This is a genomic window from Cryobacterium arcticum (genome assembly GCF_001679725.1).
GTDB classification, from domain to species: domain Bacteria; phylum Actinomycetota; class Actinomycetes; order Actinomycetales; family Microbacteriaceae; genus Cryobacterium; species Cryobacterium arcticum_A.
The window spans coordinates 56,546-979,291 of record NZ_CP016282.1 but is presented as its reverse complement, the minus strand read 5'-3'; the positions used below and the strand labels follow the sequence as shown (position 1 = coordinate 979,291).

At 68.7% G+C, this 922,746-nt stretch carries 809 protein-coding genes, 11 tRNA genes, 6 rRNA genes, 1 other RNA gene, 1 pseudogene and 2 riboswitches (2 of these 830 only partly in view); of the genes and pseudogenes, 328 read left to right on the top strand and 500 right to left on the bottom strand.

Annotation, left to right across the window (positions count from 1 at the left end; translation table 11 throughout):
* The 3 genes in view from PA27867_RS04330 to PA27867_RS04320 are tightly spaced (at most 3 nt apart) and all read right to left on the bottom strand, a layout consistent with a single transcriptional unit that may run on beyond the window.
* Positions 1–882, bottom strand: partial view of an ABC transporter permease gene (locus PA27867_RS04330; protein WP_066593794.1) — the 5' portion only. The gene continues 36 nt to the left of window position 1, outside the view; only the first 882 of its 918 coding nucleotides appear in the window; the start codon lies at positions 880–882; the stop codon falls past the left edge of the window.
* 2 nt (positions 883–884) lie between these two features.
* Positions 885–2,087 (bottom strand): ABC transporter ATP-binding protein, encoded by a 1,203-nt coding sequence (locus PA27867_RS04325; RefSeq protein ID WP_066593790.1) that lies wholly within the window; start codon positions 2,085–2,087, stop codon positions 885–887.
* A gap of 3 nt (positions 2,088–2,090) precedes the next feature.
* The gene (locus tag PA27867_RS04320; protein WP_236900835.1) at positions 2,091–3,296 is read right to left on the bottom strand and encodes an ABC transporter substrate-binding protein; all 1,206 of its coding nucleotides are present in this window, start codon (positions 3,294–3,296) and stop codon (positions 2,091–2,093) included.
* A 265-nt stretch (positions 3,297–3,561) separates the two neighbouring features.
* Here PA27867_RS04320 and ald point away from each other — a divergent pair, with 265 nt between their 5' ends.
* Positions 3,562–4,689, top strand: a complete 1,128-nt coding sequence (gene ald / locus PA27867_RS04315; RefSeq protein WP_066593784.1) for an alanine dehydrogenase — start codon at positions 3,562–3,564, stop codon at positions 4,687–4,689.
* On the opposite strand, the gene PA27867_RS04310 is transcribed toward ald, so the two are convergent.
* The 9 genes from PA27867_RS04310 to PA27867_RS04270 form a co-directional block, all read right to left on the bottom strand.
* Positions 4,686–7,637 carry an ATP-binding protein gene (locus PA27867_RS04310; RefSeq protein ID WP_066593774.1) on the bottom strand — a complete coding sequence of 984 codons (2,952 nt, stop codon included), beginning with the start codon at positions 7,635–7,637 and terminating at the stop codon, positions 4,686–4,688. The two genes, ald and PA27867_RS04310, sit on opposite strands and share 4 nt — an antisense overlap.
* Before the next feature lie 97 nt (positions 7,638–7,734).
* Positions 7,735–8,334, bottom strand: coding sequence for an FHA domain-containing protein (locus PA27867_RS20160; RefSeq protein WP_084020680.1), 600 nt, complete (start codon positions 8,332–8,334; stop codon positions 7,735–7,737).
* Positions 8,331–10,679 (bottom strand): transglutaminase domain-containing protein, encoded by a 2,349-nt coding sequence (locus PA27867_RS04300; RefSeq protein ID WP_066593755.1) that lies wholly within the window; start codon positions 10,677–10,679, stop codon positions 8,331–8,333. Before PA27867_RS04300 ends, PA27867_RS20160 begins: the two co-directional genes overlap by 4 nt.
* On the bottom strand, positions 10,676–11,848 hold the full coding sequence (locus PA27867_RS04295) for a DUF58 domain-containing protein (protein WP_066593752.1): 1,173 nt from the start codon (positions 11,846–11,848) through the stop codon (positions 10,676–10,678). The genes PA27867_RS04300 and PA27867_RS04295 overlap by 4 nt, the downstream gene beginning before the upstream one ends.
* Positions 11,838–12,818 (bottom strand): AAA family ATPase, encoded by a 981-nt coding sequence (locus PA27867_RS04290; RefSeq protein WP_066599035.1) that lies wholly within the window; start codon positions 12,816–12,818, stop codon positions 11,838–11,840. The genes PA27867_RS04295 and PA27867_RS04290 overlap by 11 nt, the downstream gene beginning before the upstream one ends.
* Before the next feature lie 59 nt (positions 12,819–12,877).
* A complete protein-coding gene (locus PA27867_RS04285; RefSeq protein WP_066593749.1) occupies positions 12,878–18,811 on the bottom strand; it encodes a fibronectin type III domain-containing protein in 5,934 nt (1,977 codons plus the stop codon).
* Positions 18,808–20,229, bottom strand: coding sequence for a serine/threonine-protein kinase (locus tag PA27867_RS04280; RefSeq protein ID WP_066593735.1), 1,422 nt, complete (start codon positions 20,227–20,229; stop codon positions 18,808–18,810). The genes PA27867_RS04285 and PA27867_RS04280 overlap by 4 nt, the downstream gene beginning before the upstream one ends.
* Before the next feature lie 120 nt (positions 20,230–20,349).
* Positions 20,350–21,204, bottom strand: a complete 855-nt coding sequence (locus PA27867_RS04275; RefSeq protein WP_084020679.1) for a PP2C family protein-serine/threonine phosphatase — start codon at positions 21,202–21,204, stop codon at positions 20,350–20,352.
* 48 nt (positions 21,205–21,252) lie between these two features.
* Positions 21,253–22,317, bottom strand: coding sequence for an FHA domain-containing protein (locus PA27867_RS04270; protein ID WP_084020678.1), 1,065 nt, complete (start codon positions 22,315–22,317; stop codon positions 21,253–21,255).
* A gap of 141 nt (positions 22,318–22,458) precedes the next feature.
* Between PA27867_RS04270 and PA27867_RS04265 the strand changes: the two genes are divergently transcribed.
* A complete protein-coding gene (locus PA27867_RS04265; protein WP_066593718.1) occupies positions 22,459–22,941 on the top strand; it encodes an Lrp/AsnC family transcriptional regulator in 483 nt (160 codons plus the stop codon).
* A 5-nt stretch (positions 22,942–22,946) separates the two neighbouring features.
* Positions 22,947–24,398 (top strand): aspartate aminotransferase family protein, encoded by a 1,452-nt coding sequence (locus tag PA27867_RS04260; protein WP_066599034.1) that lies wholly within the window; start codon positions 22,947–22,949, stop codon positions 24,396–24,398.
* Positions 24,399–24,428: 30 nt separating this feature from the next.
* Here the strand turns inward: PA27867_RS04260 and PA27867_RS04255 are convergent, their stop codons facing one another.
* A complete protein-coding gene (locus PA27867_RS04255; RefSeq protein ID WP_167550820.1) occupies positions 24,429–25,679 on the bottom strand; it encodes a DUF4192 domain-containing protein in 1,251 nt (416 codons plus the stop codon).
* Positions 25,680–25,897: 218 nt separating this feature from the next.
* On the opposite strand from PA27867_RS04255, the gene PA27867_RS04250 reads away from it, so the two are divergent.
* Positions 25,898–26,533 (top strand): acetate uptake transporter, encoded by a 636-nt coding sequence (locus PA27867_RS04250; RefSeq protein ID WP_236900834.1) that lies wholly within the window; start codon positions 25,898–25,900, stop codon positions 26,531–26,533.
* Between the two features lie 88 nt (positions 26,534–26,621).
* Here PA27867_RS04250 and PA27867_RS04245 read toward each other — a convergent pair whose 3' ends face one another.
* From PA27867_RS04245 to PA27867_RS04235, 3 genes are all read right to left on the bottom strand, one after another.
* On the bottom strand, positions 26,622–28,580 hold the full coding sequence (locus PA27867_RS04245; RefSeq protein ID WP_066593704.1) for an ABC transporter ATP-binding protein: 1,959 nt from the start codon (positions 28,578–28,580) through the stop codon (positions 26,622–26,624).
* Entirely contained in the window at positions 28,577–30,310 is a 1,734-nt protein-coding gene (locus tag PA27867_RS04240; protein ID WP_066593702.1) for an ABC transporter ATP-binding protein, read from the bottom strand. Before PA27867_RS04240 ends, PA27867_RS04245 begins: the two co-directional genes overlap by 4 nt.
* Positions 30,311–30,410: 100 nt before the next feature.
* Complete coding sequence (locus PA27867_RS04235; protein ID WP_066593700.1) at positions 30,411–31,373, bottom strand: aldo/keto reductase; 963 nt, start codon at positions 31,371–31,373, stop codon at positions 30,411–30,413.
* Between the two features lie 133 nt (positions 31,374–31,506).
* Here PA27867_RS04235 and PA27867_RS04230 point away from each other — a divergent pair, with 133 nt between their 5' ends.
* Positions 31,507–32,016, top strand: coding sequence for a methylated-DNA--[protein]-cysteine S-methyltransferase (locus PA27867_RS04230; protein ID WP_066593697.1), 510 nt, complete (start codon positions 31,507–31,509; stop codon positions 32,014–32,016).
* Positions 32,013–32,615: a DNA-3-methyladenine glycosylase I gene (locus tag PA27867_RS04225; protein WP_066593695.1), complete on the top strand. Its 603-nt coding sequence runs from the start codon at positions 32,013–32,015 to the stop codon at positions 32,613–32,615. The genes PA27867_RS04230 and PA27867_RS04225 overlap by 4 nt, the downstream gene beginning before the upstream one ends.
* Here the strand turns inward: PA27867_RS04225 and PA27867_RS04220 are convergent.
* From PA27867_RS04220 to prmC, 15 genes are all read right to left on the bottom strand, one after another.
* Positions 32,612–33,610, bottom strand: a complete 999-nt coding sequence (locus PA27867_RS04220; RefSeq protein WP_066593693.1) for a malate dehydrogenase — start codon at positions 33,608–33,610, stop codon at positions 32,612–32,614. The two genes, PA27867_RS04225 and PA27867_RS04220, sit on opposite strands and share 4 nt — an antisense overlap.
* 9 nt (positions 33,611–33,619) lie before the next feature.
* A complete protein-coding gene (locus PA27867_RS04215; protein ID WP_066593691.1) occupies positions 33,620–34,375 on the bottom strand; it encodes a YaaA family protein in 756 nt (251 codons plus the stop codon).
* 20 nt (positions 34,376–34,395) lie between these two features.
* Positions 34,396–34,662: a F0F1 ATP synthase subunit epsilon gene (locus PA27867_RS04210; RefSeq protein WP_066593688.1), complete on the bottom strand. Its 267-nt coding sequence runs from the start codon at positions 34,660–34,662 to the stop codon at positions 34,396–34,398.
* A gap of 2 nt (positions 34,663–34,664) precedes the next feature.
* Complete coding sequence (atpD, locus tag PA27867_RS04205) at positions 34,665–36,128, bottom strand: F0F1 ATP synthase subunit beta (protein ID WP_066593686.1); 1,464 nt, start codon at positions 36,126–36,128, stop codon at positions 34,665–34,667.
* Positions 36,129–36,146: 18 nt separating this feature from the next.
* A complete protein-coding gene (locus PA27867_RS04200) occupies positions 36,147–37,049 on the bottom strand; it encodes a F0F1 ATP synthase subunit gamma (RefSeq protein ID WP_066593684.1) in 903 nt (300 codons plus the stop codon).
* Between the two features lie 86 nt (positions 37,050–37,135).
* Complete coding sequence (gene atpA / locus PA27867_RS04195) at positions 37,136–38,773, bottom strand: F0F1 ATP synthase subunit alpha (protein ID WP_066599031.1); 1,638 nt, start codon at positions 38,771–38,773, stop codon at positions 37,136–37,138.
* Between the two features lie 87 nt (positions 38,774–38,860).
* Positions 38,861–39,658, bottom strand: coding sequence for a F0F1 ATP synthase subunit delta (locus PA27867_RS04190; RefSeq protein ID WP_066593682.1), 798 nt, complete (start codon positions 39,656–39,658; stop codon positions 38,861–38,863).
* A 4-nt stretch (positions 39,659–39,662) separates the two neighbouring features.
* Positions 39,663–40,232, bottom strand: a complete 570-nt coding sequence (locus PA27867_RS04185) for a F0F1 ATP synthase subunit B (RefSeq protein WP_066593676.1) — start codon at positions 40,230–40,232, stop codon at positions 39,663–39,665.
* A 31-nt stretch (positions 40,233–40,263) separates the two neighbouring features.
* A complete protein-coding gene (atpE, locus tag PA27867_RS04180; protein ID WP_066593671.1) occupies positions 40,264–40,497 on the bottom strand; it encodes an ATP synthase F0 subunit C in 234 nt (77 codons plus the stop codon).
* 48 nt (positions 40,498–40,545) lie between these two features.
* Positions 40,546–41,433 (bottom strand): F0F1 ATP synthase subunit A, encoded by an 888-nt coding sequence (gene atpB / locus PA27867_RS04175; protein WP_084020674.1) that lies wholly within the window; start codon positions 41,431–41,433, stop codon positions 40,546–40,548.
* 124 nt (positions 41,434–41,557) lie between these two features.
* Complete coding sequence (locus PA27867_RS04170) at positions 41,558–42,025, bottom strand: hypothetical protein (protein WP_066593666.1); 468 nt, start codon at positions 42,023–42,025, stop codon at positions 41,558–41,560.
* Positions 42,022–43,251, bottom strand: a complete 1,230-nt coding sequence (locus tag PA27867_RS04165; protein WP_066593663.1) for an MraY family glycosyltransferase — start codon at positions 43,249–43,251, stop codon at positions 42,022–42,024. The genes PA27867_RS04170 and PA27867_RS04165 overlap by 4 nt, the downstream gene beginning before the upstream one ends.
* Entirely contained in the window at positions 43,248–43,949 is a 702-nt protein-coding gene (locus PA27867_RS04160; RefSeq protein ID WP_066593659.1) for an L-threonylcarbamoyladenylate synthase, read from the bottom strand. The genes PA27867_RS04165 and PA27867_RS04160 overlap by 4 nt, the downstream gene beginning before the upstream one ends.
* Before the next feature lie 157 nt (positions 43,950–44,106).
* Complete coding sequence (locus tag PA27867_RS04155) at positions 44,107–44,622, bottom strand: GNAT family N-acetyltransferase (RefSeq protein WP_208857298.1); 516 nt, start codon at positions 44,620–44,622, stop codon at positions 44,107–44,109.
* Complete coding sequence (prmC, locus tag PA27867_RS04150) at positions 44,619–45,521, bottom strand: peptide chain release factor N(5)-glutamine methyltransferase (protein ID WP_066593654.1); 903 nt, start codon at positions 45,519–45,521, stop codon at positions 44,619–44,621. Before prmC ends, PA27867_RS04155 begins: the two co-directional genes overlap by 4 nt.
* 140 nt (positions 45,522–45,661) lie before the next feature.
* Between prmC and cysK the strand changes: the two genes are divergently transcribed.
* From cysK to PA27867_RS04135, 3 genes are all read left to right on the top strand, one after another.
* Positions 45,662–46,600, top strand: a complete 939-nt coding sequence (gene cysK, locus PA27867_RS04145; RefSeq protein WP_066593652.1) for a cysteine synthase A — start codon at positions 45,662–45,664, stop codon at positions 46,598–46,600.
* A 41-nt stretch (positions 46,601–46,641) separates the two neighbouring features.
* The gene (gene epsC, locus PA27867_RS04140; RefSeq protein ID WP_066593649.1) at positions 46,642–47,220 is read left to right on the top strand and encodes a serine O-acetyltransferase EpsC; all 579 of its coding nucleotides are present in this window, start codon (positions 46,642–46,644) and stop codon (positions 47,218–47,220) included.
* 127 nt (positions 47,221–47,347) lie between these two features.
* Positions 47,348–48,373 (top strand): isopenicillin N synthase family dioxygenase, encoded by a 1,026-nt coding sequence (locus PA27867_RS04135; protein WP_066593641.1) that lies wholly within the window; start codon positions 47,348–47,350, stop codon positions 48,371–48,373.
* A 4-nt stretch (positions 48,374–48,377) separates the two neighbouring features.
* On the opposite strand, the gene PA27867_RS04130 is transcribed toward PA27867_RS04135, so the two are convergent.
* From PA27867_RS04130 to argS, 10 genes are all read right to left on the bottom strand, one after another.
* Entirely contained in the window at positions 48,378–49,019 is a 642-nt protein-coding gene (locus PA27867_RS04130; RefSeq protein ID WP_066593639.1) for a LysE family translocator, read from the bottom strand.
* Entirely contained in the window at positions 49,020–49,502 is a 483-nt protein-coding gene (locus PA27867_RS04125; protein ID WP_066593637.1) for a GNAT family N-acetyltransferase, read from the bottom strand.
* A gap of 1,258 nt (positions 49,503–50,760) precedes the next feature.
* The gene (gene prfA / locus PA27867_RS04120) at positions 50,761–51,840 is read right to left on the bottom strand and encodes a peptide chain release factor 1 (RefSeq protein WP_066593635.1); all 1,080 of its coding nucleotides are present in this window, start codon (positions 51,838–51,840) and stop codon (positions 50,761–50,763) included.
* Positions 51,840–54,449: a transcription termination factor Rho gene (rho, locus tag PA27867_RS04115; RefSeq protein WP_066593633.1), complete on the bottom strand. Its 2,610-nt coding sequence runs from the start codon at positions 54,447–54,449 to the stop codon at positions 51,840–51,842. The genes prfA and rho overlap by 1 nt, the downstream gene beginning before the upstream one ends.
* A gap of 303 nt (positions 54,450–54,752) precedes the next feature.
* A complete protein-coding gene (thrB, locus tag PA27867_RS04110) occupies positions 54,753–55,706 on the bottom strand; it encodes a homoserine kinase (protein ID WP_066593630.1) in 954 nt (317 codons plus the stop codon).
* Positions 55,703–56,824: a threonine synthase gene (gene thrC / locus PA27867_RS04105; RefSeq protein ID WP_236900833.1), complete on the bottom strand. Its 1,122-nt coding sequence runs from the start codon at positions 56,822–56,824 to the stop codon at positions 55,703–55,705. The genes thrB and thrC overlap by 4 nt, the downstream gene beginning before the upstream one ends.
* Positions 56,824–58,161, bottom strand: a complete 1,338-nt coding sequence (locus tag PA27867_RS04100) for a homoserine dehydrogenase (RefSeq protein ID WP_066593627.1) — start codon at positions 58,159–58,161, stop codon at positions 56,824–56,826. The genes thrC and PA27867_RS04100 overlap by 1 nt, the downstream gene beginning before the upstream one ends.
* On the bottom strand, positions 58,158–59,699 hold the full coding sequence (lysA, locus tag PA27867_RS04095) for a diaminopimelate decarboxylase (RefSeq protein ID WP_084020670.1): 1,542 nt from the start codon (positions 59,697–59,699) through the stop codon (positions 58,158–58,160). The genes PA27867_RS04100 and lysA overlap by 4 nt, the downstream gene beginning before the upstream one ends.
* A gap of 145 nt (positions 59,700–59,844) precedes the next feature.
* Entirely contained in the window at positions 59,845–60,636 is a 792-nt protein-coding gene (locus PA27867_RS04090) for a DUF2993 domain-containing protein (protein WP_084020668.1), read from the bottom strand.
* Between the two features lie 12 nt (positions 60,637–60,648).
* Complete coding sequence (gene argS / locus PA27867_RS04085; RefSeq protein WP_066599021.1) at positions 60,649–62,325, bottom strand: arginine--tRNA ligase; 1,677 nt, start codon at positions 62,323–62,325, stop codon at positions 60,649–60,651.
* 43 nt (positions 62,326–62,368) lie between these two features.
* On the opposite strand from argS, the gene PA27867_RS04080 reads away from it, so the two are divergent.
* The 3 genes from PA27867_RS04080 to PA27867_RS04070 all read left to right on the top strand — a co-directional run bounded on the left by PA27867_RS04080 (position 62,369) and on the right by PA27867_RS04070 (position 64,995).
* Positions 62,369–63,016: a hypothetical protein gene (locus PA27867_RS04080; protein WP_084020666.1), complete on the top strand. Its 648-nt coding sequence runs from the start codon at positions 62,369–62,371 to the stop codon at positions 63,014–63,016.
* A 109-nt stretch (positions 63,017–63,125) separates the two neighbouring features.
* The gene (locus PA27867_RS04075; RefSeq protein ID WP_066593623.1) at positions 63,126–64,832 is read left to right on the top strand and encodes an HNH endonuclease signature motif containing protein; all 1,707 of its coding nucleotides are present in this window, start codon (positions 63,126–63,128) and stop codon (positions 64,830–64,832) included.
* 91 nt (positions 64,833–64,923) lie between these two features.
* Positions 64,924–64,995, top strand: a tRNA-Arg gene (locus tag PA27867_RS04070).
* 32 nt (positions 64,996–65,027) lie between these two features.
* Here PA27867_RS04070 and PA27867_RS04065 read toward each other — a convergent pair.
* Positions 65,028–65,657: a recombinase family protein gene (locus PA27867_RS04065; protein ID WP_066593612.1), complete on the bottom strand. Its 630-nt coding sequence runs from the start codon at positions 65,655–65,657 to the stop codon at positions 65,028–65,030.
* A 185-nt stretch (positions 65,658–65,842) separates the two neighbouring features.
* Entirely contained in the window at positions 65,843–66,583 is a 741-nt protein-coding gene (locus PA27867_RS04060) for an SDR family oxidoreductase (RefSeq protein WP_066593609.1), read from the bottom strand.
* Between the two features lie 114 nt (positions 66,584–66,697).
* On the opposite strand from PA27867_RS04060, the gene PA27867_RS04055 reads away from it, so the two are divergent.
* The gene (locus PA27867_RS04055) at positions 66,698–67,255 is read left to right on the top strand and encodes a TetR/AcrR family transcriptional regulator (protein ID WP_208857297.1); all 558 of its coding nucleotides are present in this window, start codon (positions 66,698–66,700) and stop codon (positions 67,253–67,255) included.
* Positions 67,256–67,553: 298 nt separating this feature from the next.
* Here PA27867_RS04055 and PA27867_RS04050 read toward each other — a convergent pair whose 3' ends face one another.
* Positions 67,554–68,381, bottom strand: coding sequence for a hypothetical protein (locus PA27867_RS04050; protein WP_157109113.1), 828 nt, complete (start codon positions 68,379–68,381; stop codon positions 67,554–67,556).
* A 2,373-nt stretch (positions 68,382–70,754) separates the two neighbouring features.
* Between PA27867_RS04050 and PA27867_RS04040 the strand changes: the two genes are divergently transcribed.
* Positions 70,755–71,771 carry a hypothetical protein gene (locus PA27867_RS04040; protein WP_066593599.1) on the top strand — a complete coding sequence of 339 codons (1,017 nt, stop codon included), beginning with the start codon at positions 70,755–70,757 and terminating at the stop codon, positions 71,769–71,771.
* Positions 71,772–72,081: 310 nt separating this feature from the next.
* On the opposite strand, the gene PA27867_RS04035 is transcribed toward PA27867_RS04040, so the two are convergent.
* Positions 72,082–72,393 (bottom strand): SecDF P1 head subdomain-containing protein, encoded by a 312-nt coding sequence (locus tag PA27867_RS04035; protein ID WP_157109112.1) that lies wholly within the window; start codon positions 72,391–72,393, stop codon positions 72,082–72,084.
* 580 nt (positions 72,394–72,973) lie between these two features.
* Between PA27867_RS04035 and PA27867_RS20535 the strand changes: the two genes are divergently transcribed.
* Both PA27867_RS20535 and PA27867_RS04030 read left to right on the top strand, forming a co-directional pair.
* Complete coding sequence (locus tag PA27867_RS20535) at positions 72,974–73,240, top strand: hypothetical protein (RefSeq protein WP_157109111.1); 267 nt, start codon at positions 72,974–72,976, stop codon at positions 73,238–73,240.
* Between the two features lie 400 nt (positions 73,241–73,640).
* A complete protein-coding gene (locus PA27867_RS04030; protein ID WP_066593589.1) occupies positions 73,641–74,165 on the top strand; it encodes a GNAT family N-acetyltransferase in 525 nt (174 codons plus the stop codon).
* A 309-nt stretch (positions 74,166–74,474) separates the two neighbouring features.
* On the opposite strand, the gene PA27867_RS20530 is transcribed toward PA27867_RS04030, so the two are convergent.
* The gene (locus PA27867_RS20530; RefSeq protein ID WP_066593586.1) at positions 74,475–75,074 is read right to left on the bottom strand and encodes a hypothetical protein; all 600 of its coding nucleotides are present in this window, start codon (positions 75,072–75,074) and stop codon (positions 74,475–74,477) included.
* Between the two features lie 274 nt (positions 75,075–75,348).
* Positions 75,349–75,750 (bottom strand): hypothetical protein, encoded by a 402-nt coding sequence (locus PA27867_RS04020; RefSeq protein WP_066593583.1) that lies wholly within the window; start codon positions 75,748–75,750, stop codon positions 75,349–75,351.
* A gap of 236 nt (positions 75,751–75,986) precedes the next feature.
* On the opposite strand from PA27867_RS04020, the gene PA27867_RS20525 reads away from it, so the two are divergent.
* The gene (locus PA27867_RS20525) at positions 75,987–76,436 is read left to right on the top strand and encodes a hypothetical protein (RefSeq protein WP_157109110.1); all 450 of its coding nucleotides are present in this window, start codon (positions 75,987–75,989) and stop codon (positions 76,434–76,436) included.
* Between the two features lie 357 nt (positions 76,437–76,793).
* Here PA27867_RS20525 and PA27867_RS04010 read toward each other — a convergent pair whose 3' ends face one another.
* Positions 76,794–77,690: a MerR family transcriptional regulator gene (locus PA27867_RS04010; protein ID WP_066593576.1), complete on the bottom strand. Its 897-nt coding sequence runs from the start codon at positions 77,688–77,690 to the stop codon at positions 76,794–76,796.
* A 492-nt stretch (positions 77,691–78,182) separates the two neighbouring features.
* Positions 78,183–78,572 (bottom strand): cupin domain-containing protein, encoded by a 390-nt coding sequence (locus tag PA27867_RS04000; RefSeq protein ID WP_066593563.1) that lies wholly within the window; start codon positions 78,570–78,572, stop codon positions 78,183–78,185.
* Positions 78,573–78,642: 70 nt separating this feature from the next.
* On the opposite strand from PA27867_RS04000, the gene PA27867_RS03995 reads away from it, so the two are divergent.
* Positions 78,643–79,089, top strand: coding sequence for a VOC family protein (locus PA27867_RS03995; protein WP_066599015.1), 447 nt, complete (start codon positions 78,643–78,645; stop codon positions 79,087–79,089).
* 220 nt (positions 79,090–79,309) lie between these two features.
* On the opposite strand, the gene PA27867_RS03990 is transcribed toward PA27867_RS03995, so the two are convergent.
* On the bottom strand, positions 79,310–79,837 hold the full coding sequence (locus PA27867_RS03990; RefSeq protein ID WP_066593561.1) for a GNAT family N-acetyltransferase: 528 nt from the start codon (positions 79,835–79,837) through the stop codon (positions 79,310–79,312).
* Positions 79,838–79,854: 17 nt separating this feature from the next.
* Between PA27867_RS03990 and PA27867_RS03985 the strand changes: the two genes are divergently transcribed.
* From PA27867_RS03985 to PA27867_RS03965, 5 genes are all read left to right on the top strand, one after another.
* Positions 79,855–80,778, top strand: a complete 924-nt coding sequence (locus PA27867_RS03985) for an MBL fold metallo-hydrolase (protein ID WP_236900832.1) — start codon at positions 79,855–79,857, stop codon at positions 80,776–80,778.
* A gap of 23 nt (positions 80,779–80,801) precedes the next feature.
* The gene (locus tag PA27867_RS03980; RefSeq protein ID WP_066593554.1) at positions 80,802–81,518 is read left to right on the top strand and encodes a GAF and ANTAR domain-containing protein; all 717 of its coding nucleotides are present in this window, start codon (positions 80,802–80,804) and stop codon (positions 81,516–81,518) included.
* Positions 81,515–82,264 (top strand): ANTAR domain-containing protein, encoded by a 750-nt coding sequence (locus tag PA27867_RS03975; protein WP_066593551.1) that lies wholly within the window; start codon positions 81,515–81,517, stop codon positions 82,262–82,264. Before PA27867_RS03980 ends, PA27867_RS03975 begins: the two co-directional genes overlap by 4 nt.
* Positions 82,261–82,884, top strand: a complete 624-nt coding sequence (locus PA27867_RS03970) for a dihydrofolate reductase family protein (RefSeq protein WP_066593538.1) — start codon at positions 82,261–82,263, stop codon at positions 82,882–82,884. The genes PA27867_RS03975 and PA27867_RS03970 overlap by 4 nt, the downstream gene beginning before the upstream one ends.
* Positions 82,885–82,993: 109 nt before the next feature.
* Positions 82,994–84,013, top strand: coding sequence for an NYN domain-containing protein (locus tag PA27867_RS03965; protein WP_066593535.1), 1,020 nt, complete (start codon positions 82,994–82,996; stop codon positions 84,011–84,013).
* Positions 84,014–84,038: 25 nt separating this feature from the next.
* On the opposite strand, the gene PA27867_RS03960 is transcribed toward PA27867_RS03965, so the two are convergent.
* Positions 84,039–84,989 (bottom strand): SDR family NAD(P)-dependent oxidoreductase, encoded by a 951-nt coding sequence (locus tag PA27867_RS03960; RefSeq protein ID WP_066593532.1) that lies wholly within the window; start codon positions 84,987–84,989, stop codon positions 84,039–84,041.
* 86 nt (positions 84,990–85,075) lie between these two features.
* On the opposite strand from PA27867_RS03960, the gene PA27867_RS03955 reads away from it, so the two are divergent.
* The 3 genes from PA27867_RS03955 to PA27867_RS03945 all read left to right on the top strand — a co-directional run bounded on the left by PA27867_RS03955 (position 85,076) and on the right by PA27867_RS03945 (position 88,559).
* On the top strand, positions 85,076–85,618 hold the full coding sequence (locus PA27867_RS03955; protein ID WP_066593529.1) for a TetR/AcrR family transcriptional regulator: 543 nt from the start codon (positions 85,076–85,078) through the stop codon (positions 85,616–85,618).
* Positions 85,619–85,684: 66 nt separating this feature from the next.
* Positions 85,685–86,341, top strand: a complete 657-nt coding sequence (locus tag PA27867_RS03950) for a class I SAM-dependent methyltransferase (protein ID WP_084020658.1) — start codon at positions 85,685–85,687, stop codon at positions 86,339–86,341.
* Positions 86,342–86,507: 166 nt separating this feature from the next.
* Positions 86,508–88,559: a glucose PTS transporter subunit IIA gene (locus PA27867_RS03945; RefSeq protein ID WP_066593523.1), complete on the top strand. Its 2,052-nt coding sequence runs from the start codon at positions 86,508–86,510 to the stop codon at positions 88,557–88,559.
* Positions 88,560–88,632: 73 nt separating this feature from the next.
* Here the strand turns inward: PA27867_RS03945 and trxA are convergent, their stop codons facing one another.
* Positions 88,633–89,028: a thioredoxin gene (gene trxA, locus PA27867_RS03940; RefSeq protein ID WP_066593520.1), complete on the bottom strand. Its 396-nt coding sequence runs from the start codon at positions 89,026–89,028 to the stop codon at positions 88,633–88,635.
* 206 nt (positions 89,029–89,234) lie between these two features.
* Between trxA and PA27867_RS03935 the strand changes: the two genes are divergently transcribed.
* Positions 89,235–90,068 carry a class I SAM-dependent methyltransferase gene (locus PA27867_RS03935; RefSeq protein ID WP_066593517.1) on the top strand — a complete coding sequence of 278 codons (834 nt, stop codon included), beginning with the start codon at positions 89,235–89,237 and terminating at the stop codon, positions 90,066–90,068.
* Positions 90,069–90,105: 37 nt separating this feature from the next.
* Here the strand turns inward: PA27867_RS03935 and PA27867_RS03930 are convergent, their stop codons facing one another.
* Complete coding sequence (locus tag PA27867_RS03930; protein ID WP_066593514.1) at positions 90,106–90,294, bottom strand: hypothetical protein; 189 nt, start codon at positions 90,292–90,294, stop codon at positions 90,106–90,108.
* A 96-nt stretch (positions 90,295–90,390) separates the two neighbouring features.
* On the opposite strand from PA27867_RS03930, the gene PA27867_RS03925 reads away from it, so the two are divergent.
* Together PA27867_RS03925 and PA27867_RS03920 are read left to right on the top strand one after the other, a co-directional pair.
* On the top strand, positions 90,391–91,308 hold the full coding sequence (locus PA27867_RS03925; protein WP_066593511.1) for an alpha/beta hydrolase fold domain-containing protein: 918 nt from the start codon (positions 90,391–90,393) through the stop codon (positions 91,306–91,308).
* Positions 91,309–91,364: 56 nt separating this feature from the next.
* Positions 91,365–91,592 carry a hypothetical protein gene (locus tag PA27867_RS03920; RefSeq protein ID WP_157109109.1) on the top strand — a complete coding sequence of 76 codons (228 nt, stop codon included), beginning with the start codon at positions 91,365–91,367 and terminating at the stop codon, positions 91,590–91,592.
* Positions 91,593–91,628: 36 nt separating this feature from the next.
* Here PA27867_RS03920 and PA27867_RS03915 read toward each other — a convergent pair whose 3' ends face one another.
* From PA27867_RS03915 to PA27867_RS03905, 3 genes are read right to left on the bottom strand one after another with little or no spacing between them, the layout of a single operon-like run.
* Positions 91,629–91,817, bottom strand: a complete 189-nt coding sequence (locus PA27867_RS03915) for a hypothetical protein (protein WP_066593508.1) — start codon at positions 91,815–91,817, stop codon at positions 91,629–91,631.
* Between the two features lie 22 nt (positions 91,818–91,839).
* Positions 91,840–92,511, bottom strand: coding sequence for a CG0192-related protein (locus PA27867_RS03910; RefSeq protein ID WP_066593505.1), 672 nt, complete (start codon positions 92,509–92,511; stop codon positions 91,840–91,842).
* A 27-nt stretch (positions 92,512–92,538) separates the two neighbouring features.
* Complete coding sequence (locus tag PA27867_RS03905) at positions 92,539–93,192, bottom strand: hypothetical protein (RefSeq protein WP_066593496.1); 654 nt, start codon at positions 93,190–93,192, stop codon at positions 92,539–92,541.
* Positions 93,193–93,293: 101 nt separating this feature from the next.
* On the opposite strand from PA27867_RS03905, the gene PA27867_RS03900 reads away from it, so the two are divergent.
* Positions 93,294–94,178, top strand: a complete 885-nt coding sequence (locus PA27867_RS03900; protein WP_066593494.1) for a neutral zinc metallopeptidase — start codon at positions 93,294–93,296, stop codon at positions 94,176–94,178.
* Between the two features lie 24 nt (positions 94,179–94,202).
* Here the strand turns inward: PA27867_RS03900 and PA27867_RS03895 are convergent, their stop codons facing one another.
* On the bottom strand, positions 94,203–94,388 hold the full coding sequence (locus PA27867_RS03895; protein ID WP_066593492.1) for a YegP family protein: 186 nt from the start codon (positions 94,386–94,388) through the stop codon (positions 94,203–94,205).
* Positions 94,389–94,423: 35 nt separating this feature from the next.
* Positions 94,424–95,074 carry a TetR/AcrR family transcriptional regulator gene (locus tag PA27867_RS03890; protein ID WP_236900831.1) on the bottom strand — a complete coding sequence of 217 codons (651 nt, stop codon included), beginning with the start codon at positions 95,072–95,074 and terminating at the stop codon, positions 94,424–94,426.
* 221 nt (positions 95,075–95,295) lie between these two features.
* Between PA27867_RS03890 and PA27867_RS03885 the strand changes: the two genes are divergently transcribed.
* Complete coding sequence (locus PA27867_RS03885) at positions 95,296–96,810, top strand: MFS transporter (RefSeq protein WP_066593490.1); 1,515 nt, start codon at positions 95,296–95,298, stop codon at positions 96,808–96,810.
* On the opposite strand, the gene PA27867_RS03880 is transcribed toward PA27867_RS03885, so the two are convergent.
* Positions 96,807–97,787, bottom strand: coding sequence for an EamA family transporter (locus tag PA27867_RS03880; RefSeq protein ID WP_066593487.1), 981 nt, complete (start codon positions 97,785–97,787; stop codon positions 96,807–96,809). The two genes, PA27867_RS03885 and PA27867_RS03880, sit on opposite strands and share 4 nt — an antisense overlap.
* 82 nt (positions 97,788–97,869) lie before the next feature.
* Here PA27867_RS03880 and PA27867_RS03875 point away from each other — a divergent pair, with 82 nt between their 5' ends.
* Positions 97,870–98,463, top strand: a complete 594-nt coding sequence (locus PA27867_RS03875) for a CGNR zinc finger domain-containing protein (protein WP_084020654.1) — start codon at positions 97,870–97,872, stop codon at positions 98,461–98,463.
* Here PA27867_RS03875 and PA27867_RS03870 read toward each other — a convergent pair.
* Positions 98,420–100,402: an ABC1 kinase family protein gene (locus tag PA27867_RS03870; protein ID WP_084020652.1), complete on the bottom strand. Its 1,983-nt coding sequence runs from the start codon at positions 100,400–100,402 to the stop codon at positions 98,420–98,422. The genes PA27867_RS03875 and PA27867_RS03870 overlap by 44 nt on opposite strands.
* 319 nt (positions 100,403–100,721) lie before the next feature.
* Here PA27867_RS03870 and PA27867_RS03865 point away from each other — a divergent pair, with 319 nt between their 5' ends.
* Complete coding sequence (locus PA27867_RS03865; protein ID WP_066593472.1) at positions 100,722–102,371, top strand: ABC-F family ATP-binding cassette domain-containing protein; 1,650 nt, start codon at positions 100,722–100,724, stop codon at positions 102,369–102,371.
* Positions 102,372–102,404: 33 nt separating this feature from the next.
* Here PA27867_RS03865 and PA27867_RS03860 read toward each other — a convergent pair whose 3' ends face one another.
* Complete coding sequence (locus PA27867_RS03860; RefSeq protein ID WP_157109108.1) at positions 102,405–102,854, bottom strand: hypothetical protein; 450 nt, start codon at positions 102,852–102,854, stop codon at positions 102,405–102,407.
* Positions 102,855–103,053: 199 nt separating this feature from the next.
* On the opposite strand from PA27867_RS03860, the gene PA27867_RS03855 reads away from it, so the two are divergent.
* Entirely contained in the window at positions 103,054–103,791 is a 738-nt protein-coding gene (locus PA27867_RS03855; protein WP_157109107.1) for a LysM peptidoglycan-binding domain-containing protein, read from the top strand.
* Positions 103,792–103,831: 40 nt separating this feature from the next.
* Here PA27867_RS03855 and PA27867_RS03850 read toward each other — a convergent pair whose 3' ends face one another.
* Positions 103,832–104,626, bottom strand: a complete 795-nt coding sequence (locus PA27867_RS03850; RefSeq protein ID WP_157109106.1) for a hypothetical protein — start codon at positions 104,624–104,626, stop codon at positions 103,832–103,834.
* Positions 104,627–104,737: 111 nt separating this feature from the next.
* The gene (locus PA27867_RS03845; RefSeq protein ID WP_236900830.1) at positions 104,738–105,703 is read right to left on the bottom strand and encodes a DMT family transporter; all 966 of its coding nucleotides are present in this window, start codon (positions 105,701–105,703) and stop codon (positions 104,738–104,740) included.
* A gap of 52 nt (positions 105,704–105,755) precedes the next feature.
* Between PA27867_RS03845 and PA27867_RS03840 the strand changes: the two genes are divergently transcribed.
* Complete coding sequence (locus PA27867_RS03840) at positions 105,756–106,343, top strand: hypothetical protein (protein WP_066593454.1); 588 nt, start codon at positions 105,756–105,758, stop codon at positions 106,341–106,343.
* Here the strand turns inward: PA27867_RS03840 and PA27867_RS03835 are convergent.
* Both PA27867_RS03835 and PA27867_RS03830 read right to left on the bottom strand, forming a co-directional pair.
* Positions 106,340–107,527 (bottom strand): low temperature requirement protein A, encoded by a 1,188-nt coding sequence (locus tag PA27867_RS03835; protein WP_066593445.1) that lies wholly within the window; start codon positions 107,525–107,527, stop codon positions 106,340–106,342. The genes PA27867_RS03840 and PA27867_RS03835 overlap by 4 nt on opposite strands.
* Positions 107,528–107,590: 63 nt before the next feature.
* A complete protein-coding gene (locus PA27867_RS03830) occupies positions 107,591–107,935 on the bottom strand; it encodes a metal-sensitive transcriptional regulator (RefSeq protein ID WP_066593443.1) in 345 nt (114 codons plus the stop codon).
* 133 nt (positions 107,936–108,068) lie between these two features.
* On the opposite strand from PA27867_RS03830, the gene PA27867_RS03825 reads away from it, so the two are divergent.
* Together PA27867_RS03825 and PA27867_RS03820 are read left to right on the top strand one after the other, a co-directional pair.
* Complete coding sequence (locus tag PA27867_RS03825; RefSeq protein WP_066593441.1) at positions 108,069–108,332, top strand: heavy-metal-associated domain-containing protein; 264 nt, start codon at positions 108,069–108,071, stop codon at positions 108,330–108,332.
* 29 nt (positions 108,333–108,361) lie between these two features.
* Entirely contained in the window at positions 108,362–110,575 is a 2,214-nt protein-coding gene (locus PA27867_RS03820; protein WP_066598992.1) for a heavy metal translocating P-type ATPase, read from the top strand.
* On the opposite strand, the gene PA27867_RS03815 is transcribed toward PA27867_RS03820, so the two are convergent.
* Together PA27867_RS03815 and PA27867_RS03810 are read right to left on the bottom strand one after the other, a co-directional pair.
* The gene (locus PA27867_RS03815) at positions 110,572–111,033 is read right to left on the bottom strand and encodes a hypothetical protein (protein WP_157109105.1); all 462 of its coding nucleotides are present in this window, start codon (positions 111,031–111,033) and stop codon (positions 110,572–110,574) included. The genes PA27867_RS03820 and PA27867_RS03815 overlap by 4 nt on opposite strands.
* A gap of 26 nt (positions 111,034–111,059) precedes the next feature.
* Positions 111,060–112,598: an MFS transporter gene (locus PA27867_RS03810; protein WP_066593436.1), complete on the bottom strand. Its 1,539-nt coding sequence runs from the start codon at positions 112,596–112,598 to the stop codon at positions 111,060–111,062.
* Between the two features lie 105 nt (positions 112,599–112,703).
* Here PA27867_RS03810 and PA27867_RS03805 point away from each other — a divergent pair, with 105 nt between their 5' ends.
* Complete coding sequence (locus tag PA27867_RS03805) at positions 112,704–113,234, top strand: TetR/AcrR family transcriptional regulator (RefSeq protein WP_066598987.1); 531 nt, start codon at positions 112,704–112,706, stop codon at positions 113,232–113,234.
* Here PA27867_RS03805 and PA27867_RS03800 read toward each other — a convergent pair.
* Complete coding sequence (locus PA27867_RS03800; protein WP_236900829.1) at positions 113,231–114,025, bottom strand: gamma-glutamyl-gamma-aminobutyrate hydrolase family protein; 795 nt, start codon at positions 114,023–114,025, stop codon at positions 113,231–113,233. The genes PA27867_RS03805 and PA27867_RS03800 overlap by 4 nt on opposite strands.
* Positions 114,026–114,165: 140 nt before the next feature.
* Here PA27867_RS03800 and PA27867_RS03795 point away from each other — a divergent pair, with 140 nt between their 5' ends.
* Both PA27867_RS03795 and PA27867_RS03790 read left to right on the top strand, forming a co-directional pair.
* Positions 114,166–116,334 carry a TPM domain-containing protein gene (locus PA27867_RS03795; RefSeq protein ID WP_236900828.1) on the top strand — a complete coding sequence of 723 codons (2,169 nt, stop codon included), beginning with the start codon at positions 114,166–114,168 and terminating at the stop codon, positions 116,332–116,334.
* 436 nt (positions 116,335–116,770) lie between these two features.
* The gene (locus PA27867_RS03790) at positions 116,771–117,868 is read left to right on the top strand and encodes a type I restriction endonuclease (protein WP_066593431.1); all 1,098 of its coding nucleotides are present in this window, start codon (positions 116,771–116,773) and stop codon (positions 117,866–117,868) included.
* A gap of 4 nt (positions 117,869–117,872) precedes the next feature.
* On the opposite strand, the gene PA27867_RS03785 is transcribed toward PA27867_RS03790, so the two are convergent.
* Genes PA27867_RS03785 through PA27867_RS03770 form a run of 4 tightly spaced genes read right to left on the bottom strand, consistent with a single transcriptional unit; the run spans position 117,873 to position 121,358 of the window.
* Positions 117,873–118,982 (bottom strand): FAD-dependent oxidoreductase, encoded by a 1,110-nt coding sequence (locus PA27867_RS03785; protein WP_066593425.1) that lies wholly within the window; start codon positions 118,980–118,982, stop codon positions 117,873–117,875.
* Positions 118,979–119,479, bottom strand: coding sequence for a GNAT family N-acetyltransferase (locus tag PA27867_RS03780; RefSeq protein ID WP_066593411.1), 501 nt, complete (start codon positions 119,477–119,479; stop codon positions 118,979–118,981). Before PA27867_RS03780 ends, PA27867_RS03785 begins: the two co-directional genes overlap by 4 nt.
* Complete coding sequence (locus PA27867_RS03775) at positions 119,476–120,807, bottom strand: M20/M25/M40 family metallo-hydrolase (protein WP_066593408.1); 1,332 nt, start codon at positions 120,805–120,807, stop codon at positions 119,476–119,478. Before PA27867_RS03775 ends, PA27867_RS03780 begins: the two co-directional genes overlap by 4 nt.
* The gene (locus tag PA27867_RS03770) at positions 120,807–121,358 is read right to left on the bottom strand and encodes an RBBP9/YdeN family alpha/beta hydrolase (RefSeq protein WP_066593405.1); all 552 of its coding nucleotides are present in this window, start codon (positions 121,356–121,358) and stop codon (positions 120,807–120,809) included. Before PA27867_RS03770 ends, PA27867_RS03775 begins: the two co-directional genes overlap by 1 nt.
* Positions 121,359–121,516: 158 nt before the next feature.
* On the opposite strand from PA27867_RS03770, the gene PA27867_RS03765 reads away from it, so the two are divergent.
* The 6 genes from PA27867_RS03765 to PA27867_RS03740 all read left to right on the top strand — a co-directional run bounded on the left by PA27867_RS03765 (position 121,517) and on the right by PA27867_RS03740 (position 126,722).
* The gene (locus PA27867_RS03765; RefSeq protein WP_066593402.1) at positions 121,517–122,248 is read left to right on the top strand and encodes a PspA/IM30 family protein; all 732 of its coding nucleotides are present in this window, start codon (positions 121,517–121,519) and stop codon (positions 122,246–122,248) included.
* 70 nt (positions 122,249–122,318) lie between these two features.
* Positions 122,319–122,978, top strand: coding sequence for an NADPH-dependent F420 reductase (locus PA27867_RS03760; protein WP_066593398.1), 660 nt, complete (start codon positions 122,319–122,321; stop codon positions 122,976–122,978).
* Positions 122,979–123,060: 82 nt separating this feature from the next.
* Positions 123,061–123,894 (top strand): arginase family protein, encoded by an 834-nt coding sequence (locus PA27867_RS03755; RefSeq protein ID WP_157109104.1) that lies wholly within the window; start codon positions 123,061–123,063, stop codon positions 123,892–123,894.
* 35 nt (positions 123,895–123,929) lie between these two features.
* On the top strand, positions 123,930–124,721 hold the full coding sequence (locus PA27867_RS03750; protein WP_066593389.1) for a crotonase/enoyl-CoA hydratase family protein: 792 nt from the start codon (positions 123,930–123,932) through the stop codon (positions 124,719–124,721).
* A gap of 85 nt (positions 124,722–124,806) precedes the next feature.
* Complete coding sequence (locus tag PA27867_RS03745) at positions 124,807–126,312, top strand: dihydrolipoyl dehydrogenase family protein (RefSeq protein WP_066593388.1); 1,506 nt, start codon at positions 124,807–124,809, stop codon at positions 126,310–126,312.
* Positions 126,312–126,722 (top strand): Fe-S oxidoreductase, encoded by a 411-nt coding sequence (locus PA27867_RS03740; protein ID WP_066593387.1) that lies wholly within the window; start codon positions 126,312–126,314, stop codon positions 126,720–126,722. Before PA27867_RS03745 ends, PA27867_RS03740 begins: the two co-directional genes overlap by 1 nt.
* Here PA27867_RS03740 and PA27867_RS03735 read toward each other — a convergent pair.
* The 5 genes from PA27867_RS03735 to PA27867_RS03720 form a co-directional block, all read right to left on the bottom strand.
* Positions 126,682–127,620, bottom strand: coding sequence for a siderophore-interacting protein (locus PA27867_RS03735; RefSeq protein WP_066593386.1), 939 nt, complete (start codon positions 127,618–127,620; stop codon positions 126,682–126,684). The genes PA27867_RS03740 and PA27867_RS03735 overlap by 41 nt on opposite strands.
* A gap of 47 nt (positions 127,621–127,667) precedes the next feature.
* Entirely contained in the window at positions 127,668–127,832 is a 165-nt protein-coding gene (locus PA27867_RS20520) for a hypothetical protein (RefSeq protein ID WP_157109103.1), read from the bottom strand.
* A gap of 127 nt (positions 127,833–127,959) precedes the next feature.
* Complete coding sequence (locus tag PA27867_RS03730) at positions 127,960–129,465, bottom strand: catalase (RefSeq protein WP_066593384.1); 1,506 nt, start codon at positions 129,463–129,465, stop codon at positions 127,960–127,962.
* A complete protein-coding gene (locus PA27867_RS03725) occupies positions 129,462–129,962 on the bottom strand; it encodes a Fur family transcriptional regulator (RefSeq protein ID WP_066593383.1) in 501 nt (166 codons plus the stop codon). The genes PA27867_RS03730 and PA27867_RS03725 overlap by 4 nt, the downstream gene beginning before the upstream one ends.
* Positions 129,963–130,014: 52 nt before the next feature.
* A complete protein-coding gene (locus PA27867_RS03720) occupies positions 130,015–130,545 on the bottom strand; it encodes a MarR family winged helix-turn-helix transcriptional regulator (RefSeq protein WP_236900827.1) in 531 nt (176 codons plus the stop codon).
* A gap of 61 nt (positions 130,546–130,606) precedes the next feature.
* Here PA27867_RS03720 and PA27867_RS03715 point away from each other — a divergent pair, with 61 nt between their 5' ends.
* Complete coding sequence (locus PA27867_RS03715; RefSeq protein ID WP_066593382.1) at positions 130,607–132,673, top strand: MMPL family transporter; 2,067 nt, start codon at positions 130,607–130,609, stop codon at positions 132,671–132,673.
* Here PA27867_RS03715 and PA27867_RS03710 read toward each other — a convergent pair.
* On the bottom strand, positions 132,670–134,100 hold the full coding sequence (locus tag PA27867_RS03710; RefSeq protein WP_066593381.1) for an amidase: 1,431 nt from the start codon (positions 134,098–134,100) through the stop codon (positions 132,670–132,672). The genes PA27867_RS03715 and PA27867_RS03710 overlap by 4 nt on opposite strands.
* A 102-nt stretch (positions 134,101–134,202) precedes the next feature.
* Here PA27867_RS03710 and PA27867_RS03705 point away from each other — a divergent pair, with 102 nt between their 5' ends.
* On the top strand, positions 134,203–135,027 hold the full coding sequence (locus tag PA27867_RS03705) for an SDR family NAD(P)-dependent oxidoreductase (RefSeq protein WP_236900826.1): 825 nt from the start codon (positions 134,203–134,205) through the stop codon (positions 135,025–135,027).
* Positions 135,028–135,042: 15 nt separating this feature from the next.
* Here the strand turns inward: PA27867_RS03705 and PA27867_RS03700 are convergent, their stop codons facing one another.
* Genes PA27867_RS03700 through PA27867_RS03685 form a run of 4 tightly spaced genes read right to left on the bottom strand, consistent with a single transcriptional unit; the run spans position 135,043 to position 137,629 of the window.
* Positions 135,043–135,621, bottom strand: a complete 579-nt coding sequence (locus PA27867_RS03700) for a GNAT family N-acetyltransferase (RefSeq protein WP_066593380.1) — start codon at positions 135,619–135,621, stop codon at positions 135,043–135,045.
* Between the two features lie 30 nt (positions 135,622–135,651).
* Positions 135,652–136,359: a uracil-DNA glycosylase gene (locus PA27867_RS03695; protein ID WP_084020648.1), complete on the bottom strand. Its 708-nt coding sequence runs from the start codon at positions 136,357–136,359 to the stop codon at positions 135,652–135,654.
* A 5-nt stretch (positions 136,360–136,364) separates the two neighbouring features.
* Positions 136,365–137,096 carry a Type 1 glutamine amidotransferase-like domain-containing protein gene (locus PA27867_RS03690; RefSeq protein ID WP_066593377.1) on the bottom strand — a complete coding sequence of 244 codons (732 nt, stop codon included), beginning with the start codon at positions 137,094–137,096 and terminating at the stop codon, positions 136,365–136,367.
* Positions 137,093–137,629 carry a phosphoribosyltransferase gene (locus PA27867_RS03685; RefSeq protein WP_066593375.1) on the bottom strand — a complete coding sequence of 179 codons (537 nt, stop codon included), beginning with the start codon at positions 137,627–137,629 and terminating at the stop codon, positions 137,093–137,095. The genes PA27867_RS03690 and PA27867_RS03685 overlap by 4 nt, the downstream gene beginning before the upstream one ends.
* Before the next feature lie 119 nt (positions 137,630–137,748).
* Between PA27867_RS03685 and PA27867_RS03680 the strand changes: the two genes are divergently transcribed.
* A complete protein-coding gene (locus PA27867_RS03680; RefSeq protein ID WP_066593374.1) occupies positions 137,749–138,015 on the top strand; it encodes a hypothetical protein in 267 nt (88 codons plus the stop codon).
* A 15-nt stretch (positions 138,016–138,030) separates the two neighbouring features.
* Positions 138,031–138,642, top strand: coding sequence for an MOSC domain-containing protein (locus PA27867_RS03675; protein WP_066593373.1), 612 nt, complete (start codon positions 138,031–138,033; stop codon positions 138,640–138,642).
* Here PA27867_RS03675 and PA27867_RS03670 read toward each other — a convergent pair.
* The 5 genes from PA27867_RS03670 to PA27867_RS03650 form a co-directional block, all read right to left on the bottom strand.
* A complete protein-coding gene (locus PA27867_RS03670; RefSeq protein WP_066593372.1) occupies positions 138,575–139,420 on the bottom strand; it encodes an NAD-dependent epimerase/dehydratase family protein in 846 nt (281 codons plus the stop codon). The genes PA27867_RS03675 and PA27867_RS03670 overlap by 68 nt on opposite strands.
* A 43-nt stretch (positions 139,421–139,463) precedes the next feature.
* A complete protein-coding gene (locus PA27867_RS03665) occupies positions 139,464–140,654 on the bottom strand; it encodes a bifunctional 2-methylcitrate synthase/citrate synthase (protein ID WP_066593370.1) in 1,191 nt (396 codons plus the stop codon).
* 67 nt (positions 140,655–140,721) lie between these two features.
* Entirely contained in the window at positions 140,722–141,630 is a 909-nt protein-coding gene (gene prpB / locus PA27867_RS03660; RefSeq protein WP_066593367.1) for a methylisocitrate lyase, read from the bottom strand.
* Complete coding sequence (locus tag PA27867_RS03655; RefSeq protein ID WP_066593364.1) at positions 141,630–143,165, bottom strand: MmgE/PrpD family protein; 1,536 nt, start codon at positions 143,163–143,165, stop codon at positions 141,630–141,632. The genes prpB and PA27867_RS03655 overlap by 1 nt, the downstream gene beginning before the upstream one ends.
* A 23-nt stretch (positions 143,166–143,188) precedes the next feature.
* Positions 143,189–143,872 (bottom strand): GntR family transcriptional regulator, encoded by a 684-nt coding sequence (locus PA27867_RS03650; protein ID WP_236900825.1) that lies wholly within the window; start codon positions 143,870–143,872, stop codon positions 143,189–143,191.
* Between the two features lie 89 nt (positions 143,873–143,961).
* Here PA27867_RS03650 and PA27867_RS03645 point away from each other — a divergent pair, with 89 nt between their 5' ends.
* The 3 genes from PA27867_RS03645 to PA27867_RS03635 are packed head-to-tail and all read left to right on the top strand — an operon-like array spanning position 143,962 to position 148,003.
* Complete coding sequence (locus PA27867_RS03645) at positions 143,962–145,977, top strand: AMP-binding protein (protein ID WP_084020646.1); 2,016 nt, start codon at positions 143,962–143,964, stop codon at positions 145,975–145,977.
* A gap of 47 nt (positions 145,978–146,024) precedes the next feature.
* Positions 146,025–146,372, top strand: coding sequence for a DUF485 domain-containing protein (locus tag PA27867_RS03640; RefSeq protein WP_066593360.1), 348 nt, complete (start codon positions 146,025–146,027; stop codon positions 146,370–146,372).
* Entirely contained in the window at positions 146,369–148,003 is a 1,635-nt protein-coding gene (locus tag PA27867_RS03635) for a cation acetate symporter (RefSeq protein ID WP_066593340.1), read from the top strand. Before PA27867_RS03640 ends, PA27867_RS03635 begins: the two co-directional genes overlap by 4 nt.
* 126 nt (positions 148,004–148,129) lie before the next feature.
* Here PA27867_RS03635 and PA27867_RS03630 read toward each other — a convergent pair whose 3' ends face one another.
* Entirely contained in the window at positions 148,130–148,927 is a 798-nt protein-coding gene (locus tag PA27867_RS03630; RefSeq protein WP_066593338.1) for an SDR family NAD(P)-dependent oxidoreductase, read from the bottom strand.
* Between the two features lie 29 nt (positions 148,928–148,956).
* On the opposite strand from PA27867_RS03630, the gene PA27867_RS03625 reads away from it, so the two are divergent.
* The 8 genes from PA27867_RS03625 to PA27867_RS03590 all read left to right on the top strand — a co-directional run bounded on the left by PA27867_RS03625 (position 148,957) and on the right by PA27867_RS03590 (position 158,450).
* Positions 148,957–150,069, top strand: coding sequence for an acyltransferase family protein (locus tag PA27867_RS03625; RefSeq protein ID WP_066593329.1), 1,113 nt, complete (start codon positions 148,957–148,959; stop codon positions 150,067–150,069).
* Between the two features lie 140 nt (positions 150,070–150,209).
* Entirely contained in the window at positions 150,210–151,538 is a 1,329-nt protein-coding gene (locus PA27867_RS03620) for a bifunctional o-acetylhomoserine/o-acetylserine sulfhydrylase (RefSeq protein WP_066593328.1), read from the top strand.
* 138 nt (positions 151,539–151,676) lie between these two features.
* Positions 151,677–152,921 (top strand): homoserine O-acetyltransferase MetX, encoded by a 1,245-nt coding sequence (gene metX / locus PA27867_RS03615; protein WP_066593327.1) that lies wholly within the window; start codon positions 151,677–151,679, stop codon positions 152,919–152,921.
* A gap of 67 nt (positions 152,922–152,988) precedes the next feature.
* Positions 152,989–154,509 carry a DUF4389 domain-containing protein gene (locus PA27867_RS03610; protein WP_066593307.1) on the top strand — a complete coding sequence of 507 codons (1,521 nt, stop codon included), beginning with the start codon at positions 152,989–152,991 and terminating at the stop codon, positions 154,507–154,509.
* The gene (locus PA27867_RS03605) at positions 154,496–155,212 is read left to right on the top strand and encodes a hypothetical protein (RefSeq protein WP_208857296.1); all 717 of its coding nucleotides are present in this window, start codon (positions 154,496–154,498) and stop codon (positions 155,210–155,212) included. The genes PA27867_RS03610 and PA27867_RS03605 overlap by 14 nt, the downstream gene beginning before the upstream one ends.
* Positions 155,213–155,321: 109 nt before the next feature.
* On the top strand, positions 155,322–156,440 hold the full coding sequence (locus PA27867_RS03600; protein WP_236900824.1) for a sensor histidine kinase: 1,119 nt from the start codon (positions 155,322–155,324) through the stop codon (positions 156,438–156,440).
* A complete protein-coding gene (locus tag PA27867_RS03595; RefSeq protein ID WP_084020644.1) occupies positions 156,437–157,723 on the top strand; it encodes a hypothetical protein in 1,287 nt (428 codons plus the stop codon). The genes PA27867_RS03600 and PA27867_RS03595 overlap by 4 nt, the downstream gene beginning before the upstream one ends.
* 55 nt (positions 157,724–157,778) lie before the next feature.
* Positions 157,779–158,450 (top strand): response regulator transcription factor, encoded by a 672-nt coding sequence (locus tag PA27867_RS03590; RefSeq protein ID WP_370626857.1) that lies wholly within the window; start codon positions 157,779–157,781, stop codon positions 158,448–158,450.
* 28 nt (positions 158,451–158,478) lie between these two features.
* Here the strand turns inward: PA27867_RS03590 and PA27867_RS03585 are convergent, their stop codons facing one another.
* From PA27867_RS03585 to PA27867_RS03570, 4 genes are read right to left on the bottom strand one after another with little or no spacing between them, the layout of a single operon-like run.
* Positions 158,479–159,756: an MFS transporter gene (locus tag PA27867_RS03585; RefSeq protein WP_066593300.1), complete on the bottom strand. Its 1,278-nt coding sequence runs from the start codon at positions 159,754–159,756 to the stop codon at positions 158,479–158,481.
* A 34-nt stretch (positions 159,757–159,790) separates the two neighbouring features.
* Positions 159,791–160,102 carry a YkoF family thiamine/hydroxymethylpyrimidine-binding protein gene (locus PA27867_RS03580; RefSeq protein ID WP_066593295.1) on the bottom strand — a complete coding sequence of 104 codons (312 nt, stop codon included), beginning with the start codon at positions 160,100–160,102 and terminating at the stop codon, positions 159,791–159,793.
* A 2-nt stretch (positions 160,103–160,104) separates the two neighbouring features.
* Entirely contained in the window at positions 160,105–161,418 is a 1,314-nt protein-coding gene (locus PA27867_RS03575) for a glycosyltransferase 87 family protein (protein ID WP_167550819.1), read from the bottom strand.
* A gap of 50 nt (positions 161,419–161,468) precedes the next feature.
* Positions 161,469–162,311 carry an ADP-dependent NAD(P)H-hydrate dehydratase gene (locus PA27867_RS03570; protein WP_066593291.1) on the bottom strand — a complete coding sequence of 281 codons (843 nt, stop codon included), beginning with the start codon at positions 162,309–162,311 and terminating at the stop codon, positions 161,469–161,471.
* A 22-nt stretch (positions 162,312–162,333) separates the two neighbouring features.
* Between PA27867_RS03570 and PA27867_RS03565 the strand changes: the two genes are divergently transcribed.
* Positions 162,334–163,440 carry an NADH:flavin oxidoreductase/NADH oxidase gene (locus PA27867_RS03565; RefSeq protein ID WP_066593288.1) on the top strand — a complete coding sequence of 369 codons (1,107 nt, stop codon included), beginning with the start codon at positions 162,334–162,336 and terminating at the stop codon, positions 163,438–163,440.
* Positions 163,441–163,444: 4 nt separating this feature from the next.
* Here the strand turns inward: PA27867_RS03565 and PA27867_RS03560 are convergent, their stop codons facing one another.
* Positions 163,445–163,837, bottom strand: a complete 393-nt coding sequence (locus tag PA27867_RS03560; RefSeq protein WP_066593274.1) for a VOC family protein — start codon at positions 163,835–163,837, stop codon at positions 163,445–163,447.
* Between the two features lie 122 nt (positions 163,838–163,959).
* On the opposite strand from PA27867_RS03560, the gene PA27867_RS03555 reads away from it, so the two are divergent.
* On the top strand, positions 163,960–164,808 hold the full coding sequence (locus tag PA27867_RS03555) for a Cof-type HAD-IIB family hydrolase (RefSeq protein WP_066593270.1): 849 nt from the start codon (positions 163,960–163,962) through the stop codon (positions 164,806–164,808).
* Here the strand turns inward: PA27867_RS03555 and PA27867_RS03550 are convergent.
* From PA27867_RS03550 to PA27867_RS03540, 3 genes are all read right to left on the bottom strand, one after another.
* A complete protein-coding gene (locus tag PA27867_RS03550) occupies positions 164,805–165,863 on the bottom strand; it encodes a hemolysin family protein (RefSeq protein ID WP_066593266.1) in 1,059 nt (352 codons plus the stop codon). The two genes, PA27867_RS03555 and PA27867_RS03550, sit on opposite strands and share 4 nt — an antisense overlap.
* Positions 165,860–167,257 (bottom strand): hemolysin family protein, encoded by a 1,398-nt coding sequence (locus tag PA27867_RS03545; RefSeq protein WP_084020640.1) that lies wholly within the window; start codon positions 167,255–167,257, stop codon positions 165,860–165,862. The genes PA27867_RS03550 and PA27867_RS03545 overlap by 4 nt, the downstream gene beginning before the upstream one ends.
* A 104-nt stretch (positions 167,258–167,361) precedes the next feature.
* Positions 167,362–168,801, bottom strand: coding sequence for a GuaB1 family IMP dehydrogenase-related protein (locus PA27867_RS03540; RefSeq protein ID WP_066593262.1), 1,440 nt, complete (start codon positions 168,799–168,801; stop codon positions 167,362–167,364).
* Positions 168,802–168,935: 134 nt separating this feature from the next.
* Between PA27867_RS03540 and PA27867_RS03535 the strand changes: the two genes are divergently transcribed.
* Positions 168,936–172,745 carry a multifunctional oxoglutarate decarboxylase/oxoglutarate dehydrogenase thiamine pyrophosphate-binding subunit/dihydrolipoyllysine-residue succinyltransferase subunit gene (locus PA27867_RS03535; protein WP_084020638.1) on the top strand — a complete coding sequence of 1,270 codons (3,810 nt, stop codon included), beginning with the start codon at positions 168,936–168,938 and terminating at the stop codon, positions 172,743–172,745.
* Positions 172,746–172,818: 73 nt separating this feature from the next.
* Here the strand turns inward: PA27867_RS03535 and PA27867_RS03530 are convergent, their stop codons facing one another.
* The 3 genes from PA27867_RS03530 to PA27867_RS03520 form a co-directional block, all read right to left on the bottom strand.
* Complete coding sequence (locus PA27867_RS03530) at positions 172,819–175,041, bottom strand: MMPL family transporter (protein ID WP_084020636.1); 2,223 nt, start codon at positions 175,039–175,041, stop codon at positions 172,819–172,821.
* A gap of 141 nt (positions 175,042–175,182) precedes the next feature.
* Positions 175,183–175,446, bottom strand: a complete 264-nt coding sequence (locus tag PA27867_RS03525; protein WP_066593261.1) for a GlsB/YeaQ/YmgE family stress response membrane protein — start codon at positions 175,444–175,446, stop codon at positions 175,183–175,185.
* 103 nt (positions 175,447–175,549) lie between these two features.
* On the bottom strand, positions 175,550–176,005 hold the full coding sequence (locus tag PA27867_RS03520) for an Asp23/Gls24 family envelope stress response protein (RefSeq protein WP_066593257.1): 456 nt from the start codon (positions 176,003–176,005) through the stop codon (positions 175,550–175,552).
* Positions 176,006–176,322: 317 nt separating this feature from the next.
* Between PA27867_RS03520 and PA27867_RS03515 the strand changes: the two genes are divergently transcribed.
* Positions 176,323–176,652, top strand: a complete 330-nt coding sequence (locus tag PA27867_RS03515; RefSeq protein ID WP_066593256.1) for a hypothetical protein — start codon at positions 176,323–176,325, stop codon at positions 176,650–176,652.
* Positions 176,653–176,679: 27 nt separating this feature from the next.
* Here the strand turns inward: PA27867_RS03515 and PA27867_RS03510 are convergent, their stop codons facing one another.
* Both PA27867_RS03510 and PA27867_RS03505 read right to left on the bottom strand, forming a co-directional pair.
* Positions 176,680–176,922 carry a zf-HC2 domain-containing protein gene (locus tag PA27867_RS03510; protein ID WP_066593250.1) on the bottom strand — a complete coding sequence of 81 codons (243 nt, stop codon included), beginning with the start codon at positions 176,920–176,922 and terminating at the stop codon, positions 176,680–176,682.
* Positions 176,919–177,536, bottom strand: coding sequence for a sigma-70 family RNA polymerase sigma factor (locus tag PA27867_RS03505; protein WP_066593248.1), 618 nt, complete (start codon positions 177,534–177,536; stop codon positions 176,919–176,921). The genes PA27867_RS03510 and PA27867_RS03505 overlap by 4 nt, the downstream gene beginning before the upstream one ends.
* A gap of 173 nt (positions 177,537–177,709) precedes the next feature.
* Here PA27867_RS03505 and aroA point away from each other — a divergent pair, with 173 nt between their 5' ends.
* From aroA to bcp, 3 genes are read left to right on the top strand one after another with little or no spacing between them, the layout of a single operon-like run.
* Positions 177,710–179,071: a 3-phosphoshikimate 1-carboxyvinyltransferase gene (aroA, locus tag PA27867_RS03500; protein WP_066593242.1), complete on the top strand. Its 1,362-nt coding sequence runs from the start codon at positions 177,710–177,712 to the stop codon at positions 179,069–179,071.
* Positions 179,068–180,132, top strand: a complete 1,065-nt coding sequence (rsgA, locus tag PA27867_RS03495; RefSeq protein ID WP_066593240.1) for a ribosome small subunit-dependent GTPase A — start codon at positions 179,068–179,070, stop codon at positions 180,130–180,132. The genes aroA and rsgA overlap by 4 nt, the downstream gene beginning before the upstream one ends.
* Before the next feature lie 18 nt (positions 180,133–180,150).
* Positions 180,151–180,624, top strand: coding sequence for a thioredoxin-dependent thiol peroxidase (gene bcp / locus PA27867_RS03490; protein ID WP_066593236.1), 474 nt, complete (start codon positions 180,151–180,153; stop codon positions 180,622–180,624).
* On the opposite strand, the gene PA27867_RS03485 is transcribed toward bcp, so the two are convergent.
* Positions 180,625–181,062 (bottom strand): hypothetical protein, encoded by a 438-nt coding sequence (locus tag PA27867_RS03485; RefSeq protein WP_066593235.1) that lies wholly within the window; start codon positions 181,060–181,062, stop codon positions 180,625–180,627.
* A gap of 184 nt (positions 181,063–181,246) precedes the next feature.
* Here PA27867_RS03485 and PA27867_RS03480 point away from each other — a divergent pair, with 184 nt between their 5' ends.
* Positions 181,247–181,495: a WhiB family transcriptional regulator gene (locus tag PA27867_RS03480; protein ID WP_035837005.1), complete on the top strand. Its 249-nt coding sequence runs from the start codon at positions 181,247–181,249 to the stop codon at positions 181,493–181,495.
* A 98-nt stretch (positions 181,496–181,593) separates the two neighbouring features.
* Here the strand turns inward: PA27867_RS03480 and PA27867_RS03475 are convergent, their stop codons facing one another.
* Positions 181,594–183,087 (bottom strand): sensor histidine kinase, encoded by a 1,494-nt coding sequence (locus tag PA27867_RS03475; protein WP_066593230.1) that lies wholly within the window; start codon positions 183,085–183,087, stop codon positions 181,594–181,596.
* Positions 183,088–183,166: 79 nt separating this feature from the next.
* On the opposite strand from PA27867_RS03475, the gene PA27867_RS03470 reads away from it, so the two are divergent.
* Together PA27867_RS03470 and PA27867_RS03465 are read left to right on the top strand one after the other, a co-directional pair.
* Positions 183,167–183,673, top strand: coding sequence for a hypothetical protein (locus PA27867_RS03470; protein ID WP_066593229.1), 507 nt, complete (start codon positions 183,167–183,169; stop codon positions 183,671–183,673).
* Positions 183,670–185,370 (top strand): DUF5671 domain-containing protein, encoded by a 1,701-nt coding sequence (locus tag PA27867_RS03465; protein ID WP_236900823.1) that lies wholly within the window; start codon positions 183,670–183,672, stop codon positions 185,368–185,370. Before PA27867_RS03470 ends, PA27867_RS03465 begins: the two co-directional genes overlap by 4 nt.
* A 61-nt stretch (positions 185,371–185,431) precedes the next feature.
* Here PA27867_RS03465 and PA27867_RS03460 read toward each other — a convergent pair whose 3' ends face one another.
* On the bottom strand, positions 185,432–186,859 hold the full coding sequence (locus tag PA27867_RS03460) for an AAA family ATPase (protein WP_066593218.1): 1,428 nt from the start codon (positions 186,857–186,859) through the stop codon (positions 185,432–185,434).
* A gap of 2 nt (positions 186,860–186,861) precedes the next feature.
* Positions 186,862–187,518: a hypothetical protein gene (locus tag PA27867_RS03455; RefSeq protein WP_066593205.1), complete on the bottom strand. Its 657-nt coding sequence runs from the start codon at positions 187,516–187,518 to the stop codon at positions 186,862–186,864.
* 205 nt (positions 187,519–187,723) lie between these two features.
* Here PA27867_RS03455 and PA27867_RS21380 point away from each other — a divergent pair, with 205 nt between their 5' ends.
* Positions 187,724–188,095, top strand: a complete 372-nt coding sequence (locus PA27867_RS21380) for a helix-turn-helix domain-containing protein (protein WP_066593202.1) — start codon at positions 187,724–187,726, stop codon at positions 188,093–188,095.
* Here PA27867_RS21380 and PA27867_RS03445 read toward each other — a convergent pair.
* Positions 188,074–188,694 carry a hypothetical protein gene (locus PA27867_RS03445; RefSeq protein ID WP_236900822.1) on the bottom strand — a complete coding sequence of 207 codons (621 nt, stop codon included), beginning with the start codon at positions 188,692–188,694 and terminating at the stop codon, positions 188,074–188,076. The two genes, PA27867_RS21380 and PA27867_RS03445, sit on opposite strands and share 22 nt — an antisense overlap.
* A gap of 179 nt (positions 188,695–188,873) precedes the next feature.
* Between PA27867_RS03445 and PA27867_RS03440 the strand changes: the two genes are divergently transcribed.
* Positions 188,874–189,425 carry an Rv3235 family protein gene (locus PA27867_RS03440; protein ID WP_236900821.1) on the top strand — a complete coding sequence of 184 codons (552 nt, stop codon included), beginning with the start codon at positions 188,874–188,876 and terminating at the stop codon, positions 189,423–189,425.
* Between the two features lie 129 nt (positions 189,426–189,554).
* On the opposite strand, the gene secA is transcribed toward PA27867_RS03440, so the two are convergent.
* The 6 genes from secA to mtrA all read right to left on the bottom strand — a co-directional run bounded on the left by secA (position 189,555) and on the right by mtrA (position 198,167).
* On the bottom strand, positions 189,555–192,371 hold the full coding sequence (gene secA / locus PA27867_RS03435) for a preprotein translocase subunit SecA (protein ID WP_066593200.1): 2,817 nt from the start codon (positions 192,369–192,371) through the stop codon (positions 189,555–189,557).
* Between the two features lie 100 nt (positions 192,372–192,471).
* Positions 192,472–193,176: a ribosome hibernation-promoting factor, HPF/YfiA family gene (gene hpf, locus PA27867_RS03430; protein ID WP_066593194.1), complete on the bottom strand. Its 705-nt coding sequence runs from the start codon at positions 193,174–193,176 to the stop codon at positions 192,472–192,474.
* A gap of 99 nt (positions 193,177–193,275) precedes the next feature.
* The gene (locus tag PA27867_RS03425; protein WP_167550818.1) at positions 193,276–194,016 is read right to left on the bottom strand and encodes a ComF family protein; all 741 of its coding nucleotides are present in this window, start codon (positions 194,014–194,016) and stop codon (positions 193,276–193,278) included.
* 125 nt (positions 194,017–194,141) lie between these two features.
* Positions 194,142–195,824, bottom strand: coding sequence for an LpqB family beta-propeller domain-containing protein (locus PA27867_RS03420; RefSeq protein WP_066593192.1), 1,683 nt, complete (start codon positions 195,822–195,824; stop codon positions 194,142–194,144).
* On the bottom strand, positions 195,817–197,415 hold the full coding sequence (gene mtrB, locus PA27867_RS03415) for an MtrAB system histidine kinase MtrB (RefSeq protein ID WP_066593189.1): 1,599 nt from the start codon (positions 197,413–197,415) through the stop codon (positions 195,817–195,819). The genes PA27867_RS03420 and mtrB overlap by 8 nt, the downstream gene beginning before the upstream one ends.
* Positions 197,416–197,486: 71 nt before the next feature.
* Positions 197,487–198,167 (bottom strand): MtrAB system response regulator MtrA, encoded by a 681-nt coding sequence (mtrA, locus tag PA27867_RS03410; RefSeq protein WP_066593182.1) that lies wholly within the window; start codon positions 198,165–198,167, stop codon positions 197,487–197,489.
* A 133-nt stretch (positions 198,168–198,300) separates the two neighbouring features.
* Here mtrA and PA27867_RS03405 point away from each other — a divergent pair, with 133 nt between their 5' ends.
* Genes PA27867_RS03405 through PA27867_RS03385 form a run of 5 tightly spaced genes read left to right on the top strand, consistent with a single transcriptional unit; the run spans position 198,301 to position 203,736 of the window.
* Positions 198,301–199,488 (top strand): hypothetical protein, encoded by a 1,188-nt coding sequence (locus PA27867_RS03405; protein ID WP_066593179.1) that lies wholly within the window; start codon positions 198,301–198,303, stop codon positions 199,486–199,488.
* A 41-nt stretch (positions 199,489–199,529) separates the two neighbouring features.
* A complete protein-coding gene (locus tag PA27867_RS03400) occupies positions 199,530–200,153 on the top strand; it encodes a DUF4129 domain-containing protein (protein ID WP_236900820.1) in 624 nt (207 codons plus the stop codon).
* The gene (locus PA27867_RS03395) at positions 200,150–201,403 is read left to right on the top strand and encodes a DUF4350 domain-containing protein (protein ID WP_066593174.1); all 1,254 of its coding nucleotides are present in this window, start codon (positions 200,150–200,152) and stop codon (positions 201,401–201,403) included. Before PA27867_RS03400 ends, PA27867_RS03395 begins: the two co-directional genes overlap by 4 nt.
* A complete protein-coding gene (locus PA27867_RS03390; RefSeq protein ID WP_084020630.1) occupies positions 201,400–202,425 on the top strand; it encodes an AAA family ATPase in 1,026 nt (341 codons plus the stop codon). Before PA27867_RS03395 ends, PA27867_RS03390 begins: the two co-directional genes overlap by 4 nt.
* Before the next feature lie 3 nt (positions 202,426–202,428).
* Positions 202,429–203,736: a DUF58 domain-containing protein gene (locus PA27867_RS03385; protein WP_066593171.1), complete on the top strand. Its 1,308-nt coding sequence runs from the start codon at positions 202,429–202,431 to the stop codon at positions 203,734–203,736.
* Positions 203,737–203,758: 22 nt separating this feature from the next.
* On the opposite strand, the gene PA27867_RS03380 is transcribed toward PA27867_RS03385, so the two are convergent.
* Positions 203,759–204,754, bottom strand: a complete 996-nt coding sequence (locus PA27867_RS03380) for a stage II sporulation protein M (protein WP_066593170.1) — start codon at positions 204,752–204,754, stop codon at positions 203,759–203,761.
* Positions 204,755–204,771: 17 nt separating this feature from the next.
* On the opposite strand from PA27867_RS03380, the gene PA27867_RS03375 reads away from it, so the two are divergent.
* Positions 204,772–205,626, top strand: coding sequence for an RDD family protein (locus tag PA27867_RS03375; RefSeq protein ID WP_066593163.1), 855 nt, complete (start codon positions 204,772–204,774; stop codon positions 205,624–205,626).
* A 701-nt stretch (positions 205,627–206,327) separates the two neighbouring features.
* Here the strand turns inward: PA27867_RS03375 and rrf (PA27867_RS03370) are convergent.
* The 4 genes from rrf (PA27867_RS03370) to PA27867_RS03355 form a co-directional block, all read right to left on the bottom strand.
* Positions 206,328–206,444: ribosomal RNA gene (rrf, locus tag PA27867_RS03370) — 5S ribosomal RNA — on the bottom strand.
* A 125-nt stretch (positions 206,445–206,569) separates the two neighbouring features.
* Positions 206,570–209,698, bottom strand: a 23S ribosomal RNA gene (locus tag PA27867_RS03365).
* A gap of 467 nt (positions 209,699–210,165) precedes the next feature.
* Positions 210,166–211,686, bottom strand: a 16S ribosomal RNA gene (locus PA27867_RS03360).
* The 16S, 23S and 5S rRNA genes sit together here, the layout of an rRNA operon.
* Before the next feature lie 620 nt (positions 211,687–212,306).
* Positions 212,307–212,549 carry a DUF3499 family protein gene (locus tag PA27867_RS03355; protein ID WP_066593161.1) on the bottom strand — a complete coding sequence of 81 codons (243 nt, stop codon included), beginning with the start codon at positions 212,547–212,549 and terminating at the stop codon, positions 212,307–212,309.
* Positions 212,550–212,594: 45 nt separating this feature from the next.
* On the opposite strand from PA27867_RS03355, the gene PA27867_RS03350 reads away from it, so the two are divergent.
* The 3 genes from PA27867_RS03350 (at position 212,595) to PA27867_RS03340 (ending at position 215,894) form a co-directional block, all read left to right on the top strand.
* Complete coding sequence (locus PA27867_RS03350; protein ID WP_066593159.1) at positions 212,595–213,041, top strand: metallopeptidase family protein; 447 nt, start codon at positions 212,595–212,597, stop codon at positions 213,039–213,041.
* A gap of 217 nt (positions 213,042–213,258) precedes the next feature.
* Positions 213,259–213,945: a hypothetical protein gene (locus PA27867_RS03345; RefSeq protein ID WP_066593157.1), complete on the top strand. Its 687-nt coding sequence runs from the start codon at positions 213,259–213,261 to the stop codon at positions 213,943–213,945.
* 365 nt (positions 213,946–214,310) lie between these two features.
* On the top strand, positions 214,311–215,894 hold the full coding sequence (locus tag PA27867_RS03340) for a glycosyltransferase family 39 protein (RefSeq protein WP_066593154.1): 1,584 nt from the start codon (positions 214,311–214,313) through the stop codon (positions 215,892–215,894).
* A gap of 16 nt (positions 215,895–215,910) precedes the next feature.
* Here the strand turns inward: PA27867_RS03340 and PA27867_RS03335 are convergent, their stop codons facing one another.
* A complete protein-coding gene (locus PA27867_RS03335) occupies positions 215,911–217,323 on the bottom strand; it encodes a glycosyltransferase family 87 protein (protein ID WP_066593152.1) in 1,413 nt (470 codons plus the stop codon).
* A gap of 109 nt (positions 217,324–217,432) precedes the next feature.
* Between PA27867_RS03335 and PA27867_RS03330 the strand changes: the two genes are divergently transcribed.
* Positions 217,433–218,698, top strand: coding sequence for a molybdopterin-dependent oxidoreductase (locus PA27867_RS03330; RefSeq protein WP_066593150.1), 1,266 nt, complete (start codon positions 217,433–217,435; stop codon positions 218,696–218,698).
* Complete coding sequence (locus PA27867_RS03325; protein WP_066593148.1) at positions 218,695–219,177, top strand: hypothetical protein; 483 nt, start codon at positions 218,695–218,697, stop codon at positions 219,175–219,177. The genes PA27867_RS03330 and PA27867_RS03325 overlap by 4 nt, the downstream gene beginning before the upstream one ends.
* Here the strand turns inward: PA27867_RS03325 and PA27867_RS03320 are convergent.
* The 3 genes from PA27867_RS03320 to PA27867_RS03310 are packed head-to-tail and all read right to left on the bottom strand — an operon-like array spanning position 219,126 to position 221,115.
* Positions 219,126–219,812, bottom strand: coding sequence for a class I SAM-dependent methyltransferase (locus tag PA27867_RS03320; protein ID WP_066593144.1), 687 nt, complete (start codon positions 219,810–219,812; stop codon positions 219,126–219,128). The two genes, PA27867_RS03325 and PA27867_RS03320, sit on opposite strands and share 52 nt — an antisense overlap.
* Positions 219,809–220,450, bottom strand: coding sequence for a TIGR04282 family arsenosugar biosynthesis glycosyltransferase (locus tag PA27867_RS03315; RefSeq protein WP_066593142.1), 642 nt, complete (start codon positions 220,448–220,450; stop codon positions 219,809–219,811). Before PA27867_RS03315 ends, PA27867_RS03320 begins: the two co-directional genes overlap by 4 nt.
* The gene (locus PA27867_RS03310) at positions 220,447–221,115 is read right to left on the bottom strand and encodes a glycosyltransferase family 2 protein (protein WP_066593140.1); all 669 of its coding nucleotides are present in this window, start codon (positions 221,113–221,115) and stop codon (positions 220,447–220,449) included. The genes PA27867_RS03315 and PA27867_RS03310 overlap by 4 nt, the downstream gene beginning before the upstream one ends.
* Positions 221,116–221,233: 118 nt before the next feature.
* Between PA27867_RS03310 and PA27867_RS03305 the strand changes: the two genes are divergently transcribed.
* Both PA27867_RS03305 and PA27867_RS03300 read left to right on the top strand, forming a co-directional pair.
* The gene (locus PA27867_RS03305) at positions 221,234–222,001 is read left to right on the top strand and encodes a response regulator transcription factor (RefSeq protein ID WP_066593138.1); all 768 of its coding nucleotides are present in this window, start codon (positions 221,234–221,236) and stop codon (positions 221,999–222,001) included.
* Entirely contained in the window at positions 221,998–223,146 is a 1,149-nt protein-coding gene (locus PA27867_RS03300; protein ID WP_208857295.1) for a sensor histidine kinase, read from the top strand. Before PA27867_RS03305 ends, PA27867_RS03300 begins: the two co-directional genes overlap by 4 nt.
* A 22-nt stretch (positions 223,147–223,168) precedes the next feature.
* On the opposite strand, the gene PA27867_RS03295 is transcribed toward PA27867_RS03300, so the two are convergent.
* The 6 genes from PA27867_RS03295 to PA27867_RS20515 form a co-directional block, all read right to left on the bottom strand.
* A complete protein-coding gene (locus PA27867_RS03295) occupies positions 223,169–224,263 on the bottom strand; it encodes an NAD-dependent epimerase/dehydratase family protein (RefSeq protein WP_236900818.1) in 1,095 nt (364 codons plus the stop codon).
* Positions 224,264–224,306: 43 nt separating this feature from the next.
* Positions 224,307–225,764, bottom strand: coding sequence for a DUF5719 family protein (locus PA27867_RS03290; protein WP_066593136.1), 1,458 nt, complete (start codon positions 225,762–225,764; stop codon positions 224,307–224,309).
* On the bottom strand, positions 225,754–228,873 hold the full coding sequence (locus PA27867_RS03285) for a glycosyltransferase (RefSeq protein WP_066593134.1): 3,120 nt from the start codon (positions 228,871–228,873) through the stop codon (positions 225,754–225,756). The genes PA27867_RS03290 and PA27867_RS03285 overlap by 11 nt, the downstream gene beginning before the upstream one ends.
* 85 nt (positions 228,874–228,958) lie before the next feature.
* Positions 228,959–229,294, bottom strand: a complete 336-nt coding sequence (locus tag PA27867_RS03280) for a WhiB family transcriptional regulator (RefSeq protein WP_084020622.1) — start codon at positions 229,292–229,294, stop codon at positions 228,959–228,961.
* Positions 229,295–229,440: 146 nt separating this feature from the next.
* Positions 229,441–230,406 (bottom strand): UDP-glucose 4-epimerase GalE, encoded by a 966-nt coding sequence (gene galE, locus PA27867_RS03275; protein ID WP_066593124.1) that lies wholly within the window; start codon positions 230,404–230,406, stop codon positions 229,441–229,443.
* 52 nt (positions 230,407–230,458) lie between these two features.
* Positions 230,459–230,602, bottom strand: a complete 144-nt coding sequence (locus PA27867_RS20515; RefSeq protein WP_157109102.1) for a hypothetical protein — start codon at positions 230,600–230,602, stop codon at positions 230,459–230,461.
* 88 nt (positions 230,603–230,690) lie between these two features.
* Here PA27867_RS20515 and PA27867_RS03270 point away from each other — a divergent pair, with 88 nt between their 5' ends.
* Positions 230,691–231,722 (top strand): GlxA family transcriptional regulator, encoded by a 1,032-nt coding sequence (locus PA27867_RS03270; RefSeq protein ID WP_066593122.1) that lies wholly within the window; start codon positions 230,691–230,693, stop codon positions 231,720–231,722.
* Here PA27867_RS03270 and manA read toward each other — a convergent pair.
* Positions 231,650–232,933 (bottom strand): mannose-6-phosphate isomerase, class I, encoded by a 1,284-nt coding sequence (gene manA, locus PA27867_RS03265; protein WP_066593120.1) that lies wholly within the window; start codon positions 232,931–232,933, stop codon positions 231,650–231,652. The genes PA27867_RS03270 and manA overlap by 73 nt on opposite strands.
* Positions 232,934–233,067: 134 nt before the next feature.
* Here manA and PA27867_RS03260 point away from each other — a divergent pair, with 134 nt between their 5' ends.
* From PA27867_RS03260 to PA27867_RS03250, 3 genes are all read left to right on the top strand, one after another.
* A complete protein-coding gene (locus PA27867_RS03260; protein ID WP_066593117.1) occupies positions 233,068–234,246 on the top strand; it encodes an acyl-CoA dehydrogenase family protein in 1,179 nt (392 codons plus the stop codon).
* A 142-nt stretch (positions 234,247–234,388) separates the two neighbouring features.
* Positions 234,389–235,864 (top strand): phytoene desaturase family protein, encoded by a 1,476-nt coding sequence (locus PA27867_RS03255; RefSeq protein WP_236900817.1) that lies wholly within the window; start codon positions 234,389–234,391, stop codon positions 235,862–235,864.
* A 14-nt stretch (positions 235,865–235,878) separates the two neighbouring features.
* Entirely contained in the window at positions 235,879–236,325 is a 447-nt protein-coding gene (locus PA27867_RS03250) for an SRPBCC family protein (RefSeq protein WP_066593116.1), read from the top strand.
* Positions 236,326–236,339: 14 nt separating this feature from the next.
* Here PA27867_RS03250 and PA27867_RS03245 read toward each other — a convergent pair whose 3' ends face one another.
* Together PA27867_RS03245 and PA27867_RS03240 are read right to left on the bottom strand one after the other, a co-directional pair.
* Complete coding sequence (locus PA27867_RS03245; protein ID WP_066593115.1) at positions 236,340–236,624, bottom strand: metal-sensitive transcriptional regulator; 285 nt, start codon at positions 236,622–236,624, stop codon at positions 236,340–236,342.
* Positions 236,621–236,932, bottom strand: a complete 312-nt coding sequence (locus PA27867_RS03240) for a rhodanese-like domain-containing protein (protein WP_066593112.1) — start codon at positions 236,930–236,932, stop codon at positions 236,621–236,623. The genes PA27867_RS03245 and PA27867_RS03240 overlap by 4 nt, the downstream gene beginning before the upstream one ends.
* 129 nt (positions 236,933–237,061) lie before the next feature.
* On the opposite strand from PA27867_RS03240, the gene PA27867_RS03235 reads away from it, so the two are divergent.
* The 3 genes from PA27867_RS03235 to PA27867_RS03225 all read left to right on the top strand — a co-directional run bounded on the left by PA27867_RS03235 (position 237,062) and on the right by PA27867_RS03225 (position 241,043).
* Positions 237,062–238,375, top strand: coding sequence for an O-antigen ligase family protein (locus tag PA27867_RS03235; protein ID WP_066593109.1), 1,314 nt, complete (start codon positions 237,062–237,064; stop codon positions 238,373–238,375).
* Entirely contained in the window at positions 238,372–239,676 is a 1,305-nt protein-coding gene (locus PA27867_RS03230; protein ID WP_066593106.1) for an O-antigen ligase family protein, read from the top strand. The genes PA27867_RS03235 and PA27867_RS03230 overlap by 4 nt, the downstream gene beginning before the upstream one ends.
* Positions 239,677–239,759: 83 nt before the next feature.
* Entirely contained in the window at positions 239,760–241,043 is a 1,284-nt protein-coding gene (locus PA27867_RS03225; RefSeq protein ID WP_157109101.1) for a hypothetical protein, read from the top strand.
* An 18-nt stretch (positions 241,044–241,061) separates the two neighbouring features.
* Here PA27867_RS03225 and PA27867_RS03220 read toward each other — a convergent pair whose 3' ends face one another.
* Entirely contained in the window at positions 241,062–242,927 is a 1,866-nt protein-coding gene (locus tag PA27867_RS03220; RefSeq protein ID WP_157109100.1) for a hypothetical protein, read from the bottom strand.
* 181 nt (positions 242,928–243,108) lie between these two features.
* On the opposite strand from PA27867_RS03220, the gene glf reads away from it, so the two are divergent.
* The 4 genes from glf to PA27867_RS03200 all read left to right on the top strand — a co-directional run bounded on the left by glf (position 243,109) and on the right by PA27867_RS03200 (position 248,024).
* On the top strand, positions 243,109–244,275 hold the full coding sequence (gene glf / locus PA27867_RS03215) for a UDP-galactopyranose mutase (RefSeq protein WP_066593098.1): 1,167 nt from the start codon (positions 243,109–243,111) through the stop codon (positions 244,273–244,275).
* Positions 244,276–244,292: 17 nt separating this feature from the next.
* Entirely contained in the window at positions 244,293–246,311 is a 2,019-nt protein-coding gene (locus PA27867_RS03210; protein ID WP_066593096.1) for a glycosyltransferase, read from the top strand.
* Between the two features lie 98 nt (positions 246,312–246,409).
* On the top strand, positions 246,410–247,282 hold the full coding sequence (locus PA27867_RS03205) for an ABC transporter permease (protein WP_066593093.1): 873 nt from the start codon (positions 246,410–246,412) through the stop codon (positions 247,280–247,282).
* Entirely contained in the window at positions 247,266–248,024 is a 759-nt protein-coding gene (locus PA27867_RS03200) for an ABC transporter ATP-binding protein (protein WP_066593090.1), read from the top strand. Before PA27867_RS03205 ends, PA27867_RS03200 begins: the two co-directional genes overlap by 17 nt.
* A 320-nt stretch (positions 248,025–248,344) precedes the next feature.
* On the opposite strand, the gene PA27867_RS03195 is transcribed toward PA27867_RS03200, so the two are convergent.
* From PA27867_RS03195 to PA27867_RS03180, 4 genes are all read right to left on the bottom strand, one after another.
* Positions 248,345–250,693, bottom strand: coding sequence for a hypothetical protein (locus PA27867_RS03195; protein WP_066593088.1), 2,349 nt, complete (start codon positions 250,691–250,693; stop codon positions 248,345–248,347).
* Positions 250,694–250,861: 168 nt separating this feature from the next.
* Entirely contained in the window at positions 250,862–251,701 is an 840-nt protein-coding gene (locus tag PA27867_RS03190) for a glycosyltransferase (protein WP_066593084.1), read from the bottom strand.
* Positions 251,698–252,660 (bottom strand): glycosyltransferase, encoded by a 963-nt coding sequence (locus PA27867_RS03185; protein WP_066593077.1) that lies wholly within the window; start codon positions 252,658–252,660, stop codon positions 251,698–251,700. The genes PA27867_RS03190 and PA27867_RS03185 overlap by 4 nt, the downstream gene beginning before the upstream one ends.
* Entirely contained in the window at positions 252,657–254,885 is a 2,229-nt protein-coding gene (locus PA27867_RS03180; protein ID WP_208857294.1) for a hypothetical protein, read from the bottom strand. The genes PA27867_RS03185 and PA27867_RS03180 overlap by 4 nt, the downstream gene beginning before the upstream one ends.
* 101 nt (positions 254,886–254,986) lie before the next feature.
* Here PA27867_RS03180 and PA27867_RS03175 point away from each other — a divergent pair, with 101 nt between their 5' ends.
* Genes PA27867_RS03175 through PA27867_RS03165 form a run of 3 tightly spaced genes read left to right on the top strand, consistent with a single transcriptional unit; the run spans position 254,987 to position 257,914 of the window.
* Positions 254,987–255,889: a glycosyltransferase family 2 protein gene (locus PA27867_RS03175; protein WP_066593072.1), complete on the top strand. Its 903-nt coding sequence runs from the start codon at positions 254,987–254,989 to the stop codon at positions 255,887–255,889.
* A gap of 43 nt (positions 255,890–255,932) precedes the next feature.
* A complete protein-coding gene (locus PA27867_RS03170) occupies positions 255,933–256,949 on the top strand; it encodes a glycosyltransferase (protein WP_236900816.1) in 1,017 nt (338 codons plus the stop codon).
* Entirely contained in the window at positions 256,946–257,914 is a 969-nt protein-coding gene (locus PA27867_RS03165; RefSeq protein WP_066593069.1) for an NAD-dependent epimerase/dehydratase family protein, read from the top strand. The genes PA27867_RS03170 and PA27867_RS03165 overlap by 4 nt, the downstream gene beginning before the upstream one ends.
* Positions 257,915–258,100: 186 nt before the next feature.
* Here PA27867_RS03165 and rfbA read toward each other — a convergent pair whose 3' ends face one another.
* Positions 258,101–258,967, bottom strand: a complete 867-nt coding sequence (rfbA, locus tag PA27867_RS03160; RefSeq protein WP_066593067.1) for a glucose-1-phosphate thymidylyltransferase RfbA — start codon at positions 258,965–258,967, stop codon at positions 258,101–258,103.
* Positions 258,968–258,969: 2 nt separating this feature from the next.
* Entirely contained in the window at positions 258,970–259,578 is a 609-nt protein-coding gene (locus PA27867_RS03155; protein WP_066593064.1) for a dTDP-4-dehydrorhamnose 3,5-epimerase family protein, read from the bottom strand.
* 73 nt (positions 259,579–259,651) lie between these two features.
* Here PA27867_RS03155 and rfbB point away from each other — a divergent pair, with 73 nt between their 5' ends.
* The 3 genes from rfbB to PA27867_RS03140 are packed head-to-tail and all read left to right on the top strand — an operon-like array spanning position 259,652 to position 262,636.
* A complete protein-coding gene (gene rfbB / locus PA27867_RS03150) occupies positions 259,652–260,638 on the top strand; it encodes a dTDP-glucose 4,6-dehydratase (protein WP_066593061.1) in 987 nt (328 codons plus the stop codon).
* Position 260,639: 1 nt separating this feature from the next.
* On the top strand, positions 260,640–261,494 hold the full coding sequence (gene rfbD, locus PA27867_RS03145; RefSeq protein WP_066593059.1) for a dTDP-4-dehydrorhamnose reductase: 855 nt from the start codon (positions 260,640–260,642) through the stop codon (positions 261,492–261,494).
* A complete protein-coding gene (locus PA27867_RS03140) occupies positions 261,491–262,636 on the top strand; it encodes a glycosyltransferase family 4 protein (RefSeq protein WP_066593055.1) in 1,146 nt (381 codons plus the stop codon). Before rfbD ends, PA27867_RS03140 begins: the two co-directional genes overlap by 4 nt.
* 78 nt (positions 262,637–262,714) lie before the next feature.
* Here PA27867_RS03140 and PA27867_RS03135 read toward each other — a convergent pair whose 3' ends face one another.
* The 3 genes from PA27867_RS03135 to PA27867_RS03125 form a co-directional block, all read right to left on the bottom strand.
* Entirely contained in the window at positions 262,715–264,079 is a 1,365-nt protein-coding gene (locus PA27867_RS03135) for an LCP family protein (RefSeq protein ID WP_066593052.1), read from the bottom strand.
* Positions 264,076–264,543 carry a 5-(carboxyamino)imidazole ribonucleotide mutase gene (purE, locus tag PA27867_RS03130; RefSeq protein ID WP_066598925.1) on the bottom strand — a complete coding sequence of 156 codons (468 nt, stop codon included), beginning with the start codon at positions 264,541–264,543 and terminating at the stop codon, positions 264,076–264,078. Before purE ends, PA27867_RS03135 begins: the two co-directional genes overlap by 4 nt.
* Before the next feature lie 86 nt (positions 264,544–264,629).
* On the bottom strand, positions 264,630–265,796 hold the full coding sequence (locus tag PA27867_RS03125) for a 5-(carboxyamino)imidazole ribonucleotide synthase (RefSeq protein ID WP_084020618.1): 1,167 nt from the start codon (positions 265,794–265,796) through the stop codon (positions 264,630–264,632).
* Positions 265,797–265,914: 118 nt separating this feature from the next.
* On the opposite strand from PA27867_RS03125, the gene PA27867_RS03120 reads away from it, so the two are divergent.
* Positions 265,915–266,454: a GtrA family protein gene (locus PA27867_RS03120; protein WP_066593041.1), complete on the top strand. Its 540-nt coding sequence runs from the start codon at positions 265,915–265,917 to the stop codon at positions 266,452–266,454.
* Here PA27867_RS03120 and PA27867_RS03115 read toward each other — a convergent pair.
* Positions 266,425–266,994, bottom strand: coding sequence for a PH domain-containing protein (locus PA27867_RS03115; RefSeq protein WP_236900815.1), 570 nt, complete (start codon positions 266,992–266,994; stop codon positions 266,425–266,427). The two genes, PA27867_RS03120 and PA27867_RS03115, sit on opposite strands and share 30 nt — an antisense overlap.
* A 6-nt stretch (positions 266,995–267,000) precedes the next feature.
* Positions 267,001–267,837 (bottom strand): biotin--[acetyl-CoA-carboxylase] ligase, encoded by an 837-nt coding sequence (locus tag PA27867_RS03110; protein WP_066593038.1) that lies wholly within the window; start codon positions 267,835–267,837, stop codon positions 267,001–267,003.
* Between the two features lie 166 nt (positions 267,838–268,003).
* Here PA27867_RS03110 and PA27867_RS03105 point away from each other — a divergent pair, with 166 nt between their 5' ends.
* On the top strand, positions 268,004–269,602 hold the full coding sequence (locus PA27867_RS03105) for an acyl-CoA carboxylase subunit beta (RefSeq protein WP_066598922.1): 1,599 nt from the start codon (positions 268,004–268,006) through the stop codon (positions 269,600–269,602).
* Positions 269,603–269,612: 10 nt separating this feature from the next.
* Entirely contained in the window at positions 269,613–269,852 is a 240-nt protein-coding gene (locus PA27867_RS03100; RefSeq protein WP_066593035.1) for an acyl-CoA carboxylase subunit epsilon, read from the top strand.
* A gap of 298 nt (positions 269,853–270,150) precedes the next feature.
* Here the strand turns inward: PA27867_RS03100 and PA27867_RS03095 are convergent, their stop codons facing one another.
* From PA27867_RS03095 to PA27867_RS03080, 4 genes are read right to left on the bottom strand one after another with little or no spacing between them, the layout of a single operon-like run.
* Positions 270,151–271,206: a hypothetical protein gene (locus tag PA27867_RS03095; RefSeq protein ID WP_066593032.1), complete on the bottom strand. Its 1,056-nt coding sequence runs from the start codon at positions 271,204–271,206 to the stop codon at positions 270,151–270,153.
* On the bottom strand, positions 271,203–272,510 hold the full coding sequence (locus tag PA27867_RS03090; RefSeq protein WP_157109099.1) for a sensor histidine kinase: 1,308 nt from the start codon (positions 272,508–272,510) through the stop codon (positions 271,203–271,205). The genes PA27867_RS03095 and PA27867_RS03090 overlap by 4 nt, the downstream gene beginning before the upstream one ends.
* Entirely contained in the window at positions 272,497–273,195 is a 699-nt protein-coding gene (locus PA27867_RS03085) for a response regulator transcription factor (protein ID WP_236900814.1), read from the bottom strand. Before PA27867_RS03085 ends, PA27867_RS03090 begins: the two co-directional genes overlap by 14 nt.
* A 42-nt stretch (positions 273,196–273,237) precedes the next feature.
* Positions 273,238–274,551: a class I SAM-dependent RNA methyltransferase gene (locus tag PA27867_RS03080; protein WP_066593021.1), complete on the bottom strand. Its 1,314-nt coding sequence runs from the start codon at positions 274,549–274,551 to the stop codon at positions 273,238–273,240.
* Between the two features lie 41 nt (positions 274,552–274,592).
* Here PA27867_RS03080 and PA27867_RS03075 point away from each other — a divergent pair, with 41 nt between their 5' ends.
* Together PA27867_RS03075 and PA27867_RS03070 are read left to right on the top strand one after the other, a co-directional pair.
* Positions 274,593–275,252, top strand: a complete 660-nt coding sequence (locus PA27867_RS03075) for a Maf family protein (protein ID WP_066593019.1) — start codon at positions 274,593–274,595, stop codon at positions 275,250–275,252.
* Between the two features lie 102 nt (positions 275,253–275,354).
* On the top strand, positions 275,355–277,118 hold the full coding sequence (locus PA27867_RS03070; protein ID WP_066593016.1) for an acetyl/propionyl/methylcrotonyl-CoA carboxylase subunit alpha: 1,764 nt from the start codon (positions 275,355–275,357) through the stop codon (positions 277,116–277,118).
* A gap of 56 nt (positions 277,119–277,174) precedes the next feature.
* Here PA27867_RS03070 and PA27867_RS03065 read toward each other — a convergent pair whose 3' ends face one another.
* Positions 277,175–278,614: an NAD(P)H-quinone dehydrogenase gene (locus PA27867_RS03065; RefSeq protein ID WP_066593014.1), complete on the bottom strand. Its 1,440-nt coding sequence runs from the start codon at positions 278,612–278,614 to the stop codon at positions 277,175–277,177.
* A 63-nt stretch (positions 278,615–278,677) separates the two neighbouring features.
* Between PA27867_RS03065 and PA27867_RS03060 the strand changes: the two genes are divergently transcribed.
* Positions 278,678–279,511, top strand: a complete 834-nt coding sequence (locus PA27867_RS03060) for a purine-nucleoside phosphorylase (protein ID WP_066593011.1) — start codon at positions 278,678–278,680, stop codon at positions 279,509–279,511.
* Positions 279,512–279,735: 224 nt separating this feature from the next.
* On the top strand, positions 279,736–281,430 hold the full coding sequence (locus PA27867_RS03055; protein WP_066598919.1) for a phospho-sugar mutase: 1,695 nt from the start codon (positions 279,736–279,738) through the stop codon (positions 281,428–281,430).
* A 41-nt stretch (positions 281,431–281,471) separates the two neighbouring features.
* On the opposite strand, the gene PA27867_RS03050 is transcribed toward PA27867_RS03055, so the two are convergent.
* The 3 genes from PA27867_RS03050 to PA27867_RS03040 are packed head-to-tail and all read right to left on the bottom strand — an operon-like array spanning position 281,472 to position 283,374.
* The gene (locus tag PA27867_RS03050; RefSeq protein ID WP_066593010.1) at positions 281,472–281,744 is read right to left on the bottom strand and encodes a PTS sugar transporter subunit IIB; all 273 of its coding nucleotides are present in this window, start codon (positions 281,742–281,744) and stop codon (positions 281,472–281,474) included.
* Positions 281,741–282,223, bottom strand: a complete 483-nt coding sequence (locus PA27867_RS03045) for a PTS sugar transporter subunit IIA (RefSeq protein ID WP_066593007.1) — start codon at positions 282,221–282,223, stop codon at positions 281,741–281,743. The genes PA27867_RS03050 and PA27867_RS03045 overlap by 4 nt, the downstream gene beginning before the upstream one ends.
* Before the next feature lie 29 nt (positions 282,224–282,252).
* A complete protein-coding gene (locus PA27867_RS03040) occupies positions 282,253–283,374 on the bottom strand; it encodes an adenosine deaminase (RefSeq protein ID WP_420480686.1) in 1,122 nt (373 codons plus the stop codon).
* Positions 283,375–283,657: 283 nt separating this feature from the next.
* Here PA27867_RS03040 and PA27867_RS03035 point away from each other — a divergent pair, with 283 nt between their 5' ends.
* Complete coding sequence (locus PA27867_RS03035) at positions 283,658–284,575, top strand: hypothetical protein (protein WP_066593003.1); 918 nt, start codon at positions 283,658–283,660, stop codon at positions 284,573–284,575.
* A 172-nt stretch (positions 284,576–284,747) separates the two neighbouring features.
* On the opposite strand, the gene PA27867_RS03030 is transcribed toward PA27867_RS03035, so the two are convergent.
* The 7 genes from PA27867_RS03030 to PA27867_RS03000 all read right to left on the bottom strand — a co-directional run bounded on the left by PA27867_RS03030 (position 284,748) and on the right by PA27867_RS03000 (position 293,162).
* Positions 284,748–286,061 carry a thymidine phosphorylase gene (locus tag PA27867_RS03030; RefSeq protein WP_066593002.1) on the bottom strand — a complete coding sequence of 438 codons (1,314 nt, stop codon included), beginning with the start codon at positions 286,059–286,061 and terminating at the stop codon, positions 284,748–284,750.
* Entirely contained in the window at positions 286,062–286,496 is a 435-nt protein-coding gene (locus PA27867_RS03025) for a cytidine deaminase (RefSeq protein ID WP_257784142.1), read from the bottom strand.
* 11 nt (positions 286,497–286,507) lie between these two features.
* Positions 286,508–287,806 carry an ABC transporter permease gene (locus PA27867_RS03020; protein ID WP_066593000.1) on the bottom strand — a complete coding sequence of 433 codons (1,299 nt, stop codon included), beginning with the start codon at positions 287,804–287,806 and terminating at the stop codon, positions 286,508–286,510.
* On the bottom strand, positions 287,803–289,062 hold the full coding sequence (locus PA27867_RS03015; protein WP_084020614.1) for an ABC transporter permease: 1,260 nt from the start codon (positions 289,060–289,062) through the stop codon (positions 287,803–287,805). The genes PA27867_RS03020 and PA27867_RS03015 overlap by 4 nt, the downstream gene beginning before the upstream one ends.
* Complete coding sequence (locus PA27867_RS03010) at positions 289,059–290,576, bottom strand: ABC transporter ATP-binding protein (RefSeq protein ID WP_066592998.1); 1,518 nt, start codon at positions 290,574–290,576, stop codon at positions 289,059–289,061. The genes PA27867_RS03015 and PA27867_RS03010 overlap by 4 nt, the downstream gene beginning before the upstream one ends.
* A gap of 157 nt (positions 290,577–290,733) precedes the next feature.
* Positions 290,734–291,834, bottom strand: a complete 1,101-nt coding sequence (locus PA27867_RS03005) for a BMP family lipoprotein (protein WP_066592997.1) — start codon at positions 291,832–291,834, stop codon at positions 290,734–290,736.
* Between the two features lie 206 nt (positions 291,835–292,040).
* Positions 292,041–293,162: a mannose-1-phosphate guanylyltransferase gene (locus PA27867_RS03000; protein ID WP_066592995.1), complete on the bottom strand. Its 1,122-nt coding sequence runs from the start codon at positions 293,160–293,162 to the stop codon at positions 292,041–292,043.
* A gap of 78 nt (positions 293,163–293,240) precedes the next feature.
* Between PA27867_RS03000 and PA27867_RS02995 the strand changes: the two genes are divergently transcribed.
* The 5 genes from PA27867_RS02995 to PA27867_RS02975 all read left to right on the top strand — a co-directional run bounded on the left by PA27867_RS02995 (position 293,241) and on the right by PA27867_RS02975 (position 298,063).
* Positions 293,241–294,395 (top strand): glycosyltransferase family 4 protein, encoded by a 1,155-nt coding sequence (locus PA27867_RS02995; RefSeq protein ID WP_066592993.1) that lies wholly within the window; start codon positions 293,241–293,243, stop codon positions 294,393–294,395.
* A gap of 187 nt (positions 294,396–294,582) precedes the next feature.
* Positions 294,583–294,999: a succinate dehydrogenase, cytochrome b556 subunit gene (gene sdhC, locus PA27867_RS02990; protein WP_084020612.1), complete on the top strand. Its 417-nt coding sequence runs from the start codon at positions 294,583–294,585 to the stop codon at positions 294,997–294,999.
* Positions 295,000–295,011: 12 nt separating this feature from the next.
* Positions 295,012–295,464: a succinate dehydrogenase hydrophobic membrane anchor subunit gene (locus tag PA27867_RS02985; protein WP_066592988.1), complete on the top strand. Its 453-nt coding sequence runs from the start codon at positions 295,012–295,014 to the stop codon at positions 295,462–295,464.
* A gap of 26 nt (positions 295,465–295,490) precedes the next feature.
* On the top strand, positions 295,491–297,302 hold the full coding sequence (gene sdhA / locus PA27867_RS02980; protein WP_066592985.1) for a succinate dehydrogenase flavoprotein subunit: 1,812 nt from the start codon (positions 295,491–295,493) through the stop codon (positions 297,300–297,302).
* Positions 297,302–298,063: a succinate dehydrogenase iron-sulfur subunit gene (locus tag PA27867_RS02975; RefSeq protein ID WP_066592982.1), complete on the top strand. Its 762-nt coding sequence runs from the start codon at positions 297,302–297,304 to the stop codon at positions 298,061–298,063. The genes sdhA and PA27867_RS02975 overlap by 1 nt, the downstream gene beginning before the upstream one ends.
* Before the next feature lie 42 nt (positions 298,064–298,105).
* Here PA27867_RS02975 and PA27867_RS02970 read toward each other — a convergent pair whose 3' ends face one another.
* On the bottom strand, positions 298,106–298,399 hold the full coding sequence (locus tag PA27867_RS02970) for a hypothetical protein (protein WP_066592980.1): 294 nt from the start codon (positions 298,397–298,399) through the stop codon (positions 298,106–298,108).
* A 181-nt stretch (positions 298,400–298,580) separates the two neighbouring features.
* On the opposite strand from PA27867_RS02970, the gene PA27867_RS02965 reads away from it, so the two are divergent.
* From PA27867_RS02965 to PA27867_RS02945, 5 genes are all read left to right on the top strand, one after another.
* The gene (locus PA27867_RS02965) at positions 298,581–299,654 is read left to right on the top strand and encodes a YihY/virulence factor BrkB family protein (protein WP_066592976.1); all 1,074 of its coding nucleotides are present in this window, start codon (positions 298,581–298,583) and stop codon (positions 299,652–299,654) included.
* Positions 299,655–299,753: 99 nt separating this feature from the next.
* Positions 299,754–300,611, top strand: coding sequence for an exodeoxyribonuclease III (locus PA27867_RS02960; RefSeq protein ID WP_066592973.1), 858 nt, complete (start codon positions 299,754–299,756; stop codon positions 300,609–300,611).
* A gap of 50 nt (positions 300,612–300,661) precedes the next feature.
* Positions 300,662–301,666 carry a tryptophan--tRNA ligase gene (gene trpS / locus PA27867_RS02955; protein WP_084020610.1) on the top strand — a complete coding sequence of 335 codons (1,005 nt, stop codon included), beginning with the start codon at positions 300,662–300,664 and terminating at the stop codon, positions 301,664–301,666.
* Between the two features lie 16 nt (positions 301,667–301,682).
* On the top strand, positions 301,683–302,342 hold the full coding sequence (locus PA27867_RS02950) for a GNAT family N-acetyltransferase (protein WP_066592971.1): 660 nt from the start codon (positions 301,683–301,685) through the stop codon (positions 302,340–302,342).
* Positions 302,343–302,406: 64 nt separating this feature from the next.
* Positions 302,407–303,153, top strand: a complete 747-nt coding sequence (locus tag PA27867_RS02945) for an HAD family hydrolase (RefSeq protein ID WP_066598908.1) — start codon at positions 302,407–302,409, stop codon at positions 303,151–303,153.
* A 346-nt stretch (positions 303,154–303,499) separates the two neighbouring features.
* Here PA27867_RS02945 and glpK read toward each other — a convergent pair whose 3' ends face one another.
* From glpK to PA27867_RS02930, 3 genes are all read right to left on the bottom strand, one after another.
* Positions 303,500–305,017: a glycerol kinase GlpK gene (gene glpK, locus PA27867_RS02940; protein ID WP_066592969.1), complete on the bottom strand. Its 1,518-nt coding sequence runs from the start codon at positions 305,015–305,017 to the stop codon at positions 303,500–303,502.
* A 58-nt stretch (positions 305,018–305,075) separates the two neighbouring features.
* Complete coding sequence (locus PA27867_RS02935; protein ID WP_066592967.1) at positions 305,076–305,840, bottom strand: MIP/aquaporin family protein; 765 nt, start codon at positions 305,838–305,840, stop codon at positions 305,076–305,078.
* 97 nt (positions 305,841–305,937) lie between these two features.
* Positions 305,938–307,668 (bottom strand): glycerol-3-phosphate dehydrogenase/oxidase, encoded by a 1,731-nt coding sequence (locus PA27867_RS02930; RefSeq protein WP_066592964.1) that lies wholly within the window; start codon positions 307,666–307,668, stop codon positions 305,938–305,940.
* 174 nt (positions 307,669–307,842) lie between these two features.
* On the opposite strand from PA27867_RS02930, the gene PA27867_RS02925 reads away from it, so the two are divergent.
* From PA27867_RS02925 to PA27867_RS02900, 6 genes are all read left to right on the top strand, one after another.
* The gene (locus PA27867_RS02925) at positions 307,843–308,817 is read left to right on the top strand and encodes a sugar-binding transcriptional regulator (protein ID WP_066592959.1); all 975 of its coding nucleotides are present in this window, start codon (positions 307,843–307,845) and stop codon (positions 308,815–308,817) included.
* A gap of 75 nt (positions 308,818–308,892) precedes the next feature.
* Positions 308,893–309,024, top strand: a riboswitch (FMN riboswitch).
* 79 nt (positions 309,025–309,103) lie between these two features.
* On the top strand, positions 309,104–310,174 hold the full coding sequence (ribD, locus tag PA27867_RS02920; protein ID WP_066592956.1) for a bifunctional diaminohydroxyphosphoribosylaminopyrimidine deaminase/5-amino-6-(5-phosphoribosylamino)uracil reductase RibD: 1,071 nt from the start codon (positions 309,104–309,106) through the stop codon (positions 310,172–310,174).
* Between the two features lie 10 nt (positions 310,175–310,184).
* Entirely contained in the window at positions 310,185–310,883 is a 699-nt protein-coding gene (locus PA27867_RS02915; RefSeq protein ID WP_066592954.1) for a riboflavin synthase, read from the top strand.
* The gene (ribA, locus tag PA27867_RS02910; RefSeq protein ID WP_066592949.1) at positions 310,880–312,142 is read left to right on the top strand and encodes a GTP cyclohydrolase II; all 1,263 of its coding nucleotides are present in this window, start codon (positions 310,880–310,882) and stop codon (positions 312,140–312,142) included. Before PA27867_RS02915 ends, ribA begins: the two co-directional genes overlap by 4 nt.
* Positions 312,139–312,612 (top strand): 6,7-dimethyl-8-ribityllumazine synthase, encoded by a 474-nt coding sequence (gene ribH / locus PA27867_RS02905; protein WP_066592947.1) that lies wholly within the window; start codon positions 312,139–312,141, stop codon positions 312,610–312,612. Before ribA ends, ribH begins: the two co-directional genes overlap by 4 nt.
* 50 nt (positions 312,613–312,662) lie before the next feature.
* On the top strand, positions 312,663–312,854 hold the full coding sequence (locus tag PA27867_RS02900; RefSeq protein WP_066592945.1) for a hypothetical protein: 192 nt from the start codon (positions 312,663–312,665) through the stop codon (positions 312,852–312,854).
* Here PA27867_RS02900 and PA27867_RS02895 read toward each other — a convergent pair whose 3' ends face one another.
* On the bottom strand, positions 312,855–313,223 hold the full coding sequence (locus tag PA27867_RS02895) for a response regulator transcription factor (protein ID WP_066592942.1): 369 nt from the start codon (positions 313,221–313,223) through the stop codon (positions 312,855–312,857). It abuts the gene before it with no gap.
* 123 nt (positions 313,224–313,346) lie between these two features.
* Between PA27867_RS02895 and PA27867_RS02890 the strand changes: the two genes are divergently transcribed.
* From PA27867_RS02890 to PA27867_RS02880, 3 genes are all read left to right on the top strand, one after another.
* A complete protein-coding gene (locus PA27867_RS02890; RefSeq protein ID WP_084020608.1) occupies positions 313,347–314,993 on the top strand; it encodes a sensor histidine kinase in 1,647 nt (548 codons plus the stop codon).
* 128 nt (positions 314,994–315,121) lie between these two features.
* Positions 315,122–316,477 (top strand): MFS transporter, encoded by a 1,356-nt coding sequence (locus tag PA27867_RS02885; protein WP_066592938.1) that lies wholly within the window; start codon positions 315,122–315,124, stop codon positions 316,475–316,477.
* 169 nt (positions 316,478–316,646) lie between these two features.
* On the top strand, positions 316,647–318,593 hold the full coding sequence (locus PA27867_RS02880) for an ABC transporter ATP-binding protein (RefSeq protein WP_066592935.1): 1,947 nt from the start codon (positions 316,647–316,649) through the stop codon (positions 318,591–318,593).
* Positions 318,594–318,701: 108 nt separating this feature from the next.
* On the opposite strand, the gene PA27867_RS02875 is transcribed toward PA27867_RS02880, so the two are convergent.
* The 3 genes from PA27867_RS02875 to PA27867_RS02870 form a co-directional block, all read right to left on the bottom strand.
* The gene (locus PA27867_RS02875; RefSeq protein WP_066592933.1) at positions 318,702–321,938 is read right to left on the bottom strand and encodes an alpha-mannosidase; all 3,237 of its coding nucleotides are present in this window, start codon (positions 321,936–321,938) and stop codon (positions 318,702–318,704) included.
* Positions 321,845–322,957 carry a hypothetical protein gene (locus PA27867_RS20510; protein WP_157109098.1) on the bottom strand — a complete coding sequence of 371 codons (1,113 nt, stop codon included), beginning with the start codon at positions 322,955–322,957 and terminating at the stop codon, positions 321,845–321,847. Before PA27867_RS20510 ends, PA27867_RS02875 begins: the two co-directional genes overlap by 94 nt.
* A gap of 165 nt (positions 322,958–323,122) precedes the next feature.
* Positions 323,123–325,009, bottom strand: a complete 1,887-nt coding sequence (locus tag PA27867_RS02870) for a phosphoenolpyruvate carboxykinase (GTP) (RefSeq protein ID WP_084020606.1) — start codon at positions 325,007–325,009, stop codon at positions 323,123–323,125.
* A 179-nt stretch (positions 325,010–325,188) separates the two neighbouring features.
* Between PA27867_RS02870 and PA27867_RS02865 the strand changes: the two genes are divergently transcribed.
* Positions 325,189–326,631, top strand: a complete 1,443-nt coding sequence (locus PA27867_RS02865; protein ID WP_066592931.1) for a helix-turn-helix domain-containing protein — start codon at positions 325,189–325,191, stop codon at positions 326,629–326,631.
* Between the two features lie 149 nt (positions 326,632–326,780).
* Here PA27867_RS02865 and PA27867_RS02860 read toward each other — a convergent pair whose 3' ends face one another.
* On the bottom strand, positions 326,781–328,148 hold the full coding sequence (locus PA27867_RS02860; protein ID WP_066592929.1) for a glucose-6-phosphate dehydrogenase: 1,368 nt from the start codon (positions 328,146–328,148) through the stop codon (positions 326,781–326,783).
* Between the two features lie 287 nt (positions 328,149–328,435).
* Between PA27867_RS02860 and PA27867_RS02855 the strand changes: the two genes are divergently transcribed.
* From PA27867_RS02855 to PA27867_RS02845, 3 genes are all read left to right on the top strand, one after another.
* Positions 328,436–329,335, top strand: a complete 900-nt coding sequence (locus PA27867_RS02855; RefSeq protein ID WP_157109097.1) for a hypothetical protein — start codon at positions 328,436–328,438, stop codon at positions 329,333–329,335.
* Positions 329,335–329,646, top strand: a complete 312-nt coding sequence (locus tag PA27867_RS02850; protein ID WP_066592926.1) for a transcriptional regulator — start codon at positions 329,335–329,337, stop codon at positions 329,644–329,646. Before PA27867_RS02855 ends, PA27867_RS02850 begins: the two co-directional genes overlap by 1 nt.
* An 83-nt stretch (positions 329,647–329,729) precedes the next feature.
* The gene (locus tag PA27867_RS02845) at positions 329,730–330,233 is read left to right on the top strand and encodes a GNAT family N-acetyltransferase (protein ID WP_066592923.1); all 504 of its coding nucleotides are present in this window, start codon (positions 329,730–329,732) and stop codon (positions 330,231–330,233) included.
* Here the strand turns inward: PA27867_RS02845 and PA27867_RS02840 are convergent.
* From PA27867_RS02840 to PA27867_RS02820, 5 genes are all read right to left on the bottom strand, one after another.
* On the bottom strand, positions 330,224–331,264 hold the full coding sequence (locus PA27867_RS02840; RefSeq protein ID WP_066592921.1) for a family 43 glycosylhydrolase: 1,041 nt from the start codon (positions 331,262–331,264) through the stop codon (positions 330,224–330,226). The genes PA27867_RS02845 and PA27867_RS02840 overlap by 10 nt on opposite strands.
* Positions 331,265–331,372: 108 nt before the next feature.
* Positions 331,373–334,033: an alpha-L-rhamnosidase gene (locus tag PA27867_RS02835; RefSeq protein WP_084020604.1), complete on the bottom strand. Its 2,661-nt coding sequence runs from the start codon at positions 334,031–334,033 to the stop codon at positions 331,373–331,375.
* A 6-nt stretch (positions 334,034–334,039) separates the two neighbouring features.
* The gene (locus PA27867_RS02830) at positions 334,040–334,954 is read right to left on the bottom strand and encodes a carbohydrate ABC transporter permease (RefSeq protein ID WP_066592919.1); all 915 of its coding nucleotides are present in this window, start codon (positions 334,952–334,954) and stop codon (positions 334,040–334,042) included.
* A 3-nt stretch (positions 334,955–334,957) separates the two neighbouring features.
* Positions 334,958–335,842: a carbohydrate ABC transporter permease gene (locus tag PA27867_RS02825; protein WP_066592918.1), complete on the bottom strand. Its 885-nt coding sequence runs from the start codon at positions 335,840–335,842 to the stop codon at positions 334,958–334,960.
* A gap of 90 nt (positions 335,843–335,932) precedes the next feature.
* Positions 335,933–337,249 carry an ABC transporter substrate-binding protein gene (locus PA27867_RS02820; RefSeq protein WP_084020602.1) on the bottom strand — a complete coding sequence of 439 codons (1,317 nt, stop codon included), beginning with the start codon at positions 337,247–337,249 and terminating at the stop codon, positions 335,933–335,935.
* Between the two features lie 55 nt (positions 337,250–337,304).
* On the opposite strand from PA27867_RS02820, the gene PA27867_RS21040 reads away from it, so the two are divergent.
* The 4 genes from PA27867_RS21040 to PA27867_RS02805 all read left to right on the top strand — a co-directional run bounded on the left by PA27867_RS21040 (position 337,305) and on the right by PA27867_RS02805 (position 341,548).
* The gene (locus tag PA27867_RS21040; RefSeq protein WP_208857368.1) at positions 337,305–337,484 is read left to right on the top strand and encodes a hypothetical protein; all 180 of its coding nucleotides are present in this window, start codon (positions 337,305–337,307) and stop codon (positions 337,482–337,484) included.
* Entirely contained in the window at positions 337,481–338,488 is a 1,008-nt protein-coding gene (locus PA27867_RS02815; protein WP_236900813.1) for a LacI family DNA-binding transcriptional regulator, read from the top strand. The genes PA27867_RS21040 and PA27867_RS02815 overlap by 4 nt, the downstream gene beginning before the upstream one ends.
* Before the next feature lie 176 nt (positions 338,489–338,664).
* Positions 338,665–339,312: a LuxR C-terminal-related transcriptional regulator gene (locus PA27867_RS02810; protein ID WP_066592915.1), complete on the top strand. Its 648-nt coding sequence runs from the start codon at positions 338,665–338,667 to the stop codon at positions 339,310–339,312.
* Positions 339,305–341,548, top strand: a complete 2,244-nt coding sequence (locus PA27867_RS02805; protein WP_066592912.1) for a sensor histidine kinase — start codon at positions 339,305–339,307, stop codon at positions 341,546–341,548. Before PA27867_RS02810 ends, PA27867_RS02805 begins: the two co-directional genes overlap by 8 nt.
* Here PA27867_RS02805 and PA27867_RS02800 read toward each other — a convergent pair.
* The 11 genes from PA27867_RS02800 to PA27867_RS02750 all read right to left on the bottom strand — a co-directional run bounded on the left by PA27867_RS02800 (position 341,532) and on the right by PA27867_RS02750 (position 358,481).
* Entirely contained in the window at positions 341,532–343,079 is a 1,548-nt protein-coding gene (locus PA27867_RS02800) for a chitinase (RefSeq protein WP_066592910.1), read from the bottom strand. The genes PA27867_RS02805 and PA27867_RS02800 overlap by 17 nt on opposite strands.
* Positions 343,076–345,334, bottom strand: coding sequence for a glycosyltransferase family 2 protein (locus tag PA27867_RS02795; protein WP_066592908.1), 2,259 nt, complete (start codon positions 345,332–345,334; stop codon positions 343,076–343,078). The genes PA27867_RS02800 and PA27867_RS02795 overlap by 4 nt, the downstream gene beginning before the upstream one ends.
* Positions 345,335–345,587: 253 nt before the next feature.
* Positions 345,588–345,878: a hypothetical protein gene (locus tag PA27867_RS02790; RefSeq protein WP_157109096.1), complete on the bottom strand. Its 291-nt coding sequence runs from the start codon at positions 345,876–345,878 to the stop codon at positions 345,588–345,590.
* A 136-nt stretch (positions 345,879–346,014) separates the two neighbouring features.
* Positions 346,015–346,851, bottom strand: a complete 837-nt coding sequence (locus PA27867_RS02785; RefSeq protein ID WP_066592904.1) for an alpha/beta hydrolase — start codon at positions 346,849–346,851, stop codon at positions 346,015–346,017.
* Between the two features lie 125 nt (positions 346,852–346,976).
* Positions 346,977–348,548 (bottom strand): glycoside hydrolase family 43 protein, encoded by a 1,572-nt coding sequence (locus PA27867_RS02780; protein ID WP_066592901.1) that lies wholly within the window; start codon positions 348,546–348,548, stop codon positions 346,977–346,979.
* An 8-nt stretch (positions 348,549–348,556) separates the two neighbouring features.
* Complete coding sequence (locus PA27867_RS02775; protein WP_066592899.1) at positions 348,557–351,031, bottom strand: glycoside hydrolase family 3 protein; 2,475 nt, start codon at positions 351,029–351,031, stop codon at positions 348,557–348,559.
* 65 nt (positions 351,032–351,096) lie between these two features.
* Complete coding sequence (locus PA27867_RS02770) at positions 351,097–353,247, bottom strand: beta-galactosidase (protein WP_236900812.1); 2,151 nt, start codon at positions 353,245–353,247, stop codon at positions 351,097–351,099.
* A gap of 1 nt (position 353,248) precedes the next feature.
* On the bottom strand, positions 353,249–354,106 hold the full coding sequence (locus PA27867_RS02765; RefSeq protein ID WP_066592890.1) for an ATP-binding cassette domain-containing protein: 858 nt from the start codon (positions 354,104–354,106) through the stop codon (positions 353,249–353,251).
* On the bottom strand, positions 354,103–355,917 hold the full coding sequence (locus tag PA27867_RS02760; RefSeq protein WP_084020600.1) for a dipeptide/oligopeptide/nickel ABC transporter permease/ATP-binding protein: 1,815 nt from the start codon (positions 355,915–355,917) through the stop codon (positions 354,103–354,105). Before PA27867_RS02760 ends, PA27867_RS02765 begins: the two co-directional genes overlap by 4 nt.
* Positions 355,914–356,855 carry an ABC transporter permease gene (locus PA27867_RS02755; RefSeq protein WP_066592888.1) on the bottom strand — a complete coding sequence of 314 codons (942 nt, stop codon included), beginning with the start codon at positions 356,853–356,855 and terminating at the stop codon, positions 355,914–355,916. The genes PA27867_RS02760 and PA27867_RS02755 overlap by 4 nt, the downstream gene beginning before the upstream one ends.
* A 105-nt stretch (positions 356,856–356,960) precedes the next feature.
* Positions 356,961–358,481, bottom strand: coding sequence for an ABC transporter substrate-binding protein (locus PA27867_RS02750; RefSeq protein WP_066592886.1), 1,521 nt, complete (start codon positions 358,479–358,481; stop codon positions 356,961–356,963).
* A gap of 122 nt (positions 358,482–358,603) precedes the next feature.
* Here PA27867_RS02750 and PA27867_RS02745 point away from each other — a divergent pair, with 122 nt between their 5' ends.
* Positions 358,604–359,221, top strand: a complete 618-nt coding sequence (locus PA27867_RS02745; protein WP_066592880.1) for a TetR/AcrR family transcriptional regulator — start codon at positions 358,604–358,606, stop codon at positions 359,219–359,221.
* A 130-nt stretch (positions 359,222–359,351) separates the two neighbouring features.
* Here the strand turns inward: PA27867_RS02745 and PA27867_RS02740 are convergent, their stop codons facing one another.
* The 13 genes from PA27867_RS02740 to PA27867_RS02680 form a co-directional block, all read right to left on the bottom strand.
* Entirely contained in the window at positions 359,352–360,323 is a 972-nt protein-coding gene (locus tag PA27867_RS02740) for a nucleoside hydrolase (protein ID WP_208857292.1), read from the bottom strand.
* A 251-nt stretch (positions 360,324–360,574) separates the two neighbouring features.
* Positions 360,575–361,468, bottom strand: a complete 894-nt coding sequence (locus tag PA27867_RS02735) for an SDR family NAD(P)-dependent oxidoreductase (RefSeq protein ID WP_066592875.1) — start codon at positions 361,466–361,468, stop codon at positions 360,575–360,577.
* A gap of 2 nt (positions 361,469–361,470) precedes the next feature.
* A complete protein-coding gene (locus tag PA27867_RS02730; RefSeq protein WP_066592870.1) occupies positions 361,471–362,733 on the bottom strand; it encodes a thiolase family protein in 1,263 nt (420 codons plus the stop codon).
* A 144-nt stretch (positions 362,734–362,877) separates the two neighbouring features.
* On the bottom strand, positions 362,878–363,675 hold the full coding sequence (locus tag PA27867_RS02725) for a TrmH family RNA methyltransferase (RefSeq protein WP_066592865.1): 798 nt from the start codon (positions 363,673–363,675) through the stop codon (positions 362,878–362,880).
* Between the two features lie 40 nt (positions 363,676–363,715).
* On the bottom strand, positions 363,716–365,197 hold the full coding sequence (locus tag PA27867_RS02720) for an NAD-dependent succinate-semialdehyde dehydrogenase (protein WP_066592853.1): 1,482 nt from the start codon (positions 365,195–365,197) through the stop codon (positions 363,716–363,718).
* 128 nt (positions 365,198–365,325) lie between these two features.
* Positions 365,326–365,790, bottom strand: a complete 465-nt coding sequence (locus PA27867_RS02715; protein WP_236900811.1) for a hypothetical protein — start codon at positions 365,788–365,790, stop codon at positions 365,326–365,328.
* A 73-nt stretch (positions 365,791–365,863) separates the two neighbouring features.
* Positions 365,864–366,799: an anti-sigma factor domain-containing protein gene (locus PA27867_RS02710; protein WP_066592852.1), complete on the bottom strand. Its 936-nt coding sequence runs from the start codon at positions 366,797–366,799 to the stop codon at positions 365,864–365,866.
* On the bottom strand, positions 366,786–367,361 hold the full coding sequence (locus PA27867_RS02705) for an RNA polymerase sigma factor (protein ID WP_236900810.1): 576 nt from the start codon (positions 367,359–367,361) through the stop codon (positions 366,786–366,788). The genes PA27867_RS02710 and PA27867_RS02705 overlap by 14 nt, the downstream gene beginning before the upstream one ends.
* Before the next feature lie 162 nt (positions 367,362–367,523).
* Positions 367,524–368,345, bottom strand: a complete 822-nt coding sequence (locus PA27867_RS02700) for a class F sortase (RefSeq protein ID WP_157109095.1) — start codon at positions 368,343–368,345, stop codon at positions 367,524–367,526.
* 30 nt (positions 368,346–368,375) lie between these two features.
* Positions 368,376–369,206, bottom strand: coding sequence for a DUF4397 domain-containing protein (locus tag PA27867_RS02695; RefSeq protein ID WP_066592844.1), 831 nt, complete (start codon positions 369,204–369,206; stop codon positions 368,376–368,378).
* A 211-nt stretch (positions 369,207–369,417) separates the two neighbouring features.
* On the bottom strand, positions 369,418–370,014 hold the full coding sequence (locus PA27867_RS02690) for an isochorismatase family protein (protein WP_066592842.1): 597 nt from the start codon (positions 370,012–370,014) through the stop codon (positions 369,418–369,420).
* Between the two features lie 23 nt (positions 370,015–370,037).
* The gene (locus tag PA27867_RS02685) at positions 370,038–371,666 is read right to left on the bottom strand and encodes a D-alanyl-D-alanine carboxypeptidase/D-alanyl-D-alanine-endopeptidase (protein WP_236900809.1); all 1,629 of its coding nucleotides are present in this window, start codon (positions 371,664–371,666) and stop codon (positions 370,038–370,040) included.
* A 161-nt stretch (positions 371,667–371,827) separates the two neighbouring features.
* On the bottom strand, positions 371,828–372,814 hold the full coding sequence (locus PA27867_RS02680) for a Gfo/Idh/MocA family protein (protein ID WP_066592839.1): 987 nt from the start codon (positions 372,812–372,814) through the stop codon (positions 371,828–371,830).
* A gap of 60 nt (positions 372,815–372,874) precedes the next feature.
* On the opposite strand from PA27867_RS02680, the gene PA27867_RS02675 reads away from it, so the two are divergent.
* Together PA27867_RS02675 and PA27867_RS02670 are read left to right on the top strand one after the other, a co-directional pair.
* Positions 372,875–373,042, top strand: a complete 168-nt coding sequence (locus PA27867_RS02675) for a multidrug transporter (protein WP_066598886.1) — start codon at positions 372,875–372,877, stop codon at positions 373,040–373,042.
* A gap of 378 nt (positions 373,043–373,420) precedes the next feature.
* On the top strand, positions 373,421–373,633 hold the full coding sequence (locus tag PA27867_RS02670; RefSeq protein ID WP_157109094.1) for a hypothetical protein: 213 nt from the start codon (positions 373,421–373,423) through the stop codon (positions 373,631–373,633).
* A 10-nt stretch (positions 373,634–373,643) separates the two neighbouring features.
* Here the strand turns inward: PA27867_RS02670 and PA27867_RS02665 are convergent, their stop codons facing one another.
* From PA27867_RS02665 to topA, 9 genes are all read right to left on the bottom strand, one after another.
* Positions 373,644–374,537, bottom strand: a complete 894-nt coding sequence (locus PA27867_RS02665) for an SGNH/GDSL hydrolase family protein (protein ID WP_066592833.1) — start codon at positions 374,535–374,537, stop codon at positions 373,644–373,646.
* A 116-nt stretch (positions 374,538–374,653) separates the two neighbouring features.
* Complete coding sequence (locus PA27867_RS02660; protein WP_236900808.1) at positions 374,654–375,139, bottom strand: aminoacyl-tRNA deacylase; 486 nt, start codon at positions 375,137–375,139, stop codon at positions 374,654–374,656.
* A gap of 193 nt (positions 375,140–375,332) precedes the next feature.
* Positions 375,333–376,610, bottom strand: coding sequence for an alpha-amylase family glycosyl hydrolase (locus tag PA27867_RS02655; RefSeq protein ID WP_066592829.1), 1,278 nt, complete (start codon positions 376,608–376,610; stop codon positions 375,333–375,335).
* Positions 376,611–376,823: 213 nt separating this feature from the next.
* Positions 376,824–376,899: transfer RNA gene (locus PA27867_RS02650), tRNA-Thr, on the bottom strand.
* Between the two features lie 53 nt (positions 376,900–376,952).
* A complete protein-coding gene (locus PA27867_RS02645) occupies positions 376,953–377,588 on the bottom strand; it encodes a TetR/AcrR family transcriptional regulator (RefSeq protein WP_157109093.1) in 636 nt (211 codons plus the stop codon).
* 60 nt (positions 377,589–377,648) lie between these two features.
* The gene (locus tag PA27867_RS02640; RefSeq protein WP_420480685.1) at positions 377,649–379,181 is read right to left on the bottom strand and encodes an alpha/beta hydrolase; all 1,533 of its coding nucleotides are present in this window, start codon (positions 379,179–379,181) and stop codon (positions 377,649–377,651) included.
* 56 nt (positions 379,182–379,237) lie between these two features.
* Entirely contained in the window at positions 379,238–380,482 is a 1,245-nt protein-coding gene (locus PA27867_RS02635) for a DNA polymerase III subunit delta' (protein ID WP_066592815.1), read from the bottom strand.
* 173 nt (positions 380,483–380,655) lie between these two features.
* Positions 380,656–381,276 (bottom strand): dTMP kinase, encoded by a 621-nt coding sequence (tmk, locus tag PA27867_RS02630; RefSeq protein ID WP_066592813.1) that lies wholly within the window; start codon positions 381,274–381,276, stop codon positions 380,656–380,658.
* A gap of 8 nt (positions 381,277–381,284) precedes the next feature.
* Positions 381,285–384,311 (bottom strand): type I DNA topoisomerase, encoded by a 3,027-nt coding sequence (gene topA, locus PA27867_RS02625; RefSeq protein ID WP_066592809.1) that lies wholly within the window; start codon positions 384,309–384,311, stop codon positions 381,285–381,287.
* 261 nt (positions 384,312–384,572) lie between these two features.
* Here topA and PA27867_RS02620 point away from each other — a divergent pair, with 261 nt between their 5' ends.
* Positions 384,573–384,833 carry a hypothetical protein gene (locus PA27867_RS02620; RefSeq protein WP_066592806.1) on the top strand — a complete coding sequence of 87 codons (261 nt, stop codon included), beginning with the start codon at positions 384,573–384,575 and terminating at the stop codon, positions 384,831–384,833.
* Between the two features lie 21 nt (positions 384,834–384,854).
* Here the strand turns inward: PA27867_RS02620 and PA27867_RS02615 are convergent, their stop codons facing one another.
* Genes PA27867_RS02615 through PA27867_RS02605 form a run of 3 tightly spaced genes read right to left on the bottom strand, consistent with a single transcriptional unit; the run spans position 384,855 to position 385,739 of the window.
* Complete coding sequence (locus PA27867_RS02615; protein WP_236900807.1) at positions 384,855–385,214, bottom strand: Rv3654c family TadE-like protein; 360 nt, start codon at positions 385,212–385,214, stop codon at positions 384,855–384,857.
* On the bottom strand, positions 385,211–385,564 hold the full coding sequence (locus PA27867_RS02610) for a TadE family type IV pilus minor pilin (RefSeq protein WP_066592803.1): 354 nt from the start codon (positions 385,562–385,564) through the stop codon (positions 385,211–385,213). The genes PA27867_RS02615 and PA27867_RS02610 overlap by 4 nt, the downstream gene beginning before the upstream one ends.
* Positions 385,545–385,739, bottom strand: a complete 195-nt coding sequence (locus PA27867_RS02605) for a DUF4244 domain-containing protein (RefSeq protein ID WP_066598881.1) — start codon at positions 385,737–385,739, stop codon at positions 385,545–385,547. The genes PA27867_RS02610 and PA27867_RS02605 overlap by 20 nt, the downstream gene beginning before the upstream one ends.
* A gap of 306 nt (positions 385,740–386,045) precedes the next feature.
* On the opposite strand from PA27867_RS02605, the gene PA27867_RS02600 reads away from it, so the two are divergent.
* Positions 386,046–386,459 (top strand): DUF2255 family protein, encoded by a 414-nt coding sequence (locus PA27867_RS02600; RefSeq protein ID WP_066592801.1) that lies wholly within the window; start codon positions 386,046–386,048, stop codon positions 386,457–386,459.
* A 20-nt stretch (positions 386,460–386,479) separates the two neighbouring features.
* Here PA27867_RS02600 and PA27867_RS02595 read toward each other — a convergent pair whose 3' ends face one another.
* Both PA27867_RS02595 and PA27867_RS02590 read right to left on the bottom strand, forming a co-directional pair.
* Positions 386,480–387,568 carry a type II secretion system F family protein gene (locus PA27867_RS02595; protein ID WP_084020596.1) on the bottom strand — a complete coding sequence of 363 codons (1,089 nt, stop codon included), beginning with the start codon at positions 387,566–387,568 and terminating at the stop codon, positions 386,480–386,482.
* Positions 387,565–388,701: a TadA family conjugal transfer-associated ATPase gene (locus PA27867_RS02590; RefSeq protein WP_084020594.1), complete on the bottom strand. Its 1,137-nt coding sequence runs from the start codon at positions 388,699–388,701 to the stop codon at positions 387,565–387,567. The genes PA27867_RS02595 and PA27867_RS02590 overlap by 4 nt, the downstream gene beginning before the upstream one ends.
* Positions 388,702–389,342: 641 nt before the next feature.
* Between PA27867_RS02590 and acs the strand changes: the two genes are divergently transcribed.
* Both acs and PA27867_RS02580 read left to right on the top strand, forming a co-directional pair.
* Positions 389,343–391,304 (top strand): acetate--CoA ligase, encoded by a 1,962-nt coding sequence (gene acs / locus PA27867_RS02585; protein WP_066592798.1) that lies wholly within the window; start codon positions 389,343–389,345, stop codon positions 391,302–391,304.
* A gap of 112 nt (positions 391,305–391,416) precedes the next feature.
* Complete coding sequence (locus tag PA27867_RS02580) at positions 391,417–392,826, top strand: acyltransferase family protein (protein WP_066592796.1); 1,410 nt, start codon at positions 391,417–391,419, stop codon at positions 392,824–392,826.
* A gap of 122 nt (positions 392,827–392,948) precedes the next feature.
* Here PA27867_RS02580 and PA27867_RS02575 read toward each other — a convergent pair whose 3' ends face one another.
* Together PA27867_RS02575 and PA27867_RS20930 are read right to left on the bottom strand one after the other, a co-directional pair.
* Positions 392,949–393,419 (bottom strand): RidA family protein, encoded by a 471-nt coding sequence (locus tag PA27867_RS02575; RefSeq protein ID WP_066592794.1) that lies wholly within the window; start codon positions 393,417–393,419, stop codon positions 392,949–392,951.
* 2 nt (positions 393,420–393,421) lie between these two features.
* Positions 393,422–393,589, bottom strand: a complete 168-nt coding sequence (locus PA27867_RS20930) for a hypothetical protein (protein WP_166793334.1) — start codon at positions 393,587–393,589, stop codon at positions 393,422–393,424.
* A 50-nt stretch (positions 393,590–393,639) separates the two neighbouring features.
* Here PA27867_RS20930 and PA27867_RS02570 point away from each other — a divergent pair, with 50 nt between their 5' ends.
* The 6 genes from PA27867_RS02570 to PA27867_RS02545 all read left to right on the top strand — a co-directional run bounded on the left by PA27867_RS02570 (position 393,640) and on the right by PA27867_RS02545 (position 402,254).
* Positions 393,640–396,186 (top strand): transglycosylase domain-containing protein, encoded by a 2,547-nt coding sequence (locus tag PA27867_RS02570; RefSeq protein WP_066592791.1) that lies wholly within the window; start codon positions 393,640–393,642, stop codon positions 396,184–396,186.
* A complete protein-coding gene (locus tag PA27867_RS02565) occupies positions 396,183–397,151 on the top strand; it encodes a metallophosphoesterase (RefSeq protein WP_066592789.1) in 969 nt (322 codons plus the stop codon). Before PA27867_RS02570 ends, PA27867_RS02565 begins: the two co-directional genes overlap by 4 nt.
* A gap of 75 nt (positions 397,152–397,226) precedes the next feature.
* Entirely contained in the window at positions 397,227–399,755 is a 2,529-nt protein-coding gene (locus PA27867_RS02560; RefSeq protein ID WP_066592787.1) for a transglycosylase domain-containing protein, read from the top strand.
* 295 nt (positions 399,756–400,050) lie between these two features.
* Positions 400,051–400,124, top strand: a tRNA-Pro gene (locus tag PA27867_RS02555).
* Between the two features lie 64 nt (positions 400,125–400,188).
* On the top strand, positions 400,189–401,673 hold the full coding sequence (locus tag PA27867_RS02550; protein WP_066592785.1) for a DHA2 family efflux MFS transporter permease subunit: 1,485 nt from the start codon (positions 400,189–400,191) through the stop codon (positions 401,671–401,673).
* Positions 401,674–401,789: 116 nt separating this feature from the next.
* Positions 401,790–402,254: a VanZ family protein gene (locus tag PA27867_RS02545; protein ID WP_066592782.1), complete on the top strand. Its 465-nt coding sequence runs from the start codon at positions 401,790–401,792 to the stop codon at positions 402,252–402,254.
* Positions 402,255–402,274: 20 nt separating this feature from the next.
* Here the strand turns inward: PA27867_RS02545 and PA27867_RS02540 are convergent, their stop codons facing one another.
* The gene (locus PA27867_RS02540; RefSeq protein ID WP_157109092.1) at positions 402,275–402,553 is read right to left on the bottom strand and encodes a hypothetical protein; all 279 of its coding nucleotides are present in this window, start codon (positions 402,551–402,553) and stop codon (positions 402,275–402,277) included.
* 307 nt (positions 402,554–402,860) lie between these two features.
* Here PA27867_RS02540 and PA27867_RS02535 point away from each other — a divergent pair, with 307 nt between their 5' ends.
* From PA27867_RS02535 to PA27867_RS02525, 3 genes are read left to right on the top strand one after another with little or no spacing between them, the layout of a single operon-like run.
* Positions 402,861–404,057, top strand: a complete 1,197-nt coding sequence (locus tag PA27867_RS02535) for a sensor histidine kinase (RefSeq protein WP_157109091.1) — start codon at positions 402,861–402,863, stop codon at positions 404,055–404,057.
* A gap of 26 nt (positions 404,058–404,083) precedes the next feature.
* Positions 404,084–405,199: a hypothetical protein gene (locus PA27867_RS02530; protein ID WP_066592773.1), complete on the top strand. Its 1,116-nt coding sequence runs from the start codon at positions 404,084–404,086 to the stop codon at positions 405,197–405,199.
* Complete coding sequence (locus PA27867_RS02525; RefSeq protein WP_066592770.1) at positions 405,186–405,845, top strand: DNA-binding response regulator; 660 nt, start codon at positions 405,186–405,188, stop codon at positions 405,843–405,845. The genes PA27867_RS02530 and PA27867_RS02525 overlap by 14 nt, the downstream gene beginning before the upstream one ends.
* Here PA27867_RS02525 and PA27867_RS02520 read toward each other — a convergent pair whose 3' ends face one another.
* Positions 405,846–406,898: an LCP family protein gene (locus PA27867_RS02520; protein WP_084020590.1), complete on the bottom strand. Its 1,053-nt coding sequence runs from the start codon at positions 406,896–406,898 to the stop codon at positions 405,846–405,848.
* A 353-nt stretch (positions 406,899–407,251) separates the two neighbouring features.
* Here PA27867_RS02520 and PA27867_RS02515 point away from each other — a divergent pair, with 353 nt between their 5' ends.
* Together PA27867_RS02515 and PA27867_RS02510 are read left to right on the top strand one after the other, a co-directional pair.
* Positions 407,252–407,626 (top strand): hypothetical protein, encoded by a 375-nt coding sequence (locus PA27867_RS02515; RefSeq protein WP_066592767.1) that lies wholly within the window; start codon positions 407,252–407,254, stop codon positions 407,624–407,626.
* Between the two features lie 75 nt (positions 407,627–407,701).
* Positions 407,702–408,598 (top strand): annotated as a pseudogene (locus PA27867_RS02510) (UTP--glucose-1-phosphate uridylyltransferase).
* 276 nt (positions 408,599–408,874) lie between these two features.
* Here PA27867_RS02510 and PA27867_RS02505 read toward each other — a convergent pair.
* From PA27867_RS02505 to PA27867_RS21165, 8 genes are all read right to left on the bottom strand, one after another.
* Positions 408,875–409,651: an HAD-IIB family hydrolase gene (locus tag PA27867_RS02505; RefSeq protein ID WP_066592763.1), complete on the bottom strand. Its 777-nt coding sequence runs from the start codon at positions 409,649–409,651 to the stop codon at positions 408,875–408,877.
* Positions 409,652–410,965 carry a UDP-glucose dehydrogenase family protein gene (locus PA27867_RS02500; RefSeq protein ID WP_066592761.1) on the bottom strand — a complete coding sequence of 438 codons (1,314 nt, stop codon included), beginning with the start codon at positions 410,963–410,965 and terminating at the stop codon, positions 409,652–409,654.
* Positions 410,966–411,187: 222 nt separating this feature from the next.
* On the bottom strand, positions 411,188–411,754 hold the full coding sequence (locus tag PA27867_RS02495; protein WP_066592758.1) for a hypothetical protein: 567 nt from the start codon (positions 411,752–411,754) through the stop codon (positions 411,188–411,190).
* Positions 411,755–411,853: 99 nt separating this feature from the next.
* On the bottom strand, positions 411,854–413,575 hold the full coding sequence (locus PA27867_RS02490) for a DUF4012 domain-containing protein (RefSeq protein WP_167550817.1): 1,722 nt from the start codon (positions 413,573–413,575) through the stop codon (positions 411,854–411,856).
* A gap of 84 nt (positions 413,576–413,659) precedes the next feature.
* Positions 413,660–414,649: a GDP-L-fucose synthase family protein gene (locus tag PA27867_RS02485; RefSeq protein ID WP_066592749.1), complete on the bottom strand. Its 990-nt coding sequence runs from the start codon at positions 414,647–414,649 to the stop codon at positions 413,660–413,662.
* A 2-nt stretch (positions 414,650–414,651) separates the two neighbouring features.
* On the bottom strand, positions 414,652–415,683 hold the full coding sequence (gene gmd / locus PA27867_RS02480; protein WP_066592744.1) for a GDP-mannose 4,6-dehydratase: 1,032 nt from the start codon (positions 415,681–415,683) through the stop codon (positions 414,652–414,654).
* Between the two features lie 132 nt (positions 415,684–415,815).
* Positions 415,816–417,102 carry a glycosyltransferase family 4 protein gene (locus PA27867_RS02475; protein ID WP_236900806.1) on the bottom strand — a complete coding sequence of 429 codons (1,287 nt, stop codon included), beginning with the start codon at positions 417,100–417,102 and terminating at the stop codon, positions 415,816–415,818.
* Positions 417,103–417,495: 393 nt separating this feature from the next.
* On the bottom strand, positions 417,496–417,834 hold the full coding sequence (locus tag PA27867_RS21165) for a hypothetical protein (protein ID WP_236900805.1): 339 nt from the start codon (positions 417,832–417,834) through the stop codon (positions 417,496–417,498).
* 390 nt (positions 417,835–418,224) lie between these two features.
* Here PA27867_RS21165 and PA27867_RS20145 point away from each other — a divergent pair, with 390 nt between their 5' ends.
* The 7 genes from PA27867_RS20145 (at position 418,225) to PA27867_RS20120 (ending at position 424,952) form a co-directional block, all read left to right on the top strand.
* Complete coding sequence (locus tag PA27867_RS20145; protein ID WP_084020584.1) at positions 418,225–419,364, top strand: glycosyltransferase; 1,140 nt, start codon at positions 418,225–418,227, stop codon at positions 419,362–419,364.
* Between the two features lie 84 nt (positions 419,365–419,448).
* Positions 419,449–420,339: a glycosyltransferase family 2 protein gene (locus tag PA27867_RS21375; RefSeq protein ID WP_167550816.1), complete on the top strand. Its 891-nt coding sequence runs from the start codon at positions 419,449–419,451 to the stop codon at positions 420,337–420,339.
* Positions 420,336–421,532, top strand: a complete 1,197-nt coding sequence (locus PA27867_RS21345; protein ID WP_084020580.1) for a glycosyltransferase — start codon at positions 420,336–420,338, stop codon at positions 421,530–421,532. Before PA27867_RS21375 ends, PA27867_RS21345 begins: the two co-directional genes overlap by 4 nt.
* 119 nt (positions 421,533–421,651) lie before the next feature.
* Positions 421,652–423,013: a hypothetical protein gene (locus PA27867_RS02465; protein ID WP_157109089.1), complete on the top strand. Its 1,362-nt coding sequence runs from the start codon at positions 421,652–421,654 to the stop codon at positions 423,011–423,013.
* Positions 423,014–423,063: 50 nt separating this feature from the next.
* The gene (locus tag PA27867_RS21370) at positions 423,064–423,564 is read left to right on the top strand and encodes a serine acetyltransferase (protein ID WP_157109088.1); all 501 of its coding nucleotides are present in this window, start codon (positions 423,064–423,066) and stop codon (positions 423,562–423,564) included.
* The gene (locus tag PA27867_RS20125) at positions 423,561–424,328 is read left to right on the top strand and encodes a glycosyltransferase (RefSeq protein ID WP_084020577.1); all 768 of its coding nucleotides are present in this window, start codon (positions 423,561–423,563) and stop codon (positions 424,326–424,328) included. Before PA27867_RS21370 ends, PA27867_RS20125 begins: the two co-directional genes overlap by 4 nt.
* A gap of 45 nt (positions 424,329–424,373) precedes the next feature.
* Entirely contained in the window at positions 424,374–424,952 is a 579-nt protein-coding gene (locus PA27867_RS20120) for a serine O-acetyltransferase (protein ID WP_084020576.1), read from the top strand.
* Positions 424,953–425,214: 262 nt separating this feature from the next.
* On the opposite strand, the gene PA27867_RS02455 is transcribed toward PA27867_RS20120, so the two are convergent.
* From PA27867_RS02455 to PA27867_RS02440, 5 genes are all read right to left on the bottom strand, one after another.
* Positions 425,215–425,976, bottom strand: coding sequence for an IS3 family transposase (locus PA27867_RS02455; RefSeq protein WP_066598860.1), 762 nt, complete (start codon positions 425,974–425,976; stop codon positions 425,215–425,217).
* A 197-nt stretch (positions 425,977–426,173) separates the two neighbouring features.
* A complete protein-coding gene (locus PA27867_RS02450) occupies positions 426,174–428,273 on the bottom strand; it encodes an acyltransferase family protein (RefSeq protein ID WP_167550814.1) in 2,100 nt (699 codons plus the stop codon).
* A gap of 11 nt (positions 428,274–428,284) precedes the next feature.
* Positions 428,285–429,769, bottom strand: a complete 1,485-nt coding sequence (locus PA27867_RS02445) for a sugar transferase (RefSeq protein ID WP_084021349.1) — start codon at positions 429,767–429,769, stop codon at positions 428,285–428,287.
* Between the two features lie 327 nt (positions 429,770–430,096).
* The gene (locus PA27867_RS21365) at positions 430,097–430,720 is read right to left on the bottom strand and encodes a hypothetical protein (protein WP_084020574.1); all 624 of its coding nucleotides are present in this window, start codon (positions 430,718–430,720) and stop codon (positions 430,097–430,099) included.
* 2 nt (positions 430,721–430,722) lie between these two features.
* The gene (locus PA27867_RS02440) at positions 430,723–432,162 is read right to left on the bottom strand and encodes a polysaccharide biosynthesis tyrosine autokinase (RefSeq protein ID WP_066592723.1); all 1,440 of its coding nucleotides are present in this window, start codon (positions 432,160–432,162) and stop codon (positions 430,723–430,725) included.
* Between the two features lie 173 nt (positions 432,163–432,335).
* On the opposite strand from PA27867_RS02440, the gene PA27867_RS02435 reads away from it, so the two are divergent.
* Entirely contained in the window at positions 432,336–433,022 is a 687-nt protein-coding gene (locus PA27867_RS02435) for a type II CAAX prenyl endopeptidase Rce1 family protein (RefSeq protein WP_066592721.1), read from the top strand.
* A gap of 12 nt (positions 433,023–433,034) precedes the next feature.
* Here PA27867_RS02435 and PA27867_RS02430 read toward each other — a convergent pair whose 3' ends face one another.
* The 5 genes from PA27867_RS02430 to PA27867_RS02410 all read right to left on the bottom strand — a co-directional run bounded on the left by PA27867_RS02430 (position 433,035) and on the right by PA27867_RS02410 (position 439,609).
* Positions 433,035–435,548: a hypothetical protein gene (locus PA27867_RS02430; RefSeq protein ID WP_066592718.1), complete on the bottom strand. Its 2,514-nt coding sequence runs from the start codon at positions 435,546–435,548 to the stop codon at positions 433,035–433,037.
* Entirely contained in the window at positions 435,545–436,195 is a 651-nt protein-coding gene (locus PA27867_RS02425) for a response regulator transcription factor (RefSeq protein ID WP_066592713.1), read from the bottom strand. Before PA27867_RS02425 ends, PA27867_RS02430 begins: the two co-directional genes overlap by 4 nt.
* A 70-nt stretch (positions 436,196–436,265) precedes the next feature.
* Positions 436,266–437,015 carry a thymidine kinase gene (locus tag PA27867_RS02420; protein WP_084020572.1) on the bottom strand — a complete coding sequence of 250 codons (750 nt, stop codon included), beginning with the start codon at positions 437,013–437,015 and terminating at the stop codon, positions 436,266–436,268.
* A 69-nt stretch (positions 437,016–437,084) separates the two neighbouring features.
* On the bottom strand, positions 437,085–438,368 hold the full coding sequence (locus PA27867_RS02415; RefSeq protein ID WP_066592710.1) for a hypothetical protein: 1,284 nt from the start codon (positions 438,366–438,368) through the stop codon (positions 437,085–437,087).
* Positions 438,365–439,609 (bottom strand): sensor histidine kinase, encoded by a 1,245-nt coding sequence (locus PA27867_RS02410; RefSeq protein WP_066592706.1) that lies wholly within the window; start codon positions 439,607–439,609, stop codon positions 438,365–438,367. Before PA27867_RS02410 ends, PA27867_RS02415 begins: the two co-directional genes overlap by 4 nt.
* A gap of 342 nt (positions 439,610–439,951) precedes the next feature.
* Here PA27867_RS02410 and PA27867_RS02405 point away from each other — a divergent pair, with 342 nt between their 5' ends.
* Positions 439,952–440,221 carry a hypothetical protein gene (locus PA27867_RS02405; RefSeq protein WP_157109086.1) on the top strand — a complete coding sequence of 90 codons (270 nt, stop codon included), beginning with the start codon at positions 439,952–439,954 and terminating at the stop codon, positions 440,219–440,221.
* Positions 440,221–441,570, top strand: a complete 1,350-nt coding sequence (locus tag PA27867_RS02400) for a hypothetical protein (RefSeq protein WP_066592700.1) — start codon at positions 440,221–440,223, stop codon at positions 441,568–441,570. The genes PA27867_RS02405 and PA27867_RS02400 overlap by 1 nt, the downstream gene beginning before the upstream one ends.
* Here the strand turns inward: PA27867_RS02400 and PA27867_RS02395 are convergent.
* A complete protein-coding gene (locus tag PA27867_RS02395) occupies positions 441,567–443,015 on the bottom strand; it encodes an SGNH/GDSL hydrolase family protein (protein ID WP_066592698.1) in 1,449 nt (482 codons plus the stop codon). The genes PA27867_RS02400 and PA27867_RS02395 overlap by 4 nt on opposite strands.
* Before the next feature lie 426 nt (positions 443,016–443,441).
* Entirely contained in the window at positions 443,442–444,092 is a 651-nt protein-coding gene (gene aztA, locus PA27867_RS02390; protein WP_066592696.1) for a zinc ABC transporter ATP-binding protein AztA, read from the bottom strand.
* Between the two features lie 54 nt (positions 444,093–444,146).
* Here aztA and aztB point away from each other — a divergent pair, with 54 nt between their 5' ends.
* From aztB to aztD, 4 genes are all read left to right on the top strand, one after another.
* Positions 444,147–445,037 carry a zinc ABC transporter permease AztB gene (gene aztB, locus PA27867_RS02385; RefSeq protein ID WP_066592692.1) on the top strand — a complete coding sequence of 297 codons (891 nt, stop codon included), beginning with the start codon at positions 444,147–444,149 and terminating at the stop codon, positions 445,035–445,037.
* 80 nt (positions 445,038–445,117) lie between these two features.
* Entirely contained in the window at positions 445,118–446,344 is a 1,227-nt protein-coding gene (locus tag PA27867_RS02380) for an ABC transporter (RefSeq protein ID WP_084020570.1), read from the top strand.
* A gap of 2 nt (positions 446,345–446,346) precedes the next feature.
* Positions 446,347–447,261, top strand: a complete 915-nt coding sequence (aztC, locus tag PA27867_RS02375) for a zinc ABC transporter substrate-binding protein AztC (RefSeq protein ID WP_066592686.1) — start codon at positions 446,347–446,349, stop codon at positions 447,259–447,261.
* A 58-nt stretch (positions 447,262–447,319) separates the two neighbouring features.
* The gene (gene aztD / locus PA27867_RS02370; protein ID WP_066592684.1) at positions 447,320–448,519 is read left to right on the top strand and encodes a zinc metallochaperone AztD; all 1,200 of its coding nucleotides are present in this window, start codon (positions 447,320–447,322) and stop codon (positions 448,517–448,519) included.
* A gap of 148 nt (positions 448,520–448,667) precedes the next feature.
* On the opposite strand, the gene PA27867_RS21035 is transcribed toward aztD, so the two are convergent.
* The 4 genes from PA27867_RS21035 to PA27867_RS02350 all read right to left on the bottom strand — a co-directional run bounded on the left by PA27867_RS21035 (position 448,668) and on the right by PA27867_RS02350 (position 456,551).
* A complete protein-coding gene (locus PA27867_RS21035) occupies positions 448,668–450,725 on the bottom strand; it encodes a hypothetical protein (RefSeq protein WP_208857290.1) in 2,058 nt (685 codons plus the stop codon).
* Positions 450,726–450,821: 96 nt separating this feature from the next.
* Positions 450,822–452,984 (bottom strand): intein-containing Rv2578c family radical SAM protein, encoded by a 2,163-nt coding sequence (locus PA27867_RS21030; protein WP_066592681.1) that lies wholly within the window; start codon positions 452,982–452,984, stop codon positions 450,822–450,824.
* A 206-nt stretch (positions 452,985–453,190) separates the two neighbouring features.
* Positions 453,191–454,624: an MDR family MFS transporter gene (locus PA27867_RS02355; RefSeq protein WP_066592679.1), complete on the bottom strand. Its 1,434-nt coding sequence runs from the start codon at positions 454,622–454,624 to the stop codon at positions 453,191–453,193.
* A gap of 451 nt (positions 454,625–455,075) precedes the next feature.
* A complete protein-coding gene (locus tag PA27867_RS02350) occupies positions 455,076–456,551 on the bottom strand; it encodes a malate:quinone oxidoreductase (RefSeq protein ID WP_084020569.1) in 1,476 nt (491 codons plus the stop codon).
* A 114-nt stretch (positions 456,552–456,665) separates the two neighbouring features.
* On the opposite strand from PA27867_RS02350, the gene PA27867_RS02345 reads away from it, so the two are divergent.
* Positions 456,666–457,661 (top strand): glycoside hydrolase family 6 protein, encoded by a 996-nt coding sequence (locus tag PA27867_RS02345; RefSeq protein ID WP_066592674.1) that lies wholly within the window; start codon positions 456,666–456,668, stop codon positions 457,659–457,661.
* 82 nt (positions 457,662–457,743) lie between these two features.
* A complete protein-coding gene (locus tag PA27867_RS02340; RefSeq protein ID WP_335582778.1) occupies positions 457,744–458,697 on the top strand; it encodes a response regulator transcription factor in 954 nt (317 codons plus the stop codon).
* Positions 458,698–459,337: 640 nt separating this feature from the next.
* Here the strand turns inward: PA27867_RS02340 and PA27867_RS02330 are convergent.
* Complete coding sequence (locus PA27867_RS02330; RefSeq protein WP_066592664.1) at positions 459,338–459,694, bottom strand: hypothetical protein; 357 nt, start codon at positions 459,692–459,694, stop codon at positions 459,338–459,340.
* Positions 459,691–461,133 (bottom strand): glycosyltransferase family 2 protein, encoded by a 1,443-nt coding sequence (locus tag PA27867_RS02325; protein ID WP_066592660.1) that lies wholly within the window; start codon positions 461,131–461,133, stop codon positions 459,691–459,693. The genes PA27867_RS02330 and PA27867_RS02325 overlap by 4 nt, the downstream gene beginning before the upstream one ends.
* A 117-nt stretch (positions 461,134–461,250) precedes the next feature.
* Between PA27867_RS02325 and PA27867_RS02320 the strand changes: the two genes are divergently transcribed.
* Positions 461,251–461,853, top strand: a complete 603-nt coding sequence (locus PA27867_RS02320) for a hypothetical protein (RefSeq protein WP_066592656.1) — start codon at positions 461,251–461,253, stop codon at positions 461,851–461,853.
* 101 nt (positions 461,854–461,954) lie between these two features.
* Here the strand turns inward: PA27867_RS02320 and PA27867_RS02315 are convergent, their stop codons facing one another.
* From PA27867_RS02315 to PA27867_RS02270, 10 genes are all read right to left on the bottom strand, one after another.
* Entirely contained in the window at positions 461,955–463,130 is a 1,176-nt protein-coding gene (locus PA27867_RS02315) for a GGDEF domain-containing protein (RefSeq protein WP_084020568.1), read from the bottom strand.
* A 31-nt stretch (positions 463,131–463,161) separates the two neighbouring features.
* Positions 463,162–464,823: a sensor histidine kinase gene (locus tag PA27867_RS02310; RefSeq protein ID WP_066592650.1), complete on the bottom strand. Its 1,662-nt coding sequence runs from the start codon at positions 464,821–464,823 to the stop codon at positions 463,162–463,164.
* 16 nt (positions 464,824–464,839) lie between these two features.
* Complete coding sequence (locus PA27867_RS02305) at positions 464,840–467,248, bottom strand: putative bifunctional diguanylate cyclase/phosphodiesterase (protein WP_066592648.1); 2,409 nt, start codon at positions 467,246–467,248, stop codon at positions 464,840–464,842.
* A gap of 48 nt (positions 467,249–467,296) precedes the next feature.
* Positions 467,297–468,391: an aspartate-semialdehyde dehydrogenase gene (locus PA27867_RS02300; protein ID WP_066592646.1), complete on the bottom strand. Its 1,095-nt coding sequence runs from the start codon at positions 468,389–468,391 to the stop codon at positions 467,297–467,299.
* A 162-nt stretch (positions 468,392–468,553) separates the two neighbouring features.
* Positions 468,554–469,849, bottom strand: a complete 1,296-nt coding sequence (locus PA27867_RS02295) for an aspartate kinase (protein WP_066592643.1) — start codon at positions 469,847–469,849, stop codon at positions 468,554–468,556.
* 219 nt (positions 469,850–470,068) lie between these two features.
* Entirely contained in the window at positions 470,069–470,419 is a 351-nt protein-coding gene (locus PA27867_RS02290; protein ID WP_066592641.1) for a hypothetical protein, read from the bottom strand.
* On the bottom strand, positions 470,416–471,504 hold the full coding sequence (locus tag PA27867_RS02285; protein WP_066592638.1) for a serine hydrolase domain-containing protein: 1,089 nt from the start codon (positions 471,502–471,504) through the stop codon (positions 470,416–470,418). The genes PA27867_RS02290 and PA27867_RS02285 overlap by 4 nt, the downstream gene beginning before the upstream one ends.
* Positions 471,505–471,703: 199 nt before the next feature.
* Positions 471,704–472,297, bottom strand: a complete 594-nt coding sequence (locus PA27867_RS02280) for an ArsR/SmtB family transcription factor (protein ID WP_066592635.1) — start codon at positions 472,295–472,297, stop codon at positions 471,704–471,706.
* 156 nt (positions 472,298–472,453) lie between these two features.
* Entirely contained in the window at positions 472,454–473,053 is a 600-nt protein-coding gene (recR, locus tag PA27867_RS02275; protein ID WP_066592631.1) for a recombination mediator RecR, read from the bottom strand.
* Complete coding sequence (locus tag PA27867_RS02270) at positions 473,054–475,894, bottom strand: DNA polymerase III subunit gamma and tau (RefSeq protein ID WP_236900802.1); 2,841 nt, start codon at positions 475,892–475,894, stop codon at positions 473,054–473,056.
* 333 nt (positions 475,895–476,227) lie between these two features.
* Here PA27867_RS02270 and PA27867_RS02265 point away from each other — a divergent pair, with 333 nt between their 5' ends.
* On the top strand, positions 476,228–480,523 hold the full coding sequence (locus PA27867_RS02265; RefSeq protein ID WP_084020567.1) for an RICIN domain-containing protein: 4,296 nt from the start codon (positions 476,228–476,230) through the stop codon (positions 480,521–480,523).
* Between the two features lie 287 nt (positions 480,524–480,810).
* Here the strand turns inward: PA27867_RS02265 and PA27867_RS02260 are convergent, their stop codons facing one another.
* The 6 genes from PA27867_RS02260 to PA27867_RS02235 form a co-directional block, all read right to left on the bottom strand.
* The gene (locus PA27867_RS02260; RefSeq protein WP_066592611.1) at positions 480,811–482,898 is read right to left on the bottom strand and encodes a glycoside hydrolase family 35 protein; all 2,088 of its coding nucleotides are present in this window, start codon (positions 482,896–482,898) and stop codon (positions 480,811–480,813) included.
* Positions 482,899–482,900: 2 nt separating this feature from the next.
* On the bottom strand, positions 482,901–485,048 hold the full coding sequence (locus PA27867_RS02255; protein ID WP_084020566.1) for a beta-galactosidase: 2,148 nt from the start codon (positions 485,046–485,048) through the stop codon (positions 482,901–482,903).
* Positions 485,045–486,583 carry an alpha-N-arabinofuranosidase gene (locus PA27867_RS02250; RefSeq protein ID WP_208857289.1) on the bottom strand — a complete coding sequence of 513 codons (1,539 nt, stop codon included), beginning with the start codon at positions 486,581–486,583 and terminating at the stop codon, positions 485,045–485,047. The genes PA27867_RS02255 and PA27867_RS02250 overlap by 4 nt, the downstream gene beginning before the upstream one ends.
* 84 nt (positions 486,584–486,667) lie before the next feature.
* A complete protein-coding gene (locus PA27867_RS02245) occupies positions 486,668–488,017 on the bottom strand; it encodes an ABC transporter substrate-binding protein (RefSeq protein ID WP_066592608.1) in 1,350 nt (449 codons plus the stop codon).
* 156 nt (positions 488,018–488,173) lie between these two features.
* Positions 488,174–489,067 carry a carbohydrate ABC transporter permease gene (locus PA27867_RS02240; protein WP_066598844.1) on the bottom strand — a complete coding sequence of 298 codons (894 nt, stop codon included), beginning with the start codon at positions 489,065–489,067 and terminating at the stop codon, positions 488,174–488,176.
* A gap of 55 nt (positions 489,068–489,122) precedes the next feature.
* Entirely contained in the window at positions 489,123–490,049 is a 927-nt protein-coding gene (locus PA27867_RS02235; protein ID WP_066592606.1) for a carbohydrate ABC transporter permease, read from the bottom strand.
* A gap of 219 nt (positions 490,050–490,268) precedes the next feature.
* On the opposite strand from PA27867_RS02235, the gene PA27867_RS02230 reads away from it, so the two are divergent.
* Entirely contained in the window at positions 490,269–491,261 is a 993-nt protein-coding gene (locus tag PA27867_RS02230) for a LacI family DNA-binding transcriptional regulator (RefSeq protein WP_066598843.1), read from the top strand.
* A gap of 108 nt (positions 491,262–491,369) precedes the next feature.
* Here PA27867_RS02230 and PA27867_RS02225 read toward each other — a convergent pair whose 3' ends face one another.
* The 7 genes from PA27867_RS02225 to ffs form a co-directional block, all read right to left on the bottom strand.
* Positions 491,370–491,882, bottom strand: a complete 513-nt coding sequence (locus tag PA27867_RS02225; protein ID WP_084020564.1) for a CinA family protein — start codon at positions 491,880–491,882, stop codon at positions 491,370–491,372.
* Between the two features lie 217 nt (positions 491,883–492,099).
* Complete coding sequence (locus PA27867_RS21290; protein ID WP_257784141.1) at positions 492,100–492,225, bottom strand: hypothetical protein; 126 nt, start codon at positions 492,223–492,225, stop codon at positions 492,100–492,102.
* Between the two features lie 149 nt (positions 492,226–492,374).
* Positions 492,375–492,785 carry a YccF domain-containing protein gene (locus PA27867_RS02220; RefSeq protein WP_066592602.1) on the bottom strand — a complete coding sequence of 137 codons (411 nt, stop codon included), beginning with the start codon at positions 492,783–492,785 and terminating at the stop codon, positions 492,375–492,377.
* A 1,146-nt stretch (positions 492,786–493,931) separates the two neighbouring features.
* On the bottom strand, positions 493,932–495,125 hold the full coding sequence (locus PA27867_RS02215; RefSeq protein WP_066592599.1) for an acetate/propionate family kinase: 1,194 nt from the start codon (positions 495,123–495,125) through the stop codon (positions 493,932–493,934).
* Positions 495,122–497,338 (bottom strand): phosphate acetyltransferase, encoded by a 2,217-nt coding sequence (gene pta / locus PA27867_RS02210; protein WP_066592595.1) that lies wholly within the window; start codon positions 497,336–497,338, stop codon positions 495,122–495,124. Before pta ends, PA27867_RS02215 begins: the two co-directional genes overlap by 4 nt.
* Positions 497,339–497,340: 2 nt before the next feature.
* Complete coding sequence (locus tag PA27867_RS02205; protein WP_066592591.1) at positions 497,341–499,815, bottom strand: phosphoketolase; 2,475 nt, start codon at positions 499,813–499,815, stop codon at positions 497,341–497,343.
* 168 nt (positions 499,816–499,983) lie between these two features.
* An RNA gene (gene ffs, locus PA27867_RS02200) (signal recognition particle sRNA small type) lies at positions 499,984–500,080 on the bottom strand.
* A 120-nt stretch (positions 500,081–500,200) separates the two neighbouring features.
* Here ffs and PA27867_RS02195 point away from each other — a divergent pair.
* Positions 500,201–500,288 (top strand) — tRNA-Ser (locus PA27867_RS02195).
* 255 nt (positions 500,289–500,543) lie between these two features.
* On the opposite strand, the gene PA27867_RS02190 is transcribed toward PA27867_RS02195, so the two are convergent.
* Positions 500,544–501,692 (bottom strand): hypothetical protein, encoded by a 1,149-nt coding sequence (locus tag PA27867_RS02190; protein WP_157109085.1) that lies wholly within the window; start codon positions 501,690–501,692, stop codon positions 500,544–500,546.
* 83 nt (positions 501,693–501,775) lie between these two features.
* Here PA27867_RS02190 and PA27867_RS02185 point away from each other — a divergent pair, with 83 nt between their 5' ends.
* The 3 genes from PA27867_RS02185 (at position 501,776) to PA27867_RS02175 (ending at position 504,997) form a co-directional block, all read left to right on the top strand.
* Positions 501,776–503,206 carry an MFS transporter gene (locus PA27867_RS02185; RefSeq protein ID WP_157109084.1) on the top strand — a complete coding sequence of 477 codons (1,431 nt, stop codon included), beginning with the start codon at positions 501,776–501,778 and terminating at the stop codon, positions 503,204–503,206.
* A gap of 112 nt (positions 503,207–503,318) precedes the next feature.
* Complete coding sequence (locus PA27867_RS02180) at positions 503,319–503,696, top strand: YciI family protein (protein ID WP_066592586.1); 378 nt, start codon at positions 503,319–503,321, stop codon at positions 503,694–503,696.
* The gene (locus PA27867_RS02175) at positions 503,678–504,997 is read left to right on the top strand and encodes an RNA polymerase sigma factor (protein WP_066592583.1); all 1,320 of its coding nucleotides are present in this window, start codon (positions 503,678–503,680) and stop codon (positions 504,995–504,997) included. The genes PA27867_RS02180 and PA27867_RS02175 overlap by 19 nt, the downstream gene beginning before the upstream one ends.
* 282 nt (positions 504,998–505,279) lie before the next feature.
* Here the strand turns inward: PA27867_RS02175 and PA27867_RS02170 are convergent, their stop codons facing one another.
* The 3 genes from PA27867_RS02170 to PA27867_RS02160 are packed head-to-tail and all read right to left on the bottom strand — an operon-like array spanning position 505,280 to position 507,577.
* Positions 505,280–505,519, bottom strand: coding sequence for a hypothetical protein (locus PA27867_RS02170; protein ID WP_066592573.1), 240 nt, complete (start codon positions 505,517–505,519; stop codon positions 505,280–505,282).
* The gene (locus tag PA27867_RS02165) at positions 505,516–506,172 is read right to left on the bottom strand and encodes a potassium channel family protein (protein ID WP_066592567.1); all 657 of its coding nucleotides are present in this window, start codon (positions 506,170–506,172) and stop codon (positions 505,516–505,518) included. The genes PA27867_RS02170 and PA27867_RS02165 overlap by 4 nt, the downstream gene beginning before the upstream one ends.
* Before the next feature lie 49 nt (positions 506,173–506,221).
* Entirely contained in the window at positions 506,222–507,577 is a 1,356-nt protein-coding gene (locus PA27867_RS02160; RefSeq protein WP_066592565.1) for a TrkH family potassium uptake protein, read from the bottom strand.
* A gap of 156 nt (positions 507,578–507,733) precedes the next feature.
* On the opposite strand from PA27867_RS02160, the gene PA27867_RS02155 reads away from it, so the two are divergent.
* On the top strand, positions 507,734–508,324 hold the full coding sequence (locus PA27867_RS02155) for a hypothetical protein (protein WP_157109083.1): 591 nt from the start codon (positions 507,734–507,736) through the stop codon (positions 508,322–508,324).
* Between the two features lie 9 nt (positions 508,325–508,333).
* Here the strand turns inward: PA27867_RS02155 and PA27867_RS02150 are convergent, their stop codons facing one another.
* The 12 genes from PA27867_RS02150 to PA27867_RS02100 all read right to left on the bottom strand — a co-directional run bounded on the left by PA27867_RS02150 (position 508,334) and on the right by PA27867_RS02100 (position 520,812).
* Complete coding sequence (locus PA27867_RS02150) at positions 508,334–509,173, bottom strand: hypothetical protein (RefSeq protein ID WP_066592560.1); 840 nt, start codon at positions 509,171–509,173, stop codon at positions 508,334–508,336.
* Positions 509,174–509,388: 215 nt separating this feature from the next.
* Entirely contained in the window at positions 509,389–510,762 is a 1,374-nt protein-coding gene (locus PA27867_RS02145; protein ID WP_066598839.1) for an NAD(P)/FAD-dependent oxidoreductase, read from the bottom strand.
* Between the two features lie 70 nt (positions 510,763–510,832).
* Positions 510,833–511,270 (bottom strand): DUF805 domain-containing protein, encoded by a 438-nt coding sequence (locus PA27867_RS02140; protein ID WP_066592554.1) that lies wholly within the window; start codon positions 511,268–511,270, stop codon positions 510,833–510,835.
* 146 nt (positions 511,271–511,416) lie between these two features.
* On the bottom strand, positions 511,417–511,563 hold the full coding sequence (locus tag PA27867_RS20495; RefSeq protein ID WP_157109082.1) for a hypothetical protein: 147 nt from the start codon (positions 511,561–511,563) through the stop codon (positions 511,417–511,419).
* A gap of 347 nt (positions 511,564–511,910) precedes the next feature.
* Positions 511,911–513,188 carry a saccharopine dehydrogenase family protein gene (locus PA27867_RS02135; protein ID WP_066592552.1) on the bottom strand — a complete coding sequence of 426 codons (1,278 nt, stop codon included), beginning with the start codon at positions 513,186–513,188 and terminating at the stop codon, positions 511,911–511,913.
* Between the two features lie 33 nt (positions 513,189–513,221).
* On the bottom strand, positions 513,222–514,454 hold the full coding sequence (locus tag PA27867_RS02130; RefSeq protein WP_066592549.1) for a hypothetical protein: 1,233 nt from the start codon (positions 514,452–514,454) through the stop codon (positions 513,222–513,224).
* Between the two features lie 37 nt (positions 514,455–514,491).
* Positions 514,492–515,661, bottom strand: a complete 1,170-nt coding sequence (locus PA27867_RS02125; RefSeq protein WP_157109081.1) for a hypothetical protein — start codon at positions 515,659–515,661, stop codon at positions 514,492–514,494.
* A gap of 37 nt (positions 515,662–515,698) precedes the next feature.
* Positions 515,699–516,460: a phosphatase PAP2 family protein gene (locus tag PA27867_RS02120; RefSeq protein ID WP_084020562.1), complete on the bottom strand. Its 762-nt coding sequence runs from the start codon at positions 516,458–516,460 to the stop codon at positions 515,699–515,701.
* A gap of 74 nt (positions 516,461–516,534) precedes the next feature.
* Positions 516,535–517,950, bottom strand: a complete 1,416-nt coding sequence (locus tag PA27867_RS02115; protein ID WP_066592544.1) for a diguanylate cyclase — start codon at positions 517,948–517,950, stop codon at positions 516,535–516,537.
* Positions 517,947–518,786 (bottom strand): alpha/beta fold hydrolase, encoded by an 840-nt coding sequence (locus tag PA27867_RS02110; protein WP_066592540.1) that lies wholly within the window; start codon positions 518,784–518,786, stop codon positions 517,947–517,949. The genes PA27867_RS02115 and PA27867_RS02110 overlap by 4 nt, the downstream gene beginning before the upstream one ends.
* Positions 518,787–518,862: 76 nt before the next feature.
* Positions 518,863–520,140, bottom strand: coding sequence for a multidrug effflux MFS transporter (locus tag PA27867_RS02105; RefSeq protein WP_236900801.1), 1,278 nt, complete (start codon positions 520,138–520,140; stop codon positions 518,863–518,865).
* A 183-nt stretch (positions 520,141–520,323) separates the two neighbouring features.
* Positions 520,324–520,812 carry a GNAT family N-acetyltransferase gene (locus tag PA27867_RS02100; RefSeq protein ID WP_066598834.1) on the bottom strand — a complete coding sequence of 163 codons (489 nt, stop codon included), beginning with the start codon at positions 520,810–520,812 and terminating at the stop codon, positions 520,324–520,326.
* 102 nt (positions 520,813–520,914) lie between these two features.
* On the opposite strand from PA27867_RS02100, the gene PA27867_RS02095 reads away from it, so the two are divergent.
* Complete coding sequence (locus PA27867_RS02095; protein WP_084020560.1) at positions 520,915–521,841, top strand: LysR substrate-binding domain-containing protein; 927 nt, start codon at positions 520,915–520,917, stop codon at positions 521,839–521,841.
* On the opposite strand, the gene PA27867_RS02090 is transcribed toward PA27867_RS02095, so the two are convergent.
* Positions 521,833–523,020, bottom strand: coding sequence for an ROK family transcriptional regulator (locus tag PA27867_RS02090; protein ID WP_066592538.1), 1,188 nt, complete (start codon positions 523,018–523,020; stop codon positions 521,833–521,835). The genes PA27867_RS02095 and PA27867_RS02090 overlap by 9 nt on opposite strands.
* A gap of 280 nt (positions 523,021–523,300) precedes the next feature.
* Here PA27867_RS02090 and PA27867_RS02085 point away from each other — a divergent pair, with 280 nt between their 5' ends.
* On the top strand, positions 523,301–524,146 hold the full coding sequence (locus tag PA27867_RS02085; RefSeq protein WP_066598829.1) for an NAD-dependent epimerase/dehydratase family protein: 846 nt from the start codon (positions 523,301–523,303) through the stop codon (positions 524,144–524,146).
* A gap of 71 nt (positions 524,147–524,217) precedes the next feature.
* On the opposite strand, the gene PA27867_RS02080 is transcribed toward PA27867_RS02085, so the two are convergent.
* From PA27867_RS02080 to chvE (PA27867_RS02035), 10 genes are all read right to left on the bottom strand, one after another.
* Entirely contained in the window at positions 524,218–525,675 is a 1,458-nt protein-coding gene (locus PA27867_RS02080) for a GH1 family beta-glucosidase (protein WP_066592535.1), read from the bottom strand.
* The gene (yicI, locus tag PA27867_RS02075; protein ID WP_066592533.1) at positions 525,672–528,011 is read right to left on the bottom strand and encodes an alpha-xylosidase; all 2,340 of its coding nucleotides are present in this window, start codon (positions 528,009–528,011) and stop codon (positions 525,672–525,674) included. The genes PA27867_RS02080 and yicI (PA27867_RS02075) overlap by 4 nt, the downstream gene beginning before the upstream one ends.
* A gap of 2 nt (positions 528,012–528,013) precedes the next feature.
* Positions 528,014–528,940 carry a carbohydrate ABC transporter permease gene (locus PA27867_RS02070; protein WP_084020559.1) on the bottom strand — a complete coding sequence of 309 codons (927 nt, stop codon included), beginning with the start codon at positions 528,938–528,940 and terminating at the stop codon, positions 528,014–528,016.
* Entirely contained in the window at positions 528,940–529,929 is a 990-nt protein-coding gene (locus tag PA27867_RS02065; RefSeq protein ID WP_084020558.1) for a carbohydrate ABC transporter permease, read from the bottom strand. Before PA27867_RS02065 ends, PA27867_RS02070 begins: the two co-directional genes overlap by 1 nt.
* Positions 529,930–530,052: 123 nt before the next feature.
* Positions 530,053–531,351 carry an ABC transporter substrate-binding protein gene (locus PA27867_RS02060; RefSeq protein ID WP_066592530.1) on the bottom strand — a complete coding sequence of 433 codons (1,299 nt, stop codon included), beginning with the start codon at positions 531,349–531,351 and terminating at the stop codon, positions 530,053–530,055.
* A gap of 133 nt (positions 531,352–531,484) precedes the next feature.
* Positions 531,485–532,498 (bottom strand): LacI family DNA-binding transcriptional regulator, encoded by a 1,014-nt coding sequence (locus PA27867_RS02055; protein WP_066592524.1) that lies wholly within the window; start codon positions 532,496–532,498, stop codon positions 531,485–531,487.
* A gap of 936 nt (positions 532,499–533,434) precedes the next feature.
* The gene (locus tag PA27867_RS02050; RefSeq protein WP_236900800.1) at positions 533,435–534,652 is read right to left on the bottom strand and encodes an ROK family protein; all 1,218 of its coding nucleotides are present in this window, start codon (positions 534,650–534,652) and stop codon (positions 533,435–533,437) included.
* A 74-nt stretch (positions 534,653–534,726) separates the two neighbouring features.
* Complete coding sequence (gene mmsB / locus PA27867_RS02045) at positions 534,727–535,947, bottom strand: multiple monosaccharide ABC transporter permease (RefSeq protein ID WP_066592521.1); 1,221 nt, start codon at positions 535,945–535,947, stop codon at positions 534,727–534,729.
* 5 nt (positions 535,948–535,952) lie between these two features.
* Positions 535,953–537,461, bottom strand: coding sequence for a multiple monosaccharide ABC transporter ATP-binding protein (mmsA, locus tag PA27867_RS02040; protein WP_066598822.1), 1,509 nt, complete (start codon positions 537,459–537,461; stop codon positions 535,953–535,955).
* 124 nt (positions 537,462–537,585) lie between these two features.
* Positions 537,586–538,713, bottom strand: a complete 1,128-nt coding sequence (chvE, locus tag PA27867_RS02035; RefSeq protein WP_066592517.1) for a multiple monosaccharide ABC transporter substrate-binding protein — start codon at positions 538,711–538,713, stop codon at positions 537,586–537,588.
* Positions 538,714–539,188: 475 nt separating this feature from the next.
* On the opposite strand from chvE (PA27867_RS02035), the gene xylA reads away from it, so the two are divergent.
* Positions 539,189–540,379 carry a xylose isomerase gene (xylA, locus tag PA27867_RS02030; protein WP_066592498.1) on the top strand — a complete coding sequence of 397 codons (1,191 nt, stop codon included), beginning with the start codon at positions 539,189–539,191 and terminating at the stop codon, positions 540,377–540,379.
* 470 nt (positions 540,380–540,849) lie between these two features.
* Here xylA and PA27867_RS02025 read toward each other — a convergent pair whose 3' ends face one another.
* Together PA27867_RS02025 and PA27867_RS02020 are read right to left on the bottom strand one after the other, a co-directional pair.
* On the bottom strand, positions 540,850–541,347 hold the full coding sequence (locus PA27867_RS02025) for a MarR family winged helix-turn-helix transcriptional regulator (RefSeq protein ID WP_066592496.1): 498 nt from the start codon (positions 541,345–541,347) through the stop codon (positions 540,850–540,852).
* 173 nt (positions 541,348–541,520) lie between these two features.
* Positions 541,521–542,849, bottom strand: a complete 1,329-nt coding sequence (locus tag PA27867_RS02020; protein ID WP_066592494.1) for an ice-binding family protein — start codon at positions 542,847–542,849, stop codon at positions 541,521–541,523.
* Between the two features lie 504 nt (positions 542,850–543,353).
* Between PA27867_RS02020 and xylB the strand changes: the two genes are divergently transcribed.
* Positions 543,354–544,766 (top strand): xylulokinase, encoded by a 1,413-nt coding sequence (xylB, locus tag PA27867_RS02015; protein ID WP_066598821.1) that lies wholly within the window; start codon positions 543,354–543,356, stop codon positions 544,764–544,766.
* 272 nt (positions 544,767–545,038) lie between these two features.
* Here xylB and PA27867_RS02010 read toward each other — a convergent pair whose 3' ends face one another.
* Complete coding sequence (locus tag PA27867_RS02010; protein ID WP_066592492.1) at positions 545,039–546,142, bottom strand: glycerate kinase; 1,104 nt, start codon at positions 546,140–546,142, stop codon at positions 545,039–545,041.
* Positions 546,143–546,259: 117 nt separating this feature from the next.
* On the opposite strand from PA27867_RS02010, the gene PA27867_RS02005 reads away from it, so the two are divergent.
* The 3 genes from PA27867_RS02005 (at position 546,260) to PA27867_RS01995 (ending at position 549,179) form a co-directional block, all read left to right on the top strand.
* Complete coding sequence (locus tag PA27867_RS02005) at positions 546,260–547,585, top strand: GNAT family N-acetyltransferase (protein ID WP_066592490.1); 1,326 nt, start codon at positions 546,260–546,262, stop codon at positions 547,583–547,585.
* 254 nt (positions 547,586–547,839) lie between these two features.
* Positions 547,840–548,688: a DsbA family protein gene (locus PA27867_RS02000; RefSeq protein WP_167550813.1), complete on the top strand. Its 849-nt coding sequence runs from the start codon at positions 547,840–547,842 to the stop codon at positions 548,686–548,688.
* 122 nt (positions 548,689–548,810) lie between these two features.
* Positions 548,811–549,179, top strand: coding sequence for a CHY zinc finger protein (locus PA27867_RS01995; RefSeq protein ID WP_236900799.1), 369 nt, complete (start codon positions 548,811–548,813; stop codon positions 549,177–549,179).
* Between the two features lie 26 nt (positions 549,180–549,205).
* On the opposite strand, the gene PA27867_RS01990 is transcribed toward PA27867_RS01995, so the two are convergent.
* The 3 genes from PA27867_RS01990 to PA27867_RS01980 form a co-directional block, all read right to left on the bottom strand.
* Positions 549,206–549,985, bottom strand: coding sequence for a M23 family metallopeptidase (locus PA27867_RS01990; RefSeq protein WP_084020555.1), 780 nt, complete (start codon positions 549,983–549,985; stop codon positions 549,206–549,208).
* A gap of 393 nt (positions 549,986–550,378) precedes the next feature.
* Positions 550,379–550,567: a hypothetical protein gene (locus PA27867_RS01985; RefSeq protein WP_066592484.1), complete on the bottom strand. Its 189-nt coding sequence runs from the start codon at positions 550,565–550,567 to the stop codon at positions 550,379–550,381.
* 44 nt (positions 550,568–550,611) lie between these two features.
* Entirely contained in the window at positions 550,612–550,980 is a 369-nt protein-coding gene (locus PA27867_RS01980; RefSeq protein WP_066592482.1) for an ArsR/SmtB family transcription factor, read from the bottom strand.
* A 96-nt stretch (positions 550,981–551,076) separates the two neighbouring features.
* On the opposite strand from PA27867_RS01980, the gene arsB reads away from it, so the two are divergent.
* Positions 551,077–552,225 (top strand): ACR3 family arsenite efflux transporter, encoded by a 1,149-nt coding sequence (gene arsB, locus PA27867_RS01975; protein WP_084020554.1) that lies wholly within the window; start codon positions 551,077–551,079, stop codon positions 552,223–552,225.
* A 154-nt stretch (positions 552,226–552,379) separates the two neighbouring features.
* A complete protein-coding gene (locus PA27867_RS01970; protein WP_066592481.1) occupies positions 552,380–552,811 on the top strand; it encodes an arsenate reductase ArsC in 432 nt (143 codons plus the stop codon).
* Positions 552,812–552,836: 25 nt separating this feature from the next.
* Here the strand turns inward: PA27867_RS01970 and PA27867_RS01965 are convergent, their stop codons facing one another.
* The 3 genes from PA27867_RS01965 to PA27867_RS01955 all read right to left on the bottom strand — a co-directional run bounded on the left by PA27867_RS01965 (position 552,837) and on the right by PA27867_RS01955 (position 554,305).
* The gene (locus PA27867_RS01965) at positions 552,837–553,250 is read right to left on the bottom strand and encodes an Hsp20/alpha crystallin family protein (RefSeq protein ID WP_066592479.1); all 414 of its coding nucleotides are present in this window, start codon (positions 553,248–553,250) and stop codon (positions 552,837–552,839) included.
* A 75-nt stretch (positions 553,251–553,325) separates the two neighbouring features.
* Complete coding sequence (locus PA27867_RS01960; RefSeq protein WP_084020553.1) at positions 553,326–553,694, bottom strand: GNAT family N-acetyltransferase; 369 nt, start codon at positions 553,692–553,694, stop codon at positions 553,326–553,328.
* A gap of 68 nt (positions 553,695–553,762) precedes the next feature.
* On the bottom strand, positions 553,763–554,305 hold the full coding sequence (locus tag PA27867_RS01955) for a MarR family winged helix-turn-helix transcriptional regulator (RefSeq protein ID WP_066592477.1): 543 nt from the start codon (positions 554,303–554,305) through the stop codon (positions 553,763–553,765).
* Between the two features lie 115 nt (positions 554,306–554,420).
* On the opposite strand from PA27867_RS01955, the gene PA27867_RS01950 reads away from it, so the two are divergent.
* From PA27867_RS01950 to PA27867_RS01935, 4 genes are all read left to right on the top strand, one after another.
* Positions 554,421–554,852 carry an organic hydroperoxide resistance protein gene (locus PA27867_RS01950; protein ID WP_066592473.1) on the top strand — a complete coding sequence of 144 codons (432 nt, stop codon included), beginning with the start codon at positions 554,421–554,423 and terminating at the stop codon, positions 554,850–554,852.
* A 151-nt stretch (positions 554,853–555,003) separates the two neighbouring features.
* A complete protein-coding gene (locus PA27867_RS01945; protein ID WP_066592469.1) occupies positions 555,004–555,672 on the top strand; it encodes a TetR/AcrR family transcriptional regulator in 669 nt (222 codons plus the stop codon).
* Positions 555,673–555,844: 172 nt separating this feature from the next.
* Positions 555,845–557,257, top strand: a complete 1,413-nt coding sequence (locus PA27867_RS01940) for an NtaA/DmoA family FMN-dependent monooxygenase (protein ID WP_066592466.1) — start codon at positions 555,845–555,847, stop codon at positions 557,255–557,257.
* A gap of 89 nt (positions 557,258–557,346) precedes the next feature.
* On the top strand, positions 557,347–558,561 hold the full coding sequence (locus PA27867_RS01935) for an LCP family protein (RefSeq protein ID WP_066592463.1): 1,215 nt from the start codon (positions 557,347–557,349) through the stop codon (positions 558,559–558,561).
* Positions 558,562–558,573: 12 nt separating this feature from the next.
* Here PA27867_RS01935 and PA27867_RS01930 read toward each other — a convergent pair whose 3' ends face one another.
* The gene (locus PA27867_RS01930; RefSeq protein WP_066592461.1) at positions 558,574–559,218 is read right to left on the bottom strand and encodes a ScbR family autoregulator-binding transcription factor; all 645 of its coding nucleotides are present in this window, start codon (positions 559,216–559,218) and stop codon (positions 558,574–558,576) included.
* A 236-nt stretch (positions 559,219–559,454) separates the two neighbouring features.
* On the opposite strand from PA27867_RS01930, the gene PA27867_RS01925 reads away from it, so the two are divergent.
* Positions 559,455–559,742 carry a PLDc N-terminal domain-containing protein gene (locus PA27867_RS01925; RefSeq protein WP_066592460.1) on the top strand — a complete coding sequence of 96 codons (288 nt, stop codon included), beginning with the start codon at positions 559,455–559,457 and terminating at the stop codon, positions 559,740–559,742.
* Positions 559,743–559,756: 14 nt separating this feature from the next.
* On the opposite strand, the gene PA27867_RS01920 is transcribed toward PA27867_RS01925, so the two are convergent.
* Positions 559,757–560,317: a universal stress protein gene (locus PA27867_RS01920; protein WP_208857287.1), complete on the bottom strand. Its 561-nt coding sequence runs from the start codon at positions 560,315–560,317 to the stop codon at positions 559,757–559,759.
* Between the two features lie 178 nt (positions 560,318–560,495).
* Positions 560,496–561,923 carry a protein kinase domain-containing protein gene (locus tag PA27867_RS01915; protein ID WP_066592459.1) on the bottom strand — a complete coding sequence of 476 codons (1,428 nt, stop codon included), beginning with the start codon at positions 561,921–561,923 and terminating at the stop codon, positions 560,496–560,498.
* A 176-nt stretch (positions 561,924–562,099) separates the two neighbouring features.
* On the opposite strand from PA27867_RS01915, the gene PA27867_RS01910 reads away from it, so the two are divergent.
* Positions 562,100–563,029 carry a hypothetical protein gene (locus PA27867_RS01910; protein ID WP_066592457.1) on the top strand — a complete coding sequence of 310 codons (930 nt, stop codon included), beginning with the start codon at positions 562,100–562,102 and terminating at the stop codon, positions 563,027–563,029.
* 28 nt (positions 563,030–563,057) lie between these two features.
* Positions 563,058–563,786 carry an acetolactate decarboxylase gene (gene budA / locus PA27867_RS01905; RefSeq protein ID WP_236900798.1) on the top strand — a complete coding sequence of 243 codons (729 nt, stop codon included), beginning with the start codon at positions 563,058–563,060 and terminating at the stop codon, positions 563,784–563,786.
* A 254-nt stretch (positions 563,787–564,040) separates the two neighbouring features.
* On the opposite strand, the gene PA27867_RS20095 is transcribed toward budA, so the two are convergent.
* The 4 genes from PA27867_RS20095 to ykgO form a co-directional block, all read right to left on the bottom strand.
* Complete coding sequence (locus PA27867_RS20095) at positions 564,041–564,322, bottom strand: helix-turn-helix domain-containing protein (RefSeq protein ID WP_167550812.1); 282 nt, start codon at positions 564,320–564,322, stop codon at positions 564,041–564,043.
* Positions 564,323–564,397: 75 nt separating this feature from the next.
* A complete protein-coding gene (locus PA27867_RS01895) occupies positions 564,398–565,744 on the bottom strand; it encodes a class I SAM-dependent methyltransferase (protein ID WP_066592455.1) in 1,347 nt (448 codons plus the stop codon).
* The gene (locus PA27867_RS01890; protein ID WP_236900797.1) at positions 565,741–567,117 is read right to left on the bottom strand and encodes an FAD-binding oxidoreductase; all 1,377 of its coding nucleotides are present in this window, start codon (positions 567,115–567,117) and stop codon (positions 565,741–565,743) included. The genes PA27867_RS01895 and PA27867_RS01890 overlap by 4 nt, the downstream gene beginning before the upstream one ends.
* A 164-nt stretch (positions 567,118–567,281) precedes the next feature.
* Positions 567,282–567,404: a type B 50S ribosomal protein L36 gene (gene ykgO, locus PA27867_RS01885; RefSeq protein WP_066592451.1), complete on the bottom strand. Its 123-nt coding sequence runs from the start codon at positions 567,402–567,404 to the stop codon at positions 567,282–567,284.
* 47 nt (positions 567,405–567,451) lie between these two features.
* Here ykgO and PA27867_RS01880 point away from each other — a divergent pair, with 47 nt between their 5' ends.
* Both PA27867_RS01880 and PA27867_RS01875 read left to right on the top strand, forming a co-directional pair.
* Positions 567,452–568,489 (top strand): GTP-binding protein, encoded by a 1,038-nt coding sequence (locus tag PA27867_RS01880; protein ID WP_066592445.1) that lies wholly within the window; start codon positions 567,452–567,454, stop codon positions 568,487–568,489.
* Positions 568,490–568,528: 39 nt separating this feature from the next.
* Entirely contained in the window at positions 568,529–568,954 is a 426-nt protein-coding gene (locus tag PA27867_RS01875) for a hypothetical protein (protein ID WP_066592436.1), read from the top strand.
* Positions 568,955–569,051: 97 nt separating this feature from the next.
* On the opposite strand, the gene nrdF is transcribed toward PA27867_RS01875, so the two are convergent.
* The 9 genes from nrdF to PA27867_RS01830 all read right to left on the bottom strand — a co-directional run bounded on the left by nrdF (position 569,052) and on the right by PA27867_RS01830 (position 583,951).
* Positions 569,052–570,026 (bottom strand): class 1b ribonucleoside-diphosphate reductase subunit beta, encoded by a 975-nt coding sequence (gene nrdF, locus PA27867_RS01870; RefSeq protein WP_066592434.1) that lies wholly within the window; start codon positions 570,024–570,026, stop codon positions 569,052–569,054.
* Positions 570,027–570,123: 97 nt separating this feature from the next.
* Positions 570,124–572,229: a class 1b ribonucleoside-diphosphate reductase subunit alpha gene (gene nrdE / locus PA27867_RS01865; protein WP_066598809.1), complete on the bottom strand. Its 2,106-nt coding sequence runs from the start codon at positions 572,227–572,229 to the stop codon at positions 570,124–570,126.
* 35 nt (positions 572,230–572,264) lie between these two features.
* Positions 572,265–572,726: a class Ib ribonucleoside-diphosphate reductase assembly flavoprotein NrdI gene (nrdI, locus tag PA27867_RS01860; protein WP_066592432.1), complete on the bottom strand. Its 462-nt coding sequence runs from the start codon at positions 572,724–572,726 to the stop codon at positions 572,265–572,267.
* Positions 572,727–572,804: 78 nt separating this feature from the next.
* Positions 572,805–573,038, bottom strand: a complete 234-nt coding sequence (gene nrdH, locus PA27867_RS01855) for a glutaredoxin-like protein NrdH (protein WP_066592430.1) — start codon at positions 573,036–573,038, stop codon at positions 572,805–572,807.
* Between the two features lie 486 nt (positions 573,039–573,524).
* Positions 573,525–578,972, bottom strand: coding sequence for a family 43 glycosylhydrolase (locus tag PA27867_RS21025; protein WP_066592429.1), 5,448 nt, complete (start codon positions 578,970–578,972; stop codon positions 573,525–573,527).
* A 240-nt stretch (positions 578,973–579,212) separates the two neighbouring features.
* Complete coding sequence (locus tag PA27867_RS01845; protein WP_066592426.1) at positions 579,213–580,238, bottom strand: ABC transporter permease; 1,026 nt, start codon at positions 580,236–580,238, stop codon at positions 579,213–579,215.
* Positions 580,235–581,317, bottom strand: coding sequence for an ABC transporter permease (locus PA27867_RS01840; RefSeq protein ID WP_066592423.1), 1,083 nt, complete (start codon positions 581,315–581,317; stop codon positions 580,235–580,237). Before PA27867_RS01840 ends, PA27867_RS01845 begins: the two co-directional genes overlap by 4 nt.
* On the bottom strand, positions 581,314–582,840 hold the full coding sequence (locus PA27867_RS01835; protein WP_066592421.1) for a sugar ABC transporter ATP-binding protein: 1,527 nt from the start codon (positions 582,838–582,840) through the stop codon (positions 581,314–581,316). Before PA27867_RS01835 ends, PA27867_RS01840 begins: the two co-directional genes overlap by 4 nt.
* A gap of 115 nt (positions 582,841–582,955) precedes the next feature.
* The gene (locus PA27867_RS01830; RefSeq protein WP_066592419.1) at positions 582,956–583,951 is read right to left on the bottom strand and encodes an ABC transporter substrate-binding protein; all 996 of its coding nucleotides are present in this window, start codon (positions 583,949–583,951) and stop codon (positions 582,956–582,958) included.
* Positions 583,952–584,315: 364 nt separating this feature from the next.
* Here PA27867_RS01830 and PA27867_RS01820 point away from each other — a divergent pair, with 364 nt between their 5' ends.
* Both PA27867_RS01820 and PA27867_RS01815 read left to right on the top strand, forming a co-directional pair.
* Positions 584,316–585,899: a sugar ABC transporter ATP-binding protein gene (locus PA27867_RS01820; protein WP_420480684.1), complete on the top strand. Its 1,584-nt coding sequence runs from the start codon at positions 584,316–584,318 to the stop codon at positions 585,897–585,899.
* Positions 585,900–586,044: 145 nt separating this feature from the next.
* Positions 586,045–587,106, top strand: a complete 1,062-nt coding sequence (locus PA27867_RS01815; RefSeq protein ID WP_066592407.1) for a LacI family DNA-binding transcriptional regulator — start codon at positions 586,045–586,047, stop codon at positions 587,104–587,106.
* 194 nt (positions 587,107–587,300) lie between these two features.
* Here PA27867_RS01815 and PA27867_RS01810 read toward each other — a convergent pair whose 3' ends face one another.
* The 12 genes from PA27867_RS01810 to PA27867_RS01760 form a co-directional block, all read right to left on the bottom strand.
* Complete coding sequence (locus PA27867_RS01810; protein WP_157109079.1) at positions 587,301–588,347, bottom strand: type IV toxin-antitoxin system AbiEi family antitoxin domain-containing protein; 1,047 nt, start codon at positions 588,345–588,347, stop codon at positions 587,301–587,303.
* A gap of 352 nt (positions 588,348–588,699) precedes the next feature.
* Positions 588,700–589,941 carry a multiple monosaccharide ABC transporter permease gene (mmsB, locus tag PA27867_RS01805; RefSeq protein WP_066592399.1) on the bottom strand — a complete coding sequence of 414 codons (1,242 nt, stop codon included), beginning with the start codon at positions 589,939–589,941 and terminating at the stop codon, positions 588,700–588,702.
* Between the two features lie 33 nt (positions 589,942–589,974).
* Positions 589,975–591,504, bottom strand: coding sequence for a multiple monosaccharide ABC transporter ATP-binding protein (mmsA, locus tag PA27867_RS01800; RefSeq protein WP_066592395.1), 1,530 nt, complete (start codon positions 591,502–591,504; stop codon positions 589,975–589,977).
* A gap of 84 nt (positions 591,505–591,588) precedes the next feature.
* Positions 591,589–592,668 carry a multiple monosaccharide ABC transporter substrate-binding protein gene (chvE, locus tag PA27867_RS01795; RefSeq protein WP_181445888.1) on the bottom strand — a complete coding sequence of 360 codons (1,080 nt, stop codon included), beginning with the start codon at positions 592,666–592,668 and terminating at the stop codon, positions 591,589–591,591.
* Between the two features lie 126 nt (positions 592,669–592,794).
* Positions 592,795–594,327: an L-arabinose isomerase gene (araA, locus tag PA27867_RS01790; protein ID WP_066592392.1), complete on the bottom strand. Its 1,533-nt coding sequence runs from the start codon at positions 594,325–594,327 to the stop codon at positions 592,795–592,797.
* Positions 594,327–595,037, bottom strand: coding sequence for an L-ribulose-5-phosphate 4-epimerase (locus tag PA27867_RS01785; protein ID WP_066592387.1), 711 nt, complete (start codon positions 595,035–595,037; stop codon positions 594,327–594,329). Before PA27867_RS01785 ends, araA begins: the two co-directional genes overlap by 1 nt.
* Positions 595,034–595,162: a hypothetical protein gene (locus PA27867_RS21285; RefSeq protein WP_257784140.1), complete on the bottom strand. Its 129-nt coding sequence runs from the start codon at positions 595,160–595,162 to the stop codon at positions 595,034–595,036. Before PA27867_RS21285 ends, PA27867_RS01785 begins: the two co-directional genes overlap by 4 nt.
* A 186-nt stretch (positions 595,163–595,348) precedes the next feature.
* Entirely contained in the window at positions 595,349–596,368 is a 1,020-nt protein-coding gene (locus PA27867_RS01780; protein WP_066592381.1) for a LacI family DNA-binding transcriptional regulator, read from the bottom strand.
* 157 nt (positions 596,369–596,525) lie between these two features.
* The gene (locus tag PA27867_RS01775) at positions 596,526–597,542 is read right to left on the bottom strand and encodes a LacI family DNA-binding transcriptional regulator (protein WP_066592379.1); all 1,017 of its coding nucleotides are present in this window, start codon (positions 597,540–597,542) and stop codon (positions 596,526–596,528) included.
* A gap of 19 nt (positions 597,543–597,561) precedes the next feature.
* The gene (locus PA27867_RS01770) at positions 597,562–598,467 is read right to left on the bottom strand and encodes a carbohydrate ABC transporter permease (RefSeq protein WP_066592377.1); all 906 of its coding nucleotides are present in this window, start codon (positions 598,465–598,467) and stop codon (positions 597,562–597,564) included.
* Positions 598,468–598,469: 2 nt separating this feature from the next.
* Positions 598,470–599,438: a carbohydrate ABC transporter permease gene (locus PA27867_RS01765; protein WP_066592375.1), complete on the bottom strand. Its 969-nt coding sequence runs from the start codon at positions 599,436–599,438 to the stop codon at positions 598,470–598,472.
* Positions 599,439–599,521: 83 nt separating this feature from the next.
* Positions 599,522–600,823, bottom strand: coding sequence for an ABC transporter substrate-binding protein (locus PA27867_RS01760; protein ID WP_066592371.1), 1,302 nt, complete (start codon positions 600,821–600,823; stop codon positions 599,522–599,524).
* A gap of 190 nt (positions 600,824–601,013) precedes the next feature.
* On the opposite strand from PA27867_RS01760, the gene PA27867_RS01755 reads away from it, so the two are divergent.
* Positions 601,014–603,044: a beta-galactosidase gene (locus tag PA27867_RS01755; protein ID WP_084020545.1), complete on the top strand. Its 2,031-nt coding sequence runs from the start codon at positions 601,014–601,016 to the stop codon at positions 603,042–603,044.
* Between the two features lie 109 nt (positions 603,045–603,153).
* On the opposite strand, the gene PA27867_RS01750 is transcribed toward PA27867_RS01755, so the two are convergent.
* Positions 603,154–604,314: a cystathionine gamma-synthase gene (locus PA27867_RS01750; protein ID WP_066592368.1), complete on the bottom strand. Its 1,161-nt coding sequence runs from the start codon at positions 604,312–604,314 to the stop codon at positions 603,154–603,156.
* A gap of 64 nt (positions 604,315–604,378) precedes the next feature.
* A complete protein-coding gene (locus PA27867_RS01745) occupies positions 604,379–605,743 on the bottom strand; it encodes a cystathionine beta-synthase (protein ID WP_066592359.1) in 1,365 nt (454 codons plus the stop codon).
* Between the two features lie 272 nt (positions 605,744–606,015).
* Between PA27867_RS01745 and PA27867_RS01740 the strand changes: the two genes are divergently transcribed.
* Both PA27867_RS01740 and PA27867_RS01735 read left to right on the top strand, forming a co-directional pair.
* A complete protein-coding gene (locus PA27867_RS01740) occupies positions 606,016–606,708 on the top strand; it encodes a DUF3105 domain-containing protein (RefSeq protein WP_066592358.1) in 693 nt (230 codons plus the stop codon).
* Complete coding sequence (locus tag PA27867_RS01735; RefSeq protein ID WP_066592356.1) at positions 606,689–607,351, top strand: DUF305 domain-containing protein; 663 nt, start codon at positions 606,689–606,691, stop codon at positions 607,349–607,351. Before PA27867_RS01740 ends, PA27867_RS01735 begins: the two co-directional genes overlap by 20 nt.
* Before the next feature lie 36 nt (positions 607,352–607,387).
* Here the strand turns inward: PA27867_RS01735 and PA27867_RS01730 are convergent, their stop codons facing one another.
* From PA27867_RS01730 to PA27867_RS01715, 4 genes are all read right to left on the bottom strand, one after another.
* Positions 607,388–609,280, bottom strand: a complete 1,893-nt coding sequence (locus PA27867_RS01730) for an ABC transporter ATP-binding protein (RefSeq protein WP_066592353.1) — start codon at positions 609,278–609,280, stop codon at positions 607,388–607,390.
* A gap of 126 nt (positions 609,281–609,406) precedes the next feature.
* Positions 609,407–610,390 carry a carbohydrate ABC transporter permease gene (locus PA27867_RS01725; protein WP_066592350.1) on the bottom strand — a complete coding sequence of 328 codons (984 nt, stop codon included), beginning with the start codon at positions 610,388–610,390 and terminating at the stop codon, positions 609,407–609,409.
* The gene (locus PA27867_RS01720) at positions 610,387–611,358 is read right to left on the bottom strand and encodes a carbohydrate ABC transporter permease (protein ID WP_066592343.1); all 972 of its coding nucleotides are present in this window, start codon (positions 611,356–611,358) and stop codon (positions 610,387–610,389) included. Before PA27867_RS01720 ends, PA27867_RS01725 begins: the two co-directional genes overlap by 4 nt.
* 98 nt (positions 611,359–611,456) lie before the next feature.
* Positions 611,457–612,818: an ABC transporter substrate-binding protein gene (locus PA27867_RS01715; protein ID WP_066592338.1), complete on the bottom strand. Its 1,362-nt coding sequence runs from the start codon at positions 612,816–612,818 to the stop codon at positions 611,457–611,459.
* A gap of 309 nt (positions 612,819–613,127) precedes the next feature.
* Between PA27867_RS01715 and PA27867_RS01710 the strand changes: the two genes are divergently transcribed.
* Together PA27867_RS01710 and PA27867_RS01705 are read left to right on the top strand one after the other, a co-directional pair.
* Positions 613,128–614,138, top strand: coding sequence for a LacI family DNA-binding transcriptional regulator (locus PA27867_RS01710; RefSeq protein WP_066592335.1), 1,011 nt, complete (start codon positions 613,128–613,130; stop codon positions 614,136–614,138).
* Between the two features lie 63 nt (positions 614,139–614,201).
* The gene (locus tag PA27867_RS01705; protein ID WP_236900796.1) at positions 614,202–615,293 is read left to right on the top strand and encodes a DNA-3-methyladenine glycosylase family protein; all 1,092 of its coding nucleotides are present in this window, start codon (positions 614,202–614,204) and stop codon (positions 615,291–615,293) included.
* A gap of 289 nt (positions 615,294–615,582) precedes the next feature.
* On the opposite strand, the gene PA27867_RS01700 is transcribed toward PA27867_RS01705, so the two are convergent.
* The 4 genes from PA27867_RS01700 to rplJ form a co-directional block, all read right to left on the bottom strand.
* Entirely contained in the window at positions 615,583–616,914 is a 1,332-nt protein-coding gene (locus PA27867_RS01700; RefSeq protein WP_084020543.1) for an MFS transporter, read from the bottom strand.
* The gene (locus PA27867_RS01695) at positions 616,911–617,390 is read right to left on the bottom strand and encodes a MarR family winged helix-turn-helix transcriptional regulator (protein ID WP_066592332.1); all 480 of its coding nucleotides are present in this window, start codon (positions 617,388–617,390) and stop codon (positions 616,911–616,913) included. Before PA27867_RS01695 ends, PA27867_RS01700 begins: the two co-directional genes overlap by 4 nt.
* 220 nt (positions 617,391–617,610) lie before the next feature.
* Positions 617,611–617,994, bottom strand: a complete 384-nt coding sequence (gene rplL, locus PA27867_RS01690) for a 50S ribosomal protein L7/L12 (protein ID WP_066592329.1) — start codon at positions 617,992–617,994, stop codon at positions 617,611–617,613.
* Positions 617,995–618,046: 52 nt separating this feature from the next.
* Positions 618,047–618,562: a 50S ribosomal protein L10 gene (gene rplJ / locus PA27867_RS01685; RefSeq protein WP_066592326.1), complete on the bottom strand. Its 516-nt coding sequence runs from the start codon at positions 618,560–618,562 to the stop codon at positions 618,047–618,049.
* Between the two features lie 376 nt (positions 618,563–618,938).
* On the opposite strand from rplJ, the gene PA27867_RS01680 reads away from it, so the two are divergent.
* From PA27867_RS01680 to PA27867_RS01670, 3 genes are read left to right on the top strand one after another with little or no spacing between them, the layout of a single operon-like run.
* A complete protein-coding gene (locus PA27867_RS01680; RefSeq protein WP_084020542.1) occupies positions 618,939–620,687 on the top strand; it encodes an MFS transporter in 1,749 nt (582 codons plus the stop codon).
* Between the two features lie 10 nt (positions 620,688–620,697).
* Entirely contained in the window at positions 620,698–621,210 is a 513-nt protein-coding gene (locus PA27867_RS01675) for a MarR family winged helix-turn-helix transcriptional regulator (RefSeq protein ID WP_236900795.1), read from the top strand.
* 34 nt (positions 621,211–621,244) lie between these two features.
* Positions 621,245–623,194, top strand: a complete 1,950-nt coding sequence (locus PA27867_RS01670) for a glycoside hydrolase family 2 protein (RefSeq protein WP_157109078.1) — start codon at positions 621,245–621,247, stop codon at positions 623,192–623,194.
* An 84-nt stretch (positions 623,195–623,278) separates the two neighbouring features.
* Here the strand turns inward: PA27867_RS01670 and PA27867_RS01665 are convergent, their stop codons facing one another.
* Together PA27867_RS01665 and PA27867_RS01660 are read right to left on the bottom strand one after the other, a co-directional pair.
* Positions 623,279–624,787, bottom strand: coding sequence for a sensor histidine kinase (locus PA27867_RS01665; protein ID WP_066592319.1), 1,509 nt, complete (start codon positions 624,785–624,787; stop codon positions 623,279–623,281).
* Positions 624,787–625,533: a response regulator transcription factor gene (locus PA27867_RS01660; RefSeq protein WP_066592315.1), complete on the bottom strand. Its 747-nt coding sequence runs from the start codon at positions 625,531–625,533 to the stop codon at positions 624,787–624,789. Before PA27867_RS01660 ends, PA27867_RS01665 begins: the two co-directional genes overlap by 1 nt.
* Positions 625,534–625,726: 193 nt before the next feature.
* On the opposite strand from PA27867_RS01660, the gene PA27867_RS01655 reads away from it, so the two are divergent.
* From PA27867_RS01655 to PA27867_RS01645, 3 genes are all read left to right on the top strand, one after another.
* A complete protein-coding gene (locus tag PA27867_RS01655; RefSeq protein ID WP_066592311.1) occupies positions 625,727–627,202 on the top strand; it encodes an ABC transporter permease in 1,476 nt (491 codons plus the stop codon).
* A gap of 47 nt (positions 627,203–627,249) precedes the next feature.
* Complete coding sequence (locus PA27867_RS01650; protein WP_066592308.1) at positions 627,250–627,921, top strand: ABC transporter ATP-binding protein; 672 nt, start codon at positions 627,250–627,252, stop codon at positions 627,919–627,921.
* 136 nt (positions 627,922–628,057) lie between these two features.
* A complete protein-coding gene (locus tag PA27867_RS01645) occupies positions 628,058–628,798 on the top strand; it encodes a YqaJ viral recombinase family protein (protein ID WP_420480683.1) in 741 nt (246 codons plus the stop codon).
* Here the strand turns inward: PA27867_RS01645 and PA27867_RS01640 are convergent.
* The 4 genes from PA27867_RS01640 to PA27867_RS01625 are packed head-to-tail and all read right to left on the bottom strand — an operon-like array spanning position 628,786 to position 632,028.
* Complete coding sequence (locus PA27867_RS01640; RefSeq protein ID WP_157109077.1) at positions 628,786–629,421, bottom strand: signal peptidase I; 636 nt, start codon at positions 629,419–629,421, stop codon at positions 628,786–628,788. The genes PA27867_RS01645 and PA27867_RS01640 overlap by 13 nt on opposite strands.
* Position 629,422: 1 nt before the next feature.
* Positions 629,423–630,745 carry an RICIN domain-containing protein gene (locus PA27867_RS01635; protein WP_066592303.1) on the bottom strand — a complete coding sequence of 441 codons (1,323 nt, stop codon included), beginning with the start codon at positions 630,743–630,745 and terminating at the stop codon, positions 629,423–629,425.
* Positions 630,746–630,750: 5 nt separating this feature from the next.
* Complete coding sequence (locus tag PA27867_RS01630) at positions 630,751–631,404, bottom strand: hypothetical protein (RefSeq protein WP_157109076.1); 654 nt, start codon at positions 631,402–631,404, stop codon at positions 630,751–630,753.
* A 54-nt stretch (positions 631,405–631,458) separates the two neighbouring features.
* Positions 631,459–632,028 carry an alternate-type signal peptide domain-containing protein gene (locus PA27867_RS01625; protein WP_066592299.1) on the bottom strand — a complete coding sequence of 190 codons (570 nt, stop codon included), beginning with the start codon at positions 632,026–632,028 and terminating at the stop codon, positions 631,459–631,461.
* Between the two features lie 435 nt (positions 632,029–632,463).
* Here PA27867_RS01625 and PA27867_RS01620 point away from each other — a divergent pair, with 435 nt between their 5' ends.
* Positions 632,464–633,462: an NADP-dependent oxidoreductase gene (locus tag PA27867_RS01620; protein ID WP_236900794.1), complete on the top strand. Its 999-nt coding sequence runs from the start codon at positions 632,464–632,466 to the stop codon at positions 633,460–633,462.
* A complete protein-coding gene (locus PA27867_RS01615) occupies positions 633,459–634,889 on the top strand; it encodes a cryptochrome/photolyase family protein (RefSeq protein WP_066592294.1) in 1,431 nt (476 codons plus the stop codon). The genes PA27867_RS01620 and PA27867_RS01615 overlap by 4 nt, the downstream gene beginning before the upstream one ends.
* Before the next feature lie 55 nt (positions 634,890–634,944).
* Here the strand turns inward: PA27867_RS01615 and PA27867_RS01610 are convergent, their stop codons facing one another.
* The 3 genes from PA27867_RS01610 to aceA form a co-directional block, all read right to left on the bottom strand.
* Positions 634,945–635,544: a GNAT family N-acetyltransferase gene (locus PA27867_RS01610; protein ID WP_335582776.1), complete on the bottom strand. Its 600-nt coding sequence runs from the start codon at positions 635,542–635,544 to the stop codon at positions 634,945–634,947.
* An 83-nt stretch (positions 635,545–635,627) separates the two neighbouring features.
* The gene (aceB, locus tag PA27867_RS01605) at positions 635,628–637,511 is read right to left on the bottom strand and encodes a malate synthase A (protein ID WP_084020538.1); all 1,884 of its coding nucleotides are present in this window, start codon (positions 637,509–637,511) and stop codon (positions 635,628–635,630) included.
* Positions 637,512–637,557: 46 nt separating this feature from the next.
* On the bottom strand, positions 637,558–638,931 hold the full coding sequence (aceA, locus tag PA27867_RS01600) for an isocitrate lyase (protein ID WP_066598782.1): 1,374 nt from the start codon (positions 638,929–638,931) through the stop codon (positions 637,558–637,560).
* A 204-nt stretch (positions 638,932–639,135) separates the two neighbouring features.
* Between aceA and PA27867_RS01595 the strand changes: the two genes are divergently transcribed.
* Positions 639,136–640,650 carry a helix-turn-helix transcriptional regulator gene (locus PA27867_RS01595; protein ID WP_066592291.1) on the top strand — a complete coding sequence of 505 codons (1,515 nt, stop codon included), beginning with the start codon at positions 639,136–639,138 and terminating at the stop codon, positions 640,648–640,650.
* A 327-nt stretch (positions 640,651–640,977) separates the two neighbouring features.
* Here the strand turns inward: PA27867_RS01595 and PA27867_RS01590 are convergent, their stop codons facing one another.
* From PA27867_RS01590 to PA27867_RS01575, 4 genes are all read right to left on the bottom strand, one after another.
* The gene (locus tag PA27867_RS01590) at positions 640,978–641,439 is read right to left on the bottom strand and encodes a MarR family winged helix-turn-helix transcriptional regulator (RefSeq protein ID WP_066592288.1); all 462 of its coding nucleotides are present in this window, start codon (positions 641,437–641,439) and stop codon (positions 640,978–640,980) included.
* Positions 641,440–641,538: 99 nt separating this feature from the next.
* Entirely contained in the window at positions 641,539–642,381 is an 843-nt protein-coding gene (locus PA27867_RS01585) for a transglutaminase family protein (RefSeq protein ID WP_066592283.1), read from the bottom strand.
* Entirely contained in the window at positions 642,378–643,307 is a 930-nt protein-coding gene (locus PA27867_RS01580) for an alpha-E domain-containing protein (protein WP_066592278.1), read from the bottom strand. Before PA27867_RS01580 ends, PA27867_RS01585 begins: the two co-directional genes overlap by 4 nt.
* Positions 643,301–644,995 carry a circularly permuted type 2 ATP-grasp protein gene (locus PA27867_RS01575; RefSeq protein WP_066592275.1) on the bottom strand — a complete coding sequence of 565 codons (1,695 nt, stop codon included), beginning with the start codon at positions 644,993–644,995 and terminating at the stop codon, positions 643,301–643,303. Before PA27867_RS01575 ends, PA27867_RS01580 begins: the two co-directional genes overlap by 7 nt.
* A 273-nt stretch (positions 644,996–645,268) precedes the next feature.
* Here PA27867_RS01575 and PA27867_RS01570 point away from each other — a divergent pair, with 273 nt between their 5' ends.
* Positions 645,269–646,951, top strand: a complete 1,683-nt coding sequence (locus PA27867_RS01570) for an ABC transporter permease subunit (RefSeq protein ID WP_066592273.1) — start codon at positions 645,269–645,271, stop codon at positions 646,949–646,951.
* A gap of 48 nt (positions 646,952–646,999) precedes the next feature.
* On the opposite strand, the gene PA27867_RS01565 is transcribed toward PA27867_RS01570, so the two are convergent.
* The 6 genes from PA27867_RS01565 to PA27867_RS01540 all read right to left on the bottom strand — a co-directional run bounded on the left by PA27867_RS01565 (position 647,000) and on the right by PA27867_RS01540 (position 650,648).
* Positions 647,000–647,638 carry a GntR family transcriptional regulator gene (locus PA27867_RS01565; protein WP_066592271.1) on the bottom strand — a complete coding sequence of 213 codons (639 nt, stop codon included), beginning with the start codon at positions 647,636–647,638 and terminating at the stop codon, positions 647,000–647,002.
* Between the two features lie 189 nt (positions 647,639–647,827).
* Positions 647,828–648,517 carry a 50S ribosomal protein L1 gene (gene rplA, locus PA27867_RS01560; protein WP_066592268.1) on the bottom strand — a complete coding sequence of 230 codons (690 nt, stop codon included), beginning with the start codon at positions 648,515–648,517 and terminating at the stop codon, positions 647,828–647,830.
* Positions 648,518–648,652: 135 nt separating this feature from the next.
* A complete protein-coding gene (gene rplK / locus PA27867_RS01555) occupies positions 648,653–649,084 on the bottom strand; it encodes a 50S ribosomal protein L11 (RefSeq protein ID WP_066592266.1) in 432 nt (143 codons plus the stop codon).
* A gap of 125 nt (positions 649,085–649,209) precedes the next feature.
* Entirely contained in the window at positions 649,210–650,154 is a 945-nt protein-coding gene (nusG, locus tag PA27867_RS01550; RefSeq protein ID WP_066592264.1) for a transcription termination/antitermination protein NusG, read from the bottom strand.
* 106 nt (positions 650,155–650,260) lie between these two features.
* Positions 650,261–650,533 (bottom strand): preprotein translocase subunit SecE, encoded by a 273-nt coding sequence (gene secE, locus PA27867_RS01545; RefSeq protein WP_066592261.1) that lies wholly within the window; start codon positions 650,531–650,533, stop codon positions 650,261–650,263.
* Positions 650,534–650,575: 42 nt separating this feature from the next.
* Positions 650,576–650,648, bottom strand: a tRNA-Trp gene (locus tag PA27867_RS01540).
* Between the two features lie 169 nt (positions 650,649–650,817).
* Here PA27867_RS01540 and PA27867_RS01535 point away from each other — a divergent pair.
* The 5 genes from PA27867_RS01535 to PA27867_RS01515 all read left to right on the top strand — a co-directional run bounded on the left by PA27867_RS01535 (position 650,818) and on the right by PA27867_RS01515 (position 655,928).
* Positions 650,818–652,020, top strand: coding sequence for a pyridoxal phosphate-dependent aminotransferase (locus tag PA27867_RS01535; protein ID WP_084020536.1), 1,203 nt, complete (start codon positions 650,818–650,820; stop codon positions 652,018–652,020).
* A 144-nt stretch (positions 652,021–652,164) separates the two neighbouring features.
* Positions 652,165–653,091, top strand: coding sequence for an ABC transporter ATP-binding protein (locus PA27867_RS01530; RefSeq protein ID WP_066592257.1), 927 nt, complete (start codon positions 652,165–652,167; stop codon positions 653,089–653,091).
* On the top strand, positions 653,088–653,948 hold the full coding sequence (locus PA27867_RS01525) for an ABC transporter permease (RefSeq protein ID WP_157109075.1): 861 nt from the start codon (positions 653,088–653,090) through the stop codon (positions 653,946–653,948). The genes PA27867_RS01530 and PA27867_RS01525 overlap by 4 nt, the downstream gene beginning before the upstream one ends.
* A 52-nt stretch (positions 653,949–654,000) precedes the next feature.
* Complete coding sequence (locus PA27867_RS01520; protein ID WP_066592245.1) at positions 654,001–655,308, top strand: sensor histidine kinase; 1,308 nt, start codon at positions 654,001–654,003, stop codon at positions 655,306–655,308.
* Positions 655,305–655,928: a response regulator gene (locus tag PA27867_RS01515; RefSeq protein WP_066592243.1), complete on the top strand. Its 624-nt coding sequence runs from the start codon at positions 655,305–655,307 to the stop codon at positions 655,926–655,928. Before PA27867_RS01520 ends, PA27867_RS01515 begins: the two co-directional genes overlap by 4 nt.
* A 208-nt stretch (positions 655,929–656,136) precedes the next feature.
* Here PA27867_RS01515 and PA27867_RS01510 read toward each other — a convergent pair whose 3' ends face one another.
* Genes PA27867_RS01510 through PA27867_RS01500 form a run of 3 tightly spaced genes read right to left on the bottom strand, consistent with a single transcriptional unit; the run spans position 656,137 to position 658,204 of the window.
* On the bottom strand, positions 656,137–657,312 hold the full coding sequence (locus PA27867_RS01510; protein ID WP_066592241.1) for a UDP-N-acetylmuramate dehydrogenase: 1,176 nt from the start codon (positions 657,310–657,312) through the stop codon (positions 656,137–656,139).
* Positions 657,313–657,317: 5 nt separating this feature from the next.
* On the bottom strand, positions 657,318–657,761 hold the full coding sequence (locus tag PA27867_RS01505; protein WP_066592238.1) for a MaoC family dehydratase: 444 nt from the start codon (positions 657,759–657,761) through the stop codon (positions 657,318–657,320).
* A complete protein-coding gene (locus PA27867_RS01500) occupies positions 657,758–658,204 on the bottom strand; it encodes an FAS1-like dehydratase domain-containing protein (protein WP_084020535.1) in 447 nt (148 codons plus the stop codon). Before PA27867_RS01500 ends, PA27867_RS01505 begins: the two co-directional genes overlap by 4 nt.
* A gap of 95 nt (positions 658,205–658,299) precedes the next feature.
* Between PA27867_RS01500 and PA27867_RS01495 the strand changes: the two genes are divergently transcribed.
* Complete coding sequence (locus PA27867_RS01495) at positions 658,300–658,785, top strand: GNAT family N-acetyltransferase (protein WP_167550811.1); 486 nt, start codon at positions 658,300–658,302, stop codon at positions 658,783–658,785.
* A 56-nt stretch (positions 658,786–658,841) separates the two neighbouring features.
* Here the strand turns inward: PA27867_RS01495 and PA27867_RS01490 are convergent, their stop codons facing one another.
* The 3 genes from PA27867_RS01490 to PA27867_RS01480 all read right to left on the bottom strand — a co-directional run bounded on the left by PA27867_RS01490 (position 658,842) and on the right by PA27867_RS01480 (position 661,544).
* On the bottom strand, positions 658,842–659,675 hold the full coding sequence (locus PA27867_RS01490; RefSeq protein WP_066592234.1) for a MetQ/NlpA family ABC transporter substrate-binding protein: 834 nt from the start codon (positions 659,673–659,675) through the stop codon (positions 658,842–658,844).
* 112 nt (positions 659,676–659,787) lie between these two features.
* Positions 659,788–660,555, bottom strand: a complete 768-nt coding sequence (locus PA27867_RS01485; RefSeq protein ID WP_248851864.1) for a methionine ABC transporter permease — start codon at positions 660,553–660,555, stop codon at positions 659,788–659,790.
* Between the two features lie 2 nt (positions 660,556–660,557).
* Positions 660,558–661,544: a methionine ABC transporter ATP-binding protein gene (locus PA27867_RS01480; RefSeq protein ID WP_066592231.1), complete on the bottom strand. Its 987-nt coding sequence runs from the start codon at positions 661,542–661,544 to the stop codon at positions 660,558–660,560.
* 172 nt (positions 661,545–661,716) lie between these two features.
* Here PA27867_RS01480 and PA27867_RS01475 point away from each other — a divergent pair, with 172 nt between their 5' ends.
* Together PA27867_RS01475 and PA27867_RS01470 are read left to right on the top strand one after the other, a co-directional pair.
* Positions 661,717–662,271, top strand: a complete 555-nt coding sequence (locus PA27867_RS01475; protein WP_066592227.1) for a HEAT repeat domain-containing protein — start codon at positions 661,717–661,719, stop codon at positions 662,269–662,271.
* A gap of 56 nt (positions 662,272–662,327) precedes the next feature.
* Positions 662,328–663,080 carry an SGNH/GDSL hydrolase family protein gene (locus PA27867_RS01470; RefSeq protein ID WP_236900793.1) on the top strand — a complete coding sequence of 251 codons (753 nt, stop codon included), beginning with the start codon at positions 662,328–662,330 and terminating at the stop codon, positions 663,078–663,080.
* Between the two features lie 3 nt (positions 663,081–663,083).
* On the opposite strand, the gene PA27867_RS01465 is transcribed toward PA27867_RS01470, so the two are convergent.
* The 8 genes from PA27867_RS01465 to PA27867_RS01430 form a co-directional block, all read right to left on the bottom strand.
* Complete coding sequence (locus PA27867_RS01465) at positions 663,084–663,818, bottom strand: glycosyltransferase (RefSeq protein WP_066592224.1); 735 nt, start codon at positions 663,816–663,818, stop codon at positions 663,084–663,086.
* On the bottom strand, positions 663,815–665,320 hold the full coding sequence (locus tag PA27867_RS01460) for a bifunctional PIG-L family deacetylase/class I SAM-dependent methyltransferase (RefSeq protein ID WP_066592222.1): 1,506 nt from the start codon (positions 665,318–665,320) through the stop codon (positions 663,815–663,817). The genes PA27867_RS01465 and PA27867_RS01460 overlap by 4 nt, the downstream gene beginning before the upstream one ends.
* A complete protein-coding gene (locus tag PA27867_RS01455; RefSeq protein ID WP_157109074.1) occupies positions 665,314–666,525 on the bottom strand; it encodes an acyl-CoA dehydrogenase in 1,212 nt (403 codons plus the stop codon). The genes PA27867_RS01460 and PA27867_RS01455 overlap by 7 nt, the downstream gene beginning before the upstream one ends.
* Positions 666,526–666,850: 325 nt before the next feature.
* A complete protein-coding gene (locus tag PA27867_RS01450; protein WP_208857285.1) occupies positions 666,851–667,318 on the bottom strand; it encodes a nitroreductase/quinone reductase family protein in 468 nt (155 codons plus the stop codon).
* 49 nt (positions 667,319–667,367) lie between these two features.
* Complete coding sequence (locus PA27867_RS01445) at positions 667,368–669,689, bottom strand: beta-glucosidase (RefSeq protein WP_066598768.1); 2,322 nt, start codon at positions 669,687–669,689, stop codon at positions 667,368–667,370.
* A gap of 68 nt (positions 669,690–669,757) precedes the next feature.
* Positions 669,758–670,642: a carbohydrate ABC transporter permease gene (locus PA27867_RS01440; RefSeq protein ID WP_084020533.1), complete on the bottom strand. Its 885-nt coding sequence runs from the start codon at positions 670,640–670,642 to the stop codon at positions 669,758–669,760.
* Complete coding sequence (locus PA27867_RS01435; protein ID WP_084020532.1) at positions 670,639–671,652, bottom strand: carbohydrate ABC transporter permease; 1,014 nt, start codon at positions 671,650–671,652, stop codon at positions 670,639–670,641. Before PA27867_RS01435 ends, PA27867_RS01440 begins: the two co-directional genes overlap by 4 nt.
* 7 nt (positions 671,653–671,659) lie before the next feature.
* Positions 671,660–672,970 carry an ABC transporter substrate-binding protein gene (locus PA27867_RS01430; protein WP_084020531.1) on the bottom strand — a complete coding sequence of 437 codons (1,311 nt, stop codon included), beginning with the start codon at positions 672,968–672,970 and terminating at the stop codon, positions 671,660–671,662.
* A gap of 211 nt (positions 672,971–673,181) precedes the next feature.
* Between PA27867_RS01430 and PA27867_RS01425 the strand changes: the two genes are divergently transcribed.
* The gene (locus tag PA27867_RS01425) at positions 673,182–674,183 is read left to right on the top strand and encodes a LacI family DNA-binding transcriptional regulator (protein WP_066592214.1); all 1,002 of its coding nucleotides are present in this window, start codon (positions 673,182–673,184) and stop codon (positions 674,181–674,183) included.
* Positions 674,184–674,241: 58 nt separating this feature from the next.
* Here PA27867_RS01425 and PA27867_RS01420 read toward each other — a convergent pair whose 3' ends face one another.
* From PA27867_RS01420 to PA27867_RS01380, 9 genes are all read right to left on the bottom strand, one after another.
* On the bottom strand, positions 674,242–675,000 hold the full coding sequence (locus PA27867_RS01420; protein ID WP_066592211.1) for a hypothetical protein: 759 nt from the start codon (positions 674,998–675,000) through the stop codon (positions 674,242–674,244).
* Entirely contained in the window at positions 674,997–675,440 is a 444-nt protein-coding gene (locus tag PA27867_RS01415) for a hypothetical protein (protein WP_066592208.1), read from the bottom strand. The genes PA27867_RS01420 and PA27867_RS01415 overlap by 4 nt, the downstream gene beginning before the upstream one ends.
* Positions 675,441–675,682: 242 nt before the next feature.
* Positions 675,683–676,006: a hypothetical protein gene (locus PA27867_RS01410; RefSeq protein ID WP_157109073.1), complete on the bottom strand. Its 324-nt coding sequence runs from the start codon at positions 676,004–676,006 to the stop codon at positions 675,683–675,685.
* Between the two features lie 357 nt (positions 676,007–676,363).
* Positions 676,364–676,437 (bottom strand) — tRNA-Met (locus PA27867_RS01405).
* Between the two features lie 31 nt (positions 676,438–676,468).
* Positions 676,469–676,540 (bottom strand) — tRNA-Thr (locus PA27867_RS01400).
* Between the two features lie 53 nt (positions 676,541–676,593).
* Complete coding sequence (locus PA27867_RS01395; RefSeq protein WP_084020530.1) at positions 676,594–678,546, bottom strand: glycoside hydrolase family 13 protein; 1,953 nt, start codon at positions 678,544–678,546, stop codon at positions 676,594–676,596.
* Positions 678,547–678,553: 7 nt separating this feature from the next.
* The gene (locus tag PA27867_RS01390; RefSeq protein WP_066592201.1) at positions 678,554–679,471 is read right to left on the bottom strand and encodes a sugar ABC transporter permease; all 918 of its coding nucleotides are present in this window, start codon (positions 679,469–679,471) and stop codon (positions 678,554–678,556) included.
* Position 679,472: 1 nt separating this feature from the next.
* Positions 679,473–681,098, bottom strand: coding sequence for an ABC transporter permease subunit (locus PA27867_RS01385; RefSeq protein ID WP_066592199.1), 1,626 nt, complete (start codon positions 681,096–681,098; stop codon positions 679,473–679,475).
* Positions 681,099–681,229: 131 nt separating this feature from the next.
* Complete coding sequence (locus tag PA27867_RS01380; protein WP_066592187.1) at positions 681,230–682,462, bottom strand: sugar ABC transporter substrate-binding protein; 1,233 nt, start codon at positions 682,460–682,462, stop codon at positions 681,230–681,232.
* Between the two features lie 172 nt (positions 682,463–682,634).
* On the opposite strand from PA27867_RS01380, the gene PA27867_RS01375 reads away from it, so the two are divergent.
* Both PA27867_RS01375 and PA27867_RS01370 read left to right on the top strand, forming a co-directional pair.
* The gene (locus PA27867_RS01375; protein WP_066592183.1) at positions 682,635–684,302 is read left to right on the top strand and encodes an alpha-amylase family glycosyl hydrolase; all 1,668 of its coding nucleotides are present in this window, start codon (positions 682,635–682,637) and stop codon (positions 684,300–684,302) included.
* Between the two features lie 200 nt (positions 684,303–684,502).
* Entirely contained in the window at positions 684,503–685,261 is a 759-nt protein-coding gene (locus PA27867_RS01370) for a GTP pyrophosphokinase (RefSeq protein ID WP_236900792.1), read from the top strand.
* Positions 685,262–686,156: 895 nt separating this feature from the next.
* Here the strand turns inward: PA27867_RS01370 and PA27867_RS21330 are convergent.
* From PA27867_RS21330 to PA27867_RS01355, 3 genes are all read right to left on the bottom strand, one after another.
* On the bottom strand, positions 686,157–687,470 hold the full coding sequence (locus tag PA27867_RS21330; protein ID WP_157109072.1) for a M23 family metallopeptidase: 1,314 nt from the start codon (positions 687,468–687,470) through the stop codon (positions 686,157–686,159).
* 243 nt (positions 687,471–687,713) lie between these two features.
* Positions 687,714–688,547, bottom strand: a complete 834-nt coding sequence (locus tag PA27867_RS01360) for an inositol monophosphatase family protein (protein ID WP_066592180.1) — start codon at positions 688,545–688,547, stop codon at positions 687,714–687,716.
* 121 nt (positions 688,548–688,668) lie between these two features.
* Positions 688,669–688,750, bottom strand: a tRNA-Tyr gene (locus tag PA27867_RS01355).
* A gap of 156 nt (positions 688,751–688,906) precedes the next feature.
* On the opposite strand from PA27867_RS01355, the gene PA27867_RS01350 reads away from it, so the two are divergent.
* On the top strand, positions 688,907–689,923 hold the full coding sequence (locus tag PA27867_RS01350) for a LacI family DNA-binding transcriptional regulator (RefSeq protein WP_066592178.1): 1,017 nt from the start codon (positions 688,907–688,909) through the stop codon (positions 689,921–689,923).
* A 55-nt stretch (positions 689,924–689,978) separates the two neighbouring features.
* A complete protein-coding gene (locus PA27867_RS01345; protein ID WP_066598753.1) occupies positions 689,979–690,467 on the top strand; it encodes a YajQ family cyclic di-GMP-binding protein in 489 nt (162 codons plus the stop codon).
* Between the two features lie 86 nt (positions 690,468–690,553).
* Here the strand turns inward: PA27867_RS01345 and PA27867_RS01340 are convergent, their stop codons facing one another.
* The 4 genes from PA27867_RS01340 to PA27867_RS01325 all read right to left on the bottom strand — a co-directional run bounded on the left by PA27867_RS01340 (position 690,554) and on the right by PA27867_RS01325 (position 694,885).
* Complete coding sequence (locus tag PA27867_RS01340; protein ID WP_066592176.1) at positions 690,554–691,549, bottom strand: alpha/beta hydrolase; 996 nt, start codon at positions 691,547–691,549, stop codon at positions 690,554–690,556.
* Between the two features lie 100 nt (positions 691,550–691,649).
* Entirely contained in the window at positions 691,650–693,047 is a 1,398-nt protein-coding gene (locus PA27867_RS01335; RefSeq protein ID WP_066592172.1) for an FAD-dependent oxidoreductase, read from the bottom strand.
* Between the two features lie 10 nt (positions 693,048–693,057).
* Positions 693,058–694,128, bottom strand: a complete 1,071-nt coding sequence (locus PA27867_RS01330) for a polyprenyl synthetase family protein (protein ID WP_157109071.1) — start codon at positions 694,126–694,128, stop codon at positions 693,058–693,060.
* Positions 694,129–694,159: 31 nt separating this feature from the next.
* Complete coding sequence (locus PA27867_RS01325; RefSeq protein WP_236900791.1) at positions 694,160–694,885, bottom strand: class I SAM-dependent methyltransferase; 726 nt, start codon at positions 694,883–694,885, stop codon at positions 694,160–694,162.
* Between the two features lie 128 nt (positions 694,886–695,013).
* Between PA27867_RS01325 and PA27867_RS01320 the strand changes: the two genes are divergently transcribed.
* A complete protein-coding gene (locus tag PA27867_RS01320) occupies positions 695,014–696,192 on the top strand; it encodes an isochorismate synthase (protein ID WP_236900790.1) in 1,179 nt (392 codons plus the stop codon).
* A gap of 24 nt (positions 696,193–696,216) precedes the next feature.
* Here PA27867_RS01320 and PA27867_RS01315 read toward each other — a convergent pair whose 3' ends face one another.
* From PA27867_RS01315 to PA27867_RS01295, 5 genes are all read right to left on the bottom strand, one after another.
* Positions 696,217–696,531, bottom strand: coding sequence for a hypothetical protein (locus PA27867_RS01315; protein WP_066592164.1), 315 nt, complete (start codon positions 696,529–696,531; stop codon positions 696,217–696,219).
* Positions 696,532–696,670: 139 nt separating this feature from the next.
* Positions 696,671–698,425 carry an allophanate hydrolase gene (atzF, locus tag PA27867_RS01310; protein ID WP_066592152.1) on the bottom strand — a complete coding sequence of 585 codons (1,755 nt, stop codon included), beginning with the start codon at positions 698,423–698,425 and terminating at the stop codon, positions 696,671–696,673.
* Complete coding sequence (uca, locus tag PA27867_RS01305; RefSeq protein WP_066592144.1) at positions 698,422–702,033, bottom strand: urea carboxylase; 3,612 nt, start codon at positions 702,031–702,033, stop codon at positions 698,422–698,424. Before uca ends, atzF begins: the two co-directional genes overlap by 4 nt.
* Positions 702,030–702,698, bottom strand: coding sequence for an urea amidolyase associated protein UAAP2 (locus PA27867_RS01300; RefSeq protein ID WP_066592140.1), 669 nt, complete (start codon positions 702,696–702,698; stop codon positions 702,030–702,032). Before PA27867_RS01300 ends, uca begins: the two co-directional genes overlap by 4 nt.
* Positions 702,695–703,609, bottom strand: coding sequence for an urea amidolyase associated protein UAAP1 (locus PA27867_RS01295; RefSeq protein WP_236900789.1), 915 nt, complete (start codon positions 703,607–703,609; stop codon positions 702,695–702,697). Before PA27867_RS01295 ends, PA27867_RS01300 begins: the two co-directional genes overlap by 4 nt.
* Before the next feature lie 345 nt (positions 703,610–703,954).
* On the opposite strand from PA27867_RS01295, the gene PA27867_RS01290 reads away from it, so the two are divergent.
* Positions 703,955–705,457, top strand: a complete 1,503-nt coding sequence (locus PA27867_RS01290; RefSeq protein WP_066592128.1) for a sodium:solute symporter family protein — start codon at positions 703,955–703,957, stop codon at positions 705,455–705,457.
* An 87-nt stretch (positions 705,458–705,544) separates the two neighbouring features.
* On the opposite strand, the gene menD is transcribed toward PA27867_RS01290, so the two are convergent.
* Positions 705,545–707,422, bottom strand: coding sequence for a 2-succinyl-5-enolpyruvyl-6-hydroxy-3-cyclohexene-1-carboxylic-acid synthase (gene menD, locus PA27867_RS01285; RefSeq protein ID WP_066598750.1), 1,878 nt, complete (start codon positions 707,420–707,422; stop codon positions 705,545–705,547).
* A complete protein-coding gene (locus PA27867_RS01280; protein WP_066592120.1) occupies positions 707,415–707,852 on the bottom strand; it encodes a PLD nuclease N-terminal domain-containing protein in 438 nt (145 codons plus the stop codon). The genes menD and PA27867_RS01280 overlap by 8 nt, the downstream gene beginning before the upstream one ends.
* A 70-nt stretch (positions 707,853–707,922) precedes the next feature.
* Here PA27867_RS01280 and PA27867_RS01275 point away from each other — a divergent pair, with 70 nt between their 5' ends.
* Entirely contained in the window at positions 707,923–708,273 is a 351-nt protein-coding gene (locus PA27867_RS01275; protein ID WP_066592117.1) for a DUF4229 domain-containing protein, read from the top strand.
* On the opposite strand, the gene PA27867_RS01270 is transcribed toward PA27867_RS01275, so the two are convergent.
* On the bottom strand, positions 708,270–709,199 hold the full coding sequence (locus PA27867_RS01270; protein WP_066592115.1) for a LysR substrate-binding domain-containing protein: 930 nt from the start codon (positions 709,197–709,199) through the stop codon (positions 708,270–708,272). The two genes, PA27867_RS01275 and PA27867_RS01270, sit on opposite strands and share 4 nt — an antisense overlap.
* A gap of 89 nt (positions 709,200–709,288) precedes the next feature.
* Between PA27867_RS01270 and PA27867_RS01265 the strand changes: the two genes are divergently transcribed.
* Positions 709,289–712,807 carry a proline dehydrogenase family protein gene (locus PA27867_RS01265; protein ID WP_157109070.1) on the top strand — a complete coding sequence of 1,173 codons (3,519 nt, stop codon included), beginning with the start codon at positions 709,289–709,291 and terminating at the stop codon, positions 712,805–712,807.
* A gap of 57 nt (positions 712,808–712,864) precedes the next feature.
* On the opposite strand, the gene PA27867_RS01260 is transcribed toward PA27867_RS01265, so the two are convergent.
* The 3 genes from PA27867_RS01260 to PA27867_RS01250 all read right to left on the bottom strand — a co-directional run bounded on the left by PA27867_RS01260 (position 712,865) and on the right by PA27867_RS01250 (position 716,062).
* Entirely contained in the window at positions 712,865–713,767 is a 903-nt protein-coding gene (locus PA27867_RS01260) for a 1,4-dihydroxy-2-naphthoate polyprenyltransferase (RefSeq protein ID WP_420480696.1), read from the bottom strand.
* Positions 713,768–713,923: 156 nt separating this feature from the next.
* Positions 713,924–715,132, bottom strand: a complete 1,209-nt coding sequence (locus PA27867_RS01255; protein WP_066592113.1) for an AMP-binding protein — start codon at positions 715,130–715,132, stop codon at positions 713,924–713,926.
* A gap of 18 nt (positions 715,133–715,150) precedes the next feature.
* Positions 715,151–716,062: a 1,4-dihydroxy-2-naphthoyl-CoA synthase gene (locus tag PA27867_RS01250; RefSeq protein ID WP_066592102.1), complete on the bottom strand. Its 912-nt coding sequence runs from the start codon at positions 716,060–716,062 to the stop codon at positions 715,151–715,153.
* 153 nt (positions 716,063–716,215) lie between these two features.
* Between PA27867_RS01250 and PA27867_RS01245 the strand changes: the two genes are divergently transcribed.
* Genes PA27867_RS01245 through PA27867_RS01225 form a run of 5 tightly spaced genes read left to right on the top strand, consistent with a single transcriptional unit; the run spans position 716,216 to position 719,351 of the window.
* Positions 716,216–716,584: a hypothetical protein gene (locus PA27867_RS01245; RefSeq protein WP_066592099.1), complete on the top strand. Its 369-nt coding sequence runs from the start codon at positions 716,216–716,218 to the stop codon at positions 716,582–716,584.
* Positions 716,581–717,684: a sigma-70 family RNA polymerase sigma factor gene (locus PA27867_RS01240; protein WP_066592097.1), complete on the top strand. Its 1,104-nt coding sequence runs from the start codon at positions 716,581–716,583 to the stop codon at positions 717,682–717,684. The genes PA27867_RS01245 and PA27867_RS01240 overlap by 4 nt, the downstream gene beginning before the upstream one ends.
* Positions 717,685–717,735: 51 nt before the next feature.
* Positions 717,736–718,068: an ATP-dependent DNA ligase gene (locus PA27867_RS01235; RefSeq protein ID WP_066592088.1), complete on the top strand. Its 333-nt coding sequence runs from the start codon at positions 717,736–717,738 to the stop codon at positions 718,066–718,068.
* The gene (locus tag PA27867_RS01230; RefSeq protein WP_066592085.1) at positions 718,065–718,328 is read left to right on the top strand and encodes a hypothetical protein; all 264 of its coding nucleotides are present in this window, start codon (positions 718,065–718,067) and stop codon (positions 718,326–718,328) included. Before PA27867_RS01235 ends, PA27867_RS01230 begins: the two co-directional genes overlap by 4 nt.
* A gap of 42 nt (positions 718,329–718,370) precedes the next feature.
* Positions 718,371–719,351 carry an o-succinylbenzoate synthase gene (locus PA27867_RS01225; RefSeq protein WP_066592083.1) on the top strand — a complete coding sequence of 327 codons (981 nt, stop codon included), beginning with the start codon at positions 718,371–718,373 and terminating at the stop codon, positions 719,349–719,351.
* A gap of 583 nt (positions 719,352–719,934) precedes the next feature.
* Here the strand turns inward: PA27867_RS01225 and ccsB are convergent.
* From ccsB to PA27867_RS01200, 5 genes are read right to left on the bottom strand one after another with little or no spacing between them, the layout of a single operon-like run.
* Positions 719,935–720,891, bottom strand: a complete 957-nt coding sequence (gene ccsB / locus PA27867_RS01220) for a c-type cytochrome biogenesis protein CcsB (RefSeq protein WP_157109313.1) — start codon at positions 720,889–720,891, stop codon at positions 719,935–719,937.
* Between the two features lie 51 nt (positions 720,892–720,942).
* Positions 720,943–722,616, bottom strand: coding sequence for a cytochrome c biogenesis protein ResB (gene resB, locus PA27867_RS01215; RefSeq protein ID WP_066592069.1), 1,674 nt, complete (start codon positions 722,614–722,616; stop codon positions 720,943–720,945).
* A complete protein-coding gene (locus PA27867_RS01210) occupies positions 722,600–723,361 on the bottom strand; it encodes a cytochrome c biogenesis CcdA family protein (RefSeq protein ID WP_066592067.1) in 762 nt (253 codons plus the stop codon). Before PA27867_RS01210 ends, resB begins: the two co-directional genes overlap by 17 nt.
* A gap of 2 nt (positions 723,362–723,363) precedes the next feature.
* Complete coding sequence (locus PA27867_RS01205) at positions 723,364–723,972, bottom strand: TlpA family protein disulfide reductase (RefSeq protein ID WP_066592065.1); 609 nt, start codon at positions 723,970–723,972, stop codon at positions 723,364–723,366.
* Positions 723,969–724,613 (bottom strand): histidine phosphatase family protein, encoded by a 645-nt coding sequence (locus PA27867_RS01200; RefSeq protein ID WP_066592062.1) that lies wholly within the window; start codon positions 724,611–724,613, stop codon positions 723,969–723,971. Before PA27867_RS01200 ends, PA27867_RS01205 begins: the two co-directional genes overlap by 4 nt.
* A gap of 79 nt (positions 724,614–724,692) precedes the next feature.
* On the opposite strand from PA27867_RS01200, the gene aspS reads away from it, so the two are divergent.
* Entirely contained in the window at positions 724,693–726,006 is a 1,314-nt protein-coding gene (gene aspS / locus PA27867_RS01195; protein ID WP_084021336.1) for an aspartate--tRNA(Asn) ligase, read from the top strand.
* Positions 726,007–726,304: 298 nt separating this feature from the next.
* The gene (locus tag PA27867_RS01190; protein WP_066592057.1) at positions 726,305–726,991 is read left to right on the top strand and encodes a hypothetical protein; all 687 of its coding nucleotides are present in this window, start codon (positions 726,305–726,307) and stop codon (positions 726,989–726,991) included.
* A 286-nt stretch (positions 726,992–727,277) separates the two neighbouring features.
* Here PA27867_RS01190 and PA27867_RS01185 read toward each other — a convergent pair whose 3' ends face one another.
* Together PA27867_RS01185 and PA27867_RS01180 are read right to left on the bottom strand one after the other, a co-directional pair.
* Positions 727,278–727,577, bottom strand: a complete 300-nt coding sequence (locus tag PA27867_RS01185; RefSeq protein ID WP_066592055.1) for a Dabb family protein — start codon at positions 727,575–727,577, stop codon at positions 727,278–727,280.
* Positions 727,574–727,843, bottom strand: a complete 270-nt coding sequence (locus tag PA27867_RS01180; RefSeq protein ID WP_066592054.1) for a glutaredoxin family protein — start codon at positions 727,841–727,843, stop codon at positions 727,574–727,576. The genes PA27867_RS01185 and PA27867_RS01180 overlap by 4 nt, the downstream gene beginning before the upstream one ends.
* Before the next feature lie 52 nt (positions 727,844–727,895).
* Between PA27867_RS01180 and PA27867_RS01175 the strand changes: the two genes are divergently transcribed.
* A complete protein-coding gene (locus PA27867_RS01175) occupies positions 727,896–728,615 on the top strand; it encodes an HAD family hydrolase (RefSeq protein ID WP_066592044.1) in 720 nt (239 codons plus the stop codon).
* A gap of 43 nt (positions 728,616–728,658) precedes the next feature.
* Here the strand turns inward: PA27867_RS01175 and PA27867_RS20085 are convergent, their stop codons facing one another.
* The 3 genes from PA27867_RS20085 to PA27867_RS01165 form a co-directional block, all read right to left on the bottom strand.
* Positions 728,659–728,757, bottom strand: coding sequence for a 30S ribosomal protein bS22 (locus tag PA27867_RS20085; protein ID WP_003792170.1), 99 nt, complete (start codon positions 728,755–728,757; stop codon positions 728,659–728,661).
* A 60-nt stretch (positions 728,758–728,817) separates the two neighbouring features.
* Positions 728,818–729,051 carry a helix-turn-helix domain-containing protein gene (locus tag PA27867_RS01170; protein WP_066592041.1) on the bottom strand — a complete coding sequence of 78 codons (234 nt, stop codon included), beginning with the start codon at positions 729,049–729,051 and terminating at the stop codon, positions 728,818–728,820.
* 64 nt (positions 729,052–729,115) lie between these two features.
* Positions 729,116–729,565: an ArsR/SmtB family transcription factor gene (locus PA27867_RS01165; RefSeq protein WP_066592039.1), complete on the bottom strand. Its 450-nt coding sequence runs from the start codon at positions 729,563–729,565 to the stop codon at positions 729,116–729,118.
* A gap of 75 nt (positions 729,566–729,640) precedes the next feature.
* Here PA27867_RS01165 and PA27867_RS01160 point away from each other — a divergent pair, with 75 nt between their 5' ends.
* Both PA27867_RS01160 and PA27867_RS01155 read left to right on the top strand, forming a co-directional pair.
* On the top strand, positions 729,641–731,083 hold the full coding sequence (locus PA27867_RS01160) for a TrkH family potassium uptake protein (protein ID WP_066592037.1): 1,443 nt from the start codon (positions 729,641–729,643) through the stop codon (positions 731,081–731,083).
* Entirely contained in the window at positions 731,076–731,747 is a 672-nt protein-coding gene (locus tag PA27867_RS01155) for a potassium channel family protein (protein WP_066592031.1), read from the top strand. Before PA27867_RS01160 ends, PA27867_RS01155 begins: the two co-directional genes overlap by 8 nt.
* A 1,014-nt stretch (positions 731,748–732,761) precedes the next feature.
* Here the strand turns inward: PA27867_RS01155 and proC are convergent.
* Complete coding sequence (proC, locus tag PA27867_RS01150; RefSeq protein WP_066592026.1) at positions 732,762–733,610, bottom strand: pyrroline-5-carboxylate reductase; 849 nt, start codon at positions 733,608–733,610, stop codon at positions 732,762–732,764.
* Positions 733,611–733,680: 70 nt separating this feature from the next.
* On the opposite strand from proC, the gene PA27867_RS01145 reads away from it, so the two are divergent.
* Together PA27867_RS01145 and PA27867_RS01140 are read left to right on the top strand one after the other, a co-directional pair.
* Positions 733,681–734,643 (top strand): cation diffusion facilitator family transporter, encoded by a 963-nt coding sequence (locus PA27867_RS01145; RefSeq protein WP_066592024.1) that lies wholly within the window; start codon positions 733,681–733,683, stop codon positions 734,641–734,643.
* Positions 734,640–735,389 (top strand): glutamine amidotransferase-related protein, encoded by a 750-nt coding sequence (locus PA27867_RS01140; protein WP_066592022.1) that lies wholly within the window; start codon positions 734,640–734,642, stop codon positions 735,387–735,389. The genes PA27867_RS01145 and PA27867_RS01140 overlap by 4 nt, the downstream gene beginning before the upstream one ends.
* Here the strand turns inward: PA27867_RS01140 and tadA are convergent.
* Positions 735,316–735,825, bottom strand: coding sequence for a tRNA adenosine(34) deaminase TadA (tadA, locus tag PA27867_RS01135; RefSeq protein ID WP_257784139.1), 510 nt, complete (start codon positions 735,823–735,825; stop codon positions 735,316–735,318). The genes PA27867_RS01140 and tadA overlap by 74 nt on opposite strands.
* Before the next feature lie 62 nt (positions 735,826–735,887).
* Here tadA and upp point away from each other — a divergent pair, with 62 nt between their 5' ends.
* The 6 genes from upp to PA27867_RS01105 all read left to right on the top strand — a co-directional run bounded on the left by upp (position 735,888) and on the right by PA27867_RS01105 (position 740,522).
* Positions 735,888–736,520, top strand: a complete 633-nt coding sequence (gene upp, locus PA27867_RS01130; protein WP_066592016.1) for a uracil phosphoribosyltransferase — start codon at positions 735,888–735,890, stop codon at positions 736,518–736,520.
* 522 nt (positions 736,521–737,042) lie between these two features.
* Positions 737,043–737,753 carry a winged helix-turn-helix domain-containing protein gene (locus tag PA27867_RS01125; RefSeq protein WP_066592013.1) on the top strand — a complete coding sequence of 237 codons (711 nt, stop codon included), beginning with the start codon at positions 737,043–737,045 and terminating at the stop codon, positions 737,751–737,753.
* 690 nt (positions 737,754–738,443) lie between these two features.
* A complete protein-coding gene (locus PA27867_RS01120) occupies positions 738,444–739,025 on the top strand; it encodes a putative glycolipid-binding domain-containing protein (RefSeq protein WP_066592010.1) in 582 nt (193 codons plus the stop codon).
* 112 nt (positions 739,026–739,137) lie between these two features.
* Positions 739,138–739,584: a MarR family winged helix-turn-helix transcriptional regulator gene (locus PA27867_RS01115; RefSeq protein ID WP_066592006.1), complete on the top strand. Its 447-nt coding sequence runs from the start codon at positions 739,138–739,140 to the stop codon at positions 739,582–739,584.
* An 85-nt stretch (positions 739,585–739,669) separates the two neighbouring features.
* Complete coding sequence (locus PA27867_RS01110) at positions 739,670–739,855, top strand: DUF1918 domain-containing protein (protein WP_066592004.1); 186 nt, start codon at positions 739,670–739,672, stop codon at positions 739,853–739,855.
* A gap of 91 nt (positions 739,856–739,946) precedes the next feature.
* Complete coding sequence (locus PA27867_RS01105) at positions 739,947–740,522, top strand: NUDIX domain-containing protein (RefSeq protein ID WP_236900786.1); 576 nt, start codon at positions 739,947–739,949, stop codon at positions 740,520–740,522.
* A 13-nt stretch (positions 740,523–740,535) separates the two neighbouring features.
* Here the strand turns inward: PA27867_RS01105 and glsA are convergent, their stop codons facing one another.
* From glsA to PA27867_RS01090, 3 genes are all read right to left on the bottom strand, one after another.
* Positions 740,536–741,474, bottom strand: a complete 939-nt coding sequence (gene glsA / locus PA27867_RS01100; protein ID WP_066592002.1) for a glutaminase A — start codon at positions 741,472–741,474, stop codon at positions 740,536–740,538.
* A gap of 80 nt (positions 741,475–741,554) precedes the next feature.
* Positions 741,555–741,627 (bottom strand) — tRNA-Arg (locus PA27867_RS01095).
* Positions 741,628–741,711: 84 nt separating this feature from the next.
* Complete coding sequence (locus tag PA27867_RS01090) at positions 741,712–743,097, bottom strand: MFS transporter (RefSeq protein ID WP_066592000.1); 1,386 nt, start codon at positions 743,095–743,097, stop codon at positions 741,712–741,714.
* 185 nt (positions 743,098–743,282) lie between these two features.
* On the opposite strand from PA27867_RS01090, the gene PA27867_RS01085 reads away from it, so the two are divergent.
* A complete protein-coding gene (locus tag PA27867_RS01085; RefSeq protein ID WP_066591998.1) occupies positions 743,283–744,332 on the top strand; it encodes a hypothetical protein in 1,050 nt (349 codons plus the stop codon).
* Positions 744,333–744,415: 83 nt separating this feature from the next.
* Positions 744,416–745,870, top strand: a complete 1,455-nt coding sequence (locus tag PA27867_RS21155) for a hypothetical protein (RefSeq protein ID WP_066591996.1) — start codon at positions 744,416–744,418, stop codon at positions 745,868–745,870.
* Positions 745,871–745,962: 92 nt separating this feature from the next.
* Here the strand turns inward: PA27867_RS21155 and PA27867_RS01075 are convergent, their stop codons facing one another.
* Entirely contained in the window at positions 745,963–746,547 is a 585-nt protein-coding gene (locus PA27867_RS01075; protein ID WP_066591993.1) for a nucleoside deaminase, read from the bottom strand.
* Positions 746,548–746,837: 290 nt separating this feature from the next.
* Here PA27867_RS01075 and PA27867_RS01070 point away from each other — a divergent pair, with 290 nt between their 5' ends.
* From PA27867_RS01070 to PA27867_RS01040, 7 genes are all read left to right on the top strand, one after another.
* Positions 746,838–747,554, top strand: a complete 717-nt coding sequence (locus tag PA27867_RS01070; RefSeq protein ID WP_066598740.1) for a TetR/AcrR family transcriptional regulator — start codon at positions 746,838–746,840, stop codon at positions 747,552–747,554.
* Positions 747,544–748,323, top strand: a complete 780-nt coding sequence (locus PA27867_RS01065; protein ID WP_066591990.1) for a hypothetical protein — start codon at positions 747,544–747,546, stop codon at positions 748,321–748,323. Before PA27867_RS01070 ends, PA27867_RS01065 begins: the two co-directional genes overlap by 11 nt.
* Positions 748,323–749,618 carry an aminotransferase class III-fold pyridoxal phosphate-dependent enzyme gene (locus PA27867_RS01060; RefSeq protein ID WP_066591988.1) on the top strand — a complete coding sequence of 432 codons (1,296 nt, stop codon included), beginning with the start codon at positions 748,323–748,325 and terminating at the stop codon, positions 749,616–749,618. Before PA27867_RS01065 ends, PA27867_RS01060 begins: the two co-directional genes overlap by 1 nt.
* On the top strand, positions 749,615–750,817 hold the full coding sequence (locus PA27867_RS01055) for an MFS transporter (RefSeq protein ID WP_066591986.1): 1,203 nt from the start codon (positions 749,615–749,617) through the stop codon (positions 750,815–750,817). Before PA27867_RS01060 ends, PA27867_RS01055 begins: the two co-directional genes overlap by 4 nt.
* A gap of 52 nt (positions 750,818–750,869) precedes the next feature.
* Complete coding sequence (locus PA27867_RS01050) at positions 750,870–751,409, top strand: hypothetical protein (protein WP_208857282.1); 540 nt, start codon at positions 750,870–750,872, stop codon at positions 751,407–751,409.
* 67 nt (positions 751,410–751,476) lie between these two features.
* Positions 751,477–752,214 carry a flavodoxin family protein gene (locus tag PA27867_RS01045; protein ID WP_066591982.1) on the top strand — a complete coding sequence of 246 codons (738 nt, stop codon included), beginning with the start codon at positions 751,477–751,479 and terminating at the stop codon, positions 752,212–752,214.
* 47 nt (positions 752,215–752,261) lie between these two features.
* Entirely contained in the window at positions 752,262–753,848 is a 1,587-nt protein-coding gene (locus tag PA27867_RS01040; RefSeq protein ID WP_084020525.1) for a carboxylesterase/lipase family protein, read from the top strand.
* 35 nt (positions 753,849–753,883) lie between these two features.
* Here the strand turns inward: PA27867_RS01040 and PA27867_RS01035 are convergent, their stop codons facing one another.
* Positions 753,884–754,357 carry a winged helix-turn-helix transcriptional regulator gene (locus PA27867_RS01035; protein ID WP_236900785.1) on the bottom strand — a complete coding sequence of 158 codons (474 nt, stop codon included), beginning with the start codon at positions 754,355–754,357 and terminating at the stop codon, positions 753,884–753,886.
* Between the two features lie 109 nt (positions 754,358–754,466).
* Here PA27867_RS01035 and PA27867_RS01030 point away from each other — a divergent pair, with 109 nt between their 5' ends.
* The 3 genes from PA27867_RS01030 (at position 754,467) to PA27867_RS01020 (ending at position 757,805) form a co-directional block, all read left to right on the top strand.
* On the top strand, positions 754,467–755,321 hold the full coding sequence (locus tag PA27867_RS01030) for an SDR family oxidoreductase (RefSeq protein ID WP_066591979.1): 855 nt from the start codon (positions 754,467–754,469) through the stop codon (positions 755,319–755,321).
* 118 nt (positions 755,322–755,439) lie between these two features.
* Positions 755,440–755,940 carry an FBP domain-containing protein gene (locus PA27867_RS01025; RefSeq protein ID WP_066591974.1) on the top strand — a complete coding sequence of 167 codons (501 nt, stop codon included), beginning with the start codon at positions 755,440–755,442 and terminating at the stop codon, positions 755,938–755,940.
* 101 nt (positions 755,941–756,041) lie between these two features.
* Entirely contained in the window at positions 756,042–757,805 is a 1,764-nt protein-coding gene (locus tag PA27867_RS01020) for a putative bifunctional diguanylate cyclase/phosphodiesterase (RefSeq protein ID WP_084020523.1), read from the top strand.
* Positions 757,806–757,811: 6 nt separating this feature from the next.
* Here the strand turns inward: PA27867_RS01020 and PA27867_RS01015 are convergent, their stop codons facing one another.
* On the bottom strand, positions 757,812–758,318 hold the full coding sequence (locus PA27867_RS01015; protein WP_066591963.1) for a metallophosphoesterase family protein: 507 nt from the start codon (positions 758,316–758,318) through the stop codon (positions 757,812–757,814).
* A 53-nt stretch (positions 758,319–758,371) separates the two neighbouring features.
* Here PA27867_RS01015 and PA27867_RS01010 point away from each other — a divergent pair, with 53 nt between their 5' ends.
* On the top strand, positions 758,372–759,361 hold the full coding sequence (locus tag PA27867_RS01010) for a DUF389 domain-containing protein (RefSeq protein WP_084020522.1): 990 nt from the start codon (positions 758,372–758,374) through the stop codon (positions 759,359–759,361).
* An 18-nt stretch (positions 759,362–759,379) separates the two neighbouring features.
* Here the strand turns inward: PA27867_RS01010 and PA27867_RS01005 are convergent, their stop codons facing one another.
* The 7 genes from PA27867_RS01005 to serS form a co-directional block, all read right to left on the bottom strand.
* Positions 759,380–759,703, bottom strand: a complete 324-nt coding sequence (locus tag PA27867_RS01005; protein ID WP_066591960.1) for a hypothetical protein — start codon at positions 759,701–759,703, stop codon at positions 759,380–759,382.
* Complete coding sequence (locus PA27867_RS01000) at positions 759,700–761,226, bottom strand: class I SAM-dependent methyltransferase (protein WP_066591957.1); 1,527 nt, start codon at positions 761,224–761,226, stop codon at positions 759,700–759,702. The genes PA27867_RS01005 and PA27867_RS01000 overlap by 4 nt, the downstream gene beginning before the upstream one ends.
* A 193-nt stretch (positions 761,227–761,419) precedes the next feature.
* Positions 761,420–761,510 (bottom strand) — tRNA-Ser (locus PA27867_RS00995).
* A gap of 90 nt (positions 761,511–761,600) precedes the next feature.
* Positions 761,601–762,872 (bottom strand): LCP family protein, encoded by a 1,272-nt coding sequence (locus tag PA27867_RS00990; protein ID WP_066591954.1) that lies wholly within the window; start codon positions 762,870–762,872, stop codon positions 761,601–761,603.
* Positions 762,873–762,910: 38 nt separating this feature from the next.
* A tRNA-Ser gene (locus PA27867_RS00985) sits at positions 762,911–762,998 on the bottom strand.
* Positions 762,999–763,128: 130 nt separating this feature from the next.
* Entirely contained in the window at positions 763,129–763,941 is an 813-nt protein-coding gene (locus PA27867_RS00980; RefSeq protein WP_066591951.1) for an HAD family hydrolase, read from the bottom strand.
* Positions 763,938–765,203: a serine--tRNA ligase gene (serS, locus tag PA27867_RS00975; RefSeq protein WP_066591948.1), complete on the bottom strand. Its 1,266-nt coding sequence runs from the start codon at positions 765,201–765,203 to the stop codon at positions 763,938–763,940. The genes PA27867_RS00980 and serS overlap by 4 nt, the downstream gene beginning before the upstream one ends.
* A gap of 58 nt (positions 765,204–765,261) precedes the next feature.
* On the opposite strand from serS, the gene PA27867_RS00970 reads away from it, so the two are divergent.
* Positions 765,262–766,278, top strand: a complete 1,017-nt coding sequence (locus PA27867_RS00970) for a diacylglycerol/lipid kinase family protein (protein WP_066591945.1) — start codon at positions 765,262–765,264, stop codon at positions 766,276–766,278.
* Here PA27867_RS00970 and PA27867_RS00965 read toward each other — a convergent pair.
* Complete coding sequence (locus PA27867_RS00965) at positions 766,268–766,810, bottom strand: hypothetical protein (RefSeq protein ID WP_066591941.1); 543 nt, start codon at positions 766,808–766,810, stop codon at positions 766,268–766,270. The two genes, PA27867_RS00970 and PA27867_RS00965, sit on opposite strands and share 11 nt — an antisense overlap.
* A complete protein-coding gene (gene pheA, locus PA27867_RS00960) occupies positions 766,807–767,751 on the bottom strand; it encodes a prephenate dehydratase (RefSeq protein WP_066591938.1) in 945 nt (314 codons plus the stop codon). Before pheA ends, PA27867_RS00965 begins: the two co-directional genes overlap by 4 nt.
* 36 nt (positions 767,752–767,787) lie before the next feature.
* On the opposite strand from pheA, the gene pgm reads away from it, so the two are divergent.
* Entirely contained in the window at positions 767,788–769,404 is a 1,617-nt protein-coding gene (pgm, locus tag PA27867_RS00955) for a phosphoglucomutase (alpha-D-glucose-1,6-bisphosphate-dependent) (protein WP_066591936.1), read from the top strand.
* A 90-nt stretch (positions 769,405–769,494) separates the two neighbouring features.
* On the opposite strand, the gene PA27867_RS00950 is transcribed toward pgm, so the two are convergent.
* The 3 genes from PA27867_RS00950 to PA27867_RS00940 form a co-directional block, all read right to left on the bottom strand.
* Positions 769,495–770,175, bottom strand: a complete 681-nt coding sequence (locus PA27867_RS00950; protein ID WP_167550809.1) for an amidase domain-containing protein — start codon at positions 770,173–770,175, stop codon at positions 769,495–769,497.
* 111 nt (positions 770,176–770,286) lie between these two features.
* A complete protein-coding gene (locus PA27867_RS00945; protein ID WP_066591931.1) occupies positions 770,287–771,483 on the bottom strand; it encodes an amidase domain-containing protein in 1,197 nt (398 codons plus the stop codon).
* A gap of 101 nt (positions 771,484–771,584) precedes the next feature.
* Positions 771,585–772,394, bottom strand: a complete 810-nt coding sequence (locus PA27867_RS00940; RefSeq protein ID WP_236900784.1) for a M15 family metallopeptidase — start codon at positions 772,392–772,394, stop codon at positions 771,585–771,587.
* Between the two features lie 149 nt (positions 772,395–772,543).
* Between PA27867_RS00940 and PA27867_RS00935 the strand changes: the two genes are divergently transcribed.
* The 3 genes from PA27867_RS00935 to PA27867_RS00925 all read left to right on the top strand — a co-directional run bounded on the left by PA27867_RS00935 (position 772,544) and on the right by PA27867_RS00925 (position 774,916).
* Entirely contained in the window at positions 772,544–773,239 is a 696-nt protein-coding gene (locus PA27867_RS00935) for an NAD(P)-binding oxidoreductase (RefSeq protein ID WP_066591925.1), read from the top strand.
* A 100-nt stretch (positions 773,240–773,339) separates the two neighbouring features.
* Positions 773,340–774,581, top strand: coding sequence for a DUF222 domain-containing protein (locus tag PA27867_RS00930; protein WP_066591923.1), 1,242 nt, complete (start codon positions 773,340–773,342; stop codon positions 774,579–774,581).
* Positions 774,578–774,916 (top strand): HNH endonuclease signature motif containing protein, encoded by a 339-nt coding sequence (locus tag PA27867_RS00925; RefSeq protein ID WP_066591915.1) that lies wholly within the window; start codon positions 774,578–774,580, stop codon positions 774,914–774,916. Before PA27867_RS00930 ends, PA27867_RS00925 begins: the two co-directional genes overlap by 4 nt.
* A 159-nt stretch (positions 774,917–775,075) precedes the next feature.
* Here the strand turns inward: PA27867_RS00925 and PA27867_RS00920 are convergent, their stop codons facing one another.
* The 3 genes from PA27867_RS00920 to PA27867_RS00910 form a co-directional block, all read right to left on the bottom strand.
* Positions 775,076–775,981, bottom strand: coding sequence for a carbohydrate ABC transporter permease (locus PA27867_RS00920; protein ID WP_066591907.1), 906 nt, complete (start codon positions 775,979–775,981; stop codon positions 775,076–775,078).
* Positions 775,978–777,030, bottom strand: a complete 1,053-nt coding sequence (locus tag PA27867_RS00915) for a carbohydrate ABC transporter permease (protein ID WP_066591905.1) — start codon at positions 777,028–777,030, stop codon at positions 775,978–775,980. Before PA27867_RS00915 ends, PA27867_RS00920 begins: the two co-directional genes overlap by 4 nt.
* A gap of 78 nt (positions 777,031–777,108) precedes the next feature.
* Positions 777,109–778,440, bottom strand: a complete 1,332-nt coding sequence (locus PA27867_RS00910) for an ABC transporter substrate-binding protein (protein ID WP_066591902.1) — start codon at positions 778,438–778,440, stop codon at positions 777,109–777,111.
* A 274-nt stretch (positions 778,441–778,714) separates the two neighbouring features.
* Between PA27867_RS00910 and PA27867_RS00905 the strand changes: the two genes are divergently transcribed.
* Positions 778,715–779,743, top strand: a complete 1,029-nt coding sequence (locus PA27867_RS00905; protein ID WP_066591899.1) for a LacI family DNA-binding transcriptional regulator — start codon at positions 778,715–778,717, stop codon at positions 779,741–779,743.
* Positions 779,744–779,824: 81 nt separating this feature from the next.
* Here PA27867_RS00905 and PA27867_RS00900 read toward each other — a convergent pair whose 3' ends face one another.
* On the bottom strand, positions 779,825–780,751 hold the full coding sequence (locus PA27867_RS00900) for an LLM class F420-dependent oxidoreductase (protein WP_066591892.1): 927 nt from the start codon (positions 780,749–780,751) through the stop codon (positions 779,825–779,827).
* Positions 780,748–781,653 carry a DNA-methyltransferase gene (locus PA27867_RS00895; protein ID WP_066591889.1) on the bottom strand — a complete coding sequence of 302 codons (906 nt, stop codon included), beginning with the start codon at positions 781,651–781,653 and terminating at the stop codon, positions 780,748–780,750. The genes PA27867_RS00900 and PA27867_RS00895 overlap by 4 nt, the downstream gene beginning before the upstream one ends.
* 34 nt (positions 781,654–781,687) lie before the next feature.
* On the opposite strand from PA27867_RS00895, the gene PA27867_RS00890 reads away from it, so the two are divergent.
* The gene (locus PA27867_RS00890) at positions 781,688–782,008 is read left to right on the top strand and encodes a GNAT family N-acetyltransferase (protein WP_066591887.1); all 321 of its coding nucleotides are present in this window, start codon (positions 781,688–781,690) and stop codon (positions 782,006–782,008) included.
* 24 nt (positions 782,009–782,032) lie between these two features.
* Here the strand turns inward: PA27867_RS00890 and PA27867_RS00885 are convergent, their stop codons facing one another.
* Complete coding sequence (locus PA27867_RS00885; protein ID WP_066591885.1) at positions 782,033–783,082, bottom strand: lipoate--protein ligase family protein; 1,050 nt, start codon at positions 783,080–783,082, stop codon at positions 782,033–782,035.
* Positions 783,083–783,091: 9 nt separating this feature from the next.
* Positions 783,092–783,985 carry an alpha/beta fold hydrolase gene (locus PA27867_RS00880; RefSeq protein WP_066591879.1) on the bottom strand — a complete coding sequence of 298 codons (894 nt, stop codon included), beginning with the start codon at positions 783,983–783,985 and terminating at the stop codon, positions 783,092–783,094.
* A gap of 164 nt (positions 783,986–784,149) precedes the next feature.
* Here PA27867_RS00880 and PA27867_RS00875 point away from each other — a divergent pair, with 164 nt between their 5' ends.
* Positions 784,150–784,620, top strand: coding sequence for a MarR family winged helix-turn-helix transcriptional regulator (locus PA27867_RS00875; RefSeq protein WP_066591877.1), 471 nt, complete (start codon positions 784,150–784,152; stop codon positions 784,618–784,620).
* A gap of 5 nt (positions 784,621–784,625) precedes the next feature.
* Positions 784,626–786,008: an MFS transporter gene (locus PA27867_RS00870; protein ID WP_066591874.1), complete on the top strand. Its 1,383-nt coding sequence runs from the start codon at positions 784,626–784,628 to the stop codon at positions 786,006–786,008.
* Positions 786,009–786,027: 19 nt separating this feature from the next.
* On the opposite strand, the gene PA27867_RS00865 is transcribed toward PA27867_RS00870, so the two are convergent.
* Positions 786,028–787,035: a LacI family DNA-binding transcriptional regulator gene (locus PA27867_RS00865; protein ID WP_066591866.1), complete on the bottom strand. Its 1,008-nt coding sequence runs from the start codon at positions 787,033–787,035 to the stop codon at positions 786,028–786,030.
* Between the two features lie 176 nt (positions 787,036–787,211).
* Between PA27867_RS00865 and PA27867_RS00860 the strand changes: the two genes are divergently transcribed.
* From PA27867_RS00860 to PA27867_RS00820, 9 genes are all read left to right on the top strand, one after another.
* Positions 787,212–787,373, top strand: a complete 162-nt coding sequence (locus tag PA27867_RS00860; RefSeq protein WP_420480682.1) for a hypothetical protein — start codon at positions 787,212–787,214, stop codon at positions 787,371–787,373.
* A gap of 66 nt (positions 787,374–787,439) precedes the next feature.
* Positions 787,440–788,606, top strand: a complete 1,167-nt coding sequence (gene rhaI / locus PA27867_RS00855) for an L-rhamnose isomerase (protein WP_066591860.1) — start codon at positions 787,440–787,442, stop codon at positions 788,604–788,606.
* 134 nt (positions 788,607–788,740) lie between these two features.
* Positions 788,741–790,777: a bifunctional rhamnulose-1-phosphate aldolase/short-chain dehydrogenase gene (locus PA27867_RS00850; protein WP_066591858.1), complete on the top strand. Its 2,037-nt coding sequence runs from the start codon at positions 788,741–788,743 to the stop codon at positions 790,775–790,777.
* A complete protein-coding gene (locus PA27867_RS00845; RefSeq protein WP_257784138.1) occupies positions 790,774–792,249 on the top strand; it encodes a rhamnulokinase in 1,476 nt (491 codons plus the stop codon). The genes PA27867_RS00850 and PA27867_RS00845 overlap by 4 nt, the downstream gene beginning before the upstream one ends.
* A gap of 29 nt (positions 792,250–792,278) precedes the next feature.
* On the top strand, positions 792,279–792,674 hold the full coding sequence (locus PA27867_RS00840; RefSeq protein WP_066591856.1) for a DUF3592 domain-containing protein: 396 nt from the start codon (positions 792,279–792,281) through the stop codon (positions 792,672–792,674).
* 126 nt (positions 792,675–792,800) lie between these two features.
* Complete coding sequence (locus PA27867_RS00835) at positions 792,801–793,391, top strand: DJ-1/PfpI family protein (protein WP_066591854.1); 591 nt, start codon at positions 792,801–792,803, stop codon at positions 793,389–793,391.
* A 46-nt stretch (positions 793,392–793,437) separates the two neighbouring features.
* Positions 793,438–793,803, top strand: a complete 366-nt coding sequence (locus PA27867_RS00830) for a LysR family transcriptional regulator (RefSeq protein ID WP_066591852.1) — start codon at positions 793,438–793,440, stop codon at positions 793,801–793,803.
* Between the two features lie 319 nt (positions 793,804–794,122).
* On the top strand, positions 794,123–794,971 hold the full coding sequence (locus tag PA27867_RS00825) for a FadR/GntR family transcriptional regulator (protein WP_236900783.1): 849 nt from the start codon (positions 794,123–794,125) through the stop codon (positions 794,969–794,971).
* On the top strand, positions 794,964–796,238 hold the full coding sequence (locus PA27867_RS00820) for an alpha-hydroxy acid oxidase (RefSeq protein ID WP_066591841.1): 1,275 nt from the start codon (positions 794,964–794,966) through the stop codon (positions 796,236–796,238). The genes PA27867_RS00825 and PA27867_RS00820 overlap by 8 nt, the downstream gene beginning before the upstream one ends.
* Positions 796,239–796,245: 7 nt before the next feature.
* On the opposite strand, the gene rocD is transcribed toward PA27867_RS00820, so the two are convergent.
* Positions 796,246–797,520, bottom strand: coding sequence for an ornithine--oxo-acid transaminase (gene rocD / locus PA27867_RS00815; RefSeq protein WP_084020516.1), 1,275 nt, complete (start codon positions 797,518–797,520; stop codon positions 796,246–796,248).
* Positions 797,517–798,377, bottom strand: a complete 861-nt coding sequence (ddaH, locus tag PA27867_RS00810) for a dimethylargininase (protein WP_420480681.1) — start codon at positions 798,375–798,377, stop codon at positions 797,517–797,519. Before ddaH ends, rocD begins: the two co-directional genes overlap by 4 nt.
* Positions 798,378–798,597: 220 nt before the next feature.
* Between ddaH and PA27867_RS00805 the strand changes: the two genes are divergently transcribed.
* From PA27867_RS00805 to PA27867_RS00795, 3 genes are all read left to right on the top strand, one after another.
* Positions 798,598–799,035 carry an Lrp/AsnC family transcriptional regulator gene (locus PA27867_RS00805; RefSeq protein ID WP_066591834.1) on the top strand — a complete coding sequence of 146 codons (438 nt, stop codon included), beginning with the start codon at positions 798,598–798,600 and terminating at the stop codon, positions 799,033–799,035.
* Positions 799,036–799,099: 64 nt separating this feature from the next.
* Positions 799,100–800,083: a hypothetical protein gene (locus PA27867_RS00800; RefSeq protein ID WP_066591831.1), complete on the top strand. Its 984-nt coding sequence runs from the start codon at positions 799,100–799,102 to the stop codon at positions 800,081–800,083.
* Positions 800,080–800,442, top strand: coding sequence for a GntR family transcriptional regulator (locus PA27867_RS00795; protein ID WP_066591828.1), 363 nt, complete (start codon positions 800,080–800,082; stop codon positions 800,440–800,442). Before PA27867_RS00800 ends, PA27867_RS00795 begins: the two co-directional genes overlap by 4 nt.
* Before the next feature lie 79 nt (positions 800,443–800,521).
* On the opposite strand, the gene PA27867_RS00790 is transcribed toward PA27867_RS00795, so the two are convergent.
* The 10 genes from PA27867_RS00790 to PA27867_RS00745 all read right to left on the bottom strand — a co-directional run bounded on the left by PA27867_RS00790 (position 800,522) and on the right by PA27867_RS00745 (position 817,664).
* Positions 800,522–800,962, bottom strand: coding sequence for a YdeI/OmpD-associated family protein (locus PA27867_RS00790; RefSeq protein WP_066591826.1), 441 nt, complete (start codon positions 800,960–800,962; stop codon positions 800,522–800,524).
* A gap of 375 nt (positions 800,963–801,337) precedes the next feature.
* A complete protein-coding gene (locus PA27867_RS00785; protein WP_066591823.1) occupies positions 801,338–802,309 on the bottom strand; it encodes an NAD-dependent epimerase/dehydratase family protein in 972 nt (323 codons plus the stop codon).
* On the bottom strand, positions 802,306–805,146 hold the full coding sequence (locus tag PA27867_RS00780; protein WP_157109311.1) for an alpha/beta fold hydrolase: 2,841 nt from the start codon (positions 805,144–805,146) through the stop codon (positions 802,306–802,308). Before PA27867_RS00780 ends, PA27867_RS00785 begins: the two co-directional genes overlap by 4 nt.
* Complete coding sequence (locus PA27867_RS00775; RefSeq protein ID WP_066591820.1) at positions 805,143–806,144, bottom strand: 3-oxoacyl-ACP synthase III; 1,002 nt, start codon at positions 806,142–806,144, stop codon at positions 805,143–805,145. Before PA27867_RS00775 ends, PA27867_RS00780 begins: the two co-directional genes overlap by 4 nt.
* A 217-nt stretch (positions 806,145–806,361) precedes the next feature.
* Complete coding sequence (locus PA27867_RS00770; RefSeq protein ID WP_066591817.1) at positions 806,362–806,985, bottom strand: hypothetical protein; 624 nt, start codon at positions 806,983–806,985, stop codon at positions 806,362–806,364.
* Between the two features lie 36 nt (positions 806,986–807,021).
* Positions 807,022–810,648, bottom strand: a complete 3,627-nt coding sequence (locus PA27867_RS00765; RefSeq protein WP_066591815.1) for a proline dehydrogenase family protein — start codon at positions 810,646–810,648, stop codon at positions 807,022–807,024.
* Positions 810,645–811,667, bottom strand: coding sequence for an adenosine deaminase (locus tag PA27867_RS00760; RefSeq protein ID WP_066591814.1), 1,023 nt, complete (start codon positions 811,665–811,667; stop codon positions 810,645–810,647). Before PA27867_RS00760 ends, PA27867_RS00765 begins: the two co-directional genes overlap by 4 nt.
* 638 nt (positions 811,668–812,305) lie before the next feature.
* Positions 812,306–812,422, bottom strand: a 5S ribosomal RNA gene (rrf, locus tag PA27867_RS00755).
* Positions 812,423–812,547: 125 nt separating this feature from the next.
* Positions 812,548–815,676, bottom strand: a 23S ribosomal RNA gene (locus PA27867_RS00750).
* 467 nt (positions 815,677–816,143) lie between these two features.
* Positions 816,144–817,664 (bottom strand): 16S ribosomal RNA (locus PA27867_RS00745).
* 547 nt (positions 817,665–818,211) lie between these two features.
* On the opposite strand from PA27867_RS00745, the gene PA27867_RS00740 reads away from it, so the two are divergent.
* Positions 818,212–819,792, top strand: a complete 1,581-nt coding sequence (locus PA27867_RS00740; protein WP_066591813.1) for a phytoene desaturase family protein — start codon at positions 818,212–818,214, stop codon at positions 819,790–819,792.
* 78 nt (positions 819,793–819,870) lie between these two features.
* Positions 819,871–820,458 carry an SRPBCC domain-containing protein gene (locus PA27867_RS00735; protein ID WP_066591811.1) on the top strand — a complete coding sequence of 196 codons (588 nt, stop codon included), beginning with the start codon at positions 819,871–819,873 and terminating at the stop codon, positions 820,456–820,458.
* 4 nt (positions 820,459–820,462) lie between these two features.
* Here PA27867_RS00735 and PA27867_RS00730 read toward each other — a convergent pair whose 3' ends face one another.
* The 4 genes from PA27867_RS00730 to PA27867_RS00715 form a co-directional block, all read right to left on the bottom strand.
* Positions 820,463–821,038, bottom strand: a complete 576-nt coding sequence (locus PA27867_RS00730; protein ID WP_066591808.1) for an acyl-CoA thioesterase — start codon at positions 821,036–821,038, stop codon at positions 820,463–820,465.
* Between the two features lie 65 nt (positions 821,039–821,103).
* Positions 821,104–821,823, bottom strand: a complete 720-nt coding sequence (locus PA27867_RS00725) for a hypothetical protein (RefSeq protein ID WP_066591806.1) — start codon at positions 821,821–821,823, stop codon at positions 821,104–821,106.
* Between the two features lie 88 nt (positions 821,824–821,911).
* On the bottom strand, positions 821,912–822,994 hold the full coding sequence (locus PA27867_RS00720; protein WP_066591801.1) for an alpha/beta hydrolase: 1,083 nt from the start codon (positions 822,992–822,994) through the stop codon (positions 821,912–821,914).
* A 161-nt stretch (positions 822,995–823,155) separates the two neighbouring features.
* Entirely contained in the window at positions 823,156–823,695 is a 540-nt protein-coding gene (locus PA27867_RS00715) for a YbhB/YbcL family Raf kinase inhibitor-like protein (protein ID WP_066591799.1), read from the bottom strand.
* An 85-nt stretch (positions 823,696–823,780) separates the two neighbouring features.
* Between PA27867_RS00715 and PA27867_RS00710 the strand changes: the two genes are divergently transcribed.
* The 3 genes from PA27867_RS00710 to PA27867_RS00695 all read left to right on the top strand — a co-directional run bounded on the left by PA27867_RS00710 (position 823,781) and on the right by PA27867_RS00695 (position 827,056).
* The gene (locus tag PA27867_RS00710) at positions 823,781–824,680 is read left to right on the top strand and encodes a rhodanese-related sulfurtransferase (protein WP_066598722.1); all 900 of its coding nucleotides are present in this window, start codon (positions 823,781–823,783) and stop codon (positions 824,678–824,680) included.
* 289 nt (positions 824,681–824,969) lie between these two features.
* Positions 824,970–826,184: an MFS transporter gene (locus tag PA27867_RS00700; protein WP_066591794.1), complete on the top strand. Its 1,215-nt coding sequence runs from the start codon at positions 824,970–824,972 to the stop codon at positions 826,182–826,184.
* Positions 826,185–826,231: 47 nt separating this feature from the next.
* Positions 826,232–827,056, top strand: coding sequence for an aldo/keto reductase (locus PA27867_RS00695; protein ID WP_066591792.1), 825 nt, complete (start codon positions 826,232–826,234; stop codon positions 827,054–827,056).
* Positions 827,057–827,061: 5 nt separating this feature from the next.
* On the opposite strand, the gene PA27867_RS20075 is transcribed toward PA27867_RS00695, so the two are convergent.
* Together PA27867_RS20075 and PA27867_RS00690 are read right to left on the bottom strand one after the other, a co-directional pair.
* Positions 827,062–827,538: a hypothetical protein gene (locus PA27867_RS20075; protein WP_084020514.1), complete on the bottom strand. Its 477-nt coding sequence runs from the start codon at positions 827,536–827,538 to the stop codon at positions 827,062–827,064.
* Positions 827,535–828,431: an LssY C-terminal domain-containing protein gene (locus PA27867_RS00690; protein WP_084020513.1), complete on the bottom strand. Its 897-nt coding sequence runs from the start codon at positions 828,429–828,431 to the stop codon at positions 827,535–827,537. Before PA27867_RS00690 ends, PA27867_RS20075 begins: the two co-directional genes overlap by 4 nt.
* Before the next feature lie 67 nt (positions 828,432–828,498).
* Between PA27867_RS00690 and PA27867_RS00685 the strand changes: the two genes are divergently transcribed.
* The 7 genes from PA27867_RS00685 to PA27867_RS00655 all read left to right on the top strand — a co-directional run bounded on the left by PA27867_RS00685 (position 828,499) and on the right by PA27867_RS00655 (position 835,109).
* A complete protein-coding gene (locus PA27867_RS00685; RefSeq protein ID WP_066591788.1) occupies positions 828,499–829,725 on the top strand; it encodes a cysteine desulfurase-like protein in 1,227 nt (408 codons plus the stop codon).
* A gap of 97 nt (positions 829,726–829,822) precedes the next feature.
* A complete protein-coding gene (locus tag PA27867_RS00680; RefSeq protein WP_066591786.1) occupies positions 829,823–830,725 on the top strand; it encodes an ATP-binding cassette domain-containing protein in 903 nt (300 codons plus the stop codon).
* Positions 830,722–831,558 carry an ABC transporter permease gene (locus PA27867_RS00675; protein ID WP_236900779.1) on the top strand — a complete coding sequence of 279 codons (837 nt, stop codon included), beginning with the start codon at positions 830,722–830,724 and terminating at the stop codon, positions 831,556–831,558. The genes PA27867_RS00680 and PA27867_RS00675 overlap by 4 nt, the downstream gene beginning before the upstream one ends.
* Positions 831,559–831,596: 38 nt before the next feature.
* The gene (locus PA27867_RS00670; RefSeq protein ID WP_066591784.1) at positions 831,597–832,610 is read left to right on the top strand and encodes an MDR family oxidoreductase; all 1,014 of its coding nucleotides are present in this window, start codon (positions 831,597–831,599) and stop codon (positions 832,608–832,610) included.
* Between the two features lie 29 nt (positions 832,611–832,639).
* Positions 832,640–833,020: a DUF1304 domain-containing protein gene (locus tag PA27867_RS00665; protein ID WP_066591781.1), complete on the top strand. Its 381-nt coding sequence runs from the start codon at positions 832,640–832,642 to the stop codon at positions 833,018–833,020.
* A 48-nt stretch (positions 833,021–833,068) separates the two neighbouring features.
* Positions 833,069–833,635, top strand: coding sequence for a dienelactone hydrolase family protein (locus tag PA27867_RS00660; RefSeq protein ID WP_066591778.1), 567 nt, complete (start codon positions 833,069–833,071; stop codon positions 833,633–833,635).
* Positions 833,636–834,527: 892 nt separating this feature from the next.
* Positions 834,528–835,109 carry a helix-turn-helix domain-containing protein gene (locus tag PA27867_RS00655; RefSeq protein ID WP_066591775.1) on the top strand — a complete coding sequence of 194 codons (582 nt, stop codon included), beginning with the start codon at positions 834,528–834,530 and terminating at the stop codon, positions 835,107–835,109.
* 45 nt (positions 835,110–835,154) lie between these two features.
* Here PA27867_RS00655 and PA27867_RS21015 read toward each other — a convergent pair whose 3' ends face one another.
* The 12 genes from PA27867_RS21015 to hemE form a co-directional block, all read right to left on the bottom strand.
* Positions 835,155–835,952 carry a hypothetical protein gene (locus PA27867_RS21015; RefSeq protein WP_208857281.1) on the bottom strand — a complete coding sequence of 266 codons (798 nt, stop codon included), beginning with the start codon at positions 835,950–835,952 and terminating at the stop codon, positions 835,155–835,157.
* A 197-nt stretch (positions 835,953–836,149) separates the two neighbouring features.
* Positions 836,150–837,481: a glutamate-1-semialdehyde 2,1-aminomutase gene (gene hemL / locus PA27867_RS00645; protein ID WP_066591769.1), complete on the bottom strand. Its 1,332-nt coding sequence runs from the start codon at positions 837,479–837,481 to the stop codon at positions 836,150–836,152.
* Positions 837,478–838,461: a porphobilinogen synthase gene (gene hemB, locus PA27867_RS00640; RefSeq protein ID WP_420480702.1), complete on the bottom strand. Its 984-nt coding sequence runs from the start codon at positions 838,459–838,461 to the stop codon at positions 837,478–837,480. The genes hemL and hemB overlap by 4 nt, the downstream gene beginning before the upstream one ends.
* Before the next feature lie 70 nt (positions 838,462–838,531).
* A complete protein-coding gene (locus tag PA27867_RS00635; RefSeq protein WP_066591763.1) occupies positions 838,532–839,317 on the bottom strand; it encodes a uroporphyrinogen-III synthase in 786 nt (261 codons plus the stop codon).
* Entirely contained in the window at positions 839,314–840,267 is a 954-nt protein-coding gene (gene hemC / locus PA27867_RS20485; protein WP_066591760.1) for a hydroxymethylbilane synthase, read from the bottom strand. The genes PA27867_RS00635 and hemC overlap by 4 nt, the downstream gene beginning before the upstream one ends.
* Positions 840,264–841,358: a ferrochelatase gene (locus PA27867_RS20480; protein ID WP_066591758.1), complete on the bottom strand. Its 1,095-nt coding sequence runs from the start codon at positions 841,356–841,358 to the stop codon at positions 840,264–840,266. Before PA27867_RS20480 ends, hemC begins: the two co-directional genes overlap by 4 nt.
* Positions 841,358–842,089 (bottom strand): hydrogen peroxide-dependent heme synthase, encoded by a 732-nt coding sequence (gene hemQ, locus PA27867_RS00620; protein ID WP_066591755.1) that lies wholly within the window; start codon positions 842,087–842,089, stop codon positions 841,358–841,360. The genes PA27867_RS20480 and hemQ overlap by 1 nt, the downstream gene beginning before the upstream one ends.
* A gap of 197 nt (positions 842,090–842,286) precedes the next feature.
* Positions 842,287–842,601 carry a DUF3618 domain-containing protein gene (locus tag PA27867_RS00615; protein WP_084020510.1) on the bottom strand — a complete coding sequence of 105 codons (315 nt, stop codon included), beginning with the start codon at positions 842,599–842,601 and terminating at the stop codon, positions 842,287–842,289.
* On the bottom strand, positions 842,588–843,007 hold the full coding sequence (locus PA27867_RS00610; protein WP_167550808.1) for a phage holin family protein: 420 nt from the start codon (positions 843,005–843,007) through the stop codon (positions 842,588–842,590). The genes PA27867_RS00615 and PA27867_RS00610 overlap by 14 nt, the downstream gene beginning before the upstream one ends.
* A 30-nt stretch (positions 843,008–843,037) precedes the next feature.
* Positions 843,038–843,433, bottom strand: a complete 396-nt coding sequence (locus PA27867_RS00605; protein WP_066591751.1) for a hypothetical protein — start codon at positions 843,431–843,433, stop codon at positions 843,038–843,040.
* 89 nt (positions 843,434–843,522) lie between these two features.
* Positions 843,523–845,094, bottom strand: a complete 1,572-nt coding sequence (locus tag PA27867_RS00600) for a protoporphyrinogen/coproporphyrinogen oxidase (RefSeq protein WP_066591750.1) — start codon at positions 845,092–845,094, stop codon at positions 843,523–843,525.
* A gap of 60 nt (positions 845,095–845,154) precedes the next feature.
* Entirely contained in the window at positions 845,155–846,300 is a 1,146-nt protein-coding gene (hemE, locus tag PA27867_RS00595; RefSeq protein ID WP_066591747.1) for a uroporphyrinogen decarboxylase, read from the bottom strand.
* A 73-nt stretch (positions 846,301–846,373) separates the two neighbouring features.
* On the opposite strand from hemE, the gene PA27867_RS00590 reads away from it, so the two are divergent.
* Positions 846,374–847,774 (top strand): glutamyl-tRNA reductase, encoded by a 1,401-nt coding sequence (locus PA27867_RS00590; protein ID WP_066591744.1) that lies wholly within the window; start codon positions 846,374–846,376, stop codon positions 847,772–847,774.
* Position 847,775: 1 nt separating this feature from the next.
* Positions 847,776–848,822 carry an alcohol dehydrogenase catalytic domain-containing protein gene (locus tag PA27867_RS00585; RefSeq protein ID WP_066591741.1) on the top strand — a complete coding sequence of 349 codons (1,047 nt, stop codon included), beginning with the start codon at positions 847,776–847,778 and terminating at the stop codon, positions 848,820–848,822.
* Between the two features lie 181 nt (positions 848,823–849,003).
* Here the strand turns inward: PA27867_RS00585 and PA27867_RS00580 are convergent, their stop codons facing one another.
* On the bottom strand, positions 849,004–850,389 hold the full coding sequence (locus PA27867_RS00580) for a glycine--tRNA ligase (protein ID WP_066591739.1): 1,386 nt from the start codon (positions 850,387–850,389) through the stop codon (positions 849,004–849,006).
* Between the two features lie 261 nt (positions 850,390–850,650).
* Here PA27867_RS00580 and PA27867_RS00575 point away from each other — a divergent pair, with 261 nt between their 5' ends.
* The 6 genes from PA27867_RS00575 to PA27867_RS00550 all read left to right on the top strand — a co-directional run bounded on the left by PA27867_RS00575 (position 850,651) and on the right by PA27867_RS00550 (position 856,189).
* Positions 850,651–851,478 carry a polysaccharide deacetylase family protein gene (locus tag PA27867_RS00575; protein ID WP_066591734.1) on the top strand — a complete coding sequence of 276 codons (828 nt, stop codon included), beginning with the start codon at positions 850,651–850,653 and terminating at the stop codon, positions 851,476–851,478.
* 137 nt (positions 851,479–851,615) lie between these two features.
* Entirely contained in the window at positions 851,616–853,895 is a 2,280-nt protein-coding gene (locus PA27867_RS00570) for a carbon starvation CstA family protein (protein ID WP_066591731.1), read from the top strand.
* Complete coding sequence (locus PA27867_RS00565) at positions 853,895–854,131, top strand: YbdD/YjiX family protein (RefSeq protein WP_084020509.1); 237 nt, start codon at positions 853,895–853,897, stop codon at positions 854,129–854,131. The genes PA27867_RS00570 and PA27867_RS00565 overlap by 1 nt, the downstream gene beginning before the upstream one ends.
* A gap of 68 nt (positions 854,132–854,199) precedes the next feature.
* Entirely contained in the window at positions 854,200–855,042 is an 843-nt protein-coding gene (locus tag PA27867_RS00560; protein WP_066591728.1) for a shikimate 5-dehydrogenase, read from the top strand.
* A complete protein-coding gene (locus PA27867_RS00555) occupies positions 855,039–855,494 on the top strand; it encodes an NUDIX hydrolase (RefSeq protein WP_084020508.1) in 456 nt (151 codons plus the stop codon). The genes PA27867_RS00560 and PA27867_RS00555 overlap by 4 nt, the downstream gene beginning before the upstream one ends.
* Positions 855,495–855,607: 113 nt before the next feature.
* A complete protein-coding gene (locus tag PA27867_RS00550; RefSeq protein WP_066591726.1) occupies positions 855,608–856,189 on the top strand; it encodes a hypothetical protein in 582 nt (193 codons plus the stop codon).
* A gap of 38 nt (positions 856,190–856,227) precedes the next feature.
* Here PA27867_RS00550 and PA27867_RS00545 read toward each other — a convergent pair whose 3' ends face one another.
* The 3 genes from PA27867_RS00545 to PA27867_RS00535 all read right to left on the bottom strand — a co-directional run bounded on the left by PA27867_RS00545 (position 856,228) and on the right by PA27867_RS00535 (position 859,157).
* Positions 856,228–856,473, bottom strand: coding sequence for an ATP-dependent DNA ligase (locus PA27867_RS00545; RefSeq protein WP_335582775.1), 246 nt, complete (start codon positions 856,471–856,473; stop codon positions 856,228–856,230).
* Between the two features lie 89 nt (positions 856,474–856,562).
* Positions 856,563–857,441, bottom strand: coding sequence for an SDR family oxidoreductase (locus PA27867_RS00540; RefSeq protein WP_084020507.1), 879 nt, complete (start codon positions 857,439–857,441; stop codon positions 856,563–856,565).
* 216 nt (positions 857,442–857,657) lie between these two features.
* Positions 857,658–859,157 carry a purine-cytosine permease family protein gene (locus tag PA27867_RS00535; protein WP_084020506.1) on the bottom strand — a complete coding sequence of 500 codons (1,500 nt, stop codon included), beginning with the start codon at positions 859,155–859,157 and terminating at the stop codon, positions 857,658–857,660.
* A 55-nt stretch (positions 859,158–859,212) separates the two neighbouring features.
* Here PA27867_RS00535 and PA27867_RS00530 point away from each other — a divergent pair, with 55 nt between their 5' ends.
* Together PA27867_RS00530 and PA27867_RS00525 are read left to right on the top strand one after the other, a co-directional pair.
* Complete coding sequence (locus PA27867_RS00530; RefSeq protein ID WP_066591721.1) at positions 859,213–859,605, top strand: VOC family protein; 393 nt, start codon at positions 859,213–859,215, stop codon at positions 859,603–859,605.
* Between the two features lie 18 nt (positions 859,606–859,623).
* Complete coding sequence (locus PA27867_RS00525; protein ID WP_236900778.1) at positions 859,624–860,193, top strand: YdeI/OmpD-associated family protein; 570 nt, start codon at positions 859,624–859,626, stop codon at positions 860,191–860,193.
* Positions 860,194–860,338: 145 nt separating this feature from the next.
* Here PA27867_RS00525 and PA27867_RS00520 read toward each other — a convergent pair whose 3' ends face one another.
* Complete coding sequence (locus PA27867_RS00520; protein WP_236900777.1) at positions 860,339–861,241, bottom strand: serine hydrolase; 903 nt, start codon at positions 861,239–861,241, stop codon at positions 860,339–860,341.
* Positions 861,242–861,328: 87 nt separating this feature from the next.
* Positions 861,329–863,293 (bottom strand): M13 family metallopeptidase, encoded by a 1,965-nt coding sequence (locus PA27867_RS00515; RefSeq protein ID WP_066591714.1) that lies wholly within the window; start codon positions 863,291–863,293, stop codon positions 861,329–861,331.
* A gap of 139 nt (positions 863,294–863,432) precedes the next feature.
* On the opposite strand from PA27867_RS00515, the gene PA27867_RS00510 reads away from it, so the two are divergent.
* On the top strand, positions 863,433–864,362 hold the full coding sequence (locus PA27867_RS00510; protein WP_066591704.1) for an NADP-dependent oxidoreductase: 930 nt from the start codon (positions 863,433–863,435) through the stop codon (positions 864,360–864,362).
* Between the two features lie 64 nt (positions 864,363–864,426).
* Here PA27867_RS00510 and PA27867_RS00505 read toward each other — a convergent pair whose 3' ends face one another.
* Both PA27867_RS00505 and PA27867_RS00500 read right to left on the bottom strand, forming a co-directional pair.
* Positions 864,427–866,100 carry an ABC transporter permease gene (locus PA27867_RS00505; protein ID WP_066591701.1) on the bottom strand — a complete coding sequence of 558 codons (1,674 nt, stop codon included), beginning with the start codon at positions 866,098–866,100 and terminating at the stop codon, positions 864,427–864,429.
* Positions 866,097–867,110 (bottom strand): ABC transporter ATP-binding protein, encoded by a 1,014-nt coding sequence (locus tag PA27867_RS00500; RefSeq protein WP_084020505.1) that lies wholly within the window; start codon positions 867,108–867,110, stop codon positions 866,097–866,099. Before PA27867_RS00500 ends, PA27867_RS00505 begins: the two co-directional genes overlap by 4 nt.
* A 120-nt stretch (positions 867,111–867,230) precedes the next feature.
* Here PA27867_RS00500 and PA27867_RS00495 point away from each other — a divergent pair, with 120 nt between their 5' ends.
* The 4 genes from PA27867_RS00495 to PA27867_RS00480 all read left to right on the top strand — a co-directional run bounded on the left by PA27867_RS00495 (position 867,231) and on the right by PA27867_RS00480 (position 871,314).
* Complete coding sequence (locus PA27867_RS00495) at positions 867,231–868,511, top strand: MATE family efflux transporter (protein WP_257784137.1); 1,281 nt, start codon at positions 867,231–867,233, stop codon at positions 868,509–868,511.
* A 22-nt stretch (positions 868,512–868,533) separates the two neighbouring features.
* Positions 868,534–869,766 carry an MFS transporter gene (locus tag PA27867_RS00490; protein ID WP_066591696.1) on the top strand — a complete coding sequence of 411 codons (1,233 nt, stop codon included), beginning with the start codon at positions 868,534–868,536 and terminating at the stop codon, positions 869,764–869,766.
* 9 nt (positions 869,767–869,775) lie between these two features.
* Positions 869,776–870,471 carry an endonuclease NucS gene (gene nucS / locus PA27867_RS00485; RefSeq protein ID WP_066591693.1) on the top strand — a complete coding sequence of 232 codons (696 nt, stop codon included), beginning with the start codon at positions 869,776–869,778 and terminating at the stop codon, positions 870,469–870,471.
* A 165-nt stretch (positions 870,472–870,636) separates the two neighbouring features.
* Entirely contained in the window at positions 870,637–871,314 is a 678-nt protein-coding gene (locus PA27867_RS00480; protein ID WP_066591690.1) for an HAD hydrolase-like protein, read from the top strand.
* A 145-nt stretch (positions 871,315–871,459) separates the two neighbouring features.
* Here the strand turns inward: PA27867_RS00480 and hxlA are convergent, their stop codons facing one another.
* Both hxlA and hxlB read right to left on the bottom strand, forming a co-directional pair.
* Positions 871,460–872,083: a 3-hexulose-6-phosphate synthase gene (gene hxlA / locus PA27867_RS00475; RefSeq protein WP_066591688.1), complete on the bottom strand. Its 624-nt coding sequence runs from the start codon at positions 872,081–872,083 to the stop codon at positions 871,460–871,462.
* 57 nt (positions 872,084–872,140) lie between these two features.
* Positions 872,141–872,788, bottom strand: a complete 648-nt coding sequence (gene hxlB, locus PA27867_RS00470) for a 6-phospho-3-hexuloisomerase (protein ID WP_084020504.1) — start codon at positions 872,786–872,788, stop codon at positions 872,141–872,143.
* Between the two features lie 114 nt (positions 872,789–872,902).
* On the opposite strand from hxlB, the gene PA27867_RS00465 reads away from it, so the two are divergent.
* Positions 872,903–874,174 carry a LuxR C-terminal-related transcriptional regulator gene (locus PA27867_RS00465; protein ID WP_066591684.1) on the top strand — a complete coding sequence of 424 codons (1,272 nt, stop codon included), beginning with the start codon at positions 872,903–872,905 and terminating at the stop codon, positions 874,172–874,174.
* 167 nt (positions 874,175–874,341) lie between these two features.
* On the opposite strand, the gene PA27867_RS00460 is transcribed toward PA27867_RS00465, so the two are convergent.
* On the bottom strand, positions 874,342–876,063 hold the full coding sequence (locus tag PA27867_RS00460; RefSeq protein WP_066591680.1) for a SulP family inorganic anion transporter: 1,722 nt from the start codon (positions 876,061–876,063) through the stop codon (positions 874,342–874,344).
* Positions 876,060–876,482, bottom strand: a complete 423-nt coding sequence (locus PA27867_RS00455) for an ArsR/SmtB family transcription factor (protein ID WP_066591676.1) — start codon at positions 876,480–876,482, stop codon at positions 876,060–876,062. The genes PA27867_RS00460 and PA27867_RS00455 overlap by 4 nt, the downstream gene beginning before the upstream one ends.
* A 165-nt stretch (positions 876,483–876,647) precedes the next feature.
* Here PA27867_RS00455 and PA27867_RS00450 point away from each other — a divergent pair, with 165 nt between their 5' ends.
* Both PA27867_RS00450 and PA27867_RS00445 read left to right on the top strand, forming a co-directional pair.
* On the top strand, positions 876,648–878,111 hold the full coding sequence (locus PA27867_RS00450; RefSeq protein WP_167550807.1) for an MFS transporter: 1,464 nt from the start codon (positions 876,648–876,650) through the stop codon (positions 878,109–878,111).
* 96 nt (positions 878,112–878,207) lie between these two features.
* Positions 878,208–879,008 carry a GntR family transcriptional regulator gene (locus PA27867_RS00445; protein WP_066591672.1) on the top strand — a complete coding sequence of 267 codons (801 nt, stop codon included), beginning with the start codon at positions 878,208–878,210 and terminating at the stop codon, positions 879,006–879,008.
* 8 nt (positions 879,009–879,016) lie between these two features.
* Here the strand turns inward: PA27867_RS00445 and PA27867_RS20475 are convergent, their stop codons facing one another.
* Positions 879,017–879,175 (bottom strand): hypothetical protein, encoded by a 159-nt coding sequence (locus tag PA27867_RS20475; RefSeq protein ID WP_157109068.1) that lies wholly within the window; start codon positions 879,173–879,175, stop codon positions 879,017–879,019.
* A gap of 340 nt (positions 879,176–879,515) precedes the next feature.
* Here PA27867_RS20475 and PA27867_RS00440 point away from each other — a divergent pair, with 340 nt between their 5' ends.
* Both PA27867_RS00440 and PA27867_RS00435 read left to right on the top strand, forming a co-directional pair.
* Positions 879,516–880,466 carry an FKBP-type peptidyl-prolyl cis-trans isomerase gene (locus PA27867_RS00440; RefSeq protein WP_066591668.1) on the top strand — a complete coding sequence of 317 codons (951 nt, stop codon included), beginning with the start codon at positions 879,516–879,518 and terminating at the stop codon, positions 880,464–880,466.
* Between the two features lie 65 nt (positions 880,467–880,531).
* Positions 880,532–880,595: riboswitch (guanidine-III (ykkC-III) riboswitch) on the top strand.
* Between the two features lie 13 nt (positions 880,596–880,608).
* Entirely contained in the window at positions 880,609–880,932 is a 324-nt protein-coding gene (locus PA27867_RS00435; protein WP_066591664.1) for a DMT family transporter, read from the top strand.
* A 24-nt stretch (positions 880,933–880,956) separates the two neighbouring features.
* Here the strand turns inward: PA27867_RS00435 and PA27867_RS00430 are convergent, their stop codons facing one another.
* Together PA27867_RS00430 and panD are read right to left on the bottom strand one after the other, a co-directional pair.
* Entirely contained in the window at positions 880,957–882,702 is a 1,746-nt protein-coding gene (locus PA27867_RS00430; protein WP_066591661.1) for an HNH endonuclease signature motif containing protein, read from the bottom strand.
* A 142-nt stretch (positions 882,703–882,844) separates the two neighbouring features.
* The gene (gene panD, locus PA27867_RS00425; protein WP_066591657.1) at positions 882,845–883,255 is read right to left on the bottom strand and encodes an aspartate 1-decarboxylase; all 411 of its coding nucleotides are present in this window, start codon (positions 883,253–883,255) and stop codon (positions 882,845–882,847) included.
* A gap of 133 nt (positions 883,256–883,388) precedes the next feature.
* Here panD and PA27867_RS00420 point away from each other — a divergent pair, with 133 nt between their 5' ends.
* The 3 genes from PA27867_RS00420 to PA27867_RS00410 all read left to right on the top strand — a co-directional run bounded on the left by PA27867_RS00420 (position 883,389) and on the right by PA27867_RS00410 (position 888,343).
* Positions 883,389–885,974, top strand: coding sequence for an excinuclease ABC subunit UvrA (locus PA27867_RS00420; RefSeq protein WP_066591654.1), 2,586 nt, complete (start codon positions 883,389–883,391; stop codon positions 885,972–885,974).
* A gap of 83 nt (positions 885,975–886,057) precedes the next feature.
* Positions 886,058–887,284 (top strand): aminotransferase class V-fold PLP-dependent enzyme, encoded by a 1,227-nt coding sequence (locus tag PA27867_RS00415; protein WP_066591651.1) that lies wholly within the window; start codon positions 886,058–886,060, stop codon positions 887,282–887,284.
* Positions 887,285–888,343 carry a DsbA family protein gene (locus tag PA27867_RS00410; RefSeq protein WP_066591648.1) on the top strand — a complete coding sequence of 353 codons (1,059 nt, stop codon included), beginning with the start codon at positions 887,285–887,287 and terminating at the stop codon, positions 888,341–888,343. It abuts the gene before it with no gap.
* A gap of 197 nt (positions 888,344–888,540) precedes the next feature.
* Here PA27867_RS00410 and PA27867_RS00405 read toward each other — a convergent pair whose 3' ends face one another.
* The 13 genes from PA27867_RS00405 to PA27867_RS00345 all read right to left on the bottom strand — a co-directional run bounded on the left by PA27867_RS00405 (position 888,541) and on the right by PA27867_RS00345 (position 904,463).
* The gene (locus PA27867_RS00405; protein WP_066591647.1) at positions 888,541–889,290 is read right to left on the bottom strand and encodes an ABC transporter ATP-binding protein; all 750 of its coding nucleotides are present in this window, start codon (positions 889,288–889,290) and stop codon (positions 888,541–888,543) included.
* The gene (locus tag PA27867_RS00400) at positions 889,287–890,078 is read right to left on the bottom strand and encodes an ABC transporter ATP-binding protein (RefSeq protein WP_066591645.1); all 792 of its coding nucleotides are present in this window, start codon (positions 890,076–890,078) and stop codon (positions 889,287–889,289) included. The genes PA27867_RS00405 and PA27867_RS00400 overlap by 4 nt, the downstream gene beginning before the upstream one ends.
* Positions 890,075–890,932: an ABC transporter permease gene (locus tag PA27867_RS00395; protein ID WP_066591643.1), complete on the bottom strand. Its 858-nt coding sequence runs from the start codon at positions 890,930–890,932 to the stop codon at positions 890,075–890,077. Before PA27867_RS00395 ends, PA27867_RS00400 begins: the two co-directional genes overlap by 4 nt.
* The gene (locus PA27867_RS00390; protein WP_066591640.1) at positions 890,929–891,891 is read right to left on the bottom strand and encodes an ABC transporter permease; all 963 of its coding nucleotides are present in this window, start codon (positions 891,889–891,891) and stop codon (positions 890,929–890,931) included. Before PA27867_RS00390 ends, PA27867_RS00395 begins: the two co-directional genes overlap by 4 nt.
* A 77-nt stretch (positions 891,892–891,968) precedes the next feature.
* Positions 891,969–893,465, bottom strand: coding sequence for an ABC transporter substrate-binding protein (locus PA27867_RS00385; protein ID WP_066591637.1), 1,497 nt, complete (start codon positions 893,463–893,465; stop codon positions 891,969–891,971).
* Between the two features lie 82 nt (positions 893,466–893,547).
* On the bottom strand, positions 893,548–894,321 hold the full coding sequence (locus PA27867_RS00380) for a DUF1684 domain-containing protein (RefSeq protein ID WP_066591634.1): 774 nt from the start codon (positions 894,319–894,321) through the stop codon (positions 893,548–893,550).
* 144 nt (positions 894,322–894,465) lie between these two features.
* A complete protein-coding gene (gene yicI, locus PA27867_RS00375) occupies positions 894,466–896,802 on the bottom strand; it encodes an alpha-xylosidase (RefSeq protein ID WP_066591631.1) in 2,337 nt (778 codons plus the stop codon).
* On the bottom strand, positions 896,799–898,898 hold the full coding sequence (locus tag PA27867_RS00370; protein ID WP_084020502.1) for a beta-galactosidase: 2,100 nt from the start codon (positions 898,896–898,898) through the stop codon (positions 896,799–896,801). Before PA27867_RS00370 ends, yicI (PA27867_RS00375) begins: the two co-directional genes overlap by 4 nt.
* Before the next feature lie 100 nt (positions 898,899–898,998).
* Complete coding sequence (locus PA27867_RS00365) at positions 898,999–900,000, bottom strand: aldo/keto reductase (protein WP_066591628.1); 1,002 nt, start codon at positions 899,998–900,000, stop codon at positions 898,999–899,001.
* An 11-nt stretch (positions 900,001–900,011) separates the two neighbouring features.
* The gene (locus PA27867_RS00360; protein ID WP_066591625.1) at positions 900,012–900,881 is read right to left on the bottom strand and encodes a carbohydrate ABC transporter permease; all 870 of its coding nucleotides are present in this window, start codon (positions 900,879–900,881) and stop codon (positions 900,012–900,014) included.
* Entirely contained in the window at positions 900,878–901,846 is a 969-nt protein-coding gene (locus PA27867_RS00355) for a carbohydrate ABC transporter permease (protein ID WP_066591622.1), read from the bottom strand. The genes PA27867_RS00360 and PA27867_RS00355 overlap by 4 nt, the downstream gene beginning before the upstream one ends.
* A 131-nt stretch (positions 901,847–901,977) precedes the next feature.
* Entirely contained in the window at positions 901,978–903,282 is a 1,305-nt protein-coding gene (locus PA27867_RS00350; RefSeq protein ID WP_066591618.1) for an ABC transporter substrate-binding protein, read from the bottom strand.
* 158 nt (positions 903,283–903,440) lie between these two features.
* On the bottom strand, positions 903,441–904,463 hold the full coding sequence (locus PA27867_RS00345) for a LacI family DNA-binding transcriptional regulator (protein WP_066591615.1): 1,023 nt from the start codon (positions 904,461–904,463) through the stop codon (positions 903,441–903,443).
* A 178-nt stretch (positions 904,464–904,641) separates the two neighbouring features.
* On the opposite strand from PA27867_RS00345, the gene PA27867_RS00340 reads away from it, so the two are divergent.
* Complete coding sequence (locus PA27867_RS00340; protein WP_084020501.1) at positions 904,642–905,463, top strand: alpha/beta hydrolase; 822 nt, start codon at positions 904,642–904,644, stop codon at positions 905,461–905,463.
* 24 nt (positions 905,464–905,487) lie between these two features.
* On the opposite strand, the gene PA27867_RS00335 is transcribed toward PA27867_RS00340, so the two are convergent.
* Positions 905,488–906,420: an NADPH-dependent oxidoreductase gene (locus tag PA27867_RS00335; RefSeq protein WP_208857280.1), complete on the bottom strand. Its 933-nt coding sequence runs from the start codon at positions 906,418–906,420 to the stop codon at positions 905,488–905,490.
* A gap of 47 nt (positions 906,421–906,467) precedes the next feature.
* Between PA27867_RS00335 and PA27867_RS00330 the strand changes: the two genes are divergently transcribed.
* Positions 906,468–907,754 carry an ATP-binding protein gene (locus PA27867_RS00330; protein ID WP_066591612.1) on the top strand — a complete coding sequence of 429 codons (1,287 nt, stop codon included), beginning with the start codon at positions 906,468–906,470 and terminating at the stop codon, positions 907,752–907,754.
* A 68-nt stretch (positions 907,755–907,822) separates the two neighbouring features.
* Here PA27867_RS00330 and PA27867_RS00325 read toward each other — a convergent pair whose 3' ends face one another.
* Complete coding sequence (locus tag PA27867_RS00325; protein WP_167550806.1) at positions 907,823–908,554, bottom strand: FadR/GntR family transcriptional regulator; 732 nt, start codon at positions 908,552–908,554, stop codon at positions 907,823–907,825.
* A 24-nt stretch (positions 908,555–908,578) separates the two neighbouring features.
* Positions 908,579–908,728: a hypothetical protein gene (locus tag PA27867_RS20470; RefSeq protein WP_157109067.1), complete on the bottom strand. Its 150-nt coding sequence runs from the start codon at positions 908,726–908,728 to the stop codon at positions 908,579–908,581.
* An 88-nt stretch (positions 908,729–908,816) separates the two neighbouring features.
* On the opposite strand from PA27867_RS20470, the gene PA27867_RS00320 reads away from it, so the two are divergent.
* Both PA27867_RS00320 and PA27867_RS00315 read left to right on the top strand, forming a co-directional pair.
* Positions 908,817–910,211, top strand: coding sequence for a GntP family permease (locus PA27867_RS00320; RefSeq protein WP_066591604.1), 1,395 nt, complete (start codon positions 908,817–908,819; stop codon positions 910,209–910,211).
* A 2-nt stretch (positions 910,212–910,213) separates the two neighbouring features.
* Positions 910,214–910,792, top strand: coding sequence for a gluconokinase (locus PA27867_RS00315; protein ID WP_066591599.1), 579 nt, complete (start codon positions 910,214–910,216; stop codon positions 910,790–910,792).
* Between the two features lie 86 nt (positions 910,793–910,878).
* Here PA27867_RS00315 and PA27867_RS00310 read toward each other — a convergent pair whose 3' ends face one another.
* On the bottom strand, positions 910,879–911,508 hold the full coding sequence (locus tag PA27867_RS00310; RefSeq protein WP_066591596.1) for a hypothetical protein: 630 nt from the start codon (positions 911,506–911,508) through the stop codon (positions 910,879–910,881).
* A gap of 55 nt (positions 911,509–911,563) precedes the next feature.
* Entirely contained in the window at positions 911,564–912,079 is a 516-nt protein-coding gene (locus tag PA27867_RS00305) for a mycothiol transferase (RefSeq protein WP_066591594.1), read from the bottom strand.
* Positions 912,080–912,310: 231 nt separating this feature from the next.
* Between PA27867_RS00305 and hutH the strand changes: the two genes are divergently transcribed.
* Genes hutH through hutI form a run of 5 tightly spaced genes read left to right on the top strand, consistent with a single transcriptional unit; the run spans position 912,311 to position 919,619 of the window.
* The gene (gene hutH / locus PA27867_RS00300; RefSeq protein ID WP_066591591.1) at positions 912,311–913,891 is read left to right on the top strand and encodes a histidine ammonia-lyase; all 1,581 of its coding nucleotides are present in this window, start codon (positions 912,311–912,313) and stop codon (positions 913,889–913,891) included.
* 38 nt (positions 913,892–913,929) lie between these two features.
* Positions 913,930–915,747: a urocanate hydratase gene (gene hutU / locus PA27867_RS00295; protein ID WP_084020499.1), complete on the top strand. Its 1,818-nt coding sequence runs from the start codon at positions 913,930–913,932 to the stop codon at positions 915,745–915,747.
* Complete coding sequence (locus PA27867_RS00290) at positions 915,740–916,948, top strand: allantoate amidohydrolase (RefSeq protein WP_084020498.1); 1,209 nt, start codon at positions 915,740–915,742, stop codon at positions 916,946–916,948. The genes hutU and PA27867_RS00290 overlap by 8 nt, the downstream gene beginning before the upstream one ends.
* Complete coding sequence (locus tag PA27867_RS00285; RefSeq protein ID WP_236900775.1) at positions 916,945–918,426, top strand: formimidoylglutamate deiminase; 1,482 nt, start codon at positions 916,945–916,947, stop codon at positions 918,424–918,426. The genes PA27867_RS00290 and PA27867_RS00285 overlap by 4 nt, the downstream gene beginning before the upstream one ends.
* The gene (gene hutI / locus PA27867_RS00280) at positions 918,423–919,619 is read left to right on the top strand and encodes an imidazolonepropionase (RefSeq protein WP_066591587.1); all 1,197 of its coding nucleotides are present in this window, start codon (positions 918,423–918,425) and stop codon (positions 919,617–919,619) included. Before PA27867_RS00285 ends, hutI begins: the two co-directional genes overlap by 4 nt.
* Here the strand turns inward: hutI and PA27867_RS00275 are convergent.
* The 3 genes from PA27867_RS00275 to PA27867_RS00265 form a co-directional block, all read right to left on the bottom strand.
* Entirely contained in the window at positions 919,616–921,172 is a 1,557-nt protein-coding gene (locus PA27867_RS00275; RefSeq protein ID WP_236900774.1) for a Mur ligase family protein, read from the bottom strand. The two genes, hutI and PA27867_RS00275, sit on opposite strands and share 4 nt — an antisense overlap.
* Positions 921,173–921,314: 142 nt before the next feature.
* Complete coding sequence (locus tag PA27867_RS00270; RefSeq protein WP_084020497.1) at positions 921,315–922,223, bottom strand: ABC transporter permease; 909 nt, start codon at positions 922,221–922,223, stop codon at positions 921,315–921,317.
* Positions 922,210–922,746, bottom strand: partial view of an ABC transporter ATP-binding protein gene (locus PA27867_RS00265; protein WP_066591584.1) — the 3' portion only. 447 nt of this gene lie beyond the right edge of the window; only the last 537 of its 984 coding nucleotides appear in the window; the start codon falls outside the window, past its right edge; its stop codon occupies positions 922,210–922,212. The genes PA27867_RS00270 and PA27867_RS00265 overlap by 14 nt, the downstream gene beginning before the upstream one ends.

The window sequence follows — 922,746 nt, the reverse complement described above, 5'->3', positions numbered from 1 at the left end:
GACGCCCACGATCACGAGGATCACGGTCATCAGGATGATCGACAGGGCCGCTGCCGCCGGGTAGTTCAACAGCACGAGGAAGTTCGCCTCGATCACATTGCCGATCATCTGGGTATCCGCCCCGCCGAGGAAGTCGCGGCTGGCGTTGATGTAGTCGCCGGCAGCGGGGATGAAGGTGAGCAGCGTGCCGGCCACGATGCCGGGCATCGACAGTGGGATGGTGACGGTGCGGAAGGTGTGGAACCCGCTGGCGTACAGGTCGTTGCCGGCCTCCAGGTAGCGCAGGTCCAGTCGCTCCAGGGTGGTGTAGAGCGGCAGCGTCATGAACGGGATGAAGTTGTAGGTCAGCCCGAAGATCACCGAGAACGCCGTGCCGGTGAGGTGCGCATCCGGCGCCAGCAGCGACACCGCCTTGAGCGATGTCACGAGGAACGACTCGTCGGAGAGGATCTGCTTCCAGGCCAGGGTGCGCAGCAGGAAGCTGATGAAGAACGGTGCGATCACGAGCACCAGCATCAGGCTCTGCAGCAGAGGCCATTTGCGGGCCGTGACCCCGATGAAGTACGCCAGCGGGTAGCTGAACGCCAGCGCCAGCACCGTGGCGACGATGGCGTAGCCGAACGAGCGCAGGATGTGCGGCCAGTACTGCTCGATCACCGCCACGTAGTTCTCCCACCGGAACGCGTAGCTGTACATGCCGATGTCGCCGAACTCGGTCGGCGCCTGCAGGGACGTGAGGATCAGTGACACCAGCGGGGCCAGGAAGAACAGCACCAGGTAGAGGATTCCGGGCAGCAGCAGGAGCAGCGCCACGTTGCTGCGGCGGCGCGGCGGCGCATCGGCGGGCGGTGCTGCCGTGCTGGAGAACGCGGCGAAGGCCATTCCTAGGCCTCCTCGAGCTCCGTGACGAGGGCGGCCCGGCGCTGCGCCGCGATGCTCTTGGTGGTGGTGTCGGCGACGAACTTGGGGTCCGGCCCTGCCGGGTCGTCGTCCAGGCCGAAGCCGTGTTCCACGTTCCAGGTCATCCAGACCTCGTCGCCCTCGCCCTCGACGGGGCCGAAGGAGCGGTTCTGTTCGAACACGATGATGGTGCCCACCCCGGGCACCGTGACGAGGTACTGGGTGCTCACTCCGGTGAACGACACATCCGTCACCCGGCCGGGGCCGATCACGTTGTGGGCGGGGTCCGGCTCCGGCTTCTGCCGATGCAGGGTGATCTTCTCGGGCCGGACCCCCACGGTGACATCACCGGCGTGCCGGTGCGAGCGGGCCTTGGGCACCACGATGCTGCGCCCGGCAACGTCGACGGCTATCGAGGTGCTGGTCTCCCCCACCACGGCCCCGGTGAAGAGGTTGGACTGGCCGAGGAAGTTGGCCACGAAGGCCGTGCGCGGCAGCTCGTAGAGCAGTTCGGGGGTGCCCATCTGCTCGATGCGGCCCTTGTTCATCACCGCGATGGTATCGGCCATGGTCATGGCCTCCTCCTGGTCGTGGGTGACGTGCAGGAACGTGAGGCCGACCTCCTCCTGGATGGTCTTGAGCTCGAGTTGCATCTGGCGGCGGAGCTTGAGGTCGAGCGCGCCGAGCGGTTCGTCGAGCAGCAAGAGCGCCGGCCGGTTCACGATGGCACGGGCCAGCGCCACCCGCTGCTGCTGCCCGCCGGAGAGCTGCACGGGTTTGCGGGCGGCCAGGTGGTCGAGTTCCACCAGTCGCAGCGCCTCGTGGGCTTTGGCCACGGCATCCGCGATCTTGCGCCGGCGCAGGCCGAACGCCACGTTCTCGAGCACGGTCATGTGCGGGAACAGTGCGTAGCTCTGGAACACCGTGTTCACCGGGCGTTGGTAGGCCTTCTGCCCGGTGACGTCCTGGCCGCCGATCAGGATGCGCCCGCCGGTGGGGTCTTCCAGCCCCGCCACGAGCCGCAGGGTGGTGGTCTTGCCGCAGCCGGAGGGGCCGAGCAGGGCGAAGAACGAACCGGCCGGGATGACCAGGTTGAGGTGTTCGATGGCGGTGAAGCCGGGGAACCGTTTCTGGATGCCGACGAGTTCGAGGTCGGCGCCGCGGTCGGCGAACGCTCCGGTGGCCACGCGTCAGGCTCCCAGCAGGATGCTCTGGAACTCTGCCCCGTAGGTCTGTTCTTCGGCGCCGGTGAGGGTGCGGAACACCTTGGCCTTGGCGAGGGTGGCGTCGTCGGGGAAGATCAACGGGTTGTCGGCCAGTTCGGGGTCGATCTCCATGGCCGCCTCCTTGGCCCCGGCCACCGGGGTGATGAAGTTGACGTACGCGGCGACCTCGGCGGCCACGGCGGGGTCGTAGTAGTAGTTGATGAGCGCTTCGGCGTTGGCCTTGTGCGCGGAGCCGATCGGCACGACGAAGTTGTCGTTCCAGATGGTGCCGCCCTTGTCGGGCACCACGAACCCCCACTTGTCGCCGTTCTCGGCGTTCAGCTGCACGATGTCGCCCGACCACACGATGGCGGCGAGGCTGTCGCCGTTGACGAGGTCTTCCTTGTAGGAGTTGCCCTTGATGTTGCGCACCTGGCCGTCGCTGACCTGCTTCTTGAGCACCTCGATCGCGGCGGTGAAGTCGTCGTCACCCCAGTCGCCGGAGATGTCGACGCCCGCGTCGAGCATGATCAGGCCCATGGTGTCGCGCATCTCGGAGAGCACGCCGACGCGGCCCTTGAGTTCGGGTGTGCTCCACAGCTGTTCGACAGACGTGATGCCGTCGGGGAACTTCTCCTTGTTCCAGCAGATACCGGCGAAGCCGCCCTGCCACGGCACCGACAGCTCCCGGCCCGGGTCGAAGTCGACATCCTTCAGGTTGGGCAGCAGATTGGCAAGGTTGGGGATGTTGGCGTGGTCGAGTTCCTGCAGGTAACCGAACCGGGCGAGCCGGCCGACCATCCAGTCGGTGAGGCATACCGTGTCGGCGCCGATGTCCTTGCCCAGGGCCAGCTGGTCCTTCACCTTGCCGTAGTACGTGTTGTTGTCATCGACGGCCTCGGTGTAATTCACCTTGATGCCGGTCTCCGCCGTGAACGCCTCGAGGGTGGGGTAGTTGCCGGCGTCGTCCACGTCGATGTAGAGCGCCCAGTTGTCCCAGCGCAGGGTCTTCTCGCTCGCCGACTTGTCGGTGGCCGCGGTGGGCCTGGCCGCACTGCCTGTGGAACAGGCGGCGAGCGCCAGGGCTGCCGCACCGGCACCCGCGCCGGCCAGGAGAGCGCGGCGCCCCATCTGGGCGCGCTGGGCCTGCTGTACGAGTTGACGGATCATCGGGTCTGCGGGCAGGGCCATGGGGCGGTCTCCTTGCATTCTTCAGCGGCCGCTCCATCGAGGGGTGGTCCGCTGGGTGACGAGTGGACCGATACTGGCACAGTCGGAACGAGACGCGCCATAAAATGTCTAAAACGTTAACATTCGACGCGATTTCAGCGGATACCGTCGGTCAGGTGCCCTGAACACGTTCGAAAACGCACACGGGCTTCGACGGGGCGCACCAGTATGCTGTGGCCACGGGCGTGCGCCTCTCCCGGGTCGCCCGCGCCGGCAAAGGAGCCCCATGCGGATTTGTGTACCGAAAGAGATCAAGGACAACGAGTTCCGGGTGGCGATCACGCCCGCCGGGGTGCACGACCTGGTGCTGCACGGCCATGAGGTGCTGATCGAAACCGGCGCAGGGCTGGGGTCGTCGATCACCGACGACCAGTTCTCAGCGGCCGGCGCCGCGATCCTGCCCGATGCCGTCTCCACCTGGTCGGCGGCCGAGCTGCTGCTCAAGGTGAAGGAGCCGGTGCCGAGCGAATACGGGTACTTCCGGGCCGACCTGGTGCTCTTCACCTATCTCCATCTGGCCGCCGAGGCGGGCCTCACCCGGGCGCTGCTCGACGCTGGAGTCACCGCCATCGCGTACGAGACCGTGCAGCTGCCGACCCGGGCGCTGCCCCTGCTGGCGCCCATGAGCGAGGTCGCCGGACGTCTGGCGCCCATCGTCGGGGCCAACGCCATGCTCAAGCCCAACGGTGGCCCCGGTCTGCTGGTGCCCGGCGTGCCCGGCACGCATCCGGCCCGGGTCACCGTCCTGGGTGGCGGTGTCGCCGGAACCGCCGCGATGCAGGTGGCGATCGGGCTGGGCGCGGAGGTCACTGTCCTCGACACCAATCTCTTCAGGTTGCGCGAGTTGGACACCCTGCATTACGGCCGGGTGAAGACCATCGCGTCGAATGCCTTCGAGATCGAGACCGCGCTGCTGCAATCCGATCTGGTGATCGGGTCGGTCCTCATTCCCGGCGCCCGGGCGCCCAAACTCGTCAGCAACGAGCTGGTGTCGCGCATGAAGGCCGGAAGCGTGCTCGTGGACATCGCGGTGGACCAGGGCGGCTGCTTCGCTGACACCCACCCCACCACGCACACCGAGCCCACCTTCACGGTGCACGGTTCGCTGTTCTACTGCGTGGCCAACATGCCGGGCGCCGTGCCGAGCACGTCGACGTATGCGCTCACCAACGCGACGCTGCCCTATGTGCGTGCCATCGCGAACCGGGGGTGGGTGGATGCGTTGCGCGCCGACGCGTCCCTGGCGCTGGGGCTGAACACATTCGGCGGGGTGCTCACCAGTGCCCCGGTCGCCACGGCACACGCCCTGCCGCTCACGCCCCTGGCCGAGGTGCTCGCCGCACCGGCCGGTTAGGGCAGCGTCACCCGCCGGACGGTGCCGTCCGGCTCGACGAGCCAGCCCCGCGAGCGGCCCGGCGCCAACGGTGGCGGCAGCTCTCGCCGACGTGTCAGCAGGCGGTAATCGCCGAGGGAGGCGCCGTCGAAGACCAGCGGTGCTGTTCGGCGCAGCCCGGCCAGCAGGGACCAGTTCCCCTGCCAGGCATCGGCGTCGCCCACCAGCACGGTGCCTGCGGCCACCGTGGACACTTCTATCCGGCCACCCGCCCCGGCGACGGGACCGGCCGCCAGCTCGACCACGCGGCGGGAGCCGGCCGGCCCATCCACCTGGAACGCCGCGGCCGACCGGGCGACCGAACCGGCGACCACGAGCAGCACCGCCCGTACCCCCTCCGGACCCGCCGTATCCGAGGCCGAGGGCACATCGACGTGTCGTCGCACCGGCTGCGCCGAGCCGCCGCCGACCGGCTCCGGCTGCAGCAGCTGGATGCGCCCGCCCCGCCAACGGCCGCCGCCGGTAGGCAGGGTTGCGTCGTAGCTGGCCGCCGGCTCCCCCGCGGCCTGGTGCTCGTGCACGCCCGGCAGCCGCAGCACCACCCGGCTCTGGCACAGGGCGGGCAGCATCTGCAAGGCGCCGGTGAGCCGTTGAACGGTGATGACCAGCCGCAGCCCGCTCGGCCCGCCGTCTCGGAGAAGACCGGTCACGAGGTCCACAGCGGCGGCCCGGTGTTCGTCGCCCCAGCGCGCCAGCACGGCGTCCAGGTCGTCGATCAGCAGCAGCCGGCTCTCCCGGGCGCCCTCCTGCCGGTGAGCGCCGGTCGCCCGGTCCGTGTGGACGAGGCCGTCCAGTTCGGCGTGGGCCCGCACCAGCGCATCCCAGGTGCCCTCGACGTCGGCGGGCACCAGCCGCACCCTGGACGGCGCCTGCTCGGCGAGCGCGGCCAGCAGAGTGGACTTGCCGGTGCGCGCACCGCCGATCACCAGCAGGTTGCCGTCGACGCCGGGGTCGTAGCCGGCCACCCGGTAACGCTGGTGCTCCGGCTCGTCGAGCAGGCCGAGCAGCAGTCCTGGCGGGGCGGCGCCCGTTGCGGCCAGCTGCGCCCGGGTCACCCGGTGCGGGAGCGGGTCCAGCCAGGGGCGCCGCGGCAGGTTCGGCCCGGCCGGCCGATCATTCGCGATCTGCCGGATGTCGGCGTCACCCGTTGCGGCCACCTGTGCGGTCTCGACCGGCGTGGACCCCCGCACGAGCGCGCACCGGCCGGGGCGGGCGGCGTCGATCAGGGCGGCGGCATCCGAACCGAGCACGGCCTGGCTGTCGGCCCGGTTGTTCACTCGCAGCGAGATCCGCAGGCTGCAATTGGCCAGGAGCGCGTCCCTCAGCACGCCGGCCGGCCGCTGCGTGCAGAGCACCAGGTGCACCCCGAGGGAGCGCCCGCGGGCGGCGATATCGACGAACACGGCGTGCAGGGCCGGGAACGCGGCCACCATGGTCGCGAACTCGTCCACGACGATCACGAGCCGCGCGAGGGCGGCGCTGGGCAAGTCGGTTATGTCGCGGGCGCCGGCGTCCCGCAGCACGCGCTCCCGGTGCCGCAGTTCGGCCGCGAGGCTCGCCAGGGCGCGGTGCGCCTCCCGCTCGTCGAGGTCGGTGATCAGCCCCACACAGTGCGGCAGGGCGCGGAGCAGGTCGAAGGCCGCGCCGCCCTTGAAGTCGACGAGCAGGAAGGTGACCTGGCCGGGGTCGTACCGGGAGGCCAGCGCCGCCACCCATGTCACCAGCAGTTCGCTCTTGCCGCTGCCCGTCGTGCCGCCCACGAGGGCGTGCGGGCCGTCGCGCACTAGGTCGACGACGAGGGGCCCGTGCTCGCCCAGGCCCACCGCGCAGCTCAGCTCCGTCACGGGCCCGGCCACGCGGGTGCTGGCCGCACCTGCGCCCGTCGCAGCACCGAGCGCGGCGAAGGAGACCGTGTCGGGCAGGGTGCCGGTGGGTCCCCCGAGGCCGGCCGCGTCTGCCGCACGGCCGAGCGCCTCCCCCAGCCCGGCCACCTGGCTCTCGGCCACCAGAACGGGAGCCACGGGCACGGCAGCCGGGCGGCCCGCCAAGCGCACGATCTCCGCGCCGACGGGCCCGTGCACCCGCACGACGGTGGCGCACCCCGGCGGCAGGCCCGCTCCGGTGCCGGCCAACGCGATCCAGGGTCCGTCCCCTGGCCGGTGCGGCGGCGGGGATGTCTGATCGGCGTCGAGCACCGTGAGCCACTGCGCCGGGGACTCGGCACGGTGGTGCGGGAGTCGGGCCGCCCACGCCCAGTCCGGTCCGTCCGGCAGCCGCAGGCCCAGACTGCGAGGGCTGAGCTGCCCGGTCAACTGCACCACCAGGCTCCGCGCGAGCGCCCGCAGCAGCAGCCCAGGCCCGATCAGCCCGATGCCGCCGGCCGGGTCGACGACGATCGGTGCCCCCGCGAGCCCGGCGGCGCGCGCCCGCAGCTCCCGGTGCTCGGCGGCGTCACCGGCCCCCTCCAGGCGCAGGCCGCTGGGCACCGTGCCGGCGCCGAGAACGACGGGTGCTTCGGCCGGGTCCGCCCAGCGGCCCGGCTCGTCCGGTCGCTCGAGCATGGTCTGCACGGAGGGCGCCTGGTGCCAGGCGGCGTCGCGCAGCCTCTCGAGGGCCCGGTCCACGGCATCCGCGGCCTCGGTCATCGCGGCCGCGTAGTCCGCGGCATCCCGGCGTCGTCGCCGGGCGGTGGACCATCGCCCGTCGAGCAGCCCGGCCACGGCGATCACCGGGCTGAGCACGGCGAAGACCAGGACCAGCGCCGACCCGGTGATCCACCAGATCAGGCCCGCGGCGATCAGCGGCGCCACGCAGGCGATGAGGGGGAACGCGGCCCGGTCGGGCGCCGTCGGCCGGGTCGGCAACCGGATCGGGTCGGCCGGCGGGAGCTGCGGTGAGTCGGTGGCCATGGCTCCAGCGAAGCCGGACGGCGCTCCCGTGCCCGGCCGGGCCGGAGACCGGTGAAGAACTTCCGTCGTCAGCAGGCTGTGGAGGACCTGTCGTCGGTCAGAGCACCATGAAGAACTGGTCGCCGATCTCCACCCGGGACCCACGCCCGACAAGGTACCGGCGCCCGGGTTCGCAGCGCAGCGCGGGGGCCGGCGCCCGGCGCACGACGGTGCCGTTGCCGGAGAACCTGTCGTTGACCCAGAACTCGCCGTCGTGCTGGCCGAATTCCAGGTGGCTCTTGGACACCGACATGCCGAGGTCGGTGATCTGGATGAGGTGATCGAATCGTTCGGTCGGCTGCGGCAGCGGCCGGCGGCCGATCAGGCCCGTGCCGCGCACCGAGACGGTCTCGCCCGTGCTGAACTGCAGGGTGTACCGCTCAGCGACGACGGGCGCCGGCGTGCCGGCACCCTCCGGAGCGGCATCCGCGGAGGCCGGGGCGGGGGCTGGAGCCGTGCCGGCCTGCAGGCTGCCGGCCGGCCAGAGCGGAACCGAGATCACCGTGGACCGCGGCGCCACCGGTTGGATGATGGTGGTGTCGTTGGGCCGGGGATCGGCGCGCTTGCGGGTCAACGGGGTGGCCGTGGTCGAACTCCCACAGCCGCCGCAGAACATGGCGCCCTCCGGCAGGTGCGCACTGCAAATCTGGCAGTTCACGTGCCCGTTCCCTTCGTGCTCGCGCCGGTTCCCCCCGGCCGGCGCCTGCGTCGACCCTCCCGCCCGGTCGTCTTCTTAGCGTAGCGACCGAAAGAGCGCACCGAGACAGCCGCCCGCATCCGCTCGCGGCGGGTGCGCCCAGCGCCCAGGCTGGTGCGCAGCTCCCGCACCGATACCCAGACCGCGTCGCCGTCGGCCTGCGCGGCCCCGTCGGGCGCGAAGACCGCCCGGTCCACCTCCGCCGCCAGCCACGCGGCGCGCACACCGCCCACGGACCGTGCCAGTTCGGCGCGTGTCGCCTGTCCGGGCACGTCGATGCGGTAGTCGGTGGCGGTGTCGGCGAATTCCCGCCAACCGCCCACGACCCGGTCGACGGCCCCTGGGGCCCGCCGCCGGCGTCGGCGCCGACGCCACTTGGCCAGGATCACGGCCAGGAACGGTGCGGCGAGCACGAGCAGGCCGAGCGCCGACCATCCGACGACGGCGACCACCAGGCGCACGACACCCCAGAACGGATCAGCGGTGGGCGGGTCGTCCGCCGTGCTGCTCTCCGGCGGGGCCGGGTCGATCTGGTCGGCCGTGTCCGGTACCGCAGGCGGCAGCACGGTCTGCGGGCGGGCCACCTGGGTGGGGTCCTCCGGCTGGCTCTCCGGGATGTCCCGCACGGGCGGGGTGGGGTCCAGGCTCACCCAGCCGTCGGCGAGCGTCTGCACCTCGATCCAGGCCGACACGTCGGCCCCGGTCACGGCCGTGGGGCCGCCGTCGCCGTCGCCGTCGGGGGCGAAGCCCAGCACGACCCGGGCGGGAAAGCCGATCTGCCTGGCCATCAGCGCGGCCGTCACCGCGTACTGCTCGGCGTCGCCGAGCATCGGCTGGTCGTCGAGGAGCTCGCTGATCCGGTCGGCGCCGTGGCCGGAGCGGCTGGCCGGTTCCCCGGCGGCCCCGCTGCTGACGTACCCGTCCGCAGCCAGACCGTCGAGCATGGCCTGCAGCCGCTCGCCCGTACTGTCTCCGGGACGCAGGTACCCGGCGAGGGTCTCGTCGAGCCCGTCGGGCAGCACCCCGATGGGCGGCAGCACCGCAGTGCCGGGCAGGGCGTCGGCGAGGTCGCCGGTAGTAGACGGCACGACCGACGTGCTGGTGTAGCCATCGCCGCGTCCGAGGCCTGCGATCACGGCGGCGGTGCCGCCGAGGTTGTTGTAGACGAACGAGTCCTGCAGTTCAGACGCCGCCGGGCCGGTGAACCGGATGCGCTCCAGCGCGCCGGCTCCTGGGACCCACACTCCCGAGTAGTCCTGGACCGTCACCGTGAGGGTGACCTCGTCACCGGCGACGGCGCTCTGGTCGAGGCGGTACGGCAGCCGGGTGAAGGTGCCCGAATCGGCGGTACCGGACGCCGCATCCGCGCTGCCGACGGCGTAGACCACCCCGTCGTAGTCGTCGAGGGTGGCCAGCCGGATGCGTCCGCCCGCGGGCAGACCGGACACCTCGAACAACACGGCGTCGGCCCGGTCGGCCGCCAGGTAGCCGCGGAAACCGGTGAGCGGGCTCGGGTAGGCGCGCACGTCGAACGGGGCCTGCACCCGGGTGCGCAGCACGTCCCTGGTCGCCGTCGGCGGCAGTGCGGAGGAGGCGAGCGAACCGGCGCCGACGGCCACCAGAAGCGACAGCGCGGTGAGCGCGGCCACCCTGAGGGCGGCCGGGCGACGGGCACCGACCGGCCTGGCGCGGCCGCCGCTGACCGTCAGCCGGTGCCGCCGTCGTTCGTGGCCCAGCCAGAGCAACCAAAGCACCAGCACCGTGAACAGGGCCAGCCCGCGGAGTCCCGGTGACTCGGCGGTGCCAGGGCCCAGGATGATGCCGGCCACGAAGAGCAGTGCGGGCGCCAGCAGCGCGGTCTCGGCGGCCCGGCTGCGCAGCGCCACGGTGAGCCCGATGACGGTACTGCCCAGCACCAGGATCAGGGCGGGCACCAACAGGGCCTGATAGGAGCCGACCGGCAGCACGATGGTGACCAGCTGTTTCCAGCTGAGCGCGGTCGCCGGCACCAGCTCGGCGAGGCCGGCGGGGGTCGGCAGCACGCCGAACAGCGCGCGGCCGGGAATGGCCAGGGGCACCCCGACGAGGAGGTAGCCGGCCAGGGTCGCCGCGGCGACGAGCCAGGCCGGCCAGCGCCACACCCTGCCGGCGACGGCGATGCCGCAGCCGAGCACGGCGGTCACGGCGACCAGCTGCACGAACGCCGTGCTCTGGTACACCGGCCACAGGGCGGTGGCCGCCACGGCGGTGGCGGCGAGCATGGCCGCGGTGTTGCCCAGGATCCAGCGGGTGCCGTGCGCGGTCATGCCGCGGCTCCCCTGGCCAGGCTCTGTTTGAGGTCGTCGAGGAAGCCGATGGTGACCAGGCTCAGGTTGCCGGAGTGGACGAGCCCCGGCCGGGCTCCCGGGTCGCAGACCACGGCGACGACCTCGACGCCCAGCGGGAAGCCGGCGGCCGCGGCCCGCAGCACGGCCAGCGGGGTCGACGAGCCGCAGACGAGGAAGACCACGGACAGCCCGGCCACCGACCGGGCGGCCTGACGGGCCAGGGTGCGGAGGCCTGCGGCCGAGGGGGTCAGGTCCACGCCGCTCAGGCCGTCGAGCAGCCGGGCGGGCGTCACCGTGGCCAACGGTCCGCTGCTCACCAGAACCGACACGGTGCGCGCGTCGCGGATCGCCCGCACGCCCAACGACCCGGCCACGCTCACGGCCAGTTCGAACTCCTCGTCGCCGGCGTAGTCGGCCGGCGCCAGGCTGAAGACCACGAGCAGATGGCTGCGCCGGGTCTGTTCGTACTGGCGCACCATGAACCGCCCGGTCCGTGCGGTGCTCTTCCAGTGGATGCTGCGCCTGTCGTCGCCGGGCTGGTATTCGCGCAGCGCGTGGAACGCGATGTCGCTCGAGGTGAGGTCGCGGGTCGGGGTGCCCTCCAGGTCGCGTACGAAGCCCTGGCTCATGCTGGGGATGGCGATGGTGCGCGGGTGCACGTACAGGTCGATGCGTTGGGCGAGCACGGTCTCGCGCCGCACCAGGCCCACAGGGTCGCCGCGTACGGTGTGCACGGGGCCGATCGGGACGATGCCGCGGTGTTCGGCCGGCACGACGAAGACCTCGTCGAGGACGGCGTGCGCCGCCAGCGACGGCACCGGGAACTCGGCCACTCCCCCGGCGCCAACGGGCACCTGCACGGTCACGGCGCCCAGCCGTCGGCCGGTCGGGTTCTGCACGTCCACCTGGCCGGGCACCCGTTCCCCGGCGACGACCCTGTCGACGGGCAAGCTCAGCGAGATGCGGTGGCTCGTGCCGCCGAACAGGTACGCCACGGCGACGGCCACCAGAACGGCGGCCGCCCAGCCGATCGTCACGAGCTCGGCCCAGCCCAGGGTGTATCCGGCCGCGAGCGCCGCGAGCGCGCAGCAGGAGACGGCCCAGCCGAGCGGCGTGACCGCGCGGAGCATCCGGAGGTTAGAGCGCATCCGCCCGCCGCTCCTCGGCGCTGCGCGGCGGAGGGGTCTCCACCAGGATCCGGCCGATCACGCTCGAGGCGGTGACCCCGTCGAATTCGGCCTCGGCGTCCAGCAGCATCCGGTGCGCCAGCACGGGTTCGGCGAGCGCCTTCACGTCGTCGGGCACCACGTAGTGCCTGCCCTGTGAGGCGGCATAGGTCTTGGCCGTGCGCACCAGGGCGAGGGCGCCGCGCACGCTGGCGCCCAGGCGCACCTCCGGGCTGGAGCGGGTGGCGTCGACGAGCCGGGAGACGTAGTCGTTGATGGTCGCGTCGACGAACACGGTGCGGGCCAGGGCGGCGACCTCCACGACTGACTCGGCCGAGAGCACCGGCGCCACCTGGGCGTCGCCGGCGGCCCGGCTGGCACCCTCGAGGATCCGCACGGTGGCGGCGTGGTCGGGGTAGCCGATCGAGGTCTTCATCAGGAACCGGTCCAGCTGGGCCTCGGGCAGCCGGTAGGTGCCGGCCTGCTCGATCGGGTTCTGGGTGGCGATGACCATGAATGGGCCGCTCAGCCGATGGGTGATCCCGTCTGCCGTGACCTGGCCCTCCTCCATCACCTCGAGCAGCGCGGACTGCGTCTTCGGGCTCGCCCGGTTGATCTCGTCGGCGAGCACGATGTTGGCGAACACCGGCCCGCGGTGGAATTCGAAGGTGGCCGTGCGCTGGTCGAAGATGCTCACCCCGGTGATGTCACCGGGCAGCAGGTCGGGGGTGAACTGCACCCGGCTGCTGGTGCCGCGCACGCTCTGCGCCACGGCGCGGGCCAGCGAGGTCTTCCCGGTGCCCGGCACGTCCTCCAGCAGCAGGTGCCCGCCGCTGAACAACGTGGTGAACGCGAGCCGGATCACGTGCTGCTTGCCCAGCACGACCTCCTCGACGCCGCGCACCAGCCGGTCGAAGAGGGTGGCGAACTGGCTGGCTTCCTCGCTGGTCATCAGGTCGGCGCCGGGCTGCGCACGCGGCTGTCCCTGGTTCACACGATCGGGGGTGAGGGTCATGGTGTGATCGCTTTCGTCGGGATCGGGCGGGTGTAGTCGAAGGAGTGGCCGTTCACCGTCACGGTGAGCACCACGGTTCCGCTGGCGGGCAGCGGGGCGGGCAGTGTGCAGGTCGTGCTGCTGTCGGCTGGCGTCCTCGGCGCCGGCGAACCGGCCACGGCGCAGTCGAATCCGGCCGGCAGTCCGCCGTTGGCGGGCGCTCCGGTCCAGGAGAACCGGCCGGCGGTGCCGTCGTATTCCAGTCCGGTGACGGTGAAGCTCACGGATGCCTCCGGCGCGGTCGTCGCGGCGGACCACGGCCCGCAGCTGCCCCAGACCGTGCATGCGCGCAACTGGAACGACACCGTGGAGCCGAACGGGAGCCCGAGCAGTTCCCGGGGCCAGGCGTTCGCCGTCGGGATGCTCTGCACCGCGCCGCTGCCGTCGCCGGCGCGGATGTCGTAGTGGTCGACCCCGGCCGACGGGCTCGCCGAGGTGAGGTGGTAGTCCCAGGCGTCACCCTTCTTCTCCATGCCGCCGCGCACGTCGCCGATCGCGGTGGGCGCCGGCCGCACGAGCACTGTGGCGACCGTCGTCGCGGCGCAGCCGGCCCGGTTGTAGCCCCACACGACGAACGAATAGTTGCCGTTGTCGGCCAGCAGACCGTCGAACACGGCGCTGCGCCCCCCGGCCGGCACGCTCTTCTGCTCGAGCACTGGGCCGCCGGCGCGCGGTGCGGTCACGGTGCCGGGCGCCGGGGTGCTGACCGTGCAGGCCTGCGCGCCGGTGGGCACGGTGTCCCCGCTGATGCGTTGCACGTAGTACCCGGCGATGGCGTCGCCGCGGTCGGCGAAGCCGTCCCAGCCCACGGTCACGGCGCCGGTGCTGTCGGCGGCGGTCGCGGTGATGCCGCCGGCCTGCGCTGGGCCGTAGGGCTGCCCGGTGGCGGCCGTGCTGTTCCAGCTGGACAGCGCCGGGTAGGCGTCGTTCCGGGCGCTGACGGTGTACTCGACGCTGGTTCCGTTCTGCAGGCCGCTCACCGTGAGGGTGCACCGGGTGCCGTCGCAGTGCGCGCCGGTGGCGCTCACCTCGGGCTGAATCGTGCCGGCAACGCTCACCTGGTAGCCGCGGATGCCGGTGCCCCCGCCGGTCGGCGCGACGACGTTCCAGGAGAGCAGCAGCCCGGCATCCAGGGGCGCCGCGGTGAGCCCGGTCGGCGCCGCCGGGATCACGTCGGACCACACAGTCTGGGCGAGGGTCGTGTCGGAGGAGTCGCCGATGCTGTTGCGGGCGGTGACGCCGACCCGCACGGCGTTGGCCTGGCCGTTGCCCGGGGTGCTCAGCGTGCAGGAGGTGGAGGCGCAGGAGGTGCTGCCGAGGGCACGGCCGGTGGCGGCGTCGACGGTGCTCAGCTGGTAGCCGGTGATGGGCGCGTTGTTCGCCGGGCCGGGGTTGAAGGCCACGGTGATCCTGCCGTCGCCGAAGCCCGTGGCGCGGAGCCCCGTGACGGGCTCGGGCACGTCCTGCACCGAGATCCGCACCAGGCCCCAGGTGTAGCGGTCGGGGTCGCCCGTGGCATCGGCCACCTGGTACTGCAGGGTGGTGTCGGTGGGCAGGGCGTCACCGGACACCCGCACGGTGAGCCGGTTGTTGTCGGCGCTCGGACTGATCGATACCCCGGCCGGTAGCGCGGCGGAGTCCAGGCCCTGCACCGCGACGACCCGCAGCGGCACGGCGGGGAACGGGTTCGCGGCGCCGTCGTTGGCGAGCACGTCGATGACGGTGCTGCGCCCGCGCGGCGCGATCGCCGCATCCGTCACGGGCACGGCCAGGGGCCGGGTCGACGCCACGACGCCGAGCACGATCCGGCCGGCTTTGCCCGCCGAGAGGGCATCGCGCACCCCGATGGTCACCGAGCTGCTGCTGCCCTTGATCGTGCCCTCGAGGGCGCGCACCGTGAGCAGGCTGCCGGCCAGCGAGTAGTCGAATCCGGTGGGCTGCGGGTCGAGCACGGTGAAGGCGAGCTCGTCCCGGTCGTCCGGGTAGGGGTAGGAGGTGAGCCGGGCCAGGTCGATGACCTTCTCCTGGCCGGGTTCGAAGTCGATCAGGGCGCCGTCGAATGCGGGCGGTTGGTTCTCCCGGGGCGTCACCGTGATGGGCAGCACAATCGTGGCGGTGCGGCCGGCCGGGTCGGTGGGGCTGGCGCCGTCGGTGACCTCGAAGGAGATCGAGGCCGGGCCGAAGTACTGGTCGGCGCTGGTGAAGCTGAGGGTGCGGGGGCCCGTGCTGAGCTCGGCGCCGTTCGCGTGGGTGGCGCGCACGGTGTTGCGGTCGGTGAGCTGCACGGGCGCATCCCCCACCGCCACGACGTAGTCGTTGATGTCGATGGTCAGGGTCGCCTCGCTGGCCACGACGAGCTTGGCCGCGCCGGCCCGCAGCTGCGGGAGGGCGTCGTCGGTGCCCGGCACCCACACGAACGCGTAGGACACGATCCCCGGGTCCTGCGGGTGGGTGACGCTGAACGGGATGATCTGGCTGGTCTTGCCCACGGTGACCCGGATGCGCTGGGCGTCGGTGACGCTCGCGGCTCCGGCCGCAGCGTTGCCGGGCAGCACCGCCAGGGTCAACGAGCGCGCCGGACCCTCGGCGAAGAACACCCGGGCCAGCACGTCGACGTCCACGGTGGCACGGCCGAGCACATCCGACAGGGTGAGCCGGGTGTCGGCGGCCTCGGGGTGGGCGCGCGGGGCGTTCGCGGCCACGACGACGGTGAGGAACGCCGAGCCCGAACCGCCGCGGTCGTTCTGGATCTCGTAGACGAAGCCGAACCGGCCCTCGACCGTCGGCGCCTTCACCACGATGAGGTCGCCGTCCACGGTCGCGGTGCCGGCTTGGGCGTCTCCGCTGCCGGTCGCGTCGACGCCCGTGATGGTCAGCGCGCCGCCGTCGGGGTCGGAGTCGTTGCCGAGCACCCGCACGGAGACCCGGGAGCCGGGCCGCACCGTCACCTCGTCGGGCACGGCGACGGGGTTGCGGGCGCCGTCCGGGCGCGGGCTGATGCCCACCCGCACGGTGCCGACGGCACGGGCGCCGAGGGCGTCGATGACGGCGTAGGTGAAGGTGTCGGTTCCGGCCGAGTAGTCCCCGGCGCGGTAGCTGAGCGAGTCGGCGTCCGACGAGATGACGGCGCCCTTCTCCGGGTTGGTCTCCTGGCCGAGCAGCTGCACGGAGTCGCCGTCGGGGTCGATACCCGTGCGCGGGATGGGGATGCGCACGGTGTCGCCGGCGAGCACCCGCGCGGTCACCGTGGTGGGCCGGGGCGGGTTGTTGGTGGCGAGGTCTGCCTCCCGCACGGAGATGCGCACCTCCGCGTCGGCGAATTGGCCGTCCGGCGCGTTCACCCGGTAGACGGCGGTGAAGTTGCCCGCGGTCAGCGGTGCCAGGTAGCGCAGCACCCGGCCGGATGCGAAGAGCAGCCCGGCGCCGGCCGGCAGCGGGGTGGTCAGGGCGGGGTCGAGGGTGAGCTCGTCACCATCCGGATGCTCGTCGTTGGCGAGCACGGGGATGTCGACGGTGTCGCCCACCCGTACCGAGACGGTGTCCGGGGTCGCTACGGGCGGCTGCCGGGTGCTCGCCGCCGGGATCTCGATCACGGTGACGGTGCCGGTGGCCTCGGCCAGTCCGTTGCTCACCGTGTAGTCGAAGCCGGTCGTACCGGCGGGCAGCGGCCGGGTCAGCGTGACCCGCAGCAGGTGCTGGTCGAGGATCTCGACGGTCAGGCCGCTGACGGCGGGCTGGTTGCTGCTTCCGGTGACCAAGAGCACTCCCCCGGCCGGGTCGATGTCGGTCGCCAGCACATCGATCACGGTGGGCTGCTGGGCGCGGAGGAAGGCGGTGTGCGGCACCGTGATGGGCCGGCCGGGGCCGTCCGGCGCAGGGGCGACATCCACCCGGATGATGCCGGTGACCGTGGCCACCCCGTCGGTCACGGCGTAGTCGAGGTAGTGCACCCCCACCGCGTCGCTGGCGAAGCGGAAGGTGCCGCCGGCGAAGTCGGCGGTGATGGTGACGTCGGGCCGGGCCGGCACGGCGCCGAGCCGCAGCGGGCCGGCCCCGCCGCGGGCGTGCTCGAGCGGGGACACCGTCACCTCGGTGCCCGCGGTGACGCGCACGGCGAAGCCGTCGGCGACGAGCGGAACCGTGCCGGCGGGGCGCACGGTCACGTCGAGGGTGCCCGTGCCGGTGAGGCTGCCGTCGGAGACGACGAGGCCGACCTGCGCCTCGGTGCCGCCACCGCCCGCGTCAGTGAACACCACCAGGCCCTGCGGGGTGGCGGTGGCGATGTCCGGGGCGATCGCGGTGGCGGCGGTGAGGTAGAAGGGGTCGCCGTCCGGGTCGACCCAGTCGCCGAGGACCTGGCTTCCGACCCGGCCGCCGGCCTCGACCGTCGCGCGAGTCTGCCGCACCTGCTGCGGCGGCGAGTTCTCGTCGGGGCCGCGTACGGTCACGGTCACGCGGGCCGAGTCGCTGCCGCCGCGCCCGTCGCTGATCGTGTAGTCGAAGGTGAGGATGCCCGTGGCGTCGGCGGTGAGGGTGAGCTGGAGTTGCTGGTTGGCGGCGACGAGCTCCACCCGGCCCTGGCTCGCCGGTGGTTGGCTGACGGTGTCGATCACGAGCACGTCGTTGTTGGGGTCGTAGTCGTTCAGCAGCACGGGAAGCGTGACGGTGCGGCCCGGGCGGGCGCCGAAGTCGTCGTCGACGGCCACGGGCGGCGCCTGGGTGTCCTCGTACTCCGGCGGGCTGTCGTCGGTGGCCTCGGTGACCACCTGCCGGTCGGAGACCGGGTCGATGAGGTCGTCCCAGTTGTCGATGACGGTGTTGCCGTCCTGGACGTTCCAGGTGGTGCCGCTGCGGGAGTCGTTGAGCAGCAGCCGGCTGCCGTTCTGCCGGTAGTCCAGGCGGGCGTCGCCGTTGAGTCCGACGAGGGTGGCGGTGTTCCCGGCCGGGGAGCCGATGCCGCAGGCCTGCCAGGCGGTGCCGTCGGCCCAGGACGCATACGCGCACAGCCCCGAGATCGCGGGCCGGGCCGGGGCGCCCGCCGCGGCGCCGTCGGGGAGGAGTTCCGTGGCCGCCCCGCCGCCCACCGGCACGGCGATCAGGCCCGCACTGTGGGCGATGAGGACCCGGTCGCCGCCGGTGGCCGCATCCTGCAGCCGGGGCTCGGCATCCGTGCCCAGGGATTCGGCAAGGTCGACGGCGCCGCTGGCCAGCAGCAGGATGCCCGTCGTCGCGTTGAGCAGGGCCCAGCTGCCGTTCACCTGGCTGAGCTGGTAGGCGTCGTCGGGTTCGCCGGCGGCGAGCGTGGTCGTCTCGGTCACGGCGTCGGCGCGGTCGGGGTCGATGCGCACCAGGGCCTGCGTGGCCGGGGTGAACGCGAACAGCTCACCGGAGGGGGCGAGGCTGAACAGCGTGCCGTCGCCGAGCGTGAGAGCGGGTTCCATCGTGCTGTCGAAATCGGCCAGCGCGCCGGCTGTGGTGGTCCACAGGTCACCGTCGGACCAGATCGCGGCGAGGTCGCCGGCCAGCTGCACCTCGGGGGCGCCCGGCGGCAGGGCCACACTGTCGGCCAGGGTCGCCGTGGCAGGGTCGAGGATGCCGACGGTGCCGGTGTTGCTGTCCACGACGAGGACGGTGCCGCCGCTCTGCACCACGGTGCTGGAGTCGGACTCGACCGGCACCACGGTGTTCAGCTCGGCGATCTCCGTGTTGACCCGGCCCACGAGCTGCCTGGTCTCGCTGGACACCCAGACCGCTGCATCGCCGAGGTCGACCTTCTGGGCGGAGTACCCGCCGGAGACGACGGCGAGGGTCACGACGAGGGCCGTCACGACGGTGCCGCCTGTGATGGTCGCAGCGAGCGAGCGGTGGCCGGCGAGCCAGGCGCGCATCATCGATCGAACTCGCCGGGGTCGACGCATTTCTCGGTGCTGGCAGCGCCGGTGCGGCCGTCGCGGTTGACGCTCACGGTGACGCACACCGGTTCGGCCTGGCCTGCACCGGGCTGGGCGCTGTCGGTCTGCACGGTGAACTCGGTACCGCGCTGCAGGCTGGTCTCGCCGGTGCCGAGGCGCACCAGGTAGCTGTCACCCGGCACGGTGCCAGGGTCGGCCCAGCTGAACACCACGGTGCCGTCCGAGCCGCTGCCGGCCACGTCGCTCACCCGGGGAATCCCGGTCGTGCCGGTGCTCACAGCCGGCGGGGCGAGCAACGGGCCGATGAGCAGGGCCCCGGCCATCACGCCGGTGACGAGCACACCGCCCACGACGGCCGCGACGATCAGGCGCCGTGGCCGCCGGGTCACGGCCGTCGCGGCCACCACCGGGGCCGGGCGGGTGCCGGGCTCGCGGCGCCGGCGCCGCTCGGGCCGGGCGGCCACGCTCACCAGGGCGGTGATGCGGGTCTGATCGGCCGAATCACCGGCCGCCTGCGCCTCCCACTCGGCGCTGGCCAGCTCGAGCGGCGTCTGCGGAAGTCCGAGTTCGGCCTCGACGGCCTGCAGCTCCCGGGCGAATTCGAGAGCGCTCGCCGGCCGGCGCTCGCTCCGCTTGGACAGCGCCCTGGCCAGCAGTAGCTCGAGGCGCGGGGGCACATCGGCCCGTCCGATGGCCGGCAACGCCGCCTTGCCGATGCGGGAGATGAGCTGGGCAGGGCTGTTCTGGTCGCCGGGCACCTCGAACGGTGACCGGCCGGACAGCAACGTGTACAGGGTCGCGCCCAGCGACCAGACCTCGGCGGCGACCGACCCGGCGCAGTCCTCGAGCAGTACCTCGGGCGCCGACCAGGGGATCGACAGGCCGACCTGGTCGGCCGCCTCCACCTCGCCCAGTGTCGCCGCGATGCCGAAGTCGGCCAGCACCGGATGCCCGTACGCGGTGATCAGGATGTTCGACGGCTTGATGTCGCGGTGCAGCACGCCGGCCCGGTGGGCGGTCTCCACGGCGCTGGATATCGTCACGCCGATGCGGAGCAGCTCGGAGATGGGCAATCGGCCGGAGCGGTACCGCTCCTCGAGGGCGCTGGAGCAGTACTCCATCACCAGGTAGGGCCGGCCGTCGGCCGACACGCCGGCCTGGAAGACCGTGAGCACGGACGGGTGCGCGGACAGCTGCGCCATCAGGTTGGCCTCGGCCTGGAACAGTCGCTGCACGGGGTCGCTGACGACCTCGGCGAGGAGGACCTTCACGGCCACCTGGCGGCGTGGCAGGTTCTGTTCGTACAGGAACACATCCGCGAATCCGCCGGAGCCCAGCAGACGCAGGTAGGAGAACCCCGGCAGCGCCGGGGGCGTCGACGGCAGTCGTCCTGCCATGGCGCCTCCCGTGGTTCGTGTCGGCCGGTCGCTCTCGCGCCGGATTGCTTGCCGGTTACGGTGTGTCGGGCGTCGTCACGGGTAAACGACCACCCGGCTCAATTCTATGGCCGTGGGCATTCAGGTCCGGGAGGCGTCGTCGGCCGCGTCGCCGCCCTCGCGCTCGTCGGCCGGGTCGGGCTCGCCCTCGAGATCGTCCACGGCCAGCACGTCGAGCACGATCGCGGTCACGTTGTCGCGGCCGCCGTTCTCGAGCGCGGCGGTCACGAGGGCGGACACGGCGTCGTCCGCGTTCGGGTTCGACATCAGGAAGTGCCGGATGCCGTACGCCGTGAGTTCCTTGGTGAGGCCGTCGGAGCAGACCAGGATGCGCAGGCCCTCGTGCAGCGGGAGGATCCGGTAGTCCGGCACCGGCGGTTCGTGGAAACCGACGGCGCGGGTGATCACGTTGCCGTGCGGGTGCACATCCGCTTCTTCGCGGGTGATCCGGCCGGCGTCCACGAGTTCCTGCACCACGGAGTGGTCGATGGTCACCTGCTCCAGCACCCCGGAGGTGAGCTGGTAGACCCGGGAGTCGCCGATGTTGAAGGCGATGAGTTGCGCGGCATCCGAGACGATGGCCAGGGCCACGCCGGTGACGGTGGTTCCGGTGCCGAGGTCGGTGACACCCTCACCGGCCTTCATGTCGTCCACGGCCAGGGCGAGTGCCTGGTTGAGCGACTCCGCCGTGGTGGTCGGGGTGCCGCCGAGTTCGGCTAGCCGTGTGACCACGGCCTTGCTGGCGACATCGCCGGCCGAGTGGCCGCCCATGCCGTCGGCGACCGCGAACACGGGCCACGCCGTCACCAGGCTGTCTTCATTGACCTCGCGGCGGTGACCGACGTCGGTGAGCGCGGACCACGCCAGGGTGACTGATTTCTTCACCGCGGGGAGCGCGATCGTGTGGCTGGGAGAGCCTTGACCTATCTGGGTCACGGGTGGTGCCTTCCGAATGCGAACGTGCGGCTAGTCAACGAGCGACGCTCAGCCCGCTGGCAGTATCTCGATCAGGTTACCGTCCCCGATGTCCACCGTCGTACCGGGCAGCACTGTGAGGGAGGCTCCGGAGCGCAGTCTCTGGGTGCGGCCGAGGGCGAATCGCACGAGTGTGCCGTTGGTGGAGCCGAGATCGGTGAGCACCACAGCGGTGCCGGTCTGCCGGATTTCGAGGTGGTTGCCCGACACGAGAGCGTTGGGCGAGTCCACCGTCACCAACTCCAGAATCTCTCCGGCTGGGATGCGGCGGGTGCGGGGGTTCCGCCCGATCCGGTACACCCGGTCGAGCCTGGCCTCCCGGCCGGTGGCCAACCGGAAGCCGCATGGCCCGGGCGGTGCGGCATCCGGATCGGCACTGCTATCGACGGTTCGACTGTCGGCGGTTCGGTCGTGGATCACCGCCGCGTCGTTGGCGCTGCCGCCGAGCGGGGCCGCGGCCCGTCGTTCGTCGGGGTCCCCGGTGCGGGTGAGGAGCACGGTGTCATCCACGATCCTTCGGGGGCGGAGGACCGTGTCGGCCGCCCCGGCGCCGCGGCCGGCGACCGACCAGAACAGGGTGTCACCGGCGTCGATTCCCTCGCCGAGCACCCGGCCGGCGCCGAGCTGGTGCGTCCGGGCGACGGCGGCCAGCGGTGATCCGATCACAAGACCGGTCACGGCCTGGAACTCCGCCAGCAGCCACGGCCTGATATTGCGGTCGGTGAACCGGCGCGACCCGCCGATGGAGAAGACATCCACGGCGAGGGCGCCTCGCACCAGGGCGTGCACCGGGATCCCGTCGTGCGGCGGCCCGTCGGTTGCCCGCGCGGTCTCGGGCGGCAGACCGGGCACGATCACCGCGAACGAGTCCACGTCGTCCAGGCCACCGAGCGGGATCAGGGCCACCAGATCCTCGATCGGCACGACGGACTCCGCGGCCAGACCGTGCAGGGCAGCGACGACAGGGGTGGGCGTGCTGACGGGCACCACCACCAGGAAACCGCGGCCGACCACGAAGGTCCACTCGGGGCTCTCCCCCGGCGCCGTCTGTCCCCCGACTCGTCCCAGTTGCATGATGCTCCCTCTGCCTTCGATGCTAGACCTGCCGGCACCGGCCTCGCACACCCGCGAGCTGGGCGTGGTAATCAGTTGAGAAGCAGACCTAAAACAACTGATTCGCTTGCCGTGGGGCACTTCGGCTGTCAGAATCGGACGATGAGCAGCAATACACGCGGAAGTGCCGGCAAACCGGCGCAGCTGGACGATGTGTCCAAGAAGATCATCGAACAGCTGCAGGTCGACGGCCGTCGCTCCTACGCGGAGATCGGCAAGGCCGTGGGGCTCAGCGAGGCCGCCGTGCGCCAGCGGGTGCAGAAGCTCACCGAGTCCGGCGTCATGCAGGTGGTCGCGGTGACCGACCCCATGCAATTGGGCTTCTACCGGCAGGCGATGATCGGCATCTGCGCCACCGGCGACACCCGGGTGCTCGCCGACCAACTCGCGGCGATACCCGCGGTGGACTACGTCGTGCTCACAGCGGGCTCCTTCGACATCCTCGCCGAGGTCGTCTGCGAGAACGACGACGAGCTCATCGCTTTGCTCAACTCGCAGATTCGCGCCCTCGAGGGGGTCTCCTCCACCGAGACCTTCGTCTATCTGAAGCTTCACAAGCAGCTGTACAACTGGGGAACACGGTGACCGATATGACCACGACAGAACAGACCACGACCGACCAGCCGACCGCGCCGGCCGCCGCACCGCGCGTCTACTCCGACGCCGAGAACGCCGACCTGCAGCAGAAGGCCAAGGACCATCTCTGGATGCACTTCGCCCGGCAATCGGTGATGGAATCCGGCGCCGGCGTGCCCATCATCACCAAGGGGCAGGGCCACCACATCTGGGACTCCCACGGCAAGCGCTACATCGACGGCTTGAGCGGGTTGTTCGTGGTCAACGCCGGGCACGGCCGCACCCGCCTCGCCCAGGCCGCCGCCGCGCAGGCCGAGGAGCTCGCATTCTTCCCGCTCTGGTCGTACGCGCACCCCAGCGCGATCGAGCTCGCCGACCGTCTCGCCGACCAGGCGCCGGGCGACCTCAACCGGGTGTTCTTCTCCACCGGAGGCGGTGAAGCCGTCGAGACGGCGTTCAAGCTCGCCAAGTACTACTGGAAGCTGCAGGGCCGGCCCACCAAGCACAAGGTGATCTCCCGTTCCGTCGCCTACCACGGCACGACGCAGGGCGCCCTGGCGATCACGGGCATCCCCGCCCTCAAGGAGATGTTCGAACCGGTCACCCCGGGCGGTTTCCGGGTGCCGAACACCAACTTCTACCGCGCCGATGAGATGGGCTCCGGGCACGGCGACGACGTCGAGGCGTTCGGCCTGTGGGCCGCGAACCGCATCGAGGAGATGATCCAGTTCGAGGGTCCGGAGACCGTCGCCGCGGTGTTCCTCGAACCGGTGCAGAACTCCGGCGGCTGCTTCCCGCCGCCGCCGGGCTACTTCAAGCGGGTGCGGGAGATCTGCGACCAGTACGACGTGCTCCTGGTGGCCGACGAGGTCATCACGGCGTTCGGCCGGATCGGCAACATGTTCGCCTCCACGACCTTCGGTATCGAACCCGACATGATCACCTGCGCCAAGGGCATGACGAGCGGGTACTCCCCGATCGGCGCCACCATCGTGAGCGACCGCATCTACGAGCCGTTCAAGTACGGTGACACGGCGTTCTATCACGGCTATACCTTCGGCGGGCACCCGGTTTCGGCCGCGGTGGCGCTGGCCAACTTGGACATCTTCGACGAGGAGAAGCTCAACGAGAACGTGCGGGAGAATTCCCCGGTGTTCCGCGCCGAGCTGGAGAAACTGCTCGAGCTGCCGATCGTGGGTGATGTGCGCGGCGAGGGCTACTTCTTCGGCATCGAACTGGTCAAGGACAAGGCCACCAAGGAGACGTTTTCCGATGACGAGTCCGAACGCCTCCTCCGCGGTTACCTGTCCGGGGCGCTGTTCGAGGCCGGCCTGTACTGCCGGGCCGACGACCGGGGCGACCCCGTGGTGCAGCTCGCCCCGCCGTTGACCATCGGTCCCGCCGAGATCCGGGAGATCGGCGACATCCTGCACGGTGTGCTGTCGGAGGCGCCGAAACACCTCTGACCCCATCGGGCCCGACCCGGCCCGGCCGCATCAGGCGTCCTCCTCCCTGGGCACCTCGAAGGCCCACTCCGGCAGGTGCCCGCTGCCGAGCACCTGCCGGAGCAGCAGCGCCATGCCGTAGTCGTCGTCGATGTCGAGGGCCGTGTCGATGTAGATCCCCGCGACCGAACCCTGGCCGAGCGCCCAACAGAGCCACGCCAGCATGCACAGCGGAGCCGGCCGGGCCGGCCGGGGGGCCATCGCCACGAGGAGTTTGAGCAGCTGGATCCCCCGGGCCACCCGCTCCGGATCCGGCCGCTGCCGGCTCAGCCCGAGCATCAGGTCGCCCGTGGTCGGCGATGTCTCGTGGAAGGATCGCCCAGCGGCCATGTCCGCCGCGACCAGGTCGTCCATGCTCAGACCGGTTTCGCGTTGCCGCTGGGCGTAGTGCCGGTTGAGGGCGTGGCTGCGGCGCCCCTCCTCCTCGCCGAAGGCGAACTGCAGCATCATCTGGTCGCGGGTGGCCGGGCTCTGCACGAGGAAGAGCAGCACGGCGGCCTCGTCGATGCTGAGCTCGGCGGGGGTGAGCCCGAGCACGGTCTCGGCGGTGCCCACCGGGTCGAGCATGTCGCCCACCATCTCGACGAGTTCGGGGATGGGCCCCATGTCCGGGCCGAGCCGTTGGTAGCGGGCCAGCCTGCGGGCGCACCGTTCCCGTGTGGCCAGGTCCACCTTGGGCAGTTCGGCGCCGGTCTGCAGCCGGGCGAGTTCCCGGCGGTCACCCGGCGGAACGACCTCGGTCACGCTCGACTCCGCGATGTCGCTGAGCGGATGCCGCAGCCTACGGCCGACTCGATCCCCGAGCACCGGGGCCGTCTGACCCGGAACCTGTTCGAGGTCCAGATAGGAGGCCCACCCATCCGCTGCCACGCAGAGGGCGTCCCGCACCAGGAAGCCGGACTGCACGGCCCGGGCCAGGATGGCGCGGAGGAACGCGCCCTGCGGCAAGCCGGCCGAGGTCTCGGCCGGCGCGTCACCGATCTCCTCGTCCGTGTAGAGCACCGGCACCAGGGCGTCCACACCGGGGATCTTGCACAGGGTGCCCAGCAGCGTGCCGGCGATGCGGCGCAGCTCGGTCACGCCGGCTTGGTCCTGGGGCAGGTTGAACCGCAGCGCGCCGCAGGTGCGGTTGCCGCGGAAGGCGACCAGAACGAGACTGCGTTCCGGAAGGAACCCCACGAGCTGGGGCACGAGGGCGAGAAAGTCCTGGGGAGTCGGGGTCTTCACGATTGTCTTCTGCATGCGCACCACGGTGCGCCCGCACGGGCCGCGCCCACCGGGCGCCGCCGAAGCTGTGCAGAATTCCGCCGAGTGGCCCCGCCTGTGGATAACGGCTGTGCATCGGCCGCGCACACGACCGTGCATCGGCCGCCACAGCGGCGTGCACGACTGTGCAGGCCTGTGCACGACAGGGCCAACGGCCCGGGCACCTGGCCCAGCGGCTGATAATCTCAGAACAAATGACTCAGAATAATATGACTATTCCGGATGCCTCCCCGGCGTCCGCGACAGCACCCTCCGCACCCGCACTCGCAGCACCGTCCCACTCAGCCCTTGCCGACCCCGGCGCGCTGGGCCTGGCCGCATTCGCGCTCACCACCTTCGTGCTCAGCATGTCCAACACCGGCATCGTCCCCTCGAGCGCCGCGGTGCTCGGCCTCGCCCTGTTCTACGGCGGAATCGCCCAGGTCATCGCGGGCATCTGGGAGTTCCGCAACCACAACACGTTCGGCGCCACGGCGTTCACCTCGTTCGGCGCGTTCTGGCTGGCGTTCTGGTACCTCGAGAGCACCGGGGGCAACATCGCCGCCGGAGCGTCCGGCATGGGCACCTTCCTGCTCGCCTGGGCCATCTTCACGGTGTACATGACCGTGGCGGCCAAGAAGACCAACGGCTCGATCTTCGCGGTCTTCGTGGCCCTGTCCATCACGTTCCTGCTGCTGGCGATCGGCGCCTTCACCGGTATCACCGCCATCCACCAGCTCGGCGGCTGGTTCGGCATCCTCACCGCGCTGCTGGCCTGGTACGGCTCCTTCGCCGTGGTCTACAACTCCACCGCCGGCCGCGCCGTCCTCCCCGTCTGGCCCGCCAAGTAACTCGCGAACTGTGAGGAACAGCCCCAAAAACTTGACGTTTTTGGGGCTTTTTTCACAGTTCGCGGAGGAGGTTCTCCCGGGAGGGGGGCTACTCGATCGCGGCCGCGAATTGGGAGTCGTAGAGGGCCCGGTAGGCGCCGTCGGCCAGGAGCAGCTGCTCGTGGTTGCCTTGCTCCACGATGCGGCCGGCCTCCATCACCAGGATCAGGTCGGCGTCCCGGATGGTGGACAGGCGGTGCGCGATCACGAAGCTCGTGCGGTCGGCCCGCAGCGCGCTCATGGCGTGCTGCACGAGCACCTCGGTGCGGGTGTCGACCGAGCTGGTGGCCTCGTCGAGGATCAACACGCTCGGCCGGGCCAGGAACGCCCGGGCGATGGTGAGCAGCTGCTTCTCCCCCGCGCTGACGTTGCCGCCCTCGTCGTCGAGCACGGTGTCGTAGCCCTCGGGCAACGAGTGCACGAACCGGTCCACGTAGGTGGCCTTCGCCGCCTCGAGGATCTGCTCCTCGGTGGCGTCCGGCCGACCGTAGGCGATGTTGTCGCGGATGCTGCCGCCGAACAGCCAGGTGTCCTGCAGCACCATGCCCATCCGGCTACGCAGGTCGTTGCGGGTCATCTTCGAGATGTCCACGCCGTCCAGTGTGATCCGGCCGCCGCCGATCTCGTAGAAGCGCATCATCAGGTTCACCAGGGTGGTCTTGCCGGCCCCCGTTGGGCCCACGATCGCCACGGTCTGACCGGGTTCGGCCACCAGGTTGAGATTCTCGATGAGCGGCTTGTCCGGGCTGTAGCTGAACGACACGTTCTCGAACACCAGGCGCCCGTGAGTCTGAACCGGGGTCTCTGCGGGCTCTTCATCGGGTGTCTGCTCGTCGGCATCCAACAGCTCGAACACGCGCTCGGCGCTGGCCACACCGGACTGCAGCAGGTTGGCCATGGAGCCCAGCTGCGCGAGCGGCTGGGTGAACTGCCGGGAGTACTGGATGAACGCCTGCACGTCACCGAGCTGCATGGCACCGGAGGCCACCTGCAGACCGCCGACGACAGCGATGCCGACGTAGACCAGGTTGCCTATGAAGGTCATCGCGGGCATGATCATGCCGCTGACGAACTGGGCACCGAAGCTGGCCTCGTAGAGTTCGGCGTTCTTGGCGGTGAAGCGCTGCTCCACCTCCTTCTGCCGGCCGAAGACCTTCACCAGGGCGTGACCGGAGAAGGTCTCCTCGATCTGGCCGTTCAGCTCCCCGGTGTGGGTCCACTGCGCCACGAAGAGCTTCTGCGAGCGCTTGGCGATGAGCACGGTGGTCACCAGGGTGAGCGGCACCGTCACGAGCGCGATGACCGCGAGCAGCGGCGAGAGCAGCAGCATCATCACGATCACGCCCACCACCGTGAGCAGCGACGTGACGACCTGGCTGAGCGACTGCTGCAGGCTCTGCGAGATGTTGTCGACGTCATTGGTCACCCGGCTGAGCAGCTCGCCGCGCTTGACGGTGTCGAAGTAGCCCAGCGGCAGGCGGTTGATCTTCGCCTCGATCTCCTCGCGCAGCCGGTAGACGGTGCGCTGCACGACGGCGTTGAGTACCAGGGCCTGCAGCCAGCTGAACACGGAGGCGAGGATGTACAGCGCCAGCACCCAGAACAGCACGCTGGACAGCGCCGCGAAGTCGATACCGAGGCCCGGCGTGAGCGTCATGGCGCTGAGCATGTCGGCCTTGGCCGTGTCACCGGATGCGTTCAGCCCGGCGATGATCTCGGCCTGCGTCATGCCGGCCGGGAGCGTCTTGGACACGATGCCGGAGAAGATCAGGTTGGTGCCCTCGCCGAGCAGGCGCGGACCGATCACCGAGAAGGTGACGCTGACCACGGCGAGCACCAGGACGAGAACCAGCCAGAGCCGTTCGGGGTGGAGCTTGCCGATCAGACGTTTGGCGCTTGGACCGAAGTTCATGGCCTTCTCGGCGGGCATGTTCATACCGCCGAAGGGCCCGCCGCCGCGTGGCGGCCTGGCGGGAACCTTCACGTCGTCGTCGGTGCTGTCGCTCATTTGGTGGCCTCCGCTGCCAGCTGGGATGCCGCAATTTCCTGATAGGTGGTCGAGGTCTCCAGGAGCTCCTCGTGGGTGCCGCTGGCGACGATCCGGCCGTCTTCGACGACGAGGATCTGGTCGGCGTCGAGGATCGTGGACACCCGCTGGGCGACGATGATCATGGTGGCGTCGGAGACGTCCTCGGCCAGCGCCGCACGCAGCCGGGAGTCGGTGGCGAGGTCGAGGGCCGAGAAGGAGTCGTCGAAGATGTACAGCTCCGGCCGTTTCACGAGCGCCCGGGCGATGGCGAGTCGTTGCCGCTGCCCGCCGGAGACGTTGGTGCCGCCCTGGGAGATCGGGGCGTCGAGGCCGCCCTCCAGCTTCTCGACGAAGTCCCGCGCCTGCGCGGTCTCCAGCGCCTGCCAGATCTCCGCCTCGGACGCATCCGGCTTGCCGTAGAGCAGGTTGCTGCGCACGGTGCCGGAGAACAGGTACGGCTTCTGCGGCACCAGGCCGATGTGCCCCCAGAGCAGGTCGGGGTTGAGCTCGCGCACGTCGACGCCGTCGAAGAGCACGGTGCCGCTGGTGGCGTCGAACAGGCGCGGCATCAGGTTCACCAGGGTGGTCTTGCCCGAGCCGGTGCTGCCGATGATCGCCGTTGTGTAGCCGGGCCGGGCCACGAAACTGATGTCGCTGAGCACGGGCTGCTCGGCGCCAGGGTAGGCGAAACCGACCCCGCGCAGCTCGAGTTCGCCGCGCCCGATCGTCTCGTTCACCGGGCTCACCGGCGGGCGCACGCTGGACGGGGTCTCGAGGACCTCGCCGATGCGGTCGGCCGAGACCGTGGCGCGCGGGATCATCACGGCCATGAAGGTGGCCATCATCACGGCCATCAGGATCTGCATGAGGTAGCTGAGGAACGCGATCAGGGTGCCCACCTGCATCGAACCGTCCTCGATGCGGAACGCGCCGAACCAGATCACGGCCACGCTGGAGACGTTGAGCACCAGCATCACGACCGGGAACATCAGAGCCATCAGCCGGCCGGCCTGCAGGGCCGTGGTGGTGACATCAGTGTTGGCCTGGCCGAACCGGCGGGTCTCCACGTCTTCGCGCACGAACGCGCGCACCACGCGGATGCCGGTGAGCTGTTCGCGCAGCACCCGGTTGACGGTGTCGATGCGCACCTGCATCACCCGGAACAACGGCACCATGCGCACGATGATGAGGCCGACGGCCACGAGCAGCACCGGCACACTGACGGCGATCAGCCAGGACAGCTCGAGGTCCTGGCGCATGGCCATGATGATGCCGCCGACGCAAAGGATGGGCGCCGAGACCAGCAGGGTGCAGGTGGTGAGCACCAGCATCTGCACCTGCTGCACGTCGTTGGTGGAGCGGGTGATCAGCGACGGGGCGCCGAACCGGCTGACCTCCTGCTCGGAGAACTCCCCGACCCGGGTGAACACCGCGCCGCGCAGGTCTCGGCCGAGGGCCATGGCCGCCTTCGCGCCGAAGTACACCGCGATGATGGCGCAGATGATCTGCCCGAGGGTGATCAGCAGCATCACCCCGCCGACGCGCATGATGTACCCGGTGTCGCCCGTCGCGACGCCCTCATCGATGATGTCGGCGTTCAGCGAGGGCAGGTACAGCGACGCTATCGACTGGGCGAGTTGGAACACGACGACCGCAACCAGCAGCCGCCAATGCGGCCGCAGGTAGCGTACGAGCAATTTCCAGAGCATCCGGTGTCCTTGGTGTGGGTGGAGCGCAGTGTGGGTGGAGCGCAGTGTGGGTGGAGCGAGATGTGGGTGGAGCGTCGGGGTGAAGCGGGGTGGGGACAGGTCAGGCGAAGAGGGCCGAGATGTAGGCGACGTCCTCGGCGGTGGGCCGCCAGCTGGTGGCGGCCTCGGCGTTCTGCACGATCTGGTCGGGTTTGGTGGCCCCGGCGATCACGCTCGTGAGGCCGGGCTGCGCCAGCAACCAGGCCAGCGTCGCGCCGAGCATGGTGACGCCGCGGTCGTCGCAGAACTGCTGGTAGCGCTCGATGGTGTCCCAGGGGGCGTCGTCGAGCAGGTGCCGGCGCACCATCATAATCCTGCTGTCGGCCGGTCCGCCGTCGCGGTTGAACTTGCCGGTGAACAGCCCGTTGTAGAGCGGGAAGAACGGCAGGAAGCCCAGGCCGTAGGCGTTCACGGCGGGCAGCACTTCCTCCTCGGCTTCGCGCACGAGCAGGCTGTACTCGTTCTGCGCCGAGATGAACGCCGGATGCCCACCGATCCTGGCGGTGAACTCGGCCTCGGCGATCTGCCAGCCGGCCAGGTTGGAGTGGCCGATGTAGCGGATCTTGCCCTCGCGAATGAGGTCGTCGAGCACCGACAGGGTCTCCTCGATGGGCGTGTTGGGGTCGGGCCGGTGCAGCTGGTACAGGTCGATCCAGTCGGTCTGCAGCCGGGTCAGCGACGCCTCGACGGCCAGGCGGATGTAGCGGCGGGAGCCGCGGGCGTCCCAGTCCGGCCCGTTCGCACCGCTCATGTCCATGCCGAACTTGGTGGCCAGCACGATCTGATCGCGTTTGCCGCGCAGCGCGTGCCCCATCAGGGTCTCGCTGAGGCCCCGCTCGGCGCCGTAGATGTCCGCGGTGTCGAAGAGGGTGACCCCGGTGTCGATGGCAGCGTCGATGACCAGGGATGTGCCCGCCTGGGTCTCGGTGGTGGTGCCGGTCCGCCCGAAGTTGTTGCAGCCGAGTCCGATCGTCGAAACGACGAGTCCGGAGTTGCCGAGGGTGCGATAGTCGATCTGAGCCATTGCTCCAGACTATTCCTCTCCAGCGCCAGAATGACGGGCCTTCCGCCCCTCCTCCACAGGCCGCGGTGCGGCCGGATATTCCAGTGTCCGAAATCCGCCGGTTCCGCCCGGGCCCGCCGACTACAGTCGCAGTATGAGCAGCCCAAGCCCCCTTCCCCCGAACCTGATTCGCCTCTCGAGTCCGCTCGGCGACCTCGAGCTCACCGGCGACGACCGCGAGGTCTGGTCGTTGGCCATCATCCGGAACGGCCACCTGCCCTTCGAGGGCCTCCCCGAGTCCCCCAACCCATTGCTGCGCCAGGCGGCCGCACAGCTCACCGAGTACTTCGCGGGCGAGCGGACCGACTTCGACGTGCCCGTGCGGCTGTCCCGCGGCACCGAGTTCCAGCGGAGCGTCTGGGCCGGGTTGGCCGCGATCCCGTTCGGCGCGCACCTCTCCTATGGCGAGCTGGGCCGGTCGATCGGCAAGTGCGGAGCCGGCCGCGCCATCGGTGGCGCCGTCGGTGCCAATCCGGCGCCGATCCTGGTCGGCTGCCACCGCGTGCTCGCCTCCAACGGACGCATCACCGGCTTCAGCGCCGGCGAGGGCATCCCCACCAAGCAGTGGCTGCTGCGGCACGAGAGCATCGAGTACGTCGGATGACCGAACGCCCCTCCGTCCTGATCGGCGATGACGGCGTGGGCCGGTGCGGATGGGTCGGGAACGATGCCGAATACCGGCGCTATCACGACCAGGAATGGGGACGCCCGCTGCGGGACGACCGAGCCCTGTTCGAGAAGCTCTGCCTGGAGGGATTCCAGGCGGGTCTGTCCTGGATCACCATCCTCAGGAGGCGGCCGGCCTTCCGTGCGGCGTTCGCCGGCTTCGACGCCCCGACCGTGGCCGCCTTCACCGACGACGACGTGGAGCGTCTGCTGGCCGACGCGGCGATCATCCGGCACCGGGGCAAGATCACAGCCACCATCGGCAACGCCAGGGCCACACTAGCCCTCGACGGCAGCCTCACGGATCTGATCTGGGGTTTCGCCCCCGCTGCCCGCCCGGAGCCGCTCGCCGGCCTGGCCGACGTCCCGGCGATCACCCCGGAGTCCGAGGCGCTCAGCAAAGAACTGCGCTCCCGCGGCTACCGGTTCGTCGGGCCCACCACCATGTATGCCCTTATGCAGTCCAGCGGGCTGGTGAACGACCATGTCGTCGGCTGCCACCTCGCACCGTCGCGGGGCGAGGCGCCTGGCGCCTAGGCTCGCCCCGGTCCTAGCAGCCCCAGCGCGCTGACGGCGTCGCGCTCGGCCACCAGGTCGGCGACGGACGCGTCGATCCGGGCGCGGGAGAACGCGTCGATCGACAGCCCAGGCTCGATGGCCCAGCGGCCGCCGAGGGAGCGCACCGGGTACGACGACACCAGCCCCGTGGGGACCCCGTACGAGCCGTCCGAGAACACCCCAGCGCTGGTCCAGTCGCCGCCCGTGCCGTTCACCCAGTCGTGCACGTGGTCGACGGTTGCGCTGGCGGCGGATCCCATCGAGGACGCTCCGCGCACGGCGATGATCTCGGCGCCGCGGTTGGCCACCCTCGGGATGAACTCGTTCGCGAGCCAGTCCTCGTCGACGAGGTCCCGCACGGGCCGGCCCTTGACGGTGGCGTGGGAGACGTCGGGGTATTGCAGGGCCGAGTGGTTGCCCCAGACGATCACGCCGTGCACATCGGTCACCTGCACCGACAGCTTGGCGGCGAGTTGGGCCACGGCCCGGTTGTGGTCCAGCCGGGTGAGGGCGGTGAAGCGGTCGGCGGGCACGTCGGGCGCGTGGCTCGACGCGACGAGGGCGTTGGTGTTGGCCGGGTTGCCGACCACGACCACGCGGATGTCGTCGGCGGCGCCGGCGTTGATGGCGGCGCCTTGGGGGCCGAAGATGCGGGCGTTGCCCTCGAGCAGGTCCGCGCGCTGCTGGCCGGGGCCGCGGGGCCGGGAACCGACGAGAATCGCGACGTTGGTTCCGTCGAACGCCTGCACCGGGTCATCCGTCACGAGCACATCGCGGAGCAGCGGGAACGCGCTGTCCTGGAGTTCGAAGGCGCTGCCCTCGGCGGCGCGGATGCCCGTGGGTATTTCCAGCAGCCGCAGGGCCACGGGAACATCGGGCCCGAGCAGCTGACCGGAGGCGATGCGGAACATCAAGGCGTAGCCGATGTTGCCTCCGGCGCCGGTGACGGTGACGTTTACTCGTTGTCTCTGCACGCCTTCATCCTAGGCGTGCGAGTTCACGACCAGTTCGAGTTCTCCGGCGGCGCCGTGCCGGAGGGTGAGGCCGGCGGTCGGGGCCCAGCCGAGGAGCTCGTCGACAGTCTGGAAGTCCCGGCCGTTCTCGAGCAGGGCTCGGGTGAATTCGCCCTTCGCCTTCTTGTTGAAGTGATTGAGCGCCCGGGTCCGCCCGTCGGCGCCCGCGGTGACCACGCGCAGGAAGTGCCGCTGCGGATGGGCCGCCGCGGAGCCCAGCCCGACGTAGCCCTCTGAGCGCAGGTCGAGCAGCAGCCCCTCCGTCACCTCGAGCACGGCGGACACGTCGACGGCCCAGTGCTTCTTCAGCGGCAGCGCGGGCAGCCTGGAATCGTGCGAGAGGCGGTACGCGGGCACCAGGTCGAGGCCGGCAACGGGCCCGAGCAGCGCGGAGTGCACGAGCAGGTGCCGCCCGGCGAAGGCGCGAGCCTCGGCCGACAGGGTGTCGGCGGCGAGGGCGTCGTAGAGCACTCCGGTGTACCGGTCGATCACCGGGGTCGTCGGGGAGGAGACGACGGTGGCATTGCGCTCCACCTCAGCCAGTTGGGTGCGGCCGAGCTTGAGTGCCCGGACCGTCGCATCCGGGTCAGCGGCCAGCTTCGTCACCGCGGTGACCAGCGTGCGCCGGCGCCCGGTCAGTTCCGGGAAGGCCAGGGATTCGATGTCCAGGGACGCAAAACCGCCGCCGGAGCGTTTCGTCTCCGACGGCGGTAGCAATACAAACACAGTGTCCTAGCGGGCAGTTCCTAAACGAGTGCGGCCTTGCGGGCCACGATGGTGATGGTGTCGTTCTCGACCGAGAGGAACCCGTCGGCCGCCTCGGCGACGACCTTGGTGCCGTCCAGCAGGGTCAGGCGCACCTCACCGCTGGACAGGATGGCCAGCAACGGCTCGTGGCCGGCGAGAATACCGATCTCGCCTTCCACGGTGCGCGCCACGACCATGGTGGCCTCGCCGGACCAGACCTGCTGGTCCGCCGAGACGACACTCACGGAAAGCGGAGCCGAAGCCATGCTTAGCCGTTCTCCTTCTGGATCTGAGCCCACTTCTCTTCGACGTCGCCGATGCCACCGACGTTGAAGAAGGCCTGCTCCGACACGTGGTCGAAGTCACCGTTGGCGATGGCCGTGAACGACTCGATGGTGTCCTTGAGCGACACCGTCGAACCCTCGACGCCCGTGAACTTCTTCGCCATGTAGGTGTTCTGCGACAGGAACTGCTGGATGCGCCGGGCGCGGGCCACGGTCACCTTGTCTTCTTCAGAGAGCTCGTCGACACCGAGGATCGCGATGATCTCCTGGAGTTCCTTGTTCTTCTGCAGGATCGCCTTGACACGAACGGCCGTGTTGTAGTGGTCGGCGCCCAAGTAGCGGGGGTCGAGGATACGGCTGGACGAGGTCAGCGGGTCGACGGCCGGGTAGAGGCCCTTCGATGCGATCTCACGGGAGAGCTCGGTGGTGGCGTCGAGGTGCGCGAACGTGGTCGCCGGAGCCGGGTCGGTGTAGTCGTCAGCAGGCACGTAGATGGCCTGCAGCGAGGTGATCGAGTGGCCACGGGTCGAGGTGATGCGCTCCTGCAGGATGCCCATCTCGTCGGCCAGGTTCGGCTGGTAACCCACGGCGGACGGCATGCGGCCCAGCAGGGTCGACACCTCGGAACCGGCCTGGGTGAAGCGGAAGATGTTGTCGATGAAGAGCAACACGTCCTGCTTGGCAACGTCACGGAAGTACTCCGCCATGGTCAGCGCGGAGAGCGCGACACGCAGTCGCGTTCCCGGCGGCTCGTCCATCTGGCCGAATACGAGGGCGGTCTTGTCGAAGACGCCTGCTTCTTCCATCTCGCCGATGAGGTCGTTGCCCTCACGGGTACGCTCGCCGACACCGGCGAACACAGACACACCACCGTGGTCCTGCGCAACGCGCTGGATCATTTCCTGGATCAGGACGGTCTTACCGACACCGGCACCACCGAAGAGGCCGATCTTTCCACCGAGGACGTACGGCGTGAGAAGGTCGATGACCTTGATGCCGGTCTCGAACAGCTGGGTCTTGGACTCCAGCTGGTCGAAGGGCGGCGGCTTGCGGTGGATGGGCCAGCGCTCGGTGATCTCGATCTTCTCGCCCGGCTTGGCGTTGAGCACCTCGCCGATGACGTTGAAGACGCGACCCTTGGTGACGTTTCCGACCGGAACCATGATGGGCGAGCCGGTGTCCCGGACCTCCTGGCCGCGGACGAGTCCGTCGGTCGGGTTCAGGGCGATGGCGCGTACCAGGTCGTCGCCGAGGTGCAGTGCGACCTCGAGGGTGATCTCGGTCGACTCGTCGCCGATGACGATGGTCGTCTTGAGCGCGTTGTACATACCAGGGATCGAGTCGTGCGGGAACTCGATGTCCACGACGGGTCCCGTAACGCGTGCGATCCGGCCCACAGCGCCGGCTGTGTCCTCCGCGAGGACTGGCGCGATTGCGGTGTCAGTCATTGCTCTCTCTTCTCTGGGTTAGTTCTTGGCGGATGAGAGCGCGTCGGCTCCACCCACGATCTCGGAAATCTGCTGCGTGATCTCGGTCTGACGCGCGTTGTTCGACAGCCGCGTAAAGTCCTTGATGAGCTTGTCGGCGTTGTCACTGGCCGACTTCATCGCCTTCTGGCGGCTGGCGTGCTCGGAAGCGGCGGACTGCAACATGGCGTTGAAGATGCGGCTTTCGATGTACACCGGCAGCAGGGCGTCGAGAACGGTCTCGGCCTCAGGCTCGAATTCGTAGAGCGGCAGCACGTTGGCGGCCTCGGGGGCTTCTTCGCCTTCGACGACCTCGAGCGGCAGCAGACGAACAACCTCGGGCACCTGGGTGACCATGCTGACGAAGCGGTTGTAGACGATGTGGATCTCGTCCACGCCACCGTCGTCGGCTCCGCGGAGGAACGCCTCGAGAAGGGCCTCGCCGATCTCCTGCGCCGTGTCGAACACGGGCTGGTCGGTGGCGCCGGTCCAGGATCGCTCCGAGACACGACGGCGGAAGCTGAAGTACGCGAGCGCCTTGCGGCCGACGAGGTAGTAGACGACGTCCTTGCCCTGACTGCGCAGCAGCTCGGTGAGCTGCTCGGCCTCACGGAGGACCTGGGAGCTGAATGCTCCGGCCAGACCGCGGTCCGAGGCGAAGATGACGACCGCGGCGCGGTTGATGGTCTCCGGCTCGGTCGTCAGCACGTGCTCGATGTTCGAGTAGGTGGCGACGGCTGAAACGGCGCGCGTGATCGCGCGCGAATACGGGGTGGACGCAGCAACCCTCGCCTGCGCCTTCTGGATGCGCGAGGCGGAGATCAGCTCCATGGCCCGAGTGATCTTCTTGGTCGTCTGGGCAGATTTGATCTTCTGCCGGTAGACCCGAAGTTGCGCTCCCATGTGTCTCCTGTGCTTACTTGTCTGTCGTGTCGGTGGGTGTCGAGCATCGGTCCGCGCCTCCTGGGGAGGCGCGGACCGTACAGCGGCTAGCGCTTGTGCTTGACGATCTTTTCCTGGTTGACGTCTTCCGCCTTGGTGGCGACGAACTCTTCGCGGCCGACGGAGGCGAGTGCCTTGCCCTCACCGGTCTGGAATTCGCGCTTGAAGGTGTCGACGGCCGCGGTGAGCTCGGTGACGGTGTCGTCCGAGAGCACGTTGGTCTCGCGCAGGGTGGTGAGGATGCCCGTGTTGCGGCCCAGGTAGTCGAGCAGTTCGCGCTCGAAACGCAGGATGTCTTCGAGGGGAACCTCGTCGAGCTTGCCGTTGGTGCCGGCCCAGATCGAGACGACCTGGTCTTCGACGGGGTACGGCGAGTACTGCGGCTGCTTGAGCAGCTCGGTCAGGCGGGCGCCGCGAGCAAGCTGGCGACGGCTGGCCGGGTCGAGGTCGGAGGCGAACATGGAGAACGCCTCGAGCGAGCGGTACTGGGCCAGTTCGAGCTTGAGGGTACCGGAGACCTTCTTGATCGACTTGACCTGCGCGTCACCACCGACTCGGGAGACCGAGATTCCCACGTCGACAGCGGGGCGCTGGTTGGCGTTGAAGAGGTCGGACTGCAGGAAGATCTGGCCGTCGGTGATCGAGATCACGTTGGTCGGGATGTACGCTGCGACGTCGTTGGCCTTGGTCTCGATGATCGGCAGGCCGGTCATCGATCCGGCACCGAGCTCGTCGGAGAGCTTGGCGCAACGCTCCAGCAGGCGGGAGTGTAGGTAGAACACGTCGCCGGGGTACGCTTCGCGTCCCGGCGGGCGACGCAGCAGCAGCGACACGGCACGGTAGGCCTCGGCCTGCTTGGACAGGTCGTCGAAGATGATGAGGACGTGCTTGCCGGCGTACATCCAGTGCTGGCCGATGGCCGAACCGGTGTACGGGGCGAGGTACTTGAAGCCGGCCGGGTCGGACGCGGGAGCGGCGACGATGGTCGTGTACTCCATCGCTCCGGCGTCCTCGAGCGCACCCTTCACCGAAGCGATGGTGGAGCCCTTCTGGCCGATGGCGACGTAGATGCAGCGAACCTGCTTGTTGGTGTCGCCGGACTCCCAGTTGGCCTTCTGGTTGATGATGGTGTCCACCGCGATGGCGGTCTTGCCGGTCTGGCGGTCACCGATGATCAGCTGGCGCTGGCCGCGGCCGATCGGGATCATGGCGTCGATGGCCTTGATGCCGGTCTGCATCGGCTCGTGCACGCTCTTGCGGTGCATGACGCCGGGCGCCTGCAGCTCGAGAGCGCGGCGGCCTTCGGTCTTGATCTCGCCGAGACCGTCGATCGGGGCGCCGAGCGGGTCGACGACGCGGCCGAGGTAGCCATCGCCGACGGGTACGGAGAGGACCTCGCCGGTGCGGTACACCTCCATGCCTTCGACGATGCCGGCGAACTCGCCGAGGACGACAACACCGATCTCGTCTTCGTCGAGGTTCAGCGCGAGGCCCAGGGTGCCGTCGGCGAACTTGATGAGTTCGTTGGCCATGACGCCGGGGAGACCCTCAACGTGGGCGATGCCATCGCCCGCGGTGGTGACGTAGCCGACCTCGGTCGTTGCGGTCTTGTTCGGCTCGTAGGACTTGACGAAGTCCTGGAGAGCGTCACGGATCTCATCGGGGCTGATCGTTAGTTCTGCCATCATCTTCCCTTTTCTGTACAGCAGTACAGGCTTTGTCTTTTCGACACGTTACCGTCTCGAGGTTTGTGTGTTCTGGGAACCCGAAGGTTACCCAGCAAGCTGCAGTCTCAAGTCCTTGAGACGGGTGGCGATGCTGCCGTCGATGACGTCATCGCCGATCTGTACTTTCAGGCCGCCGACGACGGATGCGTCGATGACCTGATTGATGGTGAGGTTGCGGCCGTATCGAACCGAGAGGGTCTTCGCGAGCCGGTCCAGCTGAGTGCTGTGCAACGGCGTCGCGGAGATGACGGTGGCGATGATGGTGTCGGCCTGGTCGGCCACGATCGCGGCGGCGTCGCCGAGCAGTTCACCGATGCGGCGGCCGCGGGGCTGCTGCACGAGGTGACGCACGATGACGAGGGTCTGCGCGCTCGCCTTGCCGGAGAGCAGCGCGTCGACGAGGCTCAGCTTGGCCGCAGCCGGCGTGAGCTTGCTGGTCAGCGCCAGTTCGAGTTCGGCGTCGGAGGAGACCGCCGCGCCGAAGGTGAACAGCTCGGAATCGATCGACACGTCCGCCGGAGCGGACGCGGCGGTCACGCGCAGGCCGAGCTCTTCGATCCCTGCGAGCAGGTCCTGGTGGCTCGACCAGCGGGCTGCCGCTGCCGACTGCAGCAGCTCGAGGGCTGCCGGCGTCAGCGTCGGAGCGAAGACCGCCTTGACCAGTGCGGTCTTGGCGGTCGCATCGGCTGAGGCGTCGCCGATGGCGGCCAGCAGCTGAGAGGAGTCGCCGATGACCCGGCCGGCGTCGAACAGGCTTTCGCCCGTCGCCAGATCGGCCGAGTCGGCGTGGGCGGCCAGGGCCGTCCGCGACGAGGCCAAGGCTTCTCTGGTGGCGCTTCCCATGTGTCTAGTGCTTTCCGGCCGACGGGGCCGTGTTCTCGGAGGACTCGATGTCGGCGAGGAACCTGTCGACGATGGCGCTGGCGCGCGCGTCGTCGGCCAGGCTTTCACCGATGACACCGGAGGCCAGGTCGAGAGCCAGGGTGCCGACCTCGCTGCGAAGCGAGGTGATGGCGGCCTGGTGCTCTGCTTCGATCTGCGTCTTGGCGGTGGCCATGATCCGGGCGGCGTCGTTGGACGCCTGCTCACGAAGCTCGGCGACGATCTGCTGACCGTCGGCGCGAGCCTGCTCACGGATCTGGCCGGCTTCGACGCGCGCCGCAGCGAGCTGGGCGGTGTACTGCTCGAGGGCAGCCTCCGCCTTGCGCTGGGCTTCGTCGGCCTTCGCGATGTTTCCTTCAATGGCCTCTGCGCGGTCGTCGAGGAGCTTCTGCATCCGCGGAAGAACGAGCTTCCAGAAGAAGAAGAGAATGACGACGAAGACGAAGGACGACCAAATGATGTCGTAGATCGCGGGAATGAGCGGGTTGACCGCCTCTTCCGCTTCTGCGGCGGCTGCAATCACTGAGTGAAGCATCGTGCCTCCTAACTATTTGTAGAAAAGAGGACTAAACGAAGATGAAGTACGTGGCGATACCGATGAACGCGAGCGCCTCGGTGAATGCGATACCGATGTACATCAGTACCTGGAGACGGCCGGCCAGCTCAGGCTGACGTGCGACACCCTCAATGGTCTTGCCAACGACGATACCAACGCCGATTGCCGGGCCGATAGCCGCGAGGCCGTAGCCGACGGTGGCAATGTTGCCGTTGATTTCCGCGAGAACGGTAACTGCGTCCACGTGTGTTTCCTTCCGTAGTGACGTATCCGGCGAGCGCCGAATGCGAGGTTAGTGCTCGTCAGCCAGCGCGAGCTGGATGTAGACAGCGGTGAGCAATGCGAAGACGTACGCCTGGAGCGTCGCCACCAAGAGTTCGAACAGCGTGAACACGAATCCGAACGCGAGGGTACCGACACCGAACAGCTTGAAGCCGCCGTCAGCGGTGAAGAAGAAGAACTGGGTCGCCGCGAAGAACAGCACCAGCAGGAGGTGGCCGACGACCATGTTCATCAGGAGCCGCAGGGTCAGCGTGACGGGGCGGATCAGGAACGTGGACACGAACTCGATCGGCGTGACGATGATGTACAGCACCGGGGGAACGCCGGGCGGGAAGAGCGAGTTGCGGAAGAACTTGCCGGGGTGCTTCTTGATGCCGGCGTAGAGGAACGCGGCGTAGGCGACCAGGGCGAGCACCAGCGGGACACCGATGACGGAGGTTCCCGCGATGTTCAGGAACGGGATCACACCGGTGAGGTTCATGAACAGAACCATGAAGAAGATGGTGGTGATCAGCGGAAGGAAGCGCTTGCCGTCCTTCTTGCCGAGCAGGTCCTCCGCGATGTTGACGCGCACGAGGTCCAGGCCCATTTCGACCAGGCTCTGAAGGCGGGTCGGGACGATCTTCATACGACGGGTGCCGGCCCAGAAGAGCAGCATCATCACGGCAACCGCGATGAAGCGGATGAGGATGATGCGGTTCATCTCGAACGGAGTGTCCGGGAAGAAGATCGCGGGCGGGAAGAACTCGTTGATCGTCGGACCGTGGAATTCACCGTCGTCGGACGCGAACGGAACGAGCAGGTTTACGGCGGTTTCTAGCAGCGCTTTCTCCTGGTTCGGGGCGTGGAGCTCTGCTCTCGCAACGACGAATATAGATGCCGGCCCTCGCGCCAGCATGGGCAACGTCGGACCGGGGTGAATCGCTCATAACCCTAGCAATAAACGAGCCCAGCTTACGAATCGAGTGAGCCCCGCTCAGTGCCTGATTGGGCCGTGCGGCGAGTCGCGAGTTAGGTCAGCCTCAGTCATCGTGCGGCGCGGGCGGCAGCACGACGTCGCTGGCGTAGGGCATCCGGCTCTTGAAGAGCACGATCGCATCGACCACGAGGGAACCGAGGACACCGGCGATGATGCTCAGGAACAGCACCAGCGGGTTGATCCACGGCTGGTCCTTGAGCAGGATCAGCAGCACCAGGAAGACCACGAACTTGAGCAGCCAGCCGCCCATCACGATGCCGAAGAAGGCGCCGATGGCGGACTCCCGGCCCGCGTAACGATTCGCCAACAGAATGCTGGCCGCGGTGATCCCCATGAACACGACGGCCATCAGGGTGCCGATCAGGGCGCTCAGCACGCCCACACCGCCCACGGTGAGCCCGCCGACGACCATGCCGATCACGGCGATCGCGAGGGCCAGCACACCGCCGTAGACGAGCACCTGGCGGAAGACCGGGATCGAGGTGGGCTGGGTGCTGGGTGTGGTGCTCATACGTGCTCCTTGGCGTTGTCAGACGCCTCGTCGAGGGGATCAAGCCGGGCAATGGTCGGGATGCCGATGGCGTCGGTCACCGGCGCGAGCTGGCTGGCCGCTTCGATGGCCTTGCGGCGGCTCAGCGGCGCGAGGGTCACCACGGTGCAGATCACCAGAGCGCTCACCAGGAAGACGGTGGCCCACCAGGTGGGCAGGCCGAAGAACACCGGCAGGACGTAGTAGAGCAGGCACCCCACGGATGCCGCGGCGGTCCAGCCGTAGAAGATCAGCACGGCGTGCAGGTGTGAGTGGCCCATGTCGAGCAGCCGGTGGTGCAGGTGTTTGCGGTCGGCGCTGAACGGGGATTTACCGGCCCGCACCCGCCGGAACACGGCCAGGCCGAAGTCGAGCAGCGGGATGATGAGGATGGCCACCGGCAGGATCAGCGGGATGAAGGCCGGGAACAGCTGCGCGCGGTTCATCGACGTGGGGTCGACCTGGCCGGTGATCGCGACGGCCGAGGTGGCCATCAGCAGGCCTACCAGCAGGGCTCCGGCGTCGCCCATGAACATCTTGGCGGGGTGCCAGTTCAGGGGCAGGAACCCCACGCAGGCGCCGATCAGGAGGGCCGCGATGAGGGAGGCGAGGTTGAAGTAGTTGGTGGGAGAGGTGTCGCGCACCAACAGATAGCTGTAGATGAAGAAGACACCGTTGGCGATGAGCGCCACGCCCGCCACCAGGCCGTCGAGCCCGTCGATGAAGTTGATCATGTTCATCACGATCACGATCGCCATCACGGTGATCACGATCGACATCCAGGACGAGCCGACGGTGAGGCCGCCGATGGGCAACGAGAACACCTGCACGCCCTGCCAGGCCACCAGGCCGGCGGCGATGAACTGGCCGAGCAGCTTGGTCATCCAGTCGAGGTCCCAGATGTCGTCGGCCACGCCGAGCAGCACGATCAGCAGTGCGGCGCCGAGGATGGCCATGATCTGGTGCGGGTCGGCGAAGATCAGCCGCAACGGCGCGAACTGCGACGCCACCAGGTAGGACACGCCGAAGGCCACCAGGATGCCCAGGAACATCGCGATGCCGCCGAGCCGGGGTGTGGGCCGGGTGTGCACATCGCGTTCGCGGATCTTGGGGTACAGCCGGTACTTGTGGGTGAGCTTGAGCACCACGATCGACATGAGGAAGGTGACGACGGCCGAGACCAGCGCCAGGAGGATGAAGAGAGTCATTTCTCGGCCACCGGGGCGAGCGCGTCGCCGATCACGGCTTCGATGGCGGCTCGGGAGATCACGCCGTTCCGCACGATCGCGAGCTTGCCGCCGTTGTCGGCGAAGCCGGTGGCGTCGATGATGGTGGACGAGGTGTCGCCGGGCCGGTCGCCGATGGCGTCGTAGTCGAGGCCGGCCACTCCCCCGTCGAGGTAGACGGCGACGCTCTCGCCGAGCATGTCTTCGGCGCCGATCACGTCGATGGCCGACGGCAGGCCGCTGGTGTTGGCGCTCGAGACGGCGAGCGGGCCGGTCTCGGCCAGGAGGTCGAGGGCCACCTGGTTGCGGGGCATCCGCAGCGCCACGGTGCCCTGGGTCTCGCCGAGGTCCCAGACCAGCGAGGGCTGGGCGTTGAGAACCACGGTGAGACCACCGGGCCAGAACTCCGCCACGAGCGCGCGCACGGGCTCGGGCACATCCGTGGCGAGGGCGTCGAGGGTGGGGATGCCCGGGATGAGCACCGGCGGCGGCGACTGGCGGTCGCGGCCTTTGGCATCCAGCAGCCGTTGCACGGCCTCGGGGTTGAAGGCGTCCGCGGCGATGCCGTAGACGGTGTCGGTGGGGATGACAACGAGCGCGCCGCGGCCGATCGCCGAGCGTGCCAGTCGCATGCCGGTCGCGAGTTCTGCGTCGACCGAGCAATCATAGATACGTGTCATCGGGCACGATTCTAGTGCAGCCTGCCTGGGAGGGCCCGGCGGCTGGCGGTGCGGCCCGTTTCACCGGCCTCACCCCGCGCGCCGCTCTCCCCTCTTTCGCCGCCCATCGGCGAACCGTGAGCAAAAGCCCCGCAAATCCCGGAATTCCGGGCGTGACTTACGGTTCGCGAGGGGTAAGCGTCTTCTCCAGGTAGATCTTGGTGGGCTCGTAGGCCAGGGACGCGTAGAGGGCCCGGGCCGCCGTGTTGCGGGCGAACACGTTGAGGGTGAGTTTGGCGGCGCCCAGCCGGGCGGCTTCGGTCTCGGCGAGCAGCATCGCCAGGCGGCCGTGGCCGCGACCTCTGAACGCTTCGAAGATCAGGATGTCGAGGATCCACCAGTTGTCGGGGTCGTCGACCGGTCCGGCGGCCAGCCAGAGCACGCCGACGTGCTCATCGGAAACCGTGACCGCGTAGACGTGCTGGCCCGGTGCGGGGATGCCGTGCGGGAATTCGCGCGCGGTCGACTCGCTCGCTTTTCTCTCGGCCGCGGCCCGGCTCAGTCCCGCCGCTTCGAGGTCGTCGGCGTAGTCGGCCGTGCTGGTGACGAGCCAGGCCGCCAGTTCTTTCGACGTCAGCGGGCGCAGGTCCGCGGCGGCGGCAGCTCCGACGCCAGGCTGACCGGATGCGGTCACGGCCGCAGCGCCGTCGTCGTGCGGTCGCGGGTGGTGAGGTCGCGGTGGGTGGCGGTGGCCCGCCAACCGTCGGCGTCCAGCAGCGCCCGGATCTCGGCGCCCTGCAGCTCGCCGTGCTCGATGATGAGCACGCCGCCGGTGCGCAGCAGCCGCAGGCCGGTCTGCGAGACCAGCCGCACCACATCCAGCCCGTCCGGTCCGCCGTAGAGCGCGTGGGCCGGGTCGAACAGGCGCACCTCGGGGTCCCGCGGAATCGCGTCGGCGGGGATGTACGGCGGGTTCGACACGACGACCGACACCGTGCCGTCGAGCTCGGGAAACGCCTCGGCGAGGTCAGCGAACACCAACCGGGCGTTGGGGGCGGCGACCTCGGCGAAGTTGCGGCTGGTCCACGGGAACGCGTCGGTGGAGTTCTCGCAGGCGAACACTCGGGCGTGCGGCACCTCGGTGGCCAGGGCCAGGGCGATGGCGCCGCTGCCGGTGCCCAGGTCTACGCCGATCGGCTCAGGGTCGGCCATCGAGCGCAGGGCATCGATGGCGAGTTGGGCGACCCCCTCGGTCTCGGGGCGGGGAACGAAGACGCCAGGGCCCACGTTGAGTTCGAGCGCCCGGAACGGTGCCCGTCCGGTGATGTGTTGCAGGGGTTCGCGGCGGGCGCGGCGCTCGACGAGGGCCAGGACGCTCGTCGCATCCGCGTCACCGAGGGCAGTGCCCATGATGGCGGCGGCCTGCACCTGGCCCCGGCTCTGGCCGAGCACGAAGCCGATCAGCAGGTCGGCGTCGACCTCCGGGTCAGCGATTCCGGACTGGCCGAGCGTGGCGGTCGCCAGCTCGCGCAGACGGGTGACCGTCGTGGGATTCGGGGAGGGCTGGGCTGGCGCGTTGCTGGGAGCTGTCACAAAGTGGAATCTTACGCAACTCTGTGGGTATCGTCGGGCTCTAGGCTGAACGAGGGATATTCCCCCGGTGGCGGCGTTAACTCCCCGCGGCAGGTCCGCACAACTCGGGCTCCAGGTGAGCCCCCAGGAAAGGTCTATCGATGTCCGCACGGATCTACTCAGACATTACCAAGACGGTGGGCGGGACCCCGCTGGTCAAGCTCAACCGGCTGACCGGTGACTCCACCGCCACGGTATTGGCCAAGCTCGAGTTCTACAACCCGTCCAGCAGCGTCAAGGACCGTATCGGCATCGCCATCGTCGACGCCGCAGAGGCCTCGGGAGAGCTCCTGCCCGGCGGAACCATCGTCGAGGGCACCAGCGGCAACACCGGCATCGCGCTGGCCCTCGTGGGCGCGGCCCGCGGCTACAAGGTGATCCTGGCCATGCCGGAGACCATGAGCAAGGAGCGCAAGATCCTGCTGCGCGCGTACGGCGCAGAACTCGTGCTCACCCCGGGGGCCGCCGGCATGCGCGGCGCGGTCGAGAAGGCCCAGGAGATCGTGGCCGAGACGCCCGGTGCGATCTGGGCGCGTCAGTTCGACAACCCGGCCAACCCGGCCATCCACAAGGCCACCACGGGCGTGGAGATCTGGGACGACACCGACGGAGCCGTCGACCTGCTCGTCGCCGGCATCGGAACCGGTGGCACCATCACCGGAGCCGGCCAGCTGCTCAAGGAGCGCAAGCCCTCGGTGCGCGTCATCGGCGTCGAACCCAAGGACTCCCCCATCCTCAACGGCGGCGCACCCGGCCCGCACAAGATCCAGGGCATCGGCGCCAACTTCGTGCCGAGCGTGCTGGACACCCACGTGTACGACGAGGTCACCGATGTGACCCTCGCCGACTCGGTGGCCACCGCGCGCGCCCTCGGCACCCAGGAGGGCATCCTCGCCGGCATCTCCGGCGGCGCCGCCGTCTGGGCCGCCCTCGAGCAGGCCAAGCTGCCCGAGAACGCCGGCAAGACCATCGTCGTCATCGTCCCCGGATTCGGGGAACGATACATCAGTACTGTCCTTTACGAAGATTTGGTCGACTAGGCCTGCGTTCCATCCGACCGACGAGAAGACTGGTGCCCGGCATGGGAGTGTTCGCCCGCGTTCGCGAAGACATTGCGATGGCTCAGCGACACGACCCCGCCGCGCACAGTAAGACCGAGGTCGTCCTGGGCTACAGCGGTGTGCACGCCGTCTGGGCCTACCGGATCACCCACCGGCTGTGGCTCGGCGGCTACCGGCTTCCCGCCCGGCTGCTCTCGCAGTTCGCCCGCTTCCTCACCGGGGTGGAGATCCACCCCGGTGCGAGCATCGGCCGTCGCCTGTTCATCGACCACGGCATGGGTGTGGTGATCGGCGAGACCGCCGTGGTCGGTGACGACGTGATGCTCTACCACGGGGTCACCCTGGGCGGGAAGAGCCGGCACGGGGTCGTGGCCGGGGCCCGGCGCCATCCGCTGTTGCACGATGGCGTGACCGTGGGAGCCGGCGCCAAGATTCTGGGCCCCATCACCCTGGGCGAATGGTGCACCGTGGGGGCCAATGCCGTGGTCACCAAGGACGCTCCGGCGCGTTCGATCCTGCTGGGTATCCCCGCGCGCGTGCAGCCGGGCACGGCCGAAGAGATCAAGGCCGCGCGCTGCTTGCTCAAATCCGACGCCTGAACCCGCCTCATCCGCGTTTTCTGCGATACGGCGGCGTTCGACGGATGCCGACGCGCAGGATCTTCGAGCCCGGCAATCCGCTGTAACACCCGGCCCGTTTGTGTCGGTTGTTGGCAGAATAGTTGTCATGACAACTTCAGCCGACGCCCCCACCGCCGCCCTCTCCCTGCCGATCCTGGACCTCTCCAGGCTCGACGCAGGCCCCGAGGAAGCCGCGGCGTTCCGTGCCGAGCTGCGCGAAGTGACCCACGAGTACGGATTCTTCTACCTCACCGGCCACGGCGTCCCCGCAGAGCTGATCGAACGTGTCATGACCACCTCCCGGGCGTTCTTCAACCTGCCCGAAGACGACAAGATGGCCATCGAGAACCTCAAGAGCCCGCACTTCCGCGGCTACACCCGGGTAGGTGGCGAACTCACCCAGGGCAAGGTGGACTGGCGCGAGCAGATCGACATCGGCGCGGAGCGCCCGGCGCTCGACCTCACGGCGGATGACGCCGACTACCTGCGCCTCGAGGGCCCCAACCAGTGGCCGGAGAACCTGCCCGCCCTCGAAGAGGTCATGACCAAGTGGCGCGACGAGCTCAATGACGTCGCCCTCCGGCTGATGCAGGCGTGGGCACTCTCCCTCGGCGCCCCACAGGATGTCTTCGACGCGGCCTTCGCCGAGAAGCCCTCGACCCTGATCAAGATCGTGCGCTACCCCGGCAAGTCCGACCCCACTCCCAAGCAGGGCGTCGGCGCGCACAAGGACTCCGGCGTGCTCACTCTGCTCTTCGTGGAGCCCGGCAAGGGCGGCCTGCAGGTGGAGAAGGACGGCGAGTGGATCGACGCTCCCCCGCTCGACGGCGCGTTCGTGGTGAACATCGGCGAGCTGCTCGAGGTGGCCACGGATGGTTACCTCAAGGCAACCGTGCACCGGGTGATCTCCCCGCTGATCGGCACCGACCGCATCTCGATCCCGTTCTTCTACAGTCCCGCGCTGGACGCCACCATCCCGGTGCTCACCCTGCCAGAGGAGCTGCACGCCCCGGGCATCACGGTGGACCCGGAGAACCCGATCTTCACCACCTACGGCGAGAACGTGCTCAAGAGCCGCCTGCGCGCGCACCCCGACGTCGCGGCGATCCACCACCCCGACCTGGTCAAGTAAAGGGTCAGGCCGCGGGGGCGGGGGCGTCGATCGCGAGTTTGACGCCCACCGCGCCCAGCAGGGTGCCGGTGATCCAGCGCTGCACGACCAGCCAGGTGGGCCGGCTGCGCAGGAACACCGCGATGGCACCGGCAGCCAGCACGATCAGGGTGTTCACCAGCATGCTCACGGTGATCTGCACCCCGCCGAGGATGAAGCCCTGCAGCATCACGTTTCCGGCGGACGGCGTCACGAACTGAGGGATCAGGGCCAGGTACATGATGGCCGCCTTGGGGTTGAGCAGGTTGGTGACCAGGCCCATCCGGAACAGCTTCGAGCGGGAATCGGCCGGCAGGTCCCTGGCTTCGAACAGCGACAGCCCGCCGGGCTTGAGGGTCTTCCAGGCCAGGTAGAGCAGGTACGCCGCACCGGCGATCTTCACTGCCGTGTAGAGCCACGGCACTAGCAGGAATACCGCGGCGAGGCCCACGTTGGCCATAGTCATGTAGACGAGGAACCCGACCAGGGTGCCTCCCAGCGAGACCATTCCCGCGCGCCAGCCCTGCCCGATGCTGCGGGAGACCAGGTAGATCATGTTGGGGCCCGGGGTGAGGACCATACCGAGGGCGACGAGGGCCATGCCGAGGACGGCGGGCAAGGTGACCATTTAGTGCAGCTCCTTCGCGAGCCAGTGCTCCGCATAGGGTTCGGTGTTGAACGGGTCGACCTCGGCGTAGCCGGATCGGGCGTAGAGGCGGCGGGCCTCGATGAGATCGCTGCGCACCGTCAGGCGGAGTGTGCTGAGCCCGGCCACCACGGCGAGGCCGTCGAGGTGGGCGAGCAGCCGGGAGCCGGTGCCGGTCCCCCGGGCCGCGGCCGCCACGTAGACGCGGGTCAGCTCGCCGATTCCGTGGCCGACGAAGCGCACCCCGCCGCAGGCCACGGGTTCGCCGTTCAGTATCCCGACCACGAGCACGCCGGTGTCGTCCTGCAGGTCGTCGCTCGGCTCGTCCGCCATCGCGGTGTCGACCTCGGCAGGCAGTGCGGCCCGACCCCAGTACCGGCCGACGATGTCGACGTAGTATTCCCGCAGCAGGGCGGCGGCAGCGGGCGAGCCCGGGGCGGTGGTGACAAAGGTGAGCCCGGGCATACCCAAAATCCTAGTTGGGCCGCCGCCCCTCGCCGGTCGCTCGTCGCCCCGGAGCCGCACCACACGCTGGTCGAGCCTGTCGAGACCCCGCGAGCCGTTCCCGGGAAGTCTGCCGCGGCATCCGCAGGACGGGTCACCAGGTTTCGACAAGCTCAACCACCGTACGGGCGCGCCCCACAGAGATGTAGCGAGCCAGTCTCGGGAACGCCACCCCACGCTGGTCGAGCCCGTCGAGACCCCGCGAGACGAACTCGGGAACGCAACCACACGCTGGTCGAGCCTGTCGAGACCCCGCGAGCCGGTCTCGGGGACTCTGCCGCGGCACCCGCAGGACGGGTCACCAGGTTTCGACAAGCTCAACCACCGTACGGGCGCGCCCCACAGGCACGTCGCAAGCCGGTCTCGGGAACACAACCACACGCTGGTCGAGCCTGTCGAGGCCCCGCGAGCCGGTCCCGGGAACTCTGCCGCGGCACCCGAACGACGGGTCACCAGGTTTCGACAAGCTCAACCACCGTGTGGGCGCGTCCCGCAGAGATGTCGCGAGCCGGTGTCGGGAACCCAGCCACACGCTGGTCGAGCCCGTCGAGACCCCGCGAGACGGACTCGGGGACTCTGCCGCGGCACCCGAACGACGGGTCACCGGGTTTCGACAAGCTCAACCACCGTGTGGGCGCGTCACGCAGAGCTGTCGCGAGCCGGTCTCGGGAACCCAGCCACACGCTGGTCGAGCCTGTCGAGACCCCGCGAGCCGGTCTCGGGAACTCTGCCGCGGCATCCGCAGGACGGGTCACCGGGTTTCGACAAGCTCAACCACCGTGTGGGCGCGCCCCACAGGCACGTCGCGAGCCGGTCTCGGGAACACAACCACACGCTGGTCGAGCCTGTCGAGACCCCGCGAGCCGGTCTCGGGGACTCTGCCGCGGCACCCGAACGACAGGTCACCAGGTTTCGACAAGCTCAACCACCGTGTGGGCGCGCCCCACAGGCACGTCGCGAGCCGCCCTCGGGAACGCAACCACACGCTGGTCGAGCCTGTCGAGACCCCGCAAGCCGATCCCGGGCACTCTGCCGCGGCACCCGAACGACAGGTCACCAGGTTTCGACAAGCTCAACCACCGTGTGGGCGCATCACGCAGAGACGGCGCCGGCCAGTCTCGGGAACGCAACCACACGCTGGTCGAGCCTGTCGAGACCCCGCGGAATGAGAAAGGGCGCCCCGGCCGAAGCCGGGACGCCCTTTCAGAACCAGGAGCTGTTAGTCGTGGTCGCCGATCTCGGCGAGGCGGGTGGCCTCGTCCGCGGTGATGCACGAGTCGATGACGGCATCCAGGGCACCGTTCATCACGGTGTCCAGGTTGTACGCCTTGTAACCGGTGCGGTGGTCCGCGATCCGGTTCTCCGGGAAGTTGTACGTGCGGATGCGCTCTGACCGGTCCATGGTGCGGATCTGGCCCTTGCGCACCAGCGAGGCGGCCTCGTCGATCTCTTCCTGCTGCCGGGCGAGGACGCGGGCGCGGAGCACCCGCATACCCGCTTCCTTGTTCTGCAGCTGGCTCTTCTCGTTCTGCATCGCCACCACGATCCCGGTGGGAAGGTGGGTGATGCGCACGGCGGAGTCGGTGGTGTTGACCGACTGGCCGCCGGGGCCGCTGGAGCGGTACACGTCGATCTTGAGGTCGTTCGGGTGCAGCTCGACCTCTTCGGGCTCATCCACTTCGGGGAAGACGAGAACGCCCGCCGCCGAGGTGTGGATGCGTCCCTGCGACTCGGTGGCCGGCACCCGCTGAACGCGGTGCACACCACCCTCGTACTTGAGGTGCGCCCAAACGCCCTCTGCGGGGTCTGCCGAGTTGCCCTTGATGGCCAACTGGATGTCCTTGATACCGCCGAGGTCGCTCGTGGTCTGCTCGATGATCTCGGTTTTCCAGCGCTTGGACTCCGCATAGTGCAGGTACATGCGCAGGAGGTCTGCGGCGAACAGTGCGGACTCCGCACCGCCCTCCCCCATCTTGATCTCCATGATCACGTCGCGGGCATCCAGCGGGTCACGCGGGATCAGCAGACGGCGCAGCTTTTCGGCTGCGTCCTCCAGCTGGTCCACGAGCCCGGGGATCTCGTCGGCGAAGGACTCATCCTCGTCGGCGAGTTCACGAGCGGCTTCGAGATTGTCGCCAATCTCTTTCCACTCGTTCCACGCGGCGATGATGCGGCTGAGCTCAGCGTAACGACGGTTGACCTTCTTGGAACGGGCGGGGTTCGCGTGCAACTCCGGGTCCGCCAACTGGGACTGCAGCTCGTCGTGCTCAGCCTGCAGAGTCAGGACAGACTCGAACATCAGTGATCCTTGTCTGACCCGTTCGGGGTCGGCATCGACTTCTGAACCTGCATCAGGAACTCGACGTTGGACGAGGTCTCCTTCAGCCGGCCCAGGATGACCTCGAGCGCCTGCTGCTGCTCGAGTCCGGCCAGCGCGCGGCGCAGCTTCCAGGTGATCTTGACCTCATCGGCGCTCATCAGCATTTCTTCGCGGCGGGTGCCGGATGCGTTGACGTCGACGGCCGGGAAGATGCGCTTGTCGGCCAGGTGGCGCGACAGGCGGAGCTCCATGTTGCCGGTGCCCTTGAACTCTTCGAAGATGACCTCGTCCATCTTGGACCCGGTCTCCACCAGAGCGGAGGCGAGGATGGTGAGCGAGCCACCGTTCTCGATGTTGCGGGCAGCGCCGAAGAACCGCTTGGGCGGGTACAGCGCGGATGCGTCGACGCCACCGGAGAGGATACGACCCGACGGCGGGGCCGTCAGGTTGTAGGCGCGGCCGAGGCGGGTGATCGAGTCGAGCAGCACGACGACGTCGTGGCCCAGCTCGACGAGGCGCTTGGCGCGCTCGATGGCGAGCTCGGCGACCGTGGTGTGGTCCTCGGCGGGACGGTCGAAGGTGGAGGCGATGACCTCACCCTTCACCGTGCGCTGCATGTCGGTGACCTCTTCGGGACGCTCGTCGACCAGGACGACCATGAGGTGGACCTCGGGGTTGTTCGTGGCGATGGCGTTGGCGATCTGCTGCATGACGATGGTCTTGCCGGCCTTGGGCGGTGCGACGATCAGGCCGCGCTGGCCCTTGCCGATCGGGGCGACGAGGTCGATGATGCGCTGGGTCAGCTTGCCCGGCTCGGTCTCGAGGCGCAGACGCTCCTGCGGGTAGAGCGGGGTGAGCTTCTGGAACTCGACGCGGGTCGCGGCTTCCTCGACGGTCAGGCCGTTGATGGAGTCGACCTTGACGATCGCGTTGTACTTCTGGCGGCCGCTCTGGTCACCCTCGTGCGGCTGACGGATCGAGCCGACGACGGCGTCACCCTTGCGCAGGTTGTACTTCTTGACCTGGCCGAGCGAGACGTAGACGTCGCTCGCGCCGGGCAGGTAGCCCGAGGTGCGCACGAACGCGTAGTTGTCGAGGACGTCCAGGATGCCGGCGACCGGGATGAGCACGTCATCGTCGGTCAGCTCGGGCTCGAAGTCGTCGTTCGTGGTGGCGCCGCGACGCTTGCGGTCACGGAAGCGGCTGCGGTTGTTGCGGCCGTTCAGCTCGTCCTCGGGGCCGGAGTTGCGGTCCAGGCCCTGGTTGCGGTCCTGGCCCTGACGCTCCTGCTGAGCGCGGTCGCTCTGCTGGCGGTCGTTCTGGCGGTCCTGCTGGCCCTGGCCGCGGTTGCCCTGCTGGCGCTGGTTGGGCTGACGGTCGCCCTGCTCGTCGGTGCCACGGTCATCCGTGGACTGCGCCGAACGGTCGCCCTGGTTGCGGTCGCCCTGGTTGCGGTCGCCGCCGCGGCTGCGGTTGCGGTTGCGGCCCTGGCGGGGCTGCTCGACGAAGTCGGACGCCTCGGTGGTCTCGGCGGCCTGCGTGTTGTCGGCGGACTCGGTCGCGGCGGGCACGGTCTCGGCCTGCTGGGCGTCGCTCTGCTGGGCGTCGGCCTGCTCGGCCGGCTCGGAGCGCTCGGTGCGGGCACCGCGCTGGTTGCGCTGGCGTCCGCCGCGCTCGTTGCGCTCGGCACGCACAACGCCCTCGGGGCGCTGGATGCGGGATTCGGTGCTCTCGGCGTCGACGGTGTCGGCCTCGGCCGCAGCGGTCGTGGTCTCCTCGACGGGAGCCTCGTAGCCGTCTTCGGCGTTCTGGGCTTCGATCAGCGCGCGGGCGTCAAAGGCGTTGCGGGCCGTGGAGGCGTTGTTGTTGTTGCGGTTGTTTCCGCCGTTACGAGAGGTGTTGCGGCCCTCGTTGCGGTTGTCGCCGCGGCCTTCGGTGCGCGCCTCGTTGCGGCCGTTGCCGCGACGGTTGCGGCCGTTGCCGGTCTGCTCGGTGGCCTGCTCGGTTGCGGCCGGCTGGGTGGCTGCGGGCGCCTCGACGGCGGGTGCGGCGGCCTCGGCGGCGTTCGCCTTGGCGACGGCCTCGGAGATGGCGGCCTCGGTGATGGTGGCGGTACTGGCGCGCTTGCGGGCCTGGCGAACCGGCTTCTCCACGACGGGGGCATCGGCGACGATGTCACCCTCGGTGGCGCCGGCGTAGGTGGTGGGGGCCGTGGTCTTGCGGGTCTTGGCGGCCTCGGGGAGGATCAGGCCGAGACCCAGGTCGCCGTCGGCGTTGACGTGGGCGACGGCGGGGGCCGCGGTGGCGGTGGTGACACGGCGCGAGACGCGCTTCTTGGGCGCGGCCTCGGCGGGCGCCTCGGCGACGGTCGCGACCTCGACGGGGGCGTCGATCACGATGGCGTCAGCCGCGGCGGGCTCGGTCGTCTGGGACTGGTTCGCGGTGATTGCGTCCACGAGCTCTCCTTTACGAAGTTTTGATGCGCCCTGGATACCCAGTTCGCCCGCCAGAGCCTGAAGCTCGGCGACGCGAAGGGTGGCAAGGCGTGAGATATCCACACCATCGGTGTGGAGATTGACGTTGGTCACGAAGTATTGTCCTTTCCCCTGGCGCCTCTTGGCCGGCCAGAGAAGATGTTGCAGCGCAGGTGGGCTGCGGGTGATCCAGTCCCACGCAGTGGCGGATTGGAGTGAACACACACAGCCACGCACAAATACGCAATAGCAGTGAGTTACAGGGAATACACCAGAGAACAGATCCGCGGAGGCGGTTTCTATCGGGTGCGCAACCACTCTAGCAGGTTCGGACGCCCGGATCGGCGGCGTGCCGCACCGAAACACGAGAAGAGCCCCCTCCCGACGTCGGGAAGGGGCTCTGTGCTCAGGCGTCGGTCAGACGTCGGTGCGGATGACCGTTGCACCCTTGAAATCGACGGCCAGCATGAGCGTCTGCCACGGCGTCTCGCTCTTCTCGGCCACGAGGTCCGCGGCCACCAGACGCTGGCCGGGGTCGCTGGCCAACACCAGGATCGACGGTCCGGCACCGGACACCACGGCGGCGAAGCCGTGCTCGCGCAGCAGCGTGATCAGCCGGTTGGTCTCGGGCATCGCGGCGGCGCGGTAACTCTGGTGCAGCTTGTCCTCGGTGGCCGCCAGCAGCAGCTCGGGGCTCTGGATGAGCGCCGCGATGAGCAGCGCGGAGCGGGACAGGTTGAAGACGGCGTCTTCGTGCGGCACCGACTCGGGCTGCAGGCTGCGGGCCAGCGCCGTGGACATGGCGTGCACGGGCACGAAGACCAGCGGTGAGACGCCTCGGTGCACCATGAGCTTCTTGTGCTTCGGGCCCTCCGGGGTCATCCAGGCGATGGTGAGTCCGCCGAACAGGGCAGGCGCCACGTTATCGGGGTGCCCCTCCATCTCGGTGGCCAGCACGAGCAGCGCGTCGGAGTCGATGTCGACGATGCCCTCGAGCAGGCCCTTGGCGGCCATGATGCCCGAGACGATCGCGGCACCGGATGAGCCCATGCCGCGGCCGTGCGGAATCACGTTCTCGGCGATGAGCTTGAGCCCCGGCAGCGGGATGTCGTAGGCGGCGAAGGTGTGCGCGATGGCGCGCACCACGAGGTTGCTCTCGTCGGTGGGCACCTCGCCCGCGCCGATGCCGTGCACCTCGACGAAGACGCCGGGCTCGTCCAGCACTTCCACCTGCAGGTGGTCGTAGTGGGCGAGGGCCAGGCCCAGGGTGTCGAAACCGGGGCCGAGGTTCGCGGTGGTGGCCGGAACCTTGACGACGACCGAACGGCCGGCCAGCGCGTTGCGTCCCGCTACGGGGAGCGCGGTGGTCATTTCTGGCCCAGGCCCAGGAGTTCGGCGATCGCGGCGGTGTCGACGGGCACGATCGTGGGCTTCACGTCGCTGCCGTCGGCCGTGCGAAGGGCCCACTGCGGGTCCTTCAGGCCGTGGCCGGTGACGGTGAGCACCACGGTGGAGCCGGCCGGGATCTGGCCGGCGTCGGCACGTTCGAGCAGGCCCGCGACGCTGATCGCGGAGGCCGGCTCGACGAAGATGCCCACCTCGGCGGAGAGGATGCGGTAGGCCTCGAGGATCTTCTCGTCGCTGATGGCGCCGAAGTAGCCGTCGCTCACCTCACGGGCGTTCAGGGCGAGGTCCCAGGAGGCCGGGTTGCCGATGCGGATGGCGCTGGCGATGGTCTCGGGGTGTTCAACGCGGTGACCGAGCACGATCGGGGCGCTGCCTGCGGCCTGGAACCCGAACATCCGGGGCAGTTTGGTGGTGGCGCCGCGGGCGAGCTCTTCGCTGTAGCCGCGGAAGTAGGCGGTGTAGTTGCCTGCGTTGCCGACCGGCACGATGTGGATGTCGGGGGCGTCTTCGAGCACCTCGACGACCTCGAAGGCCGCGGTCTTCTGGCCCTCGATGCGGTCGGGGTTGACCGAGTTGACCAGGTGAACAGGGTAGTTCTTGGCGAGGTCGCGGGCGATGTCGAGGCAGTCGTCGAAGTTGCCCTGCACCTGCAGCAGCTGCGCGTTGTGCGCGATGGCCTGGCTGAGCTTGCCCATGGCGATCTTGCCCTCTGGCACCAGCACGACAGCCTTGATGCCCGCGTGGGTGGCGTACGCCGCGGCGGAGGCCGAGGTGTTGCCGGTGGAGGCGCAGATGACGGCCTTCGCGCCGTCTTCGACGGCCTTGGACATGGCCATCGTCATACCGCGGTCCTTGAACGAACCGGTGGGGTTCATCCCCTCGTACTTCACCCACACCTTGGCGCCGGTGCGCGCGGAGAGCGCGGCGGCGGGGATCAGCGGGGTGCCGCCCTCACCGAGCGTGACGATGGGGGTGGCATCGCTGATGTTCAGCCGGTCGGCGTACTCGCGCAGCACACCCCGCCACTGACGGGACTGGGTTTTCACCATCTGGTGCTGACCGGTCTCTCGTTCGCTGGACATCAGACTCCTTCAACTCTTAATACGGATGCGACATTGGTGACGACACTGTTGGCGGCAAGGTCGATCACGGTCGCGGCAAGCGCAGCCTCCGTGGCCTCGTGCGTTCCAATGACTAGGGTAGCTGTGCCCGACACGGCGGCGTGACTGCCGCTGACGGGCTCTGCGGGCGTCATCGACTGTTCGACGAGCGCGAGCGAGACCTCGTTTTTGCTGAACACGCCGGCGATCGTGGCGAGCACACCGGGTTCGTCGGTGACCTCGAGGGTGACCGCGTATCGGGTGGTGACCTTGCCGATATCGAGCACCGGCAGGTCCGCGTGGTTGGACGCGGCGAATCCAGGGCCGCCCACGACGTGGCGGCGCGCCACCGAGACGAGGTCGCCGAGCACGGCGGATGCGGTCTGCACTCCCCCGGCGCCGGCGCCGTAGAACATCAGCGGGCCGGCGGCCTCGGCCTCGACGAAGACGGCGTTGTTGGCGCCGTGCACGGAGGCGAGCGGGTGGCTGTGGTGCACCATGGCCGGGTAGACACGGGCAGAGACGCCCTCTTCGCCGGTCTCCGGGTCGATCAGGCGTTCGCAAATGGCGAGCAGCTTGACCACGTAGCCGGCCTTGGTGGCCGATTCGATCTGCTGCGGGGTGACTCCCGTGATGCCCTCGCGGTAGACCTTCTCCAGCGGCACGTTGGTGTGGAACGCGAGGCTGGCGAGCAGCGCGGCCTTCTGTGCGGCGTCGTACCCGCCGATGTCGGCGGTGGGATCGGCTTCGGCGTAGCCGAGCTCGGTGGCGGTGGCGAGGGCCTCTTCGAGGGTGTCGCCGGCCACGTGCATCCGGTCGAGGATGAAGTTGGTGGTGCCGTTGACGATGCCGAGGATGCGGTTGACGGTGTCGCCCGCGAGGCTGTCGCGCAAGGGCCGCACGATGGGGATCGCACCGGCGACGGCGGCCTCGTAGTTGAGCTGGGCGCCCACCTGGTCGGCGGCTTCGAAGAGTTCGGCGCCGTGTTCGGCCAGCAGGGCCTTGTTGGCGGTGACGACGTCGGCGCCGGAGTTGATCGCCGTGAGGATGTAGCTGCGGGCGGGCTCGATGCCGCCCATCAGCTCGATCACGATGTCGGCGCCGAGGATCAGCGAGTCGGCGTCGGTGGTGAGCAGTTCCCGGGGCAGGTCGGCCGACCGCGGGGCGTCGAGGTCGCGCACCAGGATGCCGACGAGCTCGAGGCCCGCGCCCACCCGGTTGGCGAGCTCGTCGCTGTGCTCGAGCAGCAGCCGGGCCACTTGGGCGCCGACGGATCCACCTCCGAGCAGGGCGATTCGCAGATTGCGGTATTCGATCATCGGGTGGTTTCCTTCATGTCGTTGGTCGAGCCAGCCGCGCCGGTCGAGCCGGCCTCGCCGGTCGAGCCAGCCTCGCCGGTCGAGCTTGTCGAGACCTCGCCGGTCGAGCTTGTCGAGACCTCGCCGGTCGAGCTTGTCGAGACCTCGTGAGCCGATCTCGGGACCCCCGCGTCCCGCGCCAGCAGATCGTCAATCGTCTCCCCTCGAACAATGACCCTGGCTTCCCCGTCCGCCACGGCCACAACGGCCGGCCGCCCCACATAGTTGTAGTTACTGGCCAACGACCAGCAGTACGCGCCGGTCGCCGGCACCATGAGCAGATCGCCCGGTGCCACGTCCCCCGGCAGGTAGTCGGCGTCCACGACGATGTCGCCGCTCTCGCAGTGCTTGCCGGCCACGCGCACCAGCGCGGGCGCGGCTTCCGACACCCGGTCGGCGATGCGCACCGAGTACTCGGCGCCGTAGAGGGCGGGGCGGGCGTTGTCGCTCATGCCGCCGTCGACGCTCACGTAGAGCCGGGTGTTCTCGCCGATACGCACGGGCTTGGTGGTGCCCACCTCGTAGAGGGTGACGCCGGCTGGTCCGATGATGACCCGGCCGGGTTCGATGGCGATCACGGGCACCGGGATGCCGCGGCGGGCGCACTCGGCGGCCACGATGTCGGCCAGCGCCGCGGCCAGGTCGGCCACTGGGCTGGGGTCGTCGACGCTGGTGTAGGCGATGCCGAAGCCGCCGCCGAGGTTGAGTTCGGGCACCGGGCCGCCGGCCAGCAGGTCGGCCTGCAGGCTGAGCAGCCGAGAGGCTGATTCGGCGAAACCGTCGACGCCGAAGATCTGCGAGCCGATGTGGCAGTGCAGCCCGAGGAAGTTGAGGCTCGGCTGGGCGCGGATCGCGGCGACGAGCGCCGGGGCGTCCTCGAAGACCACGCCGAACTTCTGGTCTTCGTGCGAGGTGGCCAGGAACTCGTGGGTGTGCGCGTGCACGCCGCTGTTCACCCGCAGGCGCACGTTCTGCACCATGCCGTGGCGACCGGCAGCCTCGGCGACCCGCTCGATCTCGACCGGACTGTCGATGATGATCGTGCCGACGCCCACGCGGGTGGCGTCGTTGATCTCGGCGCGCGACTTGTTGTTGCCGTGGAAGCCGATGCGGCCGGGCGCGACGCCCGCGGCGAGGGCCACGGCGAGTTCGCCGCCGCTGCAGACGTCGATGTTGAGGCCGGCCTCGACCATCCAGCGGGCCACCTCGGTGGAGAGGAACGCCTTGGCGGCGTAGTAGACACGCACGGTGGTGCCGATGCGGGCGAACTCGGCGTCGAACGCCGCGCGCAGCTGGGCGGCGCGGGTGCGCGCATCCGTCTCGTCGATCACATAGAGAGGAGTGCCGAATTGGGCGGCCAGGTCGCCGGCGCTGACGCCGCCGATCGTGATGGCGCCGTCGTCGGTGCGACGGGCCGAGGAGGGCCAGAGGCCGTCGGTGAGCGTGTTGGCATCAGCTGGGGAGCTGAGCCACTCGGGGGCGAGTGGGTTATGGGCCACGGGTGAAAACCTCACAGGAGTCAAGTGGGTGTCTCACGAAGTGGCGAGCGAACCCGGATTGGTCCCTGAAGCCAGCGAAGAGACGCGCCGAAAGGGGCGCGGGAATCTACCGGAATTCTAGCGACTGCGAGTTGCGCACGCCGAATCAAGCGGGGGAACAGCTGCCCAGGGTGGTGAGCGACTGTTCGGTGAGCGTCAATGTGCTCGACTCCAGCGTAATGGTTACTCGCTGTGGCGTTGTCTCCACGTCGCTGAGAGTGACCCCCTGCGGCAGGTAGTTGGCCACGCACACGCTGATCGGGTCGCCGCCGAGCACCAGGTCCACCAACCGGCTCACGTCCAGGCCGCCGGAGCCCGCGGTGACCTTGGCACCCGTGGGCGTGAGCACCAGGGCGTCTGGGGTCACGCTCGGTGCGGCCGTGGCCTGGTAGCCGATCGGCAGGCCGAGGATGCTGAGCTCGCCCGTGTAGGTGACCTCGTCGGTGCCGAGCTCGAGCTGGGCGTCGCGCGCCTCGGGGGCGGCATCCGCCTCGGCCAGCGCGGTCTGCAGCAGCGCGTTGAGGGCGTCCTGGTCGAGCTCGATGGCTCCGTCGACGTGGCCGATGGGCTGGCTCGTGTCGGTGGGCACATCCGTGGCGTCAATCGACACGGATGCCGGCACGCCGTTCACGGCCAGCTGCGGCGCCGTCAGCTGCACGCGTTCGAAACTGCCGGTGAGGTACTGGAAGATGACCGAGGCTCCCCCGATGGCCACGTTCACGTCACCCGTGACACCCTCGGGCAGCTTGGCGTCGATCTCGCTCGCGATGCGGTTCTCGGCGTAGCTGCGGAGGCCGGCATCGACGGCGAAGAAGATGCCCACGAGCGCGAGCACCGCCACGACCACCACCAGCAGACGGCGGGCCGGGCGGCGTCGTTTCGGCGTCGTGGCAGTCACGCGGGCGACTGCTTACATGCGCTCGGGCGCCGAGACGCCGAGCAGGCCGAGGCCGTTGCGGATGACTTGGCCGGTGGCGTCGTTCAGCCACAGGCGGGTGCGGTGCAGGTCGGTGACCGGCTCCTCGCCCAGCGGGATGACGCGGCAGTTGTCGTACCAGCGGTGGTAGTAGCCGGCGACCTCTTCGATGTAGCGGGCGATGCGGTGGGGTTCGCGCAGCTCGGCGGCCTGGGCCACCACGCGCGGGTACTCCTGCAGCACGCCCAGCAGGGCCGATTCGCTGTCGTGGGTGAGCAGTTCGGGGGCGAACGCGCTGCGGTCCACGCCGGAATCCACGGCGTTGCGGCCCACGGAGCAGGTGCGGGCGTGCGCGTACTGCACGTAGAACACCGGGTTCTCGTTGGTGCGCTTGCCGAGTAGGTCGAGGTCGATGTCCAGCTGCGAGTCGCTCGAGGAGCGCACCAGCGAGTACCGGCCGGCGTCCACGCCCACGGCGTCGACGAGGTCGTCGAGGGTGACGATGGTGCCGGCGCGCTTGGACATGCGCACGGGCTCGCCGCCCTTGAGCAGGTTGACCATCTGGCCGATGAGGATCTGCAGGTTGACGCCGGGCACGTCGCCGAACGCCTCGACCATGGCCATCATGCGGCCGATGTAGCCGTGGTGGTCGGCGCCGAGCATGATCAGGTTCTGGTCGAAACCGCGCTCGCGCTTGTCGAGGTAGTAGCCCAGGTCGCCCGAGATGTAGGCCGGTTCGCCGTTCGAGCGGATGATGACGCGGTCGCGGTCGTCACCGAAGGTGGTGGTGCGCAGCCAGATGGCACCATCCGCTTCGAAGATGTGGCCGAGCTCACGCAGGCGTGCGATGGCCTTGTCGACGGCGCCGGACTCGTGCAGGGAGTCTTCGTGGAAAAAGACGTCGAAGTCGACGCCGAAGCCGTGCAGCTTCTCCTTGATCTCGGTGAACATGAGGTCGACGCCGATGGCGCGGAAGATCTCCTGCTGTTCCTCGCGGGGCAGGCTCGCGATGTCACCCTCGTAGATCTCCACGACCTTGGCGGCGATGTCGCCGATGTACGCTCCGCCGTAGCCGTCTTCAGGGGTGGGCTCGCCCAGGTAGGCCGCGAGCACGCTGCGGGCGAAGCGGTCGATCTGCGAACCGTGGTCGTTGAAGTAGTACTCGCGCGTCACATCCGCGCCCTCGGCCTTCAGCACGCGGGCGAGGCTGTCGCCCACCGCGGCCCAACGCACGCCGCCCATGTGGATGGGGCCGGTGGGGTTGGCCGAGACGAACTCGAGGTTGATCTTGATGCCGTCGTACATGTGGCCGGTGCCGTAGGCCTCGCCGGCGTTGACGATGGTCTGCGCGAGGGCGCCGGCAGCGGATGCTTCGAGGCGGATGTTGATGAAGCCGGGGCCGGCAACCTCCACGGAGGCGATCTCGGGCATGGCTTCAAGGCCGGCGGCGAGTTCGGCGGCCACGGCGCGCGGGTTGGTGCCCAGCGGCTTGGCGATCTTCATGGACACGCTCGACGCCCAGTCGCCGTGGTCGCGGTTGCGCGGGCGCTCCAGTGACACGTCGGCGAGGCTCAAAGACAGGTCGGTGACCTCGATGCCTTCCCCGCGTCGTCGCTCAACCAGGTCGTTGACGAGGTTGAGCAGGGACTGAGAAAGTTCGGCAGGGGTCACGGCGATCAAGCTTACCCGGCGTCCCAGTTGGTAAGGTCAACGCGTGACCCACTCCAGCACGTCTTCCCTCGCCACCGGCCGCCGACTGCGCGCTGGACTCGCCCTCTCCGGCGCTACCCTCGCACTGTTCGCCCTGGCGGGATGCGCGCCGGCCGGCGACTCAGGATCGACGGGGACGCCGTCGCCCAGCAGCTCTGCCACCGGCAAGCCCACTGCGACGGCCACCGCCACCGCTGAGCCCACCGAGTCGGCCACGCCGTCACCCGCCGCCGAAGGCACCGCCGTCGACAAGACCTGCGACAGCATCCTCACCGCCGATGACGTGTACGCGATCAACCCCAACTACAGCGTCGACCCGGACTACGCGCCGACGAGCGACACCGCCGTGACCGCCACCACCTATAACGGTGTGTCGTGCGGGTGGATCAACCAGTCCAGCGGCGAGGTCATCGAGGTGTCGCTGGCCATGCCGAATGAGACCCTCACGAACACCCTCAAGGATTCGGCTCTCGCCGACGGCGACATCGTTCCCACCTATGGCACCGCCCCCGAGGTGGAGGGCTACTTCAGCAAGTCCGCCAGCACCGCCCAGGTCTTCACCAACGGCTACTGGGTAGCCGTCGCCTCCCCCGGCATGGCGGAGCCCGGCGACGCCGAGCGCATCGTCGTCTCGGTTCTCGGCAACCTGTAGAACGTCGCGCGGAGGGGCTCTGCTCCTCCACAGGCGGCGGTCTTTTCGAGTTCTCCACCGCTGATTCATTGGGATGCACGGTGTCGGTGGCCGGTGATTCACTGTCCCTATGGCCACCTCAAATGCCACTCCAGACAGCACTCCGGCAGACTCCCCCGACGGATTCTTTGATGACGACGTCGATCCGGTCGCCGAAGCCATCAGCGCGGTCATCGACCCGCTGATCGCCAACGCGAAGGTCATCGCCGCCGCGTACGCCGAGCGCACCCGGCTGCTAGCCGAGCTGGACCGCCTCGGCCACGACCGCTGGATCATCGCCGGCCTCGCCGGTGACCCGATCGAGTCCGGCCGCAACGACCCCGACACCCAGAAACACGGCCCGGCCTGGGACGACGAGGAACTGGCCCGTCGGGCATTGGCGGCCGAGGTCGGCTGCGCGCTGCGGATGCATTTCCAGACCGCCGGCATGATGATCTTCGACGCCGCCCGGCTCATGGAGCAGCTACCGCTGTTCCACCGGGCGTTGGCGGAGGGCCGGATCGGCTGGAGCCACGTGGTGAAGATGCTCGACGTCACCGCCGCCCTCCCCGTCGACCTGCCCGAACATGTGTTGCCGAAGCTCGAAGAGATGACGTTGACGGCTGCGGAGAAGCTCACTCCCGGCAAGTTCGCCAAGGTCGCCCGGGAACTCCTCGAATCCCTGCACCCGATTCCGCTGCAGGACCGCGTCAACGCCGGCATCCGCGAACGCCGGGTGGTGCTCCGCCCCGACATCAACGGAATGTCGTGGCTGAACGCCTATCTGAAAGCCGACGAAGCCCAGGCGATCTACGAACGCCTCACCCAGATCGCGCAAACCCTCAACGATGAGGACGACGCCAACACCAACGCCGGTGGCATAGGCGGTGATACCGCCGAGGCTGCCCAGGCGGCCGAGACTGCCGGGGCTGCAGAGACTGCCGGTGCTGCCGGGGCGAACAGCGCCGAAACGGGCAGCGACCGTGGCGCCAGCAGCGCAGCCGGTGACGGTGCCATCAGGACCGACGAGACGACCGGCGCCTCTCCTGGCACCGCGTTCAGGGCGCCGCAGCCGGACGCCATCGTGTGCCGCACCCGCGATCAGCGCCGCGCCGACACCTACCGCGACCTTCTGCTGGACGGCATCGGCGCCGATGGGAAACTCGGCCGAGGGATCCGCGGCACCGTGAACATCACCGTCCCGGTCCTCACACTTCTTGGCCACAGCGACCAACCCGCCATCCTCGACGGCTACGGACCCATCGACCTCGAAACCGCCCGGCGCCTCACCGGCACAGCGACGAGTTTCACCCGCATCCTCACCCACCCACACGCCGGGACCATCCTCTCCGTCGACCGCGACTCGTACACCCCACCGGCCGACCTTCGCCGGTACGTGCAAATCCGCGACAACACCTGCCAGACCCCTGGCTGCAACCGGCAAGCCGTCAACAGCGAGATCGACCACACCCAAGCCTGGAACGCCGGCGGAACCACCAGCGCCGACAACCTCGTCAGCCTCTGCCGACCCGACCACCGCCTCAAACACCAATCCAGCTTCAGCACCCGCCAATCACCCGACGGCACCCTCACCTGGACCACCCCCGGCGGCAAAACCTACACAAACCCCCACGCCCACGACCTCGTCCGCGCCGCTCTCCAGCCACCCACATCCGAGCAGCCACCCGCGTCGGGAACGCCTGACACTGCAGGACCGGCACCCACACCGAATTCACCACCCCTAACCCCGCCGGCCTCCGACCCTCCGCCAGAGACCGACAAGACCCCACCCTTCTAGGCCGCCGTCACGCGCCCGGTGCGCCTCGACTTCCCTGCCCACGTGAGGGGCCAACGCCGCAGCCCAGGGATGCTAACCTAGAGGTTCCTGGGCCCCCATAGCTCAGGGGATAGAGCACTGCCCTCCGGAGGCAGGGGCGGCAGTTCGAATCTGCCTGGGGGCACACTTTTCACACGCCACGCCACGCAGTGCACGTCAGACGGCGTCGTCGATTTCCGGTTTCTCGTCGCCGGATTGATCTGGCATCAATCCCAGGGCACGGGCGCGGCGGTAGAACGTGGCGCGAGACATACCGAAGTCGCGCACGACCAGTGCCGTCGGCTCTCCGGCTTCCATGAGTCGATTGGCGTTGCGGATCTGTCGGTTCGTGATTCTTCGTGGCCGGCCACCAAGGTTCTTGCCGGCCTTACGGCGCCTATCGATCGAGTCGAGCACGCGCTCACGCTTGATTTCGTGCTCCATCTGCCCCAGAGCAGCCATGGTGGTGAACAGCATGGGTCCCGGCGGTGTCGCCGTGTCGACATCGCCGCCGCAGAAATTGAGGACCCGAAGCTCAACCCCGCGGCCGCTCAGGCCCTCGGCGAACGCGAGCACGTTCTGCGTCGATTTACCCAGCCGGTCCAAAGACACGATCACGAATGTGTCACCAGGCTCAAGCGCCGTGACGGCGACATCAAGCTGAGGACGAGGTGCTCGAGCTCCGGAACTCCCTTCATCGACATAGAGGTCATCGCGCCGGACGCCGGCCGCCAAGAGCTCGGCCCGCTGTCCATCCGTGGCACCGTTTCTAGTCGATATTCTCGCGTAACCGATCAGCTTCGTCACAACGCTCCTTCGCTGTCTCATAACTAACGATGCGCACCGCAATTCGGTCACAGGGATACGCGACGTAGTTATGTGACTCTCAGGAACCCATTAATCACCAATATCAGGAAAAGTGCAGATTAAGGCGACGAGGCGTCTCATATCGGTAGGGTTACGAGACTGGAAGCGGGGTGTCGATTGACAGATCAGCCTTGACGGGTTGGCCTGATGGTGAGGTCGCCGATCTCGACGTCGTCCGGCTGCTCGATTGCGAAGGCGATCGCCCTGGCGACGGCCTCCGCTGGGATACCCAAGGCTGCCATCGATGTCTTTGCCTGCTCTCGGATGCGTGGGTCCGCGATGGAGTCAACGAGCTCTGTCTGAACATAGCCGGGCGAGATCGACGTGGTGCGCATGACACCATCAGTCGACTCCTGCCGGAGTCCTTCCAGCAGCGTTCGCACGGCGTTCTTTGTCGCAGCATAGACAGCCTGCGTGGGCACGATCTTGATTCCTGACGTCGATACGGTGGTCACAAAATGTCCGCGGCCCTGTGTTTGGAACACCGGCAGTGCAGCAGCGATACCGTTCAGCACGCCATGCAGATTCACATCGATCATGGACGACCATCCATCGACATCCAGTTCGGCCATCGGGGATAGTGACGACACTCCGGCGTTGCCGATAAATACATCCAGGCGGCCAAACGATCGCACGGTCTGGTCGACAAAATTGGCGACTGCGGACGGTGAGGTGACATCGACTTCGCATGCGATGGCGCGTCCACCCGTGGCGACGATCGTCGCCACGATGTCGTCGAGTCGGCCGGTGCGCCGTGCTCCGAGAGCCACCATCGCGCCCCGTTCCGCCAGCAAGCGCGCGGTCGCTTCGCCTATACCGCTGCTAGCTCCCGTGATGGCGACGACCTTGTCGGTGATGCCGTTCATTGGTATTTCCCGTCGTTCTAGTGACTAGATTGGACACGTGTCCGCTTGACATCACTATACGGACACGTGTCCGTTTAGGCAATCGATATTTCGTGAGACCCAATGACTCCTTCAATGCCCCGTGCTGATGCCGTTAACAACCGTGCCCGCATCGTTGAAGCGGCGCGTGAAGCAATCGCTACAGCCCCGCCAGGTGGGGATGATCTGCGCTTAAACGCGATTGCCCAAAAGGCTGGCGTGGGTCAGGGCACGCTCTACCGCCACTTTCCGACCCGTGCCGACCTGCTGGTAGAGGTCTACCGGCATGACGTCGATGAACTCGTCGCCCTGGCGCCGATACTCCTCGAAACCGAGGCAGCGGATGTCGCCCTCGCTCTGTGGTTCGACCGCGTCGCGGACTATGCCCGAATCAAGCGCGGGGTTTTCGCGGCCGTCGAAGCCTCTATCTGGAAGGACCTCAGTGCTCACAGCCTGGGTCCCATTGGGGAGGCGATCACGTTGCTGCTCGAGGCAGGTCGCAAGTCCAAGGTCATCCGCCCGGAGGTCGATGCCCAGGACGTCATCACACTGATCGGATTCCTGACGCGCCTTGACGAGTCCGATTGGGACGAACGTGCCCGCTCCTTGCTCACCGTCGTGCTCGACGGCTTGAGACCCCCCGCGACTTCATAGGCGCTCAGTTCCGCTGCAGGGAGATCCGGCCAAGGAGGGTGTTCAAGAAGCAGCGCCCTGTGTGGTTGCGCTTCACCGCCGCCTACGGTGTCTCAGAACCCGGGTGTCCCGAAACCCATGCGATACGAGACGCCGGCTCATCCCTTCACGCCCTGAGAGGCGGGTGGCTTGTCTCGTATCTTCACCTGTCTCGAATCCCGAGGGTCACGAGACAGCGCCACGAATTTTCTCCGTGAAGGGAATCCGGTCGCTCTAGTCAGCTGTTACGCACCGGGACGTTGTTGTCAGCGGCCAGGTCCTAGTGGCCCTTGACAAGTTCTGGAGTTGGTCGTCCCGCGGCCGTCCACTCGTCGAACGTCACGGGGCGATATATGCCGGGTGCGGTGTAATGCACGGTCGAACTGTCGGGGAAGATGAGAAACATATCGTTGGGGAGCCTCGGGCCTACCTGCGGCGTGGGGAAACCTTCCGCGGCCCATTCTGCATAGTCGATCGGTCCACCCTGGCCAAACCCAATATTCGTCATTCGCACGATATCGTTCGACCAAGTGAGCTTGAAGAAACCCTCGGCGGACCTCCATTGGAACGCTCGGAACCCCGACGCTTCCCATTCCGTGTAGCTGAGCTTGTGGTTGATGCCGTCAGCACCCTCAACGAGAACCTCCGGGGACGAGCCCCACTGGTAGTAGTAGCTTCCCTTGATCCACCCGGCGATGCGCGCCGACGGGAAGCCTGCCGTCTGCCACTGCGCGAACGTGATCGGCGTCCACTGCCAGGCACTTTCCCCACCCGGCCAGAAGGTCACCGCGTATACCGTCGGCGACCACGGATACTTCACGAAATCGGTTGCGGTGTTCTCGAAGCTGCTGAACTTGTACACGTCCCGCCACTTCTCGAACGACAGCGGCACCGGTGTTTCCACGCCCGCCTCCGTCACCAGCTCGTAGATCGTTCCGTCGTACACGGTCTTGTAGAGCGGCCACAATGTCTGCGTTGGATCGGCCAATGGTGCCACTGTCGAAGTCGAGGTGTCGACTCTCGTCGCTTCAGCAGACGCCGGGGCGACCCCGGTCAACACGACGAGCGCGACTCCGATCGCGGTTGTTAATGCAATGACTTTCTTCACGCTGATGCCCCCTCTACACGCGTGCGGCCGTCGCGGGGCATCCGCGATTTGGCTCCGAAACGTGAAGAGATGGTCGAAACCTACGCGAGATTCTCCTGCGGCCGAACTGCTTCGCCGCGGTCACCCTGCGGTGACCCTTTGCTCAAGTTAGCACCCGCGCGACACGCACGGTCAAACCATTTAGATCGATCATCGAGCAAACCCCTCGGTTTGAACGGCCAACTTTGAAGAGGTTTCGGCGGCCTCGTCCGGCCGCGGGGCGGCCTGTTCGCGCAAACAGCGACAGGCGACAAGCGTTTCGCGCGGTGAGTACTTATGGGGCGCGACAGCCAATACCTGATGGGCGGAACCAAAAAGCAACCGTTCTGAACCGTCCTGCGCAGTTGAGTAGGAATAGGCCCGCGAATCGATTCGGGGCCGTCCGGGGCGCAACGCCACTCGCCATCCGAAGGTCGTGTCTCACAACCTCGCTGCCTCATGACCCATGGGCAACGAGAGGTTCTTTGCCCACCGGACGTTGAGGTCTAAGCCGAGTGGAGCGTCACGCTCTCGGTCGTTGGTCAGAAGGCTACTGTGAGCAAATGGGTGACACCGCGCGAATCCCCGCTCGCAGACGATCGTGGGCGGTTAGGGGGCTACTCGCAGCTCTCATCACCGTGCTCTTGCTGCAGGTCATCACGGCGATCTTGGGCCACTCACCGTCGGCAGCGGGATCTGGGCTGCCGGCGGTTTTGGGCGGCCTGGTCGGTGGAGCAGTCCTCGCCGTCATACTTTTGTGGGCCTTCTACCGCCCGGGTCGGCGACTGTTAACCGAGCTCATCCGTTCCGGTTCGGTCCCCACGGCCATCTACTCCTCAGATCGACTCAAGGAGGCGCTGCAAGACCTCACCGGCGTGCGCCTAAAGTCGTATTTGTCTCGCGATGGCTCGTTCCTTGCCTTCGTGGATACCGGCGAGAAGTTTGAATTGTGGCGGTGGTACTGGAATCGACCGCAATGTGTGGCGAGGATCCCCTGGTCGAGTATCGACTCGTACGAACAGGACGAAGTACGTCATGCCGTCACCATCGACAGGGCGATCGTGGTCGGCCTCCAGAAGGGCGGGCAAATAGTCAGCATCCCATTGACCCCTTACAAGCGTGGCTGGCTCCGGCTCAGACCGGTAAGCGACGAAGAATACTGGTCCCTACTGCTGCACTTTGGGTCTCACTTGTCGGGAGACGGTTCCGGCGACGAATCGAGTTCACAATCGACAGCGTCTCGGAACTAATGTGTCTTGAGTTTCAAGGGTATCGAGTCAGAAACAACGCTGTGGCAATTGAGGCCAGTAAGGTTGCGCCATGACGAGTTCGCGCTTTCGTCGACTTCTCGGGCTCTTTATACTCACGGTATTCGGCTTGCTGGCCCTAAGCGCATTCTTGACCGGGATAACTCTTGACGGCAAGGAAGTTCCGGCCATCCAGTGCACGCGTTCCATGCACCTTCCTGAATCTGGCGGCCCCTTCAACGAAGGCACCCGAGTTACAGGCGAACGGACGCTTCTGCCCCTAGGAGTGAATTGCACCTACGACAGCCCAGAGGACGCGATCGGACCGCAAACGGTGCCGAACAGCAATTGGCCCTCGACCACGGTTTGGGTCGTAGGCACGGTCATCGCTCTATACGGAGCGTCATTGGCATTCCGTCCTCGAACAAATCTAGAAACAGGGCCCGCTAGGAACTCCTAAAACTCCCGCGGCACGCACTTTGCGAGCGACCAAGCGATGAAGCTCGCAAAAGTTGATGAGTCTCATTACCGAGACGACCCATAACCCATGGGATACGAGACGTAGGAGTTGTCCTCTCCGATCGACGAGTGGCATACGACTTGTCTCGTATCCTGATCTGTCTCGCATTGGTAGTGTTTCGAGACACGCAAGCCCAACAGGCGTCGAACAAATTGCTTTGGGTCCGAGGGTCAAGCCCCGAGCTGCGCGATTCCAACCAAATAGCCAGTGCAGCCGGGCTCTCGAACTTTCGCTTGGGGTCGGTGCGCTGCGCAGGACTGTGATCCGATACAGGTGTGGACGGTTGGGACGGTTGCCGTTCGTGGCCGGCCGTGGACAATCTGGGCTGCCCGAATTGGGGGCAGAACGCGAGCAGCAGGGACCAGATAGATGGCGGAGCTTGCCTACACTGCCCACTACTGTCGCAAGAGGAGCCGTGTTGTTCTTTCGGTCCGACCGAACAGAAGAAGACGATCAGATGGTCCGGTCCGTTCTTTCAGCGCCAATGCAACTGCGGATAACTGATGCGGATCGACTACGCACCTTCGCCAGGCAACTAGGCATCTTCAGCGTCGTCGGCTAGAGACCCTAGATACACCTTCAGCGAGCGTGTACACCTGCGACGACATTGCCACCCTTGATGACGTGGCACCCGGTTTCGTCACCGCCGACGGAACCGCGCCGACCCCGGTTGCCGCGATCCAGCCAGCGTTTAACCTGATCGACTACGTCGTGCCAGCCCTGGGCGGTCTGTCCTGCTCCTGGCGGGTCGGCCCCGCGGTCACCGAACCGTTGCACGACCCCGTCGATTCCGACTGGGCTTACGTCAGCGTCAAGGTCGTTGCCGGCGGCGCCGACTCCTGGGCGCCCTTCACGGTGGGCGACGACGCCTTATCGTTCGGCGACGGCCCCTCCGACACTGCGATGACCATCGGAGGCATTGACGCGGCGACCGGATGCGGCTACGACACCGGCTGCTTCATCAGCGCGCCGGTCGGCGATGCCTGGGTCGAAATCGTGTTGAGCACGAACTGGATCCAACGCGACGGTTGGTATTTCTCCGGGCTGACGCCCGACGCGATCCTGGCGCAGATGCAGCCGCTCGCAGCATCCGTTTTCACCGCTCTGACGGATGCTCAGCCCGGCCAGTTGGTCTGGCCGACGGTCGATCTGGTCGAACACGAATCGGACTGCACCCGCGCGGTGGGGTCGGAGGGCATCGCCACGGCTCTCGGCGTCGACTCGCTCGAATACGAAGTCCGGTCCCCACCAAACGGCTTGACCTGCTTTGAGAACTACGTGGCGCAGCGGGCCGGGGTATTCCAGTGTGATGTGGATGCCGACGTCCCGGCAGACTTGATCGGCGCCGGGGTTTGGGGTACTTCTGTCACGGTCGGTTACGACCTGGCCGGACTCGTCGACACGATGGTCTCCACACCAGACACCCAGGCCCTGCCGACGATTGCGCTGAAGGGCGCGGTCGAGGGTGAGCACGCCGTGCAGATGTGCTCCGACGTGACACCGTTCTGCGTCGTGATCTTCTCACTCGGCCAGTCGGCCTACCAGGTCGCGTCGACCAGCGACACGGTGGCTATCGCCGAAGCGATCATCGCCCACACCCGCTAGTGGTCATGTTTGTAAGTTCGTCGAGGGTTTAGGTCCGCATAGTCAGCCATATAGCCCGAAGCCCCCGGCCATGCTGGCGGCCCCTGGGTCGGTTCTGGCGACAGTGGCAAGGACCCTGGAAAGCCCACGCAGGCGTAGGCCCAGCTGGACCCCTTCGAATCTGACCGCAGCGGAGCGTGTCCACTTCGTGTCCGGTGTCTCGCAACCGAGATGCCTCGAAACCCATGGGTTTCGAGACACCTCGGAAGCAGCATTCCGTTTCGATCGTGCCGCAGGGTTATCGCATCGGCATGGGGCGGTCTCCGCTGGCCTAGTCTCCCTGAATTAGGTCGACGAGGTCTTGGGCGCTCTCGTCGGTCCCTAGAGCGATTTGCACCTGATCGCCTTTCATGGCTTCCATAACGCGGACCGCGGTTTGCACCTCGCCACCGACCTTGATGAGTAGGCGCGCCGAGTCCCCAGCCCTGACGGCCTCTTCCGTGAGCTCCTGCCACACCTTCGCACCGTCCTCGGTGAACGTTACGTCAACCGCGCTCTGCCCGCCCTCGGCAACACTGGAACTCTTAACGCCGGCTTCTCGGAATGTGGAGGGAAGCAGAACACTGTCGCCGTCGACCAACACGCACTGAGAGTCCGACCCCGCAATGCATGTGTCCGAGACCGCCATATCGATAGTTCCCCCCGTCCCCGACGACGTCTCGTCAGCACCAGCGGAAGACGAGCAGGCGCTAAGCGCGAGCAGCATAAATGCGGCCAAGGTGAGCCTTCTAGTCCGGAAAGACATGATCGTCCGTTCTCTAAGTAGGTTTCAACGGCCGACTTAGCCCCCACTGCGACCGTAGGGCGCGGCGGAGCTAAGCGCCAGCATCTCCCAGTTCCCGCTGGCTCGCGCGCCGCCCCACTTCGGGCAGCCGATAGTCTCGGGCCACATCAACTACAGCTGCGACTACTCGAGATGGTATCGACACCTCGGAACGACTTCCTCGCGTCTCGTAACTCTCGTGTCGCATGCTGACCTGTCTCGCATCCGTAGGGATACGAGACACCCAGGCTCAAATGGTTATCCCGCTTGGCGAACGCCAACGTGATTTCCCAAGCAGGCAGCTACGAGACGCCGAAGATGGCCATCGCGACACGCTATCTTCAGGACATACAACAGGACTGGAGCGTGGGCATTGGTTGGGCTAACGAACGGACCTGAAGTGGGAAAAACTCTGCCGGTTGCGGTTAGGGTAACCCTTGTTACCAGGAAGCGCCGTTCACTAATTTTTGGTCGTAGATACTATTCATACGACGTCCGTTTCAAGGATGGCGAGATCCAACAGGACGTCAACCTCGATGCGGTTTTGCAGGGCGCGCGTTTTCCAGCTGACTATCGGGCGGTCAAGCATGGTGCGATGGCAGTGGCTGGTGATGATGCGCCGGGCGAATGGGTGGATTATCCGTACGGTCGGCCGCTGCGCGACTGAGCGGGCAAAAGCCCTGCCGCAGCGTGGTTCATCGGCTTGCCATGGAACGGGGCGAGTCCCTCACCACTATTTCGCTCATAAGGCACTTCACTCATGTCTCGCAACCTCAGTGTGTCGAAACCCACTGGTTGTGAGACTCTACAGGCGGCGATGAAGAGTGAACCGGCGGTCAGCCGGCAGTTCCTTCCCACGCATGGTGACCACGGCGGTACCCAAGTCGGCAATGGCTACGAAACTTGGCGGCTGCTGGTGCCTCGTCCCCCGTCGATTGCCCGGACGAACTAGGAATTGGGGCGGCCATGGGTTGAGGCGTCGGATCGTGCCTAGCGGAACAAAACGACCCGGTGGAATTGAGAATTGGCCATGACGCAGCAACACTTCTCTCTAAATTCCGGGTCGGGTGATCGGCATCCACAACAAGATGGTGACGAGTGATGTCCACCACTACTGTCAAGGAATGGCCCAGACCCGCGCCCCTATTACTGACGACTACTCCCGTCTGCTTCGGTGGCTTCCCGATGCCGAAGCGCTCTACCTTTTCGCCGGGCCAAGCATCGCCTGGCCCCCGACCATAGAACAATTCGGGGAGATAGCCACCCGACCAGGACTGACCGCGTGGATGGTCGCGGAAGAACACGACCAACCCGCCTGGGGGCATTTCGATCTCACTTTGCAGGAAAAATCAGCTCGCCTCGGAAGAGTCATTATCGATCCGCACTTTAGAGGTCGAGGCCTGGGTCACACCCTCATCGCTTTGGCACTGGATGAGGCGCTCCAGCTCGGAGCCGAAGAAGTGCGACTTGCCGTGATCGCTGGCAATACACCCGCTGTCAGTACTTACCGCCGAGCAGGCTTCCGGGAGATCGTGGATCCCGAACGCCCCCAGTTCACAGCAATGGCATACGACCTGCGGGAGCGGGTGTAACACCGACTGCGGCTGGCCTGCCGCGAATCCAGTTGCAACGTGGCCCGCTTCCTCCGTGAGCAGGGCATCTCCGAAACCATTGTGTGTTCGCGTCCTGATAGACACACATCTCACGTTGAGATCGGTGCCCTGCCGTAGGTGACGTCAATGTGAGAGGTCTGATCTCCGGCGATCCCTCGACGTCATGCATGCAGCACGGTGTCTCTCCACCTCAGTGTGTCGAAACACCCGGCATGCGAGACACAGAGTGTGCTTAAGGGAGTTGCCGGAGGCGAGGCGTGAGATGTCTCGCATCTGCGCTGAGGATAGTCAGATGAAAGTGTTCAATGCGCGCCGGTAGCTGTCACTGTTCGCACGCGTGCCAGCAGTCATGAGAAGCGCGTTCTCGCTGATCCTGCGTGTGAACTCACCCAAACAAGGGATGGTCACGATCTTCGTCAGGCCCGCATGCCACGCGGAGATCAGCGGCGGTAGATCGCGCCGCTCCGGAGAGTCTTCGATTCGCGTCGCCATTGCTGCTAGTTGAGCATCCATCCCAACTTGTGACCAGGCGCGGTACGAGTCGTTCTCGAACGCGCTGTCTCCGAAATCGTCGCGCCAGCTGGGTCCAACAATTCGGTGCAGAAGACTGGCACGTTCGGTCGAACCGATTGCAGTGGCTTGAAGCTCAACGAAAAGTCGCGAATCAAGGTCTGGACCCGCGTACGCCACGACAGCATGCCAGATGCGGGGCCAGGCGCTGGCCCACTCGTCGCGAGTATCGGTACTCAATGCAGCATGCTGAACGGTTGTCGGCGTGTCCAACAGGAGCGGAGGGAGGTCTTCACCTTGAAGTCGCAGCGCATGCGCTTCCCGGATCCAGAGCAGTTCCAGGAGGGCATTAGGACGATCTTCGATCGTGAGCAACATGTCGTGAGGCCACGGGTTTCCCGGTATCGGTGTGCTGGATCGCATAGTCCCCACTCTCTGTTGCGTCCATCTTGGCCGTCCAGCGTGACCGAAACAACGACTCTGCAGACCCCTGAAGAAGGCACACGTGTCGCGTAAGGTGCACGTCTCGAAAGCCATGGGATATGAGAGCCAGGAAGCCGCCTGTTACCGTGACGAGCGGGCACGTAACTTGTCGCGCATCTAGACCTGTCTCGAATCCCTGGGGATACGAGACACCCGCTATGCCCGTGAGTCATTTTGATCGATTGACGGCGGCAAACCAGGCGGATAGTGGTCGGGCCGTGATGAGTATCAGGATGCCGAACAGCGTCTGACAGAGTACGCCAAAGAGTGATAGGCCTCCGATCGTGGCGTAGACCATGGCATTCACGCCAACGTCGACGACGATGACGACAACACCGAGAACGACGCCAACCTGTTTCTGGAGCAATATGAGAACGACGACAAGCGGATCCAAAAACGTCAGCAAGATCCAGAAAAGGCGAAGAGGATCGGGGAAGGACGAATACGCGTTTGTGCCACCCAGCAGGAGATCGACGGTGTGCGTGCTGGTACCAATCAGGTAGCCAACAATCCAGAGCACCTGAAAAATGCGGGCCCAACCAATGCTTCGGGAAGATTCAGTGTCGTTCACCCGCGCCTGCCCCTCAGTACGATGCCTCCACGCGCGCTCATGTCCTGAACCTACCTGCTCTGCTGCGCCAGGATCTCGCCACTAGTAAGTGACCCGACAGATGGCTCGTGCCGCAGGTTCGTCACACTGCCACCGCGACCGGCCGGGCTTGAGCCAGCGCTACTGCACGATGACCAGATCACCGCATGCCAGATAGGGTGACGGTTCTCGCACTTCTCAGCGTTGACGGAGGTCGCATGTCATTGGTTGTCGTTTCGGTGTCCGCATCAACGCTGCGTTCAAACAAGCGTGAGCGCCGAACGCTGGTCGGTCTGATCCTGGTACTTGTGCCGCTTCTTACGGCCTGCACCGTCACGGAGCCCACACCGCCAGCGCCGACGGGGCTCGTCACATACCCCCTTCCAGAGGACTGGGTAGGCATGGCCGGGTTGAAAGTCGGGACTCTGGCATTCGTCGACAACTGCCTTCGGTTTGACGATGGCGACATTCCTGTATTTCCCGACAAGCTCACGACTTGGGACGGCACGACACTCACATTTGCAGGCGAGGAGTACCGGATGGGAGACGAGATCTCGCTCGGCGGTGGGAGTCCCGTGGAAGGCGCGACGGTGTCCATACCGATCCCCAAGTCCTGCGGAAACGGGATCATAATCATCGTCTCCCCTCCGTCACGCGCAGAGGGCTGAGCGAACCGGGGAGCATGTCTGCGCCGGTCACCGGTTAGCTGATGATGGCTGTGTTACCTCTTAACCTCTTTGCCTCATATCCCGTGGGATACAAGACAGTGAGATCGATCTTGACAATCTCGACGTCACCCAATGCTGCGCGAACCAGCGCCCACGCCCGACGAAGTAGGAGTCGAGTGCGCGTGCCCGCTGGTTCCTCAAGCTCTGCGATTAGGTGGTTTGACGCGCGATCCATTCCCATATCTTGTCGCATAGCGAAGCGCCCCTGTCAGTCGGACGTGTCTCGTAACATCAGTGTGTCGAATCCCGTGGGAGACGAGACGCAGGAAGTCGCGTATCAACGTGACGAGCGGCCCCTTACTTGTCGGCCGCCGCCGCGCCGAGTTGAACCGCCAGCTCCATGCTGCGCAGGCGGGCCGGGGAGAAATCGTAGGGCATGCTCCGGATGATCTCCGCCGCACTCCTCGCGCGTGAGCCCTCTACAGGATCGGGGTCGGGCGCCGCGTCGGCGTCCTCGGGCGGGTGCAGCTCGTCCCAGGCGTTGAAGATCGCGTCATCCTCCTCCAGCTGACCGGACTCTTCGATGACGCGCATCAGCGCGATCTCGAAGGCGTGCCGCTCGGCCGCTGCCTGCGCCACCCGGGGGTCGTCGACGGCGACCGTGTCATCGAGCGCCTCCTCGGCGGCGTCGACGCGGTCGGACTCGGCGCGCAGCCCGGGATCGAGGGCCAGAGCGAGGAAGCGGCCCGCCTGCATGACGGCGCCGAGCGGACCGAAGATTCGTTCGGTGACCAGCAGCACGTCCAGGTCGTCCTGGCGCAGCGCGCCCTCGGGCGCGCCCTCGAGGCGGCCGGAGACGAGATCGTCGAGCAGTCCTAGTCGGCTGCCGAGGGTCCGCATGCGCTGCACCGAGGCCCGCTTTCGCTGCAGCTCGGCCTCCTGCGCGGCGAGGGTGTCCTCTAGTCGCGCGAGGACGCCTGCGATCTCGTCCTCGCCGTCGGCGCCGCTCGGTGCGGGGCCGGCGAACGCGTCGCGGATGTCGTCGAGGGCGATCCCGGCGTCGGCCATGCGGCGGATCCAGAGCAGCCGGATGATCTCCGCGTGGCCGTACCGGCGGCGCCCATCCCCGCCCCGCTCGCGCTCGGGCAACACGCCGACCTGGTGGTAGTGGCGGATCGCCCGGGGCGTGATGCCCACAAACGCAGCGGCGTCGCCGATCAGGACCTCCCGGGGCGGGGTGGGGAACGGATGCATGGCAAACCTCTCGGATTGGGACAGGATGTGCTTCCAGCAGACCACATGACGCTACGGCAGGAGCAACTCGATCTGACAGACAACGCAGGCTCCAGCCGCGAGGGCCCGCAGCTGATCGGTTGGCTGGTCGGAAGTGCCGCCCGCGTCAGCCTGCGCGCCGTACTCGCGAGGTTGCAGCTCGAGCACAGCCGCCTGATCCACGCTCCCCGACCGTGCTGCGGCCCTCTCTGATTGGTCGGCGCCTCGGCGGCCTCGGCGCGCGAGGTGCGGCCCGCCGCTCATGCGCATCCATCGTTCCGGCGATCGCGGTCCCGGCCGCCGTCTCGACGTTCTCCGCGTGTACCCCGTCGACAGCCGCCCGCTGCTGGTCGGTGAGGAGTCACTCGGCATGTGCACCGGGAGCGGCGAGGAACCGGAACAGTCCGGAAAACGCAGCCCGGCCCGCACACCCTGCACAGCCACTACGTAGGAACCGAAGCCTTCGGGTTCAGGTTACTGAGCTGCCATCTTCCCGAGCTGCTGTTCGACTGGCACGGTGCCTTCTACGATCACGTCCCCGGTGTGGGCGGTGGTCACTGTCTCGATGAGGACGATGTGCACTTCCTCGTCTGCGACCGGGTTGTGCTGCACGCCTCGGGGTACTACGAAGAACTGCCCGGGGGTGAGCACAACCTCCTGGTGGTCTGGCAACTGGATTCGAAGACGGCCCGAGATGACGATGAACATCTCGTCCTCCGCGTCGTGGGCGTGCCAGACCAGTTCCCCGAGGAGCTTCGCGACCTTGATGTACTGGTCGTTCACCTTACCCACGACTCGTGGCGTCCAGTGCGCGTCAACCAGCCGGAGTTCTGCGTCGAAGTCGATGCCGGGAATGAGTGTCATGGAACCATTCTGCTTCCCCTGCGGGCAACAACCCGCCCCGGCAGCAGTCCCGCTGATTAGCATGACCAACATGTCCATCAAGTCCATCAAGTTTGAGAATGTCGGCATCGCCGTACGCGACCTTGAAGCAACGATTTCGTTCTTCACCGACCTCGGTCTCACGGTTCTAGGCCGTGACGAGGTCAGTGGTGAGTGGACCGACACTGCTGTCGGTCTGGACGGCAACCACGCCAAGATCGCGATGCTCCAGACGCCGGACGGTCACGGCCGCCTGGAACTCTTCGAATACCTCCACCCCGACGCAATCGAGACGGAGCCCACCCTGCCCAACGAGATCGGCATGCACCGGGTTGCCTTCTCGGTCGACAACCTCGACGACGCCCTCGCGATAGCCGCAACGCACGGGTGTTTTCCGCTCCGTGGTGTGGCGACCTATCAGGATGTCTACAAGCTCACCTATCTGCGCGGGCCCAGCGGCATCATCGTGATGCTGGCCGAGGAGCTGCCGAAGAACTGACCGGGTTCACCACGGCCGGTAATCCTTCGGCGGCGGTGTCGTCGACAAATCCCCTGGACCGGCGCGCCCGCCGAAGGTCATGGCGGCAATGGCCGATGACCCTGCCCCGACGGCGGCCGCGAACGCCGACAAGATCGCCCTGACCCACCGCCACGCTGTCGACCTTCTTGTGTGTGCTGCCATGCGCACCAGGATCCTCGCCATTGGCCGTAGGCGCCACTCATGATCCGGGCGGAGTCCCGGTGGCCGTCGAGGGGCGAGCGCGCTCCATGCAGAGCAGTCGCGGCCGGTCTTCCCACGACGCGACCGGGACGAACCCGCGACGGCCGTACAACCGGATGGCGTCGTCTCGCCAATCCCAGACCGTGAGGCGCGTCGGCAGGTCTTGCCGACTGAGTGCCGCATCGATCAAGGCGGAGCCGACCCGATGCCCACGCGCGGTGGGATCGACCCAGACGCGCTTGAGTTCGTAGGCGGTTGCCGTGTGCTGCACGATCACCACTCCGATAGGCGCTCCGGCGAGGTCCGCTAGGTATGCCTGCGCGTTCTCGTAGGCGCGTGCCGGATCGTCCAGCTCGGCGCGATAACGCGCCGACAGCGCCGTGCCAACGCCGGAGCCACCCAGGTGAGCGGCCTTTTCGAGCTCGGTGTGTGTCAGATATGCCTCCACGAGGCGACTCGCTGCCCAAGCGTCGGGGCCTGTCAGATCTGCGAGTCGGATGCTGAGCTCGTTTTGTCCGCTGACCATGACTCCATTCTTGCAACGTGAACGGCGTGCACCTGCCCGGCCATCCGTCATCCGCGTCACCCGAAGTGCTTGCTTCCGCTGGTGGGCGGGAATACCGTCACTGCAAGCTGTCGAACACTTCAAGCGAAAGGCACTGCATGTTGAAGCGCGTCGCCGCGGGCGTTCTGGTTCATGAGAGCGAGTTCCTGCAGAGCAATTCCGTTGTCGCACAGGGGCAGCACGGGGTTCTGCTCATCGACCCCGGCATCACCGGCCAGGAGCTGGCGGACCTGGCACGGGACCTTCGCGAGCTGGGCGAGCCCGTCGTCGCCGGCTTCTCCACGCATCCGCACTGGGATCATGTGCTGTGGCACGAGGAGTTCGGTGACGTGCCTCGGTACGCCACGTCTCGCTGCGCGACACTGATGCGTGAGTTCCGCTCGAACGCGGACTGGCAGGACCAGATCGCCGAGGGGCTCCCGCCGGAGCACGCCGAGGACATCCCGATGGAGCTGCTTGGTCTCGTCACGGGCCTGCCCGCCGGAGCCACGCAGATTCCCTGGGACGGTCCGGTGGTGCGCATCATCGAGCATCAGGCCCATGCCGTCGGCCATGCGGCGCTGGTGCTCGAAGAGAGTCGAGTGCTCGTCGCGGGCGACATGCTGAGCGACATCCTGATGCCGTTCCTCGACCTGGCGGCCGAGACTCCGATCGAGGACTACCTCGACGCGCTGCGACTGTTGGAGGGTGTGGCCGGCGACACGGATGCCGTCATCCCAGGTCACGGCTCCGTCGGCGGGGCCGACCAGCTGCGGGCCCGGATCGCGCTGGATCGCGCGTACGTGCAGGATCTGCGCGACGGCCGAACGATCGACGACCCCCGGGTCGGCCCGGATGCGCTGTTGGAGTGGCTGCCAGACGTGCACAACTGGCAGGTCCAGCGGCTCGCGCAGGCACAGTAGGAAACGAGGGAGGAGTTGTAGCGATGGCACAGGATGCGTTCCGGATCGCATCGGATGCCCTCTCTGACGGCCGAGGGCAAATCTCCGAGCTTGCGCGCCCGTTCCTGCATTTTTTGCCCGTTTCGGGCGCGTCGGTGTCGACCTTCGGGTCGTTCTTACAGGCCGAAACCGTCTCGGCCACGGATGCCAGGGCCGGGCGGGTGGATGAGCTCCAGTTCGACCTCGGCGAGGGACCCTGCTGGGACGCGCTGGCCCAGCGGCGACCGGTGCTCGCTCCCGACCTCACCGTCGGCAGCGAGTTATGGCCGGCCTTCCTGGCCGCCATTCAGGCCGAGCAGATCGGGGCTATCTTCGCCTTCCCCCTGCTTTTCGGCCCCCTCGAGATCGGCGCCGTCGATCTCTACTCGGCCACACCCGTCGCCCTCTCGCCCGAACAGCAACGGCAGACCCTGGTTCTGTCGGCCATCGTCAGCCGCATTCTGCTGCGCCGCGCCATCAGCGAAGAGGGCAGTTCCGACGAGGGCAGCGCCGACGAGACCACGACCTATTCCCGGCGACTGATTCACCAGGCGACGGGCATGGTCCTGGCCCAACTCGGCACGACCGCCGAGGATGCCCACCTGATCTTGCAGGCCCGCGCCTTTGCCGAGAACCGCCCGATGCGCCACATCGCCCAGGACGTCATCGACCGGCGCATCCGATTCACCGCATTACCCGATCCGGGCGAGGAACACCCATGAATGAGACAACCCGTATCGAACTACTCTTTGACGCATTCGCCACGCTTGCGGACACCCTCGTGGCCGGTTATGACGTGCTCGACCTGCTGCAGACCCTGGTGGAGACCTGCCACGAACTCCTCGCGGTCGATTCCGCCGGCATCCTGCTGGCCAACGCCAGCAACGAACTGGAGGTCGTGGCCTCCACGAGCGAGGCCAACGTCCTCGTGGAGATGATGCAGCTGGATGCTGACGCGGGCCCCTGTCTGGAGTGCTTCCGCACCCGTTCGGTCGTTTCGGTACCGGACATCGACGTCGATTCAGGCCGATGGCCCGACTTCTGCGCCACCGCACTCGCGCAGGGTGTCCACTCGGTGTACGCCATCCCGTTACGCCTCAGGGAGACCACAATCGGCACCCTGAACCTCATGCGAAACGATCGTGGGGAGCTCGGCCAGCGCGACACCCGCGCCGCCCAGGCCCTGGCGGATGTCGCAACCATCGGCATCCTGCAGGAACGCACGATTCGGGATGCCTCGAAGCTGCGCGACCAACTGCAGGAGGCCCTGTCGAGCCGGATCATCATCGAACAGGCCAAGGGCGTGGTCGCGGAAACCGCCCAGGTGTCGATCGAGGCGGCCTTCGTACTCATCCGTCAGCATGCCCGCTCACACCAGATGCCGCTGAGCCAGGTGGCCCGACAACTCGTCGCCCGCCACCTCCGCTTCGGTCCCGGCAACACCGACCAGCAGAAGACCTCAGCATGACCGGCCGCATCCACATCGACCACTTCACCACCCTCGACGGCGTCGCCCAGGCCCCCGGCGGACCCGATGAGGACACCGACAGCGACTTCAGGTTCGGCGGCTGGCAGGCGCCCCTGATCAGCGACACCGACGGCACCCAGATCTCCGCGGGAATCGAGGCCATGGACGCCCTGTTGCTCGGCCGCCGCACCTACGACATCTTCGCCGGCTACTGGCCGCACCAGTTGGAGGGCGCCGACTCCGCCATCGCTCGCAAGTTCGACGCGATACCCAAATACGTCGCCTCGAGAGGCCGGCCGCAGCTGGACTGGCGCGACTCGCACCTGCTCGACCGCGACCTCGCCGCGGAGCTGGCCGCCCTGCGCGACCGGCACGAGGAGATCCACGTGATCGGCAGTATCGACCTGTCCCGCACCCTGGTGACCCAGGGACTGTTCGACCAGCTGAATCTCTGGGTGTACCCGATCGTCGTCGGCCCCGGCAAACGGCTCTTCCCGGATGACGGACCGCCCGCCTCCCTCACGCTGCTCGCCGCCGAGGCAGCGAGCGAGAAGGGCGCCGTTCTGCTGCGCTACGGCTGGGCAGGATCGGTGCCGGACGTGGGCGACATGAGCCGGTGAGCCGGCGCCCGCAGGGGGTGCGCAACTTGCCCTCGCCGCACCCCGCGCACCAGACTGGAGATACCGGATCGCTATTGAGTCTTCCGCCTGCGGCTAAGAGGAGCTCACCATGACCGAACCGACCGATGCCCGTGTTGGCCTGTACATCGACTTCGACAACATCGTCATCTCGCGCTACCAGCAGCTGCATGGCCGCAACGCGTTCCAGCGCGACGGCATCCGCGACTTCGATCGCACCAGCCGCGACGCCGACCCGGAGGTCGCCGCACGCCTGGCCGCCGCCACCGTGGACTTCAACGCCATCATCGACTTCGCCGCCTCGTTCGGCACCCTCGTGGTCAACCGCGCCTACGCCGACTGGTCGGTGCCGGTCAACGCGAGCTACCAGCGTCAGCTGATGTCCCGCGCGGTGGACCTCACCCAGCTGTTCACCACCACCACCCGCGGCACCAAGAACGGCGCCGACATCCGCCTCGCCGTCGACGTGGTCGAAGACCTCTTCCGGCTGCCCGACCTCACCCACGTGATCATCGTCGCCGGTGACTCGGACTACATCGCCCTCGCCCAGAAGTCGAAGCGCCTCGGCCGCTTCGTCGTGGGCATCGGCGTCGCAGGCTCCACGAGCACCTCGCTCGCCGCCGCCTGCGACGAGTTCGAGGACTACGACTCGCTCCCCGGCATCGACAAGGCCACGGCTGCCGCGGCCGCCGCGACCTCCACCGAGCGCCCCAAGTCCGGCCGACGTTCGTCGGAGCGCACGGAGACGCAGCCCGACACTCCCCCGAGCACGGCCCGCAAGCTCACGACCATCCCGATGTTCTCGCACACCGAGGACTCGCAGTTCGATGACCTGGAACCGGCCGACGACATCGACCCGCAGGTACTCGCCACCGAGCTCCTCGTGCGCGCCCTGCAGATCGGTCACGCCAAGGGCGACGCCGACGAGTGGCTCAACACCGGCACCGTGAAGAACCAGATGCGCCGCATGGACCCGTCCTTCAACGAGAAGCCGCTCGGCTTCCGCTCGTTCACCGATTTTCTCTCGTCGCGCAGCGACGTGGCCGAGCTGCAGGAGGACGGCCCGCAGCGGCTGATCCGGCTGCGCCCGGAGGCCAACTCCCGCCGCTGAGGCGTCCCGCCACGAGGTGTGGGGGTTACCCGGCCGCCTGGCCGACCAGGCCGGGTATCGTGATGCCGGCCAGCGCCTCGACCTGCCGCCACACCCGGTCGGCGATTCCGACGGGCGGTGTTGCCGTGCGCGCCAGCGGCGGCACTGACATCGGCAGGCCACGCAGTTGTCCGGCCGGCGCGTAGTACTCGCTGCCACGCACGGCCGGATCGGTAACTGCCCGCACCGCCGACCATGCCGCGGTGTCCTTGCCCTGGGCCCACGGGGTGTACGGGTTGCGCTGATACGGCGTCGTCGAATCCCGGATCCCGGGTCGCTCCGGGGTCTTCGCGTCGACTCCCACGCCTGGCCTGGTGACGACCGACAGCACGGGCAAGCCGGCCGCCCGCAACCGCCGGTCCAGCTCGAAGGCGATCACCTCGGTGACGGTCTTGGCCTTCGTGTATGCGCCGACGCCGACCATCGGAATGCGCGTGAGATCGTCGAGGTCGTAACGGAACCGGCTGACGAACCCGGTGGAGGTGTGCACCACGCGGCCGACCGTCTCGTGGGCGGTCGCCGTCGCCGCCAGCGCCGGCAGCACCCCGGCGAGCAGACGAAAGTTGGCAACGACGTGGGTGCCCAGAAGGATCGGAAGTCCGTCGGTGGTCCTGGCTCCCCGTCCGAAATTCATCACGCCGCCGTTGAGCACGATGCTGTCCAGCCTGGGCAGTGCCGCCAGTTCCGCGGCGGCGGCGTCGACGGAGGCGAGCGACCCCAGTTCGACCACGACGGATCGCACCGACGCTCCCGGGACCCGGCCCAGGATCGCCTCTCGCGCGACGCGCAGCTTGAGTGCGGAACGTGAGGCGAGAACAACATCCGCCCCGGCCGCGGCGAGCTGCTCCGCGGCGAAGTAGCCGATCCCCGCCGTCCCGCCGGTGACCACGATGGTGCGTCCGGATTGGCTGGGCAGGTGGTCTGGGTTCCAGGTCATATGGTCCTCATCTCTAAGTGGATTGATTATCCGATTGGACGCTAGCACAATACGGATGACTCATCCACTTCGGCTAGACTGGCCACATGACCGCGCTCCGTTCCGATGCCGCCCGCAGTCGCGCCCGGATCCTCGAAGTCGCCAGAGCGCACGACGCCCACGATCTCCGGCTCAACGACATCGCCCGGGAGGCCGGCGTCGGCGTCGGTACGGTCTACCGGCACTTCCGCAATGTGGGCGCCCTCGTCGAGGCCCTCACCGCCGACACGATCGAGCGGATGCTGGAGATCGCACGCCGCGCCGCGGCCGAACCAAATCCCGGTGACGCCTTCTCGCTCTACCTACGCTCCGCCCTCGCCCTGCAGCTCGAGGACGACGGCCTTCAAACCGTCCTCCTCTCACGCGACGACGAGTCAGACGTGGTCCATGCGGCCAAGCGGGAGATTTTCGTCACATTTTCCAGCCTCCTTGACGGTGCCAAGAACGCAGGCGCTGTGCGCGCGGATCTCTCCGTGGACCAGCTCTCACACCTTGTCTGCGGCATCGAACACGCGGTGCGCCTCGGCACCCCGGCCGACCGGGCCCCGCTGCTGGAGATACTGTTCACCGGGCTCCGCCCCACGGTCTGACGGCACCGGGTTGCCGGATCGGCAAGCCGATTTCGCCACCGGCCGCCGGACCTGCATGCTGCTGTGATGGACCACACCAGCGACCACACCCCCGCCGTGCACACGCCGCGGGACCCCCGCGACATCCAGGATCTCTGGGACCAGCGGTATGCCGGCGCGGAGAACCTGTGGAGTGGGCAGCCGAACGCAACCCTGGTGGCCGAACTGGAGGGGATGCGGCCCGGCCGCATCCTGGACGTCGGCTGCGGCGAGGGTGCCGATGCGCTCTGGCTGGCCGCACACGGCTGGGACGTGACGGCGTTGGACGTCTCCCAGGTGGCACTGAACCGGGCGTCAGAGCGCGGCGACGCCCTCGGCCTTCAGGTGCGCTGGCTGCACGCCGGCCTGGCCGAAGCCGAACTCGCTCCGGGGTCCTTCGACGTGGTCTCGGCGCAGTACCCCGCACTGCTTCGCACCGACGACGCCGCGGCCGAACGCGCCCTAATTGATGCAGTGGCACCGAATGGTGTGCTCCTCGTCGTGCACCACTCCCTGCCCAGCGTGGAGCAGGCCGCCGCGCACGGGTTCCATCCCGAGGGCTACGTGAGTCCGGCGGATGTTGCCGCGCGGCTGGACGACAGCTGGACGGTCGAGATCGACGAGATTCGGCCCCGCCACGTGAGCACCGGCGCCGGGGCACATCACACCGAAGACGTGGTGCTGCGGGCCCGCCGCCAACCCTAAACACACTCCCCCGGGACTTTCGACCCAAATTTCGATTCCCGAACAGTGTAAATTTCAAGTGGTGTGTGAAATTTGACAGGATATTCTCAGTCGGCCAACCCGGTTTGTACTGAGCTGTGCCAAACGGGAACCACGCGTTTGGCATCCACATCATAAGGAGATTCAGGTGGCGACCTCGCCCGCTAAAGACATTATTCAAAGCATCGGAGGGGCGTCGAACGTCGTCGCCCTCACCCACTGTGCGACTCGCTTGCGCTTCACGCTCAAGGACGCATCCGGAATCGATCAGGCTCAGGTAGAAGCCATCCCCGCCGTTCTGGGCGCCGTTCCCCAGTCCGGGGACCGCTTCCAGGTCGTCATCGGTGGCGCCGTCGAGACCGTCTACAACGAGATCCTGGCGCTGCCCGAGATGAAGAAGGTCGGCACCGGCGAAAGCGCCGACGACATCAAGGCCGCCGAGCGTGCGAAGGGTCCCCGCGGCAAGTTCGCCGGGCTCGACACGTTCTTCGAGGTCCTCTCCGACTCCTTCCGCCCGATCCTGGGCGCTCTGCTGGGCGCGTCGCTGTTCATCACCTTCATGGCGCTGATGGCCACCCTCGGTGTCATCCCCGCGTGGAATGCCCCGGGCGTCACGCTCGAGCCCGGCTGGGCCTTCATCAACCTGATGTGGCAGGGCGTGTTCGTCTTCCTGCCGCTCATGGTCGCCTACAACGCCTCCAAGCGCCTCGGCGCCGACCCGTGGGTCGGCTTCGGCATCATGGCCGTCGTCATGCTGCCGGGCTTCTCCGCCCTCGCCGCCACCGACGGCGCGCAGACCGTCTTCGACGGCAAGGCCGCGATCGTGTCGATCTTCGGCCTGCCGCTGACCGTCACCGACTACAGCTCGCAGGTCTTCCCGCCGCTGCTGATGGCGGCCGTTCTCGCCCTCCTCACCAAGGGCCTGAAGAAGGTCATCCCGTCCAGCGTCCAGCTGATCTTCGTGCCGTTCCTGAGCATGCTCGTGATGATCCCCGTCACGGCGTTCCTCATCGGCCCGATCGGCGTCTTCGGCGGTGCGGCCATCGGCGAGTTCCTCAAGTCCATCAACGACTTCTCACCGCTCATCTTCGCGATCGTCATCCCGCTGGCCTACCCGTTCATGGTTCCGCTGGGCCTGCACTGGCCGCTGAACGCCGTCATGCTGCTGAACATCCAGTCCCTCGGCTATGACTTCATCCAGGGCCCGATGGGCGCCTGGAACTTCGCCTGCTTCGGTGCCACGGCCGGCGTTCTCGTCCTCGCCATCCGCGCCAAGAACAGCCAGATGAAGCAGACCGCAACGGGTGCTCTTGCCGCCGGACTGCTCGGTGGTATCTCCGAACCGTCGCTGTACGGCATCCACCTGCGGTTCAAGCGCATCTACCCGCGCATGCTCGTCGGTTGCCTCGTCGGTGGTGTCATCATCGGCGTCGGCGGTGGCGTCACGACCAACGCATTCGTGTTCACGTCGCTGCTCACCATCCCGGCCTTCAACAACATCCCGCTGTACGCGATCGCTGTTGCCGCGTCGTTCTTCACCGCGATGATCCTCGTGATCCTCTCCGGCTACCTCTCGCCCGAGCAGAAGGCCGAAGCGGCCGCTCAGCTCGCCGAGGACACCGCCATGGAAGAGGCCAAGCACGCTCCGGTCGCTCCCGTTGCGACTCCGGTTGCCGTCGCATCCAGCACGGCTGCCGCCACGGCACCCGCCGCCGGCGGCACGGCCACCCTGGTTGCCACGGTTCTCGCCACGATCGGCTCGCCGGTCGAGGGCATCGTCGTACCGCTCGATGAGGTGCCGGACCCCGTGTTCAGCAAGGGCATCGTGGGCCTCGGCGTCGGCGTCGACCCGACCGGGGACACCGTCTTCGCGCCGGCCGCCGGCAAGGTCCTGGTCGCTCAGCCGACCGGCCACGCCTTCGGCCTGATGCTCGACGGCGGCATCGAAATGCTCATCCACGTGGGCATCGACACCGTCAACCTGGCCGGCAAGGGCTTTGACGTCAAGGTCAAGGCCGGCGACCGCGTCGAGGCCGGCACCCCGCTGGTCACCTTCGACCGCGCGATCATCGAGGAAGCCGGCTACTCGCTGGTCACCCCGGTGCTCGTGACGAACCCGAAGAAGTTCGGCTCCATCGACCAGGCCGCCACCGGCCACGTCGCCGTCGGAGACGCGCTCCTCACGGTGACCGCCAAGTAACACCTGCACCAACACAAAAGGTGGGCAGAGAGAAATCTCTGCCCACCTTTTTGGTGTCTGGTGCGAGGTTGGCTTACTCGGCGCCCTGCTGAGCGGCGGCCTGCTGCTCGGCCTTCTGCGCCGCCACCTGGCGGTGCACGTCGGCCATGTCCAGGCCCTTCACGGCCGTGACCACCTGCTCGAGCGCTGCCGGCGGCAGCGCGCCGGGCTGGGAGAACACCAGCACGCCCTCACGGAAGGCCATCAGCGTGGGGATCGACTGGATGCCCGCGGCGGCGGACAGCTGCTGCTCGGCTTCGGTGTCGACCTTGGCGAACACCACGTCCTGGTGCTGCTCCGACGACGCCGCATAGGTGGGGGCGAACTGCTTACACGGACCGCACCAGTCGGCCCAAAAATCCACCAGCACGATCTCGTTGGCCGCCAGGGTCTCGCCGAACGTGGTCTCGGTGACGTCAATGGTGGGCATGGGGTCTCCTTGCGTTCTCGAAAGTTGAATTGACTAGTCTCGCAGGTGCCGCTGGGCGTTGCATGGGTCCGCCCTGAGAACCGGTCCCTGCGGCCCGTCTCGTCGGCACAGTGAGGTTAACGCCGAGCGGCACGCGCTCTATTCCTCGCCGCCCGGTCTGCGCTAGTCTGGTCGGCTCGCCAACCCCGGGCAGGACGAGGACCACCATGCAGCATTTCCTGGACACCAACCGGGCCAACTGGGATGATCGGGCATCCGCTCACGCAGCACGCACCGGTCTCGGCTACCAGGTGCAGCGCTATGTGGACGACCCTGCGCTGTTATCGGATGTGGTGCGCTTCGACCGCGACCGGCTCGGCGACGTCGCGGGGCTGCGCACGGTGCACCTGCAGTGCCACATCGGAACCGACACGCTCTCCCTCGCCCGGCTCGGCGCCCACGTCACCGGGCTGGACTTCTCCCCGGTGGCCCTCGCTGAGGCTCGCACCCTCGTGCAGGAGACCGGTGACACGGTGGACTTCGTCGAGTCCGACGTGTATTCGGCGCTCTCGGCACTCGAACCGGGCGGTTTCGATCTGGTTTACACGGGGATCGGGGCGCTCTGCTGGTTGCCGAGCATCGACCGCTGGGCGGCCGTGGTGGCCGGGCTGTTGGCGCCGGGCGGCCGGCTGTTCCTCCGGGAGGGGCATCCGATTCTGTGGGCGATGGACGAGAGGCTGGGAGACGACCTGCACCTGCGGTTCCCATACTTCGAGCAGGAGGCACCGTTGGAGTGGGACGACGATTCCACCTATGTGCAGACCGACCGCCCGATGACGGCCACGAAGACCTACGAGTGGAATCACAGCCTGGGTGAGATCGTGACGGCGCTCCTGAACGCGGGTCTGCAGCTCACGATGCTCGTGGAGCACGACAGCGTGCCGTGGGAGGCCCTGCCCGGCCAGATGGTGGAGCGGCCCGGTGGGGAGTTCGCGCTGGGCACACTCGCCGGCGTCGCGCCGCTGTCGTACACGCTCCAGGCGGTGAAGCCCACGCTGTAACGGCCGGCATTCTAGACCGAGGGGTCGTGTCGTTGCGTTACCTGCGCCCCACGGTCACCGCGCCGACGCCGAAGGTGAAGAGACCCAGCGCAAGAAGCATGGCCAGGAACGCCGGTTCGAAACCGGCGGCGAAGATCACGGCGGCGGCCACGAACATCAGCGCCGCCACCACCAGGCAGCCCACCCCGAGGTGGCGCATCCGATCGCTGAGCAGCGGTGTGAGCATGGCCCCATTATGCCTGCGCAGGGTGAACCCGCGAAGGCCGCCCGGCGGCCATCGGGCGACCGGTCAACGCCCACGGATGTCCGCGAGAATGTAGACATGGTCACTCTCCCGAGCAGCGTCATCGTTCCCGCCCTCCGACTGATGCGCGCGAACCGGGTCTTCGTCACGGCGGAGGGAGCGCGCCGGCATGTGCGCGAGCGTGAGCTCCGGCCGACGCCGTACGGGCCGCCGAGCCGGCTGCGCCGTGACGTTCGGGTGACGGTCTCGGGTGCGGCCTGGCCGGTCTACACGATCACGCCCGTCGGGGGAACTCCCACCGGCAGTGTGGTGTACGTGCACGGCGGCGGCTGGGTGAACCAGATCGCCGGGCAACACTGGCACCTCGCCGCGCAGATCGCCGCAGAAGCGAACACCACCGTCACCGTGCCGATCTATCCGCTCGTGCCGTTCGGAACCGCCGCAGCCGTGGCTGCCGGCGTCGTCGACCTGGTGCGAGGCAACCTGGAGCGGTACGGCAGCACCTGCCTGGCCGGAGACTCCGCCGGAGGGCAGATCGCGTTGTCCGCCGCCCTCGCGCTGCGGGACGAGCACGACATCACGCTGCGCCGCACCGTCCTGATCTCCCCCGCCCTGGACCTCTCCTGGAGCAACCCGCTCATCCCCAGCGTGCAGCCGAGCGACCCCTGGCTGGCGACCCCTGGCGGTGAGGTCCTCGCCGATCTCTGGAAGGGATCCGATGACATCCTGGACCCGGTGGTGAGTCCGTTGATGGGCGACCTGGCGGGCCTGGGACCGCTGACCGTGTTCAGCGGCACACGGGATGTGCTGAACCCCGATGCCCATCTCCTGGTCGACAAAGCCGCCGCGGCCGGAGTCGACCTGGAGTTCCACGAGGGCGTCGGGCAGGTGCACGTCTACCCGTTACTGCCTACCGCGGTGGGCCGTGCCGCCCGGGCAGCTATCGTCGAGCGGCTCCGGCTGGGCGTGGCTGAAACGCTGAGCGCGCGGGACTAGCGGTGTGGCCCGCATCCGCTCTGGGCGGCGGCACCGGGCGAATGTAGACTCGGCGCATGACTGACGTCTGGGTGGGCATGCTCCTCGTCACCGGCGTGGCCGGCCTGATGGTGACGCTGGGTCTGCTCGCGCACCGCCTTCGGCGCGGCAGCGCCGGGCCGGCGATCGGGGCCGCGATGGCCGCATATGACGAGGCTATGCACTCCACCGCGTACGACACCTTCGTCGAAACCCAGGCTCAAGCGGGTCGCGCAATACCGCTCCTGGCGCCCGGCAAACGCTGACCACCCGAGACTTTCCACCGAAGGATGCCGGCATGGCTACCGGTCGCTGAGCCCGGGAATCACGATCACGAGCTTGCAGCGCGGGCAGCGGTGACAGGACTCGAGCCCCTCGGCCGTGTCAACGCCGTCCTCGGTCATCTCCGTGCCGCAGGCCGGACAGGGCGGACCGGGCTCGTCGAGATCGATCTCCTCGAGATCCTCTTCGTCGAAGCCGTCCTCCTCCATCAGCCGAGTGTTCCGGTTTCGCCTAGTCGGCGACGACCCCGACCAGCACAAGCGTACGCAGGCTCGGCTGCTCGGTCCAGGTGCCGGCGAGCACCTCGTGGGTGGCCGAGTCGGGCGCCCGGTTAGCCAGAACGTCGTCGTCGCCGAGCACTCGGGCCACGACGATCCGCAACGGACCGGCCGCCACGACGGTCGTGCCCGGCGCCTCGCTGATGCTGATCTCGCCGACAGCGGGCAGGGCCACGGCAGGTCCGCCGGGCGCTCCGCTACCGGCAACCACGGCCGTGGGTTCGCGAAGGACCATCTCGCCGTCGATCTCGATCTGCAGTTCGGCCTGGCGTCCACCGGTCAACGCGGCCGTGGCGACGGCGGCGAGGTAGACCGGGTCACCGGCGCCGTCGTAGACCCACCGCTTGCCCAGCACAGAGTGCTCGGTGGTTCCGATGAGGGCCGCGTCGGCGCCTGCAAGTGGAGCGTTCCGGTATGTCACGGGCACCTGCAGCACCGGGCCGGTGCCGGCGCTCACGAGGATCGTCTCGATGCCCACCTCGCCGTCCGGGTCATCGAAGCGGTACGCGGCGATGTTCTCGAGCGGCGCATCCGCTTCACCGGAGAACCACGGCTGACTGGGTACCCAGCCGCTGAGCAGTTCGATCTTGGTGGGCGTCAGGTCTGCTTTGTGGAGGAGGGCCATGCCCTCGATCCTACGGCGGCGAACCCGTCAGTCCACATCCCGCAGTGCGGTCTGCACCGCGACGATGCCAGTGCCGAACTGGTCGTCCATGAACCGCTGGATCGAGCCGTCGTCGTAGATCACGGACACCCAGAGATACCCGTTCGCGGTCCAGTCGGACAGGATCGGCGCCTGTGCCCAGTCGGTGTACTGGGACGGGCTGTAGTCGGCGGAGTGCAGCTTCTCCTGCAGGCGCAGCAGGGTGGCCTCGTCACTCGCGCCCGCGTTCTGCGGGTCTTCACGGGGGTCGTCGACCCGGAGCGGGTCGTAGAGCGAGAGCGGGATGGGCGGCTGGGTCACCGTGAAGACGGCGGCATTCCAGGTACCGGTGATGGCGTAGCTGCCCCAGGTGACCCCGGATGCTCTCTCGGACTGTTCCACCGTCGCCCAGTCCCAGCCGACGATCGGCGGACCGCCGCACAGGGGCGGGTACGACTCGGCGACCGAGCCCAGGCAGAGCTGGGGGTCTTCGCCGTCTTTGTGCAGCACCAGGCCTTGGGCGAGCACCTCACCCGCCGCCGCCGGCCGGGGGAACCCGCCCGGCCCCGCGCCCGCGCCGGGGGCCGCAGGGCCGCCGCATCCGCCGAGGGCGAGCAGCCCGGCGCCCACGATTGCCAGCACGAGGACCCCGGGACTTCTCATGACCGCAGTGTGACAGGCGGGCCGACCATGCGCCAGTATTCGCCCCGCGTGCCGCGTCGTGGCGGCACCGCGCGGAACTGAGGATCGCTTATTGTCGAGGAATGACTTTTAACGACGACGCCAAATACTCCGGCCGCGGGGTCCGCAAGTCGGGCCGTCGCACCGGCCTCGCCGTCGGCGGCGGCGGACTGGGGCTCGTTGCCATCGTGCTGCTCTCGCAGCTGCTCGGGGTGGACCTCACCGGCCTCGTGGGCGGCGGCACGAGCGGCACCAGCAGCCAGAGCGAGGGCACCGCCCTGACGAACTGCGAGACCGGCGCAGACGCCAATGCCGACGTGGATTGCCGGGTGGGACTCACCTACGACTCGCTCGACGCGTATTGGGCCGAGCAAGCTCCGGCCATGGGCATCGGGTATGCCTCCCCCACCATCAACCTGTTCGAGCAGGCCGTCGATACGGGCTGTGGCTCAGCCACGAGCGCGGTGGGGCCGTTCTACTGCCCGAGTGACCAGCAGATCTACCTCGACACAGCTTTCTACGACGAGCTGCGCAGCCAGTTCGGTGCCACGGCCGGCCCGCTCTCCCAGCTCTACGTCGTTGGGCACGAATGGGGTCACCACATCCAGAACCTCGCGGGCACGTTCGCCAGCGCCGACACCTCCCAGACCGGCCCCACCTCCGACGCCGTGCGCCTCGAGGTGCAGGCCGACTGCTTCGCCGGCGCCTGGCTGGGCTCGGCGACCGAAACCACGGATGCCGACGGCGTCCCGCTGCTCGAACCGATCACCGACGCCCAGATGGCGGATGCGCTGAACGCCGCATCCGCCATCGGTGACGACCGCATTCAGGAGAAGGCCCAGGGCCAAGTGAACCCGGAGACCTGGACACACGGGTCGAGCGAACAGCGTCAGAAGTGGTTCCAGACGGGCTACACCGGCGGGGCCGGTGCCTGCGACACGTTCGCGGCGGCTGACACCGACCTCTAGCGGGGAGCCTCGAAAGCCTGAGGCCTACTTGGGCTCGGTGAGGTCGACCACGCGGCCCTTGGCATCCGCCTTGACGATCTCGATGCCCTTGAGGGCGTCCGCCTTGGTCTGGTAGCTCTCCGAGGTCATCAGGACCTGGCCGTTGTGGGCCTTGAGCTTGAAGACATAGCCACCGGATCGGTCTGCAGTCAATTCATACTTGCCGGACATGACACGCTCTCTTCGTCGAGATGGAACTCCGCCGGCTACGAGGCCGGTGGCGCAACCTTACCGCGCCGCGCCGGGTCGCCGCCGCGCAGGCCGAGGGCCGGCAGCAGCACGCCGTCGATGAGGGAGATGAGAAAGTCCCGGTCAACGGGCTTACGTTCGATGAGCGTGCGGTAGGTGGCCATGGCGGGGGTGACGAGGCACAGGGCATCGATGTCGCAGCCGGAGTCGACCTCTCCGCGGTCGATGGCCCGCTGGATGAGGAACCGGTTGGCCGCGGCCCGCGGTTTGATGAGAGCGTCGTTGGCCGCATCGGCGAGGTCGGGCGTCGCCGAGATCATCGACATGACACCAGCCATGATCTGCATCTTCTTGACGGCGTCGTCGATCGTGCGGGGCTTGATCATCGCCACCAGGTCGCCGCGCAACGTGCCGGTGTCGGGCAGCCGGGACTGGTCGAGGTCGGCCTGCTTCATGCACGCGACCGCGTCGATGACGAGTTCGTTCTTGGACGGCCAACGCCGGTACAGGGTGGCCTTGCCGGCCTTGGCCCGGGTGGCGACCATGTCGATGGTCATGCCGTCGAAGCCGGTCTCGGCGAGAACCTCGAGCGCGGCGGCGAGGATCTCCGGGTCGCGGGTGTGGTCGCGCTTGCGGCCCAGCTTGGTTTCGACCACTGTGGTTTCCACCACAGCACTCTCCAGCGAACCGGGTTCGACCTGCGTCATTGCGGCGATCTCCATTTCTGTATGTCCTGGTTCCGGACCCTGCCGGATCCTGAAATTATGCGCCACGAGCCTGTACGTCGGCAGGCGCCAGACCTTCCCTGTACAACTCCACATGTTACCGGGGCGTAAATTCAGGAACTGTTAAGATCCGGAACTCCACAGTATCGTATAGAGTCGCGTTTATGTCTAAAACGATCCCCGCTTCGTCTCCCGCGACGAGCACCCCCGTGCCCCATTCCCGCCGGTGGTGGACCCTGAGCGTGGTGGCCCTCGCCCAGCTCATGGTCGTGCTCGACTCCACCGTTGTGAACATCGCCCTCCCCTCCGCCCAGGCCGACCTCGGCTTCTCCAATGGCGACCGCCAGTGGATCGTGACCGCATACTCTCTCGCCTTCGCCAGCCTGCTGCTGCTCGGCGGCCGGCTCTCCGACCTGATCGGCCGCAAACGCACTTTCATCATCGGGCTCATCGGCTTCGCCATCGCCTCCGCACTGGGCGGCGCGGCCGACAGCTTCGGCTGGCTCGTGGCCGCCCGCGCCCTGCAGGGTGCCTTCGGCGCCCTGTTGGCTCCCACCGCCCTGGCGGTGCTCACCACGACCTTCACGATTCCCAAGGAGCGCGCTCGCGCCTTCGGTGTCTTCGGCGCGATCGCCGGCGCGGGAGGCGCCGTGGGCCTCCTGCTCGGCGGCTTCCTCACCGAGTACTTCGACTGGCGCTGGAACCTCTACATCAACGTCGTCATCGCGGTCGTGGCCGTGATCGGTGCCGCGATCTTCGTCGACACCCTCAAGCGCACCGGGCCCCGCCCCAAGCTCGACATCCCCGGCACCCTCCTGGTCTCCGCGGCCCTCTTCGGCCTGGTCTACGGGTTCTCCAACGCTGAGACGGATGGCTGGGACTCGCCGTTGACCTGGGGCATGCTCGGCAGCGCCGTGGTGCTGCTCGTGGCGTTCGTGCTCTGGCAGCGGAAGGCCGCGCATCCGCTGCTGCCACTCTCGATCGTGCTCGACCGCAACCGCGGCGCCGCGTACCTCTCGGTGATGATCGCCGGCGCGGGCATGTTCGGGATCTTCCTCTTCGTCACCTACTACCTGCAGACCTCGCTGGGCTTCACCCCGATGCAGACCGGCTTCTCGTTCCTGCCGATGATCGCGATGCTGGTGCTTGCCGCGCAGCTGTCGACGAACATCTTCGTGCCCCGGTTCGGCCCGAAGATCATGGTGCCGTTCGGCATGGCGCTGGGCATGATCGGCATGATCCTGCTCACCAACCTGAACCTGGAGAGCACCTACGCGGCCAATGTGCTGCCGCCGCTGCTGATCCTGGGCTTCGCGATGGGCTCCATCATGCCCGCCTCGATGCAGACCGCCACGCTGGGCGTCGACCGCCAGTTCGCCGGCGTCGCATCGGCCATGGTGAACACCAGCCAGCAGGTCGGTGGCTCCATCGGCACGGCCCTGCTGAACACGCTGGCGGCGACCGCGGCGGCCGACTACGTGGCGTCGCACCTGCCGGCCACGGCCGAGGTGGCCGCTCAGGCCGCCGTCACCAGCTACGCCACCGCGTACTGGTGGGGCGCCGGGTTCTTCGCCGTCGGCGGCATCATCGCGGCGCTGCTCTTCCGCCGGATGGGCCACGGCCTGTCCCTGGCCAACGCGCACCTGAGCGAGGATGCCGAACCGGTCGTCGCCCACTAGCCCGGTCGGCCGGGCAGCTCCTCGCTTCCGAGGGGCTCCACCAGGGGGACGGATGCCGGTTCGATTACGGCATCCGTCTTCTCTGAGCGTACGAAACCGATACCGATAAGGATCAACAGCCCCCCGAGGAGCTGCGGCACGGTGAGCTGCTCGCCCAGCAGCAGCCAGGCGTAGAAGGTGGCGGCCACCACCTCGAGCAGGCCCACGAACGACGCCAGCCGGGAGCCGAGCATCTCGCTGGCGGCGATGCTGGTGGAGTAGGCGACGGCCGTGGCCACCACGCCGATAATCAGGAGCGGCAGCCACCACGGCACCTCGGCGCCGAACATTGCCACATCGGCCGTGGACGTGCGGAACGGGACGAGTCCGGACAGCCCCACGACGCCCAGCAGCAAGCCGCCGAGCAGCAGGCCGAATCCGGCCAGCGCCACGGCCGGCAGCCCGTCGCTCGGATGCGCCGCCACGAGATAGTAGATGGCGCACCCCACCATCGCCCCCAGGGCGAGCAGCAGCCCGAGCACATCGAAGCTGGCGGACCCGCCCGGCGACACCACGAGTACCAGGCCGGCCAGGGCGACGACCGAGCCGATCAGCACCACGGCCTTGGGGCTGCGGCGGCTGCGCGCCCAAGCCCAGCCCACCAGCAACAACGGCGCCATGTACTCGATGAGCACGGCCGTGCCCACGGGGATGCGTTCGATCGCCCCGAAGTAGAGCAGTTGTGTGGCCGCGACGCCGATCAGGGCCATCGCCAGCACCCGCCAGCGGGCGCGCCAGAGCAGTGCCCACTTGCCGTGCAACGACAGCACCGCCAGCGGCGACAGCACGATTCCGCCGATCAGCACCCGCGCGGTGACTGCCGCGGCCGGGCTCCAGCCGCTCTCCAGCAGAGGCTTGGCCAGGGCGCCGGACAGGCCGAAGGTGGCCGCGGCGACGACCGCGATGACCAGGCCGAGCGAGGTGGACGAGCGGTTCATGAGGCTCCTGTACGCCGGGCGGGTAGGGGTCTTGCCAGGGCGCTAATGATGAAGATAGTGTGATCGTGAGTAAGGAGTCAACTTGCATTTTGCCCCTGACACCGAGGCGAGTCTGGCGTTCACCGTCGACCTCGCCAACACCGTGGCCGGAGCCACCAAGAGCGGGCTCGACGAGCTCATCTCCCCCGCCCAGGTCGTGCAGTTATTCGAGGCCCACCGGTTCTCCGGACGACTGGACCGCACCGAGGCCGAGTTGGCCGAGGTGCGCGCCACCCGAGAGCGTCTGCGGCGTATCTGGACGCTCGATCGCGACGACGCGGCCCTCGAGGTGAACGAACTGTTGCAGAGCGCCCAGGCGCTTCCCCGGCTGATGCGGCACGACGGCATGGACTGGCACCTGCACGCCACCGACCCGGCCGCCCCACTGGCCGAACGCATCCTGGTGGAGGTGGCCCTGGCCCTCGTCGACGTGATCCGCAGCGACGAGAGCGGGCGGCTCCGCGCCTGCGATGCGGAGGACTGCGACGGACTGCTGGTGGACCTGTCCCGCAACGGGTCCAAGCGGTTCTGCAGCGTGCGCTGCGGCAACCGGATGAACATGGTCGCGTTCCGGCAGCGTGCCGCCGGCGACGCTACTGCGGATGCCGCAGGAACAGTTGCCGGAGCGCCCGGATGATCAGCACGAAGCCGACCAGGCCGATGGTGGCGCCGAGGAAGGCGTAGAGCCGCACCCCGGAGACCAAGTCGGGACCGGCGTCGGACACCACGAGCACCACGCCCAGGCTCACTGCGGCGATCGCGATGAGGGCGCCGATGGTCTCGATGACCACGGAGCCGAGCCACCAGCGGTCGTCCGGTTCGGAGAAGGCGCGGATGCGCACGCTGAAGGTGCCCTTCTCCAGCGCGGCGCTGATGGTCTCCAACCGGCGCGGCAGCCGACGGGCGGTGGTGCGCAGCACGGCCACCTGTGCCTGGGCCGAGCCCAGCACCGACTGTGGGGTGAACAGCCGGCGCAGGAAGTGCGGCACCCGCTCGAACGCGGTGCTCACCATGTCGAAGTTGGGGTCGAGAATCGCCAGGCAGCGCTCGAGCGTGGTGAGCGAGCGCAGCGCCAGACCGAGGGTGGACGGGATCGCCAGGTGGTGTTCCCGCACGATGTCGAGCATGGCGGTGAAGATCGACCCCTCACCCTCCGCGCTGTGCCGGGCGAGGGTGAGCATGCGGCCCAGGTCGCGTTGCAGGCCCTTGATGTCGGCGTCGGCCGGCGCCTCGACCACGAGGAGCAGCGCATCCGTCGTGGCGACGTCGTCGTCGTGGGCCGCGGCCAGCAGCAGGGTGACCAGGCCCTCCCGCATGCTGCGCTCGAGCACCCCGACATTGCCGAAGTCGATCATGCCCAGCCGGCCGTCGCCGAGCAGCATCAGGTTGCCCGGGTGCAGGTCGCCGTGGAAGATGCCCGTGACGATCAGTTGCCCGAGCACGGCGTCGAGCAGCGCCGCGGCGAGCGCGGCCCGCTCCTCCGGCCACATCTGGTCGAGCTGCTCCCCCGCCGCGTTCAGCGGCACCCCGTCCATGAGGTCCATGGTGAGCAGGCGCCGGGTGCTGGCTTCAGAGTAGACCCGCGGCACGACGAGCACCTCCGCGGCGGCGGACGAGGCGACGACACTGCCGATCTGCTGGGTGCTGGCGAATTCGATGCGGTAGTCCAGCTCGTTACGAAGCGATCTCGCGAACCCCTCCGCGAGCGACACCGCCCCGAAATCCCGGCCCCAGCTGGTCTGGTTCTCCACCCGCTGGGCGAGCCGCACGATGATGTCGATGTCGGCGGCCACCTGCGCAGCGGCCGCGGGGCGCTGCACCTTGAGCACCACCGCGGTGCCGTCGAGCAAAGTGCCGGCGTGCACCTGCGCCACGGATGCCGCGGCGAGGGGCTCCTCGTTCACGGTGGCGAACACGGTCTCCAGCGGGGCCTTCAGCTCTGCCTCGATCACGGCGCGCACGGCCGGCCACGGCAGGGTCGTTGCCCCAGACTGCAGCGACGCGAGCGCGACCGTGTAGCTGTGCGGCAGCAGGTCCCGACGGGTGGAGAGCAGCTGGCCCAGTTTGACGAAGGTGACGCCGGCATCGTTGATGGCCGAGACCAGGGCTTCCGGCGCCCGGCCGCCCACCCGCTGCTGGCGGGCGGCGGCGCCGGGGCGCTCCTGCACGATCCAGCCGATACCGTGCCGGGAGAGCAGAGTGAGGATCTGCAGGTAGCGCTTGGTGCGCCGCCGCCGGTGCAGCGCGGCCCGGAACGCATCCACAGGGTTGGCGGCGGTGGTCGGCCACAGTGCCTCTGTCGCCACCAGCAGCGCCATGCCGAACGCGAACACCCAGCCGAAGGCCAGCGCGACGAACAGCACCAACACGATCGCGGGCACCTTGAGGTCGCCGTTCTCGGTGATCAGCCGCGCCTGGGTGGCGGTGAAGTAGGCGAACGGCCAGCAGCCGATGAACACCAGCGCCGCCACGAGCGTGGTGCGCAGCCAACCCACCGTGGTGCCGAGCAACGACCGGGTGGCGAAACCGATGGCGGCCGCGTAGCCGAGGGCAATCAGGCCCAGGACGATCCACACCCATAACGATCCCAACACCGCACGCCCCGCAATCTCTCGCTTTGGCCTCAGGGTAGCGCGCGGAGGTTGACTAGTCTCGACCTGACACTGTGATCTGCCACAGAGCGATCCCCTCGCTCCACCGACCGCGCGGTGTCTCTCCTACGGGGAATCATGGACGACACCGCCCGGTCCATGCCAGACTGGAACGGTCCCGTCCCCCAGAGTCAGGCTCAACCAGTGAAGTTCTTCGCCGTTTTCGCGCTCACGCGCTGACACCCGTCGATCGGCCGCGCCGCGGCATCCGGGGTCAGTGCATTCACTGACGACGGGGAGCCCCATGGCTGCGACACACACTTCAGCTGCACACGCTTCGACCATTGTTCTGACGGATGTGGGCCTCACCTGGCCTGACGGCTCCGCCGCTCTCACGGGCCTCACCGCCGCCTTCGGCCGGGGCCGCACCGGCCTGGTCGGCGCCAACGGCTCCGGCAAGTCCACCCTGCTGCAACTGATCTCCGGCCAGTTGCGCCCCAGCACGGGCAGCGTCGTGCTGTCCGGCGATGTCGGCTACCTGCCGCAGACGCTCACCCTGGGTGTGACCGCCACGGCGGCCGACCTGCTCGGGGTGCGCGCCAAGCTCGACGCGCTGCGGGCGATCGAGGCCGGCGACGTCGAGGAGCGGCACTTCGACGTACTCGGCGACGATTGGGACCTGGTGAGCCAGGCCGGCGAGGCGCTGCGCTCGGCGGGGCTGGCCGAGGCCGACCTGGACCGGCCGGTCGGCGCGATGTCCGGTGGCGAGGCCATCCTGGTGGCCGTTGCGGGCCTTCGCCTGAGGAACGCGCCCATCACGGTGCTCGACGAGCCCACCAACAACCTCGACCGAGCGGCCCGTGCCCGGCTGGCGACCCTGGTGCGTTCCTGGCCGGGCGCGCTCGTCGTGGTCAGCCACGACACCGCGCTGCTCGAGCTCATGGACGACACCGCTGAGCTGTACGCGGGCGGCCTCACGGTCTTCGGCGGACCCTACAGCGCCTTCCTCGAGCACCGCGACCGCGAACAAACCGCCGCGGTGCAGGCACAGCGCACCGCCGACCAGGCCGTGAAGAAGGAGAAGGCCCAGCGCATCGAGGCCGAGACCAAGCTCGCCCGCCGCAGCCGCTTCGCGCGCAGCGAGTACGAGAACAAGAGCGTGCCCAAGATCGTGATGGGGCTGCGCAAGTCCGCGGCACAGGTGTCGGCGGGCAAGCTGCACCGCGAGGCCGACGGCAAGGTGGCGGATGCCCGCAGGGCGGCGGCCGACGCATCCGCTCGGGTGCGCTCGGACGAGAACATCCACGTGGACCTGCCCGACCCGCAGGTGCCCAGCGGTAAGCGGCTGGCCGAGCTCGCCGGCAGCAACCGCACGTTCCTGCTTCACGGCCCGGCCCGCGTGGCCCTCACCGGGCCCAATGGAGTGGGTAAGACGAGCCTGCTCGAGACGCTGGTGCATCCCCAGACGGCCCGGCAGGGCCTGGCCACCGCGATCGCGCACACCGAGCGCATCGGGTACCTCAGCCAACGGCTCGACGGGCTCGACGAGGAGCTCACCGCCCTGGAGAATCTGGGCGCCTCGGCCCCGCAGGCGTCCCCCGGTGAGCTGCGCGGCCGGCTCGCCCGGTTCTTGCTGCGCGGGGATGCAGTGGGGCGGCCGGTGCGCAGCCTGTCCGGCGGTGAGCGCTTCCGGGTCTGTCTGGCCCGACTGCTGCTGGCCGACCCGCCTGCGCAGCTGATCGTGCTCGACGAGCCCACCAACAACCTCGACCGGCAGAGTGTCGACCAGCTGGTCGGGGCGCTGGGCTCCTACCGCGGCGGGTTGCTGGTGGTCAGCCACGACGACGTCTTCCTCGGCCGGCTGGGCATCACCGACTGGCTCACCCTCGACGCCGACGGGCGACTCAGCGAGGAGCGGCCATCAGGGCAGGCGCAGGAAGGCCCGAGGCCGTGACGCGAGGGGCCGTGACTAGGGTCAGCGCCGGGATCACAGTCCGATGGTGTCGCGCAGCGCCCGAGTCGACCATCCGGTGGGAGCCCAGCTGGCCGCCGGCCGGGCGGACAGCGCGGTGAAGGCCGCCGCGGCGCGCGGGTTGTCGGCCGGAAGTTCACTGCGGAACCGTCGGCTGGCCACGCCCGCTTCGTAGGTTGCGAACTCGACGTCGAAGCCGGCGCCCAGCTGCACGGCCAGGCGCAAGGCGAGGCCGACTCCGTCGCTCGTGAAGGCGCTGGCGTGGGCTGGGCTCTGCCAGTTGAAGCCGGCGTCGAGGGCGTCGTAGTACCCGAGCTCCCAGCGGATCAGGTCGGTGATCAGATCGGGATGCAGCCGGGTGTGCACGTAGGCCACCGGATGCGGAAACCAAAGCACCGTGCCCGCATAGTCGGGCACAAGCCGTACCACCCGGCCGTGTGTCGCCCCGAGCCCCCGCTGCGTCATGGTCGCGCTCTCTCCGTCGTGTCCGATTGGACCTCGCGCTCGAAGCCCCCCACTCCATAGAATTTCAGGTGCACGTCGTCTTTGCAATTCCCATGGCGCTCTGTGCCGGCCCAGGCCACTGCTAGATTGCAGCCGGGGGGTCACGATGACGGGTGCGACGCGATGGCGAGTGTGGGGCACGGCGCTGGTCCTGGCTGCTTTGAGCGGGTGTACGGCCGGTCAGGGGCTCGTCCCTTCTCCCAGCCCGAGCGCCGCCGGTCTGGCTCCCCAGCCCATCACCGAGCTGTACGAGCTGGCTGCCGGCACCGTGCTGGGCACGGGCACCTTCGACGCCAGCACCAAGGTTCCCGTTTCGGGAGGCGTCGAGATCAGCACGGCTTCCGGCCGGCTGACCCTGAGCGTGCTGAACCTCGATCTCGGCCCCACCGAGAGCACCGTGACCCTCGAGCTCAATGCCCTCCCCCACGACGCGTCGACGGGCCGTTTCCGCACCGCGCGCAGCTACGTCGCCGACACCCCGGTGCGCACGGAGGACCGGCAGACCTTCGACATCGCCTCCGGCAACGGGTACGGCGACCAGCTGATCACCAACGACCCCAGCTGGATGCGCACGGCCGTGCTCTGGGAACAGGTCGACGGCATCACCTTCGGGCGGGTGCTGGCCACGGCCGAACTCGCCTGGACGATGCCGGATCTGCACCCCGACCTGGCGGTCAGGGATACGGGCGAGGTGCCCACCGCCCGAGGAACCGTGATCTACGACAGCGCGGGGAACCCGTCGGGGTACGTGGTGGCTCCACTCGACGCCCTGGAGACCATCGCCGACCGGTTCAGCATCACCATGGCCGATCTCCTCTGGCTGAACCCGATGCGGGGCTGGGACGAGGCCCAGGCCGACGAAACCCTCAACCTGAGCCGGTACGAACGCGGCCGGTGAGCGGATGCGCCGCCCTGGTCCGCCCCGTCAGGCGTGAGCGCTACTGACCGCTGGTGCTCACGACGGCCGCGTTGGCGCAGGACGAGGTCTGCGCTGCGGTAACCCGGCGATCGTCCTCCGGCACCGAGCCCGACACGGCCGTGTAACCGTTCATGGCGGACAGCCCGTTCTCGGAGACCGTGATCCCTGTGGCCATCAGGGCGTACGTGTCCCCGTGCTTTTCGGCGACCTGCAGGCCGTTCAGTTCGAGCCCGCCCTCCACCTCGAGGCAGCCGACGCCGGTGCCGTTGCCGCGCAAGTTCTGCATGTCGAAGGTGTACGGCCGGCCGTCCACGCCGATCGGGGTGACGTATTCGCAGTCCACGAACGCGTGCAGGCTGGCGCTGCGACCGTCGTCGAGAACCGTGACCACCACACCATTGTGCAGGGCCGCCGTCCACCCGCTGTGCGCGCCCGGCCCGGCCAGATCGTCGGTGAGCGTGTGAGTGGCACCGGAAGCCGTGGTGATGCCGTAGATGAAGGGAGAGCTGGCTTCGGAGTACCACTCGGTGTCGTTCTCGCCGTCGCCGTCGACATCCGCGATCTCGGCGCTGACGACGCCGGCCGGCATCTCGGCCGGCGTGGCCGGGCAGCCGGTGGCCTCTGCGGCCGGTTCCCCGGCATCGTCGGCATCGTCGGTCGAGGTCGCCTCAGTGGTGTCGTCTGTCTCGGACGACGTCACCAGAGAGCTCTGGGCCACCCCGGCCGCCCCGCACCCCGTGAGGACGAACAGCAGCACACCGAGTACGACGAAAGACCGGCCTACGCGGTGGGTTTTCGAATGAACGGTTGACATCAAATTGATGCTACCGACGTTGTCTGGGCGCCCTCCGTGATTCGACCGTGCTTTCGGAGGGTATTGCCAGTGTGGGGCTCGGGCCAGGCAGGGGCGCCTGTCCGGCAGTCTCTACTCCGGCGGCGTTTGAGTCAGCGGCGCCGGCTCCAGCGTCGACTGCGGCCGGTGCCGGGACAGCCCGACGACGCCGTACGCGGCGACGGCACCGGCGAGCACGAAGGCCACCAGCGCGTAAGGCGGCGCGGCGGAGGCCTCGCCCAGCACCACGATGCCGATGCCGACCGCCACGAGCGGGTCCACCACGGTCAGCCCGGCGATGACCAGGTTGGGCGGCCCGGAGGAGTAGGCGATCTGCACGAAGATGCCGCCGACAACGGCCGCAGTGAGAACGCCGCCCACGCACAGCAGGGTGAGCAGCGAGATCTGGCCGGACACGAGCTGGGTGATGGTGAGCTTGGCGAGCGTGGCGACGAAGGCGTAGAGAACTCCGGCGCCGACCACCCAGGCCACGGCGGTGAGCCGGGCGCGCAGGAACACGAACACCAGACCGAAGCCCACCAGCACGGCTGCCAGCAGGATCAGGATGATGGTCACCTGCGGCGGCTGGATGGGCCGGTCGGCGGCGTACACCGCGGCGATGGTCACGAAGACGACGATCCCGCCCACCGAGAGCGCCACCGAGCGCAACACCGTGCCGTCGAGCCGGGTGTGCGCGAGCCGGGAGTCGACGACGGTGGAGAGCACCAGAGCGGCCACCCCGAGGGGCTGCACCACGAGCAGCGGCGCCAGGCCCAGGCTGGTGAGCTGCAGCAGGATCGCGCAGCCCAGCAGCAGGGTGCCGAGCAGCCAGGACGGCCGCCGCAGCAGGGCGAGGAGCTGGCCGGCGCTCATCCGCTGCCGGTCGGACGCGCGGATCCGGGCGGCCTTGCCCACCCCGCGGTGTTGCAGCTGTGCCCCGAGGGCCAGGAAGATCGTGCCCAGCAACGCCACGGCGATGCCGAGATTCTTGCGTGCGGCCGGGTCGAGGAACCCCACGATCGCGTCGGTGACTTCGGAGGTATAGAACGGGACGGGCACATGCAGACTTTACCGCTGCCGTCCTGTACGGGGCCGGTGCTAGCGTGCCAGCATGAAGCAGAAAGAGCTCTTCCTCCAGGCGGATGCCGCGTTGCGCTCCGTCATCGACCGGATCACTCCCGAGCAACTCAGCCTGCCGGCGCCGGCCGAGTGGTCCTCCACACCCGACCCGACCCTGCGCGATGTGCTCGCCGCGCACGCCCGTGACGAGGCCTGGGTGCCCGATGTGCTGCTGGGTCGCACCATCGAAGACGCCGGCGGCACCTACGACGGCGACCTGCTCGGCGCCGACCCGATCGCCGCGTACGACCGGCTCAACGACCTGGCCACCCGAGCCGTGAGCGAGGACCTCGACCCGGAGAAGATCGTGCACCTCAGCTACGGCGACTTCCCGCTACGGGAGTACCTCGAGCACGTGAGCATCTACCGGGCCTTCCAGGCCTGGTCGATCGCCCGGCAACTCGGCTGGGACTATTCGCTGCCCGCCCCGCTGGTGGAGACCCTCTGGGAGGTGATCGGCCCGCAGGTCGAGGGGTTCCGGGCCATGGGTGTGTTCCCACCCGAGGTGGAGGTCCCCTCCGACGCCGACCGGGAGACCCAGCTGCTGGGCCGGGTGGGCTACTGGGTGCCCAAGCCCTAGCCGCGGGCCCGGCGCAACTGGTCGGCCACGGTGATCGCCACGATGAGCACACAGAGCGCCGCGATGACGACCACAACCACGGTGACCCCCACCGTGCCGGCGAGCAGCGGAACGAGCAGCACGGCCGCTGCCGAGGGTAGGATCACGGCCGGGCGCACCTGTGACCGCGTATCCAGCACGGCGTGAGTGGCCCAGAGCAGCAGCAGGAAGACACCCACGGGCAGCGCCACGGCGAAGGCGAGGGTCGTCGCCGATGCCTCGACGTGATGGCCGGCGTCCGCCACGGCCGCTTCAAGGCCGGCGCCGAGGGCCGCCAACGAGACGAACACCCCGTAGTGCCCGTAGCCCCACAGATAGGAGCGACCGCGGTTGACCGAGAGCCCCTCCCCGGCCGGTTCGAGGAAGTACAGCCACCAGAGCGCGAACACCGCGACGAAGGACGCCACGGACACGAGCACCAGGTCGCCGCTGAACCCGCGCGCTTCGAGCGCATCCTGCACGCCGTAAATTGCGGCGAGCACACCCTCGCCGAGCAGGATGATGGTGAACAGCCCGTACCGTTCGGCTATGTGGTGCGGGTGCCAGAAGGTGCTGCCGGATCGCTCGGCCCACGGCGGCACGGCGAGCTCAAGCACCACGAGCACGATGAAGGACGCCAGGCCGAACTCCTCGGGCAGCGCCAGCCGGGCCAACCAGCCGAGCTGCACGAGGCTCACCCCGGCCGCGTACCGCCACGCCGTCGTGCGCCCGTCCGGATGCTCGGCGCCGGCCCGTAGCCACTGCACCACGAGAGCCAACCGCATGATGAGGTAGCCCACCGTGATGGCCCGGAAATCCTGGTCAAGGAACGCGGCCGGCACCCCGGCTGCGAGAACCAGCACCCCACCCATCTGCACCAGGGTGAGCAGCCGATAGGGCACGTCGTCGGTGTCGTACGCCGAGGCGAACCAGGTGAAGTTCATCCAGGCCCACCAGATGGCGAAGAACACCATCAGGAACGGGGCGATCTCGTCGACCCCGTGGCCGTTCTCGAGGCCGTGCGCGAGTTGCACCACGAGCTGCGCCACGGCCACCACGAACGTGAGGTCGAAGAGCAGCTCGAGCGGGCTCGACACCCGGTGCGGCTCTGCGGTGTCGCGCGCGGTCATCCGCCGGTGGAACCTGATGCCGGGCGCGTCTGTCATGCGCTCAGCCTAGAGACGACGCCGGCTTGAATGCCAGCGGCTGCAGCGCCCATTCCCGAGGGGTTAGGAGCGCACCAGCCGGGCGATGGCGTCGCCGGCCTCCTTGAGCTTGAGCTGAGCCTCTTCGCCGCCCGTCGCGACGGCGTCGACGACGCAGTGACTCAGGTGGTCGTTCAGCAGGCCGAGTGCCACGGACTGCAGGGCGCTGGTCATGGCCGAGACCTGGGTGAGGATGTCGATGCAGTACTTGTCGTCGGTGACCATGCCCTGCAGGCCCCGCGCCTGGCCCTCGATGCGGCGCAGGCGCTTGAGGTAGTCGTCCTTGTTGGAGATGTAGCCGTGCGGACCGTCGTGGGAATGGTCGGCGTGGGGATCGATGGCGTCGGGAACGGCGGCGTCGGTCGTCATGGTGTGCTCCTGGTGTCGGCTGGCCCTATACCCCCTCACGGTATCACGAAAGTGCGCTAGAGTACCCGGAGGGGGTATCCAAACCCCGTCTCAGTTTCGTCAGCATCCGTTTCAACACGAGAAGGTTCGTCCCATGGCTCAGCTCGACAGCACTTCCGACACCGTCACCGACTACCTCGTGAGCGGCATGACCTGCTCGCACTGCGTGGCCAGCGTGATCGAGGAGGTGTCCCTGGTCGCCGGCGTGAGCGCGGTGACCGTGGACCTCGTGGCCGGCGCAGCGAGCACCGTGCACGTCACGAGCGCCGGGTCCCCCGACCGGGCCGAAATCCGGGCCGCCGTGGATGAGGCCGGCTACGACCTGCAGGACCCGGCCGACGCGGGCGCCGCCGCGTGAGCGACCCCGTCAACCTCCTCGTCGGCGGCATGACCTGCGCGTCCTGCGCCGCCCGGATCGAGAAGAAGCTCAACCGACTGCCCGGGGTCGAGGCCACGGTGAACTACGCCACCGACAAGGCCACCGTGCGGCTCCCCGAGGGCACCAGCATCGACGACGCCATCGCCACCATCGTCGCCACCGGGTACACGGCCACCCTGCCCGCCCCGCCCGCGGTCGCTCCCCCGACCGGCACCGACCCCCCGGCCGCCGCTCCGGATGCCGAGACCGCGGCGCTCCGCCAGCGCCTGTTGATCTCCACCGCCCTGGCGATCCCGGTGACCCTGCTGTCGATGATTCCGGCACTGCAGTTCACCAACTGGCAATGGCTGGCCCTCATGCTCGCCGCCCCGGTCGCCGTCTGGGGTGCCTGGCCGTTCCACCGCGCCGCCTGGCTGAACGCCCGCCACGGCGCCGCGACCATGGACACCCTGATCAGCGTCGGCGTGCTGGCCGCGTTCGGCTGGTCGCTCTACGCCCTGTTCCTCGGCGACGCAGGGCTGCCCGGCATGACCATGCAGCTCAGCTTCAGCATGACCGGCGGCACGGAGATCTACCTCGAGGTCGCGGCCGCCGTCACCGTGTTCATCCTCGCCGGGCGCTACGCCGAGGCCCGCGCCAAGACCCGTTCGGGTGCGGCGCTGCTGGCGCTGCTCAACCTGGGGGCGAAGGATGTTGCGGTGCTGCGCGATTCCCTCGAGCGGCGCATCCCCATCGCCGAGCTGTCGGTGGGTGACATCTTCGTGGTGCGCCCCGGCGAGAAGCTCGCCACCGACGGTGTTGTGGTCGACGGCGTCTCGGCCATCGACACGAGCCTGCTCACCGGCGAGTCCGTGCCCGTGGAGGTGGGCCCGGGCGACGCCGTCGTCGGCGCCACCGTCAACTCGGGCGGCCGGCTCACGGTGCGCGCCACCCGGGTGGGCGCCGATACCGAACTGGCGCGCATCGGCCGTCTCGTGGAGCAGGCCCAGTCGGGCAAGGCCCCCGTGCAGCGCCTCGCCGACCGGGTGTCGGCGGTGTTCGTCCCCATCGTGTTCGTCATCGCGCTGGGCACCCTGGCCACCTGGTTGGCGCTCGGCGCCGGCGCTGAGCAGGCGTTCACCGCCGCCGTGGCGACGCTGATCATCGCCTGCCCCTGCGCGCTCGGGCTGGCCACCCCCACCGCGTTGCTGGTGGGCACCGGGCGCGGCGCGCAGTTGGGCGTGCTCATCCGCGGACCGCAGATCCTCGAGTCCACCCGCCGGGTCGACACCATTGTGCTCGACAAGACCGGCACGGTCACGACCGGGAAGATGGCGCTGCTAGAGGTGCACGGCAGCGCTCCGACAGCGGCCGACGAGGCCTCCCCCACCGAGCTGCTGCGTCTCGCCGGAGCGGCCGAGGCCGGCTCGGAGCATCCGATCGGCGTCGCAATCGCGCAGGGGGCCCTCGAGAGAGTGGGCGCGCTGCCGGCCGCCACGGCGTTCGCCTCGGCGCAGGGTTTCGGCGTGCAGGCCACGGTCGACGGCCACCTGGTGCTCGTCGGCCGGCCACGCTGGCTGGCCGACGAGTGGCAGATCACTCTGCCGGGTGAACTGCGGGCCGCCCTCGACACCGCCGAGGCGACCGGGCAGACCGGCGTCGCCGTGGCCTGGGACGGGGTCGCCCGGGGCATCCTGGTCGTGGCCGACGAGGTCAAGCCATCGAGTGCGGCGGCCGTGGCGCAGTTGATCCGTCTCGGGCTGACCCCGGTGCTGCTCACCGGCGACAACGAGACCGCGGCCCGCGCCGTGGCCGCCCAGGTGGGCATCGACGAGGTCTTCGCGGGCGTTCTGCCCGCCGACAAGGTCGAACGGGTGCGCGCCCTGCAGGCCGCCGGGCACGTCGTGGCCATGGTGGGCGACGGAGTGAACGACGCCGCCGCGCTGGCCGCGGCCGACCTCGGCATCGCCATGGGCACCGGAACCGACGTGGCCATCGAGGCCGCCGACATCACCCTGGTGCGGTCCGATCTGATGGCCGTCGTCGACGCCATCCGGCTCTCGCGGCGCACGCTCGGCACCATCAAGACCAACCTGTTCTGGGCGTTCGCCTACAACGTGGCCGCGATTCCGCTTGCCGCTCTCGGGCTGCTCAACCCGCTGATCGCGGGCGCCGCCATGGCGCTCTCCTCGGTGTTCGTGGTGACCAACAGCCTGCGGCTGCGTGGGTTCCGGGCTCTCTAGCGCGTTGCGCCGGTCGCTCCGTGCCTGGCCGCAGGCAACCGCCAGGCCAGATACGCCGTGGCCGCGCCGACCACGCCGAACACGGCCTGCAGCGGATGCGACCCGATCACCGTGAACTGCACGATCTCGAAGACCACAAGCCCGACACCCGCGGCCAGCGAAACGAAGCGGGCGTAGGGCCCGCGGCGCCACTGCCAAACCGCGGCCACGGCGAACCCCACGCCCACGAAGAGCGTGAGCGCGGCACCGGGCAGCAGCCAGTCACCGAACGGGCTGCCCTCGAGTGCGGCGGGGTCCGCGGCGAGCAGCGAACCGTCGGGAGCGAGCATCAGCAGAACCCCGCCGGCCAGCGCACTGATGCTGGTGACGGCCTCCACCGTGATCAGTGTTTTCTCCGTCCCGGAGCGCACGGGCGGACGACTGGGCGCGAGGGTGCGGTGACTGCCGGTTGAGGTCATGCCCCGAGTATCACCCCGGCCCGGGCTTACCGCGAGGGGCGCATGCTGCGGTGCACGGCCAACGCTGCGACGAGCATCAGCAGCACGGCGATGAGGGACGTCACGCCCACCCCGCTGTCGAAGGCCGCCCTCGCCGACTCGGCGAGCGCCGCCGCCGGAGCGGCAGGAAGGTCACCGGCCACCCCGAGTGCCCCGCCGAGGGTTTCGCCGGCCTGGGCGGTCTCGGCGCGACCGAGCCCCTCGGGCAGCACCACACTGGCCCGGTAGGACGCCGCGAGGATGGCGCCGAGCACGGCCGTGCCGAGCACCGCGCCGAGCTCGTAAGCGGTTTCGGAGACTCCGGCGGCGGCCCCGGCCTTGTCGGCAGGCACCGAGCTGAGGATCGTGTCGTTGGAGATGGTCTCGGCGGCGCCCACGCCCACCGACAGGATGCCGAAGGCGAGCGCCACCACACCGGCGGTGAGGTTCTCCCGCAGCAGGATGATCACGCCGAAGCCCAGGGCCGAGAGCAGGATGCCCGCGACGATCACGAGGCGCGGCGGCACGAGGCGCACGACATAGGCCGCGGTCAGGCCGGCGGCCACCGAGAGCACCGCACCGGGAAGCAGCAGCAGGCCGGCGGCAAGCGGGTCGAGGCCGAGCACGAGCTGGAGGTGCTGGGAGACGAAGAAGAGGAAGCCGACCAGGCTGAACACGGCGAGGAAGTTGGCCAGCACCGACCCGGCGAACGGCGCGTGCCGGAACAGGCTCAGGTCGAGCAGCGGGTTGGCGATGCGCAGCTGGCGGCGGAGGAACACCGCTCCGGCGGCCAGTCCGACAGCGAGTGCGCCCAAGCCGACCAGCCCCACGCCGTCGTGCGTCAGGGTCTTGATCGCGAAGACCAGCGGCGCGAGGGTCAGCAGCGACAGGCCGACGCTGACGAGGTCGATCCGGAGCGGCGCGGGGTCCTTCGACTCGGGGATGAGGAACCCGGCGAGCGCCAGGAGGGGCAGCAGGATGGGCACGGCGATCAGGAACACCGCTCCCCAGGAGAAGTGCTGCAGCACGACACCGCCGACGATGGGACCCAGGCTCGAGCCGGCCGCGAAGGCGCCGGCCCACACGGCGATGGCCAGGGTGCGTTGGCGTGCATCCAGGAACAGGCTGCGCAGCAGTGACAGTGTGGACGGCATGATCATGGCGCCGAAGAAGCCCATGACCGCTCGGGCCGCGATGAGCAGCTCAGCGGTGGGCGCGAAGGCGGCCAGGGCCGACACCACGGCGAAACCGGTGGCGCCGATCAAGAGCAGCTTGCGACGGCCGACCCGGTCGCCGAGGGTGCCCATGGCCACCAGCAGGCCGGCGAGCACCAGCGGGTAGATGTCGACGATCCAGAGCAACGTGGTGCTGCTCGGTCGCAGGTCGAGGCTGATGGCCGGCAGCGCGAAGCTGAGCACCGTGTTGTCCACCGAGATGAGCAGCACGGGCAGCATCAGCAGCACCAGGCCCAGCCACTCGCGTCGGCCGGCGCGGGGAATGGCCGACTCGGCGTCCGAGTGAGTGCGGATGGGGTGTGTAGTGCTCATATCAACCTGGCTGGAGAACGGGTTCCTAGCGGAACGACGGGCTTTACTGCACCATCTGGTACAGCAGGGTATGACTATACCACCAGGTACAGTAAAGTGGCGGTCATGGCCCAACATCGCGACAGCGCGCGGGAGAGCATCCTCACCGCGTTCCAGGAACTGCTCATCAACACGAGCGGGTCCGGTGCCTCGCTCGACGCCGTCGCGCAGGCTGCGGGCGTGACCAAGGGTGGCCTCCTCTACCATTTCGGCTCGCGGGACGGCCTGGAAACCGCCCTGATCGAACGGTTGGAGACGCTCGCCGCGGCCGAATGCGACCGCATGCGCGCGGCACCGAACGGCGCGGCCGCCTATTACGTGACCCTCACCGAGTACGTCGACAGTCCTCTGGACCGGGCCACGCTGGCCGGCGGCACGCTGGCGCGCCGCAACCCCCGGGCACGTGGTGTGGTCCTCGAGATGCGCCGCCGCTACTTCGACATCCTGAACGACGACCTGCGCGACCCCGAACTGGCCCGTGCAACGATGCTGCTGGCCGACGGGCTCTACTACGACGCCACCACTCTTGCCGAACCGTTCGAGCACGAACTCGACGTGCCCGCCTTCCTCGCCCGGATGCGGCCCGCGCGGGGTTAGGCGGCGCGGGCGGCCTCGGAGCGGGTGAGCGCGTTCTGCAGGGACGCCAGCAGCAGGGGCAGCTGGGCGGCCGGCGCATCCGGAGCCTCGGGGTGCCACTGCACGCCCGTGATCGGTGCGGTGCGGTGCTCCACGGCCTCGACCAGGCCGTCGGGGGCGGTGGCCACGGGCGTGAGGCCCGCGCCGAGCCGGCCGACGCTCTGGTGGTGGGCGCTCTGCACCGAGATGCGGGTGTCGCCGAGGGCCGCGGCGAGGGTGCTCGTGGAGCGCAGCACGACGGCATGGGTGGAGAGGATCTCATCGATGGGCACGCCGACGTTACGGTGGATGCCGTCGTCGATGTGCTGCACGAGGTCGCCGCCGAGGGCCACGTTGATGATCTGCAGTCCGCGGCAGATGCCCAGCAGCGGAGTGCCCCGTTCGGCGGCGCGCTGCACGAGCGCGATCTGGCCCGCGTCGGCGTCGGTGAAGTGCACCGTCTCGCCCTCGTAGCCGGAGTCGGCGCCATAGAAGCGCGGGTCGATATCCTCACCGCCCACGATCACGACGGCGTCGGCCGAGTCCGTGAGGTCGAGCAGGTCGGCGGGGTCGAGGTCCGCGGCGGCCAATCGCACGACGGTCCAGCCGCCGGCGGTCCCGGCGTCCACGACGGTGGCATTGAGGGTCTGCACCTTGGCGTGGTACTCGGGGCGGTCCGGCCGGCTGCGGGTGACCTCGACGACGGCGAGAGTGGGCCGGTCTTCGCGGGCCGTGGGCAGGGCGGTCATCGTGGCGAGCGTCTGGGTGGTCATGGCTCGCCTTTCGTGACGTGCAGGGTGCAGCGGTTGCTGGTGTCGTTCCAGTGTGCCCGAGGCTGCCGGCCGGCATCCGGTCGGCGGTAACAGAGCGCAACAGAGCGAGGGGTCCTATGCTCGATGGAAATACGCCGCACGTGAGCGCCTCCGAGGAAATGGACCCCATGCAGCCAGGCCACCCGCGCATCCGACCGACGATCTCCGGGCTTGCCGTGCGCGTGGCAGCGCTCGTCGCGATCGTCGCCCTCGCGCTGGTCGGGACCGGGCTGGGCGCGGCCGCGCCGGCCAGGGCGGATGACCCGGTGAACTTCGGCGAGAGCCACATCGTCGACACCGTCGGGGCTCTCGGCGACCGGGAACCCGAGGTCGTTGCCGCCCTCGACGCACTGTTCGCCGACACCCAGATCGACCTCTTCGTGGCCTATGTGTCGAGCTTCGAGGGCGTGGACGACCCGTCGACGTGGGCCGATTACACAGCGGTGGACAACGGCTTCGGCGACAACGACGTGCTGTTGGCCGTGGCCACAAAGGACCGGCAGTACCAGCTGTCGGTCGCCACCGATTTTGTGCTCGACGAAGCCCAGCTCGCCGAGGTGCAAAGTACCGCCATCGAACCGTCGCTGCGGGTTAACGACTGGGCCGGCGCCGCGATCAACGGGGCCACGGCAATGCAGCAGAGCGTGGCCGGCGAGCCGCTCAGCGATCCGGTGATCACCCCCGGGGACGCCAGCCCGGGCGGCGGCGGCGGGTTCCCCAACTGGATCGCGGTGCTGCTCGTGCTCGCGGTCGTGGGCGGCATCATCGCCGTGGTGATCTGGGCGCTGCGGCGCCGCGGCACGGCCCCGGTGGCGCGGCCCGGCGGCGCCGAGGCGTCGACGCCCGAGCTGAAACGCGACGCCTCCAGCGCGCTCATCGCGACCGACGACGCCATCAAGACCAGCGGCCAAGAGGTGGGCTTCGCGATTGCCCAGTACGGCGCCGATGCCGCCGCCCCCTTCCAGGCGGCGGTCGGCGCCGCCACGGCGAAACTGTCCGAGGCGTTCACCCTGCAGCAGCGACTCGACGACGCCGAACCCGACACCGAGGACCAGGTGCGCGACTGGTATCGGCAGATCATCGCACTCTGCACCGAGGCCAACCGACTGCTCGACGAGCAGGCCGCCGATTTCGACGAGCTGCGGAAGCTCGAGGCCAACGCCCCGGCCGCGGCGGCCGGGCTGGAGACCGAGCTCGGGGCCATCGATGCCCGCCTCGACCAGGCCGAGGCCCGGGTGGAGGAGCTGTCCACCCGCTACACGCCCGAGGCGATCGCCACGGTCGCCGACAACCCCGACCAGGCCGCCGAACGGCTCACCTTCGCCACCAATGCGCTGGCCGAGGCCCGCGCGCGGCTGGCCGCAGGCGAGCCGAGTGCCGCAGCGGTCGGCATCCGCGCCGCGGAGGAGGCCGTCGACCAGGCGCAGTTGCTCGTCGATGCCGTCGAAAGGCTCGCCGCCGATCTGCAGCGCGCGGAGTCCGGCATCCCGGCGGTGCTGGCCGACCTCGACACCGACCTTGCGACGGCGCGTGGGCTGCCCGCTGCCGGGCAGGCGTCGGCCGATGTTCCGGGCGTGATCGCCCGCACCGAGCAGACGCTCATCGAGGTGCGTGCCGCGCTGGCGGCCCCGCCGGTGAACCCGGTCGAACTGCTGCAGCGCCTCGAGGCCGCCAATGCCACCATGGATGCCACGCTGCAGGGCGTGCGGAACGCCCAGGTTCAGGCAGAGCGGCTGCAGGCCGCGCTGACGCAGAGCCTGCAGGCGGCCCGCAGCCAGGTGTCGGCCGCGGAAGACTTCATCACCGCCCGGCGGGGCGCGGTCGGCGCGGAGGCCCGCACCCGGCTGGCCGAGGCCGGCCGGTTGACCGCCCAGGCCGAGTCCCTGGTGGCGAGCGATCCGGCCGCCGCCCTCGCCGTGTCCCAGCGGGCCGGCTCCCTGGCCGCCGAGGCCACGGCCATGGCCCGGCGCGACGTGGACGGGTTCTCCACCGACAGCGACGACTTCGGCGACTTCTTCGGCGGCGGCGGGGTGAGTCGCCGCGGTGGCAGCAACGGGTCGATGGGCGCCGTGCTCGGCGGCATCTTGATCGGTCAGATCTTGGGCGGCGGGGGTGGCGGCGGCATGTTCGGCGGCGGTGGCGGTTTCGGTGGGATGGGCGGCGGCGGCGGTCGGCGCTCGAGCGGTGGAGGCTTTGGTGGCGGGCGCAGCCCGGGCAGCTTCGGCGGCGGGGGCACGCGCGGTCGCCGCGGCGGCGGCGGCCGGTTCTGAGCCGCCCGGGCGACCTCCCCTCCTGAGCCCCTCGGCCAGCCTCCACCCGCATGCACCAGACGGCACAGCCCTCGAGCTGCCGCAAAGCCCCACCGCCGCACGCGCGAAGGGACTCTATGCCGCAAGTGGGCGACATGTCCTTCACCGACGTGCCGCCAAAGTCCCCTCCCGAGCCCGGGAAGGGGCACTATGCGGCAATTCGCGAGGAGCCCGCCCGCAACAGCAGGCCCTCAACCGCTCTCGCGGCAGGTCCGCGACTTGCCAGTTCAGGCCCCTTCCGGGCTCGTCACTGGGCCGGAAGTGGCATCTCACTGTCCGGGCGTCGCGCACGGCCCTCGTGCAGGGCTCCCCACTTCGGGGCGGCCTCCGTAAAGCCCGATATCGAACGAAGCCCGGCCGCTATCGTCGGAATTACTTGCATTCAACGGGGAGAACCATGGAATTTGCAGAACTGCTCGCGGCATTGGCGCTGAAGGTACGAAACCAGCGCGAGGCCATTCAGACCGAAGAAGCCACGAAGAACGCGTTCATCATGCCGTTCATCTCCACCATCCTGGGATATGACGTCTTCAACCCCCTGGAAGTGGTTCCTGAGTTCACGGCGGATGTCGGGGTGAAGAAGGGCGAGAAGGTCGACTACGCGATCATGCGCGATGGCGAAGTGCAGATCCTCATCGAATGCAAGAAGTCCAAGGAAGCGCTGAAGATCGAGCACGCGTCGCAGCTGTTCCGCTATTTCGCCGTCACCAACGCACGCATCGCGGTTCTCACCAACGGTGAGACCTACCAGTTCTACACCGATTTGGATGCGCCGAACCGGATGGACGACAAGCCGTTCCTGGTCCTGGATCTGCTCGACATCGACGAGACCCTGCTTCCCGAGTTGCGGAAGCTGACCAAGGACGTTTTCGACCTGGACTCGATCATCAATGCCGCCGAGGAACTCAAGTACATCGGCCAGATCAAGCGCACGATCGCTGCTCAGTTCAAGGAACCACAGGACGAGTGGATCCGTTTCTTCACCACCCGCGTGTACGACGGAGCCTTCACCCAGAAGGTGCGCGAACAGTTCACGACCCTGGTCACCAAAGCGACCAAACAGTTCCTGAACGACCAGGTCAACGACCGGCTGAAGACCGCGCTGGGCTCATCGGCGTTCTCTCCGCTCCCGGTTTCCGCAGAGACGGCCAGCCTCACCAGCCAGCTCGTCGTCGCAGATGACCTGGACAGAGACACCGAATTGGACACCACCCTCGAAGAGCTTGAGGGCTATCAGATCGTCAAGGCCATCGCCTGCAGTGAGGTCAAGCCACAGCGCGTCATGCACAGGGACGCAAAGTCGTATTTTGCAGTGCTGCTCGATGACAACAACCGCAAACCCATTGCCCGGTTGCATTTCAACGGCCTGAAGCAGAAGTACCTTGGCGTCTTCGACCAGGACAAGGTCGAGACCCGGCATGCCATCAGCTCATTGGACGAGATCTACCTGCACGCCGACGCCATCCGCGAATCGGTCAAGAACTACAACGGATAGTCGCTCAGCGGGCCAGGGCGAATAGGGGCGGGGCGGGCACGTCGACCGTGAGGTCGGCGAGGATCCGGCCGACGGTGGGGGTGAACTTGAAGCCGTGGCCGGAGAAGCCGGCGCCCACGATGACCGGCCCGCGGCGGTCGAGCACGAAGTTGGAGTCCGGGGTGGTCGTGTAGGTGCAGCTGATCTCGGTGAAGGCATCCGGGTCGGCGCCGGGGAGCCACTCACGGGCGTACCGGCGGAGGGCCAGCAGCTGCTCGGGTTCCGCGGTGAAGTCGCGGTGGTCGGGGTCGACGACCGGCCCCACACCGTGCCAGCCGGCCTTGATCCCCTCGCCGGGGGTGTGCATGCCATAGACCGGTGAGCGCCAGTACTCGTACCCGGGCGTGCCAGGCCGGTAGCCGTGATTGAAGCCCGGCCAGGTGAAGCTCGTGTCGAGCACGGCGAAATGCGCCGGCTGCTCCTGGGTCACCACGAGGCGTGGAAACGGCAGCAGGCCGCCGAGCAGCGAGCCGGTCCAGGCGCCGAGCGTGACGATCACCCGTCGGGCCCGGAACTGCTCGGTGTCGGTGTGGACCAGCACACTGTCGTCGTCCTGCACGGTGAGGCGGGTGGCCGGCATGCCGTGCTGCACCCGGGCGCCATGGGCGGTCGCGGCCTGTTGCAGGGCCGTCACCGACGCATCCGCGTTCAGCCGGCCGGCCTCGGGCGTGAACAGCACCTCGGTATCGAAACGGATGCCCGGCCACCGCTCCGCCGCCGCGTCGACACCGAGGATCTCCGGGTCGAAGCCCACGGCGGACAGCGCCGCGTGCACCTCGGCGAACGGCTGGCCCTGCCCGTGGTTGACCAGGCCGACCTGCTCGAGCAGCCGGGTGTCGGTCTCGTCCTCCAGCTCGCGCCAGAGCCGCAGCGCCTCCACAAGCATGGCCACATAGGTGGGGTCGGAGTAGCTGAGGTTGAAGTTGCGGGAGGCGCCGTGCGAGGCACCGTTCTTGTGCCCGGGAGCGAAGCGCTCGAGCAGGGTCACGTCGCGGCCCCGGCGGGCGAGCTCCCAGGCGGCAGCCGAGCCCATGGCTCCGCCGCCGATGACGAGCGTGTCGACCTGGGTGGTCATGCGGGCAGCATCCTTTCGTAGCAGAGCGAGAACCAGATCGCACTGTAGGGAGGATAGATCGGGATCGGGGTGTATCCGAGGTGTTCGTAGAGGCGCACGGCCTCGGGCTGGCGGTCGCCGGTCTGCAGGATCAGCCGACGGGCGCCCCTCTCGGCCGCCGCTTCCTCGACCGCGCGGATGAGCGCTTTGCTCAGACCCCGGCCCCGGTACTCCGGCAGGGTGACCAAGCGCTTGAGTTCATATTCCGTGCCGAGCATGCGTAGCGCGGCGTGCGCGGCGGGCACACCGTCGACGGTGGCGATGAGTGTGAACACCATGGTGTCGGGGTCGATCGCGAACGCCTGCGCCAGCTCGGCGGCGGCCTCGTCCGACGGGTTGTCGAAGCGGTCGGCGTAGCGGGGGCCCACCTCCTCGTCCATGGCCCGGCGCAGGGCGATGGCCCTGGGGTCGGCCCAGTCCACGACGTGGAGCTGCACGAGTCCGGCTGCCACCGTCACGCCAGCACCTCCCGCACGGTGAAGTCGAGGGCGGAAACGGTGAGCGCGATCGAGTCCACGTCGATGCGTTCGTCGTTGCCGTGGAAGAGCATCCGGAAGGTGCCGTAGTCCCAGCGCCGGCTGAGCAGGCCGAACCCGTAGGCGGGGATGCCCCGGCGGCGGTAGAAGCGGGCGTCGGAGCCGCCCACGCTGAGCACCGGCAGCAGGTCGGCGTTGGGGTAGGCGCGGGCCACGGCCGCACTCAATGCGGCGAAGAGCGGGGTGTCGACGGGCGACCGGGTGGCGGCCTCGAACCTGTCGCCGACGATCTCGATGTCCACCATCAGCTCGCCGAGGGCGTGCCGCAAGTAACCGTCCACCTGGGCGGCGTCGACGCCGGGCAGCACCCGGATATCCAGGTCGACCGTGGCCAGCGACGGGATGACGTTCTCTTTCTCGCCGGCGCGCATGATGTTGGGCGAAATGGTGGTGTGGCTGGAGGCGTGCGCGAAGCCGGCCAGGCTGCCCAGCTCGTGCACGGCGTCGTCGATACGGGCCGGGTCGGTGAGCCGTTCGGCCAGTTCGGCGGGCAGGCCGAGAACCGAGACGTAGTGCCGCCAGTCCGCGGTGATCTGCACGGGGGCCTCGAACCGGGCCAGCCGGCCCACGGCCTCGGCCGCGATCACGGCCGCGTTGCGGGCGCCCCACGGCGCGGAGCCGTGACCGGGCGTGCCGCGCACCACCAGCCGCCGTCCGGCGATGCCCTTCTCCCCCACCGTGGTGGTGATCGACGGGCGCACGCCCACGGGCGCCCCGCCGGATTCGGTGAGCACGAACGAGGCGTCGATGAGGTCGAGCCGGTGCTCGGTCATCCAGCCCACCCCGAAGCGGCTGCCGCTTTCCTCGTCGGCAACGGCGGCGAAGATCAGGTCGCCGCGCGGCCGGAACGGTCCCATGGCGATGTCGCGGATCACGACCGCGTAGCTGGCCGTGAGGTAGAGCATGTCGAGGGCGCCGCGCCCCCAGATCTCCCCGTCGACCAGCTCGGCGGCGAACGGGTCCCGGCTCCAGCCGTCCCGGTCCACGGGCACCACGTCGATGTGGCCCACGAGCGCGAGCGACGGCGCGGCCGGGTCGGTCCCGCGGATGCGCGCGATCAGCGACGCCCGCCCGGGGTGCGGCTCCACCACCTCGAGTTCGAGGCCGGAGCCGGCAAAGAAGCCCTCGAGCGTGCGCACGCTGCGGATCTCGCCGCCGGAATCGGGGGTGCCGTCGTTCACGCAAGCGTTGCGGATGAGGTCGCGCAGCAGGTCGACGGTCTGGCGGGTGAGCACATCCGGGTCGGTCATCAGCGCACCATCCCGCCGAGGCTCTCGGCGAACTCATCGAGCAGGGCACGGCCGGCCGGCCAGGCGCCCAGCTTGCTCATGATGTTGATGTGGCCCAGGTTGCCCACCTCGACGAACCCGGCGCCCCACGACGCCGCAAGGGTGCGCGCGATACCGAGGGCACAATACGGGTCGTCGGCGCTGGCGACCACGAGGGCCGGGGTGCCGAGCACGGCGGGTTCGGCCTCCCGGAAGGTCGGAGCCGCCGACGGGAAGCCGGGCCCGAACCGGTCGGGCGGGGCCACCAGCAGGGCGCCGCGCACCCGGCCGGGGTTGTCCGCCAGCCAGGCCCCGACGGCCAGGCAGCCCAGGCTGTGCGCCACGATGATCGTGTCCGGTGTGCTGACGGCCGCGTCCACGGCGGCGATCCAGTCATCGAGATCGGGTTCGTCCCACGAACTGGGGCGGATGCGCACGGCATCCGTCTGCGTCGCCTGCCAGCGGGTCTGCCAGTGCTTCTCGGTGGAGTCGTTGATGCCCGGCACGATCGTCAGGCTCAGGGGGGTCGGCATGGTCGGGATCCTCGACAGTTGTTCGGCTGGGCGTTTCGGCGTGTGAACTCACACTATCCGTCCCCTCTGTATCCCGTCCTGACCGGTGGTCACACAGGCACTTGTGGAGGTGAACGCGGTAGTTTCTAAGCGTTGACCCCCTTCGAAAGGACACTCACATGACCAAGCAGTCGATCTTCGGCCGCATCGCCCAGCTCACCAAGGCGAACATCAACGCGATGCTGGACTCCGCGGAAGACCCGAAGAAGATGCTCGACCAGATGGTGCGGGACTTCACCAACAGCATCGCCGACGCCGAAAGCGCGATCGCCGAGACCATCGGCAACCTGCGGCTGCTCGAAGACGACCACCGCGAAGACGTGCAGGCCGCCGGCGAGTGGGGCCGCAAGGCCTTGGCCGCCAGCCGCAAGGCCGACGAGCTGCGCGGCGCCGGCAACACCGTCGACGCCGACAAGTTCGACAACCTCGCCAAGGTGGCCCTCGGCCGCCAGCTGCAGTCCGAGAAGGAGGCGAAGGACGCCGAACCGCAGATTGCCAGCCAGACGGCGATCGTGGAGCAGCTCAAGACCGGTCTGAACACCATGAAGACCAAGCTGAGCCAGCTCACCTCCAAGCGCGACGAGCTCATCGCCCGCTCCAAGACCGCCGCCGCGCAGGCGCAGGTGATGGACGCCGTGAAGAGCATCGACATCATGGACCCCACCAGCGAGGTCAGCCGCTTCGAAGACAAGATCCGCCGCGAAGAGGCCAAGGTGCGCGGCGCCAGCGAGCTCGCCGCATCCAGCCTCGACGCGCAGTTCGAGAGCCTCGACGACCTCGGCGAGCTCACCGAGGTGGACGCCCGCCTGGCCGCGCTCAAGGCCGGCACGCCCTCCTCGATCGAGCAGTAGCAGCCCGATCGCAGCAGCATCCGAGAACGGCCGCGGGAACAACCCGCGGCCGTTCTCTGTTGGGCACAGCATGACTACTCTCGGAATCATCGGTGCCGGTAACATCGGCAGTCAGCTCGCCCGCCTCGGCGTGGCCAACGGATACGACGTCGTGGTGAGCAACTCACGCGGCCCTGCCACCCTCGAGGCGTTGATCGCTGAACTCGGGCCGCGCGCCCGCGCAGCGCTGCCCGCTGAGGCCGCCGCCGCCGGTGACCTGGTCATCGTGACCATACCGCTGCACGCCATCGACACCCTGCCGCTGCCCGAACTGGCCGGCAAGCTCGTGATCGACACCAACAACTACTACCCCCAGCGCGACGGCAACATCGACGCCCTGGACGAAGAGACCACGACCACCGCCGAAATGCTCCAGGACCTGCTCACCGAGTCCCGCGTCGTCAAGGCGTTCAACCACATCTACGCCGCCGACCTCACCACGGATGGCCTCCCCGCCGGCGCCTCGAACCGTCGCGCCCTCGTCATCGCGGGCAACGACCCCGAGGCCCGCGAGGCCGTCACCGCCCTGCTGGACGACTTCGGCTTCGACACCGTCGACCTCGGCCCGCTCGCCGAGAGCTGGCGCATCCAGCGCGACACCCCGGGCTACGGCCCGCGGATGGACGCGTTCGAGCTGCGCGAAGCCGTGAGCGCGGCCATCCGCTACCGCGACATGCCCCAGGCGGTCTAACCGCCCAACTTGCCGGCCCCACGGCCGCTGACCCGCGAACTGGCAGATGCGGCGGGCGGGGGCCGAGGAGCATACTGAGGGGGTGTCCCCCAACTACGTGGTCGTCCCACAGTGGCAAGGTTCTGTCTCCCCCCGCGCGATGCGCCTGGTCGACGGGGCGGAGGCGATCCAGGGCGACCTGCCCTCCTCGGTCACCTACCCCGTGGACGTGCCCGTCGAGGCCGGCGATTCGCTTGACACCGGCATCCACCGGTTCTCGTCGCTGCTGACGGTGCGCGACCGGCAACTGGCCGTGTTGCGCACCAGCACCGAACCGGTGCTCACCATCGGCGGTGACTGCGGGGTCTCCTTCGGCGCCGTCGAGCACGCCTCCCGCCGGCACCCCGGCGAAGTCGCGCTGGTCTGGTTCGACGCCCACCCCGACCTGCACACCAGCGAGTCGTCGCAGTCCGGCGGTTTCGGCGGCATGGTGCTGCGCGCCATCCTCGGCGAGGGCGTCGACGGGCTCGCGCTCGGCCCCGATGAACGTCTCACGGCCGACCGGGTGGTGCTGGCCGGGGTGCGCGACATCGACCCGGCCGAGGATGTCTACATCACCGAGCAGGGCATCCCCCTGGTGCCGGTGGAGAGCTTCGGCACGCCCGACGCCATCGTGGCCGCGGTCAAGCGCACCGGTGCCGCACACGTCTACCTGCACATCGACCTGGACGTGCTCGACCCGGCCACCATCGTGGGGCTGTCGAACATCTACCCGTTCGGGCTGGCCGTGGAGAACCTCACGGCCGCGATCGTGGCACTGCGGGCCGAGTTCACCCTGGCCGGGGCCACCATCGCGGGCTTCGCGCCGTCCTCCCCCGAGGCCGCCAGCGACGACCTGCCCAGCATCCTGCGCATCATCGGCGCCCTCACCCGCTAGTCCCGGGAGGGACGGACGATCGAAGGAGATCACACGTGACCACGGACGACCCGCGCGTCTTGCTCGAACGACGGGGGCACCTGCTCCTGATCGGGCTGAACCGGCCGGAGAAGCGCAATGCGGCGGACTTCGCCCTGCTGCAGCAACTCGCCCTGGCCTACGGGGAGCTCGAGCGTGACCCTGAGCTGCGGGTGGGCGTGCTGCATGCCGTCGGAGAACACTTCACCGCCGGGCTCGATCTGGCCGACATCGGCCCGAGGCTGGGCCCGGAGGGGCTGGATATGGTGCCGGAGGGCGGCATCAACCCGTGGCAGGTCGACGGCACCGCCCTGAGCAAGCCCGTGGTCATGGCCGTGCAGGGCACCTGTCTCACCCTGGGCATCGAGCTGATGCTGGCCAGCGACATCGTCGTCGCCGCCGAGTCCACCCGGTTCGGGCAGATCGAGGTAAGCCGGGGCATCCTGCCCTTCGGCGGCGCCACGATCCGGTTCCCGCGCGCGGCCGGCTGGGGCAATGCCATGCGCTGGCTCCTCACCGGCGACCTGTTCGACGCCCGCGAGGCCCACCGAATGGGCCTGGTGCAGGAGATCGCGCCCAACGGCCGCCAGCTGCATCGCGCCATCGAACTCGCCGAGCGAATCGCCGCACAGGCCCCGCTGGCCGTGCAGGCCACGCTGGACAGCGCCCGCACCGCCCTGCGGGACGGCCCCGCCGCGGCCGAGGCCGAACTGCAGCCCGCCCTGGCCCGGCTGGCCGGCACGACGGATGCCCGCATCGGCATGGAAGCGTTCCTCTCCCGCACCCCGGCCGAGTTCCAGGGCCGCTAAAGGCCGCCCCTCCCCCGCTCGCCAGCGGCAGAACATCCCAGGGTCGGTCTGGATTCTTCGGAGGTACGGTCGGTAGGCTGCGACGATGAGCGACACGACCTCGACATCACCCAACTCCAGCACTCCTGCCAGCGACACCCGCAGCTACGACGTCATCGTGATCGGCGCCGGCGCCGTGGGCGAGAACGTGGCCGACCGCACGGTGCAGGGCGAGCTGTCCACCCTCATCGTGGAGGCCGAACTGGTGGGCGGCGAATGCTCCTACTGGGCCTGCATGCCCTCCAAGGTGCTGCTGCGCAGCGGCGCGGTGCTCGCCGCCGCCCGCCGGGTGGCCGGCGCGGCCGAGGCCGTGACCGAGCAGGTCGACGTGGCGGCGGTGCTGAAGCGCCGCACCGAGTTCACCCACGACTGGAACGACGACAGCCAGGTCGAGTGGCTCGATTCCGCCGGTATCGACCTGCTGCGCGGGGCCGCCAGGCTCAGCGGAATCCGCGAGGTCACCGTCGAGACCGCGGATGGCCCGGTTGTCGTCACCGCGAAACACGCCGTGGTGCTCAGCACCGGCTCCAGCGCGCTGCTGCCCGACATCGACGGCCTCGCCGACGTCTCCCCGTGGACCAGCAGGGACGCCACCTCGGTGAAGCACGTACCCGGCCATCTCGCCATCATCGGCGGCGGTGTCGTGGCCGTGGAGATGGCCGCCGCGTACCGCTCGCTGGGCGCGCAGGTGACCCTGCTCGTGCGCAGCTTGCTGCTGCGCGACCAGGAGCCCTTCGCCGGCGAGATGGTGGCCACCGCGCTCACCGACGCGGGGGTGGAGGTGCTCACCGACGCGAGCCCCACCGGCGCCCGCCGCACCGACACGGGCGAGGTGACCCTGGTTCTCGCCGACGGCCGCACGGTCACGGCCGACGAGGTTCTCGTGGCTACGGGCCGTACGCCACGCACCCAGGACCTGGGCGTGGAGACCGTGGGCCTGACGCCCGGCGACTGGGTGAGCGTGGACGACACCATGCTCGTGCAGGGCGATTCCCCGGCGTTGGCCGGTGACTGGCTCTACGCCACGGGCGACCTCAACCACCGGGCCCTGCTTACCCACCAGGGCAAGTACCAGGCTCGCGCCGCGGGCGATGTCATCGCGGCGCGCGCCGCCGGCCTCGTCGTGGACGACGCCCCCTGGGGCACCCACGTCGCCACCGCCGACCACGCGGCCGTGCCGCAGGTCACCTTCACCGACCCGGAGGTCGCCTCGGTCGGGCTCACCGCCGCCGCGGCGGAGAAGGCCGGATTCCGCACCCGGGTGCTCGACTACGACCTGGCCGGGGTCGCCGGCGCGAGCGTGGTCGCCGACGGGTACACGGGCCGGGCCCGCGCGATCGTCGACCTCGACACCGAGGTGCTCCTCGGCGTCACCTTTGTAGGCGCCGGGGTGGGCGAGCTGCTGCACGCGGCCACCATCGCCGTGGTCGGCGAGGTGCCGATCAGCCGACTCTGGCACGCCGTGCCCAGCTACCCCACCCTCAGCGAGGTCTGGCTGCGGCTGCTCGAGGAGTACGGTCGCCCGCCCGCGGCCGGCACCCGGAGCGAGTGATGCGGCGCATCCTGTTCGACTCGCCGATCAGCCGGGCGGGGTATCTCTACGCCACCGCCGTCGGCCTGGTCTGGGGTTCGATCTGGAGCACCGGCCGCGTGGAACGCCGAGAAGGACTGTTCGTCTTCCGCGGCCTGCCGGCGTGGGCGTTCGGACGCGGCGGCTCCTGCGTGGGCGGCTGTTACCTCACCAACCAGAATGTGTCGGCGGATGTGCTCGAGCACGAGGCCGTGCACAAGGTGCAGTGGCAGCGCTACGGCATGCTGTTCCCGCTGTTGTACTTCATCGCGGGGCGCGACCCGCTGAAGAACCGGTACGAGATCGAGGCCGGCCTGGAGAAGGGTGGCTACCTGCGGAAGAAGCGGGTGGTCACGCGTGCTCCGCGCGACCGTTCCGCCAGTACCCCATGAAGGCCACCTGGCGGCGGTCGATGCCGACCTCGGAGACCAGGAATCGGCGCAGCCGCTTGATCACCCCGGCTTCGCCGGCCAGCCAGGCGTAGAGCTCGCCGTCCAGGGCGGACCCGTCGGGCACCTCCCAGAGGATGGACTCGTCGATGTCGATGTCGGGGAGCACGGTGCCGCTGTGGTGAGCGGTGATGAACCGGGCCGTCCAGCCCTTCACCGCGGACTCGAGTGCCGCTCCGTGGCCGGCGCGGTTGCGGGGCAGCCAGGTGACGGTGACGCCATCCGGGGCGTTGGTCTCGTGCGCGTCGCCGGCCTCCGGCACCTCGATGTAGGCGCAGCCGCGGGCCGTGCGGGGCAGGGCGGAGAGGATCGCGCAGATCGCTGGCGCCGCCGTCTCGTCGCCCGCGATCAGCACGGTGTTGGCGTTGCCGGGGGCCCATTCGATGCCGACGACCGGGTTGTCACCGTCGGCGACGGGACCCACGATGGCAACCTCGTCGCCGACGATGGCGGCGCGCACCCAGCGTGACGCGGGTCCGGCGTCGCCGTGGGTGACGAAGTCGATGTCGACCTCGCGGTGCTCCGGGCGGGCGTGCCGCACCGTGTAGGTGCGCAGCGGGTTGCGGTGCTCGTCGGGCAGGTCCCGCCAGGTCTCGTACCAGGAGTCGGTGCGAGGGAACGGTGACACACCTACCCCGGGCAACGGCAGCACCAGTTTGATGCGCTGGTCGAGGCCGGCGGTGCCGAATTCGTGCAGGTCGGGGCCCGTGAAGGTCACCCGGGTGAAGTTGGTCGACAGCCGTTGAACGCGCGCCACCGACACGGCGAACGGGCGGTAGCTGGGGCGCGGAGCCCGCACACGTGCGGGGGCCGGCGCGGGAGCGACTGTCGAAGTAAGCATGGCCTAAGTATGGCATGCCTAACCTATATTGCACCCGGGAATCGGGATTACGCGGCTCGGACCCAGTCGCTGCTCACGTAGCTGCCGGCGCCGGAGCGCGTGACGGGGCTGACATAGCCGGTGGGGGTCGCGGCCGGACGGCCGGTGCTGACGTAGCCGGCCGGTTCCGCACTGCGATCGGTGCGGGCGGCGGCGCTGATGTAGGAATTCATGATGCTCCTGTCGGTAATGGTGCTGGTCGACGCAGAGCTTCATTGGACGCGTGCTGGTGATGGTGCCGATGGATCGCGCGGCCGGCCGGGGCCGGCCGCGCGATTCGGTGCTGCGGGTGGTGCGGTGCTACTCGCCGACGCCGACGGGCTCGGCGGCCACGTTGGCCGAGGTGGCCTCAGCGTCGCCGTCGGCCAGGTTCAGCCTGAGGCTCGCGCCGAGGGTGGCGTCCACGCTGGTCCAGTACGCGATGGCGCGTTCCTTGACCTCGGGGCGGGTGACGCCACCGACGGCTCCCGTGATGGTCTCGAGGAAGCGGGCCTTGGCCGCGTCGTCGAAGACGTCGCGGTACAGCGTGCCGGCCTGACCGAAGTCATCGTCGTCGGCGCGCAGGATCGCGGCGCTGCGCACGAGCGCACCGTCGCTCTCCCAGGTGCCGTCGCCCGCGAGGGCCTCGTCGGCGACGGGGCCGCCGAGCGAGTTCGGCGCGTAGTTCGGCGCACTGGCGTCGTTGAAGTGGTACCGGGCGGCGCCATCCTGCGAGTAGTTGTTGACCGGCGCCTGCGGGGCGTTCACGGGCAGCTGGTTGTAGTTGGTGCCCACACGGTAACGCTGCGCGTCAGGGTAGGAGAAGATGCGCGCCATGAGCATCTTGTCGGGGCTGGCCGCGATACCGGGCACGAAGTTGGCCGGCGAGAACGCAGCCTGCTCGATCTCGGCAAAGAAGTTGCCCGGGTTGCGGTTGAGGGTGTGCGTGCCCACCTTGATCAGCGGGAAGTCGCTGTGCGGCCACACCTTGGTGAGGTCGAACGGGTTGAAACGGTAGGTCTTGCCCTCTTCGTACGGCATGACCTGCACGTGCACATCCCAGGACGGGAAGTCGCCGGCGTCGATGGCCTCGTAGAGGTCGCGGCGGTAGTAGTCCGCGTCGGCGCCCGCGATGAGCTCGGCCTCGGCGCCTTCCATCTCGACGTTGCCCTGGTTGGAGGTGAAGTGGTACTTCACCCAGAAGCGCTCACCGGCGGCGTTGATCCACTGGTATGTGTGCGAGCCGAAGCCGGGCATGGTGCGCCACGAGCGCGGCAGGCCGCGGTCGCCCATCAGGTAGGTCACCTGGTGCGCGGACTCGGGCGAGAGGGTCCAGAAGTCCCACTGCATGTCGGCGTCGCGCAGGCCGGAGCCCGGCAGGCGCTTCTGCGAGTGGATGAAGTCGGGGAACTTGATCCCGTCGCGGATGAAGAACACCGGGGTGTTGTTGCCGACGATGTCGTAGTTGCCCTCGGTCGTGTAGAACTTGACCGAGAAGCCGCGCACGTCGCGCCAGGTGTCGGGCGAGCCCTGCTCGCCGGCGACGCTGGAGAAGCGCTGCAGGGTGTCGGTGCGGGCGCCGGGCTGGAACAGCGCGGCACGGGTGTAGGCGGACACGTCGCCGGTGACCTCGAAGACGCCGTGCGCTCCGCCGCCCTTGGCGTGAACGATGCGCTCCGGGATACGTTCGCGGTTGAACTGGGCGAGCTTCTCGACCAGGTAGCGGTCGTGCAGGGCTGTGACGCCCTCAGAGCCGGCGGTGAGGGAGTGCTCGTCGCTCGGGACCGGGGTTCCGGTCTGGGTGGTGGTGGGGGGCAGTGTTGTCATTGTGCTCCTTTGTTCAACAGCGGGGAAGGTGAGGAAGAGGTGGAAGATATGGCCGCCTGGCAGTCCGGGCACAGGCCCCAGTACGTGACCTCGGCGGTGTGCACGGTGAACCCGGCGGTGTTGGACGGCGTGAGGCAGGGGGCCTCGCCCACGGCGCAGTCGACATCGTGCACGGCACCGCAGCGGGTGCAGACGATGTGGTGATGGTTGTCGCCGACCTGACGCTCGAAGAGCGCCGGCGAGCCGGCCGGCTCGATCTTTCGGGCGATCCCGGCCCCCGTGAAGGCCGCGAGCACGCCGTAGACGGCCTGCAGCGATGTGCCCGGCAGTTCGGCCCGGACCGTGGCGAAGAGCCGCTCCGCGGTCGAGTGCGGAGCCTGGTCGAGAACCCGCAGCACCGCGAGCCGGGGAGCGGTGACCTTCAGACCAGAGGCACGGATGCTGTCGGCGAGCGGACCCGGCGGCTCGGCCGCTCGCGTCCGTTCGGTGTCTACCATTCGATCACGCTATCAGTTGTTTTGATTGAATCAAAACATTGCAGGGAAAGCCTCAGGAGTGAAAACTTGAGGATTGCGAGTCGAGGGACGACCTGTACACGCCGATGACCCGTTCCAAGAAGGCCTCGACGACGTGTCGTTCATCGTCGGAGAGCTCCTGGGTGAGAGCCGCAACTCCCCCGATCACCGGGTGCAGCTGCTGGAATGCGCGCGTGACCGACTCCTGGGCGGGCACCACGACGACCTTGCGCCGGTCGGACGCATGCGGATGACGCTGCGCGTGACCGAGTGCGACCAGCCGGTCGATCACCAGGGTGGTCGCCGCCGTGGAAATGTCCAGACGGCGAGACAGTTCCCCCGGGGTCAGCGCCCCCTCCTGAATGAGGTGCTCCATCGCGGTTAGGTCGGTGGTGTTCACCTCGAGCGCCTGCCCGACCTGACGCTCGAAGGCGCGGGACAGCTGCAGGATCTGGTGCAGAGCGGAGCCGATCACATCCGAAGCCGGCGGTCCGCCGGCGGGAGGTCCGGGCGGGACGGAAGCCCCGGAGACCGCACCGGGAGCGAGGTTGCGACGCTCTTCCATAGGGGAGATACTATTACGCAGATCACTAGGAAACCTAGCAATCAACATTATTGGAGGAATTGTGCTCGCGATTCAGCGGTTCATCACCGGCCGGCGCACCGCCTGGGTCGTGCTCGTAGGGACCATCGTCGCGGTGGGATTGCTTTTCAGCCTGCTCCCCTCGAACGATTCCGAGGAGTTCCCCACCTCCGGGCTCCCTACCTCCAGCCAGGCAGCACAAGTTGACGCCCTCCTCGCTGACTTCCCGTCCGCCGAGCAGACTTCGGCGATCGTGGTCTGGACCAGAGACGACGGCGATCTCTCCGAATCCGACATGGCGGCCATCACCGCGCAGGGCGCGGCTCTGGCCGAGCAGTCGGTCGCCCCGCAGGCCACCACACCGCGGTTCAGCGACGACGGAAAGGCCGCCATCAGCATCCTTCCGCTGAATGCGGACGAGGCCAACGCCGACATCGGCCAGACGGCCACCGACATCCGTGACACCGCGTCGGCCGATCTGCCGGACGGACTGGACGCCTATGTCACGGGCGCGGTCGGCTTCCAATCCGATATCACGAACGCCTTCGCCGGTGCCGACCTGCGACTGCTGCTCGTCACCGTGATCGTCGTCGCCGTGCTCCTGATCGTCACCTACCGTAGCCCGGTGCTCTGGATCGTCCCGCTCGTCGTCGTCGGCGTGGCCGACGGCCTCTCCACCGTCGTGGTGGGCGCCCTCGCCGAACCGTTCGGCATCACTCTCGACCCCTCGGTCGCCGGCATCCAATCCGTGCTGGTCTTCGGCGCGGGCACGAACTATGCCCTGCTGCTCGTGGCCCGTTATCGCGAGGAATTGCTGCGCACAGAGAACCGCAACGCCGCCATGCTGGCCGCGGTACGTGGCGCCGGGCCGGCCATCGCCGCCAGCGGCGGCACGGTCGCGCTCAGCCTGCTCACCCTGCTGTTCGCGGAGTTGTCGGGCAACCGGGCGCTCGGCTTCGCCTGCGCCATCGGCGTGGTCATCGCCATCATCTTCGCCCTGGTCGTGCTGCCCGCCGCCCTCGTGGTCTGCGGCCGCGGCCTGTTCTGGCCGTTCATCCCCCGCTACGTGCCCGGCGCCGATGCGAAGGCGCGCACCGGCTTCTGGACCCGCCTCGGCCGCGGGGTGCAGCGTCGTCCGATTGTGGTCACCGCCGCATCCGTCGCCGGTATCGCGGCCCTCAGCCTGGGCCTGATCGGTGCGTCCGTCGGGCTGTCGCAGGCCGACCAACTGCTCGGCAAACCCGAGTCGGTGCAGGCGCAGGCCATCGTGGAGGAGTCGTTCTCCGCCGGCCTGACCAGCCAGACCATCGTGCTGGTTCCGGATGCGGCGGCCGCCGAGGCCACCGCGCTCGCGACCGACACGTCCGGCATCGAGTCCGTGCTGCCCGGCGAGAGCGCGAACGGGCTCACCCGGCTCAACCTGTCCCTGGCCAGCGAGCCGGGCAGCGAGGAGACCTTCGCCATCATCGACACCCTGCGCGGCACCTACGCCGATGCGTCGGGCGAGGTGTCCCAGGCGTTGGTCGGCGGCAGCGACGCCACGGCGTTCGACAACAAGACGAGCGCCCAGGCCGACCAGGCCCTGATCATCCCGATGATCCTGGCGATCGTGTTCGCCATCCTGGCCCTGCTGTTGCGGTCGCTGGTGGCGCCAGTCCTGCTGATCGTGAGCGTGCTGGCGACCTTCTTCGCCAGCCTCGGCGCCTCCAACTGGATCTTCCAGAACTTGATGGGGTTCCCGGCCTTCAACACCAACGTGGTGCTGTTCGCGTTCCTGTTCCTGGTGGCCCTGGGTGTCGACTACAACATCTTCCTCACCACCCGGGCCAGGGAGGAGAGCATCCGCTTCGGCACCGGGGAGGGCATGGTGCGCGCCCTGTCCTCAACGGGCGCCGTCATCACGAGCGCCGGCATCCTGATCGCGGCGGTCTTCGCCGTGCTGGGTGTGCTCCCTGTCGTGGCCTTGACCCAGATCGGTGTCATCGTCTGCATCGGTGTGCTGCTGGACACCCTCGTGGTGCGCACCCTGGTGGTGCCCGCACTGGTCTTCCTCACCGGCGACCGGTTCTGGTGGCCGTCGCGTCCGGCCGCGAAGGCGCCGCGGGTCTAGCGGGCCGCGGGCGGCACCCGGTCCTGCCAGCGAATCCGGCGCTCCAATTGCGCGCCGAGGGCCAGCAGGGTCGCCTCGCCGCCCGGCCGGCCGATCAGTTGCACACCCATCGGCAGGCCGTCCGGGGTCTGGGCCACGGGCAGGGTGATGGCCGGCAGGCCGGAGACGTTGACCATCGAGGTGAACGGGGTGTACTGCACCTGCTGGGCGAAGTTACGTTCGCCGTCGACGGCGTCGTACCATCCGACCGGCCGCGGGGTGAGCGCAAGCGCCGGGGTGAGTACGGCGTCGAACCGGGACAGCTGGCGGATCAGTGAGCGCTCATAGGTGGCCAGGGTGGTCAGCGCCTCGGCGACGTCACGGCCGGTCAACGCCCGGCCGCGGTGCATCAGCCAGCGGGTGAGGGGTTCGAGCAGGGCCTCCTGCTCGACGGTCTCCGCCGGGATCCGGGCGGCGCTGAGCTGCCAGAGCGCCCGGAACGCCGGCGCGTAGCTCGGGTCCGGCTCCAGCGCGGTCTGCTCGATGCCGTGGCCCATGGCGGCGAAACCGTCGACGGCCACGGCGAGCGCGGCCAGGGCCTCCGGGGCCAGGCTGATCTCATAAGCGTCGTCCCACGCCGAGGTGGTCATCACGCCCAGCTGGTAGCGGCCCTCGCCCCGCACGGCGGCGCCGAGCAGCTGCTCGTCTCCCCCGGGTGCCCGCACGGCGAACGGATGCGCCGGCCGGCCGCCGTCCGGCGCGATCATGGCATCCAGCAGCAGCGCGGCATCCGCCACCGTGCGCGCCAGCGGGCCGGCCACGGGGAGGCCCCCGGGCACGTCCAGGCCGCTCGCCGCGGGGATCCGGCCGCGGGACGGCTTGACCCCGACGAGCCCGCAGGCGGCGGCGGGGATGCGCACCGACCCGCCGCCGTCGCTGCCGGGGGCGAACGGCAGCATCCGCGCGGCCACGGCCACGGCAGCGCCGCCACTGGAGCCGCCGGCGCCCAGCGCGGGGTTCCAGGGGTTGCGGGCGGGGACTCCGGCCACGGGCTCGGTGTACGAGGGGAGGCCGAATTCGGGGGTGGCGGTCTTGCCCAGGCTCACGCCGCCGGCCTCGTCGAGGGCCTGCACGAGCAGGTCGCTGGTCTCGGGCACCGTGCCCTCCATCAGCCGGGAGCCGAACCCCACGGGCACCCCGGCGCGTTGCTGCAGGTCCTTGTCGGCGAAGGGCAGCCCCCACAGCGGCCGGGTGCGGGGCACCTCGGTTTCCACCTGCCTGGCGCGGGCCAGAGCGGCCTCGCCGGTCACGGTGACGAAGGCGCCGAGCCCGGGGTTCAGCCGCTCGATGCGGTCCAGGTAGTGCCGGGTGAGCTCGGTGGGGCTGATCTCGCCCTGCTGCAGGGAGCGCCACTGCTCGAGGGCGGTCAGTTCGTGGAGGTCAGCCATCCCCCGAGCCTAGCGACCGGCCCCTGACGACGCCCCGGTACGGGCTCGCGGGCGGGGATACGGGACTGGCTCTGGGCGCACCGGCCCGGGTAGCCTCGAAGGATGACCCGCACCGATGCTGCCGCCTACTACAACCCGATGGGCACGACCGCGCTGATCACCGGGGCGTCGAGCGGACTGGGCGTGGGTTTCGCTCACGAGCTCGCCCGCCGGGGCGCCGACCTGGTGCTCACCGCGCGCCGGCTTGACCGGCTCGAGGCCCTCGCCGTCGACCTGGCCGAGAAGTACGGCACGGTGTCCACGGTGATCCCGCTCGACCTGGCCGCCCCCGGCGCCGTCGCCGAGCTCGTGCGGGACCTCGCCGACCGAGGAATCCGGGTGAGCACCCTGGTGAACAACGCCGGCTTCGGCCTGTTCGGCAGCATGGTGGATGCGCCGGCGGCGCCGGTGCACGACCAGGTGGCGGTCAACGTCCAGGCGCTCACCGATCTCACCCATGCCCTTCTGCCGGGCCTGCTCGGCGCGGCGCTCACGCATCCGCAGGGTGCGGCGCTGGTGAACGTCGCGAGCACGGCGGCGTTCCAGCCGGTGCCCCGGCTGGCTGTCTACGCCGCGAGCAAGGCCTACGTGCTCAGCCTCACCGAGGCACTCTGGTACGAGACCCGCGGCACCGGGCTCAAGGTGACCGCGCTGTGCCCCGGCCCGACCGAGACCGAGTTCTACGCCGTCGCGCAGCGCTCCACGGCCGGCCCCCGCGGCCTGGCGAGTGTGGACGAGGTGATGCGCACGGCCTTCGACGCGCTCGATACGCCCCGCACTCCCCCGCACGCGGTCAGCGGCGGGCAGAACCGGCTGTTGGCCTGGCTGGCGTCGGTGTCGCCCCGGCGCACCGTGGTGACAGTGACCGGGCGGCTGTCGCGCCGGTGAGTGCCCCGCTGCGGCCTACTTGAGGCTCTTCTGCAGCAGCACGGTGCCCAGCCAGCGCTCGAACTTGAAGCCGACCTTGCCCATCCGGCCGATCTCCTCGAAGCCGAAGTCCTGGTGCAGCTTGATCGACGCATCCGCACCCTGGTCGGCGATCACGGCGATGATCTCCTTAAGGCCGGCGGCCTTGGAGCGCTCGATGAGTTCGGCCAACAGCACCCGGCCCAGGCCCTTGCCGGTGGATGCCGCGCCCAGGTAGATCGAGTTCTCCACCGTGAACCGGTAGGCCTTCTTCTGCTTCCAGGGGCTCACCAGCGCGTAACCGAGCAGCTGCCCGGCCGGCGACTCGGCAACGATGAACGGCATACCGAGCTTGGTCAGGTAGGCGAACTTGTCGCGCCACTCGGCCAGGGTCATCGCATCTTCGTCGAAGGTGACGGTGCTGTTGGCCACGTAGTAGTTGTAAATCTCCCGGATGTCGGGCAGGTCGGTCTCCACAGCGTCCCGCAGCGAGTACTCGAACGGTGCCTCGGGCGCCGGCGCCGGCGTCAGGTGACGCGGCAGCCGTCGACGCGGCTGGTATTCCTCTTCTAGCACCGGATGGGTCCTCTCCACATGGGAATCAGATTACTGCAGCGACCAGTCCACGGCTGCCGCGCCCTGCTCGGCCAGCAGGGTGTTGGCGCGGCTGAACGGGTGGGAGCCGAAGAAGCCGCGCCGGGCCGAGAGCGGGCTGGGATGCGCCGAGACGATCGCCGGGGTGTGCCCGAGCAGCGGCAGGAGGTTCTCGGCGTCCCTGCCCCAGAGGATGGCGACCAGCGGCGTGCCGCGGCCGGCCAGAGCCCGGATCGCCTGCTCCGTCACGGCCTCCCAGCCGTGCCGGCGGTGCGACCCGGCGGCGCCGGCCTCGACCGTGAGCACCCGGTTGAGCAGCAGCACCCCGTGCCGGGTCCAGGGGGTCAGGTCGCCGCCGTCCGGTCTCGGCAGGCCGACGTCGTCGTGCAGCTCGGTGAAGATGTTCGCCAGGCTCCGCGGCACCGGGCGCACGTCGCCGGCCGCTGAGAAGGCCAGGCCCACCGGATGCCCGGGCGTGGGGTACGGGTCCTGGCCCACGATGAGCACCCGCACCTCGTCGAACGGCTGCCGGAAGGCGCGCAGGATGTTCTCCGGCGCCGGCAGCACCTCGGCGCCGGCAGCGGCCCGCTGCCGTGCGAAGGCGAGCGGGTCCGCGAAAGGGGCCAGGGCGCTGACGTCGACGGGGCCGGTGTGGTCGCCGAGCCCGAAGGCCCGCGCCCAGCCGGGCTCGATCAGCGCGGGGTCGATCGGTGCAGGCATCCGGCTCAGGAGCCGAAGGTGCTCACCAGCACCCCGCCCTCGGATTCGCTCACGGTCCAGACGCTGCCGGTTCCGGCCACGCCCAGGGTGCCCTGGCCCACGATCAGCACGGTGCCCTCGTCGACGGCCAGGCCGCCGCGGATGAGGCCGGCCTCGGTGGCGGCGACCATGCGGGACAGCGTGCCCCACTGGGCGGCGTGCACGTCCACGGTCACGTCGAGCAGGCCGATGCCGTTCTCGATCGTGATCTCGTCGAGCCCCTCTGAGGCGTCCTGGGGGCTCACCGGCACGCCGCCGATCTGCCAACCGCCGAGCACGGCGCGTTCGGCCGCGATCATGGCGCCGGCGGAGTAGCCGAGGTACGGGATGCCGGCGGCCACCTGGCGGCGGATCTCCCCGGCGATGGGGGTGAGGGCGGTGAGGTAGGCGGGGGTGAGGCCGCCGCCGATCACGATGCCGTCGACATCCGCCACGGCGAGCAGGGCGGCTTCGTCGGTGAGGCCGAGCACCGTGAGGTGCGGGTCGACCGGCCCGGCGGCGCCGATGGCCGCGACCAGCTTGGCGGCGTGGTCGGCGCCGTCGGCGTCCCGCACCACGATGACGGCCAGGCGCGGTTCGTCACGGCCGGCCGCGGTGGCGCGCAGGGCGGCTTCGGCCAGGAACGGACCGTAGACCACGGCGTCGCTCTCGGTGGCGTTCTCGGCAGCCCAGCCGCCGCCGACGAGGTGGATGCTCATGCGTCGACCGCGCTCGTCAGCGGGGTGGCCGTCACGGGTGGCAGGGCCGACCACGGGAAGACGATCCAGCCGTCGGTCTCCCGCCAGGTGAAGTCGGGCACGTGCACCGTGCGCGGCTTGGTGTACAGCGTCGCGGAGCGCACCTCGCCGGCCGATTCCTTGAGGATGCCCACTACCAGGGCCAGGGTGTGGCCCGAGTCGGAGACGTCGTCGACCAACAGGACGCGCTTGCCGGCCAGCGCCGGGGCGTCCAGCATCGGGCCGGAGAGCACGGGCTCCGGCAGGCGCTCGTCGATGCCGGTGTAGAACTCCACGTTGATGGAGCCGCAGTTCTTGGTGCCCAGGGCGTAGGAGATCGCCCCGGCCAGCAGCAGGCCGCCGCGCGCGATGGCGATGACGACGTCGGGCTGGAACCCGCTTGCCAGCACCGTGCTGGCAAGCGACCTGGACGCGTCGGCGAATTCGGTCCACTCCAGCACCTCGCGGGGCGGATCGACGGTGGCGGGGGTCTCGGCGTGCTGGTCCTGTTGCATTTGTCAATGGTAGAACCTCCCGCGCCCGCCGCGCGCGGACGAAGGGCCCGGTGTGGGCCCGGCAGCACGGCCGGTGCGGGGCGGCGTCACGGCCGGTGCGGATACGGAAGACTAGCGGGATGATCACACTGCAGCAGGATGCCGACGGCTTCGTCCGCATGAACCGGCATTTCCCCGCCAAGACGCCCATCGTCATCCGTTTCACCGACGGCACGACCGGCGAGTACACCGGCGCGCGGCTCAACGAGCTGTACGACGCGGCCCTGGCCACCTTCCGAGCCGAGAACCGCCTCGACGCCAAGGGGTTCTCCCGGTCGCCGGCCAAGACCGTGCACCCCACCCACAACGTCGAGTTCGTGCCCGTGCAGTCCGGGATGGCTCCCTGACCCACATCCCGTCACATGACTCAGCAGCTGAGTGACCTGCCGTACAGCGCCGAGGTGGAGATCGTGCTGCTGCACGCCTCCCCCGTGCACCGGTACGAGGGGCGCCCCGCCGACGGGCCGTTGCCGGCGGTGGGCGAGGAGAGTCACGAACGCATCGAGGTGCGCGCGGGCCTGGGCATCGTGGGCGACCGGCACTTCGGCCGGAGGGCTCACGTGCAGGCGTCGGTCACGGTGATGAACGCGGAGGTGCTCGACCGGGTCGCCGCCGAGCTGGCGCTGCCGTACCCGCTGGATGCGACCGCCACCCGGCGCAACATCCTGCTGCGCGGCGTGGAGATCGACGGTCTGCGCGGGGCGACCTTCTCGCTCGACAGCGGCGACGGTCCCGTCGAGTTCCGGGCGCACCGGCCCGCGAACCCCTGCGCCTGGATGGATGTGATGCTCGCCCCCGGCGCCCACCGCGCGCTCCGCGGGCGTGGCGGGCTTCGCTGCGAGCCGGTGACCGACGGGATGCTGCGGCTCGGCCCGGCCACGATGCGGTGCAGTGTGCCGCTGGTGGTTACGGGTGCCGCACGCCCTGCCCGGCCAGAACGGCCCGGTAGCCCTCCCGGTAGCTCGGGTAGCTGAAGCTGAAGCCGGTCTCGAGGATGCGCCGGTTGCTCACGCGCTTGTCCCCGCCACGCTTGCTGCCGGTCTCGACGATCTCGGGCACGGGCAGGCCGAGCTCGCCGGCGACGAAGGCCAGCACCTCGGCGGCGGGCACCGGCGTGGAGTCCACCCCGAGGTAGAGCGGCTCGGGCGCCTTGGCCCGCAGCATCAGGTGCACGATCATCGCGGCGGCGTCGTCGCGGTGGATCCGGTTGGTCAGTCGGCTGCGCTCGCCCACGGTGGCGCGCCCGGAGCGCACCTGGTCGATCAGGCGCTCCCTGCCCGGCCCGTAGATGCCGCCGAGCCGCAGCACCACGGCCGAGGGGATCCGGCTGCGGAGCAGCTGCTCGGCCTCGAGCAGGATCGAGTCGGTGCCGGGGCCAGGGGCCGCCGGGGTCGACTCGTCGACGGTGCTGCCGTCATTCACGTCGTAGACGGCTGTCGACGACACCATCAGGAACCGGCGCGGCGTCACCTGCGCGTCGTCGAGGGCGTCGAGCAGGTTGCCCAGCCCGGTCACATAGGCGGCCCGGTATACCTCGGGGTCGGGGTTCCCAGCCGCGATGGCCACGATCACGAGGTCGGTGTCCGGCGGCACCACGGGCTTCTCGCTGGCCAGGTCGACGGACTGCCCGTCGAACGCGGCCGGCAGCAGCCCGGCCCGGCGACGGAGGCCCACCACGTGCTGGCCGAGCGTCGTCAGGCGGAGGCCCACCTCGGTGCCGAGGTCGCCGCATCCGGCAATCAGTACAGTCATCCCCCCAGTATGGAGGCGCGCAGTGCCCAGCCGCGCCGATCGCTCAGAGCACCTCGCCCGGCTGTGGCGGGGCCAGGTGCCGCTCCGGTGTGCCGTTGTAGAACGACAGCGGCCTGATGAGGGAGTTCGAGGCCAGCTGCTCCATGATGTGCGCCGTCCAGCCGGTCACCCGGGCAGCCACGAAGATCGGCGTGAAGGTGGCGGTGTCGAAACCCATCAGGTGATACGCCGGCCCGGACGGGTAGTCCAGGTTGGGCAGGATGCCGGTGCGCTCGGCCATGCCGGCGGCGAGGGCCTCGTAGAGCTCGAGTAGGTCGGGGCGGTCGTAGTGCTCGATGAGGGTGAGCAGGGCCGCGTGCATGGTGGGCACACGGCTGTCGCCGTGCTTGTAGACCCGGTGGCCGAAGCCCATCACCTTGCGCTTGTGCGCGAGGGTGTCGTCCAACCAGTCTTCGGCCCGCTCGGCCGCCCCGTCGCCCAGACCGATCTCGTTGAAGATGTGCATCACGGCCTCGTTGGCGCCGCCGTGCAGCGGGCCCTTGAGCGCGCCGACGGCCCCGGTCACGGCGGAGTACAGGTCGGAGAGCGTCGAGGTGATCACCCGAGCGGTGAAGGTGGAGGCGTTGAAGGAGTGCTCGGCGTACATGATCATCGACACGTCGAAGGCCTCGACCACGGGCAGTTCGGGCACCTCGCCGAACGTCATGTAGAGGAAGTTGGCCGAGTAGCCCAGGTCGTCGCGCGGTTCGACGAGCTCGAGCCCCTGCCGGCGGCGCTGGTCGTAGGCGACGATCGCCGGCAGCTGCGCGAACAGGTGCAGCGACTTCGCCAGGTTCGCTTCCACCGAGGAGTCCGGCGTGGTGAGGTCGTTGGCGCCGATCACGCTCACGGCCGTGCGCACCACGTCCATGGGGTCCGCGGAGGTGGGGATCTCGTCGATCACCCGGCGCACCGAGTGGTCGAGCCGGCGCAGCGCCCGCTCGGCCTCCTCGAACTCGGCCAGTTCGGCATCCGTCGGCAGCTCGCCGTTCCAGAGCAGGTACGCGACCTCTTCGAAGCTCTTCTGGGCGGCGAGTTCCTGCACCGGGTACCCGCGGTACAACAGCGAGTTCGAGTCGGGGTTGACCTTGGAGACGGCCGTCGAGTCGGCCACGACCCCGGCCAGGCCGCGATGGATCTCGGGTGCGACCGGTGGTTCCGCCACTGACGTGTGGGTGGGCTGGTTGATGGTCATGTCGCTCCTTTGCGTCCTGATTCCTGGCCGTGCTGGTGGTGCTGCCGTACTGCTGTCGCGCCGGTGGTCAGCCCTCGTGGCCGCTCAGCGTGAAGTTGAAGATCCCCGAATCGAAGCGATTGTAAGCCTCGTAGTCGAGCAACTGATAGAGCTCCGCGCGGGTCTGCATGGCCGGGAGCAGGCTGGTCAGCGACCCCTCGGCGACGATCGTGTCCAGGCCCTGTTCGGCCGCGCCCATGGCCAGCCGCAGCAGCGATACCGGGAAGATCACGAGGTTGATCCCGACGCTCTCGAGCTGGTCGACCCGGAACAGTTCGCTCTTGCCGAATTCGGTCATGTTCGCCAGGATCGGCACGTCCACCGCGGCCCGGATCGCCTCGAACTCGGCCAGGGTGCCCATGGCCTCGGGGAAGATCGCGTCGGCGCCGGCGTCCGCGAGGGCCTTCGCCCGGTCGATCGCGGCATCCAGCCCGTCGACGGCGCGGATGTCGGTGCGCGCCATGATGAGCAGGCTCGGGTCGCGCCGGGCATCCACGGCGGCGCGGATGCGCTTGAGGGCGGTGTCGGTGTCGACCACCTGCTTGCCGTCCAGGTGGCCGCAGCGCTTGGGGTTGACCTGGTCCTCGATGTGGAGGCCCGCCACTCCGGCGTCCTCGAGGGTCTGCACGGTGCGGGCCACGTTCATGGGCTCGCCGAAGCCGGTATCGGCGTCGACCAGGGTGGGCAGGTCGGTCATCCGGGAGATCTGCTGGCTGCGGCCGGCGACCTCGGTGAGGGTGGTCAGGCCGATATCGGGCAGGCCGAGGTCGGCCGCGAGCACGGCGCCGGAGATGTAGACCCCCTCGAAGCCCTTGGCCTGGATCAGCTTCGCAGAGAGCGGGTTGAACGCGCCGGGGAAGCGCAACAGGCTGCCACCGGCGAGGTCGGCGCGCAGCTGGGCACGCTTGGCGGCGGGGGTGAGTGCGGAGTAGAGCATCAGAAGATTCCGTTCAGGCTGGGCAGCGCGTCGAAGAGGCCGGGCCGGGCCACGAGGGTGAGCGAGCCGAGCTCGGAGCCGGAGAGCTCGGGGAGCCGCTGGGCGAGGTCGAGGAACCGCTCGATCTCCGGCGGCTCCAGGGCGTCGCCGGCGAGCAGCCGGAACTTGGCGACGTAGTCCTCCCGCACGAAGGGGCGGGCGCCGAGCGGATGCGCATCCGCCACGGCCAGCTCGTCGACCAGGCGGGTGCCGTCGGCCAGCAGGATCTCCACCCGCCCGCCGAACGCCTTCTCGGCCGGGTCGGCGGAGTGGTAGCGCCGGGTCCACTCGGCGTCTTCGCTCGTGGTCACGGTGTTCCACAGGGCCACGGTGTCGGCCCGCCGGGCCCGCTCGGGCAGGTAGGAGTCCACGTGGTGCCAGGTGCCGTCCTGCAGCGCGACGGTGAAGATGTACGGCACCGAGTGGTCCAGGGTCTCCCGGCTGGCCCGCGGGTCGTACTTCTGCGGGTCGTTGGCTCCGGAGCCGATGACGTTGTGGGTGTGGTGCGAGGTGTGGATGACGATCGACCGCACCGCGCCGGGCACCAGGATCTCGGGGTGCTCGCGGTGCAGCTTGCGGGCCAGGTCGATGAGCGCCTGGGCCTGGTATTCGGCCGAGTGCTCCTTGGTGAAGCTGTCCAGGATCGCGCGTTTGGGCTCGCCACCGGCCGGCAACGACACGTCGTAGGAGGCCTCGGGCCCGTCGAGCAGCCAGGCGATGACACCGTCCTCGCCCTCGTAGATCGGGGTGGGGCTGGTCTGGCCGCGCATGGCCCGGTCCACGGCCTCAACGGCCATCTTGCCGGCGAACGCGGGCGCGAATGCCTTCCAGCTGGAGATCTCGCCCTTGCGGGACTGCCGGGTGGCCGTGGTGGTGTGCAGGGCCTGGCCGATGGCCTGGAAGATCGTGTCGGGATCCAGGCCCAACAGGGTGCCGATACCGGCAGCGGCCGACGGGCCCAGGTGGGCGACGTGGTCGATCTTGTGCTTGTGCAGGCTGATCGAGCGGGCCAGGTCGATCTGCACCTCGTAGCCCGTGGCGATACCGCGCACCAGCTCGTGCCCGGTGAGGCCGCGGGCGGCGGCCAGGTGCTGGGCCACGGCCACGATCGGCGGGATGTTGTCGCCCGGGTGCGAGTACTCGGCGGCGAGGAAGGTGTCGTGGTAGTCGAGCTCCCGGACGGCCACACCGTTGGCCCAGGCGGCCCATTCCGGCGACACCCGGCGGCCGCTGGGCGGACCGAACACTGTAGCGCCGTCGCCGCCGCCTGAGCGCGGATGCGCCAGCGCCTGCGAGCGGGCCGCGGCGACCGGGTCGCGGGTGAGCGAGGCCGCCGCGACGGCGGCGTTGTCGATCACGCGGTTGATGATCATCTCGGTCACATCAACGTCGACGGGCACCGGGTCGGCCGCGCAGGCGGCGAGCTTCCAGGCCAGTTGTTCGGTGCGGGCGGGGCTGTCCTCGCTCGGGTGAACGCGCACTTCGGTGGACTGCACGGGTGGTCCTTTCGGTCGGGAGGTCAGGAAGCCTGGTCGGTGGAGCCGAGCACCGCGAGCACGCTCGCCAGGCTCAGGTGGAGGTGCACATGGGTGGCGTGCGCGGCGAGCGCCGCGTCGCCGTCGATGATCGCGTCGAGGATCAGCAGGTGTTCGGCCGCCGCCTGGCGCAGCCGCACCGGGTTGCCGCGGGCGACCCGGCGGATGCGCGCCAGGTGCGTGCGCACCGTGTCGAGGGCTCCCACCAGGAAGGCATTGTCGACGGCGGCATCGATGGCCGCGTCGAACTCGTCGATCAGGGCGTAGTACTCGTGGATGCCGGTCTCACCGTTGTCGAGCAGGGCGGGAGCGGCGAGGAATCGCTCGCGCAGCATCCCGAACGCCGAACGGTCGGCGCCGCGGGCGGCCAGGGTCGCCGCGCGCTCCTCGAGGGCCTCACGCAGCTCGTAGAGATCGTTGATCGACTCGACCGACATCGCGGTGACCGAGAAGCCCCGGCCGCTGCGGCCGGCGACGAGGCCGTCGGTGACCAGCCGGGCCACGGCGGAGCGCAAGGGGGTGCGGGAGACCCCGAGTCTGGCGGACTGTTCCACCTCCAGAAGCACCGTTCCGGCCGGGAGCACACCGTCGAGAATCTCGTCGCGCAGCACCCGGTAGGCCCGGTCGCTGGCCCGCTCCGGTGCGGACTTCACGGTTTCTGTATACACAAGCGCATTCTATTCCCCTATTGCCGCGATTGTGCAAGACTAACCGCACCTTGTGTATACATGAGAGCTTCAATGGAGAGGTTCACACCATGACCGACCACACCGTAAGCACTCGCACCACACCGCTCACCGACGCGCCCGACACCCCGCAGCCCACCCCGCCGGAGGCCGGCACCGGCACCAGCACCGGCGCGTACCGCGCGGCCTGGCGACGCAGCATCGAGCAGCGCGAGGAGTTCTGGCTGGACGCCGCCCGGCTCGTTGACTGGGTCGACCCGCCCAGCGCGGCGCTCACCGAACACTCCCCCACCGACTACCGCTGGTTCGCCGACGGCACCCTCAACACGAGCTACAACGCCCTCGACCGGCACGTGCTGGCCGGCCGCGGCGACCACACCGCGCTCATCTACGACTCCGCCATGACCGGCACCCGGGCCCGGATCAGCTACCGCGACCTGCTCGATCGGGTCGCCCGCTTCGCCGGCGTGCTCCGCGCGGCCGGCGTGGGCCGGGGCGACCGGGTGGTCGTCTACCTGCCGATGATCCCGGAGGCCGTGGTGGCCATGCTCGCCTGCGCCCGCATCGGGGCCGTGCACTCGGTGGTCTTCGGCGGTTTCGCCGCCAGCGAGCTCGCCGTGCGCATCGACGACGCCCGGCCCACCGTGCTCGTCACGGCCTCGGGCGGGCTCGAACCGGGCAAGGCCGTTGAGTATCTGCCGCTCGTGCGGAAGGCCCTCGACCTGAGCGCCGGGTCGGTGCACACCGTCATCGTGCAGAACCGGCACGCCATCCCGGGATCCGCCGCCGACTACGCGTCCGACACCGGTGACGACGCTGCCGTGCGCTGGCTGGACTGGGCCGAAGCCTCGGCCGCGGCCACCCCGGCCGATCCGGTCACCGTCGCCAGCGACGACCCGCTGTACATCCTCTACACCTCCGGCACGACGGGAAACCCGAAGGGCATCATCCGCGACAACGGCGGCCACGCCGTGGCGCTGACCTGGTCGATGCGTAACATCTACGACATCGGCCCCGACGACGTCTTCTGGGCGGCGTCCGACGTGGGCTGGGTGGTCGGGCACTCCTACATCGTCTACGCGCCCCTGCTGGCCGGCGCCACCACAGTCATCTACGAGGGCAAGCCCATCGGCACCCCGGATGCGGGCGCCTTCTGGCGGGTCGTGCAGGACTACCGGGTGAACGTGTTGTTCACCGCCCCCACCGCCATCCGCGCCATCCGCCGGGTCGACCCGGAGCTGGCCGAACTGGCCCGGTACGACGTGTCCAGCCTCACCGCGCTGTTCCTGGCCGGCGAGAGGCTCGACCCGGAGACCTTCCACTGGGCCAACGACGGCCTGCACTGCCCGGTCGTCGACCACTGGTGGCAGACCGAGACCGGCTGGGCCATCTGCGCCAACCCGCGCGGCATCGAAGAGCTGCCCACCAAGCCCGGGTCCACGGCCGTGCCGGTGCCCGGCTACGACATCGCCATCCTCGATTCGAAGGGTGCCCGCATCACCAAGCCGGGCAAGGACGGCAACATCGCCATCCGGCTGCCGCTGCCGCCTGGCTCGCTGCTGGGCATCTGGGGCGGCGACGACAGGTTCGCCAGCGCCTACCTCACCGCCTTCCCCGGGTTCTACGCCACCGGCGACTCCGGCCACATCGACGCCGACGGCTACCTCTACGTGATGGGCCGCACCGACGACGTGATCAACGTGGCCGGGCACCGGCTCTCCACCGGATCCCTCGAGGAGGTGCTCACCCGGCACCCGGCGATCGCGGAGTGCGCGGTGCTCGGCGTGCACGACCCGCTCAAGGGCCAGCGTGCCGCCGGTTTCGTCACCCTCAAGGCCGGCTGGGTGGTCGACCACGACCTGCTCCGCAACGAACTGGTCAACCTGGTGCGCGAGCACATCGGCCCGGTGGCGGCGTTCCGGGATGTGACCATCCTGGAGCGGTTGCCCAAGACCCGCTCGGGCAAGATCCTGCGCAAGACGATCCGCCAGATCGTCGACGGCGAGCCGTACAAGGTGCCGCCCACCATCGAGGACCCCACCACCCTCGACGCCCTGGTCCGGGCGGTGCGCCCCATCCCCGACTGACTGTCCCAACCTCAGCCATCCCATCTCACCGGAGCAAAGGAGCCCCCATGAAGGAATCACTGAAAGACACCCGGCCGGAAGGATCGATCGACTACGTCGAATTCGAGACCTCAGAACGCTTCGTCAACCTGCAAAGCAGGCGCAGGAGGTTCGTGGTGCCGTTGGCGGTGTTCTTCCTGGTCTGGTATTTCGCCTACGTTCTCGTGGCCGCCTACCTGCCCGATGTGATGGCGCAGCCGGTGTTCGGCAGCGTCAACCTGGGCCTGGTGCTCGGCCTCGGCCAGTTCGTCACCACGTTCGCCATCACCATCTGGTACGTCGCGTTCTCCAACCGGGTACTCGACCCGCTGGGCGCGGACCTGCGCGCCGAGCTCGAAGCGAAGGCCGCCGCATGAGCGCCCTGGGCATGAGCCTCGGCGCGGTCGCCTCGGCGGTCGAACCGGCGGAGAACAACCCGGTCCTGAACATCTCGATCTTCCTGGCCTTCGTCGCTGTCACCCTGGTGATCGTGATCCGGGCCGGCCGCAACAACCGCACCGCCGCGGACTACTACACCGGCGGGCGCTCCTTCACCGGCCCGCAGAACGGCTTCGCGATCGCCGGCGACTATCTCTCGGCGGCGTCGTTCCTCGGCATCGTCGGCGCCATCGCCGTCAACGGCTACGACGGGTTCCTCTACTCGATCGGCTTCCTGGTGGCCTGGCTCGTGGCCCTGCTGTTGGTGGCCGAGCTGATGCGCAACACCGGCAAGTTCACCATGGCGGATGTGCTCTCCTTCCGGCTGGCGCAACGGCCGGTGCGCGTCGCCGCCGCCACGACCACCCTGGCGGTGTGCTTCTTCTACCTGCTCGCCCAGATGGCCGGCGCCGGCGGCCTCGTGTCGCTGTTGCTGGGCATCAACGACAAGCTCGGCCAGTCCATCGTGGTCACCGTGGTCGGCGGCCTGATGATCCTCTACGTGCTCATCGGCGGCATGAAGGGCACCACCTGGGTGCAGATCGTCAAGGCCTTCCTGCTCATCATCGGCGCCGGCGCCATGACCGTGTGGGTCCTGGTGATCAACGGGTTCAACCTGTCCACCCTGCTCGATGCCGCCGTCGCGAACTCCGCGGCCACCCCGGCCGACGCCATCCTCGCGCCCGGCCTGCAGTACGGCGGCAACCCGCTGGACTTCATCTCGCTGGCGATCGCCCTGGTGCTCGGCACTGCGGGCCTGCCGCACGTGCTGATGCGCTTCTACACCGTGCCCAGCGCCAAGGAAGCCCGCCGCTCCGTGGTCTGGGCGATCTTCCTGATCGGGGCGTTCTACCTGTTCACCCTGGTGCTGGGCTTCGGCGCCGCGGCCCTCGTGGGCGCGGACACCATCCTCGCGTCCCCCGGCGGCGTGAACTCGGCCGCGCCGCTGCTGTCCCTGGCGCTCGGTGGTCCGCTGCTGCTCGGCCTGATCTCGGCGATCGCGTTCGCGACCATCCTGGCCGTCGTGGCGGGACTGACCATCACGGCGGCCACCTCGTTCGCGCACGACATCTACGCGAGCGTGATCAAGAAGGGCAAGGGCGACCCCGACGGCGAGGTCAAGATCGCCCGGCGCACCGTCGTGGTGATCGGCATCCTCGCGATCGCCGGCGGCATCGGCGTGCAGGGGCAGAACATCGCGTTCCTCGTGGCGCTGGCCTTCGCCGTCGCGGCGAGCGCCAACCTGCCCACCATCCTGTACTCGCTGTTCTGGCGCGGCTTCACCACCCGCGGCGCCCTGTGGAGCATGTACGGGGGCCTGGGCTCGGCGATGCTGCTCATCGTGTTCTCGCCGGTATTCTCCGGCACGCCCACCTCGATGTTCGGCGAGGGCGTGGACTTCGCGCTCTACCCGCTGAACAACCCGGGAATCATCTCGATCCCGCTGGGCTTCTTCCTCGGCTGGCTCGGCTCGGTCACGAGCACCAAGCGGGAAGACCCGAAGCTGGCCGCCGAGATGGCGGTGCGCTCCCTCACCGGGTTCGGCGCCGAGAAGGCCAGCGAGCACTAGCCGCCCTCGCCTCTCTCGCGGCCCGACTGTGGCCGAAACGGACGATTGCGCCCGGTACGCCGGGCGCAATCGTCCGTTCAGGACATAGGTGCCGCGGATGCTCGGCCGGGAGCAGGTGCAGGCGGGTCAGGCGCGCGGAGCCAGGGGGCCGCGGGCGACCAGGGTGGTGGACGCCTGGGCGACCGGTTTGACCACCACGAGGTCCAGGTTCACGTGCGCGGGCAGCTCGACAGCGGCCACGATGGTCGCGGCCACATCCTCCGCCACGAGCGGGTTCGCCACGTCGGTGTACGCCGCCTTGGCCTTCTCGGGGTCGCCGCCGAAACGCACGAGGCCGAACTCCTCGGTCTGCACCATGCCGGGGGCCACCTCGATCACCCGGATCGGCTCGCCGTTGAGCTCTAGGCGCAGCACCTCGGTCATGGCGTGCGCGGCGAACTTGGCGGCGTTGTAGCCGCCGCCGCCGATGTAGGCGGTGTGCCCGGCGGTGGAGGTGATGTTGACGATGTCCGCGGACACGTCGGTTGCGCCGCCCGAATCCGGTGCCGCGACCGAGGCGCGCAGCAGCGGCAACAGCGCGCTGGTGACCCGCTTCACGGCCAGCACGTTGATCTCGTACATCCACGCCCAGTCGTCGAGCGAGCCGTTCTCCACGGAGTCGAGACCCTTGGCACCGCCGGCGTTGTTGACCAGGGCGTTCACCGGCCCGGATGCGGCGAGGAAGTCCCGCAGCGCATCCACGTCGGCCTGCACCGTGAGGTCGGCGGTGAAGACCGCGGCCCCGGTCTCCGCGGCGAGCTCCGCCAGCCGGTCGGCGCGGCGGGCCACGCCCACCACATCCCAGCCGTGCTCCCGGAACAGGCGCACGGTGGCCGCTCCGATTCCGCTACTCGCACCGGTGACGACGACTCTTCTTTTGCCCATTGCCCTATTCTGCCCGGAGAATGGACCCGATGAGTTCGCCGACCAAGACCCCGCACGACGCCGGCCCGCACAAGCCGAAGCGCCGGGTTCCGCTCTGGGACAACGCCCGCTGGATCGCCATCACCCTGATGGTCATCGGGCACGCCATCCTCAAGCTCATCGGCGAGTCCGACACCGCCTACGGGGTCTACCTGTTCATCTACGCCTTCCACGTTCCGGTGTTCGTCGCCGTGAGCGGGTATTTCGCCAAGTCCGGGCCTCCCGGGCCCCGGCAGATGCACCGGCTCATCACCGACATCGTCTTCCCGTACCTGATCTTCCAGAGCATCTGGACCCTGATCAGCTGGGGCCTCAGCGGGACCCTCAAGGTCGACTACTCCAGCCCGTCCTGGACGCTCTGGTTCCTCATCGCGTTGGCCATCTGGCGGGTGCTGCTGCCCTACCTGGTATTGCTGCGGTACCCGCTGCTGATCGCCATCGCCATCTCGGTGGGCGCCGGGTACGTCGGCGACATCGACAGCACCTTCTCGCTGTCGCGCACGCTGGGCCTGCTGCCGTTCTTCGTGTTCGGCTGGAAGCTGCGCCAGTGGCCCCTCACCGCCCAGTGGATGCATCTGTCGCCGGCGGCGGTCTGGCGCTGGCGGAGCGGCGCGATCGCGCTGTTCGGCGTACTCGCGTTGCTCGTGACCGTCAACATCGTGGGCGTGCGGGACCTGCGCCTGCGCAGTTTCACGCTCTACGACGAGGCCTACTGGCAGTTCGGCTACGACCAGTTCTGGGCCGGCGTCATCCGGCTGGGCCTGATGCTGGCCTCGTTCGGGTTCATCCTGGCGTTCCTGATGCTGATGCCCCGCCGGGCCACCTGGTTCACCCCGCTGGGCGCGGCCACCATGTACATCTACCTGCTGCACACCTTCCTGCTCTACCCGCTGCGGGAGACCGGTGTGCTCGACGGCCCGCAGCCGGCCTGGGTGCTGCCCGCCGTGATCCTACTGGCGATCGGCATCTCCGTGCTGCTGTCGTTGCCCGTGGTCAAACGGATCTTCCGGCCCCTCGTTGAGCCCCGGCTGCGCTGGCTGTTCCGGCAGGAGCCGTCCACCCACACGGGCACCATCGTGCTGCCGCACGGGCCGGGAAAATAACCCACCCGGCAGATGACGTTGTGTGTCCGGACGCGTTGTCGCACGCGGCCGGGCTGCCTATGGTTGCTGCAGACGGAGCGAAAGCGCTCCGCACACCGCTGCCGGGCATGCCGGCCCACGCACGAACAGGGAGACCGACCATGAGCGATTCCGCAGACTGGAAGTTCGAAACCAAGCAGGTCCACTCCGGGGCCCGCCCTGACCCGGTGACCAACGCCAGGGCCACGCCGATCTACCAGACCACCTCCTACGTCTTCAACAGCGCAGAGCACGCCCAGAACCTGTTCGCGCTGGCCGAATTCGGCAACATCTACACCCGCATCCAGAACCCGACCCAGGCTGTCGTCGAAGAGCGCGTCGCCGCCCTCGAGGGCGGCACCGGCGCACTGCTGCTGGCGTCCGGTCAGTCGGCCTCGACCTTCGCGGTGCTCAACATCGCCCAGGCCGGCGACCACATCGTCTCGTCCAGCTCGATCTACGGCGGCACATACAACCTCTTCAAGTACACGCTTGCCAAGCTCGGCATCGAGACCACCTTCGTGGAAGACCAGGACGACGCGGCCGAGTGGGCGCGGGCCGTGCGGCCCAACACCAAGCTGTTCTTCGCCGAGACCATCGGCAACCCCAAGATCAACGTGCTCGACATCGCCCTCGTCGCCGAGGTCGCGCACACCAACGGGGTGCCGCTGATCGTGGACAACACCATCGCCACGCCGTACCTGATCCGCCCGTTCGAGCACGGCGCCGACATCATCGTGCACTCCGCCACCAAGTTCCTCGGCGGCCACGGCACCGTGATCGGCGGCGTCATCGTGGACGGTGGCCTGTTCGAATGGACGGCCAACGTCGAGAAGTTCCCGGGCCTGACCGAACCGGACCCGTCGTACCACGGCGCCAGTTACACCGCGGCGGTCGGCGACGGCCTCGCCTACATCATCAAGGCCCGCGTGCAGCTACTGCGTGACCTCGGCAGCGCCATCGCCCCGGCCAGCGCCTGGCAGCTCATCCAGGGCATCGAGACGCTGAGCCTCCGTATCGAGAGGCACGTCTCCAACACGCAGACGATCGCCGAGTTCCTGGAGAACCACCCGGACATCGCGTCGGTCAACTACGCGGGCCTGCCGTCGAGCCCCTGGTACGCCACCGCCAACACCTACGCCCCGCTGGGTGTGGGCGCCGTGCTGTCGTTCGAGCTCAAGGGCGGGGTGGATGCCGGCCGTGCTCTGGTCGACAACCTCACCCTGTTCAGCCACCTGGCGAACATCGGCGACGTGCGTTCGCTCGTCATCCACCCGGCGTCCACGACCCACGCCCAGCTCACCCCCGAGCAGCAGCTCACCGCGGGCGTCACGCCCGGCCTGGTGCGGCTGTCGGTGGGCATCGAGAACGTCGCCGACCTGCAGGCCGACCTCGAAGCCGGGCTCGCCGCCGCGCGCGCCGTGGTGCAGGCCTCTCGCGCGAACGCGTAACCGCGCTGCGCTGGTCGGGACCGCAGAGCCGGTCACCGGGTCTCGACAAACTCGACCAGCGCGGCCGCACGACCAGCGCTGCGCTGAATGACGTAACAATCGGCGGTCACGGCCGAAAGTTGGCCACAATGGAGCCGTATGGAATGGCAATACTCCGAGGACACCGTCCCGTCCAGCCTCGTGACCGAGGCACAGGTACGATCCGTCGCGGGTAAACCACCGGTCACCGGCGCCTGGCGCGACGGCGACCCCGTGGGCCACCGACGCTTCGTCGACATCGGCGGTCTGGATCTCGAGGCCGGCCAGCGCCTGCCGGCGGCCCGGATCGCCTACGAGAGCTGGGGCGAGCTCTCCCCCGCCCGCGACAATGCCGTGCTCGTGCTGCACGCCCTGACGGGAGACAGCCACCTGGTCGGCGCCTCCGGCTCCGGGCACCCCACCGCCGGCTGGTGGAGCGGAATCGTGGGTCCCGGCCTCGCCCTCGACACCGACCGCTGGTTCGTGGTGGCACCGAACATGCTCGGCGGCTGCCAGGGCAGCACCGGGCCCGCCTCTCTCGCACCCGACCGCTCCGAGTGGGGGCCGCGGTTCCCGTACCTCACCATCCGCGACCAGGTGGCGGCCCAGGTGGCCTTCAGCGACCGGCTCGGCATCGACAGGTGGGCCGCCATCGTGGGCGGCTCGATGGGTGGGATGCACGTGCTGGAATGGGGCATCGACCAGCCCGACCGGGTGGACCGCCTCGGTATCCTCGCGGCCCCGCCCGTCACCACGGCCGACCAGATCGCGCTCAACTCGGTGCAGATCGAGGCGATCCGCACCGACCCGTTGTTCCGCTCCGGCGAGTACTACGACGCCGACGCCGGCGACGGCCCGAGTCGCGGCCTCGCGCTGGCCCGGCGGATGGCCCTGCTCAATTACCGCAGCCCGTCCGAACTCAATCAGCGCTTCGAACGCAGCTGGCAGAGTGACATCACCCCGCTGGGATCGCACGGCCGGTTCGCCGTCGAGTCCTACCTCGACTTCCACGGCAACAAGTTCACCCGGCGGTTCGACGCCAACAGCTACATCACCCTCGTCGAGGCCATGAACTCCCACGATGTGGGCCGCGGCCGCGGTGGCATCGACGCCGCCCTGTCCCGCATCACGGCCCGCACCCTGATCGTCGGCATCGACAGCGACAGGCTGTTCCCCGTCGACGGGCAACGCGTGATCGCCGCCGGCCTCGGCGCCGGTCTCGGCCTGGGTCCCGAACCGGCCGGCGCGGGGACCGTGGTGATCGAGTCCGGCTACGGCCACGACGGCTTCCTCATCGAGGACGAGGCCATCGGCGCCCAACTGCGCCGGCTCCTGGCGGCGCCAGGCCCCGACCGGGAGGGTTGACACGCCCTGCATTCGGGAGAACTCTGGCTGAATTCGGTAGGTTCGCTGTGCGAAAGGATCCGCTGCCATGAAGCCCGGCCCCCTCGTCATGCTCCTGATCGGCACGATCCTCACACTCCTGGGTTTCGGGCTCACCGCCGCCGGCACCGTGGCGGCCATCGCCAGCGGGGCGCAGGGCGACAACGGCTACTTCTCCACCCGCTCCGCGTCGTTCGTCGCGAACTCGTATGCGCTCACCAGCCCCACCCTCGGCCCGGTCACCACCACGGGCACACCACCGCCGCTGAACCTCGACATCGCCCGCATCCGGCTGGAGGCCACCAGCAGCAACGGAGCTGACGTCTTCATCGGGATCGCGCCGCGCACCGAGGTGGACAGTTACCTGGCCAGCGTCGCGCACACCGAGGTGAGCGGCATCCAGTCCACCCCGTTCCGGGTGGACTACCGCCAGATCGCCGGGTCGGACCGGCCCGAACCTCCCGAGGAACAGTCCTGGTGGACGGTGTCTGCCGCGGGCCCGGGCACCCAGGAGATCACCTGGTCGGTGCAGCCGGGAGCCTGGGCGGTCGTGGTGATGAACGCGGATGCCAGCCGGCCCGTGGCCGTGGACCTGCGGGCTGGGGTACGGTCGGGGCTGCTCGCCCCGGCGGCGGCGGCGCTGCTGCTCACCGGTCTTGTGACCCTCCTCATCGGCCTGGCGCTCGTGATGCTCGGCGTGATCGGCCTCGGCCGCAACGGGCCGGCCCCGTCGAGCCGGCCCGACGTCCGGGGACCCCAGCCTCCGCTGGATCCCGACCGGCCGGGTGCCGACTATCCGGCGCGGTTGAACGGCTGGCTCCAACCCGGGCTCTCGCGGGCGCTCTGGCTGGTCAAATGGGTCCTCGTCATCCCGCACTACATCGTGCTGTTCTTCCTGTGGTTCGGCTTCTGGATCAGCACCATCGTGGCGGGCTTCGCCATCCTCTTCACCGGCCGGTATCCCCGGGCGATCTTCAACTACAACGTCGGGGTGCTGCGCTGGAACTGGCGGGTGACCTTCTACGCGTACTCCGCCCTCGGCACCGATCGGTACCCGCCGTTCACGCTCGCCGCGACCGACTACCCGGCCGACCTCGAGGTGGACTACCCGGATCGTCTCTCGCACGGACTGGTCCTCGTGAAGTCCTGGCTGCTGGCGATCCCGCACCTGATCATCGTGGCCATCATCACCGGTGGCACCTGGGCGTGGACGACGAGCTGGAACAACTGGGCCACCGGCGGCGGCGCCGGATTCTCCCTCCTCACCGTCCTGGTGCTCATCGCCGCCGTGGTCCTGCTCTTCAGCGGCCGGTATCGCCGCGGCATCTTCGACCTGATCCTGGGGCTGAACCGGTGGCTCTACCGGGTGATCGTGTACGCCGCCCTGATGCGTGACGAGTACCCGCCCTTCCGGCTCGATCAGGGTCCCATCGACCCCGGGTCCCTCGCTCCGGCCGGTCAGCCGGTCCCCGCACCCGCCACACCCGCCACATCTGCCGCGCCCGCGCCCGCCCCCGCAGCCGCACCGCCGGCACCCGGTCCCACCCTCGCTCCCGATGACGGTCGATAGAAGCGCCCCAGCGCCCCAGCCCCGCGCCCGCCCCGACCTCCTCGACCGGTTCCTGCGGTACTGGGTGCTGTGGGTCACCCTCGGCGAGACCGTGGGCTTCCTGGCTCCGGCTCTCGCCCAGCTGGCCTTCGCCGGGTCACCCATCGCCAGCGCCGCGCTCATCCTCGCCGGAGCGATCGAGGGTGCCGTGCTCGGCTGGACCCAGGCCACGGTCCTCCGGGTCGTGCTGCCGGAGCTGAACCGGTCCCGATGGGTCGGCGCCACGGCCATCGGCGCGGCCGCGGCCTGGTTCGTCGGGCTGCTGCCCGCCGAGTGGGCCGACGTCTGGCAGCGTTGGCCCGCTGCCGCCCAGCTGATCGTCGCGGCACTGCTCGCCACGTTCCTGTTGTGCAGTCTGGGGTTCGCCCAGTGGTTCGAACTGCGCCGGCAGCTGCCCCGCGCCGGCTGGTGGATCGCGGGGAGCGCGGCGGCCTGGTGCGCGGGTCTTGCGGTCTTCTTCGCGGTGGCGACACCGCTCTGGCAGCCCGGGCAGTCCGCCGCGCTGGTCCTCGCCATCGGGCTGCTCGCCGCCGTGCTGATGGCCCTGACCGTGGCCGTGGTCAGCGGAGTGGTGCTCCGGGCACTTCTCCGCCGCGCCCGGGCGGGAGCCGGGCACCACCCTGACCGCAGTACCGGAAACGAAAGTCCTAGTCAACCGGCGTAAAACCGACCCCGGGCCCGATAGGGTGCTGTGTAGAGCACTCACGAGGAGCACTGCATTTATGCCACGCATTGCCAGAGAGCGAGACCGGGTCCTCCGACGGGTCAGCCGTATGGTCGGCTTGACCGCGTCGGTGACGACTTTGGCCTACCTCGCCGTGCCCGGCGGGCTCGAACCGCGCGTGACCCTGGTGGTCGTGCCACTGTTGCTGCTGATTATCGGCTGCCAGTACCTGCTCGGCCGTAGCAGTGCCGTGCGCTGGGCCGTGGGCGTCGTGCTGCTGGGTAACACCGCCATCCTCCTCGTGGGACTGACCTCCCAGCGTGGCCTCGGCCTCAACATTCTGGAGGAGGCCGTGATCGCCTCCATCGCGGCCGGTGCGCTCAGCTGCGTCGCCCCCGTGCTGGTGGTCGGGCCCGGCCGGCAGGTCATCCTGTTCGCCTCGTTCGGGTTGACCGTGGCCGCGGTGGCGCTCGTGACCATCTCTGCCGGCGGCTCGGTGTTCCCCCTGGCCCTGACCGTGTGCGGTTGGGCGGCACTGTCGCTGGGCGGCTGGTGGATCGCGCAGAGCGTGCCCCGGGTGCTGCAGCGCATCGCGGCCATCGGGCGGGCCCACCAGGCCGAACGGCATGCCAGCGAGCTCGAGGCCCAGCGCCGGCAGGGTGCCCGGTTGTTGCACGACACCGTGCTGGCCACCCTCACCCTGCTCGCCCACTCCGGAGTCGGGGTGAGCCCGGCGGCGCTGCGGCAGCAGTCCGGCGACGACGCCAGGCTCCTGCGCCAGCTGCGCCTGGGCGGCCTGCCCACCCCGAGCCGGTCCGGTGTGTATACCCTTGAGCCGGCCAACACGTCGATGCTCGGCAGCACCCTCGAGTCGGTCAAGCAACGCTTCGGCCGGATGGGCCTCGAGGTCGACTGGCACGGCAGTGGCCAGGTGCTGCTGCCCAGCGATGTGCTCGACTCGTTCCTGCTCGCCCTCGGCGAGTGCCTGGAGAACGTCCGCCGGCATTCCGGTGTCACCCGCGCCGACGTCACCATCTCCGACGACGACACCACCGTGCGGGCCATGGTGACGGATGCGGGCAGAGGCTTCGACCTCAGCGCGGTCAGCACCGAACGACTGGGCTTCGCCGAATCCGTGGTGGCGCGCCTCCGCGACGTGGGCGGAACCGCGCGGCTCTTCTCCTCCCCCGGCTCCGGCACGACCGTCGTTCTCGAGGTGCCCAAATGACCTCGGGTGCGGTACCGGCGCCCTTGGGCACGAACGGCGGGTCGTCGTCGACCCGGGCGCACCGCCAGCTGCTCGAAGAGCAGCGTGACGAACGCCGCCGCGCGTTCCGGCGCCCACAGCGCACGGTCAACACCACCCGGGCCAACGGGGCCGGCCTCGGCGGCCGCCACCTCGGCGTCGGCATCTCCCTGAGCGGTGGGTTCTTCGCCCTCTTCCTGATGTGGCGGTTCGCCATGCAGTGGGACCGCTACCCCAACCCGCTGCCCACCCTCGCCGCCTGGGTCATCCTGGTGATCGCCATCGCGGTCACCGGGGTCTTCGTCAACCGGCTCTCCAGCCGGATGCCCACCTGGATGTTGCTCACGGTGCTCGCCACCGGCGAGGTCGTCGTCGGGCTCGACCTGGCCGGGTACGGCCGCGGCGACGCCCTGGGCACCTACCCCACGGCCGCCGCCGGGGTGGGAGCGCTGTTCGCCATGCTGGTCACCGTGCGGCGCGGCCGGGAGGTCGTCGCCGCCACGCTCGTGCTCGGCGCCGTGATCGCCGCGGGCTCGCTCACGGCCGCCGCGAGCATGCCCCTCACCTTCGCCCCGGCCATCCTCACCATCAGCCTGTGCGTGTTCCCGCCGCTGGTCGGCGTCTCGATCGTCCGCGGCTTCCGTCGAATGGTGCAGCGGGAACTCGACCTGGTCCTCGTGCAGAGCACGGTGACCCAGCCGTCCTCCGCCGTGGGCATGCTCGCGTCGGAGGAGCTGGCCCGGATCGACCTCGACGCGGAGACCCTGCTCGACGACGTGGCGACGGGGCGCACGGCGCTGCCGCTCAGCCCGGCGAAATCGGCCGCCGCGGCGACACTGGCCACCCAGTTGCGCCTGCACCTCATCGAGGGCCGCCGGGAGACCTGGCTGCACCATGCCCTCACCGAGTCGGAGTTCCTCGGCCCCGCCGTGAACCTCGACGACCCGTCGGGGCTCGCCGGCCAGCTCTCGCCCGAGCAGCGTGACGCGCTGCTTCTGGCGATTTGGCTCCTGATCAGCGACACCGACGGCGCCGAACCGACGGTTTCGCTCGTTTTTGGGCCTTTGGGCCGTACCAGTGGCCACGAAATCGGTGAGATGCTGCGGTTTCCAATCAAAATGATCGTCGAGGGTGTGCCTCGGCGACGCGTGGACCCGGAGACGTGGCAAGCTATCCGAGTAGTCGGCCCTCACATCGATTCGGTGCGAAGTGGGCAGCTCCACGTCGACATCGAATGCAGTATTGACAATCCTGCGGACGCCTGACCGTGCCAGCCGGCACGAGTGCGTCTGACGGGGGAACATGCAACAGGAGGCAGCAGTGACGAACACAGCAGTGACGCTCATCGACAATCCCATCCGGTTGGCCCTGGTCGACGATCACCGGATGCTCCTGGGAGCGTTGACCGAGTGGATCAGGGGGGCCGCTGACGACATCAACATGGTGGCCGCCGTGACCACCTGGCCGGAGCTCCTCACCCATCCGGAGTTCCCGGTGGATGTGGTCCTGCTCGACCTGGACCTCAAGGACAACATCCCGGTCTCGCTCAAGATCTCCACGCTCAAGACCGCCGGGGTGAAGACGGTGCTCATGAGCACCTACTCCGAGCCCGCGCTGGTGCGTGAGGCCCTGGCCGCCGGAGCGCTCGGCTACCTCGTGAAGACCGAGGAAGCCAGCACCATCGTCGAGGCCATCCACGCCGCCAACGACGGCGACTCCTACATCTCCGCCGAGCTCGACCTGGCCCTGCACAGCGGAACGGCCGGCTCCTCGCCGCGCCTGAGCGCCCAGGAACGCCGGGTCATGGCTCTGTACGGCGCCGGCGAACCGGTCAAGGCCGTGGCGCACCAGCTCGGCATCTCAGAGGAAACCGCGAAGTCGTACCTCAAGCGGATCCGCGAGAAGTACCGCCTGGCCGGTTTCGACGTGGGAACCAAGGTCGCGCTGCGCAAGCGTGCCATCCACGACGGCATCCTGCTGCAGTCCGACTAAGCACCACCGGGGCCGGTCGGCGCGCGGCTCAGTGCGCGTCGACCACCGTGATCAGGGCCGTGCCGTAGGGAACGGGCCGGCCCCTCCGGCGGCGGGACCGGTCGATCCCGAAGGTGATCACCGCGAGACCCAGGCCCACCACGCTGAGTCCGAAGCCGACCCAGATCGGTGCGAGGTAGCCCAGGCCGCCCGCGATGACGACGCCGCCCAGGAACGCGCCCAGGCTGTTGCCGAGGTTCAGGGCCGAGTGGTTCAGGGCCGCCGCGATCGACTGGCTGTCGTGCGCCACATCCATCAGCCGGGTCTGGATGGTCGGCGACAGCGCCGCCGCCGACGCGCCGACCAGGAACACCCCGGCCAGCAGGCCTGCGAGGTGCTGGGCGGAGAAGGCCAACAGCAGCAGGGCCGCGAGCATGACGGCGAAGAAGGCGTACATGCTGCGCCGCACGCTGCGGTCGGCGAAGACCCCTCCGGCGAAGTTGCCCACGGTCATGCCGAGGCCGACCACGATGAGCACGAGCGGCACGGCGAAGGCCGGTAGCCCGGTGATCTCGATCACCAACGGCGCCACGTAGGTGTACACGGCGAACAGACCGCCGAAGCCCACGGCCCCGATCATCAGGGCGAACCAGACCTGAAGACGGCCGAAGGCCCGCAACTCGTTGCGCATGGTGGCGCCGGCGTCCCCGGCCTGGAAGGGCACGGCCACGATCACGGCAACGAAGGTCACGGCGAACAGCGCGGCCACCGCGATGTAGGCCACCCGCCAGCCGGCCAGCTGGCCGAGCCAGGTGATCGACGGCACCCCGATGACGTTGGCGATGGTGAGCCCGGAGAGCACGATCGCCACACCGCGGGCCCGTTTGCCCGGCCCCATCAGTTCTGCCGCGACGAGTGAGGCGATACCGAAGTAGGCTCCGTGCGGCAGTGCGGCGACAAAACGCGCCACGAGCACGAGGCCGAACGTCGGCAGCAGCGCCGACGCGATGGTGGCGAGGGTGAAGCAGGCCAACAGCACCAGGAGCAGTTGCTTGCGCGGCCAGCGGGCCGCCGCTGCCGCGATGGTGGGCGCCCCGACGACGACGCCGAGCGCGTAGGCGGAGATGATCCAACCCACCTGCGCGTTGGCGACGTCCGGGGAGTAAGCGTAGAGACCGGGCAGCAGATCCGCGGCGAGGTTGGGCAGCAGGCCCATGGCCACGAATTCGGTGGCGCCGATGGCGAAACCGCCCAGGGCGAGGGCGAGCAGCGCGAGGCGGACCCGGGCCGGCGTCAGTGTCGCCGTCCCGTCGGTGAGTGAGGGCATCGACTCAGGATACGCACCCGTCGTGTCGTCGGTGTTACGCGGGATCGTCCGATTGCTCCATGGCCGCCTCGAGGCGGTCCAGTTTGGCGGTCAACTCTCCCGAATAGCCGGGGCGGATGTCGGCCTTGAGCACCAGCGACACCCGGCTGCCGAACGCGCCCACGGCATCCGCCGCCGCCTTCACGACCGCGAACACCTCGTCCCAGTCGCCCTCGATGGTGGTGAACATCGAGTCGGTGTGGTTGGGCAGGCCCGATTCGCGCACGACGCGCACGGCGGCGGCGACGGCGTCGTGCACCGAGTCGGTGGGGGCTCCGGAGGGGGCCAATGAGAATGCGACAAGCATGATTACTCCTTCAGGATCGAACGGTGCAGGCCGGCGGCCGGCGCGGCCTGCGTGAGGACGCCGGGGCCGGCGCCGGGGCTGCCCAGCCGCCACAGCCGCACCGCCATCCAGACCAGGAGCACCACCTCGAGCAGGTTGCGCGCCGTGAGGATCAGCACCATGGCCGGGGTGGTGGCGAGCAGGCCGTCGTAGAAATACGGATACACCACCTGGGTGAGCGCCGCCATGACCAGGGCGACCAGGGCCGGTCGCCACCACGACCGCGGCGAGCTCACCAGCCCGAGGATCAGCGGGGCTGCCAGCCAGGTCATGAACTGGGGCGAACCGACTTTGTTGACCACGATCAGCGTGAGCACCAGGGCCAGCAACAGCGGCGGGAAGAGCCTGTCGACGGAGGCGCCCCGGCGTTGGGCCCGCCAGCCGAGCGCGAGCACCGCGGCCACGCAGAGTACGAGCAGCGGGGTCATCACCGCGATGGCCAGCTCCGTGCCGGTGCCGATCACCTGGTAGGTGAGGATCTGCTGGTCGTAGTACACCAGGGTGCCCGGGATGCCCAGCGCCGACTGCCACAGCCACCAGCCGGCCACCGGGGCCTCGATCTGGATGCCGCGGTCGGTCTGCTCCGTGACGAAGCTGAGGATGGTGAGCCCGCTGCCCTGGGTGAGGGCCACCACGATGATCAGCGCGGAGGTGCCGGCGAAAGCGGCGAGCACCTGCCAGCGGCGCTTCGACGCCACGACCAGGGCGATGATCGCGGCGACCGGCCAGACCTTGACCCAGGTGGCCACGCTGAGCAGTACCGCGCCCCAGAACGGCCGGGTACGGAGCCACAGCAGGCCCATGATCACCAGCGGAACCGTCACCGAGTCGATCCGGGCGAGCCCGACCGGGCCGAGCAGGAGCAGGAAGCCCAGCCACCACCAGGCTGCCCCTGCGGCGGCCCGGCCGGGCCGGCGGCCGGTGAGCACACCGAACGCGACGCCGTTGAGCACCGTCACCAGGCCGAGCCAGGTGAGCGCGTACATCGGCGCCCCGAAGGCCAGCGACGCGAGGATCGGGGCAAGGGCCAGGATCGGGTAGACGAAGTCGGTGTCGATGCCCAGCCGCACGGCGCCGGAGACGGTGCCCTCCGCCCATCCCAGGTAGACCCGTTCGACATCGCCGAGGGGCCAGCCGATGCCGCTGAGGTTGAGGCCGATGAGCACGGCGTGCACGAGCACAAAACCGCCCCAGAGAACGAGCGGCCGGCGTAGGAACCAGAGACGGCCGGTCGGCGGCGCCACCGAGGCTGCGGCAGGGATCGGGGTTTCGGGCACGCTCCACTGTTGCACATTCACGTCGCGGCCTGGGCCTGGCTTGCCTCCGGTCAGGCGAGCAGGGCGGAGAGGGTCGCCGGGACGGCCTCGGCCACGTCCAACGCCACGAGCGGTCCCCCGGCGCTGGCCCGGTGCGCCGCAGCCGCGTGCACGAACGCGGCCGTGGCGGTGAGGGCCGCCAGCGCGTCGGCATCCGCCTCGATGCGCGCGGAGTGGGTGGCCAGGAGCGCGCCGAGGATGCCGGCGAGCACGTCGCCGGAGCCGGCCGTGGCCAGCCAGGCCGGTGCGCCGGACACCGTCAGGCGGATGCCGGACGGTGACGCGATGTGGGTGACACTGCCCTTGAGCAGCACGGTGCAGCCGAGGGCGCTGGAGGCCCGCACGGCCCACTCACCGGGGTCGCCGGCGATCTGGTCGGCCGTGACGGTCTGGCCCGAGCGGCCGAGCAGCCCGGCCAGCTCACGGAAGTGCGGGGTGATCACCGTGGGTCCGGCGGTGCCGCCCACCAGGTCGAGGGCCCCGGCGTCGACGACCGTCGGCAGGCCCTGCTTGAGGGCCTTCCGCAGCCGCGCCGTCTCCTCGTCGCTGCGGGCGGCGGCGTCCATGCCAGACCCGAGCAGCCAGGCCTGCACCCGGCCGTCGGCCGTGACGACCTCGGGGCGGCGCTGCAGCACCAGGCTCGACACCCGCTTCGGGCCGAGGTAGCGCACCATGCCCACACCGGTGCGGCTCGCGGCCTCGACTCCGAGCACCGCGGCCCCCGGGTACGCGGTGGAACCGGTGCGCACGCCCAGCACACCCCGGCTGTACTTGTCATCGGTCGCCTGCGGAACCGCGATCCAGTCGCGGGCCTGGGCGGCCTCCCATTCCAGCCATCGTCGTGGTTTCGCCATGCACTCACGATAGGTTGTTTCGGTGTCCGATACCTCCACAGCTCCCGCCGTCTCGCTCTTCGACCCGATCACCCTGCGCGGTGTCGAGATCCGCAACCGGCTCTGGGTCGCTCCGATGTGCCAGTACTCCGTGCACCGCCTGGACGGCATCCCCACCGACTGGCACCTCGTGCACCTCGGGTCCCTCGCCGCGGGCGGCGCCGGCCTGATCGTGACCGAGGCGACCGCGGTCAGCCCAGAGGGCCGCATCACCGACCGGGACACCGGCATCTGGAACGAGGCCCAGACCACCGCCTGGACCCGTATCGTCGCCTATCTGCACGAGCAGGGCGCCACGGCGGGCATCCAGCTCGCCCACGCCGGCCGCAAGGCCTCCACCTTCCCTGCCTGGGGCACCGCCGAACACGGCAGCGTGCCCGCCGAACAGGGCGGCTGGGCGGCCGTGGCACCGTCCGACATCGCATTCGGCGGCTACGCCACCCCGACGGCGCTGGACGCAGCCGGCATCGTTGCCGTCGTCGCCGACTTCGCCGCGGCTGCCCGCCGGGCCCTGACCGCGGGCTTCGACGTGCTCGAACTACACGCGGCGCACGGCTACCTCCTGCATCAGTTCCTCTCCCCGCTCAGCAACGAGCGCACCGACGAGTTCGGCGGCTCCCTGGAGAACCGGGCCCGCCTGCTGCTGCAGGTGATTGCCGCGGTGCGCGCGGAGGTCGGCGAGAGCGTTCCCCTGCTCGTGCGGTTCTCCGCCACCGACTACGCCACCGACGGCTGGACCGTCGAGGAGACCGCGATCGTGTCGGGCTGGGCGGCTGCGGCGGGCGCCGACTTCTTCGACATCTCCTCCGGCGGCAACGTCACCGGGGTGCAGATCCCGCTCGCGCCGGGCTACCAGGTGCCGCTGGCGCAGTTCGTCAAGGACAACGCCGCGGTGCCGGTCAACGCCGTCGGCCTGATCACGACGGCCAGGCAGGCCGACGAGATCGTGGCCTCCGGCGCCGCCGACGCCGTGATGCTCGGCCGCGAATTCCTGCGGGACCCCCACTTCGCCCTGCGCGCCGCGCATGAGCTCGGCGTGCAGCTGGACTACTGGCCCGGCCAGTACCTGCGGGCCGCCTGGCCCGCCTGACGCCTCAGAGTTCCGCCGCGACACGTTCCTCAGCGACACAGAGGATGTTGCCCTCCGAGTCCTTGAACCACGCTGCACGTTCCTGATCGGTCGTCGCGATCCCGTTCTCGGTCTTCAGACCGGGCAGGTCGTACTCCTCGAACACCACACCGGCGTCGCGCAGGCGCGCCACCTCGCCGGCCAGGTCGTCCGTCGTCCAGAGCAGGGCCGTGTTCTTGGCCGTGCCGGCGTTCTCGGTCTCGTAGACCAGCACCGACGCGCCGGACAGGGCGCGGAACCTCAGCTCGCCTTCGCGCTCCTCGGCCGGCTGCAGTCCCAGTTTCTCGGTGTAGAACGTCCGTGCGCGCTTGATGTCCCGCGCCGGGAGCACGGCGGACGGTTCCAGTTGACTCAACATGATCTGTTCCCTCGCTTTCCGTTTTCACCGAACACGGTACGCCCGCAACACCCGCCCGGCGAGAGCCCCGGCCGGGCCGGCAACCCGCCCGCCGGGACCGGCGCGGCGGTAAACTCGGCCAAATGACCTCTCCCCTGCCGGCCGACATCCGTTTGATCGCCTCGGACATGGACGGGACCCTGCTCGATGCCGACGGGCGCGTGCCCGACCGGTTCTGGCCGCTGCTCGATCGCCTGCAGGCGGCCGGCATCGTCTTCGTCCCGGCCAGCGGACGGCAGTACCAGACCCTGCACGCCGTGTTCGGCAGCCGGGCCGGGCTCGTCTACATCGCGGAGAACGGCACGAACATCGTGCAGGACGGCGTCTCCATCGCCCGGGAACCGGTCATCGGGTCGATCATCGCGCCCGTGGTGGACTGGGTGCGCCGCGCCGCCGCGGACGGAGCCGATATGGGTATCGTGCTGTGCGGCGCCAGATCGGCCTACGTCGAGCGCGCCGACGAGGGCTTCCTCCGGCACGTGCGCCCGTACTACGCCGCCCTCGAGGTCGTGGACGATGTGCGGGCGGCCGCGGCGGATGATGACGTGCTCAAGCTTGCCGTCTTCGGGCTCGGCCAGGCGGAGACCCGGATCGCCCCCGCCGTCCGGGCGCTCGGCCTACCCGCGGACGTGGTCATCTCCGGCGACAACTGGGTCGACATCATGCGCCCTGGCGTCAACAAGGGCACGGCGCTCACCCGGCTGCAGCAGAGCCTCGGCATCCACCGGGAGCAGACCATGGCGTTCGGGGATTTCCTCAACGACGCCGAGATGCTCGAAGCCGCCGGAGCGTCCTACGCCGTCGCCAACGCGCACCCCAGCATCCGGGCCCTGGCCAGGTACCAGGCCCCGTCGAACGTCGATGAGGGCGTTATCACGAGCATCCTCGATGCCCTGCCGGAGCTGCCTGAGCCGGCACCGGCCCTCGCCTAGAGCCGCCTGGTGGCGTCCTGGACCTCGCCGACCAGTTCCTCGATGATGTCCTCGAGGAACAGGACCCCGGTGGCGTCGCCCGTGGCGGTGAACGTGCGGGCCAGGTGGGCGCCGGAGCGGCGCATGGTCGCTAGGGCGTCCTCGAGGTCGGTGTCTTCGAAGATCGACACCAACTGGCGGATGAGCTTGGCCGGGATGGGGTCGGTGTACCCGTTGCGCCCGCTCTCGACGGGATCGACGTTCAGCCCCAGCACGTCCTTGAGGTGGATGTAGCCGGACGGCTCCCCGTTCGCACCGTCGAGCACGTACCGGGAGAAGCCGTGCCGGGTGACGGCTTTCTCCACGTCGGCGGGCGTCGCGGACTCCGGCAGGCTGACCAGCTGGTCCAGCGGCACCGCGATGTCCCTGGCCTTGCGGGTGGTGAACTCGAACGCCGCGGTCAACGCGCCGGAGTCGTCGGTGAGCACGCCCTCGCGGGTGGACTGCGTGACGATCGTGGCGACCTCATCGAGCGTGTAGGTGCTCGTGGCCTCATGCTTGGGCGCCACCCCGAACAGCCGCAGCACCCCGTTGGCGGTGGAGTTCAGCGCCACGATGACGGGTTTGACCAGACGACCGAAGAAGACCAGAGGCGGGGCCAGGATCAGCACGGCCTGGTCGGGGACCGAGAAGGACAGGTTCTTGGGGACCATCTCGCCGAACACCACGTGCAGGTAAGACACGATGAACAGCGCGATGACGAACGCGATGGTGCCGATGGCCTCTTCGGGCAGCCCGGTGAGGTTCAGCGGGATCTCGAGCAGGTGGTGGATGGCCGGCTCCGACACGTTCAGGATCAGCAGCGAACACACCGTGATACCCAGCTGCGAGGTCGCCAGCATGAGGGTGGCGTGTTCCATGGCCCACAACGCGGTCTTGGCGCTGCGCTTGCCGGCCTCCGCGAGGGGTTCGATCTGCGAGCGGCGTGCCGAGATCACGGCGAACTCCGCGCCGACGAAGAAGGCGTTGCCGATCAGGAGCACGACCAGCCAGCCGAGTCCGGCCCAGTCGCTCATCGGCCGCTCACCCCATTGCGCTCAGAGTGAGTGGTCACGTCGTCTTTCTGGATGATTCGGATCGAGCCGGTCGTTCCGGTCGGGGGTTCGACGGGGTCCGGCGTGTACCGCAACCGGTCGATGCGGCGGCCGTCGAGCCGCTCCACACGCAGTTCGCCGGTGGGGATGCGCACGATGTCGCCCACCACGGGCAGCCGGCCGAGCTCGCTCATCACGAAACCGGCGACGGTCTCGTAGGGGCCGTCATCCGGTACCGCGAGGCCGGCGCGCTCAGCGAGCTCGTCGGGCCGCAGCATGCCGGGAAAGGTGAGTGAGCCGGGCGAGCGCACGATGCCGGCCCGGGTGCGGTCGTGCTCGTCGGCGACCTCGCCGACGAGTTCCTCGACCAGGTCCTCGAGGGTGACGACCCCGGCGGTTCCGCCGTACTCGTCGACCACGACGGCCATCTGGAAGCCGCGGCCGCGGAGCTCGGCGAGCAGCCCGTCGAGTTTCATCGTCTCCGGCACCCGGAGGGCCTCGGACTGCAGGGCCGACACCGGCACATCCGCCCGGCGGAACCGCGGAACGGCCACGGCCTGCTTGACGTGCACCAAGCCCACCACGTCGTCGACGCCCTCATCGATCACGGGGAACCTGGAGTAGCCGGTCTGCCGGGTGAGATCGATGACGGCCTGGGCGCTGGCGGTGCGGGGGATGCTGGCCAGCCGCGGGCGCGGCGTCATGACGTCGGAGGCGGTGTGGCCGGAGAACAGCAGGGTGCGGTGCAGCAGCGTCGCGGTGTCCTCCTCGAGCAGACCCGCGCTGGCGGAGCGGCGCACGAGCGACGAGAGTTCCTCGGCGGTGCGGGCGCCGGAGATCTCCTCCTTGGGCTCGATGCCCACGGCCCGGAGCAGCCCGTTGGCGCTGCCGTTGAGCACGGTCACGGCGGGCCGGAAGACCGTGGTGAACACCGTCTGGAACGGGATCACGAACTTGGCGGTCTGGATCGGCAGCGCCAGGGCGAAGTTCTTCGGCACGAGTTCGCCGACGATCATCGAGATCAGGGTGGCCAGCACGATCGCGACGGTCGATCCCACCACGGGGATGACGGCCGTGGGGATCCCGACCGCGCCCAGCGGACCGGCCAGGAGGCTACTGATCGCCGGTTCGAGCGCGTAGCCGGTGAGCAGGGTGGTCAGGGTGATGCCGAGCTGGGCGCTGGAGAGGTGCGTCGAGGTGATCTTGAGTGCGGCGATGGTCATCGCCAGACGGGTCTCCCCGCGGGCCTGCCGCGCTTCGAGGTCAGACCGGTCGAGATTGACCAGCGCGAATTCGCTGGCCACGAACAAGCCCGTGCCGAGGGTCAGGATCAGGCCGATCCCGAGCATGATCCACTCATACACGGGCGGCTCCATCGCGGGTCACGGGCGAGGGTTTATGTTCGGGCGAATGCGCAGAGGGAGGGTCGTCCATTAGAGGGTCAACTATACCGTTCGCACCTGCCCATCGGCACTCCGTGCTACCAGGAAACCACCAGTGCCTTGCCCTCTTCGTAGCCGGCCGCGGACTGGATGCCGACCCGGGCCCGGTCGTGGAATTCGGCCACGCTGGCCGCCCCCGCGTACGTGAACGAACTGCGCACCCCGGAGGTGATCATGTCGAGCAGGTCTTCGAGCGAGGGGCGCAGCGGGTCGAGGTAGATCTTCGACGACGAGATGCCCTCGGCGAAGAGGGTCTTGCGGGCCAGCTCGTACGCGTCGAGCCGGTCGAAGCGTTCCCGCACCGCCTTCGTCGACGCCATCCCCCAGCTCTCCTTGTACAGGGCGCCGGAGGCGTCGGTGTCCAGAGTGCCCGGCGCCTCGATGGTGCCGGCGAACCAGGAGCCGATCATCACGGAGGCGGCGCCGGCGGCCAGGGCCAGCGCGACGTCGCGCGGGTAGCGCACCCCGCCATCCGCCCAGACGTGCGCGCCGAGACCGGCGGCGGCCTCGGCCGTCTCGATCACGGCGGAGAACTGCGGGCGACCGACGGCCGTCATCATGCGGGTGGTGCACATGGCGCCGGGGCCCACGCCCACCTTGATGATGTTCGCGCCGGCGCCCACGAGGTGCTCGACGGCGTCGGCGGTGACCACGTTGCCGGCCACGATGGGGATGCCCAGCTTCAGCGCCGAGACGGTCTTCAGCGCCCGGATCATGCCGTCCTGGTGTCCGTGCGCGGTGTCCAGCACCAGAACGTCCACCCCCGCGGCGGCCAGGGCCCGCGCTTTGGCGGCGACGTCGCCGTTGATGCCAACGGCGGCCGCCACGAGCAGCCGGCCCGAGGCGTCCACCGCGGGCTGGTACAGCGTGGAGCGCAGGGCGCTCTTACGGCTGAGCGTGCCGACCAGCTTGCCGCGCCGGAGCACCGGGGCGAAGTCGAGGTCCGCGGCGGTCATCACGTCGAAGGCGCTGCGGGCGGTGTCGATGTCCTCGGCGTCCAGGGAGGCCAGCCGACCGTGCAGCAGATCGCCCAGGCGGGCATCCGGCAGCGCCGTCGCGAGCCGGGACGCGTCGATGCAACCCAGGTAGTTCTCCTGCGCGTCGTGGATGACCAGACCCTGGCCCTCGACCGGCGGAACCTGGCGCAACGCGTCGGCCACGGTGGCGTCGGGCGCGAAGACGAACGGGGTGTCGAACTGCACCGGCTGCGACTTCACCCAGCGGATGGCCGCATCCAGGTCCTGCAGGTGCATGTCCTGCGGCAACACGCCGAGGCCGCCGCGCCGGGCCAAAGCCGCAGCAAGGCGGGGGCCGGTGACCGAGTTCATGTTGGCCGAGACGATGGGAATCGTCGCAGCGGTGCCGTCACCGGGGGCGAGCGACACGTCGAGGCGGCTGTTGATGGCCGACTGGCTGGGAACCAGGAAGACGTCCGAATAGGTCAAGTCGTGGCGGGGAACCGCTCCATAGAACTGCATGTTTTTAACGCTAGTCCCCCGCGGCCGTGCCGGTGCAGGACCTCGATGGGATTAGTCTTGATATCAACACACTGACCCGGCGGTTGTGATCGCCATGGAGAATCAGAATCAACGAAGAGAGTGGGCGATCAGCTGTGTCGAACCAGTTGACCGGCGGTGGGTCCGAAGAAACGGCCTCTGCTGAATTCGGAGCCAACGAATGGCTCGTAGACGAATTTTACGAACGATACCTCATCGACAAGAACTCGGTGGATCGGTCCTGGTGGCCGATCCTGGACAGTTATCACCAGACGGCCACGGGGCAGGCGAGCGCCGACGCCCCACCGGCGTCGGACGGAGCGGCCTCCCCCGCCGCTCCCGCCGCGGCCGAAACGCCGCCGCTGGCCGAAGAACCGGCCACGCCCACCGCTGAGGCGCACCCGGTGACGGCACCGATCCCCGTGGTCGGCGGCCCGCTCACGGCGCGCACCACCTCGATCGCGCCCAAGCCGGAGCCGGTTCCTGCCGACGCCCCGATCACCAGCCCGCAGCCCGTGGTCTCGGCCGCCACGCCCACGCCGCCGCAGGATGTCGTCACGCCGCTTCGCGGCATGGCCAAGAGCCTCGCGGCCAACATGGCCACCAGCCTCACCGTGCCCACCGCCACGAGCGTGCGCACCATCCCGGCGAAGCTGCTCATCGACAACCGCATCGTGATCAACAACCACATGAAGCGGGCCCGCGGCGGCAAGGTCTCCTTCACCCACCTCATCGGCTGGGCGCTCATCCGGGCGCTCAAGATGTTCCCGAGCCAGAACGTCTACTACGACGAACTGGACGGCAAGCCCTCCGTCATCGCTCCGGCGCACGTGGGCCTGGGCATCGCGATCGACCTGCCCAAGCCCGACGGCACCCGCTCGCTCATGGTCCCGGCCATCAAGCGCGCCGACACCATGACCTTCGGTGAGTACCTCACCTCCTACGAGGACCTCGTCGGCCGCGCCCGCAAGGGCAAGCTCACCGCCGACGACTTCTCCGGCGCCACGGTCTCGCTGACCAACCCCGGCGGCATCGGCACCGTGCACTCGGTGCCCCGGCTGATGAAGGGCCAGGGCTGCATCATCGGCGCCGGCGCCCTCGACTACCCGGCCGAGTTCATGGGCGCGAGCGTCAAGACGCTCACCAGCCTGGCCATCTCCAAGACCATCACGCTCACCAGCACCTACGACCACCGGGTCATCCAGGGCGCCGGCTCCGGCGAGTTCCTCAAGATCGTGCACGAGCTGCTCATCGGCCAGCACAACTTCTACGAGGACATCTTCGCGGCCATCCGCATCCCGTACGACCCGATCCACTGGGCGCCGGACATCAGCGTCGACCTGGCCAGCGCCGTCGACAAGACCGCCCGGGTGCAGGAACTGATCAACGCCTACCGCGTGCGCGGCCACCTGATGGCCGACATCGACCCGCTCGAGTACAAGCAGCGCACCCACCCCGACCTGGACATCGCCAGCCACGGCCTGACCTTCTGGGACCTGGACCGCGAGTTCATCACGGGCGGCTTCGGCACCAAGCGCACCATGCTGCTGCGCGACATCCTCGGCGTCCTCCGCGACTCCTACTGCCGCACCACGGGCATCGAGTACATGCACATCCAGGATCCGGCCCAGCGCAAGTGGGTGCAGGAGAAGATGGAGAAGACGTACGTCAAGCCCACGCACGACGAGCAGATGCGCATCCTCGGCAAGCTCAACGAAGCCGAGGCGTTCGAGACCTTCCTGCAGACCAAGTACGTCGGCCAGAAGCGCTTCAGCCTCGAGGGCGGCGAGTCCACCATCGCCCTGCTCGACCAGATCCTGCAGGGTTCGGCGGATGCCGGCCTCGACGAGGTCTGCATCGGTATGGCCCACCGTGGCCGCCTGAACGTGCTCACCAACATCGCCGGCAAGACCTACGGACAGATCTTCCGTGAGTTCGAGGGCACCCAGGACCCCCGCAGCGTGCAGGGATCCGGCGACGTGAAGTACCACCTCGGCACCGAGGGCACCTTCACCGGCGGAAACGGCGAGGAGGTGGCCGTGTACCTGGCCGCCAACCCGTCGCACCTGGAGGCCGTCGACGGTGTCCTCGAGGGCATCGTGCGCGCCAAGCAGGACCGCAAGCCGATCGGCACGTTCTCCACCCTCCCGGTGCTCGTGCACGGTGACGCCGCCATGGCCGGCCAGGGCGTGGTGCTGGAGACCCTGCAGATGTCCCAGCTGCGCGGCTACCGCACCGGCGGCACCATCCACGTGGTGGTCAACAACCAGGTCGGTTTCACGACGCCTCCCGGCGAGGGCCGCACCTCGGTGTACTCCACCGACGTGGCCAAGACCATCCAGGCACCCATCTTCCATGTGAACGGTGATGACCCCGAAGCCGTCGTGCGGGTGGCCGAGCTGGCGTTCGCCTACCGGCAGGAATTCAAGCGCGACGTCGTGATCGACCTCGTCTGCTACCGCCGACGCGGCCACAACGAGGGCGACGACCCGTCGATGACCCAGCCGCTGATGTACAACCTCATCGAGGCCAAGCGCAGCGTGCGGAAGCTCTACACCGAGGCGCTGGTCGGCCGTGGTGACATCACCCAGGCGGAGTTCGAAGCGGCCCACGCCGACTTCCAGGACCGCCTCGAGCGGGCCTTCATGGAGACCCACGCGGCGCAGACCGCGTCGATCCCGATCATCACGAGCGACGCCGCCGCCGCTCACCGGGAACTCTCCAACGCGGCCGCGCAGGAGGACGCCGTCGGCGAACCTCTCACCACCGGGGTGCCGGAGAGCGTCGTGCACCTGATCGGCGACACCTTCAACAACAAGCCCGCCGGCTTCACCGTGCACTCCAAGCTGCAGCAGCTGCTGCAGAAGCGCCTGGACATGAGCCGCAACGGCAACATCGACTGGAGCTTCGGCGAACTGCTGGCGCTCGGCTCGGTGCTGCTGGAGGGCACCCCGGTGCGCTTCGCGGGCCAGGACGCCCGCCGCGGCACCTTCGTGCAACGGCACGCCGTGCTGCACGACCGGGTCAACGGCCAGGAATGGTTGCCGCTGGCGAACCTGAGCGAGAACCAGGCCCGGTTCTGGATCTACGACTCGCTGCTCAGCGAATACGCCGCCATGGGCTTCGAATACGGCTACTCGGTGGAACGTGCCGACGCCCTGGTGCTCTGGGAGGCCCAGTTCGGCGACTTCGCCAACGGCGCCCAGACCATCATCGACGAGTTCATCTCCTCGGCCGAGCAGAAGTGGGGCCAGCGTTCCAGCGTCGTGCTCCTGCTCCCGCACGGCTACGAGGGCCAGGGCCCGGACCACTCCTCGGCCCGCATCGAGCGGTACCTGCAGATGTGCGCGGAGAACAACATGACCGTCGCCCGTCCGTCCACGCCGGCGTCGTACTTCCACCTGTTGCGCCGTCAGGCGTACATGCGACCGCGCCGCCCGCTGATCGTCTTCACCCCGAAGTCGATGCTCCGTCTGCGTGGGGCCACCAGTCCCGTCGCCGACTTCACCAGCGGCAAGTTCGAACCGGTGATCGACGACGCCCGGATCCAGGACAAGTCCGCCGTCAAGCGGGTGCTGTTCATGGCCGGCAAGCTCTACTACGACCTGTTGGCCGACCTCGAGAAGAACCCGAACCCCGAGATCGCGCTCGTGCGCATGGAGCAGTTCTACCCGCTGCCGGGCGCCGAGCTCAAGCAGGTCGCCGACCAGTACCCCAACGCCGAACTGGCCTGGGTGCAGGACGAGCCGGAGAACCAGGGCGCCTGGCCGTTCTTCTACCTCCAGACCAGCAGCTCGGGCAAGGACAAGCTGGGTCGTCAGGTGCGCCTGTTCTCCCGTGCAGCGTCGGCGTCGCCGGCGGCCGGGTCCGCCAAGCGCCACGCCGCCGAGCAGGCCGAGCTGATCAAGAACGCCCTCACCCTCTAGGCGTCCGGCGCTCGACGTCCGGACGTGAAAAGGGCCGCACCCCCTCGGGGGTGCGGCCCTTTTCCTATCCCGGCTAGAGGGTTTCGCGCGGTGAGGCGGTGGCCAGCTTGCTCGGCCACCAGATCTTCGGGCCGATGTCGTGCGCGAGCGCCGGCACGAGCAGGGACCGCACCAGGAAGGTGTCCAGCAGCACCCCGAACGCCACGATGAACGCCAGTTGCGCCAGGAACAGGATCGGCAACACGCCCAGGGCGGCGAACGTCGCGGCGAGCACCAGACCGGCCGAGGTGATCACCCCGCCGGTGGCCACGAGGCCGCGCAGGATGCCCGGACGGGTGCCGAACCGGATCGACTCCTCCCGCACCCGGGTCATCAGGAAGATGTTGTAGTCGATGCCCAGGGCGACGAGGAAGACGAACCCGTAGAGCGGCACCACCGGGTCGGCGCCCGGGAAGCCGAGGACGCCGTCGAAGACCCAGGAGGACACGCCGAGGGCCGCCGCGAAGGAGAGCACCACGGTCGCCACGAGCAGCACCGGCGCCAGTATCGACCGGAGCAGGAGCATCAGGATGACCAGGATGACCCCGAGGATGATCGGGATGATGAGGTTGCGGTCGTGGATCGCCGTGTCGGTGGTGTCCACGGCGATGGCCGTGGTCCCGCCCACGAGCACGGTGCCCGTGACGTTGTCGAGTTCCACCCGGAGCTCGCGCACGGTCTCCTCGGCCGCCGCCGAGTCCCCCACGTCGGTGAGGGTCGCCTGCAGCATGACGTCGCCGTCGATCACCGTGGGGTCCCCGGCGGGGGTGCCCGGGGGGCCGAACGCCTGCACACCGTCGGCGGTGACCGGCAGCGACCCGCTCACGGAGTCCTCGGACAACACGGTGACCGAGTCGACGCCGTCGTTGGCCAGCAGCACATCCGTCATCGCCTGCAGCTCGGACTCCGGACCGACCACGACGGCCGGGGTGCCAGAGCCGCCGGGGAAATGCGCCCCGACCACGGCCTGGCCGTCCCTGGCCTCCGAGGAGCCCAGCACGAACTCGCTCTGGGAGACCCCGTCCGCCTTGAACTGGAACGCCCCGATGGAGGCCACCGCGAGCAGCACGGTGCAGGCGATCCAGATGAGCCGGGCGCGGCGGCTGATCAGCCGGGCCAGCCACGGCCAGACTCCCTTGGCGTTGTCGCCGTCGAGGCCGGGGTGGGCGGAGCCGAGCTTCGGGCGCACCGGCCAGAAGGCGGCACGGCCGGCCCAGAGCATGAGCGCGGGCAGCAGGGTCAGGGCGCTGAGCAGGGCGAAGGCGATGCCGATGGCCGCCACGGGGCCGAGGGCCTTATTCGAGTTGAGGTCGCTGAAGAGCAGGCAGAGCAGGCCCACGATCACGGTGCCGCCGGCGGCCAGGATCGGCTCGAACGAGCCGCGCAGGGCCACCAGGGTGGCGTCCCACTTCGTGGCGTTGTCCCGCAGCGCTTCACGGAACCTGGCCACGTAGAGCAGCGAGTAGTCGGTGGCCGCACCGATCACCAGGATGAACAGGATGCCCTGGGTCTGCCCGGTCAGGATCAGCACGTCGGCGCTGGCCAGGGCCACCACGACGAGCACGGATGCGCACAGCGCCGCCAGGCTGGTGAACAGCACGATCAACGGCAGCAGCGGCGACCGGTAGACGATCACGAGGATCACCAGCACCGCCGCGAGCGCGGTGAGCAGCAGGATACCGTCGATGCCGGCGAAGGCGCCGGTGAGGTCGGCGATGAGACCGGCCGGGCCCGTCACGTAGGTGGCCACCCCGTCGATGGGGTTGTCGGCGAGGTAGGCGCGGATGGACTCCACGGTGTCCGCCGGTTTCACCTGGGTGTCGAGGGTGAGGATCGCCTCAGCCGCCTCGCCGTCCTCGGAGAAGATGGCCGGTGACACGCTCTCGGTGACGACACCGTCCAGCTCGGCCAGGTCGGAGACCTGCGCGGTGATGGCCGTGCGGTCGGCCTCGGTGAGGCCGCCGGCGCGTTCGTAGACCAGCACGCCGGGCAGCACGTCGTCGCCGCGGAACTCGGCCTGGAGCGCCTGCACGCGGGTGGCGTCGGCGCTGGCGGGCAGCTGCTGCACCTGGTCGTTCGTGGACACGTCGCTGATCCGGCCGAACGAGGCTCCGCCGGCGCCGAACACCACGAACCAGATCAGGATCAGCGCGGTGGGGATCAGGATGCGCAGCCACAGCGGCACCCTGCTGGACGAGCCGGTCTTCCGGGCCCGGCGGCCCGCATCCGTGGGCGGCTCGGGGGCAGTTGTCTTCATCACAGTCCCGACAGTAGACCGGGGTGCGCCATCCGGGCATCGACCGAAAGTTGGAAGACCGGGCCCGGAACGCCGACAGGCGGCACCCGAACCCGTGGGTTCGGTGTGCCGCCTGTCATGCCGGTAGAAGACCGGAGGAAATTACGCCTTGCGACGGCCCACGAGGAGGCCGTAGATGAGGAGAACGATGATGGATCCACCGATGGCCAGGAGCCAGGTCTGGATGGAGAAGAAGTCCTCGAGCGGTGCGTTGAAGAGCAGGCTGCCGAGGAACCCGCCGAGCAGTGCGCCGACGACGCCGAGCAGAAGCGTGACGAACCAGCCGCCGCCCTGGTTGCCCGGGAGGATGAGCTTGGCGATGGCACCGGCGAGGAGGCCGAGAAGAAGGAATCCGAAGAACCCCATGGAGTGTCTCTTTTCTGTTGGTGTGGGTACTGCTGGTCATTCGAACGCGCTGTGCTCGTTCGACCGGGCTCTGGGGAGCCGGCTTGATTACGTGGCCGGAGAGTCAGTCGACGCCATTGTCGACCTGCTCTTCGGCCACGTAAATGTCTGTGATGGTCACGTTCACGGCGGAGACGGGCATGCCCACCAGCCCCTCGATGGCCCGGGTGACGGATGACCGCACCTGGCCGGCGAGTGCGGTCAGGGAAACCGGGTATCCGGCAACCAGCACGATCTGCACCGTGACGCCGTCGTCATCGAGCTCGATCGAGACACCGGGGTTGGCGTCGGTGCTGGTCACGGCGTCGAGGATCGCGCCGAGCGCCCGGGTGGGCACGCTGCCCAGGGCATGGACGCCCTCAACCTCGCGCACGGCCAGGCTGGCGACCTTGGCGATGACACCGTCCTTGATCGTGGTCTCCCCTTCGCCGACCCGCTCCGCGGACGCGTCTGAGACCGCGCCGGCGCTGGCCGGCAGGGTCGTCGACGAGCGCGGCTGGTCGGAACTGATGCTGTTCATCTGGGAGTTCTCCTTGGTTCGGATGGGCCACCGGAAATGCCGGCGATCGGCTCGCCACGCTCGGGCTGGCGATGGCGCCGAGCGCCGGTCCTGGTGTCCGCAACGCCCGCACTGGGGGCTGGAGTCTGACGAATATGGGGGAAGTTGTCGACGATTTCTCAAGGCCGATTCTCAGCCCCGAATCGGGGCAGGATTGGCATCGTCATAGTTATGACGCACACACCGGCCGGTTCGTCACGAAATTGGCAGGAAAGTTTTTTTGGGGCCCGGGGATCTACACTGATCTGGCCCACACGATCCGTCAGACTGGAGACGCCATGAGCACCACAACGAACCGCAGCGCCGAACTGGCCGCTGTCGTCGAGCAGGTCCCCGGCGTCGACGAGGTCTATCCGGCCACGCCGGTCCTCACGGCCGTGCTGAACCACGTGGTCGGGGCGCTCACGCAGAAGCCCAGGGACCCGGAGTTCGTGGCGCTCACGGAGACCGACGAGGGCGTCACCGCATCCGTGTCGATCGGCGTCGCGGACGCCGGAGCCGCCACCGAGGTGTGCCGCAAGGTCTACGACACCATTCAGGAGTACTTCGTGGAGTCCGGCGACCCTGCCGTGACGGCCATCGAAGTGACGGTGGCGCGGATCGGCTGATCCGCCCGCGCCGGGTGAGCTACGGCGCTAGTGCGCCGACTGGATGGCGCGCAGTCGCAGCAGCACCTGGTCGCGCAGGTCTTCCGGCGCGGTCTCCTTGCAGGCACGCTGCATCACATCGGTGAGGGTGCGGCCCACGTTGTGCTCGCTCCGGCAGTCGGGGCAGTGCTCGAGGTGCTCACGAATGTCGAGGGCGTCCTCCTTGCGGAGTTCGTTGTGCAGATACTCTTCGAGTTCGGCCTTGGCCTTCTCGCAACCGCAATCGGTCATTTTCCTGTGCTCCCGGATGTCTTCTTCGTGCTCGTGCCTGTCTGGTTGCCGCCCAGGCCACGCTCGAGGGCGTAACCGGACAGCAGATCGCGCAGCAGCCGGCGCCCCCGGTGCAGACGGCTCATCACCGTTCCGATGGGCGTCTTCATGATCTCGGCGATCTCCTGATAGGAGAAGCCTTCGACGTCGGCGAAGTACACCGCCAGGCGGAAGTCCTCGGGAATCGACTGGAGGGCGTCCTTGACGGCACTGTCGGGCAGGTGGTCGATGGCCTCGGCCTCCGCGGAACGGCTCGACGTCGCCGTCGTGGATTCCGCCCCGCCCAGCTGCCAGTCCTCGAGGTCGTCGATGGTGCCCTGGTAGGGCTCGCGCTGCTTCTTGCGATAGGTGTTGATGAAGGTGTTCGTCAGGATCCTGTACAGCCAGGCCTTGAGGTTGGTGCCCTGCTCGAACTGCTTGAACGATGCGAACGCCTTGACGAAGGTTTCCTGCACCAGGTCCTGCGCGTCAGAGGGGTTCCGCGTCATGCGCATCGCCGCTGCGTACAGCTGGTCGATGAACGGCATGGCCTGTGCTTCGAACAGGTCCCGCATATCAGTCGTATCTGTTGTCATCACGGGCAATTCTAGGCCAGCGATAGGCGCGGATGCCGCGGGTGTGCGCTCCATGAGCAGAGTTGCTGCCACTGCTTCCTCCCGGTGTGCGGCCGCAGGATGGGCCGCCGTGTTCGGAAACGTACCTGTCAAGGCGGTCCCGGCCAGGATGATCCCGACTATTCTGATAACCGATGTTGATCTCGAGATATTCCAAGCCGGAGTTCGATCCCTACGGAGACAGTTCACCCGAGGAGATCGATGCGCTCTGGGCCGCGCCCGTCGCCGCTGTGCCGCTGGCCGCGACGCTGTCGCTGCCCGGCTCGAAGTCGCTGACCAACCGGGAACTCGTCCTGTCGGCACTGGCCGACTCGCCGTCGCTGCTGCGGGCCCCCTTGCATTCCCGTGACAGCGACCTCATGGTCGACGCGCTGCGGCAGCTGGGCACCACCATCGAGGCCGTCGACGGCGCCGGCGAATACGGTGCCGACCTGCGTATCACGCCCGGCGAGCTGTTCGGCTCCACCACGGTCGACTGCGGCCTGGCCGGCACCGTGATGCGCTTCCTGCCTCCCGTCGCCGCACTGGCGCTGGGCCCCACCACCTTCGACGGCGACGCCGGTGCCCGGCGCCGTCCGATGTCGACGACGATCAGTTCGCTCCGCGACCTGGGCGCCGACATCAACGACGACGGCCGCGGTGCGCTGCCGTTCACCGTGCACGGCACCGGCGGCCTCGAGGGCGGTGAGATCACCATCGACGCGTCTTCGTCGAGCCAGTTCGTCTCCGGCCTGCTCCTCGCCGCGGCCCGGTTCCGCACCGGCCTTCGCCTCCGTCACGCGGGCGAGCGACTGCCGAGCCTGCCTCACATCGAGATGACCATCCACACCCTCGCCCAGCGCGGCGTCGCGGTCACCAGCCCGGAAGAGGGCGTCTGGCTGGTCGAGCCCGGCCCGATCCAGGGCGCGGAGGTCGACATCGAACCCGATCTCTCCAACGCGGCCCCGTTCCTCGCGGCGGCCCTCGTCGCCGGCGGCTCCGTCACCATCACGGGCTGGCCCACGACGACCACCCAGGTCGGCGCGCACCTGGCCGAGCTGCTGCCGCTCTTCGGCGCCACCGTGTCGATCGACGGCGACCGGCTCACCGTGACCGGCACCGGCCGCATCACGGGCGTCGACCTCGACCTCTCCACCGGCGGCGAACTGGCGCCCACCCTCGTGGGCCTCGCGGCCCTCGCCGACTCGCCCAGCACCATCACCGGCATCGGCCACATCCGCCACCACGAGACCGACCGGCTCGCAGCGCTGGCCACCGAGATCAACAACCTCGGCGGACACGTCACCGAGCTGCCCGACGGGCTGGCCATCGACCCCAGACCGCTGCACGGCGGCACCTGGCACAGTTACGACGACCACCGGATGGCCACCACCGGCGCTCTGATCGGCCTGGCCGTCGCCGGCGTGGAGGTCGAGGACATCGGCACTACCGCCAAGACCCTCCCCCAGTTCGCCGATCTCTGGCACGGACTGCTCGCTGGACCGGGCACCGCGTGACCTGGTGGGCGACACCGGACGATGACGAACCGGAGTACGACGAGTCCAGTGTTCGCGTGCGGCCGGGCCGCAAGGGCACCAAGCCGCGCACCAAGACCCGTCCGGAGCACGGCGACGCCCTGACCGGGCGTATCCTCTCCGTCGACCGCGGCCGGTACACGGTGATGCTCGACGAGAACGAACCCACCGAACGCCGGGTCACTGCCGCGCGGGCCAGCGAGCTGCGCAAGCACGCCGTCGTCACCGGCGACCGCGTCGACATCGTCGGCGACACCACCGGGGCGGAGGGCAGCCTGTCGCGCATCGTGCGCATCGTGCCGCGCGTGACCCTGTTGCGCCGCAGCGCCGACGACACGGATGCGGTGGAGCGCGTCATCGTCGCCAACGCCGACCAGATGCTCATCGTCGTGGCCGCGGCGAACCCGGAGCCGCGCATCCGCCTGGTGGACCGGTACCTGGTCGCGGCGTACGACGCCGGGGTCTCCCCCATCCTCTGCATCACCAAGACCGACCTCGCCGACCCGGCCGAGTTCCTCAACAATTTCGCCGGCCTCGACCTGCCGGTGTTCCAGAGCCGCGACGACGCCATGCCGCTTGACGCCATCTCGGCGGCCCTGGTGGGCCATGACACCGTGTTCGTCGGCCACTCGGGCGTGGGCAAGTCCACGCTCGTGAACGCTCTCGTGCCCGACGCGCACCGCGCCGTCGGTGTGGTGAACACCGTCACCGGACGGGGCCGGCACACCTCGTCGTCGACGATCTCGCTGCGGCTCGAAACGGATGCCGGCCGCGGGTGGGTCATCGACACCCCCGGGGTGCGCTCCTTCGGCCTGGGTCACATCAACACCGACAACATCCTGCGCGCTTTCACCGACCTGGCCGTCATCGCCGAGAAGTGCCCGCGCGGCTGCACCCACCTGCCGTCATCGCCCGACTGCGCCATCAACGAGGCCGTCGCGGCCGGAACCCTGGGCGACACCGGCAAAGCCCGCCTGGACTCCCTCCAGCGCCTCCTGGAGACGTTCGCGGCCGCTCCGTCGCACCGCCAGGGCGAGAACTGACTCGTATAACGTGGGATCATGACGGATTCCACACGGCTTGCAGCCGGCGACACGGCCCCCGAGTTCACCCTGACCGACCAGAACGGCCAGAGCGTCTCTCTGGCCGACTACCGCGGCCAGAAGGTCGTGGTGTATTTCTACCCGGCCGCGATGACGCCGGGCTGCACCACGCAGGCCTGCGATTTCCGGGACAACCTCGCTTCTCTCGCGCAGGCCGGCTACCAGGTGCTGGGGGTGTCGAAGGACACCCAGGCGAAGCTGGCGAAATTCGCCGAGAACGACCACCTCACCTTCCCGCTGCTCAGCGATGAGGATCTGACCGTGCACCGGGCGTACGGCGCCTGGGGCGAGAAGAACCTCTACGGCAAGGTCGTCACCGGGGTGCTGCGCTCCACCTTCGTGCTCGACGAGGCCGGCGTGGTCACGCTGGCGCTCTACAACGTCAAGGCCACCGGGCACGTGGCGAGCCTGCGCAAGAAGCTCGGCCTCTAGCTACGGCTCGCGGGTGCTGGTGGCCTCGAGCACACTGCGGGTGAAGAGCAGCACGATCACCAGCGCCGAGGGCACCAGCAGCGCCCAGCCGAGGTCCGGCCGGGCGTAGAGGCCCTGGAAGCAGCCGATCGCGACGAAGACCTGCACGAGCTGCCAGGTCACCGCGGCGGCGCGGATCCACGGGCGGGCGCGGAGGGTCGCCACCGCAATGGTGCTGACCCAGAGCGCCGCGACGATGGTGAGCACCAGGATGGCGATCGCGCTGGCGAAAGACGTGGGCCGGTCGGTGAGCAGCTCGAGGATGAGCCAGATCACGGCCGCCCACAGGAGGGCCGCCTCCGCTGCCAGGAGCGCCGCGAGAACTGTCAGAGCGCGGGGCCGGCGGGCTCGACGGGGCTCGTCAGCACCCCCCTGGCCGGGGTCGAACGGTTGGCTCACAGCGTTATCCCATACAAAACTATTGATTTGACACCCCTATTATGCGACCATATTTGAGGCCCGGTTGACGCTCACAGGGTGGTGAGCAGATCTCCATGTAGATCCGACCTTCCTGCAACCTGGTCTTCCCCCCGCATCTTCGGCCGATCGGCCAGGCATCCCCCCGCAATAAAGGAGCACCCCTATGGACTGGCGCGATAAAGCTGCCTGCCTCACCGCCGACCCGGAACTCTTCTTCCCGGTTGGTAACACTGGTCCCGCAGTCGACCAGATCGAGAAGGCCAAGTCCGTGTGCGCCCGCTGCAACGTCACGGAGGTGTGCCTCCAGTACGCTCTCGAGACCGGTCAGGACTCCGGCGTCTGGGGTGGACTGAGCGAAGACGAGCGCCGCGCCCTCAAGCGTCGCGCCGCACGCGCCCGCCGCGCGTCCTGAGACACTCGGCGTCACGCTGACGAAGCGGGCGAGGAACGGGAATCCCGCTCCTCGCCCGCTTTTTTGTGCCCGCGTCACGCCGGCCGCCGTGTACGGCTTCAGTCGAATTCCATGAAGCGCAGCGGGATCTCGATGGTGACCTCGGTGCCGCTGCCCATCATGGTGTGCCAGTCGATCGATCCGCTGAGCTCGCCCTGGATGAGGGTGCGCACGATCTGGGTGCCGAGGCCCGAGCCGACCTTGCCCTCCGGCAGCCCGGAGCCGTTGTCGCGCACGCGCACCGTGAGGGTTTCGAGGTCGCGCTCGGCCTCGATCGACACCTCGCCCTCCCGGCCGGCCAGGCCGTGCTCGACGGCGTTGGTCACGAGCTCCGTCAGCGCGAGCGCGAGCGGCGTCGCGTAGGCGCTGGGCAGGATCCCGAAACTGCCGGACGACTTGGGGTGGGCCGTGGTGTTGTGCGCCGACGCCACCTCGGCGATGAGCAGCAGCACCCGGTCGAACACGGCGTCGAAGTCGACGTTCTGGCTGAGCCCGCTGGAGAGCGTGTCGTGCACGACGGCGATGGCCGCGACCCGGCGCATGGCCTGGTTGAGCGCCTCACGGGCAGTGTCCGAGTGGGTGCGGCGAGCCTGGATGCGCAGCAGCGACGCCACGGTCTGCAGGTTGTTCTTCACCCGGTGGTGGATCTCCCGGATCGTCGCGTCCTTGGTGATCAGTTCGCGTTCCTGGTGCCGGAGCTCAGAGACGTCGCGGGAGAGCACGATGGCGCCGATCCGCTCGCCGCGGTTGCGGATCGGGATCGCGCGCAGCGACACCGTCACCCCGCGGGCCTCGATGTCGGTACGCCAGGGCGCCCGGCCGGTGACGACCAACGGAAGGGACTCGTCGACGACGGCCTTGCCGCTGAGCAGGCTCGTGGTGACCTCGGCGAGCGACTCGCCCTCCAGCTCGTCGGCGAAGCCCATGCGGTTGAACGCGGACAGCGCGTTCGGGCTAGCGAAGGTGGTCACGCCGTCCAGGTCCAGCCGGATCAGGCCGTCCGAAGCGCGCGGCGCGCCGCGGCGCGGGCCGGTCGGGGCGCCCAGGTCGGGGAAGTCCCCGGAGGCGATCATCGCGAAGAGGTCGTTCGCGCAGTCGTTGAAGGTCAGCTCCTGGCGACCCGGCGTGCGGGTCTCGCTGAGATTGGTGTGCCGGGTGAGCACGGCGATGGGCTCGGGGGTGATCTCGGCGCCGCTGGAGCTGATGCGGCGGCGCACCGGGATGGCGCGCACCCGGGTGGGCGTCTCCTCGTACCAGTCCGGCGCGGTGGTGTCGATGATCTTGGCGGTGTCGAAGGCCTCGGTGACCTGCTTGCGCCACTCGGCCTTGATCTCTTGGCCCACGAAGTCGCGGTAGAACAGCGTCGCGGCGCTGGACGGCCTGGCGTGGGCCACGGCCACGAAGCTGCCGCCCAGGGTGGGCACCCACACGACGATGTCGGCGAAGGCGAGGTCGGCCAGCAGCTGGCCGTCGGCGACGAGCATGTGCAACCAGTCGACGTCCTCCGCGCTGTTGCGGCCCTGGGCAAGTACGAGATCACTGAGCGTCGACACATGAACAGCCTACGGCCGCCCGGCGCCCGGCACGCACCGGATGCTGGCGCCACCGCACCGGATGCGCCATGCTTCGCTCATGAGCCCAGACACCGCGCCCCCCGCCCTCACCGGCGAGCCTGCTCCGCCGGCCCGGCGCGACCCGGCCCTTCTCGTGGTGCTCGGCCTGATCGCCCTGCTCGTGCTGGTGGCGCTCGTGGTGGTCTTCACCCGCGGTGCACCCGAGCTGCTGGACGCCGGCACGCCCGGCGGAGTGGTGCAGCGGTACGCGGCGGCCGCGGTGGAGGGTGATGAGGACACGGCGGCGCGGTATCTGACCGCGACCGCCCTGGCGAACTGCGACCGGTACTCCGAACCGGGCACGGAGGACATCCGCGTCACGCTGCTGGACACCACCGAGCGCGTCTCGAGCGCCGACGTGCGGGTGTCGATCGTCACGTTCTACGACGCCGGACCGTTCGGTTCGTCGGAGTCCGAGTCGGAGGACGTGTTCGAACTGGTCAGGGCGGACGACGGCTGGCTCATCGATGCGGTGCCGTGGCAGCTCATGGTGTGTCCGTCGACCGGCAGCGGAGACGGGCTGTGACCGGGCCGGGCACCGCGCCGGCGGGTATCCCGCCGGCGAGGGTCGTTCCGCGGGCCTCCGCGGCGCCGGTGCTGCGCCGGGTGGTGGTGTACGGCATCCTCTTCGTTCTGGTGCTGCTCACGGCCGGTGGTCTCGCCGACCTGCTCGGCCGGTTGTTCGACGTGGTCACCGGAACCGCCGTCGTCGGCGGCGACACGGCGGGCCTGGCCGTGTCGCTGAGCTTCACCCTCGTCGGCGGGCCGCTCGCCGCGCTGCTGGGCTGGTTCGCCTGGCGACGCCTGGCCGACCCGTCCGAACGTGACTCAGTGGCCTGGGCCCTGTATGTGGTGGGCGTCTGCACCGTCGCGCTCATCGTCGCCAGCACCGCACTGTTCTCGGCCGTGTCTGCGGTGGTGCGCGGCGACGACGCCACCGCGGAGGCGGCGACGGGTGTGGTCTGGGCGGGGGTCTGGGCCGGGCACCGGTTCGTCCTGCGCCGGAGCACCCGTCGCCCCACCCGGCTCCCCGGAACTGCCGCAGTGTTGGGCGGGGTCGTCGGACTGCTGCTCGGGGCCGGCGGCGCGGTCTCGGCACTCACGGTGCTCTTCGACACCGCGCTGGCGGGCGCCACGGATGCGCCCATCGGCGTTCCCTGGTGGTGGGCCGCACTGCAATCGCTGGTCTGGGCTGCCGGCGGCGGCCTCGTCTGGTGGTGGCACTGGGACCGGGACAGTGGCCGTGCCGTTCGCACCGGTCTCGCCGCTGTCGCCCTCGTCGGTGTGGGCATCCTGGGCGGGTGCCTGCTCACCCTCGCGGGTGCGGGCACGACGCTGTTCGTGCTGCTCCGGTTGGCCGTGGACCGCTCGGATCCGCTGCGCGTCCTGCTGGATCCGCTCGGTGCGGCCGTGGCGGCCGCCCTCGTCGGCGGACTCATCTGGGGGTATCACCGTGCCGTGGCGGCACGGCGCTCGGCGGGGGTGAGCGGCGCAGGCGTTCTGGTGACCAGCGGGGTCTCGCTCGTGGCCGCCGCATCCGGCATCGGCGTGATCGTGAACGCCCTGCTCGCCACCCTCACGACGCCCCTGGCCGCGTCCGACCCGCGCACGCTCCTCCTCGCCGGCATCAGTTCGCTCGTGGTGGGCGGTCCGCTGTGGTGGTTCACCTGGCGACCGACCACGGCCGTGCTGCCGGAGCGGCGCCGCAGCACCGGCCGCAGCGCGTACCTGGTCGTGGTCTTCGGAGTCAGCGCCGTCGTCGCGCTGGTCGCCCTGCTCGTGATCGGGTTCCGCCTCTTCGACTCGCTCTTGTCCGGCGAGGCCGGGCTGCTCGACCGGCTCCGGGCCTCGCTGGGCCTGCTCCTGGCCACGGGTCTGGTGGCGGGGTACCACTTCAGCGTCTGGCGGGGCGACCGAGCGGCGATCGCGGCGTCGGTGCCCGCTCCGGTGCCGGATGCGCCGCGCGGCCCCGCAACCGGCATCGGCGAGCTGGTGCTCATCATGGGCCCGGGTGCGGAGCCGGTGCTGCGCCACCTGCGGCAGCTCACCGGTGCCACGGTGAGCTGGTGGCAGCGCGCCGGCGGGTCCACGGCCCTGCCGGACCCGGCGGAGGTGGCGAGCGCTCTCGAGGGCGTGCGCGGCGAGCGCGTCGTGCTCGTCGTGGGGGCCGATGGGGAGCTGAGCGTCATCCCCCTGGTCGCCCCGCAACCGCCCGGGCTCTGACCACGACCGGGCCCGCAGACCGGTCATGGCCCCGGTCACGGCCCCGGTCAGACGGCCCCGGTCAGGTGGCCGGCGCGGTGCCCCGCCAGGGCGTCGCGCGGCGCCAGGGCCTGCGGGCCGGTACGGCGTCGGGCGCGTCGAGCAGGTCCCGTTGCACGAAGCCGAGGATTCCGAGCCGGGCCGGTGACCGCGGGGCCGCGTCCCGCAGGGTGCGGCCGGTGAGCACCGCGGCATCCACCCCGGCCTGGTCGTGCGGCACGAGCACCGCGGCCTCGATCCCGCCGAACCGGCGCAGCGCGCTGCTCACCTGCCCGGCCGCCCCGAGGCCCACCGCGCTGGCGCGCACCCGGTTCATCACGACGTGCACCCGGTGGGTGCTGATCACCTCGGTCAGGTCGCCCCAGGCGCGCAGGAACCTGGCCATGCCGACGGGGTCGGCGAGGCCGCACGCGACGACCCGGTCGGCGATGCCCAAGGCGGCGAGGGTCGCGGCGTTCCGGCGTGGGGCGAACAGGTCACTCGAGATCTCCTCATCGCTCTCGAGGCTGAAGCCGGTGTCGAGGACCACGTAGTCCGCCCAGCCGCGCAGCGCTGCGATGGTGCGGCTCACCCGCTCCGCCGACAACTCCGGCCACCGCGACGGCCGCCCGATTCCGGTGAGCACCTGGAAGGCACCGCGGGGCGAGTTGTAGCGATGCGCGATCCGGTCGAACTCGGACCGGGTCAGCGCGTCGGCTCCGGACAGCCGGCATGCGGCGGCGAAGCCCGGCGCCTCGTCGAGCAGGCCGAGGCTCGGCGCGATCGAGCCGCTGTAGGTGTCGACATCCGCCAGAATCACAGTGTGCCCGGCCGCCGCGATCTCGGCGGCGATGTTGATGGCCAGGGTGGTGCGGCCCGGGGCCCCGGCCGGCCCCCAGACGGCGATCACGATGCCGGGTCCCTCCAACCCGCCGGCCGGTTCCGCGGCGGCGGCGGGCTCCGGCCCGGGCGACGGCTGCCGTGCCGGCTTGGCTCGCCGGCCCGGCACGGCCCGCCTCCCCCGGTGCCGGCCGGGCGCCGGGGCTTCCGGGCTTCCCGGGGTGCCGGTGACGCCCGACGCGTCATCGGCGTGGCCGCCACGGTCGGGCGGGTCGTCGATCCGCAGCGGGATCGCCGCGCCCATGGTCAGCACACTCTCGATCTCGAACCAGTCGGCGTCGGCCGCTACGACCTCGTGCAGCCCCAGTTCGGCGACATAGCGGCGCTCCTGGGCGGTGGCGGCCAGGGCGACGACCCGGATGCCGTTCGCATCGCTCGCCGCCAGGAGTTCAGCGGTCAGGGTGCCGGCAGAGGCCCCGACGATGAGGCCGTCCGGGCTGTGCCTCTCGATCGCCGCCAGGAGTTCGGACACCGTGGCAGGACGGGCCACGATCACGTGGCCGTGGTCGATGATGTCGGGCAGCAGCCGGTCCTCGGTCTCCCGGTCAAGGGCCAGCGCCAGCAGCACCACCGTCAGCCGCCGATCGGTGAGTTCACGGCCACGATGGAAATCGCATCCTCGTTGGCAATGGCCTCAAGCACCTGGGCCACCTTCCCCTTGGGCACCAGCACCTCCACGGCGAGGCCCCCGCCGGACTGGATCAGTCCCGTCGGCTCGAGGATCCGCACGATGCTTGCCCGCCCGACGAGAACCGCCGGGGGCCCGAAGGAGTCGCCGTCGGCCTCCCGGGCCGACCACACGTCCACCACCGATCCCGCGGCCAGACCCGTCGACAGGCGCCCCCGCAGGTCCACGACCAGGCTCGTGACCGATTCGCCGGAGCGGTCGCCCACGGCGGACGTGGGCACCAGCTCTCCGGTGCCAATGGTGCGGGTCACCGTCAGGCCGCCGGCCGGGATCCGGGCCGGGGTGAGGTAGAGCGTGTCGCCGGCTCCCAACCGCACGCGAGTCTCGACGAGGTCCGCCGTGTCGAGACGGTCGCCGACGGTCAAGGGCACCCGGGCGGCGTAGACGGCGACGGTCTGGTCGCTTCCGGCGACGACGACGGCGACGCCCACGATCGACGCGATCACGAGGACCAGCCCGAGTGCGAACCTCGGGTCGAACCAGAACCGCGGCCGGGTGGACGACGCGGCCCGGCCCGGCCCGCCCTCGTGGCGCGTCTTCACCGGTCCACCCCGGCTCTCGGGCACTGCGCCTCCGTGTGAGCCACCCCGTCACCACCTGTCCGCTGTCTTGACCGTGCCCGTCGGCCGCGGGGGCCGACCTCCCTGTGGGTACCATCGTGACCCTCCGCGGACGAGCCCGCTGAAGTTATCCACAGCTCGGGCGCAAGCCGTGCGGGGCCGCCCGGATCGACGGATAATCGTTCGCATGAGCGATCCCGTCTCCTCCGCGTCCGTCGGCAGGTTCCTGACCCTCGCCGACACCGCAGAGATCCTGAACCTCTCCCTCGCCGCCGCCCTCGACCTGGTGCGCACCGGTGAACTTCCGGCCATCCGGATCGGCGCGGCGGGCGCCTGGCGCGTGGAACGGGTGGTTCTCGAGTCGTACATCGAAGCGAAGTACGAAGAGGCCCGGCGGATGTCCCTGTGGGAGCAATCCGACTTCGCGAACATCCCGGAGCTGTCCGGAGGACGGATTCTGCGACCCGACGGGGCCGGGCCGTTCGACGGCGACACCGGCCGCGGGGACGCAGACGTCAACGGAGACGCCGGCGGAGCTCAGTCCAACCGCACCAACTGAATCTGCGGGATCGGCACGATCCGCAGCTGCTGCACCTCGGACGCCCGCCTGAGGGTACCCGGTGCGTGCACGGCCACGTCGACGTGGTCGCGCCCGACCCTGTCGATGGTGCCGGTGACCTGACCCGCACCGGTGTGGATCTGCAGGCTCTTGCGCCGCCGGCAGAGATCGCGCAGCACGAAGGGCAACCCGATCCGGTCCACCATCCGGGCGGGCTCGTCGACGGCCTCCGCCAGGGAGGCGGCCACCTGGTCGGGCTGCAGCACGACGGCCGCGATGGCCGCGAACGGCACGACGCACTGCGGGGTCCCCGTCCCGGCCTCGAGCAGGTCGGCGGCGAGCCAGTCGCGCCCGAAGGTGGTGGGCCGCAGCGTGATCGTCTGGGCGCCGACCAGCACCACCCGCAGCACCCGGGAGGCGGTCGGCCCGTCCTGCACCCCGGTGAGGCGTTGGCGCAGGCCGAGCCGACCCAGGCGCAGCCGTTCCTCTTCCGCGCGCAACTCGGCATCCTCGGCGGTCAGCTCATTCTCGAGCTGACCTTCGAGGTCGTCGAACAGATTGTCCCAGCGCACACCACGACGGTAGTCGGCCACCGCCACGGACGCTGACGTTATCCACAGCCGGCCAAAAGCCTAGACAGGCAGGTTGACGGGTGATTGAGTGTCGGCCAAGGCCTCGGGTTCCACGGGGGTCGATCCGGTGTTCCACTCGCACTACAGCGCCAGCAACGCCCTGCTCTCCTCGCCGACACCACGGATCCACGCATTTGGAGCAACCCATGAGCGATCCACTTGCCGAGCCAGCGCCTGGTCCCATGTCGCAGGCGAACGCGCCCAATCTGCCCGACGCGGCGGGCGGCACGTCCGACGTGTCGACGGGCACACCGTCCGGCGCACCGTCGGGGCAGCCCGCGCGGCGAGGGGGCCACGAGTCGGCCGACGGGTTCCTCGACGATGACTTCTTCGGCCATCAGCCGAGTTCGCGCAGCACGTTGCCGGATCCGGAGCCGTTGCTGGTCAACCTCACCCGGTGTGTGATCGAGGTGCTGGCCGGGGCGAGGGAGCTGGATCAGCTGGCCAGGTGGGTGAGCGACGACGTCTACCGGCACCTGCTCAAACGTGTGGTGCTCTCGGCCCGGGCGCGGGCAGTGAAGGGCCAGCGGGCTCAGCGCCCGGCCATCATGATCGGCCGGGTCACCATCAACGAGCCCAGGGACGGCATCATCGAGGCCGTGGTGATCGTGCACAGCAAGGTGCGGGTGCGGGCGGTGGCAGTGCGCCTGGAGGGGCTGGACAACCGGTGGCGGGCCAGCGCCATCAACGTGCTGTGACGCGGCGGCAGGAACATCCACCGCCCGAGCGAGTGCCCCGCCGGCCCAAATACTGCCCGCGCGGACAACTGTGCCCGGCATACCGGACGCAATTGTCCGGACCGGGCACAGTTCCGTTACGGAGGGCTTTTACTTCTTCTTGCCCTGCGCGCGTCGCTCGGTGCGGTTGTTGGCCGCCGGGGTCTCGCCCTCGGCGCGCTGGCCGAAGGCGCCGCGCTGGGGCGGGCCGGTGGGAGCGGCCTCGGCCGGTTCGGCGGGTGCGGACGCCACGGCGGCGCGGCGAGCCCGGTCCGTCGCGGCCTGCTGGATCTGGCCGCGCTGGTTGCGCACCTCGACTCCGCCGGAGTCGCTCGGAGCGGTGAAGCTCAGCTTCTCCTCGGACGATTCGGCGGGGGGCGTGAGTCCCTTGGCCGCGACGACGGGGGCGTCGACCGCGCCGGCGGGCTGGGAGACCTCGACCTCGAGGTTGAACAGGAAGCCGACGGTCTCCTCGCGGATCTGGCCCATCATCTGCTGGAACATGGCGAAACCCTCGCGCTGGTACTCGACCAGCGGGTCACGCTGCGCCATGGCGCGCAGGCCGATGCCGTCCTTGAGGTAGTCCATCTCGTAGAGGTGCTCGCGCCAGCGACGGTCGATGACCGACAGCACCACACGACGTTCGAGCTCGCGCATGGCCGGGGAGCCCAGTGATTCCTCACGACGGGCGTAGGCGACCTTGGCGTCGGAGATGATCTCCCGGCGCATGAAGTCGCGGTTGATCTTGCCCTTGTTGCCCGCTTCTGCGATGACCTCGTCGATGGTCAGGCCCACCGGGTAGAGGGTCTTCAGCTCGGTCCACAGGGCGTCGAAGTCCCAGTCGTCGCCGTTGCCCTCGCCGGTGTGCACCTCGAGCACCTCGTCGATGACGTCTTCGAGGAAGCGCTGGGTGCGCTCGTGCAGGTCGTCGCCCTCGAGGATGTGCCGGCGGTCGCCGTAGATCGCTTCGCGCTGGCGGTTGAGGACGTCGTCGTACTTGAGCACGTTCTTGCGGATCTCGGCGTTGCGGCCCTCGACCTGGGACTGGGCGCTGCGGATGGCGCGGCTGACGACCTTGGATTCGATGGCCATGTCGTCGGGCACACCCTGGCGGCCCATCAGGCTCTCGGCGGCACCGGCGTTGAACAGGCGCATCAGGTCGTCGGTCAGCGAGAGGTAGAAACGGCTCTCACCCGGGTCGCCCTGACGGCCGCTGCGGCCGCGGAGCTGGTTGTCGATGCGGCGGGATTCGTGGCGCTCGGTGCCGAGCACGTAGAGTCCGCCGGCGGCGATGACCTTCTCAGCCTCCTCGGAGACCTCGGCCTTGACGGCGGCGAAGACGTCGTCCCATTCCTTCTCGTACTCGTCGGGGGTCTCCACCGGGCTCAGGCCCTTGGCGTTCATCGCGGCGACAGCGAGGAACTCGGCGTTGCCGCCGAGCATCACGTCGGTTCCACGGCCGGCCATGTTGGTGGCGACGGTGACGGAGCCGAGGCGCCCGGCCTGGGCGACGATCGCGGCCTCGCGAGCGTGGTTCTTCGCGTTGAGGACCTCGTGGCGGACACCCTTCTTCGCCAGCAGGCGGGACAGGTATTCGCTCTTCTCGACGCTCGTGGTGCCGACCAGGACCGGCTGGCCCTTCTCGTGGCGTTCGACGATGTCCTCGACGACCTGGCCGAACTTGGCTTCCTCGTTCTTGTAGATCAGGTCGGACTGGTCGATGCGCTGCATCGGCTTGTTGGTGGGGATCGCGACGACGCCGAGCTTGTAGGTGCTCATGAACTCGGCGGCCTCGGTCTCGGCCGTTCCGGTCATGCCGGAGATCTTGGAGTACAGCCGGAAGTAGTTCTGCAGGGTCACCGTGGCGAGAGTCTGGTTCTCGGCCTTCACGGCGACGCCCTCCTTGGCCTCGATGGCCTGGTGGATGCCCTCGTTGTAACGGCGGCCCATCAGGATACGGCCGGTGTGCTCGTCGACGATGAGCACCTCGCCGTTCATGACGACGTAGTCCTTGTCCTTCTTGAACAGGGCGTTGGCCTTGATGGCGTTGTTGAGGAACGAGATCAACGGGGTGTTCGCGGACTCGTACAGGTTGTCGATGCCGAGGTAGTCCTCGACCTTTTCAATACCGGGTTCGAGCACACCCACGGTGCGCTTCTTCTCGTCGACCTCGAAGTCCTCGTCGGGGACGAGACGCTTGGCGAGGCTGGCGAACTCGGTGAACCAGCGGTTCGCCTCGCCCGACGCGGGGCCGGAGATGATCAGCGGGGTGCGGGCCTCGTCGATGAGGATCGAGTCGACCTCGTCGACGATGGCGAAGTAGTGGCCGCGCTGCACCATGTCGGTGGCCTGCCACGCCATGTTGTCGCGCAGATAGTCGAAGCCGAACTCGTTGTTCGTGCCGTAGGTGATGTCGCAGGCATACTGCTCACGGCGCACGGCGGGAGTCTGGCCGGAGACGATGCAGCCTGTGGTCATGCCCAGGGCGCGGAACACGCGGCCCATCAGCTCGCTCTGGTAGCTGGCGAGATAGTCGTTCACCGTGATCACGTGCACACCACGGCTGGTGATGGCGTTGAGGTAGGCCGCCGTCGTGGCGACCAGGGTCTTGCCCTCACCGGTCTTCATCTCGGCGATGTTGCCGAGGTGCAGGGCCGCCCCGCCCATCAGCTGCACGTCGAAGTGACGCAAGCCCAGGGTTCGGGTGGAGGCTTCGCGCACGGCGGCGAACGCCTCGGGCAGCAAGTCATCCAGTGACTCGCCGCCCGAGTAACGCTCACGCAACTGCACGGTTTCGTTCTTCAACTCCTCATCGCTGAGGGTGCTGAAGTCATCTTCCAGCGCATTGATGGCCTTCGCATAGCTCTCGAGCCGGCGCAGAATGCGCCCCTCGCCAACACGAAGAACTTTTTCCAGGATTGAGGCCACGAATGCACTCCACTAGTCGTCACGGCGTGTGAACACGCCTGTCGTCCGGTCGGACGCACGTAGCGCCGACCTAGCCGGCAACTATAGCAATGCTAGTTGGTCAGGAGCTGGACTCGCTGGACGCCGTCGCCAGCACCCTGCCCTCCTCGGCATTCGGGTCCAATTCGATGACGCCGTAGTCCCACCCCTTGCGGCGGTAGACCACGCTGGGTCGGTGCGTCTCGGCGTCCTGGAACAGGTAGAAGTCGTGTCCGACCAGTTCCATGAAGTAGAGGGCATCGTCGACGGTCATGGGAGCGGCCGAGAAGACCTTGCGGCGGATGACGACGGGCGAATATGCCTCTTCGACGTCCTCGGCGGCGGCGGTCTCGTCCTGCACGACCGGGATCGCACCGGTGCGCACACGCTCCAGGGTCTCTCCGTCGGCCGGGATGATGTCGATCACCGCGAACCCCGTGGAGGACGCGTCGTGCAGCGACGTCGGGCGGTGTGCGCCTCCGCGGTGCACCTTCTTGCGGTCCTTCGCGCGGCGAACCCGTTCGAGCAACCGTCCGAGAGCGATGTCGAAGGCGGCGTACTTGTCGCCTCCCTCGGCCTCGGCCCGCACGATGGGGCCCTTGCCGATGAGGGTGAGCTCCACACGGTCGTTACCGGCGGCGCCGCTCTTCTCGGTGTGACGACTGACCTTGATTTCCAGGGCGAGGGCCTTCTCGGCGAGGCCGGCGATCTTCTCGGCCTTCTCCGTCGCATAATCCCGGAAGCGATCAGTGATCCCCAGGTTTCGTCCAACGATGTTAGTTTCCATGACGACCTCCAGATCTGGCGAACCGCCCCTGATCCGGGCGATTGGTACGCGCCTTTGGCCCTACCGTAGTCGTGCGGGCTGGATAAGTCACAGTATTTGTCAATCTGTTTCCGGTGAACTCTCGGTGACGGGATGACGCCGCCGGGTTTCCGCCACGGTCGCCGCGCCGATCACCTCCCCACCGGCGAGACGGATGGCACGCCGCGCGTCGAGCAGGGTGGCCCCGGTCGTGACGATGTCGTCGACGAGCAGCACCCGGTGCCCCGCGAGCCGCCGAGTGGGGACCAGCGCGCCCGTGCGATTGTCCAGCCGCTCCTGCCGGCCGAGGCCCACCTGGTCGGCGACCCGGCCGCCCGGCCGCAGCAGCCGCACGGGGCGGAGTTCCGCCCGGCGCAGCAGCAGCTCCACGGGGGCGAACCCCCTCGCCCGCCAGGCCCGCCGTGAGGACGGCACGGCCACGAGCAGGACGCCCTCCACAGCCGCCGGCGGCCGCCCGGCCCCACCGGGTGCGGCCGACGTCGGTGCGGCCGCCAGGGCGGCTCCCACGGCGGCGCGCAGGGCTCCGGCGAGCGCCGGCGCGGCGTCGGTGCGGCCACCGTCCTTGTAGGCCAGGAGAACCCGGGCGGCCACGTCGCGGTACTCCAGGGCCGACCAGATCGTGAGGTCGTTGCGCGTGCTGAGCGCCGGGGCGGGCCGGAGGGCAGCGGCGCAGCCGGAGCAGAGGGCCCGGTCCACGGCTCCGCAGCCGCTGCAGTCTGTGGGCATCAGCACCGCCCAGGCGTCCAGGACGGCGGCCGGAGCGGCGGCGAGCAGGGTGCGGAAGGGCTGCGAGGACATCATCGCGCCAGCCTGGTTGCGACGGCCTCGTCTCCGACGCTGCCGGCCGCATCCGTGCACGGCCGCGGCCCGGCGGGCCCTGTGCAGGAGCGGCCTGTGCAGGAGGCGCCCGGGCCGGCCCTACCGGATCAGCCGCCGATGCCCTGCTGGGTGGCCACCAGGGTGACGCCGTCGATGCGTTCCTGCCAGCCGACGCCGCGCTGCACCAGGAGGGCGCCCTCGCTGTTCAACGCACGCAGGTCGCGCAGCAAGTTGCTGCCCGTGATGCTCCTGATCCCCATCGATGATTCGAGCGGCACGCTCGTGCCGCCGATCTCGTGGGAAACCATGCGGTCCTCGCCGTCGGGCTGCACGCTGAGGTACGCCACGGTGCTCTGGTCGATCCAGGTCGCGTCCACCGGGGTCCCCGTGTCGGTCGCGAGCTGCACGGGATCGCCCAGTCCCACCGGTGCGCCGTTCTCCCGCAGCACCGCCGCCACGACCAGCCGGGTCTCCCCCGCGGTGTTCAGCAGCGCGATCACCCGGGTCCCGTCCCTGGAAACCTTGAGGGCGGCGATCGTCGACGCATCCTGCCAGGGGGTGGGCACCGCTACCGCGGCGCCCTGGGTGTTGTACACGAAGAGTTCGTTGGGCCGGTCGGCGGGTACCGACCAGATATACGCGGATCCGTCGATCGCCGGCGCGATCAGGTTGCGCCTCGGGTCGAGCAGTCTCGCGTCGTCGCCCACCCGGATGCCGTACACCCCGTCGTTGGTGAGAACGGCCGCCGCCGTCTGTGACGGCGACAGGGTGACCGCGGTGGGCTGGAGGGCGGCGATGCCCTCGGACAGCCCGGGCAGGGCCGTGATGGTCTTGCCGGTCGCCGCCAGGAAACCGAATTCGCCGTCGCGCAGGACCAATGCCCGCGCATCCACCCGCGGGTTGACCTCGGGCTCGTTGGCGCCGAGCGTGCCGATGTCCTGCGAGTTGCGGTTAATGGTGATGGTGACCGTGAGCCCGCTCGGCAGGCTCTGCTCGAGTTGGCGTTTCATCCGCTGCAGGGTGATCCGGTCGGCGTTGAGGGCCTCGCTGTTCAGGTCCACCTTCGCGTCCCTGGCCACCACAGTGACGGCGTCGGCGGTGAGGGCCGTGCCCTCGGGGAACGCGCTCGACACGGCGCCGACGAGCCATTCGCTCGGGCCGCCGAGCACGCCGTTGACGATCTTGGTCGGGGTGGATGCGCCGCGCGGGAACCAGCGCACATCGGGCACCAGGAAGAGGAAGTCCGGATCGTAGAAATACAGCGACTGGGCGCTGAAGACATCCTTGAAGGTGGTCTGGTCGAGCACGGTGCCGTTCGGGGCGGCGCTGATCCGCCACTCCCCGTCCACCTGGGCGAACGCGTACCGCAGCGGCACGCTGGCCGAGAGGGCTTCCTCGTGGTATTCGCCGATCGCGTTCACCTCGGCGACGGGGCGCACCGAGAATTGCATGGTGTGGTCGTCGACGGGGGTGATGCTGCGCCCGGAGAGGTCGTCGACGGTGACCCCGGTGTCCGATTTCCAGGAGTCGGCGAAGTCCGTGGTGAGGAACTCCCGGGCGATCTCGTAGTTGTTGTCCGGGCTGGTGCCCGCGGCGATGAACCCGGTGAGGACCTCCTCCATGCTCGCCCCGGCCTGCGGCCGGAACGGCAGGAACACCGGAGGCGGGTTCTCGCCCGTCACGGCGTCCTGACCGGCCTGCACCGACCCGCTCCGGGGGATGCTCGAACATCCGGTGAGCAGCACGGCCAGCGCCGTGACGACGGCGAGGAGCCTGGTGGGGCTACGCATGGTGGTCTCTTCTCGGCTCGGCGTGCGGCGACACGAATCCGGGCGCGGCGGCATCCGCCGGCGGGAGGGGGTTCGGCGACACCTTGAGCGAACCGCTCTTGCGGCGGGGCAGGGTCAACCGGAAGCTGGAGCCCGCTCCGGGGCTGGACCAGACCTGCAGCCAGCCGCGGTGGGCGGTGGCGTCCTCGAGCGAGATCGCCAGGCCCAGCCCGGTGCCGCCGATGGTGCGTTTGCGGGACGGGTCGGCCCGCCAGAACCTGTCGAAGACGTGCAGGATCTCGGCCTGGGTCATGCCCATGCCGTAGTCGCGCACCGACAGGGCCACGGCTGACTCGTTGCTGTCCACCGACACGATGATGGGTTTGCCCTCACCGTGCTCGATGGCATTGCCGATGAGGTTGTTCACGATCCGGCGCACCCGGCGGGGGTCCATCTCGGCGGCGAGATGACCACCGGGCGCGATCAGGCTGATCTCGCTGCCCTTGGACTCACCGAGCGAGCGCATGCCGTCGATGACGTCCTCGGCCAGGTGCACCAGGTTGGTGGGTTCGGATTCGAGCTCGACGGAGCCGGCGTCGTACCGGCTGATCTCGAGAAGGTCGGAGAGCAGCAACTCGAAGCGTTCCACCTGGGTGTGCAGCAGTTCCGCGGTGCGTTCGGTGGCGGGCGGGAACGTGGTGCGCTGGTCGTAGAGCAGGTCGCCGGCCAGCCGGATCGTGGTCAGCGGCGTGCGCAGCTCGTGCGAGACGTCGGAGACGAAGCGCTGTTGCACCTCGGAGAGGTCCGCCAGCTCCTTGATCTGGCTCTGCAGGCTGTCGGCCATGCCGTTGAACGACCGGGCCAGGGTGGCGATCACGTCCTCACCCTTCTCGGGGATGCGCACGCCCAGATCCCCCGAGGCCAGCTTCTGGCTGGTCTCGGCGGCGACCTGGATCGGGGTGACCACGAACCGCACGACGATCCAGGTGACCGCGCCGATCAGCAGGATCAGGGCGAGCCCGGCGCCGCCCAGGGTGCGTTGCACGAACAGGAGCGTCGATTCGGCGTCGGCCAGGCTGTAACCGATGTAGAGCTCGTACCGGCCCGCGACGGGAACCGTGATCTGGGATCCCACGACGATGCCCGGAACCGACGACCCGTCGTCCGAGAACAGCGTCACGGATTGCCAGAACTGCCCGTCACCGTCCTGTTGCACGGCCTTGCGCAATTCGGGGGCGATGACGGCAGTGGAGGTGCCGAAGGTGGAGGAGTCCTGCGGCGCGACGGTGGAGGACTCCTGGCCCGGCACCCGGAACAGGGCCACAAGCCGGCTGGAGGACGCGGCGGAGATCGAGGTGCGCGCCGATTCCAGCAGCGTCTGCACCTGCACCCTGTCGACAGCGTCGGACGAGTCGAGGATGCCCTGGGCCGCGGATGTGGCCCGGTTCGAGTCCACCAGCACCTGGTTGAGCCGGGACTGGAAGAGGTCGTTGCCGACGCTGACGGACATGTAGACGCCCACCAGCGCGATGGCCGCACTGGCCGCCGCCACGGTGATGGCCACGGTGCGCCACTGCAGCGACCGCCGCCAGCCGCGGCGGAACCGGCGCATCGAACGCCGCCACGACCCCCACGAGCGCCAGTCGACCCTGTTCACGTCGAACCGCGCAGACACCGCGGGACCTAGCCGGCCGCGCCGGCCCGGTAGCCGACACCGCGCACGGTCATCACGATGCGCGGGTTGTCCGGATCGTCTTCGACCTTGGCGCGCAGCCGCTGCACGTGCACGTTCACCAGCCGGGTATCGGCCTTGTAGTGGTAGCCCCACACCTGCTCGAGCAACATCTCGCGGGTGAAGACCTGTTGCGGCTTGGAGGCCAGGGCCAGCAGCAGATCGAACTCCAGCGGGGTGAGGTTGATGCTCTGGTCACCACGCTTGACCTCGTGACCGGCGGCATCCACGATGAGGTCGCCGATCTGCAGGCTCGCGGGCGCCTCCGCGGGAACGGGGCGGAGTCTCGTGCGGATCCGGGCGACCAGTTCCTTGGGGTTGAACGGTTTGACCATGTAGTCGTCTGCGCCCGACTCCAGGCCCTTGACCACATCCGTCGTATCGGACTTGGCCGTGAGCATGATGATGGGGGTACCGGATTCGGCGCGGATGAGCGTGCAGACCTCGATGCCGTCCAGACCCGGCAGCATCAGGTCCAGGAGCACGAGGTCGGGGGCGACGCTGTGGAACGCGTCGAGCGCCAACGAGCCGTCCGCGCAGAAATGCGGCTCGAAGCCTTCGCCCTGCAGCACGATGCCGATCATCTCAGCCAGTGCGGGGTCATCGTCGACAACCAAAATGCGTGAGTTCATACATCCGTTTTCCGCCCGGTCACCGGGCAATTACGCGCACAACGCGGGCAATCTCTGGCACAAGAGTAGTCGACGCGGCCCTGAGATTTCTGACAGGCACCCGCGCGGCGCCAGGGTATGCCAGCATGGAGGCGTGACGGACCCCGACTGGCACCCCCCGACGAACACTCCGGACGTACCGCGCTACGGCGCGTACGGCCCTGGCGGGCAGCCCGGATACCCGCCGCCACCCGGTGGACAGTGGGCCAACACCGCGCCGCCGGCCTGGACCCCGCCGCCGAAGCCGGGCCTCATCCCGCTGCGGCCGCTGGGCTTCGGCACGCTGCTCGGCGCCCCGTTCCAGGTGTTGCGCCGCAACCCGAAGGCCACCTTCGGCAGTGCCCTGCTGGTGCAGGGCATCACCGTGCTGGTGACCCTCCTGGTCGTGGGCGTGGTCACCTGGATCGCATTCGGCCGGGTCGACGCCGCACCCGCCGACGAACAGGATGCCGTCGAGGCCGGCGCGGTCCTGGCGATCGTGCTGTCCGCCCTCGTGCCGATCGCCCTGTCCATCGTGGCGTCGGCGTTGCTGCAGGGCGTCATCGTGCTCGAGGTCGCCCGGGCCACGCTCGGCGAGAAACTCCGGCTGACGGCGCTGTGGCGCCAGATCGGCCGGCGGGTATGGCCTCTGGTGGGCTGGACCGTGCTCCTGGGCGCGGCGCTGCTGGTCGGGGTCCTCCTGGTCGGCGGCCTGGTCTTCGTCTGCGCGCTGCTCGGCGGGGCCTGGATCGCCCTGGCCGTGGTCATCGGGGTCTTCGGTGGGCTCGCCCTGCTCGCCGCCGCCGCGTGGGTGGGCACCAAGACGGCCATCGTGCCGAGCCTGATCGTGCTGGAGCGACTGGGCATCCGACGTGCCATCCGACGCTCATGGTCGCTCACCACCGGTTTCTTCTGGCGCACCCTGGGCGTGCTGCTGCTCATCGCCGTGATCGTGAACGTCATCGCGCAGATCGTCACAACTCCGTTGACGCTGCTGTTCAGCGTGGTCACCAGCCTGATCGACCCGACTGCCGCCTTCGAGGCCTACATCCCGGCGGCGCTGCTCTACATCCTCACGATCCTGATCGCCGCCGTGATCGGCGCGGTGACGGCCGTCGTGCAGTCGGCCGCCGTCGCCCTGGTCTACATCGACCTGCGGATGCGCAAGGAAGGGCTCGACCTCGAGCTGCAGCGTTTCGTCGAAGCGGTTCCCGGTGACCGCGCGGACCCGTATCTCGTGCCGGCCCAGGGTACGCCCGCAGCCGACGTGCCCCCTGCCGGCCCGGGGGCGCCCTGGGCATGATCGTGGTGTGGGGGCGTGGACTGGCGTGGCTCGGGATCCCGGTGGATCCCGACGCGCCCGAGGCGCAGCAGTGGCTGCGGGACGAGCTTGCCAAGGCTCCGTACCAGGCGGCCCAGCCGACCTGGTTCGACCGGCTGAGCCAGGCGATCCTCGACTGGCTCTCCTCGCTCTCCTTCACCGGTGACGGCAGCAGCGCCTGGATCCCCGTGGTCGGCGCCCTCGTGGGCATCGCCGTTCTCGTTGCGGCGGTGCTGATCTTCGGACTGCCCCGGCGGGAACGGCGCCGCCAGCGCGCCGCCGGGCTCTTCGCCGCCGACGACCGCCGGAGCGCCGACCAGATGCGCCGCGCCGCGCAGGCCGCCGCCGGTGCCGGTGACTGGTCCCTGGCCAGTGCGGAGCAGTTCCGGGCGATCGCCCAATCCCTGGCCGAACGCACGATTCTCCGGCCCACGCCGGGCACCACCGCACACAGCGTCGCCGAGCTGGCCGCGGAGGCCTTCCCGGCGGAACGCGACAGGTTGCGAGAGGGCGCGACAGTGTTCGAGAGCGTGCGCTACCTGGGCGGCACGGGCACCGAAGCCGGTTATCGGGCGCTGCTCGCCCTCGACGCCGCCCTCGTGGCCGCCCGCCCCCGGCTGACGGCACCGACGCCGGTGGCGCCGTGAGCGGCCCCGTCGCGCCGGCCCGGCCGGCCGCGCCGGCCTCGAGCACGCCCACAGTGCGCGCCGCGCTGCGTCGATCGGTGTTCTGGGTGGTGGCCGGGCTCGGCGCACTGCTTGTCGCCGTCATCGCCTTCGTCATCACCGGGGTCGCCGGCACCAGTGGTCCCCCGCTCGCCGCGGACAGCCCGAACCCGGGTGGCGGTATGGCCGTCGTCGAGGTGCTGCGTCAGCAGGGGGTCACCGTGCTGCCGGTCGACACCCTCGACGAGGCCGCCGCAGCGGTCGACGCCGACCCGACGGCGACCGTGTTCGTCTCCGACGCATCCGGATATCTCACCGCCGACCGACTCACCGAACTGGGCACGCTGGCCCCGCACACCGTCGTGGCCGACCCCGATTTCCGGCTCTTGCAGGTGTTGGCCCCCGAGGTGGGATTCGGCGGTGTCTCCACCGCGGACAAGCTCACCGCCCAGTGCGAGCTCCCGGCCGCGGAGCGTGCCGGCAGCATCTCCCCCGGCGGCAAGACGTTGGGCCTGCCGGCGGGCAGCGTCGGCTACACGGGCTGTTTCCCCGGCGACGGCTCCACGTTCTCCGTCGTCGAACGGGTCACGGATGGCCGCACCCTCACGCTGGTCGCCGACACGTCGGTGTTCGCCAACGATGAGATCGCCACCTTCGGTAACGCCGCGCTGGCCCTGAGCCTGCTCGGCCAGGACGACACCCTGGTCTGGTACCTGCCGACGATCGGTGACGTCGCCGCCACCGGGCCGCCGTCGCTCGGCGATCTGACTCCCGGGTGGGTGACGCCGGTGATGGTGCTCCTGTTCGTCGTGGCGATTACGGCCATGGTGTGGCGGGGCCGCCGTTTCGGCCCCCTCGTCGCCGAAGACCTGCCCGTGGTGGTGCGCGCCAGCGAGACCATGGAGGGCCGCGCCCGGCTCTACGCCCGGGGCAACGCACGGCTGCGGGCGATCGACGCGATCCGTATCGGTGCCGTCACGCGCATGGCCCGGGCCGCCGGTCTGCCGCGCACCGCGGCGCTGGACGACGTGGTGCGCACGGTTGCCGCGCTCACCGGCCGCGACCCCGTCGGCGTGCACACGCTGCTCGTCGGCGACGTGCCGGCCACCGACGCGGCCCTGATGCGCCTGTCTGATGCCGTCGCCGAACTCGAGGCAGCCACCATCCGGGCCGTGCGCCCGCCCGGCTCCGCCCCAGACTCTCCCCCGTCAACCGGAAGAATGGAACCATGACCAGTCACGCCGCGACATCCGCCGAGACCTCCCCGCCGGCCGAGGTGCCCGTACCAGACGCCGCCACCCCGGTCGATGAGCTGCGCCGGGCCCTGGCCCAGGTGCGTACCGAGGTCGGCAAGGCCGTCGTCGGTCAGGACGGCGCGGTCACCGGCCTGATCATCGCCCTGCTGGCCCGCGGGCATGTGCTCCTCGAGGGTGTTCCCGGAGTCGCCAAGACGTTGCTGGTGCGCTCGCTCAGCCACGCGCTGAGCCTGGACACCAAGCGGGTGCAGTTCACCCCCGACCTGATGCCCGGCGATGTCACGGGCTCGCTCATCTACGACGCGAAGGCCGGCGAGTTCGAGTTCCGCAACGGGCCGGTGTTCACGAACATCCTGCTCGCCGACGAGATCAACCGCACGCCGCCGAAGACGCAGTCCGCGCTGTTGGAGGCCATGGAGGAACGCCAGGTGAGCGTGGACGGGCTCTCCCTGGCCCTGCCAGAGCCCTTCATCGTCGCGGCGACCATGAACCCGATCGAATACGAGGGCACCTACACGCTGCCCGAAGCGCAGCTGGACCGGTTCCTGCTCAAGCTCGTGCTCGATATCCCCGAGCGGGACGTGGAGCTCGAGGTCCTGCGCCGGCACGCAACCGGGTTCAGCCCGCGCGACCTGACCGCGGCCGGGGTCACCCCGGTGCTCGGCGCGGCCGACCTGGCCGCCGCGCAGGCATCCGTCGCCGCCGTCGGCGCCAGCCCGGATGTGCTCGCCTACATCGTCGACCTGGCCAGGGCCACCCGGCAGAGCCCCTCGGCCAAGCTGGGCGTGAGCCCCCGCGGCACCACGGCGCTGCTCGCCAGCGCCAAGGCCTGGGCCTGGCTGAGCGGCTATGCGTCGATCACGCCCGACCATGTCCAGGCGATGGTCCTGCCGGTCTGGCGGCACCGCATCCAGCTGCGCCCCGAGGCCGAGCTGGAAGGCATCACCGTCGACGCCATCCTGCACGGCGTGCTGCAGCAGGTCCAGGTTCCGATCTAACCGATGACGCTGACCGGCCGGTTCGTCCTCCTCGTCGCCCTCGGCGTCGTGCCCATCGTGCTGCTCGGCACCACGCCGGAGCTGGCCCTGGCGGTCCTGGGCGGCTGGGTGCTGCTCGCCGTGGCGCTCGGCGGCCTCGACCTCAGCCTGGCCGCCTCCCCGCGGCGGCTCACGCTCACCCGCGTGCTTCCGGCCCGGGTGCGCCTGGGCGAGGCGGTGACCAGCGAGCTGTACCTCACCAACGAGGGCCCCCGCCGCTTACGCGGGACCGTTCGGGACGCCTGGCAGCCCTCGGCCGGGGCGGGCAACAACCGCACGCCCGTGACCCTGCCCACCGGCGAACGACGACGGATCGCGCTCACCCTCCGGCCGTACCGGCGTGGGGAGCGCACGGCCTCGCACGTGACCGTGCGGTCGCACGGGCCGCTCGGGCTCTGGTCCCGGCAGGCCACCTTGCAGGCGCCCGCTCGCATCCGGGTGCTGCCGCCCTTCCACTCGCGCAAGCACCTGCCCTCGCGCATCGCCCGGCTCAAGGAACTGGACGGCCGCACGAGCGTGTTGGTGCGCGGTCAGGGCACCGAATTCGACTCGCTGCGCGAATATGTGCGCGGCGACGATGTGCGCTCGATCGACTGGCGCGCGACGGCCCGCCGCAACGACGTCGTGGTGCGCACCTGGCGCCCAGAGCGCGACCGGCGCATCGTCATCGTGATCGACACCGGCCGCACCTCCTCCGCCCGGGTCGCCGACGAACCGCGCCTCGACACGGCGTTCGAAGCGGCGCTGCTGCTCGCCGCGCTGGCCTCCCGGGCCGGCGACCGGGTCGATTTCCTCGCCTGGGACCGCCGGGTGCGGGCTCGGGTGCAGGGCGCATCCGGTGCCGAACTGCTCAGCCGCATGGTCGACGGCATGGCGCTGATCGAACCCGAGCTCATCGAGATGGACTGGACGGCGCTGCCCGGTCAGATCCGGGCGATCACGGGCCAGCACGCGCTCGTGGTGCTGCTCACACCGATGGATGCGCCCGGTGCGTCAACGGGACTGCTGTCGGTTCTCGGCCAGCTCACCCAACGGCACACCGTGCTGGTGGCCTCGGTGACCGACCCCGGCGTGGTCGATCTCGTGCAGAGCCGCGCCACCCGCGAGGAGGTGTACCGCGCGGCATCCGCCGAACGCACCATGCTCGACGGCGCACGCGTCGAGGCCGCCGTACGGCAACTCGGCGCAGACGTGGTGACCGGGTCCCCGGAGCGGCTGCCGCCGGCACTGGCCGACCGGTACATCGCACTCAAGGCCGCCGGCCGGCTCTGACCGACCTGGCTACGCCCCGGGCTCAGCCGGCGAAGACCCGGGCGCTCCCGGCCTCGAACTCGGCCAGGTCCCCGGTCTCGCCGGCGCGGGTCGCTTTGCCGCCGAGCACGAGCATGTAGGCGAGGAACGCGAGCAGCGCCGCAGCCCCGATGCCGATCTTCACCGGCCACGGCCAGGGTGCCGGTGTGACGAAACCCTCGAGGATCCCCGAGACCAGCAGCACGAAGACCAGGCCGACGGCCACGGTGAACAGGGCGCGGGCATCCTCGGCCAGCGCCTGCCCGCGAGTGCGTGCGCCCGGGGCGATCCAAGCCCAGAAGATCCGCAGCCCGGCCGCCGCGGCCACGAAGATCGCGGTGAGCTCCAGCAGGCCGTGCGGGGCGATGTACAGAAAGAAGGTGTCGGCCTGGTCGTAGGAGAACATCACGGCCGCGGTGACGCCGAGATTCTGGGCGTTCTGCAGGACGATGTACGGCACGTACACGCCCAGGATGCCGAAGGCGACACACTGCGCGGCGATCCAGGCGTTGTTGGTCCAGACCCGCCCGGCGAACGAGGCCGCCGGATTCTCCAAGTAGTACGACACGAAGCTCTGGTTGGCCAGTTGCTCGAGTTCGGCGGGCGAGCCGAAGTTGGCCAGGACCGCCGGGTTGTTCAACGCCCAGACGGCGTAGAGCGTGGCGACCAGCACCGTCACCACGGCGACGGCCAGGGTCAGCCAGCGCAGGCGGTACAGCGCGGCAGGCAGCTGCACGAGGAAGAACCGGGGCAGCTGGGACAGCACGTTCGTCCCGGCGCCAGTGAACCGCAAGCGGGCCCGGGACAGGATCACCGACAGTCGGTCGCCCTGCAGCGTCGACCCCGCGGACGTCTTGATCACGGACAGTTGCGTGGCCCCGGCCTGGTAGCCCTGGATCAGCTCGTCGGACTGGGCACCGCTGAGACTCCGCCGGCGGCCGAGGGCGGCCAGGCGGTCCCACTCGGCGCGGTGCGCCGCAGAATACGCGTCAAGATCCATCTGGTTCAATAGTAGACATGGCTGAGCCCTGGAAAGCGGCCGATCATGGTGAAGATTCCCTGATCGAGCATGAGCTGGTGACCGGAGAGGCGGTTGCCCTGGACGTTCGCCCGGCGAGCGTCTTCCTGCGCGGCGCCGGCACCATGATCGACTGGGTGGCCTACGTGGGGCTTTTCCTGCTCATGGCGCTGGTCGTGTCCGTCGTCTTCGGCGATGGCATCGACGAGGCCCTCGCTCAGGCACTGGCGATTTCCGGGCTGGTGTTCTCGCTCCTGATCGTGCCGATGCTCGTGGAGACCGTGTCGCACGGCCGCTCGCTCGGCCGGTGGGCGATCGGGGCGCGCATCGTGCGCGACGACGGCGGGGCCACCGGGCTGCGGCATTCGTTCATCCGCGCGCTCATGGGTGTCATCGAGATCTTCCTCACCTTCGGCGGCCTTGCGGTCACCTGCGCCCTCCTCAATTCCCGCTCAAAGCGGCTCGGCGACTTGCTCGCCGGCACCTACAGCCAGCACGAACGGGTACCGCGGATCAGCGAGCCCACCTTCGTGATCCCGCCCGTGCTGGAGTCTTGGGCCGCAACCGTCGACGTCGCGCGTCTGCCCGACCGTCTCTCCCGCCGGGTGGCGCAGTTCCTGCGGCAGGCACATCAGCTCTCCCCAGCCACCCGGGTGCGTCTGGCCGAGACCCTGGCCGCTGAGGTGGCACCGTTCGTGTCTCCCCTGCCCCCGGTGCCGCCGGAGTACCTGCTCATCGGGGTGGCCGAGGTGCGCCGCAACCGCGAGTACGCCGGCCACCTGCTCGAGCGCGGCCGCCTCGACACCCTGGCCCCGGTCCTCACCGGCCTGCCCCACGACTTCCCCAACCGCTGACCACCGCCCTCCCCCTCCCGCCTCGTCTCCGGGCGAAAGTAGGTCGTTCCCGATCGCTGGTCGAGCCCGTCGAAGCCTGGTGCCGGGTCGGGTGTGGTGCGGTCCGGAGGTCGTCCTGCGGGGTCTCGACAGGCTCGACCACCGTATGGTGCGGAATCCGGGACACGGTCGCGGATGTCTGTGGGACGCACCCGCCTCGCTGGTCGAGCTTGTCGAGACCCGGTGACTCGACCAGCGGGACGCACCCGCCTCGGTGGTCGAGCTTGTCGAGACCTGGTGACGGGACGGGTGTGGTGCGGTTCGGAGGTCGGCTTGCGGGGTCTCGACAGGCTCGACCACCGTGGGGTGCGGAATCCGGGACACGGTCGGGGATGTCTGTGGGACGCACCCGTCTCGCTGGTCGAGCTTGTCGAGACCCGGGTGACTCGACCTGTGGGACGCACCCGCCTCGCTGGTCGAGCTCGTCGAGACCCGGTGAATCGACCTGTGGGACGCACCCGCCTCGGTGGTCGAGCTTGTCGAGACCCGGGTCCGGGACGGGTGTGGTGCGGTTCGGAGGCCGGCTCGCGGGGTCTCGACAGGCTCGACCGACGTGGGGTGCGACGGCCGGATTGGCGCGCGGGCCGTTCCGTTTGAGTGTGGGGGTTAAACGCAGAAAAGCCACCCCGGTGGGGTGGCTTTTCTGTGTGTTTCTAAGTTAAGTCCGGCGGTGTCCTACTCTCCCACAGGGTCCCCCCTGCAGTACCATCGGCGCAAAGAGTCTTAGCTTCCGGGTTCGGAATGTGACCGGGCGTTTCCCTCTTGCTATAGCCGCCGAAACACCTGGTGATGGTGAATCGAATCTATATTTTTAGTTATAGAACACTCCTGGTGGAGTGTGTTTGTTCTCGACCGTACATCGAGAACCACATAGTGGACGCATAGCAGCTTATTCAAACTGAGTGTTATCAAATTATCGGCTTATTAGTACCGGTCAGCTCCAAGAGTCTTTAGTCCTCTCTTCCACATCCGGCCTATCAACGCAGTAGTCTAGCTGCGAGCCTCTCCCCCTAAGGGATGGAAATCTCATCTCGAAGCCGGCTTCCCGCTTAGATGCTTTCAGCGGTTATCCGTTCCGAACGTAGCTAATCAGCGGTGCTCCTGGCGGAACAACTGACACACCAGAGGTTCGTCCATCCCGGTCCTCTCGTACTAGGGATAGATCTTCTCAAATTTCCTGCGCGCGCAGCGGATAGGGACCGAACTGTCTCACGACGTTCTAAACCCAGCTCGCGTACCGCTTTAATGGGCGAACAGCCCAACCCTTGGGACCTACTCCAGCCCCAGGATGCGACGAGCCGACATCGAGGTGCCAAACCATGCCGTCGATATGGACTCTTGGGCAAGATCAGCCTGTTATCCCCGAGGTACCTTTTATCCGTTGAGCGACAGCGCTTCCACAAGCCACTGCCGGATCACTAGTCCCGACTTTCGTCCCTGCTCGACTTGTCAGTCTCACAGTCAAGCTCCCTTGTGCACTTACACTCGACACCTGATTGCCAACCAGGTTGAGGGAACCTTTGGGCGCCTCCGTTACTTTTTAGGAGGCAACCGCCCCAGTTAAACTACCCACCAGGCACTGTCCCTGAACCGGATCACGGTTCGAAGTTAGGTATCCAATATGACCAGAGTGGTATTTCAACGATGACTCCACCTGAACTAGCGTCCAAGCTTCAAAGTCTCCCACCTATCCTACACAAGCCACACCGAACACCAATACCAAGCTGTAGTAAAGGTCACGGGGTCTTTCCGTCCTGCTGCGCGTAACGAGCATCTTTACTCGTAATGCAATTTCGCCGAGTTCGCGGTTGAGACAGCTGGGAAGTCGTTACGCCATTCGTGCAGGTCGGAACTTACCCGACAAGGAATTTCGCTACCTTAGGATGGTTATAGTTACCACCGCCGTTTACTGGGGCTTAAATTCTCAGCTTCGCCTTACGGCTAACCGTTCCTCTTAACCTTCCAGCACCGGGCAGGCGTCAGTCCGTATACATCGTCTTGCGACTTGGCACGGACCTGTGTTTTTAGTAAACAGTCGCTTCCCACTGGTCTCTGCGGCCTTCGAACGCTCCAGGAGTAAATCCCTTCACGCCTCAGGCCCCCCTTCTCCCGAAGTTACGGGGGCATTTTGCCGAGTTCCTTAACCACGATTCTCTCGATCTCCTTAGTATTCTCTACCTGATCACCTGAGTCGGTTTGGGGTACGGGTGACTAAAACCTCGCGTCGATGCTTTTCTTGGCAGCATAGGATCACTGATTTCACCCTTACGGGCTACCCATCGGGTCTCAGCCTTATATGAGAGACGGATTTGCCTATCTCTCGGCCTACATCCTTAGACCGGGACAACCATCGCCCGGCTCAGCTACCTTCCTGCGTCACACCTGTTAATACGCTAACCGCACCAGCATAGGGTCGCACGCTAGGCCTCACGCTTCACCCCGAAGGGATCCATCTAGAGGATTCAGATGCTTAGCATTACTGGATTAGCTTGGACGGTTTTTCATCAGTACGGGAATATAAACCCGTTGTCCATCGACTACGCCTGTCGGCCTCGCCTTAGGTCCCGACTTACCCAGGGCGGATTAGCCTGGCCCTGGAAACCTTGATCTTTCGGAGGACGGGTTTCTCACCCGTCTTTCGCTACTCATGCCTGCATTCTCACTCGTGTAGCCTCCACGGCTGGTTTACACCGCCGCTTCGCTGGCCACACGACGCTCTCCTACCCATCAACACGGCTGAACCAACACCACAAGGGTGCGGCTTACCAAAAATATCAATGCCACAACTTCGGTGGCGTGCTTGAGCCCCGTTACATTGTCGGCGCGGAATCACTTGACCAGTGAGCTATTACGCACTCTTTCAAGGGTGGCTGCTTCTAAGCCAACCTCCTGGTTGTCTATGCAACTCCACATCCTTTCCCACTTAGCACGCGCTTTGGGACCTTAGATGGTGGTCTGGGTTGTTTCCCTCTCGACGATGAAGCTTATCCCCCACCGTCTCACTGCTGCGCTCTCACTTACCGGCATTCGGAGTTTGGCTAACGTCAGTAACCTTTTAGGGCCCATCGGCTATCCAGTAGCTCTACCTCCGGCAAGAAACACGCAACGCTGCACCTAAATGCATTTCGGAGAGAACCAGCTATCACGAAGTTTGATTGGCCTTTCACCCCTATCCACAGCTCATCCCCTCCATTTTCAACTGAAGTGGGTTCGGTCCTCCACGACGTCTTACCGTCGCTTCAACCTGGCCATGGATAGATCACTTCGCTTCGGGTCTAGGACATGCGACTGAATCGCCCTATTCAGACTCGCTTTCGCTACGCATTCCCCTCTCGGGTTAAGCTCGCCACATATCACTAACTCGCAGGCTCATTCTTCAAAAGGCACGCTGTCACACCAACAAAGGGTGCTCCAACGGTTTGTAAGCAAACGGTTTCAGGTACTATTTCACTCCCCTCCCGGGGTACTTTTCACCTTTCCCTCACGGTACTTGTTCACTATCGGTCATGTAGGAGTATTTAGGCTTATCAGGTGGTCCTGACAGATTCACACGGGATTTCTCGGGCCCCGTGCTACTTGGGATACTCTTCGGGCGATTGCTGCATTTCGACTACGGGGTTCGCACCCTCTATGACCAGGCTTTCAATCCTGTTCGTCTATACAACGTTCTAACCCTCACTGTTCGGCAGAAGCAGCAGAAAAGTCCCGCAACCCCGACCATGCAACGCCTGCCGGCTATCACACATGATCGGTTTAGCCTCTTCCGGGTTCGCTCGCCACTACTAACGGAATCACTATTGTTTTCTCTTCCTGTGGGTACTGAGATGTTTCACTTCCCCACGTTCCCTCTACCCGCCCTATATATTCAGGCGGGAGTCACCAGGTCACCTTGCGGGCCTGGCGGGGTTTCCCCATTCGGACATCCTCGGATCACAGTTCGTTTATCAACTCCCCGAGGCTTATCGCAGATTACTACGTCCTTCTTCGGCTCTACATGCCAAGGCATTCACCGTTTGCTCTTAGAAATTTGAAATCACATGAGTTTGAATCGATTAAGTGTCACGAACAAAGTTCGTGACCGAAATTGACCAATGATCACACACTTCGAAAAGTGTGTTGATCTTTGTAATTTGACCCCGAAGGGTTCAAATTTAAGATGCTCGCGTCCACTGTGTAGTTCTCAAAGTACGGGCGGTACCCCTTACGACCAGCGGCTCTCTTACGAAAGCTCGACTGCTGACCGAAAAAGGTCCAGAGGAAAAGTTCACGACCCACCGAAGTGACTCGTGTTCCGGTCCCTCAGGACCCAACAGCGTGCATATGTGTTCGTTCCTCAGACCCGGTTTTCCAACCCCCGAAGGAGCGTACTTACCGGAACTGGATCAGTTCCACATCAATGTCAATGTTCCACCCATGAGCGCCATCGAAGAACATTCGTCTTCGTATGACTTGGCACCTTGAATCTCCCTGTATACAGAGGAGAGGTGCTGTGCTCCTTAGAAAGGAGGTGATCCAGCCGCACCTTCCGGTACGGCTACCTTGTTACGACTTAGTCCTAATCACCGATCCCACCTTCGACAGCTCCATCCCTTGCGGGTTTGGCCACTGGCTTCGGGTGTTACCGACTTTCATGACTTGACGGGCGGTGTGTACAAGGCCCGGGAACGTATTCACCGCAGCGTTGCTGATCTGCGATTACTAGCGACTCCGACTTCATGAGGTCGAGTTGCAGACCTCAATCCGAACTGAGACCGGCTTTTTGGGATTCGCTCCACCTTGCGGTATTGCAGCCCTTTGTACCGGCCATTGTAGCATGCGTGAAGCCCAAGACATAAGGGGCATGATGATTTGACGTCATCCCCACCTTCCTCCGAGTTGACCCCGGCAGTATCCCATGAGTTCCCACCATTACGTGCTGGCAACATAGGACGAGGGTTGCGCTCGTTGCGGGACTTAACCCAACATCTCACGACACGAGCTGACGACAACCATGCACCACCTGTATAGAGACCTTGCGGGGCGACTGTTTCCAGACGTTTCCTCTATATGTCAAGCCTTGGTAAGGTTCTTCGCGTTGCATCGAATTAATCCGCATGCTCCGCCGCTTGTGCGGGCCCCCGTCAATTCCTTTGAGTTTTAGCCTTGCGGCCGTACTCCCCAGGCGGGGAACTTAATGCGTTAGCTGCGACACGGAGACCGTGGAATGGTCCCCACATCTAGTTCCCAACGTTTACGGCATGGACTACCAGGGTATCTAATCCTGTTCGCTCCCCATGCTTTCGCTCCTCAGCGTCAGTTACGGCCCAGAGATCTGCCTTCGCCATTGGTGTTCCTCCTGATATCTGCGCATTCCACCGCTACACCAGGAATTCCAATCTCCCCTACCGCACTCTAGTCTGCCCGTACCCACTGCAGGCCCGAGGTTGAGCCTCGGGTTTTCACAGCAGACGCGACAAACCGCCTACGAGCTCTTTACGCCCAATAATTCCGGACAACGCTTGCACCCTACGTATTACCGCGGCTGCTGGCACGTAGTTAGCCGGTGCTTTTTCTGCAGGTACCGTCACTTTCGCTTCTTCCCTACTAAAAGAGGTTTACAACCCGAAGGCCGTCGTCCCTCACGCGGCGTTGCTGCATCAGGCTTGCGCCCATTGTGCAATATTCCCCACTGCTGCCTCCCGTAGGAGTCTGGGCCGTGTCTCAGTCCCAGTGTGGCCGGTCACCCTCTCAGGCCGGCTACCCGTCGTCGCCTTGGTGAGCCATTACCTCACCAACTAGCTGATAGGCCGCGAGTCCATCCCAAACCGAAATTCTTTCCAACTCCTAGCCATGCGGCTGAAGCTCGTATCCGGTATTAGACACCGTTTCCAGTGCTTATCCCAGAGTTTGGGGCAGGTTACTCACGTGTTACTCACCCGTTCGCCACTGATCCAAGGAGCAAGCTCCTCTTCACCGTTCGACTTGCATGTGTTAAGCACGCCGCCAGCGTTCGTCCTGAGCCAGGATCAAACTCTCCGTAAATGTTTAATAGCCTCACCACCGAAGTGATGGGCACATCTAGTGCTGAAAGCCACCGGAATAGGCGAACAATCAGCAAGTTTGAAACTGACAGAACAAATCATTACTGACTTGCTTTGTTGTTTAAATGTTTTCCAAAGGAATCTCTTGGCCCTTCACCGCTAGAAACGGATCCAAACCACGAGGTTTTTGGCATTTGACATTGTGCACGCTGTTGAGTTCTCAAGGATCGGACGCACCCGACTTCAGGCCTGAAAGGCTGTCGCTCCGGGGCAACTTTACGATCTTAGCGTCCGCGCTGATCCGTGTCAAATCAACTGAACGGCGTGTCCCGGGCAAAATGATGCCGTGGAACGCTTCGTTCGATCAATCTGAGTGATCGTGCGAGGAGCTGGTTTCCGCTTCAGTAACAGAAAACGTCGATGACGAGTTGTGTACTGAAGGTGGGAGGTGGTCCCGCTTGAGGCCGGAAGCTCTGCGGCTTTTCCGAACCTGTGGGGTGACGAGAGATGACATTACGGGGATTCCGGAGGCGGGGCAAATCACCCCAAACTCCCGGGCGTGTCACGCCGGTTCATCGCCCCCGAGGTGGCCGAACCGGGGCACCCACCGGGTGCACAGAATTAGTGCGGAACGGCTGGATGGTCCTCGGCAACATCGGCTTCGGCCTTGAGGCGATGCCGGATCATCTGCCATCCCTGCGGCGGAGTGGTCAGGCGGGCGTGCCTGTCACAGAGGTCGTAACTATGCGGCTCATGCGTGCCGGCAAGGGGTCCGAGCACCGCCATCGAGTCGGCGTAGGAGAAGGTGAGGGTCGCCACGGCCTCATCACTACAGGAGATACGGGTGCACGCTCTGGCTGACATGGTGATTGAAGGATACCGCCGATGGCCCGGAAGTAGACTGGGGACATGTCTCGTTCACGCCGCACAACCGTGCAGACTCCGACCCAGCGCGGTCGGGGGCGGGACCGTCACGGCCGTGGCATCCGCAGTTCTGCGACCGGGCCGTTTCTGCCGCCGCTGCGTACGCGCATCGACACGTTCGACATGACCATCGCTTCAACCGTGGACTATCTGCGGATGGTCTGGCCGGCCGAACTGGCCGATGTGACCTTCGAGGTCGCCCCCGGTCCGGTCGGCGTGATGGAGGGTGTGGGGGTGGAACGATATGCGGTCGATGCCCGTTCACGACGCATCACGTTCTATAGGCTGCCGATCCAGCGGTTGAGCCGGCTGCACCGCAATGACGAGTTCCATCAGCGGATGGTCATCGAGAGCTGTGTGTTCCGGGGAGTAGCCGAGTTGCTCGGCAAGGACCCCTGGGATCTGGCCCCTGACCGCTTCCGTCGCTACTAGGCCAGCACTCTTCCCCGTCACCGGTATCCACAGGCCGGATGGCTGTGCGATGCCGGGTATCGGCACGCTCACCTGGGTTTGACGATCCCTCTGAATGCGAGCCGGGCCGACGCCGAGAACTTTTTTTGAGACCGACCAAACCTTTTCTGCCGGGGGGCCGAACCACCTGCATACCAAGCAACACCCCGCAGTATCCCCCACAGCAAAGGAACACATCATGCGCAGCTTCACCAAGACCGCACTCGGACTGACCACCGCCGGCCTCCTCGTCGCCGGCCTCGCCGCCTGCTCCACGGACGAAGGCACGGCGTCGACGCCGTCCTCCAGCTCCTCCTCCAGCAGCAGCTCCGCCGAAGCCACCCCCACCCCGGTCGCCTCGATCCCCGCCCTCACCGGCGTCGACACCGCCGTCCTCCTGGACGCCGACTTCGCCGCAGCACTGACCAGCCTCGGCCTCACCCCCGGCACCGTCGGCACCGCCACCCTCGAAGAAGGCAGCCTGCACTTCCCCATCACCGGCGGAAACGTGGACTACTACGACCCGGCCGAAGACTACCGCCCCTACGTCCAGGGCAACATCGAGCACGAAGGCTCCGGCTTCTCCCTCACCGCCGGCGACACCGTCGTCGAACTGACCAACTTCACCATCGACCCCGGCACCTCGGAGCTCTTCGGAGACGTCACCGCCAACGGCGAGTCCGCCGCCACCCAGGTCAAGCTCTTCGACCTCTACGGCGGAACCCTCAAGCCCCTCCAGATGGACGGCGACAACGCCATCCTCACCGGCACCACCGTGCACATCTCCGCCGACGCCGCCGGCCTGCTGAACACCACCTTCGGCACCGACGCCATCGCCGACCAGCTCCTCGTCGGCATCGCGACCATCACGGTCAACACCAAGTAACACCCCGCAAAACACCCGCAGTACACAAGAACGGCCGAGCACACGCTCGGCCGTTCTTCTGCGTCACAGCACGACACACACGCACGTCACGAGGTCTCGACAAGCTCGACCAACGTATGGGCGCGAACATCCCGCAGGTCACGGGGTCTCGACACGCTCGACCGACGTATGGGTGCGACGATCCCGCAGGTCACGGGGGTCTCGACACGCTCGGCCGACGACTCGGGCGCGTGTATGAGGGTGCCCCGCCGTTCTGCCGGTGTCCGGCTCCGGGTAGATTCCCGGGAAAGGTCGCCTACGCTCGAACGGGGTCGTCGCGGCCACATGCCCAATACGACCTGGCAGGAATCGGAGAGCGCAGGACCATGACCACCGCCCTTCCGTCCTCGCGTGCGCTTGCTGCGCCGAACGGCCGCATCTCGGTACGACAGGCCTGGCCTGATGCGCTGCTGATCGGTATTTTCGGCATGATGCTCGGTCTTGCGTTGGCCTGGCAGCCGTCGCTCTGGTTCGACGAGGCGGCCACGGTGTCCGCCACCATGCGCAGCTGGCCCGAGCTCGGCCGGATGCTGCAGAGCGTCGACGCCGTGCACGGCTTGTACTACGCCGGCATGCACCTGTGGCTCGACCTGGTCGGCTACTCCCCGATCGCTCTCCGGCTTCCGAGCGCCGTCGCGGTCGGCGTCGCCGCGGCCCTGATCGTGCTCCTGGTGCGCACCCGGGCCGGTCGGGGTACCGCCGTGCTGGCCGGTGTGGCCTTCTGCCTGCTCCCTCGCGTCACCTGGATGGGCACCGAGGGGCGCTCCTACGCGCTCACGGCAGCCCTGGCGGTGGCTCTGACCCTGGTGTTCCTGGCCGCCTGGCGCCGCGGACCCGCTCCACGGCGCATCCGGGCACTCTGGTGGACGCTGTACGCCGTGGCCGCCGTCGGCTGCACCCTGGTCTTCATCTATCTCGCCTTCCTCGTGGCCGCCCACGGAGCCACCGCCCTGTGGACGGTCTGGGCAGGTCGCCGCCGCGACCGGGCGGCCCGGGCATCGCTCATCGGCTGGGCCATCGCGGCCGGCGCCGCCGCGATTCTGTTGCTGCCTTTCGCGCTGGCCGTGGTGCGCCAGTCCGGTCAGGTGAGTTGGATCGCCCCGATCAGCTGGGGCACCTGGAACGGTGTGTTCGTGACGCAGTGGTTCTACCTGAACCCGCTCTTCGCCGTGGTCGGCTGGGTTCTGGTGGCACTGGGCATCCTGTTCTTGATTCTCGCCGGCCTTCGTACCAGGAGCACGGGCGCCGGTGCCCCCCGAAATGTGTCGGGCAACCCGTCCTTGCTGTCGATCGCGGTGCCGTGGCTGGTGGTGCCGACCATCGGCGTGATCCTCGCGTCGCTGGTGGTCTCGCCGCTGTACTCCCCGCGCTATCTCACCTACTGCGCCCCGGCCGTCGCGATCCTGATCGGGGTCGCCCTCGGACGGTTGCGGCGGCGCTGGCTGGCCGTGACGGCGGTGCTGCTTCTGGCCGCGCTGGCCGCGCCGCAATTCGTGGCCCAACGCCAGCCGGAGGCCAAACAGAATTCATCGTGGAGCGAGGTGGCCAGCCTCATCGAGTCGGAGCGCGCCACACGCCCCGGCGAGAGAGCCGCCATCGTGTACGGGCCCGTGCGGCAGCATCCGGCCGCGACCACCCGGGTGATCGCCTACTCCTACCCGGATGCCTTCGCCGGGCTCATCGACGTGAAGCTCAAGACGCCCGCCGCCCAGACCGGTCAGCTGTGGGAGACCCGGTACCCGCTGGACGAGGTGACCGACCGGTTCGACGGGGTCGATGCGGTGTGGCTGGTCACGAGCAACAAGCAGGACTGGCGGCCGAGCGTCACCGCGAAGCTCGCCGACCTGGGCTACTCGCTCACCGAGGAGTGGGCGCTCACCGGCGTGAACGTGCTCCGCTACGAGCGCTGACCCGGCTGCCCGGCGTCTAGTTCTCGGCCGACCGCTGCCGGTCGGGAGCCCTGGACCCGATCCGGGCGAGCGCGGCGCGGCCACGCCCCAGGGCACCCGGCCCGGCCCGGCGCACCGACACGACGACGATCACCAGGAGGGCCACGGCCAGGGAGACCCGGGTGACCGTGAGCGACGGAACCAGGAGCCGCAGGGTGAGCGCGAGCGGGATCGCCAGCCACTCCCACCGGCCGCTGAGAGCCACGAACGGCAGCAACAACAGCGCGTACCAGGGGTAGCGGGGGCTGAGGATGAGCAGGGTGCCGCCGATCATCACGAGTTGGCCGAGCCACGGCCGCTCGGGATCGGTCTTCCAGATCGTGAAGGCGGCCAGGCCGGCCAGCAGCACCGCGACCAGGACGATGCCGGCGCCGCCGGGGGCGATCAGGGACACCAGGGCAAACCGGGAACCGTCCTCGTAGCCCTCTTCGCTGAGGTAGCCGGGCAGGTAACCAAGCACCGCGATCCCGGTGGAGAGCACGTAGGGAACGTAGAGAAGGGCGAAGGTGGCCGCGGCCGCCACGACGACCTTCCAGCCCTGCCGCTTGAGCATCGCCGGTGCCGCGATCGCTGGGATCAGCTTGACCCCGATGGCCACCCCGAGCATGATTCCGCCGCGGACGCGTTTGCCGCTACTCACCCAGAAGACCGCCGCGAGGGTGAAGGCCACACCGAGCAGGTCCACATGGGAATTGGTGATGCCCTCGGTCGCAACGAGCGGGCACCAGGCCCACAGGGCGGCGTGGCGCTGGTCGATGCCGCGGCGGCGCATCCCCACCAGCAGCATCCCGGTGATGCCGAGACTGAGCAGCAGTCCGGTCAGCTGCAGCGGCCAGTAGCCGGCGTCGGAGCCGACCACGGCGCGCACGGCCGCGAAGTAGATCTCCGCAGCCGGCGGGTAGATGGTGGGCACCGTGGTGCGGTTCAGTGCGGAGCAGAGCGGCTCGCCGGAGTCCCGCTGCACGGTTGCGATCCGCTCGCCCGTGCAAACCAGGGCGCCGTCGATCTCGGTCGGGGCGGGGAAGAGCCAGGTGGGCCGGAGGTCGTCGAGCCGCTCATCGGCGGGCACATACGCGTAGGGAGAGATCCCGGCGTTCTGCACCACCCCGTCCCAGGCGTACCGGGCGGAGTCGGTGCTGGTGTTGGGCGGTCCGGCCATCGCGGCGCCGCCGATCAGGAGCGATCCGGCCAGGATCAACACCCCCACGGCACGACCCCGTACCCCGCGCAGGGCGACCAGGGCGGCGGCGAAGAGCAGCCAGAGCAGCGCGGTGCCGATCAGGAGCTGAGCGGTGTCCCGGTGCGGCCGGAACAGGTCGAAAGCCACCACCACGACCCCGGTGACGGCCGCGCTGACGGCCAGGAGAATCGAGACGACGGCAATACGCACTCTGCCATCCTCCCCGAGCGGGTACCGGGGCCCCGACCGAACCACGCCCCGTCACCGAACCGTAAGGATTGCATACACTGCCGCGAGCGACAAGGTGGTGGAATGGACTATGCGCCGATTGATGTACGAGGCCAGGGCTCAGCTCGCCTCTCCGGTGCGGACTCCGCGAATGGCCACCGTGATCGGCCGGCTCCTCGGCCTGGCATTCCTGATCTGTTTCGGCACCGGTCTCTACAGCCATTTCCTGCAGCAGCCGCTGCCCTGGATGCGCTTCCCCACCCGCCCGACCGGGCTCTACCAGCTGACTCAGGGCACCCACATCATCGCCGGGATCGCCTGCTTCCCGCTGCTGCTGGCCAAGCTCTACGTCGTGTTCCCGCAGCTGTTCCAGTACCCGCCGGTGAAGTCGTTCGCCAATTTCCTCGAGCGGGCTTCGATCGCGCTCTTCGTCGGTGCTTCCCTGGTGGAGATCACCATCGGCCTGCTGAACACCTACCAGTGGTACCCGTTCCCGTTCTCGTTCAAGCAGGTGCACTTCGCGCTCGCGTTCGTGATCATCGGGTCCCTGCTCGTGCACATCGGCGTGAAACTGCCCCTGATCTCGGCGCACTGGCGTGCCACGCCCGCGCCCGGCCCCGATGAGCGGCACCCCGTCGACTCCGCTGACGGTACCGCGGAGGACACCCCGGTCGACGACGGCCCGGGCCTGCCGCGCACCCGCGGCCTCACCGGGCGTCTGCTCGCCTACATCGATGCGACCCCGCGGATGGCGCCCCGCACGAGTCGCCGCGGTTTCCTGACCACGGTCGCGCTGGGCGTCGCCGCCGTTGTGGGTCTCACAGCCGGCCAGACCGTGGCGCCGTTGGATGCCGCGAACGTGTTCGGTCCGCGCAAGAAGGGTGTGGGCCCGCAGGGCGTTCCCGTCAATCGCACCTCCGCCCAGGCGAAGGTCGCCACCGCGGCCATGGCCGCCGACTGGGTGCTCACCGTGGCACACGGGGGAACCGAACGCAGCTTCAGCCGGGCCGAGCTGGCCGAGCTGCCCCAGACCGCCGTTGACCTGCCCATCGCCTGTGTTGAGGGCTGGAGCCAGATGGCCTCCTGGCGCGGCGTGCGCCTGCGCGACCTGGTCGACCTGGTCGGCGCCTCCGCCGACGCCGATTTTCGCATCATCAGCCTCGAGCAGCGCGGCGGGTTCAAACAGACCGAGATGGGCCGGGAGTATGTGCGTGATTCGCTCACCCTCGTGGCGCTGGAGCTCAACGGCGGCGTCCTGGACCTCGAGCACGGCTACCCCGCACGCATGATCGCGCCCGGGCGTCCTGGCGTGCTGCAGACCAAATGGCTCAGCCGGATCGAGGCGATCGACGCATGATGACGACAACCCCCGCCGTGTCACCGCGGATGCGCACCGCCCGCGTCGCCCTCGTCGGCCTCGGTGTGCTCGGGCTCGCCTGGGGCGCCTATGTCCTGGTCGACACCGTCGCGCTGCAGCGGCTCCCCGGGGTCGCGCTCTGGATCGGCACGGCCATCGTGCTGCACGACGCCGTGCTCTCGCCCCTGGTGTTCGGGTTGGGTGTGCTCATTCGGCGGGCGGGCCATCGGCTGGCCGGCGGCATCATCGTGACCGTCCAGGCCGCGATCGTGCTCGGTTCGCTGTTGAGCCTGATCGTCGTGCCCGCGATCGTCGCCCAGAGCCTCGGCGCGAAGAACCCCACGGTGCTCCCGCTCGACTACGCCCTGAACCTGGGCGTGGCGTGGCTGGTGCTCGCGGCCGGGAGCATCGCGGTGTCGGTGTGGTTCTACGTGCGCACCAGGCGGGCGAACCAACGTCCGTCGCTCTTCCAGTCCTGAACCACCCGCAGTCCGGCATCGCCGGCCCGGGCGCGGAGCGGACCGATGCCCACCTCGGCCCACGGGAAGACCGCGCTGGTGCGCCCCTGCGCGTCTTCGAGGGTGCCGTCGAAGGCGTGGTCGCGCTCGGCCTCGGGGTGGACCTCGACGAGCACGGCTCCGTCGGACGAAATGAGCTCGGCACATCGGCCGAGCAGAGCGACGATGTCGCCACCGATGCCGATGTTGCCGTCGAGCAACAGCGCGGTGCCCCAGTCGCCCTCCCCCGGCATCGCGGAGAAGACCGAACGCTCCAGCACCGTCAGACCGGACTCGGCGGCGATGCGCACCGCCGTGGGTGACACGTCGACGCCGGTCGCGGCGAGACCCTGTGCCAGCGCGGCCCGAACCATCCGCCCGGGGCCGCATCCGATGTCGAGAACGGGGCCGGCGGCCCCGGCGAGCAGTTGCACGTCGGTGTCGTCGGCGGCGGCGCTCCAGCGACCGGCATCCATGGTCGCCGCAGCCCTGCCGGTGGCGTGCCGGAGGTAGAGCACGGCCGATTCGTTCTCCAACGCCGCCGCGTACGGTTCGGCGCCGCCCGACCCGAAGGTGGTGGTGCCCGGGACGCCGGGACGGGCCGACAGCATGGTCATCGGTTCGCTCCGCTCAACTGCAGGGCGTCGAAACCGGCCAGGGTCTGGGCGAAGCCGCCTCGGGGGGCCAGCGCCGCGACGGTGAACGCGTCCTCGATGTGGTCCACGTCGGTGAGGGTCGGCAGCATCCGGACCCGGAGGCCCATGGTGCGCAGTCTCTGCAATTGGCGCGCGCCCGTGTCGGACCGGGACATCGGCACGCCCCGGATCAGGTCGCCGTCCGGAGTGCGGAGGGCGAGGGCCCAGAATCCGCCGTCCGCGGCCGGCCCGAACCAGGCGTCGACGTCATCGGGCCACGGTGCGAACACCGGGGCGAGCAGCTCGGCCGTGACCTGCGGGGTGTCCATCCCGATCAGGACGGCGGGCTCGGTGCAGCCATCGAAGATGGCGCCCAGGCGCGCATCAAGGCCACCATCGATCTGCGGCACGACGTCATACCCGGCCGCAGCGGCCGGCACGACCGACCCGTCGAAGGCCAGCACCCGGCGGGTGGCGGGCAGTGGCGCGACGGCCGCGAAGGTGTCGTCGAGGCTCGCGGCGGCCAACTGGGCCGCCTGCTCGAGGCTGAGCGGAGGATGCAGGCGGGTCTTCACCCGGCCGGGCAGACATTCCTTGGCGATCACGATCAGGGTGGTCATTTGCGGGCCTCCTTCAGCAGTCTCGACATGTCGGCGACGGCCGTGAGGGTGCCCCGCACGGTGCCGGTCACCTTGCTGCGCCCCACCCGTGGGGCGTACGAGGTGTCCACCTCGCGGATGCGCCAGCCCCGCTCCGCCGCCTTCAGGAAGACCTCGAGCGGATAGCCACTGCGCCGGTCCTGCAGATCGAGGGCCAGGAGGTCCTCTCGTCGTGCGGCCCGCATCGGGCCCAAGTCGTAGATGTTCACACCTGTTATTCGGCGCAGTCGCCAAGAAAGAGTGGAATTGGCTATCCGGGCGTGTATCGGCCAGGATCCGGCCGTTGTCGGACGGCGGCGGCCGAGCACCAGATCGGCCTCGCCGGCGGCCACCGGATCCACCACGAGGGGCAGGTCCTCCGGGTCCATCGACGCGTCCGCGTCACAGAACGCCACGATGGGCGCCGTCGCGTGCAGGAGCCCGGCGTGCGCAGCCGCCCCGAATCCGCGGCGGGCCTCGTAGACGACGAGGGCACCGGCCGCCTCGGCGATGCGCGCGGAATCATCCGTCGACCCGTTGTCCACCACGATGGCGCGGTAGCCCTCCGGCAGCCGGGCCAGCAGCCAGGGCAGCGCCCCGGCCTCGTTCAGGCAGGGCATGACCACGTCGACCCGAATCTCACTCATCACTCGACCCTATGTTGGGGGCCTGTACGACACTCCGCGTAAACGTTACGGAGTGGGGAAGGATTGCGGCCGGGCCGGATGTGCTGCGTGCCCGCCGCACACCGTTTATCCTTCAGAGGTGACTCCACCGCCCCCGACGGGCCCTCCCCGTGCCGACTCCGAACGCCGCATCCTGGTCATCGACGACGACCCGACGGTGTCCGAGATCGTCTGCCGCTACCTGGTGGCCGCCGGTTTCAAGGTCGAGCAGGCTCAGGACGGCCAGAGCGGGCTCAGCCAGGCGGCCGCGACGCGCCCCGACCTGGTCGTGCTCGACCGGATGCTGCCGGCCCTGGACGGCATCGAGGTCTGCATGCGGATCAAGGCGGCCTGGGGCACCCCGGTGATCATGCTCACAGCGCTCGACCAGGAGGAAGACCGGATCGACGGGTTGGAGGCCGGCGCCGACGACTACCTCGCCAAGCCGTTCTCCCCGCGCGAACTGGTGCTCCGGGTACAGTCGGTGCTCCGGCGCACCGTGCCGGAGACCGTGCACGGCGGCGCCGTCGACGCCGGACCCTTCACGCTGGACCTGGCGGCGCACGAGGTCCGGCTGAACGGCGAGGCCCTGGTGCTCACGGCCCGGGAGTTCGACCTGCTCGCGTACCTGATCGGGCATCCGCACCGCGCCCTGAGCCGGGAGGACCTGCTGAAATCCGTGTGGGGCTGGGACTTCGGTGATCTGTCCACGGTGACGGTGCACGTGCGGCGGTTGCGGGAGAAGATCGAGGCCGATCCCACCCAGCCCATGCTCTTGAACACGGTCTGGGGCGTCGGCTACAGGTTCGACCCGGAGCCGCTGGTCGCCGCGCACGCCGACGACCGGGATGCCGGAGCACGACGGTGACCCCGAACGGGATGGTGAGCGTGGTCGTGATCGCCCTCGCGACCGCCGTGATCGTCGGGGCGGCGGGCCTGATCACCCTGCGGCTGCTGGCGCGGTACTCCCTCGTTCTGCAGTTGCTCGTGGTCGCCCTGGCCACGGTGGTATCGGTGGTCAGCGGCATGGCGGCGGCCGCCTCACTCATGTACGTCTCGGCCCACGACCTCACGGTGTTCTACTTCGTGGCCGCCGCCGCGGGCAGCGTGTCGCTGGCGATGGCCGGGCTTCTCGGGCGCTGGATCGTGCGCGACAGCCAGTACCTCACGCTCGCGGCGGCCAGCCTCGGCCGGGGCGAGCCGGTCGCCTCCGCCGAACGGCACAGTAACAACGAATTCGCCGCGCTGGCCGGCCAGCTCGCCGCGACCGGGGAGCGCCTGCAGGAGTCCCGGGACCGGGAGGGCCGCATCGAGGCGTCGCGCCGGGAACTGGTCGCCTGGATCTCGCACGACCTGCGCACCCCGCTGGCCGGCATCCGTGCCATGGCCGAGGCCCTCGAAGACGACATGGTCGAGGACCCCTCCCGGTACTACGGCCAGATCCGCAGCCAGGTGGACCGGCTGAACGGCATGGTCGACGATCTCTTCGAGTTGTCCCGCATCCAGACCGGAACCCTGCGCCTGACCCAGGAGACCGTGGCACTGTACGACCTGATCAGCGACACCGTCGCCGATCTCGGGCCGGTCGCCAGGGCGAAGTCGCTCGACCTGCGCTTCGAGGGCGCGATGGGACTGTCGATCCTCGCGGATCCGCGGGAGTTGTCCCGCGCGGTGGGCAACCTGGTGATGAACGCGGTGCAGCAGTCGGCGCCCGGCAGCGCCATCGTGGTCGCGGTCACCGAGCACGCCGACGGGCGGGCCGCCATCTCGGTGCAGGATGCCGCGGGCGGGATCGACCCCGCCGACCTGCCCCGCGTGTTCGACGCCGGCTGGCGCGGGAGCGAACCGCGCACCCCCGACGCCGATCTGGTGCACGGGCGGGCCGGCCTGGGCCTGGCGATCGTCGCCGGGATCGTGGCGGCGCACCAGGGCGAGGTCACCGTGCGGAACATCCCCGGCGGATGCCGCTTCGACGTCCTGCTGCCGCGGCACGCCGAGGCCGTCCAGGCCTGAGCGCCAGACAGCGGAGCGCGGGTCAGAGCACCGCGGCGCGGAGCGGGGCCGTGGCGAACTCGAGCATCCCGGCCTCGAAGCTCATGGAGGGCTCCCAGCCGAGCTCATCGCGCAGCCGCTGGGACGATGCGGTGATGTGCCGCACATCCCCCAGCCGGTACTCGCCCGTTACGACCGGGGCGGGGCCGTTGGCGGCCACGCTGAGGGCGGTGGCCATATCGCCGATGGTGTGCACGGTGCCGCTGCCCACGTTGAACGCCCGGAAGGTGCCGGCCGGGGCTGGTTCGGTCCAGTCGACGGCGGCGAGGTTGGCCGACGCGATGTCCCGCACGTGCACGAAGTCCCGGCGCTGGCGGCCGTCCTCGAACACCGTGGGCGCCTCGCCGCGCTGCAGCGCCGAGCGGAACAGCGAGGCGACGCCTGCGTAGGGCGTGTTCTGCGGCATCCCCGGTCCGTAGACGTTGTGGTAGCGCAGGGCCACGGCGCGCCCACCCGTGCTACGACTCCACGACGTCGCGAGGTATTCCTGGCCCAGCTTGCTGCTCGCGTACACATTGCGCGGGTCCAGCGGGTCGTCCTCGCCGACGAGCAGGGGTTCGAGCGGCTGCCCGGTCGCCGGGTCGAGCGGGTCGAAAACGCCGGCGTCGAGGTCGGCAGCCAGCCGGGGGCCGGGGCGGGTGAAGCCCGCGGAGCCACGGTAGCTGCCCTCCCCGTAAACGACCATCGAGGAGGCAAGCACCAGGCGGTCGATCCCGGCGGTCGCCATGCCGGCCAGCAGCACGGCCGTGCCCACCTCGTTGCTGTGCACGTAGTCGGGGGCGTCGGAGAAGTCCACGCCCAGGCCCACCTTGGCGGCCTGATGGCACACCACGTCGATGCCGGCGAGAGCGTGCGCAACCACGCCGGGGTCGGTGACGTCGCCGACCAGGAACTGGATCCGCGGGTCGGCGGCGGGCAGGCCGCCGTGCACGTCGCTGCGGAGGGAGTCGAGCACGCGCACCCGCCAGCCGCGGGCCAGCGCGGCCTCGACGACGGCGCCGCCGATGAAACCGGCTCCGCCGGTCACGAGCAGGTGCGGGGCGGCGGCGGCCGGGCTCGCGGTGGTGGTGTCGGTCACGACGGGCTCCTTCGGCGGGCGGGGCACGTGCGTGCCCTCGGGGTCAGTGCGAGTAGACCGGGATGGCGGCGGCCATCGGCCCGATCGGGCTCAGGGCGTAGGCGGAGGACTGGCCGTCTCCGGTGTAGCCGACCGTGGCCGCGATGCCCGCTCCACCCTCGACCAGGTAGCGGGCGGATGCCTCGACCGGCACGACGATGGACTGCCCGGCGGGCACGGTCAGCTCGGTGGCCGGTCCGCTCTCGGGGGTGAGGGTGAGTGCGGTGTCACTGCCGGTGGTGTTGGCCAGGTGCAGGGCCGGGGACGGCCCGGCGGCGACGGCGACCAGGAAGTCACTGTCCTGGGTGGCGGCCGCGGACGACCAGGTGAAGTCGGGGCTGATGGTTCCGCTCGTGGTCGTCACGGCTCCGGCGACGAGGGGCTGGTCTGCGCTCAGGCGCACGGTGTAGTTGCCCGCTCCGACTCCGCTGAGCGGCACCTCGGTGGCGACGCCGGCCTGGATGTCGACCTCGAGCGACGTGCCTGTCGAGGTACCGTCCTCGCTCTGCACGCCGACGCTGACCGTGGCCGCGGTGGTGCCGGGAACCAGGATCCGCACCGACGGCGTGTCCTCGGACACGGCACCGGCGTCGACCGAGGCGTCGGCGGCCTGCTGGTCGTTCACGACGACGCCGGGGATGATCTGGGTGGTCGACGGTCCTGCCGTCGGTCCGGCCAGTTCGACGCCGCCGGGCTGGATGCCGCGCACCACGCTCTGCTGCAGCGACGCGGCCACCTGGCCGCCGGTGGCCTGCACCCGCACGACGGGCGAGCGCAGGTTGGGGGCCAGTCCCGCGAGGGACACGATGCGTTGTGCGCCGGGCTGGACGAGGATGCCGGTGGACCCGGGGGCCTCGACGAGTCCCGCCTCGCCGTAGACGGTGAGGTTGACCGACGCGACGACGGTGGTCGGGTTGCTCAAGAGGACCAGGCTGGTGCGGCCCACGTCGGTGGAACCGCTGACCAGCCAGGAGTCGCTGGACGCTTCGGTGCACGCGGCGACCGCGAGGCCGCCGACGGTCTCGCTCGACACGGTCTGGGACTGGGCACCGGCGACCAGCGGCGCGTCGGTGGCGCCTTCTTCGACGGGGACGCTGAGGGCCAGCGGTCCGCCGTCCCGGTCGCTCTGCGTGTTGTCGGCGGCGACGAGCTGGCTGCGCTCCACGTCGACCTCGGTGGAGTCAGAGGCCTGAGTGCGCGCCGAGTAGACCGTGTCGTACCGGCCGACGGAGGTGGCGGCTTCGGCCTGGCTGGAGTCCTCGGCAAGGGTGAGAAGAGGCCCGGGGCAGACCCGCACCTGGTCGCTGGCCACCGGCGTCACGAGGGTTGAGGGGGCGACGTCGACGATGCTGGGCCACGGCACCAGGGCCGCTCCGCCGACCACGAGAATCACGCCGGCGATGCCGACGAGGCCGGCGGTGAGCCGCACGCCGATGATGGCCACTCTGCGCTTAGTGGCCATGGTCTGCATCCTTCGGGCTGGTGCTGTCGGTCCTGGCGTCGGTGCCGCTGGTGCCGGCGCTGTCGGTGTCGGGACTGCTGTTCTGCTCGACGGCGGGGCTCGGGGCCTCGCCGGTCTCGCCGGTGCTCAGCGGCACGGCGCTCTCCACTGCGGCGGATCCGCGCACGCGTCGGCCCGTGGGTCGCTTCGAGCGCGGGATCCGCGCCGGCTTCGGTGCGCGCGCCGGGCGGGTGGGTTTGACCGGTTTGCTCAGCCGTGAGGCGCGCCGAACGGCGTCGCGGTGGGCCTGGCGCACGGCCTCGCGGCCGGCACCGGTCGGCACCGAGAGCAGGATCGTCGCGCCGATGACGACCAGGGCGATGATGCCGGTGACGAGTCCGAAGACCCCGCCGGGGTCGGCCGGGATCGTGCCGTTGGCGTTGGCGTCGGCGGGAGCATCCGAACGCCAGAGCTGACCGAAGACGGTGTCACCGACGGGCGCCAGGGCGGCGTTGCCGTCGAGCGAGGTGATGGTGCGGGCGGTCGTGTCCGCCGCCGCCTGGCTGACGCCGGCGGTTTCGCCCCACGACGCGGGGGTGCTGGCGGCCGGCCTCAGCAGCACGAATCGGATGCCGAACTTCGCCAGGTCGGCGGTGGCGTCCAGGCCGCTCCGCGAGGCCAGGTTGCCCGCAAGGGTCGCCAGCTCGGTCTGCTCCTCGGTGAGCGTCGTGGCCGTGCTGTTGACGGTGGCCTGCACGTCGAGAGTGTCCCCGGTGCCGCGCACGATGGTGGCGAGGATGCCGCCGTCCGGTTGCGCGACGATCTGCAGGGTGCCCACCCTGGGGTCGACCGCAGCTTCGGCGGTGACGAAGGCCGGCTGGATGCGACCGATGCCCTCCTGCACGGCGGAGGTGCCGAGCGGGATCGCGGCGGCCAGCGGCAGGGCCACGACGGCCAACGCGACCGCGGCCACCGCGAGGGGGGCGACGGCGGCGCGGTGCAACCCGCGTGCGGTGAAGACGACGGCACCGACGATTCCGAGCCAGTACAGGCTGAGACCTGCGCCCGGCCAGATGCCCACGGCTTGACTGCCCACCGAGGCGACCGACAGCGACCCCGCGAGGATCGCGGTGAGCAGTCCGAGGAGGGCGGTGAGCAGCGCGAAGGCCGCTCCACGGGCGCCGGGCAGCAGCAGCGACAGGAGCGCGAGCACGGCGATGGGGATCAACAGAAGCGGAACCAGATAGCCGGCCACGGAAGCGTCGGCACCCCACACCGGCAGCAGGTGGGTCCACCCGCCGAAGTCGCCGGACGGGAAGCCGAGGATGAACTGCCACACCGGAACGCTTGCGGTCGGCACAGGGACACCGGGATCGGCCAGCAAGGCCAACCAGTTACCGCGGAGGGCCTGGTTCCAGATCAGCGGGATGGCCAGCGCGAGAGCCGGCAGCGGGATGCCGATGAACCGCATCACACTGCGCCCGCTCACGAGCACGCACAGCAACCAGCCCACCAGCAGGGCGGGCGCGAGCGACGGGGCACAAGCCACGATCGCGGCGAAGAGCAGCGCGGCGGAGCCGGACGCCGACCAGGACCTGGCGGCGGCGAAGGCGGCGAAGAACAGCCACGGCAACAGCAGGTGCACGATGATGGCCGCGGGTCGGCCCGCCGCGATGGCGGTGAGGAAGGCCGGCGAGAGCGCCCAGAGGGCGGCGGCGATGGCCCGGATCGCGCCGCGGTGGGTGAGCCGGGTGGCGGCCATCCAGGCGCCGACCGCGGCCAGGGGCAGCGCCAGCAGGTAGAGGAGCACGAGCGCGAACGACGGCGACCAGAAGCTGAGGGTACCGAGGATGGCAAGGACGACGGCGAACGGGTCGCCCGCGCCGACGAACCCCAGACCGATGTCGCGCCAGCCGTAGCCGACGTTCGACCACAGTCCACCGACTGTCGCCGACAACGGCAGCAGGCCCCCGCCGGTGAGGGACTGGGCGCCGATGAGGGACGCGAGCATGGCGACGCCGACGGCTGCTGCTGCGAGGGTGGTCCAGGCTCCACCACCGGAGAAGAACCGGATCTCGGGCCGGTCGCCGCGCGCACCGGTGAGGGCGGCTTCCCGGGTCAGGGCGTGACGACGCCGCACCTCGGCGGCCGATACCCGAAGCGACGAGATGGCGGACCAGCCCAGCGTGCGGGTCGCCGCGAGCCGGCGCCGGGCCGTGCGCACCCGTCCGCCCTGGAAAGCGGCGGCGAAGGCGGCCGAGAACTCGCCCAGGATGGCGCCGGGCTCCTTGCGGAGCAGGTCGCCGATCGAGCGCAGGAAGGCCAGCGGGATGAGGGAGAGCCAGTGCACCGGCAGCGCCCAGGCCGGGGCATAAACCAGCCGGCGATGCAATTGGGCCGCGCGTTCGGCGCGCACGCGCCGACGTCGGGCACGTCCGCGGGAGGACCCGTCCGGGCCGGCCACGCCGTCACCGGCCGAGCTGACCCTGGCGGCGGCGACCACGGACACGCGGAACCCGGCCAGGCGCACACGCACACAGAAATCGAGGGAGTCGTCGACGACGGGCAGTGCGGGGTCGAAGCCGCCGAGCCGGTTCCAGACCGTGTGCCGCACGAGCATGCCGGCGGCGCTGACCGCCAGCACGTCACTCATGCCGTCGTGCTGTTCCTGGTCGAGTTCGCTCTCGACGAGGGTGACCGTGGAGCCGTACGGGGTCATCGACTCGCCGAAGTCGTGGATGTAGTCGTCGGCGACCCATTCCATGATCTTCGGACCGGCCACGGCCACCGAGGGAGCGATCTCGAGTTCCCCGACCAGGTTCTGCAGCGCGCCGGGCTCGGGGGCACTGTCCTGGGCGAGCAGCCAGAGCAGTTCGTGGTCGCCGGTGGGCTCGCCGATCACGCGCACGGCGGCGTTGATGGCCGCCCCGAACGAGAGAGACGAGTCCGCGGAGATGAAGTGCGTGGGTCCGAACGCGGCGAGCAGGTCGGAGGTGGCGTCGCTCGATCCGCAGTCGACAGCGACGACGGTGTCCGGCTGGCGGGTCTGCTGACGGAGGGCCTCGAGAGTTCGCTCGAGGTGCGAAGCGCCGTTGCGGGCGACGATGATGGCGGTGACTCTGGCTTGCATATCCTGAACAGCCTAGGTCGGATAACCGCTGAGAGTGCTCAACCGGTCAGGCGCGCCCTGAACCCGGCTGCCGTGTGGAAACAGGTCAGCCCGCGCGTTTGCGCAGTTTGCGGCGCTCGCGCTCTGAAAGTCCGCCCCAGATTCCGAAGCGTTCGTCGTTGGCGAGGGCGTACTGCAGGCACTGCGGACGCACCTCGCAGGAAGCGCAGATCTTCTTCGCGTCCCGCGTGGAGCCACCCTTTTCAGGGAAGAAGGCTTCGGGGTCGGTCTGGGCGCATAGCGAGTCCGACTGCCAGCCCAGCGGGTTATCGTCGGCACCGTCGGCAATCGCCGGATCCTTGCGGACCCCCGGCACGCCAAGGCGTACAGGATCGACGAACCAGTCTTCAGGTACCCCGGAACGATATTCAGACAACGTCATATCGCCTCCACCCATCAGCTCATGCACGTTTTCGCGCTAGAACTAATTACACCGGTGTAGTTCGCTGCCGTCAAGTCGCAGATCGTAAACCCTCAATACGGGCTGGAGGGTTCAGACTCGCCCACACTGCCCGAATCGTGTTCTGATCACACTGAGGATGCTTGCCGGGCTTCCCAGGCACTCTGCACCATGTCCTGCAGGCTGTGCCGCATCTTCCAGTCGAGGTCACGGGCCGCGAGCTCGCCCGATGCCACGATGCGGTCGGGGTCGCCCGTGCGACGCGGTCCGATCTCCGGCGTGAACGGGATTCCCGTGACGGCCGCGACCGTACTCATGATCTCGCCGACGGAGACACCGTCGCCGCTGCCGAGGTTGTAGACCGGGGCGATGCTCTCGCCGGCGTCGAGGCGACGGGCGGCCGCCACGTGCGAGATCGCCAGGTCGGCCACGTGGATGTAGTCGCGCACGCAGGTGCCGTCGGCGGTCTGGTAGTCGTTGCCGTTGATCCGCGGGGTGCGCCCCTCGACCAGGGCGTCGAACACCATCGGGAACAGGTTGTGCGGGCTGGTGTCGCGGAGTTCGGGCGTACCGGAGCCGACGACGTTGAAGTAGCGCAGCGAGGTGTGGGCGAGGCCGGCGGCAACCGCCTGGTCGCGCAGCAACCACTCGCCGATGAGCTTCGATTCGCCGTACGGCGACTCCGGGCTCTTGGCGGTGTCCTCGGTCACCAGGTCGGTGAACGGAGTGCCGTAGACGGCCGCGCTCGATGAGAAGACGATGCGGCTCACGCCGGCATCCTGCATAGCGGCCAGAAGCAACGCGGTCGCCGTGACGTTCTGTTCGTAGGTGTGCAGCGGGCGGGTCACCGAGACGCCGGCGTACTTGAAGCCTGCGACGTGCACGACACCGTCGATGGAGTGGTCGGCGAAGGTCTGTGCCAGCAGCGCAGTGTCGAGAAGGGTCCCCTGCACGAACGGCACGCCGTCCGGAACGAATTCAGCGTGCCCGCTGGACAGGTCGTCGAGGACGACGACCTCGATGCCCTCAGCCAGGAACGCGCGAACGACGTGGGAGCCGATATAGCCGGCCCCTCCGGTAACAAGCCAAGCCATGTGGTGCCCCTGCGCTCTTTCGCAGCAGCCGTGCGCTGCCGTTCAGACCACACTATCGGTCGCGCGGGAACGACTCGGGAAGCCGGTTGCGCCGGGTCAGCTCGACGTCGCCATAGCCGTCGGAGCGGAGGGCGCTCAGGCCCGCCACCACGGCCCAGACCAGGAGAGCCAGCAGAATAATCAGGAACAGGATCATGGCACTAACGCTAGGTCTTGCGACTTTCTGCCACGAGTGGCAGAGTTGCCGACTACCGACACATTCCTGCCACTCGTTGAAGGACCCCATGCTCAAGAAGATCGTCTGCGTCGCCATTCCGGGCATGGCCCCGTTCGAATTCGGGGTGATCTGCGAGGTTTTCGGCATCGACCGCTCCGCGCACAACGGTCCGGTGTTCGACTTCGAGGTGGTGACGGCCGTTCCGGGGGCGCTGCGCACCAAGCTGGGCTTCGACATCGTGGTGCATCAGGGCCTCGACGCCGCCGCGGACGCCGACCTGATCGCCATCCCCGCCTACGAGGCGGGGACCGAGATCCACCCGGACGTGCTGCGGGTGGTGCGGGAGGCGGAGGCCAGGGGCGCCTGGGTGCTCAGCGTCTGCAGCGGCGCCTTCATCCTCGGTGCGGCCGGGATCCTCGACGGTCGCCGCAGCACGACCCACTGGATGTACGCGGACGCCCTCGCCGCCGCGTACCCGAACACCACGGTCGACCCCGATGTGCTTTTCGTCGACGACAACCGGGTGGTCACCGGGGCCGGCACCGCGGCGGGCATCGACGCCGCACTGCACGTGGTGCGCCGGGAGCTCGGCGCGACAGCAGCCAATGTGATCGCCCGCCGCATGGTGGTGCCGCCCCAGCGCGACGGCGGGCAGTCCCAGTTCATCCAGACGCCCGTGGCGGAACGCTGCAGCGATTCTTTCGCCGAGATCATCGGCTGGATGATGCAGACCCTCGACCAGGACCTCACGGTGGATCAGCTTGCTCGGCGCGCGCTGATGTCACCGCGCACCTTCGCCCGCCGGTTCCGGGCCGAGCTCGGCACCACTCCGACGGCCTGGCTGAACCGGCAGCGCCTGATGCTGGCACAGCAGCTGCTCGAGGAGACCGACGACACCCTCGACTCCATCGCCGCGCAGACCGGATTCGGCGCCGCGGCCGTCATGCGGCACCATTTCGTGCGCACCCTGCAGACCACGCCGACGGCCTACCGGCGCACGTTCGGCATCCCCCGCCCGGCGCCGGATTACGCCGTGGTAGCCAGGAAGACCTCGCCGGAGCCCGCAAAGGTGACCGTGCTCTCGTCGGGCGTGATGTAGATCGATTCGCCCCTGGCCAGGCTGAGCGACGAGCCGGCGCCGGCGACCAGGAACCGGCCGGAGGTGCAGATCGCGATGGCCGGTCCTGTGAGCGTCACCTGCCGGAGGGGCACGCCGACTCGGCCGGCCTCATCGGCCGCTGCATCCGCCGTCACCGAGATGTGCGCCAGCTGGAAATCGGGCACGTCCGGCCGGTAGACGGCCACGCCGTCGGACTGCACGACCGGGGCCAGATAGGGCACCGGCAGCGGGTGGAAGTCGAGCACCTCGAGCAGTTCGTCAACGTCGATGTGCTTGGGGGTGAGGCCCCCGCGCAGAACGTTGTCGGAGGAGGCCATCACCTCGACGCCCAGCCCGGAGAGGTACGCGTGGATGTTGCCGGCCGGCAGGTACAGAACCTCGCCGCGCTTGAGCGACACCAGATTGGTGAGCAGGGAGATCACGATGCCCGGGTCGCCCGGGTAGGCCGCCGCGAGGGAACGCACCATCGCGAGTTCGGCGGCGAAGCTCACCTGGGCGCCGCCCTCGATGAGGAACGCGGCCCGCTCGGCGAGCGCCACCACCCGTTCGACCAGCCAGGAGACCTCGCCGGAGTCGCCGCCGCGACCGTCGCGCAGCAGCCAGTCCACGACGTCGTGCAGCGCGTCCGCGCCGAGCAGCCGGTTCTCCAGCCCCGCAAGCGCGCCGGGCTGCGGGTCGTCCATGGTGGCGTCCAGCGCGCGGAGCTCGGCAAGGATCGAGCGGATCTGGCGCGGATCGCGGAACCCGCAGAGCGCCTCGAAGGTGTCGCTGAGCGCGAAGATGATCTCCGGCTTGTGGAAGGGGTCGCGGTAGTTGCGGTCGGCGGCATCCACGGGGATCCCGGCGGCGTTCTCCAGCGCGAAGCCCTCCGCGGCGCGTTCGGGCGACGGATGCGCCTGCAGCGACAGCGGGCTGTGGGCGGCGAGGATCTTCATCAGGAACGGCAACCGTCCGGCGTCGGCGAACCTCGAGCCGAGCGCGGTCTCCGGCGCCTGGGCGATCCACTCGGCCAGGTTTTTCGCTCCCCCGGCGAGCGCCGGGTCGAGGATCACCGACGGGCTGCCGGGGTGCGCGCCGAGCCAGAGCTCGGCTTCGGGGCCGCCGGAGGCCGGATGCCCCAGCAGCTCGGCGATCGCGGTCGGCGATCCCCAGGCGTAATCCCGCGGTGTGTTATCGATGCCCACAAACATGCTTGGCTCCTGAGTCGAAAGGTTTAGACCAAACTACCAACCGCTTTCCCCTTGCCGATCAGGGGTCCTAGGCTTTCGTCACCCGGTGGGCGATTCCGCCCGGCCGCCCATCCTCGTCGCAATGGAGCACACAGATGACCTTCGAGCCCCTCGGCAGTGATTTCTTCGGATACGAGAACCTCCTCAGGCCCGAGGAGAAAGCCGCCCTCGCCCGCATCCGCGACTACCTCGAGTCGGATGTGCGTCCGGTGGTGAACGGATGTTGGGAGCGCGCCGAGTTCCCGACGGAGATCATCAAACCGCTCGGCGCCCTCGGGGCGTACTCCTTCGGGTGGGAAGAGACCCGTCCCTTCGAGAACTCGGCGGTCTTCCGCGGCTTCGTGGCGCTGGAGCTGGCGCGGGTGGACGCATCCGTCGCCACCTTCGTGGGCGTGCAGAACGGCCTCGCGGCCGGGTCGATCGCGGCCTGCGGGTCGGCCACCCAGCGGGCGCACTGGCTGCCCCGGCTGGCCAGCGGCGACATCGTGGGCGCCTTCGCGCTGACCGAGCCGCTGTCGGGATCGGACTCCGCACAGGGGCTGCGCACCACCGCGACGCGGGACGGCGACAGCTGGGTGCTCAACGGCGCCAAGCGCTGGATCGGCAACGCCACCTTCTCCGACATCACCATCGTCTGGGCCAAGGACACCGCGGACGGCGCTGTGAAGGGCTTCATCGTGCCCACCGACACCGCCGGCTACACGGCCACGAAGATCGAGGGCAAGATCAGCCTGCGCTCGGTGCAGAATGCCGACATCACCCTGGAGAACGTGCGGGTGTCCGAGCAGAACCGTCTGCAGGAGGCCAACTCGTTCCGGGACACCGCCCGGGTGCTGCGGTTCACCCGAGCCGAGGTGTCCTGGGCTGCCGTCGGCCTGGCCATGGGCGCCTACGAGGCCGCCGCCGCCTACGCCGCCGAGCGGGTGCAGTTCGGCAAGCCGATCGGCGGCCACCAGCTCGTGCAGGATCTGCTCGTGAAGAGCCTGGGCAACATCACGGCCAGCCTGGGCATGGTGGTGCGCGTCTCCCAGATGCTCGACGAGGGCACCCAGCGCGACGAGCACTCGGCGCTGGCCAAGTCGTACACGACCTCGCGGATGCGGGAGACCGTGGCCTGGTGCCGGGAACTGTTCGGCGGCAACGGCATCGTGCTCGACTACGACATCGCCCGGTTCTTCTCCGACGCGGAGGCGATCTACTCCTACGAGGGCACCCAGGAGATGAACACCCTCATCGTGGGCCGCAGCATCACCGGACTGGCCGCGTTCGTCTAGGACCAGCTCGGATGCCGCCCCCAACCGTTCCCCATCCGGACATCTGCACCCGGCACACCGGGCGCAGACCTCCGCTTCGGGAACAGTTCGGCAAGAATGGAAGCATGGACGGCGAAGTACTCGAACGGGAAGACCGGCCGGCGTGAGCGTGCGGCGCGGGCGACCGGAGATCGACGCCGTCGTGGTGGGCTCGGGGCCGAACGGCCTGGCCGCCGCGGTGACGCTGGCCAGGGCCGGGCTGAAGGTGCGCGTCTACGAGCGGTCGGCGCAGGTCGGCGGCGGCGCCGCCACCGCTGAGCTCACACTGCCCGGCTTCCACCACGATGTGTGTTCCGCCGTGCACCCGCTGGCGCTGGCGTCCGAGTTCTTCCAGCGGTTCGGCCTCTCAGATCGTTTGCAGTTGACGGTGCCCGAGGTCTCTTACGGGCATCCGCTGCCCGGCGGCCGGGCCGGACTGGCGTACCGCAGCCTGGCGCGCACGGTCGACGAGCTGGGCCGGGACGGCCCGGCGTGGCACCGGTTGTTCGCCCCGCTCGTGGAGCACTCGCAGCAGGTGGCCGAGTTCACCGGAAACCAGTTGCTGCGGGTGCCCCGGCACCCGGCGACCGCGCTGCGTTTCGGTCTGCGCACCCTCGAGCAGGGCGGCCCGCTGTGGGACTGGCGGTTCAGCGGCGACGAGGCCCCGGCGCTGCTCACCGGCGTGAGTGCGCACACGATCAGGGCGCTGCCCAGCCTGGCCACGGCCGGCGCCGGGCTCACCCTCTCGACCTACGCGCACGCGGGCGGCTGGCCGATCCCGGTCGGCGGCAGCGGCGCCATCGTGACGGCGATGGTCGACGACCTCCTGGCGCACGGCGGCGAGATCATCACGTCCACCGAGGTGCGACGGCTGAGCGAGCTGCCGCCGGCCCGGGTGGTGCTCCTGGACCTCACGCCCCGTGCCCTGCTGCGACTGGCCGAGGGGGAGTTGCCCGCCGGGTACGCGCGGCGCCTGGCGGCCTTCCGGTACGGAAACGCCGTCGCCAAGGTGGATTTCGCACTGTCCGACCCCGTGCCCTGGCAGGCGCGGGGCCTTTCCGCCGCGGGCACCGTGCACGTCGGCGGCACCCGGGCAATGATCCGGCGGGCCGAGAACACCGTGGCCCGCGGCCGGCACGCCGAGGAACCCTATGTGCTGGTGTCGCAGCCCAGCGGAATCGATCCGAGCCGCGCTCCGGCGGGCCGGCACACCCTCTGGGCCTACACGCATGTTCCCCGTGGCTCCACCGTGGACCAGACCGAGGTGATCATCCGCCAGATCGAGCGGTACGCGCCGGGCTTCCGCGACACCATCCTGGCGACCGCCTCCCGCACCGCGCAGGACGTGGAGCGGCACAACCCCAACTACGTCGGCGGGGACATCTCGGCCGGCGAGGTGAGCCTCACCCAGCTGGTGCGACGGCCCGTGCTCTCCCCCGACCCCTGGCGCACACCGCTGGCCGGGGTGTACCTGTGCTCTTCGGCCACCCCGCCCGGCCCCGGCGTGCATGGCCTGGCCGGCTGGCACGCCGCCCTCAGCGCCCTGCGCCACGACCTCGGGGTGCGCGTCGCCCCCGACCTCTCCCCGACAGCCGGCTGACGAAAGGTGCCCCCGTGGCCGTGAACTACCGAACCATGCAGTGCTCCCCCGAGAGCGTCTTCGCGGTGCTCGCCGACGGCTGGCTCTACCCGGGCTGGGTGGTCGGCGCCTCCCGCATGCGGGACGTCGACGCGACCTGGCCGGCCACGGGCAGCACCATCCATCACTCCGTCGGCGTCTGGCCCGCCGTGCTCGACGACACCACGTCGATGCTGGAGTGGGACCCGCCCCGGCATGCGTTGCTCCAGGCGCGGGGCTGGCCGATCGGCGAAGCCCAGGTGGCCGTCGACGTGCGGCCGCAGGGCGACGGATGCCGCGTTCGCATCACCGAGGACGCCACCGCCGGACCCGGCCGGTTCGTGCCGCTGTTCCTGCGCGATGCGGCCATCTCGGTGCGCAACACGGAGACCCTGCGCCGCCTCGCCTACCTGGCCGAGGGCGGCGCCGGCTCCCCGCAATAAGGATCGCGCCGGGATCAGGCCAGGGCCAGGAAGAGCTTCTCCAGCTCGTCGACGGTCAACGATTCGGCGTTGTCGGGTTCGGCGATGCAGTCGCGCATCGCCGACGAGACGATGGTGAACCCGGCCCGGTCCAGCGCGCTCGAGACCGCGGCGAGCTGGGTCACCACGTCCTTGCAGCTGCCGCCGGCCTCGACCGCCGTGATGACGGCGCTGAGCTGTCCCTGGGCGCGGCGCAGCCGGTTGAGCACCTTCTTCTGGTTCGCGGCGCGCTGGTCGTCGGTCACGACGGGGGTGCTCATGCGCTCACCCCGTCACTGATCGTGGGCAGGCCGGCCTGCTGCCAGGCCGTCATGCCCCCGGTGACGTTGACGGCGTCGACTCCGCGCTGCGCGAGGAACGCGGCGCCCTGCGCGCTGCGGCCGCCGGCGGCGCAGATCACATAGACGGGCACGTTGCGCGGCACCTCGGCGAGGCGCTCGCGCAGTTCGCCGAGCGGGATGAGCTGCGCGCCGTGGGCATGCGCCGCGTCGAATTCGTACGGTTCGCGCACGTCGACCACGACGGGGTCGGCCAGTGCTGCGAGTTCGGTCACCGAGATGTCGGTCATGGGGGTCCCTCCGGGGCTGCGCGGGGCGGTGCGGCGCACAGAACGCGCCGACATCCGCTCGGGTTATACCCCTCAGGGTATCAGAGGATCCGCGCCGTCCGGCAGAGGCGTCCCCAGTACCCTAGACACATGCCCGTCGTGCAGAGCCGTCTCACCGTTCGCCTCTTCGCGACCCTGGTGTTCTTCACCGTGTTGGCCGGCCAGGCCTGGCGCAACCTGCTCGGCTGGTGGGGATTCGGCGCCATCGCCGTGGTCGTCCTCGTAGGCAGCGTCGGCTACCTCCTGTCCATCCGGCGGGAGTGGACCTGGCGGGGCTTCCCGAAATCCCTGGCCGCGTTCCTGTTGCTGGCGACCCTGTCTCTGGCCTGGTCGGCGTATCCAGGCGCAGGGGCCATCGGGGTGACCCTGCAGTGGGCGACCACCATCGCCGGGCTGTTCCTCGCCCTGTGCCTGAGCTGGACCGAGTTGCTGCGTACCCTCGGCGTGGCCCTCAAGCTGATCCTCGGCCTGTCCGTCGTCTTCGAGTTCATCGTGGCCGTGTTCATCGGGCATCCGGTGCTGCCGTTCTGGGTCGAGTACAGCGGCAAGATCCCCGCCGCGTTCTACTGGTCGCGGGCGCTGCTGCTCGAGGGCGGCCCGATCGAGGGCATCGTGGCCAGCCGCAACCTGCTGGGCTTCATCGCTCTGCTGGCGTTGATCGTCTTCGCCGTGCAGCTGGTCGGCGGCACCGTGACGCGCTGGCGCGGCATCTTCTGGGTGGCCGTGGCGCTGGTGATGCTCTGGCTGACCCGGTCGGCCACCGTGTCCGTCGCCCTCGTCGCCGTCGCCGTCGCGCTGCTCTTCGCCCTGTGGGCACGCCGGCTGCCGCCGCTGGGCCGCCGCCCGCTCTACGTCACGGCGGCGGCGGCGCTGGCCGCGGCCGTCGTCGGGCTCGTCGCCTTCTCCTCGACCCTGCTCTCTCTGCTCGGCAAGAGCGAGGACCTCACCGGACGATTCGACATCTGGTCCCGGGTCATCGGCCTCGCCGGCGAGCGGCCGGTCGTCGGCTGGGGTTGGGTGAGCTACTGGGCGCCGTGGGTGGAGCCGTTCAACGGCCTGGCGGTGCGGAAGGGCGTGCAATACCTGCAGGCCCACAACGCCTGGCTGGACGTTTGGCTGCAGCTGGGCATCCTGGGCCTGATCGTCTTCGCCGCGCTGACCCTGTCGACCCTGTGGCGGGCCTGGTTCCTCGCCGTCGACCGGCCGCGCCTCGGCGTCGCCGACACCGAACCGTTCTCCGTCGTCTCGCTGCTGCCGCTTCTGCTCACGGTCGCCCTCCTCGCGCAAAGCCTGGCGGAGAGCCGCATCCTGGTCGAGTCCGGCTGGGTGCTGCTCGTGATCCTCGCCGTGACCACCAAACGCCCCGGCGCAGACGCCGAGCTTCTGGGCGTGGGCCGGCGATGAGGGACCAGTCCCGGCCCCGCCACATCCCCGCCGCGGTCTCCGCGGCCTTCTCATCGCCGCGGTTCAGCGCGACGCTCACCCACCTGATCCTGGGCCTGGCCTTCGCCACGCACCTGGTACGCAGCCTGATGGGGTGGCCGGGGCTCCTGGGCGCGCTGATCTGCTTGGTGCTCCTGGCCGCGGCATCCATGATCGCCCGGCGGCACAGCATCGAGTGGCACGGCCTGCTGCCGGTGTCGATCCTGGTGTTCCTGGTCTGGTGTGCCCTGTCGGTGCTGTGGAGCGAGTATCCCCTGCGCACGCTCAGCGGCGTCGGCTACCAGCTGGCCTTCGCATTCCTGGCCATCTATGTGGCCCTGGTGCGCGACACCATCCAGATCGTCCGCGCCACCGGAGACGTCCTCCGGGTGCTCCTGGGGCTGTCGATCGCCCTCGAGGTGCTCTCCGGGCTCCTGCTCGACCTCCCGATCACCTTCCTCGGCGTGCAGGGCAACATCGCCCTGCTCGGCCCGATCCAGGGCATCTTCGGTTCCCGCAACGTTCTCGGCCTGGTCTCCCTGATCGCCGCGATCAGCTTCATCATCGAGCTGCGCTCCCGCTCGGTGCGTCCAGGCCGCGCCGCCTGGTCGATCGCCCTCGCGGTGCTCGGCCTGATCCTCACCCACTCCCCCGTCTTCGTGGTCGTCGCCAGCGCCGTGGGTATCGCCGCCCTTGCGCTGTACTGGCTGCGGCGCACGCCGGCCGAGAACCGCTGGCTCCTGCAGCTGAGCCTGCTCGGCGCCGCGGTGCTCACGGCCCTGGTCGTCTTCGTCGCCCGGGCCGGCATCATCAGCCAGTTGAACGCCGGCAGCGAGTTCGAAACCCGCTCGTCGCTCTGGCGCGAGATGTGGCGCCTGGTGGACCTGCATCCGCTCGAGGGCTGGGGCTGGACGGGCATCTGGCCGGAGAAGATCAGCCCGTACGGCTGGCTGGACTTCGTCACGAACAGCCAGCACGCGTCAGCCCTCAACGCCTTCCTCGACGTATACTTCCAAGTCGGCCTCGTGGGATTCCTGTCCTTCGTGACGCTCGTGATCCTGGCCTTCGTGCGCTCCTGGCTGCTCGCCTCGAACAAACGGCCCGTCGTGTACGTCTGGTCGCCACTCGTTCTGGTGGTGCTGCTCGTCACCTCCGCGGCCGAGAGCACGGTCCTGGTGGAGTACGGCTGGGTGCTGCTGTTGATCTGTTCGGTGAAGGCCGCGCAGGGGCAGAGCTGGCGGCGGTTACTGGGGCCGAGCCTGCGTAACAGCCTGGACGGCTAGGCTCGCGGCGAACGGCCTGCGCCGGTGCCAGCACCGAAGCACGCACAATGGAACGACCAGTCGAGGAAGCGGGACCCGTGCACGTGAGTCAGACAGAAGAGCCAGACCAGGAGTTGCCCGTCGTGGAGACGGCGACCGCGAAGACCGGCAACGGCTTCATCCTGATCGTGGCCGCAACGGGCCTAGTGGGGATCGCCGGCTATCTGATCACGGCGTGGGTGCCGAAGCTGATCGGCGTCGCCCCGTACGCGACCTTCGCGGTGTTCTGGGCCTTCACCTTCCTGGTCGCCGCGGCTCTCACCGGCATTCAGCAGGAGATCACCCGGGGCACCCAGGCCAGGCTCCCGGGTGACACCACCCGGTCCGGCCAGGCCGGCAAGTTCGCCCTGATGGCGTTCTTCGGGGTCCTGGTGCTCGTACTGGGCACCGCACCGTTCTGGCAGGCCGCTGTCTTCCCCGAACACGGCTGGGCCATGGTCTACCCGCTGGCCGTCGGCGCCGCCTCCTACGTGCCGCTGGCGGTCCTGGCCGGTTCCCTCTACGGCGTCAGCCACTGGAAGGCCCTGTTCGCGCTGATCAGCATCGAGGGCCTGCTGCGCCTGGTGCTCGTGATCGGCGTGGCCTACCTGATCCCGGATGCCGTCGCCTTCGCCTGGGCCATCGCCATCCCGTTCCCGGTGGCCGTGCTCGCCGTGTGGCCGTTCGCCCGCGCCCGCATCGTGGGCAAGACCCGGCTCGACGTCTCCCTGCCGCAGCTCACCTGGAACGTCGGCCGAACCATCGTGGCCGCGGCGGCGATGGGCATCATGATCAGCGGGTTCCCGCTCGTGCTCAAGCTCACCTCGCCCACGGTCTCGGCCGACGATCTGGGCATCATCGTCCTCGCGGCCACGCTGACGCGCGCGCCCCTGATCGTGGTCGGCATGGCGCTGCAGAGCTTCCTGATCGTCTTCTTCCGCACCAGGGCCGCGCAGTTCTGGCGCACCCTGCTCATGTTGGAGGGCGCTGTTGTCGCCGTCGGGCTCGTGCTCGCCGTGCTGGGTTACCTGCTCGGTCCGCCGATCTTCGCCTTCGTCTACCCGGAGGCGCCGACGGTGGGCGGTTGGATCATCGCGATCCTCGTGCTCTCCTCAGCTCTGGTCGGCGCGCTGTGCGTCAGCGCCCCCGCGGTGCTCTCCCGCAACGCCCACGCGGCGTTCAGCGCCGGCTGGATCGTCGCCGCCCTCACCACAATCGGCTGCCTGCTGCTGCCCCTCGGCTTCATCGAGAAGACCGTGCTGGCGCTGCTGGTGGGCCCGGCGGCCGGAGTCCTCCTGCACGCCGTGTACCTGATCCTGGTGCGGAAGACTCGCGTCACCGCCGCGTAAGCAGCTGCCGCCGGGTGCTTACTCCAGGCCCCAGAGCGTGATGGTGCCGCTCGAGCCGTCGGCCTGGGTGTACGGCAGGCTGCTCTGTTCGACGAGGTCGTCCGCGTAGCGGTCGCCCCAGTCGTCGCCGCAGTCGCTGTCGGTGAGCACCTGGGTGGCGTTGCCCTCGATGGCTGCGTCCCGGTCGATGGCGCCGCTCAGCCGGGCTGACACGATCGTGGCGATCGCGTCGTAGTCGGTGGGCCAGGCCATGCCGAGGTGGTAGTACGCGATGGGCACGCCAGAGGTGACCTTGAGCACCCGCGGGTCGATGCAGGAGTCCACCATGACCAGGGTGCCTGGATGCGTCCGGGCCGACTGCTGCGCCAGCTCGGTCAGCGCCTGGTCGCGCGGTGAATCGGTCACCATCAGGGCCCGGGCGATGCCGCTGCGGTAGAACACCCACCAGTCGGTGAGCGACACTGTGGCGATCCCGACGCAGAGCAGCGCGGCCACGAGGACGGCCCAGCGCGGCACGGAGCGTCCGGTCACGGCCGGCGCGGGCGCGACCGCATCCGCTTCGGCACCGCTGGGGTCCGGCTGCACCTGCCCGGCCCGGGCGCTCCAGAGATCGGTCAACACCAGCACACCGATCGGCAGGATGGTGGCCGCGACGAGGAAGAACACGTCCATGTAGAGCCGGTACGGCTCGGCGTTGGCACCCCAGATGTCGTTGGTGCCCAGCATGACCCAGGCAAGGGCGGCGCCGAGCGCGTAGGCACCCCAGAGCGGGCGCTTGCGCCAGATGGCGGCGGCGAGGATGACGATGAGGGGAACGATCAGCGCGAGGCCCGAGATCAGCCCGGTCTCCAGCGGCACGCCGAGTTTGGTGTTCGAGGCCACCCGGTAGGCCAGGAACGGGTCGCCCGTGACGAGGCCGACGACGGTCTGGACCACCTGCGGAGACGCTCCGAGCACGACCGCGACGCAGTACAGCAGCACGGCGCCGCGGCTCCGCACGATGAGGGCGATCATGCCGGGCACGGCGGGAAGCAAACCGAAGACCAGCGCCGGCAGCTGGCCGCCCGCGTCGGCCACCGTGGGTCCGGCCAGGAAGACCACCGGGATGAGGACGACGGACAGGGCCGCGAGCACGTAGTGCCGGCCGCGGAGGATCACCCAGGTGGCCAGCCCGAAGGCAAGCAGGTAGATCGCGGCGATGAAGGAGTAGGTCTGCACATTGGCCAGGCCGCCGAGGACCAGGCTGATCAGCGTCGTGAGCAGCACCCGGGTGCGCGGACGGGCCGGCCGCAACCAGAGCATGCCAAGGGAGAGCAGGCAGATGGCGGCGAGCGAGAGCGACACCGATTCGCCGTTGAGGGTGTGCAGGATCCCGAACGGGCCCCAGATCACGGCGTGCGACTCGAGCGGGGTGTACCAGCCGGTGACCGTGAGCCGGGAGAAGGTGCCGAGCATGAAGGGAACCGGCGCGATCAGGCCCACCCACCAGCGCCGGCTCAGGCCGACGAGGATGCCGGCGAGCAGCCCGACGAGCACGAGCTGCACGGCCATGCCGCACACGTTCCACGCCACGATCGGGTCCCACCCGGTCACGCGGGCCACCAGGCCGATGGCCTCGTAGTACATCCGCGGGTAGGTGTTCGCCCCGGTCTCGGTGTCCGGCTCGACGGCGGCGAAGAGTCCCTCTGAGAAATTCTTCACGATCGCCAGGTAGCCGAGCTGATCGTGCACGAAGTAATCGCGGAACCGGCCGAGCGAGAAACCCGGGGTGGCCAGGTACATGCCGGCTTGCGTGATCAGGTGGAGCAGAAGAGCTGCCACCACCACTGCGCCGGTTCGGAATCGGCCGCGGCCGGATACTCTGGCCACTCGTGCGTCTGTCACTGATTCACCATACCTTGGGGCCATCAGGTGAAACTGCCGCGAAGACCGACCATACGGCCCCTCCCAGGCCATTCGGACGCGGCCGGGGCACCCCAAAAGGGGACCCTCCCAGCAAGCATCGGCTATCGTGGAACGTTGCAGGAGCGTGGCTGCACCATCCCAGACAAAGGACTTTTTTGATATGACGGTTGACCTTGTAGTCGTCGGCTCCGGCTTCTTCGGCCTGACCGTGGCGGAACGTGCCGCCAGAGAACTCGGCCTCAAGGTTGTGGTGATCGACCGCCGCAGCCACATCGGCGGCAACGCCTACAGCGCCCCGGAGCCCGAAACCGGAATCGAGGTGCACCAGTACGGAGCGCACCTCTTCCACACCTCCAACGAGCCGGTCTGGGAGTACGTCAACCGCTTCACGAAGTTCACCAACTACGAGCACCGGGTCTTCACCAACTTCGGCGGCGAGGTTTTCCCGCTGCCGATCAACCTGGGCACCATCAACCAGTTCTTCCGCGCGGCCTATTCTCCCGACGAGGCGCGGGCCCTGATCAAGGGCCAGGCCAGCGAGTTCGCCACCGGCGAGTCCCGCAACCTCGAGGAGAAGGCGATCTCCCTGATCGGCCGACCGCTGTACGAAGCGTTCATCAGGGACTACACCGCCAAGCAGTGGCAGACCTCCCCGACGGCGCTGCCCGCCGAGGTCATCAGCCGGCTGCCCGTGCGTTACAACTACGACAACCGCTACTTCAACGACACCCACGAGGGCCTGCCCGTCGACGGGTACACGGCCTGGATCGAGCGGATGGCCGACCACCCGAACATCGAGGTCCGCCTGGACACCGACTTCTTCGACGAGTCCCAGGAATACAACAAGAAGTCCGTCGTCGGCCGGGTACCCGTGGTCTACACCGGACCCGTCGACCGCTACTTCGACTACCAGGGCGGCGAGCTCACCTGGCGCACCCTGGACTTCGAACAGGAAGTGCTGAACGTCGGCGACTACCAGGGCACCCCGGTGATGAACTACGCCGACTCCTCCGTGCCGTACACCCGGATCCACGAATTCCGCCACTTCCACCCGGAGCGCGCTGAATACCCGAAGGACAAGACCGTGATCATGCGGGAATTCTCCCGCGCCGCGACCCGGGCCGACGAGCCCTACTACCCCATCAACACCCCGGAGGACCGGCAGAGCCTGCAGTCCTACCGCGCCCTCCAGGCGGGCGAGCCCGACGTCTTCTTCGGCGGCCGGCTGGGTACCTACCAATACCTCGACATGCACATGGCCATCGGTTCTGCGCTCTCCATGTTCGAGAACAAGCTCAAGCCGCTCCTTCGCGGGCGCACCGAATAGCGAGTCGGAGTCTCACCATGTCCACCCCCATCGTTCTGCAAAAAGTGATCTTCCCGTCGTCGTCCGACCCCGACGTCGCGCCGCTCTACGTCGACCCCGACGAGTGGACCCAGATCGTCACCCCTGGCGCCGTCACCGGCCGCGGCCGCGGCGCCGCATCCGACGAGTCGACGCTGCAGCCGTTGCGCCTCACCCACCACAACGTCACGCCCATGCTCGACGGCCGTCGGGGCCTCAAGCCCGGCCTCGACAAGCGGGTCTCGCTGGGCACCTACTTCAACGCGTTCCCCGCCAGCTACTGGCGTCGCTGGACCAAGCTCACCGGCGTGCGCTTGAGCATCTCCACCACGGGCCCCGGTGACATCATCGTCTACCGCTCCAACGCACGTGGTGTGATCCAGGTGGTCGACTCCGCTCACGTAGAGGAGGCCGGCACGGTGGACTTCGACCTCGGCTTCGACTACTTCATCGACGGCGGCTGGTACTGGTTCGACCTGGTCTCGCGCGGCGAGGACTTCGCCCTCACCAGCGCCGAATGGCAGGCACCGCCCTCCGACGAGCCGGTCGGCCCGGAGCGCACCCTCACCATCGCGATCACCACACTCAACCGCACCGCCTACTGCCTCGAGCTGCTGGCCACCATCGCCACCGACGCGGACGTCTTGGCCGGACTCGACCAGATCCTCGTGGTCGACCAGGGCACGGACAAGATCCGCGAACACGCCCGGTACGCCGAGGTGGACGCCGCACTCGGCGGACGCCTGCGCGTCATCGACCAGGTCAACGCGGGCGGCTCCGGCGGGTTCTCCCGCGGGATGCTCGAGACCGTCGCGGCCGGAACCAGCGACTACGTGATGCTGCTGGACGACGACGTGGTCGTCGAGCCCGAGAGCATCCGCCGCGCCCTGGCCTTCGCCCGTCTGTGCACCGACCCGACCATCGTCGGCGGTCACATGTTCGACATGTTCGACAAGACCAAGCTGCACGCCTTCGCCGAGTCCATCGACACGTGGAACTTCATGTGGGGCCCGATCACGCCGTCGCGGCACGACTTCACCGCCATGAACCTGCGCCAGACCACCTGGCTGCACCAGCGCAACGACGTCGCCTACAACGGCTGGTGGATGAGCCTCATCCCGATCGAGATCATCCGTGAGGTCGGCCTGTCGCTTCCCGTGTTCATCAAGTGGGACGATGCCGAGTTCTCCCTGCGCGCCTCCGAGCACGGCTATTCCACCGTCAGCCTGCCCGGCGCGGCCGTATGGCACGTGTCCTGGGTCGACAAGGACGACTCCAGGGACTGGCAGGCGTTCTACCACGCCCGTAACCGTCTCGTCGCGGCCCTGCTGCACTCCCCGCATGCCAAGGGCGGGCGCCTGACCATCAGCAACCTGGCCTCCGACGTGCGGCACCTGCTGACCATGGACTACTACACGGTCAAGCTGCGCCAGCTGGCCTACGAGAGCGTCATGGCCGGACCGGACGCCCTGCACGGCGAGCTGACCACCCGGCTTCCCGCCATCCGCGCCCTGGCCGGCGACTACCCCGAATCGGCCCTCATCAAGGACCTCGGCCGCTTCGGCCGGTTCCCGATGACCAATCTCGTCGGCAGCGACGAGCCGCGCCCGAGCGGTCGCCAGCTCTACTCGTTCCTGATCAAGAGCTTCGTGCGGCACGGCCTCAAGAAGCCGCACCCGCAGGCCAGCGTCCGCCCGGACACCCACCTGCCCCGCACGGCGCCGTGGTGGACCGTGCCGAGCATGGACAGCGTGGTCATCACCAACGCCGAGGGATCAGGCGTGACCTGGCACATCCGCGACCGCGGCATGTTCCGGTCGCTGCTCTGGTCGAGCCTGACCCAGAACCTGCGCTTCCGCCGCCGGTGGAGCACGCTGAGTGAGACGTACCGCTCGCGTGAGCACGACCTCACGTCGCTGGAGTCCTGGACGTCGACGCTCGGACTCGGCCCGGTCGTCCCCGCGTCCGTTCCGGCAGCCGACACCGCTCCGGTTCCCGCCGAAAGCACCCGCGAATAGGGACGAGTCCCGCGCCGCGGCATACAGCTAGAATCACGGGTGGGCCCGTTGCCCCCTCCCGGTGAAACCCAGGCAGGCGACTCGATGATAGGACCCGCGTGACGCAAATCGCTCCAGTACCCGACCTCGACGGGTTCGTCCGGCCAGGTCAAGGGGCGGGACTGATCGACGTATTCCGCCGGCGGTACCTGCTGTCCCTGCTCGTGCGCAAAGAAGTGCAGGTGCGCTACCGCGGTTCGGTGCTGGGCTGGATGTGGTCCTACGTCAAGCCGATCACGCAGTTCCTGGTGTTCTTCGTGGCCCTCGGCGTGTTCCTGCAGCTCAACGGCAGTATCCCGAACTACCCCGTGTACCTGTTCTCGGGGCTCGTGGTGATCAACCTGTTCAGCGAGGCGTTCAGCAACGGCACCAAGTCCCTCGTCGACAACGCGCCCCTGATCAAGAAGATCTACCTGCCCCGGGAGCTGTTCCCGGTGTCGTCCACGCTTGTGGCCTTCATCAACTTCCTCCCCCAGGCCCTGGTGCTCGCGGTGGTCTGCGTGCTCACCGGCTGGCACCCGAATCTGGTGCAGGTGCTGGGCATCCTGCTCGGTGTCCTCATCATCGTGCTCCTGGCGATGGGGCTCAGCCTGTTCTTCGGCTCCATCAACGTCTCTTTCCGCGATGCGCAGAACTTCGTCGAACTGATCCTGCTCGTCGCGACCTGGGCCTCCCCCGTGCTGTACCAGTGGACGATGGTCGAGAAGATCCTGCCGGACTGGCTCATGGTGATCTACCAGCTCAACCCGGTCACGGCCGCGGTCGAGTTGTTGCACGCCGGCTTCTGGTACCCGACGACCGAGGGCCAGATCCCGATGCCGACCGGCCTGTGGTTCTACGGCCTCTGCGCACTGGTCACGGCGAGCGTCCTGCTCGTCGTCGGGCAGCTCGTCTTCCGCCGATTGGAGCGCCGCTTTGCCCAAGACCTCTAACGCCCAGGCCGAGGCGCAACCGCGCCTGGCGATCATCGCCTCAGACCTGAGTAAGACCTTCCTGCTCCGGCACACCCACTCCCTCAAGGAATCGGTCATCGCGGCGCTCCGCCGCAAGCCCATCTCCTCGAGCTTCAACGCCCTCGACGACGTGAGCTTCCGGATCAACACCGGCGAGTCCGTCGCGCTGCTCGGCTTCAACGGGTCGGGCAAGTCCACCCTGCTCAAGCTGATCTCCGGCGTTCTGCGCCCCGACCGCGGCGAGGTCCTCACCCGCGGCCGCGTCGCGGGCCTCATCGAGGTGGGCGCCGGGTTCCACCCCGACCTGTCCGGCCGGGAGAACATCTACCTCAACGCCGCCATCCTGGGCATGTCCCAGAAGGAGATCGACGCGCGCTTCGACGACATCGTCGAGTTCAGCGAGATCGCCAAGTTCATCGACACCGAGGTCAAGCACTACTCCTCCGGCATGTTCCTGCGGCTGGCGTTCTCCGTCGCGATCCACACCGAGGTCGACATCCTCCTCGTCGACGAGATCCTCTCGGTGGGTGACGAACCCTTCCAGCGCAAGTGCCTGGCCAAGATCCGCCAGCTGCACGCCGAGGGACGCACCCTCGTCGTGGTCAGCCACGACCTCGGCATGGTCGCCGACCTGTGCGAGCGCGGCATCCTGATCGACAAAGGCCGCGTCGTCTTCGACGGCGAATCGCACGAGGCCGTCGCGCGCATGCGCGCCCAGTAGCGACCACGCGCCACAGTCGCCTTCCGGCCGCACCGGTGTGTCGCGACGCACCCACTCGGCGGTAGCCGTCAGGACGCTCTCACACGCGTCGGCACGCTCGGCCCCGGCGCGTGGCCGTCGTCGCGCTCCCGGCGCCTGAGAGCGCCCTGGGGCGCCGCGCCGGGGTATCCGGCGGGGCATCCGGCGGTCTGCCCGCACCCCACCGGCCCACCGGGGACGTCGCGCCGTCGCGCCGGGGTGTCGGTGCCGTGGTACCGGCCCCGCATACACACAGAAGCGCGCCCCGACCGAAGTCGGGACGCGCTGTGTGTGATGCCCGGTTAGAGGGTGGCGGCCCCACCATCGGGCAGGGTCGACACCTCCGACGGGTTGACGGTGAAGATCTGCGGAACAGACCCGCCGTTCAGTGCCACCAGGTCGGACCAGGAGTTCACCGCGCGGCGCTGGCCACCGGCGAGGTAGTAGACCACGGAGGACGTGCTGGACTTGAGGAACACCCGGTCGAGTGGCGCACCGCCGGAGCGGTTGAGCAGGCCGCAGGCGTCACCGAGAGCGACAACCGGAAGCCCGTGCGGGTTACCGGCCGACACGGAGTACAGCGTGCCGCCCAGGCCGACATAGGTCGTTCCGGAGCAGGACACCGCGCGGCTGAGCGTGGCACCCGTGGTGCCGTAGGCGTTCAGCAGCTGATCGGGCACGACCCGGTAGGACCCGAGGCCCAGGGCGTCGCTGGTACCGAACGAGTCCAGTCGCAGCTTCTTGTCCAGACCGTCGGTCACCCACACCGTGGCATCCTGGTTCGACTTCACCAGCGAGTACGGGGCGACGACGCCGCCGGGCTGGGGCAGTCCCTGCACCGTGCCGCCGGCGAGGGCGGAGATGACCGGAGCTGACCCGTTGTTGAGGCGGAGCACGTCGTTCCAGCCCCACACGGGCCGGGCGGCGCCGCCGGTGAGCAGGTATACATCGGGCGAACCCGGCGTGAGCACGAACGCGGCCGACGCGATGGCGGCCCCGCCGGCGAAGGCGGCGCAGGTGGTTCCGTCGAGCCCGGTGACCGGGATGCCGGTTCCGTTGCTGTTCAGCGCCGAGAACGCCCCGCCGTGCACGAGTCCCTCTGTGCCGTTGCAGTTCGCGACGATGGTGAGGTCGGCGCCGGTGCGGGGGTAGCCGTTGATGGCGTTGTCGCTGAGGGTGCGGATGGAGTTCAGGCCGTACTCGGACAGGATCGCCATCGACGGGATGCGGATCCGGGATCCCCAGCCGTCGATCAGGAACACATCGCTCGACGACGCCGACTTGACCGCTGTCGCGGGCGTCGCCAGCACCCGGCCGACCGGGAACCGTTCCGCGGCGGAGTTGCGGATCGTGCCCACCCAGGGTGCGCCGCCGCCGTTCAGCCGCAGAACGCCGGCCCACTCGTCGACGGGGAACCGGGTCGCCGCGTTGAGGTAGTAGACGGTTGAACTGCCCGGCTGTACGACGAACGCCGAGACGTCACCGCTGGACGGGAGCTTGGCCCACTGGCCCGGCATCAGGTCGATCGCCGTGGAGCAGTTGTATCCCCAGTCCGAGACCTGGTTGCAGGTGCTGAAGCGGTGCCGGCTGTTCGCCTGAACCAGCGCGATCTCCCCGGTCAGCGGGTTGCGCACCAGCTCACTGGCGGCGGTTCCGGTGCTGTACCCGGCGAGATAGGAGGCGGGCACGTCGCGGTAGCTGCCCAGGTTGGCCAGGGCGTAGTACACGTCCATGGTCGGGATGGGGTACTTCGACGTTCCGGAGATGAGGAAGAGGCCGCCGCTGGATGTGTCGCGCACGATGGAGCTGCCGCTGTGGGTGTCACCGAACCAGTCGGTGAAGAGACGCCAGAAGTTGCGGTTGCCGTAGGACGAGCATCCGTCGCCGGTGCCGTACAGGTTGTTCAGCGCGGCATCGTTCGGACGGTACGGCGTGTACAGGTAGAGCCCGGCGGTGGCCTGGTTCTCGATGTAGACGTTGGAGGAGCCGCAGGAGGAGTTCGGGTTCCACTGGATGGTGTTCCAGCGGCCCGCGACGTAGCCGCGCGAACCCGGGTTGGCCTGGTACTTCTTGAACTGGTAGGCCGCATTGTAGAGCTGGTTGAAGAAGCCATAGTAGTTGGCGTCGCAGTCGGCGGTGTCCGGGCAGCCGTAGCCCACGGCCTTGCGGTACTGCAGGGAGGACGGCCAGGTGTCGCTGACCAGGCTCGTCTCCTTTTCGAGGAGCACGAGGAGCGCCTGCGGGTTGATCCCGCACGCGGCCGCGACCTTGGCGATGATCGTGGCGGCGGATTCACTGCCGGAACCGGGGTACGCGGCGCAGCCCTCGCTCTTGGCGCTCTGGCTGGCGGTGGCCTGGGAGTAGTCCTTCAGGCAGACGAAGCCGGACCGGCAGTTCGGCACCCGGGAATTCAGGAATCCCTGGATCTCGTTCGCCGTCATGGTGCCGGGGTTGTAGAACTCGGCGTCGCTGATGATGTTGCCGGGATTGAAGTCACCGGCGCTGGCGGCCTCAGCCGAATCCTGGCCCGTGGTGGCGCCGACGGTCAGCAGGCCCAGCACGAGGGCGAACACGCTCAGGATCGCGACGAGGTTGCGGGTGACCGGGCGCCGAATGACGCCGGCTCCCCGCTCTGGGTCGGGTCTGTACACGTGTGGCCTCGGCTATCTGGTCGGTGGTCGTGCGGCCAACCGCGGGAAACGCCCAACGAAAAGCCCTGAAACCAGCCCCCCACTGCACCAACCACGCCTCTGCGCACGTCTGACCACCCTAACGCCGAGTGCACGCCTGAGAAGGTCTACAGGTACCGGACGCGCCGGTCAGTCGGGGTCATTTGCGTAATTTCTCACGATGAAGCGGCGGTACGCCACCCGTCTGAGGGACACCGGGACGAAACGGTACCCGCCGCGCACGAGCACATTGCGGATGAACTGGCGACGGGTGACGAAACGGTCCTTGAGCAGGCTGCGCTGCAGGGCGATCTCGCTGCGGAACAGGGTGAGGCCACCGCGGCGGCCGTACGCCCCCGCATCCACCCGGTACATCACCAGTGGATCCGGCAGGTTCGCCACGAGCGCTCCGGCCTGGATCATCCGGGCGAACAACCAGTAGTCCTCCATCAGCGGAAGTTCCCGGTAGCCGCCGGCGCGCGCCACGACCGAGCGCCGGTACACGACCGTGGGGTGGTTGAAGGGGTCGTGGAAGCGCGCGGACACGACGATGTCGTCGGCGTCGGTGGGCGGGATCCGCTTGCCGAGCACCCGGCCGGCCTCATCGAATTCCAGCATTCCGGTGCCGACCAGGTCGAAGCCGGCCTCGATGACGGCCAGCTGCAGTTCGAACCGGGTCGGCAGCGAGATGTCGTCGGCGTCCATCCGGGCGACGACATCGTGGGCGCAGTGTCCGAGCCCGGTTTCCAGCGCACGGGCAAGGCCCACGTTGGCGGGCAGGCGCACATGGTTGACCGGAACGGGCGATGCGGCAGTCGCGGCGGCCACGGCGGCGGCCAGGTCGGTGCCGATGGGTCCGTCCTGCACGATCACGACGTCGCTGGGCCGCCGGCTCTGGTCGACCACGGTGCTGGCGAACGCCTTGGCGAAGTAGGCGGCCTTGTCTCCGGCGTAGACCGGGAGCAGGAGTGAGAACTCGGTGCCGGTCATGCCCGGGCCACCCCGGCTTCGCAGGCGGCGACGTCGTCGGAGGCCTCGCCCAGACCGGCCAGCGCCACAGTGTTGGGCCGCGGGCGGCTGCGGAATCCGTCGCGGAGGCCGCGGCGGAGGCCAGACACCAGGACCGGGCGGTTGGCGGAGGCGCGGAAGGTGCGCGCCCACCGGCGCACGGTCGATCCGGCGTAGAGCACCTTCTCGGCCGGGCTCAAGCCCCGGGCCAAGCGCAGCAGCCACACCTTGTTGCGCACCTCGTAGTAGAAGCGCTCGCCCGGGTCGATGTCGGTCGCGCCGAGCTTCACAGTCTTGTGCACGACGACGCTGGCGGGCACGAACAGGCCCCGGCTGCGGCGCAGGATGCGCGTGGAGAATTCGAAGTCGTCGTTCCAGATGAAGTAGTCGGCGATCGGCAGGCCGTGCCGGCGCACCGCGTCCGCGCGGACGAGCATCGACACGAACGACGAGCTCCGCACCGGAAGCGCCTCCCGTGCGGTCGCGGCGGCGCGTTCGCGCGACCCGACGAACGGCTTGACCCGTGGAGTGTTCATCGGGTGGTCCTGGCCGTCGGTCCAGACGACTCTGGAGCCCGCGATGGTGACCAGGGGGTCGTCGCCGACACTGCCGATGAGGGCCTCGAGGGCCGTCGGGGTGGGCACGGTGTCGTCGTCCATCAGCCAGACGAGGTCGGCGTGCTGGCGCATCACGGCCCGGGCCGCACCGATCGCGAAGCCGCCGGCGCCGCCGGTGTTGCGGGACACCGACACGAGGTCGGCGTACCCGAACCGGTCCCGCACGAGCGCGGCGGTGTCATCCGTTGAGGCGTTGTCGACCACCACGACCGCGTCGACCGGAACGGTCTGCGTGGCGAGGGCGTCGAGTACCTCGATGAGCAGGTCACGCCGGTTGTACGCCACCACGACCGCGACGGTGCGAGCCGCCGGCGTTCGGGTCATACCGCGACCTCGGGTGCGGGGACGCGGCTGGCGCGTGCCACGCGCACGATGCGGCCGTCGCCGTCGCGGCGGCGTCCGACCAGGCGCAGGATCGGCCAGCCGAGCAGGATCAGCAGCAGCAGCGCGGCCGCGGCGAGCTGGGCCGGGTAGCCGGGCGCGTAGAACGACACCGTCACGGTCTTGCCGAGCTGGTCGGCATCGAGGTCGACGCCGAGCAGGAAGGTGTCGACGGGTTCGGCGGACACCGTGCCGCCGTCCACCTGGTAGCCGGGCCACGGGATGCGGCTGAGCGCCACCTGGCCGCCGTCGGCGCCGATCTCGTCGACGCGGAACGACACGCCCATGGCGTCTTCCTTCAACACGGTGACCTGGGTGCCGTCGGAGGCCCAGACGACGGAGCCGGCTCCGGCGACGGGTTCGTCGCGCACGATCAGCCGGGTCTTGGCGGTGTCTTCGGCGACGTGCCAGCCCTCAGGGACAACCGACCAGTCCTTCTTGGGAACGACGGCCTTGACGGCCTGCACCGAGCTGACGCCCATCAGGTCGGCGACGGTCTTGCCGGTCTCGGGCATGGTGGTGAACAGGCGCGAGTACAGCGCACCGCAGGTGGAGCCGTTGTACTGCATGCAGGTGAGCGAGTTGTACGGCGTGTAATACACGGCGGAGTAGGCGTTCTGCACGTCTTCCTCGGTGACGTACCAGAGGTTGCCCACCAGGGTTTCGTCCCAGGCGCCCGGGGCGCCGAGGTCTCCGACGCCGCCGGCGATGATGACGTCACCCTCCGCGTTCTCGAGCTGCTGCTGGTAGTCGCTCACATCGTTGGGGACCCCGTAGTCGGGCAGCGGCGAGGTGGGCGAGGAGATGTGCTGCGGCACCAGCAGCAGCACGGTCAGGGCGATCGCGGCGCCGGCGACGACGGGGACGCCCCGCCCGGCCAGCCGGCCGGCGGACTCGCTGCCGAGCACCGGCAGTGGGCGGTCGCCGAGCACCCGGTAGGCCACCCACACCGCGGCCAGGATCACGACGGTGACCGCGGCGAGCACCTTGACGTACTGCGGGCCGGCGCTGAAGGTGAGGCCGGCGCCCAGCAGGACCAGGCCTCCCGCGACCAGGAACCGGTTGCGGCTGAGGACGGCCGGGCGGGCGTGCGACAGTGCGACGGCGACGAGCAGCAGCACAGCCAGGGTGAGGTACGGCATCATGCGCACCGGGAAGCGCAGCGGCCCGAAGTCGCTGGGCAGCAGCACTCCGACGAGCGCGGCGGTCAGCACGATCACGATGCTCAGCCGGCTCCGCAGCAGGTGGCGCAGGCGCGTCAGGTCCACGAACGCCAGCAGCGGCAGGAACCACGCGATGTACAGCAGCGGGGCGTAGGGGAACTGCGCGTTGAAGAACAGGATGCCGGGCGTGCCGACGGGGGTGCCGGAGGCGAACAGTCCGCTGAGGTTGACGGTGAGCAGGTCGGTGTTGCCCACCCCGCTCGTGCGGCCGGTGACCGGCGCGGTGAGCAGGCCAGGCAGGTGCACGATCACGGCGAAGCTGCCGGCGGCGAAGGCGAGCACGAACGCGCGCACGATGGAGGGCCGGTGCCGGGTGAGGAAGGCCTCGACGATGAGGGCACCCAAGGTCAGGGCCAGGAAGATCGTGGCGTGCGCGTAGCCGATCCCGACCAGCGCGATGCCGGAGAGGATCGGCAGGGTGGGCGACTTCGCCTGCAGCACGGCCCGGCGGGCGAGTACCCACGTCAGCGGCAGGAAGCTCCACGCCATCAAACCGTTGGCCCAGGAGGGCGCATCCATATACAGGGTGAAGCCGGCCAGCGGCGCAGCGACGGCGACAAGCGCAGCCCAGGGGCGGAGGGCCCCGAAGTTGCGCGCAAGGGCGTACACGCCGAGGCCGCCCAGAAGCAGGCAGAGCATCTTGATGACGGTGCTGAAGATCAGTGCGCTGCCGGCCAGGTGGGCGCCGATGCCCACCACCCAGAGGACCGGGCTGAGGATGCCCCAGGCGCCCTCTGCGAGGTAGTTGCCGGACTGCCAGACCCGCGGGTTGATCAGCGACCAGTCCAGGTCGAGCACCCGGCGACCGATCTCGTACCACTGCCCGAAGGCTCCGGATTGGCTGTCATCGACGTAGTAGAAACCGGGGTCGAAGAGCAGCGGGATGGACGCTCCCGCCAGGACCGCCACCACGACGAGAATGGGCCACACTATTTTGGACTGCACCAGAAGATTATCCCTCACGGTGCCTTCACAACCGCACGACGGGGGTCAGCCGGTATCGTGGTGGGGTAGTTTCCCACAACGAAACGAGCCATCACCTACATATGAGTACCAACTCGCTGCCTTCGGGCCCCACTCCTTCCAGCCAGGACGAACCCCTCGTCTCCATCGTGATCCCCGCGTACAACAACGCGGATTACCTGGACGACACCATGAAGTCGGTTCTCGGTCAGACCTACACCAACCTCGAGGTGATCGTCTCCGACCACGCGTCGACCGACGACACCTGGGCGGTCATGCAGCGCTACAGCTCCGACCCCCGGGTCACCCTGCTGCACACCGAGGGCGGCGGCGGGGCCTTGCGCAACTGGAACCGGGTGAGCCAGGCGGCCACGGGCGAGCTGATCAAGCTCGTCTGCGGCGACGATCTGCTCTACCCCACCATCGTTGCCCAGCAGGTGGCCGCCCTCGTGTCCACTCCCGGCGCTGTGCTCGCCGCCTCGCCGCGCGACATCGTCGACGCCAACGGCGTTCCGGTACTCAAGGACCGCGGCCTGGCCGGCCTGACCGGCGTGCACGACGGCACCGTCGCCGTGCGCAAGACCGTGACCCAGGGCACCAACATCTTCGGCGAGCCGGGCTGTGTGCTCATGCGCCGCAGCGTTCTCGAGAAGGTCGGCTGGTGGGATTCCCGCTGGCCCTACCTGATCGATGAGACCTCTTATTCCCTGGTACTTCTCGAGGGCAAGTTCGTCGGCGTTCCCGGCAGCCTGGCCGGATTCCGCATCTCCGACAGCCAGTGGAGCGTGCGGCTGGTCAACGAACAGGCCGAGCAGGCCATCGGCTTCCACAACTGGATGGCCCAGACCCGGCCCGACGTCGTCTCCGGCCTCGACCGGCGTATCGGCAACACCCGCGCCCGCATCATGGCCCAGGTGCGCCGGCTGGCCTACCTCTGGCTCGGCCGTCGCATGTCCAAGGCGGTGAAGGCGGATGCAGCAGCCTGAGCTCCCGGCTGACGAAACCGGCCGTGTGATAGGTTCTGAACCCGTGACACTCCCCTCTGCAGAACCCGACGTCGCCGACCACAGCATCTCGATCGTGATCCCCGTCTACCAGGGCGAACGCACCCTGGCCGCCGTGCTCGGCGAGATCGAACCGCTGACCCGGCTCAGCATCACCCCGGACGGTTACACCTTCCAGGTGGAAGAGGTTCTGCTGGTCTTCGACCACGGACCGGACAACTCCGCCTCGATCATCCGCGACATCACCGAACGCTACCCGTTCGCCCGCGGCATCTGGCTGAGCAAGAACTTCGGCCAGCACGCCGCCACCCTGGCCGGCATGGCCTCCTCCGGCGGAGACTGGATCGTCACCCTCGACGAGGACGGCCAGCACGACCCGCGCGCCATCGGCGGGATGCTGGACACCGCCATGCGGGAACAGGCCTCCGTCGTCTACGCCAAGCCCACCAATCCTGCCCCGCACGGCGCTCTCCGCAACGGTGCGTCCAAGGCCGCCAAGTACCTGCTCACCAAGCTCTCCGGCTCGGGTGCCGCCGCCGACTACCAGAGCTACCGGCTCATGCTCGGCAACATCGGCCGCAGCGTCGCCGCGTATGCCGGCAGTGGCGTGTACCTCGACGTCGCCATCGGCTGGGTCGCGGCCCGAGTCACGACGTCCCCGGTGGAACTGCGCGAGGAGGGCGAACGCAGCTCCGGCTACTCCGCCCGCCGGCTGTTCTCGCACTTCTGGCGCATGATCCTCACCACCGGCACCAGGGGGCTGCGGCTCGTCAGCGGCCTGGGCGTGATCTTCGCCCTCGTCGGTGTGGTCTTCGCCGTGGTCATCTTCATCCAGCGGCTCGCCGGCGACATCGCCATCCAGGGCTGGGCGTCGTTGAGCGTTCTCGTGCTGCTGAGCGCCGGGTTCATCCTGTTCTCGTTGGGCATCATCGCCGAGTACATCGGCATCAACGTGAACATGGCCATGGGCAAGCCGCCGTACCTGATCACGACCGACCCGGCGGATGGGCCTCTCGGGCGGACGCACAAAGCCGCGAAGTGACCACATACGCCTGGGTGATCGGGGCCCGCGGCCTGCTGGGCAGCGCCACCGCCGCCGCCATCGAGCGGCGCAACGGCTGGGTGCTGCTGCCCGCTGACCCCCTGCCCTGGGCCGACGATGCGGCGATGGCCGATGCAGCCGCGGCCACCGCCGAGCGGCTGCTGCGCACCGCCGCCACGGAGTCCGCCGACTGGGCCGTGCTCTGGCTGGCCGGAAACGCCGTCACCTCCACGCCCCCGGCCGCCATCGCGGCGGAGCTCGCCCAGCTCAGGCTGGTGCTTGACGCCGTGGCCCTGGCCGCCGGCGCGCACGGCACCGCCGCGCGCGGCGCGCTCTTCTATGCTTCCTCGGCCGGCGGCGTCTACGGCGGGTCGGCGCATCCGCCGTTCGACGAGACCAGCCTTCCGGTGCCGATCTCCGGTTACGGCCGGTTCAAGCTCGACGCCGAGGCGAGCCTGTTCGCCTTCTCCCGCGCATCGGGCGTCTCGGTCCTGGCCGGCCGGATCGCCAACCTCTACGGCCCCGGCCAGAAGCTCGGCAAGATGCAGGGGCTCATCTCGCATCTCGCGAAGGCGCAGTTCTCCCCCAAGCCGGCGTCGATCTTCGTTCCGTTGGAAACCATGCGCGACTACATCTACGTGCGCGACTGCGCCGAGCTTGTCGTGGACTGCGTCACCAGACTCCAGTCGGTGACCGCTTCCGGTGGCCGCACCGAGGCGATCAAGAACCTCGCCTCCGGCCAAGCCGTGACGATCAGCAACCTGCTCGGGCACATCCGCACCCTGGCCAAGAGCAAGCCCAACGTCATGCTCGGCTACTCCGCCGAGGCCTCCATGCAGGGCCTGGACCTGCGGATCACGTCGACAGTGTGGCCCGACCTGGACAAGCGCCAGCTCACCAGCCTGCCCGCCGGAATCAAGGCCACCATGGACGACGTGCTCGCGCACATCCAGTCCGGCGGCTGAGCCGCCCTCGCCCGCCAGCCGAACCGCCCGGCGGGAAGCATAATTCCGGCAGTTCTCCGCCGTTGGGGCATACTCCCGCGTGATTCCGGCATCCGCTGTGCCAGCCGGCGCGCAGTGCAGGAGTTATGCACACAGAAGGCCCCCTGGACGGCGTCCAGGGGGCCTTCTGCGGCAATTCGACGGGCTCTAGTCGGTGCTGAGCAGGCCCTTGAGGTACACGCCGTAGCCGCTCTTGGCGAGCGGGGCGGCGAGGCGGGCGAGCTGGGCGTCGTCGATCCAGCCGGCGCGCCAGGCGATCTCTTCGATGCAGCCGATCTTGTGGCCCTGGCGGTCTTCGATGACGCGCACGTATTCGCTGGCCTGCATCATGGATTCGAAGGTGCCGGTGTCCAACCAGGCGGTGCCGCGGTCCAGGACCTGCACGTGCAGGTTGCCCTGGTTGAGGTAGCGCTCGTTGACGGTCGAGATCTCCAGCTCGCCGCGGGCGGAGGGTTCGATGGACTTGGCGATCTCGACGACGGAGTTGTCGTAGAAGTACAGTCCGGGCACGGCGTAGTTGCTCTTGGGCTTGGCCGGCTTCTCCTCGATCGACACCGCGGTGAACGCGTCGTCGAACTCGACCACACCGTAGGCGGTGGGGTCGGAGACGTGGTACGCGAAGATCAGGGCGCCGTCGATGGCCGCGTTGTTGCGGAGGGCCGTTCCGAGCCCAGCGCCGTGGAAGATGTTGTCGCCGAGGACGAGGGCGACGCTGTCGTCGCCGATGAAGTCCTCACCGATGATGAACGCCTGCGCGAGGCCGTCCGGGGACGGCTGCACGGCGTACTCGATGTTGATGCCCAGGTCTGACCCGTCGCCCAGCAGCGCCTTGAACTGGTCGTTGTACTCCGGGGTGGTGATGATGAGGATGTCCTTGATGTCGGCCATCATCAACGTCGACAGCGGGTAGAAGATCATCGGCTTGTCGTAGATCGGCATCAGCTGCTTGGAGATGCCCTTGGTGATCGGCCACAGGCGGGTGCCCGATCCGCCGGCGAGAATGATTCCGCGCATGTCTAGTTCCGTTCGTTCAGCGAGTCGTAGTAGGCGCGGGCGGCGTCCCAGGTGGGAAGCAGTCCGCTCGCGGCGGCCTCGGCGAGGCTCGGGGCGTCGGTGTCCTTGGGCGAGAGCAGCAGCTCACCGGCCGACGAGGGGAAGACCAGGCCGACCTGCTCGTCGAGCGGGTTGATGCCGTGTTCGGCGCCGGCGCTGTAGGTCGAGGAGACCAGGTAGCTCACGGTGGCCTTGTCGGTCAGCGCGACGAACGCGTGGCCGAGGCCCTCGGCGAGGTACACGGCCTTGCGGTCCACGTCGTCCAGCAGCACCGAGTCCCACTGGCCGAAGGTGGGCGAGCCCACCCGGATGTCGACGATGAAGTCGATGATCGCACCGTGCGTGGCGGTGACGTACTTCGCCTGCCCCGGCGGGATGTCGGCGAAGTGGATGCCGCGCACCACACCGCGGCTGGACACGCTCGTGTTCGCCTGGCGCAGGTCCAGCGGGTGCCCGACCACCTCGGAGAGCTTGTCGAAGCGGTACCACTCGAGGAAGACCCCCCGGTCGTCCCCGAACTGCTTCGGGGTCACCTCGTAGGAATCGGGGACGGAGAGTTCGCGAATCTGCACGGTTGCCAGCCTAGCAATGTGCGTCCAGTACAATCGCGTAGGCCCTTTACGCAAACGGAATGGTTACCTCTCTATGAAGATCCTCGTTACCGGCGGCGCCGGTTTCATCGGTTCGAACTTTGTTCGCCGCACCCTGCAGGACGCCTACCCGGGCCTGGAAGGCGCTGAGGTGGTCGTTCTCGACGCCCTCACCTACTCCGGGAACCTGGAGAACCTGGCCCCCGTGGCCGACTCCCCCCGGTACTCCTTCGTGCAGGGCGACATCCGTGACGGTGCCCTGCTCGACACCCTCTTCCCCGGCCTGGACGCCGTGGTGCACTTCGCTGCGGAGTCCCACGTGGACCGCTCCGTGCGCGACGCGTCGATCTTCGTCGAGACCAACGTGCTCGGCACCCAGCAGCTGCTCGACGCGGCGCTGCGCAACGACCTGCCTCGGTTCGTGCACGTGTCCACCGACGAGGTCTACGGCTCCATCGCCGAGGGTTCCTGGAACGAGGAGCGGGCCCTCGAGCCCAACTCCCCGTACTCCGCGTCGAAGGCCGGCAGCGACCTGCTCGCCCGCAGCTACCACCGCACCCACGGCCTGAACGTGTCGATCACACGCTGCTCGAACAACTACGGCCCGTACCACTTCCCCGAGAAGGTCATCCCGCTGTTCGTGACCAACCTCATCGACGACCTGCACGTCCCCCTCTACGGCGAGGGCAACAACATCCGCGACTGGCTGCACGTGGACGACCACACCCGCGCCATCGCCATGGTGCTGGTCAAGGGCCGCGCGGGCGAGATCTACAACATCGGCGGCGGCACCGAGCTGACCAACGTCGAGCTCACCCAGCTGCTCCTCGACGCGACCGGCAAGGACTGGTCCTACGTCGACCGCGTCGCCGACCGCCTCGGCCACGACCTGCGCTACTCCGTGGACATCTCCAAGATCCAGGCCGAACTCGGCTACTCGCCCGAGGTGCCGTTCGCCCAGGGCCTGGCCGACGTCGTGCAGTGGTACCGCGACAACCGCTCCTGGTGGGAACCGCTCAAGGCCCGCGCGGCGCTGAGCTAGCATGACCCGCTATCTGATCGCCGGGGCGGCCGGGATGCTCGGCCGCGATCTGCAGACGGCCCTCGCCGGACGCGACGTGACGGCCGTTGACCGCACCGAACTCGACATCACCGACCTCGCGGCAGTCCGCGAGGCGGTGACCGGGTTCGACGTGATCATCAACGCCGCCGCGTACACCGCGGTCGACGCGGCCGAGGAGCACGAGGCCGACGCCTACCTGGTGAACGCCATCGGCCCGCGCAACCTGGCGATCGGCTCGAACGCTGTCGGCGCCAAGCTCGTACAGATCTCCACCGACTACGTCTTCGACGGCACCGGCACAAGCCCGTACCCCGAGGACACCGCGATCGACCCGATCAACGCGTACGGTCGCACCAAGGCCGCGGGCGAGCAGTTCGTGCTCACCGAGAACCCGGCGGCCAGCTACATCGTGCGCACGGCCTGGCTCTATGGCGCCCACGGGCCCAACTTCGGCCGCACCATGCTCACCCTCGCTGCGGGCCGCGACACCGTCTCGGTGGTCGCCGACCAGTTCGGCCAGCCCACCTGGACCGTCGACCTGGCCGCGCAGATCGTGGCCCTGCTCGACGCGGATGCCCCCGCCGGGATCTACCACGGCACCAACGCCGGGCAGACCTCCTGGTTCGGCTTCGCCCAGGCTGTGTTCGAGAGCGCCGGCCTGGACTCCGAGCGAGTACTGCCCACGGACAGCACCACGTTCGTGCGCCCCGCCGCCCGGCCGTCCTACTCGGTGCTCGGGCACGACGCCTGGGCCGCAGCCGGCCTGACCCCGATGCGCGACTGGACCGAAGCGCTCACCGAGGCCGCCGGCCGCGGCGCCTTCGACCCGTCATGATCACCCTCCGGGTCGTCGTGGACCAGCTGATCTCGCCCGTTCCGGGCGGGCTCGGCCGGTACACCGAGGAACTCACCCGGTCGCTGATCAGCACGGCACCGACGGACTGCGCGGTCGAAGGCATCGTCTCGGCCAGCAGCGCCGAGAACTACGCCCAGATCGAAGCCGCCCTGCCCGGGCTGGCCGGCCTGCACAAGATGGCGCTGGCCCGCCGCGAGCTGTCCGCCGCCTGGCAACTGGGCGTAGCCACCTCGGCGGGCCACGGCCTCGTGCACGCCCCCGGACTGTTCGCACCGCTCCGCCGCCACGACCGGGCCAGGGACGAGACGCAGGTGGCCGTAACGGTGCACGACGTGCTCGCCTGGACGCATCCGGAGTCGCTCACCCCCACCACCGTGGCCTGGACCAAGGTGATGCTCAAGCGCGCCCGCAAGCACGCCGATGCCATCGTGGTGCCCAGCCACGCCCTCGCCGATCAGCTTCGGGAGGTCATGGACTTCGGTGACCGGGTGCGCGTCATCGGTGGCGCCGTCAGCAGCGGACTGACCCTCCCCACCAATTCGGCCGCGGCAGAGGCCCTGGCGGTGTCCCTGAAGCTCCCCGACCAGTACATCCTCACCGCGGGTACCCTCGAGCCGCGCCGTGCCGTCACGGCCCTCATCACGGCCCTGGGCCTTCCGGGCGCCGCCGACCTGCCGCTGATCGTCCTCGGCCCCGATTCCTGGGGCGATCTCACGCTGGCGTCGGTCGCCGACGAGGCGGGCCTTGCGCCCGACCGGGTGCGGGCGATGCACGGGCTGACCGACCAGGAACTCGCGCTCGTCATGAGCCGAGCGTCGGTGTTCGTCTACCCGAGCTTGGAGGAGGGCTTCGGTCTGCCCATCATCCAGGCGTTCCAGTTCGGCACCCCGGTCATCCACTCCGACGCCCCCGCCCTGGTCGAGGCCGCCGGCGACGCGGGTTTCGCCGTGGAGCGCGGCGACGCGGCCGGCTACCCCGAGCGGCTGAGCGCGGCACTGGAGCGTGTGCTCGGCGACACCGAGCTCGCCACCCGTCTGCGCATCTTCGGCAGCGACCGGGCCAAGGCCTTCACCTGGCGCGACACCGCCGAGCGGGTCTGGCAGCTGCACGCCGACCTCTGAGCCAGCGCGTCTGCGCTGATCGGCCGCGAACGGCGGCCGCTTCAGCACCGACCCAACGCGGATGCGTCAGCCGCGACCTCAGGGTGCGGGCGTCTCCACGACCGGGTTGAGCGCCGCATCGATGAGTCCGGCGATGTAGCCGTAGTCGGGGTCGGTGGGATCGACGCCGTTGTCCGGCACCAGTTCGACGGCGCCCACCGGCAGTTCCTTGGTCTTGGCCGCGAGGGTGGTGAAGTAGCCGAGCATGCCCTGGGGCACATCGGTCTTGACTACCTCTTCGCCGGCCTGCGCCACACCCTGGAACTTGGTGAGCACGTTCGCCGGGTTGAACTGCTTGAGGATGGCTTCCTGCAGGACCCGCTGGCGGGACATCCGGTCGTAGTCGCTCGAGCCGTGCCGGGCGCGGCCGTACCAGAGGGCGGTGAAACCGTCCATGTGCTGCTGTCCGGCTTCCACCCAGCCCTCGACGTCGCTGAGGTCGTCTTCCTGGCCGCCGATGGGCAGTCGTTCCGCCACGTTGATGTCGACGCCGCCGAGGGCGTCGATGAGCTGGGCGAAGCCCTGCATGTCGATCAGGACGTAGTACTGGATCGTCAGGCCGGTGACGCCGCTGGCGGCGTCACGCATGGCCTCGATGCCCGGTTCGCTGCCCTCCGCGACCGCGTCGGGGTACATGTCCGGGCTCTTGAGCTCGACCTCGGTGTAGATCGAGTTGAGCTGGCAGACGTCCACGTCGCAGGTGTCGTTGTAGCCGTAGCCGTCCGGGTAGGACGCGTAGAGCGGGGAGTCCTCCGGGAACGGCACGTTCTCGAGGTCGCGGGGCAACCCGATGATGTCGGCCTTGCCGGTCTCGGCGTCGATGCTCACCACGGAGGTGCTGTCGGGGCGCATGCCCAGACGGTCCGCGCCGGCGTCGCCGCCGAGCAGCAGAATGTTGTAACGGCCGTCGACGGGAGGTTCGGAGGGGCCGGCGGCGAAGACGGAGGAGAGGAATCCGCTCGTCGTGGTGGCGAAGTAGGCGCCGTACCCGGCACTGCCGGCGACCGCGACCATGGCCACGGTGGCCAGGCCGGCGATGAACGGCCGCACCTTGGGCCGCGCCTTGATGAGCCGGATCAGGCGCATGGTGTCGAAGGTCAGGATCATCCACACCACGGCGTAGAACACCAGCGCGATGGCCAGCACCCAGAGGGCGATGGAGTTGGTGGCGATCGTGAGCAGAATCTCAGGATTCACGGCGTAGACGATCGCGGCGACCACGGCCACGACCAGCAGGGTCAGGGTGGCGCGCAGGCCGAACCGGCCGAGCTTCCGGCTGCCGGCGAGCACCTGCACGGACCCCGGGATGACGATGTTGAGCACCACGAGCCACCAGGCCCGGCGGGTCATGACCTGGCTGGAGCCGGTGTTCGGGTACCGGATCGGGCTGCTGGCCTGACTCATAGTTTCGCTTGCAGGGCCGTGTTCTTCTGCTCCACCTGCTCGGCCAGGTCTGCGGCGTAGCCTTCCAGCTTGAGACGCAGGGAGTCATCGGCCGTGGCCAGGATCTTCACGGCGATCAGCGCCGCGTTGCGGGCGCCGCCGATCGACACCGTCGCCACCGGAACGCCCGCGGGCATCTGCACGATCGACAACAGGGAGTCGAGGCCGTCCAGGCGGCCCAGCGGAACGGGAACGCCCACGACGGGCAGGGTGGTCACCGCGGCGAGCATGCCCGGCAGGTGGGCCGCGCCGCCGGCGCCGGCGATGATCACCTTGAGGCCGCGGGCGTGCGCCTCCTGGCCGTACCGGATCATCTTCTCCGGGGTGCGGTGCGCCGAGACGACCTGCACCTCGTGGGCCACGCCGAAGTCGGTCAGCAGTGCCGCGGCGTCGCTCATGACGTTCCAGTCGGAGTCGGATCCCATCACGACGCCGACGAGGACGTCGGGCGGGGAAACGGGCTCGGGGGCTGTCGTCGAGTGGTTGTCTGGCACGGAGATGATCTTAGGCTTCAGTCCTGGAAAAACGCCGCAGTGGCACGCGCCTGGTAGGTGACCGAGTCCAAATCCGCGCCGGATGCCGTGACGTGCCCGATTTTGCGCCCCGGACGAGGGTCCTTGCCGTAGTTGTGCACCTTCACCAGCGGCTGCTCGGCGAACGCGGCCGGGTACCGGTCGGCCATGCTGCCCTCGGCTGGGCCGCCGAGGACGTTCACCATCACGGACCACGGTTCGCGCAGGCCCGTTCCGCCCAGCGGCAGGTCGAGCACGGCACGCAGGTGCTGCTCGAACTGGCTGGTGACGGCCCCGTCGATCGACCAGTGGCCGCTGTTGTGCGGGCGCATGGCGAGCTCGTTGACGAGCAGGCGGCCGTCCGTGGTCTCGAAGAGTTCGACGGCGAGCACGCCGGTGACGCCGATGCCTTCTGCGACCCGTTCGGCGATGTCGGCGGCCACGTCGCTCAGCCGGCCCGCTGACTTCGGTGCGGGGGCGATGACCTCGGCGCAGACGCCGTCCAACTGCACGGTCTCCACCACGGGCCAGATCGCGATCTCCCCGGACGGGCGCCGGGCCACGACCTGGGCGAGTTCCCGGCGGAAGTCGACGAGCTCCTCCACCAGGAGGGCGCCGGCATTGCCGTCTTCGGCGAGCGCGAGGAACCAGTCGTCGGCCTCGTGGGCGTGCTGCACGACCCGGACGCCCTTGCCGTCGTAGCCGCCGCGGGCCGTTTTGACGACCGCACGGCCGCCGTGGTCGGCCAGGAAGGCGGCGAGTTCGTCGGCGTCCTGCACACGCGCCCAGTCGGGAACGGGAAGCCCGAGTTCGGTGAGCCGTTCGCGCATGAGGAGCTTGTCCTGGGCGTAGAGGAGCGCATCCGGACCCGGGTGCACGCTCACCCCGCGCGCGACGAGCTCACGCAGCACAGCCTGCGGAACATGTTCGTGGTCGAAGGTGATGACGTCGACGGTGTCGGCGAAGGCCAGCACGGTGTCCAGGTCGCGGTAGTCCCCCACCGACACCGCGGCGAGCGCGGCGGACATCCCATCCGCCTCGGCGAGCACCCGCAGGTCCAGGCCCAGGTTCACCGCGGCGGGGATCATCATGCGGGCCAGCTGGCCTCCGCCGATCACACCAACGATCGTGCTCATCTGTTCACCAATTTCTGTGCGAGCGTTCATCCAGAGGGCTACGAACTCCCAGGATGGGAAATATGTCGCGTCGTAGACTGCGAAAGAAGCGCGTTATCCCGCTCCACCTTCTATTTTGACCTATCTTTCGGACGGAAGCATGCCGAGAATGACGCCCCGCAGACACCGACTCTTCGCGTTCGCCGCGCAGCTTGCCAAGTTCGGCATGGTCGGACTCGTGGGCTTCGCCGTCGACGTGACGGTGTTCAACCTGCTGCGCTCGACGATCTTCTCGCCGGAGAACCTGGACTCCGGGCCGATCTGGGCCAAGGTCGTCTCGACGGTCCTCGCGATCCTGGCCAACTGGGTGGGCAACCGGTACTGGACCTTCTCGAAGAACCGGCAGTCGCAGACGCTGCGCGAGGGGCTGGAGTTCTTCTTCGTCAGCTTCATCGGCATGGGCATCGGCCTGGCCTGCCTGTGGGTGAGCCACTACGTGCTCGGCTACACCAGCGTCGTCGCCGACAACATCTCGTCCAACGTGGTCGGGCTCCTGCTCGGTGCCGCATTCCGGTTCGTGCTCTACCGCTACTGGGTGTTCGCCCCCGACCGGCGCACCCGGGTCACCGCACCGGCCACGGCGCCGGTGTCCGGTCCCGTCCCGGCCACGACGGGTTCGTTACGGCTGGCGACCCGTCCAGAAAGCTGATTCCTCACCGAACGCCGACTGTTCCTGACGTCTGGTGCTCATCACGGTCTGCGAGCGTTCCATGAGGTCCTGCAGAACACGCTGCAGCAGCCCGGCATCGGGCACATCGCGCAGCAGCAGCGGATGCTCCAGGCCGGAGTTGATCCGCACGGTGCCCGACCGGAACAGCGACTGCAGCCAGGTGCGCTGCACACTGACGTCGTAGCCGCGGCTGTGCAGCAGCTCCTGGCGCACGTGCACGAAGATGCCGTGCACCACGATGAGGCGCCGGGTGGTCACGGTGTAACGCCGGGTGAGCCAGGCGATCAGCGGGATCAGCCAGAGCAGCACCACCACGAGGGCGGCGCCGACCAGCACCAGCACGTTCTCCCAGGGCTCCGCGAAACTGCCGTAGAAGTAGCCGGTGGCACCGCACACCCCGATCAGGATGAGTGTGGGCCAGAAGAGCACACGGGCGTGCGAGCGCAGCCGGGCCACGACCACCTCGGGTGGGGCGGCCGCCGGCGCGGCACCGGGGGGCGTGCTGGCTGGGTTGGTCATAACCCATTAATACCTCAGATGGGTCACGTCTCCCGCGGCCACGGCCTGCAGCTCGCCGTTGGTCTGGTCCTCCACGATCAGCCGGCCGTCGGTGTCCAGGCCGACGGCGGTGCCAACCAGGTCGTTGCCTCCGGGCAGTTCCACCCGCACGGCGCTGCCCAGCGTGCCGCACAGCTCGCTGACCTCCGCGCGGAGGCCGCTGGCGTCGGGGTCGGCTCCGTGCTCGAGGAACTTCGCCACGAGAGAGCTGAGGCTGGTGAGGTAGGCGGCCAGCACCGCATCCGGGTCGGGCACGCTGCCGGTCACCAGCAGCAGGGAGGTGGAGGTGAGCGTGGGCAGGTCGTGTTCGTCAAGGGCCAGGTTCACGCCGGTGCCGATGCACAGCCCGCTTGCGTCCGGCAGCAGCTCGGACAGCACCCCGGAGACCTTGTAGCCGTCGATGAGGACGTCGTTGGGCCACTTGAGCGTGACCTCGTGCCGGGGAGCCTCCTCGCCGTCGGTGCCGCCGGGAGCGGCGGCGTCCACGACCGCTCGGACGGCCAGGGTCATCGCCGCGCCGGCCAGGAGCGGGAACCAGCCGAACCGGTTGACGGGCAGCGGCCCTGAGGCCAGCCGGGGGCGCAGGAGCACCGAGATGGCCAGCGACTTGCCGCTCGGCGCCATCCAGACCCGGCCGAGCCGGCCGCGGCCACCGGTCTGGTTGTCGGTGACGATGACCGACAGGTCGGGCCAGGCCCCGGCATCCGGCCCCGTGGCCCGGGTCACCAGCACGTCGTTGGTCGAGCCGGCCTCCGGGAGGTACTCGAACCGGGCCCCGATGGACCTGCTGATCGGAAATTCCATAACCTGCGCCTCTTCCCACACCCCTGCGGGTGCATAACTCCTGCAATTCTGCCCAGTTTGGCCGGGCACCGCAGGATCCGGCCGGGGCGAGCGGGAATTGCAGGAGTCATGCGCGGCGGCGGGGACTCTGGGAGGCCGGCGGGGTGGGGCCGGTAGAGTGAACGGCGTGACTGAGAACTCGACCGGACCAGACCTGTACACGACGGCTGGGAAACTTGCCGACCTCAAGCAGCGCTATCACGAGGCCGTGACGGCGAGCGGCGACGCGGCCATTGAGAAGCAGCACGCCAAGGGCAAGATGACCGCCCGTGAGCGGGTGGCCGAACTGCTCGACGAAGGCTCGTTCGTCGAGCTGGACGAGTTCGTGCGGCACCGCACCGTGGCTTTCGGCATGGAGAAGAAGCGTCCGTACGGTGACGCCGTCGTCACCGGTACCGGCACCATCCACGGCCGCCAGGTGGCCGTGTACTCCCAGGACTTCACAATCTTCGGCGGCTCGCTCGGCGAGGTCGCCGGCGAGAAGATCATCAAGGTGATGGATCTGGCCCTCAAGACCGGGGTGCCCATCATCGGCATCCTCGACTCCGGCGGAGCGCGAATCCAGGAGGGCGTCGTGGCCCTCGGCAAGTACGGTGAGATCTTCCGCCGCAACACCGCAGCGTCCGGCGTGATCCCGCAGATCTCCATCATCTGCGGCCCCGCCGCCGGCGGTGCCGTGTACTCCCCCGCCCTGACCGACTTCGTGATCATGGTCGACAAGACCAGCCAGATGTTCGTCACCGGCCCCGACGTGATCAAGACCGTCACCGGCGAAGACGTGGGCATGGAGGAGCTCGGCGGCGCCCTGACCCACAACTCGATCTCCGGCGTGGCGCACTACCTGGCCAGCGACGAGTCCGACGCCCTGGACTACGCACGCACGCTGCTCAGCTTCCTGCCGGACAACAATCTGGCCGAACTGCCCGTCTTCGACAGCGAGGTCGAGCTCGAGACCACGGATGCCGACCTCAAGCTCAACACGCTCATCCCGGACTCGCCCAACCAGCCGTACGACGTGAAGACCGTCATCGAGCACATCGTCGACCACGGCGACTTCCTCGAGACCCAGCCGTTGTTCGCGCCCAACATCGTGGTCGGCTTCGCCCGCATCGAGGGCCGCAGCGTCGGCATCGTCGCCAACCAGCCGAACTCCATGGCCGGCACCCTGAACATCCCCGCCGGCGAGAAGGCCGCCCGGTTCGTGCGGTTCTGCGACGCGTTCTCGATCCCGATCCTCACCCTGGTCGACGTGCCCGGCTTCCTGCCCGGCACCGACCAGGAGTGGACCGGCATCATCCGCCGCGGCGCGAAGCTGCTCTACGCGTACGCCGAGGCCACCGTGCCGCTGATCACCGTCATCCTGCGCAAGGCCTACGGCGGCGCGTACATCGTGATGGGCTCCAAGCAGCTCGGCGCCGACATCAACCTGGCCTGGCCGACCGCCGAGATCGCGGTGATGGGCGGCCAGGGCGCCGTGAACATCCTCTACCGGGCCGAGATCAAGAAGGCCGAGGCCGCCAACGAGGATGTCGCGGCCGTGCGCAGCCGCCTGGCCAACGAGTACACCTACAACGTGGCCAGCCCGTTCCTGGCCGCCGAACGCGGCGAGCTGGACGGGGTCATCGAACCGGCGGCGACGCGGGTGTCGGTGGTGAAGGCCCTGCGGGCCCTTCGCACCAAGCGCGCCAGCCTGCCGGCCAAGAAGCACGGAAACATCCCGCTGTAGGCGGCGCCCCATGACCGACACAGAGCACCCGGCCGGCTTCGACCCGGCCGACCTGACCTTCATCACCACCGGCGTCACCGACCAGGAGGCCGCCGCGGTGACGGCCGTGCTGCGGGCGATGCTGCGGGCCGAGTCCGACAACCTGCGCGCCGCTCCGCACGAGAGCCGCAGCCCCTGGCAGGACAGTCAGCGCGCCATCCGCGAGCCGTTGGCCCGCGGCGACGAACGCTGGCGGGGCTTCACGGCGTAGGCCGCGGCACCCCCTGGCGGAGGCCCGGTGGACTGTCCCCCTAAATGACGACTTTTCCCCGGTGCCGCCAGGCAGCATTATTACTAGTGCTGGGTGTTGCTTTCGGGTGACACCACCAAATATTCGCCGACTAGGGTAAGCAGGCGAATGTTTGGGGGGCGCGTCAAGGCGACATTCGGGTTGTCGCCTCGACACGGAAATGTCGGAAGGGGATCTGCTTCGGTAGGTCCCCTTTCGCATGTCTGCGCTCGGTGCCGTCGGTGCCAGATGCCGTCCGTGCTCGGTGCCGCCGGGTCGCTCAGTGCCGCCGGGTCGTCGCCCCCGCCACGCCGAGGGCGTGGTGCGCGCGCGGGATCTCCAGCCAGAGGTCCACCTCTTCGTCGGAATCCTGGCCGAGAGCGCTCAGACGCGGGTCCGGGCTGTTCAGGCCCACCACGGTCACGGCCGTGCCCGATCCGTCGGCCGCCGTGCGGGCGATGATCGTCGACGCCGAGGTGCCGGCCATGGCGTCGGCCAGCGTGTTCAGCACGACCTCCAGATCGGTGCCCACCAGGTCGTCGATACCGCCCTCGTCGAGCAGGGTCACGGTGGCGCCGCGGCGGCGCGCCGACATCACCTCACGGCGCACGGCTTCGTTGAGCAGCCGGCGTCCGCGGATCTCGTCGCGGATGGCGGCCTCCAGGTAGCGGCATTCCTGCCGTTGCCCCTCGGAGAGAGCACCGCCGGCCGCGATGATGTGGCGCAGCATCGGCGCGGCCAGGCGGATGGTCTGGGCCAGGCGCACCTGCCGTTCGTAGAGGTGCGCTTCCTGGGCCGCCTGCCATTCGGTGGCCTCCCGCTCGGCGAGGCCGTACTGGCGGGCGTCCCGGCCGGCCTTGGCCAGCGCGCGGGCCAGCATCACCGCCACCACCACCCAGACCACACTGCCGATGACACCCATCGACGCCAACGCCCCCGCGCCGGCCCAGACGACCGTGTGGGCGACCAGGAAGGCCACCCCCACCCAGGCCAGGGTCGCGCGCCTCCGCGTCGCCGTGATGGTCATCAGGGTGCCAACGGCGGCCACGTACCAGGTGGCGTAGCCGTTGTCGGGCACCGACCCGTCGAGCTGGCTGCCAACGAGCAGCGGAACGGCGATGCACACGGCGACGTTGAAGAACCCGAGCCACAGCGACATCCGTGCCGGGCTGGTGGGCCACAGGCTCATGGTGGTGGCCACCGCGTAGAGCAGGATCGCGATCAGCGGCGGGACCGGCGACGCCGGCACGCCCAGCGAATAGAGCGCCAGGATCACGTGATAGGCCGAGAACAGCGCGGCGAGCGAGAGGATCAACCCGCGGGGAACCGTGATCACGCGTCGTCACCGCCGTCGCTCAGCGGCCACTCGATCTGGATCGACGTGCCCCGGCCGAGGCCGCTGCGCACGTGCACCGTGCCGCCGGCCGTGGCCACGCGCTCCCGGATGGAGATGCGCAGGCCCAATCGTTCGCTCGGCACCAGCTCGGGGTCGAAGCCCACACCGGAATCGGCGATCTCGATGGTGCAGCCGCCGAGCAGATTGGCGTTCATCCGCACCGACCGCGGCACCGGCGCGCCGGGGGCTCCGGCGTGCTGGACGCTGTTGCTGACGGCCTGCGCGGTGGCCGCGTAGAGCGCCTCGCTGGCGTAGGCGGGCAGGCTGAGGTTCTCGGCGTCGCAGTCGATGAACTCGATCGGCTCTTCGAACCGGCCCGCGAGGGCCCGGATCTTGTCCTTGAGTTCACTGAAGGGCACCATGCTGTCATCGCCGGCGGGGATCGAGCCGGCCTCATTGAGCCGGGTGATGGCCTCCCTCGCCATCGTCGAGGCGAGCTCGGCGCCCTTGGGCGTTCCGGCCGCGGCCGCCGAGAGCAGGGCGGCCAAGACGCTGTCGTGCACGATCGAGTCCACCTGCACCCGCTCCACCTCCGTGGCGTGCTGGCGCACGGCCGCTGAGTAGGTCTGCAGGGCGTTCGTCTGCGCCGTGTCGACGGCCGCGGTCGCCTGGCGGAGCATGGTGATGATGATGAGCACGACCTGGCCGAGCAGGATCGCGTAGACGGCGTCGAGAGCGCCGAGCATGGGCTCCGCACCACCGCCGGCCGGCAGCACGCGCACAATGCCGTAGGCGATCGGTGCGAGGAGGGTGTAGGTCATCGCCCACCAGAGCGGGAACGACACAGCGGCGCACGAGGTGGCGACGGTACACAGGTACCAGAGCCAGGATTTGCCGTCCAGCATGCCGTCCGGGGTGTTCAGCATGGCCGGCCAGGCGACCAGCGCCACCAGGTAGAGGATCGCGAAGAGCCCGCTGGTGAACCGGATGAACCTCTTCACCAGGGTGGCGATGATCGCCAACCCCAGGCCGCCGAAGATCGCCACCGTCAAGGCGATGCCCAGGCCCGGCTTGAGGCTGTCCAGCTGGTGCAGCATCGCCGGATAGGTCTGCAGGGCGAAGATCGCACCGACGCCACCGACGGCGCGGGAGACCACCCGCTCGATCTGGGCACGGGAGATGGGCTTACGCGGTTGCTTCGATTCGTTGAGGAGGTCGGCGCCGAGTTGTTCGGGGGCGACCCGTCCGGGCGCGAGCCGGAAGGACCGGACCGGCGGGGCCTCCACCGGCCTAGGAGCGCCCATCCCCGCCGTCCGGGTCCAGCCCGGGCAGGATGCCGTCTTCCACGGCCCGCCGCAACAGGTCCACCTTCGTGGGCGCCGGGCGGCCCACCTCCACGTACTTGACCCGGATGCGGTCGAGGTATTCCCGGGCCGTGGAGTGCGCGATGCCGAGCTGCATGGCGACCATCTTCAACGGCAGGCCGGAGGCGTACAGGTGCAGGACGTCCCGCTCCCTGCGACCCAGCTGCGCCTTGGCGAAGTCCCGGTCGGCGTCGATCGCGGTGGCCCACTCGAGGTTGTTGAGCACATCGCCGCGGGCGACGGAGGCGACGGCGGCCATCACCGTGGTCGTCGGCGACGACTTGGGGATCACGCCGGCCGCGCCGGCGGCGAGGGCCTCCCGCACCAGGGCGACCCGGTCGGCGATGCTGTGCACGAGCACCGACGCCCCGGTGCTGCGGGCCAGGTGCACGTTGTCGGTGACCAGCGAGCCGTCGCCGAGGGACAGGTCAAGCACGATCACGTCGACCGGGCGCCCGGAGATGCCGTCGACGAGTTCCCGCACCGTGGCGGCCGCGAAGACCACCTCGAAGCCGGCGTTCTCGCAGGCGGCCTTGATGCCCAGCCGCACCGATTCGTGGTCGTCGGCGATTCCCACCCGGACGGGGTGGTCGACCAGGTCGGGCGCTGCGTCAAGCTCGGTCACGATGTGCTCAATCCTTCGTTGCGGGTACTCCGCTAAGACTAGCTATTTGGTCAGCAGCGCGACGGCCTCGACGTGGTGGGTATTGGGAAAGAGATCGAACGCGCGCAGGGTCTTGAGGGTGTAGCCGTACCCGGCGAACAGCGCGATGTCCCGTGCCAGAGCAACGGGGTCGCAGGCCACGTAGACCACCTGGGCGGGCGAGAGGAAGGCCAACTTGTCGACCACATCCGCCCCCGCACCCGAACGCGGCGGGTCGAGGACCACGGTGGCGGCCTGCTGGCGACCCTGGTCTGCGTTCTTCGCGTCGCGGGCGAGGCCGGCCAGGAACCTGTCGACCCGGTCGGTCTGGGCGGCGGCGCCGACCCACTCGGCCAGGTTCTCTGCGGCGTACCCGGTGGCCTGCGCGTCGCTTTCCACCGAGGTGATCCGCACGGACGGGCCGAACCGCTCCCCGACGGCGGCCGCGAGCAGGCCCACCCCGCCGTAGAGGTCGAGGTTGGCGGCCTTGGGGTCGAACAGGTCGGGGTCGATGGCGTCCTGCACGGCGCTGAAGAGGGTCTCGGCAGCGCGGGCGTGCACCTGCCAGAAGCCGGCGGCGTCGAGCCCGAACTCCCGGTCGCCGACGAGCTCGGTGATCGGGTTCGGGGCGGTGCGGCGGCGCCGGCCCTTGTCGTCCTGCTCGGCGGGCAGGATCTGCACGGGGCCCACGCTGGGCGCCACGACGTCGACGGAGGCTGCGCCGGCGAACAACCGGTCCAGCGGCGCGGCCATCTCGAGGGCGTGCACCGCCAGCGGCAGGTCGTCGACCGGGATCACCCGGTGCGACCGGGCCGCGTAGGGGCCGACGATTCCGGTGTCGGTCACGTGCAGGCGCACCCGGGTGCGCCAGCCGGTGCCGTCCATCGCGTCGCCGGGCGACGCATCCGCGGCCACCGCAACGGGCTCGACGGTGACGTCGGTGTCGATGCCGGCCATGCGGTGCAGGGCGTCGGCGAGCACCTGACGCTTGAGTTCACGCTGGTGGCCGAGTTCGATGTGGCCGAACTCGGCGCCGCCGGCACGGTCGGCCGGGTCACGGTCGATGGCCGCGGCGGCCCAGATGTGCGGCTGGCGTTCCGGGGCGGCCTCGAGGACCTCGACGGTCTCGGCGCGCCAGAAGCTCTTCTTGTTCGCGTCGGTCAACCGCGCACGCACCCGCTCACCCGGCATGGTGTCGCTGACGAAGACCACCCGACCCTCGTGCCGGGCCACGAAGATGCCGCCGTGGGCTACATTTGTGACGTCGAGCTCGAGTTCCGTGCCGATTTCGCCTTCGGGATTGCCCTGTCGTGCCTGATTATTGGTGTTGGTGCCCATTGAACGAGCATCCCACATCTGCTGAGACACCGAAGGGTTCCATGCGCCTGTACCTCGCCTCCACCTCCCCCGCCCGCCTGTCGCTGCTGCGGGCGGCGGGCATCGAACCCGCCACGATCTCGCCCGAGGTCGACGAGGATGCCGTCGCCGAGGCGGAGGCGGTGCGCACCGGTGCACCGCTGACGCCGCACCACGTGGTGGAGCTTCTGGCCAGGGCGAAGGCCGAGGCGGTGGCCGCGGACGGCGCGACGCACGGCATCGACGGCCTGATCCTGGGCGGCGACTCGGTGTTCGTGCTCGACGGCGTGATCTACGGCAAGCCGCACACCCCCGAGCGGGCCCGCGAACGGTGGCAGGGCCAGCGCGGCCGCACCGGCCAACTCTTCTCCGGCCACTGGCTGATCGAGTACGTCGACGGCAAGCCTGGGCGGGCAGTCGGGGCCGTGGCCCAGGCTTCGGTGACCTTCGCCGACGACATCCCGGATGCCGAGCTCGACGCCTACATCGCCACGGGCGAACCGCTCTTGGTGGCCGGCGCCTTCACCATCGACAGCCTCGGCGCGCCGTACATCACCCGCATCGAGGGTGACCCGTCCACGGTGGTCGGGCTGTCACTGCCGACCCTGCGCCGATTGGTGTCCCGGCTGGGCTATGACTGGCCAAGCCTGTGGAATCGGGGTACTTCGGCCCTACCGGACTGACCACCCGAGGGGCGTCTTTGTAGCCCGACGCAGGGTTCTGGCATCCGTTTTTGTGGGAAAGAACCAAAAAAGCTGGGGTGCTGACCAATAGGCTCAGTACCTATGTCGCGTATAACGAAGGTCCTCATCGCCAACCGGGGCGAGATCGCCGTCCGAGTGATCAGAGCGGCGAAGGACAGCGGCATCCTCTCGGTCGCCGTGTACGCCGACCAGGACCGCGACGCCCTGCATTCCCGCCTCGCTGACGAGGCCTACGGTCTGGACGGCACGACGAGCGCTGAAACCTACCTCGTCATCGAGAAGATCCTCTCCATTGCCCGCCGCTCGCGTGCCGACGCCGTGCACCCCGGCTACGGCTTCCTGGCCGAGAACGCCGACTTCGCCCGCGCCGTGATCGGCGCCGGCCTGATCTGGATCGGGCCGTCGCCCGAGGCCATCGAACAGCTCGGCGACAAGGTCTCCGCCCGGCACATCGCCGAGAAGGTGCACGCCCCGATGGCACCCGGCACGCTGAACCCCGTCGCGGACGCATCCGAGGTGCTCGACTTCGTCGACCAGCACGGCCTGCCCGTCGCCATCAAGGCGGCTTTCGGCGGCGGCGGTCGCGGTCTCAAGGTGGCCCGCACCCGCGAAGAAGTACCCGAACTGTTCGACTCCGCCGTGCGCGAGGCCATCGCGGCGTTCGGCCGCGGCGAGTGCTTCGTGGAGAAGTACCTCGACAAGCCCCGGCACGTCGAAACCCAGTGCCTGGCGGATGCGCACGGCAACGTCGTCGTCATCTCCACGCGTGACTGCTCCCTGCAGCGTCGCCACCAGAAGCTCGTCGAAGAGGCGCCGGCGCCGTTCCTCACCGAGGCGCAGACGACCGAGATGTACCGGGCATCCAAGGCGATCCTCAAGGAGGTCGGCTACGTGGGCGCCGGCACCTGCGAGTTCCTGATCGGCCAGGACGGCACGGTCTCCTTCCTCGAGGTGAACACCCGCCTGCAGGTGGAGCACCCGGTGTCCGAGGAGGTCACCGGGATCGATCTGGTGCGCGAGCAGTTCCGCCTCGCCGAGGGCGGCGTGCTCGACTACGACGACCCGATCGCTGTGGGCCACTCCTTCGAGTTCCGCATCAACGGCGAAGACGCCGGCCGCGGCTTCATGCCCGCACCCGGCCCCGTGCACGTGTTCCGTCCCGCCGGCGGCCCCGGTGTGCGCGTCGACAGCGGCGTGCAGTCCGGCGATGAGATCTCCGGCTCGTTCGACTCGCTGCTGGCCAAGCTCGTCGTCACGGGCGCCACCCGGGAGCAGGCCCTGGAGCGCGCGCGTCGCGCCCTGGACGAGTTCGAGGTCGCCGGCCTGCCCACGGTTCTGCCCTTCCACCGCATGATCGTGCGCGACCCGGCCTTCGCCCCCGCCGACGGCGCGCCCTTCTCGATCTACACGCGCTGGATCGAGACCGAGTTCGACAACACCATCGCGGCCTGGAGCGGCACGGTCGAAGACCGCCCCCGCTCGGACGCCCGCCACAGCGTGGTCGTCGAGGTCGACGGCCGCCGCATCGAGGTGAGCCTGCCCAGCCGCCTGCTGCCCGGCACCGCGTCGGAGAAGACCGCCGGCCCCGCGCCGCGCCGCCGCACCGCGGCCCACTCTGTGAGCGCCTCGACGGGCGACGCGGTCAAGGCGCCCATGCAGGCCACTATCGTCAAGATCCTCGTCGCCGAGGGCGACACCGTGGTCAAGGGCGACCTGCTGCTCGTGCTCGAGGCCATGAAGATGGAACAGCCGCTCACCGCCCACAAGGACGGCGTGATCGGGGCCATCGGCGCCGACGTCGGCGCCACGGTCTCCAGCGGCCACCTGCTCCTGACGGTCTCCTAACCCGGCTGACTGTTCCCCAAGCGGGAACAGTCAGCGGATGCGCGTGCGGAGCTAGGTCAGTAGTGCACCTTGTGCATGGCGCGCGCGGCATCCGTGATCGAGCCCGTCAGCGACGGGTACACCGTGAAGGCCTCGGCGACCTCGTCGACGGTGAGGCCGTGCTCGACGGCCAGGGTGAGCGGGAAGATCAGCTCGCTGGCCTTGGGGCCCACGATGACGCCGCCGATGACGGTGCCGGTTCCACGGGAGGCGATGAGCTTGACGAAGCCGTCGGTGATGCCCATCATCTTGGCGCGCGGGTTGGCCTCCAGCGGCATCTTGTAGACCTCGCCGCGGCGCAGGCCCTCCTCGATCTCCTTCTGTGCCCAGCCCACCGTGGCGATCTCCGGCTGGGTGAAGATGTTCGCGGCGACGTTGCGCACATCGATGGGCTTCACGGCATCGCCCATGGCGTGGTAGACGGCCGTGCGGCCCATCATGGAGGCCACGGAGGCCAGCGGCATCTCGGTGGTGCAGTCGCCCGCCGCGTAGATGTTGGGGATCGAGGTGCGGGCCACCCGGTTGACCCGGATGTGGCCGGACTCGTCCAACTGCACGCCGGCTTCGACCAGGCCGAGGCCCGTGGTGTTGGGCACGGCGCCCACGGCGATCAGGCAGTGGCTGCCCTCGACGGTACGGCCGTCGGAGAGGGTCACGGTCACGCCTGTCGTGGTGCGCTCGGCGGATGCGGCGCGGGACTTGCTGAGCACGACCATGCCGTTGCGGGTGAACACGTTCTCGATCACGGCAGCCGCGTCGGCGTCCTCGCCGGGCAGCACCTGGTCGCGGCTGGAGATCAGGGTGACCTCGGCGCCGAGGGCCCGGTAGGCGGATGCGAACTCGGCGCCGGTGACGCCGGAGCCCACCACGATCAGGTGTTTGGGCACCGACTTGAGGTTGTAGAGCTGCGTCCAGGTGAGGATGCGTTCGCCGTCGGGCATCATGCTGGGCAGGGTGCGCGGGCTGCCGCCGACCGAGAGCACGATGGTGTCGGCCTCGATCCGGTCGAAGTCGGTTCCGGAGCCGTCGTCCCCCGTGGAGACGATCACGGCGTCGCGGCCGTCGAGGCGGCCGTGGCCGCTCTGCAGCTTGACACCGGCCTTCACGAGGGTGGCCCGCATGTCTTCGGACTGCTCCCGGGCCAGAGCCAGCAGGCGCTTGTTGACGGCGGCCAGGTTGATCGCCACCTCGGGGTGGAGCGGCTTGCCGGTGTCTCCGCGCACGAAGAACTGCACACCGAGGTCGGTCGCCTCCCGGATCGAGTTGGACGCCTCGGCGGTGGCGATGAGCGACTTCGAGGGGACCACATCCGTGAGCACCGCGGCCCCGCCGACACCGACGCGTTCGATCAGGGTCACCTCGGCGCCCTGCTGGGCGCCCGCCAGGGCCGCCTCATAACCGCCGGGGCCTCCGCCGATGATGGCGATCCGCTGTTTTCTCTCGAACTCGTAAGACATTCACTTATTCTGTCGCGCCACCCGCGCCCGGCCAAACCCCGCCCGGGCAATTAGAGTAGGGGGATGCTCACGACCGAGATCAATCCCCTTGACGCGCCGGAAACCAACCCGTTCGACGTGGCCAAGATCGCTGCCCAGGAAATCGCCGACGCCACCGGAGTCGACCACCACGACATCGCCCTCACCCTGGGCAGCGGGTGGGGCAAGGCCGCCGACCTGATCGGCGAGACCACGCACACCATCCCCGCGCAGGAAATCACCGGTTTCAGCGCGCCGGCGCTGGCCGGCCACGCCGGCATGCTGCGCTCGGTGCTGCTGCCCACGGGCAAGCGTGCCCTCGTGATCGGCGCCCGCACGCACTACTACGAGGGCCACGGCGTGCGCCGGGTCGTGCACAGCGTGCGTACCGCGGCTGCCACGGGCGCGACGACCATGATCCTCACCAACGGAGCCGGCGGCATCCGTGAGACCTGGACGCCCGGTACACCGGTGCTGATCAGCGACCACATCAACCTCACCGCGGACTCGCCGCTCGAGGGCGCCACCTTCATCGACCTCACCGACCTGTACTCGCAGCGCCTGCGCGACCTGGCCCGGGGCATCGACGCCTCGCTCGACGAGGGTGTGTACTGCCAGTTCCGCGGCCCGCACTATGAGACGCCGGCCGAGGTGCAGATGGCCAAGGCCATCGGCGGTCACATCGTGGGCATGTCCACGGCCCTCGAGGCCATCGCGGCCCGGCAGGCCGGCATGGAGATCCTCGGCATGTCGCTGATCACCAACCTGGCCGCCGGCATCCAGAAGACCCCGCTCAGCCACGGTGAGGTGCTCGAGGCTGGCCAGCAGGCCGAAGCCACCATCAGCGCCCTCCTGGCCAAGATTGTGGCCTCGCTGTGAGCCTGGACAACGGCATTCCGGAAGAGTCCGCGGCCGGCGACACCCGCCGCCGCGGCGCGCACGCCGCCGAGCCCGTCGCCGAGACCGGCCAGGAACCCGTGCCCGCCGAGGAACGCGAACCGAGGACCGCCGTGCTCGAGACCGTCGCCGCACCCCTCGACGAGGTCCCGGCCGCGACCGCGGTGCTCGACACCGTCGTGATCGAGCCGGCCGCGACCGACCCGGTGGGCGAGCTCATCCTGACCGCCACCGCCTGGCTCGCCCAGGACCCCGACCCGGAGACCCGCGCCGAACTGCGCGTGCTCCTGCAGCAGGCCCAGGATCGCGACCCGGCCGCCGTGGCCGACCTGCACTCCAGGTTCGACGAGCGCCTCGCGTTCGGCACTGCCGGCCTCCGCGGCGAGATCGCCGCCGGCTCCAACCGGATGAACCGGGTGCTGGTCTCCCAGGCCGCCGCCGGTCTGGCCGCCTTCCTCCTCGAGCAGGCTCCGACGGTCCGGCCCGGCGGCATCCCCTCCGTGGTCATCGGCTATGACGGCCGCCGTAACTCGCACGTGTTCGCCACCGATACCGCCGCGATCATGGCCGGCGCCGGCGTGCGCGCGATCCTGCTCCCCCGCCTGCTGCCCACCCCGGTGCTCGCGTTCGCGGTGCGCTACCTCGGCGCCAGCGCCGGTGTGATGGTGACCGCCTCGCACAACCCGCCCAACGACAACGGCTACAAGGTCTACCTCGGCGACGCCGATGCGGGCTCCCAGATCGTCTCCCCCGACGACGTGGCCATCGCCGCCCAGATCCAACGGGTGGCCGACACCCTCCTGGTCTCCGACCTGCCCCGCGCGGCGTACGAGACCGCCCCGGAGTCCGTCGTGCAGGCCTACGTCGACGCCACCGCCGCCATCGCCCGGCCGCCGCGCGCGCAGGTCAACGCCGTCTACACTGCCCTGCACGGCGTGGGCTGGGACACCACCCGCCGGGTGCTCGACGCCGCCGGATTCGCGTTGCCGACCCTCGTCGACGCGCAGATCGCCCCCGACTCGGCTTTCCCCACCGTCGCCTTCCCCAACCCTGAGGAACCCGGCGCGATGGACCTCGCCTACGAGACCGCCCGCGAGGTGGGCGCCGAACTCATCATCGCCAACGACCCGGATGCCGACAGGCTCGCCATCGCCATCCCCGACGCCGACGCGGCCGAGGGCTACCGGCGCCTGAGCGGCAATGAGATCGGCGCGATCCTCGGCTGGCGCGCGGCCGTCGAGGCCCAGAACGCCCCGGGTGACGGCGGCGCCAACGGCACCCTGGCCTGCTCGATCGTGTCGACCCCGGCCCTCAAGGCCGTGGCGGATGCCTACGGACTGGCCTTCGCCGACACCCTCACGGGCTTCAAATGGGTCTCCCGCGCCCCCGGGCTGATCTTCGGTTTCGAGGAGGCCCTGGGCTATCTGGTGAACCCGGGCACCGTGCGCGACAAGGACGGCATCTCAGCCGCGGTCGCCCTGCTGTCGCTGGTGAGCGACCTCAAGGCCGACGGCTCCACCCTTGCGGAGCACCTGGACGCCTTCTCGGAGAAGTTCGGGCACTTCGCCTCCGGCCAGATCTCCGTGCGGGTCACCGACCTCACCGAGATCGACCGGGTGATGGCGCGCCTGCGCGACAGCCCGCCGGCGATGATCGGCAGCAGCCGGGTCGACCACATCGACGACCTCTCGCAGGGCTTCAACGGCCTGCCGCCGAGCGACGTGCTGCGCATCGTGCTCACCGACGGGTCCCGCGTGATGGTGCGCCCGAGCGGCACGGAGCCCAAGCTGAAGGTCTACCTCGACACCAGCAGCGCCGTCGGCAGCGTGGCCGAGCGGCGTCTGGCCGCATCCGACGCCCTGGCCGAACTCGACCGCGGCATGCGAGCGCTGATCGGCTGAACCACGGCGCCCGGGTCGCGCTGCGACCCGGGCCGGCCGGGCTAGCCCAGCGCGGTCTCGAGCTTGGCGGTCAGTTCGTCGAGGTCGAAGAAGTTGTCGATGATGATGACGTCGGCGTTGGTCTTGCCGATCGACGGCACCAGCTCGCTCGACGTGAGGATGACCTGCGCGTCGGCGGCGGCCAGCTTGACGCTGGCGATGTCGGCGGCGGTGACGTCCGCCTGGATGTCGAGGCGCTCGAGGGCGCGTTCGGCGTTGACCTTGAGAATGGCGGACGTGCCGATTCCCACTCCGCACAGTGCGACGATCTTCATGATGACTCCTCTTCGGTGGCTGCGTGCCCTGTTGGTGCCGCAATGCCCAGAAGTGAGCGTACGGTTTCGGCGTCCGGCGCCGCTGCCAGTGCCGGGATGATGCTCGAATCGTTGAACACGTTGGCGAGTTCGGCGACGAAGTGCACGTGCTCGTCCCCCGTGGTCACGGCCAGGCCGAGCACCACGCTGACCGGGTCGTTGTGCGGATGCCCGAACGCGACGGGATCGGCCAACGTCACCACGCTCAGACCCTCGGTGAGCACATCGGGCCCCGGCCTGGCGTGCGCCAGGGCCAGCCCGGGCGCGATCACCACGTAGGCGCCGAACTCCTCGATCACGCCCACCATGCGCTCGGTGTAGCCCGGGGCGGTGGAGCCGCTTCTCTCGAGCGCCGCACCCGCGGCTCCGATCGCGGCACGCCAGTCGGGAACGTGCAGGCCGACGTCAATGGCGTCGAGGGGAAGCGGGGGAAGCGACATGGCTGCTTTCGGGGTTGGGGTGGGCCGGGTCAGGCGTTGGCGAAGCCGTCGACGATGGCATCCGCGAGTTCTTCGCGCTCCTCGAGCGGCAGGAACGCGCTCGACGCCGCGTTCAGCTGCAGGGCCTCGAGGTCGTCGAGGTCGTAGCCGAAGGCATCCGTCAACAGCGCCAGCTCGCGGCTGAGCGAGGTGCCGCTCATCAGACGGTTGTCGGTGTTCACGGTCACGCGGAAGCCCAGCTGGTAGAGCAGGTCGAACGGGTGGTCGAGCATGTCGTCGCCCCAGGCGGCGATGGCGCCGGTCTGCAGGTTGGACGACGGGCTCAGTTCGAGCGGGATCTCGCGGTCACGCACCCACTGGGCGAGCGGGCCGAGGGTGACGTAGGTGTTGTCCTGGTCCTCGCGGCCGATCTCGATGTCCTCGGCCAGGCGCACCCCGTGGCCGAGGCGAAGGGCACGGCCGTCGAAGAGCGCGCCACGGATGCTGTCGAGGCCGTCGGCCTCGCCGGCGTGCACGGTGACCGGGAACAGGTTGCGGGCGAGGAAGTCGAATGCCTCGGTGTGGTCGGCGGCGGGGAAACCCTGCTCGGCGCCGGCGATGTCGAAGCCCACCACGCCCAGGTCCCGGTGCCGCACGGCGAGCTCGGCGACCTCGAGCGAGCGGTCGGCGTGCCGCATCGCGGTGATCACCTGACCGATCTTGATGACCAGCCCGGCCTGGGCGACGCGGTCGATACCGGCCTCAATGCCCTCCTGCACGGCGTCGACGGCCTGATCCAGGCTCAGCCCGGCCGTGAGGTGCTGCTCGGGTGCCCAGCGAATTTCGCCGTAGATCACGCCGTCAAGGGCGAGGTCTTCGACGAACTCGCGGGCGACGCGCGCAAGGGAATCGTGGGTCTGCATGACGGCGACGGTGAGGTCGAAGGTCTTGAGGTAGTCCACCAGCGACCCGGACGTGGCCTGGGCGGTGAACCAGTCGGCCAGGTCGTTCTCGGTGTCGGCGGGCAGGTCGAGGTCGATGGCCTCGGCCAGCTCGATGATCGTGGCCGGCCGCAGACCACCATCAAGGTGGTCGTGCAGCGAAACTTTGGGCAGCGCGTTGATACTCACGCCGCTGCCGGGCATCAGGTATTCCTCGGGGCTCGTATTCACCCCCCTAATCTATCGCCCCGCCGCTGTGTGCACCCCGATGCCGCCACATCCGCCCGCCGCCTCGCCAGAACCGACCGACCAACTGCCAACTTGCCCATTTGCCGCAAAATGCCCTCTCAAGCCGCTCGAGAGGGCAGTTCTCCGCAACTCATCGACAGCGCTCGCGCTCACTCGCGCCGAATCACCCAGTCCGCAGGCGCCCAGGGCGCTCTGCCGCGCCTCACGCGAAGCCAACCGGTGGATAACTCTGACGGCCTGCTGCGAGAAATGAGATCTTGGGCGGATGCGTAAGCGAACAGAGCTCCCTCGCATCCTGTCACTCGACGGGTTCACCGTCGCCGACGCACGCCGGGAGGGGGTGACCGCGAAGCGGCTCCACGCGACAGACCTGGAGGCTCCGTTCCACGGAGTCAGAATCGCTGCCGGCGGCCCCGCTGGCGTGTGGGAGCTGACGCGGGCCTACTCGTCGATCATGCCCACCACCCATTTCTTCAGCCATGTCACCGCGGCCCTGCTGCTTGGGATGCCGCTGCCCCGGTACGCCAGGCAGGATCTGCCCCTGCACGTGAGCGTCGTTGCACCCGATCGTGCCCCGCAGGGCACCGGGGTTGCCGGGCACACGGTCGCCGGCCGTCCCGAGGTCTGGCGTGTTCGCGGGCTCACGGTGCAGAACCCCGTCAGCACGTGGTGCGAACTGGCCCCGCTGGTGGGCCTGGACGATCTCATTGCACTCGGCGACCACCTGCTCGGCGTCATGGACCCGCCATACACCCCCGACGATCTAGCCCGCGCGGTGGCGGCGAGGACGGGGCACAGAGGCATCCGCCGGCTTCGTGCGGCGGCGGAGTGGGTGCGTCCGCGGGTCGAATCTCGTCAAGAGACCCGACTGCGACTGCTCATAGTGCGAGCAGGTCTACCGGAACCGGAAACCAACGTGTATCTCCCGCTGCGCTATCAACGTCGTCGAGTGCGGGGCGACTTGGTCTACCTGCGCTACCGAACTCTCGTTGAGTATGACGGCGGGCAGCACCGCACCGATGATGCGCAATTCGCGCGGGATGTCGACAGGCTGGACGGCGTGATGGCCGAGGACTGGCGGGTCATCAGGGTGCTCAAGGAGACCCCCGATGCGGAGGTTCTTGCACGGCTCGAGCAGGCGCTGCGGTCCCGGGGCTGGCGCCCCGGCATCCGCCCGGACTAAGCCCCACGCCCCCAGCCGCGAGTTGCGGCAAAGTGCCCCCTCAACGGCGCGGAAAGGGCACTTCGCGGCACGTCGCCGAAGATGCCCGCGCTCACTTGCGGCAAAGTGCCCCCTCAGCAGCGTTGAAGGGGCACTTTGCGGCAACTCGGCGGAGAGAGGTCCGCGGGTGGGGCTAGCGGGTGATGCGCTCAGCGATCAGGGGTCCGCCGTCGAGGACGGGCTCGCCGGGGTCGCCGATGCGCCAGGCGCCCTCGACGGCCTCGAGGGCCCGGGCGAAGCGCTCCGGCTCGTCGGCACTGAGGGTGAACAGGGGTTCGCCCTTGCGCACGGTGTCGCCGGGCTTGGCGTGCAGGTCGATGCCGGCGGCGTGCTGCACCGGGTCCTGCTTGCGGGCGCGTCCGGCGCCGAGGCGCCAGGCGCCGATGCCGAACGGCAGGGCCTGCTGCTCCACGAGCACCCCGTCGCGATCGGCGAGCACGGTGTGGGTTTCCTTGGCCACGGGCATCGCGGCGGTCGGGTCGCCGCCCTGCGCGCGGATGACCGCGTTCCACTTGTCCATCGCGCGGCCGTCCTTGAGGGCGGCCTCCACGTCGACATCGACGATGCCGGCCAGGGTGAGCATCTCGCGGGCCAGGGCCACGGTGAGCTCCACCACATCGGCGGGGCCGCCGCCGGCGAGCACCTCGAGGGACTCGCGCACCTCGTTGGCGTTGCCGATGGCCAGGCCGAGCGGCACGTTCATGTTGGTCAGCAGTGCGGAGGTGGCTACCCCGGCGTCCTCGCCGAGCGCCACCATGGTGCGGGCCAGCTCGCGGGAGCGTTCGATGTCCTTGAGGAACGCGCCGGAGCCGAACTTGACGTCGAGCACCAGGGCGCTGGTGCCCTCTGCGATCTTCTTCGACATGATCGACGAGGCGATCAGCGGGATCGCCTCGACGGTGCCGGTGATGTCGCGGAGCGCGTAGAGCTTGCCGTCGGCCGGGGCCAGGCCGCTGCCCGCGGCGCAGATGACGCCGCCGACGTCCTGCAGCTGAGCGAACATCTCCTCGTTGCTGAGGTTGGCGCGCCAGCCCGGGATGGACTCCAGCTTGTCGAGGGTGCCGCCGGTGTGGCCGAGGCCGCGGCCGGAGAGCTGCGGCACCGCGGCACCGAAGACGGCCACGAGAGGCATCAGCGGCAGGGTGATCTTGTCGCCGACACCACCGGTGGAGTGCTTGTCGGTGGTCGGCTTGCCGAGCCCTGCGAAGCTCATCCGCTCGCCGGAGTTGATCATGGCCATGGTCATGTCGCGGATCTCGCGGCGGGACATGCCGTTGAGGAAGATCGCCATGGTCATGGCGGCCATCTGCTCGTCGCCCACGTAACCGCGGGTGTACGCGTCGATCAGCCAGTCGATCTGGGGGGTCGACAGCTCGCCCTTGTCACGCTTGGCGTGGATCAGGTCGACGGCGTCGAAGGCTTCGATGGAGCGGGCGGTGGAGCTCATTTAGTGGTCTTCCCGATAGGCGGCGAGCTGGCGGGGCCCGAAGGCGTCCGGCAGGACCTCGTCGATGGTGCGCACGCCGGAGACGGTCTCCAACAGCATGCCTGGTGCCGAGTGTTCGTAGAGCAGCTGGCGGCAACGGCCGCACGGCATCAGCGTGTTGCCGTCGCCGTCGACGCAGCTGAAGGCGACGAGCTGGCCGCCGCCGGTGAGGTGCAGCACCGACACCAGCGCGCACTCGGCGCACAGGGTGAGGCCGTAGGAGGCGTTCTCCACGTTGCAGCCGCTGATGACGCGGCCGTCGGTGACGAGGGCCGCCGCACCGACCGGGAACTTGGAGTACGGCACGTAGGCGTGGGTCATCGCCTCGGCGGCCGCGGTGCGCAGCATGCCCCAGTCGATGTCGCCCGAGCTGGGCGTCACGGTGTCAGTAGTCACAGCACTCTCCGTCACGATTTGATGTACGGTTTGCCGGATGCCGCCGGCCCGCGGGACTTACCCACCAGTCCGGCCACGGCGAAGATGGTGACCAGGTAGGGCAGCATCAACATGAACTCGCTGGGCACCGGCGAACCGATGATGCTCAGCACGTTCTGCAGGTTGCTGGCGAAGCCGAACAGCAGGGCTGCGAGGGTGGCCCGGATCGGGTCCCAGCGGCCGAAAATCACCGCGGCGAGGGCGATGAAGCCGGCGCCGGCCGTCATCTCCTTGCCGAAGGCGCCCACCGAGCCGAGCGTGAAGTACGCGCCACCGAGGCCGGCCACGGCGCCCGCGAGGGAGACATTCCAGAACCGGGTGCCCGTGACGTTGATGCCCACGGTATCGGCGGCCTGCGGGTGCTCGCCCACCGAGCGGAGGCGGAGGCCCCACCGGGTGTGGAAGATGCCGTAGTAGACCAGGGCCACGGCGATGTACATGATGTACACGATCAGTGTCTGGCGGAAGAAGACCGGCCCGATGATCGGGATCTCGCTGAGCAGCGGGATGTTGATGCGCTCGAACTTGGGCGGCTGGTTCAGCAGCGATGCATTGGGCGCCAGCACCTGGGAGAACAGGAACCCGGTCAGGCCGGTGACGAGCACGTTGAGCACCACACCCACGATGACCTGGTCGACGAAGTACTTGATCGAGAACGCGGCGAGCACGAACGACACCAGCACGCCGGCCACCATGGCCGCGAGGAGTCCGAGCAACGGCTGCTGGGTGACCGACGCGACGACAGCCGAGGTGAACGCGCCGGCGAGCAGCTGCCCCTCGATGGCCACGTTGACCACGCCGACCCGCTCGGAGATGACGCCGCCGAGGGCGCCGAAGATCAGCGGAACGGCCAGGCTCAGCGAACCGAACAGCAGGCCGGGCACGGGGATGCGCGCGTCGGCGGATGCCCAGGCCAGGAAGCCGAGCAGGAGCAGGAACGCGAAGACCGAGATGAGCCAGAGCGGAACCTTGCGGCGGGTCTGCACCATCCAGGCGCTGAGCCCGGTGATGAGCGCCAGCAGCACCGTCACGACGATGCCGGTGGGCAGCGTGGGCAGCGGCACATCCGGCAGCTGGATCAGGTCGCTGGACGTGGAGAGCACCATGGTGCTGGTGCCGGAGCGGCCGAAGACGACCAGCAGCAGGAACCCGAGCACGGTGAAGATGCCGAGGATGATCGGCACCTTCCAGCTCTTGATGACGGCGGTCGCCGGCCCCTCGTGCGGCTCGGACGGCTGGGTGGGCTGGTTCACGGGAGCGATCGTGCTCATTTCGCCACCACCTCCTGGGTCACGTTGGGAACCGGTCTACGGCGCGGCGCCCCGGGCGCCGGCAGCCGGAAGATCGCGCGCACGAGCGGCGGCGCGGCGATGAAGAGCACGATGAGCGACTGCACGACGAGAACGATGTCGATGGGCACACCCTCGGCGGCCTGCATCGAGAAGCTGCCGGCCTTGAAGGCGCCGAACAGGATGCCCGCGGCGAAGACCCCCCACGGCTTGGAGCGGCCGAGCAGCGCAACGGTGATGGCGTCGAAGCCGATCCCCGAGTCGATGCCGGCGCCGAAGCCGCTGGTGGTGGTGCCGAGCACCTGGTTGATGCCGGCCAGGCCCACGAGCCCACCGGAGAACAGCATGGCGTAGACGTACATGCGCTGCACGCTGATGCCGGCCACCCGGGCGGCGTTGGGGTTCTCGCCCACGGCCCGGAACTTGAAGCCCAGGTTGGAGCGGCCCAGCAGCCACCAGACGAAGAAGGTGGCGGCGATCACCAGGATGAACCCGAAGTGCAGGTTGTAGTTGGGGCCGAGGATGTCGAAGAAGACCGCGGTCTCCTTGGTGGCGGGGCTCTTGGGGTTGTTCGAGCCGGGCGTCTTGAGGAACCCGTCACGCAGCAGGAAGCTGACCAGGTAGAAGGCCACGTAGTTGAGCATGATCGTGGTGATCACCTCGTGCGCGCCGGTGCGTGCCTTGAGCAGGCCGACCAGGCCGCCCCAGAGGGCGCCGCCGAGGACACCGGCCACGAGGGCCGCGATCATGTGGATGCCGGCGGGCAGCTCGAGAGCGAACGCCACCCAGCCGCCGAGGGTCGCGGCGATGAGCATCTGGCCGCGGCCGCCGATGTTGAACAGGCCGACCCGGAAACCGAGCGCGACACCGAGGCCGGCCGCGATCAGCGGGGTGGCGTAGGTGAAGGTCTCGGTGAGCGGCTTGATGCCGTCGGCGAAGCTCGGGCGGCGGAAGTTGTACACCGACCCCTGGAACAGGGCCGAGTAGGCGCCCGAGACCGAGTTCCAGACGGCGCCGATGAGGTCGCCGGGCCGGGAGAAGAAGTACCCGGCGCTTTCCTGCACGGCGTCGTTCGTGAAGGCGATCATCACGGCGCCGACGAGCAGCGCGAGGACCACGGCGAGCACCGAGATGATCGCGTTGCCCGTGGTGATCTCGCGGAAGATGTTGTGCCAGCGCGACGGCTCGGTGGGCTCGGCGGGCGCCGGGGTCGGGGTGGGCTGCTGAGCGGCGCTCATGCTGCGGCTCCTTCTGCGGGGGTTTCGCCCGCCATCATCAGACCCAGAACGGATCGGGGGGTGTCGCCGGGAACGATGCCGACAATGCGGCCGCTGTACATGACCATGATGCGGTCGGCGAGGGCGGCGACCTCGTCGAGTTCGGTGGAGATCACGATCACCGGGGTGCCGGCATCCCGGGTCGCGACGATGCGTTCGTGCACGAATTCGATCGACCCCACGTCGAGGCCGCGGGTGGGCTGCGCCGCGACGAACAGGCGCAGGTCGCGGCTGAGTTCGCGGGCGAGCACGACCTTCTGCTGGTTACCGCCGGAGAGCCGGCCGACGGGCGTCTCGATACCCTGCGACCGCACGTCGAATTCCTTCACCTTGGCTCGGGCGAAGTCGGCGAGGTAGCTCAACTGCACGTTGAACCGCTTGACGAACGGGAGCTTGTTGGAGCGGTCGAGCATGAGGTTCTCGGCGATGGTGAAGCCGCCGACCAGGCCGTCCCTGGTGCGGTCCTCCGGCACGAAGCCGACACCGGCGTCGAGCACCTGGCGCACCGAGTGGCCGCGCAGCGACTTGCCGTCGAGGGTGATCTCGCCCACCACGCGGGGCTGCAGGCCCATGAGCGCCTCGGTCAGTTCGGTCTGGCCGTTGCCCTGCACGCCGGCGATGGCGAGGATCTCGCCGACCTTGACGTCGAAGCTGACGTCGTTGACGAGGATCTGGCCGAGCGGGTCGATCACGGTGAGGTTGGTCACCACGAGCGCCGGGGCGCCGGGGGTGGCGGGCGCCTTGTCGACGGTGAGGTCGACGGCGCGGCCCACCATCAGGGTGGCGAGTTCTTCGTTGCTCGCGGTCGGTGAGGCGGTGCCGACGACCTTGCCCAGACGGATGACCGTGATGCGGTCCGCGACCTCGCGCACCTCACGAAGTTTGTGGGTGATGAAGACGATGGAGGTCCCAGCGGCCTTGAGCTGGCGCATGATGTTCATCAGCTCGTCGGTCTCCTGCGGCGTGAGCACCGCGGTGGGCTCGTCGAAGACCAGCACCTTCGCGTCCCGGGACAGCGCCTTGATGATCTCCACGCGCTGCTGGACACCGACGGGGAGGTTCTCGACGAGGGCATCGGGGTCAACGTTGAATCCGAAGCGGTCGGAGATCTCGCGGACCCGCTTGCGCGCGGCGGGCAGGTCGAGGCGACCGCCGACCTTGGTCTGCTCGTGGCCGAGCATGACGTTCTCGGCGACGGTGAACACCGGGATGAGCATGAAGTGCTGGTGCACCATGCCGATGCCCGCGGCCATGGCGTCGCCGGGCCCGGTGAAGTGTTGGGCGACCCCGTCGAGCAGGATCTCGCCCTCCTCGGCACGGTACAGGCCGTAGAGCACGTTCATCAGCGTTGACTTACCGGCTCCGTTCTCGCCGAGCAGGGCGTGGATTTCGCCCTCCTCGATGGTGAGGTTGATGTCGTCATTGGCAACCAGGGCACCGAATCTCTTCGTAATGCCGCGAAGTTCGAGCTTCATAGTCTTCGATTCTATTGAGGTGCTGCCCGGCCGGGGTCCAGGCGGGGCGGTAGCCGGAACAGACCACGCAACGAAACGGGGAGGCCAGCGTGACGCTGGCCTCCCCGGTGCCCTGACGGGCGGTCGTGCTAAACGGTAATGCCGGTGGAACTGGGTGTTACTTGGGCGTGGCGTCGCTGGTCACGACGATGTCGCCGCTGATGATCTGCGCCTTGAGGTCGTCGAGCTCGGTGACCAGGGCGGGGTCGACCTTGGACTCCCAGTCGTGCAGCGGGGCCAGGCCGACGCCCTCGTTCTCGAGCGTGCCCACGTACGGGTCAGAGGAGAAGTCTCCGTTGGCCGCGTCGGTGACGATCGCGTCGGTCGCATCCGTCATCGACTTCATGATGGAGGTGAGGTAGAGCGCCGCGAACTCGGGCGTGGTCTCGAACAGGTCGCTGTCGACACCGACGATGGCGACGTCCTTGCCGGATTCGTTGATGGCCTGCGCGGTGCCCTGGAAGAGCGGTCCGGCGACCGGGAGGATGATGTCGGCGCCGGCGTCGATCAGGCCGGCGCTGAGCGTCTTGCCCTGGTTGATGTCGTCGAAGCCGCCGGCGAACAGGCCGGACTGCGTGGCCTTGTCCCAGCCGGTGAGCTTGACGTCGGTGCCCTTGGCGTCGTTGTAGTACGCGATGCCGTCAGCGAAGCCGTCCATGAAGATGGTGACGGACGGGTACTGCATGCCACCGAAGGTGCCGACGGTGCCGGTCTTGGTGGTTCCTGCAGCGAGGTAACCGGCCAGGAACGCGGCCTGCGCGGTGTCGTAGAGCACCGGCTTGACGTTGTCGAGGGTCAGCGGGCTGAAGTCGTCGTTGGACAGCGCGGAGTCGATGATCGCGAATTCCACGTCGCTGTTGGCCTGTGCTGCGTCGCGGGTGGCGTTGGCGAGGGCGAAGCCGACGGTCAGGATGAAGTTGCAGCCCTGGTCGACCATGCTCGTGACGTTGCCGGCGTACTGGTCCTCAGAGGTGGACTCGGCCTGCTTGAATTCGACGCCGAGTTCCTCGGATGCCTTCTTCATGCCGTCGAAGCTGGACTGGTTGAACGACTTGTCGTCGAAGCCGCCGAAGTCGGAGACGATGCAGGGCAGGAAGTCCGCGTTGGCGCTGTCGGACGAGCCGGACGTCGTGGGGGCCGGCGCACACGCCGCGAGCAGAGCGAGAACGCCGAGTGAGGCAAGGCCGCCGAGCGTTGCCTTGCGGGTCGTGATTGTCAAGATTGACCTCCAGATGAGGCCCGGCGTGGGATCGCGCGGGCTGGTATATGGAGTACACGTTACCCAGAACACCCCTGCTCAGATGAGCAAAGCGGCACTGTAGCCAAAAGGTTATCAACCCGCGACATTCTGGAAATCCGGTGGACACAAATCGTCATCTACCGGGGCTAATGCTGAGCAACCCGTCGTGGGCGCGCACAAGCCGGTCAGAGCACGTCCGAGCTGCCGGAGAGCCGGAGGGCGTCGACGACGGCCTTGACCTTCTGGGCGTTCGCGCTGGTGGTGACCAGGAGCGCGTCCGGGGTGTCGACCACGACGATGTCGTCCACGCCGATGAGCGCGATCATGCGCTTGGTGTGGCTGACCACGATGCCGCTGGAGGAGTCGGCCAGCACCCGGGCGCCCTCGCCGAGGATCGCCAGGTCGCGCTTGCGGCCGTTGGCGTGGATCTTGGCGATCGACGCGAAGTCTCCCACGTCATCCCAATCGAACTGGCCGGGGATCACGGCGAGCTTGCCCTTGACGGCGGCCGGTTCGGCTACCGAGTAGTCGATGGCGATCTTCTTGAGCTTGGGCCAGACCTGGTCGACCACGGCGCCGCGGCGGGGCGTGTCCCAGGCCTCGGCCAGTTCCAGGAGCCCTGCGAGCAGCTCGGGCTCCGACGCACCGATCTCTTCGAGCAGGCGGTCGGCGCGGGCGATGAACATGCCCGCGTTCCACAGGTACTGGCCGCTGGAGAGGTAGCGCTTGGCGGTGGCCGGGCTGGGCTTCTCCACGAACGAGTTGACCGACTGGGCGCTCGGGGCGCCGTCGATGTCGAGCGGGCCGCCGGTCTTGATGTAGCCGAAGCCGATCGCCGGCTCGGTGGGCTGGATGCCGATGGTGACGATGAGGCCGGTGTCGGCCGCGGCGATGGCCTCGACGACGGCCTGGCGGAAGGCGGCCGGGCCCTTGATGACGTGGTCGGCGGCGAACGAGCCGATGATCACGCCCGGCTCGCGGCGCTCGAGGATGGCGGCGGCGAGGCCGATCGCGGCCGAGGAGTCCCGCGGCTCGCTTTCGAGCACCACGTTGAGGTCGGCCAACTCCGGCAGCTGCTCCTCAACGGCGGCGCGGTGCGCGCGGCCCGTGACGACCATGATGCGCTGGTCGCCGGCAAGCGGTGCGAGCCGGTCCCAGGTGGCGCGGAGCAGCGTCTGACCGCTGCCGGTGAGGTCGTGCAGGAACTTCGGTGCATCGGCGCGCGAGAGCGGCCACAGCCTCGAGCCGATCCCACCGGCGGGGATCACACTGTAGAAGCGGTCGAGGGCATCGCTGGAGTGGGACATTGCGCCAGACTACCGGTTCGTCGCCCCTGTTCATCGAGGGTTCACCCGGCGGACGTTCGGGCTGCCTACTGTGGCGGCATGAGGGTTGCCGTCGTCAGCGAAAGCTTCCTCCCCACGGTCAGTGGGGTCACCACGAGCGTCTGCAAGGTGCTCGGCGAACTGCGCCGCACCGGCCACGAGGCGATGGTCGTGGCTCCGTTCGGGGCCCCGGACTCGTACGCCGGTTTTCCGGTACACACGGTGCCCGCTCTGTCCTACCGGCAGTTCCCGGTGGGGTTGCCGAACCCCCGGGTACTGGGGCTGCTGGCCGACTTCCAACCGGATGTGCTGCACGCCGCGTCGCCGTTCCTGCTCGGCGCACAAGGCATCGCCGCGGCCCGGCGCCTCGGGGTGCCCAGCGTGGCGGTGTTCCAAACGGATGTGGCCGGCTACGCCCACCGCAACCACCTCGGCCAGGCGACCCGGTTGGCCTGGTGGTTCGTCAAGTGGGTGCACGACGGCGCCGACCTCACCCTGGTGCCCTCCGAGGCCTCGATGCGGGACCTTCGCCGCATCGGTGTGGCCAACCTGGACCGCTGGACCCGCGGTGTGGACCTGGACGGTTATCACCCCAACAACCGGCGTGACCCCAGGGTGGCGGCGCTGCGCCAGACCCTGGCCCCGGCGGGCGAGGTCGTGATCGGCTACGTGGGGCGGATCGCCCCGGAGAAGCAGGTCGAACGGTTCCGCGCGCTGCGCGGGCTGCCCGGCATCAGCATCGCGCTGGTCGGCGACGGGCCGTCCACTCCCCTGGTGGCCCGGGCGCTGGCCGGTATGCCGGTCACCTGGCTCGGCCGGCTCGCCGGGCCCGAGCTCGCCGCCGCCTACGCGGCATTCGACGTGTTCCTGCACGCGGGCACCGAAGAGACCTTCGGCCAGACCCTGCAGGAGGCGCACGCGGCCGGACTGCCCGTCGTGGCACCCAGGGCCGGCGGTCCGATCGACCTCGTCGACCACGGCACAGACGGCTTCCTCTTCCAGCCCGACGACGACGCAGACCTGCGCCGCCACGTGGCCGCGCTCGTCGCCGACAGGTCGCTGCGGCACCGGATGGGCGAGGCGGGCCGCCGGGCGGTGCTCGGCCGCAGCTGGGAGAACGTCTGCGGCACCCTGTTCGACTACTACCAGCGGGTCATCGACGAGGGGCTCGCCCGCCGCGCGGAGACCCTGGTGCCCCTGGCACAACGCCGCTGACCCCGCCGGCCGGCCCGGCACAGGTACGGCGCAAGAGAGAGGGGTACAAAGCCTCTGTTCCGGCCGCGCTGCTTAGGCAGCCCTAACCGACTTATCTCGTTGTCGAGACATAGACTGTAGGCACGTGTTTGTTCAACGATGACACCTCGTTCAGCAGGGGTCACGACTCAGCCAGGGAGGGTTGGTCATGCCACAGAATTCGGCAGGGGCCCTGACAGCTCAGCGGAAGACGACCTCGCGTCGCCCGGCCGGAACGCTCTACCGCGGCCGTGAGGGCATGTGGTCCTGGGTGTTGCACCGGATCACCGGGGTGGCGATCTTCTTCTTCCTCCTCGTGCACATCCTCGACACCGCTCTCGTGCGGGTCAGCCCCGAGGCGTACAACGCCGTGATCAGCCAGTACCAGACGCCCATCATGGGCCTGGGCGAGACCGCCCTCGTCGCCGCGATCGTGTTCCACGCCTTCAACGGCCTGCGGATCATCGCCATCGACTTCTGGAACGCGAAGTACCAGCGGGTGCTCTTCTACGTGGTCATCGGCCTGTGGCTGGTCACCATGATCGCCTTCGTGCCCCGCCACCTGATCAACGTGTTCAGCCACTAGGAGGACCGGATCATGACTTCGACTCTCGCCGCCCCCCGCAGCCCGTACGCCCGCACCCCGCACAAGCGCGGCGTGAACTGGGAGAAGTGGGGCTGGATCTACATGCGCGTCTCCGGCATCGTGCTGGTCGTGCTGATCTTCGGCCACCTCTTCGTCAACCTCATGGTGGGCGAGGGCGTCAGCGCCCTCAACTTCGCCTTCGTCGCCGGCAAGCTGGCGAACCCGTTCTGGCAGTGGTGGGATGTGGCCATGCTCTGGCTCGCCCTCATCCACGGCGGCAACGGCATGCGCACCCTCGTGAACGACTACGCCACCACGCGTGTCGGCCGCGGCATCCTCAAGTCGGCGATCCTCGCCGCGGTGGTCATCCTGATCGTGCTCGGCACACTCGTCGTCTTCACCTTCGACCCGTGCCCCGCCGGAGCGCCCACCGACCTTCTGCCCACTTTCTGCCAGGCCCTCTAGGCCCCCAAGGAGCTGCAAAAACTTCCATGACGGATGCACCTGTGACCAACCCCGAATCCACCATCGTCGACGGTGTGCACTACCACCAGTTCGACATCGTCATCATCGGGGCGGGAGGAGCGGGCATGCGCGCCGCCATCGAGGCCGGCCCGAACGCATCCACCGCGGTGATCTCGAAGCTCTACCCCACCCGCTCGCACACCGGTGCGGCACAGGGCGGCATGGCCGCGGCCCTGGCGAACGTGGAGGAAGACAACTGGGAGTGGCACACCTTCGACACCGTCAAGGGCGGCGACTACCTCGTCGACCAGGACGCCGCAGAGATCCTCGCGAAGGAAGCCATCGACGCGGTCATCGACCTCGAGAACATGGGCCTGCCGTTCAACCGCACGCCTGAGGGCAAGATCGACCAGCGCCGCTTCGGCGGCCACACCCGCGACCACGGCAAGAGCCCGGTGCGCCGCGCCTGCTACGCCGCCGACCGCACCGGCCACATGATCCTGCAGACGCTGTACCAGAACTGCGTCAAGCGCGGCATCAACTTCTTCAACGAGTTCTACGTGCTCGACCTGATCATGACGAACGTCGACGGCGTCGACCAGCCCTCCGGCGTGGTCGCCTACGACCTCGCCTCCGGGGAGCTGCATGTCTTCTCCGGCAAGGCGTTCATCTTCGCCACCGGCGGTTTCGGCAAGATCTACAAGACCACCTCCAACGCGCACACCCTCACCGGCGACGGCGTGGGCATCATCTGGCGCAAGGGCCTGCCGCTGGAGGACATGGAGTTCTTCCAGTTCCACCCGACCGGCCTGGCGGGCCTGGGCATCCTGCTCACCGAGGGCGCCCGCGGTGAGGGCGCGATCCTCCGCAACGCCTCCGGCGAGCGGTTCATGGAGCGTTACGCGCCCACCATCAAGGACCTCGCCCCGCGTGACATCGTGGCCCGCTGCATGGTCAAGGAGGTCGCGGAAGGCCGCGGCGCCGGCCCCAACAAGGACTACGTGTACCTGGACTGCACCCACCTCGGCGCCGAAGTGCTCGAGACCAAGCTGCCTGACATCACCGAGTTCGCCCGCACCTACCTCGGCGTCGACCCCGTCACCGAGCCGGTGCCCGTGATGCCCACCGCGCACTACGCGATGGGCGGCATCCCCACCAACGTCAAGGCCGAGGTGCTGCGCGACAACACCACCGTCGTGCCCGGCCTCTACGCCGCCGGCGAATGCGCCTGCGTCTCGGTGCACGGCTCCAACCGGCTCGGCACCAACTCACTGCTGGACATCAACGTGTTCGGCAAGCGCGCCGGCAACAACGCCGTCGAGTACGTCAAGACCGCCGAGTTCGTGCCGCTGCCCGAAGACCCGGCCAAGTTCGTGCGCGAACTGCTCGCCACCATCCGCACCTCCACCGGCACCGAGCGCATCGCCGTGCTCCGCCGCGAGCTGCAGGAGGTCATGGACGCCAAGGCACAGGTGTTCCGCACCGACGAATCCCTCTCCGAGGTGACCGAGACCATCCACCTGCTCCGCGAGCGTTACAAGAACATCGGCGTGCAGGACAAGGGCCGCCGGTTCAACACCGACCTGCTCGAGGCCGTCGAGCTGGGCTTCCTGCTCGACCTGGCCGAGGTCGTCGTCTACTCCGCGCGCAACCGCAAGGAAAGCCGCGGCGGCCACATGCGCGACGACTATCCCCTGCGCGACGACGTCAACTACCTGCAGCACACCATGGCCTACCTGTCCGGCGACGCGCTGTCGGCGGATGCTGCCGACCACATTTCGCTCGACTGGAAGCCCGTGACCATTACGCGCTACCAGCCGATGGAGAGGAAGTACTAGTGAGCACCCCCACCCTCGAGAAGCCCCCCGCGGTTCCCGAAGAGATCCAGTCGTTCACGGTCACCCTGTCGGTGCGCCGGTTCAACCCGGAGACCGACGAAGACCCGCACTGGGAGAACTACGACGTAGAAATGTACGCGACGGACCGCATCCTGGACGCGCTGCACAAGATCAAGTGGGAACAGGACGGCTCCTTGAGCTTCCGCCGCTCCTGCGCGCACGGCATCTGCGGCTCCGATGCGATGCGCATCAACGGCCGCAACCGCCTGGCCTGCAAGACCCTGATCAAGGACCTCGACATCACCAAGCCCGTCACCGTGGAGGCCATCAAGGGCCTGCCGCTGGAGAAGGACCTGATCGTGGACATGGAGCCGTTCTTCGCCTCCTTCCGCGAGGTGCAGCCGTTCCTGATGGCGCAGAACACGCCCAAGGACGGCAAGGAGCGCATCCAGACCGTCGCCCAGCGCGAGCGTTTCGACGACACCACCAAGTGCATCCTCTGCGCCGCGTGCACGTCGAGCTGCCCGGTCTTCTGGACCGACGGCCAGTACTTCGGCCCGGCCGCGATCGTGAACGCACACCGGTTCATCTTCGACTCCCGCGACGACAGCGCCGCCGTGCGCCTGGACATCCTCAACGACAAGGAAGGCGTCTGGCGTTGCCGCACGACCTTCAACTGCACCGAAGCCTGCCCGCGCGGCATCCAGGTGACGCAGGCCATCGCCGAGGTCAAGCAGGCCATCATGCGGGGCAAGCCGTAACGAGCCCGCCCACGGCCCCGGCCGCTCAGCGCCCGGCGGGCCTCACTCGGCGTCGCTGAGGTCGAGACGCCGCAACACCAGCACCGACGCCGTTCCGAAGGCTGCGACGCCCCCGCCCAGGGGCAGCAGCGCGAACGCGTCGGTGCTGTCGTGTGTGCGCTCGTGTGCATGCCGGGCGGATGCCGGCCCCTGAACGGCCGCGGCCGCATCCGCTGCCAGTAGCGCGGTTCCGCCGCCCACTCCGGCCAGCAAAACGGCCGCCCAGAGCAGCCGGCGACCGACACCCCAGCGGGTGACCGGCCGGCGTGCGGCCCGTGCGATCGGCGTCGATGACATGGTGCACCATCCAGGTTCGAAGATGGAGAGCCGGCTCGGGTGGGGCGGCAGGAGCATCGTTGCAGGCGCCCCGGTATCGCACAAGACTCGAGAGAGCCTCAGCACCCGGATGCGCCTCGGTTTGGGGGTCGGCGGCGGTGCGTCTCCGGGCGGCGTCACACCTTCTCGTTAGGCTGGGTCGATGAAGATCGGCGACCTCATCAAGCGTGTCATGGCCTCCCGACCGGTGCGGGTATTCACCCATTTCGGGCAGAGCCGCGGCCCGGTGCTCGCCGCCGGCATGGCGTACCAGGCCATTTTCGCCATCTTCGCCGCCCTGTGGCTCGTGTTCTCCGTCGCGGGTCTGTGGCTCACCGCGAACCCCGACCTGATGGACCGACTGTTCGCACTCATCAACCAGTCGGTGCCCGGGCTGATCGGCGAGAAGGGCGTGGTCAATCCGGACACCCTCGCCAACACGGGCGCGCTCACCTGGAGCAGCGCCATCGCCCTCGTGGGATTGCTCGCCACCACCCTCGGTTGGCTCAACACGACCTCGCAGGCCGTGCGCGGCATCTTCGGGATGGGCCAGGAGACCACGTTCTTCGTGCTGGTGAAACTGCGCGAACTCGGCCTCGGCCTCCTGTTCGGCCTGGCACTGGTGGTGTCCGCCGTCATCTCGATCGTCAGCACGGAACTTCTGCGCTCTGTCCTGGGCCTGTTCGGCCAGGGCGCCGACTCGTTCTGGTTCATCGCGTCGAGCCAGGCCGTCGGACTGCTGATCGTGCTGATCATCGACACGCTCACCCTCGCCGCCCTGTTCCGGGTGCTGTCGCACGTGCGCATCCCTTGGCGCAATCTGCTCGTCGGGTCGCTGCTCGGCGCGATCGCGCTCGGGGTGCTCAAGGTGCTCGGCGCCGCGCTGCTCGGCGGTGCGGCCAAGAACCCCCTGCTGGCCGGCTTCGCGGTGATCATCGGTCTGCTGATCTGGTTCAACCTCACCTCCACGGTCACGCTCATCTCGGCGTCCTGGATCGCGGTGGGCATGCAGGACGCCGGAATCCCGCCGTCCAGCCTGAGCGCCGACGAGGCCAGGAAGCTCGCCGAGGAGGAAGAGGCCGCGGCCCGGCGCCTGGTCGTGGAGGCTGAGCTGCGCGACGCGCGCGCCGCCGCGGCGGACGCCTCCTGGTTGCAACGCCCCGGCCGGAACCGCAGACTGCGCAAGGCCGAGCGGCAGGCGGAGAAGTACGACGTGCACGAGCCGGCCGGGCGCTGACCCGGAGCCGGACCGGCCAGGGCCGTCGCTCGCGCGGGCGGGCGACGTCCGCCCCCGGCCTCCGCGACCGCCGTCAGGGGCACTCGGTAGAATCGGCGCATGCCGTCTTCTTCGCACGATTCGACCACCAAGCCCCTCCGCATCGCCAGCATCAACACCAACGGCATCCGTGCCGCGTTCCGTAAGGGCATGGGCGACTGGCTCGCCACCCGAGACGTCGACATCCTCGCCATTCAGGAGGTGCGTGCCGCGACGGAGGACATCGAAGCGCTGCTGGGCCCCGAATGGAGCATCCTGCACGACGCCGCGTCGGCGAAGGGCCGCGCAGGCGTGGCCATCGCCAGCCGCAAGAGCGCGTCGATCCACCGGGTCGAGCTCGGCCACCCCGACTTCGACAGCGCCGGCCGCTGGCTCGAGGCCGACTACGAGGTGAACGGCAAGATCGTGACCGTGGTGAGCACCTACGTGCACTCCGGCGAGGTCGACACCCCCAAGCAGGTCGAGAAGTTCACCTTCCTCGACTCGATGCTCACCCGGCTGCCCGAACTCGCCGCGCACAGCGAGCGGGTCGTGGTGCTCGGCGACCTCAATGTGGGGCACCGCAAGTTCGACATCAAGAACTGGAAGGGCAACGTGAAGCGCGCCGGCTTCCTGCCCGAGGAACGCGCCTACTTCGACAAGATCCTCGGCGCCGAGGACGAGGCCGACTACAACAACGGTGCCGGCCTGGGCTGGGTGGACGTGGGCCGCAAGGCCGCCGGCGAGGTGGACGGACCGTTCACCTGGTGGTCCTGGCGCGGCCAGGCGTTCGACAACGACACCGGCTGGCGCATCGACTACCAGCTCGCGACTCCCGCACTGGCGGCATCCGTCGTCAACTACACGGTCGACCGGGCGGATGCCTACGACCAGCGCTGGTCCGACCACGCCCCCGTGGTCGTCGACTACAACATCTAGCTCGTCCCCTCGCCGCACCGCGGCCCACGCTCAACGAAAGACACCCCATCATGACCAAGACCCGCCTCTACTCCGGCATGCAGCCGTCCGCCGACTCGCTGCAGATCGGCAACTACATCGGTGCGCTGCTGAACTGGAAGAAGCTGCAGCAGACGCACGACGCGTTCTTCTCGATCGTGGACCTGCACGCCATCACCGTGGCGCAGGACCCGGCCAAGCTCCGCGAGAACACCCGCGCGACCGCCGCCCAGTACATCGCCGCGGGCATCGACCCGGCCGAGTCGACCCTGTACGTGCAGTCCCACGTGGCCGCGCACGCGCAACTCGCCTGGGCGCTGAACACGCTCACCGGCTTCGGCGAGGCCAGCCGGATGACCCAGTTCAAGGACAAGTCGCAGAAGCAGGGCGCCGACGCCACCACGGTGGGGCTGTTCGCCTACCCGGTGCTCATGGCCGCGGACATCCTGCTGTTCCAGAGCGAGATCGTGCCGGTGGGCGAGGACCAGCGCCAGCACGTTGAGCTCACCCGCGACCTGGCGGCCCGGTTCAACTCCCGCTTCGGCGACACCTTCACGGTGCCCGAGGCCTCGATCATCCGGGACACCGCGAAGATCTACGACCTGCAGAACCCCACCTCGAAGATGTCGAAGTCGGCCGAGTCGCACGCCGGCGTGATCTGGATGCTCGACGAGCCATCCGTCACCGCCAAGAAGATCATGCGGGCCGTGACCGACGCCGAGGGCGGTGTGGTCTTCGACCGGGAGAACAAGCCCGGCGTGGCGAACCTGCTCACGATCTACTCCGTGATGGCGGAGCGTTCGATCCAGTCGCTCGAGGACGAGTACGCCGGGAAGGGCTACGGCGACTTCAAGAAGGGCCTGGCCGAGGTGGTCACCGAGACGTTCGGCGCGATACGCGGACGGACGCTCGAGCTGCTCGACGACCCGGCCGAGCTGGACCGGATCCTGGCCGGCAACGCCGACCGGGCCGCAGCCGTGGCCGACGTCACCCTCGCGAACGCGTTCGAGCGCATGGGCTTCCTGGCGCGCCGCTGAGGCGTTCTCTCCACTGATGCGACCGGTCGAGCTGTCCTCCCCGCTGCTCTGCTTGGATGCCCCGCGCCCGGCGGACGCGGCTCTGGTGTTCGAGTACTGCCAGGACCCGGTGATGCCGCGGTACCTGGCGCGCCTGCCGTCGCCGTACCGGTTCGAGGATGCCACCGACTTCGTCACCGGTTACGTGCCGGACGCGTGGGCCGGTGACCTGGAATACACCTGGGCGGTGCGCGGGGCGGTCGGACCGGAGCTACTCGGTGTGATCAGCCTGAGCGTGCCGGTCGGGTCTGCGGCGTCTGTTGCCGGGCCGGGTGTGGGGTCGGGTTCCGCGTCCGGTTCGGATTCGCAGTCCGGCACGGCGCGTCGCACGAGTTCGATCGGGTTCTGGCTCGGCGGCGCGCACCGGGGCCGGGGCCTCATGGTCGAGGCGCAGCGGCTGGTGCTCGACTGGGGCTTCTCGACCGGGCTCTGCGACGCCGTGCACTGGGAGTGCGTGGTCGGCAACCTCGCGTCGGCGCGGGCTGCTCGGAAGGCCGGGTTCCGCTTCACCGGGCAGGGGCCGGCGGGGATCGCGTATCGGAACGGGACGCATCCGCCGTCGTGGAAGGGCGCGCTGCACGCCACCGACGACCGCACACCGCCCGCGGGCTGGCCAGCCGAGGTCGTGGGCGCATGAGCCGCGCCGTGCGCTCCGGCGGGCGCCTGAGGCCGGTGAGGCTGCAGTGACGGATGTGATGGGTGTGACGCCGCCCGTTGTGGTGCTCTTCGACCTCGACGACACCCTGTTCGCGCACCGCGAGGCCGTGGCCGCCGGGATCCTCGGGCACGTCGCCGCGCAGGGCGGCCGGGGCGCGGCCGCCGATCCGCACTCGGTCGTGGCGCTCTGGAACGCGCTCGAAGAGCAGCATTATCACGCCTACCTCGCGGGCGAACTGGACTTCGCCGGACAGCGCAGCGCCCGGGCGCGGGACTTCGCCGCGGCGCACGGGGTAGAGCTCACCGAGGCGGAGGCCACCGCCTGGTTCAACGACTACTTTGTGCACTACCGGGCGAACTGGCGCCTGCACGACGACGCTCTGCCGTGCCTGGATGACCTCACCCGGCGCATCCCCGGCGTGCGATTCGGGCTGATCACCAACGGCGAGCAGGCCTACCAGAGCGTGAAACTGGCCGACACCGGGCTGCACGCCCGGGTGGAGCACGTGGTCACCTCGGCCGAGTTCGGCCTGGCCAAGCCCCGGGCGGAGATCTTCCAGCACGCCTGCGCCCTCTTCGGCGCCGACCCTGCCCGCTCGGTTTATGTGGGCGACCGGTTGCGCACCGACGCGATCGGCGCTGCCGCCGCGGGCCTCACCGGCGTCTGGCTGGACCGGGTCGGCGCCGCCGGCCCTCCCCCGCCCGACGCCGACCTCGCCGAGGCCCGCACGCTGGGCGTCATCCGCCTGACCACCCTCACCGCGCTGCCCGCCCGCCTCGCCCCGAGCTAGCCCAGCGGGCTACCGCTCGAGGCCAAAACGCGGGTCAGACGCCGCTCCGCCGGTGGCACGCCAGGTGCGGAACGGCGCCACGCCCGCGCTCCCCCACGCGCGGGCCCCACGCCGCTGCGCGGGAGGCACGCCGCTGCGCGGGAGGCACGGCCGCTGCGCGGGAGGTGCGCCGCTCCCGCCCGGCACCCGCGGAACGGCGGCGCACCCGCGCACCGCGTCACGCGGGTCAGGCGCCGCCGCGCGGGTGGCACGCCAGACGCGAAACGGCGCCGCACCCGCGCAACTCAGAAGAGTGACGGATGCGGCGCCGAAGTGGTGTCCGCTGAGGGGCTACTGGGGCCTGAGGCTAGAGGACGTCCTCGTCGACCCAGTCGAGGGTCTTCGTGACGGCCTTCTTCCAGTTGCGCAGCAGACGGGCCCGCTCGGCCTCTTCCATGTCGGGCTCCCAGCGGGCGTCTTCCTGCCAGTTGGAGCGCAGTTCGCCCAGGCCGCTCCAGAAGCCCACGGCCAGGCCGGCCGCGTAGGCCGCACCGAGCGCCGTGGTCTCGGCGACGACCGGGCGCACCACGGGCACGCCGAGGATGTCGGCCTGGAACTGCAGCAGGAGGTTGTTGGCCGTGGCGCCGCCGTCAACCTTGAGCTCGGTCAGCGGCACGCCGGAGTCGGCGTTGACCGCGTCGATGACCTCGCGGGTCTGGAAGGCGATGGCCTCCAGCGCCGCGCGGGCGATGTGGCCCTTGTTGACGAACCGGGTCAGGCCGACCAGCGCGCCACGGGCATCCGACCGCCAGTACGGCGCGAACAGGCCGCTGAACGCCGGCACGAAGTAGGCGCCGCCGTTGTCGTCGACGGTGCGGGCCAGGGTCTCGATCTCACTGGCCGACGAGATCAGCCCGAGGTTGTCGCGCAGCCACTGGATGAGCGACCCGGTCACGGCGATCGAGCCCTCGAGCGCGTAGTGCGGTTCGGCGTCGCCGAGCTTGTAGCCGAGCGTGGTGAGCAGCCCGTTCTTGGAGTGGATGATCTCGGTGCCGGTGTTGAAGATCAGGAAGTTACCGGTGCCGTAGGTGTTCTTGGCCTCGCCCTGGTCGAACGCGGCCTGGCCGAAGGTGGCGGCCTGCTGGTCGCCGAGGATGCCGGCGATGGGCACCTCGCGCAGCAGGCTGTGCTCGTTGACGGTGCCGTAGACCTCACTGGAGGAGCGGATCTCGGGCATCATCGAGCGCGGAACCCCGAAGATCCCGAGGATCTCGTCGTCCCATTCGAGGGTCTCGAGGTTCATGAACAGGGTGCGGCTGGCGTTGGTGACGTCGGTGGCGTGCACGCCGCCCTCGAGCCCGCCGGTGAGGTTCCAGAGCACCCAGGTGTCGGTGGTGCCGAACATCAGGTCGCCGGCCTCGGCCTTTTCGCGGGCCCCGTCGACGTTCTCGAGGATCCAGGCGATCTTGGTGCCGGAGAAGTAGGTGGCCAGCGGCAGGCCCACGATGGGCTTGAACCGGTCGCCGCCGCCATCCGCCGCAAGACGGTCGACGATGGCCTGCGTGCGGGTGTCCTGCCAGACGATGGCGTTGTACACCGGCAGCCCGGTGGTGCGGTCCCAGACCACGGCGGTCTCGCGCTGGTTCGTGATGCCCACGGCCTCGATGTCGTGGCGGGTGAGGTTGGCCTTGGACAGGGCCTGGCCGATCACCTGACGGGTGTTGCCCCAGATCTCCATCGGGTCGTGCTCGACCCAGCCGGCGCGGGGGAAGATCTGCTCGTGTTCGAGCTGACCGGTCGAGACGATCGAGCCCGAGTGATCGAAGATGATCGCGCGGGTGCTCGTGGTGCCCTGGTCGATGGCGAAGATGTACTTGTCACTCATGTCGGAACTCCTGTGTTGGGACGCGGTTGGTGAGATTGATGGGTGGATGGCTGAAGGGTCAGGCAAGGATGGGAAGCAGGATCAGGGAGGCCCAGCCGGCGAGCACGCCACCGATGACCGGTCCGGCGACGGGAACCCACGAGTAGGACCAGTCGGAGCCGCGCTTGCCCTTGATGGGCAGCAGGGCGTGGGCGATGCGAGGGCCGAGGTCACGCGCCGGGTTGATGGCGTAGCCGGTGGGCCCGCCGAGCGAGGTGCCGATCACGATCACCAGCAGCGCCACCGGCAGGGCACCGAGGGCGGCCAGGCCGCCGTTCTCGCCCTGACGTCCGCCGCCGAACGCGATCACGACGAACACCAGCACGAACGTGCCGATGATCTCGGTGACCAGGTTCCAGCCGTACGAACGGATGGCCGGCCCGGTCGCGAACACGCCGAGCTTGTTCGCCGGCTCCGGTTCCTGGTCGAAGTGCTGCTTGTAAGCCAGCCAGACCACGACAGCGCCGATGATGGCGCCGATCATCTGGGCGGCAATGTAAGTGAGCACCGAGATGACGTTCACCGGCACGCCAGAGCCGAACTCGGTCGCGCCCGAGGACACCAGGCCCAGGGTCACCGCCGGGTTCAGGTGCGCTCCCGAGTTGTAGGAGACGATCACACCGGCGAAGACCGCGAGGCCCCAACCGATGGTGACCATGAGGAAGCCTGCTCCGAAGCCCTTGTTCTTTGTGAGAGCGACGTTGGCGACGACGCCACAGCCGAGGAGCACCAGGAGGGCCGTGCCCACCAGCTCCGAGAGGAATACAACACCGAGATTGTCCACGTTGACCTTTCGTGTTTTTTAGGAGACGCCGAAAGCTCAGCGCACACCGTCGTGCAGTAGCGGGGGGCGGAGAAAACCTCCGCCCCCTCGAAAAGAACTAGATCGACGGCACCGTGTCCGCCGCGGCGAGGTCGACGCCGTGCACCTCATGGAGCTCCGCGACAGCCTGCTCGATTTCAGCGGCGGTGCGCTCGGCGTCCCAGCCGAGCACCGGCGCGAGCAGCCCGGCGAGTTCCTCGAGCAGGGGCACGCTGAGCCCACCGACGAAGGCGAGGCTCGTGCGGCGCAGCAGCAAGTCGATCAGGTGCGTGACGGACTCTTCGCGGGCCAGGTACTCGATCTCCCGGCGGGAGTAGAGCGGGTTGTGCTCCAGCGGAGCATCCGGCTGCTCGGTGAGCACGTCGATGATCGCGGCGGCACGGGTGCCGTACCGGGTGAGCAGCTGCTGGGCGCGGGCACGGCCCACCTCGTCACCGTGGGCTGCGAGCCACACCGTGAGTGCGGCGGGCGTGGCCGGGAAGCCCTTGCCGCCGCCGATGGCCAGACCCACTGTGGACACGAGGCGCGGCTGGCCCAGCAGGGCCAGGATGTCGCCGCTGAGGTGTTCCGCCAGCGCCCGGAAGGTGGTCCACTTGCCGCCGACGAGGCTGAGCAGGGTGCCGGGGCGCGAGCCCAACGGGCTGGACTCGATGCGGTAGTCGCGGGAGACGAAGCCGGGGGCCTCGTCGTCGTGCCGGGGCAGCGGGCGCACGCCGGAGAACCGGAACACGATGTGCGAACGGTTCACCTCGATGTCGGGGAACACGTGCTTGACCAGGTCGAAGAAGTAGTCGATCTCCTCTTCGGTGGTGCGGATCGGCTGGCTCATGTCGTGCTCGAGGTCGGTGGTGCCGATGAGCACCCGGCCGGCGAGCGGGTAGATCAGCACGATGCGGCCGTCGTTGTTCTCGAAGAAGATCTCGCCGCCGCCGGTGGCCTCGAGCAGCTCCGGGTGGTCGAGAACGATGTGCGACCCCTTGGTACCGCCCATGTAGGTGCTGGCCTGGCCGAGCGCCGAGTTGGTCAGGTCGGTCCACGGCCCCGAGGTGTTCACGACCACGTCGGCGGCGAAACTGAATTCCTCGCCCGTGCTGGTGTTGCGGAGGCGCACGCCGTCGGCATCCATGCCCACGGCTTCGACGTAGTTGGCGGCGCGGGCGTGCGGGCCGGCGTCGAGGCCGTCGCGCAGCACATCGAGCGCGAGGCGCTCGGGGTCGTGCATCGAGGCGTCGTAGTAGGTGGCGGTGTACTTGAGGCCGGGGTTCAACCGCGGCAGCCGGGCGAGCGACTTCTTGCGGCCGTGGAACTCGTGCTTGGGCACCGAGCCGCCGTCGCGGGAGAAGGAGTCGTAGAGCACCAGGCCCACCTTGATCAGCAGCGCGCCGCGCTCCTGCGCCTTGCCCTGCTTGTGGGTGAGGAAGCGCAGCGGAGCGGCAAGGACCCCGGAGAGGGCCGAGAACATCGGCACCGTGGTCGGCAGCGGCTTCACGTAGTGCGGGGCGATCTTCAGCAGGCCGTTCCGCTCAGTGACGGACTCCTTGACCAGCCGGAACTCGCCGTTCTCTAGGTAGCGGATACCGCCGTGGATCATGTGCGACGACGCTGCGGATGCCCCGGAGACGTAGTCGCCCCGGTCGACGATCGCCACGTCGACACCCTGCAGTGCCAGGTCGCGGAAGGTGGCGATGCCGTTGATGCCGGCGCCGATGATGAGCACCTTCGCGTTGGGGCGCTGGGCGAGTGCGGCGCGGGCGGCGTCGGCGGGTGAGGAAACGGGGTTGGACTGCACTGTTCACTACCTTTGTTCGTCATTCGACCAAGCCGACGACCGGATACTGCTCGGTCGGTTTGGTGCGGAAAGCCCAACCGGGTTTGCGCGGGGGCCCTCCATATGGATTAATCAAGCTTGAGTAGATCAATCACATCCGGTCAAGCCGAGTGAACAAACGTGCAAGGAGGGGCTGTGAGCCTCGTCGACGAGTCAGCGCAGTCCGATCGGGTGCGGGATGCCCTCACCGCGGCGCACCTGTATTACATGCAGGACCTGACCATGGATGCCATCGCCCACGAGCTGCATACCTCCCGCTCCTCGGTGTCCCGCCTGCTCAGCCACGCTCGGGCGACCGGCCTCGTCGACATCCAGATCCGCTCGCCACTGGACGCCCCGAGCCGCCTCGAGCTGCTCATCGCGGAGCGCTTCCAGATCACCGCGCACGTCGTTCCGGTGCCCGATCACGCCACAGACGTGGACAGATTGGAACGTGTGGCGCTCTCAGTTGCACGGATTCTCGGTCAGTTCTTCGACTCGAACATGGTCATGGGGATCGCCTGGGGCTCCACGATGAACGCCATCAGCCGCCACGTGACGCCCAAACAGACCCACAACTCGCAGATCATCCAGCTCAACGGCGCCGGCAATATGCGCACCACCGGCCTCAGCTACGCCAGCGAGATCCTCGGCCGGTTCGGCTACGCGTTCGGGGCGCACGTGCACCAGTTCCCGGTGCCGGCATTTTTCGACAGCCCGGCCACCAAGCAGGCGCTTTGGCGGGAACGCAGCGTGAGCCGTCTGCTCGAGATGCAGGCCCGGATGGATGTGGCCCTGTTCGGTCTCGGCTCCCCGTTCTCCGAGGTGCCCAGCCACGTCTACGCGGGCGGGTACCTGGAGGAGGCCGACTACACCTCGCTCAGCCGGGCGGGCGTGGTGGGCGATGTGGCCACCATCTTCTACCGGGCGGACGGCTCCACCGACGGCATCCTGCTGAACGCACGCGGTACCGGCCCTGATTTCGGCGTGCTGCGGAGGACCCCGCGCCGGCTCTGCGTGGTCTCGGGGACGGCGAAGCTCGCCAGCCTTCGCGGTGCGCTCAAGGCCGGCCTGATCACCGATCTCTTCGTGGACGAAAGCACTGCACGGGCCCTGGTCTCGGCGACCTGAGGAACCCGAGAAGTCGTCAGATGTCGTCGGGAATACCTCATCACCCCACACGTTGAGATATAACTGACTATAAGAAACGTGCTCCGGGGTCGGTGAGAATCCGAACCGGCGGTGAAAGTCCGCGAGCCGGATCCTGCTGTTTGGGTTCCGGTTGAGCTGGTGAAATTCCAGCACCGACGGTTAAAGTCCGGATGGGAGGCGCACGGATCGACGGTTGTTTGTGGACCGTCGACGGCTTTCGCGTACGCGAAAACCCCCTCCCGGAGCGTCTACGACGGGACAGGGAATGCACCAGCAGCACACGCTCGACAGCGCCATGCGCCGAGCCCTGCAGCTGGCCGGCAACGGACCGGCCGCGGGCGTCAACCCCCGGGTCGGTTGTGTCATCCTCAGCCCCGTCGGCGAGGTCATCGCCGAAGGCTGGCATCGCGGCGCCGGCACCGCTCATGCCGAAGTGGATGCGCTCGCCCAGCTAGCCCCGGATGCCGCCCGTGGAGCCACGGCCGTGGTCACCCTCGAACCCTGCAACCACACCGGCCGCACCGGCCCCTGCGCCCTCGCCCTGATCGACGCCGGCATCGGCCGTGTCGTCTACGCCGTCGCCGACCCCGGCCGGCACTCCTCCGGCGGCGCCGACCGCCTGCGCGCGGCCGGTGTCGACGTGACCGGCGGGCTCCTCGCCGACGAGGTCGAGGCTTTCCTCTCCGACTGGCTGGTCGCCGCCCGGCTCGGCCGCCCGTTCGTGACACTCAAGTGGGCCTCGAGCCTGGACGGCCGCGCCGCGGCGGCCGACGGCAGCAGCCGCTGGATCACCGGACCGCTCGCCCGGCAGGACGTGCACGAGCGTCGCGCCGCGGCCGACGCGATCCTCGTGGGCACCGGCACCGCCCTGGCGGACGACCCGGGCCTCACCGCCCGCGACCGTGACGGCGCCCTGCTGCCGCACCAGCCGCAACCCGTCGTGGTGGGCGACCGGGCCGTGCCGGCCGGCGCCGCGGTGCACCGGCATCCCCTCGCACCCTGGTTTGTGCCCGGCCACGACGTGGCCGCGGTGCTCGCCACCCTGCATGAGCGCGGCATCCGCCGGGTGTTCGTGGAAGGCGGCCCCACCCTGGCCAGCGCCTTCGTGCGGGCCGGGCTGGTCGACGAGTTCCTGGTCTACCTGGCTCCCACCCTCCTCGGCGGAGACCGGCTGGCCCTCGGCGACATCGGCGTCACCGGCATCGCCGGGCAACGCCGGCTGCACATCGACGACCTTGTGCGGCTCGGTGAGGACATCCTGCTGGTCGCCCGCACCATCCCCACCGAGACCACCACCGACCAGACCATCCCCGCCGTGACAGCCAGCGAGAAGTGAAGAGGACCCCATGTTCACCGGAATCATTGAGGAGCTCGGCAGCATCGAGCACATCGAGCACACCAACGACGCCGCCCGCCTCACCATCCGTGGCCCGCTGGTGGTCGACGGCGCCGGGCACGGCGACTCCATCTCGGTGAACGGCGTATGCCTGACCGTGGTGGAACAGACCCCCGACACCTTCACCGCCGACGTGATGGCGCAGACCCTGGCCATGTCGACGCTGTCCGGCGCCACCGAGGGCTCGGCAGTGAACCTTGAACGTGCCGCCTTGGTGGGCGGCCGGCTCGGCGGCCACCTCGTGCAGGGCCACATCGACGGCACCGGCACCGTGCTGGCCATCGTGCCCGGCGACGCGTGGCGGGTCGTGCGTTTCACGCTCGGCCCTGCCCTGGCGCCCCTCGTGGTGGACAAGGGCTCGATCGCCATCGACGGCGTGTCCCTCACTGTGAGCAACATCTCCCCGGCAGCCGAGCCTGAGCAGTGGTTCGAGGTGTCGCTGATCCCCGAGACGCTCGCGGCCACGACCCTGGGCGGCCTCGAGATCGGCGACCGGGTGAACCTGGAGACCGACATCCTGGCCCGGCACGTCGAGCGGATGCTCGCCCTCGCGGCGAGCGCCGCCGAGCGGGCCGCCCCGGCCACCCGCGCCGCATCCGAACTTTCCGAACCGTCCGCAGCATCCGTTGTACAAAGGAGCACCTCATGAGCCTCGCCGACATCCCCACCGCACTCGCGGCACTCCGGCTCGGCAAGCCCGTCATCGTCGCCGACGACGAGGGGCGCGAGAACGAGGGCGACGTGATCATCTCAGCCCAGCTGGCCACGCAGGAGTGGCTGGCCTGGACGGTGCGGCACTCCTCCGGGTTCATCTGCGCGCCGATGACCAACGACATCGCCGACACGCTCGACCTGCCCGTGATGGTGCTCAACAACGAAGACCCCCGCGGCACCAACTACACCGTGACCGTCGACGCCGCCGACCGGCTCAGCACGGGCATCAGCGCCGCCGACCGGGCGCACACCCTGCGCGTGCTGGCCGACCCGGCTTCCACGCCCACCAGCCTCAACCGGCCCGGCCACATCCTGCCGCTGCGTGCGATGGATGGCGGCGTGCGGGAACGTGACGGCCACACCGAGGCCGCCGTGGACCTGATGAAACTGGCCGGGCTCGTGCCCGTCGCCGGGATCAGCGAGATCGTCGCCGAGGACGGCGAGATGATGCGGTTGCCCGGACTGCTCGTGCTCGGCGAGCGCGAGGGTATCCCGGTGATCACCATCGCCGACCTCATCGAGTACCTGCAGGAATTCCACTGCGACGACGACCTCGCCTCGGTCAGCCCCATCCGCGAGTCGCCGCGGGTGGACTTCGAGGTGGAGACCACGGTGCCCACCTCGCACGGCGCCTTCAAGATCCGCGCCTACCGCGACCGGATGACCGGCGCCGACCACGTGGCCATCGTCTCAGGCACCCCGCACGACGGCGCCCTCGTGCGCGTGCACTCCGAGTGCCTCACCGGCGAGGCCTTCGGCTCGCTCAAGTGCGAGTGCGGCCCGCAGCTGCAGGCCGCCCTGGACACCATCGACCGGGAAGGCGGCGTGGTCGTGTACCTGCGCGGCCAGGAGGGCCGCGGTATCGGGCTGATCAACAAGCTGCGCGCCTACAAGCTGCAGGAAGACGGCCTGGACACCCTCGACGCGAACCTCGCGCTCGGCCTGCCCGCCGACTCCCGCGACTACGGCGCGGCCACCGCCATCCTCGACGAGCTCGGCGTGAGCTCGGTGCGCCTACTCACCAACAACCCCGAGAAGGTGCGCCAGCTCGAGGCGCACGGCGTGACGGTCACCGAGCGGGTGCCGCTCGTCGTGGGCGTCGGCAGCCACAACGAGGACTACCTGGCGGCCAAACGTGACCGCATGGGCCATGAAATCTCAGCACACCAGATCGTGAAAGGACTCGCACTATGAGTGGAGCAGGCTCCCCCGACATCAACGTCGACGGCACCGGACTGGAGGTCGTGATCATCGCCGGCCGCTGGCACGACGTGATCACCGACGGGCTCATCGCCGGGGCCACCCGGGTGCTCGAGGCATCCGGGGCGACGTTCTCGCTCGTGCGCGTTCCCGGCAGCTTCGAGCTGCCCGTGGCGAGCAAGGTGGCGCTGGATGCCGGCGCCGACGCGGTGGTGGCGCTCGGCGTGATCATCCGCGGCGGTACCCCGCACTTCGAGTACGTGTCGGCGGCGGCGACGGATGGCCTCACCCGCGTGGCCCTGGACACCGGCAAGCCCGTGGGCTTCGGCGTGCTCACCCTGGACGACGAGCAGCAGGGCCTGGACCGGGCCGGCCTGCCCGGCTCGAAGGAAGACAAGGGCGAGGAGGCTGCGACGGCGGCCCTGGCCACGGCTCTCGTGCTCAAGGCCCTGCGCGACCGGTAGCCCACGAGGTCTCCACAAGCTCGACCGCCAAGGCGGGCGCGACGGACGAGGTGGGCGCGACGGACCGGACCGGCGCGACCCACACGCTGATCGAGCCTGTCGAGATCCCGCGAGCCGAACACGTTCGCGACAACCCTCACGAGGTCTCGACAAGCTCGACCACCGAGGCGGGCTCGACCACCGAAGTGGGCTCGACCACCGAAGTGGGCTCGACCGACGAGGTGGGAACGCGCGCGGAGTGACTAGTGGGGCGCCAGCAGGGCGTCGACGCGTTCGAGCAGATCGTTGGCCCGGAACGGCTTGATCAGGTACCCGTCGGCCCCGGCCGCCATCGCCTGGGCGATGTCGCTGTCCTGCGACTTGGCCGTGAGCAACAGGATGCACGGCTGGGTCAGCGTGGTGTCCGCACGGATCTGCGCACACACCTCCACCCCGGTGAGCTTGGGCATCATCCAGTCCAGCACCACCAGGTCCGGCACGCTGGTGCGCGCCGCCTCCAACCCCTCCTGCCCGTCGCCGGCCTCGGACACCTCGTGCCCGGCGCGGCGCAGCTTGTGGACGATGAGCGCCCTGACATCCTCGTCGTCCTCGACGATCAGAATGCGTGACATGCGTGCTCTCCCCCGACTCGACCGGAAACATGCGCGCTACGCCCGCGAACGGGGCACACGGCGCGCTACGTTGACATTATCCGACCGCGCCGCGGCCACAGCTCACAGGGGGACACCACGCCGGTGAATAATCTCGTCGCGTTGCTCTGGAGCGCGCCCCGTCTCTGGCGGTATGCCGCGATCGCCGTGTTACTGCTGTTGGTCTACCTCCTCGGCCTCGCCGCGCTGTCGGCTCCGGCATCGCCCAGCGGGGTGGCCGCCTGGTGGCCTGCTGCCGCCGCCGGAGTCCTCGCGCTCTGCCTGGCCCGCGGATCCGAACGTTGGCTCGTCGCCGTGCTGGTGGGCGCCGTCAGCGTGGCATCGAATCTCAGCGGCGGACGCACGCTGGCCGTCGCCCTCGGTTTCGGCCTGGCCAATGCGCTGGAGACCTTTGTGTTCACCGCGATCTTCGCCCGAGAAAACCGTCCCGCCCAGCTCGACACCGTGCGGGACGTGCTGCGATTCGCCGTCGCGGCGGCGTGCGGGGCCGCGGCCGTGGGCGTCGTGGCAGCCGGCACCCTCGCGCTGCTGACGGGCGCGTCCTTCGGCGCCGTGCTGTTCTCGGCGCTACCGTCCCACGCCTTCGCCGTGTTCACTCTCGTTCCGCTGGCGCTGACGCGAGGCCGACCGGGCCGGGCCGAGAGGCGACTGGAGTTGCTCATCCAAATCGGCTTCGTGCTGCTGGTGCTCGGCGTGGCGTACGGCCCGGGCAGGTCCCTGCCGATCTCATTCCTCATCCTGCCCCTGCTCACCTGGGCGGCGTTCCGGTTCGGCATCCGGGTGGTGGCCTGGGAACTGTGTCTCACCGCGTTGGTGGCATCGGGATTCACCTCGATGGGAATCGGCTATTTCACCTCGGCCGGCGGCACCGCGACCACCGCCACGGGCTCCCTCGTGCACCTCTTCCTGATCACGTACGCGACCTCGGTGCTGCTGCTGGCCGCCGAACTCGCCCAGCGGGACGCCCTGCTCGAACGCGAACGAGAGGTGGTGCACGCTCTGCTGGACCTCAACCGCCAGAAGGACGATTTCGTCTCGTCGGTCAGCCACGAGCTCCGCACCCCCATCACCAGCATCCTGGGCTTTGCGGAAGAGCTCGAAGACACCGATCTCACCCACGAGCAGGCCCGGTTCACCCGGGTGGTCGTGCGCAACTCGCACCGGCTGGCCCAGCTGGTGGAGAACCTGCTCGATCTCTCCAGCATGAGCCTGCGGTCGGACGCCGGCCCGGTCGGGCCTGTCGACCTGCGCACCCTGGTCACCGAGTGCGTCGAGGAGCTGACCCCGCAGGCACACAGCACCGGCGTCACCCTGACCGCCGAGTTCGGCGACGGGATGCTGACCCTGCAGAGCTCGGCATCCGACGTGCGGCGAGTGCTGACCAATCTGGTCGGCAACGCCGTCAAGTTCACGCCGGCACACGGGCGGGTGTGGGTGGGCTGCACCGCCGACGCCGACGGGGTGCTGCTCACCGTGAGCGACAACGGCATCGGCATTCCGCCGTCCGACGTGGAGCGGGTCTTCGACAGGTTCTACCGGTCGGCCAGCGCCGAGTCGCTGCCGGGCACCGGTCTCGGCCTGCCGCTGACCAAGGGACTGGTCGACCGGCTCGGCGGCACCGTGGACCTGCAGTCCGACGGCCGCACCGGCACCCACGTCACGATCGCCCTGCCCCGGCGGGCCGCGCCGGCACCGGCGAGGGATTCGTCGGCCGTCACCGCCGGAATGTAGGGTGAATCAGGGCCGCCACAAGCGGCCCCCTCTCATTGCACCGTCTCACGTTCGCCCCAGTCGACTGACCGCCGCCGCGCGCCGAACGCCAGCCCCGCCATCTCTCTTTGTGAAAGCGCCGTTTCCCCATGTCTGCATCCACCGCGGCGGTCACCTCCGCCGCTCCCGCGCCCGCGAATCCGCGCAGCCGCGTCATCCTGGCCAGCCTCATCGGCACCACCATCGAGTTCTACGACTTCTACGTCTACGCCACCGCGGCGGTCCTCGTCTTCCCGCACCTCTTCTTCCCCACCGGCAACGAGACCGCGGCCCTGCTGGCCTCGTTCGCGGTGTTCGGCGCCGCCATGGTGGCCCGCCCGCTCGGCGCCCTGTTCTTCGGTCACTTCGGCGACCGGAAGGGCCGCAAGGCCACTCTCGTCGGCGCTCTGCTCACGATGGGTATCGCGACGTTCCTCATCGGCGTGCTGCCGACCTACTCGATGGTGGGCTGGTTCGCCCCGGCCATGCTGGTGGTTCTCCGTCTCGCACAGGGCTTCGCACTCGGCGGCGAGTGGAGCGGTGCCGCCCTGGTGGCCACCGAGAACGCGCCGAAGGGCAAGCGCGCCTGGTACGGCACCTTCCCGCAGGTGGGTGCACCGCTCGGTTTCATCATCGCCAACGGCCTGTTCCTCCTCATCGCACTGCTGTTGCCCTCCGACGACCCGACCCGGCCGTCCGACGCGTTCCTCGAGTGGGCCTGGCGGATTCCGTTCCTGTTCAGCGCCGTCATGGTGATCATCGGCCTGTGGGTGCGCCTGCGCCTGGTGGAGAGCGACTCGTTCACCAAGATCGTCACCACCAAGAAGGTGGCCAAGCTGCCGCTCGCCGCGGTGTTCAAGACCAACTGGCGCGAACTCATCCTGGGCACGTTCATCATGCTGGCCACCTATGTGCTGTTCTACCTGATGACCACCTTCAGCCTGAGCTACGGCCGTGCCGCAACGGATGCGCCGGTGGCCGGTCTCGGCTACAGCTACACGACGTTCGTGCTCATGATGATCGCCGGCGTGGTGTTCTTCGGCATCTTCACCCTCGCCTCCGGGCCCTGGGCCGACCGGTTCGGCCGTCGCCGCACGCTGCTCTGGGTCACCGCGGGCATCGTGGTGTTCGGGTTCCTCTTCGTTCCGCTGCTGGGCGCCGGGTTCATCGGCGTGATGGTGTTCCTGATCCTGGGCTTCACTCTGATGGGAATGACGTTCGGCCCGATGGGCGCCCTGTTGCCTGAGCTGTTCCCCACCAATGTGCGTTACACCGGCTCGGCGTTCGCGTACAACATGAGCTCGATCCTCGGTGCGGCCGTGGCGCCGTTCATCGCCGTGTGGCTGTGGACCCTCGGCGGCGGCAGCCCGTTCTGGGTGGGCATGTATCTCTCGGTGATGGGCCTGGTCACCCTGGTGGCGCTGTTCCTCAGCCGCGAAACCCGCGACCTCGACCTGGACCGCTAGGGGTCACCCACCCCAGGTTCGCGAAGGCGGTCATGGTGCTGCCTCAGTTCGCTGAGGCAGCCACATGGCCGCTTTCGCGCACCTGGATCGCGGTTAAGCTCGAGTGGTGAGTACGACTACCCCCGGCACCGCTTCGTCCGAGACCCCCGCAGCCAAGCCCCGCTCCCGGATGGGTCGGCGTGGCGCACCCGTCGAAGGTCCGCGCGCATCCTTCAGCCAGCTGTTGCCCTACCTCTTCGAGCACAAGGCCGTGCTCAGCGTGGTCGTGGTGCTCAGCGTGCTCGGCGCCGCGGCCAGCCTGGCGCAGCCGCTGCTCGTGAGCCAGGTCATCACCCTCGTCGAGGCGGGCAATCCGCTAGACGGCATCGTCGGCGCCCTCGTGGCCCTTGTCGTGGTCTCGGCGCTGATCAGCGGCTACCAGCACTACCTGCTGCAGCGCACCGGCGAGGGCGTGGTGCTCTCCAGCCGTAAGCGCCTGATCGGGCGGATGCTCAACCTGCCGATCAGCCAGTTCGACGCCCGTCGCACCGGGGACCTGGTCTCCCGGGTGAGCTCGGACACCACCCTGCTCCGCGCCGTACTCACCCAGGGCGCCGTCGAGGCCATCGGCGGGTCGCTCACCTTCATCGGCGCCATCATCGCGATGCTCATCATCGACCCGGTGCTGCTGGGCCTGACCGTGCTCGTGATCGGCGTCTCCGTGGTCACCGTGGTTCTGCTCAGCCAGCGCATCCGCACGGCCAGCCTGGCCGCGCAGACCAAGGTGGGCGACCTCGCCGCGAGCGTGGAACGCGCCATCAGCGCCGTGCGCACGGTGCGCGCCGCGAACGCCACCGCCCGGGAGATCACCGTGGTGGAGAAGGACGCCGAGGGCGCCTGGCAGATGGGCATCAAGGTCGCCAAGATCTCCGCCCTGGTCGTGCCCATCGCCGGCATCGCCCTGCAGGTGTCGCTGCTCGTCGTGCTCGGCGTCGGCGGCTTCCGCGTCGCCGACGGGAGCATCACGGTCGCCAACCTCGTCGCGTTCATCCTGTTCCTGTTCATGATGATCATGCCGCTGGGCCAGTTCTTCGGGGCGATCACCTCGATCAACTCGGCGCTCGGCGCGCTCGGCCGCATCCAGGAGATCATCGACCTGCCCAGCGAAGACCAGTTCGACCGAGACATCGCCCCGCTGGCGATCGTGGTCGGCGCCGCGAACGCCCGGGTCAACCCGCAAGCGCCGGCGATCTCGTTCGAGGACGTGCGCTTCCACTACGCGCCCACCGTGGCCGCCACGACGGATGCCGTCACCGGCGAGCCGCTCGTGCGCCCGGGCCCGGTGGCCCAGGCGGTTCTCGCCGCTGAAGACGGCACCACCCCCGACGCCACCACCGAGTTCGGCGGCACGGACGGTGTGGCCCCGGCCGGGGAGACCACCGCGGCAGCCGAACGCCAGCCCGTGCTGCGCGGCGTCTCGTTCAGCGCCCCGCGCGGCCTCCGCACCGCCCTCGTCGGGCCCTCTGGCGCCGGCAAGAGCACCATCCTCGCGCTGATCGAGCGGTTCTACGACGCCGACTCGGGCGTGGTGCGGCTCGGCGGCCTCGACATCCGCAGCCTGGACCGCACGGACCTGCGCAGCCAGATCGGCTACGTGGAGCAGGACGCTCCGGTGCTGGCCGGGTCGCTGCGCGACAACCTCACCCTCGCCACGCCCGACGCCACCGACGAGGAGTGCGTGGCCGTGCTGCACGCCGTGAACCTCGGCGAGGTGCTCGACCGCGACCCGGCCGGCCTGGCCGCCGCGGTCGGGGAGGACGGCGTCAAGCTCTCCGGCGGCGAGCGCCAGCGCCTGGCCATCGCCCGCGCGCTGCTCGCGGCGCCGCCGATCCTGCTGCTCGACGAGTCCACGTCCAGCCTGGACGGCATGAATGAGCAGCTGATGCGGGAGGCCATCGACGCGGTGGCCGTCGATCGCACGCTGATCGTGATCGCGCACCGGCTCTCCACCGTCGTCGACTCCGACCAGATCGTGGTGCTCGACCACGGCGAGGTGGTGGGCACCGGAACCCACTCCGAACTCGTCGTGTCCACGCCGCTCTACCGCGACCTGGCCAAGCACCAGCTGCTCGTCTAGGCGCCCACGCGGAGTGCCCGCGAGTTGCCGAAAAGTGCCGTCTCAGCAGGCGCGAAGGGGCAGTTTCCGGCAAGTCGGCGTAGTCGGCGTCGGCGCTCGCTCACGGGCTCAGGGGCGGCGGAAGCGCAACGTGACGATCTCGAACGGCCGCAGGGTGAGGATCAGCTCGCGGGAAGGCCCGGCAGGCACCCCGGAGGACTCCTCGGCCAGGGGCGCTCCGGCGGCGAGCTCGACGCGGGATACGGCGAGGGGGCGCTCGAGCAGGTCGGTTTCCACCACATCCGTTGCCTCGAAGTGACGGATGAGCCGGGCCGTCGACCGGTTGCCGTGCGCCTCGTAGAGCCGCACGATGAGGTCGCCGCTCTGGTCGTCCGCCAGCTTGACCGCCTCCACGACCACCGCGGGGTTGTCCAGCCGGAGGAGCGGCTCGATGCCGACGGCGCCGACTCCGGTGACCGTTCGGAGTGGCACATTGAGCCGGTAGCCCTCGGCGACGGCCTCGGGGATGCCGGCGGCCGGGCGCACCGCCACCCGCAGCTCATGGCGGCCCTGATCGGCGGTCGGGTCGGGGTAGACCGGGGCGCGCAGCAGGCTGAGCCGCACCGTCGTGCCGCTGCGTTCCGCACCCGTTTGGGCGGCCGGGGTGCCCACCGCATCGGCAGCATCCGCCGGGTCGTGCTCGGCACGGTCCGGTTTCACGGCACCGGGCGGCGTGCGGTCGATCGCGTGCCCGTGGGTGGAGTCGTTCGCCACCGCCACCCCGTAGCCGGGCTCGCCCACGTGCACCCACCGGTGCGCCACGGTCTCGAACCGGGCCGCATCCCAAGTGGTGTTGGCATGCGTGGGGCGGAAGACGTGGCCGAATTGGATCTCGGACGCGGCCCGGTCGGCCTGCACGTCGAACGGGAACACCAGCCGCAGCAGCTTCTGCCGTTCGTACCAGTCGACCACCAGGCGCACATCCAGCGTGGCCGAGCCGGCGCGCAAGGTGAGCTGCTGCTCCACCCGGGAGCGGCCGAAGGTGCGCACGACCCGCACCCCCACGACGTCGTCGCTGTCCACGAGCGCCTCGACCACGTCGGCCTCGGTGAGGTCGGTGACGGTGCGGCGGTGATGTTCGTCGATGTCCCAGGCATCCCACCGGGTGGGGGTGTCGCGGTGCAGTTGTAGCAGGTTGCCGCGGCTGCCGGCCGGGATGAGTTCCCGGTCGGCGAGCACGTCCCGCAGTGACGGGATCAGCCCGTCGGCGTCGATGGTGACGGCGATCAGGCCGTTCCGCAGCACGAGGCCCGCCGGGCTGTGCTCGATCAGGGCCGCTGCATAGCCGGGAACCGGGGGTGCGCCGTCGGAATCGGCGCCGAGCCCGGGCACGCCGTCCACCGCGTAGGGGCCGGCGTTCAGGCGCAGCCGCCGACTGCCGGGCCCGGCGATGGCGCGTACGGCCTCGTCGATGATGGCCGTGAGCGTCCGGTCCGTGCGGGCGTGCAGCCGTTCGGCCTCCTGGTGTACCCAGGTGATCGAGGTGCCGGGCAGGATGTCGTGGAACTGCAGGAGCAGCACCGTCTGCCAGGCCTGCTCGAGGGCGGCGTAGGGGTAGGCGGCGCCGGTGCGCACGGCGGCCGTCGCCGCCCACAGCTCGGCCTCGCGCAGCAGCCTCTCGCTCTGCCGGTTGCCCCGTTTGGTGCGGGCCTGCGAGGTGTAGGTGCCGCGGTGGAACTCCAGGTACAGCTCCCCCGACCACACCGGCGGCGACGGATGCTCCGCCTCGGCCGCCGCGAAGAAGGCCTGCGGAGTCGACAGCTCCACGGTGGGCGACCCCTCGAGGTTCCGGGTGCGGCGGGCGGCCGCGAGCATCTCCCGGGTCGGGCCGCCCCCGCCGTCGCCCCAGCCGAACGGCACCAGCGAGAGCGTGGCCGCGGCCTTCTCGGCGAAGAGGCGCTCGGCCCGGGCCAGTTCGGCGGCGCTCAGCTCGGCGTTGTAGTCGGCCACCGGCGGGAAATGGGTGAAGATGCGGCTGCCGTCGATGCCCTCCCAACTGAAGGTGTGGTGCGGGAACACATTGGTGTCGCTCCAGGACAGCTTCTGGGTGAGGAACCAGCGCATCCCCGCGAGCCTGGCGATCTGCGGGAACGCGGCCGAATACCCGAACGAGTCGGGCAACCACACCGCCCGGGGTTCCCAGCCGAACTCCTCGCGAAAGAACCGTTGCCCGGCCACGAACTGCCGCACCAGTGCTTCACCGCCGGGCAGATTGGTGTCGGACTCCACCCACATGCCGCCGACCGGCACGATGGTGCCGGCCGCGACGGCCGCGCGCACCCGGGCGAACAGCTCCGGGTCGTGCTCCTTCACCCAGGCGAACTGCTGCGCCGACGACATGCCGAAGTGAAAGTCGGGGTTGCCCTCGGCGAGCGCCAGCACGTTGGCGAGGGTGCGGGAGACCTTCCGCGGGGTTTCCCGCAGCGGCCAGAGCCAGGCGCTGTCGATGTGCGCATGCCCGACGGCGTGCACGTGATGGGCGCTGGCGGCCGCGGGGCGCTCCAGCAGCGGCGCCAGTTCGGCCCGGGCGGCGGGCGCGGTGCCGGCCACGTCGTCCGGGTCCAGCCGGTCCAGGCAGCGGGCCAGCCCGGCCCGCAGCTGGGCGCGCCTCGTGGAGGCCGCCGGCAGTTCCCCCTGCAGGCCGTCGAGCGCCCGGATGTCCTGCACCAGGTTCCACACCTCGAGGTCGCGCAGGGCTACGTCGATCCGGCCGAGCGTGTACAGCGGATCGGTGCCGAGGGTGGCGGGGTCGCCGAGCGGTGTGGGAGCAAAGGTGAAGTCGTGCACGAGGTCGGGGTTCGACGCGGCCTCGATGTAGAGGTCGATCACGCCACCCGGGCTCGTGGCGCCGGCCGCCGGGGAGGTGCCGTCGTCGTCGGGAGTCATGGCCGGCAGCGGCACCCAGCGGTTGAGCGACTGCAGCCCCTTGACCACCCGGCCGTCGGCGGCATAGACGAGGCCCTCGGCCTGGAACCCGGGGATCGCGGCGGTGAAACCGAGGTCGACGACCAGCTCCGGCTCGGTGCCGCGGCTCTCGGCCCACGCGGCCGGCACCACCCCGGTGACGTGCAACCAGGTGCTGCCCCAGGCCGTGCCCCACCGGGCGCCGGGCTCGATCGGGGCGAAGTTCTGGGCCACGGCCTCCGCGAACCGCACGGGCGGGTCGGTCACCGACGCGCCCGGGGAGGCATCCGCCGACCATGCGGTGATCGTCAGCGGATGCCGCGCCCGGTAGACGGCGGGCAGCAGCCGCTCCCGCAGGACCCGGTAGAGTCGTTCGTCGTGCAGCCGTTCGTTGTGATGCATGCGTGCCTCCGCTCGAGCGCACCATAGCCCGATCCGCGGGCGCGGGTGACGGATTGGCCGGCGCAACCCCTCCGCTGATCGAGCCCGTCGAGATCCCGCGAGGTGCGCACGTTCGCGACAACGCTCACGAGGTCTCGACAAGCTCGACCGACGAGACGGGCGCGACCCATACGCTGATCGAGCCTGTCGAGATCCCGCGAGCCGAACACGTTCGCGACAACGCTCACGAGGTCTCGACAAGCTCGACCGACGAGACAGGCGCGACCCACACGCTGGTCGAGCCCGTCGAGATCCCGCGAGGTGCGCACGTTCGCGACAACGCTCACGAGGTCTCGACAAGCTCGACCGACGAGACGGGCGCGACCCACACGCTGATCGAGCCTGTCGAGATCCCGCCAGCCGAACACGTTCGCGACAACGCTCACCAGCTCTCGACAAGCTCGACCGACGAGACAGGCGCGACCCACACGCTGATCGAGCCCGTCGAGATCCCGCGCGCCAGACACGTTCGCGACACCACTCACCAGGTCTCGACAAGCTCGACCGACGAGACAGGCGCGACCCACACGCTGACCGAGCCCGTCGAGATCCCGCGCGCCAAACACGTTCGCGACACCACTCACCAGGTCTCGACAAGCTCGACCGACGAAACAGGCGCGACCCATACGCTGATCGAGCCTGTCGAGATCCCGCGAGCCGAACACGTTCGCGACAACGGTCACGAGGTCTCGACAAGCTCGACCGACGAGACAGGCGCGACCCACACGCTGACCGAGCCCGTCGAGATCCCGCGCGCCAAACACGTTCGCGACACCACTCACCAGGTCTCGACAAGCTCGACCGACGAAACAGGCGCGACCCATACGCTGATCGAGCCTGTCGAGATCCCGCGAGCCGAACACGTTCGCGACAACGGTCACGAGGTCTCGACAAGCTCGACCGACGAGACAGGCGCGACCCACACGCTGATCGAGCCTGTCGAGATCCCGCGCGCCAAACACGTTCGCGACAACGCTCACCAGGTCTCGACAAGCTCGACCGACGAGACGGGCGCGACCCATACGCTGATCGAGCCTGTCGAGATCCCGCGAGCCACACACGTTCGCGACACCACTCACGAGGTCTCGAGGTCTCGACCGACGAAGGGGTCAGTTACCCGAGACGGCTCACCGTGCCGCGGCCCGCTAGGCGGAGAGGTGGTAGCGCACGCTCGCCAGTTCGGCGTGCAGCGCCGCGGGTACCCGGCTGCCGAACCGGGCGAAGAACGCCTCGGTGAGATCGCACTCGGCCAGCCAGGAGGCCGGGTCGATGCGGAACAGCTGCTCGAGCGCATCCGGGCTCACATCGAGTCCGTCGACGTTGAGCGCACCCTCCACCGGCAGCAGCCCAATCGGGGTGTCGACGGCTTCCGCCGCCCCCTCGACCCGGCGGATGATCCACTCGAGCACCCGCGAATTCTCACCGAAGCCGGGCCAGAGGAAGCTGCCGTCCTCGCCTTTGCGGAACCAGTTGACCTGGAAGACCGCGGGTGCCTGCGCGCCGAGGCCCCGGCCGACACGCAACCAGTGCGCCCAGTAGTCGGCCATGTTGTAGCCGCAGAAGGGCAGCATCGCGAAGGGGTCGCGGCGCAACTCCCCCACGGTACCCTCGGCGGCGGCGGTCTTCTCCGACGAGATGGTGGCACCCATGAACACGCCGTGCTTCCAGCTGCGGGCCTCGGCGACGAGCGGCACGTTGGTGGCGCGGCGGCCGCCGAACATGATCGCGTCGATGGGCACCCCGCCGATATCTTCCCAGCTGTCGGCGATGGACGGGCACTGCGCTGCGGGAACGGTGAACCTGGAGTTGGGGTGCGCGGCGGGCCGGCCGCTGTCGGGGGTCCAGGACTTGCCCTCCCAGTCGGTGAGGTGCGCCGGCGGGGTGTCGGTGAGGCCCTCCCACCAGACATCGCCGTCGTCGCGCAGGGCGACGTTGGTGAAGATGGTGTTGCCCCACACCGTCTGCACGGCGGTGGGGTTGGTGGTCTCGCCGGTGCCGGGAGCGACGCCGAAGAACCCGGCCTCCGGGTTGATCGCCCAGAGCCGGCCGTCGCTGCCGGGGCGCAGCCAGGCGATGTCGTCGCCGATGGTCTCCACGGTCCAGCCGGGCACGGTGGGCTTGAGCATCGACAGGTTGGTCTTGCCGCAGGCCGAAGGGAACGCGGCGGCCACGTGGTAGGTGCCGCCCTCGGGCGAGGTGACCTTGATCAGCAGCATGTGCTCGGCCAGCCAGCCCTCGTCGCGAGCCATCACCGAGGCGATCCGCAGCGCGAACGACTTCTTCGACAGCAGCGCGTTGCCGCCGTAGCCGGACCCGAACGACCACACCTCACGGTCCTCCGGGAATTGCACGATGTACTTGGTGTCGTTGCTGGGCCAGGTGACATCGGCGCGGCGGATGCCCGCCTTGTTCACGAGCGGGAAGCCCACGCTGTGTACGGTGCGCACCCACGGCGTGCCCGCCTCGATCAGGCGCAGCACGGCCTGGCCCATCCGGGTCATGATGCCCATGTTGAGCACCACGTAGGGCGAGTCGGTGAGCTCAACGCCGAGCTGCGAGATGGGGCCGCCGAGCGGGCCCATCGAGAACGGCACGACGTACATCGTGCGGCCGCGCATGCTGCCGGTGAAGACGGCGCCCAGTTCGGCGCGCATCCGGCCGGGTTCGGCCCAGTTGTTCGTCGGGCCGGCGTCGTCACGGTGGGTAGAGCAGATGAACGTGCGGTCCTCCACCCGGGCCACGTCACTCGGGCTGGTGCGGGCGAGGAAGCTGTTCGGCCGCCACTCCGGGTTGAGCCGGATGAGCTTGCCCTCGGCGACGAGCTGCTTCGAGAGAGTGTCGGCCTCCTGGGCAGTGCCGGTGCACCAGACGATGGCGTCCGGCTGGGTGAGGCGGGCGATCTCGTCGACCCAGGCCTGCAGCGCGGGGTCGGTGGTGCCGGTGGGCGCCCCGTAGGCGGTGGGCACGGTGGTCTCGGTAGAGTGGGCGGCGTGGGCCCGGATGCGGCTCTGGCCGGGGTGGGTGACGGTCATTGTCTGGCCTTCCTCAAGATGCTTTTTCACTGGGCAAAGTACTCCCGGGCGGCTGCCACGGTGAGTGAAGCAGGGGCAGAACGCTAATTTCGTCCTGTTCAATAAGAATGCGACCGGATTCGGCGCAGAAACCGAAAAACCCTTGTTAAGAAACACGCTTCTTTACGTATGCTTAAGGAATGCCAACGCCGGCCTCCGACCTCGTCACCCTGGGTCACCGCATCCGTCACTTTCGCAGCGAGCGAGCGCTCACGCTCGACCAGCTCGGCGAGCAGGTGGGCCTGGCGGCCAGCCAACTCTCGCTGATCGAGAATGGCCGCCGGGAGCCCAAGCTGTCCACGCTGCAGCAGCTGGCCCAGGCTCTGGGGGTGCCGCTCGCCGATCTGCTCAGCGGGGAGGCGCCCAACACCCGCGCGGCCCTGGAGATCGAACTGGCCCGGGCGCAGAAGAACCCGCTCTACGGCGCGCTCGGACTGCCCCAGGTGAAGGTGACCAAGGGCATGCCGCTGCCGGCGATCGAGTCGCTCGTTGGCTTACACCGGGAGTTGGCCCGCCGCGCCAGCGAGGCCATCGCCACCCCCGAGGAGGCCCGCCGGGCCAACACCGAGTTGCGTGAACGGATGCGTGAACGCGGCAACTACATGCCCGACATCGAGCAACTCGCCGAGGAGCGGGTGCGCGCCTCCGGCCACGTCTCCGGGGCACTCACGCACCGGGAGGTGAGCGTGATGGCCGAGCAGCTGGGTTTCACCCTGATCTACGTGAACGACCTCCCACACTCCACCCGGTCTGTGACCGACCTGGCCAACCACCGCATCTACCTGCCTCCGGCGTCGATCCCCGGCGGACACGGGCTGCGTTCGATGGCGCTGCAGGCCATGGGGCACCGCCTGCTCGGCCACGAACGCCCGGCGAGTTACGCCGAGTTCCTCTGGCAGCGGCTGGAGATCAACTACTTCGCCGCCTGCTGCCTGATGCCGTTGGAGGCGACCCGCAGCTTTCTGCAGACCGCCAAACGCGACCGGGTGCTCTCGGTCGAAGACCTGCGCGACGCGTTCGGGGTCACCCACGAGGCCGCGGCTCTGCGGCTGACGAACCTCGCCACCGCGCACCTGGACATGACCGTGCACTTCCTCCGGGTCTCCGGCGACGGCGCCCTGCAGAAGGGTTACGAGAACGACGGTCTGCCGCTGCCGGCCGATGTGACCGGGTCGATCGAGGGGCAGCTGGTTTGCAAGCAGTGGAGCGCCCGCAGCGCGTTCACGCACACCAACCGCACCACCGAGTTCTACCAGTACACCGATACCCCGGCGGGCACGTTCTGGTGCGCCACCCAGACCGGCACCACCTCGGATGGCGAATTCTCGATCAGCGTCGGAGCCCCGTTCGCGCAGGCCAAGTGGTTCCGCGGCCGGGAGACCACGCAGCGCACGGTGTCGCGCTGCCCCGACGAGTCCTGCTGCCGGCGCCCGTCCGGCTCGGTCGCCGCCCGCTGGGCCGGGCAGGCCTGGCCGAGCGCCCGGCTACACGCGCACGTGCTTTCCCCGCTGCCCAGCGGCACCTTCCCCGGCGTCGACGACACCGAGGTCTACGAGTTCCTCGAGGCGCACGCCGACAAGTAGCGGCCGCCGGAGGCATGACTCCTGCAATTCGGTCGTCGCCCGGTCCCTGCCCGGGTGAATACGGGCATCCGTCCCGTCTGTACTGAATTCTGCAGGAGCTGTGCATCACCACCCAGGGTCTTGGGAGCCCGAGTCGTGAGTGGGGCGGGTCAGCCCCAGTGGGCGGGGCCGACGCTGCCGGCCGGGTACTCGTCGAGCGGCACGGCGCCCTTTTTCCACGCCTCGAGGATCGGGGTGATGATCCGCCAGCATTCCTCGGCGACATCCGCCCGCACCGAAATCGACGGGTCCCCGGTGAGGATGCCCGCGAGGACCTCGCCGTAGGCATCCAGCTGGCCTGCGCCCAGGTCGGTCTCGAGCGACACCGTTTCGAGGGTGAACGGGTCGCCCTCGCCGTTGACGTTGATGTCGAGCTGGATCCCGTTGGGGTCCAGCGCGATGCGCAACAGGGTGGGTGAGGGCGCGGAGGTGAACCCGGTGGGCAGATGGGGCACGGGCTTGAAGGTGACCACGATGTCCTTGCGGGTGTCATCGAGGGCCTTCCCCGAGCGCAACACGATGGGCACCCCGGCCCACCGCCAGTTGTCGACGGTGAGGGTGATCTGCGCGAGGGTCTCGGTCTCCAGCGCCGGGTCGACGCCCTCTTCGTCCGCGTAGGAGAGCAGGTCGCGTCCGTCGATCGTGCCGTCGGTGTAGCGGGCACGGCGGGCGACCTGGTCGGGCTCGCCGGGCCACAGGTGGGTGGCGCGCAACGCTTGCGCCATCGCCCCGCGCAGGTCGTCGGCGTCGAGGGTCGACGGGGGTTCCATCGTCGCCAGGGCCAGCACCAGCAGCAGGTGGCTCTGGATCATGTCGACGAGCGCGCCCGCCTTGTCGTAGTAGCCGGCGCGACTCTCCAGGCCCAGCTTTTCGTCGTAGTGGATCTCGATCTTCTCGATGTTCTCCGCATTCCAGCTCTGCTCGAAGAGCCGGTTCGCGAAGCGAAGGCCGAGCAGGTTCAGCACCGTGGACTTGCCCAGGAAGTGGTCTACGCGGTGCACTCTGGATTCGGGCGCGAGGCGCGAGACGAGGCGGTTGAGCGCCGCCGCGCTGGCCAGGTCGGTACCGAAAGGCTTCTCCAGGGCAAGCGAGATGCCGTCCGGGAGCTCGATGGTGTCGAGGGCGCGGCAGCTGGCTTCGGTCACGGCCGGCGGAAGCGCGAAGTAGAGCACGGGCGCAGTCTCACAGCGACCGAGGATGCGGCGCAGATCGTCGGCGTCGGTGACATCGGCGACGACGTACCGACTGCGGGCCACCACCGGTTCGGTCGCATCCGGGTCGGCGCCGCCCTTCGCGAAGGCCGTGCGGAGCAGGTCTTTCCACGCCTCCGCGGTGAGCTCCGCGTTGCTCGCTCCGATCAGCTCAAGCTCGATGCCACGGTCGGCTGCGAGAAGCTGCCCGAGGCCCGGAAGAAGCAGGCGGGTGCTCAGATCTCCGCCGGCGCCGAAAATGACCAGGGTTCTACGGTGTGCAGCCATCGTTCGAACCTAGCCGCAACTCGCAGTCAGAACGGGAACGCCATGCGTGTCTGCGGTGTTCGCCAGGTTACATCGGGCTCGCCGATGTGGCCTGGCGCGTTGGCGGCCAGGACGCACTGCACGAAGGCCGACTACTACTCAAGGTCGTTCGCGGAAGGAGCGGGAGAGCTCGTTTGTGACGTCACCGACCGGCGTGAGTCGCCGATCACGCCCGCATTAACTTGCCATCTGGCAAGTAGATGCTAGATTGACTGCGCGATGGAATCGTCGCAGTGATCGGGGGACACATGAACAGCCAACACGCCGACGACAGCCCACAGCCGGATACGGCGGCCAGGTTGCTGCAGGCCAGCGACGCCGTCAGCGACCGGGTTCGCGAGGCCATTGATGCCCGTACCCAGGCCATCATCGACGCGTGGATGGCGCTGGCGGTGGTGACCTACGCCCTCGCGTTCGCCTTGTCCGGATTTAGTGGGGCGTCCGGCACGAATCTCGTGCCTGGGGTTTATGACAGAGGGCGTGACGCCATGGACCTGGGATCCCTCGTCCTGTCGGGGATCTTCGCCCTCTCCACTCTGACCGGCGGGCTCTCGGGTAGCCTGCGGCGACCCACACGCCGGGGAGCCAAACGACATCGGGCAGGCTACATCGTCGCGTGCTTCCTCCCGTTCGCGGCCATGGCCTACCTGACCTTCCAGGCACCGGGCACGCCGTGGTCGGCGACGCTGGCGCTGGCTGTCGCTTCGACTGTTCCCGTGATCGTGGTCGCGCTGCGCTCGGCCGGACGGGCCCGCGCGGCCGGGGTCCGTCGGTCGGAGCCGGCCCTCTCCGGCCTGCTGGACCCCACCGGCCGGGCCCTTACCGCGGCGCTGGGCATCGGACTCGGCGGGATCGGAGTGCTGACCGGGCCGTCCTTCGGACTCGCCGGGACGATCGCCGCGTGCGCGTTCCTGCTGTTCTTGATCGCCAGCCACACCACCCGGGTGGACCTGGATCGAGTCGCAACGGACTGGGGACCTGCCCAGTGGACCGCGCTCGGCTGCTCGTACACACTGACGCTCGTGTTGTCCGTCGTGCTCTCCCGCACCAGCTGGAACCTCGACGCCGTGAGCGTCGTCGGCGGCCTCCTCATCGCGGCTCCGCTGGTGGTCGCCTCGTTCCGGCCGGCGCCGATCTGGGAGGTCTGATGGGCGAACACCACCCTCGGCACGACCTCGACGACGCCCTGCTCACCCCGCTGCGCTTCTCCGTGATGGCGGCGCTGCGGGCGGATGCTGAAATCGACTTCGCCACCCTGCGCGACCTGCTCGAAACCGACGATTCGGCCCTGAGCAAAGCGATCAGCACCCTCAGCGCGGCGGGCTACGTTTCCGTGCGCAAGGGCTTCGTGGGCAACCGGCCGCGCACCTGGCTCACCGCCACGGGCGTCGGGATCGCGGCCATGCGCATCCACGTCGCCGCGCTGCAGGCCATTGCTGCCGGGCCGCCGACGCTCTGACCGTTTCGAGGTGAGGCGGCGGTTGTGACGCAGCATCAGACCGGCGGCGGCGCCCGGTGCAGCCGTTCGGTAAATTTGTCTCCATGATTCGCATCCAGCCGGACAGCCCCACCAACGCCGACGTGCGCCTGCTGCTGGATGAGCATCTGGCCGATATGTTCGCCACCTCACCGGCCGACAGCGTGCACGCCCTGGACCACTCGGCGTTGTCGGCGCCGGAGATCTCGTTCTGGACGGCGCGCGAGGACGGGGCGCTGCTGGGCTGCGGTGCACTGAAACGCCTGACCGCCACCCAGGCTGAGATCAAGTCGATGCGCACCACCGCCACGGCCCGCGGCCGGGGCGTCGCCGCATTGCTGCTCGCCCGGATCCTGGCCGATGCCCGCGAGCGCAACCTCGAGCGGCTCTACCTCGAAACCGGCACGGAGGAGTTCTTCGCGCCGGCCCACCGGCTCTACGCCCGGCACGGGTTCACCGTCTGCCCGCCCTTCGCGGACTACGTGCTCGACCCGCACAGCGTCTTCATGACCCTCGCGCTCGCCCCCGGCAGCGCCCCTGAGCCGCAGCACCGGCCCGATCAGTCGTAGTCCTCGACCCGCCACTCGTCGTGCCAGTCGATGATCACGTCGTCGCCGTTGAACCGGATCGGCAGCCAGACATAGTCGGCGATGGAGGTGTCGGGGTCCGGCAGAGTGACCGCGCCCCATTCGCTGTGGTCCGTGCCCGGGCTGAAGACCTTTTCGAAGAGGGCGGGGATGTCGGGTAGATCTGCCGGCGGATTCACAACCCATCGGTCTCCCAGGGCGATGTAGAGGTCCTTCTTCAGCGGGTGTTTGAAGATCGACGACAGCTGCGAACGGTAGGACGTGCGAGTCGCGTCGCCGGGATGTGGGTCGCCGATCACTGTCCACGGGCCATGGTAGCTGTCGGCGACGGCGGTCTCGGATTGGTTCGGGAAATACCCTGTCGTGCCCGAGGTGATGAGGTGGTGGCGACGGTTGCGGAGGAAATAGGCTGGCGCCTCACGTACGAACGGGGGCTGCCCGAGCGGAAAATGCGTCGAGTAGTTGCCCGTGACATCCGTGTAGTCGTCCGTGAGGTCCGCGCAGATCAGTTCGCTGTGCACGCGCTCGAAGTAGTAGTACGCCTTTCCGTCTGATGGATCGACGACGAGGTCGAAGTCGCCGGCGTTCATGCCCAACGGTCGCAGCCCGCTGCGCACGAGCTCGTACGGGCCCAGGATGTCGTCGGCGGTGAAGACGCTCGACATCTGCTCGTTGTTGCGGTGCATGACTTTGACCCAGCACACGTACTTGCGGGTGCGCGCGTTATAGATGATGTGCGGGCGGTCGGCGAGCTGGGCGGGGTGCATTGGGCTCTCGGGGTCGTCGAGATCCGGCGGGATGATCAGGCCCCGGTCCTCCCAGTTGTAGAGGTCGGTGGAGGCGTAGCAGCGCACGCCCCAGTGCCAGATTCCGTTGCCGGGGGCTGTTCGCTCCTTGTTCTCTCCGTACCAGTAGAACGTGCCGTCGACGGCGAGGATGGAGCCGCCGTGAGCCTGGATGCGTTCTCCGTTGGTGTCCAGCCAGGGCTGGCCGGGGCGGATGGCGTTCTGCATGGTGTTCCTTTCAAGGGCTGGGCCAGCACGGCTATCGTGCAGGCCCGATGCGTGGGGGTGGGACAGCGCGGGAATGCCGCGCGCGCTCGTGTTGGTTACAGCGGCGCATCACCAGCGACGAAAAGCCGGCTTCTTCGGGTCGTCTGCGGCTTCCCGGAAGTCGATCGCGAAGGAATGCGCTCCGGCCCCGACGGAGTGAACGGTGTCGACGCCCGGGAGAACAACCGTCGCGGTGCAACCGGCAGGCACCTGCACGTCCAGGCTGAACCTTGCACCGTCCCTGTGCCATCGCGACGAGGCCATTCCCCAGGGGGTCAGGTGGCTGGCTGACGCTCGGGTGAGTCCCCCACCCGGCCGCGGGGCGATCCGCAGGCTCCGGAATCCCGGCTCAGCGGAGTCGAGACCGGCCACGACCCGGTGCATGAAGTCGGCGACGGCGCCGAGGGCGTAGTGGTTGAAGGACGTCATGTCCCCAGGGTTCACCGATCCATCCGGCAGCATGCTGTCCCACCGTTCCCAGATGGTAGTCGCCCCCATCGTCACGGGGTAGAGCCAGGATGGCAGCTCCTCTTGCAGGAGCAGGTGATAGGCCGCGTCGAGGCCACCCGCCTTCACCAGTGCATCGCAGATGATCGGGGTACCCACGAATCCGGTGCTGATGTGGAAGTCGCCGGCCGCGACGAGTTGCAGCAGCCGGTCTCCCGACCGCGCGGATTGTTCCGGCGTGGCGAAGAGGTCAAAGACCAGCGCCACGGCGATGGCGGTGACGGTGTCGCTGACCACCCTGCCGTTGGGCGCGATGAACTCCGCCTGGAACGCACGGGTGGCCCGTTCGGCGACTGCGCGGTAATGCGCGGCATCGGCGCTCTTTCCGAGAATCGTTGCGGTCTCGGCCAGGATCCGGGCCGTCCGCACGTGATACGCGGTGGCGACAAGGTACTTGTCGGTCTGCGAGTCACCGGGGCTCTCAGGAGGAGCGGCGGGGTCTAGCCAGTCGCCGAGTTGGAAGCCCTCGTCCCAGAGCCCGGTGTGCCTGGTCAGATCGTCGACGAGATCTACCCACGCACGCATGCTGACGTATTGGTCGGTGAGCACGCGGGTGTCGCCGTCATGCCGGTACATCTCCCATGGGACGATCACCGCGGCATCGCCCCAGGCCGCCGTTGGGTGGTTGGGGAACCCGCACTCGATCCAGGGCACGAAGTTCGGTACGTGCCCCTGATCCGCCTGCTCATAGGCGACGTCGCGAAGCCAGCCGCCAAGGGTTCCGTGCGCTCCGAACAGGCGCAAGGCCGTAGGGGTGAAGACCTGGATGTCGCCCGTCCAGCCGAGGCGTTCGTCGCGCTGAGGGCAGTCGGTCGGCAAGTCGACGAAGTTGTCGCGCATGCTCCACACCACATTTTCGTGCAGCCGGTTCAGGCCGGGATGCGAGCTGTCGAACCAGCCGGTGCGCTCCAGATCCGTGTGCACCACGAGAGCCTCCACATCGACGGTGTCGATGCCGCCGGGCCAGTTCTCGAGTTCGGCGTAGCGGAACCCGTGCAAGGTGAACCGTGGCGTCCACTGCTCGAGCCCGCCGCCGGCGAGGGTGTACCGGTCGATGGAGACCGCCGAGCGAAGCGGCCGGACGCCGAGGGCACCATCTTCGAGCACCTCGGCATGGTGCAGGCTTACGACCTGCCCGGCGGGTCCGGCGACGCGGATGCGCAGCTTGCCGGCGATGTTCTGGCCGAAGTCCAAGCGGATGCGATTGCCGTCGATGGCCTCGATGCTCAGCGGCCGCAAGGTCTCCGTGACGCGCACGGCCGGGCCCGTCGGAGGCTCGAGTTCGGCCGGGAACGCGGCCAGGTCAAGCACCTGGGGTGATTCCCAGCCGGCGTCGTCGAACCCGACCTCGCTCCAGCCGGTCGGCAGAAGCCGGGCGTCGTAGTTCTCCCCCTCGTAGAGGCCGGCCTCGGTGATGGGCGCCGTCACCCATCGCCAGGAGTCCGCCAACGGCACCGAGATCACGGAACCACTGTGGAGAGTGACCTCCAGTTGCACGAGAACCGAGACGTCGTCACCGTAGACATCCCACAGACCGCCCTCGAAACCGATGCGACCGCGGTACCAGCCGTCCGCGACCCAGACGCCGATGGCGTTGCGGCCCGACCGGATGGCTTCGGTCACGTCGTAGGTTTGATAGCGCAAGCGATGGCTGTAGCTCGTCCATCCGGGTGACAGAAGGTCCTCCGAGACGGGCGCGCCGTTGAGTTCGAGTTCATAGACACCGTGTGCCGTTGAGTAGATCCGGGCTTTCGCCACGTCGCCGGGGGCGATCCCCAGGGAGCTGTTGTCCCATTCCGCGCGCACGAGGTAGCCCGGTCGAAGCTCCCCCTGCGGGGCCGTCACGGACGGGGCCACGAAGGGCACGGTCCACTCCGAGCGGTCGAGAAGACCGGCCTCGATCTCGATCCCGGAGTTCCACTCGGCATCCGCTGCGCCAGACGAGGCGGTGGGGCGGAGCCGCAATATCACCGTTTCGCGTGAGGCGAGCGGTGCGAATGGCCAGGGCACGAGCCGGTTGGAGCCGCCGGGTGTTGTGTGCTGTTCGATGCAGCCGTCTTCACGAGTGAGCTGCAGTTCGACCGACTCGACGTGGTCGTCGGCGCTGAGCGTCCACGAGATGCGTGGCCGCCTCTCACCGATACCGAGGTTGGAGCCGCCGCGACGGTTCTCGAGCCACAGGCTGTCGACGACGGCGGTTGATGTGTGGGTGATGGTGCTCATGTGTTGCTATCCCTTGACCGATCCGGCGGTGAGGCCCTTCATGACCTGTTGGTTCAGGAAGAGGTAGATGAAAAGTGTTCCAAGGACGTTGACCGCGATGGCCGCGAAGGTCGGTCCGTACTGCACAGCACCGTACTGGCCGGTGAAGTTCAGCAGCCCCACCTGAATGGTGCGTAAGGCGTCGCTGTTGGTGAAGGTCAGCGCGATCAAGAGGTCGTTCCACAGGAAGAAGAACTGCACCAGGCCGACAGTGAAGACGGCGTTCTTCACGAGCGGCAGGCCCACCGCCCAGAACGATCGAAGGATGCTCGCTCCGTCCAGAGTGGACGCCTCGAAGATCTCCCGCGGTACCGACCGGAAGAACGTGGCCATCATGAAGACCGTCAACGGCAGCCCGGTCGCGATGTAGGTGAGGATCATCGGCCAGTATGTGCCGGTGAGCCCGGTACGGAAATAGATCGTGAACAACGGCAACAGCACCATCTGGGTGGGCACCATGATGCCGGCCAGGAAGAGCAGCAGCACGGTTCCGCGCCCCTTCCAGACCATCACTTCCAGTGCGAAACCCGCCGCCACTCCGACGATGAGTACGACGGCGAGGGAGGGGAAGACGACGATGACGCTGTTCAGGATGTACTGGCCGAAACCGCTGTCGAAGACCGCGGTGTAGTTGTCCAGCGACCAGCTCTGCGGGAGGGTCCAGAACGGTTCGTTGAGGAACTCGCTCTGGGTCTTGAACGACCCGAGCAACATCCAGATCATCGGGTAGACCACGATGATGAGTAGGACTGTGAGGAAGATCCGGATCGGCAGCCGGGAGACGAACTGCCGCGGCGTCACCTTGCGGCTGCGCGGGACATCCCGGCGGTCGGATGCTGGACGGGTGCCGCGTGGGCGGATGGTTGTGGTGTCGATGGCCATGGGTCAGCCCTTCGTGATGTCGCGCCGTGTGGACCGGAAGATGAAGACGGTGAAGAGCAGGCAGAGGATCGTCAGCATGAGGGCGATCGTGCTTCCGTACCCGTACTGCCCGTAGGTGAACGAGGTCTGGAACATGTACAGCGTCAGAGGAGTCGTGGCGTTTCCGGGCCCGCCGTTGGTGAGCGCGACGACACTGTCGAACACCTTGAGGGTGCCGTTGATGCTGAAGATGATCGACGACAGGAGCACCGGGAGGGAGAGCGGCAGAACGATCGTGCGGATGAGCTTCCAGCCGCCTGCGCCGTCCAAGCGCGCAGACTCGAGCATTTCCTCGGGGATGTCCAGAAGGCCGGCATACAGCAGGACTCCGTAGAAGCCCATGGACTGCCAGAGGCCCATGAGTAGCAGAATCCAAAAGGATGCGTCTGGGGTGCCGAACCAGTCGACCGAGTTCATGCCGAACAGCTTCAGGAAGGAGTTGACCGGTCCCGTGGTCGGCGCAGCTTCGAAGAGGCGTTGGAACAGCAGGGCGACGGCCACCGTCGGCAGCACGATCGGGAAGAAGATGATGGTGCGGATGGCCGAGGAGGACCTCTTCAGCCAGAAGACGTAGAGCAGGGAGAGTCCGAAGCCGGCGCCGACCTGCAGCACGGTCATGACGATGGCGAAGCGAACGGTGAACCAGATGGCGCTCCACGCGGCCGGGTCCTGGAAGAACTTGGCGAAGTTGCCGAATCCGTTGAAGGTGAAGCCGATGATCGGGTTGCCGTCGAACACCGTGTAGCCGAGGGACCAGACGATCGGCACGAGCATGATGAGCGAATAGACCAGCAGGGCCGGCCCGAGGAGGATCAGGATGGCGCGCTTGTCGCCGAGGACTCTTTCCATGGTTCTTTCTCACTGTCGGCTGCGGAGCAGCGTCGGATGGTGTGGGGGCGCGGCATGGACACCGCGCCCCCAGGGTGGTGGGGAAGCCGGTTAGCCCTCGTCGTTTGCGTCCTGCACGAGCTCCATGAAGTCGGCTCCGCTGAGCGTTCCGCTTCCGAGGCCTCCGCCGTTCGTCTGGCTGACGCTGGTGCCCTTCGAGGTGAACAGAGCCTCGAACCAGAGGATGCTGGACGGCGCATCCTGGATCACCTGCTGAACGGTCTGGGTCGTCTCCGGAAGGTCCGTCGGCGGGTTGTCGAGCGCGAAGCCCGACACCACCCCACTATCGGTGAGCACGGTGTCGCCGTAGTTGGCGACGATGCACTTCAGCCAGGCTTCCTGGTCGGCGCCGAAGTTCTTCTGTGCGAACATCACCGGGACGCCCACGTTCGCCGGAACCTGGTCGATCGATCCCTTGCCGCCGGCGACCTCCGGGAACGGCGCGAAGCCGATGTTGTCGGCTCCGATGGTGTTCTGTGCCTCATCGTTGAAGTTCGCCAGCGCCCAGCTGCCCATGTAGAAGAAAGCCGACTTCCCGGTGAGGAATTGGTTCATGGCGGCGTTGTAGTCGATCGATCCGATCGCTTCGCCGAAGTAACCGGCCGTGCCCAGAGCCGCCACGGCGTCCGCGGCCTTGACATACTCCGGGTCGGTGAGCTTCGCCTTGCCGTCGGCCACGTCTTTCAGGGCATCCGGGCCGAGGTCGCGGGCGATGTAGTTGCCCACCAGGCGGGTGACCGGCCAGCCGTCCTTGCCGTCGACGGAGAAGGGCTGAACCCCCGCGCCCTGCAGAGTGTCTGCAGCGGCCACGAGATCGTCCCAGGTGGTGGGCACGTCGACGCCGTTGTCGGCCAGGAGTGCCTTGTTGTACCAGAAGCCCTCGATGTTGAACTCGGTCGGCAGGGAATACAGCGCGTCCTGCCCGTAGAGCGCCTTGATGGTGGATTCCGCCGCCGGCAGGATCTTGTCGGTCACGCCCAGCTTGTCCAACTCGGCCGACAGGTCGACGACCTGGCCGGCATCGATGAACTGCTGCATCAGCGACGGCGTTCCCGCCGCCATCGACATGTTCGAGAGGGCATCCTGGCCGGCCAGGAGTTGCAGCTTCTGGTCGAACTGCAGCCCAGCCGCCTTGTCGGGAGTCAGAGGGGCAGCGTCGTTCTCCGTCGCGCACTGCCCAGCGGCCAGGCTCTCCAACGTGCCGATGATGGTGGTGTTCTCGGTCTGCCCGAGGTAGCTGAATGTGCCGCTCGCTGCGCCGCTTCCGCCGCCGGCCGGGCCGCAGGCGCTGAGCGCGAGGGTCCCTGCCCCGAGGACGGCCACGAGGGGCAGAAAACGCCGCCGCCGTGATGTCAATGCTGTGATCACAATTCCTCCTTGAATGCGAAGCCTCACAATTGAAGCGTTTCACAAGAAGGTAACGGTGTCTTCGCGCATCTGTCAACACATCTACGGTATCGTTTTGGAACGCTTCATTTTCGCCGTGGTGACGGGAGCGGAGAAGACGAGCATTTTGACACGCGGCGCCGCGCCGCCCGGCACGAGGAAATGGATCCGGTGGCACAAGCCCGAAGAGTTGCCGGGAGATCGGCACCGAGTATGACGGATGTCGCCCGGCACGCCGGGGTGGCGCTGGGCACGGTCTCGAACGTGCTCAACAGGCCGGAGAAGGTCAAGGAGGGCACCCGCCGTCGAGTCTTGGCATCGATCGCCGAGCTCGGATTCGTGCGGAACGATGCCGCCAGGTCCCTCGCCGCTGGAACGAGCAACACCATTGGAATTGTCCTTGCCGACCTCAGCAACTCGCTCTTCGTCGACATCGCCCGCGGTGCCGAAGCCACGGTGCGACAGCACGGCATGAACCTGCTCATCGCGAACTCCGATGTGGACGTTGCGAAACAGTCGCTGAACATCAGCCTTTTTGAACAGTCCAGGGTCGCCGGGGTGTTGTTGGCACCGCTGGACACCGCGGTCGTGCGCACCAACTCGGTGTTGAGCACGACGCCGCTGGTGTTGGTGAACTACGCCTCAGAGGCCGGAACGTACTCCGGCGTCGTCGCCGACGAGGTGCACGGAGGATACGAGGCCGCCCGCCATCTCATCGGGCTCGGCCGCACCCGACTGGTGTTCCTCGGCGGCCCGCTCATGCTCACGGCCGTGGCCCAACGCCTTGCCGGAGCGCAGGCTGCGGTGGCCGAAATCCCGGGCGTCACCCTCGAACACATCGAAACGCGCGGGCTCAGAATGACGCACGGACGGCAGGCCGGCCAGGACATTCTGTCTCGGCCGGCGGGGTTCTTCGACGGCGCCATCGCAGCCTCGGACCTGCTCGCCGTGGGTGCGATCCAAGCGCTCGACGAGCACCACGGATACGAGGTGCCGAACGACATTGCCTTCACCGGATACGACAACAACCACTTCGCCTCCGAGAGCGCGATTCCCGTGTCCACGATCAGCCAGCACGGCGAGGAGATGGGGCGGGTTGCAGCCCAGCTGCTCATCAATGAGATCCAGGGCGGCCCCTCCACGCTGAAACGCACCGTCGTCATCAGACCGGATCTGATCCCGCGGCGCAGCTCCCTCGGCGAGGCGTGGCGCCGGGACTGACCGGTGCGGATACCCAGGGGGCCCTCCCCCGCCGCCGTCACGATTCGACACTGACTCCCCGTGTACCCCGACGGGGTTACAAAACCGGCCTCCGGCACCGCTATTCTGACGATAAGGCCCGGTCACCTCCCCTCCTACGGGGGCAACGCGGGCAGCGCCACAGATCAGGAGCACAGATGAGGGCCACGACGAGGGTCGCGATCGTCGATGACCACGAGCTGGTCGCCCTGGCGGTGCAGAATTTGGTCGACGAGGCCGACGGGCTGGTGTTCGCCCGCCATGCCACATCCGTGGCCGGCCTGGTGCGCCGGATGCGCGACGCCGACCTCGTGCTGCTCGACCTGATCCTGCGGGACGGCACCGACCCGGCCGAGAACGTGCGGTTGATCCGCGACTGGGGGGCCGATGTGCTCGTGCTCACTTCCGGTGAAGACCCGTTCCTGGTGCGGAACGCATCTCGGGCCGAGGTGCTCGGCATCGTGCGCAAGTCCACACCCCGGCAGGCCCTCGTCGAAGCGGTGCAGACCGCGGCGAGGGGCGAACTGGTGCCCACCACGGAGTGGGCGTCGGCCCTTGACACGGACCCGCTGCTTGCCGCTGCTCCGCTGACGTTCCGGGAGCGCGAGGTACTCAGCCTCTACGCGTCGGGCTTGGGCGCCCGTGGGGTGGCGGAGCGTCTGTTCATCTCCGAGAACACGGTCAACGACCATCTCCGCCGCATCCGCTCCCTGTACCACCGGCTCGGTCGGTCGGCCGCGACCAAGGTGGAGCTCTACCAACGCGGCATCGAAGACGGCTACGTGCAGGCGCCCCGGCGTGACTAGCACCGGCCGGGCCGCGGGCATCGGTACGGCTGAGCGCTCGGCGCGACGCATCCTCGTCGTCGACTCGGCGTTACTCATCGTGATCGTCCTCGCCGTTCACCTGACCTTCCTGCTGAAGGGCGGGCAGGGGCAGTTCCCCCTGTGGTCGCTGATGATCGCCTGGCTCGCCGCCGTCGTCACGCTCGTGGCCGGCGTCATCGCCCGCCGGGTCTCGGATCTGACGCTGCGCCTGCTCGCCCTGCTGGCCGTGGCCCTGTACTGGATGACCCTGGTCACCTTCCCGGCAGCGGTGCCCGCTGAGGGGATCGATCGCATTCCGTGGACCTTGTCGGCCACCGGTGCAGCGGCGGCGGCCGCGCTCGTGGCCGGCGGCCGGGCGCTGGGCTGGGCGACCGTGATCGCCGGCACGACGGCCGGGATGGTGTTCCGCACCCTCTACGGCGGACTCGACCTCGACGGCGTGGTCAACGACCTGCAAGCGCTTCTGACCGGCGCGCTGGTCTGTGTGATCGGCGGGCACATGCTCATGGTCGGACGCGGGCTGGACGGCGAGGCTGCGGCGGCGGCGGTCTCGGCGTCCCGGGAATCCGCCGAGAGCGGGCGGCTTGCGGCGCGCACCAAGGCAGCGACACTGGTGCACGACGAGGTCCTCGCGACCCTGGTGCTCGCGTCCACCGACCTTCCGATCCCACGGGAACGGCTCGCCGCGCAGGCGCGCGCGGCCGTGTCCACGGTGACATCCCTGGCCGACGGGCACGCGCACGAGCCGGTCGTGCTGCGCGCGGCTCTGGCCGAGGAGGCCCGGCTCCACTGCGTCGCCTTCAGCGTGCGGGGAGAAGCCACGCCGTCATCCGGTGCCACCTTCGCCCAGACTCACGAAGCCCTGATCGGGGCGATGCGACAGGCCCTGCGCAACAGCATCCAGCACGCTCCGGATGCGGCGCGCAGCGTCGTTCTCATCCATACGGACTCGGAGATCCGCGTCGAGATCAGCGACGACGGGCCGGGCTTCGACCCGGGCCGGATCAACGACGACAGGCTGGGCATCCGGCAGAGCATCGTGGGTCGCATGAATCGCCTGCCCGGCGGCAGCGCCGAGATCGATTCGGCTCCCGGGCGTGGAACGGTCGTCCGCCTCCGCGTGACCGTGGCCCCCATGCCGGAAATCGGGCTGCCGGACAACCGGGTGTCCCTGCGGGTGGGCGTCACCGTTCTCACGTACATCTACGTCGCCACCCAGGCCGCGTGCGCCGTTCTCGCGGCTATCGTGATTCCCGACTCCTGGCCGCTGCAACTGGCGATGCTCGCGACGGCCCTGGTCGCCGCGGAGATCCTCCGGGCCGCTCCGCACCGGGTGCCGTCGCTCGGCCGCACCGTACTCGTCGTCTCCGTTGCCGGTGGCGGCCTGCTCGCCGGGGTCATCGCCTCCCATGTCCTCTACGACTTGGCCTTCTCCTACGGCACCATGTGGTTCGCCGTCGGTGCCGCGTTCCTCCTGGTCTCGCTCGCGCTACGCGGGCGCAGCGGCGTGGCCCTGGCCGGCACCGGAGTGATCGTCGCGGTCCTCGTCACAGCCGGTGTTCTCGGCGGGGCGCCGGCCGTGCAGATCGTGCAGGTCGGGGTGCGGCCGGTGGTCCTGGTGGGGCTCGCCGTGGCGCTCCTCGTCGTGGTCGACCGGATGCAGCGACGCATCACCCTGCTCCACCGGGAAGCCCTGGTCTCGGCGCAGAAGCAGAGCTGGACTCTGGCCGCGCGGTCGGAGCTGACCGGCCGGGTGGCGGAACTCGCCCGGACGGTCATCCCGTTGCTGCGGCGCATCGGCAGGGGGACAGAGCCGACCGACGCGGAGCGGAGCGAGTATGCCAGCTGCGAGGGAGACCTCCGCGACGGCCTGCGCGCGGGCTTGTTGGCCCGCGATCCCCTCCGCACCGTGGTGGCCGCCGCCCGGGAGCGCGGCGTGGACGTTCTGCTGCTCGACGACAACGGCGGATATGTTGACGACGCCGTCATCGCACCGATCCTCGCCTGGATGGCCGAGTCGATCGGGGCGGCGGAAACCCGCGCGGTCGGCCGCCTTCTCCCAGCCGGGCGAGCGGCCCAGGCGAGCCTCACCGTCGATGGCACACAAACCGAGTTCACCGGCGCCCGGGTCACGGCCGCCCAAGCCCAACCGCTCCGACCCCAGCCGGCCGGTGCCGGGCCGGCCAGGGTGGAGCCGGTCAGGACCCCGTCATGAGCTTCCACGGCGAGTAGTCGTGGTCGAGGACCGACCGGTCGGGCCGCTTGGCCTGCGACCACCAGCGGGCCTCATAGGGGGTGCCCTCGTACTGCACGATGTCGCCCTGGTCATAGAGAGCGTCGGCCGACCAGTCCGGGTAGGTGCCGGCCGGCAGGGTCGGCAGGGCGAACGGCGAATCGGTGGTGAGCACCGGGCCGACGTAGGTCCAGGCGGAAGCGTCGGTGTTGAGGCTCGGGTCGTCGGGCTTGGCGGCGTCCTCGTTCCACCACTTCGACACGTACACCGAGCCGTTCCACACCACCATCACGCCGGCTGAGTAGTAGCTGCGCGACGACCAGATCGGGTACGGGCTGGTCTCCGCGTCGTCGGCGATGGTGTCGGCATCCGTCACGGCCGCCGGACGAGCGGACGGCGTGCCGGTATAGCCGTCCTCGAGCACGGTCGCGAAGCTCGCGCCGGCCTGCTCGATTCCGCTGCAGGACGTCGCGACGGTGCTGACGTGCGGGTAGTTGCTGCCGCAGGTCTGGTCCCGGTTGAGCGACCAGATCGAGACCCGGGCCAGCCCCTGAGCGGTGGCGAACTCGTTGAGGGCGCGGGCATCGTCGACGGTGAAGACCTCACCCTTCACGTCGTTCTGGCCGATCATCGGCGTGGCCCCGAGGAGCGCCCACACCCCGCCGGCGGGCAGGGCGAGCGTGCGCTCGTGCCAGATGTCGCTGAGCTGCGTCGCGGTCGCCTTCAGCGCATCGATGCTCAATGACGACATCGGGGCGACGCTCCCGTCGGTTCCGTAGTTCATCGTCATGACGTTGACCCCGGCGAGGTCGACTCCGGCGTCGAGCATCTGCTCCACCTGGGCGAGGCCCTCGGCGGTGAGTCCCTGCGGGGCGACGGGCAGGGTCAACCACACGTCGAGCGCGCCGCCGTCGTCCCGGCGTTCCTCCTGCAACCGGGCGACGGCCTCGGCGCGCCGGGCGGTGCTCTCGTCGTCGGCGAGCATCTCGCCCTCGATGTCGAGGTCCATCACGTCGATGCCGTAGCGGTCCATCACGATGCGGTAGGCATCCGTGGTCTCGGTGACGGAGGAGCAGGCGGCGGCGAGTTCGGTGTTGATGGCACCGCCGAAGGACACGGCGAGGGGCTGCCCCTCGCGGCGCATCCGTTCGACCCGGCGGTCGAGTTCGAAGGTCTGCGCCGCCTGGTCGAGGCTGTACGCCTTGCCCCAGGTGGGCGTGCAGTCGTCCGCGTCGGCGGCCACGACGAACGCGAGAACCGCGCCGCCGGCCGACGTGCCGAGCGGGCTGTCCGCCAGCTGTGCGCCCGACTCGAGCGTGACGTCGTAATATCCGGCAAACCAACGGCTGTCGACGGATGCGCCCGCCACGGCGGGCGGCAGCCCGGGAACCACCGCGACGGCCGTGACGGCCGCGGGGATGAGGACCATCGCGGCCAGGCTCAGCAGCAGCCTTCCGGCGGACAGCCGGCGACCGGCGAAGCGGGAGGTGGCGCGTGCGCGGATCGGGCTCATCGCAGGGCTCCCATCGCTTCGAGGGCTCCGTCGTCGACCACGATCGACCAGACCGGCGCGGTGGCGGGCGCGGGAGCGGCGACGGGTGGCGCGGCGACCCAGATCCAGTTCATCCAGCCGAACCACAGGTCGCTGACGGCTTCGCGGAGGCCGATCAGCCGAGTGACTCCCCAGGCGGCCGCGAGCGCGGTGAACCCGGCGAACGCGGTGGTGCCCCAGTCGGCGGCCAGGCCGGCACGCACGGCGATCGCGGCTGCTCCGCCGATGATGAGGAGCGGAGCCAGCACGTAGAGCGCCGGAGCGGGGGTGCGGGTGCTGACCTTCGGCGTGCGCACGAAGCGCGCCTTCCGGTCGGTGAGCGCCTGAGCGACCGACCCGATGCTGCCGGCGAGGTTCGCCGGCAGGATCAGCAGGTTCAGGCCGTAAATGCCCAGGACGTCACGGCGCCGGTAGCCCAGGTAGCGCAGGTCGGAGGCCATCTCGACGAAGTACGGCGTGGCGATGAGCAGGAGTTGGGCGGTCACGAGTTGCCCGCCCAGGGGGTTCAGGGTCAGCACGGCCAGGAGGCCGAGGGTGACCCAGGTGATCGAGCCCAGGTAGTTGGCGCGCAGGAGTTTCTGCATGAGCGGCAGCGGCTCGCCCTGCCGGCGGCGGCGCACGATCAGGTCGTGCAGCCGGGGCAGGATGAGCAGGCCGCCGTCGGCCCAGCGCTGACGTTGGATGACGAGGCTGCCGAAGTCCGGCGGGGTCGCGCTGTAGCTCAGCCGCTCCGGGTAGTTGAGCAGGGTCCAGCCGTGCGCGGCGATGTCGATGCTCGACTCGGTGTCTTCGATCACGGTGCGGTCCGAGATGAAGCGCACCACCCGCAGGCCGTCCTCCACGGTCTCCCGCCGGATGTCTTCGAGGGCCGAGCGGCGCAGCACGGCGTTCGCACCGACCCAGTAGGTGGCGCCGAAGGCGGTCAGGCCCTGGTGCACGATGTGCTGCAGGTCGGTGGTGGCACCCGAGAGGCGTTCAAGGCGGGTCGGGGCTCCGCGGTACGCCGAGTAGGGCGTCTGGGCGACGGCGATCCTGTGGTTCTCCGGCTGGTCGAGCAGGTGCACGAGCCGGAGGCAGTACTCGGGCAGCAGCATCGAGTCGGCATCGAGGGTGAGCACGAACTCGCAGTCCGGCGTGTCGATGATCGTCTCCGAGTCGGTCGACGCCGCCCCGTCGGTGGTGACCGCCGTCTGGGCCCCCACCGGGATCAGCGCGAGTCCGCGGCCGTCGTGCTGCTCGCGGTAGCGGCCGCCGAGCAGGCCGAGGTAGCTGTTCAAATTCATCGCCTTGTTGGGCGCGTGTGAGAGCGAGGCGTAGCGCTTGCGCTCGAAGAAGCTCATCTCCACCGTGAAGATGTTGACGAGGCGATGCAGAACCTGTTCGGCTCTCGCGTGCGACAGCGGGGTCTCGTCGCGCTCCAGCGCCTCGTGCAGCGCGGTCGCGGTGACATCGAGACTCGTGGCGAGGGTGCGCAGCACCTGGTTGGCGAAGAACACCTCCACGTGGGTGCGCGTCGGTGCCGCATCCGCCCGTGCTCGCAGCCACTGGGCCGCGGCGGCGTATTCGCGCATCACGATCGCGGTCGCCTCGGCGGCGCCGGGGCGTCCGAGCGGGCCGAGGGTCGACCGGCGCAGGCGCACCCAGGCGGCCTCCACGCGCAGCCGCATCGGTTCCAGATCGGCCATGATCTCGGCGGCGAGCATCCGGTTGCGTCGCAGGGATTCCCGTTCATCCGGGTCGCTGGGGTCTGGATCGTCGTCGATGAGAAGGACGACGTGGAGGTCGGGGAATTCCTGGAGCGCGACCGACCACAGCGACAACCGCACCAGGTCGGGGTCTTCGGTGCGTGAGGGCAGGAGGGCGACGAGACGGGGCTTGCGGTGATCGGCGCGGCTGTCCCGCTCCGGCCTGGGGGCGTTCAGGGTCATCTGCTCGACGTGCTCATCGAGCACGATCCGGCGGACGCGCCGGTGCGCCGCGAATCGGGGCAGCGCCGCCGAGCGTGCCAGCAGATACATGCAGGCGGAGAAGGTGAGCATCGTGACCGACACGAGGAACACGATGGTCTCCACCAGCTGGGTGGCGTCGGCCAGCGCATCGCCGCGGGCGAGCGCAACCACCACGGTGACGAGGTAGGCGAGCCAGAGCAGTACGCACAGCGCGGGGGCGATGCGGGCGCGAGCCATCCGTGCGGCCGAGGGGATGGCGTGCAGCATCGGCTGCGGTGTCGGATCTTTGTCCGTCCCTCGCTGGCGACGCGGCCGGATTGTCCTTTCGGATCTGGCGCTCACTGTCGGTGGTCCCTTTCGGAGAGGGCGCACACGCCGGAGTGTCCCGCCGCGTCCGCGGCGTTCTCCCTAGGTAAGAGCCGCGCCGCGAGTCCCTGTCTTCACAGTGTGTCCGCTGCGCCATTCCGAAGATCGCGGCACCGACCACCAGTTCTGGTGGTTTCTCCCCGACGAGCAGGAGTCAGGCGACCGCCGCGCGGTTGTGCCCGAGCATGGCGAGCGCCGGCGCCACGGTGGCCGCGGCGAACAGGAGGGCGGTGAAGAAGCCCAGGGCCGGGAAGAGGACGAAGCCGCCGAGGATCAGCGCTGCGCCGGCCAGGCCCTGCAGCAGGTTCGCGCGCGGTGGCCGTACCGGCGGGTTCGACCAGAAGGGGAACGGGTCGTGCGGGTTGGCCCGGGCGCGGATCCGCACCGCTGCCGTGAACAGCGTTGATGATGCGGCCAGAAGCACAATCCCCAGAGCAATATCCATCAGGCACCCCATGCCCGGCCGGCGGATGCGCATCTCGCCCCTGCCGCGCCATGCCCCATGTTGGCACACTCCCCCGCCGCCCGTTCCGCGAACTGTGACTCAAGCGCCCAAAGAACTCCGGTTTTCGGGGCGTGACTCACAGGTCGCGGCGGGTGAGCCAGGCGGCCATACGGCGGATGCTGGCGTGCGCGCCGGGGTTGTCCGGCTCGTTGAGGTGCCCGTGCCGTGTTCCGGGCTCGTGGCAGACGGTCACGTCCACGCCGGCCAGCGCCAGTTCGGCGGCGAACGCCTGCCCCGACGAGCGCAAGCTGTCGTGGTCGGAGTTCAGGATGAAAGTCGGCGGCAACCCGGCCGGATCGTGCCCGCCGGGGAAGGCGTACGGGTTGGCCAGTTCAGCGGGATCGCCCACGTAGTTGAGGTTCAGAGCGCGCACGTCGTCGGGCTCGAACCGGGCTTCAGCGGGCAGCAGCGCAATCATGGCCGCGAGGGCCGCGGTGGGCTCCGGCAGCACGCTGTGCACCAGCGGGTAGGCGAGCATCAGCGACACCGGATGCTCACCCCCGCCATCGCGCAGCCGCAGGGCCGCCCCCGCGGCCAGGTTGCCCCCGGCACTCGCACCGCCGAGCGACACCCGGCCGGGGTCGATACCCCACTCCCCGGCGTGCGCGACGGTCCACCGGAAGCATTCGGAGACTTCCTCGGAGGCCACCGGAAAACGCACCCCGTCACGGGCCGGCTCGCCGTCGGTGAGCGCCTCCGACACCGGAGCCAGCCGGTAGTCGACACTGACGACGGTGACCCCGAGCGCCGCGAGTTCCAGGGACACCCACTGTGCCTCGGGCATGTCAAGGTCTCCCCAGGCGAAGCCGCCGCCATGCGCCCAGACGAGCGCCGGGCTCGCATCCGCACCGGCAGCACGGTAGACCCGGATCGGGATGGTGCCGTGCGGGCCGGGGATCGTCAGGGAGTCCATGGGACTGATCTTCCCAGTTGGCACAGTCGCCGGTCGCTCCCCGACCCGCGAACTGTGAGAAAAGTACTAAGAATTCTCTTGGGTTCTAGCGCTTTGCTCACAGTTCGCGGGAGGGGAGGGACGGGTCAGTCGGTGCCGGTGTAGCGGAAGGCGGCGAAAGAGACCTCGCCGGTGACCGCGTACAGGCAGAGCACCCGGCCGGTGAACGAGGCCGCCGTCTCCTGGGAGAGGTAGCGCCCGTCCACCCGAGCCAGCTCCACCCGGTCGGCCCCGGTGCCCACGCTGAGCACCACGAAGTCACTCGTCAGTCCGGCCAGGATCGACGACGCATCCGGCGGCACGGTGTCCAGGCCCAGGGTCACGGCGCCGTCGACCAGGTGCTCCGGCGCCAGCGGCACCGTCCACTCCTGGCGGATGCCCGCGACGCACGCGCGCGCCGTCACCACGCCGTTTCCCACCTCGATCTCGTAGTGGTGGTGCTCGTCGTAGCGCACGCCCAGGCCGCCGAGTCCGGTGCCGGGCGCGACCCGCACCGTGGTGCTCGACCAGGGGTTACGTTGCCGCACCCCCACCAGAACGGGCTGCTCGGCGTCGAGGGTGCCGCCCTCGCCGGTCAGCACGAGCCGGCCCACCGGGCCGGCCGCTGAGGACTCGCCCGCACGCGCCGCAGCCCCACCGGCGAGAGTCGCCAGCTCGGCCGGGTACCGGCGCACGCCGATCCACTCCGGCGCGAGCTCCGGCCCGCTGAAGTCATCCGTGAACACGGTCTCGCCCGGCCGCGGGTTCAGCAGCACCGGATCGGCGGCGAGCCAGCCGTCCTCCCAGCGGGCGCTCGTGATGAAGGTCTCCCGGCCGAGCGCGGAGAACGCCTGGGTCATGCCGGTGGGCCGCATGCCGAGCATCACGATCGCCCAGCCGCCGTCGGGGGTCTCGACGAGGTCACCATGCCCGGTGTTCTGGATGGGCCGGTTGGTGCTGCGGGCGGAGAGGATCGGGTTGGCCGGTCCGCCCACCTCGGGCCCCTCGGTGAAGGGCCCGCACGGGTGCTCGCCGCGCGCCACGCTGATGCCGTGGCCGCGCTCGGTGCCGCCCTCGGCGATGAGCAGGTACCAGTATCCGCCGCGCTGGTACAGGTGCGGCGCCTCCGGGAACTTCAGCCCGGTGCCCGACCACACCGACACCGGGTCCGACAGCGGGATCCCGGTGTCCAGGTCCACCGTGAACTGCAGGATGCCCTTGTGCTCGCCGGGATCCTCACCGCTGGTCACGTCCAGGCCCGAGTAGGTGATGTACGCCAGCCCGTCCTCGTCCCAGGCGAGGTCGGTGTCGATGCCATGCACGCCCTGGATCACGGTGCCGTCGCTCCACGGCCCGGCCGGGTCGGTGGCGGTGAAGATGAGCATCCCGCGGCCCATCGCATCCGTCACCACCACGTAGAACACGCCGTCGCGGTGCCGGATGGTCGGCGCCCAGGCTCCGCCCAGCGTCGGCACGTGCGCCGAGGCGAGCTGGCCCGGGCGCTCGACGACGTGACCGATCTGGGTCCAGTCGAGCAGGTCGGTGCTGTGGAAGACCGGGATGCCGGGCAGGTATTCGAAGGTGGAGTTGGCGAGGTAGTAGTCCGCACCAACCTTCACCACGCTGGGGTCGGGGTAGAACCCGGCGATCAGCGGGTTCGGCCAGGAGAGGTCGCTCATGACGCCGCTCAGTTCAGCACGATCGAGGCCGACAGCGGCAGCTCGGTCACGCTCGTACCCACCTCGAACAGGTACGAGCCGGTCTCGTAGTGCCAGCCGTCCTGCCAGTCGGCGAACGCGCGCTCCGGCACCTGGATGTCGACGCTCACGCTTTCGCCGGCGGCCGCGAAGACGGCGGCGAAGCCGACCAGCCAACGCACCGGGCGGTCGATCGTGGAGTCGGCACGGGACGCGTAGACCTGCACGACCTGCTTGCCGGCCCGCTCGCCGGTGTTGCTGAGGGTGACCGTCACCGTCGTGGCGCCGACGGCCGGCAGCGAGGACCCGTCCACCGTGAGGTCGTCGAGCGACCAGGTGGTGTAGCCCAGGCCGTGGCCGAATTCGTAGGCCGGCTCGGTGCCGGCCTTCAGCCAGGCGCGGTAGCCGATGTGGATGCCCTCGTCGTAGCGCACGATCCCGTTCTCCGGGGTGACGTCAAGCACCGGCACATCCTCGAGGGTCGCCGGCCAGGTCGTGGGCAGGCGGCCGCCGGGCTCGGCCTCGCCGAGCAGGATCGCGGCGACGGCGTCGCCGTACTCTTGGCCACCGAACCAGCTGAGCAGGATCGCGGCCACGTCGTCCCGCCACGGCATCAGCACCGGCGAGCCGGAGTTGACCACCACGACGGTGCGCGGGTTGGCCGCGGCGACGGCGCGCACGAGGTCGTCTTGTCGGCCGGGCAGGTCGAGGTCTGAACGGTCGTAGCCCTCCGACTCCACCTTGGAGTTGGTGCCCACGACGAGCACCACCACGTCGGCGGCGGCCGCGGCGGCCACGGCCTCCGCGATGAGCGCATCCGGGTTGGACTGGTCGGGTTCGATGCCGATGGTGATCGACAGCGCGCCCATCAGGGCGCCCTCCGGGTCGATGTCGTACTCCACGACGAGGTCGAGCGACTCGCCCGCAGTCACCTGCACGGCCACCGACGCCGAGGGCGGCGACAGGAACGCGGCGCCCAGGTCGGTGCCCTCCGGGATCACGTGCTCCTCGTGCAGCAGGGCGCCGTCCACGTAGATGCGGCCATTGCCGGCACCGGCGAAGCCGAGCAGCACCTCGCCGGTCTCCTCCGGCGTGTAGCGGGTGCTGAATTCGAGCACCGCGGATGCCGAGATCGGGGCGTCGCCGCCGAACCACACGAGTGCGGTGGCGCGGCGGTCCTCGGCGAACAGCTCGGTGCCGTCGGCGTCCAGGAAACGCACCCGGGCGCCGGGTTCGTCGGTGTGCGGGTTGACGATGGTGCCGAGCGGCAGTTCGGCGATACCTTCCTGCACCACGGCGCCCACCGAGTAGGTCACCTCCGCGTTCGGCAGCGCGGTGATCAGACCGTCGATCGGCGTGACCACGCGCTCAGGCAGCACGGTGGCGCTGCCGCCGCCCTGGGTGCGGGCGAACCGGGCGTTGTGCCCGATCACGGCCACTTTCGTCAGCGTATCGGCGACCCAGGGCAGCTCCCCGGTGTTCCGCACCAGCACGCTGCCAGCGATCTCGGCCTCCTTGGCGAAGCGGATGCCGTCTTCGACGACCACGGGCGCGGCGACGGCCGGCTCGAAGCCCTCGAGCGCGCCCACCCGGGCGGCCAGGGTAAGCAGCCGCAGCACCTTGCGGTCGATCGCGGCCTCATCCACCTCGCCGGCGGTGACGGCGGCCACCAGGGCGTCGCCCCAGGGGCCGGCCGGGCCGGGCATGACCAGGTCTTGCGAGAAGCGGGCGCTGTTGACGCTGCGCACCGCGGTCCAGTCGCTGATCACGACACCGTCGAAGCCCCATTCGGAGTTCAGCGGGGTCTCGAGCAGGGCGTTCTCGGTAACGGTGGCGCCGTTGACGGAGTTGTAGGAGCTCATCACGAGCCAGGCGTGGGCCTCGGTGATGGCCTCTTCGAAGGCGAGCAAGTACAGCTCGCGCAGCGCGCGGTCAGACACGACGACGTCCGCGGTGAACCGGTCGGTCTCGAAGTCGTTGGCGATATAGTGCTTCGGGGTGGCGCCCACCCCGTTCTCCTGCACACCCTCCACATAGGCGGCGGCGAGCTTGGCAGTGAGGTGCGGGTCTTCGCTGAACGCCTCGAAGTGGCGGCCGCCGAGCGGGGAGCGGTGCAGGTTGATGGTCGGGCCGAGCACCACGTCCACGCCCTTGCGGCGGGCCTCGACGGCGGCGACGTTGCCGTACCGGCGGGCGATGGCCGGGTCCCAGGCGGCGCCGAGCGCCGTCGACGACGGCAGGTTCAGCGACGGGGAACGCTCATCCCAGACCTCGCCACGCACGCCGCTCGGGCCGTCGGAGACCAGGATGCGGCGGAGGCCGATCTTCTCGATCGGCGCGGTGGTCCAGAAGTCGCGGCCGGTGAGCAGCAGCACCTTCTCTTCCAGGGTGAGCTGGTCGAGCAGGGCCGCGAGGCGCACAGCGGTGGGGTCGGTGACAGCGGCGTCGGGGGTGGTGATCGTCATGGTGCGAATCGCTTTCGTGGGGGTCGGTTCTGAAGTGGGGGAACCAGAAAAGGGGAAGAGAAGGACTACTCGGCGGCGCTGTCGGTGAAGACGCGCACGTCCCAGGCGCCGAGCTCCAGGGTGGAGCCGTGGTCGAGGGCGCTGCCCGAGATGAGGTCGCTGAGCTGGGTGGGAGCGGTGAGTGTGACGGGCGCCCACGACCAGTTGTGCACGAAGTACACCCGCGAGCCGTCCGGCGCGCTCGAGGTGGTCACGGTGACGCTCTCGGGCAGCCCGGTCCAGCCGGCCACCGGGTCGGGCACCAGCCAGGCGGCCAAGGAGTGCGCCAACGCCTGGTTGGGCACCGTGCCCACCACGGTGACCCGGCCGGCCCCGTGCACGTGACTGGTCACGGCCGCCCAACGCCCGAAGTGCGGATGCTCGTAGCCGACCAGCGCATCCGCCCCGGTGGGGCTGAGACCGTCGAGCCAGGCGGTGGCGGCGGAGCCGGGCCACAGCGCCAGGCCGCCGCCGGCATCCGTCACCGGAACCGGTTCGGGCAGCGTGGCGAACTCGTCGTACCAGGCGCCCGCTGCCTCGGCCAGCCGGGCCGGCTGCACGTCCTGCCGGGCGCGGCCCTCCCGGTCGGCGTACGCGGACCGCGGGCCGAGCACCAGATGCCCGCCGGCCGCCGCATAGGCGTCGAGCCAGTCCAGCTCGATGTCCGCGGCGGTGAAGAACCCCGGCACGAGCAGCACCGGATAGCGCTTGGCGAACGCGACCGCGTCACCGTCTTCGAGCTGGTCGACCCCGGCCGTTGCACGACCGGGGAAGATCTGTTGCGGGCGCACCAGCCGGGTCTGCAGACCCGCGTCGAAGGCGCCGCGCACGAAGGCGGCGATGATGCGCCGGTAGGAGTCGGGGTCGAAGTACTGCCCGGGCGCCGAGAACGGGGCCTGCGCCGACAGCGCGAACTTGCTGTCCGAGTCGTAGAGCACGGCCACGTCGTAGTCGGGCCGGGCGCGGGCCACCGCGGCGCCGGCCGCGGCGAACTCGCCGCCGAGCCGGGCGATCTCCCGGTAGGTGCGGCCGGGTTTCTGGCTGTGCGGCAGCACGCCGCCCCAGTAGGTTTCGGCGCCGAAGTGCAGGGAGTGCCAGTGCCAGTACTCGATCATGCTCGCGCCGCGCGACACCAGCGCCCAGGCGGCCTGACGCCACTGGCCGTCGTAGGGCGAGAAGTTGAGCTGGGAGAACCCGATCGACGAGGCGTTGGTCTCGGTGACCAGGAACGGGCCCTGTTTCGACGAGTACATCACGTCGGCCAGGTGGTACAGCGACCAGGTGCCCTTCACGATCCAGTCGGCGCTTCTAGCCTCCGTCGACGGATGCGCCAGCGAACCTTCCATCTCGTAGTACGCGTTGCCGCTGGCCACCTCGAGGTTCGCCGACAGGTTCACGTCTTCGACGCCGAGCTGGTCATAGGAGATGCAGGTGGTGACGAACTGCTGCGCGGCCGCGTACTCGCGCACGATGTCGGCCTGCCAGCCGATGTACTCGGTGACCAGCTTGGCCTGGAACCGGCGCCAGGCCAGGTCGTACTGCGGTTGGAAGTTGCCGTCGGGCCGCCACAGGTCGGCCCAGGTGGACAGCTTGTGAGACCAGTAGACCAATCCCCACTCCCGGTTGAGGGTCTCCACGTCACCGTAGAGGTGGCGCAGGTCGTCGGTGAAGCGTTGGAACACGCCCTCGTTGTAGAGCAGCCGGATGCCGGGCTCGTTGTCCACCTGGAAGCCGATCACCGCAGGGTGGTCGGCGTAGCGGGCGATGATTTTGCGGATGATGCGCTCGGCGTAGAAGAGGAACGTGGGGTTGGTGAAGTCCATCTCCTGCCGCATGCCCCAGTGGTTGGGTGTGCCGGTGGCCGAGTCGCCGGCCACCTCGGGGTGCAGCCGTTTCATCCACATCGGGACGGCGTAGGTGGGGGTGCCGAGGATGACCCCGATCCCCCGCGCGTGGGCGCCGTCGAGCACCGGTTGCAGCCAGTCCAGGTCGAAGACGCCGGGCTCGGGCTCCCAGGTGGACCAGACCGATTCACCGACCCGGATGACCGTGAAGCCGGCCTCCTGCATGAGGTCGAGGTCGGTGTCCAGCCGGGGGCTGGGCTGGTACTCGTGATAGTAGGCGGCACCGAAACGGATGCCCGCGAACGCTTCGTCGTGCTCGTCGGAAGCGAACACCTCAGGCCACCGTCGACTCGGCCTGCAGCCGTTGTTCGGCCGCGAGCCGCTGCCGCACCGCGCGGCGCTCCTCCTGCCGGTCGGGGTCGGGCACCGGCGCGGCCAGGAACAGCCGCTGGGTGTACGGGTGCGCGGGGGCACTGGTGACCTGGTCGCCTGCGCCCCACTCCACGATCTCACCGTGGTACATCACGGCGACCCGGTGGCTGAGGTGCCGCACGACGGCGAGGTCGTGCGAGACGAACAGGTAGGCGACGCCGGTGCGCTCCTGGATCTGCTTGAACAGGTCCAGCACTCGCGCCTGGGTGGAGAGGTCGAGCGCCGAGACCGGTTCGTCACAGACGATCAGGCGCGGGTCGAGGGCCAGGGCGCGGGCGATGGCGATGCGCTGCCGCTGGCCGCCGGAGAATTCCCGGGGCAGCCGGTCGGCGGCGTTGCTGGGCAGGCCCACTTGGTCGAGCAGGTCGAGCACCCGCTTGGAGGCGTCCTTCTTGGCGACGTTCCGCACGGTGAGCGGCTCCACCAGGATCTGTTCGATGGTCAGGCTCGGGTTCAGCGAGGTGTACGGGTCTTGGAAGACCACCTGGATCTCGCTGGCCAGGGCCTTCCGCTGCCGGCGGCCGGCCTGCGCGATGTCCTGGCCGCGGTAGCGGATCTCCCCGCCGGTGACCGGCGCCAGGCCGAGCACGGCGCGGCCCAGGGTGGTCTTGCCGGAGCCGGACTCGCCGACCAGGCCCACCGTCTCGCCGGGGCGGATGTCGAGGGACACACCCTTGAGGGCCCGGAACGGGTCCTTGCGGAATCCCTTGATCGGGTACTCGACGACGACGTTCTTGACGTCCAGGAGAGGCTCGGTCATGACTCTGCTCCAAAGCTGTCGGTGGGGCTGGTGACGAGGCCGCCGCGGGCTTCGCCGTCTTCGAGGATCGCTGCGAGCAGCGACTGGGTGTACGGATGCTTCGCGGCGTTGAAGATGGACCGCACCGGGCCCGTCTCGATCACGCGGCCGTCCCGCATCACGCTCACGCGGTCGCACAGGTCGGCGACGACACCGAAGTTGTGGGTGACCAGGACGACGCCCATGTTGAGCTCGGCCTGCAGCTCGCGCAGCAGGTCGAGCACCTCGGCCTGCACGGTCACGTCCAGGGCGGTGGTGGGCTCGTCGGCGATGAGCAGGTCGGGGTCGCAGGAGACGGCGCCGGCGATGAGCACCCGCTGGGCCATGCCGCCGGAGACCTCGTGAGGGTAGGCGGCGAAGGTGCGCTCGGGGTTGGGGATGCCGACCCGGGCGAGCAGCTTGAGGGCCCGCTGGGTGGCCTCCTTCTTGGAGATACCCAGGCACACCCGCATCGGCTCGACCATCTGGCTGCCGATCGTGAACGCGGCGTCGAGATTCGACATCGGCTCCTGCGGGATGTACGCGATCTTCTTGCCGCGGATCTTCGTCATCTCCTTCTCGGAGGCCAGGGCCAGGTCGTGCCCCTCGAAGAAGATCGCCCCGCCGGTGACCCGGCCGCCGTCGGGCAGCAGGCGCAGGATCGACCAGGCGGTCTGGGTCTTGCCCGAACCGGACTCGCCGATCAGGCCGTGCACCTCGCCGCGACGCACGGTCAGCGACACATCGTGCACGACGGTCTTCACGGTGCCGTCGGCCTGGTCGTAGCCGATCGCGAGGTCGCGCACATCCAGCAGCACCTCGCCGGTGCGGCCGGAGGAGGACAGGTCGTCGGCGTGGAACACGGCTGCGGTCTTGTTGACGTCGACGGGACGCAGCGGCGGGCGGCGGCGGCGCTTGGCCTTGCCGCTCTGCTCGAGTTCGTCGCGCATGGTGTTGGCCAGCAGGGTGAGCGCCACACAGGTGAACGCGATCACGAGGCTCGGCCAGAGGATGAGCATCGGCTCCTTGTAGATCTGCCGGAAGCCGTCGTTGAGCATGGTGCCCCAGGTGGGGATCGACTGGTCGCCGAGACCGAGGAAGTCGAGTCCGGCCTGGATGGCGATGGCGATGCCGAGCACCATGGCGGACTGGATGATGACGGGGGCACGCACCACGGTGAGGATGTGCTTGCCGATGATGCGGCCGTCGCCGAGGCCAGCGACCCGGGCCGCGTCCACGTACAGTTCGTTGCGCACCGCGGTGACCGACGCGTACACGAGCCTGAAGAAGGCCGGCGAGAGCAGCACGCCGAAGATCATCATGGACAGCCACATCGACGGGCCGAGCACGGCGCGGGCGGCCAGCAGCACGACGATGCCGGGCAGGGCCATCAGCAGGCCGGTGAGCCAGGAGGACACCGCGTCGAACCACTTGCCGTAGTAGCCGGCGATGAGGCCACCAGTGACGCCGATGGCGAGTGCGATCACCAGGGCCAGGGCGGCGCCGGCGAGGCTGAACCGGCCAGCGAAGATGAGACGGGAGAACACGTCACGTCCCGAGCTGTCGAAGCCGAGCGGATGCCCGTCGGCCGGCCCGCCGAGCACGTTCTGGATCGACGACTCATTGGGGTCGTGCGAGGCGATCAGCGCGGCGAACACGGCGCTGAGCACGAGCAGCACGAGGAAGACGATGGTGGCCAGGCCGATGGGGTTGCGCAGCAGGCGGGAGAGCAGCGACCGGCGGGCGGCCCGGGGCAGCGCCGGAGCCATCACGGTGGGGGTCAGGTCGATCATGAGAGGCGCACCTTCGGGTTGAGCCAGCCCTGGAGCAGGTCGATGAGCAGGTTGACGATGACGACGATCGCGGCCGTCGCCACGACCAGGCCCATAACCATGGGGATATCGCCCTGGGTGGTGGCCTGCACGGCTACCTGGCCGAGGCCCGGGATCGCGAAGATCTGCTCCACGATGACCGCGCCGCCGAGCAGGCCGACGAACTGCACGGCCAGGACGGCCAGGGCGGGGCCGCCGGCGTTGCGCAGCACGTGCTTGAAGACCACCCGGTTGAAGGAGAGACCGCGCGAGCGGAGGGTGCGCACGTAGTCCTGGCGGAGGGCGTCGACGACACTTCCGCGCACCTGCTGGGCGACACCGGCGATGCCACCGATGGCCAACGCGACGATGGGCAGGGTGACGCTGGCGGCCCATCCGCTGGGCGAATCGGTGAACGCGGTGTACCCGGTGGGCTTGAACCATTTGAGGTTGAGGGCGAAGAGGGTGACCAGGCCCAGCGCGATGAGGAAACCGGGGATGGCGAAGCCGAGGATGGAGACGGCCTGCACGACCTTGTCGGCCCAGCCGCCGCGGATCGCGGCCCAGACGCCGAGGGCCACGGAGATGATCGCGATGAGCAGGATCGCGCCGATCACGAGGGAGAGGGTGACGCTGAGCCGGGAGGTGATGCCCGCCGTGACGAGCTGGCCGGTGAACCAGGAGGAGCCCAGGTCACCGCGCATGGCGCCGGCGAGCCAGTCGCCGTACTGCACGAGTACCGGACGGTTGAGGCCGAGCTGCTCGGACTTGAGCGCCACGGTCTCGGCGCTGGCCGTCTGGCCGAGGATGCGCCGGGCGATGTCACCGCCGCCTAGATAGAGGAGCGTGAACGCGATGGTGGAAATGAGGAAGAGCAGGACGACGCCCGAGAGCAATCGCCGGAGGATGAATCTGAACATCACTGTCCCTTTTCTAGAGTTCTAGAGAATGCGACCCGGGTGCGGGAGCCGGCGGGGGCGCCGGGAGGGCCGGGCCGCGCTGGAGCACGGCCCGACCGACTGGCCTTAGGAAGCGGGGGTGATGTTCCAGAGGTAGGGGTACGCGTTGCCGGCCTGCATCAGGGCGGTGGTCTTCGCGTCGGTGGCGTAGCTGGACTGCACGCGGTACCACGGGGCGAACCAGGCCTGCTCGACGATGTAGGCGTTGAGCTCCTTGAGGGCCGCGTCCGCCTCATCCTCGGTGCCGGTACCGATGGTGGCGACGAGGGCGTCGACCTTCGGGTCCTGGTACTTGGTGGGGTTGAACGAGGCGTTCGGGGTGAGCTCGAAGTTGATCAGCGCCCAGTCGGCGTCCTGCTGCAGCTGCATCCAGGTGACTCCGTACTTCGGGGCGAGGAGGTCGGCGATGAAGTTGGTGCCGGTGTCGGTGTAGTTCACCGTGATGCCGACGTCCTTGAGCTGCTGCTGGATGAGGGTGAAGACGGCCGGGTTGCCGAGCGAGGTGCTGGGCATCTCGAGGGTGAGGCCATCCGCGTAACCGGCTGCCGCGAGCAGCTTCTTGGCCTCGGCGGGGTCGAAGGCATAGCGGGAGTCGAGGTCCTCATCGTAGGCGGCCGAGGTGGTCGGGAAGATCTGGGTGGTGGGGGTGCCGAGTCCTTCGCCCACCGCGGTGAGCATGGCCTTGGTGTCGATGGCGTAGTTGAGCGCCTGGCGCACCCGCACGTCGGCGAGGGCGGGGTTCATGGAGCCGTCGCGGTCGAAGATGATCAGGCCGGTCCAGTCCAGTTCGAACGGGTTGATGGTGTAGCCGGCGGCTTCGACCTCGGCGTTGTTGGTGTTGTCGGCGAGCTTGGCGCCGTTGACCTGGCCGCCCTTGATCGCGTTGAGCATCGAGGTGGAGTCGGCGAATACCTTGATCGACAGGTTGTCGTAGTGCACCGAGTCCGGGTCCCAGTAGTCGGGGTTCTTGGTGAACTCGTAGGAGGTGCCCACGACGGTCTTGGCGGTGTCGAGGATGTACGGACCGGAGCCGACCGGGTTGGTCTGCACGTCGGCGGCACCGAAGGCGGCGGGGCTCTCCTGCATGCCGGCGTTCTGGCTGAGGTAGTGCAGCAGGGCGGGGTCGGGCTGCGTGAGGGTCAGTTCCACCGTGGTGTCGCCGACCGCGGTGGCCGTGCCCAGCGCCGCCAGGAAGGAGGCGTTCGGGGAGGTGCCGTCACGGAAGCGGGTGAGGTTCTGGGCGGCCGCATCCGCGTTGAACGCGGTGCCGTCGGTGAACTTCACGTCGTCGCGCAGCGTCAGCGTGAGCACGGTGTTGTCGTCGTTGTAGGACCACTCGGTGGCCAGGCTGGGGAGCAGCTTGCCGGTGGGGTCTTCCTTGAGGAGGGTGTCGTAAACGGCCTGCCCGTAGGGCGACTCGTTGGCGAAGCTGATGTTCGCGGCCTCGAAGGTGGTGTTCTGAACGATGACGCCCAGAGTGAGCGTGTCAGAGCCGGATCCACTGGAGGATGTGTCGCTTGCCGAGCAGCCTGTGAGTGCGAGGGCCGCGACGGCGACCACGGCCGTCAGGCTTTTCCATCGGAACATCGGTGTTCCCTTTCGGTACGTGCAGTCCTTCGTTGGGCCGCCTCGAAAACCGAAGCTAACACGAAAAACGAATACTTGGTAGGTTTTCGCAGAATTGTTACCGGGCGCGCTAGAGTCGGGCCATGATCCCCTCCGGAACCATCCGAAAGCCGCGCGGCGCCTACGCCAAGACGGCCGCCCGGCGTCGGGAGATCCTCGAAGCCGGCATGGACGTCTTCGCCACGAACGGTTTCCGCAGTGGGTCCATTCGCGAGATCGCGGAAATGGTGGGCATCAGCCAGGCCGGACTTCTGCACCACTTCTCCAACAAGAATGAGCTGCTGGCCGGGGTATTGGAACTCCGCGACGACCGGGCCACTGAGTACGTCGACACGGCGGCACCGGCCGGTATCGAGACCATCCGCGGCTTCGTGCGACTCATCGAATACAACGCCCGCGAGAAGCCCGGCCTGGTGGAATTGCACTGCGTACTCTCCGCCGAGGCCACCTCGCCGGAGCATCCGGCGCACGACTACTTCGTACGCCGGTACATCTGGGTTGAGTCGTTCCTCACCGAGGCGTTCACCGCGATGCGGGATGCCGGCCAGCTGGCCGCCGGGATCGATCCGTCCAGCGCCGCCCGCGGCACGATCGCCATGAGCGACGGCCTGCAGGTGCAGTGGCTGCTCCGCCGCGACGCGGTGGACATGGCCGCGGAGATGCGCAACTACCTACGCCCTCTGCTCACCGTCGCCCTGTAGCCCGGCCTCGGCCGCCGCGCGCCGCCGTCGCCGTCGCCGTCGCGGATTCCGTTGCGCGGGTCAGGCGCCGTTTCGCAGGTGGCGCGCCACCTGCGAAACGGCGCGCTGCCCGCGCACCTCTTCGCGGCGGTCAGCCGGCGGCGTGGGCGGCGAGCTTGGCGGTGAAGTCGGCGAAGAGCAGCCGCACGTCGAGCCGGGTGTACACCCGCATCGGCCGGGGGCCCTGCCGGGGAATTGTGTCGTAGGACCCGTCGGCGCGGATCCGCGGCACCGTGCGGGTGACGTACTCACTCGACGAGGGGTCCGCCTCGAACGACGACTGCAGCGCGGTCAGCAGCACGAGCGGGCTGTCACCCAGGATGTACGTCTCGCCGAGGGGCAGGCCGTGGTTGCCAGCCATCACGGCGACCTGGGCGAGGGCGTCGTAGAGGTGGGCTCCGATGGCGCCGTGCGGGCGCACATCCGTGAGCAGTTCGGCCCAGGAGTACAGGGTTTGCCGGTAGGCGTCACGCGGCACCTGCCAGATGGGCATGAACGAGTCGAAGATCACGCGGGCGGCGGGGATGTCGATGGCCAGGTTGTACTCGGGGCCGTGGGATCCGGGCGGTGGCACGGCGAGGCCGTCGTGCTCGGGGCCGCCGATCCAGACCAGGGTGAGCCGCGTCGCGATGCGCGGTTCGAGCAGGTAGGCGCTGGCGATCTCGGTGAGCCCGGCCCCGCAGGCCAAGAACAGCGGCAGGTTCGTGTCGGTGCGCATGGCCTCGGCGATGATGGCATCCGTTGCCGCCGAACGGATGGGCGACAGCGGGTCGGTCATGCCGACGTTCGACCCGGCCAGAACGGGAATCGTGCCGGCACGGCCGAGCAGGTCGAGCACGGTGCTGGCGGCCACGGCCGCGTTGTCGGCGGTCTGCTCGGAGGGATCGAACGGGTCGCCGGGCTTCAGGTGTGAGCCGATGATCGCGCGGATCTCCACCGACGGCGAGAGCACGTGGTGGGCGAGCTGCACGAGCCCGTCGGGATCGCCGGAGAAGTCGTTGTCGATGATGACCCGGGCGCGGGGCTGCACCACCCGCCGCAGTTCGGTCTCGAATGATGTCAACGCCGGCACCTTCCCTGAAGTTTTTCTGCTGAGTGTAGTGGCCTCGCCGCCGGTCCCCCTCGACGCACGAGATAGTGCTCGCAGCGGGTGAACGTGCTCGCAGCGGGTGTTAGTGCTCGCAGCACGCGATTGTTGCGGATTTACCGCGCGCCGCGAGCACGTAGACACGCTGCGAGCGCTGAGGCACGCTGCGAGGGGTCGCTTCGCGGGTGTCCCGACGCGCGGGCTCCATCCGGCGGCCGCGGGGGCTGCTACTGGGGCGCCATCCGGATGCCGCCGTCGAGACGGATGGTCTCGCCGTTGAGCATGGGATTCTCCACGATGTGGCGCACCAGGGCGGCGTACTCGGCCGGGTTGCCGAGCCGGGCCGGATGCGGCACTTGGGCGCCCAGCGACGCGCGGGCCTCGGCGGGCAGGCCCTGCAGCAGCGGGGTGTCGAACAGCCCGGGGGCGATGGTCATGACGCGGATGAGCGAGCGCGCGAACTCGCGGGCCAACGGCAGGGTCATCGCCGCGACCCCGCCCTTCGATGCGGCGTAGGCCGCCTGGCCGATCTGGCCGTCGAACGCCGCGACGGATGCCGTGTTCACGATCACGCCGCGTTCCGGGGTGCCTCCGTCGATGCCATCTGCGGGGCCTACAGCGCCGGGATCGAGCGGGTCGACGGCCTGCATTGCCACGGCGGCCAGGCGCACCACGTTGAAGGTGCCGAGGAGGTTCACCCGCAGCACCCGCTCGAAGTCGCCGAGCGGCATGGCGCCCTGCCGCCCTACGGCCCGGGCCGCCGGGGCGATCCCCGCGCAGTTGACCACAATGCGCAAGGGGCCGTGGGTTCCGGCCTCCGCGACCGCCGCCGCCACGTCGGCCTCGCTGGTCACATCCCCCGGATGGAATATGGCCGTGCCGCCCGCGTGGTGATCCATCCCAGCGTGGGAATGAGCCGCATCCGCGCTGGCCCTGTCGCCCGCCGAACGGGGCGCTGACCGGGCCCGCGCGTTCAGCTCAGCTGCCCGGTCCTCGCCCGCCGAGCCGGCCAGATCGAAGAGCACCACATGAGCTCCGGCCTCGAGCAGCGCTCGCGCGGTGGCCAGGCCCAGGCCGGAGGCGGCTCCGGTGACGAGGGCGGAGCATCCGTCGATGCGCACGGTCAGAGCCGTTCGATGATGCTGGCGTTGGCCATGCCGCCGCCCTCGCACATGGTTTGCAGGCCGTAACGGCCGCCGCCGGCTTCGAGGGTCTCGAGCAGGGTGCCGAGCAGCCGGGTGCCCGAGGAACCCAGCGCGTGGCCCAGGGCGATGGCACCCCCGGTGGCGTTGAGTTTGGCCAGGTCGGCGTGCAGCTCGCGTTGCCAGACCAACGGCACGCAGGCGAACGCCTCGTTGACCTCGTAGGCGTCCAGGTCGTCGATGCCGAGCCCGGAGCGGGCCAGGATGCGCCGGGTGGCGGGGATCACGCCGGTGAGCATGAGCAGCGGGTCACTGCCGGTCACCGCGAAGCTGTGGAACCGGGCCCGCGGGGTGAGGCCGAGGGCGGCGGCGCGGCTGGCGCTCATGATCAGGGCGGCGGAGGCGCCGTCGGTGAGCGGGGAGGAGTTGCCGGCGGTGATCTGCCAGTCCACCTCGGGAAAACGGGCGGCGAGTTCGTCGGTGCGGAAGGCCAGCGGCAGGTCGGCGAGGGTGTCGATGGTGGTACCCCGCCGGATGGTCTGGTCGTCCTCGACGCGCCGGCCGTCGGGCAGGGACACCGGGAGCAGGCCTCGGGCGAAGTCCCCGCGGTCGGCGGCTGCGGCGGCCAGCCGGTGCGACCGGGCGGCGTACTCGTCGAGTTCGGCCCGGGTGAGACCCCATCGGGCGCTGATCAGTTCGGCCGAGACGCCCTGGCCCACGAGCCCGTTCGGGTAGCGCTCGTGCATGAGCCGGCCGTGCGGGTCCTGGCTGGCCACCGCCGACCAGGCAGTGGGTGAGCCCCACCCCTCGGTGCGGCCGGCGGCGTCGGAGCCGCCGGCGGGAACCGGTCCCCCGGCCGAGCCGAGCGGCACCCGGCTCATCGATTCCACCCCGCAGGCGATCACAATGTCGTAACTGCCGGCGAGCACGCCCTGGGCGGCGAAGGTCGCCGCCTGCTGGCTGGAGCCGCACTGCCGGTCGATGGTGGTGCCGGGCACCGACTCCGGAAACCCCGCGCTGAGCAGCGCGGTGCGGGTGATGTTGGTGCTCTGCTCGCCGACCTGGGTGAGGCATCCGCCGATCACGTCGTCGACCAGGGCCGGATCGAGATCGTTGCGGAGGACCAGCTCGCTCAGCACCCCCGCGAGCAGGTCGGCGGGGTGCACTCCGGCGAGCGCGCCGCCGGGCTTACCGCGTCCGGAAGGGGTGCGAACGACGTCGACGATGACAGCATCATTGCTCATGCCCCCAGCCTAGGCTCGCGGGCCGGCCCGGGTTGGTGCATGACTCCTAAAATTCCCGCCCGCGCGGCAAGCGGATGCCGGAATCCCGCGGCTCCGGCCCGGCCCGGGGGAATCCAGCAGGAGTTGTGCTCACCGGCCGGGCACTCAGCCCGAGAGGGCCCACATGGCCACGGCGCTGGCGGCAGCCACGTTGAGGGAGTCGATGCCGTGCTTCATGGGGATCTGCACCACGGAGTCCGACGCGGCGAGCGCCTCATCCGTGAGCCCCTCACCCTCGGCGCCGAGCAGCAGGGCCAGCCGCGCATGCTGTTCCCCGTTGAAGTCGCGCAGGCTCACCGCGTCCGGGGTGAGCGCCAGGGCCGCGACGTGGAAACCGTGCTCGGTGAGCAACCGGCGGGTGTTCGGCCAGTCGCCCACCCGGGTCCACGGCACCTGCAGCACGGTGCCCATCGACACCCGGATGGCCCGGCGGTAGAACGGGTCGGAGCAGCGCGGCGTGACGAGGATCGCGTCGGCCCCGATCGCCCCGGCGGAGCGGAAGATGGCGCCCACATTGGTGGGGTCGGTCACGTTCTCCAGAATCAGGATGCGCCGGGCGCCGGACAGCAGCACGTCCGGGTCGGGCAGCGCGGGCCGGTGCATCGCGGCGATCAGTCCCCGATGCAGAACGTAACCGGTCAGTTCGGTCAGCAGGTCCCCAGGCCCGACGAACACCGGTACGTCGTCGCCGACGAGAGCGCGGGCCTCGTCGAGAGTGTTCGCCAGGGTGAGCACCGAGCGGGGCCGATGCCCGGCGCGCAGCGCCCGCTCGAGCACGAGCGCGGACTCGGCGATGTACAGCCCGTGCTCGGTGTCCCGCGCCTTCTTGAGCGCCACATCCGTCGACTGGGTGTAGTCGGCCAACCGGAGGTCGCTGAGGTCGGAGATCTCGATAACGGGCATCCCCCGAGCTTAACAACCCCGGCCACCCCGGGCGGCGGGGTCAGTCGTAGTCGACGAAGGGGTCGGGGGTGAGGGTGTACTTCGTCGAGAGGTACTCGTGAATGCCCTCGGCGCCGCCCTCCCGGCCGAGGCCGGACTGCTTGACCCCGCCGAACGGGGCGGCGGCGTTGGAGACCACGCCCATGTTCAGGCCCATCATGCCCGTCTGCAGGCGCTCGATCATCCGCTGCCCGCGAGCGAGATCCCGGGTGAACACGTAGCTGACCAGGCCGTACTCGGTGTTGTTGGCGATGCGCACCGCGTCGTCCTCGTCGTCGAACGGCACGATCGACAGCACCGGCCCGAAGATCTCTTCGCGCAGGATGTCGCTGCCCGGCTTGACGCCGCTGATCACGGTGGGCTCGTAGAACGTGCCTGTGCCATCCACGGCGTGCCCGCCGGTGAGCAGCGTCGCACCGCGGCCGAGCGCATCCTGCACCAGGGTGTCGGCCTTGGTCACGGCATCCGCGTTGATCAGCGGGCCGATGTTGACACCGGATTCGGTGCCACGGCCCACGGTGAACTCGGCCACGGCCTCGGTGACCCGGCGGGCGAACTCCTCGGCCACATCCCGGTGCACGATGAACCGGTTGGCGGCGGTGCAGGCCTGGCCCACATTGCGGAACTTCGCCGCGAGGGCACCCTCCACGGCGCGATCCATGTCGGCGTCTTCGAACACCAGGAACGGGGCGTTGCCGCCGAGCTCCATCGAGGTGCGTAGTACGTTCTGCGCGGACTGCGCGATGAGGCTCTGGCCGACGCCGGTGGACCCGGTAAAGCTGAGCTTCCGCAGCCGCGGGTCGGCGATGATCGGCCCGGACACGGCGGAGGACTGCGAGGTGGTGACCACGTTGATCACCCCGGCGGGCACGCCCACCTCTTCGAACAGCTTGACCAGGTAGAGGGTGGTGAGCGGGGTGAGCGCTGCGGGCTTGATCACGACGGTGCAGCCGGCCGCGAGCGCGGGCGCGATCTTGCGGGTCGCCATGGCCAGCGGGAAGTTCCACGGGGTGATCAGGAAACTGGGTCCCACCGGGTGCTGCGACACGATCATGCGGCCGGTGCCCTCGGGGTTGGTGCCGTACCGGCCGGTGATGCGCACGGCCTCCTCACTGAACCAGCGGAGGAACTCGCCGCCGTAGGCGACCTCGCCGTAGGACTCGGCGAGGGGCTTGCCCATCTCCAGGGTCATCAGCAGGGCGAACTCGTGCTTGCGCTCCTGCAGCAGCTCGAAGCTGCGGCGGAGCACCTCGCCCCGCACCCGCGGCGGCGTCGCCGCCCAGGCTTCCTGTGCCTCGTCGGCGGCGGCGAGGGCGGCCAGGCCATCGGCGACACCGGCGTCGGCAATGGTCTTGATCACCTTGCCCGTGGACGGATCGTGCACGGTGAGGGTGCTCCCGTCGGCGGCGGGCACCCACTGCCCGTTGATGTACAGCTCGTTGGGTACGTGCTGGAGCAGCTCTGCTTCGGTTACGTGCGCCACAAATGCCTCCCTGAAGTCGTTGCTTCAAATCTACTCGCGTGCCGCTGGGCGTCCCCTGCCCGCCACGGCACCGGCGCTTCCCGTGCGTGTCGCACCCCGGTTGGCCGCCGAGACCGGCCCGGCTCGACTCAGCCCCGTGCCCGTCGATCGGCAGGCAGGATGCCCAGGCAGAGCAGCAGGAAGATCAGCTGCAGCATGCCGGTCGTGAAGTAGATGGTGTGCAGGATCGAGTAGACCGGCAGCAGCGCCACCTCCACGTAGATCCAGATGACCATGCCGAACCCAGCCACCCCGGCTGCGGCGGGATACCAGGGTAGGTGCCGGTGCTGCAGCAGCACGGCGAGCGCCTGGGTTCCGCCCACTACGAGCAGCAGAACGAGCCCGGGGATCACGAACGAGTCGAACGGCGTGCCGTCCAGCCAGCTCAGCGGCATGCCCATCCCGTTGCCGAGAATCAGGCCGACGCCCCCGCCCACCGCCGACACGAGGTTGAACCACCCCACCACGAGCAACGCCACCCACCAGCGCCGCGGGGTCGTCGCCCGGTCGGTCTCGGCGAGGGTGGGGCGGGCGGATGTCGGGTGGGCGGCCATGCCGCCATCCTGTTCCCCGGGCGGGTCGGTCACAATCCCCCGCTCGGGGCGAGCCGGCGGCGCCCTGGCGCGGTTAGAGGCCGTGCAGGGTGCCGCGCACGATTGAGTCGCCCGAGTGCGCCGGGTTGCCGTCGTCGGGTTCGGCGGAGACGTCCACCACGGGGTACTGGGACAGGTCGAGGTCTGCCGGAATGCTGAACCGGCCGCTCGAGCCGTCGAGCAGCCCCACGCTCACGAGCCCGGTCGCGTCGGCGGTGAGCAGCCACACCTCGCGCAGCCCGGCGGTGGCGTCGCCCTCGGTCAGGTCCACCACCACGTCGCGCCGGCCGTCCGCGTCCTCTTCCACGGCGGCGCTGCCGCTGGCCGTCCAGCCGGGAAGCGCGTCGAGCTGCGCCTCGGCGATCACCGGCACCGGCGCGGGCGGCCGGGTCGCCTGCCACCAGGCCCCGGCGGCGATGCCGCCCACCAGGCCCACCGCGCAGGCGGCGGCGGCCAGGGGCAGCCAGCGGCGCCGCCGGCGGCCGAGATCTACGACGGATGCCGGCCCTCGCGCCGCCCCGCCGGTCACGTGACGATGCCCAGCGCCCGGAACCGCGGCGCCCGTGTGACCAGGACCGTTCGGTGCGCCCGGAGCCCACGGCACCTCGTCGCTCTCACCTCTCGGATCGACCTCCGTAGCGTCGGCCGCCACGGGACCTTCCGGTCGCACGGCAGCACCGTCCGCAACAAGCTCCTCCGCGGCCGCGGCGTCCTGCGGAGCCGCCAGTCGCGGTACCCCGACCACGTCCTCGGACAGCCCGAGGGCCGCGTGGATGCGCCCCCAGACAGCATCCGCCGGTTCGACCAGGTCGACACTGCCGGCGCTGCGGCCGATCAACACGGTGCGGCGCAACGCATCCAGCTCGCCCGTGCAGCCGGGGCAGTCGGCCAGATGGGCGCGTTCCTGGGGGCTGAGTTCGAGCTCCGCGAGCGCGACCAGGGCGAGGGTGTCGCGGTCAAGATGCGTCATCGTTCGCCTCCAATCGGGTGCGCAGCCGGGTGAGACTGCGGCGGATATGACTTTTCACGGTGCCGAGCGGCAATCCGAGGCTATCGGCGATCTGCACGTGGGTGAGGTCTTCGTAGAACGCGAGCCGCATCACCCGTTGCGGCACAGGTTCGAGCCGGTTGAGTTCCTCGCCCAGCAGAAGTCGTTCGGCCACATCCGCCGACTCGTCGACGGCGAGGGTGTCGGCGTCGTCGACGAGGCTCTGTTCGATGCGCCGTTGCCGGGCCCGGGCCTCGTGAGCGTCGGCGATGCAGTGCCGGGCGATGCCCACGATCCAGGCCGGCAGCGGTGCCCGGGCCTCGTCGAAGCCGCCGCGCCCGCGCCAGGCGGCGATGAACACCTTCTGGGTGACGTCCTCGGCGTCGCCGGCGTCGCCCAGCGAACGCATCGCGAGGGTGTACACGAGCGACGACCAGCGTGCGTACGTCTCGGCGAGCGCCCGTTCGTCGCCCGCGCGAAAGGCAGCGACCAGGCTCGCGAGGTCGCGTTCGTCGTCGGTGCTGTTCGCGTAGGGTGCGCTCACGTAGCCGTGTGGCCTCCGGGATCGATGCCGCGTGGTGCGGGTGTCCATCTCATTCCTCGCGACCCGCTGGTGCCGGCTCGCAAGTGCGACCAGCATAACCACGACCGGCCGATTCCCGCACGCCCCGTTCGGGCGTCATCCATCGCAGCATCCGGGCCCCGGTCATGGCGCAGGCACCGCCGTCACGATCACGTTCGACAGGTATCGCCGGGCGTCGTAGTCGAACTCGCCGCCGCAGGTCACCAGGGTGAGCCGGGGCTGCCCGGTGCGGTCGAAGACGCTCGCCCACGGTACCTCGGGCTTCTTCTGGCTTTCGACGGATGCGACGGTGTACCGGTGCGCGCCGCCGTCGGCGGTCTCCAACACGATTTCCGTTCCCACCGGGGCATCGGCCAGGGCGGCGAACGGGCCGATGTCGTAGGCGAGGGAGTCCACGTGCGCGGCGAGCACGGTGGCGCCGGCGGCGCTGCCTGGACCGGATCCGTACCGGTACCAGGCGGCGACGGCCGGGTTGGCCGGCAGCGCCATCGCCCCACCGTCGCCCAGGCCTTCGGCCTCGATGGGCATGTCGATGTCGAGGGCGTCGGCCCGCACCCGCACCGGGGCGCTGACCGGAGCCGGTTGCGCGGCCAGGGCTGCGGACTGCCGGGGCACGGTGGCCGCCGGGGAGGGCGCCGGGGATGCTGTCATCCGCGGCACGGTGACCGCGGCCTGCACATCGGGGGCCGGGGAGCCGCCCGGTATGCTGCCGGGAAGCGTGGCGGAGGCGGGGCCGCCCAGGCCGGTGAAGGCGCCGCCGACAGGATCAGTGCCGGCCGGCGCCCCACCCGGGGCGGCGCATCCGCTGAGCAGGAGCAGCCCCGCCAGCAGCCCGCCGACCAAGGCGGTGCCCACGGCGGGCCGGCCGGGCCGGCCGGAGCGGGCCGGTTGGGGGCCCCGCTCCCGCGCGGCGCGGGCCACGGTGGGCATCCCGAACGCGCTCACCGTGACCCGACCTTTCCGTATCGGTTTCCGCTACCGTCGCGCCTCGGCGCGACGGGTGCCGTAGACCGCTGCCGCGCTGATGGCCAGCACCAGGGCGAGGGCCGCACCGCCGATCCACCAGCCGGTGGCGTCACCGGGCTGGTTGGTGGCGACCAGGCCGGCACTGCCGGCCGGGACACCGTCGGGGTTGGAGTGCAGACCGTCAATGGTCTGCACGGCCAGCGCCAGGTTCTTGTCGGCGAGGCTGCCCCAGGCGTAGACGATGGTGTTGGTTCCCTCGGCCACGTTCACGTCGGCCGGGCCGACCACCGGGTCGGTGGTTCCGGTCGCGGCGACCGAGGCCGATACCGTGCCGGCCGGCAGGGTGAGCAGCGACTCGTTGGGGTTGCTCAGGTTGGTGATCACCGGCGTGCCGCCCGCGAGGATGTCCACAGCTGGAGCCGCGGCCACGTGACGCACGGTGAGCCGGCCTTCACCGGCACCGACGGTGCTGATGTCGTTGGTGAACAGGGTGGCGGTGGGCGTTCCGGCGGCGTCGAGGTGGGCCACGGCGGTGTAGTTCTTGCCGCCCTCCAACGGGAGGTCGACTGGGCCGATGGCCGGCGAGCTCGCGTCCGCGGCATCCGAGGCCGTGATCGCCACCGTGTAGGTGCCTGGCGCCAGTTCGAGCGGGCCGGCGAGGTCGCCGGGCTCGAAGTTGTCGAGGGTGAGGTCGCCGTTCACGTACACGTCGACGGTGAGGCCGGGAACCCCGTGCAACACCGAGAGTTGGGCGACGTCGTCTGCGGCGTTCGCCGGGGCGATTCCCGCCAGGGCGACAAGGGCGCCGGCTGCGACGCCGACGATAAGGGTCTTGCGCATGGTTTCCTCCAGTCAGTGAAACGAGAGCGGGAACCTGTCGGTTTACCCGTTACCCGTTACTTCCGGAAGAGACCCCCGTTCGGATGCACCCACCCGTAAAAAAACCCGCCCGGCCCCGAAATACCACGTCAGGGCCCGGCGGAGGCCCTGGAGAGGCACCAACGGTGCAACTCCTGCAGGGCGGACTCTATTGGGATGCGTCGCCGCGAACTCAGGCCTGCTCGACGAGTTCCGAGGTCGCCAGCACCGCGCCGGCGTGCGCGAGTTCAGCGAGTGCCTTCTCGCTGGACTCCGGCGCCACCCCGGCCACGAGGTCGGTGAACACCCGCACGTGCTGGCCGTGGTCCAGGGCGTCAAGCCCGCTGGCCCGCACACAGTAGTCGGTCGCCAGCCCGACCACATCGACATCCGTCACGCCGTCGGCGATGAGCAACTCGCCGAACTTCTGGCCCGAGGCGTCGACGCCGTCGAAGATCGAGTAGCCCGGCTGGCCCTGGCCCTTGAGGATATGCACCGTGGTCTCGGGCAGGTGCAACGCCGGGTGGTACTCGGCGCCGGGGGTGTCGGCCACGCAGTGCACCGGCCAGGTGTCGACGTAGTCGGGTTCGGCGTCCACCGCGAAGTGGCCGCCGTTTCCGCCCTCGGCGTCATGCCAGTCGCGCGAGGCGTAGACGTGCTCGTAGCTGTGCGGATGCGCCGTGAGCAGCGCACTGATGGCCTCGGCCACCGCCGCCCCGCCGGCGACGCCCAGGGCGCCGCCCTCGGTGAAGTCGTTCTGAACGTCGATGATGATCAGTGCGCGGGTCACGGAAGCACTCCTGTCGTTGAGATTCAGTTGTTCGAGAGGTTGTTCCCGCAGCGGAAGAACCCCGTCGTGATGGTATCGATCGCCTGCTTCGCATTATCGCCCACATCCCCCAGCGCGTATACGGCAAAGGTCAGGGTGGTGCCGTCGTCGGCGTTGATGATGCCGGAGAGGGTGTAGCCGGTGTCGATCCAGCCGGTCTTGGCGAAGACGGCACCGTCGGCATCCGCGTTGGCGCCCGTGAACCGGTCGCTGTACGACAGGGACCCGGTGTCGCCACCGGCGACGGGCAGGCCGTCGAAGATGACGCCCAGGTTGCCCTCGCGGGCGTTGATCTTCTGGAACAGCTTGGTGAGGTAGGCAGGGGGTACCGCGTTGTTGTCGGACAGGCCCGAACCGTCCACGATGCGGATGCCGGTGGTGTCGATGCCGTACCCCTTCAGCCCGGCGAGCACGGCGGGCTCGATGGCGCCGAAGGTGTTGCCGGAGCCGCCCTCGACGGCCACCAGGCGGGCCAGCATCTCGGCCAGGGCGTTGTCGGAGACGATCAGGGACTGCTTGATGAGCACCGACACCGGCTGGGACTGCGCCGAGGCGAGCACGGTGGCTCCGGCCGGGGCGGTGCCCACGCTCACGCTGACGTCGCCGCCGAGTTCATCGGCGAAGGCGGCGCCGGCGCGGGCGACGGGGTCGTCGCTGCGCGCGGAGGTGCTGCGGTAGGGGTCGTTCCGGTCGCCGTCGACCTGCAGCGCGGTGATCTCGGGCATGTAGCCGTCGGTCTGCTCCTTGCGGTCCCAGCTGGGTTCCCAGCCGGGGTCACCGAAGTAGGAGGAGTCCAGGACCACCGAGGTGATCGGCCCTTCCGCCGCGGTGCGGGCCTGTTCGGCCAGGGCGTCGAGGTGGGCCGCGCCCTCGTAGAACGATTCGTCACCCGTGGGGGTGCTCGACAGGGTGAGGTCGCCACCGCCGACGAGCACGATCTGGCCGGGCTCGCTGCCGGCCACAACCGTGGTCGTGGCGCGGTAATCCGGTCCGAGCACGCTCAGGGCGGCCGCGGAGGTGAGCACCTTGAGCACGCTGGCGGCGCGCGATGCGGTGTTGCCACCGCGGTCGAAGAGGATCTCGCCGGTAGCGGCGTTCACGACCTGCGCCTGGAAGTCACCGAGCCGGGAGTCGCCGGCCAGGTCGGCCACCGAGCAGGTGCGCAGCGGGCTAGCCGTGGTGGCGGACGCGGGGGCCGGTCGCAACTCCGGGGTGGTCGGGGTGGGAGTGGGAGTGGGGGTCGGGGTGCTCATGGTCCCGGCCGCGGGAACCGCCCGCGGTTCGAGGCCTCCGGTGGCGGCGCCCGCCCAGATGGCCCCGCTGCCGAGCAGCACGAAGGCCACGGCCGCCGCGAGGATGACGCGCAGCCGCCGGTTGGCCCAGAGGGCTGCGAGGTTCGCGGATGCGCCGGTGCCGGCGGCTGCGCCGGTGCCGGCCGGAGCGCCCGACCCGGCTCCGTCAGAGGTGGAGGCCTCAAGGCGTTGGGTGGATTCCCCAGCCGGGGCGGCCGGCGCGGCGGCGGCATCCGCGGTGCCGATGCGTTCGGTCGGTTGCCCGGACGGGTCGGTCGAGGGGTCCCCTGAGTTCGGCACGGTCGGTTCTGGAGTATCCACCACCGCATTTTAGCGAGCGAGGGTGTGAGCCCCCTCCGTCGAGCCGAGCGCCCGGACTAGCTGGATGCGCCCGCTCTAGTGGGCGCATCCAGCACCACGGGGCTCACCGGCCGTGCGGTCTAAGCGGTCGACCCGCTTCGGCACGGTCACCCGGCGGACGGCTACTCGCCGGGGTAGACCAGACCGATCTGCGCGCGCATCTCATCGAGGGTCTCCATGATCTGCACCGACTCGGCGGTGCTCAGCAGCTCGCTGGTGATCAGTCCGGCGGCCACGAGACGCTCGGCCTCGGTGGCCTGGAAGTGCATGCCCCGCCCGACGAATTCCGGCGTGTCATAGCTCTCGATGACCTCGTTGTTGCTGTCGTAGACGCGGAACGAGGTGGGCGAATACCAGACCGCGTCGATGTCGATGCGTCCGGCGGTGCCGAGGATGCTCGCGGTGTTCGGTCCCTTGGTGTCGCTCGCGGAGTGCAGCGTTGCGATCTGCCCGCCCGGGTAGCGGAACACGCTGGCGATCTGCGCATCCACCCCGGTGTCCTTGAACGTGGCCGCGGCCAGGATCTTCTCCGGCGCACCGAACAGTGCCGACGCGAACGACACCGGGTAGATGCCGAGGTCGAGCAGCGCGCCGCCGCCCAGCGGCAACGAGTTGATGCGGTGCTCCGGATCGTCGGGCAGGTCCTGGGTGTGGTCGGCGAGCAGCGTGTGCACGTCGCCGAGCGCGTTGGCGGCGAGCAGTTCGCGGATGCGCCCCATGTGCGGCAGGAACCGGGTCCACATGGCCTCGAGCAGCAGCAGGTTCTTGCTCTCGGCGAGCGCCACCAGGGTGCGCGCTTCGGCGGCGTTCAGGGTGATCGGCTTCTCCACGAGCACGTGCTTGCCGGCCTCGAGGGCGAGGGCGGCGTTGGCCGCGTGGAACGGGTGCGGGGTGGACACGTAGACGATGTCCACCTCCGGGTCCGCCACGAGCGCCTCATAGGAGGGGTGCGCGGTGGGGATGCCGAATTCGGCGGCGAATGCATCCGCCGACGCCTGGCTGCGGGAGCCGACGGCCTGCACCATGAAACCGTTCTTCACCAGGTCGCCCGCGAACTGGTGGGCGATTCCGCCCGTGGCCAAGATTCCCCATCGAAGTGCTTCAGTCATGCTGCGAGCCTAGCGAACCGGCCCGGCGGCTCCCCCGATTGGCGTGTTATTGTGCCGTTCATGAGCGAAAAATCCTTCGACGAGAACCGCCACGACCAGCTCACCACCGCACCCAAGGCGAGCGAGGCGGATGCCGCGCCGCGGGTGACCGTGGAGGAGAAGTCCGACGGGGTCACGCGCATCGACGTGGCCGACACGGCCGCCGTGCGCCCCGGCAACCCCGAGTAGGTCGCAGCAGCCGAGTCTGCGCACCACACCGGTCGCGCCGAGACTCGTCGGGCTGGCCTGTAGAACGCACCCATACGTTGGTCGAGCTTGTCGAGACCCGGTGAGCGGATCTCGAGGCACGTCACGAGGTCTACTTCGACAGGCTCAGCACAAGTCGACAGGCTCGACCAGCGACGGGGCAGCGATATGCACGCACGTCACGAGGTCTCCACAGGAAGTGCACTTCCTGAGGAGACCCCGGAAGCCGGTCTCATGACGACAACCGGGCTGGCGGGTGCGCCACCTGGTTTCGACAAGCTCAACCAGCGAGTTGCGGCGTCCCGGATGCGTCACCTGCCGTTTGCCGAGCCGTCACCGGCCGCGCGTACGCTGACGCCCGTGAGCGAGAATCTGCTTCTCCCCCGGCGCACGGCTCAGCACCAGCGAGTCGTGCCGAGTCCCGTCTCCTCCACGCGGCCGGCGACCCCGCCCCCGCCCGACTTCTGCCTCCGCAACTCCCCCACCGACCTGCTGTTCCGTGCGCTCTGGCAGCTGGTGGGCCTCTACGTCTTCGTGGTCCTGGTGGTCAAGGACCGCCGCTTGCCCCGCTGACCGGTCAGCCTCACCGGTTGGTCTGCGCGAGCACCCGGTCAGCGAGGGCGCGATAGCCGGCATCCGTCACGTGCACCCGGTCAGGCGCGATCATCGCCTCCTCGATCAGCACGGGTTCGATCAGGCTCACGTACTCCGCACCGACGCGCTCGGCGGCGGCCCGCACCCAGCCGTCCAGCTCCACGATGAGCGCCGTTGGCGCTTCGGCGGTCGACGGGCCCACGGCTATCATGCGAGCATTCGGCAACCCCTGGCGGATGCCGTCGAAGGTCGCGTCGACCGCCGCCCGCACCTGATCGGGGTTGCCGGCCAACGCCCAGCGGTCGTTCTGCCCGCCGGCGACCACGACGATGTCGGGGGCGGCAGCGATCACGCCCGGCACCCGCTCTACATAGGTGGGACAGTAGTCCAGGCCGCAGGCGTGCAGGTCCGCGGGGGTCACATACCCGGTGCCACCCAGGCCTTGGTTCACCTCGGTCCATCCGGCGTCCGCGGCCACCAACGAGGACCAGCGTCGCTCCACGGGCACCGCGCCATAGCCCTGCGTGTAGGAGTCGCCGAGGAAGACGGCCACGGGGGCAGGGGATGGCACCGGCGCGGCCGGCTCGGCGGCTTCGCCGGGCTCCGCGGAGTCGGTGGGCGATGCCGCCGGCGCAGGTTCCGCGGCGGACGGGGGCAGGGTGGGCACCAACGACGAGGTGGATGCTGCGCCGAAGCCGGTCAGGGCAAACCCGACCGCGGCCGTGCCGCCGAGCACCACCAGCAGACCTGCGCCCAGCAGCAGCATCTTGTGCCGGCGCGTTGGCCCGGCCGGTTTCGCGGGAACAAGCCGGTCGTTCATCGGCGTGCGCGGGACGTTCGTCGCTGTGCGGTGGTCGTTCGTCGGAGTGCGCGGGTCGGCCATCTCCCCAGCCTAGGAGGCGACGGCGAGCGCACCCATCCCCGCGAACCGTGAGCAAAGCCCCAAAGAGCCCCGGACACGTGCTTAAGTCCCAGGTCGCGAGGGGCGTGTCACTCGGATTAGGAGCGGGGCTTGAGCTCGTCGGTGATGTCGGCGACCGTGGCGTCGTACGCGGTGATCAGCGCATCCGCGTCCACGAACGCCGAGTAGCCGTGCTCACCCGCGCCCATCGCCACGCGGGTGCCGCGCATCCGCTCGTCGGCGAACACCGGCCAGGCGGTGCTGCTGCCCAGCGGGGTGATGGTGCCGCGGGAGTAGCCGGTGGCGGCCAGCGCCAGGTCTTCGTGTGGCAGCGAGAGCTTGTTCACGCCCACAAGCGCGCGCAGCTTGGCCCAGCTGATCTGCCGGTCGCCGGGCACGAGCACGAAGATGTAGTCGCCGTCGTGCCGCTTCACCACGAGGGACTTCACGATGCCGGCCGGTTCAATCCCCAGCAGCCGGGCCGCGCTCTCGAGGCTGTCGGCCGGGGGCCGCTCGACGATGTCGATCTCGAGTCCGCGCGCCCGCGCATCCGCTTCGACCCGTTCGCGTCCTGTTTCAGCCATACCTGAGTCAACCATGCGCGCGAGTGCCGGTGCCAGCGCGCGGATGCTCGCGGCGCACGTTCCGTCTCGCGGCGCGAGATAAACCCCACACAAACGTGCGCCACGACGACAAACCTGCGCCACGACGATCTCCGGGCGCCGTGGGCCGTTCGACTGAAGGGCAACCGGCACTAGACCAGCGAGGTCGCATCGTTCAGCCGAAGATCGCCCAGCCGTGCGGCGGTACCGTGACCCCGGCCGGGCCTGCGTCGGCCGTGCCGGCCAGCGGCGGGGTCGCATCCGTGTCGACCGGCAAGGCCTCGTCGCTCAGGTTGAGCGCCACGACCAGGCGATGACTGCCGTCGGTCACCTCGAACACGTACCCGGTGTTCGTGAGGGTGAGCGGCCGGCTCGTGGCCGTGTGCAGCCACGGGTGCCGCCGGCGCAGCCCGATCAGCTCCTGGTGCAGCACGAACGTGGCAGCACCGGCCGGGTCGAGGTCGGCGGGGCTCTCCGGATAGGCCGGCCGGATCGCATCGTCGCCGCCGGCGCGCTCCTCCTTCACGGCCTGCAGGCCCCGTTCGTCGCCGTAGTAGATGGCCGGGGTGCCGCCCAGGGTGAGCAGCAGCACGAGGGCATGCGCTTGGTGGCGCGCGTCGGGGATCTGGCTGGCCAGCCGGGTCACGTCGTGATTGCCCACGAACGTGTACGGCACGAAGGCGCCCAGGAACGCGTTGTGCCGGGTGAGCGTCCAGTCCAGCTCGAAGAAGTTGGCCTCGGCCAGGCCGTGCCAGATCGCCTGCCACAGCTCGTACTGGGTGACGGCGTCGACCCCGGATGCGGCGACGAACTCGGCGTAGTCGCCGTGCAGCACCTCGCCCATCACGTACACCTCCGGGTGGCGGTCGCGCACCCGCGGGAGCACGCCCGCCCAGAACTCCGCGGGCAAGGCGTAGGCGGCGTCGAGGCGCCACGCGTCGACACCCCGGTCGAGCCAGTAGGTCATCACGCCGGCGACAAGGTCGGCGACGGCCGGGTCGGCGTGGTTGAGGGTCACCAGGGCGTCGTGCCCCTCGAACGCCACCAGGTCGCCCGTGGGCGTGCGCCGGAACAGGGCGTTCTCGGGCGCGGCCGGGTCGGCGAGCGCGGTGACCAACGGTCCGAACTCGCGGCCCACGTGGTTGAAGACCCCGTCGAGCATCACCCGGATACCGCGACTGTGCGCCTCGGCAAGAAGGTACTCGAGGTCAGCGGTGTCGCCGAGCCGGGGATCCACCTCGAGGTAGTCGGTGGTGTCGTAACCGTGCGTGCGGGAGGTGAACACCGGGCCGAGGGCCAAGCCGTTGGCGCCGAGCTCGAGCAGATAGTCCAACCAGGGTACGAGCATCCGCAGCCGGTGCGTCGGCCGGCGGTCGACGCCGGTGACGTCCGCTCCGACGAAGCCGAGCGGATACACGTGCCACCAGATCACGTGTTCGGTCCAGTCAGGCACGCCTCGACCCTACCGCGGCCACGCGTTCACCGGCCCGCCACCCGCGGCCTGGAGCACAACTCCTGCAATTCTCTGATACCCACTGCTGGATCTGCTGCCTGACCGGGATGTAGCCGAATCCAGCAGGAGTTATGCATGGCACTACCAAGGGCTATGAGCGTGCTGGCGCAGGGGATGAAAAAAGGACCGGAGCCTCTCGGCTTCGGTCCTTGGTGGGGCCGCCTATCAGAATCGAACTGATGACCTATTCATTACGAGTGAATCGCTCTACCAACTGAGCTAAGGCGGCGTGAGACCGAATTCTTCCTTGCGCAAGAACGCTCGGTGACACAGCATCCAAGCTTAGTCGGTCGGAGAGGTCACCGTGTACAGCTCGCGGAACGATTTGGCCACCCACGCCGAGAGCGGACTGCAATCGTCCGCTTCTGCCCAACACCGCCAGGCGTGCCGGGTTGCCGCCATGGCGACCAGGGTGAACAGCAACGCCCGCTGCGACAACGCCTGCGGGTTCTGGGCGAGGCGGGGGTCGTCGGCCGCGAACCGGCGCTCCACGATGGCCTGCAGACCGGCCTCGAAGTTGCGCAGGGTGGCCATCCGCATGGTGAACAGGTAGCTGTTCTCCTTCATCACCGCGCGGCGCAGTTCGTGGATTTCGCGGTCGCCGTCGGTGTTCTGCAGGCTCTGGGCAAGCAGGGTGGCCAGGTCGGTGAGCACATCGCCGGGTCCGGCGGCCACGAACGCCTCGATGTCGGAGTCGCAGGCCAGCTCCAGCTCGTCGCCGACCAGGGCGGAATCCTTGGACGCGAAGTAGTTGAAGAAGGTGCGCGGCGACACGTCGGCGTGCCGGCTGATCTCCTCGATGGTGACCTTGTCGATGCCCCGCTCGGAGCAGAGGGTGAGCACGGCCCGCTGGATCTCCCGGCGCGTGGCGAGGCGCTTGCGCTCCCGCAGCCCCACTCCGTCAGCTCCCATAGCCATGGCTCAATTCTTGCACGCGGCGCAAACGGCCCGCCCAGTGGGATGCCGGGCGGGAGCCGGTCAGCACATCGGGTCGGTCGCGGGCACCGTGCCGTCGATGAGGTAGTTGTCCACGGCGTCGTTCACGCAGGAGTTCGACTTGTTGTACGCCGTGTGCCCCTCTCCCTCGTAGGTCACCAGCTGGCCGCTGTCCAGCTGTGCAGCGAGGTTCTGCGCCCACACGTACGGTGTGGCCGGGTCGTTGGTGGTGCCCACGACCAGGATCGGGGCGGCGCCGCTGGCGTGGATCTCCTGGCGTTCTCCGGTGAAGGTGTACGGCCACGCCGCGCAGGAGATGTCGCCGTAGGCCATGTACTTGCCGATGGTGGGCGCGATCTGCTCGATCTGGGCGGCCTCGGCCCGCATGCTGGCCGGGTCGGCGTTGTAGGCGTAGTCCACGCAGTTGATGGCCATGAACGCCTCAGTGGAGTTGTCCAGGTAGGTGCCGTCGGCGTTGCGGCCGTTGTAGGCATCCGCGAACTGCATGGCGCCGTCGGCGCTGCCCTGCAAAACGCCCTCGAACATGTCGCTGAGGTAGCTCCACGCGGTGGCCTGGTAGAGCGGGTAGATGATGGCGGTGAGCAGCGAGTTCGCGCCGAGTTGGCGGCCGTCCGAGGCGGTGATGGGGCTGGCGTCGACCGAGGCGAGCAAGGCCGAGATGGTGGCCATGGCGTCGTCGACGGTGCCGTCGAACGGGCAGTCCTTGCCGGCCAGGCAGTCGGTGAGGTAGGCCCGCAGCGCGCTCTCGAACCCCTTGGCCTGGGTGCTGGTCACTTCGAAGTTGCTGGTGGACGGGTCCAGTGCGCCGTCGAGCACGAGGCGGCCGACCTTGTCGGGGTACAGCTCCGCATAGGTGGCGCCGAGGAAAGTGCCGTAGGAGAAGCCCAGGTAGTTGAGCTGTTTGTCGCCGAGCACGGCGCGGAGCAGGTCGAGGTCGCGGGCGGCGCTCTTGGTGTCGACCTCGCCGAGCAAGGCGCCGGTCTTGTCCGCGCAGGCGGCCGCGAAGCCCGCGGCGCTGGCCTCCTGCTCCTGGAGCCAGGCGTCGCTGCCACGCTCGGCGGTGGTGAGCCCATACAGGTACTCGTCCATTTGCGCCGGGTCGTAACAGGCCACGGCCGAGGACTTGCCGACCCCGCGCGGGTCGAAGCCGACGATGTCGTAACGGGCCTGCAGTGCGGCATCCGTCGCGTAGTCCACGGAGTCCTTGACGAAGTCGTAACCGGAGCCGCCCGGGCCGCCGGGGTTGACCAGCAGGGACCCGATCCGGTCACCCGTGGCGGGGTGCCGCACCAGCGCCAGGTCGACCGACCCGGCGGCTGGGTCGTCCCAGTCCAGCGGGGCGGTCGCGGTGGTGCAGTGCATGCCGTCCTCGCAGTCGGTCCACGCCAGCACCTGGCCGTAGAAGGGGGCGAGGTCGCCCTCCACGTTCTCCCCGGTGGGAGTGGAGGTGGACGGCGCCGGTTGCGGCAGGAACCACGGCACGCAGCCGGTCAGTCCGAGCGTGAGCGCCACCGCGGCCGCCATGGTCGTGAATACGCGTGTGCGCTTGCTCACGGGTTCCCCTTCTTCGGATTTTCGTCTGGTGTCGTCAACATCGGCGGCAGGCCGGGTCAGCGGCGGATCATCGAGACCAGCATGGCCTCGAGTGCCAGTGCCGGGGCCACATTCGCTTCGATGCGTTGCCGGGCCAGGGCGATGGCATCCATCGTGGCCACGGTCGCGGCCGGCGCGCAGGCGTTCGCGGCGCGGCGGAGTTCGGGCAGTAATTCGAGGTTGATCAGGGTGTCGTCCCGGCCCAACTGCACCATCATCACATCCCGGTACAGCGAGGTAAGATCCACCAGGATCCGGTCGATGCCGTCCCGCAGACTGCGGGTGGCGCGGCGTTTCTGGTCGTCTTCGAGGGCCTTGATCTGGCCGCGCAGCGCGGGCGGCACAGACTGGCCCGGCTCCACACCGAGCGAGCGCAGCACACCCTCACGCTCGGTGGCATCGCGCTCGAGGGTGATCGCCTTGGCGTCGTCGCCGGCGATGGCCAGCAGCCGGGCGGCGGCGTTCACCGCGCTGGACACCCCGGTGAGACCGAGGGCCGCACGCAGGGTTTCCTCCCGGCGGGCCCGGGCCTCGGCGTTGGTCGCCAGCCGCAGGGCCATTCCGATGTGGCTCTGTGCCTCCCGCGCCGCCCGTTCGGCGATCGTCGGGTCCACGCCGGTGCGGCGGATGAGCAGGGTCGCCACGTCGGCGATGCTCGGCACCCGCAGGCGCACGGTGCGCACCCGGGAGCGGATCGTGGGCAGCAGGTCGGCCTCGCTGGGGGCGCAGAGGATCCACACGGTGCGCTCCGGCGGCTCCTCGAGCGCCTTGAGCAGCACGTTGGAGGTGCGCTCGACCATGCGGTCGGCGTCTTCGACGACAACGACCCGGTACCGACCCACCGATGGGGAGTACTGCGACCGGGCTACGGCCTCTTTCACGGATTCCATCTTGATGATGACGCCCTCGGTGCTGAGCACGGTGAGGTCGGGGTGGGTGCGCGCGTCGACGAGGCGGCCAGTGGACGTGTCCCCCTGGGGCGTGCCGTCGCTGAGCAGCGCGGTGGCGAACGCGAACGCCAGGTTGGAGCGCCCGGAGCCGGGCGGCCCGGTGATCAGCCAGGCGTGGGTCATCGACGCCGAGGTACTGGTGGAAGAGGGGCTCGCGGTTCCGGCGCGCGCGGCGTCCGGGTCAGCGGTTGCGGCGGCATCCGTGTCACCGTCGGGGCGCTCCAGAGTGGCGACCGCTCCCGGGCGTTCTGCTGCCGCACGGAAGATGGCGATCGCGTCTGCTTGACCCGTCAGGTCGTCCCACACTGCCATTCAACAAGGGTACCCGGCCCCGCCGACAAGCCGGTGCCCTCAGAAGCTGTCCGGCTTCGGATGCGCTCCAAGGTCGCCGAGCAACCGCTGGACACGCTGAGTTGCCAGGTGATGCCCCCTCGATGCCCGCAAAGCGGCCGCAACTGGCAGCTCACCGCAGCCGGGAGCCGCGGCTAGAGCAGGGTGGCAACGCGGGCGCGGATGCGTTCCGCGATCTCGTCGATCGGCGCTGCGGCATCCAGCACCAGGAAGCGGTCGGGTTCCGCAGCGGCCAGGTCGAGGAAGGCCGCTCGCACCCGGGCGTGAAACTCGCCCTTCTCGGCCTCGAGCCGGTCGAAGACCTTGTTGTCGGCGTCGAGGCGGCTGCGGGCGGCGGTCTCGTCGAGATCGAGCAGCAGGGTCAGGTGCGGAAGCAGACCCTCGACCGCCCAGAGCGAGAGGTCGCGCACCTCGGTGCCACCCAGCACCCGGCCGGCACCCTGGTAGGCCACGGACGAGTCGAGGTAGCGGTCCTGGATGACGATCTCACCGCGGGCGAGCGCCGGCCGCACCAGCGTGGCGATGTGCTGGGCCCGGTCGGCGGCGTAGAGCAGAGCTTCGGCGCGCGGGGAGACCTCGCCGCGGTGGTGCAGCACGATCTCGCGGATCTCCACACCCACCTCGGTTCCGCCGGGCTCGCGGGTACGCACGACCGTGCGCCCCTGCGCCTGGAGCCAGTCGGTGAGCAGCTGGGCCTGGGTGCTCTTGCCCGACCCGTCGCCACCCTCGAGGGTGATGAACAGGCCGGGCGTCACAGCATCCGTCACGACTGCGAAGCCTGGGCCGCCTTCGCGGCCGCGGTGGCCGCCCGGGTGGCCGCTGCCTTCGCGGCGGTGGCGGCCTTCTGCTCCGGGGTGCGTTCGGCGCGCGGCGCGGTGCCGGGCGTCGCGGACGAGGTACCGGTCTTCTTGGCGGGTGCGCGCTTGGCGGCCGTCGTGGTGGTGCTGCCGGCCTTCTTCGCCGGCGCCTTCTTCACGGCGGCCTTCTTGGCGGGAGCCTTCTTCGGGGCCGCCTTCTTGGCCGGAGCCTTCTTCACCGCCGGGCCCTTGGCCCGCTTGTCGGCGAGCAGCTGCACGGCGCGCTCGTAGTCGACCTCCTCGACGCTCTCGGCCTTGGGGATGGTGGCGTTGGTGATGCCATCGGTGACGTAGGCGCCGAACCGGCCGTCCTTGATCTTGATGGCCTTGCCGCTCTCCGGGTCGGGCTCTTCGAAGTCCTTGAGCGCGCTGGACGCACGGCGGGCGCCGTACTTCGGCTGGTTGTACAGGTCGATGGCGCCAGCGAGGTCGATCTCGAAGATCTGGTCTTCGCTGGTGAGCGAGCGGGTGTCGACGCCCTTCTTCAGGTACGGGCCGAACTTGCCGTTCTGCGCGAGGATCTCGGTCTGGGTCTCCGGGTCGATACCCACCACGCGCGGCAGGTTGAGCAGCGCCAGCGCGGTGTCGAGGTCCACCGTGGCCAGGTCCATCGACTTGAACAGCGACGCCGTGCGCGGCTTCACCGCGGCGGCGGCCTTCTTGGCCGGGGCCTTGCGCTTGGGCTTGGCGCCGGCAGCGGATGCCGCGGCCGTCACCGTGGCGTCGGCCAGCTGGGTGACCTCGCCGGTGAGCGGGTCCACGGTCTCGCCGGGGCCGTCGGTGTCGGCCGGCGGCTCGAGCTCGGTCACGTAGGGGCCGAATCGGCCGTCCTTGGCGACGATTTCCTTGCCGTTGTCCGGGTTCACACCGATGACGCGGTCGGTCACGACCGGGGCGTCGACGAGCTCACGGGCCTTGGCCGGGGTGAGTTCGTCGGGTGCCAGGTCCGGCGGGATGTTCACCCGGCGGGGCGTGACATCCGGGCCCGCGCTCGGGTCGACGACCTCGAGATAGGGGCCGTACTTGCCGATGCGCAGGGTGATGTCGTCGACGATGTGGATCGAGTTGATCGACTTGGCGTCGATCTCACCGAGGTTGTCGACCACCTGACGGAGCCCGCGGTGCTTTTCGGAACCGAAGTAGAAGCTGGTCAGCCAGTCGACCCGGTCGGCGGTGCCGCCGGCGATGCGGTCGAGGTCGTCTTCCATCTCGGCGGTGAAGTCGTACTCCACCAGATCGGAGAAGAACTCCTCGAGCAGGCGCACCACGGAGAAGGCGATCCAGTTGGGCACCAGAGCCTGGCCGCGCGGGGTGACGTAGCCGCGGTCGGTGATGGTGGAGATGATCGACGCGTACGTGGACGGGCGGCCGATGCCGAGTTCTTCGAGCTTCTTCACCAGGCTGGCCTCGGTGTAGCGGGCGGCCGGGGTGGTCTCGTGGCCCTTGGCCTCCACCTCGACGAGGGTGAGGGCCTGGCCCTCCTCCAGCGGCGGCAGCTTCGACTCGGTGGCGTCGGTGGACGCGTTGCGTTCCTCGTCCTTCGACTCCTCGTAGGCGAGCATGAAACCGCGGAAGGTGATCACGGTGCCGCTGGCGGCGAACTCGGCGAGCGCCTCCGACGCGGCGGGGTGCGCGGCCTGACCGGTGGGCCCGGCGGCGATGGTCACCGACGCGGTCGATCCGGTGGCATCCGCCATCTGGCTGGCGACGGTGCGCTTCCAGATCAGGTCGTAGAGCTTGAAGTCGTTGCCGCGCAGCGAGCTGGCCAGTGACGCCGGGGTGCGGAACGTGTCACCCGACGGGCGGATGGCCTCGTGCGCCTCCTGGGCGTTCTTGCTCTTGCCCTTGTAGAGGCGCGGGCTCGCGGGTACGGTCTCGGGACCGTACAGCGACGCGGCCTGCTTACGGGCGGCGGTGATCGCCTGCTGCGACAGCGACGGCGAGTCGGTACGCATATAGGTGATGTAGCCGTTTTCGTAGAGCGACTGGGCCACGCTCATGGTCTGCCGGGCGGTGAAGCGCAGCTTCCGCGCGGCCTCCTGCTGCAGCGTGGAGGTGGTGAACGGCGCGGCAGGGCTGCGACGGTAGGGCTTGGAGGCCACCTTGGTGACCGTGATCGGCACACCGGGCACCTTGAGGGCATCGGCGAGGGCGAGGGCGGATGCCTCGTCGAGGGTCGCGGCGACGACCTTCGGCTTGAGCTTGCCGGTGTCGTCGAAGTCGCTGCCGGTGGCGATGCGTTCGCCGCCGAGGCGAACGAGCTTGGCCTGGAAGCCGTTCTCCGTGGAAGCGCCCGGAGCGAGCTGGGCCAACAGGTCCCAGTAGCCGGCGGAGACGAAGGCGAGGCGTTCGCGTTCGCGGTCCACGACGAGGCGGGTGGCGGCGGACTGCACCCGGCCGGCGGACAGGCCGGGGCCCACCTTGCGCCAGAGCACAGGCGAGATCTCGTAGCCGTAGATACGGTCGAGGATGCGCCGGGTTTCCTGCGCGTCGACGAGCGCGGTGTCGAGGTCGCGGGTGTTGTTGGTGGCCGCGATGATCGCGTCCTTGGTGATCTCGTGGAACACCATCCGCTTGACCGGAACCTTGGGCTGGAGAACCTGGAGGAGGTGCCACGCGATGGCCTCGCCTTCGCGGTCCTCATCAGTTGCGAGGAGGAGTTCGTCGGCGTTCTTCAGAGCTCGTTTGAGGTCGCTGACCGTCTTCTTCTTGGCGTCGGAGACCACGTAGTACGGTTCGAAGCCGTTGTCGACGTCGACGGAGAACTTGCCCAGCGGGCCCTTCTTGAGCTCCGGCGGCAGATTCTTGGGCTCGATCAGGTCTCGAATGTGACCGACCGACGACAAAACCTCGTATCCGTCGCCCAGATAGGCGGCGATCGACTTCATCTTGGTCGGCGACTCGACAATGACCAGCTTCTTAGTGCCTGGCACCAGACTCCTCTTTATAGGTAACGGTCTGTGTAACGACCAAGCCACACCATACACACAGGAATCGGGTGTGCGCCTACCGAGACCGCGCTGGAGGGCTCCGAATCCCCTCCACGGTAGCTCGACTGTGGCCCGACGCAAGGCCTGTGCCGGGCGCCGCACATGTTCCCGGAAATGCGCTGGGGCGTGCGGTGCCCGGCGTTGCCCGAGCGCCGGATTCGGATTGGGGGTTGCCTCCTGGGGGCCCAGACGGAGAATGGAGACATGGGTACAGCAACGCACGACACATATACGGCGAAACTCACCGATGGCCCGCTCGAGGGCAAGACCGTCACGACGGAATTCCTCGAATCCGGCGATCCCCGGCCCCGCATCGAGATTCCGTCGGATTCGCACGGCAAGCGCTACCTCTATGCCCGCGCCGCCGGGCTTGAGTTCGACTCCACCGAACACCCCGAACGTCCCACGGCCGTCGACTACCGCTATCTGGAGGCCGTTTTCGAAGCGTCCGGCTCGTCGTCCTAGACGACTGAATCGTCCGGCTGGCTAATCGGGCTCGGCGGGAGGCCCGGCTCTCGCCCGGGTCGACAGCACGAAGCCGCCGGCGTTCCTGGTCACCGTGACGGTGACCACCAGGCCGTCGACCGTGCAGGCCACCAGTCGCGCCGAATTGAGGTCGGCCGCCCGCTGCGCCAACTCGCAGGGCACCCCCGGCACCAGCCCGGCCGCCGTGTCCGCCCCGGCGAGCGCGGATGCGTCGGCCGCGGCGCGCACCGTCTGGCCGATCGTGAGCAGGCCGAGAATCGGCAGGAGGAGCAGCGTCACCGCCGCGATCGCTCCCACCACGGCCACGGCGAGCACCGAACCCGAGCCGTGCTCCCGTGGCTGCCGCACCGGCGTGGTCACGGGCCGCCCGCCAGAGCGCAGGAGCGCGCCCCGAAGGTGAGCCCCACGGCGGCGAACGGGCCGAAGGCGCTCACGGCGCGGAGCTGGGCGCAGACGAACTCGCCCTGATGCTGCACAGTGAGGGTAGCGTTCAGGCCGAGACCCGACACCAGCCCCGCCGCCGCACCAGATCCCTCCCCTCGGGCGAGCAGCCGGGCCGCCGACCCTGCGGCATCCGCCAGCCGCACCTGCTGGCCAACCACCTGCACCGCGCCCAGGCAACAGCCCAGCAGGAGCAGCACGGCCGGCAGCAGCGCGGCGAACTCGGCCGTGACACTGCCCCGCTGCGCGTCACCCCACCGTGAGCGCACTGCGCACCAACTCGGTGAGGATGCCGCGCACCTCGTCGCCGCGCAGAATGACGATCAACAGCCCGGCGAATCCCACCGCTGCCATGGTGGCGACAATGTACTCCGCCGTGGCGGCCCCGCGATCGTCCTTGAGACGCAGGAGCGCCCTGCGGGTGTTGGAGCGAACCGTGCGGATGCGGACGAGTCCGGTGCGTACCCCGGTCGCCGTGCTGGGGCTGTATCGCGACGGTGACGAGGCCCGCGCGGTGATCTCGGCACCTTCATCGTCTCCCGGATCATGCTCCGTTGGCAGAGCAGGCGGGCGGTTGAGAGCGGTCATGGAAAATCTCCTTTCGCGTACAGGACGCGGTGTGAATGGCCCGAGTGCAGCTATCCTGCGCCGGCGTCAACGGCCGCAGGGCGGCACCGGCCCGTCTGTGCAGAGTGGGCCGGCGCGGCAGACTGTGGAGGAGGCGTCAGCGCTGAGTGAGGAGGCCGCTGAATGAGCGACATGACCCGACGGTGGTCGGCCGAAGAGTTAGAGCTCGTCGACCGTGCGGCCGAGCTGCAGATCGCCTCCCGGCGTGCGGACCGCAGCATCCGCCCATTCGTGACCGTGTGGATGGTGCGGGTCGGTGCCGACGTGTACGTACGGTCCGGAGCGGGGTATGGCGGCGTGAGCAGATGGCTGCCCCGGGCACGGGATGCCGGGCGCGGGCTCGTGCGCATCGAGGACCACGTGTCGCCGGCAGTCTTCTCGTCTGTGCACCCCGACGACCCCGTGCACGACGAGATCGACGGAGCCTATGTACGCAAGTACGGGGGCAGCTTCGGCATGACCAACCCGGCCACCCGCGCCCACACGCTACTCATCACTCCCTCCCCCGACGCATCGGGCGGCCTCGCTGCGCAGTAGCTCGCCGCGCGGCGCCGTCGCTAAAAGCCGGTGAGTGTGGAGGAGAGCACACTGAGCAGGAGCGGCGCCACGCCCACGAGCATGAAGGCCGGCAGCACGCACACCCCGAGCGGGATCATCAGGGCGACGCCGAGCGATTCGCCGCGCTGCCGGCCGGCGCTGCGGGCATCCCGGCGGGCCTGGTCGGCCTCGCTGCGCAGCAGTTCACCGGCCGGGATGCCCGCTCTCGCCGAAAGTTCGAGCACCCGCTCGATCACCGTGTCGGCCGCGATCTCCGTGTGAACCGGGCGAAGACCGAACCGTTCGGCGCTCTGCCGTGCCATATCGCGCGCCCGGTCGATGGAGCCTCCTCCGGCCATCCCGATGGCGGTGAGGTCCAGCTCAAGGCCGGGAGCCGTCAATTGGGCCCCGGCCGTTGCGACGAGAGCCCGGTTCCACCGGGACGCACCCAGCATGAGCAGCAAGCCCGCGGCAAGGCACCCCAGGCCCGGGCCGGTGAAGAACAGAGTGTGCACGGTGTCGAAGCCCAGCAGCGCGCCGAACAGCAGCGCTACCAGCGGCAGCACCAGCACCATCCGGGCGGTGGCCCGGGGTCCGGTCAACGCCACCGCCAGGTCGCGGTGCAGCTGGCCCAGGTCACGGAACGCGCCGGCCAGGTCGCGCAGACAGCCGGCCAAGGGGGCACCGGCCTGCGTCGCGACCTCCCAGGCGGCGGCGAGCGCCCGCCAGGCATCCGCCGGCTGGGTGGGCAGTTGCCGCGCCTCGTGGGCGATCGCCTCGGACACGCTCTCGCCGGCGTGCGCCGCCCGCGCGGCGGCCAGCAGCACGGCGCGGGAGCCGGCGTCGACCGGCGCCCGGCCCAACCACCGGCCAAACCGCCCGACGGGTGTGCGGCCGGGTGGCCCGTGGCGGGGCGCGGTTCTGCGGCCGAGGGCGCGGAGCATCAGGATGCCGCGGGACGGCCGCTGCGGCGGGTCGACGCCGGCAGGTGGCACGAGGTAGTCCCAGGCGGAGACCGGCGAGACTCCGGCCGCGAGCAGCACGGCCAGGCGTTCGGCGATCCGGGCGACCTCATCGATCGGGTTGGCCGCCGCCGCACGCCTGGTCATGCCTCTACCGCACTCAGGCGTTCGGCTGCGTCGAGAACGAACCGGCCCACCTGGGCGAGCCGGCGGGTGCCGCCGCGGCGTTCGAGATGCAGCACCAGGCCGATGGCGCTCACGGTCTGCCGTGCCACGGCGGCCGGACTCATCCCGGCGAGCGCGCCGAGCGCCTCGAGCCGGGCGGGCACGTCTCCCAGGGAGTTGGCGTGCAGGGTGCCGGCCCCACCATCGTGCCCGGTGTTGAGGGCGCCGAGCAGCTCGCGGATCTCGGCGCCACGGCACTCGCCGAGCACCAACCGGTCCGGCCGCATCCGCAGCGCTTCCCGCAGCAGGCTCTCCAGTCCGATCCGGCCGGCCCCTTCAAGGTTGGCCTGCCGTGACTCCAGGCCCACGACGTGCGGGTGGTCGATGCGTAGCTCGGCGACGTCTTCGATGGCCACAATGCGTTCGTCGGCCGGAGCCTCGGCCAGCAGGGCGGCCAGCAGGGTGGTCTTGCCGCTGCCGGCCGCTCCGGTGACGAGCAGATTCTGCCGGTCGAGCACCGCGGCGCGCAGCCGGCCGAGCTGGGCGGCCGCGGCCTCACCGGCACCGAACATGCCGGCGGCGGCCAGGGCGTCGAGGCTGAGGCGGTGCACCCGCGGCAAACGGATGGAGAGCAGGGTGCCCGTGCTCGAGACCGGGGGCAGCACGGCGTGCACGCGGATGCCGTCGGCCAGACGCACATCCACGCAGGGGCTGGCCTCATCGATATGGCGCCCGCCGAGCGCGATCAGCCGCACGGCGAGGTCCCGGATGCCGCGCTCGTCGCTGTGCCAGTCCGGCGCGGCCACCAGGCCGTGACCGGCGTCGCGCCAGAGGCCGGCCTCCCCGTTGACGAACAGATCGGTGACGGCGCCGTCGCGGGCGAAGGGTGCGAGCGGCCCGAGCACCGACACATCGGCGCGGGTGAGCACGGGCGGCATGGGGTCGAGGGCCCGGCCCGGCGCCGCATCCACCATCCCGTGGGCGCGACCTGGCTGCGCGTCCGGCCGGTCACGGGCGGGGTCTCCCCCAGCCGCGGCCGGATGCGGGGCTGTGCTGACGGTCACGGGGCTGGGCCGGCTCAGGTAGGAGGGCACGGCGACGAAGGGCTCTGGCATTCGAGCACGCTACGGCCTTGGGTGGCCGGCGGGAGGGGAGCCATCCGCTGTTGTGCAGAGGCGTGGTCGGCACCCGGCTGTGGAGGAGCAGCGCCCGGGTGGAGAGACACGTGTTGCCCGGTCGGACGACTGCGCCCGGCGTGCGGGGGCTCAGAAGTCCGGCCGGGCAACAGGTGTGCCTGGAGGGGGCCGATACAGCGATGAAGCGGTACAGCTGGTCACGCAGGTGCACGATTCGCAGTGGGGCGCGCGAGCCGTGCGGGGGAAAGCGCGGGCGTGTCGTTGAGAGACACGGGCGCGCCGTTAAAAAGAGGGGGGCGGCACCTATTGGGGGGAACAGGTGCCGCCTCGGCAGTGCGCTGATTGGGGGGAACCAAGCGCACCACAGGTCAAAACTTTCGTTCAGACAAGCTCAAGCATACTTGGGAAAACCAGATGCGCAAGTCCCCTGGGTCCCCCTAAATGAGGACATGAAAAGAAAGCCACGTGAGAAGGGTTTTCCGAATGTATCCCGGGCAGAAATTCGGTGGTTCTTTCGCCGAGAAATGCCCTCGAGCGTGTTGCGCGGGCCGTGTAGGGTTCAGGGATGAGGTCGCCCCGGCGCCTCGACACTGCCTGAACTCGCAAAGGAGCGAACCATCATGAGCGTGCAAATCGACCATCTTCTCCATGAGTCCCGCCGATTCCCGCCCTCTCCAGAGTTCGCCGCCCAATCGGTGGCCACTGAGGCTCTCTACGCGGATGCGGCAGCAGATCGGCTCGGTTTCTGGGCCGACCAGTCCCGCGAACTGTTGCACTGGCACAAGCCGTTCACCCGCACGCTGGACTGGACCAACCCGCCGTTCGCGAAGTGGTTCGACGACGGCGAGCTCAATGTGGCCTACAACTGCCTCGACCGGCACGTGCTGTCCGGCAATGGCGATCGGGTGGCGCTGCACTGGGAGGGCGAGCCGGGCGATTCCCGCTCGATCACCTACGCGCAGCTCACCGACGAGGTCAAGCGCGCCGCGAACGTGCTCCTCGGCCTCGGGGTGCGCGCCGGCGACCGGGTGGCCATCTACCTGCCGATGATCCCGGAAGCCGTCGTGGCGATGCTCGCCGTCGCCCGCATCGGCGCCGTGCACTCGGTGATCTTCGGCGGCTTCAGCGCCGAGAGCCTGCGCTCCCGCATCGACGACGCCGAGGCCGTGGTCGTGATCACCGCCGACGGCGGCTACCGCAAGGGTCGGGCCACCCCGCTCAAGCCCGCAGTGGACGCCGCCCTGGCCAGCGGCGACTCCTCGGTGCACACCGTTCTCGTCGTGGAACGCACCGGCGGCGGCGTGGAATGGAACGAACGCGACAAGTGGTGGCACGAAGAGCTCGCCGCCGTCGACGCCGAGCACGAGGCGCAGCCGTTCCCCGCCGAGAACCCGCTGTTCATCCTCTACACCTCGGGCACCACGGGCAAGCCCAAGGGAATCCTGCACACCAGCGGCGGCTACCTCACCCAGGTGGCCTTCACCCACAAGAACGTCTTCGACCTCAAGCCGGAGAAAGACGTCTTCTGGTGCACGGCCGATGTGGGCTGGATCACCGGGCACAGCTACGTGGTCTACGGGCCGCTGGCCAACGGGGCCACCCAGGTGCTCTACGAGGGCACCCCCGACACCCCGCACCCTGGGCGCTGGTGGGAGATCATCGCGAAGTACCAGGTGAGCATCCTCTACACCGCGCCCACCGCCATCCGCACCTTCATGAAGATCGGTCGGCAGGAACCGCAGAAATTCGACCTGACCAGCCTGCGCCTGCTCGGATCGGTGGGCGAGCCGATCAACCCCGAGGCCTGGATGTGGTACCGCGAGGTGATCGGCAACCAGCTCACCCCTGTGGTCGACACCTGGTGGCAGACCGAGACCGGCGCGATCATGATCAGCGCCCTGCCCGGCATCACCGAGACGAAGCCCGGCGCGGCGCAGGTCGCGATCCCGGGCATCTCCATCGATGTGATCGGCGAAGACGGCCACCATGTCGGGCATGGCAACGGCGGCCTGCTCGTGGTCACCGAACCGTGGCCGTCGATGCTGCGCGGCATCTGGGGCGACCCGGAGCGATTCATCGAGACGTACTGGGAGAAATTCCAGGATGCGCCGAACGGCCCGCTGTACTTCGCCGGCGACGGCGCCCGGCTCGACCGTGATGGCGACATCTGGCTGCTCGGCAGGGTCGACGACGTGATGAACGTGTCGGGGCACCGGCTGTCCACGGCCGAGATCGAGTCGTCGCTGGTGGCGCACGCCACGGTGGCCGAGGCCGCGGTGGTGGGTGCGCACGACGAGACCACCGGGCAGGCGGTGGTCGCTTTCGTGATCATCAAGTACAGCCAGACGGATGCGGCGAGCCACGCCGACATCAGCGCGATCCTCCGCGCACACGTGACGCTGCAGATCGGAGCGATCGCCCGGCCGCGGGAGATCCACATCGTGAACGAGCTGCCGAAGACCCGCTCGGGCAAGATCATGCGGCGCCTGTTGCGCGACGTGGCCGAGGGCCGTGAGATCGGGGACACCACCACCCTCGCCGACACCTCGATCATGCAGATCATCACCGACAGCATGCGCTGACCCCTCGCGAGCCGTGAGTTCAGCACCGTCCCGGGGCCCGGGACCGGTCTAGCTCACGGCTCGCGGGTGTGCATGGAGGAAACGTTCACGAAGGGGCTCTAGCGTGAAGCGGATGTCTGCCGCCGAACCCCGCACCCGTCTCGTCGCCCTTGACGCCCTGCGGGGCGTCGCGGCCGTCGTTGTGCTCGTGCACCACGTGTCGATGACCGCCCCGTCGGTCTCGGCCGCGTACTCGTCGAGCGCGAATGTGGCGATCTTCTCCACGGGCTGGTGGGCCACCCTCTCCCCCCTGAAAATCTTCTTCGCCGGCCCGGAGTTCGTGCTGGTGTTCTTCGTGCTCAGCGGCTTCGTGCTGGTGCTGTCCCCGCTGGGCCGCTGGCCGTGGACTCCGCGTCCGACCCGGGGCGCCGCAGGAGCGCGCACCGGCAGCGCCGACGGCACCGAGGCCATGGCCCCCGACACCGCCGCACTGGACGCGACCGCCCGGGACATCTCGGCCCCCGACAGCACAACACCGGATGCCGCAACACCGGGCGACACCGGCTCGGTCGCGCCTGTCGCCACGGTCGACAGCCCGCCGACCGAGGCCACGGCCCCGACTATCGCGCCGGTCCACGGCTACGACTGGCTGGCCTACTACCCGCGCCGCATCATCCGCCTGTCCATCCCGGTCATCGTCTCGGTGGCGCTGGCCGCGGTCTGGATCCTCCTAGTGCCCCGCACGATCACGGGCAACGAAGGCGCCTGGATGGCGAAGCAGGGCAGCCCCGACCTCGGCATCGGCAATCTGCTGCGCGAGGCCAGCATCGTGGGGTTCACCGGCCGCCCCGACGTCAACCCGCCGTTGTGGTCGCTGGCCTGGGAGATGTGGTTCTCGCTGCTGCTGCCGGTGGGAGTGATCCTGGCCGTGGCCACCCGGCGGTGGACGCTGGCCTGGGTTGCGGTCATGCTCGGCGTCTCCACCATCGGGTATCTCCTCGGCGCCGAGCCGCTGATGTACCTCCCGGCTTTCGGCCTCGGCGCGCTCATCGCCGCCAACCTGTCCACCTTGCAGGCCCGTTCGGCCCGCCTGCTGAAGCGGCCAGGCGGCACGCTCGTGTGGAGCCTGATCGCGGTGCTGGGGCCGGCGCTGCTCATCGGCTACTGGCTGGCGCGTCCACTGCTCAGCGAGCCGTGGAACTCCCTGGCTCTGGCGTTGCGGGTGCCGGGAGCCGTGCTCATCGTCGCCACCGTGGCCCTGTGGCCGCCGGTGCAACGGCTACTCAGCGGCCGGCTGCTCGGCTGGCTCGGCGCCATCAGCTTCAGCCTGTACCTCGTGCACTTCCCCGTGGTGGTCACCTTCGCGCAGCTCTTCGGCCCGGAGCACTGGTGGTGGGGTGCGCTCATCTCGGTGCCGCTGAGCCTGGTACTCGCACAGCTGATGTACCGCTGGGTGGAACTTCCCGCACAGGCGCTGGCTACCCGTGCCGGCGCGGCGTTCTCGGCCAGCCATCCGCGCCCCGAAGCCGCCTCCGCCTCATAAACCCGCGGCGCGCTGATCGAGACAGACCCGGCGACACGTTGATCGAGCCTGTCGAGGATCGAACCTGTCGAGATCCCGGTGGGTCTCGACAAGCTCGACCGACGATGCCCTGAAGTGGCGGGTTAGGCGAAGGAGACGATGAGCTCCACCTCGACGGGCGAGTCCATCGGCAGCACGGCCACGCCCACGGCGGAGCGGGAGTGCACGCCGATGGTGCCGAAGATCTCGCCGAGCACGTCGGAGGCCCCGTTCACGACGCCGGGCTGGCCGGTGAAGTCGGGGGCGGATGCGACGAAACCGGTGACCTTGACCACCTGGGTGATGCGGTCGAGCGAACCGATCACACTCTGGATGGCGGCAAGCGCGTTGAGCGCACACTGCCGGGCGTACTCCTTGGCGTCAGCGGCCGGCACAAGGCCGTGGCCGTCGCCGACCTTGCCGGTGGCGGGCAGAGCGCCGGAGACCATCGGCAGCTGGCCGGAGGTGAACACCAGCGAGCCGCTCACGACGGCGGGCACGTAAGAGGCGACCGGCGGAACGACCGACGGCAGTTCGATTCCCAGCTCGGCGAGGCGAGCTTCTACCTGTGACATTGTCATGCTCCTTCTGCGCCGGCGACCGGACGCTTGAGATAGGCGACGAGTCCACCCTCGGGGCCGGTGACGACCTGCACGAGCTCCCAGCCTTCCGATCCCCAGTTGTTGAGGATCGCGGCAGTGTTGTGGATCATCAGCGGGGTGGTGAGGTACTCCCAGGCAGTCATGCGGCTCCGATTCAGGCTGTTTTTCAGAATTGTCCCTTACGCTCAATTGTATGTCTGCCAAAAAACGTACGGTTAGTGGAGCGCTCGGCGGTCTCCTCGGCATTATCGGAATGAGCGCCGTCGCCGGCGTTCTGGTTACTGTCGCCGTGACCCCCGCCCTGGCCGTGACGGGCATGACCACCACCAACACGATCAACGTGTTCGAGAGTCTGCCCAACTACCTCCGGGTCGACCAGCTGTCCCAGAAGAGCACCATCTATGCGGTGCAGGACAACGGCGCCCCCTACGCTCTCGCGTCCTTTTACGACCAGAACCGCGTCGAGGTTCCGCTGGCGAGCATGAGCCAGTTCGTCCAGGATGCCGCGGTGTCCGGCGAGGACCCGCGCTTCTACGAACACGGCGGAGTCGACCTGCAGGGCACCATCCGCGGCGCCCTGTCCACGGTCACCGGCGGCGGCACCCAGGGTGGCTCCTCCATCACCCAGCAGTACGTCAAGAACGTTCTCGTGCAGAAGTGCGAGGTCCTCACCGACCAGGACGAGCTCGACGCCTGCTACGACGAGGCCACCGCCACGACTCCTGAGCGCAAGCTCAAGGAGATGCGCCTGGCCATCGGCGTGGAGAAGGAATACACCAAGCCCGAGATTCTGCAGGGCTACCTCAACATCACCCTGTTCGGTGGCAGCGTGTACGGCATCGAGGCCGCCTCCAGCTACTACTTCAACACCAGCGCAGCCAACCTCACGCTCTCCCAGTCGGCCAGCCTCATCGCCATCGTGAACAACCCGGAGAAGTTCCGTCTCGACCGGCCCGACAGCGAGACCAACGGTGCCGCCAGCGGCTACGCGGACAACAAGCAACGCCGCGATTACATCCTCGGCGAGATGCTCAAGTACAAGAAGGTCAGCCAGGAAGACTACGACGCCGCCATCGCCGCGCCGATCGAGCCCAGCATCACCGAGCCGAGCACCGGATGCCAGACCGCCGGTGGCAGCGCCTACTTCTGTGACTACGTCACCCAGATCCTCAAGACCGACCCCACGTTCGGTGAAGACGAAGACACCCGCATGACGAACTTCCGTCGCGGCGGCTACGACATCTACACCACGCTCGACCTCGACCTGCAGCAGGCGGCCGAAGACACGATCTCCGAAAACGTGCCGGAGACCTTCGACGGTTGGGACGTGGGTGCCGTTGCCACCAGCGTCCAGGTGGGTACCGGCCGGGTTCTCGCCATGGCGCAGAACAAGATCTACAGCCAGGACCCTGATGTTCTCAACCAGGGCGCGCAGTACACGAGCATCAACTACAACACCGACAAGAACCAGGGCGGCTCCGCCGGCTTCCAGCCCGGCTCCACCTACAAGGTCTTCACCCTCGCGGAATGGCTGAAGGAAGGCCACGCCCTCAACGAGCGGGTCGACTCGGCTCGGAAGTCCGACTGGGGCACCTTCCAGGACTACTGCAGCGGACCGCAGACGTTCCCGGGCTACAACCCCAAGAACGACGCCAACGAGTCCGGCACCAACTACAGCGCCCTGCAGTCGACCATCAACTCGATCAACACGGGCTTCCTCGGCATGGCCAAGAAGCTCGATCTCTGCAAGATCCGCGACACCGCCGAGGCATTCGGCGTGCACCGTGCCGACGGCGACGAGCTCGAGAAGGGCGCCTCCTCGGTGCTCGGAACCAACGAGATCGCACCACTGAGCATGGCGGTGGCCTTCGCCGGCATCGCCAACAAGGGCACTACCTGCTCTGCCGTGGTCATCGACCGCATCGTCGGCCCCGACGACACCGAGATCCCGCCGCCCGCGTCCACCTGCAACCAGTCGGTTGAGCCGTCCGTGGCCGCCGGCATGGCGTACGCCATGAAGCGCGTGCTCACGGAGGGCTCGGCGACGCAGTCCTACAACTCCACCTCCCCGCGGGTACCGATGATCGGCAAAACCGGTACCACCGACGGCGCCAAGGACACCTGGATGAGCGGTGCCAGCAGCAAGGTCGCCACCGTGGTCGGCGTCGTGAGCGTTACCGGCGACGCCAACCAGCGTGCGAGCAAGTACAACTTCGAGAGCGGATCCGCCGCGACCGCCCGACACCGCATGTGGCCGGACATCATGGGCGTCGCCAACGCCAAGTACGGTGGAGACAACTTCGACGAAGCCTCGAACAACGTCATCCAGGGCGCTCAGGTGGCCGTTCCCGATGTGCGCGGCAAGTCGATGGCGGATGCCAAGAGCGCCATCGAGGGCGCCGGCTTCGAGTTCCTCGACGGCGGCGTGACCGACTCCGAGCTGCCGGCCGGCACCGTGGCACGCACCGACCCCGGTAACGGCTCCAACGCCAGCGTGGGAGCCACCATCACGGTGTACTCCAGCAACGGCAACCAGGTTCTCATTCCCGATGTCGTGGGCCAGACTGCCGACCAGGCCAAGGCCACGCTGAACGGCTTCGGCGTGGTGACCACCGACCAGGCCGTCACCGACCCGACGCAGAACAACAAGGTGCTCTCGATGAGCCCCGCCGCCGGTACCCCGGCGACCAAGGGCGGAACCGTAACCATCGTGGTCGGCAAGATGGGGGCTGCGGGTTGAGCGCCGGACGCGCCATCGTCGCGTCGGCCGCCGCCGTGACCGCGGCCGGTCTGGCCGCGTTCGCGTGGGGGTCCCTCGTTGAACGACGTCGGTTCACTCTGCGCGAGGTCACGGTTCCCGTGCTCGCGCCCGGCTCCGACCCGATCCGGGTACTGCACCTCTCCGACCTGCACATGGCTCCGTGGCAGCGCGACAAGCAGGACTGGGTGCGGGGCCTCGCGGCCCTCAAGCCCGACCTCGTCGTCAACACGGGCGACAACCTGGGCCACGAAGACGGCATCGCCGGCGTGGAGTACGCGCTGGAGCCGTTCGCGGGCATCCCGGGCATTTTCGTGAACGGGTCGAACGACTTCTTCGGCCCGCAGCCGAAGAACCCGCTCAAGTACTTCGGCGGCCCATCGATGCTGCGCGCCCGCCACATCGAGCTCGACACCGACGACCTGCACCGGGTCTTTGCGGAGCTCGGCTGGATCGACCTGAACAACGCGGCGGATGCGCTCGACATCAACGGCACCCACCTCGAGTTCTTCGGTGTGGACGACCCGCACATCCGCCGGGACCGTCTCGACCTCATCACCGGCGCCATCGACGAGCTGCGCGGCAACGACCCGCTCACCGAGGAGACCTGGCCTGACCCCGAAGAGCCGACCGGCCCACGCTCGACCCTCACCGTGGGAGTGGTGCACGCGCCCTACCAGCGGGTGCTGAACTCGTTTGTGAACCACGGCGCGCAGCTGATTTTGGCCGGTCACACCCACGGCGGACAGGTGTGCATACCCAAGTACGGGGCATTGGTAACCAATTGTGATATTCCGCGCCGCCAGGTCAAGGGCCTGAGCCTGTGGAACGTGGGCCTGCGCACCTCGTACCTCAATGTTTCGGCGGGACTGGGCACTTCGATCTATGCACCGGTGCGCTTCGCGTGCCCGCCCGAAGCGACCATGCTCACCCTCACCGCCGCGTAATTCCGCCCCTCGACCCCCAAGCTGGGGCCCCCCTCCGACGGCGGGATCAGGCCGTTCTGGCATAGGCTCACGCTTATGGGGGAAAACAAACGTACATTCGGTGGCGCGCTCGGCGGGCTTCTCGGACTGGTCGCAATGAGCGCGGTCGCCGGGTTGCTGGTCACCGTGGCCATCACACCGGCACTGGCGATTTCGAGCATGGCCACCACGAGCACCATCAACGCCTTCGAGAACCTGCCCAACTACCTGGCGATCGAGGAACTCTCGCAGGTGAGCACGATCTACGCGGTGCAGAACGATGGCAACCCGTATCCGCTCGCGTCGTTCTACGACCAGAACCGCGTCGAGGTGGGCATCGAATCGATGAGCCCGTTCGTGCTCGATGCCGTCGTCGCCGGTGAAGACCCCCGGTTCCGCGAGCACGGCGGCGTGGACCTGCAGGGCACCATCCGCGGCGCCCTGTCGACCCTCACCCCCAGTGGCGATGTGTCCGGTGGGTCCTCGGTCACCCAGCAGTACGTGAAGAACGTTCTTGTGCAGAAGTGCGAGATCATGACCGATCAGGCCAAGTTGGATGCCTGCTTCGATGACGCCACCAAGACCAGCCCCGAGCGCAAGCTCAAGGAGATGCGCCTCGCGATCGGCGTGGAGAAGCAGTACAGCAAGGACCAGATCCTGCAGGGCTACCTCAATATCACCGGCTTCGGCGGAACCGTGTACGGCATCGAATCCGCCGCCCGGTACTACTACAACGCCAGCGCAGCCACTCTCAACCTTCCGCAGGCCGCCAGCCTCATCGCCATCGTGAACAACCCGGAGAAGTTCCGCCTGGACCGGCCCGAGAGCGAGACGAACGGCACCGCAAATGGCTACGCCGCGAACAAGGACCGCCGGGACTACATCCTGCGGGAGATGCTCAAGTACAAAAAGATCAGCGCGGACGACTATGCGGCCGCAGTCGCCAGCCCCATCGAACCGCAGATCACCGAGCCCTCCACCGGTTGCCAGACCGCCGGCGGCGCTGGCTTCTTCTGCAACTACGTCACCCACGTGCTGCGCAGCGATCCCACCTTCGGCGCCGACGAAGACACGCGGATGCTCAACTTCCGTCGCGGCGGTTACCAGATCTACACCACCCTCGACCTCGACCTGCAGCTGGCGTCGGAGGACGCCATCAACGCCCAGGTACCCATGACGGCTTCTTGGGACGTCGGCGCCGTGGCCACGAGCGTGCAGGTGGGCACCGGCCGGGTGATCGCGATGGCGCAGAACAAGAAGTACACCCAGCTGGAGGAGGCCCCCGGCCCGGAGTACACCGGCATCAACTACAACACCAACTACAACGAGGGTGGCTCGACGGGCTTCCAGCCTGGCTCCACCTACAAGGTCTTCACGCTGGCCGAGTGGCTCAAGGAAGGCCACGCGCTGGGCGAACGAGTCGATTCGGCCCGCAAGTCCAACTGGGGCACCTTCCAGGACTACTGCGACGGACCGCAGTCCGCCGGGTCGTACAACCCTCGCAATGACGGCAACGAAAGCGGCACAAACTACACCGCCCTGAAGTCGACCATCGATTCCATCAATACCGGGTTCATGGGCATGGCGAAGCGCTTGGACCTCTGCAAGATCCGTGACATGGCAACATCCTTCGGCGTCGTGCGGGCGGACGGCGACCCGCTGAGCAAAACCCCCTCATCGGTGCTGGGCACCAACGAGGTGGCACCGTTGAACATGGCCGTGGCCTTCGCGGGTATTGCCAACAAGGGCACCACCTGCTCCCCCATCGTGATCGACCGGATCGTCGGTGCCGATGGAACGGAGATCACCCCACCGGCGTCCACTTGCACCGAATCGGTGGAGCCGGCCGTCGCCGCCGGAATGGCCTATGCCATGCAACGGGTGATGAGCGAGGGGTCGGCCACACAGTCCTACCGAAACACCTCCCCGCGGGTGCCGATGATCGGCAAGACCGGCACCACTGACGATGCTCTCGCCACCTGGATGAGTGGGGCAAGCACTAAGGTCGCCACGGTCGTCGGTGTCGTGAACGTCAAGGGCTTTCAGAACCAACGTGACGACGACGCCGATTTGTACGGCAGGGAGGCCGCCACGGCCCGACACCGTATCTGGCCGGTGATCATGAGCGCCGCCAACGAGAAATACGGCGGAGACGACTTCGAGGCCGCCTCGGGCAACGTTATCCGCGGCGCCCAGGTCTCCGTTCCCGACGTGCGTGGTCTGAGCATGGGCGACGCCAAGAGCAAGATCGAGAGCGCCGGCTTCGGCTTCGCCGACGGCGGCATCACCGACTCCGAGCTACCCGCCGGCATGGTGGCCCGCACCGACCCGGCTGGCGGCGGTTCCGCCAGCATCGGATCGATCATCACCGCGTACACCAGCAACGGATCCCAGGTGCTGCTGCCGAATGTGGTGGGCCAGACACTGGATCAGGCCAAGGGATCGCTGAGCGGCTTCGGCGTGCAGGTTCTCGAAGACACGGTCACCGACCCTGCCCAGGTGGGCAGAGTAACGGTGATGAACCCGGTGGCGGGCTCCCCCGCCATTCCGGGCGGCACAGTGATCGTGGTCGTGGGCAAGCAGTAGCAAGGTCTCGACAAGCTCGACCACCGCACTCACGGTGGTTGAGCCTGTCGAAACCAGCCTGCCGAAACCAACGCGCGGCGTCGCCTGTGCGGGTCTCGACAAGCTCGACCACCGTATTGGTCGCGGCCCAGCACCGGTCTAGCGCCGTGCGGGTCGCGACCCATCGGGGGTCGAGCTTGTCGAGACCACGCAGGCCGCCGCGCGATCGTGTCCACAGTGGTTGAGCCTGGCGAAACCGGCTGGTCGAAACCCGCCGAGCCGATGGGGTTATACTTGACGAGGCCTACAGGGCCATCGGGGTATGGCGCAGCTTGGTAGCGCGCGTCGTTCGGGACGACGAGGTCGCAGGTTCAAATCCTGTTACCCCGACAGAAGAAACCCCCACTCTCACGAGTGGGGGTTTTTCTGTTCCTCTGCGCCCGGAAGGCCCCCCATGTCTGACTCCCCCCTCGCGTCGCCGGCCCCTGTGGTTTCCCGCCGTGCCTGGCAGGCGCTCATCGTGCTGCTCGCCGGCATGTTCATGGCCCTGCTCGACACCACGATCGTCAACGTCGCGCTGCCCAGCATCCAGACCAGCCTCACCGCGTCGGAGGCAACCCTCTCCTGGATCATCTCCGGATACGCTCTGGCCTTCGGCCTGGCGCTCATCCCGGCCGGCCGCATCGGTGACCGCATCGGCCACAAGTGGGTCTTCTTCACCGGTCTGGCCCTCTTCACTGTGGCCAGCCTCGCGTGCGGCCTGGCCCAGAACGAGCTGCAGCTCATCGTGGCCCGGGTGCTGCAGGGACTCGCCGGCGGCATGTTCGTGCCCGCGGTCACGGCCGTCATCCAGCTGATGTTCCCGCCGCGATTCCGCGGCAAGGCGTTCGCCATCATGGGTTCGGTCATCGGCGTGTCCACCGCGCTCGGCCCGATCGTGGGCGGACTGATCATCGAGGCCTTCGGGGTGGAGAACGGCTGGCGCCTGGTGTTCTGGGTGAACCTGCCCATCGGCATCGTTGCGCTCATCGCGGCCGCCATTCTGCTGCCGTCCGGAACCGGCACCGCATCCGCCCCGGGCGCCGCCGCGTCCTCCCGTATCGACTGGGTGGGCCTCCTGCTGGTCTCGGCCGGTCTTGTTGCGCTGCTCGTGCCCCTCATCGAAGGCCAGGACCGCGGCTGGCCGCTCTGGACCTACCTCGTACTCGCCGCCGGCGCACTGCTGATCGTGGCGTTCGGCGCCTGGGAGGTGCGGGTCAGTAAAGCCGGCCAGAGCCCGCTTGTGCCGCCCCACCTTTTCTCCCACCCGGCCTTCACCGGCGGCGTGATTCTGGCCCTGGTCTACTTCGCGGCCTTCACCAGCATCTTCTTCACCATCTCCATCCTCTGGCAGGCGGGTCTCGGGCACACCGCACTCGAGTCCGGTCTCGTCTCCATCCCGTTCGCGATCGGCTCGATAATCGCGTCGTCGCAGAGCAACAGACTCACCCAGCGACTGGGCCGCACCGTCCTGGTGTTGGGCGTGGCCCTGGTCACCGTTGGACTCGTCTGGGTGTGGTTGGTGCTGCTGCTCACCGACCCGGCCGATCTCACTCACTGGCTCCTGCTGCCGCCGCTGTTCATCGCGGGCCTGGGCAGCGGGGCCTTCATCGCCCCGAACGTGTCGTTCATCGTCGCCACCGTGGACCGCACCGAGGCCGGCGCGGCCAGCGGTGTCGTGGGCGTCATGCAGCGTGTGGGCAGCGCCGCGGGTATCGCCGTGGTGGGCAGCGTGTTCTTCGGCACCCTCGTGGTGGCCGGACCCGGCCCCGAGGCGTTGGCCACCGGATTCACCGACAGCGCCACCCTCGCGATGGCGGTCAGCGCCGCGCTCAGCGTGGTCGCCCTGCTCCTGGTGTTCCTGCTTCCCAAACGCGTCGAGGTACCCGGCGGCCGCTGACTCATTGGCCTCACAGCCGCGGCTCGCTAGTCTGGTCTCTTGGTCCGTTGACGGTGATGTCCTCCCGCGATGAACCGTGCCGGAGGCCTCTCCCGTTCCACAGGAGGGAGAGTCGCATGAGCACTGACAGTCGGCGCTCACCTGACGCCCTGCGGCGCGGAGCCCTCGTACTTTCGATTGCGTACCTGGTGGCTCTTGCTCTCATCGCATTCTGGCCCACCCCGGTGGACCGCGGTGCGCACCGCCCCATCACGACCGTCCTGACCCACCTGCATGCGCACGGCGTGCCGACGTGGTTCAACTACGGGCTCGTGGAATTCACCGCCAACATTGCGTTGTTCGTGCCGGTAGGGCTGCTCGGAGTGGTCCTTCTCGGCAGTGCACGCTGGTGGATGGCCGTTCTGGTGGGCTTCGCCGCCAGCAGCGTCATCGAGCTCGGGCAGCTGATCTTCCTGCCCTCTCGCTACGCCACCATCATGGATGTGATCGCCAACACATCCGGCGCCCTGCTCGGTGCGCTTCTGGCGCTGGTGCTGCTCGCCGCGATCGGTTCACGCTCCCCCGCTCTCGCCCGGGCCTGACGGCGCCTTTCCGCGGGCGGTCAGCGCGTGGATGCGTTGCTGCGCCGGGTGGGGAAGTCGTCGGGGACGGGGATGAGGAACAGGTTGAGCTGTCGCATGGTGCGCCTCCACTTCGCCTCCACGAGGGTGAAGCCGGCGGCGCGGAGTTCCTCCACCAGCTCCCAGGTCACCAGGCGGCGTCGATAGTCGTCGGTCCACCCCTGCTTCGGGTCGTACACGCTTATGACGCGGGGCTTGGCCCGACGGTGGCCGAATCGGGCGATGACGACCGGCGGTACTGAGTTGAGCATGTTTGCCACGAAAAATCCTTCGGTGGTTCGGGGAGCGGGTGCATTCGACGTGCGGCGGCAAAACCAATCCAAGGTAGATTTTGAAATGAGCCCGTCGCATCCGGTGTTTTTCAGGCTAGGTCACGGCAAATAGCAGACTTTTCAGATCGAGATCGAAAATATCTCGGTTCGGTAACGATGCCCCGAATGGGGTACAAAAGTCCTCGGAAAACCCCCGATAAGGCTGAGAAATACTCTGGATCTTCGGTGTAACGGGGTACGGAAACAAGACATTTCGCGACCCCATGAGGGACAAGATCCACAGAGAGGGTGAGGCGTGATCGCTGCCGCGTCGCCCGAGAAATCTCGCGATTTCGACAATGGACTCACCCTGGCGAGCCGGGCTGCAACAGCCGTAATTCTCAGTGGCGCCGTCCTCATGGCCGTGATCTTCCAGATCGACGATCCTGACGCGGACTTCTGGCCCGCCATCGTGGCTCCCCTGGTCATGGCCGTTGCGCTTGCGGTGCAAGCTCGCTGGCCGGGGACTCCCAGCACCGTGTTCTTCCTGTTGGTCGGCGGAGTGGCCGTGTACGCCCACTCCCGCACATTCGCCTCGCAAGTGCCGGTCTGGCCCGTACCGAATGTGATCACGGTGGCGCTGCCCAAGATGGCGCTGATCCTGATCGGCGGGAGCGGGCGGAGCCCCGGTGCGGCACTACGGTGGTGTGCCGCCGGCTTCGGAACCGCTGTCGTGGCCTCGAGCCTGGCGATTTTTCACGCGGGTCACCGCTTCACCTTCGACGTGCCCGGCGTGCTCACCTTCGTCTTGACGACCGGAGCGCTGCTGCTCGTCTGGCGGGCTCACCGCCATGATTCCACGTCGGTACAGCGGCTCAACCGGGCGGCCCGGGTGGAACTCGAATCCGCCCTGCAACACCGCGTCGCCGTTCGGAACGCCGCCCTCGTGCACGACACCGTGCTGAACCACCTGGCGGTGCTGGCGACGTCAGCGACCGGCACGCTGCACGACTCGCTGCGCAGCGCCATCCGCACCGATCTGGACGAGCTCGTGCAGCAGACCGCGCCGGCGCCGCCGGGCGCACAGCCCGGTATGCCGCACACCTCACCGTTGCACGCGGCAATTCTCGATGCCACGATACGAGGTGTCGACGTCACCACGACCGGCCGGCTCTCGGACGTGCTGCTGCTCGATGCGGCCCGGTCCGCCGCCGTGGGCCTCGCGGTTCGGCAGTGCCTGCAGAACGTGGAAGATCATTCGGGCGTGCTCGCCGTTGAAGTGGTCGTGCTCCCCTCCGACGGCGAACTCATGGTGATGATCAGCGATGGAGGGGCGGGGTTCGATGCCGACAGCATCCCCGCCGACCGGCTCGGACTGCGCAACTCCGTGACGGCCCGGATCGGCGCCGTCGGCGGTACCGCAGCCATCTGGTCCTCCCCGGGCATCGGCACCTCGGTCGTACTCCGGGTGCCGTTCACGCCCGCGGCGGACAACGCGGGAGCAGCGACATGAAGGACCTCGAACGAACCCAACAGCAAATGGACCCCGCACTGTCGCTGGACAGCCGCGTCGCCACCCTCTCGCTGGCAGGAATGGCCCTGGCCTGGTCCGTGGGTCTGACGATCCTGAGCATCGCCGCGACGGGCGCCTGGGAGCCGCGCGTCTGGGCCGTGGCGCTGCTGGCGACTGCCACAATCGTCGTGGCCAGGGAAACCGCGCCGTTGCGCGCCCCGTTCACGGCGCAGGCGCATCTGGTCGTGCACGTTCTCGCCTGCACCGCCTACCTGCTCTACACGAACGGCAGCGAGGGGTCCGCCGCCTCACGCTGGCTGCCCTGGATCCCGATCGCCCTCAGCCTTCTCATCGTGGCGATGTGCCGCTATCGCCCTCCCCGTGAGATTCTGGGGGCCGGACTGTTGTCTACCTCGGCCATCGCCCTGGCCACGATGCCCCTCGTTGCCGCACCAATGCCTCTGCACGGGGCACCTGGCGGCGCTCTGGTCCTCACCGCGGTGCTGCCAGTCATGACCGCATCCGTGGCCGCAGCCTGCTACTCACGCATCCTGGTGGCGAACTCGGAGCGCTGGAAGGCCCAGGCCGGCTACTCGTCGGCTGCGCTCGAGCCGGCCCTCCTCAGCGACATCGAACGCGTCATGTACCGCGAACGGGTCAACGCGCTCAGCGGGGAGGCCTTCCCCTTCTTGCGCCGGGTGCTCGACGCGGACTCCATCTCGGCGGCCGACCGCGACACCGCCCGCGATATCGCGGCGCGCATCCGTTCGGCGATGGTTCACGAAGTGGACCGAACGTGGCTGCAGGCCGCCGTCGACTCGGGCCCGACCGGCGTGCACGCCCCAGTGGTCGACGACCCGGATGCCTGCGCGCCCATGATGTCGGGAACCCAGCGCGCCGCCCTGCGCACGCTGATCAGCAGCCTGGGCGCCTCCCCCCGCCTCGATCGCTTCACCATCTCCATCCGGGCCACCGACGGCACCTGCCGGGGCGAGGTCTGGGCGCGCTTCCGCGCGCCCTACCGGCCCCCGCGCCGCCGGCGCAACGCCGATTTAGCAGTCCTTCGAGTCGCCTTCTCCGAAGTGACCGTGAGCACCCCCGCCGACCAATTGATTGTGAGATTCAGCTTTGACCACGCGTGACGACACCCCGCCCATCCGGCTGGCCCTCCTCGACGACCACGAGCTGCTGCTCGACAGCATGGGCACCTGGATCGCCGAACATGCGCCGGATTTCACCCTGGTGCTCACGTCCACCTCTTGGGCGGACTTCGTGCACCGGGCGGAGTTTCCCGCCGACCTCGTGCTCATCGACTACCAGATCACCGAACCGGTCTCCATTGAGGCTCGGGTGCGCACCTGCCGCGCCGCCGGCGCCAAGGTGATCGTGATCAGCGGCCTCGACACCCGTGAAGCGCGCGAGCGTGCCCGGCTCGCCGGGGCCGCCGACTACCTCGCCAAAGACCTGCCGATGGCCGCAATCATGGACGCCGCCCGCGCGGTCATGCGCCGGGTATCAGCGCAACGTCCCTTCGCGCCCGCGCGTCCCGGCTCGGGCGCCGGACCCCGGCCCACCAGCCCCAGCCTCAGCCCCGGCGAAGCGACCGCCTTCCGCCTCTACGCGGCCGGCCACAGCACCAAGGATGTGGCCAGTGAGATGGCCGTGCAGTACGAAACGGCCAAGACCTACCTCCGGCGGGTGCGGGAGAAGTACGCCAAGGTGGGCCGCCCGGCCAGCCGCAAAGGCGACCTCATCCGCCGCGCCGCCGAAGACGGCTACCTGCACTAGTCAGCCGGCCGCTTGCGCCTGCTGAACCATCGCACCGACGGTGTCCGATTGAAAGGCCTCCTGCACCGCAGGCAGCGCCGTCCAGTCCAGGTTCACGATCGACTGGCCGTCGGCCGAGGTTCCTGTTCCGGCGGTGGGGATGGTGAAAAACGCCACGTCGTCGGCCCGCACGTCACGCAGCTCCACGCCGAGGGCCACAAGATCGGCGGAGGACAGTTTGTCGTCGATCGCCAGGTGGGGCGTGACGGCTCCGATAACCGCCCCCATGGTGCCCGGGTCGGTCAGGGTGGACTTGTGCATGAGACCGCTGAGCAGGGCCCGGATGAGCAACTGCTGGTTGCGCACCCGCTGGAAGTCACCGTCGGTAAAGGCGTAGCGTTCCCGGACAAAGGCCAGAGCCTCGGTGCCGTCGAGGTGTTGCACACCCTGCGGGAAGACATGGCCGGCGAGATGGTACGAGTCGAAGGCGATGGGATTGTCGATGTCGACGCCGCCGAGCGCATCCGTCACGGCCTTGAAACCGGCGAAGTCGATCACGGCTACATGGTCGATGCGCGCCCCGATCAGGCCCTCCACGGTCTGTACAGCCAGCGGCACCCCGCCGTACGACAGGGCGGCGTTCACCTTGGCTTCTCCGTACCCGGGGATCTCGAGCCAGCTGTCGCGAGGAATCGACATCACCGACAGGCCGGCGCGGTCGGCGGGAATGTGCAGGATCACGATGGTGTCGGAGCGCTGCCCGCTGATGCTCGCGATCGAGCCGGTGCTGTCGCCGCGGGAGTCCGAGCCGAGCAGCAGGAAGTTCAGCGCCGTGGCCGCGGCTCCCGTGGAGACCGGCGGCCGGTCGACGCTCTCGGCGGGGAAGGCATCCGGGATCTTCTCGACCGCATCGAAACTGCGGGTGAGGTTGAAGACGGTGACTCCCGCCACGGCGAACACTGCCACGGCGAACACCCCGAAGATCAGGAACACGATGCGCCAGGCCCGCCGGCGGGTGGGCGGCGCCGCTACGTGTCGCACCGGGGCGGGTTGCACTGCGGGCACTGTGGGCATCGGGTTGCCTCCTGCGGAACAGTCGGGATGCGGTGCGCACACCATAGACCGCCGGTTCAGTCCGGGCTAGTGTCCCCCTTTTCACCGACACCCGAACTGGGGGTCCACATTCGGGGTGCACGCGAAGCCGCGGTCAGTTAGATTGGCCGCATGGGAATCCGCCGACGGACTCGTCGGATTCGCCGCTGGTACCGACGACGCGAACACAGCGCCGGGATGCTTGCCGCCCGCGTGATCTTCGTCTCAATCGCCACGGTTGCTGTGGCCGCACTAGCCCTCTACGCGATCCGGACAATGTGATCCGGTCTGATCACACGGGCGTTTTGTCACCCGAGTGTGGGTAAGATCACCGAATGCGCCTTCTAGCTCCCGCCACCGTTCTTCTCGGCGTCATCCTGCTGTCGGGATGCGTCGCCGCACAGCCGGTCACCACCTCGACGCCCACGCCGACGCCGACGCCGACGCCGACGGCGCTCACCGAACCCCAGCTGCTCGACAAGCAGACGAAGACCATGGTGAATCTGTACAGCCAGGTCGTCTGCACCAACCTCGCCGACCACCCCGACATCGACCTGAACGAGGCCGTGGACAAGGTCCTCGCCACCTATGCCACCGAGGGTCTCTCCGAGGAATCGCGGGTCGAGCTCGCTCACCGTGTTCTCGAGCAGTCGGCGGCCAAGAGCTGCCCCGACCAGAGCGCCCGCGTCACCGAAGACCTGTCCCAGTAACACCCCCGGTCGGGGGCACCCGGAGCGCCATCTGGAAGAAACCTCTGCGTAATCTGTGTATGGCTAACTGAGCCCATGTCTCCCGCAATCACCAAGGCTGTCATTCCCGCCGCCGGCATGGGCACGCGTTCTCTACCTGCGACCAAGGCCATGCCCAAAGAGATGCTGCCGGTGGTCGACAAGCCCGCCATCCAATACGTGGTGGAGGAGGCGGTGGCTGCCGGCCTCACCGATGTCCTCATGATCACCGGCCGCAACAAGAATGCGCTGGAGAATCACTTCGACCGCATGACCGAACTGGAAGACGTACTCCAGAAGAAGGGCGACCACGGGCGCCTCGCGGCCGTGCTCCACTCCACCACCCTCGCCGATATGCACTACGTTCGCCAGGGAGACCCGAATGGTCTCGGCCACGCGGTGCTGCGCGCCAAGATGCATGTGGGCGACGAACCGTTCGCTGTGCTTCTTGGGGATGATCTGATCGACCCGCGCGATCCCCTGCTCGACAAGATGCTGAGCGAGCAGGTCGCCCGCAACACCAGCATTGTCGCGTTGCTCGAAGTGGACCCGGCCAGCATCCATCTCTAAGGTGCGGCCGCCGTGGAGCCTACGGACGACCCCGACGTAGTGCGGATAACCGGTCTGGTCGAGAAGCCCGCTACGGGCGATGCGCCCTCGAACTTGGCAGTCATCGGTCGTTACGTGCTGCGCCCAGACGTCTTCACGGTGCTTGAGAACACCGCACCGGGCAAAGGCAATGAGATCCAGCTCACTGATGCGTTACAGACGATGGCGGTGACTCCTGACGAGACCGGCGGGGTCTACGGCGTCATCTTCCGCGGCCGACGATATGACACTGGCGACCGACTCGACTACATCAAGGCCATCGTGCAGTTGGCGGTGGAACGGGATGACCTCGGTGTTGAGCTGCGTCCGTGGCTGAAGAGCTTCGTGGGGGCCGCTGACTTCTAGGCCGTTGGCCCCATAAGAGGGCCTGCGGCGTGGGTCGCCGCCCCGGTCTTTTCGGGCTATCTTGGCCTCACTCCTCGCTCTTACCCGGCCGGAGTGACGCGTCGCACCCGCAGGCGCGTTGAGAACATGCTCCCCGAAGAGGATGTGCCATGCCGTCAGATCGTCTAACAATCAAGCGTTGGTTCAGGCGCGAGGTCAGCGACCCCTTGGAGGCGATGTACGCGCGAATGGACGAACGGCTACAGGACCAACGAGAAGTCCTGCAGCCGCCGATCGCTAGCGTGAAACGGTCTGCAGAACCGGAATGAGCGTCTCCAAGAACGCGGCGGTGTCTTCCCAGCCTTCAACGGCCACACAGTCGACCCCCAACGCCTTCACTGGGTAGTCGTTGCCGTTCTCATCGAGCCGGTCGCCGACGAACAGCATGTCGTCGAGCGGGATCCCGGTGAGCTCCGCCAGCCGGGTCATGCCGTAAGCCTTGTCGATGCCGCGTCGGGTAATGTCCACCGAGGTGGAGCCACCGGAGCGCACCTCGAGGTCAGGCAGCAGGCTCTGCACGGCCTCGCGCAGTGCCGTCTTCTTGACGCCATCGGCGTCCCACTGAGTCTTTGCTGCGACGGGCGCAGCCTGACCGAGCGCCGAGAAGGTGATCTGTGATCCACGGTCCTCGAGGATCGGCCCCCAGGTCTTTGTCTCCCAGTAACCCAGCTCCCGTGCTGTGGTCTCGACCGCAGCCAGCGCGCGCTGCTTCTGATCGTCAGTGAGGTTCTCGGCATAGACCTGCACCCAAGTGCCTTCCTCGCTGCGGTAGTACTGCGTGCCACAGGTGGGCATCAGGTGCAGACGGGTGAGGGTGACCGCGTCGACATCCACCAGGTTGTCGATGACCTGCATGGTGAACTGGGCGAACTGGCCACCCGAGATCACGCAGACCTCGGCCACTCCGAGCAGCCGCACGAGCAGCTCCGCCATGCGCGGATCGATCGGTGACTTAGAAGGTGCGAGGGTGTCATCGAGGTCGAAGGCGACCAAACGGGGGTGCTGTGTTGCCATTTAGGGACGGCCCAATCCGTAGTAAGTCCACCCGGCGGCACGCCATTTGACGGCGTCGAGCGTGTTTCGCCCGTCCACGATGGTGGGAGTTTCTACCAGTGTGGCAGCCCAAACCGGGTCAATGTCCTTGAACTCGGGCCATTCGGTCACCAGCACGACTGCGGAGGCGCCACGGAGGGTGGTTTCGATGTCGGTCTCGTAGCTCAGCTGCGGGTGGCGGGCGCGAGAATTCTCGATCGCCTGAGGGTCTGATGCGACGACATCAGCACCGAGACCGCGCAGCTGCACAGCGACGTCGAGGGCCGGCGAGTCGCGCACGTCGTCGGAGTGCGGCTTGAAGCTCAGGCCGAGTACGGCGACCTTCGCGTTGTACACCGGGCGGTCAAGGGCCGCCACGGTGAGGTCGACGACCCGCTGCCGGCGACGCAGGTTGATCGAGTCGACCTCTTTGAGGAAGGCGACGGACTCGCCGCGGCCGAGCTCTTCGGCGCGAGCGGTGAAAGCACGGATGTCCTTGGGCAGGCAGCCGCCACCGAAGCCGACGCCGGCGTTCAGGAATCGGCGGCCGATTCTGGTGTCGTAGCCGATGGCGTCCGCGAGCTGTGTGACGTCGGCGCCGGAGACCTCCGCGATCTCGGCCATGGCGTTGATGAAGCTGATCTTGGTGGCGAGGAAGGCGTTCGCGGCCACCTTGACCAGTTCTGCGGTGGCGTAGTCGGTGACCACGAGCGGTGTCTGGGTCGCGATGGCGGACGCGTAGACCTCGTTCAGCTGTGCGACGGCCCGCTCGCCAGCTTCTCCGGCGGGAACGCCGTAGACAAGGCGGTCAGGTGCGATGGTGTCCTGCACTGCGAAGCCTTCACGCAGGAACTCAGGGTTCCAGGCGAGAGCGGCACCCGTTCCCGAGGCTGCCACCACAGCCGCGAGACGTGCGGCCGTGCCCACGGGCACGGTGCTCTTCCCCACGATGAGATCGCCGGCGCTGAGGTGCGGGAGTAACGCATCGACCGCTGCATCGACGTAGGTGAGGTCAGCGGCGTAGCTGCCCTTCTTCTGCGGGGTGCCCACGGCCACGAAGTGCACCGCAGCACCGGCAGCATCCGCGATATCCGTGCTGAACCGCAACCGGCCCGAGGCCATCGCCGAGGTCAGCACCTCCGGCAGACCCGGCTCAAAGAACGGGGTTCGGCCGTTCGAGAGAGCCTCGATCTTGGCCGGGTCGACGTCAATGCCTACAACCTCATGGCCGAGCTCGGCCATGGCCGATGCGTGCACGGCGCCGAGGTAGCCACAGCCGATGACAGAAATCTTCACAGTTGAATCCCCATAAGAAAAGCCTACCGGCAGCGCCTTGACGCCCGGCTGGTGACGAGTGATGGTGAGACGGAGCCAGATGCGGCACCGTACAGATACTGAGTATTGCTCTTAAGAAAAGGCCCCGGACTGAGTCCGGGGCCTTCTCTGTCAAATTACATCCTGCCTAGCAACTTCACACAGTGTCGGAAGATGTTGCCTGTAGCGAGTGACGGGATGTAGTTAGGCGGTTGCGCGCTGACGGCGAACGATGCCGAGCACAACGACCAGTGCAACACCGAGGAGCAGCGCGCCGGCTGCGCCCCAGATTGCGAGCATGGGAGCGTTGTAGCCGGTGCTGGCGAGTCCGCCACCGGTTGAGGTTCCGCTGCCGGTTCCAGCAGCGGAATCTGCTGCGGCAACAGTGAGGCTTGCGGTGCCGACGGTGCCGGAGGTAAGGCCGGTTGCCGTAGTCGTGTAGCTACCTGACGCGTTGGTCGGCAGTGTGACTGCGACAGCAACTGCTCCGGAGCCGGCAGCTGTCTTCGTGAGGCTCTGCGAGTTCACAACCGACTTGAAGGTTGCGAGGGTGGCACCGGTCGCGTTTTCGCCGGTGAGGGTGAAGGAGACTGTCTCACCCGGGGTGAAGGAACCCGGGGTGAACGAAACCGTGACGGGTGATCCCGGCGCGATTGTTCCAGAGACGACGATATTGCCGTCCGGCACGTAGCCGGCAGCGTTAGCCGCGGCCGGGACGGCGAAGACTGCGAGGACCGCGAGCGCGATCGCCGCGAAGGACTTTTTGAACATGGAAATACCCCCTGCTGTTGTGCAATGAATTTGCCGACACTGGCGATGCTTCGATTGAAGCTGTCCCCCAAAAGGGGTTAGCCCCAACCATACGGGACTTTAACAGGTCATATCCAGTTTCTTTGTTTCATTTCTGTGAATTACGGGTGTCATTTGCAGTTCCAAGTCGCCGTCGAACGGAGCGGTCCCCAGCCAGTTGTAACGGATCACTGTGCTCTGCCCGGGCGCAAGTTCCACGGTCAGTGCACTCACCTGGAATCCCTCATCACTAGCGGGCAGATACGGCGCCGCTTGGCCGTCTCGAGTCAAACCCAGGTTCTGCACTTCCGGTGAGGCGTACCCGGACACAATGGTTTTCACATTGCCCGGTGAAACGCCAAACTGGGTTCCACCAGTGACATATTTCGGCAATGCCTTCCCGGCGTCGCTATGTGCCGTGTTGGTGAGGGTCACCTCGACTCCGAAATTTGGGCGTTTGTCGTTTCGGCAGGTCACCTGTCCCACGCTCGTTGACACATCCAGGTAGGTGTCCATCTTCGCCCCGGTCGCATCGTTCAGATAGAGACCGAACCGCTCGGTATCCGCATCGCTCGCTGGGAGGCCGCCGGCGAGAGTGGTGTTGTCAAGGACCGCCTGCTCTGCGTCCGCTGCGCTCCACACCAAGACCCGATGTTCGGCCCCCGCCTTGGCGAGTGCTTCGATCAGAGCGACAGGGTCTGCGTCGCCTCCTGCTACAGCCGAGAACACCGAAGCCGCCGCCGCCGCAAAGAAATCATCCTGTTCCTTCGGCGCCTCGAAACGCTGATAGACGTCGGTAAGTAGCAGACTTACGGCATTGTCGGACGTCAGCGAATCGCCCGACGGCAGAGCGATAGGGCCTGTCGCGGCAAGGATGTAGCTGAGCGCAACAGGGTCGATGGACAGAACACCGTCAACCTCGAGTCCATATTGAAGCCGCCACATCTCCTTCGCCAAGGCCGCCGAGAGCGGAAATCTTGGGGTAAGTCCGACGTTCAACATGTACTGGCCGGTTATCGCCCCATACAGATTGCGGGTGTCGGTGGGCAACTCGAGCACAGACTCCGGATGTCGCGGGAAACTAGCGCCTGAGGCTTGCTGAGTTAGTTGAATCGATCCGGCCTCCGTGTGGACCAGCGCTACAGCTCCCATGATGCCGCCGGTCGAACGCAATTCGGCCGGGTTTTGGACGAGCACCAGGTAATTGCGTGGGCCGCTGGCGCCCAACATATTCGGCACCACCCGAACTGCCTTGTCGACTGCATCGAGAGCCGGCTCGGCCGCATTAACAGCAGTGCTCAAGCGCACGACAGCTTCGGCGACTTGATCGATGGTGCCGTCGCCATCAATTTCAGCGACCTGCGTTTGAGCGGTACGCATCGCGGTCAGTGCCTGCGATACGGCGGGCTGAGCCGCCAGGAGGGGCTGAACGTCGACAGTGCCGTCTACCGGGCGAAAATCGTCGACAGAGATCTGGCCCGCAACTTGGGCGAGTGGAGCGATGCCGTCTTGGGCAAGATCGTTGATCGCGCCGGCCAGTTGGCGAACGACTGCGAGGTTGGGCCCAAGTGCAGGGACCACCTCAAACGCCCTCCACACAGGATCACTGGTTAGCACGGCGGCAGACGCGGCCCGTTCGGTTAGCTTTTCGCCGGTGAGCCGTGCCGCGTCGCCTTCTCCCGCCACTACCTGACGTTGCATGTCGCCTGCCAGGGGAATCGCAGCCTCAAGCTCAGCCCGCGCAAGTCCCGCGCGCACCCCCACCCACGCGACGAGTCCCACGACGATCACGACGAGGGCCAAGATGACGAGGCCAACGGTCTTCCTTCGTCCTCGTCGGGCGCGCCGGCGGCCGCGCGGGCGCGAGGTAGGGGTGGGTTCCATCACCTACTCGCGCAGGCTGTTGGCGTGTTCGCGGTACCACTGGACGGTGCTGCGCAGTCCTTCTTCGAGTCCGATCTTGGCGGTCCAGCCGGCTTGGGCGAGTTTGCTGACGTCGAGGAGTTTCTGCGGGGTGCCGTCGGGCTTGTCGGTGTCCCACTCGGTGGTGCCGGTGAAGCCGACAACGCGGGCGATGGTCTCGGCGATGTCCTTGATGGTGACGTCGCTGCCGGTGCCGACGTTGACCTGTTCCGGACCGTCGTAGTGTTCCATCAGGTGCAGGCAGGCTTCGGCCATATCGTCCACGTGCAGGAACTCCCGGCGTGGTGTGCCGGTGCCCCAGTTCGTGACGCTGGCCGCACCGGACGCGGCGGCTTCGTCGTAGCGGCGGATCAGCGCCGGCAACACGTGCGAGCCCTTCGGCGAGAAGTTATCGCCGGGCCCGTACAGGTTGGTCGGCATCGCGGAGATCCACGGCAACCCGTACTGGCGGCGGACCGCCTGGATCTGCAGGATCCCGGCGATCTTCGCGATCGCGTACGCGTCGTTGGTCGGCTCGAGGTGCCCGGTGAGGAGGGTGTCCTCGTGGATCGGCTGCGGGGCCAGGCGCGGGTAAATACACGAGGAGCCCAGGAACAACAACCGTTCCACCCCGTACTTCAGGGCGGCGTCGAGGACGTTGACCTGGATGCGGAGGTTGTCGCTGAGGAAGTCCACCGGGTAGGTACTGTTGGCCAGGATCCCACCGACCTTCGCCGCCGCCAACACCACATACTTCGGTGTGGTCTCTTTGAAGAAGGCGAACACCGCGTCGCGGTCCTTCAGGTCCAGCTCGGCGGAGCTGCGACCGACGAGGTCGGTGAAGCCTTCCGCTTCCAGGCGCCGCCAGATCGCGGAGCCAACCAGGCCCCGGTGCCCGGCGACGTAGAACCGGGCATCCCGGTCCAAAGCCGCCGGAGTGAACGCGACCTGGTCGCGAGTGTCGGTCGTCGTCATGGTTACTTGGTTCCCCAGCTGGTCAGCTTGACCTCGTCGATCCACGGCCGACCCGAGTGCTCGAGCGCGGCGATGTCGGCGTCGACCATGATGCGGGCCAGCTCGGCGGTGTCGACCTCGGCCTTCCAGCCCAGCTTGTCCTGCGCCTTGGATGCATCGCCGACGAGAGCGTCGACCTCGGTGGGGCGGAGGTAGCGTTCGTCGAACTTGACGTGCTCTTCCCAGTTCAACCCGGCGTGACTGAAGGACGTTTCCACGAAGTCCCGCACGGTGAAGTTACCGCCGGTGGCGAGGACGAAGTCATCCGGTTCGTCGGCCTGCAGCATCCGCCACATGCCCTCGACATACTCCGCGGCGTAACCCCAGTCGCGGATCGAGTCCAGGTTGCCCAGGTACACGTGATCCTGGGTGCCCGCCTTGATCGCTGCGACGGCGCGGGTGATCTTGCGGGTCACGAAGGTCTCACCACGGCGCGGGGACTCGTGGTTGAACAGGATCCCGTTCACGGCGAACATGTCATACGCCTCGCGGTAGTTCTTCGTCACCCAGTAGGAGTAGACCTTCGCGGCGCCGTACGGGGACCGCGGGTAGAACGGGGTCTCCTCGTTCTGCGGCGGCGGCGTCGCGCCGAACATTTCCGAACTAGACGCCTGGTAGAACCGGGTCGTGATGCCCGACATCCGCACGGCTTCCAGCAGACGGATGGTACCCATGCCGGTGGTGTCACCGGTGTGCTCGGGCTCGTCGAAGGACACTCGCACGTGTGACTGCGCGGCCAAGTTGTAGACCTCGTCCGGCTGAATCTCGGCCAGCAGGGTCACCAGGCGGGAGCCGTCGGACAGGTCGCCATAGTGCAAGAACAACTTCGCCTGGGGGTCATGCGGGTCCACATACAGGTGATCAATCCGCGACGTATTAAACGTCGACGCACGACGAATCAAACCATGAACCTCGTACCCCTTAGCGAGCAACAACTCAGCCAAATAAGAACCATCCTGGCCAGTAATACCGGTAATAAGCGCGCGCTTAGTCAATTGGTCCCCCAAGGGTGTCGGGCAACAGCGATCGGACATGGCGTCCGTCGACGATGCCGGGCTGTTTCGTTTCATGGCTGAGCATATGGATTCGGCCGCGGTGACGCAAACGGGGGGCATCCGAGTCTGTCATCAACGGCGTCTGGCGGGCTTCGCCAGCGCGCGAAGCCAACTCGCGAATTTGTCGATAGCGGCTCTTTCGCTCAACACTTCCAAGCGGTAGCGGAATCCGTTCTCTCCCAGGCTGCGGGCGAGTTCGGGGTCACCCCCCAGCACAAGGGCGGAGTCCAGAAGCGCCTGCGGATCACCGGCGAGCACGATCCGGCCGGCGGAAGCGGCGTCGATCTCGCTGGCGGTGAGCCCCTCGGGATCTGTGGCACCGATTACCGGCCTCGCGGCGTTGAAGTAGGAAGTGAGCTTGCTGGGCACGGCCATCTCAGATACGCCCGGCTTTTCATTCACCAGCAGCACGTCCGCCGAAGCGAGGGCGTCCTGGAAGTCTGTGTCGTCGAGCGAACCAACGAACTGCAGTCGGCTCACGCCCGCCCCAAGTGCCTGCAGTTCCTCTCGTTGGCTGCCGTTTCCCAGCAGCACGAATCGCACAGGACTGCCTTGCTCGTCGGCGAGACGCGCGGCGTCAACCACGTTTTCCAGGCCCTGTTTCACACCCATGTTGCCGGCGTGCAGAACCACAGTCTCAATGTCGGACCATCCATAACGGGCCCTGGTCTCCGCGACATCGGTGGCACCCGTGGCGTCCAAGTGCGTCCAGTTCCGCACGACCTCGATGCGCTCAGGGCGGACGCCGAGGTTGCGGCTGAGGTGTTGGCCGAATCTGTCGTGGATAACCACAACCCCGGCCGCGGCCTTGAGCGTGACCTTCTCAATCCAGGTGATTAGTTTGGCCACCGGTCCGTCACCCATGCCCGTTTCGGTGATCCCGAGGCTGTAAATGTCCTGCACCCATACGTTCACCAGAGGCCGTTTCGGGCTCAGCCGGGCACGCACCATGGCAACAGCGGTCGAGAAGAGAGCAGGCGAGACCATCACGATCACATCAGGGCTGCCCCATCGAGCGAAGAACACGCGGACACCGAAGGAAAGCTCCGACACGAGCCGGTTCACTCCCCCCGGGTTGGCGGGCACGTAATGGCGCAACCTCGTGACCGGTACGGCGTTGATGACCTCTGAACTGGTCCATCGACCGTAGCCATCATGGATCTTCCACTCCGGATAATGCGGATGAGCTGTCAATGCGCGCACGGTCATACCATGCTGCGCCAGGCCACCCACGAGAGAACTGGTGTAGGGCGAAATGCCGGTGACCTCTGGCGCGAAGTTCAGCCCGATTACGAGCACGCGGATCGAAGGACGACCGCCTAAACCGGCTAGCGGGTTATCCTCGTCGACACTTGTCAAATTCGTGCTTCTCTCTTTCGTTTAGCCAGCAAGTGAACCAGCTTGAGCCCCCAGGAGGACTGGTCTTGCCCGTTCGGGTGACAAGCGCCCCGTGGTGTCATAGCCTAACCACGACAGTTGCCCTCCCCCAGTTCAGCGCGAAGTCGCAGGAGTAAATTGCGGGTTTCGGTCACGTAAATACTCAACGCCAGGCCACAGAGTGAACCCCTAATGGGGCACAGAGGCATAATAATGACGTGAGCGTGCAATTGCAGGGAGGACTTCATGGGACCAAAGGAAATGCACTCTGCAAACGACGTACGGGTGATCAACCTTTCTTTAGCGCCAGGGGAGAAGGCCGCTTGGGGTAAGACAAAGGCACTGGTGTACTTGTGGGCAGTAGTAGAGCTGCTGTTAGTCACCAACGCTTGGCAGATTAGCTCGACCCTTCGTATCCGTGCTTTGCGATTGTTCGGCGCTGAGATCGGTAATGGCGTCATCTTCCGCCCGCGGACCCGAGTCAAGTTTCCTTGGAAGCTGCACATCGGTGATCGCTCCTGGATCGGAGAGGGCGTCTGGTTTCACAACCAGGACCAAATGTTTGTTGGCAGCGATGTCGTACTTTCGCAGGACACCTTCCTCACTACTGGCAGCCATGCACACCGCCGTGACATGGGGTTGATCACAAGGCCCATAGTGATTGGCGACGGGGCTTGGATAACTTCTCGTTGCGTCGTACTTGGCGGCGCTCACGTTGGCACCTCAGCTCTGGTACAGCCCGGCACTGTTGTGTCGGGCACAGTCCCGCCTAACACTATTTGGGGCTCAGCCGCCACCCCTGGCCCTCTCGGCAAACGGTTCGGCTAGGCTTCTGGTTTCGCGCAGAACGATGCTCCGGTCTAAGACCGGGTTTCTTCACTTGAACGATCGGAGCCGCGTCGACGACCGGACCACCGATCGCGAGTGCTTGACCGCGACCAACTTCGCCTGTTTCCTTGATGGTTTCTTTCTAGGGCGGCGATCTGCGACACGTGCCGCGCATGCCGGATCAGTTGAATCTATCTACCAGATGGACCAAACGGAAGTTCTAAGACTCACAGGTCAATTCTCGGCTCCAAGCCGCGACAAAATGCAAGGTAAAGCATGAAGATACTTCGAACCGTGCCGCTGGTAAGTGCGAGCGGTCGATATGGTGGCCCCTCAGACTCGTCAATCGCCCAGGCTCGTCTTCTGTCTCTCGACGGCAACGACGTGACTCTGGCGGCAGGGTTCTTCATTGGAGACAAACCGGACTATCCCCGGGATCAAGTGACGTATCGCCTCTTTCCGGTCAAATCTTTGTTTCCCGCTCCAGGATTCACCACGGTAGGTTCCGTGGGCGGAGTTCGCGCGCTTCTTCATGAAGTCAGGGCGGCGGAGATCATCCATGTGACCTACAGCAGGGAGTTCCTCCCCCTCGCAACTGTTGTGCTGGCGCTAATGATGCGTAAGCCTCTCGTCCTCCAGCCACATGGCATGCTGACTGCCAGGACTGGTCGACTACACCACATTGTCGACACCGTCACGCGGCCTTTGTTTAGGCGAGCTAGCGCCGTAATCGCGCTCACGTCCCAAGAAGCTGATGCCTTAAGCCGCTGGGTAGGCACTGGTATGCCCGAGTGCTTCCATGTCGGCAATCCACGAATCGATGAGGCACCTACCAACCAAACTGGTTCTTCTCAAGAAAACGAAGCGCTGTTCCTGGCCAGGCTTGAGCCACGCAAAAGGTTGGTTGACTTCGCCGAAGCGGCCGTCCTCGCGGAAGCATCAGGATCTCTCACCTCGTATCGCATCGTTGGCCCGGATCAGGGGGATCTTCAAAACATCGAGGGGATTCTCAACAGTGCGGCGCTCCTCGCATACGAAGGCGCCGTTCCAGCGTCGGAAGTGGCTGGACGGCTAAGTTCCACAGGAGTGTTCGTCTTACCCTCATTTCAGGAACCGTGGGGAAATGTCTTGGTACTCGCGTTGTCTATGGGGATTCCGGTTGTCGTCACGCGTTCCGCAGCCCTGGCAACTGTTATCGAACTTTACGGAGCAGGGAAGATCGTCGACGATGGAGCTCCGTCGCAGATAGCAGCGGCAGTCAGCGCCCTGCTAGATGAGCCAGAGGCTTACAAACAGGCCTCTCGTGCGGCTCTCTCTCTAAGCTCCGATCTCTTTGACGACTCGGCAATCCGGGAGGAACTCGGTCGCGCGTACGCCTTTGCGATCAACACAGCAAAAAAACATCAGCGACCGTAAGCACAAACGAGCACGGGTTGAGAACTTCACCCCCCACCTACCTCAACGAATCGAAACGGACACGCCTTGCTCAGAAGTTGTTCAGTGGTAATTCCCACAACAAACCGGCCTACACTGGGGCGCGCGGTTGCAAGCGCTCTTGCCCAGACGGGGATTGACCTAGAAGTCTTGGTCGTCATGAACGGCTCCGGACCATCCCCAAGATTCGATGATCCCCGTGTGCGAGTGCTGCGCAGCGATCCGATTGGCCGAGGAAATCTTGCCCGGCAAACCGGTATCGACGAAGCTCAGCACGATCTCATTGCTCTTCTGGACGATGACGACTGGTGGGACCCTCGCAAGACTGAACTTCAAATTCAAGCAGCCGAGGCATTGGGCCTCGGAACCGATGACAAATGGTTGTCTATCACTGCGACATACCGCGTCTTCGATGGAACACCCGCTACGGTCGTCTGGCCAACGAGACCATTCGGAGAAATTACAGATGTGGCGCACTACCTCTTTAGGAGGACACGCGCGCGGACGTCTGGTCAGACTGTCCAATCGTCAACGTTCTTAGCTCCTAGGTCCTTTGCAGCGACCAATAGATTTGATCCGTCCATAATCATTCATCAGGACTGGGCATGGGCAATTAGGGCAGTAGCCACAAACAACGCCAAGCTGGTGCCTCTGTCCGCCCCGCTTGCTTACCGGGATGTGTCTACGTCGTCCAGCATGACAAGTCAATCTCGCTGGCGTGACAGTTATGAGTGGGGACAGACGCTTCTCTCCTCTTACCCACGACCTCTTATCGGAGATTTCAACTTGACCGTCCCTCTTCCTCTCGCTGCTTCCGAAAAGGACTGGCGCGGAGTTTTCTGGATACTTTCTCGGAGCATAGGGAGACGATCCCCCTCCTTTTGGGCCTCTGTCAGCGCCATCAAAGCTATCGCCGTACATTTTGCTCGCCCGGCCAGATTGGAGCCGCAAGGATGATTCCAGCGGCCAGAACTCAAAACTTGATCTATGTAATGAACGAATTCCCAGTGCGCAGCCACACATTCGTTACAAACGAGCTGCTCGCGCTGCAAGCGAATGGGATGCGGGTGCAGGTGGTCGCAAGTCGGGCTGGTAGTGTTCCGCCGATCCCTGGTGTTGCTGTGACCGTTGTGTCTCACATCCCTCTCCGTCGAGTAGCGGCTGGGCATATCCGGTTAGCCGCAGACCGTCCGCGGACTTATGCCCGATACATCGCCTGGGCTCTGCGAAACCTTCGAAGTGGCTTGCCCTGGACGTTGTACGCGCCGGCGATCGTGCTGGATGCAAGTCTCTCCATCGACTCTCACAGTCATCTTCACACGCACTTCGCATCACGTGCCGCCATCTTGGCGCGCAGCCTCCAACTATTGACCGGCGCAAGTCGGTCAGTCACGACGCACGCCGCGGATATATACAAGACCAATTCGTCGCTTCCTCGCCAGTTAGAAGGCGCGGTCGTGGCTACGGTAACGGAATACAACAGAGTACTTCTCAAGAGCCGAGGGTTTCAGGAAGTACATCTTGTTCGATGTGGGGTCCCCGTAGGCGAGACAATGCCAAATAGAGACAGTAATTCATCCCCACCACGAATAGTCTCTGTGGGTCGCCTAGTGCCGAAGAAAGGTCATGCGATATTAATCAGAGCCTTCGGCGAGGTCATCAAATCCTGGCCGGATGCAGAGCTATCCATTGTCGGAGACGGCCCTCAACGGCAAGAGCTCGAAGGACTGATTGACGAGCTAGGGCTGAGCCATCAGGTGAAGCTCTTGGGGTCTATGCCCTCCAAGGAAGTCGCAATCCAGATGGGGCTTGCCAACATTTTCGCCCTTGCTTGCGTTGTCGACTCAACCGGCGATGCCGACGGACTCCCGGTCGCCTTTCTCGAGGCGGGCGCATCCGCATTACCCATCGTTGGATGTCTGGTCAGCGGTGTGGGTGAGTTCTTGTCTGAGGAGACCTCGTGGCTAGCGGAGAGTGGAAGCGTTAGAGATCTGGCCGACAAGTTATGTGCCGCAATCTCTGATCCTCTTGCGTCCCGAGAACGAGCACATAGCGCATGGCAGCTCGTCGGACGAGAGTTCAGTATCGAAAGCCAGATAGCCGGCCTCCGTAATGTCATCGAATCCGCGACGGCGGTTCGACAGCAGTGACTATACCCATCCCCCCAGCTGGCCGAAGTAGAGTCCATCCGGAAACAGCCAAGTTGCTCGGCGGCCTGTTTCGGGCGCGACGGACACGTGGCCGTTCAGCGAAAAGCGAGGCGCGGTCAGTGGCGAAGGCGGTAGTTACAAAACGCTCGACCATACGCGACATGGGATCGACAAGCGGTTACCGTCTCCTACAGCTCGCACTTGCCTTCGTCGTGAATTCGTTCACCATTCGGATCCTGACCGATGAGCACGGTCTCAACGGATACGCCTTATACGCACTCATCGGGTCTTTTCTCAGCTTGCTTCCCTTTGCTGACCTCGGGTTGGGAGTCGGACTAGTCAATGCAACTTCGGATCTTCGCTCGGGGAGGATTGTGAAGGATGAATACGACCGCATAGTTCGGAGAACCAGAGATACCCTCCTCATAGTCTCGGTTGTTCTACTCAGCGTCGATGTCGTGATGTTACTCACCGGCACATGGGGCGTAATCCTCGGAAACGCTTCGGACGATTTTGGCGCCCAAGTGGCAAGCTCACTAACCCTCGCCGCACTAGCCCTGACGCTGCCGTTTGGCATTGGTGCCCGCATCCTTCAAGGCCTACACCTTATGCGAGTTGTAACTATGCTCGGTGTGATGCAGCCGTTTATTCAGGCTGCGGGCATTTTGGTTTGCTGGGCCGCAGACTTGCCCGCCTTCATGTTCGCTGTCGTGCCGGCAATTACGTATTTCTCGAGCGGTGTGATTGTCTTCTGTGTTTCGCATCGCAAAGCAAAACTGCGCCTGGGAATGCCCCTCGCACATCTGTTCAGGCCGCTCGGCCTCGTCTACCGTATATCCGCCAGCGCAGTCCCGTTTTTGATTATTTCTATGTCCATGGCAGTTGCATTTCAGACGGCTCGGCTTCTGCTGGCCCAAATTGGTAGCGTTGCACAACTTGCGGAATATTCTTTCATAGCCCAGTATTTTGCGCCGATGCTCGCTCTAGTCACCGTTTCGGCCCAGAACCTTTGGCCACGATATCGAGACAGTCTCAACGCGGGTTCGCTTCGTGTGCCTCACCTCCTTCGACACGTCGCACTCTTCTTAGGTCTTGGGCTCGGCGGCGCTGGAGGTCTGGCCATCGTTGTCCTGGGGATCTCCCGTTTTGTTCTAAAGACTGATCTTCTAGATGTGAATGTTCTTTTTGCGGCTTGTATATTCCTAGTAGTGATGGCTGTTCATCAGCCTTCCGCAATGCTGCTTAGTAGCCCCACCGGACTAGCTCAGCAAGCTGGGGCACTTGTCCTTATGGCGGCCGTGAACGTGTGGCTGACCATCATGTTGATTCCGGTTCTCGGTTCAGCGGCCCCCTACTGGTCAAGCACCGCATCTGTGCTGATTATCGCGGCGCTTCCCACGTTCCTCCTAGCTGTACGACGCATACGTGCCTCCAGCCTCAACGGTTCAAGTCGACGCGACAAGGCTAAGGAGGACCTTTGAGATTTCTGAGCGGGGCCGCTGACGCAGATCTAGCTCGCCTGTACCCAACCATGAAGCCAACCGTGCTGCGTTTTCTTAACGCGGCTTCTCGTAACCCTGGGCTTCTGGCAGTGATTCTGTTCCGGGTACAGACAGATGCACTCGAGAGAGGTAAGCGCGGTCGCGCAGAACGTCTGAGGGGCATGAATCACTTTCTGACCGGCGTTGATTTTGTCGTTGGCGCGAAGGCGGGCCCCGGCCTGCTCATCCATCATCCAAATGGAATCGTCGTCGGTCGCGGTGCCAAGATCGGCGCGAACTGCACCCTTCTTCAACAAGTAACGCTCGGTGAAAGATACCTGGACCAACGTGGCCCATCGGCGTATCCAACCCTAGAAGATGGAGTCACAGTGGGCGCTGGAGCACGCCTTCTAGGTGGAATCGTAATCGGGCAAGGATCGAACATTGGTGCCAACTCCGTTGTCCTGATAGATGTGCCACCTGGCCATTCAGCTGTAGGCTCACCCGCCCGAGTGCTTAAGAATCGGGCCATAGAGGAAAGGGAAGAATGACAATCACCGCAGTGTCAGTCGTTACGATCGCTTGGAACAACCTTGACGGACTCAAACTAACGGTGTCGAGCGTTCTAGAACAGGACTATGCAAACATCGAACTTATTGTTGTCGATGGGGGATCGACAGATGGAACAGCTGAGTATCTCAAAACACTTCCTAGATCGGTGCACTGGGTGAGCGAGCCCGACAAGGGCCGTTACGACGCGATGAACAAAGGTGCGCAACTCTCGACCGGCCAGTTGCTTTGGTTTATGCACTCCGGCGATTGCTTTGGCTCGAAATCCAGTGTTTCGACCGTTGTTGATTCCTGGCTGCCCACCACCCGATGGGGTTTCGGCCTTAGCCGGGTGATGTCTGGGCAGCGAGTCGTCGGAATCTTTGGATCCGTGCGCTTTAGCCTCCGTAGGTTCGCTTTGGGCGGGCGTCCAATCTCGCACCAAGCCGCAGTTATATCTAGGTCGTTGCATGACACGATCGGCGGATACGACATCAAGTTTGGATTGGCTGCCGATCAGTACTACCTGTTGAAAGCGGCTATATTGTCTCCGCCCCAAATCTGGTGCGAATTCCTCTGCAACTTCGACAACTCTGGGGCAGGTTCTGTTCGACCTGCCGTCGAACACTATCGAGATATGACCAAGGGACGACGACTGGCTGGATTTGTTTCGACACGCTCGGCCTACTTGGATACTTTGATTGCTAGCGCCTTCGCGGTTCGTGCATCCATCCAGCGCCGTGTAACCCAAAGACTTGCTCAGTAAATGACACCTCAACAAATTGACCAATCGAGCCTTGGGAATCGAAACATGATCAAAACAAAGCAGGACTATTTAGAGTTTCTTGCCGCGGACGCCCGCTCTCTTGGCAGGAGGCCAACGCTGCGCACACGACTTCGAGACGATGTCTTCCGCTTCCAGCGTTCACTACGACTAGTCGAGTACTTGACTAACACTGGAGCCCCTAAGCCGCAGCTGATGCTCGCGCGTTGGATTTTTCGACGTCAATCGATTCGGCTTGGCTTCTCTATTCCCGTTAACGTATTCGGCCCGGGCTTGGCCATCGCACACTACGGAACCATCGTCATCAACAGCCACACTCGAATCGGTGCCAACTGCCGAATTCATGTCGGTGTGAACATTGGCACGAGCGCGGGATTCGCCGATGCGTGCCCGGTTATTGGGGATAACTGCTACATCGGCCCAGGAGTCAAAATCTTCGGCCCTATCGAGATAGGCCCAGAAACAGCAATTGGGGCGAACGCCGTTGTAACCAAGAGCTTCCCTGAAGGCCACGGTACTTTAGCGGGTGTGCCTGCAAGACAGATCAGCGCAAAGACAACTGAAACGCTCCTGACCAAAGGCTGGTCAAATACTGCGGCCGGGTGAATATACCTCGGCCTCGCTGCGGCCAGCATGACAGTCGTTTCCGATACTGGCCTTCTCGGCGGCATCGAACACCGCCAGCACACTTTTGCGTGACATGCCCTGCGCGAGGGCGATCGAGCCTTGACCCCGGGAAGTGGACACGGGTTGAGCGGCGAGTTGGATCTCTGCGGCCTGTGACGAGTATTGCATCTCGAAGTCCACTGGGGTGACGTGCCCGATCGAGGAGTGGCGTCGGCGGCGGTTGTAGCGGTCCTCGATCCACTCAGCGACGCCTTGGATCGCGCGGGCGCCGGGCGGGCCACACCCGGCGGTAGTAGAACTCGGTTTTCAGGGTCGCGAAGAAGCTCTCGGCCATGGCGTTGTCCCAGCAGATCCCGATGTATCCCATCGACCAGGTGATGCCGTTCTGGGCCGCGAAGAGGGTGATCTGTTCCGACGCGTACTGGGTGCCCCGGTGGGAGTGGAAGATTACCGTCGCCGGGCGGTCCCCGCGGAGCACCAGGGCCATTCTGAGCGCGTCCTCGATGAGGTCGGTGCGCATGTTGTCGGCGATGGCCCCGCCGATGACGCGGCGGCTGTGGGCGTCGATGACGGTCGCCAAATACCCCCCCCCCCCCTCCCAGGCCCTCAGGTAGGTGACATCGCCCACCCAGACCTGGTCCAGAGCCCCGGTATCCCACTCGCGTTTCACGGCGTCGACCGGGTACGCGTCAGCGTGGTCGATGATCGTGGTTGTCTTCGATTTCTTCGGACAGATCCTCGCCAATTCCAGTCGGCGCATGGTCGTGGCGACAGTTTTGCGAGAGACGATCTCCCCGTCCGCGCGGAGATCGGCGAGGATTCTGGGGGCACCGTAGACCTCGTCGGAATCGCCGTGGAAGAACGCGACTTTCTGCTCGACGTGTACCCGTCGAAGCGACGGCAGCGACGGGGCCCGGCCGGCCCGGGCGCAACGGCCCGACCGGAACACCTCGAGAAAGCGGGCCATGCGGGATCGGCCGTGGTGGGCGGCCCGATGTCTCATCAGCGGGGCCCGTGATGAGGCGGCCCACGCCACCACGATTTGCCCACCGCAGAACCGTTCTTACTACCCCAAGAGGCTTGGCATATAGGAGGTCAGATTACGCGTCCATTTCGTCTTGATCATTTATCTGAGTTGCCCCCTCGAAGTTCTGGCTATGTCCAGTTCTCGTGGGGGCAGTTTTTTTGCGTTACGTCTGTCTAGAAATCAGTCAGAGCGCGGCCAAGGGGCACTGTAAGGGTCTGCATGAAACTCGCCGTCGTGTGGTTATTGTCTGCGTAAACAAGGATCGAACCCACCACTGCAGGGCAGTATCCATCGATGCAGAATTCGTCGCTGAGATCGATGAGAGAAACACCAGGAACCATCTCGGCTGCGAGCGGTTGCGGATCAGATGTCTCGAGGCCTTCTCGGAAAGTGCATTGAGATTGGTCATGCGCGAGCACGCAAGCGCCGGGGTCTGTCAGGCCTCCAACTACTGGCTGGGGGGTTTCCGCGAGAGCGATCAGGGACGACCCGTTGGCCGTGACGGACCGCCAGGCGTTGGCGATTCCGTTGGCCTGTGCCCGCAGGTCAACCTCAGCCGTTGGGATGCCGTCCGCTGAGCTCGAACGGCCGGACACGAATACGAGATCGGGGGTATGAGACATGATCCAATCTTGAGCTGACTGGTTCCAGAGAGCGCAGTTGGCGTCTACTGCCAACGTTCCTGCCGGTGCCTGAGTGAGACGGCATCCGGTCTTCAACAGGGTTGTGATTTTCCAGTTTCGGGCTAAAGCAATATTCTCGAGGGCTGGGAGCCACTGGCCAGCGTGCGAGTCACCAGCGAGTACAACCGAAACCGCATTGTCACCCTTCGATCCGAACTCACATGTGAGCAGCTTCGTACGCGCACCTCGCTGCGCACAGTCGACCGTCGCAACGTCTCGTTGGGCGATGATCGGGTCTGGAATTACGGATGAAGTGTTCGCGGCGGGGGCGCATCCTGGCTGCGCTGCGTTCCAGCCAAGGCACAAGAAGTCCGACGCCTGAGCGTCGGCCAGGGCTATCTCGGCCTCAGATGATCGCTGGGTCGTTGCGGCTAGTCCGGGTAGCGCGACGGCCGCGACAGCGATGCTGCCGATCAGCGCGACTCGAAGGCCGACAAGAGCTCGACGGACCGGTTTTGCACCGGCAGCGAAATTCGGCGTCTGCCTGAATCGATCCTCGACGTATCGCTTGGATGCCCAGCCTGCTGCCGCTGAGAGAGCGATCAATCCGAGTCGTTGCGGTCCGGTAAGTGGACTTCCGGCAATCACAGGAATGATCACGATCAGCGGCCAATGCCAGAGATACAGCGAGTAGGAAATGGCCCCAAGCCACTGGGTGATACGGAATCGGATGAGCCACTGGGTGGACCACCATTGCGCGGGCACGCCCGCTGCAATAACGAGCAGAGTAGATGCAACCGGGATGAGTGCGATCCAGCCTGGAAATGGCGTGGCCCCTGAGAGCGTGATGACGCACGCTGCAATCACGGCCAGCCCGCACCAGCTTGCGAGCCCTGCCACGAACCGGTTTCGGATCCGAAGCCCGATGGCAGCGGCGATGCCCCCGGCGGCAAATTCCCAGATCCTCGTAGGGGTTACGAAGTATGCCTCAGCGGCGCTGACGTTCGTGAACCAGATCGAGTACCCGAGCGAAGCGATGAGGGCGATGCCGATCGTCCAGATAGGTTGATTCCTTCGACTGAGGCCGGTCTTCGAAAGAGCCCATAGGCCGAAAACTAGCCAAATGGGCCAGAGCAGGTAGAACTGCTCTTCCAGGCTTAGGGACCAGAAATGCTGGACCGGACTCGCGTTAGCGGATGCAGCCAAGTAATCAGTGGAACTCAGGGCCAGGTACCAGTTCTCGACGTAGAAGAGGCTCGAAACTACTTGCCCGAGCCAGTCTTTCCAGTACGTCATCGGAATGAGAAGTATGGTGACCACGGCGACCACGGCAAGGACTAGAAGTGCCGCAGGCAGCAGGCGACGAACTCGACGCATGTAGAAGCGCCGAAACCGGAATGTGCCCGTGCTCTGGATCTCGCGCTGTATATGCGCAGAAATGAGGTACCCGGAAATCACGAGGAACACGTCGACACCGATATAGCCGCCCGAAAATGTCTTGGGCCACAGATGGTAAAGAAGTACAGCAGTCACGGCCAGCGCGCGGAGCGCTTGAATCTCAGGCCGAAACTTGGAATCTCCACCTGTCTTAGGGGCGAAACGACGTGGTCGGAGCGGCGCGGACGCACCCTGTATCGACTGGATGCTCATGATCCCCATACCTAATACGCTCCATCCCGGGCAACTACGGCCTTCGCAGTGCGCCACAGGATTGTGATGTCCCCGGTCATCGACCAGTTCTCCACGTAGTAGAGGTCTAGGCGGACGGTGTCTTCCCACGACAGGTTGGAGCGCCCACTTACCTGCCAGAGCCCAGTGATACCTGGCTTGACCAAGAATCGGCGGTGCACGTGGTTTTCGTACTCCGATACTTCTCGTTCAAGGGGTGGCCTCGGGCCAACCAACGACATCGTACCGCCAAAAACGTTGAAGAGCTGGGGCAATTCGTCCAGGCTGAACCGCCGCAAGAATCTCCCGATGGGAGTAATTCTTGGGTCGTCCTTCATCTTGAACATGACGGCATTGCCCTCCGAAAGGGCCTGTAATCCGGGCAAGCGGGCCTCGGCGTCTGTGACCATGGAACGGAACTTGAGCATGTTGAAGTGACGCCCATTGATACCGATACGATCCTGCCGAAAGAGCACGGTGCCAGGGGTGCTTAGCCGGATCGCGATCGCGATGATGCCCAGAAACGGCGACAGACACAGGATTAAGGCAGCGCTACCGAGCAAGTCGAAACCTCGCTTCGTGTAGAGCTTCATGCCCTCATAGCGTGGAGTCTCGACGTGGATGAGAGGCAGGCCGGCCACCGGCCGAGTATGAATGCGTGGGCCGCCGATGTCAGTCAAACTTGGAGCCACAACGAGGTGTTGGCGACCTGGTTCCAGGCTCCAGCTCAATTCGCGCATCCTATGCGGCGCGAGTTCGTCACTACTGGTGACTACGACAGTGTCGGCCTGGACGGCAGCCATGGCGGCCTGTAACTTCTCAACATTGCTGAACACCGGAATCTCGGTTCCCGGTAGGTAGTCAGCGACGAGCCCACTCGGTATGCAAGCGCCCACCACGAGATATCCCGCCGACGGTTGACGCGCAAGCTCGCGGGCAAGGTGCGTTGCCGATGCCTCGGAGCCGACCAACAGGACGCGAGACGAAAACCGCCCGTCAAGGCGTTGCACACTCAGCCACTGCCTCCACATCCATCTCGAGAGGATCAGAACGCCGAGCCCGAGAGGAAATGCGATGAGGATATAGCCTCTCGCAATATCGACATGAAACAGAAAGGCAACGATGGCGACAAGGCCAAAAAGTCTCACGGTGCCATCTGCGACTTGCTTGTACTCCTGCGGCCCGGTGCCGAGCACTCGGTAGCCCCTACTTCCGTAGATACCCAACATGAGAGTCCACGCTGCGATAAGGGTGACTGAGAAGATCGTGTAGCTCACAGCGACCTCGTTGAGTCGCCCTCTGAACTGGATGTCGGACGCAGCCAGTCCAAACCAGGCGATCTGCACGCCGAACACGACCCAGATCAGCACCAGCACGTCGGTCACTATCAAGCGGGCAGCGTACGTGTCGCGCCAGTCTCGGTGCAGGATGGGTCTGGCGATATCCGGCCGCCCAGCTGACAAACCTGTCTTGCTCATGTTCCCCCACGTCACACCAAAATGGAACCAAAATTCGTCCTCGTTCGGCGATCGAATCACCTCGTCGCCGCCAGTCCCGTAGGGCGCCGACGGCTTCGGACATGGCGACAGCGCCAGGCAACGGTCTCCGATGGTCCGTGACCTGGAGACAACCCACTGATCGAGGCGTAGACGCTTCTACCGAGCAGGGCGATCAGCTGCACTCCCTCGAAATCTGGAAGACTGACCGTCGATATAACGTACCCCAATTGGGTTACGTCTAGATTAACTTGGACTTTAATCGCAAGCTCATTCGGGTGTCACTCAACGCAACGCGGGGCCTCCCAGTTATTTGCGGCCCGATACGATCGCGAATGCTCGTACAACTGTGCCTACACCTGCATCCACGCGAGCCCCCACACGTTCATACACCTCCCACGGCTGGCGGTAAGGGTCTTCGATGTCATCGTCCATGAGGTTCTCCGGCGGGGGGAAATACCCGCGGGTGGCTGCAACTTCGGCTACGAACGAGCGAAGTCGCCCTGATTCGCCCTCGCTGTTCTCGAGAGCAGCGGATTGAAGAAACCCACTTTCGAGAACTGGATCCACAAGCCGCGCGAATTGATTCAGCGTGAAGCAATATCTCGCCGCGCGTGGATGGAACCCAACGACCGCACCGCGGTGTTCTCTAGTGGCAGTAAGAATCAAATCTGCCGACGCCGCAAGTTCTTGTGTGAGCTGACGCGCCTCGTGATTCTCACCGGCGCCACCGTACCGGTGAGCGACCTTCATCGCCTCGGGGGTCATTCCGCGGCCGACCAAGGCGCCACTTCCGGCGCTGTGCACATTGCACGGCATTCCAAGCGCGTGCAAACGCGAACGGAGTAGATCCTCAGCGATTGGAGAGCGACAGATGTTGCCAGTACACACAGTCAGCACATTGAAGGGCCGCTCGCCCAGAGGCAGGTTCATACTCAGCGCCGGACCTTAGCCTTCTTGGCCCGTACGCGTCTCGGAGCCGATTCCGTACTGGAGATGGCCACAACGTCGTCGCCATACCCGTAGCCGTACCCATAGCGTCCATACCCGTAGGCGTCAGGCCCCTTGGTGGGAAGCATGGTGAGCACGAGGCCGGAAATCGGGGCACCCACGTTGTCGAGAGCGCTGATGGCACCCTTTAGCTGATTCTTGTGAGTACGCCCCGCTGCCACTACGATAATTGCGCCACCGACGTTCTTGGCCAAGATTGCTGCGTCGGTGACGGGCAGAAGAGGGGGCGTGTCATATATGACCACGTCGAACATCCGGTTGAACTCGCCGATGAAATGGCTCATTCTCGCGGAACCGAGCAACTCACTCGGATTCGGCGGGATTTGCCCTGCAGGAAGAACAAACAGCTGGGCCTTTCCCCATGGTTGGATGAGGTCGTCCAATTCGGCGCGGCCGATGAGCAAGTCGGTGAGACCAACCGCGCCTTCCACGCCCATGTACTCGGCGACTTTCGGGCGCCGCAAGTCCGCGTCAATCAGCAATACCCGCGAACCGGCATCCGCCAGGGCAATGGCGAGGTTCGCTCCCGTTGTGCTCTTTCCTTCGCTCTCAATGGATGAGGTGACCACGAAGCTGCGGTCGGTTCGGCCAACGTCAAGGAACTGAAGGTTCGTTCGCAGTGTACGGAAGGACTCGGCGCGGGGGCTGCGAGGGTCGACGTGAACGATCAATGGCCGGTCGCGTGCGCGGGGGTCGAATACGATCCCACCGAGGATGGGCACCTGCGTCACTCCTTCGACGTCGTGCTCATTGCGGACACGGGTCTCGAGTGTCTCCCGGAGGACGGCTAGTCCGACGCCCAGTGCAAGGCCCACCAGCGTGCCCAGCACGATATTCAGCGGGACGTTCGGACTAACTGGCTTTGACGGGACCGTGGCCTCCTGGGCACGAGTGAGCTTCACCGGAGAAATGGCGTCGACGGCGGCCGGCGCTTCGATCTCCTCTACAACGGCGGTAAGGCTTTGCGAGATGGAGTTGGCCGTCTTAGCGGCGCGGACGGGGTCCTCATCGGTCACAGTGATGTCGATGATCGACGTGTCGAGTGGTGCAGATGCGGTTATGCGGCTGGCCAACTGGTCGCTAGTGATTCCGAGTTCGAGCTTCGCTATTACTGGAAGAAGCACAATTGGAGTCGCTACAAGGCTCGAATAAGTCTTCACTCTTTGAATGGTGAAGGTGCTGCCCTGCTGAAGTTCACTCGTCGTCCCGGTTCCCTGCGTGGACACGAACACCTTCGCCGTGGCACTGTACTTGGGCGTCAGCGTAAGCGAATAGGCCGCGGCGAGTCCTGCGCCCACCAACGTGAAGAGGACAATGAGCACCCAGCTCTTGCGCAGGATCCGAATATAGTCGCGAAGTTCCACTCAGCGGCCTTTCTTTGAGGTGCAATTCGAGGCCGTATACCTGCGCCCCCCTTTATGGTGCCATACGATTGCGTCCGGCCTGCCACTGACCCGTTTCCATCGTGAGTCGGCGGAGCCGCTAGCTTTGCCTCATGGACTCTGATCTGCGGGTGACCCGAACACGACGATGGGGCGTGGTCGACGCGGCGTGGGGGGTCCTTGCTTCCCTGATCTTGGTGGTCCTGTTGGGCGCCGCTGCGCTGCGCGGGTGGCCACGCGACCCGGTGCTGGGCGAGCTGTTCAGCTACCTGGTGGTGTGGGTGCCGTTGCTCGCGGCGGTGCTGATCGCGAGCATGGTGCGAGGTCGCCGGTCGCTGGCACGGGACTTCGGATTCACGTTCCGCCCGCTTGACTTACTCTGGGGGCTCACCCTGGGCGTGCTCGCCCGGCTGATCACGGGTTTCATCGAGATTGCGGGGTATGGCCGGCTTGGCTCGGCCGGCGCCACCTTCGGCGAACCGGTGCGGGACCTGTGGTGGGTATTCGCGGCACTGCTGGCACCGGTACTGATCAGCCCGGTCATCGAGGAACTGTTTTTCCGTGGCTTGCTGGCCCGGTCGGTTCTCGCGGCCGGGGAGGCGAGCGGCGGCAGCCGGCGGGCGGCCCTGATCACCGCCATCCTGGTGAGCGGCGCGGTCTTTGCGCTGGTGCATGTGGTGAGCGCGGGCACGCCCACCGCCGTGATGGTGATCGGCCTCTCCACCTTTATCTTCGGGGCGGGCGCGGCCGCTCTGGCGCTGATCACCGGTCGGCTCGGCGGAGCGATCGTGGGGCATGTCACGTTCAATGCCCTCGTGGTGGTGCCGGCGCTGCTCGGCTGAGACCGGCTGCGCTCAGGGGGTGCGTACCGCGCCATCCGGGCCGACGGTGAGGATGCGCTGGGCGCCTGACTCGATCACCAGGGTCGCGATTTCGGGCCGGCCGGCCGGGAGCACCCGCACGGTGACCCGGCCGTGCTGCACGGTGCCGAGCACCTCGGCGACGGTGTGGGCGAGCGCAGCGAGGCCGTCGGGCGGGGTGTCGCCGCTGTCGTCGAGCACGGTGACGTCTACCCCGCGCTGCCGCGCTGCGGTGACCGCCTCGGTGACCTGCGGCACGAACAGGGCGCGGCCGCGAATCGCGTCGCGGAGGCGCGCCTCCACGAGCAGGCATTGGGCGCGCTCGGGCGCGGTGAGCACGTGCGGTGCGGCGAGCATCTGCAGGGTGGGCCGGGCGAGCAGGTTCACCCGTCTCAGTTCAGCTTCGCGTTCGTCCAGCGCGGCCACCGTGGTGGCGTCGCAGCGTGCGCGGGCGATGTCGTCGTGGGTGAGTACCCGCAGGGTTGCCTCGGTGCGGTCCAGTCCCACCACGAACAGGGTGCCGGCCAGCAGAGTGCCGGCGTGCCGGACCACCAGCTCGATGCCTGCGCCCACCGACTGGCCGGTGGCCACGGCCCACGCCACGGCAGAAAGCGCGAGCACGGCGTAGCCGATCCAGGCCGCGCGGATCTGACCTCGTGCGGCCAGCACCACCAGGATCAGGGTGATCGCACCGAGGTGCCAGTGGGCGAACGGAACTCCGCTGTGCGGCGGTAAATAGATGAACATCAGCACCGCGCCGACGCCGCAGAGGCCCAAGACGATGGCGATCTGAGACCGCGGGAACGGCTCGCGGAGGGGACGCATCAGCGAGATGGCCGCGAACACGATCGCCAGGTAAGCGGCAGCCATCTCGGCCAACGGCCGGCCCGGCACAATGGCGATGATGGCGAGCACACCGTGCACGAGCACGAACAGGGCGAGGATCAGCCGGGGCAGAGGCGTAGAGAGGTCGAGCGCCCGGGACAGGGAGTAGGACTTGGCCGCAGCGGGCGGTGGGGTTTCCGGCTGGCGTTCGGCGGTTCGGCGGTCGCGGGGGGAGGTCTCGACAGGCTCGACCAGCGTGGGGGTGGGCTCGACCACCGGGGTGCGCGGTGGGCGGGTTGGGTCGCGGGTCTCGACAGGCTCGACCACCGCAGAGCTGCGCTCGGGCACCCAGGCGATCACGATGTCGGTGCCCCGGCCGGGGTGGGAGCGCACATTGGCCACACCGTTCGGCACCCGCTGCATGCGCCCGACGATGCTCTCGCTGATGCCGAGGCGCTCCGGCGGCACCCGGGCCGGCTCGAAGCCGACGCCGTCGTCGCTCACTGTCACCTGGAAACCGGCGGAGGTGGACAGCACCGTAACGGTGCGATGCACCGCACGGACGGCGCTGCGCCGGGGCCCCGGACCGGCCGACGCGACGGAGTTGCGCAGTGCCTCGCCGACGGCGCCGAGGATCGCCGCCACGGCATCGGACGGCACGGTGCGCTCCACCGGCGCGACGCCGGACGGAGTGCCCGCGTTGTCGACCCGCACAACCGCATCCGGCGCGATCTGGCGGGTCAGCCGGGTGAGCCGGCGCAGGAGGTCCGACACCAGGACGACGGGTTGCACCGGCGGGGAGCGGAGGGCGTCGAGCTGCCACAGGGTCTTCGACGCGTGCTCGGCCACCACGGCCGGTGCGGTGCGGCCGAGCCCGGCCATGAGCAGGGTGGAGATGACACTGTCGTGCACAAGGGCGTCGATGCTCAGACGTTCCTGGCGGCGGGCCACCTTGGCGGCCCGCTCGGCCTCGGCCTGCCGGGTAAGCAGGGTCGCGTCATCGACGCGTGCAGCGGCCCGGCGGGCGGCGAGGGTGAGAGCCACGAAAATGCTCACCAGCAGCAATGAATAGAGCCCGTCGGCCAGGCCGATGAGCGCCGGGTTGGCCTCCGCCGAAGTGTTGAACCGCACCAGACCGCTGAGCGTGCAGGCGAGGATCGTGAATGCCCAGGCCGTTCTGCCGCGGGCGAAGATCGCCACCGCCACGCAGGGCACCCCGGTGAAGGTGATCGCCCAGGGGATGTCGGCGCCGGCCGGCAGCGGGTCGGGCCGCACCAGGAGCCAGAAACCGGTGATGGCGATGAAGCAGAACACCTCGGCGGCCACGATCAGGCGCAGCGCCCGCACCGAGGCCCATCGGGAACAGACGCCCAGCGTCACGGGCAGGCCGAAGGACGCCGCCCATGCCGCGACGGCCAGCCCCGGGCTCGGATGCCAGATCTGCGCGGTGAAGGTGCCGATCGAGAGCACGCCGAAGATCGCGGCCGCACACGCTACGGCGATGCAGAGCAGCCGGATGAGGTTGGCGGTGGCGGTGAGGGGCTTGACGAGGGTCTCGGCCGGCGGGGTCGGCTTGGTCTCGACAGGCTCGACCAGCGAAGGGGGCTCGACCGACGTGGGGGGCTTGGTCTCGACAGGCTCGACCAGCGCAGACGACTCGACCAGCGGATCCTGCGCGCTCATGAGCGTCCGGGCACCGGTAGGATGCCGTCCTCCAGCGCACGCTTGTACAGGTCGATCTTGGTGCTGGCGGGCCGGCCCACCCGTTCATACTTCGAGCGCACCCGGCGGATGTAGTCCACCACCGTGAGTTCTGACAGCCCGGTGTGCGAGGCCACGAGCGGTGCCTTCGCACCCGCGGCGTAGAGGGAGAGCACCTCCCGCTCCCGGGGGCTGAGGCCGGCGTCGGACAGGTCGGGGTCGCCATCAAGAGCCGCCGCCCACTCGGTGGAGGCGATGGTGTCGCCGGCCGCGGCGCGGGTGACGGCGTCGAGGAGCACGTTCGCCGGTTCGGATTTGCGCACGACGCCGAGCACGCCGCTGCGGGCGGCGGCGCGCATGAGCTGGGCGTCGTCACCGCCGGTGAACGCGAGCACGGCCGCACCCGTGGCGCGCAACCGGTCGACGTTGCCGGTGACGGTGGAACCGTCGGAGAGTCGCAGGTCGAGAATGACGAGGTCGATGTGGGTCTCCCCCACCTGATCGAGCAGCTCTGCTACGGTGGCGACAGTCGCCACCACATGGATCTCCGGGATGGTGTCGAAGAGACCGGCGAACCCGCGCGCGACAATCTCGTGGTCGTCGATCATCGCCACCCGGTACCTGTGCATGCTCTTCCTCTCGCTACCCCCGTAACGGGTGCCCTGATAAATGACGGCTTTCACCGGCCGAGCTGGTTGCTTACTGTGGTGAAGGGGAACGCGCCGGGGGGCTGGCTGGGGCGCTCTCGACGAAACTGTCTGCGTTCTGCAGGCTCCCGTCGGTTGAGCGCCCCCGCTCCTGGCCCCCGTGCCCCGCCTCGTGCCGCAGCGCCTCGCGGCGGCGGTTGTTGAGCACGCCGTGGCTTTCCTCGAGGTAGCAGGAACCGCAGAGCGATTCGTAGGTGACCTCCACACCGTCGATGGCGACCTGGTCGCCGTCGAAGACGAAGGCCCCGTCGACCTTGCGGCCGTTGAAGACGGCCTTGCGCCCGCACCGGCAGATGGTCTTGAGCTCCTCTAGGCTGTGCGCCACCTCGAGCAGCCGGCGGCTGCCCGGGAACGCGACGGTCTGGAAATCAGTGCGGATGCCGTACGCCAGCACCGGCACGTTCTCGATGATGGCGATGCGCAGCAGGTCGTCCACCTGCGGTTCGGTGAGGAACTGGGCCTCGTCGACGAGCAGGGCGCTCACGTCGAGGCCGGTGCCGGCGAGCACGGCGGCGCGGTGTTCCTGGAACGCGGTGTACGCATCCGTGTCGGGCGTGAGCAGGAAGTCGACCCCGCGGGTGACGCCCAGGCGAGAGAGGATTCCACGGTCACCCTTGGTATCGATGGAGGGTTTGGTAAGCAGGACGCGGTGGCCGCGCTCCTCATAGTTGTAGGCGGCCTGGAGCATCGAGGTGCTCTTGCCGCTGTTCATCGCCCCGTATCGGAAATACAGTTTCGCCATAACCGCCGGTACCGCCTTTATGCGTTGTCTTTCGTGGACTCACCCCGTTGGGGCATGACCGTTGAGGTTTCAGCGTACTTGGCGGGGCGTGTGGCGCGCGCGCACCCCTGCGGGGGTGGCAGGGGTGGCCGGCGCCTCGTCCGCCTGGTCGGCGGCGTGCGATGCCCGGACGCTGTCGAATTCGATCGTGAGTGAGGGGCGGCGCACGGTGACCCGCACGTTGTCGAAGACCACGCGGATGACTCCGAGGTAGGGCCGCAACACCGCGCGAACTCGGCGGGGAGGGAGGTCGAGCGCGGCCTGAATCGTCATCGTGTCGACCAGCGGCTGCAAGGCGTTGGCGGCGCCGGGTTTGGCGGCGCCGGCGATCTGCACGACGAGGCTGTGCGGGTCGAAGCCCGGTGCGGCGCAGAGGGCCCCGATCAGCGCGGCGGTCGCGGCACGTTGCTCGGCGCGGAAGGCGTTGGCGCGGTGGTCGGGGTCGGCGACCACGAGCAAGCCCGGGGTGCCCCGCTCGGTGAGGGCGGCGCGTTCCCGGGTCGCCACCGAGTCCAGCCAGGTGCGGTCGAACTCGGCAACGAGCGTGCGGCGCACGTCTGCGGCCAGCTGACCGGCGTGGGCGATGTCGACGGCAGAAACGCTGCGGCGCTCGAGCAGCTCGGTGAGGAAAGGGATGACGCCGGACCTCAGGGCCGCGATCTGTTGTTCCACCACGGCGCGGGCCATCTGGCCGCGCGCTTCTTCGGTGCGAGCCACGATGGCACGGCGGGCATCCTCTTGCCAGGCCAGGATGGAGCGCACGATCCGCCGCGAGTACGCCGCTCCGGCAGCGGCGGGCGCAAGAATCTGGGTGGCGGAAACGATCGCATACACCGCGATGGGGACGGTGATCTCGTAGTAAGGCTGCTGCGGAACGGTGATCACGATGGCCACGACACTGGCGGCGGCACCGGAGAGGGCGATCTCCCGCCAGGGCCGGTAGGGCGCCAGCGCGAGCAGCAGGAACCCGATGCAGACCGGCCCGAAGTCGTCTTGCACAAGCAGGTTGCCGCCCCACCGGCTGAACTGTTCGAGGAGGTAGCCGAGCAGCGCGAATCCGAGCATCGCCAGGTGCAGTCGACCGTCGAACGGGGCGTTGGCCGGCTGGGTGGCGAGCACCAGGATGCCGGCCGCGGCGGCCATCGCCAGTACCGCGAGGGTCGCCAAGAGGGGATTCTGGATCTGGCTCTGTTGCAGAACCGTGGCGATGACGGAGTAACAGAGCACGATCGCGGCGATGAGTGGCGCGAGGGGCCAGGCGGCGAGGGTGCCCAGCGGGTCGAGGCGTTGCTGGGTGGCGCGGCGCGGCGTCACGGGGTGGGCTCGATGGCTGGAACGGCGGGCGAGGTGGGAGCTTCGGGGCTGGCGGGCGGCGCGGGCAGAGTGAGCAACACCGAGGTGCCGGCGCCGGGCCGCGACCACACCTGCACGGAGCCGCCGAGCCGTTCGATGCGTTTGCGCACCGACTGGCGCAGCCCGAGCCGGTCGCTGCCGGTTTCGGCTTCCATGAAGCCGCGCCCCGCGTCCAGCACCATGACCGACACGTTCTGCTCGTCGGCATCGATGACGACCTCCGCGGTGACAATGCCGGCGTGCAGCAGCACGTTGACCAGGCATTGCTGAACGGCCAGGCCCAGTTCGCGGTCGCTCTGGGCGTCCAGGCGCGCCAGGGCTTCCTTGTCGCCGGTGATGTCGACGACCAGGCCGCGGTCCCGCATGCGGTCGATGGTGGCGAAGACGGAGCTGGAGAGCCATCCGTCACTGCCCGGCGACGTGGCGGTGCGTTCGTCGACATGGGTGAGCCAGTCGCGTTGTTCGAGAGTTTGCAGAGTCTCGCGCACGGCAGCCTCGAGCGCAGGGGTCATGGGGCCGGGTTTGGCGCGGGCCACCGACACCAGCTGGTTGAGGGTGGTGTCGTGCATGAGCGCCACCGCGCGCAGGTCGAAGTCGTGGCGCAGGCTTCGGGACTCGTCATCCTGCACCGCACGGTGAATCGCCGGCTGCGCGGTGCGCCCGGTGCGGCGGGCCAGCCCGTCGAGCAGCATCACCCCCACCAGGAAGAGGTAGGTGACGATGGTGAAGATGTCGGGGCGGTCAGGCACCGGAGTCTGTGACACGGCGAGCGTGGCTGACACCTCCGCCATCAGAAAGCCGACGGTGCTCCACAGCACCCCGACGAGCGCACCCGACCCGGCACCGCCGACCATGATGAGCGCCATCTTCGGCAGGGAGATAAGGAACATGTCCGATGCCGGGAACACGCCGGGCATGCCCAGCACGGCGCCAGTAAAGAGGTACGTGCAGACGGCGCCGATCACCAAGTAGGCGATCGTGAGCGGCACCGTGCGCCACTTGGCGAGGAGCGCCAGCAGACCTCCCATGCCCAGTATCGCGGCAACCGTGACCAGCAGCCGGTCGGTGGGCGGGAACACGCTCAGCGCGATCACCGAGAGCAGGGCGCCACCCAGGCAAATCAAGCCAAACCAGTGCGAGGCACGCGCGAGGGCACGGCTCAGCGTGGCCTGAACCAGGTGGCCGGGTAACCCTAGTGACATCGCGCCCTCTCCGCCTCTGATTATCTCAGGAGTGCACCGGAGTGGGCGGCGGCGCCCCCGACCTTGATCGACTTCGCCGAGATCCCATCCAGTGTGCACCTCCGCGGATGAACGCCTCGTTCGGCTCTTGCGCCATGCCGTTGAAAGCAGCGGTGCGCTTGCATCTTCCGCGACCAAACACGATGGACCCAGCCACCGGCTCGCTAACGGCTTGACATGTCTGCGGGATCAACGTCCACGGGAGTCGTTCATCTCACTTGCTTCAGTGTGGCAATGCAATCTGGGTCAATCTGTAACGGTTGTGCGAAAGGTGCCAAAAACCACTGGGGTAGGCTCTGGGCCATGGGAGCAGGCAAATCAGTGTTCGAGTGGACGCGCGGTGGGGGCATTGGCAGGCTGTTCGGCACCGAGCCGCCGGCAGAAGGCAGCACGCTTCCCCGCATGCTCGATGTGGAGCCAGCGTGGGCAATCATCGGTCCTGCCATCGTGGTCATCGCGGCCGGTATCGAGCTTGTCGCGCAGTCCGGATGGCTGTGGCTCGTCGTCGCAGTCGGGGTCGTGTATTCAGTCCAAGGAATCGTTAGCGCCAGGCAGTACTGGGGGAAGCGCTGATGCAGGGAATCATCAACAGGCTAGGCAATGACTTCCCCACGCTCGCTCTTCTCTTGCTGCTGGCAATCGTTGCGGCTTGGCTGGCCTGGCGGCACCCGAAAGTACTGCCGTCTGTCCTAGTAATTGTTGCGGGCTTACTCTCTGAGCCGAATGCCTGGGGCGCAGATTACTCGTCCTTTGCGGCACCGATCATGGTGGCGGCCGCTGTCTTGGCAGTCATCGCCGACAGCAAGGTCACCGTATTAAAGAGGCAGTTTGCTTCCTACCGCAGCACCATCGTGTGGGTGAGCCTTGCGCTGCTGTGGCTCGTTGTTGGTGACCTCGCATTTAATCTTGGTGTCGACGCTCAGGGGTACCTGAATCTCACCATCCGTACCGTGATCTTCCTCTTTGCCCTAGCTGTCGTTCTCACCGATCAGGAACGCCGAATAATGGTCGCTCGGCTCTTCGCGCTCGTGATCCTGCTAGTGGCTGGCTCCTACGCGGTGACGCTGGGCATTTGGCTCGTCGCAGGTTTCGGTACAAGCCAGGTAGGCGAGATCGTCGTCGGGTCATGGACACTCCCGCAGCCCGTCTACTTCCCCTTTACGATCACGGGTACGTCGAGCCTGCAGGTCTTCGGGTTCTCGGTTCCGCGCCTTAGTGGCATCGGCCGGGAGCCGGGCTGGATGGCGATGTACGCAGCGTTTGTGTTCTTCCTCCTGCCCAAGATCGGGTGGAAAAACTGGTCACTCCGGGCGCTCGTAGCTCTATGTCTTCTCGGCACCGTATCGACAGCAGGCTTTGGCGTATTCGCCGGAGTCCTGGCGCTCTACCTCTACGGGCTGAGCAAGCCAGCAACGCCGGCTGGAAAGATGCTCCGAGTGGTTTCATTCCTCTTCTTCGGCTCGGTCGCACTATGGGCAGCTGCGTTCACGCCTGTGTTGGGGTTCGCCGTGAAGGGCGACCTGAACGCAGTCTCACTAAACGAGCGAACGGCTGCAACTACTGCGGGTTTGCAGGCACTCTTGCTGGACCCGTTCACCGGCGGTCAGGGTGCTGAAGCCGTTGGTTCGGTCAACCTGATCGCATCAATCGCTACCCTCGGCCTACCGTTCGCGCTCTTCACTCTGTTCGCGCTGCTCATGCCGCTACGCACCCACCCGCGAAAGCTGGATCTGCTCATTCTCGCGAGCATCCCGATGCTGACTTTGCTGACTTCACAGCCGGCGCTTTACAGCACATGGGTTTACGCAATGGTGATGATCGCCTCTGCAGCCACGATGCCAGCGAGCGAGTGGGAGCCGGGTGGACCCAAGCTCGCCACTCGCCCGATCCAGCAGCGTGCGCAAATCCCGGCATTGGACTAGGGCAGCAGCGAGAACTTGTTGAAGAAGCGCGTCGCAGCGTCCGCCCAGACCGATGATCCGGTCACGCCCGCGTTGTCATAGGCGGTCGTCGGGTGGATGCCCCGGTCGGTAGAGCCGTTGTCCCGCACCATGGCTTTGCCACCGTCCGAGCGTGGCACGAACGCTTCGAGCGCCGCGATGTACCCCCACCCGAGAACAGCCGCCAGCTTTCGCAGCGCCGCCAGTCGTGAGAGGTGGTCTGCCCCGTTTGTGGCCGGGCTAAACCGTGGGTTCCGCGAGGTGACCACCACCCCCGCGGCGGGGAACTGCGCCCGGTTCTTCGTCACGAATGCCTCGTAGACGGCGAGGTAATCGGCAGGCGTGCGTGCGAGGTAGTTATGTCCGGAGTTGAACACAAGCAGGTCGAGTCCCGCGGGCACGGGTGACCACAGGGCGGCGATTCTCCCGTCGAGGTACTCGAACGTGGAGCCGGGGATCGAGCCGTTCCAGATCGTGAGCGTGCGCTGCACGAATCCCTCGACTGCCACGTTCACGTCCACGTTGAAGTCGGTGAGCCGGAACCCCGGACTGACGCTGAGCCACCCCGCATTCACGGATGCCGCTAGAGCAGTTGCATCGGCTGACGTAATGGCGGTGACAAGCGTTGTGCCGTTGATGACGGCGGTGACCACTGTGCCCTGCACGGAAAGCGAAGCAACCACCGTTTGCACGCCCGTCCCCGTGATTGGGTATGGCACGTCAAAGAGCGCGAGGGACGTATTGACGCCCGCAATGCGCTTGTAGACCTGCGCGACCCCGGTGCCCCCTCCGTTTGCGTTCGGAACGAATTGAACGTAGACGTAGTTGCTGGTGTCTAAGCACTTCGCGTAGATGCGGGTGTACTCACCGACGACGCGGGACATATCCAGCGTGCCGGTTGCGGTGACCGTCTGACCGCCTTGCTGCGACGATGTGCCAGCAAGCAGAGGTGCAGGGGTTCCGGTTACGTACCCGGCCGTGGCCCCGTCTGTCGTGATTACGCCGCTGGCAATTGTGCCGGCAGCCGTCCACGCGTTCCCTACCTCGGGGAGTGCGCCGACGAGCGTTGTGCGTGCGCCGTAGGAGAAGGTGTCGTGAAAAGCATTCACCAGCCCGGAGGGGGCAACGCCCGACTGCAAGGTGGTTACCGTGCCAGACCAGGCCGTGAGCCCGTCTGAGAAGCTGCGGGAAAGAATCTTGAGCGATGGGTAGCGCTGGCCCAGTTGAATCGCCCAGAGGGTAACCCACTCGCTGCCTTCGGGGTTCGTAGTGGGAATTCCGTTGCCGGTCGAATCGCCCAGCACGAATACCGAGCAGTCCGCTGCGTTCATGTCTAGCTTGGCGATCAGGTTCTGACCCTGGTCGAGGATCGGACGGTACTTGGCGGCAGCATCTGCGGCGGCTTCGTCAATTGCGAGGATGTCCATTAGACCGTTGCCCATCCCGAGACGCGGCCGGAGGCGTCCCGTGTGTAAGTGGTGACTTTGCCAACGCGTGTCTCGGTGGCGATGCGCCCCGCGGCGTCACGGGTGTAGGTGACGGTCACGCCGTTCTCTACCGCTGAGGCGATGCGCCCGGCTGCGTCACGGGTGAGCACTGCCGCCTGCACGATGGGAACAAACGTGGCGATTTGTACCAAACAAAGACGCGAGTCACTCCCGCAAAAGCGCAGGTACCGGCAAGTTGGGTCGATCGCGCCTAGTCTCGTGAGCGCCGAGGCCTCGTACGCTCCCCCACCCCACCATTTGACGTGCGCTCCATCCGGCGACGATCTGAAGGACGATCTGAAGTTTGCGCTCACGCCGTGCGCGTCACCCCACCACGCCATTCCAAGTTCCTGCTCGAAAAAGCAGTCAGCTGGCCACGACACCGTCGGCCAGACGCACTGTTCGATCAGCGGAGGACAGCACCAGTGGGTCGTGGGACACGCAGACCACCGCGACGCCACGCTCGGATTCGGCGCGCATGATCTCGCGGATCCGGTCGGCGCTATCGCTGTCCAGGCCCGTCGTGGGTTCGTCGAGCAGGAGGAGGTCGGCGCCGCTGGCGAGCCCTTGCGCGAGCAGCGTGCGTTGGCGTTGACCGCCGGAGAGGGTGGCGAAGGGGAGGTTGGCGAGGTCCTGAATCTGCAGGCGCTCCAGGGCATCATCGATGGCCATCCGGGCGCGGGCGTCCAGTCGACGCCATCGGCCGAGCCGTCCCCACGCCCCCACCGTCACCACGTCGCGAGCCGTCACCGGCAACCGGTCCGTCTCGGTGGTCCGTTGGGGCACGAGGGCGACGGTGCCCGTCACCGCGCGGGTTCCCGCTGTCGGCGGCCGGGTTCCGGCCAAGACCTCCAACAACGTGGTCTTGCCTGCCCCGTTGGGGCCCGCGAGCACGGTGAGCTCTCCCGGCAGCACGTCGAGGTCGATGCCCCGCAGGGCTGCCTGTCCGGCGAAGTCGACACCGAGCCCGCGGAGGCTGGCCACGGGGGCGGCGTGGGGGTCACGGGGTTGGCTCACCCGCACAGTCTACACAGTTGAGAACCGTTCTCATTTAGAGTACGGTCAAGCACCATGCCCTCCCCCACTGCTGCGCTTCTCGAGCCGTTCACGCTCGATTTCTTCCAGCGCGCCCTCGTCGGCGGCAGCCTCGTCGCGATCCTTTGTGGTGTCGTCGGCACGTGGGTGGTCATCCGCGGCATGGCCTTTCTCGGCGAGGCGCTCGCCCACGGGATGCTGCCCGGCGTGGCCCTGTCCACCCTTCTCGGAGTCCCCGTGCTGGTCGGCGGCGCACTGAGCGCCGTGGCGATGAGCCTCGGCATCGGGGTGCTGCAGCGCCGCGGCAAGTTGTCGTACGACACGAGCATCGGGATGCTGTTCGTCGCGATGCTCGCGCTCGGAGTCGTGATCATCTCCCACTCCGGCAGCTTCGCCACCGACGCCACCTCGATCCTGTTCGGCGACATCCTCGCCATCGCCTCGACCGACCTCGTCTTCTTGGCGATCGCCGCCGGGGTCGGCCTGTTCGTCGCCGCCGCCGCGCACCGCCCGCTCGTCGCCCTGGCGCTGGATGCTCGGGTCGCGGCAACCCTCGGCCTGGGCCCCCGATCGGCGCAGGCCGCCCTGGTGGGGTTGGTCTCCCTCGCCGTGGTCGCCTCCTATCAGGCCGTGGGCTCCCTCCTTGTCGTCGGCTTGTTGCTCGCCCCGGCGGTGGCTGCCGGACACTGGACCACCCGCATCCCCACCCGGATGGCGCTCGCCGCCGTTCTGGGCGTCGCCGCCGTACTCGTGGGCCTGCTCGTCTCGTGGTTCGCCGCCACGGCGGCGGGCGCCTCGGTCGCGGCGACCGCCATCGGGTTCGCCTGCCTGTCGTGGATGGTGCACTCGACCGTTACGGGTCTGCGGTCAGCCACCGCACGGCCGGCCGGCCCCCGATCGAGAACGAGGCTCACCGCAGCCCGATAACCCCCGCGACGCGCGGCACTCCGCGCGCGTCTCACAGCTGCCAACTCGCCCCACACCCTCCCTTGTCCCGAAAGGACTCCGTGCGCTCTCGCATCACCCCGCTCGCCCTCGCCGGCATCCTCACCCTCATCCTCGCGGCCTGCTCCGGCACGCCGGCAACGGCTCCCGGCACCGACACGGCGACCGCCCCCACCGGGGCGGGCCATGGTGCCGTCACGGGCGCCGTGGAACTCGCCGAACCTCGGCTCGGCCTCACGACCATTGACCAGACCGGCGCCGTCTCACACCTCGACCTGCTGGACGAGAGCGTGAGCGATCTCGGTACGGTCGGCGAGCCGACCGCGATGACCACTGACGGCCGGTACCTCTTTGCCCAGACGGCCTCCGGCGTCGAGATCATTGACAGCGGCGTCTGGACCTGGGACCACGTGGACCACTTCCACTACTACCGCGCAGACCCCCGACTCCTGGGCACGGTAACCGGAGCGGGAGCGGCCACGATCGCCACCACGAACCTGTCCACCACGGGCAGTACCGGGCTGTTCTTCGCCGAGTCCGGTGAGGCCGTCCTACTGAACACCGAGGCGCTGTCGAAGGGCGAGATCACCGAGAGATTCCGGCTCACCCTGGCTCCGGGCGCCGGCTTGGTCGTGCCCGTCGGCTCCTTCGCGCTCGTTGCCGACGGTGCCGCGGCATCCGTTGCCGGTTACACCGCGGACGGCACGCCGACCGGCTTGGACGAACCTTGCGTGGCGCCGGCGGGCACCATCACCACCCGGGTCCGCGCGGTGATCGGCTGCGCGGACGGCGCGCTGCTCGCCTCGGTGAAGGACGACGAGCTCACCGTCGAGAGGATCCCCTACCCGGCCGACGTGTCCGTGCCGGCAGCGACCGCGTTCCACAACCGCGAGGGCCGGCCGACTGTGGCCGCCCTGGCCGGCACCGAGGGCATCTGGCTGCTCGACACCCGCGCACGATCGTGGACGCTCCTGCCCGCTCCCGCCCCGCTCGTGCAGGTGACCGCCGTCGACGACGCCGACCAGCACCTCCTTGCCCTCACCGCTGACGGTCGCCTGCTCGTGTTGAACGGCGCGGATGGGTCAACGATCGCCGAGACTGCACCGCTCGTCGCGGATTCCCTGGCTGCCGGCGATACCCCGGTTCTTCTCGCCGACCAGCAACGCGCCTACCTCAGCGCGCCGACCGAACGACGGCTCTACGAGATCGACTTCGCCGACGGTGCCCGGCTGGCCCGCAGCTTCGATACGACAACCGAACCCGCCTTCGTGGCAGAGACGGGACGCTGACCATGAGACGCTCCCGCCGGGCGCTGATCGCGCTCGCCCTCACCTCGGCCGTCGTCCTGAGCGGATGCAGCCGCGCCGCCGACGATCGCCCGCTCGTCATCGTCTCCACCAACATCCTCGGCGACGTGGTGGGCGAGCTCGTCGGTGACCAGGCGGAGGTGGTGACGCTCATGAAGCCCAACGCCGATCCGCACTCGTTCGAGATCTCCGCTCAGGCGGCGGCCCGACTGCGCTCGGCCGACCTCGTCGTGTCGAACGGCCTGGGCCTGGAGGAAGGACTCCAGCAGCACCTGGACGCGGCCGACGCCGCCGGGGTGCGTGCGTTCGTCGCCGGCGACGTCATCGATGTGTTGGATTACCGGGCGGGCGACGCCGCCGGCCTGCCTGACTCCCATTTCTGGACCGATCCGGGTCGGATGCTCGACGTCGTCGACGCTCTCGAACCTCTCCTCGGCGCCATGACCGGCGTCGACCCAGCGGAGGTGACCGCGAACACCGGCGCCTACCGCGCCGAGCTGGAACGACTCGACGACGAGATGACGGAGGCGTTCGGCGGCATCCCGGCCGAGCGTCGCGCGCTCGTGACCAACCATCACGTGTTCGGCTACCTCGCCCAACGCTTCGACTTCGCCGTCGTCGGGGCCATCATTCCCGGCGGCACCACCCTGGCCGCGCCCTCGGCCTCCGACCTGGCCGACCTCGTCACCGCCGTCGAGGAGACGGGGGTGCCCACGATCTTCGCGGAGTCCTCCTCCCCGGATCGTCTCGTGCAGGCTCTCGCCAGCGAGGCCAACGTGCACGTTCGCGTTGTCGAGCTGTTCACCGAGTCCCTGACCGAGCCGGATGGCGGCGCCCCCGACTACCTCAGCATGATGCGCGTCAACACCGAGCGCATCACCACCGGGCTCTCCTCGTGAGCGCCCCATCCGCTCCACAGATCACAGCACCAACCACCCCATAGAAAAGGAACCACCCATGCGTACCCCATATCTCCGCCGAGTCGGCGCCACGGCGCTCACCCTCGGACTGGCCGCATCCCTCGCTGCCTGTTCCACCGGCACGACACCGGGCGACAGCACCTCCTCACCCGCCGCGGACGCCGGCGCCCGGGTCGCCGTCTCCTACCCCGGCGGCATCCTCGTGCTCGCAGGTGACACCCTCGAGCCCGTCGCAGACTTCGACGCCGAGGAATTCACCCGACTCAACCCCGCCGGCGACAGCAGGCACGTCATGGTGACGATGAGCGCCGGCTTCCAGGTGCTCGACACCGGAGCCGGCACGGCCGACGACGCCGCGCTCACCGACCGCATCTTCCCCGCCGACACCGCCGGTCACGTGGTGCGGCATGCGGGCAGGACCATCCTCTACGCCGACGGCACCAGTGATACCACGGTGTTCGACACCGCGGACCTCGCCACGACCGACGGCCTGCCCGAGGTCGAAACCATCCCCGGCGTCGAGGCGCACCACGGGGTGTCGGTCGTGCTCGAAGACGGCACCTTCCTCACCACTGTCGGCAACGCCGACGGCCGCAACGGCATCCAGGTGCGCGACGCCGACGGCGCGGTACTCGCCGAGAGCGACCAGTGCCCCGGCGTGCACGGCGAGGGCACGGCCGCCAACGAGGCTGTGGTGTTCGGATGCGAGAACGGTGCGCTGGTCGTGAAGGACGCCGTGATCACCAAGCTCGACGCCCGCGACCAGCCGTACGGCCGCATGGGCAACGCCTACGTGAGCGAAACCAGCCCGATCATCGTGGGCGACTACAAGAGCGACCCCGATGCTGAAGGCTACTTCCTGCACGCCGTCAACCTGATCGACACCGCGGCCCTGACCTCGGAGGTCGTCGACCTACCCGAGGGCGTCGAATACACCTTCCGCGGCGTCGCGCGCGGCCCGGATGACCTCGCGTACATCATCGGCTCGGACGGCGCGATCCACGTGCTCAACCCGGAGACCGGCGAGATCACCGACTCCTTCCCCGTCATTGACGCCTGGGCGAGCCCGGTCGAGTGGCAGGATGCCCACCCCGCGATCGTGGTCTCCGGCACCATCGCCTACGTCACCGAGCCGGCGGCGAACAGCATCCACGCGGTCGACCTGACCACCGGTGAGGTCGTGTCCACCGGCAAGCTCGACGTCACGCCCAACGAACTCGCGGTCGCCGCGGGTTAAGGGGCTGTTCCGGAGGGGCGCGGCCGATCGTTGGCCGCGCCCCTCTCGCGTGGGCGGGCGGGCGCCGGCGGCATCCGCTGCACCCCGTATGGCTGGATGCGCCAGGTATAGGGGGCGCATCCTGCCACAGGGGGTGCAGCGACGGGCGCTACGCGTTGGTGGCGTGCGGCCCCCGTCGGCGAAGGTACGGCCCGCCGATGACTCCGGCCAGACCGAGAAGCAGCATCCCGAGGCCGATTGCCGGCGTTGTCCCTGTCTCCGCGCCCGTAGCCGCCAGGGTGCCCGTAGCCGCTGGGGTGCCGCGCTGAACCGTGACATCGGAAACGATCGTCACGCCCAGATCGGCGTAGTTGAGGATGAGGTGGTGCTCACCGTTGGGAACCGCGGTCAGGTCGAAGTCGCCGGTCACCGCGCCGTTGTCCCACTGCACGGTGCCGAGGGCGACCGGCTCAGAACGCATGCTGCCAAGGATGCTGGAGCGGGACTCCTGCATCTTCTTCATGAAGTTGGTCATGACGTCGAAGGACTCGTTGCGCTTGTTGCTCAACGACTGCAGGCGGAGCATGTCCATTTGCTGGCTGTACGACGAAGAGTCAATGAGGCCCCTCAGCGTGGCGCTCAATGCCCGCCCTACCCCGCTCGCATCGGTGGGAGATGCAGTCAGGAACGGATCGGTCAGTAATCCGGCGGCGCGAACTGCCGCCGCAGCCTCAGCAAATCGGGTGGGGTTCGGACTGGCCAGGTAGCCGTTCACCCCCGCCAGGGCGTTGTTGAGACGCGATATGTCCGCATTTCTGGACTGGACTGTCTCGATTTGGGCTCGGAGCTGCGCTTCCAACAAATTGGCACGGTTCGACTGGACCACCATCATTGCCGATTCGAGGTCATAGGCGACAAGGGACACGTTGGTCACAGTGACGCCGGGCATGGCGCGGGTGGAATTGTTAATCAGGGTCTGCAGCTGCGGCTGGTCGGTGGTCTGCGGCTGTGTAGCCAGACCAAGCACCTGGCCGGCCTCGTTGGTGAGTCCGACGGTGTTGCCGCGGCCGGCTTGTGCGGTCGCTGCCAGCAGCTGGGCGAGCCGCGCCTCGGACACCGCGTTCAGGGCGGCGCTCAGTCCGGTTGTGCCGGGGAACACTGTGGTGCTTGCGCCGGGAGCCGGGGTGGGCGTCGGGGTGGTCGTCGGAGCCGGGGTCGGCGTCGGGGTGGGCGTCGGGGTGGCCGTCGGCGTGGTCGTCGGAACCGGGGTCGGCGTCGGCGTGGTCGTCGGAGCCGGGGTGGGCGTCGGGGTTTCCGTGGGCGCCGGGGTGGGGGTGTTCGTGGGCGTCGGGGTGGCGGTAGCCGTGGGCGACGGTGTCGGCGTATCCGTCGGGGGCGCCGTTGGCGCGGGCGTCCGGACTACGGAAAACTCACGCGACACGTCGAAAGTGGTGGCGCCGGCGGGGTCGACCGGCAGAGAGAACGCCGCATTTCCCCCATCCTGCACCGAGCTGAGTGTGTACATCGGCGGGGGTGTGAAGCTCAGCCGGTACTGCTCGCCGTCGACGGTCGGCACGGCGGGGCTACTGAAGGAGCCGTCGGCGGCCAGCGGGATCGTCTGCCGGATGGAGCCCCCGCGGCTGAGCACAGCGGAGCCACCTGTCAGATCCGACACCGCTTTGGTGCCATTCGTCGCGGTGATACGCCCGGACAGGTACCGGTAGGGGTGCTGGACATTGACGGACACCACGTCCGCGGTTGTGGCGCGGAACTCCGTCCGTGTCCCCCACAGTGCAACATCGTCCTCGTCGCCGGGCCATTGCGGGTCAGCGGAGTACTGCGACGAGGCGTCCGTATCCACGTCGAACGTGACGCGGCCGTCGGATCCCGTCGTGCCTGTGCCCGCTTTGGCACCGCTCGTCGCATTTCGCAGCGTCACGACGCTCCCGACCAGCGGAACGGGGACATCCTGGTCGACGATCATCACTTCGATCGTGACGCTGTTCATCGTCGCCCCCGAAGGGTCTGCTGCTGCGACGAGTGGCACGGCGGTGAGGCTCATGCCGGCTATGGCGAGCACGGCTCCGCTCAGACGGGTCCATCTAGCCACATGATTACGGGTCACCGTCGACATTAGGATCCATCTTTCAGCGCCGTGCCCAGCAGGCTGTCTCGTCGCCGACGCCAGTGCGATCGAGAGCCTATCGATCGACGTTGGTGCCCGCAACAAAAACTGCGATTCCCGTGGCGCCGCACCAGTTGGGTCGGGCGCCGAGCGGGGTGGGCGCCGCTGTGCGGCCAGCACACGACGGCCGGCGGAGGCTCAGAACAGCGTGGGCGTCAGGTCGAGGGGCAACTCGGCGGCGATGAGCGAGGGTGGCACCAATCCGGCGGGCTGTGGTCCACTCCCACTACCAGTCCCTCCTGGGCTCGTGGCCGATCCGGTGAGGGCCGTCGAGCGGATGCCGCCTGTTGCCGGGTCCTCGCGGCGCCGCTCGAGACCGTGCGCGCGCAACAGCGGGTGGATGCGTTCGGCCAGCCACTGACGGTACTCCTTGGGCGCGTAGGCGCCCCGCTTGTAAAGCTCGCGGTACCGGGGCATCAGCTCCGGGTGGTCCTCCTCGAGCCAGTGGAAGTACCACTCCTTGACACCAGGCTTGAGGTAGAGGGCGCTGTAGAGCACCCCGGTGGCGCCGGCGGCCTTGGCTTGCCGCATCGCCTCGTCCAGGTGGGCGCGGGTGTCGGTGAGGAACGGCAGGATCGGCATCATGAACACCGAGCAATCCATGCCCTTCTCGCGGATCGCGGTGACCGTGGCCAGCCGGGCCTTCGTGCTCGGGGTTCCCGGTTCAACGGCCTGCTGCAGCGCATCGTCGTAGATCGCGATCGACAACGCCAGGTCCACGGGCACCTGACGGCTGGCCTCAGCAAGCAGGTCGAGGTCGCGGCGCAGCAGGGTGCCCTTGGTGAGGATCGAGAACGGGGTGCCGGAGTCGGCGAGCGCCGCGATGATGCCCGGCATCAGCCGGTAGCGGCCCTCGGCGCGCTGGTACGGGTCGGTGTTGGTGCCGAGCGCCACCGGATGCTTGCCCCAGGTGGGCTTGGCGAGTTCCTTTCGCAGCACCTCGGCCACGTTCACCTTCACGATGATCTCGTTGTCGAAATCCTTGCCGGCGTCGAGGTCGAGGTAGTTGTGGGTGGGGCGAGCAAAGCAATTGTGACTGACGATGCCATTGGCGATGAAGTCTCCGGTGCCCGTGGTGATGTCGATCATGTCCATGGTGGCGCCGAGGTCTTCAATCGACACGATCTGAAGCTTGGCATCCGATTTGACGGCTCTGCCAGCGATGGAGAGCTTACGGTCGATGGCAGGGCCGCTCAGGTTAAAGAACTTCGACCGCATCGCCAGCCCACCGGTCACTCGAACGCAGCGGACACCATTCGGTCTCGCGTCCTCGAGCACGTGATCGATTCCCAGCACCTCCATGGACCTCTGAATGTTGGCGAGAATCGCATCGTCTTTGTTGCTGATGCGCAGAACTCCCTGCGAACACGATCCCTCGGCGTCGAACACGCCCGCAAGATACCCAGCATGCCAATCCACATCCGGCGACTCGGGCCACGCAATCAGTGTGGTGATCTGGGCGTAGTTCGCCGCCTTTCCCGAGTAGATCGAGTTGATCGCCCGCCGCGTTTCGGAGGCGGCTGAAAAGGGCCGCGTGAGCGTGTGGATGTCTTCCTGGTCGAGAAACAGGCGGGTGCGGTTGAGCGCTTCAGGATCGGCCAATGCGAGCCTGAACAGCCGCACCTTGCTACCGCCTCCCGTCCGACGCGGATAATCACGGGAGATCATCATGCCGTCGCCTCGTATCATCCCCGTCAGGTAACCCCGCCTATAACTGGGCGCAAAGTACTGGGGCTGAGTTGTCTCAGTGAGTCCATTGAGCCCGAAGCCCATCAACTTATTGTTCGTGGTGAGATACGGACGTTGCCCGTCGCCGCTCATCGAGCCGGTGACGAACTTCCAGCCTCGCTCGGTCAGAAAGCGGTGGTCGCCGCTCGCCACAATCTCCGTACCGTCGCCCAGAGTGATCCGGTGGCCCCGCTTGCGCGTGTTCCAAGCCGCAAGCACGGTGGTCTGCACGAAGCGACGATAAGACCCCTCCACTCGTGTGCCGATGATGGCCTCGCCGACTTTGACGTCCCACAGGGGCTTTTGCCGCCCGTCTGCCATCAGGATGAGGGTTTCAGGGCTCAGGCAATAGGTGCACGCATGGGAACAGCCCCGGTACGGGTTGATCGTCCAGCCGAAGGGCATCGCGCTCTGGCCGGGCACCCTGTTGAGGGCGGACTTGGCGAGCACCTCGTGGAAGGTGATGCCGTCGAACTCGGGCGTGCGCACGCTGCGCACCAGGTTGTTCAGCCGGGCGAGGCCGGGCAGGGCCCCGGCCTGCTCGGTCGTCAGTTCCTGTCCACTCCAGCGCATGCCACTAGTCGAACACACGTTCGATTCGGATGCAAGCGCAGGCGGACCGTTCATCCGCCCACGCCGTAAGGGGCGCGGTCATGGCATAACCTCCTGCAATCCTCGCGAAAACCAGCTCACACGGCCAGTTTCGGGCCATTTCAAGAAAGCTGCAGGAGTTATGCACAGTGTTTGCGCTGGGCCAGCTCGCCCCGTCGGGCTCGCGGCTAGGGGGTGGCCGGCTCGGGATCGAAGCCGAGCGGCTTGGTGCGGGGCATGTAGAAGGCCGCCGCCACGGTGGCTACCGCGGTGATCGCGAGGGCCACGAACACAGCGGATGACGCGGACGTGATGGCCGCGGGGCCGTGGTCGGTGTTGCCGGGCAGGGCGTAGATCGCGTTGGCGAGGGCGCCGAAGATCGCCACGCCCACGGCGCTGCCGATGGAGCGGGAGAACATATTTGTTCCGGTGACGACCCCGCGCTCGTCCCACTCGACGCTCGACTGGGCGGCGATCATCGACGGCGTGGCCACCAGACCCAGCCCGAGGCCGATCACGAAGCAGGAGACGGCCACGGTGACGACGGCCGGGGTGGCGGCCGTGAGCGCCAGGGTCACCGTGCCGAGCACGGTGATGGCCAGGCCGATCAGAACGGTGGCGCGGAAGCCGATCCGCAGGTAGAGCCGCCCGGACTGGGATGCCGAGATCGGCCAGCCGATGGTCAGGGCCGCGACGGCCAGACCGCCGAGGATGGGGGTGACGCCGAGCGAGCCCTCCAGGTAGGTGGGCACGAACGAGGTAAGTCCCAGCATGATGGCGCCGACGCCCAGCCCGATCAGGGAACTGGTCAGCACCACCCGCCGCGAGAACACCCACATCGGCAGCACTGGTTCGGCCGCCCGGCGTTCGGCGAACACGAAGGCGATCAGCAGCAGGGCCCCGGCGGAGAAGATGCCGATGCTCTGCAGTGAGCCCCACGCCCACGCCTGGCCGCCTTCGAGCACCGCCAGCAGCAGAGCGCTCAGCGCGAGCATCAGCAGCGTGGCGCCGAGGTAGTCCACCTTGTGCTTGCGGTGCTGGATGGTTTCGTGGAAGGTGCGCATGAGCATCCCGGCGGCCAGGAGACACAGAGGGATGTTGATGAAGAAGATCCAGCGCCACGACGAGAATTCGGCGAACACGCCGCCGAGGGTCGGCCCGACGACGGAGGACACCGCCCACACGCTGGCGAGGTAGCCCTGGGTCTTGGCGCGCTCGGCCACGGTGTAGATGTCACCGGCGATGGTGACCGACATCGGCAGGATGGCGCCGGCTCCGAGGCCCTGCACGGCCCGGAACGCGATCAGGGCGGGCATGCTCCAGGCGAATCCGCACAGGATCGAGCCGAGCAGGAAGATGCCGATGCCGAACAGGAGGATCGGCTTGCGACCGATGACATCGGAGAGCTTCGCGTAGACCGGCACCGACACGGCTTGGGCGAGCAGGTAGATGGAGAACAGCCACGGGAACTGTGAGAAGCCACCGATGTCCTTGACGATAGAAGGCACCGCCGTGGCGAGGATGGTCGACTCGATGGCGACGAGCCCGGTCGTCAGCATCAGGGCGATGAGGATGGGCCCGCGTTCGGACCGGAAGCCGACGTCCCGTCTATCCACGCTCATCGGTTGGACGTTGCCCGGGTGTCGTTTCTAGTGCTCACTGTGGACCCAAGCTTCGAGCTGGGCGAAGTATTCCGGCCACTCGCAGATCGAGCGCGTCGAGATCGGGTCGCGAGGTCTCGACAAGCTCGACCGACGTACCGGTCGCGGACGCTCGCCGGCGTGGCAGTCTCGACCACACGGTGATCGAGCTTGTCGAGATCGGGTCGCCAGGTCTCGACAGGCTCGACCGACGCACCGGTCGCGGACGCTCGCCGGCGTGGCAGTCGCGACCACACGGTGATCGAGCTTGTCGAGATCCCGTCGCGAGGTCTCGACAAGCTCGACCGACGCACCGGTCGCGGACGCTCGCCGGCGTGGCAGTCGCGACCACACGGTGATCGAGCTTGTCGAGATCCCGTCGCGAGGTCTCGGCAAGCTCGACCATCGGCTGGGTCGCGCCGACCGGCGCGGGCTACGCGGTGAGGTGCAGGGTCTTGGCGGTGGCGGCCAGGGATGCTGCCGCGGCCGCGGGGTCGTCGGAGAGCTTGGTGCCCAGGCTCGGGATCATCTCCCGCAGCTGCGGCTCCCAGCGGGAGTAGTCGCTGGGGAAGCAACGCTTGAGCAGGTCGACCATGATGGGCGCGGCCGTGGATGCGCCGGGCGACGCCCCGAGCAGGCCCGCGATGCTGCCGTCGGCGGAGGTGATGACCTCGGTGCCGAACTGCAGGATTCCGCCGAGCTTGGCATCCTTCTTCATCACCTGCACGCGCTGCCCGGCGGTGATGAGTTCCCAGTCCTTGGCCTGGGCCGTGGGCATGAACTCCCGCAGCGCCTCGAGCTTGGCCTTCCGGGAGGCGAAGACCTCACCGATCAGGTACTTCATCAGGCCGAAGTTGTTCTTGGCCACGGCGAGCATGGGCACGAGGTTGTGCGGGCGTACGGAGAAGGGCAAGTCGAACCAGGTGCTGCGCTTGAGGAACTTGGGGCTGAACCCGGCGAACGGGCCGAAGAGCAGCGAGGTCTCGCCATCCACGACCCGGGTGTCGAGGTGCGGCACCGACATCGGCGGCGCGCCCACGGCGGCCTTGCCGTAGACCTTCGCCTGGTGCTGCGCCACGATGGCGGGGTTGCTGGTGCGCAGGAACTGGCCGCTGATGGGGAACCCGCCGAAGCCCTTGATCTCGGGGATGCCGCTCTTCTGCAGCAGCGCGAGCGCTCCCCCGCCGGCGCCGACGAAGACGAACTTGGCGTCGACAGTGTTGGTGTACCGGCCCACGAGGCTGAGCAGTTTGAGCTTCCAGGAGCCGTCGTCCTGCTGCTTGAGGGTGGTGACCTGCTGGTTGAGGTGCACCTTCACGCCGCGCTTCTTGAGCGAGTCGAAGAGGTAGCGGGTGACCGCGCCGAAGTCCACGTCGGTGCCGGAGTCGATGCGGGTCGCGGCGATCTTCTGGGAGGGGTCGCGCTTCTTGGTCAGCAGCGGCGTCCACTGGCCGATGACGGCGGGGTCCTCGCTGTACTCCAGGCCGGCGAACAGCGGCTGGTCGGCGAGCGCGTCGCGGCGCTTGCGCAGGTAGTCCACGCTGGAGGAGCCGTGCACGAAGGTCATGTGCGGGGTGGAGTTGATGAACTTCTCGGGCTCGGGCAGCACGCCCGTCTCGACGAGGTGCGACCAGAGCTGGCGGCTGATCTGGAACTGCTCGTTGATCACCACGGCCTTCTCGGCGGTGACGGTGCCGTCGGCGGCCTGCGGCATGTAGTTGAGCTCGCAGAGCGCGGCGTGGCCGGTGCCGGCGTTGTTCCAGGGGTTGGAGCTCTCCTGGGCAAGCTCGCCAAGGCGCTCGTAGACCTGGATGTTCCAGTCGGGCTGCAGTTCGGCGAGCAGGGTGGCCAGGGTGGCACTCATGATGCCCCCGCCAATCAGGGCGACATCGACCTTTTCTGAATTCACGCTCTAACTCTAACCCGCCGGTTGGGCGGGTCAGCCGGAGCTCGCGGCAGGCTCGGGCTCCCCCAGCCGGTCCATACGTACGCCGGGGCTCACGTCGACGTATAGGGTTGCCAAATGGAATCCACCGGAAGCCGTCTCGGCCTCTCCTTGGGCATCATCGCCCTCGCCGCTCCGATCGTTGCGCTGGGCCTGTTCATCGGCACCTTCGCGATCACCGCCGTCGAGGCGGCGCGCAGCAATCCCCTCGCCGGTGCGACCTTCTATACCAACCCGGAGTCGACGGCGCGGGTGGCCGCCGCGGCCGCGGCGGAGGCCGACCCCGACTCCGCCGACACCTTTACTCTCGCCCGCCTGGCCGATCAGCCCGCCGCGACTTGGTTGGTGCCGGAACGGAACCCGATGGACACCGTGCGCTCCGACGTCGCCGGCATCGCGGATGCCGCCGCGGCCGCCGGTCAACTGCCCGTCTTCGTGATCTACGGCATCCCCGACCGCGACTGCGGCAACTTCTCGAGCGGCGGCCTCTCGGAGACCGACTACCCGATTTGGGTCGAGTCGATCGCCACGGCCCTCGACACCCGCGCGGCCGTCGTCATCCTCGAGCCGGATGCGCTCGCCCTCGCCCAGCAGTGCGGCAACGTGCCCCAGCGGGTGGCGCAGATCCAGCAGGGCGTCGCCGCCCTGCAGGGCACCCTCGCCACGGTGTACCTCGACGCGGGCCACTCCGACTGGCTCGACGCGGCCACCACCGCCAACCTGCTCAACCAGGCCGGCGTGCAGAACGTGCGCGGCTTCGCCACCAACGTCTCGAACTACAACGACTCGGCCGCCGAGCAGGCCTTCGGCGAGGCCGTGTCCGCGCTCACCAACGGCGCCCACTTCATTGTGGACACCTCCCGCAACGGCGTGGGCAGCAACGGCGAGTGGTGCAACCCCACCGGCCGCGCGCTCGGCGCGACCCCCGAAGCCACGACGGACGACGGACTGCGCGACGCCAACCTCTGGGTGAAGGAGCCCGGCGAGAGCGACGGCACCTGCAACAACGGTCCCGCCGCCGGCGAGTGGTGGCCGGAGCGGGCACTGGAGCTCGCCGCCGCCGCGGGCTGGTGACACCCAGGTAGGTGCTGATGGAGGCGCAGGGCGAGTAAGATCCTCAGGTATGTCATCGTCTGGAGAAACACGCAGGGTAGCGGTGATCATCGAGGATGACGCGGATATCCGCCATCTGCTCGAAGCGGTCCTCACCCAGGCTGGATTCGACGCCATCGCAACGAGCAACGGCCTCGACGGCGTGCGTGCCGTTCGCGCCTACGACCCCATTGTGACGACGCTCGATGTGAGCATGCCCGGCATGGACGGATTCGAAACCGCCAAGCGCATCCGGGCGTTCAGCTCGACGTACCTGGTGATGCTCACCGCCCGCGACGAAGAGATCGACACGCTGCAGGGCCTCGAGGCCGGCGCCGACGATTACCTCACCAAGCCGTTCCGTCCTCGCGAGCTGCGCGCTCGCATCGACGCCATGCTGCGCCGCCCCCGCCTGGCCGCAGCCCAGGCCACGGCCGACGAACCGGCGGATGCGCCGGCAGCGCCCGCCGCTCCGGTCGTTGTCCAGCAGGCTGCGCCCACCGAGGTCCCCTACACGCCCGCCTACGTGCCGCCGGCACCGGTGGCCGCTCCCCCGGCCCAGACCGTCCCGACGCTGGCCCCGGTGCCCGTGTCGGTGGAGTACGTGCCCGCCGCCGCGCCCACGATCACCACGCCGAGCGAGACCGCCGTGTCCGACGAGCGTGCCGACGACTGGATCGAGCACAACGGGCTGCGGTTGAGCAACGACATGCGCCTGGCGATGCTCGGCTCGGCCGAGCTGGACCTCACCCGTACCGAGTTCGACCTGCTCGCCGCACTGCTCGAGTCCAAGCGCCGGGTGCGCAGCAAGGCCGACCTCGCGCTGCTGCTGCGCGGCGAGAGCTACGTCACCTCGTACTACGTCAACGAGGCCGACAAGCGGGCCGTCGAGGCGCACCTGAGCAACCTGCGCCGCAAGCTCGGGGACAGCCTCACCGCGCCGCGCTGGCTGGAGACCGTGCGCGGGGTGGGCTACCGGCTCGCCGCCTCAGACGAGGCCGGACGCGAGGCGTACTAGCGCGGGTTCACGCGATGGCTCGCGGGGTCTCGACAGGCTCGACCGACGTACTGGGCGCGACCCATAAGACGGTCGCAACCCACACGCTGGTTGAGCTTGTCGAAACCACGATGACATCCGTGCAGAGGCCGGGTCGCGGGGTCTCGACAGGCTCGACCGACGTACTGGGCGCGACCCATAAGACGATCGCAACCCACACGCTGGTTGAGCTTGTCGAAACCACGACGACATCCGCTCGCAGGCCGGGTCACCGGGTCTCGACAGGCTCGACCGACGTACTGGGCGCCACCCATAAGACGATCGCAACCCACACGCTGGTTGAGCTTGTCGAAACCACGATGACATCCGTGCAGAGGCCGGGTCGCGGGGTCTCGACAGGCTCGACCGACGTACTGGGCGCGACCCACTAGACGGTCGCAACCGCACGCTGGTTGAGCTTGTCGAAACCACGACGACACAAGCACACAGGCCGGGTCACCGGGTCTCGACAGGCTCGACCGACGTACTGGGCGCGACCCACTAGACGGTCGCAACCACACGCTGGTTGAGCTTGTCGAAACCACGACGACACAAGCACACAGGCCGGGTCACCGGGTCTCGACAAGCTCGACCGACGGGGTGGGCGACCGACGTAGTTTTGCTAGCGCTGCAGGGCGAACATCGTGGCGAGGTCGTGGCAAGCCTGCTCGCCCACCTCGTTGAGCCGGTCGATGTGCCGCGCCGAGCCGGCGAGGTCGCCGTCGCGAAGGGCGTCGTGCATCATCGCGGCGGTGGCTTCCACTGTCACGGCGCCCACCATGGTGCTGCTCGAGCGGATGCTCAGCAGCACGACGTGAGCCTCCTCGGCATCCGGGAAGGACAGGGCCGTGGCGAGGCGCTGCGAGCGACTACGCCACAGGTGCACGAAGTCGTGCACGAAACGGCGCTGCATCTCCCGGTCCCCGCCCATCTGGGTGAGCAGAGCCCGTAACGCCGTGGCTTCGATGTGGGCACTCACGCCTTGTAGCCGTGGTGGCGCTTGATCAGGGTGAAGAACATCGTGAGGGTCTGCAGCACGGTGGTGACACCGAGGATCGGCCAGCCGATCCAGAGGATGGTCGACTGGATGACGACGGGCAGCTGCAGCCAGATGAACACCATCGCGGCGGCGGCAGCGACGCCGACGAGCAGCGGCACGAGGTAGGCGTTACCGGAGCCGCGCTCGGCCTTGGCCTGCTCTGCCCAGTTGTCGACCTGCTTGTTGCTGGCGAACTTGGTCCAGGCGCGCACGAAGTGGCCGATACGCACCCACATGTAGATCTCCGCGGGCAAGAAGGCGATGGCGAAGAAGATGTCCTTGCCGTTGCGATTCTTCATCGACATCGCCGTACGAAGGTTGAGCAGCAGCGCCACGGCCGGCGGGATCAACCAGATCGGGCTGAACACGAACGCGCCGATCGACAGGGAGGCGAACAGCAAGACGAAGAACATCACCCGGGTGAGCACGTTGACCACCATCGAGAAGTTCTCGATCCAGCGCAGCCGGAGGTTGGGGTGGAAGGGCTGGCCCTTCGTGTCGCCGCGCTGACCGGGCCACATGAGTTCGATGGCGCCGAAGTTCCACTTGACCTGCTGGGCATCCAGGCCGCGCAGGGTGGTCATGCCGCCCACGTTGGCGCGGGCCTGGGCGCTGATCTTGGTGAGGTAGCCGGCGCTCTTGATCTGCAGGGAGAGCAGGGAGTCTTCCACCTCGCTGTCCTTCACCCACGGGGTGGCCTGGTGACTATCCACCATCACCTCGCGCAGCGCCTTGGTGGAGAAGATCGAGAACTGGCCGCCGAGCACGGCCATGTTGCGGCCGCGCAGCATGTTCTGCATGTTGAAGGCAGCGAACTGGGCGCGCTGGCCGGCGATGAGGAAGCTCGGCACGATGCCCTTGATGATGGTGTCGTCGATGCTGTAGATCGCCGAGATACCGCCGACGCGGGTGTCCGACGCGATCTCGGCCTCGAGCTGCTCCACGGCGTTCGTTGCCGCGGTGGTGTCGCCGTCGACGCCGAGCAGGAAGTCACAGCCTTCGATGAGCGAGTAGCCGTAGTTGAGGGCGCCGACCTTCTTGTCGGGGTTCTCGCCGATGTCGTGCACGAACACCTCGGTGAACTGCATGACGCCGTCCGTGACGACCTCGTGCGGGCCGGCGTACTGGCTGGCGATCTTGACGGTGTCGTCGGTGGTGTTGTTCACCACCACGTGGATCACGTCGGGCAGTCGGGTCTGAGCGAGCAGGGAGTCAAGCACGAGGCCGATGGTTTCGGCTTCGTTGTACGCCGGCACGATGCATCCGATGGTGGGGCGGAAGGCGGGCAGGCCCTCGACCATCTCGTTGAATTCGTTGGCGTAGGCAGCGAGCACCGGGTCGACGGGCGCGGGCTTGGCGTAGCGGTTTCTCTCGTTCACATTGGCAACTCTGTCAGGCGAACTGCCGTTTTGTCCCGTGGACGTGTCAAGGTTTTCTCAAGATAAGCTCAAGAACGGCGCAGCATCAGCGCGCCCACACGATCACCGGGGGACCACATGCCGACGACGACCCGCACGCGCCTCTCGGCGCTCACTCTGGCCGCCATCCTCACGCTCAGCCTCGCCGCCTGCGGGCAGGCACCGTGGGCCGGCCTGGATACCGCGGGCAGCACCCCCACGCCCACCGCGAAGGCCACCATCACCCCGATCGTCAACGATCTGTCGGCCGGCTCTGCCCGGCACGAGCTCGTCGCGGGCGATGCGGCCCTCACGGTGGACTACTCGTCGTCGCTGAGCATGGACCAGTGGACCGCCGCGGCCAACAAGCCCGTGAGCTTCTCGGTCAGCGCCGCCCTGGGCACCGACGACGGGCAGGGGGTCTACCTGTCCAAGGTGAGCATCGTTACGGCCGTCAGCGGGCCCACCGGAGCGCTGGATGCCCCGGCAACGTTCGTCGACCAGTCCTCCCTGCCCACCGGGTACGTCATGAAGGCGCCGTACAGCTACGGGCAGACCTACGTGCTCTCGGCCATCGATCCCGCCGCCACGAGTGTCACCCTGTCGTTCACCTACGAACTTCTCATCCAGACCACGCCCACGTCGACGACGTTCGCCAAGCAGACCGCGAGCGACCAGCTCACCATCGCCATCGCGAAGTAACCGCCCGCCCCCTCGCGAACCGCGAGTAAGCGGGCAAAACTCGCGTTTTGTGGGGCTTAGCTCACAGCTCGCGGATGCTTGTGGGCGCGCTTGGGCGTGGGTCAGAGGTCGCGGGGGGCCGCATCCACGGCCACGGCGATGTCGTTGCCGCCGCCGTGCTTGACGATGTCGATCGCCCGGTTGACCGCCTCGCTGAGCTTGTCGAGGTCGTAGCCGTGATCGAAGGTGTCGGCGATGCCGAAGCTCGCCGTGAGCCGGATCTGGTACGACTCCCCCAGTGGGCCGTCGACCAGGGCGTTCTGCACCCGTTCGGTGATCGCGCGCGCCTCGGTGGCCGAGGACACCCCGGCCAGGATGAAGAACCGGCCGGCGGCCAGGTGTCCGATCTGGGCCATCATCGGGGCACTGCCGCGGAGCGTGTCGGCGAACCGGGAAATGGCCTCATCACCCGCGGTGCGGCCGAACGCCGTGTTGATCTCGGGCAGGTTGTCGATGTCCGCGCCGATCACGGCAAGGCCGCGCTCGGACATCTCGGCGCGCTGCAGGTGGTCGGCGGCGGCCTGGCGGAACGAGGGCCCGGAGAGCACTCCGGCCGCCGAGTGGATGCCCACCGCGATGTCCCCGACGGCGTTGCTGCCCACCCGCTCGGCGCGCAGGATCGACACCGCGATGCTCGCCGTGACGATGAGCGCCATGTTGAAGATCGACGTGGTGCCGGTACCGAAGTAGGTGGTGAAGGTGATGCTGTCCGGGCCATCCACCAGGAAGGTGACCGCGCGGCCCAGGTAAAAGGCCCCGGCCAGGAACAGGACGATCGCGAGGATGCGTCCGTTCACGTTGCGGCGCAGCCGCCACCGCATCGCTTCGGCTCCGCCGAGGGCACCGAGGGCGGAGACGATGAACCAGAGCAGCGCCGCGCCGGCCCATTCGCCGCCCTCCTCGCCGGGAAGAATCGTGACGACGCCGACGAGAAGGGCCAGGCCGCCGACGATGATGAAGGCGGAGGGACGGCCGTTGTAGACCCGGCTGCCCGACCAGAGCGCGCCGATGGAGATGACCAGCGCCGTGTTGGCGAGGGCGATGGCCCACCACGCGGTGTCGCTGATGACGTAGACGCCGTAGCCGACGGCCACCATGATGCCCGCCACGAAGGCCAGGCTCCACAGCCGCCCGGGCGGGTCGTTGCGATTGAGCGCGGTGTTGAGGATGAAGGAGGCCCCGCAGAGCACCACCATCAGGCCGCTGATCATCTGCAGTGTTGGTGCGTCTAGTTCCATGTTGTCCCCCGGTGGGCGTGGCAGGCCACGCTCACCCTCTGTTCACCGGGAGCGTGGCGATCGCCGTGGTCCCCTTGCCTTTGACGGATTCAAGTCTGAGGTCGCCGCCATGCTCCCGCATGATCTCCCGGCTGATGCTGAGGCCCAGGCCGGTGCCGTGCACGCTGGAGCCGCGCACCGAGTCGGCCCGGTAGAACCTGTCGAACAGGTTGCCCTGTTCGTCCTCGCTCATGCCGCGGCCGGTGTCGGCGACGCGCACCTCGATGCCGCAGTCCACTTCGTGCGCCGAGACGGTGACCTTGCCGGACTCCACGTTGTATTTGATCGCGTTGGAGAAGATGTTGTCCACAACCTGACGCAGCCGGAAGGCGTCGGCGATCACGATGATCTCGGGCAGGTCGGCGAGTTCGAACCGGATGCCGCGTTGCGAGGCCAACGGCTCGGCGGACTCGGCGGCATCCGTGATGATGGCGGTCAGATCGCACGGTGCCACGTTGAGGGCCAGACCCTCCTTGGATGCGCTGGCCGCGGTGAGCAACCCGGAGACGATCTCGAGCAGCCGATCGGCGTTCTTCGACGCGATTTCCAGCATCCGCCGGGTGTCGGGGTCGACCCGTTCATCGTCGAGCGCCAGCTCGAGGTAGCCGAGGATCGAGGTGAGCGGGGTGCGCAGTTCGTGGGAGACGGAGGCGACGAGGTCGTCCCTGGCCTGCACCGCCCGGACCTCTGCGGTGACGTCGCGGGTCACGAGAACACCTCCGTCGAACCGGCCGGCCGGGTCGAGGATGGGCCGGGCGGACACGAGCACAGCGGCCTGCTGCTGGTCGGGCGAGCCGAGCCACACCGTGACGCGGTCGACGGTTTCGCCCCGCATCGCGCGATGGGTGGGCCGATCCGGTCCGTCGAAGAGGGTGACGCCGTCTTCTTTGTACACAATGTCGGACAGGCCGACGCCGTCGCTCACTCCGAAGCGGGCGAGTAGGGAGCGTTGCGCCCGGTTGATGAAGTTCACGGTGGCGTCGCTGTCGTACCCGACCACCCCGAAGTCGACGGTGTTGAAGATCTCGTCGAGGGTCTGCTCCTGGCGTCGGGACCGCTGCAGCGCCGCCTCGAACAGCCCAGCCTGTTGGGTGAGCAGCACGCGTTGCGCCTGCGCGCGACGGTTGGAGGTGTAGGTGACCGAGGCGACGAACGCGAGCATGATCGTCACGACCGCGAGCAGCGGCGCCTGGGTGGAGGCGTAGCCCGTGGCGTTCAACGGATCGGTGAAAAATTTCAGCGGCAACCCGGCCCACAGGAGCACGGCTGAAAAGAGCACGCTACCGGTGGCGCCGATGTAGCCGAAGTGGGTGGACATCCAGATCACCGGGAAGACGAGCAGGAAGCTGACACCCAGTTGCGGTTGGGCCTCCCTGGCCAGGCTAAGCCCGACGATGTCGAGCAGCGGGAGGATCACGATCCACGATTTGGGGAACAGGCGCCACGGCACGGCCGCGGCCAGACCCGTCGCGGCGAAGATGATCATCACGCCGAGGAAGTACAGCGGTGCCGCGAACATGGCGGGGTTGTTCACCACGGTGACCGCCACCAGGAGCAGGGTCGCTGCGGCCAGGAGCAGCTGGGAGAGGAAGACGCTGCGTTCCACGCGCTCCCGCACGCCGACGCGCGGCATCCTCAATATCTGCTCGACCATACTGCGACCCTAACGTTTACAGCGACAGCCCAGACACGGCGCGCACGGGCAGCACGGCGGCCGCTCCGAATTCCTCCAGGCGGGCGAGGGTCTTCTCAAAACTGCGCGGCACACCGTAGTGGAATCCCTGGGCGCTGCGGATGCCGAGCGACGACAGGTGCGCGGCCATCGCCTCGTTCTCGACGCCCTCCACGATCATCGAGTACTCGAGGTTGTCGCCGAAGCCCTGCAGCGCCGTGAGCACCTCGCGCTGGCGCACATCGTCGAGGTCGTCGACGAGGCTCTTGTCGATCTTGAGGATGTCCATGGGCATCCGCACGAGGGCGTCGACCGAGGAGTCCTGGGAACCGTAGTCGTCGAGGGCGATCATGATGCCGATGTCGCGCAGGTGGTCGGCCTGGGCACGCACGGCGGTGGATACGCGGGCCACGGACCGCTCGTTCAGCTCCAGGCAGAGCGAGATGCCGGGGTAGCGTTCGGCCAGGTCTTCGACGAACGAGCCGACGCGTTGCGGCAGGATCTGGCCGGCCTCGACGTTGATGGTCATGCAGACGATGCGCGGTTCGATGAGCCGGAAGTCGGCCGCCGCGGCCATGGCCTTGACCGCGACCTGCCGGGTGAGGGCGTCGAGCCGGCCGAGGCTCTTGGCCTTCTCCACCAGGGAGGGCGGCGACAGCGGGCCGAGCTCCGGGTCGGTGTACCGCACGAGGGCTTCGAACGCCCAGATCTGGCCGGTGACGAGGCTCACGATGGGCTGGAAGGCCAGTTCGAGGAGGTCTTCGTCGATGGCGCGGGCGACGATGTCGTTCATCTGCGAGGAGCGGTGCCCGGAGATGTTGATGCTGCTCTCGTTGGCGGGGCCGCCGCGGCGGCGGGACTTCTTGATGGCGAGCATGCTGCGGTCGGCGTCGCGGAGTAGCTGGTTGACATCCGTCTCCCGGTGCGCCGAGTAGGCCAGGCCGATGCTGAGGATGGGGTTGATGCTGGAGCCGCCCACCGCGAGCGGTTCGCCGGTGGCCTCCATGATGCGTTCGGCGAGCAGCTTGGCCTCGGCGAGGGAGGACAGCCGGGTGAGGATCACGACGAACTCGTCGCCGCCGACCCGGGCGACAACGTCGTACGGGCGCACCACACCACTGAGCCGGCGGCCGAGTTCGCTGAGGATCTCGTCGCCGGATTGGTGGCCGTAGCGGTCGTTCATCCGTTTGAAGTCGTCGAGGTCGATGAACAGCACCGCGAGGGCCTCGGAGTAGTCGCGGTGGTCGTTGATGTTCGCGAGGGCGTCCTGGAAGGCGCCGTAGTTGGGCAGGCCGGTGAGCGGGTCGGTGTTGGCGCGGATGGTGAGGCCGCCGATGCTCTCCCGGGCGCTGAAGACCACGTCGGCGGTGTGCGCGAGAGCGGCGAGGGCGCGCCGGTCGTCGTTGGTGAACGGGAAGTCCATCACATCGCGCCGGGCAACCAGATACTGGCCGCCGAGCGCGGTGATGGCCACCGGCACGTCGATCTCACCACGGCCGGCGGGCTCGTGTCGGATGCTCGCGGATTCGACGCCGATGGTGTCGTGCACGGCGCGCAGCAGCACGGTGGCGAGGTCGGCGGTGGGGTTGACCGGGCTGAGGGTGATGGGCGTGATCTGCCCGCCGGTCTTGGTGAAGTGATTGGTGGTGTTGAGGTCGATGACGCCCGCGACCACGCCGGCCAGCCGGCGGCGCATCGCGGTTCCCCGCTGGATGAGAACGGTGCCCATCGCGGCGACGCTGAGGGGCACGAGGGTGACGGCCACGGCGAGGGTGTCGGTGCGCAGGTCGAAGAACGGATGCGTCCACATGGCGATGAGGGCGCAGGACACCGCGTACCCACCGGCGACGAGCACCAGGCGCACAGCCGAGTAGGCGTGTTCGGTGGTGGGCTGGGGCGGGGCGCCGGAGAATCGGCGGCGGAGCGCTTCGAGCACAATCACCGTAACGATGTAGGCGATCGCCCCACCGGCGGCCACGACGGGCTCGGACGAGCCGACGGCGTGCAGCAGGGCGAGCGTAGCCAGGAAGGCGACGCCGCCGACTCCCGCGAGACCGGCGGCATAGACGGCCACTTCAATCCGCCGTGCCGTGAACGCCACCACCAGCAGCACCCCGAGGCAGACCAGGCCCATGGCGACGCGGGGGGCGAGGGCGGGCTCCAGGGCGAGTACCACCAGGATCGGCAGGGCGATCACCGGGCTGCGGAACCTCAGCGCGCCCAGGCGGAAGCGTGGGATCTCGAACAGGCCCGCGCACACCACCGCGCACGCGGCGATGAAGAGGTGCTCGACGTTGCCGTCGAGGATCAGTTCGACCAGCGAGAAGGAGATGAAAAAGAGCGCTGTGGCCGCGATCAGGCCGAAAACCAGCCGGCCGGCCGCCGCTGCTCCTTTGATTGTCTCCACAAGGTCTGACACTACTGGAGCGCCGCCGCGGAACGTGCCCGCGACGGACTATCCGACGGTGAGTTTCGCGGCCAGGAGCTCGGCGATCTGCACGGCGTTGAGTGCCGCGCCCTTGCGCAGGTTGTCGTTGCTGATGAACAGGGCCAGACCGCGGCCGTTCGGCACCCCGGGGTCCTGGCGGATCCGGCCGACGAAGCTGGGGTCGGCGCCCGCGGCCTGCAGCGGCGTGGGGATGTCGGTGAGCTGCACACCGGGCGCGTCGCTGAGCAGCTCGGTGGCGCGGGCGACCGAGAGCGGCCGGGCGAACTCCACGTTGATGGAGAGCGAGTGGCCGGTGAACACCGGCACGCGCACGCAGGTGCCGGAGACGAGCAGCTCGGGCAGCTCGAGGATCTTGCGGCTCTCGTTGCGGAGCTTCTTTTCCTCGTCGGTCTCGAACAGGCCGTCGTCGACGATCGACCCGGCGAGCGGGATGACGTCGAATGCGATGGGCCGCTTGTAGACGGTGGGTTCGGGCATGCTCACCGAGGAACCGTCGTGCACGAGCTGGAAGAGGTTGTCGTCACTGGCGGCGGCGCGGATCTGGGTGGCCAGTTCCTGCGCGCCGGCCAGACCGCTGCCGGAGACCGCCTGGTAGGTGCTCACGATGAGGCGTTCGAGTCCGGCCTCGTCGTGCAGAACCTTGAGCACCGGCATGGCGGCCATGGTGGTGCAGTTGGGGTTGGCGATGATGCCCTTGACGGCCTGGTCGATGGCCTCCGGGTTGACCTCGCTGACGACCAAAGGCACGTCGGGGTCCATCCGCCAGCCCGACGAGTTGTCTACCACGGTCACGCCGGCAGCGGCGAAGCGCGGTGCCTGGCTCTTGGACAGCGTGGCGCCGGCGGAGAAGATGGCCACGTCCAGGCCGGTGGGGTCGGCCGTCGCCGCGTCTTCCACCACGATCTGTTCCTGCTTCCAGGGCAGCGTGGTGCCCGCGGAGCGCGCCGAGGCGAAGTAACGGATGCTGGCGACCGGGAAGTCGCGCTCCTCGAGCAGGCGACGCACCACGGCGCCGACCTGGCCCGTGGCGCCCACGACGCCGATGTTGATGCCGGCGCGGGTGCTGCTGGGTGCGGTGCTGGTGGCTACGGTGCTGGTCACTGTGTGGTCCTTACTCAGTCAAATCTCGTGCGGGGCTCAGAAGCGGGGTGGGTATGCACAACTCCTGCAATTCTCCCCGAACCAACCCGAATCGGGCCGGTTGGGCTGTTTTTGGCAGAAATTGCAGGAGTTATGCCGGAGTGCGGGCGGCGGCCGACGGGGTTAGCGGCCGGTGCCGCCGTGCACCACGGCCTCGTCGTCGGCGTCCAGGCCGAAGGCCGTGTGCACCACGCGCAGGGCCTGGTTGATGGTGTCGGCGCGGGTGACGACCGAGATGCGGATCTCGCTGGTGGAAATCATCTCGATGTTGATGCCGGCCTCGAATAGGGCCTCGAACAGCTTGGCGGAGACACCCGTGTTGGTGCGCATGCCGGCGCCGACCAGGGCGAGCTTGCCGATCTGGTCGTCGTACTGCAGCCCGGCGAAGCCGACGTTCTGCTGTTCGTTGGTGAGCGCGGTCAGCACCTGCTGGCCCTCGGACTTGGGCAGGGTGAACGAGATGTCGGTCAGTCCGGTGGACGCGGCCGAGACGTTCTGCACGATCATGTCGACGTTGGCGTTGGTCTTGGCGACGATCTTGAAGATCTGCGCGGCCTTGCCGGGGATGTCGGGAACACCGACGACGGTGACCTTGGCCTCACTGAGGTCGGCGGCGACCCCCGCGATGATGGGCTCTTCCACTGTCTCTCCATTCAATACTGCTGCGGCGTACGGGCTGATGGCGCCCGGGTTGTAGACGATGGTGCCGGTGTTGTTGTTGAACGACGACCGCACGTGCAGGGTCACACCGTGGCGGCGGGCGTATTCCACCGCGCGGATATAGAGCACCTTGGCGCCGGCGGCGGCCAGCTCGAGCATCTCCTCGCTGGAGACGCGTTCGAGCTTGTGCGCGCGGGGAACGACGCGGGGGTCGGCGCTGAAGATGCCGTCGACATCCGTGTAGATCTCGCAGATGTCGGCGCCAAGCGCGGCGGCCAGCGCCACGGCCGTGGTGTCGGAACCTCCGCGGCCGAGAGTGGTGATGTCCTTGGTGTCGCGGTTGAAGCCCTGGAACCCGGCGACGATGGCGATGGCGCCCTCGTCGAGGGCGTCGCGCAGCCGGCCGGGGGTGACGTCGACGATGCGGGCGGCACCGTGCTGGGCATCCGTGATCATGCCGGCCTGGCTGCCGGTGAAGGAGCGGGCGTCGTAGCCCATGCTCTTGATCGCCATGGCCAGCAGCGCCATGGAGATGCGCTCCCCCGCGGTGAGCAGCATGTCGAGCTCGCGCGGCGCCGGGATCGGCGTGACCTGGTGGGCCAGGTCGAGCAGCTCGTCGGTGGAGTCGCCCATGGCGGACACGGCCACGACGATGTCGTTGCCGGCCTTCTTGGTGTCGACGATGCGCTTGGCAACGCGTTTGATGCTCTCGGCGTCGGCGACGGATGATCCGCCGAACTTCTGCACGATCAGGCTCACGTGGGCACTCCTGGCTTCCGGGTACGCGGAGACAACCCGCGCTCCCATCCTAAATGCGTTCGTATTCTCGGACGTTCATGTGACGCCCCGCTCCCCCGCCCTAGCAAATACGGGCGAGTCACGCGGATGCCCCGCGTCCGGAGACATGGGTGGCCCATTTTCGCTAGTTGCGGGCGCACCGGACTAGCGAATCCGGGCGAGTCATGGGAGCGCGGGTGGTCAGAGGGTGGTGACGGCTACGAGGCCGAGGATCACGGCCGCGCCGAAGCTTGCGCCGACGGTGCGGCGGATGCGTTTGGCCGGGTCCTTGAGCGGTGGCAGGCTCCGCCAGCGGAGCACCGCGCCCACAACGGCGGCCGCGAGGAGCAGTACCAGGGCGTACCAGGCGAAGACCGTCGCCGTGCTCCAGTCCACGAGCACCCGGCCGGCGAAGAGGATGCCGGCGGCGGCCAAGCCATCCGTGGCCAGGGCCAGCCGGTCGCGGGCGGCGCCGAAGCGCGGTGACCAGGCGGACACGGCGAAGCCGCCGACGAAGGCCACCACCACGATGAGCGGGATCCAGGCGATCACGAGTTCTCCTCCAGAATCGACATGGCGACGGCATCGACGCTGGTGGCGGTGTTGCCCAGCACGATCACCGCCCGGTTGGCGGCCCGGTCGAGCGCCATCATGCTCGCGAAGCCGCCGGTGCCGCCGTTGTGCCAGGTGGCGCTACCGTCTTCGGGCGCCTGGGTGAACCAGGCCAGGCCGATGAGCGGGCCGGCGCCCGAGGTGCCTTGCGGGTCGAGCACCTTCGCCGGGTCCACGCCGAGAGCCGGGTCGGCCGAGAGCAGCGCCTGGGCGTAGAGCGTCATATCGGCGACGGTGGAGCGGATGGCGCCTGCCGGGGCGTAGGCGCCCATGGTCCAGGCTGCGGCCGGGCGGCCCGCGACGGTATGGCCGGTGCGGGCGCCCGCCGGCAGGGCATCCGCCGTGACGGCGATCGACGTGCCGGTCATGCCGAGGGGATCGAGGATGCGGGTCTGCAGCAGCTCGGGGTAGTCGGTGCCGGCCGCGGCGGCGAGGGCCTGGCCGAGTAGGGCGACGCCGAGGTTGGAATAGGCGACGGTGCCCGGGTTGGTGAGCTCGGCCGCCCTGCCGTGCTCTTCGAGGGTGGCGAGGTCGTACGGATACGGGTCGTTGCCGCGGTAGCTGCTCCAGACCGACGTGAGGAGCGCCGACGGGGTCGTCGCGATGCGCGGCAGGCCGGACCGGTGGGTGCTCAGCTCGACGAGGGTGATGTCGGCCGCCGCGCTGTCACCGAGGTCGAGGTAGTCACCGACCGGGTCGGTGAGGGTGACCTCGCCGCGCTCGACGGCCTGGGCCAGCAGCAGCGCGGTGAAGGTCTTGGTGATCGAGCCGATCTCGAATTCGGTGGTCTCGTCGGCGCCGAGGCCCGCGTACGTGACGCCGTCGGCGTCGATGACGGCGGTGGCGAGGGTGTCTCGGGCGCCCTGCTCGAGGGCGGCCTTGTCAGCGAGGCGCTGGGCGAGGGCGGCGTCACCGCTTGCCGACGTCGACAGGGTGGGCGGCCGGGGTGCGGCCAGCACTCCCCCGGCGAGCACCGCGAGGGCGGCGCCGGCGGCGATGAGGCTGATGCGGGTAGGGCGTTTCATGAGTGACCTCCGTCAAGTGGCGGGCGGGCGGATTGTACGGGCGGAGCGGGCGGGCCGTGCGGGCGGGCTGTACGGACAGGCAGGGCCCAACTGTTACCGCTCCGAACATCTGCACTCGGCGTACCGGGACCATCTGCCCGCACGGGCGAGAGCTGCCTTCGAGCCTGCGTGGCGGGTGGGGCGGTGGCGGTGGCGGGCATCAGACGCCGCCGGCCGCGAGGATCACGGTGAGCAGCGGCACCACGCGTTCGGGCGGGATGCCGTAGTGGCCTCGGGAGGGGGAGTACACCCAGCCGGCCGCGATCAGCTGGTTGACGTGGTGATAGACCTGCCCGGTGGTGCCCACGCCCTCGAGAGCGGCGAGCTCGGCTACCGCGACGGTGCCGGTGGCGATGGCCTGCAGCAGTCGCAGCCGCACCGGGTGGCCGAGGGCGGCCAGGGCGGATGTGGAGGCCGGCCGGCTCCAGTCGCGGGCGAGGATCTCGTCGGTGGTGAGGGCGTACTGCCAGTCGACCGGTCCCCCGCCGGGCAGGGTGACGTTGCCGGTGTAGAGCACGGCGCCGGGTGCCGGGGCCATCGCCTTGAGGCCGTTCAGCGCCCAGAAAACGTCGCTCACCGCGCGAGGAGTGGTGGTCTGGGTTTCGGGCGATCGTTCCCCGCCCTCTGGCGAGACATCCGCGCCGGTCGGACCGGGGGCAACCGCGCCCAGGGTGGCGTGCACGGCCCGTTCGAGCGCCTCGACCCGCTCGCGCAACTCGGCGAGTTCGTGCGTGTGATCACCGTGGGACGTCATGCATCCAGTATTACGTACTTGTTAAACGAACGTCTACGTAATTCCGTAAATGGAACCGACGGGACGGGCGCAGCTGGTGCCGATCCGGGCAACTGTTGCCGGCACACCGGGTGCACCTGTCCAGAGGAGCACCAGGCGCGGCGGGGTGGCCCCAGGCTAGGAGGTGACGGTGCGGCGGCCCTCGAAGGCACGGCCGAGGGTGACCTCGTCGGCGTACTCGAGGTCGCCGCCCACGGGCAGGCCGGAGGCCAGCCGGCTGACCTTGATGTCGAGGGTGGTGAGCAAGCGCGACAAGTACGTGGCGGTGGCCTCGCCCTCGAGGTTGGGGTCGGTGGCGATGATCACCTCTTGCACGGTGTTGTCGGCCAGGCGCGTCATCAGTTGACGGATGCGTAGGTCGTCGGGTCCGATGCCGTCGATGGGGCTGATCGCCCCGCCGAGCACGTGGTACAGGCCCTTGAACTCACGGGTTCGCTCGATGGCGACGACGTCCTTGGCCTCTTCGACCACACAGATCGAGGTGGGGTTGCGGCGCGGGTCGCGGCAGATCATGCAGGTCTCCTGTTCGGAGACGTTGCCGCAGATCTCGCAGAACTTCACCTTGTCGCGCACCTCGAGCAGCACGTTCGCCAGGTGCGACACGTCGAAGTTCTTGGTCTGCAGGATGTGGAACGCGATGCGCTGCGCGGACTTCGGGCCGATGCCGGGCAGACGACCGAGCTCGTCGATGAGTTCCTGAACGATGCCTTCGTACATTTAGTTGTCGTTCCTCTGTCGCGAGATCGGGTCGTGCGGCTGCTCCTCGATGAAGGTGGCGCCGAGAATTTCGCGCACCACGGCCTCGCCGTAGCGCTGCTTCTCCGCGAATGCGGGCGAGCGCCGGGCTGGAGCCCCGCGCTGGCTGGCGGGCGCGGATGCGGCGGGCGCGCTGGGCGCGGACGCCCCGGCTGCCGGCGCCTGCTGGGCCCTCGCCTGCTGTGGCTCCGTGGGGTGCTGAACGTTCGGCCAGGCGCCGCGAGCGGGATCCGCGGGTGCGGCGAATTGCTGGGGGTCGGGCGGGAGGTCGTCGTAGGGCGGCGGCTCTTCGTCGAACGGCGGCTCGAAGTCGGGCTCGGGTGCGAAGTCGTAGCCCGGCGCCGACGGGGCCGATGCCTGCGGAGCAGCGGTGGGCGCTGACGACGCCGGGACGCCGGCCGGCGCGCTGGCGGCGGCATCGGCAGTGGCGCCAACGCTGGCGGTCGGGGCCGGAGCGCTGACGGAGGCGGATGCACCGTGGCTGGGCGGGGCCAGCACGGGTTCGTCGGCCAGGGTTTCCGCGGCAGCCAGGGCGGCGGCGGAGCCGGGGATGACGACGGTGGCCCAGCCCGTGGACGTGGTCGGCGGCGCGAGGGTTGCGGTGGCCGCGCGGGTAGCTGTTGCGGTGGCCGCTCCGGCTGTGCCTGCTCCCGAGCCGGTGCCGGTGCCGGTGCCGAATGTGGCGTCGCTCGAGGACTCGCCGGTCGATGGTCCGCCGAAGGCCGACGACCCGGCGGATGCAACCGGTGTCGCCGCAGCCGCACTGGGCGCGGAAGTGGGCGCGGTTGCGCTCGACGCAGCCGAAGGAGCGGAGCCGGCGGGGCCGGCGCCGCGTGCTGCGGCGGGAGCCGACGTGGAGGCACCGGAGCCTGCAGCGGGAGCGGAGGGTGCCGAACCCGTGCCGGCGGTTGGGCCGGCGGGTGTCGCACCGGCCGGGTGGCCGGCGCCCGCCGCGGCGAAGGTCTCGGAGTCGGCGCGGGCGATGAACTTCACTCGCAGGCCGAGCACCTTGACGATGGCGCCGCGCAGGAACTCGCTCACGCCCTGGCCGGGCGCTTGCTGAGCCTTGAAACCCTGCATGTCCTGCTCGCTGGGGAACGACAGCACGAGAACGTCTTCGCCACGCAGGTCCAGCACGCGGGCGGTGTAGACCACGAGCCAGGCGCTGAGCTTGACCTCCTTGACGGCGTCGAGGATCTGCGGCCAGGCGTCCTTGATCTGGGCCAGCGTCACCGGTCCGACGGGAACAACCGGGGCCGGGGCGGGCGTCGGCTCCACGGCAGGTTCGGTCGCACGGACGGCGGGCGATGCCGGTTCGGCGGCGGGCGTGCTCACCTCGGCGTCGTCGGAGAGCGGGCGGGGGGCGGCCTCTGCGGGCGGGGTCGAGTCGGTGGCCGGGGTGGCGCCGGTTGCTGCACGGGCAGCGGCGGCGGTCTCGGCCGGGGTGGCGGCCGGGGATCCTGGCACGCGCGTGGCCCAGCCCGAGCCGGCCGCTGCGGGCGTGGCCGGCGCTGCTGCTGCTGCTGCCGGAGACTCGGCCGCAGGGCTGCCAGCAGAGGCGGCGGCGGGCCGGCCGGACGACGGCGCTGCGGCGGACGGGGCTGCGGCGGGAGCACGCGACGCCGAGCCGACGGGAGCGGAAGCGGCGGATTCGGGCGCGGCGGCCGCATCCGTGCTGCCACCGTCGACGCCGATGCGCCGTTCGAGGCGCTCGACGCGGGCGAGGGCGCCGCGGGTGGTGTCGTCGGCGGCGGGGATGAGCACGCGCGCGATCATGAGCTCGAGGTGCAGGCGCGGCGAGGTGGCGCCGGTCATCTCGGTGAGGGCGGCGTTGAGGATGTCGGCGGTGCGGCTCAGTTCGGCCGGGCCGAACTTGGCGGCCTGCACCTGCATGCGGTCGAGTTCGTCCTGCGGCACACCGCGGAGCACCGCGGCGGCGCCGGCGGCGCTGGTGGCGGCCACGATGATGAGGTCGCGCATGCGCTCGAGCAGGTCTTCGACGAAGCGGCGCGGGTCCTGGCCGGTCTGGATGACCCTGTCGACGGCGTCGAACGCGGCGGAGGAGTTGCGGGCGGCGATGGCGTCGACGGCGTCGTCGAGCAGGGTCGCGTGGGTGTAGCCGAGCAGGGCAACGGCGCGTTCGTACTCGATGGCCTCGGTGTCGGAGCCGGCCATGAGCTGGTCGAGCAGCGAGAGGGTGTCGCGGGGCGACCCGCCACCGGCGCGCACGACGAGCGGGAGCACGCCGGGAGCGACGGTCATGTGTTCGCTGTCGCAGAGCTGCTGCACGTAGTCGAGCATGGGCGCCGGCGGCACCAGCCGGAACGGATAGTGGTGGGTGCGCGAGCGGATGGTGCCGATGACCTTCTCGGGCTCGGTGGTGGCGAAGATGAACTTCACGTGTTCCGGCGGCTCTTCCACGATCTTGAGCAGCGCGTTGAAGCCCTGCGGCGTGACCATGTGCGCCTCGTCGAGGATGAAGATCTTGTAGCGGTCGCGGGCCGGCGCGAAGATGGCGCGTTCGCGGATGTCGCGGGCGTCGTCGACACCGTTGTGGCTGGCCGCGTCGATCTCGACCACGTCGAGCGAGCCACTGCCGTCGCGGGAAAGCTCGACACAGCTGGGACAGACACCGCACGGAGTGTCGGTAGGGCCCTCTGCGCAGTTGAGGCAACGAGCGAGGATGCGCGCGGAGGTGGTCTTGCCACAGCCGCGGGGCCCACTGAAGAGATAGGCATGATTGACCCGGTTGGTGCGCAGGGCGGTCATGAGCGGATCGGTCACCTGAGACTGACCGATCATTTCGGCAAAAGTCTCTGGCCGGTAACGGCGATACAGGGCGGTAACCACGAGTTCAATCGTACTTGGTGCCACTGACACGCCGGTCGGTCCATGCACAGGCGACGGATGCCCGCCCGCCGCGCCCCGGGCCGTCATCCGGGCATCCGTCGCCGGGCCGGGCCCTCGAAGTGGGCACAGAAACGTCCCGAATGGTTGACAGGGTGCCCGCGGGTTCGTCATACTCGCAACCATGTTTGCGTAAACATGTGCGTTCGTACAGGGTTGTTTACGCTAACAGCCCTCGTGGACGGCAGTATTCGCCGACCGCATTTCCAATGGAGGAAAGGTCCACCCATGACAAAGTCGTCAGGGCGCAGACGCGCACTTGCCACGACCGTAGTGCTGGCGCTCGGTGCCACCGGTATCGGAACGGGGGCCGTAGCGGCCCCGGCCGTCGCCGCACCCGCCGCCACCCCGCTCACCATCACCCCCAACGCCGCGTACCAGAACGAGGAGTTCGAGGGCTGGGGTACCAGCCTGGTCTGGTTCGCCAATGCCACCGGCGGCTACCCCGAGGACGTGCGCCAGGACCTCTTCGACAAGGTCTTCGGCGAGGACGGCCTCAACCTCAACATCGCCCGCTACAACATCGGCGGCGGCAACGCCAGCGACGTTCCGCCGTACCTGCGTGCCGGCGGCGCCGTGGACGGCTGGTGGAACCCCGACCTGGTCGCGAGCGACACGAACGGTGTGATCAGCTCGGACTACGCGGACCGCGACCGGTACGCCGCCGCCTGGGACCCCGACGACCCCGCGTCGTACAACTTCGACGCCGACGAGACCCAGCGCTGGTGGGTGAACGCGCTTAAGGACAAGATCACCAAGTGGGAGGCGTTCAACAACTCGCCGCCGTACTTCATGACCGAGAGCGGTTACGTCTCCGGCGGCTTCAACTCGAGCACCGACCAGCTCAAGAAGTCCAGCGTGGCTGACTACGTGGCCTACCTGAAGACCGTGGCCCAGTCGGTGGAGGAGCAGGAGGGCATCAGCTTCGACACCATCGCCCCGTTCAACGAGCCCAACACCAACTACTGGGGCACGAACATCGACCCGAACACCGGCTGGCCCAAGAAGGGCGGCCAGGAGGGCGCCCACATCGGCCCGGCCCTGCAGGACACTGTGATCAAGGCGTTGGCCGCCGAACTGGCCGAGTCCGACACCACCACCGAGGCCACCATCTCGGCGATGGACGAGACCAACCCGGGCACCTTCGTGACCAACTGGAACGGCTGGAGCCCCGAGGCCAAGGCCGAGGTGAAGCAGCTGAACGTGCACACCTACGGCACCAGCGACCGGCTCAAGGTGCGCGACATCGCCAAGTCCGCCGAGAAGCCGCTCTGGATGAGCGAGATCGAGGGCAACTGGGACAGCTCCGGCGTGCACAACCAGACCAACATGGACAACGGCATCGGCATCGCCACCCGCGTGATGGACGACCTGCGCGAGCTCGAACCATCCGCCTGGGTGCTGTGGCAGCCGGTGGAGGACCGCTACAACATGGAAAAGGTGGAGAAGCTCAACTGGGGCAGCGTGCTCATCGACTTCGACTGCAACGCCGACGGCGACTCGGTGCGCCGCCTCAAGGACGGCGACGCCGACCCGTCCTGCCGGGTGCTCACCAACGCGAAGTACAACACCCTGCGCAACTTCACCCACTACATCCACCCGGGCGACCACATCATCCCCTCGACCAACGCGCAGACCACCTCGGCCGTCACGGCCGACGGAACCGGCCTGACCATGGTGCACGCCAACAGTGAGACCACGGCCCGCACCATCACCGTCGACCTGGCCAAGTTCGGCGCCATCGACGCCGCGGCCACCCTCACCCCGGTCGTCACCACCGAATCCCCCGCCGACGACGTCACCCAGAACGCCCTGGTGACCGGAACGCCCGTGGCCATCGACGCGAACACGAAGACCGCCGTGGTCACCGTGCCCGCGAAGTCGGTGACCACCTTCGTGATCGACGGCGTGAGCGGCGTCGCCGACACCGCCGCCCCGCTCACGGATGCCCACACCTACCGGGTCGTGGGAGCGCAGAGCGGCAAGGCACTCACCGCCAAGGCCACCACCGGCAGCAACCCGGCCGCGGCCATCACCACCCTGGCCACCTCCACCGGAACGGTCGGCGCACAGCTGTGGACCGCCGAGAAGGTGACCGGCGGCGACAGCAACACGGAACGCTTCGTGCTGCGGAGCGCGTCCGGAACGGCGCTGGCCGCCAACGGTTCCGGCACCCTGCTGGTCGAGTCCACCCGGGAGGCCGCCGCCGCGGACCCCGCCCAACAGTGGATCCCGACCACGACTGACGGCTCCAACTGGAGCCTGGTGAACGGCGCCCTGCCGGTGGCCCTTGAGGTTCCCGGCCAGTCGACCACAGAAGGCGCGGCGGTGAACGTCTACGCCTCCAACGGGGGTGCGAACCAGACCTGGTCGTTCCAGGACACCGCGCTGGTCTCGTTCGAGCCGGTGCTGGCCAACTCCGTCGCGGGGGTGCCGGCGACCTTGCCGGCCACCGTCGTGCCGCGCTACAGCACGGGCCTCGGCGCCCCGATCCCGGTCACCTGGAACACCGAGGGAGCCGACTGGGACAGCCTGGGCACCCTCACGGTGACGGGCTCGGGCACGGATGTGTTCGGCACGGCCTTCGACTCGGCGAGCGCGACGATCGAAATCGGTGGATTCGCATCCACTGACCCGGTCTCGCTCACCACCTACGCAGGCATCACGGTCGACGATCTCGTCGCCGCGGCGCCCTCCACGGTGCCGGCCCAGATCGGCGCCAGCACGAACCGGTTCGACGCCGCCGTCACGTGGGACTGGGACGGAGTGGACGCGGACGCGTTGGCCGACCCCGGTGTGCTGACGGTCCCCGGCAGCGCCACCTCGAACGACCCCGGGGCGGCTGCGCTCGACGCGACCCTGTCGGTCATCCTCACGGTTGCCGGCGAGCAGAACCTGTCCGTGCTCGGCACCACCTCGGCGTCGGCGACATCCACCGAGTCCGGCTACCCGGTGGACCGCACCCGCAACGGGGTGACCAACGACAAGGGCTGGTCGAACTGGTGCAGCGCGAACAAGCCGACCGCAGACACGCTGACCTACAACTTCGGTTCGACCCAGCCGCTGACGCGGGCGAAGCTGTACTTCTACAAGGACGGCACCACAAGCTGGCCGAGCTCGGTCACCGTGCAGGCCCTGGACGGGTCCGGCGTGTGGCAGGACGTGCCCGGCGGCCCGATCGCCGTCGCCACGCCCACGGACAATTTCGGCCCGGTGATCGACGTGCCGCTGACCGGTGTGAGTACCAGCCAGCTGCGCGTAGTGATGACCGCCTACCCGAACACCCACATGGTCGTCTCCGAGGTGCAGGTGTTCGGTAAGACGGCGGGCGTCGCCGACGTGTCCGGGCTCGCCCGGCTCACGGTGAACGGCACTCCGGTGCAGGACTTCGACGCCGACACCACCGCGTACACCGTGCCGCTGACGGGTTCTGCGCCCGCCGTGGTCACCGCATCCGCCATCGACACGTCGGCCACGGTCGAGGTCGTACCCAACGGCCTGTCCGGCGCCACAGTGACCGTGACCGCTGCGGATGGGTCCACCACCTCGGTGTACGAGCTCACCTTCGAGCGCACCGCGGCGCTGACCGTTCCCGTGGTCACCGGCACGCCCAAGGTGGGGCTGGCCCTGAACGCCAGCACCAACGCCGACCCCGCGGATGCCGCACTCGGCTACAGCTGGACCCGGAACGGAACCGCCATCGACGGCGCCACCTCGGCGAGCTACACGCCGGTCGCGGCCGACCTCGGGGCGTCCCTCGCGGTCACCGTGACGGCCAGCGCGCCCGGTTACGCCTCGGCTATGGCCGACTCCGCACCAGTGGTTGTGCTGGCGGCCGATGTGGTGCCTGGGCCGGGCACCCCCGGTGGCGAGACTCCGGGAACTCCGGGGACTCCGGGTGGCGAGACGCCGGGGACTCCCGGCGGCGAGACTCCCGGCACACCGAGTGGTGAAACTCCGGGCACGCCCGGTGGCGAGACGCCTGGCACGCCGGGCACGGGCACTCCTGGAACGGGGCCCGGCACCGGGACTCCCGGTGGCCAGGTGCCCGGCCTGCCGAACCCGGGGCTACCGCTGCCCGGCACCGGCGAGGGATCGAAGAACGTCGAGTTCTCCAACGCCTCCGGCGGGGTCTACTCGGCCGGCGCCGTGCTTGCCCGCGGGCAGCGTCTCACGGCGTCGCTGACCGACGCCACCCCGGGAGCCAGCGTCAGCTTCGAGCTCCACTCCACGGTGGCGGTCCTCGCCGCCGGCGTCGTGCCCGCCAGTGGCTCGCTCACCCTGACCGGTAGCATCCCCGCGGATGCAGCGCTCGGGCAGCACCACCTGATGCTGTTGGTGGACGGCACCGAGCTGTCGAGCATCGCGGTCACCCTGGTGGCCGATCAGGCCGCCGCCAGAGCCGCAGCCGGCCAGCTGTCGAACACCGGCGTCGAGCTTCCGCTGGGGCTGCTGCTCTCGCTGTCACTCGCGCTGATGCTCGGCGGGGCTGTGTTGCTGAAGGTGCGGCAGCGCCGCAGCTAGTGCACGAACGGAGGGGCAGGTCGCGCACCGCGCGGCCTGCCCCTCCGTCGTGCGCAGGCCACATCACCCTCTGGTTTCGACAAGCCCAACCACCGCGCCGGGTGAGCGGATCTCGAGGAACGTCACGAGGTCTCGACAAGCTCGACCAGCGACGGGGGCGCGACATGCACGCACGTCACGAGGTCCCTAAGGACGTGCACTCCCTTAGGAGACCCGACAGGCTCATCCACCGCGACGGGCGCGACCCTTACGTCGGTCGAGCTTGTCGAGACCCGGCGAGGTGACCTCTAGAAGTCGGTGTGGCCGAGCTCGGGGCGGGCCACGAAGCTGATCCGGGTGCTCTCAGTGCCGTGCAGGCACAGGATGACCAGCTCGTTCTCGGCGCGGAGCACCGGGCCGGGCACGTACAGCGTGGTCTGCGGACCGCGGTCCCAGAACCGGCCCAGGTTGAACCCGTTGATCCAGACCTGGCCCTTGCCCCACCCGGCGGTCCTGAGGAACAGGTCGATGCCGGGCTCGGCGCCGAACCGGCCGCGCGCGAACGCCGGACCGCTGAGCGAACCGGCCACCTCTGCATTCGGGACCAGCGACAGGGTCGCCGGTGATGCGGGCGCGATCGCCGTCGACCCGGACGAGGTTGCGAGCGACATCGGCACGGTGGCAGCCGACGCGGGTGTGGTCGCCGCCGACGCGGGTGTGGTCGCCGCCGACAGCGTCGCCGGGGAGCTCAACCGCGGAGTCGGCGTGAGGTTGAGTGCCAGGTCGAGCTCCACGTCGAGGTCGAGGTCGACCGCACCGGCCGGAGCATGGTGCGCAGACGGAGCGGCCGGGACACCGTGGTGCCCGTTCTTCGGGGCGAAGAGGGCGCTGCCCGAGCGCACGAACCCGTCCACATCGAGCGGAAGCACCTGCCAGTGGGCGAGGTCGACGCCGTCGAGGGTGGCCGGGCCGATCAGGCCCTTGTCCTCGCCGATGCGGGGGCCGTAGTTGACCCGGCCCTGATCCTCCACGAGCAGGTCGAGCCGGTCCCCCGGCGGCAGGCTGAGCGACCGGTCATGGTGGTCGCGCTGCAACACACCGACGGCGGTGCCGTCGACGAAGACCTGCGCGCGGTCACGCACCTCGCCGAAGGAGAGCACCCGGGTGCCGGGCGTGAGCCGGCTGCGGTACAGGGCGAACCCGGTGTACTGGCCGAGCGCATCCATGCTGGGCAGCTCAGCGGCCCAGGCGGCACTGGTGTCGGCCAGCTCCGGCAGGGCGTCCCAAAGCGACACCGACTCGTCAACCACCACGTCGAAGGCCGGGGCGGGGGTCGCTGGTTCGGGCAGCGGCGGCAGCGCGGCATCCGCGGCAACCGGCGCGTACCGCGTCAGCACCTCACGGAAGGCGAGGTACTTGGCCGTGACCTCGCCGCTCTCCGAGAGCGGGGCGTCATAGTCGTAGGAGGTGACGGTGGGCTGGAACACACCCTTGTCGTTGGCACCGTTGGTAAAGCCGAAGTTGGTGCCGCCGGTGAACATGTACAGCGACACGGATGCTCCGGTGGCGAGCAGGTCGTCCAGCTCGCGCGCGGAATCCTCCGCCGAGGTGGTGTGGTGGTGCGCGCCCCAGTGGTCGAACCAGCCGTTCCAGAACTCGGCGCACATCAGCGGTCCGGTGGGCTGGTGCCGGCGGAGCACGGCCAGGCGTTCGGTGGCGCGGGAGCCGAAGGAGCCGGTCTTGTGCAGCTCGGGCAGGCTGCCGTCGTCGAGCATCTGGTCGGTGGGCTGGTCGATCGTGGTGAGCGGCACGGTGATGCCGCCGGCCCGGTTGAGCTCTACGAGCGCGCGCAGGTAGTCCTTGTCGTCGCCATAGGCGCCGTATTCGTTCTCGATCTGCACCAGGATCACGGGCCCGCCTCGGTCGATCTGCCGGGATGCCACGATGGGCAGCAGCCGGTCGAAGTACTCGGCTACGGCCGTCATGTAGAGCGGTTCGTTGCGGCGCACACCCACGGCGGGGTCGGCGAACAGCCAGCCGGGCAGTCCCCCGTTGTCCCACTCGGCGCAGATGAACGGTCCGGGCCGCACGATGGCGTACATGCCCTCGGCGGCGATCAGGTCGAGGAACCGGGCCAGGTCGAGCTGCCCGACGGTGTCGAAGGTGCCGCGCACGGGCGAGTGCGCGTTCCAGGCCACGTAGGTCTCGATGGTGTTCAGGCCCATCAGCTTCGCCTTGCGGATGCGGTCGGCCCAGTGATCCGGGTGCACCCGGAAATAGTGGATGGCGCCGGCCAGGATCCGGAATGGTTCCCCGTTCAGCAGGAAGTCGGTGTCGCCGATCGCGAAATCGCCCGGGGTGGGGGCCGCGGGTGCGGTCAGAGTGAGGTCACCCATGATCAGGTCTCCGTTCGGGCTCGGCTCAGCACGGCAACGCCGGTGGCCGGGAGGGTGAGGGAATCGGCGGCCAGGGTGCTGCCGCCGAGGTCCACCGCGGTGAGGTCGCCGTCGGCCGCGCCGAGCGGCACGGTCACGGCCAGCGCCGAGTGGTTGATATAGAAGAGGTACTCCCGGGTGTCGCTCTGACGCAGGGCGAGCTGCACGGTGCCGTGCACCTCTTCCGGCAGCGGGGAGTGGATGCCGGCATCCGTGGCGAACCGGCCGACGAGTGCCACCAGGGCGGCGCGGTCGGGCACCGTGGCGACGAAGCTCGCGCGGCCGGCGCCGGCGGTGCGCCCGGTGATGGCGGGCACGCCGGGGAACGGGCCGTCGTCGAAGCGGGCGAGCACGTCGACATCCGCGGCAACCGACACGTCGTGGGTGAGCAGCGATCCGGTGGAGCCGACCGGCAGGTCGCCGGACAGGGCCACGGTCTGGCCGGCGAGCAGCCCACCGAATTCCTCGGCGCGCACGCCGAGCAGGTCGCGGAACGCGCCCGGGTAGCCGCCGGGGTGGATGTGGTCGTCAGCGTCGGCGATGCCGGAGAACACGCCGACCACGAGGTGGCCGCCGGCGCGGGCGTAGCCGGCGAGGGCATCCGCCAGCTCGTCGGGCACCACGTAGAGCATGGGGGCGATGACCAGGTCGTAGTCGGCCAGGCCGGGCCCGGCGAGCACCGAGCGGGCCGGCACGATGTCCGCCTGCAGGCCGTTGGCCAGCGCGGCGGTGTACCAGGCCATGGCCTCGGCCTTGTAGCGGAGCAGCTCGGTGGGGTGCGAGTCGAGCTCGGACGCCCACCAGGAGTCCCAGTCGAAGAGGATGCCGATGCGCGCCTGCTTCGTGCGGCTGCCCGCCACCTCGGCCAACCGCGCGAGCTCGCCGCCGAAGCGGGCGACGCTGCGGAACACCGAGCTGTTTTCGCCGGCGTGCGGCAGCATCGCGGAGTGGAACTTCTCGGCGCCGGCCAGCGACTGGCGCCACTGGAAGAAGCAGATCGCGTCGGCGCCGTGCGCCAGGTGGGTGAGGCTGTCGCGGCGGAGCTGGCCGGGGGTCTTGGCCTGGTTCACCGGCTGCCAGTTGACGGCGCTGGTGGAGTGCTCCATGAGGAACCACGGCGCCCGCCCGGCGATCTGACCGGTGAGGTTGGCCGAGAAGGACAGTTCTTCGAACGCGGCCGGGTCGGCCACGAGCAGGTAGTGGTCGTTGGAAACCAGGTCCACCTCGGCGGCCCAGTCGGCGTAGTCCATGCCGCGGGTCTCGCCCATCACCATGAAGTTCGTGGTGATCGGCACCTCCGGGGTCGCCCGGCGCAGGATCTCGCGCTCGGCGACGAGGTAGTCCTTGAGCGCGTCGCTGGAGAACCGGGCGAAGTCGAGCTGCTGGGTGGGGTTGGGATGGGTGGCGGCCAGGCGCGGCGGCAGGATCTGGCTCCACGACGAGTAGTTCTGCGACCAGAACGCCGTTCCCCAGGCCCGGTTGAGTTCGGTGAGCGTGCCGTAGCGGGCCTCGAGCCAGGTGCGGAAAGCGCGCGCGGCGTCATCGGAGTAGTCGTAGACGTTGTGGCAGCCGAGCTCGTTGCTGATGTGCCACATCGACAGGGCGGGATGCTGGGCGTAGCGCTCGGCCATCTTCTCGACCAGCGCGAGCGCGTAACGGCGAAAGGCGGGCGAGGTGGGGCGCCACTGCTGGCGGCCGCCGGGCCAGATGGTCTCGCCGAGGCGGTTGACCGGCAGCACCTCGGGGTGCAGCTCGGTGAGCCACGGCGGCGGGCTGGCGGTGGCGGTGGCCAGGTCGACAGCGATGCCGTTGGCGTGCAGCAGGTCGATGGCGCGGTCGAGCCAGCCGAAGTCCCAGGTGTCGGGCGTGGGCTGCAGCAGCGCCCAGGAGAAGATGCCGACGGAGACGATGTTCACGCCGGCCTCGCGCATGAGGCGCATGTCGTCGGCCCAGACCTCTTCGGGCCACTGCTCGGGGTTGTAGTCGGCGCCGTAGCCGATGCGGGCGGCGTCCGCGGGCAGGCTCTCGGTGCCGTCGGCGAGGGTGTGCGCGGCGGGCCAGCGCACCCAGCGTACCCCGCTGGTCGAGCCTGTCGAGACCACGGCGCTCATGCTGCGCTCCGGGCGGTCAGGCGCACGATGGACCAGGACAACGCCGGCAGCACGACCGTGGCGAGCTCGCCGTCGTCCGAGAGCGTCACCTCCGTCAGGGGCACCGGATGCACCGTGTCCTGGTGGTCCACGGCGTTGGTGCTGAACCGGTCACCGCCCTCGGGCGCGAACAGGCTCTCGGCTGAGAGCACCGAGCCGGCGGGCGCGCCGGCCAGGTCCACCTCGAGGGTGAGCGGGTCGGTGGCGGACCGGTTGACCAGGAACAACACGATCTCGTCGTCGGTGGCGGTCACCGCGGCATCCACCAAATCGACGGTGCCGTACTGGGCGCTCTCGTAGCTGTCGGAGTGGATCGTGGCGGCCAGCACCTCGCCGCGCGCGGCGGCGGCGGTGCGGGCGAAGGGGAAGAAAGTGGTTTGCCGCCAGGCCGGACCGTTCGGCTCGGAGCGGATGGGCGCGATCACGTTCACGAGCTGGGCGAGGTTGGCCATCGAGACGCGGTCGCTGTTGCGCAGCAGCGAGATAAGCAGCGAGCCCACCACCACGGCGTCGCTCACGTTGTACTCGTCCTCGATCAGGCGCGGATGCGTGTTCCACTCGCCGCTGAACAGGGGCGCCTTGTCGACCTCGTTGAACCGGGTCTGGTACCAGACGTTCCATTCGTCGACGCTGATGCCGATGAACCTGTCGACGCCCTGGCTCACGGCCACCTCGTCGATGACCGCGGCGACGTCGCCGATGAACCGGTCCAGTCCCACGCCGGAGGCGAGGAAGCTGCCCAGGTCGCCGGGCTTCTCCTCGTAGTAGGCGTGCAGCGAGATGTGGTCGACGAGCTCGATGGTGTGCTCGAGTACGGTGCGTTCCCAGCTGCCGAAGGTGGGCATCTCGGCGTTGGAGCTGCCGGCCACGACGAGCTCGATGGTGGGGTCGACCCACTTCATCACGCGGGCGGTCTCGGCGGCGAGCCGGCCGTACTCCTCGGCGGTCTTGTGGCCGATCTGCCACGGGCCGTCCATCTCGTTGCCCAGGCACCAGACCTGGATGCCGAACGGCTCGGTCTGCCCGTTGGCCCGGCGCTGGTCGCTGAGCGCGGTGCCGGTCGAGTGGTTGCTGTATTCGAGCAGGGCCGCGGCATCCGCGATGCCCCGCGTGCCCAGGTTGACGGCCTGCATCACCTCGACGTTGGCCTTCTCGGCCCAGCCGGCGAATTCGTGCAGGCCGACCTCGTTGGTCTCCACGGAGTGCCAGGCCACGTCGAGCCGGGTGGGGCGTTCCTCGCGCGGGCCGACGCTGTCTTCCCAGCGGAAGCCGGAGACGAAGTTGCCGCCCGGGTAGCGGATCAGGCTGGGGTTCAGCTCGCGCACGAGGTCGAGCACGTCTTGGCGGAAGCCGTCCGCGTCGGCGGTGGGGTGTCCGGGTTCGTAGATCCCGGTGTACACGGCGCGGCCCATGTGCTCGACGAACGAGCCGAAGAGCCGGGGCGAGACGGGGGCGACCACGTCGTCGCGGGAGATGCTGAGCCGGGCGTGCAACACGGGAGAGATCCTCTTCAAGTAGGTAGGTACAGCAGGAGGGTGGGTCTGTCTAGACCCACCCTCCTCAGATGGTGGTGCGGATGTTTACTTCTCGGTGACGGTGAAGCCCTGCTCGTTGCCGTAGCTGGCGGTGGCCTTCTGCCACGCGGTCAGGCCCTCGTTGATGTCGCCCTTGCTGGCGTACGCCTGGCCGACGGTGTCGGAGAAGATGCTGTTCGAGTAGACCTGGAACGGCAGGTAGCTCCAGCCGGGAACGACGTCCTTGGCCGACTGCACGAGCACCTCGTTGATCTTCTGGCCGCCGAAGTACTCGCTCTCGTAGCCGAGGAATTCGTCGGAGTCGAGGTCGGCGACGGTGGACGGGAAGCCGCCGGCGTCGATGGAGATCTGGGTGCCTTCGCCCTCGTTCATGTACTGCAGGAAGCCGGCAGCGACGAGCTTGTTCTTGCTCTGCTTGAGGATGGCGTCGCCACCACCACCGTTCTCGGCGCTGGCGGTGTCGCCGGCCGTGTAGGTGGGCAGCGGCGCTACACGCCAGTCACCGGAGGCTTCCGGCACACCGGACTCCAGGTTGCCGGGCATCCAGGCGCCGATGTTGAGGGTGGCGATGGTGCCGTCGCCCAGGCCCTTGTACCATTCGTCGCTCCAGCTCGGGGTGGGGGCGAGGAGGTCGTTGTCGAGCAGCTGGTTCCAGGTGTCGGCGAACTTCTTCGAGCCCTCGTCCTGCAGGTTCAGCGTGACGTCGGTCGAGTCCTTGGTGGTGTACGGCTGGCCGCCGGCCTGCCAGATCATGCTCGTGGTGAAGCCCGCGTCGCCGGTGTCGTTGGTGATGTAGGCGTTCGGGTTGGCGGCGTGCAGCTTCTCGGCGGCGGCGATGTACTCGTCCCACGTGGTCGGCACCTCGATGCCGTACTGGTCGAAGACGGCCTTGTTGTAGAACATGGCCATGGGGCCGGAGTCCTGCGGGAGGGCGTAGATGCCGTCGCCGAGGTTGACGGAACCCCAGGTGCTGTCGGTGTACTCGGAGGCGTACTGGTCGAACCCGAAGTCGGTGAGGTCGGCGAGTGCGTCGGAGAGCGCGAACTGCGGGAGGGCGTAGTACTCGATCTGGGCGATGTCCGGAGCGCCGGAGCCTGCCTTGATCGCGTTCTGCAGCTTGATGTACTGGTCGTTGCCGGTTCCGGCGTTGACGACCTTGACGGTCACGTTCGGGTTTTCCTTCTCGAACGCCTTGGCGATGTCTTCAACCGCAGGGGCCCAGGCCCAGACGGTGATTGTCGACTTCTCCTTGAGCGCTGCCGCGATGTCGTCGGCGGTGCCGGACTCGGCCGAGCCGCCGCCGGCCGCCGAGCACGCGGCGAGGGACAGGCTGAGGGCGAGGCCGGTGGCCACGGCGACCGCGGTGCGGCGCAGGGTGCTGTGTGTTGCTTTCATGGGATGCCTTTCACTTCCTTGTAAATGGTTATTCGGTGATGCGGGAACGGATGGTGCGGGTGATGGAGCAGGTCGTGCGGGTCACGCGGGTCGTACGGGTCGTGCGGGTCGTGCGGGTAAGCGGGTAAGCGGTGATGCGGTCGGAGAAGTCTGGGGCTACGCCTTGACGCTGCCGGACGCGAGTCCGGACTGCCAGTAGCGCTGCAGGAAGAGGAACGCCACGATGATCGGCACGATCGTGAGCAGCGAGCCGGTGATGACGAGGTTGTAGATGACGTCGCCGCCCACGGTCTGGGCCTGCGCGCTCCACTGCTTGAGCCCCACGGTGAGCGGGTACCAGGTGGGTTCGCTGAGCATGATCAGGGGCAGGAAGTAGTTGTTCCAGGTCGCCACGAGTGTGAAGAGCAGCACCGTGACGAGGCCGGGGGCCAACAGCTTGAGCGAGATGGTGAAGAAGGTGCGAAACTCGCCCGCGCCATCCATCCGGGCGGCCTCGAGAACCTCGGTGGGCACGGCGTCGAGCGCGTAGGTCCAGATCAGGTAGAGACCGAACGGGCTGATCAGCGACGGCAGGATGACCGCCCACGGGGTGTTCGTGAGGCCCATCTGGCTGAACATGAGGAAGGTCGGCACCGCGAGGGCCGTGCCGGGGATGGCGACGGCGCCGAGGACGACCGCGAAGACGGCCTTCTTACCCGGGAAGTTGAACTTGGCCAGGCCGTAACCGCCGAGCGCCGCGAGGAAGGTGGCTCCGCCGGCGCCGACGACGACGTAGAGCAGCGTGTTGCCGAACCAGCGCACGAAGACACCGTCGTTGTAGGTGACGGTGGCGACGATGTTGTCCCACAGCGCATTCGGGCCGGAGAACCAAAGGCCGAACGAGTTCAGCAGCTCGGCCTGGGTCTTGGTGGAGTTCACGAACAGCCAGAACAGCGGCAGCAGGCTGTAGATGAGCAGCGCGCCCATGATCACGGTGAGCAGGATCGACTTCTTCGTGTGCAGGCCCTGGTTGGACTTGCCGGCCTTCTTCTCGCTCGTGTAGCGCGACATCCGCGGGGCTTTCGCCTTGTCGACGGGTGCGTGGGTCTGGTCAGTCGTCGACATCTCAGGCCTCCTTCCTGGAACCGGAGTTCTGCACGATGTAGGCGATGACGGCGGTGATGAGGCCGACGATGATCGCGATGGTTGCCGAGTAGTTGTACTGCTGGCCGGAGAACGACAGGTTGTACGCGTACATGTTCGGCGAGAAGTAGGTGGAGATGGTGTTGGGGGCCAGCGACTGCAGGATGCTCGGCTCGTTGAAGAGCTGGAAGCTGCCGATGACCGAGAAGATGCCGCCGATCACGATTGCGGGGCGCAGGGCCGGCATCTTGATGCTGCGGATGATGCGGAACGCGTTGGCGCCGTCGAGCGACGCGGCCTCGTAGAGGTCGGTGGGGATCACCCGGAGGGCCGCATAGAACAGGATCATGTTGTAGCCGATGAACTCCCACGTGACGATGTTGCCGATCGACGCGAGCACCCAGCTGCCGGACAGCGGGTCGGGGATGGACAGGCTGAAGAAGTCGTTGAGGTTGCCGACCAGGCCGAACTTGGTGCCGTACATGAAGCCCCACATGAGGGTGGCGACCACGGCGGGAACCGCATAGGGCAGGAAGATCGCGATGCGGAAGAAGCTGGAGAGGTGCAGGCGCGCGCTGTCGATGGCGAGGGCGGCGAACAGGGCGATGCCGAGCATGATCGGCACCTGCACGACGAAGAACAGGGTGACCCGGCCCATGGACTCCCAGAACTTGGGGTCGGAAAGCGCTTGGCCGTAGTTCTCGAAGCCGACGAAGGAGTTTCCGCCGACGAGCTGGTCCTTGAAGAAGCTGAGGTAGATCGAGTAGAGCACCGGGGCGATGAGCACTAGGGCGAAGACGATCATGAACGGGCCGATGAACTTCCAGCCGGTCCAGTCGCGCTTCTGAACGTGCTTGCGGGAACTCTGCAGTGTCTGGCCACTAGGGGGGAGTGTTGACAGCGTCGTCATGCCTGTTTCTCTGACTCGGGAGGTGATGCGGTGGATGGTGAAACTCGGGAATCATGTTTACGTAAACATGACGTGTAAGCACGCTAGCATGTTTACGTAAACATACGGAAACTTTTCCGGGACTCTGGAGAGCACGTGGCAACGATCCGCCCCACCGACGGCACGGGTTCCGACGACGCGCGCCAGGCCTCGCCCGCGCGGGCGGTGCGGTTGCCGTCGATGGCGGATGTGGCGGCGCTCGCCGGCGTCTCCTCGCAAACGGTCTCCCGGGTGGTCAACGCCCGCAGCAACGTCGACGCTGATACCCGGGACCGGGTGCTCGCGGCCATGGAAGACATCGGCTACCGGCCCAACAGCGCCGCCCGCGCGCTCAAGTCGGGCAAGTTCAGCACTATCGGCGTGATCATGTTCACCCTGTCCAGCTTCGGCAACATGCGCACCCTCGACGCCGTCGCCACGGCCGCCGCCCAGGCCGGCTACTCGATCACCCTGATCCCCGTGGCGCTGCCCACCCAGGGCGCGGTCGCCGGTGCGGTGAACCGGCTCGCCGAGCAGGCCGTCGACGGCATCGTGATCATCATGGAAGCGCACATCCTGGATCGCATCGACGTGACTGTGCCCACCGGGCTGCCGGTCGTGATCGTCGACTCCGACGCGGGCGAGCGCTATACGGTGGTCGACACCGACCAGACCGAGGGCGCCCGGCTGGCCACCCAGCATCTGCTCGACCTCGGGCACAAGACGGTCTGGCACATCGCCGGACCCGAGTCGTCATTCTCGGCCGGGCGACGCACGGCATCCTGGCGCGCCACGCTCAAGGCAGCCGACGCACCGGTGCCGCCCGTGCTCGAGGGCGACTGGAACGCCGAGAGCGGCTACCGGCACGGCGTCACCCTTGCCGCCGACCCGTCGGTCACCGCGATCTTCGCCTCGAACGACCAAATGGCCCTCGGGGTCATGCGCGCCATGCACGAGGCCGGGCGCTCGGTGCCGGCCGACGTGAGCGTGGTCGGCTTCGACGACATGCGCGAGGCGGATGCCTTCTGGCCGCCGCTGACCACCGTGCACCAGGACTTCGGCCAGGTGGGACGGCTCTGCATCGAGAAACTGCTGCGCCAGATCGACTCCCCCGCCGCCGTGGGCCCCGGCACCACCATCGTGCCCACCCACCTCGTGGTGCGCGCCAGCACCGCTCCCCCGCCCGCGCGCTGACCGACGACCCCGGCACCCCGGTCGCCCGCCCTCGAAAGCGGCCATAAGACTGCTACAACCCTCGCGAAGCAACCATTTCCCCGCTCTCACGCACGCGGAACGCGGCGTCTAGTCCAGGAGCACGTTCTTGAGGTGGGTCAGCGCCCGGATGGTCGTGAGAGCGATGACGGTCTCCGGTGAGCCACTGAACCGGTACGAGAATGAACGCACCCCACAGCGGGTACCGACGCTGATGAACACAGTGCCGGCCGGCTGCCCCTCTTCGGCTCCCGGTCCGCCGACACCTGTCACCGCCACGCTCGCATCCGCCCCGACGCTTTCGAGCACACCCTTGGCCATTTGCTCCGCGCATTCCGCGGACACCACCGGTCCCGGCTGCACGCCGAGCAGCCGGTACGTGGTGAACGGCTGGTACGCGATGACGCCACCACCGAACCACGTCGAGGAGTCCGGCGCCGCCCCGAGCGCCTGGGAGATCCGACCGGCGGTCAGGGACTCCGCGACGACGACGGTCATGCGGTCCGCCGAGGCCAACTGCCCGATCCGGCGCGCCAACTCGGCTATCTGGGCCTGTTGTTGCTCCACACCACTGGGCATGCTTGCTTGCAGAATGGATGTCATCTCGCGGCCGTGACGCTCGGCCCGCGCACGAATGGTCTAGGCACTTGTCCTCCACACTGAGAAACGATCGAAGCCGCCCGAACTGCTCCGTACCTCTAAGACGGGTCGTGACCGGGATTCGTCACGCCGGCATGCGTTATCGACCCCGGGCGGCGCCTGAGCGCCCTGCACCGCTCCGGGGGTTGGGTGCGGAGATGCGGTCTCCCGGCCGGCCGTTTCAGCCGGACGGGTTCTCGACGGGCTTGCCCTCAGGATCGGTCCCCGTCTCCGGGTCGACCTCGTCGGGCTTCACAGGGTCGGAGCTCGGGGATACGGGCGGAGGAGTGTTGCTCTGACTGGTCATGTATCCTCCTCGGGATGCCGGCCGACCGGGAGCTGGACGTTGGCCGGTGCCGCCAGGGGCGGCTCTCATGCAAAAGCGGGTTACCTGTCAGACGGGGTGAACCGCGGATGTGTCACGCTTTCGGACGGAAAGAACTCGGGCGGACTGAGTCACGCCTGGCGGGCGCGGGCCCGATCGAACTCGCCGGTGCCGACCGGCACGATCTCCTTGCCGAGCGGCGCGAGCGAGACCGGCACGAGCTTGAAGTCGGCGATACCCATCGGGATGCCGATGATCGTGACGCAGAGCGCGATACCCGAGACGATGTGCGCCAGGGCCAGCCACCAGCCGGCAAGAATGACCCAGATCACGTTGCCGAGGAACGAGAAGGCGCCGCTGGTGGGCTTGGCGACCACGGTGCGGCCGAATGGCCAGAGCGCGTAGGCGCCGATGCGGAACGAGGCGATGCCCCACGGGATCGTAATGATCAGGATGCAGAGCACAACACCGGCGGCCACGTAGCCGAGGAACAGCCAGAAGCCGCTCAGCACGAGCCAGATGATGTTCAGAAGGGTGCGCACGCCGGAATTCTACTCGCGGCGATCGGGGTAACCCTGTGTTCACGTACCTGGTCTCGACAAGCTCGACCACCGTGAGGGCACGACACACACGCAACCACCCGAACCCGACAGTGCGACTCAACCCAACCGCCGGTCGAGCCTGTCGAGACCCCGCAAGCCGAACCAGGTCTCGACAAGCTCGACCACCGTGGGGGCACGACACACACTCACGTCACCTGGTCTCGACAAGCTCGACCACCGTGAGGGCACGACACACACGCATCCGCCCGAACCCGACAGCGCGACTCAACCCAACCGCCGGTCGAGCCTGTCGAGACCCCGCAAGCCGAACCGGGTCTCGACAAGCTCGACCACCGTGAGGGCACGACACACACTCACGTCACCTGGTCTCGACAAGCTCGACCACCGCGGGGGCACGACACACACGCAACCACCCGAACCCGACAGTGCGACTCAACCCAACCGCCGGTCGAGCCTGTCGAGACCCCGCAAGCCGAACCGGGTCTCGACAAGCTCGACCACCGTGGGGGCACGACACACACTCACGTCACCTGGTCTCGACAAGCTCGACCACCGTGAGGGCACGACACACACGCATCCGCCCGAACCCGACAGCGCGACTCAACCCAACCGCCGGTCGAGCCTGTCGAGACCCCGCAAGCCGAACCGGGTCTCGACAAGCTCGACCACCGTGAGGGCACGACACACACTCACGTCACCTGGTCTCGACAAGCTCGACCACCGCGGGGGCACGACACACACTCACGTCACCTGGTCTCGACAAGCTCGACCACCGCGGGGGCACGACACACACGCAACCACCCGAACCCGACAGTGCGACTCAACCCAACCGCCGGTCGAGCCTGTCGAGACCCCGCAATCCGAACCGGGTCTCGACAAGCTCGACCACCGTGGGGGCACGACACACACGCATCCGCCCGAACCCGACAGCGCGACGCAGCCCAACCGCCGGTCGAGCCTGTCGAGACCCCGCGGGACGATCCGTGGACGCCGCTCGCGACCGCGGTCACGACCGGCGTGGGGGTGCGACACACACGGCGGTCGGGGTACTGAAATGCGGACATCCCGCCTTCGTTAGGGCAACGAAGGCGGGATGTCCGCACATGAGGTGGTGCTGCGAAGGAGTTAGATGACCGCGCGGGTTTCGCGGGCGATCTCGAGCTCCTCGTTGGTGGGGATGACGAGCACGGTGACGCGGGAAGCATCCGTCGATACGACGCGGGCGACGCGGGAGAACGGGTCGTTCTTGGCCGGGTCGATCTCGATGCCGAGGCCCTCGAGGCCGCGCAGGGCGCCCTCGCGGATGATGCCGGAGTTCTCGCCGACGCCGGCGGTGAAGACGATCACGTCGAGGCCGCCGAGCTGGGCGATGTAGTTGCCCACGTAGCCCTTGATGCGGTGGTAGTACACGTCGAGCGCGGCCTGGGCCACGGCGTCGCCGGCCACGGCGGCGTCTTCGACGTCGCGCATGTCACCGTTGCCGGTGAGGCCGAGCATGCCGCTCTCCTTGTTGAGCATGGTGTCGAGCTGTTCGATCGACATGCCGGCCTTGCGGTGCAGGTGGAACAGCACCGCGGGGTCGATGTCGCCGGAGCGGGTGCCCATGACGAGCCCCTGCAGCGGGGTGAGGCCCATCGACGTGTCGATGGACTTGCCGCCGTCGACGGCGCAGACCGACGCACCGTTGCCGAGGTGCAGCACGATCGTCTTCAGCTCGGCGAGCGGGCGGCCGACGAACTCGGCTGCGGCCTCGGAGACGAACTTGTGCGAGCTGCCGTGGAAGCCGTACCGGCGGATGCTGTGCTCCGCGGCGAGGGCCGTGTTGATCGCGTAGGTGTACGCGGCGGCCGGCATGCTCTGGTGGAACGAGGTGTCGAAGACGGCCACGTGCGGCACGTCGGGGAAGTTCGAGCGGGCCGCGATGATGCCCTGCACGTGCGCCGGGTTGTGCAGCGGGGCGAGGTCGGCCAGGTCGGTGATCTGCTGCTGAACGGCATCGTCGATCACGGTGGGACCGGTGAAGATGCTGCCGCCCTGCACGACGCGGTGACCCACGGCGATGAGGTTGGCGTCGGCCAGCTGCGGGCCGTGCTCGGCGAACGCGGCGACCATGAGCGCGAAGCCCGCGGTGTGGTCGGGGATCGGCAGGTTCTGCTCCTGGCGGCCCGCGTCCGAGGCGGTGTTGGTGTGGCGGGCGTGCCCGGTGCCCTCGCCGATGCGCTCGACGAGTCCGCCGGCCAGTTCGGTCTCGGTGTCGATGTCGATCAGCTGGTACTTGAACGAGGACGAACCGCTGTTGATGACGAGGATGGCGGTCATACGGCTGCCACCACCGCTGCGAGCGATGCGGCCTGGATGGCGGTGATCGCCACGGTGTTCACGATGTCCTGCACGAGGGCTCCTCTGGAAAGGTCGTTGATGGGTTTGCGCAGGCCCTGCAGGACGGGGCCGATCGCCACGGCGCCAGCACTGCGCTGGACTGCCTTGTAGGTGTTGTTGCCGGTGTTGAGGTCGGGGAAGATGAACACGGTGGCCTTACCAGCCACGTCGGAGTCCGGCATCTTCGCCGCGGCCACCGCCGCGTCAGCGGCGGCGTCGTACTGGATCGGGCCCTCGACGGCCAGGTCGGGGCGGCGTTCGCGCACGATGGCGGTGGCCTCCCGCACCTTTTCGACATCCGCGCCGTTGCCCGAGATGCCGGTGGAGTACGACAGCATCGCGATGCGCGGCTCGATGCCGAACTCGAGCGCCGTCTCCGACGCCGAGATGGCGATGTCGGCGAGCTGGGCGGCGGTGGGGTCGGGGTTGACCGCGCAGTCGCCGTAGACGAGCACCCGGTCGGCCAGGGCCATCAGGAACACGCTCGAGACCACGGACACGCCGGGGCGGGTCTTGATGATCTCGAAGCTCGGGCGGATGGTGTGCGCCGTGGTGTGCGACGCGCCGGAGACCATGCCGTCGGCCAGGCCCAGCTGCACCATCATCGTGCCGAAGTACGAGACGTCGGTGACGACGTCGCGGGCCTGGTCGATGGTGACGCCCTTGTGGGCGCGGAGGCGCGCGTATTCCTCGGCGAAGCGCATCCGCAGCACGTCGTCGAACGGGCTGACGACGGTGGCCTTGGCAAGGTCCAGGCCGAGGCCGATGGCGCGCGAACGCACCTCGAACTCCTCGCCGAGGATGATCAGGTCGGCCACGTCGCGGGCCAGCAGGGTGGCGGCGGCGCGGAGCACGCGGTCGTCGTCTCCCTCGGGCAGCACGATGCGCATGCGGTTCTGGCGGGCGCGCTCGAGCAGGGTGTACTCGAACATGAGCGGGGTGACCACGTCGGCGCGGCTCACCTTGAGCCGGTCGAGCAGGGCGCCGCCGTCGACGTGCTGCTCGAACAGCGCCAGGGCGGTGTCGTGCTTGCGCTGCGAGTCGGCGGCCAGGCGGCCGCGGGTGTGCGTGATGCGCAGCGCCGCCTCGTAGGAGGCCAGGTCGGTGCGGATGATGGGCACCGACGGGGCGAGGCCCTTCATGAGCTGTTCGATCGACTCGGGCAGCGGGAAACCGCCGACGAGCACGACACCGGCCAGCGACGGGAAGGTCGCGGAGGAGTTGGCCATCAGGGCGGCCAGCAGCACCTCGGGGCGGTCGCTGGGGATCACGACGACGGCGCCCTCGGTGAGGCGGGGCAGCACGTTGACCATCGACATGGCGGCAACGACCACGCTGAGCGCCTCGCGGGAGAGCAGTTCGGGGTCGCCCTGCACCAGGGTGCCGTGGGTGGCTTCGAGGATGGTCTTCATGCTGGGGGCCACGAGGAACGCGTCTTCGGGGATCGCCCAGACGGGCACGACGGCGGCGTGCATCGCATCCGGTGTGTCGGGCAGGTTGTCGACACCCTCCCGCACCGCGGCGATGAGGCCGTTGAGGTTCTCGGGGTCGGCGCGGTTGACCACGACGCCGAGCAGCGACACGTGCTCGGACTGCAGTTCGGTGAGCGCCACATCGGTGAGCTGACGTATGTCGTCACTGGTGCGCGGTTCGCTCTGGCCGAGCTGGTCGCTCTGGCTGAGGCCTTCGCCCTGGCCGAAGCCCACCCGGCCGGCGAGCACCAGCAGCACCGGAACACCGAGGTTCGCGGCGATGCGGGCGTTGTAGGCCAGTTCGGTGGGGCTGCCGACGTCGGTGAAGTCGCTGCCGATCACCACGACGGCGTCGCACTGCGCTTCGACGGCCTTGTAGCGGGCCACGATGCGGGCGAGTGCGGCATCCGGGTCGGCGTGCACGTCGTCGTAGGTGACGCCGACGCACTCGTCATAGGTGAGCGCCGGCTGGGTGGCCGGGTTGGTGCCTGCGGGCTTGCCGGCCTGCAGGTGGTTCAGCAGCAGCTCGAGAACGTAGTCGGGCTTGTGCTTGGACCGGGCGATGGGGCGGAAGACGCCCACGCGCTCGATGGAGTGCAACAGGGTGTCGAGAACGCCGAGCGCGATAGTAGATTTGCCGGTATTTCCCTCGGCGGAGGTGATGTAAATGCTTCGAGCCACGGTTATACGTTATCCCCGCCGGTGGTGTCTAGTGCGCGCGCGGCGGCTGCCGCGGCATCGTTCCCAGCCCATACCCAGTCGGTGACCTCGGGAATGTCTTCCCCGTGGTCGCGGGTGTACTGCCGGGCACGCAGGCGGGCATCCTGCATCTGCTGGCGAAGCAGTCCGGCACGGGCTCCGAGTCCGGGCACCCGGTCGATGACATCCATCACCAGGTGGTACCGGTCGAGGTCGTTGAGCATGACCATGTCGAACGGCGTCGTCGTCGTCCCGTTCTCCTTGTACCCGCGAGCGTGCAGGTTGGAGTGGCCGTGGCGCTTGTAGGTGAGCCGGTGGATCAGCCACGGGTACCCGTGGTACGCGAACACGATGGGCTTGTCGGCGGTGAAGTAAGCGTCGAACTCGCGGTCGCTCAGGCCGTGCGGGTGGTCGTCCTCCGACTGCAGGCGCATCAGGTCGACCACGTTGACCACGCGCACGCTGAGGTCGGGCATGGCCTCGCGCAGGATCTTGGCGGCGGCGAGCACCTCGAGGGTGGGCACCTCGCCGGCGGCGGCGAGCACCACATCGGGTTCAGTGCCGGGCTCTTCGGTGCCGGCCCACTCGAAGATGCCCAGGCCCCGCTCGCAGTGCGCGACGGCCTGGTCCATGGTGAGCCAGTTCGGTGCCGGCTGCTTGCCGGCCACGACCACGTTCACGTAGTCGACGCTGCGCAGGCAGTGGTCGTAGATCGACAGCAGCGTGTTCGCGTCGAACGGCAGGTAGACGCGCACGACATCCGCGCTCTTGTTCACGACGTGGTCGATGAAGCCCGGGTCCTGGTGGCTGAAGCCGTTGTGGTCCTGGCGCCACACGTGGGAGGAGAGCAGATAGTTCAGGCTCGAGATCGAACGGCGCCACGGGATCTCCCGGGTGACCTTGAGCCACTTGGCGTGCTGGTTGAACATCGAGTCGATGATGTGGATGAACGCCTCGTAGCAGTTGAACAGGCCGTGGCGCCCGGTGAGCAGGTAGCCCTCCAGCCAGCCTTGGCACTGGTGCTCGCTGAGCATCTCCATGACCCGTCCGGCGCGGGCGAGGTTGGTGTCTTCGGGGATGTATTCGGCGTTCCACTGCTTGTCGGTGGCGGCGTAGACGGCCGGCGCGAGCCGGTTGGATGCGGTCTCGTCGGGTCCGAAGATGCGGAAGTTGTCGGGGTTGTCGCGGATGACGTCGGCCAGCCAGGTGCCGAGCACCTTGGTGGCCTCGTCGACGGTGGCGCCGGGGGACGGCACATCCACCGCGTACTCGCGGAAGTTGGGCAGCTTGAGGTCGCGGCGCAGCAGCCCGCCGTTGGCGACGGGGTTGGCGCTCATGCGCAGGTCGCCGTGCGGGGCGAGGGCGGAGATGATGCCCACCGGGGCACCGGCCTCGTCGAAGAGCTCTTCAGGCCGGTACGACTTGAGCCAGGACTCGAGCACATCGGTGTGCGACTGGGTGTCGCGGGCGTTCACGAGCGGCACCTGGTGCGAGCGCCAGGAGTCCTCCACCTGTACACCGTCGATGACCGGCGGGCAGGTCCACCCCTTGGGGGTCTTCAGGATGATCATCGGCCAGCGCGGCCGGTCGGTGCTGCCGGCGAGGGCGGCGCGCTTGATCGCGGCGATCTCGTTGAGCACCTCGTCGAGGGTCTGCGCCATGCGCTGGTGCACGGCCAGGGGGTCTTCGCCGTCGAAACCGCCGGAGACGATGTGCGGGTTGTGACCGTAGCCGCGCATGAGGTCGAGCAGTTCGTGCTCGGGGATGCGGGCGAGCACGGTGGGGTTGGCGATCTTGTAGCCGTTGAGGTGCAGGATCGGCAGCACGACGCCGTCTTCGAGCGGGTTGACGAACTTGTTGGAGTGCCAGCTGGTGGCCAGCGGGCCGGTCTCGGCCTCGCCGTCGCCGATCACGGCGGCGACGAGCAGGTCGGGGTTGTCGAACGCGGCGCCGTAGGCGTGGCTGAGCGCGTAGCCGAGCTCGCCGCCCTCGTGGATGGACCCGGGGGTTTCGGGTGACGCGTGGCTGGGGATGCCGCCCGGGAAGGAGAACTGGCGGAACAGGCCCTTGACGCCGTCGACGGACTGGTCGATGCCGGAGTAGATCTCGGAGTAGGTGCCGTCGAGGTAGGCGTTGGCGACCATGCCGGGCCCGCCGTGGCCGGGTCCGGTGATGTAGAGGGTGCTGATCTCGCGTTCGCGGATGACCCGGTTCAGGTGCGCGTAGAGGAAGTTGAGGCCCGGGGTGGTGCCCCAGTGGCCGAGGAGGCGCGGCTTGATGTGCTCCCGGGTGAGGGGTTCGCGCAGCAGCGGGTTGTCGAGCAGGTAGATCTGCCCGACAGAGAGGTAGTTGGCAGCGCGCCACCAGGCATCCACACTGGCGAGAGCTTCGGCGCTCAGGCTGTGCGGAAGGCGGCTGGGCCAGGTGAATGATGAGGTGGCGTTGGACGACTGAACCATCACGGACTCCAGGTGCTCTATGGGCGCCACTGGCGCTGTTCAAGTCTAGGAAGTGCCCGGATGCAGCGCAGGGGACGTTAGTCCCGCATGAGGACGTTGGAGAGGGCTAGGCTGAGCGATTCGCCTGCGGCCTGCGCGCCGGGCCGGCTGCGGTGCTCGCCGCGGGCAAAGTAAAACTCCTCGCGCACCCACCAGAGCCCAGTTACCCTTGCTACGTTTCCGTCCTGGGGGAGTTGGCTGAGATAGCGCCACGCGAGGAGCCATTGTCAGTTTAGGGCGTCTCGGGCCAGCCCCCAAACCCGGCTGCCGATCGACGTGTCACCGGGAGCGCTCAGAAGCAGGTAAGATTTTCCCTGGTCGTTGTCTTGACGAATCGACCGGTTCAGGAGAATTCGCCTAGTGGCCTATGGCGCACGCTTGGAAAGCGTGTTGGGTGAAAGCCCTCGGGGGTTCGAATCCCCCATTCTCCGCCAGTGAAACGCCCGCCATCGCGCGGGCGTTTCCGTTTAAGAGAGCGGCGTGTTGGGTGAAAGCACAATGCCCACATCCGGGGTTCGAATCCCCCATTCTCCGCCAATGAAACGCCCGCCATCGCGCGGGCGTTTCCGTTTAAGAGAGCGGCGTGCTGGGTGAAAGCACAATGCCCACATCCGGGGTTCGAATCCCCCATTCTCCGCCAGTGAATCGCCCGCCATCGCGCGGGCGTTTCCGTTTAAGGCCGCTCGGCCCTACCGCAGGTCGAAGCGCACGACGCCGGCAGGCGCGACGCGGCCGAGCATGTCGACGAAATCGGCGTAGTCCTCGAACACCGGCACGCCCACCACACTGGCACCAGGGCCGAGCGAATACGAGGTTCGCGTGCCGCCGTTCTCGACGACCGTGAGCCGGCGAGTTCGGCCGCTATAGCTCGGCGGGGTGAGCTCGATGCTCGCGAGTTGCGAGTAATACAGGACCTGGTCGCCAACCTGCAGAGTCGATGTCGTCACGGAGATCGATCGGGGGATGCCCGCCGCGCGCCGGCGGCCCACGGCGACAACGATGAGCACCACCAGGGCGACGAGAATGCCGACCGCCGCCACGAAAACCAGCGCCACCGGGTCGGCGAACGGGTCAGTGACGAGAAAGAAAGCCACGGCACCGAGCGAGAGGAGGAAACCGGCGAGCACCACGATCACAACGGATCGGCGGGTACCCTGCAGCCTCGAAGCGCTCGGATCGAGCTCGAATGTGTGTGACCGTTCGCCGAGGGTCATACTCGGCGCCTCGGCAGAGAGCGGGGCAAGATCGGCCATCAGGTCGTTGAATCGCGCTGTGCCGAACCAGCGAGCCGGCACCTCGACGCGCTCGTGCGCGGTCGTCGCATAGATGGTGCGCGTCGAGCCGCTCGGGATGCCGTTCGTGCTCTGGCGGGTCACGAGGGATGCGAACTCGGTGCTCGCCCGCTGCCACTCATTGGTGATCCGCAAGCCACGCCGCAAACGCACGCTCTGAGCGTCGGTTTCGAACCGAATCGGCCCGGTCACAAAGACGTGCAGGAGCACCCACAGTCCGCCGATCACGAGGATGCTCACGCAGACGGCAATCAGGACTTGTGAGTTTCTGATGTTGAGCATCTGCTGCAACACGATGAGGGGAATCGCGACCGCGGCGAGGGGAACTGCAATCACGCCACCGACAAGGGCGGCAAGGCGACCGGCGACGCCGCTCGAATATACCCTCTCGGTCACGGTGCGCCCATTGCGTTCTCGTGCGCAGCGACCATTGAACTCGATTGTGTCGCGGCTGCGTTTGCGGCCGAACGGGCGGAACTGCACATGCGGGTCACGGATCTTTCTCGTCTGCGTCACTCGCCCCTCGGCCGGGGTGGCAATCCGCATTCTAGCGATTCCGGGATCGACTCTGATCAGGAGAAATTGATCACCTTGACCTCAAGTGCCGTTGAGGTCGTACGATCACTGTCGTGCCGCATTCGACGAGCCCGACCCAGGCCCAGCCCCGCCAACCGTCGATCTTCGCGAAGGAGTACGTCTGGGTCACCGTCGGGATCCTCGCGCTGATCTTCCTGGCCGCGTTCGAGGCCTTGGCCGTGACCACCGTGATGCCCACCATCAGCGCGGCGCTGAACGGCGCGTCTCTCTACGCCCTGGCGTTCTCCGGCCCGCTCGCCGTGGGGGTCGTGGGCATGGTCGCCGCGGGCAACTGGGCGGACCGCTCCGGGCCGGTTCCCGTGGTGATCACGGCCGTGGCGCTGTTCGTCGTGGGCCTGGTTATCGCCGGCACCGCCGCATCCATGCCCGCCCTCATCGTGGGCCGTCTGGTGCACGGCCTCGGCGGCGGCGCTCTGAGCGTGTCGCTGTACGTCGTCGTGGCGCGGGTCTACCCGCAGCGGATGCATCCGGCCATCTTCGGCGCCTTCGCCGGGGCCTGGGTGATTCCGTCGCTGATCGGCCCGTTCATTGCGGGCGTGGTGGTCGAGCTCACCAGTTGGCGCTGGGTGTTCCTGGGCGTGGTGGTGCTCGTGCTGGCCGCCCTGGTGATGCTGCGGCCCGGCCTGGTCTCCGTCGCGAAGGCCGAACGGGAGCGGCCGGCGACGGTGCGGGCGCCTTGGCGCCTGTCGCGCACGCTGTGGTCGCTCGGCGCCGCGGCGGCGGTGCTCTGCGCATCCCTGGCGGCTCAGCTGCCCGGCGCCCTGCTCTGGGCGGGAACCGGGCTCGCGTTCGTTCTCGCCGGGGTGGCGCTTCGGCCCCTGCTGCCCGCTGGAACTCTGAGCGGTCGGCGCGGCCTGCCCGTCGTGATGAGCATCCGGGGCCTGGTGTCGGGGGCGTTCCTCTCCACCGAGGTGTACCTGCCGGCGCTGTTGACCGGGGAGTACCGGCTCTCCCCCGTGCTGGCCGGGCTCGCGCTGACCTGCGCGGGCATCACCTGGGCCACCGCGTCGTGGCTGCAGGGCCGCTATGCCACGGTGCTGAGCGACCAGGGCAGCATGCGCCTGGGTAGTGCTTTGCTGCTTGTGGCGATCGTCGCATCCGCGCTGACCGCGGCGTGCGGCCTGCCGGCGGCGCTGGCCATCGGCGGCTGGGCCGTCGCCGGAGCGGGCATGGGCACGCTTGTTCCCCGGCAGAGCGGGCGGGTGCTGCGGCTCTCGGCACCCGACCAGCAGGGGTTCAACTCCTCCGCGCTGCTCATCGCGGACTCGATCGGCGCCGCGTTGGCGCTCGCGGCCACCGCCGTGGTGTTCGTGGCGGTCACCCCGCTGGGCGGCACGGCCACCTACACGGCCTCGTTCACCCTCTCCGCGCTGCTGGCGATCGGCGGACTGCTCCTGGCCGGCCGGGTCGGCCGCGACACCCCCGCCCTCGACGCTCCCGCCACCGAGGCCACGCCCGCCTGACCCCACGCCCAACATCTCCGCATGGGCTGCAGTTGCGGCGCGGATGTCGATCGGGGGCTGGCTCAGTCGTCACAGGGGTGTCAGTATCAATCACGCTTGGAAGGGACATCTCATGCAGTATTCACTCCTCGTCATCAGCCAGGAATCCGGCGACGCCGGCATCACCGAAGAAGACATGGAATGGGGTCGGGCCGCGTTCGACGCCTACGCCAAGGCCCTCGACGCGGCCGGGGTGCTCGTGTCGGCCGACATCCTGCAGCCGGTCGCCTCGTCGACGACGGTGTCGCAGCGGGATGGTGCGCTACAGATCCAGGATGGACCGTTCGCCGACACCAAGGAGCGCCTGAACGGCACCTTCGTCATCGACGTGCCCGATCTGGACGCCGCCCTCGACTGGGCCGGCAAATGCCCGGCAGCGCAGTACGGTGCCGTCGAGGTGCGGCCCTCGGCGATCATCTTCACCGCAGGCGAATGGCACCAGGTCGCCTGACCGCCCGGGCGCGGGCGGAGCTCGCCGCCCGCGCCTCCTACGGCCGTCTGGTCGCCGTGCTCGCTGCGCCCACAGGGGACCTCGCCGCGGCCGAAGACGCGCTCGCCGATGCGTTCGAACGCGCCCTCATCACCTGGCCGCGCGACGGCGTGCCGGACAACCCGGAGGGATGGTTGCTCACCGTGGCCCGCAACCGGCTCAAGGATCTGTGGAAATCGGCCGCGGTGCGGCTGCGGGCCCCCCTGGATGACAGCACTCTGGAGCGCACCGCGCCGACCGGGAACGGTCCGCTCGCCCCCGCCGACCATCTGAGCCCGGGTGCCCCGTCCCTCGCTGCCCTCGAGGCGCTGGACGCCGACGCGATCCCCGACAAGCGCATCGAGCTGCTCTGCGTCTGCGCCCATCCAGCCATCGACCCCGGCATCCGCACACCCCTGATGCTGAACACCGTGCTCGGGCTCACCGCGGCGGACATCGCCGCCGCCTACGCCCTGCCGGAGCAGACCATGGCGCAGCGGCTGGTGCGGGCCAAACGCCGCATCCGCAACACCCGCATCCCGTTCGTGCTGCCGTCGATGACCGACTTGCCGAAGCGCCTGCCCGCGCTGCTCGAGGCCGTGTACGGTGCGTATGCGATCGACTGGCCGACGGCCGGGGCGGATGCCCGCCACACGCCCGATTCGCTGGCCGGCGAGGCGCTGTACCTGGCCGAGACCCTCGCCGCGCTGCTCCCCGACGAGCCGGAGGTGCTCGGGCTGGCCGCCCTGGTGGCCCTGTCGATCGCCCGGATGCCGGCCCGCGCCGGGTCCGCGGGTGAGCTGGTCGCCCTCGACGACCAGGATCCGGGCCGCTGGGATGCCGCCCTCATCGCGCGCGGCGAGCGCTATCTCCGGCGCGCGCAGGCCCTGCACCAGGTCGGTCGATTCCAGCTCGAGGCGGCTATCCAGTCGGCGCACTGCGACCGGGCCCGTTCCGGGGTGACCAACTGGGCGGCGCTGAAAACCCTGCACACGGCGCTCGTGCGCCTCTCCCCCACCGTGGGCGCCCGGGTGGCGCTGGCCGCGGTGCTCGGAGAGGCCGACGGCCCGGCCGCGGGCCTCGTTGTACTCGACGTGCTGGCCCTGGACCGTCCGGAGGCGGGGACGTTCCAGCCGCTCTGGGCCACCCGCGCGCACCTGCTGGCCGAGGCGGGGCGGGTGGCGGATGCTCGCGCCGCATACGAGCGCGCCGTGGACCTGGCCGGTGACGAAAGGCTGCGCGCGGCCTTGCGGCAGCGGGCCGGGGCCCTGCCGCCCGGCTGAGCCGCGGTCAGTCTGCGGTGCGCGACCCGTGCGCTGGTCGCGACCTCTCCGTCGGTCGAGCTTGTCGAGACCCGGTGAGCAGATCTCGAGGCACGTCACGAGGTCTCGACAGGCTCGACCAGCGAGTGGGCGCGACATGCACGCACGTCACGAGGTCTCGACAGGCTCGAGCAGCGACGGGGCTCGCTCTGCACGCATGTCGGGAACGCGGCCGACTCTCGCAGACACGTCACCGGGTTTCGACAAGCTCGGCCAACGAGGTGGACGCGGACCAGAGCGGCGCTAGTCGCCGACGTGGCGGCGCGGGCGGGGCGGGGGCGGCGGCGGAACCTCTTTGGCCGCGACGACCTCGGCGAGCGCGAGCGACACCGTGCCCCGCTTGGTCTCCACGGAGCAGTGGGTGAGATCGCAGGAGCGCAGGTAGCCGAGCGCATCCGTGTACCCGCCCTCGATGCGCGTGCGCACGACGACGCGGGTGCCGAGCTCCGCGCCGGCCAGGAAGTCGCGGGCGGGGTTCGTCATCGCAACCGGCTGAACGACTCGACCCGCTCGGTGGACCCGGCGACCAGGATGATGTCGCCCTCCTCGATCACGGTCTCCATGGTGGTGTAGCTCCAGCCCTGACCCTGGCGGTGATAAGCGGTGACGGTGACCCCGTGCACGGTGCGCACCTTGGTCTGGCTCAGCGGCAGCCCGAGGATCTCCCGCGGCGGAGCCGTTTTCACCAGAGCGAAATCCTCGCCGATATCGATGTAGTCCTGCATCACCCCACGCACCAGGTGCGCGACCCGCTTGCCCATGTCCTTCTCCGGGTAGATCACGTGGTTCACCCCCAGCTGGCGCAGGATCTCGCCGTGCGGCTCGCTCACCGCCTTGGCCCAGATGTTGGGGATGCCGAGCTTGAGCAGCAGCGACGCCGTGAGGATGTTCGCCTGGATATCGCCGCCGATGGCGACCACCACGCTGCTGAACTCAGGCACGGAGAGCTGCCGCAGCGTCTCTTCCTTGGTGGAGTCGGCACGCACCACGTGGGTGAGGAGGCGGTTGTGCGCCTGCACGATCTCCTCGTCGCCGTCGATGCCGAGCACCTCGGTGCCGCTCTCCATCAGCTCGAGGGCGAGGGCGCTGCCGAACCGGCCCAGGCCGATCACCACGACGGAGTCTTCCTCAGCCATCCGCGCCGGTTGGCGCTGGTTGAACAATGAGAACGCTGACGACCTGAAACTAGCCAATGATCGGCCTCTCCTTGGGGAACTCGTATGCGGGAGGGCGCTCACGCAGGGCGAGCGCCGAAGCGAAGGTGATGGGGCCGAGCCGGCCGATGAACATCAGCAGGATCAGGATCGCCTGGCCTGCCGGCGGCAACCCCGCTGTGATCCCCGTGGACATACCGACGGTGCCGAAAGCCGAAATGGTCTCGAACAGCAGGGCGTCCAGGCCGATGTCGGTGATCAGCATCAGGGCCGCCGTGGATGCCGTGACGACAAAAACGGCCAGGAGCACCAGGGTGATGGCCTGCCGGTGCACGGCCCGGGAGAGCCGCTTGCCGAACACGTTCACGACTCCATCGCCGCGGATCTCGGCAACCAGGATGAAGTACAGCACGGCGAACGTCGTCACCTTGATACCGCCCGCGGTGCCGGCGGGGCCGCCTCCGATGAACATGAGCACGTCCATGCCGAGCAGACTGGCCGAGTCCATCGCTCCGACGTCAATGCTGTTGAATCCGGCTGTGCGGGTCTGCACCGACTGGAAGAACCCGACCAACACCTTCGCCGGCCAGTCCAGCGGACCGAGCGTGGCGGGGTTCGACCATTCCACGGCCGTGATGTACACGGTTCCGGCGACCAGCAGGGTCACCGTGCCGGCCAGCACGATGCGGGTGTTCATGGTCCACTGCCGCGGAGACCGGAGATGCTTGCGCAGCTGCACGATGACAGGGAATCCCAGCCCGCCGAGGATCACAGCGGCTGCGATCGGCAGACAGATAAACGGATCGACGGCATAGCCCATCAGGTTGTCGGTGAACAGCGCGAACCCGGCGTTGTTGAACGACGACACCGCGTGGAACACCCCGAGCCAGATCGCCCGGCCAACCGGCTCACCGTACCCGACGAGGAACCGCAGACTGAGGAGAAGCGCAACGATCATCTCGACCGCCAGGGAGATCGTGACCACACCGAGAACCAGGCCCTTCACGTCCTCCAGGCCCACACTGCGCACCTCGGATGCCGCGGTCACCCGGGAGCGCAGGGACAGCCGGCGCACCACGGCCAGTCCGATCACCGACGCGAACGTCATCACGCCGAACCCGCCCACCTGGATGAGCAGCAGGATCACAACCTGACCGAATGGCGTCCAGTAGGTCGCGGTGTCCACGACGGTGAGGCCCGTCACGCACACAGCGGATGTCGCGGTGAAGATCGCTTCGGCGAAGGAGGCACCGCCCGGACCGGCCTTGGCCACGGGCAACGACAGCAGCCCGGTCCCGATGAGAACGGTGAGCGCGAACCCGGTTGCCACGGCTTGAGCCGGATGCAGGCGGAATTTCGGCCCGGCTGGGCGCCGGCCATTCGTCATCCGCGGGTTCACTCTGACACTCTACGGGCCGCACCGCACGGCCGGGAGCCCGGCCGTACGCGGCCTGTCGCGACGCCGAATGGCCCCCGAACGGTGTCTACTGGGGTGCCGGGTCATGGGGCATACTCAACAAGACACCGGCGAGGGGGAACAAGGGTGGGGAAAATCACGGGCCGGCCTGTGCGCGCGCAGGTGCTGCGGCCGCACGGGCATCTGCTGCGCCAGACGACCCTCTCGATCGTCGCCTTCTTCGCGCCCGTCTTCGCGGTTCTCTACTGGCTCACGATCCCCATCGGAGAATGGCTCCCCGTGGCCGCCGCCCAGCTGGCGGTCATGCTTGCCGCCGCAATCGGCATCCTCGGATTCCTCCGCACCTGCATCTGGGTCGACGACACCGGCGTCTCCGAGCGCGGCTTCTTCGGCCGGCACACCAGCTTTCCCTCCGAGCAGATCTCCAGCGTGGTGCTGCTCGAGCTGTACCAGAGCGGCACGGTCGACAGCCAACCACAGCTCTTCGTCACCGGCCAGAGCGGTGAGCTGCTGGTGCGGATGCGCGGCCAGTTCTACTCCCGCGGCGCCATGGACACCGTCGCCGACGAGCTGGGCGTACCGGTCGTGCGCGTGCCGGACCCGATGACGCTGTCCGAGCTCAACCGGCTGCGCCCCGAGCTGCTGTACTGGTTCGAGCGCCGGCTCACCGGGCGCACTCGGCCCGATACGGATCTGGGCGCTGACCTGGGTAGTTAGTCGCTCGCGTCAGACGGATGCGTCACCGTCGCGGTGCCCGGCGCCCGCGTCGGTCGGCTCCGGGTCGCCTGGCTCCCGGTCGCCCGGATCCGCCGTGAACACGTAGTCGTTGTGGCCGGTCACCTCCGGCCGGAGCCCCCGCCGGAACGCGTCAGCGAACACGGCCCGGGACTCCTCGCGGCGCACCGCGGCCGCGGCCGGATCATCGGCGCGCAACCGTTCGAAGTCCGCGTCGAGAGCCCAGGAGCCCTCGGCCCGCCAGTGCGGCGCCGGTCGCCCGTCGAGCGCGCGCCGCACCCGCGCGGAGCCCAGCGCCCACCGTGCCTCGAACCTGTCGCTGTGGTCGGCGCCCGAGATGACGTCGTCGAGCCGGCCGTAGAAGTCCGGCAGGAACCCGGTCACCTCGGCGCCGAGCTTGACCAGGTTGAAGTGCGCGTTGCGGCGAATGAGCGGGTCGAAGGTCCAGCGCATCTCGGTGATGCCCTGCTCCAGGCAGACGGCGCGCTGGAAGAGTTTGAGCGCGAAGCCCACCCCGCCGCCGCGATGCCACGGCACCACCGCGGCCATGTGGGAGTGCAGGTGCACGCCGTCGGTCCAGCCCAGGAACCCCAGTGTCGCGCCCACCGTCTTGCCCTTCTCGGTGGCCAGTAGCACGGTGTTGCCCGCGTAGTCGAGCGCGAGCAGCATGGCCCGGTCCGGGCTGCGGCCGACACCCCAGGTGCGTTCGAACAGCCCGATGATGCTGGCCAGGTCGCGTGGTTCGGCCATCCGCACGCTCACGCCGGCCGCCCGGGCGGCCTCGTCATACCGCCGGTAGGCCTCGGCCACGGCCGCTGGATCAACGCTCATGGGACGAGTGAACCACACCGCGGGCCCGAGATCGAGAGTGGGACCCGGCCACCCGGATGCTGCGCCGTCGCGCCCGGCCGGCGCCCGCGCGTGCGGTCGACCGCGCTCGCCGGGTAGAGAGGAAAAAGTGAGATTGCAAGGATGGAATTGCGCCTCGGGTCCTCATTTGCGGCCTTTTTCCTCACAAACGTGCGTCGCGCCGGCCACGGGTGGACCTAGTGGCCCCGTCCGGAGACGCGGTCGGCGAGGGTCGCCAGCGGCGAGGTGCTCTCGCGGCGGGTGAGCTCGGCGCGGTCGGCGCGGGTGTACGCCTGGTACAGGGCGGTCACGGCCAGCCAGCGCAGCGGCTCCGGCTCCCAGTTGCGCACCCGGTGGTTCACCCAGGGCAGCTCCGTGAGCGTGCTCGCCCGGCCGAGGATCAGGTCGGTCAGGGTGCGGCCGGCCAGGTTGGTGGTCGCCACCCCGGTGCCCACGTACCCGCCGGCCCAGGCGAGGCCGGTTCGCCGGTCGAGGCCCACGGTTGCGGCCCAGTCGCGGGGCACGCCCAGCACGCCGCTCCAGGCGTGCGCGATGGCGGCATCCGTCGTGCCCGGAAAGAACCGGTGCAGGATGCCGCGGAGCGCCTCGACCGTGCTCGCCGGGGTGTGCCCGTCGGAGTCGGTCTTGGACCCGAACCGGTACGGCACCCCGCGGCCGCCGATGGCGATGCGGTCGTCGGCGGTGCGCTGCGCGTACATGTAGGCGTGCGCCATATCGCCCAGGGTGGCACGATTGGCCCAGCCGATGCCGGCCCATGCGTCGGCACCGAGCGGTTCGGTGACGATCAGCGACGAGTTCATCGGCAGCCAGGCCCGGTGCAGCCCGGCCAGGCCCGCGGTGAAACCCTCGGTGGCGCGCACGATGAACTCGGCCTCCACCGTGCCTCGGGCGGTGCGGGCGGCGTGCGGGGTGATCTCGGTCACCCGGGTGTCGTCGTAGATCTCCACGCCGAGCGCCAGCACCGCCCGGGTGAGCCCGGCCACGAGCTTGGCCGGCTGGATGCGCGCACAGTGCGGGTGCCACATGGCTCCGGTGCTGCCGGCCACGTTGATCTGCGCGGTGGCGTCTTCGGCGCTCAGCAGCTCCACATCCGTGTGCGGCCAGGCCTGCTCGGCGCGCACCGCGGCCTCGAGCCGGCGCTGCTGCGGCCGGTCGTAGGCCACGGTGAACTCGCCGCCCTTGACGATGTCGGCGTCGATGCCCTCGAACGCCGCCACCCGGATGACCTCGTCGACGGTGTCGTTCATGGCCAGCTGGAAGGCGCTGGCGGCGTCGCGGCCGTGGCTCTGGACGTACTGGTCACGCCCGCCGGTGACCGAGTTGGTGAGCCAGCCGCCGTTGCGCCCGGAGGCGCCGTAGCCGGCGAACCGCTGCTCGAGGATGACCACGCGCAGCTGAGGCGCCGCCTTCTTGACGTAGTACGCGACCCACAGCCCGGTGTAGCCCGCGCCCACGATGCAGACGTCGGCGCGAGTGGAGCCGGGCAGCGGGGCGCGCGGAGCGGGACGGCCGACTTGGCTCCACCAGAAGGAGACGTCCCCGTTGATCATGCCCGCACCGCTTCCCATGTCGATCGTCGTATCGCGATCATGGCGCATCCGGGCCCGGGTTGCGAAGCACTCAGCCCAGGTTGGATCCCTGGAATGACAGACCGGGCGCCTTCGGCAGCCGGGCGACGTCGAATCGGGCGCCCGCGGGGTTGCTCGGCAGCAGCGTGAAGACGAACAGGATGATCGCACCCACGCCCGGGATCAGGGCGAGGAAGACGAACCAGCCGGAGAAGTTCGCGTCGTGCAGACGCCGCACGAGCACCGCGAGGCTGGGCAGCAGCACGCCGATCGCGAAGAGCGGGGCCACGATCATCGTGACGAGCGAGAAGTTGTACGAGGTGTAGCCGTAGCTTGTTGTTCCGGTCGGGATCAGCTGCAGGAGCTGGAGCCCCCCGAGCACCACCCAGAGCAGCAGGGCGAACCACCAGTACTCGCTGCGCTGTGCGCGGCCGGTGAAGTCGGCGTATTTGCGAAAAACGGATGCGATGGCCGCGGTGGGGGGCAGCATGGGGGTCTCTTTCGTCGGCTCTGGTGAGTCGGCGCAGGCCGACGGAGGCCTTGCACCCCCGCGTTTAGGTTAGCGGTCCGGGTGCGGCGCGGTCCGGCGGCGCGGCGCGGGCGGCACGATCCGGTGCGGCGATTCCGGCGCGGCTCCTAGCTCTGGAAGAGGAACAGCAGGGTCGTGGCACCGACGGTGATGGCGACCAACGACAGGATCAGGATCCAGGTGAGCCCCTTCATCCCGCGGAGCTTGCCCATGAATCCCACTGGGCGGCCGTCGTAGTCGTCGTAGTCATGCATGGGGCGACTCTATCGAAGCGGCTCGGGAGCGGGCTGTGCGTGCCAGTCGCGCACAGTGGTCGAGCCGGTCGAGACCGCGCGAGACGACCGACGAACGCGCGCCGCACCGACACACCCGCGCGTCAGCCGGTCTCGACAGGCTCGACCACCGCGTGGGCACGAACCCAAAGCCGGCCCACCCGGTCTCGACAGGCTCGACCGCCGTGGGGGCGCGAACCCGAGACCTGCCCACCGGGTCTCGACTGGATCGACCGACGTGCGGGGCGCAACCAACACGCTGGTCGAGCCTGTCGAGACCCCGTCAGGCGGCCTGCGGATGCGCGGCAGCCAGCACCCGCGAGAGAGCGTCAGGCAGCGGGGGTGCGCTCCTCGAGGCCCCAGGGCTGGCCGTAGCCGGCGGGCTCGGGGGCGGCCATCAGGTCGAGGTACGGTTTGGCGTCGAAGGCCTCCGGGCCGAGCACCCCGGTTCCGGTCCACACGCCGGTCGCGAGCAGCTCCAGCGCGATCGCCGGGTTCAGCGCGGTCTGCCAGACCACGCACTGGGCGTCGTACTCGGCCATCGTCCACTCGTTGTCGCTCACGTGATACAGGTAGACCTCCCTCGGCGCGCCATCCGTGCCGGTACCGGTCACCCACACGCCCGCGCAGGTCTTGCCCGTCATGCGCGGCCCGATCGTGGCCGGGTCGGGCAGGCTGGCCGCCACCACATCGCGGGGCGCGACCATCGCCGGGCCGTCCGCGGTGCGCACCTTCACCGGGTCGACGCTGTCCAGGCCAAGCAGGTGCAGGGTCTTCAGCACCCCGATGAACTCCTCGCCGAGCCCGTACTTGAAGGTGACCCGCTTCGCATCCAGCCAGCGCGGCATCAGCAGCACCTCTTCGTGTTCCACGTTGACGCACTCCACCGGGCCGATGCCCTCGGGGAAGTCGAACACCTCCGGCTCGCTGAACGGCGGCGTCGTGAACCAGCCGCGATCCTTCTCGAAGATCACCGGCGGATTCAGGCACTCCTCGATGGTGGTCCAAATACTGAACGACGGCGCGAAGATCTCGTTGCCGGCCTCGTCGCGCACGACCAGGTTGGCGCCGTCGCGGGTGCCCAGCTCGTCGATCTCACTGAACAGGTGGTCGGCGGCGTAGCGGGCGAAAACGTCGGAGAGCCCGGGCTCCACACCCATCCCCACGAGAGCCAGGCTTCCACTGGTCTCCCAATCGGGCGCCTGCTCGAACTGGTCGTCACCGAGCTTGATGCCGGTCTTCGAGTGCGGGTCGGTCGGATGCGGCTCGCTCAGGCTCATCGCCATGTCGAGGTAGTCGGCGCCCGCGGCGAGCGCGCCCGCGAAGATGCTCTGCACGAACTTGGGCTCCACGGCGTTCATCACGTGGCTGGCACCGTGCTCGCGCGCGACCCGGGCCACCACTTCCGGGTCGGATGCGTCGATCTGCGCCGCCGTGAACCGGTCGGCGGTCTCGGCGCCATGCCGGGCCTTGATCGCCTCGATGGTGCGCTCCGCCCGGCTCAGGTCGTAGTCACTCACCACCACGTGCTCGTAGAACGAACGGCGGGCAACGATCTTCGCGAAGGCGTCACCGACGCCACCGGCACCTACGAGGAGAATTCTCATGCCCCTGACGCTAGCGCGCCGCCGCCTGGAATGTCAGTACGCGGTCGACATCCGTTTGCGCGGTCCCTCCGGCCCGTATGGCCAGGATGGCACTCGGGCCACGGGCAGCTCAGATCGTTCGACCCTCCGCGCGGAATACACCAACGGCGTCGTTTCGAGGACGTCCACCGCGCTGCGATTGAGGTAGACCTGGGCCGTCTCGTCGTTGCAGCCCTCGACCGCGTAGGTCTCGCCTCGCCAGGTGGTGGTCGCGGACACCTGCGTGAGGTCGGTGACCTCGTTCGCGTCGAGGTGGGCACGCCACTCCCAGTACGAGTCGTGTCCCGAGGTGCGCGGAAACAGGAAGAAATCGTCGGTCACGGACTCACCCTGGTCCTTGTCGGCCACGAACCCCGTGCCCGCAGCGGCGACAGGGGCTTCCCCCGGCTTCGGGCGCGGTACGGCGGGCCGGCTGACCAGCGCATACCGACCGCGCACGCGGCCGACGAACCCGGCCATGGTGCCGGAGCCCAGTGGGCGGTCCACGCGTGTCCACGACTGCAGGCTCAGCTGCTCCACCGGCACCAGCGCCGACCAGCCGCTGGTCAGATTGTCCTCGACGATCGTGATCTCGGGCACGTCGAACTCCGGCACTCCGCCTGTGCCCACATAGACCAGTGCCCGACCCTCACGGATGCCGGCAACGGTCACCGTGAAGTCCCGCCACACTGCCTGCCACGCCACCTGCCGCACCACCGAGGCCCGACTCCGGTCCACCAGCGCCGTGAACGCGCCGTAGTCGTCAGGCGTCCAGTCGGCTCCCGCCAGGTCGGCGGTGGGTTCGCCGGCACCGGGCCAGATCAGCTGGAGCTGCGGCACCCCGGCCTCGCTCACGGTGCCGCAGGTGTCGGCCACGGCGAAGTCCCGGCCGTCGACCCTGGTCGTGACGCCGGGCTGCGGGGTGCTCTCGTCGATCACGTCGTAGGTCGTTGTGCGGGTCAGCCAGAACCGGTCCAGCGCCCTGAAGTCCACCATTCCCGTCACCCCTTCCAGCCGGGGGTCGTCGTCGCGGCGGTAGACGCCCTTCTTCGGCAGGTCCCCGCCGATGTACACCCGACCGTCATAATTCACGAGGTAGACGTCAACGCGCACTCCCCGGAAGGTCGCGTGACCGCGGACTTCAGTGTGGCCGCCCGGGATCGGCCGGGCTCGGAGCACCTCCACGCTGGCGGGGTTCGTCAGCGAACCGTCGAAGGGGTCCGGCAGCGCGGCGGCGGATGCGGGCATGTCAGGTTCCCTATCGTCGGTGGTGGTGATGCTGGGGCTAGTGGAGCGACAAGACCTTGGAGTCGACGGGCAGCGCACTCCGATCGATGGGCTGCACAGTATAGATGAAGGGAGTCGTGTCCGCGATGTCCACCGTGGAGTGACTCAGGTACACGAGTCCCGCACCGTCATCACGCCACTGGACGGGATGGGTCAGCCCGTTCACGGTGGTGGTGGCGGTCACCTGCCGGAGGTCGGACACCTCGCTTTCGTCGACGGTCACCCGCCACGTCCAGTAGTGCTGGGACGACGCGACCAGGACGAACTCGTCGGTCACGGTGTCACCCCGGTTCTTCTCGACGACGACGGCGCTGCCCGGGGCAGCCACCCGCTCCTCGCCGGCCACGTGCGGCTCCGCCACGCGAACCATCGACGCCGTGCGGCCACGCAACGTTCCCACGCATGCGTCCACGACTCCGACGCCCAACGGGCTCTCGGTGAGGGTCCAACCGCGCAGACTCAGCTGCGCCAACGGCACCACGGCAGACCAGCCGTTGCTGCGACGGCCTCCTCCCAGCACGACCTCTGGTGCGTTCAACGGTGGCTCCCCGCCTCCCCCGGCGAAGATCATCGCCCGTCCGTCACGGATCGCGGCGATCTGCACGGTGAAATCCCGCCAGATCGCGGTCCACTCCACCCGGCGCACCACCGAGACGAGACTCCGGTCGACGATCTTCGTGAATAAGCCGTAGCCATCCGGTGCCCAGCCCTCGCCCTCAGGCTCGGCCGTACTCAGCCAGATCAGCTGCAGCTGAGGCACCCCCGCCTTACTGACGGTGCCGTCGGTGTTGACCAGGCCCACCGTCAGCCCGCCGATGGATGCCATCAGCCCGGGCTGCGGCGTGGTCTCGTCGATCAGGTCGAAGGTGGTCGTGCGGGTCAGCCAGAACCGGCTCAGCCACCCGAAGTCCACCCGGCCGAACGCCACTCCCACCTGGGGGTCTTCTTCGCGCCCGAACACCCCGTACAGCGGAAGGTCACCGGCGACCGATACCCGGCCGTCCCGGCCGACACCGCGCACTCGCAGCCGCACGCCCTGGAAGGTGGCGTGCCCGGAGACCTCCATGCGGCCGCCGGGTACGTTCCGTTCGCGTAAGACATAGATGCCCGAGGGATTGGTGAGCGAGTCGTCGAACTCGTCGGACGGATCGGTGCAAGGTTCGGTCATCGGTTGGACCGGGTGGATGCTCGACGGTCGCGGCGGGTCATCGCGGCGCCGGGCGCCCTGACGCATTCGACCCTGCCGCCCGGCGTCTGGCGAGAGTATTCTCGCCGTCGAGCTTGGCCGCCAGCGGCGCCCACAAGACCACGGCCACCCCCACACCGAGCAGCAGGCCACCGATGGTGTCGGTGAGCCAGTGCGCGCCGAGATAGGTGCGGCTGACCATCATCGCCACCGTGTACACCGCGCCGGCGATCCATACCCACAGCCGGGGGAAGATGACGCCCAGCAGCACGGCCATGGTTGCCGCGTTCGCCACGTGGCCGGATGGGAACGACCCGAAGTCGGAGGTGACCAGCATGTCTTCGGGGCGGGCCCGACCGAACAGGGTCTTCAGCAGCTGCACCAGGCCGGCGCTGGCGACGGTGGCGAGCACGAAGTACAGCGCCGCCCACGGGCGCCTCAGCACGAACAGGGTCACGACGATCGCGATCGGGATCACGAACACCCCGGCGATCCCCGCGCCGAGGAAGTTCATCACGAGGGCAGGCACCTCCCAGACCGGCGACCGGTGCTCGAGGATCTCTTCCATCCACTCCAGATCGGCCTCGATCGGGCGCCCGCTGCCGCGGGTGAGGATCAGGGCGCCGAGTAGGAAGGCGAAGAGAACGGCAATCGCCCCGCTGATCAGCGGCCAGCGGCGGGCGATGCGGCGGGACGGTGCATCCGCCGCGGCGTCGGCCGTGGCCGGGGTGGGCGAATCGGGTCTGGTGGGCTCAGTCTCGTCTGATCGGGAGGGGTCCATCAGGCAATCGTAGATCGGCGCAGGTGGGAACCCGCTTGGACCCGCGGGGTACCAGCCGGGCCGAGTGCACCGGCTCAGGCAGTGAGCAGGGTGTCACGGCCCTTGCCGGCCCGCTTGGAGGTGAGCATGGCCTCGTCGGCGAGGGCGATCAGGTCGTCCGGGCTCAGCGGGGTGGTGATGCCCGGGGTGTAAACGCTGATGCCGATGCTGGCCGAGACTCGTTGGCCCTGCGCGAGGCCGTCGAGCGGTTCCCGCACGGCTTGGCGGATGCGCTGGGCCACCTCGAGCGCGCTCGTCTGGTCGATGCGGTCCGACGCGATCACGAACTCGTCGCCGCCGAACCGGCTCGGGGTGTCATCCTCCCGCAGCACCCGTCGGAGCCGCAGGGCGACCTGCTCCAACACCTGGTCGCCGGCCTCGTGGCCGAAGTCGTCGTTGATCGCCTTGAAACCATCGAGGTCGAGGAACAGTACCGCGACCGCTCGCCCGTGGCGCTCCGCGTCGCCGAGCAGTCGCCGCAGCCGGTTCTGCAGCGCACGCCGGTTGGGCAGGCCGGTGAGGGAATCGTGCAGGGACTGGTGCTCGATCTGGTGCTGCAGGTGGATGCGTTCGAGCACCGGCGCCGCCTGCGTGGCCAGCGCACCGAGCAGGTCGAGCAGGTTCTCGTCGAGCACCCGCTGCCGCTGGAACCAGCAGGCGATGGCTCCGCTGACGGTGCCGTTGTCGATGATGGGCACGACGCAGAGCGCCTCGACGCCCTCCGCATCGAGAGCGGCCGCCAGCCCGGGAAAACTCTCCGCGATGTCGGCGGCGCTCCGGCACAGCACCGGCAGGCCGGAGGCCAGCGCCGCGCCCACGGGCAGCAGGTCTGCCAGGTCGACGGTTTCCGCGAGCGGCCGGGCCCCCGAGACCAGCTCGAGGGTGCCGTCTGCGCCGGTGACGATCACCGAGACGTGCGCGGCATCCGTGGCCATCTCGGCCGAGACCCGTAAGGCCGAACCGAACGCGGCGAGGGTGGATGCGGGCGCGAGGCCCGCCGCGGCGGCCTGCAGGATGCGCACCCGGGCCACGGCGGTCTCGGCCGCGCGCCGGGCCTCCAACAGGTCGCGCTCGTACTTAAGCCGGATCCCGGCGTCGAAGACGGCAGCGTAGACCAGCGCCTCGGCGCCGGAGTCGTCCAGCACCGAGCTGACCAGCACGTTGCGGGTGCCGCCGACGTTGGTGGAGAGGGTGAGCATCATCTCGTTCAGCCGGCTCTGCGTCTGCAGCAGCGGCATGTAGCGGGTCTCGAAGATGAGCTTGCTGCCGCGGGAGAGCAGGGCCAGGAAGTACCGGCCCACCACGTCCTCACGGGGGTAGCCGGTCCACTCGCAGAATGTGTCGTTGGCCGAGCGGATGACCCCGTCTGCCGTCATGGCGAACAGGCCGGCCGGAGCGTGGTGGAAGAGGGCGCGGGCGACGTCGTCGGGCGGGCCACCCGCATCAGTCACAGAAAGCGCCGGATCTGGCGCTCGATCTCGCCGGGATCGGACAGGTGCGCGTAGTGCCCGGCGGCGTTGAGCACCACGAGTTCGCTGCCGACGATGTGCTCGTGCAGGTACGCGCCCACCTCGAGCGGGGCGATCAGGTCGTCGGAGGACTGCAGGATCAGCGTGGGCGTGGTGATGTTCTTGAGCAGCCGGCGCCAGTCCGAGAGGAAGGTGACCCGGGCGAAGTGCTGCGCGACCATGGTGTTCGTGCGGGCCATGCTCTCGGCCAGCTCCGCGGCCAGCTCGGGGCGGTCGGCGTTCTTCATCAGCGCCGGCGCCATCTCGGCCGCCCAGCTCACGTGGTTGACCTCGAGCGCGTCGAGGAGAGCGTCGACGTCGGCGCGTTCGAAGCCGCCCAGGTAGCCCTCGTCGTTGAGGTAGCGCGGTGAGGGCCCGAGCATGATCAGCCGGGCGAAACGCTCCGGCTCCTCCACGGCGGCCAGGGCGCCGATCATGGCGCTCACCGAGTGGCCCACAAACACCACATCATGCAGGTCGAGAGCGCGCAGGATCTCGAGCAGGTCGGCCGCGTAGCCGCGCAGCGAATCGTATTTGCGCCGGTCGTAGGCCGAGACGTCGGAGTCACCCGAGCCGACGTGGTCGAAGCGCACCACCCGGCGTTCGTCCGCGAATTGCGGCGCCACCAGGCGCCACATGTTCTGGCTGGTGCCGTAGCCGGGTCCGAAGACCACGGGCTGCCCGGCCGGGTCGCCCAGCACCGTGACGCCGTTGCGCGTGAGCACGTCGACCGTTGCACTCTCGGGGAGGTTCGCACCGGCGGGCTGAGTGAAGGTCACGTTCGAGATTCTTCCATACCGAGGCGTCGCTCCGGTGACGGCCCGGTGCGGTGGCGACGGGGCGTGGCTCGTGAGGTCAGTGGCCCAGCGCAGCCACCGTGCGCGGGCGCACGATCAGCCACAGGCTCAGCACGGAGATGATCGCGCACACGCCCATCACCGAGGCCATCGGAACGGCGGTACCCACGCCGAGCAGGCCCACGACCGGGGAGATCAGGCCGGCGATACCGAAGTTGGCCGCGCCCAGGAGGGATGCGGCGGTGCCGGCCTCGCTGCCGTGCGAGTTGAGGGCGATGACCTGCACTGTGGGGAAGGTGAATCCACAGCCGGCGATGAAGAACCAGAGCGGGATGAGCGTGCCCCACAGGCCGGCACCCAGCAGGTCGAGGGTGAAGATGGCCGCCGAGGTGAGCACCAGCACGGCCGTGGCCCCGATCAGGATGTTCTGCGGGCCCACGTTGTAGCGGTGCATCAGCCGGGAGCTGGTCTGCACCCCCACGACGATGCCGAGGGAGTTGATCGCGAAGAGCACGCCGTACTGCTGGGCGCTGAAGTCGTAGACCTGCTGGAACAGGAACGGCGATGAGGAGAGGTAGGAGAACAGCCCGGTGAAGGTCATGGCGCCGATGATGGCGACACCCACGAAGGTGCGGTCGCCCAGGACCGCGCGGTAGCGCTGGCCGAGGCTGGAGTGGCCGGGAACCGTGCGGCGGTCCTTGGGCAGGGTTTCCACGATCCAGATGGCGACGGCGATCATGACGACGATGCCGTAGCCGGCGAGCACCCAGAAGATGCCACGCCAGGGCATCACGAGCAGCAGCTGCGAGCCGATCACCGGCGCGAGCACCGGCGCGAGCCCGCTGACCAGGGCGAGCCGGGAGAGCATCTTCACAAGCGGCTTGCCGCCGAACAGGTCGCGCACCATGGCCATGGCCACGACGGCACCGGCCGCGGCGCCGAAGCCCTGCAGTACCCGGAAGATCCCGAGCGTGACGATGTCGCTGGACAAGGCCGCACCCACGCAGGCCAGCACGTGGAACCCGGTGGCCAGCAGCAACGGCAGCCGGCGGCCGATCTTGTCGCTCCACGGCCCGACGATGAGCTGGCCGAAGCCGAAGCCGATCATGGTTCCGGTGAGGGTGAGCTGGATAGCCGCGGCCGAGACCCCGAGTTCGCTTTCGAGGATGGGGAACGCCGGCAGGTACAGGTCGATCGTGAACGGGCCGAGCGCGGTCAGCGCGCCCAGGATGATGATGTAGACGATGCGCTGTCCCCGGGAGAGCGCGTCACCCGGGTGCCGGGCGGTCGAGTGCAACTGTGCATCGGTGATGACGGGGATGACGGCGGTAGTCACGTGAGAGAGTCCTCGGTCGGGATCGTACGGTGGGGAGGGTGGGCGCGCGGGCCCAATGGCGAAAAGCGTGCCCGACCCGGTTCTATTCCCCCGCCGGGGCATCCGGGCAAAGATTGCGCGGATGCGTGATTTCCTGCAATTTGCCGCCCATCCCGGTACGGTCCCGGTGCCGGCAGCGGCCCGTCAGAGCGGCAGTTCCATGAACACATCCGCCCGGGCGTAGGGCATCGGGCCGATCCGGTCGGCCGGCACGTGGGTGAACCCCACCGACTCGTAAAGATGCACGGCGTTGGGCAGCTTGGTGCTGCTGCCGAGGAAGAGGGAGCGGGCGCCGAGCCCTGTGGCGGCGTCGATAGCGGCCAGGATCAGTTGACGGCCGGCTCCGTGGCCCCGCAGGGCCGGTCTGACCGCCATCTTGGACAGTTCGAACACGCCGTTTCCGGTGGGCACCAGGGCGACGCAACCCACCCTCTCGACGCCCAGCCGGGCGATCAGCACGGTGCCGCCGGGGCCGACGATGCGGGCGCCGGGGTTGTTCAGCTGGGCACGGTCGGCCTCCTCGAGGGTGAACAGCCGGCTGATCCACTCTTCGTTGAGTTCCCGGAACGCCTGCGCGTCCTCGGCCGAGCTTATCGGCTCGATGACGAGTGACAGCGGGTGGGTGGGTGTCATGATCTGCTCCTTCTTCTCCTCCATCTTCCGATGCAGGCATCCAGACGTCCAATATCAAATGTGGGCCGTTCCAGACTTCTGGCGTCTTGATAGGGTCGGGGCATGACGGCGAACCTGGAGCTGAGACACCTGCGCTACTTCGTGGCGGTGGCCGAGGAACTCCACTTCGGCAGGGCGGCGGAGCGCCTGCACATGGCGCAACCGCCGCTCTCCCAACAGGTGCGGCGGTTGGAGGAGCTGATCGGCACACCGCTGTTCGACCGCACCTCACGCCGCGTCGCCCTCACCGAGGCCGGAACGGCCTTCCTCGAGCGCAGCCGCCGGATCCTCGACCAGGTCAGCGCAGACGTCGACGAGGCCTCCCGCATCGGTCGGGGCCAGCAGGGGCGGCTCGATATCGGCTTCATCACCTCGGCCATCCCCCTGGGCATCACCGAACGCATCCACGCCTTCCGCTCGCTCTATCCCACCGTTCACGTGCAACTTCACGAGGGCTACACCTCGCTGATCCTGGACCGGCTGCTGGCCCGGGAGATCGACATGGGCGTTGTTCGCGATTCCGGGCCCGACGCGGCGCTCACCACGACCACCCTGGCGACCGAGCCGTTCGTCGCCGTGGTGCCGGTCGAGCATCCGGCGGCCGGTCACGCGGTGCTCGACGCCGGGCTGCTGCGCGACGACCCGTTCGTGTTCTACCCACGGGCCGCCGGCGAGCGGGCCTATCTGCGCAATCTCGAGCCGTGCCGGCAGGCCGGGTACGAGCCCCGGGTGGTGCAGGAGGCCTCGTCCTGGGTCACCATCCTGCACCTGATCGGGGCGGGCCTGGGTGTGAGCATCGCCCCGGCCAGTGCCACCCTCACCGTGCCGGCCGGGGTGCGCATCCTTCCGCTGGCCGGCACGCATCCGCGCAGCGAGGTGCAGCTGGTGCGGCGCGCCGACGACGCCCGCGCGGTCCTGACGAACTTCCTGCGGGTGCCAGGGTCGCTCACCCCCACCCTCACGCCGGGGGCGCTGCCGGCGTCAGACTGACGGGCCGTCCACCCCGGTGGGCAGTGCGGCCGGGTCGTCGAGCAGGCCCTCGAAGGCCAGTTCGGCGGCACCGATCATGAGCAGGTTGGAGCCCAGTTCGGCGGCACTGAGCCGCACGCTGCCGAACGCGGCCCCGAGCGACAGCGCGGCGACGGCCGAACGCAACCGTTCGGCATCCACCGCCAGCAACGCCGCGAGAAAACCGCCGAGCACCACCACCTGGGGGTTCAAGATGTTGATGGCCCCGGCCAGCGCCACCGCGAGATGGTCGATTTGGCGGTCCACCTCCGCGCGCACGGCCGGTGACGTGGAGGCCAGCAGCGCCTGCTCAAGCTCGTCGGCATCCGCCCCGGCCAAGGCGAGCACCTCGAGCAGTTCGCGCCGGGTCACCTCGGCCTCGAGGGTGCCGCGGATGCCCGCGGAGTCGACTCGGTCGCTGTCGCTGACCCGGGTGTGGCCGAACTCGCCCGCGTAGCCGGCGATCCCTCCGGCGGGCGCTCCGCCCACGATCATGCCGCCGCCGATGCCGCTGGCCCCGCCGTTGAGGTAGATGAGGTCGGTGATGCCCTTGCCGGCACCGAAGAAGCGCTCGGCCATGGCGCCGAGGCTGGCGTCGTTGGCGGCCAGGACCGGGTAGCCGGTGGCCGCCTCGAGCATCTCGGCCAGGGGTTCGTCGACCCAGCCGAGGTGCGGCGCGTGCCGCACCAGGCCGTCGTGCGCGCGCACGAGTCCGGGCACGGCCACGCCGATGCCCACGACGGTGAACTTGGCATCCAGTTCGCCGCGCATGCCGTCGATCACGGCGGCGGCGATGTTGACGGCCTCGAGCACGCTCGGGGACTGGTCGGTGGGGTAGCGCACCCGGCGGTGCACCTGGCCGTCCAGGCCCACGATGCCGATCGTCACGGCGTCGATCTCGGGGTTCACGGCGAGCGCCACGACCCGCTCGCTCACGCTCACGATGGGGCTGGGCCGGCCGACCTGGTTGGTCGCGCTCGGTTCGCTCTCGACGACGAGTCCGCGCTCGGCCAGTTCGGACACGAGGGCGGCGATGGTGGAACGGTTGAGCCCGGTCACCTTGGTGAGCTGCGACCGGGAGGCGGCGCCGCTGCGGTGCACGAGTCGCAGCACCACCGACAGGTTGTGTCGGCGCACATCGTCATGGCTGCTGCCCTGCACGGTTCCTCCGTCTGACTGGTGCCCAGTCGATGCCCCGCGGGCGACCGACTGGCTGCGGCAGGGGCTCCCCCGCGCGCCGGGCGTCCTTCGCCGTGGACCTCAGAATACCCGGCAGAACTCCCGGGGCGGCGTGATACGTTGCACCACGCCACAAATCGCCCGGAGTGCTTCTCGACACGGGCACAATTAAGCGTAGAAACCCGGGAGCGCAACCAGGCTCAGCCACGGTCGCTTCCGGCACATACGATCGACGACAAGGATGTCCATGGAATCCCCCAGCATGAGAATCGCCCTCACCGGCGGCAGCGGCAAACTCGGCAAGACCGTCCTCGCCCGGCTCCGGGCCGAGGGCCACCAGGTGATCAACTTCGACCTGGCCGGCAGTCGCGCACCGGGCTTTGTGCGCATCGACCTCACCGATTATGGTCAGGTGGCGGATGCGTTCACGGGCGTCAACGACCAGATCGACGGCTTCGACGCCGTCGTGCACCTCGGTGCGATCCCCGCGCCGGGCATGGCGCCCGATGTCGCTACCTTCCACAACAACATGCTCTCCAGCTACAACGTGTTCCAGGCTGCCCGCCGTGCGGGCATCCGTCGCATCGTCTACGCATCGAGCGAGACCGTGCTCGGTCTGCCGTTCGACACCGACCCGCCCTATATCCCGGTCGACGAGGAGTACCCGGCCCGGCCGGAGAGCACCTACTCGTTGGTGAAGCACCTCGAGGAGCAGATGGCTATCGAGCTGGTGCGCTGGGACCCGACGCTGTCGATCACGGCGCTGCGCTTCTCCAATGTGATGGACCCGGAAGACTACGACGGTTTCGAGGCGTTCCAGGCCGATGCGACGCTGCGCAAGTGGAACCTCTGGGGGTACATCGACGCCCGTGACGGCGCCCAGGCGGTGCTCAAGGCCCTGCAGACCGCTCCGCCGGGCTTCGAGCGCTTCATCATCGCCGCCGCCGACACCGTGATGCGCCGGCCAAGCGCCGAGCTCGCCGCCGAGGTGTTCCCGGCGGTGCAGCTCACCCGCGAGGTCACCGGAACCGAGACGCTCCTCGGCATCGACAAGGCCCGCCGTCTCCTGGGCTTCTCCCCCGCCCACTCCTGGCAAGACCCCCGCTGACCTCCCGCGAACCGTGAGAAAAGCCCCAAAATCCGGAGATTTTTGGGGCTTAACTCACAGTTCGCGAAGGGTTAGGCGGGGAGGGTGTGGGTGGCGACCAGGGCGGCGTACCAGTGCGCGCTGTCCTTGGGGGTGCGCACCAGGGTGTCGTAGTCCACGTGGATGATGCCGAACCGCTTGGAGTAGCCGTAGCCCCACTCGAAGTTGTCCATCAGCGACCACACCTGGTAGCCGCGCAGGTCCACGCCGCGGGCCATCGCCCGGTGCGCGGCGGTGAAGTGCCGGCGCAGGTAGTCGGTGCGCTCCACGTCGTGCACGCGGGGGCCGTCCTCGGTCTGTACAACCTCGTCCGCGAACGCGGCACCGTTCTCGGTGACCATCAGCGGCTGGTTCGGGAACTCCTCGTGCAGGGCCACGAGCAGTTCCTCGAGGCCGGCCGGTTCGATGTTCCAACCCATCTCGGTGTACGGGCCGGGCTGGGCGAGGAACTCGACCTGGTCGGCGCCGGGCCACGGTGATGCGCCGACGTCCTTGTGACCGTCGGAGTTCTCGCGGGGCGAGACGCCGTCCCACATCCGCACCAGGGTGGTGGAGTAGTAGTTGACCCCGAGCACGTCCAGCGGCTGGTGGATGATCTCCGTGTCGCCGGGCAGGATGAACGCCCAGTCGGTGATGCCCTTAGTGTCTTCGAAGACATCCGCCGGGTATGCGCCGGTCAGCAGCGGGCCGAGGAACACCCGGTTGGCCAGCGCGTCGATCTGCCGCACGGCCTCCGGCCCGGTCTCGCCCTCGCCACGGATGACGTGCAGGTTGAGCGTGATCGAGAAGTCGGGGTCGTTGGTGACCAGGGGCTTCAGCGCCTGGATGGCCAGGCCGTGGGCCAGGTTGAGGTGGTGGACCGCGGTGAGGGCCTCGGCGCCGTCGGTACGGCCGGGCGCGTGCGCGCCGGAGCCATAGCCCAGGTAGGCGGAGCACCACGGCTCGTTCAGGGTGGTCCAGGTGTCGACCCGGTCACCGAACTCGCGCCCGAGGATCGCCGCGTAGTCGGCGAACGCGTAGGCCGTGGCCCGGTTGGTCCAACCGCCCTCGTCCTCCAGCGCCTGGGGCAGGTCCCAGTGGTACATGGTGACGATCGGGCGGATGCCGCGGGCGATCAGACCGTCGATCAGGCGCCCGTAGAAGTCGAGTCCGGCCTGGTTGGCCGGGCCACGACCGGTGGGCTGGATGCGCGACCAGGCGATCGAGAAGCGGTACGCGGCCAGGCCCAGCGACGTCATCAGGTCGAGGTCGGCCTCGAGCCGGTGGTAGTGGTCGGCGGCGACATCGCCCGTGTCACCGTTCCAGACCTTGCCCGGGGTGTGGCTGAAGGTGTCCCAGATGGAAGGCCCGCGACCGTCTTCGTCGAAGGCGCCCTCGATCTGGTAGCTGGCGGTGGCGGAACCGAAGAGGAACGACTCGGGGAACACGAGGCCGGAGTCGCGGTAGTCGGGGTTGCCCGCGGACGCGGTGGGGGCGGTGGTGCTGGTCATCGGAGAAGTGCCTTTCGGTCGGTAGCGACCACGGTAGTGCCACCGGCCAGGCGGGCGCGGAACGGCACCGCCGAATCGCCGGTAACGACAGTCTGGTCGAGTTCGGTGCTGATGTGGACGGTGCGGTGGCTGCCGTCCAGCGGGTTGTCGATGATGACGACCCGGTCCGCTCCGTCGCCGCCCGGATAGACGGTGATGAGGGGCTCGTCGGTGTAGTCGTAGTCGGGCCGGTCGTCGCGGGATCCGGTGACGAGCACAGCGCCTTCGCGCACCCACAGCGGGATGCTGTCGAACGCATGGGTCTCCCGGCGCCAGACCGGGCCCTCCACGACCTCGTCGGTCAGGTAGTTGGTCCAGGTGCCGGCGGGCAGGTAGTACTGCACGTCGCCGGACTCGCTGAACACCGGTGCCACCAGCAGGTCGCCGCCCAGCAGGTACTGCTTGTCGAGGTAGTCCACGGCGGGGTCGCCGGGGAACTCGAGTTGCATGGGCCGCATGAACGGGGTGCCGGTGGCGTGCGCCTCCAGGCCCACCCGGTAGAGGTAGGGCATCAGGGCGAGCTTGAGCTTGGTGAAGAACCGGGTCACGTCCACGGCGCTCTGGCCGGGTTCCTCGGTGCCGTCGTCGAAGAGCCACGGCACCCGGTAACTGGTGGAGCCGTGCAGCCGGGAGTGGCTGGAGAGCAGACCGAAGGCCAGCCAGCGCTTGAACACGGCGGCATCCGGCATCCCCTCGAAGCCGCCGATGTCGTGGCTCCAGTAGCCGAAGCCGCTGAAGGCCAGCGAGAGCCCGCCCCGCAGGGTCTCGGCCATCGACTCGAACGACGAGGAGTTGTCTCCGCCCCAGTGCACGGGCTGCATCTGCCCGCCCACGGTGGCCGACCGGGCGAAGAGCACGGCGTCGCCCTCGCCGCGGTGCTCCTGGAGCACCTCGAAGACGGCCTTGTTGTAGAGCTGGGTGTACCAGTTGTGCATCACGTCGGGCGAGGAGCCGTCGTGCCAGACCACATCCGTGGGGATGCGTTCGCCGAAGTCGGTCTTGATGGCGTCGACCCCCTGAGCGAAGAGGCCGCGCAGCTTGTCCTGGAACCAGCGGGTGGCCGCCGGGTTGGTGAAGTCGACCAGGGCCATGCCGGCCTGCCAGAGGTCCCACTGCCAGACGTCGCCGTTGGCCTTCTTCACCAGGTAGCCGGCCTCCTTCGCCTCGGCGAAGATGCCGGCGCGCTGGCCGATGTACGGGTTGATCCAGGCGCTCACGTGCAGGTTCTTCTCGTGCAGCCGGGCGAGCATGCCCTCGGGGTCGGGGAATACCCGCGGGTCCCACTCGAAGTCGGTCCAGTTGAATTCGCGCATCCAGAAGCAGTCGAAATGGAAGACGGACAGCGGCAGGTCGCGCTCGGCCATGCCGTCGATGAAGCTGTTCACCGTGGCCTCGTCGTACTGGGTAGTGAACGAGGTCGACAGCCACAGGCCGTACGACCAGGCTGGCACCTTGGCGGGGCGGCCGGTGAGCCGGGTGTAGCGCTCGAGCACGTCCTTGGGGGTGGGCCCGTAGATCACCAGGTATTCGATCGCCGGCCCGGCGACGGAGAACTGCACCCGCTCCACGGCCTCGGTGCCCACCTCGAAGGAGACGTGTTCGGGGTGGTTGACGAGCACGCCGTAGCCGCGGTTGGTGAGGTAGAACGGCACGTTCTTGTAGGACTGCTCGCTGGACGTGCCGCCGTCGGCGTTCCAGATGTCGACGGTCTGGCCGTTCTTGGTCAGCGGGCCGAAGCGCTCGCCGAGCCCGTAGACGAGTTCGCCCACCCCGAGCGAGAGCTGCGCGTGTGTGTAGGCGGATGCCGGTGCCAGGCCCGTGGTCGTGACCCCGGCCACCCCGGCCGGTTCGGCGGCGATCGGCGCGTGCGGGGCGAGGTCCATGTGCCCGATCGACTTGTGCCCGCTCGAGGTGAGGGTGTGTCCGTCGGCCTCGAAGGAGAGGTTCCACGGGCTGCCCTGTTCGATCCGGGCGGTGAGCGGGCCGGCCGTGAGGGTGCCGCCGGTCTCGTCGATCACGATCGTGCCGGCATCCGGCTCGGCACCGACCAGGTCGAAGCCCGGGTTGGCCGTGCCGCCGGTGTGCTGTTCGACCCGCACCCGGATGATGCCCTCCAGCGGCGAGGACAGCGTGACCGTGAGCAGGGCCCGGTTGAGCACGTCGCCGCGGCGTTCGATCGTCTTGGTCGGCGCCGACACCCGCAGGGCGGAGCCGACCTGCTCGATGTCGTACGCCTCCTGCGCGTAGAGCGCGGTGACGCCGGGGCGGGTGTGCCAAAAACCGTCGGTGAATTTCATGACTACTTGACTGCTCCTGCGGTGATGCCTCTGGTGAGGGTGCGTTGGAAGATGAGGAAGAAGATCAGGGTGGGCAGCAGGCCCAGCAGGGCCGACGCGCTCGTGGTCGTGACGTCCATGAGCCGGTCACCCTGCAGCACCGCGATGGAGACTGGCACGGTCTGGCTGGCGTTGCTGACCAGGAAGGTCAGCGGGATGAGGAACTCGTTCCAGGTCCAGATGAAGAAGAAGATCACCAGAACACTCAGCGTGGGCTTGGTGATCGGGTAGACCACCCGGTAGAGGATCGTCCAGCGGCTCGCGCCGTCGAGCGACGCGGCCTCGAGGATCTCCTTGGGGAAGGTGCCCAGCACGCTGGCCAGCAGGTAGGTGCCGAAGGCGCTCTGGATCACCACGAAGATGATGATGACGGCCCACTGGTTGTCGTACAGGCCCACCGACTTGAACATGAAGTAGAGCGGGTAGAGCAGCACTTCCTGCGGCAGCATGTTGGCGAGCAGGATCAACAGCACGATCCAGGTGCGGCCGCGCACCCGCCCGATGCCCAGCGCGAACGCGTTGAGCAGGGAGATCACCACGGCGAGGATGGCCACGATGCTGGAGATGAAGAAGCTGTTCCAGAGCTTCTCCGGAAAGTTCACCCGCTCCCAGAAGTTGACCATGCCGTCGAAGTACAGATTGGTGGGCAAGGTGAGGGGGCCCGCGGCGTTGTAGTCGGCCGGCGACTTGAACGAGTTGATCAGGATCAGGAAGAACGGCACGGCGATGAGCAGGCCGATCAGGATGGCGACGAGCAGGATCATCCAGTCGCCGAAGGTCTTGCGGGTGGTGCTGCTGCGGTTCTTCCGCTTGGCCGGGGGTCGGGTGCCCTGTGTGCCGGGGGCGCCGGCGGGACCGGTGGGCTCCTCGAGAATGGTGGTCTGCGACATTAGCGTTCCTCTTCTTTACGCTCGAGTCGGGTCTGGGCGAGGAGGAAGACGACCGAGACGGCGGCGATGACGATGGTGAGGGCGGTCGCGATGGTCGCGCCGTAGCCCACCTGCTGGGACTGGAAGAACTCGCTGTACGCGTAGTACGCGGGCACGATGGTGGAGGTTCCGGGCCCGCCGCCGGTGAGGGTGTAGATCGGGCCGAAGACCTTGAGTGCCGCGATCGTGCAGGTGAGGGTGACCACGAAGATCTCGGGGCGGATGATGCTGACCGTGATGGCACGGAACCGTTGGATCCAGTTGGCGCCGTCGAGTTCCGCCGCCTCGTAGAGCTCGGGGTCGACCCGCTGCAGGGCGGCCATGAAGATGACGATCGGGTAGCCCAACTGCACCCAGATCATGATGACCATGATGCTCGGCAGCGCGGTGTCGGGACTGCCGAGCCAGTTGTGGGTGAGACCTCCCAGGCCCACTCCCTCGAGCACCTGGTTGAGGGCGCCGTTCTGCGGGCGCAGGATCCAGCCGATCACAATCGCGGCGACGACGCCGGGCAGGATCTGCGGAAGGTAGTAGGTGGCGCGCAGGAAGCTGGCGATCTTGCCGCCGAACTTCTTGCCGATCAGGTCGAAGAGCATGGCGGCAAGCACCAGGCCGAGCAGGGTGGGCACGACGACCATGGCGACGATCATCGCGATCGAGTTGCCGAACGAGGTCCAGAAGGTGGTGTCGCCGGCGAGCTTGGCCCAGTTCTTCAGGCCCACCCATTCCGGCGGCTTGATGCCGCGGTAGTCGGTGAAGGTGAGGTACACGTTCCACACCAGCGGGATCACGATGATCAGCGTGAGCAGCGCCAGTCCCGGAATGAGATAGATCCAGAATTTCTGGGGGTTGCTTCCCGGGATGAGGCTCTGCCGGACAGGACGGTTGCCTGTCGACGGAGCATCGCCGGGTGCATCGTCGGGTGCATGGAGCACGGATGCTGTCGTCATGCGCTTTCCTTCTCTTCTGTCTCTTCTTCTGTCAGTGGCGGCCGGGGACCGTGAGGCCCCCGGCCGGGTACTGCGAGGTGGTACCCGGGGGTGGGTACCGGTCGAGCCGGGCTCGGTGGAGGGTTAGCCGACGATGTCGTCGACGCCGGACTGGTACTGGCCGCCGAGCTGTTCGTTGACGTCGGCCGGCGACTTGGTGCCGTTGATGAGCTCCTGCAGGCCGGCGTTGAGCTGGTCGTAGAAGGTGGCGGTGGGCCAGTCGGGGTAGAACGCGATGCCGTCCTTCTCGGTCAGCGCGTTGAAGTTGCCGATCAGTTCCTGGCTCTTCGGGTCGGTGATGTCGGCGGTGTTCGCCGCGACGGGGATGCCGCCGTTGTTGCCGATGAGGGCCTGGATCTCCGGGCGCATCGTGATGTCGATGAACTGGGTGGCGAGGTCCTTGTTCTTGGCCTTCTCCGGGATGACCCACATGTTGCCGGCGGAGCCGGGCGACATGTCGGCCTCGGGGAAGAGGAACGTGCCCCAGTCGAAGCCGGTGGCCTCGGTGGTGAACCGGTTGTGCCACCACGAACCCGAGAAGAAGATCGGGTAGGTGCCGTTGATGAACGCGGTGCCGGCATCCTCTGCCTTGAAGCCGCTGGCGTCGGTGGAGATGTAGCCGGCGTCGGTCCAGTCCTTGATGGTCTCGGTCGCGTAGCTCAGCTCGGGGCCGCTCCAGTCGACGTCGCCGGTGTAGAGCTGGTAGTCGTCGACGAAGCTGCGGTCGGCCTTGGTCAGCGCGAGCTGGTACCAGAGCTGGCCGAGCGGGTACTCCGCGGCCGACTCGGCCAGCGGGGTGATGCCCTGGTCGGTGAACGCCTTCATGACGCTCTCGAGTTCGGCCACCGTGGTGGGCACCTCGAGGCCGGCGGCCGCGAACATGTCCTTGTTGTAGTACATCTCCACGAACTCGCCGTAGTTCGGTACCCCGTAGAACGCGCCGGAGCCCATGATGCCGTCTTCGTCATACCGGGCGGTGGTCTGCAGCGACGGGGCGAGCGCGTCGTCCCAGCCGTATTCGGCGTAGGCGTCGTCGAGGTCGGTCAGCAGACCCTGGCTCGCGAGCAGGCCGGCGGTGGCGTTGCCCTTGTTGTACTCGAGGATGTCGGGTGCCTGGTCGGAGTTGAGCACCTGGCTGGCCGTTGAGCGGATCTGTTCGAAGCTCTTCTCCTCGAACTCGACCGTGGCGCCGGTTTCTTCCTCGAAGACCTTGATGGCTTCGTCCCAGGCGATGCCCATGGCGCTGGTGTCGCTCTCGAAGTGCCAGAGCTTGAGGGTGTTGCCGTCGCCTTCGCTGGATCCGCTGGCCGAGCAGCCGGAGAGGAGGAGGGCGCTGACGCCCAGCACGGCAATGCCGGCGAGGCTTCTCTTGGTTTTCTTCACTGTTCTACTTCCTTGTAGTGATGCGCTGGTGATGATGCACGGGTGATTGGGCTGTGCTGCGGTGGAACGTCGGGGCGGGATGCTTTCGAAACGTTTCGATAGTTGGCCCGCGAAAAAGCTTCCTTTCCGGGTCCTAGTGGCGGCGGTGGGCGGTCGTCGAGCCGAGCTCGACGTACGTCGGTTCGATGAACTCGACGTGCGGCTCGACGTTCCCGCTCAGCTGGGCCATCGTGAGCTCGATTGCGCGAGTACAGGACTGGTCAGCGGGCAGGGGGATCACGTCGAGGGGCGGATTGAGATGGTCGGTGGAGAAGCTGGAGCAGGCCGAGACGACCGACAGATCGTTCGGCACGCTGATGCCGCGCTGGGCGAGTAGGTCGAGCACCATGGACTGCACGGGTTCGTTACAGTGCAGCACCAGGCCGGTCATGCCGGGAAGTGACGCGGTGAGGCCGTCGAGCGCGGCGCGTACCCCGGCCGAGTCCTCGGCAGCGGGGGTGAAGGCCGTGGTGATGCCCAGGCGGGCGGCCTCGGCCAGGAAGGCGTCGCGGAAGCGCGGCGGGAAGTTCGATCCGCGCTCGTAGATCAGCGGGGCCTGGCCGATCAGGCCGATCTCGCGGTGGCCGAGGTCGACCAGCCGGCGCACGGCCATCACGGCGGCCTGTTCGAAGTCGAGGTCGACGCAGGTGAGGCCGTCGGTGTCGTTGGGGATGCCGATGACCGTGGCCGGCAGGCCGAGCTCGCGCACCAGGTCGGTGCGGGGATCGGCTGTGGAGACGTCCAGCAGCACGATGCCGTCCACCAGGGAGCTGCGCACGACACGGCGCAGGCCGCTGGTGGCTTCGTCCTGAGTGAGCAACAGCACGTCGTAGTCGTACTTGCGGGCAGCCGTGACCACCGAGAGCACGAAGGTCATGTGCGCCGGAGCGTGGGTGCCGGCGTGCAGCGGGGCGCTCAACGCGAGGATGTTGGTGCGTGCGCCCTTGAGCATCCGTGCGCCGGCGTTGGCCCGGTAGTCGAGCTCGAGAACGGCCTCGTCGATGCGCTGCTTCGTGGAGGCCGCGATGGAGCGCTTGCCGCTCAGGGCGTAGGAGACCGTGCTGATGGACACCCCGGCGACGCGGGCAACGTCGTGAATGTTGGCCATCGGGACTCCATCGTCGTATCGGTTCAAGCGCGGTGGGATGCGGTGGTGCACCCATTCAGCGGCCGTTCGGCTAAACGTTTCGACTGCTGCGCTAGGAGCCTACGACACGCATCCACGGTTCCGCAAGCAATTTGTGGTGATTGTCTACAAATGCCCGATCAGGGGCGCGCCGGGGCTCCGGTGAGTATCGTCGACGCTTCGGGAGCCGATCTGCACACCGCGACCCGAACGCCGGTCGAGCCTGTCGAGACCCCGCGAGCCGACCTGCGGACGTCAGCCGCGTCCCCGCGCACCTCACCCGGCCTCGACAAGCTCGACCACCGAGACGGGAACGACACACACGCATCCGCCGGAACACGACCTACGAGACGCGACCCCAACGCCGGTCGAGGCTGTCGAGACCCCGCGAGCCGACCTGCGGACGTCAGCCGCGTCCCCGCGCACCTCACCCCGGTCTCGACAAGCTCGACCACCGAGACGGGAACGACACACACGCATCCGCCGGAACACGACCTACGAAACGCGACCCCAACGCCGGTCGAGCCTGTCGAGACCCCGCGAGCCGACCTGCGGACGTCAGCCGCGTCCCCGCGCACCTCACCCGGTCTCGACAAGCTCGACCACCGAGACGGGAACGACACACACGCATCCGCCGGAACACAACCTACGAAACGCGACCCCAACGCCGGTCGAGCCTGTCGAGACCCCGCGAGCCGACCTACGCACGTCAGCCGCATCCCCGCGCACCTCACCCGGCCTCGACAAGCTCGACCACCGAGACGGGAACGACACACACGCATCCGCCGGAACACGACCTACGAAACGCGACCCCAACGCCGGTCGAGCCTGTCGAGACCCCGCGAGCCGACATACGGACGTCAGCCGCGTCCCCGCGCACGTCACCGGGTCTCGACAAGCTCGACCACCGTGGCGGGGTCAGCGGCGGCCGGCGCGGCCGCGCACGAAGCCGGCGGGGTCGTCGAGCAGGCCGGCGAACGCCAGCTCGGCCGCGCCCACCATCATCAGGCGCGAGCCCAGGCTGGCGCGTTCGATGGCCACGGTGTGGCCGATGCTGCTCATCGAGCGCACGATCATGGCCGCGGTGAGCTGCTCGCGGCCCACCGAGAGCAGGGAGCCGAGGAACCCGCCGAGCACGACCATCTCGGGGTCGAACATGTTCACGAAGTTGGAGATGGCCTCGGAGAGCAGCTCGATCTGCCGGCGCACCTCGGCCAGCACGGCCGGGTCTCGGGAGACGCCGAGGGCGATGTCGAGGTCGTCCTGGTCGGCGCGGGGCAGCCCCAGCACCGCGAGCAGCCGGCCCATGCTCACCTCGGTCTCCAGGCAGCCGATGCGGCCGCAGTGGCAGCGCACCCCCTGGCTGTTCACCAGGGTGTGGCCGAGCTCCCCCGCGTAGCCGCTCGTGCCGCGCAGCGGCGAGCCGCCGATGATGAGGCCGCCGCCGATACCGCTGGCGCTGCCGTTGAGGTAGACGAGGTCATTGATGCCGCGGGCCGCGCCGAACATGCTTTCGGCGATGGCGCCGAGGCTCGCGTCGTTGCCGGCGAAGACCGGGTAGTCCAGCACCCGGGCCAGGTCGCGGGCCAGGTTGGCGTCGCGCCAGCCCAGGTGCGGGGCGATCAGCACCCGGCCGTCGGCCGAGTTCACCAGCGCGGGCACCGCCACGCCCACCCCCGCGATGCTGTAGCTCTGGTCGATCTCGCCGCGCATGCCGTCCACGATCGCCTTGACCGCGTTGATGGCCTCGGCCACGGTGGGCACCCGGGTGGTGTCGAACCGGATGCGCCGGATCACCTCGCCGCCGAGCCCCACCAGACCCACCGTGATGGCGTCGATGTCGGGGTTGACCGCGATCGCGGCCAGCCCCGGGTTCGGCACCACCTGCGGGCTCGGCCGGCCCACCCGGCCCACCACGCTCTCCGGCTCGACCTCGAACGCCATGCCCAGCTCCACGAGCTCGGCCACGAGGGCCGCGATCGTGGAGCGGTTCAGGCCCGTGCGCTTGGTCAGCTCGGCCCGGGAGCATCCGCCGGCGTGGTGCAACATCGTCATCACCATCGACAGGTTGTACCGCCGAAGCTGGTCGTTGCTGGTGCCACCCCGAGAGCCGAGGGTGGGTGGCGCGTAGGTCACGGGTGGGTCACTGTCCTCTCGGGTGGAAGCCTGCCGGGTGGCTGCGTCGACAGGCACTCCCGACGGGTTCAGTTCTATCGTCCCCCAGCGCGCCGCTTGTTGAAGATATCAAACGCCACGGCCAGCAGCAGCACCAGCCCCTTGATCGTCATCTGCCAGGCGGCGTCGACCGAGAGGATGGACAGTCCCATGTTGAGCACACCCATCACCAGGCCACCGACCACGGCCCCGACCACGGTGCCCACGCCGCCCTGCACTGCCGCGCCACCGATGAAGACGGCCGCGATGGCGTCGAGCTCGTAGTTCTGTCCGGCCGAGGCGACGGCGCCGCCGGCCCGGGCGGTCGAGACCACGCCGGCCAGGCCCGCGAGCACGCCCATGTTGACGAAGATGTAGAAGTTGACCCACTTGGTCTTCACACCGCTCATCACGGCGGCGAAGAGGTTGCCACCCATGGCGTATACGTGACGGCCGAACACCGTGCGGTTGAGCACGAAGTTGTAGATCAGGATGAGCGCGGCCAGCACGATCAGGATGATCGGGGTGCCGCTGTAGTCGCTGAGCAGCCAGGCGAACCAGATGATCGCCACGGCGGCGATGCCGTTCTTGGTCCACATCGATGCGGCGGGTTCGCGCGGCAGGTCGAGCCGGGCCAGGGTGGCCCGGGTGCGCAGCTGGAAGACGATCAGGGCCACGGCGGTGAGGATGCCCAGCGCCAGGGTGAGCACGTCGCGCCCGCCCAGTTCGCCCAGGTACGACGGCAGCCAGCCGGCGCCGATCGCGGTGAACTCCGGCGGCAGGCCGCTGATGGTGCCACCGGTGAGCAGCACGAGGGTGAGCCCGCGGAAGATGAGCATGCCGGCCAGGGTGACGATGAACGCCGGGATGCCCACGAAGGCCACCCAGTAGCCCTGCCAGGCGCCGACCAGGGCGCCGACCAGCAGCGACACGATGACCGCGGCCCACCAGGGCAGGCCCCAGTTGTTCATGCTGATCGCGGCGACGGCGCCGACCATGGCCACGACCGAGCCGACCGAGAGGTCGATGTGCCCGGCGATGATCACGATGACCATGCCGATCGCGAGGATCAGCACGTAGGCGTTCTGCTGGATGAGGTTGTTCACGTTGCCGGGCAACAGCAGGCGCCCGTCGGTGAGGATCTGGAACAGGATGACGATCACGGCCAGGGCCGCGACGATGCCGTACTGGCGAAGGTTGATCGAGAGCTTGGGCATCCGTCGCTTCACGGGTGGTTCTGTGGGCGCCTTGCTGCTCGCTGGCGTGGTGGTGGTCATCGCGCTCAGTCCTTTCCTGCGGTCATGTAGTGCATGAGGGTTTCCTGCGAGGCGTCGGCCTTGGCGACCTCGCCGGTGAGTTTTCCTTCCGAGATCGCGTAGATGCGATCGCAGATGCCGATCAGCTCGGGCAGCTCGGAGGAGATCACGATGACCGCCTTACCCTGCGCCGCGAGTTCGTTGATGATGCCGTAGATCTCGTACTTGGCGCCCACGTCGATGCCGCGGGTGGGCTCGTCGAGGATCAGCACGTCGGGGCCGGAGAAGATCCACTTCGACAGCACTACCTTCTGCTGGTTTCCGCCGGAGAGCTTGCCGGTGATGGATCCGACCGACGGGGCCTTGATGTTCATTTTCCGGCGGTACGAGTCGGCGACCTTGTACTCGCGGTGCCGGTCGATCACGCCGTACTTGGCGAGCTTGGCCAGGGCCGCAGCCGACACGTTCACGGTGATGTCGCCGATGAGGTTGAGGCCGTAGCGCTTGCGGTCTTCGGTGGCGTACGCGAAGCCGTGCTCGATGGCCTCCCCCACCGTGCGCATGTGGATCTCCGTGCCGTCCTTGAAGACCGTGCCGGAGATGTTGGTGCCGTAGGAGTGGCCGAACAGGCTCATCGCCAGTTCGGTGCGCCCGGCACCCATGAGGCCGGCGAAGCCGACGATCTCGCCGGCGTTGACGGTGAAGGATGCGCCGTCGACGACCTTGCGGGCCACGTCGACCGGGTGGTGCACGGTCCAGTTCTCCACCCGCAGCACCTCGGCGCCGATGGCGGGTTCCCGCGGCGGGAACAGGTTGTTGAGGTCGCGGCCGACCATGGCGCGGATGATGTGCGCCTCGGTCGCATCCGGGCCGTCCATCGGGATGGTCTCGATGGTCTTGCCGTCCCGGATCACCGTGACGGTGTCGGCGATGCGTTTGATCTCCTTGAGCTTGTGGGAAATGATGATGCACGTGATGCCCTGCGTGCGCAGGTGATCGATCAGGCCCAGCAGATGCGTGGAGTCTTCGTCGTTCAGAGCAGCGGTGGGCTCATCGAGGATGAGCAGCTTGACCCGCTTGGAGAGCGCCTTGGCGATCTCCACGAGTTGTTGCTTGCCCACGCCGAGCTCGAGGATCTTGGTGGCCGGGTTCTCGTCCAGGCCCACCCGGGCCAGCAGCAGGGCGGCCTCGCGGTTGGTCTTGTTCCAGTCGATCACCCCGCGGGTGGCGTTCTCGTTGCCGAGGAAGATGTTCTCGGCGATGGACAGGTACGGGCTCAGCGCCAGCTCCTGGTGGATGATGACGATGCCGTCGTGCTCGCTGTCGTTGATCGACTTGTAGGCCACCTCGTGGTCCTCGAACTCGATGGTCCCGTCGAAGCTCCCGACCGGGTACACCCCGCTGAGCACCTTCATCAGCGTGGACTTGCCCGCGCCGTTTTCCCCGCAGATGCCGTGCACCTGCCCCCTCGTGACCTCGAGGGACACGCCGTCGAGGGCCTTCACCCCGTTGAAGTCCTTCACGATGTTGTTCATCCTGAGGATGATCGAATGCTCCACTACCGTCTCCTGGTTTGCTGATGGACCGGGCACCCGGTTTCCCGGGTGCCCGTCGAATGGGCCGGCCCGCTCAGCGAGCGAGCCGGCCCGGTTCGGCTCGTTAGAGTCCGACGTCCGATGCCTTGATGAAACCGGAGTCGATGAGCTTGGACTGCACGTCGTCCTTGACGACGACCTCGGGGTCGAGCAGGTACGACGGCACCACGTGGTCGCCGTTGTCGTAGGTCTCGGTGTCGTTGACGGTGACGTCATCGCCGGCCACGATCTCCTGGATCATGTCGAAGACCTGCTTGCCGAGCGTGCGGGTGTCCTTCCACACGGTCATGGACTGCTCGCCGTCGAGGATCGCCTTGACGTTGGCCTTGTCGGCGTCCTGTCCGGTGATGACCGGGTAGTCGGCGCCCGGTGCGTATCCGGCGGACTTCAGCGATGCCTCGATGCCGATGGCCAGGCTGTCGTTCGGGGAGAGCACCACGTCGACCTTGTCGCCGCCGGTGTAGAAGGACGACAGACGGTTGTCCATCTCGGACTGTGCCTTGTCGCTGGCCCAGCCCTGGATGCCGATCGAGGCCCAGTCATCGTCGGAGGCGGGCGACTGGCCGCTCGGAACCACGAGCACGCCACTCTCGACGTAGGGCAACAGAACATCCCACGCGCCGGAGAAGAAGAACTTGGCGTTGTTGTCGTCGGGGCTGCCGGCGAACGGTTCGAGGTTGATCGGCCCGGTCGCGTTGGCGAGGTCGAGTTCCTTCTCGATGAACTCGCCCTGAAGCTGGCCCACCTTGTAGTTGTCGAAGGTCGCGTAGTAGTCGACATCCGGCGTGCCGTTGATCAGGCGGTCGTAGGCGATGACGGTGGCGTCCTGCTTCTTGGCCTCGGCGAGCACCGGTGCGAGCACCTTGCCGTCGACGGCGGCCACGACGAGGATCTTCGATCCGCCGGCGACCTGGTTCTGGATCTGGCTGATCTGCTGGTCGGTCTTGTTGTCTGCATACTGCAGGTCGACCGTGCAGCCGGCGTCTTCGAGCAGCTTCTTCAGCTGGTCGCCGTCGTTGATCCAGCGCTCGAGTGAACGGGTGGGCATGGAGATACCCACGTTGCAGTCGGCACCGGCGGCAGCGCCACCGTCGGAGCTTCCCGACGTGGATCCGCTGCTGGAACAGGACGCGAGCGTCAGCGCGAAGACGCCGGCCGCCGCGAGGGCGAGAATTTTCTTGGTTTTGGACATTGTTGGAGCTTTCCTCTCTGAGAGCTGCCAGTCACCACAGGCACCGGTGGACCGGGACCTGCCAGAGGAGGAAATCTTGTCCCGCGCTCCCCCGGCATTGGGAGAAACGCGCGTCAGGGTTACCTCCTTGTAACGGGACATCGCTGTGATTGACCCACCGCTAAAGCGGCCTTTGTTGACGGACAGAACTTATCTCAGGCCATCGCCGTTTCACAAGGGGCAAATCTGAAATGCCCACCTTTGGGGGGTTCACAACACTGCTTCCGTGGCCTCCCGGTCTATTTGTGGAGGGAATCGTCGAAACCGTTCGACGGCGCGAGGGCCATTCCTGAGGCACACTCGGCGTCTGGGCGAATAAGTTGTGGCCGGGCATTTTCCAACGATGCAGAGCAGCGTCTGTACGAATGCCCTCGTCGTGTGTAATATGTTGGTAATTGCAACAAATCGCCAATGAAGCTGAATCGGAGCACCGAACATGTCCCTCACCCCCACCCCCGCCGACAAGTTCTCTTTCGGCCTGTGGACCATCGGCTACAACGGGGCTGACCCGTTCGGCGGGCCGACCCGGCCGCAGCTCGACACCGTCGAGGCCGTCACCCGACTGGCCGAGCTGGGCGCTTATGGCCTCACCTTCCACGACGACGACCTCTTCGCCTTCGGCTCCACGGATGCCGCCCGCCAGAAGGAGATCGACCGCCTCAAGCAGGTGCTCGCCGACACCGGCGTGATCGTTCCGATGATCACCACCAACCTCTTCAGCGCTCCCGTCTTCAAGGACGGCGGCTTCACCTCGAACGACCGCTCCGTGCGCCGGTTCGCCCTCCGCAAGGTGCTGCGCAACCTCGACCTCGCCGCCGAGCTCGGCGCCAAGACCTTCGTCATGTGGGGCGGCCGCGAGGGCGCCGAGTACGACGCGGCCAAGGACATCCGTTCGGCCCTCGACCGTTACCGCGAGGCCGTCAACCTGCTCGGCGACTACGTCACCGACAAGGGCTACGACATCCGCTTCGCCATCGAGCCCAAGCCCAACGAACCCCGCGGCGACATCCTGCTGCCCACCGTCGGTCACGCCATGGCGTTCATCACCACCCTCGAGCGCCCCGAACTCGTCGGCGTCAACCCCGAGGTCGGCCACGAGCAGATGGCCGGGCTGAACTTCACCGCCGGCATCGCCCAGGCGCTCTACCAGGGCAAGCTGTTCCACATCGACCTCAACGGCCAGCGCGGCATCAAGTACGACCAGGACCTGGTCTTCGGCCACGGCGACCTGCAGAACGCGTTCTCCCTCGTCGACCTGCTCGAAAACGGCGGCCCGAACGGTGGACCGTCCTACGACGGCCCGCGCCACTTCGACTACAAGCCGAGCCGCACCGAGGACATCACGGGCGTCTGGGACTCCGCCGCCGCGAACATGCGTACGTACCTGCTGCTCAAGGAGCGCGCCGCGGCCTTCCGCGCCGACCCCGAGGTGCAGGAGCAGCTCGCTGCCTCGCGCGTTCCGGAGCTGTCGGTGCCGACCCTGTCCGAGGGCGAGAGCTACGACGACTTCCTGGCCGACACCTCGGCCTACGAGGACTTCGCCCCGGAGGAGTACTTCGGCGGCAAGGGCTTCGGCTTCGTCCGCCTGCAGCAGCTGGCCCTCGAGCACCTGCTCGGCGCCCGCTAACCGCATCCGCTAGTTCACTCGCACCATCGCCCCGGCCAGGGAAACCTGGCCGGGGTTCTGCGTGTGCGGCGCCGGTGGGTGGGCTCGGTGCCCGTGGGCGGGCTCGCCGGCCGCCGCATCCGACGGATGCCGCATCCCCTAGGCTCGGGCACCGCGCCTCTCCGCGGGTGTTCCGGATGCCGTATCCCCGACGCGCGGGCTCCGCGCCGGAACGCGGGTGGCACGCCACGGGCGCAGCGGCGCCTGACCCGCGCCAAGAGTCTTACCGGTCACAATGCGGACGCCAGGGCGGGCAAGACGCCGCTTCGCGGGAGAAGCGCCGCTTCGCGGGAGAAGCGCCACTTCGCGGGCAAGCTGCCGCTCCGCGGGCGATCCGGATGCCCCGTCCCCGACGCGCGGGCTCCGCGCCGGAACGCGGGCGGCACGCCACGGGCGCAGCGGCGCCTGACCCGCGCGAGGGCGGAGGGCAGCTACGCGGCGGGGCGCGCGCCGTCGTCGAGCGCGGACGTCACCGCCGTGAGCAGCACCACAATCCGCTTGGCCTCGCGCAGCGACATCCCGGACACCAGCAGGCTGAGCACGGACTGGCTGTCATCCAGGGTGTGGCTCACGGCACTCGTGGCCGCGGGGCTGAGGTGCAGCAGCTTGCCCCGCCCGTCCCGCGGATTGGCCGTGCGGGTGAGATAGCCCAGCTTCACCAGGTGCGACAGGATGACCGACGTGGCACCACTCGTCACACCCAGACTGTGCGCCACGTCCAGGGCGCGCACGTCCCGGCCGAGAATCGCCAGGCGGGAGATGAACTGCAGGGCGCCGAGCTCATTGGCGCCGATGTTGAGCCGCTCACGCAGTCGGGACTGGTGCAGCGCCTCGGCGTTCTGCAGCAGGTAGAACGCGTCGATGACACCGTTGGGCACGGGAGCCGACGGGATATCACCGGATTCGACGGCGGAAGCAGAGCCGCTCATGAGGACCTTTCGAGTGGGTCCGCGAGCATCCGACATAAACGATGAACATCCGCAGGGTATTCATAGAAGCACACCGGGGCCGCCCGCGTCGCGTGTTGGACGCAACTCGTCTCACGGCACTCCAGCACGGGAGCGGATGCGGGTGCCGCCGCGAGACGACGGCACCCGGTGCGCTACTGGTTGTTCGTGCGTGCGTGGCGGCGACGCAGGCCCACGAATGTCACCAAGGCGATGCCGGCCAGAACGACCAGTGCGCCGACCACGAGAACCGGGGTGGCATTGGTGCCGGTCTCGGCCAGCATGCCCTGGCCGGCACCACGGCCGCCCCCGCCGGGGGCGGCACTGTTGGTGGGCGTGGGCACCAGCGGCGCGGGCTGAGTGCTGGTGGGTGTCGGCGTGGCAGTCGGAGTAGGAGTAGGAGTCGCCGTGGGCGTGGCTGTCGGAGTCGGAGTCGGAGTCGGCGTCGGCGTGACCACGGCGGCCGGCGTGGTCGTCACGGTGTAGTCGGCCGTCGCATCCGGGGCCGTGCCGTTGCCGGCCGAGACGGTGAAGGTCGTCGAACCCGGCGTCGTGGGGGTGCCGGAGATGGTGCCGGAGGTTTCGTCCAGCGTGAGGCCGGCCGGCAGCGTGCCGGCGGTCACGGTGAAGGTGGGCGTCGGGGTGCCCGTCGCGGTGACGGTGTGTGAGTAGGGCGTGCCTTCCGTCGCGTCCGCCGGTGCGCCCGAGGTGATGGTGGGTGCGGTCGTACCGACCGGCGTGCCCGGCGCGGCGCAGCCCATGGGAGCGGTGATGGTGTTGGTGTCGAGGGTGACCGCGGCGGACCGGGCGAGCAACCGGCCCACGATGGTGGCGCTCGTGGTGGCGGTGATGGACTGCTGCGCCAGGATGGTGCCCTGGAAGGCCGCGCCGGTGCCGATCGACGCGGAGCTGCCGACCTGCCAGAACACGTTGCAGGCGCTCGCGCCGCCGGTGATGATGATCTGCGTCGCCGACCCGATGGTGAGGGTCGAGGCTGCCTGGAAGACCCAGACGGAGTTCGCGGCGCCCGCGAGGGTGAGGGAGCCGTTGTTCGACAAAGCCAGTGCGCCGCCGGTGTAGACGCCGGGGGTCAGGGAGAGGCCGGTCAGCTCGCTGATGCCCGTGGTCGTGGGCGTGAGCGCGGCGGCGACGTTGTAGGCCGTGGTCGTGTCGCGTTGGGCCTGGAGGGCCGCGGCATCGGTGGCGTGCACGGTGCCGTTGACGATGCCGTTGGGCGCGGCGCCGAACCCGGTGATCGCGGTGCCGGGCGAGATGCCGAGGTCACCGTTGACGACCGTCGGGCCGGTGTTGGTGACGGCACTGGCGGCGAGGACGCCGTAGCTTGCCGCGGTGCCCAGGTTGATCGGGCCGTCGGTGGTGACGGCCGCGGACGCTGACGAAGCGGCGCCGAAGACGAGGGCTGCGGTGAGGCCGAGGCCGCTCACCGTTCGTACCAGGGAGCGTCGAGGGGACGTTGTGGCCATTGCGGTGCCTGACTGCGAGGGAGAGCCACTCGCTGGGACGTCGATGACCCCCCGTGTTCCCCGTTACGCAAAGCTACCCCAGAACGGGCGGGAAAAGAAGAAAGTAGCTCATAAATTAAACGACAATCGGCCAGCGGGCCCTCACACCATGCGGGAGCGGTACCGCTGGAGTCCCGGGCGCAGCGTCTGCGGACCAGCCAATGCGGCAGCCGGGGGCGCCGTCGGGCCGGCCCCGCCGCACCGGAAATCCGCGGCGAAACGGCGACCGGAAGGTTTGAACATCCGCCCCCGACCGAATATGTTTAGACCCAGAACATTTTATTGTGAATCACCCCGGGCACCGGCGGCGAAGACGCCGCCCAGCCCGTGGGTGGTGGCATAACTCCTGCAATTTTCTCCTCCCGCGCCGCCCACCCCCGCAAAACCGGGGCAGGCATCCGGCCCCGACAGGAATTGCAGGAGTTGTGCTCACCCACCGCTGCTTTTTCTAGTTTGGAGTTCATCATGCTGGTTGCCGGAGTCGACTCGTCGACACAGAGTTGCAAGGTGGTCGTTCGGGACGCCGAGACGGGAGCGCTCGTGCGCACCGGCAAGGCCAGCCACCCGGCCGGCACCGAGGTCGACCCGGCCGCCTGGTGGGATGCGTTGCTCCTGGCGATCCGTGAGGCGGGCGGCCTTGGCGATGTGTCCGCCGTCTCGGTGGCCGCGCAGCAGCACGGCATGGTCGTCCTCGACGAGGACGGCCGGGTCATCCGCCCCGCCCTGCTCTGGAACGACACCCGCAGCGCCCAGGCCGCGACCGACCTGATCAACGAGGTCGGCGCCGCCGAATACGCCCGTCGCACCGGCGTGGTGCCGGTGGCCTCCTTTACCGTCACCAAGCTGCGCTGGCTGCGCGACGCCGAACCGGCCAACGCCGCCCGGGTCGCCGCGGTGGCCCTCCCCCACGACTGGCTCAGCTGGCGCCTGCGCGGCTACGGCCCCGCCGGCGAAACCGAGCTGGGCCCGGTGCTGACCGAACTCAGCACCGACCGGTCGGATGCCAGTGGCACCGGCTATTACTCGGCCGCGCTCGGCGCATACGACCGTGAGCTGCTCGCCCTGGGGCTCGGCCACGACGCCGCGCTCCCCCGGGTGCTCGGCCCGGGCGACACCGCCGGCACCACGGCGGCGCTGCCCGGGGTTCCCGCCGGGCTCGTCGTGGGCGTGGGCGCCGGCGACAACGCCGGTGCGGCCCTCGGCCTCGGCGCCGCGGCCGGCGACGTCATCGTCTCCATCGGCACCAGCGGCACGGTGTTCGCCGTGACCGAGCAGCCCAGCGAGGATGCCTCGGGCACCGTGGCCGGGTTCGCCGATGCCAGCGGGCTGCACCTGCCGCTGATCGCCACCCTCAACGCCGCGCGCATCCTGGACTCGATCGCGGGCCTGCTCGGTGTGGACCACACCGAGCTCGGCAAGCTGGCGCTGGAGGCACAGCCGGGCGCCGACGGTCTCGTACTCCAGCCGTACTTCGAGGGTGAACGCACCCCCAACCTGCCGGATGCCACCGCCTCGCTGTTCGGGATGACCCTCGGTTCGACCACCCGGCCCAACCTCGCCCGCGCCGCGATCGAGGGGCTGCTCTGCGGCCTGGCCGACGGCCTGGACGCGGTGCGCGCCCAGGGCGTCACGGTCGAGCGGATCCTGCTGATCGGCGGGGCCGCACAGAATGAGGCCGTGCAGCTCATCGCCGCGCAGGTGTTCGAGGTGCCCGTGGCCGTGCCCACGCCGGGCGAATACGTGGCCGACGGCGGAGCGACGCAGGCCGCCTGGTCGCTCACGGGCACCCGCCCGACCTGGTCGGTGGCCATCGCCTCGCAGCCCACGCCGGACTTCCACCCGGTGATCCGCGCCCAGTACGCCGCGCACCGCGCCTGACCCGGGCCGGGCGCGGTCGGTGCGCGTGCCCGGGTCGCGGCTCGCGGCACGCGGCACGCGGCACGCGGCACGCGGCACGCGGCACGCGAAAGTGCTCGCAGCGTGTGAAAGTGCTCACGGCGTGCGATATGTCGCGCACTAACGCACGCTACGAGCGTTGACGCACGCTGCGAGCACTAATGCACGCTGCGAGCGCACCGCGTGTTCCAGACCGTTGCAGGCCACACGCCAAGGTCGCACCCGCAGGGTGCCGATCGACGGGGCGGAGAACCTCAGAACCTGCCCGCCAACCGGGCCCCGGCCGCCTCGAGCCACACCAGCGGATCGGCCAGGGCTGCCGCGGTTCCGCCGGCGAGGTCGGTGAGCGCCACGGCCTGGGCGAACGGCTCGGCGGCGGCCGCCAGGGCCCCGGCATCGATGGCGCCGGCCACGAGCAGTGCCGGGGCACCGGCGGCCGCCGCGAGCCCGGCCAGATACGACGGCACCTTGCCGGCAGCGGACTGCCTGTCGTAGCGTCCCTCGCCGGTGATGACGACGGATGCGGCGCCCACCGCCGCCGGCACCCCGAGCGCCTGGCCCACCGCGGCCGAGCCCGCCTCGAGGTGGGCGCCCCAGGCCAGCAGACCGAACGCGGTCCCCCCGGCCGCGCCCGCCCCCGGCGTCTGCGGGTCCACGGGCAGCAGCGCCGCCAATCGGGCCAGTCCGGCGTCGAGCCGGCCGATCTCCGCCGCATCCGCCCCCTTCTGCGGACCGAACACCGCCGCCGCGCCCGCCGGCCCCAGTAGCGGGTTGGTGACATCGCTGAGGATCACTGCGCCACCCGGCGGCAGGGCGGGCAGCCCGCTCAGGTCGACGGCGGCCAGGTCGACCAAGCCGCGGCCGCCGGGCCGGATCGGCTTCCCCGCGGCGTCGAGGAACACCGCACCCAGCGCCGTGAGCGCCCCGGCTCCCCCGTCGGTGGAGGAGCTGCCGCCGAGCGCCAGGTAGAGCCGGGAGACGCCGTGCGCCAGGGCGGCCGCGAGGGCTGTGCCGAAGCCTGCCGAGTGGGCGTCGAGTGGACGCAGCGGATCGAGCAGGGTGATGCCGCTGGTGCAGGCCAGCTCCACCACACCGGTGCCGTCCGGCAGCAGCAGCCAGGAGGCCGCAACCGGCCGGTCGTCGGGGCCGGGAACGGTCACGGGCATCCGTCGGGCACCGGGCACGGCCAGTTCGAAGGCGTCGAGGGTGCCCTCCCCACCGTCGGCCATGGGCAGCAGCACCAGCTCGTCGTCCGGCCGCACCGAGGACCAGCCCGCGGCGAGCGCCCGCGCCGCCTCGGCGGCGCCGGCAGTGCCCTTGAAGGAGTCCGGCGCTATCACCAGCCGCGTGCGTGTCATCGTCGAAGCCTCTCCCCCGCCAGCCTGACCGCCGCCCGGCCCGGCTGTCAAGCACGGCCGTCCTGGCCGGTCCGGAACACCCAGGCAGGGCTTGGGGGGCCTGACTAGGCTTGAATCGTGAATGCCTACACGTCTGTGCCCATCGACCCCGATTCCGCCGCCACCCTGCAGGAGCAGGGCCTCCGCCTGGCCGTGCTCGACGCCGCCGACGAGGCGGGCCTCAAGCGCTGGTTGCTGGCGGATGCCCGCGGCTTCCACGAGATCACCCCCTCGGAGAGCACCCTCGAGGTGCAGGTCGAAGACATCGCCACCGACCGGGTCACCGGCGTCTGGGATGCCTCCCAGGCCGACCCCGACACCCCGGTCGCCACGGTGCGGTCCTGGCAGATGGACCTCACCGTGCCCGGCGGCGCCGCCGTGGGCACCTACGCGATCAGCTCGGTGACGGTCTCGCCCACCCACCGGCGCCAGGGCATCGCGCGGGCCATGCTCACGGCGGAACTGCGCACGGCCGTGCGCCTTGGGCTGCCGATGGCGATGCTCACCGTGTCGGAGGCCACCATCTACGGCCGGTACGGCTTCGGTCCGTCCGCGCGGCAGTCCACCTACAGCGTCGACACCGCCCGGGCGCGCTGGACCGGCCCCACCCCGACCGGCCGGGTGCAGTTCGTCAGCCCAGAGTCGCTCCTGACCGACGGCCCCGCCGTGTTCGAACGCACCCGCGACCGCTCCCCCGGCGAGGTCGACCGCCGCGAGATCTGGTGGAAGCGCACCCTGGGCCTGCTCCCCAACGAGCCGGAGGCACACAAGCGCGGCATCCGCGCAGTGCGCTACGACGACGCCGACGGCGCCATGGCCGGCTTCGCGCTCTACGAGATCGCCCTGCAGAACGTCAGCCACCCCGGCAAGCTCACCCTGGTCGACCTCGTCGCCGCCACCGACGACGCCTATGCGGCGCTCTGGCGCTTCCTGATCGAGATGGACATGGTCGACGAGATCGCCGCGCCGCTCCGCAGCGTCTCCGAGCCCGTGGCCTGGCAGGTGGCCGACCACCGCGCCGTGCGCAAGACCGGCGAGCGCGACCACCTCTGGCTGCGAATCCTCGACGTGCCGGCCGCCCTGGCCGCACGCCGGTACACGGCCCCCGGCCACTACCTGCTCGACGTCACCGACGACCTCGGCTTCGCCACCGGCCGGTTCCTGCTCACGGTGGCGGCCGACGGGTCGGGGCAGGCGCATCCGCTCACCGACAGCACGGCACCCGAGGGCACCGTGGAGGTGTCGCTCTCCACGGCCGACCTCGCCTCGCTGTACCTGGGCGGCACGAGCGCGGTCGACCTCGCTCGCGCCGGCCGCATCACCGAGCGCACCCCGGATGCCGCCATCCGGCTGGACACGGCGCTGCATTCTGCCTACGCGCCGCACCTGAGCACCTGGTTCTAGGCCCGTACGGGGGCGGCCGGACCGGCCCGATGGCGGTCCGGCCGCCCCCGGAGTGCGAATAGGCTCGTCCCGGGCAAACGGCACGGCAGCCCTGCCGTTCTTACTCTTCCCAGCAGCCTCACAGCACCCGGCAATCGACTTCATAGGCGCGGTCGCTAGCGTCGGGCTCGAATCACTCCCGACGAAACGGCACACAGTCAATGAACGCTAGAACCCCCGGTCAGCCGCTCCCACCTAAGAAGGATCGACGCGAGGTGGCACGCGAGAGCGCCCGCCTGATGCGCGAGGAGCAGAAGAAGCGCGACGCCCGCCGGCGCTGGTACTGGCGTGGCGGCATCGGGGTGGGGCTGATCGCCGTGGCCGCCATCGTGGCGATGGTCGTGGTGGGCAGCGTCAAGCCGCCGTCTCCCGGCCCGTTGAACATGGCCAGCGACGGCGTGCTGATGCAGGGTGACGGCACGAGCATCACCGCCGTGCCGACCGCTGCCACCGCGGCGGATGCCGACCCCACACCCACCGACGTGAGCGCGCTCACCAGCACGGTGAACATCACGGTCTACCTGGACTACCTGTGCCCGTACTGCGGTCAGTTCGAGACCACCAACGGCGCCCAGCTGAGCAGCTGGCTCACAGCAGGCAACATCACGCTCGAGACGCACCCGATCTCGATTCTCGACCAGTCCTCGAACGGCACCAAGTACTCCACCCGCTCGGCCAACGCCGCGGCTTGCGTGGCGAACTACCAGCCGGACAGTTTCGTCGACGTGAACGCCGCACTGTTCGCGAACCAGCCCACCGAGGGCACCGACGGCCTCACCAATGCCGAATTGGTGAGCCTGGTCGAAAAGGCCGGCGTCACCGACGCCTCTGTGTCCAGCTGCATCACCGACCAGGAGTTCGGCTCCTGGGTGGGCGACGCCACCGACCGCGCCCTGGCCGGCCCGCTGCCCAACACCGACGTGAAGAACGTGGCCGGCACGCCGACCGTGCTCGTGCAGGGTGTGCAGTACACCGGTGCGCTCGACGACGCCGCGGCCTTCGAGGCCTTCGTCATGGAGCAGGCCACCGCGACCGGCGACACCGGAACCGACACCGGCGAGTAACCGGCCCCGCAGCGCATCCGGCTCGGCTACTGTTGCCGGTGCGGACACATGGTCCCGGTACGCCGGGTGCACGTGTGCGCATTGGCAGTTATGTGGACACCCCGGTCCCCGAAGGAGAACCCATGCGGCACGATGAGCGGGCCGGAGACCAGCGCATGGAGCGTCCGCACGTGTACGGCGCCGTGGTCGACGACGCCACCCGGTGCGTGCACTACAACGGGCCCACCGACATCGTGGCGATCGAGTTCCGCTGCTGCGAACGCTTCTACCCCTGCTTCCAGTGCCATGCCGACGCCGAAACGCATCCGCTCGAGCGGTGGGCGCCCGAGCAGTGGTCGGAGCGGGCGATCCTCTGCGGCGCCTGCGGGCACGCGCTCGCGATCGACGAGTACCGGTCGGTCTCGGGTTGCCCGAGCTGCGGGGCGGCCTTCAACGACGGATGCCGTCTGCACGCCCACCTGTACTTCCAGGTTCCGCCGCCCACCGCCTGAGGCGGCGGCCGGGCTGCGCCGAACGGCTACATCGGCCCCGCGTGCTGGACCAACCAGGCGTAGGGGTCGATCGCGGTGACACCGTCGAGGTGCAACTCCAGGTGCATGTGCGGACCGGTGCTCTGGCCGGTGCTCCCCACGTTGCCCAGCCGCTGACCGGCCGAGACGGACTGTCCCTCGCTCACGGCGGCGGAGCCGGCCTGCATGTGCCCGTAGGTGCTGGTGACGTTCTGGCCGTCCACGACGTGATCGACCATTACGTGCACGCCCAAGCCGCCGTCGTCGTAGGGGGTAACCGAGCTCACGACGCCGGCGGCGATGGAGCCGATCGGGGTTCCCTCGCCGGGGTTCATGTCGAGGCCGTCGTGGAAGGTCGAGCATCCGCTGCAGGGCGCGCTGCGTGGGCCGTAGCCGTCGGAGATGCGGGTGACGCCGGGGAACGGCCAGACCACATCGGCGGAGACGGAAGCGGGCGCCGCCACCGGGGTGGGCGCGGCCGCGGCCGCGGGGGCGACCACCACGGGCGGCGGCGGCACCTCGGCAGAGTACGTGTCGACCTCGACGGCGATGGGCGCCTGGGCGGTCACCGTGACGCTCTGCTCGGCCGCGAGTCGGGTACCGGCAGCGGCCGACCCCACTGAGCGCGCCGGAACACCGTCGGCGTCGACGTACGCGGCCTGGGCGGGCAGGGCGCCCATGGTCGTGAGCAGGGCGACGAAGGTCATGGCCGTCACGGCGGTCACTCCACGGCCGGCGGATGCCGAGCGGCGGGCGGGCGGGGCGATGAATCCGGTGCGCCTACGCATGGGCCTCCCCGATGGGGTGGTGGGCTCGGGTCTGCGGGGGAGAAATGGGCATGGCAGAACTTTCTGTCGGAGCAAGATCGGGACGTGGATCCACACAACCTTCAGGGTTCAATCGCAGGCGGCACGATGCATGACGGCACGGCGCACCACCCGGCAGAGCGGGGCACGGGCAGGATCGCTGACGACCCCGCCGAAGGGCGGATCCAGCACCACGGCGACGCCTTCGGCTCCGGGTACAAGAAAGTGACGTTACGTCATTTTTCTGGGTATCCCGTGTGTATCCATGCATATGCACGCATCCGGGCGCGCCACCGGCGTCACCGGTCACCCCGCGGTGCGAGTCGGCAGCAACCGTCGACCGACAGGACCGCCGGCCGTGAGGTCAGGGCAGCGTTACGACCGTCGGGCGCGAAGGGCCAGTCCGCCGAGCGGCAGGATCACCAGGCCGGCCGCACAGAGCAGAGCGATCCACTCGCCCGTCGCCACACTCACCCACACGCCAAGGCCGAGGACGACCACTGACCACACCCAGCCGACGAGCGTCGTCCAGCGGGGCGGGCGGGCAGATCCGTCGGCAACCATGCCTCCACCCTAGGGGCACCCGCTCACAGCACGCCTGGAAGGCTTCAGACCGTGACGACGGAGTGCGCCAGGGCATCAAGCGCCCCGGGCACCAGGCGGTAGTACGCCCAGGTGCCGCGCTTGTCGCGCGACAGGATTCCCGCATCCACCAGCACCTTGAGATGGTGCGACACCGTGGGCTGGCTGAGGCCGAGCGGCTCGGTGAGATCGCATACGCACGCCTCCGCGTCGTCGTGCGAGGCCACCATCGAGATCAGTCGCAGTCTGGCCGGATCCGCGATGGCCTTGAGGGTCTTGGCCAGCTTCTCCGCGCCATCGGCGGCGAGCGCCTCGCGCACCGGCGGCGCACAGCATTCCGCGTCGGCGTCGACGGCCGCGTTCGCGGGGTGCTGCAGAAGTTTGACGTTCGCCATGGCTCCAGTCTGCCACGTGAATTGACACCGATCGATGTGATCGACACACTCAATATCGACGTTCATCTATTTCTCGGCGCATTCTGATGGGGCTCCATGACCACCGACGACCAGCCTGTATCCGCCCCCGCGCGGCTCGGCAGCACCGACCGACTGTTGCCGGTCTGGATCCTCCTCGCGATGGGTGTCGGGCTGTTGCTCGCCGTCGTCGCACCCGGCGTGGGCGACGTGCTGCACGCGTTCTCCATCGGCTCCGTGAGCGTTCCGATCGCCGTCGGCCTGCTGGTGATGATGTACCCGGTGCTGGCCAAGGTGCGTTACTCGGATGCGCGCGCCGTCGCCGGCGACCGTCGCCTGCTGGTCTCTTCCCTCGTGCTCAACTGGCTGGTCGGTCCGGCGCTGATGTTCGCCCTGGCCTGGGTGTTCCTGCCGGACCTGCCCGAATACCGCACCGGTCTGATCATCGTGGGCCTGGCCCGCTGCATCGCCATGGTGCTGATCTGGAACGACCTCGCCTGCGGTGACCGGGAGGCGGCCGCGTTCCTGGTGGCGGTCAACTCGGTCTTCCAGGTACTCGCGTTCGCCGCCCTCGGCTGGTTCTACCTGCAGGTGCTGCCCGCGTGGCTCGGCCTGGCCACCACGAGCGCCGAGTTCTCGGTCGGGGCGATCACCGCCAGCGTTCTGGTGTTCCTCGGCATCCCGCTCGTGGCCGGCTACCTCTCCCGCCGCATCGGCGAAGCCACCCGCGGCCGAGCCTGGTACGAGGGCCGATTCCTCCCCCGGGTCGGTCCGTTCGCCCTCTACGGCCTGCTGTTCACGATCGTGCTGCTCTTCGCCCTGCAGGGCCGCCAAGTCATCGACCAGCCTCTCGACGTGCTGCGCTTCGCGCTGCCGCTGCTCGTCTACTTCGCGTTGATGTTCGGGGCGGGGATGCTGACCGGCCGCCTGGTGGGCCTGCCCTATGCCCGTACCGCCACGCTGGCCTTCACGGCGGCGGGCAACAACTTCGAGCTGGCCATCGCCGTGGCCATCGGCACCTTCGGCGCCACCAGCGGCCAGGCCCTGGCCGGCATCGTCGGCCCGCTCATCGAGGTGCCGGCGCTCGTCGCCCTCGTCTACGTGGCGCTGTGGTTGCGGCCCCGGTTGTTCGGCCCGATGACACTGGAACGCTCCGAGAACTTGCCGAACGAGCCAGACTTGGCGCTCGACGCATCCTCGCAGGCTCCGGGCCGCCGACCCGCATAGCCCCCGGCGCGGATGAACCGGAGCTGAACGACGAATGACGGGTCGGTGACAAATCCCCCGGAAACGCCGGTGGCCGCCAGCGTCGATTCCGATCAGCGTGCGCGTCGCACTATATTGACAGGTATCGATCAATCTCCACGCGAAGGACGCATCCATGCCTGACACCGACACGACGCCCGCCGCCAAGCCCACGGTCCTGTTCGTCTGCGTGCACAACGCCGGCCGCTCCCAGATGGCCGCGGGCTACCTGGCCGCGCTCTCCAACGGTCAGGTCGAGGTGCTCTCCGCAGGCTCCGAGCCCAAGGATCAGATCAACCCCGTCGCCATCGCGGCCATGGCCGAGGATGGCATCGACATCGCCGACAACGTGCCGAAGATCCTCACCGTCGAGGCCGTCAAGGACTCCGACGTCGTGATCACAATGGGCTGCGGCGACGCCTGCCCGATCTTCCCCGGCAAGCGCTACGAGGACTGGGAACTGGCCGACCCGGCCGGCCAGGGCATCGACGCGGTGCGCCCGATCCGTGACGACATCAAGGCGCGCATCGAGAAGCTCCTCGCCGAGATCCTCCCGGCCACCGTCTGACCCAGCGCCGGCATGCTGCCACCGGTCAGCCGCGGGTGACCGGGATCTTCGCCTTGGTGGCGGGCTGCTCGGCCACGGGCACCCGCACCTCGAGCACTCCGTCGCGGTAGCTCGCCGAGACATCCGAGTCCTTGCTCCCGCTGGGCAACGGCACATCGCGGGCGAACGAGCCGTACCGGAATTCGGTGCGGTAGCCGCCCTTCTCCTTGTGCTCGGTGGTCTCCTGGCGTTCTGCCTGGATGTGCAGCACCCCGTCGGACACCGTGATGTCCACGTCCTTCTCCGGATCGATGCCCGGCATCTCGGCCTTCACCACGAGGGTGCTGCCCTCCTGGTACTCCTCCACGCGCATCGCGGCAGCGTCCCAGTCGCCCTCGAAAAAGCGTCGCACCGAGTCGGGCAATTCGAATCGATCGCGCCGCGCTACTCCACCAGCCATGATGCATCTCCTTGGGTCGGGTCCGGTTGTCGCTGCACACAGTACCCCCGCCCTCCGGCCCCCGCAGGGCGCAGCTCAGAGCAGATGCGCCTCGCGCAGGTCGGCCTTCAGCCGCGGAGTGACCGGGTCGACGATGTCGTCGTACTCGCGGTGGCCGCGCAGGTATGCGGCCGTGAACGGGCAGATCGCCACCACACGCAGCCCGCGTGCGCGCACGTCCGCGAGCGCGCCGGACACCAACGTCGAACCCAAGCCCTTGCCCGACTGATTCATGTCGATCTCGGTGTGCACGAAGACCCGCTGAGCGCCGTGGTCCACGTACGCCGTGGTGCCCACCCGCTCGCCGTCGATCAGCAACACGTAACGCCGCTCGTCCTCGGCAAGTTCCACCGTGCGCACGTCGCCGCTGCCGGTACCGTCCTCGGGATTCGATGGGATACTCATCCCCCCAGTGTGCCCATCGCGGGCGAGGATGCAAGTACCGCCGTCAGGTCGGGCGGTTCCGGCCGGGCTCAGCCGACGGCATCCGCCCCGGACGCGCCGCTGACAGCCGGGGCGGTCTTGCGCGACGCCCGCCGGAACGTGGAGCGCTTGGGCTGCTCCTTGAGCTGCTTCCTCACGTCATCGAGGATCTCGGTGACGGTCATCAGGTCGGCATGGCTGAGCCGATCGAAGAGCATCTCCCGCACCAGGCTCACATACCCGGGGACGCCCGCCCGCAACAGGTCCAGTCCGGCCGGCGTGATCTGGGCGATCACCGACCGCTCATCGTCGGGGGCCGGTTCGCGCCGCACCAGTCCCTTCTTCTCGAGCTGGCCCACCTGATAGGTGAGGCCACTGCGGGAGACCGTGAGGGCGTCGGCGACATCCGTCATGCGCCGGCCATCCGTGCCGGCTTCGCCGATGCGCAGCAGGATCTCGAACTGTGCCAGCGTCAACCCCACCGAGTCGCGCAGGTTCCGGTCCGCCGCGTACTGCACGATGTTCGAGGTCTCGAAGAGGGCCGCCCAGGCACGCATCTCATCGGCGGAGATGGAGGGTTCGGGAGTTCCCATGGTCGGTCCTTCGGCTGGCGGGCGTATAGTTGTTTCGAATACGAAGCACTTTGGAGAGGTGCTCGATTCGAGCACTGACTCCAGTGTCCTCCGATCAACCCGAAAGAAGACAATCATGACCACCGCCATTTACACCGCCTCCGCCACTTCCTGGGGCGGACGCACCGGCAAGGTCGTCACCAGCGACAACAAGCTCGACCTCGACCTGTCGATCCCCAAGGACATGGGCGGCGACGGCGGGCCGGGCACCAACCCCGAGCAGCTCTTCGCCAGCGGCTGGGCCGCCTGCTTCCACAACGCACTCAAGGCCACCGCCCGCCAGAGCAAGATCGACGTCTCCGAGTCGGCCGTGACCCTCACGGTGAACCTGGTCGGCAGCATGGCCGCCGGCCTCGACTTCGAGGTCACCATCGAAGCGCAGATCCCGGGCGCCGACCCGGCCACCGCCCAGGCCGCCATGGAGGCAGCACACGCCGTGTGCCCGTACTCGCGCGCCACCCGCGGCAACATCAACGTGGTGCTGAGCGTCGTCACCGACGAGGACTAACCCTCCCCATCTGGTCCCCATCCGGACACGTGCACCCGGTTCGCCGCGGGTGCATGTGTCCGTTGCGGCACCAGATATCCCGGGGCAGCGGATGCCGGTGGCCCGGAGCGCCGGTTGGCACGCCGGCCGCGAAGGGCCTAGCGTCACAGGCATGACAGTGAGCCCGTCCGGCACCACGAGCACCCCCGAGCACCCGAGCTCCGCCGGCACCACGGGCGGCGCGGCACCCGGCAGCGGCGGCGCCGACCGCCGTGAGCGACTGCTGGACCGCGTGGTCGACTACGTGCTCGAGAACGGCATCGCCGACCTCACCCTGCGCCGCCTGGCCGACGCCGTGAGCTCGAACAACCGGATGCTGCTCTACTACTTCGGCAGCCGGGAGGAGATCATCGTCGCCGCGCTCACCGCGGCCGAGGCCCGCTTTCCCGGCATGCAGCAGATCCTGGTGCGCCTCGACGACCCGGTCGCGCCGCTCGGCGAGCGCCTCCCCGCCGCCTGGGCCACCATCGCCGACCCGGCAAACCTGCCCTTCCACCGGCTCTTCTTCCAGGTCTTCGGCCTGGCCGGGTTCGAACGCGACCGCTACGCCGACCTACTCGGCACCATCGGCACCGAGTGGGTCGACCACGTTGCCGCTGCGATCACGGCGGAGGGCGTGCCCGCCGCCGAGGCACTGTCGTTCGCCCACGAGACCGTCGCCCTCTGGCGCGGGCTGCAGGCCACCCTCATCGGCGGCGGCGACAGAACCGCGGTCAACCAGGCCGCGCAGGCCGGCACGCTCGCGCTGCTCGACCGCATCCGCCTCGCTGCAGCGCACTGAGCAGCACCCACACACCAGCCCCTCGCCGGCAGCCGGCACCCGCGCAGCGAGCCGCGGCGACTGCTCCCCCGGCCTATGTTAAGAGTCTGTTTCGTGGCTGGACAGCGCTGTGAACCATTTGGTTCAATCGGTGCAGCGGGTCACACGGGCCCGGACGAGACGGGATCCCACCATGAAGCAAATGCACCTGGGCGTCTTCGAGGTCGCCGGGCCGCAGGTCGGCGGCACCCTGAGCTGGCCGCACCCGCGCAGCGACTCGCTGCGCTTCCACGAACTGGAGCACTGGATCCACATCGCGCAGGTGCTCGACCGGGCCGGGTTCGACTTCCTGTTCTTCGCCGACGGGTACGGCTTCCCGTCCATCGATGGCGACCTGCCCGACCTCGCGGTGCGCGGCGGCATCAACTTCCCGGCCCTCGACCCGGCACTGATCATCCCCACCCTCGCCCACCTCACCGAACGGCTCGGCTTCGTCGTCACCTCCTCCACAGGCCTCGACCACCCCGTGCAGACGGCCCGCCGCTTCGCCACCCTCGACCACCTCACCGGCGGGCGTATCGGCTGGAACATCGTCACCGGCGCATCGCAGAACACCGTCGCGGAGCTCTTCGGGCACAGGGAAATGACCGGGCACGACGCCCGCTACGACCAGGCCGACGAGTACGTCGACCTGGCGCTCACCCTCTGGGAGGGCTGCTGGGAAGACGACGCCCTGATCGGCGACAAGGCGGGCGGCGTCTTCGCCGACCCGGCCAAGCTGCACCGCATCAGTTACGAGGGCACGCATTTCCGGTCTTCCGGCTACTTCACCGTCGATCCCTCACCACAACGCACCCCGGTGCTCTTCCAGGCCGGCACCTCGGCCCGCGGCCGGGCCTACGCCGCCCGCAACGCCGAGTGCGTGTTCGTGCAGGGCACCACGGTCGAGCAGACCCGGGCGAACGTCGCCGACATCCGCGCCCGCGCGGCCGAGAACGGCCGCGACCCGCAGGGCATCCGGGTGATGGTCGGGGTCACCGTCACGGTGGCCGCCACGCACGAGGCGGCCGTAGCGCTCCGCCGCGAGTTCGACGAGCTGCAGACCGACGAGGTCGTGGCCGTGCTCTACGCCGGCAACACGGGCATCGACCTGCTCTCCCTCGACCCGACCCTGCCACTCAGCCAGCTGCAGGATGGCGCGGGGCCGGCCGGCCAGATGGGCCAGAGCAACATCGACAGGTTCCTCGGCACCGACGGACGCCCGGCACCCACCGTGCGGGAGATCCTCGACCAGCTCAAGGGCCGCGGCACCCGCGGTTTCCAGGTGGTCGGCAGTGCCACCGAGGTCGCCGACCAGCTCGAGCAGCTGATGGACGACACCGATCTCGACGGCTTCCTCCTCGAGCCGATCTTCGACCCCGCCGACCTGGAGGACTTCGCGACGCTCGTGGTGCCGGAGCTCCGCCGCCGGGGCCGGATGCCCGCGGCGCCGGGCACGGGCACCCTGCGCGAGCAACTCACCGGCACCGACGACCCGCACCTGGCCGGCGAGCACCCGGGCGCCCGGTTCCGGGTCACCCCGCCACTGCCGGCATCCATCCCGTAGCACTCACGGCCGGCTTCAGCGCTCCCATCGGGCATTTCCCCAGGAAGGGGATGCTAGCCTCCGGGTTCGGGAAAAGAGGGGGGCCGACCATGGCCAGACCACGGCAGCAGCACACCGGGATCGCGCGACACGGCCGATTGGCACCCGCTCGACCGGTGCGCACCGCGCTCGCGTTCGTCGCCTTGAGCCTGGCCGTGATCCTGGTCAGCGGCGTGGCGGTGGCCGGGCTGGCCTTCTGGCAGTTCAGCAGCACCGTCACCGCGAACTCCATCGACCTCAACGGCACGGATGTGCCCGACGCCGCCCCGTCCATCGGCAGCTACGAGACCGGCTTCAACATCCTTATCGTCGGGGTCGACAACGACACCGAGCAGGGCGGCGCCTACGGCGAACGTGACTCCACCCTCAACGACGTCAACATCCTGGTGCACGTCTCGGCCGACCACACCAACGCCGTCGTCGTGAGCATCCCGCGCGACCTCATCGTGGCGCACCCCAGCTGCACCGATATGAGCACTGGCGAGGAATACAGCTCGATGTCGGCCCGACCCGTCAACGAGGCCATGTCCCGCGGCGGACTGCCCTGCGTCGTGAGCACGATCGAGAACCTCACCGGGCTGGAGATCCCCTTCGCGGGTCTGGCCTCATTCGACGGGGTCGTGCGCATGAGCGACGCCGTCGGCGGCGTGCCGATCTGCCTCTCCGAAGCCATCGACGACCCGCTCGCCGACCTCAACCTGCCCGCCGGCACGAGCGTCGTCTCGGGCTCCACCGCCCTGGCCTTCCTCCGCAGCCGCCACGGAGTGGGCGACGGCAGCGACCTGTCGCGCATCTCGTCGCAGCAGATCTACCTGGCCTCCCTCATGCGCACCGTGCAGGGCGACGGCACCTTCACCGATCTGCCCAAGCTGTTCTCTCTCGCCACCGCGGCGGCCACCAACATCAAGCTCTCCACAAACCTGGCGCACACCGACACCATGGTGTCGATGGCCCTGGCGCTCAAGGACATCGACCTGTCTCGCCTGGTCTTTGTGCAGTACCCGGGCACCACCGAGGACCCGAACTTCCCGAACAAGGTGGTTCCCCTGCAGGACCTTGCCGACACCATGTTCGCCAAGATCCTCGCCGACGAACCGTTCGCCCTCGCCACCGATGAGCCGGAGCCCGCCGAGGAACCGACGGCAGAGACCGAGACTCCCGTGGAATCCGACGCACCGGTCGTGGAGGCCGCCCCCGAGGTGCTGAGCGGGCTCACCGGCCGCACTGCCGAGGACCAGTCCTGCGCCCAGGCCTTCAGCGGCTGATCCTCCGAAGCCTCACCGGCCCCAGCGGTCGGCCATCTCCTGGGCCAGGGGGCGCAACTGCTCCCAGCGCTCGGGCACGACCAGGCTCGGCAGCAGGAACGACCACATCTCCACCAGCCGCTGCATGAGGTCGGCGCGTCCGGTGAGCACACCGGAGACCACTTGAACCCCGGTGAACGCCGGGCTGATGAAGTGCGCGGCGGCAGCCACGTCGAGGTCGGCGCGCACGTCACCATCGAGAATTGCCCGGCGCAGCAGCAGCTCGCAGGCGGCCATCCAGTCCTCGTAGGGCGTCACGACCGGCGTCGACAGACTGCTCGACTCCAGGGTCAGCCGGATGCCCGCACGCGAGACCGCGTCCTCGCGCACCTGCTTGCCCAGTTCGAAGGTCAGGCGCATCAAGACATGCAATCCGGGCTGGTCACTGTGCAGCAGGTCGGTGCCCAGCGCGAGTGCCCTCTCGTGTTGGGCGTCGATGACCCCCCAGGCCAGCGCCTCTTTGGAGTCGAAGTGGAAGTACAGCGCGCCCTTGGTCAGGCCGGCGGCCTCACAGATGTCGGCCATCGAGGCGCCACCGTAGCCGTGCACACCGAAGACGTCGGCGGCGGCACGGATGATGACCGCACGGGTTTCCACGGCGCGGGCCTGCCTGGTCATGATGCTCCTCGCGTCGGGACGGGCATCCGGGGGGAGACGCCAGGACCGATAGCGTCATCGTCCGACATTGAATCATACCGTTTGGTATGCTTTCGGAAGGCCGGGCGAATATTCCGGGGGGAACCTGTTCTCCCGGCCGACAGCATCCATCACCGCACGAATGCAGCACCGCACGACCGCCCCGCGATGACGCCGGGCACCATCTGCCGGGATCGAGGGGAAACCGACGAATGACAGTGACCAAGACGTTTATCGAAACCGCGGGGGCGCTCACCGAGCGGGAGAACGTGCTCGACGGCGCTGGGGTCGATGGGGCCCAGCTCGGAGCACTGATCGGCCTCACCCTCCTGGTTCTGGCCGCGCTGGGCGCGATCGTGCTCGTCGTGGCCGCGCTCGTGCAGGTGGCTCAGGCCGTGCACCTCAGCGAACCGGCCCGCTCACGCTGGGTGCTCGCCGTGGTCTTCGCCCCCGTTTTCGGCGCGTTGGCCTGGTTCGCCGTGGGCAACCGCCTGCAGATGGGCTGAGAGCCGCTCGGGCGTCACACCCGCGGGCGCACCACCAGTACCGGGCAGTCCGCGTGCCGCACGCACTGCTCGCTCACCGAGCCCAGCAGCATCCCGGCCAGCCCGCCGCGCCCCCGCGAGCCCACCACGAGCATCCGCGACCCCCTGGACACCTCGATGAGCGTCTTGGCCGGCGCGCCCAACGCCACCCGGTACTCCACGTCGAGGCCTGGATGCGCCGCTACGGCCGCGCGGGTGTCCGCCGTTAGCCGGCTCCGCACCGCGGCCTCGTAGTCGGAGTACGACGACACGTAGCCGAATTCCCAGTTGGCCGGCCGGGGCGCGGTGTCGATCGACCAGGCGCGCACGATCGTCACGGGTACCGAGAGCCCGGCGGCGAGGTCGAGGGCCACAGCCAGGGAACGGTCGGCATCGGCTGAGCCGTCGTGCCCGACCACTATGCCCGCGCGAGGACCGGGCTCCTGGGGCGGTTGCGCCGCGGCCTCGGCGTGCACATCGGCCGCGTCGCCCGTTGCCGCCTGCGCCCGTGGCTCTCGCTCGGCGGCGCTGTCGTTCATACCCGTGTCAGCATCCATGATGACCTCCCGCACGCAGAAGGCGGTCGCTCCGACTTCCGGTGGTGTCCCCATTCAACCGCTCGGCGCCGGGCGCTGGAAGAGGCCGGCGCAATTCCGGCCGCAGTTTTCCGCCCCGACCGGCATAGCCGGTCCCGCCGCCCGGGCGACGGAGCGTCGCGGTCAGCCGTCGGCGCGGTCAGCCCCGCAGCGAGCGGCCGTTGAGAAGGGCCTGGCGGCTGTCCAGCCGCAACTCGAGTTCGCTCATCACCATCGCCGCGAGATCCGCCAGGGTGGCCTGCTCGGCGGGCGAGAACTCGCGCGGCACGAAGTCGATGAGGCAGAGTGCGCCGAGGTTGTGGCCATCCCTGGAGGTCAGCGGCACACCGGCGTAGAACTGTAGGCCCATCTCCCCGGCCACCAGCGGGTTCGCCAGAGCTCGTGCGTCGCTCCGGGCGTCGGTGACCACCCACGGTTCGGCCTGCAGGATCGCCGAGGCGCAGAGGCCCGCGTCGCGGTCGATCTGTTCCACGGTGAGTCCGTGCCGGGACTTGAACCAGATCCGGTCGTAGTCCACCACGCTCACGAGCGCGATCGGCACCTGGAAGATCCGGGCCGCCAGGGCGGTGATGCGGTCGAAGGCACCGTCCGGTGGAGTGTCCAGCAGGTCGTACCGCCGCACCGCCGTCATCCGCCCCTCCTCGTCGGAGGATTCGGGGGCGCCGGGCCGCACGATGGGCCGGGTGGCTGCCAACTGCACGGGGGCGCCGGCGCGGTGGCGCCCCGAGGCGCCGATGATCAGCTGACGCATGGCCAGCACCAGGTCGTGCACGAGCGGGCGGTCGCGCGGGTCGCGGGCCGTCATGGCTCCGATCAGGCCGGCCCAGGCGGCGGGCACTGTGGCGGGGATCTCCGGGTCGTTCATCAACCGGGCCAGCGCGGAGGGCACGGCGGCACCGGGAAACGCGACCACACCGGTGAAGCACTCCAGCAGCACGAGGCCCAGGGCGTACACATCGCTGGCCGGGCCGACCGGGTCGCCCTTGGCCTGCTCCGGGCTCATGTAGTGGGCACTGCCCGTGGCGGAACCCTCCGCGGTGAACCGCTCGGACTCGGCGAGCAGCGCGATGCCGAAGTCGGTGAGTTTCGCGCGGGTGCGGGAGTTGTCGCCGTTGTAGTCCACGAGCAGCACGTTGGCCGGCTTGATGTCGCGGTGCACGACTCCGCGGGAGTGGATGTACTCGAGGCCCTCGGCCAGGTCGTAAGCAAGTTGGGCGATCTGCCGCACGGGGAGTGGGCCGCGGGCCAGCTTGCGCTGCAGGTCGGCGCCCTCGACGAGCTCCATGACGAGGTAGATGCGCGGCCGGGCGGGATCGCTGCGGTCGACGGCCGCGTCGAGCAGCGTGACGAGACTGTGGTGGCTGAGTGAGGCGAGGATATTGACCTCGTCTTCCTGGCGCCGCACGTCGGCCGGGGCCGTGGCGTTGGCGAGAAAGATCTTGATGGCCACGTTGCGGCCCAGGAACTCATCGGTGGCCTTGTAGACCGCACCCATCCCACCCTGGCCGATCAACTCCAGCAGCCGGTAACGCCCACGCAGGAGGCCTGTCGATGTACCATTCGGCACGGTTTCCGCCTTTCCTGACGAGTAATCATATCCAAGCGGATGCGCCGCCCAGCACACCCCTACGGGTGCCCTCGCGCATTGTTAGACGCCCGTAATGCACGTGCTGACAGCCCAGCTGCACCCGCCTCGCAGGCTCCTCTCATCACGCGTCCGTGCGCCTTCGATAGTGTGGCGGGATGAGCTTCTTCGAGCGCCACCGTTTGACCGCGCTCGCCACCGCCGCGCTTCTCGTCGTGACCCTCGGCGGTGCCGCGCTGATCACCGCGGCCGTCCGCGCCGAGCCGGCCACCGCCGACGCCGCCGCACCGGTGGTCCCGGTCGCCACAGACACGATCGACCTCGCCGGTTTTGAACCGGGACGCATCCTCAGCGACTTCAGCTTCTACAACGCCGCGGCCATGACCGAAGCCGAGATCCAGACCTTCCTGCAATCGCGCAGCTGCGTCCGCACCGATTCCTCCCCCTGCCTGTGGGAGTATCGCGAGACCACCACCGACGAGCCCGCCGCCGGGGCCGGCCACTGCGCCGCGTACTCCGGCGCCGCCCATGAACACGCCAGCCGCATCCTCAGCAAGGTCGCCGAGGCCTGCGGCATCAGCCCCCGTGTGCTGCTGGTTTTGCTGCAGAAGGAGCAGTCGCTGCTCAGCCGCCCCACCGAGTCCGGGTACCTGCGTGCCACGGGTTACGGCTGCCCCGACACCGCCGATTGCAACGCGGACTACTTCGGCTTCTTCAACCAGGTCTACAACGCGGCCTGGCAGTTCCGGCAGTACACCCAGGAGCCCGATCGGGCCTACAAGATCGGCGCCGTCGAGGTGGGCTACAACCCCGACGCCGAGTGCGGCGCCAGCACCGTCGACATCCAGAATCAGGCCACCGCCAACCTGTACAACTACACGCCGTACCAGCCGAACGAGGCCGCCCTGGCCGACCCCGACAGTGACGGCGACGGATGCTCCACCCACGGCAACCTCAACTTCTGGCTGTTCTACACGGCCTGGTTCGGCCCCGGCGGAACCGACCCGTACCCCGACGTCTTCGACGCCTGCCTGAACCTTGCCCACGGCCAGCCCTGCCGGGTGCCCGAACTGATTCCCTCGCTCTAAGCAGCGGACCCGCACAGGAGGAACCATCGTGGACGCATCTGCCGGCCGCCATCTCGTCTACCAGACCAGCCTGATGAGCGCTCTGCTCGACGGCATCTACGACGGCGAGACCACCGTGGCCACGCTGCTCGAACACGGTGATTTCGGGCTCGGCACCTTCAACGCGCTCGACGGCGAGATGCTGATCCTCGACGGCGTCTGTTACCGGATGCGCGCCGACGGCACTGTGACACCGGCCGAGGGCGATGAACGCACGCCGTTCGCCGTCGTCACCGAGTTCCGTCCAACGGTGAGCATCCCGGTCACTACGCCGGCGACCCGTGATGAGGCCGTCAGCCTGATCACCGACACCCTGCAGAGCTCCAACTACCTCTATGCCGTGCGTCTCACCGGCGAGTTCGAGTGGGTGCGGGTGCGGGCCGTCGAGCGGCAGGAGAAGCCGTACCAGCCCATGTCGGAGGCCATCCGCGGCGAGAAGACGATCGAGTTCGGCCGCTCGGCCGGGGTCGTGGCGGGTTTCCGCACCCCGCTCTACGGTCAGGGCATCGGGGTCCCCGGCGGGCACGTGCACTACATCGACGCCGACCGTCGGCACGGCGGCCACGTGCTGGACTTCAAGTTGCTCTCCGGCACCATCGACATCTGCATCGGCACCGACCTGCACCTCGAGCTGCCGCTCACCGCCGAGTTCAAGAACGCGGAGCTGAGCCCCGACGACCTCGCCGACCAGGTCGAGCAGACCGAGAACCACCGCTAACGGATCTCGACAAGCTCGATCACCGCATGGTCGCGCCCATCCCACCGGTCGAGGGGGCGAGACCCCGCGGGCCGACCTCACGGGCGCAACCACTTCGCCGGTCGAGCTTGTCGAGGCCCCGCGGGCCGACCTCACGGGCGCAACCACCTCGCCGGTCGAGCTTGTCGAGACCCCGCGGGCCGACCTCACGGGCGCAACCACCTCGCCGGTCGAGCTTGTCGAGACCCCGTGACCCGACCTCACGGCGCAACCGGTTAGGAGAGGGTGCCGTGGCCGGGCCAGAGCGCCACATCCAGCCCGCGCTCGAGCTTGGCGATGGTCTCCATGTCCGGCCAGGCACGGCCCTCCAGGATCCCGATCAGGGTCGCGTGGTTCATCCCGCAGGCCTCCGCGGCGCTTCGAATGCTTCTCTCCCCGATAGACCGGCGCAGATTGGCCGCAAACACCCGGGCCACCTCTCCGATCGGGTCGCTGGCGGGCCCATCCGGCCACGCCGTGACCAGCTCATTGGGCTTCAAGCGCATGGTGCGGGACATTTCACCAGCGTAGGCCGCCGCCCGCCCCTGCCGGAACGAAATGGGGCCAACACGCTGCATCACGGGCTGGTCGCTTTAGGGTGTCCACCACGGCCGCAGCGGTAGCTCCCCGACACCGCTCTGATTGCCCGGCCTGGTCATCAGGATCTGGTGCAACTGAATGCCGTTGCTCTCGAACCCGAGCCGAGAGCCAGCCATGTACAGACCCCACACTTTCGCGGTGGGGAGCCCGACCTCGGCGACCGCCTCATCCCAGTGGTCGACGAGGTTGGCGCACCAATCGCGCAGCGTCATCGCGTAGTGCGGTCTCAGGTTCTCGTCGTGCAGCACCTCCAGGCCGATGTTCTGGGCATCGCTGATGATCCGGCCCGATCCGGTGAGCTCCCCATCGGGGAAGACGTAGCGATCGATGAAACCGCGCGCCTCGGGCAGGTGGTGGTTCTCGGGCCTGGTGATGCTGTGATTGAGCAGCAGCCCGCCGGGGCGCAGCCGGGACTGCAGAAAGCGGAAGTACGACGGATAGTTTCGCCGGCCGATGTGCTCGAGCAGCCCGATCGACGACACCGCGTCGAATCCGGTTTCCCTGACGTCGCGATAGTCGCCGTACCGAACCTCGGCCAGGTCGCTCAAGCCCTCGTCGCTGATGGCGCGCCGTGCCCACCCGGCCTGCTCGGTCGACAGCGTCACACCGGTGGCTCGCACGCCGCGGCGTGCGGCGTAGCGCACCATGCCGCCCCAGCCGCATCCGACGTCGAGCAGTCGGTCGCCCGGTGTCAGCCGCAGCTTCTCGAAGACAAGCCGGTACTTGTTCTCCTGCGCCTCCTCGAGCGAGGCGCTCCCGTGCGGGTAACACGCGCAGGTGTAGGTCATAGACGGCCCGAGCACCAGCTCGTAGAAGGTGTTCGAGACGTCGTAGTGGTGGTGCACCGCGTCCGCGTCACGGGTCTTGCTGTGCCGTAGTCCCCCGGCGATCCTGCGCCATCGGGGCTGAGCTTCCTGGGGCGGCGGCGCTATCGGGCGCAGGTGTTCGACACCTATGGAGCGGATGATGTCGACCATCGTCCGCACCGGCGGGTGGATGAAGACGAGGCTGTCGGCGAGGGCTTTGAGCAGTTCATAGGGGTCCCCAGGGTGCACACCGCGGATATCGAGGTCGCCGGCGATGTAGGCGCGGGCGAGACCGAGGTCACCGCGGCCGGTGGCGAGGTAGCTCGTACCGCGCGGGGTCTTCAGGTCCAGCCCGAACGACGCGTCGGGCGGTCCTGCGGAACTCCCGTCGTAGGCGGTGAACCGCAGCGGAAGCCGACCACCGGCCAAGATCTCCAGCACCTCGGCGAGGGAGTACCTCCCCGCCGTTCTCGCTTTCCCCGTCGCTACCGCCGGCGACGGCGACTTGGTCGCGCGATCCTTGAATGTGGTCATCGTCGTTGCACCGCCTTGGCATAGAGGTCGAGGAGCCGGGAATCAGGGTCGTAGGTGTTCTTCACGGTCCGGTAGCTGTCCGCGCCGTAGAGTTCATCGAACTCTTCCCGGGAGTAGTAGGAGTCGGAGTACAGCGACTTGTGCCCGTCAAGCTCGCGGACCCTGCGTTCGATGAGGCGGTTCGTCGCCCCTTCGGTGGCGCCGACCGGCACCGTGGACCAGAAGCCGACGTTCACGTAGCTCTGATGGGGCCGGATCGGGTAGAGCGGCCAGCTGTTCTCGCCCTGCAACCGCAGAGGGCACAGCCAGATCGGCGTGATCGGCACGGTGTCCAGGAACCACTGCAGGAACTCAGCGCATCGCCCTATCGGCACCTCGATGTCCTGCACGACGCGTTCACGTGGTGGTCGTCCGCGAATCTTCTCGATGCGATCGCCGATGTGGAACCGTTGTTCGTATTTCATCAGATTCCCGTAGACGCTGCTGCGCCGGTAGCGTCGTGGCCAGAGCCTGCGGATCTGCGGATTCTGTGCACCGAACGCCTCCGAACACCAGAACCAGTCGGTGTCCCACCGCCAGAGGTAGTCGTGGACAGTGAGGCGGTCATCCGTCACCCCGTTGTCGTGCCGGATGGAGCGATAGTAGATCTGCTGGCCGGTGTAGTCGCTGACGGGGCCGGGCGCACTGGTCTTCCGGCCGAGGCAGAGATAGCTTTCCGCCGCGCTGAACACCACGCCGTCGAGGTAGTCGACCCGGTCCCCGTCGAACCTCCCGGTCTCGAGGATGTCCTGCATGGCCCCGACCAGGTCGAGGAGCGAGTGGAAGCGCACGTGACTGAGCGCGACGAACGGTTGTACGGGTTCGAGGTCGATGCGCAATCGCACCGCGTAGCCGAGAGTCCCATACGAGTTGGGGAAGGCTCGGAACAGATCGGCGTGTTCGTGCGGGGATGCGGTGAGCACCTCGCCGGCGCCGGTCAGGATGTCCATCTCCAGCACCGATTCGTGCGGCAGGCCGTTGCGGAACGACGTCGACTCGATGCCGAGGCCGGTGACTGCGCCGCCCAGCGTGATGGTCTTCAATTGAGGTACCACCAGCGGCGCCAGTCCAGACTGAAGGGTCGCGGCGACCAGGTTCTCGTAGGTGCACATGCCGGCCACGTCAGCCGTTCGTGTCTCTGCGTCAACCGCGATGACGCCGGTCAGCCCGGAGGTGTCCAGGCCCGTGACGGTGTTGTCGGCGCGGGCCCGGAACAGATTCGACGTCGGTTTGGCCAGCCGAATCGGGGCACCCGCGGGGACGGCCCGATAGCTCTCGAGAAGGCGCTGCACGCCAACGGCGTGAGCGCGCTTCGCGTCGACTGGAGCGGGCACGCCCACACGATAGCCCGCGGTCGCCCCGGGCGCGATGGGGATCCACCCTCCCCGTGGCATAACTCCTGCAGTTTCGGTACCGGACCAACCGTGCCCGCGGCATCCCGCGGGCACCGGATGGGTGCGCGGGCGAATTGCAGGAGCTATGCACCGATCGGCACGGCTCAGCCCTGTCGGGCCTTCAGGCGCGGGTTCTTCTTGTTGATCACGAACACCCGGCCGCGGCGGTGCACGATCTGGGCGCCGGGGAGTTGTTTGAGGGCTTTGAGCGAATTGCGAACTTTCATGGCCGCCTCTTCCTTATTGAGAATGAATATCAATTAGAGTAACAGGCATGACACCGACTTCATTCCTCACCGTGGACCTCGTCAGCGGACTCCCCGGCGCCGGCAAATCTTCCATGGCCCGGGCAAGCGGGCGAGCGAGCATCGGCCTGCAGGGCTCGGATCCCGAGGCCGTGAGCCTGGCCATCGCGAGCGCCAGCAGCACGGCCGACGTGATGCTCGAGGTGCACCCGTCGGCCGTTCCGGTCGAGGTGGCCATCTCGGTGATCGCGGCCGGCGGCGACCTGGCGCCCGCGCCCGGCACCGGTGCCATCCGTCTGGGCAATTTCGTCAGCGTTCTCGACGCCTCCAGTTTCTGGCGGGACATCCGCAGCGACACCCTCGCACCCGAGCCCCCGGCGACCTGCGTCACACACGGTGAGCATGACCGAACCGTAGCGGATGCGCTCGTGCAGCAGATCGAGTGGGCCAGTGTGGTGGTGATCAACAAGACCGACCTCGCCAGCGCGGTCGACTGCGCAGACCTGCGCGACTTCGTGCGCCTGCTCAACCCGTCCAGCCACGTCGTCTTCGCCCGGCATGGACGCAGTTCCGTCAGCCCCTGGCTGCCGCCGCGGGACGACATGCTGCGCTGGCTCCAGCAGAGCCCCGGATGGATCCGGCAGCTGAACGGCGAAGGCCTGCTGGCGTCCAGCCGCACCGGTCTCGGCTGCTTCGTCTACCGCGATCCCCGGCCGTTCCATCCGGGCCGACTGGCCGACTTCCTCAGCGACAGGTCCGCCCAGGCGGGTGAGATTCTGCGTTCACGCGGGCTCTTCCGCCTCGCGACCCGCCCCCACGTCGTCGGCTCCTGGAACAGCGCCGGCCCGACCATCGAGTTCGAGCCGACCGGCATGGGCAGTCACGACCCCGACTCGCCGTGGGGCCAGGAGATCGCCTTCTTCGGCAAGGACCTCGACGCTGCCACGCTCACCGCCAACCTCGACGCCTGCCTGCTCGACGACCACGAGTTCGTCGGCGGGCCCCTGGAGTGGACGAGCCTGGCCGACCCATTCCCGGCCTGGGAGCTCGACAGGGACGACGCCTAGGCCCGCACCGCCGTCGAGCCAACCTGAGAGGACTGAGCCATGACGAGCCACCACGCAGAACCTCCTCCCCCTACCGGAGCGAGCGGCCCCCTCATCGCGCTGTGCGCGGGCCACCGCTGCGAGGCCCTGCACCGCCTGGCGGACGACCGGACCGGCGCAGACCGGGTGCGCTCTACTGTCGCGAACCGTCGCGGCGCCGTTCTCGTGTCGACGCCCTGCGTGGGAGCCTGCGTCACCGGGGCCGTCGCCGCCGTTGCCTGCCGGGACGGAGCCACCGGCACTACCGGGGCATCCGTCTGGCTGGGCGGTGTCGACCAACCGGCGATCCTGCACGCCCTGCTCGCCTGGATCCGCTCTGGCGGGCCCGCGAGCACAGACCGACCGGTCAGCGACGTACCTGCCGCGCTGCAGGATGCCGTCCTCGGCGTCGGTCGGCCCATCCACGCCCGAAGCCAAGGTCGCTAGAGCATCCGCCACTCATTTCGGCAAAAAGCACCCTCGATCACGTGATCGAGGGTGCTTTCTTCGGAAATGGATACGCTCAGACGAGAGCAGCCGGGGGCTAGAAGTCCCAGTCGTCGTCTTCGGTGTTGACGGCCTTGCCGATGACGTACGAGGAACCCGACCCGGAGAAGAAGTCGTGGTTCTCGTCGGCGTTCGGCGACAGGGCCGAGAGGATCGCCGGGTTCACGTCGGTGACGGCCTTGGGGAACATCGGCTCGTAGCCGAGGTTCATCAGGGCCTTGTTGGCGTTGTAGTGCAGGAACTTCTTGACGTCTTCGGTCAGGCCGACTTCGTCGTAGAGGTCCTGCGTGTACTGGATCTCGTTCTCGTAGAGCTCGAACATCAAGTTGAAGGTGTAGTCCTTGATCTCGTCGCGACGCTCCTGGGTCTCCTTCTCGAGGCCCTTCTGGAACTTGTAGCCGATGTAGTAGCCGTGCACGGCTTCATCCCGGATGATCAGACGGATGAGGTCGGCCGTGTTCGTGAGCTTGGCGCGGCTGGACCAGTACATGGGCAGGTAGAAGCCGGAGTAGAACAGGAACGACTCGAGCAGGGTCGAGGCGACCTTGCGCTTGAGCGGGTCGTCGCCCTGGTAGTAGTCCATCACGATGGACGCCTTCTTCTGCAGGTTGACGTTTTCGGTCGACCAGCGGAACGCTTCGTCGATCTCCTTCGTCGAGCACAGGGTTGAGAAGATCGACGAGTAGCTCTTGGCGTGCACTGACTCCATGAACGCGATGTTCGTGTAGACGGCCTCTTCGTGCGGGGTGATCGCATCCGGGATCAGCGACACGGCGCCGACGGTGCCCTGGATGGTGTCCAGCAGGGTCAGGCCGGTGAACACGCGCATGGTGAGCTGCTGCTCCACCGGGGTGAGGGTGTTCCAGGACTGCACGTCGTTGGAGAGCGGGATCTTCTCGGGCAGCCAGAAGTTGTTGACGAGGCGGTTCCAGACCTCGACGTCTTTCTCGTCTTCGATCTTGTTCCAGTTGATCGCGTCAACGTGGGAGACGAGCTTGAGCTTGTCAATCATTTCTTGTCCTTTTGTGGTGGTGCACCGTTGGTCGAGCTTGTCGAGATCTGCTTGCGTGGTCTCGACAAGCTCGACCACCGATTATGCCTCTGTTACATCACAGCGCGCAGCTGACGCAGCCCTCAACCTCGGTGCCCTCGAGGGCCATCTGGCGCAGACGGATGTAGTAGATCGTCTTGATGCCCTTTTTCCACGCGTAGATCTGCGCGCGGTTGATGTCGCGGGTCGTGGCGGTGTCCTTGAAGAACAGGGTCAGCGAGAGGCCCTGGTCCACGTGCTGCGTCGCCGCGGCGTAGGTGTCGATGACCTTCTCGTAGCCGATTTCATAGGCATCCTGGTAGAACTCGGTGTTGTCGTTCGTCATGAACGGCGCCGGGTAGTACACGCGGCCGAGCTTGCCTTCCTTGCGGATCTCGATCTTCGAGGCGATCGGGTGGATCGACGCGGTCGAGTTGTTGATGTAGGAGATCGACCCGGTCGGCGGCACGGCCTGCAGGTTCTGGTTGTAGATGCCGTGTTCCATGACGGATGCCTTGAGCTCGGCCCAGTCGGCCTGCGTGGGGATCTCGACGTTGGAGTTCGCGAACAGCTCGGCGCCGCGGGCGGTGGCCGGCTCCCACACCTGGTCGGTGTACTTGTCGAAGAAGGTGCCGGAGGCGTAGGTGGAATCGGCGAAGCCCTCGAAGGTGATGCCCCGCTCGATGGCGATCTTGTTCGAGGCGCGCAGGGCGTGGAACAGCACCGTGTAGAAGTAGATGTTGGTGAAGTCGATGCCTTCTTCGCTGCCGTAGTACACCCGCTCACGGGCGAGGTAGCCGTGCAGGTTCATCTGGCCGAGGCCGATGGCGTGCGACTTGTCGTTACCGCTCTCGATCGAACGCACCGACGCGATGTGGCTCTGGTCGGAGACGGCGCTGAGGCCGCGGATGGCGGTGTCGACGACCCGGCCGAAGTCGGGCGCATCCATGGCCAGGGCGATGTTCATCGAGCCCAGGTTGCAGGAGATGTCCTTGCCGATGGTGTCGTAGGAGAGGTCCTCGTTGTACGTGGTCGGGGTGTTGACCTGGAGGATCTCCGAGCACAGGTTTGACATGTTGACGCGGCCCTTGATGGGGTTCGCCTCGTTCACGGTGTCTTCGAACATGATGTACGGGTAGCCGGACTCGAACTGGATCTCGGCGAGCGTCTGGAAGAAGTCGCGGGCCTTCATCTTGGACTTCTTGATGCGCGGGTCGTCGACCATCTCGTGGTACTTCTCGGTGACCGAGATGTCGGCGAACGGCACACCGTAGACGCGCTCGACGTCGTACGGGGAGAACAGGTACATGTCCTCGTTGTTCTTGGCCAGCTCGAAGGTGATGTCGGGGATGACCACACCGAGCGAGAGGGTCTTGATGCGGATCTTCTCGTCGGCGTTCTCGCGCTTGGTGTCGAGGAAGCGCATGATGTCGGGGTGGTGCGCCTGCAGGTACACCGCGCCGGCACCCTGACGGGCACCGAGCTGGTTGGCGTAGCTGAAGGAGTCTTCGAGCAGCTTCATTACGGGGATGATTCCGCTGGACTGGTTCTCGATCTGCTTGATCGGCGCACCGGACTCACGGATGTTGGAGAGCAGCAGGGCCACGCCGCCGCCGCGCTTGGACAGCTGCAGCGACGAGTTGATGCCGCGGGAGATGGACTCCATGTTGTCTTCGATGCGGAGCAGGAAGCAGGAGACGAGCTCGCCGCGCTGGGCCTTACCGGAGTTGAGGAAGGTGGGGGTGGCCGGCTGGAAGCGGCCGGCGATGATCTCTTCGACGAGGGCCACCGCGAGGTTTTCGTCGCCCTGGGCCAGGCCGAGGGCGGTCATCACGACGCGGTCCTCGAAGCGCTCGAGGTAACGCTTGCCGTCGAAAGTCTTCAGCGTGTAGGAGGTGTAGTACTTGAACGCGCCGAGGAAGGTCTGGAAACGGAACTTCTTCGAGTACGCCAGGTCGTTCAGACGGGTGATGAACTCGAAGCTGTACATGTCGAGCACGGCCTGCTCGTAGTACTCCTTCTCCACCAGGTAGTCGAGGCGCTCGCGCAGCGAGTGGAAGAACACCGTGTTCTGGTTCACGTGCTGCAGGAAGAACTCCCGGGCAGCCTCGCGGTCCTTGTCGAACTGGATCTCCCCGCTCGGACCGTACAGGTTGAGCATGGCGTTCAGGGAGTGATAGTCCATGTCCAGGCCTGACGGCGGGCTGATCGGGGTGACCTTCACGGCTGTTGCTTCCAAAATTCTTCCAATCCCTCGTGAACGGTGGCTACGTCGTCCGGTGTGCCGAATACTTCAAAGCGATACAGATGGGGCACACCGCACTTCTGCGCGATGATGTCCCCGGCGAGGCAGTAGGCCTCACCGAAATTTGTGTTCCCGGCGCCGATGACGCCGCGGATGAGCGAGCGGTTCCGCTCGTCATTCAGAAAACGGATGACCTGCTTGGGTACCGCAGACCCCTCGATGCCGCCGCCATAGGTGGGCACGACGAGCACGTAGGGCCGCTCGGCGACGAGCGGCGCATCCTTGGGGTAGAGCGGGATGCGGGCGGCCGGCCGCCCGAGCTTCTCGACGAACCGTTTGGTGTTGCCGGAGAGGCTCGAGAAATAGATGATGTCGACCGCGGCGGAGCCGGCGCTTTCGGCGGTGGACTCGCGAGTGGAATCAGCCTGAAGCAGCATGGGTCCCCTTTTCGTGCGAGTTGTGCGAGTACCCTCATCGGGCATTCGGCGGGCGGCGCCCCCCAGGCGCGGTGATCGCTACGCCAGGCGGGCGGCGAGCTCGTTGATCTTGTCGGGGCGGAAGCCCGACCAGTGGTCCTCGTCGGTGATGACGACGGGCGCCTGCAGGTAACCGAGCGCCTTGACGGCTTCGAGTGCGTTCTCGTCGGCCGACAGGTCGAGGATGTTGTACTCGATGCCCTTGTTGTCCAGGGCGCGGTAGGTGGCGGTGCACTGCACGCAGGACGGCTTGGTGTAAACGGTGATTGCCATGGAGAGGCCTCTCGTATCGTTCTCGTCGTTCAGGACCGTGGGCAAAGCTGAGCAAAAACCGTGGTGAAGACGTGATGGAAATGTGGTGGAAATGCACCCGTGAGGTGCGAAGTTCAGTTTCAGGCGTTGTGCGATTGCTTGGACTTCAATACTACATCTAGTGATCCACAATGGGAACGGCCACTACATGCGGGAATTACAATTATGTACTTATCCACCGACATTCCACCGGTTGTCAACAGGGCGCTGCCCTGAAACGCCGCAGGATTACGCGGCAGACGGCCAAGTTATCCACAGGTTGGGGGAAGTCGGGATTTCACCCAGTGGAATCCGGCCTCCCGCGCGCCGGGCGCGTCGCCGGCAGATCCGTCCCCCGCCCTGGGGTACAACTCGAACGCCTCTGCCGCCCCGGCAACGACAGAGGCCCCGCGGGCCCTCCGGTGGTGTCCACCGCGAGGGCCCGCAGGGCCTCGTCACAACGCCCGGCTACCCGCGCGTGCTCGCCGGGCGACGCCGCCGCACGACTCCGCGCCGCACCAGCAGCAGGAGCGTTCCCGCCGCCAGGAGCAGCAGGGCGAGAGACGCCGGCCACCCCGCATCCGCACCGGTGGCCGCGAGGGGCGCGCCGTTGCCGGCGGCCTTGACGGTCACGGCGAAGGTCGCGATCGTGCCCGAGGTTGCGCCCACCGCTCGCAGGGTGTGGCTGCCCGGTTCCACCCCTGCCGGGATGCTGAGCGTCGCGGTGAAGGATCCGGCCGCGTCGCTCTGCACGCCGCCGAGGTAGCGCGGTGTGGAGAACAGGGTGAACTCCACCCGCTCACCGGGAGTGAACCCGCTGCCGCTGACCGTGACCGTTCCGCCGGCTTCCAGCACGGATGACGTGAGCGTCAGCGTGCTCGCCGTGCCCGCGCCGGATCCCGTTCCGGGTCCCGTACCGGGCGGGGTGCCCGGCCCGGTGCCGGGCAATGTGCCCGGTCCGGCGCCGGTGCCCGGGTCCGTGCCGGGCGTCGTGCCCGGACCGGTTCCCGGTCCCGTTCCGGGGTTGGTGCCAGGGTTCGTTCCCGGGTCAGTGCCCGGGTTCGTTCCCGGATCGGTGGCCGGACCGGTGACGACGACGACGACGGTGCGATGCGCCTCGACGGTGCCGGCACGATCCACCGCGCGGTAGGACACCACCGTGGCGCCCACCTCGGCGAAGGTCAGCCCGTCGGCAGGCAGGGCCGCCCAGGCCGCGTCGCCGAAGCGGTACTGCAGCTCCCCCACTCCGGAGGTACCATCGGTTGCCGCGAGGGCCAGGTGCACCGGCTTCGCCGGCGTGCCGACACCGTCTGCCGGGTCCAGCGTGACCGTCGACACCGGTGCTGTGGCGTCGATCCGCACGGTCAGGCTGCCCAGGGAGACGTCGACGGGGGTGCCGTCCACGCTCACCCGGTGCTCCACCAGGTGGTCACCGTCTGCGGCGAGCGCGATCGGCGTGGCGTAACTCGTCCACGTGCCGCCGTCCAGGCGGTATTCGATGTCGCCGGCGGCTCCGTCGTTGAGTGTGAGAGCAACCGTGACCGCCCCGGAGTACCAGCCGGCAGCGTTGGCTGCCGCGCCCTCGACCGCCGCCGTCACGACGGGGTCGATCACGGCATCCGCGGCCTGCACCGGTCCGGTGCCGGCCTCGGCGTCCGCCGAGGACCAGAGCGGCTTGTCGGCGGTCACCCGCACCGCGATGGTGGAACCCAGGTCGGCAGAGGTGAGCAGGTAGCTCGCCTCGGTGGCGCCGTCGACCGGGTCACCGTCCCTGGTCCAGACGTATCCTGTCGCCGTCCAGGGCACGTCGACGACGGCGGTGAGGGTCTCTCCCACCTTCGCGATGCCCTCGATGCGGGTCGCCAGCGGCTGCGCATCCTCGATTCGCTGCGCCGGCACGCTCGTCAGGGTCGGGGTGACCGGGTTGATCAGTCCGGTCACCGGGTTGAAGGTGAGCCTGTCGATCGTGGTCTCGCGGTGCTGGCCGTCGCCGCCGGGCATCGCGAAGCGGTGATAGACGATATACCAGTCGTCGGTACCCGGCACGTTGAGCACCGAGTTGTGGCCGGTGGCCAAGATCCCCTGGGTGGTGTCCTTCTGCAGGATCACCCCGCGGTAGGTCCACGGTCCGTCCACGCTCGTCGCCGTGGCGTAACCGACGCGGTAGTTCTCCGAGCCGGTGTCGTCGATGGAGTAGGTGAGGTGGTACATCCCGTCCCGGTAGTTGAGGAAGGCGCCCTCGCGGAAGTCGGTCAGGCCGCTGATCTTCTTCAGGGTCGCGGGCTTGATCGAGCGCATGTCATCGGCGAGCTCCGCGTATACGGGCGAGCCGTTGCCCCAGAACAGGTAGTGCTTGCGGCTGACCGGGTCCACGAACGCGGCCGGGTCGATTGCCTGACCGGAGGTGACGGCCTCGTTGTTGAGGATCATCGCGGTCGGATCGGCCGTGAACGGGCCCTCCGGGCTGTCGGCGACGGCCACCCCGATGGTCTTGCGGTCGTACGTGGCGTTGTGCCCGCTGAAGTAGAAGTAGAACTTGCCGTCCTTCTCCGTGATGGTCGGCGCCCACGCGTTCCCGGTTGCCCACGGCACGGTACCGCTGGCACCGTCGAGGGTCAGGATCGGCTTGTCCGAGCGCTCCCAGCTCACGAGGTCCTGAGACGACCAGACGTAGAAGTCCTTGCCGCCCCACCCCGCATAGCCGTCCGCGGTCGCGTAGATGTAATAGGTATCACCGAACGCCACGACGTTCGGGTCGGCGTACAGCCCGGGGATGCTGGGGCTGGCCATCTCGACCGCCCGCAGCGTCCAGGTCACGCTCGAGCCGGCCCCGGTCAGGGTGACCGTCACCGGAGTGCGCAGGTCCACGGTCGTCCCGGAGGCCGGAGCCGCGACAATGGCGGCGGACGTGGCGAACACCGGGGTGAGGGCGCTCAGGTCGGTGCCGGGCTTCACCGGGAAAACGACCTCGTGGGCGGCCTGGTTCACGATCGGATCCAGCTTGAGGACGTCGCTCTCGGCGAGCGTGACGCCGGCCAGCGCCGTGCTGTTGCCGGAGGCCGCGAGGACCTCGGCGGAGGACAGCGCCCGGTTGTAGATGGCGAACTCACGGAACTTGCCGCGGAACGTGTTGTCGGTGTCGTAGTTCGACCGACCAAGGTAGTTGGCGGTGGTGATGCCGCCGCCGATGTCGCCCGGGTCGGCGGTCACCGTGCCCGTCTTCACGGCCACTCCGTCGAGGTAAAGCGTGGCCGTCGTGCCCTGGAGCACATAGGTGAGGTGCGCCCAGGTGCCGCGGGCCAGGTTACTGCCCTGCGACACCGTCTGCTCTGTCGACCAGTTACCTGTCGCGAGACTGGTGCGGTAGGCATTGCCGGTGGAGAACAGGTATCCGTTGCCCGCTTTGTTGACGGTGTTGCCCAGTCCGTAGATGAAGTACGGGTTGGCCTGGGCGGGGTCGATCCAGACATCCGCCTCGATCGACACGTCGGTCACGCCCGACAGGATGTTGTCGGGCAGGTCGACGTAGCCGGTGCTGCCGTTGAGCTGCAGCGCACTGTCGCTCCAGGTCGCGCCGCCGACGATGGTGCCGTCCTGGCCGTTGCCGGAGACGTCGCTGAGCCGCGTGCCGGACCCGTTCTCGAAGGTGTAGCGCAGGATCTCGCCGTCCTCGTTGGCCGGCACCGGGGCGGGGCCCTGCCCGAGTTCCTCGGTGAGGGTTTCCAGTTCGGCCGCGGTCACCGGGATGACGGTGCCGTGCCGGGGACTGGCCGGCAGGTCGTACTTCGGGGCCACCTTCCAGTCGGGGTGGGCGATGTCGTCGGTCTGCAGCGGGATGTAGCCGCGTCCGCCGTACTCGTCCACGAAGAGGTAGGTCTTGTCACCGTTCACGTCGCCGGGGTTGGCCTGGAAGGCGGTCGGGCCCTCTACCGCGCTGGTGTTGGCCTTCTTTCCGATGCAGCTGTCGACCTGGGTCCACGATTCAAGGGTGGCGCGCAACTCGGTGGAGGACTCCTGGATGATGTCGGTGCAGCCGGTGCCGCCGGCCCCTTCGTCCTTGGTGAAGCGGTAGTAGACGTCGTCGGCCTTGAGCACGGTCGAGTCGATGCGGGAGACTCCCTGGTCTTGCCACACCTCAGGAGTGCTGAAGCTCACGAAGTCCCGGGTGGTGACGTACATCATCCGGTGGTAACTGCTGCCGGTGTGGCCCGGGTCGGTGTCAGCGTAGAGCGACGAGGCCCAGAACACCACGTAGGCACCGATGGTGTCGTCGTAGTACGCCTCCGGGGCCCAGGTGTTGCCGGCGTTGTCGGGCGCGACCTTGACGTGGCGCTGGTCAGTCCAGTTCACCAGGTCGTGCGATTCCCAGACCTCGAGGTACTGGCTGCCGGTGCGCACCGAGTCGCCCCACGAGGTGCCGCTGCCGATGGAGAGGTCGGTGGCGATCAGGTAGAACGTGTCGCCTTCGGGCGAGCGGATGATGAACGGGTCACGCAGGCCCTTCGTGCCTTCGGTGGAGCGGAGCACCGGCTGCCCGTTGTTGAGCTCGTTCCAGTCCAGCGCGTTGTTGCCTTCACTGGCGGCGAGGTAGATGTTCTCGCCCTCGAGGGAGTTGCCGGTGAAGTAGGCGAAGGCGTAGCCCTCGTAGTCGCCCAGCTCGGCGGCCTGGCGCACGGACGCGGTGAAGGCGCGGGTGGCGGTCGCACCACCCTTGGTCAGGTGGGCGGTGAGGGTGACGTCCTTGGTTGCGGACGGGCGGGTGACGACCCCGTCGATCGCGACGACACCGGGGTCGGACGAGGTCCAGGAGAGGCCGATACCCGCCGGGGCGGCGGGCAGGGTGAGGTTGCCGCGCACGTCGTCGAGTGTGGCGATGGCCAGGGCGGCGGCGGCGGCATCCACATCACCCTGGTCGTCGCGGAGAGGCGTCACTGTGGCTGGGAAGGTGCGGGTCTCCGATGCGGTGCCGCGCATCACCGTGGCGGTCAGCGTCACCGTGGCGGGGCCGCTGGCGGCCGCGGGACGCGTGACGACCCCGGTGGTGGAGATGGTTGCCGGGGTGTCGGACGCCCAGGTGATGGTCGAGCCGTTCGGACCTGAGGTGGGAAGGGTGAGATTCGACTCCACCGCCGACAGGTCGCCCAGGGTGAGGTGGTCCGCGTCGCGGGTCACCAGCTGGGCGTCGGCGGGCTGCAACGCCGCGACGTCGGTGGCGCTGAGGGCCGTGTTGTAGATGCGGAAGTCGCGCACGCTGCCGGCGAGGTACTTGTCGGCAGCGTAGTTGGAGCGGCCGATGAAGTTCGCGGAGGTGGTGCCCGCGCCGATCGCGGAGGGCTTGGTTGTGACGCCGGTCTTGCCGGCGACCTTCACACCGTCCAGGTAGAGCGTGGCCACATCGGTCGCGTCGTCGAGGGTGTAGGTGAGGGTCTTCCAGACGCCGCGGGCCAGGTCGGCCCCGGAGTCGGCCACCTGTTCGCCGTTCCAGTACGTGGGTGTGATGGCGGTCTTGTATTTGTTGCCGGTCGCGAACAGGTAACCCGCGCCCGAGTTGCTCGTCGCGGCGGTGCCGAGCCCGTAGATGAAGTACGGGGAGGGCTGGTTCGACCGGATCAGCACCTCGGTGCTGACGGTGATCGAGTCGAGTCCGGCGAGGATGTTGTCGGGCAGCTTGACGTGGTCGTCGACGCCGTCGAGCGTCACACCGGTGTCACCGCCGCCCAGGGTCGGAGAACCGACGAAGGATCCGTTGTGGGCGTTGCCGGAGCTGTCGGCCGCCACGGTGCCGGAGGTTTCGTCGAAGGAGTACTGCAGAACGAGATGGTCGTCGGCGGCGACGGCGGGCGTCGCCCCGAGGAGCGGGACGGTGAGGGATATCGCCACGGCGGCGGCGAAGGTGCGGATGGGGACGGCTTTCATGTTGGAACTGCTCCTTGATCGGCTTCATTGTCGAAAAGGGACTGCCGCCGGGGGACGACAGTCTGCAGGGCGCCCGTAGGATCGGGGCGCCCTGAAGAGGGTGGCGAGGGAGGTTGGCGAGGGGAGGAGGGGACGCGGCTCTGCCGTGATGGTGTAGCAGTGCCGGGATGGGGTAGCTGTGCCGGGAAGGGACAGTGCCGGATTAGGGCAGTGCCGGGATGGGACAGTGCCGGACGCGGATCAGGTCTTGCGCTTGCGCGACACGACCACTCTCTGCAGCAGCACGAAGGCCAGCAGGATGCCACCGGTGATGATCGTGGTGGCTTCCGGCGGGATGCCGCCGTCGCGGGTGACGAGCACGTTCATCAGGCCGAGCACGAGGGCGCCGATCACCGAGCCGAGCACGAAGCCCGCACCGCCGGTCAGCAGTGTGCCGCCGATGATCACCGCGGCGATGGCGTCGAGCTCCCAGCCGACGCCGGTGATGTTCTGCGCGATACCGAGCTTGGACGTGTAGACCACGGCGGCCAGTCCCGCGAGGGAGCCGCTGATGACGTAGATCAGCAGTTTGGTGCGCACCACGGGCAGGCCCATCAGCAGCGCGGACTGCTCGGAGCCGCCGATCGCGTAGACGGTGCGGCCGAACCGGGTGCGGTGCAGCAGGAAGAACGCCACGATCACGACGGCCGCCGCGATGAGCACGTTGGGGGTCGTGACGAGGTCATTGATCTTGGGCCCGTCGTAGACCTTCCACTCCGTGGAGAGGGTGCGGATGGGCGAGTCGTCTTCCAGCCGCTGCGGGGTGGTGCTCAGGATGGCCGCCAGGCCCCGGGCCAGGAACATCATCGCCAGGGTCGCGATGAAAGGTTGCACATTGAAGTACTGGATCAGCACACCGGAGGCGAGACCGAAGGTGGACCCGATCAGGATCATCAGCACAATCACGACGATGGGGTTCCAGCCGGCGTTGGCCAGCATCACCCCCACGAGGCTGCTGATGGCGATGACCGCACCCACCGAGAGGTCGATGCCGCCGGTGAGGATCACGAAGGTGAGTCCGACCGCCAGGATGATGAGGTAGGCGTTGTTGATCAGCAGGTTGGAGATGGTGCTGAACTGCATGATCCGCCCGTAGGCGATCTCACCATAGATGAGCATCCCGATGAAGATCGCCACGGCCGCGAGGGTCGGCAGCGTTTCCAGGTTGGGCTTGAAGCGTGAGAATCGTGACGGCGCGGCCGGCTTGTCGATCAGCGTGGTGGTCATGCCGACACGGCTTCCTTCCGGGTGTTGGGTCTGGTGGTGCTTGCTTTTCGTTGGTTGAACAGTGCCCGCACCCGCGGCGACTGCAGCAGGCAGATCACCACGATCACGATGGCCTTGAACGCCGGCGTGGCCGAGGACGGGATCGACATGTAGACGATGGTCTTGTCGAGCGTCGCGATGAGCAGGGCGCCGATGATGCTGCCGGTCAGCGAGAACTTGCCACCGGCCAGCGAGGTGCCGCCGATCACGACGGCCAGGATGGCATCCATCTCGGCGGTCATGCCGGTCTTGGCGACCTCGACGGTCATGACGCTGGCGGTGCTGAAGATCCCGGCCACGCCGGCGAGCACGGCGCTCACTATATAGACGGAGATGAGGATACCCACCGGGCGGATGCCGGCCATCCGGGCGGCCTTGGGGTTGATGCCGATGGACTCGATCATGAGCCCCAGGGCGGTGCGGCGCACCAGCGCCGCGAGCACGGCGACGATCACGACGGCGATCACGAACACGACCGGGAAGCCCAGCACCGTTCCGTTGGCGAGCCAGCGGAACGACTCATTGGTGGCGGAGGTGTTCTGGCCGGAGGTGATCACCTTGGCCAGGCCGCGGCCGGCGAGCATCATCACTAGGGTGGTGATGAACGGCTGCAGGCCCACGATCGACACCAGGATGCCGTTGAGGGTACCGAGCACCGCGCTGATGCCCAGCGCCAGGATCACGGCGATCGCCGCGGTGCCGAAGCTGCCGGTGCCGGCGTTGTGCATGAATTCCATCGAGACGGCGCCGGCCACGGCCATCACCGACCCCACCGACAGGTCGATGCCACGGGTGGCGATGACCAGGGTCATGCCGACCGCGATCATCATGATCGGCGCGCTTGCCCGCAGGATGTCGATGATGTTGCCGGACAGGTTGCCGGTGGCGGGGTTGACCGACACCCCGAGGTAGCCGGGGTTCTTGGTCAGGTTGATCACCAGCAGCAGGAGCAGAGCCACGATCGCCCAGACGTAGGGCTGGTGGAAGAGCCGGGTGACGAACTGCATGGCTGACGGCTGACGCGACACGGGGGCGCTCATTCGCTGCTCCCTTCGGAAGCGATGATGTCGACGATGGTTTCGGCGGTGACGAGTGGTCCGTTGGTGATCTCGCCGATCTTACGGTGGTCTTTCAACACGATGATGCGTTCGCTCAGCCGCACCACCTCTTCGAGCTCCGAGGAGATGAACACCACCGACATGCCGTCTTCGGCGAGTGCGGCGATGGTCTCCTGGATCTCGGCCTTGGCTCCCACGTCGATCCCCCGGGTCGGTTCGTCGAGGATCAGCAGTTCCGGGTTGGTGGCGAGCCAGCGGCCCAGCAGGACCTTCTGCTGGTTGCCTCCGGAGAGGTTGCGAATGGCGCGCTCGGGGTCGGCGGGCCGCACGTTGAGTTCCACGAGGTACTTGGCGCAGATCTCGTTCTGTTCGCGGCGGGACAGCGGCCGGGCCCATCCGCGTCTGGCCTGGACGGCCAGGATCAGGTTCTCGCGCACGGTGAGGTCGCCGATGATGCCCTCGTCGCGGCGGTTCTCAGTGGAGAAGGCGATCTTGCGGGCCAGCGCGGCGACCGGCGTGTGCACCTCGGTTGCGACGCCGTCGATGGTGACGTCGCCGGAGTCGGGCCGGTCGGCGCCGTAGATCAGCCGGCCGAGTTCGGTGCGGCCGGAGCCGAGCAGCCCGGCCAGGCCCACCACTTCGCCGGCGTGCACGTCGATGTCGACGGGTTCGATGGACCCCTGCCGGCCGAGGTTCTTGGCGCTGTAGTACGGGGCGCCCACCGCGTGCACGGCTCGGCCGCGGTTGGAGCCGAGGGAGTTGAGCGTGTCGACGTCCTTGCCGATCATCATGGAGATGAGCTGGCCACGGGAGAGGTCCTGGGTCATGTGCTCGCCGACGAATTCGCCGTTCCGCAGCACCGTGAGCCGGTCGCTGATGGCGTAGACCTGGTCGAGGAAGTGCGAGACGAAGAGGATGGCGACGCCCTCGTCGCGCAGGCGCCGGATCACGGCGAAGAGGCCTTCGACCTCGTTCGCGTCGAGGCTCGAGGTGGGTTCGTCGAGGATCAACACCTTGGAATTGGTGACCATGGCGCGGCTGATCGCGACGAGCTGCTGCAGCGCGAGGGAGATGCTGGAGAGCGGGGCCTTGGGGTCCAGACCGCCCAGGCCCAGGCGCACAAGGGCGTCGTGAGCGGCGAGGTTGGTCTTGCGCCAGTTGATGCCCATCCGCCCGTGCACCTCATGGCCGAGCATGACGTTCTCACCGACGGTGAGGTTGTCGCAGAGGTTGACCTCTTGATACACGGTCGAGATGCCGGCGCTCTGCGCGTCGGCCGTTCCGGTGAACCGGCGGGGCCCGCCGGCGACCTTGATGCTGCCGGAGTCGATCTTGTACACGCCGGTGAGGGCCTTGATGAGGGTGGACTTGCCCGCACCGTTCTCGCCCATCAGGGTGTGCACCTCGCCGGGGAAGAGTCGGAAGTTCACGTCCTGGAGGGCTTTGACCCCCGGGAACTCGATCGAGATGTTCTCCATCTCGACGATCGGCTCTGTCGCTGCCATGTTTGCCTGGTCGTTCTGCCGGTCGGCCGGCCTCGTCGTTGAGTTGCGTGGCACCTGCCACGGATGTTCGTGCCCGTTCCCGTGGCACCGGCCACGGGAACGGGCACTGTCGGAGCTAGTACTGGCGGTCGGGCAGCGCCGTGGTGGCCGCTTCAGGGGAGTCGAACGTCGTACTCGGCACGACGATGCTGGACTCAACGGAGTCGCCGGCCAGTGCCGCCTTCACCACGGAGATGGCGTCGTCACCGAACAGCGGGTTGTACTCGGCGACGAAGCTGAGCCGTCCGGCAGCGAGTGCCTCGAGTGCAGCCTTGGTGCCGTCGATGGTGATGATCTTCACATCGGTGCCGGGCTTGAGGCCGGCTTCCTCAACGGCCAGGGCAGCGCCAAGGCCCATCTCGTCGTTCTGGGCGAAGACGAGCTGGATGTTGTTGCCGTTGGCCTTGAGCATCGTCTCGAAGACGCTCTTGGCTTCTTCGGTGGACCAGTTTGCGGACTGGCTCTCGAGCTTGACCAGGTTGTCGGCCACGTTCGCGTCCCAGCCCTTGTTGCGGTCGTTCACGACCGACAGGCCGGGCGGGCCTTCGAGGACCACGTAGTTGGCGCCATCCGGGAACTGCGAGTTGGCCCATTCGGCGGCCGACGCGCTGATACCCACGTTGTCGGGTGCGATGCGGCTCGTGTAGAGGCTCTCGTCGTTCGGCTCGATTCCGCGGTCGAGGAGCACCACGGGGATCTCGGCTTCCTGGGCGCGCTTGAGCACGTCCTCCCAGCCGGTGGCCTCGGTCGCGGAGAGCAGGATCACGTCGACGCCCTCGTCGATGAACGACGTGAAGGCGGTGATCTGCGAGTTCTGGTCGCCGTTGGTGGCCGGAGCGTACTTGAGGTCGAAGCCGTTCTCCGTCGAGAACGAGTCCTGAATGTTCTTCTCGTTCGCGGTGCGCCAGCCACCCTCGGGGCCGACGGCGACGAAGCCGACGGTGACGATGTCATCGCCTGCCGGGACGGACCCCTCGTCGCTTGAGCCTGCAGAACAGGCCGTGATGCTCAGTGCCATCGCTCCGGCGAGGGCCAAACCCGCGAATGCCCGGAATCGTGCTGTGTGTGCCATGGATCTCCTCCTTGAGATCTGCCGACACGATCTACGTGTCAACAGTGTGAATGCGTCCAACTGGACTCGGCTTCGGTGCAAAGCGTCCTGTGATCGCTAACAATTGGGCGACGTGTGCAGGTCTGTCATCGCTGACCTCGTCGTCATTTCCGAATTGTTAGCCTTCACAATTGCGTCACACGGAGGCTACAACTGGGCCGTTCAGATTGTCAAGGCCCTTTTCCCGGCGGCCGAGCGCGGGATCCCGCAGTTGCGGCATCCGGTTGTGAACCCTAACATTCAGGTGAACGAGGAGGTTCGCGAGAGTGCACACGTGCAGTGACGCTGCTGCCTGCCGGCGCACGAATGCGGCCGGGCGGGTGCCGTGAGCGCGCCTGAACCGCTGGTGCGGATGACCGGCATCACGGTGGAGTTCCCCGGGGCACGGGCCCTCGACGACGTGGATTTCCGGATGTTCCCCGGCGAGGTGCACTCGCTCATGGGCGAGAACGGCGCGGGAAAGAGCACCCTGATCAAGGCCCTGACGGGCGTTCAGCCCATCGACCACGGCTCCATCGAGATCGACGGCGCTCCGGTGCATTTCACTGGGCCCGCCGACGCCCAGCGTGCCGGGGTCAGCACCGTCTACCAGGAGGTCAACCTCCTGCCCAATCTGAGCGTGACCGAGAACGTCATGCTCGGCCGGGAACCTCGGCGCCGGTGGGGCACCATCGACTGGCCCGCCGCCAGGCGCCGCACCGCCGAGCTGTTGCAGACCATGAACCTCGACATCGACCCGTCGTCACGGTTGTCCGACCACTCCCCTGCCGTGCAGCAGCTCGTCGCCATCGCGCGGGCTATCGTGGTGCGGCCCAAGGTGCTGATCCTCGACGAACCGACCTCGAGCCTCGACAACGACGAGGTCACCGAGCTGTTCCGGGTGATCGCCGGCCTCAAGGAGTCCGGCGTCGCCATCCTCTTCATCTCCCACTTCCTGGAACAGGTCTACGAGATCTCCGACCGGCTCACCGTGCTGCGGGACGGCCGGCTCGTGGGCGAGTACCTCACGGATGAACTGCTCCGCATCGACCTCGTGCACAAGATGATCGGCAAGGACCTCTCGGTGCTCGTCGACATCCAGGCGCGCACCAGCGAGAGCGACCTCGAAGACAATCTGCTCGTCGATCCGCCGCTGCTCACCGCGATCGGGTTGGGCCGCGACGGCGGCATCACCCCGCTGGACCTGTCGGTACACGAGGGTGAGATCGTGGGTGTCGCCGGCCTGCTCGGTTCGGGTCGCACCGAGCTCGCGCGGCTGCTCGCGGGCATCGACCGGCCCGACACCGGCGAGATCCGCGTCGACGGGCGGGTCCGGCGGTTCCGGACCCCGCGCAGCGCCCTGCGGCAGCGCATCGCCTACGCGTCGGAGGACCGCCGCACCGAGGGCATCATCGGCGATCTCACCATCCGCGACAACATCGCGCTGGCCTTGCAGGCCGACCTGGGTTGGGCGCGGCGGATACCCCGCAAGCGGCAGAACGAACTCGCGGCCAGTTACATCCAGGCGCTGAACATCCGCCCGAACGACCCGAACGCCCTGGTACGCAACCTGTCCGGCGGCAACCAGCAGAAGGTCCTCCTGGCCCGCTGGCTGGCCATCGCACCGCGGCTGCTCATCCTCGACGAGCCCACCCGCGGCATCGATGTGGGTGCCAAGGCAGAGATCCAGAAGCTCGTCTCCGACCTGGCCGAGAACGGCCTGGCCGTGGTGTTCATCTCGGCCGAGCTCGAGGAGGTCCTGCGGATCAGCCACCGGGTCGCGGTGCTCCGGGACCGCCGGAAGGTCGGCGATCTCACCAATAACGACCTCACCGTCGGCCGGCTGCTCGCTGCCATCGCGGACGGTGGCGAGGATGGCGCCGGGGGCGCCGGCATCGCCGAGCCGAGGGATCAGGGGGCGGGACGCTGACCGGTCGGCGCGGGACACTTGACCGCGCGGGCACTCGACTACAGTTCGTTTTAGGACACTATTCGGCGGGGACTGTCGACCTCCGGCGTGAGTCGTCCGGCCCCGCTGTCGCGGGGCGATACAGGCCGCCGGAAGAGGGAACCCAGTGAGAGAGGACACACCTCGTCAGGCGACGATCTTCGACGTCGCCCGTCTGGCCGGGGTGTCCCACCAGACGGTCTCCCGGGTGCTCAACGACCTGCCCAATGTGCGGGCCTCCACGCGGGTGCGCGTCGAAGAGGCGATCAAGAAGCTGCGGTACGTGCCTTCTCCGGCCGCGCGCGCACTCGTCACCCGGCGCTCGCGCACGATCGGGCTGATGGCCACGGGCGTGCCGGAGTTCGGGCCGTCGTCCACCCAGCTCTACTTCAACGCCGCGGCCCGGGATGCGTCCTGGTCGGTGTTCACCGCCAGCATGATCGACAGCGAACCGGCGTCCATCCGGGCCGTGGTCGAGGCTTTCCTGCGCCAGAACGTGGAGGGGATCGCCGTGATCACCAGCCACCAGGGCATCGTCGACGTCGTAGCGGGCATGGAACTGGCCATCCCGGTCGTGGCGTTGGAGGCGACGCCGCGCACCGGCATCACCACCGTGGGCGCCGATCAGTACACAGGTGCCCGTAGCGCCGTCGCGCACCTGGCCGAACTCGGTCACCGGCATATCTCGCACTTGGCCGGGCCCCGGGACTCCGTCGATGCGCGGGAACGCGAGCGGGGTTGGCGCGACGAGCTGGCCTCCCGAGGGCTCGAGACCCGCGTGATCGGAACGGGCGACTGGTCGCCGTCGGCCGGGTACCGGTTCGGCATGGAGTGCGACCTCGACACCCTCAGCGCGGTCTTCGTGGCGAACGACCAGATGGCCATCGGCCTCATGCACGCGCTGACCGTGCGGGGCCGATCGGTTCCCGGTGACATCAGCGTGATCGGTTTCGACGACGTCCCAGAGGCCGAATATCTGGCTCCCCCGCTCACCACCGTGCGGCAGGACTTCGAGCGCATCGGCCGGGACCTGCTCAGCGCCCTCCTGGACCGGATCAACGGCGACGACTCGATCATTCGCCAGTCGGTCCCCGAACTCATCGAGCGCGCGTCTACCCAGAGTTACCCGCCCGACCCCCCAGACGGCCGCCGGCCGGCCGCCAGAGAACGCCGGTCAGCCACCGCGTGACCACCCGCGCGGACGTTTCACGCCGGCGGATTACGCCGACGGTTCACGCTGACGGATTGCGCCAACGGCTCACGATGACGAATCGCCCGTGGATCGGACGACTCGGGGCCAGGGTCTTGCAGCCGGGCCTCCACCAGCCACCGGCCACCGGCCACCGGCCACCGGCCACCGCCTACCGCCTACCGGAGATCTCCTCATGCCCTGGGCACACCCCGCTCCGTCAGGAACGCGAAGAACCGGGCCGCCGAGTACGCCAGATCCCAGCCCCACCGGTCGAAACTGTTCACGCGGGCCCGAAGGGCATCCTCGCGTTGCTTCTCCGCCCACACCACCGCGCTCGGGTCGCGATCACCGAGCACCGGCCCCGATCCGTACTTGAGGAACCCGTCGAACTCGCCGATCTTGCGCACCCCGCGCCAGAAGAAGTCCACCCAGGCGTCACCGCCCAGGATGTCGGGGAAGCGCACCTGCAGTTCCGGCACCTCGAAGCCCAGCTCGAAGATCCGCACCCGGCTGAGCGTCTCCCCCGGGTTCGCCGCGAGCGGGCTCGCAAACGCAATGGCCTGCTCCGCCCGGCGCCGCCCCGTCCGAGGATTCACGGCGTCCAGCTCGCAATACAGTTCCTCCTTGGTCACCCCCGTCGGGCGCGGCGCCGCGAGCCCGCCCTCCCGTGGGCCTCGGCCCCGTTCCCGCGCGGCTCGCTCCGTCTCCACCCGCAGCGCGTGGTCCAACATCGTCACCCCGACCAGCAGCGAGGATGACGCCGCCACGTCGACGACCGTGCGCGCAAGCGATGTCACCTGGCAGCCTGATGTGGTCTCCACGACCTCCGGAGCAGGCCCCTGATGTCCGGTAGTGAATCGGTTTCTACTGCCTCCGCTGGCACCGGAGGTGATGGTGTGCACCGTGTCGGGCCATCCGCCGATGATCGGGAGGCCGTGCAGCACCGCCGCGGACTGGTGCGAGAAAACGGGCTGGCTGTGTGCCACCAGGGCGGTCGCCCGGACCAGAAGCCGGTATCGCTCGCCGGCATCCGCTCGTCGCCAACGCTCCTCCGTCACATAGACGCCGCGGCGGATGCAGTGCAGCACGCCCTCGACGCAGAGGCGTTGGAGGCTGTGAGGCGGAACCCCGGCTTCCCACAGGGCCGCGGACGGAAGCAGTCCGCCAAAACGCAGTGCCACGACTTCGGTGCGACGGAGAACCGGGTGAGATGGGGTGGGACGCTGGGAAGTGACCATGCTGCCAGCGTCACTCCCCCGCCGCCGCGGCACGGGCCCCACCCACGCTCGGTGCACAACCTGTGCACAACCGCCCCTGTGGAGGTCTGCCCGGCACGCGGTCCCTCCTCGCGGCGTGTGGAAGTGCTCGCAGCGTGCGAAAGTGCTCGCAGCGTGCGAAAGTGCTCGCAGCGTGCGAAAGGTGGCGCATTAACACGTGCTGCGAGCATGAACACCTGCCGCGAGCACTTTCACCTGCTGCGAGCGGGCGTAAGGACGGGCGGGGCGGGAGGGGCGGGCGCAGAGAGACCGCTGGCCCCGTATCCGTAGAGAGGATGCGGGGCCAGCGGTCGGATGGTGCGGGGCGGGGCGGTTAGCGGCCGCCGGCGCGACGCTTGTTGTAGACGTCGAAGGCCACGGCGAGGAGCAGCACGAGGCCCTTGACGGCCTGCTGCCACTCGATGCCGATGCCCATGATCGACATGCCGTTGTTCAGCACACCGATGATCAGACCACCGATGATGGCGCCACCGATGGTGCCGACACCACCCTGAACGGCCGCGCCACCGATGAAGGCGGCGGAGATGGCCTCGAGCTCGAAGCCGTCACCGGCCTTCGGGCCGGCGAGGTTCAGGCGAGCGGTGAAGATCAGGCCGGCGAGGGCAGCGAGCACGCCCATGTTCACGAACAGCCAGAACGTCACGTTGCGGGTCTTCACACCGGAGAGCTCAGCGGCGTGCAGGTTGCCACCGATGGCGTAAATGTGACGACCGAAGACGCTGCGGTTCATGATGATGCCGTAGACCAGCACCAGCACGGCCAGCACGATCAGGGTGACCGGGATGCCCTTGTAGGAGGCGAGGGCGTAGGCGAACAGGCCGATACCGGCGGTGATCAGAACGAGCTTGGCGATGAACCAGGCGAGCGGCTCAACCTCCTGGCCGTACGAGGCACGGCCGCGACGGGTGCGCACCTGCTGCACGATCAGGGCGATGACCGCCAGGGCTGCGACACCCAAGGTGAGCGGGTCAAGCTCGAACTCGCCGAAGATGTCCGTGAGGAAGCCGTTGCCCAGAGCGCGGTACTCGGCCGGGAAGGAACCGATGTTGGCGTTGCCGAGCACCACGAGCGCGAGCCCGCGGAAGATCAACATGCCGGCCAAGGTCACGATGAAGGCGGGGATGCCCACGAACGCGATCCAGAAGCCCTGCCAGACACCCACGAGGGCGCCGACCAGGAGCGACAGGATGACGGACAGCCACCAGGGCAGGCCCCAGTTCACCGCGAACACACCGGACACGGCGCCGACGAAGGCGGCGACCGATCCAACCGACAGGTCGATGTGGCCGGCAATGATGACCATCACCATGCCCACCGCGAGAACGAGGATGTAGCCATTCTGCACGATCAGGTTCGAGATGTTCTGCGGCCGCAGCAGGATGCCGTCGGTCAGGAAGCTGAACAGCACAACCACCACGATCAGCGCGATGAAGATACCGTTCTTGCCGAGGTCGGTGACGACGTGGCTGAGCCAGGCCCCCACCTTGGAGTTGCTGGGATTGACTTGTGCGCCTGCGGCCGTGTTGCTCGCCGGCTTGGTGTCGAGATCACTCATTTTGACGTTTCTCCTATTCCGATAGCGCCGACGCTAACGGGCCTTTTCCATGGTCATGTGCTTGATGAGGGTTTCCGGGCTGGCATCGTCAATGGGGAATTCTCCCGTGATGCGTCCCTCGGAAAGGGTGTAAATGCGGTCGCAGATGCCGATCAGTTCCGGCAGCTCGGACGAGATCACGATGACGCCCTTGCCCTGTGCAGCGAGGGCGTTGATGATCGCGTAGATCTCGTACTTGGCGCCGACGTCGATGCCGCGAGTGGGCTCATCCAGGATCAGCACATCGGGGTTCGAGTAGATCCACTTCGACAGCACGACCTTCTGCTGGTTACCACCGGAGAGCTTCCCGGTCTTGGCCAGCACGGTCGGTGCCTTGATGTTCATGCTCGTGCGGTACTCGTTGGCGATCTTGAATTCTTCGTTGTCGTCCACGAGCCCGCCCTTGACGAGCTTGCCGAGGGATGCCATCGAGATGTTGCGCTTGATGTCCTCGATGAGGTTGAGGCCGTAGGTCTTGCGGTCCTCGGTGGCGTAGGCGATACCGTTGTCGATCGCCTCGGTCACCGTGCGGGTCTTGATCTCCTTGCCCGCCTTGAAGACCTTGCCGCTGATGCGGCTGCCGTACGTGCGGCCGAACAGGCTCATCGCGAACTCGGTGCGTCCGGCGCCCATGAGGCCGGCGATGCCGACGATCTCGCCGCGGCGCACGTTCAGGTTCACGTTGTCGACCATGACCCGGGTGGGGTCCTGGGGATGGTGGGCGGTCCAGTCCTCGACCCGCAGGATCTCCTCGCCGATGTTGGGCGTGTGGTCCGGGTAGCGGTGTTCGAGGTCGCGGCCGACCATGTCCTTGATGATGCGGTCTTCAGTGACCTCCTGCTTTGCGATCGTCTCGATGGCCTTGCCATCGCGGATGACCGTGACGGCGTCGGAGACCTTCTTGATCTCGTTCAGCTTGTGGCTGATGATGATCGAGGTGATCCCCTGGCCCTTGAGGTGCAGCATCAGGTTGAGCAGGTGGTCGGAGTCCTCGTCATTGAGGGCGGCCGTCGGCTCGTCCAGGATGAGAAGCTTCACGCGCTTGGAGAGGGCCTTGGCGATCTCCACGAGCTGCTGCTTGCCGACACCGATGTCCATGATCTTGGTGGTCGGGTTCTCGCGCAGGCCCACGCGGGCGAGCAACTTGACGGCCTCGCTGTTGGTCTTGTTCCAGTCGATCAGGCCGAGAGCGCCGCGCTGTTCGTTGTTGAGGAAAATGTTCTCCGCGATGGAGAGATAGGGACTCAGGGCGAGTTCCTGGTGGATGATGACGATGCCCTTGGCTTCGCTGTCCCGAATGTCTTTGAATTCAACGACTTCGTCTTCGAAGACGATGTCGCCGGTGTAGGTGCCGTGCGGGTAGACCCCGCTGAGCACCTTCATAAGCGTGGACTTGCCCGCGCCGTTCTCACCACAGATGGCGTGAACTTCGCCGCGAGCGACATTGAGCGTCACGTCCTGTAGCGCCTTGACGCCGGGGAAGGTCTTGGTAATACCGCGCATCTCGAGGATGTTGGTGGTCACGTGCGTTCCTTTCTGAGGTCTAATGCTTTGTGGTGACCGGCCGGCGGGGCGTGAGCCCCGCCGGCCGGTCAGAACACGTGACTCTTAGCCGTCGATCTCGGCCTGGGTCCAGTAGCCGCTGTCAACCAGCTGCTCCGTGATGTTGTCCTTGACCACGATTGCGGAGTCGAGGAGGTAGGAGTCCACAACCTTCACGCCGTTGTCGTAGTCAGTGGTGTTGTTGATCTCCGGGGTGTCACCGTTCAGCAGGGCGAGGGTCATCGAGACGGCGACCTCGGCCAGCTTGCGGGTGTCCTTGAAGATGGTGGCGTACTGCTCACCGGAAACGATGGCCTTGACCGAGTCGAGCTCGGCGTCCTGGCCGGAGATGACGGGCCATTCAGCACCCGTCGAGTAGCCGGCGCCCTCGAGGGCAGAGATGATGCCTCGCGAGATACCGTCGTACGGGGAGAGGATGCCGTTGACCTTGCTGCCGTCAGAGTACGTCGACGTCAGGATGTTCTCCATACGGCTCTGTGCCTCTTCGCCGTCCCAACGCAGCGTCGCCGCCGTGTTGAAGTCGGTCTGGCCGCTCTTGACGACGATGGTCTTGTCATCGATGAGCGGCTGGAGGACGTCCATCGCACCGTTGTAGAAGAACGTGGCGTTGTTGTCATCCGGGCTACCGGCGAAGAGCTCAACGTTGAACGGGCCGGCGGGGGCACCGTCGGTGGGCGTTCCGTCGAGCCCGACCAGGCCGAGGCCGTTGAGCATGGACCAAGCCTGCTGCTGGCCGACCTTGAAGTTGTCGAAGGAGGCGTAGTAGCTGACGTTGTCGGTGTCGCGGATCAGTCGGTCGTAGGCGATGACGGGAATGTCGGCGTCTGCGGCGTCCTGGAGCACGCTGGTGAGCGTGGTGCCGTCGATGGAGGCGACGATCAGGGCCTTGGCGCCCTTGGTGATCATGTTCTCGATCTGGGAAACCTGGGTGGGGATGTCGTCCTCTGCGTACTGCAGGTCGACCTTGAAGCCCTTGGCTTCGAGCTGTTCCTTGACGGCGTTGCCGTCGTTGATCCAGCGCTCAGAGGACTTCGTGGGCATCGCGACGCCCACGAGGCCGCCGTCGCCGGCGCCCGCGTCAGAGCCGGAACCTCCGCCTGAACAGGCTGCGAGGGATACGACCATGGCTCCAGTTGCCAGGACGCCGAGGAGTGATTTGAACTTCACTGGGTGTTTCCTTTCGTGTTGTCAATCGACATTGATGTCAATACGTAAAAAGCTGATGGTGCTGTGTGTTGGTGATGCAGGGTGTTACAGGCCTTGCGCGAGGCGGTAGTAGGCCTGGTTCCAGCGCACCTCGCGGGTGAAGTCCCGCAGGGTGGTGGTCTTATCGATCACGAGGAGCTCGGTGCGGGCTATCTCGGAGAAATCGTGGAACACCTCGATGCCGACGGCGGTCGACATGACGGTGTGGTGGGCGGCGCCGGCGGTGAGCCAGGCTGCGGCGGAGGTGGCGAAGTCGGGTTCGGGGCTCCAGACCGCGCGGCCCACGGGCAGTTTCGGGAGGGCTTCGGTGGGTTCGACGACGTTGACGACGTTCGCGACGAGGCGGAACCTGTCGCGCATGTCGCTCATCGCGACGACCACGGCGGGGCCGGGGTCGGCGTTGAAGACCAGGCGGACGGGGTCTTCGCGGCCGCCGATGCCCAACGGGTGGATCTCCAGGGTCGGCTTGGTCGTGGACAGGGCGGGGTTGACCTCGAGCATGTGGGCGCCGAGGATGAGTTCCGCTCCCGGGGTGAGGTCGTAGGTGTAGTCCTCCATCAGGCTTGCCCCGCCGGGCAGGCCCGCGCCCATGACGCTGGCCACACGCACGAGGATCGCGGTCTTCCAGTCGCCCTCGGCGCCGAAGCCGTAGCCCTGCGCCATGAGGCGCTGCACGGCCAGGCCGGGCAGCTGCTTGAGCGCGCCGAGGTCTTCGAAGCTGGTGGTGAAGGCGCTGAACCCGCCCGCTTCCAGGAACGACTTCAATCCCAGCTCGATCGCCGCGCCGTAACGGAGTGACCCGTGCCGGTCGCCGCCGACCTTGAGCTCGGCGGCGACGTCGTAGAGGGTCTCGTATTCGGCCACGAGAGCGTCGATGTCGGCGTCGGTGGCGGCGTGTACGGCGTCGGCGAGTTCGTTGACCGACCAGGTGTTCACCTGCACGCCGAACCGCAGTTCGGCCTCGGTCTTGTCACCCTCGGTCACGGCGACGTAACGCATGTTGTCGCCGAACCTAGCCAGCTTCATGCTGCGGGACGCCGCCCACCCGGCCGCAGCGCGGGTCCAGGTGCCGATCGACGCGGTCACGGCCGGGTTCGACACGTGGCCGACGACGGTCTTCCGGGACACACCGAGACGGGTTTGGATATAGCCGAACTCCCGGTCGCCGTGCGCGGCCTGGTTCAGGTTCATGAAGTCGAAGTCGATCTCGCTCCACGGCAGCTCCACGTTGGCCTGCGTGTGCAGGTGCAACAGGGGCTTGCGGAGCGCGTCGAGGCCACCGATCCACATCTTCGCCGGCGAGAACGTGTGCATCCACGCGATCAACCCGATCACGTTGTCATCACTGTTCGCATCCAGCGCGGCCCGGCGGATCGACTCCGCGTCCTTGAGGACCGGCTTCCACACGATTCGGACCGGCACGTCGGCGGAGGCCCCGAGGGCACGAGCGATCTCCTGAGACTGCTCGGCAACCTGCTTGAGGGTTTCCTCGCCGTAGAGGTTCTGGCTGCCGGTGAGGAACCAGACCTCGTAGGAATCCAGGGTCGTGGCCAGGGCGGTGGGGGTGGAGAGTGACATTACTTGAGTGCTCCTTGCGGTGCTTGTCCGTAGACGTTCTGATAACGGTTGAAGAGGGAATCGATCGCGTCCTGCGGGATCGGGATGAGCTCCCCACCCTGACGGGCCAGGTGCACCGTACGGGCGACGTCTTCGACCATCACGGCGGCCTTGACCGCGTCGCGGGCATCCTTGCCGATGGTGAACGGGCCATGGTTCTGCATCAGCACCGCACGCGACCGGTGCCCGGTCAACGCCTCCACGATGCCCTGCCCGATGGTGTCGTCCCCGATGATCGCGAACCGGCCGACCGGAATCGGGCCGCCGAACTCATCAGCCATCGCGGTGATCACACACGGGATCTCCTCACCACGCGCCGCCCACGCGGTCGCGTAGGTCGAATGCGTGTGCACGACCCCGCCGACCTCGGGCATGTGCCGGTACACGTACGCGTGCGCGGCCGTGTCAGAAGACGGCGACCGGTCCGAACCCGGCGTCTCCGGAACGACAGCGCCGTCCAGATCGCACAGAATCATGTTCTCCGGCGCCAGATCCGCGTAATCCACCCCACTCGGCTTGATCACGAACAAATCCGCACCCGGCACCCGACCCGACACATTCCCGCCCGTCCACACGACCAGACCATTACTGGTCAACTCCCCGTGCAACCGGGCGATATCCGCCCGAACCCGGGCAATCGCCACCTCAATCTGCGGTCCAAAGGTACTCATGCGAACACCGACTCGGTGTCGACGGCACGGGACCGGTCCGAGGAGGGTGCGTGGTCGATTCCGGTGACGTGTGACTCGTCTGCAGCGGCTGCCGGTGCGGCGTGCTGAGCGGTGGACGTGCTCACAGAATCGACTCCCTTGTCTGAGGTGGTGCTGGTGGTGCATATGTGACACCCAATGTGAACGGTCACATTGCTGACCTCATGTTAGCCGCATCTGGGAATCATCTGTCAAGTTCGGTTGGTCACTTTTGCGTAACGCCCCGTACAGGGGTCCCGGATCGCGGTTGCGGCCGCCGAGCCGCCGGCCAGTTAGAAGGCGGGCGGCCCTGTGGACGCGCGCACGATGAGCTCGGGGATGATGGCGCTGCGCTGCTCTTCGGGCCCGTCCGTGATGTCGTCGAGCAGCAGGGCCATGCAGCGCCGGCCGAGCTCGGAGAAGTCCTGGCGCACGGTGGTGAGCGGCGGCCAGAAGTGTGCCGCTTCCGGAATATCATCAAAACCGATCACGCTGACGTCGCCGGGGATATCGAGCCCGGCGTCGCGGATGGCGTGCATCAGGCCGAGTGCCATCTGGTCGTTCGAGGAGAAGATGGCCGTGAAGTCACGCACCCGCAGGAGTTCCCGGCCGGCGTAGTACCCGAAGTCGGCCGTCCAGTCGCCCAGGATCGGTGCGGTTGTCGGCACGTCCATGGCTCCCATCTCGTCCAGGAAGCCGCGCATTCGCGCCTCAGCCTCGATCCAGTCCTGCGGGCCGGCGAGGTGGTAGATGTTGCGGTGCCCGAGGTCGATGAGGTGTCGGGTGGCCAAGCGGGCACCGTAGATCTGGTCGACGGAGAGTCCGTGGTCGTTCAGCCGCCCGGTTGACTGCAGGGTGACGTAGGGCACCGCGATCGAGAGTTGCTCGAGCACGTCGAAGACCCGCATCTGCGGGGCGATCACGACAATCCCCTCCACAGACTGCAACATCAGGTGGTCGAGGGCCGCCTCGATCGACTCCGGGTCGACCGAGGTGAGGTTCGCCGTGTTCACGTAGTACCCGGCGTCCCTGGCGGCATCCTGGATGGCCGCGATACTGCTGGCCGGTCCGTACTGCGAGCTCGACGCCGACAGAACACCGATCGTTCGCGAGGTGCCGCGGGAGAGCGCCCGAGCGGCACGGTTGGGCCGGTACTGCAGATCCTCCATGACCTGCTGCACCCGGGCCTTGGTGGAATCGCGGATGCTCGGATGGTTGTTCAGCACTCGCGAGACCGTTTGGTGCGAGACACCGGCAAGGCGCGCGACATCCCGGATGCTGGGTGCGCGACTCTTGGGCAATTCAGCTGACACGGGACAGGCCTCGTTCGAATGTGCACGGTCACAAATGTGAACGCACCCCAATTATGCACGGGTCGGACCCGCACGGCATCCACGATGTGACAGTCACATGAGAGGTGAGAGAGCAAATGTGACAGTCACAATTGCAAACGGGCCCGTCGGAGGCGGTCTACGCGCTCGCGCGCACCACCAGGTCGGTGGGCAGGACGATGGCCGCCGGTCGCTCTCCGTCGATAACACGCAGCAGCAGACGCACCATCTCCTCGCTGATCCGTTCGAACGGCTGGTGCATCGTGGTGATGGCGGGAGTGGTCATGGTGGCGATCGGGGCATCGTCGAACCCGCCGACGGCGACGTCCTCGGGCACCCGCCGGCCCTGGGCGAGAAGCACGTCGATGGCACCGGCGGCCATCACGTCGTTGGCGGCGAAGACCGCATCCAGGTCCGGGTTGCGCTGTAGGAGCTCGGTCATGGCCAGCGCCCCGCTGGCCCGACTGTAGTCGCCGCGCGCCACCAGCGAGGCGTCGAAGGCGTCGCCGAGTTCATCGACGTAGGCGTCGTACCGACGTATGCCGCCCGAGGTATCTTCGGGGCCGGCGATCGTGGCGATCCGCGTGCGTCCGAGGCCGGCGAGGTAACGCACCATTTCGCCGGCGCCGTCGTAGTCGTCGGCGGCCACGTAGCCCATCTTCTTTTCGAATCCCAAGGGCACACCACACGCGATCGCCGGAACACCGGCGGCAATGATCTCGGAGATCAGCCCGCGCCGGCTGCTGTGCGAAGAGACCAGCAGCACCCCGTCGACGTGGCCCGCCGTGATGAACTCGGTGGCGCGGCGCTGTTCGTCTTCGTTGCCCGCCATGATCAGCACGAGCGAAATATCGTGTGCGGACAGGGCCTTGGAGGCTCCCCGCATCAGCACGGCGAAGTTGGGATCCTCGAACAGGCGCTCGTGGGCTTCGGTGAGGAGGAAGGCCACGGAGTTGGCGCGGCTCGTCGCGAGGCTCCGGGCGTGCGGGTTGACCCGGTAGCCGGTCTTCTTGATCGCGGCGTTGACCGAGGCCAGGGAATCCGGGCTCACCCAGTGGCCGCCGTTGAGCACCCGGGACACCGTGCCGCGGGACACGCCGGCGGCCGCGGCCACATCGTCGATGGTCGGGCGGCGCTTCGCGGGGGGCGGGGTCACGTGTGAATCCTAGCGATCGTCAGGCCTTGACGGCGCCGGCGGCGAGGTCCACCTTCCAGTAGCGCTGCAAGACGAGGAACAGGATGATGAGCGGGATGATGGACAGCAGCGCTCCGGTGATCACCAGGGTGTACATCGACGGTGCCGAGGCGCCCTGGTTGAGCAGTCCGCTGAGCCCAACGGTGACCGGGAACAGCTTGTCGTCGCCGAGCATGATGTACGGCAGCATGAAGTTGTTCCACACGGCCACGAACTGGAACAGGAAGATCGTCACCAGACCCGGGCCCATCATTGGCAGGGCGATGCGGTTAAAGATGTACAGCTCACCGGCCCCCTCGGTTCTGGAGGCTTCGATGACCTCGGTCGGCAGCGAGGCCGCCGCGTAGATCCGGGCCAGGTAGATGCCGTAGGGGCTGATGATCTGGGGCAGCAGCACCGACCACATGGTGTTGGTCAGTCCGACTTCGGCGAGCAGGAAGTACTGCGGGATCGCCAGGATCACTCCGGGCACGAGCACGCCCATCAGCAGGATCGAGAAAACCACCTTCTTGCCGGGGAACTCGAACTTGGCCAGGACGTAGCCGGAGATCGCCGAGATCCAGGTGGATGCCAGTGCGCCGACGCCAGCGTAGATGGCGGTGTTGAGCACCCACCGCCAGAACAGGCCGTTGCGGTATTGGCTGAGCTCCACGATGTTGTCCCACAGGTGGCTGCTGGGCATCAGGGTGAAGGTGGAGAACAGCTCGGAGCTGTCCTTGCTCGACGCCATCAGCACCCAGAAAACCGGGAACAGGCAGTAGATCGCGCCGATGATGAGGATGCCGGTGGAGACCGGGCTGGCCTTCTGCCGGAAGGTGCGCGCCGAGTCGCGTTGAGCTTTGCGCTCTGCACGGTCGGGCCGGACGAGGGTGGATGAGGTGGTCATGGTCAGTCCTCCTGGCCGAAGGCGCGCTTCTGCACGACGCGCAGGAACAGGAACGAGAAGGCGAAGGTCACCAGGGCGATGACGATCGAGGTGGCGGCGGCCGAGTAGATGTCGTCGCGGGTGAAGGCATCCCGGTAGACCAGCATCAGCGGCGACCAACTGGTGGAGAGCGAGTTGGTAAGCGGGCGGAGCGTGGTGGGCTCGGCGAAGACCTGCAGCGTGGCGACCATGGAGAACAGCGCGGTCATCACGATGGCCGGGGCGATGATCGGGATCTTGATCCGCAGCGCGATCTGGATCTCGCTCGCGCCGTCCAGCTTGGCCGCCTCGTAGATGTCGGAGGGCACCGACTTGAGGGAGGTGTACATGACGATCATGTTGAAGCCCACGCCGCCCCAGAGTGCGATGTTGGCGATGGCGAAGGTCACGCCACCGGCGGACAGCAGGGATGGCACGTCCCAGCCCAGCTTGTCGAACACGAAGTAGAACGGGCTCACGGCGGGCAGATAGAGGAAGCCCCAGAGCAGCGAGCTGATCACGGCGGGAACCGCGTACGGCAGAAAGATGGCGGTGCGGGAGAAGCCGGCCGCGCGGGTGCGGCGCGAGTCCAGCAGCAGTGCGAAGAGCAGCGCCAGACCCAGCATCAGCGGGATCAGGATGAAGCCGTACAGCAGCACCCGGCCGACGCTGGCCCCGAACTCGGTGTTGGTGAGGGTGGTCACGTAGTTGTCGATCCCGGCGAAGACCGCGGTGCGCGCTCCGGAGCCCAGCCCGAGGCCCGAGACCTTGGTCTTCTGGAAGCTCAGGAACAGGGTGTAGACGATGGGCGCGGCCATGAAGGTCACGAACAGGATGATGCCGGGGGCGAGCATCGCGTACGGCACGACCACCCTGGATCGGAAGGTGCCTCGGCCTCTACGCACCGGCGGCGTGCTGGTCCTGGCGGCCGCGGGGGCCTCTGTCACTGTCACGAGTTGTCCTCAATCGTGGGGTCGTGGATGGGGGGACCGGGTCCGCCGACGATGGCCGACGGACCCGGGGATACGGCGAGGTGCTATTTGACGGTGAAGCCGCTCTTCTTCATGTCCTCGGTCGTGATCTTCTGCATCGCGGCGACCGCATCCAGGAACGCGCTCTGGGTCTTGGCGTCGGCCGCCTTTGCGAACTCGTCGTTGTAGGCGCTGTAGGCCACGTTCACGTTGGGCCCGTAGGTGAAGGGGCTCACGGTGGCGGCCACATCAGCGGCGACATCGTAGAAGTCAGGCTGGTTGGAGAAGAACTCCGGCGGTGACGTCAGCGCCGCCTTGGCCTGGGCGGCGTCGGCCGGGTAGATGCCCGAGGTCTTGACGAGTGCTTCCACGGCCTCCGCGTCGGTGTTCAACCAGGTCGCGAACTTCGTGGCCGCTTCCTGGTGCTTGGACTGCGTGGTCACAGCGGTGGACGAGCCACCCCAGTTGCCGGTGGCGGGTGCGTCGGCGTCCCACTGCGGCATCGGGGCCGCCTTCCAGAGCCCGGCCGTGTCGGCCGCGTTGCCGCCGAGCACGCCGGGGGCCCAGACTGCGCTCAGCCAGCCGACCTGGTTGCCGTTGTTGAGCCCGGCGTTCCACTCCGGCGTATACATCGGCTTGTTGTCGATGGCGCCCTCCTCGACGAGGCCGCCCCAATATCCCGCCACGGTTTCTGTCGGCGTCTTGTCGATGTCGACGCTCCAGGACTCGCCGTCGATGCCCCACCAGGAGGCACCCGCCTGCTGGGCCATGCCGGTGAACCAGCCGGCGTCGTTGGACGAGAAGGTTCCGAGGTACTTGGCCGGGTCAGCGGCGTGCACGGCGCGCGCGACGTCGGCGTACTCGTCCCAGGTGGTGGGAACGCTCAGGCCGAGCTGTTCGAAGATGTCGGCGCGGTAGAAGAACATCATGGGGCCGCTGTCCTGCGGGATCGCGTAGATGGCGTCAGAGCCCAGCGTGACGGAGTCCCATACGCCGTCGGCGAAGGAGTCTTCGATGTCGCCGGCGCCGTACTCGCTCAGGTCCGCAAGCGCATCGGAGGACACCAGGGTGGGGATCTTCTGGTACTCCGCCTGGATCAGGTCGGGTGCACCACTGCCGGCCTTGATGGCCGTGAGCAGCTTGGTGATCGCGGGGTCGCCGCCATCCTGCTTCTGCACGGTCACCTGGATGTCGGGGTTGTCTTCGTTCCAGATGTCCACGACCTGCTCCAGGTTCGGCGCCCAGGCCCAGTAGTTGAGTTCAACCGGCCCGTCGTCACCGCCACCCGTGTTCGCCGAACAACCTGACATGAGCAGCGTTGCCGCTGTGGCCATGGCCACGGCCCCGACCCGAATTGACGTGCGCATTCGTCCTCCTTGATGAAAGCTGGTGCTGTGAGTGGCGCCCGAGAATATCGCCGGTGATTTCGCCAGCGGCTGGGAGCGGTACTAGTAATTCACACAATTCTTGCGTTGTCAACGTGGGAATATCATCTGGTCTCCGCGCATTTGCTGTGCTAGAACTGGGAGCGCACACAGTAGAAGGAGCCCTAGGCCAATGTCGATCGATACCCCCACCCCCGTCAGCTCCCCCGCCATGCAGCGCCTGCTGCACGGTGCGACCGGCATCCGCTACGGCGGCGACTACAACCCGGAGCAGTGGCCGCGGGCCACCTGGCTCGAGGACATCGAGCTAATGAAGGAGGCGGGCATCAACCTGGTCAGCGTCGCCATCTTCGCCTGGGGCATCCTGGAACCGCGCGAGGGAGAGTACGACTTCACCCAGCTCGACGACATCATCACGCTGCTGCACGAAGCCGGCATCGACGTGGACCTGGCGACCCCCACGGCCGCACCGCCGGCCTGGTTCTGGAAGAAGTACCCGGATTCGCGTCCGGTCACCCGGGACGGCATCACCCTGGGCAACGGCTCCCGCGGCATGGTCAGCCCGTCCAGCCCCGACTACCGCCGCGCCGCCGCGGCCATCACGGAGCAGCTGGCCCGACGTTATGCGAACCACCCCGCGCTCGTGCTGTGGCACGTGCACAACGAATACGGCGCACCGATCAGTGACTCCTACGACGAGCACTCCGTCCTGGCCTTCCGCGCCTGGCTGCAGGCCCGCTACGGCACCCTCGAGGTGCTCAACTCGAAGTGGGGCACCACCTTCTGGGGCCAGGTCTACGGCGAATGGGACGAGATCGATGCGCCCCGCCAGTCCGCGTCGGTGAGCAACCAGGCCCAGCGGCTGGACTTCCACCGTTTCACCTCGGACGCGCTGCTCGAGTGCTACATCAACGAGCGCGACGTCATCCGTCGTTTCACCCCGGACATCCCCGTGACCACGAACTTCATGGCCACCAACTGTCTCTCCGCCGACTACTGGAAGTGGAGCAGGGAGGTGGACGTCGTCGCCAACGACCACTACCTCGTCGCCGAACGCGCCGACAACCACATCCTGCTGGCGATGGATGCCGACCTCACCCGGTCGCTGGCCGGTGGGGCGCCCTGGATCCTGATGGAGCACTCCACCGGGGCCGTCAACTGGCAGCCGCGCAACATCGCCAAGCGCGCCGGCGAGCTGGCCCGCAACTCGCTGTCGCACCTCGCTCGCGGCGCCGACGGGATCCTGTTCTTCCAGTTCCGCGCCTCACGCTTCGGGGTCGAGAAGTTCCACTCGGCCATGCTGCCGCACGCCGGCGCCGACACCCGGATCTGGCGCGAGGTGGTCGCCCTCGGCCGGTCGCTTGGCGCATTGGCCGATGTGCGCTCGTCCCGCGTGAGCGCGCGGGTGGCGCTGATCTGGGACACCGAATCCTTCTGGGCCCAGGACTTCGAGTGGCGGCCGAGTGTGGAATTGGGCCACCGTGAACGCATCGAAGCCTTCTACAGCGCGCTCTGGAAGCGCAACGTCACGGTGGACTTCGTACACCCGACCGCGGACCTCGGTTCCTATGCGCTCGTCATTGCGCCGAGCCTCTACCTCGCCGGTCCGACCGCGTCGGAGAACATCACCGGCTATGTTCAGGGCGGCGGCACCCTGCTGGTGTCGTACTTCTCCGGCATCGTCGACGAGAACGACACCGTCTACGCCGGCGCTGCGCCCGGAGCCCTCCGCGAAGTCCTCGGCCTCACCATCCCGGAATTCCTGCCGTTGCACGAGACGGAGACCGTCACGCTCAGCGATTCCCGCACCGGCACGGCCTGGGCCGACGACATCGTCGTCTCCAGCGCCGAGGTGCTGGCCCGTTATGTGGACGGGCCCGCCTCCGGCGGCCCGGCGATCACCCGCAACAGCTTCGGTGCGGGTGCGGCCTGGTACGTGTCGACGAAGCTCGACGGTGCCGACCTCGACTCCCTGCTGCTGGACGTGCTCAACAGCGCCGGCATCGAGGCGGCCCGCGGCGTCGACGGTGTGGAGTCGATCACCCGGTCGTCGGCAACCGACGATTTCAGGTTCCTGATCAACCACACGGATGCCGACCAGGCCATCGAGGCCACCGGCACCGAGCTGCTCACGGACACCGTCGTGGAGGGAACCGTGCTCGTCCCGGCCGGGCTCACCCGGGTGGTGCGGAGCATCCGGTAGCGCTCGCGCACGCCCCCGCCGGCCCAACTGTTCCCGCACGGACAAATGCGCCCGGCGTACCGGGCGCATTGTCCGAAGCGGCAACAGCCGGCCGTCGGGTGAGGCTGGGTCAGCTGGCGGGCAGGGCCTGCGCGAGGTCGGCCAGCAGATCGTCGAGGTCCTCGATGCCGACGGAAAGCCGCACGATGTTGGTCGCCACCTCGAGTTCGGTGCCGCGCACCGAGGCGTGGGTCATTTCAGACGGGTAGTTGACCAGGGATTCCACTCCGCCGAGCGATTCGGCCAGCTGGAAGAGGTGCATCGACTCGGCGAAGAGCCGGGCGGCGCTCTCGCCGCCCCGGAATGCCAGCGAGAGCATGCCGCCGAAGGCGCTCATCTGCGACGCGGCAAGCTCGTGGCCGGGGTGGCTTTCGAGCCCGGGGTAGTACACCTTCTCGATGGCGGGGTGGGTCTCGAGGTACCGGGCGATGGCCAGGGCGTTGCTGCTGTGCCGTTCCATGCGCACCGCGAGGGTCTTGATGCCGCGCACGGTGAGCCAGGCGTCCAGCGGCGCCGAGACGGGGCCGGCGGCGAACTGGATGAACTTGGTCTTCTCGGCGAGTTCGTCGTCGTTGATGACGAGGCCGCCGCCGATCACGTCGGAGTGGCCGCCGAGGTACTTGGTGGTGGAGTGCACGACCACGTCGGCGCCGAACGCGAGGGGCTGCTGCAGGGCGGGCGACGCGAAGGTGTTGTCGACGACGACGAGCACACCGTGGCGGTGGCCGACCTCGACCAGGCCGGCGATGTCACTGATCTTCATCAGCGGGTTGCTGGGCGTCTCCACCCAGAGGATCTTGGTCTCGCCGGGGATGATGGCGGCCTCGACGGCGGCGAGGTCGCTCATCTCCACCGTGGTGTTGCGCACGCCCCAGGCGCCGTGCACCCGGTTGATCAGCCGGTGGGTGCCGCCGTACACGTCGTTGCCGAGCACCACGTGGTCGCCGGGCTTGAGCACGGCGCGCAGCAGGCTGTCTTCGGCGGCGAGGCCGCTGGCGAACGAGAGGCCGTGCTTGCCGCCCTCGAGCGCCGCGAGCATGGTCTCGAGCGAGGTGCGGGTGGGGTTACCGCCGCGGCTGTACTCGTAGCCACCGCGCAGGCCGCCGATGCCGTCCTGCACGTAGGTGGAGGTCTGGTAGATCGGCGGGATGACGGCTCCGGTGGTGGGGTCGAATTCCTGGCCGGCGTGGATGGCGATGGTGCTGAACTTCTGGTTCTCGGACTGGCTCATGGTGGGTCTCTTTCGAAGTAAGTCGGATGTCTACGTTCGGCTGGCGGGTCGGACCCGCCCGGAGCTAGGCGCTGAGGTAGGTCAGGAGGTCGTGCCGGGTGATGACACCGAGCGGCTTGCCGCCGTCGGTGACGAGGAGGGCGTCGTGCTCGGCGAAAGCGGCCCGGGCCGACCCCACCGGTTCGTTCACGCCGATCAACGGCAGGGCGTCGCCCACGATCGAGCCCACCTTGTCGGTGAGCTGCGACTCCCCGGAGAACACCCGTGCCATCAGGCTGCGTTCGTCGACGGAGCCGACGACCTCGCCCATCACGACGGGCGGCTTGGCCGCGAGCACGAGCAGCTGCGACACGCTCGAGGAGGTCATGGTCTCGATCGCGTCGCGCACGGTGTCGTTCGGGTGCACGTACACGAACGCCGGCAGGGTGCCGGTCTTCGAGCGCAGCAGGTCGGCCACGGTGTGACCGGCGGGAGCGTTGGAGAAGCCGTAGCTGCGCATCCAGCCGTCGTTGAAGATCTTGCCCAGGTAGCCGCGGCCGCCATCGGGCAGCAGCACCACCACGACGGCATCGGCGGGGAGGTCCTTTGCCGCGCGGAGCGCCGCGACGACGGCCATGCCGCTGGAGCCACCGACCAGGATGCCCTCTTCGAGGGCGAGACGGCGGGTCATGGCGAAGGAGTCGGCGTCGGAGACCGCGATGATCTCGTGCGGAACGGCCGGGTCGTATGCGCCCGGCCAGAAGTCCTCGCCGACACCCTCGACGAGGTACGGCCGGCCGGAGCCGCCGGAGTAGACCGAGCCCTCCGGGTCGGCGCCGATGATGCGCACGGCGTCGTTCGAGACCTCGCGCAGGTACCGGCCGGTGCCGGTGATGGTGCCCCCGGTGCCGACTCCGGCGACGAAATGGGTGACGGTGCCGTCGGTGTCGCGCCAGATCTCCGGTCCGGTGGACTCGTAATGGCTGAGCGGACCGTTCGGGTTGGAGTACTGGTTGGGCTTGAAAGCGCCCGGGATCTCGCGGGCGAGCCGGTCGGAGACGCTGTAGTAGGACTCGGGGTCGTCGGGGGCCACGGATGTCGGGGTCACGACGATCTCGGCGCCGTACGCGGTGAGCACATTGCGTTTGTCCTCGCCGACCTTGTCCGGCAGCACGAAGACGCACTTGTAGCCGCGCTGCTGGGCCACCAGGGCCAGGCCCACGCCGGTGTTGCCGGAGGTGGGCTCCACGATGGTGCCGCCGGGCAATAGGTGCCCGTCACGCTCGGCGGCGTCGATGATGCGGGTGGCGATGCGGTCCTTGGAGGACCCACCGGGATTCAAGTATTCGAGCTTCACGAGCACGGTGGCGGAGATGCCCTCCGTGACCTTGTGCAGCTTGACCAGGGGCGTGTTGCCGATGAGGTCGAGGATGGTGTCAGCGATTTTCATGAAGGGATCCTTCGAACGTGAGTGACGTGGCGCGGAGCGATGCCGGCGTGGCCGCTGGCCTGGTGGCGGTCTGAAACCGGTGAATACGGGTGTGCGAGTCGGCTAGCGAAAGCAGCAACAGGGACACGACGTCAGGATGATCACGGTTTCACTCTAGTCGCCGCCCGTGAGTCCCGACCAGCCTGTGAACCAACTGTGAGATGCCCCGCTCGGGAAGCGCGGGCGGCGGTCCATACGTTCGAATGAGAGAACAGCAACCGAAAGAGGCCCTCGTGACCCCTGCCCCGCCCACCGGCCCCTCCGCCGGATCGTCCACCCCCAAGCCCGGCGTCAAGGCTCAGCGCGCGGCGCAACGGTCCGCCAAGCTCGAGCAGTACCACCGCGAGCAGAAGCGCAGTGCACGCAACCGGCGCATCGGCCTGATCGCGGGCATCACGGCCGTGGTCGCCGTGGTGGGCCTGGTCATCACGTCCGTGGTCCTCACCCCCAAGAGCGCCAGCTACACCGCCGGCGGTGGCACGGGCGCCGAGATCGAGGGCGTGCAGACGTTCCAGAACACGGCCGCCCACGTGCAGACCGCCGTGACGTACCCGCAGACCCCGCCGGCCGGCGGCGAACACAACCCGGCCTGGCTGAACTGCGGTGTGTACACCGAGCAGGTTCCGTCGGAGAACGCCGTGCACTCCCAGGAGCACGGCGCCCTCTGGATCACCTATGACTCCTCGCTCAGCGACGACGACCTGGCCACCCTGCGCGGACTGTTGCCCTCCACCTACGTGATCCTCTCGCCGTTCGAGGGACTCGACTCCCCCATCGTGCTCAGCGGCTGGAACTCGCAGCTGGCGGTCGACTCGGTCGACGACGAGCGCATCCCGACCTTCATCCAGGAGTACTGGCAGAGCAACTCGGTGCCCGAGCCCGGTTCACCGTGCACCGGCGGCATCGATGGCCCCGGCAAGGCGTAGCGTCGGCGCCAGGCGCGTCACCCTGATCATCGCGGCCGCGATCGCGGTCGCGATGGTCGCGCTCGTCGGCTACTCAGTGGGCCGTCTGAGCGCGGGCGACAGCCCCGCTCCCACCGCGACGAGTGCCGAGGCTGGATTCGCCCGCGATATGCAGGTGCACCATCTGCAGGGGGCCGAGCTGGCCATGATCATCCGTGACCGCACCACCGACGAGGAGGTGCGCCGGCTCGCTTATGACATCGCCCTCACCCAGTCGCAGCAGGCCGGCCAGCTCTACGGCTGGCTCACCGAGTGGAACCTCACCCAGGCCGGCCCCGAGCCGTCGATGACCTGGATGACCCGGCCCGGCCGCTCCGACGAAGGCCACGGCCACACCGGCGGGGCGCACACCCCTGGGCAGCGGATGCCCGGACTGGCCACCGACGAGCAGATCGCCGCCCTCACCGCATCCACGGGTGCCGACGCCGAGCGGATGTTCCTCACCCTGATGATCGCGCACCACAGGGGTGCCGTCGACATGGCCGAGGCCGTGCAGGACCGCGCCAACAACCCGTCGATCCTCGGCTTCGCCAACTCCGTCATCGTCTCCCAGGAGTCCGAGATCAACCTGATGGAGTCGATGCTCGCCGCCCGCGAACTGTAACTTGGGCCCCACAAGCCGCGATTTTCGGGGCTTGGCTCACAGTCCGGGGAGCCGTTCGGGGGCCTGCTCGGCATAGAGCTCCGCGTAGGTGCCGCCAGCGGCGAGCAGCTCCTGATGGGTGCCCGACTCGACCACCCGGCCTGCGTCGACCACGAAGATCACGTCGGCGGTCACGATGGTCGACAGGCGGTGCGCGATGGCGATGGTGGTGCGTCCGCGCGACGCGGTGTCCAGGGCGGCCTGCACGACGCGCTCCGAGATCGCGTCGAGGGCGCTCGTGGCCTCGTCGAGGATCAGCACTTCGGGGTCCTTGAGCAGCACCCGGGCGATCGCCACCCGCTGCTTCTCGCCGCCGGAAAGCCGGTAGCCGCGTTCGCCGACGACGGTGTCGTATCCGGCCGGGAACGACGCGATGGTGTCGTGGATGTTCGCGGCCCGCGCCGCCGTCTCGAGTTCGGCATCCGTCGCCTCGGGCTTGGCGTACCGCAGGTTCTCGGCGATGGTGGCGTGGAAGAGGTAGGTCTCCTGGCTGACGATGCCGATGTGCGAGACGAGGGACTCCTGCTGGAGGTCGCGCACGTCCACGCCGGAGAACAGCACCCGGCCGCCGGTTGCCTCGTAGAACCGTGGGATCAGGTAGGAGACCGTGGTCTTGCCCGCCCCGCTGGGCCCCACGAAGGCAGCGAACGCGCCGGGTTCGATCGTGAAGGAGACGGCGTCGAGGGTGGGTCGCGACTCGGCGGACGCATCCGGGTACGCGAAGGTGACGGCATCGAACTGCACCCGCCCGGTCACCGCGGGCACCGGCTTGGCGTCCGGGGCGTCACTGATCGCCGGGGTGAGGTCGAGGTACTGGAAGATGCGCGCGAAGAGGGCGCTGGAGGTCTGCAGGTCCAGGGCCACGCGCATCAGGCCGAGCAGCGGGAAGAGTAGCCGCGCCTGCACGGTGGTGAACGCCACGACGGTGCCCGCGGTGATGTCGGTGGCGCCGTTGGTGAGCAGCAGTCCGGCCACCAGGTAGACGATGGCGGGGATACTGGACAGGAAAATGCTGACCATAGCGAAGAACCACTGGCCGCTCATCTGCTGGCTGACCTGCAGCCGCACCTGGTTGTCGTTCTCGTGCGAATACCGGGCGATCTCGGCGTTCTGCCGGGTGAAGCTCTTGGACAGCAGGATGCCCGACACACTCAGGGTTTCCTGCGTGATCGCGGTCATGTCGGAGAGCGACTCCTGCGTCTTCGACGCGATGCGGGCGCGCACCTGGCCGACCCGTCGCTGGGCGAACACTAGGATCGGCATCAGGATCACCGCGACGATCGCCAACTGCCAGTTGAGCAGGAGCATGGCCACGAACGCCGCGATCACGGTGACGGCGTTACCGAGCACGCTGGAGACCGTGTTGGTGAGCACGCCGGCCACCCCGCCGACGTCGTTCTGCAGCCTGGACTGGATCACGCCGGTCTTGGTGCGGGTGAAGAAGCTGAGCTCCATCGCCTGCAGGTGGCTGAACAGCCGCACCCGCAGCTCGCCCATCACCGAGTTACCCACCGTGGCGGTGAGCCAGGTCTGCCAGACGCCCAGCAGGGCCGTGGTCACGTACGCGGCGATCATGAGGACCACGAGCACGGTCAACCGCTGCAGGTCGGGTCCGCCCGATTCGGGGAAGAGGCCCTGGTCGAACGCCCGCTGGATCAACAGCGGCGGCAACACCGACAGGCCGGCGGAGACGAACACCAGGATCACCGTGACGGTGAGCTTGCGGCCGTGTGGTGCGAAGAGGGCCCGGATGCGTCCCAACAGGTTCGGGATCACGGGCGCTGCGGCGTTCTCGGCCTTCTGTGCCTGCGGGTCGTCGCCGCTGACGCGATTGCGGCGCCCCCGGAATTGTTCTGCGGGACGTGCTCCCCCGCCGTGCATTCCGCTCATTGCTTCACTCTAAGTCAGCGGACCGACCCCGAAGATTCGGGGCCGGTCCGTCGCGGTAATGCCAGTGCCGGCATCGACCACGTCTGAAAGGTGACTCAGAGCATAACCTCTGGCCTGGCCGGGGGTCTATCCCTTGGTCGAGCCCGCCAGCAGGCCGCGCACGAAGTAACGCTGCAGGCTGAAGAACACGATCAGCGGCACCACGAGCGACACGAACGCCGCGGCCGTCAGCCTCTGCCAGTCCTGGCCTCTGGTACCGGTGAGCTCCGCCAGCCTCTGGGTGAGCGGCGCCACGTCTTGTGTGCCGCCGGAGAAGATCAGCGCCACGAGCAGGTCGTTCCAGACCCAGAGGAACTGGAAGATCGCGAAGGACGCCAGCGCCGGAACGGCCAGCGGCAGCACGATACGGAAGAAGACCTGGCCGTGGGTGGCGCCATCCACTCGCGCCGCCTCGATGACCTCGCCGGGGATCTCGGAGATGAAGTTGTGCAACAGGAAGATCGCCAGTGGCAGCGCGAAGATCGTGTGCGCGATCCACACCGGCAGGTAGCCCTGCTCGGGGATCATCGGGATCAGGTCGTGCACCCAGGCTTGGCCGGGGCGCAGGAACTGCGTGAACATCTGCAGCAGCGGGATCAGGGCCAGCTGCAGCGGCACGATCTGCAGGGCGAAGATCAGCACGAACAGGGCGCCGCTCCACTTGAACTTGATCCAGGCGAAGGCGTATGCGGCCATCGCGGCGATCACGAGCGGGAACAGCGTGGCCGGGATCGCGATGGCCAGCGAGTTGACGAAGTAGGCGCCCAGCTGCGGCGACGACTGCGAGGTGCTGAACAGCACCTCCTTGTAGTTGTCCAGGGTGAAGCCGGGGTTCTGGAAGATCGTCCACCAACCGGTGGTGCTGATCAGCCCGGCCGGACGGAACGACGAGATGAACAGGCCGAAGGTGGGCAGCGTCCACAGCACGGCGATGACGAGGGCCACCACCGTTGCGGTGCGCGAGGTGAGCCGGCGCTTGACCCGCTCGGACTTGCCGACGACCTCGGCGGTCGTGTTCGCCTTCGACGTGGTGGCACCCGGGATGGGCAGGTCGACTACGTTGTCGCTCATCGGATCTCCCTCTGCTGACGCAGGATTCGTACGTTGTAGATGACGATCGGCAGCACCAGGAGGAACAACACGATCGCGAGCGCGGCGCCACGGCCCTGCTCGCCGGCCCGGAAGGCCTGGGTGTACATCTCGTTGGCGATGACGCTGGTGTTGAAGTTACCGGCGGTCATGGTGCGCACGATGTCGAACACCTTGAGGGTGGCGATCGAGATCGTGGTGATGACCACAACCAGCGAGCCACGGATGCCCGGCAGCGTCACGTTGGTGAACCGCTGCCAGGGGTTGGTGCCGTCGAGCTGAGCCGCCTCGATCTGCTCGGTGGGCACGCCCTTGATCGCGGCGGAGCAGATGACCATGGCGAAACCGGTCTGGATCCAGATCATCACGACGATCAACAGGAAGGTGTTGATGGGCGAGGTCTGCAACCACTGCACGGGCTCGGCGCCGAACCAGACCAGGATCTGGTTGAGCAGGCCGATCTGGGCGTTGTCGCCCGACTTGTAGTCGTAGACGAACCGCCAGATGATGCCGGCGCCGACGAAGGAGATGGCCATGGGCATGAAGACCAGTGCCTTGAAGTACTTCTCACCGCGGGACTTGTCGATGAACATCGCGTAGGCGAGGCCGATGGCGGTGGAGAGGATCGGCACCACGACCACCCAGATCACGGTGTTGCCCAGGGTGACGAGGGCGGCCGGCTGGGTGAACATCCAGACGAAGTTGTCTGCACCCACCCAGTCGCCGGCGCTGTTGCTGAAGGCCAGCAGGGAGGTGCGGATGGCCGGGTAGATGAGCCCGACAAGCAGCAGCAGCAGCGCGGGAAGCAGGAAGAAGGCGAGTTGCCAGTAGTCGCGCCCGCGTTTGGGCGCTCTGTCGATCAAAAAGAGAATGAGCCCGATGACGAGCGAGAAGGCGGCGAGAGCTGCCACCACCTGAATTATCTTGCCGAGTAGATCCGCGGTCGTCATTGGCCGGACCCTTCTATGGTGTCGAGGAAGAAGCTGCGAAGAGTGGGAGGTATGCGGCTGGGTCCGCCTCGCGGCGGACCCACCCGGTCACGCTGGTGCTAGCTCTTCGGCCAGCTGGACTCGATGGTGTCGACAACCTTCTGGGTGTCGTCGCCACTGAGCCAGTTCACGATGCCCTTCCAGAAGGAGTCGGTGCCCACGGCACCCGGCATCAGGTCAGAGCCGTCGAAACGGAAGACCGTGTTCGGGTCCTGCAGGATCTCGACGCTCTGCTTCAGGATGTCGCTGGATGCGAGCGAGGCGTCCAGGCCGGTGTTGGCGCTGATGACGCCGCCCAGCTCAACGCGGTTGTTCGCCCAGGTGTCGCTCGAGAGGTAGCTGAGCACTGCGGTGATCTCGTCGCTCTCGTTGAACGCGCTGACCAGCTCGCCACCACCGGTGACGGCCTGCTCTCCGCCGGCCTCGGCGGGCGGCAGCAGGAACGCGTAGACGTCGCCGTCAGGCGCGACCGTGACGGCGGAACCGTCGGCCTTCTTCCAGAAGCCCTCGTAGAACGAGGCCTGGTGGTGGAGGGCACAGGAGCCGTCGAGGATCGGGAGGCCGGCGTCGCCGAACTCCGTGGAGATGATCGAGGACACGTCGCCGAGTCCGCCGTTGACGTACTCCGGGTTCTTCAGGATCTCGCCGACCGAGTCAAACGCCTTGACGATCGCGGGGTCATTGAACGGGATCTCGTGCTTGACCCACTTGTCGTAGGTGTCCGCTCCGGCCTGGCGGAGGACGTAGTCCTCGACCCAGTCCGTTCCCGGCCAACCCGTGGCGTCACCCGATCCGACACCCGCACACCACGGCACGGTGCCGTCGGCGGCGATCTTGGCGGTGAGGGTCATCATCTCGTCGAGCGAGGTGGGGACTTCGTAGCCCTTTTCCTCGAACATCGACGGCGAGTACCAGACGTAGCCCTTGACGCTGGCCATCAGCGGTGCGGCGTAGAAGGTGCCGTCGGACGCGGTGCCGTAGCCCTTCCAGTCCGTCGACCACCACTTGTCAACGTTGGCCTCGACGGCCTCGGGAGCGGGCTTGAGGAAGCCGGCGTCGGCAAGCTTGTTGAACAGGCCCGGCTGCGGGATGATCCCGATGTCCGGCGCGCTGCCACCCTCGGCGAGAACGGCGATCTGAGCCTCGAACTCCTTGGTGCCGGTGTAGTTCACGGTGATACCGGTGCAGGCCTGGAAGTCGGCCCAGGACTGCACGAGGCGGTCGGCCTCGTCATCCTGAATGGTTCCACCGATGCTGACCTCGGGGTTGCCCTCGAAGGTTCCGTAGTCGGTGTAGGCGGAGCAGTCGGTGTCGGCCGCGTCCTGGGCGGCGATGTCGCCGGTACAGCCGGTCAGGGCGAGTCCCATCACTGCAGCTGCAGCGACCGGGACGAAAAGCCGGCGATGCTGTTTCACGCTCATGCAAATCCTCCTCGTTGAGTGTTGCTTGTGGTCGCTCCGGCTTCTCCGGAACCGACCGAATGTGTACTGCAGGTGCTCTGGGTCACACATCTGGAAACGGTTGCATAAGGAACCGGTTCCACACCACAAAGTACGGCACTGATTGCTTCGCCACAAGCCCAAAATGATTACGGATTGGCAAAGATCGCGCTCTCACGGCAAATCGCGCAGACGAGCATCACGCTCCGGTCCCGACTTTATGGAACCGGTTCCACTGCTGGGAGGGAACCGCTAAGGTGTGCACTAGCGTTTCCAAGGACGGAGGCTGAGATGAGCGCAATAGCCGATGTCGCGCGCCTCGCGGGAGTTGCCAAGGCCACGGCGTCCCGCGCCCTCAGCGGCCGGGGCTACGTCTCGGACGAAACCCGACAAAAGGTCGTCGCCGCCGCGGCCCTGATCGGTTACGTCGCCTCCCCCAATGCCGCGAGCCTCGTCACCGGCCGCACGCAGAGCGTGGGGGTGATCATCCCGTTCATCAGCCGCTGGTTCTTCTCCGAGATCCTGGAGAGCCTCGAGCAGTCGCTGCTCGCCCAGGGGTACGACATGACGCTGTACAACCTGCCCACGCACTCCGTCGAGCGGGAACGGGTCTTCGATTTCTTTCTCGCCCGCAAGCGGTTCGACGGCGTCATCTCGGTGGGCGTCGAACTCAGCGACGACGAGGTGACTCAGCTGCACCGTCTCGGCCGCCCACTGGTGGGCATCGGCGGCGAGATCCCGGGCGTGCACACCATCGCGATCGACGATGTCGCCACCGCACGCCTGGCTACGGAGCACCTGCTCAGCCTCGGGCACACCGACATCCGTCACGTCGGCGGCGACCAGATCGACCAGATGGACTTCGCCGTGCACACCAAGCGGCTGACCGGCTTCAATGCGGCCATGCGGGCCGCCGGCCACTCGACCGACGACGGATTCTCCGCCTGCGCCTTCACGGTCCCCGGCGGATACGAGGCGGGCCTCGCCCTGTTCGGCGACCCGCGCCGCCGACCCACGGCCGTGTTCGCCGCGAGCGACGAGATCGCCGTCGGGCTCATCATCGCCGCCAGGGAACTCGGCATCCAGATCCCCACCGAGCTTTCGGTGATCGGCATCGACGGGCATCCATACGCCGAGATGTTCCGGCTCACGACCATCGAACAGCATCCGCGCCACCAGGCCCGGATGGCCGTCGACTGGCTGCTCAGCGCCCTCGAACAGCCGTCGACCGTCGGCACGGCGCAGCTGACCCGGGTGCCGACGAACCTGGTGATGCGCTCCAGCACGAGCGCGCCGCGCTGATCGAGGGCACCGGATGCGCCGCCGGTGTGCACCGTGTCGCCGCCTCGGGTTAGCCTCGTGGGGATGATTCCCGAACCGACCGCCGAGCAGACGGATGCGCCCGTGCGCAACCACCTTGCAGCCGACGCCGGGAGCGCCGCCGCGGGGTACGGCGGCGCGGCAGGGCACGGCGGCGCAGCGGGGCACAGCGGCGCAGCGGGAACAGGGCCAGCGGCAGACCCGCAGGAGGCCGCGGCCGACGCAGCGGATTCCTCCACCGTGACCACACGGTACGCGCCCGCCCGTCCCGTTGACCTGGCCGCCACGATGGCACCGCACTGCCGCGGCCGGGGGGATCCCACCTGCCGCACCGACGCCTCGGGCATCTGGCGCACCCAGCGCACCCCGCTCGGACCGGCGACGCTGCTGCTCCGTCAGAGCGCCGGCGGCGACATCCACGCGCAGGCCTGGGGCCCGGGCGCCGCATGGTGCATCGACCGGGTGCCGGCCCTGCTCGGCGCAGAGGACGACTGGAGCAGCCTCGACCTGAGCGCGCATCCGGCCATCGCGGAGGTGCGCCGCCGGGCGCCCGGCGTGTGGCTGGGCAGCTCAGGGCTCGTGTTCGAGTCCCTCATCCCGGCGATCATCGAACAGAAGGTGACCGTGCTGGAGGCGCACCGCGCCTGGTACCGGCTCATCCGGCAGCACGGCGAACCGGCTCCAGGGCCGGCGCCCACGGGCATGATGGTCTCGCCCGGCCCCGAACGCTGGCGGCTCGTGCCGTCGTGGGACTGGCACCGCGCCGGCGTCGACCCGCGGCGCTCGCGCACGGCCGTCACGGTCGCCGCCGTCGCGGCATCCCTCGACCGCCCGGTCGACGCCGTCACCGCCGGGCGCCGGCTGCAGTCGCTGCCGGGCGTCGGCCGGTGGACGGCCGCCGAGGTCACCCAGCGCTCGCACGGCGACCCGGATGCGGTGAGCGTCGGCGACTACCACCTCGCCGCCCAGGTGGGCTGGGCCCTCACCGGCACACCCGTCGACGACGACGGCATGCTCGAGTTGCTCGAACCCTTCCTCGGCCACCGGCAACGGGTGGTGCGGCTCATCCTGGGCAGCGGGTACCGGGCACCCCGCCACGGCCCGCGGATGACCATCCAGGACCACCGCTGGCACTGACGGTCGCCGCGTGGGAACGCGCTCGCAGCGTGGGAAAATGCTCGCGGCGTGGGATATTCGGGCGAATAGCGCACGCTGCGAGCACAAACGCACGCTCCGAGCACCACGCACGTTTCGCCACGGCTGCTTCGTGGCGAGGAAGTGGCTCGCGGCGCAGGAAAAAAGCCCGCGGCGCAGGAAAAGTGTCGCGGCGCAGGTAAAACGTCCGCGTAACCTGCGCCACCAGGTCAAACCTGCGCCACGACTGCACACCTGCGCCACGAGCGCACCGGCCGAGGGCCTGCGGCGGTCAGCTGTCGCCGGCGCCGATGGCCTCGGCCTCTTCGAGGGAGCTCTCGACGCCGCCGTCGGCGCGGGCCAGGTGGTGCCGGCCCAGAACGATCACGAGCAGGGCCACCAGAACGGATGCGCCCGCGGCGAAGAACGGCGTGGCCGAGGTGAACCCGTCGGCCAGCAGGGTGGCCGCAGGGGGCGCGATCGCGCCGCCGAGGAACCGGACCCCGGAGTACGCCGAGGACGCCACGCTGCGGGGCAGGTCGGTGGCCTCCATCACGCTCTCGGTCAGCACGGTGTTGAGCACGCCGAGCAGCAGTCCGCCCACGATCACGCAGAGCACCAGGCCAACGGCCGAGCCGATCAGCAGTCCGGCCGCGACCAGATCCGCCGCGAGCAGCGGCAGCACGAGCCAGAGCACCCGGCTGCGGCGCATCCGGCGGGTGAGCAGCGGGGCGACCCACACCGAGGTGATGGCGAGCGAGAGTCCCCAGCCGAAGAAGACCAGGCCGAGGCTGACGGCGCTGCCGAGGCCCAGCGGAACCAGGGCGAACGGGGTGCAGGCCAGCAGCACGAAGAAGCCGATGTTGTAGAACAGGGCGGCGCCGGCGAGGATCCCCAGGCCAGGCCGGGCGAGCGCCCGGAACGGGGCGGACACGTGGGTGGGCACGGGGCGCGGCCCCTCGGTCTTGAGCAGCACGACGATGGCGATGAAGCCGACGGCCATGAGGGTGGCGCTGCCGAAGAACGGTCCGCGCCAGCTGATGCTGCCCAGCAGTCCGCCCAGCAGCGGGCCGATGGCGATGCCCAGGCCCAGCGCGGCCTCGTAGAGGATGATCGCGGAGGAAGTGCCTCCGGCCGCGGCCCCCACGATGGTGGCCAGCGCGGTGGAGATGAACAGGGCATTGCCCAGGCCCCAGCCGGCGCGGAAGCCGATGATGGATTCGACGTCCTGGGAGAGGCCGGCGGCGAGGGCGAACACCACGATCAGGGCCAGGCCGATCAGCAGGGTGCGTTTGGCGCCGATGCGGCTGGAGATCCAGCTGGTGAAGAACATGGCCACGCCCGTGATGAGCAGGTAGCTCGTGAAGAGCATCTCGGTCTCGGTGGGCGTCGCGGCGAGGTCGGCGGCGATGGCCGGCAGGATCGGGTCGACCAGGCCGATGCCCATGAACGCGATCACGCAGGCGAAGGCGACGGCCCAGACGGCCTTGGGCTGGTGCAGGATGCTCGCTCCCGCGGCCGAGCCGTGGCCGCCACTCTGGCCGACTGGGGCTGTCGAGACCGATCCGCGTGAGGCCGAGCCGGCCGGGGCGGTCGAGGTGGACGCTGACGTGCGGCGGCTCATCGGGCGACCTCCGACACCGTCGCAGCGCGGCGCCCGGGCGCCGCCTGGCGCTCGGTGGCCTCGACCCGATCGCGGAGAATGGCGACGGCCCGCTCGAGCGTGTCGACATCGGATGCGGGCAGGTCGGCGAAGTAGGGCAGCAGGGCGGCGGCCAGCTCGGTGCGCCAGGCCAGCAGGGCGGCCTCGCCGTCCGGGGTGATCGCGATGAGGCTGACGCGTGCGTCGGCGGCGTCGCTGGTCCGCGCGATCCAGCCGCGGGCGAGCAGGCCTCCCACGAGTTTGGTGACGGTGGGCTGCGAGACGCGGCTCAGCTCGGCCAGTTCGCCGAGGCGGATGGGGCCGCTCGTGAGCAACACGCTGAGCGTGCGCCAGAGGGCGGGCGACTCGGTGCCGCGGGCGGCGCGGGCGGCGACCCGGGTGAGACGGTGGTTGACGGAGACCAGGTCCCCGAGGATGGAATGTAGATCAGCAGGCATCCGCCAACTATATACATAGCCAAGCTATATATCCAGCCCGCCTCCCCCGCGAACCTCGAGTAAAGCCCCGGAAACTCAAGCTTTTTGTGGCTTTTCTCACAGTTCGCGGAAGGGGCGGGGAACGGAAACGGGCGCCGCATCCGTGTGGATGCGACGCCCGTTTCGCGAGTGATGCGGCTAAGCCGTTACACCTGAAGAACCAACCCCTTGCGGGGCGTGATTACTTGAGGGTGACGGTGGCGCCAGCGGCCTCGAGGGAAGCCTTTGCCTTCTCGGCAGCTTCCTTCGCAACGCCCTCGAGGACGGCCTTCGGCGCGCCATCGACAACGGCCTTGGCCTCGCCGAGGCCCAGGCTGGTGAGCTCGCGCACAACCTTGATGACCTGGATCTTCTTGTCGCCAACGGCGTCGAGGATGACGTCGAACGCGCTCTGCTCTTCGACCTCTTCGGCAGCGGCGGCGGGGCCAGCGGCTCCGGCGACGGCGACGGGGGCAGCGGCGGTGACCTCGAAGGTCTCCTCGAATGCCTTGACGAACTCGGAGAGCTCGATGAGGGTGAGGCCCTTGAACTGCTCGAGCAGCTCTTCAGTGGAAAGCTTTGCCATGATTTTTCTCCTATTAGTTTCTAAAGTTACTCACCGCGGTACAGGCAGATGCCTAGTTCGCGGACTCCTGCTTTTCACGCAGCGCGTCGATGGTGCGAACAGCCTTCGACAGCGGTGCGTTGAACAGATATGCGGCTCCGAACAGCGAGGCCTTGAAGGCGCCGGCAAGCTTGCCGAGCAGAACTTCACGGGACTCGAGGTCGGCGAGCTTGCCTACCTCTGCGGCGGTCAGGGGGTTACCGTCGAAGTAACCACCCTTGACAACCAGGAGAGGGTTTGCCTTGGTAAAGGCACGCAGCTTCTTTGCGACGGTGACAGGGTCACCGTGCACGAAAGCGATTGCGGACGGGCCAACGAGCTCCTCGTCAAAAGACGTGATGCCGGCGTTGTTGGCCGCAATCTTGGTCAGCGTGTTCTTTACCACGGCGTACGTGGCGTCCTCACTGATGGACGTGCGCAGCTCCTTGAGCTTCGCAACAGTGAGACCGCGGTACTCGGTGAGCAGAACGGCGGTCGAGCTCTGGAACTTGTCCTGCAGCTCGGCGACCGTTGCTTCCTTGTTCGCCATGGCGCTCCTCTAAATATTCATGTGCCGGTAGCCCGGGGCGCAGACATGAAAAAAGCCCCAGCGCAAGCGCCGGAGCTGAGGCCAGTTGGACTGGCTAACTTCGAACACCTGCGCGGGCCGTTCACGTGAATGAACCTTCGATCGCTTTTCCATTTCTGGGCAGCGACAACCGGCGGTCTTTGGCTGTTCCCCACACTACGGGATGCGCGGGGCCCGGCGCAAATCGACGGCTGCGCCCGCAATCCCAGAAAAGTAGTTGACAGAAGTCCACTAAGTATTTATAGTTGACTTCTGTCAATCAGATCTATGGAGATTCATGCCTCGCCGCTCTCGCACCACCCCCACACCGAAACGTGCCATCTCGGCCGACGGTTCAATGTCCAAGCGCCAAGTGCTCGAAGCCCTGTCCGGCCTGCTGCTGGGCATGTTCGTCTCGATCCTCGCCGGAACCGTCGTCAGCACGTCGCTGCCGATCATCATCTCCGACCTCAAAGGTGACCAGTCCGCGTACACCTGGGTCATCACCGCGACGCTGCTGGCCACCACGGTCTCCACGCCCATCTGGGGCAAGTTCGCCGACCTCTTCAACCGCAAGCTGCTCATCCAGCTCGCCCTGGCCACCTTCGTGATCGGCTCGGCCCTGGCCGGCTTCTCGCAGGACACCGGAACGCTCATCGGCTTCCGCGTGCTGCAGGGCCTCGGCGCCGGCGGCCTGGCCGCGCTCAGCCAGATCATCATGGCCGACATCATCAGCCCGCGTGACCGCGGCAAGTACGCCGGCCTCTTCGGCGGCGTCATGGCCCTCGGCACCGTCGGTGGCCCGCTGCTCGGCGGCGTAGTGACGGATGCGTTCGGCTGGCGCTGGAACTTCTTCATCGCCCTGCCCATCGCGATCGTGGCGATCGTGCTGCTGCAGCGCACCCTGCACCTCCCCGCCCGCGTCAAGCGCGTGGTGAAGATCGACTACCTCGGCGCTGCACTCATCGCCGGCGGCGTGTCGCTGCTGATGATCTGGGTCACCCTGGCCGGCAACGACTTCGAGTGGGCGTCCCTCACCTCGTTCATCATGGTCGCCGCGGCCGCCGTGCTGCTCATCGCGGCCGTGATCGTGGAGTTCAAGGTCCCCGAGCCCATCATCCCGCTCACGCTCTTCAAGAACCGCACCTTCACCCTGGCCACGATCGCCAGCATCTCGGTGGGCGTCTCGATGTTCGGCACCTCGGTGTTCCTCAGCCAGTACATGCAGCTGGCGCGGGGCGCCACGCCCACTCAGTCCGGCCTGCTGACCATTCCGATGATGGGCGGCCTGCTCATCTCGTCGACCCTGTTCGGCACCCTGATCAGCCGCACGGGCAAGTGGAAGGCCATCATGGTCTCCGGTGCGGTCCTCGTGGTCGCCGGGCTGCTGCTGCTCGGCACCCTGCAGTACGACACCAACCTGGTGCTGGTGGGCATCTTCATGGCCATCCTCGGCGCGGGCCTCGGCATGCTCATGCAGAACCTCGTTCTCGTGGTGCAGAACTCGATCGAGGTGCAGAACCTCGGCGTCGCCACCAGCGCTGTCACGTTCTTCCGCAGCCTCGGCGGCACGGTGGGCGTTTCGGTGCTCGGTTCGGTGCTCGGCACCGTCGTTGCCCAGCACATCAAGGACGGCATCGCGGACCTCGCCCCGGCCGACCAGGCCGTCGCCGTGCAGACGCTGGGCTCCGGCGCCATCCCGCACATTAGCGACCTGCCCGGCGCGATCCGCGTCGTGGTCGAGTCCGCCTACGGCTCGGGCGTCGGCACCGTGTTCCTGCTCGGTGTTCCGCTGGCCCTGATCACGCTCCTCATGGTCGCGCTGATGCCCAACGCCTCGCTCGGCACCCAGAATGCGATCTCGCTGGCCAAGGCTAAGGCCGAGATCGACTCGTCCGCAACGCCCGCCGTGGCACCGGACAGCGCCGCGGTCGAGAGCCTCGAAGACGCCGACCTGCGCGAGCTCGAAGACGCCGAAGACATTCTCATCGAGGTGGGTGCGGCATCCGCCGGCCTGACCCCGGTGGGCCTGGCCCACCCGACGGGCTCGATTCGCGTGCAGCCGGGCGCCGACGAGACGCTCGGACAGCACGGCACAGGTCGCTAGTCTGATGGTCATGACCGACCACGGCGCACTCCCCCCGGTCACCGGCGCCCCCGGCGGCGCGGCCCCCTCGGCCGACGTCACCGAGGCGCTGGCCGAGGTGGAGGAGCAGATGATGGTGCTGGCGGCGTATGTGCGCGGCGCCATCCGCGAGGCGGCCACCCGGATCGACCCAGCGCTGCAGCCCTTCGGCCTCAAGATCCTGCGAATGCTGCGGCGCTGCGGCCCCACACACGCCAGTGCGCTGGCCGAATCGCTCGACGTGGACCGCAGCGTGATCAGCCGGCAGGCTCGGCTGCTCCAGGACCTGGGTCTGCTCGAACTCGCGGCGGACCCGGCCGACGGGCGGGCCCGGTTCCTCGCGGCGACCCCGCTCGCGATCCAGCGTATGAACGAGGTTCCCGGCGGCGACAAGAGCCTCCTGCATTCCCGGCTGGCCGCCTGGCCCGAAGACGAGCTGCAGGAGTTCGCTCGCCTCCTGGAGAAGCTGAACTCCCCCGACGGAGAGCCGTCGGCCCAGGCCTAGTTCTGCCCGGCAGGTCTCCGGCATGATGGAGGCCATGACCAGCAGCGCAGCGGCTCATCCGTACATCGTGCGGGCCAGTCGTCAGACCGGCGACTATCCCCGGCCCCAGCTCGTGCGCCCGCACTGGCACGAGCTGGCCGGCGAATGGGACTTCGCCTTCGACGACACCGATGCGGGCGAGGCCGCCCGGTGGTACGTCGAGGCGCGTTTCGAGCGCACGATCCAGGTCCCCTTCCCGTTCGAATCGGCGGCCTCGGGCATCCACGACACCGGGTTCCACCCCGTGGTCTGGTACTCGCGCCGGTTCGGCGCCACGGAGCTGCGCGCGGCCGGCCTCAACCCGTCGACGGATGCGGGGCAGCGGGTGCACCTGCATTTCGGCGCCGTGGACTACCGGGCCAGGGTGTGGATCGACGGCCGGTTCGTCGGCGAACACGAGGGCGGGCAGACCCCGTTCTCGTTCGACATCACGGATGTGCTCGACCTCACCCACCGCACCGCACCGGAACACACCGTGGTCGTGCGCGCGGCCGATGATCCGCTCGACGCCGCCCAACCGCGCGGCAAGCAGGACTGGCGGCTCGACCCGCACTCCATCTGGTACCACCGCACCAGCGGTATCTGGCAGCCCGTCTGGCTGGAGGTGACCGGCAGCACCAGCGTGACCGTGCTGCATTGGACACCGGATTTGGTGGCCGGCACCGTCACGGTGCGGGTCGACCTCAGCCGCCGCCCGCCGGCCGGAAGCAGGCTCAGTTATGCCCTGAGCTTCGAGGGCGAACCGGTGCTGGAGGCCAGCCACACGGTCTCGGACACCTCCTGCACCAGCATCCTCACCCTGCCGGCCCAGCGGAACGGCCAGGCCGCCCACGAGTTGTACTGGAGCCCGGAGGAGCCCCGGCTGCTGGACGCCACCGTCACGCTCAGCGCAGGGGGCCAGGCCCTGGACGAGGTGCACTCCTACCTGGGCCTCCGTTCAGCCGGAGTGGGCCAGGGCCGCTTCCTGTTGAACGGGCACCCCTACTTCGTGCGCTCGGTGCTGCAGCAGGGCTACTGGCCCGAGTCGCACCTGGCCAGTCCCGCGCCCTCGGCCCTCCGGCGCGAAGTGGAGCTGATCAAACAGCTCGGTTTCACCGCCGCCAGGGTGCACCAGAAGATCGAAGATCCCCGGTTCCTGTACTGGGCCGACCGGCTGGGCCTCCTCATCTGGGGCGAGGCCCCCGGCGCCTTCGAATTCAGCGCCACGGCCATGCTGCGCACGCTCTCGGAGTGGACGGCGGCGCTGGAGCGGGACCACTCGCATCCGTCGATCGTCACCTGGGTGCCGGTGAACGAGAGTTGGGGCGTGCCGCAGATTGCCCGGGACCCGGCCCAGGCCGCCTTCGCCCGGTCCCTGACGGAGCTCACCCGGGCGCTCGATCCGTCCCGTCCGGTCGTGTCCAACGACGGCTGGGAGCACGTGGGCTCCGACATCCTCACTGTGCACGACTACGCCGCCGACGGCGCCACCCTGCTCGCCCGCTACCACGACGCCGCGGCCGTGGCCCGCCTGGTCGCCGGGCCGGGGCCGGCCGGGCGACGCCTCGTGCTGCCGGGCCAGGCGGGGCCGGGCACCGACCCGACCACCGAGGTGCCGGGCTCGGAGACGCCGGGCCCGCCGGTGATGCTCACCGAGTTCGGCGGCATTTCCTTCGCCGGGCACCGCACCGCCGACGACGACGACGACGCCGCCGACGCGGCCGGCTGGGGCTACTCCACCGCCACGACGACGGATGATTTCCTCGCCCGGCTCGACAACCTGTTCGCGGCCGTGGAGGCGAGCACGGTGCTCGCGGGTTTCTGTTACACGCAGCTGACCGACACGCTGCAGGAGACCAACGGACTGGTCGACGAGACCCGCACGCCCAAGGCGCCGCTGGCGCGGCTGCGCGCGATCATCGACCGGAAGCACCCCGGGCCCACCAGTGAGCCGCCGCCGGCGTGAGCCGTCACCGGGCTGACCGGTGCGCGGCCCGACACGGTCAACGCCCAGTCAGCGCCCGGTCCGGCCACGCCAGGCCGGGCCCGCTCAGGCCAGCGGCAGCTCCACCCGGAAGCTCGTGCGGCCCGGCCGGCTGTCCACCGTGACCTCACCGTGGTGCGCCTGAACGACGGCCTGCACGATCGCCAGGCCGAGGCCCGTGCTGCCGCCGGTGCCCCGGAACCGGGAGCTGTCGCCGCGGGCGAACCGCTCGAACAGGGTGGCCCGGAGGTTCTCGGGGATGCCGGGGCCGTCATCCGTCACCGTCACCACGGCCCGGTCGCCCTCGGTGGCGAGCGCGACCTCCACCCGGGTGCCGGGGTCGGTGTGGACGCGGGCGTTGGCCAGCAGGTTCGCGAAGACCTGGTGCAGGCGCGGGCCGTCGCCGGCCGCCAGCACGGGCTCCTCGGGCAGGTCCAGGTCCCAGACGTGGTCGCGGCCGGCCGCATGGGCGTCGCTGACCACGTCCACGAGCAGGCTCGTGAGGTCCACGGGTTCGCGCTCCAGCTCGCGGCCCTCATCGAGCCGGGCGAGCAAGAGCAGGTCCTCGACGAGACCGGTCATCCGGATGGACTCACTCTCGATGCGGCCGATGGCGTGCTTGGTGTCGTCCGGCAGGTCCTGGCCGCTGCGCCGGGTGAGCTCCGAATAGCCACGGATCGACGCGAGCGGGGTGCGCAACTCGTGGCTGGCATCCGCGACGAACTGGCGCACCTTGTTCTCGCTGGCCTGCCGGGTCTCCAGGGCGATGTCGACATGGTCGAGCATGCGGTTGAGCGCCGAGCCCACCCGGCCCACCTCGGTGCGCGGATCGGTGTCGGCGGCGGGCACCCGCTCGACCAGGAGCACCTCGCCGCGGTCCAGCGGCAGTTCGGAGACCCGTGTCGCGGTCTCGGTCACCCGCTGCAGCGGGCGCAGGGCCAGCCGCACGATGGCGGTGGCCAGGAAGGCCACCAGCACGATGCCGGCCAGGGAGACCAGCGCGATGATGACGGCCAGTTGGGTGGCCGTTCCCGTGACCGACGAGACCGGCAGGCCCACCAGGAAGAGCGTTCCGGAGCGGGCGGTCTCGGCCATCACCCGGTACTCCCCCACGTCGCCGCCGAGGTCGACGCTGAACGGCTCCGAGGTCTGCCCGTTCCGCACGGCCGTGTCCAGCTCGGTCACCAGCTGGGTGACCTGGTCGTTGGTGAGCCCCACGATGGTGCCGGCCTGGTCGGTGTACCCGGCCGTGACCGTGCTGCCGTCGTAGACCAGCGCAAGCGTGCCGGACTGCTGCGACGGGCCGTTCAGCACATAGCTGGCGGAGGGTGACACCCCGCTCGGGGGACGGTCGAACAGGTTGATCGAGCGGTCGGCGGTGTTCTTCAGCTGGCTGTCGAGCCCGTCCATCAGGTTGGCGCTCAGGATGGCGACGCTCACGACACCGATCACGAGACTGACCAGGGCGAGCAGTCCCACCACCGCCACCACCAGGCGGCGGCGCAGGGTCCAGGGTGCCCGGCCGCTCGCCGTGGGGATGATCGGCGCCGGCGGCCGGGTGGAACGAACGTTCATCAGGCGATCTTCAGCATGTATCCGGCGCCGCGCACGGTGTGGATCATCGGCTCCCGGCCGGCGTCCACCTTCTTGCGCAGATAAGAGATGTAGATCTCGACCACCGACGACTTGCCGCCGAAGTCGTAGCTCCAGACCCGGTCGAGGATCTGGGCCTTGCTGAGCACCCGGCGGGGGTTGCGCATCAGGAACCGGAGCAGCTCGAACTCGGTGGCGGTCAGTTCGATCTGCTCGCCGGCGCGGAACACCTCGTAGCTGTCCTCGTCGAGGGTGAGGTCGCCCACGGTAATTCGGGGGTCGGTGGAGTCGGAGACCGCGAGGGTGGACCGGCGGATGAGGCCGCGCAACCGGGCCACGACCTCCTCCAGGCTGAACGGCTTGGTCACGTAGTCGTCGCCACCGGCGGTGAGACCGGCGATGCGGTCGTCGAGGGAGTCCTTGGCGGTGAGGAAGAGCACCGGCGTCTCATAGCCATCCGCCCGCACCCGCTGCAGCACCTGCAGACCGTCGATGTCGGGCAGCATGATGTCGAGCACGATGGCATCGGGCCGGAATTCGCGCGCCAGGGTGAGTGCTGCACGGCCCTCACCAGCGGTGCGCACCTCCCAGCCCTCGTAGCGCAGAGCCATCGAGAGCAGATCGGTGAGCGTGGGTTCGTCGTCGACGACGAGCACCCGGATGGGGGAACCATCGGCCTTGTGAAGGCGGGGTCCGTGGGCCGACTGCTCGTTCGCTCGTGGTGTCATGAGAAGAAGTATCCATGTCGTTCCTATGAACCGTCTATGTGTTGTCCACGGTGACTCTGTGAACCACCCGCGCGGGCGGACGCCGCCGAATCCCTGGGCAGATTCATAGGCGCGCCATAGTCCGGCCATAACGGCGCTGCCTAACTTCGAACTCATGAAGGCGGGATCCTCCCTGCCCCGGACTGGAGAATCGATGTTTGTCACCTATTTGCGACGAGAACTGGCGGGTCGCCGCAAGCAGACCGCCATCGTCGCCATCGGCATGGCGCTCGCCATCGCCCTGGTCATTATCGTCAACGCCGTCTCGAGCGGCGTGCAACTGGCGCAGTCCACCGTGCTCGCCTCGGTCTACGGCGTGGGCACCGACATCACGGTGAGCCAGACCCCCACGGCGCCCACCGAGGGTGAGGCCGGCGCGGGCGGACCGCAGAACTTCGACTTCGGCGCGGATGACGGCGCCACCACCGACGGCACCACCACCGTCAGCCAGGCCCGGCTCTCGGTCGACCGCGGCACCACCTCCTTCGACTCCACCGCCCTCGACACCGTGAGCGGCATCGACAACGTGACCGCCGCCGCGGCCACCCTGTCGCTGAGCAACACCACCTTCGACGGGGCCCTGCCCGACTTCTCCGAGAGCGGCGGCATGCCCACCGGCGGCGACGCCGCGGCCGGCGGCACCCCGCCCAGCGGCGGCCCGGACGGCGCCGGCGGCAGCTCGTTCAGCGTCGACTCGTTCACCGTGCTCGGCCTCGACCCGGCCAATGAGGCCGTCGGCCCGCTGTCTGCCGTGAGCCTCACCGACGGCCGCAGCCTCGAAAGCACCGATGCAGGTACCAATGTCGCCGTGCTCGACGCCAGCTACGCCACCACCGCCGAGCTCGTCGTGGGCGACACCGTCGCCATCGCCGGCACCGACTTCACCGTCGTCGGCCTGGTCAGCGCGTCCAGCGCGGATGCCGCCACGGCCTCCAACGTGTATATCCCGCTCGACGTGGCCCAGTCGCTCTCCGGCCTCGACGGCCAGGTGACCGACGTCTACGTGCAGGCCGCCTCGTCCACCGATATCGACCAGATCCAGACCGACATCGAGACCGCCCTGCCGGATGCCACCGTGCAGACCCAGTCCGACCTCGCGTCGAGCGTGTCCGGTTCGCTCTCCAGCGCCTCCGACCTGGTGAAGAACCTCGGCCTGTGGCTGTCGCTCATCGTGCTGGCCGCCGCGTTCCTGATCGCCATTCTCTTCACCATCTCCGGCGTCACCCGGCGCACCCGTGAGTTCGGCACCCTCAAGGCGATCGGCTGGTCGAATGGCCGGATCGTGCGCCAGGTGGCCGGCGAGTCCCTCGTGCAGGGCCTGATCGGCGGCGTCGTCGGCATCGTTATCGGCCTGATCGGCATCTTCGTGATCAATCTGGTCGCTCCGACACTCACCGCCGGAGCGGCGGCCACCGAGGCCGGCCCCATGGGAATGCCGGGCGGCGGCGGCTTCGGCCAGCAAGCCGCGGAAGCCGCGACCAGCGACATCGTCCTGCAGGTTCCGGTGACCCTCTCGGTCATCCTCATCGCCGTGGGACTGGCCGTGCTCGGCGGCCTGTTGGCCGGCGCCATCGGCGGCTGGCGCGCCTCACGGCTGCGCCCGGCCGAAGCCCTCCGCAGCATCGCCTGATGCGCCCATCCACGTTTTCTCAAGCCTAGAGAAGGAACCACGTAGCCATGTATCAACTGACCAACGTCACCAAGAAGTACGACCAGGGCAAACGCTCCGTGACGGCCCTCAACAATGTCACCCTGTCCATTCCCGACGGCCAGATGGTCGCCATCCAGGGCCCCACCGGCGGCGGCAAGTCCACGCTGCTGCAGATGCTCGGAGCGCTCGACCGCCCCACCGACGGAACCGTGGAACTCGGCAGCTCGAACCTCTCCAAGCTCGGTGACGGCCCCCTCGGCAAGATCCGGGCGCAGGAAATCGGCTTCGTGTTCCAGGGCTTCAACCTGATCCCCACCCTCACGGCGCAGGAAAACGTGGAGACCGCCCTCGCCCCGTTGGGCGTCCCCGCGGCCGAGCGCACGTCCCGGGCCACCGCGGCACTGGCCTCGGTGGGGCTCGGCGAGCGCGGCAGCCACCTGCCGGCCGAACTCTCCGGCGGGCAGCAGCAGCGCGTCGCCATCGCGCGCGCCCTGGTGAAGGAACCGGCCGTGCTGCTGGCCGACGAGCCCACCGGCAACCTCGACGAGCAGACGCGCGACGAGATCATGGAGTTGCTCGAGGGGCTCTGGCGCGACCGTGGCCTCACCCTGATCGTGGTCACCCACGACACCGCCGTGGCCAAGCGGGCGCAGCGCCGCCTCCTGATCAAGCAGGGCGTGGTCAAGGAAATCGGCTGACCCGACCGGCGCATCCCGGTCGAGTGACGCGCGAACCCGCCGGATCCCCCGTGGATCCGGCGGGTTTGCCCAGTTGTGCCGTCGAAGCGCGGCGGGGTGTCCGCCGGCGCCGCCCGCACGGAGCAGAATGGAAGACGTGTCCGATTCCCTGCTGTCCCTCTTCGAGCTGGACGAGCAGATCCCGGTCTCCCTGCACCGCGGGGGTGTCCCGGCCGGCGCATCCGCCACGGCCCCCGCACCGGCCGTCGCCGTACCGGGCCTGACCCATCTCAGCCGCATCGTCGCCGACTCCACCGACCGGGTCGCGTGGCTCCGGGCGCGCAGCCAGGGCATCACGGCAACGGATGTCGCCAAGCTCGCCACCGAGAAATCGGTGCACGCCGCGGCCAGGGAGAAAATCAACGGCAGCGGCTTCGGCGGCAACCCGTACACCGACCACGGCCGGGCCAGGGAGCCCGAGATCGCGGCCTGGGTGCTGGCGAACTACGGCATCGAACCGAGCACCAACCTCTTCCACGCGGCGGGGCAGCCGCGCCACCTGGCCACGCCCGACGGCCTGGGCTTGGGCGGAAACGGCGTCTTCGAGCTCGCCGAGATCAAGACCACGAGCAAGCCGTGGCGCAGCATCCCACGCTCGTACCTGCGACAGATCTGGTGGCAGCAGTATGTGCTGGGCGCCGACCGCACCCTGCTGGTCTGGGAAGAACACGACAACTTCGTGCCGCGTTCCGCCGTGCCCGAGTGCCGGTGGATCGACCGGGACGACGACCAGATCAGCATCCTGGTGCGGTTCGCCGACCAGCTGATCGACCTGCTCAACCACCAGCGTGAGCGTGAGCGCGCCGACGCCCCGCCGCCCTACGACTACGGTCGCTGAGCGTCCCGGTCCGACCCGGCCGTCCGTGCTGGGCGCCGGGCACGCGCCTCGATGAGGCCGCCGACGACCATCACTCCCGCATAGCCGAAGAGTCCGAGCGCGGCGAGCGGCACGACCCAGGCCTTCACCGGGCCGGTCAGCACGGTGTTGACCAGGCCGATCAGCGGCACGGAGTACCAGAGCCGGCCGCGCACCTGGGCGGCCACGACCGGATCGACGTCGGGGACGCTGTTGTTGTCCCCGCGCAGGGTGAAGGTGCGGACACCGTCGGCGGCCACGCTGATGCCCACGATGCGGTGGGTGACGACGGCCGGTTCACCCGAACGGATTTGATACGTGACCACGTCCCCGATGGCAAGGCTGTCGCTGGGTACCGGACGCACCACGATGAGGGTGCCGGGTGGCAGGCCGGGCTCCATCGAGCTGGTGAGCACGGTGAGGGGGATCGCCCCCGTGAGCTGGGGCACCACGATCACGAGCGCGGCCAGGGCGATCACCAGCAGGAGCAGCCCCGCACTCAACCCGCGGCCCAGATAGTGCCACGCACTGAGCTCGGCCGGCTCGGCGCTGCGACGGACCCGGGCGTGGACCCGGGCCGGGCGCTGCGCGCTGTGCACCGTCATCTCAGCCTCCATTCGTCAGGGTGAACGCCTGAAGGGCCGAACCGTCGCAGGCGGCCACCCGCAGCTGGGGGTTGCCCGTCGCCGTCGTGCCGCCTGCCACATCCAGGCACATGTTGTTGCGGTTGCGGAACAGGAAGGTTCCGCTGCCCGGCGCGATCTCCACGACGGTCCACTGCTGCGAATTGGTCCTGGCCGTGCCGCGCAGGATGGACGCAGTGGTGTTCGCGCTGTCCCAGAACAGGGTGGGGGCGTAGCGTGCCGCGACCCGCACATACGCCCCGGTGGCGACGAACTGCCAGTTCTGGTTGCCGGCACCCGCGGTCTTGCAGGGGAAGCTGATCAGCGCGGTGCCCTCCGCGGTGGCCGCCGCCTCCCCGTCCACGCAGAGCTGGCTGGTCGTGTTCCGGATCGAGTACCAGCCCGTCGCGGTGCGGCCCGTCGTGCTGAGGATGCCGGCCGGTGACGCCGGCGAGACGTCGACCGGGGAGGCCGAGTCGACGGCCTGCACTGTGTAGCTGTGCCGGGTGGCCACGGTGAGGGCCAGGTCGGTGAAGGTCCTGTTCGCGGCCGGCACCGTCGCGATCACGACCGAGTCGCGCAGGATGCGGTACCCGGTGACCGCTGCAGTGTCGGCCGGAGCCGTCCAGGCCAGGGTGATGCTCGAGTCGGTGGCTGCCGCCGCGGTCGGTGCCCCCGGCGTGAGCGTGTCGGCCATGGATTGTGGAGCGCTCGCGGTGGCTGTTCCGGTCCAGTTGCCCTGCGCGGCGGTGAGCGTCGCCGTTGCCGTGACGCTGCCGGCCACCAGGGCGAACCGTTGGGCCTGGGTCACCGAACTGCGCACGCAATAGACGGCGCTCGCGCCCGGCGCCAGCGTGCCGGTCAGCGGTCCGACGGTGACCCAGGTGCGGCCGGGCGTACCGGCCGTCGTGGTGGTCGCGGTGCAGTTCGTAGCGGAGGCGACGGACCAGGCGCGCACCTCCACCGCACTCGCGAGGGCCGTGGCCGTCTGGGCCGCGAGAGTGAGGGTGTACGGCGCGGGAACGGTGCCGGTGTTGGTGACGCTGACGGGCGCCGTCACGGCGAGCGCGGCGGAGGAGTAGACCGCTTGCAGGGCGGGGAAACCGGTCAGGGTGACACCGAGGGTGCCTGCCGTCACGGATGCTGTCGCCGGGCTCTCCGGCGTCGTCCACCCGGCCTGGGCCTCGCCCGCCCCTGCGCCGAGCCCGGCACCGAGGAAGGCCAACACCATGCTGAGGGACAGCACGGCACGCCCGCCGGGCCGGACGGTCCGGTGCTCGGCGGTCGACGCTGCCCGGCTGGTCACGGTCGTCAGGCCTGCGTCCCGGTGACGCGCAGTGCGAAGCCGGTCGCCGACTGGCCCTGGCTCGACGCCGGGGCGCTGGCCGGCAGGGACACCGACACGCACAGCGTGCGGGACGCCCCCACGGCCAGGGTCACCCCCAGCAGCCCGGCCGGGGCCTGGGCGAAGGAACCCCGCCAGGTCGGTGTCGCGGTTCCGGCGGTGCACGCGGCGCTGGAGTCGGCCGCGCCGAGGCCCACACTGAGCGCCTGGGACAGGGCGTTGGACGCCGTGGCGACGCTCGGCGGAGTGAGCCCGGCCACGCCGAGCAGCAGGGGCACATCACCGGTGTTGGTCGCAGTGACGGCGCCATACAGGGTGAGCCCGGGGTAGAGGGCCGTGCCGGGAAGGGTCAGCGCGGTCAGGGTCAGCGCCGCCGTTCCCGAGGTGATCACGGTGGGCGCCGCGGGCGTCGACGCCCGCGCGGTGAGGAAGGCACCGGTGCCGCCCGCCGCCGACGCCCCGAGCAGGGCTGCCGCCAGTGCCCCGACGGTCAGCGCGAGGACGGGCGCCCGGTGTGCCCGGGGCGAGCGGCGCGGCCGGCCGGGCCGTGCCATCCGGTGGCCGGGGTGAGGTCGGCGCATCCGCACCCGCGGTTCGCTCTGGTCCGCTGTCGGAGGCATTCGAACCGCCCTTCGTTTCTCCGGTGTTGCCGGTGTCGGCCGCGCCGGTCGGCGCTACTTCTGGGTGAGCGTGACCGCCAGGGCGGCGAGGTTGACCGAGCCCAGCTTCGAGGAGTTCTCGAGGCCGGCGGTGGCGCTCTTCGGGTAGGTGATCGTGATGCTCACGGTCACGTCCTGTGCCACTCCCGCGGTTCCGGCGGTGACCGTGAAGGGCGCCGCACCCGTCGAGATCCCGGTTCCGGTAGCGGTCAGCACGGCGGTCTTGCCGAGGTAGGCGGCCAGTGCGACGTCCGCGGGCGCTGTCGAGGTGGCGGTGATGGAAGCCGGGTCCACAGCCAGCGTTGCCACGAGGTTGTCGCCCGTGGCCGTGATGCTCAGCCCCTTCGTGTAGACGAGCACGTCCCCGGGCACGATCTTGAACCCCGTCATGCTGGCCCGGGGAGCGCCGCCGTTGACGGTCCAGGATCCGGCGGTGGTCGAGGAGGCCAGCTCGAGGGTTCCGGCGACGATGGTGCCGCCGCCGATGGTCCCGGCGGAATTCCAGAGGGCGAAGGAGCCCGCACCACCGAGCAGGAGCACCACACCGGCGACACCGGCGATGGTGCCTTTCAGGAGCTTGTTCATGATTTCCCTTTCACGACGGCCGTCCGGGCGTCGGGTTCCGCCTGCCATTCGGCGGGCGCGCAGCACCTCCCGGCCTGCGGGCACGACGAATCGGCCGGCCTCGGCGCACGCGGGCGTCGGGGTCGGTGGGCTCGGAATACCTGAAAAACCGAACGGGGCAACTGACGATGAGTTGCAGCGGGTAGAGGTCGAGGCCACGGTGACACCCGGCTTCTCTTCCTGTTCCCACACTAGATTCGCCCGGCGCACTCGGTGCGTGTAACGCTCCCCCAGCAGAGGGCACATTGGCCGGTTTTCCACCCCCAAATTGAGTCACAACCGCTAACTGACGGGCCAGACCGGCCGATCGTTGCGCCCGCAGCCACCCCCCGTCTGGCCGACCCGCGCGGGCGGCAGCACCCGCGCACTCGCCCGTCGGTGACGCAGAATAGGACTATGTCTGTTTCCCCGGCCCTGCCCCCGCACATGCGCGCCCTCGTGATCGACCGCACCGGCGGTGCGGAGGAACTGCACCTCACCGAGCTGCCCGTCCCCGTCCCGGTCAGCGACGAGCTGCTCATCCGGGTGCTCGCCGCCGGCATCAACCCCATCGACGCCAAGACTCGGGCCGGGTCGGGCGCCGCCGCCGCGATCCCGGGTTTCCCCGTGGTGCTCGGCAACGACTTCAGCGGCATCGTCGTGCGCTCCCCCTATGACACCTTCCCCTTGCAGCCCGGTGACGCGGTCTACGGCATGGCCCGGCCGCCGCGCATCGCCGGAACCTACGCCGAGTACGTGGTCGTGTCGAGCATGTCGGTGGCCCGCAAACCCGCCGCGGTGAGCCATGTGGAGGCCGCGGGCATCCCCCTCGCCGCTCTGACCGCGTGGGGCATGGTGACCCTGGCCGGCGCGGCTCCCGGTCAGCGGATGCTCGTGCACGCCGGCAGCGGCGGCGTCGGCCACTTCGCGGTGCAGTTCGCCCGGCACCTGGGCGCCCACGTCACCGCCACGGGGTCCACGGCGTCGGTCGAGTTTCTGCAACGCCTGGGCGCCCACGCCGTGATCGACTACAGCACCACCCGGTTCGACGACGAACTGCGGGACATCGACAGCGTGATCGACCTGATCGGCAACGTGCACGATCAGACCGGGACGCGTTCGTTGACCGTGCTCCGGCCGGACGGGCTGCTCGTCAATGCGCCCACCGGCAGCTGGCCGACCATGCAGGCTGAAGCCGCTGCCGCCGGCGTGCGCGTCACCGGCTACAAGGTCGCCGCCGACGCCCGGGTGCTCGAGAAGATCACCACCCTGATCGACAACGGCACGGTGCGGGTCAACATCGATCAGGTCTTCGACCTGGCCGACGGTGCCGCCGCGCACCGGGCCCTCGAGGGCGGGCATACCCGCGGCAAGATCGTGCTCCGGGTGTCCGACGCCGACGAGAGCGCCGCGTGAGCGGCACGGAGGCCGCTGCCGAGCCGGGACCGGCCCGGCCCGACGGGCCCTCGCTGGTCTGGCTGCGCGACGACCTCCGCCTCGGCGACAACCCGGCCCTCACCGCTGCGGTCGAACGCGGCCGGCCGATCACCCTGCTCTACCTGCTTGACGAGGTCTCCCCCGGCATCCGCCCGCTCGGTGGTGCCTCGCGCTGGTGGCTGCACCAGAGCCTGGTCTCGCTGGCCGCGGATGCTGCGGCGCTCGGCGGTCGTCTGGTGCTGCGGCGCGGCGCGGCCGAGGCCATGATCGGCGAACTCGTCGAGGAGCTCGGTGCTGGCGCGGTGTTCTGGAACCGCCGGTACGGTGCCGCGGAGCGCGAGTTGGACACCCGCATCAAGACCAGCCTCACCGATGCCGGCGTCGTGGCGCACAGCTTCGCCGGGTCGCTTTTGTTCGAACCGTGGACCATCCGCACCGGCGGCGGCACCCCGTACACGGTGTTCACCCCGTTCTGGCGGGCGTGCACGTCCGGGCCGCCGCCGCGTGCCCCCTATCCAGCTCCGGCCGAACTCAGCGACGCCGACCCGGACCTCGACAGCGACGACCTCCCCTCGTGGGAGTTGGAGCCAAGCCGACCCGACTGGGCCGGCGGGCTGCGTGAGGCCTGGACGCCCGGCGAGAGCGCGGCGCAGGAGCTGCTCGCGGACTTCCTCGACGAGTCCTTGCCGACGTACGGCACCGAGCGGGACCTGCCCGCGCAGCAGGTCACCTCCAGGCTGTCGCCGTACCTGCGCTGGGGTCAAATCAGCCCACACCAGATCTGGCACACCACCGACGTCGCCCGCCGTGGGCTCACCGGCGCGGCCGCCACCAGCGCCACCCGGTTCCTCACCGAGGTCGGCTGGCGGGAGTTCGCGCACCACGTGCTCTTCCACGCGCCGGATCTGGCCACCGTCAACCTGCGCCCCGGCTTCGACGCCTTCCCCTGGCCGCCGCTCGACGTGCGGGCTCTGGCCGCCTGGCAGCAGGGCCGCACCGGCATCCGTCTGGTCGACGCCGGTATGCGTGAGCTGTGGCGCACCGGCACCATGCACAACCGGGTGCGCATGGTCACGGCGTCCTTCCTCATCAAGAACCTGCTCATCGACTGGCGACTCGGCGAGCAGTGGTTCTGGGACACCTTGGTCGATGCCGATCAGGCCAGCAACCCGTTCAACTGGCAGTGGGTGGCCGGCTCCGGGGCGGATGCGGCGCCGTACTTCCGGGTGTTCAACCCCGAACTGCAGGCGACCAAGTTCGACCCGCACAACGAGTACGTGCGCCAGTACGTGCCCGAGTGGGGCACAGATGCCTACCCGGCGCCGATCGTGGACCTCGGCGAGACCCGCCGCGCCGCCCTCGCCGCCTATGAGCAGGTCAAGTCCGCCCGCCCCACCCCCGACTAGCCCTCCCGCCCCTCCCGCGAACTGTGACTTCAGCACCTCGCGGGTGGGGTGGGGGCTAGAGGGAGCGCTCCAGGACGTAGTCGTCTTCGTAGCGCTCGCCCACGAGGAACCGCTTGATGCCCACCTGCTCGAAACCGTGCTTGCCGTAGAAGCGCAGGGCCCGCACGTTCTCCTGGTTCACGCCGAGCCAGGAGCCGGCCGCCCCACCCTGGCGGGCGGCGTCGAGAGTGGCCGCCATCAGGGCGGCTGCCGTGCCGCTGCCGTGCGCCTCGGCGCGCACGTAACACTTGCTCAGTTCGGCGGTGGGGCGGATGCGGATCGCACCGGCGGCATCCGCGTCGTGTGGTTCGCCGAAGACGAGCATCGTGTATCCCACGAGCGTGCTCGCGCCGGTTTCCGCGACGAGCAGGAGCCGGTCGGGGTCGGCGAGGAAGGCCTCGAAGTTGGCCGGGGCGAGCACGTCGCGGAGGAATGCGGCGATGGCGTCGGCGCTGGTGTGCGGCGGGCAGGCCAACGCGAACGTCGCCGCGGCCAGCTCGGCGAGCGCTGCGGCCTCATCAGAGCGGGCGGGGCGAATGCGCGCCCCGGCAGCGGATGGCGCGGCAGCGGGCGGCACGGCGGGCTGGGCGGCTTCGGGCGGGGTGGTGTCGGTCACGATCCCAGCTTCGCAGCAGGTTTCCCGGCACGCAAACGGCCCCGTCGCGGGTGCCGACGGGGCCGGGTGCGGGTGCCGGACGCCTACAGGTAGCGGGCGTATGCGGCGACGGTGAGGAAGGTCGGGAACTCCGGCTCGAGCGCCGAAGCCCGGAAGACCTCGAGCGCGTCGTCGAAGCGGTCGCCCGGCGTGCGCGGCAGCGCCGCCAGCTCCTCCGTGACCAGCCCGGCGACCCACTCCGCGTCTATCCGGCGGCCGTCGGCGAGCGCGGAGTTCTCGTGGATCCACTGCCAGACCTGCGACCGGGAGATCTCCGCGGTGGCGGCGTCCTCCATCAGGTTGTCGATGGCCGCCGCGCCTACCCCTCGCAGCCAGGATTCGATGTAGCGGAGGGCGATGCTCACGTTGTCGCGCACCCCGGCCTCGGTGATCTGGCCGCCGGCTGACGCCACGTCCAGCAGGTCGACCGCGGTGACGTGCACGTCCTCGCGGGTCCGCTCCAGCTGGTGGGATCGGTCGCCGAGCACGGCGTCGAACTCGGCCCTGGCCGTGGGGATGAGGTCCGGATGCGCCACCCAGGTGCCGTCGAAGCCGTCCCGGGCCTCGCGCCGCTTGTCGGCAGCGACCTGCTCGAGCGCCAGCTGGGTCACGGCCGGGTCCCGCCGATTGGGGATGAACGCGCTCATACCGCCGATCGCATAGGCGCCGCGCCGGTGACAGGTGGCCACGAGCAGCTCGGTGTACGAGCGCATGAAGGGCACCGTCATGGTGATCTCCCGACGGTCGGGCAGCACGAACCGGCGGCCCCGGGCCCGGAACGTCTTGATGATGCTGAAGATGTAGTCCCAGCGGCCGGCGTTCAGGCCAGCGCAGTGGTCGCGCAGTTCGTAGAGGATCTCCTCCATCTCGAACGCCGCCTGGATGGTCTCGATCAGCACCGTGGCCCGGATGCTGCCGTGGCCGAGGTCCAGGTGGTCCTCGGTGTGGCTGAAAATGTCGTTCCACAGCCGCGCCTCGAGGTGGCTCTCCAGCTTGGGCAGGTAGAAGTACGGCCCGCTGCCCTGTTCGATCAGACGGTGCGCGTTGTGGAACGCGTACAGGCCGAAGTCCACCAGGCTGCCGGAGGCCGGCATCCGTCGGTTGGCCCGGTCGACGAAGGTGAGGTTCTTCTCCACCAGGTGCCAGCCGCGTGGCCGCATGACGATGGTCGGTGTCGTGCCCGGCCGGGCGCCATCCACCCGGTCGGACGGCGCGCCGGTCACCCGGTACGCCTTGCCGTCGGGGCCGTCGTAGGTGAGGGTGCCGCGGATGGCGTCGACCAGCGTGAGCTGCCCCTCGATGACGTTCGCCCAGGTGGGGCTGGTCGCATCCTCTTGGTCGGCCAGCCACACGTTGGCACCCGAGTTGAGTGCGTTGATGGCCATCTTGCGATCGGTCGGGCCGGTGATCTCCACCCGCCGGTTCGCCAGGCCGGGCCCGGGGCCGGCGACCCGCCAGGTTGGGTCGTTCCGGATGTGCGCCGTCTCCGGCAGGAATCTCGGGTCCCGGCCGTTCGCGGCATCCACCCGGGTCTGCAGCCGGGCGGCCAGCAGGTCGTGCCGGGTGCCGGCGAACCTGTCGTGCAGTTCGGCGAGGAACTCCAGGGCGGCCGGCGTGAGGATCTCGTCGTAGCGGTCGCCCAGCTCCCCGGTGATCTCGAGGTGCGGGCGGATGGTGGCGAAACTCCCGGTGCTGGTCTCCCCGAACGCCCGCGCGGGGCGGGGTGCGCTCGGTGTGCGAGTCCCGGTGGTCGACCCAGGCGCGGTGGGCGCGGTGGTCGAGCCTGTCGCGGTGGTCGAGCCAGGCACGGTGGTCGAGCCAGGCACGGTGGTCGAGCCTGTCGCGGTGGTCGAGCCTGTCGCGGTGGTCGAGCCTGTCGAGACCCGGTGAGCAGTGCCGGGAGCGGTGGACAACGGTGGTGTGGTCATGATCGGTTTCTCCTTCGAAACGATGCGAATGTCGGGGCGGGGCCGGCTAGAACTGCTCGGCCTCGGTGGATCCGGCCAGCGCGAGGGTGGCGCTGGTGGGGTTGAGCGCGGTGGCGATCCGGTCGAAGTAGCCGGTGCCCACCTCCCGCTGGTGGCGGGTGGCGGTATATCCGTCGGCTTCGGAGGCGAATTCGGCCTCCTGCAGGTCGACGTAGGCGCTCATCTGACGCTCGGAGTAGTCCTTGGCCAGGGTGAACATGGAGTGGTTGAGGGCGTGGAAGCCGGCCAGGGTGATGAACTGGAAGGCGTAACCGCAGGCCGCGAGTTCGCGCTGGAACGCGGCGATCTGGTCGTCGTCGAGGTGGGATTTCCAATTGAACGACGGCGAGCAGTTGTAGGCGAGCTTCTTGCCGGGGAACTGCGCGTGGATCTCCCGGGCGAAGCGCTGGGCGAGTTCGAGGTCGGGCTCGCTGCTTTCCACCCAGAGCAGGTCGGCGTACGGCGCGTAGGCCAGGCCGCGCATGATCACCACGTCGGCGCCGTTGGCGGTGTCGTAGAACCCCTCGGCGGTGCGGGAACCGGTGAGGAACGCCTGGTCGCGCTCGTCGATGTCGCTCGTGATGAGGGTGGCGGCGAGCGAGTCGGTGCGGGCGATGATGATGGTGGGCACCCCCGCGACATCCGCCGCCAGCCGGGCCGCGTTGAGGGTGCGGATGTGCTGGCCGGTGGGCACCAGCACCTTGCCGCCCATGTGGCCGCACTTCTTCTCGCTGGCCAGCTGGTCTTCCCAGTGCACGCCCGCGGCGCCGGCCTCGATCATCGAGGCCATCAGCTCGTAGGCGTTCAGCGGGCCGCCGAAGCCGGCCTCTGCATCGGCGACGATCGGCGCCATCCAGTCGATACCGGTGCCGTTGTTCGTGGCGTCGGCACCGGATGCGACGGCTTCCGCACCCTCGATCTGGCCGGCCCGCAGTAGCGCGTTGTTGATCCGCCGCACCACAGCCGGAACCGAGTTCGCCGGGTAGAGCGACTGGTCGGGGTAGGTCTGGCCGGACAGGTTGGCGTCGGCGGCGACCTGCCAGCCGGACAGGTAGATGGCCTTGAGCCCGGCCCGCACCTGCTGCACGGCCTGGTTGCCGGTGAGGGCGCCGAGCGCGGCCACCCACTCGGGGTTCTCCGGGGTGCCGTTCTCGTGGATGAGGTCCCAGAGCTTCTCGGCGCCGCGGCGGGCCAAGGTGCGCTCTTCCCGCACGGCGCCGCGCAGGGCGATCACGTCTTCGGCGGTGTAGTCCCGGCGCACGCCCTCCCAGCGGGGGTCGGCGGCCCACTCCAGGGCGAGCTCGGCGGCCGTCTGGGTCTGGTCGCCGGGGCGGGATGCGGGGCGGCCGGATGCGGGGCCGGTTGCGGTGGGGTTCGTCATGGTGTTCTCCTCGGTCTGCGACATTGCGGATTTACGGATTGCGGATTCACGGATTGCGGATCGGTGGCTCCCCGGGAAAGTCCTTCCCAGTTGCTGCCTGCACCCACTCTGAGTCCCGATCGGAGGCTCATCGGCTGCCCACACGAAAGAAGAAACTGAGTTCTTCCGGTTGTGTGAACAATCACCGCGTGTGAGCATGAGCACATGGTCACCGTCGATCGCCCCGCCCGCCCAACCACCCCCTCAGCCGACCTGCCCGCGGGGCCGGCCGGCACCGCAGACGCCGAGGCGGGGATCGACGCGCTCACCCTGGGCCGCCGGGTTCGCGACCGCCGGCACAGGCTCGGCCTCACCCTGGACACCCTGGCCGCGGCCGTCGACCGGGCGCCGTCGCAGATCTCCATGATCGAGAACGGCAAGCGCGAACCCCGGCTGTCGATGCTGCGGCTGATCGCCGCCGCGCTCGACACCACGGTTGACGAGCTGTTGCGCGCCGACGCGCCCAGCCCGCGGGCGGCCCTGGAGATCGCCGTGGAGCGTGCCCAGCGCGGGCCGGTGTTCACGGCGTTGGGCCTGCCCCGGTTCCGGGTCGGCCCCGGCCAGCCCGACGACACCCTGCAGACCATCCTCACCCTGCACAACGAGATCGAGCGGCTGCACCGCGAGCGCGCCGCGACGCCCGAGGAAGCCAGGCGGGCCAACGCCCAGCTCCGCGCCGAGATGCGGGCGCGCGACAACTACTTCCCCGAACTCGAGGCCCAGGCGCTCGAGCTGCTCACCGCGGTGGGGCATTCCGGCGGCCCGGTGTCGCACCAGGTGGTGGCCGACATGGCCGCCCACCTCGGCTTCAGCCTGCACTACGTGGGCGACCTGCCGCACTCCACCCGGTCGGTCACCGATAAGCGCAACGGCCGAATTTATCTGCCCACCGAGCAGGCCGCCTCCCGCGACAGCCGCTCGCCGATCCTGCAAGCCTTCGCCAGCCACCTCTGCGGCCACTCCGAGCCCGGAAATTACGCCGATTTTCTGCGACAGCGGGTGGAGACCAATTACCTCACCGCAGCCATCCTGCTGCCCGAGACCGACACCCTGCGGATGCTCAGCGACGCCAAGGCCGCCCGCCGCATCTCACTCGAGGACCTGCGGGATGCCTTCTCGGTCTCCTATGAGACGGCGGCGCACCGCTTCACCAACCTGGCCACCGCACGCCTGGGCATCCCGGTGCATTTCATGAAGGTGCACGAGTCCGGCACCATCATCAAGGCCTACGAGAACGACGACGTGCAATTCCCCAGCGATGCCCTGGGCGCGGTCGAGGGCAGCACGGTCTGCCGCAGCTGGACCGCGCGCACGGTCTTCGATGTGCCCGACCGGTTCAGCCCCTGGTACCAGTACACGGATACGCCGGCCGGCACCTTCTGGTGCACCTCCCGCATCGAGAAGGCCAAGGAGGGCGACTACTCCGTGAGCGTGGGGGTGCCGTTCACCCACGTCAACTGGTTCCGCGGCCGGGAGACTGCGAACCGGGCCGTGTCCCGCTGTCCGGACGAGTCCTGCTGCCGGCGGGCGCCCGACGAGTTGTCCGGCCGCTGGGAAGGCCAGTCCTGGCCCGTGGCCCGCACCCCCACGAGCCTGCTCGCGGCACTGCCCACGGGCACCTTCCCCGGCGTGGACCCTACCGAGGTCTACCAGTTCCTCGAGGCGCACGCCCCCGACTAACGCACCCCACCCCACCGGACCTCGCCCCACCGGACCTCGCCCCGCCGCCTGCCCTCGCCTGGCAACCATGACTGGCCCGTTTTCGCTAGTGCGCAGCCCCCTGCACTAGCAGATTCGGGCAAGTCACCACGGCGTCTGACGAGGGTGGCCCACTTTTGCTCGTCGCGAGGGGTCGCACACTAGCGAAAATGGGCAAGTCTCGGCCTCGGGGCGGATGCGGGGAGGGCGGGCCAGGTCAGGCGGTCGCGCGGGCCAGGTCAGACGGTGGCGCGGGCCAGGTCGGGCGGCCGGGAGGGCGTGCCGGGTGAAGCGGTCGCGCGCGCCGGGTCAGACGGTGGCGCGGGCCGGGTCGGGCAGGCGGTGCAGGGCGTCGACGAGCGGGCCGAGTTCCGGCTCCTCCTCGGCGTCGGCCAGCGCATCAGCTAGGGCCTCGTCATAGACCGGGCGGGCGCGGGCGAGCAGCGCCTTTCCGGCTTCGGTGAGTTCGGTGTAGATGCCGCGGCGGTCGTCGGCGCAGAGGATGCGGGTGAGCAGCGCCCGGTCCTCCAGCCGGTTCACCAGCCGGGTCGTGGCGCTGCTGGAGAGTGCAGCGGCGCGGGCGAGCTGCTGCATCCGCATGTGCCAGCCGTGCTGGCGGCTGAGGGCGTCGAGCACCGTGAACTCGACCACCGAGAGGTCGAACCCGCCCTGCAGGGCGCGCTCGAGCACGGTCTCGATGCGGCCGTGCAGAGCCGCCAGCGTGCGCCAGCCCTGGGCGCGAATCTCGACGGCGTCGTCTTCGATGCTCATCCGTACAGCTCCCCTGCCCTGGTCACTCGTGAAAGGTGCAAGTACAACGCGCTTGCAACTACCAGTCTAGGCAGGGCGGCGGCCCGATGCCGCGCAGTGTCAGGACTCCCGGGTGATCTCCACCTTCACGAAGAGCTGTGACCCGCCGGTGCCGGCGTACACCCCGCGCAGCGGCGCGATGTCGTTGTAGTCGCGGCCTCGCCCGACGCCCACGTGCCGGTCGCCGATGTCGATGAGGTTGGTGGGGTCGTAACCGCGCCAGTCGCCGCAGAACCACTCCACCCAGGCGTGCGATTCCCCTGTCACGGTCTCGCCGATCTCGGCCAACGGCTTGGGGTGCAGGTAGCCGGAGACGTACCGGGCGGGGATGCCCACCGCGCGCAGCGCCCCGAGCGCCACATGGGTGATGTCCTGGCAGACGCCGCGTTTGTCGGCCCAGGCCTCCCTGGCGTTGGTCTTCACTCCGGTGACACCCTGCACGTACGCCATGTTCTCGCCCACGAAGCGGCAGATCGCCAGGGCGGCGTCGCACGGGTCCAGGCGCCCGGCGATCTCCTGGGCGCTCGCGACCACATCCTCCGGCGGCTCGGTCAGCGGCGTCTGCCAGGAGTGCTCGACCGATGAGGTCGACCGGGCCACCGCGGTGGCCAGTTCGTCCCAGCTCACCGGATGCGCCGGGTGCTCCCGCGGCGACACCTCCACGAGGCTGTTGGCAGTGAGGGTGAGTTCGGCGTGCGGGGTGAGCACCTCGAACGACGACACCCGGGTGCCCCAATAGTCCAGGTAGTTGTGGTTGCTCGACACCGGGCTGATATCGAGGTTGGAGTAGAGCACGAACTGGTCCGGAGACGTGACCGGCAGCATCCGGGCCTCGTTGTAGGAGGTGGCCACCTCACCGTTATAGCGGTAGCCGGTGGTGTGGCGAATGCGCAGGCGCTTCATGAGGCCTCTCCTGTCCAGGTCGGCACCGCACTGGTCGGGAAGTAGCGTTGCCCGATCGATTCGCTGGCGGTGCTGGTGGCGTCCAGGACCATGTCCATGTGTTTCGGCAGGTCGTTCAGGATTTCCATGATCGGCCGGTACTCCAGCTGGCTGCGGATCTGGCCGAGGATGCGCTGCGACGAGTCGGACACACCCACCCGGTCGGTGCGTGGCTCGAGCTCCTGCATGCACTGCTCGGCCCGGGAGATCGAGAAGACGATCGACCGGGGGAACAGCCTGTCCAGCAGCAGGAATTCGGCCGCGTTCCGGGCCGACGGCACACCGCGGTAGGTGCGCAGGTACGACTCGTAGGCCCCGCAGGAGCGCAGGATCGTGGTCCACGACGGCCCGCTGTTCTCGGTCAGCGAGCGGGTCGCGAGCAGCCGGGCGGTCATATCGGCCTGTTCGAGGCTGCGGCCGAGGGTGAAGAAGTGCCAGGCGTCGTCCCGGCTGGCGCTGGACTCGACGATGCCCACGGCCAGCGCGGCTCGCTCGCGCACCCAGCCGAAGAAGTCGTGCGTCTTGGCGCTGGCGATGTTCTTGGGCATCTTCGTGTAGGTGGTGTTCAGGCACTCCCACAGCTCGGTCGAGACGATCTCCCTGGCCCGCCGGGCATTCTCCCGGGCGGCGCCGAGCGAGTACGCGATCGAGGCCGGATGCGTGCGGTCGGCCGCGAGGGTCGCCAGCACGTCCTTGCGGGTGAGGTCCCGGTCCGGCGGCACGGGGCTGCCCATCAGGTGCAGCAGCGACCGGCAGGCGAGGTTCTCCTCGATCCACGGGTCCTCCAGCAGCAACTGCAGGTGCACATCCAGGATGCGCGCGGTGCCGTCACTGCGTTCGATGTAGCGGCCGATCCAGAACAGGCTCTCGGCGATGCGGCTCAGCATTCGAGGGTCCCTTCTACCGTGGTGGATGCCGTGGGCGTGGTGCGTTGCTGTTGTTGCTGTTGTTCCTGGTCCTGGTCGCCGCCCGGCGGGGTGTCCTGCGGATTGTGGTCGACGCTCCGGGTGGGGATGATCGAGATCGACTGGGTGTTCGCGGCCTGGTCGGCCACGAGTCCCTGGATGTCGTGCGCCGAGGTGCGGGTATGGAAGTCGGGCTCAAGGCCGATCACCCAGGTGTCCTTGGACCCGCCGCCCTGGCTGGAGTTGACCACGAGCTCGCCCTCGGGCAGCGCCACCCGGGTGAGGCCGCCGGGCAGCACCCAGACATCCGTGCCGTCGTTGACCGCGAACGGGCGGAGGTCCGCGTGCCGCGGCCGCATGCCGTCTTCGACGAGGGTCGGGATTGTGGACAACTGCACCACGGGCTGCGCGATCCAGCCGCGCGGGTCCTTAAGCAACTGCTGCCGCAGGGTCTCCAGCTCGGCCTTCGACGCGGCCGGGCCCACCACGAGGCCCTTCCCGCCGGAGCCGTCCACGGGCTTGACCACAAGCTGGTCGAGCCGGTCGAGCACCTCCTCGAGCGCAAGCGGGTCCTCCAGGCGCCAGGTGTCGACGTTCGGGATGATCGCCTCCTCGCCCAGGTAGTACTTGATCAGATCGGGCAGGTAGGTGTAGACGAGCTTGTCGTCCGCGACGCCGTTGCCCACGGCGTTGGCGATCGTGACGTTGCCCAGGCGTGCCGCCATCAGGATGCCCGGCGAGCCCAGCTGGGAATCGGCGCGGAACTGCAGCGGGTCCAGGAACTCGTCGTCGACCCGGCGGTAGATCACGTCGACCCGGGTCGGACCTGCCGTGGTGCGCATCCACACCCGGCCGCCGGAGCAGAACAGGTCGCGGCCCTCGACGAGCTCGACGCCCATCAGCCGGGCCAGCAGGGTGTGCTCGAAGTAGGCCGAGTTGAAAACGCCCGGCGTGAGCACCACGATGTTGGGGTCGTCGACCCCGGCCGGCGCGGACGCGCGTAGGGCCTGCAAGAGCTTGTTGGGGTAGTCGCCGACCGGGCGCACCCGCATCGAGACGAAGAGCTCCGGCAGGGTCTGCGCCATCACCCGCCGGTTCGAGATGACGTAACTGACGCCGCTGGGCACGCGCACATTGTCTTCGAGCACCCGCCAGGCACCCACCTCGTCACGGATGAGGTCGATCCCGGACACCTGGATGCGCACGTTGTTCGCCGACACGATTCCGGCCGCCTGGCGGTGGAAGTGCTTGGAGGAGGTGATCAGTCCGGCCGGGATGACGCCATCCCGCACCGCGGCCTGGGGGCCGTAGATGTCGGCCAGGAACGCCTCGAGCGCCAGCACCCGCTGCTTGATGCCGGCCTCGACGTTCACCCACTCGGGCTGCTCGATCACTCGGGGCACCGCGTCGAGCGGGAACGGCCGCTCCTCCCCGGCGAAGTCGAACGTGACACCCTGCGCCAGGTACGAACTCGCCAGCGCGTCGGTCCGACCGCGCAGCTCCTCCTGGGTCATCCGGGCGAGCGCGCCATAGACATCCTTATAGGCCGCACGTGCCTCGGAGGGCGACAAGGACGACGGATCGGGGAACATCTCGTCCCACGCCGAGGCCTGTCCGCGTTCGCGCGGTGGTGCGGAGGTAGCGCCGTAGCCACTGAATAGGTCAACCATGACTGGATGTTAGTCGAGGGGTGTTGCCGGATTGTTTCCTGGCACCGGCGTGGCGACCCGATCGGGCAGAGCCGCCGCGCGGCCCGGCGGTGCACGTCCAATCGAGCACCGAACCCGTGAGAATGCATACAACCTCACTGCACATTTTCCCTGTGACCAGACAATATTGCCGAAACGCTGCGAGGCTTTCGGTTTGTTGCATACAGTTAGTCCAGTTCGACGCTGACGACACCGTCAGGTTTCATCGACCGCACCGACCAGATGTGAGCACGCATGCGCGCAGTTGCAGGGCCCCGATGGCTGGGATTTCTGATTCCGGCATCGCTGCTGATCAGCGCCGTGCTCCTGGTGGCTCGCCTGGCCGGTCCCGCCGACGCCCTCCTGTCCATCCTGTCCGCTCGCCTGCCGCTCACCACCGCGGCCGCGGCGGCGACACCGGTCCTCTCCGCAATCCTCGGGGTGGGGCTCGGCCTCCTCGCCGCCCAACGGAGCCCGTGGGCCGGTCGGTCCCTGCGTACCCTGGCGTTCGTCGGTAGCGCCCTGTGCGCGGTGTGGGTCGCGATGGCGTGCGCCTTCTGGTTCGCCGTACAGACCGAGGTGATGCCCGTGCTCACGGATGGACCGCTCGCACGGGCGGGTCTGGGGGTGTTGAGCACTCTCGTCCTGCCGGGTACCGCCGTGGTCTTCGGCGCCGCCGTGGCCGTGGCCGTGCACGTGCGCGAGGCCGCCCGACGGGTGGCCCTCGAGCCGTTCGTTCAGACCGCTCGCAGCCACGGCTTGCCGATCTCGCGCCTGGTGGTCCGCACGGCTCTCCGCCGTACCCTCGCCGCAGTTCTCAGCGTTCTGGTCGCCGAGGTGGTGTTGATCTACGGCTGTGCCCTCCTCCTGCAGGCGGTGTTGACCCGGCCCGCGCTCAGTGCGCAGCTGCCAACGCTGCTTCCACCCGAGAGCCTGCCGGTTGTGCTCGGTGCCGCACTGTTCGTCACGGTCGCCATCGTCATCGGCGGAGTGATGATCGCCACCGCCGCACCGGGCGACCCGACCCTCGAACCGCGCCCTCCCGCCCCTCGCCGCCGTTCGGGCGCCATCGGGAGCCTGGCCGTGATCCTGTCCGATACCAGCTCTCCCTCCCCCGGCCCCACCCGGGCGTCGACAACCTTCCGGGCCTCTGACATCCTGGACATCCGCGACCTGCAGATCCGGCCGCACGGTGCCGGGAGCGAGCTCGCAGCCGGTACCGGCATCAGCCTCACCGTGTCCCGGGCGCAGGCGCTCGCGGTGATCGGCGACGAGGGCTCGGGCGCCATACCCCTGTGCCTGGCCATCGCCGGGCTCCTGCCCCCCACCACGGTGATCACGTCGGGGTCGGTTCTCTTCGAGGGCACGGAACTCGTCGGACTGCCCGAACACCACTTCCGGAAACTGCGCGGACGGAAGATCGGCTTCCTCGACCGCCCAGCACCCGACCGCTTCGGCCGCGACTGGCGCATCGCCCGGCACCTGAGCACCGTGCTCCCCCCGGCCGACACCCGCAACACGCGCCGGAACGCTCTCGACCTGCTGCAGCGGGTGGGCGTGGAGACCCCCGAGGCCATCCTGGATGCGCGGCCGCGCGATCTGAGCGCGGTCACCCTGCAGCGGGTGCTGCTGGCCAGCGCGCTGGCGCGCAACCCGCAACTCCTCATCGCACTCGACCCGGCCGCCGGGTTCGATCCGCACGAAGAGGCCGACCTCCTTGACCTGCTTCACGACCTGCACCGGGAACGAGAGCTCACGCTGATCGTCGCCTCGGCCCGTCCGGTGATCGTCGCACGGTGCGACCGCGTCGCCGTGCTGCAGGCCGGAACCGTCATCGAGCATGCCTCGGCCGGTGAGATCCTCACCGCGCCGCAGCATCCGCACACCCGCCGGTTATTCAACGGGACAGCCTCGGGACCGGCCCCGATCGGTCGCTGACCGGCGTCGACCGCACGGCCGCTCAGGCCAAGCGCTGAGGCCGGTCGCTCAGTCCTCGGTCACCGCATTGCGTGCGCCGAGCACATGCGAGCGCATCGCCACTTCGGCCCACAGGGTGTCGCCGGTGCGCAGGGCGGTCAGGATATCCCGGTGCTGGTGGTTGCTGCGGGCGCGGAAGTCCCCGCCGCCCCGCCGGAACGCGGCCGCCATGAGCGGCACCCGCGAAATGGACGAGGTTAGGGCCACGAGTTGGGGGCTGCGGGAGGCCGCCACGACGATGCGGTGGAACTCGGCGTTCAACCGGCTGAGCTCGGCCAGACCGGCGTCGTCGACCGAGGTGAGCACGGGCTCCATGGCGTCGATCAACTCGGCGAGGAGGTCGAGCTCCGCCACCGAGATCCGGGTTGCCGCCAGGGCCGCGGCCCGGCTTTCCAGTGAAGCCCGCACGAAATATGTCTCGCGTACCTGCTCGATGGTCCAGGCCACGACAGTCGCGCCGCGGTTGGGCACGAACGTCACCAGTCCGGCCTCGTCGAGGCGCCGCAACGCCTCCCGCACGGGCGTGCGGCTCACACCGAGTTCCTCGGCGAGTGCTTGTTCGCGGAGCGTCGAGTGCGGGCCCAGCTCGCCCGAGAGGATGCGCGCACGCAACGCCAGATAGACCTTTTCACCGCCGGTGGAGACCACAGTGCCCTCCCTCGACTCCGGGCGCACCCCACCCGTACCACCGAGCTTTACACACTCCCCGCGTCAATGGGGGATCCTCGGGCGAAACCGGTGCCGGGTCGCGCGCACTGGGGGTGCCGGCGCACAAAAAGGGCCCGTCTTCCGACGGGCCCTTTCAGATGCTTCTGGCGAAGCGGTTACTGCAAATGCTTAGATGCTGTTCACATCGAGCGGGATGCCGGGACCGAAGGTGGTCGAGACGGCGCCCTTGGTGATGTAGCGGCCCTTGGAGGAGCTCGGCTTGAGGCGAACGATCTCCTCGAGTGCTGCACCGATGTTCTCGTTGAGCTGGTCAGCCGAGAAGGATGCCTTGCCAACGACGAAGTGCACGTTGGAGTGCTTGTCGACGCGGAATTCGATCTTTCCGCCCTTGATGTCGGACACGGCCTTGGCGACGTCAGGCGTCACGGTTCCGGTCTTCGGGTTGGGCATGAGACCGCGCGGGCCGAGGACCTTACCGAGACGACCGACCTTGCCCATGAGCTCGGGGGTCGAGACGGCGGAGTCGAACGAGGTGTAGCCGGCGGCTACCTTCTCGATGAGCTCATCGCCACCGACCTCGTCGGCGCCGGCAGCGATGGCTGCCTCAGCCGCGGGGCCCGTTGCGAAGACGATGACGCGGGCGGTCTTACCGGTGCCGTGGGGAAGAATCACGGTGCCGCGGACCATCTGGTCTGCCTTGCGGGGGTCGACGCCGAGCTTGAGCGCGACCTCGACGGTGGAGTTGAACTTGACGGAGCCGGTCTCGCGAGCGAGGGTGACGGCTTCGGTGGGGGTGTAGAACTTATCGGCTTCGATCTTCTCGACCGCAGCGCGGTAGGCCTTTGACTTGGGTGCCATTTTGAATCTCCTGTAGATGCATGTGCTGAGAGCGTGGTTTTCGTGAGCCTGGCTGGCTCTTCCACTTGGTGCCAGTCGGCAGGTCGGAAAGACCATGCCTGTCGGCGGGTGTTCGACGAATCGAACGAAAGGGTGTTAGCCCTCGACCGTGATGCCCATGGAGCGAGCGGTTCCGGCGATGATCTTCGACGCGGCGTCGAGGTCATTGGCGTTGAGGTCAACCATCTTGGCCTCGGCGATTTCGCGAACCTGCGCCTTGGTGAGCTTGGCAACCTTGACGGTGTGCGGGGTTCCGCTGCCCTTGGCAACTCCTGCGGCCTTCTTGATGAGCTCCGCTGCGGGCGGGGTCTTCAGGATGAAGGTGAAGGAACGGTCGTCGTACACGGTGATCTCAACCGGGATGACGTTGCCGCGCTGGGATTCGGTCTGGGCGTTGTAGGCCTTGCAGAATTCCATGATGTTCACGCCGTGCTGACCCAGCGCCGGCCCGATGGGGGGTGCGGGGTTGGCGGCGCCGGCCTTGATCTGAAGCTTGATCAGACCAGTAACCTTCTTCTTCGGTGCCATGTTCTATTCCTTTTCAGTGATCGAACCCAGATCTCGCACTTCGAGCCTGCTCGGTGATCGAGCCTGTCGAGATCCGTGGTTCTCCCGCGTCCCCGGCATTTCCGGGGGGCGGTGGTTGGGGGAGGTTAAAGCTTGGTGACCTGGTCGAAGCTGAGCTCGACCGGGGTCTCACGCTCGAAGAGCGACACGAGCACGATGAGCTTGCCGCTCTCGGGCTTGATCTCGCTGATCGAACCGGGCAGGCCCGCGAACGAGCCTTCCTTGATCGTGATGGTCTCGCCGATTTCGTAGTCGATCTCGGCGGGCAGAACGCGCTGCGCGGCCTTGCCGGGAGCGCCGGACTTGGTGACCGGGACATCCTTGATCTCAACGAGGCCCTTGAGCATGCCGAAGGCTTCTTCGAAACGCAGCGGGGTCGGGTTGTGCGCGTTGCCCACGAAGCCGGTGACCCCGGGGGTGTGACGCACGACAGACCAGCTGTCTTCGTTGAGGTCCATGCGCACCAGGACGTAGCCGGGGATGCGCACACGGGTGACCATCTTGCGCTGGCCGTTCTTGATCTCGACGACGTCTTCCATCGGAACCTCGACCTGGTAGATGAAATCTTCCATGGCCATCGACTGCTTGCGGTTCTCGATGTTCGACTTCACGCGACGTTCGAAGCCGGCGTAGGAGTGGATGACGAACCACTTGCCGGGCTGGAAGCGCAGTTCCTTGCGGAAGGCTTCGTACGGGTCCTCGTCTTCGGCCTCGGCCTCGGCGTCGACCTCTTCTTCGTCCTCGACGGCCTCAGCGGCAGCCTCTGCCTCGTCGGCGGAGTCGATGTCGAGCGCGTCTTCGACGATGGCGTCGGCTTCGGGATCGGTCGACTCGGCGAGGGCATCCAGTGCGGCGTCGAGATCGTCTTCGATGTCGGCGTTCTCGTCTTCTACGTGCAGGGCGACCTGCTCGGCGGCTTCGACCGACGTCTCGTCGGCGGCGAGGGTGTTGCCCTCCTGCGCCTCATCGTCGTTGGAGGACTGTTCTGCGGCGGTGGCCCAGTCGACGTCGTCGCGATTGGTCTCAGTCACTAAATATCAATCCTTCTTCTATTGCGCGGGCGTGAGGCTGCACCGTGGTGCTCACTCACCGATCCTGCGTTCATGATCAGTCGGGGTGCCGCTTCTGCGGCACGGCTCAACTGGGAGTGCCGAATACGTACGTGACGACGAGCGCGAACACCCAGTCGAGTGCCGATACCAGCGCCATCATGATCACCACGAAAATCAGAACCACTCCGGTGTAGCTGAGCAGTTCCTTGCGGGTCGGGGTGACGACCTTACGGAGTTCGGCCAGGACCTGCTTGATAAACAGGGACACCCGAGCGAACGGACCGCGCTTGGTTTCGCGGGCCACTCTGGCGTTCGCGACGATTTCCTCGCTGGGTTCGTCGATAACTTTTCGGGCCACCTGTTACACCTTTCGTGGGCCGGCGGAAAGACCACCGACTTGCAGGGCGGACAGGACTCGAACCTGCAACCTGCGGTTTTGGAGACCGCTGCTCTACCAATTGAGCCACCACCCTATGAAGCGAAACCCGTCGGCTTCCTGTGTGCTTCTTTCGGTCAAACGACCAAAATAGGCGCAAAAAAGCTTGGCAGATTTCAACTACCGGACCAAGTCTAGGTCACGTCGGGTGCCCTGTAAAGCCAGCGCCTGTTCCCAGGGCATGGCCGCCCCCGTATGCTCGAAGCGTGGCACACGACATCAAACGGATCTCCACCAGAATCGGCTCCATTGCGGAGTCCGCGACCCTCAAGGTCGACGGCAAGGCCAAGGCGCTGCAAGCAGCCGGCCGGCCGGTCATCAGCTTCGCGGCGGGTGAGCCTGACTTCCCCACTCCCGCGCACATCGTGGAGGCGGCCCTGGCGGCCGTGAAGGATCCGCGCAATCACCGCTATACCCCGGCGGCCGGCCTGCCGGACCTCCGCGAGGCGATCGCCGCCAAGACGCTGCGGGACAGCGGCCTCGAGGTCGGCCCGTCGCGGGTGCTCGTCACCAACGGCGGCAAGCAGGCCGTCTACCAGGCCTTCGCCACCCTGCTCGACCCGGGCGACGAGGTGCTGCTGCCCACCCCGTACTGGACCACCTACCCCGAGGCCATCCGCCTGGCCGGCGGCGTACCTGTCGACGTCTTCGCCGGCAGCGACCAGGGGTACCTCGTCACGGTCGAGCAGCTCGAGGCCGCCCGCACCGAGAAGACCAAGGTGCTCCTCTTCGTCTCCCCGTCCAACCCCACCGGCGCGGTCTACTCCGAGGAGCAGACCCGGGCCATCGGGGAATGGGCCGAGGAACACGGCCTCTGGGTGATCAGCGACGAGATCTACCAGAACCTCACCTATGACGGCGTGCGTGCGGTCTCCATCGTCGAGGCCGTCCCGGCCCTCGCCGACCGCACCATCCTGGTCAACGGCGTCGCGAAGACCTATGCCATGACCGGCTGGCGGCTGGGCTGGATGGTGGGACCGCAGGATGCGATCACCGCCGCGGCGAATCTGCAGTCGCACCTCACCTCCAACGTGTCGAACATCTCGCAGCGCGCGGGCATCGCCGCCCTGAACGGCCCGCAGGATGACGCCGAGGCCATGCGGGTCGCCTTCGACCGCCGCCGCAAGCTCATCGTCGCCGAGCTCAACAAGATCCCCGGCATCCTCACCCCCACCCCGCAAGGGGCGTTCTACGTCTACCCCGACGTGACCGGTCTGCTCGGCCGCACCTGGGGCGGCGTGACCCCCACGACGTCGCTCGAGCTGGCCGACCTCATCCTCGACCAGGCCGAGGTCGCGGCGGTGCCCGGCGAGGCCTTCGGCCCGAGCGGCTTCCTGCGCCTGTCTTACGCGCTGGGCGACGATGCGCTCCTCGAGGGCATCCGCCGCCTGCAAACCCTCTTCGCCTAGTCCGCGAACTGTGACCTGAGCCCCAGAAATCCAATCCGGATTTCTGGGGCTTATCTCACAGTTCGTGGCATCCACCAGTCGGTGGATGCCCAGGTCGGCCAGACGGGTGTTGCCCGGGGCGGGTTCTGGGACGAGTGTGGAAGCATGACAACTTCCCCTCCTGCCGTGCGCGTGGCGCGGCTGAGCAAGTCCTACGGGCCGTTCGACGCCGTCACCGACATCAGCTTCGACATCCGGCCGGGCGAGACCTTCGCCCTGCTCGGCCCGAACGGTGCGGGCAAGAGCAGCACCATCGAGATCCTCGAGGGCTACCGGGATCGCTCAGAGGGCGATGTCACGGTGCTCGGCGAAGATCCCCAGCACGCCGGCCTGGACTGGAAGGCGCGCATCGGCATCGTGCTGCAATCCAGCGGCGAGAGCGGCAACGCCACCGTGCTCGAGCAGCTCAAGCACTTCGCCGGGCTGTACCCGAATCCCCGCTCAGTCGACGAGGTGTTGGCCGCGGTCGGACTCGAGGAGAAGGCCAAGACTCGCATCCACCGGCTCTCCGGCGGGCAGCAGCGCCGGGTGGATGTTGCGCTCGGCATCATCGGACGGCCGGAACTGCTCTTCCTGGACGAACCCACCACGGGCTTCGACCCCGAGGCCCGGCACCAGTTCTGGGACCTCATCCGGCAGCTCAAGGCCGAGGGCACCACCATCCTGCTCACCACCCACAATCTCGACGAAGCCGCGGAGCTCAGCGACCGGGCCGGCATCATCGTGGGCGGCCGCCTGATCGACATCGGTGCGATCGGCGAACTCGGCGGCCCGTCCGCCCGCACGCCGAAGGTGCGCTGGCGCGACGCCTCCGGCACGATTCAGGAGGTGCGCACCGACACCCCGGCACGGCTGGTGGCCGAGCTGGCCGGTGCCGCAGGCGGTGAACCGGCCGAGCTGCAGGTGATCCGCCCCAGCCTCGAAGACATCTACCTCGGCCTGGTGCGCGGGCACGCCGCCGGCAACGCCAGCACGTCCGAGTCCCCCACGACAGCGAGCTCCACGACCGACAGCACGGAGGTGCTCGCATGAGCACGACCCTGACCGCCTCGACCGCTCGGCCGCGCACCGCCCGGCACGGGTTGTTCAAACTCGGTGTGGCGCGCATCGGCTTCGAGATCCGGCTGTACTTCCGCTCCACGGACACGGTCTTCTTCACGTTCCTCTTCCCGTTCATCATGCTGGGCATCTTCACGGCGGCGTTCAGCGCGCAGGGCAACATCGGGACCAACCCCGACGGCTCCGGCGGCATCAGCGTGGGCGCCTACTACCTGCCGGGGATGCTGGCCGCGGGCATGCTGCTCTCGGGGCTGCAGAACCTCGCCATCGACATCGCCGGGGAGAAGGGTGACGGCACCCTCAAGCGCCTCGGCGGCACACCGCTGTCACCGCTGAGCTACTTCATCGGCAAGATCGGTCAGGTGCTCGTCACGGGCATCCTGCAAGCCGTGCTGCTGCTCCTCGTGGCACGGTTCGCCTTTGACATCGCCCTGCCCACCGAGCCCGAGAAATGGCTCACCTTCGCCTGGGTGTTTCTGCTCGGCGTGATCACCTGCGCCTTCCTGGGCATCGCCCTGTCGGCCCTGCCGCGTTCGGGCCGCAGCGCCTCCGCGGTCGTGATTCCCATCGTTCTGGTGCTGCAGTTCATCTCGGGGGTGTACCTGCAGTTCAACGCGCTGCCCGAGTGGATGCAGAACGTCGCCGGCCTGTTCCCGCTCAAGTGGATGGCGCAGGGTATGCGGTCGGTCTTCCTGCCCGACTCCTTCGCGTCACAGGAGCAGAACGGGGCGTGGGAGCTCGGTCTGGTGGCACTGGCACTGCTGATCTGGCTGGTGGTGGGCCTGGTCGGCAGCCGGCTCACCTTCCGCTGGATCCGTAAGGACGCCTAGTGCCCCGCCCGTCGCGGCCGCAGGCCCCGCCGGGGCGTGGGATGCTTGGCGCATGAACGCTCGGCGCTGGTGGGACCTGATCGTGGCCGGCTCCCTGACAGTCCTGGCCGCGATAGCGGTGGAAGGCTCAGAGAGGCACCCCGTGAGCGCCGCCGGAGCGGTGCTGTCGCTGACGGCGGTCGGGCTGGCCTACATCGTGTGGGGCCGGCGCATGCTGCGACCCCGACCCATACCCGGCGACCGCGGTTCTTCCGGCTTCGATCATGTGACCTATCCCGGCTCCGCCCGGATGCTGCGCATCGCCATCATCGTCGGCTGCGGTGTCGCCACCTCCTTCGACCCGAACATGGCCACCCTCCAGACGCTGGTCTTCCCGCTGATCTGGGCCCTGGCCGACTCATGCCGGCACGCCGTCGTGCTCAGCACGAGCCTGACCGTCGTCACCGGCGTGGGCCTCTGGGTCGGCAGCGGGCGCACACCGGACGCCGCCGCCCAAGCGGTGGCCATCGAGACGATCTCACTCGTGTTCGCCCTGGCCATGGGCATCTGGATCACGCGCATCGCCACCGCCGGCGCCGAGCAGCGCCGGCTCGTGGAGAAGCTCACCCTGGCCCAGGACGAACTTGCCGTGCTGCACCGGGATGCCGGCAGCGCCAGCGAGCGGGAGCACCTGGCCCGCGAGATTCACGACACCATCGCGCAGAGCCTGACCAGCCTGGTGATGCTCGCCCAGCGCACCCGCCGCGAGCTCGACGCGTTGCCGGTCGACACATCCGTTGCCGCGGACAGCGTCGATCTCATCGAGGCCACCGGGCGGGACGCCCTGGCCGAGGCGCGCGCACTGGTGGCCTCGATGGCACCGGCCCGGGTGGGTGACGGTGATCTCGCCCACACCCTGGCCCGGCTGACCGAGCGCTTCGAACGCGAAACCGGGATTCAGGTGGGCGTCGACCTCGCCGGACTCGGCACCACCGGCGACGGCACCGCGCCCGCACTCGACCGGGCCCTCGAGGTGGTTTTGCTGCGCTGCGCCCAGGAGGGCCTGGCCAACGTACGCAAGCACTCCGGCGCGGGAGCCGCCCATGTCGGTGTCGCGCGGACCGGCCACGACATCGTCCTCACCGTGTCCGACAGCGGCCGGGGGCTGGGCGACTACACCCCCGACACCGAGCACGGCTTCGGCCTGGCCGGGATGCGCGACAGGCTCGCCCTCGTCGGCGGGAGGCTCGAGGTCACCGACAGTGCGGCCGAGGGCGCCGGCGGCGGGCACGGCACCACCCTTCGGGTGACCCTGCCCGTCTCCGCGCCGGCTGTGTCGACGGGGCCGGCATTACCCACCGGTGTGGGGGCCCGCGGATGATCCGGGTGCTGGTGGCCGATGACCATCCGATCGTGCGCGGAGGCATCGTCGGCCTGCTCGGCACGGCCGACGACATCGAGGTGGTCGGCGAAGCGGCTGATGGCGCTGCAGCCGTGCTCCTGGCCGCCGAGCTGCGGCCCGACCTGGTGCTGATGGACCTGCGGATGCCCCAGCTGGACGGCGCGGCGGCCACCGCCCAGATCCTGGCGCACAACCCGGACACCCGGGTGCTGGTGCTCACCACGTACGAAACCGACGACCAGATCCTGGGCGCCATCGCGGCCGGGGCGAGCGGCTACCTGCTCAAGGCCGCACCGCAGGCCGAGATCATCGAGGGTGTGCGCTCGGTCGCCGGCGGCCAGACGGTGCTCGCGCCCGTGATCGCCGCCAGGCTGGTGCAGCGGGTGCGGGCGGATGCCGCGCCGGCGCCCCGACTGTCGGCCCGCGAACTCCAGGTGCTCCGCCTCGTGGCGACGGGTGAGAGCAACCCGCAGATCGCCCGGTCGCTCTTCATCGGCGAGGCAACCGTCAAGACCCACCTGCTGCACGTGTTCGAGAAGCTCGGCGTGAGCGACCGCACCCGCGCGGTCACCCTGGCCATGGAGCTGCGCCTGCTCTAGCCCGCTCCGCCCGGCTCGGCGGCAGGCTCCGCGGCCGGCACGAGCACACTTGAAGCCGAGTTGCGACAGGTCGCACCTGCAGCCCCTCCCGCAGGCACTTTTGCCGCAAGTCGCGGGCGCGCTGATCCGGCGAGCGAGAACGCTCGTTTCCGAACGCCCGAGCGGCGGGCGTGCGAGCGGCGAACGCCCGAGTTGCGGCGGTGGCGGGCTAAAGCAGCGAGAAACCGACGAACACCGGTTCGGGCTGCAGGATCACACCGAAGTCGCTCTGCACCCGCTGCTGCACGAAGCGGGCGAGCTGCCCGATCTCGTCGGCGGTGGCCCCGCCGGTGTTGGTGATCGCCAGGGTGTGCTTGCTCGAGATCGCGGCGCGCGACCCGGGCAGCCGGAACCCGCGGTGGATGCCGGCGTTCTCGATCAGCCAGGCTGCGCTGAGCTTCACGGTGCGGAGCACCTGGCTGCCGGGGACGGGCCCGACGCCGGCGTACTCGTCGAGCGGGATCACGCGGTCGGGCAGTTCGACCTCGGCCTGTTTCCAGCGCGGCGCATCCGTGGGCAGGGTGCGGGCGAAGCTCTCGGTCACGATCGGGTTGGTGAAGAACGACCCGGCGCTGTAGGTGTCGGGGTCGGCCGCGTCGAGCACCATGCCCTTGCCGGCCCGCAGGCCCAGCACGCTCTGGCGCAGATCGGTCAGAGGCACCCGGTCGCCCACCTGCACGCCGAGGGCCTGGGCCAGCTGCGGGTACCCCACCGGCCGGCTCAGCGGCGTGCCGAGCACCTCGGCCTGCGGGGTCATGTCGCGCAGCTCGAGTTCGATGGCAAGCACCACGCCGCGGCGCCCCTGCTTGAGCACCGAGGTGCGGTAGTCCAGCCGGAGGTCGGCGGCGCTGAGCCGTTCCACCTCGCCGGACTCGTAGTCCAGGAAGTCGATGGCGGCCAGGCTGCTGGAGAGCTCCTGACCGTACGCGCCGATGTTCTGCACGGGCGCCGCACCACTGGTGCCCGGGATGCCCGACAGCGCTTCAATGCCCGCCCAGCCGTTCGCGACAGTGTGGGCCACCAGCTCGTCCCACGGTTCGCCGGCCTGCACACGGATGCGCACGGGCCGCCCGTCGAGGTCGTCGTCGGTTGCCGACTCCGGCACTGGGTCGAGCCGCTCAATGCCGCGCGTGCGCACCAGGATGACCACGCCGTCGAAGCCGGCATCCGCGGCCACGGTGTTGGAGCCGCCACCGACGAGCGCCCACGGCTCGTCACCCGCCCAGGCCTCCAGAGCCGCCGCGATCAGACCGGCCTCGTCGGGCGGGGCCACCAGCTGCGTGGGGGCGCCGCCGACGCGCAGCGTGGTCAGCTCGGACAGGTTCACGGGCACAGGCTCGGTCATGGGGATCAGACGAGGCTGACGCGCGCCTGCGCCTTGCCCAGGACGGTGGTGTTGTTGAAGGTGACGGTGAGGTCGATGCGGGCCACGCCGGCCTCGGCGTCGAGGGCGCCGACCTTGGCCAGAACGGTCACGACCGCGCCGAGGTCGGGGTCGACGGGTACCGGACGGGTGAACCGCACCTGGTAGTCCACAACGCGCGCCGGGTCGCCGGCCCAGTCGACGACGGGCTGGATGGCCAGACCCATGGTCAGCATGCCGTGGGCGAGCACGCCGGGCAGTCCCACCGACTCCGCGACGTCGTCACGGTAGTGGATCGGGTTGAAGTCGCCCGAGGCGCCCGCGTAGCGCACCAGGGAATCCCTGGTGAGCGGGAAGCTGCTCTCGGCGACGATGTCGCCGACCGAGAGGGAGTCGAGGCTGGGCGTGGTCGGCACTGTCTTGTTGGTCATTCGTCTCCCCTGACGACGAGGGTGGAGGTGGCGGTGACCACGTGGGCGCCGGATGCGTCGACGATCGTCGACTCCGCTGTGACCATCGAGTGGCCGCCGAGGCTCTTCACGCTGGCGACGGTGAGCGTGGCGGTGAGCTCGTCACCGGCCACGATCGGCCGGCTGAAGCTGAAGCGCTGGTCGCCGTGCACCACCCGGGTGAAGTCGATGCCCGCGTCGGGTTCGGCGAGCAGCTGGGCCAGGGTGGCCTCCTGCACGACCACGGCGAAGGTGGGCGGCGCCACGACGTCGGCGTAGCCGGCGGCTTGCGCGGCCTCGGGGTCGAAGTTGATCGGGTTGGTCGCGAAAACGGCCCGCGAGAACTCGCGCACCTTCTCCCGGCCCACGAGATACGGCGGCACAGCGGGAAAGACCCGGCCCTGGATTGCTGGATTCACAGACACGTACCGAGTGTACTTGCGCCGGGCGCCGGCCGGCCCGCGCGACGGCCCCCGCTGAGGAATTGTCGGAAGCTGGGCGTTAGGGCAGGATTGGCCCAGTGGATTACCAACAAGTGGCCCTGACCGCCCCCGAGGTCGAACCCCTGCTCACCGGCCTCCGTCAGGAGTATGAGACACGCTATGGTGCCGGCGCCGGCGACTCGGTGCTGGATGTGGAGCCGCAGGAGTTCGAGGCCCCCACCGGCGCCTTCGTGGTGCTGATGGACGGGGACCGCACCGTCGCGGGCGGCGGCCTCCGCCGGATCGACGATGAGACCGTTGAGATCAAGCGGATGTGGACCAACCCGGACTACCGCCGCCAGGGCCATGCCCTGCGGCTGCTGCGCGAGCTGGCCGGCCTCGCCGAGCAGCTCGGCTACGCGACCGTGCGTCTGGAGACCGGGCACGCCCAGCCCGAGGCGCTCGCCCTGTACCGCGGTCTCGGCTTCACCGAGATCGACAGCTACGGGCCCTACGAGCACGCCGCAGCGTTCGAGTTCGGCGTCGACGCCGTCACGACAACGCCCCGCCACTCCCGCCACTAGGGCGGAAGGACGGGGCGTGGACGTTCGGACGCGCTGACCGAAACGGCTCAGCCTGCTCAGACGGACGGGATGACCAGGCCGCCCCAGGTGTCGAGCATGTACTGCTGGGTCTCCGGGGAGAGCAGCAGTTCCTTGAGCTTGACGATGCGCGGGTCGTTCTCGAGCTCGGGCGTGGTGGCCAGCACGTTGGCGTAGGGGCTGTCCTTGCCCTCGATCAGGATCGCCTGGTCGGCGGTAAGGCCGGCCGGCAGCGCGAACGAGATGGTCACGAACGCCGCGTCGACGTCCTGCACGGCCTGCGGCAGGGTGGCGTTCTCGATCTCGCGGAACTCGTACTTGTTCGGGTTCTCGGTGATGTCGGCGAGCGAGGTGGGCTCATCCGTCGTCTCGATCAGGCCTTCGCCGGCCAGGATCTTGAGGGCGCGGCCCTCGTTGGTCGGGTCGTTCGGGATGGCGATGGTGGCGCCGTTCTTGAGGTCGTCGAGCGACTTCACGGTGTTGCTGTAGAACGCGGCGCTGGGCAGGTAGATCTCGCCGACGCTCACCAGGCTGCCGCCGGCCTGCTCGTTGTAGGTCTTGAGGAACGTGGCGTTCTGGAACAGGTTCGCGTCGATCGAGCCGTCGGACAGGGCCACGTTGGGGGTGTTGTAGTCGGTGAAGTCCTGGAACTTGATCTCCAGGCCCGCGTCGGCGGCGAGGTTGTCCTGCACGAACTTGAGGATGTCGCCGGCCGGGGTGGCCAGGGCGCCCACGGTGACGGTGCCGAGGTCATCGGCTCCACCGCTGGCGGCCGGCTCGTCGGAGGAGCCGGCGCAGGCCGTGAGGGCGAACAGGGCGGAGATGGCAACGGCGGCACCAGCAAGGCGCGTGCTGCGTGAGGTGAACTGCATGGGAGGACTCTTCTCGTGGGTGGCGGGTGGTGAGAGCCGCGCCGTCATGCTGACTTCGGCGCGACCGGGTGAGACAGGGGGTCGGGTGAGACAGGGGGTGGGGAGTGGCAGCTCAGGCGCCGGTGGCGACCTCGGCACGCAACGCGGGTGACGTCTTCTCCGCGCGGCTGGGCCGGGAGCGGTGCGCGAAGCGCTTGGCCAGCATCGTCGCCAGCCCCTGCAGCAGCATCACGATCACGAAGATCACGATGATCACGGCGACCATGTGGATGGTGCTGTAACGCTGGTAGCCGTACCGCACGGCGACATCGCCCAGGCCACCGCCGGCAACGGTGCCGACCATGGCGGAGAAGTTGATGATGGAGGTCACCGTCGTGGAGAGCCCCAGGATCATCGGGGCGAGCGCCTCGGGCACGAGCACCTTCGACACGATCTGCCAGCGGGTGGCGCCCAACGACTCGGCCGCCTCGATCAGGCCCGTGTCCACCTCCTTGATCGCGATCTCCACCATTCGGGCGAAGAACGGGATCGCCACCACGGCCAACGGCACGATGGCGGCGGTGGGGCCGATGAAGGTGCCCACGACCAGGCGGGTGAACGGGATCAGCGCGACCATGAGGATGATGAACGGCACGCTGCGGCCGAGGTTCACGATGAAATCGAGCACCCGGTTTATCACCCGGCCGGCCCGGCGCGAGCCGAACGGGCTCTCGAACAGGCCACCGGGTTCGGTGCCGACGAGCAGGATGCCCAACGGCAGCCCCACGATGACCGTGATGAGCAGCGAGACGCCCACCATATAGAGGGTCTGACCGGTGCCGATGAGCAGCACCTGGAACAGGTCCGACCAGAACTGCGGCAGTGATGGATCCAGAAGCACGGTTACTCCCCCACGATTTCGACGAGCATGCCCTGGCTGCGCAGGTCCTCGATGGGCCTTGCGTTGCCCGCCGGACTCCCCGGCAAGGCCAGGCGGGTGCGCCCGGCCTGGTTGCCGCCGATGGTCTCGATGGCCGCGCCGAGGATGGACACATCCAGCCCGTAGGTGCGCGCCAGCTGGGCGATCACCGGCCGGTCGGCCGATCCGCCGCTGAAGGTGATGTCGATCACCGTGTCCCCCGGCAACGACGGGGCGTCGCCGAGCGGGAAGAGTTCGTGCGCCAGGCGGGAGCCGGCGGTGGAGATGAGTGAGACGATGCGGCCCTGTTCGACGATGCGGCCACCCTCGATGAGCGCGGCGGAGTCGCAGATGCGCTTGACGACATCCATCTCGTGGGTGATCAGCAGCACAGTGAGGCCCAGGTCGGTGTTGATCTTCTTGACCAGGTCGAGGATCGACCGGGTGGTCTCCGGGTCGAGCGCGCTGGTGGCCTCGTCGGAGAGCAGCACCTTGGGGTTGCCGGCCAGCGCCCGGGCGATGCCCACGCGCTGCTTCTGTCCGCCGGAGAGTTCGGCGGGGTAGGCGCCGGCCTTGTCGTCGAGCCCGACGAGGTCGAGGATCTCCAGGGCCCGGCGGCGGCGCTGCTCACCGTCGACTCCGATGATCTCCAGGCCCAGTTCGACGTTGCCGCGCACAGTGCGCCCGGCGAGCAGGTTGAAGTGCTGGAAGACCATGCCGATCTTGCGGCGTGCCCGGCGCAGCTCGGCGGGCGCGAGGGCGGTGAGCTCGTCGCCGTCCACCGTGACGGTGCCGGAGTCGGGGCGTTCGAGCAGGTTGACCGCCCGGATCAGGGTGCTCTTGCCGGCACCGCTCTGGCCGATCACACCGAAAATCTCGCCCTCTGCCACCTCGAGAGAGACGTCCTGCAGGGCGGCGGTGACCGTCCCGCCGGAGCGGAAGGTCTTGGAGACGTGCTGAACGGAGATCACGGTGGTCCTGAGGTTAGGGCTGCACGGTCGGGTGGTGCGTTCTGGCGGCTTGTACCCCAGTCCTTCCGAGTCTGTCAACCGCAACGCCGCGGGCCAAATCAGTGTTACGGAATGTGTCGGGTGGCCTCTCCTTGCCGCGTCGACCCCCGTAGAGGGATAACGTGGACACGTTATGCATAACAAATTGACCCCCCACCCCGATCTTCCGATCGACCTGCCCACGGCCGAGCGCCTCGCCAAGGCCGTCGAACACTATGGCGAGTCCACCGTCGTCGACCACTCCGTCGCCCTCATGCGCGGCAAGAACGCCGGCAAGGACTTCCTGCTCTACGTGGGCGGCCGGCACGCGCTCGGCATCCTCGAGGGCGCCCCGGCGCTGTACTGGCCCGAGCTGTGGGGCGCCCGCGCCCTGCTGCACGTGTGGAACGACTCCGCCGCACCGTATGTCGTCGTCGGCCTCAACAACGAGGCTTGGCGCATCCGCGAAATGTGCGCGAAGGTCGTGCTGCTGCGCGGCCTGGATGTGGCGCCCAAGCTCGTGAAGGCGACCACCGACGAGGTGCCGCGCGTGCGCGTCGCCGCCCTCAACGCCCTCGCCGTGCAGGGCCGCGAGCAGGACATCCCCACCATCACCGTGCGACTGCGCGACCCAGACAAGGACGTTCGTCGCGCCGCCCAGCAGGCCCGCGACGCCATCGTCAGCCGTCTCAACCTGCCCAAGGAGTAACCACGAACGCCACCCAGACGCCTCAGCCGTCGAACCTGCAGCCGTACCGGCGGTACGTGGCCATCGGCGACAGCTTCACCGAAGGCGTCGGCGACGACCTGCCCGACGGCCAGGTGCGCGGATGGGCCGACCTCGTGGCGCTTGGACTGGCCGCGGCGAGCCCCGAGCCGGTCTCGTACGCCAACCTCGCCATCCGTGGCAAACTGCTCGGCCCCATCGTGAACGACCAGTTGGAGCCGGCCCTCGCGTTGAAGCCCGACCTGCTCACGGTGTGCGGCGGCGGCAACGACATGATGCGGCCCCGGGTGGAGATCTCCTACGTTGTCGACCTGCTCGACCGGGTCGTCGACAAGGCGGTGGCCGACGGCATCCATGTCGTGGTGCTCAGCGGCGGCAACCCGTCCCGGCACCTGCCGCTCGGCTCGCTCATGCAGAAGCGCGGCGACAGGCTCGCCGAGGCCGCCAGGGAGACCTTCGGCAAGCCCGGCGTCACCCTGGTCGACAACTGGATCGACACCGAACTCATGCAGAGCCGGTTCTGGTCGGCCGACAAGCTGCACCTCAATGCCTGCGGGCACACCCGGGTGGCCACCAACGTGCTCACCGCCCTCGGCGTGCCGGTGCCGGTCGGTTGGGCGCAGGGTGAGGCCGGCGAGGCCCCGCCGCGCGAGCGCATCCAGGACACCGCCGCGTACTACGCCGCCTACGTGTTGCCCTGGATCGGGCGCCGGCTCACCGGCCGGTCCTCCGGCGACGGTCGCCCGCCCAAGCGCCCTGAGCTCACCGAGGTTGTCGTCCCGTCCGCCTAGGCCTTAGCGGTTGGCGGCCACCTGGTCGGCCAGGTATCCGCCGAACCCGCCCGGCGCCCGGCCGTCCAACCGGCCGGAGGTGATCACGGGGATGAGGGCCGTGCGGCACTCGTGCACGCCCAGGCGGCGCAACTCCCCCACCAGCAGCACGTCCTCGTCGGAGTCGACGTCACTGAATCCGCCGGCGGCGAGGTAACGGTCCGCCCGCACGCCCAGGTTGGCCCCGTGCACGTGCGGATGCCCGTCCACCAGGCTGTGCTCGTCGTGCCAGCGGGCGCGCTCCCCCGCCGGAAGATCGGCGTCGGGCAGCACCGTGCCCAGCATCAGCTCCGTGCCCGCCTCGGCGAGCGCCAACTGCACGGCCAGCCAGCGCCGGGGAACGGCGGAGTCGGCATCCGTCGTGGCCACCCAGGTGTGTGCGGGTGCGGCGCCGGCCAGCAGCCGGTCGACCCCGAGGCGCCGGGCCGTGCCGACCGAACCGGCGTCGCTCTCCATCGTCAGGGCCCAAGGCCACTCGGCCACGACATCGGCCGAGCCGTCGGTGCACCGGTCGAGCACGACAAGCACCGAAATGGCGGGGGCGTCGGCGCCGAACTCCTCCCGCACCACCGCAACGGCCTCGCCCAGCGCGGCCAGGCAGCGCGGCAGCCGGCTCTCCTCATTCCTGGCGGGCACCACCACGAGCACGGCGTCGATCCGCGCGGGCTCACGATGCGCAGTCTCGAGCGGCCTGGTCACGGCGCCAGGCCCTCACGCTGGGCGACCGACCGGGCCGGGGCTGGTTCGTAGACCTCGAGCACGAAGTCGCGCTCCAGATGCAGCACGGTGCGCTCCAGGCCCGGCAGTGCGGCCAGTGCGGCGTGCACGTCGTCGCCGCCGAGCGGGTATTCGCCCACCGGGTGCCGCCAGTGGCAGGCCACGAGCGATCCGCCGGGCGCGAGGCTGTCCCGGCACCGCGTGAGGAGCACATCCAGGTCGGCCGGTGAGCAGTAGTAGCCGATCTCTGACAGCACCACCAGGTCGAAGCTGCCTTCCGGCCACTCGGCGGGCAGGATGCGTTGTTCAACCGTGACCCCGGGGAGCCCAGCCAGCCGGCGGCGGGCCACGTCGAGCGCCCGCTCGGCGAGGTCGGTGGCGAGGAGGGTGTCGCAGCGGTCCGCGAGCTCGCGGCTGAGCACGCCGATCGAGCAGCCCAGTTCGAGCGCCGCACCGTAGCGTTCCAACGGCAGCGCGGCCAGGGTGGCGGCGCGCTTGCGCGACTCGTACCACCGGGTCTCGAAGCCCCACGGGTCGGCCGAGCCGGAGTAGAAGTCGTCGAAGAACTCGGCCGTCAGGCTGCCTGGCGCCGGCGTGTCGGGCACGGCGCGGTCGGGCGTGGGCGCATCGGGCGCGTCGGGCGCCGGACTGCCGAGCGCGTCATCGCCGGGCGCTTCTGCGGCGTCGGGTGCACGCACGATCGATGACGTCGCCTCCAGGAACATCTCCCAGGGGCGTTCGAAGTGTGCGGCGAAGCCCGGCTGCACGATGGCCTCGTCGCCGGGGTAGGCCGAGAGCGGGCGCACCTGGCTGACGTGCGCGGCCATCGCGGCGCTCTTGCGCGCATGACCCGCCGCGCCGAGGGCGATCGAATACAGCACCTCGACGCCGTCGCCGGCCGGCCAGACATCATCCGCCGGGGTCGACCAGTGCCAGGCCCAGATGGGGTACTCCAACAGCCGGGCGCCGATACGGGCGGCCACGAGCGCCGCAGCCTCGCCGGCCGCGGTGTGGTCGGGGTGACCATCCTTCCGCCACGGGGCGACCAGCCATACCCCACCGGCATCCGCGGGCGCATCTGCCGTCGCCTCTGCCACGATCGCGTCGGCCAGCTCGGTACGGTGGGCCGCGAGCCTGCCGTCGGGCAGGTCGAGCAGCCGGATGCGCGCCGCCGGCGTCAGAGCGCGCACGGCCGCCACCACCTCGGCACGGCGCACCACCGCGAGGCCGGCGGGTGTGGTGGTGGGCGAGTGCGGGTGCGAGGCTTCACCGTTGCTGGCCACGATCACGGTGACCGGGATCCCCTGGGCCGCGGCCGCGACGATCAGGCCGCCGGCACCGAGGGACTCGTCGTCGGGGTGCGCCGCGACAACCACGAGCCGGTCACAGCCGGTCAGGGTGAGCGGCCGGGCGCGCACCGCCCAGTCGGCGCCCTGCCAGACCTCTTCGCTGGTTCCGCCGCCGTCGTGAGTGAAGGTCACCATGCCGGGAACTCCTCGCCGAGCACGCGGTCGCCGAGCGCCGCGTCGTCACGCTCCGCGTGGTGCTGCCGCACGTACAGGGTCAGGTCGGCGACCCGTCGGGCGTGCCGGGCATCGAGCGCGAGCGGCGCCGGGCCGAGCGCGTGCCCAACCCGGGTCAGCACCTCGTCGACCGTGCGGGCCACGACCCCGCGCACCCGCGCGGCGAGCAGCACGCCATCCGCCCCCACGGCCTCGCCCGCGTCGATCGCGGTCGCGGCATCGAAGAGGGCGGCCCCGGCGCCGAGTAGCGCCAGGTCGACCGCGCCGAGATGGGCGCGCATGATCTGGTCGGGCGCACGGCCCTCGGCGGCCCGGCGCAGCTGCCGGGCCACCCCCACGGCCCCGCCCCACCAGCAGGCCGCCACCTGGATACCGCCCCAGCTGAACCCGGGCCGGCTCAGATACCAGTCGTCGTCACCCACCGGCACGGCGGGAACCGCGCTGAAGTCCACGGGGCCGCTGGGCACCTGGGTCAGTCCGGTGGCGACCCAGCTGCCCTCGTGCACCCGCACCCCGGGATCGCCGAGGTCGACCGCGAACAGCCGGCGGTGCCCTGGATCGGCACCGGCGGGGGTGGTGTGGGCGGTCACCAGGGCGTGGCTGAGCAAGCCCGCGAGCGAGCACCACGGCTTCGTGCCGTCCAGCTGCCAGCCGGTGTCGCCGGGCGCGCCGGTGCCGCGGGTGGCGGACAGCCGCACCCCGGGCCCTTCGGCGGCGAAGACCCCCCAGCTCTCTGTGCCGGCGCCAGTCGAGCCGAGCGCATCCGTGTCACCGCGAGCCTGCCGCAGGATGGTCAGCGCATCGGTGTGCGCCTCCAGCACGCGGGCCGCAGTGAGGTCGGCCGCTGCCGCGCTGGCCAGGGCGTCGAAGAGCAGCGGGGTCTGCCCCGCACCGGGCTGCGGCAGCAGGGGCGCCGTGTCCACGGCGAACCGGATGGCGCGGCCCGCGTCGCCGTCCACCGCCCACGCGGCGGCGGCCACGGCGGCCGGGCTGCCGGGCTCGTGCGGCCCCGCGGCGGTCACGCCGGCCGCTCCGACCGCGGATCCGGCCCGGCGTCGGACGCCCCGCACCGAAACCGGTGCCGACGCCGCAGCATCCATCGCCGGAGCTGCCGCCACCGGCGCCCCGGGTGCCCCCTGCGTCGCCGTGCCTGACTGCGTTGCCATTGTTCTCCTCCGGTGCGCCATCCGCGCCATCCACTCCGCGGCGCCGGCTCCCCGATCGCTGCGACACCTGTCAGAACATCCTGCCAAATCAACCGGCGACCCGGACAGATCCGTCGCCCTCCGGGCCTTACGAACCGGTGAATTCGGGGATACACTGCCCCCAAACGGGGGTGTTCCCCGAAGTGTGGCCCTGAGGCACCGTTGATAGGGCCTGACCGAGGTCACACCAGAAGCATCCCCGCTTGGGGTGGGCCGTCATCGGGGTGGCCCGCCCCTTCCTTCTGGCCGTCCGGCCGGCCCTCTGCCCGGTGTCCCCGCGGCCCGGTCAGCGCACCCGGCCGATCTCGAAGACCGGGTAATCCGCCGCGATCGCCGCGAACTCCGCCACCGGCGCATCCTTATCCACCGGGATGTGCGGGCGGGCGCCGGGGGCACGCTGCAGGTAGTTCTTGATGATGGCGGGCCGGCGGCCCACGTCCACCTCGGTGAGTTGCACGGCCCGGCTCATGCCCGCCCGGATCGACACGCGTCCGTCGGCGGCCCGCACGTTGCGCACCCATCGTGCGCCCTGGCCGAGCATCGAGACGACATAGCGACGCCGGTCCACCCGCGCGGTCACCAGAGGCAAGCGCAGGGGCGTGCCCGACTTCGGATTCACGGTGTCCAGCCGGATCAGCCACCAGCCCAACAGGCCGGACGCCGCGAGCCGACCCATGAAACGGTTCGATCGCAGGGCCGCCCGGCCGGGGCGGCCCCCGCTGTACATCTGCCGGTGCCGGTCATCGAAGCTCATTGGTCAGATAGTACGCGCGAGCCACCCGGCACGAACAGTTTCTGCTGCCTCAGGCGGGCACCGCCTCGGTGCCGCGCGTCCGCTCGGCCATCCGCTCGACCGCGGTGGCCACCAGGCGGGCGTCCTCCACCGTCACGCGATGCACGGCGCCGGTGATGCGGATGCTCCCGGTGGTCTCCTTGACGGCACAGGACGGGCCCACCCACAGTTCCACCTCGCCCGGCTCCACGATGCGTTCGAAGGTCAGGCCGGTGAAGGCCAGCCGTGCCGTCGGAACCGCAAAGCGCACCACGGCTTCCTCGCCCGGCTCGAGAGTGACCCGCTGGTAACCCAGCAGCTGGGCGACCGGCCGGGTCACGCTGGCGTGCACGTCCCTGGCGTAGAACTGCACCAGGTCGGTGCCCGCATTCACCCCGGTGTTGCGGATGCGTACGCTCGCCGAGAACGTGCCGCCGGCGTCGACGGTGGCGTCGGCCTCGAGCGCCGTGCGTTCGAAGGTCGTATAGGTCAGCCCGTGCCCGAACGGCAGCACCGGGGTGCTGTCCACGCTGGTCACGTCGCTCGGCCCGCCGAGGATCGGGTGCAGGTAGGAGTACGGCTGGGCCCCCGCCGCCCGCGGCAACGACACGGGCAGGTGCCCGGTCGGCGCGACGGTGCCGGCCAGCACGGCCGCGATGGCGCCGCCGCCGGCCTCGCCGGGGAAGAACGCCTGCAGAACCGCCGCCGGGGCATCCGGTCCGTCGACCGCCCACGCCACGGCATAGGGGCGGCCCGTCATCAAGACCATGACCACCGGGGTGCCGGTCGCCGTGACGGCCTCCACCAGCCGGCGCTGCAGACCCGGCAGCTCCAGGCTCTCCACATCGTTGCCCTCGCCCACGGTGCCGCGGCCGAACAGCCCGGCCCGGTCGCCGACGACGACCACGGCCACGTCGGACTGCCGGGCCGCGTCCACCGCGGCGGCCAGGAGCGACTCATCGTCGCCCTCGACGTCGCAGCCGGCGGCGTACCGGATCTCGGCGCCGGGGAATTCCTCCCGCAGCGACTCGAGCACGGTGGGCATCGACAGCTCGGCGGGCACGTCGGGGTGGTGTGCGAGAACGTGGTTCACGAACGAATAGCAGCCCATCAGCGCCTCGGTGGAGTCCGCGTTCGGCCCCAGCACGGCGATGCTGCGGGGCCCCCGGCCGTCGGCTGCGCGCAGGGGCAGCACACCCTGGTTGGTGAGCAGCACGAGGGACTCCTCGGCCAGTACCCGTGCCACCCGGCGGTGCTCGGGCGAGTCGAGGTCGATCTCGGTGGGCGCCATGGTGAAGGTCTCGTCCAGGAGGCCCAGGTCCTCCTTCTGCGTGAGCACCCGCAGCACCGCACGGTCGATCAGCGTCTCGTCGGTCAGGCCCGCGCGCACCCGGTCCATCAGCGGCGCGAGGAAGGCGTCTCCGGTCGGCAGTTCCACATCGATCCCGGCGGCCAGCGCCAGCTCGGCGGCCTCACCGCGGTCGGCGGCGACGGCGTGCATCAGCTGCAGGAACGCCACCGAGAAGTAGTCGGACACGACCACACCGTCGAAGCCCCAATGGTCCCGGAGGATCTCGGTGAGGTACTCAGGGGTGGCGCCCACGGGCGCACCGTCGATCTCGGCGTAGGAGTTCATCACGCTCCGCACCCCACCGTCCAGTACCGCCATCTCGAACGGCGGCAGGAACACGTCGTTGATCTCGCGCCGGCCGGCGTGCACCGGGGCGTGGTTGCGACCGGCCTGCGACGCCGAATACCCGACGAAGTGCTTGAGGGTCGCGTGCACACCCTCGGCCTGCAGCCCCCGCACATACGCGGTCCCGATGGTGCCGACGACGTAGGGGTCCTCGGCGATGCACTCGTCCACCCGACCCCAGCGCGGGTCGCGGATGACGTCCAGCACGGGCGCCAGGCCCTGATGGATGCCGAGCTGCCGCATCGAGCCGCCGATCAGCCGGCCCATCTCCTCGACGAGCTCGGGGTCGAACGCGGCCCCCCAGGCCAGCGGGGTGGGGAAGGTCGCGGCCTTCCACGCGGCGAGCCCGGTCAGGCACTCCTCGTGCACGATGGCGGGGATGCCCAGCCGGGTCTCTTCCTTGAGCCGGCGCTGCTCCGCCCACAGCCACTCGGCTCGCTCGACCGGGTCGACCGGGCGGGTGCCGTAGACGCGGGTGAGGTGGCCGAGCCCGTGGGTCGTCGCCTCGTCGTACCGGGTCGAGGTGGCCATCTCCCCCGCGAGCGGGGCGACGACCTCACCGCCCTGGTCGACCCAGTATCCGACGAGCTGCGCGAGCTTCTCCTCCAGGGTCATCTGCGCGTGCAGGGCGCGGACGCGTTCGGACACCGGCGGCATTTCGGGGTTGGTCACAACGTTCTCTTTCTACTTCGACAAAAACACTGACGCCACACGCGGGCGGCAGATCAGCCCTTGACCGCGCCAGTGAGCCCGCCGACGATGCGGCGCTCGAACAGGGCGAAGAACACCAGGGCGGGAATCATGGACAGGGAGGTGAACGCGAGAACCTTCGCGGTATCCACGGAGTACTGCGAGGCGAACGATTGCACGCCCAACGGCAGGGTGAACACGGCGTCGTTGTTCAGGATGAACAGCGGCAGCAGGTAGCTGTTCCAGCTGGCGATGAAGGCCAGGATGCCCACCGTGATGACGCCGGGCATGGCCAGCGGCACGATCATCCGCCAGAAGAAACCGAGCCGGCTGCAACCGTCGATGAAGGCCGCCTCCTGGATCTCGTCGGGGATGGCCCGCAGGAACGGCACCAGGATGATGATCGTCGTGGGCAACGCGAACGCGATCTGCGGCAGGATGACACCGCCGAGCGAGTTCATCAGGCCCAGGTTCTTCACCACCAGGTACAGCGGGGTGATGGCCACGGTCATCGGGAACATCAGCCCGGCCGCGAACATGGCGTAGAGGATGCCACGGCCGCGGAACGAGTACCGCGCCAGCACGTAGCTGGCCATCAGGCCGAGCAGCACGACACCGAAGGTGGTGGCGAGCCCGGCGATGAGGGAGTTGCCCACGAGCCGCCAGAACGTGCCGCCGGTGAGGACATCGAGGTAGTTGCCGATGTTCCACACGCTCGGCCACCCGGACGGGTCCGTGGTGATCTGGGCGTTGGTGCGGAACCCGCCGATGATGATGAACAGCACCGGGGCGAGCATCAGGCCGATCACGAGCACGGCGACAACGTAGGCGACCGGGGTGCCCCAGCGTCGCTTGGTCACGATAGCGGGTGGCGGGGTGGCCGGCGGCAGGGCCACCGCGGGCGTCTGTAGCGCGGTCATCGGCTCTTTCCCTTTCCAGTGATGGCGCCTTCGGTGTCCCTGCGCAGCACGTAGCGCTGGTAGATCAGCGCCACGATCAGGGAGATCAGGAAGAGCACGACAGCCACGGCGTTTCCGTAGCCGTAGTTGCCGGCGTTGCGCCCATTGGTGACGAGGTACGTCGCCATGGTCGAGGTACCGGCGGTTGAGGCGATGTACTGGCCCCAGATGATGTAGACGAGGTCGAACAACTGCAGCGCCCCGATGATGGACAGGAACGCCCAGATACGCAGGGTGGGCGCCAGCAGCGGCAGCGTGATGTGGCGTTGGATCTGCCAGAACGACGCTCCGTCGATGGCCGCCGCCTCCGGCAGCTCCTCGGGGATGCCCTGGAGACCGGCGAGGAAGAGGATGACGGCGAAACCGACGTACTTCCAGGTGATGATCACCATGAGGGTCCAGATGGCGATGTCGGGGTTCGACAGCCAGTCCTGCGTGAACGCGCCCAGGCCGACCTTCTCCAGGAGGCCGTTCACGGCGCCGTTGGTCTGCAGCATGAGGCTCCAGCCGGTGCCGACGACGACCTCGGAGATGACATAGGGAACGAAGATGAGCACGCGGATGAGCGATTGCCCGCGGAGCTTTCGATTCAACAGCAGGGCGAGGAGGATCGCCACCGGCCCCTGGAGCACCAGGGAGAGCACGACGATGACGCCGTTGTGGGTCAGGGCCTCCTGAAAAGTGGGGTCCTGGATGATGGTGATGTAGTTGCGGAACCCGACGAAGTCGGTCGGCGGGCCGTAGCCCTGCCAGCTGAAGAAGCCGTAGTACGCGGCCATCACCACGGGGAAGATCACGAAGCCGAGGAAGACGATCAGCGCCGGTCCCACGAGGACCGCGATCTCTACCCGGGCCCCCCAGTTGACACGGCGGGGGCGCCGCACGGGCGGGAACCCGGGCGTGGTGCCCGAGTTCCCGCCGCTCGCGAGATCCACCTCTAATCGCGTCGAAGTATTCTCGCGAACTGACATGAGCTGCCTAGGCCTTCTTGGCCGCGTCGTTGACCGCCTGGATCAACAGTTCCGGGCTGCCCTTGCCGGCGAGGAGGTCGACGACACCCACGTTGAGCGCGTTTCCGACGTTCTGGCCGTAGACGGTGTCCAGCCACTGCGAGACGTACGGGGCCTTGTTGTAGGCCTCGATGATCTGCTTGAGGTAGGGCTCGGTAACGGCTTCCTGCGCCACGGTGTTCACGGGCGGCGCGTTGAAGGCCGCGTAGTACTCCTTCTGCACATCGGCGCTGCCGATGTAGTTGAGGAAGTCGACGCACTCCGGCGGAGCGGAGGCCGAGCAGGAGTAGCCGTCGACGCCGCCGAGGATGGAGCCGGGCTTGCCGTCGCCGCCGGACACCTCGGGGAACGGGAACCAGGCCAGGTCGGCCAGCGGCTTCGTGTCGGGGGTGAGGGAGGCGATGACGCCCGGGTTCCAGGCTCCCATGAGTTCCATGGCTGCCTGGTGGTTGGCTACGAGGCCCGCGGAGCTGCCGGCGCCCTGCTGGGCGGCGGTGGTGAGGAAGCCGTCGTTGAAGGGCTCGGTGTCGGCGAAGCTCTGCAGGTCTTCGCCGGCCTTGATCCAGCAGTCGTCGCTGAAGTCCTTGGTGTCTGCCGCCTCGGCCAGAACGGCCGGGCTGCATTCGCGGAGGGCGAAGAAGTAGAACCAGTGCGCGGCGGGCCAGGCATCCTTGGCGCCGAGCGCGATCGGTGCGACGCCGGTGGTCTTGAGCTTCGCCGCGTCGGCCTCGAGCTCGTCGATCGTGGTGGGGGTCTCGGTGATCCCGGCCGCCGTGAAGAGGTCCTGGCTGTAGAAGATACCGCCGGGCAGAACCGCGACGGGCATGGCGTAGACCTTTTCGTCCAGGGTGTTCGCGATGAAGGAACCCTCGGGGATCTCTTCCTTGACCTGGTCGGAGATGCCGCCGGTGAGGTCCATCAGCTGGCCGGCCGCGACCATGGCCGCCATCTTGCCGCCGCCGCGCTGCAGGAAGATGTCGGGGGCGTCACCGGAGTTGAGGGCGGTCTGCAGCTTGCCGTCGAGGTCTTCGTTCTGGATGGACTGGACCTTGATGGTCACGCCGGGGTTGGCGGTCTCGAAGTCGGCGACGGTCTTGTCCCAGAACGCCTGGCCGGGGCCGGTGGTGGAGTTCTGCCAGAGGCTCATCGTGACGTCGCCGCCGGATGACGACCCGTCACCCGTTGAGTCGCCGCTACAGGCCGTCAGGCCCAGGGCACCGAGGCCCAGGACCATGGTTCCCGCGAAGATTCTCTTCGCTGTGGTGTGGTTCACCTTCATTGGTTCAACCTTTTCTCTTCATTGAGGGACGCCATCGGTCATCGATGGTCTTGGTGTAGAGCCGCGCCCTGTCGGGCAGTGCTGTATTTTCGGCCTTCGGCACGCCCACTGTGATGGCCCGTCCGACATCCGAATTGCCTCAGTGTCACAGCCAGGAAAAATAGTGTCAAACGTTTTCGAAAACAGTTTCCAAACGTCCTATGCTGATCCCATGTCTCCCCGCGCCACCATCCACGATGTCGCCGCCGCCGCCGGCGTGTCCGTCGCCACGGTGTCCAAGGCGGTCAACGGCCGGTACGGCATCTCGGCGGCGACCACGGCGCGGGTGCTCGACGTGGTGCAGCAGCTCGGTTACGAGTCGAGCCTGGTCGCCAGCAGCATGCGCTCCCGTCGCACCAGCGTCATCGGCATCCTGGTGGCCGATTTCGAGCCCTTCAGCGCTGAGATCCTCAAGGGCGTCGGCGTCGCGCTGCAGGATTCCGGGTATGACCTGCTCGCCTACAGCGGTTCCCGGCAGCGGGAGACCAACGGCTGGGAGCGCCGGTCGCTGAGCCGGCTCAGCGGCACGCTGATCGACGGTGCGATCATGGTCACGCCCACGGTGGACACCACCTCCACCGAGATCCCCGTCGTGGCCATCGACCCGCACACCGGCCGCGCCGACCTCCCCACGGTCGAGTCGGACAGCTTCGGCGGCGCCCTGCAGGCCACGCGCTACCTGATCGAACTCGGCCACCGTCGGATCGGCTTCCTCGGCGGCCGGCCGGACCTGCGCAGTGCCACCCTCCGCGAGGCCGGTTATCGTCAGGCGCTGGCGGATGCGGGCATCGCGTTCAACCCGGCGCTGGTGCGGGTCGGCCTGTACAAGCGCGACACGGCCAAGGCACCGGCCGCGTCGCTGCTGTCAATGACCGACCGCCCCACCGCGGTGTTCGCCGCGAACGACCTGTCGGCGATCGCGATCATCCAGGTCGCCGCGGAGCTCGGCCTCGAGGTACCCGGCGACGTCTCGGTGATCGGCTTCGACGACATCCCGGAGGCGTCACAGATGAACCCGGCGCTGACCACCATCCGGCAGCCCATGAAGAGGCTCGGCGCCACGGCGGCCGGGATGCTGGTCTCCCTGCTGAACGGCGACACCCTGCCGCAGAACCACATCCGGTTGCCCACCGGTCTCGTGCGCCGGGCGACGACCGGTCCCCCGCGCCCGTAACCCTCCGCGAACCGGAGGAGCACACACACAGTGCCGTGGTCAGCGCCACCACTCGTGACTACGTACCGAGCAACTCGGCGAGCTCATCGAGAGTCTCTCGTGCAAGCGCCTGGACCACCGCATCGTGGTTTGCCCAGGGCGTCGTCTGCTCGTTGAGTACTTTGACGAGAGCGCGCAGGCGTCCCCGGCTCTGCTGACCCAGGCCGAGCAGCGCTTCGCTTGCATCGTCCATACAGGCCAGGAGTACCACTGCGTCTTCAGCGTGGCGGCCCCGCGCTCGGGAGTCCGCCAGATAGGCAGCACCCTTGAGCACCAGCGCGCCACGCACGGTGGGGACGACGAGCCGGACTGTGTCTATTTCCGTCAGTACATCGACATTGATCGTTTGCTGGAGTGCGCGGGTGCCCCCGGGGATTCCGAAGAGTGGGCGGCCGTCATATCGAGTGCCCCTGAAGATGAGCTGACGATCGGCGCACATCAGGTCTACCCGCTCACTTCCTCGATCGAAGCGGTATGCGTGCTTGGTGGACCTGTCCAGTACATAGCCGGCTCCTTGCAGGAGCGCAGCGGCCTGGGGGAAAGTGATCGCCTCAGTTTCGAGATGGAGAGCGGAGTCCACGTCCACTGTCGTGCGCGGGGCGGGGAGCTCAGAGAGCTCAGCGTGGAGCTTCACCATGAGGCCGCCGACCAGAGTCCAGGAGCTGTGCGGCAGGAGCCTCGCGAGCTCGAACGCTGAGGGCCACGGCGGCTCGTCCCATTTGCTGGAGCGAGCATCGACGTTGACCAGCGGACGGCTGGCTATCGGACGGTCACTCATAGAGCTGCCTGCACTGCGGAGAGCCACTGGGATGCGGCTGAGCTTTCACGCGCGTCGCCGTAGGTGTACAGGGCCAGGGCCTCAAGAGCTTTGCGGTGGGCCTCGTCGCCTTCGATGACAGCGATGTCGCCGGCGTCATCCAGGCCGAGCCGGCCCCTTCTGGCCGCGCGGCTGGCGTCCTGTGCGACGAGCACGCCAAGTCCGCCGCCAACGGAGAGTCCGAGCTCACCGGCCAGCCCAGCCACGAAACGGCTCTTGGCCTCGTCGCTCACAGCTCGCCTCAGAGACACGCGGCCCCGGAGGATCTGCCCCGCGAGCGTGCCCACGTCGACGGTGCGAATGCGCTGCTTGAGTCGACTTCGCTCGGTGCTGCTCAGCGCCGTGTTGGTTAGATCAGAGGTCTTTCCGGTCGCAAGCAAGTCGAGAGCAGCCTTTTGCACTTCGTCTGTCCAGTTGCGGCCTCGGTGGGCTGTGCGTTCGAGAGCCTGAACCTGGCGCTGGGAGAAGGCGTGGGATGCACCGTGCTTGGTGGCGACGATTCGTCCAGAAGCCGCAGAACGCCTGACTTGGCGAGCGGATACACCTAGCTCACTGGCGGCCTGAGACGTGGATAGATGCATACATAAATAGTCCCATGTAGGACTATAAGTGTCAATAATGAGTGCAGGCGCCTCGGGAAGTCTCAGGCAGACTGCACGAGCGCGAACACGATGCCAGCGGCGACGATGAGGGCTCCGGCGATGGGCCAACTCAGTCGCGGTCGTTGCGCTCCAACGATCATGGACAGGGCGGCCAGGAGACACGGCACCATCGCCCAGATCGGAGCCAAGACGTAGGGGCGCCACGCTTCCGTGCACGCATCCGCGACATCGGGTCGAGGCTCGAGCCCGTAGTTCGGCACCCAGCAGGTGAAGACCAGACGCCCGCCCTGATACAGAGTGAGTGTTCCGAGAACAATGAGGGAGGCGGCGACGGCGATGATGCCTACCCACATCGAGATAAGCATTGACGTCTTTCGACGAATGACCGATTCGACTGCGCTGCTCAGCAGCTCGCGGGACTCAGAGAGCTCAAGCACGGGTGAATTCACAACATCCATGTCACGCCTCCATCTTCAGGAGCATACGCGAGGCTCTCGTGTGCGCTGTGCCGGTCCACAGGGAACCGGTCCGCGCTCGTTCCTGAGCTGGTCTTGCGGAATGAGACGTCTGGCGACGATCCGGCGGCTCCCACCGACGCTGGGCCGTCGTTGGCGCACAACACTCTGGTCTAAACCGGAGCTAGGAGCGGAGTCGGCTGGCAACCAGCAAAAAAGAAAAGGCCCCATGATCGGCTAAATTCTTGATCAAAGGGCCTTTGTGTGTAGCGGGAGCGGGAATTGAACCCGCGACACCACGATTATGAGCCGTGTGCTCTAACCAACTGAGCTACCCCGCCTTAGGCCTTCAGAGCTTAGCTCCCAAGCCTGAGCCCCCTGTGGGAATCGGACCCACTACCTCTTCCTTACCAAGGAAGTGCTCTACCAATGAGCTAAGGGGGCAAAACTTCATAGTTCTGAAGCTGAACCGTGCTTTTGGCAACCGGTAAACATTATCACCTCGCGAGACCTCTCTGCGACACAGGGCGCTCATCCGCCGCGATTGTGACGCCGGGCAGCACCCAGGTGGTGAAGGATGCGCCGGTGGCGGCCAGGTGCAGCCCCTCCTGGCCGGCAGAGAAGACCGCCGATCCCAGCTCCGCCGGGAGGGTGCCGACGACGCCGCCCAGCGGCACCACCCAGGCCGGCAGGGTCACGTCAGCCGCGGCGCGGGTGGCGAGCAGCAGCACCGTCTCCCCCGCGCTCTCGCGCACGTAGACGAGCGCGTCGTCGCCCACGTGCAGCCAGCGGAGCCCGCCGGTGCTGAGCGCCTCGTGCGCCCGGCGCAGCCCGATCAGCGCCGCGTAGAGGTCGATGCTGCCGGCCACCTCGGGGTCGGCCGCGGTGGACCAGGGCATCGGCGTGCGGGAGTGCTCGCCGTCGATCCCGGCCAGGCCGAACTCGTCACCGGCGAACACCACCGGGATGCCCGGCAGTGTCACCGAGAGGCCCACCGCCACCGGCACCACCTCGGCCTCGGCGTGGGTGCGGAACCTGGCGGTGTCGTGGGTGTCCAGGGCGTTCATGGTGGCCAGCCGGGTGCGCCAGGGGAATCCGGCGGCGAAGCGGGTGTGCGCCCGGTGGAACTGGGCGCCGGTGTGCGCCGGGATACGGCCCAGCGGCACGCCGAAGAATGAGGGCACCGGGTCGGGCCGACAGAGCCATGACCAGAGCGGCTTGGTGAAGTTGGCGTAAGTCATCGCTCCGTGCCAGGCGTCGCCCTGGAAGTCGGCCGCGGCGTCGTTGGTGAATTCGCCGAGCAGGATGGTGTCGGGGTTCACCTCGAGCATGGTCTGCCGGATGGCCTGGCGGACCTCGGCGTTGAGGTCCTCGTCGCCGAGGCGGCCGGTCATGTTCGCCACGTCGATGCGCCAGCCGTCCAGGCTGAACGGCGGCTCCAGCCATTTCGCAACGACCGAGTCCGCGCCCTCGATGAACCGGCGGCGGAGCTCCGGGGAGGTCCAGTTGAACTTGGGCAGCTCGGGCACGCCGAGCCAGGACATGTAGTCGCGCTGCTCGGCGTCGAGCCAGTAGTAGAAGGCGCTTTCGGGCGCCGCTGGGGTGCCGTGGGCCGCCCGGAACCACTCGTGGCCGTCGCCGGAGTGGTTGGCCGTGAGGTCGCCGATCACCTTGAACCCGCGCGCATGGGCGGCCTCGACGAGCCGGATGAGGGCCGCGTCGCCGCCGAGCAGCGGATCGACCTCGGTGAAGGCAGCGGCGTCGTAACGATGGTTGGAGCGGCCCGGGAAGACCGGGGTGAGGTAAAGCAGGGTCACGCCGAGCCGTTCGAGATGGTCGAGGTGCTCGGTGATGCCGTCGAGGTCACCGCCATAGAACTGGTGCGAACGCCCCGGCGGCAACTGGTCGACGGCGTCGCCCCACTGCGCGGGCATGGCCCAGTCCGGTGCCTCGCGCGTGTCGGCGGCGGCGGAGCGGCCGAACCGGTCGGGGAAGACCTGGTACATCACGCTGGTCGCGGCCCAGTCCGGCGGGGCCGGGTGGGCGACGAGCTTGAAGTCCTCGGAGTCGAGGGTCTCGATGTCGTGCAGCCCGCTGGCGTTCAGCCACCAGTGGCCGCCGTCGGCCATGTCGATCAGGAACCGGTAGCCGTGCACCGGGTTCTCCACCCGGAGGTCCGCGGCCCACCAGGCGTATCCGTCAGCGTCCGTGCCGGCCGAACCGAGTGGCCGGGCGTCGTCGAATCGCGGCTCCTGGTCGGGGTTGGACCGGGTGCGCACCGTGGCCACGGCGCCGAAGGCGAGCGGGATGCGCAGCCGCACCGTGACGACGTCGCCCAACGACGGGGCGGGGGTCGAGACGTAGAGCGGGGAGCCATCGTGGTGCGGCAGGGCGTGGAGCGGCGTGGCGCCGGGCGGTTGCAGGTGCTGCGGAGTCGGGTGGAACGGCATCCGGCGCTTACTTGACGGAGCCGGCCGTGAGGCCGCCCACGATGTACTTCTGCAGCCAGAGGAACAGGGCCATCACCGGTAGGGCCGCGAGCACGGCGCCGGCCGCGAAGACCGAGTAGTTGCTCGAGAACTCCTGCGACACGAACTGATAGAGGCCCACCGCGAGGGTCTGCTTCTCGGGGGTGATCAGCACGATGCTCGCGATCACGAACTCGTTGGTGGTGCCCACGAACGAGAGCAGCCCGACCACCGCGAGGATGGGCGCGACCAGGCGCAGGATGATGGTGAAAAAGATGCGCGCGTGGCCGGCGCCGTCGAGCTTGGCCGCCTCGTCGATGGAGGCCGGGATCGTGTTGAAGAAGCCGTACATCAGGTAGGTGTTCACGCCGAGCGCGCCGCCGAGGTAGACCATGATCAGGCCGATCTGGGTGTCGAGGCCGATGGCGGGGAAGATGTCCGAGATGCCGTTGAGCAGCAGGAAGATGGCCACGACGGCCAGCAGCTGCGGGAACATCTGCACGAGCACGAGCATCAGCAGGCCCACCCGGCGGCCGGTGAAGCGCATCCGAGAGAAGGAGTACGCCGCCAGGGCCCCCAGGAACACGGTGCCGGCCGAGGTGATGCCGCCGATCAGCAGGGTGTTGGCGTACCAGTCGGCGTAGGGCTGCTGCGGCAGGTTGAAGAGGGTGACGTAGCTGCCGATGTCGATCTGGCTGAACAGGCCGTTGGCGGTGATCAGGGTGCCGCCGGGGTGCAGCGACGCCGAGAGAACGTAGAGCAGCGGGAAGGCGGAGAAGACCACCATGACGGCGCCGATGAGGTGGCGCCAGCCGGTGGCGCGGAACCAGCGGCCGAAGCTGAAGGGGCGCTTCACCGGGATGTAGTCGGTGTCGCTCGGGGCTGCGATGCTCGGTGCGATGGCCATCTCAGTTCAACTCCTCTAGTGCCTTGGTCTGTCTGAAGCTGATGATCGACACGAGGGCCACGAGCACGAAGATCAGGATGGAGAAGGCGCTCGCCAGCCCGTAGTCACGGTTGGCGCCGACGAAGGCGACCTTGTAGACCATCGAGATGAGGATGTCGGTGGCGCCGACGTTCACCCCGGCCGTGACGTCGCGTGGGCCGCCGTTGGTGAGCATGTAGATGAGGTTGAAGTTGTTGAAGTTGAACGCGAACGAGGCGATCAACAGCGGCGACACCGACACCAGCAGCAGCGGCAGCTTGATCAGCCGGAAGACCTGCCAGGGCTTCGCGCCGTCCACCGTGGCGGCCTCCTGCAGCTCGCCGGGGATCGACTGCAGCGCGCCCGTGCAGACCAGGAACATGTAGGGGAAGCCCAGCCAGAGGTTCACGAAGATGATGCTGAACTTGGCCAGCCACTCGTTGGTGAGCCATGGGATCTCCGCGCCGCCGAAGAGCACCTGGTTGATGAAGCCGAACTGCGGATTGAGCATGCCGGCCCAGACCAGGGCGGAGAGGAACGCGGGGAAGGCGTAGGGCAGGATCATCACGACGCGGTAGACGTTGCGGCCGCGCATCCTGAGGTCGTTGAAGACGATGGCCAGGAACAGGCCCAGCGCGAAGGTCGTGGCCACCGAGAGGAAGGCGAAGGCGAAGGTCCACAGGGTGACGCTGATCAGCGGGCCGCGGATGGAGTCGGTGCCGAAGGCCTTGGCGAAGTTGGCCAGGCCCACTTCCACCTTCCAGCCGGGCTGGAGCTCGCTGCCGTCGGCGGCGACGAAGGAGCCCTGCGACGGGTCCTCGGTGTAGACCACGCCGGTGCCGGTGTTCGTCATGGTTCCGGCGGCCTCGTCGTAGACGAGGTCGGAGAGGTAGAGGTAGGCGGCGGAGCCGTCCGGGGTGCGCAGGCTTCCGTCGTTCGGGTCGTCGGAAAGGGGCACGGCCACGGCCGCGATGGCCTCCTGGTTGGACACGATGTCCGCGAAGTTGAGGGTGGTGTAGCCGGGCAGGCCCACGGCCTGGCCGGAGCCGTCCGTCTCGGCATCCGTCACGGTCTTGAGCGGGGTGTCGGCGTTGCCGACGCTGATGTCGCCGTCGGGATCGGTGACCAGGAAGCTGTAGACGCCGGCCTGTTCGAGCACGGTGAGGGCGTAGGTGGGCGAATCGGGCACGCGCTCCTGCGCCGACAGGATGAGCGAGGAGACCGCATCGTCCTTGGTGCTGTTGTGTCCGGTGCCGTAGTTGGTGAAGGCGATGTAGCCGGAGTACCCCACCACGAAGATCTGGAAGATGAGCAGGAAGATCAGGCCGGGGGTGAGGTACTTGGCCGGCAGGCCCTTGACCCGGAAGTAGATCCAGTTGACCGCCACGGTGACGACGAGGACCAGTCCGAAAACCAGCCAGTCCTGCTTGGCGAACAGCACGAAGAGGGCGTAGACGCTGATCGCGTCGACGATGCCCAGCACCAGCACCTTGACCAGCAGTACCTTGATGCCGGCGGATGCGGCCTCCGCGATGCGGCTCGCCTGCCGCTGCCTCTTGGCGGCGACGATCTGGGCCCGGTCGTGCCCGGTTCCGGGGGTAGTCATCATTGTCTGCTCTCGATGTGAGGTGCGGGTGCTGCGAGTGCTGCGCTTCTGCGGGTGGTGCGGCGTAGCGGTGGTGCGGTGATCGGGTGCGCCCGGCCCCGACGAGGCCGGGCGCACCTGGGAGGAGCCGGTTGTTACTGGATGGCGGCCGCGATGTCCGCGGTCATCTTCTGCCACAGCTGCACGGGGTCACCCTGGTTGCTGATGATGGCGGCCTCGGTAACGCCCCAGAACTGCCAGACCTTGCCCATCTGCGGGATGTTGGGCATCGGCACGGCCGTGGCGCCGACGGCGCCAAAGCCGGCGGTGATCGGGTCGGAGCTGGCGGCTTCGAACGCGGCGGTGAGCGCCGGCGGGCGCCCGCCGACCTCATAGAGCGCGGTCTGCACGTCTTCACTGCCGATGTAGTTCACCAGGAACTCGTTGGCGGCGATGGCGTTCTTGGTCTTGGCGCTGACCATGAAGCCCTGCACGCCCACGAACGGCTGGGCGGGCTGGCCGCCCGCCGAGGGAACGGCGTCGACGGACACGTCGATGCCGGCGGCCTGGGCGTCCGGCACGTTCCACGGTCCGGTGAGCAGGAACGGGGAGGCGCCGGCGTAGAACTTCTCCTTGGCGATGTCGCCGGTGAGGTTGACGCTCATCCGCCCGGCCGCACCCTCGGCGGCAAGCCAGGTGGCGAAGGCCTCGCCACCGGCGTTGCCCACAGTGAGGTCGTCGGGGTTGTAGCTGCCGTCGGCGTTGGTGCCGAAGACCGGGGCGCCGAACGAGGTCTGGAACGGGTAAAGGTGGTACGGGTCGGCCTCGGGGCCGATCTGCACGAGGTAGGGGAACTCGGTGCCCGCGGCGGTGCCGGCGGCGACCATGTCGTCGAAGGTGGCCGGGGCCGTGGGGGCGAGGGCCGTGTTGCGCAGCAGCGCGATGTTCTCGATCGAGTACGGCACTCCGTAGGTCTTGCCCTCGTAGCTCATGGCGGTGACGGCGACCTGCTGGTAGTCGGCCGCGGTGTCGCCGAGCTCGACGGGCTGCACGACGCCGTTGCTCACGAAGTTGCCCAGCCAGTCGTGGGCGGCGATCGTGATGTCGGGGCCCTTGCCGGTGGGAACCTGCGCGATGAACTCTTCCTGGATCTTGGCGAAGTCCTTCTGGACGAGCTTGACCTTGACGCCGGATTCCTTGGTGAAGGCCGCGGCGGCGTCCTTCAGCACGGCGGCGCGGTCGGCATCGACCCACACTGTCAACGTGCTGGAATCGGCGTCCGAGGTGGCGCCGCTCGAGTCGGATCCAGCCGAGCATCCGGCCAGGGCCAGGGACGCCGCGACGGCTATCGCGCCCGCGGCAAGCAGGCCATTCTTCTTCACCATCATTGGTGTGCCTTTCGTAATCAACATTGACATTTGTGCAAGCGGTTACATGTATACCTGTCATTTTCTCGATTAGCAACCCAGTGTGTGGTTATCTACAGCGCTGAGGTCAATATGCGGTTGCAGATTAGTGGAAGCGCTTGCACGTTCGTCGGAATGCCGTAGTCTGTCCGTCATGACAGGCACAGAGTGGTGGCGTACCGCCGTTATTTATCAGATCTACCCACGGTCGTTCGCTGACGCGAACGGCGACGGCATGGGCGACCTCGCGGGCATCCGTTCCCGCCTGCCCCAGCTGGCCGAGCTCGGGGTGGATGCCATCTGGCTCTCGCCGTTCTACCGGTCGCCGCAGCGCGACGCGGGCTACGACGTTTCCGACTACTGCGACGTCGATCCGCTCTTCGGCACGCTCGCCGATTACGACGCCATGCAGGATGCCGCGCACGCGCTGGGCATCCGGGTGATCGTGGACATCGTGCCCAACCACTCCTCCAGCGACCACCCCTGGTTCCAGGCGGCACTGGCGGCCGGGCCCGGCAGCGAGGAGCGCGGGCACTACATCTTCCGCGACGGCCGCGGCGAGAACGGCGAACTCCCGCCGAACAACTGGGAGTCCGTCTTCGGCGGCAACGCCTGGACCCGCACCGTGGACCCCGACGGCACGCCGGGCCAGTGGTACCTGCACCTCTTCGACACCACCCAGCCCGACTTCGACTGGGACAACGAGTGGGTGCGCACCCAGTTCCGGGACGTGCTGCGCTTCTGGCTCGACCGCGGCGTCGACGGCTTCCGGGTGGACGTGGCCCACGGCATGATCAAGGCCAAGGGCCTGCCCGACTACACTCCGCCGGTCGACGGCGGAAGCATGGGCGGGGCCACCTCGCTCGAGCCCGGCGTCGTGGCCGAGCCCGTTGCCGGCGCGCCCTACTGGGCTCAGGACGGCGTGCACGACATCTACCGCGACTGGCGCCAGGTGCTCGACGAGTACGAGGGCGACCGGATCCTCGCCGCCGAGGCCTGGGTCGACCCGCTCGACCGGGTGGCCCAGTGGGTGCGCTCCGACGAGATGCACCAGGCCTTCAACTTCGCCTACCTCGAGACCCCGTGGGACGCCGCGCCGCTCAAGCGCGTGATCGACGACTCCCTGGCCGCGTTCAGCGCCGTCGGCGCCCCGAGCACCTGGGTGCTCTCCAACCACGACGTGGTGCGCCACGCCTCCCGGCTGGCCCTGACCGCGGACAACCTGCAGGGCCACGGCATCGGCCCGAACACCGTTGGACTGCCCGACACCCAGGTGGGCCTGCGCCGGGCCCGCGCCGCATCCTCGCTGATGCTGTCGCTGCCCGGTTCGAGCTACATCTACCAGGGCGAGGAACTCGGCCTGCCCGAGGTCATCCACCTGCCGGATTCCTCCCGCGAGGACCCCACCTGGTTCCGCACCAACGGGGAGCGCTACGGCCGCGACGGCTGCCGCGTGCCGATCCCCTGGGAGGCGGCCTCGCCGTCGTACGGCTTCGGCCCCAGCCCGGCCAGCTGGCTGCCCCAGCCGGCCGAGTGGGCCACTCTGGCCCGGGATGCGCAGGAGGGCGTCGAGGGATCGACGCTGGAGCTTTACACGCTCGCACTCAAGCTGCGCCGCGAGCACGGCCTCGGACTCGGTTCGGTCGACTGGCTGCCGTCGCCCAGCGACAGTGTGCTCGTATTCCGCAACGGGAATGTCGTCGTCGTGGCGAACACCGGCGACCAGCCGGTGGAGCTGCCCGACGGCGACCTGCTGCTCAGCAGCGAACTCCTCGAGGGACGCACTCTCCCCGGCGACACCACCGCCTGGCTGCAGGCCTGATCCGGGCCGCACGGCGGCGGTCGCCCCGCATCCCGCACAACGCCTTCTCATCGGGCGCTCACATCCTGCTCCCAGCGAGTGCCGATGTGCGGGATGCCAGACTGGGGTGGTCGCCGCTCTGTGCGCGCGGCATCGTTGGAGAGCCGCACCGTGTGATCGCAACACGGTGGATGACGGCGTTGGTGGATGAGGGAGAACTCGTGACGGACCAGGACGCCGAATGGCCGACCGACCTCCGAGCACTCCGGACCGAGCTGACTCGCTTCATGATGTCGTACAAGTTCGCGACCGACGAGATGATGACCAAGGTCAACATTCTCAAGGAAGAGTTCAGTGCGATCCATGACTACAGCCCGATCGAGCACGTCAGCCACCGGCTGAAGTCGCCCGAGGGCATCCTCAAGAAGGCCACCCGCAAGGGCTACCCGATGCACCTCGAGGGCATCCGGGAGAACATCCAGGACATCGCGGGCATCCGGATCACCTGCAGCTTCATCTCAGACACCTATCGGGTACTGGAGATGCTGACCAGCCAGCAGGACATCACGGTGCTGCAGGTCAAGGACTACATCAAGAACCCGAAGCCGAACGGCTACAAGAGCCTGCACCTGATCGTGGCTATTCCGGTCTTCATGTCCGACCGGGTGCAGCCCGTGACCGTCGAAGTGCAGATCCGCACCGTGGCGATGGACTTCTGGGCCAGCCTGGAACACAAGATCTTCTACAAGTACGACGGGGCGGTGCCGGCCGCCCTCGTGGGCGAGCTCAAACAGGCCGCGGATGTGGCCCACCGGCTGGACGTGGACATGGAGCGCCTGCACGACCAGGTGGTGTCGCTGGGCACCGTCGCCGAGCCGGTGGCGCAGCGCGAGCTTCAGTCCGCACCCAACGGAGCCGACGGCATGCCGTTCCCGCTGCCCCGCTCGTTGCTCGAGGCGTTCCTGGCCAAGGCCGTCTGAGCCGACGCCCGCGCCGGTCGAGCCCGTCGAGACCCCGCGCGGGATCGTAGGACAGGTCACCAGGTTTCGACAAGCTCAACCACCGTATGGGCGCGCCGTGCGCAGAGTCCGCGAGCCGACCTCAGGAACGCCACCACACGTCGGTCGAGCCTGTCGCGACCCCGGGTGGGATCCCAGGACGGGTCACCAGGGTTCGACAAGCTCAACCACCGTATGGCCGCGCCGTGCGCAGAGTCCGCGAGCCGGACTCGGGAACGCCACCACACGTCGGTCGAGCCCGTCGAGACCCCGCGCGGGATCGTAGGACAGGTCACCAGGTTTCGACAAGCTCAACCACCGCATGGGCGCGCCGTGCGCAGAGTCCGCGCGCCGGACTCGGGAACGCCACCACACGTCGGTCGAGCCTGTCGAGACCCCGCGCGGGATCGTAGGACGGGTCACCAGGTTTCGACAAGCTCAACCAGCGCATGGGCGCGCCGTGCGCAGAGTCCGCGCGCCGGACTCGGGAACGCCACCACACGTCGGTCGAGCCTGTCGAGACCCCGCGCGGGAACGTGAGACCGGTCACCAGGTTTCGACAAGCTCAACCACCGTATGGCCGCGCCGTGCGCAGAGTCCGCGCGCCGGACTCGGGAACGCCACCACACGTCGGTCGAGCCTGTCGAGACCCCGCGCGGGATCCCCGGACGGGTCACCAAGTTTCGACAAGCTCAACCACCGTATGGGCGCGCCGTGCGCAGAGTCCGCGCGCAGGACTCGGGAACGCCACCACACGTCGGTCGAGCCTGTCGAGACCCCGCGCGGGATCGTAGGACGGGTCACCAGGTTTCGACAAGCTCAACCAGCGTATGGGCGCGCCGTGCGTGGACTCCCGGGCTGGGCTGCTGGCGGTGGCCTAGTTGGTGTTGGCGCGGAGCCAGACCAGCGGGTCCACCTTGGTGCCGTTGATGCCGCCGAGGCGGATCTCGAAGTGCAGGTGCGGGCCGGTCGACATGCCCGTGGAGCCGACCTGGCCGATGACCTGACCGACCTTCACGACGTCGCCGGTCTTCAGCAACATCGACCCGTGGATCATGTGCGCGTAGACGCTGGATACCAGTTCGCCGTTGATCATGTGGTCGATGACCATGTGCACGCCCAGGCTGCCTTCGCCGTCCTCGGCGTAGCTGACGACGCCGTCGGCGATCGACTGGATAGGAGCCCCGAGGCCGGGGTTGAAGTCCTGGCCGCCGTGGTTGACCGAGCAGCCGGCGCAGTTGCGGTAGCCGAACTGGTCGCCGACGTGCACACCCACCGCGAACGGCCACTGGATGGTGCCGTTCGGGTTGTTGGTGAAGTCAGCCTCGAGGCGGATGCCGCTGGCCGCGGCCACTTCGGCGATGGACTTGGATTCGAAGCTGTCCTGCTCCACCGTGATGGTGTCCGTACCGCTGGCGAGGTTGATGACCTGGGCAGGGCCGCCGTCGGCGGGCTTCTGCGCCTGGTGCGCCGCGGCCTGCACGTCGCTGGAGGACAGCAGGGCGTCGGCGGGGATCGAGGTGGCCACGGCCATCAGTGCCACGAAAGTCATGGCGACGATCGATCCGCTGCGGGCGGCGAGCATGCGCATGCGGTGGTGTCCGGAACGGGTGGACACGGGAGTGCGCTTGACCGGGGCCGGCAGCGCACGGGTGCGCGGCACGAACTCGGGCAACACCCGCTCGGCCTCGGGCGACTCCTGGGGCGCCTGTGCGGCCGGAACGGCGGTGACGGTGGGCGTGGCCTCATCCTTCGCCTGCGCGGCGCGCAGCTGGGCGCGCAGGGCCGCGCGGGAGGGCAGTGGGATCGAGGTCGTCGTGGTGTTCGGCGACACGTCGGTGGGGAGCTGCTCGTAGGCCGGCTCCGCGGGGAGGACGAGATCCGCTTCGCGCACGACGACGGACTCGACATGCGGCTCGTCCAGCTCGGCGTCGACAACGAGAAGCGCCTCGGGCGTGAGCTCTGCGGCGCCGGCGGCAACAAAGTCGGTGGATTCGTGGCCTGCGGCCGGGGCGTCCTGAGCGGGGGAGGCGTCTTCGGCCAGTCGGCGCTCGAGTTCGCGCTGTTCGCGGCGGGTCAGCACCGGCTGCGGGGTGTTCGACGGAGCCGGGAACGGCGACAATTCGTCGTCTTGTGAGGGGTCACTCGAGTCGGGCGCGGAGGCATCCGAGAACGGGGAGTGACGTGACAAGGGCGGGAACTTTCAGCGCGTAGGACAGGGAAAAATCGGGTGATTTGGCTCTAGCCAAAGTAACGAATAGATAAAGGCTAGCTTGCGAGCCGCGAAAATTCCATTTCGCGACGGCGAATCACACCCGAAAACGGGGTGGTGCGCACCCCGTCGGGGCGACTCGGGCCGCTTCGATCATGGGACGAGAACCGGCGTGTGACCCGGCATCGCAAGGGACGCGCCGGTAGCGCCGCCGGGGAATCCTCATATGTCGTCGTCGGCCATAAAATCCTGGAAAAGTTCGGTCAGCAGCGGTTCGGCCGTGCGGTAGAGATCCGGGGCGGCCGCGATGAGAAGGCTCTGGCCTTCACGGTCGTCACCGAACGCACCGACCCGGGCGCCGGCCTCTGCGGCGACGAGAGCGCCGGCGGCGTGGTCCCATGGCTTCAGGCCACGCTCGTAATAGAGGTCGAGCCGGCCGGCCGCCACCCCGCACAGATCGAGGGAGGCGGCGCCCATCCGGCGCACGTCGCGCACCTCGTGGATGAGGCCCTGCAGTACCTGCGCCTGCCGGGTGCGTCGGGCCGAGTCGTACGAGAAGCCGGTTCCGAACAGGGCCAGCGACAGCGGCACTCCGCTGGCCACCTGGAGGCGGCGTCCGTTGAGGTGAGCACCGTGGCCGGCGCGCGCCGAGAACAGCTCGTCGATGGCGGGGTTGCGCACCGCGCCGGCCAGGGCCGTCCAGGTGGCCGGGTCGGCGTCGCCCTCGACCACGGCGATGCTCACACCGTAGAACGGGATGCCGTAGAGGTAGTTGACGGTGCCGTCGATGGGGTCGACAACCCAGGTGAGGCCCGACGTGCCATTGGTGGCGGTGGACTCCTCGCCGTAGAAGCCGTCGTCGGGTCGCGCATCCGCCAGCAGGCCGCGGATGAGGGCCTCGGTCTCGCGGTCGGCCAGGGTCACCACGTCCTCCGGGGACGACTTGGATGCGGCGATCTCCACGCCCTCGGCGCGGCGGAGGCGCGCCAGCTCCCCGGCGACCGTGGCGGTCTCCTGGGCGAGGACGAGCAGTTCGGCGGTGGCTGCAGTGGTCATCCGCCCACGGTACGCCACGGCACCCGACCCCGACAGGGCGGCTGGGCATCCGGCGGGTTAACGCACGAACGCGCCGGAGGTCCGGCGCGTTCGTTGTGCTGTGTTTGTGCAGTTCTTGCTGTGGCGAGTGCGAGATTCGAACTCACGAAGGCTACGCCGTCTGATTTACAGTCAGATCCCTTTGGCCGCTTGGGTAACTCGCCAGTGCATACCCGACCATATGTGACCACGTGACCGGAGACGCTCAGACAGAATACAAGCCAGAGGGCCCAAGTGCGAAATCAGGGTGGGCGACCCGCCGCTCGGCCGGTGGATATGATCGGCTAATACCCCTTCTTGCACGCCGGTAAGGAACCCGAATGGTCGGCATCGACGAGGTCGCCCGCCGCGCGGGCGTCTCCACCGCCACGGTTTCGCGCGCCCTGAGCGGCAACGGCCACGTGTCTCCGGCCACCCGGTTGAAGGTCAAGGCCGCCGCGCTCGAGCTGGGTTATGTGGTCTCGTCCAACGCGTCGAGCCTGGCGTCGGGGCGCATGAAGAACATCGGCGTCGTCGTACCGTTCCTCAACCGCTGGTTCTTCTCCAGCGTCGTCGAGGGCGCCCAGAAGGCGTTGCTGCAGAACGGCTACGACCTCACCCTCTACAACCTCACCGGCGGCGGCGACGAACGCCGCAGCGTGTTCGAGCACTTCCTGTTGCGCCAGCGAGTGGATGCCGTCATCGCGATCTCTCTCGAACTCACCGAGAGCGAGGTGGCCAGGCTGCACGCCCTGGGCAAGCCGCTGGTGGGCGTGGGCGGTCCGATCTCCGGGGTGCGCACCCTCACGATCGACGATGTGGCGGTGTCCAGGCTCGCCACCGAGCATCTGCTCGCGCTCGGCCACACCCGCATCGCGCACATCGGCGGCAACAAGGACTTCGACCTCGACTTCCACCTGCCCACGAACCGGCGCTTCGGCTACGAGGCCGCCCTGGACGGCGCCGGGATCGGGCTGTCGGCCGAGCTGTTCCAGCCGGCCGACTTCACCATCCGCGGCGGCTACCGGGCCGCCAAGCAGTTGCTCGGCAGCCCGCACGACCGCCCGACGGCGATCTTCGCGGCCTCCGACGAAATGGCGATCGGCAGCATCCTGGCCGCCCGCGACCTGGGCCTGGTGGTACCACGGGACGTCTCGGTCATCGGCGTCGACGACCACGAGCTGGCGGACTTCTTCGGCCTGAGCACCATCGCCCAGTTCCCGCAGGGCCAGGGGGCCAAGGCCGTGGAGATCCTGATGGACCAGCTGCACCCGGGCAAGCACGACCAGGCGGCGTTGAACACGCCGATGCCGTTCGAGCTCATCGTGCGTTCGAGCACCGCCCGCCCCGGCGGCTGAGCGGGAGCGCGGCCGGAGCGGGCAGCATCCGGCCCTTCTCGGTAACATGGCTCCCATGGCAGATTCAACGTTCGACATCGTCAGCAAGGTCGACCCCATGGAGGTCGACAACGCGCTCAACCAGGCTCACAAAGAGGTGGCTCAGCGCTACGACTTCAAGAACGTGGGCGCATCCATCGAGATGAGCGGCGAGAAGGTGCTCATGAAGGCCAACACCGAGGAGCGCGTCAAGGCGATCCTCGAGGTGTTCGAGTCGAAGCTGATCAAGCGCGGCATCTCGCTGCGCAGCCTCGACGCCGGCGAGCCGTACGCGTCGGGCAAGGAGTACCGCATCGAAGCCAGCATGAAGGCCGGCATCGACCAGGAGAACGCGAAGAAGATCAACAAGATCATCCGCGATGAGGGCCCCAAGGGCGTCAAGAGCCAGATCCAGGGCGACGAGCTGCGGGTCTCCTCGAAGAGCCGCGACGACCTGCAGTCCACGATGGCCCTGCTCAAGGGCAAGGACCTCGACGTGGCCCTCCAGTTCGTCAACTTCCGCTAGCCCTCCTCCGCCCCTCCCCCTCGCGACCTATGAGATAAGCCCCAGAATCTCGCGTTTTAGGGGCCTAACTCACGGTTCGCGGATGGTTAGGGGGCGTAGGCGCGCAGCCACCGGGTGAGCGCCGCGTACGCCGCCGCCCGCGGAGCCGGAGCCGAGAGAACGACGTCGTGCAGTGCGCCCTCGATGCGCGCCACGGTGACCGAGGAACCCAGCCGCACCGCGGCCCTGGCGATGTCGTCGACCACCAGCACGCTGTCGGTGAACCGCATCTGGTCGCTCCACCGCGGCAGGATCGTCGACCGCGCCGAGAGCAGCGTGAGAATGGGCACGTCGATGCCCAGCCCGCCCGCCACGGCGGCCTGACCCTCGAGCACCGCGTTCAGCCAGGCGCGATGAGCCGGGAAACCGCGCGCCGGCCGCCAGAGCTTGTTGTAGCTCCACTCGCCGCCGGTGTCGGCCGAGACCGAGCGGGTGTAGAAGCCGAGGTCCACCTGGGGCAGGGTGCCCAACGGCTGCACCCGGGCGCCCAGCTGCACGAGGGGCGCGATGAAAGCGCGACCCGCACCGCCGGTCTGCAGCTCGAGCCACGGACTGTTCAACACCAGGGCATGCGCCCGGCCGGGATGCCGGGACGCCCACAGGCTCAGTGTGAGTCCGCCGGTGGAGTGGCCCATCAGCACCAAGCGGCGGCGAGACGGCCGCTCGGCGTTCTCCCCGTGGCCCATCGCGGTGAGGGCGGCGTCGATGTCCGCGTCGTAGGTGGCCAGGTCGGCCACGTAGCCGGGGGTCTGGTGGTCGCGCAGGCTGCGCCCGTACTTGCGCAGGTCCAGGGCGTAGAAACGGGCGCCCACCCGGTGCCAGTGTTCGGCGAGGCCGGTCTGGAAGAAGTAGTCCGACCATCCGTGCACGTAGAGCACGTCGATACCGTGCGCCGGGGCGAACGGCGAGACGAGCTCGGTCGCCGTCGGCCGGTGGCGAACCAGGGTGGCGACCACATCGCCCTCGCCGTCGCTGCCGAGCGGCAGCGTGGCCTGCTGGAAGCGCTCCCCGAGCAGATCCTCCTGCCACACGAGCTCCCCCATACCCCCACCCTAGAACGCGAACTGTGAGCTAGGCCCCGAAAACTCGCGTCTTTTTTGGGGCTTGACTCACAGTTCGCTGAGGCGAGGAGTGAGAGGTGGGCTAGAGCTCGGCGGGCACCTGGGCCCGGGAGATCTCGACCATCTCGTGACGGGGAACCACCTTGACGCGCACGCGACCCTGCTCGGCGCCGAGCGCGAGCTCGTGCTGGTCGAGGCGGTGCCAGCCGTCGAGGTCGGTGTATGCCACGCCGCGCTCGTCGAGCAGCTCGAGGATGCTCTCCTCGGAGGGCGACTCGGGCCGCCACCAGTTGCCGACATCGTTGATCAGGTGCCGCACGGTTTCCATGGCGTCGGACTTGGTGTGCCCGATCAGGCCCACCGGTCCACGCTTGATCCAGCCGGTGGCGTAGACGCCGTACATCTGCTGACTGGCCGTGCTGGACTCGAAGCCCGGCTCGCCCTTCCAGAGCACCTGGCCTTCGCGGTTGGGGATCACGCCGCGCTTCTTGTCGAATGGGATGCCCGGCAGCGAGGAGCCGTAGTAGCCGACGGCCCGGTAGATGGCCTGGATCGGCACCTCACGGATCTCACCGGTGCCCACGACGCCGCCCTGACCATCCGGTGCGGTGCGCTCGTACTTGAAGCCGCCGACGTGGCCGTTGCCGTCGTCGGTGACCTCCACCGGGCGGGCGAAGAAGTGCAGGTGCAGCCGTCGGGACGCGTTGCCGGTCTCGCGCTTCCGCCACTGGTTGAGCACCTTGTCGATCACGAAGACCTGCTTGTTGCTGGCCACGGCCGCGCGGGCGGCATCGTCGTAGTCGAAGTCCTCGTCATGCACGATGATGTCCACGTCGTTGAGTTCGCCGAGTTCGCGCAGCTCCAGCGGGGTGAACTTCACCGAGGTGGGGCCGCGGCGGCCGAACACGTGCACGTCGGTGACCGGGGAGGCCTTGAGGCCCTCGTAGACGTTCGCCGGGATCTCGGTGGGCAGCAGGTCGTCGGCGTGCTTGGCGAGGATGCGGGAGACGTCGAGAGCGACGTTGCCGTTGCCGATCACGGCGACCGACTTGGCCTCGAGCGGCCAGGTGCGCGGCACGTCGGGGTGGCCGTCGAACCAGCTCACGAACCGGGCGGCGCCGTAGGAGCCCTCGAGTTCGATGCCCGGGATGGCCAGGTCGGCGTCGTGCACGGCCCCGGTGGCGAAGATGACCGCGTTGTAGTGCTTCTTGAGGTCGTCCAGGGTGATGTCGGTGCCGTAGCGCACGTTGCCGAACAGGCGGATGTCGCCGCGGTCGAGCACGTCCCGGAGCGCCGTGATGATGCCCTTGATGCGGGGGTGGTCGGGCGCGACGCCGTAGCGCACGAGCCCGTAGGGGGCCGGAAGGTGGTCGAACAGGTCGATGGAGACATCGAAATTCCGCTCGGCCTTCAGGAGGATGTCTGCGGCGTAGATGCCGGCGGGGCCCGCACCGACTATGGCCAATCGCAACTTGGTCATGGAAGCCTTTCTAGCTGGATCGCTCGACGATGGTCTCGGCGAAACGGGTGAGCGCCTTCTTGACCGAGCCCTGCGGCAGGGGCTTGAGGGCGTCGACGGCATCACGGGCCCAACCGTGGGCCTCCGCGAGGGTCTGGGTGGTCACATCATGTTCGCGCAACGCGCTGATGGCGGAGTCGGCGGCCTCGGTGGTGGCGCCCTTGCTGTTCATCACATCGGCCTCGAGGCGGGCGACGAGGTCGACGGCCCGCGCATCCGTTGCCGCGCGTTCGCGCAGGCGCAGCAGCGGCAGCGTCGCGACTCCGGCGCGCAGGTCGGTGCCGGGCACCTTGCCGGTCTCCTGCGGCTGCGGCGACAGGTCGAGGACGTCGTCGATGAGCTGGAAGGCCACACCGATCCGCTCGCCGAACAGCACGACGGGCTCCTCGAACTCGGCGGGCGCGTTGGAGAAGATGATGCCGGACTGGGCGGCGGCGGCGATGAGCGACCCGGTCTTGTCGGCGAGCACCTGGATGTAGTGGTCGATCGGGTCCTGGTCGTCGGCGGGGCCCACGGTCTCGTGCAGCTGGCCGAGCACCAGGCGTTCGAAGGTGTCGCCCTGCAGGCGCACGGCGCGTTCGCCGAGCCGGCCCATCAGCTGGTTGGCGCGGGAGAAGAGCAGGTCACCGGCCAGGATGGCGATGGAGTTTCCCCAGACCACCTGCGCGCTGGGCACGCCGCGGCGCTTGTCGGCGTCGTCCATGACGTCGTCGTGGTACAGCGAAGCCAGGTGGGTGATCTCGATCGCGGTGGCGGCACGGATGACGTCGGGCACGGTGCCATCGCCCAGGTGGGCGGTGAGCAGCGCGAGCATCGGGCGCACGCGCTTGCCGCCGGCGTTGAGCAGGTAGCGGCTGGTGACGTTGGCGATCTCGTCGGCGAAGACGAGTTCGCCGAGCAGGCTCGTCGTCACGTCGTCGAGTCCGGTCTCGATGCTGGCGGCGAGGCCACGGTCGGCGGCCGTGGAGAAGATCCGATCGCTCAGGCCCAGCTGCGACGTTACCGACGGGCTCCGGCGGGCCACGGGGGCGGTCAATTTCACTCTGTCAGCCTAACGATCGGATCTGGGAGTTTCAGGAGGTTGGGGACGCTGCTGCGGCCGTCTTGATTCCGCGGTGCAGAGCCACGATACCGAGACTGAGGTTGCGGTAGGCCACGGCATCGTATCCGGCATCGCGCAGCCAGGCGCTGAGCGTGGGCTGGTCGGGCCAGGCGGCGATCGATTCGCCCAGGTAGTCGTAGGCCTCGGCGTTGGACGAGGCCAGCTTCACGATGCGGGGCATCACGTGGTTGAGGTAGGCGAAGTAGCCCACCCGGATCGGGGTGAACGGCGGGGTGGAGAACTCGCAGATGACCACACGGCCGCCAGGCTTGGTGACGCGGTAGAACTCGGCGATGGCCTTCTTGGGCTCCACGACGTTGCGCAGGCCGAAGGAGATGGTGACGGCGTCGAACTCGCCGTCCGCGAACGGCAGCGCCGTCGCATCCGCCTGTACGAACTCGACGTTCGGGTTGCCGGCGTGCCGCTCACGGCCCACCTTGATCATGCCCTCGGAGAAATCGGCGGCCACGACGTGCGCGCCGGTGTGCGACAGCGCGACGCTCGAGGTGCCGGTTCCCGCGGCGATGTCGAGGATGCGCTCGCCACGCTTCGGGTTCACGGCCCGGGTGGTCGCGACACGCCACAGCGAGGCGTTGCCCACGGAGAGCAGTGCGTTCGTGCGGTCATAGTGTGTCGAGACCAGATCGAACATGGCGGCGACCTGCGCTGGCTGCTTATTAAGATCTGCTCTACTCACCGGTCCAGTCTAGATTGCGGCGCCTGGGATACGGCGCGGCCGGGTGCCCGCGGGCGCAGGCGTAGGGTAGACGAGTGAATGCGCCTGCTCTAACGGTTGAAACGTCCCCGATTGCCGACATTCGCCAATTGATCCTCCTGCTGGATCAGCGCGCGCCGTTGCTCTGGATGCGCCGCAACCAGGGTCTCGCCGGCATCGGCACGGCACTGCGGCTCGAGTTCTCCGGCCCGACCCGCATGCAGGATGCCGCAGCCGCCTGGCGCGATGTCGTCGCGGCGGCCACCGTGACCGACCCGTTGGCGCGCACGGGCACGGGCCTGCTCGCGTTCGGCACCTTCGCCTTCGACGACTCCTCCAGCCAGACCAGTGTGCTCATCGTGCCCGAGGTGATCGTTGGCCGTGAGGACGGCCAATGCTGGGTCACCCGCATCTGGCCCACCGGACAGGCCGCCCCCGAGATCCCGCTGGCACTGCAGCCGCTCGGCGACGAGTACCGCATCTCGCTGCTTCCCGGCGCGCTGACGCCGGCCGGCTACCGTGAGGCCGTCTCCGCCGCCGTCACCCACATCGGCGACCGCGACCTGAGCAAGGTCGTGCTGGCCCGCGACCTCGTCGGGCATCTGCCGGCCGAGTCCGACCTGCGGCGGCTGCTGACCGAGTTGGCCCTTGGCTACCCGGACTGCTGGACCTACGCCGTCGACGGGCTCGTCGGCTCGAGCCCGGAGACCCTGATCCGCGCCGACCACAACGAGGTCAATGCCCGGGTGCTGGCCGGCACCATCTCCCGCGGGGCGGATGCAGCGGCCGACCTCGAGGCCGCCCTCACCCTGGCCACCTCCAGCAAGGACGGCGACGAACACGAGTTCGCCGTGCAGAGCGTGCTGGCCGCGCTCCGCCCGCACACCTCGGTGCTCACCACGAGCGAGATCCCGTTCACGGTCAAGCTGCCCAATCTCTGGCACCTGGCCACCGACGTCGAGGGCACCCTGAGCGACGGGTCCACCTCCCTCGACCTCATTGCGGCGATGCACCCGACCGCCGCGGTGGCCGGCACCCCGACGCAGGACGCGCTCGCGCTCATCCGCGAGCTGGAGCCCTTCGACCGCGGCCGCTACGCCGGGCCGGTGGGCTGGGTGGGCGCCGACGGCGACGGCGAGTGGGCCATCGCGCTGCGCTGCGCGCAGGTCACCCCGGCCGGGGACGTCACCGCGTACGCCGGCTGCGGCATCGTGCTGGACTCCGACCCCGACCGCGAACTGGCCGAGACCAAGATGAAGTTCCGCCCCGTGGTGGAGGCGTTCGGCTAGAGCCGGCTCGGTGCACCGCGTCGGTTAGCCCGGCAGGTTGTTGATCTGCTCCACGAACGAGATCACGATGATCACGTCGATCACGATGTTGGTGATGACCGCGAGGGCCGAGAGGATCAGGGCGGTGAGGCCGAGTTCCGGCCGGTTCGAGCGCCGCTTGGCCAACAGCCCCAGAACGACGCCGATCACACCGAGGATCAGGCCCAGCACGGGCAGCCATCCGCCGAGGAACGCGACGATGCCGGCGACCATGGCCCAGCGGGAGAGCTGGTCGGCCCGCGGATGCACCGGATGCACCGGCGATGGGAGGGTGGGCCTGGTGGGCGACTTGCCGGTCATGCTGCACTCCTCGAGGCCTGTCCGCCACGACGTGGCGCAACCAAGCAACGGTACCAAACCCGCTGCCGACACGGACGGCGCCGGTTCGCTCGCCCGCCGGCCCGCCCGCTTCCTCGCTGAACGGGCGACAGTTGCGAGGTCAGGCGGCCAGGTGGGCCCGCCAGCCGCCGGTGGCCGTGATGTCGGCGGCGCCAGCGGTGGCGATCGGCTCGCAGAGGAACCCTTCCACCTGGCTGCCGTCGGCCAGCACTACTCGCCCGATGGCCATCGGCTGCGGCAGCGCGGCCACGAACCGGCCGAAGGATGCCGCGTCCAGCGCCCAGAGTTCGACCTCGATGGGTGCCCCCTCCCCCTGGGCCACGCGCACCAGGCCGGGCTTGGGCGGCACGGTGTCCAGGGCGAAGAGGCGGTAGTCGGCCGAGGTGGTGGTGGTGGCGAGCAGCCGGCCGTCCAGCGCAGTGAGCTGGTGGTTCAAGGGCTGCCCAGAGAGGTGCGCGCCCGCCACAGCCAGCACGATCTCGTCCAGCCGTGCCGCGGCCGGTGCTGAGGGCTGGTCACCCGCACCGGCACCCACAATGCGGCGGGCCAGGCCGGCCAGCCGGGCGTCCGTGAAGGCCGGGCCCACCAGCTGCACGCCGAAGTGGGTCTCGCCCACCATGCCGCCGGGCACCGCGATCGCGGCCAGGTCGAGCAGGTTGGCGAAGTTGGTGAACCGGCCCAGTCGACTGTTCACGGCGATGGGCTCAGCGGCCACCTCGGCCAGGGTCGGGTGCTCCACCGTGGTCGGCAGCAGCAGCGCGTCGATGGTCGTGAACACCTGCCGGCTCCGCACCCGTTCCACGTCGAGGGCCTCCAGATCGCTGAAGAGCCGGTGCGCCGGCACGTCGCGGGCGCCGGACACTATGGCGCCCACGACGGGATCGACCTCGTCGGGGTGCGCGTCCACGAAGGTGCCGACGGCCGCGTACCGCTCGGCCACGAAGGCGCCCTCGTAGAGCGTCCGCGCGGTGCGGAGGAACGGCTCGATGTCGACCTCGACGAGCTCGGCGGCGCCGGCGCGCAGCCGGGCGACGACGTTCTCGAACGCCTCGGCCCAGCCGGGTGCGAGCTCGCCGAGCTGGCCGGGGCGCGGGATGCCGATGCGCGCGCCACGACCGCCGGCGGAAGCCGAGGTGGCAGCGCCGGGGGCACCCCCGCCGGCCGGGTCCACCCGGGACAACGGGTCGCGCTCGTCGAAGCCGGCCATCATGCCGGCCACCTTCTCGGCCAGGTCGAGGTCGGCGGCGAGCACCGTCACGCAGTCCAGCGACCGGCAGGCCGGCACCACGCCCGCCGCAGAGACCAGCCCGCGGGTCGGCTTGATCCCCACGAGGCCGTGGAAGGCCGCCGGCACCCGGCCGGAACCGGCCGTGTCGGTGCCCAGGGCGAAGTCGACCAGGCCGAGCGCCACGGCAACGGCGGAGCCGCTGCTCGACCCTCCCGAGATGTACTCCGGCCGGAACGCGTGCCGCACGGCGCCGTAGGGGCTGCGGGTGCCGACCAGGCCGGTGGCGAACTGGTCGAGGTTGGTGGCACCCAGGCACACGGCACCGGCGGCGCGGAGCCGGGCGACGGCCGTCGCATCCGTCTGGGCCACCTCACCGTAGGCCGGGCAGGCCGCGGTGGTGACGAGGCCTTGGATATCGAGGTTGCCCTTGGCCGCGAAGAGCAGCCCGGCCAGCGGCAGGTCGGCGCCGTCCAGTAGTCGGCGCTCCACCTCGGCGGCCTCGGCGTGTACCTCGGCCTCCGGCCGCAGCTCGACCCACACCTCGGGCCGGTCGACGTCCGCGATGCGGGCGTAGGCGCGGGAGACGGCATCCGTCACGGTCGAGCCGACATTCTCCGCCGGGCTCATGCTGCCTCCTCCCGTTCCACGATCACCAGGACCGAGCCGGGCGCGACGCTGTCGCCGGCGGCCGCGAGCATGCTCACCACCCGCCCGTCGAAGGGCGCCACCACGTGCGCCTCCATCTTCATCGCCTCGAGCGAGACCAGGGTCTGTCCGGCTGCGACACTGTCGCCCACCGCCACATCGAGCCGGAACACGCTCGCGGTGAAGGGCGCCTCGACGCCCTCACAGCCGGGCGGCACCACGACGGCGGCGGCGGAGACCACCGGCGCCAGGGCCGCGGCGTCGTCGCGGTCGAACTCACCGGACTCCTCCCAGGCGTGCCGCTCGGCCGCGAACGCCTCGCCTTGCTGCGCGCGGAACTCGGCGATCGAGTCGGCGTTCTCGGCGAGGAAGGCCTCGTACTCCTTCATCGAGAACTCGCCTTCCTCGATCCGGATGGGCAGCCGGCCGGCCTTCATCTCGGCGCGCATCTCGAGCAGGTCCTCCGGCAGCACCGGGTACCAGCTGATGCGGTCGAAGAACTTGAGCAACCACGGCACCCCCTCGGCGAACGGCCCGCGCTGCGCGTGCGTGGACCAGATCGGCACCGTGCGGCCCACGAACTGATAACCGCCCGGGCCCTCCATGCCGTAGATGCAGAGGTAGGCGCCGCCGATGCCCACGGCGTTCTGCGGCGTCCAGGTGCGCGCAGGGTTGTACTTCGTGGTCACCAGGCGGTGCCGCGGGTCCAGCGGCGTGGCCACGGGCGCGCCCAGGTACACGTCGCCGAGCCCCAGCACCAGGTACTCGGCCTCGTAGACGGTGCGCATCACGTCGTCCACCGAGGCGACGCCGTTGATACGGCGGATGAACTCGATGTTCCACGGGCACCACGGGGCGTCGTCGCGCACCCCGGAGATGTAGCGTTCGATGGCCTCGCGGGTGGCCGGGTCGTCCCACGACAGCGGCAGCGACACGGTGCGGCTGGGCACGGTGAGCTCGCTCGTTGCGGGCAGGCCGGCTTCGACGGCGGCCACGATGTCGAGCAGCTCGGGCAGCGGCAGCAGGTCGGGATTCACATGCACCTGCAGCGAACGGATACCGGGGGTCAGGTCGATGATGCCGGGCAGGTCACCGTCGTCCCAGCGCTGCTGCAGCACCGCGGCGAGCGCATGCACCCGCATCCGCGAGGCGAGGTCGAGGACCATCTCGCCGTACTCCACGAGCAAGTTGGCGTCGCCGCTGCGGCGGAAGGTCATGGCCGGGCTGGTCGCCGTGGCGGGCAGGCTCCGCAGGATGCCGCCGTCGACCGTGGGCGCGCGCCCGGCGGTGACCGCCAGGGTGGGGTCCAGCCGCAGGGCGTGGGCCTGCCGGTCGTCCACGGGCACGAACTCCACGGTGTCGCCCGGGCGCAACTGGCCGAGCTTCCAGAGCTGACCGCTGGGCACCGTGGCCGGGCAGGTGAAGCCGCCCAGGCTCGGGCCGTCCGGGCCGAGCAGAATCGGGAGGTCACCGGTGTAGTCCACGGCGCCCACCGCATACGGGGTGTCGTGGATGTTCGACGGGTGCAGTCCGGCCTCGCCGCCGTCGTTCCGGGCCCATTCGGGTTTCGGGCCGACCAGCCGCACGCCGGTGCGGGCGGAGTTGAAGTGCACGGCCCAGCGGGTGTTGTGGAACACCTCGATGTCGGCCTCGGTGAAGAACTCCGGGGCGGCGTGGGGGCCTTCCAGGGCGGCGATGCGCCACTCGGAGGTGAACACCGGGCGTTCACGCGCGGGCACCTCCCGGGGCGCGGCCACGGGCATCCGTCCGGTGAGCGCGACGATGTCGCCGGTGCGGAGGGCCCGGCCGGCGGCGCCGCCCATCTCACCCAGGTCGAAGGTGGCGGCGCTGCCGAGCACCAGCGGCACGTCGAGACCGCCGGCCACGAGCAGGTAGCTGCGCATGCCGGTGCGGGGCGTGCCCACGGCCAGCGTCGCCCCGGCCGGCACGGCCACCGGGGTCCACTGCGGCTGGTCGACACCGTCGACGGTGAGGGGGGTGGGCGCCCCGGTGAGCATCACGGTTGCGGCGGTGTGGAAGCGCAGGGTCGGCCCCTGCATGGTGATCTCCAGGCCCGCCTCCCCCTCGGCGTTGCCGAGTGCGGTGTTGCCGAGCCGGAAGGACAGGTCGTCCATGGGCCCCGACGGCGGGATGCCGACGGCCCAGTAGCCGGTGCGGCCGGGCCAGTCCTGGATGGTGCAGAGCAGGCCGGACTTCACGACCTCGAACCGGGGGCTGGTGTTGTGGATGCCCGCGAGGGTGTCGGTGGAGTGGGTGGCGGCGCGCACCGTGGGATCGGCGGCGATCGACCGGAGCAGCCCCAGGTTGGTGGCGACCCCGTCCACGCGCACGTCGGCGAGGGTATCGGCGAGGGCCTGCCAGGCGGCCTCGCGGGTGGCACCGTGGGTGATCACCTTGCTCAGCAGCGGGTCGTAGTGGGTGCTCACCTCGGCGCCGGCTTCGAGCCAGCTGTCGATGCGGGCCGCGTTGGCCAGGGTGCCGTGCGGATGCACCACCCGGGTGACGGTGCCGGCGCTGGGCAGGTTGCCGAGATCGGTGTTCTCGGCGTAGACCCGGGCCTCCACCGCGAAGCCGCTCGCGACCAACGGTGTCTGCACCACGGTCGTGTCACCGAGGGCCAGGCGCAGCATCCACTCGACCAGGTCGATGCCGTAGACGGCCTCCGTGACCGGGTGTTCCACCTGCAGGCGAGTGTTCACCTCGAGGAACGCGGCCTCCTGCCGCACCGGGTCGTAGATGTACTCCACGGTTCCAGCCGACCGGTAATCGACGGAGGCGCAGAGCCGGCGAGCGGCGTCGGCGATGCTCTCGCGCACGTGGTCGGGCAGGTCGGGCGCCGGGGCCTCCTCGGCCACCTTCTGGTTGCGGCGCTGCAGGCTGCAGTCGCGGTCGCCGATGCTCACGACGCTGCCGAGCCCGTCGCCGAAGACCTGCACCTCCACGTGCCGGGCGCCCACGACGAGCCGTTCGAGGAAGACGCCGGAGGAGGAGAAGCTGGCCCCGGCGATGCGGGTGACGTTCTCCCAGGAGCCGGCAAGTTCGGCGGCGTCGTGACAGGCCTGCATACCGATGCCGCCGCCGCCGGCAGTGGCCTTGAGCATCACCGGGTAGCCGATGGTCTCGGCCGCGGCGAGCGCATGCTCGAGGCTGTCGAGCAGGCCGGTGCCGGCCAGCAGCGGCACCCCGGCGGCCGTGGCGGCGTCGCGGGCGGTGTGCTTGGTGCCGAACAGGTCGAGTTGCTCGGGCGTGGGGCCCACGAAGACGATACCGGCGGCCTGGCAGGCGCGGGCGAAGTCGGCGTTCTCGGAGAGGAACCCGTAGCCGGGGTGGATGGCGCCGGCGCCGTGTTCGAGGGCGGCGGCAATGATCAGGTCGCCGCGCAGGTAGCTCTCCGCGGCGGGCGACGGGCCGAGCAGCACGGCCACGTCGGCCTGGTGCACGTGCAGGGCGCCCCGGTCGGCCTCGGAGTAGACGGCCACGGTCTTGAGCCCCATGGCGCGGGCGGTGCGGATGATGCGCACCGCGATCTCGCCGCGGTTGGCGATCAGGACGGTGTCGAAGGCGCTCATGCGGACACTCCCGCGCTGATGATCATCTCGGCCCGGCTCGGGTTGAAGCCGTTGCAAGGGTTGTTGATCTGCGGGCAGTTGGAGACCAGCACCAGGGTGTCCACCTCGGCGCGTAGCGACACCGACAGACCGGGTGCGGAGATCCCGTCGACGATGCCGAGCGCGCCGTCCGGGTCGACGGGCACGTTCATGAACCAGTTGATGTTCGACACCAGGTCGCGTTTGCCCAGTCCCCGGCGGGAGCCCTCGGCCAGGAAGTTCTCCACGCAGGCGTGCTGGGCGAAGGTGTGCAGGCCGTAGCGAAGGGTGTTGGACTCCTTCGAGCAGGCACCGCCAAGGGTGTCGTGTCGGCCGCAGTCATCCGCGATGATCGTGAGCAGGGCGGTCGATTCGTTGTCGCGCAGCACGCTGCCCACGGTGAGGTACACGCTGTCCTGCTCCTGCAGGGTGGCCTGGGCGCTGTAGGCCCGGTCGGTGTCGTCGGCGGCGTAGGCGAGGAAGTCCACGGCCTGGTTGCCGTCGAGATCGACGATGGTGAGCACCTGGCCGGCCTTGATCACGGCCGACCAGGGCGCACGGGCGGCGACGGTTTCGCGGGAGATCTCGGCGCCGAAATCGACGGCGGACGCTGCAGCGGATGGGACGGATGCGGTGGCGGTGGTCATTTCAGTCCCCTTGCGGCGAGGTAGTCGGCGGTGTTCACGAAGGCACGGCGGCCCTCGGGGCTGGCGGTCCAGAGCGGGTCGTCCGGCATCGTGGGCGTATCCGCCCAGGCGAGCACCTCGAGCGGGGTCGAGACGAACTCGGGGCGGTCGTCGAGCGGATGCGCCGTGTTGGCGATGAGCACGATCACGGGCATCTCGGTGCGGAGCGTCACACTGGCTCCGGCCCCGGCGCTGCCGGTGAAGCCGGGGTGGCCGTCGGCGTCGACCGTGACGCCCTGGAAGTACGAGACGCTCGGCGGCAGGTCCCGGCGGGTGAGGCCGTTCTTCGCCGCGGCCAGGGCGAACAGTTCGCGGCCGGCCGGCGTGGGCCCCTGGGCGGAGCCGTCGCCGTACCTGGCGGTGTTGCGCGCTGCTGTGCTGGTGCCGAAGAGCGTGTCGTGCCTACCGGAGGCATCGGCCACCGAGCTGTCGGCCACAACACTGTCGGCCACGGCGCTGTCGGCCATCACCGTGGCGAGCACCCGCCCCTGGTCGGAGAGCAGCAGCTGGCCCGGCGCCGTGTAGACCTGCCACTGCACCTTGACGGTGTCGGCCACGTTGAGACGCTCGAAGGGCTGATCGACGTTGTAGAGCAGCACGTGTGCGCAGGCGTCGCCGGCGAGGTCGGTCAGCCGCAGTGTGGTGCCGCGGGCGAGCACCTTCTGGGTGTACCCGCCGCCGGCGACGGTCTCGGCCCAGACCAGACGGTCCGCGTCCAGCCCTGCGGGCGGCGCCGGCCAGGCCGTGGCCGGGCGCACTGGAGCGGCCTGAACGACGGTGCCCTCCTGCGCCCTGGCGTGTTCCCGGGCTCCCGAGGTCGTGGAGGTGGTGGACGATGACGCTGCTGCTGCAGGCACGGTTTCTGCTGGCACGGTGGCTACTCCCTGTCCGTCGACCACGGTTTTCGATCAACTGATAGAAACTAAACCGCGGCGCGGTGTCGCCGCCGTGTCTCCCGTATTAAGAGCGTGTTACGGGCCTTTCCGACAGGCGCACCCCTTACCCGCGCGATGCACACCGGCCCCGGGCATCCGCCGACTGAGTTAACACGATCGTTGCAATCCAGAAAGACCGCCGTGACAGTCAGCGGGCTGAATTGCATTATCGATCGGTTGACCGAAAGTCTCCCGGCGTTACCTGCTCGCCCCACAGGTTGACCGACTGGGCGGCCAGCACAGCCATCCGCACCCAGCCGCAGCGCCTAGTCAGGAGAAACCATGATCGTCATCGGGGTGGGCATCAGTGTCCTCATCGTTCTCATCGTCGGAATCGTCGTCGCCCGGAAGGTCGACGGCGACAGCGCCAACTACCTCGTCGCCGGGCGCAGCCTCGGCGTCCCCCTCGTGGCGGTGTCGTTGATGGCCGCGGCCGTCGACAGCAACGCCACCGTCGGCAACACCGACCTCACCTCCGGCTACGGTTTCTGGGCCGGCGCCTCGCTGGCCATCGGCCTGGCCGTCTGCCTGCTGATCTCCGGCCTCTTCCTGGCCAAGCCGATGAACAAGCTCAAGCTCTACACGCTCGCCGACTTCTTCCGCCGCCGCTACGGCCGGGTTGTCGAGGCGGGCTCGTCGGTCATCATGATCTTCTCGTTCACCATCCTGCTGGCCGGCAACCTCGTGGCCGTCGGCTTCCTGCTCGAACGTTTCGCCGGCATCGACTACGTCTGGGGCATCATCCTGTCGGTGTCGCTGGTGCTCGCCTACACGCTCGCCGGCGGTCTGTTCTCGGATGCCTACACCGCCGCCATCCAGACCGTCATCACCGTCGTGGCCTCCATCGCCCTGCTCGGCTGGGTCGTCATCAACTTCGGCATCATCGTGCCGGCCGGCATGGGTCCGTTCGACCTCGGCCAGCTCACCGACCCCGCCCAGGGCGCCCCGATCAACTGGGCCACCCTGATCTCGCTGGGCATCGGCGACCTTGTCGCCATCGACTTCATGCAGCGCATCTTCGCCGCGAAGTCGCCCGAGGTTGCCCAGAAGTCCTGCTTCTACGCCGCCGGCGGCACCTTCGTGATCGGCATCATCTACGCCCTCGTCGCCCTCACCACCACCGCGGCACTCGGACTGTCCACCGCCGACGGGCCCATCCTCTACACGCTGCTCGGCGACTACGCGCCGCCGCTCCTGGCCGTGCTGGTGCTCTCGGGCATCGTCGCCGCGTCGTTCTCCACCGCAGCCGGCGCCATCCTGGCCACCTCAGCCATCGCGGTGCGCAACATCTTCGGTGTGCGCCGCATCGTCTCCGGCGGCGGCGACCCGTTGCTGCGCTGGACCCGCGTGGCGATGGTGCCGATCGTCGTGATCGGCGTGCTGCTGGCGATCCGGGTCAGTCAGACCGGCATCCTGCTCACCTTCGCGTTCGACCTGATGCTGGCCTGCCTGGCCGCGCCGCTCGTGCTGGGCCTGTTCTGGAAGCGCCCCGGCGCCAGTGCCGTGATCGTCGGCGCGCTGCTCGGCTTCACCGTGCGCATCACCCTGCTGGCGCTCACGCCCACCATGTACGGCGTGCCGAACGACCTGTTCTACATTCCGAACACCATCATCACGGCCGACCTCGACGGCTGGACCACCATGATCTCCGCCGCAGTGGGTATCGGCTCGTTCGTGCTCGTGGCCCTGCTGCACCCGCGCACGCTGCGCGAGCAGGAGCAGGAGCTGCAGGTCGAAGAGGAGCTCTCCCAGGAGCAGGCTGCCCTCCTCGAGCCCGTCGCCTGACCCTCCTGTTTCGCTCCCGCGAACTGTGAGTCAAGCCCCGGAATCTCCCGAATTCCGGGGCTTTTCTCGCGGCTCGCGGTGGGGGCGCTAGCGCTGGAGGGGGACCTCGACGAGGGTGGGGCCCGTGACCGGCGCAGTGAGGGCCGTCTCCAGGGCGCTGCGGGTGCCGGCGCGCACGTAGGCCCAGCCGTAGGCGGCCGCCAGGGACTCCAGGTCCACCTGTTGCGGGGTGAAGAGCACCCGGTCCACGGCCGTGGGGCTGGCTGTTGCGGCCACCTCGAGGCCGTCGAAGATGGTGCCGCCGCCGTCGTTGCCCACGACCACCTGCACCCGCGGGCGTGTCTCCCCTGGCGCGATGAGCAGCGACCCGACGTCGTGCAGCAGGGTCACATCGCCCACCAGCAGCCGGGTCGTGCCGCTCGAAAGCGGATGCTCACCCGCTTGGCTGGCCAGCGCGATACCCACGGCCGTGGCGACGGTACCGTCGATGCCGGCCAGGCCGCGGTTGGCGTGCACGGGGATCTTCTTGCCGGTGACCCGGGTGTCCAGTTCGCGGATCAGCCGGGACGCGCCCAGCACCAGCCGGTCGTGCGGCCAGGAGGCCCGCCACACCGCGTCGGCGAGCATGGCCCGGGTCACCGGGGCCTTCATCGCCGCGAACTCGGCCTTGGTCATGCCGTGGGTTCCGAAGGCGGGCGTATCCAGCTGTGTGTCGCCGGCCAGGATGGCCCGGCTCGTCATCACCCAGCGGCCCGTCCAGGCGCGCGCTTCGCGGGTTCCCGCGGCGGTGATGGCCTCGGCGGAGGCGGTGACGGTGCGGGCGAAGCCGGACACCCGGTGGCCCGGGTTGTACCACTCGGCTCCAGCCGGAGCCACGACGACGGTCTCCACCCCGTCTCGCTGCACGAGCGCCGGCACCTCGCGGCTCAGGGTGGGGTGGCCGAAGACGATCACGCGCTGCACCTGGCCGCCGAAATCGGCGTCGCGGATCAGCTCCCGGTAGGCCACGACGAGGTTGGGCCCGAACCGCGAGCCGCTGGACACCTCGGCCACCAGCGGCCAACCGGCCGTGCGGGCGAGCTCCTCTGCCGCCGGACCGGCGCCGGCGCCGGCGACCACAATCGTGCGGGGCCCGGCTTCGAGCAGCACGGCTGCGGCGATGACTGCGCCGGTGCCCCCTGGAGTTCCAGCGTGGGCGGCGGGGTCGGCCTCGTCGGCGATGCCGTCGACGGCGTTGCCCGCACCGGCATCCGCGGGGCTGGTGGCATCGAGGACGCCGGCGAGGTCAGTCTCCGGTCCGGCAACCGCGAGGTCGACCGCGGCCGACAGTGGTTCCCGGAACGCCAGGTTCAGGTGCACTGGACCGGGATTGAGCGTGCCGGTGCCGAGGGAGGCCCGGTAGGCCCGGCCGGCCAGGAGCACGGCAAGACCGGCCTCTCCGGCGCTGCCGTCTGGGGCATCCACGTCGTCGCTCAGCCGCACGGCGCCCGCGAAGATGCCGGGCTGCACGGTGGTCTGGTTCGATCGGATGCCCCGTAGCTCAGCGGGCCGGTCCGCCGTGAGCAGGATCATCGGCACCATTGAGTGGTGCGCCTCGAGCACGGCGGGGTGCAGGTTGGCCACGGCGGTGCCGGAGGTGCAGACCACGAGCGCCGGGCGGCCGCTCTCGATCGCGAGCCCGAGCGCCAGGAAGCCGGCGCCGCGCTCGTCGATGCGCACGTGCAGGCGCAGCAGGCCGAGCCGCTCGAACTCTGCGGCAGCCAGGGCCAGGGCCTGCGAGCGCGATCCGGGGCTGAGCACGAGATCGCTCACGCCCAGGCGCACGAACTCGGCCAGCAGGGCCACGCTGAAGTCGGTCGCCGGGCTGCCGCTGGGCGCGACGGGCGCCAGACGCGGTGCGGCGTCACCCGGCAGGGTGGCGGGCGCCTCGGGTGTCGATCCGGTCTGAGCTGCCGCCTCAGGCATCCCGTCGGCCCGGCTGGTCACCGTCACCGGGGTCGGTGTTCTTCGGGTCGACCCCAGCGGTGCCGGGGTGCGAGCTCGGCCCGGCGTCGGGCGGGTCCATCTTGTCGAAGTCGGCGAGTTCCTGCTCCAGGTCGCGGATGCGCTGTTCCTGGTCCTTGGCGCGGTCCAGGCCGCGCAGGAAGTCGGGGTCGTCATCCGGAGCCATCGAGCGCGTCACCCGGGCGCCGGGGCCCGCGGCGCTGCTGCGGCGTCCGCGGCCGATCAGCAGCCACAGCACGGCGCCGATCACCGGGATGAGGACTATGACGAAGACCCACACCCAGCGTGGAAGACCGCGTATGCGATTGCGGTCGAACACCGCGCAATCCACCAGCGCATAGATGGTGAGAATGACGACGACGACTCCGAGGCCGAACAACAGGCGGAACATGCCCCAATTGTAGGCCGGTCGCCCGAGAGATCGGTGAGTGCCGGTCAGGAGCACGTTCTAAGCTGGATTCATGAAAGCTGTTCCAGCGTGGTTGGTGTTCACCGTGCTCCGCGTCCTGATGTTCGCGGTGCCGTTCGTGATCCTGCTCGTGCTGGGACTCGAGGGTTGGCTGGCCGCCGTTCTGGCCGCCATCATCGGCCTCTGCCTGTCGTACATCTTCCTGCGCAACCCGCGAAACAGCGTCTCCCGCGACCTCTATGAGGTGCGGCACCGCGCGAAGGAACCCGTGCACCCCGACGCCGAGTCCGAGGATGCCGCGGTCGACCGGGCCGAATCCGAGCAGGAACGCGAGCAGCAGGCGCGAGCCGAGCAGGAGCTCACGGACCAGCCGCCCAACGACCAGCGCTCCAACCTGGCCTAAGCCCCGGCCGGGTCTTCCCGCCCGCTATGGGCCTGCAGTTCGGCCGCGCCCGCCAGCATCTCCCGGAACGCCCGCAGCGCCGGCGCCTCCAACCCGGCCTCGCGTTGGGCCGTGAAGATCGTGCGGCGCGGGTCGCCGGGCAGCGGCTCGAGCCGGCAGGTGTTGCTGCGCCCGGTCCAGACCAGGTCGGGCATCAGGCCCACCGCGTTGCCCGACTCGATCAACCGGATCTGCGCCTGCAGGTCGGCGGTCTCGAAGCGCACGTCGGGCTCGAAACCGGCGCTGCGGCAGAGCTGCTCGGCGAAGTGCCGGGAGGCCGTGCCGCGCGGTTCCATCACCCACGGCAGCCGGCCCGCCTCGGCGAGCGTGCCGACGGGCCAGAGCGCGGCATCCGTGGCCGGCAGCGCCAGGTGGATGGCGTCGGTCGTCAGCTCGCGCCGGTGCAGGCCCGGCAGCCACGGCGTCGAGTGCGCGGGGTACTGCTCGGCGATGACCAGGTCGAAGTCGCGGGCCCAGGTCTCGTGCAGGGCCTGCTCGGGTTCCCGCTGCACCATCTCCACGCGCACATCGGGGTGCTGCCGGGTCATCATCGCCAGGGCCGTAGGCATGAGCGCCAGCGCCGCGGACTGGAAGACCGCCACCCGAACGGTTCCCCGCACGGTCGTGTGCGAGGTGCGCAGCGCCGCCTCGGCCCGCTCCAGGGTGTCGAGCACCTCGCCGGCTGATGCCACCAGCAGCTCGCCCTGCGGGGTGAGCCGCAGGCGGCGCCCGGCCTTGCGGGTGAGCTGCGCCCCGGCCTCCTTCTCCAGCTGGCTGAGCTGCTGCGACACGGCGGACGGGCTGAGCAGCATAGCCTCGGCGACGGCGGCGATGGTGCCGCGGATGGACAGCTCGCGGAGCAGGATCAGGCGGCGCACATCGAGCATCAGGGGCCTCCAAAGCATCAGCTGAGCTGAATCTTATCAATCAGTATTCGCTACTTCTTCTAAAGCGTTCGGCTGCAGATACTGAGTGGATGCCGCGCACTCCCCCGCCGCGGCCGACCCTCTGGAGCACCATGACCGACCTCGCACCCCGGCCGCACGGCGAGCAGACGACCGGCACCCCGTCCGGCCTGTTCGCCGCCGAGACGATCGCGCTCGTGCGCCGCTGGCTGGCCGAGGCGTCCGGGTTCCCGGTGGACGGATCGGCCGCGCAGCTCGCCGGGGTGCTGCGCGATCCCCAAGGCCTCGCCTTCACGGTCGGCTTCGTCGACGGAGTCGTGCGCCCCGAAGACCTGCGGGTCGCCGCGCGCACGCTGGCCCGGATCGCACCAGACGTGCCCGCCTTCCTGCCCGCGCCGATGCGCGCCGCCGTGCGGCTCGGCGGCTTGACGGCACCGCTGCTGCCCGGGGTCGTCGTGCCGATCGCGCGGCGGGTACTGCGCCACATGGTGGGCCACCTCATCATCGATGCCACGGATGCCAGGCTCGGCCCGGCCATCGCCAAGATCCGCGGCGAGGGCATCCGGCTCAACGTCAACCTGCTCGGCGAGGCCGTGCTCGGTGAGGGCGAGGCCGCCCGCCGCCTGGCCGGCACGCACCGGCTGCTGGCCCGCGACGACGTGGACTACGTGTCGATCAAGGTCTCCTCCACCGTCGCGCCGCACAGCCACTGGGCGTTCGACGCCGCCGTGGCCGGCATCGTGGAGCACCTGAAGCCGCTCTTCGCCCGCGCGGCAGCGGCCCCGCGGCCCAAGTTCATCAACCTCGACATGGAGGAGTACAAGGACCTCGACCTCACCATCGCGGTCTTCACCGAACTGCTCGACCGGCCCGAATTCGCCTCGCTGGAGGCCGGCATCGTGCTGCAGGCCTACCTGCCCGACGCCCTCGGGGCCATGATCCGGCTGCAGGAGTGGGCGGCGGCCCGCCGGGCCCGCGGCGGCGCCGGTATCAAGGTGCGCCTGGTCAAGGGCGCCAACCTGCCGATGGAGCAGGTGGAGGCGGAGGTGCACGGCTGGCCTCTGGCCACCTGGCACACCAAGCAGGAATCGGACACCAACTACAAGCGGGTCGTGGACTACGCGCTCACCCCCGACCGTATCCGCAATGTGCGCCTGGGCGTGGCCGGCCACAACCTCTTCGACATCGCCTGGTCCTGGCTGCTGGCCGGTCAGCGCGGAGTGCGTGACGGCATCGAATACGAGATGCTGCTCGGCATGGCGCAGGGACAGGCCGAGGCCGTGCGCCGCGACGTCGGCAGCCTGCTGCTCTACACGCCGGTGGTCTCGCCCGCCGAGTTCGACGTGGCCATCGCCTACCTGATCCGCCGGCTCGAGGAGGGCGCGTCCAGCGACAACTTCATGTCGGCCGTGTTCGAACTGCACGACAACGAGGCGCTGTTCGCCCGCGAACAGGCGCGTTTCCTGGCATCCCTGGACGCGCTCGACACGGCCGTGCCCGCGCCGCACCGGGTCGTCGACCGCTACGCAGCCGTGCCGGCGCCGTCAGCGGACGCCTTCGAGAACACCGCAGACACCGATCCTTCCGTGGCCGCCAACCGCGACTGGGCGCTGCAGATCCTCGGCCGCGTGCCCGGCTCCAGCCTGGGCGTCGACACCATCGAGGCGGCCCGGGTGACGGATGCGGCGGCCCTGGATGCCGTGCTCGCCGATACCGCCGCCGCCGCGTCCGGTTGGGCCGCGCTCGGTGCCTCCGGCCGGGCAGCCGTGCTGCACCGCGCCGGCGAGGCCCTCGAGGCCCGCCGTGGCGACCTGCTCGAGGTGATGGCGGCCGAGGCCGGCAAGACCATCGACCAAGCCGACCCCGAGGTGTCGGAGGCCGTCGACTTCGCGCACTACTACGCTGGCCTCGCCCGGGAGCTCGAGGAGGTCGACGGTGCCCGGTTCACACCCGCGTCGATCACCCTGGTCACCCCGCCGTGGAACTTCCCCGTCGCCATCCCGGCCGGGTCGGTGCTCGCCGCCCTGGCGTCAGGCTCCGCCGTGGTGCTCAAGCCCGCCGGGCCGGCCGAACGCTGCGGTGCCGTGATCGCCGACATCCTCTGGCAGGCCGGCGTGCCGCGAGACGTGCTGCGCCTGGTCCAGGTACCCGAAGACAGCCTGGGCGCACATCTGATCGCGCACCCCACGGTCGACCGGGTGATCCTCACCGGCGCCTACGAGACCGCCGAGCTGTTCCGCAGCTTCCGCCCCGACCTGCCGCTGCTGGCCGAGACCAGCGGCAAGAACGCGATCATCGTCACGCCGAGCGCCGACCTCGACCTGGCCGTCAAGGACGTCGTCTCCTCGGCATTCGGGCACGCCGGCCAGAAGTGCTCGGCCGCATCCCTTGTCATCCTGGTGGGCTCCGTCGCCACGTCGCGCCGGTTCCGCACCCAGCTGCAGGATGCGGTCGCCTCGCTCACCGTGGGCTACCCGGAGAACCCGGCCACCCAGATGGGCCCGGTGATCGAACCCGCAACGGGCAAGCTGCTCGACGGGCTCACCGTGTTGGGCGCCGGGGAGAGCTGGCTGCTCGAGCCGCGCCGGCTCGATGATTCCGGCCGGCTGTGGAGCCCGGGCCTGCGCGACGGCGTGCAGGCCGGGTCGGCCTTCCACCTCACCGAGTACTTCGGCCCGGTCCTGGGCATCATGACCGCGGCCACCCTCGAGGAGGCGATCGACCTGGCCAACGCGGTCGACTACGGCCTCACCACCGGCCTGCACGCCCTCGACCCGGCCGAGATCGGCACCTGGCTGAACAGCATCCAGGCCGGCAACCTCTACGTGAACCGCGGCACCACCGGGGCCATCGTGCGCCGGCAGCCGTTCGGCGGCTGGAAGAAGTCGGCCGTGGGCCCTGGCACCAAGGCGGGAGGACCGAACTACCTCGTCGGCCTGGGCTCGTGGACCCGCGTCCCGGCCACCGCCGGCGCGGCCGTCACGCATCCGGTCGTCGAGGCCGTCCTCGCGGCGGCGACGCCTGGGCTGAGCACTGCCGACGCCGAGCTGCTGCACCGCGCGCTGCGGAGCGACGCCCTGGCCTGGGCAGAGCGCTTCGGCGGGGCGGCCGACGTGTCGGGTCTCGCCGCCGAACGCAACGTGTTCCGGTACCGGACGCCGGCGGCCCCCGTCGCCATCCGCCTGGCCGCCGGCGAACCTCTGGTGTCGCTGGTGCGGGTTGTGGCCGCGGCCTCGCTCACCGGCGCGCCCGTGACGGTGTCGACGGCCCTGGCCCTGCCGTCAGCGCTGACGGATGCTCTCGCGCCGGCCCTCAGCGCACCGCTCACGGTGGAAGACGACGACGCCTGGCTGGCCGGAGCGGGCCAGCGCGGCGGCGGGCGGCTCCGGCTGCTCGGCGCCCCGGCGGGCTCGGCGGTGCACGGCGCGCTGGTGGAGGTCACCGGCGGCCGGCCCGACCTGGCGGTCTGGGCTCAGCCGGTCACCGAGGCGGGCCGGGTGGAGCTGCTCCCGTTCCTGCGCGAGCAGGCTGTGAGCATCACGGCGCACCGGTTCGGCACCCCGAACCACCTCACCGACGCCCTACTCTGACCCCAACTCAACTGTTCCCGAAGCGGACAAGGGACTAGCTGGGCTGATCAGAGGCCGTTAGAGCGCGAAGGCCAGCCCGAGCAGGATGCCGTAGAGCAGCGCGGCCAGGCTGGTGAGCTTGAGCGCCAGGATCAGTTCCTTCGCGGTGGTGGCCGTGGCCACGATGAGGGCGGCCGGCAGGGCCAGCAGCAGCACGAAGAAGGTGTACCAGGCCAGCGGGTAGAACAGGGCGAAGAACCCGGCGATGGCGAACGGCACCAGCAGGAACACGCAGAACACCACGCGAGACGCCTTCGCGCCGATCCACACGGCGAGGGTGCCTTTGCCGGCCACCTTGTCGGGCTTGATGTCGCGCAGGTTGTTGACCATCAGCACAGCGCAGGCGATCAGCCCGATTGCGACGGCGCTCAGCCAGCTCTCCAGGTTGACGGTGCCCACCTGCACGTAGGTGGTCCCGGTGGTGGCCACGAGGCCGAAGAATACGAAGACGAACAGTTCGCCCAGGCCCAGGTACCCGTAGGGCTTCTTGCCGCCGGTGTAGAACCATGCCGCCACGATCGCGGCCGCACCCACGGCCAGCAGCCACCAGTACTGGCTCACGATCACGAGCACGAGGCCGGCCACGGCGGCCAGGCCGAAGAAGACCAGGGCCACGGTGAGCACGGTGCGCGGTTTGGCCGCTCCCCCGCCGGTGAGCCGGGCCGGGCCGACCCGGTGGTTGTCGGTGCCGCGGATACCGTCGGAGTAGTCGTTCGCGTAGTTCACGCCGATCTGCAGGCACACCGCCACCACCAGGGCGAGCAGGGCCCGCACCCAGTGGAACTCGCCGTTGCCGGCGGCCACGACGGCCGCGCCGGTGCCCAGCGCCACGGGGGCGATGGCCAGGGGCAGGGTGCGCAGGCGAGCGCCGGAGATCCAGTCGCCGGCCGTGGCCGGGCCGGTGCGCACGGCACCGGTCACGACACCGCTCTTCCGAGCCGGGTTGCCCGACTTGGCCGGGTTCTTCGGCCGGTTCGCGGCCGGCCGCGACGGCTGGGATGATTTCTGCTGGTTGGGCCGCGAGGGCCGAGCTCCGTTTGCCACGCACTCATGTTAGTGGCCCCGGCTGCGAGCGACTCAGTCCGCCGTCGGAGCCTGCCCGGAGTCCAGCGCGGCGGCTCCCACGCGTGCCTGCAACGCCCGGCGGTCGGGCTTTCCGGAGGCGAGCAGGGGAAGGGCCGGCACCGTCACGAGGCGCGCCGGTCGGGCCGCCGGGCCGAGTGCCGCGGCCACGGCGCCCCGCACGGTCTCGAGCTCCGGCACGACGGCAGCGTTCACGGCGGCAGCCGGCAGCCCGGCGGCCACCACGACGACCGGCACCTCGCCCCACACCGCATCCGCTGCACGCACCACGCAGGCGTCGGTGAGGCCCGGCAGGGTGCGCACCAGGCGTTCGACGGCGTCGAGAGACACCTTCTCTCCGCCGGAGATGATCACGTTGTCGGCCCGGCCGGTCACGCTCACGGTGCCGTCCGGGGTGACCGCGCCCAGGTCGCCGGTGCGGTACCAGCGCACCCCGTCGTGTTCCACGAAGCGCTCCCCGGTGAGGTCTTCGTCGGCCAGGTAGCCTTCCGCGAGCATCGAGCCGCTGATCTCCAGCTGCCCGTCGACGGTGCGCACCACGGCGTTGCCGATCGGCGCCCCGTCGTACACGCAGCCGCCGGCGGTCTCGGACGAGCCGTAGGTGCGCACCACCCGCACCCCGAGGGCCTCGGCCCGGCCGATCAGCTCGGCCGACACCGCTTGGCCGCCCACGAGGATGCCGGTGAACCGGCGCAGCACGGTCAGCAGCGCCGGGTCGCCCGGCGCGGCACCCAGCAACCGGGCCAGCTGCACGGGCACCAGCGAGGTGAACCGCAGCGGCTCGGTGAGCCGGCCGGCGTGGGCGGCGAAGACGGCGGGGTCGAAGTGGCCCGGGGGCAGCAGTACGGGTTCGGTTCCGGCGGCGATGGACCGAACGAGCACCTGCACCCCGGCGATGTAGTGCGCCGGCAGGGCCAGCAGCCACTGGCCGTCGCCGCCCAGGTGCACCCCCGATGCCGCCGCGGAGGCCAGGAGCGCGTCAGTGCTGAGCATGACCCGTTTCGGCCGCCCTGTCGACCCCGAGGTCTCGATCACCACGGACACGTTCCGCGGCACGCGGCCCAGGTCGCCGCGGCTCGCCACCGCGCCGGGCTCAGCGGGCACCGGCAGCAGCGCCGGGCCGTCGTTCGCGAGCGCCAGGCGCAACTCGGCCAGAAAGCGCAGCGGGTCGCCGACGGGTACGACGCGGAGGTCTCTCACGATGCGATCACCGCGGTATCGCTAGAACTGCCAGGGGTACGGCGACCAGTCCGGTTCGCGCTTCTGAAGGAACGAGTCCCGCCCCTCGACGGCCTCGTCGGTGCCGTAGGCGAGTCGGGTGGCCTCACCGGCGAAGACCTGCTGGCCGACCATGCCGTCGTCGACCGCGTTGAAGGCGAACTTGAGCATGCGGATGGCCGTGGGCGACTTGGTCAGAATGGTGCGCGCCCAGTCCAGCGCCTCGTTCTCCAACTCGGCGTGCGGCACCACGGCGTTGATCGCTCCCATCTCGAGCGCGCGCTGGGCGGAGTACTCGCGGGCGAGGAAGAACACCTCGCGCGCGGCCTTCTGGCCCACCTGGCGGGCGAAGTAGGCGCTGCCGTAGCCGCCGTCGAAGGAGCCGACGTCGGCATCCGTCTGCTTGAACTTGCCGTGCTCGGCGCTGGCAATGCTGAGGTCGCAGACCACGTGCAGCGAGTGCCCGCCACCGGCCGCCCAGCCCGGGATCACGGCGATGACGACCTTGGGCATGAACCGGATCAGGCGCTGCACCTCGAGGATGTGCAGGCGGCCACCCCTGGCCTTGTCGATGCCCGTGGCGGTCTCACCCTCCGCGTACTTATAGCCGTCCCGCCCACGGATGCGCTGGTCGCCGCCCGAGCAGAACGCCCAGCCGCCGTCGCGGGGGCTCGGGCCGTTGCCGGTGAGCAGCACCACGCCGATCTGCGGGTTGGTGCGGGCGTCCTCCAGTGCGGCGTAGAGCTCGTCGACGGTCTGCGGCCTGAAGGCGTTCCGCACCTCGGGCCGGTTGAAGGCCACCCGGGCGATGCGTCCGGTGATGTCGTGGTGGTACGTGATGTCGGTGAGGGAGGCGAAGCCGTCCACCGAACGCCACTGGGAAGGATCGAAGATCTCAGAAACGAGTTCGGGCATGGGATCAGCCTACGCGGCGGGGTCGATGGCGAGTTGGCTGAGAGAGTTGAGGGCGTTTCAGGTGTACCTCCTCCGAGGGCATCGCGTCAACCCCTTGAACGGGTTCAATCCCCGGCTGTGTACTTATCTCACCCGAACGACCCGGAGGTGGTCATGTTTGATAACAGCCCCTCGGCACCCGACACCGCGTTACCCGAACACGCACCCGTCACCAGCGCCGAAACCACGCCCTCTGTCCTGCCCTACCCGACACAGCATGAGATGCCCCAGTTGAAGCCGAGCGCCCGTACCGCGCCCGACCCCGACTACACCGACGTGGAGATCACTCCGCTGTCGCCCACCGAGTGGCGCGTCGCCGATCACACGATCACGCGGGACGACCCTTCGGCCCTTCTCGGCTTCATTCAGATCGTGGGCAGCGCCTTCGAGGTCACCAATCTCGGCCGGCCCCGCGAGCGTGCTTACTTCTCCTCCTTTGACCGTGCAACCGCAAGTCTTCTGCCCCGGGAGGTTCTCGCATGACGACCATCGTCCACACACCCGCCACCTCAACGACCGCCCGGACCGCAGCCACCACTACGGCGCCCGCCCGCACGTCAGCGCCCACCCGTCAGCCGGCCCCCACGCGACCGGCCGCCGAGCCCAGCGAACCCAGCACCGGGTACACCCCCTCGGCCGCCGCCAGCGCCTCCGCCACCTCCCGGTACAGCCGGGCGTCGACGGATGCGTTCGGCGACTACCTGCGCCGCATCGGCAAGGGGCCCCTGCTCTCGGCCGAGGACGAGGTGGACCTCGCCCGCAAGATCGAGGTGGGCCTGTTCGCCGAAGAGAAGATGTCCCGCGCCGCCGCCGACGGGGTGGACCTGTCCGCCGAGTTCAAGCGGGAACTCACCTGCCTGGTCTTCGAGGGCAGACGCGCGAAGAACCACTTCATCGAGGCCAACCTGCGCCTGGTGGTGAGCATCGCCAAGCACTACTCCGGCCGCGGGGTCCCGATCATGGACCTCGTACAGGACGGCAACATCGGACTGGTCCGTGCCGTCGAGAAGTACGACTTCATGACCGGTTTCAAGTTCTCCACCTACGCCACCTGGTGGATCCGTCAGGCCATCCACCGTGGCATGGCCGACAAGTCGCGCATGATCCGCATTCCGGTGCACACCGCCGAGAAGCTCAACAAGATCAAGCGCATCCGCCGTGACCTCACCAGCACCCTCGATCGGGAACCCACGCTCAAGGAGATCGCGGAGCTCTCCCAGATCGCGGTGCGGGATGTCTCCCGGCTGCTGCAGTACGACAACGAGCCGATCTCTCTGCACGCCCCTGTCGGTGACGGCATCGGGGACATCGCGGAGCTGATCATCGACGACGACCTGCCGCAGCCCGACGAGTGCGCCACGATCACTCTGCGCGCGGCCGACATCACCTTCTACCTCGATGCTCTTCCGGACCGGGAGCGTTCCATCCTCACGGCCCGCTTCGGGCTCACCGGGGAGGAACCGCGCACCCTCGACCAGATAGCGGTCATCCAGGGGGTGACCCGTGAGCGTGTGCGTCAGATCGAAAAGCGCGCTTTGGCCCTCCTAAAGGTGCCACGACTCGAGAGGTATCTGAGGGACTAGAAGCAGAAACCGGCGTACCGTGTCAGCAAACCCAAATAACGGAGTGGTGCAATGGGCAAGCTGACGTACGATTCGAGCCTCACGGCGGACTTCGATGATCGGGTCCTCGCCCATCTCCAGGTTGTGATCGGCGCGAAACTGCGCCGGGGCGAGGCCTTCTATTTCACGTGGCGTGATGACCCCCAGGGTGGTGACGGCCGGAGCACCATTTGGATGCATCCGAGCATTCCACTGGCCTACAAGTACTTTGGGGGTCGTTCGCCGAGCCTGAACCGTGACTGGATCGAGGCCCTGATGTTGACCGCGAATTCGTCCGGTGGCCTGCAGATCGTGCCCGAACCGCACCGACTCGGGTCCACTTCGGTAGTGAAGGATGACTCGTGAGCCGCATCGACATCGTCTACGGCGGCAAGCCGTACACTCTCGGCGATCGCACCGTCGAGTCACTGCGTGCCGAGATCACCGCGGCCGTGACCAGCGGGGTGCCCACCTGGCTCCGCGTCAACAGCGGGGCCGGCCGCTATCAGGACGCCTACCTGCTCGTCTCCCCGGGCACCGCGATCGCGATCGTGGATGTGCAGCCCAATGCGCCGGACGTCATCCTGACCGACGAGCAGACCTTCATCGCCGATTCCACCGAATGAGCCGGTCCAAACCGCTCAAGCGGATGCTGGCACACTAGAGCCATGCTCCCCTCACTGCACGACGTGCTCGCCACCGCCCGCGTGGTCGACCTCCCCCTCGTCACCCGTTTTCGCGGCCTCACGAGCCGGGAAGCCGTGCTGATCGAGGGCCCGGCCGGCTGGTGCGAGTTCTCCCCCTTCGTCGAGTACGACGACGAGGAGGCCGCCGCCTGGCTGCGGGCAGCACTGGAGTTCGGTTGGCAGGAGACCCCGGCGCTCTTGCGCGACCGGGTGCCAGTCAACGCGACGGTCCCGGCCATCGACGCGGACGCCGTCCCCGCCCTGTTGGCCCGCTTCCCCGGGTGCCGCACCGCCAAGGTGAAGGTCGCCGATCCCGGCCAGACCCTCGCCGAAGACGTGGAGCGTGTGCGCGCCGTGCGCCGGGTGCTCGGCCCGGAGGGACGCATCCGTGTCGACGCGAACGGGCTGTGGAACCTCGACGAAGCCGAACACGCCATTCACGCTTTGGCCGAGTTCGACCTCGAGTACGTGGAGCAGCCCTGCGCGTCGATCGACGAACTCGCCGAGATCCGCCGCCGCACCGACTACCTCGACCTGCCGATCGCGGCCGACGAGAGCGTGCGCAAGCAGGCCGATCCGCTCCTGGTGTCGCGCTCGGGAGCCGCGGACCTGCTCGTGGTCAAGGTGCAGCCGCTCGGCGGCATCCGTGCGGTGCTGGCCATTCAGGCCGAGACCGGCCTGCCCCTCATCGTCTCCAGCGCCCTCGACACCTCGGTGGGTATCTCCATGGGTGCGTTCCTGGCCGGGGCGTTGCCCGAGCTGGACTACGACTGCGGCCTGGCCACGGCGTCGTTGCTGGCCGCCGATGTCACCCACGACCCGCTGCTGCCGGTCGGTGGCAGCATCCCGGTTCGTCGCGTGGTGCCGGATGCCGACCTGCTGGACACCTATGCCGCGAGCGCCGAGCGCCGCGACTGGTGGCTCGCCCGGATCACCCGCGTGCACGCGCTCCTCGCCGACTGACCGCCGGGCACCACCTACGAGCACGTCGCGAGCCATCCTGCGAAACAGCACCATCCCGTCGGTCGAGCCTGTCGACGCCCTGCTGAGCCTGTCGAAGTAGACCCCGCAAGCCGACCTCGCCTACGCAACAACACACGCGCACGTCGCGCGGTCTCGACGAGCTCGACCAACGATCGGTCGCGACACACACGCACGTCACCAGGTCTCGACGAGCTCGACCGACGACCGGTCACCGCCCACACGCACGTCGCGAGCGATCCTGCGAAACCGCACCATCCCGTCGGTCGAGCCTGTCGAGACCCCGCAAGCCGACCTCGCCTACGCAACAACACACGCGCACGTCACCAGGTCTCGACAAGCTCGACCGACGATCGGTCACTGCCCACACGCACGTCGCGCGCGATCCTGCGAAACCGCACCATCCCGTCGTTCGAGCCTGTCGACGCCGTGCTGAGCCTGTCGAAGTAGACCCCGCAAGCCGACCTCGCCAACGCAACAACGCTAGGCCTCGACGAGCTCGACCGACGACCGGTCGCGATACATACGCGGGTTGCGGCCGGGGCGACCGGGGCGCCGCGGCGGGCTAGAGGCCGGAGTAGGCGTGCAGGCCCTTGAAGAAGACGTTCACGATGCCGAAGTTGAACATCACGGCGGCGAAGCCGATGATGGCCAGCCATGCCGAGCGCGATCCGCGCCAGCCGCGGGTGGCCCGCGCGTGGATGTACCCGGCGTAGATCACCCAGATGATGAAGGTCCACACCTCTTTGGTGTCCCAGCCCCAGTACCGGCCCCAGGCGCGTTCGGCCCAGATCGACCCCGCCATGAGGGTGAAGGTCCACAGGATGAAGCCGATGATGTTGACCCGGTAGGCCAGGTTCTCCAGCGTGAATGCCGTGGGCAGCGTCTTGAGGAACTTGAGCCGGCCGGGCTTGTCGGTGCCGGCCTGCTCTTCGCGCCGGGACTGCAGCAGCTGCACGAAAGAGAGCGCGAAGCCCAGCGCGAAGAAGCCCGTGCCGAGCGACGCCACGAACACGTGGATGACGAGCCACACCGACTGCAACGCCGGCGGCAGCGGGGCGACCTCGACGTAGTACTGCAGGGCGCCGATGCCGAGCAGGATCAGGATCAGGCCCGTGACGAAGGTGCCGAGGAAGCGCAGGTCGGTGCGGGTGAGCACGATGAGGAAGACCGTGACGATGAGCAGCGTGCCCGTCATGGCGAACTCGTACATGTTGGCCCACGGCACCCGCTCGGCGGCGATGCCGCGGAGCGCGGCGGCCACAACGTGCAGGCCCCAGGCCAGCACGGTGAGCGAGACGCCCACGCGGAGGCTCGCGGAGCGCCCGTACGGCGTGACGGCGTCGTTGGCGATGCGCGCGCTGATGCGGGTGAGCGTCGTAGTGCCGCCCGCCACCGCCCCGGCCACCGAGGATTCACCGGCAGCACCGGATGCGGCGGCCGCGGCCTCCGAGTCGACGGCGGAGCTGCGCTTGGCCAGGTCGATCGCGAAGGCGATGAACGCCAGCGCGTACACGGCCATGGCCGAGTACAGGCTGAGGATCGAGAGCTCGTTCAGATTCACTTCTACAGCCTAAGCGCGTTCGGGGGTGTCGACCACCGGTTGTGAGCGTTCCATCAGGGCGGCATGCCGGTCGGCGAAAGACGTCACCGCCGATTCCAGTCCGGGGTCCTCCCCGCGGGCCAGACCCGCGTATTCGAGCCGCACCGAGCCATCCGCCTGTTCGATCGCCTTCACCCAGAGACGTCGGCGGGGCACGAACAGCGAGGTGAGCAGGCCTCCGAGCACGAGCACGGCGAAGAGCAGCACCCAGCCCTGAGTGGGGTCGTGGTGGATGTCGAACGAGGCGAACCGCGGAACCGAACCGGCGTAATCACCGGCGGCGGCATCCGGGGTGGCGTTCTCGAAGGTCACCGAGCCCAGCCCGTTGGGCAGCTCCTGGGTCTCCCCTGGCTTGAGTTCGAGCGGCTTGACGTCGCTCGTGCGGGTGGCCAGCGGCTCCATGGTGTCGGTGTCGAGCGCGTACACCGAGGAGGGCACACCGTCGTTGAGGCCGAGGTCGCCCGCGTACACGTTGAGCGTCAGCACCGGATAGGTGAGGTCGGGGAAGCTGGAGAAGTAGGAGCCCGTGGTGGTCTCGGCCTGGGTGGGGTAGAAGAACCCGACCAGGCCCACCTGCTGGGCCAGTCCATCGGGCACCTTCACGATGCCCAGCGATGTGAGGTTGGCGTCCTGCGGGAGGAACGGCACGGAGTCGGTGAACACCACGGTGCCGTTCGGGTCCTTCACCGTGATGGTGGGGGCGTAGCCGTTGCCGAGCAGGTAGATGCTGGTGCCGCTGGTGCGCAGCGGGTCGTTGACCCGCACCGCACCTGGCTGCGGCTCGCCGCCGCGCGGGGTCACCGTGACGCCGGCGGTGAAGTCGAGCGGCTGTCCGAAGGCGTCGAGGTTCTTTGTCTCATAGCTCACCTCGAAGTCGTCCAGGGTGAGCTTGTACGGGTCGAGACGGGTGTCGTTGAAGAACCGGCCCGGGTTGAACGAGTCGTAGGCAAGCAGCGTGTTGACGAAGGTCTGTCCCTCCACGAGCACCCGCTGGCCGCTGAAACCGAAGCCGCTGCCGAAGCCGACGACCACGAGCAGCCCCACCAGCGCGGAGTGGAAGACCAGGTTGCCGGTCTCGCGCATGTAGCCGCGCTCCGCCGACGCCGAGAACTCCCGGGGGCCGTCGAACAGGGCCACCCGGTAGCGCCCCTGCTTGAGCAGGGTGCGGGCGGATGCGACGGCGGTGGCGGCATCCGTGCCCGCCGGGGCGGTGCGGGTGGTGAAGCCCGCCAGCCGGGCCAGCCGGGCCGGCGTCTTGGGCGGCTTGGCGCGCAGCGCCTGCAGGTGGTGCTTGGTGCGCGGGATCACGCAGCCGATCAGGGAGATGAACAGCAACAGGTAGATCGAGGAGAACCAGGCCGACGAGTAGACGTCGAACGCCTGGATCTTGTCCAGAATCGGCGCGAGGTCGGGGTTGTCGGTGAAGTACTGGGTGACACCGTTCGGGTCGGAGCTGCGCTGGGGCACCAGCGAACCGGGCACTGCCGCGATGGCGAGCAAGAGCAGCAGGAACAGGGCGGTGCGCATGCTGGTGAGCTGACGCCAGAACCAGCGCAGGGTGCCCACGAAGCCGAGCTTCGGTTGGGTGATTCCGTCGCCGGACGGGGCCGGTGCCGAATCGATGTGGTCAGATGGCCGGGACATAGCTGCCAATCACCCCTTGCAGGTTCAGGAGCCAGACGTTCCACACGCCGCTCACCATGAGCACCCCGATAACGATCAGGAGCACGCCGCCGAACAGGTTGATCGCTCGGATATGGCGCTTGAGAAAGGCTACGGCCCCGGTGGCCCAGTTCAGACCCAGGGCGATCAGCAGGAACGGGATGCCCAGGCCGAGCGCGTAGAACAGTGCCAGCAGGCCGCCCTGCCAGGGCGATCCGGTGCTCAGGCTCAGCGAGTTGATGGCCGTGAGCGTGGGGCCCGTGCACGGAGTCCAGCCGACCGCGAAGACCGCGCCAAGCACCGGTGCGCCGGCCAGGCCCATCCTGGGGCGCCACGAGGTCTTGATGGTGCGCTGCATCGCACCGAACTGGCCCACGAAGACCAGGCCGAGCAGGATCACGATGGCGCCGGCGATGCGGGTGATCAGGTCGCGGTACTGGTTGAGCCAGAAGCCGGCGAAGCCGAACACCACGCCGGTGAGCACAAACACGAGGGTGAAACCGAGGATGAACAGGGCCACGCCGAGCAGGAGCCGGTTGCGGCCGCGGCGGGCGGACAACTTCGACCCCGCGCTCCCGTCGGCGAAACCGCCGATGTAGGCGAGGTAGCCGGGCACGAGCGGCAGGATGCAGGGTGACGCGAACGAGACCAGGCCGGCCAGCACTGCGATCGGGATCGCCAGGAACAGTTGCCCGCTGAAGACGATCTCGCCGAAGGGATTACCCACGCCTAGCCGTCCTCGGCAATCGCGTCGCTGATCAGGGTTTTCAGAATGCCCGGCGAGTTCACCTGGCCCAGGATGCGCGCGGCGACCCGGCCGGACGTGTCCAGCACCAGCGTGGTGGGCACGGCGTTCGGCGGGATGTTGCCGCTGAAGGCCAGCTGCATCCCGCCGTCGTCGACGTCCATCACCGACGGGTAGCTGATCTCGTAGGCCTCGTTGAAGGCGATGGCGCTGGCGGCCTGGTCGCGCACGTTCACGCCGAGGAAGCTGGCGCCGTTGTCGGCGAACTGCTCGCTGATGGCCTTGAGGTCTGGGGCCTCGGCGCGGCAGGGGGCGCAGCTGGCGTACCAGAAGTTGACCACGAGAACCTCACCGGCGTAGTCGGCGGAGGTGATGGTGGAGCCGTCTTCGAGGGTGCCGTCGAACTCCACGGGCTCGCCGCGCTCGTCAGCGGGGATCTCCGTGACGCTGCCGTCCCCGGCGATGTAGCCCTTGCTGTTGCCTTCCCGGTACTGATTGGCGAGGGAGTCGTCGCTGCTGCAGCCGCTGAGGGCGAGGGCAAGCGCCGCGAAGCCGGCCAGGATCGCCGGGATGCGGCGCGGTCGGCGGTTCATACTGCACCCACGTCGTTGGCGGGCACCAGGAGGGCGGCGGCAGGGCTCGAGTAGGCGACCTCGGCGGGCACGTTGCCGCGCAGGGTCAGGGTGGTGATGCTGGAGAGGTCGCAGCGGCGCTTGCGCGGGTCGTGCGCGAGACGCTCGCCGGCCAGGCTGCGGTGCACCATCCAGATCGGCAGTTGGTGGCTGACCAGCACCACGTCGCCGTCGTCCACGGAGTGGAAGGCGTCGTCGATCGCGGCGATCATCCGGGTGGAGATGGAGCGGAACGGTTCGCCCCAGCTGGGCCGGGCAGGGTTCACCAGGCTGGGCCAGTTGCGCGGGTCGCGGAGGGCGCCGCCGGGGCCGCGCATCCGTTTGCCCTCGAAGCGGTTGGCAGGTTCGATGAGGCGCTCGTCGAGGTTGATGGGCAGGCCGAAGGCCGCCATGATCGGGGCGGCGGACTCCTGGGTGCGCTGCAGTGGCGACGCGACCACCCGCACTACGGGGCGCGCACGGTCGACGAGGTCTGCGGCAGCCGCCTCGGCCATCTGCCGGCCCAAATCGGACAGCTTGAAGCCGGGAAGTCTGCCGTAAAGCACGCGTTCGGGGTTGAAAACCTCACCGTGACGCACGAGATGTACCTGGCTAGCTACCACGCAGTCCAGTCTACGGAGGGGTCACCCGCGAATTCGCCGAGAGCTGTGCGGCTAAACTTGCGGGGTGAATGCTCGCGTACTGATAAAGAATCTTGCCGCCCTCGACGACGGTCTCGTTTCCGTGTCCGGGTGGGTCGAAACCGTCCGGGACCAGAAGAAGGTGCAATTCGTCGTTCTGCGCGACGAATCGGGCGCGGTGCAGCTGGTCAATCCGCGCAGCACGGATGCCGAGGGTGTCGTCGTCGACGACGAGCCCGCCACCACCATCTCGGGCCTGTCCCAGGGCAGCTTCGTCACCGTCACCGGGCAGCTCAAGCACGATGAGCGGGTCAAGCTCGGCGGCATCGAGATCAAGCTCGAGTCGCTCGACGTTGTCACGCACGCCATCCCGGAGACCCCGATCGCGGCGGACTCCAGCCTGGACAAGCGCATGGACTGGCGCTTCCTCGACCTGCGTCAGCCCAAGTCGAACCTCATCTTCCGCATCCAGACCACGTTCGAGCACGCGCTGCGCACGTACTGGATCGAGCACGACTTCATCGAGCTGCACACCCCGAAGCTGATGGCCAGCGCGAGCGAGTCCCGCGCCGAGCTGTTCGAGGTGGAGTACTTCGACACCAAGGCCTACCTCGCGCAGAGCCCGCAGTTCTTCAAGCAAATGGCGCAGTCCTCTGGTTTCGGCAAGATCTTCGAGGTGGGGCCGGCGTTCCGGGCCGACCCGTCGTTCACCAGCCGGCACGCCACCGAGTTCACCAGCGTCGACTCCGAGATCAGCTGGATTGACAGCCACGAGGACGTCATGCAGCTGCACGAGGACCTGCTCGTGGCCGCGTTCACCGCGGTCAAGGCCAAGCACGGCGAAGAGGTGCTCGCGCTGTTCGGCGTCGAGGTCACCGTGCCGACCACGCCGTTCCCGCGCATCCCCCTGGCCGAGGCCAAGGAGATCGTGAAGAGCCGCGGCTACGAGGTTCCCCGCGACGACGACGACATGGACCCGGAGGGCGAGCGCCAGATCGCGGCCTACGTCGCCGAGACGTACGGGCACGAGTTCGTGTTCCTCACCGACTATGCGTCGAGCATCCGCCCGTTCTATCACATGCGCCACGAGGGCGACGCGAGCCTGACCAACAGCTACGACCTGATCTTCAACGGCACCGAGATCTCCACCGGCGCGCAGCGTGAGCACCGCATCGACGTGCTCACGGAGCAGGCCATCGAGAAGGGCGTGGACCCGGCCGAGATCGCCGGTTACCTCGACTTCTTCCGCTACGGCGTGCCGTCGCACGGTGGTTTCGGCATGGGCCTGGCCCGCGTGCTGATGCTGATGCTGCACCAGGCATCCATCCGCGAGGTCACCTACCTGTTCCGCGGCCCGACCCGCCTGGAGCCGTAACCCGCAACTCCCGCTTCACAAATCGCGCCTGTCCCCCGGACAGGCGCGATTTCGTGTTAACCCGCAAGACACCCTCGCCAACGCACCCATCTCGCTGGTCCGCGATAGGCGCTCAGCCGCACGTCGGGGGCTTTTGTATGCGAAACAGTCCCGTGAGTTGGCCGCGGCAGGCGATCGCGGAAAAGTTTTTCAGATTGACCAAACCTTTTCTGCCGGGGGGCCGAACCACCTGCATACCAAGCAACACCAGCACTACCAGCAACACCCCGCAGACCATCCCACAGCAAAGGAACACATCATGCGCAGCTTCACCAAGACCGCACTCGGACTGACCACCGCCGGCCTCCTCGTCGCCGGCCTCGCCGCCTGCTCCATGGACGAAGGCACGGCGTCGACGCCGTCCTCCAGCTCCTCCTCGAGCAGCAGCTCCGCCGAAGCCACCCCCACCCCGGTCGCCTCGATCCCCGCCCTCACCGGCGTCGACACCGCCGTCCTCCTGGACGCCGACTTCGCCGCAGCACTGACCAGCCTCGGCCTCACGCCCGGTACCGTCGGCACCGCCACCCTCGAAGAAGGCAGCCTGCACTTCCCCATCACCGGCGGAAACGTGGACTACTACGACCCGGCCGAAGATTACCGCCCCTACGTCCAGGGCAACATCGAGCACGAAGGCTCCGGCTTCTCCCTCACCGCCGGCGACACCGTCGTCGAACTGACCAACTTCACCATCGACCCCGGCACCTCGGAGCTCTTCGGAGACGTCACCGCCAACGGCGAGTCCGCCGCCACCCAGGTCAAGCTCTTCGACCTCTACGGCGGAACCCTCAAGCCCCTCCAGATGGACGGCGACAACGCCATCCTCACCGGCACCACCGTGCACATCTCCGCCGACGCCGCCGGCCTGCTCAACACCACCTTCGGCACCGACGCCATCGCCGACCAGCTCCTCGTCGGCATCGCCACCATCACCGTCAACACCAAGTAACACCCCGCAACACACCGCAGTACACAAGAACGGCCGAGCACACGCTCGGCCGTTCTTCTGCGTCACCGCACGACACACACGCACGTCACGGGGTCTCGACAAGCTCGACCGACGTGAGGGCACGACGATCCCGCAGGTCACGGGGTCTCGACAGGCTCGACCGACGTGTGGGCGCGACGATCCCGCAGGTCACGAGGGTCTCGACAGGCTCGACCCACGTGGGGGCGCGACGATCCCGCAGGTCACGGGGTCTCGACACGCTTGAACGACGAGGTGGGCCGTGCCGTTACACGACGAGGTCGACGGCCATCCGCTCGGCGGTGACCGACTTCACGTAGGCGCCCGCCTCGACGTGGGCCGGGTGCACCTGGTAGCGCGCCAACGCCGCCTCGTCGTCGTACTCCGCCACGAGGGCGATGTCCCAATTGGCTCCACCCACCACATCCGGGCCGATGCGCAGGGAGCGGATCTCCTCGATCACACCGACAAGACCGCCGAGCCTGGCCACCATCTGCGCCGCGTGCTCCGCCTTCTCGGCGGGGTCGGTGGCCGCCAGCCGCCACGACACGATATGCAGAATGGTCATCGAACCTCCAGGAGAGCGGTGTGCAAGCGCACCGGATCGATGCGCCAATAGTTGTGCACCCGGCCGTTGATGAGCAGCACCGGGATGTCCTCGACGAACCGCTCGTGCAACTCGGCGTCGTCGAGGATCGACTTCTCCTCGAGCAGCACGGTGGGCGCGCCCGCCTCGCTCTCCAGCTCGGCCAGCACCGTGGTCACCACGGCCCGGGCGTCGTCGCAGAGGTGGCAGCCGGGCTTGCCGATCAGGGTGAGATGCGCGGTGGACATGGCTCCAGCCTAAGCCGCGCCGACAACTGCACCTTGGGTAGACTCGACCGCAATGTCCGAAGAATCCGGCCCCCGCGCAATCGCGTTCTTCGACGTGGACAACACGCTGCTGCGCGGCGCCAGCCTCTATCACGTGGGCGTCGGCGCCTGGCGGATGCGGTTCATCTCGCTGGCCGATGTCATCGCGTTCGGCTGGAGCCAGACCCGGTTCCTGGCGGTCGGCGAGGACGGCGTGAACATCTCCCGGCTCCGGCTGCGCGCGATGGACATCATGACCGGGCGAACCCGTGACGAACTCGTCACCCTCAGCCACGAGATCTTCGACAGCCGACTCATCCAGCGGCTCTGGCCGGAGACCGTGGCCGTGGCCCGCGCCCACCTGACGGCGGGCCGCGAGGTATGGCTGGTCACCGCGACGGCTCAAGAAGTTGCCGACGTGATCGCGGAGCGCCTGGAACTGACGGGCGCGCTCGGCACTCGGCTCGCGACCGTCGACGGCATCTTCACGGGACAACTCGTCGACGGCATCTGCCACGGCAGCCGCAAAGCCGATGTGGCACGCGAGATCGCCCAGGCGCGCGAGATCGACCTGGCCCACTGCTGGGCGTACTCCGACTCGCACAACGACATCCCGTTGCTCGAGCTCGTCGGAAACCCGGTGGCGGTCAACCCGGATGCGACGCTGCGCCGTTATGCGGTCGCCCGCGGGTGGCCCATCATGCGCATGAAGGTGGCACAGCTCAAGGCCGCCGGCGCAAGCAAAAAGCGCTAGGTCACAGACCTAGCGCTCAGCTCATAAAAACGGCCGAGACCGTCTACTTCTTGTTACGACGCTGGTGGCGAGTCTTACGAAGCAGCTTGCGGTGCTTCTTCTTCGCCATACGCTTGCGTCGCTTCTTGATTACAGAACCCACACGGACCTCACAAAGATTTGGTTTAGCCGCGGGATTCGCGACCGACACGAAAACCCCATTCTAACGGATAAAGAAAGTCCCGTCCGACTCACTTCCCCCACGAGTGGGTTCGATGGCCCTCAGAACGGCCGCTTCGGGCACCCGGAACGAGCGTCCGAAGCGCACGGCGGGCAACTGTCCGGCGTGCACAAGGCGGTACACGGTCATCCGGGAGACCCTCATGACATCCGCGACCTCGGCGACGGTGAGGAAGCGCAGGTCATCCAACCGCGGGTCGGGAAGCTCGCGTGACATGGGCGGCTCCCTCGGGGCTCGGCGGGGCTGGTGTCGTCACTGTAGAGCGAACCCCGCCGGCTCGCTAGTCGTTCTTACGCCACTTCTTGACGCTCTTGGTCACCGTCGAGTCCTTGACGGCGTGCGACATCTGGAACGACGTGTCAGCGAACGCCTTGCCGATGGCGGCGGCAAAGGCACGCTGCTCGTCCTTGAGCACCTCGGTCTCGTCGGCGGCGGTGGTATCGACGTCGATGCTGAGGAACGGGATCAGCCAATCCTCGATCTCCTCGAGCGGCGCGTAGTCGAGGTGGTAGTAGCGGTGCTGCCCCTCTTCGCGCACGCCGACCAGGCCGGCCTCACGCAGCACCTTGAGGTGCTTGGAGACCGTCGGCTGGCTCAGGCCGAGGGAATTGACGATGTCGGAAACGCTCAGTTCCCCCTGGGCAGCGCTGGACTGGTTGTAGCGCTCGAGGAGAATGCGTAAGATATCGCGTCGGGTCGAGTCCGCCACCACGCCAAAGATGTCTGCCATGCCCCAAGGCTAGTCATTCCCGGTGCGGGTACCATGACAACTTGTCATCGACCACCATCCAGTTCGGGGATTCGAGTGAAGACGCAAACCCCTAACGCCCGGTTCAGCAGCCATTCCAACACCTGGTACGGACGCATCCGCGATTCTGTCGATGGGATCGTGCGCAAGTCGCCGTCCCGGTTCGCGCTGTTCGTGTTCACCGCACTGATCCTGCTCTTCACCCTGCTGTTCTCCTTGCCGATTGCCTCCGCTGGCGACACGGAAACCCCGCTGCACGACGCCGTGTTCACTGCCGTGTCGGTGATTTGCGTCACCGGCCTGAGCACGGTGGACATGGCCACGCACTGGTCGGCATTCGGCAACGTTCTCGTCGTCGTCGGCGTCAACATCGGCGGCATGGGGGTGCTGACCCTGGCATCCCTGATGGGCCTGGTCATCTCCCGCCGCCTGGGCCTGCGCGCCAAGCTCATGGCGGCCAGCGACTCGAACCCGTCGCGCATCCACATGGGCCCGGTCAATGAGGGTCAGGCCGTGCGGCTCGGTGAGGTCGGCAGCCTGCTGCTCACGGTGGCCATCAGCACTCTGGCCATCGAGGCGGCCGTCGCCCTGCTCTTGTTCCCGCGGATGCTGATCGACGGCGTGCCCACCGGCGAGGCCCTCTGGCAGAGCATCTATTACGCCGCGATGGCCTTCACCAACACCGGGTTCAGCCCGAATGCGGAGGGCATCGGCCAGTTCGCCAATGACTACTGGTTCCTCGGCGCCCTGATGACCGGCGTGTTCCTGGGCAGCCTGGGCTTCCCGGTGCTGATGACCTTCGCCAGGCACTGGCGCACACCCCGTCGCTGGTCGGTGCACGTGAAGCTCACCCTTTGGACTACGGTTCTGCTGCTGGTCATCGGCATGATCTTCTACATCATTCTGGAGTTCGACAACCCGAAGACCTTTGGGTCCTTGAACGCCGGCGACACCATCTTCCAATCCATGTTCATGTCGGTGATGACCCGGTCCGGCGGTTTCGCCACCATCGACATCGCCGACCTGCACGGTTCCAGCCTGCTGCTCAGCGACATGCTGATGTTCATCGGTGGCGGCTCGGCCTCCACCGCCGGCGGCATCAAGGTGACCACCCTCGCGGTGCTGTTCCTGGCCGCCTTCGCCGAGGCCCAGGGCAAGGAGCAGATGGAGGCCTTCGGCCGCCGCATCCCCAGCGACATCCTGCGCCTGGCGGTCAGCGTGGTGCTGTGGGGCGCGACCACGGTCGCCGTGTCGAGCATCCTGATCCTGCACATCTCCAAGCAGGCGCTTGACGTCGTGCTTTTTGATGTGATCTCGGCGTTCGCGACCGTGGGGCTGTCGACGGGGCTGACCGCCGAGCTGCCACCCGAGGGGGTCTACGTTCTGGCCGCGACGATGTTCATGGGCCGGGTTGGTACAGTGACTCTCGCGGCGGCGCTGGCAGCGAGCCAAAGCAGACAGTTGTTCAAACGCCCCGAGGAAAGGCCCATCGTTGGTTGACCGGATCAAGCACGACGCCCCCGTTCTGATCATTGGACTGGGTCGGTTCGGTGCCGCGACTGCCGGCAAGCTCGACCGTCTGGGCCGTGAGGTCCTCGCCGTGGACAGCAGCGAGGCGCTCGTGCAGAAGTGGTCCGAGCGGGTCACCCACGCCGTGCAGGCCGACGCCAAGTCCATCGACGCGCTCCGCCAGATCGGCGCCCAGGACTTCTCGGTGGCCGTGTGCGCCGTGGGCTCGTCGGTGGAGGCCAGCGTGCTCATCGTCGCTAACCTCGTCGACCTGCAGATTCCGCAGATCTGGGCGAAGGCCATCTCCCAGTCGCACGGCAAGATCCTCGAGCGCATCGGCGCCAACCACGTGATCTACCCCGAGGCCGACTCCGGCGAGCGCGTCGCGCACCTGGTGTCGGGGCGGATGCTGGACTTCATCGAATTCGATGATGACTTCGCGCTCGTGAAGATGTACCCGCCCAAGCCGATCCGCGGGCTCAACCTCACCGAGTCCGGCGTGCGCACCAAGCACAAGGTCACGGTCGTGGGCGTGAAGAGCCCCGGCCGGCCGTTCACCTACGCCACTGCCGAGACCGTCGTGTCCAATCACGACCTCATCATCGTCGCCGGCACCGAGGGCGACATCGAGCGTTTCGCGGCCCTCGGCTCCTAACCACGCGCCGGTTGAGCCTGTCGAAACCCGGCGCAACCACACGCCGGTTGAGCTTGTCGAAACCCGGTGACGTGCGTTCAGAGGCCGGCCCACGAGGTCTCGACAAGCTCGACCGACGTACTGGTCGCGACCCATAAAGCCGTCGCGACCACACGGTGGTTGAGCTTGTCGAAACCCAGTGACGAGCGTTCAGAGGCCGGCCCACGAGGTCTCGACAAGCTCGACCGACGTACTGGTCGCGACCACACGGTGGTTGAGCTTGTCGAAACCCGGTGACGTGCGTTCAGAAGCCGGCCCACGAGGTCTCGACAAGCTCGACCGACGTACTGGTCGCGACCACACGCCGGTTGAGCTTGTCGAAACCCGGTGACGTGCGTTCAGAGGCCGGCCCACGAGGTCTCGACAAGCTCGACCGACGTACTGGTCGCGACCACACGGTGGTTGAGCCTGTCGAAACCCAGTGACGAGCATTCAGAGGCCGGGCCACGAGGTCTCGACAAGCTCGACCGACGTACTGGTCGCGACTCATAAAGCCGTCGCGACCACACGGTGGTTGAGCTTGTCGAAACCCGGTGACGTGCGTTCAGAGGCCGGCCCACGAGGTCTCGACAAGCTCGACCGACGTACTGGTCGCGACCCATGAAACGGGCGCGACCACACGCTGGTTGAGCCTGCCGAAACCCAGTGACGAGCGTTCAGAGGCCGGCCCACGAGGTCTCGACAAGCTCGACCGACGTACTGGTCGCGACCCATAAAGCCGTCGCGACCACACGGTGGTTGAGCTTGTCGAAACCCGGTGACGTGCGTTCAGAGGCCGGCCCACGGGGTCTCGACAAGCTCGACCGACGTACTGGTCGCGACCACACGGTGGTTGAGCTTGTCGAAACCTGGTGACGTGCGCTCAGAGACCGGCCCACGAGGTCTCGACAAGCTCGACCGACGTACTGGTCGCGACCCATGAAATGGTCGCGACCACACGCTGGTTGAGCTTGTCGAAACCTGGGGAGGCGGCGCTTAGGACGCGGCGAGCTCCCGGGCCCGCGCCAGCGCGGCATCCGTGGCCCGGTCGAACAGCTCCTTGAGCCCCCCGGTCTCGAGCTGCTGCACGGCCCGCTCGGTGGTGCCTTTGGGGCTCGTCACCTGGCGGCGCAGCTCGGTGGGCGTGAGGTCGGAGACGGCCAGCAGCGCGCTCGCGCCGAGGAACGTGCCGTTGACCATGGTGGCTGCCTCGGCTGGCGTGAACCCCTTGTCGATGGCCGTCAGGGTGAGCTGCTCGATGAGGTAGAAGACATACGCCGGACCGGACCCGGAAATGGTGCTCAGCGCGTCGATCTTGTCTTCGGACACCACCAGTACCTCCCCCACGGTTTCGAACAACGCCGTCGCCAGCGCCATCTGCTCGGCCGTGGACCGGGTGCCGGCGCTCAGCCCGGTAACAGCCATGCCCACCACGGCTGGCGTGTTCGGCATCGACCGGATCACGGCCACCGTCGCGGGCAGGTGCTTCTCGAAGGTGGCGATGGTCACGCCAGCCGCGACGCTCACGACAAGGGTGCCCGGCTCAAGGCTGTCGGCGATCTCGGCGAGCAGGTCGGGCACCATGGCGGGCTTGACCGCCACGATCACGATGCCCGCGCCGGCCACGGCGAGCCGGTTGGCGTCGGGCTCCGTCTCGGTGGCCCAGGCCGTCACACCCGTGGTGCCGGCCAGTTCGGCGGCCTTGGCGGCCGACCGGTTGGTGGTGCGGATGCCGCCGGTCACCGTGACCGTGGGCTTGAGCAGGCCCGCTAAGACCGCCCTGGCCATCGATCCGGCGCCCAGGAAGGCGATGGCGGGCAGGGTGACGGGTGCGGTCGAAGTCATCTCCCCAGTGTAGTTTTCGGCACGGTTTCCGCGGTTCTCGGGGCAGGGCGACGGTTCTAGGATTGGTCGCATGAGCGCATCAGGCGGAAACAAGGCGATTGTGGCGGCACTGCTCGCCAACCTCGGCATCGCGATCACCAAGTTCATCGCCTGGTTCGTATCGGGGTCGTCCTCGATGCTGGCCGAGGGCGTGCACTCGCTCGCCGACTCGGGCAACCAGATCCTGCTGCTGATCGGCGGACGCAAGTCGAAGAAGGCGGCCGACGCCGAGCATCCGTTCGGTTACGGCCGCGAACGTTACGTGTACGCCTTCGTGGTGTCGATCATCCTGTTCTCCGTCGGCGGCGTGTTCTCGATCTACGAAGGCATCGAGAAGCTGCAGAACCCGCACGAACTCGAGAACGCCTGGTTGCCGATCCTGGTGCTGCTCGTGGCGATCGGCCTGGAGTCGTTCTCGCTGCGCACCGCGGTGAAGGAGTCCAACCACACCCGCAAGAACGAGAGCTGGGTGCAGTTCATCCGGCACGCCAAGGCCCCCGAACTCCCCGTCGTGCTGCTCGAAGACGTCGCGGCCCTCACCGGCCTGATGCTGGCGCTGGGCGGCGTGGGCCTCACCGTGGTCACCGGCGACGCCACCTGGGACGCCGTCGGCACCCTCGGCATCGGCGTGCTGCTTGTGCTGGTGGCCATCGTGCTGGGCATCGAGACCAAAAGCCTGCTGGTGGGCGAGGGCGCCAGCGTCAAGGATGTCGACGCCATCAAGTCCGCCATCCTGGCCGGCCCGGAGACGAAGAACCTCATCCACCTCAAGACGCTCTACCTCGGCCCGGACGAGCTGCTCGTCGCCGCCAAGCTCTCCTTCGACTCCGGGCAACGGTTCTCCGATGTCGCCGCGGGGATCGACACCATCGAAGCGCGCATCCGGGAGGCCGTGCCCAGTGCCCGCGTCATCTACCTCGAACCCGATCTCTATATCGACCCGGCCACGGTGAATCCGCCCACCGACGCGATCGTCATCAAGGGCCGCGAATGAGCGCGGGCCCCGTCGCCCTGGTCCTGCGGCACGCCGACGACATCCACCTGGGCAACCTGGAGCCGGTGCTGATCGAGCACGGCTACAGCGTGCGCTACGTCGACACCCTCACCGACGGCGTTCGGCAGATCGACCCGGCCGAGGCCGACCTTCTCGTGGTGCTCGGCGGCGAGATGGGCGTCTACCAGACCGACCAGTTCCCGGTGCTGGCCGACGAGGTGGGCCTGCTCGCCGGCCGACTGGCCGCCCGGCGCCCGATCTTCGGCGTGTGCCTGGGGGCCCAGCTGATGGCCAGCGCCCTCGGCTCCCCCGTCTACCGGGGTCCGAGCAACGAGATCGGTTTCCGCCTGGTGCAGCCCACCGAGGCCGGCCTCGACTCGCCCCTGCGGTATGTCAGCGGCATCCCGGTGATGCAGTGGCACAGCGACACCTTCGACCTGCCCGAGGGCACCACCCGGCTGGCCGGGTCGGATGCGTACGGCAACGAGGCCTTCGCTATTGAGGACTGGGCGCTGGCGGTGCAGTTCCACCCCGAGCTGACCGCCGAGATGCACGAGACCTGGCTGGCCTCCTCCACCGTGGAGCTCGACGCGGAGGGGCTGGACGCCGACACACTGCGGCGGGACCGCGCCGAGCACTCCGACGCGATGCAGGCGGCATCCCGGGCCCTGTTCAGTGAGTGGCTGGCGGCGTTGCCGGGCGGGGCGCAGCCGGGCGGCGCAGCGGATCCTCGAAGAACTCCCTGAGCACTCGTCCGCACTCAACCTCGGCCACCCCGGACACCACTTCGACCCGGTGGTTGAGCCGGCGGTCGCGCAGCACGTCGTAGAGCGACCCGGCGGCGCCGGCCTTCTCGTCCCACGCGCCGAAAACCACCCGGGCCACCCGGGCCGCCACGATCGCGCCCGCGCACATCACACAGGGCTCCAGGGTCACCACCAGGGTGCAGTCGGTGAGGTGCCAGTCCCCCAGCGCAGCGGCAGCCTCGCGGATGGCCACCACCTCGGCGTGCAGGGTGGGATCCTGGTGCAGCTCCCGCTCGTTGCGCCCGCGGCCGATCACCCGGCCGGCCGGATCCAGCACCACCGCGCCGACCGGAACGTCGCCGCCGACCAGGGCGTCCTGTGCCTCGTGGAGGGCCAGGCGCATCCACGCTTCGTGTTCGTCGCTGTGCCGCACCACATCACCTCTTCCCGGGCGCCCGACTAGAGCCGCGGACCCGCGTGAACTAGTAGATTGAGCCTATGCGAGTCCACGTAGCCGACCATCCGCTCATCACCCACAAGCTCACGGTGTTGCGTGACCAGAGCACCTCGTCGCCGATGTTCCGCGCGCTGGTGGAAGAGCTGATGACCCTGCTCGCGTACGAGGGCACCCGGGGCGTTCGCGTGGACGAGGTGACCGTGCAGACGCCCGTGTCGCTCGCCCGCGGTGTGAAGATCAGCGACCCCAAGCCCCTGGTTGTTCCGATCTTGCGCGCCGGGCTCGGCATGCTCGAGGGCATGGTCAAGCTGCTCCCCACTGCCGAGGTCGGATTCCTGGGCATGGCCCGCAATGAAGAGACCCTGCAGCCCACCACCTACGCCGAGCGTCTGCCCGACGACCTCTCCGACCGCCAGTGTTTCGTGCTCGACCCGATGCTGGCCACCGGCGGCTCCTTGATCGCAGCGATCGAGTTCCTCTTCGACCGCGGCGCCGTCGACGTCACGGCCATCTGCATCCTCGCCGCCCCTGAGGGCCTCGCCGCCGTCGAGAAGGCGCTGGCGGGCCGCGAGGTCACCATCGTGCTCGGCGCGGTGGACGAACGCCTCGACGAGCACGGCTACATCGTTCCCGGCCTCGGCGACGCCGGTGACCGCCTCTACGGCCTGGTCTGACCCAGCACTCCGCAGATCCTGCGACGGGCGACGCGCCGACCGCAGTTAGATTCACAAAACTTTGAAAAACTTCATTTGAGGGCCGCTTTCTTTGAGAAAGCGGCCCTTTGTGCGAGATCCTCCGATTTCGCAGATTCCCCGTGAACGTGATGCAGCCGCACGGGCGAGATTCCGCGTAACTGAATTGACACAACTCGTCACAGTCGGCTTTACTCACAGTCATGACTTCCACCACACGCATCCCGACCTCCTTCGAGGCTTTGGGGACTGCCGGCATGATGATGCCCGGCAGCAGCGTGATGGCGTGTTGCCGAATGTGCCGCTAACCCAGACAGGCAATAGCGCCGAGTCGATCAGCCCTCACCCGCTGTCCCACAGCCGCTGAGGCCGCCAGATTCACGGCGGACCGACTCCAGGGCTCTCCTCACAGGGGCCGCCCGGCCACTCCGGCCGATCTTTTTCGAACCCACGAGCGCTGACGCGCCGGGTTTTGCGCATCATCACACCTCAAGGATTTCTCCAATGTCACTCGCACACATCGACACCGCCCGTTCCGTCCAGTCCTTCCGCCCCGAGCTCACCCTGGCCCCCGCGCCGGCTCCGGCCGCGCCGCGCATCCGCGCTGTGCCGGAGGGCACCCAGGCTCGCGGCTTCGTGCTCTACGTGGGCATCGACGAGGCCAAGGCGGCCGCGGCCGGTACAAGCCTGCACCGCATCGTCGAGGAGCTGAAGAAGCTCACCCAGGCCATCGCCCCCTCGGCCGAGACCCACGCCGCTGTCGCCCTGGCACCGGAGGGCGTCGGTGGCCGCGATGTGGACGTCGTGCGCCTGGCCCTGCAGGACCCGGCCGCCCTGGCTAAGCACCGCAACACTGCCGAGGATGCCGACCGCGCGCCCGGCGGCGTCGTCGTCGACATCTCCCGCAAGCGCGTGATCCTCGACAACGAGACCGCGGCGCTCACCTACAAGGAGTTCGAGCTGCTGCAGTACCTGGTGCTGCGCGAAGGCCGCACCATCGAGCGCGCCGAGTTGATCTCCAAGCTCTGGGACGCCGAGAGCGAAGAGGATGCCCCGAACGAGCGCACCATCGACGTGCACGTGCGCCGCCTGCGCTCCAAGCTCGGCCGCTACGAAGACATCGTGCGCACCGTGCGCGGCGTGGGCTACCGCTTCGACCGCCACGCGGATGTGTCGATCCGCCAGGCCAGCACGCCCAGCCCCGACCGCTTCTAGGTAGCGCCCCGCCCAGCTGGGCGACCTCGACCACGCGCGCATGCGCTGGTCGAGCCTGTCGAGACCCCGCGAGACGGCCCCGTCAAAGCCCCGGTCCGGCGGTCGAGCCTGTCGAAACCCCGCAAGACGATCTCGACAGTGCGCCCATCGATGTCCCTACGACTCAGAGCACCTCACCAGGTCTCGACAAGCTCGACCGACGTGGGGGCACGACCTCGCGCACCTCACCAGGTCTCGACAAGCTCGACCGACGTGGGGGCACGACCTCGCGCACGTCGCCAGGTCTCGACAAGCTCGACCGACGTGGGGGCACGACCTCGCGCACGTCGCCAGGTCTCGACGGGCTCGACCGACGTGTGGGCCGACCCTGCGCACCTCACGAGGTCTCGACGGGCTCGAGCGGCGACGCCGCGTAGCGCGGCGCGGCGGCTACTGCCCGTTAACGTGATTGAGGGCCGGTCGTAGAGGCAAACGACCGACCCTCTTCCCTTGCACCAAGAGTGTCCTGCAATCACATTCGCATCTTCCGCCACAGCAAACGGTTGATGCACTACGAATATATAACGAACGGATAACGGAGCGCCAGTTATCGGATCGTTATTTTCCTGCGAGTTCACCCAGTGTTCCCTTGGACGACGCTATTGCCGGCCAAGGCGTGACGAAGTCCAGGCGTCGGCCTAGGGTCATGGCATGCACCTGAAGACTCTGCCCCGACAGGCGAGTTGGCGTCATTCCGGCGTCCGGCAGGGCTTCGAGGTGCTCTTCACCGACAGTGGTCCGCGGGGCCACCGGCTGCGGGGCGTCTCCACGGCCGTGGAGGACGCATCCGCCTGGTCGGTGGACTACTCGATCGATCTCGACCCCGTCTGGCGCACTCAGGAGGTGCGGGCCGCCGCCTCCACCGTGGACGGCGAGCGGCACACGGTGTTGCGGCGCTCCGCCGACCGGGGTTGGGAGGTCGACGGGATACCGCGAGCCGACCTCACCGGATGCGTGGACGTCGACTTCGAGTCCTCCTGCGTCACCAACACCCTCCCCCTGCACCGGCTCGAGTTCGTGGCCGGGGAACCCGTGCGAGTACCCGCGGCCTTCGTCCGGGCGAACGATCTCAGCATCGTCCGCTTGGAGCAGGAGTACACCCTCACGGCGCTCTCGCCGCGCGGGTTGAGCTTCCACTACGAGTCGCGCTCGTTCGACGTCACCTGCGAGCTCACGTTCGACACCGCCGGCCTGATCCTGGCCTACCCGGGCATCGCCGTGAGGGACGCCTAGGAGTGCGCTTGATCCACCTCGAAGCGCGGCGATCGGGCTAGGCTGCCGCGGGATGCTCCACGAGTCCCATACTCTTGACCAAGAGATGCCCTGGGGGCGGTGAGGAGGCAGCATGGTCGATCGAGCGGTGGCAGTTGCCGCCTGGGAGTCGTTGTTCCGCGCCCAGGTCGCCATTATGCGCAGCCTGGCCGAGGAGTTCCCGTCACGGGAAATCTCCTTCAACGAGTACGACGTGATGTTCAACCTGTCCCGGCAGGAGGACCGCAGCATCCGTCTGCGCGACCTGAACAAGCACGTGCTGCTCACTCAGCCGAGCGTGAGCCGGCTCGTGGACCGCCTGGCGTCCCGCGGATACGTCGCCAAGCATCCGGACCCCGACGACGGCCGGGGCGCCATCGTCGAGCTCACCGAGGCCGGCTACGCGCTGTTCCGCCGGGTGGCGCTCGATCACATGGGCTCGATCACGACCCGCGTGGGCGACAGCCTGAGCGCCGACGAACTCGTGCAGCTCACGGCCCTCTGCGACCGGCTGCGGCTGGGACCGGACCAGCCCGCCTGACCCGCCCTGCGGATGCGACCACTGGTCGCTGCCCCTGTGCAGGCGCCGGGCGCGAGCGTAACCTGCCCGGCAGGAGGTGAGCGTTATGCGCGCAACTGAGAACGACCGCATCATCATTCGAGGAAAGACCGATTCGACGCCCGACCGGCACGGGACCATTCGTGAGGTGCGCGGCCCCGAAGGGGAGCCGCCCTACCTGGTGTCGTTCGACGACGGCCACGAGACGCTGGTGTTCCCCGGCACCGATTTTGTGGTCGAGCACACCCACTGACCTCTGAGTGGTCCCGCAGCGGACACCTGCACCCGGCACACCGGGACCAATCGTCCACGCGGGCAACAGTTGCGGGCGGCTATCCTCGGATGTGCCCGATTCCGCTCTGCGCTCCCCCACCGATGACCTGATCGACCGGCTCCGGGCCTGGACGCCGCTCGCACCCGGTCAGGCGATGCTGCGGGACGAGTACCTCGACTTCCTCGCGGATTCGCCCGGTGCGGCGCTGCGCCGCGACGGCGGCCCGGAGCATGTCACGGGCAGCTGCTTCGTCTTCACCCCCGACCTCGCCCAGGTGCTGCTCTGCTTCCACCGCAAGGGCCGCTTTTGGGTGCAGCTCGGCGGCCACGTCGAGTCCGCGGATGCGTCGGTGGCCGCGGCGGCCTACCGCGAAGCGCGTGAGGAATGCGGCATCGCCGACCTCGTGCCGCTCGGACCCGGCATCCTCGACGTCGACCGACACACCCTGGGCGGCGGCTTCAGGTGCAGCGCGCACTGGGACGTGGGTTTCGCGGCCGTGGCCCGCCCGGAGGCGGCCCCGGTGGCCAGCGACGAGAGCGACGACGTGGCCTGGTGGCCGGTGGATGCGCTGCCCGAGAACGTTCCCCCGCACTTCGACCGCCGGCTGGCCGGTGTTCTCGCGGAGCTGGCGCACCGGCTCGACTGACGGCCGGGCGCCCTCAGCCGGCGTGCGGCCCGAAGGCGTGCAGGCCGAGGTCGGCGCTGAGCCGCTCGCTCGCGATGCGCCCGCGCACGCTGGTGCCCTGCGCGTCGAGCGGCGGACTCACGATGGCGGCGCCGAGACGGCCCGGCGCGGCGAGCACGATGGCCCCGGAGACGCTCGATTTGGCTGGGACGCCGACCGTGCGCATCCACCGGCCGGAACCGTCGTAGACCCCGCAGGTGGCCATGACCGACATGACGTCACGGGCCACCGCCGCGGCGACCACACGCTCGCCCGTCACGGGGTTCACACCGCCGCAGGCGAGGGTGGCGCCCATGACGGCCAGCGCGGTGGCGTCCACAAGCACCGCGCACGCCCGGGCGTACACGGCCACGGCGTCGTCGGCGCTGACGCCGAGGGTGCCCTCCGAGCGCATCAGGTGCGCCAGGGCGTGGTTGCGGTCACCCATCAGGTGCTCGTCGCGGGCGATCTCCTCGTCCACCTCGAGCGGCCGGGCCGCGAAGGCCGACAGCCCGCGCAGGATGCGGTCGTTGCGGGCCTCGACGTCGTCCCCGTCGACCAGGGCGGCCGTGAGTAGAGCCCCGGCGTTGACCATGGGGTTCGGCGGCCGGCCGGTGCCACTCTCGAGCTTGATGGCGTCGAAGGCCTCCCCGGTCGGTTCGATGCCGATGCGGTCGAGTGCGGCTCCGTCGGTGTCCTGCAGGGCGAGGGCGAAGAGGAACGGTTTCACCGCCGACTGCACGCTGAAGGGCAGGTCGGCCTGCGCGCTGGCCCGGATGCTGCCGTCGGGGAGCACGAGGGCGATCCCGCAGAGCCCGGGATCGGCGGCGGCGAGCTGCGGGATGCTGTCATTCACCGTGCCCTCGTCCTCGGGGAGCAGCCGGTCGCGGAGGGCATCGAGGTCGTAGGTGCGGGGATCGGAAGCGCGGCGCATCGCTCCATCCTGACACGGTCGTCTCAGCAGACACCGGAAACGACAAAAGCGGCCCACCGAAGTGAACCGCTTTCAATCTGTGCGCCCGAAGGGATTCGAACCCCCAACCTTCTGATCCGTAGTCAGATGCTCTATCCGTTGAGCTACGGGCGCAGTGGTGACTTCTGCAGCGAAACGCTCGAAGACAACTTAGAAACTATAACAGTTATTTGAGGCGCCCACGTGCGCATGAGGCCACTAGGCCGGCTCTCCGATGGCCGAGGGCGGCGCATCCGCCACCGGCACGACCCGACGGATGCCCAACCAGGACACGATTCCGCCCAGGAACATCAGCGCCGCCACAACCACCATCGCCCGCTGGAAACCGGCCACATCGAGGGTGGAGCCGACGATGGTGCCGGTCATGGCGATCGCGATCAAGCCGGCCACCCGGGCGACCGCGTTGTTGATCGCCGACCCGATACCGGCCTGACCGGGGTGAATGGAGCCGAGGACGGCCGCTGTGAGCGGCGCGACCGTGATGGACAGGCCCAGGCCCACCAGCACGATTCCCGGCAACACGTGCAGGGCGAAGTTGATCGGCGGCACCGCCGTGGTCACCAACAGGAACCCGCTGCCGGCCACGATCGGCCCGACGGTCATGAACAGTCGCGGACCGTATTTTCCGGCCAAAGTGCCGAAGAGTGTGGCGAAAATCAGCATCATCACGGTGGCCGGAATGCCGGCCAACCCGGCCAGCGTGGCCGAGAACCCGCCGACCTCCTGCAGGTAGAGCGCGAAGAGGAAGAATCCGAGGTTGAGTGCCGCGTAGATGCCGACGGTGGCGATGTTGCCCACGGCGAAGTTGCGCACCCGGAACAGGCCGAGGGGCATCATCGGATGCGGGGCCCGCGCCTCCCACCACAGGAACGCGCCGAACGAGGCCAAGCCCACCAGCAGGGGCAGGTAGACCACCGGGCTCGTCCAGCCGAACCGGCCCTGCTCGATGAGCGCGAACACCGGGCCGCCCAATCCCACCACGGCCAGGCAGGCACCGAGCACATCCACGCGGGCACCGGCGGCGGGCCGCAGGGGTTCCTCCACCCGGCGCAGCAGGATCAGGGTCAGAGCGATCGGGATCACGTTGATGAAGAACACCAACCGCCAGGTCGCCGCATCCACCAGGAGCCCGCCCAGCAGCGGCCCGGCGATGCCGGCCACGCCGGTCCAGCCGGTCCAGGCACCGATGGCCTTGCCCTGCGCGACCCCGCTGAACCTCGAGGTGATCAGGGCGAGTGAACTGGGCACCAGCAACGCAGCGGCCACACCCTGCAGCACGCGGGCGATGACCAGGAAGAGACCGGTGGGAGCCAGACCGCAGGCGAGCGAGGTGATGCCGAACCAGATCAGCCCGGCCCGCAGCACCCGCACCCGTCCGAATGTGTCGGAGAGAGACCCGGCCACCAGAATCAGCGCGCCCAGGCTGAGCAGGTAGCCGTCGACCACCCACTGTTGCAGCGGCAGCCCACCGCCGAGCTCCCGGGAAATCGCCGGTAACGCCACATTGATGATGGAGCCGTCCAGGAACGCCACGAACGACGACAGGATGGCGACGATCAGGATGCGTCGCTGCGCGGGAGTCATTCCCCTAGTCAACCTCAATCGGGGGCTTCTCCGGCAGGATGCAGCCCGATAATCGGCCGTAATCTCGGCGAACTCGGCCCGGCCCGGAGCGAGGCGGAAGTGCTGATTGTGCACAATTGCTGGACATCCGAGGAGTCCTGTGGTTCGCTCATATTCAGACGAGCCGCACCAAGGGGGGTGACGACGTGGAGCGAAAACAGGGGATACATCTCGCTTCGCCGGCGCGCATCGCCCTGGCGATTGTCGCCGCCGCCGCCGCCTGGCTGGTCTTCGACACACTGTCGGCCCCCACCTCGGCCTCGGCTTCGACCGCTTCTGCGTCATACCGCGAGACCGGCACCGGTGACTCGCTCCTGGGCGGCCTGCCGGACTCGACGGCCCCGGTGGTCGACACCCTCGACGGATACGTTGACACCGTGGCAGGCACCGTTCGGGTGGCCGCGCCCGTTGCAGATGCCGTGCAGGTTGGCGAGGTGCTCGACGGTGCCGACGCAACGGCAACCCAGGTCATGTCGGCCGTTCCCGTGGTGAACGATGTGGCGGTGCCCGTGGTCGCTGCGGTGGTCGAACCCATCACCCAGTCGGTGGTCGACCCGCTCGTTGACCAGGTCGTCTCCCCCACCCTCGATGCCGTCGTGACGCCCGTGGTTCAGGATGTCGTGGCCCCGGTCGTGACCGAGGTCGTGGCCCCGGTAGCCGCCGTGGCGACACCGGTGCTGACACCCGTCATCGACGCCGTGGTGGTGCCCGTGGGCGACGTCTTGCCCCCGACCAGCACGCCTGTCGTCGGCACCGTGCCGGCGCCGAACGGCGTATCGGCCGGCCTGGAGCCCACGCTGGGTTCACCCGCTGCCCCCGGCGAGGCGGCACAGATCGTTGTCGCTCACGGCCAGACGCAGAGCGGCTCCGGTACGCCCTCGGCGCTACCCGGATGGAACACCGCGCCGACGTCCGCCGCCCCAGCCACCGCTACCGCGACGGCCTCTGTGGTCGCAGGGTCCCCGGTTCCGACGGCTCCCGCAACACCGTTCGGCACGCCGTTCTCCCCGACCGCGCTGCCTGCGCCGGCCGGCGGTTCGATCAGCGGCTCCGGCCCGGGCAACGGGTCGCCCGTAGCCACCACCACGCCCTCCGGACTGCTGGCTGCGCCCGTGGTCCGATTCCACTCGTCGTCGGCCACCGGCGATGAGCTTCCGCTCGCCCCCTCGTTCAACCCCGGTTCCACTCCTGATTGATCGGTCGCGCTGCTGAGTACTCGCAGACCGCGACCACCGCCTCCCTCGGAGGCACCACATCAATCGTTCAAGGAGTTAAAACCATGTTCTCGTTCGTCAAAAAGGGCCTGTACTGCGCCCTCCTCGTCGGCGGCCTCTCGGCCATCGGCGCCGGTGTTGCCAATGCCGCAGAAGCACCCGAAACATCCGGTACCGACGGAATCTTGTCGGGCACCCAGGCGGTGATCGACACCGTCCTACCCGTCACCGTGTCCGGCAATGCGATCTCCATCATCGGAGACTCGACCAGCACGGATGCCACCACAACCGCACCGAGCGACCCGCCAGCATCAGCATCGCCCGCCGCTTCGACCACCGACGGAGACAACAGCGTTCTCGGCGGCACCCAAGCTGTCGTCGACGCCGCTGCGCCAATCACCGTCAGCGGCAATTCGATCTCGGTAATCGGAGATTCGACCAGCACGGATGCCACCACCGCCCCGGCCCCGGCCCCGGCCGAGTCCACGTCGGCAGGACCTGAGGCCGTAAGCACCGACGGAAGCGACAGCATCCTCAGCGGCACCCAGGCCGTCATCGACGCCGTCGCCCCGGTCACCGTCAGCGGAAACGCCATCTCCGTCGTCGGAGACTCGACCAGCACGGACACCACAACCACGGCCCCGGCCGACCCAGCGGCAACGGCACCGGCTGCCGCCCCGACCACTGACGGAGAGGACACCGCCCTCGGCGGCACCCAAGCCGTCATCGACGCCGTCGCCCCGGTCACCGTCAGCGGCAACGCCATCTCCGTCCTCGGAGACTCCACCACCACGGATGCCACCACCACCGTTCCCTCCGAGTCAACGACCGCGGGCCCCGACGCCGCTAACACTGACGGAAGCGACAGCATCCTCGGCGGCACCCAGGCGGTTCTCGACGCCGTCGCCCCGGTCACCGTCAGTGGAAACGCCATCTCCGTAGTCGGAGACTCGACCAGCACGGACACCACTACGGCCCCCGTCGGCTCCACGACGGCAGGACCGGAAGCCGCTAACACCGACGGAAGCGACAGCATCCTCGGCGGCACCCAGGCGCTTCTCGACCTGCTGATCCCCGTCACGGTGGGCGGCAATGCGGTCTCGGTGATCGGCGACAGCACCACGACGGGCTCCACCACCACGGTTCCCGGCGCCCCGGTCACCCCGGTCACCCCGGTGACGCCGGTGACGCCGGTGACGCCGGTCAACCCCGTAACGCCGGTCACCCCGGTCACCCCCGTGACGCCGGTAACGCCGGTCAGACCGGTTAGCCCCACCGGCCCGCGGGACACCGTGATCCCCGCGGGCGTGTCCCCGACCACATCCGTCACACAGGGCGCACTGTCGACCTCGACAACCGCCGGTCTCCTGCCCGCCGCCCTGGCCAGCACCGGGGCCAACCCGGCGTTCCTCGCGGCCATCGCCCTGATCCCGGTGATGCTGGGCTCGCTGCTGCTCCTCGCGCTCGCTGGGCTGCGTCGCCGAATGGGGCTGAGTGCCGGGCAGGCTAGCGAAAGCTAGGCCGGCCCAACCGAATCCCTTGTGACCGGTCGCCGACTGTGTGTCGGCGACCGGTCAGAGGCATGCCCGGCTGCGGCAGTGCCTCCGGCGGCTCAGCTGGCCCCGCGCGCGTTGTAGACCAGCACGTCGGCCGCTCCGTACTCCCGGAACACCTGCAGCGCCTCCTCGCGGCCGATGTCCTGCACCACGGTGATGCCACGCGCCTCGAACTGCTCGGCCCAGTCCTCGCGCATCGGCCCCTCGTCGAAACCGGTGAGCTCCTCCAGCTCGGCCCCGGAGCCCGCCACCACCAGCCGGCGCACGCCCGACCACATCGTGGCGCCGTAACACATCACGCACGGACGCCAGTTGACCACCAGCTCCAGCGGCCGGGCGGGGTCCGCGCCGAGGTCCCAGGTCCCGGTGGCGCGCTGGGCCAGCCCGAGGGCCATGATCTCGGCATGGGCGCCGGCCACCCCGGAGGAGAGCACCACGTTCACACCCACCGATACCAGGGCGCCGGTCGTGGCGTCGACCACGATGGCCGCGAACGGGCCGCCGTTGCCCTCGCGGTAGTTGCGGGCGGCGAGCGCGTTGACCAGGGCCATCCGTTCGTCGAGCGTCGACAGCACCGCGGGCAGGCCGGGCAGCTCCTCGACGAGCCAGGGCGGGAGGGAGAGGGTGAATTCGGTCTGCATGGTGGCCTCTTCGTTCTGTGGCGCCGCACCGCGCGGCGTCTCGGGGCCCAGCGTACGAGACGGATGTTTCCGGCAGATTGTGCCGACGCGCCGCGTCGGCCCGCGCCTGCATTTCGGCCGTCGAACGGTTGTGTTTCCGGGCGGTGAAGCCCGTCGAATTCGCTTGCGCGCGCCGGGACGATGGGCGAGATTGAGCTAATTGGACAAGCGTCCAAGTCACTTGACCCACTGGAGCTCCTGCGTTGACCATCGCCCGCTCGTCGCCCCCGCCGCAGACCGACCGCCGACCCATGACCCGCCTAGCCCTCGCCGATCGCCGCGCCGCACTGATCGATGCGGCCGTGCGCGTGATCGCGCGGCACGGGTTGGCGGCGGCCACGACCCGCGCCATCGTGGCCGAGGCCGGCATGCCCCTGGGCAGCTTCCACTACGCGTTCGACTCCCGGGACGACCTGCTCGCCGCGGTGATCGACACCGTCACCACTCAGGAGCACGATGCGGCCGTGGCGGCCGTGGCGGCCCTGCCCGGCGACGACGGCAGCAGCTCAGCCGGCCTTGCGGACACCCTCCGGCAGGGCCTCGACCGGTACCTCGACCTGCTCGTGGCCGACCCCCAGCGCGAGCAGGCCCTGCTGGAGCTCAGCCTCTACGCGCTGCGCCAGAACCCGCCGACATCCCAACCGAGCGACCAGTACCGGGCCTACTACCGAGCCGCCGAACACAGCCTCCGCCTCGCCGCCACCGCCTGCGGGCGGGAGTGGTCGGTGCCCCTGGCCCGAGCGGCCCGACTGCTGGTCACCCTCACCGACGGGATCACCAGCACCTGGCTGGCCGATCGTGACACCGAAGCGGCCCGCGAGAGCGTCGTCTTCGCCGCGGATGCCCTCGCCCGCCTGGCCGCACCGGCCCGGCCGGCCGCCACTTCGGCCACCACCGCCGCGCCCCGACCCATCTCATCCCCGACACCACCACTCGACCTCGCTGAGGAGCAGCCCCGTGCTGATTGACACCGACCCACGCGTCCAGGCGCATATCAACCTCTATGCCGTGCTCGGCACGCTTTCGTTGCTCGTCGACCGGGTTCCGGCGGCCCGGGCCCTCCTCGCCGACACGGCGATGCCGGTGGGCATCCGCTTTGTCGTGCCCGGCCTGCCGCGCGCGCAGCTGAGCTTCCAGTCGACCGGCGTGCTCTGGGGCCGGGAGCCGAAGGCCCCGGTCATCACCCTGGCCTTCACTTCCGTCGCCCACTTCAACCGGATGATCGACGGCACCGCCCAGCCGATTCCGGTGGCCGCCCCGCACCGGCTGCGCTTCCTCACTGGCGTCTTCGCTCCCCTCACCGAGCTGCTCGGCCGATACCTGCAGCCCGCCGAGGCCGACCTGGCCGACCCGGAGTTCCGCGAGACAAGCACCATCCTCACCCTGCACGTGGCCGCAGCCGCCCTCGCCCAGGTCGCCAACGAAGACCGCAGCGGCAGGTTCAGCGCCCAGCACATCCCCGACGGCGACATCGCGCTCGAGGTCACCGGCACCCTCGCCTACCATCTGGCGCTCCGCGACCACCACGCCACCTTCGTCGCGGCGCCCTCGCCGCATCCGCGCGGGGCACTCACCTTCTCCACCCTCGAGGTCACCGGCGGCATCCTCGCCGGCGACCTCTCCGCCATCGCCTGCATGAGCGACGGCCGCCTGGCCATGCGCGGTGTCATCTCCATGGTCGACAACGTCAACCGCATCCTCGACCGTGTCGGTCACTACCTCGGAAAGTCAGCCTGATGAGCCTTGTCCCCGCGCGCACCGCGCCCACCGTCCCGTACACCTTCGAGAAGAGCCGCGCCGCGTTCGACCGCGCGCTGCAGGTCATCCCGTCGGGCATCTACGGCCACCAAGGCCCCACCGAGGGCTGCTATATCCCGCAGACCTCGTTCCCGCTGTTCTCGTCCCGCGCCGAGGGCACCCGGTTCTGGGACCTCGACGACAACGAGTACATCGACTACATGTGCGGTTACGGGCCCAATGTGCTCGGCTACGCCGATCCGGATGTTGATGCCGCCGCCGCCGAGCAGGCCCGCCTCGAAGACGTGGTCACCATCCCCTCGGCCATCATGGTCGACTTCGCCGAGCTGCTCGTGGACACCGTGGCGAGCGCCGACTGGGCGTTCTTCGCCAAGAACGGCGGCGACGCCACCACCCTCGCGGTGCTCACCGCCCGCGCCGCAACCCGGCGCAAGAAGATCGTCTTCATCAACGGCTTCTATCACGGCGTCTCGCCCTGGGCGCAGAAGCTCGACTACCCCGGCGTGCTCGAGGAGGAGGTGGCGAACAACCTCTACGTCGACTTCAACGACCTGCCCGCCCTTGAGCGCCTGTTCAGCGAGAACCGCGGCACCATCGCGGGCCTCATCGCCCAGCCCTACATGCACGGCAACTTCACCGACAACACCCTCCCGGAGGCGGGCTACTGGCAGGCCGTGCGTGCGCTCTGCGACGCGCACGGGGTGGTGCTCATCGTCGACGACGTGCGCGCCGGGTTCCGGCTCGACCTGGCTGGCTCCGACCACTACTTCGGGTTCAAGGCCGACCTCATCTGCTTCTGCAAGGCCCTCGCCAACGGGTACAACGTCTCGGCGCTCTGCGGCCGGGAGTCCCTCAAAGACACCGTGAGCAGCCTGCACTACACCGGCAGCTACTGGATGAGCGCGGTGCCCTTCGCGGCCGGCATCGCCACCCTCACCAAGCTCAAGCAGCTGGATGCGCCGGCCCAGTTCGCCCGGCTCGGCACCGACCTCACCACCGGATTGACGACTGTAGCGGCGGAGAACGGCTTCACCCTGATAGCCTCCGGGGCACCTGCTCTGTTCTACCTCCGCATCGCGGACGACGACTCGCTCATGCTGCACCAGGAGTGGGTGGCCGAGAGCGTCCGGCGCGGGGTGTTCCTCACCTCGCACCACAACCACTTCATCAACGCCGCTCTCACCTCCGCCGACATCACCCGCACTCTCGAGATCGCGCACGAAGCCTTCGGCATTGTGCGAGCCCACCACCCCGAATTGGAGCCGACCGCATGAGCGCACCCACGATGATCCACCCCCCGGTCAGCGTCCGTCGCTCCCGGGTGGCGGTCAGCGCCAGCTACGCCGCCCAGGGGTTCGGCTACGCGGTCGTGGTCACCTCGCTGCCCAACCTGAAGACCCGGTACGGCATCGACGACACCGTGGTGTCCTTGATCGTGCTGCTGGTCTGCCTCGCGGCGGCCGTCGGGTCGCTCGCGGCCGACCGGCTCGCCCTGCGCTGGGGCAGCCGCGTCGCCCTCGTGGTGGGGCTCCTGCTCGAGGCCGTTGCGCTTCCGCTGATCGCCTCCCCGATCGGGCTGCCGGCGTTCATCGCCGCGTTCGCGATCTACGGTGCGGGCCTGGGCATCGTCGACGCATCCGGGGCCATGCAGGGCGTTCTCGTGCAGCAACGCGTGGGCGTCTCGGTCATGGCCGGCTTCTTCGCCTGGTACACCGGCGCGGCCATCGTCGGGGCCCTGCTGATGTCGGCCGTCGCCGGCACCGCGGCCAACGCGAGCATCGCCCTGGTGGCTGGCGCGATCGTCGCCCTGACGATCGCGATCGTCGGGGTGCGGGGCTTCGACCCGCGGCTCACCAAACTGGCCCCGGCGCCGGATGCGGCGCCGCACGGCAAGCTGCCCCACCGCGGCATCGCCCTGTTCGGCACGGTGGTGCTGGCCGCGTTCGTGGTCGACTCCGCGGTGAGCACCTGGAGCACCGTCTACCTGCACGACGTGCTGCTCACCGGCGCCGCGATCGCCCCACTCGGCTACGCCGCGTACCAAGCGGCCATCCTGGTCACCCGCATCGGAGCGGATGTGCTGGTGCGCCGGTTCGGTCGGGTGATTCTGGCCGTGGTCACCACGGTGCTGGCGATCCTGGGCTGCCTGCTCGTCGCCCTGGTTCCCGTCACCTGGGCGGCCGTGGCGGGCTTCGCTCTGGCCGGCTTCGGGGTGGGCGCCCTGGTTCCGCTCGCGTTCAGCGCGGCGGGCGATCTGCACGAGGCCCGCAGCGACGAGGTGATCGCCAGGGTCAACCTGTTCAACTACGCCGGCGCGGTACTCGGCGCCGTTCTCGTGGGCCTGCTCGCCGACTCCACCGGCCTCGCGCACGCGTTCCTGCTGCCGATGGTGCTCCTCATCCCGGTGCTGTTCCTCGCCCGCCGCTTCGGGCCGCGCCCGCAGCGCGTTGCGGAGTCCACGCCCGCATCCTGAGCCGGTCCATTTGCGGACTTCACGCCCCCTGCCGCTTGGCTAGGCTCACGGCATGGGGACTCCGAAAGTGCACACGTCGCGCAAGAGCACCATCATCGGCCTGGTCGGGCTGGTGGCGATGACCACGTATGCCGTGGTCGGCACCATGCAGATACTCGTGTGGAATCCACTCGCGGCGGTGCCCGGCGCATCACTCGACGACATCCACCGACGGCTGGGGAGCACCGGCGGGTCGCTCGGGCAACCCGTGGTGCTCGCCTGGGCGGTCATCGGCGTAGTGCTTGCGGCGCTTGTGCTCGCGCTCGCCCGTCGACTGCCGGCCACACCGCCGACGGCCATCCTCGCCGCCGTTCTCTGGCTGGTCGGGCTCGGGGCGCCATCCCACTTTGCCGCGTCCTTTGGCGCCGGCCTGTCATTGGCCGATGGCTACGGGATCTCGGGGGCCGCCTACGCCCCGTGGGGAGGGGTACTGTATCTCGTCAGCACCGCGGCCTTTCTCGGACTGATCGCCCTGCTCACCATCACGCTGTACACGACCCTGACCGCGCGCCGCGCCGAGCGCCGGCACGCCCCGACTGAACTCCCCGGCTGAGCTCCCCCCGGCTGAAACGATTCGCACCGGCCTAGACGAGGCCTGATGCGGGTGCTTGACTACGGGCATGGCGCACAGCACACGCAACACCCAGGCTTCGTTCGAATACCAGGGCCTCCGCGCCCTGTTCATCAACTGCACCCTCAAGCGCAGCCCGGAGATCAGCAACACGCAGGGCGTGATCACGCTCAGCGCGCACCTGATGCGTGAGCAGGGCGTGCACGTCGAGGTCATTCGCGCCATCGACCACGACATCGCCACGGGCGTGTACCCCGACATGACCGAGCACGGGTGGGCAACGGATGCCTGGCCGGCGCTGTTCGACAAGGTCGCCGCCGCCGACATCCTGGTGATCGGCGGCCCGATCTGGCTCGGCGACAACAGCTCAGTCACCAAGCGGATCATCGAACGGCTCTATGCGATGTCCGGCGAGTACAACGACAAGGGCCAGTACGTCTACTACGGCAAGGTCGGCGGCGCCATCATCACGGGCAACGAAGACGGCGTGAAGCACTGCGCCTCCAACATCCTCTACAGCCTGCAGCACATCGGTTACACGATCCCGCCCGCGGCCGACAGCGGCTGGATCGGCGAGATCGGCCCCGGCCCCAGCTACCTGGATGCCGGCTCCGGCGGCCCCGAGAACGAGTTCACCAACCGCAACACCACGTTCATGACCTGGAACCTCATGCACCTGGCGGCAATCCTCAAGGCCAACCGCGGCATCCCCGCCTACGGCAATCTGCGTCAGGAGTGGGACGCCGGCGAGCGCTTCGGTTTCGAACCGAATCCGGAGTACCGCTAGGAGACGCAAGGCCCCGAGCACTCGAACCGGGGCGGGAAGGACGCACGATGTTCCGTCCCCTGTCCGAGAACGGCTTGGCACCGTCGCCGTCCACCGCCCGGTCCTGGCCTGTCGACGTGCACGTCACCGGCGGCATTGTGCGCGGCAGCCGGCCCGTCGCCGGCGTGCAGACCTGGCGCGGAATCCCCTACGCGGCACCGCCGGTGGGGGTGCTGCGCTTCCGGGCCCCCGAGCCCGTCATCCCGTGGAGGGGCGTGCGGGACGCCAGCAGGTACGGCCCCGTCGCCCCGCAGGACCGGGGCACCCAGTTCAAAGGTGTCGACCGACGCACCCGCATGGGCGAGGACTGCCTCACTCTCAACGTGCAACGCCCCGCCGACCGGCCGGAGGCCGACAACCTGCCGGTGATGGTGTACATCCACGGAGGCGGTTACACCTCCGGATCCTCGAATGACTTCACGGAGCGCAGCCAGGCCATCGTGCGCTCCGGCGGCACCATCTACGTCGCGATCAACTACCGGCTGGGCGCCCTCGGCTACCTCGACTTCAGCCGGTTCAGCACCCGCAGCCGCCTCTTCGAAAGCAACCTCGGGTTGCGCGACCAGGTTGCCGCCCTCGAGTGGGTGCAGGAGAACATCCGGGCGTTCGGCGGCGACCCGCACAACGTCACGGTGATCGGCGAGTCCGCCGGCGGCAACGCCGTGGTGACGCTGCTGGCCACTCCCGCCGCCGCCGGTCTGTTCGCACAGGCCATCGCCCAGAGCCCCCCGTCGAATGCCGCCTACTCACGCACGCTGGCCGGCCGCTGGGCCGTCGATTTCATCGAGGCACTGCGCCAAGGCCGGGCGCCCGAGCTGGCCGGCGGGCGGCGCCCGGCCGGCGAACTGCTCGACACCGCGACCTGGCCGGCGTTGGTGCGGGCTGCCCTGGTCGTGCAACGCAACACGCCGGATGTCGACCCCGGCACGTTCTGCATGGCCCCCGTGGTCGACGGCGATTTTCTCCCCGAACGCCCTCTCGACGCCTTCCGGCGCGGGCACGCCCACCCGGTACCCCTGATGATCGGCACCAACGACCGGGAGGGCTCGATGTTCCGCGGCCGGATCGACATCCTGCCGCGGTCGATCCGTCGCATCCAATCACTCTTCGACGCGGCCCCGCCGCACTCCCACGAGGGCATGCGGGCGGTGTATTCGGCGTTGCCGCCCATCCGCGCCGAGCTGGACTTCGGCGGCGACTACGCTTTCTGGTTTCCCAGCGTGCAGGTCGCCGATCTGCACTCCCGCACGGCCCCGGTCTACCTCTACCGTTTCGACCTGGCTCCCCGGCTGCTGCGCCTCATGGGTTACGACGCCACCCACGGGCTCGAGCTGCTGGCCCTCTCCGGGTCGGGCACCGACCGTCGCGTGCGCACCCTCACCGCGCTGGGCGGCCGCCACAGCTTCCTCAGCACCGGCGAGCGGATGCGGGCGCACTGGCTGCGGTTCGCCTCCTCGGGCCAGGCCGGAGCGGAATGGCCGGTCTACACCGAGGCGGACCGGCTCACCCTGATTTTCGACGAGGCCGACCGGGTGGAGTCCGACCCACGCGGCGAGCGACGGAGGGCGTGGCTGGAATTCCTGCCCGACCTCTGACGGCCCGGCTCATGACGTAGCCGCCAAGCGACCGCTCAGCGACCGCCCACGATGTCGCCGGCGTTCGACCCCACCCAGCGCACCAGGGGAATGAGGTGCCCGGCCAGCTCCTGCCCGCGCTCGGTCAGGCTGTAGTCCACCCGCGGCGGGATTGTCGGCTGGGCCGCCCGATGCACCAGGCCGTCGGCCTCGAGGATGCGCAACGTCTGCGCCAGCATCTTCTCGCTGATGCCCTCGATACCGCGGCGCAACTCGCCCCAGCGCAGGCTGGTCTCGGCGAGCGCCACGATCACCAGTACGCCCCATTTGCTCGTCACGTGGTCGAGAACCACGCGGCTGGCGCATCCCGCCGCGAACACGTTCGGTGCCGCTGCCCCGTCGGAGGCGGGCGCCGGGTCACCGACCAGCCGGGCCAGGCGATCCCGCACCGCGAGCTCGGCGGCGGGCGGTGCGACAGCGGCAGCAGGCACAGGCTGCACATCACGCATATCGGGCAGTGTGGACGTCATGGAAAGTAGCTTACCAAAAGGTGGGTACCTGCGGTTGGGAAGTAATGGGGGAAGTCGCTGGTTACATCCCCCAGAAGGCGCGCGACTGCGTGCTACGGAAGGAAACCCCATGTCTATCGTCGTCACCGGAGCCACCGGTCAGCTCGGCCGCCTCATCGTCGAGCACCTGCTCAACCGCGGCGTCGCCCCCGCCGAGATCACCGCCGTCGGCCGCAACACCGAACGCCTCGCCGAGCTGGCCGCGTCGGGCGTGGGCACCGCCGCCATCGACTACACCGACCCGGCCAGCCTCGAGGCCGCGTTCGCCGGCGCCGACGCACTGATGCTCGTCTCCGGCAGCGAGGTGGGCCAGCGCGTCGCGCAGCACACCAACGCCATCACCGCCGCCGTCGCCGCCGGCGTGGGCCGCATCGTCTACACGAGCGCCCCCAAGGCAGACACCTCCGCGCTGATCCTCGCCCCCGAGCACAAGGCCACCGAGGAGGCGCTGCACGCGTCGGGCCTTCCCGTCACCATCCTCCGCAACGGCTGGTACACCGAGAACTACGCGTCCGCTGTGCAGCAGGCCCGCGAGAACGGCGTCTATCTCACCAGCGCCGGCGAGGGCCGGGTCGCCAGCGCCTCGCGCACCGACTACGCCGAGGCCGCCGCCGTGGTGCTCACCACCCCCGGCCACGAGAACGTCACCTACGAACTCGCCGGTGACGTGGCCTGGACCGGCACCGACATGGCCGCCGCCCTCACCGAGGTCGTCGGCAGCCCGGTGGTCTTCACCTCGGTCACGCCCGAGGAGCACAGCGCCATCCTCACCGGCGCCGGCCTGGACGGCGGCACCGTCGGCTTCGTCGTCGCGCTCGACGGCAACACCCGCGACGGCCTGCTCGCCGGTGGCACGAACGATCTCGCCACCCTGATCGGCCGCCCGACCACCCCGCTCATCGACGGGCTGCGCTCGGTCGCCTGATCTCGCATCCTCTCCTTCCGCCCCCGGCCCGTTTGACGCGCCGGGGGCGCTGTGGTTGGCGGGCATTGAGGCGGCCGGAGGCCTCGACTACGCTGTACGAATTATCGGAAGGGAGATCATGAAACCACTTTCCGCTGCCGAGATCCGCAGCTCCATCGTGAACGCCACGGCCGAGGAGATCGCCCGGATGCCGCTGCCCGGCCTGCACGAGACCATCTGGGATGAACGCGAATACCTGGGTTGGCGCGATCCGCAAGTCACCCAGCGCGGCTACATAGTCTTCTGGCGGGGCGACACTCCCCTCGGCATGGTGTTGCGCGCCGCGACCCGCGGACCGGGCCGGTCGATGTCGGCATTCTGCTCACTGTGCCGCACCCAACAGCCGGCCCACCAGGTGAGCCTGTTCAGCGTGCCCAAGGCCGGTCAGGCAGGCCGCGACGGCAATACCGTCGGCACGTATATCTGTTCCGATCTGGCCTGCTCCACACTCATCCGCATCCTGCCGCCGCCGTCACAGATGCAGCCGAACCCCGCCGCCGAGATGGTCGTCACCCGGGGCGCCGGGCTGCTCGCCCGCCTCGAGGGATTCACGAACGAGGTGCTCAAGCCCGCCGAGTGAGCCGCGTCGACCCTGGAACTCATTCCCGGTCGACGTTGCTAGATTGGGCACAGGCCGGCGACGCAGCCGCCGATTGCACGACAAGTGGACAGGGGCTCCGCATGGCACGCACTTCTCAGCGCCAGGGCGTGGGCTACCATCCGGGACTCTTCACCGCGGCCGGTTCGGCCGGCGCACTGCTCGGCCTGGCCCAAGTGGGCTTCGGGTTGCCCCTCCTCCTCTATGCCGTCAACGCTTCCCTCCAGAGCGGCGCCCCCGACACCGTGCCCCTCGGCGTGGGCCTGGCCCTCCTCTGCACCGGTGTGCTCACCGTGTTGTTCCGGCACCGGATGCGGGTGCCACTGCGCCACATCGTGCTCTGCTGGATGGGCGCGGCAGGCTTGCTCTGCCAAGCCGCCACGGGTGGCCAGGCGGTCTCGTTCACCTTCGCCTGGACCCCGAGCCTTCTGGCCCTGATCGCCTTCGCGGTGCTCCCCGCCGCCCAGTCGCTGGTCTACCCGATCGTGTTCATCCCGCTCGCGCTGATCACCCTGGCCCTGAGCCCCGGCACCGCGCCGGCCGACGTCGCCATGGCAGCGCTGCTCATGCTGGCCACGGGCCTGGGGCTCACCTGGTTCGCGCGCAGCGCCCTCCTGGCAGAGACCGATGATCTCACCGGCATCCCCAACTTTGCCGGCTTCGAGCAGGTGCTCTCGGCGGCCATGCGCGACGCCGGCCCGGGCGAGTCGCTGGCCCTGGTGCGCCTGGACATCAACGAATTCGCGCTGGTCAACCGGCGAGAGGGTCAGGAGGCCGGCGACGCGGCCATGGTGGCGTTTGTGGCAGGGGTCTCGGCGGCTCTGCCCGCCGCGGCCACGATGGCCCGCATGGAGGGCGACGCCTTCGCCATCCTGCTGCCCGGCTTCACCGCCGCCCGGGCACGCGACCTGCTGGAAGGCCTACGGGGCCAGGTCGCCGGGTTCTCGGCCGGCATCGCGGTGCGGGAGGGCAACGAATCGGAAAGCGAGTTCTTCGGCCGGGCAGGGAAATCCCTCTTCGAGGCCCAACGGGTGGGCCGGGGCAAGATCGTCAGCCACGGCGGCTACTACGCCTCCCCCACGGCCGTGCGGGACGGCCTGGCGAACGGGGAGTTCTTCCTCTGGTTCCAGCCGGTGATCGAGCTGACCGGTGGCCGTGCCGTCGGTGCGGAGGCCCTCGTTCGCTGGCAACATCCGACCAGGGGGCTCGTCTCACCGACCGAGTTCATTCCCCTCTGTGAGGCGAGCGGCTCGATCCAGGTGCTCGGCCGGTGGATCGTGCGGGAATCGATCGCGGCCGCCGAGAACTGGCGCCGCTTGCGGAGTCCCGAAGGACGGCCCCTGAGCGTGTCGATCAACGCGTCGGCCAGGGAGCTGGCGTCGGACGGCTACGGTGCGTATGTGCTCGCCGAGTGTGCCGCCGCCGGTTTCCCTCCCGACCTGGTGCGCATCGAGGTGACCGAGACTGAATTCGGCACCGATGCGGGCGCCGTGCGCGACAACATCCGGCTGCTGCGCGGCGCCGGCGTGCTCATCTCGATGGACGACTTCGGCACCGGGCATTCGAGCCTGGCCCGGCTCACCGAGATTGATCTCGACGTGATCAAGATCGACCAGTCGTTCGTGGGCGTGATCGATGCCGACACCGAGTCGCCCGTCGCCGAGCTGGCGATCAAGCTGGCCGCCGCGCTCGGCCTCGACGTGATCGCCGAGGGAGTGGAGACCGAGACGCAGGCCCGGTGGCTGCGCGACCGCGGCTGCGCCTTCGCGCAGGGCTACCTCTACTCCCGACCGATCCCCGCCGGCGAGTTTTTGGCCAGATTCGTCGAAACCCGCTCGACCGCGTAGACGCGCCTAATCCGGCGTGACCGCCACGAGGGTCACGTCGTGCAGCTGCCCCTCGGAAGCCAGGGCGGTGAGATACGTGTGCGCCGGTTGCCGGCGCCGGTCGGTGGGCGAGCCCGGATTGAGCAGCCGCATACCCGCGGGCGAGACGGTGTCCCACGGAATGTGGCTGTGCCCGAAGACGAGTACATCCGTGTCCGGGAAGGCGGCGTCCATGCGCGTGTGGCGGGAGGGGGCGTCCCCGGTCTCGTGCACCATCGAAAAGCGAATGCCCTCGATCGTCTCGTGCATCACCTCCGGCAAAACCCGGCGCAGCGCGTCGCCGTCGTTGTTGCCGTACACGCCGCGGAGGTCGCGGGCCCGCTCGGACAGTTCCTCGAACAGGCTGAGGTGCACCCAGTCACCGGCGTGGAGCACCAGGTCGGCTTCGTCGACGGCTTGCCAGACCTGGTCCGGCAGGCGCCGGGCCCGCTGGGGAACGTGGGTGTCGGAGATCAGGAGCAGTCGGGTGGCCATGTCCCATTCTGGCCCGGCTACCGGCCTGAGCGCACCGGGGCTAGGGTCACAGCGTGAGCGACCGGTTCAACAGCACCGCCGATATGCAGGATGCCGTCTTCTTCGACGGCCCCACTGCCGGAGCACGTTATTCGCGCTTCTGGATGCTGCTGGTGCTCGCCTCGATCATCGCCTCGGCCGGGATCGTCGGGGATTCCACCGCCACGGTCATCGGAGCGATGATCGTGGCGCCCCTGATGACGCCGATCCTCGGCACCATGCTGGCCACGGTGTTGGGCGACCGGGTCAACCTCGCCCGGGCCCTGCTCCTGGTGTTGACCGGCGCCGCGGCCGCGACGGCGATCGGGTTCGCGGTGGGGCTGCTGGTGCAGACGCCGGTTCTGGCCGCCACCAATGCCCAGGTCGCAGGCCGGGTGACCCCGCGGCTGATCGACCTGCTCGCCGCCCTGGGTACCGGCGTGGTGGGCTCGGTGGCGCTCGTAAGGCGGGACATCTCCGACACCCTCCCCGGCGTGGCCATCGCCATTTCGCTCGTGCCGCCCCTGGCCGTCGCCGGGCTGGTGCTCGAGTCCGGGTCGGTGCCGCAGTTCCTGGGCGCCCTGCTGCTCTTCGCCACCAACGTGGTCGCCATTCTCGGTACCGGGATCGTGGTGATGTCGGTCTACGGGGTGAGCCGGCTGACCCGCCGCAGGGTGCCGGGCGACCAGAGTGCCCCGAACCTGCTCGGCCCGGTGACCGTGCTGGCCGGCATGCTGCTGCTCATCGGCATCCCGCTCACCCTCACCAGCGTGGATGTCACCGCACGCAGCAACGCCGAAGGCACCGTGCAGTCGGTGGGCCAGGAGTGGGCCGCCGGCGTGGGCTGGACCGTCACCGGCGTCTCGACCCAGGGCACCGAGGTGATCCTGCACGTGCAGGGAGCGCCGCCGATCCCCGGCACCACCGACCTGGAGACGGCGCTGGAGGCCGCAGGACTCGACCCTGACCGGGTAACCGTCGATCTCTCGCCCGTCACCCTGGTGCCGCTGAGCAACAAGCGGTGACCGGTTGCGCCCGGGAGGCTACTGCGGTGGCCGCCGTTCGCCGGCGGGCCGGGGCAGGGTGCCCAGCGCCGTGACGACAAGGTCGGTGAGTTCGGCGACCCGCAGGGAATCGCGGCGGAGCTCGTCCACCGCGAGAGGCACACCATCCAGCTCGGCCAACCGGTGCTCCACACCCTCCATCCGTGTCTGCAGATCGTCGACTCGGCGCACGACCCCCGGCAGGCGCTCATCCAGCCTCCGGAGATCGCCGGCGTATTCCAGGGTGCGCATGGTCTCGGGGGCCAGCTTGCGCACGACCCTCCCGACCAGCGTCTTCACTCTGTGCACTGCAACGTTGTTCACTGCAACGTTCCTTTCCGGGCAACGCCAACCGTGGCGATGCGTCTGTCGGTTTCGATGTCCACCTCGACGGAGCGAATCTCCAGGGCGGGGGCGGCTGCCAGCAACTGCCGGAACTGGCTCACCGTGAGGTGCCAGGTGGTGGGATCGTCCACGCTCAGTCCGGGTGCGGGCACCGTGGGGAAGCTGGCGACCCACTCGCCGCCCCGGCGCAGCAGCAGCTCCACCAGGGTGGGCAGCGTCTGGCGCGCTTCCACGGTGAGGGCCTGCACGATGCCGGCGGAGTAGATGTGGGCGGTGCCGGGGGCGCTCAACTCGGCGGCGGCCAGCGCGAGGGTCTGCCGGGTGTCGCCCAGGTCGACGCGGCGGAGTTCCACGGTGGGGTGGTCGTCGGCCAGCCGCGCGCGCACGGCGGCCTCGGCCGATGCCGAGTAGTCCACCCCCACGACCCGGTGGCCTCGGCCGGCCAGGTGCGCCAGGTCGTCGCCGCCGCCGTAGGCCAGCTCGTAGATCGTCGCGCCGACCGGCACCCGGTCGAGGAAGGCCCGCGCGGCCGCTGCCGGCTCCTCGTGGATGCCCGCTCGGGCGGCGTTGAATTCCTCCCAGAAGTGCAGGTGCTGGTTGGTGGTGCCGAACCAGTTGCCGTACCGCCGGGCGGCCTCCGGCGGGGTGACGAACCGGTGGCCGGCATCCGGGATGCGCCAAGTGGGTCCGTAATTCGCCTCGAGCCAGCGTTCGGGCGGGTTCGGGGCCGCGAACGACCAGCCCTCGATGGTGATCTCGGCGAGGTTCTCGAAGGTGTCCCGGGGTATCGGTGCGCGCACGTGGAACGGCTGCATGAACATCTCGTCGCGGTAGAAGCCGCCGAAGATGTCGACGTGGAAGGCCGTCCCGGCCTCCTCCGGGAAGAGCACCTGCATCTGGGTGGCGCCGTACCGGATGACGGTGTAGCCGGCCCGCTCGAGGAAGCGCTGCAGCGCGAAGCTCTCCAGGGCCACATCGACCGGGTGTTCGTGGGCGCTGACGTAACCGACGTCGGCGTCGTCGTCGTGCGGCAGGAGCGCGCCAGAGCGCACCGGGCCGAGCAGGGTGCCGCCCATGATCCACGGCGTCAGGCCGAAGCGGGTGAGGGCGGCGAAGACCTCGCTGGTGCGCCGCAGCAGGTCGGCGATGATCTCGTCGGCGGCGTCCGCGAAGGTCAGCGAGTGGTGTCCCCACTTGTTCAGCACCACCGGGGTGCCGGAGGCGTCGGTGAAGCGCAACCCGCCGTCGGGGTCGACGACGGATCGCACCGGCGTGCGCGCGAGCTCGGCCCCGGTGTCGACGGCGTGCACGACGACATCCCCCGAGCCGCGCAGAGTGAGGCCGAAGGCGGGCGGCAGCCGGTACCGGACCACGCCGTTCGCGGCGGTCTCGGCCAGTTCGGCGGCGAGGGTGAGCACCCGGCGACCGGAGACCCGCACCTCGACGGCGCGGGCGGCGCCGCCCTCGAGTTCCAGGGCAAGTTCGGTCAAATCGAGCTTCATCTCAGTGCGGCCGCCTACAGCTCAGCCGGTGAAATGTTCATCGGATGTTCAACTACCGTCCTCCTGGGGCAAGCCTACTGTCTGAGAGTTCTCACAGACAAGCTCATCTCCGGGCGCGGTCTCTCGGCGCAGACGGCTGGGAGAACGAAAAAACCCGCTGGATCTTGAGGATCCAGCGGGCTTTCGTGAAGTGCGGAGACGGAGGGATTTGAACCCTCGGTGCCCCGTGAAGGGCACTCCACCTTAGCAGGGTGGTGCACTAAGCCGGACTATGCGACGTCTCCTGAGCGAGAGCTTTCGCAAACGCACATGCACCATACTAACGGCACCGCGGCATCCGATTGAACATGGGTTCAGCGGATGCCGCGCTGCGGCTACTGGTCTTCGACCGGACGACCGGACGAACAGGTCTGCTGCGAGGCATCCTGCCCGTAGACGTTGCTGGGCAGTGCCGTCGCGGTCGGTGCCGGGTCGGTGGTCACCGGGGCGTCAGTGGCCGCGGGGTCCTCCGTCGCCGGGTCGGTCGGTGTGGCGCTGGCGGTGGGGTCGGGCACCGACAGGAAGTCGGCCTCGCCGGGCGCGAGGGTGGGCGAGACGTCCGCGTTGATGGCCGCGATGAGGTCGGCGGCTGCCGTCTCATCGGGCTCGACGCCGCCGTCGACGTAGTTGATCGGGTACTGCACGAACACGACCTTGTCCAGCGGGATGTCCTTGAGCGCCATAGCGATGGACACCATGGTGTCCATGCTCTTCAAGGTGTTCGACAACTCCATGTTGTCGACCGCGGCCTTGGCGATCGAATACAGCTTGATCGGGTCGCTGAGCGTGTCGGAGCTCTTCAAGGTGCGCGCCAACGCGGAAAGGAACACCTGCTGGTTGCTGATCCGGCCCAGGTCGCTGCCGTCGCCGACGCCGTGGCGGGTGCGCAGGAACTGCAGGGCCTCGAGGCCCTTGAGCTCGTGCAGGCCGGCGGGGATGTCGAGGTCGGTGTACGAGTCGACGATGGGCTCGGCGATGCACACGGGCACCCCGCCGACGGCCTCGGACATGGCCGCGACACCGTTGAACTGCACGAGTGCGGCGTAGGGGATGGACAGGCCGGTGAGCGCCTCCACGGTCTTGACCGTGCAGGCAAGGCCGCCGTAGTTGAGAGTGGTGTTGATCTTCTGGCTGCTCATGGCACTGAAGGTGCCGCCGTCGGGGTCCGGGCACTCCGGGATGGGCACGAAGGTGTCCCGGGGGAAGCTGACCACAGTGGCGCTGCTGTGGTCTTCGGCGATGTGCAGCAACATTGTGACGTCGTTGAGCACGGAGGTTTCCTCCTCGGGGTCGCCGTAGCCGTCCCCCTGGCCGGCACGGCTGTCGCTGCCGACGAGGAGCAGGTTGGCGCCGCCGTCGATCGAGCTGATGGAGGGGATCGGGCCGTCGGTCTCGTTGTCGAGCGTGACGCCCGGCTTGACGCTCGCGGCCACGTTGAGGGTGGCCAGGGCGGCGACGGAGACGCCGCTCACCATCACCACGGCGAGGGTGGCGGCGAGGATCTTGGCGACGTTGGCGAAGGCGTTGGAGCGCTTGAGCCGTCCGTGCCGGGCGATCGTGCTGATCTGCTTCGATCGTCTGGAGCGGGGGCGCAACTGGTCGCTCACTCATTTCCTCTCGTCGTGCTGCAGGTTCGGCCGCCTGATGGCGGAGGGCGTGGGATTCGAACCCACGAGACATTTCTGCCCACCAGTTTTCAAGACTGGCTCCATCGGCCGCTCGGACAGCCCTCCAGATTCGGATGCCGGGCCGTGCCACAACGGGCGCGGTCCAACTACGAACTGCGCCCGATCTTAGCCGATAGCGGAATGTGCAGCCTGACACGCGAGGCTGACAAGCGACTGCACGCGCGCGTTCTGGGGGTTAGAGGCTGCTCAGAACCACGGCCAGGCCGTCGTCCTGCACGCTCACGGTGAGTTCGCTGGCCGCCTCGAGAACGTCATCTGGGGACTGGCCCATGGCCACGCCGCGGCCCTCTGAGCCGGCCCAGAGCAGCATGTCGATGTCGTTGCGCCCGTCGCCGACGGCCATCACCCGGCTTCGCGGAATGCCGAGTTCGGCACGCACCCGCTCCATGGCGGTGGCCTTGTTCACGCCGTCCGGCGCGATGTCGAGCCAGGCGGTCCAGCCGATCGCGTAGCTGACCTGGTTCAACCCCATCTGTTCGACCACCTGGAGGAAGTCCTCCATGTCGTGGTCGGGCGAAACGACGACGACGCGCGTGGCGTCGTGCCGCAGTAGCTCCTCGAAGGGGACGTGCTCGCTGTCCAGGCCGATGGTGGAATCGGGGAATGCCTCGGTGTACCGGTAGTAGCCGTGCTCGTCCTCGACGGCGTAGCGGGCGTTGTTGAGGTGCGAGCGGATGGAGAGCAGCACGTCGCTGGGGTTGAAGGTCTCGACCCATTCCCTGCGGTAGCCCATAGGGGCATCCGCGTCGCGGCGCAGGGTGATGGCGCCGTTGGAACAGACCACGAACTGCGGGGTGATCTCGAGGCGGTCCAGAACCGGCAGGGTGGACGCGGCGCTCCGCCCGGTGGCGAGCATGATCTGGTGGCCGGCGGCGGCCACGCGGCGCACCTGTCGCACGACGGCCTCGCTGATGGTGCCGTCCTCGTGCAGGGTGGTGCCGTCGATATCGAGGGCGACGAGCCAGGGCGCGTCGGTGGTGACGGTCATCGGATAGGCGTGAGGACTTCGAGCCCGCCGAGATAGGGCCGCAGAGCCTCGGGTACACGCACCGAACCGTCGGCCTGCTGGTGGGTTTCCAGGATGGCGACGATCCAGCGGGTGGTGGCCAGGGTGCCGTTCAGGGTGGCGACCGGGGCGGTCTTGCCGGTCTCCGTGCGATAGCGGATGTCCAGGCGGCGCGCCTGGTAGGTGGTGCAGTTGCTCGTGCTGGTGAGCTCGCGGTAGGCGTTCTGGGTGGGCACCCAGGCCTCGATGTCGTACTTGCGGGCGGCGCTGGAGCCGAGGTCGCCGGCGGCGACGTCGATCACGCGGTAGCTCAGGCCCAGGGCCTGCAGCATGTTCTCCTGCAGGGCCACGAGGCGCAGGTGCTCGGTTTCGGCGTTCTCCGGCAGCACGTAGGTGAACATCTCGAGCTTGTTGAACTGGTGCACGCGGATGATGCCGCGGGTGTCCTTGCCGCCCGAACCGGCCTCGCGGCGGTAGCAGGTGGACCAGCCGGCGTAGCGCAGCGGCCCGTCGGTGAGGTCGAGGATCTCGTCGCTGTGGTAACCGGCCAGGGCCACCTCACTGGTGCCGGTGAGGTAGAGGTCGTCGGCGGGCAGGTGGTAGATCTCGTCGGCGTGCTCGCCGAGGAAGCCGGTGCCGTCCATGATCTCCGGGCGCACCAGGGTGGGCGTGATCATCGGGATGAAGTCGGCCGCGAGCGCGTGGTCGAGGGCCATGTTCATCAGGGCGATCTCGAGCCGGGCGCCGATGCCGCGGAGGAAGTAGAAGCGGGCGCCGGAGACCTTGGCGCCGCGACCCATGTCGATGGCGCCGAGCAGCTCACCGATCTCGAGGTGGTCGCGCGCTTCGAAGTCGAAGGTGGGGATCTCGCCGTGGGTGCGCAGGGTGGCGAAGTTGGCTTCGCCGCCGGCCGGAACGCCGTCGATGATCGGGTTGGCGATGGTGCGCATCACACTCGTGAAGCGGGCCTCGGCCTCCGCGGCGACGACACCGGCCGCCTTGACCTCGGCGGCGAGGTTCTGCGCCTGGGCGACGAGGGCCTTCTTCTCGGCCGGGGGGGCCTGGGCCACGGTCTTGCCGAAGGCGTTCTGTGACGCCCGCAGGGCCTCGAAGCTCGTGATGGACGCCCGACGGTCGGCGTCGGCGGCGAGCGCCTCGTCGACGGCCGCGACGGAGTCACCCCGCGCCTCCTGCGATCGCTTGACGAGGTCGGGATTTTCGCGTAGCAGCACCGGATCAATCACTCGGTCAGTCTACAAGCGCCGCATGCTCCGCCCGGCGGCCTGTTGCTAGCCTGAGCGAATGGCCGATCCCAGTTCCGCTCCGCGTGACGCCGCATCCGTCGTTCGCCGGGCCGCGGTGGTCTATAACCCGGTGAAGACGGATGTCGTGCGGTTGCGCGCCGGGGTCACCGCCGCTGCCGCCGCTGCGGAGTGGGGCGAGACGCTGTGGTTCGAGACCAGCGTGCAGGACCCCGGGCAGCGGGTCACCCGTCAGGCGCTGCGCCTGGGAGTGGACCTGGTTCTCGTCGCGGGCGGCGACGGCACGGTGCGCGCCGTCGCGGAGTCACTGCGCTCCTCCGAGGTGCCGTTGGGCGTACTGCCGGTGGGCACCGGAAACCTGCTGGCGCGCAACCTGCAGCTGCCCCTGAACAGCCTCGATGACGCCATCGTGATCGCCTTCACCGGCCACAGCCGGGCGATCGACCTGGGCATCGCGTCGGTGACCTACGCGGACAACCGCATCGAGGACCACGCCTTCCTGGTCATGGCCGGCCTCGGCCTCGACGCCCAGATGATCGCCGCCACCCGCCCCGACCTCAAGAAGCAGGTGGGCTGGCTGGCATACGTGGACGCGGGCATGCGCGCCCTGCCCAAGGCGGAGCAGTTCCGCATCCGGTACAACTTGGGCACCCGCAGCGAGCACCAGGCGCTCGTGAGCACCATCCTGATCGCCAACTGCGGTGTGCTGCCGGGCAACATCCAGTTCCTGCCCGAGGCGCTGGTCGACGACGGGATCCTGGACATCGCCGTGCTGCAGCCGCGTGGGGTGCTCGGCTGGTTGAAGATCTGGCGCCGCGTCACCTGGCAGAACGGCGTGCTGCGCCGGTTCGCAGTGGGGCGGCGCATCATCGAGCTCACCGAGACCGATGACGAGCGGGCCATGACCGTGCTGCGCGCCACCGACATCCGCATCGTGCCCGACAAGCCGCAGGAGTTCGAGTTGGACGGCGACGAGTTCGGGCTGGTCCGCAGCGTTTTCCTGCGCGCGGATGCCGGGGCGCTGCTGGTGCGGGTGCCGGCCGTTCTCAGCCGGTGATGCGCCGGCGGGCCCGCCAGGCGGCCGCGTGCCAGAACAGCAGCCCGGCCAGGATGATCAGGCCGGCCGAGATCAGGGGCGGCGCCACCAGATAGCTGAACTGCTGCAGTATGAACGAGACCGGCGGCTCTCCATTGCCCGAGTACGAGTTGTTCCGGAACATATTGCCCACGGTCTGCCACAGCAACGCCGCACCGCCGCCCGCGAGCGCGACGCCCAGCACCCAGAGCAGCGCGATGAACGGGTTCCACCGCGGCCGTTCAAGTTCGTCGTGGAAGCCATCCGAGTCGAAGCCCAACGGGTCGAGGTCGCCGATCTCGTCGGCTGCGACGGTGCCGGCGAATGCCGCGGCGGTCGGCGAGCTGGGCCCGGTCGGCGGAGGGCCGATCCGTGCGGCAGCGGCCCGGGAGGTACCGGCCGGCGCAGCACCCGGCTGGGCCGCCGGGGAGTCACCGGCCTGGTAGCCACGTTGGTAGATGGCATCGTGGCGCGGGTCGAAAGCCGGCCGGTCGGTTCCCCCCGGGGTGCTCACGCGCCCGGCTCCCCCGAGATCAGGCCGCGCAGCCAGTCCCTGGCCTCGATGAAGACCTCGTCGTTATAGCGGGAAGTGAACACATTGGGTTGTTTGTCGGCCCGCGGGTAGGACCCCAGGAAGAGCACCTTGGGGCTGAACCGGCGAAGGCCTAACAGGGCATCCGCCACGCGCTCGTCGAAGATGTGCCCGTCGGCGTCGATGACGAATCTGTATCGACCCATGGCATCGCCGATCGGCCGGGATTGGATCAGGCTGAGGTTCACACCGCGGGTGGCGAACTGCTCGAGCATGTCGAGCAGTGCGCCGGCGCGGTCTTCGGGCAGTTCCACGATCACGCTGGTCTTGTCGGCGCCGGTGGGGGCGGGGATGACCGTGGTGCGGCCCACGAGCACAAACCGGGTGACGGCGTTGGGGTTGTCGCCGATGTTGCGGGCGAGCACGACCAGGTCGTGGTGCTTCTCGATGCCAGGCGGAGCCACGGCGGCATCGGCCGGGCCGGGCTCGAACAGGGCAGCCGCGGCGGCCACATTGCTCGACGAGGGGATATGACCGTGCTTGGGCAGGGTGCCTTCCAGCCAGCTGCGGCACTGCGCGTACGCCACCGGGTGGGCGTTCACGATCTTGACGTCCTCGAGGGCGGTGCCGGGCCGGGCAACGAGCACGAAGTTCACGGGCACCAGGTACTCCCCGATGATCCGCAGATTGGGCACGCTCGCGAGGGCGTCCTGGGTGGCGCTGACGCCGCCGTCGACGGAGTTCTCGATGGCGATCATGGCGGCCACGCTGCGCCCGCTCACGACGTCGGCGAAGGCCTCACCCACGTTGTTGACGGCCCGCCACGGCAGGCCCTGGGCCTCCGGAACCTGGGCGAGGGCGGCCTCGGTGAAGGTTCCCGCCGGCCCAAGGAAGCTGTAGTGCACATCGGGAGTCTCTGGCATGGCTCACAGCCTAGTTGGAGTGCAAGACTGGGGGGCATGAACGAACGCGCAGGCACCCCGGCCCAGAAATCCGATCTGATCGACGTCGAAGCCCTCATCAGGGCGTATTACGACCTGAAGCCGGATGTCTCGGTTCCGGCTCAGCGGGTCGTCTTCGGCACCTCCGGCCACCGGGGCAGCTCGCTGAACACCGCGTTCAACGAGAACCACATCCTCGCCACCACCCAGGCCATCGTGGAATACCGCGCCGGCCAGGGCATCACCGGACCGCTGTTCATCGGCGCCGACACCCACGCGCTCAGCGGCCCCGCAACCACGACGGCCCTCGAGGTGCTCGTGGGCAACGACGTGCGTGTGCTGGTCGATGAGTTCGACGACTACGTGCCCACCCCGGCGCTCTCGCACGCGATCCTCGCCTACAACCGCGCCGGCCACGACGACCAGGCGGACGGCATCGTCGTCACCCCGAGCCACAACCCGCCCATGGACGGTGGCTTCAAGTACAACCCGCCGCACGGTGGACCCGCCGACAGCGACGCCACCTCGTGGATCGCCAACCGCGCCAACGAGATCATCGAGGGCGGCATGCGCGATGTGCGCATGAGTGAGCCCAGTGCCGTCGAGACCTACGACTTCCGCGGCCACTACGTCGACGACCTCGAAAACATCATCGACATGAAGGCCATCAAGGCCAGCGGCATCCGCATCGGCGCCGACCCGCTGGGCGGCGCGAGCGTGGGCTACTGGGGCGCGATCCGCGACCGCTACGAGCTCAACCTCACCGTGGTCAACCCGCACGTCGACCCCACCTGGGCGTTCATGACGCTCGACTGGGACGGCAAGATCCGAATGGACCCGTCCAGCCCCTCCGCCATGGCCTCGGTGCTGGCACACAAGGACGAGTTCGACATCCTCACCGGCAACGACGCCGACGCCGACCGGCACGGCATCGTCACGCCGGACGCCGGCCTGATGAACCCGAACCACTTCCTGGCCGTGGCCATCGAATACCTGTACAGCCACCGCGACGGCTGGCGGGCGGATGCCGCGATCGGCAAGACGCTGGTCTCCTCCACCATGATCGACCGCGTCGCCGGGTTCCTCGGCCGCGAGCTGTGGGAGGTACCGGTGGGCTTCAAGTGGTTCGTGCCCGGCCTCATCGACGGCTCGGTCGCGTTCGGCGGCGAGGAGAGCGCCGGAGCGAGCTTCGTGCGCTTCGACGGCACCGTCTGGACCACCGACAAGGACGGCATCCTGCTGGCGCTGCTCGCCTCGGAGATCGTCGCCGTGACCGGCAAGTCGCCCAGCGTGCGCTACGCCGAACTGGCCGAGCACTTCGGCGCCCCGGCCTACGAGCGCATCGACGCCGTGGCCACCCCGGCCCAGAAGGCCGCGCTCAGCAAGCTCGACGGAGACGCCATCACCGCCACCGAGCTCGCCGGCGACAAGATCATCGGCGCGCTCAGCCACGCCCCGGGCAACGGCGCCGCCATCGGCGGCGTGAAGGTCTTCACCGAGTACGCCTGGTTCGCGGCCCGGCCCAGCGGCACCGAAGACGTCTACAAGATTTACGCCGAGTCGTTCAAGGGCCCGGAGCACCTCAAGCAGGTGCAGATCGAGGCCAAGGCCATCGTCGACGCCGCGATCAGCTAGCGCCCAGCGCGACTTGCGCGAAAATGCCCCTTCACGAGCCGTGAAGGGGCATTTTTGCGCAAGTGGGCGTGCCGATTTTGGCCTAGCGAGCTACGGGATGCTCCAGTAGTACGCGGTGCCACCCGGGTGCTTCTCGGTGACGGCGAAGTCCACCGAGAGGTAGTCGGTGTCGTCGGTGTGCCCGGCGTAGAAGATCTCGATGTCATCGCCGCTGCCCTCGATGCGGGACACAACGGCGGTGTGGTCGCGGTCGCCGGAGTTGTCCCAGTCGAACTGCACGACGTCGCCGAGCTTCACCTGGTCGCGCTGGTCGTCGGTGAGCGCGGTGGCCCGGCCGGAGTCGGCGATGTAGTTCATGAACGCCGTCGAACTCACCCACGGCGACGAGAAGTCGAAGTCCGAGCCGGTGCCGCTGGTCCACCAGTCCTCGTCCATCGCCCAGCCGCGGGCGACAAGCGACTGGCTGGTGAAGTTCACGCAGTCGTTGCCGTCGACTACACCGTATTCGTCGGTGTTGTAGTCGCTCCAGTAAGTGAGCGCGTAGCTCAGCTGGGCCTGCACCGCGGGGTCCACGTCGACCGGGGAGGCCGTGGTCGCGGGGGTCTCACGCGGCTCGGATTCCTGCACGGCGGTGCTGGCCGCATCAGCTGCGGTGGAGGCCTGCGTTGAGTCACCCTGGCGGGCGCCCGAGGCCAGAGCCACAGACCCGACGACGATTCCGCCGAGTACCAAGGCGACGACGCCGATCCGTGCTGGTCGAGCTAAAGCCACAACTACCTCTATTCGGGGGGGGACGAATCACCAAGCGAACCACAGGTTTGTTTGAAGAGTCTGGGACAGACCCATGAGACGATGATGAGCCCGACTGCGCAAGGCTTCGGCCTAGACGACGCTCCAGTAGCTGACGCTGCCGCCCGACAGGGCCAACGATTCGTCCACCGAACGGTAGTCGGTGTTGTTGGTGTGGCCGGCGTAGTAGATCTCGGTGCCGGTGGCGGTGTGCTCGACCCGCGTGACGATGCCGGTGTGGTCTTTGTCTCCGGAATCGTCCCAGTCGAACTGCACGATGTCACCCACCTTCACCTCGTCGCGCTGGTCGGCGCGAAGGGGCGTGGCCCGCTCCGGGTGGGCGGCGAGGTAGGCGGCGAAGGCCGTGGAACTGGCCCAGGCCGGGCTGTACTGGCCGCCGATGAATGACCACTCGGCGTCCATGGTCCAGCCGCGCGCGATGAGGGACTGGCTGGTGAAGTTGACGCAGTCGTTGCCCGGGATGGCGCCGTAGACGGAGGAGTTGTAGACCTGCCAGTGTGCGAGGACGTAGTCGATCTGGGCGGTGATCCTCGGGTCGGGCACGTAGGTGAAAGTGAGTTCCGGCGTCACGGGGGCGACGGTCGCGGCCGCGTCGGTGGCGGTCGCCGCGGCGATCGCGGTGCCGGCGGTGGGTTCGATGGCCTGGGTGAGGGCAGCGGCGGCGACCGAGCTTTGGTCGGACGAGGTGCCGTCCGTCGACCCGACTGCTGTCGTGCCCGCGGCGGTGCTGACGCTCGCTCCGCCGACCACCTGCACCGGCGCATCCGTACCGGCGAAGAGGTTCACGGTGACCGAGCCCGTTGTGAGGTCGGTGGCCGCGGGGGTCTGCAGGGTCACGGTGTCGTTGGTCGCCGAGACCACTGTGGCGGGGTTTCCGCCGAAGCTGGCGCTGGTCACGGCGGCGAGGTCGGTGCCGGTGACCGTCACCAGGGTGCCGCCGGTGACCGGGCCGGCGGGGGTGCCGTCAGCCGCGACGACGGCGCTGCGGATGATCGGCTGGGCCGGCTCGATCACCGTGGGCGCGGTGATGGTGGCCGAGGGGGCGGGCGTTGCCGTGGTGACGGCCGCGCTGGCTGCGACGGGCGCTGTCGCCTCGGCGCTGAAGGCGCCGCTGTCGAGGACGAGGCTGCCAACGATTGCGACGGCCGTGCAGCCGGCGGTGACGCTCGCGACGATCAGCAGGTGGCGCTTGCGCTGCGCCTTTTTCAGTTGGCGTTTGAGTTGTCTGCGGGTGGATTTACGGGAGTCTGGTGAAGGAGCGGGGCGCACGAAGTCGTTTCTCGTCGGCTGGGTGGGGACCCGTTAGGAAAACACACCCACGTGAGTGGAACCTGTGCGGAGCCTCGCAAACCGCCGCACGGCCCCGCTGATCAGTTGTAGTTGGGTGCCGCCGGCAGGCCGAAGAACTCCTCGAGCGTGGTGACACCGGTGTTGTGCATCTCGGTGGCCAGATCGATGCCGATGTACCGGAAATGCCAGGGTTCGTACTCGTAACCGGTCACGTCGACCTTGTCGGCCGGGTAGCGCAGGAGGAAGCCGAAACGCCAGGCATTGGCGGCGAGCCACTGCCCGTGCGGGGTGTCGCCGAAGCAGGCCGCGAGGGAGCATTGGCCGGGCTGGGCGCTGATGTCGATGGTGAGCCCGGTCTGGTGCTCGCTGGTTCCCGGGCGGGCCGTGCTGAGGTCGGCGCCGGCCTGGCCGAGGTTGGCGATGTCCTTGTTATAGACGTTGGTCTGGGTGTCGTAGCTGCGGTAGGCGCTCTGCGATTGCAGCGCCAGCCCGGTCTCGGCGGTGAAGGCGGCGAAGAGGGCGACGACGGCGTCGGAGGCTTCGTGGCGCATCCTCGGTTCGTTGGCGTAGGGAATCGGCACGTCGACGAGGTCGTCCGGGCTGTAGTCCACCGGGTTCAACGGCCTGAGCTTGTCCACGACCACCCAGATGCTGTTGGGGTCGTCGATCGAGTGGGCCGCACGGTCGAAGGTGGGCGCCGGAGCGGGTTCGGGAGTGGCCGACGGGGACGGCCGCACCGGCTCGACAGGTGCGGTCGGCTCGGGAGTGCCGGACGGTGTGGCCGGCTGGGCCTGGCCCGTGGAGGTCGACGATGCCGCGCGCCCGGTGGCTCCGCCCACGACGACGGCCGTGATCCCGGCCGCGACAAGGAGCACCGCAACTGCTCCCACCAGAGCGCGTCTGCGGCGTACTTTCGGTGACGCCCCCCGGCGCGATTCTCCTGTCACGTTGCCGAGCCTAGTCTGCGGATGTGTCGCTGCGGCGCGCTGCTCAGCCGTCGTGAGGGAATTCCGCCGAGCCGGTGACTGTTCCCCTAGGTATGCGAATTGTTATAGCAGGTGGCCATGGAAAGATCGCTCGAGCCCTCACCCGGGAGCTGAGCCGTGACGGGCACACCGTCGTCGGCCTGATCCGTTCGGAGGAACAGAGCGCCGATCTTCTGCTGGACGGAGGCCAACCGGTGGTGATCGATCTCGAGAACACCACGGTCGAGAAGCTGGCGGAGGTTCTCGCCGGGGCCGATGTCGCGGTCTTCGCGGCCGGAGCCGGAGCCGGAAGCGGCGATGCGCGCAAGAATTCAGTCGACCTGGGCGCTGCGGTTCTGCTCGCGGACGCGGCAGAGTACGCCGGTGTGCCTCGGCTGGTGCAGATCTCGTCGACAGGTGCCGACCTCGTGCGCGATGGGGCCACCCCGTCGGAGGTCCCAGACGACTTCGTCGCGTACCTCCGCGCCAAGCTCGGCGCCGAAGAAGACCTGGTGCGCCGCGACCTCGCGTGGACCATCGTGCGGCCTGGAACACTCACCGACGATGACGCCACCGGACTGGTACGCCTCGAGCGCACCGGCCCCGACGAAAGCGGCACCGTGCACCCGGAGACCAAGGGCAGCATTCCGCGCACCGACGTGGCTGCGGTACTCGCCGAGATGATCCGTACCGGTGCTGGCGCGCGCGCGACCCTGCACCTCATTTCGGGTCCCGCCGGCGTCTCAGAAGCCGTCGCGATCTTCGCCTGACCGCCGAGGGCCCCTCCTCCACAGGGAGGGGTCCGGTGAGGTTCTCCACCGCTGATTCATTGGGATCCGCGGTGTCGGTGGCTGGTGCTTCACTATGCCTATGGCCACCTCGAATGCCACACCAGGGAGCACCCCGGATGACTCTCCGGACGACACCTCCGACGGGTTCTCCGAGGACTACGTCGATCCTGTCGCGGAAGCGATCAGCGCGGTCATCGACCCGCTTGTGGAGAACGAAAAAGTCATCGCGGCCGGATACGCGGAACGCATCCGGTTGTTGGCGCAGCTGGATGGGCTCGGTCACGACCGGCGCATTATCGCCGGGCTGGCCGGTGACCCGTTGGAGTCAGGTCGGAACGACATCGACACCCAGAACCACGGTCCCGCGTGGGATGACGAGGAGCTGGCCCGCCGGAGCATGGCCGCCGAGGTCGGCTTCGCCCTGCGAATGAGCTCGCAGACCGCGGGCATGATGATCTTCGACGCCGCCCGGCTTGTGGCCCAGCTGCCCCGGTTCCACCGGGCGTTGACCGAGGGCCGGATCGGCTGGGGTCACGCGCTGAGGATGCTCGAGGTCACCGCGGCCCTCCCGGTGGACCTGCCCGAACACGTGCTGCCCACACTGGAGGAGATGGTGTTGCCGGCGGCGGAGAAACTCTCCGCCAGCAAGTTCGCCAAGGTCGCCCGGCAGATCATGGAGTCGCTGCACCCGATCCCTCTCCAGGAGCGTGTCGACGCCGGTGTGAAGGAACGCCGGGTGGTCCTCCGCCCCGACATCAACGGCATGTCCTGGCTGAACGCCTACCTCAAGGCCGACGAAGCCCAAGCGATCTACGAGCGCCTCACCCAAATCGCCAAGACCCTCGACGATGACGACGCTGCCGCCGATGCAACCGCGTGTGGGGCCGGTGACGCACCCGCGCCTGAACCGGCACCTGCACTGAAACCAGGGGCGGCACGGGATCCGGAGCCGATCGTCTGCCGCACCCGCGACCAACGCCGAGCCGACGCGTACCGAGACCTGCTCCTGGACGGGGTCGGGGCTGACGGGAAACTTGGCAGGGGTATCCACGGCACCGTGAACATCACCATCCCCGTCCTCACCCTCCTCGACCAGGGCGACCAGCCCGCGATCCTGGACGGCTACGGGCCCATCGACCTGGACACCGCCCGGCGGCTCGCGGGAAAGCGACGAGTTTCATCAGCGTCCTCACCCACCCGCACACCGGCTGCACCCTCTCCATCGGGCGCACCGCCCACGACCCGCCCGCGGACCTGCGGCGCTACGTTCAGATCCGCGACCAAACCTGTCAGGAGCCGGGCTGCAACCGCCGTGCCGTGACCAGCGACATCGACCACACCCAGGCCTGGTCCGCCGGCGGTGACACCAGCGCCGACAACCTCGTCGCCCTCTGCCGAAGCGGCCACCGGTTGAAACACCAAAGCAGCTTCAGTACCCGACAAGCCCCCGACGGCACCCTCACCTGGACCACCCCCGGCGGCAAGACCTACACCAACATCCGAGCGCAGGACCTCACCCGCGCCGCCCTGAACCCAGGGACGAGCGGAGACACGTCACCTCGCTCCGCGCAACCGGCGAGGCCACAGCCGCCGGGCGAAGCACGCCTGTCAGCGTCTGGGCGCGCGGGTCCGGACGACAATCCTCCACCGTTCTGACGCCCGGGCACTCCCGCCCGGGTGCGGCGAACGCATCGACCGGCCAGCCCCCGGCCGCAGCCGCAGCCCCGGCCCCGACGAAGCGCACCCGATAGTTCCCCTGTGGTGCGCCCGTCGTAAGCGGTTGGCCAGTCGACTTCCGAGGATGCGTGGCGGGCCTTAGCCCTTGACGGCCCCGGCCATGATTCCGGAGATGAGCTGCTTGCCTGCGAGCACGAACAGGATCAACAGCGGGAGGGTGGCGAGCACGGCACCGGCGAGAACGACCGAGTAGTCGATGTACCGAGCCGACTGCAGCTGGCTGAGCGCCACCTGGAGGGTCGGGTTCTGCGGCGACACGATCATCGGCCAGAGGAAGTCGGTCCAGGCCATCATGAAGGTGAACAGCGACAGGATCGCCATCGCGGGTCGCGCGGCCGGCACGGCCACGTTCCAGAACGTGGTGATCATGTTGGCGCCGTCCACCCGGGCGGCCTCGATCAGTTCGTCCGGAATCACGTCGACCAGGTACTGACGCATGAAGAACACGCCGAACGCCGTCACGAGGGTGGGGATGATGATTGCACCGATCGATCCGGTCCAACCGAACTGACGCATCAGGATGAACAGCGGGATGATGCCGAGCTGGGTGGGAATGGCCATCGTCGCGACGACGAAGACCATCAGCCCGTTGCTGCCGCGGAACCGGAGCTTTGCGAACGCGTAGCCGGCGAGAGTGGAGAACGACACCACCGAGACGGTGATGATCGTCGAGACGATCACGCTGTTGAGCAGCGCCTGCCAGAACGGCACGGTGTCGAAGACCACGGCCACGTTCTCCCAGAACTGCCCGCCGGGAAGCAGCGGCGGCCAATCCTGCGACAGCACCGACGACGGGCTCGCGCCCACCACAACGGACCACCACAGCGGGTAGGTACCGCCGGCGAACAGCGCGATCAGGATGCCGTAGGTGAGGAAACCGGGCCGGCGGTCGATGCCGAGGCCCTTGTGCTTGGTCTTCTTGGGTGCCGCTGACGCGGATCCGCTGCCGGACGAGGTCTCGGGGCGGGCAATTGTGTCGGTCATGCGCGGGGCTCCTTTGCGCTGTCTCGGAGCGTTCGGGCGAGCTCGCGTTTGGCTTTTTTGACATCGGAGCGACTGTCCGTCGTCGCGATCCGCTGCGAGATCAGGAAGTTGAGCAGGCCGAACGCCACGATGATGAGGAAGAGGATGAAGGCCACGGCTGATGCCTTGCCGAAGTTCTGCCTCTGGAATGCCATCTCCCAGAGGTAGAGCACCGTGGTTTGGAATTGCCGGTGCGCTCCTCCCGCGGTGGTGCTGGTTGCGTCGTAGAGGCGCGGCTCGGTGAAGATCTGCAGTCCGCCGATGGTGGCGGTGATGATCACGAAGATCATGGTGGGGCGGATGCTGGGCAGCGTGATCGAGAAGAACCGGCGTACGAAGCCGGCCCCGTCGAGGGCGGCGGATTCGTGGATGTCACGCGGAACGGACTGCATCGCGGCGAGCAGGATGAGCGCGTTGTAGCCGGTCCACCGCCAGTTCACCATGCCGGCGATGGCCAGGTGGCTGGGCAGCACATCCGTCTTCCAGCCGATGGGGTCCACGCCGACGAAGCTGAGCAGGTGGTTCACCAGTCCGCTCTGCTCGCTGAACATGCTGGAGAAGATCAGGGCGACGGCGACCGGTGTGACGACGTAGGGGATGAGCACGCTCATGCGCCAGAAGGTCTTGGCGCGCAGGTTCTGGTCGAGGATCGCGGCGATGGCCGTGGCGACGACGAGCTGCGGGATGCTCGAGAGCAGGAAGATGCTCATGGTGTTGAACAGGGAATTCCAGAACAACGGGTCCGCGAGTTCCGCGGTGTAGTTGTCGAAGCCGACCCACTCCCCCGGCCCGCTGAGCAGATTCCAGTTGTTGAGGGACACCACGAAGGTGTAAATCAGCGGGAACAGTCCCACGAGACCGAACAGCACGAAAAACGGCGAGATGTACAGGTACGGCGAGAGCTTGACGTCGAGACGGCTCAGCTTGTGCTTATAGGTGAGGGCGCTCGCGCGACCGGGGCGCTTGAGAGGAGCGGGAGCGCTGATCTCTGGTTCGAGTGTTCGTGTCATGTGACTTTCTGCCTTCAAGTCGGGCTCCCCGACGCCTGGATTCGGCGTCGGGGAGCCCGGTCGAGCGGATTCTTGCTACTACTTGTTGGTGATGAGCTGGTCGAACAGCGTCATGGCGTCATCCCAGGCCTTGTCGCCTGAGACACCCTGGTCGAGCGAGATCGCGGACGGGCCGAAGACCTGCTCCTGGATCGTCGAGTCGTCCGGGCCCTTGAACTGGGCCTTCACTCCGTCGGCACGCTTGGTGAGGATGTCGGCGATCGGCGCGTCGTTGAAGAACGCGGAAACGCCGGTTGCTTCAGCAAGAGCGGGATCCATCTGGGCTGCGGTGACGCTCGGGAACGGGCCCTGCGCCTTGAACTCGGCGACCTGCTGGTCAGCGTCGGTCAACCAGGCTGCCAGGTCAGCGGCTTCCTGCGGGTGCTTGGACTGCGTCGGAACGGTCAGGAAGGTTCCACCCCAGTTGGTTGCACCGCCGGGGAAGACGTCGGCGAAGTCCCAGCCTGCGGTCGCGCCGGTGGCGTCGCCGCCGGCGGTCTCAACCTGGCCCTGGACGACTCCGAGCATCCAGCCCGGGCACATGAAGGTCGCGAAGGTTCCGTCGGTGAACGACGCACCCTTGTTCCAGTCCCACTGGGTCTGCGCGGCGGAGAGGCCCTTGCTGTCGGCTGTTGCCAGCTTCGTCCAGGCTGCCTTGAGGTCGGCGTTGTCAACGACGTTGAGCTCGCCATCCGCGGTGTAGTAGCCCTCGTCCATCTGGTTCACCATGGAGTTCCAGATGAAGCCGGACTGGTCGAACCAGGCCTTGCCGGTTGCCTTCTGGTACTGCTCGCCGAGGGCGAAGTAGCTGTCCCAGGTGGCGTCGGCGCCGCCGAGTGCTGCGGCAACTTCGGCGCGGTCGGTCGGGAGCCCCGCTGCGGCGAAAGCCTTGCTGTTGTAGCACAGGCCCTCCGGGCCGATGTCGGTGCCGTAGCCGATGATGCGGCCGTCCGCGTCGGTGCCCTGGGCGAGCTTCCACGGAACCCAGCGGTCCTTGATCTTGTCTGCGCCATAGTCGGAGAGATCGACGAACTGGTCAGACACGTCCATGATCGAGCCGAGCCAGCCCTCTTCCACGGCGGTGACGTCGGACAGTCCGCTGCCGGCGGCGATCTTGGTGAACGCATCCGTGCGAGCGTTGCCACCCGTGTCGATGTTGTTGGCCTTGATCGTGATGCCCGGGTTGGCGGCCTCGTACTCTGCGTAGAGGTCGGCCATTCCCATGCTGCCGAACGTGGTGACGGTCAACTCGATGGGGTTGTCGCCTGATGCGTTGTCGGTGCCGGCCGAGGAACAGCCGGTCGCGATCAGGGCGAAGGATGCGGCGCAGGCTACTGCGGCCCCAACCTTGGTGCGTTGTGAGAACTTCACTTTCACTCCTTTGTGTGCGTGTGCGTGTGCGAATGCAGAACGTGTGTGCGGGAACAGCTGTCGTACCGGCGAACGCCTCCGGGGACACGCTCACCGACCATAGATGAGAGCGCTCTCATCAACTGCGTGAGAGCGCTCTCATTGATCACCGCCACCTTAGGACACCATCGGAGCGCTTGTCAAGGCGACCCCCTCGCCGGCCGCGAACCGGCGTGTCGAAGACCGCACAGCGCGCTGAACGCCCCCGGACGAACTTGCGAAATAGAATGACCCCATGACATTGGGAACCCGGAGTGCGCGGCCGCCCCAGCCGACCCTCGAGATGGTGGCCGCCGCCGCGGGCGTGTCCCGAGCCACGGTCAGCCGGGTCGTCAACGGCTCGCCGAAGGTGCGGCCCGAGGTCGTGGAGTCGGTGCAGGCGGCCATCGAGCAGCTCAACTACGTGCCCAACCGGGCCGCCCGATCGCTGGCCAGCCACCAGACGCAGTCCGTCGCGCTGGTCGTGCCCGAAGATATGACCAAGTTCTTCGGCGACCCCTACTTCGCCGCCGTCGTGCAGGGCATCACGCAGCGCCTCGACGAGAGCGACTACACGCTCAACCTGCTCGTCGCCTCGAGCGACCCCCGGCACAAGACCATGCGCTACCTGCGCTCGGGTAACGTCGACGGCGCCCTGGTGATCTCGCACCACACCGGTGACGATTTTGTGGCCAACCTCGAATCCACCATGCCCGTGGTCTTCGGTGGCCGGCCCACCAACCACTCCGGCGCCGACAACTACTTCGTCGACGTCGACAACGTCGCGGGTGCGATCAGCGGCGTGCAGCACCTCATCGACATCGGCCGGCACCGAGTCGGCACCATCACCGGCCCCGTCGACATGCCCGCCGGCATCGACCGCCTCAACGGGTTCCGCCACGCTCTGGGCCAGGCCGGGCTGCCCGCGGATGCCGTGGAGCACGGTGACTTCACGGCCGCCGGCGCCGCCGCCGCCACCCGCCGCCTGCTGGAGCGCAGCCCCGACATCGACGCCCTCTTCGTGGCCAGCGACCTGATGGCCGTGGGCTCCATGGCTGTGCTGGCCGAACTGGGCCGGGCCGTTCCGCGGGACATCGCGGTGGTGGCCTTCGACGACAGCCCGGCCGCGCTCTCCGGCCCGATCTCGCTCACCACGGTGAGCCAGCCGTCCAAGGAGATGGGCTTCGCCATGGCCGACCTGCTGCTGCGCCTACTGGCCGGCGACGACGCCGTGCCGCACCACAACATCATGCCGACCCGCCTGGTGCTGCGCGACTCAGCCTGACCCGCCTCAGCCTGACGCGCCTCAGCCTGGCGATGGCCAGTCTGAAGCGGGCCGGGCTGACGCTGGCCGGTCTGAAGCGGGTCAGCCCAGCTGCGGCACGACCTCGCGCGCGATGAAGTCCAGGTGGTCGAGGTCGGCCAGGTCCATGATCTGCAGGTAGACGCACTCCACGCCGTCCTCGGCGAGCGCGCCGAGCCGGTCGACGATCTCACTCGTGGTTCCGGCGATACCGTGTTCGCGCAGCTCCCCGGGCTCGCGGCCCACGGCCGCGGCCCGGCGCGCGAACTCGGCCTCGTCAGCTCCGGCAACCGCGATGAGCGCGGTCGAGTAGACCAGCTCGCGGGGGTCGCGGCCCACCGCTTCGCAGGCCCGGCGCACCCCGGCGAACTTGCCCGGGATGTCGGCGAACTCCGGGAACGGCAGGTTGAACTCGGTGGCGAACCGCGCGGCCATCGCCGGGGTGCGCTTGGCACCGCCGCCGCCCACGATCACGGGCACGCGAGCCTGGCTGGGCTTGGGCAGGGCGGGCGAGTCGACGAGCGTGTAGTGCTCACCGGTGAAGCTGTAGGTCTGGCCCACCGGGGTCTCCCAGAGGCCGGTCACGATCTCGAGCTGCTCCTCGAGCATGCCGAACCGCTTCGCCGGGAAGGGGATCCCATAGGCCAGGTGCTCCTGTTCGAACCAGCCGGTGCCCAGGCCCAACTCCACGCGGCCCTTCGACATCTGGTCCACCTGGGCCACCTGGATCGCCAGGATCCCCGGCGGCCGGTAGGTGACCGACGACACCAGGGTACCGAGCCGGATGCGCTCGGTCTCGCGGGCGAGACCGGCCAGCGTGGTCCAGGCATCCGTCGGCCCCGGCAGCCCCGAGACGTGATCGCCCATCGCGAGGTAGTGGTCGGAGCGGAAGAAGGCGTCGAAGCCGAGCGTCTCGGTGGCCTGCGCGACCGCGAGGATGTCGTCGTAGCTGGCACCCTGCTGGGGCTCGGTGAAGATGCGGAGTCTCATGCTCCCAGTCTTGTCTCCCGCTCCGCGTCGACGAAATCGACCTCGGGGAGCCCGCCGAGCCGCTCGTGCATCACGGCGAGGGATTCCGGGTTCTGGTCGATGAGCAGGAAGCGGCGGCCGAGCGCGGCCGCGACGGCGCCCGTGGTGCCGCTGCCGGCGAAGAAGTCCAGCACCCAGTCGCCCTCACGGCTGGACGCCTGGATCATGCGGCGCAGGATGCCCACGGGCTTCTGCGTGGGATACCCGGTCTTCTCCTTGCCCGTGGGCGAGACGATGGTGTGCCACCAGACATCCGTGGGCAGCTTGCCCTTGGCCACCTTCTCGGGCGTCACCAGGCCCGGGGCCATGTACGGCTCGCGGTCGACCGTGCTGGAGTCGAAGTAGTAGCTCTTGGGGTTCTTCACGTAGACCAGGATCGTGTCGTGCTTGGTGGGCCAGCGGTTCTTCGACTTGGCGCCGTAATCGTAGGCCCAGATGAGCTCGTTGAGGAAGCACTCCCGGCCGAAGAGGGCGTCGAGCAGCACCTTGGCGTAGTGCGCCTCGCGGTAGTCGAGGTGCAGGTAGAGCGTGCCGTCGTCGGCGAGCAGCCGCCAGGCCTCGATCAGCCGGGGCTCGAGGAACGCCCAGTAGTCCTCGAACTGGTCGTCGTAGCCGAGCAGGTCACCCTTGATGCGCTCGTACCTCTGGCCCTTGAAACCCGTGATGGTGCCGGCCGCGTGCGCGCCGCTGGCCTGGGTGCTGCGCACCGACGTGGTGGCCTGCCGCTTCTGCGACCGGCCGGTGTTGAACGGCGGGTCGAGGTAGATGAGCGTGAACGCCCCGTCGGGAAGCGTCGGCAGCACCTCGAGGTTGTCGGCCTCGATGACCCTGCTGGGAGAGGCCTGAGTCCACGCGTTTGGCATTCCCTCATTCTGTCAGTCGGCCTACGCTGTTCCGATGACGACCGACGAATTGACGACAGACGGATCCGGCGCTCGGGTGGAGCACGAGCCCGAGGTCTCTCGCTACACCCTCTGGCAGGATGGCGAGCCCGTCGGCCTGGCCGACTACCGCATCGTGGGCGAGGAGCTGCGCTTCACCCACACCGAGGTGGATCCGGCCCGGCGCGATCACGGCCTGGCGAGCATCCTGGTGGAGCAGGCGCTGGACGACGTGCGCACCCGCACGGATTTCACCGTGGTGGCGGATTGCCCGTTCGTCGCCGACTGGATCGACTCGCACGCCGAGTACCAGGACCTGCTGAGTCGCGGCCGCTAGCTCCCCAGGCCTGTTCGCTGGCCGTCAGGGAACGCGGCCGATCCATTCGTCGGTGCTGAATTTGCTCTCGACCAGGTCGGCGGCCTTGGCATATTCCTCGTCGGTGATATCTCCCGGCGTGGCCCCGTACAGGCTCGTGAAGGTCTGCTTCATGCGGTCGATGATCTCGGCCCGGCTGAGCCCGGTCTGGCTGCGCAACGGATCCACGCGCTTGGCGGCGCTGGTGATGCCCTTGTCGCTGAGCTTCTCCCGGCCGATGCGCAGCACCTGCACCATCTTCTCGCCGTCCATGTCGTAGCTCATGGTGACGTGGTGCAGCACAGCGCCGCTTCCGAGACGCTTCTGCGCGGCCCCGCCGATCTTGCCGGTGGGGCTCGTGATGTCGTTGAGCGGCTGGTAGTGGGCGTCGATGCCAAGCGACTTGAGGGCCGTGATGACCCATTCGTCGAGGAAGGCGTAGGAGTCGGCGAAGGTCATGCCGTGCACGAGTTCGGTGGGCGCATAGATCGAATAGGTGATCACGGAGCCGGCCTCCATGAACATCGCGCCGCCACCGCTCACCCGGCGCACCACGGTGAAGCCGTGCTTCTCGGCGTTGACAGCGTCGACCTCGTTCTTGAGCGACTGGAAGCTGCCGATGACGACGGCGGGCTCGTTCCATTCCCAGATGCGCAGGGTGGGCTGGCGACGACCCTCGCCCACCTCGACGGCCAGGACCTCGTCGAGCGCCATCTGCATCACCGGCGGCACGGCCTTGGCGTGGATGAGCTGCCAGTCGTAGTCGCGCCAGCTGCTGGCGTGGGCCAGTGAGCGCCTCACGGCAACGGCGACCGACTCCGGCGAGAAGCCGAGCAGGGTGGCCTCGGGCGGCAGTGCCGCCCGCACGGCCGCGGCAATGGTGGCCGCGTCGCTGTCGGCGGCGAGACCGTTCACCGCGGCGTTGATGTCCTCGAGGGCGTCGTCGGGTTCGAGGAAGAAATCCCCGGCCAGACGGAAACCGCTGATGACGTTGTCGACGACCTCGAGGTCGACCACAACGAGCTTGCCGCCAGGAACCTTGTATTCACCATGCATGAGCCCAGCCTAATCGTCGGTCGGGGCCGTTCCGGCGGGCTCGGGGAGGTACGTATTGAGCCAGGAGACCAGGTCGGCGAGCACCTCGTCGCGGTTGGTCTCGTTGAACACCTCGTGCCGGGCGCCGGGGTAGACGATCACCCGCACATCCGTCAGCCCCGAGCGGCGCCGGTAGACCTGGGCGAGCTTCTGCGCGCTGCGCTCCCCGCCGACCGGGTCATCGCCGCCGACCTGGATGAGCAGGGGCAACCCGGCGGGGAGGCCGCGGGCCGGGCGGCCGAGGATGCGGGCGGCATCCCGCAGCCCGAACAGCCTGGCCAGCGGCACGCTCGTCGTGAGCGGATCGGCCACGAACGCCGCCGCCACGGCCGGGTCCCGGCTGAGCCATTCGGCGCCGGTCGAGCCCAGGTGCTTGTGTTTGCGGTTGAGGTCGCCGCTGTCGAGATAGCCGGGCCAGCGGTAGGCGGTGCCGGTGAGAACGACGGCCTGGTAGTCGTCGGGATGCTGGTTGACGAGCATCTGGGCCATGAACGACCCCCAGCTGTGCCCGACCAGCACCAGCGGCAGGGCCGGCTCCCCGGGCTCGGCCTGCTCGAGCGTGAGCCGGCGGATCTCGTCGCTGAAGCCATGTACGGCCGCGACCGCGGCGCGCAGACCGCCAGGGCCGAGCCGGCCGAGCATCTCGGCGTTGCCACCGTGCTGGCGCATCCCGGTCTGCCCGTGGCCACGGTGATCGTCGGCGTAGACGGTGTACCCGGCCAGGTTCAGCGCGCGCGCCACCTCGCGGTAGCGCAGGGCGTGTTCGCCCACCCCGTGCACGAGCTGCACGATGGCGCGGGGATGGTCGACCGGCCAGGCGTAGTACACGATGGGGACGCCGTATTCGTCAATGAAGGTGGGCACGGGCTCATTCTGCCGTAACCGGTGCCCATGCGGACATCTGCACCCGGCACACCGGGTGCGAATGTCCGGACCGGGACCAGTTATGGGCGCCGCACGGCGCTCCGGAGGTCATTGGCGGGCGCGCGGGAATCATTAGCATGGCTAATTTGTTAGGCTAAGTAATCATGACTCTCCTTCCTCCGACTCCCCCTGCCGCGGCGCCGCACACGAAGCGCCGCACCGTCGCCGAACTGAGCCACGACTTCCGCCTGGCCAACGGCCGGCTTGCCCGGCGCGTGCGCCAGGAACAGGCCGAGAACGAACTCACCGGCGGCCAGTTCTCGGCCCTCGGCGCCGTCTTCCGACTGGGGCCGATGACCCTCAGCGCGCTCAGCGAGGAGGAACGGGTCACCCCGCCCTCGATGAATCGCACCGTGAACGCGCTGGTGCAGGCGGGCCTGGTCGACCGGGCCGGCTCGGCCGAAGACGGCCGCAAGGTCATCCTCACCGTCACCCCGGCCGGGCTGGCCCTCGTGAAGGAGACTCGCCGCCGCCGCGATGACTGGATCGCCAAACGCATCCTGCGGCTCACCCCCGAGCAGCGCCAGGTTCTGGCCGCCGCCACCGACATCATGAAGGAGCTCACCGACAGTTGAGTGCAATGTTCCGCTCCCTGAGCGTGGTCAATTACAGGATCTGGTTCGCCGGCGCCCTGGTGTCCAATGTGGGCACCTGGATGCAGCGCACGGCCCAGGACTGGATCGTGCTGACCCAGCTCACCGACTACAACGCCACCGCGGTGGGCATCGTGATGGCCCTGCAATTCGGGCCCCAACTGCTGCTGATGCCGTGGTCGGGTCTCATCGCGGACAGGTTCGACCGGCGCAAGCTGCTCATGCTCACCCAGTCCCTCATGGGCATGCTGGGCCTCGGCCTGGGCATCATCACCGTCACGGGCGTGGTCGAGCTCTGGCACGTCTACCTCTTCGCCCTCGCCCTGGGCGTGGTGGCCGCCATCGACGCCCCCGCCCGGCAGACCTTCGTCTCCGAGCTGGTTCCCGACGACAACCTCTCGAACGCCGTGGCGCTCAACTCGGCCTCGTTCAACGGCGCCCGGCTGATCGGACCGGCCGCGGCCGGTGTGCTCACGGTGGCGGTCGGCGCCGGCTGGGTCTTCCTGATCAACGCCGTGACCTTCGCCTTCACGGTGTTCGCCATGACGCTCCTCCGCACCAAACAACTCCGCAAGCAACCGCGCGCGCCACGCGAGCGCGGCCAACTGATGGCCGGCTTCCGCTACGTGTGGCACCGACCTGACATCGTCGCCGTGTTGATCACGGTGTTCCTGGTGGGCACCTTCGGGTTCAACTTCGCGATCTTCACCTCCACCATGGCCACCGTGGAGTTCGGCATGGGTGCCAGCGAGTTCGGCATGCTGAGCTCGATCATGGCGGTGGGCAGCGTGGCCGGCGCCCTGCTGTCCGCGCGGCGGAGCCGCCCGAGGATGCGCCTGGTGATCGGCGGTGCGTTCTTCTTCGGCCTCTCCTGCACGGTCGCGGCGCTGATGCCCACCTATCTCACCTTCGCGATCTCGCTCGCGTTCGTGGGGCTCGCCTCGCTCACCCTGATGACCACGGCGAACGCCTATGTACAGACCACCACAGAGCCCGCCATGCGCGGCCGGGTGATGGCGCTGTACATGGCCATCTTCGCCGGCGGCACCCCGCTCGGCGCCCCGCTGGTGGGCTGGGTGGCCGACCAGTACGGTCCACGCTGGTCGATCGGCGTCGCCGCCGTGTCGGGGCTGCTCGCGGCCGCCGTCGTGCTGTTCTGGATGATCAAATACCAGAGCCTGCGCGTGCGCATCCGGCCGCGCACCTCGCCCCGCACGCCACGATTCAATGTGCGGCACCGGGGCGACGGGCGTCCGCTCACCTCGGCCATCCGCGTCGTGTCGGAGAAGGCCGCCGCGGCGGAACGCGACCGTGATCGCGAGACCGCGACGCGGGAGATCGCCGTCATCGAGGCGACCACTCCGCGCTGAAGCTGAAGCGGTCGCCGGCTCAGCCTCCGGTGGACGCCCGCACCACGAGTTCGGGCTGGAAGACGACCTGCTCGTGCTCGGCCGCGGCACCGCCCGCCGCCTCCCGCAGGAGCAGGTCAACGGCCGTGTAGCCGATCAGCTCGCTCGGCTGGCGGATCGACGACAGCGGTACGACGGCCGCCGCGGCGAAGGCGATGTCGTCGTATCCGATCAAGGCGATATCACCCGGGACCCGGATGCCGCCGCTCATGTTCAGGGCCTGGAGCACGCCGAGGGCGAGCAAGTCGTTCGCCGCGAAGACCGCGTCCGGGCGCTCGGCCTGTGGCCTCGCCAGGATGGCTTCTCCGGCCCGGCGGCCTTCCAAGACCGACAACGCCGTGGTCTCGATCACGTCGAGACTCGCGCCGGCCTGCTCGGCCACAGCCCGGCGGGCGCCGGCGAGCCGGTCGGCGACCTGGCGGAGGCTCGCGGGTCCGCCGACGAAGGCCAGCCGCCGCCGGCCGCGCTCCAGCAGGTGCTTCGCAGCGGCGAAGCCCCCGGCCGGGTCGTCCACGGACACCGAGGAGAAACTCTGGTCACCCGCCTCGCGGTCGATCAGGACCGTGGCCGTTCCGCGCTCCCGCAGCCCGGCGAGACGCTCGTTCGCGTCGTCGACCGGCGACACGAGAACCCCGAACACGCGCTGCTCCTCGAACAGATCGAGGTAGGCGTTCTCGCGCAGGACGTCATCGTCGCTGTTGCCCAGCAGCACGGTCAGGCCCGCCTCGGCGGCACGCTTCTCCGCGCCGCGCGCCAGGTCGGTGAAGAACGGATTGCCCACGTCGAGAACGACCAGGCCGATGCTGCGGCTCCGCCCGGCGCGCAGCTGGCGGGCGGCGTCGTTGCGCACGAAGCCCAGTTGGCGGATGGCGGCCTGCACCCGCTCCACGGTGTCCGGCGATACCTTGTCCGGACGGTTCATCACGTTCGACACCGTGCCGACGGAAACCTTGGCCAGGGCCGCCACCTCGCGCACGCTTACCGCCATGTGAGCCCATCCAATCGCTGCTGTCGCTCCACCTTATCCGCCGCCGAACAGGCGGCCGAGGTGCGGATGGAGTGCCGCCTGGCTGCAGCCCGGGCGCGGCCGTTGGGACCGATTGACAGCCGCCCAACGCCGATCTATGTTCGAGGCCCGGCCGTTTAAACGATTCAACGCTCACCGTGGCCCAGGCCGGAATGGCCCAGACCTCGGTCAACGCCCGGTGGCAGGCGGAGATGGCCGAATTCTTCGTCGACCTGGATGACACTCCGGACCAGGGTTTCCTTCAGTTGCGGGAGGTCTTCAACCTCGAGGACCAGCTGCGTGGCCTCTCGCAGGCTTGACTCTGTTGAAACGATTCATTTAGACTCGCAGGCACCACTCCCGGCTCTCACAGAGAAGTGACCCTCATGACGTCGTTCGATTCCATCACCGCCCAGCTGGCCGCCCAGGCCATCGAACTGCCCTCCTGGGCATTCGGCAATTCCGGCACACGATTCAAGGTGTTCTCCACGCCCGGCACGCCCCGCACCATCCAGGAGAAGATCGCGGATGCCGCCACCGTGCACAGGCACACCGGGTTGGCCCCCACCGTGGCGCTGCACATCCCCTGGGACAAGGTGGACGACTATGCGGCCCTCCGCGACTTCGCCGGCGACCACGGCCTGGCGCTCGGCACGGTCAACTCCAACACCTTCCAGGACGACGCCTACAAGTTCGGCAGCCTCACCCACACGGATGCCGCCGTGCGCCAGAAGGCCATCGACCACCACTTCGACTGCATCGACATCATGCACGCCACCGGGTCGCGGGACCTCAAGATCTGGCTCGCCGACGGAACCAACTACCCCGGCCAGGGCGATATCCGCGGCCGCCAGGACCGGCTCGCCGACTCCCTCGCCGCCATCTACGAGCGCATCGGGGCCGAGCAGCGACTCGTGCTCGAGTACAAGTTCTTCGAGCCGGCTTTCTATCACACCGACGTACCGGACTGGGGAACGTCTTACGCCCAGGTGTCGGCCCTCGGCGACCGCGCCCTGGTCTGCCTGGACACCGGCCACCACGCCCCCGGCACCAACATCGAGTTCATCGTCGCCCAGCTGTTGCGGCTCGGCAAGCTCGGCTCCTTCGACTTCAACTCCCGCTTCTACGCCGACGACGACCTCATCGTCGGCGCGGCCGACCCGTTCCAGCTGTTCCGGATCCTCTACGAGGTCATCCGCGGCGCAGGCTTCGGGCCGGACTCCCCCGTCGCCTTCATGCTCGACCAGTGCCACAACGTCGAAGACAAGATCCCCGGCCAGATCCGCTCGGTGCTCAACGTGCAGGAGATGACCGCCAGGGCGCTGCTCGTGGACGGCACCGCCCTCCGCGCGGCGCAGGACGCCGGGGATGTGCTCGGCGCCAACGGCATCCTGATGGACGCCTTCTATACCGACGTGCGCGGTGACCTCGCCGCCTGGCGCGAGACCCGCGGGCTGCCCGCCGACCCCATGGCCGCCTACGCGGCATCCGGCTATCAGGCGCAGATCGCCGCCGACCGCGCCGGCGGTCAGCAGGCCGGCTGGGGCGCCTGACGCCCGCAACTGTTGCCAGTGCCGGCACCTGTGCCCCGCGTACCGGGCGCACCTGTCCGGATCGGCACCAGCCGGGCCGCGTTGGCCCGCGGTCCCCTCGCTCCACCTCACTCTGACCTCGAAAGAAGCTCGTCATGACCAACCCCACCGCTCTGGAGCTCATCAGCCGCTCCAACCGGCTCGGCGCCGACCCGAAGAACACCAACTACGCCGGCGGAAACACCTCGGCCACGGGCACCGAAACCGACCCGGTCACCGGTGAGGAGATCCAGCTGCTCTGGGTCAAGGGTTCCGGCGGCGACCTCGGCACCCTCACCGAGCCCGGGCTGGCCGTGCTGCGGCTGGACCGGATGCGCGCCCTCACGAACGTCTATCCCGGTGTCGACCGCGAGGACGAGATGGTCGCGGCCCTCGACTACACCCTGCACGGTAAGGGCGGCGCGGCGCCGTCGATCGACACCCCGATGCACGGGCTGGTGGATGCGGCGCACGTCGACCACCTGCACCCGGATGCCGGCATCGCCATCGCGACCGCCGCCGACGGCGAGGCGCTCACCGGCACCATCTTCGGCGACCGGGTGGTCTGGGTGCCCTGGCGCCGACCCGGCTTCCAGCTGGGCCTGGACATCGCGGCCATCAAGGACGCCAATCCGCAGGCCACCGGCTGCATCCTCGGCGGCCACGGCATCACGGCCTGGGGCGACACCAGCGCGGCCTGCGAGGCCAACTCGCTGTGGATCATCGACACCGCAACCGCCTACATCGCCGAGCACTCCTCACCCGAGCCGTTCGGCGCCGAGCTGACCGGCTTCGGCGCCTTGGCCGAGGCCGACCGCCGCGCCAAGGCGGCGGCCCTCGCCCCCACCCTGCGCGGCCTGGTCTCCACCGACAGCGCCAAGGTGGGCCACTTCACCGACGTCCCCGAGGTTCTGGACTTCCTCTCCCGCAGCGAGCACCCGCGGCTGGCGGCCCTGGGCACGAGCTGCCCCGACCACTTCCTGCGCACCAAGGTCAAGCCGATGCTGCTCGACCTGCCGGCGGATGCGTCGGTGGAGGACTCCCTCGCCCGGCTGCAGGAGCTGCACGAGGCGTACCGCGCCGACTACCAGGCGTACTACGACCGGAATGCGGTCGACGGCTCCCCCGCGATCCGCGGCGCGGACCCTCTCATCGTGCTGATCCCCGGAGTGGGCATGTTCAGTTACGGCGCCAACAAGCAGACCGCCCGGGTGGCCGGCGAATTCTACCTCAACGCCATCAACGTCATGCGAGGCGCCGAGGGCCTCTCGAGCTACGCCCCCATCGACGAGGCCGAGAAGTTCAAGATCGAGTACTGGGCGCTCGAAGAGGCCAAGCTGCAGCGGATGCCCAAGCCCAAGCCGCTGGCCACCCGGGTGGCGCTCGTCACCGGCGCGGCCTCCGGCATCGGCAAGGCCATCGCCACCCGCCTGGCGGCAGAGGGCGCCTGCGTCGTGATCGCCGACCTCGACCTGGCGAAGGCCCAGGCCGCGGCCGCCGAGATCGGCAGCGCAGACGTGGCGATCGGCGTACAGGCGAACGTCACTGACGAGGCAGCGGTGCAGGCATCCGTCGACGCCGCGCTGCTCGCGTTCGGTGGCCTCGACCTGGTCGTGAACAACGCCGGGCTGTCGCTGTCGAAGTCCCTGCTCGAGACCACGGTGGCCGACTGGGACCTGCAGCACAACGTGATGGCCAAGGGCTCGTTCCTGGTCTCACGGGCGGCCGCGAAGGTGCTCATCGACCAGAAACTCGGCGGCGACATCATCTACATCTCGTCGAAGAACTCGGTGTTCGCCGGGCCGAACAACATCGCCTACTCGGCGACGAAGGCCGACCAGGCCCACCAGGTACGGCTGCTGGCGGCCGAACTCGGCGAGTACGGCGTGAAGGTCAACGGCATCAACCCCGACGGCGTCGTGCGCGGCTCCGGCATCTTCGCCGGCGGCTGGGGCGCCAAGCGCGCCGCGGTCTACGGGGTGGCGGAAGACGATCTGGGCAAGTACTACGCCCAGCGCACCCTGCTCAAGCGCGAGGTGCTGCCCGAGAACGTGGCCAACGCCGTCTTCGTGCTCTGCACGAGCGACCTCAGCCACACCACCGGCCTGCACATCCCGGTCGACGCCGGCGTCGCCGCCGCGTTCCTGCGGTGAACGCGGGGCAGGGTGCCGGAGGCACGGTCGCCGCGGTCGACCTCGGCGCATCGAGCGGCCGGGTGATGCTCGGGCACGTCGGCCCGAACCGGCTCGACCTGCATTCGGTGGCCCGGTTCCCCAACAACCCGGTGCGCACCATCGACGGTTTGCACTGGAACATCCTGGAGCTGTACCGCAACTCGCTCGCGGGCCTACGGGCGGCCGCGCGGGAGGCTCCCGAGCTGGCCAGTGTTGGGATCGATTCCTGGGCCGTCGACTATGCGCTCCTACGCGGCGACCGGATGCTGGGGGCCCCCTTCCACTATCGGGACGACCGCACCGCAGCCGGGGTGGAAGCCACCCATGCCCTGGTGCCGCCGGCCGAGCTCTACGGCCGGAACGGTCTGCAGGTGCTGCCCTTCAACACCCTGTACCAGCTGGCGGCGGACCGGGCCAGCGGGGACCTCGCGGTCGCCGACGGCCTGCTGCTGATCCCCGACCTGCTCGGGTTCTGGCTGACCGGCCGGCGGGTCGCCGAGCGCAGCAACGCCTCGACCACCGGGCTGCTGCGCGCCGTCGGGGGCACCGCCGCCGAGTGGGACACCGAGCTGATGCACCGGCTGGGCCTGCCGCGCACGCTGTTTCCCGACCTGGTGGCCGCGGGCGAAGCCATCGGGCCGCTGTTGCCTTCCGTGGCCGCAGATGTCGGCGGGAGCCGGCTCGAGCTGGTGGCGGTGGGATCGCACGACACAGCTTCCGCCGTGGTGGGTGTGCCGATGCTCACCGACGACTGCGCCTACATCTCCAGCGGCACCTGGTCGCTCGTTGGGGTCGAGCTCCCGGCGCCGGTGCTCTCGGAGGCCAGCCGCGCGGCGAACTTCACCAACGAGGGCGGCGTGGACGGTCGTGTGCGCTACCTCCGCAACGTGATGGGCCTCTGGCTGCTCAGCGAGTCGATCCGCACCTGGGAGCGTGACGGCGACCCCGTCGAGCTGCCGGCCCTGCTCGCCCAGGCCGCCGCACTGCCCGGGCCGACCACCCTCTTCGATGTCGACGACCCCCGCTTCCTGGCGCCGGGACACCTGCCCGACCGCATCGACGGCTACTGCCGGGAGCACAGCATCCGCCCGCCCGGCAGCCGGGCAGAGCTGGTGCGCAGCATCGTGGAGAGCCTCGCGGCGGCCCATGCCCGCACCCTCCGCACGATCACCGAACTCTCGGGCCAGCCCGTGCGCACGGTGCACCTGGTGGGCGGCGGGTCGCAGAACGAGCTGCTCTGCCAGCTCACGGCCGACTACACCGGGCTGCCGGTGCTGGCCGGTCCGGTGGAGGCCACCGCGATCGGGAACGTGCTCGTGCAGGCCCGCGCGCAGGGCTTCGCCACCGGCAGTCTGGAGAGCCTGCGGGCACTCGTGCACCAGGCGCATCCACCCCGTGTCTACTCGCCGACGCCGCGGGGCCTGGTCGTGCACGATAACATTTCAGACTAGGCAGAGCGACACGGAAACGGCGGGCACGGGTGGACCTTCATGCGATCATCTCGATGCTCAGCGAGATCTTCACCATCGTGGGCCTGCTCGTCGGTCTTCCGCTCTATATCGCCGGGGTATCCGTGCGTGGTTTCGGCGGTCGCTGGGTGCAGACCGACGGCGTCGTCGCCGCCACGGCATCCGGCCCGGTGATCCGCTGGTTCGACAGCACCGGTGAGGTGCACGAGGCCCTGGCCGACAGTCACGAGACGGAGCACCTGGATCCCGGCGACGACGTCACGGTGTGGTTCAGCGCCCGGTCCCCGGAGCGCTGCCGCACCCACTCGCCCGACCATGACGGCAAGGCCCTGCGGCTGACCGGCCTGATCCTGCTCGCCCTGGGCGTCGCTTCGGCGATCCTGGGCGTCGTCCTGCTCTTCCTCTAGCCGTTCGAGCTGCTCGCCACGCCCCGACGCTCACGGCAGCAGGCGAGAGGGGTTGCCGATAGACGCGCGCCGACGGATGCTGGCGTCCAGAACCATATCCAGAATCTCCATACAGAGAGGTATGCCATGGACAAGATCATCATTCTCACCGGAGACGCCGCCGAGACTCTCGAGGTGTTCTACCCGTACCAGCGCCTGCGCGAGGCCGGGTACGAGGTACACATCGCGGCCCCGGAGAAGAAGAAACTGCAATTCGTGGTGCACGACTTCGTCGACGGCTTCGACACCTACACCGAGAAGCTCGGCCACATGTGGGATGCCGACATCGCGTTCAAGGACGTGAATCCCGCCGACTACCTTGCCGTGGTGGTTCCGGGCGGCCGGGCGCCGGAGTACATCCGCAACGACGAGGACGCCAAGCGCATCGTGCGGCACTTCTTCGAGACCAACGCGCCGGTCGCCGCGCTCTGCCACGGGCCCATGCTGCTGGCCGCGGCCGGAGTGCTCCAGGGGCGCACCTCCTCGGCCTATCCCGCCCTCAAACTGGACGTGGAACTGGGCGGCGGCACCTTCGAGAACGGCGCGGCCGTCGTCGACGGCAACCTGGTCTCCGGCCGAGCCTGGCCCGACCACCCCGAGTGGATGCGCGAGTTCATGAAGCTCCTCGACGACGCCCGGGTGCAGAGCCGGCCCGTGGAGGCCGCCGCCACCGCGTAGCCTGTATGCAGGTACGCGATTCGCGCGTGCGGCAGAGAGGATGCCCGTGGACACCACACTGCTCCGGCGTTTTGTCGCCGTCGCCGAGGAATTGGACATCGCTCGCGCCGCGAAGAACCTCAACGTGTCGCGTACGACACTGATGAAGTCGGTCGCCTCACTGGAGGCCGAGCTCGGTGTGCCGCTTTTCGAACCTGCCGCCGACAACCCCTTCCTCACCGAAGCCGGAATCGCCCTGCTAGCCGAGTCCAAGGGGCTGCTGGCCCACATGCCACCGGCCGGCGGCCCCTCCCAGGGCTCGGGCAACAGCAGTGGATCCGGCGGCGGCAAGGCCAAAGCGTCAAAGGGTCGCGGTCGCGCGCCCGCCGTCAAGGGCCAGTCCGCGCCGGGCAAGCGCCGCCAGTCCCGCTGACCCCACCGAGGACATCCGGAAGCGGCTGAGCCGCCTCCCCGACGTTCTGACGGTCGGCTCCATGACGGCCGGTTGAACTCCGACGACGAGTTCGAACGCGCCTGATACAACGTCATCTCCCCCGGCGTCCCCGCTCTCCTCCCGGCAGAACGAGCCGGGAAGCGGGGGTGGATTTTCGCGCGCCGGCTGGCTAGGCTGTGTGGTCAGACCACATGACGGGCGCCGGAGTTGCACCGCGGGTCTGCACACGGCACACCAGAGCACCACGCACCAGAACACAGCACGCCAGACCCACAGCCCGCCAATGGAGGAGGACACCGTGACCGTCGACGAACGCCGTGCCTGGGAGGTCGTGCTCGCCCACATCGAGGACGACCTGCTCGGCGGCCGGCTGAAGCCCGGCGACCGGCTGCCCGGCGAGCGCGCCCTGGCCACCGAGCTGGGCGTGGGCCGCTCGAGCGTGCGTGAAGCCATCAGGGTGCTCGAGGTGCTCGGACTCGTGCGCACCAACGTCGGCTCCGGCCCCACCGCCGGTGCGATCATCGTGGCGCTGCCCGGCGGCGGTATGAGCGCCCTGATGCGCCTCCAGGTCGCGGCGCAGGGCTTCCCGGTGGCGGACATCGTGAAGACCCGGCTCGTGCTGGAAACCGCCGTGGCCGCGGAACTCGCCGAGGCCGTGCTGTCGGCGGCCCTGCTGCATCCCGACCGCTTGCACCCCGACCGACTGGCCCCCGACCTGAGCCGGTGCGTCCAACTGCTCACCGCGATGGATGCCGAGGGCCTGACCGAAGACGAATTCCTCGCCCTCGACGCGGCCTTCCACCTGTCGCTGGCCGAAGCCTGCGGCAATCAGGTCGTGATCGCCACCATGTCCGGGCTGCGGAACGCCATCGAGGGCTATGTGCGCGCCGGCGTCGCCCGGCTGGCTTCCTGGTCCGACACCAGCGCCCGGCTGCGGGCCGAGCACCGCGGCATCCTGGCGGCCATCGAAGCCGCAGACCCGGCCGAGGCCCACAGCCTCGTGCACGCCCACATCTCCGGGTACTACGCCGAGACCCGGCTGACCCCCGAGCGAAGCCGCTCATCCGCCCTCGCCTTCTCCCCTGCCACCCCGCCCCTCCGCACCGACCCGCCCATCCCCGCTGAGACAGGACCCGTCCATGGTTGACCGCCGCATTCCCAAGATCAAAGACCTTGCCCCGCTCATGCAGTTCAAGGTGCCCGAGCTCAACGCCAAGAAGCGCCGACTCGACGCGGCGCTCACCATCCACGACCTGCGGGCCATCGCGAAGAAGCGCACCCCCAAGGCCGCGTTCGACTACACCGAGGGCGCCGCGGAGGGGGAGATCTCGCTGGAGCGCGCCCGGCAGGCCTTCGAGGACATCGAGTTCCAGCCGTCGATCCTGCGCGATGTGTCGACGGTGTCCACCGGATGGGACGTGCTCGGTGCGCCCGTCGCCCAGCCGTTCGGCATCGCCCCCACCGGCTTCACGCGGATGATGCAGACCGAGGGCGAGATCGCCGGCGCCCACGCGGCCGCGAAGGCCGGCATCCCGTTCTCGCTGTCCACCATGGGCACCACGGCCATCGAAGACGTCAAGAAGGCCAACCCGCACGGCCGCAACTGGTTCCAGCTCTACATGTGGAAGGACCGCGACCGGTCGATGGCGCTGGTGGAGCGGGCCGCCGCCGCGGGCTTCGACACCCTGCTCGTGACGGTGGACGTGCCGGTTGCCGGTGCGCGCCTGCGCGACAAGCGCAACGGCTTCTCCATCCCGCCACAGCTCACCCTGGGCACCGTGGTCAACGCGCTGCCGCGGCCGGAGTGGTGGATCAACTTCCTCACCACCGAACCGCTCGCCTTCGCCAGCCTCGACCGCTGGAGCGGCACCGTGGGCGAACTCCTCGACACCATGTTCGACCCCACCGTGACCTTCGAGGACCTCGCCTGGATCAAGGCGCAGTGGCCGGGCAAGGTCGTGGTCAAGGGCGTGCAGAACCTTGCCGACGCGAAGAAGCTCGCCGACCTCGGAGTGGACGGCATCACGCTGTCCAACCACGGCGGCCGGCAGCTGGACCGGGCGCCGATCCCGTTCCACCTGCTGCCCAGCGTGGCCCGCGAGGTGGGCAACGACCTCGAGGTGCACCTGGACACGGGCATCATGAGCGGCGCCGACATCGTGGCCTCCGTGGCGCTCGGCGCCCGCTTCACCATGATCGGCCGCGCCTACCTCTACGGCCTGATGGCCGGCGGGGAGGCCGGCGTGGACCGGGCCATCCAGATTTTGTCCGACCAGGTGGCCCGCACCATGCGACTGCTGGGCGTGAACTCGCTCGAGGAGCTCGAGCCCGCGCACGTCACCCAGCTCACCCGGCTGGGCCGGATCGACCCGCTGGCCGCGGAGGCCCTAGAGGACCTGCCCGGCCGCTTCTAGCGAGCGATCAGGCGGCGAACTCCTCGAGTACGGCCGCGAGCTGGTCGACGGCCCAGTCGAGGTCCTCGGCCGAGACCACGAGGGGCGGGGCGAGGCGGATGGTGGAGCCGTGCGTGTCTTTCGCGAGCACGCCGCGCTCCATCAGGGCCTCGCACACCGCGCGGCCGCTGGCCAGGGCCGGGTCGATGTCGATGCCGGCCCAGAGGCCGGCGCCGCGCACCTCGAGCACGCCGTGCCCGACCAGGCCGAGCAGCCGCTCGTGCAGGTGGGCGCCGAGGTCCCGGGCTCGCCGCTGGTATTCGCCGGTGGCGAGCATATTGACCACGGCCAGGCCCACGGCCGCGGCGAGCGGGTTGCCGCCGAAGGTGGACCCGTGTTCGCCCGGGCGGAGCACCCCGAGAATGTCGGCGTTGCCGACCACGGCGGACACCGGCACGATGCCGCCGCCCAGGGCCTTGCCGAGCAGGTAGAGATCGGGCACGACGCCGGCGAGTTCCACCGCGAAGGTTGCACCGGTGCGGCCGAGGCCGGACTGGATCTCATCGGCGATGAACAGCACATTGTTCCGGGTGGTGATCTCCCGCACGGCGGGCAGGTAGTCGGCGGGCGGTACGACGATGCCGGCCTCCCCCTGGATGGGTTCGAGCAGCACGGCCACGGTGTTCTCGTCGATGGCCGCCTCGAGCGCGGCGGCATCCCCGTAGGGCACGGTGCGGAAGCCCGGGGTGAACGGGCCGAAGTCGGCGCGGGCCGAGTCGTCGTCGGAGAAGCTGATGATGGTGGTGGTGCGGCCGTGGAAGTTGCCGCCGGCGACGATGATGTTGGCCATCCCCGCCGCGACGCCCTTCACCCGGTAACCCCAGGCGCGGGCCACCTTGATACCGGATTCCACGGCTTCGGCGCCGGTGTTCATCGGCAGCACCATGTCCTTGCCGGCCAGCTTGGCCAGCGCAGTGACGAACGGACCCAGCTGGTCGTTGTGGAAGGCGCGGCTCGTGAGCGTGATGCGCCCGAGCTGGGCGCGCGCGGCATCCAGCAGCACGGGGTTGGAGTGGCCGAAGTTGACCGCGGAGTACGCCGCCAGGCAGTCCAGGTAGCGCTTGCCGTTGATGTCGGTGACCCAGGCGCCGTCACCGGAGGCGACGACCACGGGCAGCGGGTGGTAGTTGTGCGCCGCGTGGGCGTTCTCCAGCGCGACGGCAGCGGACTGGTCGGTCAGGCCCACCTGGGCGGTGAGGCCGGTCTGGTCGGCCCGTCCGGCCTGGTTGATCAGGGCGCTCATCGGCGCAGCTCCAGAGTGCAGCACTTCACGCCTCCGCCGCCGAGCAGCAGCTCGGACAGGTCCACACCGATCGGGTTGTAGCCGCGTTCACGCAGTTGCCGTTCGAAGTCCTTGGCCCGGGCGGCGATCACGACGTTGTACCCGTCGGAGTAGGAATTGAGGCCCAGGATGGCGGCATCCTCTTCGGTGACGATGATCGCGTCGGGGAAGCGCTCGCGCAGGATCGCCAGGCTCGGCTCGTCGAAGGCGCTGGGCAGGTAGGCGATGTTGGTGTCATCGAGCACGGCCACGGCGGTATCGAGGTGGTAGAAACTCGGGTTGACCAGCTTGAGGGTGATCACCGGGCGACCGTAGATGGCCGAGACCTCTTCGTGGCTGTTCGACGCACTGCGGAACCCGGTTCCGGCCAGGATCACGTCGCCGACGAGCAGGAGGTCGCCCTCGCCCTCGTTGATCTCGACGGGCTCGCGCACGTCGAAGCCGTTGGCGCCGAACCAGTCCATGTAGGCCGGGCCCTCGGGCTGGCGCTGGGGGTAGGTGAACTTGGCGCCGTAGGCGATGCCGTCGATGACGAAGCCACCGTTGGCCGCGTAGACCATGTCGGGCAGCCCGTCGATCGGGTCGATCAGGTGCACGTCGAAGCCGAGGCCGACGTAGGTGTCGTACAGGGTCTGCCACTGGGCGACGGCCAGGCTCGTGTCGGTGGGCAGCGCCGGGTCCATCCACGGATTGATCCGGTAGACCACGGTGAAGTAGTCGGGCTTGCACATCAGGATCGTGCGGGTGACCGGCGTGCGAGTCACCGGCGCGGGCACCGCAGACTCGTTCGGGGTAGCGGATGCGACATCAAGTGACACGGGAGCTCCTCTGTTGGCGATCCGTCGGCCAGGCCTGGGCGGAACGCGGGTGGGTGGCGGACCAGGTCGCTCTCGAGAGCCCGGCGCGACCGGTGGGACCGGTCATGCAGGGACGCCGGTTCCAGTCTCACACAGCATGAATCGACGTTTCCTGCGAATCCGCGCATGTAACACGCGTTTCGCACGGAAAAGGCGCAATTTCGGCGCGTACACTCGAGGGATGGACAACCTCGATCGCGGCATTCTCGACCTCCTCCGCAAGAACGCGCGGGCCGGCTACGGCGATATCGGCTCCGTGGTGGGGCTGTCCGCCTCGGCCGTCAAGCGCCGGGTGGACAAGCTCGTCGCCGACAAGGTGATCCGCGGCTTCACGATCCAGGTCGACCCGTCGATCGACGGGATGAGCACCGAGGCCTATGTGGAGCTGTTCTGCCGGGGAACCGTCGCTCCCGATGAGCTGCTGCGCATCCTCTCCGGCGTTCCGGAGGTCGTGGATGCCGGCACCGTGACCGGCAGCGCCGATGCCATCGTGCACATCCGGGCCCGGGACATCCCGGGGCTCGAGGCCGCACTGGAGAAGGTGCGCCTGGCGCCCAACGTCGACCACACCCGCAGCGCGATCGTGCTCACCCGGCTGATCCACCGCGGCGCGGAGTAGCCCCGCGGGCCTTGACGCGTCCGAGCCTGCTTGTTAGCTTGGTACAAACGTCAAACAAAAGAGGATGCCCGTGGACCCGTACAAGATCACCCTGCTGGTCGTGGCTGGCGTGATGACGGTCGTCTTCGCGTGGCTGCTTCGGCCGAGCGCCGTCGTTCGCCCGAATGCACTGCGAGATACCGCTCGCCGTGCCGGACTGGCCATCACACCCGAGGTCGAGCCGGTGCTGATCGCACGCATCCGTTCGCGGAACCGCGGCACGCTGATCGGCACCCTGATCGCTCTGATCGTTGCGACCGCTTCTCTTGTCGCGCTCCCGGACTCACTCGACGGCGGCATCTGGTCCGCGCTGATGATCATCGTGCTGACGGGCCTGGGCGGCGCCGTCGGACTGTGCGTTGCGGAATTCAGGTCGGCGCACGTCTCGCTCGGCGATCGTCCTCGCGTGGCGCGATCGCCCACGCCGTCCCGCGGGGACTATCTCTCCACCGTCGACCTCTGGTGCGCTCCCGTTGCCGTGGCCGTCAGCGGGGTGGCCATGGCTGCCGTGGCCGTGCTGATCCTGGCTGATCCCGACAATGTGTTCCGTGACGCGAGCATTCCCTCCCTATGGTGGCCCGGCTTTCTGCTGTGGATCGTGTCGCTCACATCGATCGGCGTCGGCCGCATCCTGTCGACTCGCCTGGTGGGGCGGGGACAACCCGCCGGTAGCGACATGGAGTTGGCGTGGTCCGACGCGCTCCGCAGCTGGACGCTGCGTGCACTGGTGCAGACGCCGGCGCTGGGGGCGTTCTGCAGTGCGGTCGTGGTGATGACCTCGCTCAGCACGGCGGTGGTGACCCGCCAATCGGGGATCGCAACCGCCGTATCTCTGACCTCGTCGGTCGTGCTCCTGGTCATGAGCCTGGGCCTGGCAGGTGCGTCTGTGTTCGCGATGGAGTCACGCCGTCCGCCGCACTATCTCAGCCGGCTCTGGCCGGACGTGGCCGCAGAGCTGCGCCGCGGCGCATACGGAGTTGCCGCTCCGGTCGAGAGCGGCCGCCCGTGAGACTGGTCATCGACCCGCTGTCGACCACCCCGCCGTTCGAGCAGATCCGGATGCAGGTCATCGAGGCCGTGCGCACCGGCGCACTGGCGCCCGGCGACAAGCTGCCCACCGTGCGGCGCCTGGCCGAAGACCTGGGCCTGGCGCCGAACACCGTGGCCCGCAGCTATCGCGCCCTCGAACAGGACGAGGTGATCGAGACGCGCGGGCGGCTGGGCTCCTTCGTGGCTGCCACCGGGGATGCGACGCAGCGGCAGGTGCAACTGGCCGCGGCGGCCTACGCCGAGCGGGCGAAATCCCTCGGGGTCGACGCCGACGAGGCGCTGGCGATCGTGCGGGCGGCGCTCGGGCTGCCGGGCTGATCTCCCCGGGAGGCCCGGCTGGCCCGGGAGGCCCGGCTGGCCCGGGAGGCCCGGCTGGCCCGGGTGGCCCGGTTTGAGCTCAGGCGCCGTGCAGCTCCGCCAGCACGGCCTCGAGCCGGCGCTGGCGGGTAGCGTCGGTCTTCGCCCCCTCGATTGCGAGCACGTGCCGGCGTTGGTTGCTGTAGGAAAGCGCATCGAAGGCGGTGCGAGCCGCCGGATCGGCGGCGAGCGCGACACGGAGCACCTCGGGCTCATCGACGGTGCGCGGCTGATCGTCAAGCTCGATCGTCACATCCACCTCGTCACCGCCGGCCACGCCGGCCTTCGTGCGGTTCTCGGCGCTCAGGGCGATCATGTACTTTCCGCGATAGGGAGCGACCGAGCTGCGGTAACTGTGCCCGTTGAGGGTGACGGTGATGGCGTGCCGCTTACCCGGGCCCAGACCGTCGACCACCTCGTCAGGCACCGGGATCCCGGTGGCCGTGGCGCCGGATTGCTCGATGATGGTGCGAAAGTCCATGAGGCGAGTATGCCGCCGTCGGTCGAATGTCGGCAAGCACGCTTCCGCACATTCACCACGAGTTGCAGCATATTAACCCTCCAGCGCACCCGGAGGGGCGCCGGGGCGACTCACCACCCCCCTCGGTTCGCGCGAGTTGTGCGGGTGTGGCGCCGCTGTGCGGGCGGAGCACCATGGGCATCCGGGGCTTTGAGGGCGATAAGCGGGTCAGGCGCCGGTAAGCGCGTGGCGCGCCACCCGCATAACGGCGCCGACCCCGCCCGGTGAGCTCTGCGGGCTACACGCCGCTACGCGGGTCAGGCGCCGCTGGGCGAGTGAGGCGCCGCTGGGCGCGTGAGGCGCCACTCTGCGGGTCCGGCGCCGTTAGTCCCGGGCTCAGGCGGTGCGGTAGTGCTCGGCGAGGCGGGCCAGGCCCTCGTTGAGGGTGACCGCGGGCGTCCAGCGGAGGTCGGCGCGGGTGCGTCGCTGATCGAACCAGTGCGCCGTGGACAGCTGCTCGGCCAGGAACCGGGTCATCGGCGGCTCGTCGTCGCCGGGGAACACCCGCCACGCGGCCTCGATGACGGATCCGGCGGCGCGGGCGACGCCGGCCGGAACGCTCCAGGCGGGCGTGGCCACGCCGGCCGCCTGGCAGATGCCGGCCAGCAGCTCGGCCACCGGCCGGGGCTCGCCGTTGGTGATGACGTAAGCGTTGCCGTGCACGGCATCCACTCGCTCGAGCGCGGCGGCGATGGCGTCGGCGGCGTTGTCGATGTAGGTGGAGTCGATCAGGGCGGCACCGTGGCCGAGCAACGGCAGCCGCCCGGCGCGGGCACGCTCCACGATGCGGGCGATCAGCTGGGTGTCGCCGGGGCCCCAGACGAGGTGGGGCCGCACCACCACGACCCGCAGGTCTTCGGAGTCGGCGGCGAGCGCCAGCAGCTCCGCGGCGGCCTTGGTGCGCGCGTAGTCGCCGCGGGCGTGCTCGGGGTCGGCGGGCAGCGCATCGTCGCCCGTGATGGAGCTGCCGGAGTGCGCGACCGACGGCGATGACACGAACACCAGGCGGTGCACGCCCGCGGCGCGGGCCGCGGCGATCAGGCTGCGGGTGCCCTCCACGTTGACGGCGTCGAACTCGGCGGGCGAGCCGGCCAGCGAGACCTTCGCGGCCAGGTGCACGATGGCGTCGACGCCGGCGACCGCGGCGGCCACATCCGACGGCTCGGTGATCGAGCCCAGGGCATCCGTGGCGCCGGTCACACCGCTCGGCCGGCGCTGGAAGCAGCGCACCTCGTGGCCGGCGGCCACGATCGCGGCTGCGACGGCGCGGCCGAGGAAGCCGCTGGCCCCGGTGACCAGGACCCTCATGGCTGGGTCAGCCTGGCGCCCGTGAGGATGCCCTGCGCCCAGCCGGCCAGGCGGGTGCGGTCGATCTTCGAGTTGTGGCGGATGTCGGTGGGCAGGTGCGGCACCACGAGAACGGCCGCGATGGGCTGGCCGGCGACCATCCGCACGTCCTCCGCGAGGCCGGGTGCGGCCAGGCCGACGCGGGTGGCGGCGGGGACGGTCTCGACGACGATGACGACCTGCTGGCTGCCGGCCGGGCCGACTCCCACGGCCGCGGCGCGGCTCACGTCGGTCAGCGCCGACACCGCCAGCTCCGGTCCGACCGGGGTGACGACGCCGTGCGCGGTGGTGATGATGTGCGGCAGGCGGCCCTCGACCCAGAGCCGTCCGGCGGAGTCGAGGTGGCCCACGTCTCCCGTGCGGTGCCAGCGTTCGCCGGCGGCCACGGCACGGGTGGCGGCCAGGTCGGTGAGCCAGAGCCTGTCGTAGTGGTCCTTCACGTGCGGGGCGGAGACCACGATCTCCCCGGTGACCTGCGGGGTCTCGGAGATCTCGCCGACAGCGGCCCCGGTCTCGTCGAGGGCGCTGATGCGCACCCGGGTGGTGGCGGTGGGGCGGCCGACGCACACGCCACCCGGTCCGCGTGCGACGTCGTCGCGGGCGGCCTCACGGATACCGTCGAGGGTGATGTCGGTCATCAACAGGCCCTCGGTCATGCCGTAGGGCGTGTGGGCCGTGGCACCGGGCATGAGCGCCGCGGCCGAGGCGAGGAGCGGCTCCGACACCGGGGCACCGGCGGAGAGGAAGCTGCGCACACCGGCCAGCGCGTCCCGGTCGGCGCCGGTGAGGGCCGCCTGGGTGGCCACGACGTTCGCCAGCGCGGCCGGGGAGAGGAACACCACGGTGGCGTCGATGGCGGCCACCGCGGCGGCCACGGCGGTGGCGGTGAGGGTCTTGGGCGCGGTGACGTCCATGTCGGGCGTCACCGACCGGGCCCCGAGGGCCGGACCGAGCAGGGCGAACGGCGCAAAGCCGGCCACCAGGCCGGTGCCGCGGCCCACGCCGTATTGGCCGGTCAGCGCCTGACTCACGGCGGAGAGCTGGCCGTGGGTGTAGACGACGCCCTTCGCCGGCCCGGTCGAGCCGGAGGTGAAGAGCACCGCGGCCACGTCGTCGGCCTGAGGAGGCTCGGGGAGTTCCTCGTCACGCCCCAGCGAGATGAGGTCGGCGAGAGCGTAGGAAACGCCGAGGGCACGGCGGCTGACGGCCGGGAGCCGGCTGGTCGAGATCTTCTGGCCGGGCCAGCCGAGCGCGCGGGCGGCCATCAGGCCGGGCAGCGCGCCGATGACGTGGTCGGGGCGGGCACCGCGAACGGCGCGGGTGAGCCCGGTGAGGCCGAGGCCGGCGTCGGCCACGACGACGACGGCACCGAGCCGGACACAGGCGTAGAGCACGGCGGTGAGGTCGGCGCTGGGCGGCACGAGCAGTGAGACACGGTCGCCGCGGCACACGCCCACCTGATGCAGGCCGGCTGCGATCTGGCGCACCCGGCCGGAGAGAAGCCGCCAGCTGACCACGCGGGGTCCATGGCCGCCGGTGGGGGCCATATCGATGAGGGCGGTCTCGTCGCTGTCGTGCAGCTCGTCGAGGTAGTGCCAGAGCGGACGGTAGGCGGGAGCCGTGCGCTCGTCGGGCGCCGTGCGCTGGTCGAGCCCTATACGCTGGTCGAGCTTGTCGAGACCCGGCGAGTCTTTCTGCGCGGGCGGGGTCTCGACAGGCTCGACCGACGAGACAGGCTCGACCGACGAGGCAGGCTCGACCGACGAGGCAGGTGCGACCGACGAAGGCTGAACGGGCGCGGATGTCCCGAGCCAGGTCAGCGCCGCTCCGGCGTAGTCCACGTCTTCGGCGATGAGATGCCCGGCACCCTCGAAGCGGTGAACGTCGGCGTGCGGCAGCCGGTCGATGAGGTCGTCGAGGTAGCGGTCGCTGAAGATCGGGTCCCGCGGGCCCCAGAGCATGAGGGCGGGCACGGTGAGCTGCCGCAGCGCCTCGGCGATGCGGTCGAGCTCGGCATAGCTGTCGTGCCCGGCGTCCACGGGAATGTCGGCGACGAACCCGCCGATACCGCCGCGCCGCGCGGGGCTGCGATAGGGCGCACGGTAGGCGTTCTTCACCGCGGCCGGCAGGGCCGGGTGTCCGAGGGCCAGGGTGGTGTCCAGGAACGCCGGGGTGAGCACGGTGCCGGCACTGAGCATCCCCCGGGCCAGCGCGAGGCGCAGCGGGGCGGGGATCGCCTCGGTCTCGCTCTGGTGGATCGCGGTGTTCAGCAGCATCACGCCGGCCAGCAGCTCCGGATGGTCGACCGCCCAGCCGAGGGAGACGACGCCGCCCCAGTCGTGCCCGAAGGTGACGACGGGGCCCGTGAGTCCGAGGGTGCGGGTGAGGTCGTCGAGGTCTTGCACCCGTCGGGCAAGCGGCCGGGCGGCTCCGGTGCGTTCGGAGTAGCCCATGTCGAGCTGGTCGACCGCGATGACCCGCCACACCGGTCCGCCGGCGGCTGCGGATGCCGTGGCCTGCGACACCAGGTCGCGCCAGAGATAGGACCAGGTGGGGTTGCCGTGCACGCAGAGCACCGTGCCGACCGGATCGAGGCCCAGTTCGGCCAGCCGTTCCCCGTTGTCGAGCAGGTGCCAGGCGCGGCTGTCCCCGGCAGGACCGCCGCCGAGACCGTTGTCGAGGGCGCTCTCGGGCACATCCACGATGCGGGACCAGGCCGGGTCGAGCCCGGGGAGGCCGCTCGGCGGAACGCTCGCCGGAGCCAGGGCCGTCGCGACACGCGGCAGCCGGTACCTCACCACTGGATCTCCATCATGGCCGTGTTGAGGCCGGAGCCGACGCCCATCAAGAGCACCCGGTTGCCGGGTTCGAGTTTGGCCGCCTCCTGGGAGAGCGTGATCGGGATGGACGCTGGGCCCACGTTCCCATAGGTCGGGTACGTCAACGGCACCCGGCTGCGGTCCAGGCCGGTGGCCTTCACAATGGCGTTGGTGTGCACATCCGAGACCTGGTGCAGGATGTAGCGGTCCATGTTCGACCAGCTCCAGTCCCGTTTGGCTTCGGTCCAGGCCGAGACGACCAGTTCCATGCCGCCCTTGAGCAGGGCCTTGGCGTCGGTGAACATCCCGTCGACGCTGCCGACGCAGAGGTCGTTGAACTGGGTCGCGGCGCGGGTGACACCACCGAGGATGCGGTGCCCCTCGGGGTGCGCATCCGCCCGGCCGAGCACGGCAGCGGCCGCGCCGGAGCCGAGGGTGAGGCTCGCGAACTCGCTCATGAAGTCCTTGCGGCCGATGTCGGGCCGGCCGAGACGTTCGATGGTGTTGGTCTGGATCTCGTCGGCGTCCTCACCGTCGATGATCACCGCGTACTTGATCTGCCCGGAGTCGATGAGTTGCGCGGCCAGGGTCATGCCGTTGACGAAGCCCAGGCAGGCGTTGGCGATGTCGAAGTTCGTCGCCGAGGACGGCAGGCCGAGACCGTGGTGGATGCGCACCGCAACGGAGGGTTCGAGGTGCTTCCGGGTCACCGAGGTGTTGATCATCAATCCGACCTCGCTGGGGTCGACCCCGGCCTGGGCCAGGGCGCGCTTGCCGGCCTCGACGGCGGCGTCGTCGAACGCCTGGCCTTCGGCCCAGTTGCGTCGCTCGTGCACGCCGGCGACCCGCTGGAGGAGCCCCTTGGGCAGGCGGAGGCGTTTGAGCGCGGGCTGCAGGCGCCGGTCGATCTCCTCCGAGGTCGTGATGCGGGGAGCGATAGTCGTGGCGACCGACAACAACGCGACATTGCGGTGCATCGTTGTTGCGTTTCCGTCCAACGGGTTCCCCTGTCGAGTTATGAGTGGCGACAAATCATGTCCTATCGATTTTCTCCCAGTAGTCTGAGTGGCAACCGTGCGTACGCTGAGGCCTGCGCTGGTCGCCGGAAAAGGGCGGCCGTCGAGATGGCTACCCTCCATTATCAGCCTTTCCGGTCGTCTTGCCGTTACCCGGCACTCCCCCGCCCCGTCTGGCTCACGTGAGCCGCGGAGTGCCCGGCCGGGTGAGGACCGCGGCCACGAGAAAACAGACACCACCGGCGACGGTGCCCACCGTGGCCCAGCCGGCCAGAAACTCCGCCCCGGTGCCGGGAACCGGATACGCACCGATGGCCGCGAGGCCGAAGGCCACCGATCCGAGCAGGTTGAGCCAGGTGCTCCGCCAGGTGCGCGCCCGCGGGTCCCAGAGCGCGTCCCGCCCGGTGGTGGCCACGACCGCGAGGACGCCGGCGATGAGGAAGCAGACCGAGCCGAACGCATCCGGTCGCCAGCCGGTGCGGGTGCCGCCCAGGCTCGCCGAGAGCGCCGTGGCGGTGCTGAGGTTGAAGAAGAGCGTGCCGGCGAACTGGATGGCCGCCGCCCACCAGTCGTACCGGTCGGGCCGGTTGGTCGTGCTGCGCGGGGGTCGCCGACCGCTGAGATTGAGTTGGATGAACGCTGCAAGGGTGAAGAACAGCGACCCGATGAAGAAGGTGAGGTTGTCCACGACGGACCCGACCGCGCCGAGGTAGCCGGGAAGGGCGCCGACGATGAACAGCGCCGACCCGATGATGAAGCCCCAGGCTTCACGGCGCAGACGCAGCCATCGTGGTGCCTTCACTGCATCACCTCGCCTCCGGCCGCAGCCATTATGGCGCTAGACGACCTCGTCCGTGAGGGTGCTCGGGTTGCCGAAACGGTGGTTGGTGATGGAGATGGCCTGCTCGCGCAGGAACGGGAGCAGTTCGACCCGCCCGGACTGGGTCACCGGATGCGCGTACACGGCGATGTCCGGGCTGCCGCCGACCGCGGCGGCGAACGCCGACGCATCCGCGGCCGCGCCGGTCACCGGGTCGCTACCGATCAGGCGCACCCGGCTCGTGGTCACACCCCCGGCGGCCACGCGGGCCAGCCACTCCTCGTCGCTCTCGATGATCACGGGGATGTCGCGCGGCGCGAGCACGGCGCGCACCTTGGGCGGCACCGGGATCGCGCTGGAGACCACGAACCGGGACTTGGACACCAGGCCGGCCGCGATGACCCGCAAGAGCAGGGCCAGGTTGCCGTCGTCGCCGAGCCGCACGGTGACGGGCAGCGCGCAGTAACGGAACAGGTTGCGCTCCAGGCCGAGCTCCGACACGTCGGTGACGGTGCCGAACTCCTCGCGCCACGCCAGGGCGTCGCTGAGCGCCGAGCGCCGCAACACGTCGAAGTCCTCATAGGGCAAGGACGGCTGCGAGGCCTCGATGAGGTCGGTGATGCGCTGTTCGAGCCCACGCAGGTGCAGGGTGGAGCTGTTCTTGCCGGGGTCGGTCACCCAACCGCCGAGTCCGAACAGGTAGTTCGGTCCGCCGGCCTTGCTGCCGGCGCCGACGGCCGAGCGCTTCCAGCCGCCGAAGGGCTGTCGCTGCACGATCGCGCCGGTGATGCCACGGTTCACGTAGAGGTTGCCCGCCTGCACGGTGTCGACCCACTGGGCGATCTCTTCGGCGTCGAGGGAGTGCAGCCCGGCCGTCAGACCGTAGTCGACGGCGTTCTGGTAGCGGATGGCTTCCTCGAGCGTGCGCGCGTGCATGACGCCGAGCACCGGCCCGAAGAACTCGGTGAGGTGGAAGTACGACCCGGCGGCCACACCGGTGCGGATCCCGGGCGACCAGAGCTGGCCGACTCCGGTCTCCAGGGTGTCATCGAGCAGCTTCGGCTCCACCAGCCACTTCTCGCCGGCGCCGAGCTCGGTGAGGGCGTGCAGCAGTTTGCCGCTCGCGGGCTCGATGATGGGGCCCATCTGGCTGTCGGGATCGGCGGGCCGGCCCACGCGGAGCGAGGTCGCCGCATCCACGAGCTGACCGAGGAACCGGGCGGAGCGGGCGACGGAGCCGACCAGGATCACCAGGCTCGCGGCCGAGCACTTCTGGCCGGCATGGCCGAACGCGCTCTTGATCACGTCGGCGGCGGCGAGGTCGAGGTCGGCGGCCGGGGTCACGATGATCGCGTTCTTGCCGCTGGTCTCGGCCAGCAGCGGGAGGTCTTCGCGCAGACCCCGGAAGAGTTTCGCGGTCTCGTACGCGCCCGTGAGGATGACACGGTCGACGTCGGGGTGGGCGAGCAGCCGGCTGCCGAGCGCCCGGTCGGGCAGGTCGACGAGGGCGAGCAGATCGCGGGGAACTCCGGCCTCCCAGAGGGCCTCGGCGAGCACGGCGCCGGTGCGCTGGGCCAGGGTGGCCGGTTTGAGGATCACGCCGGAGCCCGCGGCGAGGGCGGCGAGCACGCCGCCGGCCGGGATCGCGACCGGGAAGTTCCATGGCGGGGTGACCACGGTGAGCCGGGAGGGAACGAAGATGGCACCCTGTACGGCGTCGAGGTCGCGGGCGCGTTCGGCGTAGTAGTGCGCGAAGTCGACGGCCTCGCTCACTTCGGGGTCGCCCTCGGCGATGGTCTTGCCGGTCTCGCTGGCCATCACCTCGATCAGGTCGGCGCGGTGTGCGGCCAGGGCCACCCCGGCCCGGTGCAGGATGATCGCCCGTTCGGCGCCGGACTTGCGGGCCCAGTCGGCTGCGGCCCGGGTGACGGTTCCGATGACCTCGTCGAGCGTGTCGGCGTCGGAGATGCGGGCGGCGCGGATGCCGTCGCGGCCGAGGGCGGACGTCTCCACCCGGGCCAGGATGGCCCGGCCCCAGTCGCGGTTGGCGGGCAGGGACGGGTCGGTGTCGGGCTCGTTGTGGAACCCGCCGAGGACCGACCTGCTGCGCGAGACCGATCCGCGGGTGAGCCCGAGCACCAGGGCGGTCAGGTTGGGGTCATCCGCTTCGGGCGGCGGCATGGTGAGGGCAGGTTCGTCGGCCGCCGGCAGCGGTTCGAGGGGGACGACCACCGATCGGTCCTGGCTGCGGTTCGGCGGCGGGGCCTGGATGCTGCCCCGTCGCACCTCGGGCCCGGACTCCAGGTTCTCCAGCGAAGCGAGGAAGCGTTCCTTCTCCCGGTCGAACAGGGCCGGGGTGTCCACGAGCTCGAAGACCGCCGACATGAAGTTCTCGTCGCTCGCGTTCTCCTCGAGCCGGCGGATGAGGTAGCTGATGGCCACGTCGAATTCGGCGGGGTTCACGACCGGGGTGTAGAGCAGCAGCCGGCCGACGTCCTTTTTCACGGCCTCGGCCTGGCTGGTGGCCATGCCCAGGAGCATCTCGAACTCGATGCGGTCGTCCACGCCGCGCGACTGCGCCAGCAGGTGGGCATAGGCCACGTCGAAGAGGTTGTGCCCGGCGACGCCGATGCGCACAGCATCCGTGTTCTGCGGGGTCAGCGCCCAGCTCAGCACTCGCTTGTAGTTGGTGTCGGTGTCCTGCTTGCTGGAATAGGTGGCCAGCGGCCAGCCGTGCACGACCGAGTCGACGTGCTCCATCGCGAGGTTGGCGCCCTTGACGACTCGCACCTTGATGGGCGCGCCGCCGCCGGCCCGGCGGGCATGCGCCCACTGGGTGAGTCCCTGCAGGGCACCGAGGGCGTCGGGCAGGTAGGCCTGCAGCACGATGCCGGCCTCGAGGTTCATCAGGCGGGGCTGGTCGAGGATGCGTTCGAACACCGCGATGGTGAGGTCGAGGTCGCGGTACTCCTCCATGTCAAGGTTGATGAACTTCGGGGTCGGCGAGGCCGCGGCCAGTTCGTAGAGGGGGGTGAGCCGGGCGACGACCCGGTCGACGGCTTCGTCGAAGGCCCACATCGACAGCTGGCTGGCGATCGAGGAGACCTTGATCGACACGTAGTCCACGTCGTCGCGGGCGAGCAGGGCCCGGGTGCCCTCGAGGCGTCGGAGCGCCTCCTTCTCGCCGAGCACGGCCTCGCCGAGGAGGTTGATGTTGAGCCGGTTGCCCGACGCGCGCAGGTGTTCGATGGCCGGGCCGAGCTTGTCGGGGCTGGCGTCGACAACCAGGTGTCCCACCATCTGGCGCAGCACCTTGCGGGCCGCGGGGATCACCACCCAAGGCAGCACCGGTCCCATCACGCCGCCCACGCCGATGGCGCCGCGCAGGGCCGGCGGCAGGAAGGCGGGCGCGAGCTTGGCCACCCGCTGCAGGTTGTACCCGGCGACCATCACGTCTTCGGGCCGCATCACTCCGTCAACGAAGCCCACGGTGAAGTCGAGTCCGTTCGGGTCCTTCAGCACGCCGGCCAAGCGTTCCGCCGACACATCCGCTGGGATTGTCGCGCTGTCGGCCAGCCACTTGGTGACGAGGGCTACAGCCTCCGCACCGAGGTCCTGCTGCACGTGAGGAAGGGGATTGCTCATGCTCCCGAGGTTAGTCGCAGCAGACCCTCGAGATGCTCGTCCACGGCGGCGATCTGCCGGAGTTTTTCGGCCTCGGGGAGGAAGGACGCCCGAAAGGAATTGCGCGCGAGGGTCGCCATCTGCAGCGGCGACAGGGCGAACTCGTTCTGCACGGCGTTGAGGTTGTCGTCGACGTAGCCGCCGAAGTAGGCCGGGTCGTCGCTGCTGATCGTGACGAGCAGACCTTCGGCGAGCATCGCGGGCAGCGGATGCACGCCGAGCTCCGGGACCGCCCGCAGGCACACGTTCGAGAGCGGGCACACCGTGAGCGGGATCTGGCGCTCGCGCAGGTGTTCGATGAGGTGCGGGTCTTCGATAGCGCGGATACCGTGGTCGACCCGTTCCACGCCGAGCAGGTCGAGCGCTTCGTGAACGTAGTCCGGCCCGCCCTCCTCGCCGGCGTGGGCGACCCGGTGCAGGCCCAGCGCACCTGCTTTGGCGAAGACCTCGGTGAACAACGAGGGCGGGAATCCGACCTCCGCTGAATCGAGCCCGACGCCGATGAACTGGTCGAGGTACGGGATGGCCGCGTCGAGGGTCTCTAGGGCTGCCGCACCGCCGAGGTGGCGGAGGAAGCAGAGGATGAGGTCGGCGGAGATGCCCAGGGTGGCCCGTGCCTCGGTGAGGGCACGGGTGAGCCCGGCGAACACCACGTCGAGCGGGATGCCGTTGGCCAGGTGGGTCTGCGGGTCGAAGAAGATCTCCGCCCGGCGCACGCCGGCCGCCGTCGCCCGGGTGAGGTAGGCGATGCCGAGATCGTAGAAGTCGGCTTCGGTGCGGAGCACCGCCAGGTTGGCGTAGTAGATATCGAGGAACGACTGCAGGTCAGTGAATCTGTAGAGCTCCCGGAGCGCATCCGGGTCGTAGCTGGGCAGTTCGACGCCGTTCCGCCGGGCCAAGGTCACCAGCAGCTCGGTCTCGAGGGTGCCCTCGATGTGCACGTGCAGTTCCGCGACGGGCCAGCTGGCGTGGGTGTTCAAGTCGGCTCCCGCTCGTTCGTACAGTTCGGTGTGTTCCGTCGTGCCCCTGTGGGATTCCCACGCTACTGCCTCCCCCGAATGGTGCGGTCCGAAGGTCGGCTCGCGGGGTCTCGACAGGCTCGACCACCGTGTGGTGCGGCCCCCGGGACACGGTCGCGCAGCCGCGCGACCCGCACCCGTCTCGCTGGTCGAGCTCGTCGAGACCACGTGACGGGCCGTTGTGGTGCGGTCCGAAGGTCGGCTCGCGGGGTCTCGACAGGCTCGACCACCGTGTGGTGCGGCATCCGGACCAGGTCGCGGCTGCCTGCGCGACGCACCCACCTCGTCGGTCGAGCTTGTCGAGACCCGGTGACTCGGCCTATGGGTCGTTCCCGCGTCGTTGGTCGAGCTTGTCGAGACCCGGTGAGGGGCCGGACGTGGTGGGGTCCGCAGATCGGCCCGCGAGGTCTCGACAGGCTCGACCACCGTGTGGTGCGGCGTCCAGGTCGGGTCGCGGGGTCTCGACGGGCTCGACCGGCGTGGGGTGCGGAATCCGGGACACGGTCGCGGAGGGGAACGGTGTGGAGGGGAACGGTGTGGGGGTTAAACGCAGAAAAGCCACCCCGGTGGGGTGGCTTTTCTGTGTGTTTCTAAGTTAAGTCCGGCGGTGTCCTACTCTCCCACAGGGTCCCCCCTGCAGTACCATCGGCGCAAAGAGTCTTAGCTTCCGGGTTCGGAATGTGACCGGGCGTTTCCCTCTTGCTATAGCCGCCGAAACACCTGGTGATGGTGAATCGAATCTATATTTTTAGTTATAGAACACTCCTGGTGGAGTGTGTTTGTTCTCGACCGTACATCGAGAACCACATAGTGGACGCATAGCAGCTTATTCAAACTGAGTGTTATCAAATTATCGGCTTATTAGTACCGGTCAGCTCCAAGAGTCTTTAGTCCTCTCTTCCACATCCGGCCTATCAACGCAGTAGTCTAGCTGCGAGCCTCTCCCCCTAAGGGATGGAAATCTCATCTCGAAGCCGGCTTCCCGCTTAGATGCTTTCAGCGGTTATCCGTTCCGAACGTAGCTAATCAGCGGTGCTCCTGGCGGAACAACTGACACACCAGAGGTTCGTCCATCCCGGTCCTCTCGTACTAGGGATAGATCTTCTCAAATTTCCTGCGCGCGCAGCGGATAGGGACCGAACTGTCTCACGACGTTCTAAACCCAGCTCGCGTACCGCTTTAATGGGCGAACAGCCCAACCCTTGGGACCTACTCCAGCCCCAGGATGCGACGAGCCGACATCGAGGTGCCAAACCATGCCGTCGATATGGACTCTTGGGCAAGATCAGCCTGTTATCCCCGAGGTACCTTTTATCCGTTGAGCGACAGCGCTTCCACAAGCCACTGCCGGATCACTAGTCCCGACTTTCGTCCCTGCTCGACTTGTCAGTCTCACAGTCAAGCTCCCTTGTGCACTTACACTCGACACCTGATTGCCAACCAGGTTGAGGGAACCTTTGGGCGCCTCCGTTACTTTTTAGGAGGCAACCGCCCCAGTTAAACTACCCACCAGGCACTGTCCCTGAACCGGATCACGGTTCGAAGTTAGGTATCCAATATGACCAGAGTGGTATTTCAACGATGACTCCACCTGAACTAGCGTCCAAGCTTCAAAGTCTCCCACCTATCCTACACAAGCCACACCGAACACCAATACCAAGCTGTAGTAAAGGTCACGGGGTCTTTCCGTCCTGCTGCGCGTAACGAGCATCTTTACTCGTAATGCAATTTCGCCGAGTTCGCGGTTGAGACAGCTGGGAAGTCGTTACGCCATTCGTGCAGGTCGGAACTTACCCGACAAGGAATTTCGCTACCTTAGGATGGTTATAGTTACCACCGCCGTTTACTGGGGCTTAAATTCTCAGCTTCGCCTTACGGCTAACCGTTCCTCTTAACCTTCCAGCACCGGGCAGGCGTCAGTCCGTATACATCGTCTTGCGACTTGGCACGGACCTGTGTTTTTAGTAAACAGTCGCTTCCCACTGGTCTCTGCGGCCTTCGAACGCTCCAGGAGTAAATCCCTTCACGCCTCAGGCCCCCCTTCTCCCGAAGTTACGGGGGCATTTTGCCGAGTTCCTTAACCACGATTCTCTCGATCTCCTTAGTATTCTCTACCTGATCACCTGAGTCGGTTTGGGGTACGGGTGACTAAAACCTCGCGTCGATGCTTTTCTTGGCAGCATAGGATCACTGATTTCACCCTTACGGGCTACCCATCGGGTCTCAGCCTTATATGAGAGACGGATTTGCCTATCTCTCGGCCTACATCCTTAGACCGGGACAACCATCGCCCGGCTCAGCTACCTTCCTGCGTCACACCTGTTAATACGCTAACCGCACCAGCATAGGGTCGCACGCTAGGCCTCACGCTTCACCCCGAAGGGATCCATCTAGAGGATTCAGATGCTTAGCATTACTGGATTAGCTTGGACGGTTTTTCATCAGTACGGGAATATAAACCCGTTGTCCATCGACTACGCCTGTCGGCCTCGCCTTAGGTCCCGACTTACCCAGGGCGGATTAGCCTGGCCCTGGAAACCTTGATCTTTCGGAGGACGGGTTTCTCACCCGTCTTTCGCTACTCATGCCTGCATTCTCACTCGTGTAGCCTCCACGGCTGGTTTACACCGCCGCTTCGCTGGCCACACGACGCTCTCCTACCCATCAACACGGCTGAACCAACACCACAAGGGTGCGGCTTACCAAAAATATCAATGCCACAACTTCGGTGGCGTGCTTGAGCCCCGTTACATTGTCGGCGCGGAATCACTTGACCAGTGAGCTATTACGCACTCTTTCAAGGGTGGCTGCTTCTAAGCCAACCTCCTGGTTGTCTATGCAACTCCACATCCTTTCCCACTTAGCACGCGCTTTGGGACCTTAGATGGTGGTCTGGGTTGTTTCCCTCTCGACGATGAAGCTTATCCCCCACCGTCTCACTGCTGCGCTCTCACTTACCGGCATTCGGAGTTTGGCTAACGTCAGTAACCTTTTAGGGCCCATCGGCTATCCAGTAGCTCTACCTCCGGCAAGAAACACGCAACGCTGCACCTAAATGCATTTCGGAGAGAACCAGCTATCACGAAGTTTGATTGGCCTTTCACCCCTATCCACAGCTCATCCCCTCCATTTTCAACTGAAGTGGGTTCGGTCCTCCACGACGTCTTACCGTCGCTTCAACCTGGCCATGGATAGATCACTTCGCTTCGGGTCTAGGACATGCGACTGAATCGCCCTATTCAGACTCGCTTTCGCTACGCATTCCCCTCTCGGGTTAAGCTCGCCACATATCACTAACTCGCAGGCTCATTCTTCAAAAGGCACGCTGTCACACCAACAAAGGGTGCTCCAACGGTTTGTAAGCAAACGGTTTCAGGTACTATTTCACTCCCCTCCCGGGGTACTTTTCACCTTTCCCTCACGGTACTTGTTCACTATCGGTCATGTAGGAGTATTTAGGCTTATCAGGTGGTCCTGACAGATTCACACGGGATTTCTCGGGCCCCGTGCTACTTGGGATACTCTTCGGGCGATTGCTGCATTTCGACTACGGGGTTCGCACCCTCTATGACCAGGCTTTCAATCCTGTTCGTCTATACAACGTTCTAACCCTCACTGTTCGGCAGAAGCAGCAGAAAAGTCCCGCAACCCCGACCATGCAACGCCTGCCGGCTATCACACATGATCGGTTTAGCCTCTTCCGGGTTCGCTCGCCACTACTAACGGAATCACTATTGTTTTCTCTTCCTGTGGGTACTGAGATGTTTCACTTCCCCACGTTCCCTCTACCCGCCCTATATATTCAGGCGGGAGTCACCAGGTCACCTTGCGGGCCTGGCGGGGTTTCCCCATTCGGACATCCTCGGATCACAGTTCGTTTATCAACTCCCCGAGGCTTATCGCAGATTACTACGTCCTTCTTCGGCTCTACATGCCAAGGCATTCACCGTTTGCTCTTAGAAATTTGAAATCACATGAGTTTGAATCGATTAAGTGTCACGAACAAAGTTCGTGACCGAAATTGACCAATGATCACACACTTCGAAAAGTGTGTTGATCTTTGTAATTTGACCCCGAAGGGTTCAAATTTAAGATGCTCGCGTCCACTGTGTAGTTCTCAAAGTACGGGCGGTACCCCTTACGACCAGCGGCTCTCTTACGAAAGCTCGACTGCTGACCGAAAAAGGTCCAGAGGAAAAGTTCACGACCCACCGAAGTGACTCGTGTTCCGGTCCCTCAGGACCCAACAGCGTGCATATGTGTTCGTTCCTCAGACCCGGTTTTCCAACCCCCGAAGGAGCGTACTTACCGGAACTGGATCAGTTCCACATCAATGTCAATGTTCCACCCATGAGCGCCATCGAAGAACATTCGTCTTCGTATGACTTGGCACCTTGAATCTCCCTGTATACAGAGGAGAGGTGCTGTGCTCCTTAGAAAGGAGGTGATCCAGCCGCACCTTCCGGTACGGCTACCTTGTTACGACTTAGTCCTAATCACCGATCCCACCTTCGACAGCTCCATCCCTTGCGGGTTTGGCCACTGGCTTCGGGTGTTACCGACTTTCATGACTTGACGGGCGGTGTGTACAAGGCCCGGGAACGTATTCACCGCAGCGTTGCTGATCTGCGATTACTAGCGACTCCGACTTCATGAGGTCGAGTTGCAGACCTCAATCCGAACTGAGACCGGCTTTTTGGGATTCGCTCCACCTTGCGGTATTGCAGCCCTTTGTACCGGCCATTGTAGCATGCGTGAAGCCCAAGACATAAGGGGCATGATGATTTGACGTCATCCCCACCTTCCTCCGAGTTGACCCCGGCAGTATCCCATGAGTTCCCACCATTACGTGCTGGCAACATAGGACGAGGGTTGCGCTCGTTGCGGGACTTAACCCAACATCTCACGACACGAGCTGACGACAACCATGCACCACCTGTATAGAGACCTTGCGGGGCGACTGTTTCCAGACGTTTCCTCTATATGTCAAGCCTTGGTAAGGTTCTTCGCGTTGCATCGAATTAATCCGCATGCTCCGCCGCTTGTGCGGGCCCCCGTCAATTCCTTTGAGTTTTAGCCTTGCGGCCGTACTCCCCAGGCGGGGAACTTAATGCGTTAGCTGCGACACGGAGACCGTGGAATGGTCCCCACATCTAGTTCCCAACGTTTACGGCATGGACTACCAGGGTATCTAATCCTGTTCGCTCCCCATGCTTTCGCTCCTCAGCGTCAGTTACGGCCCAGAGATCTGCCTTCGCCATTGGTGTTCCTCCTGATATCTGCGCATTCCACCGCTACACCAGGAATTCCAATCTCCCCTACCGCACTCTAGTCTGCCCGTACCCACTGCAGGCCCGAGGTTGAGCCTCGGGTTTTCACAGCAGACGCGACAAACCGCCTACGAGCTCTTTACGCCCAATAATTCCGGACAACGCTTGCACCCTACGTATTACCGCGGCTGCTGGCACGTAGTTAGCCGGTGCTTTTTCTGCAGGTACCGTCACTTTCGCTTCTTCCCTACTAAAAGAGGTTTACAACCCGAAGGCCGTCGTCCCTCACGCGGCGTTGCTGCATCAGGCTTGCGCCCATTGTGCAATATTCCCCACTGCTGCCTCCCGTAGGAGTCTGGGCCGTGTCTCAGTCCCAGTGTGGCCGGTCACCCTCTCAGGCCGGCTACCCGTCGTCGCCTTGGTGAGCCATTACCTCACCAACTAGCTGATAGGCCGCGAGTCCATCCCAAACCGAAATTCTTTCCAACTCCTAGCCATGCGGCTGAAGCTCGTATCCGGTATTAGACACCGTTTCCAGTGCTTATCCCAGAGTTTGGGGCAGGTTACTCACGTGTTACTCACCCGTTCGCCACTGATCCAAGGAGCAAGCTCCTCTTCACCGTTCGACTTGCATGTGTTAAGCACGCCGCCAGCGTTCGTCCTGAGCCAGGATCAAACTCTCCGTAAATGTTTAATAGCCTCACCACCGAAGTGATGGGCACATCTAGTGCTGAAAGCCACCGGAATAGGCGAACAATCAGCAAGTTTGAAACTGACAGAACAAATCATTACTGACTTGCTTTGTTGTTTAAATGTTTTCCAAAGGAATCTCTTGGCTCTTCACCGCTAGAAACGGATCCAAACCACGAGGTTTTTGGCATTTGACATTGTGCACGCTGTTGAGTTCTCAAGGATCGGACGCACCCGACTTCAGGCCTGAAAGGCTGTCGCTCCGGGGCACTTCGATGTTGTTCTTGTTGTCCGCTTGGTTTCCAGTTACTGGATTCGAAGCGAACTTCATCAAGCTGTACAAAGCGAAGAATCGCTTTCTTTTCTGCTTGGATTTGGTCCCGCTTGAGGCCGGTAGCTCTTCGGCTTTCCGAACCTGTGGGGTGACGAGAGATGACTATACGTGGGTTTCGGAGGGGGTCGCAAATCGCATTTGCATCCCGGGCGTGTCGCCCGATGGCGTTAGTGTCGATGCACCAGCATCGGCGCCGACGGAAGGCCTCTCCATGGACAACACACACGACATCGTCATCGTCGGCGGCGGCCACAACGGGCTCACCGCGGCGGCGTATCTGGCCCGTGCCGGCCGCCGGGTTCTGCTGCTCGAACGCGACGACCACGTAGGTGGCGCAGCCGTGTCGGCGGCCGCGTTTGCGGGCGTGGATGCCCGGCTCTCCCGGTACTCCTACCTGGTGAGCCTGCTACCCCGGCGCATCGTCGACGAACTCGGCCTCGACATCCATCTGGCCCGTCGCCGCTATTCGTCGTACACCCCTGATCCGGCGAATCCCTCGGCCGGACTCCTCGTGGACGCCGGCGACCCGGAGGCGACCCGCGCGTCGTTCGGTCGCATCGGCGCCGAGTCGGATGCAATGGCCTGGCAAGAGTTGGGCGAGGATCTCGGTCACGTGGCCCGGGCGCTGTTCCCCACAGTGTGCGAACCGTTGCCCACCCGTTCGGAGGCTCGCCGGCTGGTCGGCAACGACGATCTCTGGACCGAGCTGATCGAGCGTCCACTCGGCGACATGCTCACCCGGCGCTTCAGCAACGACCTGGTGCGCGGGGTCGTGGCAACCGACGGCCTCATCGGCACGTTCACGTCGGTGCACGATTCCTCCCTCGACGCCAACCGGTGTTACCTGTACCACTCGATCGGCAACGGCACCGGTGACTGGGATGTGCCGATCGGCGGCATGGGCGCGGTGACAGGCGAACTCGAACGGGTCGCCAGACAGGCAGGCGCGCGCATCCTGACCGGCGCAGAGGTGACCGGCATCGATGCAGACGGCACCGTGCGGTATCGCCAGGACGGCGTCGACCAGGCCGTTGTCGGCTCCCGGGTGCTGGCGAATGTGGCGCCGTGGGTACTGGACGGGCTCCTGGGCGACAGGCCGGCCGACACGGCGAAACCGGAGGGCGCCCAGGTGAAGGTGAACCTGCTGCTGTCCCGGCTCCCCCGGCTGCTCGACCCGGCGGTGTCCGCAGAGGCCGCGTTCGGCGGCACCTTTCACATCAACGAGACGCTCAGCCAATTGGAGACCGCCTACCGGCAGGCCAGCGCCGGCACGGTGCCCGAGCTGGTCTCCTGCGAGATCTACTGCCACTCGCTGACCGATCCGAGCATCCTCTCTAAGGACCTCGTCACGGCCGGCGCGCACACCCTCACGGTTTTCGGCCTGCACACGCCCGACAGGCTCGCCCAGGAGGACAACGTCGGCCTGCGCGCCCGACTGCAGGCGGCCGTGCTGGCCTCGCTCAACTCGGTTCTCGCCGAACCGATCGAGGGCCTGTTGCTGACGGATGCCGCCGGCGCCCCCTGCATCGAGACGAAGACCACCGCGGACCTCGAGGAGGCGCTCAACCTGCCGGGAGGGGACATCTTCCACGGCCTGCTGTCCTGGCCCTTCCTGGAGGACGACGCGCCGCGAGACACGGCGGCGGAGCGCTGGGGTGTGGCCACCCGGCACCCGCGGATCCTGCTCTGCGGGGCCGGTGCTCGGCGCGGCGGAGGCGTGAGCGGGCTCGGCGGGCACAATGCCGCCATGGCGGTGCTCGAAGCCGAGGTCGCCGAGGGGTCTGCGGCGTAGGTCGCGCTCTGGCGGCGGCCCCGAACTAGGCATAGCCTCAGAGAGAAGGCTCGTGTTTCACTCACCGTGGAGGTCACTATGCCCACCCAGCCCCTGCCTGGTCCGCCGGACGTCGCCCATGCCACCGGACGTTTCGCCCACCGGGACGACGGGCTCTACCTGCTCTTCGACCGGATCTTCACCGCGGCCCCCGAGTACATCTGGGAGGGGCTGACGAAGCCCGAGGCCCTGCACGGCTGGATCGGCACGTACACCGGCTCTCCCCTGACCGGAGCCGTGCGTTTTCGCATGGAGTCCAAGAACGATTCACAGTGGGAGTACGTGAGCATCCTCGAGTGCACACCGCCCACCCGCCTGGCGCTCGACATCGGTGAGGGCGAGGACGCCTGGCGGGTCCTCGCCCATCTCACCGAGGGCTCGGGAAAAACCGTGCTCACCTTCGGGCTGCGGCTGCAATCCCCGGCTGAAGCAGCCACCTTCGGACCGGTCTGGGACTACTACCTCGATCGCCTGGTCGCCTCCCGCACACACCACGCACTGCCGCCGTTCAGCAGGTACTACCCCGCCCTGAAGAAGCACTACCAAGAGCTGATCGTGCCCAAGCGCACCCAGCAGGCAACCACCGCGCCGGTGGACATCGAGCTGGGGAGCACCGACTCGGTCTGACCGGCTACTCCCAGATGCTGGGGGCCGCCGCGCGGGTTGCCGGCATGGCGACATCGGCGCTCCAGTCGAGCAGCCAGGCCGGCACCGTGAGGTCGTCGGGCACGGCACCGACGGCGTCGATGAGTTCGTCGATCGTCACGACACCGCCCGTGCGCTTGAGGAACCGGCCGCGGATGAACCCGCGGGCGTACACCTCGACGGCGCCGCCGGCATCCGCATCGGCGACGGGGCGCACGAAGCGTTGCTCAACATAGACGGCCTTCTCGTCGAAGCCCAGGATGCGGGACTCCACCGTGAAGCGCTGGCCGAGGGTGAGCGATTTGCGGAAGCTGATGGTCTCGGACACCACGACCGGATACCAGCCCTTGGCTTGGAAGATCGCCCAGATGCCGGTGCGGTGCAGCATGTCGAACCGGGCGATGTCCATGATCGAAAGGTACACGCCGTTGTTCATGTGCCGCAGGATGTCCTGGTCGGTGGGCAGCGTGATGAAGCGGGTGCGGGCCACGTCATAGTGCCCGAGCCGGGGGCCGAAGCGCGACAGCAGCGAGTGGAGCAGGGTTCGAAAGAACATGTGCACCCGACGATGCTAGCCGCCGGTGGCCGCTGGTGGGGCGACCGGCGGAGACTCGCGATGGTTCGGACTCAGGCGTCGGGCAGGCCGACGAGGGCGTCAAGGGCCACGGAGGCTCCGCGGGCGAGGTGCGCGGGGTCGGCGACGGTGCCGGCGCCCTCGATCACCAGGCAGCCGCCGGCCCGCACGCCGCGGGTGGACGCCAGCACGAGAAGCGCCGCGAGTTCCATCTCGAGAGCGAGGACGCCGAGCGACACGTAGCCGGCCTGGTCGAGATCGACGATGCCGGGGAAGGATGCGGCCCGGCTCCAGACGACACCGCGGTGGTGCGGCGCGTCGTGTCCGTGAGCGGATGCGGCCAGCGCCAACACCACCTCGGGGCCGGCGGCCGCCGGGTAGCCCGCGGGCACGAGTTGCCCGGTCACGCCGTCGTCGCGCACGCAGGACTCCGCCACGATGAGATCGCCCGGGCCGATGCCGCGCAGTAGGGCTGCGGCGGAGCCGAGTTTGATGATGGTGTCCGCGCCGGCATCCATCAGCTCCTGATAGAGCCGGATGGCGCCGGGGGCCCCGGCGCCGTGGCAAGCGACAACGATCTCGGTGTCGTTCCAGGCGCCGGCGAACGCGCGGTATTCGCGGTGCCTGGCCACCTCGCGCACGTCGGTGAGCCGGAGCGTGATGTGCTCGGCGAGCTGAGGGTCGTCGACCGTCAGGGCCCGCGGCGGCAGCCCGGTTCGGGGCAGGCCGGTGAACGGGAGGCCGGCGGGAAGGAACGGGTGGGCCTGGTTCATGTCTTCCCTCGGAGCCGGCGTGGCCCTGCCCGGGTGTGCGGCAGGTCGAACCTGTCTACCATGCGGCGTACCGCGGCCACCGCGGGAATCAGGCCAGGGCGGGTTCGGCCGGAGCTGAGCGGGCGAGCGCGTGCGCGGCCTGGGTGGGCAGGGCGGCCACCTTGCGCACGAACGTGCCCAACCGCCGGTAGACCTCCTGCGATTCGGGGTGGCTCGCATCCTGCTGCCAGGTGTGCCGGGTGTTAGTGCGGTGCCGGCCGTAGATCACGGTGTCGACGAGGACCGAGCGACGCCGAAGGGCCTCGATGAAGTTGAGGTTGGCGCGGTAGAAGTAGTCCCGCTCCGAAGTTGTGACAAAGACCGGCGGGAACCCCTTGCCCAGCCACTCGATCGGCGACAGGAAACGGGCGGCATCGCGCAGCGATTGGCCACGGCCGCGCTCGGGGAGCAACATCCTCAGGAAGTTGAGGCTGAGCACGAAGCCGCGCTCGAACATCACCGAGAAATCGGCGATGCTGCAGTGCTGCACGAGACCGCGCAGGTGGCCGGGCTCGATCTGCAGGTCGATGTCGTGGTGCGCGGCGAGGGCCTCGTCGTTGGCCGCGGCGGTGAGCAGCGCCGCGATGTGACCGCCGGCGGAGTCGCCGCCGATCACGATGCGGGTGGGGTCGCCGCCGTACTCGAGGATGTTGCGCTTGACCCAGGTGAGCACGTCATTGGCGTCGTGCAGCATGTGCTTGATACCGAACCGCGTGGCCATGCGGTAATTGGCGTTGACCACGACCATGCCCTCGACGGCCTGGCTGGCGGCGTACTTGGTGAGCGGGGCCTTGTCACCAGAGGTCCAGCCGCCGCCGTGGAAGTACACGTAGACCGGCAGCGGGTCCGGGGCCGATGCCCCGTCGACGGCATCGTGCGGCACCAGAACATCGAGTCGGTGGTCGCGGATGCCGTCGCCCACGTAGTCGAGGTCGAAGTGGTAGTCCACGGCGTCGATGGGATCGGCGTTGAACTTGTGCAGCTCACCGGGTGCGAGCCGCGTCATCAACGCCCGCCAGAGCCAGACCGGCACCCGCGCCAGCCCGGTCTCCCGGTGGGTGAGGTGGGAGTCCCGGGCGGGACCCGCGGTGGAATCGAATGCGCTGCTGGTGAGGGGGGAGATTTGGAACATGGTGCCTTACTGCCGGAGTGGCTCTGCCGAGAGCGGCAGGGTCAAACCGATGTCACCCTGGAGGCGCGTGCATCAGAATTTTGCCGCCTGATGACGATAGTCGTCACACCCTGAGATAACCTGAGAATCATTCATGTGCATGAATCCGGCGGTTCCCCGGCTCAGGCAGAGGCGCCTCCGGCGACTCCCGTGGCCTCGAGAACGGCGCGGGCCAGGGTGTGGAAATGCACGTTGAAGCCCATCACCGCGGGCGTGGCCTGTGGGTCGACGCCGAGGTCGGCCACGTCGAGCGCGTGCAGGACGAACTGGTAGCGGTGGGTGCCCGTTCCGGGAGGCGGGCCGGCTCCGATGAAGGTGGGTTCGCGGCCCTCGTTGGGCATCACGACGGCGCCCGCGGGCAGCAGCACCGAGTTCTCGGCCCCGGCGCCGGTGGGCAGGCTGGTGGTCTCGGCGGGGATGTTGAACAGCGCCCAGTGCCAGAAGCCCGAGCCTGTGGGCGCATCCGGGTCATAGACGGTCAGAGCGAAGCTCTTGGTCTCGGCGGGGAAACCCGTCCAGTGCAGGTCGGGGGACACATCTTGTCCACCGGCGCCGGCGCCGTACTGCGCGGCCGCGAGGGGCCCGCCGTCGGTCATCACGGAGCTGGTCAGGCTGAACAGTGGCACCTCGCCGAAACGGGCGAAGGGATCGGTGCTGGGCATACACGCTCCAAGGGTTCGGCTGGTGGTCTGGTGTTTCAGCCTACGTGGCTGCTGCCCCGAAAGCACCGACGCGTAAAATATGGGGGTGGCCATTCCGAAGATCCTGCTGTACTACGTCTTCACCCCGCTCGCCGACCCCGAGGCCATCCGGCTGTGGCAGCGCGACCTCTGCGAATCCCTGGGTCTGCGCGGGCGCATCCTGATCTCCAAGGACGGCCTCAACGGCACTGTGGGCGGCGACCTGCCGGCCCTCAAGCGTTACGTGCGCAAGACCCGGCAGTACGCGGCGTTCGCCGACATCGACTTCAAGTGGAGCGAGGGCACCGGGCTCGACGAGACCGGCGCGAGCCTCGACTTCCCCCGCTTGGTGGTGAAGGTGCGCGACGAGATCGTCAGCTTCGGCTCCCCCGAGTCCCTCACGGTGCAAGCCGGCGGCGTGGTGGGCGGCGGCACCCGACTGGCCCCGGCCGAACTGCACGCCCTGGTGGCCGAGCGCGGTGACGACGTGGTGTTCTTTGACGGCCGCAACGCCTTCGAGGCCGAGATCGGCCGGTTCCGGGGCGCTGTGGTGCCGGATGTGGCCAACACCCGTGAGTTCGCGGCCGAGCTGGACAGCGGCAAGTACGACCACCTCAAGGGCCAGCCCGTCGTGACCTACTGCACCGGCGGCATCCGTTGCGAGGTGCTCTCATCGCTCATGAAGGACCGCGGTTTCGGCGAGGTCTACCAGCTCGAGGGGGGCATCGTGCGGTATGGCGAGGCCTACGGTGACGACGGCCTGTGGGACGGCTCGTTGTACGTGTTCGACCAGCGGATGTCGGTGGACTTCAGCGACCACGCCGCCGTGCTCGGCCACTGCCAGGTCTGCGGCGACCCCACCAAGAACATGCTCAACTGCCGCAACCTGTCGTGCCGGGAACAGCTCGTGGTGTGCCCGGACTGCGTGGCCCTGGCCGCTCCGGCCTGCACGACGCACGCGGCGTAATCCGCCGCACGCCGCCGGAGCCCGGGCGCATTCACGGCGCGACGCGACACGATGAAAGTAGTTGCTTGCGCAGTTACCTAGCGTGTGCAATCATTTATCACGCGCCTGCAACTACCTACCTGGGTCTCGACAAGCTCGACCACCGGGGTCTGGGTCTCGACAAGCTCGACCACCGGGGTCTGGCTCTCGACAAGCTCGACCACCGGGACCTGGGTCTCGACTGGCTCGACCACCGGGACCGATGAGCGATGAGGACGGGCGCGTACCCCGCACACACCTAAGGATTTTCATGCCCATTGGATTGATCGCACTCGCCCTCGGCGGTTTCGGGATCGGCCTGACCGAATTCGTCATCGCCGGCCTCCTGCCCGAGGTGGCCGCCGACTTCGCCGTGTCGGAGGCGGCCGCCGGCTGGCTCATCTCCGGCTACGCCCTCAGCGTCGCCGTCGGCGCCATCCTGCTCACCGCCGCCGTGACCCGGCTGCCCCGCAAACACGTCCTGGTGGGGCTGATGGTGCTCTTCATCATCGGCAACCTGGTCTCCGCGCTCGCCCAGACCTACTCGGTCATGCTGCTCGGCCGCATCATCGCGGCCCTCTGCCACGGCGCCTTCTTCGGCATCGGCTCGGTCGTCGCGGCCAGCCTGGTGCCGCAGAGCAAGAAGTCCGGCGCCATCGCCATCATGTTCACCGGCCTCACCCTCGCCAATGTGCTCGGGGTTCCGTTCGGCACCTTCATCGGCCAGAGCTTCGGCTGGCGGGCCACCTTCTGGGCCATCACCGTGATCGGCGTCATCGCGCTGGCCGGAATTGTGGCACTCGTGCCCCGCGCCACCGACGACACCGCGCACGTGAGCAACCTGCGCGGCGAGCTCCGGGCCTTCCGGTCGGGCCAGGTCTGGCTGTCGCTCGTGGTGACGGTGCTCGGCTTCGGCGGCATGTTCGGCGCCTTCACCTACATCGCCTTCACCCTCACCGAGGTCAGCGGCTTCGACAGCGCCGCCGTGCCGTGGCTGCTCGTGGTCTTCGGTGCCGGACTCTTCGTCGGCAACATCCTGGGCGGCAAGGCTGCCGACCGGCGCCTCGACCGCACCCTCATCGTGTTGCTGTCCGGCCTCACCGTGGTGATGGTGCTCTTCGCCCTCACCGCCGCCAACCCCGTGGCCACCGTCGTCGCGCTCGTGCTGATGGGCGGCTTCGGCTTCGGCACGGTTCCCGGTCTGCAGACCCGCATCATGCTCTACGCCGACACCGCGCCCACCCTGGCCTCCAGCGCCAACATCGCCGCGTTCAACGTGGGCAACGCCCTCGGCGCCTGGATCGGCGGCATCACCATCAGCGTCGGCCTGGGCTACACCTCGCCGATCTGGGCCGGCGCCGCCATCACCGCGGCCGCCGTGGTCGTGATGATGGTGGCCGCCACCCGCCGCAGCGTGCTCGCCCCGGCGAGCGCCGGCGAGACCGAACCCACCAGCGCCGCCCCGGTCGTCACGACCTCCCACTGACCTGCCCGCCGTCAGATTCACCGCACCCAGATTCAAAGGACAACCGCATGAGCATCCCCACCATCACCCTGAACAACGGCGTCGGAATCCCGCAGCTCGGCTTCGGCGTCTTCCAGGTTCCCGACGCCGAAACCACGGATGCGGTGGCCGCCGCCCTTGACGCCGGGTACCGCAGCATCGATACCGCGGCCATCTACGGCAACGAGGCGGGCGTGGGCCGCGCCCTCGCGGCATCCGGCATCCCGCGCGACGAACTGTTCATCACGACCAAGCTGTGGAACAGCGACCAGGGCTTCGAGTCCACGATCGCCGCCCACGAGGCCAGCCTCACCGCTCTCGGCCTCGACCATGTCGACCTGTACCTCATCCACTGGCCGGCCCCGGCGAACGACCTCTACCTCGAGACCTGGCGAGCCCTGGAGCAGCTCCTGGCCGACAACCGGGTGCGCGCCATCGGCGTCTCGAACTTCGAGCCGGAACACCTGGAGCGTCTCGTGGACGCCTCGCTGGTCGTGCCGGCCGTGAACCAGGTGGAGCTGCACCCGCGGCTCACGCAGACCAGGGTGCGGGCCGCCAACGAGGCCCACGGCATCCGGACCGAGGCCTGGAGCCCGTTGGCCCAGGGCAGCCTGCTGGCCGACCCTGTCATCGCCGAGATCGCGGGTCGCAGCGACCGCAGCCCCGCCCAGGTCGTGCTCCGCTGGCACCTGCAGCAGGGCCGGATCGTGATCCCCAAGTCCGTCACGCCCAGCCGCATCGCCGAGAACCTGGCGGTCTTCGACTTCGACCTCTCCGCCGACGATCTGCGACGCATCGACGCTCTCAACACCGACTCCCGCATCGGGCCCGACCCCGTGGAGTTCGCCGGCTGAGAGGCTCAGCGCCCGGCCCGGGCCTCTCCCCGGGCCCGGGCGAAGTGCCGGGCGTTCGCGCTGGACAGCGCGAGCAGGATGAGGATGTCGACCGTGACTCCCGCCAGCGAGGTGCGCAGCGTGATCTCGGCACCGTTGAGGGCGTAGTCGGCGAAGGAGACCAGGATGCTCAGCGACGCGAACGACATGGCCACCACCCTGGCCCAGTTGTGGCCGATGAGCACCAGCACGGCCAGGCCGAGGTAGAGCACGAGGTAGACCGCGTAGGCACCGAGCAGCCAGCCCAGCACGGCGCCCGCGGCCTGCGGGTCGACGCCGCCGAGCCGCTCGCCGTTGATCACGATCGTGGCGGCATAGGTGTCCCAGGACGCCAGCACGGTGACGATCACGGCGGCGCCGGAGAACGCGCGCACCGCCATCAGCAGCGCCCCGCCGACCACCGACGCCGGGCGCTTGCCGCGCGGGGAGCGAATGTCGCTCATGACAGCCCGGTCACTTCGACCACCGATCCGGCCTCGCCCACAGCCTCACCGCCGGGCCTGCCGGCCACGGACAGGCCGCGCAAGTCGATCACCGGCAGGTCGCCGTCGGTCTGGATGCTGTCACCGCCGCCGTTGCGGGAGTGGTAGCCGCTGGCGAAATCGCGCAGCAGCACGATCCGGGTCTGCGGCACGGCGGCGCGGATGCTGGCCACGATGTGGTCACGCTCCACATCGGTGTGCTCGTCGATCTTGTGGGTGACCTGCAGGGTGAACAGGCTGAGCCCCACGGCCCGGTCGAAGGTGCCGGCGGCCAGCCAGTCCACGCGGTGGCCGCCGGGCAGCATCCAGCCGTCCGGGCAGCGCCAGAACCGCACGTGATGACGCTTGGCCGGATTGTTCTCGACCTCCTGCTGATAGGCGAAGTCCTGGATCCGGTCGAAGAGTAACAGTGGACTCACCGGTGCCTGCAGATAGCTGCGCCGACGCACTGTCGATGTCACGATGCGCCAGCTGGAGGCGAGGGTCACGTCATCCGCCCGGGTCCAGCCCGCCGCGGCGAGCGCCGCGTGCACCTGGTCGGCGCTGCCGGTGAGGGCAAGGTTGACCGGGTCGCCGAGCAGGCCGTCGCTCGTGCGAGTGCGGCCGATGAAGTAGTCGGGCACGTAGAGCCGGGTGAGGATGCGGTGCAGGCGCGGCAGCACGAGGTAGGCCAGCAACGCCCAGAACAGCACCGCGAACCAGAGCACCCCCCAGCCCAGCCCCAGGCTCTCGGTGGCCAGGAGCACGGCGAGCCACACCGACGCAAAGCCGGCGAGGACGAAGAAGAACCCGTCGAGCACCGCCCCGAACGACACACGCCGCCGCACGGAGGGCCCCGCCGTGGTCTCTGGCATGCGCCCATGCTAGTTCGGTCGCCCCACGCGCGGCGGGGTGTCGGCCGATCAATGCTTGGATGGCAGGGTGACCTACGACGTCGAAACGATCCGCGCCCATTTTCCCGCCCTGTCCGCCGGCACCGTGCACTTCGACAGCCCGGGCGGCACGCAGACTCCCGTGAGCGTCGGCCAGGCGATCATGGACACCCTCACCGGCCCGCTGTCGATCCGCGGCCGGCGCAGCCCCTCCGAACGCAACGCCGACGACGCGGTCACCGGCTTCCGCACCGCGATGGCGGACCTGCTCGGCGCCGACCCGCTCGGCATCGTCTACGGCCGCAGCGCCACCCAGCTCACCTACGACTTCTCCCGGCACCTCGCCCGCGACTGGGCGCCCGGTGACGAGATCGTGGTCTCCCGCCTCGACCACGACGCCAACATCCGCCCGTGGGTGCAGGCCGCCGCACACGTCGGCGCCACCGTGGTGTGGATGGACTTCGATCCGAGCACGGGCGAGTTGCCCGCATCCGCCGTCGCCGCGGTGCTCACCGACCGCACGCGCCTGGTCGCGGTCACCGCCGCATCCAACCTGATCGGAACCCGACCGGCCATCGCGGAGATCGCCGACGTGGTGCATGCGGCCGGCGCCCGGTTGTTCGTTGATGGGGTGCACTACGTTCCGCATGCCTTCGTGGACCTGGCCGCGCTCGGCGCCGACTTCTTCGTCTGCTCCCCGTACAAGTTCTTCGGCCCGCACTGCGGCGTCCTGGCCGCCGACCCCGCCCTGCTCGAGGGGATCCACCCCGACAAGCTGCTGCCCTCCACGGATGTGGTGCCGGAGCGCTTCGAGCTCGGCACCCTGCCCTACGAGACCCTCGCGGGTGTCACGGCCGCCGTGGACTTCCTCGCCGGCCTGGGCGACCTGGCCAGCGGCAGCACCTCACGCCCCAGCGTCAGCCGCCGGGAGCGCCTGCGCGCGTCGCTCCGGCAGGTGGAGGCGCACGAGGATTCCCTCCGCGAACGGCTCGAAGCCGGACTGGCCGCGCTGGCCGGGGTGACCCTGTACTCGCGGGCCGCCGATCGCACGCCCACGGTTCTGGTCGGTTTCGCCGAGCGCACCGCCGCCGACGCGGCCCAGTTCCTCAGCGAACGGCGGATTCTCGCTCCGGCCGGGTCGTTCTACGCACTCGAGGCATCCCGCCACCTCGACCTCGGCGATGCGGGCGGCCTGCGGGTGGGCCTGGCCCCGTACAGCACGGCCACGGAGATCGACACCCTGCTGGCCACGATCGCCGAATTCCTGCGCGCGTAGCCGACTTTGGCCGCGCTGGACCGGCATCCGTGCAAAAAACCCGGGCGGACCGGCCCGTTTTCCCCATAAACTGGCGCTAGCGACAGAGGGGACACTGATGCCAATCGGCTCGGTCATCGAATTCAGCAATATCACCAAGAGGTTCGGGCAAGTCACGGCCGTCAACGACCTCTCCTTCACGGTCGAGCCTGGCCGGGTGACCGGATTCCTGGGACCGAACGGAGCCGGCAAGACCACAACCCTCCGGATGCTGCTGGGCCTGGTGGCCCCCACGTCCGGCACTGCCACCTTCGGCGGGCTGCGCTACCGGGACCTGCCCCGGCCGCTGGCCACCGTCGGAGCGGCCCTCGAAGCCGCCAGCTTCCACCCCGGCCGCACGGCCGCCAACCACCTCGGCGTGTACACGATCGCCGCCGGACTGCCCCGCACCCGGGTCGGCGAGGTGCTGCACCAGGTGGGCCTGGCCGAGCACGCCGACCAGCGCGTCGGCGGCTACTCCCTGGGTATGCGCCAACGCCTGGGCCTGGCCTACTCACTGTTGGGCGACCCCGGCGTGCTCGTGCTCGACGAACCGATCAACGGCCTGGACCCCGAGGGCATCAAGTGGATCCGCGGGTTCCTGAGCAGCATGGCCGCGGAGGGCCGCACCGTGCTGGTGAGCTCGCACCTGCTCAGCGAGGTGCAGCAGAGCGTCGACGACGTGATCATCATCGCCAAGGGCGAACTCGTGCACTCCGGACCGCTGTCCAGCCTGGACACCAACATCGCCCCCCAGGTCATCGTGGACTCCCCCGACCGGGACGCCCTCGTGGCCGCGCTCACCGCGGCGAACCTGCAGTTCACCTCCGGCCGCACGGGCCTGATCGTGGCCGTGCCGGACCCCGGCCAGGTGGGCCACATAGCCTTCGCCGCCGGCGTGGAACTGAACGTGCTGCACAGGCAGAAGGCCGGCCTGGAAGATTCCTTCCTCGCCCTCGTCGACGGAGGCGAATCGCTGTGAACCTGATCCTGCGCCCCGTGGCCGCCGAATTCAGCAAGATCCTCACCACCCGCATGTGGTGGATCCTCGCGTTGGTGCTGTTCGGCTACATCGCCCTCCTGGCCGGCGGCCTCGCCGCCCTGTTCGGTGGCATCGACAGCGGCGCCATCAGCTCGGACTCCGTGAACACCGGCGGTGGCGGCAGCCTGGCCGGGCTCGGCAGCCTGCCCCCGCTCATCTACAGCTTCGCCGCCTCGGTCGGTTACGTCTTCCCGGTGCTGCTGGGCGCCCTGGCCAGCACCGGCGAATTCCGCCACCAGACCCTCACGCCCACCTTCCTGGCCACACCCCTGCGCGCCCGGGTGCTCAGCGCCAAGACCATCGCCCTGTTCGTGGTCGGTGCGGCCTTCGGCGTCGTCGCGCTGGCGGCATCCGTGGGCGTCGGCGCCCTGGTCTTCAACGGCTTCGGCATCGACCCGCTGCTCGCCGACTCGGCGACCTGGGCGCTTATCGGCCGCACCGTGCTGGCCATGGCACTCTGGGCCGTCATCGGCGTGGGCCTGGGCGTTCTTGTGCCCAGCCAGGTCGCGTCGATCGTGATCGTGCTCGCGTTCACCCAGTTCGTCGAACCGCTGCTGCGCTTCGCGTCGTCGTTCACCCAGGTGACGGCGGATGTGGGCAAGTTCCTGCCCGGCGCCGCCTCCGACGCGCTCGTGGGGGCGAGCTTCTTCACCCTCGCCAGCCCGGGCGGGGCCGTGCTGGCGAGCTGGCAGGGTGGCCTCGTGCTGCTGGCGTACGGGCTGCTCGCCACCGGGTTCGGCTACCTGGTGAGCTGGAAGCGGGACGTGACCTGATCCGGCCGGCAGCACCGCGCCAGGTCTAGGGTGAAGGCATGTCTGCTCCCGAATTCCGCGCCATCGTCGTCGACCGTACCGAGGATGAATCGGGTAAGCGCACCCAGTCCGCTGCGCTGACCACGGTCACCGACGACATCCTCATGGATGGCGACGTCACCGTGGCCGTCGAGTTCTCCAGCATCAACTACAAGGACGGCCTGGCGCTGATGGGCCGGCCCGGCGTGGCCCGGGTCTGGCCGCTAATCGCCGGCATCGACCTCGTGGGCACCGTGGAGTCGAGCAACGACCCCCGCTGGAGCGCCGGCGACCGGGTGATCCTGAACGGGTCGGGCATCGGCGAGAGCCACCACGGCGGCCTGGCCGAACGGGCCCGGATCTCCGGCGCGTCGCTCGTGCGACTGCCGGAGGCCCTGAGCCCCGTGCGCGCGGCCGCCATCGGCACGGCCGGGTTCACCGCGATGCTCGCGGTGCTCGCGCTCGAGCGCGGCGGAGTGCTGCCCGGGTCCGGCGACGTGCTCGTGACCGGCGCGGCCGGCGGCGTCGGGTCCGTCGCGATCGCCCTGCTCGCTGCGCGCGGGTACCGCGTCGTCGCCTCCACCGGCCGAGGTGACGAACTCGGCGACTACCTGCGGGGCCTCGGTGCCGCGGAGATCCTCGACCGGAACACCCTGGGCGAGCCCGGAAAGCCGCTGCAGACCCAACGCTGGGCCGGTGCCGTCGACTCCGTCGGCAGCCACACCCTGGCCAACGTGCTGGCCCAGACCCATCAGGGCGGGGTCGTGGCCTCCTGCGGTCTGGCCCAGGGCGCCGACCTTCCCACGACCGTGATGCCGTTCATCCTGCGCGCCGTCACGCTGGCCGGAATCAACTCGGTCGAGGCGCCGCTCGCCCTCCGCGAAGAGGCCTGGGGGCGCCTGGCCACCGACCTCGACCTCGGGCTGCTCGACGGCCTCACCGAGGTCATCGCGCTCGACGAATCCTTCGCGGCCGCCGAACGCATCCTGGCCGGCCGCATCCACGGCCGCACGGTGGTGGATGTAACCCGCTGACACCGGAACCGGGCGGCTAGGCTGCAGAGATGGCCATCCTCGCTTCAATTTTCGTCGCCCTCGCGGCAGTCCTGCACGTGTATATCTTCCTCATGGAGAGCGCGTGGTGGACCCGGCCGAAGATCTGGCAGCGTTTCGGTCTGGCCAGCCAGGCCGACGCCGAGACGACCAAGGTGCTCGCGTATAACCAGGGGTTCTACAACCTGTTCCTGGCGGTGGGCGCGGCCATCGGCCTGTTCCTCTACTTCGGCGGCCCCCGGGACGCCGGCACCGCGTTGATCCTCTTCAGCACCGCGTCGATGTTCACGGCCGCGATCGTGCTCACCACGACGGGACCGGGCAAGGTCCGGGCCGCGCTGACCCAGGGTACGCTGCCGCTGATCGGATTCATCCTGTTCCTGGCCGCTTAGCGCAGAGCTCCGGCCGCGCCGCAGCGCCACCCTGCCGAAAGGACCGTTGTGACCCACGTCATCCTCTTCCACCACGCCCAAGGCCTCACCGACGGGGTGGCGGAATTCGCCCAGCGGCTGCGGGATGCCGGTCACGACGTGGTCGTGCCCGACCTCTATGACGGCCTCACCTTCGACTCGATCGATGCCGGGGTCGCCCACGCCGAGAAGCTGGGCTTGGAGACCATCATCGAGCGCGGCACACAGGCCACGGATGCGTTGCCGCCGGACACCGTCTACGCCGGGTTCTCGCTGGGCTCCCTGCCGGCGCAGAAGCTCGCCCAGACCCGCCCGGGTGCCCTCGGGGCGTTGCTGTACCACGGCGGTGTGCCGGCGGGCTCGTTCGGATCGGACTGGCCGGGGACTGTGGCGTTGCAGGTGCACGTGGGCAGCGGCGACGAGTGGGTCGAACTCGACGACGCCGAGGACCTCGTCGACGAGGCCGGGGCGGCCGAGCTGTTCATCTACCCGACCGGCGGCCACCTCATCGCCGACTCCAGCCTCGAGGAGTACGACGAGGAGTTCGCCGAGTTGATCCTCGAGCGCTCCATCCAGTTCCTCGACCGGCTGGGCTGACCTCCCGCCCTGCCTCGGCAGTGTCGTCGGTCCCGGCGGTCCCGGCGGTCTCAGCGGTCTCAGCGGTCTCGGCGGTCTCGGCGGTCCCGGCGGTCTCGGCGGTCTCGGCGGTCTCGGCGGTCTCGGCGGTCGAGCCTGTCGAGACCCCGCGAGCCAGCCTCTGCAACGCTGCCGCGGCATCCGCAGGCCGGGTCACCAGGTTTCGACAAGCTCAACCAACGTGTGGGGGCGTCGTACAGGAACGTCGCGAACCGAACTCGGGAGCGCGGCCACACGGCGGTCGAGCCTGTCGAGACCCCGCGAGCCGGCCTCTGCAACGCTGCCGCGGCATCCGCAAGCCGGGTCACCAGGTTTCGACAAGCTCAACCAACGTGTGGGGGGCGTCACGCAGGAACGTCGCGAACCGAACTCGGGAGCGCGACCACACGGCCGTCGAGCCTGTCGAGACCCCGCGAGCCGGCCTCTGCAACGCTGCCGCGACATCCGCAGGCCGGGTCACCAGGTTTCGACAAGCTCAACCAACGTGTGGGGGGCGTCACGCAGGAACGTCGCGAACCGAACTCGGGAGCGCGGCCACACGGCGGTCGAGCCTGTCGAGACCCCGCGAGCCGGCCTCTCGAACTCTGCCGCGGCATCCGCAGGCCGGGTCACCAGGTTTCGACAAGCTCAACCAGCGTGTGGGGGGCGTCGTACAGGAACGTCGCGAACCGAACTCGGGAGCGCGGCCACACGGCGGTCGAGCCTGTCGAGACCCCGCGAGCCGGCCTCTGCAACGCTGCCGCGGCATCCGCAGGCCGGGTCACCAGGTTTCGACAAGCTCAACCAACGAGCGGGGCAACGTCCATGCCCGACGGAATGGCAAGGAGGCTTGCTGAACTGGCATGATGGGGGCATGACCAGCGAACCGGCATCCGTTCTGAAGACCGTCGGCGCGCGGCTGCGCGAGCTCAGGCTGCAGAGCGGGCGCACCCAGGCGCAGCTCTCCGCCGCGACGGGCATTTCGGAGAGCACCCTGTCCAGGCTCGAGTCGGGGCAGCGCACCCCCACGCTGGAGCTTCTGCTCGCGCTGTCGAGCGCCCACGACGTGACCATCGACGATCTCGTGCGCGCCCCCGCCGACGACGACCCGCGGCTCGACCAGCGGCCGTTTACGCGGCACGGCACGACGTTCATCCCGCTGAGCCGGGAAAAGGGCGGGCTGCAGGCGTACAAGCAGATCCTGCCCGGACGCACGAGCGCCGACGTGCTCGAGCAGCGTACCCACGAGGGCTTCGACTGGTTCTACGTGCTCAGTGGCCGGCTGCGGCTGGTGCTGGGCGAGCACGACATGATCCTCGGGGTGGGCGAGGTCGCGGAATTCGACACCCGGGTGCCGCACGCCTTCGGCAGCGCAGGCCCTGAGCCGGCGGAGATCCTCAGCCTGTTCGGCCACCAGGGCGAGCGCATCCACGTGCGCGCCAGCACGGTGCGCTGACCCGGGCTCGGTTCCTACCTCTGCTCCGGCGCCGGTCGGGTCGAGCTACGCGCTCGCCTCCGGGGCGACGGCTGGGACTGCATCCGCCGGGGCCGGCTCGGTGGGCTTGGCGACCTTGGCCGGCTTGACGGCCTCGGCGGGCTTCGCGGACTCGGCGGACTCCGTCGGTGTGACCACCTTGGCGGGCTTCGCAGAGGCGGCGGATTCGGTCGGTGCGACCACCTTGGCGGGCTTGGCTGCTTCGGTCGGCGTGACGGCCTTGGCTGGCTTGGCGGGCTTCGCGGTGCGGGCGCGCTTGACGGGCGCTGCCGGTGCGGGCGTCTCGGCCGTGTCGGCGGCCTCAGCGGGCGCGGCGGGCTTCGGGGCCTTCGGCGTCCGCACTCGCTTGGCCGGCTTGGCCGGGGTGCTCGGCTCGGCGGCCGCATCGGCGGGCTCGGTCGCATCCGAGGCTGCGGCATCCGTCACCGTCTCGTCCGCCACATCGGCGGCTTCGGTGGGCTCGAGCTTGAGCGAGGCGATGAGGTCGGGCGCGTGGTTGGTCGACAGGATCACCCGGGCGAAGTCGTCGCCGGTCAGGTCGATCACGACGGCCTGGCGCTTGCGCTTGATGGCCAGGAAGTCCTTGCCGCCGTGGAACTTCCACACGCCGACCGCGAGCACCAGCGGCACGAGGGCGCCCGGGGCACGGATGCCGCGCACCCAGATCCACGGGTCATCCGTGATCGTCACCGAGCGGATGGTGTCCCGGGAGATCACCAGGTCCTCCCGGCGGAGAGCCAGCGTCTTCTCAGCGGGCGTCAGGTGTATCTCCAGCCGGTCGGGGTGCACTCGCAAGGAAGCCATGCTCCCAGTCTGCCCGGTCCGGCTGGCAATCCCCCTGTCGCAATCTCACAAAGGCGTAACGCCGCCGCGGTGGGATCTGCCCACAGCGCCGCCAACCGTTAGCCGTGCGGACATCCGCGCCCGGTACGCCGGGTGCAATTGCCGTTGCGGCAACAGTTGGTGGCGGCGGTGCAACCGGGCGGGCGGGATCGGAGCGGCTAGACGGCCGGACGGGCCTCGGCGGCTGCCTTCGCGGCGGCCGGCAGGGCCTCCAGGATGCGTCCGATCGCGTCGCCGTCGTGCGCGGCCGACACGAACCAGGCCTCGAACACCGACGGCGGCAGGGAAACACCCTGGTCGAGCATCGAGTGGAAGAACGGCGCGTAGCGGTACGCCTCCTGGCGCTGCACCTCGGCGTAGCTGCGCGGAGGCGTGACCGCAGCCTCCTGGCCGAAGACGAAGCTGAACAGGTTGCCGGCGTGCTGCACGCTGTGCGCCACACCCTCGGCGAAGAGCGCGCTCGAGACGGCCTCCGAGAGCAGCTCGGCGGTCTCGTCGAGCCGGGCGTACAGAGCGGCGTCAGCGGCGGTGAGGGTGGCGATACCGGCGGCCACGGCCACCGGGTTACCCGAGAGCGTTCCGGCCTGGTAGACCGGCCCGGCCGGGGCCAGGAAGTCCATCACGTCGGCCCGGCCGCCGAGCGCGGCGACCGGCAGGCCACCGCCGATGACCTTGCCGTAGGTGAACAGGTCGGGCGTGTACGTTTCGCCCTCCTCGGCCTGTAGCGCCCAGTAGCCGCCCGGGTTCACCCGGAACCCGGTGAGGACCTCGTCGACGATGAGCAGCGCGCCGTGCTCGTGGGCGAGGTCGCACAGTGCGGCGTTGAAGCCGGCATCCGGGGCGACGACACCCATGTTGGCGGCGGCGGCCTCGGTGATCACCGCTGCGATCTGGCCGGGGTACGCCTCAAAAGCGGCGCGTACGGCGTCGAGGTCGTTGTACGGCAGCACCAGGGTCTGACCGGCGGTGGCCGCGGTGACGCCGGCGGAGCCGGGCAGCGAGAGCGTGGCCAGGCCGGAGCCGGCCTCGGCCAGGAGGCCGTCGGAGTGGCCGTGGTAGTGCCCGGCGAACTTGATCAGCAGGTCACGCTGCGTGAAGCCACGGGCAAGGCGGATGGCCGTCATGGTGGCCTCGGTGCCGGTGGAGACCAGCCGGAGCTTCTCGATCGCCCCGACGCGGCCCTTGATCAGCTCGGCCAGTACGGTCTCGCCGGGGGTGGAGGCGCCGAAGGAGAGCCCGAGTGCGGCGGCCTCCTGCACGGCGGCGACCACGGCGGGGTGCGCGTGGCCGAGGATCGCGGGGCCCCAGGAGCTGACCAGGTCGACGTAGTCGCGGCCGTCGGAGTCGAACACGTAGGCACCGGCGGCCTTGACCAGGAACAGCGGGGTGCCGCCGACCGAGCGGAAGGCCCGCACCGGCGAGTTGACGCCGCCGGGGATGGAGAGCTGGGCGCGGGCGAACAGCTCGTCGTTGTGGGTGGTGCGGGTCATCGGGCATCCGTTTCGGTGAGCCAGGCGGCGAGTTCGACCGCCCAGTAGGTGAGAATCGCGTCGGCGCCGGCACGGCGGATGCTGAGCACCGACTCCTCGATGGCGCGGCGGCGGTCGATCCAGCCCTGCGCGGCCGCGGCCTCGATCATGGCGTACTCGCCGGAGACCTGGTACGCCCAGACGGGCACCGAGCTCATGGCGGCGACCTCGGCGAGCACGTCGAGGTAGCTGCCCGCGGGCTTGACCATGACGACGTCGGCGCCCTCGTCGATGTCGATGCGGGCCTCGCGCACGCCCTCGCGGCGGTTGGCGGGGTCGAGCTGGTAGGTGCGGCGGTCGCCGACCAGGGTGGACTGGACGGCCTCGCGGAACGGGCCGTAGTAGGCGGAGGCGTACTTGGCCGAGTAGGCGAGCACGGCGGTGTCGGCGTAACCGGCGGCGTCGAGGGTGGCGCGCACGGAGGCGACCTGGCCGTCCATCATGCCGGAGAGGCCGAGCAGGGCCGAGCCGGCCTGGGCCTGAGCGAGGGCCATGTCGTTGTAGCGCAGCAGAGTGGCGTCGTTGTCGACGGAGCCGTCGGCGGCGAGCACGCCGCAGTGGCCGTGGTCGGTGAATTCGTCCAGGCACAGGTCGGTCTGCACGACCAGGGCGTCGCCCACCTCGGCGACGACGGCGCGCGTGGCGGCGTTCAGGATGCCGTCGGGGTCGGTGGCCCCAGTGCCGGTGGCGTCGCGCACGGCGGGAACGCCGAAGAGCATCACGCCGCCGATGCCGGCCGCTGCGGCCTCGGCCACGGCGCGGCGGGCGCCGTCGATGCTGTGCTGCACGATGCCGGGCATCGAGGAGATCGGGGTGGATTCGTTGCCCTCACGCACAAAGAGCGGTAACACCAGCTCGGCGGGGTGGACACGGGTTTCGCTGGCCAGGCGGCGGAGTGCGGGGGTGCTGCGCAGACGTCGCGGGCGGATGACGGGGTTTATCACCCGACCAGCCTAGGCCTCCCGCCTGAGAGCGGGAGCGGCGGCCGGTCGGGCCTTGGTGTCGCGCCTGTTACAGGTCGCGGGGGGCGAGGCGCACGAGGGCCTCGATGAGGGACTCGGCGCTGCGCTCGTCGGCGATCACGTCGACGCGCAGGCCGATGGCCGCCGCATCCTTCGCCGTGCGCGGGCCGATGCAGGCGATCAGGGTGGTCTCGGGGATGGGGCCGAGCTGCTCCTGCACCTGCTGGGCGACACTTCCGCTGGTGACCAGCACGGCGTGCACCCGTCCGGCCTTGACGTCGGCGACGACCCGGTCGGAGACCGGCACGCCCACGGTGCGGTAGGCGACGACCGACTCGACCTCGTGGCCGATGCGGCGCAGACCCTCGGTGAGCAACGGCTTGGCGATCTCGGAGCGCAGGGTGAGCACGCGCAGCGGGATGACGCCGTGGGTGGCGGCCTCCCAGTCCTCGAGCAGGCCCTTGGCGGAGTTGTCCTCCGACGGGACGATGTCGACGTGGTAGCCGGCGGCCACGAGCGCGGCGGCGGTGGTCTCCCCCACCGCGGCGATGCGGGTGCCGGGAGCCACGACGGCCCGGTGCGACGAGAGGACGTCGACCGTGGTGGCGCTGGTGACGGTCATCCAGTCGAACTCGCCGGCGGCGAGCTTGGCCAGGGCGGTCTCGAGGGCCGGCGCGTCGTCGGTGGGCGCGAAGTTGATCATGGGCGCCACGACGGGAAGCGCTCCGCGGGAGCGCAGGTTGGCGGCGACCTGGTCGCCCCAGGGCCCGCCGCGGGGCACGAGGACGCGCCAGCCGGCCAGGGGCTTGTCGGGGTTGTGGCGGGTGCCGCTCACGAGGTCACCGTGAGGGGGGCGATTTCGGCGGCGCCGCCGGCCAGGAGCTCACGGGCGGCACGGTCGGCCACATCGAGGGCGGCATCCTGCAGGTCGGCCACGGCGTGCGATTCGGGCGTCGCGGCGTGCGACGCCGTGATGCGTCGGGTGCCGTCGGGGCTGTACACGGTGGCGGTGAGGAAGAGCAGGCCGTCATCGAGCACGGCGGTCGCGCCGATCGGGGCGGCACAACCGGCCTCGAGGCGGGCGAGCACCTGGCGCTCGGCCGCGACGGTGGCCTGGGTGGTGGCGTGGTTGAGCACGGCGAGGGCCTTGGCGAGCAGGCGCTCGGGCTTGCCGTCGCGCACCTCGATCGCCAGTGCGCCCTGTCCGGGCGCTGTGGGCCAGTCGGAGAGCTCGAGGTACTCGGTGGCCATGTTCTCGAGCAGGCCCAGCCGGCCAAGGCCCGCCGCGGCGAGCACCACGGCGTGCAGCCTCTCGTCGGCAACGAGCGCGAGCCGGGTGTCCACGTTGCCGCGGATGTCGACGACCTCGAGGTCGGGGCGCAGCTCCCGCAGCTGGGCGGCTCGGCGCGGCGAACCGGTGCCCACGCGGGCACCCTCCGGCAGGGTGGCCAGGGTGAAGCCGGCACGGGCGCACAGCACGTCGCGCGCGTCGGCCCGCTTGGGCGTCGCACCGATGGTGAGGCCGGCGTACGGGTCGGTGGGCAGATCCTTGAAGGAGTGCACCACAACGTCGCACTCGTCGTTCAACAGCGCCTCGCGCAGGGCGCTGGCGAAAACGCCCGTACCGCCGAGGCTGGACAGCGATTCCCGGGACACGTCACCGTGCGTGGTGATCGGGATGATCTCCACCTCGCCGTTGGTCACCGCCTGGATGCGGTTGGCCACGGCGGTGGTCTGTGCCATCGCCAAGGCGCTGCCGCGGGTACCGACGCGGATGACGCTCACGGTGCCATACCAGCGACCGCGGGCTTGAAGCCGAGGCGCACGTTCTCGCAGCAGCCCGGCCGGCACACGTCGTACCAGGGGCCGAGATTGGTCAGGGCGGGCCGGTCGGCGGGCGGCACGTCGTTCAGCCGCTCCTCGACCAGGTCGATCAGGCCGGACACGTAGACCGGGTCCGCGCCGGGCGTGGGCACGCGCACCGAGAACAGGCCGTGTTCCTTGGCCGTTTCGGTGGCCTCGTTGTCGAGGTCCCACATGACCTCCATGTGGTCGCTGACGAATCCGAGCGGCACGATGACGACGGCACGGATGCCGCGCGCGGGCAGCAGCGCGATCGCGTCGTTGATGTCGGGCTCGAGCCACGGCATGCTGGGCGGTCCGCTGCGGGACTGGTACACCAGCTGCCACGGGCTGGTGAGGCCCTGCATGATCACATCGGCCACGGCCAGGTGCTGGGCGGCATAGGCTCCGTCGGGGCCGAAGCCACGCTCGGCCGGTCCGCTCTTGGCCGCATCCGTCGACGGGATCGAGTGCGTCGAGAACAGCACCTCGACCTCGGTGGCGAGGTCGATGCCGGGGATCTGGGCCTCGATGTCGGCCAGCCCCTGGCGCACACCCGTGATGAAGGGGGTGACGAAGCCGGGGTGGTCGAAGAACTGGCGGATCTTGTCGATCTGCACGGTGCCGGTGAGCCCGGTCGTGTCCAGCGCCTGGGCGAAGTCCTCGCGGTACTGGCGGCAGCCGGAGTACGAGCTGTAGGCGCTGGTCGCGATGGCGAGCAGGCGGTCCTGGCCGGCGGCGTGCGCCTCGGCGATCGTGTCGGGCAGGTAGGGCGCCCAGTTGCGGTTGCCCCAGATCACCGGCAGGTCGATGCCGCGGCGGTCCAGTTCGGCCTGCAGCGCGGCGCGCAGCACCCGGTTCTGCTGGTTGATCGGGCTGATGCCGCCGAAGTGCCGGTAGTGCACGGCGACCTCTTCGAGGCGTTCCTCGGGGATGCCGCGGCCGCGCGTGACGTTGCGCAGGAACGGGATCACATCGTCCTGGCCCTCCGGTCCGCCGAAACCGGCGAGGAGGATGGCGTCGTAACTCGTCATTACTGCAGCACCTCCACGAGTTCGGCGGTGGTGATGCGACGACCGGTGTAGAACGGAACCTCTTCGCGCACGTGCATGCGGGCATCGGTGGCGCGGAGCTCACGCATCAGGTCGACGAGCTCGGTGAGCTCGTCGGACTCGATCGGCAGGAGCCATTCGTAGTCGCCGAGGGCGAACGAGGAGACGGTGTTGGCGATGGCCCCGCGGAACGCGGCGCCCTTGCGGCCGTGGTCGGCGAGCATCTTGCCGCGCTCGGCCTCGGGGAGCAGGTACCACTCGTAGCTGCGCACGAACGGGTAGACGGTGAGCCAGCCCTTGGGCTCGATGCCGCGCAGGAAGCCCGGCACGTGGCTCTTGTTGAACTCGGCGTCGCGGTGCACGCCCATGGCGTTCCAGGTCGGCAGGAGGCTCTTGAGCAGGCGGCTGCGGCGGAGCTCCCGGTTGGCCCACTGCAGGGTCTGGGCCTCGTCGGCGTGCGTCCAGATCATCACATCGGCGTCGGCGCGGAGGCCGGAGACGTCGTAGAAACCGCGAACGGTCACGCCCTCGGCTTCGACCAGGGCGACGATGCCGTCGAGTTCGTCCACGAAACGCGGAACGTCACGGCCGTCGAGGTCGTCGGGGTTGCGCGGGTCCTTGCGCAGCACGGTGAAGAGGGTGAATCCGGAGGGGGAAGCCTCGGTGGGTTCAGCCTCTGTCGAGGTGTGGGAATCGGGTGTGGGCACGGTCATGTCTACTGCCTCTCCGGCAGCCGGGTGAGTCATGTCTACTAGTCTCCACCGCTTTGCTCGGAGAGCCAAAAGTAGGCCCGAATCGTTGCCGGATGGAGTCCCGCCGCGCAAGAAAAGGAGGGTGCTGGCCGAAGCTCAGCACCCTCCCTCAGGATCGACGTGATCCGATCCCGGAATTCTTCCCGGTCAGTTACCGGTTAGCGGCGGTCGAGGACCGTCTTCACGCCCCACCAGACCGCGGTTCCCACCACGGCGGCGGCGCCGAGGGCGATGCCCGCCAGGGCGGTCGGGTTCTCGTCGCCGAGGCGGTGCAGGCCCAACGTGAACCGCCGGGTGTTGATCTTGATCTGCTTGGGCACGTTGAGCTTGTACTCGATGGCGTCCAGGGTCCCGGCCAGTTCGGCCCGGGCGCGGGCCGCTTCGGCCCGCAACTCGCCCGTGCTGTGGTGCTCGGGCTTGGCCTCGACGGCCTTGGCGGAGCCGGACCGGGGCGCGGTGTTATCGGTGGTCATACTGGCCAACTCCCTTGAATGCGTCGACGTCCTTCTGGATGCTCGCCGTCACGCCCTCCGGGTCGTGGCTGGTGCCCTTCTTGACCCGGTTGAGCCCGATCAGGGCCAGGATCACCGCGATCAGGAGCAGGGCGACCGCCACGATGAGCGCGGACAGCCAGAGCGGCAGCACCAGATCGAGGGCGATGACGGCCAGCGCGATGAACACGATGACCGCCAGGAAAGCGAACACGGCCGCGCCGATGAACAGGCCGAGGCCGATGCCCACATTCTTCGCCTTGCCGGAGATGTCCGCCTTGAAGGCGTCGATCTCAGCCTTGACCAGGGCGGTGATCTGACCCGGGAGCTCGCTGAGGAGCGTGAACAGGGACTGCTTGCTCTTGGGGTTATACCCGCTGGTACTCACTGGCATCCTTCCTGGACTGTCGTCGTGAGATTACTGCGCGGTCGGCTCGGTCGCGGCGTCCTTCGCGGACGCGGCCGCTGAGGTGGCCGACGTCGCTGCCGCCTTGGCCGACTTCGTGGCGGAGGCCGCGGCCTTGGTGGCTGCGGTGGCGCTGCCGGCCGTGCCTGGGGCGGCATCCTGGCCCTTGTCGGTCTTGTTCTGCACGGCAGAGACGACCTTCTTACCGGCCTCGAACAACACGCCGGGCACGTCGCCGACGCGCTCGAGGGCGAAGTCGCGTACCTCGTTCACGCGGCGCTGCACCGGTGGACGGTGCCACAGGTCGGACGCGGCAGAGGCGATCTGGTCGTAGCGCTTACGACCGGCGCGGGCGCCCAGCACGTAGCCGACGAGCCCACCTGTGATGAAAAGAAGTTTTCCCCGCATTGTGACTCCATTCCTTTACGTTCATGTATTCCCAGCGTAACCCCCCGATCGAGAGAGGAACATGTGCGCCGCGAGCGATCAGCCCCTGATCAGAGGTCTAGCACTGCCCGCCGGGCGCGGATACCCGCAGCGAGGGCGTCCGGGATCACCGAGGCCAGCCCGGTTCCGGACAGCCATCCGCCCGTGACATCCAGGCCCGGCGTGCCCTCGATCACATCGCGGACCTGGCGGATGCGCTCCGGCGCGCCGATCGTGGCCGGCGAGAGGCCGTCGCTCCACAGCGTGCGGGCGAATCCGCGCACCTGCTCCGGTGCGAGATCGACGCCGAGGATGGCGGCGGCATCGCGGACCGCGAGGTGCATGAACTCGTCGTCGGAGAGGTCGAGGGTGGGCACCGGTGCACCGGCGCGCCCGTAGGAGAGCCGCACCACGTGCTGGCCCTGCGGGGTGAGGGCGTCGATCCATTCCCATTTGGCGGTGATGTGGGTGAGCGCCTTGGCCGTGACGCCGGGGGTGCCGACCGCGACGAGAACGCCGGTGCCGCGCGGCTGCGCGTCCAGGGCGGGCGCGTCGAGCACCAGGGTCGCCAGCTCCACGGCGGCCGGGGCCGGCCAGTCGAGGGCGGCCAGGTCGGCGTACTCGGCGCCGAGCGGGGCCAGTAGGGCCAGGGCGGATGCGGCGGGCACGGCCAGGATCACGTGACGGGCCTCGAGGGTGAACGGCTCGGCCGGGATGGGAGCGTCGGCATCCGTGGCCGGGAATGCGGTGGGAGCGACAGCATCCGTGGTCGGGAATGCGGCCGGAGCCACGGTGGCGGGCGCCTCGGCGGCGGGGGCGCATTCGATGAGCCAGCTGCGCACGGGCGTGTCGGTGCCGTCCTCGGCGACGGTCGACGTGTCGACGGGGCGGAAGGAGGCCACCGCGGTGCCGGTGCGGATCTCGACGTCGAACCGCTCGAGGTCCTCGACGAGCGTGTCGACCAGGCGGTGCATGCCGCCGCGGAGCCCGCGCACGGCCGACCCGGCCGGGGCTGCGATGCGCATGGCCGTGACGGCACCGGAGAGCGACCCGGCCGTGGTGAGGGTGCGGTTGAGCCCGGGCGCGACCACGTCGACCTCGAGGTCGACGGCATTGGTGGCGTAGACCCCGCCGGCGACCGGGTTGACCAGACGGTCGAGCACCTTGCTGCCCATCCGCTTCTGCACGAGCTCACCGAGGCTGTGCTCCCGGCCGATCTTGAGCACCGGCATCAGCCGGTCGGCGTACGCGCGCAGAGCCCCGGACCAGCCGATCGCGCGGCGCACGTCGTCGGCCAGCGGCGACCCGGGGATACCGAGCACCCCGGCCTTCGGCAGCGGCACCGACATCGGGGCGCCGCCGGAGCGAAGCGGCGGCAGGTGCAGCCAGGCGCCAGTCGGGTTGGGTTCGACGATCTGGTCGGCGAGACCCAGGTTGGCCACGAACGCCGCCACGGTGTTGCCGCGCACGGCGAAGCTCTCGGCCCCGGCGTCGAGCGGAAGACCGGCGACCTCGTGGCCGGCCACGGCGCCGCCGACGACGTCCGCGGCCTCCAGGACGAGCACGTTCAGCCCGAGGTGGGCACACTCGCGGGCAGCCACCAGGCCGGCGACACCTCCGCCGATGACGATGACGTCCAACATGTCCTTGCTTTCCGCCCGCGACGTCCGCGCCGCCGGCACTGTGCGTGTGAGAGCTGTGCGCTAGAGCGCGAGTGAGGGGGTGGCGCTGGTCTCGTGCACGAAGTTGACGACCCGGGTGAGCACATCCGGGTTGGTCTCCGGCGGCACGCCGTGGCCGAGGTTGAGCACGTGGCTCGGCGCCGTGCGGCCGCGCTCGAGCACGTCGAGCACATGCGCCTCGAGAACCGGCCACGGGGCATTGAGCAGGGCTGGATCGAGGTTGCCCTGCACGGGAACCACTCCGCCCAGGCGCCGGCTGGCCTCGTCGAGCGGCACCCGGTAGTCCACGCCGACGACGTCGGCTCCGATGCCGTGCATGGCCTTGAGCAGCTCGCCGGTGCCGACACCGAAGTGCACGACGGGCACGTTGCGGCGCACCGACTCGGGGTCCGCGGCCAGGTCGCCAACGGTCTCGACGAAGGTGAGGTCTCGGACGTGCCCGATCGCGGCGGTGGAGGCGGGGGCGACGAAGCGCGTGTAGTCGTCGAGCGAGAGCGCGCCGGCCCAGGAGTCGAAAAGCTGGGCGGCGCTGGCTCCGGCGAGCACCTGGGCGCGCAGGAACCGGCCGGTGACATCGGCGGTCCAGGCCATCAGGGCGGCCCAGGCGTCGGGGTCGGAGTGCATGAGGGTGCGCGCGTGGATGTGGTCCTTGGACGGGCCGCCCTCGACGATGTAGGCGGCCAGGGTGAACGGCGCCCCGGCGAAGCCGATCAGCGGGGTGGAGCCCAGTTCGGCAACCGTGCGGGCGACGGCCTGGCTGATGGGAGCGAGTGCCGTGTCGAGCACGGCCGGGTCGAGCGCGGTGAGGCGTTCGACATCCGCCGCGGTGCGCACAGCCTGGGCGAGCACCGGGCCCTTGCCGGCGACGATCTCGACCTCGACGCCCACGAGCTTGAGCGGCACGACGATGTCGCTGAACAGGATGCCGGCGTCAACGCCGTGCCGGCGCACCGGCTGCAGGGTGATCTCGCTGGCCATTTCCGGGTCGAGGCAGGCGTCGAGCATGCGGGTGCCCACCCGCAATTCCCGGTATTCGGGCAGCGAACGGCCGGCCTGGCGCATGAACCAGACCGGGGTGACGTCCGGACGGGTGCCCTGGTACGCCCGCACGAGCCGGGAGTCGGAAGTGAGGCCGGAAGAGAGTGGGTGCGTCGCGTCGAGATTCATCACCTTCGATTCTCCCCTACATCCGCTCCGGGAACGATTCGAGGTGCCGCACTACACAACGTAGAATTGACCGGTGTTGATTTGTCTGTCCGCGAACCACAAGAACTCCAGCTTCGACGTGCTCGAAAAGCTCTCTGTCGGCGCGGACGAGGCAGCGGGCGGAATGCTCACCGGGCATGACGCGCTCAGCGGCGCCGTGGTGGTGGCCACCTGCAACCGCTTCGAGGCCTACCTCGACCTGGACGAACCCTTCGGCGTCTCCCCCCTTCCCGCGGTGTACGCCGCGATCGACGCCGTGAGCGCGAGCACCGGGGTGAGCGCCGCACTGCTGCGCGACACCCTCGACCTCGTGCACGGCAACGGTGTGGCCGAGCACCTCTTCGCGGTCACCAGCGGACTCGAGTCCGTGGTGGTGGGCGAGGGCGAGATCGCCGGTCAGGTGCGCCGCGCCCTCGAAGAGGCCCGCGCGGCCGGCACCACGAGCCCCGAGCTCGAGCGCCTGTTCCAGCGTGCCTCACAGACCTCCCGCGGGGTGAAGAACCGCACCGGCATCGGCGCCGCCGGGCGCTCGCTCGTGCGCCTGTCGCTCGAACTGGCCGAGAGCCGGGTCACCGACTGGGCGCACACCCGCGTGCTGCTGGTGGGCACCGGTCGGTACGCCGGCGCCTCGCTGGCGGCGCTCCGCGACCTGGGCGTCACCGATGTGCGCGTCTACTCCCCCTCCGGCCGCGCCGAGCGCTTCGCCGCCTCGCACGACATCCAGGCCCTCGCCACGGATGCCGATGCGCTGGCCGCCGAGACCGCGCTGGCCGACCTGATCCTCACCTGCACCACGGTGGAGCACCACGTCATCGATGCGGGCATCCTGCTCGCCGGCCGCGCCCTCGTGGCCGCCCGGACGGCCGCGGCCGCCGAATCCGCCGCGCCGGTGCGCTCCTGCCCGATGGGCGGAGACGTGGAGGCCACGCGCCAGCTGGTCATCGACCTCGGCCTGCCGCGCAATGTGGACCCGGACGTGAGCGAGGTGACCGGCGTCGAGCTGCTCGACCTGGAGACCATCCGCATCCACGCGCCCCTCGAAGAACTCAACGCCACCAGCGAGGCCCGCCGCCTGGTCGACCGCGCCGCCCGCAAGTTCTCGGCCGTCGCCGAGGAGCAGAGCCTGGCCCCCGCTGTCGTGGCGCTGCGCTCCTACGTCTTCGACATCCTCGACGCCGAGATCGAGCGCGCCCACGCCCGCGGCGACAACAGCGAGCAGACCGAGTCGGCGCTGCGGCACCTGGCCGGGGTACTGCTGCACACCCCCATGGTGCGGTCGCGCGAACTCGCCCGCGCGGGTGAGCAGGATGCGTTCCTGGGCGGGCTTGACGCTCTCTTCGGCATCGATGTGACCCTGCCGGAGGCCGGCGTCACCGGCCTGCCGACGGCCCCGGGCGTGGCCGGCGTCACCGACATCTCCAGCGCCGCCTCCTAGCGTGCGCGCGGTCTGGTTCGACCGGTTCGGTGCTCTGCCCGAGCTGCGCGAGGTGCCCGACCCGGACCCTAGCGCCGCCGGCGTCGTGGTGCGGGTGGAGGCCACCGGGCTCTGCCGCAGCGACTGGCACGGCTGGCTGGGCCACGACGACGGCATCGCCCTGCCGCACGTCCCCGGGCACGAGCTCGTCGGCGTGATCGAGGCCGCCGGGCCTCTCGTCACCCGCTTCGCCGTGGGGCAGCGGGTCACCGTGCCGTTCGTCTGCGCCTGCGGCGACTGCCCGGAGTGCGCCACCGGCAACGCGCAGGTCTGCCGCAACCAGACCCAGCCCGGTTTCACCCACTGGGGTTCCTACGCCGAGAAGGTGGCGCTGCACAACGCCGACGTCAACCTCATCGCGGTGCCCGACGACCTCGACTCCGGCGCCGCGGCGCTGCTCGGCTGCCGGTTCGCCACCTCCTATCGCGGGCTCGTGCACCAGGCGAAGCTGCTCGCCGGCGAGACCCTCGTGGTGATCGGTTGCGGCGGCGTGGGCCTGTCCGCGGTTATGATCGGCGCAGCCCTCGGGGCCCGGGTGATCGCGGTGGACATCAGCGTGGACGCCCTGGCCGCCGCGGCCCGCGCCGGTGCCACCTACACGGTCAACTCCAGCGGGATGCCCGACGCCGCGGTGGTGGACCGGGTGCGCCTGCTCTCCGACGGAGGCGCCCACGTGTCGGTGGAGGCGCTCGGCCGGGAGAGCACGGTGGGCATTGCCATCCGGTCACTGGCCACCCGTGGCCGCCACGTGCAGATCGGCCTGCTCGCCGAAGACCCGCGCGTGCCGCTGGGTCTGGTGATCGGCCGGGAGCTCGCGGTGCTCGGCAGCCATGGCATGGCGGCCGGCGACTACCCCGAGCTGATGGCGCTGGTGACCAGCGGCCGGCTGCGCCCGCAGGACCTGATCAGCCATCGCATCCCGTTGGCCGACGCTCCGGCGGCTCTCGCCGCAATGTCGGCGCCCGAGCCCGCGGCCGGCGTCACCCTGATCGACCTCACCCTGCCCTAGCCATCCGCCCCACCCGGGTGCTCGCCCTGCGTTCGCCCGCGTGCTCGGCCACGAGGTGCGCGGGCGCCACGCCGCTGCGCTGCTGGCACGCCACACGCGAAACGGCGCCTGACCCGCGTCACTCGAAGTGCGGGTCAGGCGCCGTTGCGCGGGCGTCCGGCAGGCGGATGCAGCGGGGCTGTTACGCTCCGCGCAGGCGCAGGGCCAGGTAGGCGTCGAGCTCGGCCAGGGGCACGCGCTCCTGCGCCATGGTGTCGCGGTCGCGCACGGTCACGGCCTGGTCCTCGAGCGAGTCGAAGTCCACCGTGATGCAGTACGGGGTTCCGATCTCGTCCTGGCGGCGGTACCGGCGGCCGATGGCGCCGGCGTCGTCGAAGTCCACGTTCCACGATTCACGCAGGCGTGCGGCCAACGAGCGGGCCATCGGCGAGAGGGCCTCGTTGCGCGAGAGCGGCAGCACGGCGGCCTTGATCGGGGCCAGGCGCGGGTCGAGCTTGAGCACGGTGCGCTTGTCGACGCCGCCCTTCGCGTTGGGCACTTCTTCCTCGTGGTAGGCATCCACCAGGAACGCCATCAGCGAGCGGGTGAGGCCGGCCGCGGGCTCGATCACGTAGGGGATCCAGCGCTCGTTCTTGGTCTGGTCGAAGTAGGAGAGGTCCTTGCCGCTGGCCTCGGAGTGCGTCTTGAGGTCGAAGTCGGTGCGGTTGGCCACGCCCTCGAGCTCGCCGAACTCGCTGCCGGAGAAACCGAAGCGGTACTCGATGTCGACGGTGCGCTTGGAGTAGTGCGAGAGCTTCTCCTGGGCGTGTTCGTAGAGGCGCAGGTTCTCCGGGTCGATGCCCAGGCCCGTGTACCACCCCATCCGCTGGTCGATCCAGTACTGGTGCCATTCCTCGTCAGTGCCGGGCTCGACGAAGAATTCCATCTCCATCTGCTCGAACTCACGGGTGCGGAAGATGAAGTTTCCGGGGGTGATCTCGTTGCGGAAGCTCTTGCCGATCTGGCCGATGCCGAACGGGGGCTTCATCCGGGCAGCCTGCAGCACGTTCGCGAAGTTCACGAAGATGCCCTGCGCGGTCTCGGGGCGGAGGTACACCATGCCGGCCTCTTCGTCGACCGGGCCGAGGAAGGTCTTGAGCAGACCGGAGAACGCGCGCGGCTCGGTCCAGGTGTGCCGGTTGCCGCAGTTGGGGCAGGCGATGCCGTCGATGCCGCCCTCGGGGGCGCGGCCCTTCTTCTCCTCGAACTCCTCGACGAGGTGGTCCTCGCGGAAGCGCTTGTGACAGCTGGTGCACTCCACCAGAGGGTCGGAGAAGACCTCGACGTGGCCGGAGGCCTCCCAGACCTTGCGCGGCAGGATGACGGAGGAGTCCAGGCCCACGACGTCGTCGCGGCTCGTGACCATGAAGCGCCACCACTGCTTCTTGATGTTCTCCTTGAGCTCCACACCGAGGGGCCCGTAGTCCCAGGCCGACCGGCTACCGCCGTAGATCTCACCGGCCTGGAAGACGAACCCGCGGTGGCGGGCGAGGGCGATGACGGAATCAAGACGGGAAAGTGCGGCCACGGTGGCTCCAATGGTCCAAAAGGATGGTCAAAATGCGGGCGAGGGCCCGGAATGCGGATGGATTCATTTTAGCGAGGCGGGCACCACCCCCGATCACGGGCATTGCCAGCAGCACGCCGCGCCCGTACATTCGGAAACGTTCGCCCGACGCAGCGCATTTCCCGCTCTTCCGTCGTCGCCATCGACCGGCTCCGGGGGGAGGACCGCGTGCCGCAGGATGCTGAGCGAGGCGCGCCAGGTCAAGGCCTCCCCGACCTCGCCGTGAGCCGCCGTACCGTGCTGGCCTCCCTTGGCCTGTCGCTGGCCCTGGCCGGATGCGCCGCCCTGGCCCCCGAAACCCCTCCCGTGGCCACCCGGGCCGCCGTCGTCACGCCGCCGAGCCCGCTCCCCCGGCCGGTGCCCGCCGTGGCACCCGGGCCCGTGCCGGCTCTGCTGCCGGCCCCGAACCTGGCCCGCGTTCCCGTGCCGCCTGGCACCCTGTCCGACCTGCCCGGCGACGCCGGCCTGCTGGCCTGGACCGTGGACGACGGCTCGAGCAGCGAGGTGGTCGCCCGGTACGTGCGATTCGCCGCCGACACGGGTACCCGCCTCACCTTCTTCGTCACCGGCTGCTACGACGCTTGGACCGACAACGCGGCGCTGCTGCGGCCCCTGGTGGCGACCGGGCAGATCCAGCTGGGCAACCACACCTGGTCGCACCCCGACCTCACCACGCTGTCGGATGCCGACGTCAGCCTCGAGCTCGGACGCAACCACGACTTCATCACCGACACCTTCGGCACGGATGCCCGGCCCTATTTCCGCCCGCCCTACGGCGCGCACGACGACAGGGTGGATGCGCTGGCCGCCGACCTGGGCTACTCGGTGCCGACCACCTGGTACGGCTCACTGTCGGATTCCGGGCTGGAATCCGAACAGCAGGTGGTCGACTTCGCGACCACCTGGTTCCTGCCGGAACACATCGTGATCGGCCACCTCAACTTCGAACCGGTCACCAACGTCTTCCCGCAACTGCAGGCCCTCGTGCACGATCGCGGGCTCACCACGGTCACCCTCAACGACGTGTTCACCAGCGCGGCGCATCCCTGAAAGGCGCGGTCGACGGGCCGCTCCGGCGACACGCGCAGGACCAAAGCCCCCATCAGGGTGGCAGCCGGCTGTTACGGTTACCGGGTAACCCGGCAATTTGCTGTGAGTTTCAGCACGTATCTCAAAGGGGAGTACCAATGGGCGCGACGTCCAGCATTCCGCAAGGCGCAACCGACGGGCCAGACCTCACCCAGGACCCGGCGCTGCCGCCGGTAGCCCTGGATCCGACCATCCACGAGGCCGAGGAGGCCCACTGGACCCCGCTGAAGATCGGTATCTGGGTGGCTATCGCCCTGCTCGGCGGGCTGAGTTGGGTGATGCTGGCCGTGGTGCGCGGCGAGACCGTGAACGCCATCTGGTTCGTCTTCGCCGCGCTCTGCACGTACCTGATCGGCTACCGGTTCTACTCCAACTACATCCAGAAACACCTGCTCCGGCCGGATGACCGCCGGGCCACACCCGCGGAGTACAAGGCCGACGGCAAGGACTACGCCGCCACCGACCGCCGGGTGCTCTTCGGCCACCACTTCGCCGCCATCGCCGGCGCCGGCCCCCTGGTGGGCCCGGTACTCGCCGCGCAGATGGGTTACCTGCCCGGCACGATCTGGATCATCGTGGGCGTCGTGTTCGCCGGCGCCGTGCAGGACTACCTGGTGCTGTTCTTCTCGATGCGCCGCGGCGGCCGGTCGCTGGGCCAGATGGCCCGCGACGAGCTCGGCCGGGTCGGCGGCACGGCCGCCCTCATCGCCACCCTCACGATCATGGTCATCATCGTCGCCATCCTCGCCCTCGTCGTGGTCAACGCCCTCGCCGAGAGCGCCTGGGGCGTCTTCTCGGTCGGCATGACCATCCCGATCGCCCTGTTCATGGGCTGCTACCTGCGGTTCTTCCGCCCGGGCAAGGTCACCGAGATCTCGATCATCGGCTTCGTGCTGCTCATCGCCGCCATCGTCGGCGGCGGTGCGATCGCCGGCACCGAGTGGGGCGCGGCCATGTTCCACGTGGAGAAGGTGCCGCTGGCCATCGGCATCATCGTCTACGGTTTCGTCGCGGCGATCCTGCCGGTCTGGCTGCTGCTGGCACCGCGCGACTACCTCTCCACCTTCATGAAGATCGGCACGATCGGCATGCTCGCCCTGGCGATCGTCATCGTGCGGCCCGAGATCACGGTGCCCGCGGTGAGCGAGTTCGCCACCAGCGGCACCGGCCCCGTGGTCAGCGGCCAGCTCTTCCCGTTCCTCTTCGTCACCATCGCCTGCGGTGCCCTCTCCGGCTTCCATGCGTTGATCGCCTCGGGCACCACACCCAAGCTCATCGAGAAGGAACGCCAGACCCGGTTCATCGGCTACGGCGGCATGCTGATGGAATCGTTCGTGGCGATCATGGCCCTCGTGGCCGCACTGTCGATCGACCGTGGCATCTACTTCGCCATGAACGCCTCGCCGGCCCTCACTGGCGGCACGGTGGAAGGCGCGGTCACCTTCGTCAACAGCCTCGGCCTGACGGGCGTGAACCTCACCCCCGACATGCTCACGCAGACGGCGAAGGACGTCGGCGAAGCATCCATCGTGTCGCGTACCGGCGGCGCCCCGACCCTGTCGGTGGGCCTGGCGCACATCATGCAGCAGGTGGCCGGCGGCACCGGCATGATGGCGTTCTGGTACCACTTCGCGATCATGTTCGAGGCGCTGTTCATTCTCACCGCGGTGGATGCCGGCACCCGCGTCGCGCGGTTCATGCTGCAGGACAGCCTGGGCAACTTCTTCCCGAAGTTCAAGGACACCTCCTGGCGCACGGGCGCCTGGCTCACCACCGGCATCATGGTGGCGGCCTGGGGCGCGGTGCTCGTGATGGGCGTCACCGACCCGCTCGGCGGCATCAACACGCTGTTCCCGCTCTTCGGCATCGCCAACCAGCTGCTCGCCGCGATCGCGCTGGCCGTGTGCCTGGCCATCGTCGCCAAGCGCGGCCTGTTCCGCTACCTCTGGATCGTCGCGGTGCCGCTGGCCTTCGCGGCCATCGTCACCATCACGGCCTCGATCCTGAAGATCTTCTCGAGCGTGCCGTCGGTGGGCTACTTCGCCCAGAACGCCGCGTTCAGCAAGGCGCTGGCCGACGGGGAGACCAGCTTCGGCACGGCCACCTCGGTCGAGGCGATGGAGGCCGTGGTGCGGAACACGATGGTGCAGGGCATCCTGTCGATCGTGTTCGTGACGCTGGCCGTGATCGTGATCTTCACGGCGCTGCAGGCCACCTGGAACGCATGGAAGACGCACTCGAACGCGACGAACGAAGACCTCGCCGTGCCGTCCCGCATCTTCGCGCCGTCCGGCATCATGGCCACACCGGCCGAGAAGGCCACCCAGGCGCTGTGGGATGCCCTCCCCAGCACCAAGCGCAAGGCACGCGAGCACTGATGTCCGGCACGCAGGGCGCCACGGCGCCTGGGCTGGCCGGAACGGTTCGCACCGTTCTGGCCCGGCTCGCCTGGTACATCAGGGCAGTGTCGGGTGAGGATGCCTACGACAAGTACCGGGCGCACCACGAGTCGGTGCACGGCCCCGGCGACGCGGCACCGATGCTCACCGAGCGGGAGTTCTGGCGCGACCGCACCGACCGGCAGGACACCAACCCGCAGGGCCGCTGCTGCTGACCGGCTGCCCGTTCTGAAACCCACGGCCCGCCCGGGTGGAGATCCGGGCGGGCCGTAGCATTGAGGCGATGACTGATTCAACGCACCCCGTGACCAAGCCCGCCCTGAACAAGGACACCCGGCTCTGCATCTCGCTGGCCGCGCGGCCGAGCAACTTCGGCACCCGGTTCCACAACTACCTTTACGAGCAGTTCGGGCTGGACTTCGTCTACAAGGCCTTCACCACCACCGACCTGGCTGGCGCCATCGCCGGGGTGCGGGCGTTGGGCATCCGCGGTTGCTCGGTGTCGATGCCGTTCAAGGAGGACGTGATCGCCCTCGTCGACGAACTCGACGCCTCGGCCACGGCCATCCAGTCGGTGAACACCATCGTCAACGACGACGGCTACCTGCGCGCCTACAACACCGACTACATCGCCGCGGCCGACCTGCTGCGAAGCAACGCTCTCGACCCGGCCACCCCGTTCCTGCTGCGTGGCTCGGGCGGCATGGCCAAGGCCGTCGGGGCGGCGCTGCGCGACACCGGCTTCGCCCACGGCACCATCGTGGCCCGCAACGAGACCCGCGGCCGGGCCCTGGCCGATGAGCTCGGCTACGGCTGGCAGGCCGAGCCCGGCGACAGCACGGCGTCGCTGCTCGTGAACGTCACCCCGATCGGCATGGCCGGCGGCGCCCAGGCGGCCGAGTCGGCGTTCACCGACGCGGCCATCGCGGCCGCCGACACCGTCTTCGACGTCGTGGCACTGCCCGCCGAGACCCCGCTGATCCTGGCCGCCCGCGCGCAGGGCAAGACCGTCATCACGGGCGCCGAGGTGATCGCCCTGCAGGCCGCCGAGCAGTTCGAGCGCTACACCGGCGTGCGGCCCACGCCCGAGCAGGTGCACGCGGCCTCGGTCTTCGCCCGCGCATGAGCGACGCCGCGGCCCGCACGCCGCACGGCGGCGCGGTGAACGACGGCCCGGCGCATCCGGACATTCTCGTGGCCGCGATCGCGCTCATCCGCGACCGCCGGGTGCTCATGGTCACCGCCCGCGGCCGTGATGTGTGGTTCATGCCCGGCGGCAAGATCGACCCCGGTGAGTCCGAGGCGGATGCCGCGGCCCGCGAGGCGTGGGAAGAGGTTGCCGTGCGTCTGGACCCGGCCGCCCTCGTGCCGCTGTTCACGGTGCTGATCCAGGCGCACGGCGAACCGGACGGACGGCTCGTGCGGATGGCCGTGTTCGGCGCCGAGACCGCCGACGACCCCGCGGCGAGCGCCGAGGTGAGCGCCGTGCACTGGGCCTCCAGCGCCGACGAGGACCGCTGCCCGCCCGCCGGCGTCGAGGTGCTGCGCCGCCTGCACGCCGCCGACCTCATCGACTGACCCGCCCGCCTCGCGAACAGTGAGTTCAGCCCCAGAATCTGGGGTCTTTTGGGCTCAACTCACAGTTCGCGGGAGGGGACGCGGGTCGGGACGGGCGGGCGTACCCTGCCTGCATGACCGACCACGTGCCGATGCCCTGGGACCATATCCGGCTCTGGGAGATCGGGCAGTTGCAGACCGACACCGGGATGGGCCTCGAGCACTGGCTCGCGCGCATCCAGGATGCCGCGCCGGCGACCGAAGCGGACCTGCGCGAGTGGCTCACCCAGGAAGGGGTGAGCGGCTACTCGCGTGCGCTCCTGGTGCACGAGACGTTCGGCTACCCGAACTCCACCGTGCGGGCCGCCGACGAACTGCTCGACGCCCAGTATGCCGACCGGCCGACGCTCCGGCCGATCCTGGACGCCGTGCTGCTCTACGCGGGCGACCTCGACGATGTGAGCATCCTCACCCGCAGCACCCACGTGGCCCTGACCGGTCCCAACCGCACCTTCGCCGTGGTGCAGCCGACCACCCAGGAGCGAGTGGACCTGGGCTTGCGCATCGAGGTACCCGCCGACGCGCCGGATACCCGGCTGCAGCCGGCCGCACACCTCGGGGCCGACTTCCCGGCCAGCATCCCGCTCACCTCGGCCGGCCAGGTCGATTCAGAGGTGGCCGCCTGGCTCAAGTTCGCCTACGACACCGCCGGCTGAACGGGTCGGCGCCCAGCCGATGTGGTGAGGCAGTGGGCTCATCCCTCCGGCGGTTCGGCGCTGAGGAGCAGGCCGTGGCCGCTATTGGCCGAGGTGGTGAGCTGCTCGATCCAGCTGCGGTTGATCCGAGGGGTCTTGCCCCCGAAGTACCTGAAATACAGCGGGATGGACGGATGCAACCAAACACTGGACCGCCCGGCGCCGGCGGTCGGAGAGTCATTCCAGGACAGGAAGAAGCTCTCGCCCCGGCGGAGCTTGGAACCGATGACGACCTGAAGGTGCACGAGCGCGCGATCGTCGAATTCGACCTCACGGCCGTCATAGATGAGCTTTCCGATGGTGCTGTTCCTTCCCGGGTCTCCCTTCTGCCGGTTTAGAAGCCGCGGCCGCCCGTCACGGGCACGACGGCTCCCGAGATGTAGGAGGCCTCCGGCGAGGCCAGGAACACGTATGCGGAAGCCAGCTCGGCCGGCTGGCCGGCGCGGCCCAGCGGGGTCTCCTGGCCGAAGGTGGGCAGTTTGTCGGGCCAGGACGTCGCCGGGATCAGCGGCGTCCAGATCGGGCCGGGCGCCACGGCGTTCACCCGCACACCCGTGGAGCCCAGCTGCTGGGCGAGCGCCTGGGTGAAGGCCACCAGGGCGGCCTTGGTCATCGCGTAGTCGATGAGTTCGGGCGACGGGCTGGACGCCTGGATGGACGACGTCGAGATGATCGACGAGCCCGGCGCCAGGTGCGGGATGGCCGTACGCGCGATCCACAGGGTGGCGTAGAGATTGGTCTTGAACACCCTGTCGAACTCCTTGGTCGAGAGGTTCTCCAGACCGTCGCGGTTCTCCTGGTAGGCGGCGTTCAGCACGAGGATGTCGAGGCCGCCGAGTTCGGTCACGGTCTGATTGACGATCGAGATGCAGTGCCCCTCCTCGCGGATGTCGCCGGGCAGCAGGAGTGCTGTGCGGCCGGCGTCGCGGATCACGGCGGCGGTCTCCTCGGCATCCGCCTGCTCTTCGGGCAGGTAGGAGAGGGCGACGTCGGCGCCCTCCCTGGCGTACGCGATGGCCACGGCCCGGCCGATGCCGGAGTCGCCGCCGGTGATCAGCGCGCGCTTGCCGGTGAGCTTGCCGCTGCCCCGGTAGGTCTCTTCGCCGTGATCGGGTCGCGGATCGGTCGCCGCGGTGAGGCCGGGCTGCTCCTGCTCCTGCTTGGGGAAGCCGTCGGAGAAGTACTTGGTGGTGGGGTCTTCGCTGTGAGTCATGTGGGGCTCCTTGAATGACATCGGGGTGTCCCTCGGATGCGTCGGGCAGGGTTCACTACGACTAAGACGGAAAAACACCGGGAAACGTCATGGATTCGATGCCCGGGCGTGCCCGCGGGGCGCGGCGAACGCCGGAGCCCCCCAGATCCCCGACCGGGGAGCGCCTGCCGGGGCGAATGCGCGCTCAGTGGCGCGGAATACCGTGCTCGCGCCCGGTCACCCGCGGCTCGCCGGAGCTGCCGGCGCAACATCGGTCAGGTGGTCGCCGTCGGCCAGCGGCTCCGCTTCCTGCCGGCGCACGGCCGCGCGCCCGAACAGCAGCGTGCCCCCGAAGCCGATCACGAGGGCCGCGAGCACGCCGAGGTTGGCGAAGGCCCAGTCGCCGTCCCGGCCACCGAGGCCGAGGGGCTCGAGGAGGTAGCCCTGCCAGGCCAGCCAACCGGCGAACCCGTTGGTGACCAGGCCCCAGCCGACAACCGTGCCGAGGCCGATGAGCACGAGCGCGAGCGCCCGCACCCGCCCGTACCGACCGGCGGGGTCGAAGAGATCGGCGGCCGAGTAACCGGTGCGGCGCATCAGCACGTCGGCCATGAAGATGCCGCACCAGGCCGCGACGGGCACGCCCAGGGTGATCAGGAAGCCCTGGAACGGGCCAAGGAAGTCGGCCGCGAAGAAGACCACGTAGATCGAGCCGAGCACCATGAGCACCCCGTCGATGCCGGCCGCCACGGGGCGGGGCACCCGCACACCGGCGCTGAGCAGCGCCAGGCCGGAGGAGTAGATGTCGAGCACGGCACCGCCGACGAGGCCGAGCACGGCGGTGAGCGCGAACGGGATCAGGAACCACACCGGCAGGATCGTGGTGAGCGCGCCGATCGGGTCGAGCGCGATGGCCGCGCTCAGCTCGGGCGACGACCCGGCCAGGAGGAGGCCGAACAGCAGCAGGATGACCGGGGCCAGCGAGGCGCCGAAGGTGGTCCAACCGACCACGCCGGCGCTGGACGCCGAACGCGGCAGGTACCGGGAGTAGTCGGCGGCCGCGTTGACCCAGCCCAGCCCGAATCCGGTCATCATGAACACCAGCGCCCCCATCACCTGCGGCGTGGATCCGGCCGGGATCGCCGCCAGGGTGGCCCCGTCGATCTGGCCGACGGTGAGCACGATGTACACCACGGTGAGCACGCCGGTGACGACGGTGATCCACATCTGCAGCTTCATGATGAAGTCGAAGCCGATGATGCCGCCGGTCACGATGAGGGCCGCCACCACGAGCAGCGCCACGACCTTGGTCGCATCCCCGCCCTGCCAGCCGAGTTCGCGGAAGACCGTGGCGGTGGCCAACACGGCCAGGGACGCGAGGACCGTCTCCCACCCCACGGTGAGCAACCAGGACAGCGCGGAGGGCACCCGGCTTCCGGTGACACCGAACGCGGCCCTGGTCAGGGTCATGGTGGGCGCATGCCCGCGCTTGCCCGCCAGGGCGATGAACCCGCAGAACAGGAACGAGACGACGATGCCGACCAGGCCCACGATCGTGGCCTGCCAGAACGAGATGCCGAACCCGAGCAGGAAGGACCCGTAGCTCACGCCCAGGACCGACACATTCGCCGCGAACCACGGCCAGAACAGGTCCCGGGGCCGGCCGCGGTGCTCGCTCTGATCAATCGAATTGATGCCGTTCTGCTCCACACTCAGCGCTGTGCTCTGGTCGCTCATGCGACGAGACTACTCGCACGATAGACACGCGGCGGATTGCGACTATCGTGCCTGCATGGAGCCGAAACTCTTCGCCTACCTCAGCTACCGGGATGCCCCCGCGGCCCTGACCTGGCTGGCCGGGCTGGGATTCGCCCTGGTGCGGCGGCAGGACGGCGACGTCGACCAGGTGGTGCACGCCGAGGTGCGCCTGGGCGAGGTGGTGCTGATGATCTCCACCGCGGATGCCGCCTACGAGACCCCCGCGCTGCTCGGCCGCTCCACCGGACGTGGGCTGTACCTGCTGGTCGACGACGTGGATACGAGCTTCCACCGCGCACGGGCGGCCGGGGGCACTCCGGTCATCGAACCGGAGGACACCGAGTGGGGCACCCGGCGGGCGCGGGTGCTGGACCCGGAGGGAAACGAATGGAGCTTCGGGACCTATGAGCCCGGCGCCAGCTGGTGAGCCGGACGGGCGGGCGACGTGAGCGCGGAAGCCGCGCGGGTGCATCCGATGGACCGTGCGGACTGGCGAGCCTGGCTGGAGCGGAACCACGCTGTGGCAGCCGGCGTGTGGCTGGTCACCTGGCGCCCGAGCTCGGGGATGCCCGTGCTCTCGTACGAGGACGCGGTGCTGGAGGCCCTCGCCGTGGGCTGGGTGGACAGCAAGGGTGCCCGGCTCGATGACCGGCGCACCATGCTCTACTTCGCCCCGCGGCGGCGCGGAAGCTCCTGGTCCCGGCCGAACAAGCAGCGCATCGAGCGGCTCCGCGCCGAGCGGCTGATGCGGCCGGCCGGCGAAGCGGCGGTGCTCGCGGCCGAGGCGGACGGCTCCTGGAGCCGACTCGACGAGGTGGAGGAGCTCATCGTGCCGGCCGACCTGGCGGAGGCCCTGGCCGGCCACGCCGGAGCGCGGGAGAACTGGGAGGCCTTCCCGCGCTCCCCGCGCCGGGCGATGCTGGAGTGGATCGTGCTGGCCAAGCGTGCGGAGACCCGCGCCGCGCGCATCCGGTCGGTCGCCGAGGCGGCCGCGCGCAACGAGCGCGCCCGCTGACCCTTCTCGGTGGCCGAGCTCGTCGAGGCCCCCGCGAGGTGCTTACGCACCTCTGCCGCGCTTAGCAGGTCGGCTCACCGGGTTTCACAAGCTCAACCAACGAGCGGGGTGGCCTCGATCTCGATGGTCGGCGGCGTGGGGAGGGTCAGTGCACGTATTCGAGCAGGTCGATGCCGAACGAGCGCATGCCGTCGAGCACCGAGAGGCGCGAGGAGAGCGAGTGGTCGTCGAAGAAGATCGACACGGCGTAGGCCACGCCGGCTCGGGGGCCGCGCAGCACGCCCACCTCACTGCGCACCCCGTTGTCGGTGCCGGTCTTGTTCACCAGCAGCACGCCGTGCGAGGGTTCCCGGTGCGCGTGCGGCGAGAAGCCGAAGGCGCTGGCGACCATGGAGAGGTCGGAGTTCAGCGACAGCCAGCCGAGAACCTTCTCGCTGCCTTCTTCGTCGAGGATCTCGCCGCGGGCCAGAGCCGTGAACAGCCAGGTGAGCTCGCGGGCGCTGCCGACCGAGAGGTTGGGGGCGTCGTCGGGTCCGCGGCTGTCCCGCACCAGGTCGAGCAGGCCGGTGCCGGACAGGCCGAGCTCCTCGGTGCGGCGGCGCACGCTCTCCAGGCCCACGGCGCGCAACAGCACATTGGTGGCCAGGTTGTCGTTGGTGGCGCCGACGAGCGCGGCAAGGTCGGCGACCGGAAGCGAGGGGGCCTGCAGGTGCTGCCACAGCCCGGAGCCGTCCACCGAGTCGCGGACGGTGCGGTCGAGGATCGTGTATGCCCCGAAGTCGGCGTCGCGCAGGCGCGAGGCGACCTCGATGAGCAGGAGCACCGTGCCGACACCGGCGGTGGGCATGACGACGTGATCGTCGACGGAGAAAAGCACCCGGCCGGTGGCCAGATCGGTGGCCCGGGCCGAGACCTGGGCGCCGCCCATCGCCAGCTCACCGAGCGACTGGAAGCCGCGCTCGAAACTGGACGGTACCGATGATTCCCGGTGCCTGCCCACGCGTTCGACAGCGTGCCGCGAACGGCGTTCGGATTCCTGTGCTGGCACGACCACTGCTGCTATGTCCTCCGCCTGTCGGTGCTGTTGAGCCCCCGCGAACACACTAGTCCACCGGCCGCCGGCACGTCCCTGGCGCTACCAGATCGTGACGCGCTTCTCCGGGGCCAGCCACGCGGCATCCGTCTCGGTCACGCCGAACGCCGTGTAGTACTCGTCGATGTTGCGCACGATCTGGTTGCAGCGGAACTCGTTGGGCGAGTGCGGGTCGATCGCGAGCAGGCGGATGGCTTCTTCGTCGCGCAGCTTCATCTGCCAGGCCTGAGCCCAGGAGAGGAAGAAGCGCTGGGCGCCGGTGAGGCCGTCGATCACGGGAGGTTCGGCGCCCTCGAGGGAGAGCAGGTAGGCCTTCCAGGCGATGGAGAGGCCGCCGAGGTCGCCGATGTTCTCGCCGATGGTGAGGGCGCCGTTCACGTGATGCTCGGGGACCTGCGCGGGCGCGAGGGCGTCGTACTGCTCGATGAGCGAGGCGGTGCGCTGCTCGAACGCGGTGCGGTCGGCCTCGGTCCACCAGTCGGTGAGACGGCCGTCGCCGTCGTACTTGGACCCCTGGTCGTCGAAGCCGTGGCCGATCTCGTGCCCGATCACGGCGCCGATGGCGCCGTAGTTGGCGGCGGCATCCCGGTTCACGTCGAAGAACGGCACCTGCAGGATCGCGGCGGGGAAGACGATCTCGTTGAAGCCCGGGTTGTAGTACGCGTTGATGGTCTGCGGGGTCATGAACCACTCGTCGCGGTCGAGCGGGTTGCCGATCTTGCCGAGTTCGCGGTGGAACTCGAACTCGCCCGCGGCGCGCACGTTCTTGATCAGGTCGCCCGGGTCGATCGCCAGGGTGGAGTAGTCGCGCCACTTGACCGGGTAGCCGATCTTGGGGGTGAACTTGTCGAGCTTCTCAAGTGCCCGCTCCCGGGTCTGGGCGGTCATCCAGTCCAGGCCGGTGATGCTGGCCCGGTAGGCCTCGACGAGGTAGCCGACCAGCACATCCATGCTGGTCTTGGCGTCGGGCGAGAAGTGCCGTTCGACGTAGATGCGCCCCACGGCCTCGCCGAGGGAGCCCTCCACCAGGGAGACGCCGCGCTTCCAGCGGGCCCGCATCTGTGGCGTGCCGGTGAGGGTGCGGCCGTAGAAGTCGAAGTTGGCCTCGACGAACTCGCTCGAGAGGTAGGAGGCGCTGGAGCGGATGACCTGCCAGCGCAGCCAGTCGCGCCAGGCGTCCAGGCGGTCCTCGGTGAGCATCTCGGCCAGGCCCACGACGAAGCTGGGCTCGCGCACGACGACCTCGGCGAAGGCCGCGGCCGGTGCATCCAGGCCCTCGAGCCAGAGGTCGAGATCGGCCCCCGCGGCGAGCGCGGAGAGCTGGTCCCAGGTCTTGAGGTTGTAGGTCTTCTCGCTGTCGCGGGTGCGCACGTTGTCCCAGTGGTGACTGGCCAGCTCGGTTTCCAGGGCGAAGATGCGCGCTGCGCGGGCCGGGGCGTCGTCGACGCCGGCGAGGGTGAGCATCCGTTCGACGAAGGCCAGGTAGGCCTCGCGCACGCTCGCGAACTTCTCGTCACGGTAGTAGGACTCGTCGGGCAGGCCGAGGCCGGCCTGCTCGACGAAGACCAGGTAGCGCTCGGGGTTGCCCGGGTCGTTGTCGACGTAGAGCTGGAAGGTGCCGGCGACGCCCACGCGCTCAAGGCGGCCCAGGGTGGCCAGGAACACCGGCACGCTGCTGATGCCGTCGACGGTGGCGAGGTCGGCCGCGAGGGGCGTCGCCCCGAGCTTCTCGATGTGTTCCTCGTCCATGAAGCTGGCGTAGAGGTCGCCGAACTTGCGCTCCTCTGTTCCCGGCTCGGCGGTCTGCGCCTCGAGGATGATCTCCTGCACGGCCTTCTCCGCCTCTTCGGCCAGGAGGTAGAACGAGCCCCAGCGGGCCTTGTCCTCGGGGATCTCGGTGCGGGCGATCCACTTGCCGTTCACGTGGCGGAAGAGGTCGTCCTGCGGGCGCACGCCCGGGTCGAGTTCGTCGGTGTCGATTCCGGATGCAGTCGCCTGATCAGTCATCGCACCAGCCTAAACCTCGTGCTGGGTATTTCCCCCGGAGTGGGACCATCGGCCGTGGTGGCGGGTGCGGCGGGCGTGGGAGCATGAGCCAGGACGGCGCTCCAGACGGGCCGCCATCGAACCGACCCAGGAGATTCCCATGCGCGTCATCACACTGCCCGAGTTCGGCTCCGCTCTCGAACTGATCGAGATTGACACCCCCCAGCCACAGAACGGGGAGGTGCGCGTGCGTGTGCACGCCGCATCCGTCAACGGTTTCGACCTGGCCGTGGCCGCCGGCTCTCTCGACGGGGTGCTCGAGCACCGCTTCCCCGTGGTGCTCGGCAAGGACTTCGCCGGCGTCGTGGACGCGCTCGGCGAGGGCGTCACCGACTACGCGGTGGGCGACCGGGTCTTCGGCGTGGTCACCAAGGCACACGTGGGCGACGGCTCGTTCGGCGAGTTCGTCACCGTGCCCACCGCGACCGGGCTGGCCAAGCTGCCGGTCGAGGTCGACTTCGCCCGGGGCGCCGCGCTCGGCCTGGCCGGCACCGCCGCCCAGGCCGCGGTGGATGCCGCCGAGCTGACCGAGGGAAGCACCGTGCTGATCGTGGGCGCCACCGGAGGCGTGGGCAACCAGGCCGTGCAGTTGGCCGTCGCCGCCGGCGCCACCGTGATCGCCACCGCCCGCACCGCTCTGGGCATCGCCCAGGTGCGCATGCTCGGCGCCACCGAGATCGTGGACCACACCCAGAACATCTCCCAGGCGGTGCGCACCCTGCACGCCGACGGCGTGGACGTGGTGCTGCACTTCGCGGGCGACGCGGCCACCGTGCTGCCGGCGCTCCGCTCCGGCGGCAGGTTCGTCTCCACCCTGATCGCCTCGCCCGAGCAGCTGAGCGTCGTCGACGCCGTCGTGGTGCCGATCTACGCCGACCCCACCCCCGCGGTGCTCGGCCGCCTGGCCGACAGCCTGGCCGCCGGCCGCACTTCCGTGACCGTGCAGGGCAGCTACGCGCTGGCGGATGTGGCCGACGCCTTCGAGGCCTTCAGCGACGGAGCCCGCGGCAAGCTCGTCATCCTGCCGTAGCCGGGCTCAGGGTCGGCCGAAGGGCGCCCTCGGCATCCGGCGGCCCGGCACGTCCCACACCGAATCATGGGGCGAGGTCGCGCCGCCGGATGCCGGTGGCCGCCAACCCGGCCAGCAGCACGGCGAGCGCGCTCATCCACCATGCACCGCTCCAGTCCGGCGCCGCGTCCGCCACAACCGGGGTGTGGCTGAACGGGGACAGGTCTTGCAGCCACTGGGGCAGGTTGAGAAGGTCGCCGAACTGGCCGAGCATCACCGCGGCCACCAGCACGCCCCAGCTCAGCCCGATGCTCAGGCGAGGCAGTACCGCTATGAGTAGGGCCGTGAGTGTGAGAAGCAGCACGGCGGCGGGCAACTGGGCGGCGCCGGCCTGCAGCACGCTCACGATCCGGTCGCCGGGATCCGCCGAACGGGTCAGGCCCAGCGCGGCGCCCGCCACGGCTGTCGCGAGCACCAGCAGGATCGCGGCCAGGCCGATGAGCAGGTGGTCGAGTAGCCAACGGATGCGGCCCAGGCGCGTGCCGAGCAGAACCTCGGCCGTGCCGGCGGCCTCCTCCTGGCGCATCCGGAGCATGGCCTGGATTCCGGAGGCCGCGGCGAGCACCCCGATGAGGCTGAACAGGGTGGCCGTGAACAGGTCGATGATGGCGCCGCGACCACCGGCCAGGCGCACCAGCACCCCCTGAAAGGCGGGGTTGTCCTCCATGACGGTGACGACGGTCTCGCCCAGACTGCCGGCGATCAAGCCGAATACCAGCCCGGTGATCACCCAGCCGAGTATTGCCGGCCACTGCAGCCGCCAGGCCAGGCCCAGCGAGCCGTTGAGCCAGGGGCGTGCGCCGGCGCGGCCGGCCCGCTCGGCGATGACACTCGACCCGGCATCGCGGGTGGACTGCAGCAGCACGGCGACGCTCACGAATACGGCGGCGGCGGCAAGAAGCAGCAGCAGCGGGGCCGGCGAATTCTCCGTGAACGCACGGGTGCGCTGGCCCCAGCCGATCGGCGACAGCCAGCTCGGCCAGGCGCTGGTCAGGCTGAGGCCGTCCGCGGACGGAGTGCCACCCGCGTCTCCCACGGCGCGTAGCGCGTATGCGACCCCGACGATGACGGCGGCCAATCCGTTGGCGCCGCGGGAGGTGCGCATCAACTGGGCCGAGACCAGGCCCACTCCGAGGAAGACGATGGAGGTCCCGGTCAGCGCGGCTCCCATCATGGCCGACCCGGCGGGGTCAAGCCCGGCCGCAGCCACCGCCACTCCCACCGCGACACCGACCAGACAGCCGACGATGACTCCGTGTACCACGGTGGCCACGAGGGGCACCTGCCGGCTCGCCGGGGTGGCTCCGATCAGCTCGGACCGACCGGTCTCCTCCTCGGCCCGGGAGTGCCGCACCGCGAGGAAGGTAGACATGAGCGCCGTCGCCACGGCGAGGTTCGCGAAGACCTGGAAGAAGACCACAGCGCCATCGCTCGTGCCGCGCGGCTCGCCGCGCAACATCAGGATGGTGGGGGTGCCCACGATCACCCGCACCAGCTCGTCCCGCTGGGCCGGGGAGCCGAGGCTGGCCGGCACCGCGATCGCGCTGAGCAGGGCGAAGGCGCCCAAGGCCAGGACCCAGAGGGGCACCTGCACGCGGTCGCGGCGCAGCCGCAGCTGCAGCATCGGCCAGAGCGTCGACGTGGCGGAAACGGCCCCGGTGGCTTCCGTGGCGTCTCCGGCGACGGATGGCGTGGTCATGGACGGCGCCGGTGGTGTGCCGGCGCAACGGCCTCGGATCCGGCCGGAACCGCCGCGGCGCCGGGTGCCCGGCCGTCCGTGGCCGCGCCGGCGCCGGACCCATCACCGTAGTGGCGGAGGAACAGGCTCTCCAGGGTGGGCTCGGCAACCGTGAGCGCCTGCACCCGCAGTTCGGCCAGCACCGGGAGGAGTGCGGGGAGCGTGCCGCCGTCGACGGTGAAGCCGATCCGGCCCTCGGTCAGTGCGAGGTCGTGTGCGCCCGGCAGCCGGGCGGCCAGGGAGGGCAGGTCGGCGGGGGCCACCCCCGCGGCGGCGAAGGCAACCTCGGTGCGGGTGAGGTGGCGAAGCTCCCCCAGTGTTCCGGTCTCGATGACGCGGCCGGCCCGGATGATGCTCACCCTGTCGCAGAGCCGTTCGACCTCGCTGAGGATGTGACTGGAGAGCAGGACCGTGGCGCCTGCATTCGTCGCCGCGGCGACCTCGGCCCGGAAGACGGCGTCCATCAGCGGGTCGAGGCCCGAGGTGGGTTCGTCGAGGATCAGCAGATCGGCAGGCACCGCCAGAGCCGCGACGAGCGCCACCTTCTGCCGGTTGCCTGTCGAGTAGGTGCGGCCCTTCCGCCCGGGGTCGAGCTGGAATCGCTCGAGGAGCTCGCTGCGGCGCGCCCGGAAGGCCGGGTCGGTGGTTCGCGCGCCGCGCAGCCGGGCGAGCAGGTCGACGGTCTCGCCGCCGGAGAGGTTGGGCCAGAGGCTCACGTCGCCCGGAACGTAGGCGATCCGCCGGTGCAGGGCCACGGCATCCGCCCAGGGATCATGGCCGAACACCGTAGCCGAACCGCCGCCGCCGCGCATCAGGCCGAGCAGGATGCGGATCGTGGTGGACTTGCCCGCGCCGTTGGGGCCGACGAAGCCGTGCACCTCGCCCTCGGCCACCGACAGGTCGAGGCCGGCGAGGGCCGGCACCCGGCCGAACCGTTTGGTGAGATCACGCGTCTGAACAACAGGGTCCATGCGCGTGAGGATACGCCCGAATGGGGGCGGGGGTGCTCCCGCGTCGGCGCGGCTAACTAGAGTCGAAGAATCAGACTTCTACGCCCTCAACCCATCGACCGGGAGATCCTCCGGCTGGCCGTGCCTGCCCTCGGGGCCCTCGTGGCCGAACCGATGTTCCTGCTGGCCGACTCGGCCATGGTCGGGCACCTGGGAGCCGTGCCCCTGGCCGGGCTCGGGCTGGCCAGTGCGGTGCTGCAGACGATCATCGGGCTGATGGTGTTCCTCGCGTACAGCACCACGCCCGCCGTGGCCCGCTGGCTGGGCGCGGGCGACCGGCGCCGCGCGGTGGCCGTGGGCATCGACGGGCTCTGGCTGGCGCTGGGCCTGGGGCTCGCGCTGGCCGCGGCAGGCTGGTTCGCGGCCCCCGGACTCGTCGCCCTGTTCGGCGCCGAACCCGCGGTCACCGCAGCTGCCGCGGACTACCTGGGGCTGTCGATGCTCGGGGTGCCGGCCATGCTGTTGGTCTTCGCCGCCACCGGTCTGCTCCGCGGGCTGCAGGACACCCGCACACCGCTCTGGGTCGCGGGCCTGGGCTTCCTGGTCAACATCCTGCTCAACCTCTGGTTCATCTACGGGCTGGGCCTGGGCCTGGTCGGCTCGGCGCTGGGCACGGTGATCGCCCAGTGGGGCATGGTGGCCGTCTACCTCGTGGTGGTCGGGCGGCATGCCCGCCGGGAGCGCGCGCCGCTCCGGCCGCACCGCGCGGGTCTGCTCCGCGGGGCGTCCAGCGGAGGCTGGCTGTTCCTGCGCACCGCGAGCCTGCGCGCGGCCATGCTGCTGGCCGTGTTCGTGGCCACCAGCCTGGGCTCGCCGGAGCTGGCGGCGTTCCAGATCGCGATGACCCTCTTCGCCACGCTGGCGTTCGCCCTCGACGCCCTCGCCATCGCCGCCCAGGCGCTGGTGGGCCGAGGCCTCGGCGCCGGGGATGCCGAACAGGTTCGCCGGGTGCTGCGCCGGTGCCTGGAGTGGGGCATCGGCGGGGGCGTGCTGCTCGGCCTCATCATGATCGCCGTCAGCGGCGTGCTCGGCGGCGTCTTCACCGGTGCCACCGAGGTCACCGAACTGCTGCCGCCGACCCTGATCGTGCTGGGCCTGTCGGTGCCGCTTGGCGGCCTGGTCTTCGTGCTCGACGGTGTGTTGATCGGCGCGGGCGACGCGCGCTATCTCGCCCTCAGCGGCCTGGTCAATCTCGCCGCCTTCCTGCCGCTGGCGGGGGCCGTGCTGCTCTGGGCGCCCAGCGGGGCGGTCGGATTGGCCTGGCTGATGGCCGCCTTCGTCTTCGGTTTCCTGGGCGCCCGCGCGGTGACCCTCTCCCTGCGCGCCCGCGGCACCCGCTGGGTGCGCCTCGGCGCCCGGTAACGCCCCGTTGTAGCGTGGGGGAATGACGGAGACACTGGCGCGGCGCGAACTCACCCGGTGGCGCACCAGCGTGTTCGCTCTGTTCTTCGTGAGCGGGCTCGGCCTCGCCTCGTGGGTGTCCCGCATCCCCACCGTGCGGGACGACCTGGCGCTCCGCACCGACCAGGTGGGACTGCTCATCTTCGGGCTCTCGGCCGGCTCGGTCATCGGCCTGGTTTCAGCGGTCTGGCTGCTGGCGGCGCTGGGCGCCCGCCGGGCCATGGTGCTCTGCGTCGCCGTCTCGTCGACCGGTCTGGTGGTCGTCGGCACCGCCGCCACCCTCTGGGGGTCGGCGCCGCTCGCCTTCGCCGGCCTGGCCCTGGTCGGCTTCGGCCTGGGGTCACTCGACGTGATGATGAACGTGGAAGGCGCCGCGGTCGAACGCGAGCTCGGCGTCACCCTGATGCCGCTGCTGCACGCCTGCTTCAGCCTGGGCACCGTCGCCGGCGCGCTGCTCGGCGCGGGAGCCGCGGCCGCGGGTGTGGCCGTGGCCGGCCATCTCGGCCTCATCGCCGTGCTCGCGGTGGCGACGGCGGCGATCGCGGTTCGGTTCGTGCCGCTCCGGCCCACCCTCGGCGACGCCGCCTCCACCGACGATCACACCGTCGTGCGGCCGAACTGGCGTGAGCGGATGCGCACGAGCCTGGCCGTCTGGCGCGACTCGAGCATCCTGCTGATCGGGGTGATCGTGCTCGGCATGACCTTCGCCGAGGGGTCGGCCAGCGACTGGCTGGCCCTGGCCGTGGTGGACGGCCACGGGCAGAGTGACGCGACCGGGGCCCTGGTCTTCGGCGTCTTCGTGACGGCGATGACCGTGGGCCGGGTGGCCGGCGGGCCGGTGCTCGACCGGCTGGGCCGGGTGCCGGTGCTACGAGCCTGCTCGGCGCTGGGTGTCGCCGGGCTGCTGCTGGTGATCCTCGCCCCCTCCACGCCGCTGCTCATCGTGGGCACCGTGCTCTGGGGGCTTGGTGCGTCGCTGGGGTTCCCTGTCGGCATGTCGGCCGCGGCCGACGACACCGCGAACGCGGCCGCCCGGGTGAGCGCCGTCGCCATGATCGGGTATTTCGCCTTCCTGGTCGGCCCACCCGTGCTGGGCCTGATCGGCGAGCAGTGGGGCATCCTGAACGCCCTGTACGTGATCGTGCTGCTCATGGCGGTGGCCGGACTGGCCGCCCCGGCCGCCCGCGAGCGCGCGAGCACCCGCGCCGCCGGTTAAGCTCGTTCAGTGCGCCTCGTAATAGCCCAGTGTTCAGTTGACTACGCCGGACGACTCAGCGCGCATTTGCCGCTGGCCACCCGCCTGCTCATGCTCAAGTCCGACGGCAGCCTGCTCGTGCACTCCGACGGCGGCTCCTACAAACCGTTGAACTGGATGAGCCCGCCGTGCAGCCTGGCCGTCTCGCAGCCCGACGAGCTGCAGGTGGAGGCCGGCATCACCGAGCTGTGGACGGTGACGCACGCCAAGACCGCCGACCAGCTCATCGTGAGCATCTACGAAGTGCAGCACGACTCCGCGCACGAGCTCGGCGTCGACCCCGGCCTGATCAAGGACGGCGTCGAGGCGCACCTGCAGAAGCTGCTCGCCGAGCACATCCACCTGCTCGGCGACGGCCACACCTTGGTGCGCCGCGAGTACATGACGGCGATCGGTCCGGTCGACATCCTGGCCCGGGATGCCTCGGGCGCGTCGGTGGCCGTGGAGCTCAAGCGCCGCGGAGACATCGATGGCGTCGAACAGCTCACCCGCTACCTCGAGCTGATGAACCGCGACCCGCACCTGGCGCCCGTGGTGGGCGTGTTCGCTGCGCAGCAGATCAAGCCGCAAGCGCGGATGCTGGCCGAGGACCGTGGCATCCGCTGCCTGGTGCTCGACTATGACGCCATGCGCGGCCTGGACGACACGGCCTCGAAGCTCTTCTAGCCAAACCTGTTTCCCGCGCGGACAATTGGTCCTGGCGCACCGCGCGGAAAAGTCCGGACTGGCAACAATTACCGCAGGTCGCGGGCGGGAGACGGCTGGGAATGGCGTGTCGCTCATACCCTGATCAAGCCTCACATGCAAGGGTTTGCTCCTTACGGCCCTAAGATGTTGCGAGTGAACCCCACCTTGACGCGCACCTGGAGCGCCATCCTCTTCGACCTCGACGGAACCATCACGGACTCCGCCCCGGCCATCACGAACTCGTTGGCCCGCACCTTCTCCCTGCTCGGCCGCCCGGTTCCCTCCGACACCGAGCTGATGGCCTACGTCGGCCCGCCCCTGCTTGCCGCCTTCGGCGAGTACGCCGGTATGACCCCCGACGAGGCCCTCGAGGCCCTCGCCGTCTACCGCGCCGACTACCAGGGCCCCGCCTCGCTGGACACCGCGGTGTACCCGGGCGTCGCCGGCCTGCTCGAGCGCATCCACGAGGCCGGCATCCCGCTTGGGCTGGCCACGAGCAAGCCCGAGCACACCGCCATCGCGATTCTCGAGCACTTCGAACTGGCCCAGTACTTCACCGTCATGGTCGGCGCCACCGAGAACGAGACCCGCAGCGCCAAGGCCGACATCGTCGAGGAGGCGCTCGTGCGCTTCGCCGCGGCCGGCGTGGACACTTCCGCGGTCGTCATGGTGGGCGACCGCAGCTACGACGCCGAGGGCGCCGCGGCCAACGGGGTCCCCACGATCCTCGTCGAGTGGGGCTACGGCTCCCCCGCGGAGGCCGCGCTGGCCACCGCCGTCGTGCACTCCACCGATCAGCTCGGCAAACTGCTGCTCGGCTGACCAGCCCCAGTTGCCGCAAAGTGCCCCTTCACGCATCGTGAAGGGGCACTTTTTCGCGGTTCAGCGAGGTCGTCCTCGCTGAGGTGCCGCATCCTGCCCTCTCAGCAGCGCTGAGAGGGGCTTTCGGCGCGACTCGCCGCTGCGGTTAGGCGATGGCGGCGCGCAGCTCGGCGGCCGCGGCGGCCGGGTCGGCGGCGCTGTAGATGGCGCTGCCAGCGACGGCGACGGATGCTCCGGCGCGCTGCACCGAGGCGATGGTCGAGACGGAGACCCCGCCGGCCAGGGAGAACGGCACCTTGGCGGTCTCGCCGGCTTCGAGGAGGGTGTCCAGGGAGAAACCGTCCTCGGCCTGCTCGTCCAGGCCCGCGTGCATCTCCACGAAGACGGCGCCGAGCGCGGTGACCTCGCGGGCACGGGTGACCTTGTCCGCCACGCCGATCAGGTCCACGACGATGCCCTTGTTGTGCTTGGTCGCGGCCGCGACCGCACCGGTGATGGTGCTGTCGCCGGCCGTGCCGAGCACGGTGACGAGGTCGGCGCCGGCCGTGAAGGCGAGGTCGGCCTCGAGCTCGCCGGCATCCATGGTCTTGAGATCGGCGAACACGATCTTGTCGGGGTGCGCCTGCTTGATGGCCGTGACGGCGCGCATGCCCTCGGCCTTGATGAGGGGCGTGCCGAGCTCGATGATGTCGACGTGCGGGGCGACCTGGCCGGCCAGGGTCAGCGCGTCGGCGGTGGTGAGAACATCCATTGCAACCTGAAGCTTCATGGGGATCTGCTTTCTGTCTATCGGTGGGTCATGCGGAAAAGTGGGGGGGAAGCGGGGCTACTCGAGGTTGGCGTGCCGCGGCCAGAGCTCGGCGGCAGAGATTCCGGATGCCTGCCACAGTGTGTGGAAGACGGCGTCGCCGAGAAGGAGCACGGCCTGCTCGAACAGGCCGCCGGAGTACTGCTCCGACCGGGTGCCCCCGTGGTCCTGCTTCTCAGCGGCGGGAACGAGCACCGTGACGTCGGCCAGGCCGGCCAGCGGGGAGGATGCGGCCGTCGTGAGGGCCAACACGGTCGCGCCCACTTCGTGCGCGGTCTCGGCCGCCCGCACGATGCCGGCCGTGCTGCCGGAACCGCTGGCGGCCAGGAGCACATCGGTGGCCGTGATCGCGGGGGTGGTGACGTCGCCGACCACGTGTACGCGCAGGCCGAGGTGCATCAGGCGCATGGCGGTCATCTTGAGCGCCAGTCCCGACCGGCCGGCGCCGAGCACGAAGATCCGGTCGGCCGTGCGCAGACTGTCGGCCACCGCATCGAGGTTCGCGGCGGCGTCGGAGTTCGCCGCGGTGTCGGCGGTGTCGGCGGTGTCGGCGGTGCCGGCCGGCGTGGTCAGGCGTGCGGCCAGCGCCGTGTTCTCGGCCAGGATCGTCTGGAGCGACGAGAGCACGCCGGCAACGGGAGGGTGGAGGGGTTCGGTGCGGGCCATCCCTCTATGGTTGCCGCCGAAGGGTGGGCATGCGGCCCACCGAACGGGGAGCCGTCCTACCCGGACGGGTAGGGCCGGGCGGGACGGGCCGCGGATTCCGGATAGGCTGATCCGATGAAAGCGCTCGGAACGTCCCGTTCGATCGAACTGCTCGGCTCCCTGCAGACCGTGGTCGCCAGCCCCCTGCCCGAGATCGCGGGCCACTTCTCCGAGCTGTTGCGGCCCCTCCTCGGCCACAGCGCCCTGGTGATCTTCACCGAGGACTGCACCGGCCGGCCGCAGAAGAAGGCCGGCGACAAGGCGATCATCGACGAGGTCACGCTGCCCGAGCTGGACGCCGTGCGCCGCGCCCTGGCTGCCGACGACTCCGACCCGTGGGGCCGGCGGGCCGTGATCGGCGGCTCCGACCGCCCGATCACGGCGTGGACCGCGTCGACGGGCGCCCTGCTGGTGCTCACCGACCCCGAGCTCACGGCCGCCGGCGCCGCAGACCCCGAATCGACCCTGGCCATGATCGACCGGCTCTGGCAGCTCGTGGCCACGAGCATCCGCCAGCAGGTCGCGGCGGCCGCCCCCGCCTACCTGCAGGACTCCCGGGCGGCGTCGGCCGAGCGCGCCAAGCTCATCGCCGACCTCACGGATGCCCACTCGACCACGCTCGAGTCGCTGCTGGCGGTGCTCCGCGCCCCGAGTGTGAGCGCCGAGGCCGCCCGCCAGACCGCGATCGAACTGGCGGCCAGCGCCATGGTCAGCCTGCGGGCGGTGTCCGACCGGGACCGCTCGCTGGCCGAGGAACCGGTGGCGCAGGCCTTCGCGCGGCTGCGCGACGACCTGCGGCCCCTCGTGCGGTTCGGCGACCTCGACGTGCAGTTCATTGAGCCGCCCGCGAACGGGCGCGCCCTGCCCGGCGAGGTGGCCCACGCCGGCCGGGCGATCGTGCGCGGCGCCGTGCTCGCCCTGGTCGAGCAGTCCGGGGTGAGCCGGGTGCGGGTGCAGTGGGATTGCGACGGCAGCAACCTGCTCATCCAGATCCGCGACGACGGCGCCGGCGCCCTCACGGCCGACTCCCCCGGCGTCAGCCCGCTCACGGGCCGGGTGGCCGCGCTCGGCGGCAGCTTCGACGTGCAGGCCACGGCCGGCTGGGGCTCGGAGTTGACGGTCTCACTGCCACTGGATGCGCCCCTGGCGCCGCTCAGCCCCGCCGCGGAGTGGGGACTGAGCCCGCGCGAGCAGGGCGTCCTGGCCCTGGTGGCCTCCGGCGCCCGCAACAAGGCCATCGCGGCCGAACTGGTGATCAGCGAGAACACCGTGAAGTTCCACGTGGCGAACCTGCTGCGCAAGGTGGGTGCGTCCACTCGCTCCGAGCTGGCCGCGCTGGCGCGCTGACCGCCCGCCGCCCGTCATCGCACCCGAACGGACGGCAGGTAAGCAGAAAAAAAGAAAAGCGGCAGCAAAGAGGAAGCGATCTCCGATCGCGTCCTCTTAACCGCACTTTTGCCTCTGGAGCCTGCGGCTCGGCAGACCAGGGCGGGCGCAGAGGCTCCGCGAACCACCTAGTCCCGGGGCAACCGGATGGTCGAGGTCCAGCCGAAGTCGGCCGCATCCGTGCCGCCGCCGGCCACAGCGGCCCGGCTGACGTGGCTGCGGGCGTGCTCGATCGCCGCGTCGAGGTCGGTGAACAGGTGGTTGCGGTGCCGCAGCGACGTGATCACGCCCACCCGGGTGACGAGCTTGAGGTGCCGCGGCTGGATGCCCTTGACGAGCACGGTGATACCGCGGCGTTCGAGCGCCTGGATCATCTCGGTGATCACCCGGGCTCCGGTGGCATCGAGGATCTGCAGCTGCGACATGCGGATGATCACGACGGTGATGTGGCTGGTCTGGTTGACGCGTTCGAGCATCCGCTCGGCCGCCCCGAAGAACAGGGCGCCGTCGAGCCGGAACAGGGCGATGCGCTCGTCCCCGGGCTGGGGCTCGCCGGGCAGTTCCTCGCGGTGCACGCCGCTGGAGGCCGACACCGACCGCAGCGCGAAGAATCCCGCCACCAGGATGCCGATGCCCACGGCCACGATGAGGTCGACCGACACCGTCACGAGAGCGGTGATCACGAAGACCGTGGCATCGGAGCCCGTTGAGCCGATGATGCTGCGCACAGTGGCGACCGAGATCATCCGCGCCGCGGTCATCATGAGCACCCCGGATAGCGCCGCGAGCGGGATCTGCGAGACGACCCCGGTGGCCAGGTAGACCACGCCGATCAGCACGATCGAGTGCACGATGGCCGCCAGCCGGGTGCGGCCGCCCGAACGGATGTTGACCGCAGTGCGCGCGATGGCGCCCGTGGCCGGCATGCCGCCGAAGAAGCCCGAGGCGATGGAAGCCAGCCCCTGGCCGACGAGTTCGCGGTCGGCGTCGTACGGGCCGGTGTCGGAGAGCGTCACAGCAACCCGGGCCGAGAGCAGCGATTCGATGGCGGCCAGCGCGGCGATGGTGAGCGCGGGCCCCACCAGCGAGCCCAGGGTGCCCAGGTCGAACTGCGGAAGCATGGGCGAGGGCAGCGAGCTCGGCAGCTCGCCGATGCGGGCCAGCGGCAGGTCGGCGAGGTTGGCGATGACGGTGACCACGATGATGGCCACGATCGAGCCCGGCAGCTTCTTGTGCACCAGCGGGGCCAGCAGCATGATCGCCGCGACGAGGAGCACCATGCCAACGGGCACGATCACGGTGGACCAGTCAACGGTCTGGAAGGACTGCACGGCGGCCACGAAGGCGTTGCTGCTCGCGCCGGCCTTCGACCCGATCGCGGCAGGCACCTGCTGCAGGAAGATGATGACGGCGATACCGAGGGTGAAGCCCTCGATCACCGGCCAGGGGATGAAGGTGACGGCGCGGCCGAGCTTGAGGGCGCCGGCGGCAATGACGACGAGGCCCGCCATGAGGCTGAGCACCGCCACGACACCCACGCCGTGCGCGGCGACGACCGGGCCGAGCACCACGACCATGGCGCCGGTGGGGCCGGAGACCTGGATGTTGGAGCCGCCGAACACGGCCGCGATGACGCCTGCCACGATGGCGGTGATGAGGCCGCTCTCGGCCCCGGCGCCGGAACTGACGCCGAACGCGAGGGCGAGCGGGAGCGCGATGATGCCCACCGTGAGGCCGGCGACGATGTCGCCGCGCCAGGTGCGCTTCACGTCGCGGTAGTCCTGCCAGCTGGGCAGCAGCGCCCGCAGGTAGCGGCCGGTGCGGCCCGCGGCGGTGCCGATGGCACTCATCGGGTCACCGCGTCGCTCGACGCGGCACCGGCGGAAACCAGGCTGGGCAACCCCACGGTGTTGGCCAGGTTCTGCTGGGTGGTCTCGAGGATCTCGACGAGCAGTTGGCGGGCCACCGCGAGCAGGTCGGCGACCTGCGGGTAGGCCAGCCGGTAGAAGACGAGGCTGCCGCGGCGCTCGGCCAGCACCAGGTTGTGCCGGCGCAGCACTGACAGGTGCTGGGAGAGGTGCGAGGCCTCCAGCCCGGTGTCGGTGAGCAGGTCGGTCACCGACAGGTCGCCGGTGGCGTTCGCGAGAACTTCGAGCACCCGCACCCGCACCGGATGCGCCAGCCCCTTGAACAGGTTGGCCTTCACCTCATAGAGGGGGCGGTTCGCATCCGTGAAGGTGTCATTGAAGGTCTGACTCAGCGGTTCCATAAATTCATCATATCGCGCATCCGTGCGAGCCGACCGGACCTTGGTCCCGTTCACGGGCCGTGTGCACGCGGCGCAATACGCCCGTCATCCCCCGGCGGCCCGTGCGGCCCCGGCGCAATCCGCACGCAACATAGCGCTGGCAAGCTCGAGGGGACAGGGAGAACCGTGACCGCACTGAAGCCGCAGACCGACCAGACCGACAGGTCCCGCCCGCCCTCGCTCCGCGCGGTCATGGTGCCGATCAGCGGGCTCCTGATCGCCCAGTTCGTGGCGGGGCTGAGCGCCACGATCGTGGCGACCTCCATCCCGTCGATCCTGCAGAACCTCGACGGCCCCACCGCGCACTCCACCTGGATCGTGGCCGCCACCATCCTGGGGAACACCGCGAGCATCCCGATCTGGGGAAAACTCGGCGACAGGTTCAACCCCAAGGGCATCCTGCAGGCCGGGCTGGTTTTCTTCGCGGTCGGCTCCCTTGTGTCCGGACTCGCGCCCACCACCACCCAGCTCATCGTGGGCCGGGCGCTGCAGGGCATCGGCCTCGGCGGTGTCCTGGCGCTCATCGTGATCGTCATCGCCGCCCTGGTGGAGCCGCGGCAGCGCAGCCGGGTGAACGCCTGGCTCACCAGCATGCAGACCACCGCCACCCTGAGCGGCCCGCTGCTCGGCGGACTGATCGTGCAGACCCCCGGGCTGGGCTGGCAGTGGTGTTTCCTGCTCAGCGCGCCCGCCGCGACGGTGTCGATCATCGTCATCGCCGCCACCCTGCGCATCGTGCGCACCCCCACCGAGCCGCTCCGGGCCGACTTCGCCGGCGCCGGCCTCATCGCAGTGGGGGTGACCGCTCTGCTGATCTGTGTGTCGGTGCTGCCCACTCTGAACGACTCCGTGGTGTTGGCGGCCGTCACCGGCGGCGTCGGGGTGATCGCCCTCGTGGCCGCGTGGTTCGTCGAGCTGCGGGCGGACGACCCGATCCTGCCACTGCGCCTGCTGGCCGCCCGCACCCCGCTCCTGTGCATCACGGCCGCCTTCTTCGCCGGCACCACGCTGTTCGGCGGGTCGGTGTTCATCACCCAGTACCTGCAATTGGGTGTGGGCCTGATGCCCGCGACCGCCGGCCTGCTGCTCACCCCGATGGCGCTGGGCACGGTGGCCTCGGCCTTCGTCGCCGGCCGCTTCATCAGCCGCACCGGGCGGGTGCGGCCGGTCATGGTGGCGGGGGCGCTGGCGCTCTTCGCCGGCAACGCCGTGCTCTTCCTGATGGATTTCTCCCCCACCGTGCTGGCCGTCACCGGTACGGTGCTCATCGCCTGCGGCCTGGGCGCGGTGCTGCAGAACCTCACCCTGACGGCGCAGACCACCGTGCCGTTCAGCATCGTCGGCTCGATGAGCGCCTCGGTCGGCTTCTTCCTCACCCTCGGCGGCGCGATCGGCCTTGTGGTGCTCGGCGCCGTGCTCACCTACCGGCTGGATGCCCTCCAGGCGTCCGGTTCGACCCTCGCCGAGGCCTACTTCGAGGGCATGCCGCTCCTCTTCGGCCTCTCGGCACTGCTGGTGCTCCCGGCGATCGGGGCCATCCTCGCCCTGCCGCCGGTGCAACTGCGGGCCTATCGAGCACCCGACGCCTGACGCCGTCCCGCCCGGACCAGCCCCGGGCCCGCCGACTCTCCCCTATCGTGGAACGAATGCCGAACACCGGCAGCCCGCCCACCTCCGGAGGGACGCATGCCCGTGGACGACTCCCGCGACGAAGAACGCGCGGCTTTCCGGCGCGCCGCGGCCGCCCGCATCCTGAACGAACCGAAACAGAACGAGGTGCGGCGGGTCTACGCGCTCATGCGCACCGCCATCCGCACCCGGGTCGTGCAGACCGGCGAGATGCTCGTCGAGGCCACCGTGATGCGCCAGTTCAACACCACCAGACAGGCCGTGCGCGGGGCGCTCGGCCAGCTGGCCGACGACGGGCTGGTCGAGCGGCTGCCCCGCATCGGCACGCAGGTGCGGGACAGCTTCGACGGGGTGGAGATCGGCCTGCCGCTCGACGCCAGCGAACGCTATGACGACGGCCTCCCAGACGGTGCTGTCGACGTGTACGACATCGCTCAGATCTATGCCGAGGTCGTTCCGGGGTCCCCGGTGATCCGCGCGCAGCTGGAGCTGTCGGTCGACTCCGATGTGTCGATGGCCGAGTACCTGATCTCTTCGGCGGGCGTGCCGTTCTGTGTGGAGACCTGTTACTGGGCGCCCGACGTGACGCCGCGGGTGCCGTTCGTGGCCGAACCGGGCGACGACCTGCCGAAGTCGTTCGAGCGCCACTTCGGCCTTCCGCTGCTGCGGAGTTCGACGTCGGTGGAGGCCCTGCACGGCGACCCCAACACCTGTGCGGCGTTGGGCCTGGCGCCGGGTGCGCCGTTGTTGCTCAGTGAGAAGGTGCTCTACGACACGGATGACGTGCCGCGCGAACTGCAGTACATCTACTACGCCGCCAGCCGCACCTATTTCCGGGCCAGCACGCGCTACCGCTGAGGCAGCGGTTATTCGGCGTTCGGGTCAGCCACGGTAGAGGCCGGGCCGGCGGAGGGCAGATAGCCGATGGGCGCCGAGCGGTGGGTACGCATGTAGTACTCGCGCTTCAGGCTCTCCCAGCGGTCGGTGGTGACGGCGTTGGCCGAGGTCGACTTTTGGTCGGACACGAGGGACTCTTTCTCTTGATGCACATTCACGAAAATCGAGCGGCTTTCGACTGCGTGAGGCAGGGCGTCAATCAAGCGAAGGTGCCGAGATGAATCTGGCGCCACTGTCGGTGGGTTCGGTCACCATCGACCAGCTCGGCCTCAGCAATTCTGGAGGCCGTGAAGCCAGTTTAGAACTCCGAACGGGCTCCACCAGAGGACCAAAGTCCCGTCTTGTGGGGCCGCAGCCACTCGTCGGATACTCCCGATTCAGCACATCCATAGGTCCAGGGTCCAGACTGTACGAGGCCCGACCCTGACTGGAGACTTCTGCGTGCGCACACTTCCTACCTTCCTGACCATGACGGCAGTCGCCGCCCTCGCCCTCACGGGCTGCGCGGCATCGCCCGACACGGCGGCGACGCCCTCGGCGACGGCCGCTGCCGCGCTCGAGTGCACGGATCCCGGCAGCACCTCGGACGCAGTGACCGTTGCCGGCGATGCCGGCGTCGAACCGACCGTCACTTTCGACACCCCGCTGGCCGCCAAGGCGACCGAACGCACCGTCGTGACCGAGGGCAGCGGTGACGCCGTCGAGGAGGGCGACTCCGTCTCCATCTCCTACGCCGCGTACAACGCCACCACCGGAGCCAAGCTGAGCTCCGCCGGCTACGGCGAGGAAGCCGGGCTCACGGTGAACGTGGTCAACAACCAGAGCGTGATCCCCGGCATCCTCAAGGGTGTCGCCTGCTCCAATGTCGGCGACCGCGTCGCCGTGGTCATCCCGCCGGCCGACGGCTTCGGCGACGCCGGCAACACCGACCTGGGCGTTGCAGCCACCGACCAGATGCTCTTCGTGATCGACATCAAGGACAAGGTGCCCACCCGCGCCACCGGAACCGACCAGGAGCCGCAGGACGGCTTCCCCACCGTGGAGCTCGCCGATGACGGTGCCCCCACCGTGACGGTGCCCAAGACCGATCCGCCCGCCGACCTCGGTGTCGAGGTGCTCAAGAAGGGCGATGGCGCGACCGTGGCGGATGGCGGAACCGTCACCGTGCAGTACACCGGCGTCATCTGGGGCACCGGCAAGGTGTTCGACCAGAGCTGGGGCAAGGGCGGTCCGACCTCCTTCTCCACCTCCGAGGTCATCCCCGGCTTCGGTCAGGGCCTGGTCGGCCAGACCGTCGGCTCCCAGGTTGTCATCGTGATCCCGCCCGCACAGGGCTACGGCGACACGGGTAACGACCAGGCCGGCATCAGCGGCACCGACACCCTGGTCTTCGTCGTGGACATTCTCGCGACGGCCTAAGACCCGCATGCCCCCGGCCGGGCACTCTGCGCAGCGACTGCACAGGGTGCCCGGCTATTCTTCAAATAGACCGCTTCCTGCGGTTCCGGACGAGGGATCAGTACCCGGTAAGCGACAAGACTGGCCACGGGAGTGGTGTCTGATGTCCTGGCTGATCTTGATCGTCTCCGGAGTGCTCGAAGCCGTCTGGGCCACGGCCCTCGGCAAGTCCGAGAGCTTCACCAAGCTCTGGCCCACCGTGGTGTTCGGTGTGGCGCTGGTGCTCAGCATGGCCGGCCTCGCGGTGGCGATGCGTTCGATCCCGATCGGCACGGCCTACGCTGTGTGGGTGGGCATCGGTGCGGCGCTCACGGTGCTCTACGCGATGGTGTTCGGCGGTGAGCCGGCCTCGCTGCTCAAGGTGTTGCTCATCCTGGGCCTGGTCGGCTGCGTCATCGGCCTCAAGCTCGTCGACGGCGGCCACTGACCCGCGCCCTCGCCGCACTGTGTGTCAGTGCCCGCCGTATTCCTGCTGGTCGAGCGCTGCGGGGCTCTTGCTGTGGAGTTCGATGAGGCGTTGCCCGGGATCGACTGTGACGGGTGGTCGTAACCAGTAGCGGCCCTGGTCTTCGAGAATCTGCCAGCCCTGGTTGTGCAACAGCCGGTGATGCGGGTTGCACAGCAGGATGCCGAGGCGGATGTCGGTGCGGCCGTCGTCGCGTTTCCAGTGATCGATGTGGTGGGCCTCGGTTTGGGAGGGCGGTTTGGCGCAGTCGCCCCACATGCAGCCGCCGTCGCGGGCGGCCAGGGCGATGCGTTGCGCCATCGTGAACAGCCGCTCTTCCCGGCCGACATCAAGCGGATGGCCAGATGGGTCGAAGGTGATGTCGAGGGTGCCGGAGTCGCAGATCAACCGGTCGATGGTTTCTTGGGAGACCGGGGCGGGGTTGCCTTCGATGTAGCCGTGGCCAGTGCCGTCGGGGAGGGGAACGAGGACATCGTCCGGCTCTGGTGGTGGTCCTTCTCCTGGTGTGGCGTGGTCTGTTGTGGCGTGGCCTGTCGTGGCGTGCCCTGTCGTGGCGTGGCCTGGCGTGGATTCTCCGACCGGGCTCGACTGCTCTGGTGCAGAATCGCCTGCGGCGGGCTCGATGGGGCGCTGCGTCTTGAGGATGCGGACGGCGGGGGTGCGGCCGCCGAGCATGCGGTGGGGGTTGACGGTGCCGCCGGCCTTGATCAGCTCGATGAACCCGTCGGCGGTGAGCTGGTCGGTGCTGCGGGGGTCGTCTTGCACGGCTTTGGCCCAGGCGGCCCGCTCGGGGTCGACGAAGTGCACCCCGCCGCGGCGGGATCCGGTGAGGCTGTCGGCGACGGAGCGAATGTACTCGCCCTGCTCGGGTGGGAAGAGCCCGTTGATGCGAACTTGCCCGGTTTCGAGGGTCCAGATCCGCAGGTACCGGTCGTCCCAGGCCTTCTGTTCGCGCTTGCCGATGCCGGCTTCGTCGAGACGGTCCCGCATCCGCCGGGCACGGCGGATCAATTGGTCGATGGTGAGAGTGCGGGCTTCCTCCAGCAGAGTCTTGAGGTTTGTGGCGAGGATGTCGGCGGTGACGACGGTGTCGATATTGCCCAGCCCGGTGCGGATCGCGTGCGCTTGCGCGGCGGACAGCGTCCCATCGGCGACCGCATGGGCGATCGGGGTGTGCCAGGCCAGCACCGGAATCTCCACCGGGGCCAGGGCCGGCGATGCCTCACTCCCGTCGCCCGCGCCGGCATCAGCGTCGGCGTCGGCCCGGCCGTCGGCGTCGGCCCGGGCGCGGGCGGCGGCGGCTTCCGCCGCGTCACTGTCGGCGAGCATCCGGCCGACATCGGCGAGTTTGCGGGCGTCGGCTTTGCTGGCCCCGGTGAGTTCCTGCATCAAGTCGCCCGGGTTGAGGAAGCCCTGTTGCGCGGCCAGGCCGGACTGGCCCAGCTCGGGACGGGAGCGGTGCGCGACGGCCTTGGCCACCCACACCGATCGGGTGGTCGTGAGGGCTTGCAGGCGGGTGATTTCGCGTTGGGCCGCGAGCAGCTCAGCATCCGGCAGGGCGTCGAAGTCGGCGCTACAGGCCCCGAATCGGGTGACCGCGCCGGCGGCGGCCACGAGCGAATCGGGCCCTGTGCCGGCAGGCGTATCGGCAGCCGGGACAGTGGGCGAAACGGCAGGCACGAGGGACTCCGGCGAGGTGCCGGTGACGAAGGTGTCTGCGATGGTGGACATGCAGTGAGAATAGCTCGATATCGCACTTTTGTGTGCTGGATCTGCACATTGTGGATAAGTTTTTCTGAGCGGTAAAAAAGCCTCTGGACAGGGGTTTATCCAGCGCTTAGCACGGGTTCCCGGGGTGTGCGGGAAGCAGAGGTCAGACTGCCGACGGCGGCCGCTCTACGTCGTCGCCGAGCGCTTCAGCCGGGTCGCTTCCGACGGCCAGGATGTGATTCCGGGCATCCACGTGCACGACCGTTGGCACGTACGCCCGGGCCTTCTTGTCGCCCATCTGGGCGTACGAGATGATGATGACCAGGTCGCCCTCGTGCGCCATCCGCGCCGCGGCGCCGTTGACGCCGATCACGCCGCTGCCGCGTTCCCCGGCGATCAGATAGGTCTCGAAGCGGGCGCCGTTGTTGACGTTGACGATGCTGACGAGTTCGCCGGGAAGCAGGTCGGCGGCATCCAGCAGGTCGAGGTCGACCGTCAGCGACCCGACATAGTGCAGGGCGGAGTGCGTCACGGTGGCGCGGTGGATCTTGGACTTGAACATGGTGCGGCGCATGGGAGCGGGGCCTTTCCGGATCAACCTCTCCACGATACGCCCTCCGTGCGGGAGCCGTCGGGCGCGGGCCACGGGCTCCGCCCGGGGCATCTGTCCCGGCTCTCTGTCAGTGGGTCGAACTAGAGTCGATCGAATGCCTCACTCTCCCGAAACCACCCCGGCCATCCCCCTCGACTCCGCTGAGAATCCCGGCGCCGACGGCTTCGTGCGCGTGCGTGGCGCCAGGGAGAACAACCTGCGCGACGTGAACGTCGACGTCCCCCGTGACGCCATCGTCGCGTTCACAGGCGTCTCCGGCTCCGGCAAGTCGTCGCTCGCCTTCGGCACCATCTTCGCCGAGGCCCAGCGCCGCTTCTTCGAGTCCGTGGCGCCGTACGCCCGCCGGCTCATCCAGCAGGGCCACACCCCGCACGTGGACCTCATCACCGGGTTGCCGCCGGCTGTGGCGCTGCAGCAACGCCGCGGCTCGCCCAGTTCCCGCTCCAGCGTCGGCACCGTCACCACGCTGTCCAACTCGATGCGGATGCTGTACTCCCGCGCCGGCACCTACCCGGCCGGGTCGGACCTGCGTCTGGACTCCGATGCCTTCTCCCCCAATACGGCCACGGGCGCCTGCCCGGTGTGCCACGGTCTGGGCATCTCGCACACCGTGACCGAGCCGCTGCTGGTGCCCGACGCGACCCTGAGCATCCGGGACGGCGCGATCGCGGCCTGGCCCGGCGCCTGGCAGGGCAAGAATCTGCGGGATGTGACCGCGGGGCTGGGCTACGACATCGATGCGCCCTGGGCGTCGCTCAGCCGGGAGGACCGCGATTGGCTCCTGTACACCGAGGAGCAGCCCGTCGTGGAAGTCACCCCGCAGCGCGACAGGGTGGCCAAGCCCTACAAGGGCCGGTTCTGGAGCGCGAAGAGCTATGTGATGCACACACTGGCCGACTCGAAGAGCGCCCAGATGCGCCAGCGCGTGCTCGCCTTCGTGCAGACCGGCCCGTGCGAACTCTGCGGCGGCAGCGGCCTGCGCGCCGAGGCTCTCGCGGTGACGTTCGCCGGTCGACCGATCAACGAGCTCAACGCCCTCACCCTCAGCGAACTCGCCGACGTCCTCCGCCCGACAGCGGAACTCACAGGCGCAGCCGGCTCGCACCGCTCCATCCAGTCCGGCGAGGTCACCGAGGTGGCCGTCACCGTGGCCGGCGACCTGGTGCGCCGGCTGACGGTGCTCATCGATCTGGGGCTGGGCTACCTCAGTCTCAACCGCGCCACCCCCACTCTCTCCCCGGGCGAGATGCAGCGCTTACGCATCGCCACCCAGCTGCGCAGCGGCCTGTTCGGCGTGATCTACGTGCTCGACGAACCCTCCGCCGGCCTGCACCCGGCCGATGCCGAACCCCTGCTGGTGGTGCTCGAACAGCTCAAGGCATCCGGCAACTCGGTCTTCGTGGTCGAGCACAACATGGATGTCGTGCGCCGCGCCGACTGGCTGGTGGACGTGGGGCCGCGCGCCGGCGACGGCGGCGGCGAGGTGCTCTACAGCGGGCCGGTCGCCGGCCTGGCCGAGGTGAAGACCTCGGTCACCCGCGGCTACCTGTTCCCGACCAGCCCGGGCGAGGCGGCCCCGGCGTCGCGCGAGGCCGCCTCCTGGTTGGGCCTGACCGGCGTCACCCGCCACAACCTGGTGGACCTCGACGTCCAGGTGCCCCTGGGCGTGCTCACCGCCGTCACCGGGGTCTCCGGGTCTGGCAAGTCGACCCTGGTCAGCAAGGTCCTCGCGGATGCCGTGGGGCGGGAGCTGCGCCAAGGCTCTGTCGACGCAATACCCGCCGGCACAGCCACGGCCGTTGCCGACGACGACGAGTCGACAGACGAGGACGAGGCCGGCGCCGACCGGGCCACGACGATCGTCGACGCCGTCACCGGCGCCGGCGCCATCGACAGGCTGGTGCGCGTGGACCAGAAGCCCATCGGCCGCACCCCGCGGTCCAACCTGGCCACCTATACGGGCCTCTTCGACGCCGTGCGGGCCACCTTCGCAGCCACCCCCGCAGCCAAGGCGGCCGGCTTCACCGCGAGCCGGTTCTCCTTCAACGTGGCCGGCGGCCGCTGCGACACCTGCCTGGGCGAGGGCTTCGTGGCCGTCGAGCTGCTCTTCCTGCCCGGCAGCTACGCGCCCTGCCCCGCCTGCGGCGGCTCCCGGTACAACGCCGAGACCCTCGCGGTGCGCTACAACGGCAAGACCATCGCGGATGTGCTCGGCCTCACGGTGGATGCCGCCGCGGTCTTCCTCGCCGACGTGCCCAGCGCCTCCCGCAGCCTGGAGACCCTGCGCGAGGTGGGCCTGGGCTACCTCAGGCTCGGCCAGCCCGCCACCGAGCTCTCCGGCGGCGAGGCGCAGCGCATCAAACTGGCCACCGAACTGCAGCGCGCCCGCCGTGGGCACACGCTGTACCTGCTCGACGAGCCCACCACCGGGTTGCACCCGGCCGATGTCGACCTCCTGATGACGCAGCTCGGCCGGCTCGTCGACGCCGGCAACACGGTGGTCGTGGTGGAACACGACATGGGCGTGGTGTCGGCTGCGGACTGGGTCATCGACCTGGGACCGTCGGGCGGCAGCGCGGGCGGGCGCATCGTGGCCGAGGGCACCCCGGCGGCCGTGGCGGCGCATCCGCACAGCCGCACCGCTCCGTACCTCGCCCGACGCTTGGAGCTAGCTGTGTAAAGGGGCTCTCACCCGGTCAAACGGGACTTTGGTCCCCACTGGCGGTTCAGCGGCAATTCTAAGCTGAGCCGGGAGTTGAGAAAATGAAGCGCAGCACGCTGTTCCGCCGCTCGCCCGGCCCGCTCGAGACGAGCCGCACCGGCGACTTCGGCTATCTGCAGCCCGGCGAGGTCTACCTCGATGCCGCCTGCCAGAGCCTGCGGCCGCAGAGCGTCATCGACGCCCTCACCGACTACTACACGACCTACAACGCCTGCGGCGGCCGGGTGAAGTATGCCTGGGGACAGAAGGTGGACGCCCAGGTGGCCGACACCCGCCAGGCGGTGCTCGGCCTGCTGGGGCTCTCGGCCAGGAACCACGCCGTCTCGTTCACTCTCAACACCACCTACGGCCTCAACCTGCTGCTGCACCAGCTGCCGCTGGGGCGTTTCGACCGCGTCGTCACCAGCCACATCGAGCACAACTCGGTGTTCCTGCCCACCATCACGGCCGCCCGCCGGCTGGGTGTTGAGCGTCTCGTGCTGGATCGCGCCGCGGACGGCGCCCTGCTCTACGAACCGGCGCAGCTCGAGAAGGCCGTCGTGGTCGTCAACGCCGCATCCAACATCGACGGCCGGCTGCTCACCAACCTCAGCGACCTCGTGCGCGACACCCATGCCCGCGGCGGCATCGTCATCGTCGACGCCGCGCAGGCCATGGGGCACGCACGGGCGCTGCTGCAGAAGACCGACGCGGATGCGCTCTGCTTCTCCGCCCACAAGATGTACGGCGCGAGTCTCGGCGTCGTCGTGGCCCGGCACGAACTGCTCGCATCGCTCGAGCTCTCTTTCGTGGGCGGCGGCATGGTGGCGGACGTGCGGGAAGACGACTTCGACCTCGTGCAGGGCGACCCGGGAGCGCTGCTCGAACCGGGTCTGCAGGCCTGGGGCGAGATCATCGCGCTCGGTCGGGCGATCGACTGGCTCGGCGGCATCCGCCCCGGCGGACTCAGCCCCGCCGCCCACATCAGCGCCCTCTCCACCCGACTCTTCGAGGGGCTCGCCGCGGTGCCAGGGCTCACCCTGCTGAACGACGCGCCCAGCCCCGTGATCAGCGTGTACGCGCCCGCGCAGGACTCGCACCGGCTGGCGGTGTTCCTCTCGCACTCCCAGATCATGGTGCGCAGCGGCTATTTCTGTGCGCACCACCACCTCAAGGAGCGGCTCGGCCTCCCGCCGCTGCTGCGGTTCTCCCTCGGCCTGCACTCGACGGAGGCGGACATCGACGCCGCCACCGGGGCCCTCACTCGGCTGATGAAAGGCCTCTCCTAAGTGTTCTGTATCGCGGCATTCATCATCCTGGTCGTCATGGCCGCCTTCTCGGCGCGGTACCGGCGTTACGTGGGCAAGGCCTGGAACTGCACCTGGCGGCGGGTCACCTTCCGGCCCTGCGACACGACCTTCAAGCAGGACATCAAGGATCACCTGCTCGCACCCGTAGCCGCCCGCCGCCCCGCCTTGGTGCGTCCGGCCAGCATCGGCCTCGAGATCCTGGCGGTGCTCGTTCTCGTCACCACAATCTGGTCGGGCTACACGGTGGTCAAAAGCGCCGTCAACCTCTACGTCTACGGCACCTGCAACAAGCAGGATTCGGCATCCTGCACGCTGGGCGCCGAAGCCTGCTCGATCCCCGACGAGACCCCCGGCTTCATGGAGTCGCTGGGTGCATTCGACGTGCTCGGCGCGTTCGGCAACGAGTTCGCCAGCCTCGGCGAGACCTTCGCGGCCATTCCGGCCCGTTTCCAGACCTGGACCTCCGAGGACTACCTGCCGGCCAACGCCACGTACCTCGCCGAGGACGCCGCGAACCCGATCGCGGTCGAGGTCATCGACCCGGGCTGCACCTTCTGCAAGGCGCTCTTCGCGAACATCGAGGAGTCCGGTTTCGAGTCCACCCACAACCTCACCTACATCGCGTACCCGATCGCGGGCACCGAGGGCTACAAGTTCCCCAACTCGCTGCTCGTGACGCAATACCTCGAGGCCCTGCGGCTGCACCCGCTGGACGGAGCCGACACCCCGGTCGACTGGCAGATGCTCAAGCGCATCTTCACCGAGAAGACGGATGCCGGCCTGCCCTGGCAGGGTGCGATCAACTCGATGGACGCCGAGGAGGCCACCTCCACGCTGGTGGGCTGGCTCGACGAGTTCGGCCTGAGCGCCGACCAGATCGACGTGGTCGTGGCCGAGGCCGGCTCGGCGAAGGTGACGGGCATCATCGCCGCCAACAAGACCCTGGTCGAAGAGAAGATCGCCACCGTCAAGATCCCCACGATCATCTTCGACGGCCGCCGCCACGACGGCCTGGTCTCGGTCGACGGCCTGCAGTAGCCCCGCATCCGTCGGTCGACCGCAGCCCCTGGTCGATCCTGTCGAGACCTGGCGACGCGGTCTGCACCTCGGCGGTCGAGCTTGTCGAGACCCGGTGACATGCCCGCGGTCGCGACCAGCGTAAACGTGTCCGCCCACGAGGTCTCGACAAGCTCGACCGACGTGCGGGGCGTACTCGGGGTCGACTCGCGTGCGGGTCAGGGGGCGGGCAGGCGCGGCACGGCCGCGACGAGGCGCCGGGTGTAGTCCTCGCGGGGCGCGGTCAGGATGCTCGCGGTCGGCCCGGACTCCACCACCCGGCCCTGGTTGAGCACCACGGTCTCGTCGCAGAGCGCGGCGATGGCGCTGAGGTCGTGCGAGACCATCAGGATGGCCAGCCCGGTGGAGGCCCGCAGCTCGGCGAGCAGGTCGATCACCTGGATGCGCGTGGTCACGTCCAGCGCGCTCACCGGCTCGTCGGCGAGCAGCAGCCGCGGGTGGCAGACGGTGGCCCGGGCGATAGCGATGCGCTGCCGTTGGCCGCCGGAGAACTCGTGCGGGTACCGGCCGAGCACATCGGCGGGCAGACCCACCGCGGCGAGCGCCGCCGTCACCTGCGCCCACGCCTCGTCACCGCGGGCCAGCCCGAGCGAGCGGAGCGGCTCGGCCACGATGCTCTCGATGTTCTGGCGGGGGTCCAGCGACGAATACGGGTCCTGGAACACCGTCTGCACGGCGGACCGGAAGCGCCGGAGCGACGCCGGAGCGATCGGCTGCCCCTCGAAGAGCACCGACCCGGCGGTGGGCCGAGCCAGGGCGAGCATGAGCCGCACGATGGTGGACTTGCCGCTGCCCGATTCGCCGACCAGGCCCACGCTCTGACCTGCGGCCACGCCGATCGACACATCATCGAGGGCGAGCGCGCCCGCCCGGTACCGGTAGGAGACACTTCGGAGTTCCAGGATCATGCGCGCTCCCCCAGCATCTCGTCGAGTGACCGGGCGCTCCGCACGAGCTCGGCGGTGTACGGATGCTGCGGCGCCCGCAACACGGCGCCAATCGCCCCGCGTTCCACGGCGGTGCCCGCCGACATGACAATGACGTCGTTCGTCATCGCCGAGACCACCGCGAGATCGTGGCTGATGAACAGCAACGCCATGCCGCGCGCCTCGACGAGGTCGCCGAGCAGCCGCAGCACCTGCGCCTGCACCGTCACATCCAGCGCCGTGGTCGGTTCGTCGGCAATCAGCAGCTGCGGGCGGCTGGCCAGGGCGATCGCGATGGCGGCCCGTTGCCGCTGACCGCCGGAGATCTCGTGCGGGTAGGCGCGGCTGAGGCGCGCGTCGTCGAGGCTCACCTCGGCGAGCGCCTCGGCGACGCCCGCGCGGAGGGCGCTGCCGGTCAGACCACGGTGTCTCCGGAGGGGTTCGGCCACCTGCCGGCCGATGCGCATCAACGGGTCGAGCGCGGTGAGCGGCTCCTGGAACACGACGGATGCCACCCGGCCGCGAAGCGGGACGAGCATGCGTTCGGCGGCTCCCACGACCTCTACGCCGTCCAGTCGAACACTGCCGCTGGCCCTGAGACCCGGGGCGAGCAGCCCGGTCACGGCCAGCGAGGTCACCGACTTGCCGGAGCCGGATTCACCGATGAGCCCCAGTCGGGCGCCGGCGGACAGGTCGAAGCTGAGGTCGTGCACGAGGGCCCGCCCCGTGGAGGTGTGCACGCCGAGATTCGTCACAGAGAGCAGGGTCATCGGCTGTCCCGTCGGGAGGGGTCGGCGACGTCGCGTAGGCCGTCGGCAATGAAGTTGACGCCGATCACGAGAATGATCAGGGCGATGCCCGGAGCGACGGCGCCGAGCGGGGCGGTCACGACGGTTCCCTGGGCCTCCTGCAGCAGCCGGCCCCAGGAGGCGTTGGGCGGCGGGGCGCCGAGCCCCAGGTACGACAGGCTGGCCTCGGCGAGCACCGCCACACCGAACTGCAGGGCGAGGTTCACGCTCAGTGTCGGCCAGATGTTGGGCAGGATGTGCCGGAGCACGATGCCGGGCCAGCGGGTTCCGGAGGTGCGCGCAGCCGTGACGTACTGCTCGGCGAGGACCCGCCTGGTGAGCACCCGGGTGAGCCGGGCCACCACGGCCGACATCGCCAGGCCGATCGCGACGATCACGGAGACGAGCGAGGCGCCCTGCGCGGCCACGATGAGCATCGCCAGCAACAGCACGGGGAAGGCGATCACCACGTCGAGCGCCGCCGAGATCGAGTCATCGAGCCAGTCCGCCGCGAACGCGGCCAGGAGGCCGACGGTGACTCCGAGCAGGGCGCCGACGGCGACGGCGCCCAGGCCCACCACGAGGGCGATGCGGGCGCCGATCATGAGCTGGGTCGCGAGGTCCCGGCCTAGCTTGTCGGTGCCGAGCCAGTGCGCGGGGTTAGCGCCCTCCAGCCGGCTCCCGGTCGTGTCCGCCGGGGCGTACGGCAGCCAGACCAGGGAGAGCAGGGCGATCGCCACAACCAGGCTTACCAGGACGAGCCCCACTCCGAGGGTCCAGGAACGGCGCCGGCGCGGAGCGACGACGCTGGTCTCGGCCAGAACGGGGGCGCTCATCGGTTTCCCGAGATGCTCACGCGCAGGCGCGGGTCGACAAGTCGCTGCGCCACGTCGCCGAGGAAGCCGATCACGAGCACCACGAGGGTGCTCACGAAGAGCACACCCTGGATGTTCGGGTAGTCGTGCTGCTGGATCGCCTTGAGCAGCATGCTGCCCAGGCCCGGCAGGCTGAAGACGCTCTCCACGACCACGGCTCCGAGAAACGTCGTGGCCAGCTCGATGCCGAGGATCGCGATCACCGGCACGGCGCCGTTCCGCAGCCCGTGCCGCCAGAGCGCCTCACCGCGGCCGGAGCCCTGGGCGCGGGCCGAGCGCAGGTAGTCGCTGCCGAGCACATCGAGCGTGGCCGCCCGCACGTACCGGGTGAGCGAGGCGCTCATCACCACGGCCACGGTGATCACGGGCAGGGCCAACGACCGCAGCGCATCGGCCGGGTCCGCCCAGTCGTCGCGGGGGAACCCGCCGGACGGCAGCCAGCGCAGGCCCACCGAGAACACGCTGACCAGCAGGATGCCCACCCAGAACACAGGTACGGCCACGCCGAGCTGGGAGATGCCGGAGATGAGGATGCCGTACCAGCGATCGGCCCTGGTGGCGGCGACGAAGCCGGCCACCAGCGAGATCACCAGGGCCAGCGCGAAGGCCAGCAGGGTGAGCGGAACCGTGACCGCGAGCCGCGCCGAGATCTCGGGGCCCACGGGCAGCGAGCTGATGAACGACTCGCCGAGGTCGAACCGGGCGAGCTGACCGAACCAGGTTGAGAACTGTTCGAGCACCGGGCGGTCGGCGCCCACCTGGGCCTGCGCGGCTGCGATCTGCTCGGGCGTGGCCGTGACCGAGAGCAGCGCGTTCGAGGGGTCCCCCGGCAGCAGCCTCAGCAGCACGAAGATGGCCACCATGGCGATGACAAAAGACACCAGGAGGAAGGCGCTCCGGCGCAGTAGATAGGAAATCATGCGACCTCAAGGCTAGCCCCCGCGTGGGGGCGTGGGGGCTAGCCTCGTCTGGCTCTGCGGCGGTGAGGCCGGGTGGGTTATTCGGTGACGATGTCGTAGGCGAAGAACTGCGAGTTGAGCCCGTTGACCGGGTATCCGCTCACATCGCTCGCCGCCACGACGATCTGCGGGTAGAGGTACAGCCAGACGCTCGCGGCATCCTGGGCGATCTGCTCGTTGACCTGCTTGAGCTTGGCGGTCTGCTCATCCGTCGTGGTGGATGCCTCGGCCTCGCCGACCCACTGCGTCACCTGCGGGTTGTTGTAGCCCCAGTAGAAGTCGGGGTTGCCGTACCAGACCACGTCGCGGTCGTTGACGTGTTCCTGCAGCGTCGCGGTGAAGTCCTGGGCCTTGTAGACCTTGGTGTACCACTCGTCGGCGCTGATGGTGTTGATGTTCACGGTCACGCCCACCTTGGCCAGCTCGCTCTTGACGAACTCGGCGACCACGGGGTGCGGGTCGTAGCTGGGGGTGTCCAGGGTGAACTCGAAGCCGTCCGGCTGCCCGCCCGAGGCCAGCAGCTTCTTGGCCAGGTCGGGGTCATAGGGGTTCACCTGGGTGAGGTCCTCGTACCAGGGGTCGGTCGGGGGCACCATCGAGCCGATCAGGGTGCCGTAGTCGCCCCAGATCGAGTTCAGCAGCTTCTTGGTGTCGATGGCCGAATAGATAGCCTTGCGCACGTCGACGTTGTCGAACGGTGCGACACGGTCGTTGAAGGCCAGGACCTCCTTAGTGGTGGAGTCGCCGTCGCTGACGACGTAGTCGGCGTTGTCGTTGAACTGGCTGAGCGCATCCGGGCTCTGCACGCTCGTGACGATGTCGACCTCGCCGGTGAGCAGCGCATTGCTCAGCGCGGTGGCGTCGGTGAAGTAGTTGAACACCACTTCGCTGTTGGCCGCCGCGTCGCCCCAGTAGCCGTCGAAGCGAGTCAGGCTCAGCGAGCTGCCCCGCTTCCAGTCACCCAGCGCGTACGGGCCGGTGCCGTCTTCGGTGCTCTCGAGGTCGGTGGCGTCGGCATTGATGATCCAGACGTAGCTGAGGTTGTAGATGAAGGAGATCGAACGTTCGGCAAGGGTCACGACGACAGTCTTGTCATCCGGGGTCTCGATGCTTGTGATCGCACCGAAGCTGCTCTTGCGCGCGGACTGCGAGTCGTCGGCGAGTACGGCGTCGATGCTGGCCTTCACGTCGGCCGAGGTGAGCGCCTTGCCCGAGTGGAAGGAAACGCCGTCCTGCAGCGTGAAGGTGTAGGTGAGGCCGTCGTCGCTCACGGTGTTGCTCGCGGCGAGCAGGGGTTCGACGCTGCCGTCGTCGGTGAGCTTGTAGAGGCCCTCGTAGACGTTGCCGTTGAACGCCTCGGTGACGCCCTGGCCGCCGCCGCCGAAGTTGCTCAGGTTCTGCGGCTCGTAGAGCGATCCGATTTCGATCGTCGCGTCACCGGCGGATGCGGTGGACGAGTCGGCGCCGCTGGCGCAGCCGACCAGCAACAGGGTGGTTGCGAGGCCGAGCGCGACGAACGCGATGTTCTTCTTCATGGTGCTCCTGGGTGCTGTGTGCGGGATGCGTGGTGCTGTGTGCGGGTGTGACGGGCTGGGGCGGCGGCGGCCGGCGGCCGGGCTAGAGAGCGTAGATGTCGAAGTCGCCGCCGAAGACGACCTCGCGCTCGCCCGCCTCGATGGGCCCGGTGAAGCGGTTCTGCGCCGGCGGCAGCGGACAGTTGTACTGCACCGAGAAGCCGCAAGGCGGCACGAAGGCCCGGTTGAAGTCCAGCGTGACGGGTCCGGCGTCGCCGAAGCCCAGGCCATCGGCTGTCTCGGGGCGCCGCACGAAGAGGAAACGACCCGAAGAGTACGTGGCCGTGTCACCGGTATGGCGGTTGGTCGCGTCGCCGAAGACCAGCAGCAGGGTGCCGTCGTCGTCGAAGGCGCTCAGTGAGTAGTCGACGCCGTCACGGCTGAAGGTGATGTCTCCCGGCACCGGGAGCTGGCGGCTGCCCCCGTTGTCGCGGATGTGCTCGAACGGGATGGTGCGTTCCGCCGCGACCGGGGTGAACTCGGCGTCGATGACCCAGTCGGGGTTGTATTCGAAGGCCGAGATCTGCTCGAACGCCGTTATCGCGGGGCTCGCGGAATCCCAGAACCGCAACCCGTGCTCGGGCTCATCGGTGTCGAGGTTCCGCCGGGTCAGGCGCGTCACCGTGACCGCGGCGGCGGCCTCCGTCGTGGCCGCGGCGAACGCGGCATCGGGGTCGGTCCCCTCCGGCAGCCACCGGGTTTCGATGAGGGCGAGGTTGCCCGTCGCTCCGGTCACGGACCGTCGCCGGGCGGCATGCCAACGGCCCAGCGAGGCGGCGGCATCCGGGGCGGTGGGACGGGCGGAAGGAACGGTCATGACGATCTCATTTTCTCCTGGCACGGAGGGCGCGACACAATCGCGTGTCGTCCCATGACACGTGACAGCTTTCCGGGGCGCCGGAATATTCCGGCTCGCCCCGATTGAGTGAGTCCGGCCCCATCGCGGAACCGACCCAACGCCCTAGGCGGTGAGAACGGCCGTTCCTCCTGTCGTGGCCACGCTGTCGCCGCCGGCCAGGCGCACACGGATGTCCGCGCCATCCGTGGTGACCGTCACGGTGCCGCCCCGGCGCGTGACCGTGACCTGCAGCCGGGTGCCGGTTTCGGGGCTAGTCACCCGGGTGGTGGTCGTGCTGTCCTCGGCTGCGCCCGGGTAGACGGTCACGAGCAGGCCGTCGAGATAGTCGTAGTCCGGGCGGTCGGTGCGGTTGCCCGTGGCCAGGACGGCGCCGGCGCGGATCCAGAGCGGCAGGCTCAACACGCTGTGGGTCTCACGGCGCCAGGCCGGTCCCTCGATGCTCTGGCCGGTGAGGTAGTTCGTCCAGGTGCCGGCCGGCAGGTAGTACTCCACAGTGCCGTCGGCGCTGAACACCGGAGCCACGAGAAGGTCGCTGCCGAGCAGGTACTGACGATCGAGGTAGGCGCAGGTGGGGTCGTCCGGGAACTCCAGCTGCATCGGGCGCATGAACGGAAGGCCCCGGTCGTGCGCTTCCAGGCCGACACCGTACAGGTAGGGCATCAGCTCGAGCTTGAGGGTGGAGAACAGCCGGGTCACCTCGACGGCCTCCGCGTCGAAGGCCCAGGGCACCCGGTAGCTCGACGAGCCGTGCAGCCGGGAGTGGCTGGAGAACATGCCGAACGCGACCCAGCGTTTGAACACCTCGGGGTCGGGTCTGCCCTCGAAACCGCCGATGTCGTGGCTCCAGAAGCCGAAGCCGCTGAACGCCAGCGAGAGCCCGCCCCGCAGCGTCTCGGCCATCGACTCGAACGACGAGGAGTTGTCCCCGCCCCAGTGGATCGGCATCCGCTGGCCGCCCGTGGTTGCCGACCGGGCGAAGAGCACGGCCTCGCCCTGACCGCGGTGCTCCTCGAGCACCTCGAAGACGGCCTGGTTGTACAGCTGGGTGTACCAGTTGTGCATGGCCTCGGGCGACGAGCCGTCGTGCCAGACGACATCGGTGGGGATGCGTTCGCCGAAGTCGGTCTTGAGCGCGTCGATGCCCTGCTCCAACAGCTGCCGCAGCTTGTCCTGGAACCAGCGGGTCGCCGCCGGGTTGGTGAAGTCGATCAGGGCCATGCCGGCCTGCCACTGGTCCCACTGCCAGACGCTCCCGTCGGCGCGCCGCACCAGGTAGCCGGCGTCGGCGGCCTCGGCGAACAGCTTGGACCGCTGGGCGATGTAGGGGTTGATCCAGGCGCTCAGCCGCAGTTCGCGTTCGTGCAGGCGAGCCAGCATCCCCTCGGGGTCGGGGAAGACCCTGGCGTCCCATTCCAGGTCGGTCCAGTTGAATTCGCGCATCCAGAAGCAGTCGAAGTGGAACACCGACAGCGGCAGGTCGCGCTCGCGCATCCCGTCGATGAAGCTCGTGACGGTGGCTTCGTCGTAGTCGGTGGTGAAGCTCGTGGAGAGCCAGAGCCCATACGACCAGGCTGGCACCTTCGCGGGGCGGCCGGTCAGCGCCGTATAGCGCTCGAGCACGTCCTTCTGGGTGGGGCCCTGGAACACGAAGTACTCCAGCGCCTCTCCGGCGGTGGAGAACTGCACCCGCTCGACCGACTCTGAGGCGACCTCGAAGGACACGTGCTCGCTCTGGTTGACCAGCACGCCGTAGCCGCGGTTGGTCAGGTAGAAGGGGATGTTCTTGTAGGACTGCTCGCTGGAGGTGCCGCCGTCGGAGTTCCAGATGTCGACGGTCTGCCCGTTCTTCACCAGCGCTCCGAAACGTTCGCCCAGCCCGTAGACGAGTTCGCCCACACCGAGGCTGAGCTGCTCGTGCACGTAGCTGCCGGCCGCGGCCAGACCCGTGCGGCTGATGCCCACCTCTCCGACCGGTTCGCTGGGCACCGGAGCGTTGTCGGCGAGGGTCACGTAGCCCACCGACTTGTGTCGGCTGGAGGTGAGCACCCGCCCGTCGGCCTCGAAGCTGAGGTTCCACGGTGCTCCGGCGCTGACCCGGGCGGTGAGGCCGCCGCTGGTCAGCGTGCCGGAGGTGACGGCCCCGCCGGCTTCCTCGGTGGCGGCCACGCCAACGCCCTCCGTTGCACCGACGAGGTCGAACCCCGCGGACGGGCGCCGGCCCTGGTGGTGTTCGATCCGCACCCGGATCACGCCCTCCAATGGTGAGGACAGCGTCACGGTCAGCAGCGGCCGGTTGAGGATGTCGCCGCGCCGGTCGATGACCTTGGTGGGCGCGTAGACCCGCAGGGTGTCCCCGTCGTCAATGATGTCGTACGCCTCCTGGGCGTAGACGGCGCTCACGCCGGGGCGGGTCTGCCAGAAACCATCGGTGAACTTCATGCGGACGGGTCCTCCCGGATCACGGCGACGGCTCCCGCGGCAACGGATGCCCCGGGTGCGAACCTCTCACCCGTCACCAGGTCGAGTCCGCTCGTATCGAGCCGGAGCGGCCCGGCCGAATGGTTGATGGCGAAGAGCCAGCTGGCGGCCTCGGTGGCACCCTCCGGTGCGACCGCGACCCGGCGCACCAGCTCGAGCCCCCGGTCGGCGGGCGCGACCGGGGTGATGCCGGCCCGCTCGATGAGCAGCTCCAGCAGCGCACCGGTGGCCGGCCGGTCCAGGTGGGTGGACACGTACTGCGCCGTTCCGGCGCCGACCGAACGGAGCGTGATCGCCGGCAGCCCGGCCAGCTCGCCGTCGGCGTACCGGGCGACCACGGCCGCGGCGGAGCCGTCCGGCTGGTCGGTGGTCTGCAGCAGTTCGCTCCACACCGATCCCGTCCAGGGCCCGGCGGTGATCTCGCCGGTCACGGTCACCGTGTCGCCGGCGAACAGGGGGAAGAATTCCTCGACGCGCACGCCGAGCAGGTCGCGCAGCGCCCCGGGGTAGCCGCCCTCGATCACCCGGTTGTGCTCGGTGACGATGCCGGAGAAGCTCGTGACCACCAGGTGGCCGCCGCCGGCGACGTAGGCGGTCAGCCGCGCCGCATCCGCCTCGGTGAGCAGGAACAGCGTCGGGGCGAGCACGGCCCGGTAGCCGGAGAGATCGGTGGCGGGGTGCACGATGTCCACCTGGATGCCCCGCGCGGTCAGCTCGCGGTGCATCGTGAGCGCCACGTCGAGGGAGTTCACGTCGACGCTGGGCTTGGCTCCGCTCCGCAGGGCCATGGCCGCGTCGTAGTCGAACAGGATCGCCAGCTGCGAGGTCTGCACCCGGCTGCCCACGACCTCACGGATGTTCCGCAGGGTCGCACCGAGCGCGGTCACCTCCCGGAAGATCTTGGTGTCGGCCCCGGCGTGCGGCACGACGGAGGAGTGGAACTGCTCGCTGCCGGCGGTGGACTGGCGCCACTGGAAGAACAGGGCTCCGTCGGCGCCCCTGGCGATGTGCGCGAGGCTGTTGCGGGCCAGTTCACCGACGGCCTTGGCCCGGTTGCGGGGCTGCCAGTTGACCGCCGAGGTGGAGTGCTCGATCAGGAGCCACGGGTCCCCGCCGGACATCCCGCGCACCCGGTCGGCGGAGAAGGCCAGTTCACCGTAGGTTTCCGGGTCGGCACCCATCGTGTAGTGGTCGTTGGCGACGAGGTCGACCTCGCTCGCCCAGCGGTCGTAGTCCAGCCCGTTGGGGTGGTTCTGCACCATGAAGTTGGTGGTGACCGGGATGCCGGGGGTGATCCGGCGCAGCACCTCGCGCTCGGCCTGGTAGTGGCCGAGCAGGGCGTCGGAGGTGAACCGCTCGAAGTCGAGCAGCAGGGCGGGGTTGTGGCTGGTGCTCGTGAACCGCGGCGGCTGCAGCTGGTCGAACGAGGTGTAGTGATGCCCCCAGAAGGCGGAGCCCCAGGCATCGTTGAGCGCGTCGATGCTGCCGAACTTGTGCTCCAGCCAGACCTGCCAGGCGCGGCCGGTCTCGTCGTCGTAGCTGTGCGCATTCTCGTTGCCGAGCTCGTTGCTCACGTGCCAGAGCTTCAGGGCCGGGTGGGCGGCGTACCGGGTGGCGAGAGCCTCCACCATCCGCAGCGCGTAGCGGCGGAACACGGCCGAGCTGGGGTGCCAGCCGAGCCGGCCGCCCTGGGCGTGGCGCACCCCGTGCTGGGTGACCGGGGCGATCTCCGGATGGGCCTGCAGCAGCCAGATGGGCGGCGCGGCCGTGGGGGTGGCGAGGTTGACGCCGATCCGGGCGTCCGCGAGCAGGTCCATGATCCGGTCGAGCCAGCCCCAGTCGAAGACGCCGTCGGCGGTCTCCAGCAGCCCCCAGGAGAACACGCCGACGTTGAGCGAGTTCACCCCGGCCTGCCGCATCAGCGCGATGTCCTCGATCCAGACCGACTCCGGCCACTGCTCCGGGCTGTAGTCGCCGCCGAGTGCGAAACCGTCCGCGATCCAGGGGAACCGGCTGCCGGTGGGCAGATCGGCTGAACGGGAAACGAAGTCCGTCATGGGCGGGTCACATTCTCTCTACTGGGATGGTGCGTGCGCGTGGGCGGCGGGGCGGCGCCGCGGGGTGGAGCGGGTGGTGCGGATGCTGTCGACCGGCCGGTCAGGGCCAGGACGAACCGGGCGGGTCCTGCCACCCGGCCGCCTCGGGGGCCAGGGCCTCGAGCTCGGCCCACAGGCCGGCCGGGATCTCGACGGCGTCGGCCGCGATCGCCTCCTGCACCTGGGCGATCGAGTTGCCCCCGACGATCGTGGAGGTGATCCGGGGGTCCCGGGTGCTGAACTGCAGGGCCGCGGCGGCCAGGCTCACTCCGGCCCGTTGGCAGGCCAGGCCCATGTCGGCGATCGCGGCGGCCATAGCTGCCGATGCAGGGCGGTAGGCATAGCTGCGGGCTGCCTCGGGCCAGCGGGCCAGCGCGCCGCCGCCGTAGACCGCGGCGTTGATGACACTCACCCCGCGGGAGACGGCTTCGTTGACCAGCTGCTCCGCGGAACGGTCCACCAGGGTGTACCGGTTGTGCGTGATCACGGCGCTGAACAGCCCGGTCTCCACGTAACGGGTGAGCATGGGCGCGGGCCCGCCGGAGATGCCGATCGCGTCGACCAGCCCGCGTTCTCGCATCTCCACCAGCGCGCGTACCGGCCCGTCGGCCGCGAAGGCCTCGTCCCAGCCGATCAGCTCCGGGTCGTGCAGGTAGAGCATCGGAACTCTCTCGAGGCCCAGCTTGCCGAGGCTCTCGGCCAGGCTGGCGCGCATCCGCTCGCCGGAGAACGAGCCGGTGTCGGGGTCGCGGTCGAGCTTGGTCTGCAGCACCATGCCCGCCGGGAGCCCGCCACGGCGCCCAATGGCGTCGCCGAGGTAGCTTTCGCTGGCGCCGCCGCCGTATTCGTTCGACGTGTCGATGAACGTGATGGCCGGGCCGGCGGACGGCTCCGCGCCCGCATCGAGCACGACCTCGAGGGCCTCGACGGGGCCCGCGCCGAAGCGGGCACGCGACCAGGAGGAGGTGCCCAGGCAGAGCCTGGAGACCTCGGGGCCGCCCGGGCCCAGGGTGCGCGGCGCCGGATCGGCCGCGGCGCTCTCGTTCTCGATGGGGGTGCTCATGTGGTGGTGTCCTATCCCTTGACGGCGCCGGAGAGCAGGTCGAGTCGCCAGAAGCGCTGCAGGAACAGCATCAGGGCGATCAGCGGAATGATCGACACCGCCGCGCCGGTGATGGCCACGGAGTACAGCGCCGGGGTTCCGGATCCCTTGGACAGCAGGGTGTACAGGCCGACCGTGAGCGGGTAGCTGTTCTGGTTGCTGAGCATGATGAACGGCAGCAGGAAGTTGTTCCAGATGCCCACGAACTGCAGCATGAAGACCGTGACCATGCCGGGCAGCATCATCGGCAGGCCGATGCGCAGGAAGATCCGCCACTCGTTGGCGCCGTCGAGGCGGGCGGCCTCGATGGTGTCCTGCGGCACGGCGGCCGAGGCGTAGACCCTGGAGAGGTAGATCCCGAACGGGCTGATGATCAACGGCAGGAGCACCGACATCACTCCCCCGGCCAGGCCGGCCTGCGACAGCAGCAGGTACTGCGGAATCGCCAGGGTGATTCCGGGGATCAGCACGCCGCCGAGGATCGAGTAGAAGATCAGGTTGCGACCCTTGAACTCGTACTTGGCCAGGCCGTAACCGGCCATCGTCGACACGAACGTCGACAGCAGGCCGCCGACGCCGGCGTAGAGGATCGAGTTCGCCGCCCAGAGCCCGTACTGCCCGCCGCCGTAGCTGAACAGGTCGGACAGGTTGTCCATCAGGCCGCTGCCGGGCAGGAAGGAGAATGTGGTGAACAGCTCGCTGGGCGACTTGGAAGTGGCAGTGAACACCCAGAGCACCGGGATGAGGCAGTAGATCGCGCCGATCATCAGGATGATGGTGGGCCAGACCTTGCCGCGGTTGGAGGCGAGTTTGGCCTTCTCGCGGGTGGCGATGGCGGTCATGACTGTGCTCCCTTGGTGCGACGGTTGCTGATCCACAGCACCAGGCCGGACAGCGCGACGGTGCCGACGGCCAGCAGCACGGACAGTGCGGCCGCGCCGGGCAGGTCATCGGTCAGGAAGGCGTTGCGATAGATGGTCATCAGCGGAACCCAGGTCTGGCTGATGATGTCGGTCATCGGTTTGAGCGTGGTGGGTTCGCTGTATAGCTGCAGGGCGCCGATCACCGAGAAGATCCCGGTGAGCAGGAGCGCCGGGATGACCAGCGGGATCTTGACGCGCAACGCGATCTGGCGCTCATTGGCGCCGTCGATGCGGGCGGCCTCGTAGATCTCGGCGGGGATGCTGCGGAGGGACGTGTAGATGATGATCATGTTGAATCCCACCCCGCCCCACACGGCGATGTTGGCGATGGAGCCGAAGATGCCCGAGGACTCGAGGAACGGGATCGGTCCCCAGCCCAGGGCCTTGGTGATGTACGAGAACGGGCTGGTGGAGGGCAGGTACATGAAGCCCCAGAGCAGTGCGGCGATCACGCCGGGAACCGCGTAGGGGATGAAGATGGCGGTCTGCCCGAACCGGGTCGCCCGCACGCCGGGGGTGTCCAGCAGCAGGGCGAAGAGCAGCGCGAGCCCGAGGGTGAGCGGCACCGCGATGGCCGAGTAGAGCCCCAGGTGCCAGAAGCCACTGGCCAGGGCGGGGTCGGTGAGCACGGAGACATAGTTGTCGAACCCGGCGAAGACCAGCGACTTGGTTCCGAGGATGCCGCCGCCCTGGATCTTGTACGACGTGAAGCTCAGGTAGGCCGCGTAGATGATCGGCACCAGCATGAACAGCACGAACAACACGACAGCCGGACCGACGAACAGGTAGGGGGCGAAGCGGGTCCGGGAGCGCGACCTCTTGCGCGGCGGGGCGGTGCGCGTCTGCGCGACGACCGCCGCCGGCGGGGCGGGAGTGAGCGTCATCGAAATGTCCTTTTCCTCATGGAGAGGGTCGGCGCCTGCGGGTCGACCCGGTGGAGCGCGAGGTCGGCTCCTCGCCGACCCTCTCGGTGCGGCTGACGCCGCGAGTGTGGTGCTGGGTGGTGCTGGTGGTGCTACTTGTTGCTGATCTCGAAGCCGGACTTCGTCATGTCGGCCACGACGATCTTCTGCACCGCGGTGAACGCGTCACGCCACGGGGTTCCCGCGTTGATGGCCTTGTTCAGCTCGTCGGTGAACGCGCTTTCGGCGACGTTCACGTTGGGGCCCCAGGTGACGGGGATGGCGTTGGCCGAGACCTTCGCGGCGAGCTCGTAGAAGTCGGTCTGCTGCGGCATCAGGGCCGGCGGGGCACTGGCCTTGGCGTCTTCCTGGCCGGAGATGGCTGCCGGGTAGGCGTTCTGCACGGTCAGCAGCAGGTTGGCGCCTTCTTCGCTGGCGTTGAGCCACTTGATGAACTTCGCGGCTTCCTCGGGGTGGTCCGAGTCCTTGGTCACGATGACCGAGGAGCCGCCCTGGTAGGCGACCGCGGGGTCTCCGGGGGTCCACTCGGGGAAGGCGGACATGGACCACTTGCCGACGGTGTCGGGAGCAACCCCCTCGATCACACCGGGCGCCCACAGGCCGGCCGGCCAGGAGAGCATGGTGCCGCTGTTGGCCTTGGCGTTCCACTCCGGGGTGAGGATGGGGTCGGTCGAGATCAGGTCTTCGTCGACGAGGCCCTGGAAGAAGTCCGCGACCTCGAGGGAGGCGTCGTCGGCGATGCCGACGGTCCAGGTGTTGTCCTTCACCGACCACCACTTGGAGCCGGCCTGGTTGGCGACACCGGCGTAGAACGCCCACTGGTCGGCCGGCAGCGAGGCGAGGTAGGCGCTCGGGTCGGCCGCGCGCACGGCCGCGGCGGCGGTCTTGAACTCGGCCCAGGTGGTGGGGACCGGGATGCCCCACTGCTCGAGCAGGTCGGACCGGTAGAAGAAGGCCATCGGGCCGATGTCCTGCGGGAGTCCGAAGATGTGGCCGTCGAACGTGGTCTGCGAGAGGGTGCCCTCGTCGTACTTGTCGGTCACATCGGAGACGAGGTCGGTGATGTCCAACGGCACGTCGGCCACGATGAGGGACGGCAGGGTCGGGTATTCGACGGCCGCGACGTCCGGGGCGTTTCCGGCCCGGCTGGCCGTGAGCAACTTCGCGGAGGAGTCTTTTCCGCCGCCGGCATCGGTGTAGTTGACCTGGATGTCGGGGTTGGCGGCGTTCCAGGTGTCGACGAGGCTCTGGGTGTTGGGGGCCCACGACCAGAAGTCCAGGGTCACCTTCCCGCCGGCGCTGTCGCCGGTACCGCCGGTTCCGCCGGAGCATCCGCTGAGCAGGACGGCACTCACGCCGATGGCCGCGACCGCGGAGAGAATCTTGCTTTTCTTCATGTCACTACTTCCTTGTAGGCACACGCCCTGGGGCGTGGTCGTCTGGTGAATCTGAGCTGTGCAGGATGCTTCGCACGCCTATCGCGAGGCTGTCGAAGCGCTTCGATGATTGAGGCGGGTCCTTTCCGGGTCTGTCGGCTCTGGGAGGGTGAGGGGGGCTACGCGGCCACGGTTGCGGCCGGCGGGGCCGTCGAACTCTTCCGGTGGTACACCGGAGCAATCAGTTCGACGTGGGGGTCGGCGAATCCGGCGATCTGCTGGATGGCGAGCTCGACGGCCCGCCGCCCGGATTCCTGGGAGGGCAGGGGGATGACATCCATGGGTGGAAGGAAGTGGTCGGTGGAGAAGCTGGAGCAGGCCGAGACGATCGAGAGCGCCTCGGGCACGGCTACCTCGCGCTCGCGCAGCACCTCCAGCAGGATGCCGTGGATGTTCTCGTTGCAGTTGAGCACCAGGGCGGTCATGCCCGGCAGCTGGGCCCGCAGGCCGTCCAGGGATTCCTCGACGCCGGGACGGGTGGCGACGGTGGTGTGGAACGCCGTCTGGATCCCCGCGTCGCTCCCGGCAGCGAGGAACGCATCGCGGAAGCGCGGGGCGTAGTTGGAGCCCCGTTCGTAGAGCGCCTCCGCGTGGCCCATCAGGCCGATCGAGGTGTGCCCGAGAGCCACGAGGCGACTGACGGCCAGTCGCGCGGCCCCCTCGAAGTCGAGGTCGACACAGGTGAGCCCCTCGGTGTCGTGCGGGATGCCGATCAGGGTGGTGGGCAGGCCGAGTTCGCGGATGACGTCGATCCGCTCGTCTTCCACGGTGACGTCGAGCATGATGATGCCGTCGACCAGCGAGCTCGAGACCACCCGGCGCAGGCCCGTCGTCGCTTCGCCCTCGGTGAGCAGCAGCACGTCGTAGTCATAGCTGCGGGCCGCGGTGACGACCGACAGCACGAAGGACATCAGCGCCGGCGGGTGGGTGTCCTCGTGCATCGGGGCGGTGAGCGCGAAGATGTTGGTGCGGGAGCCGGCGAGCATCCGGGCTCCGGCGTTGGGCCGGTAGCCGAGCTCGGTGACGGCCTGGGCGATCCGGGTCTTGGTGGCGTCCGCGATCGGGCGCTTACCGGAGAGGGCGTAGGACACGGTGCTGATGGACACACCGGCGACGCGGGCTACGTCGGTGATGTTGGCCATAAGAACTCCATTGTCTCTGCAGGATTCGCCGCGTTTGGATCAACCGTGACGCTTTACCGTAAGTCATCGAAGCGCTTCGCGCAACCCGTTTGTGGTGATGTCCAACTTATTCGCGGGCTGGCCAGCATCTTCCCGTGAGAGCGATCTCAGCGCCGCCGGCGCTCACTACGATGGCGGCATGACCGACACGCTCCGCCGCTCCATTCGTGCCACCCCCGCGCGTTCCCGCACCGATTCCCCGCCGTCCCTGGCGGATGCCGACCTCACGTTCCGGGCCGCCGCCCTGCCGCAGGGAACCGCCCCGTCGGTGCCGGCCGAACCCGCGCCGCTGCTGCTGGTTCTGCCGGGGGGCTCGTACCGCGAGCATGCCGACCACGAGGGAACGGTGATCGCCGACTGGCTCTCGGGGATCGGCCTCAACGCCCTGGTGGTGCGTTATCCGGTGGATCCGCACCGGTACCCGAGTGGCCTCGCCCGGGTGCAGGACGTGCTCATCGCCGCCCGGACGGGTGCGCTGGAGCTGGACATCGACCGCAGCCGAATCGGCGTGGTCGGCTTCTCGGCCGGCGGCCATGTGGCCGCGCTGCTCTCCACGGGCATCGCCTCGGCCCCGGTGCCCCCGGAGGGCCGGGTCGACCTGTCGATCCTCTCCTACCCGGTCATCTCGATGACCCACGAGCCGCACTCCGAGTCGCTCGCGAGCCTCCTCGGCGACCGGGACACCCTCGACAACCGGCGCGCGCTCAGCGCCGACACCCTGGTGGATGCGCACACCCCGCCGACGTTCCTCTGGCACACCGCAGACGACGGCGGAGTGCCGGTCAGCCATTCGCTGCGCTACGCCAGCGCCCTCGCTGCCCACAATGTGCCCTTCGACCTGCATGTCTTCGAGCGCGGCGACCACGGCAAGGGCCTCGGCCACGGCCTCGGGCCGCTCCAGGCCTGGAGTGCGTTGTGCGAGGCCTGGCTTGGCGAGCACGGCTGGGTGCCCGCCGGCTAGTCCTCCCGTCGAGCCTGCGTAGGCCTACTCGGACGCGAAGCCTTGCGCCTCGAGCGCCCCGCGGATGGAATCGCGGCCGTGCAGGCCGTCGACGGTGCTGATCCGCTTGGTCAGGGTGTCCGCCCAGCTGTAATTGTCTCGGCCGTGTTCGGCGAAATACTCCTGCAGTCGGTCTTCGTACACCTCGGCGGCCGCGAGCCAGGCTGTGGGGTCGTACCGCTCCTGGTGCAGGACCGCCGTCCGCGGCAAGCGAGGCTTGATTCCGGCCCGTTCCGACGGGTCGGGATACCCGAGCGCCACCCCGAACAACGGGAAGGTGTAGTCGGGCAGGCCGAGCTCCTGGATGATGGCCGCCGGGTTGCTGCGCAGCGCGCCGACGAACACCCCGCCCAGGCCCAGCGACTCGGCCGCCAGGAGGGCGTTCTGAGCTGCGATACCTGAATCGACGGCGGTGACGAGGGTGTTTTCGATGTAACCGAGGGTCTCAGCGCTCGCGCCCTGGGCTTCGGCAACGTTCGCCGCACGACGAAAGTCCGCGACCCAGACCAGGAAGACCGAGCTGTCCTCGACGTACGACTGGCGGCCGATGGCAGCAGAGATCCGCCGTTTCCGGTCGTCGTCCCGAACGGCCACGACGCTCCACACCTGAAGGTTGGACGACTGAGAGGCGGATTGCGCGGCCGTGATGACGAGGTCGATCTGGGCGTCGCTGACCGGTTCGGTCAGGAATTTGCGCACGGAACGGTGATTCAGTTGCAGCTCGATCGTCGGCGGCAGGATCGTCCCACCGGTGCCGCCCGGTTCGCCGTATCGGTGTGCGACCGGATCACCAGGCGGCGTCAGGTCGACAAACGGGGTGTGGCCGACGCGGTCGGTCTGGCCGGCATGGGTATTGGGCATGTGAGCATTCTCGCAAAGGCGGCTGGCCCGCCGACGCCGAGTGAGCCTCGTCAACACCGCTGCGGTGCCATAGTGCTCTCACACCCAGCGAGCGAAGGAGACCGATGACCGACTGGCGTATCCGCGATTTTCAGGCCGACGACCTCGACGGCATCCTGCGCCTCTGGGAGGAGGTCACCGCGACCAGCACAGACCCCGTCTATGCCCTCTCCGAGGTGCTTGCCTCCTGCCAGAAGGACGACGCAGTGGTGGCGGTACACGGCGACGAGGTGGTCGGTGCGGCGGTTGGCCGGGCCGCGCATGCGCAGGGGTGGATCGTGTTCCTGGCCACCACGAAACCCTGGCAGAGGCGGGGCGTCGGCTCGGCCCTGCTGGCCGCACTGGAGAGGCGCATGGCGCCGCACGGCCTGACCAAGCTCTCCGCATTGATGCCGGAGACCGCCACTCGGGTCGACGCATTCCTCAACCGCGGCTTCGAGATCAAGAACCATCTCAGCTACTTCGAGCGACGCATCCCGGTGCAGGGCCACGAGATCCGGGTGCTGGCCGACCTCGGTGGTCGCATCCTGCCCCGGGATCTCTGGGCGGGTGTGGGCGGGATGGTGCGGGAGAAAGACCTGCTCGAGCGCCGCCTCGTGATGCCTCTGGCCCGGCCCGAGATGGCCGGCCGCTACGGGGTGGTGCCGCCCAAGGCCGTGGTGCTCTTCGGTCCGCCTGGTACCGGCAAGACCACGTTCGCCAAGGCCATTGCGTCCCGGCTGGACTGGCCGTTCGTCGAGGTGTTCCCCTCCCGGCTGGCGAGCGACCCGCAGGGGTTGGCCGGGGCGCTACGGGAGACCTTCGGCAAGATCGACGACCTCGACCATGTGGTGGTCTTCATCGACGAGGTCGAGGAGATCGCCGCCCAGCGCGGCGGCGAACCGCCCTCGCCGCTGCAGGGCGTGACCAACGAGCTGCTCAAGCTCATTCCGGCCTTCCGCGAGCGGCCGGGGCGACTGCTGGTCTGTGCCACCAACTTCATCCGCACGCTCGACTCGGCCTTCCTGCGCCACGGTCGGTTCGATTACGTCGTACCGATCGGGTTGCCGGATGCCGCAGCACGGCAGGCAATCTGGGAGCGCTACATTCCCGACGACGTCTCCGGAATCGTCGACCTCGACGCCCTCGTCGCGGCCAGCGACGGTTTCTCGCCCGCCGACATCGAGTACGCCGCCCGGCGGGCCTCCCAACAGGCGTTGGAGGAGGCCCTGTTGGCGGGTGCGGACGACTCGGTGACCGGCGGGCCGACAACCTCGGACTATCTGGCCGGCATCCGCGGCACTCGCACGACAGTCTCGGCGCAGGTAGCCGCGGAGTTTCTCGAGGACATCAACCGGCTCGCCCGGCTCTGACCGGGCAGGCCCGCAGCGACCATCGCCGCACGCCGAACGGGCGTGACGACAGAAGGCGCGCTTCCGGGCTACCCCGCGGTCGAACTCGCGCCGGCCGACTCCTGCACGAACTCGGCGAGGGTGGCGTCGAGGGTGGCATACGCGGAGGCGTAGGCGGCATCCTCTTCCCCGGCCACGATCGCCGCGGCCAGGTCGTTGTGGCGGTGCGCGGATGCGGGGGTGTAGTCGGTGATCGTGAAGCGCTTCTCCTGCTCGCGGGTGCGCAGGAGCGCCGCCACGGTGTTGGCGAAGTGACTCATCACGGCGTTGCCGGACCCCTGCAGGATCAGGGTGTGGAACTCGACGTCGGCCTCGAGGAAGCGCCTCCCGTCGTTGTCGTGGTCGGCCGCCACCATCACGTCGGCCGCGCGGGCCACGGCGGAACGCTGCTCCGGGGTCATCAGGCGCGCGCTGAGCCGGGCGGCGACGGGCTCGATGCCCAATCGCAGCTGCAGCATCTCGCGCATCTGGGCGAAGTAATCACCCTGCCCGCGCCACTGGATGATCTGCGGATTGAGCAGGTCCCACGACTCCCGGGGCCGCACCTGCGTGCCCACCCGCTGCCGGGGTTCGACCATGCCAACGGACTGCAGCACCCGGAGGGCTTCGCGCAGCACCGACCGCGACACGGTGAAGCGTTCACTGAGTTTGTCGAGGTTCAGGATGTCGCCGGTCGCCCAAGCGCCGTCGACGATCTCCTGCCCGAGCGCGTTCACCACCCGTGCGTGCAATCCCCGGTCGCGCCAGGTTTCGTCGCCCACTGCAGCCATCCCTGTAAACCCCGCTCACTCGGCCCGGTCCCGCCGTGCCGTTTCGTCTCGGCGCGCGACGTCGCGTGCCGTTCGTGCGGCGATCTTGACCACATCGCCGTCGTTGTGTAACACTTCATAAATCCGATTAATCAGATTAATCAGATCACGTGTTTCTTCCTTCACTATGCCGCATCCGTGCTGTGAAGGACCCATGTGCTCACCACCATGACGAAGAGGTCGCAGGGACGCGGCCTCGGAGAAGGATTTCGAGATGAATGTGACCCGCGCGATTCAGGCGGTGGAACCCGTGGTTCCAGCCGGCAGCACTCTGCAGCTCATTCTTGCGGCGATCATCGGCGTCGCCGTGATCATCGTGCTGATCACCTGGCTCAAGGTGCACCCGTTCCTGGCGCTGTCCATCGGCGCCGTGGGCGTCGGCGTGGGCGCCGGTATGGCCCCGAACGCCGCCGTGACGAGCTTCGGCGCCGGCTTCGGCGCCACGATGGCCGGCGTGGGTGTGCTGGTGGGCTTCGGCGCCATGTTCGGCAAGCTGCTGGCCGACTCCGGTGGAGCCGACCGCATCGTCGACGCCCTGGTGACCCGGTCGAGCGTGCGCACGCTGCCGTGGACCATGGCGCTCATCGGCGGACTGATCGGCCTGCCGATGTTCTTCGAGGTGGGCCTGGTGCTCCTCATCCCCGTGATCATCCTGGTCGCGCGCCGCAGCGGCCAGTCGCTCATCCGCATCGCGATCCCGGCGCTGGCCGGCCTGTCGGTCATGCACGGTCTCGTGCCGCCGCACCCCGGCCCGCTCGTCGCCGTCACCACCCTCAACGCCAACCTCGGTCTCACGCTGGCCATCGGCGTTCTCATCGCCATCCCCACCGTCATCATCTCCGGCCCGCTGTTCAGCAAGTTCGCGGCCCGCTGGGTCAAGGTGCCGGTGCCCGAGATGTTCATCACGGCCGCCGACCAGGGCCTCGACGAGAACGTCAAGCGCCCCGGCTTCCTCGCCACGATCTCGGGCATCCTGCTCCCGGTCGTGCTGATGCTGGCCCGCTCGATCGCCGACGCCATCAACCCCGGCTCCACCGACCCGCTCAACTCCGCCCTGGACTTCCTCGGCACGCCGATGATCGCCCTCGGCATCGCCGTGATCTACGCCATGATCGTCTACGGCCGCGGCGGCGGCATGGACCGTGCGGCCGTCTCGAAGTCGCTGGCCGACTCGCTTCCCCCGATCGCCGGCATCCTGCTCATCGTCGGCGCCGGTGGTGGCTTCAAGCAGGTGCTCATCGACACCGGCATCGGAACCGTCATCGCCGACGCGGTGAACGGCTCGAGCGTCTCGGTGCTGATCCTGGCCTGGGTCGTCGCCGCGCTCGTGCGCGTCGCCACGGGTTCGGCCACCGTCGCCACCGTGACCGCCGCGGGCATCCTCGCGCCGGTCGCCGCCAGCCTCGGTGCCACGGATGTGTCGCTCATGGTTCTGGCCATCGGCGCCGGTTCGCTGTTCCTCTCCCACGTCAACGACGCGGGCTTCTGGCTGGTCAAGGAGTACCTGGGCACGAGCGTGCCGCAGACCCTGAAGACCTGGACCGTCATGGAATGCCTCATCTCCGTGACCGGCCTGGCCGGCGTCCTCCTCCTGAACATTGTGATCTAGCCATGTATGACAATCAGCAGCCCGTGCTCGTGATCATGGGCATCTCCGGCTCGGGCAAGTCCACCGTCGCGGGCATCCTCGCCGGCCAGCTCGGCTGGGACCTCGAGGAGGGCGACGACCTGCACCCGCAGGAGAACATCGACAAGATGTCCTCAGGCGAGCCGCTCAACGACGAGGACCGCGCCCCGTGGCTCGACACGATCTCGTCGTGGATCATCGAGCACACCATGGCGGGCGTGCCCGGCATCATCACCTGCTCGGCGCTCAAGCGTCGCTACCGGGACGTGCTGCGGGAGCACAACGTGATCTTCGTGCACCTGACCGGATCGAAAGACCTGATCGGACGGCGCCTGGCCACGCGGCACGACCACTACATGCCCACCTCGCTGCTCGACTCGCAGGTGGCCACGCTGGAGGTGCCGGGCCCGGACGAGAACGCGATCACCATCGATGCTGGCCGGAAGCCCGCCGAGGAGGCCGCCGAGATCGTCCGCCGCCTGGGCCTCACGCCCAGCCCCGGATCCTCGAGCTTCGGCGCCCGCGACCCCGGCCAGTCCTCGGTCGCGCGCCCCGCGGTCTGACCCAGCCCGGCAGCCCACCCCATGAGTGGCCCACTTTTTCTAGTCAGCGGCACTCCCGCACTAGCGAAAGTGGGCGACCGGAGTAGTCAGGTCAGGGCTGGATGCCCGGCCGGCAGCGCGTGGCGCTGGCCGGCGGCGTGCAGCTTGAGGTTCTTCGTTTCCCAGTCGCCGAGCGCCTGCCGCACCGGACCCAGTGCCCGGGTCTCCGGGCAGGCGACGACCGACTTTCCGCATCCGCAGTGCTGCGGGTCGGCGGGGTTCACGGTATGCAGCCGGTCGATCTGCCAGAGCACGGCCATCGCGGCATCCGTGCGGCGCTGGCCCAGCTCGGCCTTGCGCTCGGCGCGCTTGAGCACCTCGGTCTCGAGCAGGCCGCGGAGCGCGGCGTCGGGGCCGCGGTCGAAGCGGCCGGCCACGATGCCGGTGAGGTCGGCCACCTGCGCGGCGAGCGCGGCGATCTCGGCATCACGTTCGGCGATCGTGGCGCTGCTGGTGGCCTCGAGTTCGTGCAGGGTGTCCTGCTGCGCGGCGAACTGCCCGAGCCAGAGCTTGATGTGGTCGGCGTCGCGCTGCTCGGCCTTCTCGGCGCCGAGGTGGCGCAGGCAGTGGGTGCACACCACCTGATCGGTCGCCGAGGTGAAGTGGAACGGCTGCAGCGACTGGCAGCAGAAACACTGCGCCAGCACATTCACATACAGCGGGTACGAGTGGGCCACAGGATCTCCAGGGTCGAGGTACTGCCCCCGAGCCTAGCCGGGCGCCCGGCACGGCTCAGTGCAGACCGGCCCGCTGCGCCAGCCCGCGCACGAACGCGGCCTGGCCGGCGTGCTCGAGGTCGTCGCCGATCACGCTGACCAGCCGCACGGCCACGGTCACCGGCGGCGTCCAGCGGGTGTCGACCACGCGGCTGAAGTCGTCTTCGCGCAGGGTGCCCAGGTAAGCGATGGTGCGCTCGTGCACGGCGTCGAAGTAGCCGCGCAGCAGGTCGGAGCCGGCCCGCACGGCCGCGACCTCGCCCGCGCTCTGGCGGTACCCGGTCGCACCGACAGCGAAGGGCAGGTCGAAGCGCTTCTGCCAGCCGGCGGTCGTCCAGAGCTGGGGTTCGCCCATGAGGTCGGCGACGTGGTCGTCCTGCACCCGGGTGAGATGCCAGACCAGCCAGGCGATGGTGTTCGCCTCGGGGTCGGCGCGGAACTCGAGCAGATCGGACCCGGCGCCCACGAGCACGGCATGCACCGCCTCCTGCACCCGGCCGAAGGCATCCGTCATCAGATCGGTCGACAGCATTCGGTACCTCCAGGGGTTTGATGCCCACCCTAGTCCGACGAGGTCTGGTCGGAGCTGCGCGGGCACAGCGCCCGCGCGTGGGCGGCACGCCACGCGCGCACCGGCGCCGCTCCCGCGCGTCGATCGACGCCGGGGCACACCCGGGCCGCAGCGCCCCCACTGTCTCGTATACGAGACACCAAACGGCTGAAAGCCGCTGCGCCGGGCCACGCGCAGGAGTCAGATAGGAGCATGCACACCGTCGACACCGTCCTGCCCGCCGCCAGCACCGCTCCTGCGCCCGTCACCGTGGGCACCGGCCCGGTCTCGGTGGCGGATGTCGTGGCCGTCGCCCGCCACGACGCCCCGGTGCTCATCGGCGACGACGCCCGCGCCGCCGTGGCCGCCAGCCGCGCCACCATCGAGATCCTCGCCACCGACGTGCAACCGCACTACGGCATCTCCACCGGGTTCGGCGCCCTGGCCACGACCTTCATCACCGCGGCCGACCGCACCCGGCTGCAGCAGAGCCTGGTGCGCTCGCACGCGGCCGGCTCCGGCGCCGAGGTGGAACGGGAGACGGTGCGCGCGCTAATGCTGCTGCGCCTGTCGACCCTGCTCACCGGCCGCACCGGCATCCGCCTGTCGACCGCCGAGGCCTACGCCGGCCTGCTCAACGCCGGCATCACCCCGATCGTGCGCGAGTACGGTTCGCTCGGCTGCTCGGGCGACCTGGCCCCGCTGGCCCATTGCGCCCTGGCGCTCATGGGCGAGGGCACCGTGCGCGACCGCGCCGGGATCGAGCTGCCCGCTGCCGACGCCCTCGCCGCGGCCGGCCTCGAGCCCGTGCTGCTGGCCGAGAAGGAGGGCCTGGCCCTGATCAACGGCACCGATGGCATGCTCGGCCAGCTCAGCCTCGCGCTGCACGACCTGCACACCCTGCTCGCCACCGCCGATGTGGCCGCCGCGATGAGCATCGAGGCCCTGCTCGGCACGGATGCCGTCTTCGCCGCCGACCTCGCCGGCCTCCGCCCGCAGCTGGGCCAGCAGGCCGCCGCCACGAACCTCCGCCACCTGCTCGCCGACTCCCCCATCGTGGCCAGCCACAAGGGACCGGAGTGCACCCGCGTGCAGGACGCCTACTCGCTGCGCTGCGCCCCGCAGGTGCACGGCGCCGCCCGCGACACGGTCGACCACGCCGGCCGCATCGCCGAACGCGAACTGGCCAGCGCCATCGACAACCCCGTCGTCACGGTCGACGGCCGGGTCGAGTCCAACGGCAACTTCCACGGCGCCCCGGTCGCCTACGTGCTCGACTTCCTCGCCATCGCCGTGGCCGACGTGGCCAGCATGTCCGAACGCCGCACCGACCGGATGCTCGACCCGGCCCGCAGCAACGGCCTGCCCGCCTTCCTCGCCCACGACGTGGGGGTCGACTCCGGCCTGATGATCGCCCAGTACACCGCAGCGGGCATCGTCTCCGAGCTCAAGCGCCTCGCGGTGCCCGCCTCGGTCGACTCGATCCCCTCCTCGGCCATGCAGGAGGACCACGTCTCGATGGGCTGGCACGCCGCACGCAAGCTGCGCACCGGCATCGACGGGCTCGCCCGGGTGCTCGGCATCGAGGTCATGACCGCGAGCCGCGCCCTCGACCTGCGCGCCCCCCTGACGCCCGGCCCCGCCACCGGCGCCGTGGTCGCCGAGGTGCGCCGCGAGGTCGCCGGCCCCGGACCCGACCGGTTCCTCTCGCCCGACATCGAATCCGTCGCCGCCTCCGTGCGGAGCGGCGCCGTGCTCGCTGCTGCCCAGAGCGTCATCGGCGCGCTGTACTGACCCGTTCCCTTCAGCTCTCGAGAAAGCAGACCCCGCTCATGCCCGACCTGACCGAGACCAGCCCCACCGACGCCCTGGTGACGGATGCGACGCCCACCGACTCGCATCCGCCCCGCGTCGTGCGCGCCGCCCGCGGCACCACCCTCACGGCGAAGAGCTGGCAGACCGAGGGCCCGCTGCGGATGCTGATGAACAACCTCGACCCCGAGGTGGCCGAGCACCCCGAGAAGCTCGTCGTCTACGGCGGCACCGGCAAGGCCGCCCGCAACTGGGAGGCCTACGACGCCATCGTGCGCACCCTCACCACACTCGAGAAGGACGAGACCCTGCTCGTGCAGTCCGGCAAGCCCGTCGGGGTGTTCCGCACCCACGAGTGGGCGCCGCGCGTACTGATCGCCAACTCCAACCTCGTCGGGGACTGGGCCACCTGGCCGGAGTTCCGCAAGCTCGAGGCCCTCGGCCTCACCATGTACGGCCAGATGACCGCCGGGTCCTGGATCTACATCGGCACCCAGGGCATCCTGCAGGGCACCTATGAGACCTTCGCCGCCGTGGCCGCGAAGAGGTTCAACGGCACCCTGGCCGGCACCCTCACCCTCACCGGCGGCGCCGGCGGTATGGGCGGCGCCCAGCCCATGGCGGTCACCCTCAACGAGGGCGTCGTGCTCATCGTCGACGTGGACCCGTCCCGCCTGGCCCGCCGGGTGGAACACGGCTACCTCGACGAGATGACCGACGACATCGACGACGCGATCACCCGGGTGCTCGCCGCCAAGGCCGAACGCCGGCCGCTCTCGGTGGGCTTGGTCGGCAACGCCGCCACGGTCTTCGCCGAACTCCGCGCCCGCGAGGTGCCCATCGACATCGTCACCGACCAGACCAGCGCCCACGACCCGCTCGCCTACCTGCCCGAGGGCGTTACGGTGGCCGAGTGGCACGCCTACGCGGCCGAGAAGCCTGAGGAGTTCACTGACCGGGCCCGAGCCGCGATGGCCAAGCAGGTGCAGGCCATGGTCGATTTCCAGATGCACGGCGCCGAGGTCTTCGACTACGGCAACTCCATCCGAGCCGAGGCGCTGCTCGGCGGCTGCGAGCGGGCGTTCGACTTCCCCGGCTTCGTGCCCGCCTACATCCGGCCCCTCTTCGCCGAGGGCAAGGGCCCATTCCGCTGGGCCGCGCTCTCCGGCGACCCGGCCGACATCGCGGCCACCGACAAGGCGATCGTCGAGCTGTTCCCGCACGACGAACACCTGCGCCGCTGGATCACCGCCGCCGGCGAGAAGGTGCACTTCGAGGGCCTGCCCGCCCGCATCTGCTGGCTCGGTTACCAGGAGCGGCATCTCGCCGGCCTCAAGTTCAATGAGATGGTCGCCTCCGGTGAGCTCAGCGCCCCGATCGTGATCGGCCGCGACCACCTCGACTCCGGCTCGGTGGCCTCGCCCTACCGCGAGACGGAGGCAATGAAAGACGGCTCGGACGCGATCGCCGACTGGCCGCTGCTGAACGCCCTGCTGAACACAGCCTCCGGCGCCACCTGGGTCTCGATCCACCACGGCGGCGGTGTCGGCATCGGCCGCAGCATCCACGCCGGCCAGGTGATCGTGGCCGACGGCACCCCGCTGGCGGCCGAGAAGATCTCCCGGGTGCTCGTGAACGACCCCGGCACCGGCGTCATGCGCCACGTCGACGCCGGCTACGAGCGCGCCGAAGAGGTTGCCCGGGAGCGCGGTCTGCGGGTGCCGATGTGGGAAACGGATGCGGCGGCCGCGATGGATGCGACGGCAACGGATGCGCCCGCTGCGCCGGCCTCTGCCGCGCCGGTTTCTGCCACGCCGGAGAACGCATCCGATGCCTGACCTCTCCGCCCACGGGGTGCTCGCCGGTCTCGACGAGATCGCCGGCACCGGCCGCGACCTGCGCGCCGGCGGCTACTCGCGGCACCTCTGGCAGAGCGCCGAACTCGAGCTGCGCGACTGGTTCACCGAACGCGCCGAGCGGCTGGGCCTGGCCGTTGACACCGACCGCAACGGCAACACCTGGGCCTGGTGGGGAGCGCCGGGGCCGGACGCCGTGGTCCTGGGCAGTCACCTCGACTCCGTGCCGGGCGGCGGCGCCTACGACGGCCCGCTCGGGGTGGTGTCCGCACTCGAGGCCGTCGCCCGGCTGCAGGCCGCCGGCTTCGTGCCCGGCCGGCCGTGCGCGGTGCTGGTCTTCGCCGAGGAGGAGGGCTCGAGGTTCGGCGTCGCCTGCCTGGGCTCCCGGTTGCTCTCGGGCGCGATCGATGCCGACGTCGCCCGCAAGCTCACCGACCGCTCCGGAATCAGCCTCGCGGAGGCCGCCGTGACCGCCGGACTCGACCCGGCACACCTCGGCCCCGACCAGGACGCGCTCGGCCGCATCGGTATATTCCTGGAGCTGCATGTGGAACAGGGCCGCGGCCTGATCGATCTCGGCGCCCCGCTCGCGGTGGCCTCCTCGATCCTCGCCCACGGCCGCTGGCGCATGAGCTTCACCGGCCAGGGCAACCACGCCGGCGCCACCCTGATGGCCGGCCGCCGCGACCCGATGGTCGCCGCAGCCCACGCCATCCTGGCCGTGCAGGAGGCGGCGCTGGCCAGCACGGGCGCCCGCGCCACGGTCGGCCGCATCGAGGCGGTGCCCGGCGGCACCAACGTGATCCCGTCCGCGGTGACCGCCTGGCTCGACGCGCGCGCCGAGTCCGACGTCGAGGCCCGCGCCGTCGTCGCCGACATCACCGGCCGGCTGCAGGCCGCGCACACCGGCTGCACCGCCACGGTCGTGGAGGAGTCCTGGACCGGCACCGTCACCTTCGACCCCGAACTCGCCGCCCGGCTGGCCCTCACCCTCGGCGGTATCCCCGCCCTGTCCACGGGCGCCGGCCACGACGCGGGCGTCCTCGCCGCCCGGGTGCCCACCGCCATGCTGTTCGTGCGCAACCCCACCGGCATCTCGCACTCGCCCGAGGAATTCGCCACCCTGGCGGACTGCCTCGCGGGCGTCGAGGCGCTCGACACCCTGCTCCGGGAACTGCTGTGAGCACCGCGGCCGGGGACCCGACCAGCTACTGGTGTGAGACGCTGCTGACCGACGGCATCCCCAGCATGGGCGTGCGCCTGACCGTGGGCCAGGACGGCCGCATCAGCGTCCGGGCCGACGGTGTTGCGGCCGAACCCCGCGACATCCGCCTGGGCACCGTGCTGCCCGGCCTGGCCAACGCCCACTCGCACGCCTTCCACCGGGCGCTCCGCGGCCGCACCCACGACCAGGGCGGCGACTTCTGGCGCTGGCGGCAGTCGATGTACACGGTCGCCCAGACGCTGACCCCCGAGCTCTACCTCGAGCTCGCCCGGGCCGTCTTCGCCGAGATGCTGGTCAGCGGCTACACCGCCGTGGGTGAATTCCACTACCTGCACCACCAGCCAGACGGCACCGCATACCCGCAGGCGCATGCGATGGAACTCGCGTTGGCGACGGCGGCACGCGAGGTCGGCATCCGCCTGGTGCTGCTCGACACCAGCTACCTGGCCGGCGGCCTCGACGCCCCGCTGCTGCCCGAACAACGCCGCTTCGGCGACGGCTCCGCGGCCGGCTGGCTCGGCCGCTGGACAGCGCTCCGCTCGGTGATCGAGACGGATGCCGCGGCCCGGCCCACCGACCCCGCGCTCGTCACCCTCGGCGCGGCGCTGCACTCGGTGCGGGCCGTGCCGCAGGACGCCATGCGCGAGATCCTGGCCGGGCTGCCCGCGGACGTGCCGCTGCACATCCACCTCTCGGAGCAGCCCCGGGAGAACGCCGACTGTCTGGCCGCGTACGGCGTGACCCCCACCGGAGTGCTGGCCGGGCTCGGTGCTCTGAGCCCGCGGCTGAGCGTCGTGCACGCCACCCACCTCAGCACCGACGATGTGACGCTGCTCGGCACCCACGGCGTCACGGTGGTGATGTGCCCGAGCACCGAGGCCGACCTCGGCGACGGCATCGGCCCCGCGCACGCGCTGGCCGCCGCGGGCACGCCGATCGCCCTCGGCTCCGACCAGAACGCCGTGGTCGACCCGTTCCTCGAGATGCGCGGCCTGGAAATGGGCGAACGGCTCGCCTCCGGCTCCCGCGGCCGGTTCGGCCCGGCGCAGCTGCTGCGGGCGGCCGGCGCCGACGGGTACGCCGCGCTCGGCCTGGGCCGGGCCTGGCTGGCACCCGGTGACCCGGCTGACCTCGTCGAGGTCGCCGCGCACAGCATCCGCACCGTCGGCGCCGCCCCCGGCCAGCTCGTGCTCGCCGCCACGGCCGCGGACGTGCGCCGTGTGATCGTCGCCGGCCGCCTGGTGGCCGACACCGGCCGCCTCGTGGGCACCCCCGCCGCCGCCCTCGCCACCGGGGACCCCCTCAGCACCGTCGGCTCCCCCGCTGTGCTCCTCCGCGACGCGCTGGCCGCCCTCGATGCCGCCGCCGCATCGGCATCCGTCCCCTCCGCCCACTCCGCTCCCCTCGCCCACCCCACCCGGAAGGCTCCCCGATGACCGCCGAATTGCTCACCGGAATCGGCGAGCTGACCACCCAGTCCGCCGAGTTCAGCCACGACGACGACAGGCTCACCGATGCTGCGCTCGTGATCGAGAACGGCCGGATCGCCTGGATCGGACCTGCCGCCGAAGCCCCGCCGTCCGACAGCAGAGTGGATGTCGGCGGCCGGGCCGTGCTGCCCGGCTGGGTGGACAGCCACACCCATCTGGTCTTCGCCGGGGACCGCGCGGCGGAGTTCGAGGCGCGGATGGCCGGTCAGCGCTACGAGGCCGGCGGTATTCTCGCCACGATGACGGCCACCCGGGCCGCGAGCGAGGCCGACCTGGTCGCCAACGCGCGGCGTCTCCGCCGTGAGGCGGAGGCCCAGGGCACGACGTTCCTGGAGACCAAGACCGGTTACGGCCTGGACCTGCTCGGCGAACTCCGCAGCGCACGGGCGGCCGCCGAGGTGGCCGACGTCGTTAGCTTCCTCGGCGCCCATGTTGTGCCGCCCGGCATCGACCGGCGCGACTATCTAGACCTCGTCACCGGCCCGATGCTGGCCGCCGTGGCCCCGCACGTGGACTTCATCGACGCCTTCTGCGAGACCGGGGCGTTCGACGTGGACGAGTGCCGGGAAGTCTTGCTGGCCGGCCGGGCGGCCGGGCTGGGCCTGCGGCTGCACGGCAACCAGCTCGGCTTCAGCGGCGGGGTGCGCCTGGCCGTGGAGCTCGGCTGCGCGAGCGTGGACCACTGCAACCACCTCGACGACACCGACATCGACGCCCTGGCCGGCTCGAACACCGTGGCCACGCTGTTGCCAGCCTGTGACCTGTCCACCCGTGAACCGTTCCCGCCGGCCCGCCGGTTGCTCGACGCCGGCGCGCACATCGCCCTGGCCAGCAACTGCAACCCGGGCACCTCGTACACCACGTCGATGCCGTTCTGCGTGGCCACGGCGGTGCTGCAGATGGGCCTCACCGTGCGCGAGGCGGTCTGGGCGGCCACCCGGGGCGCGGCCCGGGCGCTCGGTCGCGAGCACGGGCCGGATGCGGTGGGCTCGCTGCGGGTCGGCGGCCGGGCGGACCTGCAGGTGCTCGACGCCCCCGCCGTGGCCCACCTCGCCTACCGGCCGGGCGTGCCGCTCTGCATGGCCACCTGGACCGAGGGCATCCGCGCCGCCCGCCCCGCTCCCCCGACGGCGCGCTAGGAAGGTTGCTGGGCCGGCCAGCCGTGCCGGGTGAGTGCCTCCCGGGCCAGCTCCCGCGCCGAGTAGGGCGTGCGCACCCCGCGGATGTCCCGGTAGTCCTGGTGTCCGGGCCCGGCCCAGAGGATGGCGTCGCCGTCCCGCGCCAGGTCCACCGCGTAGTCGATGGCCGCCTCGGGCGGCGACACCTCCACGATCTGCTTGCCGGGGAACGCCTCGCGGGCGGCGTCGACGAGCATCCGCCGGATGCTGGCGGGGTCTTCGAACCGCGGGTGGTGGTCGGTGACCACCACGATGTCGGAGCCGGCCGCCGCGACCCTGGCCATCTCGGGGCGCTTGACCGGGTCCCGGTCGCCGTCGGCGCCGAAGAGCATGATGACCCGGCCAGGGGTGACCGTGCGCACGGCGCGCAGGGTCTTTTCGAACGCGTCGGAGCTGTGCCCGAAGTCCACGTACACGCGCGGACCGGTCGGCCCGGAGACGCTCTCGGTGCGCCCGGGGATGTACACCCGGATGCCGTCCTGCACGGCGGCCTGCACCTGCGCGGCCGGGTAGCCGGCCTCGACGATCATCGCGATGGCCAGGCCCGCGTCTGCGACCAGGTGGTCTCCGAGCAGTGCCACGGTCGTCTCCACCCGGTCACCGGCTCGGTTCTGCACCCGGAACCGGGTCGACTCGGGCAGGGACTCGAGAATCTCCAGCCGCCAGTCCGGGTCGGCATCGGCATCCGCTGAGATCGACGACACCGGGATCCTCGGCTCACTGAGCAGCCGGAGGCCCCACGGGGTCTCCATGCTCACCACGCCGGTGCGCGCGCGCTCCGGGCGGAACAGGATCTCCTTGGCCTCGAAGTAGTTCTCCATCGTGCCGTAGTCGTCGAGGTGGTCGATCGAGAGGTTGGTGAAGCCTGCGCAGTCGAAGACGATGCCGTCCACCCGGCCGTGCGTGAGACCCTGGGCGCTCACCTCGAGCACCACGGCCTGCACGCTCTGCTCCTTCATCCGGGCCAGGAGCGCGTGCACGTCGGTGGCCTCTGGCGTGGTGAGCTTGGAGACGAAGACCTCGCCGGCGATGTGCCGCTCGGCCGTGGTCGACAGGCCCGTGACCAGTCCCATCTGGCCGAGCACCGCCTCGAGCACATGGGCGGTGGTGGTCTTGCCGTTCGTTCCGGTGACGCCAAAGATCACGAGGTTGCTGTCGGCGGTGTCGTAGATGAACGCGCTCAGCTCGCCGAGCCGGTCACGCAGGTTGTCGCTGATGAGGCAGGGCACCCCAGCGGCCCGCGCCTCCGCCTCACCGGCCGCGTCGGTGAGCACCGCGGCGGCCCCGGCCTGCACGGCCTGCGCCGCGTACTGGGCGCCGTGGCCGTTCTTGCCGGGCAGGGCAACGAACAGGTCCCCGGGCTGCACCGACTGCGTCGACAGCGCGACGCCCGTCACGACCGTGGCAGCGTCAGCAGGATCGCACCAGGCCTCAGCCCTCTCGGCGACCGCCTCCAGGCGCACCCGCGGCAGGGTGTCGGGTCGTACGACGGGTGGGGTGCTCTCGATCGCCAAAACAGCTGCCTCCGGATATGACCCCCAAGTGAGGGCACAATATAACGGTAAGCGGCGGGGCAACAAGGGACCCTGGGATACATGCCTGAAATGGCATTCTCATATCAAGGTCATATAAACCGGCGATTCCCGGCCGGCGGCGTCAGCTCAGGATGTCCTTGGTCACGAAACGCCCGTAGGCGAGCGCCCCGAACACGAGCACGTAGCCGCCCTGCAGCAGGGCGTTCGCGCCGAAGGAGCTCAGGTCCACCGGTTGGCGCAGCAGGTCGGCGAAGTCCAGCCAGTAGTGGCTGAACAACCACGGATGCAGCCACTCCAGTTGCGGCAGCGAGTCCAGCACCTGCGCCACCACCGACAGCACGATCGTGGCGGCCATGGCGCCGACGGGCACCACGGTGAGGGTGGAGAAGAAGAGGCCGATCATCGAGAGGCCGAGCAGCGACACCGTGACGTACCCGGCGATGAGCAGGGCGCGCAGGAACGATTCGCCGAGGCTGATCGTGTCGCCGGAGAGCAGGGTGAGCGGGCCGACGGGGAACAGCGCCAGCCCGGAGAGCACGCCCGCGGTGACCACCGTGAGGGTGGCTGCCAGGCAGAATGCGGCGGCTCCGACGTACTTGACCACGAGCAGCCACACCCGGCCGGCCGGGGCGACGAGCAGGTAGCGCAGGGTGCCCAGGCTGGCCTCGCCGGCGATGGTGTCGCCCGCCACGACCCCCACGGTGAGCGGCAGGAACAGCGGGATCGACACGATCAGTCCCGTGAAGGCCACGAAGAGCCCGTTCTGCGTGACCTGGTCGAGGAACGGCGGTCCACGGCCGGGCGTCGGTTCCTGCGAGGAGAGCCGCACGGCCACGGCGATGAGCACGGGGATCGCGGCGAGCGCGAGCAGCAAGGCCCAGGTGCGCCGGCGACGGAAGAGCACCGTGAGCTCAGAGACGAGCAGCGCCCAGGCACCACCAGGACGAGCCTCTGCGGGCCGAGCCTCAGCGGGCCGAGTGTCGGCCGGCACGGATTCGGCGGCCGGCAGAACCGGCTCAACGGACGACATCAAAACCCTCCCCGGTGAGCGCCACGAACCGTTCTTCGAGGCTGGCGTCGTCGATCTGGAAGCCGCGCACCCGCACCCCGGCGGCCACGAGCGCGGCCACGAGGGACTCGGCCGGTTGGGGATCCGCGTCCAGGGGCGCACTCACCCACGGGTCGGCGCCCGGCCGGGCGGGCACCTCGGGCGTCTCCAGGCCGGCCGTGAGACCGGCGGCGGCCAGCACGCGGATGGCGGCGTCGGCATCCGGGGTGCGCACCCGCACCCGGGACTCTCCGGCGCGCAGCTCGTCGAGGGTGCCCTGAACCAGCAAGCGACCGGCGCTCATGATGGCCGCGTGGGTACACATATGCTCCACCTCGGCGAGCAGGTGGCTGGAGACGAAGACCGTGGTGCCCTCCCCGGCGAGGGAACGCACCAGGGCGCGCACCTCGCGGGTGCCCTGCGGGTCGAGCCCGTTGGTGGGTTCGTCGAGCACCAGCAGGCGGCGCGGCATCAGGAGAGCGTTGGCGATGCCGAGGCGCTGCTT

Coding starts and splice junctions, on each gene's coding strand:
- acs (WP_066592798.1), top strand. CDS start 389,343: ATGAGCGTGCAAATCGACCATCTTCTCCATGAGTCCCGCCGATTCCCG.
- PA27867_RS03280 (WP_084020622.1), bottom strand. CDS start 229,294: ATGACGTTGTCTGAATATCGTTCCGGGGTACCTGAAGACTGGTTCGTC.
- PA27867_RS02860 (WP_066592929.1), bottom strand. CDS start 328,148: ATGGCTGCACACCGTAGAACCCTGGTCATTTTCGGCGCCGGCGGAGAT.
- PA27867_RS01070 (WP_066598740.1), top strand. CDS start 746,838: ATGACCCGCCTAGCCCTCGCCGATCGCCGCGCCGCACTGATCGATGCG.
- PA27867_RS02355 (WP_066592679.1), bottom strand. CDS start 454,624: ATGAGCGTGGATAGACGGGACGTCGGCTTCCGGTCCGAACGCGGGCCC.
- PA27867_RS03965 (WP_066593535.1), top strand. CDS start 82,994: ATGACCGAACCGACCGATGCCCGTGTTGGCCTGTACATCGACTTCGAC.
- PA27867_RS04240 (WP_066593702.1), bottom strand. CDS start 30,310: ATGCTCTGGAAATTGCTCGTACGCTACCTGCGGCCGCATTGGCGGCTG.
- PA27867_RS01995 (WP_236900799.1), top strand. CDS start 548,811: ATGCGGCACGATGAGCGGGCCGGAGACCAGCGCATGGAGCGTCCGCAC.
- PA27867_RS00570 (WP_066591731.1), top strand. CDS start 851,616: ATGGGCGCGACGTCCAGCATTCCGCAAGGCGCAACCGACGGGCCAGAC.
- PA27867_RS02395 (WP_066592698.1), bottom strand. CDS start 443,015: ATGGACATCCTCGCAATTGACGAAGCCGCCGCAGATGCTGCCGCCAAG.
- PA27867_RS20930 (WP_166793334.1), bottom strand. CDS start 393,589: ATGACTGCCTGGGAGTACCTCACCACCCCGCTGATGATCCACAACACT.
- PA27867_RS00445 (WP_066591672.1), top strand. CDS start 878,208: ATGCCCGTGGACGACTCCCGCGACGAAGAACGCGCGGCTTTCCGGCGC.
- glsA (WP_066592002.1), bottom strand. CDS start 741,474: ATGCGCCGCGCTTCCGATCCCCGCACCTACGACCTCGATGCCCTCCGC.
- PA27867_RS01030 (WP_066591979.1), top strand. CDS start 754,467: ATGTCTATCGTCGTCACCGGAGCCACCGGTCAGCTCGGCCGCCTCATC.
- PA27867_RS03880 (WP_066593487.1), bottom strand. CDS start 97,787: ATGAACCGCTCGTCCACCTCGCTCGGCCTGGTCATCGCGGTCGTCGCC.
- PA27867_RS03990 (WP_066593561.1), bottom strand. CDS start 79,837: ATGGTCAGCGGACAAAACGAGCTCAGCATCCGACTCGCAGATCTGACA.
- PA27867_RS20520 (WP_157109103.1), bottom strand. CDS start 127,832: ATGAATTCCTACATCAGCGCCGCCGCCCGCACCGATCGCAGTGCGGAA.
- PA27867_RS01930 (WP_066592461.1), bottom strand. CDS start 559,218: ATGACCAGGCAGGCCCGCGCCGTGGAAACCCGTGCGGTCATCATCCGT.
- PA27867_RS02865 (WP_066592931.1), top strand. CDS start 325,189: ATGCCAACGCCGGCCTCCGACCTCGTCACCCTGGGTCACCGCATCCGT.
- PA27867_RS01120 (WP_066592010.1), top strand. CDS start 738,444: ATGCACCTGAAGACTCTGCCCCGACAGGCGAGTTGGCGTCATTCCGGC.
- PA27867_RS02505 (WP_066592763.1), bottom strand. CDS start 409,651: ATGGCAACACAGCACCCCCGTTTGGTCGCCTTCGACCTCGATGACACC.
- PA27867_RS00460 (WP_066591680.1), bottom strand. CDS start 876,063: ATGAGTGCCATCGGCACCGCCGCGGGCCGCACCGGCCGCTACCTGCGG.
- PA27867_RS01435 (WP_084020532.1), bottom strand. CDS start 671,652: ATGTCAGTTCGCGAGAATACTTCGACGCGATTAGAGGTGGATCTCGCG.
- PA27867_RS04310 (WP_066593774.1), bottom strand. CDS start 7,637: ATGGCCACCGACTCACCGCAGCTCCCGCCGGCCGACCCGATCCGGTTG.
- PA27867_RS04190 (WP_066593682.1), bottom strand. CDS start 39,658: ATGGGAAGCGCCACCAGAGAAGCCTTGGCCTCGTCGCGGACGGCCCTG.
- prfA (WP_066593635.1), bottom strand. CDS start 51,840: ATGTTCGAGTCTGTCCTGACTCTGCAGGCTGAGCACGACGAGCTGCAG.
- PA27867_RS01350 (WP_066592178.1), top strand. CDS start 688,907: ATGGTCGGCATCGACGAGGTCGCCCGCCGCGCGGGCGTCTCCACCGCC.
- rplJ (WP_066592326.1), bottom strand. CDS start 618,562: ATGGCGAACAAGGAAGCAACGGTCGCCGAGCTGCAGGACAAGTTCCAG.
- PA27867_RS03930 (WP_066593514.1), bottom strand. CDS start 90,294: ATGCTCACACCGCTGCTCAGCGATCGGATGCGCCACCTCGGGGTGGGC.
- galE (WP_066593124.1), bottom strand. CDS start 230,406: ATGGCTTGGCTTGTTACCGGAGGGGCCGGCTATATCGGCTCCCACGTC.
- PA27867_RS01125 (WP_066592013.1), top strand. CDS start 737,043: ATGTCACTCGCACACATCGACACCGCCCGTTCCGTCCAGTCCTTCCGC.
- menD (WP_066598750.1), bottom strand. CDS start 707,422: ATGCCTGAGGCGGCAGCTCAGACCGGATCGACACCCGAGGCGCCCGCC.
- PA27867_RS03745 (WP_066593388.1), top strand. CDS start 124,807: ATGAGCGACACGACCTCGACATCACCCAACTCCAGCACTCCTGCCAGC.
- PA27867_RS00555 (WP_084020508.1), top strand. CDS start 855,039: ATGAGCGACGCCGCGGCCCGCACGCCGCACGGCGGCGCGGTGAACGAC.
- PA27867_RS02225 (WP_084020564.1), bottom strand. CDS start 491,882: ATGACATCCATTCTGCAAGCAAGCATGCCCAGTGGTGTGGAGCAACAA.
- PA27867_RS01590 (WP_066592288.1), bottom strand. CDS start 641,439: ATGAGCATCGAAGACGACGCCGTCGAGATTCGCGCCCAGGGCTGGCGC.
- PA27867_RS03950 (WP_084020658.1), top strand. CDS start 85,685: ATGGACCACACCAGCGACCACACCCCCGCCGTGCACACGCCGCGGGAC.
- PA27867_RS01950 (WP_066592473.1), top strand. CDS start 554,421: ATGACCACCGCCATTTACACCGCCTCCGCCACTTCCTGGGGCGGACGC.
- PA27867_RS21380 (WP_066593202.1), top strand. CDS start 187,724: ATGAGCGATCCCGTCTCCTCCGCGTCCGTCGGCAGGTTCCTGACCCTC.
- PA27867_RS04280 (WP_066593735.1), bottom strand. CDS start 20,229: ATGGCAGGACGACTGCCGTCGACGCCCCCGGCGCTGCCGGGGTTCTCC.
- PA27867_RS00320 (WP_066591604.1), top strand. CDS start 908,817: ATGAATGTGACCCGCGCGATTCAGGCGGTGGAACCCGTGGTTCCAGCC.
- PA27867_RS00805 (WP_066591834.1), top strand. CDS start 798,598: ATGGACAACCTCGATCGCGGCATTCTCGACCTCCTCCGCAAGAACGCG.
- atzF (WP_066592152.1), bottom strand. CDS start 698,425: ATGAGCCCGGCGGAGAATGTCGGCTCGACCGTGACGGATGCCGTCTCC.
- PA27867_RS01040 (WP_084020525.1), top strand. CDS start 752,262: ATGTTCCGTCCCCTGTCCGAGAACGGCTTGGCACCGTCGCCGTCCACC.
- PA27867_RS03350 (WP_066593159.1), top strand. CDS start 212,595: ATGTCTCGTTCACGCCGCACAACCGTGCAGACTCCGACCCAGCGCGGT.
- PA27867_RS02495 (WP_066592758.1), bottom strand. CDS start 411,754: ATGTTCAAAAAGTCCTTCGCGGCGATCGCGCTCGCGGTCCTCGCAGTC.
- PA27867_RS02840 (WP_066592921.1), bottom strand. CDS start 331,264: ATGCAGAACGCCATCCGCCCCGGCCAGCCCTGGCTGGACACCAACGGA.
- hxlB (WP_084020504.1), bottom strand. CDS start 872,788: ATGGCCCGCACCGAACCCCTCCACCCTCCCGTTGCCGGCGTGCTCTCG.
- PA27867_RS00565 (WP_084020509.1), top strand. CDS start 853,895: ATGTCCGGCACGCAGGGCGCCACGGCGCCTGGGCTGGCCGGAACGGTT.
- PA27867_RS02995 (WP_066592993.1), top strand. CDS start 293,241: ATGAGGGTTGCCGTCGTCAGCGAAAGCTTCCTCCCCACGGTCAGTGGG.
- PA27867_RS04320 (WP_236900835.1), bottom strand. CDS start 3,296: ATGGCCCTGCCCGCAGACCCGATGATCCGTCAACTCGTACAGCAGGCC.
- PA27867_RS00530 (WP_066591721.1), top strand. CDS start 859,213: ATGGAGCCGAAACTCTTCGCCTACCTCAGCTACCGGGATGCCCCCGCG.
- PA27867_RS03955 (WP_066593529.1), top strand. CDS start 85,076: ATGACCGCGCTCCGTTCCGATGCCGCCCGCAGTCGCGCCCGGATCCTC.
- PA27867_RS03325 (WP_066593148.1), top strand. CDS start 218,695: ATGATGACGACAACCCCCGCCGTGTCACCGCGGATGCGCACCGCCCGC.
- aztC (WP_066592686.1), top strand. CDS start 446,347: ATGAGACGCTCCCGCCGGGCGCTGATCGCGCTCGCCCTCACCTCGGCC.
- proC (WP_066592026.1), bottom strand. CDS start 733,610: ATGACTTCGACCGCACCCGTCACCCTGCCCGCCATCGCCTTCCTGGGC.
- PA27867_RS01035 (WP_236900785.1), bottom strand. CDS start 754,357: ATGACGTCCACACTGCCCGATATGCGTGATGTGCAGCCTGTGCCTGCT.
- PA27867_RS02835 (WP_084020604.1), bottom strand. CDS start 334,033: ATGAGCACCATCACCCACACATCAACCGCCGTCGTCGACAGCCTGTGG.
- PA27867_RS03835 (WP_066593445.1), bottom strand. CDS start 107,527: ATGACAGACGCGCCCGGCATCAGGTTCCACCGGCGGATGACCGCGCGC.
- PA27867_RS00400 (WP_066591645.1), bottom strand. CDS start 890,078: ATGACCCTGCTCTCTGTGACGAATCTCGGCGTGCACACCTCCACGGGG.
- PA27867_RS02795 (WP_066592908.1), bottom strand. CDS start 345,334: ATGCTGCACGCCATCCCCTCGGCCGCACGGATGGCTCGCGCCCGCATC.
- hemL (WP_066591769.1), bottom strand. CDS start 837,481: ATGACCCGCACCACCCACAACGACGAGCTGTTCGCCCGCGCCCAGCTC.
- PA27867_RS03595 (WP_084020644.1), top strand. CDS start 156,437: ATGACCTCGGGTGCGGTACCGGCGCCCTTGGGCACGAACGGCGGGTCG.
- PA27867_RS03850 (WP_157109106.1), bottom strand. CDS start 104,626: ATGTCAACCGTTCATTCGAAAACCCACCGCGTAGGCCGGTCTTTCGTC.
- PA27867_RS03555 (WP_066593270.1), top strand. CDS start 163,960: ATGACCTCTCCCCTGCCGGCCGACATCCGTTTGATCGCCTCGGACATG.
- cysK (WP_066593652.1), top strand. CDS start 45,662: ATGTCCGCACGGATCTACTCAGACATTACCAAGACGGTGGGCGGGACC.
- PA27867_RS01245 (WP_066592099.1), top strand. CDS start 716,216: ATGTTTGATAACAGCCCCTCGGCACCCGACACCGCGTTACCCGAACAC.
- PA27867_RS01655 (WP_066592311.1), top strand. CDS start 625,727: ATGTTTGTCACCTATTTGCGACGAGAACTGGCGGGTCGCCGCAAGCAG.
- PA27867_RS00700 (WP_066591794.1), top strand. CDS start 824,970: ATGCCCATTGGATTGATCGCACTCGCCCTCGGCGGTTTCGGGATCGGC.
- PA27867_RS02095 (WP_084020560.1), top strand. CDS start 520,915: ATGACGGCGAACCTGGAGCTGAGACACCTGCGCTACTTCGTGGCGGTG.
- PA27867_RS03020 (WP_066593000.1), bottom strand. CDS start 287,806: ATGAGCACGATCGCTCCCGTGAACCAGCCCACCCAGCCGTCCGAGCCG.
- PA27867_RS00395 (WP_066591643.1), bottom strand. CDS start 890,932: ATGAGCGCCCCCGTTCTGGCCGAGACCAGCGTCGTCGCTCCGCGCCGG.
- PA27867_RS03470 (WP_066593229.1), top strand. CDS start 183,167: ATGAGCCCAGACACCGCGCCCCCCGCCCTCACCGGCGAGCCTGCTCCG.
- PA27867_RS00615 (WP_084020510.1), bottom strand. CDS start 842,601: ATGACCACCGATAACACCGCGCCCCGGTCCGGCTCCGCCAAGGCCGTC.
- PA27867_RS02830 (WP_066592919.1), bottom strand. CDS start 334,954: ATGGCCATCGACACCACAACCATCCGCCCACGCGGCACCCGTCCAGCA.
- PA27867_RS01725 (WP_066592350.1), bottom strand. CDS start 610,390: ATGAGCGACAACGTAGTCGACCTGCCCATCCCGGGTGCCACCACGTCG.
- PA27867_RS02885 (WP_066592938.1), top strand. CDS start 315,122: ATGTCTGCATCCACCGCGGCGGTCACCTCCGCCGCTCCCGCGCCCGCG.
- PA27867_RS01090 (WP_066592000.1), bottom strand. CDS start 743,097: ATGACTCCCGCGCAGCGACGCATCCTGATCGTCGCCATCCTGTCGTCG.
- PA27867_RS02880 (WP_066592935.1), top strand. CDS start 316,647: ATGGGTCGGCGTGGCGCACCCGTCGAAGGTCCGCGCGCATCCTTCAGC.
- PA27867_RS01025 (WP_066591974.1), top strand. CDS start 755,440: ATGAAACCACTTTCCGCTGCCGAGATCCGCAGCTCCATCGTGAACGCC.
- PA27867_RS03935 (WP_066593517.1), top strand. CDS start 89,235: ATGCAGCATTTCCTGGACACCAACCGGGCCAACTGGGATGATCGGGCA.
- PA27867_RS02310 (WP_066592650.1), bottom strand. CDS start 464,823: ATGGTCGAGCAGATATTGAGGATGCCGCGCGTCGGCGTGCGGGAGCGC.
- PA27867_RS00865 (WP_066591866.1), bottom strand. CDS start 787,035: ATGGCGGTAAGCGTGCGCGAGGTGGCGGCCCTGGCCAAGGTTTCCGTC.
- ykgO (WP_066592451.1), bottom strand. CDS start 567,404: ATGAAAGTTCGCAATTCGCTCAAAGCCCTCAAACAACTCCCCGGCGCC.
- rfbA (WP_066593067.1), bottom strand. CDS start 258,967: ATGCGCGGAATCATTCTCGCCGGCGGATCGGGCACCCGCCTGTGGCCG.
- PA27867_RS02815 (WP_236900813.1), top strand. CDS start 337,481: ATGACGGATGTCGCCCGGCACGCCGGGGTGGCGCTGGGCACGGTCTCG.
- PA27867_RS01705 (WP_236900796.1), top strand. CDS start 614,202: ATGATTCCCGAACCGACCGCCGAGCAGACGGATGCGCCCGTGCGCAAC.
- PA27867_RS02135 (WP_066592552.1), bottom strand. CDS start 513,188: ATGAGAATTCTCCTCGTAGGTGCCGGTGGCGTCGGTGACGCCTTCGCG.
- PA27867_RS01175 (WP_066592044.1), top strand. CDS start 727,896: ATGTCCGAAGAATCCGGCCCCCGCGCAATCGCGTTCTTCGACGTGGAC.
- PA27867_RS04265 (WP_066593718.1), top strand. CDS start 22,459: ATGAGCAGCAATACACGCGGAAGTGCCGGCAAACCGGCGCAGCTGGAC.
- PA27867_RS03815 (WP_157109105.1), bottom strand. CDS start 111,033: ATGACCTCAACCGGCAGTCACCGCACCCTCGCGCCCAGTCGTCCGCCC.
- PA27867_RS01050 (WP_208857282.1), top strand. CDS start 750,870: ATGGGGACTCCGAAAGTGCACACGTCGCGCAAGAGCACCATCATCGGC.
- PA27867_RS04010 (WP_066593576.1), bottom strand. CDS start 77,690: ATGCATCCGTTCCCCACCCCGCCCCGGGAGGTCCTGATCGGCGACGCC.
- PA27867_RS00870 (WP_066591874.1), top strand. CDS start 784,626: ATGTTCCGCTCCCTGAGCGTGGTCAATTACAGGATCTGGTTCGCCGGC.
- PA27867_RS03830 (WP_066593443.1), bottom strand. CDS start 107,935: ATGACGACCGACGCCGCCGTTCCCGACGCCATCGATCCCCACGCCGAC.
- PA27867_RS03000 (WP_066592995.1), bottom strand. CDS start 293,162: ATGTCCCACTCCAGCGATGCCCTCGACCGCTTCTACAGTGTGATCCCC.
- xylA (WP_066592498.1), top strand. CDS start 539,189: ATGTCCCTCACCCCCACCCCCGCCGACAAGTTCTCTTTCGGCCTGTGG.
- PA27867_RS03800 (WP_236900829.1), bottom strand. CDS start 114,025: ATGACCACCCAGACGCTCGCCACGATGACCGCCCTGCCCACGGCCCGC.
- PA27867_RS03050 (WP_066593010.1), bottom strand. CDS start 281,744: ATGAAGATCGTCGCACTGTGCGGAGTGGGAATCGGCACGTCCGCCATT.
- PA27867_RS03910 (WP_066593505.1), bottom strand. CDS start 92,511: ATGGCCCTCCTCCACAAAGCAGACCTGACGCCCACCAAGATCGAACTG.
- mmsA (WP_066598822.1), bottom strand. CDS start 537,461: ATGAACAACATCGTGAAGGACTTCAACGGGGTGAAGGCCCTCGACGGC.
- PA27867_RS03775 (WP_066593408.1), bottom strand. CDS start 120,807: ATGACCGACCCGGATGTGCTCACCCGCCAGACCGTCGACCTGCTGCGC.
- PA27867_RS21370 (WP_157109088.1), top strand. CDS start 423,064: ATGAAGCCAACCGTGCTGCGTTTTCTTAACGCGGCTTCTCGTAACCCT.
- PA27867_RS03510 (WP_066593250.1), bottom strand. CDS start 176,922: ATGACCGATTGCGGTTGCGAGAAGGCCAAGGCCGAACTCGAAGAGTAT.
- PA27867_RS01110 (WP_066592004.1), top strand. CDS start 739,670: ATGCGCGCAACTGAGAACGACCGCATCATCATTCGAGGAAAGACCGAT.
- PA27867_RS02165 (WP_066592567.1), bottom strand. CDS start 506,172: ATGGCTGAGGAAGACTCCGTCGTGGTGATCGGCCTGGGCCGGTTCGGC.
- PA27867_RS02710 (WP_066592852.1), bottom strand. CDS start 366,799: ATGACGCATCTTGACCGCGACACCCTCGCCCTGGTCGCGCTCGCGGAG.
- PA27867_RS01240 (WP_066592097.1), top strand. CDS start 716,581: ATGACGACCATCGTCCACACACCCGCCACCTCAACGACCGCCCGGACC.
- PA27867_RS01570 (WP_066592273.1), top strand. CDS start 645,269: ATGCGCGCAGTTGCAGGGCCCCGATGGCTGGGATTTCTGATTCCGGCA.
- PA27867_RS01520 (WP_066592245.1), top strand. CDS start 654,001: ATGAACGCTCGGCGCTGGTGGGACCTGATCGTGGCCGGCTCCCTGACA.
- ribD (WP_066592956.1), top strand. CDS start 309,104: ATGCACCAGCAGCACACGCTCGACAGCGCCATGCGCCGAGCCCTGCAG.
- PA27867_RS03230 (WP_066593106.1), top strand. CDS start 238,372: ATGAGGGACCAGTCCCGGCCCCGCCACATCCCCGCCGCGGTCTCCGCG.
- PA27867_RS01425 (WP_066592214.1), top strand. CDS start 673,182: ATGTCTCCCCGCGCCACCATCCACGATGTCGCCGCCGCCGCCGGCGTG.
- PA27867_RS00930 (WP_066591923.1), top strand. CDS start 773,340: ATGGCCACCTCGAATGCCACACCAGGGAGCACCCCGGATGACTCTCCG.
- PA27867_RS01020 (WP_084020523.1), top strand. CDS start 756,042: ATGGCACGCACTTCTCAGCGCCAGGGCGTGGGCTACCATCCGGGACTC.
- PA27867_RS01770 (WP_066592377.1), bottom strand. CDS start 598,467: ATGACCACCTCATCCACCCTCGTCCGGCCCGACCGTGCAGAGCGCAAA.
- PA27867_RS00715 (WP_066591799.1), bottom strand. CDS start 823,695: ATGCCCAGCACCGATCCCTTCGCCCGTTTCGGCGAGGTGCCACTGTTC.
- PA27867_RS00505 (WP_066591701.1), bottom strand. CDS start 866,100: ATGACCACGCCATCCGTCGCCGGAGACGCCACGGAAGCCACCGGGGCC.
- aztB (WP_066592692.1), top strand. CDS start 444,147: ATGCCCTCCCCCACTGCTGCGCTTCTCGAGCCGTTCACGCTCGATTTC.
- PA27867_RS01345 (WP_066598753.1), top strand. CDS start 689,979: ATGGCAGATTCAACGTTCGACATCGTCAGCAAGGTCGACCCCATGGAG.
- PA27867_RS00690 (WP_084020513.1), bottom strand. CDS start 828,431: ATGCCAGAGACCACGGCGGGGCCCTCCGTGCGGCGGCGTGTGTCGTTC.
- PA27867_RS03905 (WP_066593496.1), bottom strand. CDS start 93,192: ATGAGAAGTCCCGGGGTCCTCGTGCTGGCAATCGTGGGCGCCGGGCTG.
- PA27867_RS01420 (WP_066592211.1), bottom strand. CDS start 675,000: ATGAGTGACCGTCCGATAGCCAGCCGTCCGCTGGTCAACGTCGATGCT.
- PA27867_RS03210 (WP_066593096.1), top strand. CDS start 244,293: ATGTCCACCCCCATCGTTCTGCAAAAAGTGATCTTCCCGTCGTCGTCC.
- PA27867_RS00970 (WP_066591945.1), top strand. CDS start 765,262: ATGGCCGATCCCAGTTCCGCTCCGCGTGACGCCGCATCCGTCGTTCGC.
- bcp (WP_066593236.1), top strand. CDS start 180,151: ATGACGGATTCCACACGGCTTGCAGCCGGCGACACGGCCCCCGAGTTC.
- PA27867_RS02160 (WP_066592565.1), bottom strand. CDS start 507,577: ATGACGAATGGCCGGCGCCCAGCCGGGCCGAAATTCCGCCTGCATCCG.
- PA27867_RS04245 (WP_066593704.1), bottom strand. CDS start 28,580: ATGAGCGACAGCACCGACGACGACGTGAAGGTTCCCGCCAGGCCGCCA.
- PA27867_RS01450 (WP_208857285.1), bottom strand. CDS start 667,318: ATGAGCTTCGATGACCGGCACCGGCAGATGTACAGCGGGGGCCGCCCC.
- PA27867_RS01140 (WP_066592022.1), top strand. CDS start 734,640: ATGAGCGCGGGCCCCGTCGCCCTGGTCCTGCGGCACGCCGACGACATC.
- PA27867_RS00405 (WP_066591647.1), bottom strand. CDS start 889,290: ATGATCCTGGAACTCCGAAGTGTCTCCTACCGGTACCGGGCGGGCGCG.
- ccsB (WP_157109313.1), bottom strand. CDS start 720,891: ATGGCCGTGTACGCGCTGGCGTTCATCGCCTTCGCGATCGACCTGGCC.
- glf (WP_066593098.1), top strand. CDS start 243,109: ATGACGGTTGACCTTGTAGTCGTCGGCTCCGGCTTCTTCGGCCTGACC.
- PA27867_RS03240 (WP_066593112.1), bottom strand. CDS start 236,932: ATGACCGACATCTCGGTGACCGAACTCGCAGCACTGGCCGACCCCGTC.
- PA27867_RS00510 (WP_066591704.1), top strand. CDS start 863,433: ATGCGCGTCATCACACTGCCCGAGTTCGGCTCCGCTCTCGAACTGATC.
- upp (WP_066592016.1), top strand. CDS start 735,888: ATGCGAGTCCACGTAGCCGACCATCCGCTCATCACCCACAAGCTCACG.
- PA27867_RS03140 (WP_066593055.1), top strand. CDS start 261,491: ATGATCACCCTCCGGGTCGTCGTGGACCAGCTGATCTCGCCCGTTCCG.
- PA27867_RS03540 (WP_066593262.1), bottom strand. CDS start 168,801: ATGCAGTTCTATGGAGCGGTTCCCCGCCACGACTTGACCTATTCGGAC.
- PA27867_RS02635 (WP_066592815.1), bottom strand. CDS start 380,482: ATGGCAGTGTGGGACGACCTGACGGGTCAAGCAGACGCGATCGCCATC.
- PA27867_RS02265 (WP_084020567.1), top strand. CDS start 476,228: ATGACAAAGTCGTCAGGGCGCAGACGCGCACTTGCCACGACCGTAGTG.
- PA27867_RS03530 (WP_084020636.1), bottom strand. CDS start 175,041: ATGAAGACAACTGCCCCCGAGCCGCCCACGGATGCGGGCCGCCGGGCC.
- PA27867_RS02405 (WP_157109086.1), top strand. CDS start 439,952: ATGGGAGCAGGCAAATCAGTGTTCGAGTGGACGCGCGGTGGGGGCATT.
- PA27867_RS00655 (WP_066591775.1), top strand. CDS start 834,528: ATGACCAGCGAACCGGCATCCGTTCTGAAGACCGTCGGCGCGCGGCTG.
- PA27867_RS02775 (WP_066592899.1), bottom strand. CDS start 351,031: ATGACGATCACCACCCCCGACGCCGCTGTCACCGACCCCACCGCTGTG.
- PA27867_RS03065 (WP_066593014.1), bottom strand. CDS start 278,614: ATGTCTTACGAGTTCGAGAGAAAACAGCGGATCGCCATCATCGGCGGA.
- PA27867_RS02205 (WP_066592591.1), bottom strand. CDS start 499,815: ATGGTTCAGTCGTCCAACGCCACCTCATCATTCACCTGGCCCAGCCGC.
- PA27867_RS03925 (WP_066593511.1), top strand. CDS start 90,391: ATGGTCACTCTCCCGAGCAGCGTCATCGTTCCCGCCCTCCGACTGATG.
- PA27867_RS01640 (WP_157109077.1), bottom strand. CDS start 629,421: ATGACGGTGCACAGCGCGCAGCGCCCGGCCCGGGTCCACGCCCGGGTC.
- PA27867_RS02145 (WP_066598839.1), bottom strand. CDS start 510,762: ATGATCAACGGGGACGTCTCCTTCTGGTGGAGCCAAGTCGGCCGTCCC.
- PA27867_RS02425 (WP_066592713.1), bottom strand. CDS start 436,195: ATGCACAGGTACCGGGTGGCGATGATCGACGACCACGAGATTGTCGCG.
- PA27867_RS03710 (WP_066593381.1), bottom strand. CDS start 134,100: ATGGCTGACCTCCACGAACTGACCGCCCTCGAGCAGTGGCGCTCCCTG.
- PA27867_RS03680 (WP_066593374.1), top strand. CDS start 137,749: ATGATCACACTGCAGCAGGATGCCGACGGCTTCGTCCGCATGAACCGG.
- PA27867_RS01000 (WP_066591957.1), bottom strand. CDS start 761,226: ATGAAGCTCGATTTGACCGAACTTGCCCTGGAACTCGAGGGCGGCGCC.
- PA27867_RS02695 (WP_066592844.1), bottom strand. CDS start 369,206: ATGCGCAAGACCCTTATCGTCGGCGTCGCAGCCGGCGCCCTTGTCGCC.
- PA27867_RS03740 (WP_066593387.1), top strand. CDS start 126,312: ATGCGGCGCATCCTGTTCGACTCGCCGATCAGCCGGGCGGGGTATCTC.
- PA27867_RS02320 (WP_066592656.1), top strand. CDS start 461,251: ATGCCGACGACGACCCGCACGCGCCTCTCGGCGCTCACTCTGGCCGCC.
- PA27867_RS03380 (WP_066593170.1), bottom strand. CDS start 204,754: ATGGATCTTGACGCGTATTCTGCGGCGCACCGCGCCGAGTGGGACCGC.
- PA27867_RS01940 (WP_066592466.1), top strand. CDS start 555,845: ATGAAGCAAATGCACCTGGGCGTCTTCGAGGTCGCCGGGCCGCAGGTC.
- PA27867_RS03820 (WP_066598992.1), top strand. CDS start 108,362: ATGACCTGCGCGTCCTGCGCCGCCCGGATCGAGAAGAAGCTCAACCGA.
- PA27867_RS00605 (WP_066591751.1), bottom strand. CDS start 843,433: ATGCGGGGAAAACTTCTTTTCATCACAGGTGGGCTCGTCGGCTACGTG.
- ribA (WP_066592949.1), top strand. CDS start 310,880: ATGAGCCTCGCCGACATCCCCACCGCACTCGCGGCACTCCGGCTCGGC.
- PA27867_RS02560 (WP_066592787.1), top strand. CDS start 397,227: ATGGGGGAAAACAAACGTACATTCGGTGGCGCGCTCGGCGGGCTTCTC.
- PA27867_RS04290 (WP_066599035.1), bottom strand. CDS start 12,818: ATGACCAGCGAGGAAGCCAGCCAGTTCGCCACCCTCTTCGACCGGCTG.
- PA27867_RS02810 (WP_066592915.1), top strand. CDS start 338,665: ATGAGGGCCACGACGAGGGTCGCGATCGTCGATGACCACGAGCTGGTC.
- PA27867_RS01875 (WP_066592436.1), top strand. CDS start 568,529: ATGACGAGCCACCACGCAGAACCTCCTCCCCCTACCGGAGCGAGCGGC.
- thrB (WP_066593630.1), bottom strand. CDS start 55,706: ATGACCACCGCGCTCCCCGTAGCGGGACGCAACGCGCTGGCCGGCCGT.
- PA27867_RS01990 (WP_084020555.1), bottom strand. CDS start 549,985: ATGCGTAGGCGCACCGGATTCATCGCCCCGCCCGCCCGCCGCTCGGCA.
- PA27867_RS01935 (WP_066592463.1), top strand. CDS start 557,347: ATGGCCAGACCACGGCAGCAGCACACCGGGATCGCGCGACACGGCCGA.
- PA27867_RS03110 (WP_066593038.1), bottom strand. CDS start 267,837: ATGGAATTTCCGATCAGCAGGTCCATCGGGGCCCGGTTCGAGTACCTC.
- PA27867_RS01595 (WP_066592291.1), top strand. CDS start 639,136: ATGGTCACCGTCGATCGCCCCGCCCGCCCAACCACCCCCTCAGCCGAC.
- PA27867_RS03865 (WP_066593472.1), top strand. CDS start 100,722: ATGGCTGCGACACACACTTCAGCTGCACACGCTTCGACCATTGTTCTG.
- PA27867_RS02545 (WP_066592782.1), top strand. CDS start 401,790: ATGAGCACTGACAGTCGGCGCTCACCTGACGCCCTGCGGCGCGGAGCC.
- PA27867_RS02715 (WP_236900811.1), bottom strand. CDS start 365,790: ATGGCCGCCCACCCGACATCCGCCCGCCCCACCCTCGCCGAGACCGAC.
- PA27867_RS00430 (WP_066591661.1), bottom strand. CDS start 882,702: ATGTCCACCATCGCAGACACCTTCGTCACCGGCACCTCGCCGGAGTCC.
- glpK (WP_066592969.1), bottom strand. CDS start 305,017: ATGAGTGACAAGTACATCTTCGCCATCGACCAGGGCACCACGAGCACC.
- aztD (WP_066592684.1), top strand. CDS start 447,320: ATGCGTACCCCATATCTCCGCCGAGTCGGCGCCACGGCGCTCACCCTC.
- PA27867_RS03570 (WP_066593291.1), bottom strand. CDS start 162,311: ATGGCGAAACCACGACGATGGCTGGAATGGGAGGCCGCCCAGGCCCGC.
- PA27867_RS01830 (WP_066592419.1), bottom strand. CDS start 583,951: ATGGCACACACAGCACGATTCCGGGCATTCGCGGGTTTGGCCCTCGCC.
- xylB (WP_066598821.1), top strand. CDS start 543,354: ATGCTGGTTGCCGGAGTCGACTCGTCGACACAGAGTTGCAAGGTGGTC.
- PA27867_RS02915 (WP_066592954.1), top strand. CDS start 310,185: ATGTTCACCGGAATCATTGAGGAGCTCGGCAGCATCGAGCACATCGAG.
- PA27867_RS01430 (WP_084020531.1), bottom strand. CDS start 672,970: ATGAAGGTGAACCACACCACAGCGAAGAGAATCTTCGCGGGAACCATG.
- PA27867_RS02675 (WP_066598886.1), top strand. CDS start 372,875: ATGAGCGAAAAATCCTTCGACGAGAACCGCCACGACCAGCTCACCACC.
- PA27867_RS02260 (WP_066592611.1), bottom strand. CDS start 482,898: ATGGGTGACCTCACTCTGACCGCACCCGCGGCCCCCACCCCGGGCGAT.
- PA27867_RS02430 (WP_066592718.1), bottom strand. CDS start 435,548: ATGAGCGCGCAGGATCCGCTGGTCGAGTCGTCTGCGCTGGTCGAGCCT.
- PA27867_RS01715 (WP_066592338.1), bottom strand. CDS start 612,818: ATGAGCGTGAAACAGCATCGCCGGCTTTTCGTCCCGGTCGCTGCAGCT.
- PA27867_RS03720 (WP_236900827.1), bottom strand. CDS start 130,545: ATGGAAGAGCGTCGCAACCTCGCTCCCGGTGCGGTCTCCGGGGCTTCC.
- PA27867_RS01625 (WP_066592299.1), bottom strand. CDS start 632,028: ATGAACAAGCTCCTGAAAGGCACCATCGCCGGTGTCGCCGGTGTGGTG.
- PA27867_RS03345 (WP_066593157.1), top strand. CDS start 213,259: ATGCGCAGCTTCACCAAGACCGCACTCGGACTGACCACCGCCGGCCTC.
- PA27867_RS04130 (WP_066593639.1), bottom strand. CDS start 49,019: ATGGTCACCTTGCCCGCCGTCCTCGGCATGGCCCTCGTCGCCCTCGGT.
- thrC (WP_236900833.1), bottom strand. CDS start 56,824: ATGTCCAGCGAACGAGAGACCGGTCAGCACCAGATGGTGAAAACCCAG.
- PA27867_RS01475 (WP_066592227.1), top strand. CDS start 661,717: ATGCATAACAAATTGACCCCCCACCCCGATCTTCCGATCGACCTGCCC.
- PA27867_RS03330 (WP_066593150.1), top strand. CDS start 217,433: ATGCGCCGATTGATGTACGAGGCCAGGGCTCAGCTCGCCTCTCCGGTG.
- PA27867_RS00680 (WP_066591786.1), top strand. CDS start 829,823: ATGCCAATCGGCTCGGTCATCGAATTCAGCAATATCACCAAGAGGTTC.
- PA27867_RS01895 (WP_066592455.1), bottom strand. CDS start 565,744: ATGACCACATTCAAGGATCGCGCGACCAAGTCGCCGTCGCCGGCGGTA.
- PA27867_RS02010 (WP_066592492.1), bottom strand. CDS start 546,142: ATGACACGCACGCGGCTGGTGATAGCGCCGGACTCCTTCAAGGGCACT.
- rhaI (WP_066591860.1), top strand. CDS start 787,440: ATGACGTCGTTCGATTCCATCACCGCCCAGCTGGCCGCCCAGGCCATC.
- PA27867_RS02580 (WP_066592796.1), top strand. CDS start 391,417: ATGTCTGCCGCCGAACCCCGCACCCGTCTCGTCGCCCTTGACGCCCTG.
- PA27867_RS03970 (WP_066593538.1), top strand. CDS start 82,261: ATGACCGGCCGCATCCACATCGACCACTTCACCACCCTCGACGGCGTC.
- PA27867_RS20075 (WP_084020514.1), bottom strand. CDS start 827,538: ATGAGCGACATTCGCTCCCCGCGCGGCAAGCGCCCGGCGTCGGTGGTC.
- PA27867_RS03015 (WP_084020614.1), bottom strand. CDS start 289,062: ATGAGCGCCGCTCAGCAGCCCACCCCGACCCCGGCGCCCGCCGAGCCC.
- PA27867_RS02765 (WP_066592890.1), bottom strand. CDS start 354,106: ATGACCGAGCCTCTCCTGGACGTCAAGAACGTCGTCGTCGAGTACCCG.
- metX (WP_066593327.1), top strand. CDS start 151,677: ATGGAATGGCAATACTCCGAGGACACCGTCCCGTCCAGCCTCGTGACC.
- PA27867_RS02065 (WP_084020558.1), bottom strand. CDS start 529,929: ATGACGACAGCATCCGTGCTCCATGCACCCGACGATGCACCCGGCGAT.
- PA27867_RS00330 (WP_066591612.1), top strand. CDS start 906,468: ATGACCGACTGGCGTATCCGCGATTTTCAGGCCGACGACCTCGACGGC.
- PA27867_RS03885 (WP_066593490.1), top strand. CDS start 95,296: ATGTCTAAAACGATCCCCGCTTCGTCTCCCGCGACGAGCACCCCCGTG.
- PA27867_RS03080 (WP_066593021.1), bottom strand. CDS start 274,551: ATGGGCACCAACACCAATAATCAGGCACGACAGGGCAATCCCGAAGGC.
- rocD (WP_084020516.1), bottom strand. CDS start 797,520: ATGAGCGCCCTGATCAACCAGGCCGGACGGGCCGACCAGACCGGCCTC.
- PA27867_RS04260 (WP_066599034.1), top strand. CDS start 22,947: ATGACCACGACAGAACAGACCACGACCGACCAGCCGACCGCGCCGGCC.
- PA27867_RS04295 (WP_066593752.1), bottom strand. CDS start 11,848: ATGCGCTCTAACCTCCGGATGCTCCGCGCGGTCACGCCGCTCGGCTGG.
- PA27867_RS02240 (WP_066598844.1), bottom strand. CDS start 489,067: ATGTCGCGCTACACGAGCGAGAAGAAGGCCGGCAAGTCCAACCAGGGC.
- PA27867_RS03860 (WP_157109108.1), bottom strand. CDS start 102,854: ATGACGCAGCGGGGGCTCGGGGCGACACACGGCCGGGTGGTACGGCTT.
- PA27867_RS01250 (WP_066592102.1), bottom strand. CDS start 716,062: ATGCCCGAACTCGTTTCTGAGATCTTCGATCCTTCCCAGTGGCGTTCG.
- PA27867_RS02130 (WP_066592549.1), bottom strand. CDS start 514,454: ATGCCCGCATCCGCCGCCGCGCTGCCGGACCCCTTCGACGGTTCGCTG.
- recR (WP_066592631.1), bottom strand. CDS start 473,053: ATGTACGAAGGCATCGTTCAGGAACTCATCGACGAGCTCGGTCGTCTG.
- PA27867_RS02175 (WP_066592583.1), top strand. CDS start 503,678: ATGGCACCAGGTCGCCTGACCGCCCGGGCGCGGGCGGAGCTCGCCGCC.
- PA27867_RS03810 (WP_066593436.1), bottom strand. CDS start 112,598: ATGAGCACTACACACCCCATCCGCACTCACTCGGACGCCGAGTCGGCC.
- PA27867_RS04250 (WP_236900834.1), top strand. CDS start 25,898: ATGACTCAGAATAATATGACTATTCCGGATGCCTCCCCGGCGTCCGCG.
- PA27867_RS00355 (WP_066591622.1), bottom strand. CDS start 901,846: ATGACGCTCACTCCCGCCCCGCCGGCGGCGGTCGTCGCGCAGACGCGC.
- PA27867_RS00515 (WP_066591714.1), bottom strand. CDS start 863,293: ATGACTGATCAGGCGACTGCATCCGGAATCGACACCGACGAACTCGAC.
- PA27867_RS01115 (WP_066592006.1), top strand. CDS start 739,138: ATGGTCGATCGAGCGGTGGCAGTTGCCGCCTGGGAGTCGTTGTTCCGC.
- PA27867_RS03735 (WP_066593386.1), bottom strand. CDS start 127,620: ATGCTTACTTCGACAGTCGCTCCCGCGCCGGCCCCCGCACGTGTGCGG.
- PA27867_RS02270 (WP_236900802.1), bottom strand. CDS start 475,894: ATGATCGGTCAGTCTCAGGTGACCGATCCGCTCATGACCGCCCTGCGC.
- rplL (WP_066592329.1), bottom strand. CDS start 617,994: ATGGCAAAGCTTTCCACTGAAGAGCTGCTCGAGCAGTTCAAGGGCCTC.
- epsC (WP_066593649.1), top strand. CDS start 46,642: ATGGGAGTGTTCGCCCGCGTTCGCGAAGACATTGCGATGGCTCAGCGA.
- ald (WP_066593784.1), top strand. CDS start 3,562: ATGCGGATTTGTGTACCGAAAGAGATCAAGGACAACGAGTTCCGGGTG.
- PA27867_RS01015 (WP_066591963.1), bottom strand. CDS start 758,318: ATGGCCACCCGACTGCTCCTGATCTCCGACACCCACGTTCCCCAGCGG.
- PA27867_RS03125 (WP_084020618.1), bottom strand. CDS start 265,796: ATGAACGCTCGCACAGAAATTGGTGAACAGATGAGCACGATCGTTGGT.
- PA27867_RS01630 (WP_157109076.1), bottom strand. CDS start 631,404: ATGCCTCCGACAGCGGACCAGAGCGAACCGCGGGTGCGGATGCGCCGA.
- PA27867_RS03260 (WP_066593117.1), top strand. CDS start 233,068: ATGACCTTCGAGCCCCTCGGCAGTGATTTCTTCGGATACGAGAACCTC.
- PA27867_RS02485 (WP_066592749.1), bottom strand. CDS start 414,649: ATGACGACGACCGACACTCGCGACCAGGTCGCGTTCACTCCGGCGGCT.
- PA27867_RS03120 (WP_066593041.1), top strand. CDS start 265,915: ATGACGCCCCGCAGACACCGACTCTTCGCGTTCGCCGCGCAGCTTGCC.
- PA27867_RS04075 (WP_066593623.1), top strand. CDS start 63,126: ATGGCCACCTCAAATGCCACTCCAGACAGCACTCCGGCAGACTCCCCC.
- PA27867_RS03010 (WP_066592998.1), bottom strand. CDS start 290,576: ATGAAGCTCGAACTTCGCGGCATTACGAAGAGATTCGGTGCCCTGGTT.
- PA27867_RS02755 (WP_066592888.1), bottom strand. CDS start 356,855: ATGTTCAGATTCATCCTCCGGCGATTGCTCTCGGGCGTCGTCCTGCTC.
- PA27867_RS01840 (WP_066592423.1), bottom strand. CDS start 581,317: ATGAGCGCCCCCGTGTCGCGTCAGCCGTCAGCCATGCAGTTCGTCACC.
- hxlA (WP_066591688.1), bottom strand. CDS start 872,083: ATGAAGCTTCAGGTTGCAATGGATGTTCTCACCACCGCCGACGCGCTG.
- PA27867_RS02235 (WP_066592606.1), bottom strand. CDS start 490,049: ATGACGACGCTGTCAACACTCCCCCCTAGTGGCCAGACACTGCAGAGT.
- PA27867_RS01660 (WP_066592315.1), bottom strand. CDS start 625,533: ATGACACCACGAGCGAACGAGCAGTCGGCCCACGGACCCCGCCTTCAC.
- PA27867_RS00740 (WP_066591813.1), top strand. CDS start 818,212: ATGGACAACACACACGACATCGTCATCGTCGGCGGCGGCCACAACGGG.
- PA27867_RS01270 (WP_066592115.1), bottom strand. CDS start 709,199: ATGCTCGATGTGCGCCGCCTGATCCTGCTCCGCGAGCTGTCCATCCGC.
- PA27867_RS00345 (WP_066591615.1), bottom strand. CDS start 904,463: ATGGCCAACATCACCGACGTAGCCCGCGTCGCCGGTGTGTCCATCAGC.
- PA27867_RS02170 (WP_066592573.1), bottom strand. CDS start 505,519: ATGACGAACCCCGCCCGCGACTTCCTGGCCGGCGCGGAGCTCGGCACC.
- PA27867_RS01510 (WP_066592241.1), bottom strand. CDS start 657,312: ATGACCGAGCCTGTGCCCGTGAACCTGTCCGAGCTGACCACGCTGCGC.
- PA27867_RS20125 (WP_084020577.1), top strand. CDS start 423,561: ATGACAATCACCGCAGTGTCAGTCGTTACGATCGCTTGGAACAACCTT.
- PA27867_RS03790 (WP_066593431.1), top strand. CDS start 116,771: ATGGAATTTGCAGAACTGCTCGCGGCATTGGCGCTGAAGGTACGAAAC.
- PA27867_RS03185 (WP_066593077.1), bottom strand. CDS start 252,660: ATGACCCGAACGCCGGCGGCTCGCACCGTCGCGGTCGTGGTGGCGTAC.
- PA27867_RS04055 (WP_208857297.1), top strand. CDS start 66,698: ATGCCCCGTGCTGATGCCGTTAACAACCGTGCCCGCATCGTTGAAGCG.
- PA27867_RS01730 (WP_066592353.1), bottom strand. CDS start 609,280: ATGAGCGGAATGCACGGCGGGGGAGCACGTCCCGCAGAACAATTCCGG.
- PA27867_RS20120 (WP_084020576.1), top strand. CDS start 424,374: ATGATCAAAACAAAGCAGGACTATTTAGAGTTTCTTGCCGCGGACGCC.
- PA27867_RS20145 (WP_084020584.1), top strand. CDS start 418,225: ATGAAGATACTTCGAACCGTGCCGCTGGTAAGTGCGAGCGGTCGATAT.
- atpB (WP_084020674.1), bottom strand. CDS start 41,433: ATGCTGGCGCGAGGGCCGGCATCTATATTCGTCGTTGCGAGAGCAGAG.
- PA27867_RS03765 (WP_066593402.1), top strand. CDS start 121,517: ATGACCAAGCAGTCGATCTTCGGCCGCATCGCCCAGCTCACCAAGGCG.
- PA27867_RS01360 (WP_066592180.1), bottom strand. CDS start 688,547: ATGACCACTGCAGCCACCGCCGAACTGCTCGTCCTCGCCCAGGAGACC.
- PA27867_RS00380 (WP_066591634.1), bottom strand. CDS start 894,321: ATGACCGTTCCTTCCGCCCGTCCCACCGCCCCGGATGCCGCCGCCTCG.
- PA27867_RS03705 (WP_236900826.1), top strand. CDS start 134,203: ATGACCCGCACCGATGCTGCCGCCTACTACAACCCGATGGGCACGACC.
- PA27867_RS01745 (WP_066592359.1), bottom strand. CDS start 605,743: ATGAAAATCGCTGACACCATCCTCGACCTCATCGGCAACACGCCCCTG.
- PA27867_RS01170 (WP_066592041.1), bottom strand. CDS start 729,051: ATGTCACGCGAGCTTCCCGACCCGCGGTTGGATGACCTGCGCTTCCTC.
- PA27867_RS20495 (WP_157109082.1), bottom strand. CDS start 511,563: ATGCATGACTACGACGACTACGACGGCCGCCCAGTGGGATTCATGGGC.
- PA27867_RS01945 (WP_066592469.1), top strand. CDS start 555,004: ATGACAGTGAGCCCGTCCGGCACCACGAGCACCCCCGAGCACCCGAGC.
- PA27867_RS01720 (WP_066592343.1), bottom strand. CDS start 611,358: ATGACGACCGCGGATCTACTCGGCAAGATAATTCAGGTGGTGGCAGCT.
- PA27867_RS21015 (WP_208857281.1), bottom strand. CDS start 835,952: ATGGCTTCCTTGCGAGTGCACCCCGACCGGCTGGAGATACACCTGACG.
- PA27867_RS03115 (WP_236900815.1), bottom strand. CDS start 266,994: ATGACCAACCCAGCCAGCACGCCCCCCGGTGCCGCGCCGGCGGCCGCC.
- PA27867_RS01410 (WP_157109073.1), bottom strand. CDS start 676,006: ATGCTTATCTCGATGTGGGTAGGCATCATCGCCGTCGCCGCCTCCCTC.
- PA27867_RS00435 (WP_066591664.1), top strand. CDS start 880,609: ATGTCCTGGCTGATCTTGATCGTCTCCGGAGTGCTCGAAGCCGTCTGG.
- PA27867_RS00720 (WP_066591801.1), bottom strand. CDS start 822,994: ATGTTCCAAATCTCCCCCCTCACCAGCAGCGCATTCGATTCCACCGCG.
- PA27867_RS20095 (WP_167550812.1), bottom strand. CDS start 564,322: ATGTCCCGCACCATGCGCTTGAAGCCCAATGAGCTGGTCACGGCGTGG.
- PA27867_RS03670 (WP_066593372.1), bottom strand. CDS start 139,420: ATGACTGTACTGATTGCCGGATGCGGCGACCTCGGCACCGAGGTGGGC.
- PA27867_RS01580 (WP_066592278.1), bottom strand. CDS start 643,307: ATGCTGAGCCGCATCGCCGAGAGCCTGTTCTGGATCGGCCGCTACATC.
- PA27867_RS02665 (WP_066592833.1), bottom strand. CDS start 374,537: ATGGCCGACCCGCGCACTCCGACGAACGACCACCGCACAGCGACGAAC.
- PA27867_RS03060 (WP_066593011.1), top strand. CDS start 278,678: ATGCTCACGACCGAGATCAATCCCCTTGACGCGCCGGAAACCAACCCG.
- PA27867_RS01680 (WP_084020542.1), top strand. CDS start 618,939: ATGTCCAAGCGCCAAGTGCTCGAAGCCCTGTCCGGCCTGCTGCTGGGC.
- PA27867_RS04255 (WP_167550820.1), bottom strand. CDS start 25,679: ATGCAGAAGACAATCGTGAAGACCCCGACTCCCCAGGACTTTCTCGCC.
- PA27867_RS03785 (WP_066593425.1), bottom strand. CDS start 118,982: ATGACCACCCAGGTCGACACGCTCGTCATCGGCGGCGGAGCCATGGGC.
- PA27867_RS00480 (WP_066591690.1), top strand. CDS start 870,637: ATGTTGCGAGTGAACCCCACCTTGACGCGCACCTGGAGCGCCATCCTC.
- atpD (WP_066593686.1), bottom strand. CDS start 36,128: ATGACTGACACCGCAATCGCGCCAGTCCTCGCGGAGGACACAGCCGGC.
- PA27867_RS00890 (WP_066591887.1), top strand. CDS start 781,688: ATGACGACCGACGAATTGACGACAGACGGATCCGGCGCTCGGGTGGAG.
- purE (WP_066598925.1), bottom strand. CDS start 264,543: ATGGGATCCGACTCCGACTGGAACGTCATGAGCGACGCCGCGGCACTG.
- PA27867_RS03235 (WP_066593109.1), top strand. CDS start 237,062: ATGCCCGTCGTGCAGAGCCGTCTCACCGTTCGCCTCTTCGCGACCCTG.
- PA27867_RS00550 (WP_066591726.1), top strand. CDS start 855,608: ATGACCGACCACGTGCCGATGCCCTGGGACCATATCCGGCTCTGGGAG.
- PA27867_RS01985 (WP_066592484.1), bottom strand. CDS start 550,567: ATGGTTGCCGACGGATCTGCCCGCCCGCCCCGCTGGACGACGCTCGTC.
- PA27867_RS01185 (WP_066592055.1), bottom strand. CDS start 727,577: ATGACCATTCTGCATATCGTGTCGTGGCGGCTGGCGGCCACCGACCCC.
- PA27867_RS21365 (WP_084020574.1), bottom strand. CDS start 430,720: ATGAACCTGCCTCTGGGCGAGCGGCCCTTCAATGTGCTGACTGTGTGT.
- PA27867_RS02985 (WP_066592988.1), top strand. CDS start 295,012: ATGACTTCGACTCTCGCCGCCCCCCGCAGCCCGTACGCCCGCACCCCG.
- PA27867_RS03355 (WP_066593161.1), bottom strand. CDS start 212,549: ATGTCAGCCAGAGCGTGCACCCGTATCTCCTGTAGTGATGAGGCCGTG.
- PA27867_RS00895 (WP_066591889.1), bottom strand. CDS start 781,653: ATGCCAAACGCGTGGACTCAGGCCTCTCCCAGCAGGGTCATCGAGGCC.
- PA27867_RS04125 (WP_066593637.1), bottom strand. CDS start 49,502: ATGCCCGGGCTCACCTTTGTCACCACCGCCCCGGGCTCGCCCGCTGCC.
- PA27867_RS02070 (WP_084020559.1), bottom strand. CDS start 528,940: ATGTCGCAGACCACCATTCTCGAGGAGCCCACCGGTCCCGCCGGCGCC.
- PA27867_RS03270 (WP_066593122.1), top strand. CDS start 230,691: ATGCTCAAGAAGATCGTCTGCGTCGCCATTCCGGGCATGGCCCCGTTC.
- PA27867_RS03035 (WP_066593003.1), top strand. CDS start 283,658: ATGCGTAAGCGAACAGAGCTCCCTCGCATCCTGTCACTCGACGGGTTC.
- PA27867_RS02285 (WP_066592638.1), bottom strand. CDS start 471,504: ATGAAACGCCCTACCCGCATCAGCCTCATCGCCGCCGGCGCCGCCCTC.
- PA27867_RS00540 (WP_084020507.1), bottom strand. CDS start 857,441: ATGACTCACAGCGAAGACCCCACCACCAAGTACTTCTCCGACGGCTTC.
- PA27867_RS02025 (WP_066592496.1), bottom strand. CDS start 541,347: ATGAGCGGCTCTGCTTCCGCCGTCGAATCCGGTGATATCCCGTCGGCT.
- PA27867_RS20525 (WP_157109110.1), top strand. CDS start 75,987: ATGTCATTGGTTGTCGTTTCGGTGTCCGCATCAACGCTGCGTTCAAAC.
- PA27867_RS01955 (WP_066592477.1), bottom strand. CDS start 554,305: ATGGGAACTCCCGAACCCTCCATCTCCGCCGATGAGATGCGTGCCTGG.
- PA27867_RS04270 (WP_084020678.1), bottom strand. CDS start 22,317: ATGCAACTGGGACGAGTCGGGGGACAGACGGCGCCGGGGGAGAGCCCC.
- PA27867_RS03515 (WP_066593256.1), top strand. CDS start 176,323: ATGAGCACCACAACGAACCGCAGCGCCGAACTGGCCGCTGTCGTCGAG.
- PA27867_RS04300 (WP_066593755.1), bottom strand. CDS start 10,679: ATGACCGCGCACGGCACCCGCTGGATCCTGGGCAACACCGCGGCCATG.
- PA27867_RS01670 (WP_157109078.1), top strand. CDS start 621,245: ATGACCAGCAGCGCAGCGGCTCATCCGTACATCGTGCGGGCCAGTCGT.
- PA27867_RS03635 (WP_066593340.1), top strand. CDS start 146,369: ATGAGCGCCCTGGGCATGAGCCTCGGCGCGGTCGCCTCGGCGGTCGAA.
- PA27867_RS00490 (WP_066591696.1), top strand. CDS start 868,534: ATGACGGAGACACTGGCGCGGCGCGAACTCACCCGGTGGCGCACCAGC.
- PA27867_RS00785 (WP_066591823.1), bottom strand. CDS start 802,309: ATGAGGGTCCTGGTCACCGGGGCCAGCGGCTTCCTCGGCCGCGCCGTC.
- PA27867_RS01165 (WP_066592039.1), bottom strand. CDS start 729,565: ATGGCAGACATCTTTGGCGTGGTGGCGGACTCGACCCGACGCGATATC.
- PA27867_RS01335 (WP_066592172.1), bottom strand. CDS start 693,047: ATGACCAAGTTGCGATTGGCCATAGTCGGTGCGGGCCCCGCCGGCATC.
- PA27867_RS02680 (WP_066592839.1), bottom strand. CDS start 372,814: ATGACTGAAGCACTTCGATGGGGAATCTTGGCCACGGGCGGAATCGCC.
- PA27867_RS02760 (WP_084020600.1), bottom strand. CDS start 355,917: ATGATCGACCTGACCCCCACCGTGATGGCTCCGGCGCTGCCCCGGGCC.
- PA27867_RS04000 (WP_066593563.1), bottom strand. CDS start 78,572: ATGACACTCATTCCCGGCATCGACTTCGACGCAGAACTCCGGCTGGTT.
- PA27867_RS02125 (WP_157109081.1), bottom strand. CDS start 515,661: ATGACCGAACCTTGCACCGATCCGTCCGACGAGTTCGACGACTCGCTC.
- panD (WP_066591657.1), bottom strand. CDS start 883,255: ATGCGCCGCACCATGTTCAAGTCCAAGATCCACCGCGCCACCGTGACG.
- hpf (WP_066593194.1), bottom strand. CDS start 193,176: ATGGAAACTAACATCGTTGGACGAAACCTGGGGATCACTGATCGCTTC.
- PA27867_RS03975 (WP_066593551.1), top strand. CDS start 81,515: ATGAATGAGACAACCCGTATCGAACTACTCTTTGACGCATTCGCCACG.
- PA27867_RS03545 (WP_084020640.1), bottom strand. CDS start 167,257: ATGGAGCCGCCCGTGTATGAGTGGATCATGCTCGGGATCGGCCTGATC.
- PA27867_RS02450 (WP_167550814.1), bottom strand. CDS start 428,273: ATGAGCATCCAGTCGATACAGGGTGCGTCCGCGCCGCTCCGACCACGT.
- PA27867_RS00980 (WP_066591951.1), bottom strand. CDS start 763,941: ATGACCGTCACCACCGACGCGCCCTGGCTCGTCGCCCTCGATATCGAC.
- PA27867_RS02280 (WP_066592635.1), bottom strand. CDS start 472,297: ATGACGTCCCACGGTGATCACACGCACGAACTCGCCGAGTTGCGCGAG.
- PA27867_RS03920 (WP_157109109.1), top strand. CDS start 91,365: ATGACTGACGTCTGGGTGGGCATGCTCCTCGTCACCGGCGTGGCCGGC.
- PA27867_RS02725 (WP_066592865.1), bottom strand. CDS start 363,675: ATGCCCGTTATCGAGATCTCCGACCTCAGCGACCTCCGGTTGGCCGAC.
- PA27867_RS01225 (WP_066592083.1), top strand. CDS start 718,371: ATGCTCCCCTCACTGCACGACGTGCTCGCCACCGCCCGCGTGGTCGAC.
- PA27867_RS02745 (WP_066592880.1), top strand. CDS start 358,604: ATGATCCCCTCCGGAACCATCCGAAAGCCGCGCGGCGCCTACGCCAAG.
- PA27867_RS21025 (WP_066592429.1), bottom strand. CDS start 578,972: ATGAAAGCCGTCCCCATCCGCACCTTCGCCGCCGCCGTGGCGATATCC.
- PA27867_RS21290 (WP_257784141.1), bottom strand. CDS start 492,225: ATGACCAGTCAGAGCAACACTCCTCCGCCCGTATCCCCGAGCTCCGAC.
- PA27867_RS00765 (WP_066591815.1), bottom strand. CDS start 810,648: ATGAGCAATCCCCTTCCTCACGTGCAGCAGGACCTCGGTGCGGAGGCT.
- PA27867_RS03320 (WP_066593144.1), bottom strand. CDS start 219,812: ATGACCATGCTGTCGGCCCGTCCCGGCGTCCCGGGCACCACCACCTTC.
- PA27867_RS03245 (WP_066593115.1), bottom strand. CDS start 236,624: ATGAGCACCCCCGTCGTGACCGACGACCAGCGCGCCGCGAACCAGAAG.
- trxA (WP_066593520.1), bottom strand. CDS start 89,028: ATGCCCACCATTGACGTCACCGAGACCACGTTCGGCGAGACCCTGGCG.
- PA27867_RS02530 (WP_066592773.1), top strand. CDS start 404,084: ATGGACCCCGCACTGTCGCTGGACAGCCGCGTCGCCACCCTCTCGCTG.
- PA27867_RS03760 (WP_066593398.1), top strand. CDS start 122,319: ATGACTACTCTCGGAATCATCGGTGCCGGTAACATCGGCAGTCAGCTC.
- araA (WP_066592392.1), bottom strand. CDS start 594,327: ATGTCACTCTCCACCCCCACCGCCCTGGCCACGACCCTGGATTCCTAC.
- PA27867_RS02855 (WP_157109097.1), top strand. CDS start 328,436: ATGAACAGCCAACACGCCGACGACAGCCCACAGCCGGATACGGCGGCC.
- PA27867_RS00665 (WP_066591781.1), top strand. CDS start 832,640: ATGGCCATCCTCGCTTCAATTTTCGTCGCCCTCGCGGCAGTCCTGCAC.
- PA27867_RS00735 (WP_066591811.1), top strand. CDS start 819,871: ATGCCCACCCAGCCCCTGCCTGGTCCGCCGGACGTCGCCCATGCCACC.
- PA27867_RS03045 (WP_066593007.1), bottom strand. CDS start 282,223: ATGTCGCTTCCCCCGCTTCCCCTCGACGCCATTGACGTCGGCCTGCAC.
- PA27867_RS03895 (WP_066593492.1), bottom strand. CDS start 94,388: ATGTCCGGCAAGTATGAATTGACTGCAGACCGATCCGGTGGCTATGTC.
- PA27867_RS00560 (WP_066591728.1), top strand. CDS start 854,200: ATGACTGATTCAACGCACCCCGTGACCAAGCCCGCCCTGAACAAGGAC.
- PA27867_RS01385 (WP_066592199.1), bottom strand. CDS start 681,098: ATGATGACTACCCCCGGAACCGGGCACGACCGGGCCCAGATCGTCGCC.
- rfbD (WP_066593059.1), top strand. CDS start 260,640: ATGACCCGCTATCTGATCGCCGGGGCGGCCGGGATGCTCGGCCGCGAT.
- PA27867_RS00365 (WP_066591628.1), bottom strand. CDS start 900,000: ATGAGCACCCCCATCGAGAACGAGAGCGCCGCGGCCGATCCGGCGCCG.
- rfbB (WP_066593061.1), top strand. CDS start 259,652: ATGAAGATCCTCGTTACCGGCGGCGCCGGTTTCATCGGTTCGAACTTT.
- PA27867_RS03620 (WP_066593328.1), top strand. CDS start 150,210: ATGAGCGATTCCGCAGACTGGAAGTTCGAAACCAAGCAGGTCCACTCC.
- pgm (WP_066591936.1), top strand. CDS start 767,788: ATGAACGAACGCGCAGGCACCCCGGCCCAGAAATCCGATCTGATCGAC.
- PA27867_RS01055 (WP_066591986.1), top strand. CDS start 749,615: ATGAGCGCACCCACGATGATCCACCCCCCGGTCAGCGTCCGTCGCTCC.
- hemE (WP_066591747.1), bottom strand. CDS start 846,300: ATGAATCTCGACGCGACGCACCCACTCTCTTCCGGCCTCACTTCCGAC.
- PA27867_RS01920 (WP_208857287.1), bottom strand. CDS start 560,317: ATGGATGCTGACACGGGTATGAACGACAGCGCCGCCGAGCGAGAGCCA.
- aroA (WP_066593242.1), top strand. CDS start 177,710: ATGTTGATCTCGAGATATTCCAAGCCGGAGTTCGATCCCTACGGAGAC.
- PA27867_RS00290 (WP_084020498.1), top strand. CDS start 915,740: ATGCCTGACCTCTCCGCCCACGGGGTGCTCGCCGGTCTCGACGAGATC.
- aceA (WP_066598782.1), bottom strand. CDS start 638,931: ATGACGAACCCCACCGCAACCGGCCCCGCATCCGGCCGCCCCGCATCC.
- PA27867_RS03135 (WP_066593052.1), bottom strand. CDS start 264,079: ATGAGTCAGGCCAGCAGCCCGATCCGGTACCCGAACACCGGCTCCAGC.
- PA27867_RS01760 (WP_066592371.1), bottom strand. CDS start 600,823: ATGCGCACGTCAATTCGGGTCGGGGCCGTGGCCATGGCCACAGCGGCA.
- PA27867_RS01755 (WP_084020545.1), top strand. CDS start 601,014: ATGTCGATCGATACCCCCACCCCCGTCAGCTCCCCCGCCATGCAGCGC.
- PA27867_RS01970 (WP_066592481.1), top strand. CDS start 552,380: ATGCCTGACACCGACACGACGCCCGCCGCCAAGCCCACGGTCCTGTTC.
- PA27867_RS00385 (WP_066591637.1), bottom strand. CDS start 893,465: ATGAAGAAGAACATCGCGTTCGTCGCGCTCGGCCTCGCAACCACCCTG.
- PA27867_RS01880 (WP_066592445.1), top strand. CDS start 567,452: ATGACACCGACTTCATTCCTCACCGTGGACCTCGTCAGCGGACTCCCC.
- PA27867_RS03580 (WP_066593295.1), bottom strand. CDS start 160,102: ATGCTTGTCGCATTCTCATTGGCCCCCTCCGGAGCCCCCACCGACTCG.
- PA27867_RS01810 (WP_157109079.1), bottom strand. CDS start 588,347: ATGGTCACTTCCCAGCGTCCCACCCCATCTCACCCGGTTCTCCGTCGC.
- PA27867_RS03100 (WP_066593035.1), top strand. CDS start 269,613: ATGACCGACACAGAGCACCCGGCCGGCTTCGACCCGGCCGACCTGACC.
- PA27867_RS03425 (WP_167550818.1), bottom strand. CDS start 194,016: ATGATGTCCTCGCAGCCCTTCCGCACCCTGCTCGCCGCCGCTCCGGCC.
- PA27867_RS01710 (WP_066592335.1), top strand. CDS start 613,128: ATGAGCGCAATAGCCGATGTCGCGCGCCTCGCGGGAGTTGCCAAGGCC.
- PA27867_RS04160 (WP_066593659.1), bottom strand. CDS start 43,949: ATGACACGTATCTATGATTGCTCGGTCGACGCAGAACTCGCGACCGGC.
- PA27867_RS02150 (WP_066592560.1), bottom strand. CDS start 509,173: ATGAGCGTTGATCCAGCGGCCGTGGCCGAGGCCTACCGGCGGTATGAC.
- PA27867_RS00695 (WP_066591792.1), top strand. CDS start 826,232: ATGAGCATCCCCACCATCACCCTGAACAACGGCGTCGGAATCCCGCAG.
- PA27867_RS00885 (WP_066591885.1), bottom strand. CDS start 783,082: ATGCATGGTGAATACAAGGTTCCTGGCGGCAAGCTCGTTGTGGTCGAC.
- PA27867_RS02190 (WP_157109085.1), bottom strand. CDS start 501,692: ATGCGGATTGCCACCCCGGCCGAGGGGCGAGTGACGCAGACGAGAAAG.
- PA27867_RS01960 (WP_084020553.1), bottom strand. CDS start 553,694: ATGAGTATCCCATCGAATCCCGAGGACGGTACCGGCAGCGGCGACGTG.
- PA27867_RS01620 (WP_236900794.1), top strand. CDS start 632,464: ATGTCTGTTTCCCCGGCCCTGCCCCCGCACATGCGCGCCCTCGTGATC.
- PA27867_RS00915 (WP_066591905.1), bottom strand. CDS start 777,030: ATGACACGAACACTCGAACCAGAGATCAGCGCTCCCGCTCCTCTCAAG.
- PA27867_RS03600 (WP_236900824.1), top strand. CDS start 155,322: ATGGTCGGCTTGACCGCGTCGGTGACGACTTTGGCCTACCTCGCCGTG.
- PA27867_RS00835 (WP_066591854.1), top strand. CDS start 792,801: ATGGACAAGATCATCATTCTCACCGGAGACGCCGCCGAGACTCTCGAG.
- rplA (WP_066592268.1), bottom strand. CDS start 648,517: ATGGCACCCAAGTCAAAGGCCTACCGCGCTGCGGTCGAGAAGATCGAA.
- PA27867_RS00820 (WP_066591841.1), top strand. CDS start 794,964: ATGGTTGACCGCCGCATTCCCAAGATCAAAGACCTTGCCCCGCTCATG.
- PA27867_RS01395 (WP_084020530.1), bottom strand. CDS start 678,546: ATGCCGTTCCACCCGACTCCGCAGCACCTGCAACCGCCCGGCGCCACG.
- PA27867_RS01445 (WP_066598768.1), bottom strand. CDS start 669,689: ATGCCGCCGGTGTCCGAACGCGTCCGCGCCCTGCACGCGCAGATGACC.
- PA27867_RS00600 (WP_066591750.1), bottom strand. CDS start 845,094: ATGTTGGACGTCATCGTCATCGGCGGAGGTGTCGCCGGCCTGGTGGCT.
- PA27867_RS02870 (WP_084020606.1), bottom strand. CDS start 325,009: ATGACCGTCACCCACCCCGGCCAGAGCCGCATCCGGGCCCACGCCGCC.
- nrdE (WP_066598809.1), bottom strand. CDS start 572,229: ATGGACTATCACTCCCTGAACGCCATGCTCAACCTGTACGGTCCGAGC.
- PA27867_RS03385 (WP_066593171.1), top strand. CDS start 202,429: ATGACGCTGACCGGCCGGTTCGTCCTCCTCGTCGCCCTCGGCGTCGTG.
- nrdH (WP_066592430.1), bottom strand. CDS start 573,038: ATGGCAATCACCGTTTACACCAAGCCGTCCTGCGTGCAGTGCACCGCC.
- PA27867_RS02550 (WP_066592785.1), top strand. CDS start 400,189: ATGTCTGACTCCCCCCTCGCGTCGCCGGCCCCTGTGGTTTCCCGCCGT.
- PA27867_RS03030 (WP_066593002.1), bottom strand. CDS start 286,061: ATGAGCTCCACCGCCCGCTCCATCGAAGCCTTCGACGCCGTCGACCTG.
- PA27867_RS01675 (WP_236900795.1), top strand. CDS start 620,698: ATGACCGACCACGGCGCACTCCCCCCGGTCACCGGCGCCCCCGGCGGC.
- PA27867_RS01585 (WP_066592283.1), bottom strand. CDS start 642,381: ATGAAGCGCCTGCGCATTCGCCACACCACCGGCTACCGCTATAACGGT.
- PA27867_RS01835 (WP_066592421.1), bottom strand. CDS start 582,840: ATGGCAGCGACAGAGCCGATCGTCGAGATGGAGAACATCTCGATCGAG.
- PA27867_RS03190 (WP_066593084.1), bottom strand. CDS start 251,701: ATGACCGGCACCGAGTTCTCACTCCTGCTCCCGGTCTACGCCGGAGAC.
- PA27867_RS02420 (WP_084020572.1), bottom strand. CDS start 437,015: ATGGCGAAACTGTATTTCCGATACGGGGCGATGAACAGCGGCAAGAGC.
- PA27867_RS00350 (WP_066591618.1), bottom strand. CDS start 903,282: ATGAAGAAAAGCAAGATTCTCTCCGCGGTCGCGGCCATCGGCGTGAGT.
- PA27867_RS00790 (WP_066591826.1), bottom strand. CDS start 800,962: ATGGACTTTCGCACCATCATCGAGCAATCCGGCGCCACGGCCACCGGG.
- PA27867_RS02825 (WP_066592918.1), bottom strand. CDS start 335,842: ATGGAAAGAGTCCTCGGCGACAAGCGCGCCATCCTGATCCTCCTCGGG.
- PA27867_RS01390 (WP_066592201.1), bottom strand. CDS start 679,471: ATGGCCATCGCACCGAGCATCGCAGCCCCGAGCGACACCGACTACATC.
- hutU (WP_084020499.1), top strand. CDS start 913,930: ATGCCCGACCTGACCGAGACCAGCCCCACCGACGCCCTGGTGACGGAT.
- PA27867_RS02085 (WP_066598829.1), top strand. CDS start 523,301: ATGAGAATCGCCCTCACCGGCGGCAGCGGCAAACTCGGCAAGACCGTC.
- PA27867_RS03315 (WP_066593142.1), bottom strand. CDS start 220,450: ATGACCACCCTGATCGTGATCGCCAAGGAATGTCTGCCCGGCCGGGTG.
- PA27867_RS01075 (WP_066591993.1), bottom strand. CDS start 746,547: ATGCAGACCGAATTCACCCTCTCCCTCCCGCCCTGGCTCGTCGAGGAG.
- PA27867_RS02780 (WP_066592901.1), bottom strand. CDS start 348,548: ATGAGCGACCTCTCCTGGCCGAACCCGCTGATCGCCGGGTTCTACCCC.
- ribH (WP_066592947.1), top strand. CDS start 312,139: ATGAGTGGAGCAGGCTCCCCCGACATCAACGTCGACGGCACCGGACTG.
- PA27867_RS03505 (WP_066593248.1), bottom strand. CDS start 177,536: ATGACAACAGATACGACTGATATGCGGGACCTGTTCGAAGCACAGGCC.
- PA27867_RS02520 (WP_084020590.1), bottom strand. CDS start 406,898: ATGCCCACAGTGCCCGCAGTGCAACCCGCCCCGGTGCGACACGTAGCG.
- PA27867_RS04225 (WP_066593695.1), top strand. CDS start 32,013: ATGACCGAACGCCCCTCCGTCCTGATCGGCGATGACGGCGTGGGCCGG.
- PA27867_RS01205 (WP_066592065.1), bottom strand. CDS start 723,972: ATGAACCGCCGACCGCGCCGCATCCCGGCGATCCTGGCCGGCTTCGCG.
- PA27867_RS02660 (WP_236900808.1), bottom strand. CDS start 375,139: ATGGCTGAAACAGGACGCGAACGGGTCGAAGCGGATGCGCGGGCGCGC.
- mtrA (WP_066593182.1), bottom strand. CDS start 198,167: ATGAACTCACGCATTTTGGTTGTCGACGATGACCCCGCACTGGCTGAG.
- PA27867_RS03075 (WP_066593019.1), top strand. CDS start 274,593: ATGCGCCTGTACCTCGCCTCCACCTCCCCCGCCCGCCTGTCGCTGCTG.
- chvE (WP_066592517.1), bottom strand. CDS start 538,713: ATGTCCAAAACCAAGAAAATTCTCGCCCTCGCGGCGGCCGGCGTCTTC.
- PA27867_RS02400 (WP_066592700.1), top strand. CDS start 440,221: ATGCAGGGAATCATCAACAGGCTAGGCAATGACTTCCCCACGCTCGCT.
- PA27867_RS03520 (WP_066593257.1), bottom strand. CDS start 176,005: ATGAACAGCATCAGTTCCGACCAGCCGCGCTCGTCGACGACCCTGCCG.
- PA27867_RS01785 (WP_066592387.1), bottom strand. CDS start 595,037: ATGAGTACCTTTGGACCGCAGATTGAGGTGGCGATTGCCCGGGTTCGG.
- PA27867_RS03690 (WP_066593377.1), bottom strand. CDS start 137,096: ATGAGCATCCACCTCGTCGGCGGCGGCTGGGCTGCCGAGAACGCCACC.
- PA27867_RS04285 (WP_066593749.1), bottom strand. CDS start 18,811: ATGATGCGCGCCTGGCTCGCCGGCCACCGCTCGCTCGCTGCGACCATC.
- rplK (WP_066592266.1), bottom strand. CDS start 649,084: ATGGCACCGAAGAAGAAGGTTACTGGTCTGATCAAGCTTCAGATCAAG.
- PA27867_RS04060 (WP_066593609.1), bottom strand. CDS start 66,583: ATGAACGGCATCACCGACAAGGTCGTCGCCATCACGGGAGCTAGCAGC.
- PA27867_RS02455 (WP_066598860.1), bottom strand. CDS start 425,976: ATGAGACATCGGGCCGCCCACCACGGCCGATCCCGCATGGCCCGCTTT.
- PA27867_RS02515 (WP_066592767.1), top strand. CDS start 407,252: ATGCGCCTTCTAGCTCCCGCCACCGTTCTTCTCGGCGTCATCCTGCTG.
- PA27867_RS01455 (WP_157109074.1), bottom strand. CDS start 666,525: ATGGCAACGCAGTCAGGCACGGCGACGCAGGGGGCACCCGGGGCGCCG.
- PA27867_RS01045 (WP_066591982.1), top strand. CDS start 751,477: ATGGCGCACAGCACACGCAACACCCAGGCTTCGTTCGAATACCAGGGC.
- mmsB (WP_066592521.1), bottom strand. CDS start 535,947: ATGACCACCACCACGCCAGCGAGCAGCAAGGCGCCCACAGAACCACCC.
- PA27867_RS01190 (WP_066592057.1), top strand. CDS start 726,305: ATGCGCAGCTTCACCAAGACCGCACTCGGACTGACCACCGCCGGCCTC.
- PA27867_RS03440 (WP_236900821.1), top strand. CDS start 188,874: ATGAGCGATCCACTTGCCGAGCCAGCGCCTGGTCCCATGTCGCAGGCG.
- hutH (WP_066591591.1), top strand. CDS start 912,311: ATGCACACCGTCGACACCGTCCTGCCCGCCGCCAGCACCGCTCCTGCG.
- PA27867_RS03310 (WP_066593140.1), bottom strand. CDS start 221,115: ATGAGTGAGATTCGGGTCGACGTGGTCATGCCCTGCCTGAACGAGGCC.
- PA27867_RS01340 (WP_066592176.1), bottom strand. CDS start 691,549: ATGGGGGAGCTCGTGTGGCAGGAGGATCTGCTCGGGGAGCGCTTCCAG.
- PA27867_RS02080 (WP_066592535.1), bottom strand. CDS start 525,675: ATGACCAGCACCACCGCCCCCACCGCGTCCGCGGGCAACCCCGACTAC.
- PA27867_RS03675 (WP_066593373.1), top strand. CDS start 138,031: ATGACTCAGCAGCTGAGTGACCTGCCGTACAGCGCCGAGGTGGAGATC.
- PA27867_RS04165 (WP_066593663.1), bottom strand. CDS start 43,251: ATGACTCTCTTCATCCTCCTGGCGCTGGTCTCGGCCGTCGTCACCTTC.
- PA27867_RS02570 (WP_066592791.1), top strand. CDS start 393,640: ATGTCTGCCAAAAAACGTACGGTTAGTGGAGCGCTCGGCGGTCTCCTC.
- PA27867_RS02445 (WP_084021349.1), bottom strand. CDS start 429,769: ATGAGCAAGACAGGTTTGTCAGCTGGGCGGCCGGATATCGCCAGACCC.
- PA27867_RS00775 (WP_066591820.1), bottom strand. CDS start 806,144: ATGCACCGCAATGTCGCGTTGTTGTCGGTCGCCACGACTATCGCTCCC.
- PA27867_RS02575 (WP_066592794.1), bottom strand. CDS start 393,419: ATGTCACAGGTAGAAGCTCGCCTCGCCGAGCTGGGAATCGAACTGCCG.
- PA27867_RS00900 (WP_066591892.1), bottom strand. CDS start 780,751: ATGAGACTCCGCATCTTCACCGAGCCCCAGCAGGGTGCCAGCTACGAC.
- PA27867_RS02140 (WP_066592554.1), bottom strand. CDS start 511,270: ATGCTGCCCCCCACCGCGGCCATCGCATCCGTTTTTCGCAAATACGCC.
- arsB (WP_084020554.1), top strand. CDS start 551,077: ATGACCACCGACGACCAGCCTGTATCCGCCCCCGCGCGGCTCGGCAGC.
- PA27867_RS03685 (WP_066593375.1), bottom strand. CDS start 137,629: ATGCAACAGGACCAGCACGCCGAGACCCCCGCCACCGTCGATCCGCCC.
- PA27867_RS00465 (WP_066591684.1), top strand. CDS start 872,903: ATGAAAGCGCTCGGAACGTCCCGTTCGATCGAACTGCTCGGCTCCCTG.
- PA27867_RS03805 (WP_066598987.1), top strand. CDS start 112,704: ATGGCCCAACATCGCGACAGCGCGCGGGAGAGCATCCTCACCGCGTTC.
- PA27867_RS00455 (WP_066591676.1), bottom strand. CDS start 876,482: ATGGAACCGCTGAGTCAGACCTTCAATGACACCTTCACGGATGCGAAC.
- PA27867_RS00315 (WP_066591599.1), top strand. CDS start 910,214: ATGTATGACAATCAGCAGCCCGTGCTCGTGATCATGGGCATCTCCGGC.
- PA27867_RS00850 (WP_066591858.1), top strand. CDS start 788,741: ATGACCAACCCCACCGCTCTGGAGCTCATCAGCCGCTCCAACCGGCTC.
- uca (WP_066592144.1), bottom strand. CDS start 702,033: ATGAGCGCCTTCGACACCGTCCTGATCGCCAACCGCGGCGAGATCGCG.
- PA27867_RS04135 (WP_066593641.1), top strand. CDS start 47,348: ATGACAACTTCAGCCGACGCCCCCACCGCCGCCCTCTCCCTGCCGATC.
- PA27867_RS00270 (WP_084020497.1), bottom strand. CDS start 922,223: ATGTCGTCCGTTGAGCCGGTTCTGCCGGCCGCCGAATCCGTGCCGGCC.
- PA27867_RS01505 (WP_066592238.1), bottom strand. CDS start 657,761: ATGACCAACAAGACAGTGCCGACCACGCCCAGCCTCGACTCCCTCTCG.
- PA27867_RS02100 (WP_066598834.1), bottom strand. CDS start 520,812: ATGACACCCACCCACCCGCTGTCACTCGTCATCGAGCCGATAAGCTCG.
- PA27867_RS03605 (WP_208857296.1), top strand. CDS start 154,496: ATGACGGTCGATAGAAGCGCCCCAGCGCCCCAGCCCCGCGCCCGCCCC.
- PA27867_RS21030 (WP_066592681.1), bottom strand. CDS start 452,984: ATGCGCTGGAGTGGACAGGAACTGACGACCGAGCAGGCCGGGGCCCTG.
- PA27867_RS02730 (WP_066592870.1), bottom strand. CDS start 362,733: ATGAGCAATGATGCTGTCATCGTCGACGTCGTTCGCACCCCTTCCGGA.
- PA27867_RS00500 (WP_084020505.1), bottom strand. CDS start 867,110: ATGGACCCTGTTGTTCAGACGCGTGATCTCACCAAACGGTTCGGCCGG.
- PA27867_RS03340 (WP_066593154.1), top strand. CDS start 214,311: ATGACCACCGCCCTTCCGTCCTCGCGTGCGCTTGCTGCGCCGAACGGC.
- PA27867_RS03480 (WP_035837005.1), top strand. CDS start 181,247: ATGGACTGGCGCGATAAAGCTGCCTGCCTCACCGCCGACCCGGAACTC.
- PA27867_RS01735 (WP_066592356.1), top strand. CDS start 606,689: ATGGCCCCGGCAAGGCGTAGCGTCGGCGCCAGGCGCGTCACCCTGATC.
- PA27867_RS21345 (WP_084020580.1), top strand. CDS start 420,336: ATGATTCCAGCGGCCAGAACTCAAAACTTGATCTATGTAATGAACGAA.
- PA27867_RS01525 (WP_157109075.1), top strand. CDS start 653,088: ATGAGCACGACCCTGACCGCCTCGACCGCTCGGCCGCGCACCGCCCGG.
- resB (WP_066592069.1), bottom strand. CDS start 722,616: ATGTCCCGGCCATCTGACCACATCGATTCGGCACCGGCCCCGTCCGGC.
- yicI (WP_066592533.1), bottom strand. CDS start 528,011: ATGAAATTCACCGACGGTTTTTGGCACACCCGCCCCGGCGTCACCGCG.
- PA27867_RS01695 (WP_066592332.1), bottom strand. CDS start 617,390: ATGCCTGCTGATCTACATTCCATCCTCGGGGACCTGGTCTCCGTCAAC.
- PA27867_RS03695 (WP_084020648.1), bottom strand. CDS start 136,359: ATGCCTGCACCGATCGACCCCGCGCTGATCGAGCCCGGCTGGGCGCGG.
- PA27867_RS02055 (WP_066592524.1), bottom strand. CDS start 532,498: ATGGCCAACATTCACGACGTTGCCCGCGTCGCCGGGGTGTCCATCAGC.
- PA27867_RS01280 (WP_066592120.1), bottom strand. CDS start 707,852: ATGTTCCGCCTGTTGTTCGGCCTCGGAGTCGTCGTCGTCATTCTCACC.
- PA27867_RS02970 (WP_066592980.1), bottom strand. CDS start 298,399: ATGTCATCGACGCCGATCGCACGGGCCGCACGCCGGCCGGTCACCCGC.
- PA27867_RS03610 (WP_066593307.1), top strand. CDS start 152,989: ATGAAGCCCGGCCCCCTCGTCATGCTCCTGATCGGCACGATCCTCACA.
- PA27867_RS01650 (WP_066592308.1), top strand. CDS start 627,250: ATGTATCAACTGACCAACGTCACCAAGAAGTACGACCAGGGCAAACGC.
- PA27867_RS01235 (WP_066592088.1), top strand. CDS start 717,736: ATGGGCAAGCTGACGTACGATTCGAGCCTCACGGCGGACTTCGATGAT.
- PA27867_RS00535 (WP_084020506.1), bottom strand. CDS start 859,157: ATGAGCGACCAGAGCACAGCGCTGAGTGTGGAGCAGAACGGCATCAAT.
- PA27867_RS01910 (WP_066592457.1), top strand. CDS start 562,100: ATGAGCTTCTTCGAGCGCCACCGTTTGACCGCGCTCGCCACCGCCGCG.
- chvE (WP_181445888.1), bottom strand. CDS start 592,668: ATGGTCGTATCCCTCGCAGCCTGTTCAGGCGGAGGTTCCGGCTCTGAC.
- PA27867_RS03770 (WP_066593405.1), bottom strand. CDS start 121,358: ATGCCGACCCCCCTGAGCCTGACGATCGTGCCGGGCATCAACGACTCC.
- PA27867_RS03960 (WP_066593532.1), bottom strand. CDS start 84,989: ATGACCTGGAACCCAGACCACCTGCCCAGCCAATCCGGACGCACCATC.
- PA27867_RS04170 (WP_066593666.1), bottom strand. CDS start 42,025: ATGAGCACCACACCCAGCACCCAGCCCACCTCGATCCCGGTCTTCCGC.
- PA27867_RS02850 (WP_066592926.1), top strand. CDS start 329,335: ATGGGCGAACACCACCCTCGGCACGACCTCGACGACGCCCTGCTCACC.
- pheA (WP_066591938.1), bottom strand. CDS start 767,751: ATGCCAGAGACTCCCGATGTGCACTACAGCTTCCTTGGGCCGGCGGGA.
- PA27867_RS03900 (WP_066593494.1), top strand. CDS start 93,294: ATGACTTTTAACGACGACGCCAAATACTCCGGCCGCGGGGTCCGCAAG.
- PA27867_RS01180 (WP_066592054.1), bottom strand. CDS start 727,843: ATGTCCACCGCGCATCTCACCCTGATCGGCAAGCCCGGCTGCCACCTC.
- PA27867_RS04185 (WP_066593676.1), bottom strand. CDS start 40,232: ATGCTTCACTCAGTGATTGCAGCCGCCGCAGAAGCGGAAGAGGCGGTC.
- manA (WP_066593120.1), bottom strand. CDS start 232,933: ATGTTTGTGGGCATCGATAACACACCGCGGGATTACGCCTGGGGATCG.
- PA27867_RS03070 (WP_066593016.1), top strand. CDS start 275,355: ATGTCGCGTATAACGAAGGTCCTCATCGCCAACCGGGGCGAGATCGCC.
- PA27867_RS01700 (WP_084020543.1), bottom strand. CDS start 616,914: ATGAGCCGCCGCACGTCAGCGTCCACCTCGACCGCCCCGGCCGGCTCG.
- PA27867_RS01440 (WP_084020533.1), bottom strand. CDS start 670,642: ATGACCGCGCTACAGACGCCCGCGGTGGCCCTGCCGCCGGCCACCCCG.
- hutI (WP_066591587.1), top strand. CDS start 918,423: ATGACCGCCGAATTGCTCACCGGAATCGGCGAGCTGACCACCCAGTCC.
- mmsB (WP_066592399.1), bottom strand. CDS start 589,941: ATGAGTGATCTCGACACCAAGCCGGCGAGCAACACGGCCGCAGGCGCA.
- PA27867_RS01375 (WP_066592183.1), top strand. CDS start 682,635: ATGACAGGCACAGAGTGGTGGCGTACCGCCGTTATTTATCAGATCTAC.
- PA27867_RS01575 (WP_066592275.1), bottom strand. CDS start 644,995: ATGGTTGACCTATTCAGTGGCTACGGCGCTACCTCCGCACCACCGCGC.
- PA27867_RS01490 (WP_066592234.1), bottom strand. CDS start 659,675: ATGCAGTTCACCTCACGCAGCACGCGCCTTGCTGGTGCCGCCGTTGCC.
- PA27867_RS01315 (WP_066592164.1), bottom strand. CDS start 696,531: ATGACCGGCAAGTCGCCCACCAGGCCCACCCTCCCATCGCCGGTGCAT.
- prpB (WP_066593367.1), bottom strand. CDS start 141,630: ATGCTCTACTCCGCACTCACCCCCGCCGCCAAGCGTGCCCAGCTGCGC.
- PA27867_RS02020 (WP_066592494.1), bottom strand. CDS start 542,849: ATGGCCACAACGTCCCCTCGACGCTCCCTGGTACGAACGGTGAGCGGC.
- PA27867_RS03090 (WP_157109099.1), bottom strand. CDS start 272,510: ATGGGCGCTCCTAGGCCGGTGGAGGCCCCGCCGGTCCGGTCCTTCCGG.
- PA27867_RS01845 (WP_066592426.1), bottom strand. CDS start 580,238: ATGACCACCACGCTGATCGACAAGCCGGCCGCGCCGTCACGATTCTCA.
- PA27867_RS00440 (WP_066591668.1), top strand. CDS start 879,516: ATGACGGCAGTCGCCGCCCTCGCCCTCACGGGCTGCGCGGCATCGCCC.
- PA27867_RS02845 (WP_066592923.1), top strand. CDS start 329,730: ATGATTCGCATCCAGCCGGACAGCCCCACCAACGCCGACGTGCGCCTG.
- PA27867_RS03825 (WP_066593441.1), top strand. CDS start 108,069: ATGGCTCAGCTCGACAGCACTTCCGACACCGTCACCGACTACCTCGTG.
- PA27867_RS20515 (WP_157109102.1), bottom strand. CDS start 230,602: ATGATCCTGTTCCTGATTATTCTGCTGGCTCTCCTGGTCTGGGCCGTG.
- PA27867_RS01275 (WP_066592117.1), top strand. CDS start 707,923: ATGAAAGCTGTTCCAGCGTGGTTGGTGTTCACCGTGCTCCGCGTCCTG.
- PA27867_RS03285 (WP_066593134.1), bottom strand. CDS start 228,873: ATGCAAGCCAGAGTCACCGCCATCATCGTCGCCCGCAACGGCGCTTCG.
- PA27867_RS02950 (WP_066592971.1), top strand. CDS start 301,683: ATGCGACCGGTCGAGCTGTCCTCCCCGCTGCTCTGCTTGGATGCCCCG.
- PA27867_RS00370 (WP_084020502.1), bottom strand. CDS start 898,898: ATGACGGACTTCGTTTCCCGTTCAGCCGATCTGCCCACCGGCAGCCGG.
- PA27867_RS02600 (WP_066592801.1), top strand. CDS start 386,046: ATGAGCGACATGACCCGACGGTGGTCGGCCGAAGAGTTAGAGCTCGTC.
- PA27867_RS04200 (WP_066593684.1), bottom strand. CDS start 37,049: ATGGGAGCGCAACTTCGGGTCTACCGGCAGAAGATCAAATCTGCCCAG.
- sdhA (WP_066592985.1), top strand. CDS start 295,491: ATGACGGATGCACCTGTGACCAACCCCGAATCCACCATCGTCGACGGT.
- PA27867_RS02895 (WP_066592942.1), bottom strand. CDS start 313,223: ATGTCACGCATTCTGATCGTCGAGGACGACGAGGATGTCAGGGCGCTC.
- atpA (WP_066599031.1), bottom strand. CDS start 38,773: ATGGCAGAACTAACGATCAGCCCCGATGAGATCCGTGACGCTCTCCAG.
- PA27867_RS03995 (WP_066599015.1), top strand. CDS start 78,643: ATGTCCATCAAGTCCATCAAGTTTGAGAATGTCGGCATCGCCGTACGC.
- PA27867_RS02230 (WP_066598843.1), top strand. CDS start 490,269: ATGGCGGATGTGGCGGCGCTCGCCGGCGTCTCCTCGCAAACGGTCTCC.
- PA27867_RS02750 (WP_066592886.1), bottom strand. CDS start 358,481: ATGTTCCGATGGAAAAGCCTGACGGCCGTGGTCGCCGTCGCGGCCCTC.
- PA27867_RS03645 (WP_084020646.1), top strand. CDS start 143,962: ATGACCGACCACACCGTAAGCACTCGCACCACACCGCTCACCGACGCG.
- PA27867_RS01965 (WP_066592479.1), bottom strand. CDS start 553,250: ATGGCTGGTGGAGTAGCGCGGCGCGATCGATTCGAATTGCCCGACTCG.
- PA27867_RS02965 (WP_066592976.1), top strand. CDS start 298,581: ATGAAGATCGGCGACCTCATCAAGCGTGTCATGGCCTCCCGACCGGTG.
- PA27867_RS02785 (WP_066592904.1), bottom strand. CDS start 346,851: ATGGACTCCCTGACGATCCCCGGCCCGCACGGCACCATCCCGATCCGG.
- PA27867_RS03640 (WP_066593360.1), top strand. CDS start 146,025: ATGAAGGAATCACTGAAAGACACCCGGCCGGAAGGATCGATCGACTAC.
- PA27867_RS04100 (WP_066593627.1), bottom strand. CDS start 58,161: ATGATCGAATACCGCAATCTGCGAATCGCCCTGCTCGGAGGTGGATCC.
- PA27867_RS02345 (WP_066592674.1), top strand. CDS start 456,666: ATGGAATCCACCGGAAGCCGTCTCGGCCTCTCCTTGGGCATCATCGCC.
- PA27867_RS02255 (WP_084020566.1), bottom strand. CDS start 485,048: ATGAGCGCCGTGGTCTCGACAGGCTCGACCAGCGGGGTACGCTGGGTG.
- PA27867_RS00360 (WP_066591625.1), bottom strand. CDS start 900,881: ATGACCGCCATCGCCACCCGCGAGAAGGCCAAACTCGCCTCCAACCGC.
- PA27867_RS02800 (WP_066592910.1), bottom strand. CDS start 343,079: ATGAGCCCGATCCGCGCACGCGCCACCTCCCGCTTCGCCGGTCGCCGG.
- PA27867_RS02245 (WP_066592608.1), bottom strand. CDS start 488,017: ATGAAAGCAACACACAGCACCCTGCGCCGCACCGCGGTCGCCGTGGCC.
- PA27867_RS03725 (WP_066593383.1), bottom strand. CDS start 129,962: ATGGTAGACACCGAACGGACGCGAGCGGCCGAGCCGCCGGGTCCGCTC.
- PA27867_RS03730 (WP_066593384.1), bottom strand. CDS start 129,465: ATGACAACACTGCCCCCCACCACCACCCAGACCGGAACCCCGGTCCCG.
- PA27867_RS03420 (WP_066593192.1), bottom strand. CDS start 195,824: ATGCGTAGCCCCACCAGGCTCCTCGCCGTCGTCACGGCGCTGGCCGTG.
- mtrB (WP_066593189.1), bottom strand. CDS start 197,415: ATGCGCCGGTTCCGCCGCGGCTGGCGGCGGTCGCTGCAGTGGCGCACC.
- PA27867_RS01060 (WP_066591988.1), top strand. CDS start 748,323: ATGAGCCTTGTCCCCGCGCGCACCGCGCCCACCGTCCCGTACACCTTC.
- PA27867_RS00725 (WP_066591806.1), bottom strand. CDS start 821,823: ATGAACCAGGCCCACCCGTTCCTTCCCGCCGGCCTCCCGTTCACCGGC.
- PA27867_RS03550 (WP_066593266.1), bottom strand. CDS start 165,863: ATGAGCGACTGGGCCGGACTCGGCTGGCTGGTCGTGCTCCTGATCGGC.
- PA27867_RS02790 (WP_157109096.1), bottom strand. CDS start 345,878: ATGGATATTGCTCTGGGGATTGTGCTTCTGGCCGCATCATCAACGCTG.
- nrdI (WP_066592432.1), bottom strand. CDS start 572,726: ATGCTGCTTCAGGCTGATTCCACTCGCGAGTCCACCGCCGAAAGCGCC.
- PA27867_RS03625 (WP_066593329.1), top strand. CDS start 148,957: ATGAGTTCGCCGACCAAGACCCCGCACGACGCCGGCCCGCACAAGCCG.
- PA27867_RS01290 (WP_066592128.1), top strand. CDS start 703,955: ATGATCGTCATCGGGGTGGGCATCAGTGTCCTCATCGTTCTCATCGTC.
- hemQ (WP_066591755.1), bottom strand. CDS start 842,089: ATGACCGTGCCCACACCCGATTCCCACACCTCGACAGAGGCTGAACCC.
- PA27867_RS02215 (WP_066592599.1), bottom strand. CDS start 495,125: ATGACCGCCATCCTCGTCATCAACAGCGGTTCGTCCTCGTTCAAGTAC.
- nrdF (WP_066592434.1), bottom strand. CDS start 570,026: ATGATTGACAAGCTCAAGCTCGTCTCCCACGTTGACGCGATCAACTGG.
- PA27867_RS02645 (WP_157109093.1), bottom strand. CDS start 377,588: ATGGCTATGGGAGCTGACGGAGTGGGGCTGCGGGAGCGCAAGCGCCTC.
- PA27867_RS00415 (WP_066591651.1), top strand. CDS start 886,058: ATGAAGCGCAGCACGCTGTTCCGCCGCTCGCCCGGCCCGCTCGAGACG.
- PA27867_RS02410 (WP_066592706.1), bottom strand. CDS start 439,609: ATGTCACTAGGGTTACCCGGCCACCTGGTTCAGGCCACGCTGAGCCGT.
- PA27867_RS03665 (WP_066593370.1), bottom strand. CDS start 140,654: ATGACCATCAACCAGCCCACCCACACGTCAGTGGCGGAACCACCGGTC.
- PA27867_RS00875 (WP_066591877.1), top strand. CDS start 784,150: ATGACTCTCCTTCCTCCGACTCCCCCTGCCGCGGCGCCGCACACGAAG.
- PA27867_RS01145 (WP_066592024.1), top strand. CDS start 733,681: ATGAGCGCATCAGGCGGAAACAAGGCGATTGTGGCGGCACTGCTCGCC.
- PA27867_RS03840 (WP_066593454.1), top strand. CDS start 105,756: ATGAAGCAGAAAGAGCTCTTCCTCCAGGCGGATGCCGCGTTGCGCTCC.
- PA27867_RS01380 (WP_066592187.1), bottom strand. CDS start 682,462: ATGATGGTGAAGAAGAATGGCCTGCTTGCCGCGGGCGCGATAGCCGTC.
- PA27867_RS02590 (WP_084020594.1), bottom strand. CDS start 388,701: ATGCCAGAGCCCTTCGTCGCCGTGCCCTCCTACCTGAGCCGGCCCAGC.
- PA27867_RS01665 (WP_066592319.1), bottom strand. CDS start 624,787: ATGAACGTTCGTTCCACCCGGCCGCCGGCGCCGATCATCCCCACGGCG.
- trpS (WP_084020610.1), top strand. CDS start 300,662: ATGACCAAGACCCGCCTCTACTCCGGCATGCAGCCGTCCGCCGACTCG.
- sdhC (WP_084020612.1), top strand. CDS start 294,583: ATGCCACAGAATTCGGCAGGGGCCCTGACAGCTCAGCGGAAGACGACC.
- PA27867_RS02315 (WP_084020568.1), bottom strand. CDS start 463,130: ATGGAACTAGACGCACCAACACTGCAGATGATCAGCGGCCTGATGGTG.
- PA27867_RS02595 (WP_084020596.1), bottom strand. CDS start 387,568: ATGACCAGGCGTGCGGCGGCGGCCAACCCGATCGATGAGGTCGCCCGG.
- PA27867_RS00390 (WP_066591640.1), bottom strand. CDS start 891,891: ATGATTTCCTATCTACTGCGCCGGAGCGCCTTCCTCCTGGTGTCTTTT.
- PA27867_RS03915 (WP_066593508.1), bottom strand. CDS start 91,817: ATGGAGGAGGACGGCTTCGACGAAGAGGATCTCGAGGAGATCGATCTC.
- PA27867_RS00420 (WP_066591654.1), top strand. CDS start 883,389: ATGCCTCACTCTCCCGAAACCACCCCGGCCATCCCCCTCGACTCCGCT.
- PA27867_RS01980 (WP_066592482.1), bottom strand. CDS start 550,980: ATGGCGAACGTCAAACTTCTGCAGCACCCCGCGAACGCGGCCGTCGAC.
- PA27867_RS03630 (WP_066593338.1), bottom strand. CDS start 148,927: ATGGGCAAAAGAAGAGTCGTCGTCACCGGTGCGAGTAGCGGAATCGGA.
- PA27867_RS03290 (WP_066593136.1), bottom strand. CDS start 225,764: ATGGCCACTAAGCGCAGAGTGGCCATCATCGGCGTGCGGCTCACCGCC.
- PA27867_RS00905 (WP_066591899.1), top strand. CDS start 778,715: ATGACATTGGGAACCCGGAGTGCGCGGCCGCCCCAGCCGACCCTCGAG.
- PA27867_RS04235 (WP_066593700.1), bottom strand. CDS start 31,373: ATGGCTCAGATCGACTATCGCACCCTCGGCAACTCCGGACTCGTCGTT.
- PA27867_RS00935 (WP_066591925.1), top strand. CDS start 772,544: ATGCGAATTGTTATAGCAGGTGGCCATGGAAAGATCGCTCGAGCCCTC.
- PA27867_RS00920 (WP_066591907.1), bottom strand. CDS start 775,981: ATGACCGACACAATTGCCCGCCCCGAGACCTCGTCCGGCAGCGGATCC.
- PA27867_RS21155 (WP_066591996.1), top strand. CDS start 744,416: ATGTTCTCGTTCGTCAAAAAGGGCCTGTACTGCGCCCTCCTCGTCGGC.
- PA27867_RS02120 (WP_084020562.1), bottom strand. CDS start 516,460: ATGGACCCCTCCCGATCAGACGAGACTGAGCCCACCAGACCCGATTCG.
- PA27867_RS01460 (WP_066592222.1), bottom strand. CDS start 665,320: ATGGTGACCTTCACTCACGACGGCGGCGGAACCAGCGAAGAGGTCTGG.
- PA27867_RS02960 (WP_066592973.1), top strand. CDS start 299,754: ATGCCGTCTTCTTCGCACGATTCGACCACCAAGCCCCTCCGCATCGCC.
- PA27867_RS03585 (WP_066593300.1), bottom strand. CDS start 159,756: ATGCCCTCACTCACCGACGGGACGGCGACACTGACGCCGGCCCGGGTC.
- PA27867_RS03980 (WP_066593554.1), top strand. CDS start 80,802: ATGGCACAGGATGCGTTCCGGATCGCATCGGATGCCCTCTCTGACGGC.
- PA27867_RS00305 (WP_066591594.1), bottom strand. CDS start 912,079: ATGCTGTCGACCGATCTGATGACGGATGCCTTCGGCCGGGTGCAGGAG.
- PA27867_RS03175 (WP_066593072.1), top strand. CDS start 254,987: ATGAGTACCAACTCGCTGCCTTCGGGCCCCACTCCTTCCAGCCAGGAC.
- yicI (WP_066591631.1), bottom strand. CDS start 896,802: ATGAAGTTCACCGATGGTTTCTGGCAGACCCGCCCCGGCGTGAGCGCC.
- aceB (WP_084020538.1), bottom strand. CDS start 637,511: ATGACCACACCACCGTTGTCCACCGCTCCCGGCACTGCTCACCGGGTC.
- PA27867_RS01515 (WP_066592243.1), top strand. CDS start 655,305: ATGATCCGGGTGCTGGTGGCCGATGACCATCCGATCGTGCGCGGAGGC.
- PA27867_RS01530 (WP_066592257.1), top strand. CDS start 652,165: ATGACAACTTCCCCTCCTGCCGTGCGCGTGGCGCGGCTGAGCAAGTCC.
- PA27867_RS20530 (WP_066593586.1), bottom strand. CDS start 75,074: ATGTTGCTCACGATCGAAGATCGTCCTAATGCCCTCCTGGAACTGCTC.
- PA27867_RS03390 (WP_084020630.1), top strand. CDS start 201,400: ATGACCAGTCACGCCGCGACATCCGCCGAGACCTCCCCGCCGGCCGAG.
- PA27867_RS01265 (WP_157109070.1), top strand. CDS start 709,289: ATGCCGCGCACTCCCCCGCCGCGGCCGACCCTCTGGAGCACCATGACC.
- PA27867_RS02180 (WP_066592586.1), top strand. CDS start 503,319: ATGCAGTATTCACTCCTCGTCATCAGCCAGGAATCCGGCGACGCCGGC.
- PA27867_RS01300 (WP_066592140.1), bottom strand. CDS start 702,698: ATGACCACCGCCACCGCATCCGTCCCATCCGCTGCAGCGTCCGCCGTC.
- PA27867_RS02875 (WP_066592933.1), bottom strand. CDS start 321,938: ATGCATCACAACGAACGGCTGCACGACGAACGACTCTACCGGGTCCTG.
- PA27867_RS00670 (WP_066591784.1), top strand. CDS start 831,597: ATGTCTGCTCCCGAATTCCGCGCCATCGTCGTCGACCGTACCGAGGAT.
- PA27867_RS01750 (WP_066592368.1), bottom strand. CDS start 604,314: ATGAGCCAGTCCGAGAACCAGAAGTTCAGCACCATCGCCATCCACGCC.
- PA27867_RS03560 (WP_066593274.1), bottom strand. CDS start 163,837: ATGTTGAGTCAACTGGAACCGTCCGCCGTGCTCCCGGCGCGGGACATC.
- PA27867_RS02620 (WP_066592806.1), top strand. CDS start 384,573: ATGGGTACAGCAACGCACGACACATATACGGCGAAACTCACCGATGGC.
- PA27867_RS20480 (WP_066591758.1), bottom strand. CDS start 841,358: ATGACGAGTTACGACGCCATCCTCCTCGCCGGTTTCGGCGGACCGGAG.
- PA27867_RS04210 (WP_066593688.1), bottom strand. CDS start 34,662: ATGGCTTCGGCTCCGCTTTCCGTGAGTGTCGTCTCGGCGGACCAGCAG.
- PA27867_RS04230 (WP_066593697.1), top strand. CDS start 31,507: ATGAGCAGCCCAAGCCCCCTTCCCCCGAACCTGATTCGCCTCTCGAGT.
- PA27867_RS00800 (WP_066591831.1), top strand. CDS start 799,100: ATGCCCGTGGACCCGTACAAGATCACCCTGCTGGTCGTGGCTGGCGTG.
- PA27867_RS00340 (WP_084020501.1), top strand. CDS start 904,642: ATGACCGACACGCTCCGCCGCTCCATTCGTGCCACCCCCGCGCGTTCC.
- PA27867_RS03525 (WP_066593261.1), bottom strand. CDS start 175,446: ATGGGGTTCTTCGGATTCCTTCTTCTCGGCCTCCTCGCCGGTGCCATC.
- PA27867_RS03375 (WP_066593163.1), top strand. CDS start 204,772: ATGGCTGAGCCCTGGAAAGCGGCCGATCATGGTGAAGATTCCCTGATC.